This is a genomic window from Streptomyces sp. SDT5-1, from assembly GCF_052245995.1.
In the GTDB taxonomy this organism is placed as follows: Bacteria; Actinomycetota; Actinomycetes; order Streptomycetales; family Streptomycetaceae; genus Streptomyces.
In genome coordinates, this window is sequence record NZ_CM125963.1 from 4720017 (window position 1) to 5615278 (window position 895262).

At 71.3% G+C, this 895262-nt stretch carries 834 protein-coding genes, 8 tRNA genes, 2 pseudogenes and 3 riboswitches (1 of these 847 only partly in view); of the genes and pseudogenes, 520 read left to right on the plus strand and 324 right to left on the minus strand.

What is annotated here, in order from left to right; all coding sequences use genetic code 11:
* From ACTWJ8_RS21815 to ACTWJ8_RS21825, 3 genes are all read right to left on the minus strand, one after another.
* Positions 1-240 carry the 5' portion of a DMT family transporter gene (locus tag ACTWJ8_RS21815; RefSeq protein WP_443260062.1) on the minus strand. Its footprint begins 165 nt before the window's first position, so 240 of the gene's 405 nt are visible here — the first part of the coding sequence; the start codon lies at positions 238-240; the stop codon falls past the left edge of the window.
* 73 nt (positions 241-313) lie between these two features.
* The gene (locus ACTWJ8_RS21820) at positions 314-634 is read right to left on the minus strand and encodes a DMT family transporter (RefSeq protein ID WP_443260063.1); all 321 of its coding nucleotides are present in this window, start codon (positions 632-634) and stop codon (positions 314-316) included.
* A gap of 33 nt (positions 635-667) precedes the next feature.
* Complete coding sequence (locus ACTWJ8_RS21825; protein ID WP_443260064.1) at positions 668-1246, minus strand: DsbA family oxidoreductase; 579 nt, start codon at positions 1244-1246, stop codon at positions 668-670.
* Positions 1247-1373: 127 nt separating this feature from the next.
* Here ACTWJ8_RS21825 and ACTWJ8_RS21830 point away from each other — a divergent pair, with 127 nt between their 5' ends.
* Positions 1374-1733, plus strand: coding sequence for a MerR family transcriptional regulator (locus tag ACTWJ8_RS21830; protein WP_356375522.1), 360 nt, complete (start codon positions 1374-1376; stop codon positions 1731-1733).
* 66 nt (positions 1734-1799) lie between these two features.
* On the opposite strand, the gene ACTWJ8_RS21835 is transcribed toward ACTWJ8_RS21830, so the two are convergent.
* From ACTWJ8_RS21835 to ACTWJ8_RS21845, 3 genes are all read right to left on the minus strand, one after another.
* Positions 1800-3353 (minus strand): PTS transporter subunit EIIC, encoded by a 1554-nt coding sequence (locus ACTWJ8_RS21835; RefSeq protein ID WP_443260065.1) that lies wholly within the window; start codon positions 3351-3353, stop codon positions 1800-1802.
* A 49-nt stretch (positions 3354-3402) separates the two neighbouring features.
* Positions 3403-4356 (minus strand): N-acetylmuramic acid 6-phosphate etherase, encoded by a 954-nt coding sequence (murQ, locus tag ACTWJ8_RS21840; RefSeq protein ID WP_443260066.1) that lies wholly within the window; start codon positions 4354-4356, stop codon positions 3403-3405.
* Positions 4357-4604: 248 nt separating this feature from the next.
* Positions 4605-5534 (minus strand): MurR/RpiR family transcriptional regulator, encoded by a 930-nt coding sequence (locus tag ACTWJ8_RS21845; protein ID WP_356375514.1) that lies wholly within the window; start codon positions 5532-5534, stop codon positions 4605-4607.
* A 92-nt stretch (positions 5535-5626) separates the two neighbouring features.
* On the opposite strand from ACTWJ8_RS21845, the gene ACTWJ8_RS21850 reads away from it, so the two are divergent.
* A complete protein-coding gene (locus ACTWJ8_RS21850) occupies positions 5627-6007 on the plus strand; it encodes a hypothetical protein (RefSeq protein WP_356375511.1) in 381 nt (126 codons plus the stop codon).
* Entirely contained in the window at positions 6004-6270 is a 267-nt protein-coding gene (locus ACTWJ8_RS21855; RefSeq protein WP_356375508.1) for a DUF4031 domain-containing protein, read from the plus strand. The genes ACTWJ8_RS21850 and ACTWJ8_RS21855 overlap by 4 nt, the downstream gene beginning before the upstream one ends.
* Here the strand turns inward: ACTWJ8_RS21855 and ACTWJ8_RS21860 are convergent.
* Together ACTWJ8_RS21860 and ACTWJ8_RS21865 are read right to left on the minus strand one after the other, a co-directional pair.
* Positions 6251-7462, minus strand: a complete 1212-nt coding sequence (locus tag ACTWJ8_RS21860; protein WP_356375991.1) for a Cmx/CmrA family chloramphenicol efflux MFS transporter — start codon at positions 7460-7462, stop codon at positions 6251-6253. The two genes, ACTWJ8_RS21855 and ACTWJ8_RS21860, sit on opposite strands and share 20 nt — an antisense overlap.
* Positions 7463-7629: 167 nt before the next feature.
* Entirely contained in the window at positions 7630-8289 is a 660-nt protein-coding gene (locus tag ACTWJ8_RS21865) for an HD domain-containing protein (RefSeq protein WP_356375505.1), read from the minus strand.
* 322 nt (positions 8290-8611) lie between these two features.
* Here ACTWJ8_RS21865 and ACTWJ8_RS21870 point away from each other — a divergent pair, with 322 nt between their 5' ends.
* Complete coding sequence (locus ACTWJ8_RS21870; protein ID WP_443264961.1) at positions 8612-10576, plus strand: HelD family protein; 1965 nt, start codon at positions 8612-8614, stop codon at positions 10574-10576.
* A gap of 1166 nt (positions 10577-11742) precedes the next feature.
* Here ACTWJ8_RS21870 and ACTWJ8_RS21875 read toward each other — a convergent pair.
* Positions 11743-12438: a copper homeostasis protein CutC gene (locus ACTWJ8_RS21875; RefSeq protein WP_443260067.1), complete on the minus strand. Its 696-nt coding sequence runs from the start codon at positions 12436-12438 to the stop codon at positions 11743-11745.
* Positions 12439-12477: 39 nt separating this feature from the next.
* Positions 12478-13398 (minus strand): hypothetical protein, encoded by a 921-nt coding sequence (locus ACTWJ8_RS21880; RefSeq protein ID WP_443260068.1) that lies wholly within the window; start codon positions 13396-13398, stop codon positions 12478-12480.
* Positions 13399-13613: 215 nt separating this feature from the next.
* On the opposite strand from ACTWJ8_RS21880, the gene ACTWJ8_RS21885 reads away from it, so the two are divergent.
* Positions 13614-15881 (plus strand): heavy metal translocating P-type ATPase, encoded by a 2268-nt coding sequence (locus ACTWJ8_RS21885; protein WP_443260069.1) that lies wholly within the window; start codon positions 13614-13616, stop codon positions 15879-15881.
* 53 nt (positions 15882-15934) lie between these two features.
* Positions 15935-17272, plus strand: a complete 1338-nt coding sequence (locus ACTWJ8_RS21890; protein ID WP_443260070.1) for a glycosyltransferase 87 family protein — start codon at positions 15935-15937, stop codon at positions 17270-17272.
* A 70-nt stretch (positions 17273-17342) separates the two neighbouring features.
* Here ACTWJ8_RS21890 and ACTWJ8_RS21895 read toward each other — a convergent pair whose 3' ends face one another.
* Positions 17343-18986 (minus strand): DNA repair helicase XPB, encoded by a 1644-nt coding sequence (locus ACTWJ8_RS21895; RefSeq protein WP_356375493.1) that lies wholly within the window; start codon positions 18984-18986, stop codon positions 17343-17345.
* Between the two features lie 87 nt (positions 18987-19073).
* Positions 19074-21524 carry a helicase-associated domain-containing protein gene (locus tag ACTWJ8_RS21900; protein WP_443260071.1) on the minus strand — a complete coding sequence of 817 codons (2451 nt, stop codon included), beginning with the start codon at positions 21522-21524 and terminating at the stop codon, positions 19074-19076.
* 177 nt (positions 21525-21701) lie between these two features.
* Here ACTWJ8_RS21900 and ACTWJ8_RS21905 point away from each other — a divergent pair, with 177 nt between their 5' ends.
* Complete coding sequence (locus tag ACTWJ8_RS21905) at positions 21702-22772, plus strand: HAAS signaling domain-containing protein (RefSeq protein ID WP_356375488.1); 1071 nt, start codon at positions 21702-21704, stop codon at positions 22770-22772.
* A gap of 20 nt (positions 22773-22792) precedes the next feature.
* On the opposite strand, the gene ACTWJ8_RS21910 is transcribed toward ACTWJ8_RS21905, so the two are convergent.
* Entirely contained in the window at positions 22793-23752 is a 960-nt protein-coding gene (locus ACTWJ8_RS21910) for an ABC transporter substrate-binding protein (protein ID WP_443260072.1), read from the minus strand.
* Between the two features lie 98 nt (positions 23753-23850).
* Between ACTWJ8_RS21910 and ACTWJ8_RS21915 the strand changes: the two genes are divergently transcribed.
* A complete protein-coding gene (locus ACTWJ8_RS21915) occupies positions 23851-24501 on the plus strand; it encodes an HAD family hydrolase (RefSeq protein WP_356375484.1) in 651 nt (216 codons plus the stop codon).
* On the opposite strand, the gene ACTWJ8_RS21920 is transcribed toward ACTWJ8_RS21915, so the two are convergent.
* Positions 24471-24740: a hypothetical protein gene (locus ACTWJ8_RS21920; protein ID WP_356375482.1), complete on the minus strand. Its 270-nt coding sequence runs from the start codon at positions 24738-24740 to the stop codon at positions 24471-24473. The genes ACTWJ8_RS21915 and ACTWJ8_RS21920 overlap by 31 nt on opposite strands.
* A 194-nt stretch (positions 24741-24934) precedes the next feature.
* Here ACTWJ8_RS21920 and ACTWJ8_RS21925 point away from each other — a divergent pair, with 194 nt between their 5' ends.
* Positions 24935-25318 (plus strand): cold-shock protein, encoded by a 384-nt coding sequence (locus tag ACTWJ8_RS21925; RefSeq protein ID WP_306322900.1) that lies wholly within the window; start codon positions 24935-24937, stop codon positions 25316-25318.
* A gap of 16 nt (positions 25319-25334) precedes the next feature.
* Here the strand turns inward: ACTWJ8_RS21925 and ACTWJ8_RS21930 are convergent, their stop codons facing one another.
* The 4 genes from ACTWJ8_RS21930 to ACTWJ8_RS21945 all read right to left on the minus strand — a co-directional run bounded on the left by ACTWJ8_RS21930 (position 25335) and on the right by ACTWJ8_RS21945 (position 28721).
* Complete coding sequence (locus ACTWJ8_RS21930; RefSeq protein WP_356375480.1) at positions 25335-26201, minus strand: 1,4-dihydroxy-6-naphthoate synthase; 867 nt, start codon at positions 26199-26201, stop codon at positions 25335-25337.
* Complete coding sequence (locus ACTWJ8_RS21935; RefSeq protein WP_356375478.1) at positions 26198-26887, minus strand: futalosine hydrolase; 690 nt, start codon at positions 26885-26887, stop codon at positions 26198-26200. The genes ACTWJ8_RS21930 and ACTWJ8_RS21935 overlap by 4 nt, the downstream gene beginning before the upstream one ends.
* On the minus strand, positions 26857-27333 hold the full coding sequence (locus ACTWJ8_RS21940; protein ID WP_356375475.1) for a DUF2771 domain-containing protein: 477 nt from the start codon (positions 27331-27333) through the stop codon (positions 26857-26859). The genes ACTWJ8_RS21935 and ACTWJ8_RS21940 overlap by 31 nt, the downstream gene beginning before the upstream one ends.
* A gap of 65 nt (positions 27334-27398) precedes the next feature.
* Positions 27399-28721 carry an MFS transporter gene (locus ACTWJ8_RS21945; RefSeq protein ID WP_443264963.1) on the minus strand — a complete coding sequence of 441 codons (1323 nt, stop codon included), beginning with the start codon at positions 28719-28721 and terminating at the stop codon, positions 27399-27401.
* 383 nt (positions 28722-29104) lie between these two features.
* On the opposite strand from ACTWJ8_RS21945, the gene ACTWJ8_RS21950 reads away from it, so the two are divergent.
* Both ACTWJ8_RS21950 and ACTWJ8_RS21955 read left to right on the plus strand, forming a co-directional pair.
* Positions 29105-30031 carry a DUF3027 domain-containing protein gene (locus tag ACTWJ8_RS21950; RefSeq protein ID WP_443260073.1) on the plus strand — a complete coding sequence of 309 codons (927 nt, stop codon included), beginning with the start codon at positions 29105-29107 and terminating at the stop codon, positions 30029-30031.
* An 820-nt stretch (positions 30032-30851) separates the two neighbouring features.
* The gene (locus ACTWJ8_RS21955; RefSeq protein ID WP_443260074.1) at positions 30852-34010 is read left to right on the plus strand and encodes a sacsin N-terminal ATP-binding-like domain-containing protein; all 3159 of its coding nucleotides are present in this window, start codon (positions 30852-30854) and stop codon (positions 34008-34010) included.
* 19 nt (positions 34011-34029) lie between these two features.
* Here the strand turns inward: ACTWJ8_RS21955 and ACTWJ8_RS21960 are convergent, their stop codons facing one another.
* Both ACTWJ8_RS21960 and ACTWJ8_RS21965 read right to left on the minus strand, forming a co-directional pair.
* The gene (locus ACTWJ8_RS21960; RefSeq protein WP_443260075.1) at positions 34030-36456 is read right to left on the minus strand and encodes a cation-translocating P-type ATPase; all 2427 of its coding nucleotides are present in this window, start codon (positions 36454-36456) and stop codon (positions 34030-34032) included.
* Between the two features lie 30 nt (positions 36457-36486).
* The gene (locus ACTWJ8_RS21965) at positions 36487-36771 is read right to left on the minus strand and encodes a DUF2530 domain-containing protein (RefSeq protein WP_356375463.1); all 285 of its coding nucleotides are present in this window, start codon (positions 36769-36771) and stop codon (positions 36487-36489) included.
* A 241-nt stretch (positions 36772-37012) separates the two neighbouring features.
* Here ACTWJ8_RS21965 and ACTWJ8_RS21970 point away from each other — a divergent pair, with 241 nt between their 5' ends.
* A complete protein-coding gene (locus ACTWJ8_RS21970; protein WP_356375460.1) occupies positions 37013-38467 on the plus strand; it encodes an NCS2 family permease in 1455 nt (484 codons plus the stop codon).
* A gap of 16 nt (positions 38468-38483) precedes the next feature.
* Here ACTWJ8_RS21970 and ACTWJ8_RS21975 read toward each other — a convergent pair whose 3' ends face one another.
* Positions 38484-38672, minus strand: coding sequence for a ribbon-helix-helix protein, CopG family (locus ACTWJ8_RS21975; protein ID WP_356375457.1), 189 nt, complete (start codon positions 38670-38672; stop codon positions 38484-38486).
* Between the two features lie 176 nt (positions 38673-38848).
* Between ACTWJ8_RS21975 and ACTWJ8_RS21980 the strand changes: the two genes are divergently transcribed.
* The 3 genes from ACTWJ8_RS21980 (at position 38849) to thpR (ending at position 41301) form a co-directional block, all read left to right on the plus strand.
* Positions 38849-39286 carry a MarR family winged helix-turn-helix transcriptional regulator gene (locus tag ACTWJ8_RS21980; protein WP_356375454.1) on the plus strand — a complete coding sequence of 146 codons (438 nt, stop codon included), beginning with the start codon at positions 38849-38851 and terminating at the stop codon, positions 39284-39286.
* An 82-nt stretch (positions 39287-39368) separates the two neighbouring features.
* Positions 39369-40718 (plus strand): MFS transporter, encoded by a 1350-nt coding sequence (locus ACTWJ8_RS21985; RefSeq protein WP_356375451.1) that lies wholly within the window; start codon positions 39369-39371, stop codon positions 40716-40718.
* A 25-nt stretch (positions 40719-40743) separates the two neighbouring features.
* Entirely contained in the window at positions 40744-41301 is a 558-nt protein-coding gene (gene thpR / locus ACTWJ8_RS21990) for an RNA 2',3'-cyclic phosphodiesterase (RefSeq protein WP_356375980.1), read from the plus strand.
* A gap of 135 nt (positions 41302-41436) precedes the next feature.
* Here thpR and ACTWJ8_RS21995 read toward each other — a convergent pair whose 3' ends face one another.
* Positions 41437-42429, minus strand: a complete 993-nt coding sequence (locus ACTWJ8_RS21995; RefSeq protein WP_443260076.1) for an aldo/keto reductase — start codon at positions 42427-42429, stop codon at positions 41437-41439.
* 30 nt (positions 42430-42459) lie between these two features.
* Positions 42460-43134 carry a GDSL-type esterase/lipase family protein gene (locus ACTWJ8_RS22000; RefSeq protein ID WP_443264965.1) on the minus strand — a complete coding sequence of 225 codons (675 nt, stop codon included), beginning with the start codon at positions 43132-43134 and terminating at the stop codon, positions 42460-42462.
* A 68-nt stretch (positions 43135-43202) separates the two neighbouring features.
* On the opposite strand from ACTWJ8_RS22000, the gene ACTWJ8_RS22005 reads away from it, so the two are divergent.
* Positions 43203-44189 carry a WD40 repeat domain-containing protein gene (locus tag ACTWJ8_RS22005; protein ID WP_443260077.1) on the plus strand — a complete coding sequence of 329 codons (987 nt, stop codon included), beginning with the start codon at positions 43203-43205 and terminating at the stop codon, positions 44187-44189.
* Positions 44190-44226: 37 nt separating this feature from the next.
* On the opposite strand, the gene serC is transcribed toward ACTWJ8_RS22005, so the two are convergent.
* Entirely contained in the window at positions 44227-45345 is a 1119-nt protein-coding gene (gene serC, locus ACTWJ8_RS22010) for a phosphoserine transaminase (protein ID WP_356375442.1), read from the minus strand.
* Positions 45346-45433: 88 nt separating this feature from the next.
* Positions 45434-46294: a LysR substrate-binding domain-containing protein gene (locus ACTWJ8_RS22015; protein WP_443260078.1), complete on the minus strand. Its 861-nt coding sequence runs from the start codon at positions 46292-46294 to the stop codon at positions 45434-45436.
* Positions 46295-46491: 197 nt separating this feature from the next.
* Between ACTWJ8_RS22015 and ACTWJ8_RS22020 the strand changes: the two genes are divergently transcribed.
* Positions 46492-47454, plus strand: a complete 963-nt coding sequence (locus tag ACTWJ8_RS22020) for an EamA family transporter (protein ID WP_443260079.1) — start codon at positions 46492-46494, stop codon at positions 47452-47454.
* A gap of 3 nt (positions 47455-47457) precedes the next feature.
* Here the strand turns inward: ACTWJ8_RS22020 and ACTWJ8_RS22025 are convergent, their stop codons facing one another.
* Positions 47458-48099 (minus strand): DUF4232 domain-containing protein, encoded by a 642-nt coding sequence (locus ACTWJ8_RS22025; protein ID WP_356375436.1) that lies wholly within the window; start codon positions 48097-48099, stop codon positions 47458-47460.
* Positions 48100-48344: 245 nt separating this feature from the next.
* On the opposite strand from ACTWJ8_RS22025, the gene ACTWJ8_RS22030 reads away from it, so the two are divergent.
* Genes ACTWJ8_RS22030 through ACTWJ8_RS22065 form a run of 8 tightly spaced genes read left to right on the plus strand, consistent with a single transcriptional unit; the run spans position 48345 to position 58381 of the window.
* Positions 48345-49139 carry a TIGR03084 family metal-binding protein gene (locus tag ACTWJ8_RS22030; RefSeq protein WP_443260080.1) on the plus strand — a complete coding sequence of 265 codons (795 nt, stop codon included), beginning with the start codon at positions 48345-48347 and terminating at the stop codon, positions 49137-49139.
* A complete protein-coding gene (locus ACTWJ8_RS22035) occupies positions 49136-50839 on the plus strand; it encodes an acyclic terpene utilization AtuA family protein (protein ID WP_443260081.1) in 1704 nt (567 codons plus the stop codon). Before ACTWJ8_RS22030 ends, ACTWJ8_RS22035 begins: the two co-directional genes overlap by 4 nt.
* The gene (locus tag ACTWJ8_RS22040) at positions 50836-52434 is read left to right on the plus strand and encodes an acyl-CoA carboxylase subunit beta (RefSeq protein ID WP_443260082.1); all 1599 of its coding nucleotides are present in this window, start codon (positions 50836-50838) and stop codon (positions 52432-52434) included. The genes ACTWJ8_RS22035 and ACTWJ8_RS22040 overlap by 4 nt, the downstream gene beginning before the upstream one ends.
* A gap of 7 nt (positions 52435-52441) precedes the next feature.
* Complete coding sequence (locus ACTWJ8_RS22045) at positions 52442-54301, plus strand: acetyl/propionyl/methylcrotonyl-CoA carboxylase subunit alpha (RefSeq protein ID WP_443260083.1); 1860 nt, start codon at positions 52442-52444, stop codon at positions 54299-54301.
* Positions 54298-55473: an acyl-CoA dehydrogenase family protein gene (locus ACTWJ8_RS22050; RefSeq protein ID WP_443260084.1), complete on the plus strand. Its 1176-nt coding sequence runs from the start codon at positions 54298-54300 to the stop codon at positions 55471-55473. The genes ACTWJ8_RS22045 and ACTWJ8_RS22050 overlap by 4 nt, the downstream gene beginning before the upstream one ends.
* Positions 55474-55509: 36 nt before the next feature.
* Positions 55510-57072 carry a 4-coumarate--CoA ligase family protein gene (locus ACTWJ8_RS22055; protein WP_443264966.1) on the plus strand — a complete coding sequence of 521 codons (1563 nt, stop codon included), beginning with the start codon at positions 55510-55512 and terminating at the stop codon, positions 57070-57072.
* Entirely contained in the window at positions 57072-57815 is a 744-nt protein-coding gene (locus tag ACTWJ8_RS22060) for an enoyl-CoA hydratase family protein (RefSeq protein WP_443260085.1), read from the plus strand. The genes ACTWJ8_RS22055 and ACTWJ8_RS22060 overlap by 1 nt, the downstream gene beginning before the upstream one ends.
* Entirely contained in the window at positions 57803-58381 is a 579-nt protein-coding gene (locus ACTWJ8_RS22065; protein ID WP_356375417.1) for a TetR/AcrR family transcriptional regulator, read from the plus strand. The genes ACTWJ8_RS22060 and ACTWJ8_RS22065 overlap by 13 nt, the downstream gene beginning before the upstream one ends.
* A 1252-nt stretch (positions 58382-59633) precedes the next feature.
* On the opposite strand, the gene ACTWJ8_RS22070 is transcribed toward ACTWJ8_RS22065, so the two are convergent.
* Positions 59634-60746: a citrate synthase 2 gene (locus ACTWJ8_RS22070; RefSeq protein ID WP_356375415.1), complete on the minus strand. Its 1113-nt coding sequence runs from the start codon at positions 60744-60746 to the stop codon at positions 59634-59636.
* Positions 60747-60972: 226 nt separating this feature from the next.
* On the opposite strand from ACTWJ8_RS22070, the gene pdxH reads away from it, so the two are divergent.
* On the plus strand, positions 60973-61620 hold the full coding sequence (gene pdxH, locus ACTWJ8_RS22075; RefSeq protein ID WP_356375967.1) for a pyridoxamine 5'-phosphate oxidase: 648 nt from the start codon (positions 60973-60975) through the stop codon (positions 61618-61620).
* Between the two features lie 29 nt (positions 61621-61649).
* Here pdxH and ACTWJ8_RS22080 read toward each other — a convergent pair whose 3' ends face one another.
* Entirely contained in the window at positions 61650-62513 is an 864-nt protein-coding gene (locus tag ACTWJ8_RS22080; RefSeq protein ID WP_356375412.1) for an alpha/beta fold hydrolase, read from the minus strand.
* Between the two features lie 505 nt (positions 62514-63018).
* Entirely contained in the window at positions 63019-63711 is a 693-nt protein-coding gene (locus tag ACTWJ8_RS22085; RefSeq protein WP_356375409.1) for a metal-dependent transcriptional regulator, read from the minus strand.
* A 269-nt stretch (positions 63712-63980) separates the two neighbouring features.
* Here ACTWJ8_RS22085 and ACTWJ8_RS22090 point away from each other — a divergent pair, with 269 nt between their 5' ends.
* Positions 63981-64745: an SIS domain-containing protein gene (locus ACTWJ8_RS22090; protein ID WP_356375406.1), complete on the plus strand. Its 765-nt coding sequence runs from the start codon at positions 63981-63983 to the stop codon at positions 64743-64745.
* 16 nt (positions 64746-64761) lie between these two features.
* On the opposite strand, the gene ACTWJ8_RS22095 is transcribed toward ACTWJ8_RS22090, so the two are convergent.
* Entirely contained in the window at positions 64762-66135 is a 1374-nt protein-coding gene (locus tag ACTWJ8_RS22095) for a PAS domain-containing protein (RefSeq protein WP_443260086.1), read from the minus strand.
* Between the two features lie 141 nt (positions 66136-66276).
* Here ACTWJ8_RS22095 and ACTWJ8_RS22100 point away from each other — a divergent pair, with 141 nt between their 5' ends.
* On the plus strand, positions 66277-66807 hold the full coding sequence (locus ACTWJ8_RS22100) for a DinB family protein (protein ID WP_443260087.1): 531 nt from the start codon (positions 66277-66279) through the stop codon (positions 66805-66807).
* 204 nt (positions 66808-67011) lie between these two features.
* A complete protein-coding gene (iscB, locus tag ACTWJ8_RS22105) occupies positions 67012-68646 on the plus strand; it encodes an RNA-guided endonuclease IscB (protein ID WP_443260088.1) in 1635 nt (544 codons plus the stop codon).
* A gap of 260 nt (positions 68647-68906) precedes the next feature.
* Here iscB and ACTWJ8_RS22110 read toward each other — a convergent pair whose 3' ends face one another.
* The 3 genes from ACTWJ8_RS22110 to ACTWJ8_RS22120 form a co-directional block, all read right to left on the minus strand.
* Positions 68907-70526, minus strand: coding sequence for a transporter (locus ACTWJ8_RS22110; protein ID WP_356375396.1), 1620 nt, complete (start codon positions 70524-70526; stop codon positions 68907-68909).
* The gene (locus tag ACTWJ8_RS22115) at positions 70475-71287 is read right to left on the minus strand and encodes an ABC transporter ATP-binding protein (protein WP_356375393.1); all 813 of its coding nucleotides are present in this window, start codon (positions 71285-71287) and stop codon (positions 70475-70477) included. Before ACTWJ8_RS22115 ends, ACTWJ8_RS22110 begins: the two co-directional genes overlap by 52 nt.
* 66 nt (positions 71288-71353) lie before the next feature.
* Complete coding sequence (locus tag ACTWJ8_RS22120) at positions 71354-72040, minus strand: bifunctional DNA primase/polymerase (protein WP_356375390.1); 687 nt, start codon at positions 72038-72040, stop codon at positions 71354-71356.
* A 296-nt stretch (positions 72041-72336) separates the two neighbouring features.
* Here ACTWJ8_RS22120 and ACTWJ8_RS22125 point away from each other — a divergent pair, with 296 nt between their 5' ends.
* Both ACTWJ8_RS22125 and ACTWJ8_RS22130 read left to right on the plus strand, forming a co-directional pair.
* Positions 72337-73725 carry a transcriptional regulator gene (locus ACTWJ8_RS22125; RefSeq protein ID WP_356375387.1) on the plus strand — a complete coding sequence of 463 codons (1389 nt, stop codon included), beginning with the start codon at positions 72337-72339 and terminating at the stop codon, positions 73723-73725.
* A gap of 156 nt (positions 73726-73881) precedes the next feature.
* The gene (locus ACTWJ8_RS22130) at positions 73882-75411 is read left to right on the plus strand and encodes a hypothetical protein (protein ID WP_443260089.1); all 1530 of its coding nucleotides are present in this window, start codon (positions 73882-73884) and stop codon (positions 75409-75411) included.
* A gap of 22 nt (positions 75412-75433) precedes the next feature.
* On the opposite strand, the gene ACTWJ8_RS22135 is transcribed toward ACTWJ8_RS22130, so the two are convergent.
* Positions 75434-76693 carry an ABC transporter substrate-binding protein gene (locus ACTWJ8_RS22135; RefSeq protein WP_356375384.1) on the minus strand — a complete coding sequence of 420 codons (1260 nt, stop codon included), beginning with the start codon at positions 76691-76693 and terminating at the stop codon, positions 75434-75436.
* A 117-nt stretch (positions 76694-76810) separates the two neighbouring features.
* On the opposite strand from ACTWJ8_RS22135, the gene ACTWJ8_RS22140 reads away from it, so the two are divergent.
* Together ACTWJ8_RS22140 and purU are read left to right on the plus strand one after the other, a co-directional pair.
* Positions 76811-77311, plus strand: a complete 501-nt coding sequence (locus ACTWJ8_RS22140; RefSeq protein WP_356375381.1) for an SCO4402 family protein — start codon at positions 76811-76813, stop codon at positions 77309-77311.
* A 30-nt stretch (positions 77312-77341) separates the two neighbouring features.
* On the plus strand, positions 77342-78217 hold the full coding sequence (gene purU / locus ACTWJ8_RS22145; protein WP_356375378.1) for a formyltetrahydrofolate deformylase: 876 nt from the start codon (positions 77342-77344) through the stop codon (positions 78215-78217).
* Positions 78218-78230: 13 nt separating this feature from the next.
* On the opposite strand, the gene ACTWJ8_RS22150 is transcribed toward purU, so the two are convergent.
* On the minus strand, positions 78231-79493 hold the full coding sequence (locus tag ACTWJ8_RS22150) for a zf-HC2 domain-containing protein (protein WP_443260090.1): 1263 nt from the start codon (positions 79491-79493) through the stop codon (positions 78231-78233).
* Positions 79490-80065: a sigma-70 family RNA polymerase sigma factor gene (locus ACTWJ8_RS22155; protein ID WP_356375373.1), complete on the minus strand. Its 576-nt coding sequence runs from the start codon at positions 80063-80065 to the stop codon at positions 79490-79492. The genes ACTWJ8_RS22150 and ACTWJ8_RS22155 overlap by 4 nt, the downstream gene beginning before the upstream one ends.
* A gap of 342 nt (positions 80066-80407) precedes the next feature.
* On the opposite strand from ACTWJ8_RS22155, the gene ACTWJ8_RS22160 reads away from it, so the two are divergent.
* The gene (locus tag ACTWJ8_RS22160; protein ID WP_356375370.1) at positions 80408-80782 is read left to right on the plus strand and encodes an STAS domain-containing protein; all 375 of its coding nucleotides are present in this window, start codon (positions 80408-80410) and stop codon (positions 80780-80782) included.
* Positions 80783-80902: 120 nt separating this feature from the next.
* The gene (locus ACTWJ8_RS22165) at positions 80903-81400 is read left to right on the plus strand and encodes an EF-hand domain-containing protein (protein ID WP_356375962.1); all 498 of its coding nucleotides are present in this window, start codon (positions 80903-80905) and stop codon (positions 81398-81400) included.
* A 16-nt stretch (positions 81401-81416) separates the two neighbouring features.
* Here ACTWJ8_RS22165 and ACTWJ8_RS22170 read toward each other — a convergent pair whose 3' ends face one another.
* Positions 81417-82949: a class I adenylate-forming enzyme family protein gene (locus ACTWJ8_RS22170; protein ID WP_356375367.1), complete on the minus strand. Its 1533-nt coding sequence runs from the start codon at positions 82947-82949 to the stop codon at positions 81417-81419.
* A 145-nt stretch (positions 82950-83094) separates the two neighbouring features.
* Here ACTWJ8_RS22170 and ACTWJ8_RS22175 point away from each other — a divergent pair, with 145 nt between their 5' ends.
* From ACTWJ8_RS22175 to ACTWJ8_RS22190, 4 genes are all read left to right on the plus strand, one after another.
* Positions 83095-84288, plus strand: coding sequence for an amidohydrolase family protein (locus ACTWJ8_RS22175; RefSeq protein WP_356375364.1), 1194 nt, complete (start codon positions 83095-83097; stop codon positions 84286-84288).
* A gap of 5 nt (positions 84289-84293) precedes the next feature.
* Positions 84294-85433: an acyl-CoA dehydrogenase family protein gene (locus tag ACTWJ8_RS22180; RefSeq protein WP_443260091.1), complete on the plus strand. Its 1140-nt coding sequence runs from the start codon at positions 84294-84296 to the stop codon at positions 85431-85433.
* A gap of 2 nt (positions 85434-85435) precedes the next feature.
* Positions 85436-86299, plus strand: a complete 864-nt coding sequence (locus ACTWJ8_RS22185; protein ID WP_443260092.1) for an acyl-CoA dehydrogenase family protein — start codon at positions 85436-85438, stop codon at positions 86297-86299.
* Between the two features lie 486 nt (positions 86300-86785).
* Positions 86786-87241: an ATP-binding protein gene (locus ACTWJ8_RS22190; RefSeq protein ID WP_356375356.1), complete on the plus strand. Its 456-nt coding sequence runs from the start codon at positions 86786-86788 to the stop codon at positions 87239-87241.
* A 37-nt stretch (positions 87242-87278) separates the two neighbouring features.
* Here ACTWJ8_RS22190 and ACTWJ8_RS22195 read toward each other — a convergent pair whose 3' ends face one another.
* On the minus strand, positions 87279-88205 hold the full coding sequence (locus ACTWJ8_RS22195) for a cyclase family protein (protein WP_443260093.1): 927 nt from the start codon (positions 88203-88205) through the stop codon (positions 87279-87281).
* Positions 88206-88320: 115 nt separating this feature from the next.
* On the opposite strand from ACTWJ8_RS22195, the gene ACTWJ8_RS22200 reads away from it, so the two are divergent.
* The 4 genes from ACTWJ8_RS22200 to ACTWJ8_RS22215 all read left to right on the plus strand — a co-directional run bounded on the left by ACTWJ8_RS22200 (position 88321) and on the right by ACTWJ8_RS22215 (position 92179).
* Positions 88321-89235, plus strand: a complete 915-nt coding sequence (locus ACTWJ8_RS22200; protein WP_443260094.1) for an SDR family NAD(P)-dependent oxidoreductase — start codon at positions 88321-88323, stop codon at positions 89233-89235.
* Positions 89236-89250: 15 nt separating this feature from the next.
* The gene (locus ACTWJ8_RS22205) at positions 89251-90438 is read left to right on the plus strand and encodes an acyl-CoA dehydrogenase family protein (RefSeq protein ID WP_443260095.1); all 1188 of its coding nucleotides are present in this window, start codon (positions 89251-89253) and stop codon (positions 90436-90438) included.
* On the plus strand, positions 90435-91484 hold the full coding sequence (locus ACTWJ8_RS22210) for a Zn-dependent alcohol dehydrogenase (RefSeq protein ID WP_356375344.1): 1050 nt from the start codon (positions 90435-90437) through the stop codon (positions 91482-91484). Before ACTWJ8_RS22205 ends, ACTWJ8_RS22210 begins: the two co-directional genes overlap by 4 nt.
* Before the next feature lie 77 nt (positions 91485-91561).
* A complete protein-coding gene (locus ACTWJ8_RS22215) occupies positions 91562-92179 on the plus strand; it encodes a flavin reductase family protein (RefSeq protein WP_356375341.1) in 618 nt (205 codons plus the stop codon).
* Here the strand turns inward: ACTWJ8_RS22215 and ACTWJ8_RS22220 are convergent.
* Positions 92168-93514, minus strand: coding sequence for an MFS transporter (locus tag ACTWJ8_RS22220; protein WP_443260096.1), 1347 nt, complete (start codon positions 93512-93514; stop codon positions 92168-92170). The genes ACTWJ8_RS22215 and ACTWJ8_RS22220 overlap by 12 nt on opposite strands.
* 70 nt (positions 93515-93584) lie before the next feature.
* On the opposite strand from ACTWJ8_RS22220, the gene ACTWJ8_RS22225 reads away from it, so the two are divergent.
* On the plus strand, positions 93585-94583 hold the full coding sequence (locus ACTWJ8_RS22225; protein ID WP_356375335.1) for a GlxA family transcriptional regulator: 999 nt from the start codon (positions 93585-93587) through the stop codon (positions 94581-94583).
* Between the two features lie 467 nt (positions 94584-95050).
* Here the strand turns inward: ACTWJ8_RS22225 and ACTWJ8_RS22230 are convergent, their stop codons facing one another.
* Entirely contained in the window at positions 95051-95320 is a 270-nt protein-coding gene (locus tag ACTWJ8_RS22230; protein WP_443260097.1) for a hypothetical protein, read from the minus strand.
* A complete protein-coding gene (locus ACTWJ8_RS22235) occupies positions 95317-95613 on the minus strand; it encodes a hypothetical protein (RefSeq protein ID WP_356375330.1) in 297 nt (98 codons plus the stop codon). The genes ACTWJ8_RS22230 and ACTWJ8_RS22235 overlap by 4 nt, the downstream gene beginning before the upstream one ends.
* 177 nt (positions 95614-95790) lie before the next feature.
* Between ACTWJ8_RS22235 and ACTWJ8_RS22240 the strand changes: the two genes are divergently transcribed.
* Positions 95791-96075, plus strand: a complete 285-nt coding sequence (locus ACTWJ8_RS22240) for a winged helix-turn-helix domain-containing protein (protein WP_443260098.1) — start codon at positions 95791-95793, stop codon at positions 96073-96075.
* Positions 96076-96132: 57 nt separating this feature from the next.
* On the opposite strand, the gene ACTWJ8_RS22245 is transcribed toward ACTWJ8_RS22240, so the two are convergent.
* The 3 genes from ACTWJ8_RS22245 to ACTWJ8_RS22255 form a co-directional block, all read right to left on the minus strand.
* The gene (locus ACTWJ8_RS22245; RefSeq protein ID WP_443260099.1) at positions 96133-96978 is read right to left on the minus strand and encodes an enoyl-CoA hydratase/isomerase family protein; all 846 of its coding nucleotides are present in this window, start codon (positions 96976-96978) and stop codon (positions 96133-96135) included.
* Between the two features lie 52 nt (positions 96979-97030).
* Positions 97031-99253: an acetate--CoA ligase family protein gene (locus tag ACTWJ8_RS22250; protein ID WP_443260100.1), complete on the minus strand. Its 2223-nt coding sequence runs from the start codon at positions 99251-99253 to the stop codon at positions 97031-97033.
* Between the two features lie 203 nt (positions 99254-99456).
* Positions 99457-100629, minus strand: a complete 1173-nt coding sequence (locus tag ACTWJ8_RS22255; protein ID WP_443260101.1) for a flavin-containing monooxygenase — start codon at positions 100627-100629, stop codon at positions 99457-99459.
* 188 nt (positions 100630-100817) lie between these two features.
* Between ACTWJ8_RS22255 and ACTWJ8_RS22260 the strand changes: the two genes are divergently transcribed.
* The gene (locus tag ACTWJ8_RS22260) at positions 100818-101270 is read left to right on the plus strand and encodes a DoxX family protein (protein WP_443260102.1); all 453 of its coding nucleotides are present in this window, start codon (positions 100818-100820) and stop codon (positions 101268-101270) included.
* Positions 101267-101692: a Zn-ribbon domain-containing OB-fold protein gene (locus tag ACTWJ8_RS22265; protein WP_443260103.1), complete on the plus strand. Its 426-nt coding sequence runs from the start codon at positions 101267-101269 to the stop codon at positions 101690-101692. Before ACTWJ8_RS22260 ends, ACTWJ8_RS22265 begins: the two co-directional genes overlap by 4 nt.
* 27 nt (positions 101693-101719) lie before the next feature.
* Here ACTWJ8_RS22265 and ACTWJ8_RS22270 read toward each other — a convergent pair whose 3' ends face one another.
* Both ACTWJ8_RS22270 and ACTWJ8_RS22275 read right to left on the minus strand, forming a co-directional pair.
* Positions 101720-102385, minus strand: coding sequence for a pyridoxine/pyridoxamine 5'-phosphate oxidase (locus tag ACTWJ8_RS22270; RefSeq protein ID WP_443260104.1), 666 nt, complete (start codon positions 102383-102385; stop codon positions 101720-101722).
* 72 nt (positions 102386-102457) lie between these two features.
* On the minus strand, positions 102458-103627 hold the full coding sequence (locus ACTWJ8_RS22275; protein WP_443260105.1) for a thiolase C-terminal domain-containing protein: 1170 nt from the start codon (positions 103625-103627) through the stop codon (positions 102458-102460).
* A 104-nt stretch (positions 103628-103731) separates the two neighbouring features.
* Here ACTWJ8_RS22275 and ACTWJ8_RS22280 point away from each other — a divergent pair, with 104 nt between their 5' ends.
* Positions 103732-104925: an acyl-CoA dehydrogenase family protein gene (locus ACTWJ8_RS22280; protein ID WP_443260106.1), complete on the plus strand. Its 1194-nt coding sequence runs from the start codon at positions 103732-103734 to the stop codon at positions 104923-104925.
* Positions 104925-105407 carry a nitroreductase family deazaflavin-dependent oxidoreductase gene (locus ACTWJ8_RS22285; protein ID WP_356375300.1) on the plus strand — a complete coding sequence of 161 codons (483 nt, stop codon included), beginning with the start codon at positions 104925-104927 and terminating at the stop codon, positions 105405-105407. Before ACTWJ8_RS22280 ends, ACTWJ8_RS22285 begins: the two co-directional genes overlap by 1 nt.
* Before the next feature lie 73 nt (positions 105408-105480).
* On the opposite strand, the gene ACTWJ8_RS22290 is transcribed toward ACTWJ8_RS22285, so the two are convergent.
* Positions 105481-106128, minus strand: coding sequence for a TetR family transcriptional regulator (locus tag ACTWJ8_RS22290; protein WP_356375297.1), 648 nt, complete (start codon positions 106126-106128; stop codon positions 105481-105483).
* Between the two features lie 163 nt (positions 106129-106291).
* Here ACTWJ8_RS22290 and ACTWJ8_RS22295 point away from each other — a divergent pair, with 163 nt between their 5' ends.
* The 3 genes from ACTWJ8_RS22295 (at position 106292) to ACTWJ8_RS22305 (ending at position 110276) form a co-directional block, all read left to right on the plus strand.
* Positions 106292-107044: a VOC family protein gene (locus ACTWJ8_RS22295; RefSeq protein ID WP_443260107.1), complete on the plus strand. Its 753-nt coding sequence runs from the start codon at positions 106292-106294 to the stop codon at positions 107042-107044.
* A 157-nt stretch (positions 107045-107201) separates the two neighbouring features.
* Positions 107202-109604, plus strand: a complete 2403-nt coding sequence (locus tag ACTWJ8_RS22300; protein WP_356375292.1) for an outer membrane protein assembly factor BamB family protein — start codon at positions 107202-107204, stop codon at positions 109602-109604.
* 168 nt (positions 109605-109772) lie between these two features.
* Entirely contained in the window at positions 109773-110276 is a 504-nt protein-coding gene (locus ACTWJ8_RS22305; protein WP_443260108.1) for a hypothetical protein, read from the plus strand.
* A gap of 6 nt (positions 110277-110282) precedes the next feature.
* Here the strand turns inward: ACTWJ8_RS22305 and ACTWJ8_RS22310 are convergent, their stop codons facing one another.
* From ACTWJ8_RS22310 to ACTWJ8_RS22320, 3 genes are read right to left on the minus strand one after another with little or no spacing between them, the layout of a single operon-like run.
* Positions 110283-111059, minus strand: coding sequence for an enoyl-CoA hydratase/isomerase family protein (locus tag ACTWJ8_RS22310; RefSeq protein ID WP_443260109.1), 777 nt, complete (start codon positions 111057-111059; stop codon positions 110283-110285).
* Positions 111056-111514 (minus strand): Zn-ribbon domain-containing OB-fold protein, encoded by a 459-nt coding sequence (locus ACTWJ8_RS22315; RefSeq protein ID WP_356375284.1) that lies wholly within the window; start codon positions 111512-111514, stop codon positions 111056-111058. Before ACTWJ8_RS22315 ends, ACTWJ8_RS22310 begins: the two co-directional genes overlap by 4 nt.
* 26 nt (positions 111515-111540) lie before the next feature.
* Positions 111541-112689, minus strand: coding sequence for a lipid-transfer protein (locus ACTWJ8_RS22320; protein WP_356375281.1), 1149 nt, complete (start codon positions 112687-112689; stop codon positions 111541-111543).
* A 96-nt stretch (positions 112690-112785) separates the two neighbouring features.
* Between ACTWJ8_RS22320 and ACTWJ8_RS22325 the strand changes: the two genes are divergently transcribed.
* Positions 112786-114366, plus strand: a complete 1581-nt coding sequence (locus ACTWJ8_RS22325) for a FadD3 family acyl-CoA ligase (RefSeq protein WP_356375279.1) — start codon at positions 112786-112788, stop codon at positions 114364-114366.
* 18 nt (positions 114367-114384) lie between these two features.
* Here the strand turns inward: ACTWJ8_RS22325 and ACTWJ8_RS22330 are convergent, their stop codons facing one another.
* A complete protein-coding gene (locus ACTWJ8_RS22330; protein WP_356375276.1) occupies positions 114385-114750 on the minus strand; it encodes a PH domain-containing protein in 366 nt (121 codons plus the stop codon).
* A gap of 134 nt (positions 114751-114884) precedes the next feature.
* Positions 114885-115871 carry a helix-turn-helix transcriptional regulator gene (locus tag ACTWJ8_RS22335; RefSeq protein ID WP_443260110.1) on the minus strand — a complete coding sequence of 329 codons (987 nt, stop codon included), beginning with the start codon at positions 115869-115871 and terminating at the stop codon, positions 114885-114887.
* Between the two features lie 108 nt (positions 115872-115979).
* Between ACTWJ8_RS22335 and ACTWJ8_RS22340 the strand changes: the two genes are divergently transcribed.
* Positions 115980-116765, plus strand: coding sequence for an ABC transporter ATP-binding protein (locus tag ACTWJ8_RS22340; RefSeq protein ID WP_443260111.1), 786 nt, complete (start codon positions 115980-115982; stop codon positions 116763-116765).
* On the plus strand, positions 116765-119284 hold the full coding sequence (locus ACTWJ8_RS22345) for an ABC transporter permease (RefSeq protein WP_443260112.1): 2520 nt from the start codon (positions 116765-116767) through the stop codon (positions 119282-119284). Before ACTWJ8_RS22340 ends, ACTWJ8_RS22345 begins: the two co-directional genes overlap by 1 nt.
* 75 nt (positions 119285-119359) lie before the next feature.
* Here ACTWJ8_RS22345 and argS read toward each other — a convergent pair whose 3' ends face one another.
* Positions 119360-121117, minus strand: coding sequence for an arginine--tRNA ligase (gene argS / locus ACTWJ8_RS22350; protein ID WP_356375956.1), 1758 nt, complete (start codon positions 121115-121117; stop codon positions 119360-119362).
* 139 nt (positions 121118-121256) lie between these two features.
* Here argS and lysS point away from each other — a divergent pair, with 139 nt between their 5' ends.
* A complete protein-coding gene (lysS, locus tag ACTWJ8_RS22355) occupies positions 121257-123035 on the plus strand; it encodes a lysine--tRNA ligase (RefSeq protein WP_356375264.1) in 1779 nt (592 codons plus the stop codon).
* A gap of 54 nt (positions 123036-123089) precedes the next feature.
* Here lysS and ACTWJ8_RS22360 read toward each other — a convergent pair whose 3' ends face one another.
* From ACTWJ8_RS22360 to ACTWJ8_RS22370, 3 genes are all read right to left on the minus strand, one after another.
* On the minus strand, positions 123090-124367 hold the full coding sequence (locus ACTWJ8_RS22360; protein ID WP_356375261.1) for a DUF2637 domain-containing protein: 1278 nt from the start codon (positions 124365-124367) through the stop codon (positions 123090-123092).
* Between the two features lie 137 nt (positions 124368-124504).
* A complete protein-coding gene (locus tag ACTWJ8_RS22365) occupies positions 124505-125302 on the minus strand; it encodes a DUF3558 family protein (RefSeq protein ID WP_356375258.1) in 798 nt (265 codons plus the stop codon).
* Between the two features lie 149 nt (positions 125303-125451).
* Positions 125452-126312, minus strand: coding sequence for a DUF3558 domain-containing protein (locus tag ACTWJ8_RS22370; RefSeq protein ID WP_443260113.1), 861 nt, complete (start codon positions 126310-126312; stop codon positions 125452-125454).
* A gap of 201 nt (positions 126313-126513) precedes the next feature.
* Between ACTWJ8_RS22370 and ACTWJ8_RS22375 the strand changes: the two genes are divergently transcribed.
* From ACTWJ8_RS22375 to ACTWJ8_RS22390, 4 genes are all read left to right on the plus strand, one after another.
* Complete coding sequence (locus ACTWJ8_RS22375; protein ID WP_443260114.1) at positions 126514-127707, plus strand: RtcB family protein; 1194 nt, start codon at positions 126514-126516, stop codon at positions 127705-127707.
* A gap of 65 nt (positions 127708-127772) precedes the next feature.
* Positions 127773-128540, plus strand: coding sequence for an SDR family NAD(P)-dependent oxidoreductase (locus ACTWJ8_RS22380; RefSeq protein WP_443260115.1), 768 nt, complete (start codon positions 127773-127775; stop codon positions 128538-128540).
* Entirely contained in the window at positions 128530-128754 is a 225-nt protein-coding gene (locus tag ACTWJ8_RS22385; RefSeq protein WP_443260116.1) for a hypothetical protein, read from the plus strand. The genes ACTWJ8_RS22380 and ACTWJ8_RS22385 overlap by 11 nt, the downstream gene beginning before the upstream one ends.
* A complete protein-coding gene (locus ACTWJ8_RS22390; protein WP_356375245.1) occupies positions 128747-128923 on the plus strand; it encodes a hypothetical protein in 177 nt (58 codons plus the stop codon). Before ACTWJ8_RS22385 ends, ACTWJ8_RS22390 begins: the two co-directional genes overlap by 8 nt.
* Positions 128924-128936: 13 nt before the next feature.
* On the opposite strand, the gene ACTWJ8_RS22395 is transcribed toward ACTWJ8_RS22390, so the two are convergent.
* Positions 128937-129740: a helix-turn-helix domain-containing protein gene (locus ACTWJ8_RS22395; RefSeq protein ID WP_356375242.1), complete on the minus strand. Its 804-nt coding sequence runs from the start codon at positions 129738-129740 to the stop codon at positions 128937-128939.
* Positions 129741-129841: 101 nt separating this feature from the next.
* Between ACTWJ8_RS22395 and ACTWJ8_RS22400 the strand changes: the two genes are divergently transcribed.
* From ACTWJ8_RS22400 to ACTWJ8_RS22410, 3 genes are all read left to right on the plus strand, one after another.
* A complete protein-coding gene (locus ACTWJ8_RS22400; protein WP_443260117.1) occupies positions 129842-130432 on the plus strand; it encodes a TIGR03086 family metal-binding protein in 591 nt (196 codons plus the stop codon).
* A 99-nt stretch (positions 130433-130531) separates the two neighbouring features.
* On the plus strand, positions 130532-131641 hold the full coding sequence (locus tag ACTWJ8_RS22405; protein WP_356375954.1) for an LLM class flavin-dependent oxidoreductase: 1110 nt from the start codon (positions 130532-130534) through the stop codon (positions 131639-131641).
* The gene (locus ACTWJ8_RS22410) at positions 131638-132288 is read left to right on the plus strand and encodes a CE1759 family FMN reductase (RefSeq protein ID WP_356375236.1); all 651 of its coding nucleotides are present in this window, start codon (positions 131638-131640) and stop codon (positions 132286-132288) included. The genes ACTWJ8_RS22405 and ACTWJ8_RS22410 overlap by 4 nt, the downstream gene beginning before the upstream one ends.
* A gap of 19 nt (positions 132289-132307) precedes the next feature.
* Here ACTWJ8_RS22410 and ACTWJ8_RS22415 read toward each other — a convergent pair whose 3' ends face one another.
* On the minus strand, positions 132308-133525 hold the full coding sequence (locus ACTWJ8_RS22415; protein ID WP_443260118.1) for a glycosyltransferase family 4 protein: 1218 nt from the start codon (positions 133523-133525) through the stop codon (positions 132308-132310).
* A gap of 82 nt (positions 133526-133607) precedes the next feature.
* Complete coding sequence (locus ACTWJ8_RS22420; protein ID WP_356375230.1) at positions 133608-134171, minus strand: hypothetical protein; 564 nt, start codon at positions 134169-134171, stop codon at positions 133608-133610.
* A gap of 204 nt (positions 134172-134375) precedes the next feature.
* On the opposite strand from ACTWJ8_RS22420, the gene hemL reads away from it, so the two are divergent.
* The 7 genes from hemL (at position 134376) to ccsB (ending at position 142003) form a co-directional block, all read left to right on the plus strand.
* Positions 134376-135701 carry a glutamate-1-semialdehyde 2,1-aminomutase gene (hemL, locus tag ACTWJ8_RS22425; protein ID WP_356375228.1) on the plus strand — a complete coding sequence of 442 codons (1326 nt, stop codon included), beginning with the start codon at positions 134376-134378 and terminating at the stop codon, positions 135699-135701.
* On the plus strand, positions 135698-136390 hold the full coding sequence (locus tag ACTWJ8_RS22430; RefSeq protein ID WP_356375225.1) for a histidine phosphatase family protein: 693 nt from the start codon (positions 135698-135700) through the stop codon (positions 136388-136390). Before hemL ends, ACTWJ8_RS22430 begins: the two co-directional genes overlap by 4 nt.
* Positions 136391-136499: 109 nt before the next feature.
* Positions 136500-137738 (plus strand): hypothetical protein, encoded by a 1239-nt coding sequence (locus tag ACTWJ8_RS22435; protein WP_443260119.1) that lies wholly within the window; start codon positions 136500-136502, stop codon positions 137736-137738.
* 66 nt (positions 137739-137804) lie between these two features.
* Positions 137805-138425 carry a TlpA family protein disulfide reductase gene (locus ACTWJ8_RS22440; RefSeq protein WP_356375220.1) on the plus strand — a complete coding sequence of 207 codons (621 nt, stop codon included), beginning with the start codon at positions 137805-137807 and terminating at the stop codon, positions 138423-138425.
* Between the two features lie 6 nt (positions 138426-138431).
* Positions 138432-139196: a cytochrome c biogenesis CcdA family protein gene (locus ACTWJ8_RS22445; RefSeq protein WP_356375217.1), complete on the plus strand. Its 765-nt coding sequence runs from the start codon at positions 138432-138434 to the stop codon at positions 139194-139196.
* A 3-nt stretch (positions 139197-139199) separates the two neighbouring features.
* Complete coding sequence (resB, locus tag ACTWJ8_RS22450) at positions 139200-140921, plus strand: cytochrome c biogenesis protein ResB (RefSeq protein WP_356375214.1); 1722 nt, start codon at positions 139200-139202, stop codon at positions 140919-140921.
* Complete coding sequence (gene ccsB, locus ACTWJ8_RS22455) at positions 140918-142003, plus strand: c-type cytochrome biogenesis protein CcsB (RefSeq protein WP_356375211.1); 1086 nt, start codon at positions 140918-140920, stop codon at positions 142001-142003. The genes resB and ccsB overlap by 4 nt, the downstream gene beginning before the upstream one ends.
* Before the next feature lie 74 nt (positions 142004-142077).
* Here the strand turns inward: ccsB and ACTWJ8_RS22460 are convergent, their stop codons facing one another.
* The 4 genes from ACTWJ8_RS22460 to ACTWJ8_RS22475 form a co-directional block, all read right to left on the minus strand.
* A complete protein-coding gene (locus ACTWJ8_RS22460) occupies positions 142078-142671 on the minus strand; it encodes a TetR/AcrR family transcriptional regulator (RefSeq protein WP_356375208.1) in 594 nt (197 codons plus the stop codon).
* Between the two features lie 155 nt (positions 142672-142826).
* Positions 142827-143276: a nucleoside deaminase gene (locus ACTWJ8_RS22465; RefSeq protein ID WP_356375205.1), complete on the minus strand. Its 450-nt coding sequence runs from the start codon at positions 143274-143276 to the stop codon at positions 142827-142829.
* 33 nt (positions 143277-143309) lie between these two features.
* Positions 143310-144728, minus strand: coding sequence for a purine-cytosine permease family protein (locus tag ACTWJ8_RS22470; RefSeq protein WP_443260120.1), 1419 nt, complete (start codon positions 144726-144728; stop codon positions 143310-143312).
* A 10-nt stretch (positions 144729-144738) separates the two neighbouring features.
* Positions 144739-145029, minus strand: coding sequence for a PLD nuclease N-terminal domain-containing protein (locus tag ACTWJ8_RS22475; protein WP_443260121.1), 291 nt, complete (start codon positions 145027-145029; stop codon positions 144739-144741).
* A gap of 87 nt (positions 145030-145116) precedes the next feature.
* Here ACTWJ8_RS22475 and ACTWJ8_RS22480 point away from each other — a divergent pair, with 87 nt between their 5' ends.
* Entirely contained in the window at positions 145117-146577 is a 1461-nt protein-coding gene (locus tag ACTWJ8_RS22480) for a menaquinone biosynthesis decarboxylase (protein ID WP_356375196.1), read from the plus strand.
* A complete protein-coding gene (mqnP, locus tag ACTWJ8_RS22485; RefSeq protein ID WP_356375194.1) occupies positions 146574-147476 on the plus strand; it encodes a menaquinone biosynthesis prenyltransferase MqnP in 903 nt (300 codons plus the stop codon). Before ACTWJ8_RS22480 ends, mqnP begins: the two co-directional genes overlap by 4 nt.
* On the opposite strand, the gene ACTWJ8_RS22490 is transcribed toward mqnP, so the two are convergent.
* Positions 147466-148083 carry a rhomboid family intramembrane serine protease gene (locus tag ACTWJ8_RS22490; protein ID WP_443260122.1) on the minus strand — a complete coding sequence of 206 codons (618 nt, stop codon included), beginning with the start codon at positions 148081-148083 and terminating at the stop codon, positions 147466-147468. The genes mqnP and ACTWJ8_RS22490 overlap by 11 nt on opposite strands.
* Positions 148084-148186: 103 nt before the next feature.
* Here ACTWJ8_RS22490 and ACTWJ8_RS22495 point away from each other — a divergent pair, with 103 nt between their 5' ends.
* The 3 genes from ACTWJ8_RS22495 to mqnE all read left to right on the plus strand — a co-directional run bounded on the left by ACTWJ8_RS22495 (position 148187) and on the right by mqnE (position 150628).
* Positions 148187-148858: a UbiX family flavin prenyltransferase gene (locus ACTWJ8_RS22495; RefSeq protein ID WP_443260123.1), complete on the plus strand. Its 672-nt coding sequence runs from the start codon at positions 148187-148189 to the stop codon at positions 148856-148858.
* 105 nt (positions 148859-148963) lie between these two features.
* On the plus strand, positions 148964-149419 hold the full coding sequence (locus ACTWJ8_RS22500) for an Lrp/AsnC family transcriptional regulator (RefSeq protein WP_306321140.1): 456 nt from the start codon (positions 148964-148966) through the stop codon (positions 149417-149419).
* Positions 149420-149464: 45 nt separating this feature from the next.
* Complete coding sequence (gene mqnE, locus ACTWJ8_RS22505) at positions 149465-150628, plus strand: aminofutalosine synthase MqnE (RefSeq protein ID WP_443260124.1); 1164 nt, start codon at positions 149465-149467, stop codon at positions 150626-150628.
* 21 nt (positions 150629-150649) lie between these two features.
* Here mqnE and ACTWJ8_RS22510 read toward each other — a convergent pair whose 3' ends face one another.
* Positions 150650-151174: a GNAT family N-acetyltransferase gene (locus ACTWJ8_RS22510; protein WP_356375182.1), complete on the minus strand. Its 525-nt coding sequence runs from the start codon at positions 151172-151174 to the stop codon at positions 150650-150652.
* A 176-nt stretch (positions 151175-151350) separates the two neighbouring features.
* On the opposite strand from ACTWJ8_RS22510, the gene ACTWJ8_RS22515 reads away from it, so the two are divergent.
* The 3 genes from ACTWJ8_RS22515 to ACTWJ8_RS22525 all read left to right on the plus strand — a co-directional run bounded on the left by ACTWJ8_RS22515 (position 151351) and on the right by ACTWJ8_RS22525 (position 154000).
* On the plus strand, positions 151351-151929 hold the full coding sequence (locus ACTWJ8_RS22515; protein WP_356375179.1) for a DoxX family protein: 579 nt from the start codon (positions 151351-151353) through the stop codon (positions 151927-151929).
* A 101-nt stretch (positions 151930-152030) separates the two neighbouring features.
* Positions 152031-152327, plus strand: a complete 297-nt coding sequence (locus ACTWJ8_RS22520) for a DUF4229 domain-containing protein (protein WP_356375176.1) — start codon at positions 152031-152033, stop codon at positions 152325-152327.
* 350 nt (positions 152328-152677) lie between these two features.
* Positions 152678-154000 carry a dicarboxylate/amino acid:cation symporter gene (locus ACTWJ8_RS22525; RefSeq protein WP_356375174.1) on the plus strand — a complete coding sequence of 441 codons (1323 nt, stop codon included), beginning with the start codon at positions 152678-152680 and terminating at the stop codon, positions 153998-154000.
* A gap of 92 nt (positions 154001-154092) precedes the next feature.
* Here ACTWJ8_RS22525 and ACTWJ8_RS22530 read toward each other — a convergent pair whose 3' ends face one another.
* Positions 154093-154518 carry a hypothetical protein gene (locus ACTWJ8_RS22530; protein ID WP_356375171.1) on the minus strand — a complete coding sequence of 142 codons (426 nt, stop codon included), beginning with the start codon at positions 154516-154518 and terminating at the stop codon, positions 154093-154095.
* Between the two features lie 135 nt (positions 154519-154653).
* The gene (locus tag ACTWJ8_RS22535; RefSeq protein WP_443260125.1) at positions 154654-154818 is read right to left on the minus strand and encodes a hypothetical protein; all 165 of its coding nucleotides are present in this window, start codon (positions 154816-154818) and stop codon (positions 154654-154656) included.
* Between ACTWJ8_RS22535 and ACTWJ8_RS22540 the strand changes: the two genes are divergently transcribed.
* Positions 154817-155209 carry a hypothetical protein gene (locus ACTWJ8_RS22540; RefSeq protein ID WP_356375168.1) on the plus strand — a complete coding sequence of 131 codons (393 nt, stop codon included), beginning with the start codon at positions 154817-154819 and terminating at the stop codon, positions 155207-155209. The genes ACTWJ8_RS22535 and ACTWJ8_RS22540 overlap by 2 nt on opposite strands.
* 242 nt (positions 155210-155451) lie before the next feature.
* Positions 155452-156039 (plus strand): TetR/AcrR family transcriptional regulator, encoded by a 588-nt coding sequence (locus ACTWJ8_RS22545; protein ID WP_443260126.1) that lies wholly within the window; start codon positions 155452-155454, stop codon positions 156037-156039.
* 4 nt (positions 156040-156043) lie between these two features.
* On the opposite strand, the gene ACTWJ8_RS22550 is transcribed toward ACTWJ8_RS22545, so the two are convergent.
* Entirely contained in the window at positions 156044-156895 is an 852-nt protein-coding gene (locus tag ACTWJ8_RS22550) for a MaoC family dehydratase (protein ID WP_443260127.1), read from the minus strand.
* Between the two features lie 127 nt (positions 156896-157022).
* Complete coding sequence (locus tag ACTWJ8_RS22555; protein ID WP_443260128.1) at positions 157023-158357, minus strand: 3-oxoacyl-ACP reductase; 1335 nt, start codon at positions 158355-158357, stop codon at positions 157023-157025.
* Between the two features lie 88 nt (positions 158358-158445).
* Here ACTWJ8_RS22555 and ACTWJ8_RS22560 point away from each other — a divergent pair, with 88 nt between their 5' ends.
* Entirely contained in the window at positions 158446-159774 is a 1329-nt protein-coding gene (locus ACTWJ8_RS22560; protein WP_443260129.1) for an acetyl-CoA C-acetyltransferase, read from the plus strand.
* 13 nt (positions 159775-159787) lie between these two features.
* Here the strand turns inward: ACTWJ8_RS22560 and ACTWJ8_RS22565 are convergent, their stop codons facing one another.
* Positions 159788-160630 carry a helix-turn-helix transcriptional regulator gene (locus ACTWJ8_RS22565; protein ID WP_356375154.1) on the minus strand — a complete coding sequence of 281 codons (843 nt, stop codon included), beginning with the start codon at positions 160628-160630 and terminating at the stop codon, positions 159788-159790.
* Positions 160631-160855: 225 nt separating this feature from the next.
* Here ACTWJ8_RS22565 and ACTWJ8_RS22570 point away from each other — a divergent pair, with 225 nt between their 5' ends.
* Complete coding sequence (locus ACTWJ8_RS22570; RefSeq protein WP_443260130.1) at positions 160856-162283, plus strand: MFS transporter; 1428 nt, start codon at positions 160856-160858, stop codon at positions 162281-162283.
* 275 nt (positions 162284-162558) lie between these two features.
* Here ACTWJ8_RS22570 and ACTWJ8_RS22575 read toward each other — a convergent pair whose 3' ends face one another.
* Positions 162559-163395: a helix-turn-helix domain-containing protein gene (locus tag ACTWJ8_RS22575; protein ID WP_356375148.1), complete on the minus strand. Its 837-nt coding sequence runs from the start codon at positions 163393-163395 to the stop codon at positions 162559-162561.
* A 49-nt stretch (positions 163396-163444) separates the two neighbouring features.
* On the opposite strand from ACTWJ8_RS22575, the gene ACTWJ8_RS22580 reads away from it, so the two are divergent.
* Positions 163445-163891, plus strand: a complete 447-nt coding sequence (locus ACTWJ8_RS22580) for a DUF2000 domain-containing protein (RefSeq protein ID WP_356375145.1) — start codon at positions 163445-163447, stop codon at positions 163889-163891.
* A 197-nt stretch (positions 163892-164088) separates the two neighbouring features.
* On the opposite strand, the gene ACTWJ8_RS22585 is transcribed toward ACTWJ8_RS22580, so the two are convergent.
* Positions 164089-164292: a cold-shock protein gene (locus ACTWJ8_RS22585; protein WP_093718378.1), complete on the minus strand. Its 204-nt coding sequence runs from the start codon at positions 164290-164292 to the stop codon at positions 164089-164091.
* Positions 164293-164604: 312 nt separating this feature from the next.
* Here ACTWJ8_RS22585 and ACTWJ8_RS22590 point away from each other — a divergent pair, with 312 nt between their 5' ends.
* The 6 genes from ACTWJ8_RS22590 to ACTWJ8_RS22615 all read left to right on the plus strand — a co-directional run bounded on the left by ACTWJ8_RS22590 (position 164605) and on the right by ACTWJ8_RS22615 (position 170675).
* On the plus strand, positions 164605-165456 hold the full coding sequence (locus ACTWJ8_RS22590; RefSeq protein ID WP_356375951.1) for a menaquinone biosynthetic enzyme MqnA/MqnD family protein: 852 nt from the start codon (positions 164605-164607) through the stop codon (positions 165454-165456).
* 226 nt (positions 165457-165682) lie between these two features.
* On the plus strand, positions 165683-167341 hold the full coding sequence (locus ACTWJ8_RS22595; RefSeq protein ID WP_443260131.1) for a protein kinase domain-containing protein: 1659 nt from the start codon (positions 165683-165685) through the stop codon (positions 167339-167341).
* Positions 167342-167344: 3 nt separating this feature from the next.
* Positions 167345-168031: a prepilin peptidase gene (locus tag ACTWJ8_RS22600; RefSeq protein ID WP_443260132.1), complete on the plus strand. Its 687-nt coding sequence runs from the start codon at positions 167345-167347 to the stop codon at positions 168029-168031.
* Positions 168032-168109: 78 nt separating this feature from the next.
* A complete protein-coding gene (gene mqnC, locus ACTWJ8_RS22605) occupies positions 168110-169309 on the plus strand; it encodes a cyclic dehypoxanthinyl futalosine synthase (protein WP_356375135.1) in 1200 nt (399 codons plus the stop codon).
* Positions 169310-169316: 7 nt separating this feature from the next.
* Positions 169317-169913 (plus strand): imidazolonepropionase-like domain-containing protein, encoded by a 597-nt coding sequence (locus ACTWJ8_RS22610; protein WP_356375132.1) that lies wholly within the window; start codon positions 169317-169319, stop codon positions 169911-169913.
* Positions 169914-169979: 66 nt separating this feature from the next.
* The gene (locus tag ACTWJ8_RS22615; RefSeq protein ID WP_356375129.1) at positions 169980-170675 is read left to right on the plus strand and encodes a demethylmenaquinone methyltransferase; all 696 of its coding nucleotides are present in this window, start codon (positions 169980-169982) and stop codon (positions 170673-170675) included.
* A 12-nt stretch (positions 170676-170687) separates the two neighbouring features.
* Here the strand turns inward: ACTWJ8_RS22615 and ACTWJ8_RS22620 are convergent, their stop codons facing one another.
* Together ACTWJ8_RS22620 and ACTWJ8_RS22625 are read right to left on the minus strand one after the other, a co-directional pair.
* Positions 170688-171035 carry a PASTA domain-containing protein gene (locus ACTWJ8_RS22620; protein WP_356375948.1) on the minus strand — a complete coding sequence of 116 codons (348 nt, stop codon included), beginning with the start codon at positions 171033-171035 and terminating at the stop codon, positions 170688-170690.
* A gap of 119 nt (positions 171036-171154) precedes the next feature.
* Positions 171155-171658 (minus strand): GNAT family N-acetyltransferase, encoded by a 504-nt coding sequence (locus ACTWJ8_RS22625; protein WP_356375126.1) that lies wholly within the window; start codon positions 171656-171658, stop codon positions 171155-171157.
* A 96-nt stretch (positions 171659-171754) separates the two neighbouring features.
* Between ACTWJ8_RS22625 and ACTWJ8_RS22630 the strand changes: the two genes are divergently transcribed.
* Together ACTWJ8_RS22630 and ACTWJ8_RS22635 are read left to right on the plus strand one after the other, a co-directional pair.
* Positions 171755-173047: a geranylgeranyl reductase family protein gene (locus ACTWJ8_RS22630; protein WP_356375124.1), complete on the plus strand. Its 1293-nt coding sequence runs from the start codon at positions 171755-171757 to the stop codon at positions 173045-173047.
* Positions 173048-173121: 74 nt separating this feature from the next.
* Complete coding sequence (locus ACTWJ8_RS22635; protein ID WP_356375121.1) at positions 173122-173442, plus strand: putative quinol monooxygenase; 321 nt, start codon at positions 173122-173124, stop codon at positions 173440-173442.
* A 188-nt stretch (positions 173443-173630) separates the two neighbouring features.
* Here the strand turns inward: ACTWJ8_RS22635 and ACTWJ8_RS22640 are convergent, their stop codons facing one another.
* Entirely contained in the window at positions 173631-174464 is an 834-nt protein-coding gene (locus tag ACTWJ8_RS22640) for a C40 family peptidase (RefSeq protein WP_356375118.1), read from the minus strand.
* A 710-nt stretch (positions 174465-175174) separates the two neighbouring features.
* Between ACTWJ8_RS22640 and ACTWJ8_RS22645 the strand changes: the two genes are divergently transcribed.
* From ACTWJ8_RS22645 to recQ, 15 genes are all read left to right on the plus strand, one after another.
* Positions 175175-175534, plus strand: a complete 360-nt coding sequence (locus ACTWJ8_RS22645) for an NADH-quinone oxidoreductase subunit A (protein WP_007383963.1) — start codon at positions 175175-175177, stop codon at positions 175532-175534.
* A 34-nt stretch (positions 175535-175568) separates the two neighbouring features.
* Entirely contained in the window at positions 175569-176123 is a 555-nt protein-coding gene (locus ACTWJ8_RS22650) for a NuoB/complex I 20 kDa subunit family protein (protein ID WP_356375115.1), read from the plus strand.
* On the plus strand, positions 176120-176872 hold the full coding sequence (locus ACTWJ8_RS22655; protein WP_356375112.1) for an NADH-quinone oxidoreductase subunit C: 753 nt from the start codon (positions 176120-176122) through the stop codon (positions 176870-176872). The genes ACTWJ8_RS22650 and ACTWJ8_RS22655 overlap by 4 nt, the downstream gene beginning before the upstream one ends.
* Positions 176872-178194: an NADH-quinone oxidoreductase subunit D gene (locus tag ACTWJ8_RS22660; RefSeq protein WP_356375109.1), complete on the plus strand. Its 1323-nt coding sequence runs from the start codon at positions 176872-176874 to the stop codon at positions 178192-178194. The genes ACTWJ8_RS22655 and ACTWJ8_RS22660 overlap by 1 nt, the downstream gene beginning before the upstream one ends.
* Positions 178191-179051 (plus strand): NADH-quinone oxidoreductase subunit NuoE, encoded by an 861-nt coding sequence (nuoE, locus tag ACTWJ8_RS22665; protein WP_356375107.1) that lies wholly within the window; start codon positions 178191-178193, stop codon positions 179049-179051. Before ACTWJ8_RS22660 ends, nuoE begins: the two co-directional genes overlap by 4 nt.
* A complete protein-coding gene (nuoF, locus tag ACTWJ8_RS22670; protein WP_356375104.1) occupies positions 179051-180418 on the plus strand; it encodes an NADH-quinone oxidoreductase subunit NuoF in 1368 nt (455 codons plus the stop codon). The genes nuoE and nuoF overlap by 1 nt, the downstream gene beginning before the upstream one ends.
* Positions 180415-182916, plus strand: coding sequence for an NADH-quinone oxidoreductase subunit G (locus ACTWJ8_RS22675; protein ID WP_443260133.1), 2502 nt, complete (start codon positions 180415-180417; stop codon positions 182914-182916). The genes nuoF and ACTWJ8_RS22675 overlap by 4 nt, the downstream gene beginning before the upstream one ends.
* A complete protein-coding gene (gene nuoH / locus ACTWJ8_RS22680) occupies positions 182913-184289 on the plus strand; it encodes an NADH-quinone oxidoreductase subunit NuoH (protein WP_356375099.1) in 1377 nt (458 codons plus the stop codon). The genes ACTWJ8_RS22675 and nuoH overlap by 4 nt, the downstream gene beginning before the upstream one ends.
* Positions 184282-184905, plus strand: coding sequence for an NADH-quinone oxidoreductase subunit NuoI (nuoI, locus tag ACTWJ8_RS22685; RefSeq protein ID WP_356375096.1), 624 nt, complete (start codon positions 184282-184284; stop codon positions 184903-184905). The genes nuoH and nuoI overlap by 8 nt, the downstream gene beginning before the upstream one ends.
* A complete protein-coding gene (locus ACTWJ8_RS22690) occupies positions 184902-185729 on the plus strand; it encodes an NADH-quinone oxidoreductase subunit J (protein ID WP_356375093.1) in 828 nt (275 codons plus the stop codon). The genes nuoI and ACTWJ8_RS22690 overlap by 4 nt, the downstream gene beginning before the upstream one ends.
* Positions 185726-186025: an NADH-quinone oxidoreductase subunit NuoK gene (gene nuoK, locus ACTWJ8_RS22695; protein ID WP_003974374.1), complete on the plus strand. Its 300-nt coding sequence runs from the start codon at positions 185726-185728 to the stop codon at positions 186023-186025. Before ACTWJ8_RS22690 ends, nuoK (ACTWJ8_RS22695) begins: the two co-directional genes overlap by 4 nt.
* Before the next feature lie 13 nt (positions 186026-186038).
* Positions 186039-187985, plus strand: a complete 1947-nt coding sequence (nuoL, locus tag ACTWJ8_RS22700; RefSeq protein WP_356375091.1) for an NADH-quinone oxidoreductase subunit L — start codon at positions 186039-186041, stop codon at positions 187983-187985.
* Positions 187986-187990: 5 nt separating this feature from the next.
* Positions 187991-189565, plus strand: coding sequence for an NADH-quinone oxidoreductase subunit M (locus ACTWJ8_RS22705; protein ID WP_356375088.1), 1575 nt, complete (start codon positions 187991-187993; stop codon positions 189563-189565).
* A complete protein-coding gene (nuoN, locus tag ACTWJ8_RS22710; RefSeq protein ID WP_443260134.1) occupies positions 189562-191211 on the plus strand; it encodes an NADH-quinone oxidoreductase subunit NuoN in 1650 nt (549 codons plus the stop codon). Before ACTWJ8_RS22705 ends, nuoN begins: the two co-directional genes overlap by 4 nt.
* Before the next feature lie 182 nt (positions 191212-191393).
* A complete protein-coding gene (gene recQ, locus ACTWJ8_RS22715) occupies positions 191394-193367 on the plus strand; it encodes a DNA helicase RecQ (protein ID WP_443260135.1) in 1974 nt (657 codons plus the stop codon).
* Positions 193368-193392: 25 nt separating this feature from the next.
* Here recQ and fahA read toward each other — a convergent pair whose 3' ends face one another.
* Positions 193393-194715, minus strand: coding sequence for a fumarylacetoacetase (fahA, locus tag ACTWJ8_RS22720; RefSeq protein WP_443260136.1), 1323 nt, complete (start codon positions 194713-194715; stop codon positions 193393-193395).
* Between the two features lie 250 nt (positions 194716-194965).
* Between fahA and ACTWJ8_RS22725 the strand changes: the two genes are divergently transcribed.
* From ACTWJ8_RS22725 to ACTWJ8_RS22735, 3 genes are all read left to right on the plus strand, one after another.
* Complete coding sequence (locus ACTWJ8_RS22725; RefSeq protein WP_443264968.1) at positions 194966-196210, plus strand: carboxylate--amine ligase; 1245 nt, start codon at positions 194966-194968, stop codon at positions 196208-196210.
* Between the two features lie 45 nt (positions 196211-196255).
* Positions 196256-197458 carry an FAD-dependent oxidoreductase gene (locus tag ACTWJ8_RS22730; RefSeq protein WP_356375077.1) on the plus strand — a complete coding sequence of 401 codons (1203 nt, stop codon included), beginning with the start codon at positions 196256-196258 and terminating at the stop codon, positions 197456-197458.
* 132 nt (positions 197459-197590) lie between these two features.
* Positions 197591-198394, plus strand: coding sequence for an HAD family hydrolase (locus ACTWJ8_RS22735; RefSeq protein WP_443260137.1), 804 nt, complete (start codon positions 197591-197593; stop codon positions 198392-198394).
* A gap of 27 nt (positions 198395-198421) precedes the next feature.
* On the opposite strand, the gene ACTWJ8_RS22740 is transcribed toward ACTWJ8_RS22735, so the two are convergent.
* Together ACTWJ8_RS22740 and ACTWJ8_RS22745 are read right to left on the minus strand one after the other, a co-directional pair.
* Complete coding sequence (locus ACTWJ8_RS22740) at positions 198422-200428, minus strand: CocE/NonD family hydrolase (RefSeq protein WP_443260138.1); 2007 nt, start codon at positions 200426-200428, stop codon at positions 198422-198424.
* Between the two features lie 9 nt (positions 200429-200437).
* Positions 200438-201934: a peptide MFS transporter gene (locus tag ACTWJ8_RS22745; protein WP_356375069.1), complete on the minus strand. Its 1497-nt coding sequence runs from the start codon at positions 201932-201934 to the stop codon at positions 200438-200440.
* Between the two features lie 215 nt (positions 201935-202149).
* Here ACTWJ8_RS22745 and ACTWJ8_RS22750 point away from each other — a divergent pair, with 215 nt between their 5' ends.
* The 4 genes from ACTWJ8_RS22750 to ACTWJ8_RS22765 all read left to right on the plus strand — a co-directional run bounded on the left by ACTWJ8_RS22750 (position 202150) and on the right by ACTWJ8_RS22765 (position 206533).
* Positions 202150-203160, plus strand: coding sequence for a polyprenyl synthetase family protein (locus ACTWJ8_RS22750; RefSeq protein ID WP_356375066.1), 1011 nt, complete (start codon positions 202150-202152; stop codon positions 203158-203160).
* 254 nt (positions 203161-203414) lie between these two features.
* Positions 203415-204620 (plus strand): LolA family protein, encoded by a 1206-nt coding sequence (locus ACTWJ8_RS22755; RefSeq protein WP_443260139.1) that lies wholly within the window; start codon positions 203415-203417, stop codon positions 204618-204620.
* An 82-nt stretch (positions 204621-204702) separates the two neighbouring features.
* Complete coding sequence (locus ACTWJ8_RS22760) at positions 204703-205662, plus strand: ABC transporter ATP-binding protein (RefSeq protein WP_443260140.1); 960 nt, start codon at positions 204703-204705, stop codon at positions 205660-205662.
* Entirely contained in the window at positions 205649-206533 is an 885-nt protein-coding gene (locus tag ACTWJ8_RS22765; RefSeq protein ID WP_443260141.1) for an ABC transporter permease, read from the plus strand. Before ACTWJ8_RS22760 ends, ACTWJ8_RS22765 begins: the two co-directional genes overlap by 14 nt.
* Here the strand turns inward: ACTWJ8_RS22765 and ACTWJ8_RS22770 are convergent.
* The 8 genes from ACTWJ8_RS22770 to ACTWJ8_RS22805 all read right to left on the minus strand — a co-directional run bounded on the left by ACTWJ8_RS22770 (position 206523) and on the right by ACTWJ8_RS22805 (position 218830).
* Positions 206523-208130 carry a hypothetical protein gene (locus tag ACTWJ8_RS22770; protein WP_443260142.1) on the minus strand — a complete coding sequence of 536 codons (1608 nt, stop codon included), beginning with the start codon at positions 208128-208130 and terminating at the stop codon, positions 206523-206525. The two genes, ACTWJ8_RS22765 and ACTWJ8_RS22770, sit on opposite strands and share 11 nt — an antisense overlap.
* A 246-nt stretch (positions 208131-208376) precedes the next feature.
* Positions 208377-208826 (minus strand): VOC family protein, encoded by a 450-nt coding sequence (locus ACTWJ8_RS22775; protein ID WP_443260143.1) that lies wholly within the window; start codon positions 208824-208826, stop codon positions 208377-208379.
* On the minus strand, positions 208823-209836 hold the full coding sequence (gene rarD, locus ACTWJ8_RS22780; RefSeq protein ID WP_443260144.1) for an EamA family transporter RarD: 1014 nt from the start codon (positions 209834-209836) through the stop codon (positions 208823-208825). Before rarD ends, ACTWJ8_RS22775 begins: the two co-directional genes overlap by 4 nt.
* A 126-nt stretch (positions 209837-209962) precedes the next feature.
* Entirely contained in the window at positions 209963-211048 is a 1086-nt protein-coding gene (locus ACTWJ8_RS22785; RefSeq protein ID WP_356375048.1) for a 2-oxoacid:ferredoxin oxidoreductase subunit beta, read from the minus strand.
* The gene (locus ACTWJ8_RS22790) at positions 211041-212987 is read right to left on the minus strand and encodes a 2-oxoacid:acceptor oxidoreductase subunit alpha (RefSeq protein ID WP_356375045.1); all 1947 of its coding nucleotides are present in this window, start codon (positions 212985-212987) and stop codon (positions 211041-211043) included. The genes ACTWJ8_RS22785 and ACTWJ8_RS22790 overlap by 8 nt, the downstream gene beginning before the upstream one ends.
* A gap of 300 nt (positions 212988-213287) precedes the next feature.
* Positions 213288-213947: a response regulator transcription factor gene (locus ACTWJ8_RS22795; protein WP_356375942.1), complete on the minus strand. Its 660-nt coding sequence runs from the start codon at positions 213945-213947 to the stop codon at positions 213288-213290.
* Between the two features lie 2139 nt (positions 213948-216086).
* Positions 216087-217481 carry a sensor histidine kinase gene (locus ACTWJ8_RS22800; protein ID WP_356375043.1) on the minus strand — a complete coding sequence of 465 codons (1395 nt, stop codon included), beginning with the start codon at positions 217479-217481 and terminating at the stop codon, positions 216087-216089.
* A gap of 155 nt (positions 217482-217636) precedes the next feature.
* Positions 217637-218830 carry a sensor histidine kinase gene (locus ACTWJ8_RS22805; RefSeq protein ID WP_356375040.1) on the minus strand — a complete coding sequence of 398 codons (1194 nt, stop codon included), beginning with the start codon at positions 218828-218830 and terminating at the stop codon, positions 217637-217639.
* A gap of 191 nt (positions 218831-219021) precedes the next feature.
* On the opposite strand from ACTWJ8_RS22805, the gene ACTWJ8_RS22810 reads away from it, so the two are divergent.
* The 13 genes from ACTWJ8_RS22810 to ACTWJ8_RS22870 all read left to right on the plus strand — a co-directional run bounded on the left by ACTWJ8_RS22810 (position 219022) and on the right by ACTWJ8_RS22870 (position 230834).
* Positions 219022-219420 carry an NADH-quinone oxidoreductase subunit A gene (locus ACTWJ8_RS22810; protein ID WP_356375037.1) on the plus strand — a complete coding sequence of 133 codons (399 nt, stop codon included), beginning with the start codon at positions 219022-219024 and terminating at the stop codon, positions 219418-219420.
* Positions 219411-220013, plus strand: a complete 603-nt coding sequence (locus ACTWJ8_RS22815; protein WP_356375034.1) for an NADH-quinone oxidoreductase subunit B — start codon at positions 219411-219413, stop codon at positions 220011-220013. Before ACTWJ8_RS22810 ends, ACTWJ8_RS22815 begins: the two co-directional genes overlap by 10 nt.
* The gene (locus ACTWJ8_RS22820) at positions 220010-220984 is read left to right on the plus strand and encodes an NADH-quinone oxidoreductase subunit C (RefSeq protein ID WP_443260145.1); all 975 of its coding nucleotides are present in this window, start codon (positions 220010-220012) and stop codon (positions 220982-220984) included. Before ACTWJ8_RS22815 ends, ACTWJ8_RS22820 begins: the two co-directional genes overlap by 4 nt.
* Positions 220981-221949: a complex I subunit 1/NuoH family protein gene (locus ACTWJ8_RS22825; RefSeq protein ID WP_356375028.1), complete on the plus strand. Its 969-nt coding sequence runs from the start codon at positions 220981-220983 to the stop codon at positions 221947-221949. The genes ACTWJ8_RS22820 and ACTWJ8_RS22825 overlap by 4 nt, the downstream gene beginning before the upstream one ends.
* Positions 221949-222620, plus strand: coding sequence for a NuoI/complex I 23 kDa subunit family protein (locus ACTWJ8_RS22830; protein WP_356375025.1), 672 nt, complete (start codon positions 221949-221951; stop codon positions 222618-222620). Before ACTWJ8_RS22825 ends, ACTWJ8_RS22830 begins: the two co-directional genes overlap by 1 nt.
* Entirely contained in the window at positions 222617-223246 is a 630-nt protein-coding gene (locus ACTWJ8_RS22835) for an NADH-quinone oxidoreductase subunit J family protein (protein ID WP_443260146.1), read from the plus strand. The genes ACTWJ8_RS22830 and ACTWJ8_RS22835 overlap by 4 nt, the downstream gene beginning before the upstream one ends.
* The gene (gene nuoK, locus ACTWJ8_RS22840) at positions 223246-223662 is read left to right on the plus strand and encodes an NADH-quinone oxidoreductase subunit NuoK (protein ID WP_356375019.1); all 417 of its coding nucleotides are present in this window, start codon (positions 223246-223248) and stop codon (positions 223660-223662) included. The genes ACTWJ8_RS22835 and nuoK (ACTWJ8_RS22840) overlap by 1 nt, the downstream gene beginning before the upstream one ends.
* A complete protein-coding gene (locus ACTWJ8_RS22845; protein WP_443260147.1) occupies positions 223659-225686 on the plus strand; it encodes an NADH-quinone oxidoreductase subunit 5 family protein in 2028 nt (675 codons plus the stop codon). Before nuoK (ACTWJ8_RS22840) ends, ACTWJ8_RS22845 begins: the two co-directional genes overlap by 4 nt.
* 6 nt (positions 225687-225692) lie before the next feature.
* Positions 225693-227285, plus strand: a complete 1593-nt coding sequence (locus tag ACTWJ8_RS22850; RefSeq protein WP_443260148.1) for an NADH-quinone oxidoreductase subunit M — start codon at positions 225693-225695, stop codon at positions 227283-227285.
* A 20-nt stretch (positions 227286-227305) separates the two neighbouring features.
* Positions 227306-228856 carry an NADH-quinone oxidoreductase subunit N gene (locus ACTWJ8_RS22855; protein WP_443264970.1) on the plus strand — a complete coding sequence of 517 codons (1551 nt, stop codon included), beginning with the start codon at positions 227306-227308 and terminating at the stop codon, positions 228854-228856.
* A 72-nt stretch (positions 228857-228928) separates the two neighbouring features.
* Positions 228929-229384 carry a large conductance mechanosensitive channel protein MscL gene (gene mscL / locus ACTWJ8_RS22860; protein WP_356375007.1) on the plus strand — a complete coding sequence of 152 codons (456 nt, stop codon included), beginning with the start codon at positions 228929-228931 and terminating at the stop codon, positions 229382-229384.
* A 197-nt stretch (positions 229385-229581) separates the two neighbouring features.
* On the plus strand, positions 229582-230445 hold the full coding sequence (gene htpX / locus ACTWJ8_RS22865) for a zinc metalloprotease HtpX (RefSeq protein WP_356375004.1): 864 nt from the start codon (positions 229582-229584) through the stop codon (positions 230443-230445).
* Complete coding sequence (locus ACTWJ8_RS22870; protein WP_356375001.1) at positions 230442-230834, plus strand: YccF domain-containing protein; 393 nt, start codon at positions 230442-230444, stop codon at positions 230832-230834. The genes htpX and ACTWJ8_RS22870 overlap by 4 nt, the downstream gene beginning before the upstream one ends.
* Here ACTWJ8_RS22870 and ACTWJ8_RS22875 read toward each other — a convergent pair.
* Entirely contained in the window at positions 230831-232078 is a 1248-nt protein-coding gene (locus tag ACTWJ8_RS22875) for an APC family permease (RefSeq protein WP_443260149.1), read from the minus strand. The two genes, ACTWJ8_RS22870 and ACTWJ8_RS22875, sit on opposite strands and share 4 nt — an antisense overlap.
* Before the next feature lie 145 nt (positions 232079-232223).
* On the opposite strand from ACTWJ8_RS22875, the gene ACTWJ8_RS22880 reads away from it, so the two are divergent.
* Positions 232224-232496, plus strand: coding sequence for a GlsB/YeaQ/YmgE family stress response membrane protein (locus ACTWJ8_RS22880; protein ID WP_443260150.1), 273 nt, complete (start codon positions 232224-232226; stop codon positions 232494-232496).
* 61 nt (positions 232497-232557) lie between these two features.
* On the opposite strand, the gene ACTWJ8_RS22885 is transcribed toward ACTWJ8_RS22880, so the two are convergent.
* Complete coding sequence (locus ACTWJ8_RS22885; protein WP_356374992.1) at positions 232558-233046, minus strand: YajQ family cyclic di-GMP-binding protein; 489 nt, start codon at positions 233044-233046, stop codon at positions 232558-232560.
* A gap of 225 nt (positions 233047-233271) precedes the next feature.
* Here ACTWJ8_RS22885 and ACTWJ8_RS22890 point away from each other — a divergent pair.
* The 4 genes from ACTWJ8_RS22890 to ACTWJ8_RS22905 all read left to right on the plus strand — a co-directional run bounded on the left by ACTWJ8_RS22890 (position 233272) and on the right by ACTWJ8_RS22905 (position 236396).
* A tRNA-Tyr gene (locus tag ACTWJ8_RS22890) sits at positions 233272-233353 on the plus strand.
* 216 nt (positions 233354-233569) lie between these two features.
* Entirely contained in the window at positions 233570-235462 is a 1893-nt protein-coding gene (locus tag ACTWJ8_RS22895; RefSeq protein WP_443260151.1) for a RiPP maturation radical SAM C-methyltransferase, read from the plus strand.
* Positions 235459-236061, plus strand: a complete 603-nt coding sequence (locus ACTWJ8_RS22900) for a DUF5825 family protein (RefSeq protein ID WP_356374987.1) — start codon at positions 235459-235461, stop codon at positions 236059-236061. Before ACTWJ8_RS22895 ends, ACTWJ8_RS22900 begins: the two co-directional genes overlap by 4 nt.
* Before the next feature lie 122 nt (positions 236062-236183).
* On the plus strand, positions 236184-236396 hold the full coding sequence (locus ACTWJ8_RS22905; protein ID WP_356375939.1) for a hypothetical protein: 213 nt from the start codon (positions 236184-236186) through the stop codon (positions 236394-236396).
* 52 nt (positions 236397-236448) lie between these two features.
* Here the strand turns inward: ACTWJ8_RS22905 and ACTWJ8_RS22910 are convergent, their stop codons facing one another.
* Both ACTWJ8_RS22910 and ACTWJ8_RS22915 read right to left on the minus strand, forming a co-directional pair.
* On the minus strand, positions 236449-237105 hold the full coding sequence (locus tag ACTWJ8_RS22910) for an SDR family oxidoreductase (protein ID WP_356374984.1): 657 nt from the start codon (positions 237103-237105) through the stop codon (positions 236449-236451).
* 114 nt (positions 237106-237219) lie between these two features.
* Positions 237220-238470 carry an amidohydrolase family protein gene (locus tag ACTWJ8_RS22915; RefSeq protein WP_356374981.1) on the minus strand — a complete coding sequence of 417 codons (1251 nt, stop codon included), beginning with the start codon at positions 238468-238470 and terminating at the stop codon, positions 237220-237222.
* A gap of 263 nt (positions 238471-238733) precedes the next feature.
* On the opposite strand from ACTWJ8_RS22915, the gene ACTWJ8_RS22920 reads away from it, so the two are divergent.
* From ACTWJ8_RS22920 to ACTWJ8_RS22960, 9 genes are all read left to right on the plus strand, one after another.
* A tRNA-Thr gene (locus ACTWJ8_RS22920) sits at positions 238734-238806 on the plus strand.
* A 34-nt stretch (positions 238807-238840) separates the two neighbouring features.
* Positions 238841-238913, plus strand: a tRNA-Met gene (locus ACTWJ8_RS22925).
* Between the two features lie 93 nt (positions 238914-239006).
* Positions 239007-239171, plus strand: coding sequence for a 50S ribosomal protein L33 (rpmG, locus tag ACTWJ8_RS22930; protein ID WP_003948671.1), 165 nt, complete (start codon positions 239007-239009; stop codon positions 239169-239171).
* A gap of 100 nt (positions 239172-239271) precedes the next feature.
* A complete protein-coding gene (locus ACTWJ8_RS22935) occupies positions 239272-239724 on the plus strand; it encodes a MaoC family dehydratase N-terminal domain-containing protein (protein WP_356374978.1) in 453 nt (150 codons plus the stop codon).
* 5 nt (positions 239725-239729) lie between these two features.
* Positions 239730-240158, plus strand: coding sequence for a MaoC family dehydratase (locus ACTWJ8_RS22940; protein ID WP_443260152.1), 429 nt, complete (start codon positions 239730-239732; stop codon positions 240156-240158).
* Between the two features lie 105 nt (positions 240159-240263).
* Entirely contained in the window at positions 240264-240803 is a 540-nt protein-coding gene (locus ACTWJ8_RS22945) for a TetR/AcrR family transcriptional regulator (protein WP_356374972.1), read from the plus strand.
* A 98-nt stretch (positions 240804-240901) separates the two neighbouring features.
* Positions 240902-242338, plus strand: a complete 1437-nt coding sequence (locus ACTWJ8_RS22950; protein WP_443260153.1) for a DHA2 family efflux MFS transporter permease subunit — start codon at positions 240902-240904, stop codon at positions 242336-242338.
* A 50-nt stretch (positions 242339-242388) separates the two neighbouring features.
* On the plus strand, positions 242389-242769 hold the full coding sequence (locus ACTWJ8_RS22955; protein ID WP_443260154.1) for a DUF3291 domain-containing protein: 381 nt from the start codon (positions 242389-242391) through the stop codon (positions 242767-242769).
* Between the two features lie 62 nt (positions 242770-242831).
* Positions 242832-243887, plus strand: a complete 1056-nt coding sequence (locus ACTWJ8_RS22960) for a UDP-N-acetylmuramate dehydrogenase (protein WP_443260155.1) — start codon at positions 242832-242834, stop codon at positions 243885-243887.
* Between the two features lie 23 nt (positions 243888-243910).
* Here ACTWJ8_RS22960 and ACTWJ8_RS22965 read toward each other — a convergent pair whose 3' ends face one another.
* Positions 243911-244543: an NAD(P)-dependent oxidoreductase gene (locus tag ACTWJ8_RS22965; RefSeq protein ID WP_356374960.1), complete on the minus strand. Its 633-nt coding sequence runs from the start codon at positions 244541-244543 to the stop codon at positions 243911-243913.
* Positions 244544-244643: 100 nt separating this feature from the next.
* Here ACTWJ8_RS22965 and ACTWJ8_RS22970 point away from each other — a divergent pair, with 100 nt between their 5' ends.
* Positions 244644-245249, plus strand: coding sequence for a TetR/AcrR family transcriptional regulator (locus ACTWJ8_RS22970; RefSeq protein ID WP_443260156.1), 606 nt, complete (start codon positions 244644-244646; stop codon positions 245247-245249).
* Positions 245250-245274: 25 nt separating this feature from the next.
* Here ACTWJ8_RS22970 and ACTWJ8_RS22975 read toward each other — a convergent pair whose 3' ends face one another.
* Together ACTWJ8_RS22975 and ACTWJ8_RS22980 are read right to left on the minus strand one after the other, a co-directional pair.
* Positions 245275-246297 carry an adenosine deaminase gene (locus ACTWJ8_RS22975; RefSeq protein ID WP_356374954.1) on the minus strand — a complete coding sequence of 341 codons (1023 nt, stop codon included), beginning with the start codon at positions 246295-246297 and terminating at the stop codon, positions 245275-245277.
* A 124-nt stretch (positions 246298-246421) separates the two neighbouring features.
* The gene (locus ACTWJ8_RS22980) at positions 246422-247669 is read right to left on the minus strand and encodes a pyridoxal phosphate-dependent aminotransferase (RefSeq protein WP_356374951.1); all 1248 of its coding nucleotides are present in this window, start codon (positions 247667-247669) and stop codon (positions 246422-246424) included.
* Between the two features lie 201 nt (positions 247670-247870).
* Here ACTWJ8_RS22980 and ACTWJ8_RS22985 point away from each other — a divergent pair.
* The 16 genes from ACTWJ8_RS22985 (at position 247871) to tuf (ending at position 267192) form a co-directional block, all read left to right on the plus strand.
* Positions 247871-247943: transfer RNA gene (locus tag ACTWJ8_RS22985), tRNA-Trp, on the plus strand.
* Between the two features lie 107 nt (positions 247944-248050).
* Positions 248051-248338 carry a preprotein translocase subunit SecE gene (secE, locus tag ACTWJ8_RS22990; RefSeq protein WP_356374948.1) on the plus strand — a complete coding sequence of 96 codons (288 nt, stop codon included), beginning with the start codon at positions 248051-248053 and terminating at the stop codon, positions 248336-248338.
* Positions 248339-248415: 77 nt separating this feature from the next.
* Positions 248416-249273: a transcription termination/antitermination protein NusG gene (nusG, locus tag ACTWJ8_RS22995; RefSeq protein WP_443260157.1), complete on the plus strand. Its 858-nt coding sequence runs from the start codon at positions 248416-248418 to the stop codon at positions 249271-249273.
* Between the two features lie 167 nt (positions 249274-249440).
* The gene (gene rplK / locus ACTWJ8_RS23000) at positions 249441-249875 is read left to right on the plus strand and encodes a 50S ribosomal protein L11 (protein WP_040252631.1); all 435 of its coding nucleotides are present in this window, start codon (positions 249441-249443) and stop codon (positions 249873-249875) included.
* Between the two features lie 76 nt (positions 249876-249951).
* Entirely contained in the window at positions 249952-250683 is a 732-nt protein-coding gene (gene rplA, locus ACTWJ8_RS23005) for a 50S ribosomal protein L1 (protein WP_356374942.1), read from the plus strand.
* A 134-nt stretch (positions 250684-250817) separates the two neighbouring features.
* Positions 250818-251507 carry a hypothetical protein gene (locus tag ACTWJ8_RS23010; protein WP_443260158.1) on the plus strand — a complete coding sequence of 230 codons (690 nt, stop codon included), beginning with the start codon at positions 250818-250820 and terminating at the stop codon, positions 251505-251507.
* A gap of 75 nt (positions 251508-251582) precedes the next feature.
* A complete protein-coding gene (locus tag ACTWJ8_RS23015; protein WP_443260159.1) occupies positions 251583-252545 on the plus strand; it encodes a hypothetical protein in 963 nt (320 codons plus the stop codon).
* Between the two features lie 266 nt (positions 252546-252811).
* On the plus strand, positions 252812-253342 hold the full coding sequence (gene rplJ / locus ACTWJ8_RS23020) for a 50S ribosomal protein L10 (protein ID WP_356374933.1): 531 nt from the start codon (positions 252812-252814) through the stop codon (positions 253340-253342).
* Positions 253343-253462: 120 nt separating this feature from the next.
* Complete coding sequence (gene rplL, locus ACTWJ8_RS23025; RefSeq protein WP_356374930.1) at positions 253463-253852, plus strand: 50S ribosomal protein L7/L12; 390 nt, start codon at positions 253463-253465, stop codon at positions 253850-253852.
* A gap of 586 nt (positions 253853-254438) precedes the next feature.
* Positions 254439-257924, plus strand: coding sequence for a DNA-directed RNA polymerase subunit beta (rpoB, locus tag ACTWJ8_RS23030; RefSeq protein ID WP_356374927.1), 3486 nt, complete (start codon positions 254439-254441; stop codon positions 257922-257924).
* A 109-nt stretch (positions 257925-258033) separates the two neighbouring features.
* The gene (locus tag ACTWJ8_RS23035) at positions 258034-261933 is read left to right on the plus strand and encodes a DNA-directed RNA polymerase subunit beta' (protein ID WP_356374924.1); all 3900 of its coding nucleotides are present in this window, start codon (positions 258034-258036) and stop codon (positions 261931-261933) included.
* A gap of 115 nt (positions 261934-262048) precedes the next feature.
* Positions 262049-262570 carry a DUF1707 and DUF4190 domain-containing protein gene (locus tag ACTWJ8_RS23040; protein ID WP_443260160.1) on the plus strand — a complete coding sequence of 174 codons (522 nt, stop codon included), beginning with the start codon at positions 262049-262051 and terminating at the stop codon, positions 262568-262570.
* 265 nt (positions 262571-262835) lie between these two features.
* Positions 262836-263207: a 30S ribosomal protein S12 gene (gene rpsL / locus ACTWJ8_RS23045; protein WP_003948652.1), complete on the plus strand. Its 372-nt coding sequence runs from the start codon at positions 262836-262838 to the stop codon at positions 263205-263207.
* Between the two features lie 2 nt (positions 263208-263209).
* Positions 263210-263680 (plus strand): 30S ribosomal protein S7, encoded by a 471-nt coding sequence (gene rpsG, locus ACTWJ8_RS23050; RefSeq protein WP_111663838.1) that lies wholly within the window; start codon positions 263210-263212, stop codon positions 263678-263680.
* 39 nt (positions 263681-263719) lie between these two features.
* Positions 263720-265846 (plus strand): elongation factor G, encoded by a 2127-nt coding sequence (gene fusA / locus ACTWJ8_RS23055; RefSeq protein WP_443260161.1) that lies wholly within the window; start codon positions 263720-263722, stop codon positions 265844-265846.
* Positions 265847-265998: 152 nt separating this feature from the next.
* On the plus strand, positions 265999-267192 hold the full coding sequence (tuf, locus tag ACTWJ8_RS23060) for an elongation factor Tu (RefSeq protein ID WP_356374915.1): 1194 nt from the start codon (positions 265999-266001) through the stop codon (positions 267190-267192).
* 121 nt (positions 267193-267313) lie between these two features.
* On the opposite strand, the gene ACTWJ8_RS23065 is transcribed toward tuf, so the two are convergent.
* The 4 genes from ACTWJ8_RS23065 to ACTWJ8_RS23080 all read right to left on the minus strand — a co-directional run bounded on the left by ACTWJ8_RS23065 (position 267314) and on the right by ACTWJ8_RS23080 (position 273383).
* Complete coding sequence (locus ACTWJ8_RS23065) at positions 267314-269302, minus strand: PIG-L family deacetylase (protein WP_443260162.1); 1989 nt, start codon at positions 269300-269302, stop codon at positions 267314-267316.
* A gap of 111 nt (positions 269303-269413) precedes the next feature.
* Entirely contained in the window at positions 269414-270907 is a 1494-nt protein-coding gene (locus ACTWJ8_RS23070; RefSeq protein WP_443260163.1) for an ADP-ribosylglycohydrolase family protein, read from the minus strand.
* 106 nt (positions 270908-271013) lie between these two features.
* A complete protein-coding gene (locus ACTWJ8_RS23075) occupies positions 271014-272360 on the minus strand; it encodes a trypsin-like serine protease (RefSeq protein WP_443260165.1) in 1347 nt (448 codons plus the stop codon).
* 66 nt (positions 272361-272426) lie between these two features.
* A complete protein-coding gene (locus tag ACTWJ8_RS23080; RefSeq protein ID WP_443260166.1) occupies positions 272427-273383 on the minus strand; it encodes a LysR substrate-binding domain-containing protein in 957 nt (318 codons plus the stop codon).
* A gap of 516 nt (positions 273384-273899) precedes the next feature.
* On the opposite strand from ACTWJ8_RS23080, the gene rpsJ reads away from it, so the two are divergent.
* The 31 genes from rpsJ to truA all read left to right on the plus strand — a co-directional run bounded on the left by rpsJ (position 273900) and on the right by truA (position 291516).
* Positions 273900-274208 carry a 30S ribosomal protein S10 gene (gene rpsJ, locus ACTWJ8_RS23085; RefSeq protein ID WP_003948644.1) on the plus strand — a complete coding sequence of 103 codons (309 nt, stop codon included), beginning with the start codon at positions 273900-273902 and terminating at the stop codon, positions 274206-274208.
* Between the two features lie 17 nt (positions 274209-274225).
* On the plus strand, positions 274226-274870 hold the full coding sequence (gene rplC / locus ACTWJ8_RS23090) for a 50S ribosomal protein L3 (RefSeq protein ID WP_356374901.1): 645 nt from the start codon (positions 274226-274228) through the stop codon (positions 274868-274870).
* Between the two features lie 8 nt (positions 274871-274878).
* A complete protein-coding gene (gene rplD / locus ACTWJ8_RS23095; RefSeq protein WP_356374898.1) occupies positions 274879-275532 on the plus strand; it encodes a 50S ribosomal protein L4 in 654 nt (217 codons plus the stop codon).
* Entirely contained in the window at positions 275532-275951 is a 420-nt protein-coding gene (rplW, locus tag ACTWJ8_RS23100) for a 50S ribosomal protein L23 (protein WP_356374895.1), read from the plus strand. The genes rplD and rplW overlap by 1 nt, the downstream gene beginning before the upstream one ends.
* Positions 275952-275989: 38 nt before the next feature.
* Positions 275990-276826 carry a 50S ribosomal protein L2 gene (gene rplB, locus ACTWJ8_RS23105; RefSeq protein WP_356374892.1) on the plus strand — a complete coding sequence of 279 codons (837 nt, stop codon included), beginning with the start codon at positions 275990-275992 and terminating at the stop codon, positions 276824-276826.
* Between the two features lie 12 nt (positions 276827-276838).
* Positions 276839-277120, plus strand: coding sequence for a 30S ribosomal protein S19 (gene rpsS / locus ACTWJ8_RS23110; RefSeq protein ID WP_055718840.1), 282 nt, complete (start codon positions 276839-276841; stop codon positions 277118-277120).
* Between the two features lie 42 nt (positions 277121-277162).
* On the plus strand, positions 277163-277510 hold the full coding sequence (rplV, locus tag ACTWJ8_RS23115) for a 50S ribosomal protein L22 (RefSeq protein ID WP_356374889.1): 348 nt from the start codon (positions 277163-277165) through the stop codon (positions 277508-277510).
* Positions 277510-278346, plus strand: a complete 837-nt coding sequence (rpsC, locus tag ACTWJ8_RS23120; protein ID WP_306320969.1) for a 30S ribosomal protein S3 — start codon at positions 277510-277512, stop codon at positions 278344-278346. Before rplV ends, rpsC begins: the two co-directional genes overlap by 1 nt.
* Before the next feature lie 5 nt (positions 278347-278351).
* On the plus strand, positions 278352-278771 hold the full coding sequence (rplP, locus tag ACTWJ8_RS23125; RefSeq protein WP_059424836.1) for a 50S ribosomal protein L16: 420 nt from the start codon (positions 278352-278354) through the stop codon (positions 278769-278771).
* The gene (gene rpmC / locus ACTWJ8_RS23130) at positions 278771-278995 is read left to right on the plus strand and encodes a 50S ribosomal protein L29 (RefSeq protein WP_030759371.1); all 225 of its coding nucleotides are present in this window, start codon (positions 278771-278773) and stop codon (positions 278993-278995) included. The genes rplP and rpmC overlap by 1 nt, the downstream gene beginning before the upstream one ends.
* Entirely contained in the window at positions 278995-279279 is a 285-nt protein-coding gene (gene rpsQ, locus ACTWJ8_RS23135; RefSeq protein ID WP_018528358.1) for a 30S ribosomal protein S17, read from the plus strand. Before rpmC ends, rpsQ begins: the two co-directional genes overlap by 1 nt.
* A gap of 95 nt (positions 279280-279374) precedes the next feature.
* Complete coding sequence (rplN, locus tag ACTWJ8_RS23140; protein WP_003974257.1) at positions 279375-279743, plus strand: 50S ribosomal protein L14; 369 nt, start codon at positions 279375-279377, stop codon at positions 279741-279743.
* A gap of 2 nt (positions 279744-279745) precedes the next feature.
* On the plus strand, positions 279746-280069 hold the full coding sequence (rplX, locus tag ACTWJ8_RS23145) for a 50S ribosomal protein L24 (protein WP_356374883.1): 324 nt from the start codon (positions 279746-279748) through the stop codon (positions 280067-280069).
* Entirely contained in the window at positions 280069-280626 is a 558-nt protein-coding gene (rplE, locus tag ACTWJ8_RS23150; RefSeq protein ID WP_161304257.1) for a 50S ribosomal protein L5, read from the plus strand. The genes rplX and rplE overlap by 1 nt, the downstream gene beginning before the upstream one ends.
* Before the next feature lie 5 nt (positions 280627-280631).
* Positions 280632-280817, plus strand: a complete 186-nt coding sequence (locus tag ACTWJ8_RS23155) for a type Z 30S ribosomal protein S14 (RefSeq protein WP_003948630.1) — start codon at positions 280632-280634, stop codon at positions 280815-280817.
* 208 nt (positions 280818-281025) lie between these two features.
* Positions 281026-281424, plus strand: a complete 399-nt coding sequence (gene rpsH / locus ACTWJ8_RS23160; RefSeq protein ID WP_019888762.1) for a 30S ribosomal protein S8 — start codon at positions 281026-281028, stop codon at positions 281422-281424.
* A 24-nt stretch (positions 281425-281448) separates the two neighbouring features.
* Entirely contained in the window at positions 281449-281988 is a 540-nt protein-coding gene (gene rplF / locus ACTWJ8_RS23165) for a 50S ribosomal protein L6 (protein ID WP_356374879.1), read from the plus strand.
* Between the two features lie 3 nt (positions 281989-281991).
* Positions 281992-282375 (plus strand): 50S ribosomal protein L18, encoded by a 384-nt coding sequence (rplR, locus tag ACTWJ8_RS23170; RefSeq protein WP_207824965.1) that lies wholly within the window; start codon positions 281992-281994, stop codon positions 282373-282375.
* Between the two features lie 41 nt (positions 282376-282416).
* Positions 282417-283019 carry a 30S ribosomal protein S5 gene (rpsE, locus tag ACTWJ8_RS23175; protein ID WP_306320975.1) on the plus strand — a complete coding sequence of 201 codons (603 nt, stop codon included), beginning with the start codon at positions 282417-282419 and terminating at the stop codon, positions 283017-283019.
* Positions 283019-283201 carry a 50S ribosomal protein L30 gene (gene rpmD, locus ACTWJ8_RS23180; protein WP_005481207.1) on the plus strand — a complete coding sequence of 61 codons (183 nt, stop codon included), beginning with the start codon at positions 283019-283021 and terminating at the stop codon, positions 283199-283201. The genes rpsE and rpmD overlap by 1 nt, the downstream gene beginning before the upstream one ends.
* A 2-nt stretch (positions 283202-283203) precedes the next feature.
* Positions 283204-283659: a 50S ribosomal protein L15 gene (gene rplO, locus ACTWJ8_RS23185; RefSeq protein WP_306320977.1), complete on the plus strand. Its 456-nt coding sequence runs from the start codon at positions 283204-283206 to the stop codon at positions 283657-283659.
* A gap of 243 nt (positions 283660-283902) precedes the next feature.
* Positions 283903-285216, plus strand: a complete 1314-nt coding sequence (gene secY, locus ACTWJ8_RS23190; RefSeq protein WP_356374874.1) for a preprotein translocase subunit SecY — start codon at positions 283903-283905, stop codon at positions 285214-285216.
* The gene (locus ACTWJ8_RS23195; protein WP_356374871.1) at positions 285216-285863 is read left to right on the plus strand and encodes an adenylate kinase; all 648 of its coding nucleotides are present in this window, start codon (positions 285216-285218) and stop codon (positions 285861-285863) included. Before secY ends, ACTWJ8_RS23195 begins: the two co-directional genes overlap by 1 nt.
* Before the next feature lie 133 nt (positions 285864-285996).
* Positions 285997-286833 carry a type I methionyl aminopeptidase gene (gene map / locus ACTWJ8_RS23200; protein ID WP_443260167.1) on the plus strand — a complete coding sequence of 279 codons (837 nt, stop codon included), beginning with the start codon at positions 285997-285999 and terminating at the stop codon, positions 286831-286833.
* Between the two features lie 460 nt (positions 286834-287293).
* Positions 287294-287515 carry a translation initiation factor IF-1 gene (gene infA, locus ACTWJ8_RS23205; RefSeq protein ID WP_003948620.1) on the plus strand — a complete coding sequence of 74 codons (222 nt, stop codon included), beginning with the start codon at positions 287294-287296 and terminating at the stop codon, positions 287513-287515.
* A gap of 57 nt (positions 287516-287572) precedes the next feature.
* Entirely contained in the window at positions 287573-287686 is a 114-nt protein-coding gene (rpmJ, locus tag ACTWJ8_RS23210; RefSeq protein ID WP_003974245.1) for a 50S ribosomal protein L36, read from the plus strand.
* Between the two features lie 212 nt (positions 287687-287898).
* Positions 287899-288279, plus strand: a complete 381-nt coding sequence (gene rpsM / locus ACTWJ8_RS23215; RefSeq protein WP_356374865.1) for a 30S ribosomal protein S13 — start codon at positions 287899-287901, stop codon at positions 288277-288279.
* A gap of 66 nt (positions 288280-288345) precedes the next feature.
* Positions 288346-288750, plus strand: a complete 405-nt coding sequence (rpsK, locus tag ACTWJ8_RS23220) for a 30S ribosomal protein S11 (protein ID WP_007443997.1) — start codon at positions 288346-288348, stop codon at positions 288748-288750.
* A gap of 142 nt (positions 288751-288892) precedes the next feature.
* Positions 288893-289915: a DNA-directed RNA polymerase subunit alpha gene (locus ACTWJ8_RS23225; RefSeq protein ID WP_003966937.1), complete on the plus strand. Its 1023-nt coding sequence runs from the start codon at positions 288893-288895 to the stop codon at positions 289913-289915.
* A 167-nt stretch (positions 289916-290082) separates the two neighbouring features.
* A complete protein-coding gene (gene rplQ / locus ACTWJ8_RS23230; protein WP_356374862.1) occupies positions 290083-290574 on the plus strand; it encodes a 50S ribosomal protein L17 in 492 nt (163 codons plus the stop codon).
* A gap of 87 nt (positions 290575-290661) precedes the next feature.
* Positions 290662-291516, plus strand: a complete 855-nt coding sequence (gene truA, locus ACTWJ8_RS23235; RefSeq protein ID WP_356374859.1) for a tRNA pseudouridine(38-40) synthase TruA — start codon at positions 290662-290664, stop codon at positions 291514-291516.
* 24 nt (positions 291517-291540) lie between these two features.
* On the opposite strand, the gene ACTWJ8_RS23240 is transcribed toward truA, so the two are convergent.
* Positions 291541-292389 carry a hypothetical protein gene (locus tag ACTWJ8_RS23240; RefSeq protein WP_356374856.1) on the minus strand — a complete coding sequence of 283 codons (849 nt, stop codon included), beginning with the start codon at positions 292387-292389 and terminating at the stop codon, positions 291541-291543.
* A gap of 301 nt (positions 292390-292690) precedes the next feature.
* Between ACTWJ8_RS23240 and rplM the strand changes: the two genes are divergently transcribed.
* From rplM to glmM, 3 genes are all read left to right on the plus strand, one after another.
* Positions 292691-293134, plus strand: a complete 444-nt coding sequence (rplM, locus tag ACTWJ8_RS23245; RefSeq protein WP_356374853.1) for a 50S ribosomal protein L13 — start codon at positions 292691-292693, stop codon at positions 293132-293134.
* A 42-nt stretch (positions 293135-293176) separates the two neighbouring features.
* The gene (gene rpsI, locus ACTWJ8_RS23250) at positions 293177-293692 is read left to right on the plus strand and encodes a 30S ribosomal protein S9 (protein WP_356374850.1); all 516 of its coding nucleotides are present in this window, start codon (positions 293177-293179) and stop codon (positions 293690-293692) included.
* 99 nt (positions 293693-293791) lie between these two features.
* Positions 293792-295150: a phosphoglucosamine mutase gene (gene glmM, locus ACTWJ8_RS23255; RefSeq protein ID WP_443260168.1), complete on the plus strand. Its 1359-nt coding sequence runs from the start codon at positions 293792-293794 to the stop codon at positions 295148-295150.
* Between the two features lie 14 nt (positions 295151-295164).
* Here the strand turns inward: glmM and ACTWJ8_RS23260 are convergent, their stop codons facing one another.
* Positions 295165-296121 (minus strand): DUF389 domain-containing protein, encoded by a 957-nt coding sequence (locus ACTWJ8_RS23260; protein WP_443260169.1) that lies wholly within the window; start codon positions 296119-296121, stop codon positions 295165-295167.
* Positions 296122-296137: 16 nt separating this feature from the next.
* Positions 296138-297151: a type I pantothenate kinase gene (coaA, locus tag ACTWJ8_RS23265; RefSeq protein WP_443260170.1), complete on the minus strand. Its 1014-nt coding sequence runs from the start codon at positions 297149-297151 to the stop codon at positions 296138-296140.
* 176 nt (positions 297152-297327) lie between these two features.
* Between coaA and ACTWJ8_RS23270 the strand changes: the two genes are divergently transcribed.
* Positions 297328-297573: a hypothetical protein gene (locus tag ACTWJ8_RS23270; RefSeq protein ID WP_443260171.1), complete on the plus strand. Its 246-nt coding sequence runs from the start codon at positions 297328-297330 to the stop codon at positions 297571-297573.
* 53 nt (positions 297574-297626) lie between these two features.
* Positions 297627-297998, plus strand: a complete 372-nt coding sequence (locus ACTWJ8_RS23275; RefSeq protein WP_443260172.1) for a holo-ACP synthase — start codon at positions 297627-297629, stop codon at positions 297996-297998.
* Positions 297999-298028: 30 nt separating this feature from the next.
* On the opposite strand, the gene infA (ACTWJ8_RS23280) is transcribed toward ACTWJ8_RS23275, so the two are convergent.
* The 3 genes from infA (ACTWJ8_RS23280) to ACTWJ8_RS23290 all read right to left on the minus strand — a co-directional run bounded on the left by infA (ACTWJ8_RS23280) (position 298029) and on the right by ACTWJ8_RS23290 (position 300702).
* Entirely contained in the window at positions 298029-298256 is a 228-nt protein-coding gene (gene infA / locus ACTWJ8_RS23280) for a translation initiation factor IF-1 (RefSeq protein WP_356374838.1), read from the minus strand.
* A complete protein-coding gene (locus tag ACTWJ8_RS23285; protein WP_443260173.1) occupies positions 298253-299086 on the minus strand; it encodes a GNAT family N-acetyltransferase in 834 nt (277 codons plus the stop codon). The genes infA (ACTWJ8_RS23280) and ACTWJ8_RS23285 overlap by 4 nt, the downstream gene beginning before the upstream one ends.
* 170 nt (positions 299087-299256) lie before the next feature.
* Complete coding sequence (locus ACTWJ8_RS23290) at positions 299257-300702, minus strand: NAD(P)H-hydrate dehydratase (RefSeq protein ID WP_443260174.1); 1446 nt, start codon at positions 300700-300702, stop codon at positions 299257-299259.
* A gap of 85 nt (positions 300703-300787) precedes the next feature.
* On the opposite strand from ACTWJ8_RS23290, the gene alr reads away from it, so the two are divergent.
* From alr to tsaE, 3 genes are all read left to right on the plus strand, one after another.
* Positions 300788-301954 (plus strand): alanine racemase, encoded by a 1167-nt coding sequence (gene alr / locus ACTWJ8_RS23295; protein ID WP_356374830.1) that lies wholly within the window; start codon positions 300788-300790, stop codon positions 301952-301954.
* Positions 301955-302088: 134 nt separating this feature from the next.
* Positions 302089-303327 (plus strand): alpha/beta fold hydrolase, encoded by a 1239-nt coding sequence (locus tag ACTWJ8_RS23300; protein ID WP_356374827.1) that lies wholly within the window; start codon positions 302089-302091, stop codon positions 303325-303327.
* Positions 303290-303838, plus strand: a complete 549-nt coding sequence (tsaE, locus tag ACTWJ8_RS23305; RefSeq protein ID WP_356374824.1) for a tRNA (adenosine(37)-N6)-threonylcarbamoyltransferase complex ATPase subunit type 1 TsaE — start codon at positions 303290-303292, stop codon at positions 303836-303838. Before ACTWJ8_RS23300 ends, tsaE begins: the two co-directional genes overlap by 38 nt.
* Before the next feature lie 336 nt (positions 303839-304174).
* Here tsaE and ACTWJ8_RS23310 read toward each other — a convergent pair whose 3' ends face one another.
* On the minus strand, positions 304175-304729 hold the full coding sequence (locus ACTWJ8_RS23310) for a hypothetical protein (protein ID WP_356374821.1): 555 nt from the start codon (positions 304727-304729) through the stop codon (positions 304175-304177).
* Between the two features lie 117 nt (positions 304730-304846).
* Between ACTWJ8_RS23310 and tsaB the strand changes: the two genes are divergently transcribed.
* Genes tsaB through ACTWJ8_RS23330 form a run of 4 tightly spaced genes read left to right on the plus strand, consistent with a single transcriptional unit; the run spans position 304847 to position 307326 of the window.
* The gene (gene tsaB / locus ACTWJ8_RS23315) at positions 304847-305506 is read left to right on the plus strand and encodes a tRNA (adenosine(37)-N6)-threonylcarbamoyltransferase complex dimerization subunit type 1 TsaB (RefSeq protein ID WP_356374818.1); all 660 of its coding nucleotides are present in this window, start codon (positions 304847-304849) and stop codon (positions 305504-305506) included.
* Between the two features lie 26 nt (positions 305507-305532).
* Entirely contained in the window at positions 305533-306003 is a 471-nt protein-coding gene (gene rimI / locus ACTWJ8_RS23320) for a ribosomal protein S18-alanine N-acetyltransferase (RefSeq protein WP_356375930.1), read from the plus strand.
* Positions 305996-307081: a tRNA (adenosine(37)-N6)-threonylcarbamoyltransferase complex transferase subunit TsaD gene (gene tsaD, locus ACTWJ8_RS23325; protein WP_356374815.1), complete on the plus strand. Its 1086-nt coding sequence runs from the start codon at positions 305996-305998 to the stop codon at positions 307079-307081. Before rimI ends, tsaD begins: the two co-directional genes overlap by 8 nt.
* Entirely contained in the window at positions 307078-307326 is a 249-nt protein-coding gene (locus ACTWJ8_RS23330) for a hypothetical protein (protein WP_443260175.1), read from the plus strand. The genes tsaD and ACTWJ8_RS23330 overlap by 4 nt, the downstream gene beginning before the upstream one ends.
* Here the strand turns inward: ACTWJ8_RS23330 and ACTWJ8_RS23335 are convergent.
* On the minus strand, positions 307299-307913 hold the full coding sequence (locus ACTWJ8_RS23335; protein WP_443260176.1) for a class I SAM-dependent methyltransferase: 615 nt from the start codon (positions 307911-307913) through the stop codon (positions 307299-307301). The genes ACTWJ8_RS23330 and ACTWJ8_RS23335 overlap by 28 nt on opposite strands.
* Before the next feature lie 1065 nt (positions 307914-308978).
* Entirely contained in the window at positions 308979-310172 is a 1194-nt protein-coding gene (locus ACTWJ8_RS23340) for a THUMP-like domain-containing protein (RefSeq protein WP_443264972.1), read from the minus strand.
* A gap of 82 nt (positions 310173-310254) precedes the next feature.
* On the opposite strand from ACTWJ8_RS23340, the gene ACTWJ8_RS23345 reads away from it, so the two are divergent.
* The 4 genes from ACTWJ8_RS23345 to groL all read left to right on the plus strand — a co-directional run bounded on the left by ACTWJ8_RS23345 (position 310255) and on the right by groL (position 314116).
* Positions 310255-311214, plus strand: a complete 960-nt coding sequence (locus ACTWJ8_RS23345; protein WP_443260177.1) for a polysaccharide deacetylase family protein — start codon at positions 310255-310257, stop codon at positions 311212-311214.
* Positions 311211-311846, plus strand: coding sequence for a polysaccharide deacetylase family protein (locus ACTWJ8_RS23350; protein ID WP_356374803.1), 636 nt, complete (start codon positions 311211-311213; stop codon positions 311844-311846). Before ACTWJ8_RS23345 ends, ACTWJ8_RS23350 begins: the two co-directional genes overlap by 4 nt.
* A gap of 217 nt (positions 311847-312063) precedes the next feature.
* Positions 312064-312372, plus strand: coding sequence for a co-chaperone GroES (gene groES, locus ACTWJ8_RS23355; protein WP_356374800.1), 309 nt, complete (start codon positions 312064-312066; stop codon positions 312370-312372).
* 118 nt (positions 312373-312490) lie between these two features.
* Positions 312491-314116, plus strand: a complete 1626-nt coding sequence (groL, locus tag ACTWJ8_RS23360; RefSeq protein ID WP_356374797.1) for a chaperonin GroEL — start codon at positions 312491-312493, stop codon at positions 314114-314116.
* 58 nt (positions 314117-314174) lie between these two features.
* Here groL and ACTWJ8_RS23365 read toward each other — a convergent pair whose 3' ends face one another.
* Both ACTWJ8_RS23365 and ACTWJ8_RS23370 read right to left on the minus strand, forming a co-directional pair.
* Positions 314175-314948, minus strand: a complete 774-nt coding sequence (locus ACTWJ8_RS23365) for an SDR family NAD(P)-dependent oxidoreductase (protein ID WP_356374794.1) — start codon at positions 314946-314948, stop codon at positions 314175-314177.
* Between the two features lie 70 nt (positions 314949-315018).
* Positions 315019-315687 carry an MOSC domain-containing protein gene (locus ACTWJ8_RS23370; RefSeq protein ID WP_443260178.1) on the minus strand — a complete coding sequence of 223 codons (669 nt, stop codon included), beginning with the start codon at positions 315685-315687 and terminating at the stop codon, positions 315019-315021.
* Positions 315688-315768: 81 nt separating this feature from the next.
* On the opposite strand from ACTWJ8_RS23370, the gene ACTWJ8_RS23375 reads away from it, so the two are divergent.
* Entirely contained in the window at positions 315769-316665 is an 897-nt protein-coding gene (locus ACTWJ8_RS23375; protein ID WP_356374788.1) for a LysR family transcriptional regulator, read from the plus strand.
* A gap of 58 nt (positions 316666-316723) precedes the next feature.
* On the opposite strand, the gene ACTWJ8_RS23380 is transcribed toward ACTWJ8_RS23375, so the two are convergent.
* Positions 316724-317065 (minus strand): WhiB family transcriptional regulator, encoded by a 342-nt coding sequence (locus tag ACTWJ8_RS23380; RefSeq protein ID WP_356374785.1) that lies wholly within the window; start codon positions 317063-317065, stop codon positions 316724-316726.
* A gap of 392 nt (positions 317066-317457) precedes the next feature.
* Between ACTWJ8_RS23380 and ACTWJ8_RS23385 the strand changes: the two genes are divergently transcribed.
* From ACTWJ8_RS23385 to ACTWJ8_RS23400, 4 genes are all read left to right on the plus strand, one after another.
* On the plus strand, positions 317458-318069 hold the full coding sequence (locus tag ACTWJ8_RS23385; protein ID WP_003948568.1) for a response regulator transcription factor: 612 nt from the start codon (positions 317458-317460) through the stop codon (positions 318067-318069).
* 276 nt (positions 318070-318345) lie between these two features.
* Positions 318346-318933 (plus strand): sigma-70 family RNA polymerase sigma factor, encoded by a 588-nt coding sequence (locus tag ACTWJ8_RS23390; protein ID WP_356374782.1) that lies wholly within the window; start codon positions 318346-318348, stop codon positions 318931-318933.
* Positions 318934-319061: 128 nt separating this feature from the next.
* A complete protein-coding gene (gene guaB, locus ACTWJ8_RS23395) occupies positions 319062-320567 on the plus strand; it encodes an IMP dehydrogenase (protein WP_356374779.1) in 1506 nt (501 codons plus the stop codon).
* Positions 320568-320683: 116 nt separating this feature from the next.
* Entirely contained in the window at positions 320684-321808 is a 1125-nt protein-coding gene (locus ACTWJ8_RS23400; RefSeq protein ID WP_356374776.1) for a GuaB3 family IMP dehydrogenase-related protein, read from the plus strand.
* 67 nt (positions 321809-321875) lie between these two features.
* On the opposite strand, the gene ACTWJ8_RS23405 is transcribed toward ACTWJ8_RS23400, so the two are convergent.
* Together ACTWJ8_RS23405 and ACTWJ8_RS23410 are read right to left on the minus strand one after the other, a co-directional pair.
* On the minus strand, positions 321876-322478 hold the full coding sequence (locus ACTWJ8_RS23405; RefSeq protein WP_443260179.1) for a hypothetical protein: 603 nt from the start codon (positions 322476-322478) through the stop codon (positions 321876-321878).
* Between the two features lie 61 nt (positions 322479-322539).
* On the minus strand, positions 322540-323793 hold the full coding sequence (locus ACTWJ8_RS23410) for a nucleotide sugar dehydrogenase (RefSeq protein ID WP_356374771.1): 1254 nt from the start codon (positions 323791-323793) through the stop codon (positions 322540-322542).
* A 324-nt stretch (positions 323794-324117) separates the two neighbouring features.
* Here ACTWJ8_RS23410 and ACTWJ8_RS23415 point away from each other — a divergent pair, with 324 nt between their 5' ends.
* The gene (locus ACTWJ8_RS23415; protein WP_356374768.1) at positions 324118-325824 is read left to right on the plus strand and encodes a glycerol-3-phosphate dehydrogenase/oxidase; all 1707 of its coding nucleotides are present in this window, start codon (positions 324118-324120) and stop codon (positions 325822-325824) included.
* A gap of 30 nt (positions 325825-325854) precedes the next feature.
* On the opposite strand, the gene ACTWJ8_RS23420 is transcribed toward ACTWJ8_RS23415, so the two are convergent.
* Positions 325855-326892 carry a serine hydrolase domain-containing protein gene (locus ACTWJ8_RS23420; protein WP_443260180.1) on the minus strand — a complete coding sequence of 346 codons (1038 nt, stop codon included), beginning with the start codon at positions 326890-326892 and terminating at the stop codon, positions 325855-325857.
* 108 nt (positions 326893-327000) lie between these two features.
* Here ACTWJ8_RS23420 and ACTWJ8_RS23425 point away from each other — a divergent pair, with 108 nt between their 5' ends.
* The 7 genes from ACTWJ8_RS23425 (at position 327001) to ACTWJ8_RS23455 (ending at position 339877) form a co-directional block, all read left to right on the plus strand.
* A complete protein-coding gene (locus ACTWJ8_RS23425; RefSeq protein ID WP_443260181.1) occupies positions 327001-328980 on the plus strand; it encodes a serine/threonine-protein kinase in 1980 nt (659 codons plus the stop codon).
* Between the two features lie 92 nt (positions 328981-329072).
* Complete coding sequence (locus ACTWJ8_RS23430; RefSeq protein WP_443264973.1) at positions 329073-331175, plus strand: protein kinase; 2103 nt, start codon at positions 329073-329075, stop codon at positions 331173-331175.
* A gap of 113 nt (positions 331176-331288) precedes the next feature.
* Complete coding sequence (locus ACTWJ8_RS23435; protein WP_443264975.1) at positions 331289-332914, plus strand: serine/threonine-protein kinase; 1626 nt, start codon at positions 331289-331291, stop codon at positions 332912-332914.
* A 66-nt stretch (positions 332915-332980) separates the two neighbouring features.
* Entirely contained in the window at positions 332981-334552 is a 1572-nt protein-coding gene (locus ACTWJ8_RS23440) for a serine/threonine-protein kinase (RefSeq protein ID WP_356374759.1), read from the plus strand.
* 81 nt (positions 334553-334633) lie between these two features.
* On the plus strand, positions 334634-336298 hold the full coding sequence (locus ACTWJ8_RS23445) for a serine/threonine-protein kinase (RefSeq protein WP_443260182.1): 1665 nt from the start codon (positions 334634-334636) through the stop codon (positions 336296-336298).
* A 122-nt stretch (positions 336299-336420) separates the two neighbouring features.
* On the plus strand, positions 336421-338046 hold the full coding sequence (locus ACTWJ8_RS23450) for a succinic semialdehyde dehydrogenase (protein ID WP_356374753.1): 1626 nt from the start codon (positions 336421-336423) through the stop codon (positions 338044-338046).
* Positions 338047-338074: 28 nt separating this feature from the next.
* Positions 338075-339877, plus strand: coding sequence for a GMC oxidoreductase (locus tag ACTWJ8_RS23455; RefSeq protein WP_443260183.1), 1803 nt, complete (start codon positions 338075-338077; stop codon positions 339875-339877).
* A 12-nt stretch (positions 339878-339889) separates the two neighbouring features.
* On the opposite strand, the gene ACTWJ8_RS23460 is transcribed toward ACTWJ8_RS23455, so the two are convergent.
* A complete protein-coding gene (locus ACTWJ8_RS23460; protein WP_443260184.1) occupies positions 339890-340639 on the minus strand; it encodes a hypothetical protein in 750 nt (249 codons plus the stop codon).
* On the opposite strand from ACTWJ8_RS23460, the gene ACTWJ8_RS23465 reads away from it, so the two are divergent.
* Complete coding sequence (locus ACTWJ8_RS23465) at positions 340599-340934, plus strand: hypothetical protein (protein WP_443260185.1); 336 nt, start codon at positions 340599-340601, stop codon at positions 340932-340934. The two genes, ACTWJ8_RS23460 and ACTWJ8_RS23465, sit on opposite strands and share 41 nt — an antisense overlap.
* A 290-nt stretch (positions 340935-341224) precedes the next feature.
* Here ACTWJ8_RS23465 and ACTWJ8_RS23470 read toward each other — a convergent pair whose 3' ends face one another.
* Entirely contained in the window at positions 341225-341500 is a 276-nt protein-coding gene (locus ACTWJ8_RS23470) for a chorismate mutase (RefSeq protein ID WP_443260186.1), read from the minus strand.
* A 321-nt stretch (positions 341501-341821) separates the two neighbouring features.
* On the opposite strand from ACTWJ8_RS23470, the gene guaA reads away from it, so the two are divergent.
* Positions 341822-343402 carry a glutamine-hydrolyzing GMP synthase gene (gene guaA, locus ACTWJ8_RS23475; RefSeq protein WP_356374739.1) on the plus strand — a complete coding sequence of 527 codons (1581 nt, stop codon included), beginning with the start codon at positions 341822-341824 and terminating at the stop codon, positions 343400-343402.
* A gap of 62 nt (positions 343403-343464) precedes the next feature.
* On the opposite strand, the gene ACTWJ8_RS23480 is transcribed toward guaA, so the two are convergent.
* On the minus strand, positions 343465-343953 hold the full coding sequence (locus tag ACTWJ8_RS23480) for a pyridoxamine 5'-phosphate oxidase family protein (protein ID WP_356374736.1): 489 nt from the start codon (positions 343951-343953) through the stop codon (positions 343465-343467).
* A gap of 118 nt (positions 343954-344071) precedes the next feature.
* On the opposite strand from ACTWJ8_RS23480, the gene ACTWJ8_RS23485 reads away from it, so the two are divergent.
* Positions 344072-344863: a class II aldolase/adducin family protein gene (locus tag ACTWJ8_RS23485; RefSeq protein WP_356374733.1), complete on the plus strand. Its 792-nt coding sequence runs from the start codon at positions 344072-344074 to the stop codon at positions 344861-344863.
* A 9-nt stretch (positions 344864-344872) separates the two neighbouring features.
* Here ACTWJ8_RS23485 and ACTWJ8_RS23490 read toward each other — a convergent pair whose 3' ends face one another.
* Positions 344873-345733: a DUF4429 domain-containing protein gene (locus ACTWJ8_RS23490; protein ID WP_443260187.1), complete on the minus strand. Its 861-nt coding sequence runs from the start codon at positions 345731-345733 to the stop codon at positions 344873-344875.
* A gap of 152 nt (positions 345734-345885) precedes the next feature.
* Here ACTWJ8_RS23490 and ACTWJ8_RS23495 point away from each other — a divergent pair, with 152 nt between their 5' ends.
* Positions 345886-347157, plus strand: coding sequence for a hypothetical protein (locus tag ACTWJ8_RS23495; protein ID WP_356375919.1), 1272 nt, complete (start codon positions 345886-345888; stop codon positions 347155-347157).
* A 91-nt stretch (positions 347158-347248) separates the two neighbouring features.
* A complete protein-coding gene (locus tag ACTWJ8_RS23500; RefSeq protein WP_443260188.1) occupies positions 347249-347764 on the plus strand; it encodes a DoxX family protein in 516 nt (171 codons plus the stop codon).
* Here ACTWJ8_RS23500 and ACTWJ8_RS23505 read toward each other — a convergent pair.
* A complete protein-coding gene (locus ACTWJ8_RS23505; protein WP_356376008.1) occupies positions 347754-347945 on the minus strand; it encodes a hypothetical protein in 192 nt (63 codons plus the stop codon). The genes ACTWJ8_RS23500 and ACTWJ8_RS23505 overlap by 11 nt on opposite strands.
* Positions 347935-349263 (minus strand): PspC domain-containing protein, encoded by a 1329-nt coding sequence (locus ACTWJ8_RS23510; protein ID WP_356374724.1) that lies wholly within the window; start codon positions 349261-349263, stop codon positions 347935-347937. The genes ACTWJ8_RS23505 and ACTWJ8_RS23510 overlap by 11 nt, the downstream gene beginning before the upstream one ends.
* A 133-nt stretch (positions 349264-349396) precedes the next feature.
* On the opposite strand from ACTWJ8_RS23510, the gene ACTWJ8_RS23515 reads away from it, so the two are divergent.
* Genes ACTWJ8_RS23515 through ACTWJ8_RS23530 form a run of 4 tightly spaced genes read left to right on the plus strand, consistent with a single transcriptional unit; the run spans position 349397 to position 352990 of the window.
* Complete coding sequence (locus ACTWJ8_RS23515) at positions 349397-350731, plus strand: ATP-binding protein (RefSeq protein ID WP_443260189.1); 1335 nt, start codon at positions 349397-349399, stop codon at positions 350729-350731.
* Positions 350728-351411, plus strand: a complete 684-nt coding sequence (locus ACTWJ8_RS23520; protein ID WP_356374718.1) for a response regulator transcription factor — start codon at positions 350728-350730, stop codon at positions 351409-351411. Before ACTWJ8_RS23515 ends, ACTWJ8_RS23520 begins: the two co-directional genes overlap by 4 nt.
* Before the next feature lie 44 nt (positions 351412-351455).
* On the plus strand, positions 351456-352106 hold the full coding sequence (locus ACTWJ8_RS23525; RefSeq protein WP_443260190.1) for a LysE family translocator: 651 nt from the start codon (positions 351456-351458) through the stop codon (positions 352104-352106).
* Complete coding sequence (locus ACTWJ8_RS23530) at positions 352106-352990, plus strand: alpha/beta fold hydrolase (RefSeq protein WP_356374715.1); 885 nt, start codon at positions 352106-352108, stop codon at positions 352988-352990. The genes ACTWJ8_RS23525 and ACTWJ8_RS23530 overlap by 1 nt, the downstream gene beginning before the upstream one ends.
* Positions 352991-353021: 31 nt before the next feature.
* Here ACTWJ8_RS23530 and ACTWJ8_RS23535 read toward each other — a convergent pair whose 3' ends face one another.
* Positions 353022-354059, minus strand: a complete 1038-nt coding sequence (locus ACTWJ8_RS23535; RefSeq protein WP_356374712.1) for a C40 family peptidase — start codon at positions 354057-354059, stop codon at positions 353022-353024.
* A 314-nt stretch (positions 354060-354373) separates the two neighbouring features.
* On the opposite strand from ACTWJ8_RS23535, the gene ACTWJ8_RS23540 reads away from it, so the two are divergent.
* The gene (locus ACTWJ8_RS23540) at positions 354374-354727 is read left to right on the plus strand and encodes a hypothetical protein (protein ID WP_356374710.1); all 354 of its coding nucleotides are present in this window, start codon (positions 354374-354376) and stop codon (positions 354725-354727) included.
* 56 nt (positions 354728-354783) lie between these two features.
* On the opposite strand, the gene ACTWJ8_RS23545 is transcribed toward ACTWJ8_RS23540, so the two are convergent.
* A complete protein-coding gene (locus tag ACTWJ8_RS23545) occupies positions 354784-355971 on the minus strand; it encodes an NlpC/P60 family protein (RefSeq protein ID WP_443260191.1) in 1188 nt (395 codons plus the stop codon).
* 8 nt (positions 355972-355979) lie between these two features.
* A riboswitch (cyclic di-AMP (ydaO/yuaA leader) is annotated at positions 355980-356153 on the minus strand.
* Between the two features lie 186 nt (positions 356154-356339).
* Here ACTWJ8_RS23545 and pcrA point away from each other — a divergent pair.
* Positions 356340-358826, plus strand: coding sequence for a DNA helicase PcrA (gene pcrA / locus ACTWJ8_RS23550; RefSeq protein WP_356374705.1), 2487 nt, complete (start codon positions 356340-356342; stop codon positions 358824-358826).
* Positions 358827-358868: 42 nt separating this feature from the next.
* Here pcrA and ACTWJ8_RS23555 read toward each other — a convergent pair whose 3' ends face one another.
* Together ACTWJ8_RS23555 and ACTWJ8_RS23560 are read right to left on the minus strand one after the other, a co-directional pair.
* Positions 358869-360500, minus strand: coding sequence for a M23 family metallopeptidase (locus tag ACTWJ8_RS23555; RefSeq protein WP_443260192.1), 1632 nt, complete (start codon positions 360498-360500; stop codon positions 358869-358871).
* A gap of 208 nt (positions 360501-360708) precedes the next feature.
* Positions 360709-361629, minus strand: coding sequence for a lipase family alpha/beta hydrolase (locus tag ACTWJ8_RS23560; protein ID WP_443260193.1), 921 nt, complete (start codon positions 361627-361629; stop codon positions 360709-360711).
* 410 nt (positions 361630-362039) lie between these two features.
* On the opposite strand from ACTWJ8_RS23560, the gene ACTWJ8_RS23565 reads away from it, so the two are divergent.
* Positions 362040-362462: a cobalamin B12-binding domain-containing protein gene (locus ACTWJ8_RS23565; RefSeq protein WP_356374696.1), complete on the plus strand. Its 423-nt coding sequence runs from the start codon at positions 362040-362042 to the stop codon at positions 362460-362462.
* 205 nt (positions 362463-362667) lie between these two features.
* Here the strand turns inward: ACTWJ8_RS23565 and ACTWJ8_RS23570 are convergent, their stop codons facing one another.
* Both ACTWJ8_RS23570 and ACTWJ8_RS23575 read right to left on the minus strand, forming a co-directional pair.
* Positions 362668-364236 carry a DUF5691 domain-containing protein gene (locus tag ACTWJ8_RS23570; RefSeq protein ID WP_443260194.1) on the minus strand — a complete coding sequence of 523 codons (1569 nt, stop codon included), beginning with the start codon at positions 364234-364236 and terminating at the stop codon, positions 362668-362670.
* Between the two features lie 44 nt (positions 364237-364280).
* On the minus strand, positions 364281-365684 hold the full coding sequence (locus ACTWJ8_RS23575) for an SWIM zinc finger family protein (RefSeq protein ID WP_443260195.1): 1404 nt from the start codon (positions 365682-365684) through the stop codon (positions 364281-364283).
* A gap of 178 nt (positions 365685-365862) precedes the next feature.
* On the opposite strand from ACTWJ8_RS23575, the gene ACTWJ8_RS23580 reads away from it, so the two are divergent.
* From ACTWJ8_RS23580 to sucD, 7 genes are all read left to right on the plus strand, one after another.
* Positions 365863-366996: an ATP-binding protein gene (locus tag ACTWJ8_RS23580; RefSeq protein ID WP_443260196.1), complete on the plus strand. Its 1134-nt coding sequence runs from the start codon at positions 365863-365865 to the stop codon at positions 366994-366996.
* Positions 366993-369329: a DUF5682 family protein gene (locus tag ACTWJ8_RS23585; RefSeq protein ID WP_443260197.1), complete on the plus strand. Its 2337-nt coding sequence runs from the start codon at positions 366993-366995 to the stop codon at positions 369327-369329. The genes ACTWJ8_RS23580 and ACTWJ8_RS23585 overlap by 4 nt, the downstream gene beginning before the upstream one ends.
* Positions 369326-370540, plus strand: a complete 1215-nt coding sequence (locus tag ACTWJ8_RS23590; RefSeq protein ID WP_443260198.1) for a VWA domain-containing protein — start codon at positions 369326-369328, stop codon at positions 370538-370540. The genes ACTWJ8_RS23585 and ACTWJ8_RS23590 overlap by 4 nt, the downstream gene beginning before the upstream one ends.
* Positions 370541-370614: 74 nt before the next feature.
* Positions 370615-371862, plus strand: coding sequence for a hypothetical protein (locus tag ACTWJ8_RS23595; protein WP_443260199.1), 1248 nt, complete (start codon positions 370615-370617; stop codon positions 371860-371862).
* Between the two features lie 90 nt (positions 371863-371952).
* A complete protein-coding gene (locus ACTWJ8_RS23600; protein WP_443260200.1) occupies positions 371953-373155 on the plus strand; it encodes a hypothetical protein in 1203 nt (400 codons plus the stop codon).
* Between the two features lie 430 nt (positions 373156-373585).
* Positions 373586-374764 carry an ADP-forming succinate--CoA ligase subunit beta gene (sucC, locus tag ACTWJ8_RS23605; protein ID WP_356374674.1) on the plus strand — a complete coding sequence of 393 codons (1179 nt, stop codon included), beginning with the start codon at positions 373586-373588 and terminating at the stop codon, positions 374762-374764.
* A 22-nt stretch (positions 374765-374786) separates the two neighbouring features.
* On the plus strand, positions 374787-375668 hold the full coding sequence (gene sucD / locus ACTWJ8_RS23610; RefSeq protein WP_356374671.1) for a succinate--CoA ligase subunit alpha: 882 nt from the start codon (positions 374787-374789) through the stop codon (positions 375666-375668).
* A gap of 65 nt (positions 375669-375733) precedes the next feature.
* Here the strand turns inward: sucD and ACTWJ8_RS23615 are convergent, their stop codons facing one another.
* Positions 375734-376873, minus strand: coding sequence for a helix-turn-helix domain-containing protein (locus ACTWJ8_RS23615; RefSeq protein WP_443260201.1), 1140 nt, complete (start codon positions 376871-376873; stop codon positions 375734-375736).
* Between the two features lie 113 nt (positions 376874-376986).
* On the opposite strand from ACTWJ8_RS23615, the gene ACTWJ8_RS23620 reads away from it, so the two are divergent.
* Positions 376987-378516 (plus strand): cell division protein PerM, encoded by a 1530-nt coding sequence (locus ACTWJ8_RS23620; protein WP_443260202.1) that lies wholly within the window; start codon positions 376987-376989, stop codon positions 378514-378516.
* A gap of 3 nt (positions 378517-378519) precedes the next feature.
* Here ACTWJ8_RS23620 and ACTWJ8_RS23625 read toward each other — a convergent pair whose 3' ends face one another.
* Positions 378520-379287 (minus strand): hypothetical protein, encoded by a 768-nt coding sequence (locus tag ACTWJ8_RS23625; RefSeq protein ID WP_356374662.1) that lies wholly within the window; start codon positions 379285-379287, stop codon positions 378520-378522.
* Between the two features lie 238 nt (positions 379288-379525).
* On the opposite strand from ACTWJ8_RS23625, the gene purN reads away from it, so the two are divergent.
* On the plus strand, positions 379526-380200 hold the full coding sequence (purN, locus tag ACTWJ8_RS23630; RefSeq protein ID WP_356374660.1) for a phosphoribosylglycinamide formyltransferase: 675 nt from the start codon (positions 379526-379528) through the stop codon (positions 380198-380200).
* On the plus strand, positions 380197-381759 hold the full coding sequence (gene purH / locus ACTWJ8_RS23635) for a bifunctional phosphoribosylaminoimidazolecarboxamide formyltransferase/IMP cyclohydrolase (protein ID WP_443260203.1): 1563 nt from the start codon (positions 380197-380199) through the stop codon (positions 381757-381759). The genes purN and purH overlap by 4 nt, the downstream gene beginning before the upstream one ends.
* A 61-nt stretch (positions 381760-381820) precedes the next feature.
* Here purH and ACTWJ8_RS23640 read toward each other — a convergent pair whose 3' ends face one another.
* Entirely contained in the window at positions 381821-382525 is a 705-nt protein-coding gene (locus ACTWJ8_RS23640) for an RDD family protein (protein WP_443260204.1), read from the minus strand.
* A gap of 215 nt (positions 382526-382740) precedes the next feature.
* On the opposite strand from ACTWJ8_RS23640, the gene ACTWJ8_RS23645 reads away from it, so the two are divergent.
* The 12 genes from ACTWJ8_RS23645 to ACTWJ8_RS23700 all read left to right on the plus strand — a co-directional run bounded on the left by ACTWJ8_RS23645 (position 382741) and on the right by ACTWJ8_RS23700 (position 397231).
* Complete coding sequence (locus tag ACTWJ8_RS23645) at positions 382741-383604, plus strand: bifunctional methylenetetrahydrofolate dehydrogenase/methenyltetrahydrofolate cyclohydrolase (RefSeq protein WP_356374654.1); 864 nt, start codon at positions 382741-382743, stop codon at positions 383602-383604.
* Positions 383594-384022, plus strand: a complete 429-nt coding sequence (locus ACTWJ8_RS23650; protein ID WP_356374652.1) for a DUF3017 domain-containing protein — start codon at positions 383594-383596, stop codon at positions 384020-384022. The genes ACTWJ8_RS23645 and ACTWJ8_RS23650 overlap by 11 nt, the downstream gene beginning before the upstream one ends.
* 294 nt (positions 384023-384316) lie before the next feature.
* On the plus strand, positions 384317-385336 hold the full coding sequence (locus tag ACTWJ8_RS23655; RefSeq protein WP_443260205.1) for a DUF2690 domain-containing protein: 1020 nt from the start codon (positions 384317-384319) through the stop codon (positions 385334-385336).
* A gap of 287 nt (positions 385337-385623) precedes the next feature.
* Positions 385624-386616 (plus strand): malate dehydrogenase, encoded by a 993-nt coding sequence (locus ACTWJ8_RS23660; protein WP_356374647.1) that lies wholly within the window; start codon positions 385624-385626, stop codon positions 386614-386616.
* A 167-nt stretch (positions 386617-386783) separates the two neighbouring features.
* Positions 386784-388541, plus strand: a complete 1758-nt coding sequence (locus tag ACTWJ8_RS23665; protein ID WP_356374644.1) for a hypothetical protein — start codon at positions 386784-386786, stop codon at positions 388539-388541.
* Positions 388538-388933, plus strand: a complete 396-nt coding sequence (locus ACTWJ8_RS23670) for a hypothetical protein (protein WP_443260206.1) — start codon at positions 388538-388540, stop codon at positions 388931-388933. Before ACTWJ8_RS23665 ends, ACTWJ8_RS23670 begins: the two co-directional genes overlap by 4 nt.
* Positions 388930-389808 (plus strand): hypothetical protein, encoded by an 879-nt coding sequence (locus tag ACTWJ8_RS23675; protein WP_356374639.1) that lies wholly within the window; start codon positions 388930-388932, stop codon positions 389806-389808. Before ACTWJ8_RS23670 ends, ACTWJ8_RS23675 begins: the two co-directional genes overlap by 4 nt.
* Positions 389809-389954: 146 nt before the next feature.
* Positions 389955-391457 (plus strand): aldehyde dehydrogenase family protein, encoded by a 1503-nt coding sequence (locus ACTWJ8_RS23680; protein ID WP_443260207.1) that lies wholly within the window; start codon positions 389955-389957, stop codon positions 391455-391457.
* An 87-nt stretch (positions 391458-391544) separates the two neighbouring features.
* A complete protein-coding gene (locus ACTWJ8_RS23685) occupies positions 391545-393086 on the plus strand; it encodes a GMC family oxidoreductase (RefSeq protein ID WP_356374636.1) in 1542 nt (513 codons plus the stop codon).
* Positions 393086-394294, plus strand: a complete 1209-nt coding sequence (locus ACTWJ8_RS23690; RefSeq protein WP_443260208.1) for a quaternary amine ABC transporter ATP-binding protein — start codon at positions 393086-393088, stop codon at positions 394292-394294. Before ACTWJ8_RS23685 ends, ACTWJ8_RS23690 begins: the two co-directional genes overlap by 1 nt.
* Positions 394294-396261, plus strand: coding sequence for an ABC transporter permease (locus tag ACTWJ8_RS23695; protein ID WP_443260209.1), 1968 nt, complete (start codon positions 394294-394296; stop codon positions 396259-396261). The genes ACTWJ8_RS23690 and ACTWJ8_RS23695 overlap by 1 nt, the downstream gene beginning before the upstream one ends.
* 1 nt (position 396262) lies before the next feature.
* Positions 396263-397231, plus strand: a complete 969-nt coding sequence (locus ACTWJ8_RS23700) for an ABC transporter substrate-binding protein (RefSeq protein WP_356374630.1) — start codon at positions 396263-396265, stop codon at positions 397229-397231.
* A 72-nt stretch (positions 397232-397303) separates the two neighbouring features.
* Here ACTWJ8_RS23700 and ACTWJ8_RS23705 read toward each other — a convergent pair whose 3' ends face one another.
* The 5 genes from ACTWJ8_RS23705 to ACTWJ8_RS23725 all read right to left on the minus strand — a co-directional run bounded on the left by ACTWJ8_RS23705 (position 397304) and on the right by ACTWJ8_RS23725 (position 399311).
* On the minus strand, positions 397304-397720 hold the full coding sequence (locus ACTWJ8_RS23705) for a PIN domain nuclease (protein WP_443260210.1): 417 nt from the start codon (positions 397718-397720) through the stop codon (positions 397304-397306).
* On the minus strand, positions 397717-397953 hold the full coding sequence (locus ACTWJ8_RS23710) for a type II toxin-antitoxin system VapB family antitoxin (RefSeq protein ID WP_356374626.1): 237 nt from the start codon (positions 397951-397953) through the stop codon (positions 397717-397719). Before ACTWJ8_RS23710 ends, ACTWJ8_RS23705 begins: the two co-directional genes overlap by 4 nt.
* 76 nt (positions 397954-398029) lie before the next feature.
* Positions 398030-398314 (minus strand): hypothetical protein, encoded by a 285-nt coding sequence (locus ACTWJ8_RS23715; RefSeq protein ID WP_443260211.1) that lies wholly within the window; start codon positions 398312-398314, stop codon positions 398030-398032.
* Positions 398311-398502 carry a DUF397 domain-containing protein gene (locus ACTWJ8_RS23720; protein ID WP_443260212.1) on the minus strand — a complete coding sequence of 64 codons (192 nt, stop codon included), beginning with the start codon at positions 398500-398502 and terminating at the stop codon, positions 398311-398313. Before ACTWJ8_RS23720 ends, ACTWJ8_RS23715 begins: the two co-directional genes overlap by 4 nt.
* Positions 398499-399311 carry a helix-turn-helix domain-containing protein gene (locus ACTWJ8_RS23725; protein ID WP_443260213.1) on the minus strand — a complete coding sequence of 271 codons (813 nt, stop codon included), beginning with the start codon at positions 399309-399311 and terminating at the stop codon, positions 398499-398501. Before ACTWJ8_RS23725 ends, ACTWJ8_RS23720 begins: the two co-directional genes overlap by 4 nt.
* A 99-nt stretch (positions 399312-399410) precedes the next feature.
* Between ACTWJ8_RS23725 and ACTWJ8_RS23730 the strand changes: the two genes are divergently transcribed.
* Positions 399411-399833 carry an ATP-binding protein gene (locus ACTWJ8_RS23730; RefSeq protein WP_443260214.1) on the plus strand — a complete coding sequence of 141 codons (423 nt, stop codon included), beginning with the start codon at positions 399411-399413 and terminating at the stop codon, positions 399831-399833.
* Between the two features lie 29 nt (positions 399834-399862).
* Here ACTWJ8_RS23730 and ACTWJ8_RS23735 read toward each other — a convergent pair whose 3' ends face one another.
* From ACTWJ8_RS23735 to ACTWJ8_RS23760, 6 genes are read right to left on the minus strand one after another with little or no spacing between them, the layout of a single operon-like run.
* Positions 399863-400303, minus strand: coding sequence for an SMI1/KNR4 family protein (locus tag ACTWJ8_RS23735; RefSeq protein WP_443260215.1), 441 nt, complete (start codon positions 400301-400303; stop codon positions 399863-399865).
* An 18-nt stretch (positions 400304-400321) separates the two neighbouring features.
* Positions 400322-400732 carry a contact-dependent growth inhibition system immunity protein gene (locus tag ACTWJ8_RS23740; RefSeq protein WP_443260216.1) on the minus strand — a complete coding sequence of 137 codons (411 nt, stop codon included), beginning with the start codon at positions 400730-400732 and terminating at the stop codon, positions 400322-400324.
* 15 nt (positions 400733-400747) lie between these two features.
* Entirely contained in the window at positions 400748-401068 is a 321-nt protein-coding gene (locus tag ACTWJ8_RS23745) for a hypothetical protein (RefSeq protein WP_443260217.1), read from the minus strand.
* A 14-nt stretch (positions 401069-401082) separates the two neighbouring features.
* Positions 401083-401814 (minus strand): isocitrate lyase/PEP mutase family protein, encoded by a 732-nt coding sequence (locus ACTWJ8_RS23750; protein ID WP_443260218.1) that lies wholly within the window; start codon positions 401812-401814, stop codon positions 401083-401085.
* Positions 401811-402263, minus strand: coding sequence for a carboxymuconolactone decarboxylase family protein (locus ACTWJ8_RS23755; RefSeq protein ID WP_443260219.1), 453 nt, complete (start codon positions 402261-402263; stop codon positions 401811-401813). The genes ACTWJ8_RS23750 and ACTWJ8_RS23755 overlap by 4 nt, the downstream gene beginning before the upstream one ends.
* The gene (locus tag ACTWJ8_RS23760) at positions 402260-402769 is read right to left on the minus strand and encodes a carboxymuconolactone decarboxylase family protein (RefSeq protein ID WP_356374612.1); all 510 of its coding nucleotides are present in this window, start codon (positions 402767-402769) and stop codon (positions 402260-402262) included. The genes ACTWJ8_RS23755 and ACTWJ8_RS23760 overlap by 4 nt, the downstream gene beginning before the upstream one ends.
* Before the next feature lie 46 nt (positions 402770-402815).
* On the opposite strand from ACTWJ8_RS23760, the gene pdxR reads away from it, so the two are divergent.
* From pdxR to ACTWJ8_RS23775, 3 genes are read left to right on the plus strand one after another with little or no spacing between them, the layout of a single operon-like run.
* The gene (pdxR, locus tag ACTWJ8_RS23765; RefSeq protein WP_443260220.1) at positions 402816-404237 is read left to right on the plus strand and encodes a MocR-like pyridoxine biosynthesis transcription factor PdxR; all 1422 of its coding nucleotides are present in this window, start codon (positions 402816-402818) and stop codon (positions 404235-404237) included.
* 47 nt (positions 404238-404284) lie between these two features.
* Positions 404285-404620: a hypothetical protein gene (locus ACTWJ8_RS23770; RefSeq protein ID WP_443260221.1), complete on the plus strand. Its 336-nt coding sequence runs from the start codon at positions 404285-404287 to the stop codon at positions 404618-404620.
* 17 nt (positions 404621-404637) lie between these two features.
* On the plus strand, positions 404638-405828 hold the full coding sequence (locus ACTWJ8_RS23775) for a glutathionylspermidine synthase family protein (protein WP_443260222.1): 1191 nt from the start codon (positions 404638-404640) through the stop codon (positions 405826-405828).
* Positions 405829-405843: 15 nt separating this feature from the next.
* Here ACTWJ8_RS23775 and rocD read toward each other — a convergent pair whose 3' ends face one another.
* Entirely contained in the window at positions 405844-407049 is a 1206-nt protein-coding gene (gene rocD, locus ACTWJ8_RS23780) for an ornithine--oxo-acid transaminase (protein ID WP_356374604.1), read from the minus strand.
* Positions 407050-407177: 128 nt separating this feature from the next.
* Positions 407178-407264: riboswitch (ZMP/ZTP riboswitch) on the plus strand.
* A gap of 28 nt (positions 407265-407292) precedes the next feature.
* On the opposite strand from rocD, the gene ACTWJ8_RS23785 reads away from it, so the two are divergent.
* Positions 407293-408741, plus strand: a complete 1449-nt coding sequence (locus ACTWJ8_RS23785) for a glycine hydroxymethyltransferase (protein WP_443260223.1) — start codon at positions 407293-407295, stop codon at positions 408739-408741.
* Between the two features lie 41 nt (positions 408742-408782).
* Here ACTWJ8_RS23785 and ACTWJ8_RS23790 read toward each other — a convergent pair whose 3' ends face one another.
* Positions 408783-409496 (minus strand): hypothetical protein, encoded by a 714-nt coding sequence (locus ACTWJ8_RS23790; RefSeq protein WP_443260224.1) that lies wholly within the window; start codon positions 409494-409496, stop codon positions 408783-408785.
* A 105-nt stretch (positions 409497-409601) separates the two neighbouring features.
* Here ACTWJ8_RS23790 and trpS point away from each other — a divergent pair, with 105 nt between their 5' ends.
* Both trpS and ACTWJ8_RS23800 read left to right on the plus strand, forming a co-directional pair.
* Entirely contained in the window at positions 409602-410618 is a 1017-nt protein-coding gene (gene trpS / locus ACTWJ8_RS23795; protein ID WP_356374598.1) for a tryptophan--tRNA ligase, read from the plus strand.
* Between the two features lie 69 nt (positions 410619-410687).
* Positions 410688-411272, plus strand: coding sequence for a 2'-5' RNA ligase family protein (locus ACTWJ8_RS23800; RefSeq protein ID WP_356374597.1), 585 nt, complete (start codon positions 410688-410690; stop codon positions 411270-411272).
* Here ACTWJ8_RS23800 and ACTWJ8_RS23805 read toward each other — a convergent pair.
* Both ACTWJ8_RS23805 and ACTWJ8_RS23810 read right to left on the minus strand, forming a co-directional pair.
* Entirely contained in the window at positions 411269-412024 is a 756-nt protein-coding gene (locus tag ACTWJ8_RS23805) for a decaprenylphospho-beta-D-erythro-pentofuranosid-2-ulose 2-reductase (RefSeq protein WP_356374595.1), read from the minus strand. The genes ACTWJ8_RS23800 and ACTWJ8_RS23805 overlap by 4 nt on opposite strands.
* A 28-nt stretch (positions 412025-412052) precedes the next feature.
* Positions 412053-413453, minus strand: coding sequence for an FAD-binding protein (locus ACTWJ8_RS23810; RefSeq protein WP_443260225.1), 1401 nt, complete (start codon positions 413451-413453; stop codon positions 412053-412055).
* A gap of 101 nt (positions 413454-413554) precedes the next feature.
* On the opposite strand from ACTWJ8_RS23810, the gene ACTWJ8_RS23815 reads away from it, so the two are divergent.
* The gene (locus ACTWJ8_RS23815) at positions 413555-414508 is read left to right on the plus strand and encodes a YihY/virulence factor BrkB family protein (protein WP_356374591.1); all 954 of its coding nucleotides are present in this window, start codon (positions 413555-413557) and stop codon (positions 414506-414508) included.
* A 60-nt stretch (positions 414509-414568) separates the two neighbouring features.
* Here ACTWJ8_RS23815 and ACTWJ8_RS23820 read toward each other — a convergent pair whose 3' ends face one another.
* Positions 414569-415813, minus strand: coding sequence for a D-alanyl-D-alanine carboxypeptidase family protein (locus ACTWJ8_RS23820; RefSeq protein WP_443260226.1), 1245 nt, complete (start codon positions 415811-415813; stop codon positions 414569-414571).
* A gap of 109 nt (positions 415814-415922) precedes the next feature.
* Here ACTWJ8_RS23820 and ACTWJ8_RS23825 point away from each other — a divergent pair, with 109 nt between their 5' ends.
* Together ACTWJ8_RS23825 and ACTWJ8_RS23830 are read left to right on the plus strand one after the other, a co-directional pair.
* A complete protein-coding gene (locus ACTWJ8_RS23825; protein ID WP_356374588.1) occupies positions 415923-416165 on the plus strand; it encodes an SCO4848 family membrane protein in 243 nt (80 codons plus the stop codon).
* A gap of 12 nt (positions 416166-416177) precedes the next feature.
* Complete coding sequence (locus ACTWJ8_RS23830) at positions 416178-417428, plus strand: metallophosphoesterase (protein ID WP_443260227.1); 1251 nt, start codon at positions 416178-416180, stop codon at positions 417426-417428.
* A 9-nt stretch (positions 417429-417437) separates the two neighbouring features.
* Here ACTWJ8_RS23830 and ACTWJ8_RS23835 read toward each other — a convergent pair whose 3' ends face one another.
* From ACTWJ8_RS23835 to ACTWJ8_RS23875, 9 genes are all read right to left on the minus strand, one after another.
* A complete protein-coding gene (locus tag ACTWJ8_RS23835; RefSeq protein ID WP_443260228.1) occupies positions 417438-418571 on the minus strand; it encodes a D-alanyl-D-alanine carboxypeptidase family protein in 1134 nt (377 codons plus the stop codon).
* A gap of 45 nt (positions 418572-418616) precedes the next feature.
* A complete protein-coding gene (locus ACTWJ8_RS23840; protein WP_443260229.1) occupies positions 418617-419321 on the minus strand; it encodes a TetR family transcriptional regulator in 705 nt (234 codons plus the stop codon).
* Positions 419322-419332: 11 nt separating this feature from the next.
* Positions 419333-419839, minus strand: coding sequence for a thiol-disulfide oxidoreductase DCC family protein (locus ACTWJ8_RS23845; RefSeq protein WP_356374582.1), 507 nt, complete (start codon positions 419837-419839; stop codon positions 419333-419335).
* Entirely contained in the window at positions 419836-420243 is a 408-nt protein-coding gene (locus ACTWJ8_RS23850) for a hypothetical protein (protein WP_356374580.1), read from the minus strand. The genes ACTWJ8_RS23845 and ACTWJ8_RS23850 overlap by 4 nt, the downstream gene beginning before the upstream one ends.
* Before the next feature lie 168 nt (positions 420244-420411).
* Complete coding sequence (locus tag ACTWJ8_RS23855) at positions 420412-421185, minus strand: succinate dehydrogenase iron-sulfur subunit (protein ID WP_356374578.1); 774 nt, start codon at positions 421183-421185, stop codon at positions 420412-420414.
* Positions 421185-422939 carry a succinate dehydrogenase flavoprotein subunit gene (gene sdhA, locus ACTWJ8_RS23860; protein ID WP_356374576.1) on the minus strand — a complete coding sequence of 585 codons (1755 nt, stop codon included), beginning with the start codon at positions 422937-422939 and terminating at the stop codon, positions 421185-421187. Before sdhA ends, ACTWJ8_RS23855 begins: the two co-directional genes overlap by 1 nt.
* An 18-nt stretch (positions 422940-422957) precedes the next feature.
* Positions 422958-423443, minus strand: a complete 486-nt coding sequence (locus ACTWJ8_RS23865) for a succinate dehydrogenase hydrophobic membrane anchor subunit (RefSeq protein WP_356374574.1) — start codon at positions 423441-423443, stop codon at positions 422958-422960.
* Positions 423444-423451: 8 nt separating this feature from the next.
* Positions 423452-423832 (minus strand): succinate dehydrogenase, cytochrome b556 subunit, encoded by a 381-nt coding sequence (gene sdhC / locus ACTWJ8_RS23870; protein WP_266713332.1) that lies wholly within the window; start codon positions 423830-423832, stop codon positions 423452-423454.
* A gap of 149 nt (positions 423833-423981) precedes the next feature.
* Positions 423982-424608, minus strand: coding sequence for a 2-oxo-4-hydroxy-4-carboxy-5-ureidoimidazoline decarboxylase (locus ACTWJ8_RS23875; protein WP_443260230.1), 627 nt, complete (start codon positions 424606-424608; stop codon positions 423982-423984).
* A gap of 292 nt (positions 424609-424900) precedes the next feature.
* Here ACTWJ8_RS23875 and ACTWJ8_RS23880 point away from each other — a divergent pair, with 292 nt between their 5' ends.
* The 3 genes from ACTWJ8_RS23880 (at position 424901) to ACTWJ8_RS23890 (ending at position 427672) form a co-directional block, all read left to right on the plus strand.
* On the plus strand, positions 424901-426403 hold the full coding sequence (locus ACTWJ8_RS23880) for a beta-N-acetylhexosaminidase (protein ID WP_443264977.1): 1503 nt from the start codon (positions 424901-424903) through the stop codon (positions 426401-426403).
* A 110-nt stretch (positions 426404-426513) separates the two neighbouring features.
* Positions 426514-427017, plus strand: a complete 504-nt coding sequence (locus tag ACTWJ8_RS23885; RefSeq protein WP_356374572.1) for a hypothetical protein — start codon at positions 426514-426516, stop codon at positions 427015-427017.
* 88 nt (positions 427018-427105) lie between these two features.
* Positions 427106-427672: a hypothetical protein gene (locus ACTWJ8_RS23890; protein WP_356374570.1), complete on the plus strand. Its 567-nt coding sequence runs from the start codon at positions 427106-427108 to the stop codon at positions 427670-427672.
* A gap of 58 nt (positions 427673-427730) precedes the next feature.
* Here ACTWJ8_RS23890 and ACTWJ8_RS23895 read toward each other — a convergent pair whose 3' ends face one another.
* A complete protein-coding gene (locus tag ACTWJ8_RS23895) occupies positions 427731-430193 on the minus strand; it encodes an N-acetylmuramoyl-L-alanine amidase (protein WP_443260231.1) in 2463 nt (820 codons plus the stop codon).
* Between the two features lie 309 nt (positions 430194-430502).
* Here ACTWJ8_RS23895 and ACTWJ8_RS23900 point away from each other — a divergent pair, with 309 nt between their 5' ends.
* From ACTWJ8_RS23900 to ACTWJ8_RS23920, 5 genes are all read left to right on the plus strand, one after another.
* Positions 430503-431282, plus strand: coding sequence for a hypothetical protein (locus ACTWJ8_RS23900; protein WP_443260232.1), 780 nt, complete (start codon positions 430503-430505; stop codon positions 431280-431282).
* A gap of 101 nt (positions 431283-431383) precedes the next feature.
* Positions 431384-431974, plus strand: coding sequence for an RNA polymerase sigma factor (locus ACTWJ8_RS23905; RefSeq protein WP_356374564.1), 591 nt, complete (start codon positions 431384-431386; stop codon positions 431972-431974).
* A gap of 31 nt (positions 431975-432005) precedes the next feature.
* Positions 432006-432200, plus strand: coding sequence for a hypothetical protein (locus ACTWJ8_RS23910; RefSeq protein WP_356374562.1), 195 nt, complete (start codon positions 432006-432008; stop codon positions 432198-432200).
* 273 nt (positions 432201-432473) lie between these two features.
* Positions 432474-433151: an RNA polymerase sigma factor gene (locus tag ACTWJ8_RS23915; RefSeq protein ID WP_356374560.1), complete on the plus strand. Its 678-nt coding sequence runs from the start codon at positions 432474-432476 to the stop codon at positions 433149-433151.
* Positions 433151-434227 carry a hypothetical protein gene (locus ACTWJ8_RS23920; protein WP_443260233.1) on the plus strand — a complete coding sequence of 359 codons (1077 nt, stop codon included), beginning with the start codon at positions 433151-433153 and terminating at the stop codon, positions 434225-434227. The genes ACTWJ8_RS23915 and ACTWJ8_RS23920 overlap by 1 nt, the downstream gene beginning before the upstream one ends.
* A gap of 206 nt (positions 434228-434433) precedes the next feature.
* Here ACTWJ8_RS23920 and ACTWJ8_RS23925 read toward each other — a convergent pair whose 3' ends face one another.
* Positions 434434-435273 carry a L,D-transpeptidase family protein gene (locus ACTWJ8_RS23925; protein WP_443260234.1) on the minus strand — a complete coding sequence of 280 codons (840 nt, stop codon included), beginning with the start codon at positions 435271-435273 and terminating at the stop codon, positions 434434-434436.
* A gap of 225 nt (positions 435274-435498) precedes the next feature.
* On the opposite strand from ACTWJ8_RS23925, the gene ACTWJ8_RS23930 reads away from it, so the two are divergent.
* Both ACTWJ8_RS23930 and leuE read left to right on the plus strand, forming a co-directional pair.
* Positions 435499-437079, plus strand: a complete 1581-nt coding sequence (locus ACTWJ8_RS23930) for an acyl-CoA mutase large subunit family protein (protein ID WP_443260235.1) — start codon at positions 435499-435501, stop codon at positions 437077-437079.
* A 158-nt stretch (positions 437080-437237) separates the two neighbouring features.
* A complete protein-coding gene (gene leuE, locus ACTWJ8_RS23935) occupies positions 437238-437894 on the plus strand; it encodes a leucine efflux protein LeuE (RefSeq protein ID WP_356374553.1) in 657 nt (218 codons plus the stop codon).
* Between the two features lie 9 nt (positions 437895-437903).
* Here the strand turns inward: leuE and ACTWJ8_RS23940 are convergent, their stop codons facing one another.
* The 3 genes from ACTWJ8_RS23940 to ACTWJ8_RS23950 are packed head-to-tail and all read right to left on the minus strand — an operon-like array spanning position 437904 to position 441354.
* Positions 437904-439046, minus strand: coding sequence for an acyltransferase family protein (locus tag ACTWJ8_RS23940; RefSeq protein ID WP_443260236.1), 1143 nt, complete (start codon positions 439044-439046; stop codon positions 437904-437906).
* Positions 439043-440380, minus strand: coding sequence for a polysialyltransferase family glycosyltransferase (locus tag ACTWJ8_RS23945; protein ID WP_443260237.1), 1338 nt, complete (start codon positions 440378-440380; stop codon positions 439043-439045). Before ACTWJ8_RS23945 ends, ACTWJ8_RS23940 begins: the two co-directional genes overlap by 4 nt.
* On the minus strand, positions 440377-441354 hold the full coding sequence (locus ACTWJ8_RS23950) for a glycosyltransferase family 2 protein (RefSeq protein ID WP_443260238.1): 978 nt from the start codon (positions 441352-441354) through the stop codon (positions 440377-440379). Before ACTWJ8_RS23950 ends, ACTWJ8_RS23945 begins: the two co-directional genes overlap by 4 nt.
* A gap of 198 nt (positions 441355-441552) precedes the next feature.
* Here ACTWJ8_RS23950 and ACTWJ8_RS23955 point away from each other — a divergent pair, with 198 nt between their 5' ends.
* The 14 genes from ACTWJ8_RS23955 to ACTWJ8_RS24020 all read left to right on the plus strand — a co-directional run bounded on the left by ACTWJ8_RS23955 (position 441553) and on the right by ACTWJ8_RS24020 (position 458178).
* Complete coding sequence (locus ACTWJ8_RS23955; RefSeq protein ID WP_443260239.1) at positions 441553-442854, plus strand: DUF6716 putative glycosyltransferase; 1302 nt, start codon at positions 441553-441555, stop codon at positions 442852-442854.
* 38 nt (positions 442855-442892) lie between these two features.
* A complete protein-coding gene (locus ACTWJ8_RS23960; protein ID WP_356374546.1) occupies positions 442893-444173 on the plus strand; it encodes an N-acylneuraminate cytidylyltransferase in 1281 nt (426 codons plus the stop codon).
* 14 nt (positions 444174-444187) lie between these two features.
* A complete protein-coding gene (locus ACTWJ8_RS23965) occupies positions 444188-445138 on the plus strand; it encodes an N-acetylneuraminate synthase family protein (RefSeq protein WP_356374544.1) in 951 nt (316 codons plus the stop codon).
* A gap of 80 nt (positions 445139-445218) precedes the next feature.
* Positions 445219-446247, plus strand: coding sequence for a hypothetical protein (locus ACTWJ8_RS23970; RefSeq protein WP_443260240.1), 1029 nt, complete (start codon positions 445219-445221; stop codon positions 446245-446247).
* Between the two features lie 235 nt (positions 446248-446482).
* Positions 446483-447655: a Cmx/CmrA family chloramphenicol efflux MFS transporter gene (locus tag ACTWJ8_RS23975; protein WP_443260241.1), complete on the plus strand. Its 1173-nt coding sequence runs from the start codon at positions 446483-446485 to the stop codon at positions 447653-447655.
* Positions 447656-447793: 138 nt separating this feature from the next.
* On the plus strand, positions 447794-449056 hold the full coding sequence (locus ACTWJ8_RS23980; RefSeq protein WP_356374538.1) for an amidohydrolase: 1263 nt from the start codon (positions 447794-447796) through the stop codon (positions 449054-449056).
* A gap of 131 nt (positions 449057-449187) precedes the next feature.
* On the plus strand, positions 449188-450249 hold the full coding sequence (locus ACTWJ8_RS23985; protein WP_443260242.1) for a BMP family lipoprotein: 1062 nt from the start codon (positions 449188-449190) through the stop codon (positions 450247-450249).
* A gap of 195 nt (positions 450250-450444) precedes the next feature.
* Positions 450445-451500, plus strand: a complete 1056-nt coding sequence (locus ACTWJ8_RS23990; RefSeq protein WP_443260243.1) for a BMP family lipoprotein — start codon at positions 450445-450447, stop codon at positions 451498-451500.
* Positions 451501-451653: 153 nt separating this feature from the next.
* Positions 451654-453246, plus strand: a complete 1593-nt coding sequence (locus ACTWJ8_RS23995) for an ABC transporter ATP-binding protein (protein WP_356375901.1) — start codon at positions 451654-451656, stop codon at positions 453244-453246.
* A 5-nt stretch (positions 453247-453251) separates the two neighbouring features.
* Positions 453252-454391, plus strand: a complete 1140-nt coding sequence (locus ACTWJ8_RS24000) for an ABC transporter permease (protein ID WP_356375898.1) — start codon at positions 453252-453254, stop codon at positions 454389-454391.
* Complete coding sequence (locus ACTWJ8_RS24005; RefSeq protein ID WP_356374532.1) at positions 454388-455653, plus strand: ABC transporter permease; 1266 nt, start codon at positions 454388-454390, stop codon at positions 455651-455653. The genes ACTWJ8_RS24000 and ACTWJ8_RS24005 overlap by 4 nt, the downstream gene beginning before the upstream one ends.
* Positions 455650-456042, plus strand: a complete 393-nt coding sequence (locus tag ACTWJ8_RS24010) for a cytidine deaminase (protein WP_356374530.1) — start codon at positions 455650-455652, stop codon at positions 456040-456042. The genes ACTWJ8_RS24005 and ACTWJ8_RS24010 overlap by 4 nt, the downstream gene beginning before the upstream one ends.
* Positions 456043-456220: 178 nt before the next feature.
* Positions 456221-457498, plus strand: coding sequence for a thymidine phosphorylase (locus ACTWJ8_RS24015; RefSeq protein WP_443260244.1), 1278 nt, complete (start codon positions 456221-456223; stop codon positions 457496-457498).
* Between the two features lie 95 nt (positions 457499-457593).
* Complete coding sequence (locus ACTWJ8_RS24020) at positions 457594-458178, plus strand: Uma2 family endonuclease (RefSeq protein ID WP_443260245.1); 585 nt, start codon at positions 457594-457596, stop codon at positions 458176-458178.
* A 1-nt stretch (position 458179) separates the two neighbouring features.
* Here ACTWJ8_RS24020 and ACTWJ8_RS24025 read toward each other — a convergent pair whose 3' ends face one another.
* Positions 458180-459115, minus strand: a complete 936-nt coding sequence (locus ACTWJ8_RS24025) for an AEC family transporter (RefSeq protein WP_443260246.1) — start codon at positions 459113-459115, stop codon at positions 458180-458182.
* A 130-nt stretch (positions 459116-459245) separates the two neighbouring features.
* Between ACTWJ8_RS24025 and ACTWJ8_RS24030 the strand changes: the two genes are divergently transcribed.
* Complete coding sequence (locus tag ACTWJ8_RS24030; RefSeq protein ID WP_356374522.1) at positions 459246-459650, plus strand: STAS domain-containing protein; 405 nt, start codon at positions 459246-459248, stop codon at positions 459648-459650.
* On the opposite strand, the gene ACTWJ8_RS24035 is transcribed toward ACTWJ8_RS24030, so the two are convergent.
* Together ACTWJ8_RS24035 and ACTWJ8_RS24040 are read right to left on the minus strand one after the other, a co-directional pair.
* The gene (locus ACTWJ8_RS24035) at positions 459561-460538 is read right to left on the minus strand and encodes a sigma-70 family RNA polymerase sigma factor (protein WP_356374520.1); all 978 of its coding nucleotides are present in this window, start codon (positions 460536-460538) and stop codon (positions 459561-459563) included. The genes ACTWJ8_RS24030 and ACTWJ8_RS24035 overlap by 90 nt on opposite strands.
* Before the next feature lie 127 nt (positions 460539-460665).
* The gene (locus ACTWJ8_RS24040) at positions 460666-461952 is read right to left on the minus strand and encodes an MFS transporter (protein ID WP_356374518.1); all 1287 of its coding nucleotides are present in this window, start codon (positions 461950-461952) and stop codon (positions 460666-460668) included.
* Between the two features lie 63 nt (positions 461953-462015).
* Between ACTWJ8_RS24040 and ACTWJ8_RS24045 the strand changes: the two genes are divergently transcribed.
* Positions 462016-462990 carry a LysR family transcriptional regulator gene (locus ACTWJ8_RS24045; protein WP_356374517.1) on the plus strand — a complete coding sequence of 325 codons (975 nt, stop codon included), beginning with the start codon at positions 462016-462018 and terminating at the stop codon, positions 462988-462990.
* Between the two features lie 27 nt (positions 462991-463017).
* Here ACTWJ8_RS24045 and ACTWJ8_RS24050 read toward each other — a convergent pair whose 3' ends face one another.
* Positions 463018-463770 carry an alpha/beta hydrolase gene (locus tag ACTWJ8_RS24050; RefSeq protein WP_443260247.1) on the minus strand — a complete coding sequence of 251 codons (753 nt, stop codon included), beginning with the start codon at positions 463768-463770 and terminating at the stop codon, positions 463018-463020.
* A 183-nt stretch (positions 463771-463953) separates the two neighbouring features.
* Here ACTWJ8_RS24050 and ACTWJ8_RS24055 point away from each other — a divergent pair, with 183 nt between their 5' ends.
* A complete protein-coding gene (locus ACTWJ8_RS24055; protein WP_356374513.1) occupies positions 463954-465120 on the plus strand; it encodes an adenosine deaminase in 1167 nt (388 codons plus the stop codon).
* Between the two features lie 137 nt (positions 465121-465257).
* Positions 465258-465587, plus strand: coding sequence for an ATP-binding protein (locus ACTWJ8_RS24060; RefSeq protein ID WP_443260248.1), 330 nt, complete (start codon positions 465258-465260; stop codon positions 465585-465587).
* Positions 465588-465655: 68 nt separating this feature from the next.
* Here the strand turns inward: ACTWJ8_RS24060 and ACTWJ8_RS24065 are convergent, their stop codons facing one another.
* The 5 genes from ACTWJ8_RS24065 to afsQ1 form a co-directional block, all read right to left on the minus strand.
* Positions 465656-465856, minus strand: coding sequence for a PspC domain-containing protein (locus ACTWJ8_RS24065; RefSeq protein ID WP_326016382.1), 201 nt, complete (start codon positions 465854-465856; stop codon positions 465656-465658).
* A gap of 87 nt (positions 465857-465943) precedes the next feature.
* Entirely contained in the window at positions 465944-466486 is a 543-nt protein-coding gene (locus ACTWJ8_RS24070) for a VanZ family protein (RefSeq protein WP_443260249.1), read from the minus strand.
* Between the two features lie 1534 nt (positions 466487-468020).
* Positions 468021-468629 carry a hypothetical protein gene (locus ACTWJ8_RS24075; RefSeq protein ID WP_443260250.1) on the minus strand — a complete coding sequence of 203 codons (609 nt, stop codon included), beginning with the start codon at positions 468627-468629 and terminating at the stop codon, positions 468021-468023.
* A complete protein-coding gene (locus tag ACTWJ8_RS24080) occupies positions 468626-470209 on the minus strand; it encodes a HAMP domain-containing sensor histidine kinase (protein ID WP_356374505.1) in 1584 nt (527 codons plus the stop codon). The genes ACTWJ8_RS24075 and ACTWJ8_RS24080 overlap by 4 nt, the downstream gene beginning before the upstream one ends.
* Complete coding sequence (gene afsQ1 / locus ACTWJ8_RS24085) at positions 470206-470883, minus strand: two-component system response regulator AfsQ1 (RefSeq protein ID WP_013001223.1); 678 nt, start codon at positions 470881-470883, stop codon at positions 470206-470208. The genes ACTWJ8_RS24080 and afsQ1 overlap by 4 nt, the downstream gene beginning before the upstream one ends.
* Positions 470884-471125: 242 nt before the next feature.
* Here afsQ1 and ACTWJ8_RS24090 point away from each other — a divergent pair, with 242 nt between their 5' ends.
* Positions 471126-471890, plus strand: a complete 765-nt coding sequence (locus tag ACTWJ8_RS24090) for a SigE family RNA polymerase sigma factor (RefSeq protein WP_356374503.1) — start codon at positions 471126-471128, stop codon at positions 471888-471890.
* Positions 471891-472037: 147 nt separating this feature from the next.
* Here ACTWJ8_RS24090 and ACTWJ8_RS24095 read toward each other — a convergent pair whose 3' ends face one another.
* On the minus strand, positions 472038-472667 hold the full coding sequence (locus tag ACTWJ8_RS24095) for a uridine kinase family protein (RefSeq protein ID WP_356374501.1): 630 nt from the start codon (positions 472665-472667) through the stop codon (positions 472038-472040).
* 125 nt (positions 472668-472792) lie between these two features.
* Here ACTWJ8_RS24095 and ACTWJ8_RS24100 point away from each other — a divergent pair, with 125 nt between their 5' ends.
* Complete coding sequence (locus ACTWJ8_RS24100; RefSeq protein WP_356374500.1) at positions 472793-473203, plus strand: hypothetical protein; 411 nt, start codon at positions 472793-472795, stop codon at positions 473201-473203.
* An 84-nt stretch (positions 473204-473287) separates the two neighbouring features.
* On the opposite strand, the gene ACTWJ8_RS24105 is transcribed toward ACTWJ8_RS24100, so the two are convergent.
* The 3 genes from ACTWJ8_RS24105 to deoC are packed head-to-tail and all read right to left on the minus strand — an operon-like array spanning position 473288 to position 476575.
* Positions 473288-474187 (minus strand): aldehyde dehydrogenase family protein, encoded by a 900-nt coding sequence (locus ACTWJ8_RS24105; RefSeq protein WP_443260251.1) that lies wholly within the window; start codon positions 474185-474187, stop codon positions 473288-473290.
* A complete protein-coding gene (locus tag ACTWJ8_RS24110) occupies positions 474180-475616 on the minus strand; it encodes an aldehyde dehydrogenase family protein (RefSeq protein ID WP_356374496.1) in 1437 nt (478 codons plus the stop codon). The genes ACTWJ8_RS24105 and ACTWJ8_RS24110 overlap by 8 nt, the downstream gene beginning before the upstream one ends.
* A 5-nt stretch (positions 475617-475621) precedes the next feature.
* Complete coding sequence (gene deoC, locus ACTWJ8_RS24115) at positions 475622-476575, minus strand: deoxyribose-phosphate aldolase (RefSeq protein WP_443260252.1); 954 nt, start codon at positions 476573-476575, stop codon at positions 475622-475624.
* Between the two features lie 206 nt (positions 476576-476781).
* Between deoC and ACTWJ8_RS24120 the strand changes: the two genes are divergently transcribed.
* Positions 476782-477405: a PH domain-containing protein gene (locus ACTWJ8_RS24120; RefSeq protein WP_356374492.1), complete on the plus strand. Its 624-nt coding sequence runs from the start codon at positions 476782-476784 to the stop codon at positions 477403-477405.
* 157 nt (positions 477406-477562) lie between these two features.
* On the opposite strand, the gene ACTWJ8_RS24125 is transcribed toward ACTWJ8_RS24120, so the two are convergent.
* The 3 genes from ACTWJ8_RS24125 to ACTWJ8_RS24135 all read right to left on the minus strand — a co-directional run bounded on the left by ACTWJ8_RS24125 (position 477563) and on the right by ACTWJ8_RS24135 (position 480638).
* Complete coding sequence (locus ACTWJ8_RS24125) at positions 477563-479209, minus strand: phospho-sugar mutase (RefSeq protein ID WP_356813266.1); 1647 nt, start codon at positions 479207-479209, stop codon at positions 477563-477565.
* A 62-nt stretch (positions 479210-479271) separates the two neighbouring features.
* The gene (locus tag ACTWJ8_RS24130; RefSeq protein ID WP_356374488.1) at positions 479272-480096 is read right to left on the minus strand and encodes a purine-nucleoside phosphorylase; all 825 of its coding nucleotides are present in this window, start codon (positions 480094-480096) and stop codon (positions 479272-479274) included.
* A 104-nt stretch (positions 480097-480200) separates the two neighbouring features.
* Positions 480201-480638, minus strand: coding sequence for a gamma-glutamylcyclotransferase (locus ACTWJ8_RS24135; RefSeq protein WP_356374486.1), 438 nt, complete (start codon positions 480636-480638; stop codon positions 480201-480203).
* Between the two features lie 129 nt (positions 480639-480767).
* Between ACTWJ8_RS24135 and ACTWJ8_RS24140 the strand changes: the two genes are divergently transcribed.
* Positions 480768-482216, plus strand: a complete 1449-nt coding sequence (locus ACTWJ8_RS24140; protein WP_356374484.1) for an NAD(P)H-quinone dehydrogenase — start codon at positions 480768-480770, stop codon at positions 482214-482216.
* 174 nt (positions 482217-482390) lie between these two features.
* The gene (locus tag ACTWJ8_RS24145) at positions 482391-483341 is read left to right on the plus strand and encodes a DeoR/GlpR family DNA-binding transcription regulator (protein ID WP_356374482.1); all 951 of its coding nucleotides are present in this window, start codon (positions 482391-482393) and stop codon (positions 483339-483341) included.
* A gap of 13 nt (positions 483342-483354) precedes the next feature.
* Here the strand turns inward: ACTWJ8_RS24145 and ACTWJ8_RS24150 are convergent, their stop codons facing one another.
* Positions 483355-483933 carry a TetR/AcrR family transcriptional regulator gene (locus tag ACTWJ8_RS24150; RefSeq protein ID WP_443260253.1) on the minus strand — a complete coding sequence of 193 codons (579 nt, stop codon included), beginning with the start codon at positions 483931-483933 and terminating at the stop codon, positions 483355-483357.
* Between the two features lie 141 nt (positions 483934-484074).
* Between ACTWJ8_RS24150 and ACTWJ8_RS24155 the strand changes: the two genes are divergently transcribed.
* Positions 484075-485073: a response regulator transcription factor gene (locus ACTWJ8_RS24155; protein WP_443260254.1), complete on the plus strand. Its 999-nt coding sequence runs from the start codon at positions 484075-484077 to the stop codon at positions 485071-485073.
* A gap of 97 nt (positions 485074-485170) precedes the next feature.
* Positions 485171-485890, plus strand: coding sequence for a hypothetical protein (locus ACTWJ8_RS24160; protein WP_356374478.1), 720 nt, complete (start codon positions 485171-485173; stop codon positions 485888-485890).
* Positions 485891-485966: 76 nt separating this feature from the next.
* Here ACTWJ8_RS24160 and ACTWJ8_RS24165 read toward each other — a convergent pair whose 3' ends face one another.
* On the minus strand, positions 485967-487739 hold the full coding sequence (locus tag ACTWJ8_RS24165) for an acetyl/propionyl/methylcrotonyl-CoA carboxylase subunit alpha (RefSeq protein WP_356374476.1): 1773 nt from the start codon (positions 487737-487739) through the stop codon (positions 485967-485969).
* Positions 487740-488192: 453 nt separating this feature from the next.
* Between ACTWJ8_RS24165 and ACTWJ8_RS24170 the strand changes: the two genes are divergently transcribed.
* Positions 488193-488663 (plus strand): hypothetical protein, encoded by a 471-nt coding sequence (locus tag ACTWJ8_RS24170; protein ID WP_356374475.1) that lies wholly within the window; start codon positions 488193-488195, stop codon positions 488661-488663.
* Here ACTWJ8_RS24170 and ACTWJ8_RS24175 read toward each other — a convergent pair.
* The 4 genes from ACTWJ8_RS24175 to ACTWJ8_RS24190 all read right to left on the minus strand — a co-directional run bounded on the left by ACTWJ8_RS24175 (position 488635) and on the right by ACTWJ8_RS24190 (position 491338).
* Positions 488635-489246 carry a nucleoside triphosphate pyrophosphatase gene (locus ACTWJ8_RS24175; RefSeq protein ID WP_356374473.1) on the minus strand — a complete coding sequence of 204 codons (612 nt, stop codon included), beginning with the start codon at positions 489244-489246 and terminating at the stop codon, positions 488635-488637. The genes ACTWJ8_RS24170 and ACTWJ8_RS24175 overlap by 29 nt on opposite strands.
* 26 nt (positions 489247-489272) lie before the next feature.
* Complete coding sequence (mmpB, locus tag ACTWJ8_RS24180; protein WP_356374471.1) at positions 489273-489401, minus strand: morphogenic membrane protein MmpB; 129 nt, start codon at positions 489399-489401, stop codon at positions 489273-489275.
* Positions 489402-489515: 114 nt separating this feature from the next.
* Entirely contained in the window at positions 489516-489722 is a 207-nt protein-coding gene (locus ACTWJ8_RS24185; protein WP_356374469.1) for an acyl-CoA carboxylase subunit epsilon, read from the minus strand.
* Positions 489723-489733: 11 nt separating this feature from the next.
* Positions 489734-491338: an acyl-CoA carboxylase subunit beta gene (locus tag ACTWJ8_RS24190; protein WP_356374467.1), complete on the minus strand. Its 1605-nt coding sequence runs from the start codon at positions 491336-491338 to the stop codon at positions 489734-489736.
* A gap of 137 nt (positions 491339-491475) precedes the next feature.
* Between ACTWJ8_RS24190 and ACTWJ8_RS24195 the strand changes: the two genes are divergently transcribed.
* From ACTWJ8_RS24195 to ACTWJ8_RS24210, 4 genes are all read left to right on the plus strand, one after another.
* Positions 491476-492348 carry a biotin--[acetyl-CoA-carboxylase] ligase gene (locus tag ACTWJ8_RS24195; protein WP_356374465.1) on the plus strand — a complete coding sequence of 291 codons (873 nt, stop codon included), beginning with the start codon at positions 491476-491478 and terminating at the stop codon, positions 492346-492348.
* Positions 492349-492718: 370 nt separating this feature from the next.
* Complete coding sequence (locus ACTWJ8_RS24200; RefSeq protein WP_356374463.1) at positions 492719-493840, plus strand: adenylate/guanylate cyclase domain-containing protein; 1122 nt, start codon at positions 492719-492721, stop codon at positions 493838-493840.
* A gap of 38 nt (positions 493841-493878) precedes the next feature.
* Positions 493879-494688, plus strand: a complete 810-nt coding sequence (locus tag ACTWJ8_RS24205; protein WP_356374461.1) for an enoyl-CoA hydratase/isomerase family protein — start codon at positions 493879-493881, stop codon at positions 494686-494688.
* 85 nt (positions 494689-494773) lie between these two features.
* Complete coding sequence (locus tag ACTWJ8_RS24210) at positions 494774-495922, plus strand: GGDEF domain-containing protein (RefSeq protein ID WP_356374460.1); 1149 nt, start codon at positions 494774-494776, stop codon at positions 495920-495922.
* Positions 495923-495949: 27 nt separating this feature from the next.
* Here ACTWJ8_RS24210 and ACTWJ8_RS24215 read toward each other — a convergent pair whose 3' ends face one another.
* Positions 495950-496234 carry a hypothetical protein gene (locus ACTWJ8_RS24215; protein WP_356374458.1) on the minus strand — a complete coding sequence of 95 codons (285 nt, stop codon included), beginning with the start codon at positions 496232-496234 and terminating at the stop codon, positions 495950-495952.
* Between the two features lie 108 nt (positions 496235-496342).
* On the opposite strand from ACTWJ8_RS24215, the gene ACTWJ8_RS24220 reads away from it, so the two are divergent.
* The 7 genes from ACTWJ8_RS24220 to ACTWJ8_RS24250 all read left to right on the plus strand — a co-directional run bounded on the left by ACTWJ8_RS24220 (position 496343) and on the right by ACTWJ8_RS24250 (position 504887).
* Positions 496343-496675 (plus strand): hypothetical protein, encoded by a 333-nt coding sequence (locus tag ACTWJ8_RS24220; protein ID WP_356374456.1) that lies wholly within the window; start codon positions 496343-496345, stop codon positions 496673-496675.
* A gap of 233 nt (positions 496676-496908) precedes the next feature.
* Positions 496909-498168 carry a L,D-transpeptidase gene (locus ACTWJ8_RS24225; RefSeq protein WP_356374454.1) on the plus strand — a complete coding sequence of 420 codons (1260 nt, stop codon included), beginning with the start codon at positions 496909-496911 and terminating at the stop codon, positions 498166-498168.
* Between the two features lie 164 nt (positions 498169-498332).
* Positions 498333-499820 carry an ABC transporter permease gene (locus ACTWJ8_RS24230; protein WP_443260255.1) on the plus strand — a complete coding sequence of 496 codons (1488 nt, stop codon included), beginning with the start codon at positions 498333-498335 and terminating at the stop codon, positions 499818-499820.
* A 46-nt stretch (positions 499821-499866) separates the two neighbouring features.
* Positions 499867-500553: an ABC transporter ATP-binding protein gene (locus tag ACTWJ8_RS24235; protein WP_356374451.1), complete on the plus strand. Its 687-nt coding sequence runs from the start codon at positions 499867-499869 to the stop codon at positions 500551-500553.
* 254 nt (positions 500554-500807) lie between these two features.
* A complete protein-coding gene (locus tag ACTWJ8_RS24240) occupies positions 500808-502913 on the plus strand; it encodes a glycosyltransferase (protein ID WP_443260256.1) in 2106 nt (701 codons plus the stop codon).
* Positions 502913-504082 carry an LCP family protein gene (locus ACTWJ8_RS24245; RefSeq protein ID WP_443260257.1) on the plus strand — a complete coding sequence of 390 codons (1170 nt, stop codon included), beginning with the start codon at positions 502913-502915 and terminating at the stop codon, positions 504080-504082. Before ACTWJ8_RS24240 ends, ACTWJ8_RS24245 begins: the two co-directional genes overlap by 1 nt.
* Positions 504083-504107: 25 nt before the next feature.
* The gene (locus ACTWJ8_RS24250; RefSeq protein WP_356374445.1) at positions 504108-504887 is read left to right on the plus strand and encodes a group II truncated hemoglobin; all 780 of its coding nucleotides are present in this window, start codon (positions 504108-504110) and stop codon (positions 504885-504887) included.
* 18 nt (positions 504888-504905) lie between these two features.
* On the opposite strand, the gene ACTWJ8_RS24255 is transcribed toward ACTWJ8_RS24250, so the two are convergent.
* A complete protein-coding gene (locus ACTWJ8_RS24255) occupies positions 504906-505838 on the minus strand; it encodes an MmyB family transcriptional regulator (protein ID WP_356374443.1) in 933 nt (310 codons plus the stop codon).
* 128 nt (positions 505839-505966) lie between these two features.
* Between ACTWJ8_RS24255 and ACTWJ8_RS24260 the strand changes: the two genes are divergently transcribed.
* Together ACTWJ8_RS24260 and ACTWJ8_RS24265 are read left to right on the plus strand one after the other, a co-directional pair.
* Positions 505967-507010 (plus strand): NAD(P)-dependent alcohol dehydrogenase, encoded by a 1044-nt coding sequence (locus ACTWJ8_RS24260; protein ID WP_356374441.1) that lies wholly within the window; start codon positions 505967-505969, stop codon positions 507008-507010.
* A 144-nt stretch (positions 507011-507154) separates the two neighbouring features.
* Positions 507155-507502, plus strand: a complete 348-nt coding sequence (locus ACTWJ8_RS24265) for a DUF1330 domain-containing protein (RefSeq protein WP_443260258.1) — start codon at positions 507155-507157, stop codon at positions 507500-507502.
* Here the strand turns inward: ACTWJ8_RS24265 and ACTWJ8_RS24270 are convergent.
* The 3 genes from ACTWJ8_RS24270 to ACTWJ8_RS24280 all read right to left on the minus strand — a co-directional run bounded on the left by ACTWJ8_RS24270 (position 507496) and on the right by ACTWJ8_RS24280 (position 510353).
* The gene (locus ACTWJ8_RS24270) at positions 507496-508323 is read right to left on the minus strand and encodes a helix-turn-helix domain-containing protein (protein WP_443260259.1); all 828 of its coding nucleotides are present in this window, start codon (positions 508321-508323) and stop codon (positions 507496-507498) included. The two genes, ACTWJ8_RS24265 and ACTWJ8_RS24270, sit on opposite strands and share 7 nt — an antisense overlap.
* A 3-nt stretch (positions 508324-508326) precedes the next feature.
* Complete coding sequence (locus tag ACTWJ8_RS24275; protein ID WP_443264979.1) at positions 508327-509190, minus strand: alpha/beta fold hydrolase; 864 nt, start codon at positions 509188-509190, stop codon at positions 508327-508329.
* 65 nt (positions 509191-509255) lie between these two features.
* Positions 509256-510353: a hypothetical protein gene (locus tag ACTWJ8_RS24280; protein WP_443260260.1), complete on the minus strand. Its 1098-nt coding sequence runs from the start codon at positions 510351-510353 to the stop codon at positions 509256-509258.
* Positions 510354-510460: 107 nt separating this feature from the next.
* Here ACTWJ8_RS24280 and ACTWJ8_RS24285 point away from each other — a divergent pair, with 107 nt between their 5' ends.
* Positions 510461-511636, plus strand: a complete 1176-nt coding sequence (locus tag ACTWJ8_RS24285) for a cystathionine gamma-synthase (RefSeq protein WP_356374432.1) — start codon at positions 510461-510463, stop codon at positions 511634-511636.
* Between the two features lie 46 nt (positions 511637-511682).
* Here the strand turns inward: ACTWJ8_RS24285 and ACTWJ8_RS24290 are convergent, their stop codons facing one another.
* The 3 genes from ACTWJ8_RS24290 to ACTWJ8_RS24300 are packed head-to-tail and all read right to left on the minus strand — an operon-like array spanning position 511683 to position 512942.
* On the minus strand, positions 511683-511937 hold the full coding sequence (locus ACTWJ8_RS24290) for a hypothetical protein (RefSeq protein WP_356374430.1): 255 nt from the start codon (positions 511935-511937) through the stop codon (positions 511683-511685).
* Entirely contained in the window at positions 511934-512413 is a 480-nt protein-coding gene (locus tag ACTWJ8_RS24295) for a sigma factor-like helix-turn-helix DNA-binding protein (protein ID WP_356374428.1), read from the minus strand. The genes ACTWJ8_RS24290 and ACTWJ8_RS24295 overlap by 4 nt, the downstream gene beginning before the upstream one ends.
* A 43-nt stretch (positions 512414-512456) precedes the next feature.
* Positions 512457-512942 carry a MarR family winged helix-turn-helix transcriptional regulator gene (locus tag ACTWJ8_RS24300; RefSeq protein WP_356375892.1) on the minus strand — a complete coding sequence of 162 codons (486 nt, stop codon included), beginning with the start codon at positions 512940-512942 and terminating at the stop codon, positions 512457-512459.
* Positions 512943-513118: 176 nt separating this feature from the next.
* On the opposite strand from ACTWJ8_RS24300, the gene ilvA reads away from it, so the two are divergent.
* The 3 genes from ilvA to ACTWJ8_RS24315 all read left to right on the plus strand — a co-directional run bounded on the left by ilvA (position 513119) and on the right by ACTWJ8_RS24315 (position 516313).
* Positions 513119-514360, plus strand: a complete 1242-nt coding sequence (gene ilvA, locus ACTWJ8_RS24305; protein WP_443260261.1) for a threonine ammonia-lyase — start codon at positions 513119-513121, stop codon at positions 514358-514360.
* Between the two features lie 154 nt (positions 514361-514514).
* A complete protein-coding gene (locus tag ACTWJ8_RS24310) occupies positions 514515-515510 on the plus strand; it encodes an ATP-binding cassette domain-containing protein (RefSeq protein ID WP_356374424.1) in 996 nt (331 codons plus the stop codon).
* Entirely contained in the window at positions 515507-516313 is an 807-nt protein-coding gene (locus ACTWJ8_RS24315; protein ID WP_356374422.1) for an ABC transporter permease, read from the plus strand. Before ACTWJ8_RS24310 ends, ACTWJ8_RS24315 begins: the two co-directional genes overlap by 4 nt.
* 60 nt (positions 516314-516373) lie before the next feature.
* Here the strand turns inward: ACTWJ8_RS24315 and greA are convergent, their stop codons facing one another.
* Together greA and ACTWJ8_RS24325 are read right to left on the minus strand one after the other, a co-directional pair.
* Positions 516374-516871 carry a transcription elongation factor GreA gene (greA, locus tag ACTWJ8_RS24320; protein ID WP_356374420.1) on the minus strand — a complete coding sequence of 166 codons (498 nt, stop codon included), beginning with the start codon at positions 516869-516871 and terminating at the stop codon, positions 516374-516376.
* A gap of 115 nt (positions 516872-516986) precedes the next feature.
* Complete coding sequence (locus tag ACTWJ8_RS24325; protein WP_356374418.1) at positions 516987-517391, minus strand: DUF4307 domain-containing protein; 405 nt, start codon at positions 517389-517391, stop codon at positions 516987-516989.
* Positions 517392-517525: 134 nt separating this feature from the next.
* Here ACTWJ8_RS24325 and mca point away from each other — a divergent pair, with 134 nt between their 5' ends.
* Positions 517526-518407, plus strand: a complete 882-nt coding sequence (mca, locus tag ACTWJ8_RS24330; protein ID WP_356374416.1) for a mycothiol conjugate amidase Mca — start codon at positions 517526-517528, stop codon at positions 518405-518407.
* Positions 518400-518642 carry a hypothetical protein gene (locus tag ACTWJ8_RS24335; protein WP_356374414.1) on the plus strand — a complete coding sequence of 81 codons (243 nt, stop codon included), beginning with the start codon at positions 518400-518402 and terminating at the stop codon, positions 518640-518642. The genes mca and ACTWJ8_RS24335 overlap by 8 nt, the downstream gene beginning before the upstream one ends.
* A gap of 94 nt (positions 518643-518736) precedes the next feature.
* On the opposite strand, the gene ACTWJ8_RS24340 is transcribed toward ACTWJ8_RS24335, so the two are convergent.
* Positions 518737-521946 carry a tetratricopeptide repeat protein gene (locus tag ACTWJ8_RS24340; protein ID WP_443260262.1) on the minus strand — a complete coding sequence of 1070 codons (3210 nt, stop codon included), beginning with the start codon at positions 521944-521946 and terminating at the stop codon, positions 518737-518739.
* A 119-nt stretch (positions 521947-522065) separates the two neighbouring features.
* Here ACTWJ8_RS24340 and ACTWJ8_RS24345 point away from each other — a divergent pair, with 119 nt between their 5' ends.
* A complete protein-coding gene (locus ACTWJ8_RS24345) occupies positions 522066-524087 on the plus strand; it encodes a thioredoxin domain-containing protein (protein ID WP_443260263.1) in 2022 nt (673 codons plus the stop codon).
* A gap of 6 nt (positions 524088-524093) precedes the next feature.
* Here the strand turns inward: ACTWJ8_RS24345 and ACTWJ8_RS24350 are convergent, their stop codons facing one another.
* The 3 genes from ACTWJ8_RS24350 to trhA all read right to left on the minus strand — a co-directional run bounded on the left by ACTWJ8_RS24350 (position 524094) and on the right by trhA (position 527050).
* Positions 524094-524705: a TetR/AcrR family transcriptional regulator gene (locus tag ACTWJ8_RS24350; RefSeq protein ID WP_356374409.1), complete on the minus strand. Its 612-nt coding sequence runs from the start codon at positions 524703-524705 to the stop codon at positions 524094-524096.
* Positions 524706-524716: 11 nt separating this feature from the next.
* The gene (locus ACTWJ8_RS24355; protein ID WP_443260264.1) at positions 524717-526252 is read right to left on the minus strand and encodes a DHA2 family efflux MFS transporter permease subunit; all 1536 of its coding nucleotides are present in this window, start codon (positions 526250-526252) and stop codon (positions 524717-524719) included.
* 111 nt (positions 526253-526363) lie between these two features.
* Positions 526364-527050, minus strand: a complete 687-nt coding sequence (gene trhA, locus ACTWJ8_RS24360; RefSeq protein WP_356374405.1) for a PAQR family membrane homeostasis protein TrhA — start codon at positions 527048-527050, stop codon at positions 526364-526366.
* Between the two features lie 229 nt (positions 527051-527279).
* Between trhA and ACTWJ8_RS24365 the strand changes: the two genes are divergently transcribed.
* Positions 527280-529118 (plus strand): phosphoenolpyruvate carboxykinase (GTP), encoded by a 1839-nt coding sequence (locus tag ACTWJ8_RS24365; protein ID WP_443260265.1) that lies wholly within the window; start codon positions 527280-527282, stop codon positions 529116-529118.
* Between the two features lie 79 nt (positions 529119-529197).
* Here ACTWJ8_RS24365 and ACTWJ8_RS24370 read toward each other — a convergent pair whose 3' ends face one another.
* Both ACTWJ8_RS24370 and ACTWJ8_RS24375 read right to left on the minus strand, forming a co-directional pair.
* Positions 529198-529608 (minus strand): SCO4983 family protein, encoded by a 411-nt coding sequence (locus tag ACTWJ8_RS24370; protein ID WP_356374399.1) that lies wholly within the window; start codon positions 529606-529608, stop codon positions 529198-529200.
* A 109-nt stretch (positions 529609-529717) separates the two neighbouring features.
* On the minus strand, positions 529718-530929 hold the full coding sequence (locus ACTWJ8_RS24375; protein WP_356374397.1) for a pyridoxal phosphate-dependent aminotransferase: 1212 nt from the start codon (positions 530927-530929) through the stop codon (positions 529718-529720).
* 229 nt (positions 530930-531158) lie between these two features.
* Between ACTWJ8_RS24375 and ACTWJ8_RS24380 the strand changes: the two genes are divergently transcribed.
* Complete coding sequence (locus ACTWJ8_RS24380) at positions 531159-531776, plus strand: alpha-ketoglutarate-dependent dioxygenase AlkB (protein ID WP_443260266.1); 618 nt, start codon at positions 531159-531161, stop codon at positions 531774-531776.
* Positions 531777-531852: 76 nt separating this feature from the next.
* Complete coding sequence (locus ACTWJ8_RS24385) at positions 531853-532503, plus strand: hypothetical protein (protein ID WP_443260267.1); 651 nt, start codon at positions 531853-531855, stop codon at positions 532501-532503.
* A gap of 10 nt (positions 532504-532513) precedes the next feature.
* Here ACTWJ8_RS24385 and ACTWJ8_RS24390 read toward each other — a convergent pair whose 3' ends face one another.
* Entirely contained in the window at positions 532514-534118 is a 1605-nt protein-coding gene (locus ACTWJ8_RS24390; protein ID WP_443260268.1) for an N-acyl-D-amino-acid deacylase family protein, read from the minus strand.
* Positions 534119-534358: 240 nt separating this feature from the next.
* The gene (locus tag ACTWJ8_RS24395) at positions 534359-535660 is read right to left on the minus strand and encodes an amino acid deaminase (RefSeq protein WP_443264981.1); all 1302 of its coding nucleotides are present in this window, start codon (positions 535658-535660) and stop codon (positions 534359-534361) included.
* A 151-nt stretch (positions 535661-535811) separates the two neighbouring features.
* Between ACTWJ8_RS24395 and ACTWJ8_RS24400 the strand changes: the two genes are divergently transcribed.
* The 6 genes from ACTWJ8_RS24400 to ACTWJ8_RS24425 all read left to right on the plus strand — a co-directional run bounded on the left by ACTWJ8_RS24400 (position 535812) and on the right by ACTWJ8_RS24425 (position 541653).
* Positions 535812-536879 (plus strand): sugar kinase, encoded by a 1068-nt coding sequence (locus ACTWJ8_RS24400; protein WP_443260269.1) that lies wholly within the window; start codon positions 535812-535814, stop codon positions 536877-536879.
* Positions 536876-537667, plus strand: coding sequence for an IclR family transcriptional regulator (locus ACTWJ8_RS24405; protein WP_443260270.1), 792 nt, complete (start codon positions 536876-536878; stop codon positions 537665-537667). The genes ACTWJ8_RS24400 and ACTWJ8_RS24405 overlap by 4 nt, the downstream gene beginning before the upstream one ends.
* Positions 537664-538074, plus strand: a complete 411-nt coding sequence (locus ACTWJ8_RS24410) for a RidA family protein (RefSeq protein WP_356374386.1) — start codon at positions 537664-537666, stop codon at positions 538072-538074. Before ACTWJ8_RS24405 ends, ACTWJ8_RS24410 begins: the two co-directional genes overlap by 4 nt.
* A 123-nt stretch (positions 538075-538197) precedes the next feature.
* Positions 538198-539679, plus strand: coding sequence for a GntP family permease (locus ACTWJ8_RS24415; protein WP_356374384.1), 1482 nt, complete (start codon positions 538198-538200; stop codon positions 539677-539679).
* A gap of 77 nt (positions 539680-539756) precedes the next feature.
* Positions 539757-540269 (plus strand): hypothetical protein, encoded by a 513-nt coding sequence (locus ACTWJ8_RS24420; protein WP_356374382.1) that lies wholly within the window; start codon positions 539757-539759, stop codon positions 540267-540269.
* Positions 540270-540321: 52 nt separating this feature from the next.
* Positions 540322-541653 carry an Nramp family divalent metal transporter gene (locus ACTWJ8_RS24425; RefSeq protein WP_356374380.1) on the plus strand — a complete coding sequence of 444 codons (1332 nt, stop codon included), beginning with the start codon at positions 540322-540324 and terminating at the stop codon, positions 541651-541653.
* A gap of 86 nt (positions 541654-541739) precedes the next feature.
* Here ACTWJ8_RS24425 and ACTWJ8_RS24430 read toward each other — a convergent pair whose 3' ends face one another.
* The gene (locus ACTWJ8_RS24430) at positions 541740-542780 is read right to left on the minus strand and encodes a chitinase (RefSeq protein WP_443260271.1); all 1041 of its coding nucleotides are present in this window, start codon (positions 542778-542780) and stop codon (positions 541740-541742) included.
* 282 nt (positions 542781-543062) lie between these two features.
* Here ACTWJ8_RS24430 and ACTWJ8_RS24435 point away from each other — a divergent pair, with 282 nt between their 5' ends.
* The 11 genes from ACTWJ8_RS24435 (at position 543063) to ACTWJ8_RS24485 (ending at position 553048) form a co-directional block, all read left to right on the plus strand.
* Positions 543063-544010 (plus strand): hypothetical protein, encoded by a 948-nt coding sequence (locus tag ACTWJ8_RS24435; RefSeq protein WP_443260272.1) that lies wholly within the window; start codon positions 543063-543065, stop codon positions 544008-544010.
* A 43-nt stretch (positions 544011-544053) separates the two neighbouring features.
* Positions 544054-544773, plus strand: a complete 720-nt coding sequence (gene cpaB, locus ACTWJ8_RS24440; RefSeq protein ID WP_356374375.1) for a Flp pilus assembly protein CpaB — start codon at positions 544054-544056, stop codon at positions 544771-544773.
* A gap of 790 nt (positions 544774-545563) precedes the next feature.
* Complete coding sequence (locus tag ACTWJ8_RS24445; RefSeq protein WP_443260273.1) at positions 545564-547150, plus strand: AAA family ATPase; 1587 nt, start codon at positions 545564-545566, stop codon at positions 547148-547150.
* A gap of 125 nt (positions 547151-547275) precedes the next feature.
* Entirely contained in the window at positions 547276-547605 is a 330-nt protein-coding gene (locus ACTWJ8_RS24450) for a TadE/TadG family type IV pilus assembly protein (protein WP_443260274.1), read from the plus strand.
* Between the two features lie 7 nt (positions 547606-547612).
* Positions 547613-548995, plus strand: coding sequence for a CpaF family protein (locus ACTWJ8_RS24455; RefSeq protein WP_443260275.1), 1383 nt, complete (start codon positions 547613-547615; stop codon positions 548993-548995).
* Positions 548992-549948 carry a type II secretion system F family protein gene (locus tag ACTWJ8_RS24460; RefSeq protein ID WP_443260276.1) on the plus strand — a complete coding sequence of 319 codons (957 nt, stop codon included), beginning with the start codon at positions 548992-548994 and terminating at the stop codon, positions 549946-549948. The genes ACTWJ8_RS24455 and ACTWJ8_RS24460 overlap by 4 nt, the downstream gene beginning before the upstream one ends.
* A 7-nt stretch (positions 549949-549955) precedes the next feature.
* On the plus strand, positions 549956-550858 hold the full coding sequence (locus ACTWJ8_RS24465; RefSeq protein ID WP_443260277.1) for a DUF5936 domain-containing protein: 903 nt from the start codon (positions 549956-549958) through the stop codon (positions 550856-550858).
* 151 nt (positions 550859-551009) lie between these two features.
* On the plus strand, positions 551010-551216 hold the full coding sequence (locus ACTWJ8_RS24470) for a hypothetical protein (protein WP_443264982.1): 207 nt from the start codon (positions 551010-551012) through the stop codon (positions 551214-551216).
* A gap of 35 nt (positions 551217-551251) precedes the next feature.
* Positions 551252-551818 (plus strand): pilus assembly protein TadG-related protein, encoded by a 567-nt coding sequence (locus tag ACTWJ8_RS24475; protein ID WP_443264984.1) that lies wholly within the window; start codon positions 551252-551254, stop codon positions 551816-551818.
* A gap of 20 nt (positions 551819-551838) precedes the next feature.
* A complete protein-coding gene (locus ACTWJ8_RS24480; RefSeq protein WP_443260278.1) occupies positions 551839-552429 on the plus strand; it encodes a hypothetical protein in 591 nt (196 codons plus the stop codon).
* Position 552430: 1 nt separating this feature from the next.
* Positions 552431-553048 carry an OmpA family protein gene (locus ACTWJ8_RS24485; protein ID WP_356374360.1) on the plus strand — a complete coding sequence of 206 codons (618 nt, stop codon included), beginning with the start codon at positions 552431-552433 and terminating at the stop codon, positions 553046-553048.
* A gap of 2 nt (positions 553049-553050) precedes the next feature.
* On the opposite strand, the gene ACTWJ8_RS24490 is transcribed toward ACTWJ8_RS24485, so the two are convergent.
* Together ACTWJ8_RS24490 and ACTWJ8_RS24495 are read right to left on the minus strand one after the other, a co-directional pair.
* Positions 553051-553245, minus strand: a complete 195-nt coding sequence (locus ACTWJ8_RS24490) for a hypothetical protein (RefSeq protein WP_356374358.1) — start codon at positions 553243-553245, stop codon at positions 553051-553053.
* A gap of 116 nt (positions 553246-553361) precedes the next feature.
* Positions 553362-554663, minus strand: a complete 1302-nt coding sequence (locus ACTWJ8_RS24495; protein ID WP_356374356.1) for a cytochrome P450 — start codon at positions 554661-554663, stop codon at positions 553362-553364.
* 207 nt (positions 554664-554870) lie between these two features.
* On the opposite strand from ACTWJ8_RS24495, the pseudogene ACTWJ8_RS24500 reads away from it, so the two are divergent.
* Positions 554871-555664, plus strand: a pseudogene (locus ACTWJ8_RS24500) (SAM-dependent methyltransferase).
* Between the two features lie 63 nt (positions 555665-555727).
* Positions 555728-556417, plus strand: a complete 690-nt coding sequence (locus ACTWJ8_RS24505) for a DUF6882 domain-containing protein (RefSeq protein WP_356374352.1) — start codon at positions 555728-555730, stop codon at positions 556415-556417.
* Positions 556418-556438: 21 nt separating this feature from the next.
* On the opposite strand, the gene ACTWJ8_RS24510 is transcribed toward ACTWJ8_RS24505, so the two are convergent.
* Complete coding sequence (locus tag ACTWJ8_RS24510; RefSeq protein ID WP_326018650.1) at positions 556439-556789, minus strand: ArsR/SmtB family transcription factor; 351 nt, start codon at positions 556787-556789, stop codon at positions 556439-556441.
* An 80-nt stretch (positions 556790-556869) separates the two neighbouring features.
* Between ACTWJ8_RS24510 and ACTWJ8_RS24515 the strand changes: the two genes are divergently transcribed.
* On the plus strand, positions 556870-558813 hold the full coding sequence (locus ACTWJ8_RS24515) for a heavy metal translocating P-type ATPase (RefSeq protein WP_443260279.1): 1944 nt from the start codon (positions 556870-556872) through the stop codon (positions 558811-558813).
* Positions 558814-559320: 507 nt separating this feature from the next.
* Here the strand turns inward: ACTWJ8_RS24515 and mgrA are convergent.
* A complete protein-coding gene (gene mgrA / locus ACTWJ8_RS24520; protein ID WP_443260280.1) occupies positions 559321-560358 on the minus strand; it encodes an L-glyceraldehyde 3-phosphate reductase in 1038 nt (345 codons plus the stop codon).
* Positions 560359-560468: 110 nt separating this feature from the next.
* Between mgrA and ACTWJ8_RS24525 the strand changes: the two genes are divergently transcribed.
* The 4 genes from ACTWJ8_RS24525 to ACTWJ8_RS24540 all read left to right on the plus strand — a co-directional run bounded on the left by ACTWJ8_RS24525 (position 560469) and on the right by ACTWJ8_RS24540 (position 565426).
* Positions 560469-561242 carry an isoprenyl transferase gene (locus ACTWJ8_RS24525; protein ID WP_356374346.1) on the plus strand — a complete coding sequence of 258 codons (774 nt, stop codon included), beginning with the start codon at positions 560469-560471 and terminating at the stop codon, positions 561240-561242.
* A gap of 303 nt (positions 561243-561545) precedes the next feature.
* Entirely contained in the window at positions 561546-562871 is a 1326-nt protein-coding gene (locus ACTWJ8_RS24530) for a PhoH family protein (RefSeq protein WP_443260281.1), read from the plus strand.
* Positions 562872-563270: 399 nt separating this feature from the next.
* Positions 563271-564011 carry a lytic transglycosylase domain-containing protein gene (locus ACTWJ8_RS24535; RefSeq protein ID WP_443260282.1) on the plus strand — a complete coding sequence of 247 codons (741 nt, stop codon included), beginning with the start codon at positions 563271-563273 and terminating at the stop codon, positions 564009-564011.
* Between the two features lie 107 nt (positions 564012-564118).
* Positions 564119-565426: an AI-2E family transporter gene (locus ACTWJ8_RS24540; protein ID WP_356374340.1), complete on the plus strand. Its 1308-nt coding sequence runs from the start codon at positions 564119-564121 to the stop codon at positions 565424-565426.
* A 51-nt stretch (positions 565427-565477) separates the two neighbouring features.
* On the opposite strand, the gene ACTWJ8_RS24545 is transcribed toward ACTWJ8_RS24540, so the two are convergent.
* Both ACTWJ8_RS24545 and ACTWJ8_RS24550 read right to left on the minus strand, forming a co-directional pair.
* On the minus strand, positions 565478-566011 hold the full coding sequence (locus tag ACTWJ8_RS24545; protein WP_356374338.1) for an alkyl hydroperoxide reductase: 534 nt from the start codon (positions 566009-566011) through the stop codon (positions 565478-565480).
* A 6-nt stretch (positions 566012-566017) separates the two neighbouring features.
* Positions 566018-566572 carry a peroxiredoxin gene (locus ACTWJ8_RS24550; protein WP_030623150.1) on the minus strand — a complete coding sequence of 185 codons (555 nt, stop codon included), beginning with the start codon at positions 566570-566572 and terminating at the stop codon, positions 566018-566020.
* 132 nt (positions 566573-566704) lie between these two features.
* Here ACTWJ8_RS24550 and ACTWJ8_RS24555 point away from each other — a divergent pair, with 132 nt between their 5' ends.
* The gene (locus ACTWJ8_RS24555) at positions 566705-567652 is read left to right on the plus strand and encodes a LysR substrate-binding domain-containing protein (RefSeq protein ID WP_356374336.1); all 948 of its coding nucleotides are present in this window, start codon (positions 566705-566707) and stop codon (positions 567650-567652) included.
* Between the two features lie 36 nt (positions 567653-567688).
* Here ACTWJ8_RS24555 and ACTWJ8_RS24560 read toward each other — a convergent pair whose 3' ends face one another.
* Both ACTWJ8_RS24560 and ACTWJ8_RS24565 read right to left on the minus strand, forming a co-directional pair.
* Entirely contained in the window at positions 567689-567973 is a 285-nt protein-coding gene (locus tag ACTWJ8_RS24560; protein ID WP_443260283.1) for a hypothetical protein, read from the minus strand.
* Positions 567919-568857: an SPFH domain-containing protein gene (locus ACTWJ8_RS24565; protein WP_443260284.1), complete on the minus strand. Its 939-nt coding sequence runs from the start codon at positions 568855-568857 to the stop codon at positions 567919-567921. The genes ACTWJ8_RS24560 and ACTWJ8_RS24565 overlap by 55 nt, the downstream gene beginning before the upstream one ends.
* Before the next feature lie 248 nt (positions 568858-569105).
* Here ACTWJ8_RS24565 and ACTWJ8_RS24570 point away from each other — a divergent pair, with 248 nt between their 5' ends.
* A complete protein-coding gene (locus tag ACTWJ8_RS24570) occupies positions 569106-571340 on the plus strand; it encodes a transglycosylase domain-containing protein (RefSeq protein WP_356374333.1) in 2235 nt (744 codons plus the stop codon).
* 4 nt (positions 571341-571344) lie between these two features.
* On the opposite strand, the gene ACTWJ8_RS24575 is transcribed toward ACTWJ8_RS24570, so the two are convergent.
* Positions 571345-572610 (minus strand): amidohydrolase, encoded by a 1266-nt coding sequence (locus ACTWJ8_RS24575; RefSeq protein ID WP_443260285.1) that lies wholly within the window; start codon positions 572608-572610, stop codon positions 571345-571347.
* The gene (locus ACTWJ8_RS24580) at positions 572607-573893 is read right to left on the minus strand and encodes an MFS transporter (RefSeq protein WP_443260286.1); all 1287 of its coding nucleotides are present in this window, start codon (positions 573891-573893) and stop codon (positions 572607-572609) included. Before ACTWJ8_RS24580 ends, ACTWJ8_RS24575 begins: the two co-directional genes overlap by 4 nt.
* A gap of 88 nt (positions 573894-573981) precedes the next feature.
* Here ACTWJ8_RS24580 and ACTWJ8_RS24585 point away from each other — a divergent pair, with 88 nt between their 5' ends.
* Positions 573982-575019 carry an Lrp/AsnC family transcriptional regulator gene (locus ACTWJ8_RS24585; RefSeq protein ID WP_356374327.1) on the plus strand — a complete coding sequence of 346 codons (1038 nt, stop codon included), beginning with the start codon at positions 573982-573984 and terminating at the stop codon, positions 575017-575019.
* A 1-nt stretch (position 575020) separates the two neighbouring features.
* On the opposite strand, the gene ACTWJ8_RS24590 is transcribed toward ACTWJ8_RS24585, so the two are convergent.
* The 5 genes from ACTWJ8_RS24590 to ACTWJ8_RS24610 all read right to left on the minus strand — a co-directional run bounded on the left by ACTWJ8_RS24590 (position 575021) and on the right by ACTWJ8_RS24610 (position 581822).
* Positions 575021-575485, minus strand: a complete 465-nt coding sequence (locus ACTWJ8_RS24590) for a hemerythrin domain-containing protein (RefSeq protein ID WP_443260287.1) — start codon at positions 575483-575485, stop codon at positions 575021-575023.
* Between the two features lie 9 nt (positions 575486-575494).
* On the minus strand, positions 575495-577486 hold the full coding sequence (locus ACTWJ8_RS24595; RefSeq protein WP_356374323.1) for an ATP-binding SpoIIE family protein phosphatase: 1992 nt from the start codon (positions 577484-577486) through the stop codon (positions 575495-575497).
* 427 nt (positions 577487-577913) lie between these two features.
* Complete coding sequence (gene fomD, locus ACTWJ8_RS24600; RefSeq protein ID WP_356374321.1) at positions 577914-578591, minus strand: cytidylyl-2-hydroxypropylphosphonate hydrolase; 678 nt, start codon at positions 578589-578591, stop codon at positions 577914-577916.
* A gap of 73 nt (positions 578592-578664) precedes the next feature.
* Positions 578665-580062 carry a class II fumarate hydratase gene (locus tag ACTWJ8_RS24605; protein ID WP_356374319.1) on the minus strand — a complete coding sequence of 466 codons (1398 nt, stop codon included), beginning with the start codon at positions 580060-580062 and terminating at the stop codon, positions 578665-578667.
* Positions 580063-580145: 83 nt separating this feature from the next.
* On the minus strand, positions 580146-581822 hold the full coding sequence (locus ACTWJ8_RS24610; RefSeq protein ID WP_443260288.1) for a fumarate hydratase: 1677 nt from the start codon (positions 581820-581822) through the stop codon (positions 580146-580148).
* A gap of 164 nt (positions 581823-581986) precedes the next feature.
* Here ACTWJ8_RS24610 and ACTWJ8_RS24615 point away from each other — a divergent pair, with 164 nt between their 5' ends.
* Both ACTWJ8_RS24615 and ACTWJ8_RS24620 read left to right on the plus strand, forming a co-directional pair.
* Positions 581987-582676 carry a DUF1707 SHOCT-like domain-containing protein gene (locus ACTWJ8_RS24615; RefSeq protein ID WP_356374315.1) on the plus strand — a complete coding sequence of 230 codons (690 nt, stop codon included), beginning with the start codon at positions 581987-581989 and terminating at the stop codon, positions 582674-582676.
* A 111-nt stretch (positions 582677-582787) separates the two neighbouring features.
* Positions 582788-583153 carry a WhiB family transcriptional regulator gene (locus ACTWJ8_RS24620; protein ID WP_356374313.1) on the plus strand — a complete coding sequence of 122 codons (366 nt, stop codon included), beginning with the start codon at positions 582788-582790 and terminating at the stop codon, positions 583151-583153.
* Positions 583154-583227: 74 nt separating this feature from the next.
* Here the strand turns inward: ACTWJ8_RS24620 and glpX are convergent, their stop codons facing one another.
* A complete protein-coding gene (gene glpX, locus ACTWJ8_RS24625) occupies positions 583228-584262 on the minus strand; it encodes a class II fructose-bisphosphatase (RefSeq protein ID WP_356374311.1) in 1035 nt (344 codons plus the stop codon).
* A 213-nt stretch (positions 584263-584475) separates the two neighbouring features.
* On the opposite strand from glpX, the gene ACTWJ8_RS24630 reads away from it, so the two are divergent.
* On the plus strand, positions 584476-585009 hold the full coding sequence (locus ACTWJ8_RS24630; RefSeq protein WP_443260289.1) for a DUF4245 domain-containing protein: 534 nt from the start codon (positions 584476-584478) through the stop codon (positions 585007-585009).
* A gap of 79 nt (positions 585010-585088) precedes the next feature.
* On the opposite strand, the gene ACTWJ8_RS24635 is transcribed toward ACTWJ8_RS24630, so the two are convergent.
* The 4 genes from ACTWJ8_RS24635 to ACTWJ8_RS24650 form a co-directional block, all read right to left on the minus strand.
* A complete protein-coding gene (locus ACTWJ8_RS24635; protein ID WP_356374307.1) occupies positions 585089-585679 on the minus strand; it encodes a malonic semialdehyde reductase in 591 nt (196 codons plus the stop codon).
* Positions 585680-585798: 119 nt separating this feature from the next.
* On the minus strand, positions 585799-586056 hold the full coding sequence (locus tag ACTWJ8_RS24640) for an exodeoxyribonuclease VII small subunit (protein ID WP_356374305.1): 258 nt from the start codon (positions 586054-586056) through the stop codon (positions 585799-585801).
* Between the two features lie 14 nt (positions 586057-586070).
* Positions 586071-587282 (minus strand): exodeoxyribonuclease VII large subunit, encoded by a 1212-nt coding sequence (xseA, locus tag ACTWJ8_RS24645; protein WP_443260290.1) that lies wholly within the window; start codon positions 587280-587282, stop codon positions 586071-586073.
* A 67-nt stretch (positions 587283-587349) separates the two neighbouring features.
* Positions 587350-588729: an APC family permease gene (locus ACTWJ8_RS24650; RefSeq protein ID WP_356374301.1), complete on the minus strand. Its 1380-nt coding sequence runs from the start codon at positions 588727-588729 to the stop codon at positions 587350-587352.
* Between the two features lie 75 nt (positions 588730-588804).
* On the opposite strand from ACTWJ8_RS24650, the gene ACTWJ8_RS24655 reads away from it, so the two are divergent.
* A complete protein-coding gene (locus tag ACTWJ8_RS24655; RefSeq protein WP_356374299.1) occupies positions 588805-589821 on the plus strand; it encodes a 4-hydroxy-3-methylbut-2-enyl diphosphate reductase in 1017 nt (338 codons plus the stop codon).
* Between the two features lie 29 nt (positions 589822-589850).
* Positions 589851-590600: a polyphosphate--glucose phosphotransferase gene (gene ppgK / locus ACTWJ8_RS24660; RefSeq protein WP_356374297.1), complete on the plus strand. Its 750-nt coding sequence runs from the start codon at positions 589851-589853 to the stop codon at positions 590598-590600.
* A 29-nt stretch (positions 590601-590629) separates the two neighbouring features.
* Here the strand turns inward: ppgK and ACTWJ8_RS24665 are convergent, their stop codons facing one another.
* Positions 590630-591268, minus strand: coding sequence for a DUF6542 domain-containing protein (locus ACTWJ8_RS24665; protein WP_443260291.1), 639 nt, complete (start codon positions 591266-591268; stop codon positions 590630-590632).
* Positions 591269-591428: 160 nt separating this feature from the next.
* Between ACTWJ8_RS24665 and ychF the strand changes: the two genes are divergently transcribed.
* The 3 genes from ychF (at position 591429) to ACTWJ8_RS24680 (ending at position 593395) form a co-directional block, all read left to right on the plus strand.
* A complete protein-coding gene (gene ychF, locus ACTWJ8_RS24670; RefSeq protein ID WP_356374293.1) occupies positions 591429-592517 on the plus strand; it encodes a redox-regulated ATPase YchF in 1089 nt (362 codons plus the stop codon).
* A 198-nt stretch (positions 592518-592715) separates the two neighbouring features.
* Entirely contained in the window at positions 592716-593000 is a 285-nt protein-coding gene (locus ACTWJ8_RS24675) for a hypothetical protein (protein WP_443260292.1), read from the plus strand.
* Positions 592982-593395 (plus strand): DNA-binding protein, encoded by a 414-nt coding sequence (locus ACTWJ8_RS24680; protein WP_443260293.1) that lies wholly within the window; start codon positions 592982-592984, stop codon positions 593393-593395. Before ACTWJ8_RS24675 ends, ACTWJ8_RS24680 begins: the two co-directional genes overlap by 19 nt.
* A gap of 321 nt (positions 593396-593716) precedes the next feature.
* Here ACTWJ8_RS24680 and ACTWJ8_RS24685 read toward each other — a convergent pair whose 3' ends face one another.
* The gene (locus tag ACTWJ8_RS24685; RefSeq protein ID WP_443260294.1) at positions 593717-595465 is read right to left on the minus strand and encodes a DUF6119 family protein; all 1749 of its coding nucleotides are present in this window, start codon (positions 595463-595465) and stop codon (positions 593717-593719) included.
* Positions 595466-595819: 354 nt separating this feature from the next.
* On the opposite strand from ACTWJ8_RS24685, the gene ACTWJ8_RS24690 reads away from it, so the two are divergent.
* The 7 genes from ACTWJ8_RS24690 (at position 595820) to ACTWJ8_RS24720 (ending at position 607009) form a co-directional block, all read left to right on the plus strand.
* On the plus strand, positions 595820-597985 hold the full coding sequence (locus tag ACTWJ8_RS24690) for a hypothetical protein (protein WP_443260295.1): 2166 nt from the start codon (positions 595820-595822) through the stop codon (positions 597983-597985).
* A gap of 17 nt (positions 597986-598002) precedes the next feature.
* Positions 598003-599637 (plus strand): class I SAM-dependent DNA methyltransferase, encoded by a 1635-nt coding sequence (locus ACTWJ8_RS24695; RefSeq protein WP_443260296.1) that lies wholly within the window; start codon positions 598003-598005, stop codon positions 599635-599637.
* Positions 599630-600685, plus strand: a complete 1056-nt coding sequence (locus tag ACTWJ8_RS24700; RefSeq protein ID WP_443260297.1) for a restriction endonuclease subunit S — start codon at positions 599630-599632, stop codon at positions 600683-600685. Before ACTWJ8_RS24695 ends, ACTWJ8_RS24700 begins: the two co-directional genes overlap by 8 nt.
* Entirely contained in the window at positions 600682-604020 is a 3339-nt protein-coding gene (locus tag ACTWJ8_RS24705) for a type I restriction endonuclease subunit R (RefSeq protein WP_443260298.1), read from the plus strand. The genes ACTWJ8_RS24700 and ACTWJ8_RS24705 overlap by 4 nt, the downstream gene beginning before the upstream one ends.
* 226 nt (positions 604021-604246) lie before the next feature.
* Positions 604247-604432 (plus strand): hypothetical protein, encoded by a 186-nt coding sequence (locus ACTWJ8_RS24710; RefSeq protein WP_443260299.1) that lies wholly within the window; start codon positions 604247-604249, stop codon positions 604430-604432.
* Positions 604429-605835 (plus strand): N-6 DNA methylase, encoded by a 1407-nt coding sequence (locus ACTWJ8_RS24715; RefSeq protein WP_443260300.1) that lies wholly within the window; start codon positions 604429-604431, stop codon positions 605833-605835. Before ACTWJ8_RS24710 ends, ACTWJ8_RS24715 begins: the two co-directional genes overlap by 4 nt.
* Positions 605816-607009 carry a hypothetical protein gene (locus ACTWJ8_RS24720; protein ID WP_443260301.1) on the plus strand — a complete coding sequence of 398 codons (1194 nt, stop codon included), beginning with the start codon at positions 605816-605818 and terminating at the stop codon, positions 607007-607009. The genes ACTWJ8_RS24715 and ACTWJ8_RS24720 overlap by 20 nt, the downstream gene beginning before the upstream one ends.
* Positions 607010-607132: 123 nt before the next feature.
* Here ACTWJ8_RS24720 and ACTWJ8_RS24725 read toward each other — a convergent pair.
* The 5 genes from ACTWJ8_RS24725 to ACTWJ8_RS24745 form a co-directional block, all read right to left on the minus strand.
* Positions 607133-607206, minus strand: a tRNA-Arg gene (locus ACTWJ8_RS24725).
* A 451-nt stretch (positions 607207-607657) separates the two neighbouring features.
* Positions 607658-608206 (minus strand): DUF7010 family protein, encoded by a 549-nt coding sequence (locus tag ACTWJ8_RS24730; protein WP_443260302.1) that lies wholly within the window; start codon positions 608204-608206, stop codon positions 607658-607660.
* Positions 608207-608236: 30 nt separating this feature from the next.
* Positions 608237-609748 (minus strand): APC family permease, encoded by a 1512-nt coding sequence (locus ACTWJ8_RS24735; protein WP_443260303.1) that lies wholly within the window; start codon positions 609746-609748, stop codon positions 608237-608239.
* 101 nt (positions 609749-609849) lie between these two features.
* A complete protein-coding gene (locus ACTWJ8_RS24740) occupies positions 609850-611202 on the minus strand; it encodes an aminotransferase family protein (RefSeq protein ID WP_443260304.1) in 1353 nt (450 codons plus the stop codon).
* A 17-nt stretch (positions 611203-611219) separates the two neighbouring features.
* On the minus strand, positions 611220-612692 hold the full coding sequence (locus ACTWJ8_RS24745; RefSeq protein WP_443260305.1) for an aldehyde dehydrogenase family protein: 1473 nt from the start codon (positions 612690-612692) through the stop codon (positions 611220-611222).
* 174 nt (positions 612693-612866) lie between these two features.
* Here ACTWJ8_RS24745 and ACTWJ8_RS24750 point away from each other — a divergent pair, with 174 nt between their 5' ends.
* Positions 612867-613478 carry a TetR/AcrR family transcriptional regulator gene (locus ACTWJ8_RS24750; protein WP_356374286.1) on the plus strand — a complete coding sequence of 204 codons (612 nt, stop codon included), beginning with the start codon at positions 612867-612869 and terminating at the stop codon, positions 613476-613478.
* A gap of 3 nt (positions 613479-613481) precedes the next feature.
* On the opposite strand, the gene ACTWJ8_RS24755 is transcribed toward ACTWJ8_RS24750, so the two are convergent.
* Genes ACTWJ8_RS24755 through ACTWJ8_RS24780 form a run of 6 tightly spaced genes read right to left on the minus strand, consistent with a single transcriptional unit; the run spans position 613482 to position 619319 of the window.
* Complete coding sequence (locus ACTWJ8_RS24755) at positions 613482-614399, minus strand: LysR substrate-binding domain-containing protein (RefSeq protein ID WP_356374285.1); 918 nt, start codon at positions 614397-614399, stop codon at positions 613482-613484.
* A gap of 42 nt (positions 614400-614441) precedes the next feature.
* On the minus strand, positions 614442-615788 hold the full coding sequence (locus tag ACTWJ8_RS24760) for an MFS transporter (RefSeq protein ID WP_356374283.1): 1347 nt from the start codon (positions 615786-615788) through the stop codon (positions 614442-614444).
* A 2-nt stretch (positions 615789-615790) separates the two neighbouring features.
* Positions 615791-616930, minus strand: a complete 1140-nt coding sequence (locus ACTWJ8_RS24765; protein WP_443260306.1) for a M20 family metallopeptidase — start codon at positions 616928-616930, stop codon at positions 615791-615793.
* Entirely contained in the window at positions 616927-617604 is a 678-nt protein-coding gene (locus ACTWJ8_RS24770; RefSeq protein ID WP_443260307.1) for a DUF1028 domain-containing protein, read from the minus strand. The genes ACTWJ8_RS24765 and ACTWJ8_RS24770 overlap by 4 nt, the downstream gene beginning before the upstream one ends.
* The gene (locus ACTWJ8_RS24775) at positions 617601-618056 is read right to left on the minus strand and encodes a RidA family protein (protein WP_443260308.1); all 456 of its coding nucleotides are present in this window, start codon (positions 618054-618056) and stop codon (positions 617601-617603) included. Before ACTWJ8_RS24775 ends, ACTWJ8_RS24770 begins: the two co-directional genes overlap by 4 nt.
* 12 nt (positions 618057-618068) lie before the next feature.
* Complete coding sequence (locus ACTWJ8_RS24780) at positions 618069-619319, minus strand: flavin-containing monooxygenase (protein WP_443260309.1); 1251 nt, start codon at positions 619317-619319, stop codon at positions 618069-618071.
* A gap of 157 nt (positions 619320-619476) precedes the next feature.
* On the opposite strand from ACTWJ8_RS24780, the gene ACTWJ8_RS24785 reads away from it, so the two are divergent.
* The 4 genes from ACTWJ8_RS24785 to ACTWJ8_RS24800 all read left to right on the plus strand — a co-directional run bounded on the left by ACTWJ8_RS24785 (position 619477) and on the right by ACTWJ8_RS24800 (position 623751).
* A complete protein-coding gene (locus tag ACTWJ8_RS24785; protein WP_443260310.1) occupies positions 619477-620460 on the plus strand; it encodes an Lrp/AsnC family transcriptional regulator in 984 nt (327 codons plus the stop codon).
* A gap of 147 nt (positions 620461-620607) precedes the next feature.
* Complete coding sequence (locus ACTWJ8_RS24790) at positions 620608-622041, plus strand: amidase (RefSeq protein ID WP_443260311.1); 1434 nt, start codon at positions 620608-620610, stop codon at positions 622039-622041.
* 37 nt (positions 622042-622078) lie between these two features.
* Positions 622079-622300, plus strand: a complete 222-nt coding sequence (locus ACTWJ8_RS24795; protein ID WP_443260312.1) for a hypothetical protein — start codon at positions 622079-622081, stop codon at positions 622298-622300.
* Positions 622297-623751 carry a sodium:solute symporter family protein gene (locus ACTWJ8_RS24800; protein WP_443260313.1) on the plus strand — a complete coding sequence of 485 codons (1455 nt, stop codon included), beginning with the start codon at positions 622297-622299 and terminating at the stop codon, positions 623749-623751. The genes ACTWJ8_RS24795 and ACTWJ8_RS24800 overlap by 4 nt, the downstream gene beginning before the upstream one ends.
* Here ACTWJ8_RS24800 and ACTWJ8_RS24805 read toward each other — a convergent pair.
* The gene (locus tag ACTWJ8_RS24805; RefSeq protein WP_443260314.1) at positions 623688-626309 is read right to left on the minus strand and encodes a discoidin domain-containing protein; all 2622 of its coding nucleotides are present in this window, start codon (positions 626307-626309) and stop codon (positions 623688-623690) included. The genes ACTWJ8_RS24800 and ACTWJ8_RS24805 overlap by 64 nt on opposite strands.
* A gap of 97 nt (positions 626310-626406) precedes the next feature.
* Between ACTWJ8_RS24805 and ACTWJ8_RS24810 the strand changes: the two genes are divergently transcribed.
* The 8 genes from ACTWJ8_RS24810 to argG all read left to right on the plus strand — a co-directional run bounded on the left by ACTWJ8_RS24810 (position 626407) and on the right by argG (position 636186).
* A complete protein-coding gene (locus tag ACTWJ8_RS24810) occupies positions 626407-627516 on the plus strand; it encodes a threonine synthase (RefSeq protein WP_356374265.1) in 1110 nt (369 codons plus the stop codon).
* Positions 627517-627667: 151 nt separating this feature from the next.
* Positions 627668-628420, plus strand: coding sequence for a GntR family transcriptional regulator (locus ACTWJ8_RS24815; protein WP_356374263.1), 753 nt, complete (start codon positions 627668-627670; stop codon positions 628418-628420).
* A gap of 154 nt (positions 628421-628574) precedes the next feature.
* Complete coding sequence (locus ACTWJ8_RS24820; protein ID WP_356374261.1) at positions 628575-630293, plus strand: purine-cytosine permease family protein; 1719 nt, start codon at positions 628575-628577, stop codon at positions 630291-630293.
* Positions 630294-630521: 228 nt separating this feature from the next.
* A complete protein-coding gene (locus tag ACTWJ8_RS24825) occupies positions 630522-630716 on the plus strand; it encodes an SPOR domain-containing protein (RefSeq protein ID WP_356374259.1) in 195 nt (64 codons plus the stop codon).
* A 21-nt stretch (positions 630717-630737) separates the two neighbouring features.
* On the plus strand, positions 630738-631148 hold the full coding sequence (locus ACTWJ8_RS24830; protein WP_443260315.1) for a (deoxy)nucleoside triphosphate pyrophosphohydrolase: 411 nt from the start codon (positions 630738-630740) through the stop codon (positions 631146-631148).
* 145 nt (positions 631149-631293) lie between these two features.
* Complete coding sequence (locus tag ACTWJ8_RS24835) at positions 631294-631707, plus strand: ATP-binding protein (RefSeq protein ID WP_443260316.1); 414 nt, start codon at positions 631294-631296, stop codon at positions 631705-631707.
* Between the two features lie 265 nt (positions 631708-631972).
* Positions 631973-634657, plus strand: a complete 2685-nt coding sequence (locus ACTWJ8_RS24840; protein ID WP_443260317.1) for a SpoIIE family protein phosphatase — start codon at positions 631973-631975, stop codon at positions 634655-634657.
* A 92-nt stretch (positions 634658-634749) separates the two neighbouring features.
* Positions 634750-636186 carry an argininosuccinate synthase gene (argG, locus tag ACTWJ8_RS24845; RefSeq protein WP_443260318.1) on the plus strand — a complete coding sequence of 479 codons (1437 nt, stop codon included), beginning with the start codon at positions 634750-634752 and terminating at the stop codon, positions 636184-636186.
* A gap of 129 nt (positions 636187-636315) precedes the next feature.
* Here the strand turns inward: argG and ACTWJ8_RS24850 are convergent, their stop codons facing one another.
* From ACTWJ8_RS24850 to ACTWJ8_RS24865, 4 genes are read right to left on the minus strand one after another with little or no spacing between them, the layout of a single operon-like run.
* Positions 636316-637083 (minus strand): succinate dehydrogenase/fumarate reductase iron-sulfur subunit, encoded by a 768-nt coding sequence (locus ACTWJ8_RS24850; RefSeq protein ID WP_356374249.1) that lies wholly within the window; start codon positions 637081-637083, stop codon positions 636316-636318.
* A complete protein-coding gene (locus tag ACTWJ8_RS24855) occupies positions 637080-639011 on the minus strand; it encodes a fumarate reductase/succinate dehydrogenase flavoprotein subunit (RefSeq protein ID WP_443260319.1) in 1932 nt (643 codons plus the stop codon). The genes ACTWJ8_RS24850 and ACTWJ8_RS24855 overlap by 4 nt, the downstream gene beginning before the upstream one ends.
* On the minus strand, positions 639011-639853 hold the full coding sequence (locus ACTWJ8_RS24860) for a hypothetical protein (protein ID WP_356374245.1): 843 nt from the start codon (positions 639851-639853) through the stop codon (positions 639011-639013). Before ACTWJ8_RS24860 ends, ACTWJ8_RS24855 begins: the two co-directional genes overlap by 1 nt.
* Before the next feature lie 56 nt (positions 639854-639909).
* On the minus strand, positions 639910-640206 hold the full coding sequence (locus ACTWJ8_RS24865; RefSeq protein ID WP_356374243.1) for a hypothetical protein: 297 nt from the start codon (positions 640204-640206) through the stop codon (positions 639910-639912).
* A gap of 315 nt (positions 640207-640521) precedes the next feature.
* Between ACTWJ8_RS24865 and ACTWJ8_RS24870 the strand changes: the two genes are divergently transcribed.
* The 12 genes from ACTWJ8_RS24870 to ACTWJ8_RS24925 all read left to right on the plus strand — a co-directional run bounded on the left by ACTWJ8_RS24870 (position 640522) and on the right by ACTWJ8_RS24925 (position 657618).
* Positions 640522-642807, plus strand: coding sequence for an ABC transporter family substrate-binding protein (locus ACTWJ8_RS24870; RefSeq protein ID WP_443260320.1), 2286 nt, complete (start codon positions 640522-640524; stop codon positions 642805-642807).
* Between the two features lie 174 nt (positions 642808-642981).
* On the plus strand, positions 642982-644889 hold the full coding sequence (gene typA / locus ACTWJ8_RS24875; protein ID WP_356374240.1) for a translational GTPase TypA: 1908 nt from the start codon (positions 642982-642984) through the stop codon (positions 644887-644889).
* A 689-nt stretch (positions 644890-645578) separates the two neighbouring features.
* Positions 645579-646610: an ABC transporter permease gene (locus tag ACTWJ8_RS24880; RefSeq protein ID WP_356374239.1), complete on the plus strand. Its 1032-nt coding sequence runs from the start codon at positions 645579-645581 to the stop codon at positions 646608-646610.
* A 106-nt stretch (positions 646611-646716) separates the two neighbouring features.
* Positions 646717-648513 carry an ABC transporter substrate-binding protein gene (locus ACTWJ8_RS24885; protein WP_356374237.1) on the plus strand — a complete coding sequence of 599 codons (1797 nt, stop codon included), beginning with the start codon at positions 646717-646719 and terminating at the stop codon, positions 648511-648513.
* Between the two features lie 113 nt (positions 648514-648626).
* The gene (locus ACTWJ8_RS24890; protein WP_356374235.1) at positions 648627-649604 is read left to right on the plus strand and encodes an ABC transporter permease; all 978 of its coding nucleotides are present in this window, start codon (positions 648627-648629) and stop codon (positions 649602-649604) included.
* 10 nt (positions 649605-649614) lie between these two features.
* Entirely contained in the window at positions 649615-650676 is a 1062-nt protein-coding gene (locus ACTWJ8_RS24895; RefSeq protein WP_356374233.1) for an ABC transporter ATP-binding protein, read from the plus strand.
* Between the two features lie 27 nt (positions 650677-650703).
* Positions 650704-651831: an ABC transporter ATP-binding protein gene (locus ACTWJ8_RS24900; RefSeq protein ID WP_356374231.1), complete on the plus strand. Its 1128-nt coding sequence runs from the start codon at positions 650704-650706 to the stop codon at positions 651829-651831.
* Between the two features lie 171 nt (positions 651832-652002).
* Positions 652003-653619, plus strand: a complete 1617-nt coding sequence (locus ACTWJ8_RS24905; protein ID WP_443260321.1) for a peptide ABC transporter substrate-binding protein — start codon at positions 652003-652005, stop codon at positions 653617-653619.
* 36 nt (positions 653620-653655) lie between these two features.
* Positions 653656-654579, plus strand: coding sequence for an ABC transporter permease (locus tag ACTWJ8_RS24910; RefSeq protein WP_356374227.1), 924 nt, complete (start codon positions 653656-653658; stop codon positions 654577-654579).
* Positions 654572-655495 carry an ABC transporter permease gene (locus ACTWJ8_RS24915; protein ID WP_356374226.1) on the plus strand — a complete coding sequence of 308 codons (924 nt, stop codon included), beginning with the start codon at positions 654572-654574 and terminating at the stop codon, positions 655493-655495. The genes ACTWJ8_RS24910 and ACTWJ8_RS24915 overlap by 8 nt, the downstream gene beginning before the upstream one ends.
* A 4-nt stretch (positions 655496-655499) precedes the next feature.
* On the plus strand, positions 655500-656486 hold the full coding sequence (locus ACTWJ8_RS24920) for an ABC transporter ATP-binding protein (protein WP_356374224.1): 987 nt from the start codon (positions 655500-655502) through the stop codon (positions 656484-656486).
* Positions 656470-657618 carry an ABC transporter ATP-binding protein gene (locus ACTWJ8_RS24925; protein ID WP_443260322.1) on the plus strand — a complete coding sequence of 383 codons (1149 nt, stop codon included), beginning with the start codon at positions 656470-656472 and terminating at the stop codon, positions 657616-657618. Before ACTWJ8_RS24920 ends, ACTWJ8_RS24925 begins: the two co-directional genes overlap by 17 nt.
* 13 nt (positions 657619-657631) lie before the next feature.
* Here ACTWJ8_RS24925 and ACTWJ8_RS24930 read toward each other — a convergent pair whose 3' ends face one another.
* On the minus strand, positions 657632-659746 hold the full coding sequence (locus ACTWJ8_RS24930; RefSeq protein WP_356374221.1) for a S9 family peptidase: 2115 nt from the start codon (positions 659744-659746) through the stop codon (positions 657632-657634).
* Positions 659747-659909: 163 nt separating this feature from the next.
* Between ACTWJ8_RS24930 and ACTWJ8_RS24935 the strand changes: the two genes are divergently transcribed.
* The 8 genes from ACTWJ8_RS24935 to ACTWJ8_RS24970 all read left to right on the plus strand — a co-directional run bounded on the left by ACTWJ8_RS24935 (position 659910) and on the right by ACTWJ8_RS24970 (position 667350).
* Positions 659910-660104: a hypothetical protein gene (locus tag ACTWJ8_RS24935; protein WP_356374219.1), complete on the plus strand. Its 195-nt coding sequence runs from the start codon at positions 659910-659912 to the stop codon at positions 660102-660104.
* Positions 660105-660135: 31 nt separating this feature from the next.
* Positions 660136-661044, plus strand: coding sequence for an N-acetyl-1-D-myo-inositol-2-amino-2-deoxy-alpha-D-glucopyranoside deacetylase (gene mshB / locus ACTWJ8_RS24940; RefSeq protein WP_443260323.1), 909 nt, complete (start codon positions 660136-660138; stop codon positions 661042-661044).
* Entirely contained in the window at positions 661044-661517 is a 474-nt protein-coding gene (locus tag ACTWJ8_RS24945) for a DUF6113 family protein (RefSeq protein WP_443260324.1), read from the plus strand. The genes mshB and ACTWJ8_RS24945 overlap by 1 nt, the downstream gene beginning before the upstream one ends.
* Positions 661518-661670: 153 nt before the next feature.
* The gene (locus ACTWJ8_RS24950) at positions 661671-663815 is read left to right on the plus strand and encodes a hypothetical protein (RefSeq protein WP_443260325.1); all 2145 of its coding nucleotides are present in this window, start codon (positions 661671-661673) and stop codon (positions 663813-663815) included.
* A 112-nt stretch (positions 663816-663927) separates the two neighbouring features.
* Complete coding sequence (locus tag ACTWJ8_RS24955) at positions 663928-664836, plus strand: ABC transporter ATP-binding protein (protein ID WP_443260326.1); 909 nt, start codon at positions 663928-663930, stop codon at positions 664834-664836.
* Positions 664833-665576 (plus strand): ABC transporter permease, encoded by a 744-nt coding sequence (locus tag ACTWJ8_RS24960; RefSeq protein WP_443260327.1) that lies wholly within the window; start codon positions 664833-664835, stop codon positions 665574-665576. Before ACTWJ8_RS24955 ends, ACTWJ8_RS24960 begins: the two co-directional genes overlap by 4 nt.
* Positions 665577-665668: 92 nt before the next feature.
* A complete protein-coding gene (locus tag ACTWJ8_RS24965) occupies positions 665669-666739 on the plus strand; it encodes a sensor histidine kinase (RefSeq protein ID WP_443264986.1) in 1071 nt (356 codons plus the stop codon).
* Complete coding sequence (locus ACTWJ8_RS24970) at positions 666736-667350, plus strand: response regulator transcription factor (protein ID WP_356374209.1); 615 nt, start codon at positions 666736-666738, stop codon at positions 667348-667350. The genes ACTWJ8_RS24965 and ACTWJ8_RS24970 overlap by 4 nt, the downstream gene beginning before the upstream one ends.
* A gap of 9 nt (positions 667351-667359) precedes the next feature.
* Here ACTWJ8_RS24970 and ACTWJ8_RS24975 read toward each other — a convergent pair whose 3' ends face one another.
* Together ACTWJ8_RS24975 and ACTWJ8_RS24980 are read right to left on the minus strand one after the other, a co-directional pair.
* The gene (locus ACTWJ8_RS24975) at positions 667360-668202 is read right to left on the minus strand and encodes a transglutaminase-like domain-containing protein (RefSeq protein WP_356374208.1); all 843 of its coding nucleotides are present in this window, start codon (positions 668200-668202) and stop codon (positions 667360-667362) included.
* Between the two features lie 217 nt (positions 668203-668419).
* Positions 668420-669424, minus strand: a complete 1005-nt coding sequence (locus tag ACTWJ8_RS24980) for a GNAT family N-acetyltransferase (RefSeq protein ID WP_443260328.1) — start codon at positions 669422-669424, stop codon at positions 668420-668422.
* 140 nt (positions 669425-669564) lie between these two features.
* Between ACTWJ8_RS24980 and fdxA the strand changes: the two genes are divergently transcribed.
* Positions 669565-669885, plus strand: a complete 321-nt coding sequence (gene fdxA / locus ACTWJ8_RS24985) for a ferredoxin (protein WP_356374204.1) — start codon at positions 669565-669567, stop codon at positions 669883-669885.
* Positions 669886-670020: 135 nt separating this feature from the next.
* A complete protein-coding gene (locus ACTWJ8_RS24990; RefSeq protein WP_356374203.1) occupies positions 670021-671124 on the plus strand; it encodes a bifunctional succinyldiaminopimelate transaminase/glutamate-prephenate aminotransferase in 1104 nt (367 codons plus the stop codon).
* 78 nt (positions 671125-671202) lie between these two features.
* On the opposite strand, the gene ACTWJ8_RS24995 is transcribed toward ACTWJ8_RS24990, so the two are convergent.
* A complete protein-coding gene (locus ACTWJ8_RS24995; RefSeq protein WP_356374201.1) occupies positions 671203-671613 on the minus strand; it encodes an ATP-binding protein in 411 nt (136 codons plus the stop codon).
* Positions 671614-671909: 296 nt separating this feature from the next.
* Positions 671910-672851, minus strand: coding sequence for a heavy metal transporter (locus ACTWJ8_RS25000; RefSeq protein ID WP_356374200.1), 942 nt, complete (start codon positions 672849-672851; stop codon positions 671910-671912).
* 73 nt (positions 672852-672924) lie between these two features.
* Between ACTWJ8_RS25000 and dapE the strand changes: the two genes are divergently transcribed.
* A complete protein-coding gene (dapE, locus tag ACTWJ8_RS25005; RefSeq protein WP_443260329.1) occupies positions 672925-674007 on the plus strand; it encodes a succinyl-diaminopimelate desuccinylase in 1083 nt (360 codons plus the stop codon).
* 87 nt (positions 674008-674094) lie between these two features.
* A complete protein-coding gene (locus ACTWJ8_RS25010; protein WP_356374196.1) occupies positions 674095-674844 on the plus strand; it encodes a TIGR00730 family Rossman fold protein in 750 nt (249 codons plus the stop codon).
* A gap of 10 nt (positions 674845-674854) precedes the next feature.
* Here the strand turns inward: ACTWJ8_RS25010 and folP are convergent, their stop codons facing one another.
* Entirely contained in the window at positions 674855-675715 is an 861-nt protein-coding gene (gene folP, locus ACTWJ8_RS25015; RefSeq protein ID WP_443260330.1) for a dihydropteroate synthase, read from the minus strand.
* A 128-nt stretch (positions 675716-675843) separates the two neighbouring features.
* On the opposite strand from folP, the gene ACTWJ8_RS25020 reads away from it, so the two are divergent.
* Both ACTWJ8_RS25020 and ACTWJ8_RS25025 read left to right on the plus strand, forming a co-directional pair.
* Entirely contained in the window at positions 675844-676245 is a 402-nt protein-coding gene (locus ACTWJ8_RS25020) for a DivIVA domain-containing protein (protein ID WP_443260331.1), read from the plus strand.
* On the plus strand, positions 676242-676835 hold the full coding sequence (locus ACTWJ8_RS25025; protein WP_356374190.1) for a DNA-3-methyladenine glycosylase I: 594 nt from the start codon (positions 676242-676244) through the stop codon (positions 676833-676835). Before ACTWJ8_RS25020 ends, ACTWJ8_RS25025 begins: the two co-directional genes overlap by 4 nt.
* Positions 676836-676847: 12 nt before the next feature.
* Here the strand turns inward: ACTWJ8_RS25025 and ACTWJ8_RS25030 are convergent, their stop codons facing one another.
* Positions 676848-677651: an enoyl-CoA hydratase/isomerase family protein gene (locus ACTWJ8_RS25030; RefSeq protein ID WP_356374189.1), complete on the minus strand. Its 804-nt coding sequence runs from the start codon at positions 677649-677651 to the stop codon at positions 676848-676850.
* Between the two features lie 320 nt (positions 677652-677971).
* On the opposite strand from ACTWJ8_RS25030, the gene ACTWJ8_RS25035 reads away from it, so the two are divergent.
* A complete protein-coding gene (locus tag ACTWJ8_RS25035) occupies positions 677972-678139 on the plus strand; it encodes a DUF3117 domain-containing protein (RefSeq protein WP_266713770.1) in 168 nt (55 codons plus the stop codon).
* Between the two features lie 158 nt (positions 678140-678297).
* Here ACTWJ8_RS25035 and ACTWJ8_RS25040 read toward each other — a convergent pair whose 3' ends face one another.
* A complete protein-coding gene (locus ACTWJ8_RS25040; RefSeq protein WP_356375877.1) occupies positions 678298-678996 on the minus strand; it encodes an O-methyltransferase in 699 nt (232 codons plus the stop codon).
* A 156-nt stretch (positions 678997-679152) separates the two neighbouring features.
* Between ACTWJ8_RS25040 and sigE the strand changes: the two genes are divergently transcribed.
* From sigE to ACTWJ8_RS25065, 5 genes and pseudogenes are all read left to right on the plus strand, one after another.
* The gene (gene sigE / locus ACTWJ8_RS25045) at positions 679153-679938 is read left to right on the plus strand and encodes an RNA polymerase sigma factor SigE (protein ID WP_356374186.1); all 786 of its coding nucleotides are present in this window, start codon (positions 679153-679155) and stop codon (positions 679936-679938) included.
* The gene (locus ACTWJ8_RS25050) at positions 679935-680888 is read left to right on the plus strand and encodes an anti-sigma factor family protein (protein WP_443260332.1); all 954 of its coding nucleotides are present in this window, start codon (positions 679935-679937) and stop codon (positions 680886-680888) included. The genes sigE and ACTWJ8_RS25050 overlap by 4 nt, the downstream gene beginning before the upstream one ends.
* A 233-nt stretch (positions 680889-681121) precedes the next feature.
* Positions 681122-682198 (plus strand): annotated as a pseudogene (locus tag ACTWJ8_RS25055) (S1C family serine protease); the annotation flags it as partial.
* Between the two features lie 154 nt (positions 682199-682352).
* Entirely contained in the window at positions 682353-682823 is a 471-nt protein-coding gene (locus tag ACTWJ8_RS25060; protein ID WP_356374183.1) for a sec-independent translocase, read from the plus strand.
* Between the two features lie 180 nt (positions 682824-683003).
* On the plus strand, positions 683004-683669 hold the full coding sequence (locus ACTWJ8_RS25065) for a hypothetical protein (RefSeq protein WP_356374182.1): 666 nt from the start codon (positions 683004-683006) through the stop codon (positions 683667-683669).
* A 54-nt stretch (positions 683670-683723) separates the two neighbouring features.
* On the opposite strand, the gene ACTWJ8_RS25070 is transcribed toward ACTWJ8_RS25065, so the two are convergent.
* Genes ACTWJ8_RS25070 through ACTWJ8_RS25080 form a run of 3 tightly spaced genes read right to left on the minus strand, consistent with a single transcriptional unit; the run spans position 683724 to position 686744 of the window.
* The gene (locus ACTWJ8_RS25070; protein ID WP_443260333.1) at positions 683724-684857 is read right to left on the minus strand and encodes an Mrp/NBP35 family ATP-binding protein; all 1134 of its coding nucleotides are present in this window, start codon (positions 684855-684857) and stop codon (positions 683724-683726) included.
* Between the two features lie 44 nt (positions 684858-684901).
* The gene (locus ACTWJ8_RS25075) at positions 684902-685471 is read right to left on the minus strand and encodes a DUF1003 domain-containing protein (protein WP_356374178.1); all 570 of its coding nucleotides are present in this window, start codon (positions 685469-685471) and stop codon (positions 684902-684904) included.
* Positions 685461-686744, minus strand: a complete 1284-nt coding sequence (locus ACTWJ8_RS25080; RefSeq protein ID WP_356374176.1) for a magnesium transporter MgtE N-terminal domain-containing protein — start codon at positions 686742-686744, stop codon at positions 685461-685463. Before ACTWJ8_RS25080 ends, ACTWJ8_RS25075 begins: the two co-directional genes overlap by 11 nt.
* A 240-nt stretch (positions 686745-686984) precedes the next feature.
* Between ACTWJ8_RS25080 and ACTWJ8_RS25085 the strand changes: the two genes are divergently transcribed.
* On the plus strand, positions 686985-687680 hold the full coding sequence (locus ACTWJ8_RS25085; protein ID WP_443264988.1) for a hypothetical protein: 696 nt from the start codon (positions 686985-686987) through the stop codon (positions 687678-687680).
* 22 nt (positions 687681-687702) lie between these two features.
* On the opposite strand, the gene ACTWJ8_RS25090 is transcribed toward ACTWJ8_RS25085, so the two are convergent.
* On the minus strand, positions 687703-688212 hold the full coding sequence (locus ACTWJ8_RS25090; RefSeq protein WP_356374174.1) for a hypothetical protein: 510 nt from the start codon (positions 688210-688212) through the stop codon (positions 687703-687705).
* A 31-nt stretch (positions 688213-688243) separates the two neighbouring features.
* Positions 688244-689374, minus strand: a complete 1131-nt coding sequence (locus ACTWJ8_RS25095) for a magnesium and cobalt transport protein CorA (RefSeq protein ID WP_356374172.1) — start codon at positions 689372-689374, stop codon at positions 688244-688246.
* A 501-nt stretch (positions 689375-689875) separates the two neighbouring features.
* On the opposite strand from ACTWJ8_RS25095, the gene ACTWJ8_RS25100 reads away from it, so the two are divergent.
* Positions 689876-690466 (plus strand): suppressor of fused domain protein, encoded by a 591-nt coding sequence (locus ACTWJ8_RS25100; protein ID WP_356374170.1) that lies wholly within the window; start codon positions 689876-689878, stop codon positions 690464-690466.
* 33 nt (positions 690467-690499) lie between these two features.
* Here the strand turns inward: ACTWJ8_RS25100 and ACTWJ8_RS25105 are convergent, their stop codons facing one another.
* On the minus strand, positions 690500-691756 hold the full coding sequence (locus ACTWJ8_RS25105) for an MFS transporter (protein ID WP_443260334.1): 1257 nt from the start codon (positions 691754-691756) through the stop codon (positions 690500-690502).
* A 172-nt stretch (positions 691757-691928) separates the two neighbouring features.
* Here ACTWJ8_RS25105 and ACTWJ8_RS25110 point away from each other — a divergent pair, with 172 nt between their 5' ends.
* The 3 genes from ACTWJ8_RS25110 (at position 691929) to ACTWJ8_RS25120 (ending at position 694244) form a co-directional block, all read left to right on the plus strand.
* A complete protein-coding gene (locus tag ACTWJ8_RS25110) occupies positions 691929-692567 on the plus strand; it encodes a DUF6758 family protein (protein ID WP_356374167.1) in 639 nt (212 codons plus the stop codon).
* 117 nt (positions 692568-692684) lie between these two features.
* A complete protein-coding gene (locus tag ACTWJ8_RS25115; RefSeq protein ID WP_356374165.1) occupies positions 692685-693548 on the plus strand; it encodes a PHP domain-containing protein in 864 nt (287 codons plus the stop codon).
* 90 nt (positions 693549-693638) lie between these two features.
* The gene (locus tag ACTWJ8_RS25120; RefSeq protein ID WP_356374163.1) at positions 693639-694244 is read left to right on the plus strand and encodes a MarC family protein; all 606 of its coding nucleotides are present in this window, start codon (positions 693639-693641) and stop codon (positions 694242-694244) included.
* A 73-nt stretch (positions 694245-694317) separates the two neighbouring features.
* Here ACTWJ8_RS25120 and ACTWJ8_RS25125 read toward each other — a convergent pair whose 3' ends face one another.
* From ACTWJ8_RS25125 to ACTWJ8_RS25135, 3 genes are all read right to left on the minus strand, one after another.
* Positions 694318-694470, minus strand: coding sequence for a hypothetical protein (locus ACTWJ8_RS25125; RefSeq protein WP_356374162.1), 153 nt, complete (start codon positions 694468-694470; stop codon positions 694318-694320).
* A gap of 251 nt (positions 694471-694721) precedes the next feature.
* Positions 694722-695597: an alpha/beta fold hydrolase gene (locus ACTWJ8_RS25130; protein WP_443260335.1), complete on the minus strand. Its 876-nt coding sequence runs from the start codon at positions 695595-695597 to the stop codon at positions 694722-694724.
* Positions 695598-695678: 81 nt separating this feature from the next.
* Complete coding sequence (locus tag ACTWJ8_RS25135; RefSeq protein ID WP_356374159.1) at positions 695679-697910, minus strand: DEAD/DEAH box helicase; 2232 nt, start codon at positions 697908-697910, stop codon at positions 695679-695681.
* Between the two features lie 521 nt (positions 697911-698431).
* On the opposite strand from ACTWJ8_RS25135, the gene ACTWJ8_RS25140 reads away from it, so the two are divergent.
* Positions 698432-699169: a ferritin-like fold-containing protein gene (locus ACTWJ8_RS25140; protein WP_443260336.1), complete on the plus strand. Its 738-nt coding sequence runs from the start codon at positions 698432-698434 to the stop codon at positions 699167-699169.
* Between the two features lie 4 nt (positions 699170-699173).
* Here ACTWJ8_RS25140 and ACTWJ8_RS25145 read toward each other — a convergent pair whose 3' ends face one another.
* The 4 genes from ACTWJ8_RS25145 to ACTWJ8_RS25160 form a co-directional block, all read right to left on the minus strand.
* Positions 699174-699449, minus strand: a complete 276-nt coding sequence (locus ACTWJ8_RS25145; RefSeq protein ID WP_443260337.1) for a hypothetical protein — start codon at positions 699447-699449, stop codon at positions 699174-699176.
* Between the two features lie 185 nt (positions 699450-699634).
* The gene (locus ACTWJ8_RS25150) at positions 699635-699862 is read right to left on the minus strand and encodes a DUF3107 domain-containing protein (RefSeq protein WP_356374153.1); all 228 of its coding nucleotides are present in this window, start codon (positions 699860-699862) and stop codon (positions 699635-699637) included.
* Between the two features lie 131 nt (positions 699863-699993).
* Positions 699994-700635, minus strand: a complete 642-nt coding sequence (locus ACTWJ8_RS25155) for a TetR/AcrR family transcriptional regulator (RefSeq protein ID WP_356374151.1) — start codon at positions 700633-700635, stop codon at positions 699994-699996.
* Between the two features lie 199 nt (positions 700636-700834).
* Positions 700835-701053, minus strand: coding sequence for a hypothetical protein (locus tag ACTWJ8_RS25160; RefSeq protein WP_356374149.1), 219 nt, complete (start codon positions 701051-701053; stop codon positions 700835-700837).
* A 175-nt stretch (positions 701054-701228) separates the two neighbouring features.
* On the opposite strand from ACTWJ8_RS25160, the gene ACTWJ8_RS25165 reads away from it, so the two are divergent.
* The 7 genes from ACTWJ8_RS25165 (at position 701229) to moeZ (ending at position 711137) form a co-directional block, all read left to right on the plus strand.
* Positions 701229-702278, plus strand: a complete 1050-nt coding sequence (locus tag ACTWJ8_RS25165; protein ID WP_443260338.1) for an alpha/beta fold hydrolase — start codon at positions 701229-701231, stop codon at positions 702276-702278.
* Between the two features lie 62 nt (positions 702279-702340).
* On the plus strand, positions 702341-703645 hold the full coding sequence (locus ACTWJ8_RS25170) for a DUF3152 domain-containing protein (protein ID WP_443260339.1): 1305 nt from the start codon (positions 702341-702343) through the stop codon (positions 703643-703645).
* A 200-nt stretch (positions 703646-703845) separates the two neighbouring features.
* Entirely contained in the window at positions 703846-705996 is a 2151-nt protein-coding gene (locus ACTWJ8_RS25175) for a DUF3492 domain-containing protein (protein WP_443260340.1), read from the plus strand.
* The gene (locus ACTWJ8_RS25180) at positions 705993-707828 is read left to right on the plus strand and encodes a hypothetical protein (protein ID WP_443260341.1); all 1836 of its coding nucleotides are present in this window, start codon (positions 705993-705995) and stop codon (positions 707826-707828) included. Before ACTWJ8_RS25175 ends, ACTWJ8_RS25180 begins: the two co-directional genes overlap by 4 nt.
* A gap of 361 nt (positions 707829-708189) precedes the next feature.
* The gene (locus ACTWJ8_RS25185) at positions 708190-709158 is read left to right on the plus strand and encodes an NAD-dependent epimerase/dehydratase family protein (protein ID WP_356374141.1); all 969 of its coding nucleotides are present in this window, start codon (positions 708190-708192) and stop codon (positions 709156-709158) included.
* Positions 709146-709895 (plus strand): spherulation-specific family 4 protein, encoded by a 750-nt coding sequence (locus tag ACTWJ8_RS25190; RefSeq protein WP_356374139.1) that lies wholly within the window; start codon positions 709146-709148, stop codon positions 709893-709895. Before ACTWJ8_RS25185 ends, ACTWJ8_RS25190 begins: the two co-directional genes overlap by 13 nt.
* Before the next feature lie 63 nt (positions 709896-709958).
* Entirely contained in the window at positions 709959-711137 is a 1179-nt protein-coding gene (moeZ, locus tag ACTWJ8_RS25195) for an adenylyltransferase/sulfurtransferase MoeZ (RefSeq protein WP_356374137.1), read from the plus strand.
* 103 nt (positions 711138-711240) lie between these two features.
* On the opposite strand, the gene ACTWJ8_RS25200 is transcribed toward moeZ, so the two are convergent.
* The 3 genes from ACTWJ8_RS25200 to ACTWJ8_RS25210 all read right to left on the minus strand — a co-directional run bounded on the left by ACTWJ8_RS25200 (position 711241) and on the right by ACTWJ8_RS25210 (position 717316).
* Positions 711241-712863 (minus strand): alpha/beta hydrolase, encoded by a 1623-nt coding sequence (locus tag ACTWJ8_RS25200; protein ID WP_356374135.1) that lies wholly within the window; start codon positions 712861-712863, stop codon positions 711241-711243.
* Between the two features lie 96 nt (positions 712864-712959).
* Positions 712960-714504, minus strand: a complete 1545-nt coding sequence (locus tag ACTWJ8_RS25205; RefSeq protein WP_443260342.1) for an alpha/beta hydrolase — start codon at positions 714502-714504, stop codon at positions 712960-712962.
* Between the two features lie 82 nt (positions 714505-714586).
* Entirely contained in the window at positions 714587-717316 is a 2730-nt protein-coding gene (locus ACTWJ8_RS25210) for a lysylphosphatidylglycerol synthase domain-containing protein (RefSeq protein WP_443260343.1), read from the minus strand.
* A gap of 203 nt (positions 717317-717519) precedes the next feature.
* Here ACTWJ8_RS25210 and ACTWJ8_RS25215 point away from each other — a divergent pair, with 203 nt between their 5' ends.
* From ACTWJ8_RS25215 to ACTWJ8_RS25240, 6 genes are all read left to right on the plus strand, one after another.
* Positions 717520-717885 carry an MGMT family protein gene (locus ACTWJ8_RS25215; RefSeq protein WP_443260344.1) on the plus strand — a complete coding sequence of 122 codons (366 nt, stop codon included), beginning with the start codon at positions 717520-717522 and terminating at the stop codon, positions 717883-717885.
* A 278-nt stretch (positions 717886-718163) separates the two neighbouring features.
* Positions 718164-721445 (plus strand): ATP-dependent helicase, encoded by a 3282-nt coding sequence (locus ACTWJ8_RS25220; protein ID WP_443260345.1) that lies wholly within the window; start codon positions 718164-718166, stop codon positions 721443-721445.
* A 63-nt stretch (positions 721446-721508) separates the two neighbouring features.
* Positions 721509-725009, plus strand: a complete 3501-nt coding sequence (locus ACTWJ8_RS25225) for a UvrD-helicase domain-containing protein (protein WP_443260346.1) — start codon at positions 721509-721511, stop codon at positions 725007-725009.
* 10 nt (positions 725010-725019) lie between these two features.
* The gene (locus ACTWJ8_RS25230) at positions 725020-726432 is read left to right on the plus strand and encodes a dipeptidase (protein WP_443260347.1); all 1413 of its coding nucleotides are present in this window, start codon (positions 725020-725022) and stop codon (positions 726430-726432) included.
* Between the two features lie 73 nt (positions 726433-726505).
* The gene (gene nudC, locus ACTWJ8_RS25235; protein WP_356374122.1) at positions 726506-727465 is read left to right on the plus strand and encodes an NAD(+) diphosphatase; all 960 of its coding nucleotides are present in this window, start codon (positions 726506-726508) and stop codon (positions 727463-727465) included.
* A gap of 63 nt (positions 727466-727528) precedes the next feature.
* Positions 727529-727705, plus strand: a complete 177-nt coding sequence (locus tag ACTWJ8_RS25240; protein ID WP_356374121.1) for a hypothetical protein — start codon at positions 727529-727531, stop codon at positions 727703-727705.
* A gap of 90 nt (positions 727706-727795) precedes the next feature.
* On the opposite strand, the gene ACTWJ8_RS25245 is transcribed toward ACTWJ8_RS25240, so the two are convergent.
* On the minus strand, positions 727796-728050 hold the full coding sequence (locus ACTWJ8_RS25245) for a mycoredoxin (RefSeq protein WP_356374119.1): 255 nt from the start codon (positions 728048-728050) through the stop codon (positions 727796-727798).
* A 163-nt stretch (positions 728051-728213) separates the two neighbouring features.
* On the opposite strand from ACTWJ8_RS25245, the gene ACTWJ8_RS25250 reads away from it, so the two are divergent.
* The 5 genes from ACTWJ8_RS25250 to ACTWJ8_RS25270 all read left to right on the plus strand — a co-directional run bounded on the left by ACTWJ8_RS25250 (position 728214) and on the right by ACTWJ8_RS25270 (position 732131).
* Positions 728214-730430, plus strand: coding sequence for an ATP-dependent DNA helicase UvrD2 (locus ACTWJ8_RS25250; protein ID WP_443260348.1), 2217 nt, complete (start codon positions 728214-728216; stop codon positions 730428-730430).
* Between the two features lie 164 nt (positions 730431-730594).
* Entirely contained in the window at positions 730595-730918 is a 324-nt protein-coding gene (locus tag ACTWJ8_RS25255) for a hypothetical protein (protein WP_356374116.1), read from the plus strand.
* Between the two features lie 185 nt (positions 730919-731103).
* Complete coding sequence (locus ACTWJ8_RS25260; RefSeq protein WP_356374114.1) at positions 731104-731472, plus strand: WhiB family transcriptional regulator; 369 nt, start codon at positions 731104-731106, stop codon at positions 731470-731472.
* Positions 731469-731792 carry a hypothetical protein gene (locus ACTWJ8_RS25265; RefSeq protein WP_356374112.1) on the plus strand — a complete coding sequence of 108 codons (324 nt, stop codon included), beginning with the start codon at positions 731469-731471 and terminating at the stop codon, positions 731790-731792. Before ACTWJ8_RS25260 ends, ACTWJ8_RS25265 begins: the two co-directional genes overlap by 4 nt.
* 135 nt (positions 731793-731927) lie before the next feature.
* Positions 731928-732131, plus strand: coding sequence for a hypothetical protein (locus tag ACTWJ8_RS25270; RefSeq protein WP_443260349.1), 204 nt, complete (start codon positions 731928-731930; stop codon positions 732129-732131).
* A gap of 50 nt (positions 732132-732181) precedes the next feature.
* Here the strand turns inward: ACTWJ8_RS25270 and ACTWJ8_RS25275 are convergent, their stop codons facing one another.
* Positions 732182-733546 (minus strand): ABC1 kinase family protein, encoded by a 1365-nt coding sequence (locus tag ACTWJ8_RS25275; RefSeq protein ID WP_443260350.1) that lies wholly within the window; start codon positions 733544-733546, stop codon positions 732182-732184.
* A 67-nt stretch (positions 733547-733613) separates the two neighbouring features.
* The gene (locus ACTWJ8_RS25280) at positions 733614-734780 is read right to left on the minus strand and encodes a TOMM precursor leader peptide-binding protein (RefSeq protein ID WP_443260351.1); all 1167 of its coding nucleotides are present in this window, start codon (positions 734778-734780) and stop codon (positions 733614-733616) included.
* A gap of 220 nt (positions 734781-735000) precedes the next feature.
* Here ACTWJ8_RS25280 and ACTWJ8_RS25285 point away from each other — a divergent pair, with 220 nt between their 5' ends.
* From ACTWJ8_RS25285 to ACTWJ8_RS25300, 4 genes are all read left to right on the plus strand, one after another.
* Entirely contained in the window at positions 735001-735597 is a 597-nt protein-coding gene (locus tag ACTWJ8_RS25285; protein ID WP_356374106.1) for a M48 metallopeptidase family protein, read from the plus strand.
* Between the two features lie 114 nt (positions 735598-735711).
* A complete protein-coding gene (locus ACTWJ8_RS25290) occupies positions 735712-737415 on the plus strand; it encodes a TerD family protein (protein WP_443260352.1) in 1704 nt (567 codons plus the stop codon).
* A gap of 11 nt (positions 737416-737426) precedes the next feature.
* Positions 737427-738107 carry an AIM24 family protein gene (locus ACTWJ8_RS25295; RefSeq protein ID WP_356374102.1) on the plus strand — a complete coding sequence of 227 codons (681 nt, stop codon included), beginning with the start codon at positions 737427-737429 and terminating at the stop codon, positions 738105-738107.
* A gap of 17 nt (positions 738108-738124) precedes the next feature.
* A complete protein-coding gene (locus ACTWJ8_RS25300) occupies positions 738125-738880 on the plus strand; it encodes an AIM24 family protein (RefSeq protein WP_356374100.1) in 756 nt (251 codons plus the stop codon).
* An 83-nt stretch (positions 738881-738963) separates the two neighbouring features.
* Here ACTWJ8_RS25300 and ACTWJ8_RS25305 read toward each other — a convergent pair whose 3' ends face one another.
* Complete coding sequence (locus tag ACTWJ8_RS25305; RefSeq protein ID WP_443260353.1) at positions 738964-739488, minus strand: NUDIX hydrolase; 525 nt, start codon at positions 739486-739488, stop codon at positions 738964-738966.
* Positions 739485-740975, minus strand: coding sequence for a zinc-dependent metalloprotease (locus ACTWJ8_RS25310; protein ID WP_443260354.1), 1491 nt, complete (start codon positions 740973-740975; stop codon positions 739485-739487). The genes ACTWJ8_RS25305 and ACTWJ8_RS25310 overlap by 4 nt, the downstream gene beginning before the upstream one ends.
* Positions 740976-741167: 192 nt before the next feature.
* Here ACTWJ8_RS25310 and ACTWJ8_RS25315 point away from each other — a divergent pair, with 192 nt between their 5' ends.
* The 4 genes from ACTWJ8_RS25315 (at position 741168) to ACTWJ8_RS25330 (ending at position 744342) form a co-directional block, all read left to right on the plus strand.
* The gene (locus tag ACTWJ8_RS25315; RefSeq protein WP_356374094.1) at positions 741168-742280 is read left to right on the plus strand and encodes an SDR family oxidoreductase; all 1113 of its coding nucleotides are present in this window, start codon (positions 741168-741170) and stop codon (positions 742278-742280) included.
* 96 nt (positions 742281-742376) lie between these two features.
* Positions 742377-742841: a molybdenum cofactor biosynthesis protein MoaE gene (locus tag ACTWJ8_RS25320; RefSeq protein ID WP_356374092.1), complete on the plus strand. Its 465-nt coding sequence runs from the start codon at positions 742377-742379 to the stop codon at positions 742839-742841.
* Between the two features lie 149 nt (positions 742842-742990).
* Entirely contained in the window at positions 742991-743185 is a 195-nt protein-coding gene (locus tag ACTWJ8_RS25325; protein WP_443260355.1) for a hypothetical protein, read from the plus strand.
* 68 nt (positions 743186-743253) lie between these two features.
* Positions 743254-744342, plus strand: a complete 1089-nt coding sequence (locus ACTWJ8_RS25330) for a YlbL family protein (protein WP_356374088.1) — start codon at positions 743254-743256, stop codon at positions 744340-744342.
* An 81-nt stretch (positions 744343-744423) separates the two neighbouring features.
* On the opposite strand, the gene ACTWJ8_RS25335 is transcribed toward ACTWJ8_RS25330, so the two are convergent.
* A complete protein-coding gene (locus ACTWJ8_RS25335; RefSeq protein ID WP_356374087.1) occupies positions 744424-744966 on the minus strand; it encodes a PPA1309 family protein in 543 nt (180 codons plus the stop codon).
* Between the two features lie 139 nt (positions 744967-745105).
* Here ACTWJ8_RS25335 and ACTWJ8_RS25340 point away from each other — a divergent pair, with 139 nt between their 5' ends.
* The 4 genes from ACTWJ8_RS25340 to ACTWJ8_RS25355 all read left to right on the plus strand — a co-directional run bounded on the left by ACTWJ8_RS25340 (position 745106) and on the right by ACTWJ8_RS25355 (position 750630).
* Positions 745106-748000 (plus strand): UPF0182 family membrane protein, encoded by a 2895-nt coding sequence (locus ACTWJ8_RS25340; protein WP_356375871.1) that lies wholly within the window; start codon positions 745106-745108, stop codon positions 747998-748000.
* A 47-nt stretch (positions 748001-748047) separates the two neighbouring features.
* Positions 748048-748121, plus strand: a tRNA-Met gene (locus ACTWJ8_RS25345).
* 228 nt (positions 748122-748349) lie between these two features.
* Positions 748350-750146 carry a tetratricopeptide repeat protein gene (locus ACTWJ8_RS25350; RefSeq protein ID WP_356374085.1) on the plus strand — a complete coding sequence of 599 codons (1797 nt, stop codon included), beginning with the start codon at positions 748350-748352 and terminating at the stop codon, positions 750144-750146.
* A gap of 410 nt (positions 750147-750556) precedes the next feature.
* A tRNA-Met gene (locus ACTWJ8_RS25355) sits at positions 750557-750630 on the plus strand.
* A 56-nt stretch (positions 750631-750686) separates the two neighbouring features.
* Here the strand turns inward: ACTWJ8_RS25355 and ACTWJ8_RS25360 are convergent.
* The 4 genes from ACTWJ8_RS25360 to ACTWJ8_RS25375 form a co-directional block, all read right to left on the minus strand.
* Positions 750687-751820 carry an ABC transporter substrate-binding protein gene (locus ACTWJ8_RS25360; RefSeq protein ID WP_443260356.1) on the minus strand — a complete coding sequence of 378 codons (1134 nt, stop codon included), beginning with the start codon at positions 751818-751820 and terminating at the stop codon, positions 750687-750689.
* A 38-nt stretch (positions 751821-751858) separates the two neighbouring features.
* The gene (locus ACTWJ8_RS25365; RefSeq protein ID WP_443260357.1) at positions 751859-752728 is read right to left on the minus strand and encodes an ABC transporter permease; all 870 of its coding nucleotides are present in this window, start codon (positions 752726-752728) and stop codon (positions 751859-751861) included.
* Entirely contained in the window at positions 752725-753483 is a 759-nt protein-coding gene (locus ACTWJ8_RS25370; protein ID WP_356374080.1) for an ABC transporter ATP-binding protein, read from the minus strand. Before ACTWJ8_RS25370 ends, ACTWJ8_RS25365 begins: the two co-directional genes overlap by 4 nt.
* A gap of 165 nt (positions 753484-753648) precedes the next feature.
* Positions 753649-754068, minus strand: a complete 420-nt coding sequence (locus ACTWJ8_RS25375) for a Fur family transcriptional regulator (protein WP_356374078.1) — start codon at positions 754066-754068, stop codon at positions 753649-753651.
* Between the two features lie 137 nt (positions 754069-754205).
* Here ACTWJ8_RS25375 and katG point away from each other — a divergent pair, with 137 nt between their 5' ends.
* The gene (gene katG / locus ACTWJ8_RS25380) at positions 754206-756416 is read left to right on the plus strand and encodes a catalase/peroxidase HPI (protein WP_356374077.1); all 2211 of its coding nucleotides are present in this window, start codon (positions 754206-754208) and stop codon (positions 756414-756416) included.
* 78 nt (positions 756417-756494) lie between these two features.
* On the opposite strand, the gene ACTWJ8_RS25385 is transcribed toward katG, so the two are convergent.
* A complete protein-coding gene (locus ACTWJ8_RS25385) occupies positions 756495-756896 on the minus strand; it encodes a CBS domain-containing protein (RefSeq protein WP_356374075.1) in 402 nt (133 codons plus the stop codon).
* Between the two features lie 197 nt (positions 756897-757093).
* Entirely contained in the window at positions 757094-757888 is a 795-nt protein-coding gene (gene hisN / locus ACTWJ8_RS25390; RefSeq protein ID WP_356374073.1) for a histidinol-phosphatase, read from the minus strand.
* Positions 757889-758041: 153 nt separating this feature from the next.
* Here hisN and ACTWJ8_RS25395 point away from each other — a divergent pair, with 153 nt between their 5' ends.
* Positions 758042-758632 (plus strand): TetR/AcrR family transcriptional regulator, encoded by a 591-nt coding sequence (locus tag ACTWJ8_RS25395; RefSeq protein WP_356374071.1) that lies wholly within the window; start codon positions 758042-758044, stop codon positions 758630-758632.
* Positions 758633-759398: 766 nt separating this feature from the next.
* On the opposite strand, the gene ACTWJ8_RS25400 is transcribed toward ACTWJ8_RS25395, so the two are convergent.
* The 4 genes from ACTWJ8_RS25400 to ACTWJ8_RS25415 form a co-directional block, all read right to left on the minus strand.
* Positions 759399-759722 (minus strand): DMT family transporter, encoded by a 324-nt coding sequence (locus ACTWJ8_RS25400; protein WP_356374070.1) that lies wholly within the window; start codon positions 759720-759722, stop codon positions 759399-759401.
* Between the two features lie 95 nt (positions 759723-759817).
* Positions 759818-760828, minus strand: coding sequence for a ribosome small subunit-dependent GTPase A (rsgA, locus tag ACTWJ8_RS25405; RefSeq protein ID WP_443260358.1), 1011 nt, complete (start codon positions 760826-760828; stop codon positions 759818-759820).
* A 12-nt stretch (positions 760829-760840) separates the two neighbouring features.
* Complete coding sequence (gene aroA / locus ACTWJ8_RS25410; protein ID WP_356374066.1) at positions 760841-762172, minus strand: 3-phosphoshikimate 1-carboxyvinyltransferase; 1332 nt, start codon at positions 762170-762172, stop codon at positions 760841-760843.
* Between the two features lie 36 nt (positions 762173-762208).
* A complete protein-coding gene (locus ACTWJ8_RS25415) occupies positions 762209-762910 on the minus strand; it encodes a M50 family metallopeptidase (protein WP_356374065.1) in 702 nt (233 codons plus the stop codon).
* 60 nt (positions 762911-762970) lie between these two features.
* Between ACTWJ8_RS25415 and ACTWJ8_RS25420 the strand changes: the two genes are divergently transcribed.
* The 10 genes from ACTWJ8_RS25420 (at position 762971) to ACTWJ8_RS25465 (ending at position 772996) form a co-directional block, all read left to right on the plus strand.
* Positions 762971-763786 (plus strand): SOS response-associated peptidase, encoded by an 816-nt coding sequence (locus tag ACTWJ8_RS25420; protein ID WP_356374063.1) that lies wholly within the window; start codon positions 762971-762973, stop codon positions 763784-763786.
* A 42-nt stretch (positions 763787-763828) separates the two neighbouring features.
* The gene (locus tag ACTWJ8_RS25425) at positions 763829-764464 is read left to right on the plus strand and encodes an alpha/beta hydrolase family protein (protein ID WP_443260359.1); all 636 of its coding nucleotides are present in this window, start codon (positions 763829-763831) and stop codon (positions 764462-764464) included.
* 244 nt (positions 764465-764708) lie between these two features.
* The gene (locus ACTWJ8_RS25430) at positions 764709-765374 is read left to right on the plus strand and encodes a sigma-70 family RNA polymerase sigma factor (protein ID WP_356375868.1); all 666 of its coding nucleotides are present in this window, start codon (positions 764709-764711) and stop codon (positions 765372-765374) included.
* Positions 765371-765667 (plus strand): mycothiol system anti-sigma-R factor, encoded by a 297-nt coding sequence (gene rsrA / locus ACTWJ8_RS25435; RefSeq protein WP_356374060.1) that lies wholly within the window; start codon positions 765371-765373, stop codon positions 765665-765667. Before ACTWJ8_RS25430 ends, rsrA begins: the two co-directional genes overlap by 4 nt.
* Before the next feature lie 128 nt (positions 765668-765795).
* On the plus strand, positions 765796-767127 hold the full coding sequence (locus ACTWJ8_RS25440) for an HD-GYP domain-containing protein (RefSeq protein WP_443260360.1): 1332 nt from the start codon (positions 765796-765798) through the stop codon (positions 767125-767127).
* Positions 767124-768371: an HD-GYP domain-containing protein gene (locus ACTWJ8_RS25445; RefSeq protein WP_443260361.1), complete on the plus strand. Its 1248-nt coding sequence runs from the start codon at positions 767124-767126 to the stop codon at positions 768369-768371. Before ACTWJ8_RS25440 ends, ACTWJ8_RS25445 begins: the two co-directional genes overlap by 4 nt.
* 105 nt (positions 768372-768476) lie before the next feature.
* Entirely contained in the window at positions 768477-769457 is a 981-nt protein-coding gene (locus tag ACTWJ8_RS25450) for a tetratricopeptide repeat protein (RefSeq protein ID WP_356374054.1), read from the plus strand.
* A gap of 84 nt (positions 769458-769541) precedes the next feature.
* Positions 769542-770192: a peptide deformylase gene (def, locus tag ACTWJ8_RS25455; RefSeq protein ID WP_356374052.1), complete on the plus strand. Its 651-nt coding sequence runs from the start codon at positions 769542-769544 to the stop codon at positions 770190-770192.
* 342 nt (positions 770193-770534) lie between these two features.
* Entirely contained in the window at positions 770535-771620 is a 1086-nt protein-coding gene (locus ACTWJ8_RS25460; RefSeq protein WP_443260362.1) for a terpene synthase family protein, read from the plus strand.
* Positions 771617-772996, plus strand: a complete 1380-nt coding sequence (locus ACTWJ8_RS25465) for a bifunctional albaflavenone monooxygenase/terpene synthase (protein ID WP_443260363.1) — start codon at positions 771617-771619, stop codon at positions 772994-772996. The genes ACTWJ8_RS25460 and ACTWJ8_RS25465 overlap by 4 nt, the downstream gene beginning before the upstream one ends.
* Before the next feature lie 9 nt (positions 772997-773005).
* Here the strand turns inward: ACTWJ8_RS25465 and ACTWJ8_RS25470 are convergent, their stop codons facing one another.
* Positions 773006-773968 carry a helix-turn-helix domain-containing protein gene (locus ACTWJ8_RS25470; RefSeq protein WP_356374046.1) on the minus strand — a complete coding sequence of 321 codons (963 nt, stop codon included), beginning with the start codon at positions 773966-773968 and terminating at the stop codon, positions 773006-773008.
* Positions 773969-774062: 94 nt separating this feature from the next.
* On the opposite strand from ACTWJ8_RS25470, the gene ACTWJ8_RS25475 reads away from it, so the two are divergent.
* Complete coding sequence (locus tag ACTWJ8_RS25475) at positions 774063-774230, plus strand: hypothetical protein (protein WP_356374044.1); 168 nt, start codon at positions 774063-774065, stop codon at positions 774228-774230.
* Here ACTWJ8_RS25475 and ACTWJ8_RS25480 read toward each other — a convergent pair.
* The 8 genes from ACTWJ8_RS25480 to ACTWJ8_RS25515 all read right to left on the minus strand — a co-directional run bounded on the left by ACTWJ8_RS25480 (position 774227) and on the right by ACTWJ8_RS25515 (position 783729).
* Positions 774227-775252: a ribonucleotide-diphosphate reductase subunit beta gene (locus ACTWJ8_RS25480; protein ID WP_443260364.1), complete on the minus strand. Its 1026-nt coding sequence runs from the start codon at positions 775250-775252 to the stop codon at positions 774227-774229. The genes ACTWJ8_RS25475 and ACTWJ8_RS25480 overlap by 4 nt on opposite strands.
* On the minus strand, positions 775252-777600 hold the full coding sequence (locus tag ACTWJ8_RS25485) for a ribonucleoside-diphosphate reductase subunit alpha (RefSeq protein ID WP_443260365.1): 2349 nt from the start codon (positions 777598-777600) through the stop codon (positions 775252-775254). Before ACTWJ8_RS25485 ends, ACTWJ8_RS25480 begins: the two co-directional genes overlap by 1 nt.
* Positions 777601-777721: 121 nt before the next feature.
* Positions 777722-777852, minus strand: a riboswitch (cobalamin riboswitch).
* Between the two features lie 61 nt (positions 777853-777913).
* Positions 777914-778405, minus strand: a complete 492-nt coding sequence (locus tag ACTWJ8_RS25490; RefSeq protein WP_356374038.1) for a GNAT family N-acetyltransferase — start codon at positions 778403-778405, stop codon at positions 777914-777916.
* A 107-nt stretch (positions 778406-778512) separates the two neighbouring features.
* Complete coding sequence (mctP, locus tag ACTWJ8_RS25495) at positions 778513-780141, minus strand: monocarboxylate uptake permease MctP (protein WP_356374037.1); 1629 nt, start codon at positions 780139-780141, stop codon at positions 778513-778515.
* Positions 780138-780410 carry a DUF3311 domain-containing protein gene (locus ACTWJ8_RS25500; protein WP_443260366.1) on the minus strand — a complete coding sequence of 91 codons (273 nt, stop codon included), beginning with the start codon at positions 780408-780410 and terminating at the stop codon, positions 780138-780140. Before ACTWJ8_RS25500 ends, mctP begins: the two co-directional genes overlap by 4 nt.
* Positions 780411-780536: 126 nt before the next feature.
* Entirely contained in the window at positions 780537-780740 is a 204-nt protein-coding gene (locus tag ACTWJ8_RS25505; protein WP_443260367.1) for a YbdD/YjiX family protein, read from the minus strand.
* Positions 780709-782850, minus strand: coding sequence for a carbon starvation CstA family protein (locus tag ACTWJ8_RS25510; RefSeq protein WP_443260368.1), 2142 nt, complete (start codon positions 782848-782850; stop codon positions 780709-780711). The genes ACTWJ8_RS25505 and ACTWJ8_RS25510 overlap by 32 nt, the downstream gene beginning before the upstream one ends.
* Before the next feature lie 114 nt (positions 782851-782964).
* A complete protein-coding gene (locus tag ACTWJ8_RS25515; RefSeq protein WP_356374031.1) occupies positions 782965-783729 on the minus strand; it encodes a GntR family transcriptional regulator in 765 nt (254 codons plus the stop codon).
* 341 nt (positions 783730-784070) lie between these two features.
* On the opposite strand from ACTWJ8_RS25515, the gene ACTWJ8_RS25520 reads away from it, so the two are divergent.
* The 4 genes from ACTWJ8_RS25520 (at position 784071) to ACTWJ8_RS25535 (ending at position 788860) form a co-directional block, all read left to right on the plus strand.
* A complete protein-coding gene (locus ACTWJ8_RS25520) occupies positions 784071-785375 on the plus strand; it encodes an extracellular solute-binding protein (RefSeq protein WP_443260369.1) in 1305 nt (434 codons plus the stop codon).
* Between the two features lie 99 nt (positions 785376-785474).
* Positions 785475-786482, plus strand: coding sequence for a carbohydrate ABC transporter permease (locus ACTWJ8_RS25525; protein ID WP_356374029.1), 1008 nt, complete (start codon positions 785475-785477; stop codon positions 786480-786482).
* Complete coding sequence (locus tag ACTWJ8_RS25530) at positions 786479-787357, plus strand: carbohydrate ABC transporter permease (protein ID WP_356374028.1); 879 nt, start codon at positions 786479-786481, stop codon at positions 787355-787357. Before ACTWJ8_RS25525 ends, ACTWJ8_RS25530 begins: the two co-directional genes overlap by 4 nt.
* 9 nt (positions 787358-787366) lie before the next feature.
* Positions 787367-788860, plus strand: coding sequence for a glycoside hydrolase family 3 protein (locus ACTWJ8_RS25535; protein WP_443260370.1), 1494 nt, complete (start codon positions 787367-787369; stop codon positions 788858-788860).
* Between the two features lie 87 nt (positions 788861-788947).
* On the opposite strand, the gene nagB is transcribed toward ACTWJ8_RS25535, so the two are convergent.
* Positions 788948-789733: a glucosamine-6-phosphate deaminase gene (nagB, locus tag ACTWJ8_RS25540; protein WP_356374026.1), complete on the minus strand. Its 786-nt coding sequence runs from the start codon at positions 789731-789733 to the stop codon at positions 788948-788950.
* A gap of 523 nt (positions 789734-790256) precedes the next feature.
* On the opposite strand from nagB, the gene ACTWJ8_RS25545 reads away from it, so the two are divergent.
* Positions 790257-791723: a sensor histidine kinase gene (locus ACTWJ8_RS25545; RefSeq protein WP_443264990.1), complete on the plus strand. Its 1467-nt coding sequence runs from the start codon at positions 790257-790259 to the stop codon at positions 791721-791723.
* 201 nt (positions 791724-791924) lie between these two features.
* Here ACTWJ8_RS25545 and ACTWJ8_RS25550 read toward each other — a convergent pair whose 3' ends face one another.
* Both ACTWJ8_RS25550 and ACTWJ8_RS25555 read right to left on the minus strand, forming a co-directional pair.
* Positions 791925-792182, minus strand: a complete 258-nt coding sequence (locus ACTWJ8_RS25550; RefSeq protein ID WP_016639615.1) for a WhiB family transcriptional regulator — start codon at positions 792180-792182, stop codon at positions 791925-791927.
* A gap of 320 nt (positions 792183-792502) precedes the next feature.
* Entirely contained in the window at positions 792503-793471 is a 969-nt protein-coding gene (locus ACTWJ8_RS25555) for a diacylglycerol/lipid kinase family protein (protein ID WP_356374025.1), read from the minus strand.
* 126 nt (positions 793472-793597) lie between these two features.
* Here ACTWJ8_RS25555 and ACTWJ8_RS25560 point away from each other — a divergent pair, with 126 nt between their 5' ends.
* Entirely contained in the window at positions 793598-794041 is a 444-nt protein-coding gene (locus tag ACTWJ8_RS25560; RefSeq protein WP_356374024.1) for a hypothetical protein, read from the plus strand.
* Positions 794042-794112: 71 nt separating this feature from the next.
* On the opposite strand, the gene ACTWJ8_RS25565 is transcribed toward ACTWJ8_RS25560, so the two are convergent.
* The 3 genes from ACTWJ8_RS25565 to ACTWJ8_RS25575 all read right to left on the minus strand — a co-directional run bounded on the left by ACTWJ8_RS25565 (position 794113) and on the right by ACTWJ8_RS25575 (position 796091).
* The gene (locus tag ACTWJ8_RS25565) at positions 794113-795135 is read right to left on the minus strand and encodes an RNA polymerase sigma factor SigF (protein WP_443260371.1); all 1023 of its coding nucleotides are present in this window, start codon (positions 795133-795135) and stop codon (positions 794113-794115) included.
* Between the two features lie 17 nt (positions 795136-795152).
* Positions 795153-795566, minus strand: a complete 414-nt coding sequence (locus ACTWJ8_RS25570; protein ID WP_356374022.1) for an anti-sigma regulatory factor — start codon at positions 795564-795566, stop codon at positions 795153-795155.
* Positions 795567-795830: 264 nt separating this feature from the next.
* On the minus strand, positions 795831-796091 hold the full coding sequence (locus ACTWJ8_RS25575) for a UBP-type zinc finger domain-containing protein (RefSeq protein ID WP_356374021.1): 261 nt from the start codon (positions 796089-796091) through the stop codon (positions 795831-795833).
* A 51-nt stretch (positions 796092-796142) separates the two neighbouring features.
* Between ACTWJ8_RS25575 and ACTWJ8_RS25580 the strand changes: the two genes are divergently transcribed.
* Positions 796143-797741 (plus strand): Na+/H+ antiporter, encoded by a 1599-nt coding sequence (locus ACTWJ8_RS25580; protein WP_443260372.1) that lies wholly within the window; start codon positions 796143-796145, stop codon positions 797739-797741.
* Here the strand turns inward: ACTWJ8_RS25580 and ACTWJ8_RS25585 are convergent.
* The 3 genes from ACTWJ8_RS25585 to ACTWJ8_RS25595 form a co-directional block, all read right to left on the minus strand.
* On the minus strand, positions 797720-798637 hold the full coding sequence (locus tag ACTWJ8_RS25585) for a 1-aminocyclopropane-1-carboxylate deaminase/D-cysteine desulfhydrase (RefSeq protein WP_443260374.1): 918 nt from the start codon (positions 798635-798637) through the stop codon (positions 797720-797722). The two genes, ACTWJ8_RS25580 and ACTWJ8_RS25585, sit on opposite strands and share 22 nt — an antisense overlap.
* Positions 798638-798680: 43 nt before the next feature.
* The gene (locus ACTWJ8_RS25590) at positions 798681-799271 is read right to left on the minus strand and encodes an N-acetylmuramoyl-L-alanine amidase (protein WP_356374018.1); all 591 of its coding nucleotides are present in this window, start codon (positions 799269-799271) and stop codon (positions 798681-798683) included.
* A gap of 136 nt (positions 799272-799407) precedes the next feature.
* Positions 799408-799641: a hypothetical protein gene (locus ACTWJ8_RS25595; protein ID WP_356375863.1), complete on the minus strand. Its 234-nt coding sequence runs from the start codon at positions 799639-799641 to the stop codon at positions 799408-799410.
* Positions 799642-799861: 220 nt separating this feature from the next.
* Here ACTWJ8_RS25595 and ACTWJ8_RS25600 point away from each other — a divergent pair, with 220 nt between their 5' ends.
* From ACTWJ8_RS25600 to ACTWJ8_RS25610, 3 genes are all read left to right on the plus strand, one after another.
* Complete coding sequence (locus tag ACTWJ8_RS25600) at positions 799862-801268, plus strand: family 2B encapsulin nanocompartment shell protein (RefSeq protein ID WP_443260375.1); 1407 nt, start codon at positions 799862-799864, stop codon at positions 801266-801268.
* Positions 801269-801380: 112 nt separating this feature from the next.
* Entirely contained in the window at positions 801381-802484 is a 1104-nt protein-coding gene (locus ACTWJ8_RS25605; protein ID WP_356374016.1) for a family 2 encapsulin nanocompartment cargo protein polyprenyl transferase, read from the plus strand.
* A gap of 135 nt (positions 802485-802619) precedes the next feature.
* Positions 802620-803219, plus strand: a complete 600-nt coding sequence (locus ACTWJ8_RS25610; RefSeq protein ID WP_443260376.1) for a GNAT family N-acetyltransferase — start codon at positions 802620-802622, stop codon at positions 803217-803219.
* 13 nt (positions 803220-803232) lie between these two features.
* Here ACTWJ8_RS25610 and ACTWJ8_RS25615 read toward each other — a convergent pair whose 3' ends face one another.
* The 3 genes from ACTWJ8_RS25615 to sodN all read right to left on the minus strand — a co-directional run bounded on the left by ACTWJ8_RS25615 (position 803233) and on the right by sodN (position 805561).
* Positions 803233-804114 carry an NAD(P)-dependent oxidoreductase gene (locus ACTWJ8_RS25615; protein WP_356374014.1) on the minus strand — a complete coding sequence of 294 codons (882 nt, stop codon included), beginning with the start codon at positions 804112-804114 and terminating at the stop codon, positions 803233-803235.
* Between the two features lie 50 nt (positions 804115-804164).
* The gene (locus ACTWJ8_RS25620) at positions 804165-805001 is read right to left on the minus strand and encodes a hypothetical protein (RefSeq protein ID WP_356375860.1); all 837 of its coding nucleotides are present in this window, start codon (positions 804999-805001) and stop codon (positions 804165-804167) included.
* A gap of 164 nt (positions 805002-805165) precedes the next feature.
* On the minus strand, positions 805166-805561 hold the full coding sequence (gene sodN / locus ACTWJ8_RS25625) for a superoxide dismutase, Ni (protein ID WP_306323441.1): 396 nt from the start codon (positions 805559-805561) through the stop codon (positions 805166-805168).
* 191 nt (positions 805562-805752) lie between these two features.
* On the opposite strand from sodN, the gene sodX reads away from it, so the two are divergent.
* Positions 805753-806205: a nickel-type superoxide dismutase maturation protease gene (gene sodX, locus ACTWJ8_RS25630; RefSeq protein WP_356374013.1), complete on the plus strand. Its 453-nt coding sequence runs from the start codon at positions 805753-805755 to the stop codon at positions 806203-806205.
* Here the strand turns inward: sodX and ACTWJ8_RS25635 are convergent.
* Complete coding sequence (locus ACTWJ8_RS25635) at positions 806100-806738, minus strand: CGNR zinc finger domain-containing protein (RefSeq protein ID WP_356374012.1); 639 nt, start codon at positions 806736-806738, stop codon at positions 806100-806102. The genes sodX and ACTWJ8_RS25635 overlap by 106 nt on opposite strands.
* An 84-nt stretch (positions 806739-806822) precedes the next feature.
* Here ACTWJ8_RS25635 and ACTWJ8_RS25640 point away from each other — a divergent pair, with 84 nt between their 5' ends.
* Entirely contained in the window at positions 806823-807593 is a 771-nt protein-coding gene (locus ACTWJ8_RS25640) for a class I SAM-dependent methyltransferase (protein ID WP_443260377.1), read from the plus strand.
* 91 nt (positions 807594-807684) lie between these two features.
* Here the strand turns inward: ACTWJ8_RS25640 and ACTWJ8_RS25645 are convergent, their stop codons facing one another.
* The 3 genes from ACTWJ8_RS25645 to ACTWJ8_RS25655 all read right to left on the minus strand — a co-directional run bounded on the left by ACTWJ8_RS25645 (position 807685) and on the right by ACTWJ8_RS25655 (position 810424).
* Complete coding sequence (locus ACTWJ8_RS25645; protein WP_356375857.1) at positions 807685-808437, minus strand: amino acid ABC transporter ATP-binding protein; 753 nt, start codon at positions 808435-808437, stop codon at positions 807685-807687.
* 11 nt (positions 808438-808448) lie between these two features.
* Positions 808449-809396, minus strand: coding sequence for an amino acid ABC transporter permease (locus ACTWJ8_RS25650; protein ID WP_443260378.1), 948 nt, complete (start codon positions 809394-809396; stop codon positions 808449-808451).
* Positions 809397-809467: 71 nt separating this feature from the next.
* Positions 809468-810424, minus strand: a complete 957-nt coding sequence (locus ACTWJ8_RS25655) for an ABC transporter substrate-binding protein (RefSeq protein WP_356374009.1) — start codon at positions 810422-810424, stop codon at positions 809468-809470.
* A gap of 575 nt (positions 810425-810999) precedes the next feature.
* On the opposite strand from ACTWJ8_RS25655, the gene ACTWJ8_RS25660 reads away from it, so the two are divergent.
* The 4 genes from ACTWJ8_RS25660 to ACTWJ8_RS25675 all read left to right on the plus strand — a co-directional run bounded on the left by ACTWJ8_RS25660 (position 811000) and on the right by ACTWJ8_RS25675 (position 814195).
* The gene (locus ACTWJ8_RS25660; RefSeq protein ID WP_356374008.1) at positions 811000-812214 is read left to right on the plus strand and encodes an NAD(P)-dependent malic enzyme; all 1215 of its coding nucleotides are present in this window, start codon (positions 811000-811002) and stop codon (positions 812212-812214) included.
* A 129-nt stretch (positions 812215-812343) separates the two neighbouring features.
* Positions 812344-813306, plus strand: a complete 963-nt coding sequence (locus ACTWJ8_RS25665; RefSeq protein WP_356374007.1) for a zinc-binding dehydrogenase — start codon at positions 812344-812346, stop codon at positions 813304-813306.
* Positions 813307-813434: 128 nt separating this feature from the next.
* On the plus strand, positions 813435-813644 hold the full coding sequence (locus ACTWJ8_RS25670; protein ID WP_443260379.1) for a helix-turn-helix domain-containing protein: 210 nt from the start codon (positions 813435-813437) through the stop codon (positions 813642-813644).
* A complete protein-coding gene (locus ACTWJ8_RS25675) occupies positions 813644-814195 on the plus strand; it encodes a Clp protease N-terminal domain-containing protein (RefSeq protein WP_356374005.1) in 552 nt (183 codons plus the stop codon). Before ACTWJ8_RS25670 ends, ACTWJ8_RS25675 begins: the two co-directional genes overlap by 1 nt.
* On the opposite strand, the gene ACTWJ8_RS25680 is transcribed toward ACTWJ8_RS25675, so the two are convergent.
* A complete protein-coding gene (locus ACTWJ8_RS25680; protein ID WP_443260380.1) occupies positions 814192-815148 on the minus strand; it encodes a helix-turn-helix transcriptional regulator in 957 nt (318 codons plus the stop codon). The two genes, ACTWJ8_RS25675 and ACTWJ8_RS25680, sit on opposite strands and share 4 nt — an antisense overlap.
* Position 815149: 1 nt before the next feature.
* Positions 815150-816043: a DUF4097 family beta strand repeat-containing protein gene (locus tag ACTWJ8_RS25685; RefSeq protein ID WP_443260381.1), complete on the minus strand. Its 894-nt coding sequence runs from the start codon at positions 816041-816043 to the stop codon at positions 815150-815152.
* A 189-nt stretch (positions 816044-816232) separates the two neighbouring features.
* On the opposite strand from ACTWJ8_RS25685, the gene ACTWJ8_RS25690 reads away from it, so the two are divergent.
* Positions 816233-817057 (plus strand): hypothetical protein, encoded by an 825-nt coding sequence (locus ACTWJ8_RS25690; RefSeq protein ID WP_443260382.1) that lies wholly within the window; start codon positions 816233-816235, stop codon positions 817055-817057.
* A 12-nt stretch (positions 817058-817069) separates the two neighbouring features.
* Here the strand turns inward: ACTWJ8_RS25690 and ACTWJ8_RS25695 are convergent, their stop codons facing one another.
* Positions 817070-817252, minus strand: coding sequence for a DUF6104 family protein (locus tag ACTWJ8_RS25695; RefSeq protein WP_003961784.1), 183 nt, complete (start codon positions 817250-817252; stop codon positions 817070-817072).
* A 193-nt stretch (positions 817253-817445) separates the two neighbouring features.
* Here ACTWJ8_RS25695 and ACTWJ8_RS25700 point away from each other — a divergent pair, with 193 nt between their 5' ends.
* The 8 genes from ACTWJ8_RS25700 to fxsT all read left to right on the plus strand — a co-directional run bounded on the left by ACTWJ8_RS25700 (position 817446) and on the right by fxsT (position 830702).
* Complete coding sequence (locus tag ACTWJ8_RS25700; RefSeq protein WP_356374001.1) at positions 817446-817916, plus strand: CU044_2847 family protein; 471 nt, start codon at positions 817446-817448, stop codon at positions 817914-817916.
* An 80-nt stretch (positions 817917-817996) separates the two neighbouring features.
* Positions 817997-819997 (plus strand): VMAP-C domain-containing protein, encoded by a 2001-nt coding sequence (locus ACTWJ8_RS25705; RefSeq protein WP_356374000.1) that lies wholly within the window; start codon positions 817997-817999, stop codon positions 819995-819997.
* 142 nt (positions 819998-820139) lie between these two features.
* Complete coding sequence (locus ACTWJ8_RS25710) at positions 820140-821159, plus strand: AAA family ATPase (RefSeq protein WP_356373999.1); 1020 nt, start codon at positions 820140-820142, stop codon at positions 821157-821159.
* Between the two features lie 4 nt (positions 821160-821163).
* Complete coding sequence (locus ACTWJ8_RS25715; protein ID WP_443260383.1) at positions 821164-824544, plus strand: SAV_2336 N-terminal domain-related protein; 3381 nt, start codon at positions 821164-821166, stop codon at positions 824542-824544.
* Positions 824545-824577: 33 nt separating this feature from the next.
* Complete coding sequence (gene fxsA, locus ACTWJ8_RS25720) at positions 824578-824754, plus strand: FxSxx-COOH cyclophane-containing RiPP peptide (protein ID WP_356373997.1); 177 nt, start codon at positions 824578-824580, stop codon at positions 824752-824754.
* Between the two features lie 150 nt (positions 824755-824904).
* Positions 824905-826110, plus strand: a complete 1206-nt coding sequence (locus tag ACTWJ8_RS25725; protein WP_443260384.1) for an FxsB family cyclophane-forming radical SAM/SPASM peptide maturase — start codon at positions 824905-824907, stop codon at positions 826108-826110.
* An 8-nt stretch (positions 826111-826118) separates the two neighbouring features.
* Positions 826119-827549, plus strand: coding sequence for an aKG-HExxH-type peptide beta-hydroxylase (locus ACTWJ8_RS25730; protein WP_443264992.1), 1431 nt, complete (start codon positions 826119-826121; stop codon positions 827547-827549).
* A 141-nt stretch (positions 827550-827690) separates the two neighbouring features.
* Positions 827691-830702: an FxSxx-COOH system tetratricopeptide repeat protein gene (gene fxsT, locus ACTWJ8_RS25735; protein WP_443260385.1), complete on the plus strand. Its 3012-nt coding sequence runs from the start codon at positions 827691-827693 to the stop codon at positions 830700-830702.
* 89 nt (positions 830703-830791) lie between these two features.
* On the opposite strand, the gene ACTWJ8_RS25740 is transcribed toward fxsT, so the two are convergent.
* The 4 genes from ACTWJ8_RS25740 to ACTWJ8_RS25755 form a co-directional block, all read right to left on the minus strand.
* The gene (locus ACTWJ8_RS25740; RefSeq protein WP_356373993.1) at positions 830792-834580 is read right to left on the minus strand and encodes a multifunctional oxoglutarate decarboxylase/oxoglutarate dehydrogenase thiamine pyrophosphate-binding subunit/dihydrolipoyllysine-residue succinyltransferase subunit; all 3789 of its coding nucleotides are present in this window, start codon (positions 834578-834580) and stop codon (positions 830792-830794) included.
* A gap of 240 nt (positions 834581-834820) precedes the next feature.
* Positions 834821-835936 (minus strand): HAMP domain-containing sensor histidine kinase, encoded by a 1116-nt coding sequence (locus ACTWJ8_RS25745; protein ID WP_443260386.1) that lies wholly within the window; start codon positions 835934-835936, stop codon positions 834821-834823.
* Complete coding sequence (locus ACTWJ8_RS25750; RefSeq protein ID WP_356373992.1) at positions 835933-836670, minus strand: response regulator transcription factor; 738 nt, start codon at positions 836668-836670, stop codon at positions 835933-835935. The genes ACTWJ8_RS25745 and ACTWJ8_RS25750 overlap by 4 nt, the downstream gene beginning before the upstream one ends.
* A 93-nt stretch (positions 836671-836763) precedes the next feature.
* Positions 836764-837456 carry a spermidine synthase gene (locus ACTWJ8_RS25755; RefSeq protein WP_443260387.1) on the minus strand — a complete coding sequence of 231 codons (693 nt, stop codon included), beginning with the start codon at positions 837454-837456 and terminating at the stop codon, positions 836764-836766.
* A gap of 187 nt (positions 837457-837643) precedes the next feature.
* On the opposite strand from ACTWJ8_RS25755, the gene lon reads away from it, so the two are divergent.
* Positions 837644-840055, plus strand: a complete 2412-nt coding sequence (gene lon, locus ACTWJ8_RS25760) for an endopeptidase La (protein ID WP_443260388.1) — start codon at positions 837644-837646, stop codon at positions 840053-840055.
* A gap of 57 nt (positions 840056-840112) precedes the next feature.
* Here lon and ACTWJ8_RS25765 read toward each other — a convergent pair whose 3' ends face one another.
* The gene (locus tag ACTWJ8_RS25765; RefSeq protein WP_356373989.1) at positions 840113-840952 is read right to left on the minus strand and encodes a lysozyme; all 840 of its coding nucleotides are present in this window, start codon (positions 840950-840952) and stop codon (positions 840113-840115) included.
* A gap of 211 nt (positions 840953-841163) precedes the next feature.
* Here ACTWJ8_RS25765 and ACTWJ8_RS25770 point away from each other — a divergent pair, with 211 nt between their 5' ends.
* On the plus strand, positions 841164-841664 hold the full coding sequence (locus ACTWJ8_RS25770) for a MarR family winged helix-turn-helix transcriptional regulator (protein ID WP_356373988.1): 501 nt from the start codon (positions 841164-841166) through the stop codon (positions 841662-841664).
* A 25-nt stretch (positions 841665-841689) separates the two neighbouring features.
* Here the strand turns inward: ACTWJ8_RS25770 and ACTWJ8_RS25775 are convergent, their stop codons facing one another.
* Positions 841690-842478, minus strand: coding sequence for a protein phosphatase 2C domain-containing protein (locus ACTWJ8_RS25775; protein WP_443260389.1), 789 nt, complete (start codon positions 842476-842478; stop codon positions 841690-841692).
* A gap of 378 nt (positions 842479-842856) precedes the next feature.
* Here ACTWJ8_RS25775 and ACTWJ8_RS25780 point away from each other — a divergent pair, with 378 nt between their 5' ends.
* The 5 genes from ACTWJ8_RS25780 (at position 842857) to ACTWJ8_RS25800 (ending at position 848560) form a co-directional block, all read left to right on the plus strand.
* Positions 842857-845676, plus strand: coding sequence for a sensor histidine kinase (locus ACTWJ8_RS25780; RefSeq protein WP_443260390.1), 2820 nt, complete (start codon positions 842857-842859; stop codon positions 845674-845676).
* The gene (locus ACTWJ8_RS25785) at positions 845673-846179 is read left to right on the plus strand and encodes a roadblock/LC7 domain-containing protein (RefSeq protein WP_356373985.1); all 507 of its coding nucleotides are present in this window, start codon (positions 845673-845675) and stop codon (positions 846177-846179) included. Before ACTWJ8_RS25780 ends, ACTWJ8_RS25785 begins: the two co-directional genes overlap by 4 nt.
* Positions 846176-846634 (plus strand): DUF742 domain-containing protein, encoded by a 459-nt coding sequence (locus tag ACTWJ8_RS25790; protein WP_356373984.1) that lies wholly within the window; start codon positions 846176-846178, stop codon positions 846632-846634. The genes ACTWJ8_RS25785 and ACTWJ8_RS25790 overlap by 4 nt, the downstream gene beginning before the upstream one ends.
* Entirely contained in the window at positions 846615-847244 is a 630-nt protein-coding gene (locus ACTWJ8_RS25795) for a GTP-binding protein (protein ID WP_356373983.1), read from the plus strand. The genes ACTWJ8_RS25790 and ACTWJ8_RS25795 overlap by 20 nt, the downstream gene beginning before the upstream one ends.
* Positions 847245-847306: 62 nt before the next feature.
* A complete protein-coding gene (locus ACTWJ8_RS25800; RefSeq protein ID WP_356373982.1) occupies positions 847307-848560 on the plus strand; it encodes a styrene monooxygenase/indole monooxygenase family protein in 1254 nt (417 codons plus the stop codon).
* A 437-nt stretch (positions 848561-848997) separates the two neighbouring features.
* Here the strand turns inward: ACTWJ8_RS25800 and ACTWJ8_RS25805 are convergent, their stop codons facing one another.
* The gene (locus ACTWJ8_RS25805) at positions 848998-849579 is read right to left on the minus strand and encodes a TetR/AcrR family transcriptional regulator (RefSeq protein WP_356373981.1); all 582 of its coding nucleotides are present in this window, start codon (positions 849577-849579) and stop codon (positions 848998-849000) included.
* Between the two features lie 141 nt (positions 849580-849720).
* Between ACTWJ8_RS25805 and ACTWJ8_RS25810 the strand changes: the two genes are divergently transcribed.
* A complete protein-coding gene (locus tag ACTWJ8_RS25810) occupies positions 849721-850506 on the plus strand; it encodes an SDR family NAD(P)-dependent oxidoreductase (protein WP_443260391.1) in 786 nt (261 codons plus the stop codon).
* Positions 850507-850515: 9 nt separating this feature from the next.
* Here ACTWJ8_RS25810 and ACTWJ8_RS25815 read toward each other — a convergent pair whose 3' ends face one another.
* The 4 genes from ACTWJ8_RS25815 to ACTWJ8_RS25830 form a co-directional block, all read right to left on the minus strand.
* A complete protein-coding gene (locus tag ACTWJ8_RS25815) occupies positions 850516-851676 on the minus strand; it encodes an NlpC/P60 family protein (protein ID WP_443260392.1) in 1161 nt (386 codons plus the stop codon).
* 168 nt (positions 851677-851844) lie between these two features.
* A complete protein-coding gene (locus tag ACTWJ8_RS25820; protein ID WP_356373978.1) occupies positions 851845-852114 on the minus strand; it encodes a hypothetical protein in 270 nt (89 codons plus the stop codon).
* Positions 852115-852162: 48 nt separating this feature from the next.
* Complete coding sequence (locus ACTWJ8_RS25825) at positions 852163-852888, minus strand: TetR/AcrR family transcriptional regulator (RefSeq protein ID WP_356373977.1); 726 nt, start codon at positions 852886-852888, stop codon at positions 852163-852165.
* A gap of 35 nt (positions 852889-852923) precedes the next feature.
* Positions 852924-853862 carry an AurF N-oxygenase family protein gene (locus ACTWJ8_RS25830; RefSeq protein WP_356373976.1) on the minus strand — a complete coding sequence of 313 codons (939 nt, stop codon included), beginning with the start codon at positions 853860-853862 and terminating at the stop codon, positions 852924-852926.
* A 168-nt stretch (positions 853863-854030) separates the two neighbouring features.
* Between ACTWJ8_RS25830 and ACTWJ8_RS25835 the strand changes: the two genes are divergently transcribed.
* Positions 854031-855137 carry a ferritin-like domain-containing protein gene (locus ACTWJ8_RS25835; RefSeq protein ID WP_356373975.1) on the plus strand — a complete coding sequence of 369 codons (1107 nt, stop codon included), beginning with the start codon at positions 854031-854033 and terminating at the stop codon, positions 855135-855137.
* Here the strand turns inward: ACTWJ8_RS25835 and ACTWJ8_RS25840 are convergent.
* The 5 genes from ACTWJ8_RS25840 to ACTWJ8_RS25860 form a co-directional block, all read right to left on the minus strand.
* A complete protein-coding gene (locus ACTWJ8_RS25840) occupies positions 855129-856595 on the minus strand; it encodes a peptidoglycan D,D-transpeptidase FtsI family protein (RefSeq protein ID WP_443260393.1) in 1467 nt (488 codons plus the stop codon). The genes ACTWJ8_RS25835 and ACTWJ8_RS25840 overlap by 9 nt on opposite strands.
* On the minus strand, positions 856592-857959 hold the full coding sequence (locus ACTWJ8_RS25845) for an FtsW/RodA/SpoVE family cell cycle protein (RefSeq protein WP_443260394.1): 1368 nt from the start codon (positions 857957-857959) through the stop codon (positions 856592-856594). The genes ACTWJ8_RS25840 and ACTWJ8_RS25845 overlap by 4 nt, the downstream gene beginning before the upstream one ends.
* 40 nt (positions 857960-857999) lie before the next feature.
* On the minus strand, positions 858000-858347 hold the full coding sequence (locus ACTWJ8_RS25850) for an SH3 domain-containing protein (RefSeq protein WP_356373972.1): 348 nt from the start codon (positions 858345-858347) through the stop codon (positions 858000-858002).
* Between the two features lie 115 nt (positions 858348-858462).
* Positions 858463-859746, minus strand: a complete 1284-nt coding sequence (locus tag ACTWJ8_RS25855; protein ID WP_443260395.1) for an ATP-binding protein — start codon at positions 859744-859746, stop codon at positions 858463-858465.
* Positions 859743-860417, minus strand: a complete 675-nt coding sequence (locus tag ACTWJ8_RS25860) for a hypothetical protein (RefSeq protein ID WP_443260396.1) — start codon at positions 860415-860417, stop codon at positions 859743-859745. The genes ACTWJ8_RS25855 and ACTWJ8_RS25860 overlap by 4 nt, the downstream gene beginning before the upstream one ends.
* Before the next feature lie 110 nt (positions 860418-860527).
* Between ACTWJ8_RS25860 and ACTWJ8_RS25865 the strand changes: the two genes are divergently transcribed.
* The gene (locus ACTWJ8_RS25865) at positions 860528-861319 is read left to right on the plus strand and encodes a nuclease-related domain-containing protein (protein ID WP_443260397.1); all 792 of its coding nucleotides are present in this window, start codon (positions 860528-860530) and stop codon (positions 861317-861319) included.
* A 401-nt stretch (positions 861320-861720) separates the two neighbouring features.
* Here the strand turns inward: ACTWJ8_RS25865 and ligD are convergent, their stop codons facing one another.
* Positions 861721-862602, minus strand: coding sequence for a non-homologous end-joining DNA ligase (gene ligD, locus ACTWJ8_RS25870; protein ID WP_443260398.1), 882 nt, complete (start codon positions 862600-862602; stop codon positions 861721-861723).
* Positions 862603-862674: 72 nt separating this feature from the next.
* On the opposite strand from ligD, the gene ku reads away from it, so the two are divergent.
* On the plus strand, positions 862675-863730 hold the full coding sequence (gene ku / locus ACTWJ8_RS25875; protein WP_443260399.1) for a non-homologous end joining protein Ku: 1056 nt from the start codon (positions 862675-862677) through the stop codon (positions 863728-863730).
* 20 nt (positions 863731-863750) lie between these two features.
* Here ku and ACTWJ8_RS25880 read toward each other — a convergent pair whose 3' ends face one another.
* Both ACTWJ8_RS25880 and ACTWJ8_RS25885 read right to left on the minus strand, forming a co-directional pair.
* The gene (locus ACTWJ8_RS25880) at positions 863751-864905 is read right to left on the minus strand and encodes an acyltransferase family protein (protein ID WP_356373967.1); all 1155 of its coding nucleotides are present in this window, start codon (positions 864903-864905) and stop codon (positions 863751-863753) included.
* A gap of 239 nt (positions 864906-865144) precedes the next feature.
* Positions 865145-865606: a MarR family winged helix-turn-helix transcriptional regulator gene (locus ACTWJ8_RS25885; RefSeq protein ID WP_356373966.1), complete on the minus strand. Its 462-nt coding sequence runs from the start codon at positions 865604-865606 to the stop codon at positions 865145-865147.
* Between the two features lie 139 nt (positions 865607-865745).
* On the opposite strand from ACTWJ8_RS25885, the gene ACTWJ8_RS25890 reads away from it, so the two are divergent.
* Genes ACTWJ8_RS25890 through ACTWJ8_RS25905 form a run of 4 tightly spaced genes read left to right on the plus strand, consistent with a single transcriptional unit; the run spans position 865746 to position 869511 of the window.
* Complete coding sequence (locus ACTWJ8_RS25890) at positions 865746-866660, plus strand: SDR family NAD(P)-dependent oxidoreductase (RefSeq protein WP_356373965.1); 915 nt, start codon at positions 865746-865748, stop codon at positions 866658-866660.
* 5 nt (positions 866661-866665) lie between these two features.
* Positions 866666-867541 carry an amidohydrolase family protein gene (locus ACTWJ8_RS25895; protein ID WP_443260400.1) on the plus strand — a complete coding sequence of 292 codons (876 nt, stop codon included), beginning with the start codon at positions 866666-866668 and terminating at the stop codon, positions 867539-867541.
* Positions 867542-867550: 9 nt separating this feature from the next.
* The gene (gene menE / locus ACTWJ8_RS25900) at positions 867551-869044 is read left to right on the plus strand and encodes an o-succinylbenzoate--CoA ligase (protein ID WP_443260401.1); all 1494 of its coding nucleotides are present in this window, start codon (positions 867551-867553) and stop codon (positions 869042-869044) included.
* 5 nt (positions 869045-869049) lie between these two features.
* Positions 869050-869511, plus strand: a complete 462-nt coding sequence (locus ACTWJ8_RS25905) for a MaoC family dehydratase (protein WP_356373962.1) — start codon at positions 869050-869052, stop codon at positions 869509-869511.
* Positions 869512-869581: 70 nt separating this feature from the next.
* On the opposite strand, the gene ACTWJ8_RS25910 is transcribed toward ACTWJ8_RS25905, so the two are convergent.
* A tRNA-Arg gene (locus tag ACTWJ8_RS25910) sits at positions 869582-869653 on the minus strand.
* A gap of 93 nt (positions 869654-869746) precedes the next feature.
* Here ACTWJ8_RS25910 and ACTWJ8_RS25915 point away from each other — a divergent pair.
* The 24 genes from ACTWJ8_RS25915 (at position 869747) to ACTWJ8_RS26030 (ending at position 895210) form a co-directional block, all read left to right on the plus strand.
* Positions 869747-870235, plus strand: a complete 489-nt coding sequence (locus ACTWJ8_RS25915) for a response regulator (protein ID WP_443260402.1) — start codon at positions 869747-869749, stop codon at positions 870233-870235.
* An 81-nt stretch (positions 870236-870316) separates the two neighbouring features.
* Positions 870317-871372: an ArgS-related anticodon-binding protein NrtL gene (nrtL, locus tag ACTWJ8_RS25920; RefSeq protein ID WP_443260403.1), complete on the plus strand. Its 1056-nt coding sequence runs from the start codon at positions 870317-870319 to the stop codon at positions 871370-871372.
* Positions 871373-871404: 32 nt separating this feature from the next.
* Positions 871405-872796, plus strand: a complete 1392-nt coding sequence (gene lysA, locus ACTWJ8_RS25925) for a diaminopimelate decarboxylase (RefSeq protein WP_443260404.1) — start codon at positions 871405-871407, stop codon at positions 872794-872796.
* A 105-nt stretch (positions 872797-872901) separates the two neighbouring features.
* Positions 872902-874194, plus strand: coding sequence for a homoserine dehydrogenase (locus ACTWJ8_RS25930; RefSeq protein WP_356373958.1), 1293 nt, complete (start codon positions 872902-872904; stop codon positions 874192-874194).
* Between the two features lie 14 nt (positions 874195-874208).
* A complete protein-coding gene (gene thrC, locus ACTWJ8_RS25935; protein WP_443264993.1) occupies positions 874209-875267 on the plus strand; it encodes a threonine synthase in 1059 nt (352 codons plus the stop codon).
* A gap of 305 nt (positions 875268-875572) precedes the next feature.
* Positions 875573-876490, plus strand: a complete 918-nt coding sequence (thrB, locus tag ACTWJ8_RS25940) for a homoserine kinase (protein ID WP_356373957.1) — start codon at positions 875573-875575, stop codon at positions 876488-876490.
* Positions 876491-876885: 395 nt separating this feature from the next.
* On the plus strand, positions 876886-878949 hold the full coding sequence (gene rho, locus ACTWJ8_RS25945; protein ID WP_443260405.1) for a transcription termination factor Rho: 2064 nt from the start codon (positions 876886-876888) through the stop codon (positions 878947-878949).
* A 331-nt stretch (positions 878950-879280) separates the two neighbouring features.
* Positions 879281-880384: an LCP family protein gene (locus tag ACTWJ8_RS25950; protein ID WP_356373955.1), complete on the plus strand. Its 1104-nt coding sequence runs from the start codon at positions 879281-879283 to the stop codon at positions 880382-880384.
* A 154-nt stretch (positions 880385-880538) separates the two neighbouring features.
* Positions 880539-880763, plus strand: a complete 225-nt coding sequence (gene rpmE, locus ACTWJ8_RS25955; protein ID WP_356373954.1) for a 50S ribosomal protein L31 — start codon at positions 880539-880541, stop codon at positions 880761-880763.
* A gap of 119 nt (positions 880764-880882) precedes the next feature.
* On the plus strand, positions 880883-881959 hold the full coding sequence (gene prfA / locus ACTWJ8_RS25960) for a peptide chain release factor 1 (protein ID WP_356373953.1): 1077 nt from the start codon (positions 880883-880885) through the stop codon (positions 881957-881959).
* A 50-nt stretch (positions 881960-882009) separates the two neighbouring features.
* Complete coding sequence (gene prmC / locus ACTWJ8_RS25965) at positions 882010-882855, plus strand: peptide chain release factor N(5)-glutamine methyltransferase (protein ID WP_356373952.1); 846 nt, start codon at positions 882010-882012, stop codon at positions 882853-882855.
* A gap of 62 nt (positions 882856-882917) precedes the next feature.
* Positions 882918-883565 (plus strand): L-threonylcarbamoyladenylate synthase, encoded by a 648-nt coding sequence (locus ACTWJ8_RS25970; protein WP_443260406.1) that lies wholly within the window; start codon positions 882918-882920, stop codon positions 883563-883565.
* Positions 883562-884224, plus strand: coding sequence for an arsenate reductase/protein-tyrosine-phosphatase family protein (locus tag ACTWJ8_RS25975; RefSeq protein ID WP_356373950.1), 663 nt, complete (start codon positions 883562-883564; stop codon positions 884222-884224). The genes ACTWJ8_RS25970 and ACTWJ8_RS25975 overlap by 4 nt, the downstream gene beginning before the upstream one ends.
* Before the next feature lie 122 nt (positions 884225-884346).
* Positions 884347-885621 (plus strand): serine hydroxymethyltransferase, encoded by a 1275-nt coding sequence (gene glyA, locus ACTWJ8_RS25980; RefSeq protein WP_443260407.1) that lies wholly within the window; start codon positions 884347-884349, stop codon positions 885619-885621.
* Positions 885622-885749: 128 nt separating this feature from the next.
* The gene (locus ACTWJ8_RS25985) at positions 885750-887096 is read left to right on the plus strand and encodes an MraY family glycosyltransferase (protein WP_356373948.1); all 1347 of its coding nucleotides are present in this window, start codon (positions 885750-885752) and stop codon (positions 887094-887096) included.
* Between the two features lie 286 nt (positions 887097-887382).
* Positions 887383-887841 (plus strand): hypothetical protein, encoded by a 459-nt coding sequence (locus ACTWJ8_RS25990; RefSeq protein WP_356373947.1) that lies wholly within the window; start codon positions 887383-887385, stop codon positions 887839-887841.
* Between the two features lie 273 nt (positions 887842-888114).
* Complete coding sequence (gene atpB, locus ACTWJ8_RS25995; RefSeq protein WP_356375849.1) at positions 888115-888885, plus strand: F0F1 ATP synthase subunit A; 771 nt, start codon at positions 888115-888117, stop codon at positions 888883-888885.
* A 77-nt stretch (positions 888886-888962) separates the two neighbouring features.
* Positions 888963-889202: an ATP synthase F0 subunit C gene (gene atpE / locus ACTWJ8_RS26000; RefSeq protein ID WP_356373946.1), complete on the plus strand. Its 240-nt coding sequence runs from the start codon at positions 888963-888965 to the stop codon at positions 889200-889202.
* A gap of 38 nt (positions 889203-889240) precedes the next feature.
* Positions 889241-889789 (plus strand): F0F1 ATP synthase subunit B, encoded by a 549-nt coding sequence (locus tag ACTWJ8_RS26005; RefSeq protein ID WP_356373945.1) that lies wholly within the window; start codon positions 889241-889243, stop codon positions 889787-889789.
* Positions 889786-890607: a F0F1 ATP synthase subunit delta gene (locus ACTWJ8_RS26010; RefSeq protein ID WP_356373944.1), complete on the plus strand. Its 822-nt coding sequence runs from the start codon at positions 889786-889788 to the stop codon at positions 890605-890607. The genes ACTWJ8_RS26005 and ACTWJ8_RS26010 overlap by 4 nt, the downstream gene beginning before the upstream one ends.
* Positions 890608-890727: 120 nt before the next feature.
* On the plus strand, positions 890728-892323 hold the full coding sequence (atpA, locus tag ACTWJ8_RS26015; RefSeq protein WP_356373943.1) for a F0F1 ATP synthase subunit alpha: 1596 nt from the start codon (positions 890728-890730) through the stop codon (positions 892321-892323).
* Positions 892324-892344: 21 nt separating this feature from the next.
* Entirely contained in the window at positions 892345-893271 is a 927-nt protein-coding gene (locus ACTWJ8_RS26020; protein WP_356373942.1) for a F0F1 ATP synthase subunit gamma, read from the plus strand.
* Positions 893271-894719 carry a F0F1 ATP synthase subunit beta gene (atpD, locus tag ACTWJ8_RS26025; protein WP_356373941.1) on the plus strand — a complete coding sequence of 483 codons (1449 nt, stop codon included), beginning with the start codon at positions 893271-893273 and terminating at the stop codon, positions 894717-894719. Before ACTWJ8_RS26020 ends, atpD begins: the two co-directional genes overlap by 1 nt.
* Before the next feature lie 116 nt (positions 894720-894835).
* Positions 894836-895210 carry a F0F1 ATP synthase subunit epsilon gene (locus ACTWJ8_RS26030; RefSeq protein ID WP_356373940.1) on the plus strand — a complete coding sequence of 125 codons (375 nt, stop codon included), beginning with the start codon at positions 894836-894838 and terminating at the stop codon, positions 895208-895210.
* The last annotated feature ends 52 nt before the right edge of the window (positions 895211-895262 follow it).

Below are 895262 nucleotides of genomic sequence, written 5' to 3' on the forward strand. Positions count from 1 at the left end.
GTCGATGGTGCGCAGGGCCAGGCTCAGGGCGAAGAGCGTCAGCAGGAAGAAGGCGACGGCGACGAGCGACCAGGACAGCACCGTGAAGCCCTGGCTGCCGCCCACGGCCAGGGCGTAGGCGATCTCGAAGGCCCCGGCGAGCAGCAGCACCGGCCAGGCGCGGGCGCGGTCCCCGCGCGTGGTGGCCTCGGCGGACGTGTCGGCGGAGGCGGTGGCAGTGGTGGCGGCGGTGGTGGACATGAGGGTTCCTTTCGCGGGGTGTTCTCGTGTTTGCGCGGATCGTGTTTTCGCAGGTCGACGGGTGCGCGGGCGGTCAGGCCGCGCCGCTGAGCTGGAGGCCGACGACTCCGACGATGACGGCGGCGATGCCGAGGAACTTGCGCCAGTCGAGGCGCTGCCCGAACAGGAGCGCGCCGAGGACGACGATTCCGACACCGGCGGACGCGGTCCAGATCGCGTAGCCGACACCGACCTCGAAGGTCAGCAGGGCCTGGCTGAGGAGGTAGGTGGCGATGCCGCCGCTGAGCAGCGTGGCGATGGTCCAGCCGGGGCGGGTGAAGCCCTGGGCGCGGCCGGCGGTGAGGGCGACGGTGATCTCGAAGACGACGGCGAGGGAGAGGTGGAGCCAGTGCATGACGGTGTCCTTGGGTGACGTAAGTGCGGGTGGTTACGCGAGGAGGGAGAGCGCCCGGCGGATCGCGTCCTCGGTGGCGACGCCGTCGATGCGGTGGCTGCCGATGACGATCGTGGGGACGACGGTGAGGTTCATCCGGGCCGACTCGGCCAGCTCACGCCGGTGCTCGGCGGCGTACTCCGGCTCGTCGAGGGCCGCGGCGTAGGCGACCGGGTCGAGTCCTGACTCCTCGGCGAGACGGGCCAGGACCGCCCGGTCCCCGATGTCGAGGTCCTCGCGGAAGTAGGCCGTCAGTACGCGCCGGTGGTAGGCCCGGGACCGCCCGTGCCGGGCCGCGTACCGGGCGCCGCGGAACGCCGAATCGGTGCGGGGCGGCGGCGACACGGTCGGCAGCCGGATCGGCACCCGGTGGTGGCGTGCCATCGGGTACACGGCGTGCTGCCAGATCTCCGGCGGCTGCGGCGGCCCGTGGCTCAACTCGTGGGCGTGGTGGACGACGTCGACGTCGGTGCGGCCGGTGATCGCGCGCTCGACCAGTTCGTCGGCGATCAGGCAGAACGGGCAGACGTAGTCCGACCAGAGGTGGAGCTGAATTCGGCTGCGAGCGGTCACTGCGATCTCCGGTTCCTCGGTGCACTCCGGTGAGTGCGACACGGAGATCGTGTAACTTCACGCCGGTGTCAACTTCAAGGAACGGGCGTCGGCGAGCAGTTCACAACCGCTTCAGGAGGTAGGTCTCATGCGCATCGGTGAGCTGGCGGCTGCCAGCGGCGTCAGTACGCGGTCCCTGCGGTACTACGAGCAGCACGGGCTGATCCGGTCCGAGCGCACGCCCGGTGGCTGGCGCGACTTCGACGCGTCCATGGTCGAGCGGGTCGTCATGATCCAGCACCTGTTCGCGGCGGGTCTCGGCAGCTCCACCATCGACGAGGTGCTGCCGTGCATGGAGGCGCCGATCGAGGAGCGCAACGGCGTCATGGAGCGGCTGTTCGCCGAGCAGGCCGAGCGTCTCGAGGCGAAGCGGCGCGACGTCGAGCGCGAGTTGGACACCTTGCAGGCGCTGCGCGCCGAGACGGCCCTGCCCGGCGCCAAGGTCTGACACGCGACCGGGCCCCACGGAACGCAGTCCGTGGGGCCCGGGTGTTTCGGGGGAGTGCCGGCGGGGTCAGATCTTCGCCGGTTCCCTCGGTTCGGGGTCGGAGCCCGGAGACGCGGGCGCCGGCTGGGCCTCCGCGTGGGCCGCGGGGGACTCGCCCGCGTCGACGTCCTGGTTGAACTCGACGAGCATGTCCTGCGTGAAGCCGAAGTAGTACGTGGCGAGGAACCCGACGACGTAGCCGACGAGCAGGCCGCCGAGGTAGATCGCGCAGGTCAGGCCCAGCCCCTTGTTGCCGTCGAGGAGCGGGAACAGCGCCCAGCCGGACGGGCCGATGGCCGTGGAGCCGACCTGGTAGCCGAGCATCGAGAAGACGCCGATGAACGCGCCGCCCGCCGCTCCGCCGACGCACGCCGTGATGAAGGGGCGGCCCAGCGGCAGCGAGACACCGTAGATGAGGGGCTCGCCGACGCCCAGGAAGCCCGCGGGGAGCGCCGACTTGATGGTCTTGCGGATCGACGTGTTGTGCTTGAGCTTCTTGAAGACGGCGATCGCCGCGCCGACCTGGCCCGCGCCCGCCATCGCGAGGATGGGCAGCAGGACCGTGTAGCCCTGCTGCTCGATGAGCGTGGTGTGGATCGGGATCAGGGCCTGGTGCAGGCCCAGCATGACCAGCGGCAGGAAGAGGCCGCCGAGGACCGCGCCCGCGAAGACGCCGGTGTTCTCCAGGAGCCAGTTGGCGCCCGTGCCGATGGCGGTGGAGACCTCGCCCGCCACGAACATCAGGCCGAAGATCGTGACCAGGCCCGAGATCAGGATCGTGAGCGTGGGCGTGACCAGCACGTCCAGCGACTCGGGCACCCACTTGCGGCACCACTTCTCGACGTAGACCGCGAGCACGGCCGCGCCGAGCGCGCCCAGCACACCGCCCTGGCCGGGGGCCAGCTTGTGCCCGAACGCCGAGATGTCGGCGACGCCCGGGTAGACGATGATCGCCGCGACGGCGCCGCCGATGATCGGCGTACCGCCGAACTCCTTGGCGGTGTTGTAGCCGACGAACACCGCGATCAGCGCCATGAAGCCGGAGGCGATCGCGCCGAGCGCCGGGGTGACCGCGGGCAGCCAGCCCAGGTTGATCATCAGGCCGTTGATGCCGGCGATGATGCCGCAGCCGATCAGGGCCGGGATCAGCGGCACGAAGATGTTGGCGATCCTGCGCAGGAAGAGCTTGAACGGGGTGGCGTTCTTCGCCTTCTGCTGCGCCTTGATCGCGGCGCCCTGGGCGGCGAGGTCGTCGGCGCTGTGCCCGGCGGAACCGCCCGCGGGCGCGGGCTCGGGCGCCGGGGCGGCGGCCCTGCCCTCCTCGACCAGGGTCTCGAACTCGGGCGTGACCCGGGCGACCTTCCCCGGCCCGAGCACGATCTGGTACGTCTCGTCCTCGACGACGCCCATGACGTCGGGAAGCGCCTTGAGCGCCTCGTCCTGGACGAGCGAACGGTCCGCGAGGCCCAGCCGGAGCCGGGTCATGCAGTGGACGACAGAGGTGACGTTCGCTGCGCCGCCGACGAGCGGGAGGATCGCGGCGGCGACGGCGCGGTTCTTGTTCTCGGCGTTATCGGCCATGGTGCGTTGTGCCTTGCTGTGCGGGTGGTGCTCGGGGACGGGCGGGGGACTACCGGGTGGCGGCGGCCGCGAGCGCGGCGCGCAGATGGCCGTCGGACTCCGTGAGGAGGCGTTCGGCCGTGGGGCCGTCGACGTCGCCGAGGACGACGAGGATGGCGTTCTTGACCTCGCCGTCGGTCGCGGCGAGCGCGGCCTCGATGGCGGCGTCGTCGGCGCCGGTGGCGAGGGAGACGATGCGGCGGGAGCGGGCCCGCAGCTTCTCGTTGGAGGCACGCACGTCGACCATGAGGTTCCCGTACGTCTTGCCGAGCCGGATCATGGAGATCGTCGACAGCATGTTGAGCACGAGCTTCTGGGCCGTGCCCGCCTTCAGGCGGGTGGAGCCGGTGAGCAGCTCGGGTCCCACGACGACCTCGATGCCGTGGTCCGCGGCGGCGGCCAGAGCGCTGTCCGCGTTGCAGGACAGGCCGACGGTGAGCGCGCCGTAGCGGGCGCGGGCGTGCTCGACGGCGCCGATCGCGTACGGGGTGCGGCCCGAGGCGGAGATGCCGACGACGATGTCGTTCTCGGTGAGGTCGATGCCGTCCAGGTCGGCGGCGGCCAGCTCCTCGGAGTCCTCGGCGCCCTCGACGGCCTTGACCATGGCGTCGGGGCCGCCCGCGATCAGGCCGACGACCTGGCCGTCCCAGGTGTTGAAGGTGGGCGGGCACTCGGAGGCGTCGAGCACGCCCATCCGGCCCGCGGTGCCCGCGCCCGCGTAGATCAGGCGGCCGCCGCGGGCCATGCGGTCGGCGATGCCGTCGATGGCGGCGGCGATCCGGGGGAGCTGGGCGGCGACGGCGGTCGGCACGGTGGCGTCCTCGCCGTTCATCAGCTTGGCGATCTCCAGCGTGGGCAGCTGGTCGATCTCGGCGAGCTCGGGCCGGAACGCCTCCGTCGTGAGGGTGTCGAGCTGGGCGCGGAGGTCGGCGTAGGTGGAGTCGGCGTCGGGGGTGGCGGTCATCGTCAGGCTGCGGCTCTCTGTGTGTGGCGGGAGGTTCTGTTGCGCCGGGGCGGGGTTGCGGTCACGGGGCGCTGCCCCGGACCCCGCGCCTCAATCGCCGGCGAGGCTTGATTCGTCGAGACTTCCGCGTCCCGGGCGCCTGTGTGCTCCCATCGGCGGCGGGTGCCGTCGGATCAAGCGCCGCTTTCGGACGAGAGCCTGCGGGGTCCGGGGCGGAACCCGTGGCGTCGGGAACGGGGCGGCCGGAGTCATGAGCGGCTCCCCCGCGGAGCGGGCTGGTGGCGGTGGGCCAGGGCCTCGTAGGACGCGGCCAGCGCCGGCGCGGCCGACTCGTACGTGCGTTGCGCGATGCCCACGAACAGGCAGTCCACGACCAGGAGCTGGCTGGTCCGCGAGGACATCGCCGCGGGCCGCAGCTCGCTCTCGCGGGCGATGGACGTCGTGAGTATGTGGTCGGCGTACTGGGACACCGGGCTCCCGGGCCGCCCGGTGATCGCGATCGTCGTGGCGCCCCGCTCGAAGGCGACGCGCAGCGGTTCGATCACGTCGCCGGTCGTGCCGGAGTGCGTGATGGCGACGGCGACGTCCCCGGCGCGCAGCGTCACCGCGTTCGTGACGGCCAGGTGCGGATCGGAGTGCGCGTACGCGTGCCGCCCGATGCGCAGCAGCTTCTGCGCGAGGTCCTGGGCGACGAGCCCGGACGCCGCCATGCCGTAGATCTCGACGCGGCCCGCGCCCGCCATCGCGGTCACGGCGGCGCCGAGCTGCGCGGTGTCGAGCCCCGCGGCGGTGTCGGCGAGGGTCTGCTGCTCGTCGTAGGCGAGCTTGGCGACGACGTCGGTCAGCGGGTCGTCGACGGCGATGTCCGCGGTGACGGCGGGCGCCCGGCCCGACTGCTGCTGGGCGGCGAGCCCGGCGAGCGCGAGGCGCAGGTCCCGGTAGCCGGGGTAGCCGAGGAGGCGGGCGGTGCGGACGACCGTGGCCTCGCTGGTGCCGGTGAGCTCGGCGAGTCCGGTGACGGTCAGGGCGGCGCAGCCGGCCGGGTCCCCGGCGACCGCCTCGGCGACCCGCTGCATGGACCGGGTCATGGACGGCGCGAGGGTGCGCACCTTGGCGGCGAGGGCCGCGGGTGCCGGGGGCGCGTCGCCTGCGAAACTTTCCTTCACGTCATTGCTCACGTATTGAAAGATATTTTCGGGGGCGGGCCCGGTCAAGGGTCGTTCGGCTCACACGTCATGGACGGAGGACCACCGGGCGCACAATTGGGGGTATGGACACCATCAGCCCCTTGGAGCAGGCCCTGCACGCCGCCCGCGCGCTCGTACTCGCGGATCTGAAGGCGGACGACGTGGCGGAGGCGGACATCGTCTCGCTCGTCGAGGAGTCGATCGTCTCGCGGCGCTGGTGGGTGGAGCAGTGGCCGGAAGGCGTGGAGTTCGTGACCGGACTCGTCGCCCAGGACGTCAAGGACGGGATCCTGGAGCGGCACGGCCGCTGGCCGCTCTGCCCGGTGTGCGGCCCCGACTCGGGCGCGCAGGCCCCGCACGCCCTCGACGTGGAGCCCGAGCTGGGCGCCGACCCGCACTGGGTGTGCTCGGAGGCGGGCGTCGTCGTCGCGCCGGTCGGGGGCCTCGGGTCGGTGTCGGGGTGACCGTCTACATCGATCCGCCGAACTGGCCGGGACACGACCGCATGTGGTCGCACCTGGTCAGCGACGTCTCGTACGAGGAGCTGCACGCGTTCGCCGAGCGGCTCGGCGTGCCGCCGCGCGCCTTCGAGCGCGACCACTACGACATCCCGTCGCACCGGTACGGGGACGCGGTGCGCGCGGGCGCCGTCGAGATCGGCTCGAAGGAACTGGTGCGCAGGCTCACGGAGGCGGGCCTGCGCAGGCCTAAAGGTCGACCCTGGTGAGGTCGGGGAGCGCCGCGGCGCCGGAACCCGTGACGACCTTCGAGGCCGTACGCCGGTGCAGCCGCAGCGACACCGCCGTCAGCGCCAGCGCGACGACCGTCATGGCGCCGCCGGCCCAGGCCGTGGCCGGGTAGCCGAGATCCGCGTCGATGACCGTGCCGCCGAGCCAGGGCCCGCCCGTGTTGCCCAGGTTGAACGCGGCGGTCGTGGTGGCGCCCGCCAGCGTGGGCGCCGCGCCCGCGACGTTGAACATCCGGGCGTTCAGGGCGGGCGCCGTGTAGAACGCCGAGAAGCCCAGCAGGAACGACAGCGCCACCGCCGCGACCGCGAAGTGGCCGAGCAGCGCGAGCGCCGCCAGGAAGACGGTCGAGGCCGTGATGCCGGTCAGCAGCACCCCGAAGAGGTGCGCGTCGGCGATCCGCCCGCCCAGCGTCGTGCCGACGAGCGCGCCGATGCCGAAGAGCGCGAGGACGGCGGGCACCCAGCCGTCGGGCAGGCCCGCGACATCCGTCAGGAGCGGCGACAGATAGCTGAACGCGCAGAACACGCCGCCCGCCGCGAGCGCGGTGACCGCGATGGAGAGCCACACCTGACGGTCCGCGTAGATGCTCAACTCCCGCCTCAGGCGCGGCTTCTCGTCCGGCAGCGGGATCCGCGGCACCAGCGTCACGATGCCCGCGAGGGCGATCGCCGACGCGGCGCCGACCGCCCAGAACGCGGAGCGCCAGCCGAGCCCCTCGCCGAGGAACGCGCCCGCGGGCACGCCCAGCACGTTCGCGATCGACAGGCCGCCGATCATCACGGCCATGGCGCGGGCCCGCTGGTTCACCGGCACCATCGCGATGGCGACGGCCGCGCCGACCGCCCAGAACCCGGCGCAGGCGAGCGCCGAGACGACACGGGACGCGAACAGGACCGCGTACGAAGGGGCGAGCGCGCCCGCGATCTGGCCGAGGCCGAACACGGTGATGAGCGAGATCAGGGTGGTGCGGCGCGGCAGCCGCAGCGTCGCCACGGCGAGCAGCGGGGCGCCCACCACCATGCCGATGGCGAAGGCCGAGATCAGCAGCCCGGCCTGCGGGATCGTGACATCCATGTCGTCGGCGACCGCGGGCAGCAGCCCGGAGAGCATGAACTCGCTGGTGCCGAGGGCGAAGACGCTGAGGCCGAGCATGTAGACGGCCAGGGGCATCCTGGCCGTCGTACGGGACTTGGGTGAGCGGAGCTCGGTGTCGGGGGAGTCTGGCGGGGACTGTGGGGACATGTAAGGAGCCAACCGGGGTGTCACGGGTGGCATTCCCGGGCGCGCGGGACGTGGCGCACTGTTCGTACGCCGTTCACACACGCCGCGAGCGGCGGTCAGGGAGCGAGCAGATCCAGCTCGGCGGTCAGGTTCTCGCGGGCCGCCGACTCCCAGTGCGCCCTGCCGTACGGGGTCCTGAACAGGCGCGGCAGATCGAGGAGTTGACGCAGCACCGCAGCCCGCCCCTCCCGGAACGCCTCCACCGGCACGAAGGCGTACTCCTCGCGGACGGCCTTCGTGTACGCCGCGTAGGCGGGCGCGGGGGACGCCAGGATCGCCAGGTCGGCGTCGCACAGCGCCTCGCCGTTGGTGTCGTCGTCCGACGGGTCGTGGCCGACGGTGAGGCGGACCAGACGGGCCACCTCGGCGACGGCGTCCGCCGCCAACCCGGCCTCCGCCAGGGCACGTTCGGCGAGGGCGGCGGAACGCTCCTCGTTCTCCGAACGGTCGGGCCGGTACACCGCGTCGTGGAACCACGCCGCCAGCCGCACCAGCTCCGGCTCCTCCGCGTGCTCCTCCAGTACGTCGATGTGGTCGAGCACCGCCGTCAGATGCGCGACCGTGTGGTACTTGCGCTGCGGCTCGGACCACCGGCCCAGCAGATTGTCGGCGTACGGATACGGGTCCACCCCCGCGTCCGCCGTCACCGCGCGCAGGGTCCTGGCCCAGCGCTCCCGCAGCTCATGGGTGGCCGTCTCGTCGTGGTGGTCCGTCATGGGGTCGACCCTAGGCCCTGTCGTCCCGGGCCCCGCGGCACCCTGCCCCGGAAAAACCGTTCGCTCCGGCAGGACGGTGTCCCGTACACTCGCCCGTCTTGCCCGCCTCCCCGCCCGAAGGACCGTGTCCGTGGTCTCCGGGCGGCCGGAGCGCCGCCGACCGGTCGGAAACCGGCCGGGACCGTCGTATGCGCGTACCCGGATTCGGAGGCAGCACCCCGTGAGCAGCACGTCACCGTCGTCGACCTCGGCACCGGCCGAAGCCTCGCCCCTCGACCGCGAGCGCGAGCACCTGGTCTCGTCCCGCGCCGCCCTGCGCGCCATGCGCGAGGACGCGCAGGCGCTCGACATCCGCGACGTCACCGCGAACTGGGTGAACGCCGAGGTGCTCCAGCGGCAGATCGACGAGCGGATCAAGGCGCTCGCCGACCTCAGCCACACCCCGCTGTTCTTCGGCCGCCTCGACTACCTGCACGCCCCCGGCGCCGAACAGGCCGAGGGCGCCGAGGGCGAGCAGTTCTACATCGGGCGGCGGCACGTGCACGACGCCGACGGCGACCCCATGGTCATCGACTGGCGCGCCCCCGTCTCCCAGCCCTTCTACCGGGCGTCCAAGAAGGACCCGATGGACGTCGCGCTGCGCCGCCGCTTCGGTTACACCGGCGGCGACCTCACCGCGTACGAGGACGAACACCTCACGGACCCCGCCGAGGCCGAGCAGACGAGCAAACTGCTCCAGCAGGAGATCGAACGGCCGCGCGTCGGCCCGATGCGGGACATCGTCGCGACCATCCAGCCCGAGCAGGACGAGATCGTCCGCAGCGGGCTCGCCGGATCGGTGTGCGTGCAGGGCGGCCCCGGCACCGGAAAGACGGCCGTCGGCCTGCACCGCGTCGCGTACCTCCTGTACGCGCACCGGGAGCGCCTCGCCCGCACCGGCACCCTCGTGATCGGGCCGAACGCCTCCTTCCTCCACTACATCGAGCAGGTGCTCCCGGCGCTCGGCGAACTCGAGGTCAAGCAGGCGACCGTCGACGACCTCGTGGCGCACGTGGAGGTGCGGGGCGTCGACGAGCCCGCCGCCGCCCTCGTGAAGGGCGACGCGCGGATGGCGGAGGTGCTGCGGCGGGCGCTGCGCTCGCACATCACGCTGCCGGGCGAGGGCGTCGTCGTGGTGCGCGGCTCCCGCCGCTGGCGCGTCCCTTCCTACGAACTGGAGGAGATCGTCCGCGAGTTGATGGCCCGCGACATGCGGTACGGGGCCGCGCGCGAGGCCCTGCCGCAGCGGATCGCGCACGCCGTGCTCGTCCAGATGGAGCGGGCGGGCGAGGCGCCCGACGACCGCGTGCAGAACGCGGTGGCGCGCAACACCGCCGTGAAGGCCCTGGTCAAGGAGGTGTGGCCGGCCGTCGACCCGGCGAAGCTGGTGCTGCGGCTGCTGTCCGACGCCGACTTCCTCGCCGAGCACGCGCAGGGCGTGCTGAGCGCGGACGAACAGAAGGCCGTGCTGTGGGTGAAGCCGGCGCGGAGCGTGAAGAGCGCCAAGTGGTCCCTTGCGGACGCGGTGCTGATCGACGAGGCGCTCGACCTGATCGAGCGGACGCACTCGCTCGGCCACGTGGTGCTCGACGAGGCGCAGGACCTGTCGCCCATGCAGTACCGGGCCGTCGGGCGGCGCGCGACGACGGGCTCGGTGACGGTCCTCGGAGACCTGGCGCAGGGGACGACGCCGTGGGCGACGCGGAGCTGGGACGAGGCGCTGTCCCACCTCGGGAAGCCGGACGCCGTGGTCGAGGAACTCACGGCGGGCTTCCGTGTCCCGACGGACGTCATCACGTACGCGTCCCGGCTGCTGCCGGACATCGCGCCGGGGCTCGCGCCGGTGGCGTCGGTGCGTGAGAACCCCGGGGCGTTCGAGGTGCGGGAGGTCTCCGGGGACGGGGACGTGGTGGCGGCCTGCGTCGAGTCGCTGCGGAACGAGGGCTCGGTCGGCCTGATCGCGGCGGACGAGCGGTGCGGGGCGCTCGCGGCGGAGCTCACGGAGGCGGGCCTCCCGTTCCTCGCGCCGGGCGAGGAGACGTCGGCGGCCACCCGCCTCACACTGGTCCCGGCGTCCCTGGCCAAGGGCCTCGAATACGACTACGTGGTCCTGGACGACCCCGCGACGATCGTCTCCGCGGAACCGGACCCGCGCACGGGCCTGCGCCGCCTGTACGTCTCGCTGACGCGAGCGGTCTCCGGCCTCCTGGTGACCCACACGTCCCCGCTGCCGCGGCAGTTGACGTAGGGCGGGGTGGGCGTGGGCCGTCCCTGGTGCGTGGCACGGGGCCGTGCCCGGGTGGGCGCTTGCCGTTCTGGTTGCGCGGCGTGGTGCTTTCGGGCTGGGCCGGGGTGGGTGTCGGCCGCGACGCGTGCGCGTCACGGCGGCCTGGCCCGGCTGCCCGCCTATCTCCCACCCTCCCGCCCCTTCCGGGGGCTTGGCCCCCGCGGGTTCGGGGCCCGTGCCAGGGTGGGGCTAGCCGTTGTTGTGACGCGGCACCGCTGATGCCGCCGCCGGGCCTGACACCTCGGTTGCGCGGCACCGTGGTCTGGCTAGGTTGCCCGCTTGTCTCCCGCCCTCCCGCCCCCTCCGGGGGCTCGGCCCCCGTGGGCCCGGGCCGGGGCCGGGGCCGGGGTGGGGCTCGCCGTTGTTGTGACGCGGCACCGCTGATGCCGCCGCTGGGCCTGACACCTCGGTTGCGCGGCACCGTGCTCTGGCTAGGTTGCCCGCCTGTCTCCCACCCGCCCGCCCACTCCGGGGGCTTGGCCCCGTGGGTTCGGGACCTGTGCCGGGGTGGGCTCGTCGTTGCCGTGACGGGGCATCGTTGACGACGTCGGGGCGGGCCGTCTTGTCCGGCCTGCTGCCTTGGGTCTCCCTGGACGGAGTCCGGGGGCACGTTGCCCGACGTGGGTGTCGTCGGCCGCAACGGGTGAGGAAGCCGTGCCGGGGACATGTCACCCACGGCAGCGTACCGGCGGAAGATCGCCCCAGTCGCGTGGGCGGGGGAGCCGAGGGGGACCGCGCCGGTGGTCGTCTGCCGGAGGCCGGGTGTCGGTGTCGGTGTCGGTGTCGGTGTCACGCACGGTCGGCCGCGTTGGTCGCGGTGTCCCGGGCCGGCGCCCCTGGGGGAGATTGGGCGGCGGAGCCGATGGGGCGGTGGAGGTAAGTGATTCGAGCCCCTGCGGCGATTGAGCAGCGTGGGCCGGGGCGGAGCCCCGAGGCGTCGGGGCGGGGGACCGGGACGCTTCGGTGAGGCGCAGCGCGTTACCGGAACCCCGGCGGACCGGGAGCCCCTGGAGGGGGCGGGTGGGCGGTCGCCCCGGCACGGGTGACTCGCCGCGACGACGGTGCCGTCGGACGACCCCCGCGGCACCGACCCCCGCAACGTAGAACCGCCCCGCCGCGCGGAAGCGTCAGGCGTCGACGGTCTCGCGCCACGCGCGGACCGCGTCCGGCGAGACCGGGCCCGACCAGCCCGAGGGGCGGCTCGCCGTGCCGATGTGGAAGGCGGAGATCCCCGCCGCCCGCAGCGCCGGGACGTGGTCGAGGCGGAGGCCGCCGCCCACCAGGATCCGCTGCCCGTACCCGGGATCGCCGGCCGCGGCGCGCCCCGCCTCCGACAGGAGTACGTCGAGGCCCGCGTCGACGCCGTCGGCCGAGCCGGCCGTGAGGTACGTGTCGAGCCCCGGAAGGTCCGCGAGCTGCTTGCGCAGCGCGTCCCGGTCGGCCGCCCGGTCGATGGCCCGGTGGAACGTCCACCGGCACCCGTCGAGCACCTCCACGACCCGCTCGACGGCCGCGAGATCCGGCCCCCCGTGCTCGTCGAGGAACCCGAGCACGAACTCGTCCGCCCCGGCCGCGCGCAGCTCCCGCGCCCGTCCCACCAGCGCGGACACGTCCCCGGCCGCGAACCCGTCCGCGAGCCGCAGCATCACGCGCAGCCGGATGTCCACGGCGGCCCGGACGGCCCGGAACGTGTCCACCGACGGCGTCAGACCGTCCGCGGCCATGTCCGTGACCAGCTCCAGACGGTCCGCACCCCCGGCCTGGGCGGCGATCGCGTCCTCGGCGTCGAGGGCGATCACCTCCAGGACTGCTCGCTTGCTCATGAGGCTCCCAGACAGGTCTAGTCCAATGTCCCGCTCACCTTACGCCGCGTGCACCGTGAACGCAGCCGTCCTGACCTCGCCGTCGTGCTTGAAGTCGAGGAAGAGCCGGTACGTCCCCGCGCTGGGCGCGGTCGCGGTGAAGGCGACCTCGGGTCCCGGCCTGCCCTCGTGCGGGTGAACGTGAAGGTACGCGAGGTCGCCGGAGCGCAGCGCGACCAGATGCCCGTACGCGCCGAGGTAGGGCTCCAGATCGGTGACCGGCTTGCCGTCCTTGCTGACGGAGAGCGTGAGCTCGCTCCCGGCGCCCGCCTTCAGCTCGCCGTCCACCCGCACCTCGTAACCGCCCGCGACGCGCGCCGTCGCGGCGTGCTCCGGCAGCGGCGCCGGCTCGTACGTCCCCGCGACGCCCAGCCCCGCGCCCAGCGTGAGCCCCTTCTCCTCGCCGCGCGGCGTGAAGTCGGCGAAGACGCGATAGTCGCCCGCCTTGGGGAGCGAGACCGGCGTCGACCAGGTCCCGTCGGCGTCCCGCACCGGGTGCAGATGCCGGTACGCGGTGAGATCCCGCGAGGCGACGATGAGGTGCAGCTCCTTGCCGTGCTCCTTCTTGTACGAGGTCACGGGCTCGCCCGCGCCGTGCGCCGCGTCCTTGCCGTGCGGCGCGTCCTTGCGGATGGTGAAGCGCAGTTCGCCCTTGCGGTCGGGGAGGCGGTCCCGCTCCAGGTCGAGCGTGTAGCCGCGCTCGGACACCTGGAGTCCGCCGGGGGTGAGGTCGGCCGCCGTGCTCGCCTCGGCGTGGCCCCCCTCGGCGTGGCCCCCCTCCTGCTCGTCGTGCTGCTCCTCGTGCGCGGCCGGCCGCTTCTCGGCGACGACCGGGTCCGCCGCGCTGCCCACCCCGTACGCGGTGCCGAAGGTGGCGGCTGCGGCCGCGGCGAAGGCGGCGATCTTCAGACCGGTCTGCATGGTGGGCTCCTCGGTGATGCCGGTGTTGCCGGTGGCCGGCGGTCTCGGATGCGGTGCCGTACGGCCGTGGGACGTGCTGTCGGCCGTACACTCATGAAGATACCCCTAGGGGGTATGAAGTCAAGCCGGATCGGCCTTGCGTTTGATACCCCCCAGGGGTATAACTGGATCTATCGAGGGGTACTCGCCCCCGGTGTCGGACTCAAGGAGGCAGCATGTCGGCGCACACCGTCGCCCCGCCCGCGCAGGTGGAACTCGCCATCGGCGGCATGACCTGCGCGTCGTGCGCCGCGCGCATCGAGAAGAAGCTGAACCGGATGGACGGCGTCGAGGCGACCGTCAACTACGCGACGGAGAAGGCGAAGGTCAGCTTCGCGGACGGCGTCGAGGTCGCCGACCTGATCGCCACGGTCGAGGCCACCGGTTACACGGCGCAGCCGCCCGCACCCCCCGCGGCCGCCGAGGAGCAGGACGCGGACGCCGCCGAGGACGACGAGCTCCGCCCGCTGCGGCAGCGCCTGATCACCGCGGTGGTGCTCGCCGTGCCCGTCGTGGCGATGGCGATGGTCCCCGCCCTCCAGTTCGAGTACTGGCAGTGGCTGTCCCTGACGCTGGCCGCTCCCGTCGTCGTCTACGCGGCGTGGCCCTTCCACAAGGCGGCGTTCACGAACGCGCGGCACGGAGCCGCGACCATGGACACGCTGATCTCGCTCGGCACGTCGGCCGCGTTCCTCTGGTCGCTGTGGGCCCTGTTCTTCGGCACCGCGGGCGAACCCGGCATGACGCACCCCTTCGAGCTGACGATCGGGCGCAGCGACGGCGCGGGGAACATCTACCTGGAGGCCGCCGCGGGCGTCACCGCGTTCATCCTCGCGGGCCGCTACTTCGAGGCCCGCTCCAAGCGGAAGGCGGGCGCCGCGCTCCGGGCCCTGATGGAGCTGGGCGCCAAGGAGGTCACCGTCCTCCACGACGGCGGGCACGAAACCACCGTGCCGGTCGGCGAGTTGAAGGTCGGCGACCGCTTCCTCGTACGCCCCGGGGAGAAGATCGCCACGGACGGCACGGTCGTCGACGGCTCCTCCGCCGTGGACGCCTCCATGCTCACCGGCGAGTCGGTGCCGGTCGAGGTCGCGGCGGGCGACGCCGTCACCGGCGCCACACTGAACGTCGGCGGCCGGCTCGTCGTCGAGGCCACCCGCGTCGGCTCCGACACCCAGCTCGCCCGCATGGCCAGGCTCGTCGAGGACGCGCAGAACGGGAAGGCCGCCGCCCAGCGGCTCGCCGACCGCATCTCCGGCGTCTTCGTGCCGGTCGTCATCGCCCTCGCCGTCGCCACCCTCGGCTTCTGGCTCGGCAACGGCGCGGGACTGACCGCCGCCTTCACCGCGGCCGTCGCCGTACTGATCATCGCCTGCCCCTGCGCCCTCGGCCTCGCGACGCCGACCGCCCTCATGGTCGGCACGGGCCGCGGCGCCCAGCTCGGCATCCTGATCAAGGGCCCCGAGGTCCTGGAGACCACCCGCAAGGTCGACACGATCGTCCTCGACAAGACCGGCACCGTCACCACCGGCCGGATGACGCTGCTCGGCGCGCACACCGCCGAAGGCGTCGAGCGCGCGGAGGCGCTGCGCCTCGCGGGCGCCCTCGAGCACGCGTCCGAGCACCCGATCGCGCAGGCCGTGGCGAAGGGCGCCGCCGACGAGGTCGGTACGCTGCCGGCCCCCGAGGACTTCGCGAACGTCGCGGGCCTCGGCGTCCAGGGCGTCGTCGAGGGACACGCGGTCCTCGTCGGCCGCGAGCAGCTCCTGAAGCAGTGGGAGATCCACCTCCCTGAGGCGCTCGCGAAGGCGAAGGCCGAGGCCGAGAAGGCCGGGCGCACGGCGATCGCCGTGGCCTGGGACGGCGAGGCGCGCGCGGTGCTCGAGGTGGCCGACGCGGTGAAGGAGACCAGCGCGGAGGCGATCGAGCGGCTGCGCGGCCTCGGGCTCCGTCCGGTGCTGCTGACCGGGGACAACGAGGCGGTGGCCCGTTCCGTCGCCGCCGAGGTCGGCATCACGGACCCGGCCGACGTCATCGCGGAGGTCCTTCCGCAGGACAAGGTCGACGTCGTCAAGCGCCTCCAGGACGAGGGGCGTTCGGTGGCCATGGTCGGCGACGGCGTCAACGACGCGGCGGCGCTCGCGCAGGCCGACCTCGGGCTCGCGATGGGCACGGGGACCGACGCGGCGATCGAGGCCGGCGACCTCACCCTCGTACGCGGGGACCTGCGGGCGGCGGTCGACGCGATCCGGCTGTCGCGGCGCACGCTGAACACCATCAAGAGCAACCTGTTCTGGGCGTTCGCGTACAACGTCGCGGCGCTGCCGCTCGCCGCGGCGGGGCTGCTCAACCCGATGATCGCGGGGGCGGCGATGGCCTTCTCCTCGGTCTTCGTGGTCGGCAACAGCCTGCGGCTGCGGGGCTTCAAGGCGCAGGTGTCGTAGGTCGGTGTCGTAGATCGGAAGCGTCGGGCAAGGGGCGGTACAGTCGGCTGACTGTGACCGCCCCTTCACGCTGTGCGCACGGCGCGTACGCCCTGCTTGCCCTGTCCGCCGCCGCGCTCGTCGCCCTGTGCGTACTCCAGGGGGCGCCGATGGCGGACGTGGTCGTCTACCGGGCCGAGGGGGCGGCGGTGCTCGCGGGCGGGGGAGACCTGTACGGGTTCACCGTCACGGAGTGGGACCTGCCCGCCACCTATCCGCCGTTCGCGGCGCTGCTGTTCGCGCCGGCGGCGTGGGTGCCGTCGGCCGTTCTCAAGGGGGCCTTCCTCCTCGGCAACATCGCGCTGGTCGTGGCCCTGGTCCGGGTGTCGTGCCGACTCGCGGGGCTGCGGGTGTCGTGGGCGGGGGTGTGCGGGCTCGCGGCGTTCGCGCTGTGGCTCGAACCGGTCTTCCAGACGGTCCTGTTCGGCCAGGTCAACCTCGCGCTCGCGGTCGTCGTCATCTGGGACCTCACGCGCCGCGACGGGGCGTCCGGAAAGGGGGTCGCCCTCGGTGTCGCGACGGGCATCAAGCTCACGCCGGCGATCTTCATCGTGTACTTGTTCCTGACGGGGCGGCGCCGGGAGGCGGCGCGGGCGATGGTGGCGTGCCTCGCCACCGTGGCGGTCGGTGCGCTCGTCCTCCCCACCGCCAGCGTGGACTTCTGGACGCGTCGCCTCTACGAGACGTCCCGTGTCGGGAAGCCGTGGATCGTCGACAACCAGTCCTTGCAGGGGCTGGTGGCGCGGGCGCTGCACGTGGCGGAACCGGGGTGGTGGTGGGCGCTTCCCGTGGCGGCGCTCGGCCTGTACGCGGCGTACCGCCACCCGCGCCACGGCCTGGTGCTGACCGCGTTGACCGGTCTCCTGATCTCACCCATCAGCTGGTCCCACCACTGGGTGTGGTGCGTGCCGCTGGTCGCGGCGACGTGGTCGACGGGCCACCGCCGCGCGGCGTTCGTGTTGGGCCTGCTCTTCACATCCCGCACGATGTGGCTGCTCCCCCACGAGGGCCCCCTGGACCTCCACCTCCCGTGGTACGCCCAACCCCTGGCCTCCCCGTATCCCTTGGCCACCCTCCTCCTGCTCACGTACGCCGTGGCGACGCCCCTTCACCCTCCTCGGCCCGCACCGGGCGCCGCCTTGCCCACCCTGCCGCCCTGGGGGCCCCGGACGGAGTCTGGGGGAGGCAGATTGCCCAAGGCGGTGACGGCTGCCCGTCAGGGCGGCGGAGTCGAGGGGGTAGGCGACGGGGGCCTTGCGGGGGCGGTGCGGGTAGGTCAATTCGAGCCCCTGCGGCGATTGAGCAGCGGGGTTTGGGGCGGAGCCCCAAGGTGTGACGCCGGTTCGGCATGACAGCCCCGCCGCCCCGGGGTGGGGCCCCGGAGCGGCGGGACGAGGACGGGTGGCTGCCCGGAGGGCGGCGTCAGCTCTCCGCCAGGAGGTCGTTCGCGTCGACGATCCGGTACGCGTAACCCTGCTCCGCAAGGAACCGCTGCCGGTGCGCCGCGAAGTCCTGGTCGATCGTGTCGCGCGCGACGACCGAGTAGAAGCGCGCCTCGTGCCCGTCCGCCTTCGGCCGAAGCACACGGCCCAACCGCTGCGCCTCCTCCTGCCGCGACCCGAACGTCCCCGACACCTGGATCGCGACCGTCGCCTCCGGCAGGTCGATCGAGAAGTTCGCCACCTTGGAGACGACCAGGACCGAGATCTCGCCCTCCCGGAACGCGTCGAAGAGCTTCTCCCGCACCGCGTTCGTCGTCTCGCCCTTGATGACCGGCGCGTCCAGGTGCTCGCCCAGCTCGTCGAGCTGGTCGATGTACTGCCCGATGACCAGCGTCTGCTCACCCGCGTGCTTGCGGACCAGCGCCTCCGTCACCTTCTGCTTCGACGCCGTCGTCGCACAGAACCGGTACTTCTCCTCCGTCTCGGCGGTCGCGTACGCGAGCCGCTCCGAGTCCGTGAGGTTGACCCGCACCTCGACGCAGTCGGCGGGCGCGATGTACCCCTGCGCCTCGATCTCCTTCCACGGCGCGTCGAACCGCTTCGGCCCGATCAGCGAGAACACGTCGGACTCCCGCCCGTCCTCACGCACGAGCGTCGCCGTCAGACCGAGCCGCCGACGCGCCTGGAGGTCGGCCGTGAACTTGAAGACCGGCGCGGGCAGCAGATGCACCTCGTCGTACACGACGAGCCCCCAGTCCCGGGAGTCGAACAGCTCCAGGTGCGGATACACGCCCTTCCGCTTGGTCGTGAGCACCTGGTACGTGGCGATGGTGACCGGCCGGATCTCCTTCTTCGTACCGCTGTACTCGCCGATCTCGTCCTCGGTCAGCGATGTCCGCTTCACCAGCTCGTGCTTCCACTGCCGGGCGGACACGGTGTTGGTGACGAGGATCAGCGTGGTCGCCTTGGCCTCGGCCATCGCCCCGGCGCCGACGAGCGTCTTGCCCGCGCCGCAGGGCAGCACGACGACTCCGGAGCCGCCGTGCCAGAAGTTCTCGACGGCCTGCTTCTGGTACGGCCGCAGCGACCACTCGGTCTCGTCGAGCTCGATCGCGTGCGCCTCGCCGTCCACGTACCCGGCGAGGTCCTCGGCGGGCCAGCCCAGCTTCAGGAGCGTCTGCTTGATCTGCCCGCGCTCGGAGGGGTGCACGGCGACGGTGTCGGCGTCGATGCGGGCCCCGACCAGCGGCGCGATCCGCTTGGACCGCAGCACCTCCTCCAGGACCGGACGGTCGGTGCTGGTGAGCACGAGCCCGTGCGCGGGGTGCTTGCTGAGCGTGAGCCGCCCGTAGCGGTCCATCGTCTCGGCGATGTCGACGAGCAGCGCGTGCGGCACCGGGTACCGGGAGAACTGCACGAGCGCGTCCACGACCTGCTCGGCGTCGTGCCCGGCGGCCCGCGCGTTCCACAGCCCGAGCGGCGTCACCCGGTACGTGTGGATGTGCTCGGGGGCGCGCTCGAGCTCGGCGAACGAGGCGATCGCCCGGCGGCAGTCGTCGGCCTGCTCGTGGTCGACCTCCAGCAGGAGAGTCTTGTCGCTCTGGACGATGAGTGGACCGTTCACGTACGCACATCCCTTCGGCACAAGGCACGGACACAAGGCACGGGCCAAACGTCCAGTGTGCCGCATCCCGGCGAACGCGGGCGGCGGTCAGCTGTCGGAGAGCTCCGCGACGCCCGTCACCCGGTGCAGCGGGTACGTGCGGACCTCGTCGGCCGTGTGGTCGTAGGCCGTGACGAAGCCGCCCTCGACGCGGACGGGGGCGATGACGCGCTGGCTGGCGGCGCCCTCCGCGTTGACGTAGCCGATCCACAGGGCCTCGCCGGTGAGGACGGCGGCCTGCATCGTGGCGAGGGTCTCGGCGGACGTGGTGCGGGGCAGCTCGCCGTTGCCGGGGTGGGCGGGGGCCTGCTTGCGGGGGGCCGTGGAGGCGGCGTCGCCCGCGCGGATGGCCCGCAGCGCCGCCTCGACGAGGGTGTCGTCGGGCAGCGGAGGGCCGTCGGGGACCGGCTCGGGGGCCGTGCGGGGCGGGGTGCGGTGGGCGTCGACGCGGGCGATCAGGACGTCGCCCTCCGGGGTCTCGGCGGCCGGGGCGAAGCCCATGGAGCGCAGGCCTTCGAGGAGCGTGCCGGGGTCGGCCTGCGCCGCGAGGACGGTGGGCGCGAGGCGGCGGAGGCGGAGCGGTGCCGCCCGCTTGTCGGCCAGGATCTCGCCGAGCACGGCGTCGTCGTCGCAGCGCACGTAGGCGCTCGCCGCGCCGATCCGCAGGTGGCCGTGGCGGCGGGCGACGTCGTCGATCAGGTACGCGAGGGGCTGCGGGACCGGCGTACGGGAGTGCTCCGCGAGGAAGGTCTGCAGGTCGGAGGCGGTGCGTCCCGCGTCGAGCGCGCGGCGCACGGAGCCGGGCGTGAACCGGTAGACGGTGGCGCCGCCCTTCGACTCGACGTCGGCCAGGACGGAGAGGGCGTCCGCGAGGGGCCGCTCCAGGGGGCCCGGCGCGACCGCGGTGAGGTCGGCCTGGAGGAGGACGTGGTCGAGGGGCTCGGGCAGGAGCGGCGCGAGCAGCTTCGCGGCGGCCCCGGCCGTGCCGGCCGCCCCGGCGGGGGTCGCGGGCGCCGTACTCACCTGCGGCCGGCCGCCCGTAAGCAGCGCTCGGCCGTGGGACGACAGCGCGCCGCGGCCCGTGATGCCGAGGAGTTCGCACTCGGCCAGGGTCCAGTGGGCGAGCCGGGTGCGCAGGTCGAGGGAGGCGGGGGAGGGGCGCTCCCACGTGAGGCGTTCGATCACGGACTCGGGCTCCGGGGAGGCGCCCTCGGGAAGCTCCGTGTGCAGCAGGGCGAGGACCCGGTGGCGTACCTCGGGGGCCGCCGAACGGTCCAGGTGCGGGCCGAGCGCGGACAGCGTCCGGTCCTTGCCGTCGCGGCCGCCGACCAGGCCGGCGGTGCGGGTCGCCGGAAGCCAGGCCGCGGCGAGCCGCTGCCAGCGTTCGGCGGGCGGGAGCAGCACCCACTCGTCGTACGCGGGAGTGGCCGCGTACCGCTCGTCGGCCTCGCCGTCGGACGCCAACAGGCCCGCCGCGTAGGCGAGTTCGACCCAGAACGCGGCGGTCTGCTCCGTGGTGTCGAGGGCGGCGGCGGTGCGCTTGAGGTCGCGGACGCTGAGGCCGCCGGCGCGCAGGACGGCGGGGCCGCCCTCGTCCCAGTCCTTCAGCAGCTCCTCGACCGTCGTCACGGCGGTGTACGCCTCGGCGGCCGCGGTCGCGTCCACAACCTGTGGACGGTGCGCGGCCTTCTCCCGCACGGGCGGCGCGACGGGTTCCAGTTCGCGGTGCGCGCGCCCGCCGCGCAGGTGCAGCGCCACCTCGCGGGGCAGCACCACGGTGCCGGGCGTGGTCGGCACCAGCAGGGCGCGGTCGAGCAACCACCGCAGGTGCGCCGCCGGTTGGGCCGTGACCTGGCCGTACGGAGGTCCCCACACGAGCCGGTTCAGCACCTCGACGGACTCGGTGGGCGCCTCGTCGAGCAGCGCCGACATCCGCTCCGGGTCGGTGAACAGGGCGGTGAGCGCGGCGATCGCCGACACCGGGTCGTGCGTCGACGGCAGCCCGGCCGCCGCCACGATCTCCTGCACGCGGCCGGGCGACATCCCGGACGTGGCCTCCGCGACGGTCGGGCCGAGACCGGTGGGGGAGGGGTGCTGCGGAGTGGGCGCGAGGAGTTCGCGGGCCGTGCGGACGAGCCGCAACTGGTCGTCGCCGCCCCAGGCGAGGGCCTGCTCCCGCAGCGTGCCGACGGCGCCGGGCAGCGCGGCCTCCGCGTCGTCGCCCGGCAGCAGCCCGCGCAGCGTCTCGTACGTCGTCGGGTCGGGCGCCACGGCGAGGGCCTGCGCCACCTGCTGCGTGAACCGGTCGAGGCGGTCGAGGGCGCGGACGACGGAGGCGCGGGTGCCGGCGCGGGTGGCGAGCTGCGTCATGTCGTTCGGCACGGGACCGAGCAGGTCGGGGCGGGTGCGCAGGAGCGCGGCGAGGGACCCGTCGTCGCGGGCGCGGAGCGCTTCCGCGAGCGAGCGGGGTGCTGCTGCGGCCGTCTGCTCGTCACTCATCCCACCCACGTTAGCCGCCCCACCCCACCACCCCGCTGTTCCGCCTTCGGTCTTTCAGGCCCCTGCGGCGCTTGAGCAGCGGGGGCCGGGGCAGAGCCCCGGTGGCGGAGGGACGGACTACCGCGAGCATTCGCGATACCGTCGACAAGTCAACAGCGCCACCCCGGAGGGGACTTCGTGGGGATCGAGAGTGATCAGATCGTCTTCGACTACCTGAGCAAGGTCGGAGACCTCGCCCAGTCGCGGCAACTGCCGTCCTCGACGCGGATGCGCCTCGTGGCCGACCTCCGCTCCGAGATCGACCGCCGCCGCGCGGCGGGCGGCGCCGACAGCCCGGCCGCCGTCCGCAGACTGATCGGCCGCATCGGCACACCCGACGAGATCGTCGCCGTCGCCAAGAACGGCGACGGCACCTACGACTTCGGCGCCGCGGGCGACGAACCCGAGGAGCCCAAGGGCACCCTCGGCCGCATCGTGCCCAAGTCCCGCGGCCCCCGCACCCCGCGTGCGCCCCGCCCGTCGAGGACACCCCGCATCCTCCGCAAGTCACAGCCCGACGAGGCCGCCGCCCCCGTCGACGAAGGCCCCGCCCCCGTCCACCTCGCCGGCACCGACGAACTCGGGACCGTCGAGACCGCCGACTGGTGGCGGACCTCGGGCGGCCCGCCCGGGACCGAGGTCGACGAGGTGCCCGGATTCGTCGGCGGCATCGAGATACCGGACATCCTCAAGCCGCCGGGCCAGGGCCCCGACCTGCGCAAACGCCCGGCCCCCGCCCCGCAGCCCGTCGTCGAGGAGGACGAGGACGACGACGAGGCCGAAGAGGAGGAGGCCGGCGCCGGGGAGTCGAAGGCCCGCCGTCGGCTGCTATTGCGCCGCGCCGCCGTCTCCCGCGCCTCCTTCGGCCGCTCGTTCACGCAGCCGTTCCTGCTGCTGGCCGCCGTCGCGCTCGTCGTCGGCGCCGTGCTCGGCAACATCCTGGTGCTGCTGATCGGCTGGGCCGCCGTCTATCTGTCCCGGCAGCTCTCGGTGGGGCAGAAGAAGTGGGCGGTGTTCGGCCTCCCGGGGCTCGCCGCGCTCAGCGGAATCGTCTGGCTGTGGGGCCGCGGCGACGGGCGCTGGGGCGATCCGATCGCCGACGGCCGCCTGAGCGGGGCCCTCGACGAGACCTGGCCGTGGGTGCTGCGCGCCGCGGCCTTCGCCTCCGCCCTCTACCTGGTCTGGCGGGCCCGCTCACCCCGCACATAGGCACGGGTCACGGGTGGGCCCTAGCGCCCCAGGTCCGACCTGACCTCGCCGAGGATCTGGCCTGCCGCCGTGTACCCCACGGCCCGCGCCCACAGCGCGTCGTCGACGGTGTAGACGCGGTTGTCCCGGACCGCCCGGATGCCGCGCCACTGACCGCTCGTCGTCGCCTCCGCGACCTTCGCGAGGCCCGGGTTCCCGTACGTGGAGGTGAACACGACGTCGGCGTCGGCCTCGCCGATCCGCTCGGGCCCGACCTCGTAACCGGCCGCCGCCCGCTTCGTCGCGGCGGGCCGGGCGAGGCCGACGTCGGCGAGGAGCGTGCCGGTGAAGGTCCGCTCGCCGGAGACCCGGATGTCGGACCCGGCGACGAACCGCAGGACGTTGACCTCGGTGCGGGCCGCCGCGCCCGCGCCGCCGACGGCCTTCGTGGTCTCGGCGACCTGCCTCCTGTACGTGGCCGCGAGGCGCTTCGCCGCCGCCCGCTCGCCGAGCGCGTCGGCGTGCACGCGCACGTTCCGCTTCCAGGCGCTCTCGGGGGAGCCGGTGAGGACCGTCGGGGCGAGCGCGCTGAGCTGCTTGTAGCGGCGGCCGTCGTGGGCCTTGTCGCCGAGGATCAGGTCGGGCTTCAGCGCGGCGATCTTCTTGAGGTCGGGCTCGTCCGCCGCCCCGACATCGGCGACACCACGCGTGCGCTCCGACGGCAGATACGCGGGCACGGCCTCGTCGTCCCCGGCCCGGGTGGCCCCGACCGGCTTCACACCGAGGCTGACCGCCGCGTCGAGAGCGGCGCCGCCGAGGACGACGACCCGCTCGGGCCGGTTCTTGACCTTCACGTTCCCCATGGCCGTACGGACCGTGTGGCTGCCGGAGGCCTTGGCCGCGGGTTTGTCCGCGTTCTTGTCGCCGTCGTCCGAGCTGCATGCGGAGAGCGTGAGCGCGAGGGCGAGCGCGGCACCGAGGGCGTGACGGGTGTGGTTCATGGGCGCCCATGGTGCACCTGAGGCGGCCTCCGGGGAAGCGTTCGCCGTCCACGTATCCGCTTCGGGGCGGCCGGTGGCGTACAGGCAGAATGAACCGCATGGCTCCCCACGCAGACCCCGCCCCCACCGGACCCGTCGTCGGCTTCGACCTCGACATGACGCTGATCGACTCGCGGCCCGGCATCCGCGCCACCTGGGTCGCGCTGGCCGAGCGCACGGGCCTGCGGATCGACCCGGACCTGATCGTCTCGCGGCTCGGCCCGCCGCTCACCGACGAGCTGGCGCACTGGTGCGAGCCCGCGGACATCCCGGCGATGGCCGACCTCTACCGTGAGATGTATCCCACATACGCCATCGAGCCGACGCTGCCCATGCCGGGCGTGCGCGAGACCATCGCGGCCGTGCACGCGGCGGGCGGCCGGGCCATCGTCGTCACCGCGAAGTACGAGCCGAACGCCAAGCTGCACCTGGCGCACCTCGGCATCGAAGCGGACGCCGTCATCGGCGACCTGTGGGCCGAGGGCAAGGGCCAGGCGCTGCGCGAGCACGGCGCGAGCGTCTACGTCGGCGACCATGTCGGCGACGTACGCGGGGCACGCACCGCCGACGCCCTGTCCGTGGCCGTCACGACGGGCCCGTGCGACGCGGCCGAGCTGCGGGGCGCGGGCGCCGACGTGGTGCTCGACGACCTGACCGCGTTCCCCGCGTGGCTCGAGGGCTACGTGGCGGAGGTGGCGGACCGCGCCTGACGGCGCTGCGCCGCGACGCCCCGGAGCACTCCGGCCGCGGCGATCAGGAACCCGACGCCCATCAGCATGCACACCGCGTACGCGACGGGCGGGAACGGGTCGGTGTGGAGGAAGAGCGGCGCCACCGTGACGAGGGTGGCGATCGCCCCCACGATGAAGACGATGCCGCCGGCCTTCACGAGGCCGTCGCCGGGGCCGGTCTCGGCCGCCGTGGAATGGGCTTGGGTTTTGTCGCGCACCCAGCCAGGGTAGTTCCCAGCGCAGAGAGACCAACGAGGGGCCGCACGGACCGGCGCGAACCCCCAGGCAGCATCTTGTCACCGGCCCCCAGACCAATAGTCTTGGTGACGGCGGGTCGGACCACGGCCCGCCGCCCTGCTATCCAGACCCTGTATCCCAGTGTTTTCTTCTAGTACGAGGACGAGGACTTCACGTGCCTACCGGCAAGGTCAAGTGGTTCAACAGCGAGAAGGGCTTCGGCTTCCTCTCCCGCGACGACGGCGGTGACGTCTTCGTGCATTCCTCCGTACTTCCCGCAGGCGTGGACGCCCTCAAGCCCGGCCAGCGCGTCGAGTTCGGGGTGGTCGCAGGGCAGCGCGGCGACCAGGCGCTCTCGGTCACGATCCTGGACCCGACGCCGTCGATCGCGGCGGCGCAGCGCCGCAAGCCGGACGAACTGGCGTCGATCGTCCAGGACCTGACGACACTGCTCGAGAACATCACGCCGATGCTGGAGCGCGGCCGCTACCCGGAGAAGGCCGCCGGCAAGAAGATCGCGGGCCTGCTGCGGGCGGTGGCGGACCAGCTGGACGTCTGAGCCGCCACCGGGGCCGCTACGGGAAGGCGAGCGCGTCCGGGGCGAGCGCCGGGACGAGACCCTCGGCCGCCGCCCTGGTCAGCAGCCCGCGGATCGCCGCGTAGCCGTCCTCGCCGAGGTCGGCCGTGAACTCGTTGACGTACAGGCCGATGTGCTGGTCGGCGACGGCCGGGTCCATCTCCTGCGCGTGCTCCATGACGTACGGGCGGCTGGCCTCGGGGTCGTCCCAGGCCATCCGCACCGACGTGCGCACGGCGTCCGCGTACGCGCGCAGCTTGTCGGCGCCGAGGTCGCGGCGGGCGATGATCGCGCCGAGGGGGATCGGCAGGCCCGTCGTGGCCTCCCAGTGCTCGCCCATGTCGGCGAGCTTGTGCAGGCCGTAGTTCTGGTACGTGAAGCGGGCCTCGTGGATGACGAGCCCGGCGTCGATCTTGCCGTCGCGCACGGCGGGCATGATCTCGTGGAACGGCATGACGACGATCTCGCCGACGCCGCCGCCCTTCACGGTGTCCGCCGCCCACAGCCGGAACAGCAGATACGCGGTGGAGGTCTCGCTCGGTACCGCGACCCGCTTGTCGGACAGGTCGACGTCCGCCTCACGCGTCAGGACCAGGGGGCCGCAGCCCCGGCCGAGCGCGCCGCCGCACGGCAGCAGCGCGTAGTCGTCGAGGACGTAGGGCAGCACCGCGTACGACACCTTGAGCAGCTCGTAGGCGTCCTCGCGGCGCTCGGCGACGCCGTTCGTGATGTCGATGTCGGCGAAGGTCACGTCGAGCGCGGGCGCGCCGGGGACGCGGCCGTGGGCCCAGGCGTCGAAGACGAAGGTGTCGTTCGGGCAGGGCGAGAACGCGATGCGTGCGGTGTCGGTCGTGGTGTCCGTCATGTGTTCTTCCAACTCTCCAGTACGGGCGCGGTCTTCCCGAAGGCGGAGGCCAGCGCGGCGAGCGCGTCACCGATGCGCCAGGCGTCGCGGTCGCGGGGGCCGACGGCGTTGGAGACGGTGCGTATCTCGGCGACCGGCACCCCGTGCGCGGCGGCCGCCTCCGCGACCCCGAAACCCTCCATCGCCTCGGCGACGGCGCCCGGGTGACGCTGCGCCAGCAGGGCCGCGCGGTCGGCGGTCCCGGTCACCGTGGACACGGTGAGGACGGCGCCGACGGTCGCGGACGCGGCGGCGGCCAGCTCCCTGACGAGAGACTCGGGCGGGGTGTGGGTGACGGTGCCGAAGCCCAGCTCGGTGACGGGCACGAAGCCCTCGGCGGTCTCGGCGCCCAGATCGGCGACGGTGATCGCGTCGGCGACCAGGACCGCGCCGGGCGCCGCCGTGAAGCCGCCACCGATGCCGGCCGAGACGACCAGCGTGTACGGGTCACCGGCGAGTTCGGCCCGGGTGAGCGCGGTCGCGGTGCCCGCGGCCGCGGCGGCGGGGCCGACACCCACGGCGACCACGTCGATCGCCGGGTGTCCCTGTACGCCCCGTGCCACCGCGTCCCGTTCGGCCGGGACGGCGGTGGCGATCAGTACGTGCGCGGTATTCGTCAGGAGTCCTTCTCGAGCTTGAACGACCACAGGCCGTACGCCTTGGAGTTGCCGCCCTCGAGGATCGTGACGGTCGTCGAGGAACCGGAGGCGCCGTACTGCTGGTTGAAGAAGACGCTGCCCGGAACGGTGCGGTAGGTCTTCTTGCTGGCGTCCGTGAGCGGCTGGCCGTTCATCAGGAGGGTCCAGCCGTTCTCCGCGATCTCCGGGTCGACACCGAAGCGGACCGTGGCGTCCGGGTCCACCTTGATGGACTTGGCGCTCTTGTCCTTCAGGCAGCCCTGGAGGGCGGTCGGCTTCAGGGCGTCGCCGTCGTTGTAGCAGCTGGCCTCGGAGTTCACCGTGCTGCGGTCCACCGTGACGGTGGCCAGCGGAGTCGGCTTGTCGCAGGCGGAGAGGACGAGCAGTCCGGCGCCGACGACACCGACGGCGGCGATGGCGCGGCGGTGGCGCTGGGCGAAACGCTGGGAGGTCATGGCGGAAGGCTATCTGGCCCCGCCGTTCCCGCTCCGGGTGGGGGAGCTGGTGTCGCGTTTGCGCCCTACGCCACTCGGGGGCGCCCCGCCGGCCCCGAGTGCCGCGCCGACGCGAGCAGCCCCCGCACCGTGGACAGCCAGCCCGCCGCCACGATCGTCGCCGCGACACACATCCCCAGCACCCCGTTCAGCGGCAGCGCGATCCCGATCGCCCCGCCCACCACCCACGCCATCTGCAACAACGTCTCCGAACGCGCGAACGCCGACGTGCGCACCGCCTCCGGGACGTCCCGTTGGATCGTCGCGTCGAGCGACAGCTTCGCCAGCGCCTGCGCGAACCCGGCGACCGCGCCGAGACACGCCGTCATGACCGCCCCGAAGAACACCGCCGACGTGATCGCCACGCCGAGCACCACCGCCACCACGGTGACGATGATGATCTCGGGGGCCCGCGCCTTCAGCCACGCGCCGACGGCCGTGCCCAGCGCGTTCCCCGCCCCCGCCGACACCCCGACCAGGCCGAGGGAGACCGCGGCGCTCTGCCCGGTCAGCGGATGCTCGCGCAGCAGGAACGCCAGATAGAAGATCAGGAAGCCGGACAGGGCGCGCAGCGTCGCGTTCGCGGCCAGCGCGTGCGTCACGGCGGGCCCGACCGTCCGCAGCCCCGGCTTGCGCCGCCGCTTCCCCGGACCGTGCAGATGCGCCTCGTCGGCCGCCAGCAGCGCCTTGGACTCGCCGCGCGCCGAGTCCACCTTGTGCGGCATCGCGTACGACAGGAAGATCCCGCACACGTAGAGCACGAACGCCCCGTACAGCGGCCAGCGCGGGCCGATCGCCTGGAGGCCCGCGCCGACCGGGGCCGCCGCCGCGGTCGCGAGCAGCCCGCCGAGCGTGACCCGCGAATTCGCCTTCACCAGGGAGAAGCGGGGTGGCAGGAGGCGCGGCACGACCGCCGAGCGCACCACGCCGTACGCCTTCGACGCGACGAGGACGCCGAGCGCCGCCGGATACAGCTGGAGCCCGCCGCCGGTCACGGCGCTCGCGAGGACCAGCGCGAGGAGCGCCCGCGCCAGCATCGACGCGGCCATCGCGGCGCGCCTGCCGTGCGGCACCCGGTCGAGCAGCGGCCCGATGACGGGGGCGAGCAGCGTGAAGGGCGCCATCGTGATCGCCAGGTACAGCGCGACGCGCCCGCGCGCCTCGTCCGTCGGCACGGAGAAGAACACCGTCGACGCCAGGGCGACCGTGATCATGACATCGCCCGCGCCGTTCAGGGCGTGCAGTTCGATCAGCCGGCCGAGCCCCGACTCGCCCGCGCCGTGCGCGTGGGTCGCTTTGCGGATACCGCGTGCGGTGCCGGTGAAAGGGAGGTGCAGGGCGCGGCCGATTCTGCGAACGGCCGTCGGCGAGTCCGACGCGCGCGACGACGAACCCGACGACGACTTGAACGACGACCTACCGGCAGCCACGCAGTCATGGTGCCCCTTGTTCGGCCGTACTAGTGCCGATATGGACACGCTGGTCGGGTTTCCGGCCAGCTGCGGCTCGTACGTCGGTGTGGGCGCAGGGCGTCGAAGGAGGTAGCGTGCGTAGCGCGCCCGGGCGGTTGTTCTCGGCCGCGCGCCTCTCGGCCATCCCGCAGAATGGATGGCGTAGGTGCGCCCGGTACGTCGGGCGCGGACGTCGACGCGGCCCCCAGGTCCGCTCCGTCCGCGTTCCCGCCACACAGGACGGCGCACTCGTGAGACGGCGTAGGAGAGAAGCGATACCTGTGAGCGCAGCGACAACGCGAAGCCGCACCCCGGACCGTCTGTGCGCCGAGGCGGTGGACATCGCCCGGGCCGCGGCCGAGGAGGCCGCCGCACCGGGGGTGGTCGGCGAGCACGTCGAGATGGTCGTCGAGGGCGACCGCGTCGTCACGCATCTCTTCGAGTGCAAGGAGTTCGGCTACCGGGGCTGGCGCTGGGCGGCGACCGTGGCCCGCGCGTCCCGCGCCCGCTACGTCACGCTCGACGAGGTCGTCCTCCTCCCCGGCCCCGACGCGCTCCTCGCGCCCGAGTGGGTGCCCTGGAGCGAGCGGCTGCGGCCCGGCGACCTCGGGCCCGGCGACCTGCTTCCCACCGAGTCCGACGACCTGCGCCTGGAGCCCGGCTTCACCGGCGAGGACGCGCCGCCGCCGAACTCGCCGGTCTCCGAGGACATGGCGGAGCTCGTCGAGGCGGAGGACGTGGAGGTCACCGAGGGGCCGGTGACGGCGCTGCCGGTCGCGCCCGCGCGCGGTTCCATCGCGTCCGTCGCCGAGGAACTCGGCATGCGGCGCGCACGGGTCCTCTCCCGCTACGGGCTGCATGTCGCGGCCGACCGCTGGGAGGACTCGTACGGGGCGAAGACGGCCATGGCGCAGGCGGCGCCGGCCACGTGCGCGTCCTGCGGGTTCCTCACGCCGATCGGCGGGTCGCTCGGGCAGGCGTTCGGGGTCTGCGCCAACGAGTTCTCGCCGGCGGACGGGCACGTGGTGTCCCTGTCGTACGGGTGCGGGGGCCACTCCGAGGCGGCCGTCATGCCCAAGGCGCCCAGGCCGGCGCCGCCGGTGATCGACGAGACGGTGGTCGACGCGTTTCCGCTCCGCGTGGCACCGGACACGGGTTCGGTCACCCCGACCACGCCCGACCCCGACTCGGACCTGGGCCACTCCTAGCCCCCGGCGGCGCGGGCCGTCCCCGTTGCCCGCCCATCTCCCACCCCTCCGGGGGCTCGGCCCCCGTGGGTCCGGGGCGTGCGCCGGGCCGACGCTCGCCGTTTCCGCGGGCCGCGGCTCGGCCCCACACCAGAGTTCCCGGCGCCGTCCCTCCCTGCCTGCGCCGGCGCTCGCCGCACGCCGACTCGCCCCCTCCGGCAGCTTGGGGCGCCCGGCCTCTCATCAGGGTTACGCGGAGCCGCGTTTCCCGGCCGCGCCGGGGCAGCGCTTGCGGGTTTCGTAGCGCGGCACCGCTGACGCCGCCCTGGCCTGACGTCACGGTTGCGCGGCGCCGTGCTTCCTGTGCCGGGTCGGCGCTCGCCGTTTCCGTGGGGCGCGGCGTGGAAGACCGCGCTCGGTCCCACACCACGGTTGCGCGGCGTCGTACCTCCCGGGCTCCGTCGGGGCGCCATCCGCCCCTTCCGGCAGCTTGGGCTGTGCGGGGGCGGCCACGGGGTGGAGCGGAGCCCCGCAGCGGTGCGGGCGACCGAAACCACTGCGGTGCCCCGTAGGGCTGACGCCTCTGGAGGGGCTTGGGCGGCGGAGTCGATGGGACGGGCCAGGGGCAGGGCAACGGGTCGGCAGATCGAGCCCCTGCGGCGATTGAGCAGCGGGGGCCGGGGCGGCGCCCCGAGGCGTAGGGGTGAGGTGACCGGTGGGGGCGGAGGGCTGATGCGACCCGTGGCGCCCCCGGAGGGGTGGCGCATGCTGGGGGTTGGAGGGGGAACCCTGCGCGATACGGTTCGGCCGATCACGATCACGCCGCCCAGAGGAGTCACCCGTGAGCGTCAGCAGAATCGCGCGCCCCGCGCCGGAGGGCGTCGACCCGTTCGGCACCGCGCGGCTGCGCCACGCCGTGCTCGACGCGTGGACCGGCAGCGCCGCCCGTTTCCGCGAGGACGCGAACGCCGAGGAGGACCTGGCGCTCGGCGGCTACCGCGACCGCCTCGTCGTCGAACTCGCCCAGAACGCCGCCGACGCCGCCGCCCGCGCCGGCGTCGAGGGCCGCCTCGCCCTCACCCTGAAGGACGGCGTCCTCGCCGCCGCGAACACCGGCGCCCCCCTGGACGCGGCCGGCGTCGAGTCGCTGTCCACGTTGCGCGCCTCCGCGAAGCGGGAGGACACGAACGGCGCGGTGGGCCGTTTCGGTGTCGGTTTCGCCGCCGTGCTGGCCGTCTCCGACGAGCCCGCGGTGGTGGGCCGGAGCGGCGGCGTGCGCTGGTCGTTGACGGACGCGCGGCTCGCGGCGTCGGACGCGGCGTTGCGCAGTCCCGACCTGGGGGACGAGCTGCGGCGCAGGGACGGGCACGTGCCGTTGCTGCGGCTGCCGTTCGCGGCGGAGGGCACCGCCCCCGACCCGTACGACACGGTGGTGATCCTGCCGTTGCGGGACGCCGCGGCGGAGGCGCTGGCCGCCCGTTTGCTGGACGGGGTGGACGACACGCTGCTGCTGGCCCTGCCGGGCCTTGCGGAGGTCGTGATCACGTCGGATGCCGGTACGCGGACGTTGCGCCGTACGGATGAAGCGCCCTACGTCGTCATCACGGACACAGGCGTGACGCCCCAGGGCTCCGCCCCGGAGTCCGCCCGGGAAACCCGTTACCGCTCCCTCACCCGCACCGGCCCCCTCGCCCCCGCCCTCCTCGCCGACCGCCCCGTGGAGGAGCGTTTGCGGCCGCAGTGGGCCGTGACCTGGGCCGTTCCCGTGGACGGGGACGGGGCGCCGGAGCGGCCGCGGAGCGCGGCCGTGCTGTACGCGCCCACGCCGAGCGACGAGGCCCTGGGTGTGCCCGCGCTGCTCATCGCCACGTATCCCCTGGACACCGCCCGGCGGCACGTCGCCCCCGGCCCGCTCAGCGACTTCCTCACCGAGCGCGCCGCCGACGCGTACGCCGAACTGCTCGCCGACTGGCAGCCCGTCGGCACCGGCATCCTCGACCTCGTACCGGGCCCGCTCGGCAAGAGCGAGCTGGACGGCGCCCTGCGCGCCGCCGTCCTGGAGCGGCTGCCGCGCACCGCGTTCCTGCCTCCCGCGCTCGCTCCGGGCGACGAGGACGACGACCGGCCCACCGTGCTCAAGCCCCGCGACGCGGAGGTCGTCGAGGGCGCGGGCGCCGACACCGTACGGGTCCTCGCGGACGTGCTGCCGAGCCTGCTCCCGGCGGGCCTGGAGCGCCGCGTGGAGCTGCGCACCCTCGGCGTCGCCCGCGTCCCGCTGACCGAGGCGATCGACCGCCTCGCCGGACTGGAGAAGGAGCCCGGCTGGTGGCGGCGGCTCTACGAGTCGCTGGCCGGCGTCGACCCGGACCGGCTCAGCGGCCTTCCGGTGCCGCTCGCGGGCGGCCGCACCACCATCGGCCCCCGCCAGGTCCTCCTGCCCACCACCGAGGCCTCCACCGTGCCCGGTGAGGCGCTCGCCCGCCTCGGCCTGAAGGTCGCGCACACCGACGCCGCCCACCCGCTCCTGGAGAAGCTGGGCGCCCTGCCCGCGACCCCGCGCGCCGTCCTGCGCACCCCGCAGGTGCGCGCCGCGGTCGCCGCGTCCCTCGACGACGAGGCCGCCGCCTGGGACGACGAGAACACCCTGGACGCCGACGAACTCGCCGACGTCGTCCTCACGCTGGTGCGCGACGCCCACCTCGACGTCGGCGACGAACCCTGGCTCGGCGCCCTCGCCCTCCCCGACGACGAGGGCGAACTCGCCCCGGCCGCCGAGCTGGTGCTGCCCGACAGCCCGATCGCCGGCGTCCTGCGCGAGGGCGAACTCCCGTACGTCGACGGCGACCTGGCCGAACGCTGGGGCGCCGAACCGCTCGCCGCCTGCGGCGTCCTCGCCACCTTCGCCCTCGTCCGCGCCACCGACGTCGTCCTGGACCCCGACGAACTCGACCCGCGCGACAGCGACTTCCCCGAGCCGGACGACGCGGGGCTCCTCGACGCCGTCGACGTCTGGTGCGAGGACGTCCTCGACCAGCTGCCCGACACGCCCGTACCGCCGGTCGCCACCGAGCTGATCGCCGTACGGGACCTGGATCTCGTCGACGAGGACCGCTGGCCGCAGGCGCTCGCGCTGCTGTCGCGGCCGCCGCTGCGCGACGCGCTGACCCAGCCGGTGCGCGTCCTGCTGCCCGACGGCACGCACGAACTCGTCCGCCCGTACACGGCCTGGTGGCTGCGCGGGAACCCGGTCCTCGAAGGACGCCGTCCCGCGGGTCTGCGGGCCGAGGGCGGCGACCCGCTGCTCGCGGGCCTCTACGAGCCCGCCGACGCGGCCGGTTTCGACGACGAGCAGGTGCTGCGCGCCCTCGGCGTCCGCACGTCCGTCGCCGCGCTCCTCGACGAGCCGGGCGGCGCCGCCGAACTCCTCGACCGCCTCGCCGACCCCGACCGCCCGGTCGGAGCGGCACAACTGCACGCCCTCTACGGCGCGTTGGCCGACCTCGACCCGGAACAGGTCACGCTGCCCGACGAACTGCGGGCCGTGCGGGACGGCGAGGTCGTGGTCGTCGACGCACGGGACGCGCTCGTCGCCGACGCCCCCGACCTGATCCCGCTCACCGAGGGCCGCGCCCTCCTCCCGGTCGCCCCGGCGAAGGCGGCGCACCTCGCGGAGCTGTTCCAGGTGCGGCGGCTGAGCGAGGCCGTGGGCGGCGGCGCCATCGAGGGCGGCGAGGAGCACGAGGTGCCGGAATCCGTGCGCGTCCTGCTCGGCTCCGCGACCCCGGCGTCGTACGTCGAGCACGAGGAGCTGTACGTCTCCGGCGTGGAGGTCGACTGGCGGCGCACCCCCGACGGGGTCGTGCACGCGGCGACGCTGGAGGGCGTCGCGGCGGGTCTCGCCTGGGCGGCGGGCCAGTGGCCGCGCCGGTTCGAGGTCGCGGCGCTGCTGGAGGACCCGTCCCGTACGGGGGAGTTGGCCCGCGACAGGTGGTTCGACTGACCGGGGCCCCGCGGGGGCTTCAGGCGGGGAACCTGCGGCCCACCCACCGCCACAGGAACTCCAGCGCCACCGCGGCGATCGCCGAAACCCCCACCGCGGTCCACGGCATCACCGCCCCCACCAGCCGCAGCGCGAAGAAGTCCTGCAACCACGGCACGACGAGGACCAGGAGGAATCCGACTCCCATCGCCGCCACGAGTCCCACGCGCCACCACGTGTAGGGCCGGGCGATGATCGCCAGTACCCACATCGAGATGAGGAACAGCGTCAGCGTCGCCGTACTGGTCTCCGCGGAGAGCGCGCCCGTTCCCGCGTAGTAGTGCCGCGCGATCAGATACGTCACGAACGTGGCGACACCGGCGACCGCGCCGCCCGGGATCGCGTACCGCATGACCCGCCGGACGAAGTGCGGCCTGGCCCGCTCCTTGTTGGGCGCGAGGGCGAGGAAGAACGCGGGGACGCCGATCGTCAGCGTCGACAGCAGCGTCAGGTGGCGGGGCAGGAACGGGTACTCGACCTGGAAGCAGACCACCAGGAGCGCGAGCAGCACCGAGTAGACGGTCTTCACCAGGAACAGCGTCGCCACCCGAGTGATGTTGCCGATGACCCGGCGGCCCTCGGCGACCACCGACGGAAGCGTCGCGAACGAGTTGTTCAGGAGCACGATCTGGGCGACCGCGCGGGTGGCCTCGGAGCCCGAACCCATCGAGACCCCGATGTCGGCGTCCTTGAGCGCGAGGACGTCGTTGACGCCGTCGCCGGTCATGGCGACGGTGTGGCCGTGCGACTGGAGCGCGCCGACCATGTCCCGTTTCTGCTGCGGCGTGACCCGCCCGAACACGGTGCCGTCGTCGAGCGCGTCGGCCAGCTCCTCGGGGTCCTCGGGCAGCTCGCGGGCGTCGACGGTCCGCCCTTCGAGGCCGAGCTTCGCGGCGACGGCGCCGACCGACACCGCGTTGTCCCCGGAGATGACCTTGGCGCGTACGTCCTGCTCGGCGAAGTAGCGGAGGGTGTCGCCCGCGTCGGGGCGCAGGCGCTGCTCCAGGACGACGAGGGCGGTCGGCTCGGCGCTGTCCACGACGCCGGCGCCCTCGAGCCCTTGAGGCGCGCGGGCGAGCAGCAGGACCCGTAGCCCCTTCAGGTTCAGCTCCTCGGTGTCGGCGAGGGCCGGGTGTCCCGCGGGCAGCAGCACGTCGGGGGCGCCGAGCAGCCAGGCGTTCTCCGTCCCGTTGCCCTCGCTGAACGCGGCGCCGCTGTACTTGCGGGCGGAGGAGAACGGCAGGGCCTCGGTGCAGCGCCAGTCCTCGCTGTCGGGGTAGGCGTCGATGATCGCCTGGAGGGAGGCGTTGGGCCGCGGGTCGGACTCGCCGAGCGCGCCGAGGACCTTGCGCACGTACGCCTCGTCGGCGGAGGCGCCTGCCCCGGTGCCGTCGGCCTCGTCGGTGCCGAGCAGCCGCAGTTCGCTGACGTCCATGCCGCCCTCGGTGAGCGTGCCCGTCTTGTCGAGGCAGACCGTGTCGACGCGGGCCAGGCCCTCGATGGCGGGCAGCTCCTGCACCAGGCACTGCTTGCGGCCCAGCCGGATCACGCCGATCGCGAAGGCGACGGAGGTCAGCAGCACGAGGCCCTCGGGGACCATCGGCACGATGCCGCCGACGGTGCGCGCGATGGAGTCCTTGAGGTCGTTGTCCTTGACGACGAGCTGGCTGATGATCAGGCCGATCGCGGTCGGGATCATCATCCACTGGACGTACTTGAGGATCTGCGAGATGCCGCTGCGCAGCTCCGAGTGGACGAGCGTGAAGCGGCTGGCCTCCTCGGCGAGCTGCGCCGCGTACGCCTCGCGGCCGACCTTCGTCGCGGTGAACGCGCCGCCGCCAGCGACCACGAACGAGCCCGACATGACCGCGTCGCCGGGCTGTTTGACGACCGGGTCGGCCTCGCCGGTGAGCAGCGACTCGTCGATCTCCAGGCCGTCGGCCTCCGCGCAGGTCCCGTCCACGACGATCTTGTCGCCTGGGCCGATCTCGATGAGGTCGCCCAGCACGATCTCGGAGGTGGGGACCGCGACGCCGACGCCGTCGCGGCGGACCGTGGGCCGGGACTCGCCGATCACCGCGAGCGAGTCGAGGGTCTGCTTCGCCCGCCACTCCTGGATGATGCCGATCCCGGTGTTGGCCAGGATCACGAAGCCGAAGAGGCTGTCCTGGATGGGCGCGACGCAGAGCATGATCACCCAGAGCACGCCGATGATCGCGTTGAACCGGGTGAAGACGTTCGCCCTGACGATGTCCGCGACCGAGCGCGAGCTGCGCACCGGTACGTCGTTCACCTCGCCGCGCGCGACCCGCTCGGCGACCTCGGCCCGGGTGAGGCCCGTCGCCCGCGAGGGCACCGGCATCGGGTGGACCGGGTCGAGTTCGGCTCCCGCGTCGATGTCCGTCATGAAAACGACGGTACGGGCGATTTCGGGGGTTTACCCCTCGGGTCGGGAATCCTCACGGTCGGTGACCGCCGCGGCCGCCGCCCGCTTGAGCGCGGCGTCGCGCCCCCGCACGTACCAGATGCCGAGGAGGCCGAGGCCGCCGCCGGCCAGGCAGGTCCACACCCACCAGGTGGAGCCGCGGTCCTCGAACCAGCCGTAGAACGGCAGCTGGACGAGGAAGAGGACGAACCAGAGGATCGTGCCACCCGTGATGGTGGCGACCACGGGCCCCTCAAGGGGTTCGGGTGCCTCGTGCTTCGGGATCCACTTCGCCATGTGCACAGCTTACGAGGGCCCTCCGACAAACCCGCACAAGCCCCCAGCCGCAAGGGTCTACGCGCGGAGATAGCAAATTCGGCCTCATATGTTCATACTGAAACAGCCTGAGACTGGCGACTTATGTTCGTAGGAAACACCAGTGGAACATCCGGGTAACCCACCCGTGACCACACGGACACCAGACTCGATCACGAACCCCCCGCCCGCATTTCACTGCTGAATACCGCTGAGGTCATCCATGTCCACTTCGGCCACCACCCCGGTCGATGTCAACGACTCGCCGCCGCCGGCCCCGAAGAACGGTCTCGACCGCTACTTCAAGATCACCGAACGCGGCTCGACCGTCCCCCGTGAGATCCGTGGCGGCTTCGCCACGTTCTTCGCGATGGCCTACATCATCGTGCTGAACCCGATCATCCTCGGCGGCGCGAAGGACATGTACGGGCACCAGCTCGACAACGCCCAGCTGGTCACCGCGACCGCGCTCACCGCCGCGTTCACCACGCTGCTCATGGGCGTCATCGGCAACGTGCCGATCGCGCTCGCGGCCGGCCTCGGCGTGAACACCGTCGTCGCCCTCCAGCTCGCGCCGCGGATGTCCTGGCCCGACGCGATGGGCATGGTCGTCCTCGCGGGCTTCGTCGTAATGCTGCTCGTCGCCACCGGCCTGCGGGAGCGGGTCATGAACGCCGTGCCGTACGGGCTGCGCAAGGGCATCGCGATCGGCATCGGCCTGTTCATCCTGCTCGTCGGCCTCGTCGACTCCGGCTTCGTGACCCGTATGCCGGACGCCGCCCAGACCACGGTCCCGCTCCAGCTCGGCACCGGCGGTCACCTGCTCGGCTGGCCCGTCCTGGTGTTCGTGCTCGGCGTGCTCCTGACGCTGGCGCTGATCCTGCGCAAGGTCTCCGGCGCGATCCTGCTCTCGATCGTCGTCATGACGGTCGTCGCCCTGATCATCAACGCCGTCGCCGACATCGACCCCGCCTCGTGGGGCCTGACCGTGCCCGAGTGGCCCGGCAACCCGGTCTCCAGCCCGGACTTCTCGCTCATCGGCCAGGTCAGCCTCTTCGGCGGATTCGACAAGGTCGGCGTCCTGACCGGCATCCTCTTCGTCTTCACCGTGCTGCTGTCGTGCTTCTTCGACGCCATGGGCACGATCATGGGCGTCAGCGAGGAGGCGCACCTGACCGACGAGCACGGCCAGATGCCCGGCATGAACAAGGTGCTGTTCATCGACGGTGTCGCCGTCGCCGCCGGCGGTGCCTCGTCCTCCTCGGCGACCACCTGCTTCGTGGAGTCCACGGCCGGCGTCGGCGAGGGCGCCCGTACGGGTCTCGCCAACGTCGTCACCGGTGTGCTGTTCGCGGTCGCGCTGTTCCTCACGCCGGTCGTGACCATGGTCCCGTCGCAGGCGGCCACGCCCGCGCTGGTCGCGGTGGGCTTCATGATCCTGGCCGGCGGCATCCGCGAGATCGACTGGGACGACTGGACGATCGCCATCCCGGCGTTCCTCACGATGCTGATGATGCCGTTCACGTACTCGATCACGAACGGCATCGGCATGGGCTTCATCAGCTTCACGGTGCTGCGCGTCGTCGCGGGCCGCGCCAAGGAGGTGCCGGCCGCGATGTACGCCGTCTCCGCGGTGTTCGTCTTCTACTACCTGATGCCGGCGCTCGGCCTCACGTAGTCGTACCCGAGCGGTGCTACGAGGCCACGTCGCCGTAGAACCGCTCCGTCTCCTCGACGGCGGTCTTGAAGCGTTCGTCGAAGTCGTCCCGAATGAGCGTCCGGACCACGTAGTCCTGGACGCTCATTCCTCTTTTGGCGGCATGAACCTTGAGCCGGTCGAGCAGCTCACCGTCGATCCGCAGACTGAGCACTGTCGATCCCATACGGACAGGGTCGCCGGGCCCGGCGACCCGCTGCGTCACTTTCCGCTTCCGGCTCACTCGTATGGGTGATGAAACTTTTCTGCACTCCTGTCGCAGGTGAAGAGGTGGTGGGGATCACGGGGGCGTCGCGTCTCCCCGGTAGTCGTTAGACACAGTAATGAGTTACGCTAACGAACATGCCAGACCTCTCCCATGGCGACGACGTAGCCGCCGTGAACTCCCTGCGTTCCGCAGTGATGCGCCTGTCGCGTCGACTCAAGCACCAGCGGGTCGACGAATCGCTGAGCCCCACCGAGATGTCGGTGCTCGGCACCCTCGCCGGCTGCGGCTCCGCGACCCCGGGTGAGCTGGCCCGCAAGGAGCATGTGCAGCCGCCGTCGATGACCAGAATCGTCGCGCTCCTCGAGGCCAAGGGACTGGTCAGGCTCGAGCCCCACCCCGAGGACCGCCGGCAGAAGGTCGTCACCTCCACCGAGCAGGCCGAGACCATGCTCAAGGAGAGCCGCCGCAAGCGGAACGCCTGGCTGGCCAACCTCGCCGAGGGACTCGACGAGGACGAATGGGCCAAGCTCCGCGACGCCGCACCCGTCCTCGAAAAACTCGCCCACCTCTGACCACCGGCGGGACCGGGCGAGCACCAGCACGACGACAGAGCCGACGACAGCGCAGGACGACCGCCGAGGAGGCGAACCCACTTTGAGTACGGGACCCGGAGCAGACTCCGCCCCCGCACCAGCCGCCCACAACCCGAACGCCCGCCCCCGTAAGCCCTCGATGTTCGCGAGCCTGAAGGTACGCAACTACCGTCTCTTCGCGACCGGGGCAGTGATCTCCAACACCGGCACCTGGATGGCCCGCATCACCCAGGACTGGCTGGTGCTCTCCCTCACGGGATCCTCCGCCGCCGTCGGCGTCACGACGGCCATGCAGTTCCTCCCCATGCTGCTCTTCGGCCTGTACGGCGGCGTCATCGCCGACCGGTTCGCCAAGCGCAACCTGCTCTTCTGCACCCAGGGCGCCATGAGCCTGTCCGGGCTCTTCCTCGCGACCCTCACGCTCACCGGAAACGTCGAGGTGTGGCACGTCTACCTCGCCGCCTTCTTCACCGGTCTCGTCACGGTCGTCGACAACCCCACCCGGCAGTCCTTCGTCTCCGAGATGGTCGGCCCCGACCAGGTCCGCAACGCGGTCTCCCTCAACTCGGCCAACTTCCAGTCCGCCCGCCTCATCGGCCCCGCCGTCGCCTCCGCGCTCACCGCGGCCGTCGGACCCGGCTGGGCGTTCCTCGCCAACGGCCTGTCCTTCCTCGCCCCGCTCACCGGCCTCATGCTCATGCGCACGCACGAGCTGCACGAGATCAAGCGGGCCCCGCGCGGCAAGGGCCAGCTCCGCGAAGGCCTGCGCTACGTCTCCCAGCACCCCGAGCTGATCTGGCCGATCGTCCTCGTCGGATTCGTCGGCACCTTCGGCTTCAACTTCCCCATCTGGCTCAGCGCGTACGCCGACGACGTGTTCCACGGCGGGGTCGGACAGTACGGCCTGTTCAACACGCTCATGGCGATCGGCTCACTGGCCGGCGCCCTGCTCGCCGCCCGCCGCCGCTCCACCCGGCTGCGGGTCCTCGTCGGCGCCGCCATCGGCTTCGGCGTCCTGGAGGTCGCGGCGGCCTGGGCCCCCGGCGTCTGGGCCTTCGCCCCGCTGATCGTGCTGCTCGGCATCCTCGGACTCACCGTCAACGTCACCGCCAACTCCACGGTCCAGATGGCCACCGACCCCGAGATGCGCGGGCGCGTGATGTCCCTGTTCATGATGGTGTTCACCGGCGGCACCCCGCTCGGCGGACCGCTCTTCGGCTGGCTCGCCGACGAGTTCGGCGTCCGCGTCAGCTTCGCCCTCGCCGGGGTGATCTGCGCGGCGGCCGCGGTCGGCGTCGGCCTGATGCTGGCCCGCGCGGCCAACCTCCGCCTCAAGGTCGACCTCCGCCGCGGCGAACGCCACGTCCAGTTCGTCCCCCGCGAACCGCGTGAACTGGCGGCGGTCGCCTGATCACTCCAAGGCCCCACACCCCATGGTGAGACTCTTCGCGGCCGTCGTGCCGCCCGACGCGGCGCTCGGGGAACTGAGCGCCGCCGTCGGCACGCCGCCGGGCACCGACGGCCTCCGATGGACCGAGCGGAGCGCCTGGCACCTCACGCTCGCGTTCTACGGAGACGTACCCGACGACACCGTCCCCGAGCTGACCCGCCGCCTCGCCCGCGCCGCGGCCCGCACCGCCCCCTTCGCCCTCGCCCTGCGCGGCGGCGGACACTTCGGGGGCCGCACCCTGTGGACCGGCGTCACCGGCGACGTGACCGCGCTGCGCCGCCTCGCCGAGCGGGCCGAGGCGGCCGGCCGCAAGTCCGGCCTCCCGGGCGAGCACCGGCACTACCGGCCCCACCTGACGCTCGCCCGCAGCCGGACACCCCGCGACCTCGGCCCGTACGTCACCGCGCTCGACGCCTTCGCGGGCGGCACCTGGACCGTTCCCGAGCTGACACTCGTCCGCAGCCGGCTGCCCGGATCGGGCGTGCCGGGGGAGCGGCCCCGCTACGACAAGGTCGACGGCTGGCGGCTTTCCGGGCCGGGTTAGTCTCGATGTGTGGACCCGAAGACCCGTAACCGGATCATGGCCGGTGTGCTCGTGCTGATGTTCTTCGTCGTGGCGATCGCGGCGGCCGTCGGCCAGTAGCCGACCGACAACCGCCGCGCACCCCGCGTGCGCGCCCTACCAGGCGAACGCCTCGGGAGACGGCCCGGGACCCGGGAAGATCTCGTCCAGGCCGGACAGCACCTCCTCGCTCAGCTCCAGCTCGACCGCGCGCAGCGCCGAGTCGAGCTGCTCCCGCGTGCGCGGACCCACGATCGGCCCGGTGACCCCGGGCCGGGTCAGCAGCCAGGCCAGCGCCGCCTCGCCGGGCTCGATGCCGTGCTTGTCGAGCAGGTCCTCGTACCGCTGCACCTGCTCGCGCACCGTGGTGCTCTCCAGCGCGGAAGCGGACCGCCCCTGCGTACGCCGCTTGCCCTCGCTCTCCTTCTTGAGCACGCCGCCGAGCAGCCCGCCGTGCAGCGGCGACCAGGGGATGACCCCGAGGCCGTAGTCCTGCGCGGCCGGGATCACCTCCATCTCGGCGCGGCGCTCGGCGAGGTTGTAGAGGCACTGCTCGCTGACGAGGCCCATCCGGCCGTGCCGGGCGGCCTGCTCGTTGGCCTGAGCGATCTTGTAGCCGGGGAAGTTCGACGAACCCGCGTACAGGATCTTGCCCTGCTGGACGAGGACGTCGATCGCCTGCCAGATCTCCTCGAACGGGGTCCGGCGGTCGATGTGGTGGAACTGATAGATGTCGATGTAGTCGGTCTGGAGCCGCTTCAGCGACGCGTCCACGGCCCGCCGGATGTTCACGGCGGAGAGCCGGTCGTGATTGGGCCAGGGAGCCGCGCCGTCACCGGCCATGTTCCCGAACACCTTGGTGGCGAGCACCGTCTTGTCCCGCCGCCCACCGCCCTGGGCGAACCAGGTCCCGATGATCTCCTCGGTCCGCCCCTTGTTGTCGCCCCACCCATAGACATTTGCGGTGTCGAAGTAGTTGATGCCCGCTGCCTGCGCCGCGTCCATGATGGCGTGGCTCGCGGCCTCGTCGGTCTGCGGACCGAAGTTCATGGTGCCGAGGACGAGTCGGCTGACCTTGAGTCCTGTGCGTCCGAGCTGTGTGTACTTCATGACTGCATAGCCAAGGACGTGGAGTGCGCTCTAGGCAAGCGTGCGCGAGGAGTTCGTCTCGTACGGGCCGCCGATGCCCCACGCCTGATGCAGCGCGTTCGCGTACGCGGCGGCGAGGAGGTGTTCGCCGGACGTGTTGGGGTGGGTGCCGTCGTATGTGTCGTGGTGGATGTCGTACGCCTCGGGGATCGAGGCGAGGAGGAGCGGGGAGCGGGGTTCGTCGAGGTCGGCGACGGCCTTGGCGAGGAGGGTGTTGAAGTGGGCCACCTCGGCGGCGAACGGGGCGTCGGTCTCGGCGCGGACGTTCGGGATGACGGGGAGGAGGACCATGCGGATCGCCGGGTTGGCGCGGCGGGCCTCGGCGACGAAGCGGCGCATGTTCGCCGCGGTCTGTTCGGCGTTCGTGTAGAAGCCCAGGTCGATGAGGCCGAGGGAGACGAGGAGGACATCGGCGCGGGCGGTGGTGACCGCCTCGGCTATCGCGGGCGCCATGTGCAGCCAGCCCTCGCCCCAGCCGGCGAGGTGGTGCTGCGGGAAGTCGGGGTCGGCGTAGTCGTGGCTGTCGCCGTGCAGGGCGGTGCGGGGGCCGACCAGGGCGTATGCGGACGTGTCCGCGCCCAGGTGGTGCCAGAAGTGCCGGCGCCAGGTGTGTTCACCGGCGCTCCCAATGGTCATCGAGTCGCCGACCGGCATGAACCTGAGCATCCGCTCATCATCGTCGATCACGCCGGGTGCGTGCGTGTGAGCCCCAACACGCCTGGCAAGCTGGGGGCATGCGTGCGTATCTGGGGGCGGCCGGGGTCGCCGCAGTCCTCCTTCTCGGCGCGGCTTCCGGTCCCGCGGTCGCCGACTCCCGCTCCATCGGCTCCGACGGGTTCACCATCAAGGACCCGCGGATCACCGAGTCCAGCGGTTTGGCGGCGTCGCGCGCCCACCCCGGCGTCTACTGGACGCACAACGACAGCGACGACGGCGCGTATCTGTTCGCGATCGACGGCCGTACGGGGAAGACGCTCGCCACGGTCACGATGTCGGGCGTCGGCTCCCCGCGCGATGTGGAGGCGATCTCGATGGGCCCGGACGGGAACCTCTACGTCGGCGACATCGGGGACAACCTGGGCGGCAAGTGGGACCACGTGTGGATCTACAAGCTGCCGGAGCCGAAGAAGCTCGTCGACCAGACGGTGCGGGCCACGCAGTACGTGGTGAAGTACGCGGACGGCGCGCGCAACGCCGAGTCGCTGATGGTGCATCCGAAGACGGGCCGGGTCTACATCGTGGAGAAGGGCGACGACGGCGGCGGTCTGTACGAGGGCCCGGCCGCGCTGAACGCCTCTGCCACCAACACGTTCCGCCGCGTCGCCGACATCGACCTGTGGGCGACGGACGCCGCGTTCTCCCCCGACGGCCGGCAGCTCGCCGTGCGCGGCTACTTCGGCGGCGTCTCGTACGCGTGGAACGACGGAAAGCCCAAGCGCCAGGGCCAGTTGCACGTCCCGATGCAGCCGCAGGGCGAGTCGGTGACGTACACCCCCGACGGGAGGACGCTCCTCTACGGGAGCGAGGGCGAGGGCAGCCGGGTGGAGCCGGTGGAGGTCGAGGGAGCCGGCTCCGACTCGCCTTCGGACAAGGGTGGCCAGGGTGACGACGGGGGCGGTTCGAGCCCCTTCACCGGCAAGGCGGGCGCGGTCGGCGCCGCCGCGGTCCTCATCGTCCTCTTCGGCATCGGCCGTCTGCTGCGCCGCCCGAAGGACCGCTGACCTGCGGGGCCCGAAGGATCGGGCCCCGCAGGGTGGTTCAGAGCCGGCCGACGACGTGGTCGATGCAGGCCGTCAGGGCCTGGACGTCCGCCGGGTCGATGGCCGGGAACATCGCGACGCGCAGCTGGTTGCGGCCGAGCTTGCGGTACGGCTCGGTGTCGACGATGCCGTTGGCCCGCAGGACCTTGGCCACGGCGGCGGCGTCGATGCTGTCGTCGAAGTCGATGGTGCCGATGACCTGCGAGCGCTTCGCCGGGTCGGTGACGAACGGCGTCGCGACCTTCGACTCCTCGGCCCAGGAGTAGAGGCGGTCGGAGCTGTCCTTCGTGCGGGCCGTGGACCAGGCGAGGCCGCCCTGGCCGTTGATCCAGTCCAGCTGCTCGGCGAGCAGGAAGAGCGTGGCGAGGGCCGGGGTGTTGTACGTCTGGTTCTTGCGGGAGTTGTCGATCGCCGTCGGGAGGGAGAAGAACTCCGGGACGTGGCGGCCCGAGGCGTGGATGCGCTGGGCGCGCTCGATCGCGGCGGGGGAGAAGACGCCGATCCACAGGCCGCCGTCGGAGGCGAAGGACTTCTGCGGGGCGAAGTAGTAGACGTCGGTCTCGGAGACGTCGACCGGGAGGCCGCCGGCGCCGGAGGTGGCGTCGACGAGGACGAGCGCGCCCTCGTCCGCGCCGGCCACGCGCTTGATCGGGGCGGCGACACCGGTGGAGGTCTCGTTGTGGGTCAGGCCGTAGACGTCGACCCCGGCCTCGGCGACCGGCTCCGGGTGGGTGCCCGGGTCGGAGGAGATCACGGTCGGCTCGGCGAGCCACGGGGCGAGCTTGGAGGCCTTGGCGAACTTGGAGGAGAACTCACCGAAGTTCAGGTGCTGCGACTTGTTCTCGATGAGGCCGTGCGTCGCCACGTCCCAGAAGGCGGTGGAGCCGCCGTTGCCGAGGACGACCTCGTAGCCGTCGGGGAGCGAGAAGAGGTCCTTGACCCCTTCGCGCACCCGCCCGACGAGGTTCTTCACGGGCGCCTGGCGATGAGAGGTGCCCATGAGGGAGGTACCGGTGGCGGCCAGGGCGTCCAACGCCTCCGTTCGCACCTTGGAGGGGCCCGCGCCGAATCGTCCGTCGGCGGGCTTGATGTCAGCGGGAATCTGGATCTCAGCCACGAAATGGAGGGTAGCCGGTGGGGTTTCGCCCACCACAAGGTGTTCGGTGGGTGAGATGCCGGGTCTCGCCCGTGTGGCGGCTGTGGGCTTACGGTCCGGCGATCTCGTGGGCGAGGGCGATCAGGTCGGGGGCGGCGGGGTGTCCCGGGCCGCGGCGGCGGGCCAGGAGGACGGGGAGGTCCGGTGCGTCGGTGAGGGGGACGTAGGTGACGCCTGGGTACGGGTGCAGGCCGGCGGTCGCCGTCGATGTCACGCCGACGGCCTGGTCGGAGGCGATGGCGGCGAGCCAGTCGTCGGTGTTGGCGACGGTGGTGCTCCGGGTGGGGCGGGCCTCGGGCGGCCACAGGGTGAGGGAGGTCGTGCCGGAGACCGTGTTGAGGGCGATGACCTGGTCGCTGAGGTCGGCGAGGGCGAGGCGCGGTCGGCGGGCGAGCGGGCTGTCCGAGGGCACCGCGGCGACGCGCGCCTCCAGGTGCAGCAGTTCGGTGACGAGGCCGGGGGTCTCCACGGGGCCGCGCAGCAGCGCGAGGTCGACGGCGCCGCGGGCGAGCCCGGCGGTGCGGTCGTCGACGCGCAGGAGTTCCAGCGGTACCTCGGGGTGGGTCTGGCGCCAGCGGCGCAGCAGCGGGGTGGTGAACACGCCGGCGGCGGACCAGGCGTGGCCGAGGCGCAGCGGCCGGTGCGGGGCGCGGGCGGCGGCGAGCGCGTCCTCGAACGCGGCGACGGCGACGGCGGCCTTCTCATGGAAGGCGCGGCCCTCGGGCGTGAGGTCGAGGTGGTGGGTGGAGCGGTCGACGAGTCGCACGCCGAGCGCGGTCTCCAGGGCGGCGAGGGTGCGCGAGACGGCGGGCTGGGTGAGACGCAGTGCGGAGGCGGCCCTGGTGATGCTGCGTTCCTCGGCGACGGCGAGGAAACAGCGCAGGTGGCGCAGCTCCAGTTCTCTGCTCATGTCCGTGGAGCATAACGGGAGCGCAATATGCATTTCACGGGACAGGTCGGGCGCGCCTAGCGTGGAAGGCGACCGTGAGCGGGCTGTGCAGTGCAGTGCCCTGTAAGGTCTAATACATTGAACTGGCCGGGGTGGCCGGCCATCGCGTTCCCGATGCCCGCCCGCCGCGCGCATCGCATGCATGAGAGGGGTGGACCGTGAGCGGCCCGCAGACCGAACCCGTGGCCGTGGCGCACGACGCCGCCCCGGCCGTGACCGCGGACGCCGGCGCGGAGCCCAAGCGCCGCCGCGGCTCGCTGGGCCCGGTCGGCCTCGTCCTCGCGGGCTGTGTCTCCGTGCAGTTCGGCGCCGCGCTCGCAGTGAGCCTGATGCCGCGCGCCGGGGCGATCGGCGTCGTCACGCTGCGCCTCATGGTCGCGGCCGTGGTCATGCTCGTGGTGTGCCGCCCCCGGCTGCGCGGTCACTCGCGGTCCGACTGGGGCACGGTCGTCGCCTTCGGCATCGCCATGGGCGGCATGAACCTGCTCTTCTACCAGGCGGCGGCCCGCATCCCGCTCGGCATCGCGGTCACCTTCGAGGTGCTCGGCCCGCTGGCCCTCTCCGTCCTCGCCTCCCGCCGCCTCGTCAACGTCGTGTGGGCGGGTCTCGCCCTGTGCGGCGTGTTCCTGCTCGGCGGGGCGGGCGACGGGCTCGGCGGTCTGAACCTGGTCGGTGTGGGATTCGCGCTCGCGGCGGGCGCCTGCTGGGCGACGTACATCGTGTTCAGCGCCCGCACGGGCCGCCGCTTCCCGCAGGCGGACGGGCTCGCGCTCGCGATGGCGGTCGCCGCCGTCCTCTGTCTGCCGCTCGGCGTCGCCACGGCCGGTACGAAGCTGATCGACCCGGTGACCCTCGGGCTCGGCGCGGCGGTCGCGATCATGTCCTCGGTGCTGCCGTACACGCTCGAACTGGTCGCGCTCCGCTCGCTGCCCGCGTCGACGTTCGCGGTGATGATGAGCCTCGAGCCGGCGGTCGCCGCGCTCTCCGGCTTCCTCGTCCTCAGCCAGGACCTGGCCTGGTCGGAGGTCCTGGCGATCGCCCTCGTGATCGCGGCGAGCATGGGTGCGGTCCGCACCCAGGTGGGCCGCAAGAAGGACCCGGCGCTCGCCCTGCACGAGTGAGCCTCACTGCTTGCCGGTGCCGACCGGGTCCACGTACACCTTCTGGTCGGCGCCGTCGGAGACCGGCAGGTTGATGCCGACCTTCAGGGTCGTGGAGTGCGTCTCGTTCGGCGGCGTGATCTCGAGGGACGTGACGTCGACGCCGGAGCCGCCGGTGGTGTTCGGCGGGTAGTGCAGCGTGAAGCGGGTCGTCTCGCCGTTGCCGAGCACGACGGTCGGGGACGCGAGGTCGCTGCGCCGGGCGCTGAGCGGACCCGAGGCCTCTTCCGTCCGCAGGTCGACGCCCGGGAAGCCCTTGAGGGAGCAGGCGTCGCCGGTGTTGCGCATGCTGACTATGAGGGTGCCCTCGCCCATGCCGTGGGCCGAGTCGAAGGCCAGGTTCGCGGTCTCGCACGGGCCGGTGTTGACCTTGCCGCCGCCGCTGCCCTGGGCGGAGCCCGTGGCGGTCGTCTTCTCGCCGGTGTCCGAGGCGTTCTTGCCGGAGGCGCCACCCGCGGAGGAGTTGCTGCCGGACGACGACGAGGAGGAGCCGCCGTCGGAGGACGACGACGAGCCGGTCGCGGAGTCCTCGTTGCCCTGGCAGGCGGTGAGCGAGAGGCCCGCGGCGAGGGCGACGGCGGCGAGGGTGAGCTGACGAGCGCGCATGGTGTGCGTCCTTTGCGTGGTGGGTCCGTCGGTTACTGATCACCAGGACACGGCGCGCCCCCGTGATCGTTCCGCCTGGCCCGGCCCTCATACATGGCTGTTACACACGACCGGCCGCCCGTCACCGCCGGGACAGAGCCGTGACATGACGGCCCAATTTCCATGCAAGCGCGCTTGCTTGTTTCTGTGGCCCCTGCCATGCTCCAAGCACGCCGCACACCGCCGTGCCCCGAGGGGAGCGCACCGTGTCCGAACCGTCCGCCGTGTTCGACGACTTGCGGGACGAGAGCGAGGAACTCGACGAGCTGGTGCGGGAGTTGAGCCCCGAGCAGTGGGCCGCCCCGACCCCGGCGCCCCGCTGGACCGTCGCCCACCAGATCGCCCATCTCGCCTGGACCGACCGCGCCGCGCTGCTCGCCATGAGCGACGCCGACGCCTTCGCGGGCGAGGTGGAGAAGGCGATCGCCGCACCCGACTCCTTCGTCGACGACGGGGCGGACGAGGGTGCGCGCCAGGACCCGGCCGCCCTGCTCGCGGGCTGGCGGGACGGGCGCGCGCAGTTGCAGAAGGTGCTGCGCGCCGCGGCCGCGTCGAAGACCCGCTTCCCCTGGTACGGGCCCCCGATGTCCGCCGCCTCCATGGCGACGGGGCGGCTCATGGAGACGTGGGCGCACGGCCAGGACGTGGCCGACGCGCTCGGTGTCGTACGGGCCCCGACCGACCGGCTCCGGCACGTCGCCCGGATCGGCGTCCGCGCCCGGACGTTCGCCTTCGACGTGCACGGGGTGGCCGCGCCCGAGGAGGAGTTCCGCGTCGAACTCACGGCCCCCGGCGGTGAGATGTGGGCGTACGGGCCCGAGGACGCCGCCCAGCGGGTCACCGGAACGGCCCTCGACTTCTGCCTCCTCGTCACCCAGCGCGCGCACCGCTCCGACGTCGACGTACGCGCCGAGGGCCCCGACGCCGACCGCTGGCTCGACATCGCGCAGGCCTTCGCAGGGCCACCGGGGAAGGGCCGCGCGCCGAAGGATCCCCGATGAGCAGGCCACCGCTGCGTATCGGCAACGCGTCCGGGTTCTACGGCGACCGGTTCGACGCCGTGCGCGAGATGCTGACCGGCGGCGAACTCGACGTCCTCACCGGCGACTACCTCGCCGAGCTGACCATGCTCATCCTCGGCCGCGACCGCCTCAAGGACCCGGACCGCGGCTACGCCCGCACGTTCCTGCGCCAGATGGAGGACTGCCTCGGCCTCGCGATCGAGCGCGGCGTCCGCCTCGTGACCAACGCGGGCGGCCTCAACCCCGCAGGCCTTGCCGCCGAGCTGCGGCAGCTCGCGTCCCGCCTCGGTGTCCGCGCCCGCGTCGCGCACGTCGAGGGCGACGACCTGCTCGGCACCGGCCGCTTTCCCGGCGCCCTCACCGCCAACGCCTACCTCGGCGGCGCCGGCATCACCGCCTGCCTGGACGCGGGCGCCGACATCGTCGTCACGGGCCGCGTCACCGACGCGGCGCTGGTCGCCGGGCCGGCGGCCTGGCACTTCGGGTGGCCGCACGACGCGTACGACCGGCTCGCGGGGGCCGTCGTCGCCGGGCACGTCCTGGAGTGCGGGACCCAGGCGACCGGCGGCAACTACTCGCGCTTCACCCGGCACCCCGGCCGCACGACCCGCCCCGGCTTCCCCCTCGCCGAGCTCCACGAGGACGGCTCCGCCGTCATCACCAAGCACCCCGGCACCGGCGGCGTCGTCGAGACCGGCACCATCACCGAACAGCTCCTGTACGAGACCGGGGGCGCCCGGTACGCGGGACCCGACGTCACCGCCCGCCTCGACACGGTCCGCCTCGCGCAGGAGGGCCCCGACCGGGTGCGCGTCCACGGCGTGCGCGGCGAGGCACCGCCGCCCACCCTCAAGGTCGGCCTCAACCGGCTCGGCGGGTACCGCAACGAGACCGTCTTCGTCCTCACAGGGCTCGACATCGAGGCAAAGGCCGCCCTCGTGCGCGAACAGCTCGACGAGGCGCTGCGCACCGCCAAGTCGCCGCCCAAGCACATCCATTGGGAACTCGTCCGCACCGACCGCCCCGACGCCGACACCGAGGAGACGGCGAGCGCGCTGCTGCGGCTCGTCGTGCGCGACCAGGACCCGGAGGCCGTCGGGCGGGCGCTCAGCGGCGCGGCGGTGGAACTCGCCCTCGCCTCCTACCCCGGCTTCCACGTCACCGCCCCGCCCGGAAAGGGCTCCCCTTACGGGGTGTTCGAGGCGGCGTACGTGGCGCGTGAGGAGGTCCCGCACGTGGCGGCCCTGCCGGACGGGGAGCGCGTCCCGATCCCCGTACCGACGGGCCCGACCCGTCCGCTCGCCCCGGTGGACGACCCGCCTCTCCCGGCGGCCCTCCCGCCGGGCCCGACGCGCCGCGCGCCCCTCGGCCTGATCGCCGGGGCCCGCAGCGGCGACAAGGGGGGCGACGCGAACGTGGGGGTGTGGGTGGAGACGGACGAGGCGTGGCGGTGGCTGGTCCGCACGCTGACGGTCGACCGCCTCCGCGAACTCCTGCCGGAGGCGGCCCCGTTGCCCGTGACCAGGCACCAGCTCCCCGACCTCCGCGCCCTCAACTTCACGGTCGAGGGGATCCTCGGCGACGGCGTGGCCGCGCGACACCGGTTCGACCCCCAGGCCAAGGGCCTCGCCGAATGGCTCAGGTCCCGCCACCTCGACATCCCGGAGGCCCTCCTGTGACCGCCCTGTCCAGCGCCCTGGACCCCCGCTCCGACGAGCACGCGGCCCGCCGCGCCGCGCTCCTGGACAAGCTCGCGGCGCTCGACGCCGAGCACGCGAAGGCGGTCGCGGGCGGCGGCGAGAAGTACGTCGACCGGCACCGCAGGCGCGGCAAGCTGCTCGCCCGGGAGCGCATCGAGCTGCTGCTCGACCCCGACACCCCGTTCCTCGAACTCTCGCCCCTCGCCGCCTGGGGCAGCGACTACGCGGTCGGCGGCTCGCTCGTCACCGGCATCGGCGTCGTCGAGGGCGTCGAGTGCCTGATCACCGCGAACGACCCGACGGTGCGCGGCGGCGCCAGCAACCCGTGGTCGCTGAAGAAGGCGCTGCGGGCGAACGAGATCGCGCACGTCAACCGGCTCCCGGCGATCTCGCTCGTCGAGTCCGGCGGCGCCGACCTGCCGTCGCAGAAGGAGATCTTCATCCCCGGCGGCGGCATCTTCCGCGACCTCACCCGGCTCTCGGCCGCCGGCATCCCCACCGTCGCCGTCGTCTTCGGCAACTCGACCGCCGGAGGCGCGTACATCCCCGGCATGTCCGACCACGTGATCATGGTGAAGGAGAGGGCGAAGGTCTTCCTCGGCGGCCCGCCGCTGGTCAAGATGGCGACCGGCGAGGAGAGCGACGACGAGTCCCTCGGCGGCGCCGAGATGCACGCCCGCACCTCCGGGCTCGCCGACTACTTCGCCCACGACGAGCAGGACGCGATCCGGCAGGCCCGCCGCGTCGTCGCCCGCCTCAACCACCGCAAGGCGCACGCAGATCCGGCGCCCGCGCCCCCGCCCAAGTACGACCCGGAGGAGCTTCTCGGCATCGTGCCGGAGGACCTGAAGGAGCCGTTCGACCCGCGCGAGGTGATCGCCCGGATCGTCGACGCCTCGGACTTCGACGAGTTCAAGCCGCTGTACGGGACCTCGCTCGTCACCGGGTGGGCCGAGCTCCACGGCTATCCCGTCGGCATCCTCGCCAACGCCCAGGGCGTCCTCTTCAGCGAGGAGTCGCAGAAGGCCGCCCAGTTCATCCAGCTCGCCAACCAGCGCGACATCCCGCTCCTCTTCCTGCACAACACCACCGGCTACATGGTCGGCAAGGAGTACGAGCAGGGCGGCATCATCAAGCACGGCGCGATGATGATCAACGCCGTCTCCAACTCCCGGGTACCGCACCTGTCCGTCCTGATGGGCGCCTCGTACGGCGCCGGTCACTACGGCATGTGCGGGCGCGCCTACGACCCCCGCTTCCTGTTCGCCTGGCCCAGCGCCAAGTCCGCCGTGATGGGGCCGCAGCAGCTCGCGGGCGTGCTGTCGATCGTGGCGCGGCAGTCCGCCGCCGCGAAGGGGCAGCCGTACGACGAGGAGGCCGACGCGGGTCTTCGCGCCATGGTCGAGCAGCAGATCGAGGCGGAGTCGCTGCCGATGTTCCTGTCCGGGCGGCTCTACGACGACGGGGTCATCGACCCCCGCGACACCCGGACCGTGCTCGGCATCTGCCTGTCCGCGATCCACACCGCACCGTACGAGGGCGCCCGCGGCGGCTTCGGCGTCTTCCGGATGTGAGGCTCCAGTGATCACCTCTCTTCTTGTGGCCAACCGCGGCGAGATCGCCTGCCGCGTCTTCCGCACCTGCCGTGAGCTGGGAATACGCACGGTCGCCCTGCACTCCGACGCGGACGCCGACGCGCTGCACGTGCGCGAGGCCGACCTCGCCGTGCGCCTTCCGGGGGCCACGCCCGGCGAGACGTATCTGCGCGGGGACCTCGTCGTGAAGGCGGCCCTGGACGCGGGCGCCGACGCCGTGCACCCGGGGTACGGGTTCCTGTCCGAGAACGCGGACTTCGCGCGCGCCGTCGCCGACGCCGGGCTCACCTGGGTGGGGCCGCCGCCCACCGCGATCGAGGCGATGGCGTCGAAGACGCGCGCCAAGGAACTGATGGGCGTCGAGCCGCTGACGGAGGTCACGGCCGACGACCTGCCGGTCCTCGTGAAGGCGTCCGCGGGCGGCGGCGGGCGCGGCATGCGCGTCGTACGGGAACTGGGGGCGCTGAACGGCGAGTTGGAGGCCGCGCGGGCCGAGGCGCTCTCCGCCTTCGGCGACGGCGAGGTGTTCGTCGAGCCGTACGTCGAGGGCGGGCGGCACGTCGAGGCGCAGGTGCTCGCCGACGCCCACGGGACCGTCTGGGTGCTCGGCACGCGGGACTGCTCGCTCCAGCGGCGGCACCAGAAGGTGATCGAGGAGGCACCCGCACCGGATCTGCCGCACCACGTATCAGATGTCATATACGAGATGGCGGAGCACGCCTGCCGCGCCACCGGCTACCTCGGCGCCGGCACGATCGAGTTCCTCGTCGCCGACGGCCGCGCCCACTTCCTGGAGATGAACACCCGCCTCCAGGTGGAACACCCGGTCACCGAAGCCGTGTTCGGCATCGACCTCGTCGCGCTCCAGCTCCGGATCGCCGAGGGCGAACCGCTCGACCCCGAACCCCCGTCCCCGCGCGGCCACGCCGTCGAGGCCCGCCTCTACGCCGAGGACCCCGCCTCCGACTTCGCCCCGCAGACCGGCACCCTGCACCGACTCGCCGTCCCCGGCAACGTCCGCCTCGACACCGGATACACCGACGGCGACACCATCGGCGTGCACTACGACGCCATGCTCGCCAAGGCCGTCGCCCACGCCCCCACCCGCGCCGCCGCCGTCCGCGCCCTCGCCGGCGCCCTGGAACGCGCCGAGGTGCACGGCCCCGTCACCAACCGCGACCTGCTCGTACGCTCCCTGCGGCACCCCGAGTTCACCGACGCCCGCATGGACACCGGGTTCTACGAGCGCCACCTCGACGAACTGACCGCCCCCGCCGACGACCCGCACGCGCCGCTCGCCGCCGCCCTCGCCCACGCCGCGCGCGCCTCCCACCGCTTCGGCGGCTTCCGCAACGTCCCCTCGGGCCCCCAGGTCAGGCGCTACCGCGCCGAACCGCACGGCACCGAGCACGAGGTCCGCTACCGGCACACCCGCACAGGACCCGCACCCGAGGGCGACGCCACGCTCGTCACGGCCGCCCCCGACCGCGTCGTCCTCGAGACCGGCGGCGTCCGCCGCACCTACCGGGTGGCCTCCTACGGCGACCGCGTGTACGTCGACGGCGCCGCGTTCACCGCCCTGCCCCGCTTCACCGACCCCACCGAGCAGCGTGCCCCCGGCTCCCTGCTCGCCCCCATGCCCGGCACCGTCGTCCGCCTCGCCGACGGCCTCACCGAAGGCGCCGCCGTCACCGCCGGACAGCCGCTCATCTGGCTGGAGGCGATGAAGATGGAACACCGCATCCTCGCCCCCGCCTCCGGAACGCTCACCGCCCTGCACGCCGCCGTCGGCCGCCAGGTCGAGGTCGGCGCGCTGCTCGCCGTCGTACAGGAGGAACAGTCGTGAACGCTTCCGCCGCTCCCGTCCTCGAAACCGAGGAGCACCAGGCACTGCGCGCCGCCGTCGCCGCGCTCGGCAAGCAGTACGGCCGCGCCTACATGACCGGCGTCACCGCCGCCGAAGGCCACCCCGACGAACTGTGGGCCGAGGCCGCCAAGCTCGGCTACCTCGGCGTGAACCTGCCCGAGGAGTACGGCGGCGGAGGCGGCGGCATAGCCGAACTCTCCATCGTCCTCGAAGAATTGGGGGCCGCGGGCTCGCCGCTGCTCATGATGGTCGTGTCGCCCGCGATCTGCGGCACCGTCATCGGCCGCTTCGGCACCGAGGCCCAGAAGCGGGCCTGGCTCCCCGGACTCGCCGACGGCAGCCGCACCATGGCCTTCGGCATCACCGAACCCGACGCCGGATCCAACTCGCACCGCATCACCACCACCGCCCGCAAGGACGACGACGGCTCGTGGGTGCTGAACGGGCGCAAGGTGTTCGTCTCCGGCGTCGACATCGCCGACGCCACCCTCGTCGTCGGCCGTACCTCCGACGCCCGCACGGGCCGCCTCAAGCCCTGCCTCTTCATCGTCCCCCGCGACACCCCGGGATTCGAGCGGCGCCGGATCGACATGGAGGTCCAGGCCCCGGAGAAGCAGTTCGAACTCACCCTTGACGACGTACGGCTTCCCGCCGACGCTCTCGTGGGTGACGAGGACGCAGGACTGCTCCAGCTGTTCGCCGGACTCAACCCGGAACGCGTCATGACCGCCGCGTTCGCCATCGGCATGGGCCGGTACGCGCTGAACCGGGCCGTCGAGTACGCCAAGGAACGCACGGTGTGGCAGGCCCCCATCGGCTCCCACCAGGCCATCGCCCACCCGCTCGCGCAGATCCACATCGAGCTGGAGCTGGCCCGCCTCATGATGCAGAAGGCGGCCCGGCTCTACGACGCCGGGGACGACGTCGCCGCCGGCGAGGCCGCCAACATGGCGAAGTACGCCGCCGCCGAGGCCTGCGTGCGCGCCGTCGACCAGGCCGTGCACACCCTCGGAGGCAACGGCCTGACCCGCGAGTTCGGCCTCGCCTCCCTCATCACCGGCTCCCGCGTGGCGCGCATCGCCCCCGTCAGCCGGGAAATGATCCTCAACTACGTGTCCCACCAGAGCTTGGGCCTCCCCAAGTCGTACTGACCCCGACTGGCTTGCCTCAGTGAGGAGTTCGGCATGGTGTACGTGAGTGAGTACGCGGACGTCGCGGCCGTCGACGAGGCCATCCACGATGCCGTGCTCGGGGGCGCGGCCGCCCGCGGCGACGCCCCCGCCCTCGTCGACGGGGTGACCGGCAGCACCCTCTCGTACGCCCAACTCGACACGTTCCACCGGAAGGTGGCCGCCGGGCTCGCCGACGCGGGCGTCCGCAAGGGCGACGTCGTCGCGCTGCACAGCCCGAACACGATCGCGTACCCGGTGGCCTTCTACGGCGCCACGCGCGCGGGCGCCTCCGTCACCACCGTGCACCCGCTGTCGACGCCGCAGGAGTTCGCCCGGCAGCTGCGCGACGCGGGCGCCACCTGGATCGTCACCGTCACCCCGCTCGTCGAGGCCGCCCGCGCCGCCGCCGAACTCGCGGGCGGCGTACGGGAGATCTTCGTCTGCGACCCGGCGGGCGACTCCGGGCACCGCTCGCTCACCGACATGCTCGGCACCACCGCGCCCGAACCGCACGTCGCCGTCGACCCGGCGGACGACGTCGCGGCGCTCCCGTACTCCTCCGGCACCACCGGCACGCCCAAGGGCGTCATGCTCACCCACCGCAACATCGCCACCAACCTCGCCCAGCTCACCACGCTGCTCCCGGCCGGGCCCGGCGACCGCGTCCTCGCCGTCCTGCCGTTCTTCCACATCTACGGCCTCACCGCGCTCATGAACGCGCCGCTACGGCTCGGCGCCACCGTCGTCGTGCTGCCCCGCTTCGACCTCGACACCTTCCTCGCCGCGATCGAGAAGCACCGCATCACCCACCTGTACGTCGCCCCGCCGATCGTCCTCGCCCTCGCCAAGCACCCGGCCGTCGAGGGGCACGACCTGTCGTCGCTGCGGCTCGTCGTCAGCGCCGCCGCACCCCTCGACGGAGAACTCGCCCACGCCTGCGCGCGCCGCCTCGGCCTGCCCACCGTCGGACAGGCCTACGGCATGACGGAGCTGTCGCCCGGCACCCACGTCGTCCCGCACGACGCGCACCACCCGCCGCCCGGCACCGTCGGCAAGCTCATCGCCTCCACCGAGATGCGGATCGTGTCCCTCGACGACCCCGCGAAGGACGTGCCGCCCGGCGAACCCGGCGAGATCCTCATCCGCGGCCCGCAGGTCATGAAGGGCTACCTCGGCCGCCCCGACGCCACCGCCGACATGATCGACGAGGCCGGCTGGGTGCACACCGGGGACGTCGGACGGGTCGACGACGACGGCTGGCTGTTCGTCGTCGACCGCGTCAAGGAACTCATCAAGTACAAGGGCTTCCAGGTCGCGCCCGCCGACCTCGAAGCACTGCTGCTCACCCACGAGGGCATCGCCGACGCCGCCGTCATCGGCGTCCTCGACGACGACGGCAACGAGGTGCCGAAGGCCTTCGTCGTCCGCTCCGACCCGGCGCTCGGCGCCGACGACGTGCTCGCGTACGTCGCCGAGCGCGTCGCCCCGTACAAGAAGATCCGCCGCGTCGCGTTCATCGACGGGGTGCCGCGCGCGGCCTCCGGGAAGATCCTGCGCCGCGAACTCAGGGAGGCCTGATGGCTGACGCCGACCTCGTGACCCGGTCGGACGACCGCGGGGTCACCACCCTCGCCCTCGACTCGCCCGCCAACCGCAACGCGCTCTCCGCCGCCCTCGTCGGCGAACTGGCCGAGCGGCTGCGGGAGGCCGGCAAGGATGACGCCGTACGGGCCCTTGTCCTCACGCACACCGGAGGCACGTTCTGCGCGGGCGCCGACCTCAAGGACCCGCCGGACCCGGACGTCCTGGTCGGTCTGCTGCGGGGGATCGTCGAGCTCGGCAAGCCGGTCGTGGCACGGGTCGACGGGCACGTGCGGGCGGGCGGCCTCGGCCTCCTCGGCGCGTGCGACATGGCGGCGGCCTCGGCGCGGTCGTCCTTCGCCTTCACCGAGGTACGCATCGGGGTCGCGCCCGCCGTGATCTCCATGCCGCTGCTGCCGCGGCTCGACCCGCGGGCGGTGGGCCGCTACTACCTGACGGGGGAGCGGTTCGACGCGGCGGAAGCGGCCCGGATCGGGCTCGTGACCGTGGCGGGAGACGACGTGGACACGGCCATCGAACCGCTCATCGGGGGACTGCGGAAGGCGTCACCGGAGGCCCTGGCCGAGACGAAGAAGCTGCTCACGGTTAAGGTCCTGGAGACCTTCGACCGGGACGCGGAGTCGCTCACGGCGCTCTCCGCGCGGCTGTTCGGCTCCGCGCAGGCCCGCGAGGGCATGACGGCCTTCCTCGAACGACGGGATCCCGCATGGGTGTTGTGACGCTGCCGAAGCAGGACCGCTCGCGTGTGACGCGGCAACGGCTCCTGGAGTCCGCCGTCGCCTGCCTCGCCGAGCGCGGCTGGGCCGGATCCACGGTCTCCGTCGTCGCCGAGCACGCGGGCGTCTCGCGCGGCGCCGCCCAGCACCACTTCCCGACCCGCGAGGACCTCTTCACCGCGGCGGTCGAGTACGTCGCCGAGGAACGCTCCACCGCGCTGCGCGCGCTGCGTCCACAAGGGCGGGCGGAGGCCGTCGCGGCGCTCGTCGACCTCTACACGGGCCCGTTGTTCCGGGCGGCGCTGCACCTGTGGGTGGCGGCGTCCAACGAGCCGCAACTCGGGGAACGGGTCACCGAGCTGGAGTCCCGGGTCGGCCGCGAGACCCACCGGATCGCGGTGGAGCTCCTCGACGCGGACGAGTCGGTCCCCGGGGTGCGGGAGGTCGTCCAGGGCCTCCTCGACATGGCCCGCGGCCTCGGCCTCGCCAACCTCCTCACGGACGACGGGGCGCGCCGCGACCGGGTGGTGACGGAGTGGGCGTCCTTGGTCGACCGCACCTTGCGCTGACCCGTCCCCACGCCTCGGGTCCCTGCTGCTCAATCGCCGCGGGGGCTGGATTGGCTTGCTTGCCTGCACCGCTTTGCGGGGTGCCCTGCAGGCGCCCCGGGGTGCGCCTTCGGCGTCGGGCCCGCTGGCTCCACCTGGCCCCCTGTTCCTACGTCTCGGGGCTCTGCCCCGGCCCCCGCTGCTCAATCGCCGCAGGGGCTGGATTTGTTTGCCTGCGCCGTCTCGCGGGGCGCCCAAGATCCCACCCACCCGCCCCCTCCAGGGGCGTAGGCCCCACGGGGTGCGCGTCTGGCATTCGGCCCGCTGGCTCCACCCGGCCCCCTGTTCCTGCGTCTCGGGGCTCTGCCCCGGCCGCCGCTGCTCAATCGCCGCAGTGGCTCGATTTACCTGCCTGCGCCGCCCAGCCAGGCACGTCGTTGCCTGGCCCACCTCCTCGGCTCCGCCGCCTAATTTCCCACCCACCCGCCCCCTCCAGGGGCGTAGGCCCCACGGGGTACCGCAACGGCTGCGGTCGCCCGCATCGCGCCTCGGGGAAGGGGGGGCGTCGGTATGGCTTCCCCGCACGTTGCGGCCGTCCGTACCCCACTTCCGGCGAGCAGCCGCAGGAACGCCCATGCGTTCTGTTGGATGGGTGCCACCGCCCTGGGCGATCTGCCTCCCCCCCCCGGGGGAAACTTCGCCCGGGGCCCGACAACCGGGTGGGCAAGGCAGCGCACGGTGTAGGCCGCGCTCGTGGCAGGCGCCTACTTCGGCGCGGATACCGGGCCCACGGGGGCCGAGCCCCCGGAGGGGGCGGGTGGGTGGGAGATGGGCGGGCAATAGGGCAGAACGCGTTGGGGCACATGTGCCACGGTTGACGTCTGTCCCGGTGCAGACGGGAGCCGTGGTGCCGCGTAAGTGGACGATGGGCCCCGGTCACGTGTGGGCGAGGCGGCGCATGGTGTAGGCCGGGCCCGCGGCCGGCGCCTGCCCCGGCGCGGATGCCGGGCCCACGGGGGCCGAGCCCCCGGAGGGGGCGGTGGGTGGGAGATGGGCGGGGAACGGGGCGGAACGTGGTGCCGCACAGGCGCCACGGCAGAGCCCGCCCCGGCGCAGCCGGAAAGCACGGTGCCGCGCATCCGGACGACGAGCCCCATCCGGGCGCAGCCGGGAATCGCGGTGCCGCGTATCCGGACGACGGGCCCCACCCGGGCGCAGGCGAGAGGCACGGTGCCGCGCAACCGGGGAGACCACGACCACCCCCGGCCAGGGGCTAGTGGGCGATGTCCGTGTAGCCCTCGATCTGGCGCGGGGAGCGGGTGCCCGGGCCCACGTAGCGGGCCGAGGGGCGGACCAGCCGGCCCGTCCGCTTCTGCTCCAGGACGTGCGCGCTCCAACCTGCCGTACGCGCACACGTGAACATCGACGTGAACATGTGCGCCGGCACCTCCGCGAAGTCGAGCACGATCGCCGCCCAGAACTCCACGTTCGTGGCGAGGACCCGGTCCGGCCGCCGCGCGTGCAGCTCCGCGAGCGCCGCCTTCTCCAGCGCTTCCGCCACCTCGAACCGCGGCGCACCCAACTCGCGCGCCGTCCTGCGCAGCACGCGCGCCCGCGGATCCTCCGCCCGGTACACCCGGTGCCCGAACCCCATCAGCCGTTCGCCCTTGTCGAGCGCCCGACGGACGTACGCCTCCGCGTCCCCCGTCCGCTCGATCTCCTCGATCATGCCGAGCACCCGCGACGGCGCCCCACCGTGCAGCGGCCCGGACATCGCCCCGACCGCCCCCGACAGCGCCGCCGCCACATCCGCCCCGGTGGACGCGATGACCCGGGCCGTGAACGTAGAGGCGTTCATGCCGTGCTCGGCTGCCGACGTCCAGTAGGCGTCGACGGCCGCGACGTGCTTCGGGTCCGGCTCCCCGCGCCACCGACGCATGAACCGCTCGACGACCGTCTCCGCCTTGTCGATCTCCCGCTGCGGCACCATCGGCAGACCCTGCCCGCGCGCGGACTGCGCGACGTACGACAGCGCCATGACGGCGGCCCGCGCGAGGTCGTCGCGAGCCTGCTTCTCGTCGATGTCGAGGAGCGGCTTCAGCCCCCACACGGGCGCCAGCATGGCCAGCGCCGACTGCACGTCGACGCGGATGTCGCCGGAGTGCACGGGGATGGGGAACGGTTCGGCGGGCGGCAGACCGGGGTTGAAGGCGCCGTCGACCAGCAGCCCCCACACGTTCCCGAACGACACATGGCCGACCAGATCCTCGATGTCGACGCCGCGATACCGCAGGGCGCCGCCCTCCTTGTCCGGTTCGGCGATCTCGGTCTCGAACGCGACGACACCTTCGAGGCCTGGAACAAAGCCGGGGGCGAGGTCGGACATCAGGCGGCTCCTCTGGATGCGTGGGCTTCAACGGGGTACCCCCGTGATGCCCCGTACGGCGGGCGGCTCAACCGTTTCGGCTCCTGGAACATAACCCTCCGTGCCACGGTTGGCGAGGGCTCGCGGCACTCAGTGCCATGTTTCACCCTGGGTGCGTCCGGGCCCGTCCGTCCGGCAGGATGACGCCGTGAGCGCCCACGACGACCCCGAACTCGACCTCGCCGACATGCGCGAGCAGTACCGCGCCCTGGACGGCGGCCTGCTGGAGGGTGACCTCGCCATGCAGCCGATGGAACAGTTCACGCGCTGGTTCAAACAGGCGGCGGCCCCCGGCTCCCCGCTGCACGAGCCCAACGCCATGGTCGTCTCCACCGCCGACGCCGAGGGCCGCCCCAGCTCCCGCACCGTGCTGCTCAAGTCGTTCGACGAGGCCGGCTTCGTCTTCTACACCAACTACGGCTCCCGCAAGGCACGCGACCTCTCCGCGAACCCGCACGTCGCGCTGCTCTTCCCGTGGCACCCGCTGGGCCGCCAGGTCCTGGTCACCGGCACCGCGGAGCGCACGTCGCGCGCCGAGACCGAGGCGTACTTCCACACCCGCCCGCACGGCTCCCAGCTCGGCGCCTGGGCCAGCGCCCAGTCCTCCGTGGTCCCCTCGCGGGAGGCCCTGGACGCCCACTACGCGGACCTCGCCGCCCGCTACCCGGAGGGCACCGAGGTCCCGGTCCCGCCGCATTGGGGCGGCTATCGCGTCACCCCGGAGACCGTCGAATTCTGGCAGGGCCGCGAGAACCGCCTCCACGACCGCCTCCGCTACACCCGTGAGACCGCGTCCGCCACCCCGCTCTGGCGAGTGGAACGCCTGAGCCCCTGACCCACCGACGCGTCACCCCCGCCTTCCGGTCACAACTCGGCCAGGACCCCGTCGAGGAACGGCTCGATCGCGGCGCGCCACGCCTCCGGCTGGTCGTAGTGCACCAGGTGCCCCGCATCCGCCACCTCCGCGTACACGCCCCGGGGAAGGACCCGCACCATCTCCTGCGCCTCCGCCCGCCCCAACTCCCCGTCGAGCCCCCGCAGCACCAGCGCCGGGCACTGCACCGCCGCCAGCTCCTCCCAGTGCGCGTCGTACACCCACGTGGACCGCGCCGCGAGCATCTGGCGCCGTGAGAACACCGGCCGCCATCCGTCCGCGGTCTCCGTCATCACCTCGGCGTAGAACTCCCCGCGCGCGGGGTTGGGCCGCTCCACCCAGGGGTCGTCCTCCCCGAACCACTTCCGCACGTCCGCCAGCGTCGCGAACGGCAGCGGCCACGCCTTGAACCAGTCCTCCCACTCCCGCTGGGAGGCCGCCCCGAGCGCCGAAGCCCGCATGTCGCAGATGATCAGGCCGCGTACGAGATCGGGCCTGCGGGCGGCGAGCTGCCAGGCGGTGAGCGCTCCCATGGAGTGTCCGATCAGCACCGCCGGTTCGAGCCCCAGCTGGACGAGCGCCGCCTCCGCGTCCAGGACGTACGCCTCCCGGTCGAAGGGCCCCTCCGGCGGCTTGTCGCTCTGCCCGTGCCCCCGCTGGTCGAGCGCGACCGCCCGATGCCGCTCGGAGAGCCAGCGCGCCGTCCCCGCCCAGTGCGAGGCCCGCCCCATCAGCCCGTGCAGCAGCAGGACTCCGGGGTTGTGGCCGGCCTCGCCCGTCTTGGGCGGGTCGGCGAATTCCCAGGCGGCCAGGTGGATCCCGCCTGCTCCGGTCACGTCGATGCGCCGCGCCATTGGCCCTGGCACCCCCTCGTGGTCGCGCCTGCAGTCGCGTACCCGCGCACGCTATCGAACCTGTTTTCGAAAGCGCGTCGCGCTAGGACAACACCCCTCATTTGAGTGACATGGCTCAAGGAATGACCGGCGCTGTCGAGGGGATCTCTTCAGCGGGAGGCGGACCGCTCGGGGAAAACGGTCCGAGGGGATCGACCCTGGGAGCTCGGGGCTCCGGGTCGGAACAGGGGAGGACAGGCCCCGGCGCCACACGGCGCCGGGGCCCTCTGTCTGCCCGCCCCGAACGTCTCGCGCCCCCCAGGCCCGTCGCACCCCGATCGGCCGGTCCATGCGGCCCCCTCCGGTCATATGCCTCACGCGACAGCCTTGCACGCCGAGCGTCCGGCCGCTGCGGTTCCGCACAGTGAATCTTGTTTTCTGCGCGGAAGTGCAGCATGTGCGGATACAAGTCAACTTTCCCACACGATACGGAAGTTGACGCCCGCCCCGAAGAGGGCCGCCGGGCTCAGCGCTTCGCCACGAAGACGTGCGAGGCGATCTCCGCCTCCAGCTCCGCCGCCTCACCGCTGCTGCCCACGAGCACACCGCCCGGCGACTGCGTCACGCTCACCACCGAACCCGGCTGCACACCCGCCCGCCGCAGCGTGTACATCAACTGCGCGTCCGTCTGGATCGGCTCACCGATCCGGCGCACCACGACCGTCTTGCCCTCGGCGCCCGGGTCGAGATCCGACAGGGACACCATGCCCTCGTCCAGGAACGGGTTCGCCCCGTCCTTCTCGCCCAGCTCCTCCAGACCCGGAATCGGGTTCCCGTACGGCGACTCCGTCGGATGCCGCAGCAGATCCAGAACGCGGCGCTCCACGGCCTCGCTCATCACGTGCTCCCAGCGACAGGCCTCGGCGTGCACCTGCTCCCACTCCAGGCCGATCACGTCCACCAGCAGACACTCCGCGAGCCGGTGCTTGCGCATCACGCGCGTGGCGAGCCGCCGACCCTCGTCGGTCAGCTCCAGGTGCCGGTCGGCCGCCACCGCGACCAGGCCGTCCCGCTCCATCCGCGCCACCGTCTGGCTGACCGTCGGCCCGCTCTGGTCGAGCCGCTCGGCGATCCGGGCGCGCATGGGGACCACACCTTCCTCTTCCAGCTCGAGGATGGTGCGGAGGTACATCTCCGTGGTGTCGATCAGTCCGGACATACGTGCCCCTCGTGTAGCTCTCTAGCTCCGCGACAGCTCCGCTGGCTGACCGCGCAGCGCGTGCGCTGGCCCTGGAACCCAGAACTCAATTCTGACGCATACCGCTGACAACCGTGACGCGCCAGGGAAACGTCCGCCCCCGCGGGGCCGGGAACCGTATTGACACAGCACTGGTCCAGACCGCACCGTGATCCGCGAACGCGCCACGCAGCACCGAGATCCGACCCCACGATCCGACCCCACTCACCAGGACCCGAAGGGGCACGCCGATGAGCGAGAGCAGGCCGGCCGCGCAGTACCTCGACGCCTCCATCGGGCTCCTCACCAGGATCCGCGACGAGGAGGCCGACAACATCGCCGCGGCCGGAACCCTCCTCGCCGACACCGTCGCCGACGGCGGCCGGCTCTTCGCCTTCGGCGCCGGACACTCCGGGCTCGCCGCCCAGGACGTCGTCTACCGCGCCGGCGGCCTCGCCCTCATGAACCTGCTGTCCGTGCCCGGCACCGTCGGCATCGACGTCATGCCCGCCACCCTCGGCTCCGCCCTCGAACGCGTCGACGGACTCGCCGCAGCCGTCCTCGAGGCCAGCCCCGCGCGGGAGGGCGACGCACTCGTGATCATCTCCCTGTCCGGGCGCAACGCGCTCCCCGTGGAAATGGCCCTCAGCGCCCGCGCCGCCGGCATCAAGGTCATCGGCGTCACCTCCCTCGCGTACGCGACGGGACCCGACGCCCCCACCTCACGGCACTCCTCCGGCACCTACCTGCGCGACCACTGCGACGTCGTCCTCGACTCCAAGATCGCCATCGGGGACGCCGAACTCACCCACGAAGGCGTCGACGCGCCCTTCGCCCCCGCCTCCACCATCACCGCGAGCGCCCTCATGCAGGCCACCCTCGCCAGCTGCGCCGCCGCCCTCGCCGACCGCGGCATCCAGCCCCCGCTGCTCCGCTCCGGGAACGTCGACGGCGGCCTGGAGTGGAACGCCCGGGTCTTCGACGAGTACGGCGACCGCATCTACTACCGCCGCTGACCCACTGCCCCGGAGCTCACCGGTCGGCCGCCGCCAGCCACGCCAGATCCACCGAACCCGCGATCCGCGCCGCCACACTCTCCGCGTACGCCGCGTCCCCGCGCTCGAACGCGACCCGGCTCGCACCCCGCAGAAACGTCACCACCCCCAGCGTCCGCCCCCGGCTGCGCAGCACCGCGCACAACGCGTACACCGTGCCCTCCGGCCACTGCCGGTCCAGCGCCCACCGCTCGTTCACCGCGCCGCCCTCCGCCGCGGCCCGCACCGAACCCGCCCGCTCCACACACTGCAACGCCGGATGCCCCGCCGCGTACCGCACCGGCAGCGCACCCCGCGTCACCAGCAGACTCGGACCCGGCGCCCCCGACGGCGTGGCCGCCGCCCGCACCAGACGCAACGGCTCCTCGCTCCCCACCAGGTCGATCACCGCATGGTCCGCGAACCCGGCAAGCGCGAAGTCCAGATGCACCGTCGCCGCCTCCGCCGGATCCTCGCACTCCGCCGCCGCCCGCGCCGCACGATGCAACTGCTGCGACCTGAACCGCAGCTGCGCCGCGTCCTGCTCGGTCTGCTTCGCCTCCGTCACGTCCTGGAACAGCCACCCCACACCCAGCGGCACCGGCTCCTCCGCCAGCGGCGACGCCAACCGCACGAAACCGCACCGCCAGCACCGCCGCTCCTCACGCCCACCGCCCTCACCAGGGCGCCGCAGCGTCACCCACACCTCCATCGGGGACGGCGGCGGCCCCTCCGACAGCACATGCGCCAGCGCGCTCTCCAACTCCTCCACACCCTGACCGACCAGATCACCCAGCGGCCGGCCCAGCATCGCGGTACGCCCCACACCCATGGCCCGCGCCGCATGCCCGTTCACCACCGCCGGACGCAGATCCGCGTCGACCAGCACCACACCCCACGCCGCGTCCTCGAACAACGCCTCGCTCAGCGCGATCGACCGCTCCAGATCGATCTGCGCGTGCACCTCGCTGAACGCGCAGTACACCCCGGCCGGTTTCCCGTCGGGACCGCGCACCGCCGCGGACTGCGTCCGCACCAGCACCCGGCCACCGTCCTTCGTCAGCAGCGCGAACTCGTTCACCTGCCGCCCCGGCGCATGCATCGCGGCCAGCAGCCGCCCCTGCACCTCCTCCGCGTCGGCGGCCCGCACGGCCCACCCCGCGAACCCCTGCCGCCCCACGGCCTCCTCCGCCGACCAGCCGAGCACCCGCTCGGCCTCCCGGTTCCAATGGGTCACGACCCCATCGGCATCAAAGGCGCACAACGCGGCATCCATACCGTCCAACAACGCGGCCAGCAGATCGGCCCCGTCCGGCTCCGGCTCTTCCGGCCCGAGCGCATCAGTGGTCCCACTACGCCGGGAAGCACTCACCTGGCACCCCCTGCAGGCTGTGTCGGCGCGACGAATTCCTCGTACTGCTCCAGATCATTCAACTCGAACGTGACGCATCCCACAGGCGGTTCAGGCAAGTTCGAAGAAACCGAAGAACTCATACGCCCCAGCATGCAACCCATGACCACCCTCCCGGACGGCCGCCCCGTACCCCCACCGACCGCAGACGAACGCACCACCCTCGAAGCCTGGTTGGACTTCCACCGCGAAACCCTCGCCCTCAAGTGCGCCGGCCTGACGGACGCCCAGTCCCGCACCCGCGCGGTCCCCTCCTCCGACCTCACCCTGCTCGGCCTCGTCCAGCACCTCGCCGAGGTCGAACGCAACTGGTTCCAGCGCGTCTTCGCCGGCGCCCACGACACCCCGCCGCTCCACGCGTCCCCGGACGGCAAGGCCTTCACCCTCACCCCCGACCGCACCCTGACGGACGCCCTCGCCCAGTGGCGCGCCGAGATCACCCGCTCCCGCGAGCTCACCGCCGACGCCTCCCTCGACGCCACCGGCACCCTCTCCCCCCAGGAAGCCGCCTTCACCGGCGACCCCACGGTCTCCCTCCGCTGGATCCTCACCCACCTCATCGAGGAATACGCCCGCCACAACGGCCACGCCGACCTCCTCCGCGAGGCCGTCGACGGGACGGCGGGGGCCTGATCGGAGGCCCTACCACCCATCGGCCGCTCGCGGGCCCCGGCCAGGATTCTTCGCACGATCGTGTGTGCGATCTTCGACTCGGCGTGCCCATTGCCTTCGGCGCATAGCGTTCTTGGCACACAAGAAGGGAGGCCGCCTGTTCCCCGGCCCAACAGCCGATGGGCGGCCAGCCCCAGTCATCGTCACGAAGGAGTTGCCCCTTCGATGGCTACGTTTCCGGCAGGTGAGCAGACCCACCCCGGCGTGCTTCCTCAGCGCCGGGCACTGGAACCCGTGGGAGTAGACAACCCTGGGAACAGGGACGAAACGGCCCACGGACCCTCCGTCCCCGCACGGAGCACCGGCCGGGAACATGGGCGAGGGGAGACCGACGGACACGGCGCCCAGGCCCGTCGGCGACACGCCGAACAGGCAGAGACCGGGAGCGGTGACGCCCCCACACCCCAGCACCACAAAACCGGCCACGGAGCCGCCAGAGTCCTCGTCCTCGCCAAGGACGGCCGACCACTCATGCCCTGCCACCCCGCCCGCGCCCGCGAACTCCTCGCCAAAGGACGCGCCGTCGTGGCACGACAGACCCCGTTCGTCATCCGACTGAAAGACCGCACACGCACCGAGTCCACGGTCGACGGAGTACAACTGCGCATCGACCCCGGATCCCAAGGCACCGGATTCGCCCTCACCGACGAAAAACGGGAGACACGAGACAACGGCGAAACCGCCCTCACACGCCGCGGCCTCATGAGCGCGGAACTCGGACACCGCGGAGAACGCATCGCCCGCGCCATGCGACAACGCGCCGGATACCGCCACCGACGCCGCTCGGCCAACCTCCGCCACCGCGCCCGCAGACCCGACAACCGCACCCACCACGCGGACTGGCTCCCACCCTCACTGCGACACCGCGTCGACACCATCACCTCCATCGCCACCCGCTTCTGCCGCTACGCCCCCGTCACCGAGATCCACGTCGAGACGACGGCATTCGACACCCACTCCATGAGCGCGGGCAGACAGCTGTACGGCGACCAGTACCGCCAGGGCACCCTCGCAGGCACCGACGCACGAGGCCACCTCCGCGACCGCTGGTCCCGCGCCTGCGCCTACTGCGGCGCGACCGACGGACCCCTCAACGTCGAACACGTACACCCCCGAAGCCGCGGCGGCTCCACCCGCATCGCCAACCTCGTCCTGGCCTGCGCCCCCTGCAACCAGGCAAAGGGAAACGGCCCCGTATCGGCCTTCCTCGCCCAGGACCCCGAGCGCACGGCCGAGATCCACGCCCAGCTCAAACCGTCACTGCGCCACGCGGCGGCCATGAACTGCGTACAACCCGTGCTCCTTCGCGCCCTGCAACGACTCGCCGTGCCCATCAGGCCCTGGCCGTGCAGAACGACCAGCGACAACCGCTCCGCGTTCGGCCTGGACAAGACCCACACCCTCGACGCTCTCGCCGTCGCACCCCTCGATCCGGAGCGGGGCGACACCATCGCCCGCGTCCCCGACCGAGTCCTCCTGATCGAAGCGACGGGGCGCGGCTCCTACGCACGCACGACACCGGACCGCTTCGGCTTCCCCCGCCTCCGGCGCGAACGGAAGAAGCAGCACTTCGGATACGTCACCGGCGACCTAGTGCGCGCGGAGATCCCGAAGGGGAAGTGGGCGGGCGTCAGGACGGGACGCATCTCGGTGCGGGCCCGTGGCCAGCACAGCCTCGCCACGCCTGGCGGCCGTATCAATGTCTCGCACGTCCACCTGCGTCTGCTGCAAAGGGCGGACGGCTATGCGTACGGCACCCGTCACGAGGCCGGTGTGTCAATGTCTCGGAAAATCGGTTGAGACCCGTCGAACCCCTTCCTAGGCTGTGGAGCACAGTGGAAAGGAGGTGGTTCGGAGCATGTATGCACGCCGGACGTCTGAGGTGACTGCGGGCTAGCGGCCCGACGTCGCGTCTCGAATTCGGCGCCGGACCAGCGCGCGATATGTGCGTGCAGCCGGCCCAATCCCAAGCAGTCGCCCGACCCGCGAGCCGCCGGTACGTCCGGCCGGCTTCCGACCGTCTCGTACGGGAGGAACCAGGCTCGCGGGTCGTCTGCGTTTCAGCCCTTGCTCACCGCCAGGAGGATCTCCGGGAGGCGGGCCGCCGTGCGCGGGGCCGCGAGGCGCAGGCCCAGGAGTGTGGCGGTCGCTCCGTAGGCCGCTCCGATCGGGAGCAGGATCCAGGACCAGGACGTCGCGTCCGTCGCGTGCAGGGTGATCGTCAGGGCCAGGATCGGGGCGCAGAGGAGCGCCGCGGCGACCATGCCGCCGAAGATGGAGATCCAGGCGAGTCCGGCCTGTCCGGGTGCGACGTTCTTGTAGCCCTCCTGCGGGATCGAGTACGGGAAGCGGGCCGAGGTCCACGCGCCGGTGGCGAGCATCGCGCCGAGCAGGGCGTAGGAGAGGCCGAGGACTTCGGGGAGGGTCTCCCAGGCGTCGAGCATGGCCGTGGTGATCAGCGTGACGAGGGTCGCGTACGGGAGGGTGATCAGGAGGAGCGCGTAGGCACGCGCGCGTAGTTCGGCGTAGGCGTCGCGTGGTGAGGCGATGGTCATGGCGACCATCCAGAACGCCGAGGTGTCCTGGCCGAACTGGTTGTACATCTGGATGCCGAGCATGCCGGACGCGAAGCAGGCGAAGTAGACGGTGCCGGTGCCCTGGAGGGCGTTGAAGACGGGGACGATGAGGCCGATGGCGAGGGACGTGACCCAGGCGGCCTTGGTCTTGGGGTCGCGCCACACGTAGCGGAGGCTGCGTTCCATGACGGTGCCGGTGCGGCCCTCGGGGAGCAGGCGGGGGCCTGTGCGGGTGCGGCGGCGGCCGGGTGCGGCGGCTTCGATGGTGGAGCCGTCGGGTGCGGTCATGAGGCGGGTGAGCGCGCGGCGCCACAGGGCCAGGAGCGTGATGAGCGCGGCCGCGCAGAGGGCGAGGCGTGCGAGTGCGGTGCCGTACGAGCCCTTGCTGGTGGCGTCGACCGCGGCGATCGCGGATGCGGGTGGGATCCAGCCGAGGATCTTCGCGACGGGGTCGAGGGCGCCGACGCCGCCGGCCGCGCCGAGCCGTTGCACCCCGAAGTTGACGAGCTGGGCGCCGATGGCGATGACGAGTCCGCTGAGGACGGCGAGGTCGCGGCCCTTGCGGCTGGTGAGCAGCCGGATGTTGGCGGCGGCCACGGTGCGGGCGAGGGCGACGCAGGTGAGGACGGTGAGGGGGACGGCGAGGACCGCGACGGCGGTGGCGGCCGTTCCGTGCGCCACGGCGTAGGCGGCGCCGAAGGCGAGGCAGAGGGTGAAGAGGGGGCCGATGCCGACGAGCGATGCGACGAGGAGGCCGCGGACCAGGGGGTCGGGGCGCAGCGGGAGCATGGCGAGGCGGGTGGGGTCGAGGGTTTCGTCGCCGCTGGGGAAGAAGAGCGGGAGGACGGCCCAGCCGAGGGCGAGGAGGGTGGTGAGGGGGATGCCGATGGTGGCGGCGTGGGTGTTGCCGTGGAGGAGGATCAGGCCGAGGAGTTGGAGTGCGGCGACGAGCGTCGCGGCGAGGAGCGAGGCGATGTAGGCGGCGCGGCGTCCCGCGGATTGGCGCAGGCCGTTGCGGAGGAGGGCGAGTTTGAGGCGGACGAGGGTGGCGGTCACGGGTGCCGTCCGGTGTCCTTGGGCTGTGCCTGGACGTTGCCGAGCCATTCCAGCGTTCCGTCGCCCGCGCGGCCGCTCGCCCCGACCAGGTTCAGGAACGCCTCCTGCAGTGAGGTCGCCTCGCCGCGGACCTCCGGCAGTGGGCCCTGGGCCCGGATGCGGCCCGCGGCCATGACGGCCACCCAGTCGCAGAGGGATTCGACGAGTTCCATGACGTGGGAGGAGAAGACGACGGTCGCGCCGGAGCGGGTGTAGCGCTCGAGGACGCCGCGGATGGTCTGGGCGGAGACGGGGTCGACGCCTTCGAACGGTTCGTCGAGGAAGAGGACTTCGGGGTTGTGGAGGAGGGCGGCGGCGAGGCCGATCTTCTTGCGCATGCCGGTGGAGTAGTCGACGACGAGTTTGTCGCGGGCGCCGGCGAGGTCGAGTACGTCGAGGAGCTGGTCGGCACGTTTGTCGACCTCGGCGCCGGGGAGTCCGCGCAAGCGGCCGGTGTAGGCGAGGAGTTCGTGTCCGGAGAGGCGTTCGAAGAGGCGGAGGCCTTCGGGGAGGACGCCGATGCGGGCCTTGACCTCGGCGGGGTCGGCCCAGACGTCGTGCCCGGCGACGTGGACGGTGCCCCGGTCGGGGCGGAGGAGGCCGGTGACCATGGAGAGCGTGGTGGTCTTGCCCGCTCCGTTGGGTCCGACGAGGCCGATGAACCGGCCCGCGGGGAGGGCGAGTTCGATTCCGGCCACGGCGGTCTGCCGCCCGAACGACTTCCAGAGGTCGTGTACGCGTACGGCTGCGGTTTCCTCGCCCGAGGTCAACTGTGCCCGCCCTTCGTCGTCTTCGTCCGTCCGGGCACGATACGTCGGCGGAGGGCGGGGCAGCGGCTAGGCGCGGCGGCCCTCGCGGCCGCAGGCGTAGGCGAGGGGGGAGATGAGTTCCTCGGCGTCGGGGAGCCAGCGGTTGGCGGCGGTGGGGCGGCAGGCCCACTGGGCGGCGCCGCGGCCGCCGAAGCGGGTCGGGGGAGCGGCGACGTACTGGCCCTCGCCGAGGGCGAGCAGGTCGAGGGAGGCGGGCGGCCAGCCGAGCTTGCGGACGAGGTCGGGGACCTTGGCGGTGGCGCCGGGGAGCACGAAGAACTGCATGCGTCGGTCGGGGGTGCAGGTGACGGGGCCGAGGGTGAGTTCCATGCGCTCCATGCGGGCGAGGGCGAGGAACCCGGCGGTCTCGGGGACGTCGATGGCGTCGAAGGTGCGGCCGGTGGGGAGGAGGATCGAGGCGTTGGGCTGCTTCGCCCAGAGGCGGCGGGCGGCGGTGGCGCTGCCGGTGGCCTGGTTCGCCCAGTCGGGGCGCGTGGGGTGTGCGCCGGGGGCGGGGCACTGGGGGGAGCCGCACGAGCAGCGCTGGATGCCGTCGCCGGTCTCCAGCCAGGTGCCGGGGAACACGTCCCAGTGCCGCTCCTCCGCGTAGCGGACCGCGGTCTCCTGGAGGGAGTCGCCGCGCTGTTGCGGGATCTGTGCGGTGGCGGTGACGGGTGGGGTGACGTCCGGGGTGCCTGCGATGGTCTCTTCCACGACGTTCTCAACTCCCGCCGCCACGGAGGGTTACGGGCGCACGCGCGGGCGGGGTGGGGGCATCGTTCCCGCACGTGGGGCGCATGGGTGCATGGGTGGGGGCGCGTGGGCGAGGCGGCCGCCGGCGGTGGGTAGGGCCGGGAGGTAACCACAACAGCGGCGGGGCGGCGACATCCGGGCAGGCGTTTGACACCCGTTTGTGGTGCATCTTCCGTTTCCGCTCAGGGCAGTGATGATCCAACGACCGGCTGTTGACCGGCAGTCGGACATCGGACGGGCACAGCAGGGGGTACGTCATGGCCGCACGGCCTCTCGTGGCGCGACAGCCCAACGAACGGCTGCAGGCGCTGATTCAGGAAGCGGGCTGTTCGAACGCCGGGCTCGCGCGCCGGGTCAACATGTGCGGCGCGGAGCACGGGCTCGATCTGCGCTACGACAAGACGTCGGTGGCGCGCTGGCTGCGCGGGCAGCAGCCGCGCGGCAGGGCGCCGGGGATCATCGCGGAGGCCTTGGGCCGCAAGCTCGGCAGGACCGTCACGATCGACGAGATCGGGATGGCCAACGGGAAGAACCTGGCGTCCGGTGTGGGGCTGCAGTTCTCGCCGACCGTGCTGGGCGCCATTGAGCAGGTGTGCGAGCTGTGGCGCAGCGACGTGGGGCGCAGGGACTTCCTGTCCGGTTCGTCGGTGGCGTCGTCGGCGCTCGTGGAGCCGAGCCGCGACTGGCTGATCTCGGTGCCGGACTCGCAGGTGGCGCGGACGGCGGGGCCCCGGGTGGGTCCTTCGGACGTGGCGGCGGTGCGGGCGATGACGCAGGCGCTGACGGATCTGGACCACCAGTACGGCAGCGGGCATGTGCGGCCGGTTCTCGTGCACTACTTGAACAGTGTGGTGAGCGGTCTGCTCGCGGGCTCGTACCGGGAGGCGGTGGGGCGTGAACTGTTCGCCGCCGTCGCGCGGTTGACGGAGCTGGCCGGGTACATGGCGATCGACACCGGGCAGCCGGGGCTCGCGCAGCGCTACTACATCCAGGCGCTGCGGCTGGCGCAGGCGGCGGGTGACCGGGGCTACGGCGGGTACGTACTGGCCGCGTCCATGAGTCACTTGGCGGCGCAGCTCGGCAATCCGCGCGAGATCTCCCAGCTCGCCCGCGCGGCTCAGGAGGGGGCGCGCGGGCGCGTGACGCCGCGCGCCGAGGCGATGTTCCACGCCGCCGAGGCGCGCGGCCATGCCCTTCTGGGGGACGCGCGGTCGGCGCAGTCCTCGTCGAGCCGTGCGGTCGCCGCGATGGAGCAGGCCGAGGGCCGCTCGGACTCCGGGGACGACCCGGTGTGGATCGCCCACTTCGACCAGGCGTATCTGGCGGACGAACTGGCGCACTGCCACCGGGATCTGGGGCAGGCGCGGGACGCGGCGCGGTGTGCGCAGGAGTCGTTGGACGGGCATCCGCAGTCGCGGGCCAGGCGGCGGGCGATCGGACTGGTGCTGCTGGCGACAGCGCAGGTGCAGCAGCGCGAGGTGGAACAGGCCTGTCATACGGGACTTCGGGCGGTCGAGCTGCTCGGCACGGTGCGTTCGAACCGGGGCGCGGAGTATCTGGACGATCTTCGGGAGCGGCTCGATCCGTTCCGGGAGGAGGCCGTGGTGCGGGAGTTCGGGGCGCGGGTGGAGCTGCAGGCCGCGTAGCTCCGCGTGAGATGTGTCATAACGGGCAAGCCGGCAGCCGGTTTTGTTAGTCGCGTCACTGGGGAGGTTTCCGGGATTTGAGGTGCGTAGCACGGGCGTACGAGGACCCGGTAGCGTGAGCCGACGATTCCGACCCCCCTACGTAGGAGTCTTACGGTGACGGAGCAGAGCGGGCAGAGCGGGCAGGGCGAACGCCCGCACCTTCCGCAGGCGCGGCAGGCGCACGAGGGTGTCGTGCTGCCCGCCGACGGCGGTGAGCCCCTGTTGCCGGGCACGTACGGCGACCAGGCGGGTCCCGCGGGCGCGAGCCCGTGGGGGCAGCCCTGGGGGCCCGAGTCCCAGCAGGCGCACAACGCGGGTCCGATGCCGACGTACGACGGCTCGATGCCGACGTACGAGTGGGGTCAGCCGCAGGGCTCCGCGCCGATGCCGCCCGCCCCGCCGCAGCAGGACCCGGGGGCGCTGCCGCCCCAGTCGTACGGGGGCGCGCTGCCGCAGCAGCCGACCGCGCAGGCGCTGCCGCAGCAGCACCCGCAGGCCGGGCCGATGCCGGCCGCCGGCCCCGCTCCCGGCGCCTACGACGGGGACGCGACGCAGTACATACCCCCGGCGCAGCAGCAGGCCGCCCAGTACGCGGCCGGTTCCGCGCTGCCTCCGGAGGCCCCCGCCCCGGACGCCACCCAGTTCCTCGGCCGCGCCCAGCCGCTGCCCGACGCGGCGCCGCCCGGCCACACCGCCTCGCCCGACAGCGAGGCCACCCAGTACATTCCGCCGGTCCCCGGGCAGCCGATGCCGGGGCAGCAGCCGATGCCGGGCCAGGACCAGGGGTACGGCGTGCGCCCAGGGGCGCCCGGCGACCGGCAGCCGCCCGCCGAGTTCGACGCCCTGTTCCGCACCGAGCCGGACGGCGCTGCCGGGGCGACCCAGCAGATGCCGCGCTTCGACCCGCAGGCGCACGGGCACGCCGCTCCGCCGCCCGGGGGCCCCGGAATGACGCCGCCCCCGCAGCAGTACGGGTACGAGCCCGAGCCCCCGCGCGGCGGCAAGGCCCGCACCGGCTCCAAGGTGCCGCTGATCGCCGCGGTCGGCGTCGCGCTGCTCGTCGTCGGGGTCGGGGCGGGCGCCCTGATCAGCGGCGGCGGTGACGACGACAAGAAGACCGAGGCGACGAAGAACGTGTCGAACTCGGCGCCGGCCTCCGAGTCGCCCTCGCCGTCGGTCGACCCGGCCAAGGCGCAGGCCGTGGAGCTCGACAAGCTGCTCGCCGACTCCAACAACAGCCGTTCCGCCGTGGTGCGTTCGGTCGCGAACATCGGCTCCTGCAAGGCGCTTCCGCAGGCGTCGAAGGATCTGCGCGGCGCCGCCCAGCAGCGCAACGACCTGGTGACGCGCCTCGGCTCGCTCCAGGTGGACGAGCTGCCCGACAACGCGCGGCTGACCGCCGCGCTCACCAGCGCCTGGAAGGCGTCGGCGTCGGCGGACAACCACTACGCGAAGTGGGGCGACCAGGTCGCCGCGAAGAAGCGCGCCCTGTGCAAGAAGGGGCACGCGAAGCCGACGTCCGAGCGCAGGGCGGGCGACGCGGCGAGCGGCACGGCGTCCAAGGAGAAGCAGCAGGCGTCGAAGCTGTGGAACCAGATCGCGAGCAAGTACGGGCTGACGCAGCGCTCCGCCGTCCAGCTCTGACGCCCCGCGGGGGAGCGGGCGGTCAGCGGAGGCCGGAGAGCGTGTCCGTCACGTCCACCGACGTCTTCCTGGTCGCCCGCAGCCGTCCCGCGGTCACCTTCTGGAAGTAGACCCGCGCGTTGACGAGGCGCGGGAAGTCGCCGGCCGTCGACATGTGGTCGTAGCCCCAGCGCAGCGGCGGGGTGAGGCCGCCCGTCGTGACCCGGAGGTCGTCGTCGAGGGCGGTGCGTACCGTGCGCGCGGTGATCGTCTCGTCGTCGCCCGCCGCCTCGACGACCTGGCGCAGTACCTCGTACGCGATCCAGGTGGTCTGCACGCCCGCGTCCGTCGGGTCGATCCGGTTGTCGCCGAAGGCCTGTTCCTTGATCGCCTGCTTCATGGGGGCCCAGCGGGCGTCGTCCGACGCCGGGTACCAGCTGGTGACGTACGCCCCTTCGTACGGGCTCCGCGGGCCGCCGGTGCGGTCGACGACGGACTGGTCGACGCTGCCGAGGACGGTGGCGGTGCGCACCGAGGGGTAGTCGTCGCGCATCCGCCGGAACGAGTCGAAGAACGTGTTCGTGCGCTCCCCGAGGACGGCGGCGACGCAGCCCTCGCCCTGTGGGGCCCGGCTCGCGGTGTCGAGGGCGCGGCGGGCCTGGTCCGCGTAGTCGGTGGCGTCGTCGGCGGCGAGCACGTCGACGGCCTTGGGGCGCTCGCGCAGCGCGAGCCCGGCGTCGAGGAGCGGTGCGAGCTGGTCGCCGGCTATGGAGTCGGGGCGGATCAGGACGGTGCGGGCGCAGTGCTCGGACAGCTGGCGTCCGTTTCCCGCGAGGAGCGCCGGCTGTCCGCCGTTGACCGGGTACGACAGCGGGCTGGTGAACTCGGCCTCGGTGGCGCCGTAGCCGCCGATGTAGGGGATGCCCGCGGACTCCAGCGGTGGCAGGAACGCGTTCGAGTGCTGGCTGTACGAGCCGACGACCGCGACGGCGTGGTGCTCGGCGGCCGAGCGGGCGCACTTGGCGGCGCCGACGCTGTCGTTGTGGTCGTTGCAGGTGAGGACCTTCAGGGTGCGGCCGCCGATGCCGCCGTGCGCGTTGATCCAGCGGGCGTACGCGCGGGCCATCGCGGGCATGCCGGGCATGTTCGTCGCGCGGGTCTTCTCCGGCGCCCACGTCATCACGGTCACCGACCGGCCGCCGGGATCCTTGGCGTCGCTCGGCACGAGCCCGCACCCGGCGAGCAGGGCGCCGCCCAGAAGGACGGAGACGGTACGGAGGTGGCTTCGCGTGATGCCGGTCATGTACGGGCACGATTCCGGCGGGCCGCCAACGGTCGTGTGACCCGTGGTCAACGGGTGGTGACCATGAGGTGAATTGCGGGGGTCCTGAGGGGTGGAAGGGGCCGGGACGTACGATCGATGACCGTGCAAACCTCGGACAAGTCTTCCCGCCGCGGCCGTCGCTCCACGAAGATGGGCGGCATGCCACTCAACGACATGCCGTGGTGGCGCTGGCGCAGCAACGTGCGTTCCGCGCTGCACATGCTCTCCGACCCGTCGTTCCAGCGGGACGTCTGGCAGGCAGGCGTGGACGGGTACGGGGACGTGACCGACGCCGTGTACCGCCTCGTCGAGGACACCTGGCTGGACAACTGGTCCGCCGAGAAATACGTCGGGACGATCTTCCGGGACTCGCAGGAGGCGGCGCTCGTCGACTCCGCGGTCCTCCGGGTCCTGCGGATCATGCATCAGGTGGGCCCGGACGCCCCCGTCGCCGCGTATCTGAACCACGAGGGCTGGCCCGAGGCGGTGCACGCGGCCCGCGACGCCCATGTGAGGCTCGCCACGAGCGACGGCGACGACCCGGACACGGCGCCGCAGACCCTCGAGGTGCTCAGGATCATGACGCGGGCGGCCTAGCGCGTCGTGCCGGGCGTTTAGGCTTGGCGCATGAACGCGCAGTCCGCCGCCACCGGTCCCGAGCAGTACGTCCTCACTCTCTCCTGCCCCGACAAGCAGGGCATCGTGCACGCCGTGTCGAGCTACCTCTTCATGACCGGCTGCAACATCGAGGACAGCCAGCAGTTCGGCGACCACGACACCGGTCTGTTCTTCATGCGCGTCCACTTCAGCGCGGATGAGCCGGTGACCGTGGAGAAGCTGCGCGCCAGCTTCGCCGCGATCGGCGACTCCTTCCACATGGACTGGCAGATCCACCGGGCCTCGGACCGGATGAAGGTCGTCCTGATGGTCAGCAAGTTCGGGCACTGCCTGAACGACCTGCTGTTCCGGGCGCGGATCGGGGCGCTGCCCGTCGACATCGCGGCGGTCGTCTCGAACCACACGGACTTCGCCGAGCTCGTCGCCTCGTACGACATTCCCTTCCACCACATCCCGGTGACGAAGGAGACGAAGGCGCAGGCCGAGCAGCAGGTGCTCGACCTGGTGCGGGCCGAGGGCGTCGAGCTGGTCGTGCTCGCGCGGTACATGCAGGTGCTGTCGGACGACCTGTGCAAGGAGCTCAGCGGGCGGATCATCAACATCCACCACTCGTTCCTGCCGAGCTTCAAGGGCGCGAAGCCGTACCACCAGGCGCACGCCCGTGGCGTGAAGCTCATCGGGGCGACCGCGCACTACGTCACCGCTGACCTCGACGAGGGGCCGATCATCGAGCAGGAGGTCGAGCGCGTCGGGCACGACGTCACGCCCGACCAGCTGGTGGCGATCGGCCGTGACGTGGAGTGCCAGGCGCTGGCGCGGGCCGTGAAGTGGCACGCGGAGCGCCGCATCCTTCTCAACGGGCGCCGCACGGTCGTCTTCGCGTAACGCGCGAAGGCCGCTACATACGGCTGAGACCGGCCGTCGCGGACAGCACGTCGCGGATGGCCTCGCGGTCGCCGACCTGGCCCGCCGCCGCTTCCTCCGGCAGGACGTGGCCCGCGGCGAGGCGGCAGAACTCGACGCCGTCGAGGGCGACATGGGCCACCTCGCGCTCGTCGGAGCCGACCGCGGCGGGCGAGTCGAGGGCGATGAGCCACTCGCCGCCGCCCGCCCCCTCGACCTCCAGGCGCAGGCTGCGTCCGGGGCGGCCCGCGCCGACGAGTTCCCGGGCGGGGCCAGCGAGCCCGTGCCTGCGGCGGGCGGCCAGGGAGCCGGGGAGCAGCCGGGCGGCGAGGTCGATCATCCGGTTGAGGTGCCGCGGCGCCGGCGGCTCGTACGGGTAGTCGATGGCGTCGGCGATGTCCCCGGCGTGGATCCAGCACTCGAAGGCCCGGTCGACCATGGCGTCGCGCAGCGCGAGTTCGAAGCCGCCGTACGAGACGGGGAGCTGCCCCGAGCCTCCGGAGCCGCCCTTGTCGGAGCCGGCGAACGACACCGTGCGGATCACGGAGTGCGACTGGTCGCGCCACGGGGCCCGCACGGCCCGCGTGGGCGGGAAGTAGGACGCCTTCCAGTACGCCTTGGTGCGCGCGGTCGGATCGAGGTCGGGCGGCGCCGGGTCCTCCAGGCCGACGGCGCGGGCGACCAGGCCGTCGACGCTGGTCAGATGCGAGATGACCCCGGCGACCGTGGTCTTCTTGCCGACCTGCTCGGCCCCTTCGTACCAGCGCAGCCGCACCGGCGCGTGCCATTCGCCGTCGCCGATGTCCTGGAGCAGCGCGTCGAGCCGCGCGGTCTCCGCGTCGTACGGGCCCGCCCAGCCGGGCACGGGGATGCGGGCGGGACGCCGGTTGAGGCAGCCCTCCAGGACGCGGGAGCGCAGCATCGGGTCGAGGTCGAGGCTCTCCTCCGCGTGCAGCAGGCCCACGGCGTCGCGCAGCCGCAGCGCCTCCTCCGCGCACGTGCCGCAGCTGCCGAGGTGGATCTCGACGGCGGCGGCCTCCTCGGGGGAGCAGGCGGCGAGCGCCCATGCGCCGAGCAGGGACTTGAGGACGCGGTGCTCGAGGACGGCCGGTTCGGCGGCCGTCACCTGGGGCAGCGGGCGTCCGGTGTCCTCGACGGAGGCGCGGGGCGTCGGTATCCACGGCCGGTCGGCCGGGCCCGTGCTCTCGGGCTCCTCCTCGTACGGATCGAAGCGGTCCGGTCCGTTCGCCGCGCTCACGCCGGCCTCCCGTAGCCGCGGCCGGGTGGTGCGCCCGCGTCGTGCGCCGTCGACAGGAGCTGGAGGCCGAGGCGGAGCCTGCGGCGGGCCTCGTCCTCGGTGACGCCGAGGTCGGCGGCGGTCTGCCGGTAGTCGCGGCGCTGGAAGTACGCGAGGTTGAGAGCCTCGCGCAGCGGGGCGGGCATCGACGTCACGATGTAGTCGGCGCGGGCCGCGGCGGACGCGCGGCGCACCTTGCGCTCGAGGTCCTCGGTGGTGCCGCGGCCGGAGCGGACGAGGGCGGCGGACTCGGTCTGGCGCAGCCGCTGCACCGCGTGCCGGTGGGCGAGGGTGGCGATGAAGGAGCGCAGCGGGCCCTGCTTGGGGTCGTAGGACTCCGGGTTCTCCCAGATCTGGGTGAAGACGTCGCGGGTGATCTGGTCGGCCGCGTCCTCGTCGTCGAGCACGCGGTGCGCCAGGCCGTGCACGAGCGAGGCGAACCGGTCGTAGAGCTCGCCGAGCGCGGCCGCCTCCCCGTGGGCCAGGCGCTGCTGCATCCTGCGGTCCCAGCGGGACGGGGTGTCCTTGGGCATGGGGCCCCCTCACCGACTGCCCGAACTAACTACTCTGCCTAGTACTCGAATGTAACCGTGGACGCCGACAGCGCACGCCCCTTTGCCGCATTGTGCGCCCCCTGTGAGCAGCAGGTGGTAAAGGCATCCGTCCCGTTCCCGTCCCCTACCCGTCTTCTCCCAACCGTCCCCTCCCGGAACGCGATGAGCGATTTGGTTCACATGTGACCGGCCAGGGCTTAACCAGGCCATATGTGATAGGTCTGCGGGAGTGTTTCATCCCAGTGCGGCCGGGCAGCCGCGCAGAAGAACCGTAGGGACAGATTCCGGATCGACGTTGTTCCCGAACGAGAGGCGTGGCGCGTGACGCTCAAGGTGACCGAGTCAGGGCAGGGCGACTGGGCCGTCGTGTGCGCGTCGGGCGAGATGGACCTCGTGACCTCCCCGGCGCTGCGCCAGCAGGTGCACGAGGCGGTCGCCGACGGTCGCCGCAGCGTCATCCTCGACCTCTCCGACGTGCTGTTCTGCGATTCCAGCGGCGTCGGAGTGCTGATCGCGACGCGCCGCCTGATGCGCTCCTGCCAGGGGCGGCTGCGGCTGATCCTGCCCGCCCAGGGCGCGGTCGACGGCTCGCACGTGAACCGGGTCCTCGGCGCCCTCGGCGTCCGCCGGCTCTTCGACGTCTACCCCGACGTGGCCTCGGCGGCCGACGACGACGCGGCGCCCATGTCGGCGTAACGGTCTGTACCGGATTTTCACCGGCCTTGACACAATCGCCGCAGTTCGGGGCGTGCGCGCACGGGACCGTCGTACGCTCCGTTGCGTACCACCCATCGACCCGAGAGGCGGCCCATGAGCATGGACGAGCGGAGGATCGCGGCCCGGTTCGCCGGCTTCGACCAGGACGGCAACGGATACATCGACCGCGAGGACTTCTACGTCGCCGCGAAGGCGCTGCTCGCCGAGTTCGGTGTCACGGCCCGATCGGAGCGGGGGCAGGCGCTGTTCGCCGGGGCCGAGGCGTTCTGGCAGGGCATGGCGGGGATCGCGGACGTCGACGGGGACCAGCGGGTGACCCGTGAGGAGTTCGTGACCGGGGCCGTGAAGCGGCTGCGGGACAACCCCGACCGGTTCGCCGAGATCGCCCGTCCGTTCCTGCGCAGCACCCTCGCCGTGGCGGGTGCCGACGACGGCGGGGTCGACGTGGACACCGCGCGCCGTGTGCTGGGTGTTCTCGGGGTGGAGGACGAGGTGGCGCGGGCGGCCGCCGCCGCGTTGGACGCGGACGGGGCCGGGCGGATCTCGGAGGACGCGGCGGTGCGGGCCTTCGCGCGGTACTTCACCGTTCCCGAGTAGCCGCGCCGGGGCCTGCTCAGGCCCCGAAGCGCTCCCGCAGCTTGTACTTGAGGACCTTGCGGAGGGTCTCGTTGCGCGGCAGCGCGTCGAGAACCTCCAGCTGCTCCGGCAGTTTGAACGTCGACAGGCCCTGGTCCCGGAGGTACGCGGTCAGTTCGGGGAGGGCCAGCGGCGGGTGGTCCGCGCGGAGTTCGACGACCGCGCAGACGCGTTCGCCGCGCTCCGGGTCCGGGAGGCCGATCACCGCCGCCTCCTGGACCGCGGGATGCGCGTGCAGCAGGTCCTCGATCTCCTTCGCCGAGATGTTCTCGCCCTTGCGGATGATGACGTCCTTGGCGCGGCCGGTGAGCACCAAGTGGCCCTCGGGCAGCAGGTGTCCGAGGTCGCCGGTGATCAGGAACCCGTCGTCGTCGAAGGCCTCCGCGGTCTGCCGGGGGTCGAGGTATCCCTGGCAGACGGCCTCGCCGCGCAGCCGTACGGCGCCGTCGACGCCGGGCGGCACCGGTTTCCCCTCGGCGTCGACGACGCGGATCTCCATGCCCTCCGGCGGCCTGCCCTCCGTCGTCGCCAGGTTCTCCGCCGTGTCGTCCGGCGCCCCCATCGTGATCATCGGCACCTCGGTCATGCCGTATCCGTGGGTGAGCTGGACGTCCATCTCGCGGACCACCGAGTGGTAGACCTCGGGTGGTTTCGGGGCGCCGCCGCCCGCGAGCAGCCGCAGCGTCGGGATCAGCTTCTCGTCCGGCCGCTTGCGCTGCTCGTTCAGGAACATCGAGTAGAACGCCGTCGAGCCGCCCGCGACCGTCACCCCGTGCCTGCGGTACTCGTCCAGCGAGTCCGGCATCGCGAAGTGCTCGAACATCGCCGCAGGGAACCCGTACAGGAGCAGCATCACCGTGTAGTCGGGGCCCGCGATGTGCGCGTAGGGGAAGGCCATGGAGCCGACGTCGGACGCCGACAGGTGCAGGGCGTGGGCCAGGCAGGAGCCGCCCGCGATGAGGGAGCGGTCGGTGTGCAGCACGCCCTTGGGGTCGGACGTGGTGCCGGACGTCCAGTAGATCCAGCGGACTTCGGTGCCGGAGGAGGGCGGCGGGGGCAGCACGGACGGGTCGCCCTCGGGCAGGTTCTCGTACGCCTCGAAGACGCCGCGGGCGCCGAGCCGCCGGGCCATGTCGGTGTGGTCGAAGCCGCGCCAGACGCCGGGTGTCGCGAAGAACTCGGCCTTGGACTCCCGCAGCGCGAAGCCGACCTCGCGGTCCCGGTAGAAGGGGATGATCGGCGTCTGCACGGCGCCGATCCGGGCCAGCGCGAAGGACAGCACGGCCGTCTCGATGCGGGTGGGGAGCTGCCAGGCGACGACGGTGCCGGGGCGGACGCCGAGGCCGTGCAGTCCTGCCGCGACCCGCTCGGCGCGCTCCCGCAGGCCGCCGAAGGTGAGGGCCCGGTCGCCCTGGAGCAGCACGGGGCGTTCGGGGGTGAGTTCGGCGCGGCGCTCGACCAGCTCCCAGAGGGTGCGGGAGGCGCCCAGGGCGTGTGCGGTGTCGGTCATCTGCGTGACTCCTCAACCGTACGGCGTGAGCTGACGGGTTGTCAGATATGGCCGAGAGCGTAAGCCCGCGCTTCTTGTCGGTCCAGAGGTGCGGGGCTAGCCTGGAATCTGACGACCCATCAGATGGAGAGATGTAGGGGTGCTCATGACCGAACTGCCGCGCATCATCAGCGTCGACGACCATGTGATCGAACCGCCGCATCTCTTCGAGACCTGGCTGCCCGCCAAGTACCGGGACAAGGGCCCGAAGCCGCTGACCGAGGGCATCGGCGAGCTCGCGTACGTGGGCGGCAAGTACCAGATCACGATGGACCCGGAGGGCCCGCCCACCGACTGGTGGATCTACGAGGACCTCAAGTTCCCGTACAAGCGCAACATCGCGGCCGTCGGCTTCGACCGCGACGACATGACCCTCGAAGGGATCACGCGGGCCGAGATGCGGCGCGGCTGCTGGGACCCGAAGGCCCGGCTCGCGGACATGGACCTCAACCACGTCGAGGCCTCGCTCTGTTTCCCGACCTTCCCGCGCTTCTGCGGCCAGACCTTCGCCGAGGCACACGACAAGGAGGTCGCGCTCGCCTGCGTGCGCGCCTACAACGACTGGATGGTCGAGGAGTGGTGCGGCGACAGCGGCGGCCGGCTGATCCCGCTGTGCATCATCCCGCTGTGGGACGTCGAGCTCGCCGTCGCCGAGATCCGGCGCAACGCCGCACGCGGCGTGAAGGCCGTGACGTTCTCCGAGATCCCCACCTATCTGGGGCTCCCTTCGATCCACTCCGGGTACTGGGACCCGTTCTTCGCCGCCTGCCAGGAGACCGGGACCGTCGTCAACATGCACATCGGGTCCTCCTCCCAGATGCCCGCCGCGTCCCCCGACGCCCCGCCCGCCGTGCAGGCCTCGCTCAGCTTCAACAACGCGATGGCCTCGATGATGGACTTCCTGTTCAGCGGCGTGCTCGTGAAGTTCCCCACGCTCAAACTCGCGTACAGCGAAGGCCAGATGGGCTGGATCCCGTACGCCCTGGAGCGCGCCGACGACGTGTGGGAGGAGCACCGCGCCTGGGGCGGCGTGCGCGACCTCGTCCCCGAGCCGCCGTCCACGTACTACTACCGGCAGATGTTCTGCTGCTTCTTCCGCGACAAGCACGGCGTGGCGTCCCTGGACGTCGTCGGCCGGGACAACGCGACGTTCGAGACCGACTATCCGCACGTCGACTCGACCTTCCCGAACACCAAGGAGGTCGCTCTCGACCACGTGAAGGGCCTCGACGACGAGACCGTCTACAAGCTGATGCGCGGCAACGCCATCCGCATGCTCGACCTGGACCTGGACCGGTAGCCCCCGTGGACCTCGCGTACACGGCCGAGGAGGAGGAGTTCGGGGCGCGGCTGCGGCAGTGGCTCGGCGGCGTGCTGCCCACGCTGGGGCCGAAGCCCTCGCCCGACGACTGGCCCGGCAGACGCGCGTACGACATGGGGTGGCAGCGCCGCCTGTACGACGCCGGGTACGGGGACGTGCACTGGGACGCCTCGCCGACCAAGCGGCTCATCTTCCTGGAGGAGACCGAGAAGGCGGGCGCCCCCTACGTCGGGGCGAACTTCGTCGGCCTGCTGCACGCCGGGCCGACCATCGCCGCCGAGGGCGACCCCGGCCAGCGGGACCGCTGGCTCGCCCCGATCCTGCGCGGCGACGAGGTGTGGTGCCAGGGCTTCAGCGAACCGGACGCGGGCTCCGACCTGGCGTCCCTGCGCACGAGGGCCAGGCGCGAGGGCGACGAGTACGTGATCAGCGGCTCCAAGATCTGGACCTCGCACGCCGAGGTCGCCGACTGGTGCGAACTGCTCGTGCGGACCGATCCGGACGCGCCCAAGCACCGCGGCATCACCTGGCTGGCCATGCCGATGGACGCGCCCGGCATCACCGTACGGCCGTTGCGCACGCTCGCCGGGTCCACCGAGTTCGCCGAGATGTTCCTCGACGACGTACGGGTCCCGGTCGGCAACCGGGTCGGCGCCGAGAACGACGGCTGGCGCGTCACCATGGTCACCCTCTCCTTCGAGCGCGGCACCGCGTTCGTCGGCGAGGTCGTCGCCTGCCGCCGCACCCTCGGCGAACTCGCCGCGCACGCGAAGAAGACGGGCCGCTGGGACGACGCCGTGCTCCGCCGCGAACTCGCGTTGCTCTCCGCCGAGTTCGGCGCGCTGTGGCGGCTCACCCAGTGGAACGTCAGCGAGGCGCAGGCCACCGGCGGCGTCCCCGGCGTCGGCGGCTCGGTCTTCAAGCTCCGCTACTCGCACGCCCGGCAGCGGCTCTACGACGTCGCCGCCCAGGTGCTCGGCGGGGCGGGCGCCCTCGACACCGACCAGGAGTGGACGCTCGACCGGCTCTCCTCGCTGTCGTACACCATCGCCGCGGGCACCTCGCAGATCCAGCGGAACATCGTCGCCGAGCGGATCCTCGGACTGCCCAAGGAGGGACGGTAGGCGTGCACTTCCAACTGACCGAGGAACAGCGGGCGTTGCGCGACGGCACCCGGGAGCTGCTCACCGGGCGGTTCGGGCGCGAGGCGCTGCGGGCCGCCGTCGACGCGGACGCGCCGCGGCTCGACCGGGAACTGTGGCGCGAGCTCGCGGAGGCCGGGCTCTTCGCGCTGTGCCTGCCGGAGGCCGACGGCGGGGTCGGGCTCGGCCTGCCGGACGCCGTCGTGGTGTTCGAGGAGGTCGGGCGGGCGCTCGTGCCGGGACCGCTGGTGGCGACGTTCCTCGCGGCGGGCGAGGTGCCGGGCGCCGCGACCGGCGAGACCGTGGTCACCTCCCCGTACAACGGGCTGCTGCCCTGGCGGGACGCCGCCGACGTGGTGCGCGGCGCGGCGGACGGCGCCGGGCCGCTCGCCTCCGCCGACCCGCTCACCCCGCTGCACCAGGTGACCGGCGCAGGTCCCGTGCCGTGGCGGGCCGGCCTCCTGTACGCGGCCGAGCAGCTCGGCTCGGCCGGGCGGACCCTCGACATGGCCGTCCAACACGCCCGGGAGCGCGAGCAGTTCGGAAGGCCCATCGGGACGTTCCAGGCCGTCAAGCACCTGTGCGCCGACATGCTCGCGCGCGTCGAGCTGGCCCGCGCCGCCGTGTACGCGGCGGCCGTCACCGGGGACCCCGTCGAGGTCGCGGCGGCCCGGCTGCTCGCCGACGAGGCCGCGGTGCGGGGCGCCCGCGACTGCCTCCAGGTGCACGGCGGCATGGGCTTCACCTGGGAGGCGGACGTGCATCTGCACCTCAAGCGGGCCTGGGTGCGGGCCGAGCTGGGCGGCGGCGCGCGCTCTGCGGAGGAGCTGCTCGCCGGCGCGCTCTGACCGCCGTACGACAGCGGCCGCGCGTCCGGAAAACGGACGCGCGGCCTGCTGAGCGGAGAGCGGGGGCAAGGGTGCACGCACGGTGACCGAGCGTGGTTATCGGGTTGTGTCCTGCGCGGGGCTCGTCACGGCACGGAGTCGGCCGCCCGCTCGGGTACCTTGTGGCAGATGCGAGTGGTGCTGAACCCGAGCGACGGCGCCGGTGTTGTCTCCGAGGCAACTCCGGGGCCCGCGATGTGCGCCGCTGGCAGCGCAGGACGGGGTTTCGCACCCGTCTGTTCGAGCCCCGGCGAGACGCGTCGCACAGTATGCCGTACGCGTACTCCTTCGCGCTGGAATATGCCCGAAGCGCTTGTTGGGGTGACTGTACGTCAACCATGCTGTGTCTCAAGGGGTTCACGTTCCGTGATCCCCCTCGCTGGACAGCACGGTAAGTGGCGCGAGGCAGTACTCCAGCGGTCCCGCCGGATTCGGATGGTGTGAGCGGTGCAGGTGCTTCAGGTGCAACTGGAGATCGGGACCGACCCCGCAGAGGTGGGTCGGGCCCGCAGGTGGGCGCGGTCGCGCCTCGCCGGTTCGGGGCTGGGGGGCGACGACTCCCTGGCCGAGACGCTGATTCTGATCGTCTCCGAACTGGTCACCAACGCCGTGGTGCACACGGGCCGGCCCGCCGTGCTCCGGATGGCGCTGCCCGGCGGGGTCCAGGCGGCGTGCGTCGGGACCGTCCGCGTGGAGGTCGCCGACATCAGCGACCGCCCGCCCGCGCCCCGGCAGGCGGACGGCGAGGAGACGAACGGGCGGGGGCTCGCCCTCGTCGACGGTCTCGCGGACCGCTGGGGCTGGCGCCCCGAGGGTGCGGGCAAGGCGATCTGGTGCGAGATCGACCAGTGCGCGTCGACGTCGGCCGGAGCGTTCCCCGGCGTCACGTTCGAAGCGGTCTGACCGCACCGCCTCCCGCGCCCACGCGGGCCGTGCCTTCTCAGAACACCGCGACCGGGGCGACCGGTGTGCCCGTGCCGCCCTGGAACGGCTCGGGCATCGCCGACAGCAGGAACGAGAAGCGCCCCGTTTCTACACAGGCTGTGGACAAGGATTCCAGATTCCAGTTCTGCCCCTGGAGCATCCCCATCTCGACCAGGTCGAGGGCGTGCACCGGCAGCCACAGGTTCTCGATCTCCGGCGGGAAGATCTCGAAGGTCAGCGTGTCGTTGGCGACGGCCGCCACGTCCCGCGCGTGGAACCACTCCGGCGTCCGCACCGAAAGGCCGGGTGACGGATAGCCGTACCCGTGCTTGTCCCCGGCCAGATACACCTGGAGCTGTCCGGTGCGCACGAGCACGATGTCGCCCGCCCTGACCGTCACCCGGCCGAACTCGGCGGCCTCGTCGAGGTCCTCGGGCGTGACCGCGTGGTCCCCGGGCAGCCGGTCGAGCCCCTTCGCCGCCGCCACGTCGAGCAGCACTCCGCGCGAGACGATGTACGGCGCCTTGTCGATGCCGCTGAACTCGGCGCCGCGGTGCGCCGTGATGGTGTCGGCGGGGCGGCCGTTGTAGAGCCGGCCCGAGTGCGAGACGTGCGTGAGGGCGTCCCAGTGGGTGGCCGCCTGGAGGCCCATCGTCACGGCGTCGTCGCTGGTGGCGACCGTGTCCGGGCCGAAGATCTCCTGGTTGATCTGCACCATCGTGTGGAACGGGTTGATGCGTCCCGGGATCAGGCCGGACTGCACCCCGTCCTCCTTGAGGGGCAGCGCGAGCGGCACGCGGCGGCCCGTGCGGACCTCGGCGGCGGCCTCGCGCACCACGTCGTCGGTGACGAGATTCAGGGTGCCGATCTCGTCGGCCTCCCCCCAACGCCCCCAGTTGTTCACGCGTTTGGCGATGTCGTGGAACTCGGCGGGCAGAGGCATCGGGTCCTCCCGGGTCTTGTGTTCCAGGTCTTGTGTTCCGGCGGACGACTGGTCGTACACTCCGACCGGAGAGAAAATCTAACGGACCGTCAGAAACCGCGGGAAGGGGCCGGGCATGGGGAACTTCTTGGCAGGCAAGGTCGTCGCCGTCACGGGAGCGGGTCGGGGCATCGGTCGGGCGGTGGCACTGGCGTGCGCCGCCGAGGGCGCCAAGGTCGTCGTCAACGACTACGGGGTGTCCATAGAAGGCGGTGAACCCACGTCGGACGTGGCGCAGGGCGTCGTCAAGGAGATCGAGGCGGCGGGCGGGACGGCGGTCGCGGTCGCCGACGACGTGTCCACCATGGCGGGCGGGCAGCGGATCGTGGACACGGCCGTGCACGAGTACGGGCGGATCGACGGGGTGGTGTGCGTCGCCGGGATCCTGCGCGAGCGGATGCTGTTCAACATGTCCGAGGAGGAGTGGGACCCGGTCGTCCAGACCCACCTCAAGGGCACCTTCACCGTCTTCCGCGCCGCGTCTGCCGTGATGCGCAAGCAGAAGTCCGGCACCCTCATCGGCTTCACCAGCGGGAACCATCAGGGCTCCGTCGCCCAGGCCAACTACAGCTCGGCCAAGGGCGGCATCATCTCGCTGGTGCGCAGCGCCGCCCTCGGCCTGCACAAGTACGGCGTGACCGCGAACGCCGTCGCCCCCGTGGCCCGTACCCGGATGTCCGCGAACGTGCCGATGGAGCTGAAGGAGATCGGGGAGCCGGAGGATGTCGCCGCCTTCGTCGTCTATCTGCTCAGCGAACGGGCCCGCGAGGAGAAGATCACCGGGCAGGTCTACACCGTCGCAGGGCCGAAGATCGCCGTGTGGGCGCAGCCGCGCGAGCTGCGCGCCGGGTACGCGGACGGCGGGCCGTGGACGCCGGAGAAGATCGCGGACTTCCTGCCGGGGACGGTCGGCACCGACCCCATGCCGATGCTGACGCAGCTCGAGGAGATGGCCAGGGCGGCGGCCGCCAAGGACCGGCCCAACCAGTGACGGGGGTGGCGGGTCGTGGAGTTCGGCTTCGGCAAGGCGGACGAGTCCTTCCGGGTGGAGGTCAGGGAGTGGCTCGAGAAACATCTGGACGAGCGGTTCACGGCCGCCGTGGGGCGCGGCGGCCCCGGCAGTGAGCACGAGGGCGGCGCCGAGCGCCGCGCCTGGGAGAAGGAGCTGGGCACCGGCGGCTGGATCGGCATCGGCTGGGGCCGCGACGGCTTCGGCAACCGCGTCGCCACGCTGACCCAGCAGGTCGTCTGGGCCGAGGAGTACGCGCGCGTACGGGCGCCGGGCCGCTACGGCCACATCGGCGAGAACCTCCTCGCCCCGACCCTCCTCGCGTACGGCACCGAGGAGCAGCAGCGCCGCTTCCTGCCGCCGATCGCGCGCGGCGACGAGCTGTGGTGCCAGGGCTACAGCGAGCCGGGGGCGGGCTCCGACCTGGCATCCCTGCGGACGTCGGCGGCGCGGGGGAGCGACGGCCGCTGGCGGGTGAGCGGGCAGAAGGTGTGGACGTCGCTCGCGCACGAGGCCGACTGGTGCTTCGTCCTCGCCCGCACGGACCCGGACGCCCGCCGCCACCAGGGCATCTCCTTCCTCCTGGTCCCCATGGACCAGCCGGGCCGCATCGACGTACGGCCGATCCGGCAGCTCACCGGGACGAGCGAGTTCAACGAGGTGTTCTTCGACGGGGCCGTCGCCGAGGAGGTCGTCGGCGGCGAGGGCGAGGGCTGGAAGGTCGCCATGGGCCTGCTCGCCTTCGAGCGCGGCGTGTCCACGCTGGCCCAACAGGTCGGCTTCGTCGAGGAGTTGCGGGCCGTCGTGCGGGCGGCCGTCGTGGGCGGCGCGATCGAGGACCCGCTCGTACGCGCCGGGCTCGTCCGTCTGTGGTCCGAGCTGCGGACCATGCGGTGGAACGCGCTGCGCACGCTCGGCGGGGCCCCCGACGCGGGCGCGCCGAGCGTCGCGAAGCTGCTGTGGGGCGGCTGGCACCAGCGGCTCGGCGAGCTGGCGCTGCGGGTGCGGGGCGCGGCGGCGGCCGTGGGCCCGGCGGACTGGACGCCCGAAGCGCCCTACGTACTCGACGAGCAGCAGCGCCTGTACCTGTTCAGCCGGGCCGACACCATCTACGGCGGCTCGGACGAGATCCAGCGCACCATCATCGCCGAGCGGGTGCTCGGCCTGCCCAGGGAGGCCACGTGAGGGGTGTTGTGTTCGACGGCCGAGAGGCCGTGGTCGTCGACGACTTGGAGATACGGGACCCGGGGCCCGGCGAGGTGCTCGTCGGCGTCGCCGCCGCGGGGCTCTGCCACAGCGACCTGTCGGTGATCGACGGCACGATCCCCTTCCCGCGCCCCGTGGTGCTCGGGCACGAGGGCGCGGGCGTGGTGGAGGCGGTGGGCGCGGGCGTGACCCACGTCGTGCCCGGCGACCATGTGGCGCTGTCCACGCTCGCCAACTGCGGGGCGTGCGCGGAGTGCGACCGGGGCAGGCCGACGATGTGCCGCAAGGCGATCGGGATGCCGCAGAAGCCGTTCTCGCGGGGCGGGAAGGACCTCTACCAGTTCGCCTCGAACTCGGCGTTCGCCGAGCGGACCGTGGTGAAGGCCGTGCAGGCGGTGAAGATCCCCCAGGAGATCCCGCTGACCTCGGCCGCGCTCATCGGCTGCGGGGTGCTCACGGGCGTGGGCGCGGTCCTCAACCGGGCGCGGGTCGACCGCGGCGACACCGTCGTCGTGATCGGCACGGGCGGGGTGGGGCTCAACGTGCTCCAAGGCGCGCGGGTGGCGGGCGCCCTGCGGATCGTCGCGGTGGACTCGAACCCGGCGAAGGAGGAGGTGGCGCGACAGTTCGGCGCGACCGACTTCCTCACCGACGTCGGTGCCGTGCGGGAGGTGCTGCCGGACGGCGCCGACCACGTCTTCGAGTGCGTCGGCCGGGTCGAGCTGATCCGCGCCGCGATCGACCTGCTCGACCGGCACGGGCAGGCGGTGATCCTCGGGATGCCGGCGGCCACGGCGGAGGCCAGCTTCGTGCCCGCCGAACTCTTCCTCGACAAGTCCGTCCTCGGCTGCCGCTACGGCTCCTCGCGCCCGCAGCGCGACATCAGGCTGTACGCCGATCTGTACGCGCGGGGCCGGCTGCTCCTGGACGAGCTGGTGACGCGGACGTACCCGGTGGAGGAGTTCGACGCGGCGGTCGCGGACGCGGAGGCGGGGAAGGTGGCGCGGGGGGTGCTGACCTTCTGAGGCGAGGGTGCGGCCGGGTCTGACGGCGTGCGCCGCACCTCTTCCCATCTGACGACCCGTCAGCTTCAATGGATTTCATGATGGGACACGCAGGGATGGCGGCCACCGTCGTCCGCTACCTCAGGTCGGTCGGTGCTCCCACAGCGGAGCCGCCTCCCCTGGACGTGCTGCCGCGCCCCGACCTGCGGGCGGTCGGCGACGACGAGCGGGCGCCCGTCGACCCGGCCGAATTCCGCCGCGTACTGGGCGAGTTCGCGAGCGGCGTGACCGTGGTGACGGCGGCCGACCCGGAGACGGGGGCCGCAGGGTTCGCCTGCCAGTCCTTCGCGTCCCTCTCCCTCGACCCGCCGCTGGTGGCGTTCATGGTGGCGCGTACGTCGACGACCTGGCCGCGGATCGCGCGCGCGGGGTCGTTCTGCGTGAACGTGCTCGCCGAGGGCCAGGGCGAGCTGTGCCGGGGCTTCGCGGTGAGCGGGGCCGACAAGTTCGCGGGCGTGCGGTACGACGAGGCGCCCGTGTCGGGGGCGCCGCGCATCGACGGGGTGGCCGCGTGGATCGACTGCGCGATCCACGCGGTGCACACGGGCGGCGACCACCTCATCGTGGTCGGCCGGGTGACGGCGCTCGGCGCGGAGGGGAACGGGGCGGGGCCGCTGGTGTTCCACCGGGGCGCGTTCTCCGCACTACGCGACTGAGGGCGCGAGGGCGGGGTCCGCCGCGCGACCGCGCCGGATGATCAGCGACATCAGCGCCGCCGCCGCGCACAGCGCTCCCGAGGCGTACCAGACGACGTCGTACGACCCGAAAACGTCCCGCGCGACACCGCCGAGGAAGGCCACGACCGCGGCCCCCACCTGGTGCGAGGCGAGCACCCAGCCGAACACGATCGCGCTGTCCTCGCCGTAGTGCTCGCGGCACAGGGCGATGGTGGGCGGCACGGTGGCGACCCAGTCGAGGCCGTAGAAGACGATGAAGAACAGCATCGGCGGCCGGACATCAGGTGCAAGGAGCATCGGCAGGAAGAGCAGCGAGATGCCGCGCAGCGCGTAGTACACGGCGAGCAGCCGCCGCGCCTCGATGCGGTCCGTGAACCAGCCCGACGCGACGGTCCCGACGACGTCGAAGACGCCGATGACGGCGAGCAGCGACGCGGCCGTGGTGACCGGCATGTGGTGGTCGTGGGCGGCGGGCACGAAGTGCGTCTTGACCAGGCCGTTCGTCGAGGCGCCGCAGATGGCGAAGGTGCCGGCGAGCAGCCAGAACGGGCCGGTGCGGGCGGCCTTCGCGAGCACGGTGACGGCGCGCTTCCCCGCTCCCCGTACGGGCGGCGGCTTCGGCACGAACTCCTTGGCCCCGTACGGTTCGACGCCCGCGTCGGCCGGATGGTCGCGCAGCAGCAGCCACACCAGCGGCACGACGGCGAGCGCGGAGAGGGCCACGGTCACGGCGGCGGGCCGCCAGCCGTGCCGGTCGACGATCCAGGACAGCAGCGGCAGGAACACCAGCTGCCCCGAGGCGCCGGCGGCGGTCAGCACCCCGGTGACGAGCCCGCGCCGGGCGACGAACCACCTGTTGGTGACGGTGGCGGCGAAGGCGAGCGCCATCGAACCGCTGCCGAGCCCGACCAGCACACCCCAGTACAGGACGAGCTGCCACGCGGCGGTCATCCACACGGTGAGCAGCGACCCCGCGGAGATGACGGTCAGCGCGACCGCGACGACCTTCCGGATGCCGAAGCGGTCCATGAGGGCGGCGGCGAACGGGGCGGTGACGCCGTACAGCGCGAGGTTCACGGAGACGGCGAAGCCGATCGTGCCGCGTGACCAGCCGAACCCGGTGTCCGGATCGTGCAGCGGGTCGATGAGCAGCCCCGGCAGGGAGGCGAAGGCGGCGGCGCCGACGATCGTCACGAACGTGACGGCGGCGACCGCCCAGGCGCGGTGCGGGCGGCGGCGTCTCGGGCGGGTGCCGGGCCGCGCGTCCGGCCGCGGCTTGCCCTGTGTCTGCGTCTCGGTCTGCGTCTCGGTCACATGAGCAGCTTCGGGGATCTCCTCCCGCGGAACGAGTGGCCCGAATGCCATTGTTCGCTAGGATCGGGCCATGGCTTCCCGCATGGAACGGCACGCCCCGCACCGCGTCGCGGTGCTCGCCCTCGACGGCCTCATCCCCTTCGAGTTCGGCATCCCGCAGCGCATCTTCGGCCGTGCGCGCGATGCGGCGGGGGAGCGGCTGTACGAGGTGGTGACCTGCGCGGTCCGCGAGGCCGGGCGGGTGCGGACCGACGCGGACTACGCGATCCACGTCGAGCACGGCCCGGAGGCGCTGGGGACGGCGGACACGGTGATCGTGCCGGCGTCGTACGAGATGGGCCCCGTCTACGAGAAGGGCGTCCTGACGCCCGACCTTGAAGCGGCACTGGCGTGGATCCGGCCCGGTACGCGCATGGTGTCCATCTGCACCGGAAGCTATGTGCTCGCCGCGGCGGGGCTGCTCGACGGGCGGCCCGCGACCACGCACTGGGCGGACGCCGACCACTTCCAGGCGCTCTTCCCGCACATCAAGGTCGACCCGAACGTCCTGTTCATCGACGACGGTGACGTGCTGTCGTCCGCGGGCGTCGCGGCCGGCATCGACCTGTGCCTGCACCTCGTACGGCGCGACCACGGGTCGGCGATCGCCAACGACGTGGCCCGGCGCACCGTCGTACCGCCCCACCGGGACGGCGGCCAGGCCCAGTACATCGAACGCCCGCTCCCGGAGCCGCAGTTGGCGTCCACGGCGCGAGCCCGCGCGTGGGCCCTGGATCACCTGGGCGAGCCGATCCAGCTCCGCGACCTGGCGGCTCGCGAATCCCTCTCGGTCCGTACGTTCACGCGCCGCTTCCGGGAGGAGGTCGGGGCGAGCCCGGGTCAGTGGCTGACGGCCCAACGGGTGGAGCGCGCCCGCCACTTGCTGGAAACGTCCTCGCTCTCCATGGACGAGGTCGCCCACCACTCCGGCTTCGGCACGGCCCAGTCCCTCCGCCAGCACTTCCACGCGTCGGTGGGCGTCACGCCGACGGCGTACCGCCGCACGTTCCGGGCGGGTGCGCCGGGGTAGGCGGTGGGGCTCCGCCCCGGCTCCCGCTGCTCAATCGCCGCAGGGGCTCGATTTGATTTGCCTGCCTGCACCGCCCCACCGGGCCTCCCGTTTCCGAGCTCTTTGACTCCGCCGCCCAATTTCCCACCCACCCGCCCCCTCCAGGGGCTCCCGGTCCGCCGGGGTTTCGGCCACGTGGGTCGCTTTGCGGGACTGTTCCGGCTACCCGTCCTTACGCCTCGGGGCGCTGCCCCGGCCCCCGCTGCTCAATCGCCGCAGGGGCTCGATGTGCCCACCTGCACCGACCCGCCGGGGCCTCCCGTTTGCCGGGCCCGTTGGCTCCGCCGCCCAATTTCCCACCCACCCGCCCCCTCCAGGGGCTCCCGGTCCACCGGGGTTGCGGACGCGCCTCGCCGTGCCGGAGCGCCCCCGACTCGCTTCGGCCCTGGGTGAGGGGCGCCCCCCCAAGGGCCGAGACGAGATCGGGGTTATGGGAGACGCGCGCCTCGGGAGTCGGCGATGCGCAGGGTCTGCGAAAGGGATTCGGTCAACCGGCGTGCGATGAAACGGAGTTCCACCGTCGCCACGTCCGCGTTCACCAGCAGGCCGCGGGACAAAGCCAACACTTCACGCGCGTCCGCCAGTTGCTCGTACTCGATCCGGTCCGCCAACCGCGAGAGGTGACCGTCCGGGTTGTCCGTCACCAGGTACGCGGCGCACCCGTTCTCGCCCGGCCAGGGCAACAGCCGTGCGCTCATCGCGCGCCTCCCGCCACCGGGACGCGAACACCGTGGATGTGCCGGGGCCCGGTGTCGATGCCCAACGTGGCGAGGTAGAGGGCCCGGCGCCGTTCGCGCTGGGCGCGGTGTTCCTCGGGCGTCAGGACGTAGGGCCGTACGAGCGCGTGCGCCGCGGCGTCCAGCGGTTCGGTGTGCCGGGGCGGCGGCGCCGGTACGGCGGGGACGGGCACGGTGAGGCGATGGCGGCCCGGGGGTGGTGGGGTGCACAGACCCAGCACCCAGGTCAGCATTCGAACGATAAGGTCCAGCATGTTGGCGCCTCCTGGAGGGCGTTGACCATGCCCCCGGGCCGGTTGCAGCGGTCGCGGGGGTCAGCCTTCGGCTGATGCGCCAACTCTATGCACACCTGCGCACAGCTGTGGTCAGATCACTGAGGTGATCAGATATCTACAGGTGCATGCGCAGAGGTGAAGGAATACGGTCACTCTGTGGACTACGAGATTGACCGCACCCGTATCGTCTGGCGACAGATCGCCGCCGTATTGGCGCACCGCATCGCCACCGAGGAGTACCCGCTGGGGAAGCGATTCCCGTCGGTCGCGGACGTGGCCGCGGAGTTCGACGTGTCCACCAGCACTGGACAGAAGGCCCTCTACCAACTCCGCGACGCCGGACTCCTGAGGATGGAACACGGCCTGGGCACCTTCGTCGACGACGACGGCCCCGAGCTCGCCAAGAACGAACCCTTCGGCCCGCTCCCACGCGCCAAATGACTGTGACGGGAGATCACGGCCCAGCCGTGATTTCCCGTCACAGTCGTGCGCGCCCCCTCAACGCCCCCTGAACTCCGCCCTCCTGCGCTCCACGAAACTCGCCACCCCCTCCTGCGCGTCCCGCGTCGTCATGTTGAGTTCCTGCGCCGTGGCCTCCGCCGCGAAAGCCGTGGGGCGGTCGGTGTCGAGGGAGGCGTTGATCAGGGACTTGGTCAGGGACAGCGCGCGCGTGGGGCCCGTCGCGAGACGTTCCGACCAGTCGCGGGCCAGTTTCGGGAGCTCGGCGTCGGGGACGACGCGGTTGACGAGGCCGAGGCGTTGCGCGTCGGCCGCGGGGAGCGCGTCGCCGAAGAACATGAGTTCCTTGGCGCGTTGCGGGCCGATCAGGCGGGGGAGGAGGTACGCGCCGCCGCCGTCGGGGACGAGGCCGCGGCGGACGAACACCTCGATGAAGCGCGCGGACTCCGCCGCGAGGACCAGGTCGCAGGCGAACGCGAGGTGCGCGCCGATGCCGGCAGCCGTGCCGTTGACCGCCGCGACGACCGGCTTCTCGCAGTCCTGGACCGCGGCGATGAGCCGCTGCGCGCCGAGCCGGATCATGCGGGAGACGTCGCCCACGACCCGTTCGTCCGAGTCCGGGCTCCCGCCCCGCAGGTCCGCGCCGGCGCAGAAGCCCTTGCCCGTCGCGGTGATCACGACGGCTCGTACGTCGGGGTCGGCGGAGGCCTCCGCGAGGAGCGCGATGACGCGTTCTCGCTGGTCCCAGGTGACGGCGTTCATGGCTTCGGGGCGGTTGAGGGTGATCCACGAGACGCCGTTGTCAGTGGTGTGGAGTACCAATGAGTCCAGGGACTCCTTCGGTTCTTCGGGGTGGTCCGAGGCTGCGGGGGAGGCTTGTGTCATGGGGGAGCTCCGTCTTGGGAGTGGGTCGGCGGCGGCCGGTGCGGCGGCCGGTTCAGTGGCAGACGGCGAGGGCGTCGAGGGCGACCGCGCCCTGGCCGCGCGGCAGCACCATCAGGGGGTTGATGTCGAGTTCGGCGAGGTCGTCGCCGAGTTCGAGCGCCATCCGCTGGACGCGCAGGACGACCTCGACCAGCGCGTCGATGTCGGCAGGGGGCGCCCCCCTGACCCCGTCGAGCAGCGCCCGCCCGCGCAGTCGGTCGAGGACGGCCCGCGCCTGGGTCTCGCCGAAGGGCGGCACGGCGACGGCGGTGTCGCGCAGGACTTCGACGAGTACGCCGCCGAGGCCGACGGTGACGGTGGGGCCGAACAGCTCGTCGTGGGTGACGCCGACGACCATCTCGACGCCCCGCTCGACCATCTGGCAGACGAGGACGCCGTCGAGGTCGATGCCTTCGTAGCGGGCGATGTCGGTGAGCTCGCGGTACGCGTCCCGGACCTGGCTCGCGGACGTCAACCCGACCTTGACGAGGCCCAGTTCGGACTTGTGGGCCAGTTGGGGAGCCGACGCCTTCATGACGACGGGGTAGCCGACGAGGGAGGCCGCCCGCACCGCCGCCGCGGCGCTCGTCACCAGCTGCTCGCGCGGCACCCGGATCCCGTACGCCCGCAGAAGCTGCTTCGCCGCGTGCTCGCTCAGCTGGTGGCCGGGGCGCATCAGGGCCTGCGCCTTGCGGAAGGAGGGCGACGGCGTGCGCGGCGCCTCGTCGAAGGGGGAGACGTACGAGGCCGTGAAGCGATGGTGGTCCAGATAGGCGCGGACCGCCGTGATGCAGTTGGCGAAGGTGCGGAAGGTGGCCACGCGGGAGGAGCCGAGGAGTGTGGTGCGGTAGGCGTCCTCGGTGCCGACGGGCGATCCCCACACCACGCACACCAGCTTGTCAGTCTGTTCCGCCGCGTCCACCAGGTCCTGGGCCAGCTTGTCGCTCATGGGCGGGAAGGGCCCGGTGATCGGGCAGATCAGGACGCCGACGGACGGGTCGGCGAGGATCGCGTCGATGATCTTGCGGCCCCGCCAGTCGCCGACGGGGTGCCCGCCGTTGTCGACGGGGTTCGCCACGCTCAGATAGTCCGGTATCCACTGGTGGAGTTCGTCCTGCTTCTCCTGCGGAAGGGCCGGCAGGTCGAGGCCCGCCTCCGTCGCCAGGTCGGAGAAGTGGGCGCCGGTGCCGCCGGAGATCGAGTAGACGACGACGCCGTCCGCCTGCGGCTTCTTGGCGCGGGCCAGGAGGGCGGCGGTGTCCTGGAGCTCGTCGAGCCCGTCGACGCGGATGACGCCGAACTGCCGCATCGCCGCGTCCACGACGGCGTCGGCGCCGGTGAGCTTGCCGGTGTGCGAGGCCGCGGTGCGGGCCCCGGTCTCGGTGCGGCCGACCTTCACGGCGACGACCGGCACGCCCTCGCGCGCGGCCCGGTCGGCGGCGAGCAGGAACGAGCGGCCGTCCTTGAGCCCTTCCACATAGCAGGCGATGGCGCCGACCTCGGGGCGCTGCGCGAAGTACGAGATGAAGTCGGCGGTCTCGAGGTCGGCCTCGTTTCCGGTCGGCGCCCAGTGGGACAGCCGGATGCCCAGCTCCTGGAGGGAGAAGACGGGGCGGCCCTGGTGGCCGGACTGGGTGATCAGCGCGATGGCCGGACCGTCGAGGTCGTCGCGGAAGCGCTCGAAGGCGTTGAGGTTGGTGTTCGGGCCGAGCAGCCGGAGCCCGGACCGCTGGACGGCGGCGGAGAGCCGCTCCTGCGCGGCGGCGCCCTCGTCACCGGTCTCGGCGAACCCGGAGGCGAAGGCGACGGCGAACTTCACCTTGGCGTCGGCCAGTTGCTCGACGACGGGCAGCGGATCGGCGACCAGCAGCACGGCGAGGTCGACCTGCTCCGGCAGTTCGGCGACGGAAGGGGAGCAGGGGAGGCCGAAGACGGACTCGCGCGTCGGGTGCACGGGATACAGGCGTGCGCCGACCCGCTCCGCCCAGCCCATCAGCTGCCGGGTGATGCCGGTGTTGGGCCGCCCCTCGGCGTCGGACGCGCCGACGACGGCGACGGCCTCGGGCCGGAAGAACCGGTCGAGGTCGGGTACGTCGGCGTGCAGCGGGCGCCCGCTGACGTCCGGCTCGTCGGTGCCGGCCCGCCCGTGCACGGCGGGTCCGGGCTGCTCACCGCAGGCGATCACGCGGGCCCGGCGGGAGTCGGTGGTCAGGGTGCCATACGTCGATCCAAGCATCGGTCCGCCCGCTCCTGTGTGTCAGCGACATCTCTTGCCTGTGCAGTGCCTTGAAGTCCCCCCCGGAATAACTGACGCATAGTCAGATTACTGAACTGACACTGTGTCAGGAACAGGGCTGCAGGCAAAGAGATGGGGCGAATGTCGGCGACGGGCCCCCTACGCGGCCATCGCGCGGTCATCGCGCGGCCACCGCGCGGCCGTCACGCGGCCGTCTGCTTGGCCACCGCCTTGCCGATGCGGCCCGCGTCGAGGGCCAGTTCGCGGAGCATGCCGCTGATGGGGTTCGTGTAGCCGGTGAAGTGCAGTCCGGGGGCGGCCGACCTGCGCAGCGGCTCGGCGAGCGGGCGCCCGGTGGCGGGGTCGAGGACGTCGAGGTGGCCGACGAGGTCCTCCAGGCCCTGCCGGTAGCCGGTGGCCGCGATCACCGTGTCCGGGGTGACGCGGGTGCCGTCGGAGAGGACCACCGTGTCCGTGTCGAAGGAGGTGACGGCGGCGACGGGTTCGACCTTCCCGTTCCGCACGGCGTCGACGAAGCCGACGTCCTGCACCGGGATGGCGCCCTCGCGCGCCCGTGAGTAGAGGCCGGTGTCGGGGCGCGGCAGGCCCTGTTCGGCGAGGTCGGGGACGCTCAGCCTGCCGAGCGGCGCCGCGAGCCGGTCGACCAGGCCGACCGGCAGCCGACGGCAGAGTATGCCGGTGCGCTGGGCGGGCCAGCCGAAGGTGGAGCGGCGCACGATGTGCGGCGTGGTGCGCACGGCGATGCGGACGCGCGCGGCGCCGCCCTCGGCGAGGTCGACGGCGATCTCGGTGCCGGTGTTGCCAGCGCCGACGACGAGGACGTCCCGGCCGGTGAAGGGCGCCGGGTTGCGGTACTCGCCCGCGTGCAGGAGCTTGCCGGTGTACGAGGAGGCGCCGGGCCAGTCGGGCAGGTGCGGGGTGTGGTTGTAGCCGGTGGCGACGACCACGGCGGCCGAGGTCAGCTCGCGCCCGCCGGTGGCCCGCAGCAGCCAGCCTGAGCCCTCCGGGTCCCGGTCGACGCGGGTGACCTCGACGCCGGTGACGACCTCCAGGTCGTGGTGCTCGGCGTACTTCTCCAGGTAGCGCAGCACGTCGTCGCGGGCGACCCAGCGGCCGAAGCGGCGCGGCATCGGCAGTCCCGGCAGACCCGAGAGGCGGCGGGTGGTGTGCAGGTGGAGGCGGTCGTAGTGGCCGCGCCAGGAGGCGCCGACGCGGTCGGACTTCTCCAGGACGACGGCCCGGACGCCGTGCGCCCGCAGCCCGACGGCCGCGGCGAGTCCGCCGGGCCCGCCCCCGATGACGTAGACGGGAGGGCGTTCATGGCTGCGTTCCGGTGCGGAGGGGTGGTCGGCCATGTACGGAGCGTAGGACGGCGCGCGTTTGAAGGGGCGCGGTCAAGACGGAAACCGGTTGCGAATTGATCACGGGGGCGCGGACGGAACGGTCCGGTGCGGGGGCCTTGCGGAGGCGCCGGTGGATGCGCTGAACTGGCAGCCCCGAGTAACTGACGTACCGTCAGAAAATGTAGGAGGGGCCGGACTTCATGGACGCGATAGGGCTCAGCGGCGCCGAATGGCTCGCCGTGCTGCGCATCGGGCTCGGCCTGTGGTGGCTGGAGAGCTGGCGGCACAAGGACAAGAAGGGCTGGTTCGAGCGCGGCACCGGCATCGCGTGGGCGGCGGACGTCGCGGGCAAGCACAAGTGGAACGCGGTGCGCAGCGGATTCGACGTCGTCGTGAAGCCGCGCCCCAAGACGATGGCGTACGTCGTCGTCTATGCCGAGCTGGCGCTGGGCCTCGGCCTGATCCTCGGCCTGCTCACGCCGATCGCGCTGGTCGGCGGGCTGCTGCTCAATCTCCTCTACCTCACGCTGATGATCCACGACTGGGCCGAGCAGGGGCAGAACGCGATGATGGGCCTGATATCGCTCGTCGCGCTGTTCGCCATGTCCTGGCAGACCTGGTCCCTCGACCACGCGATCGGACTGTTCTCATGACGGCGACCGAGGTGCGATTCGACGTCCCCGAGCCCGACGCGTTCACCCGGCCCTACTGGGACGCGGCGGCCGAGGGCAGGCTGCTGCTGCGGCACTGCGCGGCGTGCGGGCGCGATCACCACTATCCGCGCGAGTTCTGCCCGTTCTGCTGGAGCGACTCCCCGGACGAGGTGGGGTGGCGGGAGGCGAGCGGCCGGGCCACGCTCTACACGTGGTCCGTCGTGCACCGCAACGACCTGCCGCCCTTCGGCTCCCGCACCCCCTACGTCGCCGCGGTCGTCGACCTCGCCGAGGGCCCGCGCATGATGACCGAGGTGGTCGGGTGCGAGGAGGCGGACCTGCGGATCGGGATGGAGCTGACGGTCGACTTCCGCGAGGGCGGCGACGGCTTCGCGATCCCCGTGTTCAGGCCCGCCCCGTGATCAGCCCGCTGACCCCCGCGCGCCCGGTCACGGCCACAGCAGTTCCTTGACCCAGCCCTCCGCCGTGCGCCGGTACCGAAGGCGCACGTGCCGGCGGCGGGCGTCGCCCTGGAAGAACTCCACCTCGTCCGGGGCCAGCTCGTACACCGTCCAGGACGGCGCGGGCGCCTCCGGCTCGCGCTGCGCCCGCTCCCACGCGGACTGCGAGGCGCGCTCCAACTCCTCGTACGAGCCGAGGGTTTCGCTCTGGTGGCCGACGAGGGCGGAGGCGAGCGCGCCGGTCGAGCGGGCGTGCAGGTCGGCGTGCGCGATCTCGGGCGGTGCCGTGCGGACGGGCCCGCGGACGCGGACCTGGCGGCCCTGCACCGGCCAGTAGAAGCCGAGCGCCGCGTACGGGCGGGCGGCGAGCTGGCGGCCCTTGGCGCTGCCCGCGTGCGACGCGAAGTGCCAGCCGTGCGCCTCGTCGGCGCCGTGCAGCATCACGGTGCGGACGTCGGCGCGGCCCTCGGCGTCGGTGGTGGCGAGCGACGGGGTGTGCGGCTCGCGCTGCCCCGCCGCGACGGCCTCGGCGAACCACCGTGTGAACAGCGGCAGCGGCGCTTCGGGGGTGTCCTCCGGGTCGAAGGCGGGCAGCTCGGTGTCCCATACGCGCAGGCCGCGCAGGAGGGCGTCCAGATCGTTCTCGGGTTCCATGCCCCGATTCTCGCCCCTGCCCGGCCTGCCCCGCCCGACCGGCACCGCTCCCGCGCCAGGACGCCGCTCACGTCAGTCCCGCCCCAGCACCACGGTCCCCGCCGAGCAGAACCAGCCGCCCGTGCCGGACGCCACCGCGAGGCGCGGCAGGGTGCCGTCCGCGCGGCGCACCTGGTGGCCGCCCGCCTCGCCGCGCAGCTGCCTGGCGGCCTCGACGAGGAGGAACAGGCCGCGCATGCCGGGGTGTTGGGCGGAGAGGCCGCCGCCGTCGGTGTTCGTGGGGAGCTCCCCGTCGTGCCGGAGCCGGCCCTTCTCGACGAAGGCGCCGCCCTCGCCCTTCGCGCAGAAGCCCAGGTCCTCCAGGGTCACGAGGGTCATGTACGTGAAGGCGTCGTAGATCTCCGCGATGTCGATCTCGTCGGGGCGCACCCCGGCCCGTTCGAACGCGAGTCGGCCGCTGACCGCCGCGGGGGAGACGGTGAAGTCGTCCCACTCGGACATCGTGGTGTGCGAGACGTGCTCGCCCGCGCCGAGCACCCACACCGGCGGCTTCGCGCAGTCGCGCACCAGGTCCTCCGCGACGAGCAGCACCGCCGCGCCGCCGTCCGAGCGGATGCAGCAGTGCAGCTTGGTGAACGGGTCGGCGATCATCGGCCCGTCGAGCACGTCGTCGACGGTGATCGGGTCGCGGAACATGGCGTCGGGGTTGCGGGCGGCGTTCGCGCGGGCCTGCACGGCGACCTGGGCGAGCTGCTCCAGGGTCGTGCCGTGCTCGTGCATGTGGCGGCGGGCCGCCATCGCGTACTTGGCGATCAGCGAGTGCCCGTACGGGACCTCGAACTGGAGGGGGCCGCGGGCTCCGAAGGAGAGGTTCGACGTGCGCCGCTTGGCCTTGATGTCGGCGCGGGCCGTGGAGCCGTAGACGAGCAGGACGGCCCGCGCGTGCCCGGCGGCGATCGCGTCCGCCGCGTGCGCCGCCATGACCTCCCAGGTGGAGCCGCCGACCGAGGTGGAGTCGACCCAGCGCGGCTTGAGCCCCAGGTACTCGGCGACCTCGACCGGCGCGAGGGTGCCGAGGCCCGCGCTCGCGAAGCCGTCGACGACGTCGGGCGTGAGCCCCGCGTCGGCGAGCGCCCGGCGGGCGGCCTGGGCGTGCAGGGCGTAGGGGGTGGCTTCGTCGACGCGGCCGCAGTCGGAGAGGGCTATGCCCGTGATGGCGACCTTGCTTCGGGGCTCAGTCATGGATCTGACGGTACATCAGATAAGCTGGCGTGCAGGAGGGTGCGCACCTCTGGGCATCGCGCGGTCGCCGCCTTAACATGACGCCCCGTCAGAAAGGGGCCCACATGGACGCCAGGTTCACCGAGGAACAGCAAGAGATCCGCCGCACCCTGCGCGAACTCGCCACCAAGCGCTGCACCCCGGACGACGTCAAGGCCGCCGCGGCCACCCCCGCGGGCCATGACCTCGCCCTGTGGGGCACCCTCAGCACGGACCTGGGGCTCCCGGGGCTCGCGCTGCCCGACGAGCACGGGGGAGTGGGCGGCACGCTCGTCGAGCTCGCGCTCGCGGCCGAGGAGCTGGGCCGGGTGCTCGCGCCCACCCCGCTGCTCGCCACCAGCGGCCTCGCGGCCCCGCTGATCTCCGCGCTCGGCACCGACGCCCAGCGCTCCGCACTGCTGCCGCGGATCGCCGACGGTGCCCTGACCGCGACCCTCGCCGTGCCGGGCACCGGGCTCGCCACCGCGCTCGGCCTCGTCGCCGACAACGCCGGGGACTGGGCGGGCGGCGGCCGGGCCGGCGGCGTACAGGCCAGGTGCGGGGAGGACGGCTGGCGGCTCTACGGCCAGGCCGAGCAGGTCCTCGACGGCCACAGCGCGGGGCTGCTGCTCGTCGCCGCGCACACCGGCGGCTTCGCCCGCTCCCGCACGCTCCTCTTCCTGGTGCGCGCGGACGCCCCGGGACTGGCCCGCGTACGGCAGACGGCCATGGACGCGACGCGGCCGCAGGCCCGCGTCGAACTGCGCGACGTCGAAGCCGAGTTGCTGGGGGCCGAGGACGCCGATGTGGCCGGTGCGCTCGCCGCCGTCGGCGACACCGCCGCCGTGCTGCTCGCCGCCGAGGCCGTCGGCGCCGCGGACCGGGCCCTGGAGCGGACCGTCGACTACGTGAAGGAGCGGGAGCAGTTCGGCCGCCCCGTCGGCTCCTTCCAGGCCGTCAAGCACCGCCTCGCGGACGTGTACGTGCAGGTGCAGGCCGCGCGCTCGGCGGCGTACTACGCGGCGTGGGCGGCGAGCACCCCCGGCGAGAGGCCGGTCGGCGGGCTCGCGCTCGCGCAGGCGCTCGAAGCCCTGCGCACCGGGGCGGGCGAGGCCGTGCAGCTGCACGGCGGCATCGGCTTCACCTGGGAGCACGACGCGCACCTGTACCTCAAGCGGGCCGCCGGTGACGAGCTGCTGTTCGGGCCCGTGCACCTGCTGCGGGACCGCGCGGCCGAGGCGGCCGACCTGTTCGCGCCCGCCCTGGAGGTGGCGGTCTGATGGCGCCACCAGGGGTCGGGCTGGTGCAGAAGGTGTCGTCGACGCGGACCTTCGCACGCCTCGCGCCGCACGTCATCCCGGTCGTGGACCGTGCCGTGCACCGGCTCACCGGAGGGAAGGTGCTGCTCAGCGCGCAGATGCTGCCGGGGGTGATCCTCACGGTGCGGGGCGCGAGGAGCGGGATCGAGCGGCGTACTCCACTCGCGTGCATGCCCGAGAAGGGGCGGGACACGTGGCTGCTCATCGGGTCGAACTTCGGGCGTCCCGGCCACCCGGCCTGGACCGCGAACCTGCTCGCGCACCCGGACGCCGTGATCAACTGGCGGGGCACCGACATCCCGGTGACGGCCCGGCTCCTGGAGGGTGAGGAGCGGGCGGAGGCCTGGGCGGCGGCGCTGACGTTCTGGCCGCCCTACGCCACGTACCAGCGGCGGGTGGAGCGGGAGATCAGGCTGTTCCGGCTGGAGCGCCGGTCCGCGTAGGAGCGCAACTGCAACAGCGGCGGCTCACGTTGCACCACGCGAACCGCCGCTGCACGACAGGACCAGAGAAGAGTTACTTGGTGGGCTTCTTTCCGGTCACGCCCAGGTGCACCAACAGCGCGAGGTTCGGCTTCAGTTCGGCCTGCTTCACACCCCAGGACTGGAAGCCCTTCTGGTGCGAGGCGACCGCGGCGAGCATGGCGACCAGCGAACCGGCGACCGCGGCCGGGCTCACGTCCTTGTCGACCTTGCCCTTGTCCTGAAGCTCCTTGACCGCGTCCGCGAGGGAGTTGTTCACCGAGTTGAGGATCTTCATGCGGAGCTTGTAGAAACGCTTGTCGCCCTCGGCCGCGCCGAGGTCGACGACGCGCAGGATCGCGTCGTTCTTGCGCCAGAACTCCAGGAAGCCGTCCACGAGTTCCTGCGCGGTGGTCCAGCCGGCCTTGCCGACCCAGGAGCGGTCCGCGACCAGTTCGGTCAACCCGGCTCCCTCGGTGGCCATTTGCTCGGCGATCTCCAGGACGGCGCCCTCGACGTCCGGGAAGTACTGGTAGAAGGTCGCGGGTGACGTGCCCGCCTTGCGCGCGACATCAATGACTTTGACGTCCCGGTAGGGCGAGGAGCTGAGCATCTCGCCGAGGCAGTCGAGCAGCTTCTGACGTGTTGCCTGACCACGCCGTCCGGCCACACGGCCGTCGACGGTCCGTACTTGTCCTGTCATGCCGTCAGCTTACCGAGGGGTGATCGGAGCGCGATCTGGCCGACTGCAAATGGGGTTGGGTGCTGTGGCCGCCGGTCAAATGACGCGCCGTGAGGGACCGGAATTGGCCAAACGTTCGAATTTGAAGAGCAGTGGCCCGGTGGGCCTGGCTAGCGTGACGCGCATGCGCCCCGCCCGCCGCGACCGGCTCGCCTTCCCCGAATTTCCCGAAGGGGCCCCGTGCTGGGCCGACGCCCGGCTTGCGGACGTCGAGGCGGGCAAACGGTTCTACGGCGATCTCTTCGGCTGGACCTTCGACGAGGGCGCGGGCGCCCAGCGCGACTACTACACGGCGGCGTACAGCGAGGACCGCGGCGTCGCCGCGCTCGCCCCGGCGAACCTCGGCGTCCAGTGGCGGCTCCACCTCGCCGTCCGGGACGCGTACGCCACCGCCGAACGGGTCTTCGCGGCCGGCGGGCACATCGTGGCGGGTCCGCTGTCCGGCGGCACCGAGGCCACCGTGGCGCTCGCCCGCGGCCCCGAGGGCGCCGCTTTCGTGCTGCGGCAGCCCGGCAGCCACCGGGGTTTCGAGCGGACCGGAGGCATCGGCGCGTTCTGCGGCGCCGAGCTGCTCACCCCCGACGCCGCGCTGAGCGATTCCTTCTACGGGTCCGTATTCCAGGAGGGGGCCTTCGGGGACGCCGTGCGCCGCAGGGTCGTCCCCGAAGGGCCGGGACGGTTCCTGCTGCACTTCGGGTGCGCGGACGCCGGTGCCACGGCCGCGGCCGCGGCACGGCTCGGCGGACGGGTCCTCGCGGGCCCGCACCCCACCTGGTGCGGGAGGGCGGCCGTGATCGAGGATGATCAAGGGGCGGTGTTCGCGGTGTGCGAGCAGACGGACGAGCAGGCGGCCGATCAGGCGGCCGAGCAGGCGTAAAGGCCCTTAATGCTCCGAGACACCCCGTTTTGACCCGAGGTTCGCAACTGAGGGCCGAGACAGGAAGAATCGGGGTGCGTGCCGCCGTGGCGCTTCGGTGGTGAGACGCTGACGGGGGCCGTGAGTGCGGTGGCCCGCACGGGGAGGTGGCAGGCAAGTGGTGGATCAGCTGACGCAGCACGATCCGAGGCGGATCGGTCCGTTCGAGGTCCTGGGACGGCTCGGCGCGGGCGGCATGGGTCTGGTCTATCTGGCGCGCTCGGCGTCCGGCCGACGCGTGGCGATCAAGACGGTGCGCACGGAGCTCGCCGAGGACCAGCTGTTCCGGGTGCGTTTCACGCGCGAGGTCGAGGCGGCGCGGGCGGTGTCCGGCTTCTACACGGCCGCCGTCGTCGACGCCGACCCGCGCGCGGCCGTGCCCTGGCTCGCGACCGCGTACGTACCGGCGCCCTCCCTCGAGGAAATAGTGAACGAGACCGGGCCGCTGCCGGCCCAGGCCGTGCGCTGGCTCGCCGCGGGCGTCGCCGAGGCCCTCCAGTCGATCCACGGCGCGGGCCTCGTGCACCGCGACCTCAAGCCGTCGAACGTGCTGGTCGTCGAGGACGGCCCGCGCGTCATCGACTTCGGCATCGCGTCCGGCGTCTCGAACACGCGCCTGACCATGACGAACGTCGCCGTGGGCACGCCCGCGTACATGTCGCCCGAGCAGGCGAAGGACTCCCGGAGCGTGACCGGGGCCTCCGACGTCTTCTCGCTCGGCTCGACGCTGGTGTTCGCGGCGACCGGGCACGCCCCGTTCCACGGCGCGAACCCCGTCGAGACCGTGTTCATGCTGCTGCGCGAGGGCCCCGACCTGGAGGGCCTGCCGGAGGAGCTGCGGCCCCTCCTGGAGGCGTGCATGCAGATGGACGCGGCGCAGCGGCCCTCGCCCGCCGACCTCCAGGCGCAGCTCGCCCCGCACCTGTTCGGCGCGGGCAGCGACGACAGCGGCACCGCGTCCGCCTGGCTGCCCGAGCGGTCCGTCGCGCTGATCGAGTCCCGCCGCGGCGGCCGCCCGGCGCCGAAGGCCCCCGCTACCCGGGCGCCGGGCCCCGGCGCGCACGCCGCCCCGAACGGGCACGGCGCCCCGATCCCCGCGATGCCCTCGCAGCCGCCCGCCCCGCCCCGCTCGCCCGTCTCCCCGCCCGTCGGCACGGACGGCTGGCGGCACTCGCCGGTGCCCGCGGGCCAGAGCCTCGTCGCCGACGGGCCCGTGCACCTGGCCGGGGCGCAGGTCCCGATCGGTCCGGGGCCGCGGGTCGCCGACGCGCGGGCCGCCGCCGTGAAGGCGCCGCCCGCCGAGTCCGGGCTCGCGGGATCCTGGTCCCGCTCCAAGCCCGCCGTGAACGGCTCGCACGAGCCGGCCGTGCCCGCGCCCGCCGTCGCCGACGGCGCCGCCTGGCGGCCCTGGCGCTTCCGCATGTCGAACGACGTGTGGGGCACGCCCGCCGTCGCCGGCGACCTCGTCTACGTCACGTCGTTCGAGGTGCACGTCCTGGACGTGGCCACCGGAAGGCGCCGCTTCAAGACCCGCGACGTCGCCTGGTCCATGGCCGTCGCCGACCAGCGCATCCACGCCTCCGACGGACCCACCCTGTGGGCGCTCGACGCCCGCGACGGCGGCGATCTGTGGCGGATCCAGACCGACGCCTGGGTGTACGCGCTCCAGGCCGATGGCGGTATCGTCGTCACCGCGACCCGCGGCGGCGGCGTCCAGGCCCGCGAGGCCGCCACCGGCGAGCTCCGCTGGGAGGTCACCGGCTGCCAGACCGAGTTCGAGGCCGCAGAGGCCGGACCCGTGGTGCACGAGGGCACGGTCTACGTGTGGCAGGACGCGCGGCTCCGCGCCCTCGACGCCCGCACCGGCGACGAGCGCTGGTCGTACCCGGTCGGCGACGCGGCCTCCTGCGGCGGCGTCCCGATGCGCCTGACGCCCGCGTCCGACGGACACGTGTACGTCGCCGCCGGCACCCGCGTGCTCGCCGTCGACGCCGCGTCCGGGCACGTCCGCTGGCACTTCGAGGCGCCCGCCGTGTTCCTCAGCCCGCCCGCCTTCGCCCCCGGGCCCGCGGTCACCGGCGGCGGCGTGTACCTCGTCGACCACCTCGGCACCGTGTATGCGCTGGACGCCACGGACGGCCGCGACCGCTGGCGCATCGCCACAGAGGCCAGGCCGTCGGCGGTCGACCCGGTGCTCGTCGCGCAGGGCCACGTCCACGTCGGCAGCGGCCAGGGCCTCTACACCCTGGACGCCGTGACCGGCACCCCGAAGTGGCGCTTCCAGGCAGGCGGCGAGATCGTCGGCGCGCCCGTGGTCGCGGACGGCCGGATCCACTTCGGTTCCACGGACCACCTGCTCTACACGCTGAAGGCGGACGACGGCAGGCTGCGCTGGAAGCTCGCCACCGGCGGCGAGATCACCGGCACCCCGGTCGTGAAGGACGGCGTCGTCTACGCCTGCAGCAAGGACCGCTGCGTGTACGCGCTCGACGCGGAGAAGGGCACGGGCACCAGCCGCTAGCCCTCTCGAAGACGGCCGTCGTACCAGCCACGGAAGGGGTGAGGGACGGCGGCCGTCGCTCCGGGGGTCCCGTTCCCGACGCTACGCCGACCGAGTGCCCCCTGCCACGCGGAGCCCGCCCCCGATAGGGTGCCCGGCGTGATGAAACGGGGACTGAAACTGACAGCCGTGGCGACCCTGATCGTGCTGGCCCTCACGGGCTTCACCACCGGGCGCGGCGGACACTCCAAGAGCCGCAGCAGCAGTGGCGGCGGGGGAGGGTGCAGCAGCTCCTCCCAGAGCCACGACTCGACGACCTCGCACGTGTCCAAGGGCTCGTCGGGCAGCGGCAGCCGCAGTGGTACCGGCTACACCCGGACCCGGCACCGCTCCACGACCTCGGCGTCGCCCACGAGCAGCGCGCGGGACGCCACGGTGAAGCTCCTGCGGTGCGCCGACGCCCACCAGACGTACGCCCTGGTGTCCGTCACCAACCCCAACAGCAGGCAGGTGCGCTTCGACGTGCACGGCACCTTCGCGGGCGCGGACGGCGGCACCGTCGCCGACCGGCACAAGGTCGTCGAGGTGCCCGCGCGCGGCAAGGCGACCGCGCAGCTGCCGGTCGGCGGGAAGTCGCTCGCCGCCGACGTCGACCACTGCGTCGTCGACCCCTACGCCGTCGCGCTGCGCTGACGCCGCTCAGCGCACCCTGAACTCCCGTGTCCGAGCGCGGGAGTTGAACAGGTCGTCCTGTCGCTCCGGCGGCAGGTTGCCCAGCTGGATCAGATCGGGGGCGCCCGCGAAGGCGCGCTCCCGGTTGGCCGCGGTGGCCGTCCAGACCGCCTTCACGGTGCCCTGGACGGCCTCCGTCGGATACGAGGCGATGGTGGCGGCGCACCGCACGGCCGCCGCCAACACCCCGCCGGGCTCGGTCACTTCGGACACGAGCCCCACCTCGTACGCCCGCCGCGCCGACATCCGCTCCGCGGAGCCCATCAGGGCGAGCCGCGCCACCTCGCCGGGCGGCATCCGCTGGGCGAGGTGGATCGACTCGAAGGCGTTCACCATGCCGTACGTGGTGTGCGGGTCGAAGAACGTGGCGCCCTCGTCGGCGATCACGAACTCCGACTCGCCGATCAGGTAGAACGCCCCGCCGCACGCCATCCCGTTGACCGCGGCGATCACCGGTTTCCACAGGTCGTTGGCCTTCGGTCCGACCGCGGGCAGCGGATCGTCCGCCGAGTACGGGGAGCCGGGCTGCGGCACGTCCCAGCCGCGGTCGATTCCGGTGCAGAACGCCCGCTCGCCCGCCCCGGTCAGCACGACCGCCCGCACCGCGTCGTCGAAGCGGAACTCCCGCCACACCGCCCTGAGTTGCTCGACCGATGTCTGGTCGAGGGAGTTGTGGCGGTGCGGCCTGTCGAGGGTGACGGTGGCGACGCCCGTGCCCTTGTCGACCTCGGCGCGCACCGTCATGACCGCTCCAGCACCCAGCGCGGCACGGTCACCCCGTCGATGTCGGCGAACACCACCTGTACCCGTGCGCCGATCCTGATCCGGTCGGGGTCGACGGAGTTCAGCGGGGCGTCGGCGGAGGCGACGAGATTGCCGACGAGCCGGATCCGCGGCGCCTCCGCCAGTTCGACGACGATCGCGTTGTACGGGGCCTGGGCGGCGTAGGCCGGGAGCAGCGGCGGGTGTGGGATCACGTACGACCAGACCCGTCCGCGCCCGCTCATCCGGCGCCACTCGCTGTCGAAGGACTGGCAGTGCGGGCAGCAGGGCCGCGGCGGAAACCGCAGCTCACCGCAGTCCGGGGCGGCGCAGGCCTGGATGCGGAGTTCGCCGCGGGCGGCGTACTCCCAGAAGGGGGCGCCGTCGTCGTCGGGGGTGGGGGTGAGGAGTTGCGAAGTCGTCGTCGCGTCCGTCATGGGACCGTCCCTTCGGGTAGGCGGAATCAGGAACGCAGCAGCAGCGCGGACGTCGGGACGCCCTCGCCCGCCGTGACCAGGCACGTCTCCGCGTCCGGCACTTGCGCCGTGCTGACGCCCCGCAGCTGCTTCACGCCCTCGTTGATGAGGTTGAAGCCGTGGACGTACGCCTCCGAGAGGCCGCCGCCGCCCGTGTTGATGGGGAGCCGGCCGCCGATCTCGAGCGCGCCGCCCTCCGTGAACGCCGCGCCCTCGCCGCGTCCGCAGAACCCGTACCCCTCCAGGGAGAGCGGGATGAGCGGGGTGAACGCGTCGTAGATCTGGGCGACGTCGACGTCCTCGGGGGTGACGTCCGCGTGCTTCCACAGGTGGCGGGCGGCCGTCCACGCGGGGCCGGTGAGCGGGTCGTCGTTCCAGTAGTTGACCATGCCGTGGTGCTGCGCGGGCAGCCCCTGCGCCGCGGAGTGCACGTAGACCGGCTTCTGGCGGCAGTCGCGGGCGCGCTCGGCGGAGACGACGACGCAGGCGAGCGCGCCGTCCGTCTCCAGGCAGTTGTCGAAGAGGCAGAGCGGCTCGCTGATCCACCGCGAGGTCATGTAGCTGTCGCGCGTCATGGGGCGCTCGTACATCATCGCGGCCGGGTTCTGGTTGGCCCGGTTGCGGCAGGCGAGCGCGACGTTGAAGAGGTGGTCGCGGGTCGCGCCGTACTCGTGCATGTAGCGGCGGGCCAGCATGCCGATCTCGTCGGCCGGGCGGAGCAGCCCGTACGGGCGGGTCCACTGGGCGGGCGTGGGGAGCTGGACGGTGGTGTTCTTCCAGGGGCGGGGGCCCGAGCCGCGTTTCCTGGACCGCCAGGCGATGCCGACGCTCGCCTGCCCCGTGGCGATCGCGGAGGCGAGGTGGGCGACCGTCGCGCACGAACCGCCGCCCCCGTAGCCGACCTTGGAGAAGAAGGTGACGTCGCCCGCGCCGACGGCCTTGGCGACCTCGACCTCGTCCGTCTCCTCCATCGTGTACGAGGCGAAGGCGTCCACCTCGGAGGGGGATATCCCCGCGTCGTCGAGCGCGGCGACGATCGCCCGGCACGCCAACGTCTTCTCGGATTCCGGGAGTTGCTTCGCGAAGGCCGTCTGCCCGATGCCGACGATGGCCGTCGCGTCCTTGAGTCCCGCCATGGGCACCCCCAGTGCATGGATCCCGTCTACTGACAGCGCGTCAGGCTACAGCTAATCTGACGGATAGTCAGCTACGGCGTTGTGGGAGGTCGTTCGATGCGCACGGATGACGAGTGGGGAACGGTCCCGGAGCTCGTACGGGACGCCGCCGAACGGTACGGCGAGCGGGAGGCCGTCGTCGAGGGGCGCAGCCGGATCTCGTACACGGAACTCGGCGAACGCGTCGAGCGGGCCGCCGCCGCGTGCATGGCCGCCGGCGTCGAACCGGGCGACCGGGTCGCCGTCTGGGCGCCGAACACCCTGGACTGGATCGTCTCCGCGCTCGGCGCCGTCACCGCGGGCGCCGTCCTCGTACCGCTCAACACCCGCTTCAAGGGCGCCGAGGCCGCCGACATCCTCGCCCGCTCACGCGCCCGGCTGCTGTTCGTCACCGGCACCTTCCTCGGCACCTCGTACGTCGCCTCGCTGCGCCGCGCCCAGGAGGCGGGCGCCGAACTCCCCGCCCTGGAACAGGTGGTGGTGTTCGGGGACGGCGCCCCCGACGCCCCCGGCTACCGGGGCTGGAAGGAGTTCCTGGCCGCCGGCGACAAGATCACCGGCGCCGAGGTCCGCTCCCGCTCCACGACCGTCGACCCCACCGCGCCCTCGGACATCATCTTCACCTCCGGCACCACGGGACGCCCCAAGGGCGCCGTCATCACCCACGCCCAGACCCTGCGCGGCTACCGGATCTGGGCCGAGCTCGCGGGCCTGCGCGAGGGCGACCGCTATCTGATCGTGAACCCGTTCTTCCACACGTTCGGCTACAAGGCCGGGGTCCTCGCCTGCCTGATGCGCGGCGCCACGATGGTGCCGCAGCCCGTCTTCAACGTCGACACGGCCCTCGCCAACATCGCCTCCGAGCGCATCTCCGTCCTCCCGGGCCCGCCCACCCTCCACCAGTCGCTCCTCGACCACCCCTCGCGAGACGCCCACGACCTGTCGGCGCTCCGGCTCGTCGTGACCGGCGCCGCGGTCGTCCCGCTGCGCCTGGTGGAACGGCTGCGCGGCGAACTCGGCGTGGCCACCGTCCTCACCGCGTACGGGCTCTCCGAGGCCAGCGGCATCGCCACCATGTGCCGCCGCGGCGACCCGGCGGAGGTGATCGCCGAGACGTCGGGGCGCGCGATACCCGGCACGGAGGTGCGGGTCGACTCGGCGGGCCCCGGCGAACCGGGCGAGGTCCTGATCCGCGGATTCAACGTCATGCGCGAGTACTTCGAGGACCCCGACGCCACCGCGCAGACCATCACCGAGGACGGCTGGCTGCGCACCGGGGACGTCGGCGTGCTCGACGCGGCCGGCAATCTGCGGATCACCGACCGCATCAAGGACATGTTCATCGTCGGCGGCTTCAACGCCTACCCCGCCGAGATCGAGCAGCTCATCGGCCTGCACCCGGCGGTCGCCGACGTCGCCGTCGTCGGCGTCCCCGACGGCCGCCTCGGCGAGGTCGGCCGCGCCTACGTCGTCCGCAGGCCAGGCGCCGTCCTCACCGAGGACGACCTCATCGCCTGGTCGCGCCGCGAAATGGCGAACTACAAGGTGCCGCGCTCCGTGGAGTTCGTGACGGAACTCCCGCGCAACGCGAGCGGCAAGGTCGTCAAGGGCGAACTGCGCGCGGCGCGCCGCCCCTGACGACCCGCGCCACCGAGGTCAGCGGGCGACGAACTGCGTCAGGATCGCCTGCACCTCGTAGATGTCGACGCCCTTGGTGAACGTCTTCTCGATCGGCACCGCGTTCCCCGAGATCCAGATCTTCAGCTCGGCGTCCAGATCGAAGTGCCCGGCCGTCTCCACCGCGAAGTGCGAGATGCTGCGGTAAGGCACCGAGTGGTACTCGACCTTCTTGCCCGTCATCCCCTGCTTGTCGATGAGGATCATGCGCCGGTCCGTGAGCAGGATCGCGTCCCTGATCAACTGGTAGGCGCCGAATATCTGCTCACCCTGGCCGAGCAGCCGCGCGTAGTCCTGCGCGGCCTTGGCCGGGTCGATCGGATGAGCGTTGCCGAACAGTGCCATGCGGGTCCCCGTCCCTGTTCCCTGGTCCGTGCCGTGGGCCCCGTGGCCCAGGTCATCCGAAGAACGGACGCATCCGGACGAAGGTTCCCGTGCCCCGCCGGACGGGGAACACCCCCGGCCCGCACGGGGGCCGGTCAGATCCAGCCCCGCTCCTTGGCGAGCAGCCCCGCCTGGAAGCGGTTCGCCGCGCCCAGGCGCAGCATGATGTCGGAGATGTAGCGGCGGAACGTCCGCAGCGAGACGCCCATCTCGCGGGCCGCCGACTCGTCCTTGTCGGCGCGGGTCAACAGGTCCAGGACGCGGCGCTCCAGGTCGGAGAGCGGCGGCCCGGACGCGCTGTCCACGGCCTCGTCGGCGGGGAGTGCGCGCGCCGCCTCCCACACCTGCTCGAACCAGGCCACCGTGTTGGCCACCACCCCGGGCTGGCGGATGATCAGCGTCGCCCGCTGGTAGTCGTCCGGGTCGGCCGGGACCATGGTGACGCCCCGGTCCCAGATCACCATCCGCCGGATCGCCAGCTGCGTGCACCGCACCTCGCCGCCAAGCTCCGTGAGCTCGCGCAGATACGCCATGGTGGTGGCGTCGGCGAGCGCCTCGGGGCCGATCACCGTGCGCCAGCGGATGCCGCGCCGCAGCATCCGCAGATCTGACGGGCGGGCCTGCTGGATGTCCGCGTCGTCCCACGGCCCCGGCACCAGCGCCATCAGCTCCCGGAACGTGAAGAACGCCAGGTCGCCGAGACGGTCACGGACCGAGTCGAGGCCGTCGACCCGCTCGATCTCCCCCGCCGGGGCCTCCTCGACGCCGTGCCGGTGGTCCTCCGCCAGCGAGGAGATCACCGAACGGGCGGCCGTCACCTGATCGCTCTCCGCCTTCAACTCGCCGAGCCGCTGCTCGATCAGCCACTCCACCGCCACCGCGGGGTCCGACACCAGCACGGTCGCCCGATCGGACAGCCGGATCAGCTCCTTGGCCCGCAGGCCGTCGAGCCCCTCGTCGACCCGGTCCCGGTCCCAGCCGAGCGCGGCGCACGCGTCGCCCGCACCCCGCCCGGGCGATCTCAGAAAGTACCGGTACAACCGCAGCTGCTCGTCCGGAACCCCCAGCACCGACAGACTCATCAACGCCCCCCAGCGTGCGATCAGTTGACGGGCCCGATGGCAGCAAGCTGTCACACGGTGCCCTTTCTGACTGTAGAGCAACGGCGCGCGGTTGATCACTCTTGTCCCATGCCTCGACACACAGCGACCGCGGGCCACCGGCCCACCGCCCCCGTCCCTCCGCACGACGACGTCGTCCGACTCGCCGCCGTGAGCAAGATCTACGGTCGCGGGGCCGGGGCCGTCCGGGCGCTGCGCGGAGTCGACATCGGCATCGCGCGCGGCAGCTTCACCGCCGTCATGGGCCCCTCCGGTTCCGGCAAGAGCACCTTCCTGCACTGCGCCGCGGGGCTCGACCGGCCCACCGAGGGCACCGTGACCCTGGGCGGCACCGACCTGACGGCTCTGAACGAGACCGAGCTGACCCGGCTGCGCCGCGACCGGATCGGCTTCGTCTTCCAGGCCTTCAACCTGATGCCGTCCCTGACCGTCCTGCAGAACATCACGCTGCCGCTGCGGCTGGCCGGACGCCGCCCCGACCGTGACCACCTGGCCTCCGTCATCGCCCGCGTCGGCCTCACCGACCGCACCGGACACCGGCCCGGCGAACTCTCCGGCGGCCAGCAGCAGCGCGTCGCCATCGCCCGCGCCCTCGTCACCCGCCCCGACGTCGTCTTCGGCGACGAACCCACCGGCGCACTGGACACCATGACCGCGAAGCAGGTTCTCGGCCTGTTGCGCGAGACCGTCGACGACCTCGGCCAGACCGTCGTCATGGTCACGCACGACCCGGTGGCCGCCAGTTGCGCGGACACCGTCCTGTTCCTGGCCGACGGCGCGATCGTCGACACGATGGCCGCGCCGACCGCCGACCGCGTCGCCGACCGCATGAGCAGACTGGGAGCGTGGGCCTGATGTTCGCACTGGCCATCAGTACGCTGCGCGCCCGCAAGGGCGGCTTCGCGGGCGCGTTCGTCGCCCTGCTGTGCGCGGCCGCCCTGGTCACCGCCTGCGCCGCACTCCTGGAGACCGGACTACGCGGAAAGATCCCCACCGAGCGGTACGCCGGCACGTCGGTCCTCGTCACCGCCGACCAGAACGTGCACTTCACGAAGGTGAAGAAGGGCAAGACGAAGACCAAGTCGAAGCCGCTGACCGAGCGGGCCTGGATCGAAGCGGACCTCGCCGACCGACTGAAGGACGTCGAGGGCGTACGCGCCGTGGTGCCCGAACTGACCTTCCCGGCCCACGTGTTGAAACACGGCGCTGATGGCGGTGGTGCGTCGTGGGGCCATGCCTGGGACTCCGCCCGCCTGACCCCCTTCACCCTGCGCGCCGGACACGAGCCCCGCACAGGCGAGGTCGTCGTCGACGCCACCGCCGGTGCCCGCGTCGGCGACCAGGTCACCGTGCAGTCGACCGGCGCCCCCACCACGTACCGCGTCGCCGGGATCGCCGCCCCACGCGGCCGCGCCGCCCTGGAGCGGCAGTCCACCGTGTTCTTCGCCGCGGACGAGGCCCGCCGCCTGGCCGGACACCCCGGAAAGGTCGCCACCATCGGGCTGCTGACCGCGCCGGGCACCGACACCGCCGCCGTACGGGACCGCGTCACCAAGGCGCTGGCGGGCACCACGGCGCAGGTCAGGACCGGCGACGACCTGGGGCCCGCCGAATTCCTCGACGCCGGCAAGGCCCGCGTCAGCCTGATCAGCCTGGGCGCCGCGATGGGCGGCACGTCGCTCCTGGTCGCCCTGCTGGTCGTCACCGGCACCTTCGCGCTGTCCGTGCAGCAGCGCTCCCGCGAACTGGCGCTGCTGCGCGCCGTCGGCGCCACCCCGCGTCAGCTGCGCCGCATGGTCGGCCGCGAGGCGCTGCTGGTCGGCCTGCTGGCCGGGGTGCCGGGCGCGTTCGCAGGACTCGCCCTGGCCCGCTGGATGTACGGGCGGTTCGTCGCCGTGGGCGCCCTGCCCGACACCCTGCACCTGACGCTGAGCGCCTTCCCGCCGATCGTCGCGGTGCTCACCACGCTGCTGGCCGCCTTCGGCGCCGCCCGCGCCGCGGCCCGCCGCCCGGCCCGCGTCCGGCCGACCGAGGCGCTGGCCGAGTCGGCCGTCCCAGGGCGCCGCTTCAGCGTCGTGCGGCTGGTCGCGGGCGTGCTGGCCGCCGCCGGCTACGTGATCCTGGTGCTGGTCCTGTCGGGGCTGCGCACCGAGGCCGCCGCCACCCCCGTCACGTTCCTGACCGTCATCCTGGCCGCCGCCGCGATCGCCCTGCTCGGCCCGCAGCTGACCTGGTGCGTGGCCGCCGTCGTCGGCGGTGCCGTACGGCGCGTGTCACCGGCCGCCGGCTTCCTCGCCGACCGCAACTCCCGTGCGAACGCCCAACGGCTGGCCGCCGCCGTCACCCCGCTGAGCCTGGCCGTCGCGATGACGTCGACCATCCTGTTCACGCAGACCACCGCGAGCCATGCCGCCCGCGAACAGGTGCTGGCCGGCACCAGCGCCTCGTACGTGCTGTCCGCCGCGGGCCCCGGTGTGCCGAGCGCGGCGGCCGATGCGGTCCGCGAGGTGCCGGGCGTGACGGCGGCGACCGAGGTGATCCGCACCCAACTGCGCGCCGGTCAGGACAAGTTCGCGGCCCAGGGGGTCACTCCCGAGGGGCTGACCGCCACCATGGACCCGGCGGCCGTCTCCGGCTCGGTCTCCCGCCTGACCGCCCCCGGCACCGTCGCCGTGAGCGAACTGGCCGCCTCCACCAAGGGAGTCGACGTCGGCGACCGCCTGCCGCTGACCCTGGGCGACGGCACGAGGACCGCACCGCGCGTCGTCGCCGTGTACGCCCGCGGCCTCGGCTTCGGCGACGTCCTGCTGCCCTACGACACGGTGGCCGCCCACGTCGACGTACCGCTGGCGTCGTCGGTCCTGGTGGCGGGGGAGAAGGTCAGTGGATCCCAACTGCACGCGACCGTCGGCGACTTCAAGGCCGTCCGCGTACTGGACCGCGCGCAGGCCGACGCCGCGCAACGCGCACAGGAGGGCACCCAGGCCCAGGTCAACCTGGTGGCGATGGGCCTGATCATCGCGTTCACCGGCATCGCCGTCGTCAACACCCTGGTGATGGCGACGTCCGCCCGCCGCCGCGAACTGGCCATGCTGCGGCTGATCGGCACCACCGGCCGCCAGGTCAGGGCGATGCTCCGCTGGGAGACGCTGACGGTGGTCCTGCCGGCGGTGGCGCTGGGCACGGGCATCGCGTACGTCACGCTGAGCGCGTACAGCAGCGGCATGACGGGCACCTCCACCCCCTACGGCCCGCCGCCGACCTACCTGGCGATCGTCGCGGCCGCCGCCACCCTGGCCTTCGCCGCGACAGCCCTCCCGGCCCGCCTGGCCCTGCGCGCCGAGGCGGCCGGGGCGATGGGCGGCAGGGAGTAGAACCCCGCCCCGTACACGCGAGGGGCCCCGCACCACCACCGGTGCGGGGCCCCTCGGGCGTCGTGCGGAGCGACGTCAGAGCTTGTCGGGCGTGCGGATGCCGAGCAGGGCCATGCCCCGGTGCAGCGTGCGCGCCGTCAGGTCGCAGAGGAACAGGCGGTTCTCCACCTGCTCCGCCGAATCGGCCTTCAGGACGGGGCACTTGTCGTAGAACGACGTGTACAGCGACGCCAGCTGGTACAGGTACGCGGCCAGCTTGTGCGGCGCGTACTCGGCGGCGGCCTCGAAGACCGTGTCGCCGAACGCGTCCAGGTGCAGGCCGAGCGCCCGCTCCGCCGGAGCCAGCTCCAGCTCGGCGTGCGCGACCGGCTTCGCCTCGCCCGCCTTGCGCAGGATCGACTGGATACGGGCGTACGCGTACTGCAGGTACACCGACGTGTCGCCGTGCAGCGACACCATCTGGTCCAGGTCGAACTTGTAGTCGCGGTTCGGCGACGTCGACAGGTCCGCGTACTTCACGGCGCCGATGCCGACCTGCGCGGCCCGCTCCTGGATCTCGTCCTCGGTGAGGTCCCGCGCCTTCTCCCGCACGACCTCGGCGGCACGCTGCACCGCCTCGTCGAGCAGGTCCTCCAGGCGCACCGTCTCACCGGCACGCGTCTTGAACGGCTTGCCGTCCGCGCCGAGCACCGTGCCGTACGCCATGTTGTGCGCCGTCACGTCGTCCGACAGCCAGCCCGCGCGCCGCGCCGTCTCGAAGACCATCTTGAAGTGCAGCGACTGCCGCACGTCCACGACGTAGAGCAGCGACGTCGCGTCGAGGTCCTGCACACGGTTGCGGATCGCCGTCAGGTCGGACGCCGCGTAGCCGAAGCCGCCGTCCGCCTTCTGCACGATCAGCGGCACCGGCTGGTCGTCCTTGCCCTTGATGTCGTCGAAGAACACGACGAGCGCGCCCTCCGAGCGGACCGCGACGCCCATCTCCTCAAGGAGCCGGGCCGTCTCCGGCATGCCGTCGTTGTACGCCGACTCACCGACGATCTCGTCGTCCCGGATCTCCATGTCGAGCTTCTCGAAGACCGAGTAGAAGTACACCTTCGACTCGTCCACGAACCGCTGCCACAGCTCCAGGGTCTCCTTGTCGCCGGACTGCAGGGCGACGACCCGCTTGCGGGCCCGCTCCTTGAAGTCCTCGTCGGAGTCGAAGACCGCGCGCGACGCCTTGTAGATCCGGTTCAGCGTCGACATCGCCTGCTCGCCGTCGGCGTCCGTGCCGGCGCTCGGCAGCTCGTCCGGGTGCTCGATCACGTACTGGATGAGCATGCCGAACTGGGTGCCCCAGTCGCCGATGTGGTGCCGGCCGATCGTCTTCTCGCCGGTGAAGTCGAGCATGCCGCGCAGCGCGTCACCGATCACGGCGGACCGCAGGTGGCCGACGTGCATCTCCTTCGCCACGTTCGGCTGCGCGTAGTCGATCACCGTGACGCCCGGCGCGTCCTTCGTGGGCACGCCGAGGCGGTCGGTGTCGGCGGCGCGCGCCGCGAGCGTCTCGGTGATCGCCCGGTCGGAGACCGTCACGTTCAGGAAGCCGGGGCCGGAGACCTCGACGTCGGCGATCAGCTCGCCGTTCGTGATCTTCTCGACGACCTGCGTCGCCAGCTCCCGCGGGTTCGCCTTCGCCTTCTTGGCGAGGGCCAGGATCCCGTTGGCCTGGTAGTCGGCCCGGTCGCTTCGTCGCAGCAACGGGTCGCCGACGGTCTCCGGCAGGGCGGAGGCGATGGCGTCGGCGAGGCGTGCGTTGACGTTGGCGGTGATGGACTTGACCGGGGCCATGTAGGGGCTGCCGTTCTGGTCGGGGTGGCTGGGAATCACGGCCAGTATCCCAGAGCCGCGCGGTGAACCCGTAACGCGTTTTCGTTCCGCGAGGGGAAGCTGGGAGAATGGGGTGGGCAGAAGTGAAGCCCCACCCCCGATGCGCAGAGAAGGACAACCGATCGTGGCCCAGAGCACAGGCGCGGAGACCCAGGACTGGGTCTCCCGATACGCGGACGATGTCATCGCCGAGTCCGAGCGCCGTGCCCCCGGCAAACCGGTCGTCGTCGCCTCCGGCCTCTCGCCCTCGGGCCCGATCCACCTCGGCAACCTCCGCGAGGTCATGACCCCGCACCTGGTCGCCGACGAGATCCGCCGCCGCGGATACACCGTGCGGCACCTGATCTCCTGGGACGACTACGACCGCTACCGCAAGGTCCCGGCCGGCGTCCCCGGCACCGACGAGTCCTGGGCCGAGCACATCGGCAAGCCGCTCACCAGCGTCCCGGCCCCGGAGGGCTCCGCGTACCCGAACTGGGCGGAGCACTTCAAGGCCGCCATGACCTCGGCGCTCGCCGACCTCGGCGTCGAGTTCGACGGCATCAGCCAGACCGAGCAGTACACCTCGGGCGTCTACCGCGAGCAGATCCTGCACGCGATGAAGCACCGCGCCGACATCGACGCGATCCTCGAGCAGTACCGCACCAAGAAGGACCCCGGCAAGAAGCAGAAGGTCCAGCAGAAGAACCAGAAGCCGGTCGACGAGGCCGAGCTGGAGGCCGCCGAGGGCTCCGGCGCCGCGTCCGAGGACGACGGCAGCGGCGGCGCGGGCGGGTACTACCCGTACAAGCCGTTCTGCGGCCAGTGCGGCAAGGACCTCACCACCGTCACCTCGTACGACGACGACACGACCGAGCTGTCCTACACCTGCACTCTCGACGGCTTCACGGAGACGGTCCGCCTCTCCGAGTTCAACCGCGGCAAGCTGGTCTGGAAGGTCGACTGGCCGATGCGCTGGGCCTACGAAGGCGTGATCTTCGAGCCGTCCGGCGTCGACCACTCGTCCCCCGGCTCCTCGTTCCAGGTCGGCGGCCAGATCGTCGGCATCTTCGGCGGCAAGCAGCCCATCGGCCCGATGTACGCCTTCGTCGGCATCTCCGGCATGGCCAAGATGTCCTCGTCGAAGGGCGGCGTCCCGACCCCCGGCGACGCCCTCCAGATCATGGAGCCCCAGCTGCTGCGCTGGCTGTACGCCCGCCGCAAGCCCAACCAGTCGTTCAAGATCGCCTTCGACCAGGAGATCCAGCGGCTCTACGACGAGTGGGACAAGCTCAACGCGAAGGTCGCCGACGGCACCGTGCTGCCCGCCGACGCCGCCGCCCACAGCCGCGCCATCGGCGTCGCCGGACGCGAGCTGCCCCGCACCCCGCGCCCGCTGCCGTACCGCACGCTCGCCTCCGTCGCCGACGTCACCGCCGGGGACGAGGAGCAGACCCAGCGGATCCTCTCCGAGCTCGACCCGGAGAACCCCGTCACGGACCTGGACACCGTCCGCCCCCGGCTCGACAAGGCCGAGGCGTGGATCACCAAGTACGTGCCCGCCGAGTCCCGCACCATCGTGCGCACCGAGCCCGACACCGAGGCGCTCGCCGCGCTCGACGAGCGGGACCGCGAGTCCATCCGCCTCCTCCTGGAGGGCCTGGACGAGCACTGGTCCCTCGACGGCCTGACCCACCACGTGTACGGCGTTCCGAAGGTGCAGGCCGGCTACCCGGCCGACGCCACCGCCAAGGAACTCCCCGCCGAGATCAAGACGGCGCAGCGCTCCTTCTTCGCGCTGCTCTACCACCTGCTCGTCGGCCGTGACACCGGGCCGCGGCTGCCCACGCTGCTGCTCGCCGTCGGCGCGGACCGCGTCCGCAAGCTGCTCGGCGCGTAACCGCACACGACGAAGGGGCGGCACCGCACGGTGCCGCCCCTTCGCGCTGTCCGGCTACGCGTAGTCGCCCATCAGGTCCTGGTCGAAGCGGACCGCGAACTGGCCCAGGTACCGCTCCGCGTCCTCCCGCGACAGCCGGTGCCCGTACTGGGCCTCCACGTTCGTCGCGAACGCCTGCGGCGTCGGCAGCTCACCGTCTATCGAACTGCGGAACACCTGGTACAGGTCGTCGTCCGACGGCTCGGCCGGGCCGGCCTCCGGGACGCCGTCACCCAGGGGGCGCGTGCCGCCCGCGCCGTTGGGAACCGGGAAGTCGGGCTCGGGAACCGGCTCCGGCAGCGGCTCAGGCTCGGGCCGGGGCTGCGGCTCTGCCTGGAGCTGCGGCTCGTAGTCCGGCTGCGGGTGCGGCTTCGGGCGGGCCGTCTCCTGCTCGGGACCGCGCGGCGGCGGCACCGGCATCCGCCGCGCCTGCCCCCGCACCTCCGGATCGAAGTTCGGGTCGTAGTCGCCGTGGTACTCCTTCGGCCGCGGCTCAGCGAACCACTGGCTCGGCGCCTCCGCCACCGGCTCGGGAACCGGCGCGACCGACCCCTGCTCCAGCTCCCGCGCCGGCACCCGCGGCGCGGGCGGCAGCAGCGGCGCCTCGATCCCCGCCGCCGCGAGCCCCTCCGGCGCCGTCTGCGCCAGCGGCACCCCGTACCGCGCCAGCCGCAGCGGCATCAGCGACTCCACCGGAGCCTTCCGCCGCCACTGCCGGCCGAACCGCGAACGCAGCCGCGCCTGGTAGACGAGCCGCTCCTGCTCCAGCTTGATCACCTCGTCGTACGACCGCAGCTCCCACAGCTTCATCCGCCGCCACAGCAGAAACGTCGGCACCGGCGACAGCAGCCACCGCGTGATCCGCACGCCCTCCATGTGCTTGTCCGCCGTGATGTCCGCGATCCGCCCGATCGCGTGCCGCGCGGCCTCCACGGCGACCACGAACAGCACCGGGATCACCGCGTGCATCCCGACACCCAGCGGATCGGGCCACGCCGCGGCGCCGTTGAACGCGATCGTCGCCGCCGTCAGCAGCCACGCCGTCTGCCGCAGCAGCGGGAACGGGATCCGGATCCACGTCAGCAGCAGATCCAGGGCGAGCAGCACACAGATACCGGCGTCGATACCGATCGGGAACACATAACTGAAGTTCCCGAAGCCCTTCTTCAGGGCCAACTCCCGCACGGCGGCGTACGAACCCGCGAAACCGATGGCCGCGATGACCACCGCACCCGCGATGACCACGCCCACGAGTATCCGGTGCGTCCGTGTCAGCTTCAGTGGCGCGGCCACTCCAGTTCCCCTCCCAGTTCCGGCTGTTGCCGCAACAGAGTGGCACACCCGTACGGACGGCCGGGTGCCGGTACGCGCGGAAGCCCGGCCCCCACCGAGGGGACCGGGCTTCCGACGGGAACGTCAGCGGGCCGCGCTCACGCGCCCTTCTTCGACTCCTTGGACTCCGACGCGGAGGCCGACGGCTTCGCCGAACCCTTGGCGTCGCCGCCCTTCGAGGACTCGATGACCTTGGCCACCGCCTCCTTCGCCGCCTTCTGCGCGTCCTTCTTCAGGTCGCCCGCGTCCGGCGTCGCCTCGCCCGCGAGACCCGAACCGTTGTAGTCGACCGTCACCACGACGTTGTCCACGCGCGACACGATGGTCTGCTGCCGGGACGTGACGTCGTCCTTCTTGTCCTTGTACTTCCGGTCGTAGCTGATCAGCGTCGCCGCGTCGCCCGTCTTGGAGACCGGCTCCGTCTTGAGCTTCTTCGCGTCCTTGGTCGCCTTGGCGTCCTCGATCTGCTTCGCGTAGTAGTCCGCGGCCAGCTTGTCGCCGCTGCCCCGGTTCACATCCGAGTCGAAACGGACCAACGAGACATTCAGCCAGCGGAACTGCGAGCCCTTCACGCCGTTGTTGTCCAGGCTGGACCACGAGCAGCTCGCACGCGTCGACTCGTCGTCGGACGCCCCGGCCTTGCTCTCGCCCTTCGGGACCAGGTCCTTCAGCGTGCTCTTCGAGAACGCGTCGCAGGCCTGCGGCAGCTCCTTGTACGTCGCGGGCGCGACCTTCTTCGCCTTGGCGCCCGAGGTCGAGGCCGAGGCCTTCGCCTGCGAGTCGTCCTTCGCGCTGTCGGAACCGGAACCGGACGAGCATCCGGCTACGACGAGAACCGCCGGCACGGCGGCCGCGCAGACAAGGGTGCGGGTAAGTCGCTTGGTCGGACGGTGCATGGTTCCTTCACTAGAACGCTGACAGGGCCACGGCCCCGACACGTGAGGGACATTCGACCTTCACGAGTGGGGTCCGATGGGTCACCGTACGCCGAAGCCGACGCGTCCGTCTCGCCTTCACCATGCCCGCCGACCGGGCCCGAATGCCCCTAATCGCCGAACTTGCCGACCAGATTCCCGGCCAGATTCCGCGCTGTGTCCTGCATTTCCTTGCTGTCCGGGACCTTCGCCCCGGCCGCCGACTGCACCTCGTACCGGACGGTCACCAACACGTTCGACGTGCGGAACGCCACAGTCACCAGGCGGTGCCGGGCACTCGTCGGACCCGCCAGCACGTCGTCCACGAACGCCTCGTCGCCCAGGTCGTCGAGCAGCCGCGGCTGAAGATCCACCGGGGTCCCGGACGGCGAACCACTGGGGGAGTCCGACGCGTCGCCCGACGCCTCGTCCGAGGGGGAGTCGGACGGCTTCTTCGACGCCTCGGAGGCCGACGGGGAGTCGGGCGCCGACGCCTCCTCGGAAGCCGAGGCGTCCGCCTCCGAAGCCGCCGGCTCCGGCAGATGCGCCGCGTCCACCTTCGACGCGAACACCGCCGCCGCACGGTCCTCGTCGCTCACCGACGTGTCGTACGACACCACCCGCTCGAAATCCAGGCTCAAACGATGCGTGCCACCACGCGCCGAATCGTCCTTCCAGCGGCACCCGACCCGCCGGTCCGTGTCGAACGTGACCGTGGCCACACCCTCGTACGCCCGCTCCCGCTGCTCCTCGTCCGGGAGCTTCGCGATACCGGGCAGCATCTCGTCCAGCGTGTCCTGGCCCGGCTGGCCGCAGGGCTCGGGCAGCGTCCGGTACTTGCCGGGCTCCGCGGTCGACGCGGTCGCGCTCGGCTCACCGGGCTTCGAGTCGTCGGCGCCGCCGTTGTCGTCCGGGCCACTGGTGCAGCCGGCGAGCAGCGCCGCGAGGAGCGCGGCGACACCCGGCAGATACGCGTACGACTTCCGCTGCACCCTGGGGCTCCTCTCGGCGTCCTGCGCCTGGTTAATCGGTTGCCGCGACGGGGCGGCCAGTGGGCACTATGTGTATCGCACACGCCGCCGTGGACGCCGTTCCGGCATCCGATTTGCCGCCCTGGCGCCGGTATTTGCGCTACATCCACTTCACTTGTTTCCACCCTTACGAACCAACTCATCCGATCCTCGGGGGATTTCATGTCATACGTAGAGGTTCCGAGCGCCAAGGTCCCGATCCGCATGTGGACCGATCCGGCCACGGTCGACCCGGGCGCGATGCAGCAGCTCCACAACGTGTCGACGCTGCCCTGGATCAAGGGCCTCGCCGTCATGCCCGACGTCCACTACGGAAAGGGCGCCACGGTCGGCTCGGTGATCGCGATGCAGGGTGCGGTGTGCCCGGCGGCGGTCGGCGTGGACATCGGCTGCGGCATGAGCGCGGTCAAGACCTCCCTGACGGCGAACGACCTCCCGGGCGACCTGTCGCGGCTGCGGTCGAAGATCGAGCAGGCGATCCCGGTGGGTCGCGGCATGCACGACGAGCCGGTGGACCCGGGTCGGCTGCACGGCTTCGGCACGGCGGGGTGGGACGACTTCTGGGGGCGGTTCGGCGGGGTCGCGGACGCGGTGAAGTTCCGGGAGGAGCGGGCCACGAAGCAGATGGGAACGCTCGGCTCCGGGAATCACTTTGTCGAGCTTTGTGTTGATATGTCCGATTCGGTCTGGCTCATGCTGCACTCCGGTTCCCGGAACATCGGCAAGGAACTGGCGGACCATCACATCGGCGTCGCGCAGGGCCTGTCGCACAACCAGAACCTCGTCGACCGCGACCTCGCCGTGTTCATCGCGGAGACCCCGCAGATGGCGGCGTACCGCAACGACCTGTTCTGGGCGCAGGAGTACGCCAAGTACAACCGCTCGATCATGATGGCGCTCTTCAAGGACGTGATCCGCAAGGAGTTCAAGAAGGCGAAGCCGACGTTCGAGCCGGAGATCAGCGCGCACCACAACTACGTGAGCGAGGAGCGCTACGAGGGCATGGACCTGCTGGTCACCCGCAAGGGGGCCATCCGCGCGGGCTCCGGCGAGTACGGGATCATCCCCGGCTCCATGGGCACGGGCTCGTACATCGTGAAGGGCCTCGGCAACGCGGCGTCCTTCAACTCCGCGTCGCACGGCGCGGGCCGGAAGATGAGCCGGAACGCCGCGAAGAAGCGGTTCTCGACGCGCGACCTGGAGGAGCAGACGCGGGGCGTCGAGTGCCGCAAGGACTCCGGCGTCGTGGACGAGATCCCGGGCGCGTACAAGCCGATCGAGCAGGTCATCGATCAGCAGCGGGACCTGGTGGAGGTCGTGGCCAAGCTCAAGCAGGTCGTCTGCGTGAAGGGCTGACCCGGTCGGGCCGCGCGTACCCTGGGCTTCGGTTCAGTGGTTGTCGCCGAAAGGTAGGGGTGAGCATGGCTCCCGGTTCCGCGTCCCGGATCGCCGTTGTCACGGGTGCGAGCAGCGGTATCGGTGCCGCTACGGCTCGGCGGCTCGCGGCCGAGGGGTATCGCGTGGTGCTCACGGCGCGGCGGCAGGACCGGATCGAGGCGGTCGCGAAGGAGATCACGGCGGCGGGGCACGACGCCGTCGCGTATCCGCTGGACGTGACCGACCGGGCCGCCGTCGACGAGTTCGCTTCGGCGTTCAAGACCATTGGGGTCCTCGTCAACAACGCGGGGGGCGCGCTCGGCGCCGATCCCGTGGCCACCGGTGACCCGGAGCAGTGGCGGCGGATGTACGAGACGAACGTCATCGGCACGCTGAACGTGACGCAGGCGCTGCTGCCGGCGCTCACCGCGAGCGGGGACGGGACCGTCGTGGTGCTGTCGTCGACCGCGGGGCACGGGACCTATGAGGGCGGTGGCGGGTACGTCGCCGCCAAGCACGGGGAGCACGTGCTCGCGGAGACGCTGCGGCTCGAGATCGTCGGGACGCCGGTGCGGGTCATCGAGGTGGCGCCGGGCATGGTGAAGACGGACGAGTTCGCGCTGACCCGGTTCGGCGGGGACGAGGAGAAGGCCGCGAAGGTGTACCAGGGCGTGGCGGAGCCGCTGACGGCGGACGACGTCGCGGACACCATCGGGTGGGCCGTGACGCGGCCGTCGCACGTGAACATCGACCTGCTGGTGGTGCGCCCGCGCGCTCAGGCGTCGAACACGAAGGTGCATCGTGAGCAGTGAAGCGATGAGCGGCCATGAAGAGGCGGTGCGGCGGGCGAACGCCGCGATCCAGGAGTACACGCTGTCCGCGGAGGGCTGGCGGTCCTCGCCGAGCGAGACGCTGCGGCGGGTGCTCGCCGATCTGCTGCACTGGTGCGACGACACGCAGCGCGATTTCGACAAGGCGCTGGCGGGTGCGCGCGAGCGGCACGCGGAGGAGTCCTCAGGTGAGTGAGCCGACGGCCCCGGATCCGCTGGACGCGCTTCAGCGGGAGTACGACGACCGGCGGCTCGCCGAGGAGAAGCGTGGCGAGCGGTACATGTGGTGGTACCTGGGGTACTTCCTGTTCGGGATCCACATCGTCGCGTTCGTGATGATCTACGCGATCAAGCACGCCAACTAGGACGGCCGCGCGCTCAGCCCGGGTACGCCGTCGGCGGCACGCCCACCGTCGCCGTGAAGTCGCGGACGAGGTGGGCCTGGTCCGCGTAGCCGAGGTCGCAGGCGAGGGCCGCCCAGTCGATGTCGCGGCGGGCGGCGGCGGTCTCCACGGCCTCGTGGATGCGGTAGCGCAGGATGCACCACTTGGGGCTGACGCCGACGTACGCGTGGAAGAGGCGCTGGAGCGAGCGCACGGTCATGCCTTCGGCGCGCGCGAAGTCGGCGACGCGGCGCACCCCGCGGTCCGCCCGTATCCGCTCGACGAGCCCGACGGCGAGTTCGGCCTGGGGGTCGGGTTCGGCGGGGGCGAGGGGGAGCAGGTACGCGTCGAGGGCGGCGATCCGGTCGGTGTCGTCCGTGGGGGAGAGGACGGCCGCGGGGTCGGTGGCCGGGAAGAGCTCGTCGTAGGGCAGGACGCGGCCCGTCCACCGCGCGACCGGCGCCTGGGGCGCGAACGGCCGGAAGGCCCCGGGTCTGAACTTGACCCCGCACACCTTTCCCCGTCCGTGGATCTTGCGGACGTAGAGCCCCGGCGCGGCGACCCCCGTCAGCTCCCCGTACGGCGGCTCGTCGGCGTCGTCCTGCTGGAAGGTGAGGTGCACGCAGGGGTGCGGCAGCACGTGCGAGGCGTACGGCTCGGGGAGGTCCCAGTCGATGAACCAGTAGTGCTCGACGTGCGGGCGCAGCGCTTCGGCGGGCTCGTGGTGCCGCAGCCGCACGCGGGTGAGCAGTGCGGTCGGCTCGACGATCCCGCGGGTGTCGGGGCGCTCCGGTGCCATGGGAAGAGCGTAGAGCGGGGCACTGACAGCGGCCCGGCGTCGTGGGCGTCCGTCGTGTTTCTTCAAGGCGGGCGGCGGCCGGTGCTCGTAGCGTCGGGGGTATGGACACGAACGAGAAGCAGACGGACACGAAGCCCCTGGGCGCGCTGCTCGCCGCGGCGGTCTCGCGCGCGGTGCCGGTCGTCGCCGGGATCGAGGACAAGGCGCTCGACGCCCGCACGCCGTGTGCGGACTACGACGTGAAGGCGCTGGTCAACCATCTTGTGCACGTGGTCGTGGAGTTCCAGAAGCTGGCCGTGAAGCAGGACTCCGACTTCTCCTCGACGCCGGACTACGTGGCGGAGGGCGGCTGGCGCGAGCGGTTCGCGCGGGAGGCGGAGGCGCTGGTGGAGGCGTGGTCGGCGCCGGGGGTCGAGGAGGGGACGAGCGGGTCGCTCGGGATGCCGGCGCGGCTGGTGGGGTCGATGGCGCTGCTGGACGTGACGGTGCACGCGTGGGATCTGGCGCGGGCGACGGGCGCGGAGTACGCGGCGGATCCGGCGGTGGTGGGGGAGCTGCTCGCGGCGGTGGAGCGGCTGGCGCCGACGGGCCGGGAGATGGGGGCGTTCGGGGCGGCGGTCCCGGTGGACCCGCACGCGGATCCGTTCGAGCGGATGCTCGCGGGTACGGGGCGTGATCCGTACGGCGCGTAGGCCTGGCGGGGGTCGCGCGGGGGCCCGGGAATAGCTCGCGGCGGCGCACCGTTCCGGAGGTATAGTTGAAGCGTCAACAACCTGCGGAAGGTGAGCAGAATGCAGTTCGGGATCTTCACCGTCGGCGACGTCACCGTCGACCCGACGACCGGACGCGCGCCGAGCGAGCACGAGCGCATCAAGGCGATGCTCGCCATCGCGCAGAAGGCCGAGGAGGTCGGGCTCGACGTCTTCGCCACCGGTGAGCACCACAACCCGCCGTTCGTCCCGTCGTCCCCGACGACGATGCTCGGCCACGTCGCGGCCCGCACCGAGAACCTGATCCTGTCCACGTCGACGACGCTGATCACCACGAACGACCCGGTGAAGATCGCCGAGGACTTCGCGATGCTCCAGCACGTCGCGGACGGCCGGGTCGACCTGATGATGGGCCGCGGCAACACCGGCCCGGTCTACCCGTGGTTCGGCAAGGACATCCGGGACGGCATCGACCTCGCCATCGAGAACTACGCGCTCCTGCGTCGCCTGTGGGACGAGGACGTCGTGACCTGGAAGGGCAAGTTCCGTACGCCGCTCCAGTCGTTCACGTCGACCCCGCGGCCGATGGACGGCGTCGCGCCGTTCGTCTGGCACGGCTCGATCCGCTCGCCGGAGATCGCCGAGCAGGCCGCGTACTACGGCGACGGCTTCTTCCACAACAACATCTTCTGGCCCATGAGCCACACCAAGCAGATGGTGAACCTCTACCGGCAGCGCTACGCCCACTACGGGCACGGCACCCCGGAGCAGGCGATCGTGGGGCTCGGCGGCCAGGTGTTCATGCGGAAGAACTCGCAGGACGCGGTGCGCGAGTTCCGCCCGTACTTCGACAACGCGCCGGTGTACGGCCACGGCCCCTCCATGGAGGAGTTCACCTCGCAGACGCCGCTGACCGTGGGCTCGCCGCAGGAGGTCATCGAGCGGACCCTGTCGTTCCGTGACCACGTGGGCGACTACCAGCGCCAGCTGTTCCTCATGGACCACGCCGGGCTTCCGCTCAAGACGGTCCTGGAGCAGCTCGACCTGCTCGGCGAGGAGGTCGTGCCGGTGCTGCGCAAGGAGTTCGCGAACCTCAAGCCGGCGAACGTGCCGGACGCGCCGACCCACGCGGCGCGCGTCGCCGCCAAGAAGGCGGAGACGGTCAAGAACGAGGAGGTCAAGGACGCATGAAGCTCGTCGTCGTCTCGGCGGGGCTGAGCTCCCCGTCGTCCACCCGGCTGCTGGCCGACCGGCTGGCCGCCGCGACCACGGAGCGCGTGGACGCCGAGGTCGAGGTCCTGGAGCTGCGTGACTACGCCACGGAGATCGCCCAGCACTTCGTCACCGGTTTCCCGCCCGCACGGCTCGCCGCCGCGCTCGACGCGGTGGCGGCGGCGGACGGCCTGATCGCGGTCTCGCCGGTGTTCTCGGCGTCGTACAGCGGCCTGTTCAAGTCGTTCTTCGACCTGATCGACAAGGACGCGCTGACGGGGAAGCCGGTGCTGGTCGGCGCGACCGGCGGCACCGCCCGCCACTCCCTGGTCACCGAGCACGCGCTGCGCCCGCTGTTCACGTACCTGCGGGCGGTGGTCCTGCCGACCGCCGTGTACGCGGCGTCGGAGGACTGGGGCGAGGAGGGGCTCGCGCACCGGATCGCCCGCGCGGGCGGGGAGCTGGCCGGGCTCATGGTCCCGTCCGCCGCCGCGTCCCCGGACGTGGACACGGCGGCGGCGATCGCGCCGCGCTCCCTGCACGGCGCGGTCACGTCGGTCGACCCGGCGGACGGCTTCGAGGTGACGCCGTTCGCGGAGCGCCTGGAGGCGCTGCGGGTCGGCTGACGTCACCACCCGGGTGATGTCACCGCCGGGTGTGGCTGTGGAGCCGCGTGCCCGCACGGGCACGGAGCTTCTGCCACGCCCGGCGGTGCTGCGTGGCGGCCAGGCCCGCGAAGAGGGCCTCGTAGCGGGCCACGATGGGTTCCGGGTCGTAGCGGTGCGCCGAGAGGAGGGCCGCCGCGCCCATCGCCAGGCGGGCGGGCCGGTCCTCGACGAGGTCCATGAGGGTCTCCGCCAGCGCGCTCGCGTTGCCGACGGGGACGAGGCGGCCGTCGACGCCGTCCGTGATGATCTCGGCCGGGCCGAGCGGCGCGTCCGTGCTGACGACGGGGACGCCGCAGCGCATCGCCTCGACCAGCGTCATCCCGAAGGACTCCTGGTCGGAGGCGCTCGCCACGATCGAGGCGCGCGCGAACTCCGGCTCGATCGGTGACACCGTCCCCATCAGACGGGCCCGCCCCCGCAGCCTGTACCGGTCGACGAGCTCCCGCAGCCGCGGCTCCTCCGCCCCGCCGCCGTAGATTCGCAGCTCCCAGTCGGGGTGTTTGGCGGAGACGGCGGCGAAGGCCTCCAGGAGCAGGTCGTAGCGCTTGCCGGGCGCGAGGCGGCCCGCCGCCGCGATGATCTTCGAGGTGCCGTCGGAGGGCGGCACGGAGGCCGGCGGCACGATGTTCGGCACGCACAGGATCCGCACGCCGGGCAGCCGCATCCGCTCCCGGTAGACCTGCGCGTCCTCCTCGGTGACCGTGACGAGCGCGTCGAGCGCCCGGTAGTGCCGGGCGAGGGTCCTGCGCAGGGCGCCGCCGTGCGCATCGTGCCGCAGGTGTTCCTGCGCGATCCGCAGGGCCTGCTTCGGGCCCCACAGCGACAGGTACACGTTGAGTCCGGGCCGGGTGCCGATGACGACGTCGGCGTCGCAGCGCTCCTCCAGGTAGGCGCGGACCCGCTGGTCGTGCAGGAGCGTGTACTGCCCGTACCGCTTCTCGTCGGCGGGGTAGTCCCGCGAGGGCCGCCCGTACGCGGGGTCCTCGGTGTCGGGCGACCCGGAGCGCAGATCCACGAGCGGTACGAGGGTGATCCGCGGGTCGACCGGGAACCGCGGGGCGTCCCGGTGGCGGGAGAGCGACACGACCGTCACGTCGTGACCGCCGTGCTGGGCCAGCGCGGCGGCGAGGTTGAGCGTGGTGCGCACCGTGCCGCCGAGGGCGTACACGTTGTGCAGCAGGAACGCGATCTTCATGTGCGCATGTGTTCCCCGACAGCCGCAGGGTGCGGGCGGGAACGCGCTATGAAGCCCTTCGGCCGACCACCGAACAGCCGAGCTACGGCCAGACCAGGCAGTACGCCTGATGCCCCGCGTCGTGCAGCCGGTGGGAGAAGTCCTGCCACTCGTGGAGGAGCTGGTAGACGTTGAAGGCGTCGCGGGGGCCGCCGCGGTCGGGGACCGTGGACCAGATGAACGCCGCGGCGCCGACGGACTCCTCGCCGACCCCGCGCAGCGGGTCGACGACCGTCATGGGGAGCTTGACCACCGCGTAGTCGGGGTGCAGGACGACCAGTTCGAGCGGCGGGACCTTGTGCAGGGGTATGCCCTCTATGCCGGTGAGGACCATCGCGGCCATCGTCTCCGGCTTGATCTTGGTGAACATGCCGCCCATGCCCAGCTCGTCGCCGCCGAGCTCCTCGGGACGCATGGAGATCGGTACGCGGGCCGCCGTGGCGCCGTCGGGCGCGCCGAAGTATTTGTAGGTCACCCCCACCCGGCCACCATTCCCGATGTCCCCGTCCCTGCCGTCCCTGGCGTCCTCGCGTCGGTGCTTCCCCCGCCGGGCACGCCGGGGGCCCAGATCACCGGTCCCCTCGCCCAGTCCGCCACCGCGATGCATATCTCCACCCGACTGCTGTTCCCCAGGGCGTGAAGCCCTTTTGTAGGCCGCGCGACCGCCGACGCGCAACCCGATCATCGTGTCAGTGACCTCCCCCACGGACTCCCGCCGAAACGTGTCGGCGGGGTGTGGCGCGAGGCAGAGTCTAGAGTCCCGCGGGTCCGCGCGCTGGGGCGCGCGACAGTGGGCCGTACGCTGAGAGGCATGGCAGAGGCGAACAACACTCCCTATCCCTATGAGGCACCCGCGTCGCAGGCGCTTTTCGACCGTGCGGAAGCGGTGACGCCCGGTGGCGTGAACTCGCCCGTGCGCGCTTTCCGCGCTGTGGGCGGAACGCCCCGTTTCATGGTGTCCGGTACCGGTCCGTACCTCACCGATGCCGACGGGCGCGAGTATGTCGACCTCGTGTGCTCGTGGGGGCCGATGATCCTCGGCCATTCCCACCCCGAGGTCACGGCGGCCGTACAGGAAGCCGTCTCGCGCGGCACCTCGTTCGGCACGCCGGGCGCCGGCGAGGTCGAGCTCGCCGAGGAGATCGTGAACCGGATCGAGCCGGTCGAGCAGGTGCGCCTGGTGTCCTCCGGCACCGAGGCGACCATGTCGGCGATCCGCCTCGCGCGCGGCTTCACCGGCCGGGCGAAGGTCATCAAGTTCGCCGGCTGCTACCACGGGCACGTCGACGCGCTGCTCGCCGCCGCCGGTTCGGGTGTCGCGACGCTCGGTCTGCCGGACACCCCGGGGGTGACCGGCGCGCAGGCCGGCGACACGATCGTGCTGCCGTACAACGACATCGAGGCCGTGCGGGCCGCGTTCGCCGCGCACCCCGGCCAGATCGCCTGCGTCATCACCGAGGCCTCGCCCGGAAACATGGGCGTCGTGCCGCCGAAGCCGGGCTTCAACCAGGGCCTCAAGGACGTGTGCGCGCAGAACGGCGCGCTGTTCATCTCCGACGAGGTGATGACCGGCTTCCGCACCTCGAAGGCCGGCTGGTTCGGCGTCGACGGCGTGGTGCCCGACCTGATGACGTTCGGCAAGGTCATGGGCGGCGGCTTCCCGGCCGCCGCGTTCGGTGGCCGCGCCGACGTGATGGCGTACCTCGCCCCCGCGGGCCCGGTCTACCAGGCGGGCACGCTCTCCGGTAACCCGGTCGCGACCGCCGCCGGTGTCGCCCAGCTGCGGCTGCTCGACGACGCCGCGTACGAGAAGGTGAACGCGACCAGCGAGCAGCTGCGCGGCCTCGTCTCGGAGGCGCTCACCAAGGAGGGCGTCGCGCACCGCGTGCAGAACGCCACCAACATGTTCACCGTGTTCTTCACGGAGAACGAGGTGACGAACTACGACGACGCGAAGGGCCAGGACGCCTTCCGCTTCGGCCCGTTCTTCCACTCGATGCTGGAGCAGGGCGTGTACCTGCCGCCGTCGGCGTTCGAGTCCTGGTTCGTGTCGACCGCGCACGACGAGCGGGCGATCGAGCGGATCGCGGCCGCGCTTCCGGCCGCCGCCCGCGCCGCCGCGGAGGCCACGGCATGAGCGCCCCGAAGTCGAACGACGACATCACCGTCGTTCACCTGATGCGGCACGGCGAGGTGCACAACCCGGACGGCATCCTCTACGGGCGCCTGCCGGACTACCACCTGTCGGACCTGGGCCGCCGGATGGCCGACCGGGTCGCCGAGCACCTCTCGACGCGGGACATCACGCACGTCGTGGCGTCGCCGCTGGAGCGGGCGCAGGAGACGGCGACGCCGATCGCGAAGGCGCACGGCCTCGACCTGGACTCCGACGAGCGGCTCATCGAGGCGGGCAACGTCTTCCAGGGCAAGACCTTCGGCGTCGGCGACGGCGCGCTGAAGAAGCCGGAGAACTGGAAGCACCTCGTCAACCCGTTCAAGCCGTCCTGGGGCGAGCCGTACATCGACCAGGTCGTGCGGATGATGGGCGCCCTCGACGCGGCGAAGGACGCGGCGCGCGGGCACGAGGCGGTGTGCGTCAGCCACCAGCTGCCCATCTGGATCGTGCGGTCCTACGTCGAGAAGCGGCGGCTGTGGCACGACCCGCGCAAGCGGCAGTGCACGCTGGCCTCGCTGACCACGTTCACGTACCAGGGCGACAAAATCGTTTCCGTGGGCTACACCGAGCCCGCCCGCGATCTGGTCCCCGCGCATCTCCTCGCCGGCGCCAAGCCGGTGAAGGGGAAGGCGAAGGCCTTCGGAGCCTGAGCCTCCCCGCGGAGCCCGAGCCTCCTCTTCGGAACCCGCGCGTGCCTCGTTCCCTCTTCCCGGGCGCCCCTGTGACCAGGGGGCTGCGTGAGGAATGGGGAACGACGGTATGCGGGATGTGAGTCGAAGGGGGCTGCTCGGGCTCGGCGCGGGCGCGGCGGCGGGGGCGCTGCTCGCCGGATGCGGCACGGGCGGCGGCCGGACGGTGACGACGGAGCGGCACGGCGGCGCGGGACGGCACGGGGCGGCGCCCGTCCGCCCGATCGGGGACGGTTCGACGGCCTACACCGGGAAGCAGCCCCACCAGCCGCCCGCGCCGGAGCGGCTCGAACCGGGGCAGAGGCCGCCGCAGTTCGTGGTGTTCTCCTGGGACGGCGCGGGCGAGGTCGGCAACGGCCTGTTCCCGCGCTTCCTGAAGCTCGCCGAGGACCACGGCGCGCACATGACCTTCTTCCTGTCCGGGCTGTATCTGCTGCCCGAGTCGAAGAAGCGGCTCTACCGTCCGCCGAACAATCCCGTCGGCGCCTCCGACATCGGCTATCTGACGGACGCGCACATCGAGGAGACCCTGAAGTACGTCCGCCGGGCCTGGCTCGAAGGGCACGAGATCGGCACGCACTTCAACGGGCACTTCTGCGCGGGCCCCGGCTCCGTCGCCACCTGGACACCCGCCCAGTGGCGCGACGAGATCGACCAGGCGGTGTCCTTCGTACAGAAGTGGCGCACGCACACGGGCCGGAAGGACCTGCCGCCGCTGCCCTTCGACTACGAGAAGGAGCTGACCGGCGGCCGCACCCCCTGCCTGCTCGGCCAGGAGAACCTGCTGCCCACCGCCCGCGATCTCGGCTGGCGCTACGACGCCTCGTCGCCCGGCGGCGTGCAGCGCTGGCCCGAGAAGCGGATGGGCGTGTGGGACCTGCCGCTGCAGGCCGTCCCGTTCCCCGGCCGCTCCTTCGAGGTGCTGTCGATGGACTACAACATGCTGGCCAACCAGTCGCTGAACTCCACGAACGCCCCGGCGCACAACTACCCCGCCTGGCGCGAGCAGTCCACGAACGCGTACATCCAGGGATTCAAGCGGGCGTACGAGACGAACCGGGCGCCGTTCTTCATCGGCAACCACTTCGAGGAGTGGAACGGCGGGATCTACATGGACGCCGTCGAGGAGGCCCTGAAGCACATCGCCGGCACCGCCGAGAAACACCGCGACGTGCGGCTCGTCTCGTTCCGGCAGTTCGTCGACTGGCTGGACGCGCAGGACCCGAAGGTGCTCGCCGCGCTGCGTACCCTCGACGTGGGACAGAAGCCCGCCGAAGGCTGGCGGAAGTTCCCCGCAAACCCCTCCTGAAGTGGGCTTTCTCCGCCCCGAGGGGGGTGCGGAAGATCCCCTAAACAGACATGCGAAACTTTTCACATGAGTGCCGCCTTCCGCGCCCCCCGCACCCTCGCGACGAAGCGCCGCGCCGCCCGGCTGACCGTTGGAACCGCCGTGGCGGCCCTCGCGCTGACGGCCTGCGGCTCCGGCGGCACGTCCGGCGGCGGCAACAACACGAACTTCGTGACCGGCTCCGGCGGCATCGCCACCGTCAAGAAGGGCGAGCGCCACGACGCGCCGTCGCTCGCCGGCAAGGACCTCGAGGGCAAGCGGATCGACATGTCCGACTACAAGGGCAAGGTCGTCGTCCTCAACGTCTGGGGCTCCTGGTGCCCGCCCTGCCGCGCCGAGGCGCCGAACTTCGTGAAGGTCGCCAAGGACACCGAGAAGCAGGGCGTCCAGTTCCTCGGCATCAACACCCGGGACACCAGCACCAACCCGGCCAAGAAGTTCGAGGAGTCCTACGGGGTCCCGTACCCGAGCTTCTACGACCCGACGGGCCGCCTCCTCCTCAAGTTCGAGAAGGGCACGCTCAACCCGCAGGCCATCCCCTCGACGATCGTCGTCGACCGCGAGGGAAAGATCGCCGCGCGTTCGCTCAAGCCGCTCAGCGAGAAGGCCCTGCGCAAGATGGTCGCGCCGGTCGTCGCGGAGAAGTGAGCGAAGGTGAGCTCCTCCCTCGTCACGCTCGCCGCCGGTGACACCGTCACGGACGGCGCGCTGCTCCTCGCCGTGCCGATCGCGCTGCTCGGCGGACTCGTCTCGTTCTTCTCCCCGTGCGTGCTGCCCCTCGTCCCCGGCTATCTGTCGTACGTGACCGGGATCACCGGCACCGATCTGATGGAGCAGCGGCGGGGCCGGATGGCGGCGGGCGCCAGCCTGTTCGTCCTCGGGTTCACCGCCGTCTTCGTCTCCGGCGGCGCCCTGTTCGGCTTCTTCGGCCAGACGCTCCAGGAGTACCAGCCGGTCCTGACCAAGGTGCTCGGCGCCCTGATGATCCTGATGGGCGTCTTCTTCATGGGCTTCATGCCCTGGATGACGCAGCGGGAGTTCCGCTTCCACCGGAAGCCCGCCGCCGGGCTCGCCGGGGCCCCGGTGCTCGGCGCGCTGTTCGGCATCGGCTGGACCCCGTGCATCGGCCCGACCCTCGCCTCCGTGATCGGCCTGTCCTCCGTGCAGAGCACCGCGGGACGCGGGGCGATACTGACCGTCGCGTACTGCCTCGGCCTCGGCGTGCCGTTCGTGCTCGCCGCGATCGCCTTCCGCAAGGCGCTCGGCGCGTTCGGCTGGGTGAAGCAGCACTACCAGTGGGTGATGCGCATCGGCGGCATCATGATGATCCTGACCGGGGTTCTTCTGCTGACGGGCGCGTGGGACGCCCTCGTCGGGCAGATGCGGACCTGGTCCACCGGCTTCCAGGTGGGAATCTGATCCATGAGCAAGACGACCGACGACGTGCAGGCGAGCGGTGGCGACCCCACTGACGCCGAGGCCGCGTCCCAACTGAGCACGGCCCCCCAGGAAGAGGACCGGGCGCCCAACCTGCCGAAGCTCGGCGTCATCGGCTGGGTCCGCTGGTTCTGGCGGCAGCTCACCTCGATGCGGGTCGCCCTGATCCTGCTGTTCCTGCTCTCCCTCGGCGCCATCCCCGGCTCGCTGATCCCGCAGCAGGGCACCGACCCGACGAAGGTCGAGGACTTCCGCAAGGCGCACGAGACGCTGGCACCGATCTACGACAAGATCGGCTTCTTCCACGTCTACAGCTCGGTGTGGTTCTCCGCGATCTACCTGCTGCTCTTCATCTCCCTCATCGGCTGCATCGTGCCCCGCACCTGGCAGTTCGTCGGCCAGCTGCGCGGCCGCCCGCCGGGCGCCCCCAAGCGGCTCACCCGGCTGCCCGCGTACGCGACGTGGCGCACCGAGGCCGACCCCGAGCAGGTGCGCACCGCCGCCCTCGCGATGATGCGCAGGCGCCGCTACCGGGCGCACGTCACCGGGACCGCCGTCGCGGCCGAGAAGGGCTATCTGCGCGAGGTCGGCAACCTGCTCTTCCACATCGCGCTGATCGTGATGCTGATCGCGTTCGCCTGGGGCCAGCTGTTCAAGTTCGAGGGCGGCAAGCTCGTCGTCGAGGGCGACGGGTTCGCCAACACGCTCACCCAGTACGACGACTTCAAGTCGGGGAACCTCTTCGACAGCGACCGCGACCTGTCGCCGTTCAGCTTCACGCTCGACAAGTTCACGGCGACGTACGAGCGCACCGGGCCCGAGAAGGGCACGCCGCGCACCTTCCGCGCCGATGTCAGCTACAGCGAGGGCTCCGGCGACAAGACGAAGAAGGGCCGCATCGAGTCCAACCACCCGCTGGACATCGACGGCACCAAGATCTTCCTCAACGGGCACGGCTACGCGGTCCCCGTGACGGTCCGCGACGGCAAGGGCCACGTGGTCTCGAAGCAGACCGTGCCGATGCTGCCGATCGACTCCAACATCTCCTCGCAGGGCGCCATCAAGGTGATGGACGGCTACAAGAACGCGCAGGGGAAGAAGGAGCAGCTCGGCTTCGCCGCCTGGTTCGTGCCGACGTTCGCGGGCGCGGGCAAGGGCACGATGCTCTCCCAGTTCCCCGCCCTCGACTTCCCCGTCCTCGCGCTGAACGCCTCGCACGGCGACCTCGGCGTGGACGCGGGACTGCCGCAGAACGTGTACCAGCTCGACACGTCGCACATGAAGAACTTCAAGGACTCCAAGGGCAACGCGCTCAAGCAGCGGCTGCTGCCCGGCGAGACGATGAAGCTGCCGAACGGGGCGGGCTCCATCACGTTCGACAAGGACATCAAGGAGTGGGTGACGTTCCAGATCTCCCACCAGCCCGGCGACAGCTGGGCGCTCGCCGGCGCCATCGCCGCGATCGGCGGCCTGGCCGGCTCCCTCTTCATCCAGCGCCGCCGCGTCTGGGTGCGCGCCGTCGAGGGCCCCGACGGGGTGACCGTCGTCGAGATGGCGGGCCTCGGCCGCAGCGAGTCCGCGAAGCTGCCGGAGGAGCTCGGCTCCCTCGTCGAGCAGCTGCACACCGAGGTGCCGAGCGCCCCGGAACCCGACGAACCCTCCGAACCACCCACTGCTGTTCCTGCCGCCGAAGGGGCTGAGAAGTGAATCTCGCCGCCGCAGTCAACGAGAACCTGGCTCACACCAGCAACGTCCTGATCTACTCGTCGATGGCCGTGTACCTGCTCGCGTTCTTCGCGAACATGGCCGAGTGGATCTTCGGCAGCCGCAGCAAGGTGGGCCGCACCGCCGCCGCGCTGACCGGCAAGGCCGAGGCGAAGGCCGCCGCGGCGCCCGCCGTCACGGTGAAGAAGCAGGGCGGCACGGCCGTCATGGAGCGGCCGAAGGTCGTCACCCGGGCCGCGGCCGGCGCGCGCGACGTGCCGGACGGGCCCGGCGCCGCGGCCGGTGACGAGCAGGGCGACCTGTACGGCCGCATCGCGGTCTCCCTCACCGCGCTCGCCTTCATCATCGAGTTCGGCGGCGTCCTCACGCGCGCGCTCTCGGTGGAGCGGGCCCCGTGGGGCAACATGTACGAGTTCTCCATCACCTTCTCGACCGTCGCGGTCGGCATCTACCTGGTGCTGCTCGCGCTGAAGAAGAACGTGCGCTGGCTCGGACTGCCGCTGGTCATCACGGTCCTGCTCGACCTCGGCCTCGCCACCACCGTCCTCTACACGTCCAGCGACCAGCTGGTTCCGGCGCTGCACTCGTACTGGCTGTACATCCACGTCTCGACGGCGATCTTCTGCGGCGCGGTCTTCTACGTCGGCGCGGTCGGCACGCTCCTGTACCTGTTCAAGGACCAGTACGAGAGCAAGCTCGCGGCCGGCGGTCAGCCCGGCCGGTTCGCGACCTCGGTCATGGAGCGGCTGCCCGCGTCGCAGTCCCTCGACAAGTTCTCGTACCGGGTGAACGCGGCCGTCTTCCCGCTGTGGACTTTCACGATCATCGCGGGCGCCATCTGGGCGGGCGACGCGTGGGGCCGCTACTGGGGCTGGGACCCCAAGGAGACCTGGTCGTTCATCACCTGGGTCGCCTACGCCGCGTATCTGCACGCCCGCGCGACGGCCGGCTGGAAGGGCCGCAAGGCCGCCTACCTGGCGCTGATCGCGTTCGCCTGCTGGATCTTCAACTACTACGGCGTGAACATCTTCGTCACCGGCAAGCACTCGTACGCCGGGGTGTGACCCCGTAGCGAAGGGCCGGTCCCGCGGGACCGGCCCTTTTCGCGTGTTCGGGGCTCGTGTGTCCGGGGCTCGTGTCAGGGGGCGAGCGAGCGCCAGATGCGGTCGGTCAGGACCTGCGCGCTGCGGTCGAGTTCGACGTCGTGCACCCCGGCGAGCCAACTGCGGGCGACGGCGATGACCGGGCCGAGGACCAGCGCCTCGATGAGCGGCGCGGGCAGCGGGGCGACGGTCCCGGACTCGATGTGCTGCCGCATCCACTCGGAGAGCGGCGACAGGCGCGCCTCCTGCGCGTCCCGCAACTGCTTGGCCTGCTCCATCGTGAGCCGGTCCGCGTACGAGGAGTGCAACAGGCGGGCGGCGTCCGGGTGTTCGCGGATGAAGCCGAGATACGTCTCGGCGATGGCACGGATGCCGCCCTTGGGGGTGCGCGACCGCTCGAGGGCCGCGGTGATCTCGCCGAGCAGCCGTCCGAGCCAGCGCAGCAGCAGTTCGCGCATCAGCCCGTCGACGCTGCCGAAGTGGTGGTAGAGGCTGCCGGGGCTGGCCCCGCTCGCGCTCGTGAGCGCGCTGACGGTGATGCCCTGCTCGCCCGATTCGGCGTACACGCGCAGCGCGGCGTCGAGCAGCCGGTCGACGGTTTCGGTGCCGCGCATTTGTTTGGGGCTCATGTCGACCACCAGCGTAAGGCACTCCCAACGCTGTGTTTCTATAGTGAATTTCTAGAAATTCACTCCAGTTCAGTAGGGTGCTGAGCCACACTGAACTCCGCTCAGGGGTCGTCGAGCGGCACAGGGGACCGCTCGACGACCCCGGGCGGTTCTCCTCACTCGCCGATGTCCTCGTTCCACAGCTGCGGCTTCGCGGCGATGAACTCCTCCATCAGGCCCACGCACTCGGGATCGTCGAGCACCACGACCTCGACGCCGTGCTCGGCGAGCCAGTCGTGGCCGCCGTGGAAGGTGCGGGCCTCGCCGACGACGACGCGCGAGATCCCGAACTGCCGCACCAGGCCCGAGCAGTACCAGCAGGGGCTGAGCGTGGTCACCATCGTGGTGCCCTTGTACGAGCGCTGCCGTCCGGCCCTGCGGAAGGCGTCGGTCTCGCCGTGCACGGACGGGTCGTCGTCCTGCACGCGCCGGTTGTGGCCGCGGCCGAGCAGCACGCCGTCGGCGGAGTAGAGGGCGGCGCCGATCGGGATGCCGCCCTCGGCGAGACCTGCCTTGGCCTCCTCCACTGCGGTGGCGAGCCAGGTGCGGGCGAGGTCGAGATCCATGGTGGTACGGGCCTTTCGTGCGCGGGATGTTTCTTACGCGGAGGTGGTGCGGGAGTCGCGCCGCCCGAGCAGCGCGTACAGGAGGGCGCCGAGGGCGAAGCCGACCGGGCAGGTCAGGTCGCCGACACCGGGCCAGTGCGTGGGCACCCAACCCACGTACACCGTCTGGTTGGAGAACAGCGGCACCGACACCGCGACGCCGACGAGCAGGGCGATCAGGCCCGCCGGGTTGGTGAAGGCGCGGTCCTGGAGGCGGTCGGCGAGCGCCTCGTCGGGCAGCGCGCGCAGCCAGTGCTCCATGAGGACGACGCCGAGCCAGGGCGCGATCCAGTACGCGATCACGAGCAGGAAGTTCTCGAACGCCTTGCCGGCGTCGGCGAGCGAGGCCCAGCCGGCGGCCGTGCCGATGGCGCCGACGATCGCGACGAGGGCGGCGCGGCCCAGCCAGTTCGGCAGCGGCAGCGCGAGCGAGGAGATGGAGACGGCCGCCGAGTACACGTTCAGGGTGGACGCCGCCATCGCGCCGAGGATGATCGCGACGAGCGTCAGATGGGCGAGCCAGCCGGGCAGATGACCGGTGAACGCGTCGGTGGGGCTGGCCCCTTCGGGCGCGGCGAGGGTGCCGGAGGCCGCGCCGATCACGGAGACGACCGCGATGGAGGCGAACAGGCCGAGCCCCGAGTAGAGGGCGGTGGCCCGCGCCGGGGTGCGGGCCGGAAGGTAGCGCGCGTAGTCGGAGGCGCACGGGTTCCAGCCCGCCGTGAACCCGAAGCAGGCGGAGAACGCGAGCATGAAGCCGCCGAACCCGCCGCCCGCGCCGGAGCCCGCGAGGTCGGCGTCCTTGAACATCCACACCCCGGCGATCAGGAAGATCACGCAGAGCACGGGGAACGCGTACCGCTCGAAGCGGTGCACCAGGTCGTGCCCGACGTAGCCGATGACGACTTCCAGGACGACGAGGATCAGCAGGCTCGGCAGCGGCGGAAGGCCGGTGAGCGAGTTGAGGGCGAAGGCGCCGCCGACGCTGTTGACGGCGAACCAGCCGATGCCGGAGACCAGCGCGTTGACCGCGGACGGCACCGCGTTGCCGCGGTGGCCGAAGGAGAGCCTGCCGATCACCATCTGCGGTACGCCGAACCGCGGCCCGTCCGTCGACAGGACGCCGTGCGCGAGCGAACCGAGGCCCGCGCCGAGCACGAGCGCGGCGACCGCCTGCCAGAAGCTCAGGCCGAACGCGGTGACCGACAGCACACCGATGAACAGGGTGGCGAACCCGACCTGGGGCGAGGCCCACGTCCACAGGAGCTGGCGGGGGCTGCCGTGCCGCTTGTCGAGCGGGACGGGTTCCGCGCCGTGCGCCTCGACGGCGATGAGCTTCTCGGGCCCGGTGACGACGTCGGGCGTTTCGTGCGCGGGGTGGTGCGGGGGACCGGTCGGTCTGGAGCTGGACATGGGGTGGGGCTCAGTCGTCCTTCTTGTTCTCGTCCCTGTTGTCGTCCTTGAGGGAACGCAGGAACTCGGGGTTGTCGTCGGGCGCGACGAACCGGGTGCCGCCGCCCGTGGGGGCGCGGCGCGGCCTGCCCGCCACCAGCCAGGCGATCGGGCCGAGCAGCACCTCGCCGAACAGCAGGATGATGATGACCCACACGACCTTGGGCAGCCCGCGCACCTCCTTCTCAGGGGTGTTCAGGCAGTCGATGAACGCATAGATCCAGAGCGCCAGGACCAGCAGGAACGGCAAGTAGCGCAGCATCGTGTCGCGATCCCCCAAGGAGCGGAACGGGGCCGACCGGGCCCCCGGTGACCCGGCAAGCGTAGCCCGTGCCGGATACTGGAACGCATGGCTTACGACGATCTTCGCTCCCTGCTCAGGGCTCTGGAGCGGGAAGGCGACCTGAAGCGCATCAAGGCCGAGGTCGACCCGTACTTGGAGGTCGGTGAGATCGTCGACCGGGTGAACAAGGCCGGCGGCCCCGCCCTTCTCTTCGAGAACGTGAAGGGCTCGTCGATGCCCCTCGCGATGAACGTGTACGGCACCGACCGCCGCCTCCTGAAGGCGCTCGGCCTGAAGTCGTACGACGACATCAGCGCGAAGATCGGCGGCCTCCTGAAGCCGGAGCTGCCGCACGGGTTCGTCGGCATCCGCGAGGCGTTCGGCAAGCTCGGCGCGATGGCCCACGTGCCGCCGAAGAAGGTCAAGTCGGACGACGCGCCGGTGCAGGAAGTGGTGCTGCGCGGCGACGACGTCGACCTCGACAAGCTGCCCGCGCTGTTCACGTGGCCCGAGGACGGCGGCTCCTTCTTCAACCTGGGGCTCACCCACACCAAGGACCCCGACACGGGCGTCCGCAACCTCGGCCTCTACCGGCTGCAGCGCCACGACAAGCGCACCATCGGCATGCACTGGCAGATCCACAAGGACAGCCGGAACCACTACCAGGTGGCCGCCAAGCGGGGCGAGAAGCTGCCGGTCGCGATCGCGTTCGGCTGCCCGCCCGCCGTCACGTACGCGTCGACGGCGCCGCTGCCCGGCGACATGGACGAGTACATGCTCGCGGGCTTCCTGCAGGGCAAGCGCGTCGAGATGGTCGACTGCAAGACGGTGCCGCTCCAGGTCCCGGCCAACGCCGAGGTCGTCATCGAGGGCTGGCTGGAGCCGGGCGAGATGCTGCCTGAGGGGCCGTTCGGCGACCACACCGGCTTCTACACGCCGCAGGAGCCGTTCCCCGCGCTGAAGATCGACTGCGTGACGATGCGGAAGCGTCCGCTGCTCCAGTCGATCGTCGTCGGCCGCCCGCCGACGGAGGACGGCCCGCTCGGCCGCGCCACCGAGCGCTTCTTCCTGCCGCTGCTCAAGGTGATCGTCCCGGACATCGTCGACTACCACCTGCCGGAGTCCGGCGGCTTCCACAACTGCGCGATCGTCTCGATCGACAAGAAGTACCCGAAGCACGCCCAGAAGGTCATGTCCGCGATCTGGGGCGCCCACATGATGTCGCTGACCAAGCTCATCGTGGTGGTCGACTCCGATTGCGACGTCCACGACCTTCATGAAGTCTCGTGGCGGGCCCTCGGCAACACCGACTACGCCCGCGACCTGATGATCACCGAGGGCCCGGTCGACCACCTCGACCACGCCTCGTACCAGCAGTTCTGGGGCGGCAAGGCGGGCATCGACGCGACGAAGAAATGGCCCGAGGAGGGCTACACGCGGGACGGAGGCTGGCCCGAGATGGTCGTCTCCGATCCCCGTACGGCGGCCCTGGTGGACCGTCGCTGGAAGGAGTACGGACTCTCGTGAGCAGCGCCTCAGCAGCAATCCCGCAGCCGGGAAGGACCAAGGCGTTCCTGCGCCTTGTCATGATCGAGCACTCGGTCTTCGCGCTGCCCTTCGCCTACATCGCGGCCCTGACCGCGATGTTCCAGTGGGACGAGAACATCCACTGGGGCCGGCTCCTCCTGGTCACCATCTGCATGGTCGGCCTGCGGACGTTCGCGATGGCGGCGAACCGGATCATCGACCGGGAGATCGACGCCCGCAATCCGCGCACCGCGCACCGCGAACTGGTGACCGGCGCGGTGTCCGTGAAGTCGGCGTGGACGGGCGCGCTGATCGCCCTCGTGATCTTCCTGGCCTCGGCGGCGCTCCTGAACCCGCTGTGCCTGGCGCTCGCGCCCATCGCGGTGATCCCGATGGTCGTCTACCCGTACGGCAAGCGGTTCACGAACTTCCCGCAGGCGATCCTCGGGCTCGCCCAGGCGATGGGCCCGATCGGCGCGTGGATCGCGATCACCGGCGAGTGGTCCTGGACCGCGGTGATCCTCGGCCTCGCCGTCGGCATCTGGATCGGCGGCTTCGACCTGATCTACGCCTGCCAGGACGTGGAGACGGACCGCGAGGTCGGCGTGAAGTCGGTGCCCGCCCGCTTCGGCATCCCCGGAGCGATCTGGGGCGCCCGCGTCTGCCACACCGTCACCACCGCCCTGTTCGTCTGGTACGCCCTCGCCACCGACGCCGGCACCTTCTTCTGGGTCGGCCTCGTCATCGTCGCGGGCGCCTTCCTCTACGAGCACACGATCGTGAAGCCCCACGACCTGTCCCGCCTCAACCGGGCGTTCTTCCAGGTCAACGGCTTCATCGGGATCGCGCTCTTCGTGTGCGCCCTGCTCGACCTGCTGGTGCGGGGCCTCACCGTATAGCCGGGGCGGGGCGTGGACGGCGGAACACGAAGGCCGCCGCCACGCCCGCCGCGAGCCCGATCAGATGGCCCTGCCAGCTCACCCCTTCGTTCGTGGGGGAGAGGCCGGCCAGGAACGACGTGCCCCAGTACGCGGCGATGAGCACGCCGACGACGATGCCCAGGGGCCTGCGCTCCACGAACCCGGACAGCACCACGAAGCCGAACAGGCCGAATATCAGGCCCGATGCGCCCGCCGTGTTCGTGTGCGCCGGGGCCACGAGCCACACCCCGAGCCCGTCCACGACGACGATCAGGGCGCAGGCGAGGAAGAAGCGGCGCAGCCCGCCGAGCGCCGCGACGAAGCCGAGGACCAGCAGCGGCAGCGAGTTCGCCGCGACATGGCCGAAGCCGAAGTGGACGAAGGCCGCCGGGGCGACGTCCACGAGCTCGGACGCCTCGCGCGGCCGGATGCCGAAGGAGTCGAGGGCGTGCCCCGACGCCACGTCGACCACTTCGAGCAGCCACAGCAGCGCCACCCAGCCGAGCGCCACCTGCGCCGCTGCCAGTGCCCTGCCGCGCCCGGGCCGACGCCGCGCCGCCGCCCCGCCCGTTCCTTCGTACGTCATACCGGCCCCCCGCCGTCGTGCGTCATGGAAGGAACGCCGACCGCCCCTGCTCAAGTTCCCCCGGCGGGGCGCCGGATAGGCTCGGGGTGTGGAGCGTGTCGAAGTGAGCAGCCGCAGTCCCTGGATCGTGGGGGTGTCCGGAGCGTCCGGGACCCCCTACGCCGCTTCCGTGCTGCGGGCGCTGCTCGCGGCGGGGGAGTCCGTGGACCTGGTCGTCTCGCGGGCCTCGCGGCTCACGCTGCTGGACGAGACGGGCATCCCGTTCCGCGACGCGCACTGGCGCGAGGACCTCGCCCAGTGGCTGGCGCGCGGCGCCGACGGCAAGCCCGGCACGTTCGACGGGATCGACCTCGAGGACGTGCGGTACTGGCCCGCGGGCGATCTCGCCGCAGGGCCCTCCTCCGGCTCGTACCCGGCCAAGGGCATGATCGTGGTGCCCGCCTCGACGGCCTGCGTGGCCGGGGTCGCGCTCGGCCTCTCCAAGGACCTGCTCCAGCGCGCGGCGAGCGTGACGCTCAAGGAGCGGCGCCCGCTGGTCGTCACCGTCCGGGAGACGCCGCTGAACGGGCAGACCCTCAAGCACCTGGTGACACTGGACGAGGCGGGCGCCGTGGTGCTGCCCGCCGCGCCCGCGTTCTACGCGGGGGCGACGCACATCCAGGACCTCGTGGACTTCGTCGCGGGGCGGACGCTGGACGCGGCGGGCGTGCCGCACACGCTGTACCGCCGTTGGGAGGGAGAGATCGGGGGAGGCTCTCCGAAGGATCCTCACTGACCCAGAGGACAAACTTTAGATTTCGCGGGGCTGGACCCTAGCGCGCCTTCGATCGTACGCATAAGCTCGCGTCAACGCTGAACAATGAAAGGCATTGGACCTCTTATGGACGCCGTGGACAGGCAGCTCATCCAGGCTCTGCGCGAGAACGGCCGCGCCTCGTACGCGGAGTTGGGCCGGCTCGTCGGCCTGTCGGGACCCAGCGTCACGGACCGCATCAACCGCCTCGAGGCGGCCGGCGTCATCACCGGCTACCGCGCGACCGTCGACTCCGCCTCGCTCGGCCTCGGTGTCACCGCCCTCATCGGCATCTCCCTGTCCGACGCGGCCGACCACGAGGACGTGGCGCAGCGGCTGCGCGACCTGCACGAGATCGAGGACTGCTGGTTCATCGCGGGCGACGACTCGTACATGCTCAAGGTCCGCGCGGGCGACGTCGACAGCCTGGAGCGCACCATCCGGCGCCTGAGCGGAACGAAGGGCGTGTCCCGGACGCGTACGACGATCATCCTCTCCACGAAGTGGGAGAACAGGGTGGGGGAACTTCCCGAGGAAGTGTGACGGCGTACGGTTGGGACCGGTCTTTGAGTGAGGAGAGGTACGGGCATGGACGCAGGGCTCAAGCGCGAGCTGGAGCAGAAGGTCAGGGACGGTGAGCGGCTGTCCCGCGAGGACGGCATCGCGCTCTACGAGTCGGACGACCTGGCCTGGCTCGGCGGCCTCGCCCATGAGGTGCGCACGCGGAAGAACGGCGACGTCGTCCACTTCAACGTGAACCGTCACCTGAACATGACGAACGTGTGCACCGCCTCCTGCGCGTACTGCTCCTTCCAGCGCAAGCCCGGCGAGAAGGACGCCTACACGATGCGCATCGAGGAGGCCGTCAAGCTCGCCAAGGCGATGGAGTCGGAGAACCTGACGGAGCTCCACATCGTCAACGGCCTGCACCCGAACCTGCCGTGGCGCTACTACCCGCGCTCGCTCAAGGCCCTCAAGGAGGCCCTGCCGGACGTCGGGCTCAAGGCGTTCACGGCCACCGAGATCCACCACTTCGAGAAGATCTCCGGCCTCACCGCCTCCGAGATCCTCGACGAGCTCATCGAGGCGGGCCTGGAGTCGCTGACCGGCGGCGGCGCCGAGATCTTCGATTGGGAGATCCGGCAGCACATCGTCGACCACGACACCCACTGGGAGGACTGGTCGCGGATCCACCGGCTCGCGCACGAGAAGGGCCTCAAGACCCCGTCCACGATGCTGTACGGGCACATCGAGGAGCCCCGGCACCGCGTCGACCACGTGCTGCGGCTGCGTGAACTGCAGGACGAGACCGGCGGTTTCCAGGTCTTCATCCCGCTGCGCTACCAGCACGACTTCGTCGACATGAAGGACGGCAAGGTCCGCAACAAGCTCCAGGCGCGGACCACGATGGCCACCGGCGCCGAGGCGCTGAAGACCTTCGCCGTGTCCCGGCTGCTCTTCGACAACGTGCCGCACGTGAAGTGCTTCTGGGTGATGCACGGCCTGCAGACCACGCAGCTCGCGCTCCAGCACGGCGCGGACGACATGGACGGCTCGGTCGTCGAGTACAAGATCACGCACGACGCGGACAACTACGGGACGCCGAACAAGCTGACCCGTGAGGACCTGCTCGACCTCATCCGCGACGCCGGCTTCCGCCCGGTGGAGCGGAACACGCGGTACGAGATCATCCGCGAGTACGAGGGCGCCGACCCGGCCCGCCGCGACGAGCCGCAGCCGATGCGGGTCTGAGACACCTGCCGCCGCGGGGCTTCAGCCCAGCGGCAGCATCATGTGGACGTCGTCCCTGTCGTCTCCCGGCGCCACCCGGATGGCGCCGGGGACGCGGCCGACCTCCTTGTAGTCGCACGCCGCGTAGAAGGCGTCCGCGCCCGTGCCGCCGCGGCAGGTGAGGCGGATGGCCTCGATGCCGTCGAAGGTGCGGGCCGCGTCCGCCGCGGCCGCCATCAGCGCACGGCCGTAGCCCTTGCCCTGGTGCCGCGGGTGGACCATCACCGTGTAGAGCCACAGGTGGTGCTTCATCAGGCGGTGCTGGTTGTACGTGAGGAACGCCGACGCCGCGATCTCCCCGTCCTCGTCGTGACCCACGAGGAGCCGGGTCCGGCCCTCCGCGAGATCGGCGAGGCGCTTGACCAGTTCGGGGCGTATGTCGTCGGGCGTGACCGGCGGCACGAAGCCGACCGCGCCGCCCGCGTTCGTGACGTCGGACCACAGCGCGAGGAGCCCGTCGCGCAGGGCGGGGTCGATCGTGGGGTCGAGGGTGAAGCGGAGGGACATGTGGGCGAGCGTAACCACGGGATTCCGCGTGAGGTCGGGACGTTCGTATGCCGGGATCGGGACCTTCGGCCGTAGGGGAGCGGTAAGCGCCGGGCGTAGCTTGTGAATGTATTCACGAGCGGTCGCGCCGCAAGGTGTGCAAGGCCGCGCGGTGCACAAGGAAGAAGGCAACGGTCATGGCCCTCCACGCTTCGGACAGTCCCGCCCGGCACGGCGCGACGGGCGCGCCCCGCCGCGACGCCGGCAGCCAGGACGACGTCGTCGTCCGCGCACCCGCAGCGCGCGGTGTGCTCGCCGCGGCCCGCGTCCTCGTCGGCTTCTACTTCCTGTGGGCCTTCCTGGACAAGGCCTTCGGCCTCGGTGTGTCGACGCCGTCGGCCGGGAGTTGGCTCAACGGCGGCAGCCCCACCGAGGGCTTCCTGCTGCACGGCACCAGCGGCCCCTTCGCCCACATGTTTGACTCCGTGGCCGGGGCCGGATGGCTCGACGCGGTCTTCATGCTGGGTCTGCTCGGCGTCGGCCTCGCCATGATCCTCGGCGTCGGCATGCGGATCGCCGCCACCGCGGGCACGCTCATGATGGCCTTCATGTGGCTCGTCACGCTGTGGCCCGAGAGCAACCCGTTCATGGACGACCACTGGATGATCGCCCTCGTCCTGATCGTCACCGCGGTGACCGGCGCGGGCCGCTACTACGGCCTCGGCGGAATGTGGGCCCAGCTGCCCGCGGTCCGCAGGAACCGGTGGCTGATCTGACGCGACGCGCCCCCGCTGGAATCGAGCGCCCCTCCCCGTGCTTCACTGGAGGGGCGCTCGTCCTGTAAGGGCACCATTTCGGAACGGAAGAGTGGATTGACATGCTCCGCTACACGCTGATGCGGCTCGGGATCTTCGTCGGCTGCTTCCTCGTCGTCTGGGGCCTCGTCGCCACCGGCATCGTGCCCGCCGGCATCGGCGGCTCCTACTGGCTGTGGATCGCGCTGCTCGGCCTGGTGATCTCCGCGCCGATCAGCTACGTCGTGCTGCGCGGTGAGCGGGACCGGGCCTCGAAGAAGGTCGTCGCCCGCGTCGACCGCGCCAAGGCCAACATGGCGGCCAACCGCTCCATGGAGGACGAGGCGGACGACGCCGCCCGCGCCCGCTCGGCCTCGTAAGCTTCCTCACACCTCGTACGACCCCGGCACCGCATCAGGTGCCGGGGTCGCCTGCGTTTTCAAGGTAAATCCCGCTTTGGGGGCGTACGGGTGCCTCGTCTTCCCCAAAGAGGCCCTTTGATGTACTCAAAGGTGCGGTGTTAACGTTCCTGTCATGAAGACATCAGCAGCGCACCAGAAGGCCATGAGCGTCCCGCTCGTGGAGCGCCTGCATGTCGATCTCTGCCGCTGCATGTCCGCGGCGTGTCGCGCCTGATCGCGAAATTCCGAAGTACTGCAGCGGCGCCGTCCAGCGGTCGCCGCTCCTGCACGTTGCCCCGAACCCCGCGCGTCATCACTGGAGTGCCTCCGTGTCCGCGAACACCCCCGCAGCCGAACAGAAGTCCGGCTTCCGCATACCGAAGATCCCGTTCTGGGCGCAGATCCTGGGCGGTCTCGTCCTCGGTGTGCTGCTCGGCTGGCTGGCCCGGAGTCAGGACGTGTCCTGGCTGGTCACCACCCTGCAGAAGGTCGGCGACACCTTCATCCAGCTCCTGAAGCTGGCCGTCGCCCCGCTCGTCTTCTTCGCGATCCTGGTGTCGATCACCAACCTCCGCAAGGTCAACAACGCCGCACGGCTCGCCTCGCGCACGCTGATCTGGTTCATGATCACGTCGCTGATCGCGGTCGTCATCGGCCTCGCCATCGGGCTGCTCACCAACCCGGGCGCCGGCACGGGCCTGACCCCGAAGGACGGCGCGAAGCCCGAGGAGGCCGGCTCCTGGATCGACTTCCTCACCGGCATCATCCCGACCGACATCATCACGCCGTTCACCGAGCTGAACGTGCTGCAGATCGTCTTCATGGCCGCCGTCGCCGGCATCGCCATCCTCAAGGTCGGCGAGAAGGCCCAGCCGATCCTCACCCTCTCCGAGTCCGTTCTGGAGCTCCTCCAGAAGGCCCTGTGGTGGGTCATCAAGCTGGCGCCCATCGGCACCATCGGCCTCATCGGCAACGCCATCGCCACGTACGGCTGGAACCTGATCAGCAAGTACGCGACGTTCACCGTCGACATCTACGTCGGCTGCGCCCTGGTCCTCTTCGGCGTCTACCCGCTGCTGCTCGCCACGGTCGGCAAGCTCAGCCCGCTCCAGTTCTTCAAGGGCGCCTGGCCCGCGATCCAGCTGGCCTTCGTCTCCCGCTCCTCCGTCGGCACCATGCCGCTGACCCAGCGGGTCACCGAGCGCCTCGGCGTCCCGAAGGAGTACGCGTCCTTCTCCGTGCCGTTCGGCTCGACGACCAAGATGGACGGCTGCGCCTCGATCTACCCGGCGATCGCCGCGATCTTCGTCGCGCAGATCTTCAACATCGACCTGAACGTCGGTGACTACCTGCTCATCGCGTTCGTGTCGGTGATCGGTTCCGCCGCCACCGCGGGCCTCACCGGCGCCACGGTCATGCTGACGCTGACCCTGTCGACGCTCGGCCTGCCCATGGAGGGCGTCGGCCTGCTCCTCGCGATCGACCCGATCCTCGACATGATGCGGACCGCGACGAACGTCGCCGGTCAGGCCCTCGTCCCGGTGATCGTCTCCGCGCGGGAGAAGATCCTCGACCGGGACGCGTACGACCACGCGTCCTCCTCCCCGGTGGACGAGCCGCAGGAGGCGACCGCCGTCACGGCCGCCGCCTGACGTCCCCCAGGCCCGTCCCCACGCGAAGGCCCGCTCCCGGAACTCCCGGGGCGGGCCTTCGCGTATGTGGCACCGGACGCGCGCGGGGAGCGTCAGATGATGCGCTCCTCCGCGTCGAACTGGTCGACCGGCGCGTCCTCGCACGCCGCGACCGGGCCGCCGAGCACATTGCCGCCGACGCCCTGCGGGGCCGGGACCGCGCAGCGCAGGTCCGCGTTGACGAGCGGGGAGCCGTACGAGTTGAGGATGCCGCCCGGGTCGCCGCCGATCGCGGTGTCGCCGTTCGCGGTACCGAACTGCGAGACGCCCGTCCCGCCGGTGGTCTCGCCCGACGGGGCGGTGGAGCCCGTCCCGGTCTCGTCGTAGCCGTCGTAACCGTCGTAGCCACCGGACACCGTGTCCGGGGCGTCGCCGTATCCGTCTCCGTAGCCGGTGGCGGACGCGACGCCCGACGCGCCGACGGTCGCGGCGACAGCGGCCGAGGCGAGCGCGGCGCCGGCCAGAACCTTGCGGATCATGAATTCTCCAAGCGTGGGGGGATGGACAGCAGGAGCATGCACGCCGTCTCCCCGGCGCCGCGTAAACCACAAGCGGAACATCACATCAAACCAACCGAATAGATCAATGTTCGGTTCTCGGGGTGTTCTCGCAGGTCACAGCGGTGCTGGAGGGATTTGGAATTCCTCTTTTATTACTTTTCCGGAATCATTGATCTGTTTGGTTGGATTGATGGGATCTACCGCCTGTAAGCCGTGTTCGAAGCCGTCGGAACGTGCAAGCTCCTGCTGTCCACCCCCCCACATGCTTGGAGCGATCATGATCCGCAAGGTTCTGTCCGGTGCCGCGCTCGCGTCGGCCGCCGTCGCCGCCACCGTCGGTGCGACGGGTGTCGCGTCCGCGGCGTCCGGCCCGCAGGCCGAGACGATGACCAACGCCCACGACGCGAACGAGGCCGGCCGCGCCGCCGCCTTCGGTGACACGACCAGCGGGACGGGCGTCTCGCAGTTCGGTACGTCCAACGGCGACGTCGCCATCGGCGGCGACCCGGGCGGCGTCCTGAACACCTACGGCGCCCCGCTCGTCAACGCCGACCTGCGCTGCGCGGTCCCCGCCGCCCAGGGCGTCGGCGGCAACGTGCTCGGTGGCCCGGTCGCCGCCTGCAACGACGCGCCGGTCGACCAGTTCGACGCCCCCGAGCGGATCCTCTGAGCCCAGCGCCTCCGGCCCTACCCCTTTCGACCGGAGCGCGGGGCACGGCCAGGCCCCCGTGATGATGCGTGTTCCTCCTTGCGCGGATCGTCACGGGGGCCTCGCCATGCCGTGACAAGAGGCGCGCTGCGTACGCTGAACCGGGTAGAACGTGCGAGGGAAAGGCGGCTGGGGTGGGCGGTGGCGCGCAGTCCGGGGCGGTGCGGCAGAAGAGGATGCCGAGGGCCGAGCGGGAACGGCAGATGCTGGACGCCGCTGTGCGGGTGTTCGGGAAGCGGGGCTACCGCGCCGCGTCGATGGACGAGATCGCGGAGCTCGCGGGCGTCTCCAAGCCCCTGGTGTATCTGTATCTGAACTCCAAGGAAGACCTGTTCAGCGCCTGCATCCGGCGCGAGGCGAAGGCGCTCGTCGACGCCGTCCGCGCGGGCGTGCGCACCGGTGTCGCCGCCGACCGGCAGCTCTGGGAGGGCCTGACCGCCTTCTTCACGCACACCGCGGAGCGCCCCGACGGCTGGGCGGTGCTGCACAGCCAGGCACGCTCGGGCGGTGACCCGTTCGTCTCCGAGGTCGTCGCGATGCGCGAGGAGATCGTGGCGTTCGTGACGCACCTGATCGTGGAGGCCGCCCGCGAGGCGCACGACAACCCGGAGCTGGCCGATCGCGAGGTCGCGGGCCTCGCCCAGGCCCTCGTCGGCGCCGCGGAGGCGCTGGCCGGCTGGGCGAACGCCGACGCGTCCGTGTCGGCGAAGGAGGCCGCCGCGACGATGATGAACTTCGCCTGGTCGGGACTCGGCAACCTGATGGCAGGAGAACGCTGGTCGGCCCGCTAGCCGCTCACTCCGCCAGCCCGTGCACCTCGCCGGTGAGGTGGGTGCGGGCGCCGTCCGCCGAACGCAGTTCGAAGGCCGGGCCCTCGGCCGCGTAGACCACCTCGCCCGGCAGCAGCACCGGCGCCTTGAACGCGGCCTGTACGTGGACGGGCCCGTGCGCCCTGTACTCCGCCAGGCCGCGCGCCACCGTCCACATGCCGTGCGCGATGGCGCGCGGAAAGCCGAAGAGGCGGGCCGTGAGCGGGTGCAGATGGATCGGGTTGCGGTCGCCCGACGCGGCGGCGTAGCGGCGTCCGAGATCCTCGCCGAGCCGCCAGCGGGCCACCTCGGGAAGCGGCCGCGCGGGCTCCTCCTCCGGCCGGGGCGGCGCGGGCGTCGTCCGGTGCCGGGCGAGATACGTGCTGGTGGACTGCCAGACCGGCGCGTCGTCGGCGCGCAGCTCGGTGACCACGACGGCCTCCGTGCCCCGCCTGTGCGGCTGCAACTCCTTCACGTGTACGCCCAGTTCGTACGCCTCCGTGGGCGCCAGGTCGCGCTGCTGGGTGATCGCGATCGACGTGTGCACGAGGCCCAGCAGCGGCAGCGGGAACGCCCGCTCCGACATCAGCCGCATCGCCAGCGGGAACCCGAGCACGTGCGGATACGTGACGGGCAGCTCCGGCCGCCCGGTCGCGAACCCGCAGGCCCGCTCGTAGGCGGCGAGATGCCCCTGCGCGACACGGAGCCCGGCCACGACGAGCCGCTCGTCGGAGACCGGCGCGTCCCGCCGGGCCCGCTTGAAGGGCGACAGCACGGCACCCCGCAGCATCAGCGGCAACAGCGAGGGGACCTCGTCGAGTTCAACGGTACGAGTCATGGTGACGTCCTCATGAGGTGTGTGAGTTCTTGAGCCCCGCCGGCGATTGAGGCGCGGGGTCCGGGGCGGAGCCCCGCGACCGTCGGAACGGACCACCGGTCACATGGGCCCGGCAGCCCCCGGAGGGTCACGCCCCCAGGAGGGACTGCCCGCACACCCGCACCACCTGCCCGTTCACCGCCCCCGACCCCGGCGACGCGAACCACGCCGTCGTCTCCGCCACGTCCACCGGAAGGCCGCCCTGCGCAAGGGAGTTCATGCGCCGCCCGGCCTCCCGGATGAACAGCGGCACGGCCGCCGTCATCTTCGTCTCGATGAACCCCGGCGCCACCGCGTTGACGGTCACCCCGTGCTCCGCCGCGGCCCGCGGCGCAAGCGACCGCACGAGCCCGACGATCCCCGCCTTGCTCGCCGCGTAGTTGGTCTGCCCGGCGTTCCCCGCGATCCCGGCGATGGACGCGGTCGCCACGATCGAACCGCCGCGCCGCACGGCCCCCGCCGCGAGCAGCGCGTCGGTCGTCCGCAGCACGCTCGCGAGGTTGACGTCGAGCACCGAACTCCACCGCTCGGCGGGCATGTTGGCGAGCCGCCGGTCGCGGGTGATGCCGGCATTGTGGACGAGCACGTCGAGCCCGTCGGGCACGAACGCGGCGATCCGCTCACCCGCGTCGTCCGCCGTGATGTCCAGCGGCAGCGCCCGCCCGCCGAGCCGCTCCGCGACCTTCGTCAGATCGGCCTCCGCGGCCGGCACGTCGAGGAGGACGACATCGGCGCCGTCCCGTACGAGGGTCTCGGCGACGGCCTCGCCGATGCCGCGGGCGGCGCCGGTGATCAGCGCCGTGCGCCCGGCGAGCGGCCGCTCCCAGTCGTCGGGCGCGGCGGCCACCCCTTCGCCCGCGCCGCCGACCTGGACCACCTGCCCGCTCACGTACGCCGACTTGGGGGAGAGCAGGAACCGCAGGGTCGACTCCGCGTCGGCGACGGGCCCGGCGACGCGCACGAGGTTGACCGTGCGGCCGCGCCCGATCTCCTTGCCGAGGGAGCGCACAAACCCTTCGAGGCCCTGCTGGACGGCCGCCTGGTGGTGGTCGTCGGCCGAGGGCGGCGCGCCGAGCACCACGACGCGCCCGCCCGCGGCGAGGGAGCGGACGACCGGGTGCAGGGCGGCGTGCACCTCGGCGAGCGAGTCGAGGCCGGTGACGCCGGTGGCGTCGACGACGGCCGCGACGGGCCGCGCGTCGGCGGACGCGGAGCTCACGACGTCGAGCCCGGTCCCGGCGAGCACCTTGCCCAACGCGTCGGCGTGCGCGGACTCGCCCGCCGTGAGGTGCAGCAACTGCCCCTCGAACCGGGGGTGTTCGGCGCCCCAGCGGCGCAGGGGCGCGGGCTGCGGCAGGCCGAGCCGGCGGGTCAGGAAGCGGCCCGGGGCCGTGCCGGTGAAGTTCAGATAGCGGTCGGCCATTGTCCAGCTCCCAGCTCGGTCGTAAATTTACTAGAGAGTAAGGTTACTCAATGGTCAGAACTTGTCGATAGCTCAGGAGCTGCCGGACATGGCGCGAACCCCGAAGGGCCCTGCCGCCCCCGCCGCAGGAGCCCCCCTCGTAGGAAAGGCCCCGCGCCGCGTCGCGGTCGTGGCGGGCAGCCGCATCCCCTTCGCGCGCTCCGACGGCCCGTACGCGACCGCCTCCAACCAGGAGATGCTGACCGCCGCGCTCGACGGACTCGTGGGCCGCGCGAAGCTCCACGAGCCGGGCGCCGTCGGCGAGTTCGTGGCGGGCGCCGTGCTCAAGCACAGCCGGGACTTCAACCTCGCGCGCGAGACCGTGCTCGGTTCGATGCTGGACGCGCGCACCCCCGCGTACGACATCCAGCAGGCCTGCGGCACCGGCCTCCAGGCCGTGATCGCCGCCGCCAACAAGATCGCCCTCGGCCAGACCGAGAGCGCGATCGCGGGCGGCTCCGACACCGCGAGCGACGCGCCGCTCGGCGTCAACGACCGCCTCCGCAAGATCCTCCTCGAGGCCCGCCGGGCGAAGTCCACGGGCGCCCGGATCAAGGCACTCTCCAAGGTCAGGCCCGGCCATCTGGTCCCCGACATCCCGCGCAACGCCGAGCCGCGCACCCATCTGTCGATGGGCGAGCACGCCGCGATCACCGCCCGCGCGTGGGGCGTCACGCGCGAGGCCCAGGACGAACTGGCCGCGACCAGCCACCAGCGCCTCGCGGCGGCGTACGAGCGCGGCCTCCTCGACGACCTCGTCGTGCCCTACCGGGGGCTCGAGCGCGACCAGAACCTGCGCCCCGGGTCGACCGTCGAGAAACTCGCCACGCTCAAGCCGGTGTTCGGCACCAAGGACCCCGACGCGACGATGACGGCGGGCAACTCGACGCCGCTCACCGACGGCGCGGCGGTGGTGCTGCTCGCGAGCGAGGAGTGGGCGACCGAGCGCGGCCTCGAACCGCTGGCGTACCTGACCGCGTACGAGACGGCGGCGGTCGACTTCGTGGACGGCGACGTCAAGGGCGGCGAGGGCGACGGGCTGCTGATGGCTCCCGCGTACGCGGTGCCGCGGATGCTGGAGCGGGCCGGTCTCGGCATCGAGGACTTCGACCTGGTCGAGGTGCACGAGGCGTTCGCCTCCCAGGTCCTCGCCACGCTCGGCGCGTGGGAGAAGGCGGGCCTCGCGCCGGTCGACAGGGACCGCCTCAACGTGGCCGGTTCCTCGCTCGCGACCGGCCACCCGTTCGCGGCGACGGGCGCGCGCATCGTGGCGACGCTGGCGAAGCTGCTGGCCGAGCGGGGCGGTCCCGGCCGCGGCCTGATCTCGATCTGCGCGGCGGGCGGCCAGGGCGTCACTGCGATCCTCGAACGGCCCTAGCCGTCGGGCGGGCTCAGGGCGAGGAGGCCGGGTCCAGCTTCAGCAGCGCCTCCTCGTCCGGTGACCCCGCGGGGGCCTGGTAGACGACCATGCGCTGGCCACCCGTACGCGCCAGCTGCATCACCTCGAAGGTGAGCGTCATCGCGCCCACCTTCGGATGGTCGAACGACTTCGTGCCACCGCTGCGCTCGCACACGTCGTACCGGTTCCAGATCCGGGCGAAGTCCGGTGACTTCAGCAGGAGTTCACCGACGAGCGCGGCCATTCGGGGATCGTCCGCGTCGGTGCCGCCGATCGCCCGCAGGTGCGCCACCGACGCGGTCACCGTCTCCTCCCACGGCACGTACAGCTCCCGGCCCACCGGGTGCAGGAAGAGATAGCGGGTGATGTTGCGCTGCTCGGCGGGCAGGTCCCACAGGCCGGGCAGCAGGCGCCGGCCCGCCGGGTTCGCGGCCAGCACATAGTTGAAGCGGCTGACCACGTACGCGGGCAGCGGGCGCAGCGCCTCCAGCATCCTGAGCACCGAATCGCGCACGGTGTCGTCGGTGGTGGGGCGGGGCTCGGTCTGCCGGCCGGAGGCCATCTCGGCGAGGTCGTGCAGCCGCTCGTGGGCGTCGCCGCGCAGCCGCAGCGCGTGCGCGAGCGCGTCGATCACGGCGGGAGACGGGTTGGTCTCGCGGCCCCGCTCCAGGCGCGTGTAGTAGTCGACGCTCACCCCGGCGAGCGTCGCCAGTTCCTCGCGGCGCAGGCCCGGCGTGCGCCGCAGCCCCGTGCCCGCGGGCAGGCCCGCTTCGGCCGGCGTCACCTGCTCCCTGCGGGCCCGCAGATAGCGGCCCAGTTCCGTGGTCTCTGCCATACGTGCATTGTCCACGGTCGTCGAGCCCGTTGGGGGGCCGTGTCAGGACCAGGAACGCGGCACCCCGGTGGAGCGCGGCCTGCCACCTTTCGCGCGGCGGCCGCAGAGTTGACCTCGCTGCGGGTGGCCGGCAGGCCGCAAGGGCCCAGGGAGTGCGTGTCACAGGTCCGCGGCCCGCCGTCTGCCGCCCACCCGCACAGCGGACACCACGCTCAGGAGGACACCGTGACCACCGCCGCCCCAGGCCCCCGCACCCGTACGCGACCCGTACGCGAGGACTCCGCCGCCGCACCCGGCCGCACCACCACCGGTACCACCACCCGCGGCACCGCCGCGCTGCTGGCCGCGCTGCTCGGCTTCGCCGTGATCACCATCGACGTGTCGGCCGTGAACATCGCGCTGCCCGGCATCCGCGCCGACCTGCACAGCGGCATGACCGGACTGCAATGGGTGGCGGACGCGTACACGCTGATGTTCGCAGGGCTGATGCTGTCGGCCGGGGCGCTCTCCGACCGCACCGGCGCCCGCCGCGCCTACGTCCTCGGCACGGCCCTCTTCACCCTGGCCTCCCTCGCCTGCGCCCTCGCGCCCGGGCTCGGCGCGCTGATCGTGGCGCGCGTCGTCCAGGGCGGGGCGGCGGCGGTCCTGATGCCGGCGTCGCTCGCGCTGATCCGCGAGGCGTACGACGACGCGCGGCGGCGGGCGCGGGCGATCGCGCTGTGGACGGTCGGCGGTTCGGTGGCGATGGCGGCGGGGCCGGTGCTCGGCGGCGTCCTCACCGAACACGTCGGCTGGCGCGCGGTGTTCTTCCTCAACCTGCCCGTCGGCGCGGCGATCCTGGCCCTCCTGACGAAGGTCGCCCCGTCCCCGCGCCGCCCCGCGCCCCTCGACGTCCCCGGCCAGATCACGGCGGTCCTCACCCTCGCGGGCCTCACCTTCGCGGTGATCGAGGGCGGCGGCGCGGGCCTCGCGGCGCTCGCCGTGGCGGTCGTCTCCGCGCTCACCTTCTACGTCACGGAGAAGCGCCACCGTGCCCCGATGGTCCCGCTGACCATGCTCCGCGACCGCACGGTCTCGGTCTCCCTCGCGGTCGGCTTCGCCATCAACGTCGGCTTCTACGGGGTGGTGTTCCTGCTCGGCCTGTACCTCCAGCAACTGCGGGGCATGACGGCGACGACGGCGGGCCTCGTCTTCGTACCGCTGGCCGTCCTGATCACCGGCACGAACCTCGTCTCGCCCCGTGTCGCCGAACGCTTCGGCCGCCGCCCGGTCGTCGTCATCGGCCAACTGGTCCTGTCCCTGGCGATGTTCGCCCTGCTCCCGCTGACCGCCGACACCCCGATGTGGCTGCTCGTGCTGCTCTTGGTGCCCACCGGGCTCGGCGGCGCGTTCGCCATCCCGGCGGTGACGGCGATGCTGATGGACGCGGTCCCCGGCCCCCGCGTCGGCACGGCCTCCGGCCTCCTCAACGCCCTCCGCCAAACGGGCGGCGCACTGGCGGTGGCCCTCTTCGGCACGCTCCTGTCGGACCACGGCGGCGGCACGTTCTCCCTGCCGGGAATGCGGGTGAGCCTGACGGTGGCAGGGGCCCTGCTCCTGGCCACAGCCCTCTTGAGCGCGACCTTCCTGCCGAACAAGCGAAACCCGAGCTGACACCGGGCCCGGGCCGGGGCCCTGTGCGGTGGCCGGCGGCGAGGGCCCGGTTATTGAAGCCCCGCCGGCGATTGAGGCGCGGGGGCCGGGGCGGAGCCCCGTGGCGTCGGCGTCGGTGCGGCGGATTCGATTCGTTGGGGCGGTCGGGCGGTGTGGGCCGTTCATGGGAGCCCCTGCGGCGATTGAGCAGCGGGGCCCGGGGCAGGGCCCCGTGGCGTCATCCCCGGTGCGGCGAAACCAGACCCGTCGGCGATGAGGCGCGGAGCCCCGCGGCGTCACCCCCGGTGGGCCGCACCGATACGCCGACCGCCGCGCGCATAGCGGCCCGGGGGCACCCCGACCACCCGCTTGAAGCACCGCGTCAGATGCGCCTGGTCGTAGAAGCCGCACGCCTCCGCCACCTCCACCGGCGCCACCCCGCCCAGCAACAGCCCCCGCGCCCGATCGACGCGTAACGACATCAGGTACTGGTGCGGAGCGATCCCGTACGCCGCACCGAACGACCGCACCAGATGCGCGGGATGCGCGTGCACGAGCCCCGCCGCCTCCTTCAGCCCGACCCCCTCCGCGACCCGCGCGTCGAGCAGCTCCCGCAGCGACGCGGCGAGCCGCCGGTCGGGCGCCGGCTTCCGGGCGTCGGCGAGCGCGGGCCGCAACCGCTCCCGCAGCCGTTCCCCGACGAGGGCCAGCCGCGCCGCGGCCTCCAGCTCGTCGCCCGGCTGCCCGAGTGCGGCGTGCAGCTGCCCGATCCGCCGCCGCAGCAGCGGATCGACGAGGTCGGGCCGGTCCACGGCCGCCCCGATGAACGAGGCGTCGAGCGGCCCCTCGCCCGCCGCGTCCAGGTACAGGACCCGCTTGCGGAACCCCTCCGGCGTGGCGGCCTGCCCGTTGTGCGGAACCTGCGGCGGCAGCAGCGAGACGGTGCCGAGCGGCGTGCCGTGCTCGTGCCGCTCCAGGTCGTACCGGACGGCGCCCTCGTCGACGATCAGCAGCGTCCACGTGTCGTGCACGTGCATCGGATAGGCGTGCCGCGTGAAGTGGGCGTGGAAGACCTCCGTGACGCCCGGTACGCGGGGCCGCCACGCGGTGATCTGTTCGCCTCCGGTGGGCATGCAAAAAACGTACAAGACCAGCCGTAAGGGCGGACGGCAGTCTCAAGGCATGAGCACCGAGACCACCACCGCCACCCCGCCACCCGTCCGCTTCGACACCAAGATCGCCGTACTGCTCCGGGACGACCTGGAGACCTGGCAGCGCCTGAACGTGACGGCGTTCCTCGTCAGTGGTCTCGGCACCCAGCAGCCCGAGGTGATCGGCGAACCGTACGAGGACGCGGACGCCACCCCGTACCTGCCGATGTTCCGCCAGCCCGTCCTGGTGTTCGAGGGCGACAAGGCCCTCCTGAAGACCGCCCACGAGCGGGCGCTGCGCCGGGCCGTACCGCGCGCGATCTTCACGTCGGACCTGTTCGCGACGGGCAACGACACCGACAACAGGGCCGCCGTCCGCGCCGTCGCCACCGCGGAACTCGACCTGGTCGGCCTCGCGGTGCACGGCCCCCGCAACGCCGTCGACAAGATCCTCAAGGGCGCCCGTATGCACCCGTAGTGCACGGGCCCCACAGAAAGCGTGGCCGATACACAAAATGGCCAATGCATGAAATTGCCGCCACGTGCGGAAAACGTGTGCCGAATACACGTGGCGGAGAAAGGCAGGAGCCCCGCCGCCGAAAGGCGCGGGGCTCCTTGGGTACTGCGCTAGGTTCCGGATCGGGTCACGGCATCCACCGTGCGATCGCGAAGGACTTAGAGAGCGGTGACATTCTCCGCCTGCGGGCCCTTCGGGCCCTGCGTGACGTCGAAGGACACGGCCTGGTTCTCCTCGAGGGAGCGGAAGCCGTTCGCGTTGATCGCGGAGTAGTGGACGAAGACGTCGGGGCCGCCGCCTTCCTGGGCGATGAAGCCAAAGCCCTTTTCAGCGTTGAACCACTTAACGGTTCCGGTAGCCATAAGCCCTCCCATGGGCCAAAGGGTTGCCCTGCTCCAGAACCTGCAAATGCGCTTTCGAACAACTGCATAAGTCTGAAAATGACGAGAGCCCGCGGTCACATGCTCCGCAGGCTCTGTACTGCAAGGGAAACCAAACTGCAACTTGCGGCGAGCCTAGCACGCGGGCAGCCGAAAGCGATAGAGGTCAAGATCACGTCACCCACAGGTTTGACGAGAGCTCGTGGAGGGTTGACCGGCGCCGTGCCGGACCCGGGATCCTGCACCGTACCCCATGGGGTTTAGTCTCGCGATGTGGACAATTCTCCCGAGACCCTGAAGGCCGCGCGGCGCACTCGTCCGCGAGTGGGCCACATCCAGTTCCTGAACTGCATGCCTCTGTACTGGGGACTTGCCAGGACGGGCTCGCTCCTGGACTTCGAGCTGACGAAGGACACGCCGGAGAAGTTGAGCGAGCAACTGGTGAACGGTGACCTCGACATCGGTCCGATCACCCTCGTCGAATTCCTCAAGGCGGCCGACGACCTCGTCGCCTTTCCCGACCTCGCCGTGGGCTGCGACGGCCCCGTGATGTCCTGCGTGATCGTCTCGCAGGTCCCCCTCGACCGGCTCGACGGCCGCCGGGTGGCCCTCGGGTCCACCTCCCGTACGTCGGTCAGGCTGGCGCAGCTGCTGCTGGCCGAGCGCTTCGGCGTACAGCCGGACTACTACACGTGCCCGCCGGACCTCGGCCTGATGATGCAGGACGCCGAGGCGGCCGTGCTCATCGGCGACGCGGCGCTGCGGGCCAATCTGCACGATGCCCCGCGGCTCGGCCTCCAGGTCCACGACCTGGGCGCGCTGTGGAAGGAGTGGACGGGCCTCCCGTTCGTCTTCGCGGTGTGGGCGGCGCGCAAGGACTACGTGGAGCGCGAGCCGGAGATCACCCGGAAGGTCCACGAGGCGTTCCTGGCCTCGCGCGACCTGTCCCTGGAGGAGGTCGCCAAGGTCTCCGAGCAGGCGGCCCGCTGGGAGGTCTTCGACGAGAGGATCCTCGAGGAGTACTTCACGACGCTCGACTTCCGCTTCGGCCCCGATCAGCTGGAGGGCGTCACGGAGTTCGCGCGCCGGGTCGGTCCCACGACGGGATTTCCCGCGGATGTCCGGGTCGAGCTGCTGACCCCCTGAATTCACCCCGGTTGCCCGGCGTCACGGGATTCCCGCCGCTTTCGTACGGGAATTCCGCGACGCCCGGGTGAATTCCGCATGAAAACGCGGTGATTCGACGCGATCCGCGGCCCCGGCCCGCAGGGTGTTCGGGGCCCGGCCCGCGGGGCGTTCCGGGCCGTGTGCGCGGGCGATGTGCGGGGCTACGCTGCTGGGGCGTGCGTGCACATTGGGGGAGGTCCGCATCATGCAGCCGCTTCAGACCGGCGAACCCACCGCGGTGGGGCCCTACCGGTTGCTCGGCCGGATCGGCTCGGGCGGCATGGGCCGCGTCTACCTGGGCCGCAGCGCGGGCGGCCGCACGGTCGCCGTGAAGGTCGTCCACCCGCACTTCGCGCTCGACGACGAGTTCAGGGCCCGCTTCCGGCGCGAGGTGCAGGCCGCCCGCCGCGTCGGCGGCACCTGGACCGCCCCCGTGCTCGACGCCGACCCGGACGCCGACGTGCCGTGGGTGGCCACCGGATACGTCGCGGGCCCCTCCCTCACCCAGGCCGCCGCCACGAGCGGGGGCCTGCCCGAGCACTCGGTACGGGTCCTGGGCGCGGGGCTCGCCGAGGCGCTCACGGCGGTGCACGGCCTCGGCCTCGTCCACCGCGACGTCAAACCCTCGAACGTGCTGCTCACGCTCGACGGGCCGCGGCTCATCGACTTCGGGATCGCGCGCGCCACCGACGGCACGGCCTCCCTCACCTCCACCGGCGTCTCCATCGGCTCGCCCGGCTACATGTCGCCCGAGCAGATCCTCGGCAAGGGCGTCACGGGCGCCGCCGACGTCTTCTCCCTTGGCGCGGTCCTGGTGTTCGCGGCGGTGGGGGAGTCGCCCTTCCCCGGCGACTCGTCGGCCGCGCTGCTCTACAAGGTCGTCCACGAGGAGCCCGACCTCGGCTCGCTCACCGGCGAGCTGCGCGCGGTCGCCGCGGCCTGCCTCGCGAAGGACCCGGCCGCCCGGCCCGCCCCCGAGGAGGTCGCGCGGCGGCTCGCGCCGGAGGGCGCGGCAGCGCTCGTGCGGGCGGGTTGGCTGCCGGGGCCGCTGGTCGAGGAGGTCTCGCGCGGCGCGGTGCGGCTGCTCGACCTGGAGGGAGCTCCCGAGCAGGAGCCGGCGGGCGCCGCCGGTGTCCCGCACTCCGGGCCGATGGACTTCAGCAGCCCCGCCGTCACCGGGAGTTCGGCCCCCGCCGGCGTCTTCGGCCCGCCCGATCCGTCGTACGGGGAGGTGCCCACGCCTCGTACGGAAGGGGCGCCCACTGCGGCGCCGACTGACGCACCCAAGGAGGACGCCGCGCCGGGCCGGCTCTCCGTGTCCGTGTCGGCGACCTCGACCCGCGACGCCCCGAGCGGCCGGGGCCGCCGCGTCAGCTGCACGGTCGCGCTCGCCGTGGCGGGCTCGTTCGCCGCGGTCACCGTCGGCGGAGTCGTCATGTTCACCCTCATGTCGGGCGGCGAAGAGGGCGGCGGCGCCCAGAGCGACAGCGCCCGCCCGCCGGCCGCCGCGCGGACCGTGCCCGACTTCTACGTCGGCCACTGGAAGGGCCCCGTGAAACAGGCGGGCCTGGACGGCGGCACCTTCCGCGTCGACCTGAAGCAGGCCGACGTCGGCAAGCAGGTCGGCACGGTGCACTCCACGGACCCGCTGGGCCTCCTGAGGTGCGTCGACGTCCTGACCCTGAAGTCCGCGAACGGCAAGGTGCTGGTCGCCGACGGCAAGGCGTCCCCCGACAACCCCGGCGCCTGCGCGAAGGGCGCCCACACCGTGCGGCTCACCAAGGACGGCAAGGGCCTCACCTATACGTCCGTCTACCCGGACGCGGGCGACCCGGTGGCCCACCTCAAGCGCATGGAGAACTAGGACGTGGGCGTCTCATCCCTGCTCATCGTCCTGGTCGCCGCCCTGTGGGGCGCACTCGCCGGGGCGCTGCTGCCCCGGCCCGCGTACCGGCTCTCCGTCGAACCGGGGGAGGAGTGGCGGTCCGCGCGCGGCTGGCTGGGCGCGTCGCCCGGGCCGCGGGCGGCCGGGCCCGCCGCCGTCACCGCGGGGACCTGCGCGCTGCTCGCCGCGGCCACCGGCTCCCGTCCCGAACTCGCCGTCTGGCTGCTGCTCGCGCCGCTCGGCGTGCTCCTCGCCACCGTCGACTTCGCGGTGCACCGGCTCCCCGACGTGCTCACGCTGCCGCTCGCGCTGCTCGCCGTGCTCGGCCTCGGCGGGGCGGCGCTGCTGCCCGAGGCCGGCGGATCCTGGCCCGGAAGCCTGTGGGGCGCCCTGGGGATGGGCGGCTTCTACCTGCTCCTGCTCCTCGCCTATCCGAAGGGCATGGGCTTCGGCGACGTGAAGCTCGCGGTGGGGCTCGGCGCGGCGCTCGGCTGGTACGGCTGGGGCGTGCTGTTCCTGGGCGTGTTCGCCGGGGTGCTCCTCAACGGCCTGTACGCCCTGGTGCTCGTGGTCGCGCGGCGGGCGGGCCGCAAGAGCGAGATCCCGTTCGGCCCCTTCATGATTCTGGGCGCCCTCGCGGGGGTTCTGCTGGGTGGCCTGGGGGCCTGACGTACGCTGAGATTTCAGCTCAGACTCGTCGAGATTCCAGCTCGGACTCGTCAGAATCCTCCGAAAGGGGCTCGCCCGGTGACCGAGAAGGCCGCGCTTCAGTCCGTCCTCGACCGCGCCGCCGCCGGTGGGCGGGTCACCCCGGAGGAGGCCGTCGCCCTGTACCGCGACGCCCCGCTGCACGCGCTCGGCGCCGCCGCCGACGCGATCCGCCGCCGCAAGTACGCGGGCATCGAGCACATCGCGACGTACATCATCGAGCGGAACATCAACTACACGAACGTGTGCGTCACGGCGTGCAAGTTCTGTGCCTTCTACGCGGCCCCCAAGGACACCAAGAAGGGCTGGTCCCGCGACCTCGACGACATCCTGCGGCGCTGCCAGGAGACCGTCGAGCTGGGCGGCACGCAGATCATGTTCCAGGGCGGGCACCACCCCGACTACGGCGTCGAGTACTACGAGAAGCACTTCGGGGCCATCAAGAAGGAGTTCCCGCAGCTCGTCATCCACAGCCTCGGCGCCTCCGAGGTCGAGCACATGGCCCGCATCTCCAAGGTGTCGGTCGAGGAGGCGATCCAGCGCATCCACGCCGCGGGCCTCGACTCCTTCGCGGGAGCCGGCGCGGAGCTGCTGCCCGAGCGCCCCCGCAAGGCCATCGCGCCCCTCAAGGAGTCCGGCGAGCGCTGGCTGGAGATCATGGAGACGGCCCACAACCTGGGCGTCGAGTCCACGTCGACCATGCTGATGGGCACCGGCGAGACCAACGCCGAGCGCATCGAGCACCTGCGCATGATCCGCGACGTACAGGACCGCACGGGCGGCTTCCGCGCGTTCATCCCGTACACGTACCAGCCGGAGAACAACCACCTGAAGGGCCGCACGCAGGCGACGCTCTTCGAGTACCTGCGGATGATCGCGATCGCCCGGATCTTCCTGGACAACGTCCAGCACATCCAGGGCTCCTGGCTGACCACCGGCAAGGAGGTCGGCCAGCTCTCCCTGCACTACGGCGCCGACGACCTCGGCTCGATCATGCTGGAGGAGAACGTGGTCTCCTCGGCCGGTGCCAAGCACCGCTCCAACCGCATGGAGATCATCGAGCTGATCCGCAAGGCGGGCCGCGTCCCCGCGCAGCGCGCCACGACGTACGAGCACCTCGTCGTGCACGACGACCCGGCGAACGACCCCGTCGACGACCGCGTCACCTCGCACATCTCGTCGACCGCGATCGACGGCGGGACGGCTCACCCCGAGCTGAAGCTCGTCTCCACCAACTGAGCCCGTCTTGGCGACCCTTCACGTCACCGAGGCCGACGGTTCGGCCGTCCTCGTCGAGGGCGAGACGATCACGGCGCTCGGCCCGTACGAGGAGCTGACCGACGCGCACCCGCAGGCGCGGGTGCGCCGCTGGCCCGGCATCCTCACCCCGGGCCTCCTCAACCCGTACGGTCCCGAGATCCTCGAGCACACGTACCACCCGGACCCCCGGGAGGCGGACACGTACGGCACCGCTCCGATCGGCGGCGAGCGCGCGCGGGAGATCTTCCGCGCGGACCCGTCGCGGCTCGGCGCGAGCGCGCGGCGCGGGGTGCAGCGGCTGTTCGCGCACGGGACGGTGGCGCTCGCGGGCGAGCTCCGCGCCAAGGCGGTCCTCGACGTGGCGCAGCGGTCGGGGCTGGTCTTCGCCGCCCGGCCCGAGGGGCTGCCGGGGCCGGTGTCGCTCTCCCCGAAGCCCCTGGTCCTGCTCCCCGCTCTCACGGTGTCCGGACCGGCCCGCTTCGCGGTGTTCGACGTGGCGGACCGCGCCGAACTGGTGGCCAAGGGCGCGTCGACGTGCGTGGCGACGGTGGTCGGTGGGCGGCTGGTGTACCGGGGGCGTTGACCCGCGGCGCGGCGAATCGTGCCCCTGCGGCGATGGAGCTGCGGGGCCGGGTGCCAGAATGACCACGTGACCCGTGCATCCCTGGACAAGCAGCCCCACGAAGTCGCCTCGATGTTCGACGACGTGGCGGAGAAGTACGACCTCACCAACGACGTGCTGTCCCTGGGACAGGCCCGGCTGTGGCGCAAGGAGGTCGCCAAGGCCGTCGACGCCCGCCCCGCGCAGAAGATCCTCGACCTCGCGGCCGGCACCGCCACGTCCTCGCAGCCCTTCGTCCAGGCCGGCGCCTACGTCGTGCCCTGCGACTTCTCCCTCGGCATGCTCCGTGTGGGCAAGCAGCGCCACCCCTGGATGCCGTTCACCGCGGGCGACGGCACGAAACTGCCGTTCAAGGACGACACGTTCGACGCCGTCACCATCTCCTTCGGCCTGCGCAACATCCAGGACACCGCGCAGGCGCTGCGCGAGCTGCACCGCGTCACGAAGCCCGGCGGCCGCGTCGTCATCTGCGAGTTCAGCCACCCGACGTGGGCCCCGTTCCGCACCGTCTACACCGAGTACCTGATGCGCGCCCTGCCGCCGGTCGCCCGCGCGGTGTCCTCCAACCCGGACGCGTACGTCTATCTCGCCGAGTCGATCCGCGCCTGGCCGACGCAGTCCGAGCTGGCCGCGAAGCTCCAGGACGCCGGCTGGCAGCGCGTGGCGTGGCGGAACCTCACCGGCGGCATCGTCACGCTGCACCGCGGCTACAAGAAGGCGTGACCTCCGGGCGCCTCAACCCCGCCTGAGCGCGAGCGAGTCCGGCCACCCGGGCTCGTCCAGCTCCCGCCGCATGCCACCGCCCCGCGGCCCCGGCGTCCGCGGCACCCGCACGCCCGCGCCGCCGCCACCCTCGCCCGCGCCGAAGTCGAACCACACGGTGACGACGGCGTCCTTGGGCACCAGGACGCCGGGCAGCGGGTACTGGCGCACCACGTACTCCACCGCCACCCGGTCGAAGTCGTCCCGGTCGGCCGCCGCGATCAGCACCCCGTGCTCGTGCGCCGACTGCCGCGCGTCGACCGCCATCAGGCCGACGAGCTTCGGCACGGGCACGTCGGGCGGTTCGCCGTCCGGCGTCATGGGCGTCTTGGGTGTCTTCACCACAGATGTCACCCCCAGGAGGTACCGGAAGGGTAGCCCCCGGGATGTGGTGTCCGGAAGGTCCGGGTCGGCGCTCCGCGGCGGGCCCCGCGCCCCGGTCAGAACTCCAGACGGAAGCAGTGCCCCTGCCGCCCCGTGGGCGTCACGAACGTCTCGGCCAGCTCCATGCCGAGGCGCCGCGTCACCGCGATCGACCGCTCGTTGCGCGAGTCGACCATCGCGACGACGGAGGGGACTCCGGCGGCCCTGACCCGCTCGATCGTCACCTGCCCGGCCACCGTCGCGTACCCCTTGCCCCAGTACGCGCGCCCGAGCCGCCAGCCGATCTCTATCTCGCCGACCGGGCCCCAGGGCCGCGGCCAGGGCTGCGCGCCCGTGAACCCGATGACGTCCCCCGCCCCGTCGGTCATCGTCCACAGGCAGAACCCGAGCTCCGCCTCGTGCCTGCGCTGCCGCGCGGTCAGCTCGTCGTACACGGAGAGCTCCGCCGACGCGCCTCCGTGGAACTCCATGACGTCCGGGTCGTCGAACACCCGGTGCCAGGCCAGCGCGTCCTCATGGGTGGGGACGCGGAGATCCACTGCGGGCAGAACTCGACTCATGGGCTGGCCCTTCGGCTGAGTGATCGGTACCGCTGAATAGACTGCCCATGTCCGTGCCGGACGGCACACCGTTTTCGAGCCTGGGGAGAACCCGCCGTGACCGAGCAGCCCAAGCCCCTCTCCGAGCACAGCGCGGACGTGATCGTCGTCGGGGCCGGACCAGCCGGTTCGACGACCGCCTACTACCTCGCCAAGGCCGGCCTCGACGTCCTCCTTCTGGAGAAGACGGCGTTCCCGCGCGAGAAGGTCTGCGGCGACGGTCTCACCCCGCGCGCCACCAAGCAGCTCGTCTCCATGGGCATCGACATCTCCGAGGAGGCCGGCTGGCTGCGCAACAAGGGGCTGCGCATCATCGGCGGCGGCGTCCGCCTCCAGCTCGACTGGCCCGAGCTCGCCTCGTACCCGGACTACGGGCTCGTTCGCAAGCGCGACGACTTCGACGAGCAGCTCGCCCGGCAGGCGCAGAAGGCGGGCGCCCGCCTGTACGAGCGCTGCAATGTCGGCGCCCCGATCATCGACGAGCGCACCGGCCGCATCACCGGCGTGCACGCGAAGCTCGGCGAGGAGAAGACCCCGGTCACCTTCCACGCCCCGCTCGTGGTCGCCGCCGACGGCAACTCCACCCGCCTCTCCCTCGCGATGGGCCTGCACCGCCGCGAGGACCGCCCGATGGGCGTCGCCGTCCGCACGTACTTCACATCGCCCCGGCACGACGACGACTACCTGGAGTCGTGGCTGGAGCTGTGGGACAGGCGCGGCGCCGAGGACCGCCTGCTGCCCGGCTACGGCTGGGTGTTCGGCATGGGCGACGGCACGTCCAACGTCGGCCTCGGCATCCTCAACTCGTCGAAGGCCTTCCGCGAGTTGGACTGGCGCGAGGTGCTGAAGGCCTGGTGCGCCTCGATGCCCGAGGACTGGGGCTTCACGCCGGACAACATGACGATGCCGATCCGCGGCGCCGCCCTCCCGATGGCCTTCAACCGCCAGCCGCACTACACCAAGGGCCTGCTCCTGGTCGGTGACGCGGGCGGCCTGGTCAATCCGTTCAACGGCGAGGGCATCGCGTACGCCATGGAGTCCGGCCAGATCGCGGCCGACGTCATCGTGCAGGCCCACGCGCGCGCGGGCGACGCCCAGCGCGAACTGGCCCTGCAGCGCTACCCGAAGGTCCTCAAGGACACCTACGGCGGCTACTACACGATGGGCCGCGCCTTCGTGAAGCTCATCGGCAACCCGAAGGTCATGAAGATCGCGACGCAGCGCGGTCTGACCCACCCGATGCTGATGAAGTTCACGCTGAAGATGCTCGCGAACCTGACGGACCCGACCGGCGGCGACGCGATGGACCGTGTCATCAACGGGCTGAGCAAGGTCGCCCCGAAGGCCTGACCCGGACCCGCTTCCCGGTGCTTCCGCCCGGCCCCGACTTTGCCGGGCCGGGCGGCTCGGGGGAGGGTGGATCCATGATTTTCATCGCCGTGAAGTTCACCGTCCGCCCCGAGTACGCAGACTCGTGGCTGGAGAAGACCGCCGCGTTCACCGCGGCCACCCGCGCCGAGGAGGGCAACCTCTTCTTCGACTGGTCCCGCAGCGTCGAGGACCCCAACCAGTTCGTGCTCCTCGAGGGCTTCCGGGACGGCGACGCGGGCGCCGTCCACGTCGGCTCGGACCACTTCAAGGCCGGCCTCGAGACCATGAAGCCGCTCATCGCCTCCACCCCGGAGATCATCAACGCCGACATCCCGAACACGGGCTGGGGCGAAATGGGCGAACTGGCCCAGTAGTCCGGATTCCGTACACGCCGAAGGCCGCCGCACCCCGTGGAGGGGAGCGGCGGCCTTCGGCGTATGCCACTGTTTGTCGCCTTCGTCCCTCAGGGGGCGTCAGGCGGCCGTGTGCGGCCCTCAGTCGGCCGCGGAGCCCCGGAGGGCCCTGAGGTTCACAGAAACCTCGCAGAACGCTCGGGGAGCGCTCAGAGCACGCGCACCGCGCCGGTCGGCTGGTCGTAGGAGAGCGGCTTCTCGACGACACCGGTCGAGGAGTTCTGCGCGCCCACGAAGTTGCCACCGCCCACGTAGATCGCCACGTGGTAGGCGCTGCCCGCGCTGCCCCAGTAGAGGATGTCGCCGGGCTGCAGGTTGTCGAGGCCGACCTGGGTGCCCTGCGTCGACTGGTCCTGCGAGACGCGCGGCAGGTCGACACCGGCCTGCTTGTACGCGGCCTGGACCAGGCCCGAGCAGTCCCAGGAGCTGGGGCCCGTGCCACCGGACACGTAGGCGTCACCGATGTGCGACTTCACGAACGACACGATGGCGGCGGCGGAACCGCTGGCCGGCGCGGGGGCCTCGGAGGAGGAGGTCGACGCGGCGGTGGACGCCAGGGTGGTGCGCTCGCTGGAGCGGGAGGCGGCGGCCTTCTCGGCGGCCTCACGCTTCGCCTTGGCCTCAGCCTTGGCCTTGGCTTCGGCCTTCGCCTTCGCCTCGGCCTTCTTCTCGGCGGCGACCTGGTCCTTCTTCGCCTGGTCCGCGGCCTTGTCGAACGCGGCGTCGCGCTCGGCCTGGATCTGGTAGTTCGCCGCGGCCTGCTGGGTGGCGTCCGCGGACTGGGCGACCTGGGAGGAGAGGTCGGCGGTGAGCGTGGGCATCTCGATGGTCTGCGTCACCGGCTCGGCGGCGTTGGCCGAACCAGCCGCACCAGCGACTGCCAGGGTGCTGAGGACGCCACCGGTAACTCCGGCGCGCAGGGCCATCTTCGAGGCGCTGCGACGGGGCTTCCGGTGGCTGGGTATGTGAGCGGTGTGGGACATGAGACCAACCGGTATCAGGGCCTCCCCGATCCCTTCAAGAAACGTGTGGTGCGCCACAGTTGTGGAGCGGGCGGCCGAAACCGGGGCCGCACAGGCTTTATTGACGCCGTAACGGGCAATTTGGACAGCCCTCGACGAGGCCCTGAGCATGGGTTTTCAGCAATACGCCCGAATTGCCCGGCGCCTACCACCCGTTGAGGCCGTTGGCCAAGCCCGGTTTCTGACGGTGTGACTGATGCGTGACGCAGGTCACAAGTGGACCCCTAGGGGGTGCGGTGCACACCCGGCGAACACATCTCGCGTCCACTCCCGTTCACATATCTCCCTCCAAGGTGTGAACGGCGTCCACTATCAGCCAGGCGTGTCCAGCGCCAATTTGCTTGCAGTGTCCACGCCTTGATAGTGCGTGCACCCCTCCGACCAGCGGTAACCGGCCGAGTTGTCACCTCTGGTGATCACTCAGGTGCTTCGCGTGTGAAGATCACCGCTCATCCGACTTCATGATCCTTCGTCAGGTGGTGGAGATCACAAAGTAGTTGGCGCACCCCGTGTCGCAGATCACAGAGTTGCAGGCATAGGATGCGGGGCAAGTTGGGCTTGTGACCCGCTTCACATGTAAGCGATCTTCGACCGTTCGCGGATGTGGGGGGAGGGGCCGCGAGCTCGTGCAACCGCCAGCAGTCAGCGCCGACTGAGAGGAGCGAGGAGCGGTGAACGCCTATGCGCCCATCCTCGTACTGGGAGCCCTCGGGGCAGGCTTTGCGATCTTCTCCGTGGTCATGGCCACGCTTATCGGTCCAAAGCGGTACAACCGGGCCAAGCTCGAAGCGTACGAGTGCGGCATCGAGCCCACCCCCACGCCGGCCGGCGGCGGGCGCTTCCCCATCAAGTACTACCTGACGGCGATGCTCTTCATCGTCTTCGACATCGAGATCGTCTTCCTCTACCCCTGGGCCGTCACCTTCGACGCCCTGGGGGTGTTCGGGCTCGTAGAGATGCTGCTCTTCGTGCTCACCGTCTTCGTCGCGTACGCGTACGTATGGCGGCGCGGCGGCCTGGAATGGGACTGAACCCCGTATAGGGGAGACCAGGAGCCACAGACCAATGGGACTCGAAGAAAAGCTGCCGAGCGGATTCCTGCTGACCACCGTCGAACAGGCCGCGGGCTGGGTGCGCAAGTCGTCCATGTTCCCCGCCACGTTCGGACTCGCCTGCTGCGCCATCGAGATGATGACGACGGGCGCGGGGCGCTACGACCTGGCGCGGTTCGGCATGGAGGTCTTCCGCGGCTCGCCCCGCCAGGCGGACCTGATGATCGTGGCCGGCCGGGTGAGCCAGAAGATGGCCCCCGTCCTGCGCCAGGTCTACGACCAGATGCCCAACCCCAAGTGGGTCATCTCCATGGGCGTCTGCGCCTCCTCCGGCGGGATGTTCAACAACTACGCGATCGTGCAGGGCGTCGACCACGTCGTCCCGGTCGACATCTACCTGCCCGGCTGCCCGCCCCGCCCCGAGATGCTGATGGACGCGATCCTCAAGCTCCACCAGAAGGTCCAGGGCGGCAAGCTCGGCGTGAACGCCGAGGAGGCGGCCCGCGAGGCCGAGGAAGCGGCGCGCAACGCCCTGCCGACGATCGAGATGAAGGGGCTGCTGCGGTGAGCGACGCGCACGGCGACAAGGGATCGAACGGGGTCAACCCCGAGAAGGACCTCAGCGCTTCCAACCTCCCGGGGCAGCGCGGGGACCAGGGCGAGGAGATCCGCGTCCAGCGCGGCATGTTCGGCGCCAACAACGGCGGCGACACCTCCGGCTACGGCGGACTGGTCCGCTCCATCCGGCTCCCCGGAGAATCCTCCCGCCCGTACGGCGGCTGGTTCGACGAGGTGGCCGACGAGCTGGAGGGCGCCCTGGAGGAACAGGGCCTCGTCCCCGAGAACGCCATCGACAAGACCGTCGTCGACCGCGGCGAGATCACCTTCCACATCGAGCGCGAGCACCTGCTCCGCGTCGCCCGCACCCTGCGCGACGACCCGGCCCTGCGCTTCGAACTGTGCACGGGGGTCTCCGGAGTGCACTACCCCGGCGACAAGGGCCGCGAGCTGCACGCCGTCTACCACCTGCGGTCGATCACCCACAACCGGCTGATCCGGCTCGAGGTCTCCATGCCCGACGCGGACCCGCACGTCCCGACCCTGGTCCCGGTGTATCCGACGAACGACTGGCACGAGCGCGAGGCGTACGACTTCTTCGGCATCGTCTTCGACGGTCACCCCGCGCTGACGCGGATCATGATGCCGGACGACTGGCAGGGCTTCCCGCAGCGCAAGGACTACCCCCTCGGCGGCATCCCCGTCGAGTACAAGGGCGCCCAGATCCCGGCTCCGGACCAGCGGAGGTCGTACTCCTGATGACCACTCCTTCTGCCTCCCCGCGCGAGACCACCGAAGGCACCGTCTACACGGTCACCGGAGGTGACTGGGACGAGGTCGCCGAGACGGCGGCGAAATCGGACGACGAGCGCATCATCGTCAACATGGGGCCCCAGCACCCCTCCACCCACGGGGTGCTGCGCCTGATCCTGGAGATCGACGGCGAGACCGTGACCGAGGCCCGCTGCGGCATCGGCTACCTCCACACCGGCATCGAGAAGAACCTCGAGTACCGGACGTGGACCCAGGGCACCACGTTCGTGACGCGCATGGACTACCTGACGCCCTTCTACAACGAGACGGCGTACTGCCTCGCCGTCGAGAAGCTCCTCGGCATCGAGGACGAGATCCCGGACCGGGCGAACGTCATCCGCGTGCTCCTCATGGAGCTGAACCGGTTGTCCTCGCACCTCGTCGCCATCGCCACCGGCGGCATGGAGCTCGGCGCCACCACGATCATGATCTACGGATTCCGTGATCGTGAACTCGTTCTCGACATCTACGAGTTGATCACCGGCCTGCGGATGAACCACGCGTACATCCGCCCCGGCGGGCTCGCCCAGGACCTGCCGCCCGGCGCGGTGGACCAGCTCCGCGAGTTCGTGAAGAAGATGAAGAAGAACCTTCCCGAGTACGACAAGCTCGCCACCGGGAACCCCATCTTCAAGGCCCGCATGCAGGACGTCGGCTACCTCGACCTCGCGGGCTGCATGGCCCTCGGCGCCACCGGACCGATCCTGCGCTCGGCCGGCCTGCCGCACGACCTGCGCAAGGCGCAGCCCTACTGCGGCTACGAGAACTACGACTTCGAGATCCCGACCGCCGACACCTGCGACTCGTACGGGCGCTTCCTGATCCGCCTGGAGGAGATGCGCCAGTCGCTGCGCATCGTCGAGCAGTGCCTCGACCGCCTGGAGCCGGGCCCGGTCATGGTCGGCGACAAGAAGATCGCCTGGCCCGCCCAGCTGGCCCTCGGCCCGGACGGCCTCGGCAACTCGCTCGACCACATCAAGAACATCATGGGCACCTCCATGGAGGCCCTCATCCACCACTTCAAGCTGGTGACCGAAGGCTTCCGCGTCCCACCGGGACAGGCGTACGCCGCCGTGGAGTCGCCCAAGGGCGAGCTCGGTGTGCACGCCGTGTCCGACGGCGGCACCCGCCCCTTCAGGGTCCACTTCCGCGACCCGTCCTTCACCAACCTTCAGGCCATGGCGGCGATGTGCGAGGGCGGCCAGGTCGCCGACGTCATCGTCGCCGTCGCGTCCATCGACCCCGTGATGGGAGGCGTCGACCGGTGACCACCAGTTCTTCGGAGCAGGGCGTGAGTCTGGGCATGCCACAGCTGCCCGCGCCCGCGTACCCGGACGACGTCCGAACCCGCCTGGAGGCGGACGCGAAGGAGATCATCTCCCGCTATCCCGGCTCCCGCTCGGCGCTGCTCCCGCTGCTGCACCTCGTGCAGTCGGAGGAGGGCCACGTGACCCGCACCGGCATGCAGTTCTGCGCGGACATGCTCGGCCTGACCACCGCCGAGGTCACCGCCGTCGCGACCTTCTACACGATGTACCGCCGCAAGCCGAGCGGCGACTACCAAGTGGGCGTCTGCACCAACACGTTGTGCGCCGTCATGGGTGGCGACGCCATCTTCGAGTCGCTCCAGGAGCACCTCGGCGTCGGCAACAACGGGACGACGGACGACGGCAAGATCACGCTGGAGCACATCGAGTGCAACGCCGCTTGTGATTTCGCTCCCGTGGTGATGGTCAACTGGGAGTTCTTCGACAACCAGACGCCCGAGACCGCCCGGCAGCTCGTCGACGACCTCCGCGCGGGCACCCAGGTGTCACCCACACGCGGCGCCCCCCTGTGCACCTTCAAGGAGACCGCTCGCATCCTGGCCGGCTTTCCGGACGAGCGCGCGGGGGCCGTCGAAGCGAGCGGCAGCGCGGGCCCCGCCTCGCTGATCGGGCTCCGCCTGGCCAAGGGGGAGACCGAGCCCGCGCGCGTGGTGCACCCGCGCGGCGGGGGCATCGAGGGCGAGCCGCCCCACGACCCGTCGCCCACCGAGCACCTGAGCTCGCACGACGCGCCGCAGGACACATCGGCCTCCGACCCGCAGCACCCAGCGGGACCGACCGCCGAGGAGGGGGAGTGATGACCTTGGCAGCCGAGATCGAGAACAACGACACCAGCCCGGAGAAGCTGCTCTCTCCGGTCCTGTCGGCCTTCTGGGACCAGGACAAGTCCTGGTCCTTGGATGTGTATCGTCGGCACGAGGGCTACGAGGGGCTGCGCAAGGCCCTCGCGATGCAGCCGGACGACCTGATCGCGTACGTGAAGGACGCGGGGCTCCGCGGGCGTGGTGGCGCCGGGTTCCCAACCGGGATGAAGTGGCAGTTCATCCCCCAGGGAGACGGCAAGCCGCACTATCTGGTTGTCAACGCCGACGAATCGGAGCCGGGGACCTGCAAGGACATCCCGCTCCTCTTCGCGAACCCGCACAGCCTCATCGAGGGCATCGTGATCGCCTGTTACGCGATCCGTTCCGAGCACGCGTTCATCTACTTGCGCGGCGAAGTGGTCCCCGTACTGCGGCGCCTGCACGAGGCCGTGCGCGAGGCCTACGCCGCGGGGTATCTCGGGCAGAACATCCTCGGGTCCGGTCTCAACCTCGAACTCACCGTGCACGCCGGCGCGGGCGCGTACATCTGTGGTGAGGAGACCGCACTCCTGGACTCGCTCGAAGGCCGGCGTGGTCAGCCGCGACTCCGTCCCCCCTTCCCTGCCGTCGCGGGCCTCTACGCGTGCCCCACTGTGGTGAACAACGTCGAGTCCATCGCGTCGGTTCCCGCGATCCTGAATCGCGGGAAAGACTGGTTCAAGTCGATGGGCAGCGAGAAGTCCCCGGGCTTCACGCTGTACTCGCTCAGCGGCCACGTCGCGAGCCCCGGCCAGTACGAGGCCCCGCTCGGCATCACGCTGCGCCAGCTCCTCGACATGAGCGGCGGCATGCGCCCGGGCCACCGGCTCAAGTTCTGGACCCCGGGCGGCAGTTCGACGCCGATGTTCACCGAGGAGCACCTCGACGTACCCCTCGACTACGAGGGCGTCGGCGCCGCCGGATCGATGCTCGGCACCAAGGCGCTCCAGTGCTTCGACGAGACGACCTGCGTCGTGCGCGCGGTCACGCGGTGGACCGAGTTCTACGCCCACGAGTCCTGCGGCAAGTGCACGCCGTGCCGTGAAGGAACGTACTGGCTCGTCCAGTTGCTCCGGGACATCGAGGCGGGCAAGGGCACCCTGTCCGACCTCGACAAGCTGGGCGACATCGCCGACAACATCAACGGCAAGTCGTTCTGCGCCCTCGGCGACGGCGCCGCCTCGCCGATCTTCTCCTCGCTCAAGTACTTCCGCGACGAGTACGAGCAGCACATCACGGGCAAGGGCTGCCCCTTCGACCCGGCCAAGTCCACGCTCTGGGCGGACCGGGGCGACAAGCACCGCACGGAGGTGAACGCATGACTGTGACCGCTAGCGCTCCCTCCGGGGGCGGCGAGGCGGCGGTTCCGCCCGAGGACCTCGTGTCCTTGACGATCGACGGCATCGAGATCAGCGTCCCCAAGGGGACCCTGGTCATCCGGGCCGCCGAGATGCTCGGCATTGAGATCCCGCGCTTCTGCGACCACCCGCTGCTCGACCCGGCGGGCGCCTGCCGCCAGTGCATCGTCGAGGTGGAGGGCCAGCGCAAGCCGATGGCCTCCTGCACCATCACCTGCACCGACGGCATGGTCGTCAAGAGCCAGCTCTCCTCCCCGGTCGCCGAGAAGGCGCAGAAGGGGGTCATGGAGCTGCTGCTCATCAACCACCCCCTCGACTGCCCCGTCTGCGACAAGGGCGGCGAGTGCCCGCTCCAGAACCAGGCGATGTCGCACGGTCAGGCCGACTCCCGCTTCGAGGGCAAAAAGCGCACCTACGAGAAGCCGGTCCCGATCTCGAAGCAGGTGCTGCTCGACCGCGAGCGGTGCGTGCTGTGCGCGCGCTGCACCCGGTTCTCCAACCAGATCGCGGGCGACCCGATGATCGAGCTGATCGAGCGCGGCGCGCTCCAGCAGGTCGGCACGGGCGAGGGCGACCCCTTCGAGTCGTACTTCTCCGGGAACACCATCCAGATCTGCCCGGTCGGCGCGCTGACCTCGGCGGCGTACCGGTTCCGCTCCCGGCCCTTCGACCTCGTGTCGTCGCCGAGCGTGTGCGAGCACTGCGCGGGCGGCTGCGCGACCCGCACAGACCACCGGCGCGGCAAGGTCATGCGCCGCCTCGCGGCGAACGACCCCGAGGTCAACGAGGAGTGGATCTGCGACAAGGGCCGCTTCGGCTTCCGGTACGCGCAGAAGCCCGACCGGCTCACCCACCCCCTCGTACGGGACGCGGAGAGCGGTGAACTGCGGCCCGCCTCCTGGCCGGAGGCGCTGGAGACCGCCGCGCGCGGCCTCGCCGCCGCCCGCGGCAGGGCCGGGGTGCTCACCGGCGGTCGGCTCACCGTCGAGGACGCCTACGCGTACAGCAAGTTCGCGCGCGTCGCCCTCGACACGAACGACATCGACTTCCGCGCGCGTGTGCACAGCAGCGAGGAGGCCGACTTCCTGGCGGCCCGCGTCGCGGGTCGCGGTCGCGACCTGGACGGCAGCGGGGTCACCTACAAGGCGCTCGAAAAGGCGTCCGCGGTGCTCCTCGTCGGGTTCGAGTCCGAGGAGGAGGCGCCCGGCGTCTTCCTGAAGCTCCGCAAGGCGTGGCGCAAGAGCGGCCAGAAGGTCTATTCGCTCGCCACGCACGCGACGCGCGGCCTGGAGAAGGCGGGCGGCACGCTGCTGCCGGCCGCTCCCGGCACCGAGCCCGAGTGGCTGGACGCGCTCGCCTCCGGTGTCGGCCTCGAAGGCGGCGGGGAGGCCGCGGCGCAGGCACTGCGCGGCGAAGCCACCGTCATCGTCGTCGGCGAGCGGCTCGCGGCGGTCCCCGGCGGCCTCACCGCCGCCGTACGGGCCGCGTCCGCGACCGGCGCCGACCTGGTGTGGATCCCGCGCCGGGCCGGTGAGCGCGGCGCCGTCGAGGCCGGCGCGCTGCCCTCGCTGCTGCCGGGCGGCCGGCCCGCGACCGACCCGCGCGCGCGGGAGCAGGTCGCCGCCGCCTGGGGTGTGGCCGAACTGCCGCACCGCTTCGGGCGGGACACCGGGCAGATCGTGGAGGCCGCGGCCACCGGAGAGCTCGGCGCCCTCGTGGTGGCCGGGGTAGAGGTCGCCGACCTGCCCTCCCCGGCACGCGCGCGTGAAGCCCTTCACGAGGTGGGCTTCCTGGTCTCCCTGGAGCAGCGGCCCAGCGAGGTCACCGACCACGCCGACGTCGTCCTGCCGGTGGCCGCGGTCGCCGAGAAGGCGGGCACGTTCCTCAACTGGGAGGGCCGGGCGCGGATGTTCGAGGCCGCGCTCAAGCCCGACCAGATGACGCGGCGCGTGGCGCCCACGGACGCGCGCGTGCTCCAGATGGTCGCCGACGCCATGGACGTCCACCTGGGCCTGCCCGATCTGCGCTCCCTGCGCGGCGAGTTGGACCGGCTCGGCAACTGGGACGGACCACACGCCACGGAGCCCCTGGAGACGACCGCGCAGCTGCCGCGGCCCGCCTCCGGAGAGGCCGTCCTCGCGGGACACCGGCTGCTGCTCGACCTGGGCCGCCTCCAGGAGGGCGACGACGCGCTCGCCGGGACGCGGCACGCCGCCCACGCGCGCGTGTCCGCCGCGACCGCCGCGGAGGCGGGCGTGAAGGACGGCGACGTCCTGACGGTCACCGGGGCGCTCGGCAGCGTCGCGTTCCCGCTCCAGGTCACCGAGATGCCCGACCGCGTCGTGTGGCTGCCGCTCAACTCCGTGGGCGGCGGCGTCGCTTCGGACACGGGGGCCGTGCCCGGCGACCTGGTGAAGATCGGCCCGGCCGTCGCCGCCGGAGCCCCGGAGGTGCAGTCATGAGTCCACTGGCACTTGAAGACCTCTCGATGTTCGGCCGCGACCCCTGGTGGCTCGTCGTCATCAAGGCGGTCTTCTGCTTCGCCTTCGTGATGCTGACCGTGCTGTTCTCCATCGTGTGGGAGCGCAAGGTCGTCGCCTGGATGCAGCTGCGCATCGGCCCGAACCGGCACGGCCCCTGGGGCATGCTCCAGTCGCTCGCCGACGGCATCAAGCTGATGCTCAAGGAAGACGTCGTCGTCAAGCGCGCCGACAAGGTCGTCTACATCCTGGCGCCGATCGTCGCGGCGATCCCCGCCTTCATGGCGATCGCCGTGATCCCGTTCGGCCCCGCGGGCAACGAGATCTCGATCTTCGGCCACCGCACCACGATGCAGCTCACCGACCTGCCGATCGCGATGCTCTACATCCTCGCGGTCGCCTCCGTCGGCATCTACGGCATCGTCCTCGCCGGCTGGTCGTCCGGATCGACGTACCCGCTCCTCGGCGGACTGCGGTCCTGCGCGCAGATGATCTCGTACGAGATCGCGATGGGCGCCGCGTTCGCCTCGGTGTTCCTCTACTCGGGCTCGATGTCGACCTCGGAGATCGTCGCCCAGCAGCACGACCGCTGGTACATCGTCCTGCTGCCGGTCTCGTTCCTGCTCTACATCGTCACGATGGTCGGCGAGACGAACCGCGCCCCGTTCGACATGCCGGAGTCCGAGGGCGACCTCGTCGGCGGCTTCAACACCGAGTACTCCTCCATCAAGTTCGCGATGTTCATGCTCGCCGAGTACGTGAACATGGTGACGGTCTCGGCCGTGTCCGTGACGCTCTTCCTGGGCGGCTGGCGGGCCCCGTGGCCGATCTCCACGTTCTGGGAGGGCGCGAACCACGGCTGGTGGCCGATGCTCTGGTTCGTCGTCAAGGTCCAGCTGTTGCTGTTCTTCTTCATCTGGCTGCGCGGCACGCTGCCCCGCGTCCGCTACGACCAGCTGATGAAGCTCGGCTGGAAGGTCCTCATCCCGATCTCCGTGGTGTGGCTGATGCTGGTCGCGACCGTGCGGACGCTGCGCAACGAGAACGTCGACTTCGCCTCGATCGCCCTGTACGTCGGCGGCGCGATCCTCGTGGTCCTGCTCCTGTCGTTCGTCGTGGACATCTTCCGCGACCGAGGGGCCAAGCAGCGGGAGGCCGCCGAGGAACCGGCCGCGGCCTTCGACCCGATGGCGGGCGGATTCCCCGTGCCGCCGCTGCCGGGGCAGACCCTGCCGCCCGTGCCGCGCAGGCGGCCCCGCCGGGAGCGGGAGCTGATTGTCAGTGGCGGCCCCGATACTCAGAGTGACGAGTCGATCGGCGGAACTCGCGAAGGAAAGGAGGCGTCCGATGGCTGACGAGACCAACTCCGGTCAGCAGAAGGACACCGAGCCGGGGTTCATGAACCCCGTCGCCGGCTTCGGCGTGACCTTCAAGGCCATGTTCAAGAAGCGGCTGACCGAGCAGTACCCGGAGCAGCAGAAGACCACCGCTCCCCGGTTCCACGGCAGGCACCAGCTCAACCGCCATCCGGACGGCCTGGAGAAGTGCGTCGGCTGCGAGCTGTGCGCCTGGGCCTGCCCGGCCGACGCGATCTACGTCGAGGGCGCGGACAACACCGAGGAGGAGCGCTACTCCCCGGGCGAGCGGTACGGGCGGGTCTACCAGATCAACTACGCCCGCTGCATTCTGTGCGGCCTGTGCATCGAGGCGTGCCCCACGCGCGCGCTGACGATGACGAACGAGTTCGAGCTGGCCGACAGCAGCCGCGCCAACCTGATCTACACCAAGGAGCAGCTGCTCGCCGGGCTCGACGAGGGCATGGTCGACAGCCCGCACGCGATCTACCCCGGCATGGACGAGCAGGACTACTACCGGGGTCTCGTCACCGAGGCGGCGCCCGGGACGGAGCGCCAAGTGGCCGTCTCCAAGGGCGAGAAGCCGACCGAGGACACCGAGGAGGTGGACGCATGAGCGCGCAGCTCGCCGCCTCCGCCACCTCCACGGGCGAGGCCTTCCAGTTCTGGATCCTCGGCACGGTCGCCGTCATCGGCGCGCTGTGCACGATCCTCATGAAGAAGGCCGTGCACAGCGCCCTCTGCCTGGCCGGCACCATGATCATCCTCGCGGTCTTCTACCTGGCCAACGGGGCGTACTTCCTGGGCATCGTGCAGATCGTCGTCTACACCGGCGCGATCATGATGCTGTTCCTCTTCGTGGTGATGCTCGTCGGCGTCACCGCGGCCGACTCCCTGAAGGAGACCATCAAGGGGCAGCGCTGGCTCGCCGCCCTCTGCGGGGTCGGCTTCGGGGTGCTGCTCGTCGCGGGGATCGGCAACGCCTCGCTGACGCAGTTCAACGGCCTGGCGAAGGCGAACGCCGGGGGGAACGTGGAGGGCCTCGCGGCCCTCATCTTCAGCAAGTACGTCTTCGCCTTCGAGATCACCGGCGCCCTGCTGATCACCGCCACCGTCGGCGCGATGGTGCTGACGCACCGCGAGCGCACCGAGCGGGCGAAGACCCAGCGCGAGCTGTCCGAGCAGCGGGTGCGCGAGGGCAAGCACCTCCCGCCGCTTCCCGCCCCGGGCGTCTACGCCCGGCACAACGCGGTGGACATCGCGGGCCTGCTGCCCGACGGCTCGCCCTCGGAGCTCACGGTCATGAAGACGCTCCGCGACCGCGGCCAGATCCGGGACGTCTCCGGTGAGGCGATGAGCGATCTGAAGGCCCTGGAGCAGCGGGCGTCCGACCGACTCGAGCGTTCGGATCTCGACCGGGCCGAGGAGGCGTCGAAGTGAATCCGGTCAACTACCTGTATCTCGCCGCCCTGTTGTTCACGATCGGCGCCACCGGCGTGCTCATCAGGCGGAACGCGATCGTCGTGTTCATGTGCATCGAGCTGATGCTGAACGCGTGCAACCTCGCGTTCGTCGCGTTCTCCCGCATGCACGGCAATCTCGACGGCCAGATCATCGCGTTCTTCACGATGGTCGTCGCCGCCGCCGAGGTCGTCGTGGGGCTCGCGATCATCGTGTCGCTGTTCCGTTCCCGCCACTCGGCCTCGGTCGACGACGCCAGCCTGATGAAGCTGTAAGGGGTCGTAACCAGTGGAGAATCTCATTGCGCTGCTGGTAGCGGCGCCCCTGCTCGGAGCGGCCGTACTGCTGTGCGGCGGGAGGGCGTTGGACCGGGTGGGCCATCTGCTCGGCACGCTGCTCGCGGCCGTCTCCTTCGTCGTCGCCCTGCTGCTCTTCTCCGACCTGCTCGGCAAGGGCCCGGACGACCGCACGCTCAGCCAGCACCTGTTCAGCTGGATCCCCGTCGAGGGCTTCCAGGCGGACATCGCGTTCCACCTCGACCAGCTGTCCATGACGTTCGTGCTGCTGATCTCCGGTGTGGGCACGCTGATCCACGTCTACTCGATCGGGTACATGGAGCACGACGAGCGGCGCCGCCGCTTCTTCGGCTACCTGAACCTGTTCCTCGCGGCGATGCTCCTCCTGGTGCTCGCCGACAACTACCTGCTGCTGTACGTCGGCTGGGAGGGCGTGGGCCTCGCCTCGTACCTGCTGATCGGGTTCTGGCAGCACAAGCCGAGCGCCGCCACCGCCGCGAAGAAGGCCTTCCTGGTCAACCGCGTCGGTGACATGGGCCTCTCGATCGCGATCATGCTGATGTTCACGACGTTCGGGACCTTCGCCTTCGGCGACGTCCTGAGCAGCACCGGGGACACCAGCGAGGGCAAGCTCACCGCCATCGGCCTGATGCTGCTGCTCGCCGCGTGCGGCAAGTCGGCGCAGGTACCGCTCCAGTCCTGGCTCGGCGACGCGATGGAGGGCCCGACCCCGGTCTCGGCCCTCATCCACGCCGCGACCATGGTGACCGCCGGTGTCTACCTGATCGTCCGCTCCGGCGCGATCTTCAACGGGGCGCCGGACGCACAGCTCGTCGTCACCATCGTCGGCGCGGTCACGCTGCTGTTCGGTGCGATCGTCGGTTGCGCGAAGGACGACATCAAGAAGGCCCTCGCGGGCTCGACGATGTCGCAGATCGGCTACATGATCCTCGCCGCGGGCCTCGGCCCGATCGGCTACGTCTTCGCGATCATGCACCTGGTGACGCACGGCTTCTTCAAGGCGGGCCTCTTCCTCGGCGCCGGTTCGGTCATGCACGGCATGAACGACGAGGTCGACATGCGGAAGTTCGGCGGCCTGCGGAAGTACATGCCGGTCACCTTCGTGACGTTCGGGCTCGGGTATCTCGCCATCATCGGCTTCCCCGGCCTCTCCGGCTTCTTCTCCAAGGACAAGATCATCGAGGCGGCGTTCGCCAAGGGCGGCACCGAGGGCTGGATCCTCGGCTCCGTGGCCCTGCTCGGCGCGGCCATCACGGCGTTCTACATGACCCGCGTGATGATCATGACGTTCTTCGGCGAGGAGCGCTGGAAGAACCGGGCGACGAAGTCGCCGGAGCAGCCGAGCGCCGAGCCGGCGGCCGAGACGCAGGGCGCGCACGCCGAGCCGCACCCGCACGAGTCGCCGTCCTCCATGACGATCCCGATGATCGTGCTCGCGGTCGGCTCGGTGTTCGCCGGCGGCTTCTTCTCCATCGGCGACCGCTTCCTGCACTGGCTGGAGCCGGTCACCGGGCACGACCACGGACACGCGCCCATCAGCGCGGCCGCGGTCACCGGGGCCACCATGGTGTGCCTCGTGATCGGTGTGGCGCTCGCCTGGGTCCAGTACGGGCGCCGTGAGGTTCCCGTCGTCGCCCCGCGCGGCTCGCTGCTCACCCGCGCCGCCCGGCGCGACCTGCTCCAGGACGACTTCAACCACGTGGTCCTGGTGCGCGGCGGCGAGCACCTCACGCGCTCCCTCGTGTACGTCGACCACACCCTGGTCGACGGGGTGGTCAACGGGACGGCGGCCTCGGTCGGCGGCCTCTCCGGCCGACTGCGCAAACTCCAGAACGGCTACGTGCGCTCGTACGCCGTCTCGATGTTCGGCGGCGCGGCGGTCATCGCCGCGGTGACCCTGCTGATGAGGGCGGTCTGATACCGATGTCCTTTCCTCTGCTGACAGCGACGGCGGTACTGCCGGCCGTGGGCGCGATCGCCACGGCCGCCGTGCCGGCGAAGCAGCGCACCGCGGCCAAGTGGCTCGCGCTGCTGTTCTCGCTCGCCACCCTGGTGCTCGCGGCGGTGGTCGCGGTCCGCTTCGACCCGGGCGGCGGCCGCTTCCAACTCACCGAGTCCCACGCGTGGATCGCCGACTTCGGGGTCCGTTACGAGCTGGGCGTGGACGGCATCGGGGTGGCGCTCATCGCGCTGACCGCGCTGCTGATCCCGTTCGTGATCCTCGCGGGCTGGCACGACGCGGACCCGCAGGAAACAGGAAACACGCGGTGGCGGCCGACCCAGGGCTTCTTCGCCCTGATCCTCCTCGTCGAGGCGATGGTGATCATCTCCTTCGAGGCCACCGACGTCTTCCTCTTCTACATCTTCTTCGAAGCCATGCTCATCCCGATGTACTTCCTCATCGGCGGCTTCGGGGACCGTGCGGGCCCGCACGGCGAGAAGGAGGCCGCGACCCAACGCTCGTACGCGGCGGTCAAGTTCCTCCTCTACAACCTCGTCGGCGGCCTCATCATGCTGGCGGCCGTCATCGGTCTCTACGTGGTGGCGGGGAACTTCTCGCTCCAGGAGATCGCCGCGGCGCGGGCCGACGGCTCGCTCGACATGGCGACCAACACCGAGCGCCTGCTCTTCCTCGGGTTCTTCTTCGCCTTCGCGGTGAAGGCCCCGCTGTGGCCGCTGCACACCTGGCTGCCGAACGCGATGGGGGAGGCCACCGCCCCGGTCTCCGTACTGATCACGGCGGTGGTCGACAAGGTCGGCACGTTCGCCATGCTCCGCTTCTGCCTCCAGCTCTTCCCGGAGGCCAGCAAGTGGGCGACGCCGGTGATCCTCGTCCTGGCGCTCATCAGCATCGTCTACGGGGCGCTGCTCGCGGTCGGCCAGCGCGACATCAAGCGCCTGATCGCCTACGCGTCGATCTCGCACTTCGGCTTCATCATCATGGGCATCTTCGCGATGACCAGCCAGGGCCAGTCCGGCGCGACGCTCTACATGGTCAACCACGGGATCTCGACGGCCGCGCTGATGCTGGTCGCCGGCTTCCTGATCTCGCGCCGCGGCTCGCGCCTCATCGCGGACTACGGGGGCGTGCAGAAGGTCGCCCCGGTGCTCGCGGGGACCTTCCTCATCGGCGGTCTCGCCACGCTGTCGCTGCCCGGACTCGCCCCGTTCGTCAGTGAGTTCCTCGTCCTGGTCGGCACGTTCACGCGCTACCCGGTGATCGGCATCATCGCCACCATCGGCATCGTGCTCGCCGCGCTCTACACGCTGGTGCTCTACCAGCGCACCATGACGGGCCCGGTGAAGCCGTCGAACGAGGGCATCGCGGACCTGCGGGTGCGTGAGCTCGCCGTGGTGGTCCCGCTGATCGGCGTACTGATCTTCCTGGGCGTCTTCCCGAAGCCGCTCACCGAGCTGGTGAACCCGGCGGTCAAGCACACCCTGTCCGACGTCCACAAGAAGGACCCGAAGCCGGAAGTGGAGGCGGCTCACAAGTGACCACGTCAGCCGTCCACAGTCTGTGGACAACCGCCGCCGAACCGATCTCCAAGATCGACGCACCCAAGATCGAGTACGCGCAATTGTCGCCGACCTTGATCGTCATCGGTGCCGCCGTCCTGGGGATCCTCGTCGAGGCCCTGGTGCCTCGCCGGTCCCGCTACTACGTGCAGGCGTTCCTCGCGGTCGTCGCGCTCGCCGCCGCCTTCGCGGCGGTCGTGGGCCTCGCGGCCGGCGGGTACGGGACGACGAAGGCGCACATCGCGGCCATGGGCGCGATCGCCGTCGACGGCCCCGCGCTGTTCCTCCAGGGCACCATCCTGCTGTCCGGACTCGTCGCGATCTTCACCTTCGCCGAGCGTCGGCTCGACCCGGAGGCGCACGGCAACCGCGTCGACTCGTTCGCCGCGCAGGCCGCCTCCGTGCCCGGCAGCGACAGCGAGAAGGCCGCCATAAAGGCCGGGTTCACCACCACCGAGGTGTTCCCGCTGGCGCTCTTCGCGATCGGCGGCATGCTGGTCTTCCCGTCGGCGAACGACCTGCTGACGCTGTTCATCGCCCTCGAGGTCTTCTCGCTGCCGCTGTACCTGCTGTGCGCCGTGGCCCGCCGCAAGCGGCTCATGTCGCAGGAGGCCGCGGTCAAGTACTTCCTGCTCGGCGCCTTCGCGTCCGCCTTCACCCTGTTCGGCATCGCGCTCCTGTACGGCTACGCGGGCTCCGTCTCGTACGCCACGATCGCGAGCGTCGTCGACGGCTCGGTGCAGAACGTGGACCCGGCGCTCGCCGACACGATGGGCAACGACGCGCTGCTGCTCATCGGCATGGCGCTCGTCGTCATGGGGCTGCTGTTCAAGGTCGGCGCCGTGCCGTTCCACATGTGGACGCCGGACGTCTACCAGGGCGCCCCGACGCCGGTCACCGGGTTCATGGCGGCGGCCACGAAGGTCGCGGCCTTCGGCGCGCTGCTGCGCCTGCTGTACGTGGTGCTGCCCGGGATGCGCTGGGACTGGCGGCCGGTCATGTGGGCGGTCGCCATCGTCACGATGCTGGCCGGCGCGATCGTCGCGATCACGCAGACCGACATCAAGCGGCTCCTCGCCTACTCGTCGATCGCGCACGCCGGTTTCATCCTGGCCGGTGTCATCGCGACGACGCCCGACGGCGTCTCGTCCGTCCTCTTCTACCTGGCCGCGTACTCCTTCGTGACCATCGGCGCCTTCGCCGTGGTGACGCTGGTGCGCGACGCGGGCGGCGAGGCGACGCACCTGTCGAAGTGGGCGGGGCTCGGACGCAGGTCGCCCCTGGTGGCGGCGGTCTTCGCGGTGTTCCTGCTGGCCTTCGCGGGCATCCCGCTGACCTCCGGGTTCGCGGGGAAGTTCGCCGTGTTCAAGGCGGCGGCCGATGGCGGCGCGGGCGCGCTCGTCGTGGTCGGTGTCGTGTCATCGGCGATCGCCGCGTTCTTCTACATCCGCGTGATCGTCCTCATGTTCTTCAGCGAGCCGAAGACGGACGGGCCGACCGTGGCCGTGCCGTCGCCGCTGACCATGACGACGATCGGCGTGGGCGTCGCCGTCACGATCGTGCTCGGTCTCGCGCCGCAGTACTTCCTGGACCTGGCGAGCCAGGCCGGGGTGTTCGTGCGGTAGCGGCGCAGCCGCCGATCCCGGTGGAGGCCCGGTCCCCGCAAGGGGGCCGGGCCTCCCTGCGCGCGGCGCGACCCCCAGCCTGTGGATAACTTTTCGGACTGTCGGTCCCGACCCCTATCGTTACGGGAAAAGACGAGACGAGCAGGACGCACGGGGGCAGGGCGATGGACGGGACACAGGGTATGAGCGAGGTGACCGGGAGCGAGGCACTCGCCACGCTCCACCGGGTCTTCGGGTACGACGCCTTCCGCGGCGAGCAGGAAGCGATCATCGATCACGTGGTGGACGGTGGCGACGCCGTCGTACTGATGCCGACCGGCGGCGGCAAATCGCTCTGCTACCAGATCCCGGCGCTGGTCAGAGCCGGTACGGGGATTGTGGTCTCGCCCCTCATCGCCCTGATGCAGGACCAGGTGGACGCGCTGCGGGCGCTCGGCGTGCGCGCCGGGTTCATGAACTCGACGCAGGACTTCGAGGAGCGCCGCCTCGTCGAGGCCGAGTTCCTCGCGGGCGAGCTCGACCTGCTCTACCTGGCGCCCGAGCGGCTGCGGCTCGACTCCACCCTGGAGCTGCTCTCGCGCGGCAAGGTCTCGCTCTTCGCGATCGACGAGGCGCACTGCGTGGCCCAGTGGGGGCACGACTTCCGGCCCGACTACCTGGCCCTCTCCGTGCTCGGGCAGCGTTGGCCCGACGTGCCGCGCATCGCGCTGACCGCGACGGCGACGCGGGCGACGCACCAGGAGATCACCCAGCGCCTCGGCATGCCGGACGCCAAGCACTTCGTGGCGAGCTTCGACCGGCCCAACATCCAGTACCGCATCGTCGGGAAGAACGACCCGAAGAAGCAGCTCCTCTCCTTCCTCAAGCAGGAGCACGAGGGCGACGCGGGCATCGTCTACTGCCTGTCGCGGAAGTCGGTGGAGGCGACCGCCGAGTTCCTGAGTCGGAACGGGATCGAGGCGGTGCCGTACCACGCGGGCCTGGACGCGGCCGTGCGCGCGGAGCACCAGTCGCGGTTCCTGCGCGAGGAGGGCCTCGTCGTCTGCGCGACCATCGCGTTCGGCATGGGCATCGACAAGCCGGACGTCCGGTTCGTCGCCCACCTCGACCTGCCGAAGTCCGTCGAGGGCTACTATCAGGAGACCGGCCGCGCCGGGCGTGACGGCCTCCCGTCGACGGCGTGGATGGCGTACGGGCTGCAGGACGTGGTGCAGCAGCGGAAGTTGATCAACATGGGGGAGGGCGACGAGGCGTTCCGGCGCCGGGCCTCCGCCCACCTCGACTCGATGCTGGCGCTGTGCGAGACGGCGCAGTGCCGCAGGGCCCAGCTCCTCACGTACTTCGGGCAGGAGGGCGCGGAGGCCTGCGGGAACTGCGACACGTGCCTGTCGCCGCCCGAGACGTGGGACGGCACGATCGCCGCGCAGAAGATCCTGTCGACGGTGGTGCGGCTGGAGCGGGAGCGGCGGCAGAAGTTCGGCGCGGGCCAGATCATCGACATCCTGCTGGGCAAGCGCAGCGCCAAGGTCATCCAGTTCGACCACGACCAGCTCTCCGTGTTCGGCATCGGAGAGGAGCTGGCCGAGGCCGAATGGCGGGGCGTGGTGCGGCAGTTGCTGGCGCAGGGGCTCATCGCGGTCGAGGGCGAGTACGGGACGCTCGTGCTGACCGAGGAGAGCGGGGCGGTGCTCGGGCGGCAGCGCGAGGTGCGGCTGCGCAAGGAGCCGAAGCCGGCACCGCGGGCCGCGGCGGCCCGGGAGCGCAGGGCCAAGTCGCCCGCGGTCGAGCTGGCGCCGGACGTGGCCCCGGTCTTCGAGGCGCTGCGCAGCTGGCGCGGAGCGCAGGCGAAGGAGAACGGCGTGCCGGCGTACGTCATCTTCCAGAACACGACGCTCGCGGAGATCGCCAAGGAACAGCCCACGTCGCTGGCCCAGTTGGGTGCGATCAGCGGGGTCGGCGAGAAGAAGCTCGCGACGTGGGGCGAGGGCGTGCTCGGTGTCCTCGCGGGCCTGAGAGGCGAGTCCTCCGGCCCGGCCGGGTCCTCCGGTGCGGCCACATCCGCCGGACCGGGCCGGGACGACGAGCCCTGGCCCGACTACGTGGGCCAGGAGCCGCCGCCGGAGGACGAGCCGGTCCCGGAGGACATCGACTGGTAGGAGGGCCTACTGCACGCAGGAAGCCCTACTGGGCGGGGGACGGCACGATCCGGCCCGTGACCTCGCCCAGTTGGACCCTCGCGCCGTCCGGGCCCGGGGCCCAGGCGGAGAGGGTGACGACGTCGCCGTCCTCCAGGAAGCCGCGCTTGCCCGTGGGGAGGTCCAGCGGCTCCTGGCCGTTCCAGGTGATCTCGATCAGGGAGCCGCGCTCGTTGTCCTCGGTGCCGCTGATCGTCCCGGAGCCGTAGAGGTCGCCGGTGCGCAGCGAGGCGCCGTTGACCGTCATATGGGCGAGCATCTGCGCGCCCGTCCAGTACATGCCGGAGAAGGGGGGCTCGGAGATGACCTGGCCGTTGAGAGTGACCGTGATGCGCAGGTCGTAGCCGGCCGGGTCGGCGGTGGCCTCGGGGCCGCTGTCGTCCAGGTACGGAAGGAGCGGCACCGTCCGCTCCGGCGGGGCCACCCGCGCCGTGTCCAGCGCCTCGAGCGGCGTGATCCACGCCGAGATCGACGTGGCGAACGACTTGCCGAGGTGGGGGCCGAGCGGCACCGTCTCCCAGTTCTGGATGTCGCGCGCCGACCAGTCGTTGAGGAGGCAGAGGCCGAAGACGTGGTCCCGGTAGGAGGAGAGCGGGACCGGGGTGCCCTGCGTGGACGGGACGCCCACGACGTAGCCGACCTCCGTCTCGATGTCGAGGCGGACGGACGGGCCGAAGACCGGGGCGGGGTCGGCCGGGGCCTTGCGCTGGCCCGAGGGGCGCACCACGTCCGTGCCGGAGACGACGACGGTGCCGGAGCGGCCGTGGTAACCGACCGGCAGGTGCTTCCAGTTGGGCTTCAGGGGCTCCTCGTCGGGGCGGAAGAGCCGGCCGAGGTTCGAGGCGTGGTTCTCGGACGCGTAGAAGTCGACGTAGTCCGCGACGTCGAACGGCAGGTGCAGGGTGACCGAGGAGAGGGGGTGCAGAAAGGGGCGGACGACCTCGCGGTGGGACGGCACCGTGACCCACGCGGTGAGTGCGCGGCGCACGTCCGACCAGGTCGTACGGCCCGCCGCAAGCAGCGAGTTGAGGTTCGGGCGGGCCAGGACCGAGACGTAGGGGGAGCCGAGGGCCGCGGCGGCGCCGCCCGCGTCCAGGACGTGATCCCCTATCCGGACGCCGACCCGGCGCTCGGCGCCCTCCGTGCCCTCCGCGCCCTCCGCGCCCTCCGAGGCTTCGGCGGCGAGGGAGAAGACTCCGTACGGAAGGTTGTGCGGGCCGAAGGGGTGGCCTTCGGGAAGGTCGAGTGGGTCGAGACCGCCGAGCGGGGTGTGCTCGGACGCGGACTCGGACGTGGCTGCGGGTGCCATGCCAGCGGGCCTCACTTTCCATTCGGGTGGGCCACACGTTACGTGGGAGGTGCGGGTCCGCGGCAGTGTCTAAAGAGTTCGCAATGTCCGAATGACCCGTTGATGGAGTAGTGGGTTCCGGCTTAGCGTCATTGTCCGGTGGGCACGGACGGGGCCGGGGGCTGCCCCGTATTCAAGGTCCGGGTCCAAGGGGGGACACGTGGGGGGACCCGTGGCCAGGAGCGCCGGGAGTGCCAGCAGCGCCGGAGGCGTGCCGTTCACCGTGGACCGGAGCGTCCCGGGCCTGATCGTGAAGTTCGGCGACTACCCGCTGCACCACGGCGGGGTCGGCGCGATCCGCAGCCTGGGGCGCCTCGGCGTACCGATGTACGCGATCACCGAGGACCCGTACACGCCCGCCGCGGCCTCGCGCTATCTGCGCCGCGCGTTCCCGTGGCGCACGACGGGGACGGAGCGGCCCGAGCGGCTCGTCGACGGGCTGCTGCGCGTGGCCCGCCGGATCGGGCGGCCGACGGTGATGATTCCGACGGACGAGGAGGCCGCCGTCCTCATCGCCGAGCACCAGGAACCCCTGGCGGCCGCCGGATACCTCTTCCCGCGCGTGGAGGGGGAGTTGCCGCGGCGGCTCGCCAGCAAGCAGGGGCTGCACGAGCTGTGCGCGGAGCACGGCATCCCGTCGCCGACGGCCGCGTTCCCGCGGTCGTCCGCGGACATCGAGGAGTTCGCCGCGAAGGCGCGGTTTCCGGTGGTGGCGAAGAACCGGGAGGCGTTCACGCGGCGCGCGCGGCCCGCCGTCAACGGGACGACGCGCATCGCCACGCCCGAGGGGCTGCGTCAACTCGCCCTTGACTGGGGCGAACAGCCGGGCGTGATCCTCCAGGAGTACCTGCCGCGCGAGGCCGCAGAGGACTGGATCGTGCACGCGTACTTCGACCAGGACTCCGTGCCGCTTGCCCTGTTCACCGGCGTCAAGGTGCGTTCCTGGCCGCCGCACGCGGGTATGACGGCGAACGCGTACGTCGTCGACAATCCGGAACTCGCGGACCTCGCCGCGCGTTTCATCAAACAGATCGGCTTCACCGGCGTCATCGACCTCGACCTGCGCTTCGACCGGCGCGACGGGCAGTACAAGCTGCTCGACTTCAATCCGCGGATGGGCGCCCAGTTCCGCCTCTTCGAGAACGAGGCGGGGGTCGACGTCGTCCGCGCCATGCATCTGCACCTGACGGGCCGCGGCGTCCCGGAGGGGGAACAGCGGGCGGGGCAGCGCTACGTCGTGGAGAACATCGACCTGCCGGCCCTGATCGCGTACCGGCGCAGCGGCTACACGACCCCGCACGCGCCGTCCCGGGCCAGGGGGACGGAGCTGGCGTGGTGGGCGGCCGACGACCCGCGGCCGTTCTTCACGATGCTCGCCCGGTTCGTGCGGCCCGGGGCGAAGCACCTGTACCAGCTGTGGCGCACCAGCCGCGGCGCACAACGAATACGCACGTGAAGCAGGCGAAGTAGGTGACGTGACGTCGTCCTGGGGAGGGGCTTCGTGAACGATCCGGTAGCAGTCATAGGGGCGGGGCCCTACGGCCTGTCCACCGCCGCCCACTTGAGGGCGCGCGGCATACCCGTCAGGGTCTTCGGGGAACCCATGGTGAGCTGGCGCTCGCACATGCCCGAAGGCATGATCCTCAAGTCCGTGCCGTCCGCGTCGAACATCGACGCGCCGCAGCGCGGACATCGGCTGGTCGACTACTGCGACGCGGCCGGCATCGACCGGCTCGTCACGGACGAGGACCTGATATCCGCCGAGACGTTCGTGGCGTACGGGGACTGGTTCCAGAAGGAGCTGGTGCCCGACCTGGAGCGGGTGCGGGTGGTGTCCGTGGACCGGCGCGGCCGGGAGGGCTTCGAGCTGAAGCTGGACTCGGGCGAGCAGTTCACGGCGCGGGCGGTGGTCGTCGCCACCGGCCTGTCCGGACTGGAGTATCTGCCACGGGAGTTCGCCGCGGCGGTGCCGGACGGGCCCGCCCCCACGGGTCCGGTCTCGCACAGCGCGCAGCACCACGACCTGTCGCGGTTCGCGGGCAAGGAGCTGATTGTCGTCGGCGCGGGGCAGTCCGCGCTCGAGACGGCGGTGCTCGCGGCGGAGGCGGGGGCGAGCGTGCGGGTGGTGGCGCGCGGCAGGGGCCGGGTGCGGTTCGGGGCGCCGCCGTGGGACCAGCCGCGGCTGCGGCCCCGGACGCCGTTCGGCAACGCGTGGTCGTTGTACGCGCTCACGTACTACCCGCACCCGTACCGTCATCTGCCGCCGCAGGCACGGCACTTCCTGGTCAAGCGGGTCCTCGGGCCGCTCGGGGCGTGGTGGCTCGAGGAGCGCTTCGAGGGGAAGGTGGCGGTGCGGGACGTCGCCGCGATCGAGCGGGTGACGGTGTCGGGGGGCGCGCCCGTGCTCGGGGTGCGGACGCACGGCGGCCGGGGCGAGGAGCTGGCGGCGGACCATGTCGTCGCGGCGACGGGGTACCGGGTGGACCTGGCGGCGATGCCGTTCCTGGGGGAGGGGCTGCGGACGCGGCTCGCCACCAGCCGGGGGACGCCGCGGCTCGGCGCCGGGTATGTGTCGTCCGTGCCCGGCCTGTACTTCACGGGGATGCTGGGCGGGTCGTCGTACGGGCCGGTGATGCGGTTCGTGTGCGGCACGGAGTTCGCGTCGCCGCGGTTGGCGAGGCATCTGGCGGCGGCGCACGGCTGACGCCGACCGGGCGCCGGGGGACAACCCTGTAACCCGAACAGATGACTTCGCGTCCTCGTGACCGGCCGTACCGCGCCAGGGCGGCCGGTACTGGGCGGTTCCCCGGCGCGGGCGGTCCGTATTCTTCGGATCATGCCCGCACCCGCATATGCACTCATCGCCACGGACCTGGACGGAACGCTGCTGCGCGGCGACGACACGGTCTCCGACCGGACGCGCGCCGCGCTCGCGACGGCCGGCGCCGCGGGCGCCCGGCACATCGTGGTGACCGGGCGGCCCGCGCCGCGCGTGAAACCGCTCCTCGACGGGCTCGGGGGGAGCGGGCTCGCGGTGTGCGCGCAGGGGGCGCAGTTGTACGACGGGGTGGGTGACCGGCTGCTGTGGTCGTTGACGCTCGACCGGGACCTCGCCGAGCAGGCCCTCGGGAAGATCGAGGCGGAGATCGGTCAGGTGTACGCGGCCGTGGACCAGGACGGTGTGGAGGGGCTCACGCTCATCGAACCCGGGTACCTCATGCCGCATCCGACGCTGCCCGCGGTACGGGTGCGGGGGCGGGCCGAGCTGTGGGAGCGGCCGATCAGCAAGGTGCTGCTGCGGCATCCGGAGCTCACGGACGACGAGTTGGCGGCGGTGGCGCGGGCGGCGGTGGGGCCGCTCGCGAGCGTCACGATGTCGGGGCCCGGGACGGTCGAGCTGCAGCCGCGCGGGGTGACCAAGGCGACGGGCCTCGGGCTCGCGGCGGAGCGGTTGGGGGTGGCGTCCGCCGACACGATCGCCTTCGGCGACATGCCGAACGATGTGCCGATGTTCGGGTGGGCGGGGTGGGGGGTCGCGGTGGCCAACGCGCATCCTGAGCTCAAGGCCGTCGCCGACGAGGTGACATCGTCGAACGAGGAGGACGGCGTCGCGACCGTCCTCTCCCGTCTCTTCGCCTGACCCGAACCCGCGCCGGGCCGCCCGCCCCTACCCCGCCGTCCGCGGAATGCGGCGCTCCCACGTGTGGTGGAAGACGACCTCGTCGCCCTCCCGGCAGATCACCTCGTTCGACGTGAGGAACTCGTCCGGTGTGCAGGTGATGTCGGAGTGGGTTTCGACGCGGGCGTCCCAGGCACGGTCGGGGCGGTGGAGGCGGATCGACCAGTCGGAGTGGGTGCGGGCCGAGAGGGGGTCGGCCTCGTTGATGACGTAGGTCTCCAGCGCGTCCTCGGTGAACTCGAGGCCGTCGGGGTACAGGCGCGTGCCGCCGTAGCGCGGGTCGACCTCGAGGCGCCATTCGCCCTTGGCCACGTCCCGTACGACGAGGCGCTCGGGGCGCGGCTCGTCCAGCGTCTCCGGGTAGACGACGCCCAGCGGCTCCGACTGTTCCGGAGCGGCGAAAGAGATCGAGTCGTCCGCGGCCGGCCCCCGTACGGGGAGCTCGAGCGCGCTGCCGACCGGGTCGAGCGTGAAACCGGCCTCCGAACCGGGCTGCGGCCAGATCCACGGCCAGTACGCGGAGGAGACCGCGAGCCGGATGCGGTGGCCCGCGGGGAAGGCGTGGCCGATGCCGTTCAGGTCGAACACCACGTCCTCCGTGGTGCCCGGCTCCCACGGCACGTTCTGATCCCGGCCGCGCCGCGACGACAGGTTCAGGACGCCCCGCGTCACCAGCGTCGACGAGCCGTCCGGCGCCACGTCGCACAGCCGCGCCACGACCTGCCCGCGCTCCACCGGGCACGTCACCCGCAGCGTCACACGGGGCCTGCCCAGGACTCGTACCTCGTCCGGCACCTCGAACTCGAAGCACGCCGACTTGGCGTCCTCCTCCCGCTGGTCCGGCGGCAGGTCCGCGTCGTTCCCGAACGGGAAGAACCGGCCCGCGTCGAGCCCGGTGTGCTGCGGCGACCGCACGATCTGGGGCGCGCCCTGGAGCGCGTACGAGACGGACGTGACGTTCGGCGAGGGCCACGACGGGTCGCCGACCCAGCGGCCCGGCAGCTCCGGGTAGACCGTCGCGGGCGGGTGCGAGTCGCTGATCCAGGAGCGCAGCTTCGGCTCCGCCATCACGCCCGTGTCGGTGCCCTTGAGCCAGTGGTCCCACCAGCGCAGGGTTTCCTGGAGGAAGCCGATCGCCGGGCCCGGCGGCAGGCCGCGGTCCGGGTACTGGTGCGACCAGGGTCCGATCAGACCCCGGACCTGCTCGTCGGGCAGGTTCTCGACGAGCCGCAGCACCGTGTCCCGGTACGGGTCGTGCCAGCCGCCGACCGCGAGCACGCCCGCCTTGATCGCGGAGTAGTCCTCGCAGACGCTGCCGTGCCGCCAGTAGTCGTCACGGGTCTGGTGGTCCAGCCACGTGTGGATGAACGGGTCGACGGCTTCGAGGCGCGTCGTCCACAGGTCCTTCCACGCGTCGCCCACGAACTCCGGGTCCGGCGGCCGGGACACGAACGCCAGCATCGTCGACGCCCACGCGTGCATGTCGACGGCGAGCACGGAGCCGCCCATGTAGTGCACGTCGTTGTCGTAGCGGTCGTCCGCCGAGCAGACCGTCACGATGGCCTTCAGCGGCTCGGGCGCGAGCGCGGCGATCTGGAGCGAGTTGAAGCCGCCCCAGGAGATGCCGAACATGCCGACCTTGCCGGAGGACCACGGCTGGGCCGCGAGCCAGTTCACCACCTCGACGCCGTCGGCGAGCTCCTGCTCGGAGTACTCGTCGGTGGGCAGGCCCTCGCTGTTGCCGTGCCCGCGCACGTCCACGCGCACGGAGGCGTAGCCATGGCCCGCGTACCAGGGGTGCCGCTGCCAGTCGCGCGGCGCCGTCCAGTCGGAGAGCCGGTAGGGGAGGTACTCCAGGAGCACCGGCACGGGCTCGTCCGTCACCGGGCGCCACACCCGGGCGAACAGCGTGGTCCCGTCCGACAGGGGTACGCGGATGTCCTCGCGGACCGTCCCGAACGGGAACTCGGTCTGAATCTTGGGAGTCGTGCTCATGGGAAAACCTCAGTGAACCGGGTGCATGGTGCGGCGCAGCCACGGCGCCAGGGCGATCACGGCGATGCCGACCGCGACCGCGATGGCGCCGTTGACGCCGAAGTACGCGGGGTTGGAGACCTGGCCGTAGAGCTTCACGACCTGGGCCTGGATGCCGTTCGCGAGTGCGAGCGAGAGGAACCACAGGGCCATGGTCTGGCTGGCGAAGGCCTGCGGGGCGAGCTTGGTCGTCGCGGACATGCCGGACGTCTCCACGAGGATGTCGCCGAGCCCGAGCAGCAGGTACGAGCCGACGATCCACCAGACCGCCATCTTGTACGTGCTGTCGCTGTGGCCCGACGTCGGCAGCACCATCAGCAGGAACGACAGGCCGCCCAGGACCACGCCGATCGCGATCTTGTTGGAGGCGTGCGGCTGGCGCGGGCCCATCCGGGCCCAGACGGCGGCCACGACGGGCGCGAGCGCCACCTCGAAGGCGCCGAGCGCGGAGGCGTACCAGCCGGCCGGGAAGTCGAAGCCGAGGATCGTCGTCTCGGCGTTCGTCGAGGCCAGCAGGATCATCGTCGAGTACGCCTGGAACAGGATGAAGTTGAAGGCGACCGAGGCGAGGAAGAGCACCAGGTAGGGCTTGAGCCGCCCGCGCTCCTCAGCCGTGACCCGCGGGCTCTTGAACATCACCACGAAGTACACGATCGGCGCGGCCACCGAGATGTACGTCAGGAGGTCGACGAAGCGGCCCATGGTGAGCCAGCCGACGGCGGCCAGGACCACCGCGACGACGGCCACCACGACCGCGCCGACGATCATCAGCCGGACCGCCCTGCGCATCCCCTCGGGCGGCAGCGCGTACTCGGCGGCGTCCGTGCGCCCGGCCAGGTGGCGGCGCCCGGCGACGTACTGGATCAGGCCGAGCGTCATGCCGATCGCGGCGGCCGAGAAGCCCCAGTGCCAGCCCTTGTGGTCGCCGAGCCAGCCGGTGATCAGCGGTCCGGCGAAGGCGCCGATGTTGATGCCCATGTAGTACAGGGCGAAGCCGGCGTCGCGGCGCTCGTCGTCGGTCCGGTACAGCTTGCCGACCATCGAGGCGACGTTCGGCTTGAGCAGCCCGGTTCCCGCGCTGATCAGGCCGAGTCCGACCCAGGTCATCGTGGGTGTGGGCACCGCCATCGAGTAATGTCCGCAGGCGATGAGGATGCCGCCCCACAGGACGGCGCGGTACGAGCCGAGGATCCGGTCGGCGAGCCAGCCGCCCCCGACCGAGACGAGGTACACCAGCGTGCCGTACGCCGCCGAGACCGAGGCCGCGTTGCCGGGGTCCATGCCCATGCCGCCGTGCGCGACGGTGTCGGCGAAGTACAGGACGAGGATGGCCTGCATGCCGAGGAACGAGAAACGTTCCCATACCTCGAGGCCGGAGAGGGTGAGCAGGCCCCTCGGTTGGCCGAAGAAGGCCGTGTCGTCGCCGGGGGGCGGCGCGCTGCCCGTGTCGTTCGCGGTGCGGGACAAAGTGCGTACTCCAGGTCGTCTGTGCTGATCAAGAACATACCGGGGGTGTCGCGAACCCGCCTGGTCCAGGGTGTTCGGGCGGGCGCCACCTGTGATCGAAACGCGACCGGATACGCTGACTTGAGTGATGGCAGCGACACATCGACAAACCGTGTCATCGACCGAATGATCGACCGAGTTCGCCATGTGATCGTCAGCAGACAGGAGACCCACTCGTGACCGTCGTCGGGACTTTCGGTCTTAGCGTGCGGGACCAGGCTCTCGAAGCCGATGTCCAGGCCGGATTGACGGCCGTCGAGGAGGGACTGCTCGAAGCCACCAAGAGCGAGGTCCCCTTCATCACGGAGGCCGCCCAGCACCTGGTGCGGGCCGGGGGCAAGCGGTTCAGGCCGCTGCTCGTGACCCTCGCCGCCCAGTTCGGCGACCCGTACGCGCCCGGCATCGTGCCCTCGGCCGTCGTCGTCGAGCTCACCCACCTCGCGACGCTCTACCACGACGACGTGATGGACGAGGCGGACGTGCGGCGCGGGGTGCCGAGCGCCAACCAGCGCTGGGGCAACTCGGTGGCCGTGCTCACCGGCGACTTCCTCTTCGCCCGCGCCTCGCACATCCTCGCCGACCTCGGCCCGGACGCCGTGCGGATCCAGGCGGAGGCGTTCGAGCGCCTGGTCACCGGACAGATCCTGGAGACGGCGGGACCGGCCGACGGCCGCGACCCCGTCGACCACTACCTCGACGTGCTCAGCGGCAAGACCGGCTCGCTGATCGCCGTGGCCTGCCGCTTCGGCGCGATGATGTCCGGCGCCGACGAGACCGTCGTCGACGTCCTCACCCAGTACGGGGAGCGGCTCGGCGTCGCCTTCCAGCTCGCCGACGACGTCCTCGACATCGCCTCCGACTCGCACGAGTCCGGCAAGACGCCCGGCACCGACCTCCGCGAGGGCATCGCCACGCTGCCGGTGCTCCGGCTGCGCGAGCGCGCCGAGCGGCTCGGCCTGCCCGAGGACAAGGAGCTCGTCGAGCTCCTCGACTCGGACCTCGGCGACGACGACCGGCTCGCCGACGCGGTCGCCCGCCTGCGCGCCCACCCGGCCCTCGAGCAGGCCCGCCGCGACACCGTCCGGTACGCGGAGGACGCCAGGGCGGCCCTCGCCCCGCTCCCGGAGTGCGAGGCGAAGCGGGCGATGATCGAGCTCTGCGACGCGGTGGTGCACCGGGCCGGCTGAGGCCCCGTGACGGCATTCGTGTGACGAGGCGGCACCGTCCCCTACGGGTGGGGGAGGGTGCCGCCTCGTCGTGTCATCCCGTAGGCGTACGCGGAGTTGAGCCCGCGGTCTGACGCTTCCTCATGGCCGGTTTGGTCAGATTGGGTACACCACTCCAGACCAATCCGGGTGAGAATGGCGGCTTGGGGTGGACGCACACTGGACGAGGGCACAACACGGTAAGCCGCCGCCGATCACGGAGGTAGGGCAAGAACATGGCACCGTACGCATCCGAAGACAGCGAGAGCGGCACGCGCCGCAAGGCCGTGCGCTACGCGGTCCCCGTCGCCGTGGTGGGGGTGGCCGCGGCGACCATCGGGCTCGTCCCGGCGCTCGCCGACTCCGGCGACCCGGACCTTCCCGACATCACCGCCCGCCAGCTCATCGAGAAGATCGCGAAGTCGGACACCGAGCAGCTCTCCGGCACCGTGAAGATCAGTACGGACCTGGGCCTGCCCTCGCTCGGCGGCGCCGCGGGCGGCGCCCTGGGCGGCGGCGAGAAGGAGGGCGCGTCCTCCGCCGACCCGCAGTCGAAGCTGACCGAGCTGGCCTCCGGCTCGCACACGCTGCGCGTCGCGGCGGACGGCCCCGACCGCCAGAAGCTGTCGGTCCTCGACGACGCGTCCGAGTACAGCGTGATCCACAACGGCGACGACGTGTGGGCGTACGACAGCAAGTCGAACGAGGCGTACCACGCGAAGCAGAAGGCGGGCGCGGACCACGGCGACCACGCGAAGAAGGCCCCGAAGGGCGCCCCGGCCACGCCGAAGGAGCTCACGGACGCGATCCTCGAGGCGGGCGGCGACACCACGTCGTTCTCCGTCGACGGCACGTCGCAGGTCGCGGGCCGGGACGCGTACCGGCTCCAGATCAAGCCGAAGCAGTCCGGTTCGACGGTCGGCGCGGTCACCGTCGCCGTGGACGCCAAGACCGGTACGCCGCTGAAGTTCACGCTGACCCCGGCGGGCGGCGGCGCGGCCGTCGTCGACGCCGGCTTCACCAAGGTCGACTTCGCGAAGCCGGCCGCCTCCACCTTCGACTTCAAGCCCGCCAAGGGCATGAAGGTCACCGAGGCGGACGAGCGGGCGAAGGCGCCGCGGCACGAGGGCACGGCCAAGCCGGAGGAGCTGAAGGCCGGCAGGCTCGACGACCTGAACGTCATCGGCAAGGGCTGGACCTCGATCGCCGAGCTGAAGCTCCCGAAGGAGGCCGCGGGGCTCGCCGCGGGCAAGGGCTCGGCCGAGATGCCGGCCGACGCGCAGAAGTTCCTCGACTCCCTGGGCGACAAGGTGAAGGGGAAGTTCGGCTCCGGCACGGTCTACTCGACCCGCCTGGTGAACGTCCTGGTCACCGAGGACGGCAAGGCGTACGCGGGCGCGGTCACCAAGAGCGAGCTGGTGAAGGCGGCCGACGCGGGCTGATCGGGGGAAGTCCGAGGTGAGGGGGCGGTGCGGACCGCCCCCTCACCCGTATGCTCGGCGGCACCTGCGCGGAGGAGGGGCATTGGAGGAGGCACCCGTCAACGAGCCACTCGTCATCGAGACGCGGGAACTCAGCAAGCGGTACCGGGGCGGCCAGCTCGCCGTCGACGGGCTCAGCCTGAGCGTCCCGCCCGGCACCGTCTTCGGCTTCCTCGGGCCGAACGGCTCGGGCAAGACCACCACCATCCGCATGCTCATGGGCCTCATCGAGCCGACCTCGGGGTCCGCCCGGGTCCTCGGCCACCCCGTGCCGCGCGCCACGAGGACGGTGCTGCCGCACGTCGGCGCGCTCATCGAGGGGCCCGCCCTGTACGGATTCCTCAGCGGCCGCGACAACCTGCTGCGCTACGACGCGGCCGACCCGACCGCCGACCCCCGCACCCGCAAGCGCCGGGTCGGCGAGGCGCTCGACCGGGTGGGCCTGACGTCCGCCGCGGGCAAGAAGGCCCGCGCGTACTCCCTCGGCATGAAGCAGCGGCTCGGTCTCGCCTCCGCGCTGCTCACCCCGCGCCGCCTCCTCGTCCTCGACGAGCCGACGAACGGCCTCGACCCGCAGGGCATGCGGGAGATCAGGACGCTGGTCCGTGAGCTGGCGTCCGACGGCACGACCGTCTTCCTCTCCTCGCACCTCCTCGACGAGATCGAGCAGGTCTGCACGCACGCCGCCGTGATGGCGAAGGGGCGCCTCCTCACGCAGGGGCCCGTCGCCGAACTGGCCGCCGGGGTACGCGGGAAGCTCACCGTCACCACGCCCGACCCGGCCGAGGCCGCCCGCGTCCTCAAGGAGCACGGCCTCACCGTCATCGAGACGACGGACGAGCTGGTCACGGCCGAACCACCGCCGCCCGAGACCGATCTGGCGGACCTGAACACGGCTCTGGTCACCGCGCGCGTGCGGGTGCGCGGCTTCGGCCTCGAGCGGGCCTCGCTCGAGGACGCGTTCGTCGCGCTGACGGGGGAGGGCTTCGATGTCGCCGGTTGAGACCCTGGAGGCGCCGGCCGCCCAGGAGCGGCCGAAGGCCCTGTGGACGTTCGGCCTGCTGCGCAGCGAGCTGACCGTGACCCTGCGCCGCTGGCGCACCCTCGCCCTGCTCGCGGTCCTCGCGGGCGTGCCGGTCCTGATCGGTGTCGCCGTGCGGATCGAGACGAGCGGGGACGAGGCGGGCGGCGCGGGCGGCGGCGGCCCCGCGTTCATCGCGCAGATCACCAACAACGGCCTGTTCCTGGTGTTCACGGCGCTCGCCGCGACCCTCCCGTTCTTCCTGCCCATGGCGATCGGCGTCGTCGCGGGCGACGCCGTCGCCGGCGAGGCGAGCTCGGGGACGCTGCGCTATCTGCTGGTCGCGCCCGCGGGCCGGACCCGGCTGCTGCTCACCAAGTACGCGACCGTGCTCGCGTTCTGCCTGGTGGCGACGCTCGTGGTGGCGGTGTCCGCGCTGATCACCGGGGCGCTGCTCTTCCCGCTCGGCGACGTGACCACCATCTCCGGCACCCGGATCGGCTTCGGCGAGGGCCTGTGGCGGGCGCTCCTGATAGCGCTGGTGGTCGCGGCGTCCCTGATCGGCGTGGCCGCGCTCGGCCTGTTCGTGTCGACGCTCACCGGCAGCGGCATCGCGGCGATGGCGACGACGGTGGGGCTGCTGATCACGGTGCAGATCCTCGACCAGATCCCGCAGTTGCACGCCGTCCAGCCGTACCTGTTCTCGCACCAGTGGCTGTCCTTCGCCGACCTGATGCGCGCACCGGTGTACTGGGACGACGTGCTCTCCAACCTGCGGCTCCAGCTCCTCTACGCGGCGGTGTTCGGCTCCGCCGCGTGGGCCAGGTTCACGACGAAGGACATCACCGCGTGAACCCTCCGGCCGGGGCCCCCGCCCTGTCCTGACGCGCGGCGCCCCGCGGCAGCCGGTCGCCGCGCCGCGGCCGGGCGAGCAGGAAGCCGACGGGGGCGCCGATCAGGACCGAGGAGTGGAACGGCCAGTAGTTCCAGTCCAGGTCGGGGAAGACCGCGTACGCGTTCCCCGAGACCGACGGCGAGAAGAACGTGACGAGTAGGATCGCCGCCGTGCTCCCGTAGACGCAGCGCTTCATGGCCGAGGCGGACATCGGGCGGTCCTCGCGCAGCGAGTGGACGACGAGCGGCAGGACCGACGACGTCGTCACCGTGTAGGACAGGATCAGCCAGAACTGCGGGCTGACGTCCGGGGTGAGCGCGGCGAGCAGGATGCTCAGCCCGCCGACGGCGCTCATGGTGAGGCGGGCGCGGCCCGCGCTGACGCTCATCGTGCCGTCCGCCTTGAGCCCCTGCGGCTTGGCCACGGGGCCGCCCGTGCCGAGGTCGCGGACCACGGAGGCGGCGGCGGAGAGCAGCAGGACGGAGGCGGCGGCGAGGATCGTCAGGAAGGTCGTGCAGAGCCCGAACAGCAGCCACTTGCCGAGCCCGTCCTCGCCGCCGTCGAGGGCGATGGCGAGCCGGGCGACGATGTTCCCGCCGAACTGCCCCTGCGCCACCAGGTCCTTCTGCGGCACCAGGGCCGCCGCGCCGATGCCGATCAGGGCGGCGAGGGCGCACAGCGGGGCGATCACGACGAAGCCCACGGCCGCGACGCGGCGCCCGGCGGCCGGGTGCGGAGCGTCCGTGAAGCGGGCGATGAGGTACGGCATGAAGGCCGCGCCCGTCAGGACGCAGGAGCAGAACGCGGCGAGGTCGACGAAGCCGATGGGGCCGTCGCCGAAGAGCTGGCCCATCTCGAGGAAGCCGGTCGATCCGGTGTGGAGCCGGTCGGCGGCGTCGAACAGCGAGCCGAGGTCGCCGTCGAACCTGACGAGGACGAGCAGGCCGAGGACCGGGGCGATGAGCAGCAGACCGCCGATCTTCACGAGCTGCAGCACGGTCGCGCCGCGGGTGGCTCCGATCGCCGCGCAGGACACGATCAGGGCGCCCATCAGGACGATGAGCACCTGCCGGGTCGTCAGGTCGTCGATGCCGACCATGCGGGCGGTGTCGCCGATGGGCTGGAACTGGGCGGTGAGCAGTGGCACCGTCGCCGCGAGCAGCGCGAACCCGGCGGCGCGACGGCCGGGCCCCGGTGGCAGATGACGGGCGACGGTCTCGCCGAAGGAGCGCCCGCCCCGGCCCGCGAGCCGTTTCGCCAGCCACTGCCGCATGAGCAGCGGCGAGAGCGCGGCGCTCACGGCGACCGCGACCCCGTCGCCGCCGGCCACGGCCACGACCCCGACGAGGTACATGACGGCGGCGGCGTTGGCGATGTCGCCGGCGTAGGCGAATCCGATCAGGCGTGCTCCGAGCCGGTTCCCCTCACCGACGCGGAAGAACTCGTCCCCGACACGCAGATCGGGGCTCGCCCACATCGACAGGAACAGACAGGCGCCGATGAACAGCAGGAACAGCAGCAGGGAGACCACGAGTCCGTCGGTCAGGGCTCCCATCAGGCACCGCCCCCGTGGTCGGTGCGCGTTCCGGTGCGGGCGCCCAGGAGGCATCCGTAGGTCAAGGCTCCTCCAGGAGCGGTACGTGTGGCGTCAGGCGCGGGCGGGACGCGACAACGGCATCGACCACCCGGCGGGTCGAGCACAGGTTACCGACGGTTAGAGAGGAGCGCTCAGAGGTGAACGGAGGTGATTCCGCGAAGAGTTGGTGACCGCGGGCGTGCCGGGCCGCCCCGGTGCAGCCGGTCACTGGAGGCAGAACTCGTTGCCCTCCGGGTCGCCCATCAGCAGCCACTCGCCGCCCTGGGACTTCACCTCGTCCAGGACGCGCGCGCCGAGGCCGGTCAGCCGCTCGGCCTCCGCCGCCCGCCGCCCCGGCTCGCTGTGCACGTCGATGTGCAGCCGGTTCTTGCCGCTCTTGGCCTCGGGCACCCGCTGGAACAGGATGCGGCGGCCGAGCCCGGTGCCGGTGTCGTCGGCCACCGGGTCGTCCGGGTGGCGCACGGCGACCAGGTCGCGGAAGGCCCGCCGCCCCCACCGCGTCACCGTGTCCGCCTCGGCGACGGCGCCGAACCCCAGGAGCCGCTCGATCAGGGCGGCGTTGTCCTCGATCTCGTAGCCGAGCGTGGCGGCCCAGAACTCGGCCTGCGCGTGCGGGTCGGCGGCGTCGACGACGAGCTTCCAGTGCAGTGTCATGCCCCAGTTATAGGGCGAACGTCGTCCGTGTGCGCGGTGTTCGGGACATGCGCCGCGGCCTCCGCCTCGGCGCGCGCGAGGCGGGCCCGGTTGATCCGCGCGGTGCGCAGCGCGTCCCAGGTCAGCAGGATCAGCGCCAGCCAGACGAGCGCGAACCCGGCCCACCGCTCGGCCGGCATCGCCTCGTGGAAGTACCAGATGCCGAGCAGGAACTGGAACACCGGAGCGAGGTACTGGAGCAGCCCGAGCGTCGACAGCGGCACCCGGATCGCCGCGGCGCCGAAGCACACCAGGGGCAGCGCCGTGATCAGGCCCGCCGACGCGAGCAGCACCCCGTGCCCCGCGCCCTCCGACCCGAACGTGGAGCGGCCCTGCGATCCCAGCCACAGCAGATAGCCGAGCGCGGGCAGGAACTGCACGGCGGTCTCGGCGGCGAGCGACTCCAGGCCGCTCAGGTTCACCTTCTTCTTCACGAGCCCGTACGTGCCGAAGGAGAACGCGAGGACGAGCGAGATCCACGGCGGCTGCCCGTACCCGACGGCGAGCACGAGGACGGCGGCGAAGCCGGTGCCGACGGCCGCCCACTGCGCGGGCCGCAGCCGCTCCTTCAGGAGCAGCACGCCGAGGGCGATGGAGACGAGCGGGTTGATGAAGTAGCCGAGGGAGGCCTCGACGACATGGCCGGAGTTCACCGACCAGATGTAGACGCCCCAGTTGACGGTGATGACCGCGGCGGCGACGGCGACGAGCCCGAGCCGCTTCGGCTGCCGCAGCAGCTCCTTGGCCCAGCCCCACTGCCGTACGAAGAGCAGCGCGACGCCCACGAAGGCCAGCGACCACACCATCCGGTGGGCGAGGATCTCCACCGACCCGGCGGGCTTGAGCAGCGGCCAGAACAGGGGGACCAGGCCCCACATCCCGTAGGCCGCGAAACCGTTGAGAAGGCCGATCCGTCCGTCGTTGCCGCCCCGTCCCTCACGGCCCGGCTCGGCGCCCGCCCCGTCCTGCATGAACCCCTCCTCCTGACACACGGCAGCCCGGCGGCGGCCACCACGAAGGTAGCGCCGCCGGGCCCGGTCCGTCATGCCCGTATCGCCATACGGTCCTGACGGCTGTGCCGGCGTCCGGCGAAGCGGTCAGCCCACCACGGTCCAGGTGTCGCCGCCCGCGAGGAGCGCGCCGAGGTCGCCCTTGCCGTTCTGCTCGATCGCCTCGTCGAGCTGGGTGCTCATCTGCACGTCGTACACCGGCCGCTCGACGTCGCGCAGGACGCCGATGGGTGTGTGGTGGAGGGTGTCCGGGTCGGCGAGCCTGGAGAGCGCGAAGGCCGTGGTCGGGGACGTCGCGTGGGCGTCGTGGACCAGGATGTCCGCCTTGTTGTCCTCGGTGACCGGCACGACCTTGAGGTCGCCCGTCGCCGGATCGCGCACGACGCCCTTGGAGCCCTCGGCGCCGAAGGTGATCGGCTGCCCGTGCTCGAGGCGGATGACCGCCTCCTCGGCCTGCTGCTTGTCCTTCAGGACCTCGAAGGCGCCGTCGTTGAAGATGTTGCAGTTCTGGTAGATCTCGACGAGCGCCGTGCCCTGGTGGTCGGCGGCCTGGCGCAGCACCGACGTGAGGTGCTTGCGATCCGAGTCGACCGTGCGCGCCACGAAGGAGGCCTCCGCGCCGATCGCGAGGGACACCGGGTTGAAGGGCGCGTCGAGCGAGCCCATCGGCGTCGACTTGGTGATCTTGCCGACCTCGGAGGTCGGCGAGTACTGGCCCTTGGTGAGCCCGTAGATCCGGTTGTTGAACAGCAGGATCTTCAGGTTCACATTGCGGCGCAGCGCATGGATCAGATGGTTGCCGCCGATGGACAGCGCGTCGCCGTCACCGGTCACGACCCACACGCTCAGGTCGCGCCGCGACGAGGCGAGCCCGGTGGCGATGGCCGGGGCGCGGCCGTGGATGGAGTGCATCCCGTACGTGTTCATGTAGTACGGGAAGCGGGACGAGCAGCCGATGCCGGAGACGAAGACGATGTTCTCCTTCGCCAGACCCAGCTCGGGCATGAAGCCCTGCACGGCGGCGAGGATCGCGTAGTCGCCGCAGCCGGGGCACCAGCGCACTTCCTGGTCGGACTTGAAGTCCTTCATGGACTGCTTCGCCTCGGCCTTGGGCACCAGGGACAGCAGCGTCTGCGCCGTCCCGGCCTCCTCCGAAGTGGTCGTCTCAGCCATCGATGGCCTCCTTGAGAGCGGTGGCGAGCTGCTCAGCCTTGAACGGCATGCCGTTGACCTGGTTGTAGCTGTGGGCGTCCACCAGGTACTTCGCCCGTACGAGCGTGGCGAGCTGACCGAGGTTCATCTCGGGGATCACCACCTTGTCGTAACGCTTCAGGACCGTGCCCAGATTCCGCGGGAACGGATTGAGATGGCGCAGATGGGCCTGCGCGATCTGCTCGCCCGCGGTGCGCAGGCGGCGGACGGCGGCGGTGATCGGGCCGTACGTCGAGCCCCAGCCGAGGACCAGCGTCCGGGCCTCGCCGGTCGGGTCGTCGACCTCGATGTCGGGCACCTCGATGCCGTCGATCTTCGCCTGCCGGGTGCGGACCATGAAGTCGTGATTGGCCGGGTCGTACGAGATGTTGCCCGTGCCGTCCTGCTTCTCGATGCCGCCGATGCGGTGTTCGAGACCCGGCGTGCCGGGGATCGCCCAGGGGCGTGCGAGGGTCTGCGGGTCGCGCTTGTACGGCCAGAAGACCTCGGTGCCGTCCTCGGCGGTGTGGTTCGGCCCGGAGGCGAACTGGACGCGCAGGTCCGGGAGTTCGTCGACCTCAGGGATGCGCCACGGCTCGCTGCCGTTGGCCAGGTAGCCGTCCGAGAGGAGCATGACCGGGGTGCGGTAGGTGACCGCGATCCGGGCGGCCTCGAGCGCCGCGTCGAAGCAGTCGGCGGGCGTCATCGGGGCGACGACGGGCACCGGCGCCTCGCCGTTGCGCCCGAACATCGCCTGGAGCAGGTCCGCCTGCTCGGTCTTGGTCGGTAGCCCGGTCGAGGGCCCGCCGCGCTGGATGTCGATGACGAGCAGCGGCAGTTCGAGGCTGACGGCGAGGCCGATGGTCTCGGACTTGAGGGCGACGCCGGGCCCGGAGGTCGTGGTGACGCCCAGGCTGCCGCCGAAGGCCGCGCCGAGCGCGGCGCCGATCCCGGCGATCTCGTCCTCGGCCTGGAAGGTGCGCACGCCGAAGTTCTTGTGCTTGCTCAGCTCATGGAGGATGTCGCTCGCCGGGGTGATCGGGTACGAGCCCAGGTACAGCGGCAGGTCCGCCTGCCGCGAGGCGGCGATCAGCCCGTACGAAAGCGCCAGGTTCCCCGAGATGTTGCGGTACGTGCCGGTGGGGAACGCGGTGGCGGCGGGCGCGACCTCGTAGGAGACCGCGAAGTCCTCCGTCGTCTCGCCGAAGTTCCAGCCCGCGTGGAACGCCGCGAGGTTCGCCGCCATGATCTCCGGCTTCTTGGCGAACTTCTGCTTCAGGAACTTCTCGGTGCCCTCGGTCGGCCGGTGGTACATCCAGCTGAGCAGGCCGAGCGCGAACATGTTCTTCGACCGGCCCGCGTCCTTGCGCGAGAGGTCGAACTCCTTGAGCGCCTCGACGGTCAGGGTCGTCAGCGGCACGGGATGCACGTGGTACCCGTCGAGCGAGCCGTCCTCCAGCGGGCTCGTCTCGTAGCCCACCTTCTGCATCGCCCGCTTGGTGAACTCGTCGGTGTTCACGATGACTTCGGCGCCGCGCGGCACGTCCCCGATGTTCGCCTTCAACGCGGCCGGGTTCATCGCCACCAGCACGTTCGGCGCGTCGCCGGGCGTGAGGATGTCGTGGTCGGCGAAGTGCAGCTGGAAGCTCGAGACGCCCGGCAGGGTGCCGGCGGGGGCGCGGATCTCCGCCGGGAAGTTCGGCAGAGTGGACAGATCGTTGCCGAACGACGCGGTCTCCGACGTGAAGCGGTCCCCTGTGAGCTGCATGCCGTCACCGGAGTCACCCGCGAACCGGATGATCACCCGGTCCACGCGCCGTACGTCCTTGCTCGATTGTCCCGGTGACGTGCGCTGCCCGCCGACGACAGCGCTGTCGGTCCCGTCGGCCTGCTCGGTGGTGCTACTGACCTGGCTGGTCACTGAACTGGACCTCCCTCGAGGCGGCTGTGCGGGCACGGCCGTCCCACCGGCCCTCCCAGGGCCCACCCTACGTCTGTAAGGGTCGCCTTCCTGAGGCGATTCGCATGGTGGACCGCCAAATGAGACGGCGGGTCGCCCCGATTTGTACGGTGATTCCCCCCTGAGGAGGACGCGCCCGGTCGGTCGATGGTTCTGCGGTGGGGTCTTTGGCGAGGCGCTCGGTGAGGTGCTCGGTGAGGTGCTCGGTGAGGTGCCGAAACGGCTGGTTCCCGTCCCTATATCTGACAGGGTGTCAGATATTCAGGAGTTCAGGTAGGTCAGCACGGCCAGTACGCGGCGGTGATCCCCGTCACTCTGGGACAGGCCCAGCTTCAGGAAGATGTTGCTGACGTGCTTCTCGACCGCGCCGTCGCTCACCACGAGCTGCCGGGCGATCGCCGAGTTCGTACGACCCTCCGCCATCAGGCCCAGCACCTCCCGCTCACGGGGCGTGAGATTCGCCAGCACGTCCTGCTTGCGGCTGCGGCCGAGCAGCTGCGCCACCACCTCGGGGTCGAGCGCGGTACCGCCCTCGGCGACCCGGACCACCGCGTCCACGAACTCCCTGACCTCGGCGACCCGGTCCTTGAGCAGATAGCCGACCCCGCGGCTGGAACCGGCCAGCAGCTCCGTGGCGTACTGCTCCTCCACGTACTGCGAGAGGACCAGTACGCCCAGGTCGGGGAAGCGGGCCCGCAGGCGCACCGCCGCGCGCACGCCCTCGTCCGTGTGGGTCGGCGGCATCCGGACGTCGGCGACGACCACGTCCGGCAGCTGCTGCTGTTCCCCCAGCTCGGTGATGGTCTTGACCAGCGCCTCCCCGTCGCCCACGCCCGCGACGACCTCGTGCCCGCGGTCCGTGAGCAGGCGGGTCAGGCCCTCCCTGAGCAGCACTGAATCCTCGGCGATGACGACCCGCACCTTGTCCTCCACGTTCCTCGTCCCCCCAGCCACGACGATCCCGCGACGATTCGCTCCGCGCGGGCCCCGATCGATCCTTGCCGATCCCGGTCGATCCTTATGGGCACAGCATTCCAGGGTTGGGGGGTGGGTGGCGGGAGATGACGGGGTCCCCCACCCATCTCCCGCCACCCGGCCCCTCCGGGGGCTCGACCCCACGGGGCGCGCACTCGGCGTCGGCCCCACGGTTCGCCTCCGGCACGTGCCCCTACGTCTTGGGCTCCGCCCACTGGCTCCATCCGGCTTCCCGGTCCTCCGCCTCGGGCTCGGCTCGCCCGTTCCATCCGGTTTCCCGGTCCTTCGCCTCGGGCTCGGCTCGCCCGTTCCATCCGGTTTCCCGGTCCTTCGCCTCGGGGCTCGGCTCGCCCGTTCCATCCGGTTTCCCGGTCCTCCGCCTCGGGGCTCCGCCCCGGCCCCCGCTGCTCAAGCGCCGCAGGGGCTTGAATCGCCTGGCTGCACTGCCCCGCCCGCCTGCCGGGTCCGGGGCCCCGGTGCCCGCCTATCTCCCACCCACCCGCCCCCTCCAGGGGCGTAGGCCCCGCGGGGTGCGCCTCCGGCGTCCGGCCCCCCGCGCCTTAATCGCCGATGGGGCTTGATCTTGCGGAACCGGTGTTACGCCCACGGGGATACAGCGGGGATGCACCTGCCCGCTCCGGTCCCGCCAGGCCCCCGTTGCCCGGCCCGTTGACTCCGCCGCCCGAGGTTCCCCGCCCCCTGTGGGGCGTCGCCACCACGGAGTCGGCTCCGCAACGAGTCCGGGAAGATCCGCCGCCAGGACGTCCGCTGCGGTGGACCGCACGCGCTTCGGCAAGCGACAGCCGGTACGGCTTCCCGCCCATTGCGGTCACCCGCACGCCGCGTAGGGCACTAGCCGTCGGTGCCGCGCTCCATCCGTGGCGGTCAGCCGTACGCGCCAGGCAAGCCGCTGAAGGGGCGCCGTACCGCACCGGGTCCGGAGGTGCCTCTGCGGCCGAGGCCGGGGCCGGGCCCACCCACTCCGCCGCCCGATTTCCCACCCACCCGCCCCCTCCGGGGGCGTGGGCTCCACGGGGCGCGGTAACCGCTGCGGTCGGCCGCACCCCGCCTCGGGCGCTCTTCCGCCGTAACGGCTCCCCACCCGTTACGGGGAGCCGTTACAGCCTTGGGCAGTCTGCCGCCTTGGGCGGCAGGGTGGGCAAGGCGGCGCCCGGTGCCGCGTGTCGAGGGGAGGGGGTCGGCCACGGTGCAGAGGTTGGGGTGCGCCGCCGGTGCGGCGCGAGGGGAATGGGGTGCCCCGTGGGGCTGCAGCCCCCCGGAGAGGGCGGGCGGGTGGGAGATAGGCGGGGGTCGGAGGCCCGAGGGTGGACGGCGTCGATGGGACGGTGGGCGTCGGGCCCGGTGCGAACCCCGTCGCGGTGAGCCCCGAACCACAGGCCAAGGCCAACGTGCCCCGGCTCCGCGCTCAGGAACCACGAGCCCAAGCGAACGCGCCCCACGGTGCGGCACAACACGGGCCACGGGCCCAGGTAAACGCCCCACGGCGCCGCGGGCCCGTGAATGCCCCACGGCGCGGCGCAACGGGGGGCTGCCCCAGACGCACGTCCCCGGTGCCGCGCAGCGGAAGCCGGAGCCTCGGCCCCGGGCGACGTCACCCGTTCCCGCTGGTGGCGTGTGTCGAGGGGGTGGCGTCGGCCACGGTGCAGCGGTGGGTGTGCCGGTGCGGCGTGAGGCGAATGGGGTGCCCCGTGGGGCCGCAGCCCCCGGAGGGGGCGGGTGGGTGGGAGATAGGCGGGGGACGGAGCCCCGGGCGCGGGCCGCGTCAACGGGACAGGGGAGCGTCGCCTGGCGTCAACCCCGTCGCGGCGAACCCTGAACCACAGACCCAGGCCAACGCCCCCCACCCCGTACAAGCGAAAGGTCACCGGCCCCCCCGGCCCCGGTGACCCACCCGCCCGCCGGCACGGCCCACCTCACCCGGACCGACCAGCCGCCCGCCGGCACGGCCCACCTCACCCGGACCGACCAGCCGCCCGCCGGCACGGCCCACCTCACCCGAACCGACCCCCCACCCGCCGGTACGGCACACCCCTACCCGAACCGACCCGCCCCCGCCGGGACGGCCTACGCCGACCGCCAAGGAAGCTCCGCCGTCGCCCGCGTCGGGCCACCCGGAGGCGACTCCAGGACCAGAATCCCGTCGACCGCATCAAGGCGCCCCGCCAGCGCCGCCACCCCGGACCCGCCGGAGGCAACCGCCCCGCCGCCCCCGTTGTCGTACACCTGCACCATCAACCGGTCCCGGGCCCGCCACACATCGACCTCCGCCCGCGTGGCCCCGCTGTGCTCGGAGACGTTCCGCAGCAGCTCGGACACGGCGAAGTACGCGATGCCCTCGATGGCCGGCGCGGGCCGCTCCGCCAGGTCGACCTCCACCTTCACCGGCACCGTGCACCGCGACGCCACCGCGGACAGCGCCGCGTCGAGCCCCCGGTCGGTGAGCACGGCGGGGTGGATGCCCCGCGCGAGGTCCCGCAACTCCTGGAGCGCCGTCTTCACCTCACCGTGCGCCTCGTCGACCATCCGCGCCGCCGTCGCCGGATCCTCGCCGAGCTTCTCCTTGGCCGCGCCGAGGTCCATCGCCAGGTTGACGAGCCGCGCCTGCGCCCCGTCGTGCAGATCGCGTTCGATGCGCCGCAGGTCGGCGGCGGCCGTGTCGGCGACGACGCCCCGGTCGGACTCCAGCTCCGTCACGCGCGACGCGAGCCGCGAGGGCCCGAGCAGCCCGATCACCATCAGCCGGTCCACCGTCGTCAGCGCCCGGATCACCCACGGCGTGGCGAGCGTGACGAGCAGCCCGACCACCGCGGTCACCGTGATCTCGAACGGGTTGTCGAGGTACACGGCGTGCCCCGCGTCCCCGTACAGCTGAATGCCGTCCTGCCCCACGTACGCCGGGAACACCCACCGCCACAGCGGATACGTGAGCATCGTCCACCCCGTCGCCCAGAAGCTGAGCCCCACGGCGAACCCGAACACCGCCCACGGCAGGTGCAGCACCCCGTACAGCAGATGCCGCCACGAGACGCCGCTCTTGAGCGTCGCCCCCATCCACCCCATCGGCCCGCCCGAACGCGGCCGCAGCGGCTCCGGCGTCCCCACGTCGACGCCGAGCAGCCCGCGCGCCCGCACCCGCTCCAACGCGCCGAGCCCGCGCGCCCCCGCGAGCGCCGCCGCGAGCACCGGCACGCCGATGAACGTGATCAGCAGCCCGACCCCGAGCGACGTCATCGTCACGGCCCACACGAACCCGATGATGCCGAGCGGCAGGTTGAGCAGCAGATATCCGAACTCCCGCCACGTCCGCCCCTCGATCGGCGCCCGCAGCCCCGCCGGCAGCCGGTCCAGCCCGCTCGGCCGCCGCGGACCGCCGCCGCGGCCGTCCTCTTCGTAGGAGGAGGAGTACGCGTACGCGTACGTGTCGCGTTCCTCGCCGTATCCGTACGGGTGCGTGGCCATCGGTGCCGTCCGTTCTGCTCGGTCTGCCGGGGGAGCGGTCGTGTCGATCCGCCGCTTCAAGATCGATCCGCGGCGTCCATCCGTTGCTTCAAGCCTCCTCGCGGACCGGTTCCGCGACCATGCGGCGGGTCGGCGTCTTCGACCGGGGGTTTTCCCTACCTCCGGGGCGCCGCCTCGGTCCGGTCGCGCCACGGCAGCTCCGCCGTGACCGTGGTCGGGCCGCCCTCCGGCGAGTCGACGACGAACAGCCCGTCGACCGCGTCGAGCCGCTCCGCGAGCCCCGCCATGCCGGTGCCCTTGCCGAGGCTCGCGCCGCCCCGCCCGTCGTCCCACACCTGGATGAGCAGCCGGTCCTGGGAACGCCACACGTCGACCGACGCCGACTTCGCGCCGCTGTGCTTGCTGACGTTCTGGAGCAGCTCGGAGACCGTGAAGTACGCGATGCCCTCGATCGCCTCGGCGGGCCTGGCCGGCAGTTCGGCCGTCACCTTCACCGGCACGGTGCAGCGTGAGGCCACCGCGGACAGCGCCGCGTCGAGCCCCCGGTCGGTGAGGACGGCGGGGTGGATGCCGCGCGCGAGGTCCCGGAGTTCCTGGAGCGCGAGCTTCACCTCGCCGTGCGCCTCGTCGACCATCGCCGCGACCGCGTCGTCGGCCTGGCCCTCCAGGAGCTTCTCCTTCGCGAGGCCGAGGCCCATCGCCAGGTTCACCAGACGGGCCTGCGCCCCGTCGTGCAGATCGCGTTCGATGCGCCGCAGGTCGGCGGCCGCGGTGTCGACGACGACGCCGCGGTCCGACTCCAGTTCGGCGATCCGCCGTTCCAGCTCGTCGGACGGCGAGAGCAGCGCGCGCACCATCGCCCGGTCCGCGTTGCCGAGCCCGCGCGCGATGAACGGCAGTACGGGCCACAGCGCGAACAGACCGACCAGCGTGACCGCGAACGTCAGTACGGCCCACGGCAGCCTGATCACCTCGTACAGCACCGTGCGCCAGCCCACCGGGTCCTTGAGCCCGGTCCACAGCCAGCCGAAGAAGCCGTCCGCGCGCCGCACCGGCAGCGGGCTCGGCTCGTCGATGCGAATGCCGAGCAGCGCCCGCGCCCGACCGCGCTCCGCCTTGCCGAGCAGCCGCGCGCCGCGCAGCCCGCCGGCGATCAGCGGCAGCCCGATCACGGTGACGGTGAGGCCCGCGCCGAGGGACAGCATCGTGACGGCGTACACGAATCCGAAGACGGACAGCGGGAAGCTGCTGAGGAGATAGGCGATCTCCTTCCACGTCGTGCTGTCGTAGCCGAGGCGCGGCGGCGGCAGCACCGGGTGGTCTTCGGAGGTGTCGAGAGGCTCGGTCATAGCCGAAAGAGTGCCCTGGCCCGGGGCGTGGCGCCATGAGGACGGCCGCCAAGTCGAGCGGGGGATAACCCCACCTCGCGTCCCCCGGTCGAGAGTGCACGGCCCCGGGCTGCTTACCGTCCCTTTAACAGGGCCTAGACTCCCGTGCGTACAGATCGTCGAACACAACGAACTCGCGAGGGGCGCAGGTAGTGACGGGATCGGACGTGACCGTCATCGCGGCGGACTACTTCCAGTCGTACTCGGTGGTCGGACTGCTCGCCGTCGTCGGCGTGCTCTTCGTGGCCGTGGCCTTCGGCTCGGGCAGGCTGCTGCGTCCGGTGGTCCCCACCAGGGAGAAGTTCCTGACGTACGAATGCGGCGTCGACCCCGTCGGCGACGGCTGGGCCCACACCCAGGTCCGCTACTACGTGTACGCCTTCCTCTACGTGATCTTCGCCGTCGACTCGATCTTCCTCTTCCCCTGGGCCACGGTCTTCGCCGCGCCGGGTTACGGCGCGACGACCCTCGTCGAGATGTTCGTCTTCCTCGGCTTCCTCACCGTGGGCCTGCTGTACGCATACAAGAAGGGCGTCCTTACGTGGACGTGACTCCGGAGCCTGTCCTGTTGCCCGAGCCGAAGAAGTTGGGCGTGCTCTCGCGGCTCGCCCCCGAGCCGATGAAGGTGGTCCTCAACTGGGGCCGCCGGTACAGCCTGTGGGTCTTCAACTTCGGCCTCGCCTGCTGCGCCATCGAGTTCATCGCCGCGTCCATGGCGCGCCACGACTTCATCCGGCTCGGCGTGATCCCGTTCGCGCCCGGCCCGCGCCAGGCGGACCTGATGGTCGTCTCGGGCACGGTCACGGACAAGATGGCCCCCGCCGTGAAGCGTCTGTACGAGCAGATGCCCGAGCCGAAGTACGTCATCTCGTTCGGCGCCTGCTCCAACTGCGGCGGCCCGTACTGGGATTCGTACTCGGTCACCAAGGGCGTCGACCAGATCATCCCCGTCGACGTGTACGTGCCCGGGTGCCCGCCCCGTCCCGAGGCGCTGCTCCAGGGCATCCTCAAACTCCAGGAGAAGATCGCCCGCGAGTCGCTCGGCGAGCGGTACGCGTCCGCCGACGCGGCGGCGGGCCGGCCCTCGGCGGCGGCGCTGAGCAGCGGCCTTGTGCAGCCCCCGAAGCCGGGCGGTGCGGCATGAGCGCGGGCTGGCTTCCCCACCCCGTCGAGGAACTGTTCGGCGCCGAGGCCACGGTCGAGGAGGCGTACGACCTGCTGACGGTCGACGTCCCCGCGGCGGAGTGGATCGCGGCGCTGACGACGGCCCGTACGACGCTGGGGTGCACGTACTTCGACTGGCTGAGCGCGGTCGACGAGCCGGAGACCGGGTTCCGCGTGTGCGCGCACGTCGCCGCCGTGGCCCCCGGTTCCGTACGACGCCTGCTGCTGCGCACGACGGTTCCGCACGCGGCGCCGGTCCTCGCGTCGGCGGTCGAGGTGTACGCGGGCGCGGCGTGGCACGAGCGCGAGACGCACGAGATGTTCGGCGTGGACTTCACCGACCACCCGGGTCTCGACCCGCTCCTGCTGCCCGACGGCTTCGAGGGGCACCCGCTGCGCAAGGACTTCGTGCTCGCGGCGCGGGTCGCGAAGGCGTGGCCGGGCGCGAAGGAGCCGGGGGAGTCGGAGCATGGCGGCCCCAAGCGGCGCCAGATGCTGCCACCCGGCGTCCCCGACCCGAACGAATGGGGCCCGCTGAAGGGGCAGCTGCCGCCTGCCCCTGCGCGGCCCGCCCGGGGTGCGCGTGCGGCGGGCGCCGCGGGCGCGGCCGCCGGGGAGCGACCGGCGCGGCGTACGCGCTCCGCGAGCCAGGGCTCGGCGAGCCAGGCGGCGGGCGAGACCCCGGCGGAGACTCCGGAGGCTCCGGCGCGTCCGGTACGGCGCTCCCGCAGCGCCTCCCAGGGGTCCGCCTCGCAACGCACGACGCCCACGGAGCCCACGGAGCCGAAGGCGCCGGCACCGAAACCCCGGTCGACGGACGCGCCCTGGCACCACGCCAAGCCCGCCTTCGACGAGGACGCGAAGAAGCCGGAAGCCACTCCGGACGAGAACCCGACGGACAACGACGCGACGGACAACACCTCGACGGACAACAACGGAGGCAACGAGTGAACGACGCCCTCGACGTCGCGCTGCGCCTCGTCGTCGTCTTCGTCGCCTTCCTGGTGCTCCCCCTGCTCGTCGGCCAGACCGAACACAAGGTCATGGCCCACATGCAGGGCCGCCTCGGCCCCATGTACGCGGGCGGTTTCCACGGCTGGGCCCAACTGGTCGCCGACGGCGTCAAGTTCGCGCAGAAGGAGGACGTGGTCCCGGCCGACGCCGACCGCCGCGTCTTCCAGCTCGCCCCGGCGGTCGCCCTGCTCCCGTACCTCCTCGTGCTTCTGGCCGTCCCGGTCGGACCCGGCGACGGCGCGGTCGGCGCGGTCGTCGACGCGGGCATCTTCTTCGTGCTCGCGGTGATGGGCGTCGGCGTGCTCGGCTCGCTGATGGCGGGCTGGGCGAGCGCCAACAAGTTCTCCCTCCTGGGCGGCCTGCGCACCGCTGCCCAACTCCTGGCGTACGAACTCCCGATGCTGCTCGCGGCGGCCTCCGTGGCGATGGCCGCCGGCACGGTCTCCCTGCCCGGCATCCTCGACGCCTTCGAGTGGTGGTGGCTGCCCTGGCAGATCGTCGGCGCCCTCGTCTTCTTCGTGGCGGGCCTCGCCGAACTCCAGCGTCCTCCCTTCGACATGCCGGTCGCCGACTCCGAGATCATCTTCGGCGCGTACACCGAGTACACGGGCCTGCGCTTCGCCCTGTTCCTGCTCGCCGAGTACGCGGGCATCGTCGTCCTCTGCGGACTGACCACGGTCCTCTTCCTGGGCGGCTGGCACGGGCCCTGGGGCGCCGACGGGCTCGGCTGGGTCTGGACCCTCCTCAAGACCGCGGTCCTCGCCTTCGTCGTGATCTGGCTCCGCGTCTCGTACCCGCGCCTGCGCGAGGACCAGTTGCAGAAGCTCGCCTGGACCACCCTCGTCCCCCTCGCCCTCGCGCAGATCGCGCTCACCGGAATCGTGAAGGTGGCGATCAACTGATGCCCGCGAACTTCCCCGGGTCCGGCCTGGCCAAGGGCCTCGCCGTCACCCTGCGCACGATGACGCGCAAGACCGTCACCGAGCAGTACCCCGACGCCCAGCCCGAACTGCCGCCCCGCACCCGCGGCGTGATCGGTCTGTTCGAGGAGAACTGCACGGTCTGCATGCTGTGCGCCCGCGAGTGCCCCGACTGGTGCATCTACATCGACTCCCACAAGGAGACGGTGCCGCCCGCCGCGCCCGGCGGCCGCGAGCGCTCCCGCAACGTCCTCGACCGGTTCGCCATCGACTTCTCCCTCTGCATGTACTGCGGTATCTGCATCGAGGTGTGCCCCTTCGACGCGCTGTTCTGGTCCCCGGAGTTCGAGTACGCGGAGACCGACATCCGCGAGCTCACCCACGAACGCGACAAGCTCCGCGAGTGGATGTGGACCGTCCCGTCCCCACCCGCCCTCGACCCCGCCTCCGAGGACCCGAAGGAACTGGCAGCCGCCCGCAAGACCGCGGACAAACTGGCAGCGGCCCAGGAAGCGGCAGCCCAGGAGGCAGCCGCCCAGGGAGCCGCGGCCCAAGAGCCGGCCACCCCGGAGGCCCCGCCCGCCGACCCGAAGGCATCGGGCGCCGCACCGGAGGCCACCCCCAACGACACCGGAGAGGAGCCCACCGCATGACCCTCGCCGCACCGGCCGCCGTCGCCACGGCCGCCGAGAGCCCCGGGTTCCTCTCCCCGTCGGGCGTCGAGATCGCCTTCGTGCTCGTCGGCCTGGTCACCTTCGCCGCGGCGATCGTCACCGTCACGACGAAGCAACTGGTGCACGCCGCCCTGTGGCTGGTCGTCGCCCTCGGCGGCCTGGCCGTCGAGTACCTCCTGCTCACCGCCGAGTTCATCGCCTGGGTGCAGGTCCTCATCTACGTCGGTTCCGTCGTGGTCCTCCTCCTGTTCGGCCTGATGCTGACCCGCGCGCCCATCGGCCGCTCCCCGGACGCGGACAGCCCGAACCGCTGGGCCGCCCTGACCGTCGCGGTGGCCTCAGCCGCCGCCCTGGTCTGGGTCGTCGTCGACGCCTTCCGCACGACCTGGATCGACCTCGACGTGGTCCAGGGCAGCACGGGCGTCACCGGCTCGATTCTCTTCAAGCACTGGGTCCTGCCGTTCGAGGCGCTGTCGGTGCTCCTGCTCGCCGCCCTGGTCGGCGCCATCGTCCTGTCGCGCAAGAAGAACGCCGACGCCGCCCCGGCGACCGCGGCCCCGGCGGCCGGAGCCCCCGGCACCCCCGAAGGTGAGGGAACCCGCTGATGCACCTCGCCTACCCCGCCGTCCTCTCCTCCCTCCTCTTCTGCACGGGCCTGTACGGCGTACTGGCCCGCCGCAACGCGATCCTGGTCCTGATGTCCGTCGAGCTGATGCTCAACGCCGTCAACCTGAACCTCGTCGCCTTCGACGTCTGGCTGCGCGACACCCTCCACGCGGGCCAGGCCCTGACCCTGTTCACCATCGCCATCGCCGCCGCCGAGATCGGCATCGGCCTGGCGATCGTCCTGGCCGTCCACCGCAGCCGCGGCACGTCGGACATCGACAAGCTCCGCGACTCCGCCGAGCCCCTCGACCCGGCCGACGATCCGGACGCCGACCCGCACCACCCGTCCGACGCCGGCGCGGCAGCCGACGCCCCGGCGCCGACGGCGGACAAGAAGGCCGAGGCCACCGCGTGACCACCACGAACCTCGCCGTGCTCGTCCCTCTCCTGCCGTTCCTCGGCGCCGTCGCGGGCCTGCTCCTCGGCCGCGCGGCCCCCGCCTTCGTCCGCCCGCTGGCCGTCCTGCCGACGCTGGCCGCGCTGGCCCTCGCCGCCACGGTCGCCCTCGACCAGGGCGGCGGCTCGGGCAACGGCACGGCGGCCCTCGACGCGCACACCCAGCTCGCCCCGACCGGCTCCGTGCCGATCGAACTCGCCCTGCACATCGACGGTTTCGCCGCCCTCGTCGCCGTCCTGGTCGGCCTGGTCGCGACCTGCGTGCAGATCTACTCGACGGGCTATCTCCGCGACGACCCGCGCTACCCCTCGTACGCGGCGCTCGTCTCGCTCTTCACCTCCGCGATGCTCCTGGTCGTCTACAGCGGCGACCTGATGGTCCTGCTGGTCGGCTGGGAAGTCATGGGCATCTGCTCGTATTTCCTCGTCGGCCACTACTGGGAGACCCCCGAGGCGCGGGCCGCCTCCCTCAAGGCGTTCCTGGTCACCAAGCTCGGCGACGTCCCCTTCCTGATCGGCCTGTTCGCGCTCGCCACGGAGGCGGGCTCGTTCCGCATCACGACGATCCTGGGCAAGGTCACCAGCGAGGGCGGCCTCGACCACCCGACCCTGATCGCCCTGCTGCTCCTCGCCGGTGTCGCGGGCAAGTCCGCGCAGTTCCCGCTGCACACCTGGCTGCCCGACGCGATGGCGGGCCCCACGCCCGTCTCCGCGCTGATCCACGCCGCGACGATGGTCGCCGCCGGCGTCTACTTCGTCGCCCGCCTCCTCCCGGTCTTCGCCGCCTCGCAGGCGGCGCTGATCGTGCTCGCCGTCATGGCCGCGGTGACCATGGCGGGCTCCGCCCTCGCCGCGCTCGCGCAGGACGACATCAAGCGGGTCCTCGCGTACTCGACCGTCGGCCAGCTCGGCTACATGACCGGCGCCCTCGCCGTCGGCAACCGCGACGCCGCCGTCTTCCACCTCCTCTCGCACGGCGCCTTCAAGGCGCTGCTGTTCCTCGCGGCGGGCGTGGTCATCCACGCCGCCGGCACCAACTCGCTGGCCGCGATGTCCCGCATGCGGAACCTGCGCGACCGCGTGCCCGACGCCTTCTGGACGATGACCGTGGCGCTGCTGGCGCTCGCCGCGATCCCGCCCTTCAGCGGCTTCTTCTCCAAGGAGGCCGTCCTCGGCGCCGCCGAGCACACCGCCGTCGGCGAGGGCAGCGGCCCGCTGGCCGCCCCCGCCGCGTCCGGCTGGATCGTCCTCGTCGCAGGCCTGCTCACCGCCGTACTCACCGCCGCCTACGCGACCCGCCTCTGGCTCCTCGCCTTCAACGGCCGGGACGGCGAGGCCCCCGACCACGGCAGGCAGCCGGTCGCGATGAACGTCGTCCTGTGGGTCCTGGCGATCCCCTCCCTCGGCTTCGGACTCCTCGCGGGCGTGCTGCCCGACTGGTTCGACGGCACGTCCCTCACCCCGACGCTGACCACCTCCGTGCTCGGCACCGGCTTCGCGCTCGTCGGCGGCCTCGTCACCTACGCGGCCTGGCGCCACACCACCGCGATGGCGGCCCGCCGCACCCCGATCGGCGCCGTCGCCGTCGACACCGAGTCGGGCGACGCGGGCCTGGTCGAGGCCGAGGCCATCGCGACGCACGCCCCCGCGTACGGCGACGTCGCGAGCGCCCCCGATCCGTCGGACCCCGGCCGCCTGCTGCTCGGCCCGCTGCACCGTCACGCGGCCGTCGGCTTCCACCTCGACGCCGGCTACGCGGCGCTCTTCGTCCGCCCGGTGCAGGCCGGCGCCACCCTGGTCCGCTTCCTCGACCGGGCCGTCGTCGACACCTACGTACGCGGAGCGGCCGAGGCACCGAAGGCGCTGGGCTGGGCCGTGCGCAGGGCCCAGACCGGAAACGTGCAGACCTACCTCAGCGCACTGCTCGCAGGCACCGTCGTCCTGGTGGTCGCCGTCGTCCTCGTCGCCACCGCCGGAGCGTGAGCAGCCGTGATCGATATCAGCGAATCCGTGATGCAGTTCCTTCTCGCATTGATCGTCGTCGGCCCGCTCATCGGCGCCGTCGCCGCTCTTCTCCCCGCCCCGCCCGGGCTGAAGGGGAAGTCGCCCGACCAGGCCGTGCTCCGCCACGGTGTGACCGTGACCGGCGTGATCCTCATCGCCGCGATCGTCCTCGCGCTCGGCTTCGACCACGACCAGCCGTCGAAGATGCAGGCCACGACCGACATCAGCTGGATCCCGGCGCTCGACGTGCGGATCCACCTCGGCATCGACGGCATCTCCCTCCCCCTCCTGGTGCTCACGGCGCTGCTGACGTTCCTGTGCGCGCTGTACTCCTACTTCAAGATGCCTTCGGGCCCGTCCCCCAAGGCCTTCGTCGCCCTGATCCTCGTCCTGGAATCGGGCACCCTCGCGACCTTCGCCGTCCTGGACCTCCTCCTCTTCTTCCTCGCGTTCGAGATGGTCCTCATCCCGATGTACTTCCTCATCGCCCGCTGGGGCGGAGAGGGACGAGCGCAGGCGGCGTGGAAGTTCATCCTGTTCACGCTGCTCGGCTCGGTCGTGATGCTGCTCGGCCTCCTCCTTATCGGTGTTAAGTCGGGCACGTTCGACATGATGGCACTGGCCACTGACAACGGCCGGGGCCTGACCACGTCCGTGCAGGTCATCGCCGTTCTGGCGATCGGGATCGGGCTCGCGGTGAAGACGCCCATGTGGCCGCTGCACAGCTGGCTGCCGGACGCCCACACCGCCGCCCCGACCGTCGGCTCGGTGCTCCTGGCCGGCGTGCTGCTGAAGATGGGTACGTACGGATTCGTCCGGATCCTGCTCCCCGTCGCGCCCGACGGAATGCGGACCTTCGCCCCGTACCTCGCCGCGCTCGCCGTCGTCGGGATCATCTACGGGTCCCTGGCCTGCCTGAACCTCGCGAAGCAGGGCGCGAAGGGCGATCTCAAGCGCCTCATCGCCTACTCCTCCGTCGGCCACATGGGCTTCGTGCTGCTCGGCATCGCGTCGATGAGCCCGACCGGCGTGAACGGCGCGCTGTTCGCGAACATCGCCCACGGCCTCATCACCGGCCTCCTCTTCTTCCTCGTCGGCGCGCTCAAGGACCGGGCCGGCACCAGCGACCTCGACGCCCTCGCCGAGCAGGGCGGCATGGCCTTGTACGGGAAGGCTCCGCGCCTCGGCGGCCTGCTCGCGTTCGCCGCCGTCGCCTCGCTCGGCCTGCCGGGCCTCGCCGGGTTCTGGGGCGAGATGCTCGCCCTGTTCGGCGCGTTCAGGCCCGCCGACGGCCTCAGCCGCCCGGCGTTCCTCGTGTTCATGGCGATCGCCGCCTTCGGCACGCTGCTCACCGCCGCGTACCTGCTCATCGTGGTCCGCCGCGTCTGCATGGGCCCGCGCCCGAAGGAAGCGCCGGCGGCCCCCGAGGCGCCGGTCCTCGCGGATGTGCGCGGCTACGAGTTCGCCGCCTGGACCCCGCTCGTCGCCCTCACCGTCCTCGCGGGCCTGTGGCCCGCAGCCCTGCTCGGCCTCACGAACCCGGCCGTGCAGAAGCTCCTCGCAGGAGGCCTCCAGTGATCGCCGTCGCCGCGCCCTCCGTGGCGTCCCTCGTCCAGTCCGTCGACTGGGTCGCCATCGCGCCGCCCACGATCGCGGCGGTCGTGGGCCTCGTCGTCCTGGTCGCCGACCTGTTCGTGGGGGAGGCCCGCAAGCCGGTCCTGGGCTGGATCTCCGTCGCGGGCCTGGCCGCCGCGGCGCTCGCGCTCCTGCCGCTCATCGGGGACGAGCGCTCCACGTTCTGCCTCCGTGGCGCCCCCTACGAGGCCTGCAGCTACACGGCGGACCGCTTCACCCTGGTCGTCCAGTTCCTGGTCCTGGCCGGGGCCCTGCTCACCGCGCTGCTCTCGATCAGCTCCCTCAAGGACGCGAAGAAGGCGAACCGGCCGCTTCCGGAGGGCGAGTTCTGGTTCCTCCTCCTGTCGTCCGCCGCGGGCGCGGCCCTGCTGCCCGCCTCCCGCGACCTCGCCACCCTCGTGGTCGCCCTGGAGGTCGCCTCGCTGCCCGCCTTCGCCCTCGTGGGCCTCAAGCAGGGCGACAGGCGCTCCTCCGACGCGGCCCTGAAGTTCTTCCTGTCCTCGGTCACCGCGACCGCCGTCACCCTGCTCGGTGTGAGCTTCGTGTACGCGGCCACCGGCTCCCTGCACCTCACCAGGGTGGCCACGGAACTCACGCACGTGGACGGCCAGTTCCACACGCTCGCCCAGGCCGGCGTCGCGCTCACCCTCGTGGGCTTCGCCTTCAAGACGGCCGCCGTGCCGTTCCACTTCTGGGTGCCCGACACCTACGTGGGCGCGCCGTTGCCGATCGCCGCCTACTTGTCGGTCATCGGCAAGGCCGTCGGCTTCTCGGGCCTCATCCTCGTCACGGTCGTCGCCTTCCCCTCGTACGCCGACGTGTGGGGCCCCGCCCTGGCCGCGCTCGCCGCGCTCACCATGACCGTCGGCAACGTCGCCGCCCTGCGGCAGCAGGCCACGCGCGCGTACAGCGCCGTCCGCCTGCTCGCCTGGTCGTCCGTCGGCCAGGCCGGCTACCTCCTGGTGCCGATCGCCGCGGCCGCCTACTCCGACGACCCCCAGAAGTCGATCGGATCCACCCTCGCGTACGCCCTCATGTACGCCGCGGTGAACCTCGGCGCTTTCGCGGTGGCCGCCCTGGTCGCCCGTACGAAGCCGCTGAACCGCGTCAGCGACTACCGGGGCCTGTACGCCGCCCGCCCGCTCGCCGCGCTCGTCCTGGGCTTCTTCCTGCTGTGCCTCGCGGGGCTGCCGCCCGGCATCATCGGCCTGTTTGCGAAGGTCACGGTCTTCTCCGCGGCCGTCGACGCGGGCCTCGGCTGGCTCGCCGTCGTGATGGCCGTGAACGTCGTGATCGCCCTCGTCTACTACCTCCAGTGGACCGCGACGCTCTTCCGCGCCCCTGAAGGAGCCACCGAAGGCGCCGCTGCAGGAGCCGCCGCGGGCGCCCCGGCCGTCGCGCGCCGCGCTTCCGTGCCGCTCACCGCCGCGATCGCCGTCACGGCCGTCATCGGAGTCGCGCTCTCCGGCGCCCCGCAATTGGTGCTGCGTTTTGCCTCGACGGGCCTCTTCTAGGCACCCTCGTACGACATCACATGCGGGCCGCCCCACAGGCCCCACCAGCCCCACACCAAGGAGACAGGCGCCGTGCTGAGCGGGTTCAAGGAATTCATCCTTCGCGGAAACATCATCACGATGGCCATCGGCCTCGCGGTCGGAACCGCGTTCACGGCCGTGGTCACCGCGCTCAGCACGGCGTTCATCGCCCCGCTCGTCGGTCTCGCCACCCGGTCCACGGGCGACTTCAGTGAGGCGCACTTCACGGTCGAGGGCACCGACTTCCCGTACGGCAAGTTCGTCAGCGCGATCATCGCCTTCCTGATCACCGCCGCGGTGCTCTACTTCCTGATCGTCGTCCCGATGATGAAGCTCCAGGCACGCATGGACCGCAACAAGCCGGTCGACATCAAGGCCGCCCTGCGCGACTGCCCGCGCTGCTACACCCAGATCCCCGGCATCGCCACCCGCTGCGCGCACTGCACGAGCGAGATCGAGGCCGACCCGGAGGCCCTGGAGCTCGCCGGTCTGCCGCAGCAGCGCTGACCCGGTCGGCCTACACGCCCGCACGGGCGGCCCGGCGCGCACAAGGGAACTCGGCCCCCTCGTCTGGCGTTGACCAGTGAGGGAGGGTCCACTGGACGTGGAACACGGCGTGGCGACACGCACCGGCTCCAGACCCAGTGGAAGCAGCAGATCAGCAAGCAGTGGGTTCCCCTGCCGCACCATCAGGAGGGCGTACCGTGCACCGCCGGCACAACGGGTTGAAGACCGCCGTACTCCTCGGCGGTCTGTCCGCCCTGATCCTCGTCATCGGCAGCTTCTTCGGCCGGACGGGACTCATCATCGGGCTCGTCATCGCCCTGGGGACGAACGCGTACGCGTACTGGAACAGCGACAAGCTGGCCCTGCGCGCGATGCGGGCACGCCCGGTGAGCGAGTTCGAGGCGCCCGCGCTCTACCGGATGGTGCGCGAGCTCTCCACGCAGGCGCGCCAGCCCATGCCGCGCCTCTACATCTCGCCCACGGAGGCGCCGAACGCGTTCGCGACGGGCCGCAATCCGCGCAACGCGGCGGTGTGCTGCACCGAGGGCATCCTGCGCATCCTGGACGAGCGCGAGCTGCGCGGCGTCATCGGGCACGAGCTCAGCCATGTCTACAACCGGGACATCCTGATCTCCTCGGTCGCCGGCGCCCTCGCCTCCGTGATCATGTTCCTGGTCAACTTCGCGTGGCTCATCCCGGTCGGCCGTTCGAACGACGACGACGGGCCCGGCCTCTTCGGGATGCTCCTGATCATGATCCTGGGGCCACTCGCCGCGTCCCTCATCCAGCTCGCCATCAGCCGCTCCCGCGAGTACGAGGCCGACGCCTCCGGGGCCCAGCTGACCGGCGATCCACTGGCCCTGGCGAGCGCCCTGCGCAAGCTCGACGCGGGCACGAAGCAGCTGCCGCTGCCGCCGGAGCCGCGCATCGAGACGGCGAGCCACATGATGATCGCCAACCCCTTCCGCCCCGGTCAGGGGATGTCGAAGATGTTCTCCACGCACCCGCCGATGGCGGACCGTATCTCCCGGCTCGAGCAGATGGCAGGTCGCCAGCAGTGAAGACAATCCTGAACGTCATATGGCTGATCCTGAGCGGCTTCTGGCTGTTCCTCGGCTACGTGCTGGCCGGTCTCCTGCTCTGCGTCACGATCATCGGCATCCCGTTCGGCATCGCCGCCTTCAGGATCGGCGTCTACGCCCTGTGGCCGTTCGGGCAGACGACGGTCGAGCGCAGGGACGCGGGAGCGCCCTCCTGCGTGGGAAACGTGCTGTGGCTGCTCCTCGCGGGCTGGTGGCTGGCCCTGGCGCACATCGTCACGGGCCTCGCCCTGTGCGTGACGATCATCGGGATCCCGTTCGGCATCGCCAACTTCAAGATGATCCCGATCTCGCTGCTCCCGCTGGGCCGCGAGATCGTTCCCACGGACCAGCCGTTCGCCGCGCGTTAGGCCGCACCACGCGCGCGTAGCCGCACCGCGTAGGCGAGCGCCCCGACGGCGATGACGGCCGCCCCGGCCGCCACCGACGACAGCGGCAGCGAGCACGCGAGGGCCAGACAGCCGACGACCCCGAGGGCCGGCAGCGCCCGCGCGCGCACCGCGGAACTCAGCGTCCACGCCGAGGCGTTCGCGACGGCGTAGTACAGCAGCACCCCGAACGACGAGAAGCCGATCGCCCCGCGTACGTCCCCGAGGGCGGCCACGACCGCCACGACCGCGCCCACCGCCAGCTCGGCCCGACGCGGCACCTGGAAGCGCGGATGGACGGCCGCCAGGGCGCCCGGCAGATGCCGGTCGCGCGCCATCGCGAGCGTCGTCCGCGACACGCCCAGAAGCAGCGCGAGCAGCGAGCCGAGCGCCGCCACGGCCGCCCCCACCCGCACCACCGGCACGAGCCCGTCGACCCCCGCGGCCCGTACGGCGTCGGCCAACGGGGCAGAGGCCCGCGCGAGCCCGTCCACGCCGAGCACGGCGACGGCGGCGGCGCCCACGGCCGCGTAGACGACCAACGTGATCCCGAGCGCCACCGGGATCGCGCGCGGAATCGTGCGCGCCGGATCCCGCACCTCCTCGCCCAGCGTCGCCACGCGCGCGTACCCGGCGAACGCGAAGAACAGCAGCCCCGCGCCGCTCAGCACGCCGCTGACGCCCTCCGAGAGCCCCGGAGCGAGCCGAGCCCCCTCGGCGCTCCCCGAGCCCGCACAGGCCACCACGACGGCCGCCAGGACGGCGAGCACGACGGCGACGACGACCCGCGTCAGCCACGCCGACTTCTCAACCCCGAAGCAGTTCACGGCAGTCAGCGCCACGACCGCCGCGACCGCCACCGCGTGCGCCTGCCCCGGCCACACGTACGTCCCCACCGTCAGCGCCATCGCCGCGCACGAGGCCGACTTGCCGACGACGAACGCCCAGCCCGCCAGATACCCCCAGAACGGCCCCAGCCGCTCCCGCCCGTACACGTACGTGCCCCCGGACACCGGGTACTCGGCCGCGAGCCGCGCCGACGACATGGCGTTGCAGTACGCCACCACGGCCGCGACCGCGAGCGCGTACAGCACGCCCGAACCGGCCGCCCGCGCCGCGGGCCCGAGCGCCGCGAAGACGCCCGCCCCGATCATCGATCCGAGCCCGACGACCACGGCGTCGCGCACACCGAGCGCCCGGCGGAGAGAAGCCTGCGACTGTGTCATGCGCCGCACCCTAAACGGCCCGTGCAACCACGGCATGCCTACCTGTCGTCCTATTGGGCAGCAGGTCAGGGCAACGCACCACGAGCAACACGGCGCCGCGGCACGGCACATGGCGCCGCGGCACTACAGAAGGGCAGAACGCGGAATGGGCATCATCGGCTGGATCATCCTTGGACTGCTGGCTGGTGCCATCGCCAAGTTCCTGCTGCCGGGCCGCGACCCGGGCGGCCTGATCGGCACCACCCTCATAGGCGTCGCGGGATCCTTCATCGGCGGCTGGATATCGTCCCGTTGGCTGGACCGCCCCATCACCACCGACTTCTACGACGGCGCCACCTGGGTCGCCGCGATCGGCGGCGCGCTCGTCCTCCTGATCGTCTACCGCATCTTCTTCGGCGACTCGCGCAGTCGCCGCTGAGCTGCAGCCGGCAGCAAGAAGGGGCGGCACCCGGCCGGGTGCCGCCCCTTTCTCGTGTCCGCTACCGGTAGTTCACGAACTGCAGCGCGAAGTCGAAGTCCTGCCCCTTGAGGAGCGCGATCACGGACTGCAGGTCGTCCCGGCTCTTGGAGCTGACCCGCAGCTCCTCGCCCTGCACCTGCGCCTTGACGCCCTTGGGGCCCTCGTCGCGGATGAGCTTGGCGACCTTCTTGGCGTTCTCCTGGGAGATGCCCTCCTCGATGGAGGCGAAGATCTTGTACTCCTTGCCGGACACCTGCGGCTCACCGGCGTCGAGCGACTTCAGGGAGATGCCGCGCTTCACCAGCTTGGACTGGAAGACGTCGAGGATGGCCTTGACCCGCTCCTCGGAGCTGGCCTCCATCAGGATCTTCTCGCCGGACCAGGAGATGGAGGCGCCGACGTTCTTGAAGTCGTAGCGCTGCGAGATTTCCTTGGCGGCCTGGTTGAGGGCGTTGTCGACCTCCTGCCGCTCGACCTTCGAGACGATGTCGAAACTGGAGTCGGCCATGTCCTGTGGCTCCTTGTATCGGGGGTGGATCGGGTACCGGCCGGGATCCGACCGGGTCCTGCTCGGGCTGCGCGCCGGGGGCTCCGCACCGAGTGCAAAGCCTAGCCACCGCTCCGCGCCCGGCCGCCGATCAATCGGGTGGCGAAGCACCCCTGTGCATCAGGTATTGTTTACGTCGTTGCCAGCGAGCACCGCCCACAGCGGGGCCCGAGGCAGCGAACCCAAGGCGGTGTGCCCGAGCGGCCAAAGGGAGCAGACTGTAAATCTGCCGGCTCAGCCTTCCCAGGTTCGAATCCTGGCGCCGCCACACTTGGGGGAAGCCCCTTCCGGACTGCGGAAACGCAGAACGGGAGGGGCTTCGTCGTGTTCGGGTGGGGTCTTCGAGCGTGATCGAAATATGGTGACCTGCGTCACATTGTCCGGGCGTGTGTCGTCCCCCGGGGCCCGTTCGCAGACCCTTGTGCGCCGCATAGGACCCCCATAGGGTGAGCCGCCTTGTGGTGGCAAGAAGAGGCGGGGCGGCATGCGCGTGGAGCTGGTGACCATGCCCTGGCACCCGGTCGATCTGCCCTCCCTCCAGGTGGGCCTGCTGCACCGACTGCTCCGGGACGTCCGCCCGGACGACGAAGTGCACGAGTTTCACGGCTCGCTGCGCTGGGCGGAGCTGCTGCTCGAGCGGTCCGGCGGCCGGCTGAGCCCGGTCGACTACGAGGCGATCGGCAGCGACTCGATCTTTCACGGGATCGGCGACTGGGTGTTCTCGGGCGTCCTCTACGACGACGAGGACTGGGGCGCCGCACGCCTGCGCTCCTACGCGCGCGAGCGCGGCGTGGACGCCGAGACGGTCGATACCGCGTTCGAGATGCGCCGGTACGCCGCCGCGTACGTCGACCGCTGCGCGAGCGAGGTCCTCGCCCACGACCCGGACGTCGTCGGATTCACCAGCACGTTCATGCAGAACGTGCCGTCCCTCGCCCTCGCCCGCGAGCTCAAGCACCGCAACCCGCACCTGACCGTCGTCTTCGGCGGCAGCAACTGCGAGGGCCCCATGGGGCACGCCCTGCACCGCAACCACCCCTACGTGGACCACGTCGTGCGCGGCGAGGGCGAGTACGCCTTCCCGGCCCTCCTCGCCCACGTGGACGCCGGCACCGCCCCGGACGACGTTCCCGGGCTCTGCTGGTGGGACGACGGCCTCTCCCGGGCCAACACCGAAGGCCATCGGACCGTGGCGCCGGCCCACATACCCTCGCCCGACTACGACCAGTGGCAGACGGAGATCGATGCCTCGCCCGTCCTGGAGTACGTGTACCCGAAGCTGGTGGTCGAGGGCGCCCGCGGCTGCTGGTGGGGCGAGAAGCACCACTGCACCTTCTGCGGCCTCAACGGCAGCACCATGGCCTTCCGCGCCAAGCCCGGCGAGCGGCTGTGGGGCGAGATCGAACACCTCGTCCGCCGCCACCGCATCCTCGACATCGTCACCGTCGACAACATCCTCGACATGGCGTACTTCAAGGACTTCCTGCCGCTCGCCGCCGACAGCGGCTGGGACCTGCGCATCCACTACGAGGTGAAGTCCAACCTCAACCGCGAGCAGATCGCCCAGCTGGCCGCCGCGGGCGTCGTCCTCATCCAGCCCGGCATCGAGAGCCTCAACGACCGCGTCCTCGACCTGATGGACAAGGGCGTCACCGGCGCCCGCAACATCCGCACCCTGCGCGAGTTCGACAACCACGAGATCACCTGCACCTGGAACTACCTCTACGGGTTCCCCGGCGAGACCGTGCGCGACTACGCGCGCGTGCTCGAGCAGATGCCGGCCCTCGTGCACCTCCAGCCACCGAGCGGCGCCTTCCGCATCCAACTCGAGCGCTTCAGCCCGCACTTCACCGACCCCGCCCTCGGCTTCGGCAAGCGGCGGCCCGCCGACATGTACCAGCACGTGTACGAGCTGCCCGAGTCCGAACTCGCCGACCTGGTCTACCTGTTCGACACCGAGGACGCGGGCATCGGCGGCGACGTCGAGGACCGGCTCCAGAGCGCCGTGGCCCAATGGCGCGCCCAGCACGCCGAGTCGACCCTCGTCATGGAGGAGGCGGGCGAGGAGGGCACCACGCTCCTCGTACGGGACCGCCGCGCCGGCTGGCCGCGCCGCACCTACTGGTTCAACGGCTGGGAGGCCGCCGCGCTGCGCATCCTGGAGGACGGCGGAAGCGAACCCGCCCTGCGCCGCAAACTCGCCGCCGCGGGCCACGACGTACCGCCCGAGGAGCTGGGGGAGTGGGTCGCGCAGGCCCTCATGTTCGGCCTCCTCTTCCGCGACGGCGGCACCTACGTGTCGCTGCCCACCCGCACCGCCCCGATCCGCGTCGCCGACGCGCACGCGGAGCCCGACGCCCCGGCGGCCGCCGGATGACCACCGTCCTGCCCGCCCTCGTCCCGCACCGCGTCATCGGCACCCGTGTCCGCGTGACCGACCCGCTGCCCCTGTACGGCGACGGACGCTCCGTCACCCGAGCGGTCCAGTTCCTGCGCGAGTGCCAGGCCGCGGGCCTTCGCACCCACTGGGAACCGGCTCCCGCGCCACGTCATACGTATGACGCCCCGGACGCCCCTGAGGAGGCCCCTGAGGCTCCGGAAGGTTTTACGTATGACCCCCGCACCCTGCACCACCTCCCGCCCCCGGCCCAACAGGACGGCGAACCGGCCGAGTTGACCGCCTGGCGTGAAGCGCACGCCTACGGAATGCTCTACCACCGCCGCGGCCCCGGCTTCGTCACCGTCATGGACCGCAGGGAACGCCCCGCCTCCGCCCGGTTCACGCTCGACCACCCCGATCTGCTCGCCGCCTTCGACGTGCTGGGCGACGCCGCCCCGCTCGAGGAACTCGCCCCGGCCCACCAGGAAGCCGCCCGCCACCTGGCGGACGAAGGACTCACCCTGATCGTGGGCGGGTGGGCCGTCACGCTGCCCCCTCGGATGCGCCGCTGGCCCGTTCCGTGCATGGCGATCTGAGCGGCCCGGCACCGGCCCGCTCCGCCCCCAGCGCCGGAGCGCAAGAAACCCCCTCAGGAACCTTCCTGAGGGGGTTTCACCGTGTGCCCGCGGCGATCTCGACGCAGACTGAACCCATGCCGATCACATCCCGCCGCCGAAACTGCCCCGAATGCCGCCGTGAGATCGCGGTCGTGGCGGGCCGCTTCGCCCGCCACGATCCACCCGGCACCCGCGCCGCGGGAGAGCTCGTCTCCTGCCCGGGATCGCGCCGCCCCGCCCAGCTCGGCGCCGTCCAGGACGCGCTCGACGGCTACGTGGTCCCGCACGTCCCGGGCCAGTTGCCGCTGTTCTGAACCGGCCCGCCCGAAGACACGTGGGACGGCGACGTACGCGCGCGTACCCGGCTCAGTTCCCCGCGACCGACTTCACCGCGACCGTGACCGGCGTCGACCCGGAGATCAGCTCGAGCGTCAGCCCTGCCGTGGCGGGCGTGTCCACCAGCTCCGCGAGGACGGCCGCCACGTCGTCGCGCGGCACGGGCCCGCGCCCGGTCGAGGCCTCCAGGCGGACGAGCCCGGTCCCCGCGTCGTTCGTCAACTGACCGGGCCGCAGAATCGTCCAGTCGAGCGCGGTGCGGCGTCGTACGTCGTCGTCGGCCGCGCCCTTGGCCCGCAGATACACGTCGAAGACCTCGTCGCCCTCGTGCGCGGCGTCGGCCGCCATCGACGACACCACGATGTAGCGACGCACCTTCGCCCGCTCCGCCGCGTCCGCGAACAGCACGGCGGCGTCCCGGTCCACGGTGTCCTTGCGGCCCGCGCCGCTGCCCGGACCCGCGCCCGCCGCGAAGACCGCCGCGTCCGCACCCTGAAGATGCGCCGCGACCTCCTCCACGGACGCCGACTCCAGGTCGCACAGGACCGGTTCCGCACCGGCGCTCCGCAGGTCGTCACCCTGCTCCGACCTGCGGATGATGCCCGCGACCTCGTCCCCGCGCGCGGAGAGCAACCGCTCGAGCCGCAGCGCGATCTGACCATGACCCCCAGCGATGACAATGCGCATGTCTCCGACGGTACGCCCGAGGCGGACGGTTCACCGCGCAACCACCGCGCACCCGCCCCGCCGGACCCCTCACGTCGGCCCGCAGGACCGCTCACGCCGCCCCGCAGGACCCGCTCAAGCCGGGCCCCCGCCCCCGTACTTGGCCGCCCGCCCCTGACGCGGCAGGTCCAGCGCGACCGCCGCGGCGGAGTCGCAGTACTCGCGTACCGCGCTGGTCCGCGCCACAATGCGCCCCCGGTGCACGACGATCCGGCTGTACGCGAGGGAGAGCGCCCCCGCCAGCCGGTCGCCCCGCACCGCCAGCAACTCCGCGGGAAACCCCGCCTCCACGCGCACCTCCGGCAGCCCGAGCGCCGCCCTGGCCGTCGACCCCACCGCCTCGTACGCGTCCTCGGGGCGCAGCCCGTACCGGGAGGCCAGCAAGTAGGCGGCCTCCAGCGGATCGCCTCGCCCCACGGGGTTCGTCACGTCGCGCAGGGCCCCGCTGCCCGCGGCCACCCGCACCCCGGCCTCCCGCAGCATCCGCACCGGCGCGACCGCCCGCTCGTCGACGCCCGCGCACCCGCCCTGCGGCAGACACGTCACGGTCACCCCGGCCGCCGCGAGCCGGTCCACTGCGGGCCGCACCGCCTCCTCCGGGAGCCGCGAGAGCCCGCCCAGCGGCCCCACGGTGACGCCCGCGCGCAGCCCGCCGACCGCCGCCGCGAGCCGCCCGAGCCGCGCCGGATCGGCCCCGTCCGTGTGCAGGTCGACCGGGCAGCCGTGCTCGGCGGCGACCTCGAGCACCGCCTCCACGTAGCCCGTCGGATCCGGGTCGAGGTCCGGGCAGCCGCCCACCGCGGATGCGCCCATCTTCACGGCGTCCCGCAGCATGGCGAGCCCGTCGGCGCCCGCGAGCCCGGTCAGCAGCCGGGGCATCGCCACGGTGCGCAGATCCGCGAGCCCCACCAGCGAACGCCTCGCCTGAAGGACGGCGGCCAGCGAATCGAGCCCCTCCATGTCGCCGATCCGCACATGGGAGCGCAGGGCGGTCGCCCCGTGGCCGAGCTGGAGCAGGGCGCTCTCGGTGGCCCGGCGCTGCACGTCCTCGGGGTCGTACGGGAGCGGTCCTTCGAGGTCGGCCGACAGGGCGGTGTCGCCGTGCGCGTGCGGTTCGGCGGGGGCGGGGAGCAGCAGCCAACCGGTGAGGTCGACGCGCGAGCCGGGCGTGGTGAGGCTGCCGGCCGTGCCGACGGCCTCGATGCGGCCGCCGCCGATGCGCACGTCGACGGTCCTGCCGTCGGTGAGCCGGGCGCCGCTGAGCAGCAGCCCAGAGCTCTCGGGCACGCCGGGGGACGGCGGTCGCTGCGACGGGCTCTGGGGCATCGCGCTCCTGAGTGCTCGGGGACGGCTCGGGGACCCGCTCGGGGGTGGCCACGGTGAGGGCGGCGCCCGCGTACAAGATCACGCAGGGCGGGTCGAGCCTAGGACCGGGAACGGGGCGCTTCGAGGACCGCCGCAAAAGTCGTACTGATGGGGTCCGAGGGGCGTGTGGGCCGGTCGGGAGAAGGGCGCATCGTTCCCGGCGGGCGGGGGCGCGAAACGGATTTGGGCGATCGGCGCGCGACCGTGTAATGTCTTCATCGCTCGCCCCAATAGCTCAGTCGGTAGAGCGTCTCCATGGTAAGGAGAAGGTCTGCGGTTCGATTCCGCATTGGGGCTCTGGTGCAGACGTCGTTCGCGTCGCTTGCATCACAGCGGTGTAGCTCAGTCGGTAGAGCAAGCGGCTCATAATCGCTGTGTCACCGGTTCAAGTCCGGTCACCGCTACTGACAGTAGCCGATTGTGGGGTCGGTCCTTCGATCGGCTACTCTTCTATGTGTTAAACCTTTTGTCCCATCCGTTCGTCAAGGAGCACTCACGTGGCTGCCACCGACGTCCGCCCGAAGATCACGCTGGCCTGCGTGGAGTGCAAGGAGCGGAACTACATCACCAAGAAGAACCGGCGTAACAACCCGGACCGTCTTGAGATGAAGAAGCACTGCCCGCGTTGCAACGCGCACACCGCGCACCGCGAAACGCGATAAATCAGGCTCGTACACGAGGCCGTCCCCGTAAAAGGGGGCGGCCTCGTGTCGTTTCGTAGATCAGGCAGATCGAGAACTCATCACAGGAGGTGCCGAGCCCATGGCGCTCGACCAGTCCTTCGTGGGGCGGACCTATCCGCCCACCGCCCCGTACGAGGTCGGCCGGGAGAAGATCCGCGAGTTCGCGGAGGCCGTGGGGGACACCAACCCCGCGTACGTCGACCGCGCCGCCGCCGAAGCGCTCGGACACCCCGATGTGATCGCGCCGCCGACCTTTGTGTTCGCGATCACCTTCAAGGCGGCGGGCGAGGTCATCCACGACCCGGAGCTGGGGCTCGACTACAGCCGCGTCGTGCACGGTGACCAGAAGTTCGCGTACACGCGCCCGGTACGGGCCGGTGACCGGCTGACGGTGACCTCGACCATCGAGGGCATCAAGTCGCTCGCGGGCAACGACATCGTGGACGTGCGCGGCGAGGTGCACGACGAGGCCGGTGAGCACGTCGTGACCGCCTGGACCAAGCTCGTCTCGCGCGCCGCTGAGGAGGCCTGATCGCCATGGCGACGACCATCAAGTACGCCGACGTAGAGGTCGGCACCGAGCTGCCCGCGCAGACCTTCCCTGTGAGCCGTGCCACGCTCGTGCAGTACGCGGGCGCCTCCGGCGACTTCAATCCGATCCACTGGAACGAGAAGTTCGCGGTCGAGGTCGGTCTGCCGGACGTCATCGCGCACGGCATGTTCACGATGGCCGAGGCGATCCGCGTCGTCACCGACTGGGCCGGCGACCCCGCGGCCGTCGTCGAGTACGGCGTCCGCTTCACCAAGCCGGTCGTGGTGCCGAACGACGACAAGGGCGCCGAGATCGAGGTCAGCGCCAAGGTCGCGGCCAAGCTCGACGACAACCGGGTCCGCGTCGACCTGACCGCGATGAGCGCGGGGCAGAAGGTGCTCGGCATGTCGCGAGCGGTCGTCCAGCTGGTCTGATCGCCGCCCGCGCGGCGGGCAGCCGCGCTGAGTAAGGGGCGTCCCCAATTGCGGGGCGCCCCTTACCTCTTGACGTAGGTAGTGATTGGCCACTAACTTACTCGCATGGTCAGGATGAGTGCGGAGGAGCGGCGCGAGAGCGTCATCCGCGCGGCGATCTCCGAGTTCGCCCGCGGGGGCTACAACGGCACGTCGACCGAGGCGATCGCCAAGCGTGTCGGTGTCTCGCAGCCGTATCTCTTCCGGCTCTTCCCGAGCAAGCAGGCCATCTTCCTCGCGGCCGCGCAGCGGTGCTGCCAGGACATCGTCAAGGTGTTCCAGCGGGCGTCCGAAGGCGTCGAGGGGGAGCAGGCGCTCCAGTGCATGGGCGACGCGTACCAGTCGCTCATCGCCGAGGACCCCGAGAAGCTGCTCATGCAGATGCAGATCTACGTCGCCGTGGCCGCGGCCGAGGCGGCGGGCGACCGGGAGTTCGGCGAGTCGCTGCGGGCGGGCTGGATGGAGATGTACGACGTGGCGAACCTGGCGATGGGTGCGGATGTCGGGGAGACGACGCAGTTCCTCGCCTACGGAATGCTGATCAACGTTCTGGTGTCGATGGGGTTCAAGCCCGACCACCGGGTCTGGGCCGGATTCGACAAGTGAGCCCTCGCGGCTCCATGGGGCGCATCTTTGGTGACGTTTTTTTGCGCCCACAAAAGTTAGTCATCAATAACTAACCAAACGATCACTGGGGGAAAGCGATGTCACCGACAGAGGCACCCGCACAGCGCCGAGGAGCCCTCTGGGCCCTCCTCATCACCAGCGTCGCCGGATTCATGGCGGCCCTCGACAACCTCGTCGTCACCACGGCCCTGCCGTCCATCCGGCAGGACCTCGGCGGCGCCCTCGACGACCTGGAGTGGACGGTCAGCGCGTACACGCTCACGTTCGCCGTCCTCCTGATGTTCGGCGCGGCGCTCGGCGACCGGTTCGGGCGGCGCAGGCTCTTCCTCGTCGGACTCGCGATCTTCACCGGGTCCTCCGCCGCCGCGGCCATGGCCACCGGCATCGACGCGCTCATCGCCGCCCGCGCGGTCCAGGGCGTCGGCGCCGCCATCATGATGCCGCTCACCCTGACCCTGCTCACCGCGGCCGTCCCGGCGGCCAAGAGGGGCCTCGCGTACGGCATTTGGGGCGCGGTCAACGGTCTCGCGGTCGCCTCGGGGCCGCTCATCGGCGGCAGCCTCACCGAGCACGTCTCCTGGCACTGGATCTTCTGGCTGAACGTTCCGCTGGGCCTCGCCCTGCTGCCGCTCGCCCGGCTCCGCCTCCAGGAGTCCCGCGGCTCCGGCGCCCGCCTCGACGTCGTCGGCACCCTGCTCGCCAGCGGCGGCCTCTTCGGGATCGTCTACGGACTGGTGCGCGCGCCCGTCGTCGGCTGGACCGACACGCTCGTCCTGACCGGCCTGTTCGCCGGCGCCGCGCTGCTCGTCGGCTTCGTCCGGCACGGGATCCGCAACGAGAACTCCATGCTGCCCATGCGGCTCTTCCGCTCCCGCGCCTTCGCCGGGATCAACGCCGCGAGCCTGCTGATGTTCCTCGGCATGTTCGGCTCGATCTTCCTGCTCAGCCAGTTCCTCCAGGGCGTGCTCGGCTACTCGCCGACCGAGGCGGGCCTCAGGATGCTGCCCTGGACCGGCATGCCGATGCTCGTGGCGCCGATCGCGGGCATCCTCTCCGACCGCATCGGCGGCCGGCCCGTCGTCGCGGCGGGGCTGTTCCTCCAGGCCCTCGGGCTCGGCTGGTTCGCCGCCGTGGTTGCCGTCGACGTCTCGTACGCCGCCCAGCTCCCGGCCCTGATCGTCAGCGGCGTCGGCATGGCCCTCTACTTCGCCCCGGCCGCCAACCTGGTCATGTCCAGCGTCAGGCCTGCCGAGCAGGGCATCGCCTCCGGCGCCAACAACGCGCTGCGCGAGGTCGGCGGCGCGCTCGGCATCGCGGTCATGTCGTCGGTCTTCTCCGCCCGGGGCGGCTACGGCTCGGCCCAGCAGTTCGTGGACGGCATCGAGCCCGCGCTGTGGGCGGGCGCCGCGTTCGTCGTCGTCGCGGGCATCGCCGCCCTGTTCATCCCGCGGGCCGGGCGCGCCACGCCCGAGGTACGGGATGCTGGGCCCGCTCCGGTACTGGAAAACGCCTGAACACGTTCTGGACCGCACCTGATCACTGGAGACCACCCGGGAGGAACGCCGTGCCGACCCTGCCCTGGACCACCCCGAACACCCCACCCGCGCGCGTGGAGGCGCATGTCTTCGCCTCCAGGTTCGAGACCCGCACCCTGTGGGGCGCCCTCAAGTTCTTCGCCCGCACCCCCGCCATCTGGCGACAGGTGGGGCGGGCACCGGGCGCCTACGGAGCGACCCTGAAGGCGGCGCTGCTGCGGCGCACCTTCTGGACCCTGTCCGTCTGGGAGTCGCCCAAGGCCCTGCGGGACTTCGCGGCCACCGCGCCGCACGCGGGGATCTCCGCGGGCCTGCGGGGCCAGATGAAGGACTCGACCTTCCTCACGTGGAAGGCGTCGACCGACGAGCTGCCGCTCCACTGGAAGGACGTCCTGACGCGCTTCGAGTGAGCCCGACCACGGCAGCAGCGGCCCCGTCCGAGCGGCGGGGCCGTTCTCGTACCCTTGAGCGCGTGCAGGAACTCCACGACGCCCCTCTCGCCCCCCTGACCACCTTCCGGCTCGGCGGGCCCGCCACCCGGCTGCTCACCGCGACCACCGACGCCGAGGTGATCGAAGCGGTGCGCGAGGCCGACGCCACCGGCACGCCGCTGCTGATCATCGGCGGCGGCAGCAATCTCGTCATCGGCGACAAGGGCTTCGCGGGCACCGCCCTGCGCATCGCCACCAAGGGCTTCGAACTCGACGGCACGACGCTGGAGTTGGCGGCGGGGGAGACCTGGACGGACGCCGTCCAGCGCACCGTCGAGGCCGGCCTCGCGGGCATCGAGTGCCTCGCCGGGATCCCCGGCTCCGCGGGCGCGACGCCGATCCAGAACGTCGGGGCGTACGGCCAGGAGGTCTCCTCGACGATCACCGAGGTCATCGCCTACGACCGGAAGTCCGGCGAGACCGTGACGATCCCGAACGCCGAGTGCGCCTTCTCGTACCGGCACAGCCGCTTCAAGGCCGAACCGGACCGCTACGTAGTGCTGCGCGTCCGCTTCGAGCTGGAGGACGCCGACGGGCTCAGCGCCCCCCTGAAGTACCCCGAGACGGCGCGCGCGCTCGGTGTCGAGGCGGGCGACCGGGTGCCGGCCGCCCTCGCGCGCGAGACCGTCCTGAAGCTGCGCGGCGGCAAGGGCATGGTGCTCGACCCGGAGGACCACGACACCTGGTCGGCCGGATCGTTCTTCACCAACCCGATCCTCGACGACGAGCAGTTCGCGGCCTTCCACGCGCGCGTGGTCGAGCGCCTGGGCCCGGACGCGAAGGCGCCCGCGTTCCCCGCGGGGGAGGGGCGCACGAAGACCTCGGCGGCCTGGCTCATCGACAAGGCGGGCTTCACCAAGGGCTACGGCACGGGCCCCGCCCGTATCTCCACCAAGCACACCCTCGCCCTCACCAACCGCGGCGACGCCACCACCGAGGACCTCCTCGCGCTCGCCCGCGAGGTCGTCGCCGGGGTCAGGGAAGCCTTCGGGGTGACGCTGGTCAACGAGCCGGTGACGGTCGGCGTCACCCTCTGAACCTCAGTACGCGCCTCTGAACCTCAGTACGCGACCCCGACGCCCTGCTTCACGGTCGCGGGGTCGTCGAGGACCGCAAGCATCGCGTGCGCCACGTCCGCGCGGCCCGCGAAGCGCCCCGCGCGCGGGAAGCCGCCCACGACCTTCCGGTACGAGCCGGTGACCGGCTTGTCCTGGAGGCGGGGCGGCCGCACCGACGTCCAGTCCGTCGCGCTGCGCGCCAGCTCGTCCTCCATGGCGGTCAGATCCACGTAGACGTCCTTGAGGACCGCGCCGACGACCTTGAGCATCAGGCGGTCGGCGAGCGGCTGGTCGGCTGGCTGTGGGCCCACCGGCGCCGCGCTCACCACCACCAGGCGGCGCACGCCCTCCGCCTCCATCGCCTTCAGGACCGAACGCGTCAGCTCCGCCGCGATGCCCGCGTCCGCCCTCCTGCGGGCGCCGAGCCCCGACAGCACGGCGTCCCGGCCCGCGACGGCGGGGCGCAGCGACTCCGGGTCCTTCAGGTCGGCGCGGACCACCTCGAGGCGCCCGCCGGTCACCGTGAGCCTCGCCGGGTCGCGGACCACCGCCGTGACCTCGTGCCCGGCCTCCAGGGCCTGCTTGACGATCTCCTGGCCGACCCCGCCCGTGGCACCGAAAACCGTGAGCTTCATGGCGTACCTCCAGGTGCGCATCGTGGTGGGTGAGTATTCACCCACCTGGGTTTAGAGTGAGTGAGCACTCACCCCCGCGTCAAGCATGGTTGGAGCCCACATGGACCAGAAGCCGGCCCGTGTCCGCATCGTCGACGCGGCCCACGAACTGATGCTGAGCATCGGACTCGCCCGCACCACCACCAAGGAGATCGCCAAGGCGGCGGGCTGCTCCGAAGCGGCGCTCTACAAGTACTTCGCCAACAAGGAGGAGCTCTTCGTGACGGTGCTCGGCGAGCGCCTCCCGAAACTCGGCTCCCTGCTCGGCAGGCTCGTCGCCGAGGGCGCGGGGGACCCCGACCGCACGGTCGAGCAGAACCTCACCGACATCGCCCGCGAAGCGGCCCTCTTCTATGAGCAGACGTTCCCGATGGCTGCCTCCTTGTACGCCGAACCCAAGCTCAAGCGCCGCCATGAAGAGGTCATGCGCGAACTGGGCAGCGGACCGCACAAGCCGATCCAGGGCCTCGACGCCTACCTGCGCGCCGAACAGAAGGCCGGGCGCATCAGCCCCGAGGCCGACACCTACGCGGCCGCCTCACTCCTCCTGGGCGCCTGCTCCCAGCGCGCCTTCGCCTACGACATGTCCCCCGACGGCCGACCGCCCCAGCCGGTCGACGCGTTCGCGGCCCGGATCGCGCGCACCCTCCTCGCCGGCATCGCTTGAGCCGCGGCAGCGGCAGTGCCACGGCTCAGGCGGCCAGCCACTCGTCCACGCCGCCGAGAAGCTTCTCCTTGACGTCCTCCGGGGCCGCGGAGCCGCGCACCGACTGGCGGGCCAGTTCGGCCAGTTCGGCGTCGGAGAAGCCGTGGTGGCGCCGCGCGATGTCGTACTGGGCGGCGAGCCGCGAGCCGAACAGGAGCGGGTCGTCCGCCCCGAGCGCCATCGGCACCCCGGCGTCGTACAGCGTCCGCAGCGGCACGTCCTCCGGCTTCTCGTAGACGCCGAGCGCGACGTTCGACGCCGGGCACACCTCGCAGGTCACGCCGCCGTCCGCGAGCCGCTTCAGGAGCCGCGGGTCCTCGGCCGCCCGCACCCCGTGGCCGATCCGCGTCGCGTCCAGGTCGTCGAGGCAGTCGCGCACCGAGGAGGGGCCGGTCAGCTCGCCCCCGTGCGGCGCCGACAGCAGGCCGCCCTCGCGCGCGATGTGGAACGCCCGGTCGAAGTCCCGCGCCATGCCGCGCCGCTCGTCGTTCGAGAGCCCGAACCCGACGATGCCCCGGTCCGCGTACCGCACCGCGAGCCGCGCCAGCGTGCGGGCGTCCAAGGGGTGCTTCATACGGTTCGCCGCCACCAGGACACGCATCCCGAGACCGGTCTCCCGCGAGGCGCTGTCGACGGCGTCCAGGATGATCTCCAGGGCCGGGATCAGACCGCCGAGCCGGGGCGCGTACGACGTCGGGTCGACCTGGATCTCCAGCCACCCCGACCCGTCCGCGATGTCCTCCTCCGCGGCCTCCCGCACCAGACGCTGAATGTCCTCGGGAGCCCGCAGGCAGGAGCGCGCCGCATCGTAGAGCCGCTGGAAGCGGAACCAGCCGCGCTCGTCCGTCGCCCGCAGCTTCGGAGGCTCGGCACTGGTCAGCGCCTCGGGGAGCCGCACCCCGTACTTGTCGGCGAGTTCCAGCAGGGTCGTGGGCCGCATCGACCCGGTGAAGTGCAGATGCAGGTGGGCCTTCGGCAACTGACGTACATCACGTCCTACACGCTCCATCCCAAGATCCTGCCGTACGCACCTGGGGTCCCGGTAGCGCCTTTCCACCATCGGGGACTCGCCCGAACGAACAAGCGGGCCGCCTCCTTGAGGAGGCGGCCCGCTCGCGACACATTCAGGAAGCTCAGTCGCGCGCCTCGGCGAGCAGCTTCTGGATGCGGGAGACGCCCTCGACGAGGTCCTCGTCACCGAGCGCGTACGACAGCCGCAGGTAGCCCGGCGTGCCGAAGGCCTCGCCAGGAACCACCGCGACCTCGGCCTCCTCCAGGATGAGCGCGGCCAGGTCGACGCTGTTCTCCGGGCGCTTGCCGCGGATCTCCTTGCCGAGCAGACCCTTCACCGACGGGTACGCGTAGAACGCGCCCTCGGGCTCGGGGCAGACGACGCCGTCGATCTCGTTGAGCATCCGCACGATCGTCTTGCGGCGCCGGTCGAAGGCCTCGCGCATCTTCTCCACGGCCGTCAGGTCCCCGGACACGGCGGCGAGCGCGGCCGCCTGCGCCACGTTGGAGACGTTCGACGTCGCGTGCGACTGGAGGTTCGTCGCGGCCTTCACGACGTCCTTCGGGCCGATGATCCACCCGACGCGCCAGCCGGTCATCGCGTACGTCTTCGCCACGCCGTTGACGACGATGCACTTGTCGCGCAGCTCAGGAAGGAGCGCGGGCAGCGACGTGAACTTCGCGTCGCCGTAGACGAGGTGCTCGTAGATCTCGTCCGTCATGACCCACAGGCCGTGCTCCACGGCCCAGCGGCCGATGGCCTCGGCGTCGGCCTCGCTGTAGACGGCGCCCGTCGGGTTCGAGGGCGACACGAACAACACGACCTTCGTGCGCTCGGTGCGCGCGGCCTCCAGCTGCTCCACGGACACGCGGTAGCCGGTCGTCTCGTCGGCCACGACCTCCACCGGCACGCCGCCCGCGAGGCGGATCGACTCCGGGTAGGTGGTCCAGTACGGGGCCGGGACGATGACCTCGTCGCCCGGGTCGAGGATCGCGGCGAACGCCTCGTAGATGGCCTGCTTGCCGCCGTTCGTCACCAGGATCTGCGAGGCGTCGACCTCGTAGCCGGAGTCGCGGAGCGTCTTCGCGGCGATCGCCGTCTTCAGCTCGGGAAGGCCGCCGGCCGGCGTGTAGCGGTGGAACTTCGGGTTCTTGCAGGCCTCGACGGCCGCCTCGACCACGTAGTCCGGCGTCGGGAAGTCGGGCTCACCGGCACCGAAGCCGATCACCGGGCGCCCGGCGGCCTTGAGGGCCTTGGCCTTGGCGTCGACGGCGAGGGTCGCGGACTCGGAGATCGAACCGACCCGGGCCGACACCCGGCGCTCGGTGGGAGAGGAACCTGCGGACGGAGAAGGAGTTGCAGCGCTCATGGCCCCATCGTTCCAGACCGGAAAGGCGCCCGGCACACGGGTTTCGAAGAGCGAGAAACCGCCGTTGATCCACATCCGGATGTTGCTCGTTCGACCTGGGGCCCCGGAACACGTACACTCACTGCTCGTTGGCCTTCAGCGGCCGCGCCTTCCGACTGCACCCCGTGCGTCCGGTTGGATGCGGTACGTTGGGGGAGACAAAGGGTCGTAGCTCAATTGGTAGAGCACTGGTCTCCAAAACCAGCGGTTGGGGGTTCAAGTCCCTCCGGCCCTGCTACACACACCTTCGCCAGGATGTGTGCGCATGTACGTACTGCAATGCACCGCCGTGCGGCTCAACCGGGCGCGGCACGGCCACGACCCGGAATCAGGTGAGGACGAGTGACGGACGCCGTGGGCTCCATCGACAAGCCTGATGCCCAGGACGAGGCGGCGGAGTCCAAGAAGAAGGCCCGCAAGGGCGGCAAGCGCGGAAAGAAGGGCCCCTTCGGGCGCCTCGCGCTCTTCTACCGCCAGATCATCGCGGAACTCCGCAAGGTCGTCTGGCCGACGCGCAGTCAGCTCTCGACGTACACCACCGTGGTGATTGTGTTCGTCGTCATCATGATCGGTCTTGTCACCGTGATTGACTATGGCTTCAACCACCTTGTCAAGTACGTCTTCGGCTGAGCCGAAAGCGGAGGGCGCCGTGTCCGGCGCCCCTTTCGCATGTTCCACCCCTATGTATCCAGGAAGAAGCAGCCACAGTGTCTGACCCGAACCTGAACGAGGCGATCGAGCCGGTCGAGTCCGCTGAGGACGAGCTCGACATCGTCGAGGCGGCGGACGCCGAGGAGCCGGACCAGGCCGAGGCTGCCGACATCGCCGCCGGTGAGCCCGCCGAGGAGGCCGCGGTCGAGACCGTGGCGGACGCCGACGCCGAGGCCGCCGAGGAAGCCACCGACGTCGAGCCCCAGGACGCCGCCGAGGCCGTCGAGGAGGAGCCGGTCGACCCGATCGCCGCGCTCCGCGAGGAGCTGCGGTTCCTGCCCGGCGACTGGTACGTGATCCACACCTACGCGGGCTACGAGAAGCGCGTGAAGGCGAACCTGGAGCAGCGCGCCGTCTCGCTGAACGTCGAGGAGTTCATCTACCAGGCCGAGGTGCCCGAGGAAGAGATCGTCCAGATCAAGAACGGCGAGCGCAAGAACGTCCGGCAGAACAAGCTGCCCGGTTACGTTCTCGTCCGCATGGATCTGACGAACGAGTCCTGGGGCGTCGTCCGCAACACGCCCGGCGTCACCGGCTTCGTGGGCAACGCCTACGACCCGTACCCGCTGACCCTGGACGAGATCGTCAAGATGCTCGCCCCGGAGGCCGAGGAGAAGGCCGCCCGCGAGGCCGCCGAGTCCGAGGGCAAGCCGGCGCCGCAGCGCAAGGTCGAGGTCCAGGTCCTGGACTTCGAGGTGGGCGACTCGGTCACCGTCACCGACGGCCCGTTCGCGACGCTGCAGGCGACGATCAACGAGATCAACGCCGACTCGAAGAAGGTCAAGGGCCTCGTCGAGATCTTCGGTCGCGAGACCCCGGTCGAGCTCAGCTTCGACCAGATCCAGAAGAACTGAGCTTCTTCCGGGAAAAGCTTCCGAGCAGGTCAGGAGGGCTGTTACTGCCCTCCTGACCTGCTCGGTTTTCAGCCGCGCATCTATACCCGTTATCGTTGTGCGGTATGCCTGCGACCGGTTGGTCCCGGCTCGTGGGCATGGACCCGAAGGAAAGGACCCGGAGAGCAATGCCTCCCAAGAAGAAGAAGGTCACGGGGCTGATCAAGCTCCAGATCCAGGCCGGTGCCGCCAACCCGGCCCCGCCCGTCGGCCCCGCGCTGGGTCAGCACGGCGTGAACATCATGGAGTTCTGCAAGGCCTACAACGCCGCGACCGAGTCGCAGCGCGGTTGGGTCATCCCGGTGGAGATCACGGTCTACGAGGACCGTTCCTTCACCTTCATCACCAAGACCCCGCCGGCCGCGAAGATGATCCTCAAGGCCGCTGGTGTCGAGAAGGGCTCCGGCGAGCCGCACAAGACCAAGGTCGCCAAGATCACCGAGGCGCAGGTCCGCGAGATCGCCACCACGAAGATGCCCGACCTCAACGCCAATGACCTGGACGCCGCGTCCAAGATCATCGCCGGCACCGCCCGTTCCATGGGCGTCACGGTCGAGGGCTGACCTCCACCTCGCAGATCCACCGTGGCAGGGCCTGCTCGGCCCGCACCACGACTCCTCTAGAACTCAGGAGAAGCAAGTGAGCAAGCGCAGCAAGTCTCTCCGCGCTGCGGACGCCAAGGTCGACGGGGGCAAGCTCTACGCCCCGCTCGAGGCCGTCCGTCTCGCCAAGGAGACCTCCACGTCGAAGTTCGACGGCACCGTCGAGGTCGCCTTCCGCCTGGGCGTTGACCCGCGCAAGGCCGACCAGATGGTCCGTGGCACCGTGAACCTCCCGCACGGCACCGGCAAGACCGCCCGGGTCCTGGTCTTCGCGACCGGTGACCGTGCTGCGGCCGCGGAGGCCGCCGGCGCCGACATCGTCGGCTCCGACGAGCTCATCGACGAGATCTCGAAGGGCAACCGCCTGAACGAGTTCGACGCCGTTGTCGCCACCCCGGACCTCATGGGCAAGGTCGGCCGCCTCGGCCGCGTGCTCGGTCCGCGTGGCCTCATGCCGAACCCGAAGACCGGCACCGTGACCCCGGACGTGGCCAAGGCCGTGAACGAGATCAAGGGCGGCAAGATCGAGTTCCGTGTCGACAAGCACGCGAACCTGCACTTCATCATCGGCAAGGTGTCCTTCGACGACACCAAGCTGGTGGAGAACTACGGCGCGGCCCTGGAGGAGATCCTCCGCCTGAAGCCGTCCGCCGCCAAGGGTCGCTACGTCAAGAAGGCCGCCATCTCCACCACGATGGGCCCCGGCATCCAGCTCGACCCGAACCGCACCCGCAACCTCCTCGTCGAGGAGGACCCGGCCGCGGTCTGAGCCCCACAGGCTCGCTGAAGCTGGCGACGGGCCCCGCACCTTCCGAGGTGCGGGGCCCGTTCCTCTTTTCCGGCCCGCACGGCGGGGTGGCTGCGCTAGCTTCGCGGTGACCGAGGCAGCGACCGGGGGAGCGGATGCGGCAGTACGCGCGCGTGGTGACACCGATCGTCCTGGGCGTCCTGCTGGCCGGCTGCGGCGGGCCGGCGGAGGACGGCGCCCGGGAGGCGCGCGAGGCGCTGCGCACGGCCCGGCAGAAGGTCGTCGCGGCGGGCTCGGCGCGCGTCGAGGCGACGATGGCCACCGGCACCCGGCTGACCGCGCGCAGCACGGGCGCGCTCGACTGGTCGGACGGGGTGAGGGGCACCCTGACCGTTCGCGTCACCGGGGGTGAACTGGCCGCCTCCACGCGTGAGTTGGGCGGCGATCCGTCGCAGACCCGGTACCTCCCGGACGCCTACTACACGCGGATGAGCGAGCGGTTCGCCGATCTGCAGGGCGGCAGGCGCTGGATCCGGCGCCCGTACGACACCGGCAGCGACCTGGCCCCCGCCGACACGCTCCGCGACCTCGCCGGCGCCGCGGACGTCCACCGGGTGGGGCGGGAGACCGTGCGGGGCACGGGGACGACCCGCTACCGGGGGACGGTCGGACGCCGGCACATCGACGTATGGCTCGACGCGCGGCACCTTCTGGTGCGGCGCACCCAGCACGTGGGTGATGTCACCGGGACCGTCGTGTACCGGGAGTACGGCGCCCGTGCGGAGGTCGAACGCCCGGCCGAGCGCGACACGGTGGACTTCGCGGACGTCGCCGGGGCCGGCTGAAGCTGTGAGCCCGCTGTCCGAGGCGTCCGATATCGTGCGGGCAGATCAAGGACGCTCCAAGGGGTGGGATTCGACATGACTGTTTCCGTACGACGTGTGGTCGGCGCCGCCGCCGCGACCGCGCTGCTGTGTTCGGCCGTCGCCGCGTGCGGTGGAGGGGACGACAAGGGCGAGAAGAAGGCTTCGGGCGGCACGGGTTCGCAGTCGGTCGCGCAGGCCGTCTCGGCCGCGTTCAAGAAGACCTCCGAGGCGAAGTCCGCCAAGGTCGACATGACCATGAAGATGCCGACCGCGGCCGCGCAGGGCGGCGGGGACATGAAGATGTCCGGCACGATGGGCTGGGACCCGACCGTCATGGACATGACGATGTCGGGCGCCGCGCTCTCCGCCGGCGGCCCGGACGCCCCCAAGAACATCCGTATGGTCATGCAGGACAACGTGATGTACATGGACATGGGCGCCGCCGCGGCCAAGGGCATGGACGGCAAGCGCTGGATGAAGATGGACTTCGCGGCCATCGCCAAGGAGTCCGGCGACGCGAAGACGGCCCGCCAGATGACCGGCAGCCTGGACAGCATGAACCAGGACCCGGCCCAGCAGATCGCGGTCCTGCTCGACTCGCCGAACCTGAAGCACCTCGGTTCGGCCACGGTGGACGGCACCGAGACCGAGCACTACAAGGGCAAGCTGACGGTCGACGAGATGCTCGAGAAGAACGACTCGCTGAAGGTTCTCAGCAAGTCCGAGCGCGACCAGCTGCTCCAGAACGTCAAGAAGGCCGGTATCAAGACCTACGACACCGAGCTGTGGATCAACAAGGACGACCTGCCCGTCCGACTCGACGTCACGATGGACAGCAAGCAGGGCCCGGTCGAGATCTCCGAGAAGTTCTCCGACTACGGCGCCCCGGTGAAGGCCGCGGTGCCGCCGGCGAGCGAGACGTTCGACATGATGCAGATGCTCAAGGAGCTCGGCGGGGCGTCCGGGGCCGGCGGTGCCACCGGTTCCTCCGCGTCGGGCCTTGACAGCGGCCTCTGAGCGGATTTGCTCGACGGGCCCTGCTTCACGTAACCTTCCACAGAAGCCAAAGACCGCTGGTCGTTGCCGTGCGCTCGCAAGAGAGTTCGGTGGCCGAAGGATCCGCTGAAACTGCGGACGACCCGCGCAGGTGACTGTGGAAGTGCTCCCTCGCGGATCCGTCCGTGGAGGTCGAGCTCACGCCCCGTGCGCCTGCGCCGGGGCGTTTCGTTTTCCCCAGCCTCCTTGCGAGCGGTCCTCATCACCCGGAAGGAGGCTGACGCTCTATGCCGACGCCCGACAAGGCTGCCGCGGTAGCCGAGCTCACGGACAAGTTCCGCAGCTCGAGCGCCGCCGTGCTGACCGAGTACCGGGGTCTCACCGTGGCCCAGCTCAAGCAGCTGCGCCGTTCGCTCGGTGAGAACTCCGAGTACGCCGTGGTGAAGAACACGCTGACCAAGATCGCGGCCCACGAGGCCGGGATCAACACGCTGGACGACCTGTTCAACGGTCCGACGGCGGTTGCCTTCGTCACCGGTGACCCGGTGGAGTCGGCCAAGGGTCTTCGTGACTTCGCCAAGGAGAACCCGAATCTCGTCATCAAGGGCGGTGTCCTTGACGGCAAGGCGCTGTCCGCCGACGAGATCAAGAAGCTTGCGGACCTCGAGTCCCGCGAGGTTCTGCTGTCCAAGCTGGCCGGTGCCTTCAAGGCCAAGCAGTCTCAGGCTGCCTCCGCCTTCAACGCGCTGCCGACGAAGCTCGTCCGCACCCTGGACGCGCTCCGCGCCAAGCAGGACGAGCAGGGCGGTGCCGAGTAATTCGGCTCGCTTTCTGATCCTCGCCGCCTGACCTGGCGGCAGGGATCGCAGCGGGCCCGAAAGTACGCCCGCCTCACCCAAACATCCGGCACCTGCCGATTTAGTGGAAGGACCGCCATCATGGCGAAGCTCACCCAGGACGAGCTGCTTGCCCAGTTCGAGGAGATGACCCTCATCGAGCTCTCCGAGTTCGTGAAGGCCTTCGAGGAGAAGTTCGACGTCGAGGCCGCGGCTGCCGCCCCGGTCGTCGTCGCCGGTGGTGCCGCTGGTGGCGCCGCCGCCGAGGCCGCCGAGGAGAAGGACGAGTTCGACGTCATCCTCACCGGCGCCGGCGACAAGAAGATCCAGGTCATCAAGGTCGTGCGCGAGCTCACCTCCCTGGGCCTCAAGGAGGCCAAGGACCTGGTCGACGGCACCCCGAAGCCGGTCCTCGAGAAGGTCGCCAAGGACGCTGCCGACAAGGCCAAGGAGCAGCTCGAGGGCGCCGGCGCCACCGTCGAGGTCAAGTAATCACCTCGTCGAGTCTGCCGACTCTTCTCCGGCGAAAACTGCTCCCCCGGGAGCTGTAACGCCGAGGTACCGAAGGGCGATCACCCAGTTGGGTGGTCGCCCTTCGGCGTTGTCCGGATCGCGGGCCGAGGGTGCCTTGCGCTGTCGGTCGCGCAGAGTATGGTGATCTTCGTTGTGCCTGGCGCCACCCCTGTTCGACCAAGAGGGGGCCTTGACGAACAGCACGCAGCGCGCAATTCTCAGGACGCGTCGTCACAACGATCCGGATCCGAGGCATGGATCGACGGCGAAGAGGGCAGTAAGGATGTGCGCTCAGCGCACAGGGAACGCCGCAGACGGTGAACGGTTGAGAACAACGAGGGTCTCAAAAAACCCGCACTGGACATCAGTGGGCCTTCTGGCTACACTGTCCCTTTGCGCTGCCTGTTAGCTGCTCCCTGCCCGTCACCAGGGGCATGCCCTCGCCTCAGCACTGTGGATTGAACCGGCTCTGACCTGGCCATATGCCAGATCAGGGGCTCTGTCCCGTGTATGGCTTGGGACCGGTACGCGCGTAGTGAGTCCGAGCCCTCGGAAGGACCCCCTCTTGGCCGCCTCGCGCAACGCCTCGACCGCGAATACGAACAACGGCGCCAGCACCGCCCCGCTGCGCATCTCCTTTGCAAAGATCAAGGAGCCTCTCGAGGTTCCGAACCTGCTCGCGCTGCAGACCGAGAGCTTTGACTGGCTGCTCGGCAACACCGCTTGGCAGAGTCGGGTCGAGGAGGCTCTGGAGTCGGGTCACGACGTCCCCACGAAGTCCGGTCTGGAGGAGATCTTCGAGGAGATCTCCCCGATCGAGGACTTCTCCGGGTCGATGTCCCTGACCTTCCGCGACCACCGCTTCGAGCCCCCGAAGAACTCGATCGACGAGTGCAAGGAGCGCGACTTCACGTACGCGGCCCCGCTCTTCGTCACCGCCGAGTTCACCAACAACGAGACCGGCGAGATCAAGTCCCAGACGGTCTTCATGGGCGACTTCCCGCTCATGACGAACAAGGGCACCTTCGTCATCAACGGCACCGAGCGTGTCGTCGTGTCGCAGCTCGTCCGTTCGCCCGGTGTCTACTTCGACTCCTCCATCGACAAGACGTCCGACAAGGACATCTTCTCCGCCAAGATCATCCCGTCCCGGGGTGCCTGGCTGGAGATGGAGATCGACAAGCGCGACATGGTCGGTGTCCGCATCGACCGCAAGCGCAAGCAGTCCGTCACCGTTCTCCTGAAGGCTCTCGGTTGGACGACCGAGCAGATCCTCGAGGAGTTCGGCGAGTACGAGTCCATGCGCGCCACCCTGGAGAAGGACCACACCCAGGGCCAGGACGACGCGCTGCTCGACATCTACCGCAAGCTGCGTCCGGGCGAGCCGCCCACGCGCGAGGCCGCGCAGACGCTGCTCGAGAACCTCTACTTCAACCCGAAGCGCTACGACCTCGCGAAGGTCGGCCGCTACAAGGTGAACAAGAAGCTCGGTGCCGACGAGCCGCTGGACGCCGGCGTGCTCACGACCGACGACATCATCGCCTCGATCAAGTACCTCGTGAAGCTGCACGCGGGCGAGACCGAGACGGTCGGCGAGTCGGGCCGCGAGATCGTCGTCGAGACCGACGACATCGACCACTTCGGCAACCGTCGTATCCGTAACGTCGGCGAGCTCATCCAGAACCAGGTCCGTACGGGTCTCGCCCGTATGGAGCGCGTCGTGCGCGAGCGCATGACGACCCAGGACGTCGAGGCGATCACGCCGCAGACCCTGATCAACATCCGCCCCGTGGTGGCGTCGATCAAGGAGTTCTTCGGAACGTCGCAGCTGTCCCAGTTCATGGACCAGAACAACCCGCTGTCGGGGCTGACGCACAAGCGTCGTCTGAACGCCCTCGGCCCGGGTGGTCTGTCCCGTGAGCGGGCGGGCTTCGAGGTCCGAGACGTGCACCCGTCGCACTACGGCCGCATGTGCCCGATCGAGACCCCCGAAGGCCCGAACATCGGTCTGATCGGCTCGCTCGCCTCGTACGGCCGCATCAACCCGTTCGGTTTCATCGAGACGCCGTACCGCAAGGTCGTCGAGGGTGTCGTCACCGACGACGTCGACTACCTGACGGCCGACGAGGAGGACCGCTTCGTCATCGCGCAGGCCAACGCGCCGCTGACGGACGAGCTCCACTTCGCCGAGGCCCGCGTCCTGGTCCGCCGCCGTGGCGGCGAGGTCGACTACGTCCCCGGTGACGACGTCGACTACATGGACGTCTCGCCGCGCCAGATGGTGTCGGTCGCGACCGCGATGATCCCGTTCCTCGAGCACGACGACGCCAACCGTGCCCTCATGGGCGCGAACATGATGCGTCAGGCCGTGCCGCTCATCAAGGCCGAGGCGCCGCTCGTCGGCACCGGCATGGAGTACCGCTGCGCCACCGACGCCGGTGACGTGCTCAAGGCCGACAAGGACGGTGTGGTCCAGGAGGTCTCCGCGGACTACATCACCACCGCGAACGACGACGGCACGTACACCACGTACCGCCTGTCGAAGTTCTCCCGCTCCAACCAGGGCACCTCTGTCAACCAGAAGGTCGTCGTGGACGAGGGCGCGCGGATCGTCACCGGCCAGGTGCTGGCCGACGGTCCCGCGACCGAAGAGGGCGAGATGGCCCTCGGCAAGAACCTGCTCGTGGCGTTCATGCCGTGGGAGGGTCACAACTACGAGGACGCGATCATCCTGTCGCAGCGCCTCGTGCAGGACGACGTCCTCTCCTCGATCCACATCGAGGAGCACGAGGTCGACGCCCGTGACACCAAGCTCGGCCCGGAGGAGATCACCCGGGACATCCCGAACGTCTCGGAGGAGGTCCTCGCCGACCTCGACGAGCGCGGCATCATCCGTATCGGTGCCGAGGTCATCGCCGGCGACATCCTCGTCGGCAAGGTGACCCCGAAGGGTGAGACCGAGCTGACGCCGGAGGAGCGCCTGCTGCGCGCCATCTTCGGTGAGAAGGCCCGCGAGGTCCGTGACACCTCCCTGAAGGTGCCGCACGGCGAGACCGGCAAGGTCATCGGTGTCCGCGTCTTCGACCGCGAGGAGGGCGACGAGCTTCCTCCGGGCGTGAACCAGCTGGTTCGTGTCTACGTGGCCCAGAAGCGCAAGATCACCGACGGTGACAAGCTCGCCGGCCGTCACGGCAACAAGGGCGTCATCTCGAAGATCAACCCGATCGAGGACATGCCGTTCCTCGAGGACGGTACGCCGGTCGACATCATCCTCAACCCGCTGGGTGTGCCGTCCCGAATGAACCCGGGACAGGTCCTGGAGATCCACCTCGGCTGGCTCGCCAGCCAGGGCTGGGACGTCTCCGGCCTCGGCGACGAGTGGGCCAAGCGCCTCCAGGCGATCGGCGCCGACCAGGTCGAGCCGCGTACCAACGTCGCGACCCCGGTCTTCGACGGTGCGCGCGAGGACGAGCTCGCCGGTCTGCTCGAGCACACCACCCCGAACCGCGACGGCGACCGCATGGTCCTCCCGTCCGGCAAGGCGCGGCTGTTCGACGGCCGCTCCGGTGAGCCGTTCCCGGACCCGATCTCGGTCGGGTACATGTACATCCTCAAGCTGCACCACCTGGTCGACGACAAGCTGCACGCCCGGTCGACCGGTCCGTACTCGATGATCACCCAGCAGCCGCTGGGTGGTAAGGCTCAGTTCGGTGGCCAGCGCTTCGGTGAGATGGAGGTGTGGGCGCTGGAGGCTTACGGCGCCGCGTACGCCCTCCAGGAGCTGCTGACCATCAAGTCCGACGACGTCACCGGCCGCGTGAAGGTCTACGAGGCCATCGTCAAGGGCGAGAACATCCCCGAGCCCGGCATTCCCGAGTCCTTCAAGGTGCTCATCAAGGAAATGCAGTCCCTGTGCCTCAACGTGGAGGTGCTGTCCTCGGACGGCATGTCCATCGAGATGCGCGACACCGACGAGGACGTCTTCCGCGCTGCGGAGGAGCTCGGCATCGACCTGTCCCGGCGCGAGCCGAGCAGCGTCGAAGAGGTCTGACGGGAGTCGTCGGCCAGGGGTCCTCTCCTCACCGAGAGGCCCCCGGCCGGCACCCCTCGACCCCCGTTTCAGACCACAGACTTACGACCCTGAGAGGGATTGACGCATAGTGCTCGACGTCAACTTCTTCGACGAGCTCCGGATCGGCCTGGCCACCGCTGACGACATCCGTCAGTGGAGCCACGGCGAGGTCAAGAAGCCCGAGACCATCAACTACCGCACCCTCAAGCCCGAGAAGGACGGACTCTTCTGCGAGAAGATCTTCGGTCCGACCCGGGACTGGGAGTGCTACTGCGGCAAGTACAAGCGCGTCCGCTTCAAGGGCATCATCTGCGAGCGCTGTGGCGTCGAGGTCACGCGCGCCAAGGTGCGTCGTGAGCGGATGGGCCACATCGAGCTGGCCGCCCCCGTCACGCACATCTGGTACTTCAAGGGCGTTCCGTCGCGTCTGGGCTACCTGCTCGACCTCGCCCCCAAGGACCTCGAGAAGGTCATCTACTTCGCGGCGTACATGATCACGTACGTCGACGAGGAGCGCCGCACCCGCGACCTGCCCTCCCTCGAGGCGCACGTCCAGGTCGAGCGTCAGCAGATCGAGAACCGCCGCGACTCCGACCTGGAGGCCCGCGCCAAGAAGCTCGAGACCGACCTGGCCGAGCTCGAGGCCGAGGGCGCCAAGGCCGACGTGCGCCGCAAGGTGCGCGAGGGGGCCGAGCGTGAGATGAAGCAGCTGCGCGACCGTGCGCAGCGCGAGATCGACCGTCTCGACGAGGTGTGGTCGCGCTTCAAGAACCTCAAGGTCCAGGACCTCGAGGGCGACGAGCTGCTCTACCGCGAGCTGCGTGACCGCTTCGGCACGTACTTCGACGGCTCGATGGGTGCCGCGGCGCTGCAGAAGCGCCTGGAGACCTTCGACCTCGACGAGGAGGCCGAGCGCCTCCGCGAGATCATCCGTACCGGCAAGGGCCAGAAGAAGACCCGTGCGCTCAAGCGCCTCAAGGTCGTCTCCGCGTTCCTGCAGACCAGCAACAGCCCCAAGGGCATGGTTCTGGACTGCGTCCCGGTCATCCCGCCGGACCTGCGTCCGATGGTGCAGCTGGACGGTGGCCGCTTCGCGACCTCCGACCTGAACGACCTGTACCGCCGCGTCATCAACCGCAACAACCGCCTGAAGCGCCTTCTCGACCTCGGTGCGCCCGAGATCATCGTGAACAACGAGAAGCGCATGCTCCAGGAGGCCGTCGACGCGCTCTTCGACAACGGCCGTCGTGGTCGCCCGGTCACGGGCCCCGGCAACCGTCCGCTGAAGTCGCTGTCCGACATGCTCAAGGGCAAGCAGGGTCGCTTCCGTCAGAACCTGCTCGGTAAGCGAGTCGACTACTCGGCGCGTTCCGTCATCGTCGTCGGCCCGCAGCTGAAGCTGCACCAGTGCGGTCTGCCGAAGGCCATGGCGCTTGAGCTCTTCAAGCCGTTCGTGATGAAGCGCCTGGTCGACCTGAACCACGCGCAGAACATCAAGAGCGCCAAGCGCATGGTGGAGCGCGGCCGCACGGTCGTGTACGACGTCCTCGAAGAGGTCATCGCCGAGCACCCGGTTCTGCTGAACCGTGCTCCCACCCTGCACCGCCTCGGCATCCAGGCCTTCGAGCCGCAGCTGGTCGAGGGCAAGGCCATTCAGATCCACCCGCTCGTCTGCACCGCGTTCAACGCGGACTTCGACGGTGACCAGATGGCCGTGCACCTGCCGCTGTCCGCGGAGGCCCAGGCCGAGGCCCGCATCCTGATGCTGTCCTCGAACAACATCCTCAAGCCGGCCGACGGCCGCCCGGTGACGATGCCGACGCAGGACATGGTCCTGGGTCTGTTCTTCCTCACCACCGACGGCGACCTCCGTGACACCAAGGGCGAGGGCCGCGCGTTCGGTTCCGTCGCCGAGGCGATCATGGCGTTCGACGCCGGCGAGCTGGCGCTGCAGTCGCGCGTGGACATCCGCTTCCCGGTGGGCACCATGCCGCCGCGCGGCTGGACCCCGCCGGCCGCGGAGGAGGGCGAGCCGGAGTACCAGCCCGGCGACAGCTTCCGTCTGCAGACCACGCTGGGCCGCGCGCTCTTCAACGAGCTGCTGCCCGAGGACTACCCGTTCGTCGACTACTCGGTGGGCAAGAAGCAGCTCTCCGAGATCGTCAACGACCTGGCCGAGCGCTACCCCAAGGTCATCGTGGCGGCGACGCTCGACAACCTGAAGGCGGCCGGCTTCTTCTGGGCGACCCGTTCCGGTGTCACCGTGGCCATCTCCGACGTCGTCGTTCCCGAGGCGAAGAAGGAGATCGTCGCGGGCTACGAGGCGCAGGACGAGAAGGTCCAGAAGCAGTACGAGCGCGGTCTCATCACGAAGGAAGAGCGCACTCAGGAGCTCATCGCGATCTGGACCAAGGCGACCAACGAGGTTGCCGAGGCGATGAACGCGAACTTCCCGAAGACGAACCCCATCTTCATGATGGTTGACTCGGGTGCCCGAGGAAACATGATGCAGATGCGTCAGATCGCCGGTATGCGTGGTCTGGTGTCGAACGCCAAGAACGAGACGATCCCGCGTCCGATTAAGGCCTCCTTCCGTGAGGGCCTGTCGGTGCTGGAGTACTTCATCTCGACTCACGGTGCTCGTAAGGGTCTGGCGGACACCGCCCTCCGTACCGCCGACTCGGGTTACCTCACCCGTCGTCTGGTCGACGTCTCGCAGGACGTCATCATTCGCGAGGAGGACTGCGGCACCGACCGCGGCCTCAAGCTCCAGATCGCGGAGCGCGGCGCCGACGGTGTGCTGCGCAAGACCGAGGACGTCGAGACCAGCGTCTACGCCCGCATGCTGGCCGAGGACGTCGTCGTCGACGGCAAGGTCATCGCGCCGGCCAACGTGGACCTGGGCGACGTGCTCATCGACCAGCTGGTCGCGCACGGCATCGAGGTTGTCAAGACCCGCTCCGTGCTGACCTGTGAGTCGGCCGTCGGCACCTGTGCCTTCTGCTACGGCCGCTCGCTGGCCACCGGCAAGCTCGTCGACATCGGTGAGGCGGTCGGCATCATCGCCGCCCAGTCCATCGGTGAGCCCGGTACCCAGCTGACGATGCGTACCTTCCACACCGGTGGTGTGGCCGGTGACGACATCACCCAGGGTCTGCCCCGTGTCGTCGAGCTCTTCGAGGCTCGTACGCCGAAGGGTGTCGCCCCGATCTCCGAGGCCGCGGGCCGTGTCCGCATCGAGGAGACCGAGAAGACCAAGAAGATCGTCGTCACCCCGGACGACGGCAGCGACGAGACGGCGTACCCGATCTCGAAGCGTGCCCGTCTGCTCGTGGGCGAGGGCGACCACGTCGAGGTCGGCCAGAAGCTGACCGTCGGTGCCACCAACCCGCACGACGTGCTGCGCATTCTCGGCCAGCGCGCGGTGCAGGTGCACCTGGTCGGCGAGGTCCAGAAGGTCTACAACTCGCAGGGTGTGTCGATCCACGACAAGCACATCGAGATCATCATCCGGCAGATGCTGCGCCGCGTGACGATCATCGAGTCCGGCGACGCCGAGCTGCTGCCCGGCGAGCTGGTCGAGCGTGCGAAGTTCGAGGGCGAGAACCGTCGTGTGGTCACCGAGGGCGGTCACCCCGCCTCCGGCCGTCCGCAGCTGATGGGTATCACCAAGGCCTCGCTGGCGACGGAGTCCTGGCTGTCGGCCGCCTCCTTCCAGGAGACGACCCGAGTCCTGACGGACGCGGCGATCAACGCCAAGTCCGACAGCCTCATCGGCCTCAAGGAGAACGTCATCATCGGTAAGCTCATCCCGGCCGGTACGGGTCTGTCCCGCTACCGCAACATCCGGGTGGAGCCCACCGAGGAGGCCAAGGCCGCGATGTACTCGGCCGTCGGCTACGACGACATCGACTACTCGCCCTTCGGCACCGGCTCCGGCCAGGCCGTCCCGCTGGAGGACTACGACTACGGTCCGTACAACCAGTAGGCGAGAAGCCGCTTGAAACCGCAGGGCGGCCACTCCGGGTAACCGGAGTGGCCGCCCTGCGGCGTATTGGCGCATGATGGACGCCACAACATGTCGGGTCCGGGGGAGTGGTCTCGTGTCGAATTCTTCGTGGCAGCCGGTCCCGTGGCAGGGGCAGCCGGGGCAGCAGCCTTCGATGCTGGCCGCGCACGCCGACCGGGAGCGGGCCGTGGACGTGCTGCGGGCGGGGTTCGCCGAGGGGCGGCTGCCGCAGGGGGAGTACGAGCGGCGGATCGAGCGGGCGTACCAGGCGCGCACCGTGGGCGAGCTGAGCATGCTCGTCGCGGACCTGCCGCAGGGGCCGATGCCGCAGCAGCAGATGATGGCGGGCGTGCCGCGGACGTTTCTGCCGCCGCCCGCGCCGGCCACCAACGGGAAGGCGATCGGGGCCCTGGTGTGCGGTGTGGGCACGGTTTTCAGCGGCGGGGCCTCCGCTATCCCCGCGGTGATTCTGGGCCACATGGCGCGCAAGGAGATCCGTGAGCGGGGCGAGGGCGGGGACGGCATGGCGGTCGCCGGTCTCGTGCTCGGATGGCTGGCGGTGGCCTTCTGGAGCCTGATCATCGTGCTGGCCGTGGTGTCGTCGGTCGGTCGCTAGGAGTCGTCGCGCCCGGCGTGTCCTGGCTCCGGGGTATTTGTTTTGACCACAGCGTATGAGATAGGTACGCTCAGACCTTGTGCCTGGGGTGTGCCTGGGCTCGTGTGCGTGTCATCTGCCGCACGGCGAGTCCGATCACGGCCACCGCAATCTGCCGCCTTCCCGCCCTTCGGTGGGGGTCTGCAGTATTCGACACACCCGACCGCGTGGGTCGGGAAAGTTCCAGGTTAGCTTTACTACTCGGCACACAGAAACCGGAGAAGTAGTGCCTACGATCCAGCAGCTGGTCCGGAAGGGCCGGCAGGACAAGGTCGAGAAGAACAAGACGCCCGCACTCGAGGGTTCGCCCCAGCGCCGTGGCGTCTGCACGCGTGTGTTCACGACCACCCCGAAGAAGCCGAACTCGGCCCTGCGGAAGGTCGCGCGTGTGCGTCTGACCTCCGGGATCGAGGTCACGGCCTACATTCCGGGTGAGGGACACAACCTGCAGGAGCACTCCATCGTGCTCGTGCGCGGTGGCCGTGTGAAGGACCTGCCCGGTGTTCGTTACAAGATCATCCGCGGTTCGCTCGACACCCAGGGTGTCAAGAACCGCAAGCAGGCCCGCAGCCGCTACGGCGCCAAGAAGGAGAAGTAAGAATGCCTCGTAAGGGCCCCGCCCCGAAGCGCCCGGTCATCATCGACCCGGTCTACGGTTCTCCTCTGGTGACCTCCCTCATCAACAAGGTGCTGCTGAACGGCAAGCGCTCCACCGCCGAGCGCATCGTGTACGGCGCCATGGAGGGTCTGCGTGAGAAGTCGGGCAACGACCCGGTCATCACGCTCAAGCGCGCGCTCGAGAACATCAAGCCGACCCTCGAGGTCAAGTCCCGCCGTGTCGGTGGCGCGACCTACCAGGTTCCGGTTGAGGTCAAGCCCGGCCGCGCCAACACCCTCGCGCTCCGCTGGCTCGTCGGCTACTCGCGCGCTCGCCGCGAGAAGACGATGACCGAGCGTCTGATGAACGAGCTGCTCGACGCCTCCAACGGCCTCGGTGCTGCCGTGAAGAAGCGCGAGGACACGCACAAGATGGCCGAGTCCAACAAGGCCTTCGCGCACTACCGCTGGTAGTCGCAACCCACATCGAGACCGAGAGAAGACTGAAGCCTTATGGCTACCACTTCGCTTGACCTGGCCAAGGTGCGCAACATCGGCATCATGGCCCACATCGACGCGGGCAAGACGACCACCACCGAGCGGATCCTGTTCTACACCGGCGTTTCGTACAAGATCGGTGAGGTCCACGACGGCGCCGCCACGATGGACTGGATGGAGCAGGAGCAGGAGCGTGGCATCACGATCACGTCTGCTGCGACGACCTGCCACTGGCCGCTCGAGGACAACGACTACACGATCAACATCATCGACACCCCGGGGCACGTCGACTTCACCGTTGAGGTGGAGCGCTCCCTGCGTGTGCTCGATGGTGCCGTGACGGTGTTCGACGGTGTCGCCGGTGTCGAGCCGCAGTCCGAGACGGTGTGGCGTCAGGCCGACCGTTACGGCGTGCCGCGCATCTGCTTCGTGAACAAGCTGGACCGCACCGGCGCCGAGTTCCACCGCTGCGTGGACATGATCTCGGACCGCCTGGGCGCCCAGCCGCTCGTCATGCAGCTCCCGATCGGTGCCGAGGCCGACTTCCAGGGCGTCGTCGACCTCGTCAAGATGAAGGCGCTCGTCTGGTCGGCCGAGGCCGCCAAGGGCGAGGCCTACGACACGATCGAGATCCCCGACACCCACAAGGAGGCCGCGGACGAGTACCGCGGCAAGCTCCTCGAGGCCGTCGCGGAGAACGACGAAGAGATCATGGAGCTGTACCTGGAGGGCCAGGAGCCGTCCGAGGAGCAGCTGTACGCCGCGATCCGTCGTATCACCATCGCCTCCGGCAAGTCCTCGGACACCACGGTCACCCCGGTGTTCTGCGGCACCGCGTTCAAGAACAAGGGCGTCCAGCCCCTGCTCGACGCGGTCGTGCGTTACCTCCCGACCCCGCTCGACGTGGACTCCATCGAGGGTCACGACGTGAAGGACCCGGAGAAGGTCGTCGCGCGCAAGCCCTCCGAGGACGAGCCCCTCGCGGCCCTCGCGTTCAAGATCGCGAGCGACCCGCACCTGGGCAAGCTCACCTTCATCCGGGTCTACTCGGGTCGCCTGAACGCCGGCACCGCGGTGCTGAACAGCGTGAAGGGCAAGAAGGAGCGCATCGGCAAGATCTACCGCATGCACGCCAACAAGCGTGAGGAGATCGAGTCGGTGGGCGCCGGTGACATCGTCGCCGTCATGGGCCTGAAGCAGACCACCACCGGTGAGACGCTGTCCGACGACAAGAACCCGGTCATCCTGGAGTCCATGGACTTCCCGGCGCCGGTCATTCAGGTCGCCATCGAGCCCAAGTCCAAGGGTGACCAGGAGAAGCTGGGTGTCGCCATCCAGCGTCTCGCGGAGGAGGACCCCTCCTTCCAGGTGCACTCGGACGAGGAGACCGGCCAGACCATCATCGGTGGTATGGGCGAGCTCCACCTCGACGTCCTTGTCGACCGCATGAAGCGCGAGTTCAAGGTCGAGGCCAACGTCGGCAAGCCGCAGGTCGCGTACCGCGAGACCATCCGCAAGACGGTCGAGAAGGTCGACTTCACGCACAAGAAGCAGACTGGTGGTACCGGCCAGTTCGCCAAGGTGCAGATCTCGATCGAGCCGATCGAGGGTGGCGACGCGAGCTACGAGTTCGTGAACAAGGTCACCGGTGGTCGTATCCCGAAGGAGTACATCCCTTCGGTCGACGCCGGCTGCCAGGAGGCCATGCAGTTCGGCATCCTCGCCGGTTACGAGATGACCGGTGTTCGCGTGACGCTGCTCGACGGTGCCTTCCACGAGGTCGACTCCTCCGAGCTCGCCTTCAAGATCGCCGGTTCGCAGGCGTTCAAGGAGGCCGCTCGCAAGGCCGGCCCCGTGCTCCTCGAGCCGATGATGGCCGTCGAGGTCACCACGCCCGAGGACTACATGGGCGAGGTCATCGGTGACATCAACTCCCGTCGTGGCCAGGTTCAGGCCATGGAGGAGCGGATGGGCGCCCGCCTCGTCAAGGGCCTGGTCCCGCTCTCGGAGATGTTCGGCTATGTCGGAGACCTCCGCAGCAAGACGTCGGGTCGCGCGAGCTACTCGATGCAGTTCGACTCCTACGCCGAGGTTCCGCGGAACGTCGCCGAGGAGATCATCGCGAAGGCCAAGGGCGAGTAACTCACCCGAGTTCACGCTTTAGGCTTGACTCCGGAGTTCTTGGGGCATTTCACGGCAACCTCCGTGAAATGCCCCGGGACCCGGCTTTCCAGCAAAGATCACCTGGCGCCGATGAAGTAAGGCGTACAGAACCACTCCACAGGAGGACCCCAGTGGCGAAGGCGAAGTTCGAGCGGACTAAGCCGCACGTCAACATCGGCACCATCGGTCACATTGACCACGGTAAGACGACCCTCACGGCCGCCATTACCAAGGTGCTGCACGACGCGTACCCCGACCTGAACGAGGCCTCGGCCTTCGACCAGATCGACAAGGCTCCTGAGGAGCGCCAGCGCGGTATCACGATCTCCATCGCGCACGTCGAGTACCAGACCGAGGCGCGTCACTACGCCCACGTCGACTGCCCCGGTCACGCCGACTACATCAAGAACATGATCACGGGTGCCGCCCAGATGGACGGCGCCATCCTCGTGGTCGCCGCCACCGACGGCCCGATGCCGCAGACCAAGGAGCACGTGCTCCTGGCCCGCCAGGTCGGCGTTCCGTACATCGTCGTCGCCCTGAACAAGGCCGACATGGTGGACGACGAGGAGATCCTGGAGCTCGTCGAGCTCGAGGTCCGTGAGCTGCTCTCCGAGTACGAGTTCCCGGGCGACGACGTTCCGGTCGTCAAGGTCTCGGCGCTCAAGGCGCTCGAGGGCGACAAGGAGTGGGGCGAGTCCGTCCTCAAGCTCATGCACGCCGTCGACGAGGCCATCCCGGCCCCGGAGCGCGACGTCGACAAGCCGTTCCTGATGCCGATCGAGGACGTCTTCACGATCACCGGTCGTGGCACCGTCGTCACCGGTCGTATCGAGCGCGGTGTTCTCAAGGTCAACGAGAACGTCGACATCATCGGTATCAAGGAGGAGAAGACCTCCACCACGGTTACCGGCATCGAGATGTTCCGCAAGCTGCTCGACGAGGGCCAGGCCGGTGAGAACGTCGGTCTGCTGCTCCGTGGCATCAAGCGCGAGGACGTCGAGCGCGGCCAGGTCATCATCAAGCCCGGTTCGGTCACGCCGCACACCGAGTTCGAGGCCCAGGCCTACATCCTCTCCAAGGACGAGGGTGGCCGCCACACGCCGTTCTTCAACAACTACCGTCCGCAGTTCTACTTCCGTACGACGGACGTGACGGGCGTTGTGACCCTCCCCGAGGGCACCGAGATGGTCATGCCGGGCGACAACACCGAGATGTCCGTCCAGCTCATCCAGCCGGTCGCCATGGAAGAGGGCCTGAAGTTCGCCATCCGTGAGGGTGGCCGGACCGTGGGCGCCGGCCAGGTCACCAAGATCAACAAGTAAGTCTCGCTTACCTGTTGGGCTTTGATGCCTGGTAGCTCCTAGAGCACCTGAGAGGGCCCGTACGACTTCGGTCGTACGGGCCCTTTCTGCTGTCCGGATACGAGGTGCCCGGATACGGGTGTCAGGCCCTGGCCTGCGTCGGCCGCCACAGCCACGGACGGGCGTCGGGGGAGAGGCCCGCGGCGACCGGGCCGCGGGCCGTGGCCGCGAGCGCCGGGCCGTCCAGGGTGACCGGCGCCGTGCCCGGCCGGGTCGTGCGGCCCCCGCGGTGCAGCTGGACGCGGCCGTCGGCGTCCCGGCCGAGGAGGTACGGTCCCGCGGCCACCACGGGACCGTAGCCGGGCAGGTCCACGCGGGGACCGCCCACGCACAGCAGCTCGGCGGAGGCGGGTGCCCGGTAGTAGAGCCGGCCCCCGGACGCGGCGACGGCGTCCCCCGGCACCGGAAGCCCCGACAGCGGCGCCGGCCCCTCGGGCGTCCAGTGGTGCACGGTGTCCCGGCCGGGCGCGTAGACGTGCACCCGCCCCTCGTGCACCACCGCCGTCAGACCGTCCTGCACGGGACCGCCGCCCAGGTCGCGCCACGGGGACCAGCCCCCGTCCCGGTCCCGCACCCGCGTGCTGAGGCCCTGGTCCGCGTTCCGTACGAAGAGGTGGACGCGGCCGTCCGGGGCGGCGACCGCGACGGGGACGCCGATGCGGCGGCCGCGGTCGGGGTCGGTCTCCGGGTTGCCGAGGCCCTTCCACACCCGCTGCTCGAGGGCCACGATCTCCCGCACGTCGTCCCCGTCGCGCACCGACGCGAGGCGCAGGCCGAGCACGAGGTGGTGGCCGCCGGGGAGCGGCACGGCGGACAGGGCAGGGGCGAGCGGGCCGCCGCCGAGGTCGACCGGGTCGGCGAATCCGCCGTCCTTCTCGTCGTAGCGGACGGCGCGCAGGCCGAGGACGCCGTACGCGGTGAGTCGTCCCTCTTCGTTCGGGAGCAGGGCGAGCCGGGGGCCGGGGTAGCGGTAGTGGGTGGCGCGGACCCAGCCTTTGCGGTTGGTGAGGGGGCGGTCGCCGCCGACGTTGTAGTCGCCGCAGCCGGACGGGTTCCCGCAGTCCCAGTCGGGCGCGGCGCCGTACGGGACGAGCTGGGCGGCCTTGGCCTTCAGGACCTTCGGCGGCAGGTTCTTCGGCCAGTGGTTGTTGTAGTAGCCCCGGAACGCGGCGACGGCGAAGGCGGGCGGGCCGTCCTTGGCGCGCTCGGCCCAGCGGATCAGCGCGGCCCAGGCGAAGGAGGCGACGGCCGTGTGGTCGGCGTGGTCGGAGTAGCCGGGCTGCTCGCTGTCGCGGATCCGCGTGATCCGGTCGCTGTGCTGGATGTCCGGGTCGGGGTCGAGGGTGTGCACGAGCGTGGGCCGGTACCGCTCGAAGAGCTCGACGAGGACGCCGATCAGCGATTCCCGCTCGTACGTCTGCACCGCGCGCAGCGGCGAACCCACCGGGACGAGGGTGCGCAGGCGCAGCGCCGGGTCGCGCCAGAGGGCGGGGACGCCCATGTGGCCCTCGGGGGTGTGCATGCCGAGGTTCAGGTGCACCAGCTCGGCGCTGCGGCCCTGGTGCTGGAGCGAGTCGACCTCGACCCGGAAGCCGCTGGGGAGCCGGGCGGCGCTGGTGGTCCAGCGGGTGAAGACGGGCAGGCCGAGCTGGGCGGCGTACGACTGGCGCAGGCCCTGGTGGCGGGCCGAGGAGTAGGCGGCCTTGTCGGGTGCCGGGTCGCGGTCGGCGGGTGTCTTGTTGCGTCCGTCCGCCTCGCCCGCGGTGACGTACACGCAGACGACCGGGGTGCCGGCGTCGAGGGCCTGCCGCGTGTCCGGGTTCATGAAGTACAGGTCGTCGTCGGGGTGGGCGAGGACCTGGAGCAGCAGGGCGCGCTCGGCCTGGGCGGCGGCCCGACCGGTGGCGGGGGAGGGGAGGCTCGCGCCCGCACCGTCGGCGGGCGCGGCGGGGGAGCAGGCGGAGAGGGTGCCGGCGGCGGTCAGGGCGGCGGCGCCGAGCAGGGCGGTGCGGCGGGAGGGGCCCGGCCCGATGGCTCGGGCGGGCTGGGTCGGGGCAGGTCTTTCCCGCACGGTGGCGCTCTCCGTTCGCGGCCGAGGCAGCGTACGAAAAGGGGGCGCTCGCCTCTGTTCAGGTGGGTCACCTCGACAGAGGGCGAACGGGACGGGCGGGTTCCGGTGACGTCAGTCTCTGTCCCAGGCCTTTGCCAAGGCGTCGACGCGCTCGCGGTACTCGATCGCCTCCTGCCACTCCCGCGGCCAGGGCGAAGGGCCGCGGTGCGCGCCCGCGAGGGCTCCTGCCAGGGCGGCGGTCGCGGCGGACGCGCCGGAGGTGTGCGCGGCGCGGCGCAGGGTCCAGCGCGGACCGTCGGTGACCAGGAACGCGTACAGGGCACCGGCGAGCACCTCGTCGGCGGTCCACGCGGCGCCGACGGCGGTGCCCGGCTCCCGGTTCGGGTCCTTGGTGGCGAGCGCGGCGGCCACGGTGTCCAGGGCGGTGAGGCACTCGTCCCAGCCCTGCGCGACGTACGCGGAGGGGCTCTCGGCGCCCGCCCGCGCGGCCAGGTCGCCGAGCCAGTCGGCGCGGTACGTCCAGCGGGACGCGGCGGCGTGGGCGCGCAGCGCTTCGATGAGCGCGGCCGGTTCGTGGCCGTGGGCGAGGAGGTGGACGGCGTGGGCGGCGAGGTCGCTCGCGGCGAGCGCGGTCGGGTGCCCGTGGGTGAGCGCGGACTGGAGCTGGGCGATGCCCGACCGCTGCTCGCCGCTCAGGTACGGGGTGAGGCCGACGGCGGCGGCCCGCACCACGGTCGCGCAGCCCTTCGACGCGAGCGCGGTGGCGGACTGCCAGGGCACCTGCCGCTCCAGGGCGGTGCAGGCGTCGACCGTGGTGCGGCCCGGTGAGCGGTCGTTGTCGGGGGAGCGCAGCCAGCGGACGAGGTGGGTGCGCAGCGCGGTGGTGGCGGCGTCCGGGGTGAGCCACGGCGGGGCGGGCAGCGCGCCGCGCGTGGTCAGGCTGTGCCGGGCCTCGGCCTCGGTCAGCGGCGCGCGGACGGCGACGTCGGCGAGCGCTTCGGCGGTGGCGAGGGCGAGCTGCGTCTGGTCGGAGACGCGGACGGACGCGCCGTCGTACAGCGGGAGTTCCATCCGCCGCCAGTCGCCGTACGTCGCCGTGATCCGGTCCATCGTCAGGTTGGACAGCGGGCGGCCCATGGCGTCGCCGACGGCCAGGCCGAGGAGGGCGCCGCGGGCGGCGGACCAGCGGCGTCCGGGGGCGTGCCGGTCGGCGAGTTCGTCGAGGAGGCGCAAGTGCGGGGCGGTGGCGACGGGGCCCGCGACGAGGTGGCCGGGGCCCGCGTCGGCGACGAGTTCCTGGAGGACGGCGGTGGGGGCGAGGCCCCGGGCCTTGGCGTCGGTGAGGCGGGGCCGCAGGTTGACTGCCTGGTGGCCGGCGTCGCGGCGGTCGATCTGGCCCGCGGCGCCGTCCTCGTCGTTGGCCCACACGTAGCCGGTGACGGTGCCCTTGGCGTCGGCCACGGCGACGTAGCGGACGGGCAGTTCGGTGGTGGACGCGTACCGGTCGGGTCCGCTCACGAGGTGGAACGAGAGGTCCTCCTCGAAGCGCGGGTTGATGTGTGCGCGCGGGACGAAGTGCGGGCCCGGACCGGCCGGCTGACTCACGTGGCGTTCCCTCCGACGGTTCCCGATCGGGTGCTGCTCGGGATCCGTCACAGACAAGCACACGCTTCCCCGTCGTCACCAGCCGGTCCGGGCCCTCAGCGGCGCCCTACACCCGCTGCCACAGGGCCGGCACGTTCGGCGGCTCCCAGCCGGACTGCGCCTGGTGGGCCTGGAGGCAGCGGTACGTGGCCCCGCCGTACGTCACCGTGGCGCCCGCCTGGTAGACGGTGCCGGCCGCCCAGGTGCCGCCGGGATCGCCAGGGTCGCCGGGGTCTCCCGGGTCGGAGCCGCCCGTCGTCCGCAGCGTCAGTCCGTAGTTCTGGAGGATCGGGTTGAGCGGCTGGAAGAACGTGGTGCCGCCGCTGGTGCAGTTGCCGGAGCCGCCCGAGGTGACGCCCTGCGCCTGGCTGCCGGAGATGAACGAGCCGCCGGAGTCGCCCGGTTCGGCGCACACCGAGGTGCGGGTGACGCCGGAGATGGTGCCCTCGGGGTAGGTGACGCTGGAGTTCAGCTGCTGCACGGTGCCGCAGTGCCAGCCGGTGGTGGAGCCGGAGCGGCACACGGAGGAGCCGACCGGCGCCTGCGTGGAACCGGCGACCTGGACGCTCGACCCGTTGACGTAAGGCGTCGCCGTCCAGGACGAGTTGGTGGCCACCCACGCCATGTCGTTGCCCGGGAAGACCGACGCCTGGAAGGTGCCCTGGGCGACCCGGTTCGAGCCGGTGGTGCTGCTGCCCGCCCGCCCGCAGTGTCCGGCCGTCGCGAAGCCCTGCTGGGTGCCGCGGGTGACGGGGAAGCCGATGGAGCAGCGGCTGGAGTTGTCGATGTAGTACGCGTCGCCGCCCCGCAGGTCGTACAGCGGGCGCGGCCGCTCGGCCGAGTCCACGACCCGTACGAGAGCGGCGTCGACCTTCGCGGCCTTCACGAGCGCGCGCACCGCGGACCGCCGACTCGCCTCCACCACAAGGGAGTTGGAGGGTACGTCGACGTACCAGACCGGGGTCGCCGCGGTGTCGTGGTGCTTCGCCGCCCGGTCGATGCGGGCCTTCGCCGCGTCGAGCACGGCCGACGTGTGCGGTACGACGGTGGCGCGGGCGCCCGCCGCCTCGATCCGGTCGACGTCGGCGGGGTCGGTCGTCGCGACGGTCAGCCGGTCGGACGCGGCGCCGCGCACCCAGGCGCCCGCGAAGTCCCGGCCGAGCGCGAGCCGGAGGCGGCCCGCGGTGGCGCCCGCCTCCGCCTCGTTGGCCAGGCGCTCGCGGGCCTGCGCGCGGTCCAGGCCGAGGTCCCGCTGCATCGCCGCGAGCAGGGCGGGCGGCGCGTCGGCCGTGCGCAGGGTCTCGGCGGCCGAGAGCGCGGGGGCGGCGCTCGCGGACCCGCCGAGCCCCGCGACGATCAGCGCGGCCGACGTGGTCAGGGCCGCGCACACGGCCCTGGTCCGTCTGTGGAGCATGGCGTCTCCTAGGTGTCGGGGGAGGTGCCGAAACCGTAGGAACGCGGGCTCGGGCCGCGTAAGACGTCAGTCGACCCCGGGGGCCGGCGTTATGGAAGCCCGCAGCGGGGGCCGGGCCGTCGTGCGGAGCGTGTCCGCGTGCGCGCCGCGCGCCTGCGTGAGGACGAGCGCGGCGGTGTCCGGGTGCTGCGCCCCGGGGTGCAGCCCGAGCAGGTGCCGCCACAGCAGCGGGGACCCGGCGAGGGGGCGCACGGTGATGCCGGGCGTCGGCGGGAACGTGGCCCGGCACAGGCCCACCGCCCGGCCGACCCGCACGAGGTGCGCGCAGGACGCGGTGTCCGTCTCGTACATGCGGCGCGGGGTGAAGCCGGCGCGGGCGCAGGCGGCGGTGAAGCAGTCGGCGAAGCAGCCGTCGCCGGGCACACAGGCCCACGCCTCGTCGGCGAGCGCGGCCAGGTCGACCTCGCTCAGGGCGGCCGCCGGGTGACCGTCCGGCAGCATCGCGCAGACCGGGTCGAGGGCGATCTCCCGCCACTCCAGGTGGGCGGGGCCCGGCGGGGGAGCGGAGCCGCAGGTGCCGAGCAGGGCGAAGTCGAGCAGGCCCTGGTCGACGTGGTCCGCGAGCTCCCGCTCGGACCAGGAGGCGCGGGTGGTCACGGCGGTGTCGGGCAGCTCCCGCGCGAGCCGGTCGACGAGGGCGCCGAGCAGCGGGCCGTGGGTGCCGCCGAGCCGCAGCCGCTCGCCGGCCCGCCGGGCGCGGGCGAACCGGGTGGCCTCCTGCTGGAGCCCGGAGACGGCGGGGAGCACGATCCCGGCCCGCTCCAGGACCAGCTCGCCGAGGGCGGTGGCGCGGACCCCGTGCCGACCGCGCTCGAACAGTTCTCCGCCGAGTACCCGTTCGATCCTGCGGAGCTGGGCGCTCAGCGCCGGCTGCGCCAGACCGAGTACGGTCGCCGCGCGGGTGAGGCTGCCCGCATCGGCGATCGCCCTGACCGTCCTGAGATGCCGCAACTCCAGCTCCATGAAGGGAGCTTGAGGCGTGCGGGCGGCGGGAGCAAGGGGTTGGTACAGGCCATTGCGGGGGCGTACGGTGAGGGGGTCCGGCGGCGCGCCCCGCACACCCCTGGTTTGACCTTCGTCACTGAGGGGGTACTCTCTTCGGCTCGATTGGCCCCGGACATGCCCTGTATGGCAGACTGTCGGGGTTGCTCGGTTGAGTGCCGATGCTGCGCGCCTCCCGCCGGGAGGACCGGAAGCGAGTCCCACAGTACTCGTCGCCCTATCTGTCGCCTGCGGCAGCACTGGGGCGGACGTACGGGAATCTTCCGGGAAGCTCAGTGCGGTTTCTCGACCAGGCGCTCGGTGGGTTTCTTCCCCCGATCACATGCGGCCCCGGGCCGCAGACCCCTTAGCAGGGAAATCCATGCGGATATTTCTGTCAGCGGGACTGCGACACGCCCGACCGCGTGGGGCGGAGGAAGTGTGAAACAGGGCCCCCGGGTTCCAGAGCGTTACGAGAGACAGGACTACTAAGTAGCCATGGCGGGACAGAAGATCCGCATCCGGCTCAAGGCCTACGACCACGAGGTCATCGACTCCTCGGCGAAGAAGATCGTCGAGACGGTGACCCGCACTGGTGCGTCGGTCGCGGGCCCGGTGCCGCTGCCTACCGAGAAGAACGTGTACTGCGTCATCAAGTCGCCGCACAAGTACAAGGACTCGCGCGAGCACTTCGAGATGCGCACGCACAAGCGCCTGATCGACATTCTCGACCCGACGCCGAAGACCGTTGACTCCCTGATGCGACTCGACCTCCCGGCCGGTGTCGACATCGAGATCAAGCTCTGAGGGCCGGTGATCTGAGAATGACGAAGCAGATCAAGGGCATCCTGGGCGAGAAGCTCGGCATGACGCAGGTGTGGGACGAGAACAACCGTGTTGTTCCGGTCACCGTCGTCAAGGCCGGCCCGAACGTCATCACCCAGGTTCGTACCAACGACGTCGACGGTTACGACTCCGTCCAGCTCGCCTTCGGCGAGATCGACCCGCGCAAGGTGAACAAGCCCCTCAAGGGCCACTTCGCCAAGGCCGACGTCACCCCCCGTCGCCACCTCGTCGAGATCCGTACCTCGGACGCGTCCGAGTACACCCTCGGCCAGGAAGTCACCGCCGAGGTGTTCGAGGGCGGCGTCAAGGTCGACGTGACCGGCCAGAGCAAGGGCAAGGGCTTCGCCGGTGGCATGAAGCGGCACAACTTCAAGGGTGGCAAGGCCTCCCACGGTGCCCACCGCATCCACCGCAAGCCGGGCTCCATCGGCGGTTGCGCCACCCCCGGCCGTGTGTTCAAGGGCACCCGCATGGCGGGCCGCATGGGCAACGAGCGGGTCACCACCCAGAACCTGACCGTCCACGCCGTTGACGCGGAGAAGGGTCTGCTGCTCATCAAGGGCGCGGTTCCTGGTCCGAACGGCGGCCTCGTCCTGGTCCGTACCGCGACCAAGGGGGCCTGAGGTAACCGATGAGCACTGTTGACATCCTTTCGCCTGCTGGCGACAAGGCCGGGTCCGTCGAGCTCCCCGCGGAGATCTTCGACGTCGAGAAGGTCAGCGTTCCGCTGATCCACCAGGTCGTCGTCGCGCAGCTGGCCGCTGCCCGTCAGGGCACGCACAAGACCAAGACCCGTGGCGAAGTCCGCGGCGGTGGCAAGAAGCCGTACCGCCAGAAGGGCACCGGCCGCGCCCGTCAGGGTTCGACCCGTGCGCCGCAGTTCGCCGGCGGTGGCGTCGTCCACGGCCCCGTGCCGCGTGACTACTCGCAGCGGACCCCGAAGAAGATGAAGGCTGCCGCGCTGCGTCACGCCCTCACCGACCGGGCCCGCAACGCTCGCATCCACGTCGTCTCCGGCGTGGTCGAGGGCGAGGTCTCCACGAAGGCCGCCAAGTCGCTGTTCGGCAAGATCTCGGAGCGCAAGAACCTGCTCCTGGTCGCCGAGCGCACCGACGAGGCCGCGTGGCTCTCCGCCCGCAACCTGCCCCAGGTCCACATCCTGGAGCCGGGCCAGCTCAACACGTACGACGTTCTCGTCTCGGACGACGTGGTCTTCACCAAGGCCGCTTTCGAGTCCTTCGTGTCTGGCCCCAAGGCCGCTGACACCGAAGGGAGCGAGGCCTGATGGCTACGCGTCACCCGAGCATTGCCTCCAAGGCTGCGAAGGCCGCCAAGGCCGCGCGCGTCGCCAAGGCGAAGCGCATTGCCACCGAGGGCAAGGTCGCCGTTGAGCCGACCCCGCTGAGCAAGTCCTTCTCGGACCCGCGCGACGTTCTCGTCAAGCCGGTCGTCTCCGAGAAGTCGTACGCGCTCCTCGACGAGAACAAGTACACGTTCATCGTCGCGCCTGGCGCCAACAAGACCCAGATCAAGCAGGCCGTCGAGACGGTCTTCTCGGTCAAGGTCACCGGCGTCAACACGATCAACCGTCAGGGCAAGCGGAAGCGCACGCGCACCGGGTTCGGCAAGCGTGCCGACACCAAGCGCGCCATCGTGACCCTTGCTGAGGGCGACCGTATCGACATCTTCGGCCAGGCCTCCTAACGGAGACCCTGGTCCGAATATCGGACGAGGACTGAGAAATGGGAATCCGCAAGTACAAGCCGACGACGCCGGGCCGCCGTGGCTCCTCCGTCGCCGACTTCGTCGAGGTCACGCGGTCCACGCCGGAGAAGTCGCTGGTCCGCCCCCTGCACAGCAAGGGCGGTCGTAACAACTCCGGTCGCGTGACCGTCCGCCACCAGGGCGGCGGCCACAAGCGCGCCTTCCGCGTGATCGACTTCCGTCGTCACGACAAGGACGGCGTGCCGGCCAAGGTCGCTCACATCGAGTACGACCCGAACCGCACCGCGCGCATCGCGCTCCTGCACTACGCGGACGGCGAGAAGCGCTACATCCTGGCCCCCCGTGGGCTCGCCCAGGGTGCCGTGGTCGAGAACGGCCCGGCGGCCGACATCAAGCCCGGCAACAACCTGGCGCTGCGCAACATCCCGGTCGGTACGACGATCCACTCCGTGGAGCTTCGTCCGGGCGGCGGCGCCAAGTTCGCCCGCTCCGCGGGTGCCTCCGTGCAGCTGCTCGCGAAGGAGGGCTCGATGGCCCACCTTCGTATGCCCTCCGGCGAGATCCGCCTGGTCGACGTGCGCTGCCGCGCCACCGTCGGCGAGGTCGGCAACGCCGAGCAGTCGAACATCAACTGGGGCAAGGCCGGCCGCATGCGCTGGAAGGGCGTCCGCCCGACCGTGCGTGGTGTCGTCATGAACCCGGTTGACCACCCGCACGGTGGTGGTGAAGGCAAGACCTCCGGTGGTCGCCACCCGGTCTCGCCGTGGGGCAAGAAGGAGGGTCGTACTCGTGATCGCAACAAGGCGAGCAACAAGTACATCGTCCGCCGCCGCAAGTCGAACAAGAAGCGCTAGGAGCGGGTTTAGATGCCGCGCAGTCTCAAGAAGGGACCCTTCGTCGACGGCCACCTCGTGAAGAAGGTGGACGCTCAGAACGAAGCCGGTACCAAGAACGTCATCAAGACCTGGTCCCGCCGCTCGATGATCGTTCCCAGCATGCTGGGTCACACGATCGCGGTGCACAACGGCAAGACCCACATCCCGGTGTTCGTCACCGAGTCGATGGTCGGCCACAAGCTCGGCGAGTTCTCGCCGACGCGCACCTTCCGGGGTCACGTCAAGGACGACCGGAAGTCGAAGCGCCGCTAAGGCGGGGTGGAATCGACTATGACTAACACCGAAGGGACAACCATGGAAGCCAGGGCCCAGGCGCGGTACATCCGCGTCACGCCCATGAAGGCCCGCCGCGTGGTGGACCTCATCCGTGGCATGGACGCCACGGAGGCTCAGGCGGTCCTGCGTTTCGCCCCGCAGGCCGCGAGCCAGCCGGTCGGCAAGGTGCTGGACAGCGCCATTGCCAACGCCGCGCACAACTACGACCACACCGACGCCTCCACGCTGTTCATCAGCGAGGCGTACGTGGACGAGGGCCCGACCCTGAAGCGGTTCCGGCCGCGCGCCCAGGGTCGCGCCTACCGGATCCGTAAGCGGACCAGCCACATCACCGTGGTCGTCAGCAGCAAGGAAGGAACCCGGTAATGGGCCAGAAGGTAAACCCGCACGGGTTCCGGCTCGGTGTCACGACCGACTTCAAGTCGCGTTGGTACGCCGACAAGCTGTACAAGGACTACGTCAAGGAAGACGTCGCCATCCGTCGGATGATGACGTCCGGCATGGAGCGCGCCGGCATCTCCAAGGTGGAGATCGAGCGCACCCGTGACCGCGTGCGTGTGGACATCCACACCGCTCGTCCCGGCATCGTCATCGGCCGCCGTGGCGCCGAGGCCGACCGCATCCGCGGTGACCTCGAGAAGCTCACGGGCAAGCAGGTCCAGCTGAACATCCTCGAGGTCAAGAGCCCCGAGACCGACGCTCAGCTGGTTGCTCAGGCCGTTGCCGAGCAGCTGTCCTCCCGCGTCTCCTTCCGTCGTGCCATGCGCAAGAGCATGCAGGGCACGATGAAGGCCGGCGCCAAGGGCATCAAGATCCAGTGTGGCGGTCGTCTCGGCGGTGCCGAGATGTCCCGTTCGGAGTTCTACCGCGAGGGCCGTGTGCCCCTGCACACGCTCCGCGCCAACGTGGACTACGGCTTCTTCGAGGCCAAGACGACCTTCGGCCGCATCGGCGTGAAGGTCTGGATCTACAAGGGCGACGTCAAGAACATCGCCGAGGTTCGCGCCGAGAACGCCGCTGCCCGCGCCGGCAACCGCCCGGCCCGTGGTGGCAACGACCGCCCGGCCCGTGGTGGCCGCGGTGGCGAGCGTGGCGGTCGCGGTCGTAAGCCGCAGCAGCAGCAGGCTCCGGCCGCCGAGGCCCCCAAGGCCGACGCGCCCGCCGCTGCCGCTCCGGCTGAGAGCACCGGAACGGAGGCCTGACCGAAATGCTGATCCCCCGTAGGGTCAAGCACCGCAAGCAGCACCACCCGAAGCGCAGCGGTATGTCCAAGGGTGGCACGCAGGTTGCGTTCGGCGAGTACGGCATCCAGGCGCTCACCCCGGCGTACGTGACGAACCGTCAGATCGAGGCCGCTCGTATCGCCATGACGCGTCACATCAAGCGTGGCGGCAAGGTCTGGATCAACATCTACCCGGACCGCCCCCTCACCAAGAAGCCCGCCGAGACCCGCATGGGTTCCGGTAAGGGTTCCCCGGAGTGGTGGGTCGCCAACGTCAAGCCCGGACGCGTGATGTTCGAGCTGTCGTACCCCAACGAGAAGATCGCGCGTGAGGCGCTGACTCGTGCGGCGCACAAGCTGCCGATGAAGTGCAAGATCGTTAAGCGCGAGGCAGGTGAAGCGTGATGTCGGCCGGAACCAAGGCGTCCGAGCTGCGCGAGCTGGGCAACGAGGAGCTTGTCGCCAAGCTCCGCGAGGCCAAGGAAGAGCTGTTCAACCTCCGCTTCCAGGCGGCGACGGGCCAGCTCGAGAACCACGGCCGGCTCAAGGCCGTCCGCAAGGACATCGCCCGGATCTACACCCTCATGCGTGAGCGTGAGCTCGGCATCGAGACGGTGGAGAACGCCTGATGAGCGAGAAGACTGTGACTGAAGAGACTGCCGCCCGCGGCTTCCGCAAGACCCGTGAGGGTCTCGTCGTCAGCGACAAGATGGACAAGACCGTCGTCGTCGCCGTCGAGGACCGCGTCAAGCACGCCCTGTACGGCAAGGTCATCCGCCGTACGAACAAGCTCAAGGCGCACGACGAGCAGAACGCTGCCGGCGTCGGCGACCGCGTCCTCCTGATGGAGACGCGTCCGCTGTCCGCCACCAAGCGCTGGCGCATCGTCGAGATCCTCGAGAAGGCCAAGTAATTCTCTGGGGGGTTTCCCCCGGAGTTCGTTCCGCCAGGCTCGGCAGGGGTTCCTAGAACCCCTGCCGGGAACCGGCAGACAATCAGGAGATAGACGTGATCCAGCAGGAGTCGCGACTTCGCGTCGCCGACAACACGGGTGCGAAGGAAATCCTCACCATCCGTGTTCTCGGTGGCTCGGGTCGCCGCTACGCGGGCATCGGTGACGTCATCGTCGCCACCGTCAAGGACGCGATCCCCGGTGGCAACGTGAAGAAGGGTGACGTCGTCAAGGCGGTCATCGTTCGCACCGTCAAGGAGCGCCGCCGTCCGGACGGCTCGTACATCCGCTTCGACGAGAACGCCGCTGTCATTCTCAAGAACGACGGCGACCCTCGCGGCACCCGTATCTTCGGCCCCGTCGGCCGTGAGCTGCGCGAGAAGAAGTTCATGAAGATCATCTCGCTCGCGCCGGAGGTGCTGTAAGCATGAAGATCAAGAAGGGCGACCTGGTCCAGGTCATCACCGGTAAGGACAAGGGCAAGCAGGGCAAGGTCATTGCCGCTTACCCGCGCCAGGAGCGTGTCCTCGTCGAGGGTGTCAACCGGGTCAAGAAGCACACCAAGGCCGGCCCCACGGCCACGGGCTCGCAGGCCGGTGGCATCGTCACGACCGAGGCGCCGATCCACGTCTCCAACGTCCAGCTGGTCGTTGAGAAGGACGGCAACAAGGTCGTCACGCGCGTCGGCTACCGCTTCGACGACGAAGGCAACAAGATCCGCGTTGCCAAGCGGACGGGTGAGGACATCTGATGACGACCACCACCAACCCGCGCCTGAAGCAGAAGTACCGCGACGAGATCAAGGGCAAGCTGCAGGAGGAGTTCTCGTACGAGAACGTCATGCAGATCCCCGGTCTGGTCAAGATCGTGGTCAACATGGGTGTCGGTGACGCCGCGCGTGACTCGAAGCTCATGGACGGTGCTGTCCGCGACCTGACCACCATCACGGGTCAGAAGCCGGCCATCACCAAGGCCCGCAAGTCCATCGCGCAGTTCAAGCTGCGCGAGGGCCAGCCGATCGGTGCCCACGTCACGCTTCGTGGCGACCGCATGTGGGAGTTCCTGGACCGCACCCTGTCGCTCGCGCTGCCGCGCATCCGCGACTTCCGTGGTCTGTCCCCCAAGCAGTTCGACGGCCGTGGCAACTACACCTTCGGTCTGACCGAGCAGGTCATGTTCCACGAGATCGACCAGGACAAGATCGACCGCGTCCGGGGTATGGACATCACCGTGGTCACCACGGCGACCAACGACGCTGAGGGCCGTGCCCTTCTCCGTCACCTCGGCTTCCCGTTCAAGGAGGCGTAAGCGAGATGGCGAAGAAGGCTCTGATTGCCAAGGCTGCTCGTAAGCCCAAGTTCGGTGTTCGTGGCTACACCCGCTGCCAGCGCTGCGGCCGCCCGCACTCCGTGTACCGCAAGTTCGGCCTCTGCCGCGTGTGCCTTCGTGAGATGGCTCACCGTGGCGAGCTGCCGGGCGTGACCAAGAGCTCCTGGTAATCCCCCAGTTGGGATTGCCGGAGTCTCTCGGTAAGTAAAGGGTCGGCAGAGCACCTGCCTCACATGGCTTAGGCTTGTGGGGTTGGGCTCTGTCGCCCTGACCGACTTACTACGCCGTAGGTCCCCGCGCCGCACCCGTCCCGCCCCTGTGTGGGGAGAGGGATGGCGCATACAGGAAACCCCGGCGAGAGAGGCCGAAGGCCAATTCATGACCATGACTGATCCGATCGCAGACATGCTTACGCGTCTGCGGAACGCGAACTCGGCATACCACGACTCCGTGTCGATGCCGCACAGCAAGATCAAGTCGCACATCGCCGAGATCCTCCAGCAGGAGGGTTTCATCACCGGCTGGAAGGTCGAGGACGCCGAGGTCGGCAAGAACCTCGTCCTGGAGCTGAAGTTCGGCCCGAACCGTGAGCGTTCGATCGCCGGCATCAAGCGCATCTCCAAGCCGGGTCTGCGCGTTTACGCGAAGTCCACCAACCTGCCGAAGGTCCTCGGCGGCCTCGGCGTGGCGATCATCTCCACGTCGCACGGTCTCCTGACCGGCCAGCAGGCGCAGAAGAAGGGCGTGGGTGGGGAAGTCCTCGCCTACGTCTGGTAGCGGAAGGGAACGGAGGAAACAGCTATGTCGCGTATTGGCAAGCTCCCCATCACGGTTCCCGCCGGCGTGGACGTCACCATCGACGGCCAGACGGTCACGGTCAAGGGCTCCAAGGGAACCCTGTCCCACACCGTTGCGGCACCGATCGAGATCGCCAAGGGTGAGGACGGCGTCCTGAACGTCACCCGCCCCAACGAGGAGCGTCAGAACAGGGCCCTGCACGGCCTGTCCCGCACGCTGGTGGCGAACATGATCACCGGCGTGACCACGGGTTACGTGAAGAAGCTCGAGATCAGCGGTGTCGGTTACCGCGTCGTCGCGAAGGGCTCCAACCTGGAGTTCTCGCTCGGCTACAGCCACCCGATCCTGGTCGAGGCGCCCGAGGGCATCTCGTTCAAGGTCGAGTCGCCGACCAAGTTCTCGGTCGAGGGCATCGACAAGCAGAAGGTCGGCGAGGTTGCGGCCAACATCCGCAAGCTGCGCAAGCCCGACCCGTACAAGGCCAAGGGCGTCAAGTACGAGGGCGAAGTCATCCGCCGCAAGGTCGGAAAGGCGGGTAAGTAAGCCATGGCATACGGGCAGAAGATTGCTAAGGGCGACGCTTACAAGCGTGCTGCCATCAAGCGTCGTCACATCCGGATCCGTAAGCACATCTCGGGTACGGCTGAGCGTCCGCGTCTCGTCGTGACGCGCTCGAACCGCAACATCGTGGCCCAGGTCATCGACGACGTGAAGGGTCACACCCTCGCGTCCGCGTCGACCCTGGACAGCTCGATCCGCGGTGGCGAGGGCGACAAGTCCGCGCAGGCCAAGTCGGTCGGCGCCCTGGTCGCCGAGCGCGCCAAGGCCGCCGGTGTCGAGGCTGTCGTGTTCGACCGTGGTGGTAACCAGTACGCCGGGCGCATCGCCGCCCTGGCGGACGCCGCCCGCGAAGCCGGGCTCAAGTTCTGAGCCGGTTCCGTAGCTAGCGGAAAAAGAGAGAGGTAATTCCAATGGCTGGACCCCAGCGCCGCGGTGGCGGTGCCGGTGGCGGCGAGCGGCGGGACCGGAAGGGTCGCGACGGTGGCAACGCCGCCGAGAAGACCGCGTACGTTGAGCGCGTTGTCGCGATCAACCGCGTCGCCAAGGTTGTGAAGGGTGGTCGTCGCTTCAGCTTCACCGCGCTGGTCGTGGTGGGCGACGGTGACGGCACCGTGGGTGTCGGTTACGGCAAGGCCAAGGAGGTGCCGGCCGCCATCGCCAAGGGTGTTGAGGAGGCCAAGAAGCACTTCTTCAAGGTCCCCCGTATCCAGGGCACCATCCCGCACCCGATCCAGGGTGAGAAGGCCGCGGGCGTCGTCCTGCTCAAGCCGGCTTCCCCCGGTACCGGTGTTATCGCCGGTGGCCCGGTGCGTGCCGTGCTCGAGTGCGCCGGCGTTCACGACATCCTGTCGAAGTCGCTCGGCTCCGACAACGCGATCAACATCGTGCACGCCACGGTGGAGGCCCTGCGTGGTCTGCAGCGTCCCGAGGAGATCGCGGCTCGCCGTGGTCTGCCCCTCGAGGACGTCGCCCCCGCGGCCCTGCTGCGTGCGCGTGCCGGGGCTGGTGCGTAATGGCTCAGCTCAAGATCACGCAGACGAAGTCGTACATCGGCAGCAAGCAGAACCACCGTGACACCCTGCGCTCCCTTGGTCTCAAGGGCATCAACACGCAGGTCGTCAAGGAGGACCGCCCCGAGTTCCGCGGCATGGTGCACACCGTCCGCCACCTCGTGACGGTCGAGGAGGTCGACTGATCATGGGTGAGCAGAACCCGCTCAAGATCCACAACCTCCGTCCGGCCCCCGGCGCCAAGACCGCCAAGACCCGTGTCGGTCGTGGTGAGGCGTCGAAGGGTAAGACGGCAGGTCGCGGTACCAAGGGTACGAAGGCCCGTTACCAGGTTCCGGAGCGCTTCGAGGGTGGCCAGATGCCCCTCCACATGCGTCTTCCGAAGCTGAAGGGCTTCAAGAACCCGTTCAAGACCGAGTTCCAGGTCGTGAACCTGGACAAGCTGGCTTCGCTCTACCCCGAGGGTGGCGAGGTCACGGTCGAGGGCCTGGTGGCCAAGGGTGCCGTGCGCAAGAACAGCCTCGTCAAGGTCCTCGGCCAGGGCGAGATCTCCGTGGCGCTGCAGGTGACGGTCGACGCCGTCTCCGGCTCCGCCAAGGAGAAGATCACCGCCGCCGGCGGTACGGTCACCGAGCTCGTCTGATTCCAGACAGTGGCTCGATGACATGAGCGATCCCGAGCGGGGATGCCCCACATAAGGGGCATCCCCGCTCGGTCGTTCCAAGGGGGGCAGTTACGCCGGTAAGGTGGCGTCCGCTGTTAAGTTCCGGGATCAGTGTGCCCCCGGCACCTATCCAGGCTCTTGGCCGTTAGACCGTTTACGTATTTGTCGAATCCTCAAGACCGTCACCTCTGACGCATGCGCGCGGGGGTCGCAGGAGGCACCGTGCTCACCGCGTTCGCCCGGGCGTTCAAGACGCCCGACCTGCGCAAGAAGCTGCTCTTCACGCTGGGGATCATCGTGATCTACCGGCTCGGGGCCCACATCCCGATCCCCGGCGTCGATTACCAGAACGTCCAGACGTGCATGGACGTGGCCAACTCGAGCTCCGGCCTGTTCGGCCTGGTCAACATGTTCAGCGGTGGCGCGCTGTTGCAGATCACGGTCTTCGCGCTCGGGATCATGCCGTACATCACCGCGAGCATCATTCTGCAGCTGCTCACCGTGGTGATCCCGCGCCTGGAAGCCCTCAAGAAGGAGGGCCAGGCCGGCACGGCGAAGATCACGCAGTACACGCGCTATCTGACCGTGGCGCTCGCCATCCTTCAGGGCACCGGCCTCGTCGCCACCGCCCGCACCGGCGCGCTCTTCCAGGGCTGCCCCGTCGCCAGCGAGATCGTCCCCGACCAGTCGATCTTCGTGACCGTCACGATGGTCATCACGATGACCGCCGGCACCTGCGTGATGATGTGGCTCGGTGAGCTGATCACCGACCGCGGCATCGGCAACGGCATGTCGATCCTGATGTTCATCTCGATCGCCGCCACCTTCCCGTCCGCCCTGTGGGCCATCAAGAAGCAGGGCTCGCTGGCCGACGGCTGGATCGAGTTCGGCACCGTCATCCTCGTCGGCCTGGTCATGGTCGCCCTGGTCGTCTTCGTCGAGCAGGCCCAGCGCCGTATTCCGGTGCAGTACGCGAAGCGGATGATCGGCCGCCGTTCCTACGGCGGTACGTCCACGTACATCCCGCTCAAGGTGAATCAGGCCGGTGTGATCCCGGTCATCTTCGCGTCGTCGCTGCTCTACATCCCGGCGCTCGTCGCGCAGTTCGCCGGGGGCGATTCCGGGTGGAAGGTCTGGATCGACGACCACCTGACCAAGGGAAATCACCCGATTTACATCGTCACGTACTTCCTCTTGATCGTGTTCTTCGCCTTCTTCTACGTGGCGATCTCGTTCAACCCCGAGGAAGTCGCCGACAACATGAAGAAGTATGGTGGCTTCATCCCGGGCATCCGGGCTGGCCGACCGACCGCTGAGTACCTTTCGTACGTGCTCAACCGGATCACCTGGCCGGGTTCGCTGTATTTGGGCCTGATCGCTCTCGTGCCGACGATGGCGTTGGTTGGTTTCGGGGCAAACCAGAACTTCCCGTTCGGGGGCACGAGCATCCTGATCATCGTGGGTGTCGGCCTGGAGACGGTGAAGCAGATCGAGAGCCAGCTCCAACAGCGCAATTACGAAGGGTTCCTCCGCTGATGCGTATCGTCCTCGTCGGGCCGCCCGGTGCTGGCAAGGGAACGCAGGCCGCGTTCCTGGCCAAGAACCTGTCGATTCCGCACATCTCCACGGGCGACCTCTTCCGTGCCAACATCAGCCAGGGCACGGAGCTGGGCAAGAAGGCCAAGTCCTACATGGACGCCGGCCAGCTTGTCCCGGACGAGGTCACCATCGGGATGGCGAAGGACCGCATGGAGCAGCCGGACGCCGTGAACGGCTTCCTGCTCGACGGCTTCCCGCGCAACGTCTCGCAGGCGGAGGCCCTCGACGTGGCGCTCAAGGCCGACGAGGTGACGCTGGACGCGGTCCTGGACCTGGAGGTCCCCGAGGACGAGGTGGTCAAGCGCATCGCCGGCCGCCGCATCTGCCGCAACGACTCGTCGCACGTCTTCCACGTCGAGTACTCGCAGCCCAAGACCGAGGGCGTCTGTGACGTCTGCGGCGGTGAGCTGTACCAGCGCGACGACGACAAGGAAGAGACCGTGCGCAAGCGGCTCGAGGTCTACCACACGCAGACCGAGCCGATCATCGACTACTACCGGGAGCAGGGGCTCGTCGTGACGATCTCCGCCCTGGGCAAGGTCGAGGACGTCACGGCGCGGGCCATGGAGGCCCTGAAGCGCTGAGCGCTCCGCCCAGCAGTACGTGCCTGAGGCCGCGGTTCCCCGTCGAGGGGGCCGCGGCCTTAGTGTTGGTGGGTACTACTGGACGTACGTAACCCTCGTACCTCGTACCGGATGACGGAGAGCGCAGGCCCCCATGGTGCAGATCAAGACCCCCGACCAGATTCGCAAGATGCGGGAGGCGGGGCTTGTCGTCGCGGCGATCCACGCGGCGACCCGTGAGGCGGCCGTTCCCGGCGCGACCACCAAGGACCTGGACGAGGTCGCGCGCAAGGTGCTCGCCGAGCACGGGGCGAAGTCGAACTTCCTCGGGTACGGCGGCTTCCCCGCGACCATCTGCACGTCGAAGAACGAGGTCGTGGTCCACGGCATCCCGAGCGACGACGTCGTCCTGGAGGACGGCGACATCATCTCGATCGACGCGGGCGCCATCGTGGACGGCTGGCACGGCGACGCCGCGTACACGGCCTTTGTGGGCTCCGGTCACGCTCCGGAGCTGATCGAGCTCTCCCGGGTGACGGAGGAGTCGATGTGGGCCGGTCTCGCGGCGATGAAGCAGGGCAACCGGCTGGTCGACATCTCCCGGACCATCGAGTCGTACATCCGCCGACAGCCGAAGCCCGGCGGCGGCAAGTACGGAATCGTCGAGGACTACGGCGGCCACGGCATCGGCACCGAGATGCACATGGACCCGCACCTCCTGAACTACGTGGAGCGGCGGCGCGGCAAGGGCCCGAAGCTGGTGCCCGGCTTCTGCCTCGCCATCGAGCCGATGGTCTCGCTCGGCACGCCGAAGACCGAGACCCTCTCCGACGACTGGACGGTCATCACCACGGACGGCACCTGGTCCTCCCACTGGGAACACTCGGTGGCCCTGACGGAGGACGGCCCCCTGGTCCTCACCGCCCCCGACGGCGGCAAGGCGAAGCTCGCGGAACTGGGCGTGACGGCGGCGCCGGATCCGCTGGGTTAGTGGTGCGCGGCGTCCGGGGTCGGCGGACGGAGTCCGGCGCAGCAGGCCGAAGCTTGTGAGGCGCCCCGGCGCCGAGCCCGCGAGGGCTGCGTCAGGAGGAGTCGCCGGCGGCAAGGCGAAGCTCGCGGAACTGGGCGTGACGGCGGCGCCGGATCCGCTGGGTTAGTGGTGCTGGGCGGCACGGTGATGCCGGGGCCGGTGGGCTGATGGTGGGGCGCCGGGGTTCGGGTGGTCGTGCGCTCGCCCCGCTCCGGGGTGCCGCCTTGCCCACCCTGCCGCCCCTGGCGGCAGATTGCCCAAGGCGGCGCGGGCCGGGCTTAGTGATCTCCTCGGTGGGGCAGGATTCTGGGATTCGTCTTTCCGGGGGTACTGACGTAGACTGACTCGTCGGCTCTCGTGTATGCGCATGTCTCCATGCGGTGCGGGAGCTGATCAAGGTAGTCGATTCGAAGGGCGAAGCGTGGCCAAGAAGCAAGGTGCCATCGAGATCGAGGGCACTGTCGTCGAGTCTCTGCCGAACGCCATGTTCAAGGTCGAGCTCCAGAACGGCCACCAGGTCCTGGCACACATCAGCGGCAAGATGCGCATGCACTACATCCGCATCCTCCCTGACGACCGGGTCGTGGTGGAGCTTTCTCCGTACGACCTGACCCGTGGCCGGATCGTCTACCGGTACAAGTAGATCTTGCCCAGTCCCGCCTCGGCGGGCCGCCGGCAACTGACCCGGAGAACCTCACCCATGAAGGTCAAGCCGAGCGTCAAGAAGATCTGCGACAAGTGCAGGGTGATCCGCCGTCACGGCCGGGTCATGGTGATTTGCGACAACCCGCGCCACAAGCAGCGCCAGGGCTGACGCAGACCCGTTCAACTGCAGTTCGTTCGCAGAGTTCGCGCGACGCAGCACATTGAGTACATATTGCAGAGCCCGCCGGCGACGGATCCCGTCGTGGCGACACCTTCGGTCGGAGGCCGGGGACCCAGTCCGTACCAACTCCTTGGAACAAGGGGAACGGCGGCTGGGAGTGGTTCTGCTGCAGACCTCCGAAGAATCAACAGGAGCCATGAATGGCACGCGTTGAAGGTGTTGACCTCCCGCGCGAGAAGCGCATCGAGGTTGCCCTCACCTACGTGTTCGGCATCGGCCGGACGCGCGCCCAGCAGACGCTGGACGCCGTCGGTGTCGACCGCAACATCCGCGTTCGCGACATCACCGAGGAAGACCTCGTGAAGATCCGCGAGTACGTGGACCAGAACTTCCAGACCGAGGGTGACCTCCGTCGCGAGATCCAGGCCGACATCCGCCGCAAGGTCGAGATCGGTTGCTACCAGGGTCTGCGTCACCGTCGTGGCCTGCCGGTCCACGGCCAGCGCACGAGCACGAACGCCCGTACCCGCAAGGGCCCGCGTCGCGCCATCGCCGGTAAGAAGAAGCCGGGCAAGAAGTAGTCCGCAGCGGACTCGCCGTCCAGCGGTCTTCGCTGTAGGACCGACCACCTCCCGTAGGAGAACGACATGCCCCCCAAGGGTCGTCAGGGCGCAACCAAGAAGGTGCGCCGCAAGGAAAAGAAGAACGTCGCTCACGGCCACGCGCACATCAAGAGCACGTTCAACAACACGATCGTGTCCATCACGGACCCGACCGGCAACGTGATCTCGTGGGCCTCCGCCGGCCACGTCGGCTTCAAGGGCTCCCGCAAGTCCACGCCGTTCGCCGCGCAGATGGCCGCCGAGTCCGCCGCGCGTCGTGCCCAGGAGCACGGCATGCGCAAGGTCGACGTCTTCGTCAAGGGCCCGGGTTCCGGTCGTGAGACCGCCATCCGCTCCCTGCAGGCCACCGGCCTCGAGGTCGGCTCGATCCAGGACGTCACGCCGACCCCGCACAACGGCTGCCGTCCCCCCAAGCGTCGTCGCGTCTGACTCTCGGGTCGTCGCGGACCGCTTGGTCCGAGGTTTCCGGGCGGTACGGCCTTCGTCTTTGTCGCGAGGCCGTGCCGCCCGTACCCTTGCAGTACTAGTCGGGCATCAAATAGTGGGTGCCCACGACTGAAGGATTCACTTCATGCTGATCGCTCAGCGTCCCTCGTTGACCGAAGAGGTCGTCGACGAGTTCCGCTCCCGGTTCGTCATCGAGCCGCTGGAGCCGGGCTTCGGCTACACCCTCGGCAACTCCCTCCGCCGCACCCTCCTCTCGTCGATCCCCGGCGCTGCTGTCACCAGCATCCGCATCGACGGTGTCCTGCACGAGTTCACCACCGTGCCGGGCGTCAAGGAGGACGTCACCGACCTCATCCTCAACATCAAGCAGCTGGTCGTCTCCTCGGAGCACGACGAGCCGGTCGTGATGTACCTGCGCAAGCAGGGCCCGGGTCTGGTCACCGCCGCCGACATCGCGCCCCCGGCCGGTGTCGAGGTGCACAACCCCGACCTCGTCCTCGCCACGCTCAACGGCAAGGGCAAGCTCGAGATGGAGCTGACCGTCGAGCGCGGTCGCGGCTACGTCTCCGCCGTGCAGAACAAGCAGGTCGGCCAGGAGATCGGCCGTATCCCGGTCGACTCGATCTACTCGCCGGTCCTCAAGGTCACGTACAAGGTCGAGGCCACGCGTGTCGAGCAGCGCACCGACTTCGACAAGCTGATCGTCGACGTCGAGACCAAGCAGGCCATGCGCCCGCGCGACGCCATGGCGTCCGCCGGCAAGACCCTGGTCGAGCTGTTCGGTCTCGCCCGCGAGCTGAACATCGACGCCGAGGGCATCGACATGGGTCCGTCCCCGACGGACGCCGCGCTCGCCGCCGACCTGGCGCTGCCGATCGAGGAGCTCGAGCTCACGGTCCGCTCGTACAACTGCCTCAAGCGCGAGGGCATCCACTCCGTGGGTGAGCTCGTCGCCCGCTCCGAGGCCGACCTGCTCGACATCCGCAACTTCGGTGCGAAGTCGATCGACGAGGTCAAGGCCAAGCTCGCCGGCATGGGTCTCGCGCTCAAGGACTCGCCTCCCGGGTTCGACCCGACCGCCGCCGCGGACGCCTTCGGCGCCGACGACGACGCGGACGCGGGCTTCGTGGAGACCGAGCAGTACTGAGTCGCTCCGCTTCGGCGGGACGGATCGCTTGCTGCGGGACCGTGCTCGCGGTCGCGCAGTTCCCCGCGCCCCTGATCGGGGCGCGGGTCTCCGACGGGCAAACCCGCTCGCTCGGATACTGACTCCGGTACCTGATACGGCCGGGGCAGACACCAAGGAGAAACACCATGCCGAAGCCCGCCAAGGGTGCCCGTCTGGGCGGCAGCGCCGCGCACGAGAAGCTGCTCCTCGCGAACCTCGCGAAGAACCTCTTCGAGCACGGCAAGATCACGACGACCGAGGCCAAGGCCCGTCGTCTGCGTCCGTACGCGGAGCGTCTGGTCACCAAGGCGAAGAAGGGCGACCTTCACAACCGCCGTCAGGTGCTCCAGGTCATCACGGACAAGGGCGTCGTCCACACGCTCTTCACCGAGATCGCCCCGCGCTACGAGAACCGTCCGGGTGGCTACACCCGCATCACCAAGATCGGTAACCGCCGTGGCGACAACGCGCCCATGGCTGTCATCGAGCTGGTCGAGGCCCTGACGGTCGCGCAGCAGGCCACCGGTGAGGCCGAGGCCGCCACCAAGCGTGCCGCCAAGGACGCCGAGGCCAAGACCGAGGCTCCGGCCGAGGCCGAGGCCACCGAGGCTCCGGCCGAGGAGTCCAAGGACGCCTGAGGCTGACGCCTTGAGTGTGAGCGGGTCCGCCCTTTCGGGGCGGGCCCGCTTTCCGTTTCTCCGTATTTCGCAGTGAGGACTGTGCTTGTGAGTGATGAGGTGGCCGACGGCTTCGTGCGGCTGCGGCTCGACGTGTCGTACGACGGCCGGGACTTCTCCGGGTGGGCCAAGCAGGCCTCCGGGCGGCGGACCGTGCAGGGCGAGATCGAGGACGCGCTGCGCACGGTGACGCGCTCCACGACGACGTACGAGCTGACGGTCGCCGGGCGCACCGACGCGGGCGTGCACGCGCGGGGCCAGGTCGCGCACGTGGACCTGCCGGTGGACGTGTGGGGCGAACACCGCGAGAAGCTGCTGAAGCGGCTCGCCGGGCGGCTCCCGAAGGACGTCCGGGTGTGGTCGGTGGCCGAGGCGCCGAGCGGGTTCAACGCCCGGTTCTCGGCGATCTGGCGGCGGTACGCGTACCGGGTCACGGACCACCCGGGCGGCGTCGACCCGCTGCTGCGCGGGCACGTGCTGTGGCACGACTGGCCGCTGGACGTCGACGCCATGAACGAGGCGGCCGAGCGGCTGCTCGGCGAGCACGACTTCGCCGCCTACTGCAAGAAGCGCGAGGGCGCGACGACCATCCGTACGCTCCAGGAGCTGAGCCTGGTGCGCGGCGACGACGGGATCATCACGGCGACCGTGCGGGCCGACGCCTTCTGCCACAACATGGTGCGCTCGCTGATCGGGGCGCTGCTGTTCGTGGGCGACGGGCACCGCGGCCCCGACTGGCCGGGCAAGGTCCTGGCCGCCGGCGTACGGGACTCCGCCGTGCACGTGGTGCGGCCGCACGGGCTGACGCTCGAGGAGGTCGGCTACCCGGCCGACGAGCTGCTCGCCGCGCGCAACAAGGAGGCGCGCAACAAGCGGACGCTGCCGGGCGCCGGCTGCTGCTGAGTCCGGCGCCCGGGGGAGCGGCGGTCAGCCCGACGTGGCCGCCGCGGACGCCTGGATCTCGCCGCGTCGCTTGATCTGCTGGAAGGTGAACTCCTGGAGGTCGTCGCCGAGCGAGAACACCGTGGTGTCCTGCTTGGTGGCGTCCTTACCGTTGGTGAGCCCGCCGTTGGTGAAGTACGCGTAGCGGCCCACGGAGTTGGCGGTCTGGCGGCACACCGTGGTGCGGCAGAACGAGGGCACCCCGGCGCCCGGCAGCGAGACGACCGTGCCGTCGAAGTCGTACTGCTCCTTGGCCTTCGTGGCCTGCGCCTTCGTCTTGAAGACGGCGACGCCGATGGTGACCGCGGAGTCGCCCTTGTAGTACGTGGCGCGGACCATCTGCTCGCAGCCGTTGCTCTTCAGGACCCCGGAGAGGCCCTTCTGGGCGGCGGAGGCGCAGTTCGTGGTGCGGGCCGTGGCGCCCTTGGTGTAGACGCGGTCACCGAAGGTGAGCTTCTTGCCGGGGAACAGGTTGTCCGCGGTGATCGGGGCCTTGTCCTTGGCGGCGCTGTTGATGAAGTCGTTCGGGTCGAGCGGGGGCGGCGGGGTCGTCGCGTCGAAGGACGGGCCGCCCGACTTGCCCTCGCTCGGGATCTCCGCCGTGCTCGGCAGCTCCTCGGCCGGCTTGTTGGCGGCGTCGTTCTTGTTGTTCGTCGAGACGATGCCCCACGCGACCGCCGAACCGACCGCGAGGGTCGCGACCACGGCACCGCCGATGATCATCCAGCGCTTCTTGCGCGCGCGTGCCTCTGATGCCTCCGCGAGCGACGCCCAGTCCGGGGTCGACCCGCCGTCATTGGGCCCCCACGGGGATCCCCCTTGCCCGAAACTCATGGGGCGCATCTTAGAGGTACGGTCCGAAGGGGCAGGGTCCTCGTCCGTGGTGGAGCTGTGAGAGCTTGCGCCGCCCACGCGTTTTGACCGGTACGGGGCCGCGCGGGTATTGTCGACAGCTGTTATGCGTATTGGCTGGGCGGTTCTCACGCGCACGGCCTTTGCGTAGGTTCCCTGGAGCAGTTACCAGTGGCTCGCATACGGGTTAGCGTCCCCGGCTTCTGTGAGCCCCAGCTGCATGATCGCTTCAGCGGTGCCGTGTGTCAGCACCCCATTCACTGAGAAGCGAAGGCATACGACCGTGCGTACGTACAGCCCCAAGCCCGGCGACATCACTCGCCAGTGGCACGTCATTGACGCTCAGGACGTCGTCCTGGGCCGTCTGGCGACCACCGCCGCCAGCCTCCTGCGCGGCAAGCACAAGCCGATCTACGCCCCGCACGTCGACGCGGGCGACTTCGTCGTGATCATCAACGCCGACAAGGTGCACCTGTCCGGCAACAAGCGGACCCAGAAGATGGCCTACCGCCACTCCGGGTACCCGGGCGGTCTCCGCTCCGTGCGTTACGACGAGCTTCTGGACAAGAACCCCGAGAAGGCCATCGAGAAGGCCGTCAAGGGCATGCTCCCGAAGAACACGCTCGGCCGTCAGATGCTCTCGAAGCTGAAGGTCTACTCGGGCGACCAGCACCCGCACGCTGCCCAGCAGCCGGTGCCGTTCGAGATCACCCAGGTCGCGCAGTAAGTCCGGCCACCCCCTAAGACTGAAGAAAAGCTGAGGAGAATCGTGGCCGAGACCACTGCCGAGACGCCGGTCGAAGAGATCGTCGACGTCGAGAGCTACACCACCGAGTCCGACGCCCCCGTCGAGGGCGAGTACACCTCGGAGTCCAACCCGGCCCGCTTCGGCGACCCGCAGCCGGCCGCCGGCCTGGGCCGTCGCAAGAACGCCATTGCGCGCGTCCGCATCATCCCGGGCACGGGCAAGTGGAAGGTCAACGGGCGCACGCTCGAGGACTACTTCCCGAACAAGGTGCACCAGCAGGAAGTCAACGAGCCCTTCAAGGTGCTCGAGCTCGACGGCCGCTACGACGTCATCGCCCGCATCGCGGGTGGCGGCGTGTCCGGCCAGGCCGGTGCCCTGCGCCTGGGCGTGGCCCGCGCGCTGAACGAGGCCGACGTGGACAACAACCGCGGCGCCCTCAAGAAGGCCGGTTACCTCCGCCGCGACGACCGTGCGGTCGAGCGCAAGAAGGCCGGTCTCAAGAAGGCCCGCAAGGCCCCGCAGTACAGCAAGCGCTAAATTCCGCTGCCTGCTTGTTCTTCCGTTCGCCCCGGCGGCACTTATCGTGCCGTCGGGGCGTTCGGCTTATGACGATGTGAAGGTTCGGAGGACATCAAGGTGGGACGACTGTTCGGCACGGACGGCGTGCGCGGCGTCGCCAACGCGGATCTGACGGCGGAGCTGGCGCTCGGTCTGTCGGTCGCGGCGGCACATGTTCTGGGCGAGGCCGGAAGTTTTGAGGGCCATCGTCCGGTGGCCGTGGTCGGCCGTGATCCGCGGGCCTCGGGAGAGTTCCTGGAGGCCGCGGTCGTCGCGGGTCTGGCCAGCGCCGGAGTGGACGTGCTGCGCGTCGGCGTGCTGCCCACGCCCGCGGTGGCGTACCTCACGGGCGCGCTCGGGGCCGACCTCGGCGTGATGCTCTCCGCGAGCCACAACGCCATGCCGGACAACGGCATCAAGTTCCTCGCCCGCGGCGGCCACAAGCTGGACGACGCGCTCGAGGACCGCATCGAGGCGATCTACGAGGAGCACCGTACCGGCGCCCCGTGGAACCGCCCGACGGGCGCCGGCGTCGGCCGCGTGAAGTCGTACGACGCGGGGCTCGACCAGTACATCGCGCACCTCGTGGGCGTGCTGCCGAACCGGCTCGAGGGCCTGAAGATCGTCCTCGACGAGGCGCACGGCGCGGCCTCCCGGGTCTCCCCGGAGGCGTTCACGCGGGTCGGCGCGGAGGTCGTCACGATCGGCGCGGAGCCCGACGGGCTCAACATCAACGACGGGTGCGGCTCGACCCACCTGGACCTGCTGAAGGCCGCCGTCGTCGAGCACAAGGCCGACTTCGGCATCGCGCACGACGGCGACGCCGACCGCTGCCTGGCCGTGGACCACACCGGTTCCGAGGTCGACGGCGACCAGATCATGGCCGTGCTCGCGCTCGCCATGAAGGAGCGCGGAGTGCTCCGGGACAACGCGCTCGTCGCGACCGTCATGTCGAACCTGGGCCTGAAGCTGGCGATGGAGCGCGAAGGCATCAGCCTCGTGCAGACCGCCGTCGGCGACCGGTACGTCCTGGAGAACATGAAGGAGAACGGGTACGCGCTGGGCGGCGAGCAGTCCGGCCACGTCATCGTTCTCGACCACGCCACGACCGGTGACGGCACGCTGACCGGTCTGCTGCTCGCGGCGCGCGTCGCGCAGACCGGGCGCACGCTGAAGGATCTGGCGAGCGTCATGGAGCGGCTGCCGCAGGTGCTCATCAACGTGCCGGACGTGGACAAGTCCCGCGTCGCCACGTCCGGTGAGCTGCAGGCCGCGGTCGCCGACGCGGAGCGCGAGCTCGGCGCGACGGGCCGTGTGCTGCTGCGCTCCTCCGGCACCGAGCCGCTGGTGCGCGTGATGGTGGAGGCCGCGGACATCGCGCAGGCCCGGTCCGTCGCGGAGCGCCTCGCCGACGTCGTGAAGTCGGCGCTGGGCTAGGGCCCCAGGGCCCTTCAGCTCGCCTTCGCGGCGAGCTTCCTGGCCGTGCGTTCGCGCTGCCTCGCCCAGAGGTACTTCTGGGTGAGGAGCGTGAGCGTGCCGGCCAGGACGATGCCCAGCAGGTTCAGGAGCAGCTGCTGGGTCGAGCCCCACATCTGCTTCGCGTCGCCGTAGCTCAGCGCCACCGCCGCGTTCGCCGCCGCGGGGACCGTCGTCACCGAGATGGCGACGCCCACCAGCGCCCCGGACTTCGCCGAGGTCAGCGAGAGCGTCCCGGCCGCGCCCGCGAGGACGGCGACCACGAACGAGAACCAGTCGGGCGCGTACACGAACCCGGTGTTGGGCCGGTCGCCCTCCAACTGCCCCTCGCTGAACAGGTGCACGGCGTCCATGAAGTAGCTGAAGCCCACCGTCACCGCCATCGCCACGGCGAAGCCGACGAGCAGGGCGACGAGCGAGCGCCAGGCGAGCCGCGGCGCCCGCCGCACGACGGCCGTGCAGATCCCGGCGAGCGGGCCGAACTCGGGGCCGACCGCCATGGCGCCCACGATCAGGATCGCGTTGTCGAGCACGACGCCGCAGGCCGCGATCATCGTCGCGATCACCAGGAACGCCACGTACGTGACGGTGAGCGTGGACTCCTCGTGCGTGGCGTCGGAGAGCTGCTCCCACAGCACCGCGTCCGCGCCCTCGCCCGGGGCGTCCTCCTCGGCGGCGTCGGCGCGGCTCGACAGCGACAGGTCGATGTTCTCGACGGAGATCGACCCCGACCGGTCGAGGCCCAACTCCCGTAGGGCGCCGATGAGTTCGTCGCCGGCCTCGCGGGCCACGTCGCACATGACGACGTCGCCCGACGGGTTGCGGGCGCAGTTCGGCAGCACCACGAGGTGCGTGGTGCCGGTGGTCCCCTCGATGAGGCGCACCACGTCGTCCGTGGTGTCGGACGGCGTGATCAGGCGCAGATGCAGCATGGCGCCTTTCTAGCAGCTACAGCTTGCGCAGCCGCAGCCGCTGCACCTTGTGGTCGGGGCCCTTGCGGATGACGAGGCCCGCGCGGCCGCGCGTCGGGGCCACGTTCTCAAGGAGGTTCACCTTGTTGATGGTGCGCCAGGTGGTGCGCGCGTAGTCGAGGGCCTCCTCCTCGGAGACCTGCGTGTACTTCCTGAAGTACGAGGACGGGTCCTGGAAGGCCGTCGCGCGCAGCTTGCGGAAGCGGTTCAGATACCAGGCCTCGATGTCCTCGGCGCGCGCGTCGACGTACACGCTGAAGTCGAAGAAGTCGGCGAGGCCGACCCGGGTGCGGCCGTCCTTGCCGGGCAGGGCGGGCTGCAGCACGTTCAGGCCCTCGACGATGAGGATGTCGGGGCGGCGCACGACGAGCTTCTCGCCGGGCACGATGTCGTAGATCAGGTGTGAGTAGACGGGCGCGGTGACCTCGTCCTTGCCGGCCTTGATGTCGGCGACGAAGCGGGTCAGGGCCCTGCGGTCGTACGACTCGGGGAAGCCCTTGCGGGACATCAGGCCGCGGGCCTCCAGCTCCTTGGTGGGGAGCAGGAAACCGTCGGTCGTGACCCGCTCGACGCGCGGGTGCTCGGGCCAGCGGGAGAGCAGCGCCTGGAGGAGGCGGGCGACGGTCGACTTGCCGACCGCGACGGAGCCCGCGACCCCTATGACGAAGGGCGTGCCGGACTGGGATGCCTTCTTGTTGGTCTCGCCGAGGAATGTGTTGAGCGCTCCCCGCAGGCCGTCTGTGGCGCCCACGTACAGGTTCAGGAGGCGGGAGAGCGGCAGGTAGATGTCGCGGACCTCGTCCAGGTCGATCACGTCACCCAGGCCGCGCAGCCGCTCCAGCTCCTCGGCGGTCAGCGGCAGTGGCGTCTTGTCGCGCAGTGCGCTCCATTCGGTGCGGGTGAGGTCGACGTAGGGAGTCACCTCCGGCTTCTGCCGGTGGGTGCTCCGGGAGGTCGCTTGTTCCTTGGACTCGGAGACCGGAGAGATCACAGTCCATTGTTACGGCTGTGTGGCCTGCCGCGTCAGGTGGGGTGTGTCACGCCCGGCGGATCGGGAACCCTGTTCGTCACAGGTTCGCCACAGGTATGGACCTTGCGTGGGGGTGGCGATACATTCCGTGCACCCGTGGGGCGAGCCGCTGCCCGCGGGGCTGGAGGGGGGCCGTCATGGCCGTACTTCGTCTGCCGAGAATCGTCCGCCGCAGGCCCGTGGACGACGACGTCATGGACGACTGGGAGAGCCACGTCCGCAGCGAGCTGGCGCTCGAGCTGCCCGACGAGGACATAAACGAGGATCTCGACGACTGCCTCGACTTCTACCGGCCCGGCAGCAAGCCGCGCTGCGAGGAGGCCGAGTACCTGGAGCTGGTGCGGGACGCGCGCGACCGGATCGCCCGGGGGCGCACCGCCTGACGAGGGACGCCGGGCCCGGCGGGCGCTCGATCGCAGGCTCTAAGGTCTGCTGCATGAGCATCATCGGGGTCGGTATCGACGTGGCCGAGATCGAACGGTTCGCGGCGTCGCTGGAGCGCACGCCGAGCATGGCCGCGCGCCTCTTCGTGGACGGCGAGCTGCTGCTGCCCAGCGGGGAGCGGCGCGGTGTCGCCTCGCTCGCCGCGCGGTTCGCCGCGAAGGAGGCCGTCGCGAAGGCGCTCGGCGCGCCGGCCGGGCTGCGCTGGACCGACGCGGAGGTGTGGGTCGAGGAGAGCGGGCAGCCGCGGCTGCGGGTGACGGGCACGGTGGCCACGCGGGCGGCGGAGCTGGGTGTGCGCGGGTTCCATGTGTCGCTCAGCCATGACGCGGGGGTCGCGTCGGCGGTCGTGGTGGCCGAGGGGTAGGGCGCGCGCCCAGCCCCCCGGCCCGGTCCGCTACGAGCGGTGGCGGAACACGATCCGGCCGCGCGTCAGGTCGTACGGCGTGAGCTCCACCTGGACCCGGTCCTCCAGCAGGATCTTGATGTAGTTCTTCCGGATCTTGCCGCTGACGTGCGCGAGGACCCGGTGCCCGTTGTCGAGCTCCACGGTGAACATCGCGCTGCGCAGGCACTCCACGACGGTGCCCTCGACGTACACGCCCCCTCCGCTGTTCCTCGTCATCGGACCAGCTCCAGGGCGCGGTTCACGCGGCGCGCGCCGATGCCGTCGAAGAGGGCCGCTGCCGCCGCGTTGTCCTCGTCGACCTCGGCCGACGCGGTCCGTACGCCGGAGCGGTGCAGGCCGTTCAGTACGTCGGCCAGGAGGGCCCGCGCGATGCCCCGGCGCCGCGCGTCGGTGCGGACGGCGAGCAGGCCGACGCGGGGGCGCCGGGTGGCCGTCGCCAGGCGCAGCAGCCCCAGGTACGCGCCGTCGGGAGCCTCGGCCACCGTGTACGTCGTCGGGTCGACGACCGTGACGCCCGGCGGCAGCGGGCGGACCTCGGCGGGCATGGTGCGCCAGCCGACGGCGGCCTCGACCTCGGCGCGGATCGTGCGGTCGAGGGCGCGCAGCCGCGCCTCGTCCGCCGCGCCCGCCGGGACGACGGTGATGCCCGCGGGTGGCCGCGCGGCGCCGAGCCCCGTCACGGCGGGATCGGTCGGCACCTCGTACTCCCATTCGCCACGGCCGGGCACGAAGCCGAACGCCCGCCATTGCGTGGCGAGTTCGGTGTCGGTCTCGTCGACCACGGTGTGCAGCGGGCCCGGCAGGTCGGCGAGCACGGTCTCGGCCAGGGCCGCGAACGCGGTGTCGTGCCAGGCGTCGACGCTGACGAAGAGGCGGCCGTCGGGCCGGTGCGCGGCGTGGGCGCGCCCGACGACCTCGTCGTCCTCCAGGGCGTGCCACTGGTGGTCGGCGACGCGGGTGACGGCGAGCGGGTGCGTCGGGCGGATCGGGTGGGTCAGGGGCGGGCGGGTGTCTCGCGGGTGCGAGCCGGTGCTCGGTGTGTTCATCGGTGTCCCCTTTCGGGAGGCCCTCGGTCTACGGGGCGCTCCCGGCGACACCTGCTGTCAGCCGCCGGACCGTGACGAGCTGAGGGAGCACCCATGGGTGACTGCGTACACGGGTCTCACCTCCCAGCTGTGGCTTCACGGCCGACGCCGACGGTAGCAAGGGGCGGGCGTCAGGCGAAGCGGTTTTCCGTGACGTCCCGCCAGGCGCCGCGCAGGGCGCCCGCCACGTCCTGCGCGGAGATCGGCGCGCCGTCCGCCGCGTGCCGCGCCGCGAGCCCGTGCAGATGGGCGCCGACCGAGGCGGCGTCCAGCGGATCGAGGCCCGCGGCGAGCAGGGATCCGGTGAGGCCGGAGAGGACGTCGCCGCTGCCGGCCGTGGCGAGCCAGGCGGTGCCGGTCGGGTTCACGCGGGCCGGGTGGGTGTCGTCGGGCGGCGCCACGAGGGTCGTCGAGCCCTTCAGGAGGACGGTCGCGGCGTAGCGGGACGCCAACTCCCGTACGGAGGTGAGCCGTTCGGCCTCCACCTCCTCGCGCGTCACACCGAGCAGCGCGGCGGCCTCTCCGGCGTGCGGGGTCAGGACCGTGGGCGCGGTGCGGGCGCGGACCGTCGCCGGGTCGGCGAGGCGCAGGCCGTCCGCGTCGATGAGCACCGGGACGTCCGACGCCAGCACGTCGTGCAGGCCCGAGGCGTCGTCGCCGAGCCCGGGGCCGATCGCCCACGCCTGGACGCGACCCGCCTTGGCCGGCGGCCCCGCCGAGACGAGCGTCTCCGGGAAGCGGGCGAGCACCGAGTCCGCGGCGGGGCCCACGTACCGCACCGCTCCGGCCCCGCCGTGCAGCGCCCCCGCCACCGCGAGGACCGCGGCGCCCGGGTAGCGGGCCGAGCCGGCGACGACGCCGACGACGCCGCGGCGGTACTTGTCGCTCTCGCCGGACGGCTCGGGGAGCAGGGCGGCGACGTCCGCGTACTGGAGCGCCTCCAACTGGGCGTCCGTCTCGTTGAGTTCGAGGCCGATGTCGACGAGGCGCAGCGCCCCCGCGTACGCGCGGGCGGGGTCGACGAGCAGCCCCGGCTTGTACGTCCCGAAGGTGACGGTCGCGTCCGCGCGGACCGCCTCGCCACGGACCTCGCCGGTGTCGGCGTCCACGCCGCTCGGCAGGTCGACGGCGACGACGAGTCCCCGTGCGGCGTCGGCGAGTTCGGCCGCGCGGGGCCGCAGGCCGCCCTTGCCGCCGATGCCCACGATGCCGTCGACGACGAGATCGGCGCGGCCCACCAGCTCCGTGGCGTTCTCGACCTGCGCGTCGAGGACGGTGCCGCCCGCCGCGCGCAGCGCCGCGAGACCGCCGGGGTGGGCGCGGTCGGGGGAGAGCAGCAGCGCGGTGACGCCGGCGCCGCGGCGGGCGAGGCGGGCCCCGGCGTAGAGGGCGTCCCCGCCGTTGTCGCCCGAGCCGACGAGGAGGGTGACGCGGGCCCCGTACGTCTTGCCGAGCAGGTCGGCGCAGGCCGCGGCGAGCCCCGCGGCGGCCCGCTGCATGAGCGCCCCCTCGGGCAGCCGGGCCATGAGCTGCCGCTCGGCGAACCGGACCGTCTCTACGTCGTGAGCGAATCGCATGTCTTCGAGTGTCTCGCAGGGTGCGGGGGTGGGGCAGGTCGGCGCTGCCGGAGTACCGGGCTCGCTCTGAGAGACTGTTGGCACCATGGACGAGAACGTGACTGCCCCGCTCCGCGCCCGCGCCGAGATCGATCTGGCCGTGCTCAAGGCCAACGTGAGGGCGCTGCGCGCGCACGCGCCGACCGCCGCGTTCATGGCCGTGGTGAAGGCGGACGCGTACGGGCACGGCATGATCCCGGTCGCGCGCGCCGCCAAGGAGGCCGGAGCCGAGTGGCTGGGCGCCGCCACCCCCGAGGAGGCCCTCGAGCTGCGGGCGGCGGGGCTCACCGGGCGGATCCTGTGCTGGCTGTGGGTGCCGGGCGGCCCCTGGCGGCAGGCGATCGAGGCCGACATCGACGTGTCGGTCAGCGGCATGTGGGCGCTGCGGGAGGTGGTCGACGCCGCGAAGGCCGAGGGCCGCGTCGCGCGCGTGCAGCTCAAGGCCGACACGGGCCTCGGGCGCAACGGCTGCCTGCCCGCCGACTGGCCCGAGCTGGTCCGCGAGGCGCTCGCCGCCCAGTCCGCAGGACACCTGGACGTCACCGGACTCTGGTCGCACTTCGCGTGCGCCGACGAGCCCGGCCACCCCTCCATCGCCGCCCAACTGAGCACGTTCCGGGACATGGTCGCGTACGCCGAGGGGGCGGGCGTCACCCCCGAGGTGCGGCACATCGCCAACTCGCCGGGGACGCTCACGCTCCCCGAGACCCACTTCGACCTCGTGCGCCCCGGCATCGCGATGTACGGGATCTCGCCGAGCCCCGAGGTCGGCACGCCCGCCGACTTCGGGCTGCGTCCCGTGATGACGCTCAAGGCGGGCCTGGCGCTCGTGAAGCACGCGCCGGGTGGACTCGGCATCAGTTACGGGCATCACTACGTCACACCGGGCGAGACCACCCTCGGCCTCGTCCCGCTCGGCTACGCGGACGGCATCCCGCGGCACGCGTCCGGCACCGGACCCGTCCTGATCGGCGGCAAGCGGCGGACGGTCGCGGGCCGCGTGGCCATGGACCAGTTCGTCGTCGACCTGGGCGGCGACGAGCCGGCGGCGGGCGACGAGGCGGTGCTGTTCGGCCCCGGCGACGGCGGCGAGCCGACCGCGGAGGACTGGGCGGTCGCGTCGGGCACCATCGCGTACGAGATCGTGACGCGGATCGGTTCCCGCGTGCCGCGCGTCTACGTGGGTGAGGACGGCGGCGGCACGCCCGCGTGACCGGCGTCACGGCCTGAAGGTCCACCGGCAGAGCCGTCCGAACCGCCACCATGTGAAGCGTGAACGGATCGGGTCACTCGAGAACCGGACGGTAGGTACGGCGCGGAGCACGGCGCGCGACAAGGGAGCGGCACGTGAGCGAGAGCAGCGCACCGGCCACGGAGGCCGTCGTCGAGGCGGCGCGTGAGGCCGCGTCGGGGAACTGGCGGCGGGCCGGGATCGCGGGCGCCGCGATAGGCGTGGTCGCGGCGGGGGCCGCCGCGGGCGTCGCCATCGAGCGGCTGACCGTGGGGCGCGGCATGCGCAAGAAGGCGCGCCTCGCGCTCGACGCGTCCGGACCGTACGGGGCGCTGCGCGGCGTGCCAGGCAAGGCGTACGCCGAGGACGGCACCGAGCTGTACTACGAGGTCGACGAGGCGGACCCGGAGCCCGCGGGCTCCCGGCGCCGCCGCCTCTTCGGCAGGAAGACGCCGGCCCCGGTCACCGTCGTCTTCAGCCACGGCTACTGCCTCAGCCAGGACTCCTGGCACTTCCAGCGCGCGGCCCTGCGCGGCGTGGTGCGCTGCGTGTACTGGGACCAGCGCAGCCACGGCCGTTCCGGGCGCGGCGCCGAGCAGGTGGAGGACGGCGTGCCCGTCACCATCGACCGGCTCGGCGGCGACCTGAAGGCCGTTATCGACGCCGCCGCGCCCGAGGGGCCGCTGGTGCTCGTGGGGCACTCCATGGGCGGCATGACGGTGATGGCGCTCGCCGACCAGTACCCCGACCTCGTGCGCGAGCGGGTCGTGGGCGTCGCCCTCGTCGGTACGTCGTCGGGGAAGCTCGGCGAGGTCAACTACGGGCTGCCGATGGCCGGGGTGAACGCGGTGCGGCGGGTGCTGCCCGGCGTACTGAAGGTGCTCGGGCAGCGGGCCGAGCTTGTGGAGAAGGGGCGGCGCGCGACGGCCGACCTGTTCGCCGGGATCATCAAGCGGTACTCGTTCGCCTCGCGGGACGTCGATCCGGCGGTCGCGCGGTTCGCCGAGCGGATGATCGAGGGCACGCCGATCGACGTGGTCGCCGAGTTCTACCCGGCGTTCGAGGACCACGACAAGACGGCGGCGCTGGCCCGCTTCGCCGCGCTGCCGGTGCTCGTCCTCGCGGGGGAGCACGACCTCGTCACGCCGAGCGACCACAGCGAGGCCATCGCGGCGCTGCTCCCCGACGCCGAGTACGTGCTCGTGCCGGACGCGGGACACCTCGTGATGCTGGAGCACCCGGAGGTCGTCACGGACCGCCTCGCGGACCTGCTGGTGCGCGCGGGAGCCGTCCCGACAGCCGCTACGGTGGGGATCCATGGAGACACCGGCAACACCGCACAGCCCGGCGGCTGACTCCGAGCAGCCCGCCACCACCCTCGTCAGCACGGTCACCGCCACCGTCAACTCCCCGGACGAGATGCGGGAGTTGGGGCTCGCCCTGGCCAAGCGGCTGCGCCCCGGCGACCTCGTGATGCTCACCGGCGAGCTGGGCGCGGGCAAGACGACGCTGACCCGCGGGCTCGGCGAGGGCATGGGCGTGCGGGGCGCGGTGACCTCGCCGACGTTCGTGATCGCCCGCGTGCACCCCTCGCTCGGCGACGGGCCCGCGCTGGTGCACGTCGACGCGTACCGGCTCGGCGGCGGGCTCGACGAGATGGAGGACCTCGACCTCGACGTGTCGCTGCCCGACTCCGTGGTCGTCGTCGAATGGGGCGACGGAAAGGTCGAGGAGCTGTCCGACGACCGCCTTCACGTGATCATCGACCGGGCCACCGGCGACACCACGGACGAGGTGCGGATCGTGACGCTCAACGGCATCGGCGAGCGGTGGGCCGAGGCGGACCTGGGCTCGCTCGCGGGCTGACCCCGGCTTCCGGCCCGCTCCCGGACACATCCCGACAATGCGTCGGCAAATTCTTGCGCGGCGCGGCTCCGGCGTGTTCACATGGAGTCCGGTGTTGGTTAGGTCTACCTAACCACGTCTTCTCGACCGCCGCCGGGAGGCATCCATGTCGACTTCGGAACGTGAAGGTGCACGCGCAGTGTCGATGCGGGATCTGCTGGCGTCGTGCGCGGCGGCGCGGGCCGTGTCGGTCCCGCCGGCCCCGCGGGGACGCCCGGCGGAGCCGAGCGAGGAGCAGCGGCGCGGCGAATGGCGCCCTTCGGCCCACCCGTAGCGGGCTCGGGCGGCGCTGTTCGGCTACTTGACGACGACGACCTTCGCGCCGATCGTCGCGAACTGCCACATGTCGTTGCCGTCCGCGCGGGACTCGCGGATGCCGCCGGTCTGCTTCCCGGGGTCGGGTGCGGCCGTCGAACCGTTCACGGCGGCGCTGAAGCCGATCGCCACCCCGTTCGTGTTCGCGAAGCGGACGACGTGCTCGATCGGCACGCCGTCGGTGCCGGTCACCGAACCGGAGCGCGAGGTCACCGAGTACGAGCCGGGGGCCGGGTCGACCGTGCCGGGCGTGACGCGGAACGTCGACGTCGGCTTGTTGCCCGCGCCGACCAGCCACACGCGGTCGCCGCTCAGCGAGTACACGACCCGCTCGCCCTTGCCGGACCCCGCGGGCAGCGCCTTCGGGTCCGTCTTCTTCTTGGGCGTCTTCGACGCCGAGGCGGAGGGCGAGGAGCCGCCCTTCTTCTCGGCGAGGTCGGAGGGCGCGCTCGCCGACGCCTGATAGGCGAGGAAGCCGACCACGGCGAGCGACCCCGCCGTGAGCGCGGTCACGAATCCGGTGCTGCTCCGTGCCACCAGGTGCCTGCCTCTCAAGTACGAACCTCAGGGTGACGGTAGCAGTCGAGGCCCCGCGGCCCGGCCTTGCCGGGAAGTACGGACGTGTCCGCCTTCCGGTGGTCGTAGGCTGTTCGCGTGCTGTTGCTCGCTCTGGATACCGCCACCCCCGCCGTCACCGTCGCACTGCACGACGGCTCGTCCGTCGTCGCCGAGTCGACCCAGGTGGACGCCCGCAGACACGGGGAGCTGCTGCTGCCCGCCGTCGACCGGGTGCTCGCCGAGGCCGGCGTCCGCCTCGACGCCGTCACCGGGATCGCCGTCGGCGTGGGCCCCGGGCCGTACACGGGGCTGCGGGTCGGCCTGATGACCGCCGACACGTTCGGGCTCGCGCTCGGCGTGCCCGTGCACGGGGTGTGCACGCTCGACGCGCTCGCGTACGAGGCGCGGGACGAGGTGGCGGGCCCCTTCGTCGTCGCCACCGACGCGCGGCGCAAGGAGGTGTACTGGGCGCGCTACGAGAACGGGCGCACGCGGACCACCGAGGCCGCCGTCGACCGGCCCGCGGACATCGCGGAGGCCGTCGCCGGGATGCCCGCCGTCGGCGCGGGAGCGCGTCTCTACCCGGACACGTTCCCCGACGCGCGCGGCCCCGAGCACGTCTCGGCCGCCTCCCTCGCCGCCTTCGCCGCCGAGCGGCTCGCCGCGGGCGAGGAACTCCTCGAACCGCGCCCCCTGTACCTGCGCCGCCCCGACGCGCAGGTCCCCAAGAACTACAAGGTGGTCACCCCCAAGTGACGGCCGCGGACACAGCGCTGCGCGAGATGCGCTGGTGGGACATCGACGCCGTGCTCGCGCTCGAGAAGGAGCTGTTCCCCGACGACGCCTGGTCGCGCGGGATGTTCTGGTCCGAGCTGGCGCACGCGCGCGGGATCGGCTCGACGCGGCGGTACGTCGTCGCGTACGACGCGGAGGGCCGGCTCGTCGGATACGGCGGCGTCGCCGCGTCCGGGGACCTCGCCGACATCCAGACCATCGCCGTCGCCGGCGACCACCAGGGCAGCGGGCTCGGCAGCCGGCTGCTCACCGAGCTGCTGCGGCACGCCACCGCCTTCGAGGTCGCCGAGGTGATGCTCGAGGTCCGCGTCGACAACATCAGGGCGCAGAAGCTCTACGAGCGCTTCGGCTTCGAGCCGATCGGCTTCCGGCGCGGCTACTACCAGCCGGGCAACGTGGACGCGCTCGTGATGCGCCTCACTACCGAGAAAGCGACCGAAGAGAAGAACCATGGCTGACGAACCGCTCGTCCTCGGCATCGAGACCTCCTGCGACGAGACCGGCGTCGGCATCGTCCGCGGCACCACGCTGCTCGCCGACGCCGTCGCCTCCAGCGTCGACGAACACGCCCGCTTCGGCGGCGTCGTCCCCGAGGTCGCCTCGCGCGCCCACCTGGAGGCGATGGTCCCGACGATCCAGCGCGCGCTCAAGGACGCGGGGGTCACGGCGAAGGACCTCGACGGCATCTCCGTCACGGCGGGCCCCGGCCTCGCGGGCGCGCTGCTCGTCGGCGTATCGGCGGCCAAGGCCTACGCGTACGCCCTCGACAAGCCGCTCTACGGCGTCAACCACCTGGCCTCGCACATCTGCGTCGACCAGCTGGAGCACGGCACGCTCCCGGAGCCGACGATGGCGCTCCTGGTGTCGGGCGGCCACTCCTCGCTGCTGCTCTCCACCGACATCACCTCGGACGTACGTCCCCTGGGCGCGACCATCGACGACGCGGCGGGCGAGGCGTTCGACAAGATCGCGCGGGTCCTGAACCTCGGCTTCCCGGGCGGCCCGGTCATCGACCGGTACGCCAAGGAGGGCGACCCGAACGCGATCGCGTTCCCGCGCGGGCTCACCGGGCCGCGCGACCCGGCCTACGACTTCTCCTTCTCCGGCCTCAAGACGGCCGTGGCGCGCTGGATCGAGGCGAAGCGGGCGGCGGGCGAGGACGTGCCGGTGCGCGACGTGTCGGCGTCCTTCCAGGAGGCCGTGGTCGACGTGCTGACCCGCAAGGCCGTGAAGGCGTGCAAGGACGAGGGCGTCGACCACCTGATGATCGGCGGCGGCGTCGCGGCGAACTCCCGGCTGCGGGCGCTCGCCGAGGAGCGCTGCGAGAAGGCGGGCATCCGGCTCCGCGTGCCGCGCCCCAAGCTGTGCACGGACAACGGGGCGATGGTCGCCGCGCTCGGCGCGGAAATGGTGGCCCGCAACCGGCAGCCGTCCTCCTGGGACCTCCCGGCGGACTCCTCGCTCCCGGTGACGGAACCCCACGTGCCGGGCCACGACCATGTCCACGAGGTCAGCAAGGAGAACCTCTACTCATGACGGTCGCGCTGATGTGGGAGGCCCGCGCCACGGAAGGCAACGGCGATGCCCTCCTGACCTGGGCCAAGTCCCAGCCCCTCGACGCTGAACCGGAACGCCGCGAATCCTTCCGCGCCCCCCAGGACCGCGTCCTGATCATCACCTGGTGGAACGCGCCCTACGACGCCGACCTCCCGGAACTCCCGTCCCCTCCGGCGGATCTGGTCACCCGCCCGCCTCACCGCTGGCGCTTCGAGTCGGCGTAGCCGCGGGTGTACGTCAACAGGTAGCGCCAGAACAGCAGTTGCCGCACCTCGCTGCCGGGCAGCAGCCGCGCCGCCTCCCGCCGGATCTCCTGCAGCCCCATCTCCGGCTGCCGGACCGGCGGCTTCGGCGGGGGAGTACGAGCGCCGAGCGCCCGCTCACCGGCGTACACGGCGAGCCGGGCGACCGCATTGGCCGGGACGGCGGCGAGGTCCCACGGGGTCGCGCCGGCGTGGCACCCGAGCACGATCAGCCGCCCGCCGGGAGCCAGGGCCTCCCGGAAACGGGTCAGTGTCTCGAACGGCATGTGGTGCAGGCTCGCCAGGCAACTGATCACGTCGTAGTGGTCGGGCGGCAGTTCCGTCTGCGCGGCGTCCACGACCCGATAGCGCGGCCCGCCACCGGTCGCCTCCGCCGCGGCCAGCGTCGCCGCGTCCGGGTCGATCGCGTCGACCCGGTACCCGTGCGCGACGAGCCGCCGCGCGAACCGTCCGGTCCCGCACCCCACGTCTAGGGCGTTCCGCCCGGCGCCGCTGGGAAGGTGCCGGCTCAGCACCCGGTGATAGTGATCGTTGTGGTCGAACCCCACGCAACACCTCCGCCGACACGCCTCGCTTCGGCCCAACATCTTCCTCGCCTCCGACTGCCGGGCATGACGGCGCCCGGCCGGTCACCGCGGTTGCGCGGCACGGTAGGCCGTGCCCGGCCGCGACGCGGTACGGATGACGGCGCCCGGCTGCTCACCGCGGTTGCGCGGCACCGTGTTGCCTGGCGTCGCTGGGGTGGGCTCTGCCGTGGCGTGTGTGCGGTGCCGCAGCCGGCTCGCGGACGTTGCCCGCTCATCCCCCACCCACCCGCCCCCTCCGGGGCTCGGCCCCCGTGGGCCCTGGGCCTGCACCGGGGCGGGGCCCGTCGTTTCCGTGGCGCGGCACCGTGTATCCCGGCTGCGTCGGGGCGGATGCCTGCCATGGCGTGTGCGGGGCACCGCGGCCTGCCCGGGGTGCCTGCTCATCTCCCGCCCTCCCGCCCCCTCCGGGGGCTCGGCCCCCGTGGGCCCGGGTTCTGCGCCGGGGTGGTGCTGGTCGTTTTCGTGGTGCGGGGCTGGTGCCATTGCCCGCCGTGGCGCGGCACCGCTGACGGAGCCGGGCCGCTCATCGCGGTTGCAGTGCCGGGGTGGGCGGCGCCTGTCGTGGGGAGTTTGCGGCCCCGCAGCCTTCCCAGCGGGCGCCCACCCTGGCGCCGGCCACGAGGCCCGGTACAGCGGACAGGGCGCAATCCGTCGAGTTCGGGTCGGGGGCCTGGTGCGGGTGCGGCCTGTACCGGGGCCGCCCTGGGGCGCGGACGGGGCCCGTCTCGGAGGCAGGTTGCCCAAGGCTGGTGACAGTTGCCCCGTCATGGGCGGGAGCCGTTCCTGCGGCGCTCGCTCAATGAGCGATTGCGGCTCCCCGTGGGGCCTACGCCCCCGGAGGGGGCGGGTGGGTGGGATCTTGGGCGGCGGAGTGAAGGGGTGGCCAGGTCACGGGAGCCTGATGGGTGCGGTGCGGGGAGGTAAGCCGAGCCGCTGCGGCGATTGAGCAGCGGGGGCCGGGGCGGAGCCCCGAGGCGTAGGGGCGCGTGGGCGCCCCGGTCCGGGGCCGTCAGGACACGGGAGCCGTCAGGACACCGGTGTGCCGAGGAGCATCGTGGGGGCGCCCGAGACCCGCGTGAGGAAGACCGTCGTCGAACGTTTGCCGTACGGCTTCGGCATCGCCTTGCGGCGGAGTTCCTCCGGTTCGACCGCGGAGCCGCGCTTCTTCACCGTCAGGATCCCGATCTCGCGCTCCCGTAGCAGCGCCTTCAATTTCTTTACGTTGAAGGGGAGTTGGTCGGTGATCTCGTAGGCGGACGCGTAGGGCGTCGGGTGCAGCGCGTCCGATGTCACGTACGCGATCGTCTCGTCGAGCAGGCCCCCGTCGACCTCCGCCGCCACCTCGGCGACCAGATGCGCCCGGATGACCGCGCCGTCGGGCTCGTACAAGTACCGTCCGACGGGCCGCACTTCGGGGTCGGGGAGTCCGGTGCCGGTCAGGGAACGCGGCCCCGGGAGCAGCGTCGCCCGCATCCGCCCCGGCGCCGCCGTGCCGAACCACAGCACGGCCTCCTTCACGTCACCCCCGTCCGAGATCCACTCCGCCTCGGCCTCCGCCGGAATCGCCTCGTGCGGGATCCCGGGCGCGATCTTCAGCGCGGCCCGTTCCGCCCCGAGCGCCGCGGACACCGCCCAGGACAGCGGAGGCGAGTACGCCTCGGGGTCGAAGATCCGGCCCCGTTTCGTGGAGCGCCGCGCCGGGTCGACGAACACCGCGTCGTACCCGGACGTGTCCACCTCGGTCACATCCGCCTCGCGCACCTCGATGAGCCCGTCGAGCCCGAGCGCCTCCGCGTTCGCCCGCGCCACCGCGCAGGTCAGCGGGTCCCGGTCGACGGCAAGCACCCGTACGCCCGCGCGGGCCAGCGCGATCGCGTCGCCGCCGATGCCGCAGCAGAGGTCGGCCACGGACCGCACCCCGAGGTCTCTGAACGCCTCGGCCCGGTACGCCGCCACGCTCGTACGCGTCGCCTGCTCCACGCCGTTCGGCGTGAAGAACATCCGCGCCGCGTCCTCGGCCCCGAACTTCGCCACCGCCCGCTGCCGCAACCGCGCCTGCGCGAGCGCCGCGGACACCAGCTCGACCGGATGGTCGCGGCGCAGCCTGGTGGCGAGGGCGAGTTCCTGGGCCGGGTCGTGCTCACGGAGTTCGTCGAGCAGGGCGCGGCCCTCGGGGGTCAGCAGGGCGGAGAAGGCGGCGGGGTCGTTCACCCGGCCCATTGTGGGCCAGGCGGGCGACGCCTCGCGCCAGGCGGCGGTGTCGCCCCGGCAACCGGCCCCCGAGCTGCCAGGATCCGGCGCCATGCGACTCGTACGACAAAACGAAGAAATCGCCCGAAGGGGTGCCAGGAAGAGACGCGGCGTGCGCGTCGTCGGCGGCCTGCTCGCCGCGTCCGCCCTCGCCGCGGGCTGCGCGGGCGGCGCCGAGTCGGAGCGGGACCCCCGCGTGCGACCGGCCCCCGGCCAGCAGGCCAAGGGTGCCCTCAAGGCCGCACCGGCCCGCGCCCTCGACGCGTACGCGACGAAGCTGCGCGCCGAGCGGGCCGCCCTCGTCGCGGCGTCGAAGCGCTGGGGCCTGAAGGGCGTCCCGCTGACCGCCCCGCCCCCTCCGGCGAAGAAGCCGCGCATCGAGGCCCGCCCCGGCTTCGAGGTCGAGGGCCAGAAGCGGCTCGGCCTGCCGCCCGTGTTCACCACGGTCCCGACCAAACACAAGATCGTCTTCCTCACCATCGACGACGGCGCCGAGAAGGACCCCCGGTTCCTGAAGATGATGAGCGAGCTGCGGATCCCGTACACGGCGTTCCTGACCGACGCCGAAGTGAAGCCGCGGTACGGCTACTTCAAGCAGATGCAGGCCCGCGGCGTCACCCTCAACAACCACACGCTGCACCACCCGTTCCTGCCGGGACTGTCGTACGCGCGGCAGAAGCAGGAGATCTGCGGGATGCAGGACGTCATCGAGAAGAAGTACGGCAAGCGCCCCACGCTCTTCCGTCCGCCCTTCGGCGACTACAACCGGGACACCCTGCGCGCCGCCAAGGCCTGCGGCATCGAGTACGCCCCGATCTGGAACGCCGAGGCCTTCGTGGACCGCATGGACTACCGCGAGTGGGACCGCGACATCCATCCCGGCGACATCCTGCTCACGCACTTCAGGGGCCGGAAGGACTGGAAGGGCACGATGCCCGACATGATCCGCAACCTCATGGACCACCTGCACGCCAAGGGGTACGCGGTGGCGCGCCTGGAGGACTACCTGTGACAGCGCGCGGGGCGCGGGCGCGGTTCGCCGTCGGGGTCATGGCGATCGCCGCCGTGCTCGCGGGCTGCGCCCAGCGCCCCGCCCCGGACGCGCGTACGGCCGCGGGGGCGCCGCCGCACAGGACCGTCCCGCCGGTCGTCTCCCGGGTCCCGACCCACGACAGGGTGGTCTTCCTCGCGTACGAGGACGGGGCGGGCGCGCGCCTCGTCGACCTGGTCCGCGAGCGCCGGCTGCCGCTCTCGCTGTTCGCCGCGGGCCGGGGCGAGGGCCGCCTGCGCGAACTGCGCGCCCTCGGCGTCCAGGTGCAGAACCGCACGCTCACCCGCCCGTTCCTGCCGGGTCTCGGCTACGTCGAGCAGCACGCCGAGATCTGCGGCCAGCGCGACCGCATCGAGGGCCGGTTCGGCACGGCGCCCCGGCTGTTCCACCCGCCGTCGGGCGCGTACGACGGGAACACCCTGCGGGCCGCCGCCGCGTGCGGCGTCGACGCGGTCGTCCTGTGGCGCGAGCCGGACGGAGCGCCGCTGCACCCCGGCGACATCATCGGCGCCCACCCGGCCACGACACGCCAACTCCTCCACCGCATCGAGTCCGAGGGCTACACGGTGGCGCCCCTGGAGAACTACCTGTGAAACCCCTCGGGAAACGGCCCCCGAATCGAGGTCGCGACGGAGTCGATTAGCAGTCCGCTTGACCGAGTGCTAATCGCGGTCATAGTCTCGGCTCTGGCACTCCCCGCAGGAGAGTGCCAACAGCGACGGGCAGGTCCGGCACCCGCGACGACGGATCCACCTGGTCGCCACCTCAGACAGTTAACCCCGTGAGATCTCCGAAGGGGGAGGTCGGATCGTGACGACCACCAGCTCCAAGGTTGCCATCAAGCCGCTCGAGGACCGCATTGTGGTCCAGCCGCTCGACGCCGAGCAGACCACGGCTTCGGGCCTGGTCATTCCGGACACCGCGAAGGAGAAGCCCCAGGAGGGCGCCGTCCTCGCCGTGGGTCCCGGCCGCTTCGAGAACGGCGAGCGTCTGCCGCTCGACGTCCAGGTCGGCGATGTCGTGCTCTACAGCAAGTACGGCGGCACCGAGGTGAAGTACAACGGCGACGAGTACCTCGTCCTCTCGGCCCGCGACGTGCTCGCGATCGTCGAGAAGTAATTCACCGAGGCTTTCCAAGCTTCACCGAAGCAGAATGCTTTGAGCTGCGCCCCTGGCCCCCGCTGAGAATGCCGGGTGCGAGGGGCGCGGTTCGTTTCGAGAGGACTGATTCAGCCCCATGGCGAAGATCCTGAAGTTCGACGAGGACGCCCGTCGCGCCCTCGAGCGCGGCGTCAACAAGCTGGCCGACACGGTCAAGGTGACGATCGGCCCCAAGGGCCGCAACGTCGTCATCGACAAGAAGTTCGGCGCCCCCACCATCACCAACGACGGTGTCACCATCGCCCGCGAGGTCGAGGTCGAGGACCCGTACGAGAACCTCGGCGCCCAGCTGGTCAAGGAAGTCGCCACCAAGACCAACGACATCGCCGGTGACGGTACGACCACCGCCACCGTTCTCGCCCAGGCCCTGGTCAAGGAGGGCCTGCGCAACGTCGCCGCCGGTGCCTCCCCGGCCGCCCTGAAGAAGGGCATCGACGCCGCGGTCAAGGCCGTGTCCGAGGACCTCCTCGCGACCGCCCGCCCGATCGACGAGAAGTCCGACATCGCCGCCGTCGCCGGTCTGTCCGCCCAGGACAACCAGGTCGGCGAGCTCATCGCCGAGGCGATGGACAAGGTCGGCAAGGACGGCGTCATCACCGTCGAGGAGTCCAACACCTTCGGCCTGGAGCTCGACTTCACCGAGGGCATGGCCTTCGACAAGGGCTACCTGTCCCCGTACTTCGTCACCGACCAGGAGCGTATGGAGGCCGTCCTCGACGACCCGTACATCCTGATCCACCAGGGCAAGATCGGTTCGATCCAGGACCTCCTGCCGCTCCTCGAGAAGGTCATCCAGGCCGGTGGCTCCAAGCCGCTCCTGATCATCGCCGAGGACGTCGAGGGCGAGGCCCTGTCGACCCTGGTCGTGAACAAGATCCGCGGCACGTTCAACGCCGTCGCCGTGAAGGCCCCCGGCTTCGGTGACCGCCGCAAGGCGATGCTCCAGGACATGGCCACCCTCACCGGTGCCACCGTCATCGCCGAGGAGGTCGGCCTCAAGCTCGACCAGGCCGGTCTCGACGTGCTGGGCTCCGCCCGCCGCGTGACCATCACCAAGGACGACACCACCATCGTCGACGGTGGCGGCAAGGCCGAGGACGTCCAGGGCCGCGTCGCGCAGATCAAGGCCGAGATCGAGAACACGGACTCCGACTGGGACCGCGAGAAGCTCCAGGAGCGCCTCGCGAAGCTCGCCGGCGGCGTGTGCGTCATCCGCGTGGGTGCCGCCACCGAGGTCGAACTCAAGGAGAAGAAGCACCGTCTGGAGGACGCCATCTCCGCGACCCGCGCCGCGGTCGAGGAGGGCATCGTCTCCGGTGGTGGCTCCGCCCTGGTGCACGCCTCCAAGGTCCTCGACGGCTCCCTCGGCAAGGAGGGCGACGAGGCCACCGGTGTCGCCGTCGTCCGCCGCGCCGTCGTCGAGCCGCTCCGCTGGATCGGCGAGAACGCCGGCCAGGAGGGCTACGTGATCGTCTCCAAGGTCAAGGACCTGGAGAAGGGCAACGGCTACAACGCCGCGACCGGCGAGTACGTCGACCTGGTCAAGGCCGGCGTCATCGACCCGGTCAAGGTGACGCGCTCCGCCCTGGAGAACGCCGCCTCCATCGCCTCCCTGCTCCTCACGACCGAGACCCTGGTCGTCGAGAAGCCGGCGGAGGAGGAGCCGGAGGCCGCGGGCCACGGCCACGGTCACGCGCACTGACCCGAGCACGACTGAGGCCCGGCTCCCCGTCGCGGGGAGCCGGGCCTCGGCGTTCGCCCTACTGCGGGCCGTACTTGCGGCCCGTGCGCGACGTGATGCCGCCCAGCAGCGAGCGCGGCGTCACCTTCACCACACCCATCAGGGCCTTGTAACGGGGGTCCGGGATCGAGAGCGTGCGGCCGCGCGACAGGTCCGCGAGCGCCGCCGACACCAGCTTGTCCGCGTCGAGCCACATCCACTTCGGGATGTTGCCCGTGCCCATGCCGGCCCGCGAGTGGAACTCCGTGCGGACGAAGCCGGGGCACAGCGCCATCAGCCGCACCCCGCTGCCCGCCAGGTCCTTCGCCGCGCCCTGCGTGAACTGCACGACCCACGCCTTCGACGCGCCGTAGGTGCCGCGCGGCACGAACGCCGCGACCGACGCCACGTTCACGACACCGCCGCGCCCGCGCTCCCGCATCGCGCCCGCCGCGGCCGACGTCAGCCGCAGCACCGCCTCGCAGTGCACCTTCAGCATCGTCAGCTCGTCGGCCATGGGGACTTCCAGGTAGTGCCCCTTGTTGCCGAACCCGGCATTGTTGACGAGTAGATCGACCGCCGCCTTACGGTCCGTCAAACGCGCCTCGACCGCCGCGATCCCGTCGTCCGTGGACAGGTCGGCGGTGAGCACCTCGGCCTCGATGCCGTGCCGGTCGTGCAGCTCCGTCGCCTGCTCGTGCAGCCGTTTGGTGTCCCGCGCGACGAGCACCAGATTGTGCCCGTCGGCGGCGAGTCGCCGTGCGAACGCGGCGCCGATGCCCGCGGTGGATCCGGTGATCAGAGCGGTAGTCATGCACCAAGGTTATGAGCACGGAGCGCCGCTCGTGATCACGCCCCGGCGCCCGGCGCCGGTGGTGCGAGCCCTACGAGCCGTACTTCTCGACGTACTCACGCGCGGAGCGCCGCGCCTCGGGGTGCAGCGCGTCCCCGGCCGCCAGGAGCCGGGGGAGCAGCTCCCGCGACGTCGTCACCGCCCGGAACTGGAACGCCACCGTCACCTCGTGGTCGGGCCGGTGCACCACCTCGACCGCGTCGCCCGCCCGGATCTCGCCCGGCTCGAGCACCCGCAGGTACGCCCCCGGCGCCCCCTCCTGCGTGAACCGCTTGACCCAGCCCCGCTCGCCCAGATGGCCCTGGAAGGTCCGGCACGGGATGCGCCCGGAGGTGACCTCGAGGAGCAGATCGGGTCCGACACGCCAGCGCTCGCCGATCTTCGCGCCGGAGACGTCGACCCCCTCCGTCGTGAGGTTCTCGCCGAACGCCCCGCTCGGCAGCGGCCGCTCGAGCCGCGCCGCCCACGCGTCCAGGTCCTCGCGCGCGTACGCGTACACGGCCTGATGGTCGCCGCCGTGGTGCCGCAGATCGCACACCGCGTCCCCGGCGAGCCCGCTCCCGCCGGTCCCCTTCACGCCGGGCGCGGACACCGCGACGGGGCCGCTCACCGGCCGCTTGTCGATGCCCGTGACGCCCTCGGGCTGGTCCGTGTAGTCGACAGGGGTGGCACGGCCGAGGTTCAGCGACAGAAGCTTCATGCGCGGAACGCTACGGGACCGACACCCAAAGCCGCCAGGCATTATCCGGCGCGATCCCCAAGTGTCCCTTATGCTTGAAGGGTGATCGAGGCCCGTCATCTCCGTGTCCTGCGCGCCGTGGCCGCCACCGGCTCCTTCTCCGCGGCGGCCCGCGAGCTGGGCTGCACGCAGCCCGCCGTCAGCCAGCAGATGAAGGCACTGGAGTCCTCGGCGGGCACGCCGCTGCTCATCCGCACCGGGCGCGAGATGCGGCTGACCCAGGCCGGCGAGGCCCTCGTCCGGCACGCCTCCGGCATCCTCGCCGGGCTGACCGCCGCCGAGGAGGAGGTCGCCGCGATCGCCGGGCTGCGCGCCGGGCGGGTCAGGCTCGTGTCGTTCCCGAGCGGCAGCTCGACCCTCGTGCCCACCGCCCTCGCCGCCCTGCGCGCCGAACACCCCGGCACGCGCGTGTCGCTGGTGGAGGCCGAGCCCCCGCGCTCCGTGGAGATGCTGCGCGAGGGCGACTGCGACGTCGCGCTCGCCTTCCGGTACGAAGGGGCGCACGCGGCGGAGGAGTGGGACGACCTCGTCGTACGGACGCTGTTCGCCGACCGGCTCGTCGGGCTCGTGCCCGAGGGGCACCCGCTGGCCGGGGCCGGGTCCGTCACCATCGACGCGTTCGCGGACGAGCCGTGGATCGCGGGCTGCCCGCGCTGCCGCCGTCAGCTGGTCGAGGTGTGCAGGGGTGCCGGGTTCGCCCCGCGCATCGACTTCGCGACGGACGACTACCCGGCGGTCGTGGGTCTTGTCGGCGCCGGTCTCGGCGTTGCCGTCCTCCCCGAACTGGCCATCGAGTCCGTTCGGCCCAAGGGCGCACGCACGGTGACCGTCGAGCCCGCCGTGCGCCGCGAGATCGTCGCGCTCACGCTGCCCGACCTGGCCCAGGTGCCCGCCGTCCGCGCGACGCTCGACCATCTCGCGAAGGCCGCGACGCGCTGAACACGGGTGTGGGCGCGCCGAGACGCGCCCACGACACCGACCGTGCGGAAACGTTCCTTCAGTGATGTGCGCCGCTTGCGGCGGCGTGACCTCCACTGGGTGCCGACGCGGTGACGAGCCGGTTCCTGGCCCGTCCCATGAGCTCTTCGCGCTCGTCCTCGGTGAGGCCGCCCCACACGCCGTACGGCTCGCGCACCTGTAGCGCGTGAGCAGCGCACTCCGCGCGCACCGGGCACCTCATGCAGACCTCCTTGGCCGAGTTCTCACGGGCGCTGCGTGCCGCCCCACGCTCGCCCTCCGGGTGGAAGAAGAGCGAGCTGTCCACCCCGCGGCAGGCCGCGAGGAGCTGCCAGTCCCACAGATCGGCGTTCGGTCCGGGAAGGCGGGAGAAATCTGCCATTGCTGTGTCCCCTTGTAGCCGTTCAGACGCGGATACGGTGCACATGACCGTACATCTACTGTCTAAGGAGATGAAAATATGACTCATTGCGAATCTAGCCACAGACACCAGCAAAAGGAAGGAAAACCTTCCAAATGGGGCATGGCTTGTGATGAAACATTGTGGGTCCGCCGCGCTGTCCGCACCGTGTTCGCGCCCTCACGTAGAGTGCCGAAGGAGGCCGTCCGACCCGTAACTCTTTCGAGTGACCATCGTTGAGAGTGCGTAGGCGGTTGAATGAACAAGCGCTCGGGCATGTGTCCGATTGCCTTGTTGAGTGTCGACCGCACAGGTGACGATTCGTACACAGCCTGGAGGCTCAAGGTGACGCGCATCAGCTGCGGAGGACGGTCATGACATCCGTCCTCGTCTGCGACGACTCCCCGCTTGCCCGAGAGGCGCTGCGCCGCGCGGTCGCGACCGTGCCCGGCGTCGAGCGCGTGACGACCGCGGCCAACGGCGAGGAAGTCCTCCGCCGCTGGGGCGCCGACCGCTCGGACCTGATTCTGATGGACGTACGCATGCCCGGTCTGGGCGGCGTCGAGACAGTGCGGCGGCTGCTCTCCGCCGATCCCGGTGCGCGCATCATCATGCTCACCGTGGCCGAGGACCTGGACGGCGTGGCCCTCGCGGTCGCCGCGGGTGCCCGTGGCTATCTGCACAAGGACGCCTCGCGCGCCGAGCTGCGGGCCACCGTGACGCAGGCCCTCGCCGACCCGACCTGGCGGCTCGCCCCGCGCCGGCTGCGCTCGGCCGAGATGGGCGCCGCGCCCACGCTCACCGCGCGCGAGATCCAGGTGCTCGAGGGCATGAGCCACGGACGGTCCAACGCCGAGATCGGGCGTGAGCTGTTCCTCTCGGAGGACACGGTCAAGACGCACGCGCGTCGCCTGTTCAAGAAGCTCGGCGCCTCGGACCGCGCGCACGCCGTGGCGCTCGGTTTCCGCTGGGGTCTGGTTCGCTGACGAGCCGCTGATCGGCACACCCCCGCGCCCTCCGGGGCGCGGTGGACCGCCCGTGAGGGACGCCGCTTCGGCCCGTCGCGCCGCGACTTTTCGACGCTTCGCGCGCGATGCCGCATCCTTGGGGGTGTGGAGTTCCTCGGGGACGAGTCGGGCGAGCAGGGTCAGCGAGAGGGGAGGGCGCAGGAGATGAGTTCCGGCGCACCTGCTCATAACGCTTCGGTGCACAACTACGGGCACGGTGTCACGGACCAGAAGACGTCGGGGCACCATGGACCGATGCGTGACGACGAGGCAGCGGCTCCCCAGGGGGTCATCGGTACGCTCGTCGGCCGCGCCGTCGACGGCGACGAGCAGGCCACGCACGATCTGCTCGCGCACGTCCACCCGCTCGCCATCCGCTACTGCCGCACGCGTCTGTCCCGGCTGCCGGGCGACGCGCGGCACTTCGTGGAGGACCTCGCCCAGGAGGTCTGCGTCGCGGTGCTGCTGGCGCTGCCGAGGTACAAGGACACCGGGCGCCCCTTCGAGGCGTTCGTCTTCGCCATCGCCGCGCACAAGGTCGCGGACCTGCAGCGGGCCGCCATGCGCGGTCCCGGCTCCACGGCCGTGCCGTCCGACGAGATGCCGGAGCGGCCCGACGACTCGCTCGGCCCGGAGGAGCGCGCGCTGCTCAACAGCGATGCCGCCTGGGCCAAGAAGCTGCTCGCGAACCTCCCGCAGAACCAGCGGGAGCTGCTCCTGCTGCGCATCGCCGTCGGCCTCACCGCCGAGGAGACCGGCCAGATGTTGGGCATGTCACCCGGCGCCGTCCGCGTGGCCCAGCACCGGGCCCTGAGTCGGCTGCGGGCGCTCGCCGAGCAGTAGCACGACACCCCCGGCGCGTACGTGTGAACGTACAAAGAACGCCGATGATCTTGATCGTGGAATGAGACGCCTCCGCTGGCCGTTAGCATGGACATCCGCACCGATCAAGGCCATTTGGGGAAGGTGTCATGACTGCAAACGTCGACGGAGTGCCCGACAAATTCGCGACACTCGGGCTGACCTACGACGACGTGCTGCTGCTGCCGGGCGCGTCGGACATGGCGCCCGACCAGATCGACACCGCCTCGTACGTCTCGAAGAACGTGCGGGTGAACATCCCGCTGCTCTCCGCCGCGATGGACAAGGTCACCGAGTCCCGCATGGCCATCGCCATGGCGCGGCAGGGCGGCGTCGGCGTGCTGCACCGCAACCTGTCGATCGCCGACCAGGCGAACCAGGTCGACCTCGTGAAGCGCTCCGAGTCCGGCATGGTCACCGACCCGATCACGGTGCACCCCGACGCGACGCTCGCCGAGGCCGACGCGATCTGCGCCAAGTTCCGCATCTCCGGTGTCCCGGTGACCGACGGCGGCGGCAAGCTGCTCGGCATCGTCACCAACCGCGACATGGCCTTCGAGACCGACCGCAGCCGTCAGGTGCGCGAGGTCATGACGCCGATGCCGCTCGTCACCGGCAAGGTCGGCATCTCCGGCGTCGACGCCATGGAGCTGCTGCGCCGCCACAAGATCGAGAAGCTTCCGCTGGTCGACGACGCGGGTGTGCTCAAGGGCCTCATCACCGTCAAGGACTTCGTGAAGGCGGAGAAGTACCCGAACGCGGCGAAGGACTCCGAGGGCCGGCTGCTCGTCGGTGCTGCGGTGGGTGTCGCCGGCGACGCCTTCGAGCGCGCCCAGGCGCTCATCGAGGCGGGCGCCGACTTCATCGTCGTCGACACGGCGCACGGGCACTCGCGGCTCGTCGGCGACATGGTCGCCAAGATCAAGTCGAACGCGGGCCACGTCGACGTCATCGGCGGCAACATCGCCACGCGCGAGGGCGCGAAGGCGCTCATCGACTCGGGTGTCGACGGCATCAAGGTCGGTGTCGGACCGGGTTCGATCTGTACGACGCGTGTCGTCGCCGGTATCGGTGTTCCGCAGGTCACCGCGATCTACGAGGCCTCGCTGGCCGCCAAGGAGGCCGGGGTCCCGGTCATCGGCGACGGCGGCCTCCAGTACTCCGGTGACATCGCCAAGGCGCTCGTCGCCGGCGCCGACACCGTGATGCTCGGCTCGCTGCTCGCGGGCTGCGAGGAGTCCCCGGGCGAACTGCTCTTCATCAACGGCAAGCAGTTCAAGTCGTACCGCGGCATGGGCTCCCTCGGCGCCATGCAGACGCGCGGCGACCAGCGCTCCTTCTCCAAGGACCGGTACTTCCAGGAGGGCGTCGCCTCCGACGAGAAGCTCGTGCCCGAGGGCATCGAGGGCCAGGTGCCCTACCGCGGCCCGCTGTCCGCGGTCGTGCACCAGCTCACCGGCGGCCTGCGCCAGTCGATGTTCTACGTCGGCGGCCGCACGGTTCCGGAGCTCCAGGCCAACGGCAAGTTCGTCCGGATCACCTCGGCGGGCCTCAAGGAGAGCCACCCGCACGACATCCAGATGACGGTCGAGGCGCCGAACTACAGCCGCAAGTAGTCCTCGCTTCGGCGAAGGGGCGGCCCGGCATCACCGGGACCGCCCCTTCGCCGTGTGTCAGGGATACTGGACACGCAAGGCCCAAGTGGGACCCAGATGGAAAGGCGCCCCCCAACGTGACTGAGATCGAGATCGGGCGCGGCAAGCGCGGCCGCCGCGCGTACGCCTTCGACGACATCGCCGTCGTACCGAGTCGGCGCACCCGCGACCCGAAGGAGGTCTCGATCGCCTGGCAGATCGATGCCTACCGCTTCGAGCTGCCGTTCCTGGCCGCGCCCATGGACTCCGTCGTCTCGCCGCAGACCGCGATCCGCATCGGCGAGCTGGGCGGCCTCGGCGTGCTCAACCTCGAGGGCCTGTGGACCCGTTACGAGGACCCGCAGCCGCTGCTCGACGAGATCGCCGAGCTGACGCCCGAGGCCGCGACCCGCCGCCTCCAGGAGATCTACTCCGCGCCCATCCAGGCCGACCTGATCGGGCAGCGCATCAAGGAGGTGCGCGACTCCGGCGTCGTCACCGCCGCCGCGCTCTCCCCGCAGCGCACCGCCGAGTTCTCCAAGGCGGTCGTGGACGCGGGCGTCGACATCTTCGTGATCCGCGGCACCACGGTCTCCGCCGAGCACGTCTCCGGCGCCGCCGAGCCGCTGAACCTGAAGCAGTTCATCTACGAGCTGGACGTCCCGGTCATCGTCGGCGGCTGCGCCACGTACACGGCCGCGCTGCACCTCATGCGGACCGGCGCCGCGGGCGTGCTCGTCGGCTTCGGCGGCGGCGCCGCGCACACCACGCGCAACGTGCTGGGCATCCAGGTCCCGATGGCCACCGCCGTCGCCGACGTGGCCGCCGCGCGCCGCGACTACCTGGACGAGTCCGGTGGCCGCTACGTGCACGTCATCGCCGACGGCGGCGTGGGCTGGTCCGGCGACCTGCCCAAGGCCGTGGCCTGCGGCGCCGACGCCGTGATGATGGGCTCGCCGCTGGCCCGCGCCACGGACGCGCCGGGCCGCGGTCACCACTGGGGCATGGAGGCCGTCCACGAGGACGTGCCGCGCGGCAAGAAGGTCGACCTCGGCACGGTCGGCACGACCGAGGAGGTCCTGACCGGCCCCTCGCACACGCCCGACGGTTCGATGAACTTCTTCGGCGCGCTGAAGCGGGCCATGGCCACGACCGGCTACAGCGAGCTCAAGGAGTTCCAGCGGGTCGAGGTCACGGTGGCCGACGCCACGCACAAGCGGTGACGCTGTCGCTGTGACGTAGCCGAAAACGGGTTGGGCCCCACCGGAAAGGTGGGGCCCAACCCGTTTCTTACGCGGATGCCCTCTTCGCCGCGCCGAAGGACGCGATCGCCGCCAGGGCGAAGAAGAGGAAGGTCATGGCGTCGGAGTCCTGCTGCCACACCTCGTTGAGCAGGCTGAAGTGGTCGAAGAACAGCTCCGGCACCGACAGCGGGGTCTCCTTGGAGCCGATGATCGCCTCGCCGAGCAGCTGGCCGAAGTAGACGCCGATCAGCGACAGGATCGGGCTCGCGACCAGGACGCCCGGGTTGCCGCCGCCGACCTTGCCCGCCGCGAAGCCGATGACGACGCCGACGGCCACCGCCGCGTAGCCGATCTCGTGCCGCGTCGCCCCGATGACGGCGCCGTAGGCGCTCGCCACGACCAGCATCGCCACGAAGCCCGCGAGGATGCCGAGGCCGACGTTGCCGCGCGCCGGAGCGGGCGGCGGCACCGGCACGAAGCCGCCGGGACCGCCGGGCCCGCCCTGCTGCTGCGGGAACGGGGCGTACGGCTGCTGGGGCTGCGGGGGAGCGCCGGCCGGGGGCTGCTGGGGCGGGTAGCCGTACTGCGGCGGCTGCTGCGGAGCCTTGGCGTACGGGTTGCCCTCGGGTATCGGCGGCGGCTGGGTCATGCGGTCCCCCTGGAGTGTGAAGCCCGGCACTGGTGTGCACAGAGTGGCCGCACAGTAGCAGTCAGAGGCGGTGCGCGGCCCCCGCGGGAGTGGCGCCCCTGGTGTCCAGGAGGAGCTGGGCCTTCACCGCGAGGCCCTGGAGGTCGTACGTGCGGTGCTGCTGCAGAAGGATCGTCAGGTCGGCGTCGGCCGCGGCCTCGTAGAGGGAGTCGGCGCGCGGGACCGGGCGGTCGAGGACGTTCCAGGACGGGACGTACGGGTCGTGGTAGCTGACGGCGGCGCCGAGTTGCATGAGGCGGGTGGCGATCTCCTCGGCGGGGGCGGCCTGTTGGTCGGCGAGGTCGGGCTTGTACGTGATGCCGAGGAGGAGGACGCGGGCGCCGCGGGCGGACTTGCCGTGCTCGTTGAGGAGGGTGGCCGCGCGCTGGACGACGTACGACGGCATGTGGTTGTTGACCTGGCGGGCCAGTTCCACCATGCGCAGCGGGCGGGTGGGGAGGTGGGGGCCCGTCAGGTCCTGGGGGAGGGCGTGGCCGCCGACGCCGGGTCCCGGGCGGAAGGCCTGGAACCCGAAGGGCTTGGTCTCGGCGCAGCGGATGACGTCCCACAGGTCGACGCCGAGGTCGTGGCAGAGCACGGCCATCTCGTTGACCAGGGCGATGTTGACGTGCCGGTAGTTGGTCTCCAGGAGGTGGACCGTCTCCGCCTCGCGCGGGCCGCGGGCGCGGACGACCTTGTCGGTGAGGCGGCCGTAGAAGGTGGCGGCCGACTCGGTGCACGCCGGGGTGTGGCCGCCGATCACCTTGGGGGTCGACGTGTAGGGGTGCAGGCGGTTGCCGGGGTCGACGCGGCCGGGGGCGTGCGCGAGGTGGAAGTCGCGGCCCGCGCGCAGGCCGGAGCCCTCTTCGAGGACGGGGAGCAGCAGCGTCTGCGTGGTGCCGGGCGGCACCGGCGACTCGATGATCACCGTGGTGTGCGGGCGGAGCCGGGCGGCGAGGGTGCGGGTCGCCTCGACGACCGGGGTGAGCATCGGCGCGCCGTCGGGGCCCTGCGGGGTGGGGGCGCAGATCACGGCGGTGCGGACGCGGGAGAGCTCGGCGGGGTTGGCCGTGGGGCGGAAGCCGGCGGAGAGCATGCGGCGGAGGTCGGCGGCGGTCAGGGCCGCCGCGTCGCCGCCGCCGGGGAGCCGGCCCGCCGCGAGGTCCCTCGCACGGTCCGGATCGTGGCCGACGGTCGCGATACCGGCTGCCACGGCGGCCTGCGCGAGGGGCAGGCCGAGGTGGCCGAGGCCGATGACGGCGAGGTCTGCGGGCATGGCGGTTGCCGTCCTTTCCCGAGGAGCGGACCCGGGCATTAGCCGGAGCGGGACGAGCGCGCAAGCCCTGTGGACAGGACGAGCGAGCGCACTGTCAGACTAGGAGTAAATATGACCGATATGCGGCATTGTCCGATCTTGGATTTGCGAGTGTTGCGCCGCGAGTCTCCGCATGTCGTCCACAGGTGCACGCCCGCTGGTGGCCCGAACCGGGCAGGGGGTGAAGAATCGGGGCATGTAGGAACGGCGAGCCGTGTGCTTCGAGGTGCATGAGGCCGGGAACACCACACGCGTGAGCCACGCCGACGACAGCGGGAGGCAGCAGTGAAGGCAGCGACACTGGGACCCGAGCAGCGTGCACAGGCCCTGGCGGCCATGGCCGAGCGCGAGCTGGACATTCTCGTGGTGGGCGCCGGAGTGGTGGGCGCGGGCACGGCGCTCGACGCGGTGACGCGCGGCCTGTCCACCGGGATCGTGGAGGCGCGGGACTGGGCGTCGGGCACGTCGAGCCGTTCCAGCAAGCTGATCCACGGCGGGCTCAGGTATCTGGAGATGCTGGACTTCGCGCTGGTCCGGGAGGCGCTGAAGGAGCGCGGGCTGCTGCTCGAGCGGCTCGCGCCGCACCTCGTGAAGCCGGTGCCGTTCCTCTATCCGTTGCAGCACAAGGCGTGGGAGCGGGTGTACGCCGGGTCGGGCGTCGCGCTCTACGACGCGATGTCGATGGCGCGCGGGCACGGGCGCGGCCTGCCGATGCACCGGCACCTGTCCCGCAAGCACGCGCTGCGGGTCGCCCCCTGCCTCAAGAAGGACGCGCTGGTCGGCGCTCTCCAGTACTACGACGCGCAGATGGACGACGCGCGGTACGTGGCGACCCTCGTGCGCACGGCCGCGATGTACGGGGCGAAGGCCGCGAACCGCGCGCGGGTCACCGGTTTCCTGCGGGAGGGCGAGCGGGTCGTCGGGGCGCGGGTGGAGGACGTCGAGGGCGGCGGCGAGTACGAGATCCGGGCCAAGCAGGTCGTGAACGCGACGGGCGTGTGGACCGACGACACGCAGGCCATGGTCGGCGAGCGCGGGCAGTTCCACGTACGGGCGTCCAAGGGCATCCATCTGGTCGTGCCCAAGGACCGGATCAACTCGACGACCGGTCTGATCCTGCGGACCGAGAAGAGCGTGCTGTTCGTCATTCCGTGGGGGCGGCACTGGATCATCGGGACGACCGACACCGACTGGGACCTCGACAAGGCGCACCCGGCGGCGTCCAGCGCGGACATCGACTACCTGCTCGAACACGTCAACTCCGTGCTCGGCGTCCCGCTCTCGCGCGATGACGTGCAGGGGGTCTACGCGGGCCTGCGGCCCCTGCTGGCCGGCGAGTCCGACGCCACCAGCAAGCTGTCGCGCGAGCACACGGTGGCGCATCCCGCGCCGGGGCTCGTGGTCGTGGCGGGCGGCAAGTACACGACGTACCGGGTGATGGCGAAGGACGCCGTCGACGAGGCGGTGCACGGGCTCGACCAGCGGGTCGCCGAGTGCGTCACCGAGGAGGTGCCGCTGGTGGGCGCCGAGGGGTACCGGGCGCTGTGGAACGCGCGGGCGCGGATCGCCGCGCGCACCGGGCTGCACGTGGTGCGGGTCGAGCACCTGCTCAACCGGTACGGGGCGCTCGCCGAGGAGGTCCTCGAACTCGTCGCCGACGACCCCGGGTTGGGGGCACCGCTCGGTGGCGCCGACGACTATCTGCGGGCCGAGGTCGTGTACGCGGCCTCGCACGAAGGGGCGCGACACCTCGACGACGTGCTGACGCGGCGGACCCGGATCTCCATCGAGACGTTCGACCGGGGGACGCGGTGCGCCCGGGAGGCGGCGGAACTCATGGCGCCCGTCCTCGGCTGGGACAAGGACCAGGTGGAGCGGGAGGTCGAGCACTACGAGAAGCGGGTGGAGGCGGAACGCGAGTCCCAGCGCCAGCCGGACGACCTCACGGCCGACGCGGCCCGCCTCGGGGCCCCGGACATCATCCCGCTCTGACCGCCCCTCGGGCCGGGCCGTGGTCGAGGGTCACGTGGAAGTGCAGAACTCCGACTCCAGGACGCGGCGTTCTATCGAGGTGCTGTGGGACAGAGTGGCCTTTGTCGTGCGGTAGGTGACGACCTGTGAGCCCGTGCGCGTCGCGGCGGTGCGGACGTAGGTGTGGGCTATGCGGCCGTTGTGGCCCCAGACCGTGGTGCCGCAGGGGAGTTTCTCCGGGTAGAGGCCCATGCCGTAATGGCCGTTCGCGGGGCGGGTGTTGAGCATGGTGCGGAGGGCCGCGGGTGGCAGGAGGCGGCCCTCCAGGAGTGCGGCGTAGAAGCGGTTCAGGTCCGGGAGGGTCGAGATCAGTTCGCCGGACGCGCCCGCCGTGCGCGGGTCGAGGCGGACCGCGTCGGGGCCGTGGGGCCGGGGGACCGTCGTGCGGGTGCCGGGGAACGACGTGCCGGTGAGGTGGAGCGGGTCGATGACGCGGCGGCGCACCTCGGAGGCGTAGGAGCGGCCCGTGACCTGATGGATGATCATGCCGAGGAGCACGTAGTTGGTGTTGGAGTACGACCATGTGCCGGGGCGCGTCGTCCGGGGTTCGGACACGGCGAGCTCCGCGACGGTCTGCGGGGCCAGCGGTATGCGGCCGTGCGTGGCCGCCGTGAAGTCGTACAGGCCGCTCGTCTGGGTGAGCAGCGAGCGGACCGTGAGGTCGCCGACGCCCCGCAGGGTGGGGAGATATGTCGTGACGTGTGCGGAGAGCTTCAGGCGGTGCTCGACGGCGAGTTGGAGGATGACCGTCGCGATGAAAGTCTTGGTGATGCTGCCCGCGCGCAGATGGTCGGAGCGGGTGAGGCGGGGACTGGTGGTGGCGAAGTGACCTGCGGTGCCCGCCGTGGCGAGCAGCGCCGCGGACGGGGCCTTGCCTCGTGTCACGAGCAGCGGAAGAGTGTCGTCCGCGGGTGCCGTGGGACCCGCCCCGTTGGTCTGGGCCAGCCAGATGACGGCCACGGTCAGCGGTATGGCCAGGAGTGTCCGGAGCGCGGCCACGGAGGTCCCTTCGGCGGTGCGGGCCACCATTGTGGGACGTTCCTGTGCGTGTCGGGTGGGGGTGACCCGGCGCGCGGAGTGGTGGTCCAGTGATGGGACAATGAAGGCTCTGTCAGGGCGGGTTGCTAGAGGGGACGCATGTCGGAGGCGGAGCGGGCGGGCGAGGCCCGTGAAGACAAGGGCACTCGTCAGGATTCATCCGGTCGGGACGCTCATGGGGCTTCCGAGAAGGCCCCGGAGGGCCGGCTGCTCGCCGGTCGTTACCGGCTCGGCGACGTGCTCGGCCGCGGCGGTATGGGCACCGTGTGGCGGGCCAAGGACGAGACGCTCGGGCGCACGGTCGCGGTCAAGGAACTGCGCTTCCCGAACGCCATCGACGAGGACGAGAAGCGCCGCCTGATCACGCGCACGCTGCGCGAGGCCAAGGCGATCGCGCGGATCCGCAACAACGGCGCGGTGACCGTCTTCGACGTCGTCGACGAGGACGACCGCCCCTGGATCGTGATGGAGCTGGTCGAGGGCATGTCCCTCGCCGAGGCGATCAGGGAGAACGGGCTGCTCGAACCCCGGCGCGCCGCCGAGGTCGGCCTGGCCGTGCTCGACGTGCTGCGCTCCGCGCACCGCGAGGGCATCCTGCACCGCGACGTGAAGCCGTCGAACGTGCTGATCTCCGAGGACGGCCGCGTCGTCCTCACCGACTTCGGCATCGCGCAGGTCGAGGGCGACCCGTCCATCACCTCGACCGGCATGCTCGTCGGCGCCCCCTCGTACATCTCGCCGGAGCGCGCCCGCGGCCACAAGCCGGGCCCCGCGGCCGACCTGTGGTCGCTCGGCGGTCTGCTGTACGCGGCAGTGGAGGGCGTCCCCCCGTACGACAAGGGCTCGGCGATCGCCACCCTGACCGCCGTGATGACCGAGCCGGTGGACCCGCCGAAGAACGCGGGGCCGCTGGAGCCGGTGATCTACGGGCTGCTCGCCAAGGACCCCGACCAGCGGCTCGACGACGCCGCCGCGCGGGCGATGCTCAACGACGTCATCCACGCGCCCGAGCCGAAGCCCGCCCCCGAGCCCGAGCCGGTCGAGGCCACGAAGGTGGTGCCGATCCCGCCCGCCCCCGCGCCCAGGAAGCGCAGGGAGAAGGGCGCTTCGGCCGCGAAGGCGGGTGCCGTGGCGGCCGCTGCCGCCGCGGGGGTCGCCGCCCGCCGCGACGAGGCCGCGGAGAAGATGCGCGGCGCCCTGAAGAGCGTGCGGAAGGCGGCCGCCGCCGCGACCGCGCCGAAGGGGCGGACGGAGCCCGCGGCGACCGCGCCCGCAGGACCCGCCGCGGGGGCCGGACGCCCCGGCGGCGCCGCGGTCCTCGCGGACGCGCTGCGGCAGCGCGCCCTCATGATCGGTGCGCTCGTCGTCGCGCTCGTCGTGCTCGCCGGCATCCTCGCCCTCACCCTGAACGGCGGGGACGGCGAGGACGCGAAGGGCGGCGACAAGGGCGCGTCGGCCGGGCCCACCGCCGGTACGGAGGGCAAGAACGGCGAGGACGGCCAGGGCTCGGGCAAGGACGACGGCAAGGCGGCCGGCGGCGGCGAGAAGTCCGACGCGGCCTCGCCCTCCGGGAGCGCGGACGGCTCGTCCGCCCCCGGCAAGGACGCCTCGCCGAGCGGCGACGACGCGAGCAAGAAGCCCGGCACCGCCGTCGAGCAGACGTACAAGCACTCGCAGGGCTTCTCGATCGGCCTGCCCAAGGGATGGAAGTACGTCAAGACGGAGGCGGCCGGCGCCCGCTTCACCGGGCCCGACGGCCAGCGGCTACTGGTCGGCTGGACCACCAGCCCCAAGTCCGACCCGGTCGCGGACTGGCGCAACCAGGAGCGGTACATGCGCCGCTCCCAGTACCACCGCGTGCGCATAGCGTCCGTCGACTACCGGGACTGGAAGACCGCGGACTGGGAGTTCACGTACTCCGACGGCGGCACGAAGTGGCACTCGATAGACCGCGGCACCGTCGTGAACGGCTCGCTCGGTTACGGGCTGATGTACACCGCCAAGGACGCCGACTGGGGCGGCAAGCAGCGTAAGACGACCTGGAAGACATTCACACAGACGTTCAAGCCCAAGTCCTGAACCCAGGGGCCGCACGGCACGTATCGTGAGTGCCTGTGGACCGTGCGCGGTCGCTCGGCAAGGCGGAGCCGGTGGGAACAGGGGGATGCGTCGTGGACGAGTACGCGGGACGGGTGCTCGCCGACCGGTACCGGCTGCCCGCCCACGCCTTCGACGCGTACGAGTCCGGGGCCGGGAGCCGGGCCTTCGACACCTACAGCGGGCAGGAAGTCCTCGTCAGGCAGGTGCTGTTGCCCGAGGTCGTCGAGGCCGAGGTGCTGGACGCCGACGGACTGCCCGAGGGCTTCAGGGCGGACGGCGGCACCGGACGCGGCGGCGCCGAACCGTCCGTGGCGCGCGCCGTCGAGGCCGCGCAGGCCGCCGCGCGGATCCCCGACCACCCCCGGCTCGACCAGGTCTTCGACGTGTTCGCCGAGGGCGGTTCGCTGTGGATCGTGAGCGAACTCGTCGCGGCGCGGCCGCTGTCGGCGCTGCTCGAGCGCGGGCCGCTCACCCCGTACCGCGCGGCCGAGGTCGCCGCCGACGTGCTGACCGCGCTGCGGGCGTTGCACGCGCACGGGTGGGTGCACAGGAACGTCACGGCACGCACGGTGCTGGTGTGCGACGACGGGCGCGTGATGCTCACGGGGCTCGCCGTCGGTGCGGCGGAGGAGGCGCTGTGCGGGTACGACGTGGTGCCGGCTCCTCCGGAGGAGGACGAGGACGTCGTCGAGGAACCCGTCCGGGACGACTACCGGGCGGCCAGGGCGGGGGCCGTCGCGGCGTACCGGGCGGGCGCGGTCGCCGCTCGGGCGGAGTCCGCCCCCGCGCTGCCCGTGCAGCCGTCCCGCTGGCGGGAGTTGATACCCGAGGCCGAAGGCGCTCACGACTCGGGGCTCCGGCCCGGACCTCGCGCCTCGAACGCCGGCGGGGCCGTACATGCCGAGCGGGCCCGGCAGGTGCGGATGACCGTGGTCGGGCCCGTCACCGAGCGGTGGGCGCCCGAGCAGGCGCATCCGGTGCAGGAGAACTGGCAGTTGGCGGCGCCCGTCGGGCCCGCCACCGATCTGTGGGCGCTCGGCGCCCTGCTGTTCCGCGCCGTGCAGGGGCACGCCCCGTACCCGGAGGAGTCCACGCCTGAGCTGGTGCAGATGGTGTGCGCTGAGCCGCCCGCGTTCGCCGAGGAGTGCGGCCCCGTGCGACCGGTCGTGGAGTCGCTGCTGCGCCAGGACCCCACCGAGCGGCTCGACATCGAGGAACTGCGCGGCTGGCTGCGCTCGTTGGTGCGCTCCGCGCCGGAGCCGGAGGCGGGGGCGAACGTCATCCCGGCGCCCGCCTTCGACGCGGCCCGGCTGCCCGTCGTACGCCGCAGGGGAGAGCTGGTCCGCAGGCGCAGGGCGCGCGTTCCGGCCACGTCCGCGCAGCACGGCAGGCACAAGCGGGGCCGGGCCGTGGAGCGGGCGCCGAGGCCGCAGCGCGCGCCCCGTGAGCGGCGCCCGAGATCGCTGGGGCGCTGGCTCCTCGTGCTCATCCTGCTCGGGCTCGTGGGCGCGGTGGCGTACGCGATGGCGTTCATGCCGAAGGCGGGCGAGGGCACGGGCACCGGGGCCGCGGGCGCCCGGCAGGAGAACGCGGCGGGCGTCGCGCCCTCCCCCTCGTCCAAGGAGCCGAAGGAGCCGGAGGGGCGGACCGAGCCCTCGCCCTCGTCCCCGCAGGGGAAGCGCAGTTCGACGCCCTCGTCCACCGAGCCGCAGTCCGACGTGGCCGCCGGCTTCGTGCTGCGCAAGGACGACGCCGGGTTCGAGGTCGCCGTCGCCAAGGGCTGGCAGCGCACCGGCAAGAACGGGCGGGGGCAGGTCGTGTACGGGCACGGCGCGTTCCGGCTCATCGTCGTCCCGGGCCGCGACTCCACCGCCTCGTACGGCAAGGACCCCATGACGTACCAGCGCGAGGACGAGCGGGAGCTGCAGCCGTTCAGGGACTCGACCTGGGCCACGTCGAGCGGCATGAAGAGCATCGACGTCGGCGGGCGCCGGATGGCCGAGGGGCAGTTCACCTGGCAGGGCTCCGACGGGCGCGAGATGTACGTCCGCAACCTCGCGATGGTGATCGACGGCAAGTACCACGTGGTGCAGGTGCGCGGCCCCGAGGCCGAGCGGGACGAGGTGTCGCGGCTGTACCAGCAGGCGTACTCGACGTACCGCTACGGCGGTTGAGCCCGCCGCGAAGCGTCACAGTGCGGTCTCCGTCGTACCCCTGCTGTTCCTTGCAGGACGCGTGATCCCTAGTGTGAACCGCGTCGACACATTAGCGGGGAAACGTGAATCAGATGCAGGGCGAGCTCCTCGCCGGGCGCTATCGGCTCGGTGAATCCATAGGCCGCGGCGGCATGGGCCGGGTGTGGCGCGCGCACGACGAGGTGCTGCACCGTACCGTCGCCGTGAAGGAGCTGACGGCCGCCCAGTGGGTGGCCGAGGCGGACCGGGCCGTCCTGCTCGCCCGTACGCAGACGGAGGCGCGGGCCGCCGCGCGCATCAACCACCCCGCCGTCGTCACCGTGCACGACGTCCTGGAGCACGACGACCGGCCGTGGATCGTCATGGAGCTGGTGGAGGGCCGCTCGCTGGCCGACGCGGTCAAGGAGGACGGGCGCGTCGACCCCGCCGAGGCCGCCCGGATAGGGCTGTGGACGCTGCGGGCCCTGCGCGCCGCCCACACCGCGGGCGTGCTGCACCGGGACGTGAAGCCGGGCAACGTGCTGCTCGCGGCCAACGGCCAGGTCAAGCTGACGGACTTCGGCATCGCGCAGGTCGAGGGCGACACCACGATCACGCGGACCGGCGAGATAGTCGGCTCCGTGGACTACCTCGCGCCGGAACGGGTGCGCGGCGCCGAGCCGGGGCCCGCGTCCGACCTGTGGGCGCTCGGCGCGACGCTCTACACCGCCGTGGAGGGCCTCTCCCCGTTCCGCCGCACGTCGCCGATCGCCACCATGCAGGCCGTCGTCGAGGACGAGCCGGAGCCGCTGGAGAGCGCGGGCGCGATCGGCCCCGTCATCAACGCGCTGCTCAGCAAGGACCCGCAGGCGCGCCCCGACGCCGACGCCGCGGAGGCGATGCTCGCCGAGGCCGCGGAGAACCGGCGGCCGAACGCGGCGCAGGCGTACGTGCCGACGCAGGTCCACGTCCCCGCGCAGCCCACCGGTTTCACACCGCCCCCGCCGACCCCGATGAGCACGGCGGCCACCACCACGGTCCCCGCGCCCGGCGGCCCCGCGCCGGCCGCGGCCGAGCGGCGGCGCTGGCCGAAGGTGCTCGCCGTGGTCGTCGCCGCCGCGCTCGTCGGCGGCGGAGGCGCGTTCGCCGCCCTGTACTACTCCGAGCACCACAGCACCGGCACGGAGGCCACGTACGACCAGGGCGGCACGAAGGACGACGGAGCGGGCAAGGACGGCTCCGACGGCACGAAGTCCGGCGAGAAGCCCAACCTCGGGGCGATACCCGACAACTGGAAGACCGTGACGGACGACGTCCACGGCTTCAGCCTCCGGCTGCCGCCCGGTTGGCAGCGGCAGCCCGGATCGCAGATCGACTACTCGCCCGACGGCGGCAAGCGGTTCCTGCGCATCGGCGTCGACAAGTCCTCCGACTGGCAGGACTCGTACCGGCACCAGCTCGACCTCGAGAAGCAGCTGCGCACCAAGCTGCCCGACTACCGGCGGGTGGCCCTGCACGCGAACACCTACCGCGACAAGCCCGGCGCCTTCTGGGACTTCACGTGGACCGCGGGCGCGAACGACTCGACGCCGGGACCGCGCCGCGCCATAGAGGAGACGTACGTCGCCGACGACGGCACGGAGTACGCGATCTATCTCTCCGCGCCCGCCTCCGCCTGGCCGGGGGCCCGCCACCAGTTCGACACGATCCTGAAGGGCTGGGAGCCCCCGGCGTCCTGACGATGTGACATCCCCTGGCCGGAAGCGTGCAGTCCCTGTGAACAAGCGTGCGGCATGATGGGGCGCATGGGGACCGAGGGGGAGAACGCCCGTGTGATCGCCGGGCGTTACCGGCTGGAGGAGAGAATCGGGCGCGGCGGCATGGGCGTCGTCTGGCGGGCCTCCGACACGCTGCTCGGCCGCCAGGTCGCCGTCAAGGAACTCGGCGTCGACGAAACCCTCTCGGACGACGAGGCCGAGCAGCAGCGGGAGCGGATGCTGCGCGAGGCGCGGGCCGTGGCCCAGCTCCAGCACCCGAACGTGATCGTCGTGCACGACGTGGTCCTGCACGAGGGGCACCCGTACATAGTGATGGACCTGGTCAACGGCAGCTCGCTCGCCGACCGCATCGCGCGGGACGGCCCCGTCGACGCCCTGCAGGCCGCCCGCATCGGGCTCGCCCTGCTGCGCGCGCTGCGCGTCGCCCACGCCGGAGGCGTGCTGCACCGGGACCTCAAGCCCGCGAACGTCCTCCTGGAGACGGCCACCGGCCGGGTCGTCCTCACCGACTTCGGGATCGCGCAGGTCGAGGGCGCCACCACGCTCACCGAGAGCGGCGGGTTCGTCGGCTCCCCCGAGTACACGGCGCCCGAGCGGATGCGGGGCGAGCGGTCCGGCGTCGGGGCCGACCTGTGGTCGCTCGGGGCGCTGCTGTGCGCGGCGCTGAGCGGCGAGTCCCCGTTCCGCCGCGACTCGTTGGGCGGCATTCTGCACGCCGTCGTCTACGAGGAGATAACCCCGCCCGAGGAGGCGGAGCCGCTGCTGCCCGTGATCCGCGGCTTACTGGAGCGGGACCCCGCCCGCCGGATGACCCTGGACGAGGCCGAGCGGCTGCTGCGCGCCTACATCGCCACCGGTGCGACGCCGCAGCCCGCCCTCCCCATCCCGCTCGTGCCCCGCGTGCTCTACACGCCCGCGCAGGTCACCGTGCCCGCGCCCCGGCGCAGACGGGTCCTGTCGACACGGGCGCTGCTGCTGGCGGCGGCCCTGGTCGCGGCCGTCGTCGGGGCCGGGATCGCCACCGCGGTGCTGCTAGCGGGGCAGGACGGCGGCTCGCCCACCCCGCCGCCGAGCACCGCCACCGTCACCACGGGCTCGCCCACCCCGACCGTCACCGTGACCCGGCAGCAGACCCCGACGCCCGGCGCCGAGGCCCCGCAGGGGTACCGCACCGTCGCGGACCCGGCCGGATTCCGGTTCGCCGTCCCCGCCGGGTTCACGCGCTCCGTGGACGGCCCGCGGATCTACTACATGTCGCCCGGCGGCACCTACCGCATCGGTGTCAGGACGGGCAGCGCCCCGGACGGCGGCCCCGGGGCGGCGCAGCGGCGCTCGGCCGCCGACGGCGAGCGGAACAACCCCGGGTACCGGGACGCCAAGGTCACCGACACCTCCCACAACGGGCACGCGGCCGCGCTCTGGGAGTTCACGTGGGACGGCTTCGACGCGGCGGAGGGCGCCCGGCGCACCGTCGACCTGTGCTGGGAGGAGGCCGGCCGGATGTACGACGTGTGGGTCTCGGCGCCCGTCGGCCGGGCGGCCAGGGCGCGCGCCCACTTCGACGCGGCGGTCGACACCTTCGAGGAGACCGGCCGGTAGCGGCGGCGGGCTCGCATCAGCGCGGTCACAACTCCGTGACCCCTGTGGAACCAGGCGTATCCGCACGGTACTGATGGACCCATGAGTGACAACGGGGGAGCCGCACACGGCCCGAACGAACCCACCAGCTTCAGTCTCCAGCCGCCGCAGCCGCACGTGCCGCACCCCGGCAATCCGTACGCCCAGCCGCCGGCCCAGCCGCAGCCTCAGCCCACGCAGGTCGCGACCGAGCGGTCCGCGCCGCGGGACCCGGGCGCGGGGCGGCTCGTGGCCGGGCGCTACCGGCTCCTGAGCAAGCTCGGCCACGGCGGCATGGGCACGGTGTGGCGGGCGAAGGACGAGACGGTGGACCGCGAGGTCGCGGTCAAGGAACCGCGCCTGCCGGACCACCTGCCGGAGCGGGAGCGGGCCAACGCGTTCGAGCGGATGCGCCGCGAGGCCCGCGCCGCCGCCCGGCTCGACCACCCGGCGGTCGTGAACGTGCACGACGTCGCCGTCGAGGACGGTCAGCCGTGGATCGTCATGGAGTTCGTGCAGGGCCGCTCCCTCGGCGACGCCCTCAAGGAGGGCACGCTCGGCGTCCGCGAGGCCGCCCGCATCGGCCTCGAGGTGCTCGGCGCCCTGGAGGCCGCGCACGACGCCCGGATCCTGCACCGCGACGTGAAGCCGGACAACGTGCTGCTCGGCCGCCACGACCGCGTGATCCTCACGGACTTCGGCATCGCCCAGATCGAGGGAGAGACGAACCTGACCGACACCGGCGGCTTCGTCGGCTCGCCCGAATTCATCGCGCCGGAACGGGTGTTGGGGCAGCGGCCGGGACCCGCGTCCGACCTCTGGTCGCTGGGTGTCGTGCTGTACGCGGCGACCGAGGGCGTCTCGCCGTTCCGCCGCAACAACACCCCGGCGACGCTCCAGTCCGTGCTCAACGCGACGCCGGCCCCGCCCGCCGCCGCGCGGGGCCCGCTGGCCGACGCCATCAACGGCCTGCTCCAGAAGGACCCGGCGCACCGGCCGAACGCGGCGCGGGTGCGCGTCCTCCTGGAGCAGGCCGCGGAGCCCCCGGCGCAGGCCCCCACCCAGGTCGTCAGGGTCGGCCCGGCGCAGGGCGGCGTCCGCCTCGGCCGCAAGGCGCTGCTCGGCATCGGCGCGGGCGTCGTGGCGGCGGCGGTCGCGGCGTACCTGGTCATCGCGGAGCCGTTCGCAGGGCCGCTGCCGGACGGCTGGAAGACGTTCGAGGCGGGGGCTCCGCTGAACGCGACGGTGGGGCTGCCGGCCGGCTACGTCGCGATCCCGGACGACGACGACAAGTCCGTGATGACGTACGCCGATCCGAGCGGCGCGATCACGGTGTACCTGACGCGCTGGGACCACAGGACGGAGGCGGACGACATCTCGGGCACGGCCGACGCCGAGGCCTTCAAGGACTCGGACGACATCAAGGACGGCACGTTCAGCGGCCCGGTGACGATGTCGAGCAAGACCAGGACCGACAGCACGACGGACGCCACCGTGACGTACCAGGAGCGCGACGCGGCGGAGATCACTGTCACGTACGGCGTGAGCGGCATCGGCACGGACTTCGACGACGACATGCCGCGCGAGGCCAAGGCGCTCTACTACAAGACGAAGGCGGGCGACATGTACCGCCTGTGGGTGGACTACCCGGGCAAGGGCGACTTCACCGAGCACGGCCGTCAGGTGGCCAAGGACGCCTTCGCCAACTGGGACATCAAAAAACTTTAGAGGAGCGGTAATTCGCTGATCAGGGGCTTTGCTGCCAGCGATCACTGGCGCGGTGTGTGCAGTCGGTGAAACCTGTTACCGACGGGTACCGAAAGCGGACGCCCCGACATACTCTCGCCGGTATGACGCAGTCCCAGGCCAGCCCCGCGCACGCAGAGCAGACCCGCACGAACCCCGTCGCGGCCGCCCCCGAGGGCGCCCGCACGGCCGCCGACGTGGTGACGCCCGACCTCATCGCCCGCCTCACGCGGGACGTGGTCGGTTCGGGGCGGACCGCGAACCACACGCCGTTCACCGGCGAGAAGCTCGCCGATCTGCCGGAGTCCACTCCGGAGGACGTCGCGACCGCGTTCGAGCGGGCCCGCGCCGCGCAGGAGGTCTGGGCGAAGACCCCGGTCCGCAAGCGCGCCGCCGTGCTGCTGCGCTTCCACGACCTGGTGCTCGCCCGCCAGGCCGAGGTGCTCGACCTGATCCAGCTGGAGACCGGCAAGGCCCGCCTGCACGCCCACGAGGAGGTGCAGGCCGTCGCGGTCGCCTCCCGGCACTACGGCCGCAAGGCCCCCGCGTACCTGAAGCCCAAGGGCCACACGGGCGCGGTCCCGACGCTGACCAAGGTCACGGAGCTGCGCCAGCCGCGCGGTGTCGTCGGCCAGATCGCGCCGTGGAACTACCCGCTCGAGCTCTCCGTCGGCGACGCCCTCCCGGCCTTCGTCGCGGGCAACGCGGTCGTCATGAAGCCCGACACGGAGACCTGCCTGACCGCCCTGTGGGCGCGCGATCTGCTGATCGAGGCGGGCCTGCCGTCCGAGGTCTTCCAGGTCGTCATCGGCGACGGCCCGGTCGTCGGCCCCGAGCTGGTCAAGCACGCCGACTACGTGTCGTTCACCGGCTCCACCCGCACCGGACGGGAGGTCGCGCAGGGCGCCGCCGCCCGGCTCGTCGGCGTATCCCTCGAACTCGGCGGCAAGAACGCCATGCTGGTCCTCGAGGACGCCGACGTGGAGAAGGCCGCGGCGGGCGCCGTGCGGGCCTGCTTCTCGTCCGCCGGCCAGCTGTGCATCTCCATCGAGCGGCTCTACGTCCACGAGTCGATCGCCGACGAGTTCGTGGCCCGGTTCGCCGCCCGCACCAAGGCGATGCGGCTCGGCCGCTCCCTCGCGTACGGCGCGGAGATGGGCTCGCTCGTAGGGGAGCGGCAGCTGGAGACGGTGACGCGGCACGTCGACGAGGCCGTCGCGAAGGGCGCCACGCTCGTCGCGGGCGGCGTCGCGCGCCCCGACATCGGCCCGTACTTCTTCGAGCCGACGATCCTGGACGGCGTCGAGGCCCCCATGGCGGTCTGCACCGAGGAGACCTTCGGCCCCGTCGTCTCCATCTACCGCTTCGGCGACGAGGACGAGGCCGTCTCGCTCGCCAATTCCACGCCGTACGGCCTGAACTCCTCGGTCTGGACGAAGAACGCCAAGCGCGGCCACGAGGTGGCGGCCCGCCTGCGCACCGGCACCGTCAACATCAACGAGGGGTACGCGCCCGCGTACGGCAGCGTGCAGTCGCCCATGGGCGGCATGAAGGAGTCCGGCCTCGGCCGCCGCCACGGCTCCGAGGGCATCCTCAAGTACACCGAGGCCCAGACCATCGCCCACCAGCGCGTCATGCCGATGGCCCCGTCCTTCGGCATGGACGACGAGGCGTACGCGAAGTTCATGAGCGTCAGCCTTTCCGTAATGAAGAAGTTCCGCCTGAAGTAGCAAGGGCCGTTCAAAGGAGAACGCACACGTGACGCAGGACGGCTACGACTACGACGTGGTGGTCATCGGCTCCGGCTTCGGCGGATCCGTTTCCGCCCTCCGGCTCGCCGAGAAGGGGTACAAGGTCGGGGTCCTGGAGGCCGGACGCCGGTTCACCCCGGAGACCCTCCCCAAGAACTCCTGGGACCTGAAGAACTACCTCTGGGCCCCGAAGCTCGGCATGTACGGCATCCAGCGCATCCACCTGCTCGGGAATGTCATGGTCCTGGCAGGCGCGGGCGTCGGCGGCGGTTCGCTGAACTACGCCAACACCCTCTACGTGCCGCCGAAGCAGTTCTTCGACGACCCGCAGTGGGCGCACATCACCGACTGGCAGGACGAGCTCAAGCCGTACTACGACCAGGCACAGCGCATGCTCGGCGTGCGGCTCAACCCGACGATGACCCCCGCCGACGTGCACCTGAAGGCGGCGGCCCAGTCGATGGGCATCGGCGACACCTTCCACCTCGCCCCGGTCGGCGTCTTCTTCGGCGACGGCAAGGACGCCGAGGGCGAGTCGAAGGCGGCTCCCGGCCAGCGGGTCGAGGACCCGTACTTCGGCGGCGCGGGCCCCGCCCGCAAGGCCTGCACCGAGTGCGGCGAGTGCATGACGGGCTGCCGGCACGGCGCGAAGAACACCCTCAACGAGAACTACCTGTACCTCGCCGAGAAGGCGGGCGCGGTCGTCCACCCGATGACCTCGGTCGTCTCCGTCACCGACGACTCGCGCGGCGGCTACGCGGTGGCGACGCTGCCCACCGACGACAAGAAGGCGGCGGGCCGCACCTTCACCGCACCGAAGGTGATCGTCGCGGCGGGCACGTACGGCACCCAGACCCTGCTGCACCGCATGAAGGCCAACGGCCAGCTGCCGCACCTGTCGAACCGCCTGGGCGAGCTGACCCGCACCAACTCCGAGGCCCTGGTCGGCGCGCAGACCACGGACCGGCGCTACAAGAAGAAGCACGGCGTCGCGAAGGCCGACTTCACCAAGGGCGTCGCGATCACGTCGTCCATCCACCCGGACGAGAACACGCACATCGAGCCGGTCCGCTACGGCAAGGGCTCGAACTCGATGGGCGGCCTGTCGATCCTCCAGGTCCCCTACGCGGAGGGCTCCTCGCGGGTGGCCGGCTGGCTGGCGAACGCGGTCAAGCACCCGACGCAGCTGGCCCGTTCGCTCTCGAACCGCCGCTGGTCGGAGAAGACCATCATCGGCCTCGTCATGCAGTCCCTCGACAACTCGCTGACGACGTACCTGAAGCCGGACGGCGTCGGCAAGGGCCTGCTCACCGCGCGCCAGGGCCACGGCGCCCCCAACCCCAAGCAGATCAAGGCGGCGAGCGAGGGCGCGTCCGCGATCGCAGCCGAGATCAACGGCTTCGCGGGCTCGAACGTCGGCGAGCTGATGGGCACCCCGCTCACCGCCCACTTCCTCGGCGGCTGCCCGATCGGCGACAGCGCGGAGACCGGCGTCATCGACCCCTACCACCGGGTCTACGGCCACCCCGGCATCTCGGTCGTCGACGGCGCCGCCGTCACCGCCAACCTCGGCGTGAACCCGTCCCTGACGATCACGGCGCAGGCCGAGCGGGCCCTGTCGTACTGGCCGAACAAGGGCGAGGAGGACACCCGCCCGGAGATCGGCTCGGCGTACCGGCGGCTCGCGCCTGTCGAGCCGAAGAGCCCGGCGGTCCCGGCGGACGCGTTCGGCGCCCTCCGGCTCCCGCTGCTCGCGGTGCCGGAGGTGCCGCCGAAGAAGGACGAGCAGGAACCGCTCCAGGCCGGCTGACCCGCCGGGGCGCTACGCCTCGTCGCCGACCCTGCGGCGCCGCACGGCGTACACGACCCCGGCGCCCGCCACGACGGCGACACCGGCCGCCGCGCCGAACGTCGGCACCAGGGAGCCCGCCCCGGTCGAGGCCAGCGAGCCGTCGACCGGGGTGCTGCTCGCCTGCGGCGACGGTGCGCTGGACGCGGAGGCCGACGCCGACGCACCGGCCGTGGCGGTCGGCTTCGGCTTCCCGGTGTGGCCCGAGGCGGGCGGCACGTGGCCGGACGAGGAACCGGCGGCCAGGATGTCGAAGTCCCAGTACGCGTCCTCCGGCACGCTGTACCCGCAGACGCCCTCCGGGTCCACGCTCACCGCGAGGGCGAGCCCGGCGCCCGCGCCCGCCGGGGCCTTGGCGTCGACCGCGATGCGCATCCGCACGTCGGAGTGGGCGCCGCGGGCGAGCGGCCCGGAGGCCGGGAACGACGCGTCGTGCTCGACGTCGTTGTCGAGATCCCGCCACGCGGACCCGTCGAACCACTGGAGGCTCAGGTACCGGCTGGTGTCCGACTCGTCCTCGTAAGCGAAGGAGAACGCGTAGACCTGGGCGCGCGCCGAGGCGAAGTCCTGGTCGGTCATGTTCGTGACGCGGAACGTGAAGGCGTGCCAGCCGGATCCGGCCACGATCTTCGACGGGAGGCCGCGCAGCTCGGCGAGGGTGCCGGGGCTGTCCTCTGCCGCCGTGCACGCGTCGTCGGGCTCGGGCTCCTCCGCCTTCTTCACCGCCTTCCCCTCCTCGGCGGCCGTCGGCTTCGCCGGGGAGGACGGGGCGGAGGTGGCCGGGGCGGGCGAGTCGGTGGCCGGAGCCGACGGGCTCGACGACGCACTGGGCGACGCGGAAGGCGACGCGCTCACCGAGGGGTTCGGCGAGTCGGCGGCCGGAGGCTCCCCGTCCGCGAACGCGGCGGGAGCGGACAACAAAGCGATCGGAGCGAGCGCGGCGGCAGCGGCCGCCGACGCCAGTGCGCGACGAATTCTCATCGGGTCCTCAGAGGTCTGGGAGATACCGCTGAAGTGACCCGTGATGGCCAAAAAAGGTTGTACGGAGGCCGATCGGCCTCGGGCGTCCCCGAGGCCGACCGTTCTCTGGTGTGACCGGGCTGCTGTCCCCTGCCGTCCGGTCACGAGTCTGGAGCGAGGTCCCACGACGTACGGCATGACCGTTACGTCTCAACGCTCCAGCGGAGCCACGCGTGGTTCGGTTGGCCCGCCCCTGGCTGGCACGGACACCGGGACCAACGAAGCCTGTGCCAACGGGTCACGCGCCGTACGGGTGAGGACACAACCGAACTGAGGTGCCCCCGTGGCTCAGACGCGGCCCCGGCACAGCTCGAGCAGCGTCATGGCGAGGGAGGTGCCGGGCTTGCCGAGGGCGTCACGGTAGCGGCCGAGCACCTCGTTCTCGCGCGCCAGGTGCACGCGGCGGCCGCCGGAGGCGATCCGGGCCTCCTGGACGACGGCGGACACGGCCATCCGTTCCTGGACGAGCCCCATGATCCGGTCGTCGAGCGCGTCGATGCGCTCGCGGGCGCCGGAGATGACGTCCTCGGTGGTGTGCGCGGTGTTCTCGGTCGTGGCGGTCATGAGGGCTCCTCGGTGTGGTGGAGGCGGCCCAGGACCGGCAAGCCCCGGATACGCCAGACGCCCCGGGCCTTGTCGGCCCGGGGCGCCTGGTGAAGTGCTTGTCAGTGGCTCAAGCAGCACGACCATGGCATCCGGCGGGCCGGCTGCCATAGGTAAAGCGGAAGGTCGTGTACGTGAGCATGCGGGCGAGTATAGCCACATCAAGCCCCCGCGGCGATGGAGCAGCGGGGTCCGGGGCGGAGCCCCGCGACGCCGACCACGGGTGACGTACCCGGTAGAATCGGCCACACGACCCCCTGCTAAGCCGCCGGAAGGCAACCCGTGTCATCAGCGACCCCCGCTGCCGCCGCCCCCGACACCGTCCTGGTCGTCGACTTCGGTGCGCAGTACGCCCAGCTCATCGCCCGCCGCGTCCGTGAGGCCCGGGTCTACAGCGAGATCGTTCCCTCGACCATGCCGGTCGAGGAGATGCTCGCCAAGAACCCGGCGGCGATCATCCTCTCCGGCGGCCCCTCGTCGGTCTACGCGGAGGGCGCCCCGCGCCTGGACCGCGCGCTCTTCGAGGCCGGTGTCCCGGTCTTCGGCATGTGCTACGGCTTCCAGCTGATGGCGGAGGTCCTCGGCGGCACCGTCGACGACAACGGCGCCCGTGAGTACGGCCGCACCCCGCTGTCCGTCTCGAAGGCCGACTCGACGCTCTTCGAAGGCACGCCCACCGAGCAGCCCGTGTGGATGTCGCACGGCGACGCCTGCTCCGCGGCGCCCGAGGGCTTCACCGTCACCGCGTCCACGGACGTCGTACCGGTCGCCGCCTTCGAGAACGACGAGAAGAAGCTGTACGGGGTCCAGTACCACCCCGAGGTCATGCACTCGACGCACGGCCAGCAGGTCCTGGAGCACTTCCTGTACCGCGGGGCCGGTATCGAGCCGAGCTGGACGACCGGCAGCGTCATCGACGAGCAGGTCGCCGCGATCCGCGCCCAGGTCGGCGACAAGCGCGCGATCTGCGGTCTGTCCGGCGGCGTCGACTCCGCGGTGGCCGCCGCCCTGGTCCAGAAGGCCATCGGCTCCCAGCTGACCTGCGTGTACGTCGACCACGGCCTGATGCGCAAGGGCGAGACCGAGCAGGTCGAGAAGGACTTCGTCGCCGCGACCGGCGCGAAGCTGAAGGTCGTCGACGCGAGCGAGCGGTTCCTGAAGGCGCTGGCCGGGGTCTCCGACCCCGAGGAGAAGCGCAAGATCATCGGCCGGGAGTTCATCCGCGTCTTCGAGCAGGCGCAGCTGGAGATCCTCCAGGAGGACGGGCCCGAGGTCGCGTTCCTCGTGCAGGGCACGCTGTACCCGGACGTCGTGGAGTCCGGCGGCGGCACCGGCACCGCGAACATCAAGTCGCACCACAACGTGGGCGGGCTCCCCGACGACATCGAGTTCGAGCTCGTCGAGCCGCTGCGCAAGCTGTTCAAGGACGAGGTCCGCAGCGTCGGCGCCGAGCTGGGCCTGCCGGACGAGATCGTCCAGCGCCAGCCGTTCCCCGGCCCGGGCCTCGGCATCCGCATCGTCGGCGAGGTCACCAAGGAGCGCCTGGACCTGCTCCGCGAGGCCGACGCCATCGCCCGCGAGGAGCTGACCTCGGCCGGCCTCGACCGCGAGATCTGGCAGTGCCCGGTCGTGCTGCTCGCCGACGTCCGCTCGGTCGGCGTCCAGGGCGACGGCCGCACCTACGGCCACCCGATCGTGCTGCGCCCGGTCTCCTCCGAGGACGCCATGACGGCGGACTGGACCCGGATGCCGTACGACGTGCTCGCGAAGATCTCGACGCGGATCACGAACGAGGTCAAGGACGTCAACCGGGTCGTGCTCGACGTGACGTCGAAGCCGCCGGGCACCATCGAGTGGGAGTAGTCCCCTGAAAGTGCCGTCCACCTCCGGGTGGGCGGCACTTTCGCTTGTGCGGGCCGCGGGCGCTAGGTGCGCTTCATGACCCGCACGCCCTCGCCCGGCGTCCACACCTGCACCACCAGGTACCTGTCGTCCTCGACGTACGTCCTGGTGACCTCGGTGATCTCGGTGCGGAACAGGTGGAAGGAGTCCGGGTCGGGCACCTCGACCTGGTCCGTGTAGCGGGCGACGGTCGCCGGGTCCTCGACCAGGAGCGCCCGGCCGCTGATCCGGGCGTCACCGCCGCCCATCGTCTGGCCCTCGCCCGGATTGGCCTGCATCGCGAACCGGGGGTCGCGCAGCAGGTCGCGGGCCTTGAGCGAGCCGGGCATCATGCCGAGCCAGAACTCCCCGTTCAGGAACCTGACCTCGAGGCCGCTGGTGCGCGGCGAGCCGTCCCTGCGGAGCGTGGCGAGGACGTGGTGGGTGTGCTGCCCGAAGCGGTCCTCGACGGTCTTGGCGAGGGCCGGTTCGGCTTCGGTGAAGGTGGCCCAGGTGGCCGCGTTCGACGTCATGGTGCGAGTCTGACCCGGAATCCGGACGTCCTCCGTCGGGTATCCCGGCGCGTTTCGCCGCATTCTTTTCACAGTCCGGACCTGTCGCCTTGCGGGTCACGGAGGTACCTTCCGCACCATGTCGACGCAGAACCCCGCCCCGATACCCCACGACCAGCTCCAGTTCGCGATGCCGCCGGTGCACGAGACGTACGCCGACGAGCGCAGGTACCGCAAGGAGCGCCTCGCGGCCGCGCTGCGGATCTTCGGTCGGTTCGGGTACGAGGAGGGGGTCTCCGGGCACATCACCGCCCGCGACCCGGAGTACGACGACTGCTACTGGGTCAATCCGTTCGGCGTGCCCTTCCGGCACATCACGGTGAGCGACCTCGTCCTCGCCAACGGGGACGGGCAGGTCGTCGACGGCCGCTTCCACGTCAACCAGGCCGCGTTCACCACCCACGTCGCCGTGCACCGGGCCCGCCCCGAGCTGGTCTCGGTCGCGCACTGCCACTCGAAGTACGGGCGCGCGGTGGCCGCGCTCGGAGAGCTGGTGGAGCCGATCACGCAGGAGGCCTGCGCGTTCTACGAGGACCACGCGCTGCTCGACGAGTACACGGGCGTCGGCGTGGACCCGGAGGAGAGCAAGCGGATCGCCGTCGCCCTCGGCTCGTACAAGGCGCTCGTGCTGCGCAACCACGGGCTGCTCACGGTGGGCGACTCGGTGGACGCGGCGGCCTGGTGGTTCATCGCTCTGGAGCGGGCCTGCGAGGTGCAGATCACGACGCGCTCGGCGGGGCGGCCGGTGCTGATCGACCGGCGGCAGGCGATGGCGACCCGCGAGCAGACCGGCACCGACCTGGTGGGCTGGATCAACTACCAGAGCCTGTGGCAGGACATCACGCGCAGCGAGCCGGATCTGCTGTCCTGACGGGGGAGTTCAGCGGAAGTCGCGCAGCACCACGCGTTTCGTCTGCTCGAACTCCTCGTCCGTGAGCACCTTCTCGCGGTGCAGCTCGCCCAGCTCCCGCAGCCGCCGCAGCAGCACGTCGTGGTCGGCCCTGCGGGGCGGCAGCGGGGGAGTGCCGCGCGGCGCGGACGGATGCGGGAGTCGGGCCGTGACCGCCGCGGCGACGAGCGCGGTCAGCAGGTCCTTGCGGGAGTTCCCCCACAGGTCGAGGGCGTACGGGTCCTTCTCCGGCGGCGGTTTGGAGTACGGGGAGCCCTTGGGGACGAAGCGCAGCACCCCGTCCTCGTAGCCGGAGTTGGGGACCCACTCGACCTCGTCGAGGTCGTCGAGGGCGATGATGCGCGGCCCCGTGGAGCGCTTCACGCGGTCCGAGGTCTCGCTCCAGTCGATGCGGACCCGGCTGCCGTCGAAGGAGACCAGGCCGTCGCTGGAGCGCACCGAGACCGGCACGGCGGGCCCGGGGACGAGGTACGAATCGGCGGGGCCCGGCGGGAGCTGTTCGAGCAGCAGCGCTTGGCGGATCTCCTCGGCGACGTACTCGGCGACCCCGGAGCGGTCCGCGTCGACGGTCAGCCGGTACGGGTCGGCGGACTCCGGGAGCCGGCCGCCGGTGGCCTGGAGGAGCGGGTCGGCGGCGTCGCGGAGGGTGAGGCGGAGCCGACCGCGTCTGCGCTCGGGCTCGTAGGCGACGCCGGAGACGGCGGTGAGCGGCACGTCGATCTCGCCGTAGGTCTGGCGCAGCAGGGCGACCGAACGGTGCAGACCTGGGGTGATGCGGACCGTGGCCCCGTCGAAGGCCCAGGTTCCGTCACGCTGGATGATCTCGGCCATACGGAAATTCTCGCAGCGACGTCAACATGCCGGTCAATGTGGGCGAAAGTCATTCACTCGTGCGGGGCGGGCCCGTGCGACATCGCGCCCCCGGCGTACGGCACAATTCCCCCTCAAGACACGGAAGTTGACTGGGCGTGGGGGCGACGGCAGTGGCGGTGCAGGAAGCGCGGAACGAGCGTACGGCGCACGAGGGCGGCTGCACCTGCGGGGACTGTCCGCGCGGGGCGCGCGAGGGGCACCGCAGGGCGGTCGCCCGATTCGCCGCCAAGCGGGACGAGTTGGCGGCGGGGCAGGGTCTGCCCGCCGCGGTAGCGCACTCCGCGGGGGCCTCACGGCAGTGGATCTCCGACGAACTCACCCAGTCCGCGCGGGCGATGGCCGACCGCCGCCGCGAGGAGGGCGCCGCCTGGCTCGCCGGACTCTGGCCGCGCACGCTGTACGTGGTGTGGGGCGGCGTCGCCGTCCTCCTGATCGGCCAGGCGCTCACCGCGATCCCCGACGGCTGGACGGCCGCCCGCACGGCGGGGCTCGTGGCCGCGGTCCTCGTCGGTGGGCTGCTCACCGCGGCCGGATGGCTGCACCGGGCGCGCGGCGGCGTGCTCGCGCCCCTGATCGGCGAGGACAATCGCCTGTCGACCTCGCGCGCGGTGGCCTGCGGCGTGCTCCTGCCGACCCTCTACGCCGTCCTCGTCCTCGCCCTCGAACTCGCCTTCGCGGGCGCCCCCGCACGCCGCGACGCGCTCATCGACGGGCTCGAACTCGGCCGTGCCGCAGGCCTGTTGACGGTCTGCGCCGTGGTCTGCGCGGTCGCCGTCCTCGTCCGCAGGGTGGTCGGCGTCCGCGTCGGCGGCCAGCGCCTCCAGAAGGTGCGGGCGCCCCGGCCGCGCGCCGCCGACCTGCTCACCGACGACGCGGGCCGCGGCAGCTTCACGGACGTGCAGTACGCCGCCGTGGGCGCGGCCGCCGTCGTCTGGGCCGCCGTCCGCCTCGCCCGCCGCCCCGAGGAACTGCCCGACCTGCCGTGGGGCCTCGCCGTCCTGGTGGCCGTGTCCGCGGCGACGTACCTCACCGGCAAGCACGCGGAGGGCGGCCGGCCGGTGATCCACTCCGTGGTGCGGGCGCGGGAGGCGGGCGACCTGGACGCGCCGATCCGCACCGGCGACGACATCGAGATCCGCGGCGCCGGGTTCGTGCCGCCCGGCGCGGGCACCGTCGACCAGCTCGCCCGGGTCGCCGTGCGGATCGGCCCGGTCCATGTGCACGTGCCGCTCGTCCCGGTCCCCGGCGGCTTCACCAACCCGACGGACGGGCTGCTCACGGTGCCCGTCCCGGTCGACGTCGAACCGGGACGGGTCGAGGTGCAGGTGGTCACCGCGGCGGGCGTGGAGACGAACCGCTGCGGCATCGACGTCGCCGACTGAGAGGGCCGAACGGCGCCAACCGTGAGCCGCGCGGCCCTCTCGTACGTATGGTCTGGTAAAGACACCAGGCGCGAGAGGCGGCGGAGCGGCTATGGCGCACGGCATGCGATCCGACCTGACGACGAACTACGGCCCGCCCCGGAGCGACTGGCGGGCCACGGCCCAGCGGTACGCGCTCCTTCCGCTGCGCGTCTTCCTCGGCGTCACCTTCATCTACGCCTCCCTCGACAAGCTCACCGACAGCGCGTTCTTCAAGGCGAGCGGCGCCGGTTCGATCGGGGACCAGATGCGGGGCGTGCGGGACACCTCCGCGTTCCCGGAACTCGTCGACCTCGCGCTGAAGTCGCCGCCGGGGTTCGGCTACGCGATCGCGTTCGGCGAGCTGGCGGTCGGCATCGGCACCCTGCTCGGGGTCCTGGCGCGGCTCGCGGCGGTCGGCGGCGCGCTGATCTCGCTGAGCCTGTGGCTGACGGTGAGCTGGGCGACGACCCCGTACTACCTGGGCAACGACCTGGCGTATCTGATGGCGTGGCTGCCGCTGGTCCTCGCGGGGGCGGCGGTGTGGTCGGTGGACTCCTGGTGGCGCAGGCGGCGGCTCACCGCCTGATCAGGGTCAGTCGCCGCACCATCCCGACGACCGCCGCCAGGCAGAGGCCCCCGCACACCAGCGGCACCCCGACGAACCACGGGACGTGCCACTCGCCGAGCGCGTCCCCGAAGTAGACGACGGCCGTCGTCATCAGGACCAGGCCCGCGACCAGCCGACCCGGATGGAATTCACGCCGCACGGTCCACCTCCAGCTGTCCGAGCCCGACCTCGACGTGCAGCTCGATCGACACCTTGTCGTCCTTCGCCCCCGGAGGCGCCAGCGTCACCGTCTGCTGCTGGTCGGGGCGTACGTCCACGTCCCGCGACGGATCGTCCGGCAGCCGGATGTCCCCGACGCCCACCTCGGCCCGCAGCCGCACCGTGTCGTCGTCGGGCAGCACGATCCGCACCTTGCCCGCGCCCACCTCCACATGCGTGGCGAGGGTCTTCCCCTTCGCCACCGACACCTTGGACAGGTCGAGCGTGCCGACGCCGGAGCCCAGCTCGTAGTGCGGCCGCACGTCCGCGGCGCGGGCCGGGGTCCAGTCCGTGCGCGCCCAACTGGTGCTGATGTTCGCGGGCAGCGCGGCGGACGCCGTGAGCAGGCCCGCCGTGATCACCGCGAGGAGGATCGAGCCGACCCCGGTGCGGCCCCGGAAGGCGCTCACCGCGATGCCCAGGCCGAACACGGCGAGGGCGCAGGCCAGACCGGTCTGCAGGCTGTCGTTGAGGCTGCGCTCGTCCCACGTCACGCCGGTGCCGATGCCGCCCGCGAGCAGCGCCCCGAGGAACGTGAGGCCGCCGATGCCGCGCGGCCCCCGCGGCTGCGGCGACGCGGCGGCGCCCGCCGGGACGGGCCCGCGCCACGCGCCCTGCCGGGACGCCGTCGGGCGGGCGTCGGCGCCTGGCGGGCCCCAGAGGTAGCCGGTGCCGCCCACGTGCGTGCCGTCCTTCACGATCGGGTCGCGCCACCACGAAGGAGCGCGCGCGACGGGCGGCGCCTGCGCCTCGGGCGGCGCGTCCGCGACGGCCTGCGCGGCCACCGGGTCGGGGGCGGCGGCGCTGCGCGCCTGCGACCAGTAGCCGGCCCCGGCGAGCAGCAGCGCGAGGACGACGGCGAAGGTCAGCACGCCGCCGTTGTTCAGCATGGAGAGGAACACGCCGCAGCCGACCAGCGCGGTCACGATCGCCGCGAGCCCCGCTCCGTCGACCCGCCCCGTGAGGAGCTTGCGGAACTCGTTCTCGTCCTCGTCGTCGTACGGGGCGAACAGCCACGCGAAGCCGTAGAAGATCAGGCCGACGCCCCCGGTCACCGAGAGCACCGACAGGCCGATGCGGAAGATCACCGGGTCCATGTCGCAGTGCCGGCCGAGCCCGGCGCACACACCGCCCAGCGTCTTGTACCGCCGGTCCCTGCGGAAGCCGCGCAGCGGCCGCGACGCGGGCGCGCCCGCGGGGGGCGCCTCCGCGCTCGGCGCGTCCGCCGGGGGTGCGTCGTGAGGGGGCTGCTCCGTCATACGTACATCGTGACGGCCCGTGCCACTGCGCGGCAGTCGGGACAACCCTGGCCGAACCCTGAGATCGTCCCTGAGCCGGCCGCCGGCGCGGCGCCGGGCCGGAAGATCAGGGAAGTATCCGGGGCCGACCCTGATGCCACGCCCCGTACCGCGTGTGACGATCGGTGGCATGCCGGAAGCCGCGCCCGCCGCCCCCCTCGCCGAGGACCGTGACGACCCGCGGCCGCCGCGCAAGCTCTACCGCAGTGGCGACGGACGCTGGCTGGGCGGAGTGGCGCGGGGCCTCGCGGGGCATCTCGGGCTGCCGGTGATCTGGGTGCGGCTCGTCTTCGTGGGCCTGTTCATGGCGGACGGGCTCGGGGCGCTGCTGTACGCCGCGTTCTGGTTCTTCGTGCCGCTCGGCATCGGGGGCGTCGGCGCGGACCGGCCGCCGGTCCTCAGCACGGAGACCTCGCCGGACGGCCGCCGCAGGCTCGTGACGCGCAGACCGGACAAGGGCCAGATCCTCGCGCTGCTCCTGATGGTCGTCGTGGCGATGATCTTCGTGCAGAACGTGAACCTGACCGGCAACACCAAGGCGTACGTGATCCCCACCGTCCTGGTCGCCGCCGGTGTCGCCCTCGTGTGGCGGCAGGCCGACAACGCGCGCAGGGCGCGCTGGATGGAGGTCGGCCGCCGCAAGCGCACGCTCAGCCTGGCGCGCGCGGCGTCCGGGGTGCTGCTCGTCGGCGTCGGTGTCACCGGCATCTTCGTCACGCAGGGCTCCACCGAGCACATCGGCCCGATCCTCCAGGCGGCCCTCGCCGTCCTCGTCGGCATCGCGCTGCTCGCCGGCCCCTACCTGATCCGGATGACGCAGGACCTCTCCGAGGAGCGCCTGATGCGCATCCGCGCGCAGGAGCGGGCCGAGGTCGCCGCGCATGTGCACGACTCGGTGCTGCACACGCTCACCCTGATCCAGCGCAACGCGGAAAGCCCGGCCGAGGTGCGCCGCCTCGCCCGCGCCCAGGAACGCGACCTGCGCGCCTGGCTCTACAAGCCGGCCGCGGCGGAGAACCCGCAGGAGCCCGAGACGGTGGCCGAGGCGGTCAAGCGGAACGCGGCGGAGGTCGAGGACAAGCACGGCGTCCCGCTTGAGGTCGTCGTGGTCGGCGACTGCCCGCTCGACGAGAAGCTGGGCGCGCAGATGCAGGCCGCGAGGGAAGCGATGGTGAACGCCGCCAAGTACGGTGGCGGGGGCGGCGCCGTCCAGGTGTTCGCGGAGGTGGAGGGCGACGAAGTCTTCGTCTCCGTACGGGACCGGGGCCCCGGCTTCGACCTCGACTCCATCCCGCCCGACCGCATGGGCGTAAGAGAATCGATCATCGGCCGGATGGAGCGCAACGGCGGGACGGCCCGGCTGCGGGCGGTGCCGGACGGCGGCACCGAGGTCGAACTGACCATGAAGAGGGCGGAAGGGACGTCATGACCGACGAGGCAGCTCAGACGCGACGGGTACGAGTGGTCCTGGTCGACGACCACCGGATGTTCCGCACCGGCGTCCAGGCGGAGATCGGCCGCACCGAGGAGACCGGCGTCGAGGTGGTCGGCGAGGCCGCCGACGTCGACCAGGCGATCACGGTGATCACAGCGACCCGCCCCGAGGTCGTCCTCCTGGACGTCCACCTCCCCGGCGGCGGAGGCGTGGAAGTGCTGCGCCGCAGCGCCGCGTTGATGGCCGACACCGAGAACCCGGTCCGCTTCCTCGCCCTGTCCGTCTCGGACGCGGCCGAGGACGTCATCGGCGTGATCAGGGGCGGCGCCCGCGGCTACGTCACGAAGACGATCACCGGCACCGACCTCGTCGACTCGATCTTCCGTGTCCAGGAGGGCGACGCGGTGTTCTCGCCGCGCCTCGCGGGCTTCGTCCTCGACGCGTTCGCCTCGACGGACGCGCCGCCGGTCGACGAGGACCTGGACCGCCTCACGCAGCGCGAGCGCGAGGTCCTGCGCCTCATCGCGCGCGGCTACGCGTACAAGGAGATCGCCAAGCAGCTCTTCATCTCCGTGAAGACGGTCGAGTCGCACGTCTCCGCGGTCCTGCGCAAGCTCCAGCTCTCCAACCGCCACGAGCTGACCCGGTGGGCGACGGCGCGGCGCCTGGTCTGAAAACCGCTTGGGCGGTCGGCGCCCGCTGTGCCTCAATGGACCTCATGATGTCCGCCGACCGTCTCCTCGCCTTCGCGGCGATGTCGCTGCTGCTCATCGTCATCCCGGGACCGAGCGTCCTCTTCGTCGTCGGCCGCGCCCTCGCCCAGGGCCGCCGCGCCGCGCTGACGACCGTCCTCGGCAACACGCTCGGGGCGTACGTCCTGGTGATCGCCGTCGCCCTCGGCATCGGCTCGCTCGTCGAGCGCTCGGTGGCGATCTTCATGACCCTGAAGCTGGTGGGCGCGGCGTATCTGGTCTACCTCGGCATCAAGGCGTTCCGTCAGCGCCGCTCCCTGCGCGCGGTGTTCGAGGACGAGCGGGGTGAGGCGGGCAGCGGCACCAGCACGTGGCGCACCCTCTGGGAGGGCTTCGCGGTGGGCGTGGCCAACCCCAAGACGATCGTGTTCTTCGCCGCGGTGCTGCCCCAGTTCGTCGACCGGGAGGCCGGGCACACGATGCTCCAAATGCTCCTGCTCGGCCTGGTGTTCAACATCATCGCGATCGCGTCCGACAGCCTCTGGGGCCTCGCCGCCTCCACGGCCCGCACCTGGTTCGCCCGCTCCCCGCGCCGCCTCGCGGCGGTCGGCGGCACGGGCGGCCTGGCGATGGTGGGCCTCGGCGTGACGGTGGCGGTGACGGGGCGGGCGGACTGATGCCGCTCGTGAACGTGTCGCCCGAGGTCTCGCTCGCGTACGACACCTTCGGGGATCCGGCCGACCCGGCGGTGCTGCTCGTGATGGGCTTCGGCGCGCAGCTGATCGCCTGGGACGAGGACTTCTGCGCGGCCCTCGCGGCGCGCGGCCGCCATGTGATCCGCTTCGACAACCGGGACTCGGGCCTGTCGACGAAGTTCGACGCCCACCCGGTGGACATGCCCCGGTTCATCGCCGCCGTGACGGCGGGCGACATCCCGTCCGCCGTGGCGATGGTCCCGTACCGCTTGCAGGACATGGCCGACGACGCCTTCGGCCTGCTCACCGCACTCGGCATCGAGCGGGCGCACGTCGTCGGGGCCTCCATGGGCGGCATGATCGCGCAGACGATGGCGATCTCCCGCCCGGACCGCGTCCGCACGCTGACCTCGATGATGTCGACGACGGGCGAGCCCGAGTACGGGCGGTCGTCGCCCGAGGCGCAGGCCGCGCTCTTCGCCCCGAAGCCCTCGGACCGCGAGGGCTACGTCGCGGCGGCCGACCGCTCCCTGCTGTGGGCGTCCAAGCGCTACGGGGACGCCGCCGAGCTCCGCGACCTGGCGGGGCGCAGCTACGACCGCGCGTACCACCCGGAGGGCGTCGGGCGGCAGCTCGGCGCGATGGTCCTCAGCGGCTCACGCGCCGACGCCCTGCGCGAACTCAAGGTGCCGACGCTCGTGATCCACGGTCTGGACGACACCCTGATCGACCCCAGCGGAGGCCGCCGCACCGCGGAGCTGATCCCGGACGCGGAGCTCCTGCTGCTGCCCGACATGGGGCACGACCGCCCCCGCGCCCTGTGGCCCCGACTGCTCGACGCGCTGGAGACCCACACCGACCGGTGAGACGACGGATCGCGGTGAAGGACCGGCGGGCTCACGCCACCCGCGTGGCGCCCGCGAAGGGCATTTCGTCGATCGGGGCGACGCGGACCGGGGCGCTCGGGTTCGGGGCGTGGATCATCTTGCCGCCGCCGATGTAGAGGCCCACGTGGCTGATCGAGGAGTAGAAGAAGACCAGGTCGCCGGGTTGCAGCTGGGACCTGGGGACGCGGCGGCCCGCGTCGATCTGGCTGTACGTGGTCCGGGGGATGGAGACGCCGGCCGCCTTGTACGCGGCCTGCGTGAGGCCCGAGCAGTCGAAGGCGGAGGGCCCCGTGGCGCCCCAGACGTAGGGCTTGCCGAGCGCGCCGTACGCGAAGGAGATCGCGGCCTGGGCGCGGGAGTTGGGGGCTTGAGCGAGGTCGGAGCGTTCGGCCGAGCGTGAGGCGTGCTCGCTCTGCGGTGCCGTGTCGCGTTCCGACGGGGTGAGGCGGGCGAGGAGGCGGCGGGCCTCCTCGAGTTTTCGCTTCACCTTCTTCTTGGCGTCCTCCAGCTCCGCCTTCTTCGCGCGCATCCCGTCGAGCGTGTCCTCGGCGTCGGCGCGCAGCTGGTCGATCTCGCGCAGTTCGTCCCGGACCCGGCCGACGGCGGCGGCCTGCCGCGCGCCGAGCCGCTCGGTGGCGGACGCCCTGTCGAGGTAAGTGTCGGGGGAGGAGGAGAGGAGGAGCTGGAGGGACGGGTCGAGGCCGCCGGTGCGGTACTCGGACGCGGCCACCGAGCCCAGCTTCGCGCGCTGCGCGTTGAGCGCCTCCGTGCGCCGCGACGCCTCGTCCTGGAGGGCGTCCACCTTCTTCCGCGCCCCGTCCGCCTGCTCCTTCGCGCCGTTGTACTTCTGGGTGGCGACCTCGGCCTCCTGGTAGAGCCGGTCGACCTTCGCACGCACCTGCTCGGGGCTGAGCCGTGGCTCCGCGTGCGCCGCGCCGCCGTCGAACGCGGTGGCGGTGGCCGCGGAGGCGAGGGCGAGGGTGGCCGCGGTGCGGGCCGTGCCGCCGCTGAGCGGGCGCGGACGGGGCTTGCGGTGTGCTGCCGGCACGAGGTCCTCCTTGGGCGGCCGGCCGAGTCGTACGGCCGCCTGTCGCGCGTCCGGCGGCGGCCCGCACAGGGGGAGCGGGTCGCCGCCGGACCTTTCTCGGCGGTGGTGTCCGACTGCCGCCCCTGGCCCGGGCGGCGGTGGGGAGCCGGTCACCTGAGGAAGGACGCTAAACCTCGGCGTAACGGGTTGGTGACGGATTGTTCGCAACTGGTCCGATTGTTGCGGATGATGATGGAGAGTGACCACAAGAGGGACGAGTCGGTGCCAAAGGGGTGCCCGTCGGAGGCCGCGGCTGCCCCGTTAGGCTCCGGGCCATGGACGTACTCATCCACCTCTTCGTCGGCCTGCACATCATCGGCATCGCCTCGCTGCTCGGCGGCTTCCTCACGCAGATGTCGGCGATGAAGGAGGGCGCGGCCCGCTTCAACAAGGCGATGCTGCACGGCGCCCTGACCATGCTGGTGACCGGCGTCGCCCTGGTCGGTCTCAACCAGGCGGACGGCAGCACCGTCAACAACATCAAGATCGGCGTGAAGCTCGCGATCCTGATCGTGATCCTCGGCATCGTCTATGTGAAGCGGGATGAGGAGAAGGCGGAGAAGGGCCTGTTCATCACGGTCGGCGCGCTCACCGTCGCCAACATCTTCATCGCGGTGCTCTGGACCTGAGCCACCGCGCACGTACGAAGGGCCCGGCAATCGCCGGGCCCTTTCGCGTACGGACGTCAGGCCGGCCGGACCACGCTGTGGATCGACGACGTGCCGTCGTAGTAGATCGACTCCTCGCGCACGACCGCGCCCGGCTTCGGCGCGTGGATCATCATGCCGTCGCCGAGGTAGAGGCCCACGTGGCTGATGTCGTCGTAGAAGAACACCAGGTCACCGGGTTGGATGTCGGAGAGCGGTACCGTCGTGCCGATCTCGACCTGGTCCCAGGTCGTCCGCGGCAGCGAGATCCCCGCCGACTTCCACGCGGCCTGCGTGAGCCCCGAGCAGTCGTACGAGTCCGGGCCCGTGGCACCCCACACGTACGGCTTGCCCTCCTGCGCCTTGGCGAACGCCAGCGCCTGCGCGGCCTTCGTGGCGTACGAGCCGTCGGACGAGGACCCGGAACCCGAGGACGAGCCGGAGGAGGAGCCCGAGGACTGCTCCTGCTCGCGCGCCTCCTCGGCCGCCTTCCGCTTCGCCTCCTCCGCGGCCTTCTGCTCGGCGGCCAGCTCGGCGGCCTTCTTGCGGGCCGCCTCCTCCTTCGCCTTCTCGATCGCGGCGAGCCGCGCCTTCTCCTCCGCGGTCAGTTTGGACAGCAGCTGCCGCGCGTCGGAGAGCTTCGTCTGCACGGTCTCCTTCGTGGACCGCAGCTCGGCCTGCGAATCGGTGAGGTCCTCGAGGCTCGACTGCGCCTCGGTGCGCTTCTTCGCCGTCTCGCGCGTCTGCTTCTGATAGTCGTCGATCGACTTCTTCTGCTCGTCGGTCAGCCGGTTCATCAGCTGGCGCTGCGAGAAGTAGTCCTCGGGGTCGTCCGCGAGGAACATCGTCGCCGTGTCGCTGACCCCGCCCGAGCGGTACTGCTCGGCGGCGTACCTGCCGAGCTTCTGGCGGGCCTCGTTCATCTGGTCGGTGCGCCGCGCGACGTCGTCGAGGAGCCGGTCGACCTGCTGCTTCTTGGCGGCGGTCCGCTCCTTGGCGCCGTTGTACTTCTGCGTGGCGACCTCGGCCTGCCGGTACAGGGTGTCGACCTGCTTCTTGACCTCTTCGAGGCGCGGCTTCGACGACGGCTGCTCGGGCGCGGCCTGCGCCGTCTGGGAGAGCAGCGCCACGGAGGTGAGCGCGGCGGTCGTGATGCCGACCGCCGGGGTCGTTCTGAGGCCGCCGGTCATCCGGGACCGGCTGCGGGGCTTGCGGTGCGACGCCACGGCAGGCGACTCCTTCCGTCGTCCGCCTACCGGGTTAGCTGTCGGGTTCGGGCGTGGTGCGTGGAAGGTTGCCCTACGGTCGACCACCCCGTGCTGCCGGGCGGTGCGACCGATTCACCCCAAGGTCGGTTGGGTCCCCGGTTCCCTGCCTCTCGGCGTACGGGACTCGGCGGGGGCTGCCCGTTCGCCGCGACGTCCGCGGGCGGGGGGACGGGCTGCCCGGCTGCACCGTAGCCAACTCGTGTGGCTGCTGTGAAGGTTGATGTTCGATATGCCCGATACATTTTCGTGATCTGCGCCGCTCGGTTTCGGTGAGGTTCCGAAGGGAGCCGCGGGTTGTCAGTGGGGCGGCCTAGACTCGTAGAGCGATGAGCAGCCTCTTTGACGACAGCTTCCTGACCGGCCTCCAGAAGGGCGCGCCCGGCTCCCCGAGCGGTGAGCAGGAGCCTCCGCCGCCGCCCCCGGACCCCGAGTACGACGACGGGGCCCCGGAGCCGATGCCGGACGGGCTGTTCGGCGCGCCTTCCGAGCGGGACGCGTACTACCGGGACGGTGCCCCGCGCCCGGTCCTCGACTCGGCGACCCTCCTGGAGGGGCTGAACGAGAACCAGCAGGCGGCCGTGGTGCACGGCGGCACCCCGCTGCTCATCGTCGCGGGCGCCGGATCCGGCAAGACCCGCGTCCTCACGCACCGCATCGCGTACCTGCTCGCCGAGCGCGGCGTGCACCCCGGCCAGATCCTCGCGATCACGTTCACGAACAAGGCCGCGGGCGAGATGAAGGAGCGCGTCGAGGACCTGGTGGGCCCGCGGGCGAACGCGATGTGGGTCTCCACCTTCCACAGCGCCTGCGTCCGCATCCTGCGCCGCGAGTCGAAGAAGCTCGGCTTCACGTCCTCCTTCTCGATCTACGACGCCGCCGACAGCAAGCGGCTCATGGCGCTCGTCTGCCGCGACCTGGACCTCGACCCGAAGAAGTTCCCGCCGAAGTCCTTCAGCGCCAAGATCAGCAACCTCAAGAACGAGCTGATCGACGAGGAGGACTTCGCCGCGACGGCCGCCGACGGCTTCGAGAAGACCCTCGCCCAGGCCTACGCGATGTACCAGGCCCGCCTGCGCGAGGCGAACGCGCTGGACTTCGACGACCTGATCATGACGACGGTGAACCTGCTGCGCGCGTTCCCCGACGTCGCCGAGCACTACCGCCGCCGCTTCCGCCACGTCCTCGTCGACGAGTACCAGGACACGAACCACGCGCAGTACGCCCTGGTGCGCGAGCTCGTCGGCCCCACCGAGGGAGAGGACGCCGACCCGGCCGAGCTGTGCGTCGTCGGTGACGCGGACCAGTCGATCTACGCGTTCCGCGGCGCCACGATCCGCAACATCCTCGACTTCGAGGACGACTACCCGAACGCGAAGACGATCCTCCTGGAGCAGAACTACCGCTCCACGCAGACGATCCTCAGCGCGGCGAACGCGGTGATCGAGCGCAACGAGTCGCGCCGCCCCAAGAACCTGTGGACGAACGAGGGGCCCGGAGCCCAGATCACGGGCTACGTCGCGGACACCGAGCACGACGAGGCGCAGTTCATCGCCGACGAGATCGACCGCCTCACCGACGCGGGCGACGCGCAGGCCGGCGACGTCGCGGTCTTCTACCGGACGAACGCGCAGTCCCGTGTCTTCGAAGAGATCTTCATCCGCACCGGACTGCCCTACAAGGTCGTCGGCGGCGTCCGCTTCTACGAGCGCAAGGAGGTCAGGGACGTCCTGGCCTACCTGCGCGTCCTCTCCAACCCCGAGGACTCCGTCCCGCTGCGCCGCATCCTGAACGTGCCGAAGCGTGGCATCGGCGACCGCGCCGAAGCGATGATCGACGCCCTCTCCCAGCGCGAGAAGATCTCCTTCCCGCAGGCGCTGCGCCGCGTCGACGAGGCGTACGGCATGGCGGCCCGCTCGGCGAACGCCGTGAAGCGGTTCAACACGCTGATGGAGGACCTCCGCACGATCGTCGAGTCCGGCGCGGGCCCCGCGACGATCCTGGAGGCCGTCCTGGAGCGCACCGGCTATCTCGCCGAACTCCAGGCCTCCACCGACCCGCAGGACGAGACCCGTATCGAGAACCTTCAGGAACTCGCCGCCGTGGCCCTGGAGTTCGAGCAGGAGGCGGGCGAGGAGGGCGAGTCAGAGACGGGCGGCGGCGGACTCTCGGACTTCCTGGAGCGCGTCGCCCTCGTCGCCGACTCCGACCAGATCCCGGACGAGGAGGAGGACGGCGGCGGCGTCATCACGCTGATGACCCTGCACACCGCCAAGGGCCTCGAGTTCCCCGTCGTCTTCCTGACCGGCCTGGAGGACGGCGTGTTCCCGCACATGCGCTCCCTCGGCCAGACCAAGGAGCTGGAGGAGGAGCGCCGCCTCGCGTACGTGGGCATCACGCGCGCCCGGCAGCGCCTCTACCTGACGCGCGCCTCCATGCGCAGCGCCTGGGGCCAGCCCTCGTACAACCCGCCGTCCCGGTTCCTCGAGGAGATCCCGGCCGCGCACCTGGACTGGAAGCGCACCGGCCCCTCGACGCCCGCGGCGTCCACCAAGAGCATCGGCGGCGGCATCGCGGCCTCGCTGTCGTCCTCGCGCTCCCGCACGGGTTCGACGCCGGCGTTCGCGACCAGCCGGGCGAACTCCAAGCCGGTGGTCTCCCTCGGCGTCGGCGACCGCGTCACACACGACCAGTTCGGACTCGGCACGGTCGTCGGCGTGTCGGGCACGGGGGACAAGGCGGAGGCGACCATCGACTTCGGCGACCCGAAGCCGAAGCGGCTGCTGCTGCGGTACGCGCCGGTCGAGAAGCTGTAGCCGGCCGCGTCCCGCGGGGGACGGGGGAGCGGGGCGGCTCGCTCAGTTCGGGTTGAGGCCGTGGCTGCGCAGCCACGGCAGCGGGTCGATCGCCGCGCCGCCGCCCGGCCGCACCTCGAAGTGCAGGTGCGGTCCCGTCGAGTTGCCGGAGTTCCCTGACCGGGCGATCACGTCACCGGCCTTCACCGGGCCGCTCATCACGGTGTGCGACGACAGGTGGCAGTACCAGGTCTCGGTGCCGTCCTTGGCGGTGACGATGGCCATGTTCCCGTACGCGCTGTTCCACTGCGTCTTCACGGTGCCGTCCGTCGCGGCCATCACCGGGGTCCCGTACGAGACGGGGAAGTCGATGCCGGAGTGCTGGGACATCCAGTTGACGCCGGCCTGACCGAAGAAGGCGCTCAGGCCGTGCTGCTTCACCGGCAGCACGAACTTGGGCCGCATCGCCTCCTTGCGCGCGGCCTCCTCGGCGGCCTGCTTCCGCGCCGCCTCCTGCTTCGCCTTCAGGTCGATGCGCTCCTGCGTGCGGCTCGCCCGGTCGGCGAAGTCGCCCGCGTCGGCGGACAGGTCCTTGAGCTGCGTGTCCAGCTTGTTGTTGGCGACGGACGGCTTGATGGGCTGCGCGTCCGCGGCGGCCGCGGCCTGCGTCTCCTTGTCGTCGTCCCCGCCGCCGACGCTCGCCGCGGCGATCCCGGCGACGCCGACCACACAGACCGACGGCACGACGACGGTGACCAGCGCGGACCGCTTCGCGGCGGGGCGCCGACGGGCGGCGCGGCCACGCGAACCGCCGCCGCCCCGCGCGGCGCGGCGGGTGCCGGGCTGCGGGGTGAGGGCGGCGGGGGCCGGGTCCGGGTCGGGGGCGACGGGCGGCTCGTCGGCCGGTTCCTCGACGACCGGCTCCGCCTCCGCGGCCGGTTCGGCGGCGTTCCACTGCGTGGCGTCGTACGCGCCCGTGTCGTACGGGGTCGTACCGAAGACCGGGGCCTCGAACGTGTGGGTGAAGCCCTGGGGGTCGTGCTCGCCGGGCGTGTCGGCGGCGCTGAACGCGTGGGCGTCGAGGCCGTGCGTCTCGAACTGCTGGGTCTCGAGGTGCTGGGTGTCGAACTGCTGCGTGTCGAGGCCGGGGAACTCGAAGCTCTGGGTCTCGAAGGCCTGCGCGTCGTAGGACGGCGCCGGCGCGGGGAAGGACTGTGTGTCGCCCGGGAAGGACTGTGTGTCGGCCGGGAACGACTGCGTCTCGAAGGACTGCGTGTCGAAGGCGTGGGCCTCGAAAGTCTGCGTTTCGAAGGTCTGGGCCTCGAAGGTCTGCGTCGCGTACGCCGAGGTGTCCCACTGGCCCGTGCTGTGCTGCTCGGCCATCGGCGAGGGCTGCTGCGCGGGGATGTCGGCCGCGTGCTCGTACGCTCCGGTCGCCCAGGCGCCGGTCGTGTCGTAGGAACCGGTGTCGTAGGAACCGGTGTCGTAGGAACCGCCGTCGTAGTACGGGGCGGCGTAGGCGGCCGCGTACTGCTGCTGGTGGGGGTCCGTGGGCCACTGGCCGGTCGCGTGCGAGCCGGGTTCGTAGGGGTCGTCGCCCAGGTCTCCGAAGAGCGGGTCGGCTGCGAAGCTGGTCGCGGAGTAACCGTCGTACGACGCATAGGGCGCGTTCCCCGACGGGTTGCGGTCGTTCACCAACTTCTCTTTCGCCTCGACAACAGGGGCTGCCAGAGCAGTGCGGTGACTGTACCCGTCGGTACGAGGGCACGACAATCTTCGTCAGGTTTCCCGGCCCGGGGAAACGGGCAATCAGCCGCCTTTGGGTGGACTGTGGACGGTTCCTTGGCCCTGAGTTCGAGATCCGTTCGACGTCAGGGCCGGTCCGGAGGCCGTCCGGAGGGTGTCAGGCCACGGTCAGGCCGCCGTTGGACTTGTCGGTGGGGCGTGTCCCGTTCGCCGCGTCGTCGGAGTCGAGCGCCTGCCGGATGCCCGTCGCGACCGCCGGGTGGACCGGGAGCGCGAGATGGCCGATGCCCGTGACCCGCACGTTCTGCACCAGCAGGTCCTCGTGGTCCACGCAGGCCGTCTCCAGCGGCAGCATCAACTGGTCGAGATCGCTCCAGAAGCTCACGAAGCGGGTACGACACCCGGACGCGGGCCGCTTCAGCTCCTCGACGACCGAGGAACCGGGCCGCATCTGACGGACGATCGGGTGCGCGTCCGCGAGCGGCGCCACGCTGGTGCCGCCGTGCGGGGTGCCGAGCGTGACGAGCGTGCGCACCCGGCGGTCGCCGCCGAGCCGCTGCACGTAATAACGGGCGATCAGGCCGCCCAGGCTGTGCCCCACGATGTCGATCGTGTCCCGGCCCGTCCGCTCGCACAGCTCCTCCACGTGCCGGGCGAGCAGTGCGGCGGCCGCCCGGATGTCGCAGGTGAGGGGGGAGTAGTTGAGCGACTCGACGTGCTGCCTGCCGTGCTGGGCGAGGGAGCGGCGGAGCAGGACGAAGACGGAGCGGTTGTCGATGAAGCCGTGCAGCAGGAGGACCGGGGGTTTCGCGGGGGCGGGCAGGAGCGGTGCGTCCGCTGCCACGTCCACGTGGGCGGTGGCCTCGGCCGCCGGGCGCGGCTGGGAGGAGGGATGGCGGGGCAGCGCCAACGGCTGCCTGCGCTCCGGGAGGATGCCCGAGGGATAGAGGAGCAGGTGACCCGCGAGGATCGCCAGCTCCAGGGCGGTCGCCTTCAGCAGGGCGACGGAGAATCCGGCCAGTCTCGTGGGCAACAGGTGGCAGAGGGGGCGAAAGGGCAGGGTCTTCGTGACCTTCATCGGTCAACCTCCCGTCGGCACACGGGGAGGACGTCCCTGTCCCCCGTGTGCGCTCATGGGAGCCGGACGAGGCGGTCCCGCGGCCCACCGGCAGGCCGTACGCCCCGTCGGGCCGAACGGCAGCCGGAAGCACCGTGCCACCGTGCCGTGCGGCTGTCGGCGCGGTGGCGCGACCTCGAAGCGGCTCCCTCGCGCCTGTCCCGGATGTGGCGGTCTCGCCCGCCTGTGGCAGTCGCGGCGCGCAGCGAATGTGTCCCACCGTGTGATTTCCCCCTCGGTACGCACCGCGAAACGGCTGCTTGCGGGATGCTGTCGATAACGTTCGTTCACTTCGTTCGTTCACTTCGGGCATCAGTCTTTTGAACAGTCGCTTCAACTTTTGCTTGAGCAGTCGTTTCAGGGAGGCAGTGATGGGTGTGGCAGCCGGTCCGATCCGCGTGGTCGTCGCGAAGCCGGGACTCGACGGCCACGATCGCGGGGCCAAGGTGATCGCGCGGGCGTTGCGCGACGCGGGGATGGAGGTCATCTACACGGGGCTGCATCAGACGCCCGAGCAGATCGTGGACACCGCCATCCAGGAGGACGCCGACGCGATCGGTCTCTCCATCCTGTCCGGCGCGCACAACACGCTCTTCGCGCGCGTCATCGAGCTGCTCGTGGAGCGCGATGCGGCGGACATCAAGGTCTTCGGCGGGGGGATCATCCCCGAGGGGGACATTCCGCCGCTGAAGGAGAAGGGTGTGGCGGAGATCTTCACTCCCGGGGCGACGACGGCGTCCATCGTGGAGTGGGTCCGGGCGAACGTCCGCCAACCGGCTGCCTCCGGCGGCTGACCGGAAGCGTTCCGGCGGCTGACCGGAAGCGTTCCGGCGGGCCGGACGTTCGGCCCGCGCCGGGGCGCCGCAACGTCTGCGGGTAGCCGTCACAGCCTTGGGCAATCTGCCTCCCCCAGACTCCGTCCGGGGGGACCCGCAGGGCGGCAGGGTGGGCAAGGCGGCGCCCGGTGCCGCGCAATCAGGCGTGGGGCCCCGGCCGCGGTCAGACGGGGTTGAGCTCGGCCCGCATGGTCCGCCGGAGGCGGAGCGTGGAGGTGAGGCGTTGGAACGCCTCGGTCCAGTAGGCGCCCGCCCCGGGCGCCGAACCCTCCGGGTCCTCCACCGCCGCCGCGAGCCCGTCGAGCCGCTCCACCTCCTCCGGATCAAGACACCGCTCCGCGAGCCCCATCACCCCACTGAAACTCCACGGGTAACTCCCCGCGTCCCGCGCGATGTTCAACGCGTCGACCACCGACCGCCCGAGCGACCGCGCCCACGGCGCCCCGCACACCCCCAGCAACTGGAACGCCTCGGACAACCCGTGCGCGGCGATGAACTCCGCCACCCACTCCGCCCGTTCCGCCCCCGGCAGCGCCGCGAGCAGCTTCGCCCGCTCGGCGAGCGACACCGCCCCGGGACCCGCCGCCTCCGGCGCGGTCGGCGCCCCGAGCAGCGCCCGCGACCAGCCGATGTCCCGCTGCCGCACCGCCGCCCTGCACCACGCCGCGTGCAGCTCGCCGCGCCAGTCGTCGGCCACCGGCAGCGCCACTATCTCCTCCGGACTGCGCCCGCCGAACCGGTCCGGCCACCGCCCCAGCGGCGCTGCCTCCACCAACTGGCCGAGCCACCAAGCCCGTTCGCCCCGGCCCGTCGGCGACTTCGCCACGACCCCGTCGCGCTCCATCCCCGCGTCGCACTCGTGCGGCGCCTCCACGACGATCACCCCGTCGGCACGGTCGAGCGCCACACAGCTCAGCGCCCGGTCCGCCATCCGCGCGGCGAGCGCCGAACGGGGCAGCGCCGAGAGCAGCTCGGCCGCCGTCGCCCGCACGTTCTTGCTGCGGTCGGTCAGCGCCTGCTCGAGGAACGGCTCGTCCGCGTCGCCGAGCCCCGTCCGCAGAGAGTCGAGGAACATCAGCCGGTCCTCCGCCCGCTCCGTCCCCCACGTCCCGGCCAGCAACTCCCGCGCCGCCACCGGATCGTGCGCCCGCAGCGCGGCGAGCAGCGCCACCCGCTCCGCGAACAGGCCCTCCTCCCACCGCTGCCGTATCCGCTCGTCCTCCTTGGGCACCGGCAGCGCCGCCCCGGCCCCCGGCGCGGCGCGCAGCGCGAACTTCCAGTCCGGGTTGAGCCGGGCCAGCCACCGGGCTCGCGGCCCCGCGAACGTGAGCGCCTGCGGCCGCAGATCGGTACGGCCGCGCGCCGCGTCGAGCAGCGCCGGCAGCAGCTCGGGCGGCGCCGCGTACCCGTGCGCGTTGGCCGTCGCCAGCCACTGCGGAAGGAGTTCGAGCAGGTCGGGGGCGGTGCCGCGGCGCGAACCCCCGCCGCCGGAACGGTCCGCGAGCAGCATGGAGAGCCGCTGCCGCGCCGCTGTCGGCAGCGGTGGACGCGGGTCGTCGTCGGCGCGCTCGGGCGGAGCGGCCGCCGCGCCGGGGCGCAGCCCGGCCCTGCGCCTGACGGTCTGCACGGCGGCCTCGTCGAGCAGGGCGAGCGGGGCGCGGTCCGAGCGGCGCTCGGTGCCGAGCAGGGCGGCGCTGACCAGGTCGTCCCAGGTCGCGGTCGGTGTCGTCATGGGTCCTCTCCGTGGTGCGCGGGGTGTCGGCTCGGTGGGTGGTGTCAGCACAGGGATATGACCTCTCCCGGTTCGTCCGCCCACGTGGTGAGCGGGCGGAAGCCGGTCGGGCCGCATTCGCCGAAGACCGTGACGGGCGAGCCCCCGGAGACGGCGACCAGGCGCCACAGTCCGGGCGACTTCGCCGCGTGGTCGGTGAGCGGGAGCGCCGACTTGCCCTCGGCGTCCGCCAGTTGCCAGCCGCCGCTGTCCGGATCGCGCGTCGGTATGACGTCGGCGAGCGTCACCGGCCAGGACTCCAGCCACGGGTCGGCCGCGAGCGCCGTGCCGTAGGCGGCGAGACCGGTGGTGACGTCGACCCCCTGGGGGCGCGTGCCGCTGAGGGCGGCGAGCGGTTCCGCCGCGAACTGTTCGCCCAGCTCCGCCCGGAGCGTCCCCGCCCCCGGGTACGCCGCCACCTCGGCGTCGAGCGCCCGGCCGGTCGGCAGGGCCAGCGACGGGGCCCGGCCCGCCGCCCCGTAGGAGAGGAGCAGCACGGTGCGCTCGCTCTGGGCGCCGTACAGCCAGGCCCGGCGTGTGGTCAGGTGGCCGTCAGCCGTGTCGTACTGGGAGAGGACCAGCCAGCGGTCGCGTATCGGCGGCTCGCGGTCCTGCGCGGTCAGGCCCACGCGGGAACGCACGGTCGCCGCGAGGTCGTCGGGCAGCGCGTCGCGGTGCAGCCAGCCCTGGTCCAGGAGGTGGAGCAGCGCGCACGCCTCAAGGAGTCGTACCGGCCAGCCCGGCCCCGACGCCGGGATCGCCCCCAACTCTCGTGCCCGCGCGGCGAGTCCGGGGGCCTGCGCGTCGACCATCCGCGCGGCCGTCTCCTCCCACAGCCGGTATCCCGACTGCTCCGCCTGCGCGAGACCGCCGCGCAGCAGGTCGGCGAGGCGCTGCTCCAACTCCGAGGCCCCCGCGGTGATCCGCTGGGCGCGCCGCTCGGCCCTGCGCCGCGCCGCCTCCGGATCCGCCGGGGTCGCGCCGACCTCTCCCGGCGCCGCGGCCGTCTGTCGGGTCTCCGCCTTCTTCCGCCGGCCCGCGAGCCACGGCTCCGCCCACTCCGGCGGCGACTGGCCGTCCGGGACCTGCTCCTCGCCGCCCGCCCACAGCAGCAGCAGTCCGAGCGCGTGCTTGCACGGGAACTTGCGGCTCGGACAACTGCATTTGTACGCGGGCCCCGCGCCCGCCGCGCCCCCGCCCGTGTCCACGATCGTCTGGTACGGCTTGCTGCCGCTGCCCTTGCACAGCCCCCACACCGCCCCCTCGTCCGAATCTCCCGCACCCGCGGAGCTCCCGGTCCCCGACCACGGGCCCGGCGCCCCCAGCTTGCTTCCCGCCTTGCGTGACGAAGCGTCAGGCGCCAGCGCGAGCACCTGATCCGCCGTCCAGCGAACCCCCTGCTGATTCATGTCGTCGACGGTAGGTCCCGCCACTGACAATCCCGCCGGATGCGGCCCTGACCTGCGGCGATGGCGTCGCCGATGTCGATTGTCAGTGGCGTGGTGCACGGTGGAACCCATCACGCGACGAGAGCGGTCGAGGGCTCGTCGTGATGGTTCGTGTTGGGCGAGTTGGAGGGGGACAGCCATGACCATTTCCGTCGAGAGCCAGACCGGGCAGGGGGTCGGGAGCCCGGCCGCGGACGAGGCGCTGCGGCCGCATGCCGAGGACGCGTTCGCGGAGGAACTCGCGGCGCTCGCCGCGCAGGACGACCGGCCGCGCCCGGCCCGCTGGCGGATGTCGCCGTGGGCGGTCGCGACCTATCTGCTCGGCGGCACGCTGCCCGACGGCACGGTGATCTCGCCGAAGTACGTGGGCCCGCGGCGCATCGTAGAGGTCGCGGTGACGACGCTCGCGACCGACCGGGCGCTGCTGCTGCTCGGCGTGCCCGGCACCGCCAAGACCTGGGTGTCCGAGCACCTCGCGGCGGCCGTGAGCGGGGACTCGACGCTGCTCGTGCAGGGCACGGCGGGGACGCCCGAGGAGGCCATCCGCTACGGCTGGAACTACGCGCAGCTGCTGGCCAACGGGCCGAGCAGGGACGCGCTCGTGCCGAGCCCCGTCATGCGGGCGATGTCGGAGGGGATGACCGCGCGCATGGAAGAGCTGACGCGCATCCCGGCCGACGTGCAGGACACGCTGATCACGATCCTGTCCGAGAAGACGCTGCCGATACCGGAGTTGGGGCAGGAGGTGCAGGCCGTGCGCGGCTTCAACCTCATCGCCACGGCCAACGACAGGGACCGCGGGGTCAACGATCTGTCGAGCGCGCTGCGCCGCCGCTTCAACACGGTCGTGCTGCCGCTGCCGGCGAGCGTGGAGGCGGAGGTCGACATCGTCTCGCGCCGCGTCGAACAGGTCGGCCGCTCCCTGGAGTTGCCGAGCGCGCCCGACGGCATGGACGAGATCCGCCGCGTCGTCACCGTCTTCCGCGAGCTGCGCGACGGCGTGACGGCCGACGGGCGGACGAAGGTGAAGTCGCCCAGCGGCACCCTGTCGACCGCCGAGGCGATCTCCGTCGTCACCAACGGGCTGGCGCTCTCCGCCCACTTCGGGGACGGCGTGCTGCGCCCGTCCGACGTGGCCGCCGGAATCCTCGGCGCCGTCGTGCGGGACCCGGCGGCGGACCGTGTCGTCTGGCAGGAGTACCTGGAGGCCGTGGTGCGCGAGCGCGACGGCTGGAAGGACTTCTACCGGGCCTGCCGAGAGGTGAGCGCATGACGACATCGGCCACCGGGCCCGCGCTGCTCGGCGTGCGGCATCACGGCCCCGGCTCCGCGCGCGCCGTGCGCACCGCGCTCGACGCCGCCGAGCCCCGCGTCGTCCTGATCGAGGGCCCGCCCGAGGCCGACGCCCTGGTGCCGCTCGCCGCGGAGGAGGGCATGCGGCCGCCGGTCGCGCTGCTCGCGCACGTCGTGGACGAGCCGGGGAGGTCGGCGTTCTGGCCGTTCGCCGAGTTCTCGCCCGAATGGGTCGCGATCCAGTGGGCGTTGGCGCGCGGCGTGCCGGTCCGCTTCATCGATCTGCCGGCCGCGCACAGCCTGGCGCTGCGGGCCGAGGAGGACGGCGGCGACCGGGAGGAGGAGCCGGGGGAGGGGGACGCCGTGCGCGTCGACCCGCTGCGGGTCCTCGCCGAGACCGCCGGGTACGACGACGCGGAGCGCTGGTGGGAGGACGTCGTCGAGCACCGCGACGGCGACGCCTTCGCCGCGCTCGGCGAGGCGATGGGCGCGCTGCGGGAGACGTGCGGGGACGGCGGCCACCAGCGCGACGTGCCGCGCGAGGCGTACATGCGGCTGCAAGTACGGGCGGCGCAGCGCGAGTTCGGGGACGACGTGGCCGTGGTGTGCGGGGCGTGGCACGTGCCCGCGCTCCGGCAGAAGACGACGGTCACGGCCGACCGCGCGCTGCTCAAGGGGCTGCCGAAGGCGAAGGTCGACATGACGTGGGTGCCGTGGACGCACCGGCGCCTGGCCCGCGCCAGCGGCTACGGGGCGGGGATCGACTCGCCCGGCTGGTACGGGCACCTGTTCAGCGTGCCCGACCGGCCGGTGGAGCGCTGGCTGACGAAGGTCGCCGGGCTGCTCCGCGAGGAGGACCGCATCGTGTCCTCCGCCCATGTCATCGAGGCCGTACGGCTCGCGGAGACGCTGGCCGTGATGCGCGGCAGGCCGCTCGCCGGGCTCACCGAGACCACCGACGCGGTGCGGGCGGTGCTGTGCGAGGGCTCGGACGTTCCGCTGGCGCTCATCCACGACAAGCTGGTCGTGGGCGACGTGCTGGGGGAGGTGCCCGAGGCGGCGCCCGCGGTGCCGTTGCAGCGGGACCTCACGCGGCAGCAGCGTTCGCTGCGGCTCAAGCCGGCCGCGGCGGAGAAGGAGCTGGACCTCGACCTGCGGGGCGACACCGACGCCGCGCGCAGCAGACTGCTGCACCGGCTGCGGCTCCTGGGCGTGGCCTGGGGCGAGCCGGCGAGGGCGGCGCGCGGCTCCACCGGCACGTTCCGCGAGTCGTGGCGGCTGCGCTGGGAGCCGGAGCTGTCCGTGCGGGTCGCCGAGGCCGGGGTGTGGGGCACGACCGTGCACGCCGCCGCGACCGCGAAGGCGGAGGCCGACGCGATCTCCGCGCCCGCGCTCGCCGACGTCACGGCGCTCGCCGAACTCTGCCTGCGCGCGGGGCTCTCGGACGCGCTGCCGACGGTGATGCGGGTGCTCGCCGACCGGGCCGCGCTCGACGCGGACGTCGGACACCTCGCGGGGGCGCTGCCCGCGCTGGTCCGCGCGCTGCGCTACGGCGACGTGCGCGGCACCGACACCGGGGCGCTCGCCGAGGTCGCGGCGGGCCTCGCCGAGCGGGTCTTCGTCGGGCTTCCCCCGGCGTGCGTGGGGCTCGACGCGGACGCGGCCGAGGAGATGCGCGGGCATGTCGACGCGGTGCACTCGGCCGTCGCGCTCCTGGAGGACGCCGGGGTGCGCGAGCGGTGGCGCGGCGTGCTGCGGGTGCTCGCCGAACGGGACGGCGTGGCGGGCGTCGTCCGGGGCCGGTGCGCGCGGGTCCTCCTCGACGAGGGCGTGCTCGACGAGGACGACGCGGCCCGCCTGATGAGCCTCGCCCTCTCGCCCGGCACCGCGCCGGCCGACGCGGCGGCGTGGATCGAGGGATTCGTGGGAGGCGGCTCCGGCGGCGGGCTCCTCCTCGTGCACGACGAGCGGCTCCTGGGGTTGGTCGACGCGTGGCTGACGGGGGTGTCGGGGGACGCGTTCACCGATGTGCTGCCGCTGCTGCGGCGCACGTTCTCGGCGTACGAGCCGGGGGTGCGGCGGACGTTGGGCGAGCTCGTCGGGCGCGGCCCGTCGGCGACCGGCAGGTCCCCGCTCGGCGGCGCCGCCCCGCGCGGCTTCGCCGAGGACCTGGACACGGACCGGGCGGACGCGGTCCTCCCGGTGCTGAACCTCCTGCTCGGCACCACCGGCCCTGACCGCATCACCGGCACGGGCGACACCACCGGCACCGGCGACACACACGGCAAAGACCTTGAGGGGGCGGTGGCATGAACGGCACCACGCGCGGCGGGGACACCACGAGCGCCGCGGACGAGCGCTTGCGGCGATGGCGGCTGGTGCTCGGCGGGGAGGACGCCGACGGCACCGGGTGCGGCCTCACCGGCCAGGACGCGGCGATGGACGGCGCGCTCGCCGCGCTCTACGGCTCCGGCGGCGGCAGACAACAGCCCGGCGGCAGCCGCAGCGCGGGGCTCGGCGCGTCCGCCCCCAGCGTGGCCCGCTGGCTCGGCGACATCCGGACCTACTTCCCGTCCTCCGTCGTCCAGGTCATGCAGCGCGACGCCATCGACCGGCTCGGCCTGTCCACGATGCTGCTCGAGCCGGAGATGCTGGAGGCCGTCGACGCGGACGTGCACCTCGTCGGCACCCTGCTCTCGCTCAACAAGGCGATGCCCGAGACGACGAAGGAGACGGCGCGCGCCGTCGTGCGCAAGGTCGTCGAGGACCTGGAGAAGAAGCTCGCCACGCGCACCCGGGCCACCCTCACCGGCGCCCTCGACCGCAGCGCCCGCATCCAGCGGCCCCGCCACCGCGACATCGACTGGCACCGCACGATCGCGGCCAACCTCAAGCACTACCTGCCCGAGTACCGCACGGTCGTGCCCGAGCGGCTGATCGGCTACGGCAGGGCGGCGCAGTCGGTGAAGAAGGAAGTGATCCTCTGCATCGACCAGTCGGGCTCGATGGCGGCGTCGGTCGTCTACGCCTCCGTGTTCGGCGCGGTGCTCGCCTCGATGCGTTCGATCCAGACCAGACTCGTCGTCTTCGACACGGCCGTCGTGGATCTGACGGACCAGCTGGACGACCCGGTGGACGTCCTGTTCGGCACGCAGCTCGGCGGCGGCACGGACATCAACAGGGCGCTCGCGTACTGCCAGTCGCAGATCACCCGGCCCGCCGAGACCGTCGTCGTGCTCATCTCCGACCTCTACGAAGGAGGCATTCGCAACGAGATGCTGAAGCGGGTGGCCGCGATGAAGGCGTCGGGCGTGCAGTTCGTGACGCTGCTCGCGCTGTCCGACGAGGGGGCGCCCGCCTACGACCGGGAACACGCGGCGGCGCTCGCCGGACTGGGCGCGCCGGCGTTCGCCTGCACCCCGGATCTGTTCCCCGACGTCATGGCCGCGGCCATCGAGAAGAGGCCCTTGCCGATACCGGACGCGGCATCGGAAAAGGGTGCAGCCGCCGCGAACCGGATATGAGTACCCATCGGTAACAGGGGGCTTGCGCCGCCTCCCTCGCCCCGTGCGAGGATTCGGCCACCGTGACTTCCCCGATGGCAATTCCCGCCCCCGCCGCGCGCCTGATGCGTGCGACGGCCGGACGGCGTGCGCTGCAACTGGTGCTGCTGTTCGGCGGGTTGATCGCCCTCGGAATCCTGTGCGGTGGCCGGGCGCAGGCGGACGGCCTCTCGGACGCGGGTGCGTCCGGCGCCGATTCGCTCCGGGCCGGGCATGCGGCCGTGCGGGAACACGTGGCCGACTCGGCGCGCAAGCTGCGCGAGGCCGGCACCCGCAAGGCCCCGGCCCCGGCTCCCGCCGAGCCGACCACTGAGCCGAGCACCGAGCCGAGTACCGAGCCGTCGGCCGGGCGACCCGCCGACCCGGCCGCCCACTCCGCCCAACCGGCCGCTGGGCCCGAGCACATGCACGCGCAGGCCCCCGCGGCGCCCGCACCCGACACGGCGCCCGCGTCCCCGCGGGACCGCATCGCGACGCCGGAGCGACAGGCCGCGCCTGCCGCCACCCCGGTGCCGCACCCCGCCGACGCACGGGAGGCCGACCTCCGCCCGTCCGACCCCCGGTCCGCCGAGGCGCGCCGCGCCGCGCACGCCATGCGGCACAAGGCGTCGGTGTCCGCCTCGGCGGCCGCCGCCTCCCTGCGGGAGCGCCTCGAGTCCGTCCGGGGCGAGTCCCTCGGTGGCGGGCGGGAGAGCCTGGGGGCCGCGGTCGAGGCCGTGCGGTACCTGACCGCTCCGGTCGGTGCCACGGTGCACCGGCTGACCGGCCCGGTCGAGGAGTTGGCGACGCGGGCCGTCGCCGATCTCGTCGACGTGGTGCCGGGGCAGTTGACGGACGTCGGCCTCGGCGGGCTCGTCGACCTCGTGGACCCGGCCGAGCTCCGTCCGGAGCCGCCCGCCGCCACCGAGCCGCCCGAGGCGAAGGCCCCGGTGGAGCGGGAGCACGGCGAGCGGCCCGCCGCCGCGCAGGCCACGGAGCGTTCCCACGGCACGGCGAGCGGCCCGCAGGCGTACGACGTCGAGCGGTTCGGCGACGTACCGCAGGCGGACGCGGGAGCGCGGGCCGAGGCGCGGCCCGCGTCGCCGGGCGTGCCGCAGCGTCCCGACGGTGTTCCGTCGGCCGCCGCGAGCGCGGGCGACGGCGGCTCCTCGCGCCACGGTGATCTGCACGCGGCGGCCTTCGGCGGCCGTGCGCCCGTCCTGCTCGCGGTCGGCGGCACCGCCTCCGCGGGCACCTCGCCGGTGGTCGACCGGCTGCGCGACATTCCCGAATTCCCCGGCTAGGGCAGCCCTTCCCCGCTCGCGACCTGCCGCGCGGGGGCGGAACAGGTCTGCCCAACCCGTTGAAGTGAATTCGAAGGAACTGACGTACCCATGAACAAGAACATCCGCCGCTCCATCGTCATAGCCGCCGGTGTCTCGGGCGCCTGGGCGCTGGGCTCCGCCGTGGCGAGCGCCGACGAGCTGCCCGTGCACTCGGTGTCCGTCCCGGACCTCGCAGGTGACACGGTCTCCGACGTGCAGAACACCACGTCCGACGTGCAGGACACGGCGTCGAAGGTGACCGACAAGGTCGCCGACAACCAGGTCACCGACAAGGTCGCCGGCACCCAGGTCGCCGGCAAGGCCCAGGGCGCCGCCCAGCACGCCAAGGCGCAGGTGCAGTCGACGGCCCACAAGGCCGCCGCCAAGGCCAAGGCCCCGCAGGCCCCGCAGGTGCAGACCCCGGACGTGCAGACCCCCGACGTGCAGGCCCCGAACGTCGCCGACGTCCAGGAGCGCGCCCAGGAGGGCGTCGACTACCTGTTCGGCCCGCTCGACGCCTTCGCCCCGCAGCTCCAGCAGGAGCTGACGCAGGCCGCCGCCCAGGCCCCCGCCTACGTACAGGACACGCAGGGCACCGCCCAGGGCGCCGTCGACAACGTCCGCACGAACGCCGCCCCGGCCGTCGGCGAGACCGCCGACGCCGTGCTGCCGCCCGTCGCCAACACCGCCGTGCAGGGCGTGCTCCCGGTCGCGGGCCAGGCCGTCGGCGACGTGACGACCCTCGCGGGCGGTGCGGTCGGCGACGTGACGCCGTTCGCGCAGACCGTGGTCGGCGACAACGTCGCGCCGTTCGCCGCCGGTGTCACCGGCCAGGTCCAGCCGCTGGCGCAGGGCGTCGTCGGTGACAACGTGGCGCCCTTCGCGCAGAGCGTCGTCGGCGACGACGTCACCCCGTTCGCGGGCGGCGTCGTGAACGCCGTGCAGCCGCTCGTGCAGACCGTCGTGGACCAGGTCCAGCCGGTCGTGCAGGGCGTCGGCACCAGCGCGCAGGGCCTGGCGCAGGGCGTGTCTGGCGACGTGACGCCGCTCGCGCAGGGCGTCGTGGGCGACAACGTGGCCCCGTTCGCGCAGTCCCTGGTCGGCGACGACGTGGCGCCGCTGGCCGGTGGCGTGACGCAGGAGGTCGGCCCGTTCGCCCAGGACCTGACCGGCACCGTGCGCGCCGACGCCCAGCCGCTCGCGGGCAACGCCGTCACCGGTGTGCAGGGTGTGGCCGGCTCGGTGGCGCCCAGCTACCTGCCCGGCGTCTGACCTTCGCGGTTGTGCCCGTACGGCCGAAAGCCATCGGCCGGAACGGGCCGCTTTCCGCGATGGAGAGCGGGTGGTCGGCATGGGGATGCCCACCACCCGTTGACCTGCGGCCTCACCGAGCGCACCCCCGCTCGGTGAGGCCGCTCCCGTTTCCCGGGCGGACACCAGCGCGCCAAATAGCGGCACAAACAGGACACTCTGTGATGGGTATCACCGCCCATGTGTGATCTGCGATTTAGAAGCCGTCCCTGAGCGGCGATAACCTGCGAGACGGACATGCCGCGTACTCGGTCACCGTGTACGCCTCCCTAGTGACAGCGAAGTGGCGTCAGCGACAGCCTCGTCACGTGTGACAGCGGAGTCACGTTGCCCCTCGCGGCACGCCCACGCAGATAACGAACCGCGAGATCACTGATAGGGACGGACGCGCGTGGACCTGTTCGAGTACCAGGCGAGGGACCTCTTCGCCAAGCACGGTGTACCGGTGCTGGCCGGTGAAGTCATCGACACGCCTGAGGCGGCCCGCGAGGCGACCGAACGTCTTGGCGGCAAGTCCGTCGTCAAGGCGCAGGTGAAGGTCGGCGGCCGCGGCAAGGCCGGTGGCGTCAAGCTGGCCGCCACCCCCGACGAGGCCGTGCAGCACGCGACCAACATCCTCGGCATGGACATCAAGGGCCACACGGTCCACAAGGTGATGATGGCCGAGACGGCTCCGGAGATCGTGGAGGAGTACTACGTCTCCTTCCTCCTGGACCGCACCAACCGCACCTTCCTCTCCATCGCCTCCGTCGAGGGCGGCATGGAGATCGAGGAGGTGGCGGCCACCCGTCCGGAGGCCGTCGCCAAGACGCCGATCGACGCCAACGAGGGCGTGACCCCCGAGGTCGCCCGCAAGATCGTCACGGACGCCAAGTTCCCGGCCGAGGTCGCCGACCAGGTCGCCGAGATCCTCCAGACGCTGTGGAAGACCTTCGTCGAGGAGGACGCCCTCCTGGTCGAGGTCAACCCGCTCGCCAAGGTGAAGTCCGGCAAGGTCATCGCCCTCGACGGCAAGGTGTCGCTCGACGACAACGCCGACTTCCGGCACCCCGACCACGAGGCCCTTCAGGACAAGGCCGCGGCCGACCCGCTCGAGGCCGCCGCCAAGGAGAAGGACCTCAACTACGTCAAGCTCGACGGCGAGGTCGGCATCATCGGAAACGGTGCCGGTCTGGTCATGTCGACGCTGGACGTCGTCGCGTACGCCGGTGAGAAGCACGGCGGCGTGAAGCCGGCCAACTTCCTCGACATCGGTGGCGGCGCCTCCGCCCAGGTGATGGCGAACGGCCTGGAGATCATCCTCGGCGACGCCGACGTCAAGTCGGTCTTCGTCAACGTCTTCGGCGGCATCACCGCCTGCGACGAGGTCGCCAACGGCATCGTCCAGGCGCTTGCCCTCCTCGAGGAGAAGGGCGAGAAGGTCGAGAAGCCGCTCGTCGTCCGCCTCGACGGCAACAACGCCGAGCTGGGTCGCAAGATCCTCTCCGACGCCAACCACCCGCTGGTGCAGCGCGTGGACACCATGGACGGCGCGGCCGACAAGGCCGCCGAGCTCGCGGCCGCGAAGTAAGGGACGAGGGAAAACCACAGCCATGGCTATCTTCCTCAACAAGGACAGCAAGGTCATCGTCCAGGGCATGACCGGTGCCACGGGCATGAAGCACACCAAGCTCATGCTCGCCGACGGCACGAACATCGTCGGCGGTGTCAACCCGCGCAAGGCCGGCACCAACGTCGACATCGACGGCAACGAGATCCCCGTCTTCGGCACGGTCGCCGAGGCCATGGAGAAGACCGGCGCCAACGTCTCGGTCCTCTTCGTCCCGCCGGCCTTCTCGAAGGCCGCCGTGGTCGAGGCGATCGACGCCGAGATCCCGCTCGCCGTCGTCATCACCGAGGGCATCGCCGTCCACGACTCCGCCGCGTTCTACGCGTACGCGAAGTCCAAGGGCGACAAGACCCGCATCATCGGCCCGAACTGCCCCGGTCTCATCACCCCGGGCCAGTCGAACGCCGGCATCATCCCGGGCGACATCACGAAGCCGGGCCGCATCGGCCTGGTTTCGAAGTCCGGCACGCTGACGTACCAGATGATGTACGAGCTCCGTGACATCGGCTTCTCGTCCGCCGTCGGCATCGGTGGCGACCCGGTCATCGGCACCACGCACATCGACGCGCTCGCCGCGTTCGAGGCCGACCCCGAGACCGACCTCATCGTCATGATCGGCGAGATCGGCGGCGACGCCGAGGAGCGCGCGGCCGACTACATCAAGGCCAACGTGACGAAGCCGGTCGTCGGCTACGTCGCCGGCTTCACGGCGCCCGAGGGCAAGACCATGGGCCACGCCGGCGCCATCGTCTCCGGCTCCTCCGGCACCGCGCAGGCGAAGAAGGAGGCCCTCGAGGCCGCCGGCGTCAAGGTCGGCAAGACGCCGACCGAGACGGCGAAGCTGGCCCGCGAGATCCTCTCGTAACCAGCCGCACTCCGCACAGCAGTGGGCCCGCACCGGCGACGGTGCGGGCCCACTGTCGTTCCGCGCTACTGCGCCTGCGGGGCGAGCCGTTCGGGGCCGCCGCTCAGCCGCTCCCGCAGCTCCTTGCGCAGCTCGAGGTCCGCGGGCGTCAGCGGCTCGGGCCCGGTCAGCGGCGGCACGCCGGCGATCGGGGAGCCCGGCGCGGGGACCGGCTCGTAGTGCGTCGGCGCCACCCGCACGGTCAGCGCCGTCGCACCGATGATGAAGACCGTGAAGGCGACCGCGGCCCGGGTCCAGAACCGGGTGCGCCGCTCGCCGCCGCTGCGCACCACCGTCGACCCGGTCGCGTCCAGCTGCTCCGCGCTCGCCAGCTCCGTGAGCCGCCGGTGCAGCTGCTCGGGCACCGCGAGGTCGGGCAGCTTGCGGGCGATCTCCTCACGGGCGTGCAGGATGCGGTTGGCGGCGGCCGGGGTGCTGGCCTCCGTCTCCGCCGCGGTCTCCGGCAGATCGAGGCCCACCCCGTCGTACAGGAGCAGCGTGCGCCGGTACACGGGCGGCAGGTCGAGGAGTACGCCGAGGAGTTCGCGGTCCGCCGGGTCGGCGGGCGGCGCCTCGGGCTGCCGCTTGCCGGGCCGCAGGCCGTGCCACGGCGACATCGCGTACTCGTACGCCGCCGCCCGCACCCAGCCCGCCGGGTCCGGGTCGACCGCGACCGTCGGCCACTGCTGCCAGGCCTGCTGGAAGGCGCGCTCGACGGACTCACGGGCGAGGATCCGGCGCCCGGTGAGCAGATAGGTCTGCCGGACGAGGAACGGCGCGGTGTGCGTGTACAGCGCGTCGAAGGCCTCGGCGGGGGTGCGGACCGCGCCGACGGGCACCGGCTCCGGCTTCAGGACGTGGTCGACCGTGGCCACGGCCGTGGCGGGGCCCGCGGGCTTCGCGGTCACCCCCGAGGCCGCGGTCACGGTCACCGGAACGGGTGCCGCCGCTTGTGGTTCCTCCGCGGGGACCAGCTCCGCGAGGAGCCGTGCGTAGGCCTCCCGCTTCTGGCCCTTCGGGGTGGTGCGACCGGCTTCCCAGCGGCGTACGGTCTCCCGCGTCACGCCGACCCGGGCGGCGACGTCGTCGCGGGACAGCGAGCCGGCCTCGCGGAGCCTGCGGCGCTCCTTGGGCGGCGGCAGTGGGGTGGCAGCGCCCTGCGTCATCGTGAACTCCACACACCCTTTCGTGCGAAAAGGAACATAAAAGTATCTTGTGCGACACATCCGGGCTTCGCCTGTTGCGCGAGGTAAGGGCGTGTCGTTGGGAGCATGGCCCCGTGACCGATACGACCGGCCGTGCACCGTCCCTGCCCCTGCTCGTCACCCGCCTGCGGGAACGCGCCCCCGGGCCCGTCGGAGGCGCCCTGCGCGGTGCCGTCGCGGCGGGGCTCGGGCTCGGGGCCTGCGCCGTGCTCGTGATGGTGCTGTGGATCAGCTCCCCGTACCCGGACAGCGGACCCGACGGCGCGCTGCACACCGCCGCCGCGCTGTGGCTGCTCGCGCACGGCGCCGAGGTGATCAGGACGGACACCCTCTCCGGGGTGCCCGCGCCGCTGGGCGTCAGCCCCCTGCTGCTGCTCGCGCTGCCGGTGTGGCTGGTGTACCGGGCGGCGCGGGACGCCGCGGAGGAGACCGAGTCCGTCGCCGGCGTCTGGGCCGGGGTGGCGGTCGGCTATCTCGCGGTCGGCGCCGCGGCCGCCGTCTACTGCGCGGGCGGCGAACTGCGCCCCTCCTGGCTGAGCTGCGTCGCCCATCTGGTCCTGCTCACCGCGGGCGCGGCGGGCTTCGGCGTCTGGGCCGCGCGGGGACGTCCGTACGGATCACTGCCGGAGGGCTTCCTGCGCGAGGTGGGTCCGGTCGCCGTGCGGGCGGCGGCGGCCGGGGTACTGGTCCTCGTCGCGGGCGGCGCGCTGCTCGTGGCCGGGGCGCTGATCTGGCACGGGGCTGCGGTCCGCGCGTCGTTCGCGCAGGTCACGGGGGCCTGGTCGGGACGGTTCGCGGTGCTGCTGCTCTGCGCGGGCCTGGTGCCGAACGCGGCGATCTGGGGCTCCGCGTACGCGCTCGGGCCCGGGGTCGTGCTCGGCGCGGGGCACGCCGTGGGGCCGCTCGGGAGCTCGGGCGCGGCGATGCTGCCCGCGTTCCCGCTGCTGGTGGCGGTGCCGAAGGCGGGTCCCGGTTCGGCGCTCACCTGGGCGGTGGCGGCGATTCCGGTCCTCGCGGGCGTGGCGGTGGCGACGTTCGTCGGGATCGGCGGCGACGGCTGGTCGTGGCGCCGGGTGATGGGCGCGGTCGCGGTGGCCGCGGGCCTGTGCGGCGCGGCGATGGGGTGCCTGGCGGGGGCCGCCGGTGGGGCCCTCGGGCGGTCGGCGCTCGCGGAGTTCGGGCCGGTGGGATGGCTGACCGGGGCGGTGGCCGCGGGGTGGGTGTGCGCGGTGGGGGTGCCGGTGGGGTCGGCGGTGTGGTGGTGGCGCAGGCCGCGGGTCGAGCCGGACGAGGAGCCGGAGGTGGCGGAGGCCGTGGAGCAGGCGGCGCCCACCGAGCCCGCCGAGCCCGTGGAGCCGAAGGCCGGCTGGTGGGCCAAGGTGCGTGCGCTGGCGGTGGGTTCGGAGAGCCCGGACCCGTACGACAGCGACCCGTACGGCGGCGACGAGGGCACCGAGGGCCCGAAGAAGCCGGCCGCGTCGAAGAAGGGCGACTCCTTCGACGCGTTCGACCCCTTCGAGCTGTACGACTTCCTGGACGACGAGCCGCCCGTCCCGAACCCCGGAGCGGCCCACCGCACGGAGTCCGGGAACCCCGGGAACTGAGGGTCAGCGCTCGCCGAGCAGCGGGCGCAGCTCCTTCGGCAGCAGGTCCTCGCAGGACTTCTTCGCCGCGTTCGTCAGCGCGTCGGCCCGGCACTCGTAGTAGTCGCTGTAGACCATCTTCGCCGTGAACAGCGACGCCACCATCGCCAGCGCGAGCGCCCCCGTGACCAGGCCGCTGACCGCCGCCGTCGTCTGCGGGCGCGCCGTCTCCGGGCCCGCGGGACGCGGCGTCGCGGGCGCCGGGGCGTCCGGGTTCGCCGGGCGGGGCTTCATGCGGAGCGCGCTGACGCCCCAGTACAGGGCGAGCACGCCGAGCAGCAGCGCCACGTACGGCCAGCTGAACAGGGCGAAGAAGAAGCCCCACATGCCGGAGAGCAGCGCGTAGCGCGCGCGGCGCTGCGCCGGGTCCGTCGGGTCCCAGCGCATGCCGCCGGGACCGGGGCCCTGGCCCTGGCCGCCGCCCTGGTTCTCGGGCCCGCCGCCCGGACGGTCGCCGAACCGGCCGCCCTGGGCGGGGCCCGGCTGCCGGTCGCTCCACTGGCTGCCCCACGGCGAGCCGCCGCCCCGGCCCGAACCGGAGTCGGAGTCCGAGCCCTCGGGGTGGCGCGGCTGCCACGGGCGGTCGGGCGCGTCCTCGGGCGGCGGGGCGAACGGATTGTCGTCCTTCGGGCCGTCCGATTCCTTGGCGGGCGGCGACGGCGGCGTGGGTCGGCCTTCGCGCGGCAGGACGGCGCCGGTGGGCAGCGTGAGGCGAAGGCTTCGGTCCGGCATCAGATGTGCGTCTTCCCCTAGGTCGTCGGTCGCGGGTCCGCTGGCGCGGGGTACGGCGTGGCGTTCTTCACGTCAACGTCCGATGGCCGCTCAGCGTTCCGTTCCGCCGACGCTACCTGTCGGTCCGGCCCCCGTCCCGTGGGGGCCGTCGGCGGTGCCGGTATCGTTGCTGCCGGTCGGCCGCTTCGTAGGGTTCCCCGTATCGGGGACGGCGAAGCGTTCATGCGAACGCACAAAGATGCGGCCCTGCGGACCGACCGCGCAACGTAGCTCCCCTAGAAAGGGCCCCGTCGTGGCCAAGGCCAAGCGCCTCGTCGTGCTGGTCTCCGGATCAGGAACGAATCTGCAGGCTCTCCTCGATGCGATCGCGGCGCAGGGAGCCGACGCGTACGGCGCCGAGATCGTCGCCGTCGGAGCCGACCGCGACGGCATCGTCGGCCTGGAGCGCGCCGAGCGCGCGGGCCTGCCCACGTTCGTGTGCCGCGTGAAGGACCACGCCACCCGCGAGGAGTGGGACCGCGCCCTCGCCGAGGCCACCGCCGCGTACGAGCCGGACCTGGTGGTGTCCGCGGGGTTCATGAAGATCGTGGGCAAGGAGTTCCTGGCCCGTTTCGGCGGCCGGTTCGTGAACACGCACCCCGCCCTGCTGCCCAGTTTTCCCGGTGCGCACGGTGTGCGGGACGCGCTCGCGTACGGCGCCAGGGTCACCGGATGCACCGTCCACTTTGTCGACGACGGCGTCGACACCGGCCCGATCATCGCCCAGGGCGTGGTCGAGGTCCGGGACGAGGACGACGAAAGCGCTCTGCACGAGCGCATCAAGGAAGTCGAGCGCACGCTGCTCGTCGATGTCGTGGGGCGGCTCGCCCGTAACGGCTTCAGCATTGAGGGACGAAAGGTAGTTATCCCGTGAGCGCCGAGAACAAGCGGCCCATCCGCCGTGCACTGGTGAGCGTCTACGACAAGACGGGTCTGGAGGAGCTGGCGCGCGGGCTCCACGAGGCGGGCGTCGAGCTCGTGTCGACGGGCTCCACCGCCGGGAAGATCGCCTCCGCGGGCGTGCCGGTCACCAAGGTCGAGGAGCTGACCGGGTTCCCCGAGTGCCTCGACGGCCGGGTGAAGACGCTGCACCCGAAGGTGCACGCCGGCATCCTCGCCGACCTGCGCCTCGAGGACCACCAGAAGCAGCTCGCCGACCTCGGCGTGAAGCCCTTCGACCTCGTGGTCGTGAACCTGTACCCGTTCAAGGAGACCGTCGCCTCCGGCGCGACCCCCGACGAGTGCGTCGAGCAGATCGACATCGGCGGCCCCTCCATGGTCCGCGCCGCCGCCAAGAACCACCCGTCGGTCGCGGTCGTCGTGAACCCGGCCGCGTACGGCGACGTGCTGAGCGCCGTCGCGGACGGCGGCTTCGACCTGACCGCCCGCAAGCGGCTCGCCGCCGAGGCCTTCCGGCACACCGCCGAGTACGACATCGCGGTCGCGAGCTGGTTCGCGAGCGCCTACGCGCCCGCCGACGACTCGCAGTTCCCCGAGTTCGTCGCCGCCGCCCTGGAGCGCAAGAACACCCTGCGCTACGGCGAGAACCCGCACCAGCCCGCGGCGCTCTACGTCGACGGCACCGGCACCGGTCTCGCCGAGGCGGAGCAGCTGCACGGCAAGGAGATGTCGTACAACAACTACACGGACACGGACGCCGCGCGCCGTGCCGCGTACGACCACGAGGACCCCTGCGTCGCGATCATCAAGCACGCGAACCCCTGCGGCATCGCCGTCGCCTCGAACGTCGCGGAGGCGCACCGCAAGGCGCACGCCTGCGACCCGCTGTCCGCGTTCGGCGGCGTCATCGCCGTGAACCGTCCGGTCACCAAGGAGATGGCGGAGCAGGTCGCCGAGATCTTCACCGAGGTCATCGTCGCGCCCGACTACGAGGACGGCGCCCTCGAGGCCCTCACCAAGAAGAAGAACATCCGCGTCCTGAAGGCCCCTGCCGCGCCCGCGCACCCGGCCGAGGTCAAGCCCATCGACGGCGGCGCGCTGCTCCAGGTCACCGACCGGCTCCAGGCCGACGGCGACAACCCGGCCTCCTGGACCCTCGCGACCGGCGACGCGCTCTCGCAGGGCGAGCTGGACGAGCTGGCGTTCGCCTGGCGGGCCTGCCGCGCGGTGAAGTCCAACGCGATCCTGCTCGCCAAGGACGGCGCCTCCGTCGGCGTCGGCATGGGCCAGGTCAACCGCGTCGACTCCGCGAAGCTCGCCGTCGAGCGGGCCGGCGAGGAGCGGGCGCGCGGCTCGTACGCCGCGTCCGACGCGTTCTTCCCGTTCCCCGACGGCCTGGAGATCCTGACCGCCGCTGGCGTCAAGGCCGTGGTGCAGCCGGGCGGTTCGGTCCGTGACGAGCTGGTCGTCGAGGCCGCGAAGAAGGCGGGCGTGACGATGTACTTCACGGGCACGCGCCACTTCTTCCACTGAGCCGCGTCCGCACACGACGAAGGGCCCGCCGGTCTCGACCGGCGGGCCCTTCGTCGTGGTGTCAGGAGTTGGTGACGACCGCGGTCTTCGCGGCCTTGTCGTGCCAGCCCTGGAGGCGGCCCGACTTGTCCCAGAACGGGGAGAGGTAGACCAGGATCGCGCCGACGTAGCAGACGAACGCGCCGACCATCGGGATCAGGTAGCGCACGAGCGCCGCGCCGAAGCCCGGCTTGGCGCCGGTCTCGGAGTTGACGACGCGGATGCCGACCGCCAGCTTGCCGAGGGTCGCGCCGACGGTGGCGATCATCACCACTTCGTAGACGAGCACGAGCGCCATCAGGACGCCCATGATGGCGAGGACGGCGCCGAACACGCTGGACGAGGCGTCGTTGACGCAGGACTCGTAGTCCGAGGCGTACGGGTCGCAGTCCTGGAACGACGCGACCGACCCCAGCACCCCGGCGAAGGAGATGATGGAGTAGACGACGCCCAGCAGCACACCGTCGATGGCGCGGGCACCGAAGCGGCGCCCCATCGAGGCCGGGGCGCCCGCGCCGGCCTGCGGGAAGTACCCGCCGGGACCGGGCTGCTGCGGGTACGCGCCGTACGGCTGCTGCTGTTGCGGGTAGCCGTACGCCTGCTGCGGCGGGACGCCCTGCGGGGCCTGCTGCGGGTAGGGGCCCGGCTGCGGCGGCTGCTGGCCGTACGGGTTGCCGGGCTGCTGCGGCTGCTGGCCGTAGGGGTTGTTCGGGTCGCCGAAACTCATGGCGGGAATCCTCCGGTGAGCGGATGGGGACGGAGCGGATCGGCGGAGGATCACACGCCTAGCGGTCGCCCGGAGCGGCAGTCCCCCCTGCCGCTGATCCGCGGCACTGCGCGGATCATGCTCGTAAACCGGACACCCATCTGTCCAGTGGGCTCCGCAGGCTGTTGTTCAAGTGCAACTTGGGTGAATCCCCGCCGCCCTGAAAGAATGGGCGCATGACCGCCCAGATTCTCGATGGCAAGGCCACCGCAGCCGCGATCAAGTCCGATCTGACCGCCCGCGTGGCGGCGCTGAAGGAGAAGGGGGTCACGCCGGGGCTCGGCACGATCCTCGTGGGGGAGGACCCCGGAAGCCAGAAGTACGTCGCGGGCAAGCACCGCGACTGCGCGCAGGTCGGCATCGCGTCGATCCAGCGCGAGCTGCCCGCGACGGCCACCCAGGAGGAGATCGAGGCCGTCGTCCGCGAGCTCAACGAGGACCCGGCCTGCACCGGCTACATCGTGCAGCTGCCGCTCCCCAAGGGCATCGACGAGAACCGCGTCCTCGAGCTGATGGACCCGGACAAGGACGCCGACGGCCTGCACCCGATGAACCTCGGCCGCCTCGTCCTCAACGAGCCGGCGCCGCTGCCCTGCACCCCGTACGGCATCATCACGCTGCTGCGCCGGCACGGCGTGGAGATCAAGGGCGCCGAGGTCGTCGTCGTCGGCCGCGGCGTCACCATCGGCCGCCCGATGCCGCTGCTGCTCACCCGCAAGTCCGAGAACGCGACGGTGACGCAGTGCCACACCGGCACCCGTGACCTGGCCGCGCACCTCAAGCGCGCCGACATCGTCGTGGCCGCCGCGGGCGTGCCGCACCTGATCAAGCCGGAGGACGTGAAGCCGGGCGCCGCCGTGCTCGACGTCGGCGTCTCGCGCGACGAGAACGGCAAGATCGTCGGCGATGTGCACCCCGGTGTCGCCGAGGTCGCGGGCTGGATCTCCCCGAACCCGGGCGGCGTGGGCCCGATGACCCGCGCCCAGCTCCTCGTGAACGTGGTCGAGGCCGCCGAACGGGACGCGAACGGTGTCGGCTGACGCGGCGGGCGCCGCCGACGACGCGAAGAAGACCGGCAGCCGGCGCTTCCCGCGGATCACGCGCGACACCGCGCGCCCCGAGGGCGGCGGCCGCGCCGCTCCCGGCGACGCTCCGGCGCCCGCCCGCCAGTGGCCGCTCATCGCGGTCCTGTCGGTGACCGCGCTCGGGCTGCTGCTCACCGCCTTCGGCCTGTTCCGCGTCGGCACGATCCTGGTCGGCGTCGCGCTGCTCGGCGCGGCCGTGCTGCGCCGGGTGCTGCCGGACGTCGGGATGCTGGCCGTGCGCTCCCGGTTCACCGACATGATCACGTGCTCCGGGCTCGGCCTCGTGATCGTGCTGCTCGCGCTGATGGCGCAGCCCGACCCGTGGCTGAAACTGCCGTTCCTCCAGGACACGTTGCACTTCACCGTGCGCTGAGCGCGCACCGGTCGACGGGCGGGGCCTCCTCAGTGGGGGCCCCGCCTTCTTTGCGTGGAGGGCAGGCGTCCTCCGCCTGGAGGCCATGCCTCCTTTTGTGGTGATCTCCGGCACGTTCTTGGGGTTTTCGGTACACGAAACGCGGTGCACGCTGTCGAATGACCCCGTGCGCCCCCGCTCCGGGAACTGACATCCTGGCTTCCCGCATCCCAATGGGTAGCCAGTGGGGGCCGCAGCGCGACGCGCGCGGCGCGGGGGAACAGGCACGCGGGGGGAATAAGGGGGAAGGGCGATATGCCTCGTTGGAAGGCGCTACCGGAGGAACTCGACCCACAGGTCAAGGAGTTCGCCGGACAGCTGCGCCGACTCGTGGACCGCAGCGGCCTGGGGATCGCCGCGCTCGCGGACCGCACCGGGTACAGCAAGACGTCGTGGGAGCGGTACCTGAACGGCCGGCTGCTGGCACCCAAGGGAGCCATCGTCGCGCTCGCCGAGGTGACGGGCACCAATCCCGTCCATCTGACGACGATGTGGGAGCTCGCGGAGCGCGCGTGGAGCCGCTCCGAGATGCGCCACGACATGACCATGGAAGCCATTCGGATATCCCAGGCGCGGGCCGCGCTGGGCGAGTTCGGGAGCGCTGCGCAGACCACGCAGACGAAACCGGCCAGGTCCAGGCCCGCCAAGCCCGCCAAGGCGCCCCAGCAGGCCGCCGAGCCGGTCCGCCCGAGCGTCCCGCGGCAGCCGTCGGCGGCGAGCGTGGACCAGTTCGGGCCGCCGCCCGTGCTCCCGCAGCAGGGCACCCCGCGCGGCGCCGTGCCCGGCGGCGGCAGGCGGCGGCTGCTCATGTTCGGGGCCGGGGCGCTGGGCGCCGCCCTGCTCGTCGCCATCGCCTTCTTCGTCCTGAACGGGAAGGGCGACGGCGGCCCCGAGGCGAAGAAGTCGCCCTCGCCGACCGCGAGCGCGCCCCAACTGCCCGACGGCGTGAAGTGCGTGGGCGCGAGCTGCGGCGGCAAGGACCCCGAGGCCATGAACTGCGGCGGGGCCCTGGCCACGAACTCCACGGACGCCGTGGTCGGCACCGTCACCGTCCAGGTCCGCTACAGCAAGACCTGCAAGGCCGCCTGGGCCCGCATCCAGGGCGCGGCGCCCGGCGACGAGGTGCGCCTCCAGAAGGGCGCCACGGCCTCGAAGAAGGGCACGGTCGGCACCGCCGACACGGACGCGTACACGCCGATGATGGCCGTGGACACGGCCTCCGACGTGAAGGCGTGCGTGACGCTCGCGAACGGGCAGAAGGGCTGCACGCGGTAGTTCCGGTACGGACGGGGCATGGTCGCGCCGCTTCGGGGAAGGCGCGGTAGTACCCCCACGGGAGTCACGCAGGAGCACCCCCACGGCGGCCGTCCGAGCCTCACTCTCCCGGGCTCGGCGGCCGTCCTCGTGTTCGGGCGGTTGGCACGCAGGGGTGACGGGCGGGCGCTGTGGGGCGAGCCACATGTACCTGTGGTTCCCCTTCCGGCCGGGCGCGATAGCCTGACGAACGGATCTCTTGATACCAAGAGATCGATCAAATGACCTGCTGTCCTACGGAGAACGCCATGACCCGCACTCCCGTGAACGTCACCGTCACCGGCGCCGCCGGCCAGATCGGCTACGCACTGCTCTTCCGCATCGCCTCCGGCCAGCTGCTCGGCGCGGACGTGCCGGTCAAGCTGCGTCTCCTGGAGATCACCCCGGCGCTCAAGGCCGCCGAGGGCACCGCCATGGAGCTCGACGACTGCGCCTTCCCGCTGCTCCAGGGCATCGAGATCACCGACGACCCGAACGTCGCCTTCGACGGTGCCAACGTCGGCCTCCTCGTCGGCGCCCGCCCGCGCACGAAGGGCATGGAGCGCGGTGACCTCCTCGAGGCCAACGGCGGCATCTTCAAGCCCCAGGGCAAGGCCATCAACGACCACGCCGCGGACGACATCAAGGTCCTCGTCGTCGGCAACCCGGCCAACACGAACGCGCTGATCGCCCAGGCCGCCGCCCCGGACGTACCGGCCGAGCGCTTCACCGCCATGACCCGCCTCGACCACAACCGCGCGCTGACCCAGCTCGCGAAGAAGTCGGGCGCCACGGTCGCCGACATCCAGCGCCTGACCATCTGGGGCAACCACTCGGCGACCCAGTACCCGGACATCTTCCAGGCCACCGTCGCCGGCAAGCCCGCCATCGAGGCCATCGGCAACGACGAGAAGTGGCTGGCCGAGGACTTCATCCCGACCGTCGCCAAGCGCGGCGCCGCGATCATCGAGGCCCGTGGCGCGTCCTCCGCCGCCTCCGCCGCCAACGCCGCCATCGACCACGTCCACACGTGGGTGAACGGCACGGCCGAGGGCGACTGGACCTCCATGGGTATCCCGTCGGACGGCTCCTACGGCGTGCCGGAGGGCATCATCTCCTCCTTCCCGGTCACCACGAAGGACGGCAAGTACGAGATCGTCCAGGGCCTGGAGATCAACGAGTTCTCGCGCACGCGCATCGACGCGTCCGTGCAGGAGCTCGTGGACGAGCGCGAGGCCGTGCGCGGCCTGGGCCTCATCTGATCCACGCCCCGCAGGGCTCAGACCGCCCGCGGTGGGTCGCTCCGACCCGCCGCGGGCGGTTTCGTCTGTCATGACGGCCCGCCGTCACGTTCCGTCACGCGGGTTTCTCGAAACGCAGTCGCATCCGCTATCTTTCCAACCTTCAATGGCAACAGGGAAGTTGGGCGATGCAGGAGCCTTTGCGTGCGGAGCGGCACACGTCCAGCGAGGCCACCCGGCTGCTGAGCGCGGGCGCCTACCTCGACCGCGGATTCCGGCGCGCGGTGGTCGGCGAGCTGATCGGCAACGCGAACAGGCCGGTCGCCCCCTCGCTCGGCGTCGACGTGCTCACGGTCCTGGCGCACGCGGTGCGGGCCCGCAGCCAGGAGGTGCTCGCCGCCCTCGGGCTGCTCGTGGTCTGGGTGGGGTTCTTCCTCGTCGAGGCCGAGATGACGGACTCCGGGAGCGCGTACTTCAGCGCCGACGCGGTCACCTCGTCCCTCGACCGGTTCACCTCGGACCCCACGTCGCTCGCGGGCCTCGCGCCGTACTGGTACGCGACCGTGTGCGCGGCCCTGCTGCTGGCCCGCTGGTTCGCCGGCCGGCGCCCCGTCCCGTATGCGCCGGTCGAGCGGGACCAGCAGGAGTCGACGCTGGACGTCGCGCGCTTCTTCGGGCGCTGGCGGCGCCGCCTCGGCCGGTTCGCGATCCTGTGGGCGTGGATCAACATGGCGGCCTACTGGGTCGCGGCGTTCCGCTCGATCAAGGACGACCCGTTCCCGGTGATCTTCCCGGTCGCCATGGCGCTGGTGATCTGGATCCACCGCACCCAGGTCGAGGGCGTGCTCCGCGACGAGCTGGGCCGCGACGCCTTCCTGGACAACCCGCCCGCCATCGGGCTTCCCGAGACCCCGCGCTGCCGCCGCGTCGCCGAGGCCATCGCCCGTGAGCAGCACGCCCACGGCGCCCTGTACGACGCGCACCTGCCGTTCGTCGGGGCCGGCGTCCCGTACCAGCCGTGGTCCTTCGCGCTCGAACTGAAGCCGGACGAGCGGGCCGACGGCAAGGCGTCGGTGCCCGCGCAGGCCGGCGAGGAGAAGCACCACGAGCTCACCGCGAGCCGGGTCGTGGCACTCGTCGCCGAACCGCTGCAACGGCTGCGCGACGCGGCTGCCGAGCACAGCGTCGACCGGCTGCGGGACCTGGACATCGAGGAGTTCGTCTACCTGCCCGCCGGTGTGGACCGGGCCGCCGGGTTCTTCCCCGCGCACCCCGGAGACGACGGCATCGACCAGCACATCCGGTCCGCCGTCGACGAGGGCGGCGAGGGTCGCAGGCACTTCCTGCGGCTGCGGGTCGGAGCCTGGGACGAGCAGGTCGTCGTCACCGTCTTCGTACGGATCCACACACAGGGCCGGATGCTCGTCCTCGAAGTGGCGCCGCACGTCCTCGGCCCCGTGCGCGAGGAGTTCCGCGACGTCGACGCCGTCGTCGGACCGCTCGGCCCGTTCGACGTGGTGCGGGGCGCGCTCAAGGCCCTGTTCCTCGCGCCGACCGCGATGTTCGCGCTCGGCTGGTCGGCGGGCCGTACGGTCACCGAGGCGGCCCGCACCGTCTGGGAGGCGCCCGAGCGCCGCGCGCCCGGCGCCCCGGTCAAGTCCGTGCGGGAGATGGGCGGTTCGGGAGAGCTCTCGCTCTTCCAGGAGATGGACGTCAGCCGGTACGTGAAGACGATCCAGGACCGGATCGCGAGCGGCGTCCGCGACGCGCTGGAGCGCAGCGGCTACAAGACGGACCGCTTCGAGCAGCAGATCGTCAACGTGAACGAGGGCGGCCTGTTCATCAAGGACATGAGCGGCGGATACGCGGTCGGCACGGTCTCGGGCCGCGCCGTCGCGGTGGGCGACAACAGTCGGGCCACGGGTACGGCAGGGGAGCAGGGATGAGCGGGGAGCAGCAGGACACGGGCGCGGCCACGTTCCGGATCGGGCAGGTCAGCGGCAAGGCGGTGGCCATCGGCGACCACAGCAGCGCCACCAACTACGAGGCGCCGGGCGGCCGGGGCCCCGCGGACGAGGACACCGCCGCGCTCCTCGAGGCACTGCGCGCGCTGCGCGGCGAACTCGAGGCCGCGCCGCTCGCGCCGACCGACGCCACCCGCGAGGCCGACCGCGAACTCGCCGCCGCCGAGGACGAGATCGCGAGTACGGGCGAGGCCACACCCGGCCTGCTCCAGCGCCTCCAGGCCCTCGTCGTGCCCGGCGAGGCGGTCCTCGGCCTGCTGGCGTCCGCGGCGAGCGTGGCCGAGGCCGTGCAGAAGCTCGTGGGAGCGGCATGACCGTCCCCGAGAAGGCCGACCCGCGGGCCGAGCGGGCCCCGGTCCCCGCACAGGTCTACGACCCCCGGTACCAGCGGTGGGTGCAGGACGACCGGGAGCTCGTACGCCGCCGCTCCCGGCTCGTGCGCGTGCAGCGCGTGGCGATGCTCTCGCTCGCCGGGGTGCTGCTCGTGTCGTCGGCGGGCTTCACGGTCTGGCGGGCCGTCGAGCGGCACAACGACAAGGTCGAGGCGCAGCGGGCCGCGGCGTCCGCGAGCGCGCGGGCGCGGGCCGAGGAGTCCCGCGCCGCGAAGGCCAGCGCCTCGGCGTCCGCGCTCGCCCGCGACCAGGCGCTCGCCGACCCCTCGGACTCCGACATCTCCGCGAAGCCCCCGGCGGGCTACGAGCGGTACGAGGACGACGAGGGCTGGACCGCCGACGTGCCCGAGGGCTGGAAGCGGACCGCGCAGCAGCGCGAGGGCCACCCCTCCGTGGTCACGTACGAGAGCAAGGACGGCTCGCGGCGGCTGATGATCTTCGGTGTCGAGGAGTCGGACCCGCTGTCGTCCGTGCAGCTCGCCGACCGGTACCTGGCGGGCAAGGAGGACGGCAAGGGCGCCGAGGGCTACCACCGGCTCGGAATGGGCAAGCTGCCCGGCACCGGCTCCGACGACGGCTACGGGACGCCCGCCGCCTACCTGGAGTACACGTACACCGACAAGGAGTCGGGCGACGAGCGCCGCACCCTCGACGAGCGGTTCAGCGCGGCCGACGGCTATCTGTACGCGGTGACCGCCACCGGCGCGGCATCGGGCAAGGGAAAGGCGGAGGCCAAGCTGGTGAAGACGGTCCTCGCCTCGTTCTGCCCACGTGGCACGACGTGCACTCCGGCGTGACCGACGTGAGGTAGCGCACTTTCTGTCGGGCTTCGCGCATGCTTTCGGCGGGCCCGGGCAGGGGCTTGCGACGTCACCGTAGGAACGCCGGGAGAGCGTTCTGCGGTGCTCGGGGGACATTCCCGGAACGGAAGGCGAAGCAGGTCGTGTCAGTGCAAAACACCATTCATGTCGACGGAGAGTGGCGCGGGGCCGCAGCAGGGGCCACGCGCGAGATCCTCGACCCTGCGGATGCCGAACCGTTCGCCGTGATCGCCGAGGGCTCCACCGAGGACGCCGACGCCGCGATCGCCGCCGCGCGCCGCGCCTTCGACGAGGGCCCCTGGCCGCACACCCCGGTCGCCGAGCGCGCCGCGCTGCTGCGCCGCGTCGCCGACCTCCTCGTACGGGACCGGGAGAAGATCGGTCTCCTGGAGAGCCGGGACGCGGGCAAGACCGTCGAGGAGGGCCGCGTCGACGTCGACTGCGTCGCCGACGCCTTCCGCTACTTCGCCGACCTCGTCGTCGGCGAGGGCGCGGGCCGGGTCGTCGACGCCGGCTCCGACGACATCCACAGCGTCGTCGTGCACGAGCCCGTCGGCGTCTGCACGATGATCACGCCCTGGAACTACCCGCTGCTCCAGGCCAGCTGGAAGATCGCCCCGGCGCTCGCCGCAGGCAACACCTTCGTCATCAAGCCGAGCGAGATCACGCCGATGACCACGGTCGTGCTCATCGAGCTGCTGATCGAGGCCGGTCTGCCGCAGGGCGTCGCCAACATCGTGACCGGCCCCGGCGCCACCGTCGGCGCCCGGCTCTCCGACCACCCCGACGTCGACCTCGTCTCCTTCACCGGTGGCCTGGTCAGCGGCACCAAGGTCGCGCAGGCCGCCGCCGCCGACGTCAAGAAGGTCGCCCTCGAACTCGGCGGCAAGAACCCGAACGTGGTCTTCGCCGACGCCTGCGAGACCGACGAGGACTTCGACACCGCCGTCGACCAGGCGCTCAACGCCGCCTTCATCCACAGCGGCCAGGTCTGCTCCGCCGGGTCCCGCCTCATCATCGAGGAGTCCGTCCGCGAGCGCTTCGTCGCCGAGCTCACCCGCCGCGCCGAGAAGATCCGCCTCGGCCGCGGCACCGAGGAAGGCGTCGAGTGCGGCCCGCTCGTCAGCGAGCAGCAGCGCGACAAGACCGAGGGCTACGTCGCGTCCGCGCTCGCCGAGGGCGCCGTGCTGCGCTGCGGCGGCAAGCGCCCCGAGGCCTCCGACACCCGGCCCGCCACCGGCTACTTCTACGAGCCGACCGTCCTCGACCAGTGCCACCGCGAGATGCGCGTGGTCCGCGAGGAGACCTTCGGCCCGATCCTCACCGTCGAGACCTTCCGCACCGAGGACGAGGCCGTCGCGCTCGCCAACGACACCGAGTACGGCCTCGCCGGTGGCGTCTGGACGACCGACGCGGGCCGCGCCCGCCGCATGGCCCGCCGCCTGCGCCACGGCACCGTCTGGATCAACGACTTCCACCCCTACCTGCCGCAGGCCGAGTGGGGCGGCTTCGGGAAGAGCGGCGTGGGCCGCGAGCTGGGCCCCGCCGGGCTCGCCGAGTACCGCGAGAGCAAGCACGTGTACCAGAACCTGGCGCCCAAGCCGGTCCGCTGGTTCGCCGGCTGACACCACCGCTCCCCGCGACACCCCCGTCCCCACCCACGTACGTCCCCTCATTACGCGAAGCACCTTGCTACGCCCAGGAGTTGAACCATGTCCGAGAACACCTACGACTACGTCATCGTCGGTGGCGGCACCGCGGGATCGGTGATCGCCTCACGGCTCACCGAGAACCCGGACGTCACCGTCGCCGTCATCGAGGGCGGTCCCAGTGACATCGACCGCGACGACGTGCTGACGCTGCGCCGCTGGCTCGGCCTGCTCGGCGGCGACCTCGACTACGGCTACACCACCACGGAGCAGCCGCGCGGCAACTCGCACATCCTGCACAGCCGCGCCAAGGTGCTCGGCGGCTGCTCGTCGCACAACACGCTCATCTCGTTCAAGCCGCTGCCCGGCGACTGGGACGAGTGGGCCGCCGCGGGCGCCGAGGGCTGGGACCACAAGGCGATGGACCCGTACTTCGGCAAGCTGCGCAACAACATCGTGCCGGTCGACCCGAAGGACCGGAACGCGATCGCGAGCGACTTCGTGGAGGCCGCGCAGGCCGCGACGGGCGTGCCGCGCGTCGAGGGCTTCAACAAGGGCCCGTTCAAGGACGGCGTCGGCTTCTTCGACCTGGCGTACCACCCGGAGAACAACAAGCGCTCTTCGGCGTCGGTGGCGTACCTGCACCCGCACATGGAGGCGGGCGACCGCCCCAACCTGACGCTCCTGCTGGAGACCTGGGCGTACAAGCTCGAATTCGACTCCACCGAGCAGGGCCTGACCGCGCGCGGCGTGCGCGTGCGCGGCAAGGACGGCGTGGAGAAGCTCATATCCGCGCGCAACGAGGTCCTCGTGTGCGCCGGCGCCGTCGACACCCCGCGCCTCCTGATGCACTCCGGCATCGGCCCCAAGGCCGACCTGGAGGCCCTCGGCATCCCGGTCCTGCACGATCTGCCGGGCGTCGGCGAGAACCTGCTCGACCACCCGGAGTCGGTCATCGTCTGGGAGACGAACGGCCCGATCCCCGAGAACAGCGCGATGGACTCCGACGCGGGCCTGTTCATCCAGCGGGACCCCGAGGCCGCCGGCCCGGACCTGATGTTCCACTTCTACCAAATCCCGTTCACGGACAACCCGGAGCGGCTCGGCTACGAGAAGCCCGAGCACGGGGTGTCCATGACGCCGAACATCCCCAAGCCGAAGAGCCGCGGCCGCGTCTACCTGACCAGCGCGGACCCCGAGGTCAAGCCCGCCCTCGACTTCCGGTACTTCACGGACGAGGACGACTACGACGGCAGGACGCTCGTCGACGGCATCAAGATCGCGCGTGAGATCGCCAAGACCGAGCCGCTGGCCGGCTGGCTCAAGCGCGAGGTCTGCCCCGGCCCCGACGTCACCGACGACGAGGCCCTCAGCGAGTACGCGCGCAAGGTCGCGCACACCGTCTACCACCCCGCCGGTACTTGCCGCATGGGTGCTGCGGACGACGAACTCGCCGTGGTAGACCCGCAGTTGAAGGTCCGCGGGCTGCAGTCCATCCGTATCGCCGATGCGTCCGTCTTCCCGACGATGCCCGCGGTGAACCCGATGATCGGGGTCCTCATGGTCGGGGAGAAGTGCGCCGAGTTGCTGGGTGGTGATGCGTGATGAGCGCGACCTTGACTCCCTCGAACGCCGGTGAGCGGGCCGATGCCGGCTCCGAGTCCGTGTTCGCCGTACGCAATCTGTGGAAGGTCTTCGGACCGAAGGCCGACCGGATCCCCGGCCGGGCCGACCTCGCCGATCTGAGCGCCGCCGAGCTGCGCGCCGAGACCGGCTGCACGGCCGCCGTGCGCGACGTCTCGTTCGACGTGAAGCGCGGGGAGGTCTTCGTTGTCATGGGCCTGTCGGGCTCCGGCAAGTCGACCCTCGTACGCTGCCTGACCAGGCTCATCGAGCCGACGTCCGGCACGCTGGAGATCGACGGCGAGGACGTCCTCGGCATGGACAGGTCCCGACTGCGCGCCCTGCGCCGCCACCGCGCGGCCATGGTCTTCCAGCACTTCGGGCTGCTCCCGCACCGCACGGTCCTCGACAACGTCGCGTACGGCCTGGAGATCCAGGGCGTGGGCCGCGCCGAGCGCCGCGCGAAGGCCATGGAGGTCGTCGCGAAGGTGGGCCTCGAGGGCCTGGAGTCGCGCCGCCCCGGCCAGCTGTCCGGCGGCCAGCAGCAGCGCGTCGGCCTGGCGCGCGCGCTCGCCGTCGACCCCGAAGTCCTCCTGTTCGACGAGCCGTTCAGCGCGCTCGACCCGCTCATCCGGCGGGACATGCAGGAGGAGGTCGTGCGCCTGCACCGCGAGGAGGGCCGCACGATGGTCTTCATCACCCACGACCTCCAGGAGGCGCTGCGGCTCGGTGACCGGATCGCGCTCATGCGCGACGGCAAGGTCGTCCAGCTCGGCACGCCCGAGGAGATCGTGGGCGCGCCCGCGGACGACTACGTCCGGGAGTTCGTGCGTGACGTGCCGCGCGAGCAGGTCATGACGGTGCGCAGGGCCATGCGGCCCGCCGACCCGGACGAGCTGGACCGCGGTCCTTCCATCGAGCCGACGGCGACGGTGTCGGAGGCGATCGAGGCGGTTGCCTCCAGCGGGTTCGCGGTGCGGGTGGTGGACCAGGGCGAATGTGTCGGCGTGGTCGACCACGAGCGGCTGCTCGGTGTGGTCGCGGGTGTGTCGTCCGAGCCCGGCACCGCGCCTACGCCTCGGGGCTCCGCCCCGGACCCCGCGCCTCAATCGCCGGCGGGGCTCGATGAGCGTGAGCCGGCCGATGAGGAGGCCCCCGCACCGGGTGACCCCGACGAGGGGACCGTCTGATGGCTGTCGCTGCAACGGCCGCTCCGGCCAAGAGCACGGGTGACCGCCCCCGTGCCCTGTGGCGGAACCGCGCCCTGGGCAAGATCGTGCTGCTCGCCGTCGCCGCGGCGATCCTGATCCCGCTGGCGCACGCCAAGTGGCACAGCGGGACCTGGCCCGGCGCGCTCACCGTCGACCTGACCGAACCGCTCGGCAAGGCCACGGACTGGGTGATCGACAACCGGGACAGCCACCCGCTGTTCCTGTACTTCTTCGGCTACATCAGCAACGCCGTCGTCCTCTCCGTGCGCGCCGTCTACCTCGTGCTGCTCGCCGCCGGCTGGGCCGGCGTGACGGCCGCGGCCGGACTGATCGCCTGGCGCGTCGCCGGCTGGCGCCTCGCCGCGTCCTCCGTCGTCGCGCTCCTCGTCTGCGGCGTCCTCGGCATGTGGGTCCCCACCATGCAGACGCTCGCGCTCATGGTGATCGCTGTGCTCGTCTCCGTGATCCTCGGCGCGGTCCTCGGCCTCGCCGCCGGACTGAGCGACACCATGCACCGGGCGCTGCGCCCGGTCCTCGACACCATGCAGGTGCTCCCGGCGTACGCGTACCTGCTGCCGGTCGTCCTCGTCTTCGGCATGGGCGTCCCCGCGGCCGTACTCGCCACCGTCATCTACGCCGCCCCGCCCATGGCCCGCCTCACGGCGCTCGGCCTGCGCTCGGCGGACGGCGGCGTGATGGAGGCCGTCACGTCCCTCGGTGCCACGGCCCGCCAACGCCTGCTGAGCGCCCGCCTTCCGCTGGCCCGCAAGGAACTCCTGCTCGGCCTCAACCAGACGATCATGATGGCGCTCTCCATGGCCGTCATCGCCTCCGTCATCGGCGCCGGCGGCCTCGGCGACCGCGTCTACCAGGCGCTCGCCTCCGTCGACGTCGGCGCCGCCCTCGCGGCCGGCATCCCGATCGTGCTGCTCGCCGTGATCCTCGACCGGGTCACCGCGGCGGCGGGCGAGCGGATGGGCTCGCACGAGACATCCCCCGCCCCGTGGAAGTGGGGCGTGGTCGCGCTCGGCACCGTGGTCGTCGCCCTCGCGGCCCGTTTCCTCGACCGCCTCGACTGGCCGGACGCCTGGACCGTCAACATCGCGACGCCCGTCAACGACGCGGTCGACTGGATGACGGACCACCTGTACTCCGGCGTCCCGTACATCGGCGGCACCGCCGACTGGGCCGCGCACTTCACCACCGGCGTCCTCAACCCGGTGCGCGACGGACTCACCTGGCTGCCCTGGTGGTCGGTGCTGCTGATCGTCGCCGCGCTGTCCTGGCTGATCGGCACCTGGCGCACCGCGCTGACCGCCGTCCTCGCGATGGCCGCCATCGGCGTACTGGGGGTGTGGAAGCCGTCCCTCGACACGCTGTCGCAGGTCATCGCGGCCGTCCTGGTCACGCTGGTCCTCGGCATCGCGATCGGCATCGCGGCCGCCCGCAGCGAACGCCTCGAGCGTCTGCTCCGCCCGGTCCTCGACGTGTTCCAGACGATGCCGCAGTTCGTGTACCTGATCCCGGTCGTCGCCCTCTTCGGCGTCGGCCGCGCCCCGGCGGTGGCGGCGGCCGTCGTCTACGCCCTCCCCGCCGTCGTACGCATCACGACGCAGGGCCTGCGGCAGGTGGACCCGGCCGCGATGGAGTCGTCCCGCTCGATGGGCGCCACCACCTGGCAGCAGCTGCGCCAGGTCCAGCTCCCGCTGGCCCGCCCGGCGTTGCTCCTCGCCGTCAACCAGGGCGTCGTCCTGGTCCTCGCCGTCGTCATCATCGGCGGCCTGGTCGGCGGTGGCGCGCTCGGCTACGACGTCGTCTTCGGCCTCGCGCAGGGCGACCTCGCCACGGGCCTCGTCGCGGGCGCCGCGATCGTCTGCCTCGGCCTGATGCTGGACCGGGTGACGCAGCCGACGCAACGCCGCGAGAACGCCGGAAAGGGGGCGTGACATGCGCCGAACTCGTAAGACGATGACGGCGGTCACGGGTGCGCTGCTCCTCCTGACGGCCACCGGCTGCGGCGCCGCCGACATGACCAAGCAGTCCTCCCCGTACGCCAACGCGCAGGGCGCCAAGACGGTGACCCTCTCGGTCCAGTCGTGGGTCGGCGCGCAGGCGAACGTGGCGGTCGCCCAGTACCTCCTGGAACACGAACTCGGCTACCGCGTCGACACGGTCCAGGTGGACGAGGTGCCCGCCTGGGACGCCCTCAGCCAGGGCCGCGTCGACGCGATCCTGGAGGACTGGGGCCACCCCGACCAGGTGAAGCGCTACGTCGACGAGAAGAAGCTGATCGAGCCCGGCGGCGACCTCGGCGTCACGGGCCACATCGGCTGGTTCGTCCCGACGTACTTCGCGAAGAAGCACCCCGACGTCACGAACTGGAAGAACCTCAACAAGTACGCCGACCAGTTCAAGACGGCGGAGAGCGGCGGCAAGGGCCAGCTCATGGACGGCTCACCGTCCTACGTCACGAACGACAAGGCGCTGGTCAAGAACCTGAAGCTGAACTACCAGGTCGTCTTCGCCGGTTCAGAGGCCGCCCAGATCACGCAGATGAAGCAGTTCGCCAAGGCGAAGAAGCCCTTCCTCTCGTACTGGTACACGCCGCAGTGGCTGACGAAGCAGGTGCCGATGACGGAGGTGAAGCTGCCCAAGTACAAGGAGGGCTGCGACGCCGACCCGAAGAAGATCACCTGCGCGTACCCGACGACGCCGCTCCAGAAGTACCTCAACTCCAACTTCGCCAAGAACGGCGGCGAAGCGGCCCAGCTCCTCAAGAACTTCAAGTGGACGACGGACGACCAGAACGAGGTCTCCCTCCTGATCGCCGACAAGAAGCTCTCACCGGAGGCAGCCGCGAAGAAGTGGGTCGACACCCACAAGTCGACGTGGAAGCAGTGGCTCCCGAAGAAGTAGCCACGCCCGCCTGGCCCGAGTGCGACCCCGCCTGCGTATCACGTGGACGGGGTCGCACTCTTTCTTCTCTGCTCAACCGACCGGTCGGCGGACGTCGCACTCCTTCACGTCCTTGAGGAGGCGGGCCACCGTCGCGAAGTCGTGGTCGCGGTGGAGGACCGTCAGACCGTGGTGCGCCGCCGTGCCGCAGAGGACGAGGTCGACGACGCCCGCCGCCCTGTGCTGCCCCTTCTGCGTCAGCTTGTACTGCGCCGCGTCCACCCAACGCCAGATGTCCTTGGGGACGGCGACGGGCTGGAACAGGGTCGACAGGTCCTCGTCGATCTCGTCCCGGTCGTCGGGGCCGAGAGCGCTGTAGAGGATCTCCGCCCGCGTGGTCTCGCAGAGGCCGACCGCACCCGTCTCGATCTCCGGATCCCATCGCCTGTGCGCTTCGGGATCGGTGCCGAGGTGGACGTACGCGCTGGTGTCGATCAGGTACGTGATCACTCGGCCGTGCCGCTCCGCAGCGCCGCCTTGCGCGCTTCCCGGTCACTGCTCAGGCGATCGAGCCCGCCACGCGCACCACGCTCGGCGAGCCGGTCGTAGGCAGCCCGCCGACGGTGGCGCCGTATCACTTCCTCCAGCGCCGTGTTGATCGTGTCCTTCTTGGTGGTGGTGCCGAGAAGGCGCGCGGCCTCCGCCAGGACCTCGTCATTCACGTCGACGTTGGTGACGCTCATCCTGGACCTCCATGCATGCCATGTGGGTGACTCTCCCACTTTACCCACATGGCCCTGATCCGGCTCGCGGACCGCGTCAGGCACCCGCGAGCACGGCCAGCCACAACGTCAAGGGAAGGGCGCCGACGGCCAGCGCCACCCCGGCGGCCGTCAGCCCCGGGCGTACGTCGCGGTGGCCCCGGAGCCCCAGAAGCGCACCGGCCGGAGGCAGGAGGAAGCCGACCAGGAAGGCCAGGTGCCAGCCCTCCTCCTTGACGAGGAAGACCAGCAGCACCCAGATCACGGGCACCGCCCCCACGCTCAGCACACGCCCCCGCGAGAGCCACAGGTCGAGCGCCTCGCCGTCGCCGAAGAAGCTCATGCGCAGGTGCTGCGCACGCGGTTCAGGAAGTGGTTCCAGGCGTCCGGCGCGGCGCTGAAGGCCGGGCCTTGGGGGCCGAGCTTCGAGTCGCGGATGTGGATACGGTCCGGGGTGCGCGCGGCTTCGAGGCAGTTGCCGCCCTGGCTGTCGCTGTAACTGGACTTGAACCACGTCAGGTTGGCGTTCATGGTTCCTGCGCCACCTTTCTGATGAAGTCGACCGATTCCCCGGGGCCGAGGGCATGCATGCGGATCATGTCATGGGCACGCGTGAGCGCACTGACCTTGTCGGCGTCCGCGTACAGGGTGCTGGTCTCGGGCCCCTCCACGTACGCGTAGCGCTCATGGTCGCCCGTCTCCAGGAGGGCGACCGCGCCATTGAGGGCGACGCCGTACGCCTGCCCGAACGGCAGCACCTGGACGAGCACGTTCCGCAACTCGCCGATGTCCAACAAATGTTGGAGCTGCCGGGCCATGACCTCCCGCCCGCCCACGGCCGTCCGGAGCGCGGCCTCGTACAGCACGAAGCTGAACATGACGCCCGTCCGCGCGGTCAGCGCTTCCTGCCGCTTGAGGCGCCCGGCGACACGTTCGTCGACGGTCTCGTCGTCGAGCGGCGGCGAACTGGCGCCGATGAGCGCCTTCGCGTACTCGGGCGCCTGGAGCAGGCCCGGTACGAGCAGCGGCTCGTACGAACTGATGGCGATGGCGTCCTTCTCCAGCGCCATGAATTCCTGGGAGCGCTGCGGATGCGGCTCCGGCTTCAGGTACTCCTGGGCGGCGAGGATCTTCCCGCCCGCACCACACAGTTGATCGGCGATCTGGAGCAGCCGCAGGGTCGGCTTGCGGCGGCCGTTCTCCATGGATTTCACGTACTCGCAGCCGTAGCCGGCCTCCTTGGCCAGTATTTCCCGGTCGACCCCCGCTTCCGTGCGCCACATCTTGATCTGGCTCCCGCAGTACCGCCACGCGAGATTGGTCTCCGTCGACGTCGACATGCGCACGCACTCCTCAACCGGGGTCACGGGAGGGACAACTACCCGCTGTACCCGGCGGGTTACTCCCGAGGGTATGCGCGGAGGGCGAGCGTGGGAGCCATGCACGCAACCCCGCGCCCCACGGCGATCCCCCAGGACATCGAATGGCGCTTCCCGCGCCACGCGCGCAGCGTCGGAAGAGCCCGCCGGCTCTTCCGCGAACAGGCCACGTCGTGGGGCCTGCCGCCCGGGACGACGGACACGGCGGAACTGCTCCTCAGTGAACTGATGACGAACGCGTACCGCCACGCGAAGGTCCCACCGGGCCGCGAGATCCGGGCCCGCGCGTTCCTCGACGGCGCCCTCCGCGTGGAGGTGACGGACGCGAGCCCGACACTCCCGGTCCTGCGGACGCCGTCCACGGAGGAGGAGTCGGGCCGGGGCCTGACCTTGGTGGCACTGCTCGCGGACGCGTGGGGCGCGGAGCCGCGAGAGGGCGGCGTGGGGAAGGTGGTGTGGTTCGAACTCGGGCTCACGCCTTGAGGTCCGGGGCCGCGACCGCGGTCGCGCTGTCACTCGTTCCCCCGGTACCAATCCTCCCCGTCCGCCTCAAGGGACCGACGCAGATACTCCTCCAAGGAGTCCGCGACCCGTGTGCGTTCGTCCGTCTCGTGGTCCCAGACCCACACACCGTCCTGCGGCGCCTCTGCAAGAAAAGCGAACCGGTCGCCGCCGCCGTTGTCGCCAAAGAACACGAAGGGGTCGAACGGCTCGTACAGCTCGGAGAAGGTTCCATCGCTTCGGGCGGCGAGGTTCTCCTCCGAGAGCTGTGAAGCGCTCCAGACGACGTCTGTTCCGTACTGGTCCCGCAGGCCGTCGGACTCGAGCAGCAAGTCGCGGAGGCCGGGAGGGACGGGCAGTCGGAGCGCTTCGATGCGCTCGATGTCGCTCGGTGACGCCGGACCGCTGAAGGCCGCGACGGTTCCCCAGGCGCCGATCAACTCACGCCACACCGTGTCTCCTGGCTCTCGTCATGGGCGAGGGAATGCTTGTTGAAACTTGGCGACCAGCGGGGGCAGGTACGGCCCTTCGTCATCCAAGGAATCGATGAACGAAAGTAGCCGGAGGGCCAAGTGCGGATCGTTGTCGCGGAAATGGTCGCCGCAGCTCAGCAGAGCCGTGAGCAGGTCGTCGTCCAGGAAGGTGCGGCCTTGGTCCTGCTCGGTGGTGAGGCGGTCCACGGCGAGCGGCACCAGGAAATCGAGCCCCACCTGCTGGCCGATCAGCCTCGCCAGCTCCCACCCCGTGAGTTCGTTCACGGGCCGCTTTCTGAGCCCGTGAACGCTCTGCTCCAGGGAGGTCGCCCCTGGCGCGGGCGGATCCCAGCGCACGCCCTCCAGTTCTTCCAAAGAAAGGCGTGCGTTGATGGGAAACCTGTCCATTCCCGCGAAGACTCCTCACTGCTCGCCGCGATTCCCCTGGCCGAGAGTCCAGTATCGGGAACCGCCGGGTGGGGCGGGCTTTGGGGTCCAGGTCGTCCGGTTGGCGGTCGCGTCCCAGTAGGGGACGTCGCCGTAGTAGATCCGGTGGGCCCAGTGCTCGGGGAGCTCGTGCGCGATCAGGTCGGGCCACTCGTGGAAAGAGACGTGGTGCCACTCGAAGTTGATGCTGGCCACCGCCTCGGAAACCGGGATGTCGAAGGTGTCGGTCATCTCTTCGGCGATTTCGCGGAGGTAGGTCCGCGCTTCGGGGACTGTGTCCATCACGAACTCGTTCATGGGGGAGCGTCGTCTCAGCCTCGCCGCAACCCCTCCGCCATCTCCCTGACCGCCCCCATCGCCCTCCGCTGCAACCCCGGCCCGAACGTGACGCGGGTCGCGCCCAACTCGCCCCATTCGCGCGGCGACGGGCCACCGGGAGGGGCGCCCACGTTGATCGGGCCCTCGATGGACGCGCGCAGAGCCGGGACGGCCTCGGGCGGGGCGCCGATGGGGTAGACGCAGTCCGCGCCCGCCGCCACGTACAGGCGGGCCCGTTCCGCCGCCTCGGTGATCGGGTCCGCCGCGCCGCGGATGAAGACGTCGATGCGGGCGTTGAGGACGAGGGGCGTGCCGGCCGCCGAGCGGACTTCGGCGAGCCAGTCCGCGTGTTCCTGGGGGGACTTGAGGGAGCCGGAGGGGGTCGAGTCCTCCAGGTTGCAGCCGACCGCCCCCGTGTCCAGGAGGCGGGCGACCAGTTCCTTCGGCGGGAGGCCGTAACCGCCCTCGATGTCCGCCGACACCGGCACCGACACCGCCCGCACGATCCTGCGCACCGTCGCGAACATCTCGTCTGCCGGCGTCTGCCCGTCCTCGTGGCCGAGCGATGCCGCGACCCCGGCGGACGGGGTCGCGAGCGCCGGGAAGCCCGCCTCCTCGAAGACGCGGGCGCTCGCCGCGTCCCAGGGCCCCGGCAGGACCAGCGGGTCCCCGGGGGAGCGGTCGTGGTGCAGGGCGAGGAGCTTCTCGGCGGGACTCGGACTCACCACGCGGGGCCTCCGGGCTCGATGCGTCGGCTCACCATCAGCCGGTTCCAGGTGTTGATGACGGTGATCACCGCGATGAGGTGGGCCAGTTCGGGTTCGGTGAAGTGCTTCGCCGCCGCCTCGTACGCCTCGTCGGGGACACCGTCCTGCGGCAGGAGCGTAATGGCCTCCGTGAGGGCGAGGGCAGCCCTTTCCCGGTCGTTGAACGTGTCGTCGCCGGCTTCCCGCCACGCGTTGAGCAGCGCGATGCGCTTCGGGCTCTCGCCGTGCTTGCCGACCGCGATGTCCACGTGCATGTCCAGGCAGAACGCGCACTCGTTGATCTGCGAGGCGCGGATCGACGCCAGTTCCGCCACGATCGGGTCGGCGAGCCCCTTCTTCGCCGCCGCGCTCAGTGACTGCATGGCCACTCTGACGTCCGTGTCCAACTCGCGCGTACGAGCCGTCACTTGACGTCCCCCGGCGTGTAGTGGCCCGGCGACTGGCGGGTCGAGACGCCGAAGCGGTTCCACGCGTTGATGACCGTGATCGCGGCGATCAGCTGGGCCAGTTCCTTCTCCTCGAAGACCTTCGCCGCCCGCTCGTACACCTCGTCCGGCACGAAACCGTCGGTGAGGACCGTGATCGCCTCGGTCAGTTCGAGGGCCGCGACCTCCTTCTCCGTGTAGAAGTGCTTCGACTCCTCCCACGCGCTGAGCTGGATGATCCGCTCGGCGCTCTCGCCCGCCGCGAGCGCGTCCTTCGAGTGCATGTCGAGGCAGAGCGCGCAGCGGTTGAGCTGCGAGGCGCGGATCTTGACCAGCTCGGCGATCTTCGGGTCGACGCCCGCGCGGGCGGCCGCGTCGAGCCTGATCATCGCCTTGAAGACCTCCGGCGCGTGCTGGTGCCAGTCGAGGCGGGGGGTGTGCTCGTGCATGTACGGGGCGTTCTCGGTGCCGTTCTCGTTGTTCGTCATGCTTCGACCCTACGGAGGAAGTAGCCCAGGAGTATGGTCCATTTACGTGGAAGAATCTTGGGCCAATTCGGCGTCCGGGCGAGCGCTCGGCATCGATCTGCACCTGGACGCCAACCCCTCCGGAGGGCTGCGGCGCGGGCTCACCGACGCGCTGCGCGAGGCCGTGCGCGGCGGGCGGCTCGCCCCCGGCACCCGGCTGCCCGCGTCCCGGACCCTCGCCGCCGACCTCGGGCTCGCCCGCAACACCGTCGCCGACGCCTACGCCGACCTCGTCGCCGAGGGCTGGCTCACCGCCCGGCAGGGCTCGGGCACCCGGGTCGCCGAGCGGCCGGGGCGGGAGCCGACCCCGGTCCCCGTCACCAACCGCGTGCCCTTCGGCGGGTACCGGTACGATCTCCAGCCCGGCCGCCCCGACCTCGCCTCCTTCCCGCGCGCCGAATGGCTGAAGGCCGCACGCCGCGCCCTGACCGCCGCCCCGAACGAGGCACTCGGTTACGGCGACCCACGCGGCCGCCCCGAACTGCGCCGGGCTCTCGCCGACTATCTGGCCCGCGCCCGCGGCGTCCAGGCCTCGCCGGAGCGGATCGTCGTCTGCGCCGGGTTCGTCCAGGGCATGCTGCTGCTCGGCGAGGTGCTGCACGGGCGCGGGGTGCGCGACGTCGCCGTCGAGTCGTACGGGCTCGACCTCCACCTCGACTATCTGACCCGGCCGGGGATGCGCACCCGACCGCTCCCGTACGACGAGCAGGGCGCGGCCACCGGGGAGTTGACGGAGCGGGAAGGGGCGGTGCTGCTCACCCCGGCGCATCAGTTCCCGCTCGGCGTCGCCCTGCATCCGAGCCGCCGCGCCGCCGCCGTCGACTGGGCGCGCCGCACCGGCGGACTGATCCTGGAGGACGACTACGACGGCGAGTTCCGCTACGACCGGCAGCCCGTCGGCGCCCTCCAGGGCCTCGACCCGGACCGCGTCGTGTACCTCGGCACCGCGAGCAAGTCCCTCGCCCCCGGACTGCGCCTCGGCTGGATGGTGCTGCCCGCCCCGCTCGTCGACGAGGTCGTCGCGCGCAAGGGGTACACCGACTGGTCCTGCGGGGTCCTCGACCAGCTCACCCTCGCCGAGTTCCTGGAGTCGGGCGCGTACGACCGGCATGTCAGGGCCGCCCGGCTGCGCTACCGGCGCCGCCGCGACCAGCTCGTCGCCGCGCTCGCCGAGCGGGCCCCCGCCGTGCGCGCCACCGGCATCGCCGCGGGCCTGCACGCCGTCCTCCGCCTGCCGCCCGGCACCGAGCGGTCCGTCGTGCAGGCCGCAGCCTGGCAGCGGCTCGGCGTCCACGGCCTCGCCGGTTTCCGGCACGCGGACGCACCGGAACCCTCGGATCCGATGGACGCCCTGGTCGTCGGCTACGGCACCCCACCGGACCACGCGTGGCCCGGCGCGTTGGATACCCTGTGCCGCGTCCTGCCCTAGGGCGGGGCCGTACGCACGGACACGCATCTTTACGGGGGAGTACACGCATGACGGACAACACCACCCAGCGGCGGCTGCGTTCCGGCACCGTCGCGCTCGGCGGCGTCGGGCTGCTCGCCGCGGCGCTCACCGCCTGCTCGTCGGACGTCGACAAGCGCTGCATCGACCGCAACAGCTACAACGCGTCCAAGGGCTACAAGGTCGTCTCCGACAAGTACTGCAAGTCGTCCTCGACCAAGTCCTCGGTCAACGGCAGCTGGTACTACGGCGGTTCGAAGAAGGGCAGCCGCGTCTCCAGCGGCTCCTTCACCAAGTCGTCGGGCGGCGGCGTCACGCGCGGCGGCTTCGGCAGCGGCGGCAAGGGCGGAAGCTCCGGCGGCTGAACCGGCCGGAGACACCGATGAAGCGACACACCATCACCCCGCGCCCCGGCTGGCAGCAGACCGTCGAGGAGCAGGGGCTCATCTACCCGCTCACCCGCTACCCCGACGACTCGCTGCGCCCGTACTGGGACGAGAGCGCCTACTACGAGTTCTCCCTGCCCGAGGTCGAGGCGCTCGAGGAGGTCGTCGAGGAACTGCACCGCATGTGCCTCGCCGCCGCCGAGCACATCGTCAGCGAGAACCGCTTCGCCGACCTCGGCATCACCGACCCGCGGGTCGCCGCCGCGGTCGCCGAGTCCTGGCGGCGCCGGGCCGAACTGCCGTCCGTCTACGGCCGGTTCGACCTCCGCTACGACGGCACGGGCCCGGCGAAGCTGCTGGAGTACAACGCCGACACGCCGACCTCGCTCGTCGAGGCCGCGTCGCCGCAGTGGTTCTGGATGGAGGAGCGCTTCCCCGGCGCCGACCAGTGGAACTCGCTCCACGAACGTCTGGTCGACGCCTGGAAGAAGCAGGCCTCGCTGCTCCCGCCGGGCAGCCCGCTCTACTTCGCGCACTCCTCCGCCGACGAACTCGGCGAGGACCTGATGACCGTCGGGTATCTCAAGGAGACCGCCGAACAGGCCGGTCTGGAGACCGGGTGGATCTCCATGGAGGAGATCGGCTGGGACAGCCTCTCCGAGCGGTTCGTCGACAACCAGCTCGGGTTCATCCGCAGCATCTTCAAGCTGTACCCGTGGGAGTGGCTCACCACCGACGAATTCGCGCCGCACGTCCTGGCCGGCCTCGACAACGGCGGCGGCACGGGTACGACGATGTGGATCGAGCCCGCCTGGAAGATGCTGCTCAGCAACAAGGCGCTGCTCGCCGTCCTCTGGGAGCTGTACCCGGACCACCCGAACCTGCTGCCCGCCTACCTCGACGGCCCGCGCGAACTCGCCGCCGCCGACGGTCCCGGCTATGTGGCGAAGCCGCTGCTCGGGCGGGAGGGGGCGGGCGTCACGATCCACGAGCCGGGAAGCGCGCCGCCCGACCTCGAAGAGGCCCGCTGCTACCAGCAGTTGAGCGCGCTGCCCGACTTCGACGGCAACCGCGTCGTCCTCGGCGCGTGGGTCGTCGAGGACGACGCGGCGGGCCTCGGCATCCGGGAGTCGGCGGGACTCGTCACGGACGAGTACGCCCGCTTCCTGCCCCACGTCATCCTGTGACGCCGGGGCGACCGGTCAGGCGCCGAGCACGGCCCTGAGCTGATCGAGGCCCCAGTCCAGGTCGTCCTTGCTGATGACCAGCGGCGGGGCGATCCGGATGGTGGAACCGTGGGTGTCCTTCACCAGGACCCCGCGGTCCATCAGCTTCTCCGAGATCTCCCGGCCCGTGCCGTACGACGGGTCGATGTCGACGCCCGCCCACAGTCCGCGCCCGCGCACCTCGGTGACCTTGCCCGTGCCCGTGAGCAGGCCCAGCTCGGCGTGCAGATGCTCGCCCAGCTCCGCCGCCCGCTCCTGGTGCTCGCCGGTGCGCAGCATCGCGATCACCTCAAGGGCGACCGCGCACGCGAGGGGGTTCCCGCCGAACGTCGAACCGTGCTCGCCCGGCCGGAACACCCCGAGCACGGCCTTGCTCGACACGACCGCCGACACCGGCACGACGCCGCCGCCCAGCGCCTTGCCCAGCACGTACATGTCCGGCACGACGCCCTCGTGCTCGCACGCGAACGTACGGCCCGTGCGGCCGAGCCCCGACTGGATCTCGTCGGCGACGAACAGCACGTTCCGCTCGCGCGTCAGCTCCCTGACGCCCGCCAGATAGCCGGGCGGCGGGACGAGCACGCCCGCCTCGCCCTGGATCGGCTCGAGCAGCACCGCCACCGTCTCGTCCGTGACCGCCGCCCGCAGCGCCTCCAGATCGCCGTACGGGACGATGTCGAAGCCCGGCGTGTACGGGCCGAAGTCGGCGCGGGCCTCGGGGTCCGTGGAGAAGCTGACGATCGTCGTCGTACGGCCGTGGAAGTTGTCCGACGCCACCACGATCCGCGCGCGGCCGTCCGGGACGCCCTTCACCCGGTAGCCCCACTTGCGGGCCGTCTTCACGGCGGTCTCGACGGCCTCGGCGCCCGTGTTCATCGGCAGCACCATCTCCATGCCGCACAGCTCGGCCAGCTGCGTGCAGAACTCCGCGAACCGGTCGTGGTGGAACGCCCGCGAGGTCAGCGTCACCCGCTCCAGCTGGGCCTTCGCGGCGTCGATCAGGCGGCGGTTGCCGTGTCCGAAGTTCAGCGCCGAGTAGCCGGCGAGCATGTCGAGGTAGCGGCGCCCCTCGACGTCCGTCATCCAGGCGCCCTCGGCGGTGGCGACGACCACGGGGAGCGGATGGTAGTTGTGCGCGCCGTGGTCTTCGGCGAGGGCGATTGCTGCGTCGGTGGCACTCACGGGATCTCCGATCGTCGCGGCTCTGCGGTGAGCGGGCCGGGGTGGTGAGCGGGGCTTGTGGCCCCTTCCTATCGTCGCTCGGGATGTGGACGCGGAAACCTCGCCGCGCGCCGCGCCCGGTACTGTGAGGGCAGGGCCGTGACTGGCGCGCTGGGATGGGATCGACCATCGGGGAGCGGCCCGAGCAGTGTGTGCCGTGCGCCTGGGCCGACCCGTGAACCGACCGCGTCCGGAGGCTGCCCCATGACCGAGACCCCGCTCACCCCCGAATCCGTCGCGTACCGCGCCGCCCTCGACGTCGTGCGCGCCGTCGAGCCGCGCGTCGCCGACGCCATCGGGCAGGAGCTCACCGACCAGCGCGAGATGCTCAAGCTGATCGCATCCGAAAACTACGCGTCCCCCGCGACGCTGCTCACCATGGGCAACTGGTTCTCCGACAAGTACGCCGAGGGGACCGTCGGCCGCCGCTTCTACGCCGGCTGCCGCAACGTCGACACCGTCGAGTCCGTCGCCGCCGAGCACGCCCGCGAGCTGTTCGGCGCCCGGCACGCCTACGTCCAGCCGCACTCCGGCATCGACGCCAACCTCGTCGCCTTCTGGGCCGTGCTCGCCGACCGGGTCGAGGCGCCGTTCCTGGAGAAGACCGGCGTCCGCCAGATCAACGACCTCACCGAGGCGGACTGGGCCGAGCTGCGGCAGGCCTTCGGCAACCAGCGGATGCTCGGCATGTCCCTCGACGCGGGCGGCCACCTCACGCACGGCTTCCGGCCCAACATCTCCGGCAAGATGTTCGACCAGCGCTCGTACGGGACGGACCCCGCGACCGGGCTCATCGACTACGAGGCGCTGCGCGCGCAGGCCCGCGAGTTCAAGCCGCTGATCATCGTCGCCGGGTACTCCGCGTACCCGCGGCTCGTGAACTTCCGGATCATGCGGGAGATCGCCGACGAGGTCGGGGCGACGCTCATGGTCGACATGGCGCACTTCGCCGGTCTCGTCGCGGGCAAGGTGCTCACCGGCGACTTCGACCCGGTGCCGCACGCCCAGATCGTCACCACGACCACGCACAAGTCGCTGCGGGGCCCGCGCGGCGGCATGGTCCTGTGCGACGACTCGCTCAAGGACCAGGTCGACCGGGGCTGCCCGATGGTGCTCGGCGGGCCGCTGCCGCACGTCATGGCGGCGAAGGCGGTCGCGCTCGCGGAGGCGCGGCAGCCCGCGTTCCAGGACTACGCGCGGCGGATCGTCGACAACGCGCGGGCGCTGGCCGAGGGCCTCAGGCGGCGCGGCGCCACGCTCGTCACCGGGGGCACGGACAACCACCTCAACCTCATCGACGTCGCCTCCTCCTACGGCCTCACGGGGCGGCAGGCCGAGGCGGCGCTGCTCGACTCCGGCATCGTCACGAACCGCAACGCGATTCCGGCGGACCCGAACGGGGCCTGGTACACGTCCGGCATCCGCATCGGTACGCCCGCGCTGACCACGCGAGGGCTCGGCACCGCCGAGATGGACGAGATCGCGGCGCTGATGGACCGCGTGCTGACGGCCTCCGAGCCGGGGACCACGAAGTCCGGGGCGGTGTCGAAGGCGAGCCACGTCCTCGACCCGAAGATCGCGGACGAGGTCTCCCACCGCGCCACGGACCTCCTCTCCGGCTTCCCCCTGTATGGCCGCATCGACCTGGGCTGAGGCCCTCCGGGCGTGGGGACATGTCCACCGGCGCCCGGCCCCTATAGGTCGACCAGCTCCTGCCGGGGTTCCCGGGGCTCTCGCGGGCCCCGGGAGCGTATGTGCCACAGGGCGCCGGCCGCCGCGAGGCCCGTGGCCAGGCCCGCCAGGGCCCACCACCACGGGGTCGTGGAGTCATGGACGGTTGACGGAGGAGTGGGAAGTACGCCCGCCTGCGTCAGCCGGTCGACCAGCTTCGGGGACGCCCGGTGCCAGCGGAGGTCGTCGTCGGTCACGTCGACCGCAGGGTCCGTGCGGATCCACGGCGTGCCGTCGTCCGCGACGATCAGCTGGTCCTGGCGCTCGATCACGGTGTCCGTGCCCGGCGCCCGATGCGTTTGAGGCCAGCCGCCGACGCCCGTCAGGCCCCACACGACCGTCGCCACGACGGGCGGGAAGCGGCCCTCCTGCCAGGACTCGGGGACCCGCTCGGTCACCGTGTCGAAACCGGTCGTCAGGCGCTCCAGCGCGGCGAACTCCGGGTCGTCGTCGTGCACGGCCACGGAGGGCCCCGCCGCGGCGCCCGGCGCGATCACCACGGCCAGGTCGGGGATGTCCATGCCCCCGGGATTCGTCGGCCTGGCGCGCGCCCCGGGCGCCGCCGCCAGCAGCAGCGCCACCACCAGGACCACGGTCGCGGCCCACCGGAGCCCACCCCCTCGTACGTACTGCATCGCCACCCCCGCCGACGCGCCCCCGCGTGACTCCTGCCACATCGACAAGCTACCGGCGCCCACTGACAACGACCAGGTGGGCCATGGACGGCGACAGGACCTTCGGCCGCTGCGGAACCGGGTGCCGCACCTGAGACAATGAGCCACATGGCCTCTGATGTTCGCCCTCGTGTGCTCTCCGGGATCCAGCCCACCGCCGGCTCGTTCCACCTCGGCAACTACCTCGGCGCGGTCCGCCAGTGGGTGGCGCTGCAGGAGTCCCACGACGCCTTCTACATGGTCGTCGACCTGCATGCGATCACCGTTCCGCAGGACCCGAAGGAGCTGCGGGCCAACACCCGGCTCGCCGCCGCGCAGCTGCTGGCCGCGGGGCTCGACCCGGAGCGCTGCACGCTGTTCGTGCAGAGCCACGTCCCGGAGCACGCGCAGCTGGCCTGGGTCATGAACTGCCTCACCGGTTTCGGCGAGGCGAGCCGCATGACGCAGTTCAAGGACAAGTCCGCGAAGCAGGGCGCCGACCGGGCGAGCGTGGGCCTCTTCACGTACCCGATCCTCCAGGTCGCGGACATCCTGCTGTACCAGGCCGACCAGGTGCCGGTCGGCGAGGACCAGCGGCAGCACATCGAGCTGACCCGCGACCTCGCGCTGCGCTTCAACGGCCGCTTCGGTGACGCGTTCACCCTCCCGGCGCCGTACATTCTCAAGGAGACGGCGAAGATCTACGACCTTCAGGACCCGTCGATCAAGATGAGCAAGTCGGCGTCGACGCCGAAGGGCCTCATCAACCTGCTCGACGAGCCGAAGACGACGGCCAAGAAGGTCAAGAGCGCGGTCACCGACACCGACACCGTGATCCGGTACGACGCCGAGAACAAGCCGGGCGTCAGCAACCTGCTCACCATCTACTCCACCCTCACCGGCACCGGTATCCCGGAACTGGAGAAGAAGTACGAGGGCAAGATGTACGGTGCGCTGAAGACGGACCTGGCCGAGGTGATGGTGGACTTCGTGACGCCGTTCCGGACCCGCACGCAGGAGTACCTGGACGACCCGGAGACGCTCGACTCGATCCTGGCCAAGGGCGCGGAGAAGGCGCGGGCCGTCGCCGCCGAGACCCTTGCCCAGGCCTACGACAAGGTCGGCTTCCTGCCCGCCAAGCACTGAAGCGTTCCACAGCGTTCCGTACGACGTGACGCCACCCGCCCGCCCGCCACAAGACGACAGGAGTACGACGTGGGGACCGTAACGATCGGTGTCTCGATCGCGGTCCCGGAGCCTCACGGCAGCCTGCTCCAGGAGCGGCGTGCGGGCTTCGGCGACGCCGCGGCGTACGGTATCCCCACGCACATCACGCTGCTCCCGCCGACCGAGGTGGAGGCCGGGGACCTCACGGCGATCGAGGCGCACCTGGAGGAGGTGGCGTCCGGCGGCCGCCCGTTCGCGATGCGGCTGTCGGGCACGGGCACCTTCAGGCCGCTGTCACCGGTCGTCTTCGTGCAGGTCGTGGAGGGTGCCGAGGCCTGCACCTGGCTCCAGAAGCAGGTGCGGGACGCGTCGGGGCCCGTCGCCCGCGAGCTCCAGTTCCCGTACCACCCGCACGTGACGGTGGCGCACGGCATCGACGAGGAGTCGATGGACCGCGCGTACGCGGAGCTCGCCGAGTACGAGGCGGCCTGGGCCTGCACCGGCTTCGCGCTCTACGAGCAGGGCTCCGACGGCGTGTGGCGCAAGCTGCGCGACTTCGCCTTCGGCACGTCCGCCCTGCCCGCCCAGACCTCGGGACGCACGACCCGCGGCCCCCGGCTGCCGGCCCGCTAGAGCGGCAGCCGCCGGAAGACCGGGCGCGGCACATGCCGCAGCGCCGACATCACGACGCGCAGTGTGCCCGGCACCCACACCACCTCCGACCTGCGGCGCAGCCCGGTCTCGATGGCCTGTGCCACCGCCTCGGGCGTCGTGGCCATCGGCGTCTCTGCGCGGTCGTCCTTCGCCCTCGACCGTACGAGCCCGGGGCGGACGATCATGACGTGCACGCCGGTGCCGTGCAGCGCGTCCCCGAGCCCCTGGGTGAACGCGTCGAGGCCCGCCTTGCTGGAGCCGTAGATGAAGTCGGCGCGGCGGGCCCGCTCGCCCGCCACCGACGACAGGACGACGAGCGAGCCGTGGCCCTGGGCCTGGAGCGCCCGCGCGCAGACGAGGCCCGCGGAGACGGCGCCCGTGTAGTTGGTCTGCGCGACGCGCACCGCGGACATCGGGTCGTCCTCGTCGCGCGCCTGGTCGCCGGGGATGCCGAACGCGAGCAGCACCATGTCGATGTCGCCCTCGGCGAACAGCTTGCCGAGGGTCTCCTCGTGCGCGGCGGAGTCCAGGGCGTCGAACACGACGGTGCGGGTGTCGGCGCCGAGGGCGCGCAGCTGGGCGGCGGCCGCCTCGAGCGCGGGCGACGGCCGCCCCGCGAGCCACACGGTGCGGGTGCGGCGGGCGACGAGTCGGCGCGCGGTCGCGAGCGCGATCCCGGAGGTGCCGCCGAGGACGAGCAGGGACTGGGGGGTGCCGAAGGCGTCTTTCAACGAGGGCTCCAGGGGCGGGATTCGCGGGTCACAGGCCGAGGCGCCGCGACAGGTCCGAGCGGAACACCCCGTGGGGGTCCCAGCGCGCCCGCAGCGCCCGGAAGTCGTCGAGCCGCGGATACATCGCGGCGAGCGTCCCGGGCCGCAGCCGGGAGTCCTTGGCGAGGTGGACGCGTCCGCCGGCGGCCGCCACCTCCTCGTCCAACTCGTCGAGGAACGCGCTCAGTCCGGGCAGGCTCGCCGGAATGTCGAGCGCCAGCGTCCAGCCCGGCATCGGGAACGAGAGCCAGCCGGGATCGCCCGCGCCGAAGCGCTTGAGGGTGGCGAGGAAGGCCGGGCAGCGGCGCTCGGAGGCGCGGTGCACGATGCGGCGCAGCGCCTCCTCCCGGCCGCGTCCGACGACGAACTGGTACTGCACCGAGCCCCCGGGGCCGTAGACCCGGTTCCAGTGCGGCACCCCGTCGAGCGGGTGGAAGTACGTGGTGAGCCTGCGCAGTTCGCCGGTGCGGGCGCGGGGCGCGGACCGGTACCTGACCTCGTTGAACAGGCCGACGCTGTGCCTGCTCAGCAGGCCCTCGGGCAGGAAGGAGGGCGCGGCGGGCAGCCGGCCGGGCCGGAACTCCAGCGGGGCCCTGCGGGCGCGCGGGGGCAGCGCGTCGAGCGGCGCGTGCGCGGCGCGCGTGAGCACACCGCGGCCGGTGGCGGCGCCCCGCGCGAGCAGGTCGATCCAGGCGGCCGCGTACGGGTGTCGGTCGTCGGTCGCGGTGAACCGGTCGAGCAAGTCGTCGAGGTCGTCGGCCCGTTCGGTGTCGACCAGCATCGACGAGGTCTCGACGCGCAGCAGTTGGAGCGTCGCCGTGAGGACGACGCCGGTCAGGCCCATGCCGCCCGCCGTCGCGTCGAAGAGTTCGCTGCCGCGCTCCACGAGGCTCACCCGCCCGTCGGCGGTGAGGAGTTCGAGGGCGGGCACATGGCGGGCGAAGGAGCCGGCGGCGCGGTGGTTGGCGCCGTGGACGTCGGCGCAGATCGCCCCGCCGACCGTGACCTGGCGGGTGCCCGGGGTCACCGGCAGGAACCAGCCGAGGGGCAGCAGCACCTCCATGAGGCGGTGCAGCGAGACGCCCGCGTCGCACAGCACCGTGCCGTTGGCGGCGTCGATGGCGTGGATCCGGTCGAGTCCTGTCATGTCGAGGACGGCCCCGCCCGCGTTCTGCGCGGCGTCCCCGTGCGCCCGGCCGAGCCCTCGCGCGATGCCGCCGCGCCGTCCCGTGGCGCCGCAGTCGAGGACGGCCGCGACCGCGTCCTCGTAGGAGCGGGGGCGGATCAGGCGGGCCGATGTGGGGGCGGTGCGGCCCCAGCCGCTGACCGGTACGGAGTGCGCGGGGGCGGGGAGAGTGGGTAGGGGATCGGTGGCGGGGTCGGCAACCATGACCGTGACCGTATCGCCCGAAGGTGCGAAGTTTGTCATAAACCTAGCGGCCCCTCACCGGAACGGGTGATCGAAGAGGGAATGGCGGGCAGGCTGGGATCATGGATTGGCTGAAGAATCTCCCCGTCGTCGGGCCGCTGTTCGCCCGCCTGATGCGGACCCACGCCTGGCACGCCTACGAACGCCTCGACGAGGTTCGCTGGTCGCAGCTCGCCGCGGCGATGACGTTCATCAGCTTCCTCGCGCTCTTCCCGCTGCTCACCGTGGCCGCGGCGGTCGCCGCCGGGACCATGGGCGCCGACCAGCAGAAGAAGCTGGAGCAGACGCTCAGCGATCAGGTGCCCGGCATCTCCGACCAGTTGGACCTCGGCGCGCTGGTCGACAACGCGGGCACGGTCGGGATCGTCGCGGGCGCGCTGCTGCTGTTCACCGGCGTCGGCTGGGTCGGCTCGATGCGGCAGTGCCTGCGCGACGTGTGGGAGCTGCCCGACCCCGGCGAGAACCCGATCATGCGCAAGGTCAAGGACGCCGGGGTGCTCGTCGGCCTCGGCCTCGCGGGCATCGTGTCGATCGGCGCGTCCGCCCTCGCGTCCACGGCCGTCGACTGGACGGCCGACCAGATCGGCATCGACAAGGCGGGCTGGGGCGGACTGCTGCTCAAGATCGCCGCCTTCGCGATCGCGGTGCTCGCCGACTTCCTGATCCTGCTCTACGTCCTCGCCCTGCTGCCCGGAGTGCAGCCCGGGAAGCACGACCTGGTGGTCGCGGCGTTGATCGGCGCGGCCGGGTTCGAGCTCCTGAAGGTGCTGCTCAGCGGCTATATGAAGGACGTGGCGGCGAAGAGCATGTACGGGGCGTTCGGCACGCCGGTCGCCCTGCTCCTGTGGATCAACTTCACGGCGAAGCTGCTGCTGTTCTGCGCCGCCTGGACGGCGACCGGGCGGGAGGGCCTGCGCAAGACGGCGCAGGAGACCGAGATCGCGGAGGTCGCGGAGTTCGAGAAGGCGGAGAAGAAGGAGGCCGAGGAGTCGGCGGACGGCCGCGGCTCCTTGTGACCCTCGGCCCCTGTGATCCGCGCCCCTCGGCTCTCCGCGTCCCTCAGCTCTCCGTGTTCATCAGCTCTTCGTCGTCTTCAGCGGCCACTTCCTGCGCACCACGAACACCGCGCCCGCGAGCACCACGAGCACGCCGCCCGTGATCGCGAGCGCGATGCCGACGCCGCTGGAGCCGCCGCCCGTCACCGCCGCGTGCGCGGCCGGCTTGGCGGGTCCGGCGCCGGGGCTCGGCGACGACGCGCCCGCGGGCGTCTCGCTCTTGGGCCCGACGAGGTGGCCGACGGGGGCGACCTTGCCGTCCGCCTGGAAACCCCAGTCGAAGAGCCGCGCGGTCTCCTTGTAGACGGCCTGGCTCTCCTTCGACTTCGGGTTCATGACCGTCACCAGGAGCACCCGGTTCCCGCGCTCGGCGACGCCGGTGAACGTGGCGCCCGCGTTCGTCGTGTTGCCGTTCTTCACGCCCGCTATGCCCTTGTACGCGGGCAGCCCGTACGAGCCCGTGAGCAGGCGGTTGGTGTTCTGGATCCCGAAGCGCTCGGTGGTCTTGCCCTTCTTCTGCTTCAGCGGGAACTCGGCGGTGGGCGTGGCCGCGTACTCCCGGAAGTCCTTCTTGTGCAGCCCCGACCGGGCGAACAGCGTCAGGTCGTACGCGGAGGAGTGCTGCCCCGGCATGTCGTAGCCGTCGGGGCTGACCACGTGGGTGTCGCCGGCCTGGAGCTCGTCGGCGTGCGCCTGCATGTCCTTCACGGTCTGCGCGACGCCCTGGTTCATGGCGGACAGCACGTGCACCGCGTCGTTGCCGGAGCGCAGGAACACGCCGAGCCACAGGTCGTGCACCGTGTACGTGAAGCCCTCCTTGACGCCCACGAGGCTCGACCCGGCGCCCATCCCGGCCAGGTCGGACGGCACGACCTTGTGCGTCGTCGTCTTCGGGAACTTCGGCAGCACGGTGTCCGCGAACAGCATCTTCAGCGTCGAGGCGGGCGGCAGCTCCCAGTGCGCGTTGTGCGCGGCGAGCACCTCGCCCGACTCGGCGTCCGCGACCAGCCACGACTTCGCCGTCAGGTCCTTCGGCAGGACGGGCGCGCCGCCCCGCAGGTTCACCTGCGTGCCGGGCTTGCCGAGCTGGGCGCCGCCCACCTGGGACATCGACGCGGGCGGCTTCTCGTCCCGCTTGTCCTTGTCGTCGTCCTTGTCCGCCGCGGCGGCCGGCAGCGCGGCGGACAACGTCAGGGCGGAGGCGGCGAACAGCACCGCGGCCTTCTTCAAGTGCGACGTCGGTCGCGCGGCGTGGGAGTCGGGCACGCTGGTGAACGTACCTGTACCTGCCCCGTAAGTCTCCACCGCCTTCTCCTGTGTCCGGTTCGACCCACCCCGGCGGCGGTGCGAGAAGCCGCGCGGCGATACTGAGGACATGAAGCTCAGCCGCCCCGTGTCCTGGTTCCTGCTCGCCTTCGGGGTGTGGAGCTGGGTCATCTGGATCACTTTCGTCAAAAACCTCGTCAAGGACGGCAGCGGCCTCGCCTTCGACGACGCCGGGGATCCGACCGCGTACTTCTGGGTGCACCTGACGCTCGCCGTCGTCTCCTTCGTATTGGGGACGGCTGTAGGGGTCATTGGGTTGCGTTCCGTGCGCGCACTGCGTCGGACCTCATAGGCGCCGGCGCAGATGGTCGTCGTCTTCGTACTGATCGCCGCCTTCGTCCTCGCGGCGTTCGCAGGGCTGCACTACTACGCGTGGCGTCGGCTCGTGCGCGACACGACCGCCAAGGGCGGGTGGGCCAGGCGGCTCGGCACCGCGGTGTTCGTGGCCGGGCCCGTGCTGACGTTCGCCGCGCTCGGCGCCGAGCGCGGCGGGGCGCCCTTCCCGCTCCAGCAGGTGCTGGCCTGGCCGGGGTTCCTGTGGCTCGCGTTCGCGCTGTACCTGCTGCTCGCGCTGCTGGTGGGGGAGGTCCTGCGGCCGCTGCTCCGGCGCCTGTTCGACCGGGAGAAGGCGGCCGTGCCCGCCGCGGCGGAGGAGGCCCCGGTGCGGGTGCCCGTGCCGGAGCTGAAGGGGCTCGAACCGGTTCCGGGGCTCGCGCCCGCGGCGCCCGCGCCCACCCGCCGCCTCGTCCTCGCCCGGACCGTCGGCGCCGCCGCGACGGTGGCCGCGGCGGGCGTCGTGGCCGGTGGCGCGTACGGCGTGCTGCGCGGCCCGAAGGTCAAACGGGTCACCGTGCCGCTGGCCAAACTGCCGCGCGCCGCCCACGGGTTCAGGATCGCCGTCGTCAGCGACATCCACCTCGGGCCGGTGCTCGGCCGGGGCTTCGCCGAGAAGGTCGTCGACACGATCAACGCGACGCAGCCCGACCTGATCGCCGTCGTCGGCGACCTCGTCGACGGCAGCGTCGAGGACCTCGCGCCCGCCGTCGCCCCGCTCGCCCGGCTCAGCGCCCGGCACGGCACGTACTTCGTCACCGGCAACCACGAGTACTTCTCGGGCGCCGACCCGTGGGTGGAGCACGTGCGCGAACTCGGCCTGCGTCCGCTGGAGAACGCGCGCGCCGACATCGGCGCCTTCGACCTCGCGGGCGTCAACGACATCGCGGGCGAGAACTACGGCGAGGGCCCCGACTACGCGAAGGCGCTCGGCGACCGCGACACCTCCCGCGCGTCCGTGCTCATGGCCCACCAGCCCGTGATGATCCACGAGGCGGTGAAGCACGGCGTCGACCTCCAGCTGTCCGGGCACACCCACGGCGGCCAGCTCTGGCCGGGCAACTTCGTGGCCGCCGCCAGCAATCCGACCCTCGCGGGCCTCGACCGGTACGGCGACACCCAGCTGTACGTCAGCCGGGGCGCGGGCGCGTGGGGGCCGCCGGTGCGGGTGGGCGCGCCCTCCGACATCACCGTGGTCCAGCTCGCCTCCAAGCAGGCCTGAGCCGCTCTGTCAGGCCTTCCTGCGCCGTCCCGTCGGCTTCGCGCGGCGGCGCAGGGCGAGCAGGCCGCCGCCCGCGAGCGCGGCGAGGGCCGCGGAGCCGCCGAGCGCCCAGTCGTCGCCGTGCGAGCCGCCGGACGGGCTCGCGGCGGCAGGGCCCGCGCCCGCCACGTCCGGCTCGCGGGTCGGCCGGGGCTGCTCGCTCAGCGGGCCCACCAGCACGCCGACGGGGCGCACCTTGTCGGCCGCCGCGAAGCCCCAGTCGAGCAGCGCGGCCGTCTCCTCGTACACCGCCTCGTAGCCGGACTTCGGGTGCATGACGGTGACCAGGAGGGTGCGGCCGCCGCGGGTGGCGGCGCCGGTGAAGGTGTTGCCCGCGTGCGACGTGTAGCCGTTCTTGACGCCGATCAGGCCCTCGTACGGGGTGACGCCCTGCCCGGTCAGGAGGCGGTCGGTGTTCTGGATCTGGAAGGTCTTGGAGCCGCCCGCGGGGAAGTCGGCGACCTTGGTGGCGCAGTACCGGCGGAAGTCGTCGTTCTTCAGCCCGGCGCGCGCGAACAGCGTCAGGTCGTACGCGGACGACACCTGCCCGGGGTGGTCGAAGCCGTCCGGGCTGACGACGTGCGTGTCGTTCGCCTGGAGGTCCTTCGCGCGGGCCTGCATCTGCGCGACGGTCTTCGCGACGCCGCCGTTCATGTTCGCCAGCACGTGCACCGCGTCGTTCCCGGAGCGCAGGAACACGCCCTGCCACAACTGGTGCACGCTGTACGTCGTCCCGGCCTGGACGCCGACGAGGCTGGAGCCGAGCGGGATGTCCGCGAGGTCCTCCGCCGTCACCTTGTGCTTCAGCGTGCTGTCGAACTTCGGCAGCACAGTGTCCGCGAACAGCATCTTCAGCGTCGACGCGGGCGGCAGCCTGCGGTGCGCCTCGTAGGAGGCGAGCACCTCGCCGCTGTCGTTGTCGGCGACGAGCCACGCCTTCGCGGCGAGCTTCGGCAGCTTCGGCGCCCCCGCCCGCGGCTGCACCTGTACATCCGACGCGGCGGACGCGGACGGTGCGGGCAGGGCGAGCGCGGCGCAGGCCCCCGCCCCGATCCCGAGGGCGGCGCGGCGGCTGACGTGCGAGGGGGGAGTGGAGCCGGGCATCCCGTGAAGGTACAGGTCAAAGGCCTGGTAAAGACCGGCGGGGCCCTATCGGCTCAGGGGCCGCGTCATCCCCGGCAGGAAGTCGATGAACAGCTCGTGCACCTCCAGGACGAGCGGCCGGAGCACCCGGAACCGGGCGAGCGCCACGCCCCGCGTCGTGAGCCGGGCGCCGCGCTCGGCGAGCCGCCGACTGCGCTCGCGCCCCTCGGAGCTGTCGAACACCCAGTAGAGGACGAGCCCCATCTGGGACAGCCACATCAGCTCCGGGAGGATCTCCGCGAGCTCGGCCGGCACCTTGGCCTTCGACCCGGCGAGCACCTCACGGTGCAGCTCGATGGCGGCCTCCCGGGCGTGCTCCGACTCGGCGGAGAACGGGCTGAGCGGGGAGTCGGGGTCGGCCGCGTTCTTGAAGAACTGGGCCGCGAACTCGTGGTACGGCTCGGCGATCTCCAGCCAGGCCCGCAGCACGCCCGCGAGCCGTGCCTGGAGGTCGGTCTCCGTGTCGAGCACGGACCGGACCGCCGCCTGGTGCTCGGCGGTGATCCGGTCGTAGAACCCCTGGATCAGGTGTTCCTTGCCCGCGAAGTAGTAGTACGCGTTGCCGACCGAGACCCCCGCCTCCTGGGCGATCGCCCGCATGGTGGTCTTGTCGTAGCCCCGCTCCCGGAACAGCCGCATCGCGGTCTCCAGGATGAGCGCCCGCGTCTGCTCGCTCTTCGCGCCTTTGCCCTCGGCCTTCTCTGCTGCCACGGTCCCCGAGCCTAATCGGCGGCGCGGCAGCCGCTGTCGCAGGTGGGTGCCTGGTGGTACCAGCCCCGCCGCGGGTCGTACCGCCAGCCGTCCGTCCGCTGCCCGGGCCGCCGCTCGCGGTACGACTCCCGGTACTTGGCGGCGCCGAGCACGGCCTGCTTGGCGAATCGCAGGCCCATCGGTGTCGCCATCCGGTGCGAGGTGGCCCGGTGCTCGCGCAGCGCCCACATGCACACGACCCAGGCGGCGGCGCCCCGGTAGATCTGCCCGCCGTCCGCGAGCACGGTGATGTCCGAGAGCGTCGCCGCGTGGTCGAGGCCGGGGAAGCGCCGCAGCGCCTCCTCGGAGCCCGCGGGGACGAACTCCAGCGGCACCAACTGCGCCTGCCTGGACAGCCAGTTGCGGGCGAACGTGCACAGCGGGCACTCGGCGTCGTACAGGACCGTGAGCCGGCGGACCGGGGCCACCCCCGTGGCACCCCGGGCCGCCGCCCGCCCGGCGGTTCCCACCGCTGTCACGCCCCGCCCACCGGCGCGGCCCAGCCCTGCGGCGGGACCGGCGGCTGCTGCTCGCGCTCCATGACGCCGCGCCGCCGGATCTTGTTGAGCACGTACACGTTCCCCAGGTGCATCACGCCGAGCACGAGCAGGACGACGCCGAGCTTGGTGGAGAGCGCCTCGAACACCTCCCGGGTGCTGCCGATGCTCTCGTCGCCGCTCAGGTAGAGCGCCACGAACCCGAGGTTGACCAGATAGAACCCCACCACCAGAAGGTGGTTGACGGCGTCGGCCAGCTTCTCGTTGCCGTGCAGCACATCGGCGAGGAACACCCGCCCATTGCGGCTCAACGTCCGTGCCACCCACACGGTGAGCCCGATGCTGACCACGAGATACACGACGTATGCGACCACTGTGAGGTCCATGCCCCACCCTCCTTGAACGCGTTCAAAAACGCTGACGCCCATGAATGTAGCCCTGTTTTTGAACATGTTCAAGCGGAAGTGGTCGCAGTGACGCGCGCCAACGACGAAGGCCCCGCTCCCTGTTGGGGAGCGGGGCCTTCGGGCCGTGCGGCGAGAACGCCGGGAAGGTCAGTAGCGGCGCGTGATCAGGGCGCGCTTGACTTCCTGGATGGCCTTGGTGACCTCGATGCCGCGCGGGCAGGCGTCCGTGCAGTTGAAGGTCGTGCGGCAGCGCCACACGCCGTCGCGGTCGTTGAGGATCTCCAGGCGCTGCTCTCCGGCCTCGTCGCGCGAGTCGAAGATGAAGCGGTGGGCGTTCACGATCGCGGCCGGACCGAAGTACTGGCCGTCGTTCCAGAACACCGGGCAGGACGACGTGCACGCGGCGCACAGGATGCACTTGGTGGTGTCGTCGAAGCGGGCCCGGTCCTCGTCGGACTGGTGGCGCTCACGCGTCGGCTCGTTGCCCGTCGTGACGAGGAACGGCATGACGTCGCGGTACGCCTGGAAGAACGGCTCCATGTCCACCACGAGGTCCTTGAGGACCGTGAGGCCCTTGATGGCCTCGACCGTGATGGGCTTCTCCGGGTTGATGTCCTTGAGCAGCGTCTTGCAGGCGAGACGGTTCTTGCCGTTGATCCGCATCGCGTCGGACCCGCAGATGCCGTGCGCGCAGGAGCGGCGGAACGTCAGGGTTCCGTCGTGCTCCCACTTGATCTTGTGCAGGGCGTCGAGGACACGCTCCTTGGGGTCCATCTCCAGCTGGAAGTCCTGCCAGTGGGCCTCGTCCGAGACCTCGGAGTTGAACCGCCGCACGCGCAGCGTGATCGTGATGTTGGGGCTGTCGGCGAAGCCGGGCTCGGGGGCTCCCGCGTCCGCCTTTTCCATGGTCGGGGTAGCCATCAGTACTTACGCTCCATCGGCTGGTAGCGGGTCTGGACGACCGGCTTGTAGTCGAGACGGATGGACTCGGAGCCGTCGTCGCCGACCTCGCGGTACGCCATGGTGTGGCGCATGAAGTTGACGTCGTCGCGGTTCGGGAAGTCCTCGCGGTAGTGACCGCCGCGGGACTCCTTGCGGGCCAGGGCGGAGGTCGCCATGACCTCGGCGAGGTCGAGCAGGTTGCCCAGCTCGATGGCCTCGAGCAGGTCGGTGTTGAACCGCTTGCCCTTGTCCTGGACCGACACGTTCTTGTACCGCTCGCGCAGCTCGGCGATCTTCTCGACGGCCGTCTTGATCGTCTGCTCGGTGCGGAACACCATCACGTTGGCGTCCATGCACTCCTGGAGCTCGGTGCGGATCTTCGAGACGCTCTCGGTGCCCTGCGAGTCGCGCAGGCGCTCCACGAGCTCCTCGACCATCGCGGCCGGGTTCTCCGGAAGCTCGACGAACTCGGTCTTGTGCGCGTACTCCGCGGCGGCGATGCCGGCGCGGCGCCCGAAGACGTTGATGTCGAGCAGCGAGTTGGTGCCGAGACGGTTGGCGCCGTGCACGGAGACACAGGCGACCTCACCGGCGGCGTACAGGCCCGGGACGACGGTGGTGTTGTCCGCGAGGACCTCGCCCTCGACGTTCGTCGGGATGCCGCCCATGGCGTAGTGCGCGGTCGGCTGGATCGGGATCGGGTCCGTGTAGGGCTCGATGCCGAGGTACGTGCGCGCGAACTCGGTGATGTCCGGGAGCTTGGCGTCCAGCTGCTCCGGCGGCAGGTGGGTGAGGTCCAGGTACACGTGGTCGCCGGCGGGACCGCAGCCGCGGCCCTCACGGATCTCCGTGTAGATGGAGCGGGAGACGACGTCACGGGACGCGAGGTCCTTCATGACCGGCGCGTACTTCTCCATGAAGCGCTCGCCGTCCTTGTTGCGGAGGATGCCGCCCTCACCGCGGGCGCCCTCCGTGAGAAGGATGCCCATGCGCCAGATGCCGGTCGGGTGGAACTGGAAGAACTCCATGTCCTCCAGCGGGATCCCGCGCCGGTAGCAGGCGGCCTGGCCGTCACCGGTCAGGGTGTGCGCGTTGGACGTCACCTTGAAGAACTTGCCGGTGCCGCCGGACGCGTAGATGACCGACTTCGCCTGGAAGACGTGGATCTCGCCGGTGGCCAGCTCGTAGGCGACCACACCGGCGGACTTCTTGACGCCGTCCTCCTCGACGATGAGCTGGTCGAGGACGTAGAACTCGTTGAAGAACTCCACGCCCTCCTTGACGCAGTTCTGGTACAGCGTCTGGAGGATCATGTGGCCCGTGCGGTCCGCGGCGTAGCAGGACCGGCGGACCGGGGCCTCACCGTGGTTGCGGGAGTGACCGCCGAAGCGGCGCTGGTCGATGGTGCCGTTCGGGGTGCGGTTGAACGGCAGGCCCATCTTCTCCAGGTCGAGGACCGAGTCGATGGCCTCCTTCGCCAGGATCTCGGCGGCGTCCTGGTCGACCAGGTAGTCGCCGCCCTTGATCGTGTCGAAGGTGTGCCACTCCCAGTTGTCCTCCTCCACGTTGGCCAGCGCGGCGGCCATGCCGCCCTGCGCGGCGCCCGTGTGGGAGCGGGTGGGGTAGAGCTTGGTCAGCACGGCGGTGCGGCTGCGCTTGGTCGACTCGATGGCCGCGCGCATGCCGGCGCCGCCCGCGCCGACGATGACGGTGTCGTACTTGTGAATCTTCACGGGTTCGCTCGCCTCGGCTTAACGGATGTTGGGGTCGAAGGTGAAGATCACCAGCGTGCCCAGGAGGACGGTGAAGACCGTCGCGGCGTACAGCAGGCCCTTCAGCCACATGCGGGTGTTGGGGCGCTCGGCGTAGTCGTTGATGACGGTACGCAGGCCGTTGGCGCCGTGCAGCATCGCGAGCCACAGCATCAGCAGGTCCCAGCCCTGCCAGAACGGGGACGCCCAGCGGCCGGCCACGAAGGCGAAGCCGATCTTGGAGACGCCGCCGTCGAGGACGAGCTGGATCAGCAGGTGGCCGAGGACCAGGACGACGAGGACGACACCCGACAGGCGCATGAACAGCCATGCGGCCATCTCGAAGTTGCCGCGCGTCGAACGCGGGGTCTTCGAGGTGCGCTTGCGCGGGGGCTCGATGTAGGGGGCCGGGTTGTCGACGTCGTAGAGGGAGACGCCCTCGACGGGGCCGACGCCGGACTGTGCGGGGGTGGTGTCAGCGGACATGTCTGGCCTCAGCTCCCGAAGAGTGCGCGGACGGCGTGGCCGAGGACGGGGTACAGGGCCCCGACCATGAGGACGATCCAGATGCCCATGACGGTCCAGAGCATCTGCTTCTGGTAGCGCGGGCCCTTCGACCAGAAGTCGACGGCGATCACACGCAGGCCGTTGAGCGCGTGGAAGAGAATCGCGGCGACGAGGCCGTATTCCAGAAGCGCGACGATCGGCGTCTTATAGGTACCAACGACATCGTCGTACGCCTCGGGCGAGACGCGGACGAGAGCGGTGTCCAGGACGTGCACGAACAGGAAGAAGAAAATGAGGACACCGGTGACTCGATGAGCCACCCACGACCACATGCCTTCCCGGCCGCGGTACAGCGTTCCAGCCGGCACGGAAGAACCCTCCGGGAGCGGGGACTAGGGCCGCGCCGGCTTCTATGTCGGGCGAGCCCGGCCGGGTACGGTCCACCGGCCGCTCGTCATCGTATCGACGAGTTGTCGGGACACCCGCACGGGGGCCTTATGTGTGATCAAACAGGCAATCAAACAGGCACGTACGGGCTATTGCGGCCGGTTTCCCGGCGGGCGAGTCGCGCCAGCCGGCCCCGGGCGAGCCGGCGCAGCTCCTCGGCGGCCAGCTCCCGCTCGTGCACCGGGTCGTTGCCGAGCCGGGTGCGCAGGCCCGCGAGCAGGTGGTCGAGGGCCTCGCTCGGCGCGATGTCGTCCAGGCAGATCACGAACGGGTGCCCGAAGCGGGTCTGGTAGGCGCTGTGGGCGGCGACGAGCGCGGTGTTCGCCGCCGCGTACGCCGAGAAGCCCGAGTGCCCCGAGTACGCGGCCGGGTCCGGGGGCAGCACGAGGTCCTCGCCGGTCAGGGCCTCGGTGATGTCGCCGGGCGAGAGGTCGTACGACGCCTCGTCCGCCGCCGCGAGCAGCGCGTCCAGGTCCGGGTAGGGGCGGTGCGCGGCGACCCGGTGCGCCCAGGCGCGGCTGCGGCAGCATGTGCGCAGCTGCTGCTCGGCGGTCTCCCTCGGCAGCGCGTTGAACCGCGCCAGGCCTCCGGCGGTGCCGGGTGCCGTGGCCGGGGCCGGGACGGGCAGACGGCCGGGAGTCTGGAGGGGGCTCAGCGGGGGCCTCCGGCGGCGGGCTGGTGGGGTGGGTGTGGCCAAACGTTAGCCAGAGCTTGTCGTGACTGTCCGGTGGATGTGTGAAATTCACTCGGACGGGCCGGTTTGCGGGGGTTGGGTGGACGGTACCGCGCGAGTCGCGGTGTTTGTCTCTTTCACTGTGCGGCTTCCGACTCGTCGTAGTTGCGTTTGCGCAGTTCCCCGCGCCCCTGGGGACACACCGTTACCGTCGGCAACGTACGTGTCCGGTCGACGTGGTTCAGCGAGGTACTTCGTGGAGAAGGAGCGGCAAGCTCTGAAGGTCGGCGCCGTCGGGATCGCGCTGGTCGCGGTCATGGGGTGCTCGAACAGCGGTGGGTCGCCCTCCGGCGGGAAGTCGGCGACGTCCGCGACGCCCTCGCCCACCCGTTCGTATCCGCTGTCGAAGCCGGCGCACACGATTCCGGAGGTGCGGGACTTCACGGCCGCGCACGGGCCCGGGTGGAAGCCGGACCGCGGCAAGGTCGTCGTGAAGGACGGGTCGCTGGCGCAGGAGGGGCGGCTCATCGCCGGTGAGCTGGACCTGACGTACGCGGGGTCGGGCGACGCGGGGCCCGGCGACGTGGAACTGGGGCTCGACGAGAAGCGGGGCGCGAACCCGGAGTCGTACCGGATGGCCGTCGAGGGCGGCACCGTGCGGATCACGGCGCCGAGCGACACCGGCGTGTTCTACGGGACCCGCACCCTCAAGCAGGAGGTGCACGGCGGCGCCACCGCGCCCGAGGGCGTCACGAAGGACGAGCCGGCCAAGGCGCAGCGCGGGTTCAACCTGGACATCGCCCGCAAGCACTTCACGGCCGACTGGATCAAGGACCGGATCAGGGAGATCGGGGACCTCAAGTACAACCAGCTCGGCCTGCACTTCTCCGACGACCAGTCCTTCCGGATCGCCTCCGACTCGCACCCGGAGGTCGTGTCGAAGGAGCACCTGAGCAAGGCGCAGGTGAAGGACATCCTGAAGCTGGCCGCCGAGCGGCACGTCACCGTCGTGCCGGAGATCGACTCGCCGGGCCACCTGGGCGCGGTGATCGCCGCGCACCCCGACCTCCAGCTCCGCGACGCGAGCGGGGTCGCCGCGCGCGGCGCCGTCGACATCTCCAAGCCGGGCGCCGCGAAGATCGTGGACGATCTCCTGAAGGAGTACGCGAAGCTGTTCAAGGGCGCGTACTGGCACCTGGGCGCCGACGAGTACCGGGCCCTGATGAGCGAGAACCCGGAGGCGTCCTACCCGCAGCTCGCCGCCGCTGCCCGCAAGAAGTACGGGGCGAACGCGAAGGTGCAGGACCTCGCCCAGGGCTGGCTCAACGACCGGGCGAAGACCATGGCCCCCTACGACCGGCACCTGAAGGCGTGGAACGACGGCTTCTACAAGGGCGGCGTCGTCGACGCGGACAAGGGCATCGAGGTCGCGTACTGGACCGGCAAGGAGATCGGGGCGCGCGAGCCGCTGGAGTACCTCGGCGAGGGCCGCAAGCTCACGAACTACAACGACGAGTACCTGTACTACGTCCTCGGGCAGCCCAACACCTTCGTCTATCCGACCGGCGAGCGGATCTACAAGAGCTGGACTCCGCTCGTGGTGCGCGGCACGAAGCCGGTGCCGTCGAAGTACGACGACCAGATCCTCGGCGGCTCGTTCGCCGTGTGGTGCGACATCTCGGGGGCGCAGACCCCGGCGCAGGTCGCGAAGGGCATCCGGATGCCGCTGCGGGCCACCGTGCAGAAACTGTGGGACCCGGGGAAGCCGGAGCTGAGCTGGCCGAAGTTCGTCGATCTGGCCGACACGCTGGACAGCTGACCGGCCCGACGCGCGCAGTTTGCCGTTCCGCTGGCCAACTCCCTTTCCGTTGTGGTGTATTCGGCCACAGGTACGACGAATGCGGCGTACACCGGGACGGGGGGAACGGCATGGGCTACTGGGGCTACTACGTGGTCGCGAGAAGCGACCGGCCGCTGAACGCGTGCGAGGCGCTCGGCGGGGTCCGCGACGAACTGACGCTCCTCGAGGAGCGGGACGCCGGCTGGCAGATCTGGGAGTGCCCCGGCGGCGGCGAGAGCCCGCGCGACGTGGGCAGCATGAACGCGCTGGCGGCGGAGACCGGGGCGCCCGCCCTGTTCGGCTACGTCATGGACTCCGTCTGCGCCGTCGTCGAGGCGGCCGGTCCGGAGAGCGGCGCGTGGACGGCGTGCCTGGGGCGCGCCGCGATGGCCGGGTACATCGGCGGCGACGAGCGCGCCCTGGAGGACTACTTCCTGCCGCCCGAGGACGCGGCGGAGCGGGCCGTCGGCTGGGCCGCCGAATGCGGCCGCGAAGTGCGGCCGGAGCCGCTCGACGAGGTGCTGCGGGCGCCCGCCGAACCCTCCGCCGAGGAGCAGTTCTTCCGCCTCCTCGACCGGCTCGGGGTGAAGTGACCGTGACGTTCCGTGCCGTCCCGGCGCAGTACGTGCCGTAGGAGTCAAGGGGAATCGCTGGGTCCACGTCCTGAGGAGCGTTGCGTCGATGAGCCTGGTGGAACTGATCGCGGAGGCCGACGAGCGCGGCCTCGCCACGAGCGGGCTCGGCTGCCTCGACCGCTGTGTGCCGCTGCTCGGCGTCGGCGAGCCCGGCGCCCCCGACGAGGACGTGCTGCGCCCGCTGTGGGCGAGCCTCGCGGAGGACGGCGCCGACTGGGGCGCGCGGCTCGGCGCGGCCCGCGAGGAGCTGGACGGCGCGGCGGGCGAGGGCGAGGCCGCCGAGCTGGTGCGCCGGATGCTCGGGGCGGCGCCGGAGCGGGCCGTCGCCGACGCGTGGCGCGAGTGGGCCGACGCCTGCTCGGTGGCCGCGCTCCAGGTGCACCGGATGCTCGACCCGGGCAAGGACTCGGCGTCGGGCGTGGGTGTCCGCCGCGAGGGCCGCACCGAGGGCATGTCCCCGCTGGTCGCCGCCGAACTGCGCCGCCAGACGCAGATCCTGGAGCTGCTCGCGGACGGCGGCGCGGCCGGGCTCCGGCAGGCGCTCGTCGTGTCGACGGAGGGCCGCAGGGTGCTGCGCGCGGTCGTGTCGCGGCGGGCCCGCGGCCGGGGATGACGTGAGGGCCGCGGGGAGCTGACGCCCCGCGGCCCTCATGCGTCGGTCGACCCGCCTGCTACGGCGCCAGGTTCGTGCCCAGGCGCGCGGTGGCCGGGGTGCCGAGCGTGGCCATGGTGAGGTTCCTGGTCGAGCTCAGGCCGAGCCCGGAGGAGTTGCTGGGGATGTACGTCAGCATGCCCTCGCCGGAGTTCTCGCCCGCCGAGCCGACGACCAGGTCGGCCCGCCCGTAGCCGGACAGGTCGGTCAGGGCGACCGCAGAGCCGAGGTTGTCGTTCGACTCGGAGGAGCCGGGGACGCCCTCGGTGTCCTGCGTGACCGAGAGCGCGCCGGTGCCGGTGATGCCGGTCGACGTGCCCTTGAGCAGGATCGAGTTGCCCGCGTTGGAGCGGTTCGAGGTGCGGGTGATGTCCTCGTTCGGCGCGCCCGCGTACACGTCCGCGTAGCCGTCGAGGTTGTAGTCGCCCACGGCGATCGAGGCGCCCATGGCGTCGCCCGCCTCGGCCGCGCCCGGCACGCCCGAGGTGTCCTGGTGCACGGTCTTGGCGCCGGTGGCGGTGAGGCCGGTGCCGGCCACGCCCTTGACGAAGGTGACCTGGCCGCCGGCCGCTGCGCCCGACTCGGCGGTGTACGGCTGGCCGATGGCGATGTCGTCGACACCGTCGCCGTTGATGTCGCCGGCGCCGATGGAGCGGCCGCCCTTGACGGTCAGCGTGGCCGCCTTGCGCAGGCCGCCGGAGCCGCCCTTGTACCAGACGACGCGGCCGATGCCGGTGCCGTCGCGGTAGTTGAGCGCGACGTCCGCGTAGCCGTCCTGGTTGAAGTCGCCGGACGCGGCGTCCTCGTACGACAGGTCGGACTCGGTGGTGGTGATCGCCGAGTCGGTGTCCCAGTCGTCGCCGTAGCGGGCGCTCCAGGTGCCGCCGGTGCCGGTGGAGGCGGCGAACACGTCGGCCTTGCCGTCCGCGTTGAAGTCGCCGACGGCCACGGCCGAGCCGAACTTGGCGTTGGTGAGCGCGTAGCTGCCGTCGATGTTGACGCCGGTGCCGGTGGTGAACTCGGGGCCGTACAGGATCGTGTACGCGCCCCGGTCCGCGTGGCCGACCGTGTCGTCCTCGCCGGGCTGGCCGACGACGATGTCGGTGGCGCCGTCGCCGTTGATGTCACCGGTCGCGGTGGACGCGCCGAACTGGTCGCCGCTCTCGCCCGCGCCGGGCACGTCGCCGGTGGACTGCGAGATCAGCTTGCGGCCGGTGGCCGTCGGGCCGTCGACGGTGCCCGGCACGATCTCGATCTGGCCGCCGCTCGAACCCTTGGGCAGGCCCGCGACGATGTCGGACGTGGCGTCGCCGGTCACGTTCTGGCTCGCGAGGGCGTGCGAGACGCCGGGGGTGGCGGCGAGCGTCGCGATGCGGCCCAGCTTCGGGTACAGGTTCGCGCCGGGGCAGGCCGTGGCGTTGGTGTCGCGGTGGCCGAAGACGCGGGGGAGCGTGATCGTGGAGCCGTTGGCGACCTTGTTGCCGTCGGTGCCGAGGTCGCCGTTGGACGTCAGCGTCACCTTGTCGGTCGCCGTGAGTCCGTACTGGCCGAACTTCCAGGCGACGACGCGGGCGATGGAGTCGAGGGCGGCCTTCGTGGGCTTCGCCGACTCGAAGTTGCCGATGTACGAGATGCCGACGGTGTCGGTGTTGAAGCCGTAGTCGTGGGCGCCGTGCACCGGCAGGTCCATGCCGCCGGTACGACCCTCGAAGATCTGGCCGCAGCGGTCGACGACGAAGTTGTAGCCGATGTCGTAGTAGCCCTTGGCGACGTGGTCCTGCTGGATCTCGCGCAGCCGCTCGGCGCTCTTCGCGCACGGCACCTGGTTGTCCGAGTCCACGCCGGTGTGGTGCACGACGGCGGCCTTGATCTCCGTGTCGTACACGGGAGTTCCGTCGTGCGGCAGGCCGGGGCCCCACACGGACTGCGGGATGATGTGCGGCTTCACGACCGTCGACGGGCGGGGCTCGGGCGGCGTCTCGTCGGAGGAGAACGCGGCGGGCTCGGTGCCGCTGCCCGCCTTGCCGGTGCCCGGGTCGATCAGCTTGACGTCCATGCCCGCGGGCAGGTCGGCGGCCTTGCCGTCGGCGTCGACGACGCGGACCTCCACGCCGTCCGCCATGGTGTCCGTCGACACGGAGGCGGTGCCGCCGCGGATGTCGGCGGCCTCGCGCTCGGCGCCGTCCGCGTCGTTCGTGTCCTTCGGCAGGGTGGTCCAGGTGCCCCACGCGCCGGACGCGGCGTCCCTGGCCCGGAACTGGGCGGTGCCGTCGATCCGGTCCTTCGGGTTCTTCCACGTCACCGACACCGCGCCGAACGGCTCCGTCGCCTTCCGCGGGACGACCTTGCGGTCCGTCCTCGTCTCCAGGCTCAGCGTGTGCACGGCCGCGGGCCGGTGCGCCGCGACGCCCGCGGCGTCGGTGCCCGGATCGGCCATGGCGTACGACACGACTCCGGCGCCGCCGACCACGACCGCCCCCATCGTGATCCACGCTCTCCGCTTGAGACTCAGCGGCTTGTACGCGTGCGATCTGCGCGCGTCGGCCGCCTTTTCTCGCGAATGTCGCGGGCTCAATTGCCCCACCCCTCGATGAAGTTCACATGGACCCCGCGTGACCCGCGGGTAGATGCCCTGTCCAGCGAACGACAGCCGAGAAGTGTCACTGGTTGTGCGGGTGTGGCGTATGCCACAAGCGGGTGACGGTTGGGGTGCGCGGTCCGCTGGAGGGGTGTGAATTCAAGACGTGTGGTGATCGGGGCCGTTGTGGCGGGAGTGCTCGCGGCGGGAGTCGTGACACGAGCCGTTCCGGAGGTGGCGGTGGCCGCGCGGGACGAGCCGGGGACGGAGTGGCTGGCATCGGGCATGGAGCGGATCGAGCCGCCCGCCGTGCTGCACATGACGCACGCGGAGCGTCTGCTGGCCTCCGCGAGCGACCTGCTGCACCGGGCCGGATCCGTGCGCATGGCCACCGACATGCGCAAGGGGACGCAGCGGGTGCGCACGGACATGCGGATCGACCGCGAGGGCAACTGCGTCGGCGGCTTCGACGGCGGACCCGGCAACCGCGGCACGCTCGTCGTCCTCGCGGGCCCGGAGCCCGAGGCCTATATGCGGTTCAGCGAGACCGCGCTCGCCGAGTTGCAGACCATGGCGGACGGCCGCGGCGCCACCGTCTCCGCGCGGGTGCGGGACCGGATAGGGCAGATGCGCGGCAAGTACGTGAAGGCGCGCTCCGGGCCGAAGGGAGCGGAGGCGCTCGCCAAGGGGTGCGCCGTGCCCCGGCTCATCGGCGCGGGCGAGGACGAGTGGAAGGGCGCGCGGGAGCTGGCCCCGGTGCGCAGGGACGGGCGGCGGGTGATCCCGCTGGTGCCGGGGCCCGACGAGGGCACCGAGGGCGTCGCGTACGTGGACGCGGGCGGGAAGCCGTATCTGCGCTCGCTGCGGGCGAAGGAGGCCGGGATGACGGCCGACCTGAGGTTCTCCGCGTACGGGGCGCCCGTGACGGTGCGCAGGCCCGCGGCCTCGGACGTCGTCGAATTCGCCGACGAGGGCTCGATGTTCGCGCTCTGAGTGGCGGGCCTCCTGTGACGTTTCTGTGGAGGCGGGCGCAGTTCGGTGTGAGCGCGGCCACGTGGGTCCGCGTCGTCACCGGCGTACGAAGAGGAAAGCGCTTGAGTCAGGGAGGGGCGCACGACGAGGAGTTGGGCGCGGCCGTCGCACGCGCCCAGGAGGGCGACGAGGCCGCCTTCGCCGTCGCCTACCGGATCGTGCAGCCCGGACTGCTCGGATATCTGCGCGGGCTCGTGGGCGACGACGCCGAGGACGTGGCGTCCGACGCGTGGCTGGAGATCGCCCGCGACCTCGGCAGGTTCCGCGGCGACGGGGCGGGCTTCCGCGGCTGGACCGCGACCATCGCCCGGCACCGCGCCCTCGACCTGCTGCGGCGGCGCGGCACCCGGCCGCGGGCCACCGCGCTCGAACAGGACCTGCGCGACATGCCCGCCGCACAGGACACCGCGGAGCAGGCCCTGGAGACGCTCTCCACGGAACGGGCGCTCGCCCTGCTCGCCCGGCTGCCCCGCGACCAGCGGGAGGCGGTGCTGCTGCGCGTCGTCGTCGGCCTCGACGGGCCGAGCGCCGCGCGCGTCCTCGGGAAGCGGCCCGGCGCCGTGCGCACCGCCACGTACCGGGGTCTGCGCAGGCTCGCCCGTGACGTCGGTGTGACGGATGACGGCCCGCCCACGCTGGGGGAGTCGAGGTGAACGAGCAGACTCCCGACTTCGCGAGGACTCCGTGAGCGACTCCGTGGACGTGGACGGCCCCCTGGGCGCGGCGCTGGCCGCCGCCGTCCGCCCCGCGGCGCCCGACGCCGAGGGCGAGAAACGCGCGTGCGCCGCGTTCCGCGCGGCCCGCGCCGAGGGCCCGCTCGACACGACACCGCGCCCCGACGACGACTGGCGGCAGCGGATCCCCTCCGCACGGCCGTAGCGAAGAGGCCCGGAAAAGCGGGACGGCCGAGGTCGCCACCCCCCACAGGAGAGACCCCGGCCGCCGCGCGTCACGGGTCGCGAGCGGCCCGTACTTGTTTCAGCGCCGCGGGTGCGTTTTCTGTCACACCCGTCCGGGCCCCCGGTGGTTGTCTGTTGTACGAACATGGACGCGAGGACGTATCAGGCCGTAGCGTTCTGGTCCGCGCCGAGCGCGCGTACCCGTTCAAACGGCGCACACGGCTTACGGGCCGGAGCATGGCAGGGGCAGGGAGTGCTGGGGGACGACGCGGAGCTGACCGCCGCGGTGCGTGCGGCGCAGGACGGGAGCGAGGCCGCGTTCCGGACTGTGTACCGCACCGTGCACCCACGGCTGCTCGGATACGTGCGCACACTCGTCGGCGACCCGGACGCCGAGGACGTCGCGTCCGAGGCCTGGCTCCAGATCGCCCGGGACCTCGACCGCTTCGAGGGCGACGCCGACCGGTTCCGCGGCTGGGCAGCCCGGATCGCCCGCAACCGCGCGCTCGACCACATACGCATGCGGGGACGCCGGCCCGCCATCGGCGGCGACGAGACCGAACTCACCGGTCGACCCGCCCTCTCCGACACCGCCGACGAGGCCATGGAGGCCCTCGCCACCGGCGACACCATGGCGCTCATCTCGAAACTCCCGCAGGACCAGGCCGAGGCCGTCGTGCTCCGCGTCGTCGTCGGGCTCGACGCGAAGAGCGCCGCGCAGACCCTCGGCAAACGGCCCGGAGCGGTCCGCACCGCCGCCCACCGGGGCCTGAAACGGCTCGCCGAACTGCTCGGCGCCGCGGAGTCCACGGCGGCCGGTGAGGCCGCCGACTCCCTCGAAGCGGTACCGACTCCACGGCAGGGCCACACCCGCACGACGACGTCCGCAGGTGTGACGCATTCGCGTTCGCGGACGCAGAAGGACATGTGATGGCCGACGAGCACGACAAGTGGCTGAACCGCGACGCGGCGGACCGCCTGCTGCGCGGAGAGCCCCCGGCCGTCCCCGGCGACGCCGCCCGGCAGGCCGACCGGATGGCCGCGGCGCTGCACGCGCTGGCCGACGTACCGGCGGGTCCCGACGGTGAACTTCCGGGCGAGGAAGCGGCGTTGAAGGCGTTCCGCGAGGCACGCACCGTCACGGCCGCGAACACGGCGGTGAACGGGGCGGCGGCGGGTACGACGCATGCCCTGCGACCGGTGAGGCCGAAGCGGAGGACGGCGGGCAGCGGACAGCGCTGGGGCCGTCCCGCGCGGTTCGGCGTCGTCGCCGCGTTCGCCGCGTGCATGGTCGGCGGGGTCGCCGTCGCCGCCGGGACCGGGGTGCTGCCCTCGCCGTTCCGCGGCTCCGACGATCCGGCGCCCGCCGCGTCGGTGTCCGCCGCCGCGAGCCCCGACAGGCCGCTCGCCTCGGCCTCGGCCGGTGTCGAGGAGGACGGCCACGCGGTGCCGAGTCCGACGCGTTCGCCGAGCGCCACCGGCTCCCCGTCCCACAGCCAGGACACCCCGCGCGAGGGCCGTACGTCCAAGGACGAGGGGCCGAAGGCGACGGTGCCCGGCGGCGCCGACGCGCGGGCCGAGGCGCGCAGGCTCGTCGACACCTGCCGCAAGTACCGGGGCGGCGAGCTCGGCAGCGAGGACGTCCAGCGCCTGGAGTCGTCCGCGAAGTCCCTGGGCCAGAGCCCGCGCAGCCTCGGCCGCTTCTGCGACCGGGTGCTGGCGCGTGAGAGTGCCCCGACCACGTCGGCCGACAAGACCGCCTCGCACCACGAGGGCGACAGCGGCTCCTCCGGCGACGGCGGCGGTTCGTACGGGCAGAGCGGCGGCGGCAAGGGCAAGGGCGCCGACGACGACGAGGAGAGCGACGCGGTCGGCAGCGCGAGCGCCGACGGCAGCCTCCCCAGCGCCAGTGTCAGCATCAGCCCGAGCCCGACGCCCGACGTCGGCGCGAGCCCCGACGCGGACCCGAGCGTGAGCACCAGCACGAGCCCGACGCCAACGCCCTGACCTGCAAGAACGCGAACTCCTCAAAAGGTTGCGCGGCGGGTGTGACGTTTCTGGGCGGTGCGACGCAGTAATGAGTGAGCCGACTGGTCATCGGCCGCGCACGAGCTCAGGTTCCCCCCGTACCTGAGGCTCGGTGCCAAATGGCGCGGGTGGGACACGTTCCCCCGGTCCCACCCGCGCCCCTCCTTCTCACCGATCCACGGCTCTCACCAGTACACGACGACCTTGTCGCCGGTACGGACCTGCGCGAACAGCTCCGCGACCTTCCGCTCGTCCTTGACGTTCACACAGCCGTGCGAGGCCCCCGCGTAGCCGCGCGCCGCGAAGTCCGACGAGTAGTGCACCGCCTGCCCGCCGCTGAAGAACATCGCGTACGGCATGGGGGTGTCGTACAGCGTCGACACGTGGTGGCGCGACTTGAAGGTGACGTGGAAGACGCCCTCGCGGGTCGGCGTGTACTGCGAGCCGAAGCGGACCTCCGTCGTCAGCAGGCGCCTGCCGTCCACCATCCAGACGAGCGTGCGGCTGGTCTTGCTCACGCACAGCACGCGGCCCTTCATGCAGCGCGGGTCCGGCTTCGCGGCGGGCTGCCCGCCGAACGCGTACAGCTCCCACGTGGTCGGCTCGTGCGTCATCCGCAGCAGCCGCCGCCACGTCACGGCGTCGGTCTCGCCGGTCCGCGGGAGCCCGCGCTTGCCCTGGAAGCCCTCGACGGCCTCGACGGTCGCCGCGTCGTACGTGCCCGTGGGCCCCTGGAAGAGCCACGCCACCTGGCGCAGCCGCGCCTGGAGCTCCCGGACGCCCCGGGAGCGGTCGCCGGGCGCGTACAGGACCTCGGGCGGGGCGGCGGGCTTGGCGTCGTCGGTCGCGGAGACGGACGCGGACGGAGAGGCGGGCGCGGACGTGGACGGGCTCGGGGACGAGGACACGGAGGGGCTCACGGGCGTCGGACGGCCGCCGCCCTCCACCGCCTGGGCCGTGCACCCGCCGACCAGGGCGAGCACCCCGGTGGCCGCGACCGCCGAACGTAGGACAGCTGTGCGCATGACGTTCCCCCGCCTGCCGCGCCGATCTCTCCTGCCACGACAGATGCTGCCCACGGCTCGACGGTGACGAACCGCACATGATGCGCGCCGCCCAAACGCGGGAAAGTCTGTGAGCAAGGTCCCAGCGTGCGCCTCTCCACTGGCCGCACGCCCCCCGCTACAGTCCGTCGCGAGGGTCGCAACTACTGGCAAGTAAGCACACGGCAGATCGCTGGAGGCACAACCATGGCGCGCGAATCCGAGTCCGGACTGCCCATCGAGCCGGTCTACGGCCCGTCGGCTCTGGAGGGCTGGGACCCGGATCGGAAGCTGGGCGAACCGGGCGCGTATCCCTTCACGCGCGGCGTGTACCCGACCATGTACACGGGGCGTCCCTGGACGATGCGCCAGTACGCCGGGTTCGGCACGGCCACCGAGTCCAACGCCCGCTACAAGCAGCTCATCGCGAACGGCACGATGGGCCTGTCCGTCGCCTTCGACCTGCCGACCCAGATGGGCCACGACTCCGACGCCCCGATCGCCTCCGGCGAGGTCGGCAAGGTCGGCGTCGCGATCGACTCCATCGACGACATGCGCGTCCTGTTCGGCGGCATCCCGCTGGAGAAGGTCTCCACGTCGATGACGATCAACGCGCCCGCCGCCCTCCTGCTGCTCCTGTACCAACTCGTCGCCGAGGAGCAGGGCGTGAGCGCCGACAAGCTCACCGGCACGATCCAGAACGACGTGCTGAAGGAGTACATCGCCCGCGGCACGTACATCTTCCCGCCGAAGCCCTCGCTGCGGCTGATCGCGGACATCTTCAAGTACTGCAAGGCCGAGATCCCGAAGTGGAACACCATCTCGATCTCCGGCTACCACATGGCCGAGGCGGGGGCCTCGCCCGCGCAGGAGATCGCGTTCACGCTCGCCGACGGCATCGAGTACGTGCGCACCGCCGTCGCCGCCGGCATGGACGTCGACGACTTCGCGCCGCGCCTGTCGTTCTTCTTCGTCGCCCGTACGACGATCCTGGAGGAGGTCGCCAAGTTCCGCGCGGCCCGGCGGATCTGGGCCCGCGTCATGAAGGAGGAGTTCGGCGCGAAGAACCCCAAGTCGCTGATGCTCCGCTTCCACACCCAGACCGCGGGCGTCCAGCTGACGGCCCAGCAGCCCGAGGTGAACCTCGTGCGCGTCGCCGTGCAGGGCCTCGGCGCGGTCCTCGGCGGAACGCAGTCGCTGCACACGAACTCCTTCGACGAGGCGATCGCGCTTCCCACCGACAAGTCGGCCCGCCTGGCGCTGCGCACGCAGCAGGTCCTCGCGTACGAGACGGACGTGACGGCCACGGTCGACCCGTTCGCCGGTTCGTACGTCGTCGAGAAGATGACCGACGACGTGGAGGCCGCCGCCCTCGAACTGATGGAGAAGGTCGAGGAGTTGGGCGGCGCGGTCAACGCGATCGAGCGCGGCTTCCAGAAGAGCGAGATCGAGCGCTCCGCCTACCGCATCGCGCAGGAGACCGACTCGGGCGAGCGCGTCGTGGTCGGCGTCAACCGCTACCAGCTCGACGAGGAGGAGCCGTACGAGCCGCTCCGCGTCGACCCGGCGATCGAGGCGCAGCAGGCCGAGCGGCTCGCGAAGCTGCGGGCCGAGCGGGACCAGGGGGCGGTCGACGCGGCGCTCGACGCGCTGAAGAAGGCGGCCGAGGGCGAGGACAACGTCCTGTACCCGATGAAGGACGCGCTGCGGGCGCGGGCGACGGTCGGCGAGGTGTGCGACGCGCTCCGCGGCATCTGGGGGGCGTACGTCCCGTCGGACACGTTCTGACGTTTCGCTGTGACGGGGCCGAGCTCTCGGGGCTCTGCCCCGGACCCCGCGCCTCAATCGCCGGCGGGGCTTGTTCTGTCTCGACTTGGGTGCCCCCGGGGTGTCCGGTATGCGGGCCCTCCGGACGGGTCGCCGGAGGGCCGTGCGACACTCCCGGCATGCTGGGTGTCATCGATCTTCCGACCTATCTCGCGGGCCTGGCCCTGATCATCCTTCTGCCGGGGCCGAACTCGCTGTACGTGCTCTCCGTCGGCGCCCGCCGCGGCATACGCACCGGCTACAAGGCGGCCGCCGGCGTGTGGTGCGGCGACACCGTCCTGATGACCCTGTCCGCCGCGGGCGTCGCCTCGCTGCTCCAGGCCAACGCCGTGATCTTCGGCATCGTGAAGTACGCGGGCGCCGGCTATCTGACCTGGCTCGCCGTCGGCATGCTGCGCGCAGCGTGGAGCATGTGGCGCTCCCGCCGCGAGCGGATCGCCGCGGAGAACGGGGTCGCCGACGAGCAGCCCGCGCAGGAGCGGCCGTTCCGCCGGGCGTTCGTGATCAGCCTGCTCAACCCGAAGGCGATCCTGTTCTTCATCGCCTTCTTCGTGCAGTTCGTCGACCCCTCGTACGCCTACCCGGCGCTCTCCTTCGTGGTCCTCGGCGCGTTCGCGCAGGCGGCCAGCGTGCTCTACCTGTCGGCGCTGATCTTCAGCGGCATGAAGCTGTCCGCCGCGTTCCGCCGCCGCAGGCGCCTGTCGGCGGGTGCGACGTCGGCCGCCGGTGTGCTGTTCCTCGGCTTCGCCGTGAAGCTGTCCCTGGCCAGCGCGTAGCGCGGGCCCCTACGTCGCGCGGGGGCGCTGGTTCAGCGCCCTGCGCAGCATGGGTGTCGCCCACTTCTCGACGTAACGGTTCAGCAGCCAGGCGAGCGTCAGCATCAGGGCGACCGTCGCCGCGAACGTGGCCCACGACGGCAGCCCCACGCGCCGGTGCAGGGCCGCGATCGTCACCCAGCCCAGGTGCTCGTGCACCAGGTAGAACGGGTACGTGAGGGCGCCCGCGACGGTCAGCCAGCGCCACTTCGCCCAGCTCGTCCAGCCCACCGCGATCGCCGCCACGGCCGCGAAGCCGAGCGTCACCACCGCGACGATCCCGAACGACGAGCGGTACGAGAAGAACTCCGGGTTCGGCGCGTGCCACGTCCGGTCGACCGCGAAGTGCTGCCCGATCAGCCAGCTCACCGCGACGATGCCCCACGCCGTGACGTCACGGCGGTTGCGGTGCACCAGGTACAGGCCGATGCCGCCGATGAAGAACGGCGCGTACTCCGGCATCAGGACGAGCGTCACGAGCGGCTCGCCGGAGCCCTCCGCGAGCACCGCGGCCAGCGTCCACACCGCGCAGAACAGCACCACCCGGTGCCGGGTCGCGCCCGGCAGCACGACGCACAGCGCGAACAGGGCGTAGAAGCGCAGCTCCGCCCAGAGCGTCCAGCACACGCCGAGCACCCGGTCCACGCCCAGCGGCTGCTGGAGCATCGTCAGGTTCACCAGCGCGTCGCTGGGGGACACCGCCTCGTACACCACCACCGGCAGCGCGAAGACGGCCGTCACCAGGACGATCGCCACCCAGTACGACGGCAGCAGGCGGGCCGCGCGGGAGGCGAAGAAGGAGCGCAGGGGCCGCCCCCAGCCGCTCATGCAGATCACGAAGCCGCTGATCACGAAGAAGACCTGCACCCCGAGGCAGCCGTACGCGAACCAGCCGTGCAGCGAAGGGAACTGCTCCTGCGGCGAGGACCCCCACGCCTGGGAGACCTCGCCGTCCCTGCCGCCGTAGTGGTACGCCGCCACCATCAGCGCCGCGATCAGCCGCAGACCGTCGAGCGCGTACAGGCGCGAAGGGGGCTGCGGGAGCATCGCCTTCGCCTCCCCGCCCGCCTGCGGGGCGGGGAGCGGCGGCAGCGTCGTGCCGGGCGCCGTCATCCGAGGGCCGCCCGCTTCAGGGAGCGGGCCCGCTTCGCGACCCTGCGCACGGTCGGGTTGCGCGGGATGAACGCGAACTGCGCGGGGAGCGCGCCCGGCAGGCCGAGCGAGGTCAGCCTGCGCCGCTTGAAGTAGCGCCAGGTGCGGTCGTCGAGCCGGGTGGCGAGATAGCGCTCGGCGGGGCGGCGAAGGTCCGGGTAGATCTTGGCCTGCATCGCGTAGCCGACCGCCCGCAGCAGCTCGTCGAGGTCGCCGACGGGCAGCGGCTGCTCCTGCGCCTCCACCGCCGTGCGGTCGGCGAGGTCGGGCAGCAGCGCGTCGACGATGGTGACCGGCACCCGGTTGCTGTTCTGGTACGGCGTCAGGCGCTCCAGGAGCGTCGCCGTGCCGATGCGGGCCACCGGGATGCCGTACAGGGCGCTCGCGGTGAGCAGCGCGGTCGAGAAGCAGCCGACGACGAGTACCGGGCGCATCCGCTGGTACAGGACCTCGGCGAGGACCGGCGTCTCCAGGACCGTCAGCTCGACGCCCAGCCGCTCCGCCTCCTTCTCCAGGATCCGCGACCAGCGGGCGGGCGCGGTGGGGTGCGGCTTGAACACGACGTGCCGGTGCCCGAGTTGGGCGGCGCCGCGCATCATCCGGACGTGCAGCTCCTCCTCCTCTTCGGCCGTGAGGATGCCGAGGGCGGAGAGGTACTGGCCGAGCAGCAGCGCCGGTTCGCCGGGCAGGGTCGGCAGTTCGTCGGCGGTGTCGGCGAGTTCGGCGAGCACCTTGAGGAAGACCTCGGTGGGGACGACCTCGGGCTCGACGCCGAACTCCGTGAGCAGCAGCGGCTTCAGGCCCGGCACCAGGTCCAGGTGGAGCAGGCGCCGCACCCGGGTGCCGATCAGCGGGTCGATCTTGTTGCGGGTCGGCCCGTAGCTCATCAGGCCGTCCGCGTACACGTCGACGGGGGCGCCCGCGAAGATCTGCGCGACGGCCATGGCCGGGTTGACCTGGATGGACTCCACGGCCAGCTCGACGTCGTCGTCGCCGAGGCCCCACTCCAGGCGCAAGTACCGTTCCCACAGCGGGATGTCGTCGCCGCGCGGGCCCCAGCCGCCGGGATGGAACGGGAAGATCGCCGCGTTCCACGACAGGACGCCGTCGAACCGGTCGCGCAGCCGCTCGAAGCCCGGCATCTCGTCGACGGACGGGGTGGTCTCGGGCGTGGCCGCGTTGTTGGCGACCAGCAGCAGCGTGCGGTCCGCCGGGGCGAACCGCTCCGCGTCGAGCGCGGCGGCGAGCGTCGCGGCGCCGTACAGGGTCGAGGCCAGCAGGATGCGGGTCGTCATGCCGTGACCTCCGCGCCGACCGGACGGCGGCGGAGCCGGCGAAGGCGCGTCGCCCGCTGGGTGTCCATCGAGTCGAGCGCTTCGTCGAGCACCCGCTGCGGCATGCGCTTGAGCGCGGCCGCGCTGAGCGACTTCAAAGTGCGGGCCACGGCAGGTTCGAACCTTTCGATGGATCCGAGATGGTGGGAAATGATGGCGCAGTACGTGCGCACGGCCTTCGGGAGAAGCAGCTCCGCGTCCCTGTCCTGGGCGGTTTCCCGGACGACCTGGTCAAATGCGCGAATGAAATCGAGCTGCCGTACGTCACCGATCTGAGTGAGCGAGGACGAAACGCCGCGGCGATAGAAAACGCCCAGCGGGGAGACCGCCGCGAAGGATTTCGCCTCGCGGTGCAGCCGCCAGATCCACGGCCGGTCCTCCGCCGTGCGCAGGCCGTCGGTGAAGTGCAGCAGGCCCTGGTCGGCGAGGCGCCGGTGGTACATGCCGGCCCACGCGTACGCGTAGTCGACGGCCGTCGAGCGGTCGGCGGGCAGGATCGCCGCGCGCGGGTCCATCACGGTGTCGCGCAGCCCGTGCGGGAAGCGGTGCACCGAGCGGGCCCGCGCCGTGCACTGGACGTGGTCCGTGCGCACGAAGTCGCAGCCCAACCCCTCCATCGCGGAGAGCAGTTCGCTGTAGTAGCCCGGCGCGAGCCAGTCGTCGCCGTCCAGGAAGGTGAGGTATTCGCCGCGGGCCCTGTCGAGGCCGGTGTTGCGGGCGGTCGCGAGTCCTCCGTTTCGTTCGTGTCTGACCAGGACCGCTCCGGGTAGTTCTCGTTCGGCACGCGCGAGAATGTCCGGAGTCTCGTCCTTCGAGCAGTCGTCGACGAGAATGAATTCGAAGTCGTCGCGTGCGTTCGCTCGCAGACTTCTCAGGGTGTCGGGCGCGTATTGCTGCACGTTGTAGAACGGCACGATGACGGAGAGCTTGACCACGTCGGTGACGTTAGGGCGCGGCCCGGCATTCGTCTTGACCGATGGATTGATGTCAGGTGAACGAAGCATGGCGGGGCCGTGAACCGGCCTTGCCGCAGGCGGTTTCCCGGGCCGATTCGCCATTCGTCGATGTGCTGTTAACCGTTTGTTGCTTTCCGGTTGGGCCGCGGCTCGGAATTGCTTCCTAACTTCTTCGATGTGCCAGTAAGGAACGAAAAGCAGCTCAGGGTCGCCGTGCTCGCGGACTCCGACACCCGGTGGAAATGGGGGTCGCTCACCGCCTCCCGCATCGCCCCCGAAGGGGTCGCCCTCGACGGCTATCTGCTGCGCGGCCGAGCCACCCCGACCCCGCGCCAGCTCCGCGAGATCGGCGTCCGCGCCGACAGCCTGCGCGAGGTCACGGCCGTCGAGTTCCTCCGCGAGATGAAGTCCGCAGCCTACGACGTGGTGCTCCTCGCCCTCGTCGGCGGGGGCGTCCAGGCCGTCCTGCACGGACTCGCCCACGCCTGGCGAGGCGCGGAGCGCAGGCCCGTCGTCGTCACCGGCTACGTCGGCGTCGTCTACGAGAAGCTGGCCGACGGACTGCTCCTGCGGCACGGCGCCGACGTCGTCCTCGCCAACTCGGCCTACGACGCGGACCGCTTCCGCGCCGTGTACGAGGGCGTGGGCGCGGACGCATCCGCCGTGACCGAGTGCGCGCTGCCGTTCCTCGGCGGCGAGCCCTACACCGGCGTACGCGAGCCGTACACGGTCACCTTCGCGGCCCAGCCGTCCGTGCCCGACACCCCGGCCGACCGCGCCTACCTCCTCGACCGCCTCGTCCGGCACGCCGAGCGGCACCCCGACCGCGAGGTCCTGCTCAAGCTCCGCAGCAAGCCGGGCGAGCACACCACGCACATCGAGGAGACGCCCTACCAGAAACTCGCGCAGCGCCGCGAACTCCCGCCCAACCTGCGCCTCGTCTACGGGAACATGGGCGAGGTCCTCGACCGCACCGACCTCCTCGTCACGGTCAGCTCCACCGCCGCCCTCGAGTCGCTGCACCGGCGCATCCCCACCGCGCTCCTCACCGACCTCGGCGTCCGCGAGGCGCTCGGCAACCACCACTTCACCGGCTCCGGCTGCCTCGTCTCCTGGGACCGGCTGGACGAGGGCGCGCTGCCCGAGCCCGACCCCGCGTGGCTGGCCCGGCAGGGCGTCGCCGCCGACGGCACGTACGAGAAGGCCTTCGACGCGGCCCGCGACAGGGTCCACGAGCTGCTCGCCGCCGACCTGCCGCCCCTCGCCCCGTACTACGACCGCACCACCGCCCCCGGCTATCTGCCGCGCATCCTCGCCCGCCACCACCTCGCGCCCGACGGCGGCCCGCTGCCCGGCGCGCCCGCGGCGGACCGCGCGCCGGGGCCGGTGCGGCAGGTCGTGCGCCGGGCGGCCCGGGGCGCCTACCGGCACGGCGTGCAGCGCGTCGCGCCCGTGATCCGGCGGATGGGGGAGCTGTGAGCCCCCGCAACCCCGAACTCCCTGAAGGAGAAGCGCACATGACCGAGCCCGAGCCCGTCCGCCGCGTCCTCGCCGTGATCCCCGCCCGCGGCGGATCCAAGGGCGTACCGGCGAAGAACCTGGCCCCGGTCGGCGGCGTGCCCCTCGTGGCCCGCGCCGTGCGCGAGTGCCTCGCCACCCGGCAGGTCACCGACGTCGTCGTCTCCACCGACGACGCCGCGATCGCCGCCGCCGCGCGGGACGCGGGCGCCGAGGTCGTCATGCGGCCCGCCGCCATCGCCGGCGACAAGTCCAGCTCCGAGACGGCCGTCCTGCACGCCATGGATGCCCACGAGGCGCTGCACGGCTCGGCCGTCGACGTGGTGCTGCTCGTCCAGTGCACCAGCCCCTTCCTCGTACGGGAGGACGTCGACGCCGTCGTCTCCGCGATCCTCGACAAGGGCGCCGACAGCGCGCTGACCGTGGCGCCGTTCCACGGGTTCATCTGGCGACACGAGGACGACGAGCCGCGGCCCGCCGCCGTGCAGCACGCCGCCGCGGAGGCGGGCGGCGTCGCCGTCCTCGCCGACCGGCAGACCGCCACCGGCGGCTACGGCGTCAACCACGACAAGTCGCAGCGACAGATGCGCCAGGACCGCCCCCAGGACCTCCTGGAGACCGGCGCCGTCTACGGCATGGAGACCAGCGGGTTCCGCCGCCACGAGCACCGCTTCTTCGGCCGCACCGAACTCGTGCGCACCGACCCCGCGCGGGTCCTGGAGATCGACGACCCGCACGACCTGGCCCGCGCCCGCGCGCTGGCCCCCCTCTTCGACCAGCAGTCGGCGCTTCCCGCCAAGGAAGACATCGACGCGGTCGTCCTCGACTTCGACGGCACCCAGACCGACGACAGGGTGCTGATCGACTCCGAAGGACGGGAGTTCGTCACCGTGCACCGCGGCGACGGCCTCGGCATCGCGGCCCTCCGCAGGAGCGGCCTCGACCTGCTGATCCTGTCCACGGAGGTGAACCCGGTCGTCGCCGCACGGGCCAGGAAGCTCAAGATCCCGGTCCTGCACGGCATCGACCGCAAGGACCTCGCACTCAAGCAGTGGTGCGAGGAGCAGGGCATCGCGCCCGAGCGCGTGCTCTACGTCGGCAACGACGTCAACGACCTCCCGTGCTTCGCCCTCGCCGGCTGGCCCGTGGCGGTCGCGAACGCCCACGACGTCGTGCGCGGCGCCGCACGCGCCGTCACCACCACACCCGGAGGCGAAGGCGCGATCCGAGAGATCGCCAGCTGGATCCTCGGCCCTTCTCTCGACTCCCTCGACAAGTAAGGAACGCACGAATCATGACTGCTCAGAATGGCTCCAACTCCCGTATCCGCACCTTCGGTTCGCGCGAGGCGGGCCCCGGCCGCCCCGTCTACATCACCGGCGAGATCGGCATCAACCACAACGGTGACCTGGAGAACGCGTTCCGCCTGATCGACGTCGCCGCCGACGCCGGCTGCGACGCCGTCAAGTTCCAGAAGCGCACCCCGGAGATCTGCACGCCCCGCGACCAGTGGGACATCGAGCGTGACACCCCCTGGGGCCGCATGACGTACATCGACTACCGGCACCGCGTCGAGTTCGGCGAGGACGAGTACCGGGCCATCGACGAGTACTGCAAGAAGCGCGGCATCGACTGGTTCGCCTCCCCGTGGGACACCGAGGCCGTCGCCTTCCTGGAGAAGTTCGACGTCCCCGCCCACAAGGTGGCCTCCGCCTCCCTCACCGACGACGAGCTGCTCCGCGCCCTGCGCGCCACCGGCCGCACCGTCATCCTCTCCACCGGCATGTCGACGCCGAAGCAGATCCGGCACGCCGTCGAGGTCCTCGGCTCCGACAACATCCTGATGTGCCACGCCACGTCGACGTACCCGGCGCAGGCCGAGGAGCTGAACCTGCGGGTCATCAACACCCTCCAGCAGGAGTACCCGAACGTCCCGATCGGCTACTCCGGTCACGAGACGGGCCTGCAGACCACGCTCGCCGCCGTCGCCCTCGGCGCCACCTTCGTCGAGCGCCACATCACCCTCGACCGCGCCATGTGGGGCTCCGACCAGGCCGCCTCCGTGGAGCCGCAGGGCCTCCAGCGCCTGGTGCGCGACATCCGCACCATCGAGGAGTCCCTCGGTGACGGCGTCAAGAAGGTCTACGAGTCCGAGCTCGGCCCGATGAAGAAGCTGCGCCGCGTGCCGGGCGTCGTCGCGGAGGCGGAGATCGCCGTCGCCGCCGGTGAGCCGGTGGGCGTCTGACGGTCAACGGATCGAACCGAGGGCGGCCGGGCGCGGTGGAGACCGCGCCCGGCCGCCCCGGCGCCCCTGGGAGGGCCGCAATGTCCGGCAGCAGCACGCTGTGCTTCGTCGAGAGCCCGGTACAGCTCCTCAACGTCCTGGAATGGGCGCACGTGCGACAGGTCACCGCGACCGTCGTGGTGCTCTCGCCCACCGATCCGATGACCCGCGGCCAGCTGCGCCGGATGGCCGAACTCGCCCGCACCGAAGGGCACACGGTGCGCTGGGAGGAGGCCCGCGGCGGCGTCGGCGCGCCCTTCCAGACCATCGGCGGGCTCGCCCCCTCGCTGCGCAGGGCCGACCGGATCGTCCTCGGCGACCCGTTCTCCCGGTACGTGCAACTGCTGCTCACGATCACGCGCGCCGACGAACTCGTCGTCGTCGACGACGGCACCGCCACCATGGAGTTCGTCGCCCAACTCGTGCGCGGCGAACGGCTCGTGCGCTGGCACAGACGCGGCGGCAGACCGGGCCCGCGCGACCTCGTCCTCGGCCCCGTCGCCGCCGCCGCGCGGCGCAGGCTCACCGCGCACGCCCGCCGCGACTCGGTGTCCGTGTTCACGTCGATGCCGGTCGACGAGGCGCCCGAAGGCGTCACCGTCACCTCGAACGACTACTCCTGGACCCGCGCCCGCTTCGGACCGCCCCGCATCACGCGCGGCGCTGACATGGTCGGCACGTCCCTCGTCGAGACCGGGGTCGTCGACCTCGACCGCTATGTGGAGGCCGTCCGCGCGCTCGCCCGCGCGCACGGCGCCACCCGCTACTTCGCGCACCGCCGCGAGAGCGCCGACAAGCTGCACCGGCTCGCCGCCGAGACCGGCCTGGAGATCGTCCGCCCCGACCTCCCCCTGGAACTGATCGCCCGCCGCGGCCCCATAGGCCGTACGATCCTCAGCTTCCCGTCGACCGTCGTCCACACCCTCCCCATCGCCCTCGAGGGCACCGGCGTCAGGATCGCCGTCTGCGAGATCGACCCCGCATGGCTCACCCAGGGCGTCTCCGACCACGCCCAGGGTTTCCTGGCGGACATCTCCGGCACGGCGAGGGGCGCGGTCCGGACGGTGTGAACCCGGGCGCCGGAAACTCGCTGGCCCAGGACCCCGCGCAGGCCGTACGCTCGCGTCCGTGAGCAGCCCCGAGTCCGACAGAGTGGGGCCGCCGGCGGTCGTCCGGTGGCCATTCCCCGCATGGTGTTGAGGCCCGTCTGCAGCGGACCCGGCCTCCGCCGCCGCATGCCGTAGCCACCGCACGCTCCGCCGGAACCGTGACCACATCTCCCTCTCCACGGTCCCGGAGTCCGTCGTGCCATTCGCTCTCCACCTGCTCGCCCTCGCCGTCTTCGCGCAGGGCACCTCCGAGTTCATGCTGTCGGGGCTCGGCCCCGCCATCGCCCACGACCTGGGCGTCACCATCCCCGCCGCCGGCCGGCTGACCTCGGCGTTCGCCATCGGCATGGTCGTCGGGGCGCCGCTCGTCGCCGTCCTCGCCGTGCGGTGGCCGCGCCGCCCCGCCCTCTTCGGCTTCCTCGCCGTCTTCGCGCTCGTCCACGTCGTCGGCGCGCTGACCGACAGCTTCCCGGTGCTGCTCGCCACCCGGGTCGTCGCCGCGCTCGCCAACGCCGGGTTCCTCGCCGTCGCCCTCGCCACGGCCGCGGCCATGGTCGCGCCCGACGCCAAGGGCCGCGCCACGTCGATCCTGCTCGGCGGCACCACCCTGGCCTGCGTCGCGGGCGTGCCCGGCGGGGCGCTGCTGGGCGCGCTGCTCGGCTGGCGTTCCGCGTTCTGGGCCGTCGCCCTGATCTGCGTACCGGCGCTGATCGCGGTGCTCAGGTCGGTGCCGGCCGAACCCGCGGCGGGCGTCCGCCGCGACCTGCGGGCCGAGCTGCGGGCCCTGCGCGGACCGCGGCTGCGCACGGTGCTGCTGCTCGGCGCGCTGGTCAACGCCGCCACGTTCTGCACGTTCACGTATCTCGCGCCCGTCGCCACCGAGGTCACCGGCATCGGCACGGCGTGGGTGCCGGCGCTGCTCGCTCTGTTCGGCCTCGGCTCGTTCGCCGGGGTCACCGCGGCGGGCCGGTTCTCGGACGCGCGTCCGGCGCGGGTACTGGTGGCCGGGGGCGGCGCTCTGCTGCTCGGCTGGGTCCTGCTCGTCCTCCTCGCGGGCAGCGTCCCCGCGACCCTCGCCCTCGCCTTCGTCCAGGGCGCCCTGTCCTTCGCGGTCGGCTCCACGCTGATCGCCCGCGCCCTCTACGCGGCGTTCGGCGCGCCCACCCTCGCGGGCGGCCTCGCCACGGCCGCCCTCAATGTCGGCGCGGCCCTCGGCCCCTGGCTCGGCGGCCTCGCGCTCTCCTCCGGGCTCGGCTACCGGGCCGTACCGGCGGTCAGCGCGTTGCTCGTGGCGCTCGCGGTCGTTGTGACGTGTGTCGCACGACCGGTACGGGGGCGGGGTACCGAAGAGGCCGCCGTGGCGGGCTGAGGCGCAGGTCGAAAAGAGTCTTCATACCCTCCCTGCGCGATCCACATGCGCACGGCGGCCATATTTCTTACCCCAATACGACTGAACTTTTGTTGATCGGAGGTTAGTTGGCCCCTGCATCGCCCTACCCTTCAGAGGGTGAACGAGTTGAAGTCCCGAGAGTCAGAGGCCGACAAGCCCGGGGAAGCCGTGCCGGGCACCGCACTGCCCGGTGCGCTGCCCGAGGCGCTCCGCGCCGAGCTCGTCGCGTTCCGGCGCGACATGCACATGCACCCGGAGCTGGGCAACCAGGAGTTCCGTACCACCGCGGCGCTCAAGACCCGCCTCGAGCAGGCGGGGCTCGCGCCGCGCGTGCTCGGCATGGGGACCGGCCTCGTCTGTGACATCGGCACCGAGGACGGCGCGTGGCGCGGCGGGCGCGGCATGCTCGCGCTGCGCGCCGACATCGACGCGCTGCCGATCCCGGACACGAAGGCGGACTGCGCGTACCGGTCGACCGTTCCGGACCGGGCGCACGCGTGCGGGCACGACGTGCACACGACGGTCGTCCTCGGCGCCGGCCTCGTCCTCGCCGCCCTGCACCGCGAGGGGCGCCTTCCGCATCCCGTACGGCTGCTCTTCCAGCCGGCGGAGGAGGTGCTGCCCGGCGGCGCGCCCGACGCGATCGAGTGCGGGGTCCTCGACGGCGTACGCAGGGTCATCGGCGTGCACTGCGACCCGAAGGTCGACGCGGGCCGCATCGGCATCCGCCCCGGCCCCATCACCTCGGCGTGCGACCGCCTGGAGGTCACGCTCGACGGCCCCGGCGGTCACACCGCGCGCCCGCACCTGACGACCGACCTGGTCACGGCCGCGGCGAAGGTCGCCACGGAGGTCCCGGCGCTCGTCGCCCGCCGCGTCGACGCCCGTTCGGGGCTCGCCGTCACCTGGGGCCGGCTCGAGACGGGGCACGCGTGCAACGTGATCCCGCAGCACGCGGAACTGTCCGGCACGGTCCGCTGCCTCGACCTGGACGCGTGGCGGCAGGCGCCCGACCTGGTGCACGGCGCCATCCAGGAGATCGCCGAGCTGTACCGCGCGAAGCCGGTGGTCGACTACATCCGCGGCGTCCCCCCGGTCGTCAACGACCCGGCGGTCACGGACCTCCTGCGGGACGCCATGACCGCCCGCAGGGGCGCGGACTCCGTCGAGGACACCCAGCAGAGCCTCGGCGGCGAGGACTTCTCCTGGTACCTGGAGCACGTCCCCGGCGCGATGGCCCGCCTGGGCGTGAAGCCGCCGGGCGAGCGGGGCGCCCGCGACCTCCACCAGGGCGACTTCGACGTCGACGAGTCCGCGATCACGGTCGGCGTCGAACTCTTCACGGCCGCCGCCCTCCTGGACGCCGCGGCCGACGGTTAACCGCGACGTAACGGGCCAGCGGCACAAATCGATAACGGCGCCGTCCAACCCCCTGACCCGCCACGCTACGCGCGTTACGCTCCGCCGAACTCAGCGCCCCACACGGCGTGTTGACGAAGGAGCACCTCACCATGGGTCCATCTCGTACGTCCCGGCTCACGCAGATGTCCGTCGCCGTCGCCGGCCTCGCCCTCGCCGCCACCGCCTGTGGCGGCACCAGCGCCGACAAGGCGAGCGACGACGCCAAGGACAAGAACCTCGGCCTCGCCATCTCCTACGACGTCGGTGGCCGCGGCGACCAGTCCTTCAACGACGCCGCGTACGAGGGCATGGTCAAGGCCGACAAGGAGTTCGGCTACAAGAGCGACGACCAGGAGCCCAGCGACGGCGAGAGCGACGCCGACAAGATCGCCCGGCTGAGCTCGCTCGCCAAGAAGGGATACAACCCGGTGATCGGCGTCGGCTTCGCGTACGCCCCCGCCGTGAAGGCCGCCGCCGCGAAGTACCCGAAGACGACCTTCGGCATCATCGACGACTCCACGATCCAGGCGAAGAACGTCGCGGACCTCGTCTTCAGCGAGGAGCAGGGCTCGTACCTCGCCGGTGTCGCCGCCGCGAAGGCCACGAAGAGCAAGACGGTCGGCTACGTCGGCGGCGTCGACGTACCGCTCATCCACAAGTTCGAGGCCGGCTTCGTGCAGGGCGTGAAGGACACCGACCCGAAGGTGAAGGTGCTGACCCAGTACCTGACGGAGACCGCCCAGGAAGGTGGCTTCTCCAGCCCCGACAAGGGCAAGACGGCCGCCGCCGCCCAGTTGGAGAAGGGCGCCGACGTGATCTACCACGCGGCAGGACTGTCCGGGCAGGGCGTGATCGAGGCCGCCGCCGCGAAGAAGAAGTTCGCGATCGGCGTCGACTCGGACCAGTACCAGCAGAAGCCCCTGGCGAAGTACAAGGACTACATCCTGACGTCGGCGACGAAGGACGTCGGCCGCGCCGTCTACGAACTCGCCAAGTCCGTGCACGACAAGAAGCCGCTGTCCGGTGTGACCCGGTTCGACCTGAAGGCGGGCGGCGTCGGCATCACCGACACCAACCCCAAGTACAAGGAGATCCCCGGCCTGGCCGAGGCGGTCGACAAGGCCAAGCAGGACATCATCGACGGCAAGGTCGAGGTGGCGACCAAGCCGTAAGGCACCCGCGCCCCGCACACCCGAAGCGCCCCGGCCTCCACGAGGAGGCCGGGGCGCTTTGCAGTACGGACCGATAACGGTCTTCTTGAGGGGGTTCAACGCGCGTTCTACGCGCGTTAATCTGCGGCGAAGCCAGCGCCGTCCGGTCCGTCGTCGGTGCTCGTACGTACCTCTGTACCTCTAGGAGCTCATTCCATGCGTCGGGTTTCCCGCATCGCGCTCGCAGGCACTGCGACCGTCGCCATCGCCGCCTCCCTCACCGCCTGCGGCGGCACCTCGAGCGAGGCCGCCAAGGACAAGAACGGTGGCAAGTCCACGGGCATCGCCATCTCCTACGACGTCGGTGGCCGCGGCGACCAGTCGTTCAACGACGCCGCCTACGCGGGCATGGTCAAGGCCAAGAAGGAGTTCGGCTACAAGGGCGAGGACCAGGAGCCGACCGACGGCGAGACCGACGCGGACAAGACCGCGCGCCTGGTCTCCCTCGCCAAGGCCGGCTACAACCCGGTGATCGGCATCGGCTACGCGTACGCGCCCGCCGTGAAGGCCGCCGCCAAGAAGTACCCGAACACCACCTTCGGCATCGTCGACGACGCCACGGTCCAGGCGAAGAACGTCGCGGACCTCGTCTTCAGCGAGCAGGAGGCCTCCTACCTCGCCGGCGTCGCCGCCGCGAAGGCCACCAAGACCGACACCGTCGGCTTCATCGGCGGCGTCGACGTACCGCTGATCCACAAGTTCGAGGCCGGCTTCACGCAGGGCGTCAAGGACACCGACCCCAAGGTCAAGGTCGTCAAGCAGTACCTGACCGAGACCGCCGACGAGGGCGGCTTCTCCAGCCCCGACAAGGGCAAGACCGCCGCGTCCGCACAGATCGAGAAGGGCGCCGACGTCGTCTACCACGCCGCCGGTCTCTCCGGTCAGGGCGTGATCCAGGCCGCCGCCGCGAAGAAGGTCTGGGCGATCGGTGTCGACTCCGACCAGTACCAGCAGAAGGCCCTCGCCAAGTACAAGGACAGCATCCTGACGTCGGCCACGAAGAACGTGTCGGAGGCCGTGTACAACCTCGCCAAGTCGGTCCAGGATGGCAAGCCCGAGACGGGCATCGTCACCGGCGACCTGAAGTCGGGGGAGGTCGGCCTCGCGGACTCGAACCCGAAGTTCTCCGGCGACGAGGAGATCCAGAAGGCGCTGAAGACCGCGAAGTCGGGCATCACCAGCGGCAAGATCAAGGTTCAGAGCAAGCCGTAACCACGCGGACATGAGTGCGCAGCGGGGTGCGGGGAGCCTGGTGCTCGCGGGGGAGTTCCGTGGGCACCGGGGCTTCCACCGCGCCCCGTTCGCAGCCGTAGGGGCTCCAGCGCAGTGAACGGCGCCCGGCCCCCTTCTCCAGGAGAGTGCGCCATCAACGCGTCCCAGAGCCCACCGGCCGTAGAACTGGCCGGCATCACCAAACGCTTCCCCGGCGTCGTCGCCAACCACGACATCCACCTCACCGTCCACAAGGGCACCGTGCACGCCCTCGTCGGTGAGAACGGTGCGGGCAAGTCGACGCTGATGAAGATCCTCTACGGCATGCAGAAGCCGGACGAGGGCACGATCGCCATCGACGGGGCCACCGTCTCGTACTCCTCGCCCGCCGACGCCATCGCGCGCGGCATCGGCATGGTGCACCAGCACTTCATGCTCGCCGACAACCTCACGGTCCTCGAGAACGTGGTGCTCGGCAGCGAGAAGCTGTACGGGATCGGGGCGCGGGCCCGCCGCAAGATCGTCGAGATATCCGAGCGGTACCACCTGAACGTCAGGCCCGACGTGCGCGTCGAGGACCTGGGCGTCGCCGACCGACAGCGCGTGGAGATCCTCAAGGTCCTCTACCGGGGCGCCACCACGCTGATCCTCGACGAGCCGACCGCCGTGCTCGTGCCGCAGGAGGTCGACGCGCTCTTCGACAACCTGCGCGAGCTCAAGGCCGAGGGCCTGTCCGTCATCTTCATCTCGCACAAGCTCGGCGAAGTCCTGTCCGTCGCCGACGAGATCACCGTCATCCGGCGCGGCACCACGGTCGGCACCGCCGTCCCCGCCGAGACCACGCCGAAGCAGCTCGCCGAGCTGATGGTCGGCTCCGAACTGCCGACCCCCGAGACCGCCGAGTCGACGGTCACGGACCGCGCCGTGCTCACCGTCGAGGGCCTGCGGCTCGACGCCGAGGGCGGCCGCCCGCTGCTCGACGACATCTCGTTCACCATCCACGCCGGTGAGGTCCTCGGCCTCGCGGGCGTCGAGGGCAACGGGCAGACCGAGCTGATCGACGCCCTGATCGGCCTCAAGCACGCCGACTCGGGCCACATCTCGCTGGCCGGCGATTCGGGGCCGGAGGAGATCACCTCCTGGGCCACCCGCAAGCGCCGCGAGCGGGGCATCGGTTACATCCCCGAGGACCGTCACCGGCACGGCCTGCTGCTCGAATCGCCGCTGTGGGAGAACCGGATCCTCGGCCACGTCACCGAGAAGCCGAACGCGCGCGGCGTGCTGATCGACATCAAGGCCGCGCAGGCCGACACCCGCCGCATCGTCGAGGAGTACGACGTCCGCACCCCCGGCATCGACGTCACCGCGGCGTCGCTGTCCGGCGGCAACCAGCAGAAGCTCATCGTGGGCCGCGAGATGAGCCACAAGCCGCGCTTCCTCATCGCCGCGCACCCCACGCGCGGTGTGGACGTCGGCGCGCAGGCCCAGATCTGGGACCAGATCCGCGAGGCGCGCCGAGAGGGCCTCGCGGTCCTGCTGATCTCGGCCGACCTGGACGAGCTGATCGGCCTCTCCGACACCCTGCGCGTGATGTACCGGGGGCGGCTCGTCGCCGACGCCGACCCGGCGACCATCACGCCGGAGGAGCTGGGTTCGGCCATGACGGGCGCGGCCTCCGGCCACCTCGAACACGTAGAAGAAGGCGCCGAGATCCCGGCCGCCCGGCAGCCGGAGGACGAGTCCTGATGGCCATGACCTCGACGAAGAAGTTCGACAAGGAGCGGCTGCTCCTGGGCGTGGCGGGACCCGTCATCGCCCTCGTCACCGCCGTCGTGCTCACCTCGGTGGTGCTGCTCGCCTCGGGCAAGTCGCCGATCGAGCCGTACAGCATCATGTTCGAGCAGGCGACGTTCTCGGACGTGCAGGTCCTGATCATCAATCAGGCCGGCATGTACTACCTCGCCGCGCTCGCGGTCGCCATCGGCTTCCGCATGAACCTCTTCAACATCGGTGTGGACGGCCAGTACCGGCTCGCCGCCGTGGTCGCCGCGATCGTCGGCGCGAAGGTGGCGCTGCCCGGCTTCGTCCAGGTGCCGATGCTGATCCTCGTCGCGATGCTCACCGGCGCCATGTGGGCGGGCATCGCGGGCCTGTTGAAGGTGACGCGCGGCGTCAGCGAGGTCGTCGCGACGATCATGCTGAACTCGATCGCGTCCAGCGTCATCGGCTACCTCTACCTGCCGAGCGTCTTCGGCGTGCAGGTCGGCAACAACAAGACGACCGGCGTGATGCACGAGTCCGGCTGGTTCCCCGGCATCAACATGGGGGCGGCGGGCGAGATCTACGGCTTCGTGGTGATCGCCGCGCTGCTCGGCGTCGCCTACTGGTTCGTCCTCAACCGCACCCGCTTCGGCTTCGACCTGCGCGCCACGGGCGCCTCCGAGTCGGCCGCCGCGGCCTCCGGCGTCGACGCCAAGCGCATGGTGCTGACCGCGATGCTGGTGTCGGGCGCGCTCGCGGGCCTCGCGGGTCTGCCGCTGCTGCTCGGCGACACCCACACGTACTCGCTGACCTTCCCGACGACGATCGGCTTCCAGGGCATCACGATCGCCCTGCTCGGCCGGAACTCGCCCGTCGGCATCGCCTTCGCCGCGCTCCTCATCTCCTGGCTGGAGAAGGCCTCGCAGGAGCTCGACCTGCAGGGCTACGACAAGGAGATCGCGGTCATCATGCAGGGCATCATCACGATCGCCGTGGTGGTCTCCTACGAGGCCGTGCGCGTCTGGGGCCAGCGCCGCCAGCAGCGCAGGGTCGGCATCGAACTCGCGGTCGCCGCGGCCTCGGGCAACGACAACAGCAACGACACGGAGAAGGAGGTGGCTGCCCGATGAGCACGGTCCTCGTCGACAAGAAGGCCGCGTCGCAGCCCGCACCCGGCGGCCGCCGCAAGCTCTCACTGCCGGTCCTGATGCTCGCCATCGCGGGCGTCCTCATCCTGACCTCCGTGGTCCGCCTGATCACGGACGCCGACGGCATCACGAACGTCAGCCAGATGGCGACCGCCCTCCAACTCGCCGTGCCCATCGGCCTCGCGGGCCTCGGCGGCCTGTGGTCCGAGCGGGCGGGCGTCGTCAACATCGGCCTCGAGGGCATGCTGATCCTCGGCACCTGGTTCGGTGCCTGGGCCGGCTACCAGTGGGGTCCGTGGGTCGGCGTGTGCGCCGGCATCGTCGGCGGTGCGCTCGGCGGACTGCTGCACGCGGTCGTCACCGTCACCTTCAACGTGAACCACATCGTGTCCGGCGTGGCCATCAACATCCTCGCGCTCGGCGCCACCCGCTACCTCTCCAACTTCACGTTCGAGGGCGTCGAGGGCGGCACCACCAAGCAGTCCCCGCCGGTCGAATCGCTCGGCACGTTCACCGTCCCCGGCCTCTCCGACTGGCTGACGACGCTGAACGAGAAGCACTGGTTCCTGGTCTCCGACATCGCGGGCCTGCTCGGCGGCCTGGTCACCGACCTGTCGCCGCTCACCGTCGTCGCGGTCGCGCTGATCCCGGTCACCTGGTGGGTGCTGTGGCGCACCCCGTTCGGCCTGCGCCTGCGGTCCTGCGGCGAGAACCCCGTCGCGGCCGAGTCCCTCGGCGTCAACGTCCTCAAGTACAAGTACCTGGCGGTCGTCATCTCCGGCGGCCTCGCGGGCCTCGGCGGCGCGTTCCTCTCCATCGTCGCGAACCCCTTCTACCTGGAGGGGCAGACGGCCGGGAAGGGCTACATCGGCCTCGCCGCGATGATCTTCGGCAACTGGATGCCGGGCGGACTCGCCCTCGGCGCGGGCCTGTTCGGCTACACCGACAGCCTCCGCCTGCGCGGCGGCACGGAGAACGTGCACGCGCTGCTCCTCCTGGTGGCGATGCTCCTGGTCATCGCCGCGATCTGGACGCTGGTCAAGAAGAAGTACGTCGCCGGTGTCGTCTGCGCCGTGGCCGCAGCCGGTGCGGCAATCTGGTACGCGACCACCGACGATGTGCCGCAGCAGCTCGTGACCGCTGTCCCGTACATCGCCACGCTGCTGGTCCTCTCCTTCTCGGCGCAGCGCCTGCGGATGCCGAGGGCGAACGGCCAGCCGTACCGGAAGGGCCAGGGTTCGTGACGACGACGGTCGACTGGGAGGCCCTGCGGCGGGCCGCGCGCGACGCGATGGAGCGCGCCTACGCCCCGTACTCCGGCTTCCCGGTCGGCGCCGCCGCCCTCGTCGACGACGGCCGCACGATCACCGGCTGCAACGTCGAGAACGCCTCGTACGGGCTCGGCCTGTGCGCCGAGTGCGGGCTCGTGTCGACGCTGGTGGCCACGGGCGGCGGCCGGCTCACCCACTTCACGTGCGTGGACGGCAAGGGCGACCTGCTGATGCCGTGCGGCCGCTGCCGCCAGCTGCTCTACGAGTTCGGGGGCAGGGAGCTGCTCCTGGAGACGGGAGCGGGGGTGCGGACGCTGGGGGAGATGCTGCCGGAGGCGTTCGGACCCGAGCACCTGAGCTGAACCACAGGGGCCCGCGCGTGTGGAGGTCACACGCGCGGGCCCTTCGGTGTCTTCACGACGGGGTGCCTCGACAGCCACGACGGGCTTCACGCGAGACGTCTATGCGCGTAGAGTCGCGGCCGTGCCGTGGAGCGTGACGGGGCACGTCACGCTGTGCTGAACCGTTGGAGGATTTGCCATGGACGTCATCTCCGTCATCCGTACCAAGCGCGACCGCGGGCGGCTCTCCGACGCGCAGATCGACTGGGTCGTCGACGCGTACACCCGCGGTGACGTCGCCGACGAGCAGATGTCCGCGCTGGCCATGGCGATCTTCCTGAACGGGATGGACCGCGCGGAGATCGCCCGCTGGACCGCCGCGATGATCGCCTCCGGCGAGCGCATGGACTTCTCCGCCCTGTCCCGGCCGACCGCCGACAAGCACTCCACCGGCGGCGTCGGCGACAAGATCACGCTGCCGCTGGCCCCGCTCGTCGCGGCCTGCGGCGCGGCCGTCCCGCAGCTGTCGGGGCGCGGCCTCGGCCACACCGGCGGCACGCTCGACAAGCTGGAGGCGATCCCCGGCTGGCGCGCGAACCTCGGCAACGACGAGATGATGCGCACCCTCGAGGACGTCGGCGCGGTCGTCTGCGCCCCGGGCAGCGGCCTCGCCCCCGCCGACAAGAAGCTCTACGCGCTGCGCGACGTCACGGCCACGGTCGAGTGCATCCCGCTGATCGCGTCCTCGATCATGTCGAAGAAGATCGCGGAGGGTACGGGCTCGCTCGTCCTGGACGTCAAGGTCGGTTCCGGGGCCTTCATGAAAGACCTGGACGCGGCCCGCGAACTCGCCCGCACGATGGTCGGGTTGGGCACGGACCACGCCCTGCCGACGGTCGCCCTGCTGACGGACATGAACACCCCGCTCGGCCTCACGGCGGGCAACGCGCTCGAAGTCCGGGAGTCCGTCGAGGTGTTGGCGGGCGGCGGCCCCGACGACGTCGTGGAGCTGACCCTCGCGCTCGCCCGCGAGATGCTCGACGCGGCGGGCCTCAGGGACGCCGACCCGGCGAAGGCGCTCGCCGACGGCTCGGCGATGGACGCCTGGCGGCGGATGATCGCGGCGCAGGGCGGCGACCCGGACGCGGCGCTGCCCACGGCCCGCGAGACGCACGTGGTGACGGCGCCCGAGTCCGGCGTCCTCACCCGGCTCGACGCGATGGACGTGGGCCTCGCCGCATGGCGCCTCGGCGCGGGCCGCTCCCGCAAGGAGGACCCGGTGCAGGCGGCGGCCGGCGTCGAACTCCACGCCAAGCCCGGCGACTCGGTCTTCGCGGGCCAGACCCTGATGACCCTCCACACGGACACCCCCGACCGCCTCCCGTACGCCCTCGAATCCCTCACCGACGCATACGACATCGCCCCCGCGGGAACGGACTTCACGCCGCGCCCGATTCTGCTGGAACGTATCGCCTGACCTGCGGTTTTCTCCTTCGGGTGAACGGGATCGGTGGACCTCCACCGGTCCCGTTCGGCATGCTGTACTCGGTGACGCACTGATAGGAGACCGCCATGAGCGCACTCACCGTCCGCCATGACCCCGAGCAGAGCTGGGACCGACTGGTCCGGTTCTGGGAGGAGATGGATAGGCCTGAGGGCAGCAAGGTGGAGATCATCGACGGGACCATCACCGTGTCACCTTCACCTGCCTACCAGCACAACGTGATCGCCGCGCGTATTCAGCGACGCCTGAACTCCGTGATCCCCCAGGAGTGGGAGGTTTTCCAAACACTGGCCATCGCCGTGCCGTCCCGCATGGGGATGCTCATCCCGGACATCCTCGTCGCGCCGGGCGATGCGGATGTGGAATCGGATTCGCACATCCCCGCCGCCCTCGCCGAGCTCGTCGTCGAGATCACCTCGAAGTCCAACGCGTCGAACGACCGCATCAGCAAATGCGCCGCATACGCCGCCGCGGACATCCCGTTCTACCTGCTCGTCGATCGCTGGGCCCCCGAAGGTCCCACGTCGACGCTCTTCGGCGAGCCCAAGGGGGACGTGTACCGGGCGCTGAGCGTCGTCAAGTTCGGAGACCCGCTCACCCTCCCGGCGCCCTTCGATCTGACCATCGACACCGGCGAGTTCCCCACCCCCTAGATCACCCCAGCAGCGCCGCCACGACCACAAGGGCCGGGACCGAGGCCATGGTTGACAGGAGGATGGACTCGCGGGCCAGGCGTTCGCCGACGCGGTAGTGGCTCGCGTAGGTGAAGATGTTCTGGGCCGCGGGGAGGGCCGAGGTCACCACCACATCCAGCAGGCGGGCGCCGTGCAGGCCGAAGGCGAAGGAGGCCAGGGCCCAGGCCGCCAGCGGCTGGCCGGCCGCCTTCAGGACCGTCGAGAGCAGCACCGGCGCCCGGTCCGCGCCCCGGCCGCCCGGCCACGAACTCCCGCACAGCGAGATGCCGAAGGCGAGAAGGATCGCCGGCACCGACATGTTGCCGATCAGCTCCAGCGGGTCGAAGACCGGCGACGGCACCCGCCACCCCGTCGCCGACACCAGGACCCCGCACAGCGAGCCGATCGCGATCGGGTTCCGGAACGGCGTGAGCAGCCGCTGCCCCCACGAGGACCGCTCCGCGCCGGACGCCGCCGCCCCCGACAGATCGAGCACCGTCAGCGCGATCGGCGTCACCACGAGCTGCTGGAACAGCAGCACCGGCGCGACCAGCGAGGCGTCCCCGAGCACATACACCGCGATCGGAATGCCCAGATTCCCCGAGTTCACGTACGAGGAGCAGAGCGCGCCGATCGTGGTCCGCCCCGCACCCCAGCCCCTGACGATCCCCGCCGCGATGAACAGACCGGCCATCGCCGCCGTGGACAGCGCCGTGACCAGCAGGCTCGGCGACAGGATCACCGCGAGGTCCGCCTTGGCCAGCATGGTGAACAGCAGCGCGGGCGTCGCGACGTGGAAGGTGAGCTTGGTGAGCACCTCGCGGCCCTCGGCCCCCAGATGACCGCGCCGCCCGATGACGTAGCCGACCGCGATGACGATCGCGATGACCGCGAAACCGTTGAGTACCCCCTGCACCCGTCAAGACTCCGTCGTGGACGGATCGCCGGTCAACGTTGATCCACTATCCGAATCAACGTGACCCGGGCCACGTCCCCGGGACGCGGCCGTACCGATGAATTCCGCATCGTCGCCCGGTCATTCGTACGTGGCCGCTTCCCCGCACTCTCCCGAGTCCCCGCCCGTCGTGGTGCTCGCCGGGCCGATCCGCCCCGGCGACGCACCCCGTCTGCGCGAGCGCGTCCGCGCCGTCCTGCCCGGCGCGCCGACCGTGGTCTGCGACGTCTCCGCCGTGACCACCGCCGACCTCACGACGCTCGACGCGCTCGCCCGCATCCAGCTCGCCGCCCGCCGCGCCGGATCCCGGATGGTGCTCCGCGACCCGCCACCCGGGCTCGCCGTGCTCCTCGAACTCGCCGGGATGACCGACGTGCTGGGAGCCCGGCCGCCGGACGAAGGGACCTCAGCCGTCGAGGTGGTCGGGGACGCCGAACAGCGGGAACCAGCGCTGCGTGTCGAGGAAGCAGTGGTACCCCGCGATCCGCCCGCCTGAGAACTCGATGACCTGGATCGCCCAGGGCGTGAAGCCTCCCTTGTCCGGGTCCGGCTTGTAGTGGGCGAACGCCGGCGTCCCGTTCGACACCACCGGCAGCAGCCGGGAACCCGCGCAGGACGCGCCGATCGTCGTCATGAATCCCGTGATGTCCTCCGGGCCGCGCAGCCACAGGTCGAACGGCGGCATCGTCATGATGGCGTCCTCGGCCAGCAGCTCGGTGAGGGCCTTCATGTCGTAGCCCTCGAACGCCGCGATGTAGCGCTCCAGGAGCTTCTGCTGCTCCTCGTCCAGCGGGTCGGCCGTCGCCGAGTCCGCGGGCGGCGCCTCCGCCAGCGTGGCGCGGGCCCGCTGGAGCGCGCTGTTCACCGACGCCACCGACGTGTCCAGCAGGTCCGCGACCTCCTGCGCCTTCCACGCCAGGACCTCGCGCAGGATGAGCACCGCCCGCTGCTTCGGCGGCAGCTGCTGGAGCGCCGCCACGAACGCGAGCCGCACCGACTCGCGCGCCACGGCCGCCTCCGCCGGATCGTGCACCGCGGGCAGCACGCGGGCGTCCGGCACGGGCTCCAGCCATACGTTGTCCGGCCGCGGGTTCAGGGCCGCCTGCGCCAGTGGCGCCGCCGCCGTCAGGTCCATCGGGCGGGCCCGCCTGTTCCCCGCGTTCAGCGAGTCCAGGCACACGTTCGTCGCGATGCGGTACAGCCAGGAGCGCAGCGACGAGCGGCCCTCGAACTTGTCGAAGCTGCGCCAGGCCCGGACCATCGTGTCCTGCACGGCGTCCTCGGCCTCGAACGCCGAGCCCAGCATCCGGTAGCAGTACCCCGTCAGCTCGACCCGGTGCTTCTCCAGGTCGTCCAGACCCGCCGTCGTCGCGGTGTCACTCATTTCAACGCCCCCATCGCCGCTGTGAGTTCCAGCACGACGAAAGCTACCGCAGCCCACTGACAACGGCCTCCCGACCGGGGAAATCCGCAGGTCGGAAGGCCGCTGATGGAACGGGTGGGGCGCTCGTTCAGTGCGCCGCGACCGGACCGCCCGTCCGGTGCCGCGCGGTCCGGGCCGCGTACGAGCCCCAGACCGTGATCGCCACGACGCCGAGCACCGCGAGGAAGCCGAGGCCGACCGTCCCCGCCCAGCCCCCGGCGTGGAAGGCGACGGCGCCGACGGCCGAGCCGACGGAGGACCCGACGTAGTACATGCTCTGGTACAGCGCCGACGCCTGCGCGCGGCCGTGCGTGGCGGTGTGGCTGACGGACGACGAGGCCGTCGCGTGGCCCGCGAAGAAGCCCGCCGTGATCAGCACCAGACCGAGCAGGACGAGGACGATGTTCGGGACGAGGGCGAGCAGCAGTCCCGCCATCGTGGTGCCCGCCGCCAGGTAGAGCGTGCCGCGCCGGCCGAGCCGCGTGACGAGGCGGCCGGCGGCGGCCGAGGAGACCGTCCCGACCAGGTAGACGATGAAGATCGAGCCGACGACGCCCTGCGGGAGCGAGAACGGGGCGGCGGACAGCCGGTAGCCGATCACCGTGTAGACCCCGCCGAACACCATCATGAACAGCGCGCCGATCAGGTACAGGCGGCGCAGCAGCGGGTTCGCGAGGTGGCTGCCGACCGTGGCGGCGAGGGCGCGCGGGCGCAGCGACCCCGGCGTGAAGTTGCGCGGCGTCGGCAGCAGCATCCGGAACGCGACGGCGCACGCCACCGCGATCACCCCGATGACGCCGACGGCCACTCGCCAGCCCCACGCCTGCGCGAGCCAGCCGCCGATGATCCGGCCGCTCATGCCGCCGATGGAGTTGCCCGCCACGAACAGGCCGATGGCCGCGACCAGCGCCTTCGGCCGCACCTCCTCCGCGAGGTACGCCATCGCGGAAGCGGGCAGACCGGCCAGCGCCGCGCCCTGGAGGGCGCGCAGCGTGATCAGCACGCCGAGGTTCGGGGCGAAGGGGACCAGCAGCCCGACGAGGACCGCCACCGTCAGCGAGGCCGTCATCACCGTGCGCCGACCGAACCGCTCGGACAGGGCGCTCAGCGGCAGCACGCACACCGCCAGCGCGAACGTCGAGGCGGAGACCGTCCAGGCGGCGGCGCTCGCGCTCGCCGCGTAGTCGTCGGAGATGAGGGGGAGCAGGGCCTGCGTCGAGTAGAGGAGCGCGAAGGTGGCGACTCCTGCGAGGAACAGCGCGAGGCTCATGCGGCGGTAGCCGGGGCCTCCGGGTGTCATCCGGGTGTCGGCGGGGGACTTGGGGTCGGCGACCGCGTCGGTGGAGACGGCCGCCCGGCTACTGGCGGGAGACATGCCACGAAACTAGGCTCACCTGCACTCATGCGTCCAATGCATGAAGACGCCATAATCGTTCCCATGCAGCATGAACAGAGGTCGGAGCCGCGCCTGTCACCGTTCAGTGACACGGAAGACATCGTCGCGCTGCTCGCGCCGCGCCTCGCGCACTTCGCGGGGGTCGCCCGCACCGAGCACGTCACGCGCGCCGCGCAGGAGATGAACGTGCCGCAGTCCACGCTCTCCCGCGCCCTGGTCCGCCTCGAACGCGACCTCGGTGTCGAGCTCTTCGCCCGGCACGGCCGCACGGTGTCGCTGACCCCCGCGGGCCGTACGTTCCTCGGCTCGGTCGAGCGGGCGCTCGGCGAGATCGAGCGGGCCGCCGAGTCGGTGCGCGCCGACGCCGACCCCGAGTCCGGCAAGGTCGCCTTCGGCTTCCTGCACACCATGGGTACGGAGACCGTGCCCGGCCTGATCCGCGCCTTCCGCGCCGACCACCCCCGCATCCGCTTCAGCCTCGTGCAGAACTACGGGGAGGCGATGCTGGAGCGGCTGCGCGCCGGCGAGCTCGACCTCTGCCTCACCTCGCCCGTCCCCGACGCGCCGGGACTGGTCGCGCGCCGCCTCGACGAGCAGCGCCTGCGCCTCGTCGTCCCCGAGGGCCACCGGCTCGCGGGCCGCAAGCGCATCCGCCTCGCGGAGGCCGCCGACGAAACCTTCGTGACGCTCGAACCCGGCTACGGGCTGCGCCGCATCTGCGACGACCTGTGCGCGGAGGCCGGGTTCAAGCCCCGGATCGCGTTCGAGGGCGAGGAGGCGGAGACGCTGCGCGGCTTCGTCGCGGCGGGCCTCGGCGTCGCCCTGCTGCCACCGCCGACCGTGCCGCGGCCGGGAGTCGTGGAGCTGACGGTGACGGGGCAGCGGGCGGTCCGCGAGATCGGCGTCGCCTGGCTCGACGGCCACCCGGACACACCGCCCGTAGCGGCGTTCAAGAAGTTCCTGCTGTCGCGCAGGGGGAAGCTGCTGCCCGAGCACAGTGGCGGCCCCGCCGCCTGAGACGCGCGGGCCGGTGCGGCACGACGCTCAGAGCGTGCGCCCGAACCCCGCGGCCAGCGGCATCCGCAACCCCAGCGGTGGCGGCGCCGCGAGCGCGTCCTGAAGAGGGCGCGAGAACGGCCGGCCGAACAGCGCGCCCAACGTGAAATCCACGGCAAGAGAAGCGACTTCGAAGCGGTGCTGGGCCAGCCCGTGCCCGTCCGAGTGCACCTCGAAGCGGCACACGTCCCGGTTGGCCTTCTTGGCGCGGCCCGCGAACCGGAACGACAACTCCGGGTCGGTGCGCCGGTCGTCGGTGCCGTGCACGATGAGGACGCGGCGGCCCGCGAGCTGCCTCACCGGTTCGAGCGGCGCCGCCACGTCGTCCTCCGGCAGCCAAGGGGCCAGTGCGAGCACGGAGTTGACCGCCTCGTGGTCGGCCGCCCGGAGCGCGGCGCGGGCGCCCATGTCGACGCCGGCGAGGCAGATCGGTACGTCGCCGTAGCGGCGCACGACCTCGTCGGCCGCCCACCGGGCGTCCCGCACCAGCTCGGCCTGCGCCCCGTTCCAGCCCCGGCCGCGATACCGCACGACGTGGGCGACCAGGCCCGCTTCGCCGCCCGCGCGCGTGAGGCGGCGGGCGAGCGGACGCAGGGCGTACCCGTCGAACGGCTTCGGTCTGCGGGTCGACGTCTCCTCGCCCGCGGGGAGCAGCAGCACCACGCCGCCCACCGCCCCCGGCACCGGCCCGGCCGCCCTGGCAAGCCGCGCCTCGCGGCCCTGCGTCGCTCGCTGCTGCATGACAGCACAGTGTCAGAAGCCCGGTGGGCGCCGCCGGTGGTCGGGTCACTGTTGGGTATCGACGGATCATGACCGGAACACCCGTACGTCACCTCCACGTCCGCTCCTCCCCCCTCCTCACTCCTCGCAACGAACAGGCAACGAACCGCAGCGATCTACGCGCGTAGGCGTTAGAGTGCGGAAATGACGAGCCAGATCACCGTGAACCCCGACAGCCCCCGGGTGCCGACCGCCGAACAGATCCGCCGCGCACCCAAGGTGCTCCTGCACGACCACCTCGACGGCGGCCTCAGGCCCGGCACGATCGTCGACCTGGCGCGCGAGCAGGGATACGAGAACCTGCCGGAGACCGACCCCGACAAGCTCGGCGTCTGGTTCCGCGAGGCCGCCGACTCCGGCTCCCTCGAGCGGTACTTGGAGACGTTCAGCCACACCTGCGCCGTCATGCAGACCCGCGAGGCGCTCTTCCGCGTCGCCGCCGAGTGCGCCGAGGACCTCGCGGAGGACGGCGTCGTCTACGCCGAGATCCGCTACGCGCCCGAGCAGCACCTGGAGGGCGGCCTCACCCTCGAAGAGGTCGTCGAAGCGGTCAACGACGGCTTCAGGGAGGGCGAGCGGCGCGCCAAGGAGAACGGGCACCGCATCCGCGTCGGCGCCCTGCTCACCGCGATGCGGCACGCGGCCCGCGCCCTGGAGATCGCCGAACTCGCCAACTCCTACCGGGACCTGGGCGTCGTCGGCTTCGACATCGCGGGCGCCGAGGCCGGCTTCCCGCCCACCCGGCACCTCGACGCGTTCGAGTACCTCAAGCGGGAGAACAACCACTTCACGATCCACGCGGGCGAGGCCTTCGGCCTGCCGTCGATCTGGCAGGCGCTCCAGTGGTGCGGCGCGGACCGTCTCGGGCACGGCGTGCGGATCATCGACGACATCAAGGTGTCCGAGGACGGCACGGTCCAACTGGGCCGCCTCGCCTCGTACGTGCGCGACAAGCGGATCCCGCTGGAGATGTGCCCCTCGTCGAACCTGCAGACCGGCGCCGCGAGTTCCTACGGCGAGCACCCCATCGGGCTGCTGCGGAAGCTGCACTTCAGGGCCACGGTCAACACCGACAACCGCCTCATGTCCGGTACGTCGATGAGCCGCGAGTTCGAGCACCTGGTCGACGCGTTCGGTTACACGCTCGACGACATGCAGTGGTTTTCTGTCAATGCGATGAAGTCAGCATTCATTCCTTTCGATGAACGACTGGCGATGATCAATGACGTCATCAAGCCCGGATATGCCGAGTTGAAATCCGAATGGCTGTTCCGGCAGACCGCTTCCACCAGCGGTTCTGTCGCCGAGTAGGGGATTTTCTCGGCGTGTTGACGCGGTCTGGAACGATTGTTCCAGACCGCGTTTCGCTGTTTGCGGGTGCAGCGAAGGAATGTTTACGGTCGTGGACCGCTCATTCCCCCGTCATCGTCAAGAGGACGCATTTCACAATGAAGCAGTCTGCCAAGACCCTCGGTGTCGCCGCCCTCGGAGTCGCCTTCGCCGCCGCCGGTGCCGGCGCCGCGAACGCCGCCCCGGCCGCCCCCGCCGCGACCGACGCCCTCGGCACCGTGACCTCCGCCGTGCCGCTGGAGAACGTGACCTCGTCGCTGCCCGCAGGCACCGAGTCCCTGGCCGGTGCCCAGACCGCCGTCAGCAACGGCCTGAACACCGCGACCCCGGTCGTCGACCAGGCCGCCAAGGGCGCCCTGTCGGGCGACGGCGGCGACGCCGTCTCCGGGCTGCTCGGCGGCCTGCCGGTCGGCGGCCTCGGCGGCTGACCCACCGCACACGCCGAAGGGGCGCCCCGCGATCACGCGGCGGCGCCCCTTCGGCGTACGGCCCGATGTCACCAGGCCTGGCGGACCTTGTTCTCACTCGGGAACAGGATCCACAGCGCGATGTAGAGCAGGAACTGCGGTCCCGGCAGCAGGCACGAGACCAGGAAGATCACGCGCATCGTGGTCGCGGAGGTGCCGAAGCGCCGTGCCAGCGCTGCGCACACTCCGCCGATCATCCGTCCGTTGGTGGGGCGGGCAAGGGCGGTCATGGTGGGCTCCTTCGCGAACCGTGGGTCTTCGGTGTTGTCGTGCTTACGTCTTCGAATGTACGGCGACGGGCCCGGCAAAACGTCAGCTCACGGGGCGATGCCGACCCTGGTAATCGTCGGGGTCGGACCCTGAGCCGGCTCCTGCGCCGGGAGGGGCGCGCGGTCGGCCCTGCGGCGGATCCTGGCGCGCAGGGCGGGCACCACGAGGACGTGGGCGAGGGCGACGCCGGTCGTGGCGAGGAGCGGTGAGTCGATGTCCACGACCTGGCCCGGGACGCCCGTCTGCAACAGCTCGATGCCGAGCGAGATCATCGCGGCGGCGGACACCGTGCGCAGTAGCGAACCCCACGGCGATACGTCGATGCGGCCGCCGGCGACGGGCAGCAGCACGCCGAGCGGGGCGAGCAGCGCGAGACCCTCGCCGATCCGCAGGGCCGCCTCGCGCCAGCCGAGGGCGAGGTCGGAGCGGATGCCGGCGAGCGGATGCAGGTTCGCGGCGCTGACCCAGGGAACGTCAAGGGGGCGCAGCGTGAACCACGCGACGAAGAGGAGATGCGCGGCGAGAAGAACGATCCCCGCCGCACGGAAACGGACGGCGGCCCTGTGGCCGCCCGAGCGATGGCGCTGCACGCCCCCCAAGACGCCCCCCACCCGCGAAACGGTTCCGGCGGGGGTACGGGGGGCGTGTGGGGTGGGTCGCATCGGGGGCGGGGCGTACGTGTGGGGTGGGTCCGTTCCGGGGTGGGGGTACGTGGGGCCCCGTCGGGGGGGGCTGGGTGTCACCGGTGGCGGGGGGGGCAGGGCAGCGGTGGGCGAAACCCCGCCGGGGGCGAGGTCGGTAGGGGGCGGGGAGCGGTGGGCACAACCCCGCCGGGGGTGCGGGGACGCCGGGGGCGAGGCCTCACGTGTGTCCCACCACGACGAACCCGCGGCCGCCCGCGCCTCACCCATCTCCCACCTCCTGCCCCCTCCGGGGGGGGGCGGGGCAACCGGGGAGCAGGCTCCACGCGGACCCCACCCGCGACGAACTCGCACCCGCCCGTGCCTGGCCTAGCTCCCACCCGCCCGCCCCCTCCGGGGGCTTCGCCCCGTGGTGGTTGCGGAGATCGACCGCGCCGTGTCGGCCGTCCGCGTTCGGCCAGGCATGGCACCGGCCCTCCGGTCCGCGCAGCCCCTGTGCGTCGGCCCGCGTCACCGACCACCCGATCCTGGCCTGTCACGCGCCCGCCCCCTCCAGGGGCTTCGCCCCGAGGTGGTTGCGGTGGTCGGCCGCACGGTGCCGGCCGCCCGCGCTTGGCCACGCATGGCCTCGCCCCTCCGCCCCTCGGCAGCCCCCCCATGCGCCCGCGTTACCGGCGAACGCGCCCCGCTCACCTCCCACCACCCGCCCCCTCCGGGGGCCCGCCCGGGGCAGGGGTGGCCCGGCGGCCCGAAGCGGGCGTCTGCTGGGCCTCACTCGGTGCGCCGGATGGCTCGGCCCCGGAACCAGGCAAGGGCCCGCAGTCGCCGCACGCGGCAGCGGAAGCGTCTGGTCTGCGTTGCCGCGAGGCGTGAACGTTGAGGAACGGCGCGGCACGGCTCTGGCGCGGCAAGGCGTGTTCCACTTCGGGCCGACGCCCCCGGAGGGGGCGGGTGGGTGGGAGATAGGCGGAGCAAGTCGGTTGATGGCCGGGCGCCTTGGGGCGGTCAACGCGACGGCTCCGCCCTCGGACGGTGCTGGCCTCCCGCCTGCCCCCGGCTGGTCAGGCCGTCGCCCCCCGGCGGGGGGGCGGGAGATGGGCGGAGCACGTCGGGTGATGGCCCGGGCGCCTTGGGGCGGTCAGGACGTCGTCCCCGCCCCCTGGACGGCGCAGGCCCCCCGCCGCGGACCGGTCAGGCCGACGCCCCCGGAGGGGGCGGGTGGTGGGAGGTGGGCGGAGCACGTCATGTGGTGACCTGTCTGCACCTGGGGCTGTGGGGTCGACGACCCCGCTCACCCGGGTCGGTCAGGCCAGCCCGCGACCCCGCCCGCCCGGGACGGTCAGGCCCACGATCCCGCCCACCCGGGTCGGCCAGGCCAGCCCACGACCCCGCCCACCCGGGACGGCCAGGCCCACGACCCCGCTCACCCGGGTCGGTCAGGCCCACGACCCCGCCCACCCGGAGGGAACGCCCCGCCGTGCGGTCAGTTCACCGTCTTCGTCGGTGCCGGGATCAGGCCCGGGCGGGCCTTGAGGGATTCCGTGCAGGTGTAGTCGCGGGGCGGGGACGTGTCGGGGCCGCCGAGGATGACGTGGTCGTCGTCCTCGGCCGTGACCTCGCTGTTGGCGAAGGTGCAGATGATCTGCGCCAGGGCGTAGGGCGACAGGTCGTCCGGCGGCGCGCTCAGGCGGAGCGCGTCGGCCGGGTCGCTATCGCGCGGGCCCGAGACCTTGAGGCCGGAGCGGACGTCCGTCGTGTACCCCGCCGTCTTCTCCGCGGCCGAGGGCGTCGACCCGAGCTGGGCCAGGAGCTCGCGCGCCACGACGACCCGGTCCGACGACTGGCCGCGCTCCAGCGTGATCGTCCGGTCGACCGTCACCAGCTGCGACGTACAGACGAGATAGACCTGCACCGGGAACTCGCCGCCGGCCTGCGCCTCCACCTTGTCCGTACCGGACAGCGAACAGCCGACGCGCGTGGGCGCGGCGCCGAAGTCGGTCGGCACCTCCGTGGACCGGATGCCGCACCCGGCGAGCAGGGTGGAGGCGAGGACGACGAGGGCGGATGCCAGGTGTACGCGCCGCTTCCTCACTTCTTCGTACCGCCTTCCCGTGTGTCCTTGCCGCCGTCCTCCGCACCGTCCTCCGGCTCCGCCGCCGCCAGCGGCCCCGCGTCGCGCGGCAGCCGCAGCGTGAACACGGCGCCGCCCTCGGGGGAGTTCGCCGCGCCGATCCGGCCGCCGTGGATCCGCGCGTTCTCCATGGCGATGGAGAGGCCGAGGCCGCTGCCCTCGGACCGCGGCCGGGACGCGCTCGCCTTGTAGAACCGGTCGAAGACGTGCGGCAGGACGTCCTCGGGGATGCCGGGCCCGTGGTCGCGCACGGAGATGACGACCTCGGAGCCCTCCACCCGTACGGACACCCGCACCGGAGAGCCGCCGTGCTTCAGCGCGTTGCCGATCAGGTTCGCGAGGATGACGTCGAGGCGGCGCGGGTCGAGGCGGGCCGTGATGCCGCGCTCGGCGTCGAGTTCGACGGCGTCGAGCCAGGCGCGCGCGTCGATGCAGGCGGTGATCTGGTCGGCGAGGTCGACGTCGTCGAGGACGAGTTTCGCGCTGCCCGCGTCGAAGCGGGTGACCTCCATGAGGTTCTCGACGAGGTCGTTGAGGCGCCGGGTCTCGCTGACCACGAGTCGTACGGCCGGCTCGATCATGGGGTCGACCGAACCCGTCTCGGCGTCCAGCTCCTCCTCGAGGACCTCCGTCACGGCGGTGATCGCGGTGAGCGGCGTGCGCAGCTCGTGCGACATGTCGGCGACGAAGCGGCGCGAGGACTCGTCGCGGGCGCGCATGTCAGCGACCTGCTTCTCCAGGTTCTCCGCGGTCTTGTTGAACGTACGGGACAGCTCGGCGAGTTCGTCCGTGCCCGACACCCGCAGCCGGGTGTTCAGCTTGCCCTCGCCGAGCCTGCGCGCCGCGACGCCGAGCCGGTGCACCGGCTTGAGCACCGTCGTGGCCGCCGCCTGCGCGAGCAGCGCCGAACCGACGAGCGCGAGCGCGGTCGCGATGCCGAGCGACCAGGCGAGCGAGCTGAGATCCTTGGCCTCGGGTTCAAGCGACTTGAGCATGTACCCGGTGGGGCCGCCCGCGACCGTGGCGCCGCCGATCAGGTACGGGGTGTCGTCCTGCGTGATCCGCTGCCAGTACAGGTGGTACGCGTGCTTGTTGCCGCCGTCGACCGGCTGCTTCTTGGTGACCGCGTCGCGCAGCGACTGCGGCACGTCGCCGATGGTGAACGCGTCCAGGTCCGAATTGCCCACGACCCGGCGGCCGTTCTCGTCCTTCGCCATGAGCAGCACGCTGAAGTGCTGTGCGCTGCCCGCCATCAGGTTCGCCGCGTGCTGCAACTCGCCCTGCGTGGGCCGCTCGGGCAGCGCCGCCGCCCGGTTCTGCATCTCCTGCTTGAAGTCGCTGAGCGCCGCGTCCTGCGTGCGCGTGAGCACGGCCTCGCGATTGAGCCAGTACGCGATGCCCGACGCGGAGACCGCCGCCGTCAGGGCGACGAGCGCGAACACGACGACCAGGCGCAGCCGGAGGCTGGTGAAGCGCAGGCCGGCGAGCAGGGTCTTCTTCGCCGCGGCGGCGCCCCGGAGCTTGTCGTGCGGTTTCGTCACTGAGGCGTGTCCAGCCGGTAGCCCACACCACGCACCGTACGGATCAGGGTCGGCGACGACGGTACGTCCTCGACCTTCGCGCGCAGCCGCTGTACACACGCGTCGACGAGCCGCGAGTCACCGAGGTAGTCGTGCTCCCACACCAGGCGCAGCAGCTGCTGGCGGGACAGGGCCTGTCCGGGCCGCCGGCTCAGCTCGAGCAGCAGCCGCAGCTCGGTGGGCGTCAGCTGGAGGTCCTCGCCGTTCTTCGTCACCGTCATCGCGGCCCGGTCGATCACCAACGAGCCGAACGTCGCCGCGTCGTTGGCCTCCCGCTCGCCGCGCCGCAGCACCGCGCGGATCCGCGCGTCCAGTACGCGCCCCTGCACCGGCTTCACGACATAGTCGTCGGCACCGGACTCCAGGCCCACCACGACGTCGATGTCGTCGCTGCGCGCGGTCAGCAGGATGATCGGCAACTGGTCCGTGCGCCGGATGCGGCGGCAGACCTCGAAACCGTCGATGCCGGGCAGCATGACGTCGAGAACGATCAGATCGGGCCGCTGCTCGCGCAGCAGCTTCAGACCGTCCTCTCCGGTGGCAGCGGTGGCGACCCGGTGGCCCTGGCGCGTAAGAGACAGCTCCAGGGCCGTACGGATGGCGTCGTCGTCCTCGATCAGCAACAGGGAAGGCACAAGCGCCATTCTGGCCCATCAGAGGCCTTCAGTTCGACCGAGTGTGCGCGTCAGGTGCGGGGAGACGGCCCGGTGTGGCCGCTTCCTCCACGCCTGCTCCCCATTGCACCCGCCGCTGTGACAGGCCTGTGACAGTCGACGGACACCGCCATGAACTCGGCCCGGCAAGCTTTTGGTCATCGCGAAGAAGGACCGCGACGACGACGCAGAAGAATTCGGTACTCCACGACGGGGGGCGCGAGATGAACACGCTGCACAGCACCACCTCAAGCGCGGTTGTCACGCGTCTGCACGACATGGGCCGAGTGGTTGCCGAGCGTCACGAGAAGTCCGGTGCCGTGAGCGGGCGGGGGTGCGCTCGCGGCACCGGGCGTCAGCACACCGGTTTCATGACGGTGGTTGACGCACGGGGGACGGTCACCGAGGGGGGACACGGGGGAGCCGCGTACAGGGAGGACTCGGGGGAGCAGCGCCGGACGTCCTTGTCGGAGGCCGAGTTCACGGCTTACGTCCAGGAGCGCCGCGCCTCCCTGTACGCCACCGCCTACCACCTCACCGGGGACCGGTTCGAGGCCGAGGACCTGCTGCAGAGCGCGCTGTTCTCGACGTACCGGGCCTGGGACCGGATCAGCGACAAGGCGGCCGTGGGCGGCTACCTGCGTCGCACGATGACGAACCTGCACATCAGCGCGTGGCGCCGCCGCAAGCTGAACGAGTACCCGACCGAGGAGCTGCCGGAGACGGCCGGCGACACGGACGCGATGCGCGGCACCGAGCTGCGCGCGGTCCTGTGGCAGGCGCTGGCCCGGCTGCCCGAACTCCAGCGCACCATGCTGGTCCTTCGTTACTACGAGGGCCGCACGGACCCGGAGATCGCGGAGATCCTCGACATCAGTGTCGGCACGGTGAAGTCCAGCATCTGGCGATCGTTGCGGCGACTGCGCGAGGACGAGGTGCTCAGCTTCGGCCGTGACCAGGAGGAGTCCTTCGGCGAGCTCGTCGCCTGAAGGCAGGGGGAACGGGGGCCCTGTTCGGGGGAGCGGGGTTCTGTACGGGGGGCGTACGGGGGAACGCACGGGGGAGCAAGAGGGGGGAACGAGCGGGACCGGAGGGCCGGGGGGTCTGTCCGGTCCCGTTCCTTGTGCGTGCGTGACTCAGGCGCGCGCCTTCACACAGCGGCCCGCCGCGGCCGCCGCCACCCGGCCCAGCGCCTCCTCCTTGCCGCACGCGTGGGCGCCGAGCGCCACCTGGCGGTCCACGATGGACCGCTCCGTACGCATCAGACGCCAGCCGCGTCGCAGCAGGAACGGCACCGACTTGCGGCCCTCCTTGAGGTCCCGCAGCAGCCGCCGGCGGAACGTCGTGAACGGCCGCCCGCGCAGGCACAGCGCGTCGGCGAGCACCCCCGACTCCCGGCAGCGCTCCACGATGTCCGCCGCGAAGATGCCCTCCGCGACGAACAGCGGCGTGCGCTCGATGTCCAGCGTCTCCTCGCCCACCCGCGAGCTGGAGGAGATGTCGTAGACGGGAACGCTCGTCCGCCCCTTCGCGCACAGCGCGACGATCGCGTCGACCGCCGCGTCCGCGTCCCAGGACAGCGGCGAGTCCCAGTCGATGTCCGACGTGCCCGCCACCAGCGGCAGCGTGGGGTCGCCGGCCTCCTTGTAGAAGTCGTCGAGGCAGAGCACGGGCAGCCCGGAGCGGGCGGCGAACGACGACTTGCCGGACCCCGAGGGGCCGCAGAGCAGGACGACCCGGGTCGGTATCGGAGGATGCGAACTCACGAGACACCAGTGTGAGGCATGCCGGGCACCCCGCCGCCCCGCGTGGTGCTGGTGTGGCACGCGCCACGCCAACTACCCTGTGTGTCTGCATGATTACACAAGTGAAAGGTTTCGGGCGGAACACCATGGCACGACACGCAGACTCCACCCCCTCGACCTCCGTGCGGCGCGCCCTGATGCGCGCAGGGATCACCGCGACCGTGGCCGGAGCGGCCATCGTCGCGGGCGGTGCGGCGGCGAGCGCGGCGCCCATCCCGCTGGCGCACTCCGCGGGGGACAGCAACCTCGAAGCGGCGGCCGGAGGTGTCTCGACGGCGCTCAACTCGGCGACGTCGAACGGCCTCGGCACCGTCAAGCACCTTCAGCTGGACCCGCTGGCCGGGACGGGCGTCGACCCGCTCGACAACGCGGTCGGCACGCAGGTCGCGGACTTCGTGCCGGTGAGCACGGCCGCGGTGACCGGGCCGCTGGCCTCCGGCGCCTCCCTGGAGGAGCTGCCCGTGGTGGGCCAGGCCGTCGGCGTGCTGCCGGGCTGAGACGGCAAGAGCCCCGGCCTCCTCCTGGACGGCGGAGGAGGCCGGGGCTCCGGTCTGTCTGCCCGGTACGTGGGACGTACCGGCTCAGTAGGCGGACCCCGAGGCGCCCAGCGAACCCGTCGGGTGCCAGACCGTCTTGGTCTCCAGGAAGTACGTCAGACGGTCCGTGCCCGGGGCGGACGCGAAGTCCTCCACAGGCTGTGGACGGCGCACGCGCTTCAGGTTGTCCGCGGCGGCGATCTCCAGCTCCTTGGCCAGATCCGTGTCGGCGCCCGTGAGGTCGATGCCGTTCACGTCCTGGTGCGCGGCGAGCGACGGGGCGATCTCCGACGCCTTGCCGGACAGAATGTTCACGACGCCGCCCGGCACGTCCGACGTCGCGAGGACCTCGCCGAGGGAGAGCGCGGGCAGCGGGGACCTCTCGCTGGCGATCACGACGGCCGTGTTGCCGGACGCGATCACCGGGGCGATCACCGAGACCAGGCCGAGGAACGACGACAGCTGCGGCGCCACGATCGCGACGACGCCGGTCGGTTCGGGCGTCGACAGGTTGAAGAACGGACCCGCGACCGGGTTCGCCCCGCCGACGACCTGGCCGATCTTGTCGGTCCAGCCCGCGTACCAGACCCAGCGGTCGATCGCGGCGTCCACGACGGCCGCCGCCTTCGACTTGCTCAGGCCCTCCGCCTCGGCGACCTCGCGCACGAACTGCTCGCGGCGGCCCTCCAGCATCTCGGCGACGCGGTACAGGACCTGACCGCGGTTGTACGCCGTCGCGCCCTGCCAGCCGCCGAACGCCTTGCGGGCGGCGACCACGGCGTCACGGGCGTCCTTGCGGGACGACAGCGGGGCGTTGGCCAGCCAGTCGCCGGTCTTGCGATCGGTCACTTCGTACACCCGGCCGCTCTCGGAACGCGGGAACTTCCCGCCGACGTACAGCTTGTAGGTCTTGAAGACGGACAGGCGCGTCTGAGCGTCAGACATCGAGGTAGGCCTCCAGACCGTGGCGGCCGCCCTCGCGGCCGAAGCCCGACTCCTTGTAGCCGCCGAACGGCGAGGTCGGGTCGAACTTGTTGAACGTGTTGGCCCAGACGACCCCGGCCCGCAGCTTGTTCGCGACCGCGAGGATGCGCGAGCCCTTCTCCGTCCAGATGCCCGCCGACAGGCCGTACTGCGAGTTGTTGGCCTTGGCGACCGCCTCGTCCGGCGTGCGGAAGGTGAGGACGGACAGGACCGGGCCGAAGATCTCGTCGCGGGCGATGGTGTGCGCCTGCGTGACGTTCGTGAAGAGCGTCGGCGCGAACCAGTAGCCGGAGGACGGCAGTTCGCAGGGCGCGCTCCAGCGCTCGGCGCCCTCGGCCTCACCCTGCTCGGTGAGCGCGGTGATGCGCGCGAGCTGCTCGGCCGAGTTGATGGCGCCGATGTCGGTGTTCTTGTCGAGCGGGTCGCCGAGGCGCAGCGTCGACAGGCGGCGCTTCAGGCTGTCGAGCAGCTCGTCCTGGATCGACTCCTGGACCAGGAGGCGGGAGCCCGCGCAGCAGACCTGGCCCTGGTTGAAGAAGATGCCGGTGACGATGCCCTCGACGGCCTGGTCGATCGGGGCGTCGTCGAAGACGATGTTCGCGCCCTTGCCGCCGAGTTCGAGCGTCAGCTTCTTGTCGGTGCCGGCGACGGTGCGGGCGATCTCCTTGCCGACGGCCGTGGAACCGGTGAAGGCGACCTTGTTCACGTCGGGGTGGGCGACGAGCGCCGCGCCGGCGTCCCCGTAGCCGGGAAGGATGTTGACGACGCCCTTCGGCAGGCCCGCCTGGCGGCAGATGTCCGCGAAGAACAGGGCGGACAGCGGGGTCGTCTCGGCGGGCTTCAGGACCACCGTGTTGCCGGTCGCGAGCGCCGGGGCGATCTTCCACGCCAGCATCAGGAGCGGGAAGTTCCACGGGATGACCTGGCCCGCGACGCCGAGCGGCTTCGGCTCGGGGCCGAATCCGGCGTGGTCGAGCTTGTCGGCCCAGCCCGCGTAGTAGAAGAAGTGCGCGGCGACGAGCGGAAGGTCCGCGTCGCGGGTCTCCTTGATCGGCTTGCCGTTGTCCAGCGTCTCCAGGACGGCGAGCTCGCGGCTGCGCTCCTGGATGATGCGGGCGATGCGGAAGAGGTACTTGCCTCGCTCGGCGCCCGGCAGCGCGGACCACTTCTCGAACGCCTTGCGGGCGGCCTTCACGGCGCGCTCGACATCGGCCTCGCCGGCCTGCGCGACCTCGGAGAGGACCTCCTCGGTTGCGGGGGAGACGGTCTTGAAGACCTTGCCGTCGGCGGCGTCGGTGAACTCGCCGTCGATGAAGAGCCCGTAGGAGGGTGCGATGTCGACGACGGACCGCGACTCGGGCGCGGGCGCGTACTCGAATACAGATGCCATGGTGATCAGTCCACCGTCACGTAGTCGGGACCGGAGTAGCGCCCGGTGGCCAGCTTCTGACGCTGCATCAGCAGGTCGTTCAGGAGGCTGGAGGCGCCGAAGCGGAACCAGTGGTTGTCGAGCCAGTCCTCGCCCGCGGTCTCGTTCACGATGACCAGGAACTTGACGGCGTCCTTGGAGGTGCGGATGCCGCCCGCGGGCTTCACGCCGACCTGTACCCCGGTCGCGGCGCGGAAGTCGCGGACGGCTTCGAGCATGAGGAGGGTGTTCGCCGGAGTGGCGTTGACGCCGACCTTGCCCGTGGACGTCTTGATGAAGTCGGCCCCGGCCAGCATGCCGATCCAGCTCGCGCGCCGGATGTTGTCGTACGTCGAGAGCTCGCCGGTCTCGAAGATGACCTTGAGGCGGGCGGCGCCCGAGGCCTCCTTGACCGCGCGGATCTCCTCGTAGACCTTCATGTAGTCGCCCGCGAGGAAGGCGCCGCGATCGATGACCATGTCGATCTCGTCGGCCCCCGCGGCCACGGCCTCCCGTACGTCCCCGAGCTTGACCTCGAGGGCGGTGCGGCCGGCCGGGAAGGCGGTCGCGACGGAGGCGACCTTCACGTCCGTGCCCGCGACGGCGGCCTTCGCCGTGGCCACCATGTCGGGGTACACGCAGACCGCCGCCGTGCGCGGCGTGCCGCGGTCCGTCGGATCCGGGTTGATCGCCTTCGCGCCGAGGGCCCGGACCTTGCCCGGGGTGTCGGCGCCCTCCAGGGTCGTCAGGTCGATCATCGAGATGGCCAGGTCGATGGCGTACGCCTTCGCCGTGGTCTTGATGGAACGGGTCCCGAGCGAAGCGGCGCGCGCCTCCAGGCCGACCGCGTCGACGCCGGGCAACCCGTGCAGGAAGCGGCGCAGCGTGCTGTCGGACGCGGTGACGTCGCTGAGAGCGGGTGCGGGTGCAGAACTGGGCATGGTCACGAGGGGAGCATATCTACGCGCGTAGCGGCTTGTACAGGGCGGGTTTACGGTCGCGGGCGAGGTGCTTGCGGCCGCGGGCGAGGTGGTGGCGGCCACGGGCCTCCGCCCCGGACCCCGCTGCTCGATCGCCGCAGGGGCTGGAAATGCCCACGCGCGGCTGGACCGACACGGGTCTTGACGGGTCGGGCACAATCAATGGCATGACGAGCAGCCAGACCGCGCCCCCGCAGGCCACCGACCGGATCTACCGGTCATCCGCCGGTATCGCGGGCGGTGTGCTGTTGCTGCTGATCGGGGCCTGGCTCGGCGTCGACGCGGTGATCAACGGCGTGGGGAGGATGCCGTGGAAGGCGCTCGCGGGACTCCTTTTCGTGGCGCCGCTCGTCGTGGCGTTCACGATCCGCCCCGCCGTCTTCGGCAACGAGGACCGGCTGCGCGTGCGCAACCCGTTCCGGGACATCACGCTGCCGTGGGCCGAGGTCGCGGCCTTCAGGTCCGGGTACTCGAACGAGGTGACCGACCAGGCCGGCACCAAGTACCAGCTCTGGGCGATCCCGGTCTCCCTGCGCGGCCGGCGCAAGGCGCAGCGGCAGCAGTTCCGGGCGGAGAAGGGCGGCCGCACGCCCACCGGCACCAGCGGCCTCCCGGTCGCCACGCCCCGCTCCACGGGCGACCAGGCCATGGACGAACTCCGCGAACTCCACGAGACCCGCGCCGCCGCCGACACCTCCCGCGGCACCCCCAAGGTCCGCTGGGCGTACGAGATCATCGCCCCGACGGTGGTGGGTGCCGTCCTCCTCGCTCTCACGGTCGCGCTGGGCTGACCAACCGGTCCTGCGCCCCTGGCCGGCCGATCGAGCCTCCGTTCCCGGCCGATCGACGAAGTCCTCGTGCCTGGCCGAGCGTTCGAGCCCTCGCGTCCGGCCGGCCAGCCGTGCGCTCGCTTCCGGTGGGGCAGATCGAGCCCCTGGGGCCTCAGAGCTAGATGCCCGCCGCGATGGAGAGGTCGCGCTTCAGGGACGTCAGGCGTTCCGACGCGGTGGCCCGTGCCGTGGGCAGCGAGGAGCGGTCGGGGACCGGGACCACGACCTCCAGGTAGCACTTCAGTTTCGGTTCCGTGCCTGAGGGGCGGACCACGATCCGGGCGCCGTCGAGGGTGTAGCGGAGGCCGTCCGTGGGGGGCAGGCCGGCGGAGCCATCAGAGAGGTCGTCCGTGCGGGTCACCGTGAGGCCGGCCAGCTCCACCGGCGGCACCTCGCGGAGCCTGCGCATCGCGTCCGCGATCACCGAAAGGTCCTCGACCCGCACGCTCAGCTGGTCCGTGGCGTGCAGCCCGTGCGCGAGCGCGAGGTCGTCGAGCGCGTCGAGGAGCGTACGGCCCTGGGCCTTCAGCTCGCTCGCCAGCTCGGTCACGAGGAGCGCGGCCGTGATGCCGTCCTTGTCGCGCACGCCCTCGGGGTCGACGCAGTAGCCGAGCGCCTCCTCGTAGCCGTAGCGCAGGCCCTCGACGCGGGCGATCCACTTGAAGCCGGTCAGCGTCTCCTCGTACGGGAGCCCCGCCGCCTCGGCGATCCGACCGAGCAGCGACGACGACACGATCGACTCGGCGAGCACGCCGGTCGCGCCCCGCTTCACGAGGTGCGCGGCGAGGAGCGCGCCAACCTCGTCGCCGCGCAGCATCCGCCAGTCGCCGCCGTCGGGGACGGCCACGGCGCAGCGGTCGGCGTCCGGATCGTTGGCGATGATCAGGTCCGGCGCCTCGGACAGCGAGCGGGCCGTCGCGAACGACAGGTCCATCGCCCCCGGCTCCTCCGGATTGGGGAACGCGACCGTGGGGAAGTCCGGGTCGGGCTCGGCCTGCTCGGGCACGAGCACCGGCTCGGGGAAGCCCGCGCGGGCGAACGCGGCGAGGAGGGTGTCCTTGCCGACGCCGTGCATCGCCGTGTAGACGGTGCGGGCGCCACGGGCCGAGCCCGGCGCGAGGACCGCGTCCGTGCGCGCCAGATACGCCTCCAGGACGTCCTCGCCGAGCGTCTCCCAGCCGGACTCCGCGCGCGGCACGTCGTTCAGCGAGGCCACCGCGTCGATCTCGGCGGCGATCTCCGCGTCGGCGGGCGGCACGATCTGCGAGCCGTCGCCGAGGTACACCTTGTAGCCGTTGTCGCGCGGCGGGTTGTGCGAGGCCGTGACCTCGACGCCCGCGACCGCGCCCAGGTGCCGTATGGCGAAGGCGAGGACGGGCGTGGGCAGCGGGCGGGGCAGCACCGCGGCGCGCAGCCCGGCCCCGACCATCACGGCGGCGGTGTCGCGCGCGAAGTCGGCCGACTTGTGGCGCGCGTCGTAGCCGATGACGACCGGGCCGTCCGTCCGCCCCTTGGCCTTCAGATACGCGGCGAGGCCCGCGGCGGCGCGGATGACCACCGCGCGGTTCATCCGCATCGGGCCCGCGCCCAGCTCGCCGCGGAGCCCCGCGGTGCCGAACTGGAGCGTCCCCGCGAAGCGCTCGCCGATCGCGTCCAGGTCGCCGGCCTCGATGAGCTTGGCCAGCTCCTCGCGGGTCTCCGGGTCCGGGTCCTCCGCGAGCCAGGTCTTCGCCCGGTCGAGCGCTGCGCTGCCAGATACGGTCACGGTTCGCATTCCTTCAGACGTACGGGTACGAGGGTGATCCACGCGGAGCCGGCGGCCCGGGATCAGATCTTCGCGAGGACCTTCGTCAGCAGGTCGCCCATGGCGGTCGCCGAGTCGCGGCCCGCCTGGAGGACCTCTTCGTGGTTGAGCGGCTCGCCGGACAGGCCCGCCGCCAGGTTCGTCACCAGGGAGATGCCGAGCACCTCGGCGCCCGCCTCACGGGCGGCGATGGCTTCCAGGGTGGTGGACATGCCGACGAGGTCGGCGCCGAGGATGCCGGCCATCCGGACCTCGGCGGGCGTCTCGTAGTGCGGGCCGGTGAACTGGGCGTACACGCCCTCTTCCAGGCTCGGGTCGATCTCCTTGCAGAGGGCGCGGAGCCGGGGGGAGTACAGGTCGGTGAGGTCGACGAAGTTGGCGCCGACGATCGGCGAGGCCGCCGTCAGGTTGATGTGGTCGGAGATGAGCACCGGCTGGCCGGGGCGCATGCCCTGGCGGAGGCCGCCGCAGCCGTTCGTGAGTACGACGGTCTTGCAGCCCGCGGCGGCGGCGGTGCGCACGCCGTGCGCGACGGCGGCGACGCCGCGGCCCTCATAGAAGTGGGTGCGGCCCAGGTAGACCAGGGCGCGCTTCTCGCCGACCTGGTACGAGCGCACCGTCCCGCCGTGGCCCGCCACCGCCGCGCCGGTGAAGCCGGGCAGCTCGGTGAAGGGGAACTCGGCCGCGGGCTCGCCCAGCGCCTCGGCGGCGGGCGCCCAGCCCGAGCCCATCACGAGGGCGACGTCGTGGGTCTCGGCGCCCGTCAGCTCGCGCAGCCGCGCGGCGGCGGCGTCGGCGGCGGCGTACGGGTCGGCCAGGACGTGGTCCGGAGTAAGAGAAGCGTTCACGTCGACGAGGGTAGCCTGTCGTTGCCTACGCGCGTAGATGTCGGAGGTCACGTCCTTGTGATCGTTGCCTTGTCGTTTCCGACGAAAGCGCCGCCGTACGGTCCTCAGCAGGGCCGTTTGCGCAGCTCCATGGCGTAGTCGTGGGGCGCGCCCGCTGATTCGGCCGCGTCGGCGATCTCCCCGAGGTAGCGCGCGGAGGGGAGTCCGCCCTCGTAACCGTTCAGTACGTACACCCAGGCGGGTTCCGCGCCCTCCAGGGTGTCCACGCGGACCCGCATCCGCCGGTAGATGTCGAGGCCGACACCCTCCCAGCGGTCCATGGAGTCCTCGTCCATCGGGGCGATGTCGTACAGCGCGACGAAGACCTGGGAGCGCGGCGCCTCGACGATCGTGGCCAGCGCGCCCTCCCAGCCCATGTGCTCGCCCCCGAACGTGAGCCGCCAGCCGTTCAGCCAGCCGGTCGCGCGCAGCGGCGAGTGCGGGGCGCGGCGCGTCATGAGCCGCGCGTCGAGATTGCCGGCGTACGCGGCGTAGAGCGACATGGGACCGAGCGTACGTCAGTGGACCCACGTGTCCCGTGAGTAACGGAAGCACCCCTCTTACGAGGAGATACGCGCGCCCGTGCCCGGACGGGGGCCCCGGATCGGTGCGGGGTTGAAGCGTGCGGGACAATGGAGCATGTGACTCGGATCGTGATCATCGGTGGCGGACCTGGCGGATACGAGGCGGCGTTGGTGGCCGCGTCCCTCGGGGCGGAGGTGACCGTCGTCGACTGCGACGGCCTCGGCGGGGCGTCGGTGCTCACCGACTGCGTGCCGTCGAAGACCCTGATCGCCACGGCCGAGGTGATGACCACCTTCGACTCCTCGTACGAAGAGCTCGGCATCATCGTCGAGGACGACACCCCCGACCCGGACAGCCCGGCCCGCGTCGTCGGCGTGGACCTCGGCAAGGTCAACCGCCGTGTGAAGCGCCTCGCGCTCGCCCAGTCCCACGACATCACCGCGTCCGTCACCCGCGCGGGCGCGCGCGTGCTGCGCGGCAAGGGCCGTCTCGACGGCCAGCAGGCGCTCGACGGCTCCCGCAAGGTGATCGTCACGGCGGCCGACGGCAGCGAGGAGACCCTCGTCGCCGACGCCGTGCTGATCTGCACCGGCGGCCACCCGCGCGAGCTGCCCGACGCGCAGCCCGACGGCGAGCGGATTCTGAACTGGACGCAGGTGTACGACCTGGACGAGCTCCCCGAGGAGCTCATCGTGGTCGGTTCCGGTGTCACCGGCGCCGAGTTCGCCGGCGCGTACAAGGCGCTCGGCTCGAAGGTCACCCTCGTCTCGTCCCGCGACCGCGTGCTGCCGGGTGAGGACCCGGACGCCGCCGCCGTCCTTGAGGACGTGTTCCGGCGCCGCGGCATGAACGTCATGGCCCGCTCCCGCGCCGCGTCCGCCAAGCGCGTCGGCGACCGCGTCGAGGTCACGCTCTCCGACGGCCGGGTCATCTCCGGCACGCACTGCCTGATGGCGGTCGGCGCCGTGCCCAACAGTGAGGGCCTCGGCCTGGAGGAGGCGGGCGTCAAGCTGAAGGAGTCGGGCCACATCTGGACCGACAAGGTCAGCCGCACGACCGCTCCCGGCGTGTACGCGGCCGGTGACGTGACCGGCGTGTTCGCCCTCGCGTCCGTCGCGGCCATGCAGGGCCGCATCGCGATGTACCACTTCCTGGGCGACGCGGTGACGCCGCTGAACCTCAAGACGGTCTCGTCGAATGTCTTCACCGACCCGGAGATCGCGACCGTCGGCTACACGCAGGCCGACGTCGACTCCGGCAAGATCGACGCCCGCGTCGTCAAGCTGCCGCTGCTGCGCAATCCCCGCGCGAAGATGCAGGGCATCAGGGACGGCTTCGTCAAGATCTTCTGCCGCCCCGGCACCGGCATCGTGGTCGGCGGAGTGGTCGTCGCGCCGCGCGCTTCGGAACTGATCCACCCCATCTCGATCGCGGTCGACAACAATCTGACGGTCGAGCAGATCGCGAACACGTTCACCGTGTACCCCTCGCTGTCGGGCTCGATCGCCGAAGTCGCGCGCCAGCTGCACACGCGGAAGACCGCCGAAGAGGGCTGAGTACGGGCAACGGGCCGCAGGTCACGGTGAGTTGCGGCCCATGCGTCCGGCATAGGCGGACCGGGTAGGCGAAGGTTGGCGCCTATACCACTTCCACGGTTCTCGTGCGAACAGAATCTGTAAATCGGCGCAAACTGCTGAAACCAGACGGTCGTTGGGGTTACTGTCAGTTTCGTGTTCGCTGCAGAACGTCGTCAATTGATCCTCGAAATGGTGCGAGCCAACGGAGCCGTTTCGCTCCGTGAGCTCGCCCGCGTCGTCCAGACCTCTGAAGTGACCGTACGGCGGGACGTGCGCGCACTGGAGGCAGAAGGACTCCTCGACCGCCGGCACGGCGGTGCGGTATTGCCGGGCGGATTCACGCGGGAGTCCGGCTTTCCGCAGAAGTCACATCTCGCGACCGCAGAGAAAACGGCCATCGCCGATCTCGCCGCGGGTCTCGTCGAAGAGGGCGAGGCCATCGTGGTGGGCGCGGGGACGACCACCCAGGAGCTGGCCCGCCGGCTCGCGCGGGTGCCGGGCCTGACCGTCGTCACCAACTCGCTGCTGGTGGCGCAGGCCCTCGCGCACGCCAACCGCGTCGAGGTCGTCATGACCGGTGGCACGCTGCGGGGTTCCAACTACGCGCTGGTGGGCAGCGGGGCGGAGCAGTCCCTCCAGGGGCTGAGAGTGTCGCGCGCCTTCCTCTCGGGAAGCGGTCTCACGGCCGAGCGCGGGCTCTCCACGTCCAACATGCTGTCGGCGTCCGTCGACCGGGCGCTGGTCCAGGCCGCGTCCGAGGTCGTGGTGCTCGCAGATCACTCCAAGCTCGGTACGGACACCATGTTCCAGACGGTGCCGACCGACGTGATCACGCGGCTCGTGACCGACGAGCCGCCCGCGCACGACGACCGGGCCGCCACGGAGCTTCAGGCGCTGGCCGATCAGGGGGTGCAGGTCGCCGTCGCGGGGGCCGGGGCGGAGGACCCTTCCGGGGGCGGTGAACCGGTCCCGGCGCGCCAGCCGCGCCGGGATGTCCCCCTCCCGGGCCAGCGCCGCAACACCCCGCACGGCCTCCGCTCCGCGGCGACCCTGGACCCGGCCCCCGAGCGGACGGCCCGGGTGGCGGATCTGCGCCGCCGCTAGGTACCGCCGCCCGTCAGCAGGTGATGCCGCGCAGGGTCAACCGCAGCAGGCGGTCGGCCAGGGCCGGGTCCGACGGGGTCTCCTCCGCGGCGAGCGCGATCGCGTTCGTGAGCTGCAGCAGGTCCCCGATGGACACATCACCCCGCACCGCACCCGCACCCTGCGCCCGCGCCAGCAGTGCCTGCCCCGCCTCCCGCATCGGATCACTGCACCGCGCCAGCGCCGAACTCGTGTCCTGCGAGGCCGACATGAGAGCACGCGACAGTCCCCGGTACTCGCCGGCGTGCGTGATGATCTCGCGCAGCCACGTCACCAGCGCCGTACAGGGCTGGGGCGCGTCGAGGAGGGCGCGGGAGCGGTCGAGCAGCTCGCTCACCGCCTCCTCGAAGACGGCGCTCATCAGCGCGTGCCGGTTGGGGAAGTGCCGGTACAGCGTGCCGATGCCGACGCCCGCAGCGCGGGCCACGTCCTCCAGGGACGCCCCCGTGCCGTGCTCGGCGAACGCGATCCGCGCCTGCGCGAGCAGCCGATCGTAGTTGCGGCGCGCGTCGGCGCGCATGCGGCGCGAACGATCGTGCTCGGCGGTCGTCATCGGGCCTCCCCTGGGCGTGCGCGGGCCTGGTGCGCAGGCCTTCAAGGATGCCCGATCGCGGAGCGCGGGCGGTGCGGAGGGAGCGCCACCGCAGTAGCGTCGACGCGGAGGGCGCAGACGTAGGACGCCCTGGAGCGCGGCATGGACATCAGTGACGCGGGCCGGCGGGACGTACGGCGACTCGTCGGGGAACTCGAAGAGGCCGTGGACGTGGACGAGGTGCGCTCCGGCGCGGTCAGCGGCCTGGCCCGGCTGATCCCGGCCGACGGCGCCCAGTGGTACCACTTCGCCGCGCGCGACGGCGCCGTCGCGGCGCTCGCGATGCCCGCCGAGTCCTTCCACGCCGACCCCGCCGTCATCTACGAGCACCCCGTGGACCACCCGCTGACCGAGCCCATGGTGCGCTCCGGCACCGGCGGCGCCTGGCGGGTCAGCGACGTCGCCGCGGACCGGGACTGGCGCCGCACCCACTGCTACAACCTCGACTTCCGCCCCTTCGGCATGCACCGCCACCTCGTCGCCAGCAGCCGCGACGCGTCGGGCGTCGGCGGCTACGCGCTGCTGCGCGGCGGCACCGACTTCACCGAGGAGGAGCGGGACCTGCTCGGCTACGCGCAGCCGCGGCTCGCGGCGGTCGAGCGCCTGCTGATCGAGCGGCAGCGGATGTACGCGCTCGTCGCCGCCGCGCTCGGGGCGGCGGGGCGGCCCGGCCGTGGCGTCGCCGCGGTCGCGGAGGACGGGTCCGTGCGGGCGCTCGACGCCGTCGCCGCGGAACTCCTGGCGCGGTTGCGCGGGGATCCGCGGCTCGCCCGCGCCGACGCCGGCCGCCGCTCCTTCAGGGCGCACGGCGTCGACGTGCGGGCCGTGGAGTGCGCCGTGCCGGACGTGCCGCGGCTCCTGCTGCTCCGCGACCTCGCGCCCGGCCGGGCCGCCGCCCGCGTGCTCGGCCTCACCGAGCGCGAGCACCGCACCCTGGAGCACATCGACGCGGGCCGCACCCCGGCCGAGGCGGCGCGCGCGATGGGGATCTCGCTGACGACCGTACGGGGCTACGTGGCGTCCCTGCACCGGAAGTTGAACGCCGGGCACACGGCGGCGCTGCTGCGCAGGGGGCGCGAGGCGGGCCTGCTGGGGGAGTAGCGGCGGGCGCCCCTCAGAATTGACGGATGGCCCGCCGGGTGGCCGCCCGCTTCACTGGTGGAATCCAGTGGCATCCACGGGCATCAGGGGGAACGCCATGACCGCCACACCGTCGTCCGCGCACGTGCCGGCAGCGTCGTCAGGGGCCGCCGTCGACAGGGTCCGCCCGCTGCGGGCCGCGATGGCCGCCGTGCTGGTGCTCGGACCGCTGCTGTTCATCGTGGCCTCGCTGCTCTCGCCGTACGACATGACGGAGGACAGGACGCGGAACATCGTCGCCGACATCGCCGCGCACCAGGGGCAGGAGAAGGCCGCCGCGTGGGTGTGGATGGCGATGGCGCTGCTGCTCACGACGGCCGTGCTGCTGGCCTGCGTGTACGTGGCCGCGCGCTCGGTCGGGCTGGGCGTCGCGGGGCTCGTGCTGTTCGGCGGCGGGGTGCTGCTGATCAACGCCGCGCCCTCGCAGGACTTCGTCGTGCTGGCCGGGCTCGACAAGGGCGTCGGGCAGGGCGCGCTCGTGAAGGTGATCGACGGCGCGGACGGTCTGCCGGTGCTCGCGGTCGCGGGCGTGTGGTTCATCGTCGGCCTGGTCGTCGGCTCGGTGCTGCTCGGCATCGGGCTGCTGCGCTCCCGCGCGGTGCCCGCCTGGGCGGCGTACGTGCTGATGGCCGCGATGCCGGTGAACGTCGTCGGCTGGTTCTCCGGAGTCGACGCCCTCGCCTACGCGGGCTTCGCCCTGCTCACGGTCGCCTTCGCGGTCCTGGCCCTCGACGTCGCCCACAACGGCCTCGGCTGGGTCCGGGCCGACACCACCTGACCACTGTGCGACCGGGGGAACGGAGAGGGCCCACCGACCGGGAGGTCGGTGGGCCCTCGGCGTACGCCGTGCGGCGTCAGTCCTTGATCTCGCAGATCGCCGCACCGGAGGTGAGCGAGGCGCCGATCTCGGCGGACAGGCCCTTGATGGTGCCCGACTTGTGGGCGTTCAGGGGCTGTTCCATCTTCATGGCCTCAAGGACGACGACGAGGTCGCCCTCCTTGACCTCCTGGCCCTCCTCGACGGCGATCTTGACGATCGTGCCCTGCATCGGGGAGGCGAGGGTGTCGCCGGAGACGGCCGAGCCGGACTTCTTGGCGGCGCGGCGCTTCGGCTTGGCGCCCGCGTTCAGGCCGGTGCGGGCCAGGGACATGCCCATGCCCGCGGGGAGGGAGACCTCGAGGCGCTTGCCGCCGACCTCGACCACGATGTTCTCGCGGCCGGCCTCGTCCTCCTCGTCGCCGGGCGCCGGGGTGGCGAACGGCTCGATGTCGTTGACGAACTCGGTCTCGATCCAGCGGGTGTAGACCGTGAACGGGTCCTCGCTGCCGGTCAGTTCGGGGGCGAACGCCGGGTCGGTGACGACCTTGCGGTGGAAGGGGATGGCGGTGGCCATGCCCTCGACCTCGAACTCGGCGAGCGCGCGGGAGGCCCGCTCCAGGGCCTCCTTGCGGGTGCGGCCGGTGACGATCAGCTTGGCGAGCAGGGAGTCCCAGGCCGGGCCGATCACGCTGCCGGACTCGACGCCCGCGTCCAGGCGGACACCGGGGCCTGCCGGCGGGTCGAACTTGGTGACGGTGCCGGGCGCCGGGAGGAAGTTGCGGCCCGGGTCCTCGCCGTTGATGCGGAACTCGAAGGAGTGGCCGCGCAGTTCGGGGTCGTCGTAGCCGAGCTCCTCGCCGTCGGCGATGCGGAACATCTCGCGCACCAGGTCGATGCCGGCGACCTCCTCGGTCACCGGGTGCTCGACCTGGAGGCGGGTGTTGACCTCGAGGAAGGAGATCGTGCCGTCGGCGCCGACGAGGAACTCGACGGTGCCCGCGCCGACGTAGCCGGCCTCCTTGAGGATCGCCTTCGACGACGAGTACAGCTGCTCCAGCTGAGCCTCGCTCAGGAACGGCGCCGGGGCCTCCTCGACGAGCTTCTGGTGGCGGCGCTGCAGCGAGCAGTCACGGGTCGAGACGACGACCACGTTGCCGTGCTGGTCGGCCAGGCACTGCGTCTCGACGTGGCGCGGCTTGTCCAGGTAGCGCTCGACGAAGCACTCGCCGCGGCCGAACGCGGCGACGGCCTCGCGCACCGCGGAGTCGTACAGCTCCGGGACCTCTTCGAGGGTGCGGGCGACCTTCAGGCCGCGGCCGCCGCCACCGAAGGCGGCCTTGATCGCGATCGGCAGGCCGTGCTCCTCGGCGAACGCCACGACCTCGTCCGAGCCCGAGACCGGGTCCGGGGTGCCGGCGACCAGCGGGGCACCGGCGCGCTGCGCGATGTGCCGGGCGGCGACCTTGTCACCGAGGTCGCGGATGGCGTGCGGCGGCGGGCCGATCCAGATCAGCCCGGCGTCGAGGACGGCCTGGGCGAACTCGGCGTTCTCCGACAGGAATCCGTAGCCGGGGTGGATCGCGTCCGCGCCGGAGTCCTTGGCCGCCTGGAGCACCTTGGCGATGTCCAGGTAGCTGGTCGCCGGAGTGTCACCGCCAAGGGCGAAGGCCTCGTCGGCCGCGCGGACGTGCAGAGCGTCCCGGTCCGGATCGGCGTAGACGGCAACGCTCGCGATCCCGGCGTCCCGGCACGCCCGGGCCACGCGGACAGCGATTTCGCCACGGTTGGCGATGAGCACCTTGCGCACGATGGCTCCCTCCTTGCTGTGTCTTCCCGGGGGCGACCCCCGGACCCCCGGCCGTGCTCGCCCGAGCCGGGGCGGTCGGCGGGTCACCGTGAAGCTTGACTCACTGAAACAAGCTGAGTTTAGGGACTGCCGACACGGACTCACGAGCCGTCCCCGGGCGTGAGCTTGCCCACACGGAGTGTCACCCGGGGTCCTGCCGGACCGTGAAATCCCTTGTCGCGCCTGCGTACACGCGATCCCTCAGAGCCACCCTAGCCCCCGTCTGTGGCCAAGGTCTCTGTGAGACCGTGCTGCGGCCCGTCGGCTTTCTTTGTGGAGTCCCTACGAATGGCCCAACGATTCTTTGCCTTCTGCAGAACCCTTGTACCGAGGTTTACCCGTTAGTAGCGTTCGGGATGTACCGAGCGTACTTGCGGTAACAGTCCGGGGAGTCCAGGAAGTGGGTGGGGACCGGTGGCACGCAGGCCGGTGGCGTGGGTGGCCGCGATCGTGTTGTTCGCGGAGGCGTTCGGGATCGCCCTCCTGAACTGGTTCCTCGGCCTGGTGGTCGACCGGCAGGACATGTCCCTGGCCGGCCTCGACCCGCGGGCCATGTCGGTGGGCGCGTGGATCGCGGGCGGCCTGTTCGGGCTCTACCTGGCGGTCTGCGGGATCGTGCTCGTGCGCACCGCGGTCGCCGACCGGGCGCCCGCCGGGTTCGGGCGGATCCTGCTGATCAGCGCGGCCGTGGTGCACGGCCTGCTCGGCGCCTTCTCGATCGGCCTGGTGGGCTGGCTCAGCTTCGTCTTCATGATGGTCGTGCTCGCCCTGCTCGTACTGACACTGGTCGCGTACGACCGGCACGAGCAGGAGGAGCGGGAGCCCACGAACGAGGGCCCCGCCCCGAACGGACCGGCTACTCCGCCGGCGCCCACAACTCCGTGATGCCCACGCCCAGTTCGGCGAGGAGGCGGCGGAGCAGCGGCAGCGAGAGCCCGATCACGTTGCCGTGGTCGCCGTCGATGCCGTCGATGAACGGCGCCGAGCGGCCGTCCAGGGTGAACGCGCCCGCCACGTGGAGCGGTTCGCCGGTGGCCACGTACGCGGCGATCTCCGCGTCGCTCGGCTCGCCGAAGCGGACGACGGTCGACGCGGTGCCGGACGCGTACCGGCCGCTCGCCGTGTCGTAGACGCAGTGACCCGTCTGAAGGGTCCCCGCGCGGCCGCGCATCGACTTCCAGCGGGCCGTGGCCTCCTCGGCGTCGGCCGGCTTGCCGAGCGCCTCGCCGTCGAGGTCGAGCACGGAGTCGCAGCCGATGACGACGGCGCCGCCCGCCTCGGGGCGGGCCGCGACCACGGACGCCTTGGCCTCGGCGAGGGCCAGGGCGAGTTCGGCGGGCGTCGGGGCCGTCACGGCGTCCTCGTCGACCCCGCTGACGATCACCTCGGGGGCGAACCCGGCCTGGCGCAGCAGGCCGAGGCGGGCGGGGGACTGGGAGGCCAGGATCAGTCGGCGTGGAGCAGTCATGCGGCTCAGGTTAACCACGCGCCGCGCTACGCGGTCCCCAGCATCAGGAACAGCACGACCATGGCCAGAGCCAGCAGCAGGCCCGCGCGCCGCAGCATCGCCTGCGTTTCGCGGAGCTCCTCTGGGGGCTCGTCATCGGGATCTGACCACAGCACATACAGCATGGTGCGGCGCGCGTGCGCGGGGCGCCTGAGTACGCGTACTCAGGCGCCCCACTACGAAAGGACTAATTCCGCTCCGGACCCGCACCGGACCCGCTACGGGCGTGCTCAGCCGGGCCAGTACGTGCGCGACCAGCTCGACGCCCCCGGCGCGGGCAGCCGGTGCCGCGCGATGCGGGACGGGTCCGACCACGCGTCCCGGTCCACCGCCGCGGCCGGGGCGTCCGGGACCGCCGCGGCGCGCGCCTGGACCACCGCCAGTGCGGCGGCCAGCTCCTCCGGGGTCGGATTGCCCCGCACGACCTTGATCATCACAGCGGTGCTCCTTAGAGGGGGATGTTGCCGTGCTTCTTCGGGGGCAGTGATTCCCGCTTCGTGCGCAGCTGACGCAGCCCGCGCACGACGTGCGAGCGGGTGTCGGACGGCAGGATCACCGCGTCGATGTAGCCGCGCTCGGCCGCCGTGTACGGGTTGAGGAGCGTGTCCTCGTAGTCCTGGATGAGCTGCGCGCGGGTCTCCTCGACGTTCCCCGCGGCCTCGGCGGCGGCGATCGTCTTGCGGTGCAGGATGTTGACCGCGCCCTGCGCTCCCATGACGGCGATCTGCGACGTGGGCCAGGCCAGGTTGAGGTCGGCGCCCAGGTGCTTGGAGCCCATGACGTCGTACGCGCCGCCGAAGGCCTTGCGCGTGATGATCGTGATGAGCGGCACGGTGGCCTCGGCGTATGCGTAGATGAGCTTGGCGCCGCGCCGGATGATGCCCTCGTGCTCCTGCTCGACGCCCGGCAGGAAGCCGGGGACGTCGACGAACGTCAGCACCGGCACGTTGAAGGCGTCACACGTACGGACGAACCGGGCGGCCTTCTCCGAGGCGTGGATGTCGAGGCAGCCGGCGAACTGCATCGGCTGGTTGGCGACGATGCCGACCGGGTGGCCCTCGACGCGGCCGAAGCCGGTGATGATGTTCGGCGCGAACAGCGACTGGGTCTCGAAGAAGTCGGCGTCGTCCAGGACGTGCTCGACGACCGTGCGCATGTCGTACGGCTGGTTCGCGCTGTCCGGGATGAGCGTGTCGAGCTCGCGGTCCTCGTCGGTGAGCTCCAGATCCGCCTCCTCGGGGAAGGCGGGCGGCTCGCTCAGGTTGTTCGACGGCAGGTACGACAGCAGCGACTTGATGTACTCGATGGCGTCCTTCTCGTCGCCCGCCATGTGGTGCGCGACGCCGGAGCGCGTGTTGTGCGCGCGGGCGCCGCCCAGCTCCTCGAAGCCGACGTCCTCACCGGTGACTGTCTTGATGACGTCGGGGCCGGTGATGAACATGTGCGAGGTCTGGTCGACCATCACCGTGAAGTCGGTGATGGCGGGGGAGTACACGGCGCCGCCGGCGCACGGGCCCACGACCAGGCTGATCTGCGGGATCACACCGGACGCGTGGGTGTTGCGGCGGAAGATCTCGCCGTACATGCCGAGGGCCATGACGCCCTCCTGGATGCGGGCGCCGCCGGAGTCGTTGATGCCGATGACCGGGCAGCCGGTCTTCAGGGCGAAGTCCATCACCTTCATGATCTTCTGGCCGAAGACCTCGCCGAGGGCGCCGCCGAAGACCGTGAAGTCCTGCGAGAAGACGGCCACGGGGCGGCCGTCGACCGTGCCGTACCCGGTCACGACGCCGTCGCCGTACGGCTTGTTGGCGTCGAGGCCGAAGTCCGTCGACCGGTGCCGGGCGAACTCGTCCAGCTCCACGAAGGAGTCCTCGTCGAGCAGCAGCTCGATCCGCTCACGTGCGGTCAACTTGCCTTTGGCGTGCTGCTTTTCGACCGCGCGGGCGGACCCGGCGTGGGTCGCCTCGTCGATCCGGCGCCGCAGATCCTCGATCTTGCCTGCGGTGGTGTGGATGTCGATCTGCGCTGTCGGCTGTTCCAACTCGGACATCGGGATGCGGCTCCCTGCCTGCTTCGACGCTGCTCACGGGGACGGTTTGGTAAAGGGGAGTGGGGCTACTGATTCGTAGCGTAGTGGCCTGAATACCGTTCAGCAGTGCGGTCTTTGCCACACCTAGGCTGGGTTGCATGACGCCGCGAGATGGTTCAGACGTGCCCGCCAACCCCTGGTCCGACCTGGACCGACCGCCGCTGGGGGCGATGGGGCTCCGGAGGTCCCTGGTACGGGAAGGGGGCCTGTGGTCGTCCGTGGAGGTGGTGCCCCGCACCGGGTCCACCAACACGGATCTGGTGGGGCGGGCCGCGGCCGGGCCCGTGCCCGAAGGGACCGTGCTCGTCGCCGAGGAGCAGGACGCGGGGCGCGGGCGGCTCGACCGGCGCTGGTCGGCTCCGCCGCGGTCCGGGCTCTTCTTCTCGGTGCTGCTCAGGCCCGGGGAGCACGAGGTGCCGGTGGCGCGGTGGGGGTGGCTGCCGCTGCTCACCGGGGTCGCGGTCGCCACGGCGCTGTCCTCCACGGCCGGGGTCGACACGGCCCTGAAGTGGCCGAACGACGTGCTGCTCACGGTCGACGGCGAGGAGCGGAAGGCCGGGGGGATCCTCCTGGAGCGGGCGGGGGCCGACGCGGTGGTGCTCGGGGTCGGGCTCAATGTGTCGCTGCGCGCCGACGAACTGCCCGTGCCGACGGCGGGGTCGCTGACGCTCGCCGGGGCGAAGGTCTCCGACCGGGAGCCGGTGCTGCGGGCGGTGCTGCGGTCCTTGGAGCGGTGGTACGTGGAGTGGTGTGCGGCGGAGGGTGATCCCGCGTTGTCCCGGTTGCAGGAGGCGTATGCGGCGGGGTGCGCGACGCTCGGGCGTGAGGTGCGGGCGATTCTGCCGGGTGAGCGTGAGGTGGTCGGGGAGGCGGTCGCCGTGGACGGCGACGGCCGCCTCATCATTTCTACGGGGGCCGGGGCCCGGGAGGCCGTCGGGGCGGGGGACATCGTGCATCTACGACCGGCCTGAGCTCCCGGGGCCGCGCACCCCGCCGGGTTCCCGGCCGTGCGTGGTTGCGCGCGCAGTTCCCCGCGCCCCTGGGGACCCGGGGTTCGCCCTCCCGTCCGGTTGCGGCACTCCGTGGTTGCGCGCGCAGTTCCCCGCGCCCCTGGGGAGCCGGGGGTGCCCTCCCCGTTTGGTTGCGGTCGGTCGTGGCTGGGCGCGCAGTTCCCCGCGCCCCTGATGCATGCGGCTTCGCCGCTGCTTCAGGGGCGCATGCGCGGGGGCCGGGACACGGTCGGCCGCACCCGGAGCCCACGGAGTGACGTGGGGCACAGGGGCTGCCGTAGAGTTGAGCGCGGTCGATATCTGACCGCGGCAGATCGGAAGGGCAGCAGGCGTGACCGTCGACGACTCGGGCTCCGGCACGGGCTCCCCCATCGACCCCGAGAAGCCGGAGGGAGCCGAGGAGGAGAGCGAGGATCCTCTCGCTCTGCGGCTCGAAGGGCTCATCCTCGGGGCCGAGCGCAGATACACCCCGTTCCAGGCGGCGCGCAGCGCGGGCGTCTCCATGGAGCTGGCCTCGCGGTTCTGGCGGGCCATGGGGTTCGCGGACATCGGGCAGGCCAAGGCGCTGACCGAGGCGGATGTGCTGGCGTTGCGGCGCCTCGCCGGTCTCGTCGAGGCGGGGCTGCTCAGCGAGGCGATGGCCGTGCAGGTCGCCCGGTCCACCGGACAGACCACCGCCCGCCTCGCCGAATGGCAGATCGACTCGTTCCTGGAGGGCCTCACCGAGCCCCCGGAACCCGGCATGACCCGCACCGAGGTCACGTACCCGCTGATGGAGCTGCTCCTGCCGGAGCTGGAGGAGTTCCTCGTCTACGTGTGGCGCAGGCAGCTCGCCGCCGCCACGGGCCGGGTCGTACAGGCCGGTGACGACGAGGAGATGGTCGACCGGCGGCTCGCCGTCGGCTTCGCCGACCTCGTCGGATTCACGCGGCTGACGCGACGCATGGAGGAGGAGGAGCTCGGCGAACTCGTCGAGGCCTTCGAGACGACCGCCGCGGACCTCGTCGCCGCGCACGGCGGCCGGCTCATCAAGACCCTCGGCGACGAGGTGCTGTACGCCGCCGACGACGCGGGCATCGCGAGCGAGATCGCGCTGCGCCTGATCGAGACGATGAGCAACGACGAGACGATGCCGGAGCTGCGCGTCGGCCTCGCGTTCGGCACCGTCACCACCCGCATGGGCGATGTCTTCGGCTCGACCGTGAACCTCGCGAGCCGCCTCACGTCGATAGCGCCCCGGGACAACGTGCTGGTGGACGGCGCCTTCGCCGAGGAGCTGATCCGCATCGGCGAGACGCCCACATCGGAGGCGGAGGCCGCGGCGGAGGCGCAGAAGGCGAAGGAGGACGGCGAGGAACCGCCGACGTACCGCTTCGCCCTCCAGCCCATGTGGCAGCGGCCCGTGCGCGGCCTCGGCGTCGTGGAGCCCTGGACGTTGACCCGCCGCACCTGAGACTCTTCCGTTAACCATCGTTAACGGAAGGGCGGGTCATGGGTGACGAGCTGCGGTTCGGGGAGTTCGTGGCGGTGCGCAGGCGGGAGGAGGGCACCGTCGCCGAGCTGGTGCTCGACCGGCCGAAGGCCATGAACGCGGTGTCGAGCGACATGGCCCGCTCGATCACCGCCGCGTGCGACTGGCTCGCGGGCGCCGAGGGCCGGGACGTCCGGGTCGTCGTGCTCACCTCCAGCGCCGAGCGCGCCTTCTGCGTCGGCGCGGACCTCAAGGAGCGCAACTCCTTCTCCGACGCCGATCTGCTGCGCCAGCGGCCGGTGACCCGCGCCGCGTACACGGGCGTCCTGGAGCTGCCGATGCCGACGATCGCGGCCGTGCACGGGTTCGCGCTCGGCGGCGGCTTCGAGCTGGCGCTCGCCTGCGATCTGATCGTGGCCGACGGGACGGCCGTGGTGGGCCTGCCCGAGGTGTCGGTCGGCGTGATCCCCGGCGGCGGTGGTACGCAGCTGCTGCCGCGCCGCGTCGGGGCCGCGCGCGCCGCCGAGCTGATCTTCACGGCGCGCCGGGTGCGGGCGGCCGAGGCCGGTGAGCTGGGGCTCGTCGACCAGGTCGTGGAGGCGGGCAAGGACCGCGAGGAGGCGCTGGCGCTCGCCGCGGCGATCGCGGCGAACTCGCCGGTCGGGCTGCGCGCGTCCAAGAAGGCGCTGCGGCTCGGGCACGGCCTCGATCTGCGGGCCGGCCTGGAGGTGGAGGACGGGGCCTGGCGGTCCGTGGCGTTCTCCGGGGACCGGGCCGAGGGCGTCGCGGCGTTCAACGAGAAGCGCAGGCCGCAGTGGCCCGGTGAGTGACGGAGCGTGACGGGTTCCTGCTCGGGAGGCCCGGAACGGCGCACTGGATTCACCGAAATGCCGGAAATCTCCTTACTCTGGAGTGATGGGTGAGGACGTTCGGCTACGCGCCGTGGTGGCACTCGCGCAGGGCATGGCCGCCGCGCGGACCCCGCGCGGCTCCTGGCGCGCGGCCGCGCTCGGCGCCTGCCGCGCGCTGTCGGGGAACTTCGCGGCGCTCTCCGTGTGGGAGCGCGAGCGGGGCCGGCTGCGCGTGCTCGTCAACGTGGGGGACCTCGCCGCGGGCGAGGAGGAGTTCCCCGAGCACGAGGCCTACCCGGTGCACCGCTTCCCGGAGATCACCGAGTTCCTGCACGAGCGGTGGGCCTCGGGCGGGGAGCCGGACGCCTGGGTCGAGACCGCCGAGGGCCCCGTGGACCGCGCGGGCTACTGCCACCAGCGGGTCGCCGCGCTGCGCCGCAGGGGCCGCGGCTGCTGCGTCGTCGCGCCGATCGTGCTGCACGGGCGGGCGTGGGGCGAGCTGTACGTGGCGCGGCCGACCGGGGACCCGGTGTTCGGGCGCGACGACGCCGACTTCGCCACGGTTCTCGCGGCGGTCGTCGCGGCCGGCATCGCGCAGACCGAACGCCTGGAGGAGGCCCGCCGGCTCGCCTTCACCGACGCGCTCACCGGGCTCGCCAACCGGCGGGCGGTCGACATACGCCTCGACGAGGCCGTGGAGCGGCACCGCGCCGACGGCTCCGTGGTCAGCCTCGTCGTCTGCGACCTCAACGGACTGAAGCGGGTCAACGACACGTACGGGCACGCCGCGGGGGACCGGCTGCTGGAACGGTTCGGCTCGGTGCTCTCGCTGTGCGGGGCGATGCTGCCGGGGGCGCTCGCGGCGCGGCTCGGCGGCGACGAGTTCTCCATCGTCGCCGTGGGGCCGCCGTCCGACGAGGTGGTGCGGGTCGGCGATGAGATCTGCTCCCGCGCCGCCGAGTTGGACCACGGGGACGGGGTGGCCTGCGGGATCGCGTCGACCGGGGATCCGATCGGCGAGGTCACCAGCGCGCGCAGGCTGTTCCGGCTCGCGGACGCCGCCCAGTACCGGGCGAAGGCGCTGCGCGCCGCGAAACCCGTGGTGGCGGGCCGCGACGGTGGCCTCGACGACCCGGTCGTCCGGCTCGCGGACTCCCCGCCGGCCCCGGAGGACGGCGAGCGCCGCCGCATCCGCCGACTGCCGCCGAACTGAGCGGCCGACCCCGGAAGTTCGCCGCGCCTACGCCTCGAAGGCCCGGCCCCTGCGCACCGAGTACGTCACGAAGCCGACGCCGAGCCCGAGGAAGACCGAGCCGCCGATCACGTACGGGGTGGTGTCCACCGAACCCGTGTCGGCCAGGCGGAGTTGACGATCGGACTGCGCCGCCACCGCGTCCGCGGTCTGCCGCTGGTCGGCGTGCGAGAAGTGCTCGGGGGTCGCCGTCGCTGTGGGGACGAACCACAGGGCGCCCAGCAGTGCCGCGGCGGCGGTGGCGGTGAACAGTGATCGACGTGCGGCAGACACGGAAGCGATCCCCCTTGTGGCGCTGGCGAATTGGCCGTGTGCACTGATGTTAGTGAAAGACGTGGGTCACAGGAAAGTCACGAGTGGAATGGGTCGTACGCTCCGCTCATGAGTACTGATGACACGTCACGCTTTGTGCGGCTGAAGGTGGAATTGGTCCTGGAGGTCGCCGACGCGGAGGCGTTGACCGGGGCCGCGTTGCAGCGCGTCGCGGAGGACGAGGACACCGGACCCGAGGAGCGCGCGCACGCGGTGAGCGCCGTCGAGGAGGACGAGGCGGAGGCGATCGCGTACCTCGTGGACCCGTTCGATCTGGTCGCCGACGTCCCGGGCGCGGAACTGGTGCAGGCCTCCTGGTCGAGCGAGCAGGTCGACTACGACCCCGATTCGCCCGACTGGGACCTCGACGAGGATGATGAGGACGAGGAAGGCGGCGTGTAGCGGCTCGGGAATCGGGAACCCTGGGCGGCAACCGCCGCCCGGGGTTCTGTCGTCCCAGGTGGGGAAGTCCCGACGTGGTCTTGCCCACACCGGCGGTTCTTCGGGAACGGGACGAACCGGTCATGACGTTGAGTGGGTGCGAGGGGATTGTTGTGTCCTCTCGGGCCGGCTGTGGACCGGGCTCGGGGCGGTCGACGGCCGGGAAATCGGCGAAGTCGGGAAATTCGGCGACTATGGAGAAGCGTGTGATAACGGACGGTAAGCGGCGCAAAGGCCTGATGGCCGCGTCCGCCCTGCTCGGCGGTGTGCTCGTGCTGACGGCCTGTGGCGGCGGCGACGAGGGCGGCGGCTCGGGCAAGAAGGAGTCGCAGGCGCAGGCCGACGAGGCCGCGGCGAAGAAGACGTCCGAGGCCGACATCAAGATCGCGCCGAAGGACGGCTCCGACAACGCGAGCATCAACAACGCCGCGAAGGTCACCGTGAGCAAGGGCACGCTCACCGACGTCACCATGACCACGACCGACGGCACCAAGGTCGAGGGCCGGCTGTCCGCGGACAAGAAGAGCTGGAAGCCCACGAACCAGCTGGAGCGCGCGACGACGTACAAGATCGCCGCGGCGGCGAAGGACTCCGACGGCCGCGCGGCCCACGAGAACTCGCAGTTCACGACGGTCTCCCCGGCGAACAGCTTCATCGGCAACTTCACGCCGGAGGACGGTTCGACCGTCGGCGTCGGCATGCCCGTGTCGATCAACTTCGACAAGGCGATCAGCAACAAGGCGGACGTGCAGAAGCACATCACCGTGTCCTCCAGCAGCGGCCAGGAGGTCGTCGGCCACTGGTTCAACGACACGCGCCTCGACTTCCGCCCCCAGGACTACTGGAAGGGCGGCTCCACGGTGACGATGAAGCTCGACCTGGACGGGGTCGAGGGGGCGAACGGCGTGACGGGCGTCCAGCAGAAGACGGTCTCGTTCAAGATCGGTCGCAACCAGGTCTCCACGGTCGACGCCAAGACCAAGATGATGACGGTCACCCGCGACGGGAAGACGATCAAGACGATCCCGATCTCGGCCGGTTCCCCGGACAACAAGACGTACGAGGGCCAGATGGTGATCTCCGAGAAGTTCAAGGAGACCCGGATGAACGGCGCGACGGTCGGCTTCACGGACGACGACGGCAAGGGCGAGTACGACATCAAGGACGTGCCGCACGCGATGCGCCTGTCGAACTCCGGCACGTTCATCCACGGCAACTACTGGGGCGCCAAGTCGATCTTCGGCGGGGCCAACACCAGCCACGGCTGCGTCGGCCTCCAGGACGCCAAGGGCGCCAACGACCCGAGCACGCCGGGCGCCTGGTTCTACAACAACTCGATGGTCGGTGACGTCGTCGTCGTGAAGAACACCGGCGACAAGACGGTCCAGCCCGACAACGGCCTGAACGGCTGGAACCTCAGCTGGTCGCAGTGGAAGGCGGGTTCCGCCGCGTAACGACCGCGGGGGTCTCATTCCGTTCTCATCGAGGCCTCACGCAACCCTTACAACGCCGCCATACCGTTTCGCCGCAGCGGGAGCCGGAGCGTCACCGACGCCCCGGCTCCCGCTGATTCCTGTCCGCGCCCCCTTTCCCGTGGGCCGTCATCGGCGAGGCTTCGATGTTCTTCACCTATCTCCGGCGCGAGCTGCGCCGACGCAGAAAGGCGGCGCTCGTCGTCGCCTCCGGGCTCGCGCTCGGTATCGCGCTCGTCATCGTGGTCGGCTCGGTGTCGGCCGGCATGACGCAGGCGCAGGACAAGGTCCTCCAGTCGCTGTACGGCCTCGGCACGGACATGACCGTCACGAAGGCGGCGAGCGCGCCCAAGGCGGGCGACGACTCCGCGCGCCCCCGCTTCAAGTTCGACGCCAAGGACAGCGACTCGGACGACGAGGACCAGTCCAGCGACCGGGTGATGGTGCAGGGCTTCCAGACCCTCGCCGACTCCACCGTCACGAAGGTCGCCGACCAGAAGGGCGTCGCCGAGACCGTCGGCGGGCTCAGCCTCCAAGTGATGAAGGTCAGCGGACAGTTCACGCGCGGCCAGTTCAAGCAGGACCAGGGCGGCGGCGCCGCGCAGGGCGGCCCCGGCGGCGGCGAGGGCGGACAGCCGCAGGGCCGCGTCCAGGGCGGCGGCGCGAACTTCGACGTCAACTCCTTCTCCGTGTACGGCACCGACGTCACGCGGCTGAACCTCGGGCCCCTCACCTCCTCGAAGATCACCAAGGGCCGCACCTTCAAGGCGTCCGAGACCGACGCGAAGGTCGCCGTCGTCGACTCCGCGTACGCCAAGGAGAAGAAGCTCGCCGTCGGCGACAAGGTCACGGTGAAGGGCACCAAGTACCAGGTCGTCGGCGTCGCGACCGCCGACAGCGGGGACGCGGCCGCGAACCTCTACGTGCCCCTGAAGCAGGCCCAGACGCTCGCGGACAGCAAGAACAAGGTGACGACGGTCTACGTCAAGGCCACCGACTCGCAGCAGATCGACGCCGTGAAGTCGACGATCCAGAAGAACATCTCCGGCACGACCGTCACCACGTCCGCCGACCTCGCCGACACCGTCTCGGGCTCCCTGTCGACCGCGTCCAACCTGGCCTCCAACGTCGGCAAGTGGCTGTCGATCGCCGTGCTCGTCGCGGCGTTCCTGGTCGCGGGGCTGCTCACGTCGTCGGCCGTGTCCCGGCGGGTCAGGGAGTTCGGCACCCTCAAGGCGCTCGGCTGGACCTCGGGCCGGGTGACCCGGCAGGTCGTCGGCGAGGCGGTCGTCAACGGGCTGCTCGGCGGCGTCCTCGGCATCGCCGTCGGACTCGCGGGCGCGTACGTGGTGACCGCCGTGAGCCCCACGCTGTCGGCGCAGCTCGGCGGGGGCGCCGGCGGCGCCGGCGGCTCGGGCGGGCCCGGCGGCTTCGGCGGGGGCGGCGGCATGATGCGCCAGGCCGCGGGCGGCGCGGGCAAGACCCTCGACATCGCGCTCAGCGCCCCGGTCTCCGCCACCACCATCGCCCTCGCCGTCGCCCTCGCCGTGGCGGGCGGTCTGATCGCCGGCGCCTTCGGCGGCTGGCGCGCCTCGCGGCTGCGTCCCGCGGACGCGCTGCGCCGCGTCGCGTAGCCCCCGCGGTCCCGCCCCTCACCACACGTAGTACGGGAGTTGCACCATGTATCAGCTCAACGGCGTCACCAAGCAGTACCGGCGCGGCAAGGACACCGTCCACGCGCTCGCGGGGATCGACCTGACCATCGGAGACGGCGACCGGCTCGTCATCCAGGGCCCCACCGGCGGCGGCAAGTCGACGCTGCTCCAGATGCTCGGCGGGCTCGACCGGCCCACGCGGGGCAGCGTCGAGCTCGACGGGGTCGACCTGGCGAAGCTGCCCGAGGCCCGGCTCACCAAGGTCCGCGCCGAGTCCATCGGCTTCGTCTTCCAGTCCTTCAACCTGGTCCCCACGCTCAGCGCGGTGGAGAACGTCGAGACGGCGCTCGTGCCCCTGGGGCTGCGCGGCGCCGAGCGGCGCGAGCGGGCCGCCGAGGCGCTGAAGTCCGTCGGGCTCGGGGAGCGGCTGCGGCATCTGCCGGCCGAGCTGTCCGGCGGCCAGCAGCAGCGCGTCGCCATCGCCCGCGCGCTCGTGAAGAACCCGAAGGTGCTGCTCGCCGACGAGCCCACGGGCAACCTCGACGAGTCCATGCGCGACGAGATCATGGACGTACTGGAGGACCGCTGGAAGGAGCACGGGCTGACCTTCGTCATGGTCACCCACGACTCCTCGATCGCCCGGCGCGCGCCGCGCCTCGCGACCATCAGCCAGGGGCGGATCACGGTCACGGAGAACGCGTCGGCCGCCTGAGACGGCCCTGGACGGCCCGGAAAGTGTCGTCCAGGTGAATACGGCACGGGCAAAAGGTTGTGCTCACCGAGGCAGGTGTGCCGTTTGTCACGTGCCACACCCGTCCCTGATGTTGTCCAATGCCCCAATTACCAGACCGCCACATCAATACACTCGCCTCCCATGTGTGAGTGGAACGTGGAGAACCGGCGTCGAATACGGGTGCCTCGTCAGGGCCGCGGCCGGCCGGGCGGTCACGCCGGTGCCGCCGCCTGATGGGCGCTCGACACAAACAAGCGAGGGACCCGCGGGCGCACTGGCTGCTGCTCGCGCTGACCCTTCCGGTGCTCTTCGGTGCCCTCCTCTTCCAGGGCTGGACCCAGAACGAGGTGGACGGCGCGAAGACGAAGCCTGCCTGCACGCGGCCCGTGCCCGAGTCCGCATCGGGCGCGGGCCCCGTCCTGTCCATCGACGGCGACCGGGTGCACAGCGCCTCGATGTCGCCCGGCACGGTCGCGCTCACCTATGACGGAGGACCCGACCCCAAGGCGACGCCCAAGCTGCTCGCGCTGCTCAAGAAGCACCACGCGCGGGCCACGTTCTTCCTGAACGGCGCCAAGGCCGCCCAGTACCCGAAGCTCGTCGAGCGGATCAGGGCCGAGGGCCACGACATCGGCTCCAACACGTACACGGGCGCCGACATGGGCAGCTCGTCGGCGGTGCGCGGCAAGCTCGAACTCGGGCTCACCCAGAGCGCGTTCGCGGGCAGCGGCGGATTCCGCACCACACTCCTGCGGATGCCGATGACCACCACCGTCGCCACGATGTGCGGCGGCGAGTGGCCCGCGGCGCAGGCCGCGTCCGCCGCCGGCTACACGCTCGTCGCCGCCGACGACTCCGGGCAGCGGGTCGAGGACGGACTGGTGCGCCAGCTCAGCCAGACCTCGCTCGGCTACCGCGAGACCGAGAAACTGCTCGCGAACCCGCACGCCAAGCGGTTCACCACGATCACCGAGGGCGCGCACACCGGCCAGCGGGCGACGGCCGACGTGGCGGCGCCCGTCCAGTGGCTCGGCCAGGGCCTCATCTGGTTCCAGAGCCTCGGCCGCAGCTTCGTCTCGGCCATCTCCTGGGTGCTGCTCGCGGCCGCGGCGCTCGGCGTGCTGCGCCTGTTCGTGCTCGTCCTGTTCGCCCGCGCGCACGTCAGACGCCTGGAGCGGTTCCGGCCCGGATCGCCCTGGCTGCGCGAGATCCGCGATCCGGTGACCGTGCTCGTCCCCGCGTACAACGAGGAGGCGGGCATCGGCGCGACGCTGCGCTCGCTGCTGGCCTCCACGCACCAGCCGATGCAGATCATCGTCATCGACGACGGATCGAGCGACCGCACGGTGGAGATCGCACGCGACTACGCGGCCAGGGACGCCCGCGTGCAGGTGCTGTGCCAGCCCAACTCGGGCAAGGCCGCGGCCCTCAACCACGGCCTGAAGTACACCCGTTGCCCGTACGTCGTGATGATCGACTCGGACACCGTCTTCGAGGCCGACGCCATCCAGCGCCTGATCCAGCCGCTGGCCCACCCGGCGGTCGGCGCGGTCAGCGGCAACACCAAGGTCGGCAACCGCAAACGGCTGCTCGGCCGCTGGCAGCACCTGGAGTACGTCTTCGGGTTCAACCTCGACCGCAGGATGTTCGAGGTCCTGGAGTGCATGACGACCGTGCCCGGCGCGATCGGCGCCTTCCGGCTCGACGCGCTGATGGGCGTCGGCGGACTCAGCGAGGACACCCTCGCCGAGGACACCGACCTCACGATGGCGCTGTGGCGGGCCGGCTGGCGGGTCGTGTACGAGGAGACGGCCGTCGCCTGGACCGAGGTCCCCACGTCGCTCAAGCAGCTGTGGCGGCAGCGCTACCGCTGGTGCTACGGCACGCTCCAGGCGATGTGGAAGCACCGGGGCGCGGTCCTCGAGGTCGGGCCCGCGGGCCGCTTCGGGCGGCGCGGCCTGTCCTACCTGTTCCTCTTCCAGGTCGTGCTGCCGCTGCTCGCCCCGATGATCGACGTCTTCATGTTCTACAGCGCCGTGTTCGCCGGCGACACCACCACGTCCGTGGTGGCCTGGGTGGGCTTCCTCGCCCTCCAGACGGCCGTCGCGGCGTACGCCCTCAAGCTCGACGGGGAGCGCAGGCGCACGCTCTGGTCGCTGCCCCTCCAGCTGTTCGTCTACCGGCAGTTGATGTATCTCGTGGTCATCCAGTCCGTGGTGGCCTTCGTGACAGGCAGCCGGCTGAAGTGGCAGCGCATGCACCGTTCCGGAACGGCCGCGGCGGCGGCCCAGCACATCGTCAGGCCGGCCGAGCGTCCGGACCTGCCGGTCGCGAGGTGATGACCCTGAATCCCGGCGCCCACACCCCGACACCCCTGCCCGACCCGTACGCGCCCGCGCCGCGCTCGTACGAGGTCGACCACCACCCCTTCGACCCGGTCCCGGACAACGCGCCGGGCGGGCGGCTCGGCGGCGGGTACAAGCGCAGCGAGCGCCAGCCGAGGCGCAAGCGGCGGCGCGGAAAGTTCGGCCTGCTGGTGCGCGGCCTGTGCCTGCTCGTGCTGCTCGCGGTCCTCGCGGGCGCCGGCACGTACGTCTGGGCGGGGACCCGGCTCGACGGGGAGGTCGACCTGGCCTCGCTGCCGACGCGGGCCGCGCCGGGCAAGGGCACCAACTACCTGATCGTGGGCTCCGACAGCCGCGAGGGCCTCAGCCAACAGCAGGCCAAGAACCTGCACACCGGTTCCGAGCTGGGCTCCGAGGGCCGCAGGACCGACTCGATGATGGTGCTGCACACCGGCGCCCACGGCACCACGCTCACCAGCCTGCCGCGCGACTCCTGGGTCACCGTCCCGCCGTACGTCGACCCGAAGACGGGCATCCACCACAAGCCGGCGAAGAACAAGCTCAACGCCGCGTTCTCGCTCGGCGGCCCGGAACTCCTGGTCCGCGCGATCGAGGCGAACACCGGGCTGCGGATCGACCACTACACGGAGATCGGCTTCGCCGGGTTCGTCGGCATCGTCGACGCGGTCGGCGGCGTGCCCATGTGCGTCGACCGACACATCGTCGACGACAAGTCCGGCCTCGACCTGACGAAGGGCTGCCACAACCTGACCGGGCGCGAGGCGCTCGGCTTCGTGCGCCAGCGCCACCAGGAGAAGGAGGGCGACCTCGGCCGCTCCCGCAACCAGCAGAAGTTCCTGGCCGCGCTCGCCAAGAAGGCCGCGTCGCCCGGCGTCCTGATGAACCCGTCGACCGTGTACGGCACGGCGGGCGCCGGCCTCGACACGCTCATCGTCGACAAGTCGACCGGGGTCCCGCAGCTCACCCGCCTGTTCAAGGCGATGCAGGGGGTGTCGTCGGGGCAGGGCAAGCAGCTCGGTGTGCCCGTCGGGACGCTCGGCCTCAAGACGTCCAAGGGCAGCGCCGTCCTCTGGGACAAGAGGAAGGCGAACCTGCTCTTCAAGGAGTTGCGCGAGGACCGTCCGGTCACGCTCGACGGCTGACCGGGCCGGTGCTTCCCTGGGAGGCATGACGACTCGATCCCCGCGCACCGTCGAGTACATCCGCTACCGTATCCCGCAGGAGCGCTCCGCCGAGTTCCTGTCGGCCTACACCCGGGCGGCCCGGCAGCTGGAGGCCTCCGAGCACTGCGTCGCGTACGAACTGGCGCGCTGCGAGGAGGACTTCGAGCACTTCGTCCTGCGCATCGAGTGGACCTCGACCGAGGACCACCTCAAGGGCTTCCGCGCCTCCGAGCTCTTCCCCGAGTTCCTGGCGCAGATCCGCCCGTACGTAGGGAACATCGACGAGATGCGCCACTACGCGCCGACCACGGTGCGCGGCAGGGGCGCGGCGGAGCCCACGCTCTACCAATGGGCGGGCGGCGCCGAGGCGTTCGCCCGTCTGACGACCGCGTTCTACGCGCAGGTGGTCAAGGACGACCTGCTCGGCCCGCTCTTCGCCGATCTGCCCGCCGAGCACGCGGAGCACGTCGCGCTCTGGCTCGGCGAGGTCTTCGGAGGCCCGTCCACCTACTCCGAACAGCACGGCGGGCACACCCACATGGTCGCGATGCACATCGGCAAGGCCATCACGGAGCAGCAGCGCCGCCGCTGGGTCAACCTGATCCAGGACGCGGCCGACGAGGCGCACCTCCCCACGGACCCGGAGTTCCGCTCGGCGTTCCTGGCGTACGTCGAATGGGGCACGCGTCTGGCGGTCCACTTCTCGGCCCCGGGCGCCGAACGCCCCGACGAACAACCGGTCCCACGCTGGACGTGGGGCGCGGCGCCGCCCTACGTCCCGTAGCCCTTGGGGGAGCGACGTCTACAACTCGGCCCGCAGCGAGGCGTCCGCGCCCCAACTCGCCAACAGGCGGAGCGCCTCCGCCGACGCGGAACCCGGCTCCGCGTGGTACACGGACAGGAACTGCCCGTCGTCGTCCGGCAGGTGCAGCGTCTCGTATGCCAGCGTCAGCTCACCCACCAGCGAATGCCGCATCCGCTTCACCCCGTGCCCCTTCTCCTTCACGTCGTGCGTGGCCCACAGCCGCCTGAACTCCTCGCTCTTGACGGACAGTTCACCGACGAGCGCCGAGAGCTCCGGGTCCTCCGGGTTCCGCCCCGCGTAGAGCCGCAGGTAGCTCACCATGTCGGTGGCCTTGGTGTCCCAGTCGACGAACAGCTCCCGATAGTCCGGGTTGAGGAAGGTGAGCCGCGCCCAGTTCCGCTCGACGCGCGGCATCCGCCCCCAGTCGCCGAAGAGCGCCGCCGCCATCCGGTTCCACGCGAGGATGTCGGAGCGCGCTCCGCCGATGTACGCGGGCACGCCGTCGAACGAGTCGAGCAGCGACCGCAGCGCGGGCCGCACCTGCTGCTGCCGCTTCGGCGCGGGTGCCTTCCGGCGCTGCCGCGTGGGCCGGGCGAGGTGGACGAGGTGCGCGTGCTCGGTGTCGCTGAGCCGCAGGGCGCGCGCGATCGCGTCGAGCACCTCCGCCGACACATTGCGCCCGTTGCCCTGCTCCAGGCGGGTGTAGTACGCCACGGAGACCCCGGCGAGCTGCGCCAGCTCCTCGCGCCGCAGGCCCGGCACCCGCCGGTGCCGGCCCATCGACGAGAGCCCCACGTCCTCCGGCTTGAGCCGGGCTCGCCGGGTCCGCAGGAACTCGCTCAGCTCGGCCCGCCGGTCCAGATGGTCGGGGCGCTCCTGGTGGTCCCGGTGGTCCGCCCCGGTGGCGTCGGCCGCATCGTTCTCGTCCATGCTTCCAGTATTCCCGGTCGTACGACACGGAGCCTGACCCTCCCAGTAGTAGGACCACTGGACGTACGCAAAGCGGTGACCTGCGCATTCTTTGGAGATCGGGGCGGGCCGGTAGCAGTCTTGAGGCCATGACCACGACTGTTGCCGCATACGCCGCGCCCAGCGCCAAGGCCCCGCTGGAGCGCACCACCATCGAGCGCCGTGCCGTCGGCGAGCACGACGTGCTGATCGACATCAAGTTCGCCGGAATCTGTCACTCCGACATCCACCAGGCCCGCGAGGGCTGGGGCGAGGCCATCTTCCCGATGGTTCCCGGCCACGAGATCGCCGGTGTCGTGGAGGCCGTCGGCGCGGGCGTCACCAAGTTCAAGGTCGGCGACCGGGTCGGCGTCGGCTGCATGGTCGACTCCTGCGGGAAGTGCGAGCCCTGCCTCGCCGGCCAGGAGCAGCACTGCGTCGAGGGCAACGTCCAGACGTACAACGGCGTCGGCAAGGACGGCGAGCCCACCTACGGCGGCTACTCGCAGAAGGTCGTCGTCACCGAGGGCTTCGTCGTCGGCATCCCCGACGGTCTCGCGCTCGACGTGGCCGCGCCGCTGCTGTGCGCCGGCATCACCACGTACTCCCCGCTGAAGCACTGGGGCGCGGGTCCCGGCAAGAAGGTCGCGATCGTCGGTCTCGGCGGCCTCGGCCACATGGGCGTCAAGATCGCGCACGCGCTCGGCGCCGAGGTCACGGTGCTCTCGCAGTCGCTGCGCAAGAAGGACGACGGCCTGAAGCTGGGCGCCGACCACTACTACGCGACGAGCGACCCGAAGACCTTCGAGGAGCTGGCCGGCAGCTTCGACGTGATCCTCTCCACGGTCTCCGCGCCGCTGGACTTCAGCGCGTACCTCGGCCTGCTCAAGACGGGCGGCGCGCTCGTCAACGTGGGCGCCCCCGAGGAGCCCGTCTCGATCAACCTGTTCTCGCTGCTCGGCGGCAGCAAGGTGCTCGCGGGCTCCATGATCGGCGGCATCGCCGAGACCCAGGAGATGCTCGACTTCTGCGCCGAGCACGGCCTCGGCGCCGAGATCGAGCTCATCGAGGCGAGCCAGGTCAACGAGGCGTACGAGCGGGTCCTCGGCTCCGACGTGCGCTACCGCTTCGTGATCGACGCCGCGACGATCTGATCGCCCGCCGCGCCACCTTCATGAGCCGAGTCTCATGAGCCGAGTTTCATGACCTGAGAGGTCATGGCCGCCCTCCCTCGGGCCCGGCAGGATCGTCCCCGTACCGACGACCTGATCCCGCCGGACCCGAGGGAGGGCTCTCTCATGACCGCCTACGTGATCGCCGTTCTGGACACCACGCCGACGCCGCACCCGGATGTCCTCACGTACATCGAGCGCGTGCAGTCCACCTTCGCCCCGTACGGCGGGCGCTTCCTGGTGCACGGCACGCCGGGGGAGTGGGCGGAGGGCGAGCCGCTCGGCAGCGTCGTGATGGCGGAGTTCCCCGACCTGGACGCGGCCCACGCCTGGTACGCATCGCCCGCCTACCAGGAGATCCTGCCGCTGCGCACGGACCACGTGCCGGGCAGCCTCGTCTTCCTCGACGGGGTGCCCGAGGGGTACGACGCGGCGCGCACCGCGGCCGCCATACGGGGCGCCGCCGCTCAGTGACGGCGGTCGGCCCACGCCACGTCGTCCACCGCGAGGAACGGCGTCCCCGCCACCGCGGACGGCGTCGCGCCGGTGAACGCGCGGACGTCCCGGTGCAGATGGGACTGGTCCGCGTAGCCGCTCTCCGCCGCGACACGGGACGGCGGGGCGCCCGCGGCGAGCCGGTGGACGGCACGGTCGAAGCGGACGAGGCGCGCGGCGTGCTGCGGGGTGAGGCCGATCTGCTCGCGGAACCGGGACCACAGCCGCTTGCGGCTCCAGCCGGTCTCGCGGGCCAGGCGTTCGACCCGGACGAGACCGTGGTCGGCCGTCAACCTCCGCCAGGCGTGGGCGACTTCGGGATCGGGCGCGCGCCCCTCCTCGGCCCTCAGGGCGAGCTCCCGCTCGGCGATCGCGAACCGCTCGGGCCAGGACCCGGCCGCGCGCAGCAAGTCCTGGAACCGCTCGGCCGCGGCCCGCCCCCACAGCGCGTCGAGGTCGACCGGCTCCCCGTACGGACCGCCCGGCGCGCCGAGCACCGCGTGCGCGAGAGCGGGCGACAGCCGCAGCTGAAGGCAGGCGAAACCCCGGTCGCCCCCGGCCCGTACGGCGTCGGGGGCGAGGCCGACGACCATCCGCTCGCAGGTCCGGCTGCCCGCCCCGTCGTGCAGGGACAGCGCGGTGCCGCCGAGATTGAGGGCCACGGTGACCGAGGGGTGCGGGATCAGTTGCAGGTTCCGCAGCTCCGTCGCCCGGTCGCTGAACCCGGCCATGCGCAGCCCCGCGAGCCGACCGGGCCCGGCCGGTACGGCGATGTTCCACGAGGGTCGAGGCACGCGCATCCCCTAGTTGGTGCCGGCCGTGGCCGCCGCGATGAACTCCCGCAGCAGCGCCCCGGTCTCCTCCGGTGCCTCCAGCATGACCAGGTGCCCGACGCCCGGCAACAGTTCGATCCGGGCGCCCGGCACTGCGCGGTAGGTCTGGGCCGACGAGGGGCGCCAGCGGGGGTCCTCGGCGCCGAAGAGGACCAGCAGCGGAAGACCCAGCGGGGCGTGGCGCTCCGGGAGCGGGCGCTGCCCCAGGTACTCCTGGTTGCCGCGCATCGTCCCGACGAAGGCGCGGTGCGTCATGGCCAGCGTGGCCTCGACGTAGGAATCGGGGATCTCCACGGGCCGGGCGGCCGACGCGGCCGCGGCCCCGCGGAGCGCGTCCGGCGTCCGCAGCCGCCACAGCAGCGGACCGACGAACGGAAGCAACAGCAGGCGGACGAGCGGGAGTTCGGCCGTCTGCGCGTTCAGGTCCGGGCCCATGGCGATGAGGACCACGGCCGTCACCGTCCCGGTCCGCCGCTCGGCCAGGGCCGTCGCCACCATGCACCCCGAGGAGTGCCCGACGACGGTCACCCGCTCCACCCCGAGCCGGTCGAGGACGGCCTCGACCCGGGCCGCCTGCTCCGGCACCGCGAACCCGCCGTTCTTCGGCGCGGGGGACCGCCCGCACCCCGGCAGGTCCACCCGGATCACCCGGAACGCCTCCGCGAGCGCCGGAACCACCGGGTCCCAGTGCTCCAGGGACCCGGCACTCCCGTGGATCAGCAGCACGGCGGGCGCCTGCTCCGGCCCGCTCACCACCGTGTGCACGCCTGCCTCGTGGAACTCCGCCATGACGCCGCCCGCCTCCCGTTGCCGTACCGACCGTGGGTCGAGCATCACGGAGGAAGGCTCCGGCCGTATTGGACGGATGTTCCCGGCGTCCTGGTGTCCCCAGGCGCGGGTCAGTGTCGCAATGTCGCCGGGCTTCCGCCGTTCGCCTCGTAGCCCGCGACCGCGAGCGCGCGGTACACCGCGTACGCCGCCGCAGGGTCCTGCTCGGCGGTCCACGGGATCGCGCCCACGTGCCCGTCCACGTGCACCAACTGCTGCATCGCCTCGGCCCAGCGCTCGCTGCGCACCAGGAAGAACACCAGCAGATGCCGTACGTGCGCGAGCATCGGGTCGTCGGGACGCGCCGCGTTCACCGCGAACAGCGCGCCGTGCAGCGCCTTGGTGACGACCTCGCTCTCGTAGAACCCGCGCACCAGGTTCACGTCCGGCACGTGCTCGTACAGCGCGAACAGCGGCAGCGCCGCCAGCAGCGAACCGCGCGGCGCCCGCGCGGCGGCGGCCTCCGCGAACGAGAAGGCCTGCTCGCGCGAGCCGTGCCACTTCTCCGTCCAGTACCGAAGGCCCGCCAGATGCGCCCCGAAGTGACCGGGCGCCGTGTCGAGGATCTTCAGCCACAGCTGCTCGAACTCGTGCTGCGAGTAGCCGAGTCCGCGCGCGACGGCGAGGTGCGTGATGTGCGGGACGGGGTCGCCGGGCGCGAGGAGCGCCGCCTGCTCGCACGCGTCCCGCGCCTCTTCGAGGACGATCCGCTGCTCCTCGGGGGTGCCGCCGCCGCGCCACGCCTGCTGCACCAGGAACTCGGCGAAGACCTGCGCCCCGCCCGCGTCCTTCGGCTGCTGCGCACGCCACGCGTGCAGCCACCCGGCGCCGAGCCGCGGCGTCTGCTGCGCCTCCAGGGCCGCCGCACCGGCGACCGCCTGCACCCGCTCCCAGCGGGTCTCGGTCTCCTTGCCGGTGCCCGCGAGCAGCTGGGACGCCGCCGTGAAGTCCTGATTGCGCTGCACGACCGCCATCACGTCGAGCAGGTCCTGGTCGGGCCCCGGCAGCCGCACGTCCAGGTCCTCCTGAAGCATGAACCCGTAGTCCGCGGGGTCCGCCGCGTCCGGCGACCCCGGCGCGACCTGCCGAATCCCGCCGCCGCGCCGCATCAGCTGCGACACCACGAGCCCGATCATGACCGCGGCCATCAGCCCCCAGAGAATTCCCATATCAACAACGCTAACGTGCCGCTCCGACACCGGGTTCCCGAGCGCGGTGGCGACAAAAGCGCGCTGCGCGCCCCCTCCGACCGCCGGAACGCCTACGCTCGGCGCTCATGAGCGACACGCACAGCCACAGCGGCAGCACCCCGCGCGGCTTCGAGACCACCGCCATCCACGCCGGCAACACGGCGGACCCCGTGACCGGCGCCGTCGTCCCGCCGATCTACCAGGTCTCCACGTACAAACAGGACGGCGTGGGCGGACTGCGCGGCGGCTACGAGTACAGCCGCAGCGCCAACCCGACCCGTACCGCGCTCGAAGAGAACCTCGCCGCACTCGAAGGCGGCCGCCGCGGGCTCGCCTTCGCCTCCGGCCTCGCCGCGGAGGACTGCCTGCTGCGCACGCTGCTCGGCCCGGGGGACCACGTGGTCATCCCGAACGACGCGTACGGCGGCACGTTCCGGCTGTTCGCGAAGGTCGTGACGCGCTGGGGCGTCGAGTTCTCGGTGGCCGACACCAGCGACGTCGATGCGGTGCGCGCCGCGATCACGCCGCTGACCAAGGCCGTGTGGGTGGAGACGCCCTCGAACCCGCTCCTCGGCATCACCGACATCGAGGCCGTCGCCCAGGTCGCCCGCGAGGCCGGTGTGAAGCTCGTCGTCGACAACACGTTCGCGAGCCCGTACCTCCAGCAGCCGCTCGCGCTCGGCGCCGACGTCGTCGTGCACTCGATGACGAAGTACATGGGCGGCCACTCCGACGTCGTCGGCGGCGCCCTGATCGTCAACGACGACGCCCTCGGCGACGACCTCGCGTTCCACCAGAACGCGATGGGCGCGGTGGCCGGCCCCTTCGACTCCTGGCTGGTGCTGCGCGGCATCAAGACGCTGCCCGTGCGCATGGACCGGCACAGCGAGAACGCCACCCGCGTCGCCGACATGCTCACCCGGCACCCGCGCGTCACGAAGGTGCTCTACCCGGGCCTGCCCGAGCACCCCGGGCACGAGATCGCCGCGAAGCAGATGAAGGCGTTCGGCGGCATGGTGTCGTTCCAGGTCGAGGGCGGCGAGGAGGCGGCCGTCGAGGTCTGCAACCGGGCGAAGCTGTTCACGCTCGGCGAGTCCCTGGGCGGCGTCGAGTCCCTGGTCGAGCACCCGGGCCGGATGACGCACGCCTCCGTCGCGGGCTCCGCCCTGGAGGTCCCCGCCGACCTCGTGCGGCTCTCCGTGGGCATCGAGTCGGCCGACGATCTGCTCGCCGACCTTCAGCAGGCGCTCGACAAGAAGTAGCCCACCAAGAAGTAGCCCACCAAGAAGTGGGTCACCAAGAAGTGGCTCACCAGCCCGTGAGTTGTGGAGTCGTCGTCGACGGCGGCTCCACCCACGGGCGCTCGACCGTCGCCCACACGACGAACGCCACGACGGCGACGACGAGCACGCACCACAGCAGCCGCACGGCCACCAGGCGCCGCCGCCGGGCCCTGGCGCCCCTGCGCATCGCGTCCGCGCACAGCTCGGCGGGGACCACCGGCACCGGTTCGGCGTCGAGGACCGCCCGCACCGCCGCCTCGTTGCGCTCCTCCTGGCTCATGCCGGGGCCGCCCCTCGCAGCTCGGCGGGCGCGGGGCCCCGCGGCGGATGCAGCACGAGGGCCGTCGCCCGCGCGTGCACGGACCGTACGCGCTCCGCGGGCAGCCCGAGCAGCGACGCGGTCTGTTCCTCGCCGACCCCCTCGAAGAGCCGCAGCACGAGGACGAGGCGCTCCTGCGGGTTCAGATGCCCGAGCGCGCCGCCCCGCGAGCGGTGTTGGCGCCACGCGCCGCGGGCGAATCTGACGGCCAGTTCGGTGCGCGCGCAGTCGTAGGGATCCTCGCCCCGAAGACGGTCCCAGGAGGCGTACGTCCGGCCGAGTGCGGCCGTGAGCAGCTTCCTCGCGCGCGGGTTGTCCGCCGACGGCTCCCCCGTCAGGAGCGTCGCGGCACGCAGCAGCCGCCCGGCCGCGCCCGCGACGAACGCCTCGAACTCACGGGCCCGGCGGGCGTCCCGCGACGCCTGCCGTTCTCGCACCCTTCATATGAGGCCGAGCGCGGCTCCCTGGTCAAGAGGGCGGTCAGGAGTCGGCGGGCGGCGTCGGCTGGCCGTGCCGGGCGGAGAGCGCGGAATTGAAGCGCGCGAGGAGCGCGCAGAACTGCTCGCGCTCCTGCGGCTCCCACTCCTGCGTCAACTGCGCCATCAGTTCTCGCCTGGACGTGCGTACCTCGTCGAGTCGTGCGGCGCCGCGCGGGGACAGCTGCAACACCACCGCGCGCCCGTCCTCCGGGTGCGAGGTGCGCTTCACGAGACCCGTGTCGACGAGCGGGGCGACCTGCCGGGTCACCGTCGAGGAGTCGATCCCCATGCTCGACGCGAGCGCCTTGACGCCCATCGGGCCTTCCTTGTCGAGGCGGTTGAGCAGCAGGTATGCCGCTCGGTCCATCGAATTGCGCACCTGCCCGACCCCGCCGAGCCGGGTCTGTTCGGCGCGACGGGCGAAGACCGCCACCTCGTGCTGGAGAGTTTCGAGGAGGCCGGTGTCGCCGGCGGTCGTCATGTCCATCGTTTCCTGTGGTGTGGGCATGGCCGGGGGCTCACTTCATGCGTGGGTGGTGGATTGCACTGGATTGGGGCACAGGGTACGCGGCGAAAGCGCCGACCGTACCGGCCGTGCGCAATCCCGGTCTCGCAGCGTGAGCATCCCGAGAGCCGTGCGCCGTGAGCTGCAAGACTTTCGTCATGAGCAACAGCGTGCCCGACCACCTGCCGACCACGACGCCCGCGGTGACGCTCGACGACGTCCGCGGCGCCCAGAAGATGCTCTCCGGCGTGGCGCGGGTGACCTCGATGGCGCACAGTCACCACCTCTCCCAGCTGGCCGGCACGCCGGTCCACCTCAAGTGCGAGAACCTCCAGCGCACCGGCTCCTTCAAGCTGCGCGGCGCCTACGTGCGCATCGCGGGGCTGTTGCCGGAGGAGCGGGCCGCCGGGGTGGTGGCCGCGAGCGCGGGCAACCACGCGCAGGGCGTGGCCCTCGCCTCCTCGCTCCTCGGCGTGCGCTCCACGGTGTTCATGCCGGTCGGTGCGCCCCTGCCCAAGGTCGCCGCGACCCGCGAGTACGGCGCGGAGGTCCGGCTGCACGGCCAGGTGGTCGACGAGACGCTCGCCGCGGCGCAGGAGTACGCGGAGCAGACCGGGGCCGTGTTCATCCACCCCTTCGACCACCCGGACATCGTCGCGGGCCAGGGCACGCTCGGCCTGGAGATCCTGGAGCAGTGCCCGGAGGTGCGCACGATCCTGGTCGGCGTGGGTGGCGGCGGGCTCGCGGCCGGCATCGCCGTCGCGGTCAAGGCGCTGCGGCCCGACGTCAAGGTGATCGGCGTGCAGGCGGAGGGCGCGGCCGCGTACCCGCCCTCGCTGGCCGCCGGGCACCCGGTCGCGATCGAGGCCCCTTCGACGATGGCCGACGGCATCAAGGTCGGGCGGCCCGGCGACGTCCCGTTCGGCCTCGTCTCCGGGCTCGTCGACGGCGTCCGTACGGTCTCGGAGGACGCGCTCTCCAGCGCCCTGCTGCTCTGCCTCGAGCGCGCCAAGCAGGTCGTCGAGCCGGCGGGCGCGAGCCCCGTGGCGGCGCTCCTGAGCGAGCCGGGCGCCTTCGAGGGCCCGGTCGTGGCGCTGCTGTCCGGCGGCAACATCGACCCGCTCCTGATGCAGCGCGTGCTCACCCACGGCCTCGCCGCCGCGGGCCGTTACCTGTCGCTGCGACTGCGCCTGACGGACCGGCCCGGCGCCCTGGCCACGCTCCTCCAGGTGTTGTCAGTGGCCGACGCTAACGTCACGGATGTGAGCCACGTACGCACCGATCCGCGGCTCGGGCTCACGGAGGCGGAGGTGGAGCTGCACCTGGAGACCAAGGGTCCCGCGCACTGCACGGAGGTCGAGGCGGCGCTGCGGGAGGCGGGCTACACCGTCATCGATTAATCCATGGCGGTACGCGATACATCGCGATAGTGTGTGGCGCGCTTCACTGCACTTGCTCTGCTTGCCGGGCGCGGGGAAACCGGCAAATTTACACTTTCATCACATAATTGGTCAGAGGTAGTCAGAGGTAGTACCCACACACTGGGGGAACCGCATGCCAGGCGCTATCTACGCCGAAGGTCTGGTGAAGACCTTCGGAGACGTACGGGCTCTGGACGGCGTCGATCTGGACGTACCGGAGGGCACGGTCCTCGGCCTGCTCGGGCCGAACGGGGCGGGGAAGACCACGGCCGTGCGCTGCCTGACGACACTGCTCACGCCGGACAGCGGCAGGGCGCTCGTCGCGGGCATCGACGTACTGAGGCATCCGAACGAAGTGCGGCGTTCCATCGGCCTGTCCGGCCAGTTCGCCGCGGTCGACGAATACCTGACGGGGCGCGAGAACCTGCAGATGGTCGGGCAGCTCTACCAGCTGTCCAAGAAGGACGCGAAGAAGCGGGCGGGGGAGCTGCTGGAGCGGTTCAACCTCGCGGACGCCGCCGACCGACCCTCCAAGACGTACTCCGGCGGCATGCGCCGACGGCTCGACCTCGCGGCCGCGCTCGTCGTGTCGCCGCCGGTGATGTTCATGGACGAGCCGACGACGGGACTCGACCCGCACAACAGGCAGCAGCTGTGGGACGTCATCCAGGAGCTGGTCGCGGGCGGCACGACACTGCTGCTCACCACGCAGTACCTGGAGGAGGCCGACCACCTGGCGCACGACATCTGCGTCGTGGACCACGGCCGCGTCATCGCCCGCGGCACCGCGGACCAGCTCAAGGCGCAGACCGGCGGCGAGCGCGTCGAGGTCGTCGTGCACGAGCGGGAGCACATCGCGGCCGCCCGCGAGATCCTGGCCGGCTACGGCAAGGGCGAGACGACCGTCGCCGAGCACACCCGCAAGCTGACCGTCCCGGTCACCGGCGGTGCCAAGCTCCTCGCCGAGGTCATCCGCGACCTGGACGCGCGCGGCATCGAGATCGACGACATCGGCCTGCGCCGCCCGACCCTGGACGACGTGTTCATCTCGCTGACCGGCCATGTCGCGGAGGAACCGGCGGCCGACGCGGACGAGCGGGCCGAGGCCGCGAAGGGGGCGAGGGCATGAGCGCCTGGAGCGACTCCCTGGTCGTCGGCAAGCGGAACCTGATCCGGATGACCCGGATCCCCGAGATGATCCTGTTCGGGATCATCCAGCCGGTGATGTTCGTGGTCCTGTTCACGTACGTCTTCGGCGGCTCGATCGCCATCCCGGGCGCGGGGGTGAGCGCCGGTGCCTACAAGGAATTCCTGATGGCCGGCATCTTCGCCCAGACCGTCACCTTCGCCACGGCCGGCGCGGGCGCGGGCATCGCGGACGACATGCACAAGGGCCTCATCGACCGGTTCCGCTCGCTGCCCATGGCGCGCGGCGCCGTGCTCACCGGCCGCACCCTCGCCGACCTGGTGCAGACGGCGGTGACGCTGGCCGTGCTCGCGGTGGTGGCTCTGCTCGTCGGCTGGCGCACCCACGAGAACCTCGGCAAGGTCCTGGCGGGCTTCGGCCTGCTCCTGCTGCTCGGCTACGCGTTCACGTGGATCGGCGCGCTGATCGGCCTGTCGGTGCGCACCCCGGAGGCGGCGACCTCGGGCGGCCTGATCTGGCTGTTCCCGCTGACGTTCATCTCGAACGCGTTCGTGCCGGTCAACGGCATGCCGACGTTCCTCCAGTACGTCGCCGAGTGGAACCCCTTCAGCGCCACGGTGGCGGCGGCCCGCGAGCTGTTCGGCAACACGATCGACGGCGTGCCGAAGTCGGTGACCGGCGCTTGGCCGATGGAGCACCCGGTGTGGGCGTCCCTGATCTGGTCCGTCGTGATCATCCTGGTCTTCCGCACCCTCGCGGTGCGCAAGTACCGCAAGGCCGCCTGACGCGGACGGGCCGGGCCCCGCGGTGCGCACACCGCGGGGCCCGGCCCATGATCAGGAGCGTCAGCCGTTGAAGGGCTCCGCCTTGAGGATCCGCACCGACGCCGTCTTGCCGTTCGGCAGCTCGTACTCGACGTCCTCGCCGACCTTGTGGCCGTTGACCCCCGTGCCGAGCGGGGACTGCGGCGAGTAGGTCTCGAAGTCGCTGCTCGCGTACTCGCGCGAGGCGAGCAGGAACTCCAGGGTGTCGTCCTCGTCGCCGTCGAAAGCGATCGTGACGACCATGCCGGGCGCGACCACGCCGGTCGCCGCCGGGGCCTCGCCGACCTTGGCCTTCTCCAGGAGCTGGGTCAGCTGGCGGATGCGGAGCTCTTGCTTGCCCTGCTCCTCCTTGGCCGCGTGGTACCCGCCGTTCTCCCGCAGGTCGCCCTCCTCGCGCGCCGCAGCGATCTTCTGCGTCACTTCCTCGCGCGCGGGACCAGACAGGTACGCCAGCTCGTCCTTGAGCTTGGTGTACGCCTCCTGCGTCAGCCAGGTGACGTCTTCGCTGGTCTGGGTCACAGGTCGCTCCTCGTAGGTACTGGGTATACAAAGCATCGCCCTACCCAGAAGGATGTTCCCTACTGAGTGGGCGAAACCACGAGCCTAACAATTCAGACGTAAAAGGGGGAGGACGTCACTCGGCGTGACAGCCCAGAAGTTCCGCCGTCGTGCCGTTTCCGGTGGTCTTCAGCGTGACGATCTTGTCGATCCGCTCGGTCTTCTGGTCGAAACGGAAGTCGGCGCGGCCCACCTCGGCGCCCGCGGCGTCCTGGGAGCGGATGGTGCAGTACCCGGCCGTGTCGGCGTCCTTGCGGACTTCCAGGTGCACCTTGACGTTGTTCTTGTTCGTGTCGAAGGCGATGACCTCGCCGCTGAACTTGCTGCCGCCGACGACGTAGTACCAGCCGAACCAGACCATCAGCGCGCCGAACAGGACGGCGAGCACGATTCCGGTGATCTTCAGCTTGCGGTCGGCGCGGGCGTCCGCGGAGCGCGAGGATCCGTATCGGCCCTCGGGCAGCTGCTGCACGGCGCTCATCGGCCAGTTCCTCTCGCGTCGCCCGGCATGTTCCAGGGCACCGGAATTTTCCACCCCCCGGTTCCGTCACTATAGAAGCCGCCCATTGCACCGATGGAACCCGGGCGCCCATATAACTCACCGAGGAACTTGTCTTGACTGAGCAGCTGCGACTGATGGCCGTTCACGCCCACCCCGACGACGAGTCGTCGAAGGGCGCGGCCACCATGGCCAAGTACGTGTCCGAGGGGGTGGACGTGCACGTCGTGACCTGCACGGGCGGCGAGCGCGGCTCCATCCTCAACCCGAAGCTCCAGGGCGACAAGTACGTCGAGGAGAACATCCGGGAGGTGCGCCGCAAGGAGATGGACGAGGCGCGCGAGATCCTCGGCGTCAAGCAGGACTGGCTGGGATTCGTCGATTCGGGTCTCCCCGAGGGCGACCCGCTGCCGCCGCTGCCGGAGGGCTGCTTCGCGCTCGAGGACGTCGACTACGCGGCGGGCCGGCTGGTCAAGCAGATCCGCTCCTTCCGCCCGCAGGTCATCACGACCTACGACGAGAACGGCGGCTACCCGCACCCCGACCACATCATGACCCACAAGATCACGATGGTGGCCTTCGACGGCGCGGCCGACGCGGAGAAGTACCCCGAGGACGAGTTCGGGCCCGTCTACCAGCCGCGCAAGCTCTACTACAACCAGGGCTTCAACCGCCCGCGCACCGAGGCGCTGCACAACGCGCTGCTCGACCGCGGCATGGAGTCGCCGTACGGGGACTGGCTCAAGCGCTGGGACGACATGGCGCGCGTCGAGCGCACGCTGACCACGCACATCCCGTGCTCCGACTTCTTCGAGATCCGCGACAAGGCGCTGATCGCGCACGCCACGCAGATCGACCCCGACGGCGGCTGGTTCCGCGTCCCGATGGAGATCCAGCAGGAGGTCTGGCCGACCGAGGAGTACGAGCTCGCGCGGTCCCTCGTCGAGACTTCCATCCCCGAGGACGACCTCTTCGCGGGCATCCGACACAATGCCTGATGTGAACGCGAATCTGGCATTGACCCATCTCGTCCCCCTTGCCGCCAAGGAGGTCGACGAGAACAAGGTGACTCCGGGCGTGCTCGGCTTCATCGTCTTCGCCGTGATGGCCGTCGCGGTCTGGGGCCTGATGAAGTCGATGAACAAGCACATGGGCAAGGTCGACTTCAAGGAGAAGTCCGACGAGCCCGCCGGTGCGGCGAGCGGCAAGGACGCCGGCACGACGTCCGCCTGACCACGCCTTCGGCCCCGCGCCCGAGCGGACGCGGGGCCCCGGTGCGAACGGTGCCGCGCCCCCGTCTGGCATGTCCACGGCGGGCGCGGCGTCGCTACGAGCGCTGCGCGCCCTCGACGACCCCCATCACGTCCCGCGCGTGCCGGTTCGGCACCATGCCGAGCCGCCAGGCCTGCCATCCCGCGTCCAGGTCCACGCCCCGCTCGAGCAGCAGCTGGTACGCCTCCACATAGTCGTCGAGCTTGCCGTCACGGGCCGGATGCGTGGCCGCGGCGAGCTGGGACAGCTCCTCCTGGGCGACCGCCGTGCCGACCTCCGAGCCGCCCGGCGACGCGTACGGCAGCAGCGTGCAGCGCAGGAAGGTCGCCCAGTCCTCGCCGCGCCGGTCCCCGTACCCGGCGAACACCCGCGCCGCCTCCTCGCACAGCTCCATCGCCTGCGCCAGCCGCGCGTTGCCCGCGTCCACCACCGCGAGCTCCAGACACGTCCACGCCTCGCCGTGCGGCACCCCGATCCGCTGGAAGTCCGCGCGGGCGTCCACCAGGAGCTGGCGCGCGAACCCGGAATTGCGCAGCGAACCCGTCTGCGCCGCCCGCTCGTCACGGGTCACCCGCGCCGAGTGGTGCCGCGCACAGGCGAGCCCGTACACGTCGCGCATCCGCGAGAACATCGTGCGCGAGCGCTCCAGCTCCCGCACCGCCTTGTCGAGGTCGCCCGTCTCCTCCAGGGCCTGCCCCAGGTAGTAGTACGTCCACGCCTCACCGCGCGCGTCCTCGTTCTCGCGGTGCCGGGACGCCGCCTGCCGCAGCCCGTCGACCGCCGCCGACGCCTCGCCGTCGATCAGCCGGGCGCGCGCCAGCTCGGTCATCGCCCAGGCCTGACCGCGACCGTCCCGCGTCTGCCCGTACAGATCGAGCGCCTCCCGCAGCTCCTCCTCCGCGCGCGGCACATTGCCCATCCGCAGGCACAGCTGGCCGAGCTGGAAGTGCGCCCACGCCTCGCCGTGCAGCGACTCGTTCTCACGGTGCAGGGCGAACGCGTCGGTCAGCAGCGCGAGCGACTCCCGTACGTTCGCCCGGTCCCGCTCGACCGCCGCCAGCGCGTGCAGGGTCCAGCCGCGGTCGCCCTTCGTCTCCGGCGTCGTCTGCAGGTCGAGCGCCTCCCGCAGCCGGTTCGCCGCCTCCGTGAGCTGGCCCTGGTGGTGCAGCGTGATACCGAGCGAACACAGGGCGCGGCCCTCGCCCGCCCGGTGGTGCGCCTCGCGGTACAGGTCGACCACCGACGTCAGCGTCGTACGGGCCTTGTCGAGCTCGCCGAGCTGCCGGGCCGCGATGCCCGTGCGCCACTGGACCGAGCGCATCAGCAGCCCCTGGTCGATGGACTGCGTCAGCTCCTGGATCTCGCCGAGCCGGTACAGGTCGCCGCGCAGCAGGCAGTAGTCGCACAGCGCGCCGAGCAGGCCGAGCACCGCGTCCTGGTTGACGCCCTCCGCGTGCCGCAGCGCCGCCGTGATGAAGCTCGACTCGTCGTCCAGCCAGCGCAGCGCCGCGTCGAGGGACGTGAAACCGTGCGGACCCGTCTGGCCCGCGCGCGTCGACATGTTGCCGTCGACCAGGCGGATCACCGAGTCGGCCAGATCCGCGTAGTTCTGGATGAGGCGTTCCTGCGCGGCCGTGCGCTCCGCCGGCTCCTCCTCGTCGGCGAGGCGGGCCTGCGCGAACGCGCGGACGAGATCGTGCAGCCGGTACCTGTTGCCCCGCACATGGTCGACGAGCCCGGCCCCGGCCAGCGCCGTCAGCTGCTGCTTCGCGTCCGACGTGCCGGTGGCCAGCAGCGCCGCGGCCGCCGCCGCGCCGAGCGAGGCCCGCCCCGCGAGCGCGAGCCGCCGCAGCAGCCGCCTGCCCTGCTCCGAGAGGTCCGTGTAGCGCAGCCACAGCACCCGCTCCACCGGGTCCACCGGCCCGTACGCCCCCAGATCGGCGGCGAGCTGCCGCGTCGTGCGCGGGCCGATCGCCGACCCCGCGATCCGCAGCGCCAGCGGCAGACCCCCGCACAACTCCCGTACGGCATCCGTCGATTCGGCGTCGTACGGGCCGCTCGCGTCCTCCGCGGCGTCCCGCAGCAGCTCCTCCGCGCCCGCCGCGTCCAGCGCCCGCACCGGCAGATGGTGCACCCACGCCGGCGTGTCGTCGCCGAGCTCCAGCGGCTCACGCGACGTGACGATCACCAGGCTGTCCGAGCGCTCGGGCACCAGCGTGCGCACCTGCTCGGCGCTCGCCGCGTCGTCGAGCACGATCGTCACCGGAAGCCCGGTCAGATGCTGGTGGTACAGCTCGCTCAACCGCTTGACCTGCTGATCCTGCGAGGACCGCTCACGGAAGAGCAACTGCTCGCGCGGCGCGCCGAGCCGGTTCAGCAGATGCAGCAGCGCGTCCCGCGTGGGCAGCGGCGGCGTGTCGGGGCGGTCGCCCCGCAGATCCACCACGCACGCCCCGCGGAACTGGTCGCGCAGCTCGTGCGCCGCGCGCACCGCGAGCGTCGTGCGCCCCGCGCCCGGGTCCCCGTGCAGCACCACCACGGTCGGCCGGGTCTCGGTGCTGGCCCGCGCCGCGTGCACCCACTGCGCGATCTGCGACATGGCGGCCCGTCGCCCGGCGAACGGGCCCTCCGGCTCGGGCAGTTGCCCGAACGACTGCTCAAGCACACTGCGCCGCCGCGCCGCCGCGCTCTTGTCCGTACGCCGCAGCTGCGGCCCCACCGACTTCTTCGACGTGCCCGTGCTCGCCGCCAGCACCCGCTGCTGGTCGAGGAACGGACGGATGCCCCGCACCTCGAGCGCCGTCAGCCACTGCAACCGCAGCTGCTCGGGCCCGCCCGGCTGGTTCCTCGCCCCGGCGCTGCGGCTCGCGGCGGGCAGGTGCGAAGCGGTCACCTTCGCCACCGTCGCCGCCGAACCGAGCACGGCGACCGCGACACCCGCGCCCACCGCCGTCCCGGTCCCCGCGCCCAGCACCAGATCCGCCACACAGGCGGTCACGGCGCCAACGCCCGCCACCATCAGCGGCGTTGACCCGCCCTCCCGCGCGAACCGCTGCCCGAACGTCATCCGCCCCGCGTCGGCCTCGTCGAGCGCGCGGGTGAACGCGTCGTACTCGTCGGCCGCGCTGCGCCCCATCGCGTCGAGCGCTCCCTTGGCCCGCGACAGGAGCACCGCCCCGTCCGCGCGCCCACCCGAACGCCTGACCTCTTCCTCCACGGCCCGAGCCAACAGCCTCTCGGCTTCCGCCCGATGGCTGTCCCGCATCTTCGGTCCCCCTCCGGTGGCGACAGTACGGGTCAAGTGTGCTGCGTATGGGGTGTCGGCGCGAGGGTCCCGGCGATCAGAGCCACGAGCCGGAACCCCGATGAGCGAGGATGGGAGGCATGCCGAACCGACTGGCCCAAGAGACGTCCCCCTACCTCCTCCAGCACGCCGACAACCCGGTGGACTGGTGGCCCTGGTCGGCCGAGGCCTTCGCGGAGGCGCGGCGGCGCGGGGTGCCGGTGCTGCTCAGCGTCGGGTATTCGAGCTGTCACTGGTGTCATGTGATGGCCCACGAGTCGTTCGAGGACGCGGGCACCGCCGCCGTCATGAACGAGAACTTCGTCAACATCAAGGTCGACCGCGAGGAGCGGCCCGACGTCGACGCCGTCTACATGGAGGCGGTGCAGGCGGCCACCGGGCAGGGCGGCTGGCCGATGACGGTGTTCCTGACGCCGGACGCCGAGCCGTTCTACTTCGGCACCTACTTCCCGCCCGAGCCGCGCCACGGCATGCCGTCGTTCCCGCAGGTGCTCGGTGGTGTGCGGGACGCCTGGAACGAGCGGCACGGCGAGGTCACCGAGGTCGCCGGGAAGATCACCGCCGACCTGGCCGCGCGGGAACTGCCGTACGGGAACACGGAGTTGCCCGGCGAGAACGAGCTGGCGCAGGCGCTGCTCGGGCTCACCCGCGAGTACGACGCGACGTACGGCGGCTTCGGCGGCGCGCCCAAGTTCCCGCCGTCCATGGTGATCGAGTTCCTGCTGCGCCACCACGCGCGCACCGGCGCCGAGGGCGCGCTCCAGATGGCCGCCGACACGTGCGAGCGGATGGCGCGCGGCGGGATCTACGACCAGCTCGGCGGCGGGTTCGCGCGGTACTCGGTGGACCGCGAGTTCACCGTGCCGCACTTCGAGAAGATGCTGTACGACAACGCGCTGCTGTGCCGGGCGTACGCGCATCTGTGGCGCTCGACGGGCAGCGAGCTCGCCAAGCGGGTCGCGCTGGAGACCGCCGACTTCATGGTGCGCGAGCTGCGGACGAACGAGGGCGGGTTCGCCTCCGCGCTCGACGCGGACAGCGAGGACCCGGCGAGCGGCAGGCACGTCGAGGGCGCGTACTACGTGTGGACGCCCGAGCAGCTCGCCGAGGTGCTCGGCGACGCCGACGCGGAGGTGGCCGCCCGGTACTTCGGCGTCACGGACGAGGGCACCTTCGAGGAGGGCGCATCGGTCCTGCAACTCCCGCAGGCCGACGAGGTGTTCGACGGCGGGCGCGTCGAGTCGATCCGGCGGCGGCTGACGGCGGCCCGCGCCGAGCGACCCGCGCCGGGCCGGGACGACAAGGTCGTCGCCGCGTGGAACGGGCTGGCGATCGCGGCGCTCGCCGAGACCGGCGCGTACTTCGGCCGACAGGACCTCGTGGACGCCGCGGTGTGCGCGGGCGACCTCCTCGTACGGCTGCACATGGATCCGCTGGCGCGGCTCGCGCGGACCAGCAAGGACGGGCACGTCGGCGCCAACGCGGGCGTCCTCGAGGACTACGCGGACGTCGCGGAGGGCTTCCTCGCGCTGGCGTCGGTGACCGGCGAGGGCGTGTGGCTGGAGTTCGCCGGGTTCCTGCTCGACCACGTCATCGACCGGTTCACCGACCCGGAGAGCGGCGCGCTGTACGACACGGCCGCCGACGCGGAGAAGCTGATCCGGCGGCCCCAGGACCCGACGGACAACGCCACGCCGTCCGGCTGGACCGCCGCGGCGGGCGCCCTCCTGTCGTACGCCGCGCACACCGGTTCCGACCCGCACCGCACGGCCGCCGAGCGCGCCCTCGGCGTCGTCAAGGCGCTCGGACCGCGGGCGCCGCGCTTCATCGGCAACGGGCTCGCGGTCGCGGAGGCGCTGCTCGACGGTCCGCGCGAGGTCGCGGTCGTGGGCGAGGTCGGCGGCCGGATGCACCACGCGGCGCTCACCGACACCGCCCCGGGCGCCGTCGTCGCGGCGGGGGAGGAGGGCAGCGGCGAACTCCCGCTGCTGACCGACCGCCCCCGCGTCGAGGGCCGTGAGGCCGCCTACGTGTGCCGGCGCTTCGTGTGCGAGGCGCCGGTGACCGGGGTGGAGGACCTGGAGGAGGCGCTGCGCGTCTAGGAGGCGCTAGAGCCCGTGCTGCACCGTGTCGAGGGCGCGCAGCACGAGTTCGCGCAGGTCGTCCTGGTGGTCGTGCTCGGCCCAGTACATCGTGGCCTGCATCAGGGCGCCGACCAACGCCATGGCGTAGACCCGGACTTCGAGGTCGGCGGCGTCCCTGCCGGTGCGCTCGGCGATGACCCGGCACATCAACTGGCCGGTGACGGACATCGACTCCATCATCCGGGAGCGCACCGCGGGCGTCTCGACCTGGAGGCGCAGCCGCAGCCGGGTGATCTCGGGGTCCTCGTCCGCGAAGGCGAGTTCGAGACTGTGGTCGACGACGTGCCGCACGGAGTCGACGATCGGCTCGTCGTGCGGCCGCTTGAGGAGTTCCCGCTCGAGGATCGGGTCGAACTCGTCCGTGAGGACGATGTCCTCCTTGGTCGGGAAGTAGCGGAAGACCGTGGACGGGGAGACCTCGGCGGCCTCGGCGATCTGCTCGACCGTCGTCGCCTCGTACCCCTGCTGTGCGATCAGCCGGTACGTGGCGTCCCGGATCGCGGTCCTGGTCTTGAGCTTCTTGCGCTCGCGGAGCCCGATCCTGGGCTCCGCGGGCTTCTGTGCAGACGCGGCCATGGCACACATTGTCAGGCATCCGCGCCGACCTGGGCCACCTCCGGACCGGGTACGGGCTCGTTCTTCGCCGCGCCGGGCAGCAGCAGCGCCGTCAGGAGCGCGGCGGCGAGCGCGACGATGCCGATGACGGCCAGGGCGAGGTCCATGCCGTGCACGAACGCGCTGTCGGCGGAGGCGGCGAGCGCCGGATCGGCGAGCCTTCCCGCGGCGACGTGCGCGCCGATCACGGAGTCGCGGGCCGCGTCCGCCGCCGCGTCCGGCAGCCCGGCCGTGACGATCCTGGACGTGTACGTACCGGAGACGAGGGCGCCGAGCAGGGCGACGCCGAGCGCGCTGCCGGTCTGCCGCACCGTGGACAGCAGCCCCGAGCCGCGGCCCGCCTGGTCCTTGGCGAGCGCGCCCATGGCGCCGCCCATCGCGGGGATCATCGCGAAGGCGATGCCGAGGCCGGCGATCGACAGCCACAGCGCGGTGAAGCCGTAGCCGGAGTGGACGGTGGTGCGCGCTCCGAGGAACGCGGCGAACGCGAGGACGACCAGGGACACGCCGACCACGGACCGCGCCCCGAACCTGGCGACGAGTGGCTGTGCGAGCTTCGCCGCGACGAGCATCCCGCCCATCATCGGCACCATCCGCACCCCGGTGCCGAACGAGTCGGTGCCGAGCACCGCCTGCAGGTACTGCGGCAGCAGGAACAGGACGCCCGCGAGGGTGAACATGCCGAGCGTCGCCACGAGGGTGTTGGTGAGGAAGCCGCGGTGCGCGAGGAGCGAGAGGTCGAGCATGGGCCGCTCGCTGTGCCGTTCGCGCGCGACGAGCGCCCCGAGCAGGACGACGGAGGCCACGAATCCGCCGATGACGACGGGCGCGGTCCACCCCTTCTCGGGCCCCTCGATGATCGCGTAGATGAGGGCGCCGAGTCCGAGGGCGGTGAGCGCCGTGGAGACGGTGTCGACGCGGGGCGCGGCGGGGTCCCGGCTCTCCGGCAGCAGGATCAGGCAGGCGGCGATGCCGATGGCGACCATCGGCACGTTCAGGACGAAGACCGAGCCCCACCAGAAGTGGTCGAGCAGCCAGCCGCCGATGATCGGTCCGAGCGGCATGCCGAGCGCGGAGGCCGCCGAGATCGCGCCGATGGCCTTCGTCTGCTCCTCGCGGGCGAAGAGCGAGGGGATCACGGACAGGGCGAGCGGCATGACGAGGGCGGCGCCGACACCCATCAGGGCACGGGCGACGATCACCCAGGTCACGTCGTCGGCGAGAGCGCCGACCACGGACGCGGCGAGGAAGACGCCGAGCCCTCCGACGAGCATCCGGCGCCGCCCGAACCGGTCGCCGAGCAGTCCCGCCGGGAGCATCAGGGCGGCGAAGACCACGATGTACGCGTCCGCCATCCACTGCTGCTGGCCCGTGGTGGCGCCGAGCGATCCGGCGATCGTCGGCAGCGCCACGTTGAGGATCGTCATGTCGAAACCGAGCACCAGCATGCTCGCGACCAGGGCCCCGAGGGCCCACCAGCGCCGAGGATCTTTGCTGACAGTAACCATGAAATGAGAGTAACTCTCATTTCATGGTTACTGTCAAGATGTGCCGGTCGCGGGCGCGCGAAAAAGGGCCGCGACGGGAGGTCGCGGCCCTTGGAAGGGGTGGGGGAGGCGTCAGGCGTGCTGGTACGCCACCAGGGAGATCCCGACGTAGTGGACGACGAACGCCGCCAGCGTGAACGAGTGGAAGACCTCGTGGAAGCCGAACCAGCGCGGCGAGGGGTTCGGTCGCTTGATGCCGTAGATGACGCCGCCCGCGCTGTAGAGCAGCCCGCCGACGATCACCAGGACGAGCACCGCGATGCCGCCCTTCTGCATGAAGTCCGGCAGGAAGAAGACGGCCGCCCAGCCCATCGCGATGTAGCAGGGCGTGTAGAGCCAGCGCGGGGCGCCGACCCAGAAGACGCGGAAGACGATCCCGGCCGCTGCCGCCGCCCAGATGCCCCACAGCAGCCACTGCCCCTTGGCGCCCGGGAGCAGCAGCATCGTCAGCGGCGTGTACGTGCCGGCGATGATCAGGAAGATGTTGGCGTGGTCGAGCCGGCGCAGGACGCCGCCCGCGCGCGGCCCCCAGTTGCCCCGGTGGTAGAGCGCGCTCACGCCGAAGAGCAGGCAGGCCGTCAGCACGTAGATGCCGCAGGCGACCCGGCCGCGCGTGGAGTCGGCGAGCGCGGTGAGGAAGAGCCCGGAGATCAGCACGGCCGGGAACATTCCCGCGTGCAGCCAGCCGCGCAGTCTCGGCTTCAGCGCCGACGGCTGTACGGAGACGGGGACTTCGGGCTGCTCGGTGGCGACGCTCATCCGGGCATGGTACCTACGCGACCGTAGGTAACGGACCCGGTGAGTGGTGATGCTCACTTCGCTCACCTGTGAGGCCCCCTGGACATATGGGCGTTTCGGTCGGATGATCAAATGAGTGCGGTCGGCACCGGATGAGCGCCCACTGAGCTCCAGTGGATTGGGAGGCGCAGCGTCCGGGTCGCAGCCCCCACGGGGCATCAACCTCAGAACCCCTCATTTAGGAGCGATCGTGGCGCGCGACATCGCGGCTCCCTCCCTGGACACCCTGCCGACCAACCACCAGGAACTGATCTCGTGGGTCAACGAGATCGCCGAACTGACGCAGCCGGACCGGGTGGTCTGGTGCGACGGCTCCGATGCCGAGTACGAGCGCCTCGCCGAAGAGCTCGTCGAGAAGGGCACGTTCAAGAAGCTCGACCCGATCAAGCGCCCCAACTCGTACTACGCCGCCTCCGACCCGACCGATGTCGCGCGGGTCGAGGACCGTACGTTCATCTGCTCCGAGAAGGAGGAGGACGCGGGCCCCACGAACCACTGGAAGGCCCCCGCCGAGATGCGGGAGATCTTCCAGGGCAACGAGGGGAACGGGGGGATCTTCCGCGGCTCCATGCGCGGCCGCACGATGTACGTCGTCCCGTTCTGCATGGGTCCGCTCGGCTCGCCGCTGTCCGCGATCGGCGTCGAGATCACCGATTCGGCCTACGTGGCCGTGTCGATGCGCACGATGACCCGGATGGGTCAGCCCGTCCTCGACGAGCTGGGCTCCGACGGCTTCTTCGTGAAGGCCGTTCACACGCTCGGCGCACCGCTCGGCCCCGACGAGGCCGACGTGCCGTGGCCGTGCAACTCCACGAAGTACATCTCGCACTTCCCCGAGACCCGCGAGATCTGGTCGTACGGGTCCGGCTACGGCGGCAACGCCCTGCTCGGCAAGAAGTGCTACGCCCTGCGCATCGCGTCCGTCATGGCGCGCGACGAGGGCTGGCTCGCCGAGCACATGCTGATCCTCAAGCTGACGCCCCCGCAGGGTGAGTCGAAGTACGTCGCCGCGGCCTTCCCGTCCGCCTGCGGCAAGACCAATCTCGCGATGCTGGAGCCCACGATCTCCGGCTGGACCGTCGAGACGATCGGCGACGACATCGCCTGGATGCGGTTCGGCGAGGACGGCCGCCTCTACGCGATCAACCCCGAGGCCGGCTTCTTCGGCGTCGCGCCCGGCACCGGCGAGCACACGAACGCCAACGCCATGAAGACCCTCTGGGGCAACTCCGTCTTCACGAACGTCGCGCTCACCGACGACGGCGACGTGTGGTGGGAGGGCATGACCGAGGAGACGCCCGCGCACCTCACGGACTGGAAGGGCAACTCCTGGACCCCGGACTCCGGCGTCCCGGCCGCGCACCCGAACGCCCGCTTCACCACGCCCGCCTCGCAGTGCCCGATCATCGCGCCGGAGTGGGAGGACCCGAAGGGCGTGCCGATCTCGGCGATCCTCTTCGGCGGCCGCCGCGCCTCCGCCGTGCCGCTGGTCACCGAGTCCTTCGACTGGAACCACGGCGTGTTCCTCGGTGCCAACGTGGCCTCCGAGAAGACCGCAGCGGCCGAGGGCAAGGTCGGCGAGCTGCGCCGCGACCCGTTCGCCATGCTGCCGTTCTGCGGCTACAACATGGGCGACTACATGGCCCACTGGGTCAAGGTCGGCGCGGATAAGGACCAGGCCAAGCTCCCGAAGATCTACTACGTCAACTGGTTCCGGAAGAACGCGGACGGCAAGTTCGTCTGGCCCGGCTTCGGTGAGAACTCCCGCGTCCTCAAGTGGATCGTGGACCGCCTCGACGGCCGCGCCGAGGGCGTCGAGACGCCGATCGGCATCCTGCCGACCAAGGAGTCCCTGGACACGAACGGCCTCGAACTGGCCGACGCCGACCTGGACTTCCTGCTGACGGTGGACAAGGAGGCCTGGCGCGACGAGGCCTCGCTCGTCCCGGCCCACTTCAACACCTTCGGCGACCACACGCCGACGGAGCTGTGGGACGAGTACCGCAAGCTCGTGGAGCGGCTCGGCTAGGACCGGACGACATGAAGAAGGGGCGCGGCCGTGGGCCGCGCCCCTTCTTCGTCTCTTCGTCCTCTTCGGTGTCCGTCGGTCACACAGCGACGAGGTCCCCCGCCGCGGCGTGCGCCTCCATGCGCTGCGCCGCGAGGATCGCGGCCGCCGTGTCCGCGCGGGACGCCGCGACCACCAGGGCGCGGCCCGCGAGGGCGTGCGCCCGCTGGTGCAGCGCGGCGGCGTGCGGCTCGTGGACCGCGGCGGCGACGGCCGAGCGGATCGGCGCGTGGCCGCCGCGCAGCCGGGCGACCTGCGCGGCCAGCGCGTCGGCCGCCTCGTCCAGGTCGGCCGCGGGGCCCAGCGCGCGCAGCTCGTCGGTGAGGGCGAGCAGCGCGCTCAGGTGCCCGGCGAGCTGGATGTCCAGCTCCTCCTCGCGGGAGCGGTGCGGGAATTCGCCGCTGTCGGCCGCCGTCGAGTGGACCGACTTGGTGCGGATCGGCTCGTACATGGGGGGCCTCCAGGCATGCGTGTCAGCTTGGCCTCCATCGTACCTTAGATCGTGTCTAAATTAGAACCGGTCCAAACTGGGGCGCGTCCCGGCCGGGCGCGCGGCCTCGTCACGGCTGGCTGTAGCCGTCCAGGAAGTTCCCGATCCGGGTGACCGCCTCTGTCAGCTGCCGGGTGTCGGGCAGTGTGACGACGCGGAAGTGATCGGGCTCCGGCCAGTTGAAGCCGGTGCCGTGCACCACCATGATCTTCTCGGCCCGCAGCAGGTCGAGCACCATCTGCCGGTCGTCCTTGACCTTGAACACCTTCGGGTCGAGCCGCGGGAAGAGGTACAGCGCCCCCTTGGGCTTCACGCACGTCACGCCGGGGATCTGCGTCAGCAGCTCGTACGCGACGTCCCGCTGCTCCTTCAGACGGCCGCCCGGCAGCACCAGGTCGCCGATCGTCTGCCGTCCGCTGAGCGCGGCGACGACGCCGTGCTGGCCCGGCATGTTCGCGCACAGGCGCATGTTGGCGAGGATCGTCAGGCCCTCGATGTACGACTCCGCGTGCGCGCGCGGGCCGGAGATGGCCATCCAGCCCACCCGGTAACCGGCCACCCGGTACGCCTTCGACATGCCGTTGAAGGTGAGCGTCATCAGGTCGGGCGCGATGGCGGCGGTCGGGGTGTGCGTGGCGTCGTCGTAGAGGATCTTGTCGTAGATCTCGTCGGAGCAGACCAGCAGGTTGTGGCGGCGGGCGATGTCGGTGAGGCCGCGCAGCATCTCGTCGCTGTAGACCGCGCCCGTCGGGTTGTTCGGGTTGATGATGACGATCGCCTTGGTGCGGTCGGTGACCTTCCGCTCCACGTCCGCGAGGTCCGGCATCCAGTCCGCCTGCTCGTCGCAGCGGTAGTGCACGGCGGTGCCGCCGGAGAGCGAGACGGCGGCCGTCCACAGCGGGTAGTCGGGGGCGGGGACGAGGACCTCGTCGCCGTCGTCGAGCAGCCCCTGCATCGCCATCACGATCAGCTCGGACACGCCGTTGCCGATGAAGACGTGCTCGACGTCGGTCTCCACGCCGAGGGTCTGGTAGTGCATCATCACCGCGCGCCGGGCGGCGAGCAGGCCCTTGGCGTCGCCGTAGCCGTGCGCGTCCCCGAGGTTGCGGAGCATGTCCTCGAGGATCTCGGGCGGGCACTCGAAGCCGAACGCCGCCGGGTTGCCGGTGTTGAGCTTCAGGATGCGGTGCCCTGCTGCCTCCAGCCGCATCGCTTCCTCGAGCACCGGGCCACGGATCTCGTAGCAGACGTTGGAGAGCTTGGTCGACTGGATGAGCTGCATCCCCAAACTTTACGGCCGCGTTTCGGGATGTCGCGCACCCTTTGTCGCCCGGTGGGGCGCCCTCGGCCGCCCCGGTTTCGGAAGCGGTGGCACGGGGTGCCCGATGCCTCCGGAACGGCGGGTTCCGGGGTGGGTGCGGCTTGGATGGGGCGGGTCCGCGGGGCGGGTGAGATGGGCCACGCCGCGCGCCGATCGAGCATATGTTCGAAAGATTGGTTACGGTGGAGGCATGCTTCAGGGTTCGCTGTTCGACCAGGCCGAGGAGATGACCCTCGGCCCGCTCGCCGGGGTGCGCCGCACCGTGCTCGGCGACGGCGCCTGGATCGACGTCCTGCCGGGCTGGCTGAGCGGCGCCGACGCGCTGTACGAACAGCTCGCCGCCGCCGTGCCGTGGAAGGCCGAGCGGCGGCAGATGTACGAGCGGATGGTCGACGTGCCGCGCCTGCTCAAGTTCTACGGGGCGGGGGAGCCGCTGCCGCACCCCGTGCTCGACACGGCGCGGGACGCGCTGTCCGCGCACTACGCGCGGGAGTTGGGCGAGCCGTTCAGCACGGCGGGCCTCTGCTACTACCGGGACGGCCGGGACAGCGTCGCCTGGCACGGCGACCGGATCGGGCGCGGCGCCCGCGAGGACACCATGGTCGCCATCCTCTCCGTGGGGACGCCGCGGGACCTGGCGCTGCGTCCCGTCGGCGGCGGCCCGGTGGTGCGCCGCGCGCTCGGGCACGGCGACCTGATCGTCATGGGCGGCTCCTGTCAGCGCACGTGGGAGCACGCGATCCCCAAGTCGGCGCGCGCCGCCGGGGGCCGGATCAGTGTCCAGTTCCGTCCGCACGGGGTGCGTTGAGGTCATTTCGCGCGGTCTGTGGACGTATCGCCGACGGCTGTCCCGCGGACCGTCACAGTCCCTACACTTCGCCCTCATGTCCTGGAAGCAACCCGACCGAGGCGCCGAACCCGTGGTGCCCGAGGTCGTGTACGACCCGCAACAGGCGGCCCACGCGTACGACGGGTACGTCGATCCGGCCGCGGCGCACGGCTGGCAGGAGCCGGCCGACGCCTCGGGCGACACGGCGCCGCTCCCGCCCGTACCGGCCAAGGGGCCCGCGCACGCGCGCGGCAGGGCCGTGTTCGCCGACGGCTCCGGACGGCGGCGCCGCCTCATGCGCGTCGGTGGCATCGCGCTCGGCGGGGTCTGCGTCGTCTTCCTCGGCGCCGTCGTGACCGGCCTGTTCGGGGCCGGGCCTGCGGGCGGTCCGCTGCCCTGGAGCGGCGACGACGACGGCAAGAAGCCGCGGGCCGAGCATTCGGCGCCCGCGTCGACCGCTCCGGCTCCCGACCCGACCGGCGCCGCGTCGAGCCCCGGCCCGTCGGCCGCGGCGACCGGCACGGCGAGCGCGTCGCCGAAGGGGAAGGAGGAGCGGAAGGCCGCGGCTCCGACCGGCTCGCCGTCGAGGACCACGACCGCGGCGCCGACGGCCACGGCATCCACCACCGCTCCGGCCCGCGGGAACTCCGAGAACAAGCCGGGCCGGGGGAACGCCTCACCGGGGGCCGGCAAGGGCCCCAAGTGACGGCGGCCGCTCAGCCCTTGACGGTCCTGCGCACCGAACGGCCGGCGAGGACGTCGGTCCGCCTGCCGTCCTCGATCACGAACTTGCCGTCGACGAGGACGTGCGGGATGCCGACGGGCAGCGTGCGCGGCGCCTCGAACGTGGAGCCCGCCGCGACCGTCTCCGGGTCGAACAGGACCAGGTCGGCGCGGTAGCCCTCGCGGACCAGGCCGCGGTCGGGGAGCCGGAGCCGGGCGGCAGGACGCGAGGTCAGGTGCGCGACCGTCTCCTCGAGCGACATGACACCGAGGTCGCGCGCGTAGTGACCGAGGTAGTGCGGGAACGTGCCGTACGCCCGCGGGTGCGGCTTGTAGCCCTGGAGGATGCCGTCGCTGCCGCCGGTGTGCACCGGGTGCTGCATGATCGCGCGGACGTTGTCCTCGTGGCCGACGTGCTGAAGGATCGTCGAGCCCAGCTTGTCGGCGATCAGCAGGCGGCGGGCGGTGACCCACGGCGCCTCGCCGCGCTCGTCCGCGGCCTGCGCGACGGTCTTGCCGACGCACGAGGCGAGCCCCGGGTCGGAGACGCCCGAGATCTCGATCCTGTCCCACTCGATCGGCACGCCGTGACAGCCGTCCGCGCCGATCTCCTCGACGTGGTGGCGGATCCGCTCGGCGGTCGCGTCGTCCTTCAGGCGCGCGAGCGTGGCGTCGGGGCCGCCCTCGTTCGCCCAGCTCGGCAGCATCGCCACGAGCGTCGTCGCGCCCGGCGTGTACGGGTACGTGTCGAGGCTGATGTCGGCGCCGCCCGCGATCGCCTCGTCGAGGAGGGCGAGCAGGTCGACGCCCTTGCCCTTGTTCACGCCGAAGTTCATGGTGGCGTGCGCGAGGTGCAGGGCGCATTCGGCGTTGCGCGTCAGCTCCACCATCTCGCGGTACGCGTCGAGGGCGCCGGCGCCGTAACTGCGGTGGTGCGGGCAGTAGTAGCCGTCGTACTCGGCCACCACGCGGCACAGCTCGGTGAGTTCGGCGTCCTTCGCGTACATGCCCGGGGTGTAGGTGAGCCCGGAGGACATGCCCACGGCGCCCTGCTCCATGCCCTCGGCCACGAGCCGCTTCATGTGGTCCAGCTCGGCGGGCGTCGCGTCGCGATCGTCCCAGCCGACGGCGTACATCCGGACGGTGCCCTGGGGGATGAGGTACGCGGCGTTCACCGCGATGCCCTGCCGGTCGATCCGGTCCAGGTACTCGCCGACCGTGCGCCAGTCGAAGTCGATGTCCGAGCCGTCGCCGTTCCAGCCGGTGATCGCCTGGCGGACCTGGGCGAGCGTGCGGTCGTCGACCGGGGCGTACGACAGGCCGTCCTGGCCCAGGACTTCGAGGGTGACGCCCTGGGCGGCCTTCGCGCTGTGGTCCGGGTCGCGGAGCACAGCGAGGTCGCTGTGCGCGTGCATGTCGATGAAACCGGGCGAGAGCGCGAGTCCTTCGGCCTCGACGGTCCGCGTCGCGGTGGGGCGTGGGCCGGTCCCCTCCGGGGTGATCCCGGCGATGCGGCCGTCGTCGACGGTGACGTCGGCTCGGTAGGACGCGCCGCCGCTGCCGTCGATGACGCGCGCGTCGCGGATGACCAGGTCCATGAGGGGTGCCTCTCTTGTTTCAAGCCCCTGCGGCACATTGCCCCAGGCGGTGGGTGGGCAAAATCAAGCCCCTGCGGCGATTGAGCAGCGGGGTCCGGGGCGGAGCCCCGTGGCGGTGCCGTGGTGGGGCCGTCGTGTCGGTGCGCGGCACCGGGGGCCGCCTTGCCCACCCGCCGCCCAAGGCGGCGATTGCCCAAGTCGGGTGCGGCCGACGTCCGTGAGGCGGCGGCCGCGGACTGCCTAGAAGAACGTGCGGATGTAGTCCACGACCGTGCCGTCCGACTCCACCAGGGGAATGAGCTGCCACTTGTCGAAGGACGTGCACGGGTGCGAGAGGCCCATGCCGAGCCAGTCGCCCACCTCGACGTCCGCGCCCGGCTCCGTGCGAACCCACCCGTGCTGGTCGGAGAGCCCCGTCACCGCCACACCCGTGGCCTCCCGGACCTCGCCCGTCCGCGCGTCCCGCACGACCTGCGCCTCCGGCAGGTCGATGTCGTACGCGGCGTCCCGCTTGCCCGCGTTGGTGAACGCCTGCCCGTCGTTGGGCCGCGACACGAACTGTGCCCACAGGCGGAACGCCGGCTCGAGCGCGCCCTCTTCCGGGACCCGGTTGAACGGCGTGAGGTGCCGGTAGTGGCCGTCGTCGTGCGAGACGTACGCGCCGGAGCGCAGCAACTTCAGGACGGGCGCGCCCAGTTCGGGGATCTCGGCGAAGACGTCCGCCACCGCGTCGAACCACGCGGAGCCGCCCGCGCTCACCACGATCTCGTCGAGCCCGGAGAAGCGGCCCGCCTTGTCGAAGTCCGCCGCGAGCGCGACCAGCCGGCGCAGCCAGGCGCGCACCCGCTCGCCGTCGGCCTCCGGCACCTCGCCCTCGTAACCGGCGACGCCCACGAGCCGCAGCTTGTCCGAGGAGGCGACCGCGTCGGCGACCGCCGCGCAGTCCGCCTCGGAGCGGGCCCCGGTGCGCGCGCCGTCACCCGCGCCCAGCTCCACGACCACGTCGACGGGACGGCCGGCGCCCGCCTCGGCCAGCGCGGCCTGCATCAGTTCCACGCCGCGCACGGAGTCGACGTAGCAGACGAAGCGGAAGGACGGGTCGGCGTCCAGCTCCTTGGCGAGCCACTTCAGTGCCGCCGCGTCGACCAGCTCGTTCGCCAGGAAGATCCGCTCGATGCCGAACTCCCGCGCCACGCGCACCTGGTGCGGCACCGCGAGGGTGATGCCCCACGCGCCGTGCTCGATCTGCCGGTGGAAGAGCTGTGGGGCCATCGACGTCTTGCCGTGCGGGGCGAAGGCGAGGCCGTGCCGGGCCGAATAGGCCTCCATGAGCGCGAGGTTGTGCTCCAGACGCTCGGCGGAGAGGGCGAGGACGGGCGTGGTGAAGCCGTCCGTGAAGAGGTTCAGGCGGCGGGCGGCCAGCTCGCCGACCGTCGCGCCGTCCGCCTCCGGAGGCAGCCCCTTGAAGCGGAAGTCCACCCGCTCCGTCGCCAGCTCTTCAAGGCGAGCGGTACGGCGCTCGGCAGCGTCCTTGGCGTGCACGGCGTTCTGGGCGGTCACGGCGCCTCCTCCAGGCAGTCCGTTGCACCGTTTGCAACGGTCATTGCGTATGTCGCTTCATGCTGTCTAACATCCGAGCCAACGTCGGGTCAACGGAGCCCGAAGTCCCCCGCCGCGAGGAGTGCGACCCACCGTGACCGCCACCGGACCCGCAGTACCGACCAGCGCCGTCGATGTCGTGGACGACGTCGATGTCGTCGCGCTCGGCGAGTCCATGGTCACGTTCCGGCCCGCCGTCCCCGGGCGGCTCGCCGACGTGCCCTCGTTCGATCGCGGGATCGGCGGCGCCGAGTCCAACGTGGCGTGCGTGCTCGCCGCCGCCGGGCACCGCTCCGCCTGGGTCAGCCGGGTCGGTGCCGACGGCTTCGGCGACCACCTCGTGGAGGCCATCGGCGCGTACGGCGTCGACACCTCCGCCGTACGCCGCGATCTGCACCGCCCCACCGGCATCTACTTCCGCACGGCCGGTGACCGGTCCACCGCCGCCCACGAGGTCGCGTACTACCGCGCCGGATCCGCCGCCTCCGCCATGTCCACCGCCAACCTGGACCTGGACGCGCTGCGCTCCGGCCGGATCCTGCACCTGTCCGGGATCACCGCCGCGCTCTCCGGCAGCTGCCTCGACCTGCTGCGCGAGCTGACCGCACCGCGTGCGGGCCGCCCCCTGGTCTCCTTCGACGTCAACTACCGCCCCGGCCTGTGGTCAGGATCCGCCGAGGGCCCCGCCGTACTCCTGGACCTCGCGCGCGGCGCCGACATCGTCTTCGTCGGCGACGACGAGGCCGAGGACGCCTGGGGCATCACCGGCGGCCCCGACGCCATCCGCGAGGCGCTGCCCGAACCGGCGCTGCTCGTCGTCAAGCGCGGCGCCGACGGCGCGGTCGCCTACGACGCCGACGGACGCCACGAGGAGCCCTCGCCGCGCGTCGACGTCGTCGCCGCCGTCGGCGCGGGCGACGCCTTCGCCGCCGGCTTCCTCTCCGCCACCCTGCGCGGACTGCCCGTCGCCGAACGCCTCCGGCACGGCCACCTCTGGGCCGCCGTCGCCCTCACCGAGCCCGGCGACCTCGCCGCGCCGCCGAGCCGCGCCCGGGCCGACCGCCTGGTCGCCCTCGACGCCGTCTCGTGGGGGACACTGCACGTCGGCCCCGGTTGGGCAGCAGCCGACGACGGGGTGGACGAGGAGGTACGTACACCATGAGCCAGACCGTCGACCGCGCGCTCAGCATCCTGCCGCTGCTCGCCGAGGGACCCGCCGACCTGGGGCAGGTCGCCGACCGCCTCGGCGTGCACAAGTCCACGGCGCTGCGCCTGTTGCGCACCCTGCACGAGCACGGCCTCGTGCACCGCCAGTCCGACCAGCGCTACCGGCTCGGCGCCCGGCTCTTCGCGCTCGCCCAGGAGGCCGTCGAGAACCTCGACGTGCGCGAGATCGCCCACACCCACCTCGTCGAACTCAACGAGAAGGTCGGGCACACCGTCCACCTCGCGGTGTACGAGGAGAACGAGGTCCTCTACATCGACAAGGTCGAGAGCCGCTACCCGGTGCGCATGTACTCGCGCGTCGGCAAGCCGGTCGCCATCACCGTGGCCGCCGTCGCCAAGCTGCTCCTCGCCGACCTGCCCGAGGCCGAGCGCCGCGCCGTCGCGGAGAAGCTCGACTACCCCATGTACACGTCCCGTTCGACGCCCAACGCCGCAGCGTTCCTGCGCGAGTTGGAGAAGGTGCGCGAACAGGGCTGGGCCACCGACCTCGGTGGCCACGAGGAGTCCATCAACTGCGTCGGCGCCCCCATCCGCGGCGCGGACGGCAGGGTCGTCGCCGCCATGTCGGTCTCCGCGCCGAACGTCGTCGTCACCGCCGAGGAACTCCTCACACTGCTCCCGCTGGTGCGCCGCACGGCGGAAGCCATCAGCCGGGACTACTCAGGTACCGGCAGCCCCTCCGGAAACACCGGTAACACCCCTCCCAAGGAAGCACGCTCATGACCGAGAAGACCGCGCTCACGCCCGCCACCCACACCACCCCGCCGGCGAAGTTCTCCCACGGCGTCAAGAAGGGCAACATCCTTCAGGTCGCGGGCCAGGTCGGCTTCCTGCCGGCCGAGGAGGGCAAGGCCCCGACCCCCGCGGGCCCGACCCTCAAGGAGCAGACCCTCCAGACCTTCGCCAACGTCAAGGCGATCCTCGAAGAGGGCGGCGCCACCTGGGACGACGTCATGATGATGCGCGTCTACCTGACGGACGTCGACCACTTCGCCGAGATGAACGAGATCTACAACGCCTACTTCGAGGAGCAGGGCCTCAAGGAGGCCCCCGCCGCCCGCACGACCGTCTACGTCGGTCTGCCCAAGGGCCTGCTCATCGAGATCGACGCGCTCGCCGTCCTGAGCTGAGCCAACCCCCTCCGCGCCACGGTGCGGCGCCCCGCGCGGGCGCCGCACCGCGATCCCTCCTGCCCTCCTGCCTGAGAACGCTGGAAACGCCCCGCACCCCCCCATGTACTTACGAGGTCAACGATGTCCCCGTACGCCCCCCTCGCGTCCGCCGCCGCCGACGCGCCCGAGCACACCGGTGGTCTGCTCCTCCTCATACCCGGCACCGCAGGACTGCTGACGGTCGCCGTCCTCGGCATCGCGCTGCTGCTCTTCCTGATCATCAAGGTCAGGCTCCAGCCCTTCGTGGCCCTTCTGACGGTCTCCATCGCCGTGGGCCTCGCCGCCGGACTCTCCGTCACCGAACTCTTCGGCACCGTCCAGAAGTCCACCGCCACCTCGGTCATCGAGGACGGAATGGGCGGCACGCTCGGCCATATCGCGATCATCATCGGCCTGGGCACCATGCTCGGCGCGATGCTCGAAGTGTCGGGCGGCGCCGAGGTCCTGGCCTCCCGCCTCATCCACCTCTTCGGTGAGAAGCGCGCCCCCGTCGCGATGGGCCTCACCGGCCTCATCTTCGGCATCCCCGTCTTCTTCGACGTCGGCATCTTCGTGCTCGCGCCGATCGTCTACGCGGCCGCCAAGCGCGGCGGCAAGTCGATCCTGCTCTACTGCCTGCCGCTGCTCGCCGGCCTGTCGATGACCCACGCGTTCCTGCCGCCGCACCCGGGCCCCGTCGCCGCCGCGGGACTGCTCCACGTGGACCTGGGCTGGGTCATCCTCATGGGCATCGTCTGCGGCATCCCCGCCGTGCTCGCCGCGTGGGCCTGGTCCGCCTGGATCGGCAAGAAGATCTTCGTGCCCGTGCCGCACGACATGGTCGAGGCCGCAGACGAGGCGAAGGCCGCGCTCGCCGAGGAGCAGCGCAAGGACGGCATCACGCCCCGCGAGGACCCGGTCCCGCTCGGCATCGTCTTCACGATCATCGCCATCCCGCTGGTGCTGATCCTCGCCGCGACGTTCTCCTCGATCGCCCTCGACCCGTCGACGCTCCGCTCCGTCATCGAGTTCTTCGGCAACCCGTTCGTGGCGCTCACCATCGCGCTGTTCGCCGCGTACTACCTGCTCGGCCTGCGCCGCGGCTGGTCCCGCAAGTCCCTGGAGACGGTGTCCACGGCGTCCCTGAAGCCGGTCGCCAACATCCTGCTCGTCGTCGGCGCCGGCGGTGTCTTCGGCGCCGTCCTCCAGGCCAGCGGCATCGCGCAGGCGCTGTCCGACACGTTCAACAGCATCGGCCTGCCGATCATGGTCCTGGCGTACCTGATCTCGCTCGTGCTGCGCGTCGCGCAGGGCTCGGCCACGGTCGCCATCGTCACCACCGCGGGCATCGTCGGACCGCTGCTCGCGCAGGGCGACTACTCGCAGGCGTACACGGCCCTCGTCATCATGGCGATCTCGGCGGGCTCCATCTTCGCCTCGCACGTCAACGACGGCGGATTCTGGATGGTCGCCAAGTACTTCGGCATCTCCGAGCGCGACACCCTGCGCTCCTGGACGGTCCTGGAATCGGTCCTCTCGGTCGCCGGCTTCGCCGTCGCCCTGGTCCTGAGCGTCTTCGTCTAGCGCCGCACCCGCCGGGCCCGTGCCGCACCCACCCCTGGGGGAGGTGCGGCACAGGCTTGTCCGCCATACTGCCGCCCGTGGAGCAGCGTATGGAGAACGAGAAGGTCACGCCCGTCACCGGTGCCGGCTTCGACCCGGCGCACATCCCCGGTCTGACGGCTCCCGCGCGGGGGCCGGAGGCCGAGGAGGCCGCGGACACGGCGGAGGAGGTGACGCCGGAGCCGGAGGAGCCCGCCGAGGACGCCACGGTGGAGGAGCCCGACGCCGAGGAGCCCGCCGACGAGTCCGCCGAGGAGTCCGACGGCGAGTCCGAGGGCGACGGGCCCGTGTTCGAGGCCAAGGACCGGCGTGGCTCGATCACCGTCGACGCGAGCGGCGTCCGGTTCACGCTCGACGACCAGGAGGCCGACTTCACCTGGGACGAGATCAGCGCGGTCGAGTTCGGCACCGCGCGCAAGCGGCTCACGGTGACGGTCCACATGCCCAACAGCCGCTGGTTCCCGAACGACGTCGAGGCCCCCGACAAGGCCCGCCTCAAGGAGTGGACGGACCAGCTGGACAAGGCGCTGGACACGTACTTCGAGGAATGAGTTCCTGACGGGCCCCTTGCCAGCGGCGCGGCTTTACGCACCCTTGATGTTCATGGCGGACACCACGGGCACCCCAGGAACCGGCAACACCACCTCCACCGACCCAGGCCCCCGCAGATCCAGTTGGAAGTACATCGGCCCCGGCATCGTCGTCGCCGCGACGGGTGTCGGGGCGGGCGACCTCGTCGCCACCCTCATCGCGGGCAGCAACTTCGGCTACACCCTGCTCTGGGCCGCCGTCCTCGGCTGCCTCGTCAAGATCAGCCTCGCGGAGGCGGCGGGCCGCTGGCATCTGGCCACGGGCCGCACCCTGTTCGACGGCTGGGCGAGCCTCGGCAAGTGGACCACGTACTTCTTCGTGATCTACGCGGTGATCTGGGGCTTCGTGTACGGCGCCGCGGCGATGTCGTCGAGCGGACTGCCCCTCCAGGCGCTGTTCCCCGACGTGTTCCCGGCCGACTGGTCGATCAAGCCGTGGGCGATCCTCAGCGGCGTCGTCGGCCTGGTCTTCGTCTGGATGAACAAGTACGCCGTCTTCGAGAAGGTCATGACGGTGCTGGTCGGCGTCATGTTCGTCGTGACGGTCTACCTGGCGATCCGCGTCACCCCGAACCTCGGCGACGCCTTCGCGGGACTGCTCCCCGTACTGCCCGACGAGAAGGACTCGATCCTCAACACGCTCGGCCTGATCGGCGGCGTCGGCGGCACCATCACCCTCGCCGCGTACGGCTATTGGGTCAACGCGAAGGGCTGGACCAACACGTCGTGGATGAAGGTGATGCGGCTCGACAACCGGGTCGCGTACATCACCACCGGCATCTTCGTCGTGGCCATGCTGTTCGTCGGCGCCGAGTTGCTGCACGCCTCGCACACGGCGATCGCCGAGGGCGACAAGGGCCTGGTCGACCTCTCCAAGATCCTGGAGGCCGAGTACGGCACGGCGACGGCGAAGCTGTTCCTGGTCGGCTTCTTCGCGACGTCGTTCACCTCGCTGATCGGCGTGTGGCACGGCGTGAGCCTGATGTTCGCGGACTTCGTCGAGCGCTACCGGCTCTCGCGCGTCGTCACCGGCGAGGAGGTGGCGCGCGGCGACCGCGAGAAGGGCTGGCCGTTCCGGGCCTTCCTGCTGTGGATGACGTTCCCGCCGATCGTCCTGCTCTTCCAGGGCCAGCCGTTCCGCCTGGTCATCATCTACGGAGTGCTCGGCGCGGCCTTCATGCCGTTCCTCGCGCTCACCCTGGTCTGGCTCCTGAACTCCTCGCGCACGCCCGCGAACTGGCGCAACGGCTGGCTGAGCAACGGCATGCTGAGCATTGCCGGCCTGCTGTTCGTCGTGCTGTGCGTGAAGCAGATCTGGGACCAGCCCTGGTCGGACTTCTTCTGACCTTGCGATCCGTACGGGTGCGATCCGTACGGGCCCGGGTGCGGGCAGCGCCGCCGGGGGAGCGGCGGCGCTGCCCGCGCGGGGGCCTAAAGGCCGTCGACGTGCGGTCCGACGGCCGAGGACCACGCGTTGCCGGAGCTCGCGTCCCAGTTGGTCGACCAGGTCATCGCGCCGCGCAGGCCCGGGTAGGTCTTCGACGGCTTGAACGAGCCGCAGTTCGTGCCCTTGGTGAGGCAGTCGAGGGCGTCGTTCACGACCGAGGGCGCCACGTATCCGCTGCCCGCCGCGCTCGACGAGGCGGGCGTGCCGATGCCGACCTGCGAGGGGTCGAGCCCGCCCTCCAGCTGGATGCAGGCGAGCGCGGTCAGGAAGTCGACCGTGCCCTGGCTGTAGACCTTGCCGTCGCAGCCCAGCATCGAACCGCTGTTGTAGTACTGCATGTTGACGACGGTGAGAATGTCCTTCACGGCCAGGGCGGTCTTGAAGTACTCGGCCGAGGTCGACTGCATGTCGATGGTCTGCGGCGCCATGGTGAGCACGAAGCCGCTGCCCGCCTTCGCGGCGAGCGACTTCAACGCCTGCGACATGTACGTCGAGTCGAGCCCGTTCTCCAGGTCGATGTCGACGCCGTCGAACCCGTACTCCTGCATGAGCGCGTACACCGAGTCGGCGAAGTTGCCCGCGGAGGCCGCGTCGTTCACCTGGATGGTGCCCTTCTCGCCACCGATCGAGATGATCACGGACTTGCCCGCCGCCTGCTTGGCCTTGATGTCGGCCTTGAAGGCGTCCTCCGTGTAGCCGCCGAGACCGGCCGAGTCGAGCGTGAAGTCGACCGCGCCGGGCGTCGAGGTCGCGTCGGCGAACGCGACGGCAACGATGTCATAGGCGTCGGGGACATCGGCGAGTTTCTGCACGGTCGCGCCGTTGTCGAAGTTCTGCCAGTAGCCCGTGACGGCGTGCGCGGGGACGGCGGCCGTAGAGCTTCCGGCCGCGCTCGCGGTACTCGCCGTACTGGTGGTGGCACTTGCCGTACCGGTCGTGGCGAGTCCGCCGACGGCGAGCGCCGCCGCCGTGAACGCGCCGAGAAGCACGCCGAGCCGTGACCTTCTCCGACAGGAATGCGCCATTTCTTCCTCCAAGTGGGGGGGGAGTGCTCCCGGCACCGAAGTGGGGGAGCTGTGGGGGGAGTTGGGGAAGCAGCTGCTGGCCGTACAAGCTGGTCCAGACCATTGGACTTGTCAAGAGTTGGCACCGACGCTTCTTCGCCAACCCGGGGTGGACCGGTGCCCATCGCGCCGTGAACAGTGCGAAGTGGGGTGTTGCGGGGCGGCCGCGTGGATATGGTGCTGAGGCAGTGGCACCGCGAGGTGCCGTGGAGGAGAGCAGAGCGACGACCGGGGGGTTCACGCGTGCCGACCGCCATAGCCGTGACCGACCCCGACCTGGTCCTCGCCTCGCCGGACCGGCACACACCGACCGCCACGGTGCTGCCGCTCGGCGAGCCGCCGGAGAAGTATCCGCTCGACCGCGCCCTCACCGACGTCCACACCCTGATCGAACAGCACGGCTACGTGATCGTGCTCTGCCCGGACTCGGCGCCTGACGTGACCGTGCACCGGCTGCATTCGATCCGTTCGGTGCTGGAAACCGACCGCATGGCGATCCTCCGCCCCGCCCTGCCGCCGCTCGGGCTCGCGGTCCTCGCGCTGCAATTGCGCCAGTTGTCGATCTGCGACTTCAGCCCCGGCGTCCTCGCGTCGGCGGCCCGGCTGCTCGCGCACTACGTCTACGCGGGCGCGGTCGTCGGATCGGTCGCCAAGCTGGACCGGGTCCCGGTCTCCCTCAAGGCCCACGCGAAGTCCTGGTCGCCGAACGCCCAGTTCGCGGTCGTGGCCTCACCGCAGCCGCAACTCCTGCGTCTCACCGGCTCGGAGACCCCGACCGGCCCCGCCTTCCGCACCCGCATGGTCTACGCGGTCGGCCAGCACACGCCCGACTGGCTCACCGGCGTGCTTGCACCCGCCTGGCGCGTCCAGGGCGTGTCGCGGACCCGGCTGCCCGCGGACTCGCCGCGCTGGTGGGCGACGGGCAGACCCGGCAGCCCGGGGCGCCTGGTCGAGTTCGCCTCGGCCATCCCCGACATCTCGGTCCTCTACCAGCTGGTGTCCTCGGTCCGCCGCGAGCAGTGCCACTGGTGCGGGCTGGAACTCATCGGCGACCGCTGCGGGTTCTGCGCGGCGCCGCTGGCCGGCGAGACACCACCCGAGGCCGTCGGCACCCCGTCGGCCCGCGAGGCGCTCGCCCCGGCCGCAGGCCCGTCCCGAACGGCGCTCCCACGCGCCACCCACCACCACTGAGCCCACCGACCCCCTGGCCCCTAGCAACGAGGTTGTCCGGTCCATGAACTCACGTCAGCGCCGCGGCGTCATACTCCTGGTCGTCTCGGCCCTGTGCGCCATCGGAGCGTTCGCCGGTGTGCTCGCCGTGATCCGTGACGTGGACTCCAAGGTGGGGTCGGAGACCGACGCGTACGAGCTGAAACAGGACGTGTCCCCGTACAAACAGCTCACGGCCGACCAGTTCGAGAAGGTCCGGATGCCGAAGCGCTGGCTCTCGGAGACGGCCGTCACCGACCTCGACGACATCCGCGGCAAGATCGCCGTCACCCGGCTCAAGAAGGGCTCCCTGCTCCAGTCCGACATGATCGTCGACCGCCCGAAGCTCGAGGCGGGGCAGCAGGAGATCGCCATCATGATCGACGCGGAGACCGGCGTCGCGGGCAAGATCAACCCCGGCGCGAAGGTCAACATCTACGCCACGTTCAAGGCGGAGAGCGACAAGGAGCGCGACCAGTCCAAGGTCATCGTGGAGAACGCCGAGGTCATCGACGTCGGCAAGCTCACCCCGATCGACCAGCAGGGCGCGGCCGACACCGAGAACTCCGTCCGCCGCCAGGGCGAGGCCGTCCCGATCACCTTCGCCCTCGCCGCCGCGGACGCCCAACGCGTCGCCTACGCCGAATCCTTCGCCACCCACGTCCGCCTGGCCCTGGTGGCCCCCGGCGCGACCGACAAGATCGCCCCGGACGACAGGTCGTACACCTTGGAGGGCGACAAGTGACCCCACCACTTCCCGCATGGCTGACCCGACCCATGCACGCACCTGCACCGGCTCCCGCGGCGCCGGCATCGACAACTCACGTGCCTGCGGCGACTTCCGTAGCGCCGACGCCCGTAATTCACGCGCCTGCGACGGCTTTCGTGGCACCGGCGCCGGCCGCCTGCGCGCCCGCTGTGGCTGCCATGGCGCCGACGCCGACGATTCAAGCCTCTGCGTCGGCTTCTGTGGCGCCGGTGCCGGACATCTGTGCGTCTGCTATGGCTTCCGTGGCGCCGATCCAGGCGCATCAAGCCCCAGTGCCGACTCTCGTGGGCCCTGTTCGCCACGCCCACGCCATGGCGACGGCGCCAGTGACGGAGGTGCTGGCAATCCACGCGCGGGTGACGACTTCCGCAGCGTCGGTGCCGGTGATTCACGCGCCTGCAATGGCTTCCGTAGCGCCGGTTCGGCAAGTTCATGTGCCTGCTGCGGCCGACGGCGAGGGCCCGGGCAATCAAGCCCCTGCGGCGATTGAGCAGCGGGGTCCGGGGCGGAGCCCCGAGGCGGCGGCGCCGGTGAGGCATCACCATCCAGCCCCGTCGGCGCTTGAGGCGCGGGGTCTGGGGCGGAGCCCCGAATGCGTAACGCCGGGTAGGCAGGATCAAGCCCCGCCGGCGTTTGAGGCGCGGGGGCCGGGGCGGAGCCCCGTGGCGTGGGGCGCGGTGCGGCATCACCGTCCCGCCCGGCCGGCGACGGAGCCGCGGAGCCCCGGGGCGTCGGGTGCGGTGCCGGTGGGCGGAGGGGGCCGGTCATGACCATCCGCATACTCCCGGCCGTCGCCGACCCGGAGACCGCCAGAGGCCTCGTCACGCTCCTCTCCCAGCTCCCCGACACCGAACCCGCCCCACCCGTCCCCGACGCCACCGCCCTCCTCGACACCCTGGCCGGCCTCGCCGCCGAATCCCTGGACGAGCTCCCCGAGGTCGTCCTGGTCCACGAACGCATCGGCCCCGTCCCCGCCCTCGACCTGATCCGCGACCTCGTCCTCCGCTTCCCCGCGGTCGGCGTCGTCCTGCTGACCGCCGACACCAGCCCCGCCCTCCTCACCGCCGCGATGGACAGCGGAGCGCGCGGCATCGTCGCGTTCCCGCTCGGCTACGACGCCCTGGCGGAACGCGTCCAGGCGGCCGCCGCCTGGTCCACCGGAATGCGCCGCCACCTGGCGGGCGGCACCGGCACCGAACTCGTCCCCGCGGGCGGCGGCGGCCGCGTCGTCGCGGTGGCCGGCGCGAAGGGCGGCGTAGGGACGACCGTCACGGCCGTCCAACTCGCCCTCGCGGCGAAGGCGTCCGGCCGTACGACCGTCCTCCTGGACCTGGACCTCCAGTCCGGCGACGTGGCGTCCTACCTCGACGTACAGTTCCGCCGCTCCGTCGCGGACCTCGCCGCGATCCAGGACATCACGCCCCGCGTTCTCCAGGACGCGGCCTTCGCCCACGAGTCGGGCGTCGACCTCCTCCTGGCCCCCGCCGACGGCGAACGCGGCGAGGACGTCACGGACCGCGTGGCCCGCCAGGTGATCCACGCCCTGCGCGCCCGCTACGACGTCGTGGTCGTCGACTGCGGTACGCAGATGAGCGCGGCCAACTCCACGGCCGTCGAACTCGCCGACCAGACCGCTCTCCTGGTCACCCCTGACGTCGTCGCGGTCCGCGCGGCGAAGCGCATGATCCGCCTGTGGGACCGCCTCCAGATCCGCAAGGCGGAGGAGACCCTGACGGTCGTCAACCGGCACGCCCGCTCGGCGGAGATCCAGCCGTCGCTGGTGGAACGGGTGACAGGCACGAAGACGGCCCGCACCTCCATCCCGGCGGCGTACAAGGAACTCCAGGCGGCCGTCGACGCGGGCCGCATGCAGGACCTCGACAACCGCTCGTCGGTGAAGCAGGCGATGTGGGCGCTCGCGGCGGAACTCGACCTCGTGGCCACCCCCACGCCTCCGGCATCCGGCCGCAGGGCCCGCCGCCGCGGCTCCGACAAGGGCGCGGTCACCCTCGAGTTCGCGGCGATGTTCCCCCTGGTCCTCGCGGTCCTCGCCCTGATGTGGCAGTGCGTCCTGTACGGCTACACGTACTCGCTGGCCGGCAACGCGGCGGACGAGGCGGCCCGCGCGGCCACGTCCGCCGCAGCGGGCACCGGGAACATGGCGGGCGCCTGCGACGCGGGAGGCCGCAAGAACCTCCCGGGCGCATGGCAGGACGCCCAGATCACGTGCACCGACGACGGCACGGTCACCCGCGCCACGGTGAACGTCGACGTCCCCCTGTTCTTCCCCGGCGTGAACCCCGGCTGGTCGGTCACAGGCGAGGCAGGCGCGGCAACGGAGGCGAACCGGTGACGGGGAGCGCAGGGCCGATGCGGCCAATTCAAGCCCCTGCGGCGATTGAGCAGCGGGGTCCGGGGCGGAGCCCCGAGGCGTCGACCACGGTCGACCGCAAGCGCACCGGCGACCACGGAGTGTCCATGCTGGAGTTCGCCGGCTTCCTCCCCTTCCTCCTGGTGATCGGAATGGCCGCGATCCAACTCGGCCTCGTCGGCTACGCCGCCAACCAGGCAGGATCCGCCGCCCGCGCGGCGGCCCGCGCCGAATCCCTCACCCCCGGCACGGCCCAGACGGCGGCCGCCGCCGCGACCAGCTCCTGGCTCCACCCCCAGGCGGAGCCGAACGGCACCGACGACACCGTGACGTACACCGTCACCGTGCACGTCCCCCCGGTAATCCCCCTCTTCGACGGCTGGAACGTCCACCGCACCGCCACCATGCCGAACGACCGCGACAACGAGGGGAGCTGACCACCGCATGAGCCTGCGCTCCCGCGTGATCGCCACCCGCGACCCGGCGTCCGGCGGCCCCGGACCCGCCACTCCTGCCGACCGCGACGAGGGCCTCGTCGCCGTCTACCGCACCAAGCTCCTCGAGGAGATCGACCTCGCCGAGATGTCGACCCTCCAGGCCGCCGAACGCCGCGTCCGCCTGGAACGCGTACTGGGCCACATCATCAGCCGCGAGGGCCCGGTCCTCTCCTCCACGGAACGCACCCAGCTGATCCGCCGCGTCGTCGACGAGGCCCTCGGCCTGGGCATCCTCGAACCCCTCCTCGCTGACGCCTCGATCACCGAGATCATGGTGAACGGCCCGGACTCGATCTTCGTCGAGCGCGCCGGAAGGGTCGAGCAACTGCCCCTCCGCTTCACGTCGTCCGAGCAGCTCATGCAGACGATCGAGCGCATCGTCTCGACGGTGAACCGCCGCGTCGACGAGTCGAACCCCATGGTCGACGCCCGCCTCCCCACCGGCGAACGCGTCAACGTGATCATCCCGCCGCTCTCGCTCACCGGCGCCACCCTCACCATCCGCCGCTTCCCGCGCGCGTACAGCCTCACCGAACTCCTCGACCTGGGCTCGCTGGACGAGCACATGCTGATGTTCCTAGCGGCGTGCGTGCGCGCCCGCTTCAACATCATCGTGAGCGGCGGCACCGGATCGGGGAAGACCACCCTCCTCAACGCCCTCTCGGCCCTCATCCCGCCCCACGAACGCATCATCACCATCGAGGACTCCGCGGAGCTCCAGCTCCAGCAGGACCATGTGATCCGCCTCGAATCCCGTCCCGCGAACGTCGAGGGCAAGGGCCAGATCACCATCCGCGACCTCGTCCGCAACAGCCTGCGCATGCGCCCCGACCGCATCATCGTCGGTGAGGTCCGCGGCGGCGAGACGCTCGACATGCTCCAGGCCATGTCGACGGGCCACGACGGCTCGCTCGCCACCGTCCACGCGAACACCGCGGAGGACGCCCTCACCCGCCTCCAGACCCTCGGCTCCATGTCGGAGGTCGACGTCCCCTTCGAGGCCCTGCGCGACCAGATCAACTCCGCGGTCGACGTCCTGATCCAGCTCACCCGCGCCGCCGACGGCTCCCGCCGCATCACGGAGATCGCGCTGCTCATCTCGCACGGCCGCGAACAGTTCCGGATCGCGACCGCGACCCGTTTCGTCGCGCAGCCCTACGTCTCCGGGGCCACGGACGAGGAGATCCGCCGGGTCCGCGGCTACTACGAGCACCTCCCGCTGCCCCGCGTCCTCGCCGACCGGCTGTACGTGGCGGGGGAGGCGGTGCCACCGGCGTTCGGCGTCGTGGAGTCCGTCGACATACGCAACACGAGGGAGGCGACGGGATGACGAACGCGGTCCTGCTCACCCTGGCGGCCACCGCCCTGACCTGCGTCCTCGCCATCGCGGGCGCCCACGCCCTGGCCGCGGGCCGGGCCCGCCGCCAGGAACTGGTCGACCGCCTGGACGCCTACCCGGCCGGCGGCGAACCCGTCGGGGCCGGCGCGGGCGGCCGGGCCCGCCGCTTCACCGCCGTCGACCGCCGCCTGCGCCGCACCCGGCTCGGCCGCTGGGTGCACCTGCGCCTGTCGGCGACGGGCCTCGACGTCACGGCGGGCGAGTTCTCGGTGTACGTCGCCGTGGTCGCGGTCGCCCTGTGGCTGCTCGCGGCGTCGACGCTCGCCCCGTTCTTCGGCCCGATCGCCGCCCTGGTGGCCGTCTACGGCGCGATCGTGTTCCTCAACTGGCAGCGCCAGAAGCGCATCGAGGCCTTCATCAACCAGCTCCCCGACGTGGCCCGCCTCCTGGCGAACGCGACGGCGGCGGGCCTCGCCCTGCGCACGTCGCTCGCGATGGCGGCCGAGGAGCTGGAGGCCCCCGCGGGCGAGGAACTCTCCCGGGTCTCCGACCAGTTGGCCCTCGGCCGCTCCGTCGACGACGCCCTGGACGAACTGGCCGCCCGCCTGCCCTCCCGCGAACTCGTCGTCCTCGTCACCACACTGGTCCTCTCCAACAAGGCGGGCGGCACCGTCGTCTCCTCCCTCCGCAACCTCACGAAGACCCTGGAGGACCGCAAGGAGACCCACCGCGAGATCCGCACGATGCTCTCCGAGGTCAACGCCACCGCCTTCACGGTCCCGCTGCTCGGCCTCGGCTCCCTGCTCCTGATCAACTCCTCGAACGACGGCGCGCTCGCACGCGTCACCGAGTCCGGAGTGGGCCGCGCGCTGATCCTGATCTCCCTCGGCCTCTACGGCATCGGCTTCTTCGTGATCCGCCGACTCGGCCGAATCGAGGTGTGAGCGGACGATGTCGACCACGATCATCGGCGTACTCCTCGCGGCCCTCGCCGCGCTCTCCGTCCTGGGCGTCCTCACGGGCATCCGCATGTACCGCGCGGACGCCAAGGTCCCCAGCGACCTCGCGCTCGCCCTGGAGGTCGGCGCGAGCCGCGTCTCCACGACCGGCTCCGCCGTCGACCGCATCGGCATGCGGTTCGCGCCGCTGGTGCTGCGGCTCATGGGGCCGCGCCGGGTGGACGCCAAACGTCGGAAGATCGACATGGCGGGCAACCCCGGCGGCCTGACCATCGACCGCTACGCGGCGCGGCGCGCGGTCTACGGAGCCTTCGGCCTGATCATGGGCCTGGTCTTCCTCTCCGCCGACAGCCCCCTCCTCGGCCTCCTGACGCTCGCGTTCGGGGCGCTCGCGGCGGACGCGCTCATCTGGCAGGCGGTGCGCGAGCGCAAGGAGGTCATCGACCGCACGCTCCCCGACTTCCTCGACGTCCTCGCGGTGGTGGTCTCGGCGGGCCTCGGCTTCCGCCAGGCGCTCGACCGGGTCTCGGAGAAGTACGAGGGGCCCTGGGCCGACGAACTCCGCATCACGCTGCGCCAGATGGACATGGGCGTCCCGCGCCGCCAGGCCTTCGACGAACTCCGCCGTCGCAACGCCTCCGAGCAGGTGGCCCAGTTCGTCTCCGCGCTCCAACAGGGCGAGGAACTCGGCTCCCCGATCGCCGACACCCTCATCCAACTGGCCACGGACATGCGCCGCACCGACGCCCAGAACTCCCGCCGCCGCGCGGCGAAGACGATCCCCAAGGCGACGATGGTGACGCTGGTCTTCATGCTGCCGGCGACGATGATCCTCATCGGAACGGGGATGTTCCTGGGCTCCGGCACCAACTTCGGTTCGATCCTGGGGCGCTGATGCACCATGACGGGTCCGACGGCAAGGCGACAACTTCCGGTCAAGAACGACCTCTTAATTCGCGAAAGCGGGTGCGGAGGGTCGCAGTTCACGTACGTTGCGTGTGTTGATTTGGTTGCTTCCACGGAAGCGACGGAAGGGGGTTCCCGTGATCAGGGACAAACTGCTCGGGGTGTGGGTGAAGTGGACCAACGCGCTGGGAGACCGCACGCGCCGGGACTCCGGCGCCGGGTTCGTGGAGTACGCGGGCCTGATGATTCTGATCGCGGGCATTTTCGTGGCGATCGACAGCTTGGGGCTCGACGGAATGATCTCCGGCGCGATCATGGACGCCATCAGCAATGTGATCGGTGGCTGACCAGGGGACGTCCGGATCGCGGTTCCACGCTTCCGATCTACATTTGGTTGACCGGAATTCTGATGTTCGCCGCCCTCGCATTCTTCGCCTTCGCTCAAGCAGCGTCGGCGCGCAACGGTGCCCAGTCCGCCGCCGATGCGGCCGCGTTGGCAGCGGCCCAATCCGCCCGTGAAGAGCTGATGCTGGGGCTCGGCGAAGCGCTGGAAGGCGGCGACAACTGGTTGGACTGGTTGGACGGCATGGACCCCAAGGACGACGGCGCGCCACAGGAGGCGGCGGCTCGTCTGGCCGCGGCCAACGACGCCGATGTCACGGAGGGCCCGGCGTTCACCAAGGTCAACGGCTATCCGGGGTATCGCGTCGGGGTGGAGAACCGCCGGGCGGTGGGCGACACGATCATCCCCGGTACGGAGAACCAGCGGGCCACGGCGCGGGCCACAGCGGTGGTGCAGCCTCGCTGCGACATCCCTGTGGACGCTGACTTCAAGAAGCCACTGGAACTCACCTGCGACGACAAGACCTGGGACATCGATCCCGAGGACTTCGATCCGGACGACCTGCCGGACGCGTCCGAACTGTTCGCCGTCCACCTTGCCGACTGACGAGAGAGGGAAGCCGCAGCATGAACCTTCGGCGTACGACGACCACCCGCCGGGCACTGGCTGCGGCAACGATCGCGGCCGGGCTCGCCCTGTCCGTGACGGCCTGCGGAGGCGACGGTGAGAAGAGCGACGGCGAGGCCACTAAGTCCTCGGCTCCGGCGCAACGCGGCTCGGACAGCAAGGAGCAGTCCTCCGAACCGGCGACGAACGAGCCGCTGGCCGAGGTGAAGGGCGAAGGGGGCATCACGCTCACCGTCACATCGGCACAGCGCGACGCAGGGGGCTTCGTCACCGTCAAGGGAACGGTGGCCAACGGCACCGGAAAGGCGTGGGTCCCGGTCGACTGGCGAGGTGACGAGCGCGAGCTGATGAGCAACGGCGGGTCGATCGCCGGCGCCAGCCTCGTCGACCAGAAGGACAAGAAGAAGTACCTGATCCTCCGGGACACCGAGGGACGCTGCCTGTGCACCCGCTTCACCGGCGGAGTCCGCAACGGGCAGACCGCCGACTGGTACGCCCAGTTCCCCGCCCCGCCCGAAGGTACGAGCGAGGTCGCGTTCCAGGTCGGCTCCATGCCCCCCGCCCAACTCGACATCACCGAGGGCAACTGAAATGCCCCGCCGTCATCTGACCGCAGCCGCGATCACCGCCCTCCTGCTCACCACGGGCACGGTCACGGCCCACGCCGACGACGACCCCACCGGCGCCCCGCCCGGCACCGGATCCACCGCCGCACCCCCCAAGGTGGACGCCAACAGTCCGGGGCTGAAGCTTGCCGACGGGGCGACGCTCGCGCCCGCCAAGGTGCTGGACATCAAGTCGGTCGTCGAGGACCTGTCCGGGGACGAGCGGCGGACGGACACGAACGAGAACGTGACGTTCGCGCTCCAGGCGGAGGTGCTCTTCCCGAAGGACAGCGCGAAACTGAACCCGGACGGCAAGTCCCGCATCCAGGCGATCGCCGACGAGATCGAGAACCAGAAGGCGAGCTCCGTGCGCGTCTTCGGGTTCACCGACAACCTCGGCTCGTACGCCCACGGCCTCAAGCTGTCGAAGAGCCGCGCGGAGGCGGTCCACGACGCCCTGACCGCGGCGCTCGGCGCCCGGGGCGGGAACATCACGTTCCAGGTGCGGGGCTACAGCGAGGACTACCCGATCGCGGACAACGACACGGAGCAGGGCCGCAAGAAGAACCGCCGCGTGGAGGTCTCCCTCCCGAAGTCCAAGTGACGTCAGCGGACCAGTCTCGTCAGGAGCGCCGCGACGTCCGCGAGGATCTGGAGCCAGGGCCGCAGCCGTTCGGCCCGCCGCCCGACGCGCCTGGCCAGGCCGCGCGCCCGCCGCTGCTCGCGGCGTCGCTCGGCCCGCTCGTGCATGCGCCGCAGGGAGTGGATCCGCGTCGTGCCATGACGTTTCCGTGGCCTCATGACACGACGCTAGCGGCCCCGAACACCCGTACTCAGTGCGGTAGTTCGCCAAAACGGCGGGTGGGTTATTGGAGGTAACCCGACAACGGCGCCGCGGCGCGGCGCGCGCCGCGCCGTCAGCCCACCCGCACCGGCAGCCGGTCCACCCCGTACACGATCGACAGCTTGCGGAACTCCAGCTCCGACGGTTCCACCGCGAGCTGCAACTCAGGGAAACGCCGCACGAGTTGGGGGAACGCCGCGCGCAGCTCCATCTTGCCCAGCTCCGCGCCGATGCAGCGGTGGATGCCGTAGCCGAACGCGAGGTGCGAGGACGTGGGCGGGCGGCCGGGCAGGAACGCGTCCATGTCGTCGCCGAGGCGCGGATCGCGGTCGGCGGCGCTCAGGGACACGATGACTATGTCCCCGGCGGAGAGCCGGACTCCGCCCACCTCGGTGTCCTCGCGCGCGAAGCGCGGGAAGGCGGTCTGGACGACGGTGAGGTGGCGGAGGAGTTCGTCGACGAACGGAGCCGCGACCGTCGCCGGGTCCTCCGCGTCGCGCAGCGCCGTGAAGTGCTCCCGGTCCTTCAGCATGATCATGGTGCCGAGGGCGATCATGCTCGCCGTCGTCTCCAGGCCGCCGGTGAGCACGCCGTCCGCGAGGCCGGTCAGCTCCTCGTCGGTGATGTTGTCGCCGTGCTCGCGCACCAGCATGCCGAGCAGCCCCTCGCCGGGGTCGCGGCGCTGTTCGGCGACGACGCCGCGCAGGTAGTCGAGCGACTGGGAGACGGCGCCGAAGGAGGCACCGGCCCCGCCCAGCACGTCGAAGCGGGCGACGGAGAACTGCTGGAACGCGTCCCGCTCCTCGTACGGGACGCCCAGGAGCTCGCAGATGACGAGCGCGGGGACCGGCATCGCGAAGTGCTCGACGAAGTCGGCCGTGCCGTCGGGCGACTCCTGCGCGGCCTTCTCCAGCTGGGCCAGCTGCTCCTCGACGATGGCGTGGATGCGCGGCGTGAGGCGGGAGAGGCGGCGCATGGTGAACTCGGGCGTCAGGAGTCGGCGCAGCCGGGTGTGGTCCGGCGGATCGCAGAAGCCGAGGCCGCCGGGGTGCTGCTCGGCCTCGGCGCCGCCCACCCCCACGAGGTTGCGGAAGTCGTTGCTGAACGCCTTGGCGTCGCCGAGGACCTCCTTCGCCTCGTCGTATCCCGAAACGAGCCATACCGTCATGCCGGGGATCGGCAGCTTGCTCACGGGCTCCCGGTCGCGCAGCTCGCCGATCTCGGGGACCGGGTCCACGCCCGTGCGGCGCAGCGGCAGCAGCGCGGCGTCGGGGAGCTTCGACAGGACGGACAGGTCGAGGCTTCCCCCCTTCTTGCGCAGCCGGGAGAAGTAGAGGCGGGTCAGCCAGGTCGCTATCGCGGAACGTACGGACATGTGCTCGCATTTCTGCGGTGAGGCGGTAGGACGGACGGGCCTGATGAAGGTATGGGGGTTGGGGAATGCCAGTGGGGAACGCCAAGGGTACGTGCGATACCCCTGTCGCCGGGAAGAGGGGCAACCCCCGGCCGCACCCTGGGGCTGTCCCCAGGGCGGACGAAATCCAGCTGAAACGGACGGCCCGGTGCTGAGATCATGCGCACCATGAGCAACGCCGACGCCCCGCACCAGGACCACCCGGCGACGAGTCGCCCGTACGAGGAGCTCGTCGCCGAGGCCGTCGCGGCGCCCACCGAGGGCTGGGACTTCTCCTGGTTCGAGGGCCGGGCCACGGAGGAGCGGCCCTCGTGGGGGTACGCGCGGCTGATGGGGGAGCGGTTGGCCGGCGTGGACTCCGCCCTCGATCTGCACACGGGCGGCGGCGAGGTGCTGAACCTCGCGCCGAAGCTGCCGCCGCTGATGGCCGCGACCGAGGGCTGGCCCCCGAACGTCGAGAAGGCCACCCGCCTGCTCGGTCCGCGCGGCGTGGTCGTCGTCGCCGCGCCGGACGACGCCCCGCTGCCGTTCGCCGACGCGGCGAGCTGGTCACCGCGCGCCACCCGGTGAAGGCGCACTTCGCCGAGATCGCCCGCGTGCTGCGCCCCGGCGGCACGTACTTCGCCCAACACGTGGGCCGCAGCAGCGTGTTCGAGCTCGTCGAGTACTTCCTGGGCCCGCAGCCCGCCGAGGTGCGCGCCGGCCGCGACCCGGAGAGCGAGCGCCGGGAGGCGGAGGCGGCGGGGCTCGAAGTCGTCGATCTGCGCGCGGAGCGGCTGCGCATGGAGTTCTACGACATCGGGGCAGTCGTCCACTTTTTGCGCAAGGTCGTATGGATGGTGCCGGGATTCACGGCCGAGGCGTACGAACCCCAACTCCGCGCGCTGCACGAGCGGATCGTCGAGCAGGGTCCCTTCGTGGCACACAGCACCCGGCACTTGATCGAGGCCCGCAAGCCGTAGCCGGAACCCCCGTCACCTCCGCAACTCGGGTCTCGTCAGTGGTCTCGCGTAAGGTCCCGCCCCATGAGCCACACGCAATTCAGCCAAGCCTTTCTGTACGAGACCGAGCGACACGCGGCGTGGGGTGGCGCTCAGCTCGAAGCTCTCATGGGGTTCCTGCCCGACGGATCGTGGACGGCCGACCTGCCGACGTGCCGCTACCGACAGGGCGACGTGGACCTGCGCGTCGGCGTCCTCGGCACCTACGACTCGTCGCAGCGGTCGTGGATGTGGGCCTGGGCCAACCCCGAACTGCGCGGCACGCCCGTCGCGGCGCTCTCCGAGCAGGTGGGGCGTTTCGGCCAGAGCCAGGGGATAGCCGAGTTCACCACCCAGGTGCTCGACCTGTCCGGCTTCCCGGACCCCCGGCGCGCGGCCGAGACGCTCGCCTTCGCCGGGATGGGCGTTGCCGGCGCCCCGGGCTACATCAGCGTGCCCGCGAACGCCGAGACGCAGGTCTACTTCCTGCCCGAGGATCCGCAGGTGCCGCGCGCCGCCCTCGACCCGGTCACGCTGCCGCGCACCCTCGTGCAGGCGGAGGGGCTGCTCGGCGTCGACGCCCGGCGTCTGGTCACGGGCTTCTTCGAGCACCACGGGGTGGCGTACCGGGACGAGGGCGGGCAGATCGCCGCCGAGCTGCCCGGGTCGGTTCCGGCCGAGATCGGCTTCGACGAGGCGGGCCGCATCGCCGGCATCCGCCTCGCACTGCACTGAGGGCCGCGCGACGGCGGAACGTCACGCCTCGTCGCGCAGCCCGAGGCGCAGGTGCTCCACGTGGAAGAGCGCCTGGTCGAGAAGTTGCGCGACGTGGTCGTCGTACAGCGCGTACACGATCGAGCGCCCCTTGCGCTCACCGCTGACCAGGCCCAGATTGCGCAGCAGCCGCAGCTGGTGCGAGCACGCGGACTGTTCGAGACCGGCCGCCTCCGCGAGGTCGCCGACCGCGCACGGCCCCTCCTGAAGACGAGCCAGGATGCGCAGCCGCGACGGGGTCGCGAGGGCCTGGAGCGTCGCCGCGACATCGGCCGCGCCCACGGCGTCGAGCCGCTCGCGGGTGCTGCTCTTGTGATCGATTCCATGGCCCATGGGCTCATCGTATCCAGGTCGGCGCCGCCTTCTCTGGCATACATGAAGAGGTCTTCATCTGTTCCTGTATCGTGGGCCCCATGCCTGCCCCCGTGCCCGCATCCGCCCCGGCCGACGCCGCCGCGGTCGCGCCCGTCGCGCCGTCCGCCCCCGGCGTCCGCCGCACCCGTACCCCGCTGCTCGCCCTCCCCGAGGCCCGCTGGGCGGCGCTCGCCACCGTCGCCTTCCTCCTCGCGCTGCCGCTCCAACTCCTCGATGCCACCGCCTGGTCGTGGGGCCCGCTGTACGCCGTCGCCTACGCGGCCGGCGGCTGGGAGCCCGGACTCGAAGGGCTCAGGGCGCTGCGCGAGAAGACGCTCGACGTCGACCTGCTGATGGTCGTGGCCGCCCTCGGCGCCGCCGCGATCGGACAGGTCATGGACGGCGCCCTGCTCGTCGTCATCTTCGCGACGTCCGGTGCCCTGGAGGCCCTCGCCACCGCCCGCACCGAGGACAGCGTCCGCGGACTGCTCGATCTGGCGCCCGCGACCGCCACCCGGCTCACCGCCGACGGGGCGGAGGAGACCGTCCCCACCGCCGAACTCGCCGTCGGCGACGTCCTGTTGATCCGCCCCGGCGAGCGGATCGGCGCCGACGCGCTGGTCGTCGACGGCGCCAGCGACGTCGACCAGGCCACCATCACCGGCGAACCGCTGCCCGTGCCCAAGGCCGTCGGCGACGAGGTGTTCGCCGGCACCCTCAACGGCACCGGCGCGCTGCGCGTCCGCGTCGCCCGCGACCCCTCCGACACGGTCATCGCCCGCATCGTCGCGCTGGTCGAGGAGGCCACCCGCACCAAGGCGCCGACCCAGCTGTTCATCGAGCGCGTCGAACAGCGCTACGCGCTCGGCATGGTCGCCGCGACCCTCGCCGTCTTCCTGGTCCCGCTCGCCCTCGGCGACGCGCTCACCGACGCCCTGCTGCGGGCCATGACGTTCATGATCGTGGCCTCTCCGTGCGCCGTGGTGCTCGCCACGATGCCGCCGTTGCTGTCGGCGATCGCGAACGCCGGACGGCACGGCGTGCTCATCAAGTCGGCGGTCGTCATGGAGCGCATCGGCCGCACCGACACGGTGGCCTTCGACAAGACGGGAACGCTCACCGAAGGCGTCCCGCAGGTCACCGACGTACGGCCCGAACCCCCTTACGGCGAGGACGAGGTGCTGACCCTCGCGGCCTCGGTGGAGCAGGGGAGCGAGCACCCGGTGGGCCGGGCGATCGTCGCCGCGGCCCACGACAGGGGCCTGAGCCTCCGGCCGGTCGAGGCGTTCGACTCGGTGCCGGGCAAGGGCGTATCGGGCACCGTCTCCTCGGACCTCCACGTCGAGGCGGGCTCCCCGGCCCACCTGGGCCAGGAGGCCACGACGACGCCGGGCACCGAGGTCGCCGTCCTGGTGAACGGCGCATTGGCGGGTCGGCTCACCCTCACCGACACCGTCCGCGCCTGCGCGCCCGACGCGGTCCGCGCCCTCACGTCCCGCACGGACCACGCCCCGCTCCTGCTCACCGGCGACCAAGAGCACGCCGCCGCGGCCGTCGCCGAGCGGGTCGGCATCGCCCCCGGCGACGTACGCGCGGGCCTGCTGCCGCACGAAAAGGCGGCCGCTGTGCGGGAGTTGGCGGACGCCGGGCGCTCCGTCCTCCTGGTCGGCGACGGGGTCAACGACGCCCCGGCCCTGGCCGCGGCCCACACCGGCGTGGCCATGGGGCGCGGCGGCTCCGACCTCGCCCTCGAGACCGCCGACGCCGTCCTCGTGCGGGACGAGCTGGGCGCCCTGGAGCGCACCGTGGCGCTGTCCCGGCGCGCGCGCCGCCTCGTCGTGCAGAACCTCGTCATCGCGGGCGTGTTCATCGCGGGCCTGGTGATCTGGGACCTCGCGGGACATCTGCCGCTGCCGCTCGGCGTCGCGGGGCACGAGGGCTCGACCGTCCTCGTCGGCCTCAACGGCCTGCGCCTGCTGCGCGAGCGCGCCTGGTCCCGCTGATCCGCGGGCGTCCGTGCTCCACGGGCGTCCGGCTGAGCAATCGATCCGGATCGTTATCGATACGCGATCGAATGGAGGGTAAGAATCACGTAAGTTCAGACCAACGGCAATTCGCGTGAGCAAAGCTGCGCGTCGGTACCGCGCAGTGGAGGGGGCTGCGCGGTGCCCCGGCCGCAATCAGGCCATTCGTCCGCGCCGCCACTCCGGGGGCCGCGCGCGTCAACCACGTGCGTGACACGGGAGAGGGACGTCGCGCGGCGGCCGCGAACCCCGTGATTCCGGGCCTCGAACCCCCTTGAACCTGCTGCGGAGCGGCCGGAAAGCCACCTCCACGCGTCGCCGGACGACTCCGGAGCGTAGTTGTGGCACGCCGATGCGCGCGCCGACACTTACGAAGGGTTATGGTGGAAACCCCCCCTCGGGCCGGTCCGTCTCCCCCCCCACGGACCGGCCCGTTTTCTTTCCCCGACCGGGACTCGGGCCAACCCCCGCTCCCGGCAAGGGGGTTCAGCGGCGGCCGTTCCAGATGTTCGTGCCCTCGGTCGAGACGGCGAACGAGTCGATTTCGGTCAGCTCGTCCTCGGTCAGCTTCGGCCCTTCGAGCGCCGCCAGATTCTCCTCCAGCTGCTTCACGCTGGACGCCCCGATCAGCGCCGACGTCATCCGCTCGTCCCGCAGCACCCAGCTGAGCGCCATCTGCGCGAGGGACTGGCCGCGGCGCTGCGCGATGTCGTTCAGCCCGTTCAGCCGGCGCACGACGTCCTCGCTCAGCAGGTTCGGGTCGAGGGACTTGCCCTGCGTCGCGCGCGAACCCTCCGGGATCTCCTTCAGGTACTTGCCGGTCAGCAGTCCCTGCGCGAGCGGCGCGAAGGAGATGCAGCCCATCCCGGCCGCCTCCAGCGTGTCGAGCAGCCCGTCGCCCTCGGTCCAGCGGTTCAGCATCGAGTACGACGGCTGGTGGATGAGGGCCGGCACCCCCATCTCCTTCAGCAGCCGCGCCGCCTCGGCCGTCTGCTCGCTGTTGTACGAGGACACTCCCACGTACAGCGCCTTGCCCTGCTGGACGGCGGAGGCGAGCGCGCCCATCGTCTCCTCCAGCGGGGTGTCCGGGTCGAAGCGGTGCGAGTAGAAGATGTCGACGTAGTCGAGGCCCATCCGCTTCAGGGACGCGTCGAGCGACGACATCAGGTACTTGCGGCTGCCCCACTCCCCGTACGGGCCCGGGTGCATGCGATAGCCGGCCTTGGTCGAGATGATCAGTTCGTCCCGGTACGGCGTGAAGTCCTGGGCAAAGATCTTGCCGAAGTTCAGCTCCGCGCTGCCCGGAGGCGGCCCGTAGTTGTTCGCGAGATCGAAGTGTGTGACGCCCAGGTCGAAGGCGCGGCGCAGGATCGAGCGCTGGCTGGTCAGTGTGCGGTCGTCCCCGAAGTTGTGCCACAGTCCGAGGGAGACGGCGGGGAGCTTCAGACCGCTGCGGCCCGTGCGCCGGTACTCCATGGAACCGTACCGGTCCGCCGAGGCGACGTAAGGAGAGGTGTCGTTCATGGCTACGAAGCTACGTCAGGCCACCGACACCCCACAGCGAGGCACCCGCACCGCACCCGAGTAGGCTTCCGCCTTCGGGGACTTCCATCTGCACGGAGGGCAAAAAGACCGTGAACCTGCGCGACAGGCTGCGCGGCCTGCTGGTCAGGCTGTACGCACGCCGGGTGGAAGGCCACCTGGACCACGCCCAGGTGCCCAAGCACATCGGCGTCATCATGGATGGCAACCGCCGCTGGGCCAAGGCCGCCGGATCCACCACCGCCCAGGGCCACCAGGCGGGCGCGCACAAGATCGAGGAGTTCCTCGGCTGGTGCAGCGAGACGGACGTCGAGGTCGTCACCCTCTGGCTGCTCTCGACGGACAACTTCGACCGCCCCCAGGAGGAGCTCGTCCCGCTCCTCGGCATCATCGAGGGCGTCGTCCGCACGCTCGCCGAGGACGGCCGCTGGCGCGTGCAGCACGTCGGCGCCACCGACATCCTCCCGGAGGGCCTGCGCCACACGCTCAAGGAGGCCGAGGAGGCCACCGCGGAGCGCGCCGGGATAGTGGTGAACGTCGCGATCGGCTACGGCGGCCGCCAGGAGATCGCCGACGCCGTCCGCTCCATGCTGCTCGACGCGTCCGACAAGGGGCAGACCCTCGAGGAGGTCGCCGACACCGTCACCGTCGACGCCATCGGCAAGCACCTCTACACCAAGGAGCAGCCCGACCCGGACCTGGTCATCAGGACCAGCGGCGAGCAGCGTCTGTCCGGCTTCATGCTCTGGCAGACGGCCCACTCCGAGTACTACTTCTGTGAAGTCTTCTGGCCGGCCTTCCGCAAGGTCGACTTCCTGCGCGCGATGCGCGACTACGCGCTGCGCCACCGGCGTTTCGGGGGCTGACCACCGGTCACCCGGAGACGTACGTCACCAGGAGTTAACGAACGCGCCGTCATGTGCCTTTGCATGGCGGCGCTTGTTCGAGGGAATAAGCCCTCCAGGTCGGTGCCCGCACCAAGGACACCGCATCTCAGCGGACGGCACGGGTCCGTCCGCCCGGGAGGCCCTTTGCACCAGGACGACCGTACGCAGATGGGTACGGATGACGACTTGGAGGGCCGGTTCTCGGCCCGCGCATCGCGGCCCATGAACCGGTCCCGAAATCTCCGTCGCTCCCCGACCTCATCCGAGGGGGTACGTCCTTCCGTGGTGACCAGCAACAAGCGCCTTCCCAAGCCCGACCGGCGCACCTATGTTCTCGACACCAGCGTCCTGCTGGCCGATCCGAACTCGATGACCCGATTCGACGAACACGAAGTGGTCCTTCCTGTCGTCGTCGTCACCGAGCTCGAGGCCAAGCGGAATCATCCGGAGCTGGGTTACTTCGCCCGGCAGGCGCTGCGCCTGCTCGACGACTACCGGATCCGCCACGGACGCCTGGACGCGCCGATCCCCACCGGCGAACTGGGCGGCACCCTGCGCGTCGAGCTCAACCACTCCGACCCCAGCGTGCTCCCCTCGGGGTACCGCCTGGGCGACAATGACAGCCGCATCCTCGCGGTCGCCCGCAATCTGCAGGCCGAGGGATACGACGTCACGGTCGTGTCGAAGGATCTCCCGCTGCGGATCAAGGCGTCGTCCGTGGGCCTCCTCGCCGAGGAGTACCGCGCGGAACTCGCCATCACGGACTCCGGCTGGACCGGCATGTCCGAGGTGACCCTGCCCGCCGAGCAGGTCGACCTCCTGTTCGAAGAGGACACCCTCTACGTTCCGGAGGCCGCGGACCTGCCCGTGCACACGGGCCTGACGATCCAGTCCGAGCGCGGCAAGGCGCTCGGCAGGGTGACGCCCGAGGGCAACGTCCGGCTGGTGCGCGGCGACCGGGAGGCCTTCGGCCTCAAGGGGCGCAGCGCCGAGCAGCGGATCGCCCTCGATCTGCTGCTCGACCCGGACGTCGGCATCATCTCGATGGGCGGCCGGGCCGGCACCGGCAAGTCCGCGCTCGCGCTCTGCGCGGGCCTGGAGGCCGTCCTGGAGCGCCGCCAGCACCAGAAGGTGATGGTCTTCCGGCCGCTGTACGCGGTCGGCGGGCAGGAGCTCGGCTATCTGCCGGGCACCGAGGCCGAGAAGATGGGCCCGTGGGCGCAGGCGGTCTTCGACACGCTGTCCGCCGTCACCTCCCGCGAGGTGATCGAGGAGGTCACCGCGCGCGGCATGCTGGAGGTCCTGCCGCTCACCCACATCCGCGGCCGCTCGCTGCACGACGCGTTCGTGATCGTGGACGAGGCGCAGTCCCTGGAGCGGAACGTCCTTTTGACGGTCCTTTCACGCATTGGGGCTAATTCGCGTGTCGTGCTGACCCACGACGTCGCGCAGCGCGACAACCTCCGCGTCGGCCGGTACGACGGGGTGGTCGCCGTCGTCGAGAAGCTGAAGGGGCACCCGCTCTTCGCCCATGTGACGCTCACTCGATCGGAAAGGTCGCAGATCGCGGCCCTGGTGACCGAAATGCTGGAGGACGGTCAGATCTAGCCCGTACAGGGCAGATTCGTCCGTATTGGCGCCGTTCGGCAAAGCGGGAGAGCTTAGCCGGGCGGCGTCGCGGCGTGTGCTCGTTTCCGTAAAACCCCTGGGGCAAACGACGTGTGACCTTTCCCACGCGGTGGGGAATTGCCTTGCCATGCCCCGATGCGGCAGAGTCACGGTCCTGTCAGGCCCCGCATACGACACTTGCGTGCCCCCAGCGGTACGAAACCACAGCAGCACCCGCTGCACCTGAACTACATAGAGGCCGTCGTATGCCGCCCGAGCACCACGCGGCGCTCCCGTCACGGGAGTTGTCCACCGGGCCCGTGTCTCCCGTGACCCCGCAGTTGGGAGACCAGTGCCAGGGGCACGATTGCGTCCGCGACGGTCACACTCAAGCGGGCGATGCTGGAAGGAAACCGTGTGAGCCGGATTTCGGTCCGGGGATTCGCAGTGGCCTCGGCCACCGCGGTCACCACAGTCGGCGCTGTTGTGGGTGTTGCCTCGGGCAGCACCGGTCAGCCCTCTCACGAGGCTGAGGCAACGGCGAGCGACGCGACCCTCCTCGCCGACATTCCTGCTGGACAGCAGGCGCAGGTGCAGACCTCGTCGCTGAAGCAGCAGGCGCAGACCCAGGCCATCGCGGCCGACACGGCTGCGCAGAAGTCCGCCGAGGAGTCCGCCCGGAAGCAGGCAGCCGAGGATGCGGTCGCCAAGCAGCAGGCCGCACAGGACGCCAAGGAGGCGAAGGAGAGGGCCGAGAAGGAGGCCAAGGAGCGCGAGGAGGCCAAGAAGGCCGCCGCGAGCCGCTCGGCCACCCGCGACGCCTCGGACTTCGCCACCCAGGCCTCGTACAGCGTTGCCCAGGTCCAGTCGATGGCGCGCCAGATGGTGCCGTCCGGACAGTTCCAGTGCTTCAGCAACATCGTGGACCACGAGTCCAGCTGGAACTACAAGGCCGTCAACGCGTCCTCCGGCGCGTACGGCCTCTTCCAGGCCCTGCCCGGAACCAAGATGGCGTCCGCCGGTGCCGACTGGCAGACGAACCCGGCCACGCAGATAAAGTGGGGCCTCGGCTACATGAACGACCGCTACGGCAGCCCCTGCGAGGCCTGGTCGTTCTGGCAGGCCAACAACTGGTACTGAGCTGCCGGTAGTTCGCAACCTCACGAAGCCCCTCACCGTCTCACGGTGAGGGGCTTCGGCGTTCATGCACGGTACGGTCGGGGCCACAGGCTCACAGAGGACGGATGATGTCGCGAGTTCCAGGGTGGCTCGGCCGGGTCGGCGCCGGAATTAGCAAGGTCGGCGAGCGCCTGGACGAGCGCCGCGCCGAGGCCGAGCGCGCCGAGGAGCACGAGCTGGGCGGACCGCCGCCGGGCGGACAGGACCCGGGCGGCTCCCCGCCCGGGCACGACGCGGACCACGTGCCCGCGCCGCCCACGTACGCGCCCGCCGTGTCGGCGCGGCCCGAGCCGGCGGTCGCCGTGCCGTGGGGCCTGCGGGTCGCGGCGGAGGCGGGCTGGCGGCTGCTGGTCCTCGCCGGAGCGCTCTGGGTGCTCATGAAGGTCATCAGCTCGGTGCAGCTGGTGGTGTTCGCGTTCATCGCGGCGCTGCTCATCACGGCGCTGCTCCAGCCGACCGTGGCCCGGCTGCGGCGCAGGGGGGTGCCGCGCGGCCTCGCGACGGCCCTGACGGCCATCCTCGGCTTCGTCATCATGGGGCTCGTCGGCTGGTTCGTGGTCTGGCAGGTCCAGGAGAACATCGACCAGCTCTCCGAGCAGGTCCAGGACGGCATCGACGACCTGCGCCTGTGGCTCCTGAACAGCCCGTTCCACGTGACCGACGGTCAGATCAACGACATCGCGAAGTCGTTGCGGGACGCGGTCGGCGCGAACACCGACGAGATCACGTCGGCGGGCCTCGAGGGCGTCACCGTCATCGTCGAGGCGCTGACGGGCGTGCTCCTCACGATCTTCTCGACGCTGTTCCTGCTCTACGACGGCCGGCGCATCTGGGACTGGACCCTCAAGCTCGTCCCCGCGCAGGCCCGACCGGGCATCGCGGGCGCGGGTCCGCGCGCCTGGCGCACGCTGACGGCGTACGTCCGCGGGACGGTCATAGTGGCGCTGATCGACGCCATCTTCATCGGCCTCGGCATCTTCTTCCTCGGCGTGCCGATGGCGGTGCCGCTGGCCGTCTTCATCTTCCTGTTCGCGTTCGTCCCGCTGGTGGGCGCGGTGGTCTCCGGCGCCCTCGCGGTGGTCGTCGCGCTGGTGACGCAGGGCGTGTTCACCGCGGTGATGACGCTGGCCGTGGTGCTCGCGGTGCAGCAGATCGAGGGCCACATCCTGCAGCCGTTCATCCTGGGGCGCGCGGTGCGGGTGCACCCGCTTGCCGTGGTCCTCGCGGTGGCCGCGGGCGGCATGGTCGCCGGGATCGGCGGAGCGGTGGTGGCGGTGCCCCTGGTGGCCGTCACGAACACGGTGGTGGGCTATCTGCGGGCGTGGTCCCACGGCAGCCATCTGACGGCGGTGAATTCGAGCGCCTCCGGCGACTGAGACGCGAAGAACGGGGGCCGGAATCATCCGGCCCCCGTTCTCGTGGAGGTGTTACGCGGCCAGCGCGTCCTCCGCGTCGAGCGTGACGCCGACCGCCTGGATCACCGAGGCGATCTTGAAGGCCTCCTGGACGACCTCACGGTCGACACCGGCCTTGCGCAGCACCTGCTCGTGCGAGTCGAGGCACATGCCGCAGCCGTTGATCGCCGAGACGGCGAACGACCACAGCTCGAAGTCGACCTTGTCGACACCCGGGTTGCCGATGACGTTCATCCGCAGGCCGGCGCGCATCGTCCCGTACTCGTCGTCCGAGAGCAGGTGACGCGTGCGGTAGAAGACGTTGTTCATCGACATGATGGCGGCGGCCGACTTGGCGGCGTTGTACGCCTCCGCCGACAGGTTCGCCTTCGCCTCGGGCTCCAGCTCGCGCAGCACCCGCGGGGAACGGGAGGCGATGGCGGTCGCCAGGACCGTGCCCCACAGCTGCTGGGCCGGGAGGTCCGAGTTGCCGATGACCGAGCCCAGGTTGAGCTTCAGGTCCTTGGCGTAGTCCGGTACGGCGGACTTCAGTTCGTCGAGGGCCATGTCAGATCACTCGCCCGACAGCAGCGCGACCGGGTCCAGGGTCTCGTCGCCCTTGCTCCAGTTGCACGGGCAGAGCTCGTCCGTCTGGAGGGCGTCGAGGACCCGCAGGACCTCCTTGGGGTTACGGCCGACGGAGCCGGCGGTCACCATCGTGAACTGGATCTCGTTGTTCTGGTCGACGATGAAGACGGCGCGCTGCGCGAAGCCGTCCTCGCCCTCGATGCCGAGGTCACGCATGAGCTCGTGCTTCGAGTCGGCCATCATCGGGAAGGGCAGGTCCGTCAGGTCCGGGTGGTCCTTGCGCCAGGCGTGGTGCACGAACTCGGAGTCGCCGGAGAAGCCGAGGATCTGGGCGTCACGGTCGGCGAACTCCTCGTTCAGCTTGCCGAACGCGGCGATCTCGGTCGGGCACACGAAGGTGAAGTCCTTGGGCCACGCGAAGACGATCTTCCACTTGCCCTCGTAGGTCTTGTGGTTGATCTGCTCGAACTCCTTGCCCTTCTCCAGCGAGACACAGGCAGTCAGGTCGAACTCGGGGAACTTGTCACCGACAGTGAGCACGCGCTCTCCTTGCAGCTAGAAACGCCCCTTTTGGGGACTTTTCCGTGGGTTGGACTGCTCATGATCGTGGCACAGGGTGCATTGATTGCGGAAATAGCTAGACTCGGTCGTGTTGATCGGAGGTGGCTATCAGTGGCCGTGCAGAACGGAAAGCGCAGGCAGCCCAGCCTGGCGCAGCTCAGGGCGTTCGCCGCGGTCGCGGAGCATCTGCACTTCCGGGACGCGGCGGCGGCGATCGGGATGAGTCAGCCCGCGCTGTCCGGGGCGGTGTCCGCCCTCGAGGAGACGCTGGGGGTGACCCTTCTCGAGCGTACGACGAGGAAGGTGCTGCTCTCGCCGGCCGGGGAGCGGATCGCGGTGCGGGCCAGGGCGGTGCTCGAGGAGGTCGGTGCGCTCGTCGAGGAGGCGGACGCGGTGCGGGCGCCGTTCACGGGGGCGCTGCGGCTCGGGGTGATCCCGACGGTGGCGCCGTATCTGCTGCCGACGGTGCTGCGGCTCGTCCATGAGAAGTACCCCGACCTCGACCTCCAGGTGCACGAGGAGCAGACGGCGTCGCTCGTGGAGGGGCTGGGGGAGGGGCGGCTCGACCTGCTGCTGCTCGCCGTGCCGCTCGGGGTGCCAGGGGTGACCGAACTGCCGCTGTTCGACGAGGACTTCGTGCTGGTCACGCCGCTCGACCACTGGCTCGGCGGGCGGGAGGGAATTCCGCGCGATGCGCTGCGGGAGCTGAATCTGCTGCTGCTCGACGAGGGGCACTGCCTGCGGGACCAGGCGCTCGACATCTGCCGGGAGGCCGGGCGGGACGACGCGCCCGTCGCGACGACCGCGGCGGGGCTCTCCACGCTGGTGCAACTCGTCGCCGGAGGGCTCGGGGTGACGCTCCTTCCGCGAACGGCGGTGGGGGTCGAGGCGACCCGCTCCGCGCAGCTGCTGACCGGGTATTTCGCCGAGCCCGCGCCCACGCGGAGGGTGGCGCTCGCGATGCGCACGGGGACGGCGCGCTCCGCGGAGTACGAGGAGCTGGCGCAGGCCCTCCGGGGGGCGCTGCGGCGCCTCCCGGTCCAGGTCCTCGACGCGTGACCGGGCGCCGCGCCCGAGATCACGGGGCTCCGCGGCTCAATCGCCCGCGGGGCTCGACGTGCCCGTCTCGTTCGACGGCGGGCGGCCCCTGCGAGGGATCGGGCCCGCCGTGCCCGGGAGGCGGCCCGCCTCCTTGAGGGCGCGGCGGAGGAGGAACTCGATCTGGGCGTTGGTCGAGCGCAGCTCGTCCGACGCCCACCGGGCCAGCGCGTCGTGCACGGCAGGATCGAGCCGCAGCAGTACCTGTTTGCGCGGCGCTCGCGGGCTCACTGGTAGAGCGATCCCGTGTTCAGGACGGGCTGCGCCGCGCGGTCCCCGCACAGGACGACGAGCAGGTTGGAGACCATCGTCGCCTTGCGCTCCTCGTCGAGCTCCACGAAGTCCTGCTCGGCGATCCGGGCGAGCGCGGCCTCGACCATGCCCACCGCCCCGTCGACGATCTGCCGCCTGGCCGCGACGACCGCCCCGGCCTGCTGGCGCTGGAGCATCGCCGACGCGATCTCGGGAGCGTAGGCGAGGTGCGTGAAGCGGGACTCGATGATCTGGACGCCGGCCGCCTCCACGCGGGCGTGCAGTTCGAGCGCGAGCTTCTCCGTGATCTCCTCGGCATTGCCGCGCAGCGAGAGCCCCGACTCGTCGTGCGCGTCGTACGGGTACTCGATGGCGATGTGCCGGACCGCCGCCTCGGTCTGCGTCGAGACGAACTCCAGGAAGTCGTCGACCTCGAAGGTCGCCTGCGCCGTGTCCTCGACCTTCCAGACGACGACCGCGGCGAGCTCGATCGGGTTGCCGTACGCGTCGTTGACCTTGAGGACGGCCGTCTCGTGATTGCGCACACGCGTCGAGATCTTGGTGCGCGAGGTGAGCGGGTTCACCCACCGCAGGCCGTCCGTGCGGATCGTCCCCCGGTAGCGGCCGAAGAGCTGGACGACGCGGGCCTCGCCCGGCGCCACCATGTTCAGCCCCGCCATGGCCATCACCGAGCCGACAACGACGATCAGGCCGACGATGATGAGCGCCGTCTTGGCGCCGACCGAGTCGAGCCCGGCGGCGAGCGCGATGACTCCCGCGCCGACGACGAGGCCCACGAGGCCGAGGAGCAGGGCGAGTCCGCCCCCGATGCTGTGCGCCGCGACCTCGCGTACGCGCGCCTTCGGCATCTCCGGTACGTCGGGAGTGCGCGGTGTGGCGTCCGTCTCGGGCATGTCCGTCCCCGTTTCTCTGAGCTGGTCGTTCGTGGCGTGAAAGCCACGAACGTGGTCTAGCAAAGTGATATCACTTTAACGCGCCCGGCAACCATCCGCACCTCCCGATCGTCGGTTCCCATGGGGCAGGTGCTGATTGTCACGTCCGATATGGCCGAATCAACGGAGATTCGTCATAAGTGACGGGTTAGGTTCTTGAGCCGATTCAGCACGATCGTGAGAACTGGAAGAAGCGGAGCGACAAGGTCATGGGCCGAGCGGAAGCGAGGAAGGCGCGCAAGCGCGCGGCGCGGCCGTCGGGCATACGCCGCTTCTTCACCTGGAAGAAGCTCCTGGGCACGTTCTTCGGACTCGTGCTCCTGGGCATGGGCGCGTTCATCGTCCTGTACCTGGTGATCGACGTGCCCGAGGGCAACCCGGACGCCCAGGTCCAGAGCAACGTCTACAAGTACAGCGACGGCACGACGATGGCCCGCACCGGCAAGGTGAACCGGGAGATCGTCGACCTCGCCGAGGTGCCCAAGCCCGTCCAGCACACGTTCGTCGCCGCCGAGAACAAGACGTTCTACACGGACAAGGGCGTCGACCTGAAGGGCACCGCCCGCGGCGTGCTCAACACCGTGACCGGCAAGGGCAAGCAGGGTGGTTCGACGATCACCCAGCAGTACGTGAAGAACTTCTACCTGTCGCAGGAACAGACCGTCTCCCGCAAGCTCAAGGAGCTGGTCATCTCCCTGAAGGTGGACCAGAAGTACTCCAAGGACGACATCCTCGCCGGGTACATCAACACCAGCTACTACGGCCGCGGCGCCTGGGGCATCCAGGCCGCCGCCCAGGCGTACTACGGCGAGGACGCGAGCGAGCTGAGCGTGTCGCAGGGCGCGTACCTGGCCGCGCTGCTGCAGGCCCCGAACCAGTACGACTGGGCGATCGCCTCCGACACCGGCAAGAAGCTGGCGCAGGCGCGCTGGAACTACGTGCTCGACAACATGGTCGACATGCACTGGCTGAGCGCGAGCGAGCGCGAGGGCCTGACCTTCGACAAGCCGAACCCGCCGAAGGCCGCCTCCGGGCTCCAGGGCCAGGAGGGCTACCTCTACGAGGCGGCCAAGGACGAGGTGATGAAGGAACTGAACCTCACCGATGCCCAGTTCAACGCCGGCGGTTACACGATCACCCTCAACATCGACCGCAAGAAGCAGAAGCAGCTGGAGAAGTCGGTACAGCAGCAGCTGAACGACAACCTCGACCGCAAGGACAAGAAGGCCGATGCGCGCGTCCAGGCGGGCGCCGTCTCCGTCGACCCGAAGACCGGCAAGGTCCTCGCGATGTACGGCGGCGAGGGGCTCAGTGAGCACTACGTCAACAACGCGACGCGCACCGACTACCAGCCCGCCTCCACGTTCAAGCCGCTGATCCTCGCGGCCGCCCTGGAGAACGAGGCCACCACCCAGTCCGGCCAGAGCATCACCGCGGACACGATCTACGACGGCACCAGCAGGCGCCCGGTCGTCGACAACGGCGAGAAGGTCGGCTTCGCCCCGCCGAACGAGGACAAGAAGAGCTACGGCCCGGTCACCGTCCAGACCGCCATGAACAAGTCCATCAACTCCGTGTTCGCGCAGATGGGTGTGGACGTCGGCATGGACCAGGTGATGGCGACCGCCAAGAAGCTCGGCATGGACTCCGGCGACCTCAAGCCGTTCCCGGCGCAGACCCTCGGCACGATGGGCGCGAGCCCGCTCGAGATGGCCGGGGTGTACGCGACGCTCGACAACCACGGCAAGAAGGTCACGCCGAAGATGGTGAAGTCGGTGTCCAAGCAGGGCGAGAAGGTCGAGCTGCCGGAGCCCTCCGAGGAGCAGGTGATCAGCCGCGGCGCCGCCGACTCCGTGACGTCGGTCCTCACCGGCGTGGTCGACGACGGTACGGCGAAGGCCTCGGTGCGCGACAACCCGGCCCGCGAAGGCCAGCAGGTCGCGGGCAAGACCGGTACGTCCGACGACAACAAGTCGGCCTGGTTCACCGGCTACACGCCGGACCTGGTGACCTCCGTCGGCCTGTTCGGCGAGGGCGCCCTGAAGTCGTCCGAGGCGGGCGCGCACGTGTCCATGGAGGGCGCGGGCGGCCTGCCCCGCGTCGACGGCGGCAGCTTCCCGGCGCGGATCTGGGCGCAGTACACGTTCAACTCGTCCAGCGCGAACAGCAAGTTCGACCTCGACACCGACATGGGCAAGGCCGTGAAGCCCACCACGACGGCCCCCGCCACGCCGACCGAGGAGCCCTCGACCGACCCGACGCCGACCGAGACGGAGCCGGAGACCCCGAGCGAGGAGCCGACGACGCCGAGCGAGACGCCGACCAGCGAGCCGCCCTCCGAGGAACCGACGCAGCCGACGCAGACCCCGACCGAGACGATCACCCCGAGCTGGCCGGCGGACCCGGTCGACCCGGAGAACGCCGCCGGCCGGGGGCAGAACTAGCGCTCTAGCGGCCCGGGGAGTCGAGCCAGGTGCGGGCCGCGCCGAGCAGGGCCCGCACCCCCAGCTCGATCGTCGGGTCCTGGAGCGGCGCGTACTGCGGCGAGTGGTTCACCGGGATCTCGGCGGGCAGGCCGCGCGAGGCCAGGGTTCCGGCGTCGAGGCCCGCGAAGGCCGCCGGGTCGGCGCCCCCGAAGTGCCAGAACACCGAGGGCGCGCCCAGCTCGTCGCCGAACAGGCCGAAGTCCTCGCTGCCGTTGATCGGCTGCGGCAGCACCAGGACGGCCTGCTCGCCGAGGACCCGGCGCAGCCCCTCGACGGTGGTCGCGGTCGCGTCGTCGCTGTTCACCGTGACAGGGAACGAGCCGAGCGAGGTGAACTCCGGCTCCTTCGGCGACCCCGAGGCCTCCGCCTCCGCCCGTACGATCCTGCGCACCGCGGCGATCACCCGCTCACGCACCACCGGGTCGACCGAGCGGATGTTGAGCCGCAGTTCGGCCTCGTCCGCGATGATGTTCTCCTTCGTGCCGACGTGCATCGAGCCCACCGTCACGACCGCCGTCTGCGAGGCGCCGACCTCCCGCGACACGACGGTCTGGAGGCGCATCACGACGGCCGCCGCGAGCACCACGGGGTCGATCGTCGACTCGGGCGTCGAGCCGTGCCCGCCGCGCCCGAAGAGGCGTACGCGATAGCTGTCGGAGGCCGCCATCACGGCCCCCGGCCTGGTCACCGCGACACCCGTGGGGAAAGGACCGACGTGCTGCCCGAGGCACACGTCCGGCTTCGGGAAGCGGTCCGCGAACCCGTCGGCCAGCATGTCCCGCGCCCCACGCCCGATCTCCTCCGCGGGCTGGAACACCGCGACGACCGTGCCGCTCCACGTGTCCCGCTCCGCCGCGAGCAGCGCCGTCGTGCCGAGCAGACACGTGACGTGCATGTCGTGGCCGCAGGCGTGCATGACCGGCACGTCATTGCCGTCGCGGTCGGTGCCGCGGGCCTCGGAGGCGTAGGGCAGCCCCGTCGCCTCCTGGACGGGGAGGCCGTCCATGTCGGCGCGCAGCAGCACGGTCGGGCCCGCGCCGTTGCGCAGCACCCCGACGACGCCGGTGCCGCCGACGCCCTCCGTCACCTCCCAGCCGCCCTGCTCGCGCAGCCGCGCCGCGGCGATCCCGGCGGTGCGGGTCTCCTGGAGGGAGAGCTCGGGGTGCGCGTGCAGATCGCGGTAGAGCTCCCGCAGGGACGGCAGCAGGCTGTCGAGCGTCGTGGTCATCGGGTCTCCCCTTCGGTGGATACGGATACGGGTGCGGGCCCCGGCGTGCCGTCGGCGTCGGGCAGCCGCAGCGCCCTGCGGAAGGCGGGCGTGGTCTGCGGGGTGACGCAGGCGAGGGCGGCGGCGAGCAGCGCGCCCACGACGAGGAAGCCGAAGGCGGCGCCGAATCCCGCGGTGTCGGCGAGGAAGCCCATCGCGGTCGGCGCGACGACCCCGCCGGCCTGCCCGCCGAACGTGATCAACCCGGCGGCGGCGCCGGTCAGTTCGGGCGGAAGGCTGCGCAGCGGCACCGCGAAGACCGGCATGTAGCTGAGCGAGGCGGACGCGATCGCCACGGTCATCCAGGCGACGAACGCGGCCGTGCTCGACGCCGTCGCCATCAGGACGAGCGCGATCGATGAGACGAGCATCGCGGGCACGACGACCTTGCGTTGATTGCCCTCGAAGCGGTCCGCGAGCCGGCCGCCGACGATCACCGCGACGGCCGCGGCGCCCGCGGGCAGGATCGCGAGCGCGCCCGCGGAGGTGAGCGCGAGCCCGCGCTCCTGGTTGAGGTACGAGGGCACCCAGGTGTTGAGGCCCCACACGATGATGTCGTAGCCGAAGAACATCCCGGCGAACGCCCACATGGTCCCCGAGCGCACCACGGTCCGGGTGCCGCCGCCGGTCCGCGCCCCGGCCTCCGCGCGCTCCCGCTCCGGCAGCCACAGGCGCACGGCCGCGTACACGAAGACGCCGACGGCGGCGACGGTGAAGAAGGCGGAGCGCCAGCCGAAGTGGGCGATGAGCGGCGCGGCGACGAGCGGGGCGACGACGGCGGCCACGGCGTTCGACGACTGCACGACGCCGTTCGCGCTCATCCGCTGCCCCGGCGTGGTCCGTTCGGCGACGGCCTTCATCGAGGCGCCGGGGAAGATCCCCTCGGCGACGCCGAACAGGAAGCGCACCACGAGCAGGATCGCGAAGGATCCCGCGAGCCCGGTGAGCGCCGTGAACGCGGACCAGATGAGCAGCGCCCAGCAGGTGACGCGCTTGGCGCCGAACCGGTCGGCGAGCATCCCGCCCGGAATCTGGCAGACCGCGTACGCCACGAAGAACACGGAGACCGCGAGGCCCTGCTGGGCGCGGCTGAGGTCGAACTCGTGGCCGATCGAGGGGAGCGCCAGATTGATGACGAGGCGGTCGATGTAGTCGATGAGCCAGGCGGCGAAGAGCAGCGTGACGGTGATCTTGGCGCCCCTGTCGAGGCGTTCACGCGCGGGGCCTTGCGAGGGTGGGACCACAGGCACTCCTTCTAGAGTGGGCGTGCTGGTGTGGGGGCGGCTCGGAAGTGGGGACAGAATCCGGCCGCCGCGCGAGAAGGGGCCTCAATTGCCGGAAAACGGCTTCGTGCACGAGCTGGTGCCGGAATCCGCCGCGTTCGAGGAGGCCGACCTCGCCCTGATCGACGCCCTCCAGACCGACCCCCGCGCCCCGTGGAGCAGGGTCGGCCCGGCCGTCGGCATCGACGCCACGACCGCGGCCCGCCGCTGGGCCCGCCTGGAACGCGCGGGCCTCGCCTGGGTGACGGCGTACGCGGGTCCGACCACGGCCACCGTCGCGTACGTCGAAGTGACCTGCACGCCCGGCGACCTGGAGGAGCTGACCGCGCGCCTGGTCCGGCTGCCGTGGGTGTTCAGCGCCGAGCACGTCGTCGGCGACTACGACCTGCTGCTGTCCATCGCCGCGCCCGACCTGCCCGCGCTCGGCCGCCGGGTCAGCGACGACCTGGGCAGGCAGCCCGGCGTGCGCGGCACCAGGACCCGGCTGAGCATGCGGCTCTACCAGGAGGGCAGCGGCTGGAAGGTGCGCGCTCTCGACCCGGCGGGCCGCGCGCGCCTCGCCCCCGCGGGTCCTGGGCCCGGCGCGCCGTCCCGGGCGTTCCGCCCCCGCGACGAGGTCGATCTGGCGCTCCTGCGCGAGCTGGGGACGAACGGGCGTGCCGGGTACGCGGAGTTGGCGGCGGCCGTCGGCGTCGGCGAGTCGACCGTGCGGCGGCGGCTCGCCCGCGAGCTGCGCGACCGGGAGATCCTGCTCCGCTGCGACCTGGCCCAGCAGCTCGCGGGCTGGCCGGCCCTCGCGACGTACCGGGCGACCGTCCCGCACGGCGAGCTCGACCGGACGGGCGCGGCCCTCGGCAGGCTGCCGCAGATGCGCCTGTGCACGTCGGTCACCGGCTCCTGCAATCTGCTGTTCTCGGTGTGGCTCCGCGACCTAGACGGCATGACCGCCCTGGAGACCCACCTCGACGAGCGGTTCCCCGCCCTGCGCGTCGAGGACCGCACGGTGACGCTGCGCACGGCGAAGCGGATGGGGCGGGTCCTCGACGACCGGGGGCGGGCCACGGGGCACGTGCCCGTGGGGTTCTGACTCAGGCGTCCGTCGACCGGGGGTGCGCCGCGCGCCACGCCGCCATCGACGCGTCCCAGTCGTCCCCGGACAGGGCCGTCAGTGAGGCCGGGAAGAGGCCGTCCTCCTCCTTCGCGATGTGCCGGTGCAGTTCGTCCGTCTCGTCCTTGAGGCGCTGTACGTCGCCGGGGTCCGTGAGGTCGAGCGTGGGGAGCAGCGCGCCGAGGTCGCGGTGCTCGGCGACCAGCGCGTCGATGTACTCCGCGTACTCGGGGTCCTCCCGCATCACCGCGAACAGGCCGTCCTCCTCGCCCTTCCAGTGCGAGGCGAGCTCCTTCGCCATGGCGTCGACGAGCGTCCGCGCGGCCGCCACGTCGCCCCGGTCGAGGGCCCGCAGCGCGTCACCCGCGGCGTCGGTGACGCGCTCGTGCTCGGCGATGAACTCCTTGATCAGCGGGATCTCACGGCAACCGCAGTAGTGGCACATGGCCCCTGTCTACGGCACCGGCAGCTCGAACCAGACGACCTTGCCCGTGGACAGGCGCGTCGCGCCCCACCGCCGGGCCAGCCGGTTCACCAGATAGAGCCCGCGGCCGCCCTCGTCCGTCGCCCGCGCCTGCCGCAGGCGCGGCAACTGCGGTACGTCGTCGCCCACTTCGCAGCGCAGCACGTCGGTCCGCAGCAGACGCAGGGTCACCGGACGCGTCGCGTACCGCACCGCGTTCGTCACGACCTCGCTGACCAGCAGCTCCACCGAGTCCGTGAGCTCCTCCAGGCCCCAGCGGTCCAGGGCGCTGCGGGCGAGGCGGCGGGCCCGGCCGGGCGCCGCGTCCTCCGGCTCCAGGGTCCAGTACGCGACGTCGCTCGGCGCGATCCCGTCGAAGCGGGCGGCGAGCAGCGCGATGTCGTCGTCCCGGTCGCCCGGGCCGAGCATGTCGAGCACCTCGTCGCACAGCGCCTCGAGGGGCGGCGGATGGTCCGGGCCCGTCAACTGGGCGGTCGCCGCGAGCCGTTCCCGCAGCTGCTCTATGCCCGTCCAGACGTCGCGCAGGCGCGATTCGACGAGGCCGTCCGTGTAGAGGAGCAGCGTCGCACCGGCCGGGGCGTCCAGCTCGACCGCCTCGAAGTCGACCCCGCCGACGCCGATCGGGGCGCCCGGCGGCACCCGCAGCACCTCGGAGCGCCCGCCGAGGTGCAGCAGCACGGGCGGCGGATGCCCGGCGTTGGCGATGGTGATGCGGTGCGCGACCGGGTCGTACACCGCGTACATGCAGGTCGCCATGCGGTCGGTGCCGAGCCGCTGGGCCTGCTCGTCGAGGTGGTGCAGGACCTCCTGCGGGGGCAGGTCGAGTCCGGCGAGGGTCTGCGCGGTGGTGCGCAGCTGGCCCATGATCGCGGCGGAGGTCATCGAGTGGCCCATGACGTCGCCGACGACCAGCGCGACGCGGCTGCCCGGCAGCGGGATCGCGTCGTACCAGTCGCCGCCGACTCGGGCGGTCTCGGCCGCCGGAAGGTAGCGGGAGGCGAGCCGCACGCCGGTCGGGCGTGGCAGCGTCTCCGGGAGCATCGTGCGCTGGAGCTCGTCCGCGATGTACGCCTCGCGCCCGTAGAGCACCGCCTTGTCGATGCCGAGCGCGCTGTGCGTCGCCAACTGGCCCGCCACCAGCAGGTCGTCGGCGTCGAACGCGGGTCGGTCGGGGCGGCGCAGGAACACCGCGGCGCCGATCACCCGGCGCCGGCCGCGCAGCGGGGCGAGGATCGCGCGCTGTCCGCCGGGCAGCGGCCGGTCCGTGCCGAGCAGCTCGGGCAGCGCGGCGAGCGCCGCGGGCGTGTCCGCGAACACCGGGCGCACCCCGCGCAGCACCTCGGCGAGCGCGCCACCGGAGCGCACCTCGCACAACTCGGCGCTGTCCGCGGTCAGTTCGGTCTGCGGGACGACCGGGACGAGCGGGCCCCCGCCGTCGGTCTCCGTGTCGTCCACCGCGTCGGGGATCCGGTCGGTGCGGCGCAGGCGCAGCACCATGGGCCCGGTCGGCCGCTCGTCGCCCACCGGCAGCGGCTCGCGCAGATACACGAGGATCGCGTCGGAGAACGTGGGCACGGTCGCCCGGCACAGGCCCATCACGATCTCGTCGAGGTCGAGTCCGCGGGCGATCCGCCGGGTCGCGGCGCCGACGAAGCGCAGCCGGTCGCCGTCGCGCCGCATCGCCGCGGGCTGCCCGGCGGGGCGCGGCTGTCCGGTGCGGCGATCGGGGCCTTCCGGAGGCCCCGGGCGCACCGGCTCGGGGGAGGGCGCCGCGGGCTGCGCGTGCTCGGCGTCCGCGGCGGCTCCCGCGGCGCGTCGTGGCTGCTCGGGTAAGCCGCCCGACGTGGGGGCCGAGGCCTCGGCCGAGGCGTCCGAGCCGTGCCGAAGCGCCCCGCGGGGGTCGGCGGGGCGGGCCGCCGTGCCGTGGTGGCGGCCTTCGTGGGAGGTGGGGTACTCCGTCACGCGTGTCGTATCCGTCCGTCCGGGGCTGGGCGCCGTGTCACTGGCCGGTGCGTCGGCCGTGGGGGAACGGCCGGTGCCGTGGCCTGTCGGGGGCGGCGCCGCTGCCGGTGACCTGCGGCGTGTCCCGCAGGGGACCGGATACCCGGAACGCGCGCTCCGGGAACGGAATCCGGGCCCGCGACCCCGCAGGGGATGTGCGGACAGCGGTGCTCACGGTCATGTCGGCCGGTCCGGTCCGGCCCGTCCACTGCGTCTCGCCCACGTTCACGGTCCTGCCGCCCCTCGATGACCTCGTTGACATCGTGTCAGACCAGTTGTGCGTGCCAAGAGTTGTCCGTAGAACCCGCACATTCGGACCGGTGCTCTCTGCGCCGCTGTCTTGCGGAGGACGATCCTACGGTTCCCCCATGGGGGCGCATCAAGGGTCTCATGAGGACACGTGCGCGGGCGTACGGTCCCAGTCCGCCGGGAGTGCGGGCACGGGCCACGCCGGGTCCGGGCGCCAGTGCTGCCAGCCGTCGGGGTAGGGCGAACGCCAGTTCTCGATGTCCGCGACCGCCCGGCGGCCCGCGGCGCGCACCTCGGCGGCCTGCCCGGGACTCATCAGGCCGACCGCCTGGGCCTGCGCGAACTCGTCCTCGTCGTGCCAGCGCCAGCTGCCGTCCGGGTGCACGGAGAGGTCCAGGAAGTGGTCCTCGGAGTCCACGCCGCCCGACCAGCGGACGCGCGGCTCCTCCAGGTTCACGTACCAATTGCGGAACCTCCAGCCCGGTTCCCAGAAGAGCCACACCGACCAGGGCTCGCCGGGGCGCGCCAGCTTCAGGACGCCGGTGCCGAACCAGCGGTCGCGCTGGAGGGCCCGCGGCTTGGTGTAGCGGGTGGCGAGCGGCTCGCGGTGCACCGGGGTGCCGTCGGCGAGCACCGGCTTCACGCACTCGGTGCCGGGCGCCATCCACACGGCGAGCAGCTCGTCGGTGTCCTGGACGACGGTGACCGGACGGCAGATGTGGAAGCCGTCGCCCCCGTTGGCGCGGTAGCGCCACAGGATCGGCTCACCGGGCGCCCAGCGCCCTCCGCTCTCGGTCGTCCGGTCGTCGTCTGTCATGCGCAGATATTAGGTGCCATCGGCATACGACGCTGCGGTGCGTGTCACGAATACGCCATCCGGCCACGAGCCGTTACGGGTGCGTCATGCGCAGGACATCCAGCGCCTCGTCGAGCTGCTCCTCGGTGAGGTCGCCGCGCTCCACGTAGCCGCCCTCGATGACGACCTCCCTGATCGTCTTCCGCTCGGCGAGGGACTTCTTGGCGACCTTGGCCGCCTCCTCGTAGCCGATGTACTTGTTGAGCGGCGTGACGACCGAGGGGGACGACTCGGCGTACTCGCGGGCCCGTTCGCGGTTGGCGGTGATGCCGTCGACGGTGCGGTCGGCGAGCAGCCGCGACACGTTGGCGAGCAGCCGGATCGACTCCAGGACGTTCTTCGCGATGACCGGGAGCATCACGTTCAGCTCGAAGTTGCCCGCGGCGCCGGCCGCGGCGACCGTCGCGTCGTTGCCCGTGACCTGTGCGGCGACCATGAGCGTGGCCTCGGGGATCACCGGGTTCACCTTGCCCGGCATGATCGACGAACCGGGCTGCAGGTCCGGGAGGTTGATCTCCGCGAGCCCCGTGCGCGGACCCGAAGCGGCCCACCGCAGATCGTTGGCGATCTTCGTCAGGCCGACGGCGATGGTGCGCAGCTGGCCGCTCGTCTCCACGATCCCGTCGCGCGCGCCCTGCGCCTCGAAGTGGTCGCGGGCCTCGGTCAGCGGCAGCCCCGTCGCGCGCGCGACCTCGGCGATCACGGCTCCGGAGAAGCCGGGCGGGGTGTTGATGCCGGTGCCGACCGCGGTGCCGCCCAGCGGGAGTTCGGCGAGGCGGGGGAGCGAGGCGTTGAGCCGCTCGACCCCGTAGCGCACCTGCGCCGCGTAGCCGCCGAACTCCTGGCCGAGGGTGACCGGCGTCGCGTCCATGAGGTGCGTACGCCCCGACTTCACGACGTCGGAGAACTCGGCGGCCTTGCGCTCCAGGGACTCCGCCAGGTGCTCGAGCGCGGGGATCAGATCGTGCGTGACGGCCGCGGTGGCGGCGATGTGGATGGAGGAGGGGAACACGTCGTTCGACGACTGCGAGGCGTTCACGTGGTCGTTCGGGTGCACGTCGCGGCCCAGGCGCTCGGTGGCGAGCGTGGCCAGCACCTCGTTCGTGTTCATGTTCGACGACGTGCCGGAACCCGTCTGGAACACGTCGATCGGGAACTCGTCGTCCCAGCGGCCCTCGGCGACCTCGGCGGCCGCCGCGGCGATCGCTTCGGCGATGTCCTTGTCGATCACCCCCAACTCCGCGTTCACCGTCGCCGCCGCGCCCTTGATGCGGGCCAGCGCCTCGATGTGGGCGCGCTCGATGCGCTGCCCGGAGATGGGGAAGTTCTCCACGGCGCGCTGGGTCTGGGCCCGCCACTTCGCGGCGGCGGGGACGCGGACCTCGCCCATGGAGTCGTGCTCGATGCGGAATTCGCCGGCGTTGTCGCTCATGCCAGGTACAGCGCATACGAAGGTGGGGTTGTTCCGGACCGCCGGAACAACCCCACCTTCGTGTGACGCCTACGGGCTACGGGTCACGCGAGACCGGGGCCGCGCACCGGGATGTGCGTGAAGGTCGGCTCGGGCGCCGGGTTCTGGAAGAAGTCGTTGCCCTTGTCGTCCACGACGATGAACGCCGGGAAGTCCTCGACCTCGATCTTCCAGACGGCCTCCATGCCGAGCTCCTCGTACTCGACGACCTCGACCTTCTTGATGCAGTCCTGCGCGAGACGTGCGGCGGGGCCGCCGATGGAGCCCAGGTAGAAGCCGCCGTGCGTGTCACAGGCGTCCGTGACCTGCTTGGAGCGGTTGCCCTTCGCGAGCATGACCTTGGAGCCGCCCGCGGCCTGGAACTGCTCCACGTACGAGTCCATGCGGCCGGCCGTCGTCGGGCCGAAGGAGCCGGAAGCGTAGCCCTCGGGGGTCTTGGCCGGACCGGCGTAGTAGACCGGGTGGTCCTTCAGGTACTGCGGCATCTCCTCGCCGGCGTCCAGGCGCTCCTTGATCTTGGCGTGCGCGATGTCCCGGGCGACGACGAGCGGCCCCGTCAGGGAGAGGCGGGTCTTCACCGGGTGCTTGGTCAGCTCGGCGAGGATCGCGTCCATCGGCTGGTTCAGGTCGACCTTGACGACGTCGCTGGACTCGTCCTCGGCGAGGTGCTCGTCCGTGGTCTCCGGCAGGAAGCGCGCCGGGTCCGTCTCCAGCTGCTCCAGGAAGACGCCCTCCGCGGTGATCTTCGCGACGGCCTGGCGGTCGGCCGAGCAGGACACGGCGATGGCGACCGGGCAGGACGCGCCGTGCCGCGGCAGGCGCACCACGCGCACGTCGTGGCAGAAGTACTTGCCGCCGAACTGCGCGCCGATGCCGATCTTCTGCGTCAGCTCGAAGACCTTCTGCTCCAGCTCCTCGTCACGGAAGCCGTGCCCGAGCTCGGAGCCCTCGGACGGCACGTTGTCCAGGTAGTGCGCGGAGGCGTACTTGGCGGTCTTCAGGGCGTACTCGGCGGAGGTGCCGCCCACCACGATGGCGAGGTGGTACGGCGGGCACGCGGCGGTGCCGAGCGAGCGGATCTTCTCCTCCAGGAACTTCATCATGGAGGACTCGTTCAGGACGGCCTTCGTCTCCTGGTACAGGAACGACTTGTTGGCCGAGCCGCCGCCCTTCGCCATGAAGAGGAACTTGTAGGCGTCGCCGTCCGTCGCGTAGAGCTCGATCTGCGCCGGGAGGTTGGAGCCGGTGTTCTTCTCCTCCCACATGTTCAGCGGGGCCATCTGCGAGTACCGCAGGTTCAGGTTCTGGTAGGCGTCGTAGATGCCCTTGGAGAGGGCCTTCTCGTCCTCACCTTCGGTGAGGACGTTCTGCCCGCGCTTGCCCATGACGATGGCGGTGCCGGTGTCCTGGCACATGGGGAGCACGCCCGCCGCCGCGATGTTCGCGTTCTTCAGCAGGTCGAGCGCCACGAACTTGTCGTTGCTGGAGGCCTCGGGGTCGTCGACGATGCGGCGCAGCTGCGCGAGGTGGTCGGGGCGCAGGTAGTGCTGGATGTCGTGGATGGCCTCGGCGGCCAGCTTGCGCAGCGCCTCCGGCTCGACCTTCAGGAACGTACGGCCGTCCGGCCCCTCAGCGGTGGACACGCCCTCGGAGGTCACCAACCGGTAGTTGGTGGTGTCCTCACCCTGGGGAAGCAGATCGGTGTACGCGAACTCCGGCATCTCGCCTTTTCCTCACTCGACAGACAGCAGCTGGCATCCGTTGGCAGCGCCAACCAGCGTAGAACCTGGTGGCGCGGCCGAGCCTGTGAGGTAAGGCTCAGTTGCCCGCGGGGAGCCCCGAGCGGGGGGTGTCGCGATCTATCGCGTTTCGGTACTCTGCTGTCGTGGACCTTCAAAAGCGCCCCTCGCAGCCCGCGCCCAGCGCTCCCGCAGCGGAGCCCACCGACCTGCGCGCGTCCGACGCCGACCGCGACCGGATCGCGGACATCCTGCGCGAGGCGCTCGCGGAGGGCCGGCTCGACGCGGAGGAGCACGCGGAGCGGGTCGACGGGGTGTACCGCGCGAAGACGGTCGGCGAGCTGGAGCCGCTGGTCCGCGACCTCCCCGGCCCGCACGCCGCGCCCCGGCGCCCCGCGCCCGACCCGGGGCCCGCCCCGAGCCGCCCCGCACCCGGCACGGTCCCGGCGGTGGCCGACGAGAACCTGGTGGCGGTCCTCAGCTCCACCACGCGCAAGGGCCGCTGGCGGGTGGGCCGCCGCACGCACGCGTACGCGATCTTCGGCAATGTGGAGATCGACCTGAGCGAGGCCCTCTTCGAGTATCCGCAGGTCTACATCAAGGCGGTCTCCGTGTTCGGGAACGTGGAGATCCGCGTCCCCGAGAACATCTCGCTGCGCGGCAGCGGCGCGGGCGTCCTCGGCAACTTCGAGGTGGACACCCTGGACGCGCGCGAGCCAGAGGCGCCCGTCGTCTACGTGGACGGGGTGGCGGTCCTCGGGAACATCGAGGCGAAGCCGAAGCGCGGCAAGCTCATCCAGAACCTGGAGAAGCACCTGCGCAAGCACTTCGGCTGACGGCTTCCGGGGCTTCGGAACTCAGTGCATAGGCGCCGACACAGCGGGTAGAGCTTGCTGCATCGTCGCTCGCTCGCGAAAGCCGTCGTAAGCCGTCGTCAGGAGTAGACCGTGCTGCACCCGCCGCATCAGTCCCTGCAGGTCACCGCCGTACCGCAGCAGCGCGAGCCAGTCAGGGGCAGGGACCAGGACGCTCCATGGCACACGGAGGCGGTGTGCAGGCGCGACGAGGCGGGACTCTTCTTCGCCCCTTCCAAGGAGCCGACCGCGGCGCGCCTCGCGCGCGAGGAGGCGGCCAAGCGGGTCTGCGCCCGCTGCCCCGTGATGGTCGAATGCCGCGAACACGCCCTGCTCCAGCCGGAACCGTACGGCGTCTGGGGCGGCCTCACGGCGGCGGAACGCCGCGTCGTGCTGGCGCGCAGGCGCCGCCGCGAGGTGGAGTTGAAGAAGACGCCGCGAACGGCTCTGGCCGGTTAGATCAAGCCCCGCCGGCGATCGAGGCGCGGGGTCCGGGGCGGCGCCCCGAGGCGTCAACCACGGACCCCCGCAACCTACTTGGCCCGGTCGAAGTCGATCGCGCTGTAGGCCCGCAGCTTGCTCAGCCGGTGCGTCGAGTCGATCTGCCGGATCGTCCCGGACTTCGACCGCATCACGAGCGACGACGTGTGCGCCCGCTCGGAGTCGTACCGCACGCCCCGCAGCAGCTCGCCGTCGGTGATCCCGGTCGCGACGAAGAAGATGTTCTCGCCGGACACCAGGTCGTCCGTGGACAGCACCCGGTCGAGGTCGTGCCCCGCGTCGATGGCGCGCTGCCGCTCCTCGTCGTCCTTGGGCCACAGCTTGCCCTGGATGACACCGCCCAGGCACTTGATCGCGCAGGCCGAGATGATCCCCTCGGGCGTACCGCCGATGCCGAGCAGCAGGTCGACGCCCGAGCCCTCGCGCACGGCGAGGATCGAACCGGCGACGTCACCGTCCGAGATCAGCTTGATCCGGGCGCCGGTCTCCCGGACCTCCTTGATGATCCCCTCGTGGCGCGGCCGGTCGAGGATGACCACCGTGATGTCCTCGGGGGCGCGCTTCTTCGCCTTCGCGACACGGCGGATGTTCACCGACACCGGGGCGTTGATGTCGACGAAGTCGGCGGCCTCGGGGCCGGTGACCAGCTTGTCCATGTAGAACACGGCGGACGGGTCGAACATCGTGCCGCGGTCGGCGGCGGCGAGCACGGCGATCGCGTTCGGCATGCCCTTGGCGCAGAGCGTCGTGCCGTCGATCGGGTCGACGGCGATGTCGACCTCGGCGCCGGTGCCGTCACCGATGCGCTCCCCGTTGAAGAGCATCGGGGCCTCGTCCTTCTCGCCCTCGCCGATGACGACCACGCCGTTCATCGAGACGGTGGAGACGAGCGTGCGCATGGCGCGCACGGCCGCGCCGTCGGCGCCGTTCTTGTCGCCGCGGCCCACCCAGCGCCCTGCGGCCATGGCCGCGGCTTCGGTGACCCGGACGAGCTCCAGGGCGAGGTTGCGGTCCGGGGCCTCGGAGGGGACCTCGAGTTCGGACGGAAGCTGGTGATGCTCGGTCATCGAGACGCACCTTTCTGTTCCGGGATTCACCGGGTTGTTCGGCTTCACCGGGATACGACGACGGCCGGAGGAGAGGTTGGTATGGGAGGACTCTATCGTCAGTCCGACAATCTGAGCAGACCGCCCCACGGATGAGCGGGCGTGTGCATGTCGGACCGCGCAATTCCGGCCCTCCCGGCAGTGATCATCGGGCGACCTGCGACGATGGGGCGCGTGGCAGGAAGAAACGGTAAGAAGACGGTCGGCAGCCTGGTCCTCTCGCTCGGCGTCTGTGTCGTCGCGGCCGGCGTGATCTACCTCTTCGTCCCGCACGACGACTCCGGGGAACCGCCGGTCAAGCGCGTGGACTACAAGGTCGAGCTGTCGACGGCCCGGCGCGCGGCCTCGTACCCGGTGGCGGCGCCCACGGGTCTCTCCGACGCCTGGAAGGCGACTTCGGTGCGCTACCAGGGCGCCTCGAACGACACGTGGCATCTCGGCTTCCTCGACCCCGAGGGCCAGTACGTCGCCGTGGAGCAGGCGGCCGGGCACTCGAAGGGGTTCATCAACGAGGCGAGCCAGGGCGCGAACGCGACGGGCCGCACGCAGCGGATCGGCGGCGAGACCTGGGAGCGCTACAAGGGTGAGAAGTACGACGCCCTGGTCCTCAAGCAGGAGAAATCGACGACCCTGGTCACCGGCACCGCCGACTTCGGGCAGCTGACGAAGATGGCCGAGGCGCTGGAGATGAAGCGCGAGAAGGCGTAGTCACCGCGTAGAGCACAGCAGAAGGGCCCCGACCGGAGTCGGGGCCCTTCTGCTGTGCTCTGTTGTGTGCCGGACGGGATCAGATCGTCGTGATGACCTGGTCCTGCTCCAGGCGCGGGGAGCGCGGGAACCAGGCGTCCTCGCCCGGCTTGCCGATGTTGATGATCATCAGCGGGCTGTGGTCGTCGTCCAGGAACTCCTTCTGGACGCCGGCGAAGTCGAAGCCGGTCATCGGGCCCGCGGCCAGGCCGGCGGCGCGGACGCCGATGATGAAGTACGCGGCCTGGAGCGTCGCGTTCAGCGTGCCCGCCTGCTCGCGGACCGGGCGCTCCGAGAAGAACATGTCCTTGATCGCCGGAGCGTGCGGGAAGAGCTGCGGCAGCTCCTCGTGGAACTCGTGGTCCGTGGAGAGGATCGCGACGAGCGGGGCGGTGGCGGTCTTCGGCTGGTTGCCCTCGGCCATGTGCTTCACGAGGCGCTCGCGGGCCTCGGGGGAGCGGACCAGGGTGATGCGCAGCGGCGACTGGTTGAAGGCGGTCGGGCCGTACTTGACCAGGTCGTAGATGGCCGCGATCTGCTCGTCGGTCACCGGCTCCGACGAGAACGTGTTCGCGGTGCGGGCCTCGCGGAACAGCAGGTCCTGGGCGGCGGGGTCAAGAACGAGAGACATGGATCAACCTTCTCGGTACGACGGTCACGGCGAGGCGATCCGTTCGTTCCGGATCAGCCAACACGAATGACCGTACGCCGATGAGGTTCAATGTTCAACCAAACTCTTCGTGATCCTGTTCACTCCTCCTCGTCGTCGGCCTCGTCCCCGGCCTCCTCCGGCTCCTCCTCGCCCTCCTCCGCGAGCGCCGCGTCGAGGCGCGCCCGCGCCCCGTCCAGCCAGCGCCTGCACACCTTCGCCAGCTCCTCGCCGCGCTCCCACAGGGCGAGGGACTCCTCCAGCGACGTGCCGCCGGCCTCGAGCCGCCGCACGACGTCGATCAGCTCGTCCCGCGCCTGCTCGTAGCCCAGCGCCTCGTCGGCCGCCTTGGTCGTCATCCTGTTGTCCGTCCTCACGCTTCGGTTACTCGTACGGTGAATTCGCCCTCGGCGACGCGGGCCCGCAGCTCCTCGTCCGCCGCCACCTCGTCCGGCGCGCGCACCACGTGCCCGTCCGGCTTCTGGAGCACCGCGTAGCCCCGCTTCAGGGTGGCCGCGGGGGAGAGCGCGACCACGCGCGCGTGCGTGTGCGTCAGCTCCGACTCCGCCCGGTCGAGGAGATGGCCGAGGGTGCGCCGGGACCGCTCGGTGAGCGCCGCGACCTGCTCCTCGCGCTCCTCGATCATGCGGTGCGGGTCCTCTATGCACGGCCGGGCGAGCGCCGCCGCGAGCCCCCGCTCCTCCCGCTCCAGGAGCGCCTCCACGCTGCGCCGCGCCCGGTCCCGCAGCCAGCGCACCCGCTCGTACTCCTCCCCGACGTCCGGCACGACCTTCTTCGCCGCGTCCGTCGGCGTCGAGGCCCGCAGGTCCGCCACGTAGTCGAGCAGCGGGGTGTCCGGCTCGTGCCCGATCGCCGAGACGACCGGTGTGCGGCAGGAGGAGACCGCCCGCACCAACTGCTCGTCGGAGAACGGGAGGAGGTCCTCCACGCTGCCGCCGCCGCGCGCCACGATGATCACGTCGACGTCGTCGATCGCGTCCAGCTCCTTGACGGCCTGCACGACCTGCGGCACCGCGTGCACGCCCTGCACCGGTACGTTCCGCACCTCGAAGCGGACCGCGGGCCAGCGGTGCCGCGCGTTCTCGAGGACGTCGCGCTCGGCCGCCGACGCCCGGCCGCAGACCAGGCCGATGAGCTGCGGCAGGAACGGCAGCGGCCGCTTGCGGTCCGCCGCGAACAGGCCCTCCGCGGCGAGCGCCTTCTTCAACTGCTCCAGGCGCGCGAGCAGTTCACCGACGCCGACCGGCCGGATCTCGGCGGCCCGCAGCGAGAGCTGGCCGCGCGGCGCGTACCACTCCGGCTTCGCGTGGACGACGACGCGCGAGCCCTCGCGGACGACGTCCGCCACGGCGTCGAACACCTGCCGGTAGCAGGTCACCGACACCGAGATCTCGTGCGACGGATCGCGCAGCGTCAGGAACACCACGCCGGCGCCCGGTCTCCGGGACAGCTGCGTGATCTGCCCCTCGACCCACACCGCGCCGAGCCGGTCGATCCATCCCCCGATGAGCCGCGACACCTGGCCGACGGGCAGCGGGGCGTCCGCGGACGTGTTGACAGCCATGCCGCGAGCGTAGCCGCAGGCACCGACAACACCGGCAGTCGTGGGCGGCGCCGCCGTAAGGAACGGTTCAGCCGGCCGTGTCGCCGCGCGGTGACGGCACGGTCGGCTCCCCGCCCCGCTGGGCCGCCAGCACCACCAGGCCCACCACCAGCCAGATCGCGCCCACCACCTGCGCCGTGGGCGACGCCTCCACGATCACCGCGATCGTGATCGCCGCACCGACGACCGGCACCAGGATGTGCCGCCACCAGCTCACCGTGTCCCCACGGCGGCGTACCGCGAAATACCCCACCACGCTCGCGTGCAGCAGCGTGAAGGCCGTCAGGGCGCCGATGTCGACGACCGACACCAGGTGGTCCATGCCGTCGTCCCTGCTCGCCGCCCACACCGCCGCGACCAGCGTGATCACCGCGGCGAGCAGCAGCGCGACGCGCGGCACCCCGGAGTACGTCCGCGACAGGGCCTTCGGGAGCCGCCGGTCGCGGGCCATCGCGAACAGCAGCCGCCCGGCCGCCGCCTGCCCGGCCAGCGCCGCGAACGCCGCGCCGATCGCCTTGCTCACCGCCACCAGGTCGTGCAGCCAGGTGCCGACGGACGCGTCCACGGCGTCGTAGAAGGCGCTGCCCTGCTTGCCGGGCTCGGCGACCAGCTGCGCCGACGAGGTGGGTTCGAGCAGCGCCACCAGGTACGTCTGCGCGACGAACAGCACACCCGTGAGGGCGAGGCAGAACAGCACCGCGCGCGCGACCTTCGCCGAGCCCCCGGTGACCTCCTCCGCGAACGAGGCGATCGCGTCGAAGCCCAGGTACGACAGGACCGCCACGGACACCGCGCCGATCACCGCCGACAGCGCGAACGCGCCCTGCGTGCCGTCACCGGTCAGCGGCGACAGCCAGTCGCGCTGCGGCCCGTCCGTGGCGAGGACGACGATCGCCGCGACCACGAAGACCAGCAGCACCACGATCTCGAGCGCCAGGACCGCGAAGCCGACCTGCGCCGCCGCCCGCACGCCCCACAGGTTGAGCAGCGTCGTGACGACCACGGCGATCGCCGTCCACACCCACTGGGACACGGAAGGGACGAGGGAGTTCATCGCGATGCCGGCGAAGAGATACGCGACCGCGGGGATCAGCACGTAGTCGAGCATCGCCATCCAGCCCGCGATGAACCCGGGCCCTTTTCCGAGACCCGCGCGCGCGTAGGCGAACACCGAGCCCGCCTGGGGGGCCACCTGGACCATCTGGGCGTAGCTGAACGCGGTGAACGCCATCGCGATCGTCGCGACGATGTAGACGAGCGCCACGGCGCCGTGCGATTTGGCGTCCAGGGTGCCGAAGACGCCGACGGGCGCCATCGGGGCGATGAAGAGCAGCCCGTAGACCACGAGGTCCCGGAATCCGAGACTGCGCCGCAGCCCGGCCTCTTCATGAGTGGTCTCGACGGACATGGTGCCTCCGTAGATCGCGCAGACCCCCAGTCTCCCCACCGCCGCGATCTTTAGCCCCTCGGGTACGCCCTTACGATGGGGAGCATGACTGCAACGCCTGGCTCCCGCCGCGTCCTGCTCGCCGCCCCCCGGGGTTACTGCGCCGGTGTGGACCGTGCCGTGATCGCCGTCGAGAAGGCCCTCGAGCAGTACGGGGCCCCCATCTACGTCCGCCACGAGATCGTGCACAACAAGTACGTCGTGGAGACCCTGGAGCGGAAGGGCGCCATCTTCGTCGAGCAGACGGAGGAGGTCCCCGAGGGCTCCATCGTGATGTTCTCGGCGCACGGTGTCGCCCCGACCGTCCACGAGGAGGCCGAGCGCGGCAAGCTCGCCACCATCGACGCCACCTGCCCCCTGGTGACCAAGGTCCACAAGGAGGCGATCCGCTACGCCAAGGACGACTTCGACATCCTCCTGATCGGGCACGAGGGCCACGAGGAGGTCATCGGCACGTCCGGCGAGGCCCCCGAGCACATCACGCTCGTCGACGGCCCCGAGGACGTCGCCAAGGTCGAGGTCCGCGACCCGGAGAAGGTCGTCTGGCTCTCCCAGACCACGCTGTCCGTCGACGAGACGATGGAGACCGTCGACGCCCTGAAGACGAAGTTCCCCGGCCTCGTCTCGCCGCCCAGCGACGACATCTGCTACGCGACCCAGAACCGTCAGCTCGCCGTGAAGCAGATGGGCGCCGAGTCCGACCTCGTCATCGTCGTCGGCTCCCGCAACTCCTCGAACTCCAAGCGGCTCGTCGAGGTCGCGAAGATCGCGGGCGCGCGCGAGGCCTACCTCGTGGACTACGCGTCCGAGATCGACGAGGCCTGGCTCGAGGGCGTCACGACCGTCGGCGTCACCTCCGGCGCCTCCGTCCCCGACGTCCTCGTCGAGGAGGTCCTGGAGTACCTGAAGCAGCGCGACTACGCCGACGTGGAGATCGTGAAGGCGGCCGAGGAGTCGATCACGTTCTCGCTGCCCAAGGAGCTCCGCCGCGACCTGCGCGCCGAGGCCGCCTCCCTGGTGGGCGGTACGCAGGAGTCCGCTTCCGGGGAGTGACTGTCGGTCTCCCGTCGTAACGTGGAGTCATGCAGATCTTCGGTGTGGACATCGGCGGATCCGGGATCAAGGGCGCTCCGGTCGACCTGGAGCGCGGCGATCTCGCCCAGGAGCGGCACAAGGTGCTGACCCCGCACCCGGCCACGCCCGAGGCGGTGGCCGACGGGGTCAAGGAGGTCGTCGAGCACTTCGGTGACGCCCGCCCGGACCGGGTGGGCATCACGTTCCCCGGCGTCGTCACCGGCGGCTCCACGATCCGTACGGCGGCGAACGTCGACAAGAGCTGGATCGACGTCGACGCGCAGGACCTGCTGAGCAAGAAGCTCGGCGGCCTCCCGGTGACGGTCATGAACGACGCGGACGCCGCGGGCGTCGCCGAGATGCACTTCGGCGCGGGCCGCGGCCGCAGGGGCACCGTCCTGGTGCTCACCTTCGGTACGGGCATCGGGAGCGCCCTGTTCAGCGAGGGCGTCCTCGTGCCGAACACGGAGCTGGGCCACCTGGAGCTGAACGGGCACGACGCGGAGAAGCACGCGTCCACGAAGGCGCGCGAGGACCACGACCTCAGCTGGGAGCACTGGGCGCGCCGCGTCCAGAAGTACCTGGCGCACGTGGAGATGCTCTGCTCGCCCGAGCTGTTCATCATCGGCGGCGGCGTCAGCCGCAAGGCGCACAAGTTCCTGCCGCTGATCAAGGGCATCAAGGCCGAGATCGTCCCGGCCGAGCTGCAGAACAACGCGGGGATCGTGGGCGCGGCGATGGCCGCATCGCGCGCGTAGTCGCGCAGTCGCGCAGTGCGGGGCGGCGGCTAGGCGGTGCGGCGGCGCTGCCCCGGCGCCTGCGACGCGGCCTTCTCGCCGGACGGCTGCCTGCCGCCACCGGCACCGGCCCGGCGCACGGCGGCCCGCCTGGCCATCAGGCGCAGCTTCCGTACGGTCACGATCGCGCCGGTGACGAACGTCCCGCCGTACAGCCACACCGCGTTCATGGCCAGCGTCGTCGCGAAGCCCATGACCTGCGGGCCGAAGCCGCCGGTGCCCTCGGAGATCGGCACGATGCCGACGGCGAACGCGATGGGCACCGCGACCGGCGCCGTCACCAGGTCGGCGCCCCGCACCCACAGCGCGGTGAGCGCGCCGACGAGCAGGAACACCACCCCGTAGAACGCACCGGAGCTGCTGAACAGCAGGCTGTCGATCAGCCCGACCAGGAGCATCGCGAGCACGCAGAACAGTCCGCTGCCGCGCCCCGTGAGCCGGGGGTTCGGGAAGCGGAGGGTCCTGCGCCCGCCGCCCGGGGCGGGCCGGGGCGCGCGGGCGGCCCGGTACACGGTGGCGGACCCGCCGGACGGCGCGGCGGCACCGTCCTGATCGCCCTGCGCCTGCGGCGGCAGCGGGGGCGTGCGGCGGGGGCGGGCCTGCGGGGGACGCGTCCTGGGTTGCTCCACAAGGCCAACATAGATGCGCTTATGTGCCCAATGGCCCAAGGGACACGCACTTTGGCAGACCTTGACGCACCTTGGCCGAAGTGGGCCCGGTCGGGTGAGGCCGTAGACTGGTGGATCGCCCAGCCCCACACCCACCACATCACGTACGGGAAGTCGCAACGTGTCGCTCACGATCGGAATCGTCGGTCTGCCGAATGTCGGCAAGTCGACCCTGTTCAACGCCCTGACCAAGAACGACGTGCTCGCGGCCAACTACCCGTTCGCCACGATCGAGCCGAACGTCGGCGTGGTCGGCGTCCCGGACGCCCGCCTCACCAAGCTGGCCGAGATCTTCTCCTCCCAGAAGGTCCTCCCGGCCACCGTCGACTTCGTCGACATCGCGGGCATCGTGCGCGGCGCCTCCGAGGGCGAGGGCCTGGGCAACAAGTTCCTGGCGAACATTCGCGAGTCCGACGCGATCTGCCAGGTCATCCGCGCGTTCCAGGACGAGAACGTCGTGCACGTCGACGGCAAGGTCGCGCCCAAGAACGACATCGAGACGATCAACACCGAGCTGATCCTCGCCGACCTCCAGACCATCGAGAAGGTCCTGCCGCGCCTCCAGAAGGAGTCGCGCATCAAGAAGGACATCGCCCCGAAGGTCAAGGCCGTCGAGGCGGCCAAGGAGATCCTGGAGCGCGGCGAGACCCTCTCCTCGCAGGGCATCGTGCAGGGCTCCGGCAACGAGGAGCTCCTCCACGACCTGCACCTCCTCACGACGAAGCCCTTCCTCTACGTCTTCAACGTCGACGAGGACGAGCTCACGGACGAGGCCTTCAAGGAGGAGCAGCGCGCGCTCGTCGCCCCGGCGGAGGCGATCTTCCTCAACGCCAAGCTGGAGGCGGACCTCGCCGAGCTCGACGAGGAGGAGGCCCTCGAGCTCCTCCAGTCCGTCGGCCAGGACGAGCCGGGCCTCGCCACCCTCGCCCGCGTCGGCTTCGACACCCTCGGCCTCCAGACCTACCTCACGGCAGGCCCCAAGGAGTCCCGCGCCTGGACCATCAAGAAGGGCGCCACGGCCCCCGAGGCGGCCGGCGTCATCCACACGGACTTCCAGAAGGGCTTCATCAAGGCCGAGGTCATCTCCTTCGACGACCTCGTCGAAACGGGCTCCGTCGCCGAGGCCCGCGCGGCCGGCAAGGCCCGCATGGAGGGCAAGGACTACGTGATGCAGGACGGGGACGTGGTGGAGTTCCGGTTCAACGTGTAGCGGCTGACGTAGCGCCACGTCGCTGACCTGGCAAACGCGCAGGTCAGAGGGGGTCCGACTCTTCGGAGTCGGGCCCTTGGTTTTTTCCCGCGCTGGGATGGTGCTGGGATAGCTGTCCACACGTCATCTTCACGACTCTGGGGCCCGTGCAGATCCAGACCGTGGCACTTTTCCTACTCGTTTGACACAATCGGGGGTATGGCTGAGACGACGTACAGCATCGGGGAGGGCCCGGCGACGCGGGTGAGCCTGTCGCTGCCCGAAGGGACCGCGGAGGCGATCCGGGCGCGGGTTGGCAAGCGGGAGTTCTCCGCGTTCATCGCCGAGGCGGTCGAGCGTGAGCTGCGCGGGCAGGTTCTGGACGAGTACCTGGCGGACTATGAGAGCCGCAAGGGGCCGGTTTCCGGGCCGGCTCGTCAGCGGGCGCGGCAGGTCTTCGACGAGGTGTTCGCCGAGGAGGGCGAGTGGCCCGCCGCAGGTTGAGTCACGAGGGGACGCTGGTCCTCGACAGCGAGGGGCTCTCGAAGCTGCTCGCCGACGACGAGCAGGTGGTGGCTCTGATCGCTGAGGCGCGTTCGCGCGGCATGGAGGTCGTGATCAGTGCGCTCACCATCATCGAAGCCGTGCACGCCCGTACGAACAAGTCCCGACTGGACTGGGTGCTTTCCGGGCTGCGGGTCGTCCCGGTGGGCGACGAGGAGGCGAGGGCGGCCTCGAAGCTGCTGATGAATGCCGGGTTGCACGGACACAAGTACGCGATCGACGCGGCCGTCGCCGAGGCCGCGCTGCGACAGCACCGCCCCGTGGTCATGCTGACCTCCGATATCGACGACATGACCAAGCTGTGCGGCGATCGGGTCCGGCTCGTGGCGGTGTGATTTCCCTTGGTCCGGCTCAGTAGGAGCGGGGTCCGTAGGGGCTCCAGTGACCGAGGAAGGGCTTGAGGTCGTCGCCGCCGGGTTTCGGCGGCGTGGGCAGTTTCGGCGCTGAGGCCGCTGCGGACCGCCCTCAACCTCGGCTTTCGTCTCCGGGGCGTCCATGTCCCAGTGAGCCAGCTCATTCCGGTGCTCCTTGACGGCGGTGATGCGGCGCATGAGTGGGAGCGTCGGCCGCTCGCAGGTAGAGGTGCGCTCAAAAGGAAGCGGATTCGGTCAGGCTCCGGGCCGGGAACGGTGCACGTGGTGAGGCGGGCCAGGTGGCTATACAGCCTCGTCGAGCATTGCGGACTGGACCGACTCGCTTTCGACGCCGATGACTTCGACGGTCACGCCGCGAGCGGCGAGGGCCTTCGCGGTCTGGGCCAGGGTGATGGCGGAGAACGGGAAGAGGGAGTCCGGCGTGAGCTTGGCTCCGTCCTTCAGAAGGATCGCGAAGACGACGCGGCGCGGGGTGAAGTCCTCGGGGATGCTGCGGGCCGGATCGCTGTTGACGTGTACGGACCGGGCGAACTCCGCGCGTACGGCCGCGCTCTCGAAGAGGAGCTCAACGGAGACGCGCGCCTGGCTGAACAGGTGACTCAGCGGGCTTGAGGAGTGCGCGGGCTTCACGAGGACAAGAGTGTCGTCCTCGGTGAACAGGTCGCAGATCTCGACGGAGTTGCTTGCCCGAAAGGGGTTGTGGACGTTCTTCTTGTCCAGGCAGACCCAGCCGCGACGGGCCTGGGCGGCCAGCTTGTTGTAGTCGCCTTCGTCTACGGGACGCATCACGCGCATACCCTTCTTGTTGAGCTTCTCGACGAGCGGCCAGCGGGGGAGATCGACGGAGGGCGTGTTGGGGAACAAGGGGGCCACGGTCTCGTTGACGTTGCGCAGGTAGCCCGCCCCGAGCTCGTACCACTCACCGTCGAGCAGACAGAACGTGCGGGAGCCGAGGGAGAAAGTGGCCTCGATCCACTTCATGGCGGTTTCCTTGGACAGGGCTTCCAGGGAGGCGGTGCGCGGGGCGAGCGCGGTCCGTGCGGAGAGCGTGTCACGAAACAGTTCGACGGTGCCCTGCCGGAGCGCCGTGACGCGGGCGCCTGCCTTGATCACACGGGCCCGCTCCATGACGTAGTCGAGACTGAACTCGTCCCGGAGGTGGGGCGGACAGGACCCGATCTTGATGGTGCAGGCGGTGGATCGGGGCAGGTCGGTGCTCTGGGAGAAGGGGACGGCGGTCATGATCCGGCCGTCTGCGGGACGGCCGAGCGTGGCGTCCAGTTCCGCGTCGAGCGCGTCGATGAGGGAAGGGTCCTTGACCGCGGTGATGTGCTCGACGAAGGCCAGGTCGGGGTGGGGAACGACGTGCTCGCAGATCGCGGCGATGGCGCGGATGTCCTTGATCAGTGTGGCGGGGGTGGTGCCGAGTTTGATACGGAGACCGATGCCGCCCTCCGCGGTCATGGCCCCGTTCCTGGTGCCGCTCCCTGCGGTGAGGTCGACTTCGTCGAGGTAGCCGCCGAGGTGGCGGATGATCCGCCCGTGGTCCCGGAGTCCGAGTGCCGGTACGGAGGCGCCGGCAGGGATCAGGGAACTGTCGATGCGCGCCTGGCCGAGGACGCTGGCAGTGAAGTCCCGCACCTGACGCGGGTTGATGGCGCGGATACCGAAGGACAGACCGAAGTGCGCGTCCTTGAGCTGGGCGGGGAGAAGCCGGTAGCCCTGGTCGAAGCCGATCGCGTACACCACGTCGTCGACGGCGAGCACGAGCAGTGCGCCGGTGCGCTGCTCGCTCTGCAGCAGGTCCGACTCGTCGGTGAGCCGGAGGACATCCTTGCCCCAGGCGGCTTCCTCCTTCGCTACGGCGAAGGACACCGCGAGGGCGGGAACTCCCATGTGATCGCTGACGTCGCGCACGACCGCGTCCAGGGTGTCGAGGGCGTCGACGTCGAGGGCTTCGAGCATCGACTCAGGGGTCGCCTCGACGTGGGTCAGGCGGTACAGGGTGCGCTTCGACGCGGTGCTGGACACAGAGGTCTCCTGGGGCGAGGTTGCGGTGCGGTTCGGTAACACGAGCGGCCTTACGGGACGGGGGGTGTCGAGGCGGACAGGGGTGAGTGCCCGGCAAGGGAGCAGGAGGTGCGGCGATGAGGACGCCGGTGCGGTCGGACTCGTATGGGGCTGGCGTCCCGGCGGGTGGGTGCCGGGGTGATGGTGACGAAGGTGCCAGAAGATTGGAGGTGGAATTGTTCGAGAACCTGATAACCCTGGTTATCAATCGCTGGCAAAGCTGAGAGCTCGACCGCCTGTAGCGTGTGAGGTGCCCTGGGAGAAACGTTCTCGACCGAGAGCACGAGGCAGTCGTCACGAAGGGAGCGGAACCACATGGCCGGCACACGTGAAGCAACCGCTCCCATCCTGCCCGAGGAGATCTCCTGGCGGATCAGTTACGCCGAAATCGGGACCTTGGCCCAGGTCCAACGTCCCGTCGTCACCACCTGGGCCCGCCGGCACGCGGATTTCCCCGAGCCTGTCGCGTACGAGGGGGCCAGCCCGCTCTTCGACGGCCGTGAAGTCGCCGCATGGCTTCTGTCCACCGGCCGCGGCAATGCCAACGCTGGCCAGATCCGGGCGGAGCTGGTGCTGCACACCCTGTCCGCCTGGCGGCGCTTGATCCCCGCCCGCACCCTGGTCGACACGGTGACGGCGCTGCTCTGCCTGCGCCAGCTCCTCGACGAACCCCTTGCCGACCTGCCCTGGCAGGCGATCCTGGAGCGTGCCGCCGAGACCGACTTCGACGACACCTTCCTCCAAAGAGAGCTGCGGGACTTGCCGGACGCCGACCGTCAGGGCCCCCTGCTTGCCGTGCTCGCCGACCAGCTCACCGAGGCCGCCTACACCCCGGCCGAAGCGCTCGAACGGGTCATGGACGCGCGCCGCCGCCTGGGCTGCGACGACCTCGTCGCCGATGAACCGATTCCGCTGGTGAGCCGGACGATGGCCCGCCTGACCGGCCTCGCGCGGCTGAACGAGCGCGAGGAAGGAGCGACGGCCGCCGTCCTGCATCCCCGCAGCGGCGACCTGCTGGTCGCCCTGCACGAATCCGTGTCCGACGCCGAGGACTCACCTTTCTTCCTCTCCGCGGACCCGATGCCAGACATGGCCCGGCTCGCCCGCCGCCGCCTCATGGCACAGGGCGTCCAGGAATTCGAGATGGACCTTGCGGACGGCGAGGAACTGGCCACGGAAGACTGGGGAAACCCGCACGTCATCGCCTGCTGCCTGCCTTATGAGGCGGCCGAGACCCGCAGCCCGCTCGCCGTCCTGCAGAGCCTGCAGGACCTCACCGACCTCCTCGCCGAGGACCGCACGGCCGTCGTCCTGGGACCCGCCGACGCGCTCGTCCGGCCTCTGCCCGCCCGCGGGGAAGCGGACCGTCTGCGCCGGGATTTCCTGGAACGGCATCTCCTCAAGGCCGCGATCAGCCTCCCCGAAGGCGTACTTCCTTTCCGCCCGGCCCACCGCACCGCGATCTGGATCCTGCACCGCACCCCTGAAGACAAGCGCACCGGCCAGGTCCTCCTCGCCGACCTCTCCTCACGCAGCCTCACCCCGCAGACCCTGGACGCGCTGGCCGAGGACATCGACATCTTCCGCGACGCCGGCTGGCGGGCAGACAGCCGCCACGAACCGCGCAACGCCGCCGTCGTCCGGGCCACCGCGCTGACCGGCGCACCCGGCGCCGCGTTCACCCCACAGCACCGCCCGCACGCCGACCGCTACACCCGCACCGTCGTCGAACGCCCAGCCCGCATCTCCGAGACCGAACTCCGGCTCCAGCAGCTGATCGACGCCACCCGCAGCGCCCTCGACCAAGCGCCCACGATCCGCGCCAACGCCGTCCTGCGCCCCGACGACCAGCCGGCCCGCCGCACCACCGTGGCCCGCCTACTCAAGGACCGCCGCCTGCGCCGACTGCCCGGCCACCGCATCGCCGCCGAACACCTCCTCACCGGCGGCGCGGGCCACTACACGGTCCTCACCCCGGCCGAGGTCACCGGCAGCGCGCCGGTCGACAGCCACCGCATCGACCGCGCCGTACTCCACACCACCTACGAGCACGCCTACTTCACCGAACCCGGCGACATCGTCGTCACCGCCACCCCGAGCTTCGGCGCGTACGTCGACGACGAGGGCCTGTCGGTGGTGGCCTTCCCCGCCCGCGTCCTGCGAGCACGGCCCGATGCCGAGCACCCTGTACGGCCTCGCGTCCTGGCGGCGCTCCTGCGCTCGGCGGCCACCGAACACCGGCGGGTGAGCGGCGCGGTCCGCTCCGCCCGCCGCATAGAAGACCTCCTCATCCCCGACCTCCCCAGCGACGAGGCCGAGCGCTACGACGCGCTCCTGGCCGACATCGCCCGCCGAACAGCCCTGCTGCGCCAGCACGCGGCGGCCCTCGACGACCTGACCACACTGACCGCCGCCGGCCTCGTCGACGGCACGCTGACCCTCACCGAACCCCCTCTCGTCCGACCCTCGTCCGACTCGTGAAGGAGACCCGAGCGCCCATGCCTCCCCGGAAGAAGAAGCCCGCCGACCAGGCGGAGCTGTTCACCGCCTCCACGCCCAAGGAGATCCAGGCCATCCTCTGGAAGGCCGCCGACAAGCTGCGCGGCTCTATGGACGCCAACCAGTACAAGGAGTTCGTCCTCGGCCTGATCTTTCTCAAGTACGTCTCCGACGCCTTCGAAGAGCGCCGCGAACAGCTCGCCAAGGAACTGGCAGAGGAAGGCATCGCCGAAGACCGCCTGGAGGAGTTCCTGGAGGACCAGGACGAGTACACCGGGCACCACGTCTTCTGGGTCCCCGAGAGCGCCCGCTGGTCCTCGATCTCCGCCAACGCCAAGAGCGGCACCGTCGGCGAGGTCCTCGACCAGGCCATGGACGCCATCATGAAGGCCAACCCGTCGCTGACCGGCGTCCTCCCCAAGATCTTCAACAAGGACAATGTCGACAAGAAGCGCCTGGCCGAACTCGTCGACCTCATCACCGACGCCCGCTTCGGCGGCAGCGACGACAAGCCCGCCCAGGACGTCCTCGGCGAGGTCTACGAGTACTTCCTCGGCAACTTCGCCCGTGCCGAAGGAAAGCGGGGCGGCGAGTTCTACACCCCGAGCAGCGTCGTCCGCCTCCTGGTGGAGGTCCTGGAACCGTACGAGGGCCGCGTGTACGACCCGGCCTGCGGCTCCGGCGGCATGTTCGTCCAGGCTGCCAAGTTCATCGAGGCCCACCGGGGCCGCGGCCACAAGGCCGACATCTCCGTCTACGGCCAGGAACTCAACGAACGCACCTGGCGCCTGGCCAAGATGAATCTCGCCATCCACGGCATCGACGGCAACCTCGCCGCCCGTTGGGGCGACACCTTCGCCGACGACAAGCACCCGGACCTCAGGGCCGACTACGTCATGGCCAACCCGCCCTTCAACATCAAGGACTGGGCACGCAACGAGTCGGACCCGCGATGGAAGTACGGCGTCCCGCCGAGGGGTAACGCCAACTACGCCTGGCTCCAGCACATGATCAGCAAGCTGGGGGAGCGGGGAACCGCCGGTGTCGTCCTCGCTAACGGCTCGATGAGCAGCCAGCAGAGCGGGGAAGGGGAGATCCGGCAGGCGCTGGTGGATGGGGACATGGTGGCGTGCATGGTCGCGCTGCCGGCACAGCTGTTCCGGACGACGGCGATTCCGGCTTGTTTGTGGTTCCTGGCGAAGGACAAGTCGCCGGGGGGTGTGAAGGGGCAGAAGGCTGCGGCTACGGATCGCCGGGGCGAGATCCTGTTCATCGATGCCCGGGACATGGGCGAGATGGTCGACCGCACCGAGCGCGTCCTGACGGACGCCGACCTCGCGAAGATCGCGGGGACCTACCACGCATGGCGCGGGACGACGAGCGCGAAGGACGCGGGGGGGAAGTACGCGGACGTGCCGGGCTTCTGCGCGAGCGCGGACCTCAAGACGGTCCAGGAACACGGGTACGTCCTGACGCCCGGGCGGTACGTCGGAGCGGCCGAGGCGGAGGAAGAGGACGCCGAGGCGGTCGGGGAGAAGATCGCGCGGCTGACGGGGGAGCTGTACGAGCTGTTCGACAAGTCGGACGAGCTGGCCAAGATGGTGCGCGAGCAGCTGGGGAGGGTCGATGTCTGAATGGACTCGCACCACGCTTGACCAGCTTGTGAAGCTGCGTCGTGGACACGACCTTCCGACGGCGAGCCGGAACCCGGGAAATGTTCCGGTGGTCGGAGCGGCTGGGCCAAGTGGATTTCATGACACGGCGATCGCGAAGGCCCCCGGCGTCGTTGTTGGGCGCGCTGGGGCTTCCATGGGGCACGCTACATACTGCGCCGAAGATTTTTGGCCGCTCAATACTTCGCTTTACGTGACTGACTTCATGGGGAATGACCCTAGGTTTGTCTATCACCTGCTGGGAGAGATCGACTTTTCTGGATACAATTCCGGCGCTGCCCAGCCAATGCTTAACAGGAATTACATCACGCAGATTCCCATTAGTCTTCCGGAGCCTGATGAACAGCGCGCCATTGCGGCTGTACTTGGGGCGCTGGACGACAAGATCGCCGTCAATGAGCGCATCGTGGCTGCGGCGATGGAGCTGGGTGCGGCGAAGGCGGCGCAGGTTTCGGCGTCGGCGATGGAGTCGGGGGTGCTGGGTGACATCCTTGAGTTGAAGTACGGGAAATCCCTGCCCGCTGCCCGGAGGGTCGCCGGAGAAATTCCCGTGTTCGGGAGCGGTGGAATCAGTGGAACGCACATTGAGGCCCTGCTTGAGGGGCCCGGGATTATTATCGGCCGCAAGGGGACGGTTGGGTCGGTTTATTGGTCGGAGGGTGGATTCTTCCCAATTGACACGACATTCTATGTGCTGTGTCGCGGTAATGGGGTATCCATGGAATACGCGTACTTTCTCCTCAAGGGATTGGGGCTGGAGGAGATGAACTCGGATTCAGCTGTTCCTGGACTGAACCGGGATAGGGCTCTGTCGGTCCGGATCAAGGTTCCGGACGCGCACTCCATCCAGCGGTTCACAGTGGAAGCACGGGAGCTTTTCGCGATGTCGCGGGTGCGCGAGCAGGAGAACCAAACCCTCGCCACCCTCCGCGACACCCTCCTCCCCCAACTCATGTCCGGCCGCCTCCGCGTCAAGGACGCCGAGAAGATTGTCGAGGACCACGTATGACCACGCACGGGAACGACAACGGCAGCAGCGACACCCCCGACGGCCCCACCCCCGGCACCCCTACCCCCGACAACTTCCGCCCCCTCGAAATCGACTGGGAGTTCCTCGCCCTCGAAGAGCTCGTGGAGCTCGACTGGCCGAAGGCCGAGGGCAATGAGCTCGCGCCCAATTCCGGTCACCGCCGGTCCTGGGACGACCTGATCCTGTACTCCGATCTCCGCGAGGCCATCGAGCGGCTCAACCCCGACCTCCCCCCGGAGGCCGTCCGTGAGGCTCTCGCGACCGCCGCGACGCCGACCTCGCAGGACACGTACGAGGAGAACCGGACCGCGCACGGCTACCTGACCGGCGGCATCCACTCCGTCACGTACACCGACGCGCTCGGCGCCGAGCACACGCCGACCGTCCGGATCGTCGACCTGGAGAACGCGGACGCGAACACGTACCGCGCCGTCCATCAGGTGACTGTGATCAACGGTGAGCGCAACCGCCGCTTCGACCTCGTCCTGTACGTCAACGGTCTGCCGCTCGCCGTCATCGAGCTCAAGCGGGCCGGCGACCCGAACGCCACCCTCGCTGCCGCGCACACCCAGATCCGGCACTACGTCGAGGAGTTCCCGACCGCCTTCCGCTACAACGCGGTCGTACTGCTCTCCGACGGGATCACCGCGAAGTACGGCACCCCCTTCACCCCGTACGAGCACTTCGCCCCGTGGAACACCGACGAGTTCGGCGCCCGCGTGGACACCGTGGACGCTGCCGCCGTCCACGCCGACGCCGATGCCGACGTCCCGACCGGCCAGGACCTCGCCCTGCACGGCCTGTTCACCCAGCCCCGCTTCCTCGCCCTCGTCCGGTCCTTCATCAACTTCGTGCCCAGCAAGCGCATGAAGCGGATCGCGAAGCCGCACCAGTACTTCGCGGTCACCCGTGCCGCGGACGCCGTACGCCGCGCCGCCGCGACCGACGGCAAGGCCGGCGTGGTCTGGCACACGCAGGGCTCGGGCAAGTCCGAGGAGATGGTGCTGACCACCAACCTCGTCATGCGCGACCCCGCCCTGCACAACCCCACCGTGGTGGTCGTCACTGACCGTACCGACCTCGACGACCAGCTCTTCGACACGTTCAAGGAGAGCGAGGTCCTCCCGGAACAGCCCCACCAGTTCCTCAACCGCGCCGCACTCCGCGAAGAGCTCGCCGCCAAGCGCACCGGCGGCATCCTCTTCACCACCCTGCAGAAGTTCGGCCGCACCAAACAGGAGAAGGAGTCCGGGACCGACCACCCGCTCCTCTCCGAGCGACGCAACATCGTCGTCGTGGTCGACGAGGCCCACCGCAGTCACTACGACCACCTCGACGGCTACGCCCGCCACCTGCGCGACGCGCTCCCGCACGCCACGCTCCTCGCCTTCACCGGCACCCCGATCTCCGAGGCCGACCGCAACACCCGTGAGGTCTTCGGCGACTACATCGACACCTACGACCTCAAGCGGGCCGCCGACGACGGCGCGACCGTGAAGGTCTACCACGAGAGCCGCGTTGTCCAGCTTGTCCTCGACCGCGACGTCGACCCCGCCGCCATCGACACCGAGGCCGACCGCATCACCGACGGCCTGGACGACACCGAGCGCACCCGTGTCGAGCAGGCCGTCGCCACCATGAACGCCATGTACGGCACCCCCGCCCGGATACGCGACCTGACCCAGGACCTGGTCGAACACTGGGAAGCACGCCGTGCGGCGATGCTGCCCTTCGTCGCGGACGTCGACGACGCACCCGGCGGAGCCCCCGGCAAGGCGATGCTCGTCTGCGCCACCCGCGAGATCTGCGTCCGCGTCTACGACGCCCTGAAGGAACTGCGTCCCGACTGGCACACGGACGACCCCACCACCGGTGCCATGAAGATCGTCTACTCCTCGGACTCCCGCAAGGACTCCAAGGAGTTGCGCGCCCACGCCCTGCGCGACTCCCAGCGCAAGGCCGTCATCAACCGCGCCAAGGACCCCGAGGACGAACTCCAGCTCCTCATCGTCAACAACATGCTCCTGACCGGCTTCGACGCGCCGTCCATCCACACCATGTACCTGGACCGGCCGCTGCGCGGCGCCGGCCTGATGCAGGCCCTCGCCCGCGTCAACCGCCGCTTCCGCAAGAAGGAGGAGGGCCTCCTGGTCGGCTACGCCCCCCTCACCGAGAACCTCCAGAAGGCCATCGCCGAGTACTCCGCCGACGACCAGGCCGACCGGACCCTCGGTCAGGACATCGACCGCGCCCTGGACGAACTCCGCAACGAGTACGACATCCTCGACCAGATGCTCCTCGGCTGGAACTGGCGCGAACGCCTCTCCCGCCCCGACGCAAAGGCCTTCGTCAAGGCGGCCTACACCACCGCCGAGTACCTTCGCAGCCCCGCCACCCCGGGCAACAACCCCGACCAGCTCGACGACCCGAACCAGACCCTCAGCCGCCGCTTCCGCGAACACGGCTACCGCCTGGAACGCTTCTTCGCCCTGGCCGGCTCCTCCGCCGACATCTCCTCCCGGTTCACCGACCAGCCCTACTGGAAGCGCGACATCCAGTTCCTCGTCGAGGTCCGTACGTACATGGCGAAGCTCGACGCCATGGACCGCGAAGCCCGTGGCCTGCCCGTGGCCCGCGACGTCGCCCTCTACCTCTCCCAGCTCACCTCCGCCGTCGTCGAGACCGGCGGCGTCACCGACCTCTTCTCCGAGGCCGGACTGGACAAAGCCGACCTCACCCACCTCAACGACGCCCTCGTCGGCCGCCTGCAGAACAGTGAAACCCCGCACCTGGCCGCCGAAGCCCTGCGTCGCCTCGTCGAGCAGAAGATGCGCGAGCAGACCCGGCACAACATCGTCCGCCAGACCGCGTTCTCGGAGCGCCTCCAGGACCTGATGACGCGCTACATGCGCCAGCAGCTCACCAGCGCCGAGATCATCGCCCAGCTGGTGGAACTGGCCAAGACGGTTGCGGAGGACGCGCGACGAGGTGAGAAGTTCACCCCGCCGCTGGGCGACGACGAACTCGCCTTCTACGACGCGGTCGCCGACCTCGGCAGCGCCCGCGACCTCATGGGCGACGAGATCCTCTCCGGCATCGCCAGGGACCTCGTGGTCCAGGTCCGCAAGAACCTCAAGAAGGACTGGATAGCCCGCGAACCGGTCCGGGCCAGGCTCCGCGCCACCATCAGGCGCCTCCTGGCCCGCCACGGCTACCCGCCGGAGCAGTCCAAGGAAGCGATCGACCTGGTGATCCGCCAGATGGAACACTTCGCCGACAAGTGGTCCCAGGACGGCTCGGCCGCCGACGCATAGCCCTCGCTCATCTTGCTTCTGGCCCCGGCAAGCGTCTGTTTGCCGGGGCGGTCGTCTACCCGACCGGATGTCCTTCCTGGGGTCGGGCAGGGGCTGCGCCCGACCGCCTTATGGAAAAAGCAAATTCCCGTGCTGCGAGACGTGAGGTGCGTCAGGCCACTACTTTCAAGTCCGCGGAACGAACCGCAGAACTGCTAACTGCTGGTGGAACCGAGGGAGTCGTGGCATGTCGCAGCGAACGCTGCTGTTGGTGGTGGTCGTCCTGGCGTCCGTGGTGGTGGGGCTCGTGGCCGGCATCCTCGATTTCGTGGGCGCGGGAGAGGTCGTCACGGCCATCCAGAACGGTGGTGCCGCCTGCGGAGCCACTGTTCTCATCGGGTTGGCGGTCGTCTCCTGGCTGAGGTCGTCGTGACCCAGGAGGAATGGGCGAACGAAGAGGGGCGGCTGAAGTACCGGCGAGTGCTGCGGGCCGTCGAGAAGCTACGCAGCGTCGCCGATGCCACGACGACGTACCGGCTTGCCTTTCAAGTGGTCTACCTTCACTGCTGGTCCCGCCATGGATCACTGGCGGAGGTGGACCGGTTGTGGGGGCCGGGTTCGGAGTCAGCGGGGGCCAGGCTCGGCGCGGTGTGGCCGCGTACGCCCGTTGCTCGCGCCCACAGTCTTCCTGCGTATCGCGACGAAGGTGTGAGCCGCCCCTTCGAGCTCATCGACCCGGCCCTCCGTGAGCTGATCGCGGAGGTGCGGCAGCTGGATCCGGACCCGAGGCTCCTTGACGTGCTCCTCGACACGTACTCGACACGCTATGCGCGTGGCGATGACTACTTCACGTCAAACGACCTGGCGTACCTCTTCGCGGGGCTGGCCGCTCCCCGAGGAGGCGAGATTGTTCGGGACCCGGTGTGCGGCAGCGGGCGACTGCTGCGCGCCGCCGCACACCGGGCTCGGGCACAGGGGGGTGAAGTGCGCTTGTCCGGTGCGGATATCAACAGGACGGCGCGTTATGCCGCAGCCGTCAACCTCGCCCTGCACGGATTCCTTGCCGACCTCGGCAAGGAAGGAGCTGACACCCTCAGGGCCGGCACTTCACCGATACCGGCCGACGTGATCGTCGCCAACCCTCCTGTGAACCAGCGGGACTGGGGGCACGGTGAACTGAAGGACGACTGGCGGTGGACCCTGGGCGTGCCACGTCCGGGTAACGCGAACTTCGCCTGGGTCCAGCACATCCTTGCCGATCTCACGCCACAAGGACGGGCCGTCGTTCTGCTGTCTTCCGGTGCGGCGCACAGCAGCAACAGCACCGACGGACTGATCCGCCGTGGGCTGCTGGAGAACGGTCTGGTCGTGGGCGTCGTGGCCTTGCCGACGTGGCTCTTCCCGCACGCCAGCGCGAGCACGGCGCTGTGGCTGCTGGCCAAAGGGGAGCGGCCGCACTCCGATCAGGTCTTGTTCGCGGATGCAGGGAAACTGCCAGCGGCGAAGGAGGGGCAGCGGCGCTACTTCGCAAAGGACTCGGCCGAACGCCTGCTGCAGATCTTCGGTGAATGGCAGGGACTTCGACGCCGTGAGGGCGAGGGGGACCCTGAATCCGTCCCATGGTGCCGTGCGGCGAGGTACGAGGAAATCGCTGAGGCGGGCTTCGATCTGACTCCCGCACGCTACGTACGGAACGGGGGCACCGCGCAGTTGCATTCAAGTGACGGAGACCGGAACCGGAAGACCGAGCTGTATGAGTGCATGGATCGTAGCGCCGCAGCCAGGAACCGAGTCCGTGATGCCCTGGAGAGCAGGCATGACTACAGAATCGGATGATGTCCCCACTCCGTGGCCCCTCGTTGAGTTGCGTGAGTTCCCTGGGGTCGAGTACGCCGCCTACGGAATTGCGCGACAGCAGAAGGCATCCGGCGGAATCCCTATGATCCGCGCCACAGAGATTGTCGAGGGAGGTGTGCACGTCCAGGAGTTCACATTTGTGCCTCCCGAGGTGGCCAAACGCCACCCACGCAGCACGCTGAGGTCTGGGGACCTCCTTGTCGTGCTCGTGGGGCGCGTGGGGGAGGCGGCAGTTGCAGGGGAGGAGCACGCAGGATGGAATGTCGCCAGGTCGCTCGCGGTCGTCCGCTGGACACCAGAGGGCCGCGCCCAACAATGGGATCTGTGGCTTCGATGGTGGCTGAAGACCTCGCAGAGCCAGAGCTATCTCACGCTGTCCTCGTCGAACGCCGAGCACATGACCTTGCCTCTGCAGGCACTCAACCGACTTCCCGTGCCAGTGCCTCCAGCGCCGGTGCGGGAGAGGCTGCTTTCGCTGATCTCGCTTGCTGAGCGCAAGAATGCGTTGAACACCCGGATTGTGTCTTGCGCGACGGAACTAGCGGATGCGCATTTCATGGAGGCGCTGCAGACGTGCGGGCAAGGTCCCGCTACCGAGCGTGCAGTGGGCGACGTGTGTCAGGTTACGGCTGGTGCGGCACAGTCTCTGCCGGACAGCGAGCAGTCGGCTATGCCGTGGGTGTCTCCCCGCGAAGTACTGAACTGCAAGACAGTACATCTGGGTGCAGTGACTTCACGCACCGTGGCGCAAGCGGAGGTTGTATGCCCGTCCGGCAGCCTCTTGATCGCGCCCCGTCCCGGGGAGGTGCGGACCGTGCTCACTACTACCCCGGTAGTGCCAGGTCGGCGGACGCTCGCGATTTACACGGAGTCCGAGGTCGATCGGATGTGGTTGTTGCACTCGCTGCGTTACCGGAGGCGGGAGTTGACGGCCGTTACGCAGGGTGAACAGGCCCGCGCGATGAGGCGCAAGGACTTTTCCCGTTACAAGATCCCCTGGCCGACCGATGCGGTGAGGCGGGACTTCGCCAGGCGTGCTGCTGCCCTGCACGACCTCGCCTACGCCTCCGCCAGGGAGCGACACGTGATGGAGGAGCTGGTGGTGCACGAGCTGGAGAAGGGGGGCCTGGCGCGTCTCACCTCGGCCAGCTGAATGCCGAGCTGATCTACGTTGCCCCTTTCTGGAGCACGGAATCCAACGCTCTGAACGAACGGCGCAGTACCGCGCGCACCGTTTCTCCGCTGGCGGTCCCAAGGAGCCCTGACCAGCCATGTTTGGGTGCCACCGGCAGAACTCGAACCTGCCGCCAAGCGCTTAGAAGGCGCCTGCTCCACCCGCTGAGCTATGCAGGCTGACCTGCGGCAGCGCGGAAGCGTCGGACTATGCCCCGCCAAACCGGGGGTATACGGGACCTGTGGACGCTCGCGCCCGCCTCGAGGTCTGGACGTGCATTCTGGGCGGCGGCCAGGCGTCGGAGCTGGCCGCTGACGTCCGGGGAGACCGCGAGTGAGCGCGAGCGCTGTGCTGCTCTGCGAGGTTCGGTACGGTGGCACGAGCCTGATGTGGCGCTCGTAGAAGTTCCGCAGACTTCAGGCGTGTGCGGGCGCTTCCGGGTAGCGTTGGCGATCTTCGGTGTTCTTGTACTTTGTCGCGCATCCCGTGCTGGGATGGTGCTGGGATGCGCCTGCATTTCCGCAGTTCACGGCCTCGTGGTGGAGTTCCGGTTCAACGTGTAGCGGCAGGCGTATAGGCAGAGGCCCGGCTCCAATGGTGGAGCCGGGCCTCTGCTTTTGGCGTGTCTCAGCCACGTACGGCCAGGTGGTACGCCGAGCCCCACAGGATCGCAGCGGAGGCGAGGCCCACCGTGGCGCGGACCGTGGTGTCCGGGGTGCCGGTTGTGTAGAGGGCCAGGCCTGTGACGGCGATCGCTGTGAGGAGGGTGGCGGTCCAGCGGTACTGGTGCTGGTCGTACAGGCGGGACAGGGGGAAGAAGTGCAGGCCCACCACGAGGGCGATGGCGGCGGGGATCAGTCCCGGGTGGCCGGAGGCGTTGGCCGCGGCGATCACCGCGAAGATGGCCACCAGTTCGGCGACGTTGACGATGCCGACGCCGCGGGCCCAGTTCCGCGGCAGGTCGACCGTGCGTGGTGAAGGCGCCGCGTTCCTCCGGTAGCCGAGGTACACGGCCGCCGCGGTGAGGGCGACGGCCGCCGCCTCGAGGGCCAGTGCCGCCGAGCCCGTTCCGGAGGCGCCGGCGAAGGCCCACACGAGCGCGAACACGGAGAGCACGAGCGTGCCTCTGCGGCGCAGTGAGCGTGTCAGCGTGACGCACTCGGCGTTCGTCGTCATGCGCGGAGAGTACAGCGCAGGCCAATGGCGTCAGGCGGTTTCGTCAATCTCCGCGGCCCGTTGGCCGGATCGCTTCGCCGCCGCGAGACCCGCCGCCCCCACCAGGAGCAGCACCACGATCGTTCCCAGCGTGAACGTCTCGAACGTGGTGCGGGAGACGCCCCACACGTCCATGAAGTCGTAGTCGATGCCGAAGAGGGACTCCAGGACGCCCGGGAAGAGGGCCGACCAGGAGCCGACCAGGATCCAGGCGTAGACGAGGGTCGCGCAGGCGACGAAGCCGCGGGTGCCGAACGGGACTTGGTAGGGGCGGGGGACCTCGGGGCGGCGGAGGCGGAGGATCACCAGGGCGGGGACGACCAGGAGGTACGAGAGCAGGAGCGTCGTCACCGCCACCGTCAGGACCACGCTGAAGATCGCGCCCGTGTCGCCGCGCACCAGTTGCATCGCCGCCAGCATGAACACCGTGGCGACCGCGCCCGAGAGCAGGTTCGTGCGGACAGGCGTGCCGAGCTTCGGGTGGAAGGCGCCCAGCGCACGGCTGAAGAAGCCGCCGTCCGCCGCCGCCATCGCCTGCATGCGGTCGCTGACGATCATCCACGCGCTGCCCTGCGTGAGGAGCGCGAAGACGAACATCACCGCGGTGAGGGTCAACAGGGGCCCCGCCGCCGGGCCGTAGACGCCGAAGACCAGGCGGACGCCCTCCATGAAGCCGCCGATGCCGGTGACCTTGGAGGCGGGGACGACCGCGAGGAGGGCCAGGACCGGGAGCAGGTAGCACGCCGCCGCGATCGTCGCCGAGCGGCCGAGCGCCGCGGGGACGTCGCGCTGCGGGTTGTGCATCTCCTCGCCGGCCGCGTTCGGCGCCTCGAACCCGACGTAGGCGAACAAAAGGATGGGTACGAGGGCCAGGAAGCCGGCCGTCGACGGGGCGAAGTGGGCCTGTGACAGGCCCTGGAAGCCGTGCTCCGCCCCGTACAGGATCGCGGTGATCGTGAAGAGGGCCAGCGAGAAGACCTTCACCACCGCGCCGGCCGTCGTGATCCACTTGCCGCGGCTGAGCGAGACGATCGCCGTCAGGATCGCGATCCACACGAAGAGCAGCTTGAACGTGTAGTCCGCGAACGTCCCCGAGCCCAGGTGGAAGACGAAGCCGTCCCACGTCTCCGCGGCCAGGAAGACCAGCGAACCGCCCAGCCAGATCGGGTTGGTGACCCAGTAGAAGAGGGTCGTGAGGGCCGCCGCCGAGCGGCCGAGGGCCAGTTTCACCCAGACGTACGGGCCGCCCTCCTGCGGGAACGCGGCGCCGGTCTCGGCGAACAGCAGCGCGTACGGGAGCAGGAAGAACAGGGCGATCGCGGCCGTCCACGTGGCCGCCTCGCCGCCGCCCGTCGCGATCTGGCCGATGGTGTCGAAGGAGATCACCGCGGCGACGGCCATCGCCGTGATGTCGAAGCGTTTCAGGCTGCGCCGCAGGTTCGAGTCCGACGCGGAGGCGTCGGGCGGCGTCTGTGGTTCTGCGGAGGGGAGGTTCGTCGACACGGGCAGTTCCTAGGGAGGGAGTCGGGGACTGCGAGCGGTGTGCGGGTCGGACATGTGGGGGCCCGGCGGCGGGGGCGACCGCCGCCGCCGAACCAGGGGTGTTACGCCTTGCGGATCTCTCCGGTCGGCTCCGTGCGCTCCAGGACGCCGCGCAGCGCGGACGCGACCTCCTTGGTCTCGGTCTCCGTCATGATCAGCGGCGGGGACAGGACCAGGCTGTGCGCGGAGTCGCGGACGATGACGCCGGTCTCGCGGCGGATCACGTCGTGCGGCATGCGGTCGGGGTGGAGGGGGAGCGGGGCCCGCGTCGTGCGGTCCGCGACCAGTTCCACCGCGAGCATCATGCCCACCGAGCGGATCTCGCCGACGATCGGCAGGTCGCCGAGCTGGGACTCGAGTTCGGCGTGCAGCGTGGCTCCGATGGTCTTCGCCCGGCCGAGCAGACCCTCCTTCTCGATGACGTCGAGGTTCGCGAGGGCGACGGCCGTCGCGACCGGGTGCCCGTTGTACGTGTAGCCCATCGGGAAGCCGTGGTCCCGCAGGAGCACCTCGGCCACCACGTCCGAGACCATCAGCGCGCCCAGCGGCACGTAACCGGACGTGATGCCCTTCGCCGTGACGATGATGTCCGGCGTGACACCGAAGTGCTGGGCCGCGAACCACTCGCCCACGCGCCCGTACGCCGTGACGACCTCGTCGAAGATGAGCAGGATGCCGTGCCGGTCGAGGACCTCGCGCACGCGCGGCCAGTAGTCGTCCGGCGGGACCAGCATGCCGCCGACGCCCATGATGGGCTCGCCGATCATCGCCGCGATGTTCTCGGCGCCGATCTCCGCGATGCGGCCTTCGAGTTCGCGGATCAGGAAGTCCGTCGGGTCCTCGCCGCCGTACAGGTCGGTGCGGTACGGCCACGGCGGCGTGAGGTGCGAGACGTGCGGCATCATCGGGGCGAAGCCGTCGTGGTACAGCGGGAAGCCGGTGGCCGAGCCGCCGCCGTAGCCGATGCCGTGGTACGCCTTGTCGCGGGCGAGGATCCACGTGCGGTTCGTGTCGCCGCGGCGGTGGTGGTAGTAGCGGGCCATCTTGATCGCGGCCTCGTTGCCCTCGGAGCCGCCGGACGTGAAGTACACGTGGTTCAGCGGGTCCGGCGCCAACTCGGCGAGGCGCGCGGCGAGTTCGATGGCGCGGTCGTTCGAGAACTCCCAGAAGCTGGTGAAGTACTCCAGCTTCTTCATCTGCTCGTGCGCGACGTCCGCCAGGTCGGTGCGGCCGTGCCCGATCTGGGCCAGCCACAGGCCGCCGGTCGCGTCGAGGTAGCTGCGGCCCTCGGAGTCGGTCAGGCGACAGCCGGACCCCTCGGTCATCACGACGCGCTCGGTGGCGCTGCCGGGGAGGTAGGGGTGGATGATGTGCGCCCGGTCGAGGGCGGCGAGCTGGTCTGCGGTGCGGCTCATGGTGTGGTCAAGCCCTTTCACTTGTACGCGATCCACGTGGTCTTCAGGCCCGTGTACTTGTCGAAGGAGTGCAGGGAGAGGTCGCGGCCGTGGCCCGACTGCTTGAAGCCGCCGAACGGGGTGAGCGGGCTGAGCGCGTCCACGGTGTTGACCGAGACGGTGCCCGCGGTCAGGGCGTCGGCGACGCGGTGCGCGCGACCGACGTCCCGCGTCCACACGGAGGCGGCGAGGCCGTACGCGGAGTCGTTGGCGAGGCGGATCGCCTCCGCCTCGTCGCGGAACGGCAGGACGGCGAGGACCGGACCGAACAACTCCTCGCGTACGAGGGGCGATTCGGGGGCCAGGCCGGTGACGACCGTCGGGTCGAGGTACGCGCCCTCGCGGTCGGGGCGGGTGCCTCCGCAGGCGAGCGCCCCGCCCGAGGCGCGCACCGCGGCGAGGACGCGCTCCACCTGTGCCTCGTCGACCAGCGGGCCGATCCGGGTGGCGGGGTCGAGCGGGTCGCCGGGAATCCAGGCGCGGGCGTGCTCGGCGACGCGGGCGGTGAACTCCTCGGCGATCGAGGCCTCCACCAGGAGCCGGGTGTTGGAGGAGCAGACCTGTCCGGCGTTGTACGCGAAGCCCCATGCGGCGCGTTCGGCGGCGGCGTCGAGGTCGGCGTCGGCGAACACCACGTTCGGGCTCTTGCCGCCGGCCTCGGGCCACACCTGCTTCATGTTCGACTCGGCGGAGTAGCCGAGGAACTTTCTGGCCACGGCGGTGGACCCGGTGAAGACGAGGGTGTCGACGTCGGGGTGGAGGCCGAGCGCGCGGCCCGTCACCTCGCCGGGGCCCGGCACCACGTTCAGGACACCGTCGGGGAGTCCGGCCTCGGTGGCGAGTTCGGCGAGCAGGAGCGCCGAAAGCGGCGACTGTTCGGCGGGCTTGAGGACGACGCTGTTGCCCGCGGCGAGTGCGGGCGCGAGCTTCCAACTCGCGATGTCCAGAGGGAAGTTCCACGGAACCACCGCGCCGACGACGCCCAGCGGGGCGCGCCGCACCAGGGCGAGGTTGCCGGGCGGGGCCGGTGCCACCTCGTCGTACAGCTTGTCGATGGCCTCGGCGTACCAGGCGAAGACGCCGGCGGCGCCGGGCACGTCGGTGCCGTAGGACTCGGCGATCGGCTTGCCCATGTCGAGGGTGTCGCAGAGGGCGAGCTCCTCGCCGCGCTCCTCGATGAGGCGGGACAGCTTCAGGAGGACGCGCTTGCGCTCGGCCGGGTCGGTGCGCGACCAGCGGCCGTCATCGAAGGCGGCGCGGGCGGCGGCCACGGCGCGGTCGACATCGGCGGCCGAGGCGATCGCCACGTCGGCGATGGTCTTGCCGGTCGCTGGGTTGACGGTGGGGAGCCACTCCCCGCCGGAGGGGTCGGCCCACGTCCCGTCGATGTAGAGGCGGGTGCGGGGTGCGAACTCGGCGGCGCGCTGCCGCCAGTGCGAGTGCGTCGTCATGCGGTGACCTTCGATTGCGTACGGCGCGGGGCGTACGGGAGCGGTCTGTGCGAGAACTGCGGGATCCGCGACGGGATCTTTGAAGTTGGATTCAAACAATGCGCCAGGGGCCCGTCAATGCCTCGGAACGGATCCGCTTGATTTTCTTGAACCGCGTAACAGAGAATTAACCGCATGGGTAAACCGGGGAGACCGAAGAACCAGACGGCGCGGCGCGAGGCGCTCGTGGACGCGGCGGGGCGGGCCATCACGGAGCGCGGCCTCGAAGGGCTGCGCATCAAGGACATCGCGGCGGAGGCCGGCATGTCCGCGGGCTCGGTCCTGTACTACTACCCGGAGCTGGACGAGCTGGTCCTGGAGGTGCACCGGGGCGCCGTCGAGCGCTTCCTCGCCGCGCGGCACGAGGTCACGGACGAGGTCGCCGACCCGGTGGACCGGCTGCGCGCGCTGATCGCGTCCGGTCTGCCCTCCGCCCCCGACGACGCGACGCACGGACTCCTGTACGAGCTGCACCGCAGGGCCGACCGCAGCCCCGGCCACGCCGAGCTGATGGCCTCGCTGTTCGCGGGCGAGGTGGGCCTGTACGTGACCGTGCTTGAAGTGGGCGCCGCGACCGGGGTGTTCACGCTCGCCGGACCCGTCGGCGACATGGCGAGGAACCTCGTCGCCCTGGAGGACGGCTACGGCCTGCACATCGTCAGCCGCAACGCGTCGCTGACCCGGGCCGAGGCGCAGCGCCTGATCCGCAGCCACGCGCGCGCGGTCACGGGCTGCGCCGACCTGTAGCGGCTACCGTTCCTCGGAGCTCTCCCGCAGCACGTCCATCACCGCGCGCGCCCGCGCCGTCTGCGTCATGCCGCCGAGCGAGGCGATCCTGACCTCCAACGGGCGTCCGGCGTCCCGGAGTTCCAGCTCGGCGATCTCGCCGCCGCCGTAGGTGAGTGCGGTGGCGGGACGCTGGTTGAGGACGGAGTAGCCGAGTCCGCGGGCGACCATCGAGCGGACGGTCTCGTAGCTGCGGGTGCGGTAGCGGACGTCGGGGGCGGTGCCGGTGGCGGCGACGAGGGAGCGGAAGTAGTCGCGGCTGTGCGGCAGGTCGAGCAGGACGAGGGGTTCGGCGGACAGGTCGGCGAGGGAGACGCTGCCGCGGTCCGCGAGCGGGTGGTCGGCGGCCACGATGACGTACGCGGGGGCACGGGCGATGGTCTCGCTGCGCAGCTCCGGCTCGGTGGACAGGCCGAGGTCGTAGGTGAGGGCGAAGTCGATGCGGCCCGTGGTCAGCGCCTCGACGAGCTCGTCGGCCTCCGCCTCGACCACGTCGATCTCGATGCCGGGGTGGCGGCGCGTGCACTCGCTGAACAGGCGCGGCAGGTAGTACGGGGCGAGGGTCACGAAGCAGCCGACCGTCACGGGCCCCGACAGCTCGGCGCCGTCGCCGCGCGCCTCCCGCTCGACCTCGCGCGCGCGGGCGAGCAGATCACGGGCCTGCGCCCGCAGCCGCTCGCCCGCCGGGGTCAGGGTCAGGCCCCGGCCCCTGCGGCGGATGAACAGCTGCACCTGGAGGTCGCGTTCCAGGTTGTGGATGGCAGCGGACACGGCGGACTGCGCGATGTGCAGCTGAGCCGACGCGTCCGTCATCGAACCGCGCTCGGCGGCGACCAGGAAGTAGCGCAGCTGGACGAGCGTGAAACCGAGCGGTGACGTCATGCGAGGAGCCTTCGTGCCGGGCGACCTGGTGTGCGCCCGACTCTAAGCGGCCTCACTCTCCCGTACGTCCTCCCGCACGTCCTCGGCGTGCAGCAGCGTCGAACCGGCGGTCTCCTTCAGGGACAGCGCGGCCACGAGCCCGCCGACGGCGAACACCATCAGGTACGGACCCGGCACCAGCGTGCTGCCGGTCGCCGAGATGAGCAGCGTCATCAGGTACGGCACGGTGCCCGCGAAGAGCGCCGCCGTCACGTTGTACGAGATGGAGAGCCCGCTCTGCCGGGTGCGGGTGGGGAAGACCTCCGCCGACCACACGGCGTACGTGCCGAGGATCGCCGCCAGGATCGCGCCGAGCACGAGGCCCGCGATCCACGTTCCCGCCATGCCGGTGCGCATCAGCCAGAACGCCGGGGTGGCGAGGACGAGCAGCGCGCCGGTCGCCCCGATGAACACCGGCTTGCGGCCCACCCGGTCGGACAGCCTGCCGAACAGCGGCACGAGCACCAGGCCGAGCAGCGAGATCACCGTGGAGAGCAGGGCCGCGCTGTCGGCGGAGTGCCCGAGGTGGTCGGTCTCGTACGTGACGAGGTAGGTGAGGACCGCGTAGAACGGCACGTGCATGGCCGTCATCAGGCCCGCGGCCTGGAGCAGTTGACGCTTGTGGGAGCGCAGCAGTTCGCGGGCGGGGCTGCGCGGGACGGTGTCGTTGGCTTCGAGGGCCCGGTACTCCGGGGTGTCCTCGATCTTGTTGCGGATGACGACGCCGATGACGCCGAGCGGAGCCGCGATCAGGAACGGGATCCGCCAGCCCCACGAGGTGAGCTGCGCGTCGTCAAGGCCCGAGGACAGCAGCAGGAAGACGAACGAGCCGGCCAGGAAGCCGAGCAGCGAGCCGACCTCCAGCCAGCTCACGCCGAAGCCCCGCTTGCGGCGCGGCGCGCTCTCGGCGAGGAAGCTGGCGGCGCTGCCGAACTCGCCGCCCGCCGCGAACCCCTGGACGAGCCGGAGCACGACCAGGAGCACCGGCGCGGCGATGCCGATCGAGTCGTAGCCGGGGAGCAGGCCGATCGCCAGTGTGGCGCCCGACATCATGAAGATGACCAGGGACAGCGTGCGCTTGCGGCCGATCCGGTCGCCGAGCGGCCCGAAGACGAGCGCGCCGATCGGGCGGACGCCGAAGGAGACGGCGAACACGCCGAACACGGCGAGCAGCCCGGTCGTACTGTCGTCGGCGGGGAAGAACACGGTCGCGACGGTCCCGGCGAGATACGCGTACGCCGCCCAGTCGAACCAGTGGACGAAGACGCCGACGGCCCCGGCCGCGACGCTCCTGCGCAGGGTGGCGGCGTCGGCGGTCACCCCGGTCTCGGGCTGCTCGGTCACGGTCATGGCTACGCCTCCTCGGAAGGTCCGGCCCGGTCCACGCCCGTCCACGCCAGCGCGACCGCCGCGTCGAGCAGTGCCCGCTCGGCGGTGGAGCCCACGCAGTACGCCGCGAACTCGTGCTGGTGGTTGGTGGCGGGCAGGGAGCCGATGCCGATGTAGGGGTGGATGGCGGGCACCACCTGCGACACGTTGCCCATGTCGGTGGAGGCGCGGTTCATGCGTGCGGCCTGGCCGGGCGGGGCGAACTCCCGCCCGAGAGCCAGGGCGTTGGCCCGGTAGTGGGCGAGCGCGGTCTCGTCGGCGCGGAACTCGGCGTACGGCTTGCTCTCCGGTTCGATCTCCAGGTCGCAGCCGGTCGCGAGGGCGCCCGCCTCGAAGGCCCGCATGACGCGCGGCTCCAACTCGGCGAGCTCCGCGAGGGTTTCGGCCCGTACGTACCAGCGGCCCGAGGCGCGCTCCGGGATGGCGTTCGGGGCGTCGCCCGCGTGCGTCACGACGCCGTGCACGCGCGCGGAGGACGGGAGTTGCTGGCGGAGCAGGCCGATGGCGACCTGGGCGACGGTGAACGCGTCGGCCGCGTTGACCCCGGACTCCGGGTAGGCGGCGGCGTGCGCCGACTTGCCGGTGTACGAGACCTTGGAGTGGCTGACCGCGAACGGGCGGGCCTCGGCGACGTCGACGGGCGCCGGGTGCGCCATCATCGCGAGGTCGACCCCGGCGAACGCGCCCCGGTCGAGCAGCGCGATCTTGCCGCCGCCGCCCTCCTCGGCCGGGGTGCCGTAGACCTCGATGGTCAGCCCCAGGTCGTCGGCGATCGCGGCGAGGCCCAGCGCGGCCCCGATGGACGAGGCCGCGATGAGGTTGTGCCCGCAGGCGTGGCCGAGGCCCGGCAGCGCGTCGTACTCGGCGCACAGCGCGATCCGGCGCGGGCCGCTGCCGAAGGCGGCGTGGAAGGCGGTGTCCAGGCCCAGGTACTTCGACGTGACGTCGAACCCGGCGCGGTCGAGCAGCTCCGGCACCGCAGCCGCCGCCCGGTGCTCCTCCCACGCGGTCTCCGGGTCGGCGTGCAACTGCTCGGAGAGCGCGATCAGTTGCGCGGCGTGCCGGTCGACCTCCTGGCGGGCGGCGTCCTTGAGCGCACTCATCGCTCGTCCCCGGGGACGCCGTACGAGGGCGAGCTCGCCGGGTCGAGTCCGCGCGTCACGTAGTCGTCGCGCTGCGGCAGCCATACGTCGAGGAGTTCGCCGAGCCGGTCGATGGGGTCGTCGGCCCAGTCGATCCGCAGGTCGGTGACCCGCCAGCCGACGTCGGCGACGACCGAGAGGCCCGCCGAGTGCACCGGGCCCTCCTCGCCGCCCGCCGCGACGGCGGCCTTCATGGCGGCGACCAGGCGCTCCTCCAGCTCACCGGTGGCCTCCTCGTACGCCTGGAGGAGCACGCCGGGGATGTGGGTCCCGGAGAGCATGTTCCCGGCCGCCACCGCGCCCTCGGTGGTGGCGGTGGCGTACGTGCCGAGGGTGTGCGGCCCGCTGTACGCGAAGCCGGGGCCCGTGCGGCCGAGGACGGTCAACTGCCGGTAGGCGATGGTCTTCTCGTGCCGCGGGTCGCCCGTGACCCCGGCCAGGGCCCGCTCGGCGTCGCCGTGCTCGGCCAGGCCGTCGAGCAGGGCGACCCCGAGCATCGGGTCCGTGATGTTCTGCGAGGACGCGGCGCCGACGCCCGGCCGCAGATGGGCGATCCGCGCGGCGACCGCGGGGCTCGACGAGCTGCCCGCGATGCCGAACCGGTCACCGTCCCGTACCACCAGGGAGAACGTCATGCCCGCGCCTCCTTCGCGTCCTGCGGGATCACCGCGACCGCGTCGATCTCGCACAGCCACTCCGGGCGGGCGAGCGCGGAGACCACCAGGCCCGTCGAGATGGGGTGGACGCCCTTGGTCCAGCGGCCGACCGTGCGGTACACGGCCTCCCGGTAGCGCGGGTCGATGAGGTAGATCGTGAGCTTGACCAGGTGTTCCATCCGGCTGCCGGACTCCTCCAGCAGCATCTTGATGTTCGCCATGGCCCGCTCGGCCTGCGCCTCCGCGTCGCCGACGCCGACGTTCTCGCTGGTGTCGAGGTCCTGGCCGATCTGGCCGCGGACGTACACCGTGTCGCCGGCGACGACGGCCTGGCAGAGGTCGTTGTCGAGGTTCTGCTCGGGGTAGGTGTCGCGGGTGTTGAACGGCCGGATCCGGGTGTGCCCGCCGGCCACGATCGGGGCGTTGGCCATGATTCGTGCTCCTCAGTTGCTGCCGTACGCGAGGTATCCGCGCCGGGTCGTGATGTGGTCGGCGACGTACTTGGCGTCGTGCCAGACGCCCCAGATGAAGCTCGACCCGCGCCGGGACAGCCACGGCAGGCCGAGGAAGTACACGCCGGGCTCGGTGGAGACGCCGCGGCGCTGGTCGGGGCGGCCGTTCTCGTCGTACGCGTCGACGTCGAGCCAGCCGTAGTCGGCGGCGAAGCCGGTGGCCCAGACGATCGAGGTGACACCGGCGTCGGCGAGGTCCAGCGCGAGCCGGGGGTTCGTGACGCACTCCGGGTCGGGGCCGAGGACGTGCGCCTCGGGCTCCTCGGGCAGGTCGAGCCCATTGCGCTCGACGTAGGCGTCGGCGGCCCGCAGCAGGTCCAGGTACTTCTCGTCGCCGAGCGCGATGTTCTGGGCGAGGTCGGGCGCGAAGCTCAGCAGCCCGTCCTCGTACGCGGAGGTCATGCCGAGGAGTTCGATGCCGGTGCCGGCCAGCTCGCGGAAGTCCACGGAGTGGCCGCCGCGCGCCCCGCTGACCGCGATGGTCACGTGGGCCGCGCCCTGCGGCGGCGTCGTCAGGTCCCACAGGCCGAGCACCCCGAGCCACCAGCAGAAGTCGCGGCCGCGATACTGCCGGGGCGGCCGGTCGTGCGGGCCCACGGACAGGAACACGCGGCGCCCTGAGCGGCGCAGCTCGTCCGCGATCTGCACACCGGAGGAACCCGCGCCGACGACGAGCACGGCGCCCTCGGGCAGCTGCTCGGGGTTGCGGTACTCGCTGGAGTGCAGCTGGGTGCGGACCGCGCCCTCCGGCACGATGGGCGGGATCACGGGCCGCTGGAAGGGTCCGGTCGCGGCCACCACGAAGCCCGCGTCGATGGTGCCCTCGGACGTCTCGACCCGGAATCCGGGGCGGCCCTCGTGCTTGCGCACCTTGGTGACCTCGACGCCGCACCGCACGGGGGCGTCGATCTTCTCGGCGTAGAGCTCGAAGTACTCCGCGACCTGTTCCTTCGTCGCGAAGGCGTCCGGGGCGACGGCCGGGAACTCCAGGTTCGGGAACCGGTCGTGCCACGCGGGCCCGTTCGCGACGAGCGAGTCCCAGCGCTGCGTGCGCCACCGCTCGGCGATCCGGTCCCGCTCCAGGACGATGTGCCGAATGCCCAGGTTCCCCAGGTGCTCGCTCATGGCGATCCCGGCCTGACCCGCGCCGACGACGACAACGTCCGTTTCCTCATTGGGCATTGAAGCCTCCACTCAAGCGGTAGTTGGTCCATCGCTGGTCCCGCGGCACCGCATGAGACATCTTTGGACGCGCCCTCAACCCTGTCCAACAGATGTTTCCGGGGTGAGTGATCTGTTTTTCCGATGTGGGTCGGCGGGGCTGGACTAGGGTCGTCCCGTGACCACCGAGCCGAAGCCGACCGCACCCCGCGCCCCCCTCGACGAGCTCGACCGTCGTATCGTCGCCGCCCTGCAGATCGACGGGCGGGCCTCCTGGCGGCGGATCGCCGATGTGCTGGGGGAGCCGGAGCGGAAGGTGGCGCGGCGCGGGCACCGGCTCGTGGAGAGCGGGGACGTCGCCGTGCGCGGGCTCGTCGTGCGCGGCGAGACGGTGATCCTGCGGATGAACTGCCGGCCGGGATCCGTGCGGGAGGCCGCGCTCGCCACCGCCCGGCGGCCCGACGTCGTCTTCTCGTACGTGCTCGCGGGCGTCGCCGACTGCGTGGCCGAACTGCAGTGTCCGCAGGGCCGCCTGGGCCGGCTGATGCTGGACGACGTGCCCGCCCTTCCGGGCCTCGTGCAGCAGCAGGTCTCGCCCGTCCTGCGCTACTTCAGGACCGTGCACGAGTGGTCGCCGGGCATCCTCGACGACGCCGAGGTGGCGGCGCTCGGCGGCGGGGAGCGGCAGGACGACCGGGTGGGCCTCGCCGACGTCGAGCTCGCGCCCGACGAGGAGGCCATCCTGGGCGCTCTCGCCGCGGACGGGCGGTGCACGAACGACGAGCTCGCCGCCGTCGCCGGGGTCTCGGTCGCCACCGCGCGGCGCCGCGTCGAGTCGCTGAGCCGCGCGGGTCTCGTCAGCATCCGCGCGATCGTGGAGCCCGCGCTGCTCGGCCTGCCCGTGCAGGCGCTGCTGTGGATCAGGACCCGGCCCGGCGAGGTCGAGGAGGTCGGCCGGCTCCTCGTCGAGTCGCCGCTGGTCCGGTACGCGGCCGTGGTCATGGGCGAGCACCAGCTGCTCGTCGACGTGACCCAGCCGTCGAAGGAGGCGCTGCACGCCTTCCTGACGGAAGCGGCGTGGGTGGGCAGGGCCGAGTCCGTGCAGTCGCATCTGGTCGTCGAGGCGTGGAAGCGCAGCGGGGTGCTCACGGGCCGAGCGTGACAGACCGAAGTTCCGTGTCGGTGACCGTAAATGTCATCCATGTAAATCCGACGTCCGAAAAATTCATCCAGTACGAGCCATTGACTTAAATCGTCAGGCCGCCGCAGTGTGAGGGCGCACACAGTCGCCTCCTGTCCGAGGACGGTCATGCCCGTACCCCCCTCCGCTTCCGACGCCCTGTGCGGTCTCGACGCCGTCGAGCTCGCCGACCGGATCCGCCGCCGCGAACTCTCGGCGCGCGAGGTCGTCTCCGCCCACCTCGACCGCATCGAGCGCGTCAACCCGGCGCTCAACGCCATCGTCACGCTCGACGCGGAGGGCGCGCTCGCAGCGGCGGGACGGGCGGACGAACGGGCGGCGTCAGGAGCCGAGTTGGGGCCCCTGCACGGACTGCCCATCGCCTTCAAGGACACCCACCTCACGCGCGGCCTGCGCACCACGCACGGCTCGCCGCTCTTCGCCGACCACGTCCCCGACGAGGACGAACTCCTCGTCGAGCGCGTCCAGTCGGCCGGCGCGATCCGGATCGGCAAGACCAACGTCCCGGAGTTCGCGTCCGGTTCGCACACCTTCAACCCGGTCTTCGGCGCGACCCGGAACCCGTACGACACGACCCGCTCCGCCGGCGGCTCCAGCGGTGGCGCCGCGGCCGCGCTCGCCGCCCGGCTCACCCCGATCGCCGACGGCAGCGACATGGGCGGCTCGCTGCGCAACCCCGCCTCGTTCTGCAACGTCGTCGGCCTGCGCCCCACCCCGGGCCGGGTTCCCTCGCTGCCCTCCGGCGACCTGTGGGAGACGCTCGGCGTCGCGGGACCCATGGGCCGCACCGTCGCCGACGTGGCGCTGCTCCTGTCGGCGATGGCGGGCCCCGACCCGCGCTGCCCGCAGTCCTTGGAGACGCCGGGCGCCGTGTTCCGCGGCCCGCTGGAGCGCGACCTCAAGGGCCTGCGCGTCGCCTACGCCCCCGACCTCGGGGGACGCGTCCCCGTCGACCCCGAGGTCCGCGAGGTCGTCGCCCGGCAGGCCAAGGTGTTCGAGGCGGCGGGCGCGCACGTCGTCGAGGACTGCCCCGACCTGGACGGCGCGGAGGACGTCTTCCGCGTCCTGCGCGCGCAGGCCTTCCGTACAGGGCTGGGCCCGCTCCTGGAGTCCTCCCGCGAGCACCTCAAGCCCAGCCTGGTCTGGAACATCGAGGAGGGCCTGGGGCTCACCTCCGCCGACCTGGCCCGCGCCCGCACCGAGCACACCCGCATCCACCTGGCCGCCGCCGGCTTCTTCGAGCGCCACGACGTGCTCATCGCCCCCGTCAGCCAGGTCCTGCCGTTCGACGTCGACATCGAGTACCCCACCGTCGTCGACGGACAGCCGCAGCACACCTATCTCGACTGGATGCGCTCCGCGTATCTGCTCACGGTCCTGGGCGCACCCGCCCTCTCCGTCCCCGCCGGCTTCACCGACGCCGGACTCCCCGTCGGCCTGCAGATCGTCGGCCCGCCCCGCGCCGAGCGCTCCGTCCTCGAGATCGGCGCCGCCTACGAGGCCGCCACGGGACACGGACGCCGCGCGCCCAGGCTTCCCTAGGCCCCCAGGGCCCTCACACCCCCTTGCTGGAGCCCCGATGAGATCTCCGCACATGCTGTGGGCCGCCGTGCCCGTCCTTGCCTTCCTCGGCACCCCGTTGCTGCCGTTCGTCAACGGGCCCCACCTGTGGTTCGGCATCCCCTCGGTCCTGGCCTGGTGCCTGCTCTGGACGGTGGGCACCACGGTCGCCCTCGCCGTCGTCGACCGGCTGGTGTTCGCCGGCCGGTCCGACGAGGAGGACGAGGTGGCGGCCGCATGAACAGCACCATGGTCATCACGGTCCTCGGCATCGTCGCCATCGCGGCGGTCGGCGTCTCGGGCCGCCGCGCGCCCAGCAAGGAACTGGGGGAGTGGACGGTCGCCAAGCGCGGCTTCTCCACGTTCACCACCTGGTTCCTCCAGGCCGGCGAGGCCTTCACGACCTTCAGCTTCCTCGGTCTCGCGGGCATCGCCTTCGGCGGCGGCGTCGCCGCGTCCTTCGCGGTCTGCTACCTCGCGATCAACTTCATCCTCCAGTACTTCACCGCGCCCCGGATGCGCCAACTCGGCCAGCGCGGCGGCTACCTGACGCAGGCCGACTTCTTCGTCGACCGCTACCGCAGCCCGCTGCTCGGCAAGGTCGTCGCCGTCGTCGGCGCGGTCTTCCTCCTCCCGTACCTGCAACTGCAGATCACCGGGCTCGGCATGATCGTGCAGCTCGCCACCGGCAGCACCACGGGCGGCAACCTCAGCATGGTCCTCGCCACCGTGCTCACCGTCCTGTTCGTCCTGTGGTCGGGCATCCGCGGCATCGCCCGCGTCGCGTACCTCAAGGACGCGCTGATGATCGTCGGGCTCGTGGTGCTGATCGCGGGCGTCGCGCTGTCCGTCAACGGCGGCATCGGCGGCCTCTTCGAGACGATCAGGGACAGCCACCCACAGCTCCTGACACTGGATCAGGAGGGCTACGACAGCACGTTCTTCGTCACCGCCGTCATCATCTCCGGCATCGGCGGCGGACTCGGCACCATGGCCCACCTGTGGCCGCCGGTGCTCGCCGCCCGCAGCGGACGCGTGCTGCGCTCCAACGCGATCTGGCTGCCCCTCTACCAGGTGGCCCTCGGCATCCCGATCGTCATCGGCTTCGCGGGCGTCCTGCTGGCGAAGAAGGGCACCGCGCCCAACGGCGTGGCCCTGACCCTCGCGGGGCAGACCCTGCCGGGCTGGCTCGTCGGCCTGGTCGCGGTCGCCGCGGCCTCCGCCGCGATGGTGCCGTCGGCGGCCATCGTCGTCGGCATCTCCAGCCTGCTCTCCCGCAACCTGCTGAGCGTCCGCAACGAACGCGCCCAGCTGCGCACCAACCACGTGTGCGTGATCGTCGCCGCGGGCCTCGCCCTCGTCCTCGGCCTCGCCCGCCCCGGCCTCCTCTCCGACCTGCTGCTCCTCACGTACGGCGGACTGACCCAGCTCGCGCCCGCGATCGTGATGGGACTGGCGAGGAACGTCAGGCTGCGGGCGGTCCCCGCGCTCGTCGGCATCCTGACCGGCGTCGCGGTGCTCACCTGGCTGACCTTCGGCTCCGTCGACGTGGGGACCGTGGACACCGGCCTGATCGCCCTCGCCGTCAACGTCGTGGTGACGGCCGGTGCCCAGCTCCTGTCGCGGTCTCAGGAGACGGTCAACTCGCCCACGGACTCCGCCGATTCGCCGGTCTCCGTGAGCCGCACGTAACGCGCGTCGGCCCCGACCTCGAGCGGCGCCCAGCTCCCGCCGTCCACCGAGGTCTCGATCCGGTACTCCTTCGCCCCTGTCACCCGCACCCGCTGCACCGGGCGCGCGCCGCCGAGATCCACGGTGAGCGAGGCGCCCGGTGCGGCCGGGTGCCAGGTCGTCGCCGGGTTCCCGTCGACGGCGGCGCCCGCGTACTGGCCCGGATCCTCCGACGTGGCCCTCGCGTCCTTGCAGCGGGCCAGGTCGGTGGTCGGCGTCAGGTCGGGGCGCCGGGTCGGCAGGGTGAGCCCGGCCCCGGTCACCGTCCTGCGCCCGTCCGGGGTGTCGACGGCGAACGGCGCGCCGCCGGTCAGCCGGACACGCGTGGTCCTCGGCCCGATCTCGACGTCGTACGTCCGCCCCCGCCACTGAAGTCCCTTGACGTTCACGCCGGTTGAGAGCTGCGGCGGCAGCATCGGGTCGAGCCGCACGGCGTCGCCGTCCTGGAGCCGCATCCCGGTGAGCCCGTGCGTGAACACCTGGAGGAAGCCGCCCTTGCCGGTGAGGAAGTCCTGCGCGGGTGTCCCCGCGAGCGCGTCCCCCGCCCCGGCCTTCTCGCCGCGCGACTCCGAGAACGTGCCGAAGGGCCCCCGGAAGAACGGCCGTGAGGCCCGCTCCAGGAAGGTGTACGTCGAGCAGCCCGGCTCACCGATCCGCGCCGCGGCGACCGCGTGCACGGAGTCGGTCATCGCCGGTCCGTCGCGGTCGGTGTGCGCCGCGTAGTAGTCGAGCGTGGCCGCCGCCGCGCCCTTCGGCATCGGCTTCCAGTCCAGCGGATACAGCAGCAGCACGGCGTCCGCCTGCTTGATGTCGGCGCCCTTGTCGATGTCGTACCCGGCGTACTGGAGGAACACCTTGCGGTCGCGGTCGTACGGAATGCGGAGCCGGTCGGCGATCTCGTTCCACGCGGCCGGGGCCCGCTCGCCGACCAGGGCTGCGGCCTTCGTCGCGTCGCGCAGCGAGGTCGCCGCGACGGCGTTCGTGTAGACGCCGTCGTCGACGCCGTTGCTGTACTCGTCGGGCCCGGCGACGTCCTTGATGGAGTACGAGCCGTCGTCCTTGTTCGGGGTGACGCGCCCGCTCCAGTACGTGGCGAGGCCCTTGAGCAGCGGCCAGCCCCGCTCGCGCAGCCACTCCCGGTCCCCGGTCGCCTGGTAGTACTGCCAGGCGGCGAGCGCGATGTCGCCCATGAGGTGGTTCTGGGTGACGCAGTGCGGCGGGTTCCAGCTCTGGCACTCCTTCCACAGGTCGCCCGAACCGGCGCTGGTCCAGGGGTACATGAGCCCCTTCTGCGAGGTCTTGAACGCGTTGCGGGCGGCGGCGCCGCGCGTCCGGTACCGGTACTCGAGCACCGGCTCCGCCAGCTCGGGGCGGGTGGCGAGCAGCGACGGATACATCCACGTCTCGGCGTCCCAGAACACCATGCCCGCGTAGTTGTCGCTGCTCAGGCCCGTCGGCGCGATGCTGTCGCGGGCGCCGGGCCGCAGCGACGACAGCAGCCCGTACTGCGCGGCCCGCACCCGCTCCTGGAGCTCGGGCCGCCCCGGTGTCTCGATGTCGGCGTCCCACAGCGTCCGCCAGGCGGTGTTGTGCCGCAGCACGAGCGCGTCCCAGCCGCCCGCCGCGGCCCGCTTCGACGCCCGCAGGGCATCGCCGCGCGGGTCCTTCGACGTGAGCCCGGTGTCCACCCCCACGAACTTCGTGACGTCGTACGCGTCTCCGTCCGTCACCCGGAAGTCGGCGGACTGCGCGGTGCCGAGCGCGTCCTCGGCGGGCCGTGCGGTGTGGGTGCGGCCGGGGGAGCGGAGGGTGGTGGCGACGGCCCCCGCGGTCCCGGTGCCGTCCGCCCGGAACCCCACGACGGCCGTCCGCTTCCCTGCGGGCCCGCTCCCGGCCCCGCTGATCCGCCGTGCCCCACGCCGGTCGACACGATCGGTCACCCCGATCTCCCCGGACCAGTGGGGTCTGACGCGCAGCCGTACGGCGCCGACGTGAGGGTCGGCCCGGTCGGCCAGCACCTCGAACGTGAGGTCGGTGCGCTCGCCGTCCCGGTGCACCCACGTGACCCCGGTCCGCACCACACCGCACCGCATGTCGAGCGTCTGCCGGTACCCCGTGGTCCTGCTGTCGGGACCGTACGTCTCCCCGCGCGCGTGCACGTCGAGCGCGGTCCAGTTCGGCAGCGCGGCGACGGCCTGCCGGTGCGCGGTGTTCTTCGGCCCCCGCCCGTAGAGCCCGCCCACGAACGCCCCGTCGTACGGCGGCGTATACAACGGCCATCCGGTCTTCGCCCCCGCCCCACCGGTCCGCGCGTACCCCACCCCCACGGGCGGCACCCGCACCCCGAGATACCCGTTCCCGACATACGCGTGGTACGGACTCTCCGCGTCCCCCTTCCGTGTACTCAACGCCCACCCGTCGCCGCCGCATCCGGGGGCCGCGGGCGCGGCGTGTGCGGGCGGCACGAGGGTGGCGCCGAGGGTGAGGGTGGCGAGGGCGAGGAGACGCGCAGGCTTCATAGGAGGACAGTGCGGCGCACGGGCCCGCCAGTGGTGGATGCGCGCCGGAACGGTTCGGCAATATCAGCCCCGTCGGCTCCCGCTTAACCTCGACCCCATGAGCCCGCCCACCTACTGCCCCGCCGACGGCACCCGCGTCCCCGCCGACTCCCTCGCCTGGTGCTGCCCCACCTGCCGCGGCCCGCTCGACCTCGACTACTCGCCCACCCCCGGGCCCCTCAAGTCCCTCACCGGCCGCACCAACTCGATGTGGCGCTACGCCGAATGCCTCCCGCTCCCGAAACCGGACTGCACCCTCGGCGAAGGGCGGACGCCCCTCGTCCCGCTCACCCCCGACGTGGACGCCAAGCTGGACTTCCTGACGCCCACCCTCTCCTTCAAGGACCGCGGGGCGGTGATGCTGGCCGCTCTGGCGACCCGCCTCGGCCCCGACCGCGTCATCGCCGACAGCAGCGGAAACGCCGGCACGGCCATCGCCGCCTACTGCGCCCGCGCCCGCCTGGCCTGCACCGTCTACGTCCCCGAGGCCACGTCCGCGAAGAAGCTGGAGCAGATCCGCGCCCACGGCGCCCACCTCGAAGTGGTCCCGGGCGACCGCGAGGCGACGGCCCGCGCGGCCCGCGCCGCGGCCGACGAGGACGGCGTGTTCTACGCAAGCCACGTCCACAACCCGTACTTCCTCCACGGCACGAAGACGTACGTCCACGAGATCTGGGAGGACATGGGAGGCCGCCTCCCGGACATCCTGGTCCTGCCGGTCGGCAACGGCACGCTCCTGCTCGGCGCCGCCCTCGCCGTCGCCGAACTGCACCACGCGGGCCTCATCGACCGCCGCCCCGCCCTGCACGCCGTGCAGTCCGCCGCCGTCGCCCCGCTGGCCCGCGCCTGGCAGGCCGGTGCCGACGACATCGTGGTCGACCCGGCCCCCGAGCCGACCGTCGCCGAGGGCATCGCCATCCCGAACCCGCCGCGCGCCCGCCAGATCCTGCGCGCCGTACGGGAATCCGGCGGCGCCTTCCACACGGTGACGGAGGACCAGATCAGGCACGCCCAGCTCGATCTCGCGTCGCGCGGCCTGTACGTCGAGTCGACCGCGGCGGTGTGCTGGGCCGCCACCCGCGAGGGCGGCGCGCTCGCGGGACGGAGCGCGGTGGTCCCGCTGTGCGGGGCCGGCCTCAAAACGGGACTCGCACCGATGTATGAATGATGCACTACCTGGGGAAAGTCGCTGCGTAAAGAGCTCTGACCTCGGAAGTCATCACATCGAGTGATTCTCTGGCCTTTGCTTGCACCGCTCAACCCACGGTTGCCACGCTGTTGCTGTCTGTCAATCTGATGGGGATCTGAGGGGACAACCAGTGACATTCGGTGAGCAGCCGGCGTATCTCCGCGTTGCGGGTGATCTCCGCAAGAAGATCGTCAGTGGATCGCTGCCGCCGCACACCCGCCTCCCCTCACAGGCCAAGATCCGCGAGGAGTACGGGGTTTCGGACACGGTGGCCCTGGAGGCCCGCAAGGTCCTCATGGCGGAGGGCCTCGTCGAGGGCCGGTCCGGCTCGGGGACGTATGTGCGCGAGCTGCCCGTGCCGCGCCGGGTGGCCCGCTCCGGATACCGGCCGAGCAGTGGTTCCACGCCGTTCCGGCAGGAGCAGGCCGACCCGGACGCGCGCGGCACCTGGGAGTCGCGCAGCGAGCAGATAGAGGCGGTCGCCCCTGTCGCGGAGCGGCTCGCGATCCGCGCGGGCGACCGCGTGATGCGCACCAAGTACGTGTACCGGGACGCGGGCGAGGCGATGATGCTCGCGACCTCCTGGGAGCCGCTGGCCGTGACGGGGCGCACCCCCGTGATGCTCCCGGAGGAGGGTCCGCTCGGCGGCTGCGGCGTGGTCGAGCGGATGGCGGCGATCGACGTGATCGTGGACAACGTGACGGAGGAAGTGGCCGCCCGCCCCGGCCTCGCCGAGGAGCTGAGCGCGCTCGGCGGGGTGCCGGGCCATGTCGTGATCGTCATCCACCGGACGTTCTTCGCCTCCGGCAGGCCGGTCGAGACGGCCGACGTGGTGGTCCCGGCGGACCGCTACCGGATCGCGTACCACCTGCCGGTGAAGTAGCCCGCCCGCACCGGCCCGTGTGATCCCGAGTTAACCGGGCCCCAACTCCCGTAACAGGCAGGCAATCGAGCCCTGCCGCCGCTTGTCATGTACGGCTCCTAACTTCCGTCTCCGTGCGCAGTCGGCGCACAGCCGACGGAGGACGGGAGCCGCCATGACCGACACCGCCGTACCCCACGCAGGCCCGGCGTCAGGGGCGCCGCCCGAGCCGCCCGAGGGGCAGCAGTCCAAGCGCAGCTACGCCAAGCTGGCGGCCGACGAGTCCCGCGAGGACTACTCGCTGCGCTACGCCCCGCACTCCTACCGCCGCTGGTCGCCGACCATGGTCGCGTCCACCGCCCTCGGCGGCATCGCCTACCTCGCCGACTTCGCGATCGGCGCGTCCATCGTCTTCACGTACGGGTTCACCAGCGGCCTCGCCTCGATCCTGTGCGCGGCGACGATCATCTTCACCACCGGCATCCCGATCGCCCGCGCCTGCGCCAAGTACGGCCTGGACATGGACCTCATCACGCGCGGCGCCGGGTTCGGCTACTTCGGCTCGACGCTCACGTCCCTGATCTACGCCTCGTTCACCTTCATCTTCTTCGCGCTCGAAGGCTCGATCATGGCGCAGGCGATGCACGAGGTCGCCGGACTCCCGCTGCCCATCGGGTACTTGCTGACGACGCTGATCGTGATCCCCATCGTGTTCCGCGGGATGGGCGCGCTCGCGAAGGTGCAGGCGTGGACGCAGCCGGTCTGGCTGATCGGTCTGGTCCTGCCGTTCGTGATCCTGCTGTTCCACTCGCCCGGCTCGTTCGGGGCGTTCACGCACTTCGGCGGCACCGAGGGCGCCGGCAGCGGCTTCTCCTGGATCGGCTTCGGGCTCGGCACCGGCGTCGCGCTCTCGCTCATCGCGCAGATCGGCGAGCAGGCCGACTACTTGCGCTTCATGCCCGCCAAGACGGAGTCGAACAGCAAGCGGTGGAATCTGGCCGTTCTCGCGGCCGGGCCCGGCTGGGTGATCATCGGCGCCGCCAAGCAGCTCGGCGGCGCGCTCCTGGCCTTCGTGGCCCTGGAGGCGGTCGGCAAGACGCACGCGCTCGAACCCATCGCGCCGCAGGTCGAGGCGCTCAAGCCGTGGCTCGGCTCGGTGGCGCTGCCCGTCGCCGCGCTCTTCGTGGTGGTCTCGCAGATCAAGATCAACGTCACCAACGCGTACAGCGGCTCGCTGTCCTGGTCGAACTTCTTCTCCCGCGTGACCCACCGTCACCCGGGCCGCGTCTGGTACATCTTCCTCAACCTCGCCATCGCGCTGACGCTGATGGAACTGAACATGTTCGCCGCCCTGAACAAGCTGCTCGGCTTCTACTCGAACGTGGGCATCGCCTGGATCGCGGCCGTCGCCGCCGACCTCGTCATCAACAAGCGGGTGGGCTGGAGCCCGCCGTACATCGAGTTCAAGCGGGCGTATCTGTACGCGGTGAACCCGGCCGGGTTCGGCGCGATGGTGATCGCGTCGGTCGTCTCCATCCTGGCGTTCTTCGGGCTCTTCGGTGACTACGCCGAGGCCTTCTCCACCTTCATCGCCGCAGGTCTCGCCCTGATCCTGTGTCCGCTCATCGCCTGGGCCACGAAGGGCAGGTACTACCTGGCGCGGCCCAACCCGGTGAACGGTCCCGGCGTCGAGGTCCCGGACGTCACCGCCACCCACACCTGCGGCGTCTGCGAGACGGCGTACGAACTCCCGGACATCGCCGACTGCCCGGCCCACTCCGGGCCGATCTGCTCGCTCTGCTGCTCCCTCGACGCCCACTGCGGCGACGCCTGCACCAAGAAGCCCACGGGCGAACCGGTGTTGATGCCGATGCCCACCGTGCGCGCCGACTGAGTCCGCGGCACGGTTCCGAGGGGGCGCATCCGCCGGATGCGCCCCCTCGGTCTGTCGTCCGCGTGTTCGGACATTGGCTTGTTGCGTATCTCTTTGTGCCAATCCGTATCCGGTGAGTAAAGGTCAGGCGTAGGCTCGGGCATATGCGGGTTGCGGTTTCCTCGGGACTGGGAGGCAGGGGGCGCGATGCGAGTCGGGGCCGGGACGGTCAGGGAGGGGCGGGGCGCGATGAATGACAGCACGACCACACTTCCGTGGCTGGTCATCCGCGAGGACGACAACGGAAACCGCTACCGGGTGGGCCGTTACGCCACGAAGGCGGAGGCCCAGCGCATGGCCGACAGCCTCGACGACCGCCGCGGCCACCAGCCGACGTACTGGGTGGAGCGCCTGGGGCAGGGGCGGAACAACACGGTGCGCTGACGGAGTCATAGGCTCCGGCGCATGCCCCTTGAGTCACCGTCACCGACCACCGTGGTGGTCGCCGCCGCCCTGTACGACACCGAAGGGCGGCTGTTCGCGGCCAGGCGCAGCGCGCCGCCCGAGCTCGCCGGCCGCTGGGAGCTGCCCGGCGGAAAGGTCGAGCCGGGGGAGGGGCCGGAGCACGCGCTGGTGCGCGAGTTGCGCGAGGAGCTCGGCGTCGAGGCCGAACCGCTCGCGCGGGTGCCCGGCGAATGGCCGCTGAAGCCCGGATACGTGCTGCGGGTCTGGCACTGCCGGCTGCGCTCCGGTGATCCGCGCCCCCTCCAGGACCACGACGAGCTGCGCTGGCTGACGGCCGACGAGATCTGGTCCGTGGACTGGCTCGACCAGGACGTGCCCGCGGTGAAGGAAGCCCTGCGCGAGCGCGCCTGACGGGGCTCGCGCCCGCTTCCCACGCGCCTCGCCTACGCCGTCCGTGCCACGGCGCACCCCACTTCGCGATAGCACACCACTCCGTCCGGGTATATCCCGATTAACCCTATGAAACCGGACACGGCTCTCTCTGTGGGCCAGGGAAGTGATCCGCGTGCTCGACACCGAAGGCGACTGCGCCGAGTGGGCCTTTCCCGCCGATCCGTCGGCGGTCCGCAGGGCGCGCGCCCAGGTGCGTACGCAGCTCGTGGAATGGGGACTCGAGGAGCTGGCGGACATCGCCGCGCTGCTGGTCAGCGAGCTGGTGACCAATTCCCTGCGGTATGCGTCCGGACCCATCGGCGTACGCCTCGCGCGCCCGCCACGCTCGCCGGGTGTGCTGCTCGTGGAGGTCTCCGACCCGTTGCCCGACCCGCCCTGTGCCCGCACGGCCGCCCCCGACGAGGAGGGCGGCCGCGGACTGCATCTGGTGTCCGAGGTCTCCCGCCGCTGGGGCACCCGGCCCGGCGCGGACCACTCCGGAGGCAAGACGGTCTGGTTCGAGCTGTCGCTGCCTTGAAGGGGCGCGTCCGGATCGGTGCCCGTTCCCCGGTTAGGAGCGTCCTGAGTGGGACAGACGCGGGGGTGAGAGGCGGGTGTGAGACGACGTGTGTGGGCGCACCCGCACTCTGGGTACGGAAACAGTCGATCCCGACGGGCCAAAAAGCGTCGGGAGCATGGTGTGATCGTGAACACCGTGTTGCGCGGCTCCGTAGTGCTGGATACTGCGTGCAGCCGCCCCGGTGACCGGTGCCGGACGCGGTGAGCTGGAGGGGACGGTTCGCGTGAGCGAGATACCAGCGAAGGGCAGGGTGTCCGAGGGCTCCGACGCCGCGGGCACGGAGCTGCCGGAACCGATCCCGGAACCGGCGGCGGTCGCCCCGCGCGCGCCGGGCGACGAGTCCCTCGGCAGGGCCGACCTCTGGCAGCCGAGCCCGCCCGGTTCGATCTACGACTACATCAAGGTGGCCTCCTTCTCGATCGGCCCCGACGGCGCGATCGACCAGTGGAGCAGCCGCGCGGCCCAGCTCTTCGGGGTCCTGCCCGAGGACGCCGTGGGCAAGGACCCCATCGAGGCGTTCGTCGCGGCGGACCTGCGCGAGCGCGGCCACCGCAAGATGGCGGAGATCCTGGACGGCCAGGAGTGGACGGGCGTCGTGCCCTTCCGGATCCCGGAGTCCGAGGATCCGGAGGCGGGAGCGGAGCGGTCCGCGCGGCCCTCGGGGGCAGGACCGACCGGGCTCGCCGAGGTGTACGTCATGCCGACGACCACCGAGTCCGGCGAGCGGGCCGCCGTGTGCATCGTCGTCGACGTGCGTACCCTGCGTCACATCGAGACCGACCTCGCCGCGTCGCAGGCGATTTTCGGCCAATCCCCCTTCGGTTTCCTGCTGTTCGGCACCGACCTCAAGGTCCAGCGCACCAACCGCACCTTCACCTCCGTCTTCGGCGGCCACGTCGACGACCACCGCGGCCGCACCGTCCACGACTACCTGCCGCGCCACGAGGCGGACCGCGTGCAGGGCGCGCTGCGCCGGGTCCTGGAGACCGGCGACGCGGTCACCGACATGCAACTCGTCGGCCCCGCGCCCGAATCCACCGAGCGGCGCCACTGGTCCATCAACCTCTACCGCGTGCACAGCGGCTCGGGCCGGCCCATCGGCGTCGCGGGGCTCGCCACCGACGTCACCCGCAGGCACGCCGCCGCCCGTGAGGCCGCGCACGCCCGCCGCAACCTCGCGCTCCTGAACGAGGCCGGCTCCCGCATCGGCAACTCGCTGGACCTGGAGACCACCGCCCGCGAACTCCTCGACGTCGTCGTCCCCGGCTTCTGCGACCTCGCGTCCGTCGACCTGTACCAGGGGCTGCTCGCGGGCGACGAGACGGCGCAGTTCCGGCACAGCCTCGCCGACGGCAGCGCCGAGCTGCGCAGGGTCGCCGCCGCGAGCGCCGTCGCCGACGTACCGTTCCTCGACCTGGGGGGCGACGCTCCCGTCAACGTGGGGGCGGTGCACCGGTACTCGTTCAACTCGGCCTGCGCGCACGCCCTGCGCACCGCGCGGCCGCAGACCCTGCCCGTCGAGCAGCGCGGCCTCGTGCAGTCCACGCTCGCCGTGCCGATGGTCGCGCACGACACGGTCGTCGGCCTCGTGCAGTTCTCCCGTACGAAGGGCAGTGAGCCGTTCACCGAGCGGGACAGGGCGCTCGCCATGGAGCTGGCCGCGCGCGCCGCGGTCTGCATCGACAACGCGCGCCTGTACCGCCGCGAGCACGAGCGCGCGCTCATACTCCAGCGCTCCCTCCTGCCGCCGGACGACCCGGAGGCCGCGGGCCTCGACATCGCCTGCCGCTACCGGCCGGGCAACGCGGCGACGGAGGTCGGCGGCGACTGGTTCGACGTCATCGAACTCCCGGGCCACCGCACCGCGCTCGTCGTCGGCGACGTCATGGGCCGCGGGCTGCGCGCCGCCGTCGCCATGGGCGAACTGCGCACCGCCGTACGCACGTTGTCCCTGCTCGACCTCGAACCCGCCGAGGTGCTCAGCGCGCTCGACGAGATCGCCCGCGGCCTCGGCACCCCCGGCGGCGCCCAGCAGGGCACACGCCAGGCCCGCACCGCCCGCTCCTTCGGCGGCGAGGACCTCTCCGAGGTGTACCTCGCGACCTGCGTCTACGCCGTGTACGACTCGGTCACCCGGCGCTGCACGTTCGCCAACGCGGGCCACCTCCCGCCGGTCCTCGTCGAACCCGGCGAGGGCGCGCTCATGCTCGACGTGCCGCCCGGCATGCCGCTCGGCGTCGGCGGCGAACCGTTCGAGGAGGTCGAGGTGGAGCTGCCGGAGGGCGCGCTGCTCGCCCTCTACACGGACGGCCTCGTCGAATCCCGCGACCACCCGCTCGACGAGGGCCTCACCGCCTTCCGGGCCGCGCTCGACGACCCCTCCCCGGCCCTCGAGGACGTCTGCGACCACGTCCTCAACACCCTCGACACCCACCACGGCGAGGACGACATCGCGCTCCTCATGGCCCGGGTCCAGGGGCTGCCCAAGGGGAACGTCGGCGACTGGACGCTGCCGCGCGAGCCGAAGTCCGTCGGCAGGGCCCGCGAGTACGCGCGGGCGCAGCTGGTCGACTGGGACCTCGAAGCCCTCGTCGACACGACGGAGCTGCTGGTCAGCGAGCTGGTCACGAACGCGCTGCGGTACGGCGAGGGCGACATCAGGCTGCGCCTCCTCCTCGACCGCACGCTGGTGTGCGAGGTGTGGGACGCGGGCCTCGTGCAGCCGCGGCGGCGCCGGGCCAGGGACACCGACGAGGGCGGGCGCGGGCTCCAGCTCGTCGGGCTGCTGAGCGCGGCGTGGGGCTCGCGGCGGACGCCGCGCGGCAAGACGGTCTGGTTCGAGCTGCCGCTGCCGGACGGGGACTCGGGGCTCGCGGACCCGACGGAGGCGCTGCTCAGCCTGTTCTGACGGCCGTCGGACGGGGGCTCGCGCGTGGTGACGCCGAGCACATCGCCGCGACCCCCGTTGCATGGTCATGCATTCTCATGCATACTCTTCCTATGTCCAAGGTCCTCACCTCCCTCCCGGCCGGCGAGCGCGTCGGCATCGCCTTCTCGGGCGGCCTCGACACGTCGGTCGCCGTCGCGTGGATGCGCGACAAGGGCGCCGTCCCGTGCACGTACACCGCCGACATCGGCCAGTACGACGAGCCCGACATCGACGGTGTGCCCAGCCGCGCCAAGCAGTACGGCGCGGAGATCGCGCGCGCCGTCGACTGCAAGGCCGCGCTGGTCGAGGAAGGTCTGGCCGCGCTGACCTGCGGCGCGTTCCACATCCGCTCCGGCGGTCGCGCGTACTTCAACACGACGCCGCTGGGCCGCGCCGTCACCGGCACGATGCTGGTCAAGGCGATGCTCGAGGACAACGTCCAGATCTGGGGCGACGGCTCGACGTACAAGGGCAACGACATCGAGCGGTTCTACCGCTACGGCCTGCTCGCCAACCCGAACCTGCGGATCTACAAGCCGTGGCTCGACGCGGACTTCGTGTCCGAGCTCGGCGGCCGGCAGGAGATGTCGGAGTGGCTGGTCGAGCACGGCCTTCCGTACCGGGACTCGGCGGAGAAGGCGTACTCCACGGACGCCAACATCTGGGGCGCCACGCACGAGGCGAAGACCCTCGAGCACCTGAACGTCTCGCTCGAGACGGTCGAGCCGATCATGGGCGTCAAGTTCTGGGACCCGTCGGTGGAGATCCCCACCGAGGACGTCACCATCGGTTTCGAGCAGGGCCGCCCGGTCACGATCAACGGCAAGGAGTTCGCCTCCGCCGTCGACCTGGTGATGGAGGCCAACGCGATCGGCGGTCGCCACGGCCTGGGCATGTCCGACCAGATCGAGAACCGGATCATCGAGGCCAAGAGCCGCGGCATCTACGAGGCCCCGGGCATGGCCCTCCTCTTCGCCGCGTACGAGCGCCTGGTGAACGCGATCCACAACGAGGACACCGTCGCCCAGTACCACGCCGAGGGTCGGCGCCTCGGCCGCCTCATGTACGAGGGCCGGTGGCTCGACCCGCAGGCCCTCATGATCCGCGAGTCGCTCCAGCGCTGGGTCGGCGCCGCGATCACCGGCGAGGTCACGCTGCGGCTGCGGCGCGGCGAGGACTACACGATCCTCGACACGCAGGGCCCCGCCTTCTCCTACCACCCGGACAAGCTGTCCATGGAGGTCGTCGAGGACTCCGCGTTCGGCCCGGTCGACCGGATCGGCCAGCTGACCATGCGCAACCTCGACATCGCCGACTCCCGCGGCAAGCTCGAGCAGTACGCGGGCCTCGGTCTCCTCGGCTCCGTCACCGGCGCCGCCCAGACCGCGGTCACCGGCCTGATCGGCACGATGCCCGAGGGCGGCGCCCAGGCGATCGCCTCCCGCGGCGAGATCTCCGCGGAGGACGAGGCGCTGGACCGCGCGGCCATGGAATCCGGCACGGACTGACTCCGTCGGTCGACCGGTGACGGGAAGGGCACCCCGAATTCGGGGTGCCCTTCCCGCATGCGGCGGCGCCGTTCGTACACGACGCGGGGCTCTGCCCCGGACCCCGCTGCTCAATCGCCGCAGGGGCTATCAAGCCCGGCGGCGGATCTTGTTGCCGAGCCAGACGATCGGGTCGTACTTGCGGTCCGCCGCGCGCTCCTTCAGCGGGATCAGCGCGTTGTCCGTGATGCGGATGCCCTCGGGGCAGACCTCGGTGCAGCACTTGGTGATGTTGCAGTAGCCGAGGCCGTGGGTGTCCTGGGCGGTGCGCTTGCGGTCGAGGCCCTCGTCGGACGCCGCGTCCAGCGGGTGCATGTCGAGTTCCGCGACACGCATCAGGAAGCGGGGGCCCGCGAAGGCCGGCTTGTTGTCCTCGTGGTCGCGGACGACATGGCAGGTGTCCTGGCACAGGAAGCACTCGATGCACTTGCGGAACTCCTGCGAGCGGTCCACGTCCTCCTGCATCATCCGGTACTCGCCCGGCCCGACCCCGGCGGGCGGCACGAACGCCGGGACCTCGCGGGCCTTCGTGTAGTTGAAGCCGACGTCCGTGACGAGGTCGCGTACGACGGGGAAGGCCCGCAGCGGCGTCACCGTGATCACATCATCACGGCCGAACACCGACATCCGCGTCATGCACATCAGGCGCGGCCTGCCGTTGATCTCCGCCGAGCACGAACCGCACTTGCCCGCCTTGCAGTTCCAGCGCACCGCGAGGTCGGGGGCCTGCGTCGCCTGGATCCTGTGGATGATGTCGAGGACCACCTCGCCGTCGTTCACCTCGACCGTGAAGTCCTCCAGGCCGCCCCCGTCGACGTCGCCCCGCCACACCCGGAAGGCCGCCTCGTAGCTGCTCACTCGAAAAGCTCCTCTTCGGCCAGGTACTTCACCAGCTCCTCCTTCTCGAACAGGGCGAGCAGGTCGGGGCGGATCGGTTCGGTCGTCTCGCGGCTGAGGGTGATCTGGCCGCGCACCGGGTCCGTGGCCGCGAGTCCGCCGCTGGGATCGCGGAGCCGGCAGAGCAGATTGGCCCGCCGCCACTCCCGGTCCATCCCGGGGCAGTCCTCGCGCGTGTGCCCGCCGCGCGACTCCGTGCGCTCCAGGGCGGCCCGCGCCACGCACTCGCTGACCAGCAGCATGTTCCGCAGGTCGAGCGCCAGGTGCCAGCCCGGGTTGAACTGCCGGTGCCCCTCGACCCCGGCCCGCCGCGCCCGCACCCGCAGCTCCGCGAGCCTGCGCAGCGCCTGCTCCATCTCGGGCTCGCGCCGGATGATGCCGACGAGGTCGTTCATCGTCTGCTGGAGTTCCTGGTGCAGGGTGTACGGGTTCTCGGGCGTGACGCCCTCCTCCTGTCCCTCCGCCGAGAACGGCCGCAGCGCCTCGGCCGCCGCGATGTCGATCTGCTCGTCGGCGACGACAGGACGGACCTCGTGCGAGGCCGCGTACGTCGCCGCGTGCAGTCCGGCCCTGCGGCCGAACACCAGCAGGTCGGAGAGCGAGTTCCCGCCGAGCCGGTTGGAGCCGTGCATGCCGCCGGCCACCTCACCGGCGGCGTAGAGCCCCGGCACGCCGCGCGCCGCCGCCGTGTCCGAGTCGACGGCCACGCCGCCCATCACGTAGTGGCAGGTCGGCCCGACCTCCATCGCCTCCGCGGTGATGTCGACGTCCGCCAGCTCCTTGAACTGGTGGTACATGGACGGGAGTCGGCGCCGGATCGTCTCGGCGGGCATGCGCGTCGAGACGTCGAGGAACACTCCGCCGTGCGGCGATCCGCGCCCCGCCTTGACCTCCGCGTTGATGGCCCGCGCCACCTCGTCGCGCGGCAGCAGCTCGGGCGGGCGCCGATTGTGGTCCGGGTCCTCGTACCAGCGGTCGCCCTCCTCCTCCGACTGCGCGTACTTCTCCTTGAACACATCGGGGACGTAGTCGAACATGAACCGCTTGCCCTCGGAGTTGCGCAGCACCCCGCCGTCGCCGCGCACCGACTCCGTGACGAGGATGCCCTTCACGGACGGCGGCCAGACCATGCCCGTCGGGTGGAACTGCACGAACTCCATGTTCAGGAGCGGCGCGCCCGCAAGGAGCGCGAGCGCGTGCCCGTCGCCCGTGTACTCCCACGAGTTCGACGTCACCTTGAAGGACTTGCCGATGCCGCCGGTGGCGAGGACCACGCTCGGCGCCTCGATGACGAAGAACCGACCGCTCTCCCGCTCGTAGCAGAACGTGCCGGAGACCCGGCCCTCCTCGTCCTTGAGGACGCGGGTGACCGTGCACTCCTGGAAGACCTTGAGCCCGGACTCGTAGTCCCCGGTCTCCTTGAAGTCCTGCTGCTGCAACTGCACGATCTTCTGCTGGAGCGTGCGGATCAGCTCCAGGCCCGTACGGTCGCCGACGTGTGCGAGCCGCGGGTACTCGTGCCCGCCGAAGTTCCGCTGCGAGATCCGCCCGTCGCCCGTCCTGTCGAACAGGGCGCCCCACGTCTCCAACTCCCATACGCGGTCGGGTGCTTCCCGCGCGTGCAGCTCCGCCATCCGCCACTGGTTGAGGAATTTGCCGCCGCGCATGGTGTCGCGGAAGTGCACCTGCCAGCTGTCCCCGGAGTTCACATTGCCCATGGAGGCGGCGATGCCGCCCTCCGCCATCACCGTGTGGGCCTTGCCGAACAGCGACTTGCAGATCACCGCCGTACGAGCACCCCGCTCGCGCGCCTCGATCGCGGCCCGAAGGCCCGCGCCACCGGCACCCACCACGACAACATCCCACTGCTGCCGCTCAACCGAACTCATCAGAAAAACCTCGGATCGTCGAAGACGCCGGACGCGACGAGATACACGTAGAAGTCGGCGAGCGCGACGCTCACCAACGAGGCCCAGGCGAGCAGCATGTGACGGGCGTTCAGCTTGCCGACCCAGCCCCAGAGCCGGTAGCGCACCGGGTGCTTCGAGAAGTGCCTGAGCCGTCCGCCGACGATGTGCCGGCACGAGTGGCACGAGATGGTGTACGCCCAGATCAGCACGATGTTGGCGAGGAAGACCAGCGAGCCGAGGCCCATGTGGCCCCACTCGTAGTGCTCGTCGCGGAACGACAGCACGGTGTCGTAGGTGAGGATGCAGGCGACGAGCACGGCCGCGTAGAAGAAGTACCGGTGGATGTTCTGGAGAATCAGCGGGAACCGTGTCTCGCCGCTGTACTTCTTGTGCGGCTCGGCCACCGCGCAGGCGGGCGGCGAGGCCCAGAAGCCCCGGTAGTAGGCCTTGCGGTAGTAGTAGCAGGTCAGCCGGAAACCGAGCGGGAAGATCAGGATGAGCAGCGCGGGGGAGAGGCCCCACCAGCCGCCGAAGATCTCCCAGTTGGGCCCGTGCCGCATCGGCTCGCAGTTGTCCGCGAGGCACGGCGAGTAGAACGGCGAGACGTAGGGGGCCGCGTAGTAGTCGGCGTTCGCGAAGGCCCGCCACGTCGAGTAGACGACGAAGGCGAGCAGTCCGCCCGCGGTCGCGGCCGGGGCCAGCCACCAGCGGTCCGTGCGCAGATGGGGCGCGGCGATCGCGGCACGCGTCCGGCCTCGGACGCCCGTGCCGCCTCGGGTATGGGGTTCTTCGGTACTGGTGGGTTCCGTGCCGGTGGCCAACGAAGCCTCCGCTCGCAGGGACGGGGGATGGGGAGGGCGGTGGACGGGGGGAGCGGTCAGGGGGCGTGCCGGTCCCGCGCGCCGAGCCCCTCGTCGTCCGAGTCGGTCCACAGCGTGGCGTCGTACGGGGCGTCGGGGATCGTCACGAGTTCGGGGCGGTGCGCGGTGCCCGAGCCGGCGGCCGTGGCGCGCAGCAGGGCGACGCTCTCGCGCAGATGCTCGGTGTCGGCGCGCACCCGGCGCAGATCGGGACCGCCCGCCGCGCCCTCGAGCTGGGGCTGGAGCCGCCCCACGGCGCGCGCGAGCTCGTCGACACAGCGCTGAACCGCCGTCAAGTCGTCGTGCAGGGACATGACTTGGCCTCACTTCCGCTGGTGCGGCGGAGTTGCTCATGCGCCTGCGAGTGTCGCGCGTCACATTGCCGTTTGTGAAGGGATCCGTAAGGGATCGGTGCGGATTGCCGGTGCACGCCGGGGGCGCGACCGCGGTTTCGCGCCGCTCCCGCGGGGCGGGGTGACGGTTCGTTGGGCCGCACGAGTGGCTTCCGGGCGGTTCCCGGGCGTGTCGGGCGGCGGCCCCTCCCGCATCCACTTCAGTTGGCCGATAGATGTGATCAGCTCCATATACCGCCAAACGAGACAAACCGGCCAGCCCCGGAGGTACCCGTGATGCCCCACGTCCCCAGGCGCCCAGGAGCCGCCGCACGCTCGGCCGCGTTCCTCGTGAGCGGCGCGCTCGCCGTCACCGCCCTAGCGGGGTGCGGCTCCGACGACAAGGCCGGGCGGCCCGCGGCGGCGCCCGACGTCGCCTCGGCCGCCCGCACCCAGATCAAGGACGGCGGCACGCTGCGGTGGGCCGTCGACGACGTGCCGCAGACCCTGAACGCCTTCCAGGCCGACGCCGACGCCGCCACGAGCCGGGTCACCGGCGCCGTGCTGCCGTCGATGTTCCGGCTCGACGCACAGGGCAGGCCGCAGGCCGACCCCGACTACCTGGAGAAGGCCGAGGTCATCAAGACCGAGCCCAAGCAGGTCGTGCTCTACAAGCTCAACCAGCAGGCGGTGTGGAGCGACGGCCGGGAGATCGGCGCCGCCGACTTCGCCGCCCAGTGGCGCGCGCTCTCCGGAAAGAACAGCGCGTACTGGACGGCCCACAACGCCGGCTACGACCGGATCGAGAAGGTCGAGCGCGGCGCGAACGACCTGGAGGTCCGGGTCACCTTCGCCAAGCCGTACGCCGACTGGCGCTCGCTGTTCTCGCCGCTGTACCCCAAGGACGTCATGGGGACCCCGGACACCTTCAACGAGGGCGCGCGCAAGAGCCTCAAGGTGACCGCGGGCCCGTTCGGCATCGGCACCGTCGACAAGGACGCCGAGCAGGTCACCCTGGAGCGCAATCCGCGCTGGTGGGGCCGCCCCGCCAAGCTGGAGAAGGTGGTGCTCAGCGCGGTGCCGCGCGACGAGCGGCCCGCCGCGCTCGCCGCCGGGAAGCTGGACCTCGCCGACGTCGACCGGGCGGGCGCCGAGCGCATCGCGTACGCCGCCCGGGACAAGGGCTCGTCGGGACCGCTCGCGCACGGACCCGGCGCGGACGTCACATCGGGCGACGCGCTGCGCTCCTGGGCGCGCGCCCACAGCGAGGACTGGGAGGTCGCCGAGGCCGAGATCGAGGCCCGCGCGAAGACCCGCAAGGCCGCCCGGAAGTACGCGAAGGAGCAGTCGAAGCTCGACGGCTTCGTGGTCCGCAAGTCGCTGGAACCCGCCTACACCCAGCTCGCCCTGAACGGTTCGAGCGGACCGCTCGCCGACGAGCGGGTGCGCCAGGCCGTGGCCCGCGCCCTCGACCGCTCCCAGCTCGCCGAGGACGTCCTCAAGCCGCTCGGACTGCCCGCCTCCACGGTCGGCAGCCACCTCGCGCTCGCGGGACAGCCCGACTACGCCGACAACAGCAGCGCCCTCGGCAAGCAGGACGCCGACAAGGCGGAGGCCCTGCTGGCGGAGGCCGGCTGGGTGCGCGGCGGCCCCGTCGAGGGCGAGTCGGCGAAGCCGAAGACGGCCGGCGGCAAGGCGGACCGCGCCGCGGCCGAGTCCAAGGGCGCAGGCGACGGCACGTACATCATGGGCGAGGACGACCAGAAGCCCGGCGACTCCGTGCCGCCGCTGCTCGGCCCCGGACCGCTCGCAGCCGCCCAGCACTCCGCGCTGCTGCACCAGGCCGACGCCGTGAAGGTGCGCTCCGCCGAGCGCGAGGGCAAGCACGCGGGCGACGCCAAGCACGGCACGGCCGCGGGGGCGTACGCGCCGAAGGGGACGCCCGCCCCGCAGCAGGCCGCCGCGAAGGACAGCGACAAGGCCGGTGCCAAGGCGGGCGCCGCCTGGCAGCTCGCCAAGGACGGCAAGCCGCTGACCCTGAACTTCGTGCTGCCGAAGGGCCAGGACACCGAGCAGCTCCAGTCGGTCGCCGACCGGATCTCCCAGATGCTCCAGAAGATCGGCGTACGGACGGACATCACGAAGGTCGACGGCGCGGACTACTTCAAGGACCACATCGCGGCGGGCGAGTACGACCTGGCGCTGTACTCGTGGCCCGGCTCCGCCTACCCGGCGACCGACGCACGGCCGATCTACGCCAAGCCGGTCCCGGCCGCCGACGGCGGGCTCACGGTCGAGCAGAACTACACCCGGGTCGGCACCGACCACATCGACCAGCTCTTCGACCAGGCCGTCGGCGAGCTCGACGAGGAGAAGGAGCGCGAGCTCGTCCGGAAGGCGGACGAGCGCATCTGGGCCGCCGCAGGATCGATTCCGCTCTACCAGCGCCCGGAACTGGTGGCGGCGAGGTCGAACCTGGTGAATGCGGGCGCCTTCGGCTTCCAGGAGCCCTCCTACGAGGACATCGGCTTCCTGAAGCCGGGCGGCAAGCTCGGTGGCTCGCCCGCGCAGGACGGCAACTGACCTGCGGTTTCTCCGGGCGGGTCGGCGCTACGGCGGCGGCCCGCCCGGCCCGGCTGAGCCGGTGTCCCGCGAGACACGTAGCATGGGGTGAGGCCGTGGCATGTCCAGCCCGGCAGGGCGCGCGTAAAGCAATGTACGCGCAGCCGACCACTCACTCCGGGAGTACGCCTCACTATGGCCACGCGCCACGACATCCGTAACGTCGCCATCGTCGCTCACGTCGACCACGGCAAGACCACCATCGTCGACGGCATGCTGAAGCAGGCCGGTGCCTTCGCCGCCCACCAGCTGGAGTCGGTCGACGACCGCGTGATGGACTCGAACGACCTGGAGCGTGAGAAGGGCATCACGATCCTCGCCAAGAACACCGCGGTGAAGTACCACCCCGCGGACGGCGCGGACCCGATCACGATCAACATCATCGACACCCCCGGCCACGCCGACTTCGGTGGTGAGGTCGAGCGCGGTCTGTCGATGGTCGACGGTGTCGTCCTCCTCGTCGACGCCTCCGAGGGCCCCCTGCCGCAGACCCGCTTCGTGCTGCGCAAGGCCCTCCAGCAGCGGCTCCCCGTCATCCTGTGCATCAACAAGACGGACCGCCCCGACGCCCGCATCGACGAGGTCGTCAACGAGACGTACGACCTCTTCCTCGACCTGGACGCGGACGAGGAGCAGATCGAGTTCCCGATCGTCTACGCCTGCGGCCGTGACGGCGTCGCCTCGCTGACCAAGCCGGAGGACGGCACGGTCCCGGCGGACTCGAAGAACCTCCAGCCGTTCTTCACCACGATCCTCGAGCACATCCCGGCCCCCTCGTACGAGGAGGACGCCCCGCTCCAGGCGCACGTCACCAACCTGGACGCCGACAACTTCCTCGGCCGCATCGCGCTCCTCCGCGTCGAGCAGGGCGAGCTGCGCAAGGGCCAGACCGTGGCCTGGATGAAGCGCGACGGCGAGATCCAGAACGTCCGCATCAGCGAGCTCCTGATGACCGAGGCGCTCACCCGCAAGCCCGCCGAGGTCGCGCGCCCCGGTGACATCTGCGCCGTCGCCGGCATCCCGGACATCATGATCGGCGAGACCCTGGCCGACCCGGAGAACCCGGTCGCCCTGCCGCTGATCACGGTCGACCAGCCCGCGATCTCCATGACCATCGGTACGAACACCTCGCCGCTGGTCGGCCGCGGCGGTGGCGGCAAGGGCGCCGACGCCAAGTCGAGCGTCAAGGACCGCAAGGTCACCGCCCGCCAGGTCAAGGACCGCCTGGACCGCGAGCTGATCGGCAACGTCTCGCTCCGCGTCCTCGACACCGAGCGCCCCGACACCTGGGAGGTGCAGGGCCGCGGTGAGCTGGCGCTGGCCATCCTGGTCGAGCAGATGCGCCGCGAGGGCTTCGAGCTGACCATCGGCAAGCCGCAGGTCGTCACCAAGGAGATCGACGGCAAGGTCCACGAGCCGGTCGAGCGCCTCACGGTGGACGTCCCCGAGGAGCACATGGGCGCCGTCACGCAGCTCATGGGCGTCCGCAAGGGCCGCATGGACAACATGTCGAACCACGGCTCCGGCTGGGTCCGCATGGAGTTCGTCGTGCCGTCCCGCGGCCTCATCGGCTTCCGCACGGAGTTCCTGACGAACACCCGCGGCACGGGCATCGCGCACTCCATCCACGAGGGCCACGAGCCGTGGTTCGGCACGCTGACGACCCGCAACAACGGTTCGCTCGTCGCCGACCGCGCAGGGTCGGTCACCCCGTTCGCGATGATCAACCTCCAGGAGCGCGGTGTGCTGTTCACCGAGCCCGGCACCGAGGTGTACGAGGGCATGATCGTCGGTGAGAACTCGCGCGCCGACGACATGGACGTGAACATCACCAAGGAGAAGAAGCTCACCAACATGCGCGCCGCGTCCGCGGACTCCACGGAGAACGTGGTCCCGGCCCGCAAGCTCTCCCTGGAGCAGTCCCTGGAGTTCTGCCGCGACGACGAGTGCGTCGAGGTGACCCCGGAGGCCGTCCGCATCCGCAAGGTCGTCCTCGACCAGAAGGAGCGCGGCCGCACCGCCTCCCGCGCGAAGCACAACTGACGCGACGACAGCTTCGGGCCCGGTATCCCCTCGGGGGGTGCCGGGCCCTTTGCGTTGCCGCTAGTCTGCACGCGGTCTACGCGCAGTGACCCCCGCGGTGACGCCGTCTCCCAACAACGGGTCAAAAACGTCTCGCGCGCAAGTGATTAAGTCCACGACGAAGTCCGGTATCCGGACGCCGATGGTCGATAGGTATGTAACACGTCCGTTTCGTGGCCCTCTATCTAGGATCCGTTTGTCCGGATTTTGGGAGAAGTACGCATCAGGTGTGATCGAACCGAGACCAAAAGAGTGTGGTCGCGACAGGCGCTGTGGCTAATAGTGGTCCGCGTAGAGCTCGGGTCAGAGGGTCACGCGCTAATGGGGAGCGAGGGCCCGCGAGCACACTGAGGCAGCGTCAACTCCGCCGTCAGGGGTGTCGGCTGGGTGGCGATCTTCTGCCTCCACTTGCAGTGAACGAAGTGACTCATGAGGAGGAACCCATGCGAGGTGCCGTCTATGCCCTGTGGGTCGCGTCGTCCAGTACGGCAGGTGTCGTCGATCCGGCGCTGCGACAGTTTTTGACAGTTCCTCAGGGGCTTCGCCCCCGTCGTTAGCCCTCTCGCGCGCTTCGAGTGACGTACGCCGTGCGACGGCCGCCGGACCGTTCCACTTCCGACGGTCTCCAATACCTGTGAAATGGACGAATCATGACAAGTCCAATCGAGATTGAGGGCGCCGAGACCTCTTCCGCCTTGGACAAGGAGAGCGCGCCGCAGGGCGACGCGAAGGAGCCCAAGAAGCTCGAGGGGCGCAGCCCCGGCCAGCTGATGTGGCGGCGCTTCAAGCGGGACAGGACGGGCGTCGTCTCCGCCTGGATCGTCCTGTTCTTCTTCGTGATAGCCGCGCTCGCCCCGGTCATCTGCAAGCTGTACGGCAAGGACCCGTACACCTTCTACGGCCAGGACGACCCGACGCTCCTCAACGAGTTCAACCTGCCGGCGGGCCCCAACGGTGGCATGTCGCCGGAGCACTGGTTCGGCATCGACCCGAACTACGGGCGTGACGTCCTCGCGTACCTGCTGTACGGCATGCGCACCTCGCTCTACACGGCGCTGGTCGCGACGATCGGCATGGTGATCCTCGGCGTGGTGATCGGCCTGGTGGCCGGCTACTTCGGCGGCAAGATCGACTACTGGCTCGGCCGGTTCACCGACTTCATGATGGCGCTGCCCAACCAGCTGTTCATGGTCGCGGCCATGCCCGTCATCGTCACGGTCTTCGTGGCCCCGGACGAGGAGACGCCGGTCTACGTCCGGTTCCTCGCCATCACCGGCATCATGTGGATGCTGACCTGGATGAGCCTGTCCCGCCTGGTGCGCGCGGTGACCATGTCGCTGCGCGAGCGGGAGTTCGTGGAGGCGGCGAAGGTCGCGGGCGCCTCGCCCTGGCGGATCATCCGCAAGGAGCTGCTGCCCAACCTGGTGACGCCGATCATCGTGCAGGGCACGTACCTGCTCCCCAGCACCATCCTCTCGGTCGCCTTCCTCTCCTTCGTCGGGGTCGGGTACCAGGACCCCACGCCCGACTGGGGCCTGATGTTCGCCACCGCGGCGAACATCTACGAGGTCGACCCGACCTACTTGTACTTCCCGGGTGTCGCCATGGTCGTCTTCTTCGTGGCGTTCAACCTCTTCGGTGACTCGGTCCGGGACGCCTTCGATCCCAAGACCGGACGCTGACCAGGCCTCACCGAGGGTCGCTGCCACCCGGGCGCCGGACCGACACAGCCGGATGCGTCAGGCAGCACACAAGGATCACTACTCACAGGCAGGTGGACTCAACTCCATGAGCATCCTTCGTTCGCGCACGGCGCAGGCGACGATCGTCGCCGCCGCTGTCGGCGCCCTCACGCTGACCGGCTGCAGCAGCGGCAGCAGCAACAACGACAAGACCGTGGGCAAGTCCAAGGAGGACGCGGCGGCTCAGGCCAAGCCGGTCATCATGGGCACCGCCGACCAGTCGAAGGGCCCGGCCGAGCCGGTCCCGGGCGCCAAGAAGGGCGGCACGATCCAGGTCTACCAGGAGAGCGACTTCTCGCACCTGGACCCGGGCCAGATATACGTCTCCGACGCCGGCCTCCTCTCCAAGCTGATCTACCGCGGCCTGACCACGTACACCGAGGGCGCCGACGGTCAGCAGACCGTCGTCGGTGACCTCGCCAAGGACGCGGGCAAGTCCTCGGACGGCGGCAAGACCTGGACCTTCGAGCTGAAGGACGGCATCAAGGACCAGAACGGTCACACCATCACGTCGGCCGACATCCGCCACTCCATCGAGCGCATGTACGACCCGTTCATCACGGACGGTCCGGCGTACATCCAGCAGTGGCTGTCCGGCTCGGGTACCTCCTACCGCAAGGCGTACCAGGGTCCGTACAAGGGCAAGCACCTGCCGAAGTCGGTCCTGGACACCCCGGACGACAAGACGATCGTCTTCCACTTCAAGGAAGCCCACACCGACGCCCCGCAGGCCCTGGCCATGGCGGCGTACTCGGTCGTGCCCGAGAAGACGGACACCAAGCAGAAGTACGACCAGAAGCCCGTCGCCACCGGCCCGTACAAGATCTCCTCGTACAAGCCGGGCAAGAGCATCCAGCTCGTCCGCAACGACAAGTGGGACGAGAAGACGGACCCGATGCGCCACGCCTACGTGGACGGGTTCAACATCGACTTCAACGTCTCCAAGGCCGACCAGACCAAGACGATCCTGGCCGACCGCGGTGAGGCCAAGAACGCCATCATGTTCACCGGCCAGAACGACGCCACCCAGCTGCAGAAGATCACGACCGACAAGAAGGTCATGAAGCGCACGGTGCAGGGCTACGCCCCGTACGTGTGGCAGCTGAACATGAACATGGACCGGATCAAGGACAAGAAGCTCCGTGACGCCATCTCCCTGGCGATCCCGGCCACCGCGGCCGGTCAGGCCGACGGCGGCAAGTACGGTGGCGACGCCGCCAACTCGCTGACGTCGCCCGCGCTTCCGGGCTACAGCGCGAAGGATGACATCTTCAACCGCAAGGGCAAGCCGAACGGCGACATCGCCAAGGCGAAGAAGATGGTCGAGGAGGCCGGCGCCAAGGGCAAGAAGCTCGTCTACGCCTACGCCAACACCCCGGTCCGCGTCACCCAGGCGAACCTGATCATCAACAACCTGGAGAAGATCGGTCTCGACATTCAGAAGAAGGAGATCGACAACGCCACCTGGTACGAGCAGATGGGCAAGGTCAAGAACGGCCTCGACCTCTACATGACCGGCTGGGGCCAGGACTGGGCCGACGGCAACACCGTCTTCCCGCCGACCTACGACGGCACGAACATCCAGGACGGTGGGTCGAACTACTCCCACCTGAACGACAAGCACGTGAACGCCGAGAGCGCCCGCATCCAGAAGATCGCGGACGCGGCCGAGCGCGCCAAGGAGTACCGCAAGCTCTCCAACTACATCTCCAAGGAGATCAACCCGGCCGCCCCGATCTACTACACCAAGGTGTTCCAGATCGCCGGCTCCAACGTCGGCGGCCTGCGCTACTCGACGGTCACCAGCTACACCGACCCGACGCGCGTCTTCCTCAAGAAGTAGTTCGCACAAGGCAGTTCCCGGGAGTGAGAGCGCGGCGGAGCTCTCACTCCCGGGCCGCCGCACAATCCCCTCCTGGTCTCCCACCGCCGCCGTCCTGAGAGCAGCTTTCTGCCATGCTTCGATTTCTCATACGCCGGACGTCTGGCGCAGCACTCATCCTCCTGCTGATCAGCGCCTTCACGTTCTTCATGTACTTCGCCATCCCACAGGACCCGGCGACGCTCGCGTGCGGCAAGAACTGCACCCCGGACGCGCTGGCGATCATTCACAAGAACCTGGGCCTCGATCAGCCGGTACCGGTGCAGTACTGGGAGTTCCTCAAGGGGATCTTCGTCGGCCGTGACTTCGCGGTGGGCCACTGCGACGCCCCGTGCTTCGGCGTCTCGTTCCGGAACAACCAGATGGTCTGGGACACGATCATGGACCGGCTTCCGCTGACGGTCTCGCTCATGCTCGGCGGCCTGGTCGTCTTCCTCGTCGTGGGCCTGGGCGCCGGTCTGCTGGCCGCCCGCTTCCGCGGCACCTGGATCGACAAGCTCTTCTCCGGCGCCTCCCTGGTGACCAGCTCGTTCCAGATCTACCTGCTCGGCCCGATCGTGCTGGGCATCTTCGTCTACAGCACCGGCTGGCTGAAGGCGCCCAAGTGGGTGCCGTTCACGGAGAACCCCGGGTCCTGGTTCATGGGCCTGCTGATCCCGTGGATCGTGATGGCGACGATCTTCACCGCCAACTACACCCGTATGTCCCGCTCCTCGATGATCGAGCAGCTCCAGGAGGAGCACGTCAGGGCCGCCAAGGCGAAGGGCATGAGCAGCCGCTTCGTGTTCTTCCGGTACGCGTGGCGCGGCTCGCTCATCCCGATCATCACGATCCTGGGCATGGACATCGCCTCGCTGCTCAGCGGCGGCATGGTCACCGAGCTGACCTTCAACCTCGCGGGAGTGGGCCGCCTGGCGAGGGACTCGGTCATCGGCAAGGACCTGCCGGTCCTCATGGGCGTAATGATCATCAGCGCCGCCTTCATCATCCTCTGCAATGTCGTCGTGGACGCCCTGTACGCCGTGATCGACCCGCGCGTGCGACTGTCCTAGGAGAACCCCCGTGACCACTCTCACCAAGCCCGAGGACGCCCCGGCCCCGACCGGATCCGACGCGTTCTTGTCGGTTCGCGATCTGCGGGTGCAGTTCTCCACCGAGGACGGCGCCGTCAAGGCGGTCGACGGCCTCTCCTTCGACCTGGAGCGCGGCAAGACGCTCGGCATCGTCGGCGAGTCCGGCTCCGGCAAGTCGGTCACCAACCTGACCGTGCTCGGCCTGCACAACAAGAAGAACACCAGCATCGACGGCGAGATCCTCCTCGACGGCAAGGAACTGCTCACCGCCACCGAGCCCGAGCTGGAGAAGCTCCGCGGCAACAAGATGGCGATGATCTTCCAGGACTCGCTGACCGCGCTCTCGCCGTACTACACGGTGGGTCGGCAGATCGCCGAGCCGTTCCGCAAGCACACCGGCGCCTCCAAGAAGGAGGGCCGGGACCGGGCCATCGAGATGCTGGAGAAGGTCGGCATCCCGCAGCCCAAGCAGCGCGTCGACGACTACCCGCACCAGTTCTCCGGCGGTATGCGCCAGCGCGCCATGATCGCCATGTCGCTGGCCTGCAACCCCGAGCTGCTGATTGCGGACGAGCCGACCACGGCCCTCGACGTGACGGTCCAGGCGCAGATCCTCGACCTGCTCAAGGACCTCCAGCAGGAGTTCGGCTCCGCGATCATCATGATCACGCACGACCTGGGCGTCGTCGCGAACATGGCCGACGACCTGCTCGTGATGTACGCGGGCCGGGCCGTCGAGCGGGGCAGCGTGCGCGAGGTCCTCAAGCAGCCCCAGCACCCGTACACCTGGGGCCTGCTGGGCTCGATGCCGCGACTGACCTCGGACATCGACGAGCCGCTGATGCCGATCCCCGGTTCGCCGCCCTCGTTGCTCAACCCGCCCTCGGGCTGCCCGTTCCACCCGCGCTGCGCCTTCACCGACAAGGTGTCGGGCGACCGCTGCTCGGGCGAGCGTCCGGTGCTTCCCGCGGGGCGCGGTTCCGCCTGCCACCTGACGGCGGACCAGAAGCAGCAGGTGTTCATCGAGACGATTCAGCCCCGGCTGGGCTGAGCAGAGACCGGCGACTGGGGCATGACCATGAGCGACAACAAGAGCAACACCACCACGGCGGTCGCCGACGCGATCCCCGGGCAGCGCGACCGCGTGGGCGAGCCGCTGATGCAGGTCCGTGGCCTGCAGAAGCACTTCCCGATCAAGGGCGGCTTCCCGATCCGGCGCACCGTCGGCGCGGTCAAGGCCGTCGACGGCGTGGACTTCGAGGTCTACGCGGGCGAGGCGCTCGGCCTGGTCGGCGAGTCCGGCTGCGGAAAGTCGACCACGGGCCGGCTCCTGACCCGCCTGTACGAGCCCACGCAGGGCACCATCACGTACAACGGCCAGGACATCAGCCACGCCAACCGCAAGCAGCTGGCGCCGATCAGGTCCGAGATCCAGATGATCTTCCAGGACCCGTACGCCTCGCTGAACCCGCGGCAGACGGTCGGCTCGATCATCGCGGGCCCGATGGAGATCAACGGGATCAACCCGCCCGGCGGCCGGGAGAAGCGGGTGCGCGAGCTCCTGGAGATCGTCGGCCTGAACCCGGAGCACTACAACCGGTTCCCGCACGAGTTCTCCGGCGGTCAGCGCCAGCGCATCGGCGTCGCCCGAGCGGTGGCCCTCGAGCCGAAGCTGATCGTGGCCGACGAGCCGGTCTCCGCGCTCGACGTGTCGATCCAGGCGCAGGTCGTGAACCTCCTCCAGGAGGTGCAGCGGGAGATGGGCATCGCGTTCGTCTTCATCGCGCACGACCTGGCCGTCGTGCGGCACTTCTCGCAGCGCGTCGCCGTGATGTACCTCGGCAAGATCATGGAGATCGCGGACCGGGACTCGCTCTACAACCGGCCGCGCCACCCGTACACGCACGCGCTGATGTCGGCCGTGCCGGACGCGGACCTCGACGCCGAGAAGCGGGAGCGGATCCGGCTCCAGGGCGACGTGCCCTCGCCGATCATGCCGCCGTCCGGCTGCCGGTTCCGCACCCGGTGCTGGAAGGCGCAGGACAAGTGCGCCACGGAGGAGCCCCCGCTGGTCCAGATCTCGGGCAACGCGGCGGGCCACCTCACGGCCTGCCACTTCCCCGAGGAGCCGACCATCGAGGGACGCGCGGAGGACATCGTCCTCGACCCGGCCCTCGCGGCCCTGGAGGACGACGACAAGTCCTGACCCGCTCCTCCCGACGCCCGGCCCGGTGACCCCACCGGCGCCGGGCTTCGGCATGTCGGGGGCACGGCGGGCCCCGGATGGGTGACCCAGCGGGCGTATCGGGCGCGGCGCGGTTCCAATGGCCCCAAGGCTCGTCCCCTTTGTCGTCGGATCGCCCTCTGGAGGACTTTGATGCGCCTCGGCCTGCGTACCGGCGCCCTGGCCGCCGCCCTGGTGCTGACCGTGCCGTGGCTCGCTTCCTGCGGCGCCACGGCCACCGAGTCGGGGATCGTGCGGGCCAAGTGGGGCGACCCGCAGAACCCGCTGGAACCCGCGAACACGAACGAGGTCAACGGCGGCAAGGTCCTCGACATGATCTTCCGGGGCCTCAAGATCTACGACCCCGAGACGGCCGAGCCCAAGTACGCCGTCGCCAAGTCCATCACCAGCGACGACGCGCAGAACTTCAAGGTCACCCTGAAGGACGGCTGGAAGTTCGCCGACGGCACCAAGGTCACCGCGCACTCCTTCGTGGACGCCTGGAACTACGCCGCGTACCTGCCGAACGCGCAGATCGGCGCCGACTTCTTCGGCTACATCGACGGCTACGACAAGGTCCACCCCGACAGCGGGAAGCCGAGCGCCAAGAAGCTCTCCGGGCTGAAGATCGTCGACGATCTGCACTTCACGGTGAAGCTCAATCAGAAGTTCTCGCTCTTCCCCGACATGCTCGGCTACGCCGCCTTCTCGCCGCTGCCGAAGAAGTTCTTCACCGACCACGACGCATGGCTGGAGAAGCCCTTCGGCAACGGCCCGTACGAGGTCACGAACTACGAGCGCGGTGGCCGCATGCAGCTGCGCCTCAACGACCAGTACAACGGCACCAAGCCCCGCAACAAGGGTGTCGACCTCCTCGTCTACACCGACGACAACACCGCGTACACGGATGTCGTCGCCGGCCAGCTCGACGTGACCGACGCCGTCCCCGCCGAGCAGCTCAGCAATCTCCACAAGGACATCGACAACCGGTACATCAACACCCCGGCCGGCATCATCCAGACGCTGATGTTCCCGATGTACGACAAGGAGTGGGCCACCGCCGACGCCCTCAAGGTCCGCCGGGGCATCTCGCTCGCCATCAACCGCGAGCAGATCACCGACAAGATCTTCCAGAAGACCCGGATCCCGGCGAAGGACTGGACGTCCCCGGTCCTCCGCGAAGAGGGCGGCTACAACCCGGAGATCTGCGGCGACCGCTGCGAGTACGACCCGAAGAAGGCGAAACAGCTGATCGAGGAGGGCGGCGGCTTCCCGCACGGCAAGCTCGTCCTCAGCTACAACGCCGACACCGGCAACCACAAGCAGTGGATCGACGCCATCTGCAACAGCATCAACCGCGTCATGGGCAACTCGAAGTCCTGCGTCGGCAACCCGGTCGGCACCTTCGCCGACTTCCGTACGCAGATCCAGAGCGGCAAGTTCACGGGCCCGTTCCGCAGCGGCTGGCAGATGGACTACCCGCTGATCCAGAACTTCCTGCAGCCCGTCTACACCACGGGCGCCCCCAGCAACGACGGCAAGTGGAGCGACAAGCGGTTCGACGCGCTGATCAACAAGGCCAACGCGGACCCGGACCCGAAGAGCGCCATCAAGGACTTCCAGGACTCGGAGCGGATCCTCGCCGAGCAGCTCCCCGCCATCCCGCTCTGGTACCAGAACGGCACCGCCGTCTACGGCACCCGCGTGCACGACGTGAAGCTCAACCCCTTCAGCGTGCCGGTCTTCGAGGAGATGACCGTCGATGACTGAGAACCACGACCGCTCGGGTGACGTGAGGGAGGTGCCGTGGGGCGCTATGTGATCCGACGGCTGCTGCAGATGATCCCGGTGTTCATCGGCACCACGCTGCTGATCTTCCTCATGGTCAACGTCATGGGCGACCCGACCGCCGCCCTGTGCGGCGACAAGGCCTGCGACCCGGCCACCCAGGCGGCGCTGCGCGAGCAGTTCCACCTCGACAAGCCGCTGGTGCAGCAGTACCTGATCTACCTGGGCAACATTTTCCAGGGCGACTTCGGCACCGCCTTCAACGGCGACTCCGTGGCCGACCTGCTGCTGCGCGCCTACCCCGTCACCATCAAGCTGACGTTCGTGGCGATCGTCTTCGAGATCGTCATCGGCATCGGCCTCGGCGTCATCACGGGACTGCGCCGCGGCAGGCCGATCGACACCGGCGTCCTCGTGCTGACCCTGGTCGTGATCTCCGTACCGACGTTCGTGACCGGCCTGGTCGCCCAGCTCCTGTTCGGCATGGAGTGGGGCATCGTCAAGCCTTCGGTGGCGTACGAGGCACCGCTCGTCGAGCTGATCCTTCCGGGCCTCGTCCTCGCGTCCGTCTCCCTCGCGTACGTGACCCGCCTGACCCGCACGTCCGTCGCCGAGAACGCCCGCTCCGACTACGTCCGCACCGCCGTCGCCAAGGGCCTGCCGCGGCGCCGCATCATCTGGCGGCACCTGCTGCGCAACTCGCTGATCCCCGTCGTCACGTTCATCGGCACCGACATCGGCGCCCTGATGGGCGGGGCCATCGTGACCGAGCGGATCTTCAACATCCGCGGCGTCGGCTACCAGCTCTACCAGGGCATCCTGCACCAGTCCTCGCCGACCGTCGTCGGCTTCGTGACCGTCCTGGTGATCGTCTTCCTGCTCGCCAATCTCGTCGTCGACCTGCTCTACGCCGTCCTTGACCCGAGGATCCGCTATGCCTGAGCCCGTCACCCCGGTCACCGTCGAGGCCCAGCTGACGCCGGGCACGCCCGAGGGCGGCGGCGCCGAGGGCCCCGCGCGCTCGCTGTGGTCGGACGCCTGGCGCTCGCTGCGCCGCAACCCGGTCTTCATCGTCTCGGCGCTGATCATCCTGTTCCTGGTGATCGTCGCGATCTGGCCGCAGCTCCTCGCGAGCGGCGACCCCAACGACTGCGACCTCGCGCACGGCCAGGAGACCTCCACCTCAGGCCACCCCTTCGGCTACGACGCGCAGGGCTGCGACGTCTACACGCGCACGGTGTACGGGGCCCGCGCCTCGATCACCGTCGGCGTGTGCGCCACGGCCGGGGTGGCGCTCCTCGGCGGCGTACTCGGCGCGCTCGCCGGCTTCTTCGGGCGCTGGGCCGACGCCCTGCTGTCCCGGGTCGCCGACATCTTCTTCGGCATCCCCGTCGTCCTCGGAGGCCTGGTCCTGCTGTCCGTGGTGACGTCGACTACGGTGTGGCCGGTGGTCGGGTTCATCGTGCTGCTCGGCTGGCCGCAGATCTCCCGCATCGCCCGCGGCTCCGTCATCACGGTCAAGGAGAACGACTACGTGCACGCGGCGCGCACCCTCGGCGCCTCCAACTCGCGCATCCTGTTGCGGCACATCCTGCCGAACGCCATCGCCCCGGTGATCGTCGTCGCGACCATCGCGCTCGGCACGTACATCGCCCTGGAGGCCACGCTCTCGTTCCTCGGCGTCGGCCTCAAGCCACCCGCGGTCTCCTGGGGCATCGACATCTCCAACGCCGCCCCGTACATCCGCAACGCCCCGCACATGCTGCTGTATCCGGCGGGCGCCCTGGCCCTCACGGTCCTCGCGTTCATCATGCTCGGCGACGCGGTGCGCGACGCCCTCGACCCCAAGCTGAGGTAGCCGCATGGCCCTGTTGGAAGTACGTGACCTGCACGTCGAGTTCCGGACCCGCGACGGCGTCGCCAAGGCGGTGAACGGCGTCGACTACACCGTCGACGAGGGCGAGACGCTCGCCGTGCTCGGCGAGTCCGGCTCCGGCAAGTCCGTCACCGCGCAGGCCGTGATGGGCATCCTCGACATGCCGCCCGGCCGGATCTCCGCGGGCGAGATCCTCTTCAAGGGACAGGACCTGCTGAAGCTCAAGGAGGAGGAGCGGCGGAGGATCCGCGGCGCCGAGATGGCGATGATCTTCCAGGACGCGCTCTCCTCGCTGAACCCCGTGCTCACGGTGGGGGAGCAGCTCGGCGAGATGTTCGTCGTCCACAAGGGGATGTCCAAGAAGGACGCGCGGGCCAAGGCCGTCGAGCTGATGGACCGGGTGCGCATCCCGGCGGCGAAGGAGCGGGTCGGCCAGTACCCGCACCAATTCTCCGGCGGTATGCGCCAGCGCATCATGATCGCGATGGCGCTCGCCCTCGAACCCTCGCTGATCATCGCGGACGAGCCGACGACCGCGCTCGACGTGACGGTGCAGGCCCAGGTCATGGACCTGCTCGCCGAGCTTCAGCGCGAGCTCAACATGGGGCTCATCCTCATCACCCACGACCTCGGGGTGGTCGCCGACGTCGCCGACCGGATCGCCGTGATGTACGCGGGCCGGATCGTCGAGCAGGCGCCGGTGCACGAGATCTACAAGGCGCCCGCCCACCCGTACACCAAGGGCCTCCTCGAATCGATCCCGCGCCTCGACCAGAAGGGGCAGGAGCTGTTCGCCATCAAGGGGCTCCCGCCGAACCTCATGAACATCCCGCCCGGCTGCGCCTTCAACCCGCGCTGCCCGATGGCCCAGGACGTGTGCCGCACCGACGTCCCGCCGCTCGCCCGCGTCTCCGAGGACCGTCGCAGCGCCTGCCACTTCTGGAAGGAGACGCTCGATGCCGCAACACGGTAAGCACGTGAGCAAGGACGACCTGAAGCGCGAGGGCAGGATCGCCACGCACCTCCTCCACAAAGCGCGGGCGGAGAACGAGTACGCGGAGAACGGCTCGCCCTCGGGCCACGAACCGCTCCTCCAGGTGCGCGGCCTCACCAAGCACTACCCGCTCACCCAGGGCATCCTCTTCAAGAAGCAGGTCGGCTCCGTCAAGGCCGTCGACGGCGTGGACTTCGACCTCGGCCAGGGCGAGACGCTCGGCATCGTGGGCGAGTCCGGCTGCGGCAAGTCGACCGTCGCGAAGATGCTGGTGAACCTGGAGCGGCCGACCGCGGGCGTCATCAAGTACAAGGGCGAGGACATCACCAAGCTGTCCGGACGCGCCCTCAAGGCCGTCCGCCGCAACATCCAGATGGTGTTCCAGGACCCGTACACCTCGCTCAACCCGCGCATGACGGTCGGCGACATCATCGGGGAGCCGTACGAGATCCACCCCGAGGCCGCGCCGAAGGGCGACCGCAGGCGGAAGGTGCAGGAGCTCCTCGACGTCGTCGGGCTCAACCCGGAGTACATCAACCGCTATCCGCACCAGTTCTCCGGCGGCCAGCGCCAGCGCATCGGCATCGCCCGCGGCCTCGCGCTGCGCCCCGAGATCATCGTCGCCGACGAGCCGGTCTCCGCGCTCGACGTGTCGGTGCAGGCCCAGGTGGTCAACCTCCTGGACCGGCTCCAGAAGGAGTTCGACCTCTCGTACGTCTTCATCGCCCACGACCTGTCGATCGTGCGGCACATCTCCGACCGGGTCGGCGTGATGTACCTCGGCAGGATCGTCGAGATCGGCTCGGACGCCGAGATCTACGACCACCCGACCCACCCCTACACGCAGGCGCTGCTCTCCGCGGTGCCGGTGCCCGACCCGGAGGCGCGCGAGGGCCGGGAGCGGATCATCCTCTCCGGCGACGTGCCCTCGCCCGCCGATCCGCCCTCCGGCTGCCGCTTCCGCACCCGTTGCTGGAAGGCCCGGCAGAAGTGCGCGGACGAGGTGCCGCTGCTCGCCGTGCCGGAGGTCTTCAAGGGCGGCGACACCCCCGCCAGCCACCCGTCGGCCTGCCACTTCGCGGAGGAGAAGCACGTCGTGCCGACGGAGTAGCGGCGGGTGCGGGCTACAGACCCAGCGAGCGCTTCAGGAAGTCGACCTGAAGCAGCAGCAGATTCTCGGCGACCTGCTCCTGCGGCGTCATGTGGGTCACGCCGGACAGCGGAAGCACCTCGTGCGGCCGGCCGTCAGCGAGCAGCGCCGACGACAGCCGCAGGGCGTGCGCCACCACCACGTTGTCGTCCGCGAGGCCGTGCACGATCAGCATCGGCCTGCGCTGCTCGGCGGCCCCCGCCAGACCGTCGTCGGTCACCAGGGAGCTCTTCGCGTACGTCTCCGGGGTCACGGCCGGATCGCCCAGGTACCGCTCCGTGTAGTGCGTGTCGTACAGCCGCCAGTCGGTGACGGGGGCGCCCGCGATGCCCGCGTGGAAGACGTCGGGGCGGCGCAGCACGGCGAGCGCCGAGAGGTAGCCGCCGTAGCTCCAGCCGCGCATCGCGACCTTGGACAGATCGAGCGGGAACCGGTCCGCGAGCGCGTGCAGCGCTGTGACCTGGTCGTCGAGGGTGAGCGTGAAGTCGCCGCGGATCGACTTCTCGCGCCCTGGCGAGACGCCGGGCGTGCCGCGGCCGTCCGCGACGATCACCGCGAAGCCCTGGTCGGCGAACCACTGCGAGGTCAGATGCGGGTTGTGGGACGCCACGACGCGCTGCCCGTGCGGGCCGCCGTACGGGTCCATGAGCACCGGCAGCGGCCCGTCCCCCTCCTCGTACGAGGAGGGCAGCAGGACGGCGCACGGGATGCCGGCGGCCTCCGTGAGCGTCAGGCGGGGCGAGAACGACGGGCTTTCCGCGTGCGAGGCGATCTGCACGGCCTTCTCGGGGGCGTTCCCCTCGCGCTCCACGCGCACCCGTGCGCCGGGGTGGCCGGGTGTCGCGGAGACCAGCACGGTGACGTCCCCGGAGCGGACCGCGGAGTGCACGCCGGGCTCCGTGGAGACACGCCGCACCCCGAGCTCGTTGACCCGGTACACGTGCACCTCGCCGGTCTCCGGGGCCTCCGCGTCGGCCCCCGCGGACGCGGACACGAGGACGTCGCCGGCCCCCACGTCCAGGACCGCCCGCACGTGCAACTGGGGTCCGGTCAGCGGGCGTTCGCCCACCGCGAGGACCCGGGCGCCGCCCTCGTCGGCGATCCGCACCAGCTGCCCGCTCGGCGACCAGCACGGCACGCCCGGCAGCAGCTCGAGCCACTCGTCGTCCTCGTCGGCGTGCACCATCCGCGTCGAGCCGTCGGCCGTGTCGACCGCCAGGTAGAGCGCGCTGCGCTGGTCGCGGGCCTGCACGAGCAGCAGCGGCGCGCCGTCCGCCGACCAGTGCACACGCGCCAGGTACGGGTACGCCTTCCGGTCCCAGGTGATCTCGGTGCGGGAGCCGTCGAGGCCGTACGCGAAGAGCCGCACCTCGGCGTTGGGCGTGCCCGCGCGGGGGTAGGCGACGCGGGCGGGCTCCTTGTCGGGCCGCGCGGGATCGGCGATCCACCAGCGCTTCACGTCCGCGTCGTCGGCGCGGGCCACGAGCAGCCGGTCCGAATCCGGCGACCACCAGTGGCCGCGGTACCGGGACATCTCCTCCGCCGCGACGAACTCCGCGAGCCCGTACGTCACCGTCTCCGACTCCGGCTCCGCGAGCGCCCTGTCGTCGTCCCCCTCCGCGCCGACGACCCGCAGCGCGCCCCGGGAGACGTACGCGATGTGCCGGCCGTCGGGCGACGGGCGCGGGTCCAACACCGGGCCCGGCACCGGAAGTTCCCGCGCCGTGCCCGCGCGCAGCTCGGCTGCGAAGAGCCGCCCCGACAGGGCGAAGGCGGCCAGCTCGGCGGCGGCGTCCGTCGCGTAGCCCACGATGCCCGCGCCGCCCTCACGGCTGCGCTCGCGGCGGGCCCGCTCCTCGGCCGAGAGGTTCTCCGCCGCCCCGCCGAGCAGCGCCACCGGGTCGGCGGCCACCCGTTCCTGACCGCTCGCCACGTCAAGCACCCACAGCGCGTTCGCTCGATCGGTGCCCGAGGAGGACCGCAGGAAGACGACGCGCTCGCCGTCCGGCGCCACCGTGAAGGCGCGGGGCGCCCCCAGCGTGAAGCGCTGCGTCCGTGCGTGCTGGCGGGGGAAGGTCTCGATGGTCATCCACGCAGCCTAGGAGAGAAGACGGCCACGCGCCCCCGTGCGCTCCCGGTCGCACCGGGTGCTCCCCGGTGGCGACTTGTGCGCGGGCACGGATAGTTATGATCGTTAGCGCTGTGTGGGTACGAGTCCGTCGGCGACCGGATCACTTTGGAGGAGGACCGCTGTGGCACTCTCGATCTCGGCCGTGGTGCTGTTCGCGATCATCGTCTTCATCCTGATCAAGAAGTCGGGACTGAAAGCCGGACATGCGATCGTGTGCGTGCTTCTCGGCTTCTATCTGGCGAGTTCTTCGGTCGCCCCGACCATCAAGGAGCTGACGACGAACGTGGCGGACATGGTCGGCGGCATCAAGTTCTAGCCCTGTCGGTGCGGGGTTCTAGGCTGTGGGCATGACGGAAATGCCAGGTCGGCGTCTGCTCCTCGTGCACGCGCACCCCGACGACGAGTCGATCAACAACGGCGCCACCATGGCCAAGTACGCCGCGGAGGGTGCCCTGGTCACGCTGGTGACCTGCACGCTCGGCGAGGAGGGCGAGGTCATTCCGGACGAACTGGCGCATCTCGCGCCGGACCGGGAGGACCTGCTCGGCCCGCACCGGATCGGCGAGTTGGCCGCCGCCATGAAGGAACTGGGCGTCACCGACCACCGCTTCCTCGGCGGCCCCGGACGCTTCCGCGACTCGGGCATGATGGGCGCCCCGCAGAACGAGCGGGAGGGCGCCTTCTGGTCCGCCGACCTCGACGAGGCCGCGGCGCACCTCGTCGCCGTGATCCGCGAGACCCGGCCCCAGGTCCTCGTCACGTACGACCCGGACGGCGGATACGGGCACCCGGACCACATCCAGGCCCACCGCGTCGCCATGCGCGCCGCCGACCTCGCCGCGGAGCCCGCCTTCCGGCGCGACCTCGGCGAGCCGCACACGATCGCCAAGGTGTACTGGAACAGGGTGCCGAGGTCCGTCGTCGAGGAGCGCTTCGAGCGGCTCGCGAGCGTGCTCGACAGCACCCCGTTCGACGTCGCCGCCGTGGTGGACGACGTGCCGGGCGTCGTCGACGACGAGCGGATCACCGCCGAGATCGACGGCAGGCCGTACGCGGAGCGGAAGGCGGCCGCGATGCGCGCGCACGCCACGCAGGTCGCGGTCCCGGACGACAGCGGAATCTTCGCGCTCTCGAACAAGCTGGCGCAGCCGCTGTTCGACATCGAGTACTACGAGTTGGTGCGGGGCGAGCCCGGATCGCCGTACGAGAAGGACCTGTTCGAGGGTCTCGGCAGCACTGAGGGAGTGGGCGCGTGATGAGCGGCGGCGAGAACGGACGGGCCGCGGCCTCCTCCGGCAGGACGGCCGGCGGGGGAGCGGCGGCGACGCGGGACGTCGACCTCCCGTTCGCCTTCGGCGGATTCACGGCCGGGCGCACCCTCGCCCTGCTCGGCCTGTTCGTGCTGGGCGCGGTCGTCGCCGTCGCGGGGGCGCTCGTCCAAGGCGGCTGGTTCCCGGGCGGATTGCTGCTCGCGCTCGTCGGGGCGGCCGGTCTCTTCCACGGCGGGGCGCGCGTCGCGGGCGGACGCGCGGGGGCGGTCGCGCCCGCGGCCGGCTGGGTCCTCGCGGTGATCCTGCTCACCGCGAGCCGCCCCGAGGGCGACTTTCTGTTCGGCGCGGGAGCGGGCTCCTACCTCTTCCTCCTCGGAGGGATGGCTGTCGCTGTGATGTGTGCCACCTTCTGGCTGCCGGGGCAACCACCCGTGTCCGGCGCCCGACTTGGGAAGTGACGGAGCACCTTGGGGCGCCGTGCGGCGCGTGCCGTTCCGGATTCGTCATTCGTCACACCATGACTTCCGGCGGCGGACAGTATGGTGGTGCGCGCCGCCGAGCAGCCCGCGCGAGGTCGAGACGGGCGGCGGAGCCAACCGGGAGAACCTGCCTTGAGTCGTGAAACTGACAGTTCGTCCTCCGGGCCCCAGGGGCGCGGCGCTGCCGCGTACCCGTCGGGGACGCCTCCGTACGGATCGCCCGCGCAGGGCGACGCCGGACCGACGCCGCCGGGCGAGCAGAGCGCCCCGGAGGGGCCCAAGACCGAGACGACGCTGACGACCCGGATCCGGATCAACATCCCCGGCTCCCGGCCGATCCCGCCCGTCGTCATGCGGACGCCCATGAGCGATGTCGACGGCAAGGCGGAGGCCGCCGCCGACCAGGGCGCCGACGCGACGCCCGCGGCCCCGGCGCCCGGACCGGACGCGACGCGGGGCGGCGCTCGCCCCTCGGCGCCCTCCGGCTTCGGCTCCGGGGGCGGTACGGGCTCCGGGCCCGCGGCCCCCGAGGCGTCCGCGCCCGCGGCTCCCGCTCCGGCCGCGCCGCAGCGCGAGGAGAAGACGAGCGACTGGTTCGCTCCGCGCAAGCCGCGGGGCGGCGGCGCGGGCGGCCCGGCGACCGGCGCGGTGCCGACGGCCGGGTCCGGCGGGCCCGGTGGCGCGAGCGGTCCCGGTGGCCCCGGCGGTCCCGCCGCCGGTGGGCCCACGCCGCCGTCCGGCCCCAACGCGGGCGCCCCGTCCGGCACTTCGGGCGGCCCGCTGGGCGGCCCTTCGGCCGGTGGCCCGGCCGGCCCGACCGGCGGGCCCACGGGCGGCTCCTCCGGCGGATTCGACGTGTCAGGCGCCATCGCCGCGGGCCCCCTCGGCAGCGGCGGCGGCCCCCGCGACGACCTGCCGTTCTTCGCCGCCAACCAGGACTCCGGCGCGCCCCGCCCCGGCGAAGGGCCCAACGGCCCGGTCGGCCCCACCGCGGGCCCGGCCGCGGGCGACGGCCCGATGACCCCGCCGTCCGCCCCGAACCCGCAGGTCCCCGGCGCGGGCCGGTCGGGACCCGGCGGCACGCCCCCGCGGATGAGCGACGACACCGCGATCCTCACCCCGCAGAAGCCCGCCCCCGAGCCCCCCGGCAACCGGGACAACGTCTCGGGCGACACGCTCACCAGCGGCATGCCGGTCGTCGGCGGCTCCGGCGGCGGCCCCAAGCGGCCGGGCCCCAGCGGCGACCCGTTCCAGCAGGGCCCCGACTCCCCGGCGGCCGTGCACACCCCGCCGAAGCTGCCCGACCCGGTGCCCGCCGAGCCGGCCCCCGCCAAGAAGAAGGGCCGCAACAAGCTGGTCCTCGTCGGCGCGGGCGTCGTCGTCCTGGCCGGAGTCGCGTACGGCGCGGGCCTGTTGATGAACCACTCCGACGTCCCGAAGGGCACCACCGTCGCGGGCGTCGACATCGGCGGCGGCACCCGCGACGAGGCCACCAGCAAGCTGGAGAACGCCCTCGGCAAGCGCACAGAGCAGCCGCTGAAGCTCGAGGTCAACGGCAAGACGGTGCGGCTCGCGCCGGAGCAGGCCGGCCTCTCCTTCGACACCGCCTCCACGGTGGCCGCCGCAGCGGGCAGCGACTACAACCCGGTGTCGGTGATCGGCTCGCTGTTCGGCAACGAGCGGGTCGTGGCCCCCGTCATGCCCGTCGACGAGGAGAAGCTCGCCGCCGCCCTGGAGCGGGCCGCGGGCGGCGCCGCCGCGTCCGGCGACGGCACGATCAAGTTCGAGCCGGGCAAGGCCGTCCCCGTCTACGGCAAGACCGGCAAGGGCCTCGACGTCGCGCAGTCCGCCGCCGCGGTCAAGGACGCCTACCACGCGCAGATCGAGACCGGCGCGTCCGGCACGGTCCCGCTGGCCACGTCCACGCACAAGCCGACGATCTCGGACGCCGAGGTCGACCGGAAGATGCAGCAGTTCGCCGAGCCCGCGATGTCCGGCCTCGTCACGGTCAAGGCGGGCAACGCGTCGATCCAGTTCGGCCCCGACAAGTCGCTGCCGAAGATCCTCGGCGTGAAGGCGGTCAACGGGAAGCTGGTCGAGACGTACAACCTCCCGGTCCTCAAGAAGCTGTACGGCACGACCTTCGACGGCGTCACCGTCACCCGCGGCACCGGCAAGAAGACGCCGGTCCAGCCGACGGACGTGGCCGCCGCCATCGGCAAGGCGCTGCTCGGCAAGACCCCGGCGGAGCGCACCGCGGAGATCCAGACCTCGTAGGCCAGGACCTCCCAGGACACCCGCGTCACGAGTCCCGCATGACATCCGTCATGCGGGACTCACGCCTGTCGGCACTGCCCCGCACCCCCGCCGCCCGGCGACGCTGTACGGCATGACGACACACGCAGCGGTCACCTTCGGCGAGGTGACGAAGACGTACGGCACGGTCCGCGCGGTCGACGGCCTGAGCCTGGAACTGCACGCGGGCGAGACGGTCGCCCTGCTCGGGCCGAACGGCGCGGGCAAGTCCACCACCCTCGACCTGCTCCTCGGCCTGCGCCCCGCGGACGGCGGCGAGATCCGCGTCTTCGGCACGAGCCCCCGCGAGGCGATCACGGCGGGCCGGGTCGGCGCCATGCTCCAGAGCGGCGGCCTGATGGACGAGGTCACCGTCGGCGAGCTCGTGCGGCTCGGCTGCGCCCTGCACCCGAAGCCGTACCCGGCCGACGAGGTGCTGGCCCGCGCGGGCCTCACACAGATCGCCGACCGCAGGGTGAACAAGCTCTCGGGCGGCCAGGAGCAGCGCGTCCGCTTCGCGCTCGCCACGGCGGGCGACAGCGACCTCATCGTCCTCGACGAGCCGACGACCGGCATGGACGTGAGCACCCGTCAGGCGTTCTGGGCGACCATGCGCGAGCAGGCGGACCAGGGCCGCACGGTGCTGTTCGCCACGCACTACCTGGAGGAGGCCGACGCGATCGCCGACCGCGTCCTCGTGCTGCACCGCGGCCGCCTCCTCGCCGACGGCACCGCCGCCGAGATCAAGGCCAGGGCCGGCGCCCGCCGCGTCGCCTTCGACCTGGACGGCGCGATCGACGAACGGGCGCTCAAGGACCTGCCGTTCCTCACGGGCCTGACCGTCAGCGGACAGACCGTGCGCATCCAGTCCACCGACGCCGACGCGACCGTGCACGCGCTCTACGGGCTCGGCGTCTACCCCCGCAACCTCGAAGTCGCCGGACTCGGCCTGGAGCAGGCCTTCGTGGCGATCACCGAAGCCGAGGAGGCCAAGGCCCGATGAACAGCCTGATCAAGCTCGAACTCACCCGCGCCCTGCGCAACAAGAAGTTCCTGTTCTTCTCCGTGATCTACCCGTCGGTCCTGTTCCTGCTGATCGCCGGGCAGTCCGCGACCACGGACCTCGTCAGCGGCGCGGGCGGCCTGAACCTCGCCGCGTTCATGATGGTCTCCATGGCCTCCTTCGGCGCGCTCACCGCCGTGCTCATGGGCAACAGCGAGCGCATCGCGAAGGAGCGGGAGAACGGCTGGGTGCGCCAGCTGCGCCTGACGACGCTGCCGGGGCGCGGCTACGTCCTCGCGAAGACCGCGAGCGCCGCCGTCGTCTCGCTGCCTTCCATCGTGATCGTCTTCGTCGTGGCCGCGGCCTTCAAGGACGTACGGTTCGACGCCTGGCAGTGGCTCGCGCTCACCGGCGCGATCTGGGCGGGCAGCCTCTGCTTCGCCGCGCTCGGCGTCGCCATCGGCTACCTCGCGTCCGGCGACGCCGTCCGGCCGATCACGATGATCACGTACTTCGGGCTCTCGATCCTGGGCGGCCTGTGGATGCCGACGACCAGCTTCCCGCGGTGGCTCCAGGACATCGCCGAATGGCTGCCCACCCACGCGTACGCTGCCCTCGGCCAGGCCATCGAGCTGGGCGGCGCCCCCGACGCGAGGGACGTCGGGCTGCTCGTCGCGTACTTCCTGCTCTTCGCGGGCGGCGCGGCCTGGCTGTACCGGAAGGACACGTTGAAGGCGTGAACGAGCGCGTGAACGAGCCAGGGGAGTGGGCGGCGCCCGGCCGCGCGCCGGAGAACCGCCGCGAGTTGTTCGTGAAGCTGCTGTGGATCGGCATGTGGCTGGTCTTCCTCGGCGACCCGGTCGGCGACCTGCTCGCGGGCCACCACGACACGGCGGGCACCGTGTTCGGCTGGGCGGGCCTCGCGGCGTTCACCCTCACGTACCTCGTGCTGGTGTTCCGGCACACGAGCCGCCCGCTCGCCCGCGCCGTCGTGCTCATGGTGCTCGGCGTCCTGCCCGTGATCGCCTGCGTGCTCTGCCTGGCGCTCGGCGAACCCTGGCTGGTGCTCTTCGTGTACGTCGCCGTGGGCTGCGGGGCCGTACTGCCCATGCGGCAGGCGCAGATCGCGATCCTCGTCGTGACCGGGGCGATGGTGGCGCTCGCCGCGCACCTCGGTGCCGGACCCGACATAGGCCTCGTCGTCCCCGCGCTGCTCGGCGGCTTCTCCATGACCGGCGTGCGCCGCCTGGTGCGCACGACGCGGGAGCTGCGCAGGGCCCGCGCCCAGGTCGCCCAGCTCGCCGCCAACGAGGAGCGGCTGCGGCTCGCCCGCGACCTGCACGACCTCCTCGGCCACTCGCTGTCCCTCATCACGCTCAAGAGCGAACTCGCGGGCCGGATGCTGCCCGACCACCCCGACAAGGCGGCCGACCAGGTCGCCGACATCGAGAAGGTCAGCCGCCAGGCCCTCGTCGACGTCCGCGAGGCCGTCACCGGCTACCGCCGCCCCCGCCTCGCCGCCGAACTCGCGGGCGCCCGCGTCGCCCTGGAGGCCGCCGACATCGCGGCGCAGGTCCCCGAAGAGGTTCCCGCGCTGCCCGAGGCCCAGGAGTCCGCGCTCGCCTGGACGCTGCGCGAGGCCGTCACGAACGTCGTACGGCACAGCGGGGCGCGGCGCTGCGTCGTCGGTGTCGTCCGTCGCGACACCCTCGACGGGCCCGTCGTCGAACTCACCGTGGAGGACGACGGGGGCGGGCCGTCGGGCGCCGCGCCGGGCAACGGCCTCACCGGACTCGCCGAACGGCTCGCCGCGGCCGGCGGCACCCTCGACACGGGCGCGGCGCGGGGCGGCGGCTTCCGCCTGGTGGCCCGGGTCCCGGCCTCCGTAGGATCCGCCGCATGACCACCCAGATCAAGGTGCTCCTCGCGGAGGACCAGTCCATGGTGCGCGAGGCGCTCGCCGCGCTGCTCGGCCTCGAACCGGACATCGAGGTCGTCGCGCAGGTCGCGCGCGGCGACGAGGTCCTGGCCGCGGCCCGCGCGCACGCGGTGGACGTGGCGCTCCTCGACATCGAGATGCCCGGCTGCACGGGCATCGAGGCCGCCGCACAACTGCGCGAGGCGCTTCCCGAGGTGAAGGTGGTCGTGCTCACGACCTTCGGCAGGCCCGGCTACCTGCGCAGCGCGATGGAGGCGGGCGCCGCCGCGTTCCTGGTCAAGGACGCGCCCGCCGCGCAGCTCGCCGAGGCCGTGCGCCGGGTCCTCGCGGGGGAGCGGGTCATCGATCCGACGCTCGCGGCGGCGGCCCTCGCGGAGGGCGCGAACCCGCTCACCGACCGCGAGCGCGAGGTGCTGCGCGCGGCGGCGGACGGCCGTACGAACGCGGAGCTCGCGGCGGCGCTGCACCTGTCGCAGGGCACCGTCCGCAACTATCTGTCGGTGGCGATCCAGAAGCTGGCGGTGCGCAACCGCGCGGAGGCGGTGGCCGCCGCGCGCGACAAGGGCTGGCTGTAGGCCGGCGGGTCAGTTGAGCATCGCGCGGGCCGCACGGGCCTGCTCGCGCACCGACTCCGCCGCCGACTCGTCCACGGCCCCGACCACGTCCGCGTACGCCTCCAGCTCCGCCGCGCCGGTCACGAACTCCCCGCGCCGTACGAGGAGCTGGGCGCGCTCGAAGCGCAGGCGCGCCGGGTGGGCGGGCAGCAGCAGCGACAGCTCCACGGCCCACAGCGACACGTCGGAGCGCTCGGGGCGGGCCGCGGCCCACGCCCGGATGTTGTTGAGGATGCGCAGGACGACGTCCAGCGGATCGGCGGGCACCAGCATCGACGGATCGAGCCGGCCGCCGGTCGCCCCGGCCACCAGCATGTCGGCGTCGGCCCCCGACAGGACCCGGCCGCGGTCGAACGGATCGGCGAGCACCTGCTCGTCGAGGCCGCCGAACCCGACCACGAAGTGCCCCGGCAGCGCCACGCCGCTGACCGGTGCCCCGGCCCGCCGCGCCACCTCCAGCCAGACCACCGACAGCAGGATCGGCAGCCCTCTGCGGCGCCGTACGACCTCGTGCAGGAGCGAGGACTCCAGGCGCTGGTAGTCGTGCGGCGTGCCGTGGAAACCGGCGCGCTCGCCGAGCAGCTCCGCGCACGCCGTGGCCCAGGCGCGCGGCGAACCCGGCCGGTACGGCAGCCGCCCGGCCAGCTCGTCCAGCTCGATCTGCACGGCGTCCATGCCGGCCTCGTCGAGCGCCGGATCGCCCTGCGCGGCGAGCAGCAGGCACAGCTGCGCCAGATCGGGCCGCTCGGCCCGCGCCTCCTCGGCGAACCGCCGCCGCAGCTCCGTGGAGCGGGGGGAAAGGTGGGGGGACATACGAGCCTCGTGCCCTCTCAGACCGATCGATACGGCATGCGCCGCCCGAATGTCAGCCGTCGTGCCGTTCCGGAGCACGGTAGTGGTGCCGTGTCTCCCGGGGGCAACCCCCGGACCCCCGGCCGGAGGTCCGTGGGGTGGCCGCGCGGATCGGGAGCACGGTAGCGGGCCGCGCGCTGCTGTGGTGGTGCCTCGCCGACCGTGCGGACCGGACGTGTCAGCCGTCGTGCCGTTCCGGAGCACGGTAGTGGTGGTAGGCGTGGTGGGTCGTGAAGCCGAGGCGGTTGTAGAGGGCGCGGGCGGGCTCGTTGTCGGCCTCGACCTGGAGCCAGGCCGCGGAGGCGCCCTCGTCGAGCGCCCGCCGGGCCAGCGCCGCCATCACGTCCGTGGCGAGGCCGCGGCGCCGCTGAGCGGGGTCGACCTCGACCGCGGCGAAGCCGGCCCACCGCCCGTCGACCACGCAGCGGCCGATCGCCGCGGGCACCTCGCCGTCGCCCGGCACCGTCGCGAACCACACCGACGGGCCGGCGCACAGCACCTTCAGCGCGACCTCGCTCGCGCCCTTGCGCTGGTACCGCGCGAGCCACGCCCGGTCCGGCTCCCGGCTCAGGACCACGTGCGGCGCCTCCGGCGCGTCGCCGATCGGCGCGAGCGCAGCGATCCGCAGCTCGGCGCTCACCTCGCGCGTCCACCCGCGCCGCTCGAGCTCGGCGCAGAGCACCTCCTGCGCCCCCTCGGCCCCGGTCGCCGTCTGCGCGTACGCGGGCAGCCCCCGCTCCTCGTACCATTCCCGTACGCGGCCCAGCGCCTCGTCGAGCGGCACGCCGGGGTCACCCAGAGGGAGCACCGAGTTGGCGCGCCGCGTGAATCCCTCGGCCGCCCGCAGTTCCCACTCGCCGAGCCGCTCGCTCTCGACCGGCCGCCAGGCCCGCGACGCGACGCGCGCGAGCTCCGGATACGTGGCCGATGGACCGCGCCGACGGGCCGGCGCGGCGGGCACGACCTTCCCCGCGACCAGCGCGGACTCCTCGATCCGCACACCTTCACCGTTTCTCCGTGTGATCAGGAGCACACCGTCGTCCCACGATGTGAGAACCCCGACGGTGTCGGTGAAAATTCGACCCGCGGAATCATCCCCGCTCACCCGTCGCACAGAGACGCGTTTCCCCACGTCAGCGCCTGAAATACGGACTTCCAGGCGTCCGCCCGCAGTGAATTCCACAGCTCGGCCCACCCCTCCTGTTCGGATCATGCCCAGGAACGGAGATACTAGGTGCGGGCATCGACGACGCCGCGCTCCCGCGCGCCAGGCGGCGGAGCCTGCGGAGGCCCGCCAGCGCCCTATCGAGGAGGAACGACAGCGTGACCTACGTCATCGCGCAGCCTTGTGTCGACGTCAAGGACAAGGCGTGCATCGAGGAGTGCCCGGTCGACTGCATCTACGAGGGCTCCCGGTCCTTGTACATCCACCCGGACGAATGCGTCGACTGTGGTGCCTGTGAACCGGTCTGCCCGGTCGAGGCGATCTTCTACGAGGACGACACTCCCGAGGAGTGGAAGGACTACTACAAGGCGAACGTCGAGTTCTTCGACGACCTCGGTTCGCCCGGTGGTGCCTCGAAGATGGGCCTGATCGAGAAGGACCACCCCTTCATCGCCGCGCTGCCGCCGCAGAACCAGTAACTGCACCAGCAGCTGCTGAGTTCAGCGGTACGCACAGGCGCTGCCCCGGTCCCGTACGGCCTCGACTGCCGTACGGGACCGAGGCATTTGTCCATCCCGAACGAAAGTCCCTTGCGACAGAAGTGAGCTGACCAGGTGTCCGCAGTCCCGGCCCCGATCGACCGCATCCCCACGTTCCCCTGGGACAAGCTGGAGCCGTACAAGAAGACGGCCGCGGCGCACCCGGACGGCATCGTCGACCTCTCCGTCGGCACGCCCGTCGACCCGGTGCCCGAGCTGATCCAGAAGGCGCTCGTCGACGCCGCGAACTCGCCGGGCTATCCGACCGTGTGGGGCACCCCCGAGCTGCGCGACGCGCTGGTCTCCTGGTGCGAGCGCCGGCTCGGCGCGCGGGACTTCGACCACACGAACGTGCTGCCGGTCGTCGGCTCCAAGGAACTCGTGGCCTGGCTCCCGACGCAGCTGGGCCTGGGCCCCGGCGACAAGGTCGCCTACCCGCGCCTCGCCTACCCGACGTACGAGGTGGGCGCGCGCCTCGCCCGCGCGGACCACGTGGTCTACGACGACCCGACCGAGCTCGACCCGGAGGGGCTGAAGCTCCTGTGGCTCAACTCGCCGTCGAACCCGACCGGCAAGGTGCTCGGCAAGGACGAGCTGAAGCGCATCGTCGAGTGGGCGCGGGCGCACGACATCCTGGTCTTCTCCGACGAGTGCTACCTGGAGCTCGGCTGGGAGGCCGACCCGGTCTCGGTCCTGCACCCGGACGTCAACGGCGGCTCGTACGACGGCCTGGTCGCGGTCCACTCGCTGTCGAAGCGCTCGAACCTGGCGGGCTACCGCGCGGCGTTCATCGCCGGTGACGCCGCCGTCCTCGGCCCGCTGCTCCAGATCCGCAAGCACGGCGGCATGATGACGTCCGCGCCGACGCAGGCGGCGGTCGTCGCGGCGCTCGGCGACGACGAGCACGTGCGGGTGCAGCGGGAGCGGTACGCGGCCCGCCGCGAGGCGCTGCGTGCGGCGCTGCTCGCCCACGGCTTCCGCATCGAGCACAGCGAGGCCAGCCTCTACCTGTGGGCGACCCGCGACGAGTCCTGCTGGGACACCGTCGCCCACCTGGCCGAGCTGGGCATCCTGGTGGCGCCCGGCGACTTCTACGGCGAGGCGGGTGACCGGTTCGTCCGCGTGGCCCTGACGGCCTCGGACGACAGGGTCGCGGCGGCGGTGGCCCGCCTCTCCTGACGCGTTCAGGCACACGGAAGAACGGGGTGCCGGGAGCTTTTCGCTCCTGGCACCCCGTTTCCGTGGGGGGGGGCTAGGTCAGCCGCCGATCGGCAGGCCGCCGAGGGTGCTCGTGGGGAGGCCGCCGCCGGTCGCGGAGCCGGCCGCGTCGCCGACCACGTCACCCGCGCCGCCGGCCAGGCCGCCCGCGGCCTTCTGCGCGGCGGGCGTCGCGGTCTTCGCGCCCTTGCCGACGGCCTTGCCCGCCGCGGGCACGACCTTCTTGACGGCCTTGCCACCCGTGTCGCCGGCGAGCCCCGTGGCGTTCTGCGCCGCACCGTCGACGGTGTTGCCCACGTGGGCGCCGTCAAGCGCGGTCAGACCGCCCAGGTTCGACGTGGCCGGAAGCTCGACGGCGCTCGCGGAGCCGGCCGCACCGACCACGGGCGCCGCTCCCGCCGCTACGAGCAGCGCGGCACGGGCGATCCGGCGGGTCAGGGGGAGGGACATGATGCTCCTTAGACGGGAGAGGACGTTGGGTGTCCGGCTGCCGTGCGGCGGTCGGACGCCGTGACAACAGCCCCAGGGCCCGGGAAGGTTGCGGGTCGGAAACGTAAAGGGTTCGCAATGCATCGCATTATCAGTTGTGGACAGAAACGGGCAAAGGGAGCGCCCCGTCGACCACTGCAGAACCCTTACAGCTCCCTGCTCACAAGGGTCTTGGGGCGGATCCGCAACTCCCTGTGAAGGACCCCGCCGGGCGTCCACCTCGCATGATCCGCCCTACCCGTACGAGTGAGTCCGCGCTACGTCCCGGTGACGATGCGGACCTCGCCGACGGACGTCGAGGCCGCGGGACCCGACCGCCCGCCGCGCCGCTGTGAGGGCACCTTGTGCCACGCGCCGTCCGACTCGCCCGCGGTCCACTCCCGGCCCGCGTACGACACCCGCTCGATTCGCAGCGCCGACGCGTTGGCCACCGCCCACTGCGCCAGCTCCCAGCCACGCTGCCGCTCGACGCCCTCCGCCGAGTCGACCGTGGCGGGCACCGGGACGCGGACCGCGCCCTTGCCCGGACCGTCCTGCGGCGTCACGTCCCGCCCGAAGTCCCGGGCGAGCGCGGCCCGTACGCGCGCGGGGTCGCCCGGCTTCCCGGCCTCGGCGCCGCCCGGCCGCCCGTCGCAGGTGAGCGACGCCGCGGCGCGCCCCGTCAGGGAGGCGGCGAGCAGCGTCGCGTCCGGCTCGTGCTTCGCGTACGCCTGCGGGAACCCGCTGCGCTGCACGCGCTGCGCCGCCGCGGTCAGCGGCAGCCGCGAGTACCCGGGGACCTGCTCCAGGTGCGCGTAGAACCGCTCCGACGCGTACGCCGGGTCCATGATCTGCTCCGCGGTGCCCCAGCCCTTCGTGGGCCGCTGCTGGAACAGCCCGAGCGAGTCCCGGTCGCCGTGCTCGATGTTGCGCAGGCCCGACTCCTGGAGGGCCGTCGCGAGGGCGATCGTGACCGCCCGCTCGGGCATGCCGCGCGAGGTGCCGACGGCGGCGATCGTCGCCGCGTTCACCGCCTGCTCGGAGGTGAACGAGTACGACGCCCCGTCCCCGTTCGCCGAGACCACCGTGCATCTCGGTTTGCCGCGGCCCCCGGTGGCGTACTGCACGGCCACGTACGTGGCCACCGCGAGCAGCACGACGACGGCCGCGCCGATACGAAGGAGGCGGCCGCGCCGGAAGAGAGTGGGGGGCTCAGGCACGCGTCCAAGGTACTGGAGTCCACTGACACTCCAGCTGCCGCACGGTGAACGCGGGGGTATTAGGCTCGGCGCCATGGACCGCACCGCCCTTGACCTCACGCAGGACGCCGCCCGCCTCACGGCGCAGCTCGTCGACTTCCCCTCGCCCAGTGGCAGCGAGAAGGAGCTCGCCGACGCGATCGAGGAGACCCTGCGCGGGCTGCCGCACCTCACGGTCGACCGGTACGGCAACAACATCGTGGCCCGCACGAACCTGGGCCGCGACGAGCGGATCATCCTCGCGGGCCACATCGACACGGTCCCGATCGCCGACAACGTCCCCTCGCGGCTCGACGAGAACGGCACGTTGTGGGGCTGCGGCACCAGCGACATGAAGTCCGGCGTCGCGGTCCAGCTGCGCATCGCCCAGACCGTCCGCGAGCCCAACCGCGACCTCACCTTCGTCTTCTACGACAACGAAGAGGTCGCCGCACACCTCAACGGTCTGGGGCATGTGGCCGACGCCCACCCCGACTGGTTGAAGGGCGACTTCGCGATCCTCCTGGAGGGCACGAACGGGGACGTCGAGGGCGGCTGCCAGGGCACCCTGCGCGTCATCCTGAAGACCAAGGGCGAGCGGGCCCACTCCGCGCGCGCGTGGATGGGCAGCAACGCGATCCACGCCGCGTCCCCGATCCTGGAGCGCCTTGCCGCCTACGAGCCGCGCAAGCCGGTCGTCGACGGCCTGGAGTTCCACGAGGGCCTCAACGCGGTGCGCATCGAGGGCGGCGTCGCCACGAACGTCATCCCGGACGAGTGCGCCGTCACCGTCAACTTCCGCTATGCGCCGGACCGGTCGATGGAGGACGCCGAGCAGTTCGTGCGGGACTTCTTCGCCGGCTGCCCCATCGAGGAGTTCGTCGTCGACGACCACACCGGCGGCGCCCGCCCCGGCCTCAACCACCCCGCTGCCGCCGCCTTCGTGGCCGCCGTGGGCGGCGAGGTGCGCCCCAAGTTCGGCTGGACCGACGTCTCCCGCTTCAGCGCGCTCGGCGTCCCCGCCGTGAACTACGGGCCCGGCAACCCGATCTTCGCCCACAAGATCGACGAGCGGGTCGAGACCTCGCTCATCCTGGAGGGCGAGAAGCGCCTCGCCGCCTGGCTCACCACTGCGTGAAACCCCGAGGTCCCGCGCGGGTAACCCGCGTAGACCTACTCTTGCTCCACGTAACGGCGTGATTTTTTGCGCGGAAGGGAGCAGACGATGAGCACACCCGAGGGCAAGCGGCATCCCAAGGAGCAGCGCCTCGGCCCGGTGGTCCGCCGCCGCGACCAGGTGCAGCCGGGGACGACCGACCAGCGTCTGCTCGACACCGAGGGCCCCTCCGAGTGGGTGCACACGGATCCCTGGCGAGTCCTGCGCATCCAGTCGGAGTTCATCGAGGGCTTCGGCACGCTCGCCGAACTGCCGCCCGCGATCAGCGTGTTCGGCTCGGCCCGTACCCCGGAGAACTCCCCGGAGTACGAGGCGGGCGTCGCCATCGGCAGGGCGCTGGTGGAGGCCGGCTTCGCGGTGATCACCGGCGGCGGCCCCGGCGCCATGCAGGCGGCGAACCAGGGCGCCGTGGAGGCCAAGGGCACCTCCGTGGGCCTCGGCATCGAGCTGCCCTTCGAGCAGGGCCTCAATCCGTACGTCGACCTCGGCCTGAACTTCCGCTACTTCTTCGTACGGAAGACGATGTTCGTGAAGTACGCGCAGGGGTTCGTGGTGCTGCCCGGCGGCCTCGGCACCCTCGACGAACTCTTCGAGGCGCTCACCCTTGTGCAGACCAGGAAGGTGACGCGCTTCCCGATCGTCCTCTTCGGCACGCAGTACTGGAGCGGACTGGTCGACTGGCTCAAGAACACGGTGATCGCCCAGGGCAAGGCGGGCGAGGCCGACCTGCTGCTCTTCCACGTCACGGACGACGTGGAAGAGGCGATCACGCTGGTGACGAAGGAGACCGGCAAGTAGAGCCGGGCTGTTACGCGAGTCCCCGGCGGGCGACCGCCGGGGGCCTGTGGCCCGCGATGGACGACACCATGTCGAGCACCTGGCGCGTCTCGGCGACCTCGTGCACCCGGTAGACCTGCGCGCCGAGCCACGCGGAGACCGCGGTCGTCGCGAGGGTTCCGATGACCCGCTCCTTGACCGGCTTGTCGAGCGTCTCGCCGACGAAGTCCTTGTTGGACAGGGAGACCAGCACCGGCCACCCCGTCTCGACCATCTCGGGAAGCCGCCGCGTCGCCTCCAGGGAGTGCCGCGTGTTCTTCCCGAAGTCGTGACCGGGGTCGATCAGCACCGACTCGCGCGGCACCCCGAGGGCGACGGCCCGCTCCGCGTACGTCACCGTGACGTCCAGGATGTCCGCCATCACGTCGTCGTACGTCACCCGGTGCGGGCGCGTGCGGGGCTCGGCGCCGCCCGCGTGCGTGCAGACGATGCCCACCTTGTGGCGCGCCGCGACCTCCGCGAGCTTCGGGTCGACGCCGCCCCACGCGTCGTTGAGCAGATCCGCGCCCGCCTCGCAGACGGCGTCGCCGACCTCGTGCCGCCACGTGTCGACGCTGATGATCACGTCGGGGAAGCGCCGCCGCACCTCGGCGACGAAGCCGACCGTGCGTCGCGCCTCCTCCTCGGCGCTGACCTCCTCGCCGGGCCCGGCCTTCACGCCGCCGATGTCGACGATCATGGCGCCCTCGGACACCGCCTGCTCGACGCGGGCGAGCGCGGGCTCGTCGCGGAAGGTGGCGCCCTGGTCGTAGAAGGAGTCCGGGGTCCGGTTCACGATCGCCATGATCACCGGCTCGTGCGCACCGAATTCGTGCTGGCCCAGCCTGAGCATCCCCTGTGACTCTCCTTCTCGTACCGGCGTGAACGTCGTCTGCGACCTTAACTGTCGGTGCGGCATGGCACGATCGAAGCCTGACGTTGAGGGCCGCACGGCCCGCACGAGCTCAGGGGACGGCAGACATGGTCATGTTCTTGTTTCTGGTCGCCGCGCTGGTCGTGGTGATCGCCGCGGTGACCTTCGCGGTCATCGGCGGCGGCGACAGCGGCACGCTGCGCGACGAGCCGTCCCAGTTCTACGCGGACCCGCTGCCGCCCGACCGCCCGCTGGCCCCCACCGACCTGGAGGCGCTCCGGCTGCCCCTCGCGGTGCGCGGGTACCGGATGGCGGAGGTGGACGACGCGCTGAACCGCCTGGGGGCCGAGCTCGCCGAGCGGGACGCCCGCATCACGGAGCTGGAGGCCGCCCTCGCCTCGGCGCACGCCCGGCCGGGCCCGCAGCGGCCCGACCTCGGCCAGGACACGGGCTACGCGCCGCCCGGGGACTTCGGGTTCGGGTACGGCACGGGGGAGGACCACCGATGACCGAGGAAAAGACAGGGGGCGCCCTCCCGGGCCCCGACGGACAGCCGCGCTGCCCCTGGGGCCTGTCGAGCGAGGACTACGTCGCGTACCACGACGGGGAGTGGGGCCGCCCCGTCCACGGGGACGACGCGCTGTTCGAGCGGCTGAGCCTGGAGGCGTTCCAGTCCGGGCTCTCCTGGATCACGATCCTGCGGCGCCGCGAGGGCTTCCGCGCCGCGTTCTCCGGCTTCAGGATCGCGGACGTCGCGGCCTTCACCGACGCCGACCGCGAGCGCCTGCTGGCCGACCCCGGCATCATCCGCAACCGCGCCAAGGTCGACGCCACGCTCGCGAACGCGCGCGTGCTCGTCGACTGGGCGCCCGGCGAGCTCGACAAGCTGATCTGGTCGTTCGCGCCGGACGCCGCGACCCGCCCGGCCCCGAAGGTGATCGGCGACGTCGCGGCGATCACCGACGAGTCGACGGCGCTGTCCAAGGAACTGAAGAAGCGCGGCCTGCGCTTCGTGGGCCCGACGACGGCCTACGCGCTGATGCAGGCGTGCGGCCTCGTGAACGACCACTTGGCGGACTGCGTCGCCCGCACCCGCTGAGGGTGCGGCGCCTCAGCGGCCCAGGTACTTCGGCTTCTCCTTGGCGATGAAGGCCTGCACCGCGATCGTGTGGTCCTCGGAAGCGCCGGCCCGGGTCTGGAGCTCGTCCTCCTTGTCGAGCGCCTCGTCCAGGGAGTGGTCCCCGGCGAACGCAAGGGACTCCTTCAGCGCGGCGTACGCGACGGTCGGCCCCTCGGCCAGGGTGCGGGCCAGCTTCAGTGCCTCGTCGGCGAGTTCGGCCGACGGCACGACCCGGTTCGCGATCCCCAGCTCGTACGCCTCCTGCGCCTTCAGGGAGCGCGGGAAGAGCAGCAGGTCGGCGGCGCGGCCGGGGCCGATCAGACGCGGCAGCGTCCACGAGACGCCGGAGTCCGCGGTGAGCGCCACGCCCGCGAACGAGGTGTTGAAGGACGCGGAGTCCGCCACGATCCGGTAGTCGGCGCAGAGCGCGAAGCCGAATCCGGCGCCCGCCGCCACGCCGTTCACCGCCGCCACCACGGGCTTCGGCATCTGGGTCAGGGCCCGCACGATCGGGTTGTAGTGCTCGCGCACGGTGCTCATGGTGCGGCCCTCGCCGGACTCCTTGTCCGCCAGGAGCGAGCCGACGTGCTCCTTGAGGTCCTGGCCCACGCAGAACGCCCGGTCGCCTGCCGCCGTGAGCAGCACCGCCCGTACCGCCTCGTCGGCGGCGGCCGCCTGCACCGCGTCGCGGAGAGCGACCTTGGCCTCGGTGTTCATCGCGTTCATCGCCTCGGGGCGGTTCAGCGTGATCGTCGCGAGCCCGTCGCTCACCTCGTAGAGCACGGTGTCGGCCATGGGACTCCTCCTATGCGGTCGCTCAGTCGTCCGTGCTCAGCATGACGGAGATCACGAGCCATGGAACGCCCTCGGCATGTGACCTGCGTCTAACGAATTCGCGTCGGCCTGGGTCCGAAGATGGCGCAGTATCGCAGTCGGATCCCCGAATTGAGTGGTTTTGGTCGAGCGCGTTGCGCAAGCGATGCAGACCGATGTTGGTCATCGGGTCCCGCGATGCGGGATAATGGCCTGGAAGCAATGTGTTCGATGCCGGTGACGTGTGCCCACCCAGAGGGCCGTCGGCTGACGATGAGCTGGTTTCAGGAAGGGGAACGAGCATGGCGGCCATGAAGCCGCGGACGGGTGACGGCCCGCTCGAGGTGACCAAGGAGGGGCGGGGCATCGTCATGCGCGTTCCGCTCGAAGGCGGCGGTCGGCTCGTTGTCGAGCTGACGCCGGACGAGGCAAGTGCCCTCGGTGACGAACTGAAGAAGGTCGTCGGCTGACGCGGAAGCGACCCTACCTTTTCGACCGCCCTGGCACACATCCGGTGCCGGGGCGGTCGTGCATGGGGGCCGGACCGGGCATTCCCCCAGGTCGTACGGGCCTCAGCAGGTCGTACGGGCCTCAGCAGGTCGTACGGGCCTCAGCAGGTCGTACGACCTCAGCGCTTGACGGCCGACAGCAGCCCGTCGCCGACCGGCAGCACCGACGCCACCAGCTCGGGGCTCTCCCGCACGGCCCGCAGCAGCTCGCGCAGCCGTACGACCTCCACCGGCTGCGGACCCGCGTCGACGGTCCGGCCCTCGGCGAGGACCCCCTGGAAGACGACCAGTCCGCCGGGCCGCAGCAGGCGCAACGATTCAGCGAGGTAGTCGAGGCACTCCATCCGGTCGCCGTCGCAGAACACCAGGTCGTACCCGCTGTCCGCGAGCCGCGGCAGCACCTCGAGGGCGCGCCCGGGGATGAACCTGGCCCGGTTGCTGGCGAAGCCGGCCGCGCGGAAGGCCTGCCGCGCGAACTGCTGCCGCTCCGGCTCCGGATCGACCGTGGTCAGCACGCCGTCGGGCCGCATTCCGTGCAGCAGATGGATTCCGGACACGCCCGTGCCCGTACCGATCTCGGCGACGGCCTTCGCCCCCACCGTGGCAGCGAGCATCCCGAGCGTCGCGCCCGCGCCGGGGGACACGGGGTACAGCCCTGCCTCGCGAGCCCGGTCACGAGCCCAGCGAGTCGCGTCGTCCTCGGCGACAAAGGCGTCGGCGAACGCCCAACTCGTCTGCCGGTTGCCGGTAATGGCCCTCTCCCGTCCCCGTGGATGCCTGCGCGTGACTTTATCCGTTGGTGGCGGGAACTCGCAGATGGGACCGCGCGTTTGAAGGGGCAGGGGGACGGAGCAGGCTGGATTCGGGGGAATGCGGGGGTGAGCGGGATGGCGACAGCCGTGCGGGAGACGGCCTCGGGGCCACCGGCAAATCTGAGTAAAAACGCTTATCCGGAGCTAACGGACGGAGTGGTTATGGTAGGTGCTCCACTGGACACCACCAGAGCCGATAGGGGAGGTGCGGCTGCGCCTGTGGATCGGAGAGGGGCGCTGCGGCGTCTTCTCAGGTCGGCGGGTGAGCCGAAATCCGTGACCGACACCGCTGACCGAATCCGCACCACTGACTCCGCGCAGACCGCGACCTTTGCCGCCGATGCGGAATCACAGGCGTGGACTCCCCCTTCCTGGGAGGAGATCGTCAGCACGCACAGTGGCCGCGTCTACCGGCTCGCCTACCGCCTGACGGGAAACCAGCACGACGCCGAGGACCTCACGCAGGAGGTCTTCGTCCGTGTCTTCCGTTCGCTGTCGACGTACACGCCGGGCACCTTCGAGGGCTGGCTGCACCGCATCACCACGAACCTGTTCCTCGACATGGTCCGCCGCAAGCAGCGCATCCGCTTCGACGCGCTCGGCGACGACGCGGCCGAGCGGCTGCCCAGCAGAGAGCCGTCGCCGCAGCAGGTCTTCAACGACGCGCACTTCGACGCCGACGTGCAGCAGGCCCTGGACACCCTCGCGCCCGAGTTCCGCGCCGCCGTCGTCCTGTGCGACATCGAGGGGCTCTCCTACGAGGAGATCGCCGCCACCCTCGGCGTGAAGCTCGGCACGGTCCGCAGCCGGATCCACCGCGGCCGCTCGCAGCTGCGCAAGGCGCTGCAGCACCGCTCGCCCGAGGCCCGCAAGGAGCGCCGCACGCTCGCCGAGGCCTGTGGGACGGGCGCCTTCCCCGTCCTTGGAGGAGGGGGCGCGACCGCGTGAGTGGATCACGTCTCAATCCTGCCGAGCGCCACACGACCGCGGCCGACGAACATCTGGGGGACAGGCTGGCCGCCCTGGTCGACGGCGAGCTGGACCACGACGCCCGTGAGCGCGTCCTCGCGCACCTGGCGACCTGCGCCAAGTGCAAGGCCGAGGCCGACGCCCAGCGGCGTCTCAAGAGCGTCTTCGCCCAGGCGGCGCCCCCGCCGCCGTCCGAGAGCTTTCTCGCCCGCCTCCAGGGGCTGCCCGCGGGAGGTGACTCCGACGGTGGCACGCCACCGTTCGGGGGAGGCGGATTCGGCAGCGGTCGGCCCCTCGGCGGAGTCCGGGGCTTCGGCCAGGGAGTCTTCGACGTAGACGCGGAGCCGTTCGGCTACGCGCCGTCCGGCGCGCACGCCGCCGTCATGCCCAGCGACCAGCGCGGGTTCCGCATCCATGAGGTGGGGCGCTCCGACGGCGACCGGGGTTCGCGCTCCCGGCGCTTCGCGTTCGCCGCCGCCGGGGCGGTGTCGCTCGCCGCGATCGCGCTCGGCGGGGTCACGACCGTGACGCCGGTCGACGGGGCCGACGCGCGCGGTGGCGGTTCCGGAAGCAACATCACTCCGCTGCGGAGCCAGCCGGCCGGGGCCTCGGCCGTGGCGGACGCGCAGCGGCGCAGGTCGTCGGGTGCCTCGGCGCTCGGCCAGCGCGGGGGCGCCCTCGCGGCGCCGGTGTCGCCCACGCGGGCGGGTGCGCCGCTGCTGCCGGGCGGCGGGCACGCGGAGAGCGTCGACTATCCGTTCGCCACGCCGTTGCTGGCCGGGGCGGCCAGGATGTCGCCGCTGATACGTCCCGCGGCGGCGGTCTCCGTCGCGCCGTGGGTCTCGTCGTCCGACGGAGACGGGGGCGGGCTGTCCGCCACCGCCGCGGCGTCGCCGACCGCGTCCTCCCGGCCCTCGTCGGTGCGCTGACGAACCTGGTTGAATCCAGGTGAGGCGCTGCGTCGGGGGCTGATCCGGGTCGCGGCGCCCTCGGAGCCCGCGGTGCGGTGCCGTGGGCCGGGCGTGGGGAGCGGCGGTACATGGACGAGTTGGCCTCCGGCGGTGCGGCGGGTGACGGCGTGGCGGCGTCCGCTCCGACGCCGCCCTCGACGCCCGACGGCCCCCGCCCCACCCGCCGCAAGCTGATCGTCGCCGGGGTCGTCGTCGCGCTCGTGGCCGGAGGCATCGGTGGGGTCACCGGGGCCCTCATGGAGCGGAGCGGGGTGGGCGCCCGGATCGAGCTGTCGCAGGCGGGGATCGAGTCGAAGCACCGGGCACCCGGCACCGTGGCGGGGATCGCCGTGCGCACCGTGCCCGGCGTCGTCACCATCCACACCGCGGGCGCCGCGGACGACGACGGCACGGGCACCGGCTTCGTACTCGACGACCAGGGCCACATCCTGACGAACAACCACGTGGTCTCCCCGTCCGGTTCCCGCGGTGAGATATCGGTCACGTTCTCCACGGGGGAGAGCGCGACCGCCGATCTCGTGGGGCGCGACAGCGGGTACGACCTCGCCGTGATCAAGGTGACCGGCGTCCACGGGCTCAGGCCGCTGCCCCTCGGCAACTCCGAGAACGTCCAGGTCGGCGACCCCGTCGTGGCCGTCGGCGCCCCCTTCGACCTGGCCAACACGGTCACCTCCGGCATCATCAGCGCCAAGGGCCGCCCCATCACGGCGGGCGGCGAGAAGGGCGACGGAAGCGACGTCAGCTACGTCGACGCGCTCCAGACCGACGCCCCCATCAACCCCGGCAACTCCGGCGGCCCGCTCGTCGACACCAAGGCCCGCGTCATCGGCATCAACAGCGCGATCCGCTCGGCCGACAGCGGCAGCACGGAGCTGACCGAGGGCCAGTCGGGCTCGATCGGCCTCGGCTTCGCGATCCCGGTCAACCAGGCGAAGCGCGTCGCGGAGGAACTGATCAACACCGGCAGGGCCACCCACCCGGTGATCGGCGTCACCCTCGACATGGACTTCTCGGGCGACGGCGCCCGCGTCGGCACGAAGGGCAACGACGGCGGGCCCGCCGTCACCCCCGGCGGCCCCGGCGCCGAGGCGGGCATCGGATCGGGCGACGTGATCACCGAGGTCGACGGTGTCCGCGTGCACTCGGGCAAGGAGCTGATCGTCAAGATCCGCACCCACCGCCCCCAGGACAAACTGGTCCTCACGGTCGAACGGGACGGAAAGGAACGGAAGATGTCACTCGTCCTCGGTTCCGCCGACGGAAGCTGACCGTTTCCGTGTCGAGGTCCGACCGCGCTCGTCTCCCGGTGGCTACCGGATGGACAGGTGGGGCGGGTACCGTGGACCCGGTCCGCTGCCGGACCCTGCCGAAGACCTGCTGCTGATCACCGACCGCGGGCCGAGGACGCGCTAGGAGTGCAAGGTGTTCAACGACATTGGCCCACTGGAGGTCGTGACGCTGGTCGTGCTGGCCGTGCTCGTGTTCGGCCCCGACAAGCTCCCCAAGGTCATTCAGGACGTCTCGCGCACCATCCGGAAGATCCGTCAGTTCTCGGACAGCGCCAAGCAGGACATTCGTGACGAACTGGGTCCCGAGTTCAAGGACTTCGAGTTCGAGGACCTGAACCCCAAGACGTTCATCCGCAAGCAGCTGGACAGCGACGAGCTGGGGCTCAAGGAGATCCGCAACGGCTTCGACCTGAAGAAGGAGATGGCCGAGGTCTCCGACGCCGTGCACACCGTGGGCGAGCTGGAGGACTCGGGCTCGTCCGGCTCCGCGGGCGGCAGCGCGGGCGGCCGTGTCGACATGGAGAAGCGCCCCGAGGTCGACATGCGCAAGCGCCCCGAGAAGCCGGCCGTCGAGCCGCCTCCGTACGACGCCGACGCGACCTGAACCCGTCGGGTCGATGACCCGATTCGTCGCACTTGCGACCCGCTCCACACCCGACGAAACCGGGCCTCCGGGACCCGGTGTGGCATCCTGCCTTGTTGTTGCTGCGCGGACCGGACGTGAGGACGCCCGAGGGGGGCGGGCCGCTCCGGTCCGTAACTGAGCGAGGAGGCGGCCGGGTACATGGAGACGACGAGTCGGGTGGGCGCGCAGGCGCCGGACACCGAGGGGGCCGATCAGGCCGCCACGGCCCGGCGCACGGTCGACGGCTACCTGCTGGCGCCCTTCCCGTGGTACGGCCTCGACGAGGCCTTCACGGGGCCGCGCTGGCTGATGCAGGTCGGCACCACGGCGGACGGTTCCGTCGAGCACGGTTCGCTCGGGCACGGTGACGAGCCCTCGGTCCGCACGGAGCTCACGGAGGACAGCGAGCGGTTCGCGGTCGTGGTGACCGTCGCGGCCAACCCGGTGCGGCGCACCGCGGACGGCACCGGCGTCCTGGAGGCCACGTCCGTGTCGTCGGCGGCCTGGCTCGCCGGCGTCGGACTGCTCTCGTACACGTGGCCCGTACAGATGGACCACACGCTGCGCGACGACTGGCTGGAGCAGCAGACCGAGACGGCATGGGTGCTCGCCGACGACCTCGGCTCCGACGACTGGGCGACGCTGACGCTGCCGGTGGACGGGGTGCCCACCCCGTTCCACTACCGGGAGTCCGAGTACGGCTGGGTGCTCGCGGGCTCCACGGAGGCGGGCGTGCACCTGGGCGCGTACGGGCGCGGCATGAGTGCGTACGGGCTCGGGTTCTCCGTCGTGAAGGACATCACGGCGCTCGAACCGGAGGAGTGACGACGAACGGCGGGCCGCCCACACCGGGCGGCCCGCCGTTCTCGTGTCAGCGGCTCAGAACTTGTTGCGCGGCGTGATCCCGAGCGACATGCCGGACAGGCCGCGCTCGCGCCCGCCGAGCTTGCTCGCGATGCCGCGCAGCGCCGAGCCCGCGGGGGAGTCCGGGTCGGTCAGGACGACCGGCTTGCCCTCGTCGCCGCCCTCGCGCAGGCGTACGTCGATGGGGATGGAGCCGAGCACCGGCACGGTCGCGCCCGTGGTCTTGGTGAGGCCCTCGGCGACCAGCTTGCCGCCGCCCGTGCCGAAGACGTCGACCATCTCGCCGCAGTGCGGGCAGGGCAGCCCGGACATGTTCTCGACGACGCCGACGATCTTCTGGTGCGTCTGCACGGCGATCGAACCGGCCCGCTCGGCCACCTCGGCCGCGGCCTGCTGCGGCGTCGTCACGACCAGGATCTCCGCGTTCGGGACCAGCTGGGCGATGGAGATGGCGATGTCGCCGGTGCCGGGCGGCAGGTCGAGCAGGAGCACGTCCAGGTCGCCCCAGAACACGTCCGCGAGGAACTGCTGGAGCGCGCGGTGCAGCATCGGGCCGCGCCACACGACCGGCGCGTTGCCCGGCGTGAACATGCCGATCGAGATGACCTTCACGCCGTTCGCCGACGGCGGCATGATCATGTCCTCGACCTGGGTGGGCTTTCCGTCGGCGCCCAGCATGCGCGGGACGCTGTGCCCGTAGATGTCGGCGTCGACGACGCCGACCTTCAGTCCATCGGCCGCCATCGCCGCCGCCAGGTTCACGGTCACCGAGGACTTGCCGACGCCGCCCTTGCCGGAGGCCACCGCGTACACGCGGGTCAGCGAGCCCGGCTTGGCGAACGGGACCTCGCGCTCGGCGGTGCCGCCGCGCAGCGCGCTCGCCAGCTCCTTGCGCTGCTCGTCGCTCATCACGTCGAGCGTGACCTGCACATCGGTCACGCCCTCGACGCGGGCGACGGCCTCCCGCACGTTGTTCTCGATGGTCGAGCGCATCGGGCAGCCGGAGACGGTCAGATACACGGTGACCGCGACGACTCCGTCCGCACCGATGTCCACCGATTTGACCATCCCCAATTCGGTGATGGGACGGTGGATCTCGGGGTCGTTCACTGTCGCGAGTGCCTCGCGCACCGCGTCTTCCGTAGCCATGCACCCGAGTCTACGGCGGGGTAACCCACACCCGGAAAGCCCCGTCAGCGGTCGTCTACGTCACGTCCCCGCTCGCGCTCGGCGGGGAATACGCCGGAGCGCGGCTCCGACTGCCGCTGCTCCTCCAGTTCCTTGAGGAGGTCCTGCAGCTCGGAGCGGATCCAGTCGCGCGTCGCGACCTCGCCGAGCCCGATCCGCAGGGCCGCCACCTCGCGGCTCAGATACTCGGTGTCGGCGATGGAGCGCTCGTTCTGCTTGCGGTCCTGTTCGAGGTTGACCCGGTCGCGGTCGTCCTGCCGGTTCTGCGCGAGCAGGATCAGCGGGGCGGCGTACGAGGCCTGGAGGGACAGCATCAGGGTCAGGAAGATGAACGGGTACTCGTCGAAGCGCAGATCGGGCGGGGCGACGATGTTCCACGTCACCCACACGATGATGATCACCGTCATCCAGACGATGAACCGGCCCGTGCCCAGGAAGCGTGCGATCCGCTCGGAGAGCCTGCCGAAGGCCTCGGGGTCGTAGTCGGGCAGCAGCTTGCGACGCGGCGCGCGCGGCTGGTCGAGCCGGATGCGCGGCCGCCGCGCGGCCTCCCGTTCCCGTTCCTCAGTCGGCATGGTTCACCTCCCCCGCCAGGTGGAATTCCTGCTCGCGCCAGTCCTCGGGGAGCATGTGGTCGAGGACGTCGTCCACGGTCACGGCGCCGAGCAGCGAGCCGCTGTCGTCGACGACGGGCGCGGCCACCATGTCGTACGTCGCGAAGAACCCGGCGATCTCCGGCAGTTGCGCCTCCGGGGTGAGGGCCTGGAGGTCCTCGTCGAGGATCGAGCTGACCATCGTGTACGGCGGGTCGCGGAGCAGCCGCTGGAAGTGGATCGTGCCGAGGTACTTGCCGGTCGGCGTCTCGTCCGGCGGCCGGCAGACGTACACCTGCGCGGCGAGGGCGGGGGACAGGTCGGGGTTGCGGATCCGGGCGAGGGCGTCGGCGACGGTCGAGTCGGGGCGCAGCACGATCGGCTCGGTCGTCATCAGACCGCCCGCGGTCCTGTCCTCGTACGCCATCAGGCGCCGCACGTCGGCCGCCTCGCTGGGCTTCATCAGGTCGAGGAGGCGTTCCTTGTCCTCCTCGGGGAGCTCGCCGAGGAGGTCGGCGGCGTCGTCCGGGTCCATCTCCTCCAGGACGTCGGCGGCCCGCTCCTCCTTCAGCTTGCCGAGCACCTCGATCTGGTCGTCCTCGGGCAGCTCCTCCAGGACGTCGGCGAGCCGCTCGTTCGTGAGCGCGGCGGCGACCTCCGCGCGGCGCTTGGGGGAGAGGTGGTGCAGCACGTTCGCGAGGTCGGCGGGGCGCAGCTGCTCGAACGTCGCGAGCAGGCTCTCGGCGCCCTGCCCGTGCTCCTCCAGGGAGAATCCGTCGACGCCCGACCAGTCGACCGTGATCGCCTCTCCCTTGGCGCGCCGGAACGCGCCCCGCTTGGCGGAGCTCTTCCGTACGAACACCCGGTCGATCTCCCAGTCGCGGCGCGCCGGCAGCTGCTGGATGGAGACGTCGAGGACGGTGACCTCCTCGCCGGTCTCCACGAGCCGCACGCGTCGGTCGAGCATCTCGCCGAGGACGAGCCGTTCGGTGGGCCGCTGCTCGAAGCGCCGCACGTTCAGGACGCCCGTGGTGATCACCTGGCCGGACTCGATGCCGGTCACACGGGTCATCGGCAGGAAGATCCGGCGCCGCGTCGACAGCTCGACGACGAGCCCGAGCAGCCGCGGCGGTCTGCGGCTCGTGCGCAACATCGCCACAAGATCGCGGACCCGCCCCACCTGATCGCCGTTCGGATCGAAGACGGCGATGCCGGAGAGGTGCGAGACGAAGATCCGGGGAGCGCCTCCAGCCATACCGTCTCGTGCCTCCTTCGTTCGCCTTCGTCCGGAAATGCGGGCAATTCGTGGTTCAGGCTAGCCCCTCGCCGTTCCGCGCGCCTTTGCGCGGCGGCCACCGGACCTGGACGGGTAACCGCAGATCGCAGGGGTACGCTGCCGTACCTGCCCGCACCCCGCTGCCGTACGAGAGGTAGTCCGCCCGTGACCCCGCGCCCCCTCACCAGCCGTAGCCGCAGGACCCTCCTGGTGGGTGTGATGTGCGCGGGACTGGCGGGGGGACTCGCGGCGTGCGGCGAGGAGGATCCGGACGCGGGGACGAACGGGGTCGGCAAACTGACGCCGGCCAAGATCCAGTCCCGTACGGTCACGGCCGCGCGCGGCGCCGACGCGGTGCACCTCGACGGCACGGTGGTCGTCAACAAGAAGACGTACAAGCTGGACATGCGCCTGAAGGCCGACGGCGGGTCCGGATCGGTGAGCACCGACGGCGACACGTTCCGGCTGCTGCGGGTCGGCGACCATCTCTACCTCAAGGCCGATGCCGGGTTCTGGACGCACTCCGAGGACGGCAAGGGCGGGCACGGGGCGGGCGACGCCGCGCAGAAGCTCGACGGCAAGTACGTGAAGGTGCCCAAGGGCGACCCGGCCTACCAGCGGCTGAGCACGTTCACCGACAAGGGCGTGCTGCTCGACGGCCTGCTCTCGCTGCACGGCACCCTCGCGAAGGGCGAGCGCGGCACGGCGGGCGGCGTCCGCACGATCGCGCTGACGGGCTCCAAGGGCGCGGGCGGCACGCTCGACGTCTCCCTGGAGGGCAGCGCGTACCCGATGCGTCTGGAGCGGGCCGGCGGCGCGGGCACGATCCGCCTCACCGACTGGGGCAAGGACTTCCCCCTCACCGAACCCAAGTCGACCGAAACCGTCGACTACGGCCAGTCCCTGCCGAACTGATCCGGGGCGGCGCCCCGAGGCGTCAGCGCCGACGGCGCAGCAGCTTGGGCAGCCCGGCCGGAACCGCGTTGCGCGTCGTGGCCGGCGACCCCATCGGGACCGCGGCCAGCGAGCCGTCCGACGCCGGCTCCACGGCCTCGGCCGAGGGCTCGAGCCGCACCACCCGGCACTCCCGGGCCCAGCGCTCGAGCATCGTGTCCGCGTCCGGCGCGTTGAGCCGCTTGCCCTTCAGCTCCCCGACCGCCGCCTCGTACGCCTCGCTGCCCGGCGCGAGCTCGACGACCCTCGCATGCCATCCGACGAGCCGACCGCCCTTGTCCTTGCTGCGGACGGTGACGAGCGCCGCGCTCCCGTCGACGAGGTCCGGCAGCGGCTGCTCGCCGGGGCCGTCGCCGACGAGGCAGGCCGCCCCCTCGTGCCACACGTGCCACAGCGCCCGCTCCACGCCGCGCTCGCCGCGCACCCAGATCAGCCCGGACTTCTTCGTGGCCTCCTCGACGAGGGCGGCATCGAGCAGTTCAGCAGTCGTCATGCGGAAAGCGTAGCCACCGCCACCGACAGCGCTACAGCCATCCGTTCCGCTTCAGCGTCCGGTGGATCGCGAAACAGGCGGCGACGGTGACGCCGAGCACCAGCGGATAGCCGAACCGCCAGTGCAGTTCCGGCATGTACTTGAAGTTCATGCCGTACACGCCACAGACCATCGTCGGCACGGCGATGATCGCGGCCCACGAGGTGATCTTGCGCATGTCCTCGTTCTGCGCGACGGAGGCCTGCGCGAGATTGGCCTGGAGGATCGAGTTGAGCAGCTCGTCGAAGCCGATGACCTGCTCCTGCACGCGCTCCAGGTGGTCGGCGACGTCCCGGAAGTACTTCTGGATGTCCGGGTCGATCAGCCGCATGGGCCGCTCGCTGAGCAGTTGCAGCGGGCGCCGCAGCGGGGCGACGGCCCGCTTGAACTCCAGGACCTCGCGCTTGAGTTGGTAGATCCGCCCGGCGTCGGAGCCGCGCGGGGAGCCCTTGCCGGGCTGCGAGAAGACCTCGGTCTCGACCTCGTCGATGTCGTCCTGCATCGCGTCGGCCACCGCCAGATAGCCGTCGACGACGTGGTCCGCGATGGCGTGCAGCACGGCGCTCGGGCCCTTGGCGAGCAGCTCGGGGTCGTCCTGGAGCCGGTGCCGCAGGGCGCGCAGCGAGCCCTGGCCGCCGTGCCGGACCGTGATGAAGAAGTCCCGGCCGGTGAAGCACATGACCTCGCCGGTCTCCACGATCTCGCTGGTCGCGGTGAGTTCGGCGTGCTCGACGTAGTGGATGGTCTTGAAGACGGTGAACAGCGTGTCGTCGTAGCGCTCCAGCTTGGGGCGCTGGTGGGCGTGGACGGCGTCCTCGACGGCGAGCGGGTGCAGCCCGAACTCGGCCGCGATCCCGGCGAATTCCTCCTCGGTCGGCTCGTGCAGGCCGATCCAGGCGAAGCCGCCGTCGCGCCGCACCTGGCGCTTGGCGCCGCCCGGCGTGAGGCACTCGGAGGACGGGACACGGACGCCGTCGCGGTACACGGCGCAGTCGACGACGGCCGAGCAGGCGGCTTCGTCGCGGGTGAAGTCGTACGAGGTGCGGGCCTCGTCGGCGTACGGGGCGACGCTCTTGCGCAGCGAGGGACGGACGGCGGCTCGCAGGTCGCGCATCATCGACATGGGCAGGCTCCTTCGCGGGCGGGAGTCGCCGCGCGTCGGGTGGAACCACCCGGAATGAGGACGTCCTGGTCAACCGGAAACCGGGACATGCTGCACGTCCACAAAGCGGGAAGCACCGCACCGGCGCTGGGCGGCTTCGCTGACTGATTCAGATCGCGACGACCGCGGGGTCGTCGATGAGATCAGGGGAAACGAAGTGCTCTTCCGGCAGGCGCGGTCGGCTGCGGCGTGCGGCTGACTGCGGACGAGATGAGGCCCTTGGCCCTACAGGCCGGAAGAACGGGTAGTACTGCACGGTCGACTTCGATCCATGACAGCCCCACCTCCTCCGGCCGGTCCCCCGTGGGGGACGTGAAACGGGTCGGCTCCTCCGGCGGCCCCGCGCGGGGCCCTCGGTGCACACGCCGTGCGTGTTGTCCCGACCAGCGGCCAAGACTATCAGCCGACTGACGAAAGCGGGCCCCGTCCTTACCCGTTGGGCGCGAGTTCTATGCTCGCGGGATGGCAGAAGTTCTTGCGCTCGTGGAGGCGCGACTCCGGACATCCCTGGGCGAACCGGACGCGCGAGCGGCGGTCACCTTCCTCGGCACCGACCGTATCGAGGTGTTGCGCTTCACAGACGCCTCTCAGAACGTGGTGCGCTACGCGACGCTCGGCATGTCGGCGTCCCCGATGACCGACCCCACGGCGGCCCTCGCCGACCCCGTCAAGGGCCCGCGCGCGGAACTCGTGCTCACGGTCCGCGCGGGCCTCGCCGACACCGACAAGGTGCTGCGCCCGCTCGCGGTCCTCGCGGCCTCCCCGCAGGTGGAGGGAATCGTCGTCGCCCCGGGCGCGTCGCTCGACGTGGGCGAACCGCTGTGGCCCGCCGCCCCGTTCACCTCGGCCCTCGTCGCGGAGCCCGGCGGCCTGGTCGAGGACCTGGACCTGGACGAGCCGATGGACCCCGTACGGTTCCTGCCGCTGCTGCCCATGACGCCGAACGAGGCGGCGTGGAAGCGGGTGCACGGCGCCGCCGCGCTCCAGGAGAAGTGGCTGAACGGCGGAACGGACCTGCGCGATCCGCTGCGCAAGTCCGTTCCGCTCGACTGAGGGTCCCGCTGGGCCGAAGGGGCTGAGGGACGGTCAGGCGGCGTACACCGAGACGCTGTCCTCGGTCGCGTGCCGCGTCTCCAGCTCCTCGGCCTCATGGTTGAGCGCGCTCCTGCGCACCCAGACGACGACCGCGCCGAGCACCGCCGTCACCGCGGCGACCACGAACGGGATGTGGATGTTGCTCCACTCCTCGATCTTCGGCGCGAAGAACGGGGCGGCCGCGGCGGCGAACCACCGGACGAAGTTGTAGCCGGCGCTCGCCACGGGTCGCGGCGCGTCCGAGACGCCGAGCGCCAGCTCCGTGTAGACGGTGTTGTTCACGCCGATGAAGGCGCCGGACAGGATCGTGCAGACGATGGCCGCCGTGTGGTTGCCGTACCCGAGGACGAGCACGTCCACGGCGAGCAGCACCAGCGAGCCGCCGAGCACCTTCAGCGAGCCGAACCGTGCCTGCATGCGCGGCGCCACGATCACCGAGAACAGCGCGAGCAGCACACCCCAGGCGAAGAACGCCGCACCCGACTTGTACGGGGTCATGTTCAGCACGAACGGCGTGAAGGCCAGCACCGTGAAGAACGTGTAGTTGTAGAAGAAGGCCGAGATCGCGGCGGACGCGAGACCGCCGTGGCCGAGCGCCTTGATCGGGTCGAGGATCGACGTCTTCTTCGCGGGCCTCGGCTGCTCCTTGAGGAACGCGGTGATGCAGATGAAGCCGACCGCCATCAGCGCGGCGGTGCCGAAGAACGGGTAGCGCCAGCTGGCGTTGCCGAGCAGCGCGCCGACCAGCGGCCCGCACGCCATGCCGAGCCCGAGCGCGGACTCGTACAGCAGGATCGCGGCGGCCGATCCGCCGGCCGCCGCGCCGACGATGACCGCGAGCGCGGTCGACACGAACAGCGCGTTGCCGAGTCCCCAGCCGGCGCGGAAGCCGACGAGCTCGCTGACGGATCCGGACGTGCCCGCGAGCGCCGCGAAGACCACCACGAGGGCGAGCCCGGCGAGCAGGGTCTTCTTGCCGCCGATGCGGCTGGAGACGAAGCCCGTCACCAGCATCGCGACGGCGGTGATCAGGAAGTACGAGGTGAAGAGCAGGGAGACCTGGCTCGGTGTCGCTTCGAGGCCCTTGGCGATCGACGGCAGGATCGGGTCGACGAGGCCGATGCCCATGAAGGCGACGACGGATGCCCCGGCGGTCGCCCAGACCGCCTTCGGTTGACGCAGGATGCTGCCCGCACCTGCGTCGAACGTGTCCCCTTCGGCGGGACCTCCTGTACTGCTGTGGCTCATGCCTGCTGCTCCTTCGAGTCCGCTTGGATCGTTGGCGTATGCACATAATAAGTTAGAGCAGCTAATTAATGCAAGCTACATCTATCTTTCCTGGTCGAGGCGCCACGGAGTCGGCCCCCGGACGGGTGATCGTCCTTGACGCGGCGCGGGACGGGGAGGACCGTGGGGCCCTATGAGGGGCGAACCCAGTTGCCCGAAGTGTGGTGGCCGGGTCAGGGCTCCCGGACTCTTTGCCGACTCCTGGCAGTGCGATGTGCACGGCACCGTGCATCCGATGCAGCCCGTGATCCCGCCCAGCGTCGAGGCGCTCAGCGTCGTGGTGCGCCGTGCGCGGGTGCCGGTCTGGATGCCGTGGCCGCTGCCGGTGGGCTGGCTGTTCACGGGCGTGGCCAACGCGGGGGACGATCGGCACGGCGGCCGCGCCACCGCCGTCGCCTGCTCGGGCCCGGGGCCGCTCGGCGGCCCGGGCGAGCTGGTCCTTGTCGCCGAGGAGCTGGGCGTCGGACTCGGCGCGCGCTACGCGGGGGTGGAGGGGCCCGACCCCGGCCCGTACCTCGACGTCGACAAGCCGCCGCAGGCCAAGGTGCTCGCGGCGGGCAGGCCCACCCCGCTCTGGCAGGTCTCCGGGACGCCCGACGACCGGGCGGTCTTCGCCGGCGAGGCGCTCGGCCTGTGGCTGTGGGCGGTCGTGTGGCCGGAGCAGACCAGCATGCTGATGTACGACGAGCTGGTGCTCACGGACCTGCGGGACGCGGGGGCCGAGGTGGACCTGCTGCCGTGCGGGGCGCTGTCGCCGCGCATCCTGAAGTAGCGGCGGGTGCGGTAAGGGGCCTGCGCCGGGTTCGGTGGTGACGAGGGAAGCGGAATCCCCGTTATCCTTGACCGGTCCCCGTCGTCCGTCCGTTCACAGAGCCTGGAGTACGCAGCCGTGCGCATCGACCTGCACACCCACTCCACCGCTTCCGACGGCACGGACAGCCCCGCCGAGCTGGTGCGGAACGCAGCGGCGTCCGGTCTGGACGTCGTCGCGCTCACCGACCACGACACGACGCGCGGGCACGCGGCGGCGCTCGCCGCGCTCCCCGAGGGGCTCACCCTCGTCACCGGCGCCGAGCTCTCCTGCCGCCTCGACGGCGTGAGCATGCACATGCTGGCGTACCTCTTCGATCCCGAGGAGCCGGCCCTGCTCGCCGAGCGCGAGCTGGTCCGCGACGACCGGGTGCCGCGCGCCAAGGGCATGATCGCCAAGCTGAACGAGCTGGGCGTGCCGGTCACCTGGGAGCAGGTCGCGCGGATCGCGGGCGACGGCTCGGTCGGCCGCCCGCACGTCGCCACCGCGCTCGTCGAGCTCGGGGTCGTACCGACCGTGTCGGACGCCTTTACGCAGGACTGGCTGGCCGACGGCGGCCGGGCCTACGTCGAGAAGCACGAGACCGACCCCTTCGAGGCGATCCGCCTGGTCAAGGCCGCCGGCGGGGTCACCGTCTTCGCGCACCCCGCCGCCGCCAAGCGCGGCCGCACCGTGCCGGAGTCCGCGATCGTCAAGCTGGCCGAGGCCGGGCTCGACGGCATCGAGGTCGACCACATGGACCACGACGCCGCGACCCGCGACCGGCTGCGCGGCCTCGCCGCCGACGTCGGCCTGCTGACCACCGGGTCCTCGGACTACCACGGCAGCCGTAAGACGTGCGTGCTCGGCGAGTACACCACCGACCCCGAGGTCTACGGGGAGATCACGCGGCGCGCCACGGGCGCCTTCCCGGTGCCGGGCGCCGGCGGGCGCCGCGCCTGACACGCGCCCCGCGCGCGCCTCTTCCCGCTCCATCCCGCCGCTTCCCGGCTTTCCTCACCCTTCCGCACCACTCTCGCAAGGCACCCCACCGTGTTCGACGCTGCCGTCTTCGGATCCCTTTTTCTCACGCTTTTTGTGATTATGGATCCCCCCGGAATCACCCCGATCTTCCTCGCCCTCACCGCGGGACGCCCCGCCAAGGTCCAGCGCCGCATGGCCTTCCAGGCGGTCTGCGTGGCCTTCGGCGTCATCGCCGTCTTCGGCGTCCTGGGCAACCAGATCCTGGCCTATCTGCACGTCTCCGTACCGGCCCTGATGATCGCCGGCGGTCTGCTGCTGCTCCTGATCGCGCTCGACCTGCTGACCGGCAAGACGGACGAGCCGAAGCAGACCAAGGACGTGAACGTCGCCCTCGTACCGCTCGGCATGCCGCTGCTCGCCGGGCCCGGCGCGATCGTCTCCGTGATCCTCGCCGTGCAGCACGCGGACACGATGGGCGACCAGATCTCCGTCTGGTCCGCGATCGTCGCGATCCACGTCGTGCTGTGGCTGGTGATGCGCTACTCGCTCGTGATCATCCGCGTCATCAAGGACGGGGGCGTGGTCCTCGTGACCCGGCTCGCGGGCATGATGCTCTCCGCGATCGCCGTGCAGCAGATCATCAACGGCGTGACGCAGGTGATCCAGGGCTCCTGACGGCTTCCTGAAAACGCGAAGCCCCCGTACGCGGCATGCGTACGGGGGCTTCGGCGTGTGTGCGCCGACGCCGTTACGAGGCGGTCGACTCGGCCGGGCGGATGTAGAGGCGCTGCCCGATGGCGGCGGCCTGCTGAACGATCCGGTTGACGGAGGCGGCGTCCACGACGGTGCTGTCCACGGCGTTGCCGTCGACATCGTCGAGTCGCATGATCTCGAAGCGCAAGGGCTTCTCCCTTCGTCTGGTGATCCTCCTGAAGGAGAACTACTGGTGCGGGCCTCGCTTCCCAGCGTGGTCCCGCCGTACGGCCGGGCGGTTGCCCGGCCGTTAAGAGTGAATTGCGCGGCTGCGGTGCCGCGCGTTCCAAGGGGTACAACGAGTTGCCCGCTGCAAACATTCCCTACGCTAAGGAAATTTTTCGATCGGCTAATTACTCGCGCGTCAGCGACGCCGCGAGAAGCCTGTGACCTGCGTCTTTACGCTGTGGGATGCCGATCCCAGAAGGCGGCGAGCGCGGCGGCGGTCTCCTCCGGCCGGTCCGTGTTGGGGGAGTGCTCGGCGCCCGCGATCACCGTGCGCACCGCGCCGAGGCGCCTCGCCATGTCGTCGAGGAGCGGCACGGGCCACGTGTCGTCCCGCTCGCCCGACAGCACGTGCACCGGGAGGCCGAGCGCGGCGACCTCGGCCACCCGGTCCGGCTCCGTGCGCAGCTGCTCCGCCGTCGCGACGAGCTGCGCCGGGCTGTTGCTCATCCAGCGGCGGCGCAGATCCTCGCCGTCGCCGCGCAGGTCGGCCGCGTCCTCCGGGGCGTCGAGGCCCTGGATCGCCTCCCACACCTGCGCCATGTCCAGGGCGGCGAGCGCGTCCTGGAGCAGCTTGGCGCGCTCCTGCTGGGGCTGCGCCACGGCGGCGGGCCCCGAGGACATCAGCGTCAGCGTCGCGAACGGCGTCGGGTCCTCGATGGCCGCCGCGCGCGCGACGAGGCCGCCGAGCGAGTGGCCGAGCAGATGGATGCGGCCGGTGCCGCCTCCGGCCCGGAGCGCCGCCGCCTGCGCGAGCACGTCGAGCGCCAACTCGCGCTGTCGGTACGGCCGTTCGTCGTCCTTCGGGCCCTCCGACTCGTACTGCCCGCGCCCGTCCACGGCGACCGTGCGATAGCCGGCCGCGCTCAGCGGGGCGTGCAGCTCGATGAAGTCCTCCTTGCTGCCGGTGAATCCGGGCAGCAGCAGGGCGGTGCCCTTCACCGGCCCCCGCTCGGGCTCGCCGGTGAGCGCGGCGAACGCGCCGCGGTCGGTGCGGAGGCGGTGCGCACGGGTGCCGGGCGGCGGGGTGAAGGTCGCGGGCCTGCTCATGCGCCGAGATTACGCGCCGCCACCGACAACGAAGGCCCGGACCCCCGCTGCTGCGGGATCCGGGCCTTCGCCGTGGACCGATCAGGCCTCGGAGGCCTCGGCCTTCTTGCGCGTACGACGCGGCTTCGCCTCGGTGGCCTCGGCGGCGGGCTCGGCCTTCTTGCGGGTCCGGGTCCGCGTGGCGGGCTTGGCCTCGGCGGCCTCGGCCGTGTCGACCGCGGCGACGGCCTTCTTGCGGGTGCGGGTGGCGGGCTTGGCCTCGGTCGCCTCGGTGGTGGACGCGGCGGCCTTCTTGCGGGTCCGCGTGGCGGGCTTCGCCTCGGCGCCCTCGGCGGTGTCGACCGCGGCGACGGCCTTCTTGCGGGTCCGGGTGGCGGGCTTGGCCTCGGTCGCTTCCGTGGTGGACGCGGCGGCCTTCTTGCGGGTCCGCGTGGCCGGCTTGGCCTCGACCGCCTCGGCGGTGTCGACGGCGGCCTCGGCCTTCTTCCGCGTACGGGTCCGGGTGGCGGGCTTGGCCTCGGCGGCCTCCGCGGTGTCGACCGCGGCCTCGGCCTTCTTCCGCGTCCGGGTCGCCGGCTTGGCCTCGGTGGCCTCGGCGGCGGGCTCGGCCTTCTTGCGGGTCCGGGTCCGCGTGGCCGGCTTGGCCTCGGCGGCCTCCGCGGTGTCGACCGCCGCGGCGGCCTTCTTGCGGGTGCGCGCGGGCTTCGCCTCGGCCTGCTCGGGCTCCGGCTCGGCGACCGGCCGCACGGCCTCCACCGTCTCGACGACGGCCTCGGCCTTCTTGCGCGTACGGCGGCGGGGCTTGGCGGGGGCTTCGGCCTCGACCGTCTCGACGACGGCCTCGGCGGCGGGCGCCACCGGCGCGACCGTCGGGGCAGCGGCCGAGCCACTGCGCGTACGGCGGCGACGGCGCGGCGTGCGCGGCTCGGCCGACTCCTCCACGGGAGTCGCGGCGGGGGCGGCAGCGGCCTCCCCGGCACCGACCGGCTCGCCACCGCGCGTACGGCGACGGCGGCGCGGCGTACGCGCCGGACGCTCGCGGTCCTGGTCACGGTCGCGCTCGCGGTTCGGACGGCCACCGCGGTCACCGCGGCCGCCACGCGCGGACGCGCCGCGCCCACCGGTCTCGCCCAGGTCCTCGATCTCCTCGGCGTCGAGCCCGGCGCGCGTGCGCTCCGAGCGCGGCAGCACACCCTTGGTGCCCGCCGGGATGTTCAGCTCCTCGAAGAGGTGCGGGGAGGACGAGTACGTCTCGACCGGGTCGTTGAAGTCCAGCTCAAGGGCCTTGTTGATCAGCTGCCAGCGCGGGATGTCGTCCCAGTCGACCAGCGTGATCGCGATGCCCTTCTTGCCCGCGCGGCCGGTGCGGCCGATGCGGTGCAGGTAGGTCTTCTCGTCCTCGGGGGACTGGTAGTTGATGACGTGCGTCACATCGTCGACGTCGATGCCGCGCGCGGCGACGTCGGTGCAGACGAGCACGTCCACCTTGCCGTTGCGGAACGCGCGCAGCGCCTGCTCGCGGGCGCCCTGGCCCAGGTCGCCGTGGACCGCGCCGGAGGCGAAGCCGCGCCGCTTGAGCTGGTCCGCGATGTCGGCCGCCGTGCGCTTCGTACGGCAGAAGATCATCGAGAGTCCGCGGCCCTCGGCCTGGAGGATGCGCGCGACCATCTCGGGCTTGTCCATGTTGTGCGCGCGGTACACGTGCTGCGCGATGTTGCGCACCGTCGCGCCCTCGTCGTCCGGCGACGTGGCGCGGATGTGCGTCGGCTGCGACATGTAGCGGCGGGCCAGGCCGATGACGGCGCCCGGCATGGTCGCCGAGAACAGCATCGTCTGACGGCGCACCGGAAGCATGTTCACGATCTTCTCGACGTCGGGCAGGAAGCCCAGGTCGAGCATCTCGTCGGCCTCGTCGAGGACCAGGCACTTCACGTGCGAGAGGTTCAGCTTCTTCTGGCCCGCCAGGTCGAGCAGTCGGCCGGGCGTGCCGACGACGACGTCGACGCCCTTGTTCAGGGCCTCGACCTGGGGCTCGTACGCACGGCCGCCGTAGATGGCGAGGACGCGCACGTTGCGCACCTTGCCGGCCGTGAGGAGGTCGTTGGTCACCTGCTGGCACAGCTCGCGCGTCGGGACGACGACGAGGGCCTGCGGGGCGTCGGTCAGCTGCTCGGGCGTGGCCCGGCCCGCCTCGACGTCCGCGGGGACGGTGACGCGCTCCAGGAGCGGCAGGCCGAAACCGAGGGTCTTGCCCGTACCGGTCTTGGCCTGGCCGATGACGTCCGTGCCGGAGAGGGCGACGGGGAGGGTCATCTCCTGGATGGGGAAGGGGTTGACGATGCCGACGGCCTCGAGGGCCTCTGCCGTCTCGGGAAGAATGCCGAGCTGACGGAATGTCGAAGTCTGCGTAGTCAGGGTGTTGCCTCTTCTGTGAGGTGCGGCGTGAGGCGAACGCGGGGGTCTTGACCGTGCCGGCCTGGTACACCGGACTCGAGCCGCGGTCTGCGGGGATCGGGTGGACCGGATGGCGCGGGACCACTGCCGACGCTCGAGCGCTCGTGCCGCTGAGGGCCCCTCCTCGATCCGTACGCCTTGTGACGTACGACCCGGAGGGCTGTCGGGTCGGAGCCGATCGGGCCTCCGACCGGGCATCCTCATTCATGCGGCCCGATCGAGGTGCGTACAGGCGCCAAGAGGCACCGTGCACTCGGCGGGCTCATTACCACCATACCCCGGAATCGCGCATGTGCGATGGCCGAATGGGTCACGTAGTCGTCGTCACACTCCATGACCAGGGACTTCCACGGCCCGGCGAGCGGGCTATTGTGCGCTTCATGGAGACGCCTGACAACGCCACGCCCGCCACCGAAGCGCCGACCGGAATCGCCGCCCAGGACTGGGCCACCGCGTCCGCGGACGAGAACTACCGCGCCGCCGTCGTCGATCTGCTGGGCGCGCTCGCGTACGGGGAGCTGGCCGCGTTCGAGCGCCTCGCGGAGGACGCGAAGCTGGCGCCGACCCTTGCCGACAAGGCGGAGCTGGCGAAGATGGCCTCCGCCGAGTTCCACCACTTCGAGCAGCTCCGCGACCGGCTTTCGACGATCGGCGTCGAGCCGACCGACGCGATGGACCCGTTCGTCGAGGCGCTCGACGGCTTCCACCGCCAGACCGCGCCTTCCGACTGGCTCGAGGGCCTGGTCAAGGCCTACGTCGGCGACTCGATCGCGTCCGACTTCTACCGGGAGGTCGCGGCCCGCCTCGACTCCGACACCCGTTCGCTCGTCCTCGCCGTGCTCGACGACACCGGCCACGCGTCCTTCGCCGTGGAGAAGGTGCGCGCCGCGATCGAGGCCGACCCGCGCGTCGGCGGCCGGCTCGCGCTGTGGGCGCGGCGCCTGATGGGCGAGGCCCTCTCGCAGTCCCAGCGCGTGGTCGCGGACCGGGACGCCCTGTCGACGATGCTGGTCGGCGGCGTCGCCGACGGCTTCGACCTCGCCGAGGTCGGCAAGATGTTCTCGCGGATCACCGAGGCGCACACCAAGCGGATGGCCGCCCTCGGGCTCGCGGCGTGAACCGCTACGCGTAGGGCGTCAGCTGCTGCCGCGCTCTGCCCCGGGTGGGGCGCAGCAGCAGCGACAGCAGGGCCACCGCCATCGCGACGGCGCCCAAGAGCGTCAGGATCGCGTGCCCGGGACCCAACGCGCTGTGCGTGACGAACGCTCCGAACAGAGCCCCGGCGACGCCGGTCGGCAGCACGAGCGTGCGCGACGGCAGCCGGTGCGGCAGGCGATGGCCCGCCGCGAGGGCGAGTGCCATGCCGAGCAGTGCGGAGCCGAGTGCTTCGAGAAGCATGGTGCGGATACCTCCCGCGCGGCCTTGGGTGCGCTTCGGTCGTAACCCGGTCTACCCCTGGCCCCGGAGCCGCAACCCTCGCCGCGGAGATCCTCTGTGCGCTCGCTGTGAACATGCGAAAGGCCTGATGGCAGCCGTGCCATCAGGCCTTTCGCATGCTGTTTCGCGCCTGTTCGCGCGAGGCTCTACAGCGGGCCGAAGCCCACCTTCCGCGCCGCCGGCTCACCGAGCTCGACGTAGGCGAGGCGCTCGGCAGGGACGAGGACCTTGCGGCCCTTCTCGTCCTTCAGGGAGAGCAGCTGGGACTTGCCGGACAGCGCCGCGGACACCGCGCTCTCGACCTCCTCGGCGGACTGGTCGCTCTCCAGAACGATCTCGCGAGGCGTGTGCAGCACGCCGATCTTGACCTCCACGGCCTTGTCCCTCCGACGATCCGTGATGTGCGCGGAAGACCGCGCCGTACCCAGCAAAGATTAGCCCGGCCAGGCGAGACTCCCGGCGCCCACGCTGAACGCCAAGAGCGAACAGCCGGAGGCGGGTGGGGTCAGTGGTGCTCGGCGCCGTGCAGCGGGAAGCCCGCGATGCCGCGCCACGCGAGCGACGTCAACAGCTCGACCGCCTTGTCGCGCTCGACGGGGCTCGAACTGGACAGCCAGTAGCGCGCCACGACCTGCGAGACGCCGCCGAGGCCCGTCGCGAGCAGCATCGACTCGTCCTTCGACAGGCCGGTGTCCTCGGCGATCACGTCGGAGATCGCCTCGGCGCACTGCAGGCTGACCCGGTCGACACGCTCGCGCACCGCCGGCTCGTTCGTCAGGTCCGACTCGAAGACGAGGCGGAACGCGCCGCCCTCGTCCTCCACGTACGCGAAGTAGGCGTCCATGGTCGCCGCGACACGCTGCTTGTTGTCGGTCGTGGAGGCGAGCGCCGTGCGCACCGACTGGAGCAGCGACTCGCAGTGCTGGTCGAGCAGGGCCAGGTAGAGCTCGAGCTTGCCGGGAAAGTGCTGGTAGAGCACCGGCTTGCTGACGCCGGCCCGCTCGGCGATGTCGTCCATCGCGGCCGCGTGGTACCCCTGCGCGACGAAAACCTCCTGGGCGGCTCCCAGAAGTTGATTGCGTCGGGCACGGCGCGGCAGGCGTGTGCCCTTGGGGCGCGCTGCCTCCGTCTGCTCGATGGCTGTCACGCCGCCTCCCAAAATTGTCCGTGTGCGGTGTGCGCCGCGACGTCATCGTACTTTTGGGTAACCCTGATGTGCGCGGTGCGAGCGCAGAATTTCACGGTTCGGACAGCTGTGAAAACCGCATGTAGTGAGCCCGATGTCACATCTGTGGTGACAAAACGGGTGGATGTCGGCGCGACACTCACCGATATCGGCGCGGCACTCACCGATAGTCGTCCTCGTCGATCGAGACGACGCGGGCCTGTTCCGCCCGGTCCGCCTCGTTCGCGGTGTCCGGGTCGGCCGCCGTGTCCGGCTCGTCGTCCTCGTCGGGGACGAGGTCCGCACGCTGCTCCGCGGTGTCGGCCTCGGGCGTCTCCACGCCTGCCTCGGCGGGGCGGCGCTCCGTGAAGGTCTCGGGGTCGCTCGGGTCGACCGTCATCGATGGCTCCCTTCGTCACCTGTCCGTGCGATGGACGGGTGCCCTGATATCGAGCGTAGGAGACACCCGATCCGGGCGCTATGCGACTTTTTCCGCGCTCCCTCGGGCGATCCCTGCCCTTGTTGTGACGGCGAACACGCGATCCACAGTGTGATCGTCTCGTAACATATGCGGCATGCCTTCGACCGATCCGCCGCGTGTGCCTGCCGCCATCGCCGCCGCGACGCCCAAGCCGGGCGCCGTCAGGGTCGCGGAGGGGGAGCACCTGCGATCGGTCACCCTGCCCGGGCTGACACTGTCCGTCAGGGCCCGCCCCGGAGCGCGCGAGGGACTGCCGCCCGCCCTGTACGTGCACGGGCTCGGCGGCTCCTCGCAGAACTGGTCGGCGCTGATGCCGCTGCTCGAGGACGTTGTCGACGGGGAGGCGGTCGACCTGCCGGGGTTCGGCGACTCGCCGCCGCCGGACGACGGCGACTACTCGGTGACCGGGCACGCCCGCGCGATCATCCGCCATCTCGACGCGCAGGGCCGCGGCCCCATTCACCTCTTCGGGAACTCGCTGGGCGGAGCCGTCGCCACGCGCGTGGCGGCCGTCCGCCCCGATCTCGTACGCACCCTGACGCTGGTGTCGCCCGCCCTGCCGGAGCTCCGGGTGCAGCGCACCGCGCTGCCGACCGGACTGCTCGCGGTGCCCGGTGTGGCCCCGCTCTTCACGCGCCTGACGAAGGAGTGGACTCCGGAGCAGCGGGTGCGCGGCGTGATGGCCCTTTGTTACGGAGACCCGAACCGGGTGACGCCCGAGGGCTTCAGGGCCGCCGTCGAGGAGATGGAGCGGCGGCTGCGGCTGCCGTACTTCTGGGACGCGATGGCCCGCTCCGCGCGCGGGGTCGTGAACGCGTACACGCTCGGCGGGCAGCACGGACTGTGGCGGCAGGCCGAGCGCGTGCTCGCGCCGACACAGCTCATCTACGGCGGGCGCGACCTGCTCGTCTCGTACCGGATGGCGGCCCGCGCGGCGCGCGCCTTCCGCGACTCCAGGCTCCTGACGCTTCCCGACGCGGGGCACGTCGCGATGATGGAGTATCCGCTGACGGTCGCGACGGCGTTCAGGGAACTCCTCGCCGACACCGAAGCGTTGGACAAGAGGCGCGAAGGCGCCGCGAGTGCCGAGGGCGCCGCGAGTGACGCGCCCGGCACCGACGACCGCACGACATTGGGGAGCTGAGGCGGCCTGTGGGACGGCATAGCCGCCGAGCATCGGCAGACGGCCCGCAGGAGACCGTCGACATGCAGGAGACCGGGGCGCGGGCCCAGGTGCGCCCCGAAGCAGGCACCGGACGCAGGCGGAGGGTGCCGTCCGAGGCGCCGCCCGCGCCGGCCCCACCCGCGTCCGCGCCGCCGTCGGCGGCAGGCCGCCCGCCCGCCGCGGGGCACACGTCCACGCGCCCGGGGGCCGGGCAGGTGCGCGGCGGCCACCCCGAGGCGCGGGAGCCGGGCGGCGGCTGGGGCACGCCGGTGCCGCGGATCGCGGGGCCTGTCGCCTCGGCGGCCGGGCCCGGTACGGCGGCTCCGGGTGACTCCGTCGTGCCCGGGCCGAGACCCCGGCAGGAGCGCCCCGGCCAGGAGCGCCCGCGCCAGGAGTACATCGACGCGTTCGACGCGCCCGCGGACCCGTACGCGCGCGTGACGGAGTGGGAGGCCGAGCCGCCCGCTCCTCCGGACGACCCGACGGCGGCACCTTCGGACGCACCGGACGGCGGGGGCGAGAAGCGCGGCAAGGGCATGACCTTCGCGGGCATCGCCGCGGCGGCCGTCGTCACCGTGCTCGCCGTCGTCGTCGCGGGGCAGGTCTCCGACCGGGGCGGCTCCTCGCGCGGCTCGCAGGCGAAGGGCGCCGAGGGCACCAGGCCCCAGGGCGGCACCTCGCGCACGGACGAGCGGGCGGCCCCGAAGGAGCCGAAGCCGACGCCGACCCCGGCGACGTACGGGCAGAAGATGGCCAAGAAGTACCCGCTCGCGGCGGATCTGAAGGCCTCCGGCGCGTTCACGACGGTCCCCGGGGACGACAAGGCGCCCGGCAGCGGGCAGAAGTTCCGCTACCGCGTGGACGTCGAGAAGGGCCTCGGGCTCGACGGCTCGCTGTTCGCGCAGGCGGTGCAGAAGACCCTGAACGACAAGCGGAGCTGGGCCCACGACAACGCCCGCACGTTCGAGCGGATCTCCTCCGGCAAGCCGGACTTCGTGATCTCCCTCGCCAGTCCGGGCACGACGGCGGACTGGTGCGCCAAGTCGGGGCTCGACACGACGGAGGACAACGTGTCGTGCGACTCCGCCGCCACGGACCGCGTGATGATCAACGCGTACCGGTGGGCGCAGGGCTCGAAGACGTACGACGACGTGCTCGGCGACGACGCCATCCACCCGTACCGGCAGATGCTCATCAACCACGAGGTCGGGCACCGGCTCGGCTTCAACCACGTGAACTGCACGCAGGACGGCTCGCTCGCGCCGGTCATGCAGCAGCAGACCAAGTTCCTGACCTCGGGCGGGATCACGTGCAAGCCCAACCCCTGGGCTTTTCCCAAGGGTTGACAGTCCGTAGCTGACTGTAGTCGCTTGATCTCATAGCGCGACCAAACGTCGCGCGTGCGGGAAAGTTACGCCCGTTCACCCCTTTTGGTGGCGTGATGGACAACCGTCCATCACGCCACCGGCATGTCCGCATACGTTCGTCCCGCTGCGAGCCGCCAACCCAACGGCGGCTCCCTGTACGGGAGATCGGGGGTGTACGCGTGCGCATCGGACTGCTTACCGAGGGTGGCTATCCGTATGTGAGCGGTGAGGCCAGACTCTGGTGCGACCGGCTTGTGCGCGGGCTCGATCAGCACGAGTTCGACATCTACGCGCTCGCGACCAGCCAGGAGCAGGAGGACGCGGGGTGGCTCGAACTGCCCCCGCAGGTCATGCGCGTGCGCACCGCTCCGATGTGGGCGGCCGGGGCCGGCAGTGAGACCGGCGCGCGCGACGGCGCGTTCGGGCGGCGGGCGCGGCGGCGCTTCGCCGCGCTGTACCGGGAGCTGGTGGAGGCCGTCGTGTCGGCCGACGCGGCGTCGACCCATGCGGCGCCGGGTGACCCCGGGGCCGAAACGGTGGAAGAAAGTGCCAGGTTGAGCGAGGCGGACCGTTTCGCCAACGCGCTGTACGGGCTCGCCGAACTCGCCCGCGACGAGGGCCCCCTCGGCGTCTCCCTGCGCTCCGAGGCCGCCGTGCGCATCCTGGAGCGCGCCTGCCGCGCGCCGGGCGCACTGCGCGCCGTGCGCGCCGCCCGCGTGCCCGATCTCCTCTCCTTCGCCGCGCATGTCGAGCGCGAGCTGAGGCCGCTGTCGCTGGACTGGTACGAGGACGGGTCGGGGTTCGATCATGCGGTGGCCCGGGCCGGGGCGGCGGGCGAGTCCGGGGCGTCGGCGTTTGCGTCGGGGGCGGGTGCTGCGGCGGTTGACGGCGCGGGGGCGGACGCGTCTGTGTCTGCGTCGTCTGATGCTTCGTCCGGGTCCGCTGCGTCGGCCGGTGTGTCTGGCGGGGCGGCGGAGGCCGCCGGTACCGGGCGGTCCATGGTGCTGTCCGGCGGGGGCGGGCTCGCGTCCGTCGACCTCTGCCATGCGACCTCCGGCGGCGCGGCCGCCCTGCCCGGCCTGATCGCCAAGCGCTTCTACGGCGTCCCGCTGCTCGTCACCGAGTACGGGGTGCAGCTCAGGGCCCGCTACCTCGCCGCGGGCGACGCCGAGTTGAGCGCGCCGGTGCGCGCGCTCCTCGCCGCCTTCCACGGCCGGCTCGCCGCCGAGGTCTACCGGCAGGCCGCCGTGATCACCCCGGGGAACGCGCACGCGCGGCGCTGGCAGGAGCGGTGCGGCGCCGACCGCGCCAAGCTGCGCACGGTCCACCCCGGCATGGAGGCCAAACAGTTCGCCGAGGTGGGTGAGCGCGAGGGGCCGGGCGAGCCGGACACTCTCGTCTGGGTCGGGCGCGTCGACCCCTCGAAGGACCTGATCTCGCTGCTGCACGCGTTCTCCGAGATCCGCAAGGAGGAGCCGAAGGCCCGCCTGCGGATCGTGAGCGTGCCCGACGGGGCGCAGGCCCCCGATGCCGTGGCGGGTCTGGCGGACGGCGGCGGCTGGCCGCCCGACGGCCTTGTCTCCGGACGCGCCTCCGTCGCGCCGGGCGCGGGCGAGGCGGCGGACGACGCCGCGGACCGCGAGGCCGCGCCGTACCTCGGGCACTGCAAGGCGCTCGCCGCGCAGCTCTTCCCCGACGAGGCCGAGGGGATCCACGCCGTCGGCGAGAACCCCGTCTCCTTCGAGGAGTTGGGCTCGCCCGACGCCCCCGACCTCGCGGACGTCTACGGCTCCTGCGGTGTCGTCGTCCTGTCCAGCGTCGTCGAGGGCTTCCCGGTCAGCCTGGTCGAGGCCATGTTCTGCGGGCGCGCCACGGTGTCCACGGACGCGGGCGCCGTCGTCGAGGTGATCGGCGGCACGGGGCTCGTGGTGCCGCCGCGCAATCCGCGGGCGCTCGCCGAGGCGTGCGTGGCGCTGCTGCGCGACCCGGCGCGGCGCGAACGGCTCGGCGCCGCGGCCCGCGCGCGGGCCCTCGAGCTGTTCACCGTCGAACAGAACATCGCGGCATTTCACGGCATTTACCTCGAGATCGTCTCGCGCTGCCCTGTACGCCGGGAGATCGTCGACGACTCCGGAGACCCGCTGCCGTTCGCGTACCCGCCCGAGGCGCACGTGCCGGGGCGCTGGACGACGTCGAGCGCGGGTGACCGGGGCGGCGCCTGGCTGGTCGGCCGCTCCGGCGGTGCGGCCGGGACCAGTTGGGGCGCCGATGCGGGCGCGCGGGAGCAGTTGGCCGGAATGACGCAGGGGAGCGGGGAGGCGGACCGATGACCGGGCAGATCAGCGAACGCACGAGTGAGCGCACCGCCCTCGGCGCCACCGACACGGGGGGCGACGCCGATGCGCCCCGAGTGCCGGTGAGCGCCGGGGCCTGGGGCGCCGACTCGGCGCAGGCGCTGGGCGTGCGCGGAACGGACGGCCTGACCGAGGGCTCGGAGGGATCGGGCGGCTCGGGCGGCTCGGGGCGCCTGGATCGTTTGGCCGGGACTCCGGAGGGCGTGGTTCAGCGGCCGGAGGACCTGGCCGAGCGCCCCGGCGGGGTTCCGGGCGAAGGCCCGGACGAGGACTCCGACGTGGGCCACGACGAGGGCCTGCTGGTCGACCCGGCGGCGTGGCGTTCGCCCGCGTCGACCGCCCCGACCGCGGCGACGGGCGTCCGGGGCGGGGCCGGCGTCGCCGACGGCGCCGACGTCGTTGGTGGCTCCGGGAGCGGCCGTGACGCCGGGGCGGACGACACCGCGCGCCGCGACGCCTCCCCTGCCGACGTCTCCCGCGACGACGTCTCCCGTACGGAGGCGCAGCACCGCGCGGACGTCGCCCGGATCGTCGGGGCGCGGGAGGGCGCCGAGTCACGCGGCGCCGAGTCGCGCGGCGCCGGGGCAGGCGGTACCGAGTCGCGTGGCGCCGAGTCGCGCGGCGCCGGGGCAGGCGGTACCGAGTCGCGTGGCGCCGGGGCAGGCGGCAGCGAACACCGCGGCGGCGACGCCGACGGCCGCGCCGCCAACCATCGCCCGGCCCACCGCCGTTCCGGCGCCGACCCGGTCAAGGGCCTGATGCACCGGCATCGCGAATTGTGCGAGCGCGCCGTCGACGCCCTGGAGATCGCCGCCGGGCTCGAGGCCCACGGCGTCACCGACAGGACCGCCGCCCGCTTCCGCCACAAGGACGTCTTCTCGCTCGCCGAGGAGATGTACGCGCGGATGCCGCGGGACGGTGAACCGGACGAGCCCCTCGCCGGGCCCGCGGGACCCACCACCGGCGTACGCGGCCTGTGGGCCGCGCTCGCCCTGCTGCCGGGCGTCGCCGGCGCCCTCACCCTGTTCGGCCTGCACGCCACGACCGGACCCGTACGCCTCGCCGTCGGCATCGCCGGGCTGCTCGTCACCCTCGTCGCCCTGCGCGCGACGCTCCGCCACGGCCCGCTGCGCGCGGTCGACGGCCCGTCCGCGCCCTCGGCCCGACTCTGGTCCTGCTGGCTCCTCGCCTACGCCCTCCTCGGTGACGGCCTCCTCTCCGCAGCGCTCGCCGGTGGCCCCGACGAGACCTGGGCCCCCGCTACCGCGCCCCTGATCGCGCTGGCCGTCGCCGTGGCCCCGGCCACCTGGTGCGCCCAGCTGTTCGCGGGCGGCGCCCGCCGCCGCCTCGCCACCAGCCGTGGACTCGCCGAGTTCGCCTCCGCCGTACGCCCCCTTCTCCTCGGCTCCATCGCCCTGTTCGCCCTCGCCCTCGTCGCGCTCCTGGTGCTCGCCGGAGTCGTGCTCCACGAGCAGGTGGACTACGCCGGAGCGGGCGCCCTCGGCGTCCTGCTGCTGCTCTCCCGCCTCCTCGCCGCGCACCGCCGCACGCACGCCCCCGCCGTCGCGCTCGGCGCCGCCGTCGCCTTCGAGGTGCTGGCCGTCGCCACGGTCTTCGCCGCCCGGCTGCCCGGCTGCGACGTCCTCGGCGTGCCCGTCGAGACCGCCGTCGACGCCCTCGGCACCGGCATCGTGCCCACCGTCGCCTGCGCCGGCGCCGCCCTCGTCCTCCTCGTGCACGCCACCCGCACCCTGACCCGAGCCTCGGCCCACGCGCACCCCGAGGACTCGTTCGGCGGCGCGTCATGACCGCCGCCCCCGAGGGCGCCGCCGGGCCGACCGGGCCCGCGCGCTCCGCCCACGTCTCCACCGAGCCCGCCGCCCCGCCGCGGCCCACCCTCGGCACGTGACCAGCACCACCCCCTTTCCGCGGGGCCGACACCGCGGACCCATCCGAAGACCCACGGCAACCCTCATAAGGAGAACGCCAGATGACCACCCCTCCTCCCGGAGGCGCCGGATACGCCGGATACTCCGGACCTCACGGGCAGCGCGGAATCCACGACCTGTGCGCCCCGCGCGCAGCGCGCGGAGAGCGTGGCGCCCTCGGAGCGCTCCGAGCCACCGCGGCGACCGTGGCGCGAGCCCCGCGCACCCCGGGAGGCACTCGATGAGGGTCCTGCTGATCGGAGCCAACGGGTATCTGGGCCGATTCGTCGCCGACCGTCTCCTGGCCGACCCCGCCGTGCAGCTCACCACGCTCGGCCGGGGCGACGACGCCGACGTCCGCTTCGACCTCGCCACCGGAAGCCCCGGCGCACTCACCCGCTTCCTGGACGCCGTCCACCCCGGAGTGGTCATCAACTGCGCCGGTGCCACCCGCGGCGGCGCCCGCGAACTCACCCGCCACAACACCGTCGCCGTCGCCACCGTCTGCGAGGCCCTGCGCCGCAGCGGCTGCGGCGCCCGGCTCGTGCAGATCGGCTGCGGCGCCGAGTACGGGCCCTCGCAGCCCGGCTCGTCCACCGCCGAGGACGCGGTACCGAGGCCCGGCGGCCCGTACGGCGTCAGCAAGCTCGCCGCCACCGAACTCGTCCTCGGCTCCGGCCTCGACGCCGTCGTCCTGCGCGTCTTCTCGCCCGCGGGCCCCGGCACCCCGGCGGGATCCCCGCTCGGCCGGCTCGCCGAGGCGATGCGCCGCGCGATGCAGGCGGGCGACGGCGAACTCAAGCTGGGCGGTCTCGGCGCGCAGCGCGACTTCATCGACGTACGGGACGTGGCGCGCGCCGTGCACGCCGCGTCGCTCTCCGCCGCGCAGGGCGTCATCAACATCGGCTCCGGCCGCGCCGTGCGACTCCGCGACGCCGCGTCCGTGCTCGCCCGCGTCGCCGGTTTCGGCGGCGCCCTCCACGAACTGGACGGGCCCGTCGGCGGGATGCGCCCGTCCATCGCCCACCCTCGCGCCGATTCGGACCACGGGCTCCCGCCCGCCCCGACCGCGTACCCGTACCCCGACGGCTGCGGCAGCTGGCAGCAGGCCGATGTGCGCACGGCCCGCGACCGGCTCGGCTGGCGGCCCCGGATCAACCTCGAAGAGTCACTCGCCGACATCTGGATGGAGGCGGCATGCCGTATCTGACCCCGACCGCGACCGGCCTGTCGAGCACCGACGTACGACTCGGCTTCGGCATCCCGGGTTTCGCGCACCCCCTCGTCGCACCCGCGGAGTGGGCCGAACTCACCCGCCCCGCAACGCCCTTGCACTGGGTCGTCCTGAACATCGCCAACGGCCCGGGCGCCCGCCCCGACCAGCACTGCCTGGAGGCCGTCGGCCGGCTCCGGCAGGCCGGCGTACGTGTCCTTGGTCACTTGGACCTCACCTACGGCGCCCGTACCTTCGGTGAGCTCGTCTCCGACGCCCACCGCTTCCTCGACTGGTACCGCGTCGACGGCTTCTACTTCGACCGCTGCCCCACCGAGCGGGCCGCGCTCCCCGAGGTCAGGCGGGCCGCCACGACCCTGCGCGCCCTCGTCGACGACGCGCACATCGTGTTCAACCACGGCACCCACCCGTACCCCGGATACGCCGAGAACGCCGACCAGTTGGTGACCTTCTCCGGCCCCTGGAGCGACTACCGCTGGTCCCAGGTCGCCGAGTGGACCGCCGACTATCCGCACGAGCGGTTCTGCCACCTCGTCCACGGCATGCCCCGCGGTCATCTCGAGGAGGCGCTGCGCATCGCGCGCTGGCAGGGAGCGGGCACGATCTACTTCACCGACCACACCGATCGGGGCGGCTCCGTGGACCCCTGGGAGACGATGCCCGGTTACTGGGACGAAATCGTCTCGCGTATCGGACCAGGTGTCTCGGAATGAAGGAGGGCGTGGCAGTGTTGCAGACGGAACAACCGTACGTAGATACCGACCAACGGAGTCCCCGTGTCGCTGCCACCCCTGGTCGAGCCAGCTGCTGAGCTCACCGTAGACGAGGTCCGCAGGTACTCCCGCCACCTGATCATCCCGGATGTCGGGATGGACGGGCAGAAGCGGCTGAAGAACGCCAAGGTGCTCTGTGTGGGTGCCGGTGGCCTTGGCTCGCCGGCCCTGATGTACCTGGCCGCCGCCGGCGTGGGCACGCTCGGCATCGTGGAGTTCGACGAGGTCGACGAGTCGAACCTGCAGCGCCAGATCATCCACAGCCAGGCCGACATCGGCCGGTCCAAGGCGGAGTCCGCGAAGGACTCGGTCCTCGGCATCAACCCGTACGTGAACGTGATCCTTCACGAGGAGCGGCTCGAGGCCGACAACGTGATGGACATGTTCAGCCAGTACGACCTGATCGTCGACGGCACGGACAACTTCGCGACGCGCTACCTCGTCAACGACGCGTGCGTGCTGCTCAACAAGCCCTACGTGTGGGGTTCCATCTACCGCTTCGACGGCCAGGCCTCGGTCTTCTGGTCCGAGCACGGGCCGTGCTACCGCTGCCTCTACCCGGAGCCCCCGCCCCCCGGCATGGTTCCGTCCTGCGCCGAGGGCGGCGTCCTGGGCGTGCTGTGCGCGTCCATCGGCTCCATCCAGGTCACCGAGGCGATCAAGGTCCTGGCCGGCGTGGGTGACCCGCTGGTCGGCCGCCTGATGATCTACGACGCCCTCGAGATGCAGTACCGCCAGGTCAAGGTCCGCAAGGACCCCGACTGCGCGGTCTGCGGGCCGAACGCGACCGTCACCGAGCTCATCGACTACGAGGCCTTCTGCGGCGTCGTGTCCGACGAGGCCCAGGAGGCGGCCGCCGGCTCCACGATCACTCCCAAGCAGCTCAAGGAGTGGATCGACGACGGCGAGAGCATCGAGATCATCGACGTCCGCGAGCCGAACGAGTACGAGATCGTCTCCATCCCGGGCGCCAAGCTGATCCCGAAGGGCGAGTTCCTGATGGGCACGGCCCTCCAGGACATGCCGCAGGACAAGAAGATCGTCTTGCATTGCAAGACGGGTGTCCGCAGTGCGGAAGTCCTCGCCGTGCTGAAGTCCGCGGGCTTCGCGGACGCCGTGCACGTCGGCGGCGGCGTCATCGGCTGGGTCAACCAGATCGAGCCGGAGAAGCCGGTCTACTGAGCCCGGGCTCCGCGACTGTGAGCTGATCGGACGGGCCTCGCGCATCCCGCGCGAGGCCCGTCCGCCGTTCCGGGACGGACCGTTCCGGAACGGACGCACGCGGTCAGGAGCACACCGTGCCGTCGCGCGGTATTCGACCCTCCAGGAGGTACGCGTCGACCGTGGAGTCCACGCAGGCGCTGCCGGAGCCGTACGCCCCGTGCCCCTCGCCCTTCCACGTCAGCTCGACGCCGACGCCCTTGCCCAGCTCGTCCGCCATGCGTCGCGCTCCTTCGTAGGGCGTCGCCGGGTCCCCGGTGTTGCCCACCACGAGGACCGGCGCCGCGCCCGGCGCGCTCACGTCCGGGTCGCTCCACTGCCCGGGGACCGGCCAGTCGTGACACCAGCCCGCCGTGTCCCAGCCCATGAACGAGCCGAACACGGGCGAGATCTCACGGAACTTCGCCAGCCGCTCCTTCGTCTCCCGCGCCGTGGGCCGCACCTTGTCGTCGAGGCAGGAGATCGCCCTCTGAGAGTGGCTCGCCGTGCCGTAACGCCCGGCCGCGTCACGGTCGTTGTACGAGTCGGCGAGCCCGAGCAGTGCCGTGCCGTCTCCCCGCTCCGCGTCCCGCAGGCCCCGCGTCAGGGCAGGCCAGCTGTCCTCGCTGTAGAGCGTGACCGCGATGCCGGTGGTCGCGAGCGCTTCGTTCAACTCCCGTCCCCCTGGCGCGGGAAGCGGCTTCTCGTCGAGCTTCTTGAGGAGCGCCACGATCTCCCGTGAACCCGCCTCGGGGTCCTTGCCGCGCGACCGGAAGTAGTTGTCGAGGGCCCGCTGAAAACCGCGCGCCTGGTTCTCGGCCTGGCCGACGCGCCCCGCGGTCGGGTCCACCACGGCGTCCAGGGCGAGCCGGCCGACCTTGTCGGGGAACAAGTGGGCGTAGACCCCGCCGAGTTCGGTGCCGTACGAGACGCCCATGTAGTGCAGCTTCTTGTCGCCGAGCACCTGGCGCATCAGGTCCATGTCGCGCGCCGCCTCGGCCGTCGACACATGGCCGAGCAGCGGTCCCGCCTGCTTCTCGCAGCCCTTGCCGAACGCGACGGCGTCCTTCAAATACGCCTCTTCCTCCGCCTCGGTGTCCGGCGTGAGGTCGAGGGACTCGGCCTGCTGCGTCTGTTGGTCGCCGCGGCAGCGGAGGCCGCGGCTCTGCGAGACCCCGCGCGGGTCGAAGCTCACCAGGTCGTAGCGCTCCCGCAGCTTCGAGTACTGCGGTGCGAAGGCCGGCAGCAGGTCGACTCCCGAGCCGCCGGGGCCGCCGAAGTTGAACAGGAGCGAGCCGATGCGCTCGCCCCGGTCGCCCCGGGCCGTGGACCGGATGAGCGCGAGGTCGATCGTGGGTCCGGCCGGCTTCGCGTAGTCGAGCGGCGCCTTGAGTGTCGCGCACTGCCAGTCGGAGCCGGGCGCGGGCGAGCCCGCCCGCGCCCGGCAGCGTCCCCAGTCGAGGCGCTGGCCGGTGAGGGAGGAGGGGAGAGCGGACGTGTCACCGTCCCCCGCCCCCGTATCGGAAGCGTCCCCGGCGGATGCCGAAGGCCGCTCGGACGCACCGGTGCCCTCGCGCTCGCCCGAACCGCTGCAGCCCGCCGCCAGTCCGGCCGTCAGTGCCACGGCCGCCGCCAGCGTCAGCGAGCGGACTCCCCATCCCCTGCGTGTGCGTGCACCCGCGGGTGCGTGCGAATCCTGTGCCGCCATGGCACCTCCCCCCTCAACTGCCCCCGTTCGAAAGACAGTCAAGCCATCGTAGGAGGGCCCGCCGACATCCGAATCGGCCTGTGGACAACTCCGTGATCACTTGCAGACGGTTCCCTCGTTCGGGGGCTTCCCGTCGAGGAGGTAGGTGTTCACGGCGCTGTGCACGCACTTGTTTCCGCTGTCGTAGGCGCCGTGCCCCTCGCCGTCGTACGTCAACTCGACGCCGACGTCCTTGCCGAGCGCGCCCGCCATCTTCTTCGCGCCCTCGTACGGGGTGGCCGGATCGCCGGTGTTGCCGACGACGAGGATCGGCGCGGAGCCCGGCGCGCTGACGTCCGGGTGGTCGGCGGCCCCCTCGACGGCCCAGCCGGAGCAGTTGAGCATGCCCCAGGCCAGGTAGTCGCCGAACATCGGCGACGCCTTCCGGAACGACGGCAGCTTCGCCTCGACGTCCTTCGTCGTGGCGCGGGACTTGTCGTCGGCGCAGTTGATGGCGACGTTCGCGGCCTGCATGTTGCTGTACTTGCCGTCCTCGTTCCGCCCGTTCATCGAGTCGGACAGCGCCATGAGCATCTTGCCGTCGCCGTCGTAGGCCTGCTCGAGGCCCTCGGTCAGGTACTCCCAGAAGTCCTTGGAGTAAAGGGACTGCGCGATCCCGTTGGTCGCCGCGGTCTGTGTGAGATCGCGGGGGAAGATGCCCGGGATCGGGTTCTCCTCGAGTTCGCCGAGGAGCTTGGAGATCTTGGTCTTGACGTCCTGCGGGGTGTCCCCGACGGGGCAGCCCTCGTCCTGCGAGGTGCAGTCCTTCGCGTAGTTGTCGAGGGCGAGCTGGAACCCCTTCGCCTGGCCGAGTGCGCCCTCCTCGGAGGTCTGGGTGGGGTCGACGACGCCGTCGAACACGGCGCGGCCCACCTTCTTGGGGAACAGGTGGGCGTAGACCCCGCCGAGTTCGGTGCCGTACGAGATGCCGAAGTAGTGCAGCTTCTTGTCGCCGAGCACCTGGCGCATCAGGTCCATGTCGCGGGCCGCGTCCGTGGTGCGTACGTGGGGGAGGACCTTGTCGGAGTTCTTCTCGCAGGCGTCGTTGAACGTCTTGATGTTGTCGACGAGCTTCTTCCGCTCCGCCGTGTCGTCCGGTGTCGAGTCCTGCTGGAAGTACTCGTCGAGCTGCTTGTCGTCCTCGCACGTGACCCCGGCGCTGCGGCCCACGCCGCGCGGGTCGAAGCTGACGAGGTCGTAGCGGGTGCGCAGCTTCGCGTAGTCGGATCCGAAGGCGGGCAGGCTGGTGACTCCGGAGCCGCCGGGGCCACCGAAGTTGAAGATCAGCGAGCCGGTGCGCCGGTCCTCGGGGCCGCTCGCCCTGGCACGGATCAGGGCCAGGTCGATGGTGTCGCCCTTGGGGTCGTTCCAGTCGAGCGGGGCCTTCATGGTGGCGCACTGCCAGGTCGCGCCGCCGGGGAGCGGGGACGGCGCGTCGCCGCCGCCCTGGGACTCCGCGGGCGCGGGGCAGTCCTTCCAGCTCAGCTTCTGGGACGGCAGATCCACGTCGTCGTCCGAGTCGCTGCTGCACGCCGCGAGCGACACGGACAGCAGGGTGGCGGTGGTGAGGGCAGCGGTGCGGGACCAGGACGGATTGGGCATGCGTCCATCCTGCGGCGGGGGAGTGCGGGCCGCTCGGGCTGCGGTCTGTGCGAGTGAGGTCCTCCGGGGAGGACCCGGCCGCCTAGAGGGAGCCCTTCCTTGTCAGGTGGTTGAAGAACAGCCAGCCGGGGAGGACGGGCAGCCACAGGGTGAGGAGGCGGTACAGGAGGACCGCGGGCGCGGCCACCTCCTTGGGCAGGCCGACGGCGATGAGACCCACCGTCAGGGTCGCCTCGACGGCGCCCACGCCGCCGGGCGTCGGGGCCGCGGAACCGAGCGCGTTGCCCGCGAGGAAGACCACCGCGACGCTGGCCAGGCTGATCGTGGTGTGGGTCTCGTCACCGAAGGCACGGATCGAGGCGTCGAGGCACATCACGAAGCAGGCGGTCAGGAGCAGCATGCCGCCGATGCCGGTGAGCAGCTTCCGGGGCCGCTGGAGCACGTCGAGCATGCGCGGCACGACGCCGGCGAAAAGCGAGCGCACGCGCGTGACGACGAATTTCCGCAGGAACGGGATCGACGTCACTACGAGGACGAGCACAGCGACCGTCAGCAGGCCCGCGATGACCGTCCGGGACGGCGACAGGGAAGGCGTCTTCTCCGTTCCCGTCAGGTAACCGAAGGTCAGCAGAAGCAGGATGTGGCTGCCCATGCCGAACAGCTGCGAGGCGCCGACACTGGCGACCGCGAGCCCGGGACGCACGCCCGCGCGCTGCAGGAAGCGGGTGTTCAGGGCGACGCCGCCGACCGCTGCCGGGGCCACGATCTTCACGAAGGATCCGGCGACCTGGGCCGCGACGGTCCGCATGAAGGGGACCCGCTCCGGGACGAAGCCGAGGAGGCTCATCGCGGCGGCCACGTAGCTGAGCGCGGAGAACAGCACCGCGAGGCCGACCCAGCCCCACTCGGCCTCGCCCACGATCGAGCCGAAGTCGATGTGGGTGAGCTGGGACAGCAGGAAGTACGCGCCGATCGCGCCGGCGATGAAGCTGATCAGCGTGCGCGGCCTGATGCGCTCCAGGCGGGCCGGTTCGACGGGTGCCTGGGGCCGGATGCGCAGCACCTGGTGGCGGATCTGGGTCAGCAGATCTTCCTCGCGGGCCTCTTCCAGGGCGTCGTCGAGGGCCCGCTTCTCGGCCTGCCGCTCGGCTTTCTCGGACTTCTTCTCGGCGCGTACGGAGACCTTCCCGGCGTCGGTGGCCGCGGCCTCCTCGATACGGGCCTGCTTGGCCTTGCTGGACGCCTCCAGGACGGCCTCGCGCTCGCGCTGGGCCCGCTCCCGCCCGAGCTTGCGCAGCGTCGCCCTGGTGGAGCGGGTGAGCGCGATCGGCTGGAGCAGCGGCAGACAGTCGGCGATGGTGTCGGGGCCGAGCACCTCCACGGCGGAGGCGACCGCGCGTTCGGCGCCCGCCCGGAGGCCGAGCGTCGTCACCAGTTGGGCGATGTCCATGCGCAGCACGAGGTCGCCCGCGGCGATCTCGCCGCCGCGCAGATCCGTGAGAACCACGGTGCCGGAACGATCCACCAGAATCGCGTCACCGGCCAGCCTGCGGTGCGCGATCCGCCGCGACTGGAGGGCCTTCACCTGGTTCCAGGTGTCCCGCATCAGCTCGTCGGTGATCTCCTCGTCCGGCATCGCGTCGAGGGACCGGCCGCCCACGTGCTCGTAGACGAGCATCACGGCGTCGGGGCCGAGCTCGGACGTCGCGATCAGCTTCGGCGCGTTCGCCCCGGCGGCGATCGCCGCATAGGCGAGCAGCGCCTCCTGCTCCAGGGCCTGGCGCAGCGACTGGAGGCTGCGGCGCTGCGTGATGCCGCGCAGCGTCAGGCGCCGCCATACGCGGTAGAAGAAGCCCTGCGCCTGCTGCTCCCGGTCCACCACGGTGACGTCGAGCGGCGGGCCGTCCTCCAGGGTGACGAAGTAGCGGCGCCCCCGGTCGCCGTTCTCCGTAGTGCCCTCCTGGGCCTCTTCACGGGAGGCGCTGACCGGGTGGAAGCCGACGTGCCGCAGGCCCGCCAGAAGCGTCTGCCCCGTGGGGCGCACGTTCGGGGAGCCGACGGCGTACAGCGTTCCGTAGGCGACGGTCCAGCCGATGAGGATCGTGAGGATGATCGAGAACGGTGTCGTATAGCCGGTGACCAGCATCGCGAACGCGTCGAGCAGCAGCACCACCCAGAGCACGACGCGCCATCTGGGGCGCCGCGACATGCCGACCGCCGTCATGTAGGCGATGACGGGCGCGAGATAGCCGTGCACCGGGTCGGTCAGCGCGTGGATGTCGCCGGGCGACACCGTGGTGAGCGCGTCCTGGATGGACTGCGGCGCCGCCCTGGCGACCCAGAGGTCGGTCGCCAGCGTCACGCCGTGCGCGAGGACCGCGGCGAGCACGCCGTCCGCGATCCGCAGCCCGTCGCGCTTGATGAGCCGCTCGATGGCGAACGCGACCGGCACGAGGAGGATGGCGATGCTCGACGCGAGACCCGCGAACTTGGTCAGCAGGTCGGGCGCCTGTCCGGTGCCCTTGTCGATGTCCTGGGCGAAGCCCGACGTCGTGCCGTGCGCGAACGCCGCGATGGCCAGGATGACGACGACGGCCAGCAGGCCGACGAGGAGGCGCATGAGGTCGGAAGGACGGTGCACGCGCGCGGGGAGCAGCGGTTCGTCACCGTCGACCTGCTCCGCGTGCGCGTCGTCCTCGGCGCAGTCGGGGTCGTGCAGCGGCTGCTCGTGCTTCGCTTCGTCGGCCTGTTCGGCCGCGTCCTCAGGGCGCGCCGGTGCCACAGAGGTGCCCTCCGCCTTGTCGGGGTGCACGCTCTGCTGCTCCGTCGTCTCTTCTTGATCTCGTATCACCAGTCACCGCCCGCACGATGGTGGCATGCCGCACCGTCATAGGGGGGCATCAGGGTGCATTCGCGGAGGACGGAGTCCTCGGCAAGCGTCTTCTTGTGCGTCCGTCCAAGATGCCTCTTGTACGTCCCTCCATGCTGTCGGTGCCGTGCGGCAGGATGGGCCGGATGAGCAAGGAGAGCGAACCGGCGGGAGAGCTTCCCGAGTACGCGGAGCGGGTCCTCGACGTCGCGGAGGGCATCCCGCGCGGGCGGGTCATGACGTACGGCGACGTGGCCGAGTGGCTGGAGGAGGGTGGCCCGCGCCAGGTCGGCCGGGTGATGGCCCTCTACGGAGGCGCGGTTCCGTGGTGGCGCGTGGTGCGCGCGGACGGGCAGCTGCTGCCCGGGAGCGAACTGCGCGCGCTCGACCACTACAGGGAGGAGGGCACGCCCCTGCGCGAGGCCTCCCGCGCCGCCGACGGCCACCTGCCGCGCCTCGACATGAAGCGCGCGCGGTGGGACGGGCAGGCGGGTACGGAAGCTCACAAGTGACAGCTTCGGCCATCCCGCGCGCGGGCGGGGTGCCGATGGCCCGTATGGGGGAAACGGGGCATGCGGGGCACTTCGCCGCCCCCGTGGCCGTTGGTGAGACCGGGCACATCCGCGCCCGGAGGAACGCGGGAGAGGCACCGGAAGCCCGGCTTCCGCCACACTCGACGGCGTAGCGTCGACGGCACCGTCGATGGCAGACACCTCCTTCACCCCGGGGCCACCGCTTCGCGCGGCCGGCCCTTCGACCACCAGCACACCCACCAGGACCAGCGATCCACGTGAGCTCCTCCTCGTCCACCCGGCACCTGTCGCAGCACCAGGTTCGACAGGGGCTCCCCGGTGCGTACCGACTGGTGCGTACCCCGCCGGTCGCGGTGGACCCCCCTCGTCTGGACGCACATCAGCGTGGGGTGGTTGACCACGGCCACGGGCCCCTCCTCGTCCTGGCGGGGCCGGGGACGGGCAAGTCCACGACACTCGTGGAGGCCGTCGCCGCGCGCGTGGCCAGGGGGACGGCTCCCGAGCGCATCCTGGTGCTCACCTTCAGCCGGAAGGCCGCGGTCGAGCTGCGCGACCGCATGGCGCGGCGCATCGGGGCCGCGCACGCGCCACAGGCGACGACGTTCCACTCGTTCTGCTACGCCCTGGTCCGCGCCCACCAGGACGCGGAGCTCTTCGTGGAGCCCCTGCGGCTGCTGTCGGGACCCGAGCAGGACGTCGCCGTGCGCGAGCTGCTCGCCGGGCAGATCGACCTGGAGGCGGCCGGGCTCGCGCACGTGCGCTGGCCCGACGAACTGCGCGCGTGCCTCACCACGAGGGGCTTCGCCGACGAGGTGCGCGCAGTCCTCGCCCGGAGCCGTGAGCTGGGCCTCGGGCCCGCCGCCCTGGACGCCTTCGCGCGCCGCATCGGCCGCCCGGACTGGCGGGCCGCCGCCACCTTCCTGGCGGAGTACCTGGACGTGCTCGACGCCCAGGGCGTGCTCGACTACGCGGAGCTGGTGCACCGCGCCGTGCTCCTCGCACGCCGCACCGAGGTCGCCGAGCGGCTCGCCGCGCAGTACGACGCCGTCTTCGTGGACGAGTACCAGGACACCGACCCCGCCCAGGTGCGGCTGCTGCACGCGCTCGCGGGCGGCGGGCGCACCCTGGTCGCCTTCGGGGACCCCGACCAGGCGATCTACGCGTTCCGTGGCGCGGACGTGAACGGCATCCTGGAGTTCCCCGGTGACTTCCCGCAGGCGGACGGCGCCCCCGCCCCGGTCGAGGTGCTCACGACGTCCCGGCGTTCCGGAACCCACCTCCTGGAGGCGACGCGCCGCATCACCCAACGGATGCCGCTGACCCGGCTGCCCGCGCAGAAGGTGCGGGCGCACCGCGAGCTGACGGCCGTGCGCGACGGCGGCAGGACCGAGGTCTACACGTACCCGACGCCCGGCACGGAGCTGGACAACATCGCGGACATCCTGCGCCGTGCCCACCTGGAGGACGGCGTCCCGTGGAGCGAGATGGCCGTCCTGGTGCGCGCCGGAGCGCACGGCATCCCGGGCGTGCGACGTGCCCTCACGGCGGCCGGCGTCCCCCTCGACATCGACGGCGACGATCTGGCGCTGCGCCACGAACCGGCGGTCACACCACTGCTGACGGCCCTGAAGGCGGTGGCCGGGGGCAACGCCCCTGAGGGCGAGTGCTGGCTCGACACCGAGACGGCCCTCGAACTCCTGGCCTCCCCGCTCGCCGGCATGGACACCGCCGACCTGCGCCGACTGGGGCGCGCCCTGCGCGAGGAGGAGCGCGCGGCCGGGAACGCGCTGCCGCCGCCCTCCGACGAGCTGCTCGCGCGCGCCCTCGCCGAACCGGAACGACTGGCCCTGCACGACCCGGCGTACGCCCGCGGCGCGCAACGGCTCGGCGCGCTCCTCGCCGCGGCCCGCCAGAAACTCGCCGCCGGAGGGACCGCCGAGGAAGCCCTCTGGGAGCTGTGGAACGGCACCCCCTGGCCGAACCGCCTGGAGCGCGCCGCCCGCCGAGGCGGCGCGGCCGGGCGCAACGCGGACCGCGACCTCGACGCCGTGTGCGCCCTGTTCGCCGTCGCCTCGCGCGCGGAGGAGCGCACCGGCGGCCGTGGCGCCCGCAACTTCCTGGAGGAGCTGGAGGCCCAGGACATCGCGGCCGACACCCTCGCCGGACGCGCCGTCCGCCCCGACGCCGTCCGTCTGATGACCGCGCACCGCTCCAAGGGCCTGGAGTGGCGGCTCGTCGTCGTCGCGGGCGTCCAGGAAGGGCTCTGGCCCGACCTGCGGCGCCGCGGCTCCCTCCTGGAGGCCGACCGGATCGGACACGACGGCCTCGCCGACCCGCTCACCCCAGGGGCCCTGCTCGCCGAAGAACGTCGCCTCTTCTACGTCGCCGCCACGCGCGCGAAGGAGCGGCTCGTCGTCACCGCGGTGAAGGCGCCCGCGGACGACGGGGACCAGCCGTCCCGGTTCCTGACCGAGCTGGGCGTCGAGCCCAAGGACGTCACCGGACGCCCGCGCCGCCCCCTCGCGGTCGCCGCGCTCGTCGCCGAACTGCGCGCCACGACGGTCGACCCGCGCGTCTCCGAAGGGCTGCGGGAGGCCGCCGCACGCCGCCTCGCACGCCTCGCGGCGCTCAGCGACGACGACGGCAGGCCCCTCGTACCCGCCGCGCACCCGTACCGCTGGTGGGGCATGTACGAGCCGACCGAGAGCAAGGTGCCGCTGCGCGACCGCGACAAGCCGGTCGTCCTCTCCGGAAGCGCCCTCGACCAACTCGCCAACACCTGCGCCCTCCAGTGGTTCCTCGGCCGCGAGGTCAAGGCCGACGCCCCCGCCACCGCGGCCCAGGGCTTCGGAAACGTCGTGCACGTCCTCGCCGACGAGGTGGCCTCCGGTCGCACCCCCGCCGACCTCGACGTCCTCATGGAGCGCCTGGACTCCGTGTGGGACTCCCTCGCCTTCGACGCGCCCTGGAAGTCCGCCCAGGAGAAGGACAACGCCCGCGCCGCGCTCGAACGCTTCCTCCAGTGGCACGTCATGGACCGCGCGGGCCGCACCGCCGTCGCCAGCGAGCACGACTTCGACGTGACCCTCGAAGCGGGCTCCTACGAAGTACGCATTCGCGGCTCCATGGACCGCGTGGAGCGCGACACCGACGGGCGCGCCTACGTCGTCGACTTCAAGACAGGCAAGCAGGCGCCGAGCGCCGCCGACGTCGCCCGCCACCCCCAGCTCGCCGTCTACCAGCTCGCCGTGCACGAGGGCGCGGTCGACGATGCCTTCGACGGCGTACGCCCCCACCCCGGCGGAGCCGAACTGGTGCAGCTGCGGCAGGGCGCCGCCAAGAAGGACGGCGGCGAGACCCTGCCGAAGGTGCAGGCACAGGAGCCGCTCGAAGGGGAGTGGATCGGCGATCTGCTCGCCACCGCGGCCGGCAAGGTCCTCGACGAACGCTTCGTGCCGACCGCGGGACAGCACTGCACGCACTGCGCGTTCCGTGCCTCGTGCAGCGCGCGCCCGGAGGGCAAACACGTCATCGAGTGACGTGTGCCTCGACGGGGGCGGAACGGGACGGCGCTGTCAGTGGTGCCCGTTAGCCTCGATGAGGTGACCACGCGCCTCACCGACCCCGAGCAGCTCAAGGAGCTGCTCGGCATCCCGTTCACCCCGGAGCAGACGGCCTGCATCACCGCGCCGCCCGCCCCGCAGGTGATCGTGGCCGGAGCGGGTTCCGGGAAGACCACGGTGATGGCCGCGCGCGTCGTCTGGCTCGTCGGCACCGGGCAGGTCGCGCCCGAGCAGGTCCTGGGCCTCACGTTCACCAACAAGGCGGCCGGCGAGCTGGCCGAGCGCGTCCGCAAGGCGCTGATCAAGGCGGGCGTCACCGACCCCGACACCATCGACCCGGACAACCCGCCGGGCGAGCCCGTGATCTCCACGTACCACGCCTTCGCGGGCCGACTGCTGACCGACCACGGCCTGCGCATCGGGCTCGAGCCCACGACCAGGCTGCTCGCCGACGCCACCCGCTTCCAGCTCGCCGCGCGCGTGCTGCGCGAGGCGCCGGGGCCGTACCCCGCCCTCACCCGCTCCTTCGCCGACCTCGTCAGCGACCTGCTCACCCTCGACGGCGAGCTGGCGGAGCACCTCGTACAGCCGGGCAGGCTGCGCGCGTACGACCAGGAGCTGCTGCGCACCCTCGAAGGCGTCAAGCTCAGCAACGCGGACCTGCGCAAGGTGCCCGAGGCCGCCGCCGCGCGCCTGGAGCTGGCCGAGCTGGTGAGCCACTACCGGCAGGCCAAGCGGACCCGTGACCTCCTCGACTTCGGCGACCAGATCGCCCTCTCGGCGACGCTGGCCGACACCCGCCCCGAGGTCGGCGAGATCCTGCGCGACGAGTTCCGCGTGGTGCTGCTCGACGAGTACCAGGACACCTCCGTGGCCCAGCGGATCCTCCTCGCGGGCCTCTTCGGAGGGGGAACGGGCCATGCCGTGACCGCGGTCGGCGACCCCTGCCAGGCGATCTACGGCTGGCGCGGCGCCTCCGTGGCCAACCTCGACGACTTCCCGCGCCACTTCGCTTACGAGGACGGGCGCCCCGCCACCCGCTTCGCGCTCAGCGAGAACCGGCGCAGCGGCGGCCGCCTGCTCGACCTCGCCAACGGCCTCGCCGAGCCGCTGAGGGCGATGCACGCGGGCGTGGAGGCCCTGCGCCCCGCCCCGGGGGCCGAGGCGGACGGCAGCGTCCGCTGTGCCCTCCTGCGGACGCACAGTGAGGAGATCGACTGGCTCGCCGACTCCATCGGCCACCTCGTCGCCACGGGCACGCCCCCCGGCGAGATCGCCGTGCTGTGCCGCACCGCGACCGACTTCGCCGAGATCCAGGGCGCCCTGGTCGCGCGCGACATCCCCGTCGAGGTCGTCGGCCTCTCCGGTCTGCTGCACCTTCCGGAGGTCGCCGACCTGGTCGCCATGTGCGAGGTGCTCCAGGACCCGGGGGCCAACGCCGCGCTCGTACGCCTGCTGACCGGGCCGCGCTGGCGCATCGGCCCGCGCGACCTCGCCCTCCTCGGCCGCAGGGCGCGCTTCTTGGTCTCCCACGCGCGCGGGGGAGAGGACGACGACCCGGACCGGCGTCTCGCCGAGGCCGTCGAGGGGGTCGACCCCTCCGAAGTGATATCGCTCGCGGACGCGCTCGACACGTTCCTGGAGACCTCCACCGAGGCCGAAGGGGACGACGACGGGCTGCCGTTCTCGCCGGACGCGCGCGTGCGCTTCGCCCGGCTCGCCACCGAACTGCGCGAGCTGCGCCGCTCGTTGTCCGACCCGCTCATGGACGTGCTGCACCGCGTCCTCGCGGTCACCGGCCTGGAGGTCGAACTCGCCGCGTCCCCGCACGCGCTGGCCGCCCGCCGGCGCGAGACCCTGTCCAACTTCCTCGACATCGCGGCCTCCTTCGCGGCCAACGACGGCTCAGCGACGCTGCTCGCCTTCCTCGGCTTCCTGCGCACCGCAGCCCAGTACGAGAAGGGCCTCGACAACGCGCTGCCAGGCGGCGAGAACACCGTCAAGGTGCTCACCGCCCACAAGTCCAAGGGCCTCGAATGGGACGTCGTCGCCGTGCCCGGCCTCGTGAAGGGCACGTTCCCGAGCACCCAGGGCCGCGAGAAGTGGACGGCGCAGGCCAAGGTCCTGCCGCACGAACTGCGCGGCGACGGCGCCACGCTGCCCGACATCGAGACGTGGGACTCCAAGGGCATGAAGGCCTTCCACGCCGACATGAAGGACCACCAGCACACCGAGGAACTCCGCCTCGGCTACGTCACGTTCACCCGCCCGCGCTCCCTGTTGCTCGGCTCCGGCCACTGGTGGGGCCCGTCCCAGAAGCGTCCGCGCGGCCCCTCCGACTTCCTCCAGGCGCTGTACGAGCACTGCGCCGCCGGACACGGAGAGATCGAGGCCTGGGCGGACGAGCCCGCGGAGGACGAGGAGAACCCGGCCCTCCAGGAGGAGGCCGTCGAGCACGCCTGGCCGCTGCCGCTCGACGAGGAGGCACGCGCCCGCCGCCGCGCCGCCGCCCACACGGTCCTCGCCCACCTCGAGCGCGTCGCGGGCCCCGAGGCCGCGTACGGCCACACGGAGACGCACCCCGCGGCCCTCGACGAGCCGCCCTTCGAGGACCCCGACTGGCCGCCGCCCCCGGAGGACGACGAGCCGCCCTACGACCCGTACGAGGACGACTACGTCCCCGACGAGGACCCCTACGGGGACGACGCGATCCAGGCCGCCCCCGCGCGCGTGGTCGAGCCCGAGCCGCCGGTCCCCGCCGTGCCGCACCCGTCGCCCGCGCCCGAGGCCGAGCTCACCCCGGAGGAGGCGCGCACCATCGACTCCTGGGACCGCGACCTCGAGGCCCTCTCCGGAGAGCTGCTGCGCGCCCGCGCGGCCGTGCGCGACGTCCCCGTTCCGCACACCCTGACCGCGTCCCAGCTGCTACGGATGGCCGCCGACCCCGACGGCTTCGCCCAGGAACTGGCCCGCCCCATGCCGCAGCCGCCCCAGCCCGCTGCCCGCAGGGGCACCCGGTTCCACGCGTGGGTCCAGACCCGCTTCGAAGAGCTGCGGCTGCCCATGCTCGACCCCGATGAGCTGCCGGGAAGCGACGCCGAGATCGCCGACGAGCGGGACCTGGAAGAGCTCAAGGAGGCCTTCGAGCGCTCCCCGTACGCCCACCGCACGCCCTACAAGGTCGAGACCTCGTTCCAGCTCGCCATCGCGGGCCGCGTCATCCGCGGCCGCATCGACGCCGTCTACAAGGAGGGCGAGGGCGACGACGCGACGTACGAGATCGTGGACTGGAAGACCGCCCACCGGAAGTCCGCCGACCCTCTCCAGCTGGCCGTCTACCGGCTGGCCTGGGCCGAGCAGCAGGGCGTGCCCCTGGAGTCGGTGCGCGCCGCCTTCCTCTACGTGCGCACCGCGGAGACCGTCCGGCCGCGTCGGCTGCCCGGCAGGGAGGAGCTGGAGAGGCTCCTCCTGGGCGATCCGCAGGAGGCTGCGGAGTCCATGGAGGAACCGCCGGACGAGCACGTACGGGCGGGCGGATAGGCTCGTGACCATGAGCAAGCCCGTTGACAACGCCGTCAGCACCGTCCGTGCGTACGTCGAGAACCACCGCGAGGCGTTCCTCGAGGACCTCGCCGCGTGGCTGCGGATCCCGTCCGTGTCCGCCCAGCCCGCCCACGCACCGGACGTGCGCCGCAGCGCCGACTGGCTGGCCGCGAAACTCGCCGAGACCGGCTTCCCGACCACGGAGGTCTGGGAGACGCCCGGCGCCCCCGCCGTGTTCGCCGAATGGCCCTCGGGCGACCCCGAGGCCCCCACGGTCCTCGTCTACGGGCACCACGACGTGCAGCCCGCCGCCCGCGAGGACGGCTGGGACACCGACCCCTTCGAGCCGGTCGTCGTCGGAAAGCGCCTCCACGCGCGCGGGGCGGCGGACGACAAGGGGCAGGTGTTCTTCCACACACTCGGCGTGCGCGCCCACCTGGCCGCGACCGGCCGTACCGCTCCCGCCGTCAACCTCAAGTTCCTCATCGAGGGTGAGGAGGAGTCGGGCTCCCCCCACTTCCGCGCCCTCGTGGAGGAGCGCAAGGAGCGGCTCTCCGCCGACGCCGTGATCGTCTCCGACACCGGCATGTGGTCCGAGGACACCCCCACGGTGTGCACCGGCATGCGCGGCCTCGCCGACTGCGAGATCGAGCTGTACGGGCCCGACCAGGACATCCACTCCGGCTCCTTCGGCGGCGCCGTACCCAACCCGGCGACCGCCGCCGCCCGCCTCGTGGCCGCGCTGCACGACGAGCACGCGCGCGTGGCCGTCCCCGGCTTCTACGACGGCATCGTGGAGCTCACCGACCGGGAGCGCGAACTCTTCGCGGAGCTGCCGTTCGACGAGGAGCAGTGGCTGCGCACCGCGAAGTCCCGCGCCACCTACGGCGAGGCCGGGCACACCACCCTGGAGCGCATCTGGGCCCGCCCCACCGCCGAGGTCAACGGCATCGGCGGCGGCTACCAGGGCCCCGGCGGCAAGACGATCGTGCCGTCCTCCGCGATGCTCAAGCTCTCCTTCCGCCTGGTCGCGGGGCAGGACCCGGACCACATCGAGAAGACCGTGACCGCCTGGGTCGCCGAGCAGCTCCCGGAAGGGATCCGGCACACGATCACCTTCGGGGCCGCCACCCGCCCCTGCCTCACGCCGCTCGACCACCCGGCCCTGAAGTCCGTCGCCCGCGCCATGGGGCAGGCCTTCGAACAGAAGATCCGCTTCACGCGCGAAGGCGGTTCGGGGCCCGCGGCCGACCTCCAGGACGTGCTCGGCGCCCCGGTGCTCTTCCTGGGCATCTCCGTGCCGTCCGACGGCTGGCACGCCCCCAACGAGAAGGTCGAACTCGACCTTCTTATGAAGGGTGTGGAAACAACCGCCTACCTGTGGGGCGATCTCGCGGAGAGCTGGGCAGATGCACACTGATTGAGGAACGCGCACCCACCTCGCCGAACCGCCTGCCGAACCACCCATTCCACCGGGGGAGTTGGAAGCACCCGTGACCACCTGGACCGACCGAACCGCCGACCTCGCCGCCGGGCGACCGCTCTCGCTGGCCGCGCCGAGCGGAATCGACCGCGCCGCGCACCACCGCCTCGACGAGGCCTGGCTCGCCGCCGCGTGGAGCCACCCCACGACCCGCGTCTTCGTCGTCTCCGGTGGTCAGGCTCTGATCGACGAGACGCCGGACGGCCGGACGGAACTGGTCATGACCCCGGCCTTCGAGGCGCCCCTCACCGAGGCCCACCGCTACTTCCTGGGCACCGACGAGGACGGCGTCAGCTACTTCGCGCTCCAGAAGGACACGCTGCCCGGCCGCATGGACCAGTCCGCGCGCCCGGCCGGGCTTCGCGAGGCGGGGATGCTCCTCTCGGAGCGGGACGCCGGCCTCATGGTGCACGCCGTCGCCCTGGAGAACTGGCAGCGCCTGCACCGTTTCTGCTCCCGCTGCGGCGAACGCACCGTCATCGCCGCCGCGGGCCACATCCGCCGCTGCCCGGCCTGCGGGGCCGAGCACTACCCGCGCACCGACCCGGCCGTCATCATGGCGGTCACGGACGAGCAGGACCGCATCCTGCTCGGCCGCCAGGTGCACTGGCCCGAGGGCCGCTTCTCGACGCTCGCCGGTTTCGTCGAGCCCGGTGAGTCGATCGAGCAGTCGGTGCGGCGCGAGGTCTTCGAGGAGGCGGGCGTCGTCGTCGGCGACGTCGAGTACGTCGCCAGCCAGCCCTGGCCGTTCCCGTCCAGCCTGATGCTCGGCTTCATGGCGCACGCCACGTCCTTCGAGATCAACGTCGACGGTGACGAGATCCACGAGGCCCGCTGGTTCTCCCGCGAGGACCTGCACAGCGCCTTCGAGTCCGGCGAGGTCATGCCGCCCTACGGGATCTCGATCGCGGCCCGCCTGATCGAGCTCTGGTACGGCAAGCCCCTGCCGAAGCCCAGCGACGCCCTCTGAGCGATCTGCCGGCCGGCCGACCGCGTGGAAGGCCGGCCCAGCAGCCCTGAAAGGGGTGAGGTCATGACCGGCTCCGCGGAACGCCGCAGGCGGGAAGAGGAAGCGGCCGCCCGGCGGCGGCAGTGGGCGCTCAGGCGCCGGGGCCATCAGGACATCACCGGCAACCGCGCGGCGAACCTGCTGGCGCTGATCGTCATGCTGGTCGTCCTCGCCGTGCTGGTCGTGCTGCTGATCTTCTGACCGGCGGTCGCGGCAGCTCCGGCGGCCGCGGGCAGCGGAAAGCCCCCGTACCCGTGACAGGTCGGGGGCGTTCGCTCGAGACGCGGTGGGTCAGGCCGCCATGGCCTGCTTGACCTGGGCCAGCGACGGGTTCGTCATGACCGACTCGGCGCCGCTGTCGGACACCACGAGAAGGGTCGGAACCGTCTGGTTCCCGCCGTTCGCCTTCTCGACGAAGGCCGCGGACTCCGGGTCGTGCTCGATGTTGATCTCGGTGTAACCGATGCCCTCACGGTCCATCTGCTTCTTCAGCCGCTGGCAGTAGCCGCACCACGTGGTGCTGTACATCGTCACAGTGCCCGGCATGTCCTCGCGCTCCTTCGGGTGGCTGGGGGTGCGTGTTCGCAAGTAGTCGAACGTACGCGACCCGGCGGCCATTCCCGCACGTCGAACGCGTTAGTACGACTAACGGGCGGCACCTGTGGACAACGCGACGCATCCGTCCCCGCGGACCTGGCAGCATGGCGGGGTGACAGCAGCAACGCACTCCACCCTGTTCCCGCAGGTTCCGGAATCCGCCGACGCGGTGCTCGAGGGACTCGACCCCGAGCAGCGCGCCGTGGCGACGGCCCTGCACGGTCCGGTGTGTGTGCTCGCGGGCGCCGGCACGGGCAAGACGCGAGCGATCACGCATCGCATCGCCTACGGCGTCCGTGCCGGGATCCTCCAGCCGAACACGGTCCTCGCCGTCACCTTCACCAACCGCGCAGCCGGAGAGATGCGCGGCCGCCTCAGGCAGCTCGGCGCCGTGGGCGTACAGGCCCGCACCTTCCACTCCGCCGCCCTGCGCCAGCTCCAGTTCTTCTGGCCCAAGGCCGTCGGCGGCGAACTGCCGCGGCTGGTCGACCGCAAGATCCAGCTCGTCGCCGACGCCGCGGCCGCCTCCCGGTTGCGGCTGGACCGCGGCGAGCTGCGCGACGTGACCGCCGAGATCGAGTGGTCCAAGGTCACCCAGACCGTCCCCGGCGACTACGCGGCGGCCGTGCACAAGGCGGGCAGGGAAGCCCCCAGGCACCCCGCGGAGATCGCTCAGATCTACTCCGCGTACGAGACCCTGAAGCGGGACCGCTCGGTCATCGACTTCGAGGACGTGCTGCTGCTCACCGTCGGCATCCTCCAGGACCGGCAGGACATCGCCGAGCAGGTCCGCGCCCAGTACCAGCACTTCGTGGTCGACGAGTACCAGGACGTCAGCCCCCTCCAGCAGCGCCTGCTCGACCTGTGGCTCGGCGAGCGCGACAGCCTCTGCGTCGTCGGCGACGCCAGCCAGACGATCTACTCCTTCACCGGGGCCACCCCCGACCACCTGCTCAACTTCCGCACCCGCCACCCAGGCGCCACCGTCGTCAAACTGGTCCGCGACTACCGCTCCTCGCCCCAGGTCGTGCACCTGGCCAACGGCGTCCTGACGCGCGCGAGCGGCCGCGCGGCCGAGCACCGCCTGGAGCTGATCTCGCAGCGCGAGGCTGGCCCCGAGCCGACCTACATCGAGTACGCCGACGAGCCCGCTGAGGCCGAGGGCGCCGCCCGCCGCATCCGGGAGCTGATCGACTCCGGGGTGTCGGCCGGTGAGATCGCGGTCCTGTTCCGGACGAACGGACAGTCGGAGATCTACGAGCAGGCCCTCGCCGACGCGGGCGTGCCGTACCAGCTGCGCGGCGCCGAGCGCTTCTTCGAGAGGGCCGAGGTCCGCAAGGCCCACCACGAGCTGCGCGCGGCGGCCCGCTTCGGGGACAACGACGCGGGGCTCGACGAGGCCATCGACCTGCCCTCCCAGGTCAGAGCGGTCCTGTCCGGCGCCGGCTGGACCACGGAGCCGCCCGCCGGATCCGGCGTAGTGCGGGACCGCTGGGAGTCGCTCGCCGCCATCGCCCGGCTCGCCGAGGACTTCGCCAGGGCCGAGCCCACCGCGACCCTGAGCGCGTTCGTGGCGGAACTCGACGCGCGGGCGAGCGCGCAGCACGCCCCGACCGTCGAGGGCGTCACCCTCGCGTCGCTGCACGCGGCGAAGGGCCTGGAATGGGACGCCGTGTTCCTGGTCGGGCTCGCCGAGGGCATGATGCCGATCACGTACGCCAAGACCGACGAGCAGATCGAGGAGGAGCGGCGGCTGCTCTACGTCGGGGTGACCCGCGCGCGGCGCCACCTCGCGCTCTCCTGGGCGCTGTCCCGTTCGCCCGGCGGCCGGCCGAACCGCAGACCGAGCCGCTTCCTCGACGGGCTGCGGCCGGGCTCGACCGGATCCGCGGGGCGCGGGGCGAGCGCGGGACGCGGCGGCATCGAGTTCGGCACCCGTGCGGCGACCCGGGAGGCGGGCGGCGCCACCCGCCCGAGAGGTGAGCGGAAGGTGGCGCGCTGCCGGGTGTGCGGGCGAACGCTCGATGCCGCCGAGATGAAGCTGATGCGCTGCGAGGACTGTCCGTCGGACATGGACGAGGGGCTGTACGAGCGGCTGATCGAGTGGCGCGGGCGCACCGCGGCGGGCCTCGGCCAGCCGGCGTTCTGTGTCTTCACCGACAAGACCTTGATCGCCATCGCCGAGGCGGCGCCCGAGGACGCGGCCGAGCTGTCCCGCATCCCCGGGGTCGGGCGCCGGAAGTTTCGGACGTACGGATCCGATGTTCTGGCTATTTGCGCAGGTCAGACGATTGACGACCCGGACGGCGACGAGCCCGGGGACGACTGAACCAAACTCGTCGAAAAAATAGTTTGCGCAGGCCCCAACAATCCCCATAGGTTCTAAAGCACGAAAGCAGCGGCCTTCTCGGAGGCCCTGGTTCCGTGTTGTACTTGAATGCCGTCGGACCGGTTCGCACCGGTCCCCCGAGACGCCGAGAGGAGGCGATTCCAGTGATCAGCATCAACGCCAGCTCCATCAGCACCGTCAAAATGACCGATCGCTCGGTCGTCGCTTCCTGCCTGCTCGGTTTCTCGAACCTGGGCACCGGTCTGTCTGGCGTCTCCGCCATGCGTCCGGAGTCCGGCCTGTCTCTCGCGGGTCTTCCCATTCGCGAGCGCAATGAGCGACCGACCAAGGCACCGGAAGCAGTAGCGACGGCACAGGCTCAGGCCTATGCCTTTGCGGCGGCCGGTGCCGGATTCCGGAAGCAGACGACGCACCACCACACGATGTGGGCCTTCCGTGGGCTCAAACCCTGGAGTGATCCAGCCTGACGACGATCAGGCCGGCGCCTTCAGGGCCGCGGAACCCCATCCGGGATCCGCGGCCCTTCTGTTTTCCCGAAAGATCCAGCGATCTTCCCGGGAGCCAGGACGAAGGGGCCTCGGGACAAGAAAAGAACCCGGTACCGCCACCAACCGGCCCACCGGCCGGACGACCAGACGAGGAAGAAGACACCGTGCAACTCGAAGCGCACGCCCCGTCCGTACCGCCTTCAGACTCTCTTTCCCCGCCCGTGTCCACGGAGGACTCCACCTTGAACCCGCTCACCGCGCTCACCGCGCTCGACGACGCCATCGAGAACCTCGACGTGCCCGTCCCCTGCCGTGCCTACGACCCGGAGGTCTTCTTCGCGGAGTCGCCGGCGGATGTCGAGTACGCCAAGTCCCTCTGCCGCACCTGCCCGCTGATGGAGGCCTGCCTCGCCGGCGCCAAGGAGCGGCGTGAGCCCTGGGGCGTCTGGGGTGGCGAACTGTTCGTCCAGGGCGTTGTCGTCGCCCGGAAGCGGCCGCGTGGCCGCCCGCGCAAGAACCCGGTCGTGGCATGAACACCCCCGGAACGATCGACCGCCCCCTGACGCACGACCCCAAGAAGCAGGCCCCGATGAAGCCGTCCACGTACGAGCCCGCAGGCTCCGCGACCACAGACTTCGATTCCGCCGGTGCGAACGACTCGCGCCAGAACAGGACCCGTCAGATGCAACTCATCCCAGAAGCCCTGGCTCGTGCGCATATGCACGAGCAGTTGCGGGCGTCCGAGAGCGAGCGCCGGGCCGTGCGCCTGGCCACCGCCCGCCGGATGCAGCGCCGCGCCGAGCGCGCGTCGCTGCGTGCCCGGCGCGCCATCGCCATGGCCGTCATGCAGTAACCGAACCGTCGACCCGACGCGTCGACATGCGCCGCGCCATCGCGGCAGTTCCCCTCGGGGGCCGGTCCGAAGCGGACCGGCCCCCGAGGCGTGTGGCGCACGGCGCTCATCCGCTCATCGCGTTATCGTCGCCGGGTGACGTCTCTTCCTGGCGGGGACTCCGCGCAGCAGCCCGACCACCAGGCCCTCGCGTGCGCGCGATGCGGCACGACGGCCCGGGAGCTACCGCTGACCTGGACGTGTTCCGTCGAGGGCGGCGTCCGGCGGTACTTCTGCGAGACCTGCGCCCGGGAGAACATCAGAGCCATCGAGGGACGACTCGACTCCGACTGGTGGTGACCCGACGGGCGTGACCCGACGGAGGACGACCCGAACCGCCGGGTGTGGGATCACGCCTCCGCGGCCGGCCACTCCTCCACCTCGTCCGCCTCCCCGGCGACGAAGCCCGGGAGCCACTCCTCCAGTTCGTCCCGGAGTCGCACCGTGGCCCCCAGCTGACACAGCACCCCGATCGTGCTCAGCGTCACCCGATGGATCAGCAGATACGAGGGCGGCAGATTGAGCTGCTTGCCCAGCTGGTGGGCGGGGGAGCGGGGGTCGGCTATCCGGGCCGCCTGAGTCCGCATCCACGAGCGGGTGAACGTGAAGGCCTCGACGCGGGCCGGCTCGATGATCGGCAGCAAGTAGTCGAGCACCGCGTCCGGTTCGAGCTCGATCGACTCCTTGACGAAGCCCTCCTCGCACATCAGCTCGTAGACCGCGGCCGCCTCGCCGTCCAGTGTTCTGCGCAGGGACGTGCCGATCGGTTCGGGCAGCCCGCCTGGCAGCCGGTCGACCGTGCCGAAGTCGAGGACGCCGAGACGCCACCCGCCCTTCCCGTCCGGCAGCAGCCGGAAGTTGCCCGGATGAGGGTCGGCGTGCAGCAGGCCGGTGCGCGCGGGACCGGAGAACAGGAAGCGGGCCAGCAGCTGCCCCGCCCGATCGCGCTCCTCCTCGCTGCCGCTGTCGATGATCTCGGCGAGCGGAGTGCCGTCCATCCACTCCGTCACCAGGACCTGATCGGCCTGGTGCACCACCTGCGGCACCACGACATCGGGATCGTCCGCGAACTCCTCCGCGTGCGCCCGCTGGGCCTGCGCCTCCAGCGCGTAGTCCAACTCCTCGGAGACCCGGTCGCGCAGCTCCGCGATGAGCGGCTTGATGTCCATGCCCGGGATCATCGGGCCCAACAGGCGAGCGAAACGGCTCAGTTGACCGAGATCCGAGAGCAACGCCTCGCCCGCGCCCGGGTACTGGACCTTCACGGCGACCTCCCGGCCGTCGTGCCAGACCGCGCGGTGCACCTGACCGATCGAGGCGGCGGCCGACGGCTTGTCCTCGAACTCCCGGAACAGCTCGCGCCATTCCTCCCCGAGCCGCTCGTCGAGCACTGCGTGCACGGTGCGCGTCGGCATCGGAGGTGCGGCTTCCTGAAGCTTCGTCAGCGCGGCGCGGTAGGGACCCGCGACGTCCTCCGGAAGCGCGGACTCGAAGACGGACAGCGCCTGCCCGAACTTCATGGCCCCGCCCTTGAGTTCACCCAGGACGCGGAACAGCTGATCCGCTGTGCGCTGCTGAAGCTCCCGCCCGACGAGCTCGGCGGACTTGCCGCCGATGCGTCTGCCGATGCCCCAGGTCGCGCGGCCCGCGAACCCGATGGGCAGCGCTGCCAGCTTGGCGGTACGGGTAACCGCCTTCCGGGGAAGATCAGACATACACCCCTCCAAGTGCCGAACAGCCATGCCGCGCATGCCCGGGTGTCGTGGTGCCGACAGCCATTGCCTACCCCGCCATTGTGTCGTGCGGCCCCGCTTCCACAGAGACCTCCTGCCCGTTAGCTCTCTCACCCGCACCGCACGGGCATTCCGGATGCGGCCACACCGGGCGCGCATGCCAGTCGAGGCCCGGAGCGGCCGCCTCCCAGCGCGCGCCCGTGCTCGACGGCAACTCCCCGTCGAGGAAGGCCAGCGCGTGCGCCGCGGCGAGCCCCGCGACGGCGCTGGCGAGCCCCAGGTCGCAGGCCTGCACCTGACGCCCGGCCTGCCCCGAGCTCCACTGCGCGAGCAGCCGCGGCCAGTGCGGATCGCGGTCCGTGCGTCCGAGGAGCAGACACTGCGCGCACCCCGTGCCGCCAGGCAGCACCAACGGCCCCACCACTCCGGTCGCTTCGACGACTCCCGCGTACAGATGGGGAACGCCGGCCGCCACCAGGTCCTCGGCCGCCTCCGGAGTGGGGGAGTGGACCGCGAGCCCGTCCCGCGGGGCGATGAGCACGAGTGAGAGCGGCGGCTCTTCGGGGTGCGGCTCCGCGAGCCGCGGCGGGCCCACCTTGCGCCGATCGGGACGCGGCGGCCTGGTCGGCGCCATCGCCCGCACCACGCGTCGCGCGGACACGTCCCTGCGCTCGCCCGTCGCTTCCACCGGATGCCCGCCGGGCGCCACGTCCCACGGCTCGACGCACCCGCCGTCCCGCACGTCCACGTGACCGACACCGGCCGCCGCGAGGATCGCGGCGATCATCGCGCCCACCCGTCCCGCGCCCCTCACCTGGACGCGCATCACGCGCCGGGCGGTCAGCTTCACGATCGCCTCGGCCGGCTCGGACGTCGTGACCGTCAGGGCGGCGTGGTCCGGGCGGAGCCGATCCACCACTCGCGTCTGTTTGCGCAGGTCGGCGGCGGGCCTGCCGCCACCCGTCGCGTCGTCCAGGAGCCCCGCCCCGCTCAGCCGCTCGAGCAGCGCGTCGACATGCCCGTCCGGAAGCCCCATTCTCTGGGCCTCTTCCCGCAGGAGCGGCACCCCGCGGGTGCCGTCGAGCAGGGTCAGGAAGCTGCCGGTGGCCGTGTCGACCGGGCCGAGCACCACGGCGTGCGCGGGCGTCAGCCCGAACTGCACCGTGTTCAGGTCGTGCCAGCCGCGCCGCAGGGCGGGCTTGAGGATCGGATGCATGACTGTCCCCCGTACTGTCCCCCGTGCCGTGCCGACGGTGTCGTCCCCGTCGATCGACCGCCAGCATGCCCGGACCGCGCCGCGTCGTGCGGAAAGTTGTCCACAGGCTGTGGGTGATAGTCGTACTAACTCCGAGCGTGGCTGTCCGGCGGCTCGCGGGGCCGCACCGAAGAGTTCCGGAGGCGGGACTTCCGCCCGGTCCAGCGGGTAACGTCGGGGCGTGTCCGCCGACCCACTGCACCGTGCCACGAACACACAGCGCAGCACGACCAGACCGCCCTCGGGTGGCCTGGGGCCTGGCGCGGTCGAGGTCCGCAGAAGCTCCCGGCGCCGAAGGACGGTCTCGGCGTACCGCGAGGGCGACCGCACCGTGGTGCTCATCCCGGCCCGCATGTCCGAGGCCGAGGAGAAGCGCTGGGTGGGCGTCATGCTCGACAAGCTCGCCGCGCAGGAGAGCAAGCGGGTGCTGGGCGACACCGAGCTGGCGGAGCGCGCCGAGCGCCTGTCCGGCCAGTACCTCGACGGCAAGGCGCGGCCCGCCTCGGTGCGGTGGGTGACGAACCAGAACACCCGGTGGGGCTCCTGCACCCCGGCCGAGGGCAGCATCCGGCTCTCCCACCGGCTCCAGGGCATGCCCGAGTACGTCGTCGACTACGTGCTCGTCCACGAGCTCGCGCACCTGCTGGTCCCCGGCCACGGCCCCCGGTTCTGGCGGCTCCTGGAGGCGTATCCCCGCACCGAGCGGGCGCGCGGCTACCTCGAAGGAGTGGTCGCCGCCGACCGGCTTCCGCACCTGCCCGCCGCACGCGGCGACTGAGCGCCCCACGAGGCCGCTTCTGTACCAGGCGTGTACCGACTTCACCCACTGTCAGCGTTTCCGGTTAGCCTGGCGCGACGCAATCACCATCGGGATGGGGGACGGTCGTTACGCATGGCCAGGGAATTCCAACGCGGCCACAAGGCCAAGATCAGTGACCTCACCGCAGGCACGGATCTGTACGTAGGCGTGCAGATCACCGGCCCCGGACTGACCTTCGACATCAGTTGCTTCGGCCTCGACGCCGAGGAAAGGCTGTCGGACGACCGGTATTTCGTCTTCTTCAACCAGCCGAAAACGCCCGAGGAATCCGTCCAGCTGCTCGGTGCGCAGGCCGGCGACACGGAATCCTTCCGCGTCACGCTCGACAGGATTCCCGCGAACATCCACAAGCTGTCGTTCACCGCGACCATCGACGGCGCGGGGCAGATGTCGCAGGTCGCCCCGGGGTACATCCGCATCGTCGCCGGTGGTGAGGAAGTCGCGCGGTACTCGTTCCACGGTGGTGAGTTCTCCACCGAGCGTGCGGTGATGCTGGGCGACTTCTACCTGAAGGACGTGTGGCGGTTCGCCGCCGTCGGCCAGGGTTTCGACGGCGGCCTGGAGGCGCTGCTCAAGAACTTCGGTGGCGAGGTCGCCGAGGAGGAGCCCGCCGCCGCGCCCCCGCAGCAGTCCGCGGCTCCCGGTTTCGCGCCGCCCGCCCAGGCCGCCGAGCCGCCGGCCTTCGCGGCCCCGGCCGCGCCCGCCCCCGCCCCTGTCGCACCGGCCCCCGCGCCCGCCCCGGCTCCGGCCCCGGCGCCCCCGCAGAGCCCCGCCCCCGCGCAGGACCCCACGCCGCCCCCGGCCCCCGCCGCACCCTCGGTGCACGCGGCGCCCACCATCGCGGCCCCGCTCGCCACGCCGCCCGGCACGGTCCCGCCCCCGCCGCCCCCGGCGCCCAGCGCCCCGGCCCAGTACGACCTGCAGCCGCCCCAGCAGCCGCAGTTCGGCCAGGTCCCCGGCCAGGGCGGCGCCACCCTGCCGCCCGGCTACGGCCAGCAGGCACCGACGCCGCCCGCCCCGCAGGGCTTCGGCCAGCAGCCGCCGACGCCTCCCGGCCAGCCGGTCTTCGGTCAGACCCCCGCCCCGCAGGGCGTCCCGCAGCAGGCCGCGGCGCCGGGCGTGGCCGCCGCCCTGGAGAAGTACCGCGAGGCCCCCACGGGGCAGCGGTGGACGCTCCAGAACAAGAAGCTGATCCGTGTCGACCTCGGGGCAAGCGGCGACCAGCCCGTCCTCGCCCGGCAGGGCAGCATGGTGCTCTACCAGGGCAAGGTCGAATTCAGCTACAAGGGCGCCGGGTTCGCGGGCCGCATCGTGGGCAACGCCACCGGCCAGGAGATGCAGCTGATGCGCTGCTCCGGCCGCGGCCAGGTCTTCTTCGCGGAACAGGCCACTCATGTGCACCCGATCGAGCTCCAGGGCGACGCGATCTGCGTCTCCGCGGAGAACGTCCTCGCGTTCGACGAGAGCCTCCAGCACGAGGTGCGCAGGATCGAGGGCCACGGCATCCCCGGAGGCGCCCTGTTCGTGCTCCAGTTCCAGGGCACCGGCACGGTCGTCGTGAAGACCCACGGCACGCCCGTCGTGCTGCCGGTCACGCCGACCACGTTCGCCGACTCCAACGCCGTCGTGGCCTGGTCCGCGGCCGCGCAGGCGATCGTCTCCAACCAGGTCCGCATGCGCCGCAACGCCTACCCGGGCGACAGCGGCGAAGGCGTCAACCTGCAGTTCCGGGGCGCACCCGGCAACTTCATCGTCGTCCAGCCGTACGAGGTCTGAGGGAGCCCGTCATGAACCAGCCACTCACGGGCTTCGCCCCGACCCCGGTCGCCGCCCGCATGGAGAACCACGGCAGCAACATGCTGAAGGTCGCCATGCAGACCGGAAACGACCTCTTCGCGCGCGTGGGCTCGATGGTCGCCTACGAGGGCTTCGTCCAGTACGAGCCCAACCCGCCCGCCGTACGCCAGATCGCCCGCGACTGGATCACCGGCGAGGGCGCGCCGCTCATGAAGTGCTCGGGCGACGGCCTGCTGTACCTCGCCGACTACGGCGCCGACGTCGTCGTCATCAACCTCGGCGGCGAGTCGATCTCCGTCAACGGCACGAACCTGCTCGCCTTCGACGCGCACCTCCAGTGGGGCGTCGAGCGCGTGAAGGGCCTCGCCAAGTTCACCGGGCAGGGGCTGTGGAACATCACGGTCGGTGGCCAGGGGCACGTCGCCCTGACCTCCCGGGGCACCCCCATCGTGGTCGACTGCGGCCGCGGCGAGGACGAGACGTACGTGGACCCCGACGCGCTCATCGCCTGGTCGCCGAGCCTCAAGGTGAAGGGCAAGCGCAGCTTCCGGGCCGGCTCGCTCATCGGGCGCGGCAGCGGCGAGGCCTACCAGATGGGCTTCTCCGGGGAAGGCATCGTCGTCGTACAGCCCAGCGAGGACAGCACCGACCGCCTCCGAGTCCGGGGCTGAGGGGGAGCGAACACACCATGCAGAGCCCGCTTTTCGCGCACACCGAGCAGCAGACCCAGGAGCGCTACACGGTGCAGAACCCGCAGATGCTGCGGGTCGCCCTGGAAGGCCACGACGACATCCTCGCCCGCAAGGGCGCGATGGTCGCCTACCAGGGGCTTGTGGAGTTCGACGGCGAGTACCAGTCGTCCGGACAGCGGCGCGCCCGCGCCCACACCGGCGAGGGCCTCAGCCTGATGCGCTGCCACGGCCAGGGCACCGTCTACCTCGCGAACCTCGCCCAGTACATCCACGTAGTGGATGTCGAGCAGGACGGTCTGACGGTCGACAGCAGCTACGTGCTGGCGATGGACTCCTCGCTGCACCACGAAGTGATCGCGGTGGACAGCCAGTTCGGCATCTCCGGCTCGGGCAAGTACCAGCTCAACATCACCGGGCACGGCAAGGTCGCCCTGATGACGTCGGGGCAGCCGCTGATGCTCCAGGTGACGCCCGACCGCTACGTCAACGCGGACGCGGACGCCATCGTCGCCTGGTCCACCGGTCTCCGGGTGCAGATGCAGGCGCAGACGCATTCCTCGGGCGTCTGGCGGCGCCGGGGCAACACCGGTGAGGGCTGGGAGCTCTCCTTCATGGGCAGCGGTTACGCGCTCGTCCAGCCCAGCGAGCTGCTGCCGCCGCAGAACGCCGCGATCGGCGGCGGCCTCGCCGCGCAGTACGGCATGGGCCAGCAGGGCGCCCGTGGGCAGAACCAGGGGAACGTCTGGAGCTGACGCCTCCGTGAGAGCACGTGTAAGGGGCGGTCGTCATTGGCGACCGCCCCTTACACGTAGGACCCTCAGACCACGTACAACCGTCAGAGCCGCGCCCGCGTGGCCTCCACGAGACGGACGACGGACGCGTCGGCGACGTCCGCCACCTCGTCGTAGCCGAACCAGCGCAGGTCCAGGGACTCGTCGCTGATCGCCTCCGTGGCGTCCGCGGGGGCGAGCGCCGCGTACTGCACATCCAGGTGCTGGGTGCACGGACCCGGGATCGGGTGCCGGTCCAGGCGGACCGGGCCACCGGCGAGGAGCGTGAGCCCGGGGATGCCGGACTCCTCGGTCGCCTCGCGCAGGGCCGCCGCGGCGAGCGTCGTGTCGTCCCGCTCGCAGTGGCCGCCCATCTGGAGCCACATCTGGAGCTTCTTGTGGAGCGTCAGCAGGACGTGCCCGCGCTCGGGGTCGACGACCAGGGCGCTCGCCGTGATGTGCCCCGCCGTGCAGGGCTTCCACAGACCCTCGTCACCGTGCTCCGACAGATGGTCCAGGTAGGCCTGGCGCAGGTCGGGCTGGTCCTCGTAGCCCTTGAGCACGAGAACCGTGTCGTCGTACAGGCTCACTTGTCGGCGTCGCCCTCGTCCTCGTCGTCCTTCGTCAGGTTCGGCTTCTCACCCGTGGAGTCCGTGGAGTCCGTGGAGCCCGCGGACCCCTTGGAGCCGCCGCTCGCCGCCTCACCGAGCATCTTGTCGATCTCGGAGAAGTCCAGCTGCTCGTCGCGGTGCACGAAGCCGTCCGGGTCGTCCAGGTCGGACGCCGTCGGCAGCATGTCAGGGTGCGCCCACAGGCCGTCCCGGCCGTCCACCCCGCGCGCGTCCGTGAGCGAGGCCCACAGCCGCGAGGCGTCCCGCAGCCGGCGCGGACGCAGCTCGAGGCCGATCAGCGTGGCGAAGGTCTGCTCCGCCGGACCGCCGGTCGCACGGCGGCGGCGCAGCGTCTCGCGCAGCGCGTCGGCGGACGACAGACGCGGCTTCGCGGCCGCGTGGACCACCGCGTCGACCCAGCCCTCGACGAGCGCCAGAGCGGTCTCCAGGCGGGCCAGGGCGGCCTTCTGCTCCGGAGTGTCCTCGGGCTGGAACATGCCCTGCTGGAGCGCTTCCTGGATCTGCTCCGGGTTCTGCGGGTCGAACTGGCCGACCACGTCCTCCAGCTTCGTGGTGTCGACCTTGATCCCGCGCGCGTACCCCTCGACCGCGCCGAACAGGTGCGAGCGCAGCCACGGCACGTGCGCGAACAGCCGCTGGTGGGCGGCCTCGCGCAGCGCCAGGTAGAGGCGGACCTCCTCCTGCGGGACGCCGAGGTCCTTGCCGAACGCCTCCACGTTCAGCGGCAGCAGCGCCGCCTTGCCGGCCGGGGCCAGCGGCAGGCCGATGTCCGTCGAGCCGACGACCTCGCCCGCGAGCACGCCGATGGCCTGGCCGATCTGCTGGCCGAACATGGCGCCGCCCATGGAGCGCATCATGCCGATCAGCGGGCCCGCCATGGCCTGCATCTCCTCGGGCAGCACGTCGCCCATGGCCATGCCCACGCGCTCGGCGACCGGGTCGACGAGCTCCTTCCACACCGGGAGGGTCGCCTCGACCCACTCGGCGCGGCTCCAGGCCACGGCCGAGTGCGCGCCCGAGGGCAGCGACGTCGCGTCGTCGAGCCACAGGTCCGCCAGGCGCACGGCCTCCTCGACGGAGCTGCGCTCGGCGGGACCCACGCTGGCGTCCTTCACGCCGTCCTGGGTGCCCTGCGAGACCGTCTGGCGGGCGATGTCCTTCGCCATGTCCCAGTTCACCGGGCCGCCCTCGTAGGAGAGCATCTGGCCGAGCTGCTGGAAGGCGGCCCCCAGATCGTTCGGATTCATCGATCCGAACATGGCTGCGAACGGGTTGTCACCGCCCTCGCCGCCCGGGCCGCCCGCGCCGGGCAGGCCCGGGAACCCGAATCCGAACGGGCCGGCCGGTCCCTGACCGCCACCGCCCTGCTGGTCCTTCTTCTTGCCCTCGTCGCCGTCTTCCGGCTCCTCCGGCGGAAGGCCGAAACCGAATGGGGTGTCACTCACGGGATTCCTCGGCTGGTTGGGCCGCCGGTTTCTTGGCCCGGCGGCGACTGCCCGACTACACACCCAGCGTAGACACCATGACCGGATCGGGCCTCAGTGCTTCGCCGACGAATGGCCTGCGGCAGGATGGATGCCTCCTGGTACGTACGCGTCATACACGTACGTATTGAAGACAACCGCTGGAGACGCCCGGTGAGTTCCCCAGATCCGCAGGTTCGCGCAGCGCGAAACCCCTCAGCCAGTCCCGCCGTCCGCGGGCCCGTCGTCGCGGTCACCGGTGCCGCGTCCGGCATCGGCGCCCTGCTCACGGAGCGGCTCGCCGCCTCGGACGAGATCAAGCAGGTGCTGGCCATCGACGAGCGGCGCGGCGAGTGCGCGTCCGCCACCTGGCACGTCCTGGACGTGCGGGACCCGGCCATCGCCGAGAAGCTGCGCGGCGCGGACGTCGTCGTGCACCTCGCCCTCGACCTCGACCTGGAGTCCGACCCCGCCGCCCGTACGGCCTACAACGTGCGCGGCACCCAGACGGTCCTGACGGCCGCGGCGGCGGCGGGCGTGCACCGGGTCGTCCTGTGCACCTCGACCATGGTCTACGGAGCCCTGGAGGACAACGAGCTGCCACTGGCCGAGGACGCCGAACTGCGCGCCACCGCGGAGGCCACCGGAGTGGGCGACCTCCTCGAGGTCGAGCGACTCGCCCGCCGCGCGCCCCGCGCGCACCCCGGCCTGAACGTCACCGTCGTGCGCCCCGCCGTCCTCGTCGGTGGCACCGACACCGCGCTGACCAGGTACTTCGAGTCGCCGCGCCTCCTCGTGGTGGCCGGTTCCCGGCCCGCCTGGCAGTTCTGCCACGTCGACGACCTGTGCAGCGCCCTGGAGCACGCGGCCCTGGAGCGGGTCGACGGGGAGTTCGCGGTCGGCTGCGACGGCTGGCTCGAGCAGGAGGAGGTCGAGGAGCTCAGCGGCATCCGGCGCATGGAGCTGCCCTCCGCCGTCGCGCTCGGCGCGGCGGCCCGGCTGCACCGGATCGGCCTGACGCCCTCCCCGGCGGGCGACCTGGCGTACACGATGTACCCGTGGGTGGTGAGCGGCAGCAGGTTGCACGACTCCGGCTGGCGCCCCCAGTGGACCAACGAGGAGGTTCTTTCCGAACTCCTCGGAGAGGTCGCGGGACGGCGCACCGTGGCGGGCAGGCGCCTCGGCCGCAAGGACGCCACCGCGGCGGGCGCGGCGGGCGCGACCGTGGCCCTGCTCGGTACGGCGGCCGTGGTGCGGCGCGTGCGCAAGGCGCGCCGGCGCATCTGAGCCCGGCGCACCTGTAGGAGGCTCCAAGCCACCACGCGCGCGTGGTGGTCGAAAACGCTATTCACGGTTGTCGGCGGCGTGCGGCACGATGAGGGCATGGCACCCACTGAGCACGAGCACCCCGGCGAGCTGAGGGCACAGGACCCGATCAAGCTGCTCGCCATCCGAGAGACGCCGCTCTCCGTCGACGAGGTCTTCCGGGCCGTCGGCGACGACGCGGCGGGCGGCACCGCGCTCTTCGTGGGGACCGTGCGCAATCACGACGGCGGGGCCGATGTCGACAAGCTCGGCTACTCCTGCCATCCGACCGCGGAGGCGGAGATGCGCCGCGTCGCGGAGAAGGTGACCGCCGAGTACCCCGTGCGCGCCCTCGCGGCCGTGCACCGGATCGGCGACCTGACGGTGGGCGACCTCGCGGTCGTCGTCGCCGTGTCCTGCCCGCACCGGGGAGAGGCCTTCGAGGCCTGCCGCAAGCTCATCGACGACCTGAAGCACGAAGTGCCGATCTGGAAGCACCAGACGTTCTCCGACGGCACCGAGGAGTGGGTGGGCGCCTGCTAGCCCCGGGCGTCACCGGGACCGGCCCGACTCCGTTTGTGCGAGGGCGCGTTCCGGTTGCGTAACCGCCCCCCTGCGGCGAGCGTTGTGACTGCGGATGGTTAATCTGCTGATACGTCGGTAGCAGTCGCTCATGGGGTCGGGAGGTCGGCATGGCAGCTCTCCTATGGCTGCTCATTCCGGTTGTCGCTGCGGTGGCCGCCGGGCTCTGGGGCATCTGGGCCGGTCGGCAGCGGCACAAGACGGGTGACGTCACCGAGCTGAGCGGATACACGCGCTTCCGCGAGGCGATGGAGAAGACGCACCACATGGAGCCCGAGATGGAGAAGACGCATCAGGGCACCTGAGCACCGGGGCACCTGAAGGGCCCTGCCCCATCAGGTGCACTGACAGACTCGTCCCGTACTGTCGTTCCATGCCACGCCGCACTGCGACGATGCTCGCCTCGACCCTGATGCTGATCGCGCTCTTGTGCGCGGGGGTGCTCATCAAAGTGCCCTACGCCGAGATGTCGCCGGGACCGACGGTGAACACCCTCGCGGACCACGGCGGCGAACCCGTCATCCAGATCAACGGCCACAAGACGTACGACACGTCCGGCCACCTGAACATGACGACGGTCCGCGTCACCAGCGCCGACTACAACATGAACCTGGTGTCGGCCGTCTACGGCTGGCTCGCCCACGACAGCATCGTCGTGCCGCACGAGACGCTCTACCCGGACGGCCAGACCGAGCAGCAGTCCTCGCAGCAGAACGCCGAGGAGTTCAGCCAGTCCCAGGAGAGCGCCAAGGTGGCGGCGCTGAAGGAGCTGGGCATCCCCGTGAAGTCGTGGGTGATCGCCTCCAGCGTCGTCAAGGACAGCCCCGCCCAGGGCAAGCTGCACGCCGGGGACGTCATCAAGGCCGTCGACGGCACCAAGGTCACCAAGCCCGCCGACGTCGCCGAACTCGTCACCAAGCACAAGCCGGGCGAGAAGGTCGTCTTCACGGTCGTGCCCGTCAAGGAGGCGGCCGCCGCGGAGAAGGCGGGCAAGGAGGCGACCCGCACGCAGGACGTGACGATCACGACGGACAAGGCCGAGGACGGCCGCGCGATCGTCGGCATCCAGGCGGGGACCGACCACACGTTCCCGTTCGAGATCGACATCAAGCTCGCCGACGTGGGCGGACCGAGCGCGGGGCTGATGTTCTCCCTCGGCATCGTCGACAAGCTCACCTCCGAGGACCTGACCGGCGGCAAGTTCGTGGCCGGCACCGGCACCATCGACGACGACGGCAAGGTCGGCCCCATCGGCGGCATCGGCATGAAGACCGTCGCCGCGCGCGACAAGGGCGCCCAGTACTTCCTGACCCCGAAGGACAACTGCGCGACCGCGGCCAAGGACACCCCGGACGGCCTCACGCTCGTCAAGGTGAACACCCTGGACGACGCCATGGACGCCCTGAAGGACATCCGCGGCGGCAGGACGTCGGACCTGCCCACCTGCTCGGCCAAGAGCTGAGCGTTCGCGAACACCGCACTACGTAGAGGGGCGCCACCGGAGATTCCCGGTGGCGCCCCTCTACGTAGACGAGAAAAAGGGTCAGTCGGCGAACGTCGTCGACAGGGCCTCCGCGAGACCCGGCACGAGGTTCTCACCCGTGAGGACCTCGGTCGTCGCGTCCTTCTCGCGCAGCCGCAGCGCCGAGTCGCGGGTGCCGTCGCGCAGCACGCCGACCGTCATCCGGACCTCCTGGCGGTCCGGGTGCTCGGCCACCCACTTCGTGAGCTTCGCGTCGCTGAGGCCCTCGGGGACGGACGCCTCGGCGGACGGCGGCAGCATGAGGCGCTCGACGGTCAGCGCGCAGCCCACGACGGCGTCGGGCCACGCGATGGTGCCGAGGAACTCGTCCAGCGGCTTGTCGGCAGGGATCTCGTCCTGCTCGATCGGGGTGAGGCCGGGGGCCTCCTGCTCGCCCTCCAGGCCGAGCTGGGCGGCGAGAGCGGGTTCCTGGGCGCGCAGCGCGGCCGTGTCGACGAGGGCGAAGAGGCGAGCGGGCTGGTCCCAGCCAAGCCCGGAGGCGTACTCGTCGATCTCGAGTACGGCGCGGGTGAGGGGGCTCGCTGCCATGGGAGTGTTGGACATGGTCACAATCCTGCCTCGTTCCTGCCCCGAACCGGGAACTGAGTAAAGCGTGAGTAAGTTGCATAGGTGATGGGTCCGCGATCTCGGGGGCCCGACCGACCGAATATCGAACTTCGAGGTGCACACCTTGGCTTTCCAGATGCCGGACCGCGGCGGGGGCCCGACGGGACCGCGGATCAGAGTCGGCCGCCCCTCCCGGCGTGCCCGGACGCTGTTGTTGACGCTGGGCGTCCTGGCCGTGCTCGGCATGGCCTTCGTCATGTTCGCCGGGTTCTGGACCGACTGGCTCTGGTACCGATCGGTCAAGTTCTCGTCCGTCTTCACGACCCAGCTGTGGACGAAGATCGGACTCTTCTTCGTCTTCGGCATCCTGATGGCGCTCGCCGTCGGGGTGAACGTGTGGCTGGCGCACCGCCTGCGCCCGCCGCTGAGCGCCATGTCGATGGAGCAGCAGAGCCTCGACCGCTACCGGATGGGCATCGCGCCCTTCAAGCGCTGGCTGCTCGTCGGCGTCACCGCCCTGGTCGGTCTGATCGCGGGCGCCTCGGCCGCGAGCCAGTGGCGCACCTGGCTGATGTTCGTGAACGGTGTGCCGTTCGGCCAGAAGGACCCGCAGTTCGACATGGACGTGTCGTTCTACGCGTTCGATCTGCCCTGGTACCGCTTCCTGCTCGGCTTCGGGTTCGCGGCCGCCGTGATCGGCCTGGTCGCCGCGGCGCTCACGCACTACCTGTACGGCGGCCTGCGGATCACCAGCCCGGGCGCACGTGCCACGGCGGCGGCCACCGGGCATCTGTCCGTGCTGCTCGGCGTGTTCGTCGCCCTCAAGGCGGTCGCGTACTGGCTCGACCGGTACGGGCTCGCGGTGAAGCAGAGCGACTTCAAGGCGACGGACAACTGGACCGGCCTGAGGTACGTCGACGCGAACGCGTATCTGCCGGCGAAGACGATCCTGTTCTGCATCGCCGTCATCTGCGCGATCCTCTTCTTCGCGACCCTGTGGCGGCGCACCTGGCAGCTGCCGGTCATCGGCTTCGGCCTGATGGTGCTCTCGGCGATCCTGATCGGCGGCCTGTACCCGGCCATCGTCCAGAAGTTCCAGGTGCAGCCGAACGAGCAGTCCAAGGAAGCCCCGTACATCAAGAAGAACATCGAGGCGACCCGCAAGGCGTACGGGATCGACGGCGCCAAGCCCGTCGACTACAAGGGCAAGGGTTCCGACGACGCCAAGAAGCAGCGCACGGAGTCCGACTCCGCGGCCAGCTACCGGCTCAACGACCCGAACATCGTGTCGCCCACCTTCCAGCAGCTCGAGCAGCAGCGGAAGTACTACCAGTTCCCGACGACCCTGGACGTGGACCGCTACAACGGCCAGGACACCGTGGTCGGCCTGCGCGAGCTGAACCTGAGCAAGCTCGACAAGCGGAACTGGATCAACGACCACTTCGTCTACACGCACGGCTACGGGGCCGTGACGGCGAAGGGCACCGGCACCTCGGGAGGCGCCCCGCAGTTCACCGAGTCGGGCCTGCCGACCACCGGTGACCTGGGCGACTACAACCAGCGCATCTACTACGGCGAGAAGACGACGCAGTACTCGATCGTCGGCGGCCCGCAGAAGGAGCTGGACTACGAGCAGGACGACGGCACCCAGAAGACGACCAGCTACAAGGGCAAGGGCGGCGTCAACCTCGCCAACCCGATCAACCGCGCCGCGTACGCCGTCGCCTTCAGTGAGCCGCAGATCCTCTACTCCGGGGCCATCGGCGACGGTTCGCGGATCCTCTACAACCGCACTCCGAAGGAGCGCGTCGAGGCCGTCGCGCCGTGGCTGACGATCGACGGCGACCCGTACCCGACGGTCGTCAACGGCAAGATCAAGTGGGTGATCGACGCCTACACGACGTCGAACGGCTATCCCTACGCGTCCCGTACGACGCTGGGCGACAGCACCGCCGACTCGCTCAACGAGGCCGACAGCCAGCGCGCCGTGGTGGCCCAGCAGAACCAGGTCAACTACATCCGCAACTCGGTGAAGGCGACCGTCGACGCGGGCACGGGCGAGGTCAAGCTCTACACCTGGGACGAGAAGGACCCGGTCCTGAAGACCTGGAAGAAGGCCTTCCCGGGCACCGTCGAGCCCAAGAGCGCGATCCCGGCCTCCCTGAAGGAGCACCTGCGCTACCCGCAGGACATGTTCAAGGTCCAGCGCGAGCTGCTGAGCCTCTACCACGTGACGAACTCGAACCAGTTCTACAACGCGTCCGACGCGTGGCAGGTGCCGAACGACCCGACCAAGAAGGACAACAGCGCGGTCCCGCCGTACTACCTGTCCATGAAGATGCCGGGTCAGACCAGCCAGCAGTTCTCGCTGACGACGACGTTCACGCCGAGCGGCAGGCCCAACCTGAGAGCCTTCATGGCGGTCGACGCCGACGCGACGAGCAAGGACTACGGCGCCATAAGGCTGCTCAGAGTCACCGAGGACAAGGTCGCGGGACCCGAGCAGGTGCAGAACACGCTCAACTCGTCGAACACCGTGGCCAACTGGGTGCGCGACATGAAGGGCGCCGACTCGACGGTCCTGTACGGCAATCTGCTGACGGTGCCGCTCGACAACGGCTTCCTCTATGTGGAGCCGATCTACGCACAGGGCCGCAATGCGGAGTACCCCCTCATGCGCAAGGTGGCCGTCTCGTACGGCAACAAGATCGGCTTCGCGGACTCGCTGTCGGAGGCGCTCAACCAGGCGTTCGACGTGAACGGGTCCACGCCCGCCGAACCGGAGAAGCCCGGCAGCTCCCAGCCGCCGGCGAACTCGACGGTGAAGGAGGCGCTGTCCGACGCCGACAAGGCGTTCAAGGACGGGCAGAAGGCCCTGAAGGACAACGACTGGACCGCCTACGGCGAGGCCCAGGACCGGCTTCAGGACGCCCTTCAGCGCGCCGAGGACGCGCAGAACAAGGCCGACAAGGCGGCCGAGGACAACAAGAACGACAAGAGCGGGGACGACAAGGAGGCGTCAGGCGGCTGACCGGTCAGGTGACCCCTCCGCGCCGTGGTACGGTTTCAACACAACGGCGCGGGGTGGAGCAGCTCGGTAGCTCGCTGGGCTCATAACCCAGAGGTCGCAGGTTCAAATCCTGTCCCCGCTACTAAAGATCGAAGGCTCGGAGGCTACGGCTTCCGGGCCTTCGGTGCGTCGGGGCCCCTGCCGTCATGGGCCGCTGGCATGTGCGAAGCATGTGCGAACGCTGCTCCCCTCGGGGGGAGTTGAGAAAACTGTGTTTCACTTGTCTCCCTGTGGGCATGTCGACAAAACGCTGAAGTGACCTCACTGGCTGCGGTATACCAGGTGTACCCAGGTTGCAGGTGGTGCGACGATGGACGTTATGGGGGACAAGGCAACTCTGTTGGAGACAGGGCGGTTTGTGCAGCCGACTGATCGGGACGAACCCGGCGAGGCTGCGGAAGAAGCACGCCAGCGGCTGGCCGCGGAGGCCGGCGACGTCGAGGCGATGAGCGTCCTCGGCGCCATGCTGCTGCGCCGCGGAGATCTCGACGGAGCCGAGCCCCTCCTGCGTGCTGCCACCGGAGCCGGTGACCGGGCCGCGGCCAACAACCTCGGAGTCCTGCTCCACCAGCGCGGATACGCGGAAGAGGCCGCAGGGTGGTGGCGGATCGCCGCCGTCGCGGGTTCCGCGCCCGCCGCGCACGCCCTCGGACGGCACTTCCGCGAGCGCGGCGACGAGCCGGCCGCCGAGTACTGGTTGCGCCAGGCCGCCGAGCACGGCCACACCCTGGGCGCGTACGCGCTCGCCGACCTCCTCGAACACCGCAGCGACGTCGGCGCCGAGCGCTGGATGCGAGTCGCGGCCGAGCGCGGGCACCGCGAGGCCGCGTACCGGCTCGCGCGCGCCCTCGACCGCAAGGGCGGCACCGACGTGCTCGTCTCCGGTGGCGAGAAGAACCCGGCGGAGGAGGCCGAGCAGTGGTACCGGCAGGCCGCCGCGCGCGGGCACCGGCGGGCCGCGCTGCACCTCGGTTCGATCCTGGAGAAGCGCGGCGAGCTGAAAGAGGCCGGGCGCTGGTACCTGACGTCCGCCAAGGACGGCGAGGCGCGCGCCGCGTGCGCCCTCGCGTTCCTGCTGCGGGACGCCGGTGACGAGGAGAGCGCCGCCGTGTGGTGGCTGCGGGCCGCCCAGGACGGCGACGGCAACGCGGCGAACGCGCTGGGCGCGCTGCACGCCGAGCGCGGCGAGACGCAGACCGCCGAGCGGTGGTACCGCGCCGCGATGGACGCGGGCGACAACAACGGCGCGTACAACCTCGGGCTGCTCTGCGCCGAGCAGGGGCGCACCGCGCAGGCCGAGGGCTGGTACCGGCGCGCCGCCTACGCGGGTCACCGTGAGGCGGCGAACGCGCTCGCGGTGCTGCTCCTCCAGAACGGGGACGCGGTCGGGGCCGAGCCCTGGTTCTCCAAGGCGGCGGAGGCCGGGAGCGTCGACGCGGCGTTCAATCTCGGGATCCTCTACGCGAGTCGGGACGACGAGGCGGCGGCGCTCCAGTGGTACGAGCGGGCCGCGGCCGGTGGGCACACCGAGGCGGCGTTGCAGGCCGGGATCGCGCGGCAGCGCGAGGGGGACGAGCAGGCCGCCGAGCGGCACCTGCGGTGCGCCGCGGGCGGCGGGAGCGGGGAGGCGGCGTACCGGCTCGCCTCGCTGCTCGACGTGCGGCGGCCGCCGGCGGTGCGGCACGAGCTGGGGGAGCCGGTCACCGAGAAGAGCGAGTGCGAGGAGTGGTACGAGCGGGCCGCCGAGCACGGGCATCGGCGGGCGCAGGTACGGGTCGGGATGCTGGCCGCCGCGCGGGGTGATGTGGTGGAGGCGGCGCGGTGGTACCGGGAGGCCGCGGAGGCCGGGTCGCGGAACGGGGCGTTCAACCTGGGGCTTCTCCTTGCCAGGGAGGGGAGTGAGCCGGAGGCGGCGTTGTGGTGGACGCGGGCGGCCGATGCGGGGCATGGGCGGGCGGCGCTGCGGCTCGCGCTGCTGTGTGCGCGGCGGGGGGATCTCGCCGAGGGGCAGAAGTGGGCGTCGCGGGCGGTCGAGCTTGGTCCTGCGGAGGTCGCGGAGCGGGCGGGGCGTCTGCGCGATGCGCTCCGGCAGGAGTTGTCGGCGTAGTCCGGCGTTTCGGGCCGCGCCGGGGGCGGGCCTGACGGGGGTGCGGGCGGCGTCGGTGTTTTTCGGCTGCGCCGGGGCGGGGCTTGTGGTGTGTCGCGGCCTGCGTCGGTGTTACCGGCTGCGCCGGGGCTGAAGCCGGACGTGTGTGGCCTGCGCCGGTCGCCGCCTTGCCCACCCTGCCGCCCTGGGGGGGGGGGGGGCTACCCGTAGCCGTTGCGGTTGCCCGTCGGGCCGACGCCCCCGGAGGGGGCGGGTGGGTGGGAAGTGGCGTGTCGGTGGGCGTGTGCCCGGAGGCGCGGCGCACGGGGCCTCGGCCCAGCCGTGCGGCCCGTGCGCCGCGCCGCACCCCCAGGTCCCCCGCGGAGCGGTTTGCGCTGGTCGGGGGTGTCCCGTAAGGTTGTGTTCACCGACGCGGGGTGGAGCAGCTCGGTAGCTCGCTGGGCTCATAACCCAGAGGTCGCAGGTTCAAATCCTGTCCCCGCTACTGAAGGCCTGAGGCCCGGAGCCAGTACTGGTTCCGGGCCTCAGGTGTGTTCGGGGCTACTTGTGGCCCACCGCCTCCTCGTACAGCTTCCGGTTCACCGTCCTGGACTCCGGCAGCGGGTCGCCCTCCGCGACGCCCGCCGCCTTGTACGCCGCCTGGAGGCGGTCCGTCGTGCCGGAGCGGATCTCCCAGTCCATCCGCAGGGACGGCGTCTCCTCCAGGACCTTCTTGTCCGTCTTCAGCATGCGCGCCAGCTCGGACACGAACGCCGGGTCCTTCTTGTAGTCGTCCCGGAAGTACGTGTTGACCGTACGGATGTACGCCCGGAGGAGTGCGACGCCCGCGTCCGGGTCCTTGGTGAGGAGGCTGGGGCCGAACAGCATGCCGCCCAGCGGTTCGCCCAGGGGCTGCCCGCCGAGGAACGCGTAGCGCTTGTCGCCGTCGACCTTGCGCCAGATCGGGTCGAGGAGCCAGGCCGAGTCGACGCCCCCGTTCTGGAGGCCGGTCAGCACGTCCGCCGAGCCGAGCTGCTGGAACTGGATCTTGTCGAGTCCGCCGCCGTGCTTCTTCAGGGCGATGTTCATCGGGTACGAGGCCACCGACCCCTTGCCGATCAGCGTGCCCATCTTCTTGCCCGCCATCCGCACCTGCGACGCGCTCTGCCCGTCCTTGAGTCGCACCCACAGGCCGCTCTTGGACTTGGGGTCGGGGGAGAAGTTGCCGGACACCCACTTGATGTCGAAGCCGCCGAGGATGCCGTTCATGACGGCCGCCTCCGGAGCCGCCCACTGCGCGTCGATCTCGCCCTTGGCGAGCAGCGGCAGCGCGTCGGGCGTGGGGAGGACCTTGAGCTTCACGTCGAGGCCCTCCTTCTTGAACTCGCCCTTCTCGACCGCCATTTCGAGCGGCGCCACGTACTCCGCGCTCAGCGTGCCCGTGGCGATCGTCAGCCTGCGGGGCTTGCTCAGCTTCTGCGGCGCGGGCGCGCCCTTGTCGCAGCGGGCCGGTTTCCGCTCGGGGGAGCGGTCCTTCGGATCGGTCCAGGAGTCCGCGCCGCAGCCCGCGACCGCCTTGATGGCCCGGGGCTTGGCCGCCGCGTCGGACGGGGTGTCGGTCTTGGCGCAGGACGTCGTGCCGAGCAGTACGGCGCAGGCCGCGATCAGGGTCGTACCTACGTGTCTGGTGCGCATGGAGCCTCCGTACACGGAACCGAGGGGAGTCGGGGGAGTCAGGACTGGCCGCGGCCGCGGTCGCGCGGGGCCCACGGGGTGAGGAACCGGCCCGCGAGGCGCACCAGTTCGGAGAAGAGCACGCCGAGGACGGCGACGCAGACGATGCCGACGAACATCACGTCGTTCTGGAAGAGCGCGCGGGCGTCGAAGATCAGGTGACCGAGCCCGTCGTTCGCCGCGATCTGCTCCGAGGCGACGATGACCAGGACCGCGACGCCCGCCGCGATGCGCGCCCCGACCAGGACGGCGGGCAGCGACGCGGGGAGCAGGACGTGACGGAACATCTGCCAGGGAGAGGCACCGAAGACCTGGCCGGCGTCCCGGTGCCCGGTCGGCACGGAGATGACCGCCGCCATCGTCGAGATCCATACGAAGAAGAAGACCGTCGCCGCGACGAGCGCGATCTGCGGGCCCTCGCCGAGCCCGAACATGTTCAGGAAGATCGGCAGCAGGGCCAGCTTCGGGACGACGTAGAGGGCGTCGAGGAGGGGTTCGAGGGCCGCGCGGACCAGGGAGATCGAGCCCATGAGGAGGCCGAGGAGGTAGCCGGACACCGTGCCGATGACGTAGCCGGCGAGGACCCGCTTCAGGGTCGCCCAGACGTCCGGCCACAGCTCGCCGTCGGCCGCACGCTGCCAGCCGTCGGCGAGGATCGTGGACGGGGCCGGGTAGACGCGCTCGTCGATCCAGGACTGGGAAGCCGCGAGCTGCCAGAGCAGGATCAGGACGACGGGGACCGCGATCGCGAGGGAGAGTTCGAGGGCGCGGCGCCTGCGGCGGGCGCGCGTGGGGTGCAGCTCCTCCGGGCCCGGGGCGCGGACCAGCAGGTCCTGCCCCGCCTTGGTGGTGGCGGTCGGCGCGCTCATGCCGGCACCGCCTCCTGGCGCACCTCGCCGCGCAGCAGGTCCCACAGCTCGCCCTTCAGGGCCGTGAACTCCGGGGTGTCGCGGATGTCGCCGGTGCGCGGGCGCTCGAACGGCGGCCTGCGCTCGGCGATCACCCGCCCTGGCCTGGCCGACATCACGAGGACGCGGTCGCCGAGGACGATCGCCTCCTCCAGGCTGTGCGTGATGAAGAGCGTGGTGGTCTGCGTGGTCTGGGTGAGCTCCAGGAGTTCGTCCTGGAGGATCGTGCGGAGCTGGGCGTCGAGGGCCGCGAAGGGCTCGTCCATCAGCAGGATCTCGGGCTCCACGGCCAGCGCCCGCGCGATCGCGACGCGCTGCCGCATGCCGCCGGAGAGGGCGGCGGGGTAGGCGTCGGCGAAGTCCGCGAGGCCCATCCGGGCGAGCCAGTCGCGGGCGCGGGCGTTCGCCTCCTTGCGGGGGACCTTCTGGATGTCGAGGCCGAAGCGGACGTTGGCCAGGACCGTCTTCCAGTCGTAGATCCCGTAGTCCTGGAAGATCATCGCGGCCGGGCGCGGGCTCGTCGTACGGATCTCCAGGGTGCCGGTGGAGGGGCGGGTCAGGCCCGCGGCGATCCGGAGCAGGGTGGACTTCCCGCAGCCCGAGGGGCCGACCACGCAGACGAACTCGCCGGGGGCGACCGTCAGATCGAGCGGACCGAGCGCGTGCGTGGAGCCGAAAGTCCGGGTGAGTGCGCGGGCTTGGAGCTTGGGATGCATGGGCCCTCCGGGGTGCGGCGGATTCTCGTGGGCGCTTGATGGTGGGCGACCGCGAGAATATGACGACCCGTCAGATTGCGGAAGGGGGTGCGTGGCCGGCTCATGCAACGCGAAGGGCCCGCACCGTACGGTGCGGGCCCTTCGGAAGAGAGGGGGTGGGCGGTGCTACAGCTTCGCCGCGCAGTTCGGGCACAGGCCCCGGTACGTGACCTCGACGTCCGAGATCGTGAAGCCGAAGCGCTCCTCGGACGGCAGGGCCGTCAGCGGGTTCCCCGTCGGGTGGACGTCGCGGATCTGGCCGCACACGTCGCAGACCAGGTGCTGGTGCGGCCGGTGCGCGTTCGGGTCGTACCGCTTCGCGCGCTTGTCGGTCGCGACCTCGATCACCTCACCGAGCGAGACCATCTCGCCCAGCGTGTTGTAGACGGTGGCCCGTGAGATCTCCGGGAGCTTCGCCGTGGCGCGCGCGTGCACCTCGTCGGCGGTCAGGTGCACGTGGTCCCCGTCGAGGACCTCGGCCACGACGCGCCGCTGCGCGGTCATGCGCCAGCCGCGCCCGCGCAGCCGTTCCAACAGGTCACTCATGAGGACCAGCCTAACAGTCAGGGGACCTGGGCCCCGATCGGGTGTGACTTTGGAGCTTTCCTTGACTTAGACATTGTCAATTGTAGGATCGAGCTCGGCTATAGCCAAGCGACAGGACGACTCGGGAAGGGCACCCAATGTCCGAGAATCAAGAATTTGTGACGGACCCCAACGCGGAGGCGGGCGGTTGTCCGGTCGCGCACGGTCGTGCCGCGCACCCCACGCAGGGTGGTGGCAACCGTCAGTGGTGGCCCGAGAGCCTCAACCTCAAGATCCTCGCGAAGAACCCGGCGGTGGCGAACCCGCTCGGTGAGGACTTCGACTACGCCGAGGCGTTCAAGTCCCTGGACCTCCCGGCCGTGAAGCGGGACATCGCCGAGGTCCTGACCACCTCCAAGGACTGGTGGCCGGCCGACTTCGGGCACTACGGCCCGCTGATGATCCGCATGGCCTGGCACTCCGCCGGCACGTACCGGATCAGCGACGGCCGCGGTGGCGCGGGCGCGGGTCAGCAGCGCTTCGCCCCGCTCAACAGCTGGCCGGACAACGGGAACCTGGACAAGGCCCGCCGCCTGCTGTGGCCCGTGAAGAAGAAGTACGGCCAGAGCATCTCCTGGGCCGACCTCCTGATCCTCACCGGAAACGTCGCGCTGGAGACGATGGGCTTCAAGACCTTCGGCTTCGCCGGTGGTCGCGAGGACGTGTGGGAGCCGGACGAGGACGTCTACTGGGGCCCCGAGCAGATCTGGCTCGACGACAAGCGCTACACGGGCGACCGTGAGCTCGAGGACCCGCTCGGCGCCGTCCAGATGGGCCTCATCTACGTCAACCCGGAGGGCCCGAACGGGAACCCGGACCCGATCGCCGCGGCCCGCGACATCCGTGAGACGTTCCGCCGCATGGCGATGAACGACGAGGAGACCGTCGCCCTCATCGCCGGTGGTCACACGTTCGGCAAGACGCACGGCGCGGGCGACGCCGGCCTGGTCGGCGCCGAGCCCGAGGGCGCGCCGATGGAGCAGATGGGCCTCGGCTGGAAGTCCGGCCACGGCAAGGGCAAGGGCCGCGACGCCATCACGTCCGGCCTCGAGGTCACCTGGACCGAGACGCCCACGCAGTGGAGCAACTACTTCTTCAAGAACCTCTTCGAGTACGAGTACGAGCTCACGCAGTCGCCGGCCGGCGCCAACCAGTGGGTGGCGAAGAACGCCGAGGCGATCATCCCGGACCCCGAGGACCCCTCGGTCAAGCGGCTTCCGACGATGCTCACCACGGACCTCTCGCTGAAGTTCGACCCGATCTACGAGCCGATCTCGCGGCGCTTCTACGAGAACCCCGAGGAGTTCGCGGACGCCTTCGCCCGCGCCTGGTTCAAGCTCACGCACCGTGACCTCGGCCCGGTCGTCCGCTACCTCGGCCCGGAGGTCCCCTCCGAGGAGCTGCTCTGGCAGGACCCGCTGCCGGCGCGCGAGGGCGAGGTCATCGACGCCTCCGACATCGCGACGCTCAAGCAGCAGGTGCTGGCCTCCGAGCTCACGATCCCGCAGCTGGTGTCCGCGGCCTGGGCCTCGGCCTCGTCCTTCCGCGGCGGCGACAAGCGCGGCGGTGCCAACGGCGCTCGCATCCGCCTGGAGCCGCAGCGCAACTGGGAGGTCAACGACCCGGAGAACCTCGCGCAGGTGCTCCGCGTGCTCGAGGGCATCCAGGAGTCCTTCAACGCCGCGGGCGGCCGCAAGGTCTCCCTGGCCGACCTGATCGTGCTCGCGGGCTCCGCGGCCGTCGAGCAGGCCGCCAAGGACGGCGGCGTCGAGATCGAGGTCCCGTTCACGCCGGGCCGTGTCGACGCCACGCAGGAGCAGACGGACGTCGAGTCCTTCGCGGCCCTCGAGCCGAAGGCCGACGGCTTCCGCAACTACGTGGGCAAGGGCCAGCGCCTCCCGGCGGAGTTCCTGCTCACCGACAAGGCGAACCTGCTGACCCTCAGCGCGCCCGAGATGACCGTCCTCGTCGGTGGTCTGCGTGTCATCGGGATCAACGCGGGCGGGTCGAAGCACGGTGTCCTGACCGAGCGTCCGGGCGTCCTGACCAACGACTTCTTCGTCAACATCACCGACATCGACACCCAGTGGAAGTCGACGACGAAGGCGCAGGACGAGTTCGAGGGCCGCGACGCCTCGGGTCAGGTCAAGTGGACCGGCACCCGCGCCGACCTGGTCTTCGGTGCCAACTCCGAGCTGCGTGCCCTCGCCGAGGTGTACGCGAGCGACGACGCCAAGGAGAAGTTCGCGAAGGACTTCGCCGCCGCGTGGAGCAAGGTCATGGACCTCGACCGGTTCGACGTGCGCTGAGCGCGTCACCGCGTGAAGTGAAGTGAGTGAGAGGGCCGGTTCCCCTTCGGGGGAGCCGGCCCTCTCGCCGTACCGCTGCTATGCGGGGAGCGGCGCGGTCCGCTGTCGCTCCGGGGCCCAGTGGCGGATGATGTCGCGGACCGAGACGATGCCGACGGGCTCCTGGCCGTCGAGCACGATCAGGTGCCGGAAGCCGCCGTGCGCCATCGCGGCGGCGGCCTCCTCCACGGTCCACGACGGGGCGGCGAAGACGACGTCCGTCGTGGTGTGCGTGCCGGCCGTCTCGAAGTCCGGATTCTGGTTCCCGCCCAGGGCGTTGAGGATGTCGCGCTCGGTCAGTATCCCGATGCCGATGCCGTCCGGGTCGAGGACGACGGCGGCGCCGACGCGGCGTGCGGACATCAGCCGGGCCGCCTGGCGCAGGGTGTGGTTGGGGCCGATGGTGAGGACCATCGTGCTCATGGCGTCACGGACGAGCATGGATGGAGCCACCTTCCTGTGTGGGCACCTGTGACCGGGCTCGTGCGGTACGAGAAACGGTTCACAAGTTCACAAGTGGGGGGACTCTCAGAGTCGCAGGCAAAGGGAGAGTCAACAAGGGGGCGCGAGAAGCGAGTTCGGGCGCACGGGTCGGCCCGATGCGCGTGCGCCCTGCCCGGCTTCGGACGTGGGTGACGTCAGACGTGCAGGTAGCTGAGCAGCTGGTCGTGCAACAGGCCGTTCGAGGCCGCCGCGTTGCCGCTGTGCGGACCGGGGCGCCCGTCGAGGCCGGTGTAGCTGCCGCCCGCCTCGGACACCACGATCGACGGCGCCGCCATGTCCCACAGGGAGAGCTCCGGCTCGGCACACAGGTCGACCGAGCCCTCGGCGACCATCATGTACGGCCAGAAGTCGCCATAACCGCGCGTGCGCCACACGGCGCGCGTCAGGTCGAGGAAGCCGCCGAGCCGCCCCTGCTCCTCCCAGCCCGACAGCGAGGAGTACGCGAACGAGGCGTCCTCCAGGCGGCTCACCTTGGAGGCGTGGATCCGGGACGCGGAGGTCAGGCTGCGGCCCGTGTACGCGCCCGCGCCCTTCGCCGCCCACCAACGGCGGTTGAGGGCCGGGGCGGAGACGACGCCGACGACCGGCTGGTAGCCGCCCTCGCCCGCCTCCATGAGGGAGATCAGCGTCGCCCACACCGGAACGCCGCGCACGTAGTTCTTGGTCCCGTCGATCGGGTCGATGACCCAGCGGCGGGGGCCCGAGCCCTGAATCCCGTACTCCTCACCCAAGATCGCGTCGCGCGGCCTGGCCCGCTGGAGGTTGCCGCGGATCAACTCCTCGGCGGCCTTGTCGGCCTCGCTCACCGGAGTCATGTCCGGCTTGGTCTCCACCTTCAGGTCGAGGGCCTTGAACCGGTCCATCGTCGCGGCGTCGGCGACGTCCGCGAGGACGTGGGCGAGACGCAGATCATCTTGGTAGTCGGGCATGAGTGAACAGTATCGATCGAGGTACGCCGACTGCTACAGGGACCGGTCCGGCGGCGGGACGGGGGCGGGTGGTGCGGGCCCTTGACAGTGCGTACGAGCGCGTCAACTGTGGCTGTACAGGCCTGACGGACCCGGCGGACCGGGGAGGCGACGATGCCTGCAGCGCGGGAATCCCTACTGGACGCGGCCTACACGGCGCTCGCGCGGAGGCCGTGGGGCGGGGTGCGGATGGTCGACGTCGCGGCCGTCGCCGGGGTGTCGCGGCAGACGCTCTACAACGAGTTCGGCAGCAAGGAAGGGCTTGCGCGGGCGCTCGTGCGGCGGGAGGCGGACGCGTATCTCGCGGGGGTGGACCGGGCGTTGAAGGAGGGCGGGCTCGATGCCGTCGCGGAGTGGACGGTGGCGAGTGCGCGGCGCAATCCGTTGGTACGGGCGGCGCTCACGGGGTGCTGGAGCGAGCGGTTGCCGTCTCCTACGTTGTCGGCGGTGCCGTCGTCGTCGTCCGTGCCGGCGCAGCGGAGGGCGGACGGGCCGTTGCCGGGGCCGGGGGATTTCGTGGCGGCTGTACGGGATCGGAGCGTGGCGGCGCTCGGTGTTCCCGGTGGTCCGAAGCCCGATGCGGAGTCGCTCACGCGGGACTGTGAGGTGGCGGTGCGGTTGGCGTTGTCCTGCGTGATGGCTCCGCCGGGGGAGGGTGGGGTGGGGCGGCTGGTCCGTGACGCGCTGGGCCCTCGGCCTCGCTGACGACTTTGCCGTGGCCGACGGCCGGTTTCCGCGGCGCCGGGGGCCGGAACCTTGCCGTGGCCGGCGCCCGACGCCCGGTTTCCGCTGCACCGGGGTGCCTGTGCTTTGCCGTGGCCGGCGCCTTCCGTGGATTCGGCCTGCACCGGGCGCCGCCTTGCCCACCCTGCCGCCCAAGGCGGCATGTTGCCCAAGTCGGGTGCGGCCGACCGTGGGCGGGTGGGAGGCCGTTCCCGCGGCCGATTGCCCAAGGCGGGGTGCGGCCGACCTCGGCGGGTGGGGAGCCGTTCCGGCGGCGCTTGCCCGAGGCGGGGTGCGGCTACCGGTAGCTGTTGCAGTTGCCCGTGGCGGGGGCGGCTCACCGTAGCCGTTGCGGTTGCCCGTGGCGGGGGTGGCTGCCCGGCGGGGTGACGCCCCTGGAGGGGGCGGGTGGGTGGGATCTTGGGCGGCGGAGTCGAGAGGGTAGGCGACGGGGGCCTGGCCGGGGCGGCGCAGGTGGGTAAATCGAGCCCCTGCGGCGTTTGAGCAGCGGGGTCCGGGGCGGAGCCCCGTGACGTGGGCGATCGGGGGCCTGCGGGTTCGGGTAGGTAAATCAAGCCCCTGCGGCGATTGAGCAGCGGGGTTCGGGGCGGAGCCCCGAGGCGTAGGGCCGTGAGGCCGGGGCTGCCGGGGCAAGCCCCGTTGCGCGGAGCCCCAAGGCGTAACGCCGGTGCGGCATGACAGGCGCGGGGTTCGGGGCGGAGCCCCGAGGCGTAGGAGCGGGGGGCCGTCAGTGGGCGGAGCCGCTTAGTTGGAGGCCGATGACGCCCGCGATGACGAGGCTGATGGAGACGATCTTGAGGACCGAGACCACGTCGCCGAGGAAGATCATGCCGTAGATCGCCGTGCCGGCCGCGCCGATCCCCGTCCACACCGCGTACGCAGGCCCCACGTCCAGCTTCTTGAGCGACAGGGTCAGCAGCCCGAAGCTGCCCAGCGCGAACGCAGCGAACGCGACCGTCGGCCACAGCCGCGTGAAGCCGTGCGAGAGCTTGAGGCACACGGCGAAACCCGTCTCCAGGATCCCCGCGACGATGACCAGCAGCCACGCCATGTCCTTGTGCCTCCCGCGTTCCACTGATCATCGTGCGTCCGGCTTGGTGCGATTATGCCCTTACCGGAGCGCACCGGCAGTAAACAGGACTGAGGTCAGTCCCCCTCGCGCCGCTCCCGCGTGGCGAGCAGCCGGCGCAGCGAGTAGAGCCGGGCCGGATCGGCGTGCCCCTCCGCCACGTACGCGTCGAGCGCGCAGTCCGGCTCGTCGTGGCTGCACGCGCGCGGGCAGTTCTCGGTGCCGGGCTCCAGATCGGGGAAGGCGTGGATGACCCGCGACGGGTCCACATGGTGCAGGCCGAAGGAGCGCACGCCGGGCGTGTCGATCACCCACCCCGCGTCCCCGGACAGCGGCAGCGCGAGGGCCGATGTGGTCGTGTGGCGGCCGCGGCCCGTGACCGCGTTGACGTGGCCCGTCGTACGCCGCTGGTCGTCCGGCACCAGCGCGTTGACCAGCGTCGTCTTGCCCACGCCCGAGTGCCCGACGAACGCCGTGACCTTCCCGTCGAGCTGCTCGCGCACCCGCGCCACCGCCGTACCGTCCTCCAGCTCCTCGCGGCTGGTGACGACGTAGGGGATGTCCAGATCCCCGTACAGGTCGAGGAGCTTGGACGCCGGTGCCAGGTCGGACTTGGTCAGGACGAGGAGCGGGTCGAGGCCGCCGTCGAACGCCGCCACGAGGCAGCGGTCGATCATGCGCGGGCGCGGCTCCGGGTCGGCGAGCGCGGTGACGATGGCGAGCTGGTCGGCGTTGGCCACGACCACCCGCTCGTACGGGTCGTCGTCGTCCGCCGTGCGCCGCAGGACGGAGCTGCGGCTCTCGATGCGGACGATGCGCGCGAGCGTGTCCTTCTTGCCGGACAGATCGCCGACGACCGAGACCCGGTCGCCGACGACCGCGGCCTTGCGGCCCAGCTCACGCGCCTTCATCGCGGTCACGGGGACGTCGTCGATGAGGACGGTGAGCCGCCCCCGGTCGACCGTGAGGACCATGCCCTCGGCGGCGTCCTCGTGCTTGGGCCTGATGTTGGTCCGCGGCCGGTTGCCCTTGCGGTTCGGGCGCTGCCGGATGTCGTCCTCGTCGGTGTGCTTGCCGTAGCGGCGCATCGCGATACGTCCCTACGCCCCGACGCTGTCCGTCCGGAGCATGGCGGCCCACATGTCGGGGAAGTCCGGCAGCGTCTTCGCGGTCGTCGCCACGTTCTCGATCTGGACGTCCTTCACCGCGAGCCCGATGATCGCGCCCGCCGTGGCCATCCGGTGGTCGTCGTACGTGTGGAAGATCCCGCCGTGCAGCTTGCGGGGGCGGATGTGCAGGCCGTCGGCGGTCTCCGTGACGTCACCGCCCAGCTCGTTGATCTCCTTGGTGAGCGCGGCGAGCCGGTCGGTCTCGTGCAGCCGCAGGTGCGCGACGCCGCGCAGCGTGGACGGCGAGTCGGCGAGGGCGGCGACGGCGGCGATGCCGGGGGTCAGCTCCCCGACCTCGCTCAGGTCGACGTCGATGCCGTGCACCGCGCCGGACCCGGTGAACTCCAGGCCCCTGGCGGTCAGCTCGCAGCTGCCGCCCATCCGCGTGAAGATCTCGCGCAGCGCGTCGCCGGGCTGCGTGGTGTGCTCGGGCCAGTCGGGGATCGTGACCCTGCCGCCGGTGACCAGGGCCGCGGCCAGGAACGGCTGGGCGTTCGAGAGGTCGGGCTCGATGGTGATGTCCCGGCCGAGCAGGGCGCCGGGCGTGACCCGCCACACGTTCGCCTCGCCGCCGGACTCCGGGGTGTCGACCTGGGCGCCGACCGCGCGCAGCATGTCGACCGTCATCCGGATGTGCGGCATGGACGGCAGCGCCGAGCCGACGTGCCGTACCTCCACGCCCTGGTTGAAGCGCGGACCCGACAGCAGCAGGGCGCTCACGAACTGCGAGGACGACGAGGCGTCGATCTCGACCGGGCCGCCCTCCAGGGCGCCCGCTCCGTGCACGGTCAGCGGGAGCGCGCCGCGCCCCTCGTCGTCGATCCGGGCGCCGAGCACGCGCAGCGCGTCGATCACACCGTGCAGCGGACGCTCGTACGAACGGGGGTCGCCGTCGAAGCGGATCTCGCCGTCGGCGAGCGCGGCGACCGGCGGCAGGAAGCGCATCACGGTGCCCGCGTTGCCCACGTCGACCGTGGCGGGACCCCGAAGCCCGGACGGGATGACGCGCCAGGCCTCCCCCGAACCGTCGGGGCCCACGCCCTCCTCGATGCCCACGCCCATCGCGCGCAGCGCGCCCGCCATCAGCAGCGTGTCCCGGGAGCGCAGCGGGCGGCGCAGCCAGCCCGGCTCCGCGGCGAGTGCGGCGAGCACCAGCGCCCGGTTGGTGACGGATTTGGACCCCGGCACCTGGACCGTCGCGTCGACGGCCCCGCTCGCGAGGGGGGCGGGCCAGAGGGCGGTGTGGGCGGGGTTCGTGGTCATGCCCCAACTCTAGTCGGCCCCCGCGAAGCCACCTGCTCACAGCCCCAGCAGCCAGCGACCTCCGCCGAGCAGTGAGCACAGTGAGACGGCGTGGAAGAAGAACAGCCACATGCCGGCCGGGACGTGCGTGAGGCGCGAGAGCTGGTCGGCGTCCGAGTCGCCCGCGCCGCCCCGCCTGCGCTTGCTCTGCAGCTCGAACGCGGGACGTACGCCGCCAAGGAGCAGGAACCACACGACGGTGTACGCGAAGGCGGCCTGCACCTGCGGCCCCGTCAGCCAGGAGACCAGGACGAAGGCGGCGCCCGTGACCACCACGGTCAGCGCCCCGTACGCGTTCCTGATCATCACCAGCATCGCCACGAGCAGCGCCGTCGCGAGCCACAGGAGGAGGGTGATGTGGCCCTCGGAGAGCAGCGCGGCGCCGCCGAGTCCGAGCAGCGGCGGGGCCGTGTACCCGGCGGCGGCCGTCAGGACCATGCCGAGACCGGTCGGCTTGCCGCGGCTGACGGTGAGGCCGCTGGTGTCGGAGTGCAGCCGGATGCCGTCGAGCCTGCGGCCCATGACGAGCGCGATCAGTCCGTGGCCGCCCTCGTGGGCGATCGTGATCGCGTTGCGGGTCAGCCGCCAGAGGGAGTGCGGCACGATCGCGGCGAGCGCGAGCACGCCGGTGGCGATCGTCACCCACTGGTCGGGGTCGGACTGGGTTCCGAAGATCCGGTCCCAGAGGCTGGAGTCCATGGGTGGAGGCTGCTCCCGTTCGGGTTCGGTGGCGGGTCGGCATCTGGCACTGTGGCACGTATGTGCGGACGTTATGCATCGAGTCGCAGGCCCGAGGATCTCGCAGGAATCTTTGAGATCGAGAAGTGGGAGCCGGAGGAGGCCTATGAGGCCGACTACAACGTGGCTCCCACCAAGGAGGTCTACGCGGTTCTCGACCGCCCCGTGAAAGACGCCGAAGACCGGCGTCCGGTTCGCCAGCTCCGCAAGCTGAAGTGGGGTCTGGTGCCCTCGTGGTCCAAGACGCCGGAGGGCGGCGCCCGCATGATCAACGCGCGGGCCGAGACGGTGCACGAGAAGCCCTCGTACCGGCGGGCCTTCAGCAGCCGGCGCTGCATCCTGCCGGCCGACGGTTATTACGAGTGGGTGACCGCGGCGGCCGAGCGCGACCTGGAGGTCGAGGGCAAGAAGAAGCGGCCCCGCAAGCAGCCGTACTTCGTGACGCCCGCGGACGGCTCGGTGTTCGCGATGGCGGGGCTCTACGAGTTCTGGCGCGACCGGACGCTTCCGGACGAGCATCCGCTGGCGTGGTGGGTGACGTGCTCCGTGATCACCACCGAGGCGGAGACGGCGCCGCTCGGCGTCGCGCCCGAGGAGGGCCCGCGCTCGCTCTCCGACATCCACCCCCGGATGCCGCTGATGCTGACGCCGGACCGGTGGGACGACTGGCTCGACCCGGCCCGCACGGACGTCGACGACCTCCGCACCCTCCTGGCCCCGCCCCCGGAGGGCCTGATGCGGGCGTACCCCGTGTCCACGGCGGTGAGCAACGTCCGCAACAACGGCCCCGAGCTGTTGAAGGAGCTGGAGGGCCCCGAGGAGGGGACGCTCTTCTGAGGCGTGGGCGGTACCGGCACCGATCATGTGCACCATGAGCAGGTGACACGTAGCGAAATCATTGCCACCGAAACCGGCGACGCCCGCATCACCTGGCACGCCGCCAAGAAGCCGAGGCTCACGCTCGCCGTCAGTCACGGTGCCGGGGGCGGCATCGAGGCGCGCGACCTCCAGGCCCTCGCCGCCGTCCTGCCCGCCCACGGAGTGACCGTCGCGCTGGTCGAGCAGCCATGGCGGGTCGCGGGGAAGAAGCTCGCGCCCGCGCCGAAGACGCTCGACAAGGGGTGGCACGGGGTCTGGCCCGCGCTCGCGGCGCCCGGCCTCCCGGTGATCGCCGGAGGCCGCAGCGCCGGCGCCCGCGTCGCCTGCCGCACCGCGGGCGACCTCGGCGCCGCCGCCGTCCTCGCGCTCAGTTTCCCGCTGCACCCGCCGGGCAAGCCGGAGAAGTCGCGGGCGGAGGAACTGCTCGGCGCGGGCGTGCCGACGCTCGTCGTACAGGGTGGCAACGACCCGTTCGGCAGGCCCGCCGAGTTCCCGGAGGGCGCCGCGTACGAACTCGTCGAAGTCCCGCACGGGGACCACGGCTTCGCCGTGCCGAAGCGCGCCGACCTCACCCAGGACGAGGCCCTCGACGTCATCACCGACGCCGTCGTGAAGTGGACCGGATCACTCGCCTAGCGATCGGGAATGTTGAGGACGGGACGACTGTTGTGCGGACTGTCGGTGCACACAGTTCGTACGAGAGGAAGTCCGCCGCATGGGTTCAGTCGCTTGCCCCAGCCGTGCCACCGCTCCTGACCTGGAGTGGAGCGTGCTGAGCGCGGCCAAGACCGCTCCCGTTCGGGCGGCGGGCGGACCGGATCGTCGTCTATCCTCCGATTCGAGCGGGGTCTCCTTCGGCTCCGCCACGTCGTTCGAGGAGGTGGGTCCGGTCACAGGGACCGACGCAGGGACCGAGCACGGCCAGGCGGACGAGCGCCCGGAGAGCACGGAAGAGCGCAACGCGCGCTTCGAGCGGGACGCGCTGGAGTTCCTCGACCAGATGTACTCGGCCGCGCTGCGCATGACGCGCAATCCGGCCGACGCCGAGGACCTGGTGCAGGAGACGTACGCGAAGGCGTACGCCTCGTTCCACCAGTTCCGCGAGGGCACGAACCTCAAGGCATGGCTGTACCGGATTCTGACGAACACCTTCATCAACTCGTACCGCAAGAAGCAGCGCGAGCCCCAGCGCAGCGCGGCCGAGGAGATCGAGGACTGGCAGCTGGCCAGGGCCGAGTCGCACATGTCGACCGGTCTGCGCTCCGCGGAGTCGCAGGCGCTCGACCACCTGCCCGACTCGGACGTGAAGCGGGCCCTGCAGGCGATCCCCGAGGAATTCCGCATCGCGGTCTATCTCGCGGACGTAGAGGGCTTTGCGTACAAGGAGATCGCGGACATCATGGGAACACCCATCGGTACGGTGATGTCCCGGCTGCACCGTGGCCGACGCCAGCTGCGCGGCATGCTCGAGGACTACGCCCGTGACCGCGGGCTCGTCCCGGCCGGTGCCGGTCAGGCGAACGAAGCGAAAGGCTCGGGCTCATGAGCTGCGGAGAGCCGCACGAGACGGACTGCAGTGAAGTCCTGGACCATCTCTACGAGTTCCTCGACCACGAGATGCCGGACAGTGACTGCACCAAGTTCGAGGTGCACTTCGAGGAGTGCTCCCCGTGCCTGGAGAAGTACGGCCTCGAGCAGGCCGTGAAGAAGCTGGTCAAGCGGTGCTGCGGCCATGACGACGTGCCCACCGATCTGCGGGCCAAGGTCATGGGGCGCATCGACCTGATCCGCTCGGGTCAGACCACGCCCGAAGAGGGCATGGGCAACCCGCTCGCCTGAGCACCGCAGTTCACCCGATCGTGCGAATCCGGGGCCCGCGGCCCCGGTAATCCCCGCGATGCGGCGCGAGCGCCTTCCCACGCGTCCTATTCTCCCTGAACTGGACGCCTTGGGGAGGGAGTTGGGGCATGCGGTCGGTTCCGCCTGTGGCCCGCGCGTATGTGCTCCTCACCGCCGGTGTCGCCGCGGTCTGCGCCGCCCCCGCCCTCTCCGCCGCCACTCCGTGGCCCGGCGTCGTCCTGCTCGCCTGCCTCTACGCGGGGTGCGAGCAGGTCGGCCGCTGTCGGCTGCTCGGGCGGCGCGCGCCCCGGGGCATGGGGACGTTCTTCCCCGTGCTGCTCGCCGGGGCCTTTCTGCTGCCGCCCGCCGCCGCCGCGCTCGTCGCGCTGCCCGGCGCCCTCCTCACCCGTGTCGAGCGGCGGCCCGCGTGGCTGCGCAAGGTGTGGCGCGCGGGCCAACTCGCCCTCGCCTGCTGGGTGGCGGCGCGGGTCTTCGCCGCGCTGGGCGGGCCCGCGGCGGTCGCCGAGCCCCGGTTCCCCGACGCGCTGGTGCCAGGCGGTGCCGCCGTGCTCGCGTTCTGCGCCGCGCTCACCGTCCTCGACGGGGGCGTGCTCGCCACCGCCGAGCGGGTGCCGCTGCGCGCCGCGTGGCGCGGTCTGTTCCTGCGGATGCTCGCGCCGGTGGCCGCGCACGGGCTCGCGGGCCTCGTCATGGCGATGATGTGGACCAGCTCGTACGGCCCCGTCGCCGCGCTGCTCGTGCTGCTGCCGATGTACATCTCCTGCTGGGTGTTCGCCCAGTACCAGCGGGAGCGGGCGGCCCACCAGGCCACCATCCGGGCGCTGGTGCAGGCCGTCGACATCAAGGACGGCTACACACGCGGGCACAGCGAGCGGGTCGGCCAGGCCTCGATGATGATCGCGCGCGAACTCGGGATGGCGGGGGAGCGGGTCGAGGCGCTGCGGTTCGCCGGGATCCTGCACGACGTGGGAAAACTCGGCGTCCCGACCCGGCTGTTGCGCAAGGACGGCCCCCTGACCCCCGAGGAGCGCGAGGTCATCCAGCTGCACCCCGAGTACGGGCACGAGATGGTGCGCGGCATCGCCTTCCTCGGAGAGGCGCGGGCGGCGATCCTGCACCACCACGAGCGGCTCGACGGCAGCGGCTATCCGTACGGGCTCGCGGGCGCGCAGATCCCGGAGTTCGCCCGGGTGGTGGCGGTGGCCGACGCGTTCGACGCGATGACGTCCACGCGCACGTACTCGCGGGCGCGGCCCGTCGCGGTGGCGCTCGCCGAGCTGGAGCGGTGCGCGGGCTCGCAGTTCGACCCGGAGATGGTGGCCGCGTTTGTCCGGGTGCTGGCGCGCGAGGGCTGGAACCCCGTGGTCACGGCGGACGAGCCGGCAGTCCCCTCGCCGCGCGCGGAGGGCCTCGCCGCCCCACCGGCGGCCTCCCGGTGAGGGGTGGGCGCGGGCTGCTGGCGGGGGTGTTCGGGGTCGCCGTCGTCGTGGCCGCCCTCGCGCTCGGGGACACCGTCTGGCACGGCGTCGTCGAGCGGGGGTACGGGCTCGCGTTCGGGGTGCTGATCGCCGTCGGGGAGCTCACGCGGTGGGGCGGCGCCGAGGACCGGGAGGCCGCGCCGCTGGGCGCCGCGGGGGCGCTCGCGTACGCGCTGCTCGGCGAGGTCGCGGGGCGGCCCACGCACCACGGCGCCGCGCAGGTCGTCGCGGTCGTCGTCGCGGGCACGCTCGTCGGCTGTGTGCCGTACGTGGCGCGCGGCAGGGGCGCCTCGCTCGACCACGTGGCGCGGCGCGTGCTCACCGTCGGGTTCGCCGCCGTCTGCTTCCAGCCGCTCTACAACCGGGGCGTGCTCGAGGAGTGGGTCGGCCACGGCTCGTACTACGCGCTGCTGATCGTCGGCCTGCTGGTGCTCACGACGCTGTGCGACGCCCTGCTGGCCGCCGTCATGGCGCACGCCAGGACCCGCTGGCCCTTCGGGCCGCTGCTCCGCGACGAGCTGCGGGCGACGCTCGGGATCGGCTCGGCGGTGTGCGCGACGGGCGCGGTGATGGCGCTCGCCGTCGCGGTGGCCGGGCTGTGGGCGCTGCCCCTGATCAGCCTGCCGCTGCTGCTCACCCAGTTGGCGTTCCGCAGATACTCCGTGGTCAAGACCACGTATCGGCAGACCATCACCTCATTGGCCCGCGCTACCGAGATCGCCGGCTACACGCCGCACGGCCACGCCCGCAGGGTCGCCGCGCTCAGCCGCGCCGTGGGCCGCGACCTGGGGCTCTCGGGGCCGGATCTGACCGTGTTGGAGTACGCCGCGCTGATGCACGACATCGGCCAGCTCTCGCTCCTCGACCCGGTGGCGGAGGGCGCCACCGCCGCGCTGCCGCCCGCCCAGCAGCGCCGGATCGCGCTGCTGGGCGGCGCCGTCGTCCGGCAGACCGGCGTCGACACCCAGGTGGCGGTGGTGGTCGAGCGGCAGGCCGACCCCTACCGCGAGCAGCCGCTCACGGCCCGGATTGTGCGCACAGCGAACGCGTACGACGAGATGGCGAGGGAACAGGGACCTCAGGGGCCGCTCAGGGCCCTGGAGAGCCTGCGCCTGGCCACCGGGCGCGACTATCAGCCGGAGGTGGTGGAGGCCCTGGCCAGAGTGGTTTCCCAGCCTGGTCTGAGCCTAGGGTCGGTGGGGTAACCCATGGGTAATGAGCGGTCGTCCGGCCGTACGTGGTTGGATGCGAACCAGGTAGAGAACTCGGCGTCCGGGGGCACAGGCCTCGAGTATCGGCAGGCGGGAATCGTGAGGATCTTCGGCAAGGGACGGCACCGGCCCTCCGCCTCCTGGCGGCAGGCCACGGATCGCGCGTTCACGCTGATCGGCGACGGCCGGTACGAGGACGCGGGGGCGCTGCTCACCCGCGCGGCCGACCTGGAGCCCTGGCTGTCGGAGTCGTGGTTCAACCTCGCGCTGCTGCACAAGTTCCGGCACGACTGGGAGCAGGCGCGCACCACGGGCCTGCGGGCCGTCGCCCTCCTGGAGAAGGAGAGCGGGGCACCGGACTGGTGGAACGTGGGCATCGCCGCCACCGCGCTCCAGGACTGGCCGCTCGCGCGCAGGGCCTGGCAAGCGTACGGGCTGAAGGTGCCGGGCGGGGTCACCGCGGCGGGCGAGCCGACCGGCATGGACCTGGGGAGCGCCGCCGTGCGGCTCTCCCCGGAGGGCGAGGCCGAGGTGGTGTGGGGGCGCAGGCTCGACCCCGCGCGCATCGAGGTGCTCTCCATCCCGCTGCCGTCGTCCGGCCGCCGCTGGGGCGAGGTCGTGCTGCACGACGGCGTCCCGCACGGCGAGCGGACCACCGCGACCGGGCACTCGTACCCGGTCTTCGACGAGATCGAGCTGTGGGCGCCCTCGCCGGTGCCCACCTGGGTGGTGCTGCTCGAGGCCGCCACCGAGGCGGACCGGGACGCGCTGGAGCGGCTGGCCGCCGACGCGGGCTTCGCGGCGGAGGACTGGTCGTCGTCCGTGCGGCTCCTGTGCCGTACGTGCTCGGAGTCCCGGATGCCGTCCGACGAGGGCGACGGCACGCACCTCGACCCGCACGACCACAGCGAGCCGGGGCACCCCGGGCCGCTCGGGCACAGGACCGACGGGCAGCTGTGGGTGCCGGAGCGGGAGTGCGGGGTGGCCGCGCCGGCGTCCCTGGTGCGGGGGCTGCTCGACGGGTGGGTGGCGGATTCGCCCGACTCCCGTGACTGGCGTGACCTCGAAGAGGTCTGTTAGCCGAGGGCCGGGGTGCGCGGGGCGCGGCCCCCGTACCCTGTAAAGGTTCGACCCCCGTTTTTCCCAGGAAGGCTTTCGTCCCCCATGGCTCAGCAGGACACCGATCAGCAGCACGCGGCCGTGCTCCCCGTGGACGACGAGGGCTTCGTCATCGACACCGAGGACTGCGAGGCGCGGGAGGCGGCGTACCGGGAGCGCGGCACGTCGCGGCCGATCACCGTCGTCGGGAACCCGGTGCTGCACAAGGAGTGCAAGGACGTCACCGAGTTCGACGACGAGCTGGCCAAGCTCGTCGACGACATGTTCGCGAGCCAGCGCACCGCCGAGGGCGTGGGCCTCGCCGCGAACCAGATCGGCGTCGACCTGAAGGTCTTCGTGTACGACTGCCCGGACGACGACGGCGTGCGGCACACCGGTGTCGTCTGCAACCCGGTGCTGCGCGAGCTGCCCGCCGAGCAGCGCCGCCTCGACGACTCGAACGAGGGCTGCCTCTCCGTGCCGACGGCCTACGCCGAACTGGCTCGCCCCGACTACGCGGTGGTCGACGGCCGGGACGAGAAGGGCAACGCGATCACCGTGCGCGGCACCGGCTACTTCGCGCGCTGCCTCCAGCACGAGACGGACCACCTGTACGGGTACCTCTACATCGACCGCCTGTCGAAGCGGGAGCGCAAGGCCGCGCTGAAGCAGATGGACGAGGGCACGCCGCGCTACCCCGTGGTCGCCAACGCCTGAGAAACCTTCACATCTCGTCCGCATATCGACGGTTCGAGGTCCTTCGCAGTACGCGAACGGGATGCCGAGCGGCGTCCGGCTCCGGGTGACTCCCCGGCCGGGCGCCGCTTTTCCGTGCCCGCGCACACGCTGCCGTACGCCCGCGTGTGCGAACAGGATCAGCCGCACGTGATCCATATTCAGTCATCTAAGGGGACGAATCGCGTAGCGAGGGGTAGTGAGGGGAGCAAATCCGTTCCCAGATCGGTCAGTTGTAGTGCTGAATAGAAAGCGCGGGGATACGCAACGGCGCGCGCCCGGCAGTGCGGGAGGGGCGTACGCCCACACGCGGCAGAGAGGGGTTTGTACGTGCGTTATCCACAGACAGCGGTCCCAGCGGCACTGGCACTACCGGTGATCGAGGACGCGTTTCCTCGCAATCTGCATCCGTATTGGCCCAAGCTGCAGGAGACAACGCGCTCCTGGCTGCTCGAAAAACGGCTGATGTCACCGGACAGGGTCGAGAAGTACGCCGACGGCCTGTGCTACACGGACCTGATGGCCGGCTACTACCTGGAGGCTCCCGACGACGTGCTGGCCGCGATATGCGACTACAGCGCGTGGTTCTTCGCCTGGGACGACCGGCACGACCGCGATGTGATCCACGGAAGGACGGCGAGCTGGCGGCGGCTCGCCGTCCAGCTGCATGCGGCGACCGAGGCGCCCGAGCTCCACCTGGACCACCCGGACCCGCTGGTCGCGGGCTTCGCGGACAGCGTGCAGCGGCTCTACGGCTCGCTCAGCAGGACCTGGAACGCGCGCTTCGCCCGCCACTTCCACGTGGTGATCGACGCGTACGACCAGGAGTTCAGGAACCGGATCGCGGGCACGGTCCCGACGGTCGACGAGTACATCGAGCTCCGCAGGAACACGTTCGCGCACTGGATCTGGCTCGATCTCCTGGAGCCGAGCGCCGGGTACGAACTCCCCACATGGGTGCGGAAGAACGAGGCATTCACGCGCGCGGCACTCGCCTGCCAGGATTTCTCCGCCTGGTACAACGACCTGTGCTCGCTGCCCAAGGAACTCGCGGGAAACGAATTGCACAACCTCGGGATAAGCCTCATCCGGCACGAGAACTATTCGCTTGCGGAAGCGACCGAAGAAGTGCGCCGAAGGGTTCAGGGAACCATCGACGATTTCCTCGAGGCGGAGCGGGAGGTGGAACACCTCGCGGCCGTTACGGAGAACGTGGGAACGCACGGAAAGGAACTCGCGGCGGCCATTCGGCTGTGCGTCGCGAACATGCGGAACTGGTTCAGTTCCGTGTACTGGTTCCACCACGAATCCGGTCGCTATCAGGTCGACAGTTGGGACGACAGGGCAACTCCGCCCTACATCACCGACGTCGCGATGGAAAACACGGATCAAGTAGGTGAGCGCACGTGACCGTCGACTCCACGCTGCCGGCCCCCGCGCCGAGCACCGAGCCCGAGCAGCCGCCGCTCGCCCCCGGCGGCGCGCCGCTCATGGGCCACGCCTGGAACCTGCTGCGCGACCCGCTGGCCTTCCTGGCCGGGCTGCGCGACGGCGGGGACGTGGTCCGGCTGCGGCTCGGCCCGAAGACGGCGTACGCGGTGAACGATCCGGAACTGGTGGCCACGCTCCTCAAGAGCCCCGACTTCCTGGTCGGCGGCCCGCTGTGGGAAACCATGGGCGTGCTGCTCGGCAAGGGCGTGGCGACCAGCAACGGGCCGCTGCACAGGCGGCAGCGGCGGGCCGTCCAGCCCGCGTTCAGGATGGACAAGATCCATGAGTACGCGGCCGTGATGGAGCAGGAGGCGCACGCCATGGCCGCCCGGTGGGAGGACGGGCAGACCGTCGACATCGGCGCCGAGGTGTTCCGCACGGCGACCCGGATCGTGGCGCGGTCCGTGCTCAGGGTCGACTCGATCGACGAGCGGGCCGACCGGCTCAGCGCCGCGCTGCACACGGTCTTCGAGGGCCTGTACCGGCGGATGATCCTCTCCTTCGGGCCGTTGTACCGGCTGCCGCTTCCGGCCAATCGGCGATTCGAGAACGCGCTGGCCGATTTGCATCGCCTGGTCGACGAGATCATCGCCGAACGGCGGGCGCAGACGGCCTCCGGTTGCAATCCGGACGACCTGCTGGCGGCATTGCTCGACGACCGGGACGAGAATGGCGCGCCGGTCGGCGAGCAAGAGGTGCACGACCAAGTCGTGTCGCTCGTCGTGGCGGGCGCCGAGAATGTGGCGAAGACGCTGACTTGGGTCTTCCAGCTCCTGGCCGAACACCCGGACCACGAAAAGAGGTTGAGCGACGAACTGGAATCCGCCACGCGTGGTCGTCCGGTCGCTTTCGGTGACCTGAAGGAACTCGCATATATGCGGAACCTCGTCACCGAATCCATGCGAATACGGCCCGCCGTATGGATATTGACGCGGCTCGCCGCCGTCGACACCACGCTCGGTGGGTATCGCATTCCGGCCGGGGCGGACATCGTCTACAGCCCGCTCGCGATGCAGCGCGATCCGCGTGCGTTCCGTGACCACCTGACGTTCGACCCCGACCGCTGGCTGCCTGAGCGGGCCGCGGACGTGACGCCCGCGGCGCACGCGCCGTTCAGCGTGGGCAACCGCAAGTGTCCGGGGGATCACTTCAGCATGGCCGAACTGTCGCTGGTCCTGGGCGCGGTGGTGCAGAAGTGGCGGCTGTTCCCGACCCCGGGGACGAACGGCGCCGCCAGGATCGGGATCACGCTGCAGCCCAAGGACGCGCGGCTGATGGTGCAGGCGCGCGGCTGAACTCCCGGGCTAGCTCGCGAGCTTCACCCGGAAGGTCCTTCTGAAGGCGTTGGGCGTCGTGCCCAGCGCCTTCATGAACTGATGGCGCATCGCGGCGGCGTTCCCGAACCCGGCGCGCACCGCGATCGCGTCCACGGTCTCGTCGGTCCGCTCCAGCAACTCCTGCGCGAACAGCACCCGTTGACGCAGCAGCCAGCGGTACGGGGTCGTGCCGGTCTCCTGCTGGAAGCGGCGGGCGAAGGTGCGCGGCGACATGTGCGCACGCGCCGCGAGCTCCTCCACGGTGACGGGCTCGTCCAGGTGCCGCTCCATCCAGCCCAGGACGTCGCCGACCGTGTCGCAGCGCGTCGGGGGCAGCGGCCGCTCCACGTACTGGGCCTGCCCGCCGTCCCGGTGGGGTGGTACGACCATGCGGCGTGCGATGGCGTTCGCGACCTCGGCGCCGTGCTCGGTCCGCACGATGTGCAGGCAGGCGTCGATGCCCGCGGCCGTGCCCGCGGAGGTGATGACCTGCCCCTCGTCGACGTACAGCACGTCGGGGTCGACGCGGGTGCGCGGGAACTGGATCGCCAGCTCGCGCTCGTACCGCCAGTGCACCGCGCACCGCCGCCCGTCGAGCAGCCCCGCGGCGCCGAGCACGAACACGCCCGAGCACACGCTGAGGACGCGCGCGCCCCGGTCGACGGCCCGCCGCAGGGCGTCGAGCAGCTCGGGCGGATAGCCCTCCCGCGGCCGGTCGGCGGCGGGTACGGCGATGAGGTCCGCCTCCTCCAGGCGTTCGAGCCCGTACGGGGTGGAGACGGTCATGCCCGGCACATGGGTGCCGAGCGTCGGACCCGCGGCGGAGGCCACCGCGAAGTCGTACACGGGAAGCCCGGCCTCGCTGCGGTCGAGGCCGAACACCTCGCACACGACGCCGAGTTCGAAGGGGTGCACGCCGTCGAGCAGCACCGCGGCCACGTTGTTCAGCATGCCTGCCAGTGTGCCGCACAACTGGCAGTAATTCGAGGGTTGATGACAGTCCTGCCACTGCCGCCCGCCCCCGAACCGGCGGACAGTGGAGGACATGACCACAGCGATGAACTACCTCGCCGTCCTCTTCGTCTTCCTCCTCCTGGCCTCCCCGTCCCTGTACGGGATGGCCCACGACCGCCGCATCGACCGCCAGCTCCGCGCGGCGGGCCGGGACGCCGAACGCCCGTCCCGTCGCGCGGAGTTCACCGAAGCCGCCTAGAAGTCCTCGTCGAAGCCGACCGAGCCCTCGACCGCCACCTGGTAGGCGGACGGGCGGCGTTCGAAGAAGTTGGTGAGCTCCTGGACGCCCTGGAGCTCCATGAAGGAGAACGGGTTCTCCGAGCCGTAGAGCGGGGCGAAGCCGAGGCGCTGGAGGCGCTGGTCCGCGACGCACTCCAGGTACTGGCGCATCGAGTCGGTGTTCATGCCGGGCAGGCCCTCGCCGCACAGGTCGCGGGCGAACTGGAGCTCGGCCTCGACCGCCTCGCTCAGCATGTCCGTGACCTGCGTGCGCAGCGCGTCGTCGAAGAGCTCCGGCTCCTCCTTGCGGACCGTGTCCACCACGTCGAAGGCGAACGACATGTGCATCGTCTCGTCGCGGAACACCCAGTTGGTGCCGGTGGCCAGGCCGTGCAGGAGGCCGCGGCTGCGGAACCAGTAGACGTAGGCGAACGCGCCGTAGAAGAACAGGCCCTCGATGCACGCCGCGAAGCAGATCAGGTTGAGGAGGAAGCGGCGGCGGTCCGCCTGGCTCTCCAGGCGGTCGATCTCCTCGACCGAGTCCATCCACTTGAAGCAGAACTCGGCCTTCTCGCGGATGGACGGGATGTTCTCGACGGCGGCGAAGGCCGCCGCGCGGTCCTCGTGGTCGGGGAGATAGGTGTCCAGGAGCGTCAGATAGAACTGGACGTGCACGGCCTCCTCGAACAGCTGGCGCGAGAGGTACAGGCGCGCCTCGGGGGAGTTGATGTGCTTGTAGAGGGTGAGGACCAGGTTGTTCGCCACGATCGAGTCGCCCGTCGCGAAGAACGCGACCAGGCGGCCGATCATGTGCTGCTCGCCCGGCGACAGCTTCGCGAGGTCGGCGACGTCCGAGTGGAGGTCGACCTCCTCGACCGTCCACGTGTTCTTGATCGCGTCGCGGTAGCGCTCGTAGAAGTCCGGGTAGCGCATGGGGCGCAGGGTCAGTTCGAAGCCCGGGTCGAGCAGGTTCTTCTCAGTGGTCTCGGGAGAGGTGGTCATTACTGGCAGGCCTCGCAGGACTCGGGGTTTTCCAGGGAGCAGGCGACGGCGTCGGGCTCCGCCGGCTGGACGCGGGCGGCGGCCCGCGCGATGCGCGTCGCGGGGCGCGAGCGCAGGTAGTACGTCGTCTTCAGGCCCGACTTCCAGGCGTACGCGTACATCGAGGAGAGCTTGCCGATGGTCGGCGTCTCCATGAAGAGGTTCAGGGACTGGGCCTGGTCGAGGAACGGGGTGCGCGCCGCCGCCATGTCGATGAGGCCGCGCTGCGGGATCTCCCACGCCGTGCGGTACAGCGCCCGGACCTCGTCGGGGATCCAGGTGAAGCCCTGCACCGAGCCGTTGGACTCGCGCAGCGCCTCGCGGGTCTGCGCGTCCCACACGCCGAGCGCCTTGAGCTCGTCGATCAGGTACCCGTTGATCTGGAGGAACTCGCCGGACAGCGTCTCCCGCTTGAACAGGTTGGAGACCTGCGGCTCGATGCACTCGTAGACGCCGGCGATCGAGGCGATCGTGGCGGTCGGCGCGATGGCGAGGAGCAGCGAGTTGCGCATGCCGACGTCGGCGATACGTTCCCGCAGCGCCGCCCAGCGCTCCGGCCACGTCAGCTGTACGTCGTAGTGGTCGGGGTGCAGCACACCGCGCGCCGTACGGGTCTTCTCCCAGGCGGGCAGCGGGCCATTGCGCTCGGCGAGGTCGGCCGACGCCTCGTACGCGGCGAGCATGATGCGCTCCTGGATCCGCGTGGACAGGGCCTTCGCCTCGGCCGAGTCGAACGGCAGCCGCAGCTTGAAGAAGACGTCCTGGAGGCCCATGGCGCCCAGGCCCACCGGCCGCCAGCGCGCGTTGGAGCGGCCCGCCTGGTCGGTCGGGTAGAAGTTGATGTCGACGACGCGGTCGAGGAACGTGACGGCCGTGCGGACCGTCTCGTCGAGCCGCTCCCAGTCGATGCCGCCGTCGGCGACGAAGGCGCCGAGGTTCACGGACCCGAGGTTGCAGACGGCCGTCTCGCCGTCGTCCGTCACCTCCAGGATCTCCGTGCAGAGGTTCGACGAGTGGACCGTGTGACCGGGCTCGGCCGTCTGGTTGGCGGTGCGGTTGGCGGCGTCCTTGAAGGTCAGCCAGCCGTTGCCGGTCTGCGCGAGGGTGCGCATCATCCGGCCGTACAGATCGCGGGCGGGCACCGTCCGCTGCGCCTTCCCCTCGGCCTCGGCCCTGCGGTACGCGGCGTCGAACTCCGCGCCCCACAGGTCGACGAGCTCGGGCACGTCGGCGGGGGAGAACAGCGACCACGGCTCGTCCGCGTTCACGCGGCGCATGAACTCGTCCGGGATCCAGTGGGCCAGGTTGAGGTTGTGGGTGCGGCGCGCGTCCTCGCCGGTGTTGTCGCGCAGCTCCAGGAACTCCTCGATGTCGGAGTGCCAGGTCTCCAGGTAGACCGCCGCCGCGCCCTTGCGGCGGCCGCCCTGGTTCACCGCCGCCACCGACGCGTCGAGCGTCTTCAGGAACGGCACGATGCCGTTGGAGTGCCCGTTCGTGCCGCGGATCAGCGAACCGCGGCTGCGGACGCGGGAGTACGAGAGGCCGATGCCGCCCGCGTGCTTCGAGAGCCGGGCGACCTGGTGGTACCGGTCGTAGATCGAGTCGAGCTCGTCCAGCGGCGAGTCGAGCAGGTAGCAGCTCGACATCTGGGGGTGCCGGGTGCCGGAGTTGAAGAGGGTGGGGGAGGAGGGCAGATAGTCCAGGCGGCTCATCAGGCCGTACAGCGACCCCACCTCCTCCAGGGCGCGCACGGAGTCGTCCTCGGCGAGCCCCGCGGCCACGCGCAGCATGAAGTGCTGCGGGGTCTCGATGACGTGCCGGGTGATCGGGTGGCGCAGCAGATAGCGGCTGTGCAGGGTGCGCAGGCCGAAGTAGCCGAAGCGGTCGTCGCCCGCGGTGTCGATCAGCGCGTCGAGGCGCGCCGCGTGCACCCGGACGAACTCGGCGGTGCGGTCCGCGATCAGGCCCTCGCGGTGGCCGACCGCGACCGACTCGGTGAAGGACGTGACGCCCTGCGAGGCGGCCTCGGCGGCGATGGAACGGGTGAGCAGGCGGGCGGCGAGCCGGGAGTAGTCCGGGTCCTCGGAGATCAGACCGGCCGCGGCCTCCGTGGCGAGATCGCGCAGCTCCGCGGTGACTGCCCCGGCGGAGCCCCGCGCCGAACGGCCGCGCAGCGCGGCGGCGGCGACTCTGCCGGGGTCGGCGTCGGGGAGGTCGGCGGTCAGCTCGGTCAGGGTGCGCAGCAGGGCTGCACCCGGGCCGTCCTCGGGGGTGGCTGAGACCGGTTCGGCGGGCGGCGCGATGGTCACGTGGAGGCTCTCCCTCGCTCGGCTCGGGGCCTGCGGGGAGGAGGTGGCAGCGCGGGCGCACGGGCCCTCGTCCACCGGCCCTTTCCGCGAGGCCCGGACGTCGTCGACGCCCGGGCCGGGCGGCTCGGGCGTACCGTCGGCAGGTCATCGGACTCGCGCGGGCGTTTTTGTACGCCTACGCACACCGTTGCGGGACAGTTCCGGATTCGCACCGGATTCCCCTGCGGCGACAGCGAGAGCGAGCATACATGTTGTGTCGGGCTTTCGCGTCAGCCCCATATGTTGTGTCGGCGCGGCCCGGAGGCCGGACCGGCTAGAGCCTCAACTCGTACGCCCGCAGCGTCACTTCCGGGATCGGGTCCCAGTCGCGGTCCGGGATCCGGGTGAAGCCGAGGCGTTCGTAGAGCCGGTGCGAGGCCGTCGCCACGGGCTGCGTGCACAGCACCACGGCCTTCTTCCCGGCCGCCCGCGCCCGCTCGACCACGGCCCGCACGAGCGCCTCGCCGACGCCCTTGCCGCGCGCCTCGACCGCCACCGCGAGCATCCGGAACTCGGCCTCGCCGGGCCGTGACACCTCCGCGTACGGGTGGTCGTGCGTGGGGACGTACGTGACGCCGCCGAGGATGCGGCCCTCAGGGCCCTCGGCGACGAGCACCTCGGCCTGCTGCGCGCGCTTCTCGACGTCGCGCAGCTGGGCGGCGTACCAGTCGTTCTCGCCGTCCGCGAGGAGCCCGCTGCCGAGGTAGGCGCGGGCGATCAACTCACCGAGGTCGGCGTACTCTTCGGGGCGCACAGTTCTGATCACGTCGTCATGGTTACGTGACGTGCGGCGGTGCCCGCAATGCTTTCCCGGAAACGCGTCGGGCCCCTCCGCGACGGAGGGGCCCGACACCTGTACCGGTAACCGCGTGACTAGTGTCCTGAGCCCGCGCCGACGGTCGGCAGGTCGACCTGGACGCCCTTGTCGCCCGCGTCCGCCGTGTAGTCCGCGGGGGACGTCTCGTCGACGCCGTCCGGGGCCTTCACGGCCTTCAGGACGAAGGTCAGGACGACCGTGACGAGGACGTTGAGGACGAACGCCGTCATGCCGATGTAGCCGATCTGGCCGATCCCGGGGATCTCCGCCGAGGAGCCGCCGAAGTGGGCCTGCGTCGGCGAGGCCACCCCGTACGCGGCGAGAGTGCCGTAGACCATGCCGACCGCCCAGCCGGCGAGCAGCGCCCAGCGGTGGAACCAGCGCGTGAACAGGCCGCCGACCAGGGCCGGGAAGGTCTGCAGGATCCAGATGCCGCCGAGGAGCTGGAAGTTGATCGCGACCGTCTTGTCCATCGTGAGGACGAAGGCGAGCGCGCCCACCTTCACCAGCAGCGAGACCAGCTTGGAGACCTTGGTCTCCTGCTCGGGCGTCGCGTCCGGCTTGAGGAAGTCCTTGTAGATGTTGCGCGTGAACAGGTTCGCCGCGGCGATGGACATGATGGCCGCGGGGACGAGCGCGCCGATGCCGATGGCCGCGAACGCCACGCCGGTGAACCAGTCGGGGAACATGTCCTCGAACAGCTGCGGGATCGCCAACTGGCCGTTCTGCACCTTGATCCCGGCGGCGATCGCCATGAACCCGAGCAGCGCCAGCAGGCCCAGCATCAGCGAGTACAGCGGCAGGATCGTGGTGTTGCGGCGGATCACCTCGCGGCTCTTCGAGGAGAGCGTCGCGGTGATCGAGTGCGGGTACATGAACAGCGCCAGGGCGGAGCCGAGCGCGAGCGTCGCGTACGTCCACGTGCCCGAGGAGCCCGGCGCGAGTCCGGCGACCGGCTTGCCCGCCGCCTCGTTCGCGGCGTCGAACTTGTCGCTCGCCGCGGCGAAGATGTGCTCGAAGCCGCCCAGCTTGATCGGGATGTAGATGATGGCCACCGCGATCACGATGTAGATCAGGGTGTCCTTGACGAACGCGATCAGCGCGGGGGCGCGGAGTCCGGACGAGTACGTGTACGCGGCCAGCACGCCGAAGGCGATCAGCAGCGGCAGGTCCTTGATGAACCAGTTGGTGTTCTCGCCGCCGCCGACGCCCATCACGTCGAGCACGGCCTGGATGCCGACCAGCTGGAGCGCGATGTACGGCATCGTGGCGAGGATGCCGGTGACCGCGACCGCGAGCGAGAGGCCCTTCGAGCCGAAGCGCCCGCGCACGAAGTCCGAGGTCGTCACGTACCCGTGCTTGTGCGAGACCGACCACAGGCGCGGCAGGAACGTGAAGATCAGCGGATACACCAGGATCGTGTACGGCACCGCGAAGAAGCCGGAGGCGCCGGCCGCGTAGATCGCCGCGGGGACGGCGACGAAGGTGTACGCGGTGTAGAGGTCGCCGCCGAGCAGGAACCAGGTGATCCAGGTGCCGAACGAGCGGCCGCCCAGGCCCCATTCGTCGAGCGAGGCCTCGTTCTCGGCCCGACGCCAGCGCGCGGCGAGGAAGCCCATGACCGTGACGGCCACGAAGAAGAAGATGAAGACGGTGAGCGCGACACCGTTGACGCCGTCGTTCACGCGCCCGCCCCTTCCGAAGTGGCCGAAGTGGCCTTACGGGCACGCTGATCGCGCTGCCACAGCTTGTACGCGAGCATCGTGAGCGCGGTCGAGATGAGCACCCAGAGCATCTGGTACCAGTAGAAGAACGGAATGCCGATCAGGGTCGGGTCGACCTTGGCGTACGAACCGACCCAGAGCATCGCGACGAACGGTGCGACCAGACAGAGAGCAATGATCACGCGGACCGGCGTGACCACCGGTTGTTTCACTTCAGGCGCATCGGACATTTCGCGGTTCCGTCCCCTCGCTGAGCAGAGATCCCACTTATCTCGTGTTTAACGCCCGGGAAATCTAAGCGAGAGTCTTGATCTATGGAACCCCCGTCCGGATAACGGACGAGCCACGAACCCCGCTCAGCAGCAGCGGAAGCCCTGTCGCGGATCCGATTCCTGGCGGTCCATCCGTATGCGCTCGAACTCGCGGCGGGAGGGCACGGGCGCCTCCGGGTGGGTCTGCCCGAGGTGCGCCACGTACCGCTCGTACGCGCTCTCGTCCGTCAGTTCGCGCACGAACCAGCGCACGTACCTAGCCACCCGTAGCACTGCTGACGCCGGCATCGCGCGCCTCCGCCTTCTCCTGTCGACTGGGGATGAGCCCGGCCGGTGCGACCAGCGTGGACTCCACGTACGGCGCCTCGCTCAGCTTCGACGCCGCGGGGTTCCTTACGTGCTTCACGCATACCCGCAGCGCGTCCAGGACCACCACGACGATGAGGAGCGCGAGGGCGGCCGAGAGGACGCCGTCCACCGTGGAGTTGGTGACCACGGTGTGCATGTCGTCCATGGTCTTGGCGGGCGGCAGGATCTTCCCGGCGTCGATCGCGTCCTGGTAGTTCGAGCGCTGCTGGAAGAAGCCGACGCGCGGGTCGGAGGAGAACACCTTCTGCCAGCTCGCGGTCAGTGTCACGACGGTGTCCCAGATCAGCGGGACGCCGGTGATCCAGGCCCACTTGAGCCGCCCCGACTTCACGAGCAGCGTCGTGCAGACGGCGAGGGCGACCGCGGCGAGCAGCTGGTTGGAGATGCCGAAGATCGGGAAGAGCTGGTTGATCCCGCCGAGCGGCTCGTGCACGCCGACCCACAGGAAGTAGCCCCACAGTCCGACGACGACGGCGCTGGTGAGGATCAGGCCCGGCTTCCAGCTGATGTTCCGGAACGGCTTGTAGACGTTGCCGAGCATGTCCTGGAGCATGAAGCGGCCCACGCGGGTGCCGGCGTCGAGCGCGGTCAGGATGAACAGCGCCTCGAACATGATCGCGAAGTGGTACCAGAAGGCCCGCAGGCCGCCGCCCGTCACCTGGGAGAAGATCTCGGACACGCCGACGGCGAGCGTCGGCGCGCCGCCCGTACGGGACAGCAGGCTGGACTCCTCGACGTTCTTCGCGGCCTGCGCGAGGTCCGCGGGTGAGATCGAGTAGCCGAAGTTCGCGACGGCCTGGGACGCGGACTGCACGCTGTCGCCGATGACCCCGGCGGGCGCGTTCATCGCGAAGTACAGGCCCGGATCGATGATCGAGGCGGCGACCAGCGCCATCACGGCGACGGACGACTCCATGAGCATGGAGCCGTAGCCGATCATCCGGACCTGCGTCTCCTTCTGGATCATCTTCGGCGTGGTGCCGGAGGAGATCAGGGCGTGGAAGCCGGAGAGCGCGCCGCACGCGATGGTGATGAACACGAACGGGAACAGCGAGCCCGCGAAGACCGGGCCGTCGCCGCGCGAGGCGAAGTCGGTGACCGCGTCCATCTTCATGGTCGGCAGCGCGACGACGACGCCGATGGCGAGCAGCGCGATGGTGCCGAGCTTCATGAACGTCGACAGGTAGTCGCGCGGCGCGAGCAGCATCCACACCGGCAGGACCGAGGCCACGAACCCGTAGATCACCATCCAGATCACGAGCGTCGACGGCGCGAGCGTGAACGTGTCGGCCCAGGAGGACTCGGCGACCCAGCGGCCCGCGATCAGTGCGATCAGCAGCAGCGCGACGCCGATGAGCGAGACCTCCGAGACCCGCCCCGGCCGCAGTACGCGCAGGTAGAAACCCATCAGCAGGGCGATCGGGATGGTCATCGCGATGGAGAAGGTGCCCCACGGCGACTCGGCCAGCGCGTTCACCACGACCAGGGCGAGCACGCCGAGCAGGATGATCATGATGGCGAAGGCGGCCACCAGCGCGGCGGCCCCGCCGAACGGGCCGATCTCCTCGCGCGCCATCTGCCCGAGCGAACGCCCGTCGCGCCGCGTCGAGAAGAACAGCACGACCATGTCCTGCACGGCGCCCGCGAAGATCACGCCGACGATGATCCAGATGGTGCCGGGCAGGTATCCCATCTGCGCCGCGAGCACGGGCCCGACCAGCGGCCCTGCCCCGGCGATCGCCGCGAAGTGGTGGCCGAGCAGCACGCGCCGGTCGGTGGGGTGGAAGTCGATGCCGTTGTTGAGCCGCTCGGCGGGCGTGGCCCGCTTCGCATCGACCTTCAGCACCTTGTACGCGATGAACTTCGCGTAGAAGCGGTAGGCGATGGCGTACGACCCGAGGGCCGCGGCCACCATCCACGCGGCGGAGACGTCCTCGCCGCGGGAGAGCGCCAGTACGGACCAGCCTGCCGCGCCCACGAGGGCGACGGCGGTCCACAGGATGATGGTTCCAGGAGAAGCGGTACGCACCGGTGGGTCCTCCCCGTCCATGCGACGACGGGAGGACCGTAAGCCAGAGGGTGTGAGCTGCGCTACACCGCGTGCGGGAAAGCGTCTACTCCGTTACCGGGCAGGGCGGTTGAGCTAGTCGGCCGGCCGCTTCAGGCGTGCGACGAACTTGTAGCGGTCCCCGCGGTACACCGAGCGCACCCACTCCACCGGGTTGCCCGAGCCGTCGATCGAGTGGCGGGAGAGCATCAGCATCGGCAGGCCCACGTCGGTGCCGAGCAGGCCGGCCTCGCGCGGCGTCGCGAGCGAGGTCTCGATGGTCTCCTCGGCCTCGGCGAGGTGCACGTCGTAGACCTCGGCGAGCGCCGTGTAGAGGGAGGTGTACTTGGCGAGGCTGCGGCGCAGCGCGGGGAAGCGCTTCGCCGACAGGTGCGTGGTCTCGATCGCCATCGGCTCGCCGCTCGCCAGGCGGAGCCGCTCGATGCGCAGGACCCGGCCGCCGGGGGAGATGTCGAGGAGCTGCGCGAGGGTGTCGTCGGCCGTCACGTACCCGATGTCGAGCAGCTGCGAGGTCGGCTCCAGGCCCTGTGCCCGCATGTCCTCGGTGTACGAGGTGAGTTGGAGCGCCTGCGAGACCTTGGGCTTGGCGACGAAGGTGCCCTTGCCCTGGATGCGCTCGAGCCGGCCCTCGACGACGAGCTCCTGGAGGGCCTGGCGGACGGTGGTGCGGGAGGTGTCGAACTCGGAGGCGAGCGTGCGCTCGGGCGGCACGGGGGTGCCGGGCGGCAGCGTCTCCGTCATGTCGAGCAGATGCTTCTTCAGGCGGTAGTACTTGGGCACGCGTGCGGTGCGGACGGGCGCCCCGCTCTCGTTCTCCGCACTGCTGACGTCGGTGCTCATGCTCCGCCTTCCCGGCTCCGGTGCCCACGCGACTCCGTGACCCCTCCTTATACCGCCCGGTGGGCGTCTGGTCTAGTCCACCCGCCGGAGCGCGGCGGGAGGCCTCAACACCCTTGCGCTGTCCGGTGGATGCGGGGCGGGTGTCGTTCCGATAACGGACGCGGAGACCTTTCTCGGCCACCCTTGACAGCCCTATTGGTCTGGGCCAAGCTCCCCGTACTGGTCTACACCATTAATGATCAGGTCCCAGTCCCATCAGCCGGATCCGCGTACGCAGACGCGTGCTCGCCGTATGTCATCGCTGTGGGTGGGGGGTTGCAGGCATCCCTGAGGAGGGTGACATGAAGCGCAAGCTCATAGCGGCTGTCGGTGTCGCGGCCATGATGTCCGCGGTCGCGGCGTGCGGGGGCGACGGCGGCAGCGACGCCGGCAAGGACCCGAAGGACCGCACCGGCGCCGTCACGGTCTGGCTGATGGTCGACGCGCAGAGCACCTGGCCCGAGCTGGTCAAGGACGTCAACGCCCAGTTCAAGAAGAAGTACCCGAAGGTCAAGGTCAACGTCTCGTACCAGCAGTGGGCGGACAAGGCCAAGAAGCTCGACACCGCCCTGGGCGGCGACAAGTTCCCTGACGTCGTCGAGCTCGGCAACACCGAGACCATGCAGTACATCCTCAACGGGGCGCTCGCCGAGATCGACCCGAAGAAGTACGACAACAGCGACACCTGGATCAAGGGCCTCAAGGACACCTGCTCCTTCGAGGGCAAGATGTACTGCGTCCCCTACTACTCCAGCGCGCGCGTCGCCATCTACAACAAGGACCTGCTGAAGTCGGCCACCGGCTCCGCCGAGCTGCCCACCGACGAGACGGCCTTCCTCAAGGCGATGAACAAGGAGACCGCGAAGCAGGGCGCCAAGGACAAGCGCTTCTCCTCGCTCTACCTGCCGGGCCGCTACTGGTACGCCGCCATGTCCTACGTCCAGGCGTACGGCGGTCAGATCGCCACGTACGACGACGGCACCAAGAAGTGGCAGGGCTCCCTCTCCGACCCCAAGTCGCAGAAGGGCATCCAGCACTTCATCGACCTGGTGAAGAAGTACAACAAGGGCGACATCACCAAGGACGAGCAGGACCACGCCAACGTCATGGCCAACGAGAAGGCCGGCGTCCTGTACGGCAACGGCTGGGAGGCCGGCTCCGTCGTCGACGGCAAGGCCAACGGCAACCCGAAGCTCAAGGACAAGATCGCCGTCGCCTCCATGCCCGGCCCGAACGGCAAGACCCTGCCGTCCTTCGTCGGCGGCTCCGACCTCGCCGTCACGCAGAAGTCGAAGAACGCGGACCTCGCCGAGGACTGGATCTCCATGTTCACGAGCGAGAAGTCCCAGTCCGTCCTCACCTCCAAGAACGTGCTGCCGAGCAACACCAAGCAGCTGCAGCCGCTGAAGGAGAAGAAGGAGACCGAGGCGGCGGCGAACGCGGTGGAGAGCGCCTGGTTCACGCCGATCGCCCCGGGCTGGACCGCGATCGAGAAGGAGGAGGTCCTGAAGAACATGCTGCTCGACATCCTCAAGGGCAAGTCCGTCGCCGCGGCCACCAAGGCGGCCGACGCGAAGATCGACGAGCTGATCAACAAGGAGTCCTGAGCCTTCGGGGCTCCGGAGCGAGGGGCGGGGCCGGCGATCGACCGGCCCCGCCGTTCCACCCTCTTCTCCGTTTCGCAGAGAACGAGAAAGGTCAGCCACGTGACTGCCGCCGACACCAAGGCCGCCGGGCCACCGCCCCTCGCGGCGGGCACCCCGGAAGGGGATGTGCTCACCAAGGGCATCAAGGGCCCCCGTGGCCCCGGCCGCCCCCCGCGGAAGAAGGGGGCGTCGCTCCCTTACCTCCTGATCCTGCCGGCGATCGTCGCGCTGGCCGCTGTCTATGCGTACCCCCTGGTCAAGACCGTGATCATGTCCTTCCAGGACATGGGGCGCCGCGAACTGTGGACGGGGGACAGCCCGCCATGGGTCGGCTTCGACCAGTTCACCAACATCCTCGGCGACGCCGAGTTCTGGCGGGTCACCGTCCGCACGGTGGTCTTCATGGTGGTCTGCGTCGCGCTCACCATGGCGATCGGGCTGCTGATCTCCCTGCTGATGACGCGCCTGTCGACCTGGGTGCGCCTCACGCTCACCACCGCCCTGATCGCCGCCTGGTCGATGCCGCTGCTCGTCGCGTCCTCGATCTTCCGCTGGCTCGCCGACTCCGACTACGGCCTGATCAACACGCTCATCGCCAAGGTCGCCGGCGACGACTGGCTCGGCCACAACTGGTTCCTCGACCCGCTGCAGGGCTTCTCGGTCATCGCCGCACTCGTCATCTGGGGCGCCGTCCCCTTCGTCGTGATCACCCTCTACGCGGCCCTCACCCAGGTCCCCGCGGAACTGGAGGAGGCCGCCCAGCTCGACGGCGCCACCGCCTCCGGCGTCTTCCGCTTCGTCACCTGGCCGGTCATCAAGCCCGTCTTCATCATGGTCACCACGCTCTCGGTGATCTGGGACTTCAACGTCTTCGGGCAGATCTGGCTGCTGCGCGGCAACAAGCCCGAACCCGACTACGAGACCCTCGGTCTCTACTCCTTCTCCAAGGCGTTCACCTCGACGTCCTTCAGCCAGGGCACCGCGATCGCCCTGATCACCGTGCTGCTGCTCTCCGGGGTGGCCGTGTACTACCTGCGCCAGCTCATGAAGACAGGAGAGGTCGAATGAGTGCCTCCACCGCACCGGTCGAGGAGGGGCTGCGCCCCGACCTGCGCCCCGACCGCAAGAAGACAAGGCTGGGCTACAACGTCCTCGGGCTCGTCATCGCCGTCGTGATGGCCTTCCCGGTCTACTGGCTCATCATCTCGGCACTGCGCCCCAACCACGAGATCCGGTCCTACGACCAGACGCTGTGGCCCTCGTCGATCACCTTCGACAACTTCGCCCGCGCCGTGAAGCAGCCGAACTTCGGCACCGCGATCCAGTCCAGCCTCATCATCTCGATCACGGCCGTCGTCGGCGGCATGATCATCGCGACCCTCGCGGCGCTCGCCATCGGCCGCTTCCGCTTCACCGGCCGGCGCGCGCTGCTCATGGCGCTGATCCTGGTCCAGATGCTGCCGCCGACCGCGATGCTCATCCCCATCTACACCCAGCTCAACGCGATGGGCGGACTCAACGAGTACTGGGGCGTCATCGTCGTCTATCTCGTCTCCACGCTGCCCTTCGCCACGGTGATGATCCGCGGCTTCGTGGTCAACATCCCCGTGGAGCTGGAGGAGTCGGCGATGGTCGACGGCTGTACGCGCATGGCCGCGTTCCGCCGCGTCGTCTTCCCGCTGCTCGCCCCCGGCCTCGCCGCCTCCTCGATCTTCGCCCTCGTCAACGCGTGGAACGAGTACCTGTTCGCGTACATCCTGATGAACGAGGACTCGAAGTACACGCTCAACGTGTGGCTGATGACGTTCACGACCGAACGAGGCACCGACTACGGCGCGTTGATGGCCGCGTCCACGATGATCGCTCTGCCGGTGGTGGTCTTCTTCATGTTCATCCAGAAGAAGATGGCCACGGGACTCACATCCGGCGCCGTGAAGGGATAACGCACCCCGATGACAAACCGGTCGACATTGACACGCGGTACCGACACGCTGACGCGCGACGCCCTCACCGTCCTCCAGCCGGGGTTCACCGGCACATCGGCGCCGGACTGGCTGCTCAGGCGGCTGGGGGAGGGGCTCGCCTCGGTCGGCCTCTTCGGCCGCAACATCGCGACGCCCGAGCAACTGGCAGCCCTCACCGCCCAGTTGCGCGCCGAGCGCGACGACGTCCTGGTCGCCATCGACGAGGAGGGCGGCGACGTCACCCGCCTGGAGGTCCGCACCGGCTCCTCCTTCCCCGGCAACCACGCGCTCGGCGCGGTCGACGACGCGGAGCTGACGCGGGGCGTGGCCCGGGAGCTGGGCCGCCGGCTCGCCGAGTGCGGCGTCAACCTCAACTGGGCGCCGTCCGCCGACGTCAACGCCAACCCCGACAACCCGGTGATCGGCGTCCGGTCGTTCGGCGCCGACACCGCCCTCGTCGCCCGGCACACCGCCGCGTACGTCGAGGGCCTCCAGTCCGCGGGCGTCGCCGCCTGTACGAAGCACTTCCCCGGCCACGGGGACACGGCGGTCGACTCGCACCACGACGTGCCGCGCATCGACGTGGACCTGGAGACCCTGCGGGGCCGGGACCTCGCGCCGTTCCGGGCGGCCATCGCGGCGGGCTCGCGGGCCGTGATGAGCGCGCACATCCTCGTCCCGGCGCTCGACCCGGAGTTCCCGGCAACGTTGTCGCGTCGCATCCTCACCGGACTGCTCCGCGAGGAGTTCGGCTACCAGGGCCTGATCGTCACGGACGGCATGGAGATGAAGGCCATCTCCGCCACGTACGGCATCGAGCGCGGCAGCGTCCTCGCCATCGCCGCGGGTGCCGACGCGATCTGTGTGGGCGGCGGGCTCGCCGACGACGACACGGTGCTGCGGCTGCGCGACGCCCTCGTGGCGGCGGTCCGCTCGGGCGACCTGCCGGAGGAACGCCTCGCGGACGCGGCGGCGCGGGTGCGCGCGCTGTCGAAGTGGGCGACGGTTTCGGCCCGTCCCGGCACGCAGGGGAGCGACCCCGAGGTCGGCCTCGACGCGGCGCGCCGCGCGATCACGGTGACCCGGGGGGAGCAGGCGGCACCGGTCTCGGGCCCCGTGCACGTCGCGGCCTTCACGCCGGTCGCCAACATCGCGGTCGGCGACGAGACCCCCTGGGGCGTCGCAGCCGAACTCGCCCGCCTGCTGCCCGGCACCACCACCGGCTCGTACACGGGCGCCGACGCGGGCCGCGAGGCCCTGGCAGCCGCGGGGGAGCGCCGGGTGGTCGCGGTCGTCCGCGACGAGCACCGCCACCCGTGGATGGCCCGCGCCCTGGACGACCTCCTGGCCGCCCGCCCGGACACGGTGGTCGTGGAGATGGGCGTTCCGCAGGCCCCGCCGAGGGGCGCCCCGCACATCGCGACGCACGGCGCGGCACGGGTCTGCGGCGTTGCCGCGGCGGAGGCGATCGTCGGGGCCTGAATGGTCCGGGGCCCTGCCTTGGGCAATCAACGGTGCCGGTCACCCCGCTCGGGGCGACCGGCACCGTCACGTAGAGGGCGCGGAGGCCTACAGCCCCTGCCACTCCGGCTTGTTGGCGTACGTGTGCCGGAAGTAGTCCGCGAGCTTCAGCTTCGACGCGGCGGCCTCGTCCACGACCACGGTCGCGTGCGGGTGCAGCTGCAGCGCCGACGCCGGCACCACGGAGGCCACGGGACCCTCGACCGTCGCCGCCACGGCGTCCGCCTTGCCCTCGCCCGTGGCCAGCAGCACCAGGTGCCGCGCCTCCAGGATCGTGCCGATGCCCTGCGTGATCACATGCCGCGGCACCTGGCTGAGGTCCCCGTCGAAGAACCGCGCGTTGTCCTTGATCGTCTGCTCGGTCAGCGTCTTGATCCGGGTCCGCGAGGCGAGCGAGGAGCACGGCTCGTTGAACCCGATGTGCCCGTCCGTCCCGATGCCGAGCAGCTGGAGGTCCACGCCCCCGGCCTCGGCGAGCGCCCGGTCGTACGCCTCGCACGCGGCCTGCACGTCGTCGGCGCTGCCGTCGGGGCCCATGAACGACGCCTCGCCGAGCCCGAGCGGCTCGACGACCTCCCGCAGCACCGTCGCCCGGTACGACTCGGGGTGTCCGGTCGGCAGCCCCACGTACTCGTCGAGCTGGGCGATCCGGGCCTTCGACGCGTCGACCGCACCGGCGCGCACCCGCGCAGCCAGCGCCTCGTAGATGGGCAGTGGAGTCGAGCCGGTGGCCACGCCGAGCAGCGCGTCGGGCTTGCGCCGCAGCAGCTGGGCCATGGCCTCGGCGATGAGCTCGCCACCTGCCGTGGCGTCCGGAACGATCACAACTTCCACGCTGGGCCTGCCGTTCTGGTCAGAGGAGACGGGGATGACATGTGGTATAGACCAATCTAACAGAGCGCGACCGCCCCGGGCAGGGCCTTCACCACACCTCTTCGTCCATGCTCGGCGCTGCGTGCACCCTCGGCACCTCGAGACCGTGACTGAACCGATGCCGTACGGCACTCGTGCAGGGGTAGGGACGTTGAAGTGGACGTGGGGCAGCGGCGCGGCCGTCGGAGAAACCGACGAGAACAAACCTCTGCCGATGCATGGACAGGGGAGAATGGTCTAGTCCACAATGCGTAACGAAGACTTCCGCCCTCCCCGCACAGGAGGACGGACAGAGGACCCGACACTCTCTGCCCTGACCGTGTCGGATCCTCGATCGGCAGCCGGGACCGCACACCTGGAGGCCGGTGCACCTGAAGGGCTGCGGTGCCAGGGAAAGGGTTGAGGGTCCCGACCCCCGGCGCCGCGGCCCGTCGGTCTTTTCGGGGCCCCGCGCGCCGCCGGTTAAGCTCGGCTCGTGCCCTCCATGAACGATCTCGTACGCCAGCACACCGCCCTCGGTGACTCCGATCTCGAGTGGCTGCACCTGCTGGTCTCGGAGTGGCAGCTGCTCTCCGACCTCTCCTTCGCCGACCTCGTCCTGTGGGTCCCCACCCACGACGGCACGCGATACGTCTCCGTGGCCCAGATGCGGCCCAACACCGGACCCACGTCCTACCAGGACGACATGGTCGGCCACCTCGTCCCGCGCGGCCGCCGTCCCATGCTCGACGTGGCGCTCGACGAGGGCCGCATCGTGCGCGAGGGCGACCCGGAGTGGCGCGAGGAGGTGCCGGTGCGGGTGGAGTCCATCCCCGTGCGCAGGGAGGGCCGGGTCCTCGGCGTCATCGCGCGCAACACCAACCTGCTCACCGTACGCACGCCCTCGCGCCTGGAGCTGACCTATCTGCAGTCGGCGTCCGACCTGGCGCAGATGATCGCGGCGGGCACCTTCCCGTTCCCCGACCAGCAGGTCGACATGGACGCCTCGCCGCGCGCCGGCGACGGTCTGATCCGGCTCGACGCGGACGGCGTCGTGCAGTACGCCTCGCCCAACGCCCTGTCCGCGTACCACCGGTTGGGCTTCCAGGCCGACCTCGTCGGCCACCACCTCGGCACGACGACCGCCGAACTCGCCCCGTCGCGCGGCCCGGTGGACGAGGCGCTCGCCAAGGTGGCCAGCGGCTGGGCGCCGCGCGAGTTCGAGATCGAGGGCGAGGAGGGCTCGATCCAGCTGCGCGCGATCCCGCTCAAGCCCAAGGGCACCCGCATCGGTTCGCTCGTTCTGCTGCGCGACGTCACGGAACTGCGTCGCCGGGAACGCGAGTTGATCACCAAGGACGCGACCATCCGGGAGATCCACCACCGGGTGAAGAACAATCTCCAGACGGTCGCCGCGCTGCTCCGCCTCCAGGCCCGCCGCATCGGCTCGGACCGGGGCCGCGAGGCGCTGGAGGAGGCGGTCCGCCGGGTCGGCTCCATCGCGATCGTGCACGAGACGCTCTCCCAGAACCTGGACGAGCGCGTGGAGTTCGACGAGATCGCCGACCGGGTGCTCGCCATGGTGGCGGAGATCTCACCGGGTCAGGTGGCCGGCCGGCGCACCGGGCACTTCGGCATCCTGGACGCCGAGGTGGCCACCCCGCTCTCCATGGTCCTCACCGAGGTGCTCCAGAACGCGCTGGAGCACGGCTTCCGGCAGGGCGACACCGGCACGGTCGAGGTCTCGGCCGTGCGCGGCGGCACCAGCAAGGAGGCCCGCCTCCTGATCACCGTGCAGGACGACGGCGTGGGCCTGCCCGAGAACTTCGACCCCAAGCGCGCGGGGAACCTGGGCCTTCAGATCGTCCGCACCCTGGTGGAGGGGGAGCTGGGCGGCACGTTCGACATGGTGCCCGCACCGGAGCGCGGCACCCAGGTGATCCTCGACATCCCCGTACGCAGCAGCAAATAGCCGACCGGCCCCGAGCGGGGCCGAACAGCAGTGAGCCCCGGACCGTCGAACGGTTCCGGGGCTCACTGCTCGCGTTGCTCGGGTCAGATCCCGGGCTGAGCCTGGGAGAGCATCGGGGGGTACTGCGCGCTGCGGCTCGGGGGCGGGAGATGCGTACTCGATGTACGCGCCGCCGTGCTCAGGCTCGTACGGGGTGCGGGATCAGGCGGAGGCCTGACGGGCCCGGTTGCGAGCGGCGCGGCGCTTCATCGCGCGGCGCTCGTCCTCGCTGAGGCCACCCCAGACGCCGGAGTCCTGGCCGGACTCGAGCGCCCACTGCAGGCACTGCTCCATGACGGGGCAGCGGCGGCAGACGGCCTTGGCTTCCTCGATCTGCAGCAGCGCGGGACCGGTGTTGCCGATGGGGAAGAAGAGCTCGGGGTCTTCCTCGCGGCAAACGGCGTTGTGACGCCAGTCCATGGCTGCTACCTCTCCTTGGTATTACGTGCAGGTTGCTTGTGAATGTGAACGCTTTCACGAAACCCTCAACAAATGAACCGGACGAACGTCACATCTGCGACGGATGTCCGCTGCTTTGGGGAGGGGGTTCGGGCTCTCTGTGGGGCCGATGTTTCGGGCCGTCTCGAGCGCCATGTAGAGATTCGCAAACCTCGGCGGCGGATACAACCCCTTCTGGAAAGTTTTTTTTGATTCCTCGGTGTCGGCTAGGTCACAGCCGTACTTCCATGGGGTGGATGCCAGCCCAAACGTTCGAGATGAAGGACTTTAGTCCCTTCCACTCACACAATCACACGCAGTGCACGGCGTACGCCTGTGAACGTCACGCTGGTACGCAGCCCCAGGTGGTCACCGTCCATCTGAAGGGGCAGGGGCGCCTTCGAATGCAAGGTGAAGTCGGTCAGGTCGTGGAGCGTGACCGCGTTCTTGCCGTGCGGTCCGCGTTCGGGTGTCGAAGCCAGCAGCTGGGTGCCGTAACGGGCCACCGCGGGAGTCGAGAGTTTCTTGAGTCCCAGCACGTCAAGGCCGGTGTCGAAGGACGCCTGCGGCGTCGGATACAGCGGCCGGTTGCCGAGGAACGACCACGGCGAGGTGTTGCTGACTATCGAGACGACGAGATCCGTGACCGGGTCCTCGCCCGGCCGTTCGAGCGTGATCGTGCCGTGCCTGCGGTCCGCCTCGCCGAGAAACTGCCGCACCACCTGTCGCACGTACAGGGCATGCGTCGAACGCTTGCCGCGCTCCCGCTGCTGCTCGACGCGGCCGACCACGCCGGCGTCGAAGCCGAGGCCCGAGGCGAACGTGAACCAGCGCGACGGCACGCCCTCGTCCTCGGTCCCCGGAGTGCCCGAGGCGAGGCCGAGGCCCACCGTGCGCCGCCGGCCCTCGCGCAGGGCGTCCAGGAGCTGTCCTGTGGCCTCCACGGGGTGGTTCGGCAGGCCGAGGGCGCGCGCGAAGACGTTCGTGGAGCCGCCGGGGACGACGGCGAGGCCGGGCAGCCGGTCCAGGTCCGGGCCGTTGTGCAGCAGGCCGTTTACGACCTCATTGACCGTGCCGTCGCCGCCGAGGGCGACGACCAGCTCGATGTCCTTGCTCTCCGCGGCCTGCCGGCCGAGGTCGCGCGCGTGGCCCCGGTACTCCGTGGTGACGGCCTCGAGCTTCATCTCGCTCGCCAAGGCGTGGATCAGGACATCACGCGTGCGCTCGCTGGTGGTGGTTGCCGCCGGATTGACCACGAGAAGTGCACGCATGCAAGGCAGCGTACCCAGCGCCCTTGATCGCGCCCAGACCGAGGTAGGGATGAGGTAAGAGACCTCACGCGTCCCGCGCGGGGTCCGGCCTTCGGGGCGCGGGCCCACGGCGGCTACTCTGCAAAGGTGACCTCAGAGCAGAACCCCGCCCCCGAGACCTCCGAAGAAGCCGGCCCGCGCCCCGGCCGGCTGACCGCCGCTGCGGCCCTCGCCGGGCTCGAAGGGGTCGCGCTCGTCGTGGGCGGCGTCTACATGCTCGTCGCGGGCCTCGCAGGGCACCCGGACAACCCGGAGCAGGCCGCCACCGGAGGCGTCACGCTGATCGTGCTGGCGCTGCTGCCGCTGTTCGCCGCGCGCGGGCTGCTCGCCCGCAAGAGCTGGAGCCGCGGCCCCGCGATCATCACGCAGATCATGGCGCTGCCCGTCGCGTACACGCTGCTCCAGGCCGACAGCATGGCCATCGGGGGCGGCATCGCGCTCGCCGCCGTGGCGATCGCCTCCCTGGTGCTGCTCGTCAACCAGGAGACGACGCGCGCGCTGGGCATCCGCACACCCGGCTCCTCCCAGTAGCGCGCTGCGGCTCGCAAAGAAGGCGCCCGAAGCGAATCCGCTTCGGGCGCCTTCTCGCGTGCGTACGCGGCTCACTCCTCGACGAGGAGCCGGTCCCGGAGCTGGGCCAGCGTGCGGGCCAGCAGGCGGGAGACGTGCATCTGGGAGATGCCGACCTCCTGGGCGATCTGCGACTGCGTCATGTTCCCGAAGAACCGGAGCAGCAGGATGCGCTTCTCGCGCGGCGGCAGGTCCTCCAGGAGCGGCTTCAGGGACTCGCGGTACTCGACGCCCTCCAGCGCCTCGTCCTCGGCGCCCAGGGTGTCCGCGACCGCCGGGGACTCGTCGTCGGTGTCCGGGACGTCCAGGGACAGCGTGGAGTACGCGTTGGCCGACTCCAGGCCCTCCAGGACCTCCTCCTCGGAGATGGCCAGCTTCTCGGCCAGCTCGTGGACCGTGGGGGAGCGGCCGTGCAGCTGGGACAGCTCCGCCGTCGCCGTCGTCAGGGACAGGCGCAGCTCCTGGAGGCGGCGCGGCACGCGCACAGCCCAGCCCTTGTCGCGGAAGTGCCGCTTGATCTCGCCGACGACCGTCGGCGTCGCGTACGTGGAGAACTCCACGCCGCGCTCCGGGTCGAAGCGGTCGACCGACTTGATCAGGCCGATCGTCGCGACCTGCGTCAGGTCGTCGAGGGGCTCGCCGCGGTTGCGGAAGCGGCGCGCCAGGTGCTCGACCAGCGGCAGGTGCATGCGGACGAGCTGATTGCGCAGCTCCGCGTACTCCGGGCTGCCGTCCTTCAGTGTGCGCAGCTCGATGAACATCGCCCGCGCGCCGCTGCGGTCCGCCGGATCGTGCCGGCCGTGCTGCTCACCGTGTCGCTCGTGGTCGCTCATCAATCCCGCCCGTCGCGCGTCCGATCCCCCTGAGCCCCCGCGAAGTACGGCCCCCGGTGTCGGCGCTGCCTGCTCTGCCGCGTCGGCCGCCGGGGCCACCGTGTCCGCGGCGTCCTCCGGGTGTGGCCGGGCCTGCTGCTCGGGGATGCCGGTGGTCGGCCGCTGCATCCCGCCCGTGCCGTCGGCCGGGAGCTCCCGTGTGCCGCGCTTGTCGTCCCGCACCGGACCGTCCCCGTTCCTCACGTCGGGCCGGGGCCCGCGCCGCGCTTCTTGTAGAGGCTGATGGAGACGGTCTTGTCCTCGGCCACCGTGGAGTCGACCTGGCCCGCGAGGGCCGAGAGGACCGTCCATGCGAAGGTGTCCCGCTCCGGCGCCCGACCATCGGTCGTCGGCGCGGAGACCGTCACCTCCAAGGAGTCGTCGATCAGCCGGAACACGCAGCTGAGGACGGAGCCCGCCACCGCCTGCTGGAGCAGGATGGCGCAGGCCTCGTCGACAGCGATGCGCAGGTCCTCGATCTCGTCGAGGGTGAAGTCCAAACGCGCCGCGAGGCCGGCCGTGGCCGTCCGCAGCACCGACAGGTAGGCACCCGCAGCCGGGAGTCGGACTTCCACGAAGTCCTGATTTCCGGGGTCGCCTGCGATCTGGGACACCCTCACCTCCAAGGTGGTACAAGCACTTTCGGGCTCCGGAGGCGTCGTCCCCCGGGTGATGCGCCACTTATATCTGCGGTGACGCTACCGCGCGCCCGACTTTCCTGTCCCGGGGACCCCCGGCCCACTGCTGTCACTCATAGTAAGCCTACGGGTACGGACAGTGGCTAGAGGGTGTGCGGGCCCAATTGGAAAGAGCGGGCGCCGGTTTGACGTACCCAGGCGTCAGTGGATCGAACCCCGGAGGGGCGGGGATCCCTCGCGTCAGACGAGAATCGCGTCGACGAAGCACCAGCGCCAGCTCTCACCAGGCTCGAAGGTGCGCATCACCGGATGGCCGGTCTCCTCGTAGTGAGCCGTCGCATGCTTGTACGGGGACGAGTCGCAGCAGCCGACGTGACCGCAGACCAGACACAGCCGTAGTTGCACAGGGTGACTGCCGACGGCCAGGCACTCCAAGCAGGTCTCGCTCAGAGGTGCGGGCTCGGGGTGCGGCAGCGCGGCGACGTGCGAGCACTCGTTCATGATGGCCAGGTTACGTCGGGTGGCGTGGAGCAGGGCGGTGGAAGGCAGGTCATGGACGTATTGCCTCTGGTGGGACTGGTGGCCGCGAGCGCGGCCGTGGCGGGCGCGGCGCGCAGGACGCCCGTGCCCGCACCGCTCCTCCTTGTCGCGATCGGGCTCGTGGCGTCCTACGCGCCGTGGGTGCCGGAGTACGTGCTCGACCCGCACATCGTGCTGCCGCTGATCCTGCCGCCGCTGCTGCACACGGCCGCCCTGGAGAGCTCGTACCTCGACCTGCGGGCGAACATCAGACCGGTCGCGCTGCTCTCGGTGGGCTACGTCCTGTTCGCCACGCTCGCCGTCGGCTGGTTGGCGTACGAGCTGATCCCCGACCTGCCGCTGACGGCCGCGCTCGTCCTGGGGGCGGTGATCGCGCCCCCGGACGCGGTGGCGGCCACGGCGATCGCCCGGCGGGTGGGGCTGCCGTCCCGGATCACCACGATCCTCCAGGGCGAGTCCCTGGTGAACGACGCGACCGCGATCACCGCCTACAAGGTGGCGCTCGCCGCGGCCGTGGGCGAGGGCGCGAGCTGGGCGGGCGGCATCAGGGAGTTCCTGGTCGCCGCGGTCGGCGGCGTGGGGGTCGGGCTGCTCCTCATGGTGCCGCTGCACTGGCTGCGCACCCACCTCAAGGAGGCGCTGCTCCAGAACACGCTCTCGCTGCTGATCCCGTTCGTCGCGTACGCCGTCGCGGAGCAGGTCGGCGCCTCCGGGGTGCTCGCCGTCGTGACCGTGGCGCTCTACCTGGGGCACCGCTCCTGGCAGGTCGACTTCGAGACACGGCTCCAGGAGACGGCGGTGTGGAAGGTCGTCGCGTTCATCCTGGAGTCGTCGGTCTTCGCGCTCATCGGTCTCCAGCTGCGCTTCGTCCTGGAAGGGCTCGGCGAGTACAGCGTGGCGCAGGCCTTCTGGTACGCCGTCGGAGTGTTCGTCTTCGTGGTCGTGATCCGCTTCGTGTGGTCGTATCCGGCCACCTATCTGCCGTGGTGCCTGTCGTCGCGCATCCGCGAGCGGGAGAGCGACACCGACTGGAAGCGGCCGCTGATCGTGAGCTGGGCCGGGATGCGGGGCGTGGTGTCGCTCGCCATCGCGTTCTCCATCCCGCTGGTCACCGAGGACGGCGAACCGTTCCCCGGGCGCAACCTGGTGCTCTTCCTGACCTTCACGACGGTCATCGGGACCCTCGTCGTCCAGGGCCTCACGCTGCCGCCGCTCATCAAGTGGCTGAAGCTGCCCGGCCGTGACGTGCAGGCCGAGACGCTCGTCGAGGCGCAGGCCCAGAACGCCGCCTCCGTGGCCGCGGAGGAGCGCGTGGAGGAGCTGATGCGGGACCGGCGCAACTGCCTCCCCTCGCCCCTCCAGGACCGGCTGCGCACCGTTCTGGAGCGGCGCCGCAACTCGGTGTGGGAGCGGCTCGGGCAGGCCAACCCGGTGACCGGGGAGTCCGCCGACGACACGTACCGCCGGCTCGCGCGGGAGGCCATCGCGGCCGAGCGCGAGGTCTTCGTACGGATGCGGGACGAGCGGCGGATCGACGACGAGATGCTGCGGACGCTGCTGCGCAAGCTCGACCTGGAGGAGGCCGCCGCCTACCGGGAGGTCGACGGCTGAGCGTCCCCGAAGGGGGCGCCGGTGACCACCGCGGCGAGCGTCGTGCCGCGCGGGAAGGCGCCTTCCTCGGTGAGGGCGACAAGGGCGTACAGCGCTTTGGCGACATACAGGCGCTCGACGGGCACGCCGTGCCGCGCCTCGAAGTCGTCGGCGAACGCGGCGAGTTCGGCGGGCACGCGCGCGTAGCCGCCGAAATGGAAGCCGTCCGCCACGCTCCAGGAGCCCCGCGGTCCGCCGAACGCCGCCTCCTGGAGGGCGCGGACGTCGTCGGGCAGAAAGCCGCCCTTGAGGACGGCGACGCCGAGGGCGCGCTGGTCGGGGGCGAGCCCCGCAGCGAGCCCCGCGAGCGTGCCGCCCGTGCCGCAGGCCACCGCGACGACGTCCGCGCGGCCCCGCAGCTCCCGGCCGAGATCGGTGCAGCCCCGCACGGCGAGCGCGTTGCTGCCGCCTTCGGGCACCACGTACGCCCCCTCGGCGCCGACGGCTTCGAGGACGGCGGCCAGCACCTCCGGATCGCCCTTGCGTCGGTACGTCGACCTGTCGACGAAGTGCAGCCGCATCCCGTCGGCCGCGCAGCGCGCGAGGGACGGGTTGAGCGGGCGGTCGGCGAGCTCCTGGCCGCGGACGACGCCGACGGTGGGGGTGCCCAGGAGGCGGCCCGCCGCCGCGGTCGCCCGCAGATGGTTGGAGTACGCGCCTCCGAAGGTGACGATCGCCCGGCCGCGCGCCGCCTCCAGGTTCGGGACGAGCTTGCGCCACTTGTTGCCGATCAGCTCCGGATGGATCAGGTCGTCCCGCTTCAGCAGCAGCCGCACGCCGTGGCGCGCGAAGCGCTCGTCGTCGGCCTCCACGAGGGGAGACGGAAGGCGCGGGCCGGGCTGAACGGGGCGGGACACCCGGCCATTGTCGGACACCCGGCCGAGCCCCCGCCCGTCCGGCCTACTTGAGCCGGTCTCCGATGCGCTTGCGCATCGACGCCATCGTGAACCCCTTGGGGTCGATCTTCCCCGGCTGCCACTCCAGGTGGCCGATGACCGAGCGCTCCGTCCAGCCGTGGTGGCGGCAGATCGCCGCGGCCGCCTTCTCGATGGCCTCCAGCTGGGCGGCGGGCCACGGGTCGTCGCCGTCGCCGAGGTTCTCGCACTCGAAGCCGTAGAAACGGCTGTTGCCGTCCGTGTTCGCCTCGTTGTCGTGCGGCAGGGCCTTCTCCGCGATCACCGCGCGCAGCACGTCGTCGTCGCCCAGGCCCGCGTGGTTCGCCCGGCCGTAGCCGACCAGGTGGACCCGGCCGTCCTTCGTGATCACGCCGTGGCACAGCGGCCCCGGCAGGTTCGCGTGTCCGTCGCGGCAGATCCGCACCGTGCCGGCGCTGCCGGAGGTGGCGGTGTGATGGATCATCACCCCGTTCACCGGGCCCCAGGCGCCCATGTGGTTGCGGTTGTGATGCCGCCAGTCACCGACCTCGACCACCGTCAGACCCTCGTCCTTGAGGGCGTCGATGAAACTGCTCGCGGACATGGGTGGGGCCACGGCCGCCTCCTTCGCGGGAGCGACGGCCGCCGGCTGCGCACCGTCTCGTACGGTTCGCTTTTACCCGGAACCGCCGTTCAGCGACCGGTTGTTCGCATAACGTGCACAAGGTTCGCCGTGCCGGCGGCCGGGATGCTCAACTGCGCAGGAACCCGTCCCCGTTCACCGCGATGTGCGACTCGAGGGCCTGGAGCGCCCGCTGCGTCGCCTCGGGGCTGCCGCTGCCCCTGCGCTCCGCGTAGTACGCCGCGCCCAGCTGCTTCAGCAGGTCGCCGCCCGCGCGCTGCGCCTGCACCTCGTCCAGCTTCTGCTTGCCCTGCGTCAGACCGCGCTGTGCCTGCTCCTTGGCCCGGTCGAGGAAGCCCGCCATGGTGATCACCCTTCTGTTCTTTACCGTTTCCTGACCAACGCGCGCCGGGATCTTCGAGTTCCGGGGCGACAGCCGAACGGGTCGGGGCGGTCCGGAAAAGTGATCGCCTCTGCCCCGGCCGCAGGCCATCCATTCCCGCTCATTTGTGTAATGGTGCGATCGCTCTCCGTGCTGAAGGCTTGTCCTCGCAGGTCAGTTCATGATCGGGAGGGCATTGCACATGTCGGTAGGCGAAGAGGTCCGCGAGCAGACCCCCGGACCACAGAAGAGTCTGGGCACGTCCGCGGCGCGGAACCTGGCCACGACGACCAAATCCGCACCGCAGATGCAGGAGATCAGCTCCCGCTGGCTGCTGCGGACCCTGCCCTGGGTGGATGTGAAGGGCGGCACGTACCGGGTCAACCGGCGGCTGAGCTACTCGGTGGGCGACGGACGCGTCACCTTCGTGAAGACGGGCGACGACGTGCGGGTCATCCCCGCCGAGCTGGGGGAGCTGCCCGCGCTGCGCGGATTCGAGGACGAGGCCGTCCTGGGCGAGCTCGCCCAGCGGTGCACCCAGCGGGAGTTCGAGGCCGGCGAGCTGCTCGCCTCCTTCGGCAGCCGGGCCGACGAGGTCTTCCTCCTCGCGCACGGCCGCGTCGAGAAGATCGGCACGGGGCCCTACGGGGACGACGCGGTGCTCGGAGTCCTCGCCGACGGCTCGTACTTCGGCGAGCAGGCGCTGCTCGACGCGGAGAGCATCTGGGAGTACACGGCACGCGCCGCCACCCCGTGCACCGTGCTCACGCTGCCGCGCGGCGACTTCGAGCAGATCGCCGAGCGCGCCGACTCGCTGCGCGAGCACCTCCAGCGGCTGCGCGCGATCCCCGAGCAGCGGTCGAACACGTACGGAGAGAAAGCGATCGACCTCTCGGCGGGCCACGTCGGGGAGGCCGTGCTGCCCGGGACGTTCGTCGACTACGAGGCCGCGCCCCGCGAATACGAGCTGAGCGTCGCCCAGACCGTGCTGCGCATCCACACGCGCGTGGCCGACCTCTACAACCAGCCCATGAACCAGACGGAGCAGCAGCTCCGGCTCACCGTCGAGGCGTTGAAGGAGCGCCAGGAGCACGAGCTCATCAACAACCGGGAGTTCGGCCTGCTCAACAACTGCGAGTACGAGCAGCGCCTCCAGCCGCACGACGGCGTGCCGAGCCCCGACGACATGGACGAACTGCTCAGCAGGCGGCGCGGATCCAAGCTGTTCCTCGCGCACCCGAAGGCGATCGCCGCGTTCGGCCGCGAGCTCAACAAGCGGGGGCTCGTCCCCGAGAGCATCGACGTCGGCGGGACCCGCATCCCGACCTGGCGCGGTGTGCCCATCTACCCGTGCAACAAGATCCCGGTCTCGGACGCGCGGACCACGTCCATCATCTGCATGCGTACGGGGGAGGAGGACCAGGGCGTCATCGGGCTGCGGCAGTCCGGCATCCCGGACGAGATCGAGCCGAGCCTGTCGGTGCGCTTCATGGGCATCAGCGAGCAGGCGATCATCTCGTACCTCGTGTCGACGTACTACTCGGCGGCCGTCCTGGTGCCCGACGCGCTCGGAGTGCTGGAGAACGTCGAGGTGGGGCGGTGGCGGTGACGGGCCGCGCCCCGTCCGCCGTGTCCCCGTACGGCCGCGCGGGTACACCGAGGGGGTACGCGCCCACCCGCAGCGGAACCGCCACCGTCCGCACCCTTCCGGGGGTGATCCCATGACGCAGCCGGCCTATAGAGAGCAGACGCGAGTGGCAGCAGAGCCGGGCGGGCCGGTCGCGACGGAGGGGTTCGAGGCACAGGAGGCCTCGGCGATCCTCGCGCAGGCCAGGGCCGCGGTCGACCCGGAACTGCGGGGGGCCGTGGAGGCCCTGCCGGGGTCCCTGCGCCGCGTCGCGCTCTACCACTTCGGCTGGGAGCACGCCGACGGCACACCGGCCGCCGGGAACGCGGGGAAGGCCGTGCGGCCCGCCCTCGTGCTCGCGGCCGTGCGGGCCCTGGGCGGGCGGCCCGAGCGGGCGGTGCGGGCGGCGGCGGCCGTGGAGCTGACGCACAACTTCACGCTGCTGCACGACGACGTGATGGACCGGGACGCCACCCGCAGGCACCGGCCCACCGCATGGACCGTGTTCGGGGACGCCGCGGCGATCCTCACGGGCGACGCGATACAGGCGCAGGCCCAGCGGATGCTCGCCGCGGACGGCCACCGGGCGGCGTCCGAGGCGGCGTCCCGGCTCGCGGCCTGCGTGGTCGAGCTGTGCGAGGGGCAGGCCGTGGACGTGGCCCTCGAGGGGCGGGATCCGTCCGAGGTGACCCTTCCGGAGACGCTGTCCATGGCGGAGGCCAAGACCGGGGCGCTGCTCGGCTGTGCCTGCGCGGTGGGCGGTCTGTACGCGGGGGCGGGCGAGGAGGAGGTCGAGGCGCTCGACGCGTTCGGGCGGTGCGCCGGCCTCGCGTTCCAGCTGATCGACGACGTGATCGGGATCTGGGGCGACCCGGCCCGCACCGGCAAGCCGGCCTGCGCGGACCTGGCCGTGCGCAAGAAGTCCCTGCCCGTCGTCGCCGCGCTCGCGTCCGGCGGGGCGGCGGCGGAGGAACTGGCGGCGCTGTACGGGCCGCCGGGGCCGGGAAAGGAAGGAGTGGAGGAACTGGAGCGGATCGCGTCGGCCGTGGAGCGGGCCGGTGGCCGGGACTGGGCGCAGGCCCAGGCGGCGGACCACATGTCGCGGGCGGTGGACCGGCTCTCCGAGGCGGTGCCCGCACCGGAGGCGGCGGGCGGCCTGCTGTCCCTGGCGGAGTTCGTCACCCGCCGCGGCTACTGAGGCCTCGGCCCACTGCGGGCCCCGGGGAGCCGTGATGGTCCACGGCTCCCCGGGGCCCGCCCCGCGCTCCCGCACGTGATCGCCTAGGCTGCCAACGGCCGTGCAGGGACAGCTTGTTGGGTGAGGGGAGCGGGGATGGGTGTGGCGATCAGGCGCGCCGTCGACGGCGATCGGGATCTTGTCGTGCGGGTGCTGGACGAGGCGTTCGTGGCGGATCCCGTGAGCTGCTGGGTGTTTCCGGGGGAGCGGCAGCGGCGGGAGCGGCACTCCGGGCTCATGGGAGTGTTCACCGACGCGACGCTGGCCGAGGGGTTCGTGGACCTCGCCGAGGACGGTTCGGCGGTCGCGCTGTGGATGGACGTGCCGGCCGAGCCGGAGGACGAGGGCGAGGAGGACGTGCCGGCGCAGGTGCGGGCGGCCGTCGACCCCGAGAACGTACGGGTGGAGCAGATCGCGCGGTGGACGTCGCAGGCGCACCCCACGGGCCGGGCGCACGCCTACCTGTGGATGATCGGCGTGACGCCCGGGCGGCAGGGCCAGGGCCTGGGGACCGAGCTGATGGCGCCGGTGCTCGAGCGCTGCGACCGCGAGGGGCTGCCGGCCTACCTGGAGGCCAGCAACCGGCGCAGCCGCGAGCTGTACGAGCGGCTCGGTTTCGTATTCACCGGCACGGCGATCGACCTGCCGGGCGGGCCGTCGATGTGGCCCATGTGGCGGGAGCCGCAGTCCGGTTGAGCGGGCCCGGAGGTCAGGCGTCGGGGAAGCTCGCGAAGTAGGCCGCCGCCATGTCCTCCGCGCCGTGCCCCTGCTCGGAGGCGCGGCGCAAGCGGTCGCGGCCCGCCGCCACCGCGTCGACGCGGACGCCCGCGCGCTCGGCGGCCTCGAGCACGAGGCGCGCGTCCTTCGCCGCGTTGTCCACGGAGAAGCTGGGCGTGAGGTCGCCGCCGATGAGGGCGGCGGACTTGTTCTGGAAGTACCCGCTGTCCAGCGGACCGCCGGTGATGGCGTCGACGAGGTCGGCCGCCTCCACGCCGAGCCCGCGCGCCAGGGCGAGCGCCTCGCCGACGCCCGTCGTCAGGGTGATGACCCAGGAGTTGAGGGCGAGCTTGAGGCGGCTTGCCGCGCCCGGCATGCCGTCGCCGACCCACTTCGTGCGGGAGCCGATGGCGTCGAAGAGCGGCTGGACGGTCTCCCGCGTGTTCTCCGCGCCGGCCGCGAGCACGATCAGCTTGCCCTGCTCGGCGGGCTCCCGGGTGCCGAGGACAGGCGCGTCGACCATGAGGAGCCCGGCCCTGGCCGCGTACTCGGCGAGCTCGTCGATGTCCTCGCCCACGGTCCCGGCCTGCACCCACACCGTGCCCGGCTTCGGCATCGCGTCCCGTACGACGTCGAGGGTGCGCGGCCCGTCGGTCAGGACGGTCACGACGACATCGGCGTCCCTGACCGCGTCGGACGCGCTGTCCGCGACCGCGACCCCGTCGGCGGCCAGCGGCTCGGCCTTCGCGCGGGTCCGGTTCCAGGCCCGGACGGTGAACCCGGCGCGGGCCAGATTGCGGGTGATCGGCGCGCCGATCGTCCCGGTGCCGAGCACGGCGACGACGGGGCGGGCGGACGGGTCGGTGGTGCTCATGAGCGAACTCCCTGCGTGGGCGGTGTCCTCCTGCGGTGTCCCCTCAGACGCTAGCCCGGGATGCCGGCGCGTACCGAGGCGGCCATCGCGGTCACGAATGCCTCCCGCGTCGCCTCGTCCACCAGGTCGAGCGAGAGATACGGATTGAGGTCCTCCAGCTCCACGAGGAGCAGCTCGCCCTCCGGGGTGCGGCAGGCGTCGACCCGCTGGATGCCGTGCGGCAGCGTGTTCCACTCGACGAAGGAGCGGGCGAACGCGCGGTCGGCGGGCGTCGGTTCGTACGGCCGCAGCTCCCAGCGGCGCGCGGGATCGGGCGCGTACAGGGCGTACATCAGCTGGTCGTCGACGAAGTAGAACGAGACCTCGTACTGGAAGTCGATGCGCGGCTGCACCAGGAGGCCGCCGTCGCCGAACGGGAGTCCGGGCAGCTCGGCGGCCGGGACGAAGCGCAGGCCCACCGAGTCGGCGCCCAGCTTCGGCTTCGCCACGTACGTGTCGGCCCCCGGCAGCCGGTCGAGGTCGGCGGCCCGGTCGACCGTCGGGATCACCGGGTATCCGGCCTCGGTCAGATCGAGCAGGTACTGCTTGCCCGCCATGTCGGCGCGCCCGGTCAGCGGGTTGTAGACGTTCGTGCCGCGCTCCAGGGCCCGCGCGCGGAACGCCTCGTACGCCTCCTGGTAGCCGAGCACCGGGCCGCTGTTGCGGACCACGACGGCGTCGAAGCCGTCCATGAGCGCGGCGGCGTCCAGCGGATGGCACAGGGCGAGGTCGAAGGAGGATCGCAGCCGGGACGTGAGGTGGATGTCCTCGTCGCAGTACCGGCGCCCCTTGGCGGGGTACGCGAGATCGGTGACGTAGAGGACGCGGGGACGCGGTGACAAGGAAATGACTCCTGATGGTGCCAAAGGGTGACGCGGGGGAGCGGAGGAGGTGCGGGGGATGCCGAAGGGGCCCGGCCGAGCGGCAGTGCCGTTCGGCCGGGCCCCTTCAGAGGTTCACGGACCCGCGGGGGTGCACCGCCCGCCGGTCGTCGGTGTGAACAGGGCCTGGGTCAGGCCTTCTTGGTCTCCCAGAAGATCTTGTCGATCTGGGCGATGTAGTCCAGCGCCTTCTGGCCCGTGGCCGGGTCGGACGAGCCCTTGGCGGCCGAGAGGGCCTTCAGGGTGTCGTTGACCAGCTGGTGCAGCTCCGGGTACTTCTCGAAGTGCGGGGGCTTGAAGTAGTCGCTCCAGAGCACCGAGACGTGGTGCTTGGCGAGCTCGGCGCGCTGCTCCTTGATGCCGATGGCACGCGTCTGGAACTGCGGGTCGTCGTTGCCGGCCATCTTCTCCTGGACGGCCTTGACCGACTCGGCCTCGATGCGGGCCTGGGCCGGGTCGTACACGCCGCAGGGGAGGTCGCAGTGAGCGCTGGCCTTCACCTTGGGGGCGAACAGGCGGGAAAGCATGGAGCTGTTCCTTCCTCGTGATCGTCTTCTCGGGTGCGACATTACTCCGTGAGGAACGGCTTTTCTCGGGTGCCCCCGGCGGCTTAGGACAAAAGTCCGGGGCAAGACTGGGACTGGTGGAGGATGGAACCGTCAAGGCACCGGGCCGACGGGTCGGCGGGAGCAGCGGTGGGAACCGGGGAGGTTGTCTGATGCCCGAGGCGATCGAGGAGATGCGCGAGGCGAAGGTGCCGTTTCAGATCATTGAGGTGGAGGGCCCTTCGATGGTCCCCACGCTGTATCCCGGTGACTGGATGCTGGTGCAGCACGGCGCGCGGGTGCGGGCGGGCGACGTGATCGTGTTGCGCCATCCCTTCCAGCAGGATCTGCTGGTGGTGAAGCGGATCGCCGAGCGCCGCGAGGGCGGCTGGTGGGTGCTCGGCGACAACCCGGGCGCCGGCGGCGACAGCACGGTGTACGGGGTGGTGCCCGACGAGCTGGTGCTCGCGAAGGTGCGCGGCCGGCTGCGGCGCCGCAAGCCGTGGGTCGAGGGCGAGTGTCAGCGCTCGGTGACGGCCGTGCTGTCCTGGGTGTTCTCCGCGGTGCGTCCCGTGCTCTCGGACCGCTCGGGCCGGTCCGCCTCCAGGCGCTTGCGGGCGCGGTAGGCCGCGACGTTGGCGCGGGTCGCGCAGCGGTCGGAGCAGTAGCGCCGGGAGCGGTTGGTGGAGGTGTCCAGGTACGCGTTGCGGCAGGGCAGCGCCTCGCAGACGCCGAGGCGGTCGACGCCGTACTCGGTGAGATGGAAGGCGAGACCCATCGCGGCGATCGCGGCGTAGCCCGCCGTCGCGTTCGACGGGTGGTCGGACAGGTGCAGGTGCCACAGCGGGCGGCCGTCGTCGTCGCGGTGGTTGTGCCCGGAGATCTGCGGGCTCACCGGGAACTCCAGGAGCAGCGAGTTCAGCAGGTTCACCGCCAGCTCCTCGTCGCCGGAGTCCGCGGCCTCGAACACGGCGCGCAGCCGCCCCCGTACGCCCCTGAAGCGCGTCACGTCGGCGTCGGTGGCGCGGCGGGCCGCGTCCTTGCTGGCGCCGAAGAGGTCCCGCACCGCCTCCACCGACGTCAGGGTGTCCTTGCCGCGCGCCGGCTCCTCGGTGTTGACGAGGCGCACGGCGTAGTCCGAGTAATAGGCCAGTTCCACTTGTAGTCCTTACCGGGGCGCTCTATCGTCGTGTCGGGCGAGGGTAATACTCGCTCGTGCCTTAAGGGTATTACGGGAGGGTTCATGTCCGAGACCGCCGCCACCACTCGTACCACCGACTGGCGGGCCTGGCAGGAGAGCTGGGACCGGCAGCAGGAGTACTTCATGCCGGACCGCGAGGAGCGGTTCCGGGTCATGCTCGACATGGTCGAGGCGTTCGTCGGGTCCGCGCCCCGCGTGCTCGACCTCGCCTGCGGCACCGGGAGCATCACCGACCGGCTGCTGCGGCGCTTTCCGGGCGCCACGAGCGTCGGCGTCGACCTCGATCCGGCGCTGCTCGCCATCGCGCGCGGCACGTTCGAGGGGGACGAGCGGGCGACGTTCGTGACCGCCGACCTCAAGGACCCGCACTGGACGAAGGCGCTGCCGCACGACTCGTACGACGCCGTGCTCACCGCCACCGCGCTGCACTGGCTGCACTCCGAACCCCTCGCGACGCTCTACGGTCAGGTCGCCGGGCTCGTGCGCGACGGCGGCGTCTTCATGAACGCGGACCACATGATCGACCGGACGACGCCGCGGATCAACGCCGCGGAGCGGGAGCTGCGGCACGCACGGATGGCCGAGGCGAAGGCCTCCGGCGCGGTGGACTGGGCGCAGTGGTGGCAGCTGGCCGCCGCGGATCCGGCGCTGGCCGGGCCGACCGCCGAGCGGTTCGAGATCTACGGGGAGCACGCGGACGGGGACACGCCGTCGGCGGCCTGGCACGCGGAGGCGCTCCGCGCGGGTGGCTTCGGGGAGGCACGGGTCGTGTGGGCCTCGCCGTCCGATGCGACGGTCCTGGGCGTGAAGTAAGCCCCCGCGGCGACGGCGGCGTGGTCGCGGGGCGCTGCCCCGGACCCCGCCGCTCGATCGCCGCAGGGGCTCTCCGTACTGCGCGACGTGCTTACAGGACCTTCGACAGGAACGACTGGGTGCGTTCCTGCTGCGGGTTGGTCAGGACCTCGCGCGGGTCGCCGGCCTCGACCACCACCCCGTCGTCCATGAAGACCAGGCTGTCGCCGACCTCGCGGGCGAAGCCCATCTCGTGCGTGACGACGATCATCGTCATGCCGGTCTCCGCCAGGTCCCGCATGACGTCGAGGACCTCGCCGACCAGCTCGGGGTCGAGCGCCGACGTCGGCTCGTCGAACAGCATCAGCTTCGGCTCCATCGCCAGCGCGCGGGCGATGGCGACGCGCTGCTGCTGGCCGCCGGAGAGCTGCGAGGGGTAGTTGCCCGACTTGTCGGCGAGGCCGACGCGGTCGAGCAGCTCCTGGGCCCGCTTGCGGGCCTCGGCCTTCGACTGCTTCTTGACCTGGACCGGCGCCTCCATGACGTTCTCGAGTGCCGTCATGTGCGGGAACAGGTTGAAGCGCTGGAAGACCATGCCGATGTCGCGGCGCTGGAGCGCGACCTCCCGGTCCCGCAGCTCGTACAGCTTGTCGCCCTGCTGCCGGTAGCCGACCAGGCTGCCGTCGACGTAGAGCCGACCGGCGTTGATCTTCTCCAGGTGGTTGATGCAGCGCAGGAACGTCGACTTTCCGGAGCCGGAGGGGCCGATGAGGCAGAACACCTCGCCCTGCTTGACCTCCAGGTCGATGCCCTTGAGGACCTCTACGTGGCCGAAGGACTTGTGGACCTGTTCGGCCTTGACCATGACGGTGCCGGTCATGCCATGCCTCCGTTCGGGCGGCCCAGGGAGAACAGGCTTCCGCGGACCTTCTGCCAGGGCGTGGGCGCCAGTTGGCGGCTCGTGCCGCGGGCGTAGTGCCGCTCGATGTAGTACTGGCCGACGCTGAGGATCGAAGTCATGATCAGGTACCAGGCGGCGGCGAGGAAGTAGAGCTCCACCGGCGAGCCGGACTGCTGGCCGATGTCCTGAGCGGCCCGGAACAGCTCCACGAACTGCACCATCGACACCAGCGACGTCGTCTTCAGCATGTTGATGACTTCGTTGCCCGTCGGCGGCACGATGACGCGCATCGCCTGCGGGATGATCACGCGGCGCAACGTCTTGCCGTGGCTCATGCCGAGCGCGTGCGAGGCCTCGGTCTGACCCTCGTCGACCGACTGGAGACCGGCGCGGCAGATCTCCGCCATGTACGCGGCCTCGTTGAGACCGAAGCCGAGCAGCGCCGTCAGGAACGGCGTCATGAAGGACGACCAGTAGTCCTTGTAGATCGGCCCGAGGTTGATGTACTCGAAGACCAGGCCCAGGTTGAACCAGATGAACAGCTGCACCAGGACCGGGGTGCCGCGGAAGAACCAGATGTAGAACCAGGCGATGGAGCTGGTCACCGGGTTCTTCGACAGCCGCATGACGGCGAGCAGGATGCCGCCGACGATGCCGATCACCATCGCGAGGACGGTGAGCAGCAGGGTCTTCAACGCGCCGGTGATGATCCGGTCGTCGAAGAAGAAGTCCGGGACGGTGCCCCAGTTGATCTTGCCCTGGCCGAAGGCGTACACGATGAGGGCCAGAACGGCGACGGCGATGAACGCCGAGAGATACCGCCCGTAGTGCCGCACCGGGATGGCCTTGATGGCTTCCGGGCGGGCCGCGGGCGGCGGCGTGTCCTGGGGGCCGCCGCCCGTCTTGTCTATGTCAACAGACACGGATGTTGCCTTTCACGACGTCGCGGACGTCCATGACGTGTGCCGCGCGGTCAATGACGTGGAACGCGCGGTCACTTGCCGCCGTTGAGGGTCGCCGACTTCACGGCACCCGCCTCGACGCCCCACTTGGCGATGACCTTGTCGTACTCGCCGTTCTTGATGATCGCGTCGAGCGCGGCCTTGATCGCGTCCCGCAGCTGCTTCTGGTCCTTGGAGACCGCGATGCCGTACGGGGCGGCCTCGACCTGGTCGCCGACGAGCTGGAAGTCCTTGCCGCCGCCCGAGGTCTTCACCGCGTACGCGGCGACCGGGAAGTCGGAGGAGCCGGCGTCCGCGCCGCCGGAGCGCAGGCGGGTCTGGGCCTGCTGGTCGTCGTCGAAGGACTGGATGCCGAGCTTCTTGCCGGAGGGGCACTTCTTGGCCTGCGACTTCGCGAGGTCGTGGGAGACCGTGCCGCGCTGCACGACGATCTTCTTGCCGCAGAGGTCGTCCCAGGTCTTGATGCCCTGGGTCTTGCCCTTCGGGGTGTAGATCGAGACGCCGGCGTTGAAGTAGTCGACGAAGTCGACGCCGTCGCCGACCTTCTTGCCGGTGTCGGAGTCGATGCCGTTCTGCCGGTCCTTGGTGTCGGTCATGGCCGACATGGCGATGTCGTAGCGGTTCGACTTCAGGCCGGTGACCAGGGTGTCGAACGTGGCGTTCTGGAACTGGAAGTCCACGCCGAGCTGCTTGCCCATCGCCTTCGCGAGGTCGGGGTCGATACCGATCGCCTTGCCGGACTTGTCCTTGAACTCGACGGGCGCGTACGCGATGTCCGAACCGACCCGGACGACACCCTTGTCGCGGATCTCCTTGGGGAGCTTGTCCGCGAGCGGGGCGGACTTGGAGGTCTTGGAGCCGCCGTCGGACTTCGTCTGGTCACCGCAGCCGGTCAGCAGCAGCGTGCCGGCGACCGCGATGGCGCCGACCGCTGCTATCCGGGACTTCGCGGACTTCGCGGTGGGGCGCTGGGTGGTGCTTGCGGTCATGGTTGGTTCCTCCGGCCGGGTGTGGGAGTTGCCGTGCTGGTCGCCTTGGCACACACCTTCGGGTGTCGCGACCTCGTGTGATGAGGCATCTTGCCATTCGGACTGGCCGGATCAGGAGGTCAGCCATGTCAAAATCGGATAACGGGTGACCCAAGAACGCCAACAGCCCGGTACATCACGGTGCATGGGGCCACACCTTCTGCGGGGATTCCGTCCCGCGGCCGAAGAATCTCCGGCCGACCGTCCGCTGTCTCACCATTCGGGCGGACTTCCCTCGTTCTGAGCGGTCGACTTGTGGACTTGTCCACATATTCGGCTATGAGTCATGTCACCGGGGCGTGATCGGGGCGTGATCGATCACGGGTGGGCTCGTCGCCGACACCGCCCGTCAGGTAAGAAGGATCCTTACACCCCTCATCCGGGGCTCAGGGCGCGCGTGCGGCGCGCCCGTCGCGCAGGTGCCTCCAGGCCGGTCCGCAACGGGACCGTCCGGTGTCTGCGCGGTGCCCGCCCGTTCCTCAATCAGGGACGGACCCACCCTCAACCTGTGCAAAATGACTTAAGGGGTCAGAAAAGTGGCAGCGGAGATCGTCAACCCTCGCAGCGACGCGAGTACCGGCAACGAGGGCTCCGACGAGCCCTTCGATCCGGCCTTCGCGCTGCATCGTGGCGGCAAGATGGCCGTGCAGGCCACCGTGCCGGTCCGCGACAAGGACGACCTGTCCCTGGCGTACACGCCCGGCGTCGCGAAGGTGTGCAGCGCGATCGCCGAGCAGCCGGAGCTCGTCCACGACTACACGTGGAAGTCGAGCGTCGTGGCTGTCGTGACGGACGGCTCGGCCGTCCTCGGACTCGGTGACATCGGTCCCGAGGCCTCCCTCCCCGTGATGGAGGGCAAGGCCATTCTCTTCAAGCAGTTCGGCGGCGTGGACGCGGTGCCGCTCGCGCTCTCGACGAACGACGTCGACGAGATCGTCGACACCGTCGTGCGGCTCGCCCCGTCCTTCGGCGGCGTGAACCTCGAGGACATCTCGGCCCCGCGCTGCTTCGAGATCGAGCGCAAGCTCCAGGAGCGCCTCGACATCCCGGTCTTCCACGACGACCAGCACGGCACCGCCGTCGTGACGCTGGCCGCCCTGAAGAACGCGGCGCGGCTCAGCGGGCGCGCCCTCGGCGACCTGCGCGCCGTGATCTCCGGCGCCGGTGCGGCGGGCGTCGCGATCGCGAAGTTCCTCCTCGAGGCGGGTCTCGGCGACGTCGCGGTCACCGACCGCAAGGGCATCGTCAGCCGGGACCGCGAGGACCTCACGCCGGTCAAGCGCGAGCTGGCCGAGCTGACCAACAAGGCGGGCCTGTCCGGCTCCCTCGAGGACGCGCTGGCCGGCGCCGACGTCTACATCGGCGTCTCCGGCGGTACGGTCCCCGAGCCCGCGGTCGCCTCCATGGCGCCGGGTGCCTTCGTGTTCGCGATGGCCAACCCGAACCCCGAGGTGCACCCCGACATCGCGCACAAGTACGCGGCCGTCGTGGCGACCGGGCGTTCGGACTTCCCGAACCAGATCAACAACGTGCTCGCGTTCCCCGGCATCTTCGCCGGCGCGCTCCAGGTCCGGGCCTCCCGGATCACGGAGACGATGAAGATCGCGGCCGCCGAGGCGCTGGCCGCGGTGGTCGGCGACGAGCTGTCCGCCGAGTACGTGATCCCGTCGCCGTTCGACGAGCGGGTGGCCCCGGCCGTCACCGCGGCGGTCGCCGCCGCGGCCCGTGCGGAGGGTGTGGCGCGCCGCTGACGCGTCCGTCGTGCGTTCGGAGGAGGCCCCGCCGTTTCGGCGGGGCCTTTTCCGTGCCCGTGGCTACGGGACGTGTGTCACAGGTGACGGTGGTTCCACGGGCAGGGAGCGACGCCTATCGTCAAGGTCATGTTCGCCGCCTACGCAGCCCGCATCGACCGTGATCAGCCGCTGAACGGCCTGGAGTTGGGGGAGCGGCCCGCCCCCGAGAACCGGCCCGGCTGGACCACCGTGAACGTCAAGGCCGCATCCCTCAACCACCACGACCTGTGGTCGCTGCGCGGGGTCGGCCTCGGGGAGGAGTCCCTGCCGATGATCCTCGGCTGCGACGCCGCCGGGATCGACAGCGAGGGCAACGAGGTCGTCCTGCACTCCGTCATCGGCCAGACCGGCTACGGGGTGGGGCCGCGCGAGAAGCGCTCGATCCTCACCGAGAAGTACCAGGGCACCTTCGCCGAGCAGGTGACCGTCCCGGAGTGGAACGTGCTGCGCAAGCCGAAGGAGCTGTCCTTCGCCGAGGCCGCCTGCCTGCCGACCGCATGGCTCACCGCGTACCGGATGCTCTTCACGAACGCCGGTGTACGTCCGGGTGACTCGGTCCTCGTGCAGGGTGCGGGCGGCGGCGTCGCGACGGCCGCGATCGTGCTCGGCAAGGCCGCGGGTCTGCGGGTCTACGCGACCAGCCGCGACGAGGCGAAGCGCAAGCGGGCCGTCGAACTGGGGGCGGTCGAGGCCGTCGAGACCGGGGCGCGGCTGCCGGAGCGCGTCGACGCGGTGATCGAGACGGTGGGCGCCGCGACGTGGTCGCACTCCGTGAAGTCGCTGAAGCCGGGCGGCACCCTGGTGATCTCGGGCGCGACGAGCGGCCCGAACCCGCCGGCCGCCGAGCTGAACCGGATCTTCTTCCTGGAGCTCAAGGTCGTCGGCTCGACCATGGGGTCCAAGGACGAACTGGAGGACCTGCTGTCCTTCTGCGCCGCGACGGGTGTGCGCCCGGTGATCGACGAGACGCTGCCGCTGGATCGCGCCCGCGAGGGCTTCGAGAAGATGGCGGGCGGCGATCTGTTCGGGAAGGTCGTGCTGACGGTCTGACCCGGTCGGAGGGAACGACTGGAGAAGTGCAAAGGGGCGCCCTGTGGGGCGCCCCTTTTCGCGTGCCGCACCGCCCACTGTCGTCAACTTTGGTTGACGCCCTCGTCTTGTCAACCTACATTGACACCATGAGCGATGCGACGGATCTCGCCGAGCAGGCGGGGGCCCGCGATCCGCGGGTTGGGCTGCGGGCGGTCGCCGCGCTGCGGCGGCTCCTCGAGCAACTGGAAGCGGTACAGGTGCGCAGCGCGCGCAATCAGGACTGGTCGTGGCAGGAGATCGCGGCCGAACTGGGAATCAGCCGGCAGGCCGTGCACAAGAAGTACGGGAGGCGATGATGTTCGAGCGGTTCAGCAAGGGCGCCCGGGACGTGGTGAAGGGGGCCGTCGTCCACGCCGAGCGGGAGCGGGCGGAACGGGTCGACGAGGGCCACATGTTGCTCGCGCTGCTCGACGGAAGGGGCACGCGCGGCGCGTTCGCGCTCGGCGCGCTCGGAGCGGACTCCGAGGAGCGGTGTACGTCGATGGGGTCGGCGCTGGCGGGTGCGCGGCGCAGGGCGGGGCTCTCCCGGGCCGATGCGGAGGCCCTCGCGGGCATCGGTATCGACGTGGAGGAGGTCGTGTCCCGGGTCGAAGAGGCGCACGGCGTCGGGGCGTTGACCGGTGGGCGGCGGGTCGGTGGGCATCGGCCGTTCACGCGGGAGGCGAAGGGGGTGCTGGAGTCGTCGCTGCGGATCGCGCTCGCGCACGGCGACCGGTCCATCGGCGATCAGCACCTCCTCCTCGCCCTGGCCTCCCGCCCGGGCACGGTCTCCGAGGTCCTGGCGGAACACGGGGTGACGGCCGCGGGCGTGGAACGCGTGCTGTACGGGGAGGCGGCGGGGGCCTAACGCAGGCTCGACGCGATGTCCGCCGCCGCGCGCGCCAGGTGGCGGCGGATCTCCGAGACCTGGGTCGACGTCACCCCCTCGTCCCGTGCCGCGTCGCGGATGTCGTCGCGGAAGCGGTCCAGGAGACGGTCGAGGTCCCGCGCCGGGTCACCCGTGGTGTCCTCCGACGCCCACGACGGCACGTACTCCGCCGCGACGTCCTCGCTCGGCTGCCGGTACTGCGGCTCCGGCTTGCCCCAGGACTTGCCGAACTCGCCGAACTCCTTCGCCAGTTCGGTGAGGCCTTCCCGCACCCCCGTCGGCCAGTCCCCCCGCGTGAAGTGGTCCTGCACCTGCTCCTGCACGCGCCGGGCCATCCGCTGGAAGTCCTCCGCCGCCTGCGCCCGCACCTGCTCCTGCGACTCCTTGGCCTGGCGGCGCGCCCGCTGCGCCTCCTCGCGGGCCCGGCGGCTCTCGTCCTTCGCCCGCCGTGCCTGCTCCTTCCACTCCTGCTTGGCCCGCCGCACCTCCTCCTTGGTGGCGCGCCACGCCTCCTTGTCGGTGAAGTCGCCCGTGCCGCCGCCCGCGCGGGTCTGCGACGCGGCCGCCCGCACCTCGCGCCGCAACTCGCCCGCGGCGCCCCGCACGTCGTCCCTGATCTCCGCCGCCAGCTCGGCCACGGACTCCCGGATCTCCAGCTCGAGGTCGGCCAGCTCCCCGCTGCGGTCGGCCAGCTCGGCGCGGCCCGCGTCGGTGATCGCGTAGACCTTCCTGCCGCCCTCCGTGGTGTGCGTGACCAGGCCCTCGGACTCCAGCTTGGCGAGGCGCGGGTAGACCGTGCCGGCCGACGGGGCGTACAGGCCCTGGAAGCGCTCCTCCAGGAGACGGATCACCTCGTACCCGTGGCGCGGCGCCTCGTCGAGCAGCTTCAGCAGGTACAGGCGCAGACGGCCGTGGGCGAAGACGGGGGGCATGTCAGAGCACCTTCTTGTCGGACGTGTCGGAGGGGCCTGCGTCCTGCGGCTCCGGGGCGGCGTCGGGGTCCTGTGGCTGCGGCGCCTCCTCCGAAGGGGGCCTGCGCAGCAGGGCGATCGATCCGGAGACCGTCGTCGCCTTGAGCTTTCCGGTGCCGGCGCCGAGCCTACCGGTGATCTTGTGGGCGCCCCAGGCGCCGGAGACCCGCAGGTCCTCGAACGCGTTGGACACCGCTCCGCTCGCCGTGTTCGCCTCCACCTCCGTGTCCGCCGGGTGCGGGATGCGGATGGCGATCTCGCCGGAGACGCTCGTCAGGCTCACGTCCGTGGGCCCCGCCGGGTCGAGGTCGACGATCATCGACCCGCTCACCGTGTCCGCCTTCACGAAGGAGCCGGAGCCCTCGACGACGGTCAGGTCGCCCGACACCGAGTTGAACCGGAGGTCGCCGGTCACGGCCTGCGCCTCGACGCCGCCCGACACCGTGCTCGTGCGCACCGGCCCCGTGACGCCCACGAGTGTCGTGTCGCCGGTGACGCCCTTCACCTCCGTCGGCCCCTCGGTGCCCGAGACCACCGCGCCCGCGCCGACCACGCCGACCTCGACCCGGGTGGCCGCGGGGACCGCGAGCGAGACGACCGCGCTGCGGTGCCAGCCCTTGCGGTCGAGCCACTTCAGGAAGCCCTTCCAGGGCAGGTCGTCGTACGCGACGGTGAGGGTGCCGCCCTCCTGCGTCACGCGCAGCGGCGGACCCTCGATCTCCGAGACCTCCAGGCGGGCCTGTCCCTCGGCCGTGCCCACCACGTTCACCGCACCGCTCACGATGCGTACCTGCAGGGCCGACACCGGCTCGTCGAAGACGAGTTTCTGCGGCTCCGCGACGGACCACTCGGGCATGGTGCGACCTCCTCGACGGCCGGGAGCGAACGCGCCATATCGCGTCCTCTGTCAAACACGATATATCGCGGTTCCGGAAAGTCAAGACTGTCGCGGGACTCCGCGTCCGGCGCTGTCCGGACGCGCCCCGCCGCCCGCCCGGTCGTCCATTTGCTGCGCAAACGCCCCGATTCGCCCTAGCGTGGGGCCATGTCGTCCCTCGAACCCGCCGGTGCGCTGCTGCTCTGCCGCGCCGAACCGTCCGTCGTCGGACCCGCCGCCCAGCTGCTGCACGAGCGCATGCTGCTCACCCGGTCGGGCCCCGAGTGGAGCGTCCTCGTACCCGAGACGAAGCCGTGGCTGTCCCTGGAGGACGGCGGCGGCGAACCCGTGGACCGGGTGCTCGGCGGCTGGGCGGGCGCGCTCGCCGTCGGCGCGAACTGGCCCGTGCTCGCCCTGTGGTGGGACGCCGATCGCAGCGGATTCACGCTGGCCTCCGGCTTCCGCCGCCCCGTCGGCTACGAGTGGCTGGCGAACGGCACACCCGTCGGCGAGGGCGAGGCCCTGCGCACCTTCGCCGCCCGCCTCGGCCTGGACCCCGTACTCGACCTTCAGGCGCTCGAAGCGCTCGCGAAGCCGGACAGCGAGGCCGACGCGCGCTCCCGCATGCTCGGCCTCCTCGCGGTGCTCGCCCGCGCGGGACTCGTCCTGCCGACGGGCCTCACCCCCGGCGAACCGGCCGACCGGCTCCGCGAGGTCGCCCGGATCCAGCCGGACGCCGAGCAGATCACATGGTCGGGCTGGCGCGACGCCGTGCACGCCGAGCTCGACGTCGTCGAGGCCACGAGCGTCGGCGCGTGGCTGCGCGGCCCGCGGGCCCGCTGGCTCGCCGCCGCCCAGCTCGCGGCGGGCGTGCCGCTCACCGTGCACGGCCTGCGGCGGCGCAGCGGCGGCTGGACCACGGCGGGCGCGCTGCTCCTGCTGCACGGCGCGCTCGGCTTCGCGTACGAGAAGCTGCGCGCGGCCCGCGACTGACCCGAGGGGCGGCTACTCGTCCTCGTCCTCGTCGTCCAGGCGCGCCAGCCACGTGGCGAGCCGCTCCACCGGCACCTCGAAGTCCGGGTTCAGGTCGACGAACGTCCGCAGCTGCTCGGCGAGCCACTCGAAGGTGACCTCCTCCTCGCCGCGCCGCTTCTCCAGCTCTTCGATGCCGCGGTCCGTGAAGTACATGGGGCTGTTTCTCCTGCGTGCGGGGCCCGCGCGGGCGCGCGTGCCTGGTGTGTGCCCATCGAGCGTGTGTGCCCGTCAAGCCTATGGGGACCGCCCGCCTCGTGATCCGACCGAGGGGTAGCCCGCGGCGAACCGGGGAAGGACCCTTGTCCCGTCATGGAGGTCACGGGGGAACGGGGAACGGGGGAGCGGCATGGGGCAGGAAGAGACAAGGGTCGCGCGGATAGCGCTGCCGGACGGCACACCGGTGTGGGCCAGGATCTCGGGCTCGGCGGAGGAACTCGGCGTACGGGACGGCGAGTTGTCGTTCTCGGACACCGGCTTCACGGACCGCGTGGAGGCGAGCGTCGAGAGCCTGCACGCGCTCGTCACGGGCGTCGCGCGCTCCCTCGCGCGGCCCCTGCGCGCCGTGCGCCCCGACGAGGTGAGCGTCGAGTTCGGCGTCGAGCTGACCGCCAAGGCGGGCAAGGTCGTGGGGCTGCTCGCGGACGGCGAGGCCAAGGCGGGCATCAAGGTCACGCTGACCTGGAACGAAGGGCCGCCCGACCTGGAGAACCCGCAGCCGCCCGCCGCCGCGGCGACCGCGCCGCCCGCACCCCGCGCATCACCCGGCGCCCCGGCGCACGGCGGCGCCGATCCGACGGTCGCCGGGGCCGGGGCATGACACCCGGGCACGACGGGGGCGCATCGGGCCGACGCGATGCGGCCCTCCTTGCTCTGCGTGAACTCGTCATGGCGGCCACCGTGCGCATTCATCGCACGGGGCCCGGGTATGCAGCCGACGAACCGGGAAGCTTCGTCGGGAGCGGCTTCTTCATCGCCCCGAACTGGGTGCTGACCTGCGCACACGTGGCGCGCGGCGGGGAAGGGGGCGAGCTGGTGGTGGCCTACGAGAGCGGTCCAGGCCGCGGCGTTTCCCTGGTCCCCGCGGAGGTCGTCGCCACCCTCCCCGAGCAGGTCGACCGGGTCGTCCCCGGCAAATGGCCCGCCCCCGACCTCGCCCTCGTCCGGCTCCGCGAACCGGTGGACCACGAGTGCGTCTACGTAGCCGAGCGGCCCGCCGCGTACTACAGCGAGGGGGAGGTCTTCTACGGCGGCTGGACCGTCGTGGACGGACAGGTGTGCCGTCTCGACGGGCCGATCGCCGTCAAGGGCACCATCGGCGACTGGTCGTCCGGCGTGCAGCTGCGCCTCGGCGACAACGACCTGCCGTACGGCATCTCGGGCGGCCCCGTCGTCGACCCGGTGCGCGGCGAGGTCATCGGCGTCCTGAAGTCGCGCGCGGACCACGGGCGGGGCGGCACCTCCATCGGGATCGAGCAGCTGCGCACGCTGCCGGTGCCCGGGCAGGCGGTGCGCGCCGAGCACGACGACCTCTACCAGGCGGTGTGCCACGCGCACGACCGCTACCACCGGGACCGCCAGCGGCAGTCCCACCCGGACCGCAACACCTGGGCCGACGTGCAGAGCCGGCTCGGCGCGCGGCCGGGGCGCACGCTGACGGCGGGGGAGCGCGTCCAGCTGCTCGGCCGCCTCGCCGACCTGCCGCCCCCGGTCAGCACGCGCGGCCTGCTCGACCTCATGGAGTCGCTCCCGGAGTTCGAGGGCGGCGCCCCGCTGCCGTCGCCGCGCGGCTGGCGGGACGGGCTCGGCGCCCTGTACGAGGGCGCGCACGACGAGGGCGTGCGCGGGCTCGTGCTCGACTACGCGATGCGGGTCCTGTCCGCCGACCGCCCCTTCGTCACACCGGGCACCGCGCACGCGGAGGAGTCCCTGTGGGCGTGGGTGCGGCAGGCCGGAGAGGGGCGGCTCGACGGGGGCCGCAGGCGCCGCATCGAGAAGCAGCGCGTGGAGCGCCTCAGGCGGCGCAGGCCGCCCGGCATGCCCCCGGAGCCCGCACCGGACCGCTCGGCACGCCCCGCCGCGCTCCTCGAACTCGTCGAGCGCGGCTGGGAGCGCGACCACTGGGACTGGCAGGTGTACGTGACGCGTCCCGGCGGCGCCCGCGACTGCGTGCGGCAGGACGAGCGCACCCCGACAGACGAGCTGCCCGAGCGGATCGCCGCGCCCCTCGCGGAGGCCTTCCGGCAGTGCGACGAGCCGGGCCGGCCCGCGCTCCTCCAGGTGGTGCTCCCGCACACCCGCCTCGACCTGCCGGTGGACGGCTGGCGGCTGCGCCCCGACGAGCCGCCGCTCGGCGTGCGCGGCCCCCTGGTGCTGCGCTGCGGCGACCGTGACCGGCTGCCCGCCGAGCCGGGCTTCGAGGACTGGGCCTCGCCCGAGTCGGACGCGGACCGCGCCGACCGCTGGCGCTGGCTGCACGCGCACGGCGCCCGCGCCGAGATCCTCGACTGCGACGACGGGGTGCCGCAACCGGTGCCGGAGAGCGGCGAGTTGCGCAATCTGTCGCCCGGATCCGTACCAGTGATGTGCCGCTACGGAGAGCACCGCTACGAGGACGACACCGAGGCGCTGGCCCGGATACTGCTGGGCGGCTTCGGGGTCGCCCTGTGGCGCCGCGGGCCGGCCCGGTCGGCGGCGGTCTGCGGGGAGTTCCACCGCGGCGCGGCCGTCACGGTCGCCGACGCGCGCGGGGCGCGCCATCTGCCCGAGCGCGTCCACGAGTTGCGCAGAAAGCTCCTGGCGAGCCGCACGGAGGCGTACTGGGCCGACGGCATCGCGCTGTTCTACGACGACCCGAACCAGCCCCTGCCGGGCTCCGGGGAACTCCTGGAGGCGCCATGACGCCACCGACCGCCTCCGGGCGCGCCGCGAAGACCTTCGGGCCGGCTCGCCACGGAGCCCTTACCAGCACCACGAACCATCGATACCGTGAGGCACGTCCCTTCGGCTGCCCTGCTGGACGAGTGACGACGAGGACCGGATCATGACCGAATCCAGTGAGTGGCTCATCTACCGCGGCGCAGGCGAACCCCACGAGGGCCTCGACCGCCTGCCACCGCCGCCTCCCTGGCGCGACTTCTCGGGGCGCGACTCGGCCGCGGGGGACGGCTCCGAGGACCGCAGGCTCGGCGCGCACCGGCACCTGGCCGAGCTGCACAGGCCCGGCGCCGAAGAGCTCGAGATGATCAACGCGGCGCTGTATCTGCGCCGCCCCCTGCTGGTCACGGGCAGCCCCGGCGCGGGCAAGAGCACCCTCGCGCACTCGGTGGCGTACGAGCTGGGGCTCGGCAACGTACTGCGGTGGTCCATCGTCAGCCGGTCCACGCTCCAGGACGGGCTCTACCACTACGACGCGATCGCCCGCCTCCAGGACGTGCAGATCGCCGCGCAGGGCGGGTTCGGCGCGGCGGCGGGGACGCCGGGGGCCGTCGAGGGCATCGGGAGCTACATCAGGCTCGGCCCGCTCGGCACCGCGCTGCTGCCCTCCACGACGCCGCGCGTGCTGCTCATCGACGAGCTCGACAAGAGCGACATCGACCTCCCGAACGACCTGTTGAACGTCCTGGAGGAGGGCGAGTTCGCGATACCCGAGCTGGAGCGGGTCGCCGACCGGCTGCCCGACGGAGAGGCCGAGGTGCTCACCGCGGACGGCGTGAAGGTCCGTGTCCGCGACGGCAGGGTGCGCTGCAACGCGTTCCCGTTCGTCGTCCTCACCAGCAACGGCGAGCGCGACTTCCCCGCCCCCCTGATGCGCCGCTGCATCCACCTCGAACTCGGCAGGCCCGACCACAACCGGCTCGCCACCTTCGTCCGCGCCCACCTCGGCGACGAGGCGGCCCGCGCGGGCGACGACCTGATCAACCGCTTCCTGGAGCGCTCCCGCAGCGAACTCCTCGCCACCGACCAGCTGTTGAACGCCATCTACCTCACCGACGCGGCCGCCCCCACCAGCCGCGAGTCCTTCGCCGACCTGCTGATCCAGCGACTCGACCGCCCGAGGTGAAGCGGTGACTCCGGACGCGACCGCGCGTCAGGGTCCCGGTTCGCCCTCGGAGCCCGGACGCCACGACGGGGACCCCGTCGCCGAACTCATCGCCAGGCTGCGGCAGATCGGCCTGGACCCCGACGCCGAAGGCCTCTGCGACGCGCTGTGGCTGGCCCGCCACGCCCGCCCCGCGCGCGTGGCGGCCCCCACCGAGCCCGACCCCGGCCCCCGGCCCTCCTACGACGGACCGCGCCCCGTCAGGACGCCGGCCACCCCGCGCCCCCTGCCCCAGGAGACCGAGCCCGAGCGGCCGACCCCGCAGGTGTACGACGGCGGGGGCGACCGGCGCGTCTCCCTGTACCCCGTGCCGCGCACCGGCGGCTCCGCGCGCGGAGGCGGCCGCACCGCCCCGCTCCCGGTCGGCGTGCCCGCCGCCCCCGCGTTCCCCGCCCCGCTCGAACTCCAGCGCGCGCTGCGGCCGTTGCAGGGATATCGCAGCGCCGCCCCGCCGCTGCGCTCGGTGCTCGACGAGACGGCGACGGCGGAGCGCACCGCGCGCGCGGGCGGTCTCGTGCTGCCCGTGTTCCGCGCGGTGACCCGCGCCGACGCGCGGCTGCACCTCGTGATGGACGCCTCCTCGTCGATGCGCGTGTGGGACCGCATGTTCGTCGAACTCGAGCAGGTCTTCGGCCGGTTGGGCGCCTTCTCCGACATCCAGGTCAGCCATCTGCACGAGGGCCCCGACGCGCAGGCCGCCGTCAGCCGCAGCCCCGAGCTGTACGCCGCGCCCCTGCACTCCACCGACCGGCTCAGCGACCCGTCGGGCCGCCAGATCACCGTCCTCGTCAGCGACTGCGCGGGACCGCTGTGGCGCAGCGGCCGGGCCCACCGCCTCCTGCACCACTTGGCGCGGCAGGCCCCCGTCGCCGTCCTCCAGCCCCTGCCGCAGCGCATGTGGAACCGCACCAGGCTCCCCGTCTCGTACGGCGAGCTGAGCCGCGGCGAGGCCCTCGGCGGGGCCGCGGCCCTGCGCGTACGGACGGCGGCGGGGCCCGCGCCGCAGGCCCGCTCGGGCGCCCTCCCGGTGCCGGTCCTGCCGCCGGAGCCGGTCGCGCTCGGCGCCTGGGCGCGGCTCCTGTCGGGGTCGGGCGCGGGCCCGGTCTCCGGGGCCGTCGGCTGGGTGCGCGCTGACCAGCGGGGTGTGTCGCCGGGCCGCGAGGCGCGCCGCCCGTCCGTCCTCGAACTCGTCAGCCGGTTCCGCTCCACCGCGTCGCCGGACGCGAGCCGGCTCGCCGGATTCCTCGCGGCGGCCCCGCTCTGCCTGCCCGTGATGCAGCTCGTGCAGCGCACCATGCTGCCCGGCTCCGGCCCCTCCGAACTCGCCGAGGTGCTCCTCAGCGGACTGCTCACCCGCGCCAAGGAGGACCACGGCGGCGACGGCGTCCAGTGGTACGAGTTCGCGCCCGGCGTGCAGGAGTCGCTGCTGGGGCCGCTCGGCAGGGACGAGGCCGTGCTCGTGCTCAAGCACTGCTCCGAGTACATCGAGGCCCGCTTCGGCAAGGGCGGCCCGAACTTCCCGGCCCTCGCGCTCGCCCAGCTCGGCGACGGAACCGACGGCTCCGACGGATCCGACGGCGCCGGACGCCCCGCGGGGACCGGCTACCGGCCGCCGCACACCGTCGGCGGCGACAACGGCGAGCGCGGCGCGGAGGACCTCGTCCCGCAACCCTTCGCCGAGGTCGCCGCGCGCGTCCTGGAGCGCTTCATGCCGCTGCCCGAACAGTTCGCGCTGTACGGGCGACCGGGGCACGACGAGCCGCAGGAGGCGCCGCCCACCCACCCCGCCGTCACCCGCGCCCGCACGCTCGCCGCCCGCTTCGACGGCGAGCGCATGGTGCAGGACCTCATCGACGCCGTGCAGCTGCTGCGCGGCGCCACCGAGCACGAGCCGCCCGCGGAGCCGGACTTCGAGCTGTGGGCCGAGTACGCGCACTGCGTGCTGCGCCTGTGGGAGGTGCAGGGCGGAGCCGAGCTGCTGCGCGAGGCCGAACAGGCCGCCGAGCGCGCCGCCGCCCACCCGCACGCGCTGCGCGAACGTGCCGTCCTCGCGCGCGTGCTCTCCACCGCCGCCACCGACCGCAGGCGGCGCGGCGACCGCAACGGCGCGCTCGAACTGCTGCGCAGGGCCGACCGCGAGTACGCGGTGGCCTGCTCGGCACCCGACCTGCCCGAGCAGGAGGCGCTGCGGCTCACCCTGGAGCGCGTCGGCGCCCTGGAGGCGCAGTGGCGGCTCGGCGGCGACAGCGCGCTCCTCCAGGGCGCCGTCGGGATGCTGGAGGCGTTCGTCGACACCTGGCAGGACCGCAGCCACCCACCCGAACTCCCGCTCGCGCACGGCCGGATCCTGCTCCGCCTCGCCGGGGCCTCGGCCGACGGCGAGCAGGCCGTCAAGTACGCCGAGCAGGCCGCCGCCTCGCTGCGCACCGCCCTGGGCGGCGAGGCACGGGACCCGGGCGGCGTGCCGCGCGTACGGGTGCTGCTCGATCTCGTGGACGCCCTCCTCGTCTCCGCCGACGCCCTCGACGAGGCGGCCGCCCGCGTCGACGAGGCCCTCGCCGCCGCCCGTGACCAGCGGCTGCGCGCCGCCGTCCTGGTGCGCGCCGCCCGCGTCGCCCGCGCCCGGCACGCCGAGACCGGCGACCCGCGCGAACTCCTCGACGCCGCCCGCCACTTCGAGCAGGCCGCGCACTGGATGCCGCGCGACTCCGCGGCCCACGCCGACGTGCTCGCCGAGTGGGGCGAGGTGCTGCTGGCCAGGGCGGGCGCCGCGCCGGCCACGCCCGCCGAGCAGGACGCCCTGTCCCGGGCCGTCCGCGTGCTGCGGGACTGCCGCGCCCAGACCCCGGCGGGCAGCGCGCGGCTCGCCCACCGGCTGCTGCTGCTCGGCCGCGCCCTCATGCTGCGCTACCGCGCGCGGGGGGACCGCGTCGACCTGCGCGAGGCCGAACACCTCCTGGGCCTCGCGGCGGCGGAGGCGGACGCCTTCCTGCTGGCCGCGCGCGCCTGGCTGGAGCTCGGCCAGGTGCAGTACGAGGTGTTCCGCAGCCTCGGCCGCCCGGCCCGCCTCGACGACGCCGTCGACGCGTTCCGCTACGCCGCCGAGTCCGCCCGCGGCGCCGAGCGGGAGGCCGACACGGAGCGCGCGGGACAGGAAGCCGTCGTCCTCGGTGCGCAAGCACACCACTTGCGGGGTATGTCCTACGAAGCGGCGGCGCGCCCGCGCGCCGCGCGCGAGGCCTATCGGGCGGCGCGGCGCGAGTGGTCGCGGCTGCCCGACGACAACGTGACCAGGAGCGGACCGACGGCCCGGCAGACCGAACTGCGCATCGCCGAGCTCGCCTGACACCGGACCTTCGGCCGGGGGAGAGGGGACGTCATGCACGCACAGGAGCCACAGCGGGAGCCGGCCGAGCCGTGCCCGGACCTCACCGCACTGAGCCTCGCCGAACTGCGCGAGGCCCGGCACCCCGTCCTGGACGAGGTGCTCGCGGACCTGCGGGAGCGCGAGGAGCGGCCCGGCGAGATGCTCTGGGGGTTCAACAGCGCCCTCTGAAGGGGTCCGTGACGCGAAGCCCCGCGCGCGGAGCCGGTTTCGGTCGCCGCGCGCGAGCGAACCGGACAACGTTGAACCGACCACGTTTGTGCCGCGCGCCCCGCCGGGAAGGCGCCCCGTACGCGCGAGCCCGTGCCGCGGGCGCCCGGCATGGGGGGTACCGGAGTGGCTGGAGTCTCCGAAGGTGCCGTCAGGCCACCGCACCAACGGCCCGTTCCCTTCCGGCAGTTCGTCGTGAAGGTGCACGGCCGCTGCAACCTCGCCTGCCGTTACTGCTACCTGTACGAGGGCCCCGACCACACCTGGGCCGAGCGCCCCGCCGCCGCGCCGCCCGAGGTCCTCGACCGCACCGCGACCCGGATCGCCGAGCACGCGCGCGTGCACGCGCTCCCGCACCTCTCGCTCGTCCTGCACGGCGGCGAACCGCTCCTCGCGGGCGCCGCCACGCTCGGCCGCTTCACCGACCTCGTGCGCGAGCGGGTCCCCGAGGGCTGCGCGGTGCACGCCGTCGTGCAGACCAACGCCACCCTCCTCACCGCCCCGCGCCTGGCGACCCTCGCCGCGCACCGCGTCCGCGTCGGCATCAGCCTCGACGGCGGCCTGGCGGCCCACAACGCCCGCCGCGTCGACCGCGCGGGACGCCCCTCCTGGCCCGCCGCCGCCCGCGGGGCCCGACTGACCGCCGAGCGCTTCCCCGAGACGTACGCCGGGATCCTCGCCGTGATCGACCCCACGCAGGACCCCGTCGAGACCTACGAGTCGCTGCTCGCGCTCCGCCCTCCGGCCCTCGACCTGCTCCTTCCGCACGGCAACTGGACGGCGCCGCCGCCCCGTTGGGAGCCGAGCGGCAGCACGTACGGCGACTGGCTGTGCGCCGTCTTCGACCGCTGGTGGGGCGCGGGACGCCGGGAGACCCGGGTGCGGCTGTTCGAGGAGTGCCTCGCGCTGCTCCTCGGCCTGCCCTCGTCCGTGGAGGCCCTCGGCCTCGCCCCGTTCGACGCCGTCGTCGTCGAGACCGACGGCACGATCGAGCAGGTCGACTCCCTCAAGTCCGCCTACGACGGCGCCGCGTGGACCGGACTCGACGTCTTCCGGCACGACTTCGACGCTGCGCTCGCCCACCCCGCCGTCGCGGCCCGGCAGGCGGGCGCCGCCGCGCTCGCCGCCGACTGCCGGGCCTGCCCCCTGCTCGACGTCTGCGGCGGCGGCCAGTACGCCCACCGCTACCGCGCGGGACACGGATTCGCCAACCCGTCCGTGTACTGCGCCGACCTGCAGCGCTTCATCCGTCACGTGGCGGCGGTGCTCACCGCGGACACGGTGCCCGCCGCCCACCGCGAAGGGGACTCCCCTTGACCTCCGTCATGCTTCCGGAACTCCCGGACCACGCCCTGACCGAACTCGGCCGCACCGAAGGCGGCCCGCAGGCCCTCGCGCTGCTCGTCCGCGCCCAGGACACCCGCAGACTCCTCGCGCTGCGCGCCGTGCTCGACGCCACCGCCGACGCCGACCCCCGGCTGTGCCCGCCCGCCGCCCGCAGGCGCATCGCGGAGGACTGGGCGCTCCTGGAGGCCGCCGACGCCACGGCGCAGTCGCCCGCCGCGTCGCCCGCCCGCACCCGCCTCCTGCACCCCCTCGTCGGCCCGTGGGCCCAGCGCTGCCTCACGCTGCTGCGCACCGACCCCACCCGCCCGGGAGCGCCCGAGCGGAGCCGCCGGCTCGCCGGGGAGCTCGCCCACCTCGGCACCGTCGCCGCAGCCGCCGCCGCCCGCGCGAACCTCCCCTTCACCGTCCGCCTGACACCCCGCGACGGCGCCCTCGTCCTGCCTTCGATCGGCGCGCTGCGTACATCCGCGCCCGACGACACGGCGTACGAAGTCACGTACAGGTACGGCCAGTTGAAGATCCGCGAACCGTGCGGCACCCCCGTCGTCGTCCGCCTGGAGCGCGGCATCGGCGCCTGGTCCGACGACCCGGCCTGGACGCCCGCCCACGCCCTTCCCGGCCTCACCGCCGACGCCGCGCCCACTCCGCTCGACGACCTCGACCCGTACCGCGGCGCCGAGGACGGCGCGCACTACCGGGGCGCCGGCGGACCGGCGACCCTCGACGACGCCGAACGCAAACGGTGGCTCCAGGCCTGGTCGGGCACCGCCGCCGAACTCCGCCTCGGCGGCGAACAACGGCTCACCGAAGCCGTCACCCTGCTGCGCTGCCTCGTCCCGCTCGCCCCGCCGCCCGGCTCCGACCCGCACGACGCCACCGCGAGCACGTGCAGCGGCACCCGGCGCGAGGCCTTCGGCGCCGTCCTCAGCAGCACACCGCCCACCGCGCCCGTCTTCGCCGCGACGCTCGTCCACGAACTCCAGCACACCAAGCTCGTCACCGTCGCCCAGCTCGTCCCGCTGCACCGTGCGGGCGGCGCCGCCCGCTACTTCGCGCCCTGGCGGCCCGACCCGCGCCCCTTCGACGGGCTGCTCCAGGGCGCCTACTCGCACCTGGCGCTCGCCGACTTCTTCCAGCGGCGCGCCCTCCACCTCACCAGGACCGCCGAACGCGAGTCGGCGTGGGCCGTCCACGCCCGCTGCAAGGAGCAGGTGGGCGCCGCGCTGCCCGCCGTCGTCGGCTCCACCGACCTCACCCCGCAGGGCCGCCGCCTCGTCGACCGGATGGTCGCCACGTACGAACGGCTCGACGAGCACCGGCCGCCCCGCGGCCACACCGCACGCGCGCGTGCCTACGTGGACGCGGCCCGCACCCTGTTCTCGGGGCGCCGGATGCGGTCAACTGGGTGATTTTTGGCGCCGGTTGGAGAGAAGATCGGCACATGAGGGGGAAGGGATGGAACCGCGGCGAGCGGAGCCGAGACAGGGCCGTTCCGTCCCTGTCGCGGTGTCGTGCCGAGGTTCTACCATTACGTGCCGGGAGGCCGCTGCATGTCTGGAATCCGTAGGCCGGTCGGAGCCGCCGGCAAGGGGGCCGCGAAATCCACGGTCACCATCAGCTTCGCCGGGTTCAACCGCGCCTGGGCGGCCTGGATCGGCGACCGGCTCGAGCGGCGCGGACTGCGCGTCGTGTACGCCCGCTGGGACTCCCGCGCCGACGTACCGCTCGCCGACCTCCTCGGCGACCTGAAGCTCGCCGAGGGCCGCGTCCTCGTCGTCGTCAGCGAGTGGTACTTCCAGCTCGGGCCGCGCACCCACGAGGAGTGGAACACGGCGCTGCGCCAGGTCGTCGCCCCCGACGCCGACCGGTTCGCCGCCGTATCCGTGACCACGGCGCCGCTGCCCACCGCGGCCACCGTGCTCGCCGCGACGCAGCTCACGAACATGGGCGCCGACGAGGCCGAGCGCCGCCTCCTCGACCGCCTCGACCTTCCCACGGACCTGCTGCCCGAGCCCGCGGCCGGCGAGCGCCGCGGGCCCCGCTTCCCCGCCGCGATGCCCGAGGTGTGGGGCGGCGTGCCCCGCCGCAACACCCGCTTCACCGGCCGCGAGCCGCTGCTGAACGACGCGTACCACCTGCTCCAGGGCTCCGAGCCAGGCGCCGGCGTGCTGACCATGCACGGCATGTCCGGCGTCGGCAAGACCCAGCTCGCCGCCGAGTACGTGTACCGCTTCGGCTCCGAGTACGACGTCGTGTGGTGGGTCAACGCCGAGGGCCGGGTCACGTACCGCCGCCTCATGGCCGAACTCGCGCCGAAGCTCGGCCTGTCCACCGGACCCGAGTACGGCGAGCGGCTGCGCGCCGTCCGCGACGCGCTGCGCCGCGGCGACCCCTACGGGCGCTGGCTCCTCGTCCTGGACGGCGCCGACGAACCCGACCAGATCTGGGACCTCGTGCCCACCGGCCCGGGACACGTCCTGATCACCTCCAGGAACCCCGAGTGGAGCGAGCACAACAGCAAGCTCCTGGAGGTGCCGGTCTACTCCCGCGACGAGTCCGTCGCCTTCGTGCGCCGCCGCGCGCCCCGGCTCACCGAACCCGACGCCGACCAGCTCGCCGAGGCCCTCGAGGACCTGCCGCTGCTGCTCGACCAGACGGCCGGCTGGCTCAACGACTCGGACATGAGTGTCGAGGAGTACATCGGGCTCCTCGAAGGCGGCATCGACCAGGACGTCGTCAAGGTCTCCGCCGACTTCCCCGTCGCCTTCCAGACCGCCTGGTCGATACTGCTCAACAAGCTGCGCGAGACCGTCCCCGAGTCCATCGACCTGCTGCGCCTGTGCACGTTCTTCGCGCCAGGATTCATCCCTGTACGCCTGCTGCGCGAGATGCCGCACGACGAACTGCCCGAACAGGTCGCCGGGCTGCTCAACGACCCGCTGCTGTGGAACAAGGCGATCAACCAGCTGCGCCAGTACTCCGTCGTCCGCCTGGAGTCCCACGAGACGGTCGGCGACGAGTCGGCGGCCTCCGGCGAATCCCTGTACCTGCACCGCATGGTCCACCAGATCGTGCACAAGGACATGCCCGAGGAGGACCGCCGAGAGTTCATCGACGTGGTCCGCAGGGCGCTCGCCGCCGCCGACCCCGGCCGCGCCACCGACACGCGCCTCTGGGACGAGTACGCGGCGATCGTGCCGCACCTGAAGTACGCCGACGTGCTGCAGAGCAAGGACCGCAAGGTCCAGAACATGGTCCTCAACTGCCTGCGCTACATGTACTTCACCGGCGAGTACGTCTCCGGCATCAAGCTCGGCGAGCGCGCCCTCGCCACCTGGAAGCGCACCCTCGGCGACACCCACCAGCGCATCTGGGACCTCTCGTACCACCTCGCGAACCTGCTGCGCGCCGCCGGCGAGTACCAGCGCGCCGAGGAGATCGGCCGCATCGCGACCGCCCACCTGCTCACCGAGCGCGGCCCCGACGACCTCGACTACCTGCGCGCCAACATCGGCCTCGGCGCCGACCTGTGGGGCCTCGGCCGCTACGAGGAGGCGCGCGAGCTGTACGAGTGGCTGTACCCGGCCTACCGCGAACTCCTCGGCGAACAGGACTCCCGCACCCTCAACGCCCTGAACAACCTGGGATTCGCGCTGCGCCTGCTGGGCCGCTACAAGGAGAGCCTCGACATCGACCGGCGCACCCTTGAGGCCCGCAGGCTGCTCCTCAAGAACCGGCACCCCTGGGCGCTGTTCTCCGAGATCCACTATGCGACGAACCTGCGGCTGCTCGGCCGCTACACCGAGGCCGAGTCCATGCAGTCCAAGAACGTCCGCGAGTACCGCATCGTCATGGGCGGCGACAACCCGCAGACCCTGCTCGCCGAGCACAACCTCGCCCAGTGCCTGTACCGGCTCGGCGACCACGGCAGGGCGGGCCCGCTGTTCACCCGCGTCCGCGAGCGCTACGAGCGGCAGCTCGGGGACAACGACCCGCAGACCCTCGCCGCGGCCGTCAGCCACAGCTGCTTCGCCCGCGAGCACGGCGACATCGACCAGGCCCGCGAGACCAGCGAGTACATCCTCGCGCGCTACGAGGAAAAGCTCGCCGAAGGGCACCCGTTCATCGCGGGGGCCCGCGCCAACCACGCGCTGATCCTGCGCAGCGTGGGGGAGCGCGATCTGGCGCACGACCTGATCGAGCGGGCCATGGCCGACATGGCGGCGGCGGTCGGCGAGAGCCACCCGTGGACCGTGGGCTGCGCCGTCAACGCGTCGGCGCTGCGCAACCTCGTCGGCGACCCCGCGTCCGCCGCCGAACTGAGCGCCTCCGCCGCGGCCCGCGCCGCCGAGACGCTCGGCCGCACGCACCCGCTCACCCTCACGGCCCGCGTCGCGCACGCGGCCGACCTGCGGGGCCTCGGGAACCGGCAGGAGGCGGAGAAGACCGAGCAGGAGGCGCTGTCCGACCTCACGTCGACGCTCGGCAAGCAGCACGTCCACACCCTGTCGGCGCGGGCCCGCAACCGGCCGTACTGGGACTTCGAACCGCAGGTGACCTGAGCCGCCCGGCGCGGCACGGAACAGGCCGAAGGCCCGGGCCCCTCGAATGGGGACCGGGCCTTCGGTCTTGTTCGCCGGGCTTCGGGGCCTTACGCCTCGAAGACCTCGCGCACCAGCTGCTCCTGCTCGGCCTGGTGGCGCTTGGCCGAGCCGACCGCCGGGGACGAGCTGTGCGGCCGCGAGATGCGGCGCAGACGCTCACCGTGCGGCACGTCGGCGCCCACGGCCAGGTCCAGGTGGTCGATCAGGTTGAGCGCGATGAACGGCCAGGCACCCTGGTTCGCCGGCTCCTCCTGCGCCCAGAGGTACTTCTCGGCGTTCGGGAACTTGGCGATCTCGGCCTGGAGCTCGGCACCCGGCAGCGGGTACAGACGCTCGACGCGGATGATCGCGGTGTCGGTGACGCCGCGCTTCTTCCGCTCGGCCTCCAGGTCGTAGTACAGCTTGCCGGCCACGAACACGACCTTCTTGACCGCGTTCGGGTCCACCGACTCGTCGCCGATGACCGGGCGGAAGCCGCCCGTCGTGAACTCCTCCACCTTCGACGCGGCGGCCTTGAGGCGCAGCATCGACTTCGGCGTGAAGACCACCAGCGGCTTGTGGTGCGGGTTGTGCACCTGCCACCGCAGGAGGTGGAAGTAGTTCGACGGCAGGGTCGGCATGGCGACCGTCATGTTGTTCTGCGCGCACAGCTGCAGGAAGCGCTCGACGCGGGCCGAGGAGTGGTCCGGGCCCTGGCCCTCGTAGCCGTGCGGCAGCAGCAGCGTGACGCCGGAGGTCTGGCCCCACTTCTGCTCGGCGGCCGAGATGTACTCGTCGACGACGCTCTGCGCGCCGTTGACGAAGTCGCCGAACTGCGCCTCCCACATCACGAGGGACTCGGGACGCGCGAGCGAGTAGCCGTACTCGAAGCCCATGACCGCGTACTCGGAGAGCAGCGAGTCGTAGACGTTGTAGCGGGCCTGGTCGGGCGACAGGTAGAGGAGCGGGGTGAAGTCCTCGCCCGTCTTGTTGTCGATGAGGACCGCGTGGCGCTGGCCGAAGGTGCCGCGGCGCGAGTCCTGGCCGGACAGGCGGACCGGGGTGCCCTCGAGGAGCAGCGAACCGATGGCGAGGGTCTCGCCCATGCCCCAGTCGATCGTGCCGTCCTCGATCATCGTGGCGCGGCGCTGCAGCTGCGGCAGCAGACGCGGGTGCACGGTGACGTGGTCCGGGATGTTGACCTGGGACTCGGCGATGCGCTTGACGACCTCCTGGGAGATCGCCGTCTGCACCGACACAGGGAAGTCGGCCTGCGGGTCGGGGACCTCGGCGGCCGCCGGGTGCGCGACGGCCTCGCGGACCTCGGTGAAGACCTTCTCCAGCTGGCCCTGGAAGTCCTGGAGCGCCTGCTCGGCCTCTTCCAGGGTGATGTCGCCGCGACCGATGAGGGACTCGGTGTAGAGCTTGCGCACCGAGCGCTTCTTGTCGATCAGGTCGTACATCAGCGGCTGCGTGAACGCCGGGTTGTCCGACTCGTTGTGACCGCGGCGGCGGTAGCAGATGAGGTCGATGACGACGTCCTTGTTGAACGCCTGGCGGAACTCGAAGGCCAGTCGGGCAACGCGGACGACGGCCTCGGGGTCGTCGCCGTTCACGTGGAAGATCGGCGCCTCGATCATGCGGGCCACGTCCGTGGCGTACATGGAGGAGCGCGAGGACTCCGGGGCGGCGGTGAAGCCGACCTGGTTGTTGATGACGATGTGGACCGTGCCGCCCGTGCGGTAGCCGCGCAGCTGCGACATGTTGAGCGTCTCGGCGACCACACCCTGGCCCGCGAAGGCCGCGTCACCGTGCAGGGCGACGGGCAGGACCGTGAAGTCCGTGCCGCCCTTGTTGATGATGTCCTGCTTGGCGCGGGTGATGCCCTCGATGACCGGGTCGACCGTCTCCAGGTGGGACGGGTTGGCGGCCAGCGAGACGTTGATCTGCTCGCCGTCCAGGCCGGTGAAGGTGCCCTGGGCGCCCAGGTGGTACTTCACGTCGCCGGAGCCGTGCATCGACTTCGGGTCGAGGTTGCCCTCGAACTCCCGGAAGATCTGCGCGTACGACTTGCCGACGATGTTCGCCAGCACGTTCAGGCGGCCGCGGTGGGCCATGCCGATGACGACCTCGTCGAGGCGGGCCTCGGCGGCGGCGTCGATGACCGAGTCGAGCAGCGGGATGACGGACTCGCCGCCCTCCAGGGAGAACCGCTTCTGACCGACGTACTTGGTCTGCAGGAAGGTCTCGAAGGCCTCCGCCGAGTTCAGGCGGCGCAGGATGCGCAGCTGCTCCTCGCGCTCCGGCTTGGCGTGCGGCCGCTCGATGCGGTCCTGGATCCACTTGCGCTGCTTCGGGTCCTGGATGTGCATGAACTCGATGCCGGTGGTGCGGCAGTACGAGTCGCGCAGCACACCGAGGATGTCGCGCAGCTTCATCATCGACTTGCCGGCGAAGCCGCCGACGGCGAACTCGCGCTCCAGGTCCCAGAGCGTCAGCCCGTGCTCGGTGATGTCGAGGTCGGGGTGCTTGCGCTGCTGGTACTCGAGCGGGTCGGTGTCGGCCATGACGTGGCCGCGGACCCGGTAGGAGTGGATCAGCTCGAAGACGCGGGCGGCCTTGGTGACGTCGTCGTCGTGGGAGGCGTCGATGTCCTTGAGCCAGCGGACCGGCTCGTAGGGGATCCGCAGGGCCTTGAAGATCTCGTCGTAGAACTCGTTCTCACCGAGGAGGAGGTTCGCGACGATGCGCAGGAACTCGCCGGAGGCGGCGCCCTGGATGACCCGGTGGTCGTAGGTCGACGTGAGCGTCATGACCTTCGAGATGCCGAGCTTGTTCAGGGTGTCCTGGGAGGTGCCCTGGAACTCCGCCGGGTAGTCCATGGAGCCGACGCCCATGATGACCGACTGGCCGGGCATCAGACGCGGCACGGAGTGCACGGTGCCGAGGCCGCCGGGGTTGGTCAGGGAGACCGTCACGCCGGAGAAGTCGTCCATCGTCAGCTTGCCGTCGCGGGCGCGGCGGACGATGTCCTCGTAGGCCTGCCAGAACTCGAAGAAGTTCAGCGTCTCGGCCTTCTTGATGCCGGCGACGACGAGCTGGCGGTCGCCGTTCGGCTTCACCAGGTCGATGGCCAGACCGAAGTTCACGTGGTCCGGCTTGACCAGGGTCGGCTTGCCGTCCTTCTCCGCGTAGGAGTAGTTCATCGACGGCATGGCCTTGATGGCCTGCACCATCGCGTACCCGATGAGGTGCGTGAAGGAGATCTTCCCGCCGCGGGCCCGCTTCAGGTGGTTGTTGATGACGATGCGGTTGTCGAACAGCAGCTTCACCGGGACCGCGCGCACGGACGTCGCCGTGGGGACCTCGATGGACTTGTTCATGTTCTTCGCGACGGCGGCGGCGGGACCGCGCAGCGTCACGAGCTCGGGGCCGGCAGGGGCCTCGGTCGTCACTTCTTCAGCCTTCTTCGGTGCAGGGGTGGCGGGCTTCGCGGCCTGGGCGGGCGCGGCGTCGGCCGGCTTCGCCGTGGCGGGAGCAGCGGCAGCCTGTGCGGGAGCTGCGGCTGCGGGCTTCGCGGGCGCCGCGGGGGACTGCGCCGCGGGCGCGGCCGGGGCCGCGGGCTTCTCGGCCGGCTTCGGGGTCGTCGCGGCCCCCGCGGCCGCGGCACCTGGCTTGTAGTCGGCGAAGAAGTCCCACCAGGCTCGGTCAACCGAATTCGGGTCCTGGAGGTACTGCTGATAGATCTCGTCGACGAGCCACTCGTTGGGGCCGAACGCTGCGGCAGGGTTCTTGCCCTGCCCGGCTTGGTCGGTCTCGGGGGAGATGCTCGAGTTACTGGGGGACTGTGGCGACACGGCGGTAACCGCCCTCTTCCGCTTCTCACAAGGTGATGGACAGCGGGAATAAAGGCTACGCCTCCATTGACGAGACGTGCAGACCGGGCCGGTCATCCGTCACGTAAGTCACATCGGAAGTCGTGTTTCGGGCCGGGAAATGGCGGGAAACAACCGGGGTTTCGGTACGTTCGGATGCGCGCCCGGCGTGTTCGTGTGTGCCCGGCGCGCTCTTGACCCTTGCCTGACCGAAACCCTACGTCAACTTTGCGTTCCGGGCTCTCCCGGAAGGGTGACCTTGATCCGGCAGCCCCGAGCGGATTCGGCCACCCGGATCTGCCCGCCGTGCAGTTCCACGGCCCAGCGAGCGATGGCGAGGCCGAGGCCCGTGCCGCCGTCGCCCTTGTCGCCGGTGGCGGCGCCCTGGTTGAAGCGCTCGAAGACCTTGTGCCACTCGGACTGCGGGATGCCGGGGCCCTCGTCGAGCACCTCGAGGTCGAGGGACTCGGGGTAGGGGCCGCGCCGGGCGAGCACGGTGACACGGCCGTGCTGCGGCGAGTGCTTCACCGCGTTGTCGATGAGGTTCGCGACGACCTGGTGGATGCGCTCCGGGTCGGCGTGCGCCGTCAGCTCGGGCGGCGACACGTCGAGGTGCAGATGCACGTCCGTACGCGTATGGGTGCCGGAGCCCGAGGCGAGTCCGGCGCGCTGGGAGACCGCCATGTTGGCCTCCTTCAGGACGCCCGACAGGTACGGCCAGACCTCGAAGCGGCGGGCCTTCAGCGGGACGACGCCGTTGTCCAGGCGGGACAGGTCGAGCAGGGTGTCGACGAGGCGGCCGAGCCGCTCCGTCTGTTTCAGCGCCGTGCGCATCGTCTCGGGGTCGGCGGCCATCACGCCGTCGACGACGTTCTCCAGGACCGCGCGCAGGCCCGCGATGGGCGTGCGCAGCTCGTGCGAGACGTTCGCCACCAGCTCCTTGCGCTGCTGGTCCTGGGCGGCCAGCTCGTCGGCCATGCGGTTGATGGTGACCGCGAGGTCGCCGATCTCGTCGCGCCGGCCCGCGCCGCGCACCCGGCGCGAGTAGTCGCCGTTGGAGATGAACCGGGCCACCGTGTTCATCTCGTCGAGCGGCGCCGTCAGCGAGTGCGCCACGAACTGCGTGATCAGCAGCGTGGCGATGATCGAGAACACCGTGATGAAGCGCAGCTCCGTCGCCGTGTACATCGCCACCATGAGCAGGCCCGTGGTGATGAAGACCGAGACGACGACGAGCGTGCCCAGCTTCGCCTTCACGGAGAAGGGGCGCAGACCGCCGGACGCCCACTGGGGGTTGAACGGCGGCCGGTGCGGGTTCCGGTGGTCCCCGTCGCTCACGGGTTCGGCGTCTCCAGCGCGTAGCCCACGCCGTGCACGGTGCGGATGCGCTCCGCGCCGATCTTCCGGCGCAGCGCCTTGATGTGGCTGTCGACGGTGCGGGTGCCCGAGGCGTCCGCCCAGTCCCACACCTCGGCGAGCAGCTGCTCGCGGGAGAGGACGGCGCGCGGCGTGTTCGCCAGGCACACGAGGAGGTCGAACTCGGTGGGGGTGAGGTGCACGTCCTCGCTGCGCACCCGCACGCGGCGCTGCGCGTGGTCGATCTCCAGCTCGCCGAGTCGCAGTATCCCGCTGCGCGGCGTCGTGGCGGCGAGGGCCGCCCGCTCCACGCGGCGCAGCAGCACGTGCACGCGCGCCGCGAGCTCCCGCATGGAGAACGGCTTGGTCATGTAGTCGTCGGCGCCGACACCGAGGCCGACGAGCATGTCCGTCTCGTCGTCGCGGGCCGTGAGCATCATCACCGGCACCGGGCGCTGGGCCTGCACGCGGCGGCAGACCTCCAGGCCGTCGAAGCCGGGCAGCATGATGTCGAGGATCAGCAGGTCGGGCTGCCAGGCCTCGGCCGTGTCCACCGCCGCCGGGCCGTCCTGCGCGGTTTGCACGAGGAATCCCTCGGCGCGCAGCCGGGCGGCGATGGCGTCGACGATGGTCGGATCGTCCTCGACGACCAGGACCCGTCGCTGGGCACCCTGGCTCGTCGTGGTGGTGTTGTGGGAGGTGTGTGTCTGCTCCATCGCCCCGCCCCTGAGTGCGCGCCGTCGTGACGCGCTTGACGCTTGAATGATCGGGTTTCGGACGTCAGCGTACGGGGAGTTACCGCCGGTCGGCTACGTGGGCCTCAGTGCGAGGTGCACCACGTCAGGGACGCCCCGGACAACCGGGATCTCTTCGGTGCGCACCGCCTGGAATCCGGCATTCCGCAAGGTTTCTTCGAAATTTGCTGACGGCTGTGCGGACCATACGGCGAGAACACCGCCCGGGTCGAGTCGGTCCCGGCAGGTGGCGAGCCCGGAGGGCCCGTAGAGGCTGTCGTTGTCCTCGGTGACGGTCCAGTCGGGGCCGTTGTCGATGTCGAGGCAGAGCGCGTCGTACGTGTCCGTGGTCGTCGCCAGGTGCCGTACGAGGTCGGCCTCGACGATCTCGGTGCGGGGGTCGGCGAGGGCGTCGGCGGAGAGGGTGCGGAGCGGCCCCGTGCGGTGCCAGTCGACGATGGACGGCTCGCGCTCGACGACGGTGACGCGGCCCCAGCGGGGGTTCGCGGCGGCGTGCGCGAGGGAGAAGCCGACACCGAGGCCGCCGATGAGGACGCGCGGCCGCTCGCGGTCGTCCAGGGCGTCGAGCGCCGCGTCGACGAGCCGCCGCTCGGAGCGGCCGTCGGAGGTGTCCATCAGGAACGTGCCGTTGGCGATGATCTGGAGCAGGTCGCCGTGGCGGCGCAGGACCACCTCGCCGAAGGGCCCTTCGCGGCGGTCGAGGACGACGGGTGGATCCGGGTACTGCAAGGTCGTCATGGTCGCCATTCTGGCGGACCGTCCCGCCGCCCCGCCGGGCTTTTCTGTGTCCCACGTCTCACATGGCGCGCGTCACAGACCGTGATCGCCCCGGGCTCTGCCGGTGATCGCTGACAGCGAACAGTCCGGCAGGAACATCTGGGGGCTCCCGAGCATTGAGTCGACATAGCTCAACTTGACTGCCGAAGGGGAGATCATGGCTTCGACGTCCAACCCGCTCACCCTGCCCGTGCTGCCCCTCGACGACGAGGTCGTACTGCCGGGAATGGTGGTGCCCCTGGACCTGAACGACACCGACGTACGCGCCGCGGTGGAGGCCGCCCAGGCCGCCGCCCGTACCGGACCCAGCAAGCCGAAGGTGCTGCTTGTTCCGCGGATCGACGGCACGTACGCGAACACCGGCGTGCTCGGCACCGTCGAGCAGGTCGGCCGCCTCGCCGACGGCGACCCCGGCGCGCTGATCCGCGGCGTCGGCCGCGTCCGCATCGGCGCGGGCACGACCGGTCCCGGCGCCGCCCTGTGGGTGGAGGGCCTGACCGTCGAGGAGGAGGTGCCGGACCCGCTGCCCGGCGCCGTGACCGAGCTGGTCAAGGAGTACAAGGCGCTCGCCACGAACTGGCTGAAGAAGCGCGGCGCCTGGCAGGTCGTGGACCGCGTCCAGGCCATCGACGACGTGTCCGCGCTCGCCGACAACTCCGGCTACTCGCCGTTCCTCACCACCGCCCAGAAGGTCGAGCTGCTGGAGGCCGCCGACCCGGTGGAGCGGCTCAAGCTCGCGACCCAGCACCTGCGCGACCACCTCGCCGAGCAGGACGTCGCCGAGACCATCGCCAAGGACGTCCAGGAGGGCGTCGACAAGCAGCAGCGCGAGTTCCTGCTGCGCCGCCAGCTCGACGCGGTCCGCAAGGAGCTGCGCGAGCTGAACGGCGAGAAGGACGAGGGCGAGGAGTCCGACGACTACCGCGCCCGCGTCGAGGCCGCCGACCTGCCCGAGAAGGTCCGCGAGGCCGCCCTCAAGGAGGTCGACAAGCTGGAGCGGTCCAGCGACCAGTCCCCCGAGGGCTCCTGGATCCGCACCTGGCTCGACACCGTCCTCGAACTGCCGTGGAACGAGCGGACCGAGGACGCGTACGACATCCAGGGCGCCCGCGCCGTCCTCGACGCGGAGCACGCGGGCCTGGACGACGTGAAGGAGCGCATCACCGAGTACCTGGCCGTGCGCAAGCGCCGCGCCGACCGCGGCCTCGGCGTCGTCGGCGGGCGGCGCGGGGGCGCCGTGCTCGCGCTGGTCGGCCCGCCCGGCGTCGGCAAGACCTCGCTCGGCGAGTCCGTCGCGCACGCGATGGGCCGCAAGTTCGTCCGCGTCGCGCTCGGCGGCGTCCGCGACGAGGCGGAGATCCGCGGCCACCGGCGTACGTACGTCGGTGCCCTGCCGGGCCGCGTCGTGCGCGCCATCAAGGAGGCCGGGTCGATGAACCCGGTGGTCCTGCTCGACGAGGTCGACAAGGTGGGCTCGGACTTCCGGGGCGACCCGGCGGCGGCCCTCCTCGAAGTCCTCGACCCGGCGCAGAACCACACGTTCCGCGACCACTACCTGGAGGTCGAGCTCGACCTGTCCGACGTGGTGTTCCTGGCGACGGCGAACGTCCTGGAGGCCATCCCCGAGGCCCTGCTCGACCGCATGGAGCTGGTCCGCCTCGACGGCTACACCGAGGACGAGAAGGTCGTCATCGCCCGCGACCACCTGGTCCCGCGCCAGCTGGACCGCGCGGGACTCGCGGCCGACGAGGTCACCATCGGCGACGACGCGCTGCGCAAGCTGGCCGGCGAGTACACGCGCGAGGCCGGCGTCCGCAACCTGGAGCGGTCCGTGACGCGGGTGCTCCGCAAGGTCGCGGCGCAGCACGAACTCGGCGAGCGTGAGCTGCCGTTCACCGTCGGCGAGGGCGATCTGCGCGGGCTCATCGGGCGCCCGCACCACGTGCCCGAGTCGGCGCAGGACCCGGCCGAGCGGCGCACGTCCGTGCCGGGCGTGGCGACCGGGCTCGCGGTCACCGGGGCCGGTGGCGACGTGCTCTTCGTGGAGGCGTCGCTCGCCGACCCGGAGACGGGAGCCGCGGGCCTGACCCTCACCGGGCAGCTGGGCGACGTGATGAAGGAGTCGGCGCAGATCGCGCTCTCCTTCCTCCGCTCGCACGGCGCCGAACTGGAGCTGCCCGTCGCCGACCTGAAGGAGCGCGGCGTGCACATCCACTTCCCCGCGGGCGCCGTCCCGAAGGACGGGCCGAGCGCGGGCGTCACCATGACGACCGCCCTCGCGTCCCTGCTGAGCGGGCGCCTGGTCCGTACGGACGTGGCGATGACCGGTGAGGTGTCGCTGACCGGGCGCGTGCTGCCCATCGGCGGCGTGAAGCAGAAGCTGCTCGCCGCGCACCGGGCCGGGATCACCACGGTGATCATCCCGAAGCGGAACGAGGCGGACCTGGACGACGTCCCGGCCGAGGTCCTCGAGAAGCTGGACGTGCACCCGGTGAACGACGTCCGCCAGGTCCTGGAACTGGCCCTGGCGCCGGCCTCCGCCGACCTGGAGGTGCCGGTCGCGGCCTGACGGCCGTACCAGGTGAGGGCCCGGGCGACGCCGACGCGTCGCCCGGGCCCTTCCGCGTCAGCCGTTGGCGAGCGCCACGACGCGGTCGAGGGCGCCGTTGAACTTGTTGTGGTCGCCGACCGTCGGGCCCGACGACGTGTACTGCCACATGGTGTAGTAGCTCCAGCCGGCCGGGAGCGTGCCGACCGTGGAGGCGTAGCGGGCGATCCACAGCGGGTTGTTCGCCGCGAAGCCGCCGTAGTTGCCGGTGCACTGGGTCCACCAGCTGGTCGCCGTGTAGATGACGGCGTCACGGCCCGTGCGGGCCTTGTACTGGTTCAGGAAGTCCCGGATCCAGGTGACCATGCCGCTCTGCGTCTTGCCGTAGCAGGCCGCGCCGTACGGGTTCCACTCGATGTCGAGCGCGCCGGGGAGCGTCTTGCCGTCCCTCGACCAGCCGCCGCCGTGGTCCACGAAGTAGTTGGCCTGGGTGGCCCCGCTCGCGGTGTCGGGCGTCGCGAAGTGGTACGCGCCGCGGACCATGCCCACGTTGTACGAGCCGTTGTACTGCTGCGCGAAGTACGGGTTCGTGTAGTACGTGCCCTCGGTGGCCTTGGTGTAGGCCCAGCGCACGCCGCTGTTCCAGAGCGTCGACCAGGCCACGTTGCCCTGGTGGCTGGAGACGTCGACGCCCTCGGTCTGGGTGGCGGCGATGGAGCTGGTGGGCGGCCGGGAGCCGACGCCGTCGTGGGCGGCGACCCCGATGCCCATGTAGGCCTCGCCCCGGGCGGGCCTGTCGGCGGCCTGCGCCGCGCCTGGCAGAGTGAGGAGGAGCGAGAGCGCGGCGAGCAGGGTGCCGGCGACGCCGAGGCGGGCCCCGCGTCTGCGACGGTTGATGACAGGTCTGTGCACGGGCATGAGCGGCCTCCGGAAACGGTGTGGGGTGACGTGCGGTGGCGCCCGAGCGCTTGATGGTGTGTGCATGCCACGACCGGCAGCGGTAAAAACGCTACGCACGTAGACCCCCGGTGGGAAGAGGGGCCGGTGTGTGCCGTTGGTCTACTCCTGCGAAATACTGGTGGAACTGCGGTGATGACCGTGATGGGCGAAAACTTTCAGAGGTGCTGACGTGCGCGAAGACGGAAACGGCGGGCGGCGGAGCGCGGAATCCGAACCGCGAGCCGCCGGCGCGCCGACGGCTGTGGACGGTGAGTTCCTCGCCCTGGAGCGCGAGTTGACCGTCTTCCTGCGCCGGGCCAGGGCCAATTCGGGCGAGATGGCCCGCGAGGTCCACCCCGACCTCGAACCGGCGGCGTACGGGCTGCTCGTCCGCCTGGAGGAGTGCGGGGCGCAGCGGGCCACCGAACTCGCCGCGTACATCGGCGTCGGCAAGGCCACGATGAGCCGCCAGCTGCGCGCCCTGGAGGAGCTCGGCTTCGTCGGCCGCGAGCCCGACCCCGCGGACGGCCGCGCCTGGCTGATCTCCCTCACCGAGTACGGGCGCGAGCACTTCCGGCGGGTCAGGGACGCGCGCCGGATGCGCTACGTACGGCAGCTCGACGGCTGGGACCGCAAGGAAGTCGCGGAACTCGCGCGGCTGCTGCACCAGTTGAACGCCGGCGCCGAATAGCCGCCCGTCGCCCGCGGCGAGCGGCTCACAGCTCCACGTACGCCACCGTCGCGTCGTCGTGCGTCTTGGAGCGGCGCAGATACGTGCGGCTCTCGGCGTCCGCGTCCTCCAGCGCCCTGACCCGGGCCACGGCCGCCTGCGCGCCCTCCTTGCGGACGAGGGTGAACAGGTCCGCCCAGTCGCCCTCGTGGAACTTCTCCACCCAGCGCGTCACACCGTCCGTCAGCCCGGCGAGCGCCCGTACGTCGGTGCGGGGCAGCGTCCCCGTCACCGCACGCCGCGCCACCGACGGGTCGGCGGCGGCCGTGAAGAAGCCGCCCTCCTTGTTGCGCACCGTGGCGTCGGCCACCTCGTTCGAGACGAGGTTGGCGCGTGGCACCCGGTCCAGTCGGTCGTCCAGGAGCGCCGTGACCCCGCCGTCCGGGGCCTCGACGAGCAACGCCGAGTCGGACAGCACCAGATGTTCGACCTGCTCCGCGTCCCAGCGGGCCAGCACGACGGTCGCCTGAGGCGTACGCGGGTGAGAAAGGTCACATGTGTCGCGGTGGGCCTCCGCGGTGCGGGCGATCGCCGCCCCGAGCGCGTCCGCGAGGCTCAGATCCCGGCGTGAAACGGACAGTTCGACCAGCGCCCCGCCGAGGCGCGCGGTGAACCACGGCACCGAGTGCCGGCAGCCGTCGTCGGTGGGCGGGGGAGTGACCCCGTCGAGCACGACCAGCGAACCGCCAAGCCCCGCGGCCGGTGCAACCACCGATACGTAGTCCTCGTTCGGTCGGTCGGGGTCGCCCGGCTCGGTGGTCAGTTCGATGCGCATGCGGTCAGTCTGCATGAGGCGCCCTCACGGGGCGGTGCGACACCGCGAGTTGGGCCGGCCCCGCCCGCTCCGATCCGGTACGGGGACGCATGGGAGCGCCGGACGCCGGGTATGCGCGGAATGATCACTTCCGTCGGGGGTGTGGCGGGGCATCCTGCCAAAGGCCGTGGAAGACGTCCAACCCGCGCGCGGTTGACAGAGGGTGATCGCCGCCCCGGAACTTGCTCCCCAACTCCCGCTCGATGTTCACTCCTTCGGGTGGCGGGCGAGGTGATGGGCGCCCCCTCCTCAACGGCACTGGAAGGGTCAGGGGCCAGGCCAGAGGGTCACAGGTGTTGACGCAGCGTCACCCGGACCCATGGGTAGGACGAGTCAGGAATGCGAGCATCAGTGGGGAACACCTCCGGCGGTAATGGGGCCAGTGGGCTGGGCGTGTCGGGTGATGCCGCGCCGGTCGGGGCGCCCGAGGTGAGCCGCACGGGTCCGGGCCGCGGCAAGCGCGCGCGGGTCCGCAACCGGTTGATCGTGGCGGTGGCCGTGGTCGCCGCCGCCGTCGTCGGCGCCGGCGCACCCGTGATCATCGGCGCGTCCGACCGCGTGGGCGAGTCCCAGTCCCTCGTCGACGACGCGCAGCAGACCCAGGCCGCGCTGTCCCTCTCGCACGCGCTCGCGGACGAGCGCGACGAGGTCACCCGCTTCATCGCCGCGGGCCGCCCCGAAGGGCAGGGCCTCAGCGAGGAGCGCGGCGCCCGCGTCGACCGGCAGGTCGACGAACTGCGTGTCGACGCCCCCGCGGCGCTGCGCAAGGACCTCGACGAGGTCGCGGCCGTCCGCCGCTCCGCCCTCACCGGCAAGGGCTCGGCCCTTGAGGCGCACACCGCGTACTCCCGCTCCATCGGCGAACTCCTCGCGCTCGCCGAGGACCTGGCCGAGCGCATACCGGCCCGCGCGGGCTCCGGCGCCTACGCGCTCGCCGACCTCGACCGCGCCGTCGAGCAGGCATCCGCCGCGCGCGGACTGCTGCTCTCCGCGCTCGCCGTGCCGCGCACCACCACGACCCGTGTCGACCCGGCGACGGGGCTGCCCAGGACGGTCGTCGGCCAGTCCGCGGCCGCCGGTGGGCAGCGCGACGCGCTCAGCGCCGAGGGCCAGCGCGCCCGGGTGCGCGAACAGGCCGCGCTCGACGACTTCCACGACTCCGGCACCGACGCCGCCGTCAGCGCCTACGACTCCACCGTCACGGGCCCCGACGTCACGCGCGCCGAGACGTACCTCAAGCACCTCGCCGACGCGCCGACGCTCAGCGACGCCGAACTCGGGTACAACGCCAAGAGCGTCGAGGCCGCCCTCACCTCCCGGATCGACCTCATGCGGGGCGCCGAGGCGGCCCTCGGCGACCAGCGCATCAAGCGCCTCGAGCAGCTGCGCGACGACGACGTCACCGCGCTGGAGATCCGCATCGCGCTCGTCGGCGTCTGCCTGCTCGTCGCCGTCGGCGTGGCCATGGCGACCGCCCGCTCGCTGACCCACCCGCTCGCCGCGCTGCGCATCGGCTCCGCCCGCGTCGCCGGCGACCCGGCGGCCGAGGGCCCGGTCAAGTACAAGGGCCGCAACGACGAGTTCGCCCAGGTCGTCGACTCCATCAACGCGCTGCACGCGCACGCCGTCGCGCTGCACGGCCGGATCGGCACCCTGGAGTCCGACCGCAAGCACCTCATCGGCGAGCGCCAGCGGATGGCGGACGAGCGGGACCAGCTGCGCGGCGAACTCGCCGAGACCGCCCGCAAGCTGGACCGCGTCAAGCACTCCATCCACGGCACGTTCGTCAACCTGGCGCTGCGCACCCTCGGACTCGTCGAGCGGCAGCTCGGCATCATCGAGAACCTGGAGGAGCGCGAGCAGGACCCCGACCGGCTCGCCACGCTCTACAAGCTCGACCACTCCGCCACCGTCATGCGGCGGCACAGCGAGAACCTGCTCGTCCTCGCGGGCACCGAGCGCGGGGCCCAGCACGGCGGCTCCGTGGCGCTCGTCGACATGGTGCGCGCCGCCGTCTCCGAGATCGAGCGGTACGAGCGGGTGCGGATCGCCGCGCTGCCGCCGCACGCGCACATCGCCGGGTTCGCCGCCGACGACCTCAGCCACCTCGTCGCCGAACTCCTGGAGAACGCCACGTCGTTCTCGCCGCCCGACGCCTCCGTCGAGGTCTCCGGCTGGCTCCTGGAGAGCGGCGCGGTGATGCTCTCCGTGCAGGACGAGGGCATAGGGATGACCGACGACCGGATGCGCGAGCTGAACACGCGCCTCTCGTCGTTCACCGCCGAGGAGGCGCACGACCCTGAGGACGTCGACGGATTCGGGCTCGGCCTGTACGTCGTCGCGCGCCTCGCCGTCCGGCACGGCGTGCGGGTCAGGCTCCGCGAGCAGAAGCAGGGCGGGGTCGCGGCGGTCGCCGTGCTGCCCGCGTCCCTGTTCGCGCAGGCGCCCGCGGCGTCGGTGCCGCCCGCCGTCCTCGTCCCGGGCGCGGCCCCCGCGGTCCGCCAGGCGGGCTCCGAGGCGGAGGCCAACTCGAACGAGCTGCACGGCCGTACGGTGCCGGACCCGGCGCTGCCGACCGGCGACCCGCTGATCGAGGCGGCGGAGCAGGCGGTCCGGGAGTCCTCGGAGCCGGTGGAGGAGACGCTCGCCGAGTTCGCGTCGCCGGAACCGGAACCGGAACCGACCCCTGAGCCGACGCCGGCCCCCGAGCCGGAACCCTTCCAGGCGGTCGAGGCCCCCGCCGAGACACCGGCCGAGACGACCATGGGCCTGGGCGCGCCGGTGCCGCCCGCACCGGAGCCCGTACCCGCACCCGAGCCCGTCGCGGAACCGCAGCCCGCACCCGTGGCGGATGTTCCGCACCCGCGCACCCCGCACGACCAACCCGCGGAGCACCCCGCCGAGCACCCCGCGCAGCCCGAACCGGAAGAGCGCGTCACCGCCAAGGGCCTGCCCAAGCGCACCCCGAAGGTGGCCGCCCCCGCCGCCGCCCCGAAGCCGCGCACCGGCTCCGTGGACGCGGAGGCGCTGCGCCGCAAGCTCGGCGGATTCCACCGCGGCGCCACCGCGGGGCGCCGCGACGTGACCGCGGAGCTCGCAGACGACCCTGGACGTAGAAGTGAAGCCGAGGGGGACACAGCCGAGGAGGCAAGCAGTTGACTGCGCCCACCCCTGCACTCAACGGACTCAAGGGACTGAACGGTCTCAGCAGCGAGGCACGCAATCTGCACTGGCTGCTGACCGACCTGGTGGAGGAGGTGCCAGGGCTGCACTCCGTCGCCGTCGTCTCGTCCGACGGACTGCTCCTGCTCTCCTCCGACCCCGGTCGGCACGACAAGGCCCCCACCACCGAAGCCAGCACGGGCCCCAAAGGGTCGAGCGCCGACCTGGCGGCCATCGTCGCGGGACTCGGCTCGCTGACCATCGGCGCCGCCAAGCTGATGGACGGCGGAGGCATCAAGCAGACGATGGTCGCCATGGACGAGGGAAGCCTCTTCGTCATGTCGATCAGTGACGGATCCCTGCTCGGCGTGCATGCCGCCGCCGACTGCGACATGGGCGTCGTCGCGTACCACATGGCGCTCTTCGTCGGCCGCGCCGGGCACGTCCTGACGCCCGAACTCCGCAGCGAACTGCGCCAGTCCATGGAGGCCACCCGATGACCCCCAGCCCGTCGAGCAGCGCACCCGGGCCCAACGGCACCACCAGAACGTACGGTTCGAGCAGGCTCCCCACCCGCGGTGCCGACCGCAGGCCGGCCCGCGTCCGCCCGTACTCGCTGACCGGCGGCCGCACCCGCTTCGGCCACGTCCTGCTCGTCGAGACGTTCATCGCCAGCACCGCGGCGATCGAGGGCCCCGAGGAACGCCCCGAGCTGGGCAAGGGCGGACTCGCCGGGATCATGCCGGAGATGCGCGCCATCGTCGCGCTGTGCCGCCGCATGCGTACGGTCGCGGAGATCGCGGCGCTCCTCAAGATGCCGCTCGGCGTGGTCCGCGTACTGCTCAGCGACCTCGCCGACCAGGGAAAGATCCGTGTGTACGGAACAGGACACGGCCCCGGACAGCCGGACCGGGCGCTCCTCGAAAGGGTGCTGAGTGGACTCCGCCGCCTCTGAACTCCTCGCCGGACTGCCCGAGGAGGAAGAGCAGTTGCAGGCCTGGCAGACCGACAGGACCCGGGCCCCCGTCGCCACGAAGATCATCGTGGCGGGCGGCTTCGGCGTGGGCAAGACGACGCTCGTCGGCGCCGTGTCCGAGATCCAGCCCCTCGAGACCGAGGCGCTGATGACGGAGGCGAGCGAGGCCACCGACGATCTGACCGCGACGCCGGGCAAGTCCACGACCACGGTCGCCATGGACTTCGGCCGCATCACGCTCGACGACGACCTCGTCCTGTATCTGTTCGGCACGCCGGGCCAGCAGCGCTTCTGGTTCATGTGGGACGACCTGGTGCGCGGGGCGATCGGGGCGGTCGTGCTCGCCGACACCCGCCGCCTCAAGGACTGCTTCCCCGCGCTCGACTACTTCGAGAGCTGCGGGCTGCCGTACGTCGTGGCCGTCAACCACTTCGAAGGGACGCCGGAGTTCGCGCCCGACGACGTGCGCGAGGCGCTCACCGTGCCGCCGCACGTACCGGTGCTGATCATGGACGCGCGGCGCCGCATCGCGGCGATCGAGACGCTTCTCGCACTGGTCGGGCACGCGCTGGACGTCACACCCGAGTGAACCCGCATAGTGGTCAAGCCCGCCCCCCACATTAGTTACGGCAGTTAAGAAGGCAGTCTCATATGTCGCGGAAGATACTCGTCGTGGGAGCCGGCCAGTCCGGCCTCCAGCTCGCCCTCGGCCTCCAGACCCAGGGGTACGAAGTCACCCTGATGTCCAACCGCACCGCCGACGAGATCCGTTCCGGGCGGGTCATGTCGACGCAGTGCATGTTCCACACCGCGCTCCAGCACGAGCGCGACCTCCAGCTCAACTTCTGGGAGTCGCAGGCCCCGAAGATCGAGGGCCTCGGCGTCTCCGTCGCCGCGCCCGGATCGCACGACCCGGGCCCCACCCAGCGCGCCATCGACTGGGTCGGCAGGCTCGACGGCTACGCGCAGTCCGTCGACCAGCGCGTGAAGATGGCCGGCTGGATGGAGACGTTCGCGCAGCGCGGCGGGCAGCTCGTCATCCACGGCGCGGCCGTCTCCGACCTCGACTACTTCTCGCGTACGTACGACCTGGTGCTGGTGTCGGCCGGCAAGGGCGAGCTGGTCTCGATGTTCGGCCGGGACGCCGAGCGGTCCCCGTACAGCGAGCCGCAGCGGGCGCTCGCCGTCGCGTACGTGCACGGGATGGGCGTGCGGCCCGAGCACCCGGAGTTCGACGCGGTGCGCTGCAACCTCGTGCCGGGTGTCGGCGAACTCTTCGTGATGCCCACGCTGACGACCTCCGGTCGCGCGGACATCCTCTTCTGGGAGGGCATCCCCGGCGGTCCGCTGGACGCCTTCAAGGGCATCAAGGACCCCTCCGAGCACCTGGCGCTCACGCTGGAGCTCATGGAGAAGTTCACGCCGTGGGAGTACGCGCGCGCCACGAAGGTGGAACTGACGGACGCGAACGGTACGTTGGCCGGTCGTTACGCCCCGACCGTCCGCAACCCCATCGGGCGGCTGCCCTCGGGCGGGGCCGTGCTCGGCGTCGCCGACGTGGTCGTCGCGAACGACCCGATCACGGGGCAGGGCTCCAACTCGGCGTCCAAGTGCGCGGCGTCGTACCTCGACTCGATCGTCGCGCACGGGGACAAGCCGTTCGACGAGGAGTGGATGCAGGCGACGTTCGACCGGTACTGGGAGACGGCGCAGCACGTCACGAAGTGGACGAACACGATGCTGCAGGCTCCGCCGGAACACGTCCTCAACCTCATCGGGGCGGGCGGCCAGCTCCAGCCGGTGGCCGACCGCTTCGCCAACGGCTTCAACGACCCGTCCGACTTCGAGAACTTCTTCTACGACCCGTCCAAGACCCAGGCGTACCTGGACTCTCTGACGTCGTAGCCCTCACGCGGCGCCCCCACCACACGGCGGGGGCGCCACCGCGACGTGGTCCTCGGCTTCGGCCGACGCCCTGTTCGCGGCCGGCCGCCCCGCGGCCCGTCCCCCGCCCATCTCCCACCCACCCGCCCGCGCCGCAACGGCCCGCCCCGCCAACTCCCGCCCGGGCTCTACCCGTTCCCAGCCACACGGCCCGCCTCGGTCACCCGCACCGAGCCCGTGGCGCCGCCCACCTCCCACCACCCGCCCCCTCCAGGGGCGTCGCCCCGGCGTGGTGCGGTGCTTGGGCACATGGTCCGTTGCGGCCTGCCGGGCCGCCGCCACGGCACTCCGCCGCTTCTCCGAGAGCGCCGGCCCGATCAGCGAAGCACCCCGGCCCCGCGCCCACGCCAACCCCGCGGCACCCCGCTCCGCGACCAATCCGTCCCTCCGCAGCGGCGTCAGGCCCGTGAGCCGAGGCCGTGGAGGAGGGTGTCGACCACGCGTGTGGCCAGGGCGTCGAGGGCCGCGTCCGTGTCCGGGGCCTGGGTCGCCGCCTCGTGGATGAGGGCGTAGTAGACGCGCCGGGCCCAGTCCAGGTCCGTATCCGCGCGGAGCACACCCGCCTCGCGCAGGCGCACGAACAGCCGCGCGCACTGGTCCAGCACATCGGCGTGGACCCGGGCGACCTCGGGCGCGTCCGTGGGCAGGGCCCCCATGGCGAACCCCCAACCGATCTTCACGCGCAACACGTTCGCGGTGACCTGGTAGAGCGCGACCGCCGGCGGCGAGGTCTGCGGCCGCGCCGCCTCCACCGCCTCGTGGAACCGCTGCGTCGCCCACGCGGCCAATGCCGCGATCAACGCCTCCCGTGACGCGAACCGCCGGTGCACGGTGGTGCGTGCGACCCCGGCCGCCTCGGCGATCTGCTCCATCGTCGCCGCCGGATTGGCGGACAGCACCCGCTCGGCGGCTTCGAGGATGGCGCGCACCGTCCGCTCGGTGTCCGCGCGCAGTGGTTTCGAGGAGGCGGGCAGCGCCATGGCCGGTTCCTTACGACGGGTCGGTCGACGATCTCGTCAGCGTACGCCAGTGAGGCAACTCCACCACTACTTGCGACATGAGTGTTGCATGTTCTACGTTCGTTGCGTCAGTAGGGATGCGTATTGGCGTGGAGGGGAACCATGGATCTGCAGTTGAACGGCAAGACCGCCCTGGTCACAGGGGCCAGCCGAGGGATCGGGCTCGCGGTCGTCCGGGCATTGGCCGCGGAAGGCGTGCGTGTCGTCGCCGCCGCCCGTAACCCCACCCCGGAGCCGGCGGCGGCCGGAGTGAAGGCCGTGGCCGTCGACCTGTCGGAGCCGGCCTCGGCGGAGCGCCTGGTCACGGAGGCGCTCGCCGAACTGGGCGGCGGCCTCGACATCCTGGTCAACAACGTCGGCGGCGGCGACGGCGGCCTCGACGGCGAGTTCCTGGACGTGACCGACGCCCAGTGGGCGCAGGTGCTCGATCTGAACTTCCTCGCCACCGTCCGCGTCACCCGCGCCGCGCTGCCCGCACTGACGACGGCCCGGGGTTCGGTGGTCAACGTGTCCTCGATGGGCGCGCGCGTCCCGCACGGCGGACCTGTTCCGTACACCACGGCGAAGGCGGCCCTGACGGCTCTGGGCAAGGCCCTGGCCGAGGAGTTCGGCCCACAGGGGGTTCGCGTGAACACGGTCTCGCCGGGGCCGGTCCGCACCGACATGTGGGAGAGCCCGACCGGCTACGGTGCCGGACTCGCCGCCGCCATGGGCGTGCCCCACGCGGACCTTCTCGCCGGTCTGCCGCAGGCGACCGGCATGCTCATCGACCGGCTCGTCGAGCCCGACGAAGTCGCGGCGCTCGTCGCCTACCTCGCCTCACCGCGCGCCGCCGCGACCACCGGTACCGATCACCTGGTCGACGGCGGCGCGGTCAAGACGGCCTAGGCAAGCGCCCTACCTCCCCACCGGCGCCCCCGCCACCCCGTACCCCGCATCGCCCCCGTCCATCGCCCCCGCCGGCAGCTCCGGTGGGACGTAGCCGCGCATCGCGGGGGCGGACATGTCGGGGCGGACCGCGCCCAGGAGGGGGTTCGCGGCGATGGGGGAGACCTTGACCTTCGTGCCGGGGCGGGGGGCCTGGACCACCATGCCGTCGCCGAGGTACATCGCCACGTGCGTGGCCTTGGGGAAGTAGACGACCAGGTCGCCGGGGCGGAGCTCCGAGAGAGGGATGTGGGGGAGGCGCGCCCACTGTTCCTGGGACGTGCGGGGGATCGTCCGGCCCGCATGGGACCACGCCTGCGACGTGAGGCCCGAGCAGTCGAAGGAGTCCGGCCCCTCCGCCCCCCAGACGTACGGCTTCCCGATCTGGCGGACCGCGTACGACAACGCCTCGTCACCGGCCTCCGACGGCGCCCGCCCCGCCGACCCGAGCGCCCCGGACGCCATGAACGTCCGCTGCGCCCGCGACACCCCCGCCTCCTCGAGCCGCGCCACATCCGCCAGTTGGTCCGCGGTGAGCGACGCGAGCAGCTGCTCGACCTCCTTCAACCGGTTCCGTACCGCGTCCCGTTCCTTCTTCTGCCGCTCCGCCAACCGCAACTGCTCGTCGAGCGCGTCCCGCGCTTTCGTCGCCAGCGCGTCCGTCTTCTTCTCGCGGCCCGCGAGCCGGTCCACGGTCGCCTGCCGTTCCCGCGCGGCCCGCCGCATCACATGCCCCTCGTCGAGCGCCTGCTGCGGATTGCGCGCGAGGAGCAGCCGCAGGTACGGGGAGAAGTCGCTGCGCCCCTGGTACTGCTCGCGTGCGAGGCGTCCCGCGTCGGTCCTGCTGCTGTGCAGGGAGGAACGCGCGGCGGCCAGCTTCTCGGCGAGGTCGTCCGCGGTCCTGCGGCGTTCCTTCAGCTCCTCCGCCGTCGCGTTGTACGCCTCCGTGGCCACCTCCGCGTCCTGGTAGAGGCGCTGGAGGTCCGTGAGGAGTTCCGCGACGGAACGCGTCCCATCGGGGCCCGGCGCCGCGCTCGCGGGCAGCGGCGCGAGCAGCGCCCCCGTGACGGCTCCCGTGATGGCTCCCGTGACAGCCACCGTGCACACCCACCGCACGAGCCTGCCTGACACCTGATCACCTCCGGTACGGGACAGCCTCCGTGCCCCGCACCGTGAACATCAGCAGAACGGCGGCCCCCGCACCCGCCGGGCTGCTCGCTTCGGCCCAACCCGGCCACCCGTCCGACGTCCGCCCGGCGCGTCCCCTTTACGGCTCCATGTTTTTACGGCTCCACGACGTCACGCCTTGCCGCCCCAGGGCCACCTCACGGCGCGCCCGGGCCTGCCGTCGGGCGCGTACACGTAGCGCCACTTCGCGACGAGCCGCACCCGTTTCCCCGCGTCGGGCACGGCCTCCCGCACGTACACCAGCACCGTGTCCGCGCCCCCGTCGGCGTCCGGCACCGGCACCTTGTACGTCTTGGGCGGGTTGCCGGTGGCGGTGACGTACACCGGCAGCACCCGGCCGTCGAGGGGCCCGCCGACAAAGGGGATGTCTTCGCTCTTCACGCCACCAGTGTCACGCACACCCGCCCGCCACGACCGCGTGCACGCGGATCACAGCAGGTGTCCCGCCTCCGCCACCACCGGCAGCACCCGCCGCGCCAGCTCTCCCACCGGACCCTCCGGCGACTCCAGCGCGAGCGCGTACCGCACCACGTCCGCCGTCTGCGGGTCCCGGCCCGCCGTCGCCGCGAGCACCGCCATGAACTGCTCGACGAGGCCGTCCCGCAGCTCGTCCAGTGGCGGCTGCTTGTCCTCGTCGAGCCAGATCAGCGACGCCGCCTCGACGGCCGTGATCCACATCCGTACGGTCATCCGCAGCCGCGGCCCGGGGGAGTCCTGGCCGAGGTGGCTGAGGATGTGCTCGGCGGCGGCCCGCCGCACCCCGTCGACGATCGCCGTCGTACGGGAGGTCTCCACCACGCTGCCGCCCTGGAGCAGCGCGGCGAACCCGGTGTCGTGGCCGTCGACGAAGGCGAGGTAGCGGTCGAGCGCACGCGTGAGGCGCGCCGTGAGCGGGCCCTCGGGGGGCTCGGCGAAGCACTGCTCCAGTTCGTCCGCCGCGGACCGCAGCGCGGCCTCGTACAGCTGCTGCTTGCCGCCGGGGAAGTAGCGGTAGACGAGCGGCCGTGACACCCCGGCGACCTCGGCGACGTCGTCCAGCGAGACGTCCTCCGGCGCCCGGTGCGCGAAAAGCGACAGCGCCGACTCCAGCAACTGCGCGCGCCGCTCCTCGACGCCGAGCCGTCGGTAGGCGGGCGTGCCGGTGGCCGAGGTCATGCTTCGAAGCGTAACCGGCACCGGGCGTGCCGCGTCTAGGCCAGAAGTCCCGACGAGCGCCACATCTGGCGGCCGATGCCGCGCAGCACACCGATGTCGTCGAGGAAGTCGGTCAGCCGCTTGGCGCCGGTCTGCATGACCTCGCGGCGGTGGCCGCTGGCCTTGACCTGGGCCATGGCCTCCTTCTTGTCCAGGCCCACGTTCTCGTAGACCTGCGGGTTGATGAACGCCACGGAGAAGACGCGGGCGAACTCGCCGGACGTGAGCCGGGTGAACTCCTGCGACCAGCGCGGCGCCGTCACCATCTGGCGCCGCAACTCCTCCCGCGCGTACCGGACATGGCGGGCCTCCTCGACGACGTGGATGCGGGTCACGCCGCGGATCAGCGGCTGCACGCGCTCGTCGGGGAACGTCAGGCGCTGCATCCAGTCGAGGACCTCCTCGCCGAGCAGCGTCGCCGTGAACGAACCGGGTGTGGTGGAGATGGTCTTGAAGAGGCGGCCGAGGTTGTGGTGGACGGGCGCCACCGGGTACCAGGGCGTCTCGCCGCGCTGGATGAGCCGCGCGAACATCTTCGAGTGCCGGCACTCGTCCTCGATCTCGGTGAGGGCGTACCGGACGTGCGCGCTCGTCGCCGCCTTGTCGTAGACGTGCCGCACGAGGAGCTGCATCAGGATCAGCTCGAACCAGATGCCGAGCGAGGCGAGCGCCGCCGCCTCGTGCTGCGACAGCCTGATCCGCTGCTCCTCGCCCATCCGCTTCCACAGCGGGGTGTCGTAGAGGGACACGAGCTCGGGCGGCCAGAACCACTTGCCCTCCTCGAAGGGGGCGTCCCAGTCCAGCTCCTTGTCCGGGTCGAAGGAGTGCTTGGCGGAGGAGTCGAGCAGCCGCTCGGCCACCTGCTCCCGGTCCTTGAGCCGACCGAGCGCGTCGCGCAGTCCCGTCAGCGCGTCGGCTTCCGTCATGGTCGTCATGGCTGTCCCCACCTCGTCGTACGGGTGTGCATCGGGCGGTGGCCGGTTACCGGCGGTCACGCCGCCTCCGTTCTTATGAGACTGCGCGTCAGCAAGGCCGTCAATCCCTCGCGCACGACTCCGCCCGACTTGTTGACCCCGCGTCTACCACCGTGTGAGCCTGCCAACATGGCGACGCATGAGCTGTACACCAAGGCCCCCGAGGGGCCCAACTGGCAAGTACCGTCCGCCAGTTCGGCTCGCCTCAGCTGGGAATACGACGATGGGCGCGACCGCCTCCTCTCCCTCTACCAAAAGGGCAAGGACAAGCAGTGGGACGGCGCCAAGCGCATCGACTGGGACCTGGAGGTCGACCCGTACGACCCCCTCGGCACCCCCGACGACGCGCTGGCCCTCTACAACACGCCCTACTGGGCGAAGATGACCGACAAGGACAAGGCCGAGCTGCGCAAGCACTCCGCCTCCTGGCAGTTCAGCCAGTTCCTGCACGGCGAGCAGGGCGCGATGGTGTGCGCCGCGCGGATCGTGGAGTCGGTCCCCGACCTCGACGCCAAGTTCTACTCGGCGACACAGACCATGGACGAGGCCCGGCACGCCGAGATCTACGGCCGCTTCCTGCACGAGAAGCTCGGCATGCTCTACCCGATCAACGACAACCTCCAGTCGCTGCTCGGCGACACCCTGCGCGACTCCCGCTGGGACATGCCGTACCTGGGCATGCAGGTCCTGATCGAGGGCCTGGCGCTCGCCGCGTTCGGCCTGCTCCGCGACACCACCGACAAGCCACTGCCCAAGCAGATCCTGGCGTACGTGATGCAGGACGAGGCCCGGCACGTGGCGTTCGGGCGGATGGCGCTGCGCGACTACTACAAGCAGCTCACCGACGCCGAGCTCCGCGAGCGCGAGGAGTTCGTCATCGAGGGCTGCTACCTGATGCGCGACCGGCTGCGCGGCATCGAGGTCCTGGAGAACTTCGGGATCCCCAAGGCCGACGCGGAGAAGTACACGGAACAGTCGGAGTTCCTGGCGATGTTCCGGCAGCTGCTGTTCTCGCGGATCGTCCCGTGCGTCAAGGACATCGGCCTGTGGGGCAAGCGCCTCCAGCAGGCCTATGTCGACATGGGCGTCTTCGACATGGGCAACTCCAACCTCGACCTGCTCATGGCCCAGGACGAGGAGATCGCCGAGAAGCTCGACGCGGAACGCTTCGCGGCGGAGGAGCAGGCACGGGTGGCGGAGGTGGAGGAGGCCATCGAGGCCGGCACCTCACCCTGAGCCGAGCACGGCCTCCATCACCGACTTGGCGACGGGGGCCGCGCTGCCCCCGCCGCTGATGTCGTCGCGGTTCGCGGACGCGTCCTCCACGACCACCGCGACCGCGACCTTCGGCGTGGACGCGTTCTTCTCCTTGGCGTAGGAGATGAACCAGGCGTACGGCGTCCCCGCGTTGTTCTCGCCGTGCTGCGCCGTGCCCGTCTTGCCGCCGACCGTGGCGCCGGAGATCCGCGCCCCGGTGCCGGTGCCCTCGGAGACGACGTCCTCCATCATCGTCTGGAGCTGCGTCGCCGTGTACGGGGACATGACCTGCTTGTACGTCTCGTCGCCGGTCTCCGCGACGGTGTCGCCGTCGCTCGTCGTGGTCCTGTCGACCAGGTGCGGCTTCATGAGCGCCCCGCCGTTGGCGACGGCCGCGGACACCATCGCCATCTGCAGCGGCGTCGCGGCGGTGTCGTACTGGCCGATGGAGGAGAGCGCCAGCTGCGCGTCGTTCATGTCGGTGTCGAAGTTCGACGTGGCGGCCGTCATCGGGACCTTGATCCCGCTGTCGTTGAAGCCGAAGTTCTCGGACATCCGCACCATGTCCGCGAGCCCGGTCCGCACCCCGAGGTTGGCGAACACGGTGTTGCAGGAGACCCGCAGCGCGTACTCAAGCGTCGCGTTCTTGCAGGCCGCGGACGAGGACTCGTTCGTCAGCCGGGTCGTGGTGCCCGGCAGGGTGTAAGGGGACGGGGTGTCGGTCTTCTCGTCGATGCCGTCGACCACGCTGTTCTCCAGGGCCGCGGCCGCCGTGACCACCTTGAACGTGGAGCCGGGCGGATAGGTCTGGCGCAGCGCCCGGTTGAGCATCGGCTGGTCCGACGACTTGTTCAACGCGGTCCACGCGTCGACCGTGGCGGAGTCGGTGCCGGCGATCCTGCCGGGGTCGTACGAGGGCGTGGAGACCAGCGCGAGGATCTTGCCGTTGGACGGGTCGATCGCCGCGACCGCGCCCTTCTTGCCGCCGAGCCCGGAGTACGCGGCCTGCTGCGCGCGGGCGTTGATGGTGGTCCTCACGTCGCCGCCGGGGTTCTGGGAGCGGGAGATCTCGTTCCAGAACGGGACCGTGGAGAGCATCGGGTCGGTGCCGGACAGGATGTCGTCCTCGGCGCTCTCCACGAACGTCGTGCCGTACGTCTGCGAGGCGTAGCCGGTCACGGGGGCGTACAGCGGCCCGTTCTTGTACGTCCGTTCGTAGCGCAGCGACTCGCCGGTGTCCTTGGATCCGGTGACCGTGTCGCCCTCGACCAGGATGTTGCCGCGCGGCTGCCCGTAGCGCTCGATGACGGGGCGGCGGTTGGCCGAGTTGTCGTCCAGCGAGTCGGCCTGGAAGAACTGCACGCGGGCCGCGTTGAGCAGCAGCGCGACCAGCAGGATCAGACAGAAGACCGAGGCCCTGCGGATGTACTTGGTCACTTGGCGCCCTCCACGGGGTCCGGGGCGTCCCCGGCGGACTCGGTCAGCAGCTGGCTCCTGGCCCGGTCGCTGACCCGGATGATGATCGCGACGATGATCCAGTTGGTGACGAGCGACGAACCGCCCTGCGCGAGGAACGGCATCGCCATGCCGGTGAGCGGGATCAGCCCCATCACGCCGCCCGCGATGACGAACACCTGGAGCGCGACGATCGAGGCGAGCCCGATGGCGAGCAGCCGGCCGAACGGATCGCGCAGCGCGAGCCCCGCCCGGTAGCCGCGCTCCACGAGCAGCGCGTACAGCAGGAAGATCGCGGTGAGCCCGGCGAGGCCCAGCTCCTCGCCCGCCGTGGCCAGGATGAAGTCCGATTTGGCGGCGAAGCCGATGAGGATCGAGTGCCCGAGCCCGAGGCCCGTGCCGAGCATGCCGCCCGCGGCGAACGCGAACAGCGACTGCGCGAGCTGGCTCGCGCCCTCACCCGCGTCGATGGAGGCGAAGGGGTGCAGCCAGTCCTGGACGCGGCTGTGCACGTGCGGCTCGAACGAGGCCACGAGGAACGCGCCCGCGGCGGCGAGCACGAGCCCGATGGCGATCCAGCCCGCGCGCCCCGTCGCCACGTACAGCATGATCACGAACAGGCCGAAGAACAGCAGCGAGGTGCCGAGGTCGGTCTCCAGGACGAGGACGCCGACGGTCATCAGCCAGATCACGAGGATCGGCGCGAACACCCGCATCGTCGGGAACTGGAACTTCCACACCCGCTTGCCGGTGTACGCGAGGGCGTTCCGGTTGGCCGCGAGATACCCGGCGAAGAAGATCGCGAGCAGGATCTTGGCGAACTCGCCGGGCTGGATGGAGAAGCTGCCGATGCGGATCCAGATCCTGGCGCCGTTCACGGCGGGGAAGAAGATCGGCAGGATCATGAGCACGAGAGCCGTCACGACGCAGATGTACGCGTATCTCTGCAGCACCCGGTGGTCGCGCAGGAAGAGCACGGTGACGATGAAGAGGGCCACGCCGAGCGTCGACCAGATCAGCTGGGTGGGCGCGGCCTGGTCGCTCGGCGTCTCCAGATCGAGCCGCCAGATCAGCACCAGGCCGAGGCCGTTGAGCAGGACGGCGATCGGCAGCACCAGCGGGTCGGCGTACGGGGCGCGGAGGCGGACCACGAGGTGCGCGACGAGGGCGAGCGCCCCGAGGCCCGCTCCGTAGGCGGCCGCCCCTCCCGGGACCCTGTCGTCCTTGGCGAGCCCGACGTCGATGTATCCGTAGACGCTGAGCAGTACGGCCACGACGAGCAGGGCCAGTTCGGTGCCGCGGCGCCCGGGGACGCGCACGGCGGGCACCGACGAGGATCCGGTCATACCGGGAACGTAGCAAGCGAATCCGGGATATCCGGTTATGTCAGCACCAGCGGGGCGCGGCACCGATGTTCTCGATGTACCGCGCCGAACCCCACGCCCAGGTGCCGTCGGTCAGCAGGTACCAGTGCGTGTTCCCGCCGACGCTGTCGCCCTTGGTCTTGCAGAAGATCGGGACGATCGCGCGGTACGGCTCGGAGCGGACGACCTTGGCGCCGCGCGTCGGGGAGTCCCGCAGCAGCAGCCCGGACTTCGCGACGACGCGGCCCTTGTAGACCGGCGCCTGGTCGGCGCCCGCGGAGCCGGTGCTCGCGATCGCGGGGACGGCGGCGGTGCCGACGAGAGTGACGACCGCGGCGACGCCTGTGCCGAGACGTGTCATGAGAGACATGCGAATCCTCCTGAAGCGGGGGAGAGGAATACGGGGACGGGAATGCCGGGGCGTCTCGAAGTGCCCGGTTTCACGCTAAATCCGGCACGGGGGGCACGCAAAAGGTCACCCTCGGCTACGAGGCGTCCGGCGCGCTCTCCTCGTACGGCAGCGTCAGCGTCGCCACCGCGCCGCCGCCCGGCGCGTTCCCGAACTCCAGGCGCCCGCCCAGGACTTCGGCCTGCCCGAGCGCGATCGTCAGGCCGAGCCCGTGCCCCCGCGTGCCGCCGTCGGTGCGGAACCGCTGCGGGCCGTGCTCCACGAGATAGCCGGGGAAGCCCGCGCCGTGGTCGCGCACCGTGATCACGGGCCCGTCCACGGTCAGGGTGACCGGCTCGGCGCCGTGCCGGTGCGCGTTGCCCACCAGATTCCCGAGGACCCGCTCCAGGCGCCGCCGGTCCGTCACCACGCACACGTCCCGTACGAGGACGACATCGGTGGCCGTGCCGGACGCCCGCACCACCCGCTCGGCGACCGGCCCGAGCCGGGTCTCGTCCAGGTCGAGGCGCTCGCTGCGCGCGTCGAGCCGGGAGATCTCCAGCAGGTCCTCCGTCAGCGTGCGCAGCGCCGCCACCCGGTCCCGCACCAGCTCCGTGGGCCGCCCCGGCGGCAGCAGCTCGGCGGCCGCGTGCAGCCCGGTCAGCGGCGTCCGCAGCTCGTGCGCCACGTCCGCCGTGAACCGCTGCTCGGCGAGGATCCTGGCCTGGAGCGAACCGGCCATGCTGTCGAGCGCGCCCGCCACGTCCGCCACCTCGTCCTGGCGCCGCCCCGGATCCTTCGTCCTGCGGTCGTTGACCCGCGCGTCCATGTCGCCCGCGCTGATCCGCCGCGCCACCCGCGCCGTCGTGTGCAGCCGCCGCGTCACCCGGGTCACCGCGAACGCACCGACCAGCAGCGTCGCCCCGATCGCCAGCGCCGACGAGGTGAGGATCGCCCCGTCGAGCCCGTCGATGGTCCGCCGGCCCTGCGCAAAGTCGACCCGCACGGCGAGCGCTGCGCCACCGCCCGGCCTGGCCTCCGCGGGGCCCGCCGCCCACATCGTCGGCCGGCCCCGGTACTCGTCGAGCATCGTGCCGCGCTGCCCGCGCGCGGCGAGGTCCCGCAGCTCGGCCGGGAGCCCCGGCGGATCGAGCCCGGCGCCCGGCGCGAGCCTGCCCCCTGCCTCGTACCGCTTCGTCGTCGTGCTCAGCAGATCGAGCGCGCTGTCACGGGCCTGCCCCGTCGTCTGGTCGGTGACCGACACGTGCACGAGGACGCCGAGCAGCGCGGCGAGCGCGCAGCACATCACGGTGATGAACACGGCCGCCTTCCACGTCAGGGACGCGGTCCAGGCGGGCAGCCGGGGCGTGCGAGGGCTCATGAGCGGCTCGGTGACGGTACGTCAGTGGTGTCCGACGAGCCGGTGCGCAGGATCTCGTCGCGGGTCGGCAGCATCGCCTTCTGATGGCCGTCGTACGACCACGAGGTGCGGTACTCGTACCCGGACAGGTCGGCCGCCGCCCGCACCACGATGCTGCGCCCCGCCAGATGCACGTTGATCACGGCGTCCTTGTCGTCCATGATCTGCGTCAGCTTCCCGCCGCCGTACGTGTACGCCTGGAGGTACGCCTGCCGGTGCGGGGCGCGGACCGCGACCAGCAGATCGTCCCGCCCGTCGCCGGTGAGATCCCGGTAGTACCCCCCGAGCACAGGACACTTCTTGGCGTGCCCGCTCTCGGGACAGTCGGCGACATCGTCCGCGATGTCCTTGTAGTCGTCCGGCGCGGCGGCGACCCGGGCCCGCACGATCGTCACCGGATCCACCGCGCGCAGCTTCCCGCCCGGCACCTCGACGCCCTTCACGACGGCCGTCTCCCCGGCGCCGTAGTCGTCGGCGGCGCGGGTCGCGGACGGCAGCGTCGGCCACAGCCGCTCGGGGCCGACGGCCGTCGGGGTGGGGCCCGCGCTCTCCAGGCCGCCCTGGTCCCCGCAGCCGGCGCACGCGCACAGCAGCGCGGCGGCGGCCCATGCGCCGGGGTGCCTTGGCCTCACTGCGCTCCTGCCTGCCGGGACGAACGGTTCGCGAAGGTCATCATGCCGGGCCTGCGGACTTCTTGCCCTGCGACGGGCTTGCTGCTCCCATGGGCATGGGGTGATGGGGCATGAGCGGACTGCGCGTCATACCGACCTGGCGGCACGGCCGGGAGTGGCTCTACGTGTGCGGGGAGGACGGCGGGACCGTCGCCTGGTACGACCGGGAGGCGGACCGGGTGAGCCTGCTCGACGAGGCGCGCGGCGGGGACGCCCTCGAAGCCCTCCGCCCGTTCCTGGTCGGCAGCGTCGCCGTCGGACCGCCCCCGGTGCCGACCCCCGCCGAGCTCGCGGGCCTCGCCCTCCACCCCGACGACGACCTCGCGCCGAACCGGCCCGGCGAGCACCTCGCCGTCGCCCTGGACCGCGACCCCGGCCCGCCCCGCAGGCTGCGCGCCGACCCGCGCCGCAGGGCGCTCGCCGCGCAGCAACGGGTGGGCGAGGTGCTCGACGGCCTGGAGGCGGCGGGCTGGCGGGTGCTGCACGCGGTGCCGCTCCCCGGCGGTACGTACGTCCACCACCTGGTCATCGGCCCCGGCGGCCTCTACGCCCTCCACACGGTGCCCGCGCGGGGCCGCCGGGTCCGGGTGGCCGACCCCTTCGTGACCATCGGCCGCGCGGAACCCCAGCCCCTCCTCCGCCGCGCCCGCGCCGACGCGTCCCGCTGCTCCTACGCCCTCACGGCAGAGGTCCACCCGGCCCTGGTCCTGGTAACCCCCTCATCCGCCGTCCCACCCGCCCCCCACCTCTTCACCGACACCACCCTCCCTACCCTCGCCCGCACGGGCGGCCACCTGAAGCCGGCGGACGTGGAGGCCCTCCACATGCTGGCGAGGGACAGGGGGACGTGGACGCGAGCGTGAGCCCACTCCTCGCCGCCCCACCCCCTACAGCACTGCCAGCGAAGCCAGCCCGGCCAATCAAGCCTCTCTGTGGTGTCCGGCGTGGAGGTCCGGCCGGTCGAGCCTCTCTGTGGTGTCCGGCGTGGAGATCTGGTCAATCAAGCCTCCCTGCGGCCCCCGGCAGGGGAGGCCCGGACAATTGAGCCCCTGCGGCGATTGAGCAGCGGGGCCCGGGGCAGAGCCCCGCGACCGCAGCGCCGGTTCGGCGAAATCAGCCCCGCCGGCGTTTGAGGCGCGGGGTCCGGGGCGGAGCCCCGAGTGCGTAACGCCGGTTCGGCATCTTCAGCCCCGCCGGCGTTTGAGGCGCGGGGCCCGGGGCGGAGCCCCGCGACCGCAAGCCCATCCGCCCACAGCCAGCGGCATCACGGCAACACCCCCGCCCGGTCGACCTCAAAGAGCCCCGCCAACAAATCCCCGTCCCGCCCAAGCCGCGCAGCAACATCCGCCGCGACAAAAACAAGATCCCCCGCCACCCCGCACCCCTCCACCTCCGCCCAGGAAACCGGCGCCGAAACCGTCGGAGACACCCGCGCACGGACCGTGTAGGCCGCCGCCGTCGTCTTCGCCGCGGCGTTCTGGCTGTGGTCCACGAACACCTTCCCCGCCCGCAGCTTCCGCGCCATCCGATGCACCACGAGCCCCGGCAGCCCCGCCTCCGCCTCCCGCGCGAGCTCCTTCGCGTACGCGCTGACCCGCTCGGACGCCGTCGGCACCAGCGGCACCAGCAGATGCAGACCCTTCGACCCCGACGTCTTCGCGTACGCCTCGAGCCCGTCCCGCGCGAGCCGCTCCCGCAGCCACACCGCCACCTCGCAGCACTGCACGATGTCGGCCGGCGCCCCGGGGTCCAGGTCGAAGACGAGCCGGTCGGCCTGCGCGGGCGCGTCGGCCCGCCACTGCGGCGTATGGAATTCGGTGACGAGGTTCGCCGCCCACATCAGCGTCGGCAGATCGTCGACGAGGACCTGCCGCGAGACCCCGTCCGAGCGCGTCACCTCCGCCGTGTTCACCCAGGAGGGTGTGCCGGGCGGCACGTTCTTGGCGAAGAACCGCTGCCCGTCGGGGCCGTCGGGAAAGCGCAGGAAGGACACCGGTCGTCCCCGCAACTGCGGAAGCAGCGCGTCCGCCACCGTCGCGTAGTAGTGCAGCAGCTCACCCTTGGTGAACCCGGACTCCGGATAGATGACCTTGTCCAGATTGCTGAGGGCGATCCGCCGCCCCTCCACTTCTGTCATGGGCGCCATACGGTAATACTCTGGCAATCCAGCCCGTTTTGTCCGCTATGTCGTGCATCGGCGCGAACCGGGAGGCCCACCGTGCGCTCCATATGGAACGGCGCCATCTCCTTCGGCCTGGTCAGCATCCCGATCAAGCTGGTCAACGCCACCGAGAACCACTCGATCTCCTTCCGCCAGATCCACCTGGAGGACGGCGGCCGCATCCGCTACCACAAGGTGTGCGAGCTGGAGGACAAGGAGATCCCGAACGACGAGATCGGCAAGGGGTACGAGGAGGCCGACGGCTCGATCATCCCGATCACCGAGGACGATCTGGCCCAGCTCCCCATCCCCACGGCCAAGACGATCGAGATCGTCGCCTTCGTGCCGTCCGACCGGATCGACCCGCTCCAGATGGGCACGGCCTACTACCTCCAGACGAACGGCGCCCAGGCCGCCAAGCCGTACACACTGCTGCGCGAGGCGCTCAAGCGGAGCAACAAGGTGGCCATCGCCAAGTTCGCGCTGCGCGGCCGCGAGCGGCTCGGCATGCTGCGGGTCGTCGAGGACGTCATCGCGATGCACGGACTGCTCTGGCCCGACGAGATCAGGGCCCCCGAGAACGCCGCCCCCGACGCCGAGGTCACGGTCCGCGACGCCGAACTCGATCTCGCGGACGCCCTGATGGACACCCTCGGCGAGGTCGACATGGACTCGCTCCACGACGACTACCGGGAGGCCGTCGAGGAGATGATCGAGGCGAAGACCTCCGGCACGGAACCCGTGGCGCCCCGGAAGAAGTCCGAAGGCGGCGGCAAGGTCATCGACCTCATGTCGGCCTTGGAGAGCAGCGTCCGCGCCGCCAAGAAGGCGCGCGACGAGGGCGAGGAGGGCGAGGACGTCGCCGAGGTGACGGAGCTGTCCTCCCGTTCCCGTACGAGCGGGAAGGCCGCCACGAAGAAGTCGCCGGCGAAGAAGGCCGCGCCCGCCAAGAAGTCGGCCCCGGCGAAGAAGACCACGGCGGCGAAGAAGACGACCGCCAAGAAGACGACAGCGGCCAAGAAGAGCACGACGGCCAAGAAGACCAGCACCGCCAGGAAGTCGACGGCCTCGGCAAAGAAGAAGCCGACGCCTCGCAAGAAGGCGTCGGCTTAGGGAGCGGTCCCGCGCGGGGCCTATCGGCTCCGTGCCAGCTTGGCGGCGTCCCGCTTGAACGCCCACTCCATCTTCGGCTCCATCACGAACCGGAACATCCGCTGCACCGGTGGCGTGCAGAGCACGGTGATGAGGGCGGCGGCGAACAGCGTCACCACGACCTCACCCCACGGGGTGTGCACCCAGTCCACCTCGTACCAGTCCCAGAAGCGGGAGCCCTTGGCGACGAAGCCGTGCAGCAGGTAGCCGTACAGCGTGCCCGCGCCGAGCGCCGTGAACCAGAGCTTGCGGCCCGGCACCCACGCGAAGAAGCAGGCCGTGAGGATCACCGAGCAGCCGAACATGGCCAGCGTCATGACGATGCCGGTCCAGCCCGGGGCGCCCAACTCCTGCGCGCTGTCCCGGTGGTACGTCCACGCGGCGGTCATCCGCGGCGCCGCCCAGTACGCGAACAGCAGGGCACCGGCGAACACCGGAACCGCGATGATCCGCGCCTCCTTGCGGCGCACCAGCTGGAAGTGCTCCGGCTTCAGGCACAGGCCGAGCACGAAGAACGGCAGGAACTGGAGCAGGCGCTGCATGTCCAGGTCGTCGCCGATGCTGGGGGAGACCGAGGCGAGCGCGGCGATGCCGAGCGCCACCGGCAGCGGCCAGCGGATCGTCTTCCAGATCGGCGTGCTCAGGCGCCACACGAACAGCGAGACGAGGAACCAGGTGAGGTACCAGGGGTCCAGGAGGCTGAAGTCGTAACCGGGGTCGTCACCCGCGTACCGCTTGAAGAGCGTGTAGACGACCTCGAACACCACGTACGGCACCGCCACACCCGTGATCAGCCGCTTCAGCCGCGCCGGGCTCGCGTCGAACGACCGCGAGAAGTAGCCGGAGATGACGATGAACGCCGGCATGTGGAAGGTGTAGACCGTGATGTAGAGCGCGGACGCCGCCCGGCTCCCGTCGCGCAGCGGCTCCCAGGAGTGGCCCATCGCGACCAGGACGATCGCCAGGTACTTGGCGTTGTCGTAGAACGCGTCCCTCGCCTTGCCGGACTTCTTCGCCGCGGCGGCGTTCGGGGTGGCCGCATGTCTCCGGGACGGAGGGCTCGCGGGCTGTGCGACGGCGTCCTGCTGATCGGGCAGCGGGGCCCGATGAGCCGCGAGCTGTACCGGTTCGCTCACGATCCCTCCCGTTGGGAACCCCGGCTACCGGATACGCATCTTCCTGGATTTGTGAGGTTCAAGTGGCTGCGAGACATCGACCGAACCGTAGTCATGCGGTGGGGCACGAGTAAACCTGGATCGGGCCCGCGTGGCGGCTCTCACAGTCCTGAGCAGGAATGACAATCACTCAAACGTGTTGGCTGACGGTCGCCGTAGCGAGAAGTCGACAACGGCCGAAAATACGCCTTACGGAAACCTCACCCCAGGCCGGCCTCCGCGACCCGCAACAGCAGCCCGTGCAGGGTCTCGCACTCCTCCGCGTCCAGCGGCGCGAGCAGTTCGCGTGTCACGCGCAGTCCCGCCTCGTCCGAACCGCGTAGAAAGTCCCGCCCCTGGTCGGTCAGTACGACGATCCGGGTGCGGCGGTCGCCGGGAGCGGGCCGCCGCTCGACGAACGACGCCTTCTCCAAGTCGTCGACCAGGCCCACGATCGCGCTCGGGTCGTAGCCCAGTCGCGCGCTCAACTCCCGCTGCGGCGCGCCCTCTCCCGTGGCCAGAAATCGCAGTACGGCGTAGTGCCGCAGGCGCAGCCCCGACTCCTGCAACGAGGCGTTGAAAAGTTGTCCTGATCTCAGCCCGAGCCGGTACAGCAGATAGCCCGTGTCGGCGTGCAGCCCGCGCATCCATGGCTCGTGCGCGTCGATCGGGGCGGGGGTCATGCGGTCTCCCTGGGGTGGGCCTGCGGTGTGCCGCGCCAGTCTCTCGCACCCTGGGGTCGACGACAACTATTGACGTCACCAATTATTGCTCTTAGCTTCCTTCTTGCCCCCGATTCGTCCGGCAGGAAGGGACCCGCACGTGTCCATCGATCTCACCGGAAAGGCGGCCGTCGTCACCGGCGCCGGCCGCGGCCTCGGCCTCTCCTACGCCCACGCCCTCGCCGCCCACGGCGCCTCCGTCGTCGTCAACGACGTCGACGAGGCGGTGGCAGAGGCGGCCGTGAAGTCCATCCGGGAGGCGGGCGGCACGGCCGTCGCCGAGGTCGTCCCGGTCGGCACGGCCGAGGCCGCGGACCGTCTGGTGGCGCGGGCCGTGAGCGAGTTCGGCCGCCTCGACGTCCTCGTCACCAACGCCGGCATCCTGCGCGACAAGGTGCTGTGGAAGATGACCGACGAGGACTTCGACGCCGTCGTCACCACCCACCTCAAGGGCACCTTCACCTGCGCCCGCGCCGCCGCCGTCCGGATGCGCGAGCAGGGCGAGGGCGGCACCCTCGTCCTCGTCGGCTCGCCCGCGGGACAGCGGGGCAATTTCGGCCAGACGAACTACGCCGCCGCCAAGGCCGGCATCGTCGCCATGGCCCGCACCTGGTCGATGGAGCTGGCCCGCGCGGACATCACGGTCAACGCGATCGTCCCCGTCGCCGCGACCGCCATGACCGAGACCATCCCGGCCTTCGCCCCCTACGTCGAGGCCCTCCGCGGCGGCGAACCGCTCCCGTCCTTCCTCCGCAAGGGCGAGGGCTTCGGCACCCCCGAGGACTGCGCGGCCCTCGTCCCCTTCCTCGCGTCGGACGCGGCCCGCGCCGTCACGGGCCAGGCCATCGGCATCGGCGGCGACCGCCTCACCCTCTGGTCCCACCCGCAGGAGATCAGGGCGGCCTACGCGGACGGGGGCTGGACCCCCGACACGCTCGCCGAGGCGTGGCCGACGTCGGTCGGCGCCGAACTCCAGACGGTCGGCATCCCGGCTCCGAAGCTCCCGGGGGAGTGACCGCCATGAACATCGACGAACTGACGGCGATCGACGTCCACACCCACGCGGAGGTCTCGTCCAAGGGACACGCCTCCCTCGACGAGGACCTGCACGCGGCCTCGTCCGCGTACTTCAAGACCGAGGGCAACCGGAAGCCCACGCTCGAGGAGATGGCCGCGTACTACCGCGAGCGCCGGATGGCCGCGGTCGTCTTCACGGTCGACGCCGAGTCCGCGACGGGCACGCCGCCGGTCCCCAACGAGGAGGTGGCCGAGGCGGCCGCCGCCAACCCCGACGTCTTCATCCCCTTCGCCTCGATCGACCCGTTCCGCGGCAGGGCGGGAGTGAAGCAGGCCCGCCGTCTGGTCGAGGAGTACGGAGTCAAGGGCTTCAAGTTCCACCCCTCCATCCAGGGCTTCTTCCCCAACGACCGCGCGGTGGCCTACGACCTCTACGAGCTGATCGAGGAAACCGGCACCATCGCCCTCTTCCACACCGGCCAGACCGGCATCGGCGCGGGCGTCCCCGGAGGCGGCGGAATCCGCCTGAAGTACTCCAACCCCCTGCACGTGGACGATGTCGCGGCCGACTTCCCGCACCTCAAGATCATCCTGGCCCACCCGTCCTTCCCCTGGCAGGACGAGGCCCTCGCCGTCGCGACCCACAAGCCCGGCGTGCACATCGACCTCTCCGGCTGGTCCCCGAAGTACTTCCCGCCGCAGCTCATCCAGTACGCGAACACGCTCCTCAAGGACAAGGTCCTGTTCGGCTCCGACTACCCGGTCCTCACCCCCGACCGCTGGCTCGCCGACTTCGCGAAGCTCCAGATCAAGGACGAGGTCCGCCCCAAGATCCTCAAGGAGAACGCGGCCCGGCTGCTCGGGCTCACGAAGCCGTAGGAGGCTCGGATGCGCAACGAGGGACTGGGGTCGTGGCCCGCACGCCGGGCCCGCAAGACCCCGCACCGCACCGCCCTGATCCACAACGGCACGACGTACACGTACGCGGACCTGCACGCCCGCACCACCCGCCTCGCCCATGCCCTGCGCGCCCGGGGCGTCCGCCGCGGCGACCGCGTCGCGCATCTCGGCCCGAACCACCCCTCGTACCTGGAGACGCTGTTCGCGGCGGGCACCCTCGGCGCGGTCTTCGTCCCGCTCAACACGCGCCTGTCGACACCCGAACTCGCCTACCAGATAAGGGACTCAGGAGCGACAACCCTCCTCCACACGGGCCACACGGAGGCGGCGACGGCCTTGTCCGTCCCTCTGACGATCGAGGCCGAGGGCCCGTCCTACGACGAGTTGCTCGCATCGGCCCCTTCCGACCCGATCGACGAGGCGGTCGCCGCCGACGACGTCTGCCTCATCATGTACACCTCGGGCACGACGGGCCGCCCCAAGGGTGCGATGCTCACGCACGCCAACCTGACCTGGAACGCGGTCAACGTCCTGGTCGACCACGACCTGATCGCCGACGAGGTGGCCCTGGTCTCGGCGCCGCTCTTCCACACGGCGGGCCTGAACATGCTGACGCTGCCGGTATTCCTGAAGGGCGGCACGTGCGTCCTGGTCGAGTCCTTCGACCCGGCGGCAACGTTCGATCTGTTGCAGCGCCATCGAGTCACCTTCATGTTCGGCGTGCCGACGATGTTCGACCTGCTGGCCCGCCAGCCCGCGTGGGAGACGGCGGACCTCTCCTCCCTGCGCATCTTGACCTGCGGCGGAGCCCCCGTCCCACCGCCCCTCATCTCGACGTACCAGGAACGCGGCCTCACCTTCCTCCAGGGCTACGGCATGACGGAGGCGGCCCCCGGCACCCTCTTCCTCGACGCGGAGCACGCGGTGAGCAAGGCGGGCTCGGCGGGCGTGCCGCACTTCTTCAGCGACGTGCAGGTGGTGGGGCCCGACCTGGCGCCGGTGGGCGTCGGCGAGACGGGCGAGGTGGTGGTCCGCGGCCCGCACGTGATGCCGGGCTACTGGGGCCTGCCGGCGGAGACCGAGGCGGCCTTCACCGACGGCTGGTTCCGGACGGGCGACGCGGCGCGCGTGGACCCGGACGGCTACGTCACGATCGTCGACCGCTTCAAGGACATGATCATCTCCGGCGGCGAGAACATCTACCCCGCCGAGATCGAGGCCGCCCTCCTGGCCCACCCCGACGTGGCCGAGTGCGCGGTGATCGGCGTCCCCGACGCCAAATGGGGCGAGGTCCCCAGAGCAGTGGTGGTCCCGGCCCCCGGATCAACCCCGGACGCGTCGGCCCTCCTGTCCTCCCTCACCGGCCAGTTGGCGAAGTACAAGATCCCCAAATCCCTGACCTTCACGGACGAACTCCCGCGCACGGCCTCGGGAAAGCTCATCAAATCCCGCCTGCGGGACACCTACGCACAGAACGGCTGACGAGCATGCCCCTCACGGTGAACGGCCTGACCGAACTCAAGAAGCTGCCGGCCGGCACGGACCTCGGCACCAGCGACTGGCTGGAGATCACCCAGGACCGCATCAACACCTTCGCCGACGCCACGGGCGACCACCAGTGGATCCACGTCGACCCCGACCGCGCCGCCGCCGGCCCCTTCGGCGCCCCCATCGCCCACGGCTACCTCACCCTCTCCCTCTTCATCCCCCTCTTCACGTCCCTCCTGGACGTCGACAACGTCACCACCAAAATCAACTACGGCCTCAACAAGGTCCGCTTCCCGTCCCCCGTGAAGGCCGGCTCCCGCATCCGCCTGTCGGCATCCATCGCCTCGGTGGAAGAGGTCCCCGGCAACGGCGCCCAGATCACGATCGACGCGACAATAGAAATCGCCGATTCCCCGAAACCGGCGGCGGTCCTCCAGTCGGTGTCGCGCTTCTACGAGTGACGCACACGCAAAAAGACCCCGAACTCAGCGGCGAGGCTGGATTCGGGGTCTTCGGGCACCTACTACGAGGTGCCCCCGGCAGGATTCGAACCTGCGCACACGGCTCCGGAGGCCGTTGCTCTATCCCCTGAGCTACGGGGGCGTGTGCCGCGCTGTGCGTGGCGACGGAGAGAACACTACCAGCTCGGTCGGGGTTCTCAGGAACGGGTTACTGGGTCGCCGGTACGGGGCGGAAGTGGGGAAAACCCGGACGCGGTGGCCGGTGTCGACCTACTCTCGAGTTGTGCCAGGCGCGTCCGGCCGAGTCCTTGTCGTGGACGACAACAAGGTCATTCGGCAGCTGATCAGGGTCAATCTCGAGCTGGAGGGCTTCGAGGTCGTGACCGCGGCCGATGGTGCCGAGTGTTTGGACGTGATCGACCAGGTGGGGCCCGATGTCGTCACGCTGGACGTCGTCATGCCCCGGCTCGACGGGCTGCGCACCGCCGCCCGGCTCCGCAGTGATCCCCGTACGCGCGACCTGCCCATCGTCGTCGTCAGCGCCTGCACCCAGTACGAGGTGGAGAGCGGGCTCGAGGTCGGCGTGGACGCCTTCCTCGCCAAGCCCTTCGAGCCCGGTGAACTGGTGCGGGTCGTACGGCAGTTGAGTGAGCGGGGGCGTGGCGGGGGTGGTTCCGCTCACGCGGACGGCCCGGAGCAGGCCAGGCGGACCGCCGGAGCCTGAGCCCGGCGCCGGCGTCCGTATCGCGGACCTTCCGGGAAACCGAGTCGCCTACCCACCCCCCTCCTCCCATACGCTTGTCCCGTGACCCCCGCCGAGCTCTCCCGCACCGTCCTGCGCGCCGTCCGCCGCGCGGTCGACGACGGTGAGCTGGATGCTGCCGTGTGCACGGCCGGGCAGCGGGTCGTCGTCGAGCGGCCGAGGGCCGGGGGCACAGGGGACTACGCCACCAATGTCGCGCTCCAGCTCGCCCGCCCCGCGGGCCGGCCCCCGCGCCAGGTCGCCGAGATCCTCTCCCGTCGGCTGGGGGACAGCCCGGGGATCGAGGACGTCGTCGTCACCGGGCCCGGGTTCCTCAATTTCAGGATGGCGGAGCCCGGGGCCGCGTCCGGCGCGCTCGTCGCGGAGATTCTGGGCGGCGGGCATCGGTACGGGTTCGCCGAAGAAGCCACCGGCCAGGCCGTCCGGCTTCACGCCCCCCGCGACGTGCGCGCCCTCGTCGTCATGGATGCCGTCGGCAGGCTGTTGCGGTCGCAGGGGGTTTCCGTAAGGACCGTGTGCGCCGGGGCCCCCGGCCCCGAGTGGGCCGACCTGCTCGGCGTGCGTGTCGACGACGTCGGCGGGGCCGAACCCGGCGACATCGACATCCGCCCCGTGCCGGCCCCCGCCGACCCCACCCCCCTCGGCCGCGACGCCGCCCGCTGGGCGCTGCTGCACCCCGCAGGACACGATCACCCCCGCATCGGCGCCGAGCACCTCGACCGGCGCGAGGCCAATCCGCTCTTCCGCGTCCAGTACGCCCACGCCCGCAGCCGCGCCCTCACGCGCAACGCCGCCGACCTCGGATTCACGGCCGCCCCCGGCGACGTACCCGGGCAGCAGGACCTCCTCGCCGCCCTCGCCGACCGCCCCCGCATCCTCCGCGCCGCCGCCGAGCGGCACGCCCCCGACCGGCTTGCCCGGCACCTCGTCTCCGTCGCCGACACGTTCCTCGCGGAGCTCCACCCGTCCGTACTGCCCCAAGGCGAGGAGAAACCCTCGGCCGCCCACCGTGCCCGGCTCGCGCTCGCCGAAGCCGTCGGGACGGTGCTCGCAGGCGGCCTGACCCTGCTCGGCATCGACGCCCCCGCACATCTGTGACACAGAAGTAGACGAAGAGAGCCACCGCAGCCATGAGCCGTTCCGCACACCCCGCAGGCCCCCGCCACGCCGACGTGCTCCCCGAGGGGCACTGGAGCGCCCCGCCCGCCGACCTCAACGCCCTCGACCCGAAGGTGTGGGCGCAGACCGTGGCCCGCGCCGAGGACGGCTCGGTGTCCGTCGGCGGCGTCGAGGTCGCCCGGCTCGCCGAGGAGTTCGGCACCCCCGCGTACTTCCTCGACGAGGCCGACTTCAGGGCCAGGTGCGCCGCCTGGCGCGACGCCTTCGGGCCCGACGCCGACGTCTTCTACGCCGGCAAGGCCTTCCTCTCCCGCGCCGTCGTGCGGTGGCTGCACGAGGAGGGGCTGAACCTCGACGTGTGCTCCGGCGGCGAGCTGGCCACCGCGCTCTCCGCCGGGATGCCCCCCGAGCGCATCGCCTTCCACGGCAACAACAAGACCGAGGAGGAGATCGCCCGCGCGGTCCAGGCGGGCGTCGGGCGCATCGTCCTCGACTCCTTCCAGGAGATCGTGCGCGTCTCCCACATCGCCGACGGCCTCGGCAAGCGGCAGCGCGTGCAGATCCGCGTCACGGTCGGCGTCGAGGCGCACACCCACGAGTTCATCGCGACCGCGCACGAGGACCAGAAGTTCGGCATCGCGCTCGCCGACGGACAGGCCGCGGAAGCCGTGCGGCGCGCGCTCAAGCTCGACGGCATTGAGCTCATCGGCATTCACTCGCACATCGGGTCGCAGATCTTCGACATGGCGGGTTTTGAAGTCGCCGCACGCCGCGTCGTCGGACTGCTCGCCGAGATCCGCGACGAGCACGGCGTCGAGCTGCCCGAGATCGACCTCGGCGGCGGCCTCGGCATCGCGTACACGAGCGATGACGACCCGCGCGAGCCGCACGAGATCGCCAAGGCGCTCAACGAGATCGTGAGCCGTGAGTGCGAGGCCGCGTCCCTGCGGACTCCTCGCATCTCCGTCGAGCCGGGGCGCGCCATCGTCGGCCCGACCGCCTTCACGCTCTACACCGTCGGCACCGTCAAGCCGCTCGAAGGACTGCGGACCTACGTCTCCGTCGACGGCGGCATGTCCGACAACATCCGTACGGCCCTGTACGACGCCGAGTACACCGTCGCCCTCGTCTCCCGCCGCTCCGACGCCGAGCCGATGCTCGTCCGCGTCGTCGGCAAGCACTGTGAGAGTGGCGACATTGTCGTGAAGGACGCGTTCCTGCCCGCCGACGTCGCCGCCGGTGACCTGATCGCCGTGCCGGCCACCGGCGCGTACTGCCGCTCCATGGCCAGCAACTACAACCACGCGCTTCGCCCGCCCGTCGTCGCCGTCCGCGACGGCGAGGCCCGGGTGATCGTCCGCCGCGAGACGGAGGAAGATCTCCTGCGTCTCGACGTCGGATAAATGAAATCTACGTCTCACGATCCGGACCGGGGGCTGAAACCCCGGTCCGGTGGGTGAGACTGGACCCACCGCAGAAATACGAAGCAGTAGAGGAAACGAGGTCGGATGATGCGTACGCGTCCGCTGAAGGTGGCGCTGCTGGGCTGTGGGGTTGTCGGCTCAGAGGTGGCGCGCATCATGACGACGCACGCCGACGACCTCGCCAACCGGATCGGCGCCCCCGTCGAGCTCGCGGGAGTGGCCGTGCGGCGGCCCGACCGTGTGCGTGAGGGAATCGATCCCGCACTGGTCACCACCGACGCCACCGCGCTCGTGAAACGCGGCGACATCGACGTCGTGGTCGAGGTGATCGGTGGCATCGAGCCCGCCCGCTCCCTCATCACGACCGCGTTCGAGCACGGCGCCTCCGTCGTCTCCGCCAACAAGGCGCTCGTCGCCCAGGACGGCGAGGCCCTGCACGCCGCCGCCGTCGAGCACGGTGAGGACCTCTATTACGAGGCCGCGGTCGCCGGGGCGATTCCGCTGGTCAGGCCGCTGCGGGAGTCGCTCGCGGGCGACAAGGTCAACCGTGTCCTCGGCATCGTCAACGGGACGACCAACTTCATCCTCGACGCCATGGACACCACCGGCGCCGGCTACCAGGAAGCGCTCGACGAGGCGACCGCCCTCGGGTACGCCGAGGCCGACCCGACCGCCGACGTCGAGGGCTTCGACGCCGCCGCCAAGGCCGCCATCCTCGCCGGGATCGCCTTCCACACCCGCGTACGTCTCGACGACGTGTACCGCGAGGGCATGACCGAGGTGACCGCCGCCGACTTCGCGTCCGCGAAGCAGATGGGCTGCACCATCAAGCTGCTCGCGATCTGCGAGCGGGCCGCCGACGGGCGGTCCGTCACCGCCCGCGTGCACCCCGCGATGATTCCGCTCAGCCACCCGCTCGCCTCCGTGCGCGGCGCCTACAACGCCGTGTTCGTCGAGGCCGAGGCCGCGGGCCAGCTGATGTTCTACGGGCCCGGGGCCGGCGGCTCGCCGACCGCGTCCGCCGTACTCGGCGACCTCGTCGCCGTATGCCGCAACCGCCTCAATGGTGCGACGGGACCCGGCGACTCCGCGTACACGCAGCTGCCCGTCTCGCCGATGGGCGATGTCGTGACGCGGTACCACATCAGCCTCGACGTGGCCGACAAGCCCGGCGTTCTCGCGCAGGTGGCGACGGTCTTCGCCGAGCACGGTGTCTCCATCGACACCGTGCGTCAGTCGGGGAAGGACGGCGAGGCATCGCTCGTCGTCGTCACCCATCGCGCGGCGGACGCGGCCCTCACCGGGACCGTGGACGCGCTGCGTCAGCTCGACACCGTGCGCGGTGTCGCCAGCATCATGCGTGTTGAAGGGGAGTAGCAGGGATGACCGGAATGACCCACCAGTGGCGCGGCATCATCGAGGAGTACCGGGACCGGCTCCCGGTGACCGACACCACGCCGGTCGTGACACTGCGCGAGGGCGGCACGCCGCTCGTACCGGCGCAGATGCTCTCCGAGCGCACCGGCTGTGAGGTGCACCTGAAGGTCGAGGGTGCCAACCCGACCGGCTCCTTCAAGGACCGCGGGATGACCATGGCCATCACGAAGGCCAAGGAGGAGGGCGCGCAGGCCGTCATCTGCGCCTCCACCGGCAACACCTCGGCCTCCGCCGCCGCGTACGCCGTGCGCGCCGGCATGGTCTGCGCCGTCCTCGTGCCGCAGGGCAAGATCGCGCTCGGCAAGATGGGCCAGGCGCTGGTCTACGGCTCGAAGATCCTCCAGGTCGACGGCAACTTCGACGACTGCCTCAACCTCGCCCGCGGCCTCTCCGAGAACTACCCGGTGGCGCTGGTGAACTCGGTCAACCCGTTCCGCATCGAGGGCCAGAAGACCGCCTCGTTCGAGATCGTGGACGCCCTCGGCGACGCGCCCGACATCCACGTGCTGCCCGTCGGCAACGCCGGCAACATCACGGCCTACTGGAAGGGCTACAAGGAGTACGCCGCCGACGGCGTCGCCTCCCGTACGCCCCGGATGTGGGGCTTCCAGGCCTCCGGTTCCGCGCCGATCGTGCGCGGCGAGGTCGTCAAGGACCCGTCGACGATCGCCACCGCGATTCGCATCGGCAACCCCGCGTCGTGGCAGCACGCGCTCGCCGCGCGCGACGAGTCGGGCGGCTTCATCGACGAGGTGACGGACCGTGAGATCCTGCGCGCCTACAAGCTGTTGGCGTCCCAGGAGGGTGTCTTCGTCGAGCCTGCGTCCGCCTCGTCGGTCGCCGGTCTGCTGAAGGCGGCCGAGCAGGGCAAGGTCGACCCGGGCCAGAAGATCGTCTGCACCGTCACGGGCAACGGCCTGAAGGACCCGGACTGGGCCGTCGCCGGCGCCCCGCAGCCCGTCACCGTGCCGGTCGACGCCGCCGCGGCAGCCGAGCGCCTCGGCCTCGCCTGATCCCCGAAGCGTTCTCCAGCGATCTCCTTAGGCGACGTTGACACCTCGTCAACTGGGCTTTTCCGTACAGGGGGTGCACAGGGGGCTTACGACACGTATCGTGCGCCTCCTGTGCGCCCTATGTCGCCACTGAACCTTCCTTCGATAGGCTGTATCCAACCCGCCCACCGCGCATATGCCGCGGTGCTGCCGCCGTTCTGTCGATCGCGGCCCGGGTGTCGACGCACGCTCCACCACACATCGACGCATCACAAGACATCGGAAGTTCTCGAAACATCCCGCAGCTCAAGGAGAGTCATCCAGCGATGGCCGGTCCTGCTTTCCGCGCCGCCGCCGTAAGGGTGCGCGTTCCCGCCACCAGCGCCAATCTCGGCCCGGGTTTCGACTCGCTGGGCCTGTCGCTGGGGCTCTACGACGACGTGGTCGTCAGGGTCGCCGACTCCGGGCTGCACATCGACATCGCGGGTGAGGGTTCCGACACCCTGCCCCGCGACGAGTCGCACCTTCTCGTACGCGCCCTGCGCACGGCCTTCGACGCCCTCGGCGGACAGCCGCGCGGCCTCGAGATCGTCTGCGCCAACCGCATCCCGCACGGCCGCGGCCTCGGCTCCTCCTCCGCCGCGATCGTCGCGGCCGTGGTCGCCGCCCGCGCCGTGACCATAGGCGGGAACGCGCTGCTCGACGACGCGGCGCTGCTCGAACTCGCCACCGAGATCGAGGGCCACCCCGACAACGTGGCCCCCTGCCTGCTCGGCGGCTTCACCATCGCGTGGACCGAGACCGGCGCGGGCCGCGCGATCCGGCTCGACGCGGACCCCTCCGTCGTCCCGGTGGTCTTCGTCCCCGGGAAGCCCGTCCTCACCGAAATGGCGCGAGGACTCCTGCCGCGCTCCGTCCCGCACGTGGACGCCGCGGCCAACGCGGGCCGGGCGGCCCTGCTCGTCGAGGCCCTGACCAGGCGCCCCGAGCTGCTGCTCCCGGCCACCGAGGACCGTCTGCACCAGGAGTACCGGGCGCCCGCGATGCCGGAGAGCGCCGCCCTGGTGGAGCGGCTGCGGGCCGACGGGGTGCCCGCGATGATCTCCGGGGCGGGGCCGACGGTCCTCGCCCTGGTGGAGGAAGAAACGGCCGACAAGGTCGCCCGGCTGGCCGGGGAGGGCTGGGCCGCGAACCGGCTCGCCCTCGACGTCGACGGAGCGAGCGTGCTGCCGCTTGGCTCCTGACACCCGGTTGCCGGAATACGAGAGGGGGAATGTTTGTTGGATCCGGTAGTGTTAACCTCAAGTCTGCACCCGGCCCTACCATGGCGAGGTGCTGTGTGTCCCCGTCAGGGACAATTCTTCCGGGAGCCTCCCCAGCAATTCCGCGCATCTTTCTCGTCCGTCGGGACGTGGCGCTGAAGAGCGGCGAGCACGCTCCGGAACCGGCTTGACCGAGCCGCGTGACACAGAAATCCAGTGCATTCGCGGAATCGGGCAACGTCGTCACCACCGAATTCTTCCGCCTCAGTGGCGGACAACCGCCCCGGCACGGTCCGTACAGGCAGGACCCCCCGCCGGACAGCACAACCGGTCGCCGAGCCAGACAGGCCGACGTCCGCTCCAGGGAAGGACCCTTCGTGAGCGACACCACCGATCTGATGGGCGTGACTGCCGACAGCTCCGCTGCCGCGCCCGCCGCGTCCTCTGCGGACGCCTCCGCCGCGCCCGCCGCCGGTGCTTCGGGCTCCCGGCGGCGCCGCGGCACCGGCCTTGACGGCATGGTGCTGGCCGAGCTGCAGCAGGTCGCATCGGGCCTCGGAATCAAGGGCACCGCGCGGATGCGCAAGAGCCAGCTGATCGAGGTCATCAAGGAGGCGCAGTCCGGGGGAGGCAACGCGCAGGCCCCCGCGAAGAGCGCCGACGCCGCCGAGACGAAGCCGAAGCGGCGGGCCACCTCGAAGGCCCGCACCGGCGAGGAGTCCCCGGCCGAGGCCGCGCCCGCGAAGTCGGGCGGCAAGGCCGACAAGGCGCAGCAGGCCGAGGCGGGCGACGCCAAGGCGAAGAAGTCCTCCGCCCAGCAGCAGATCGAGATCCCCGGTCAGGGCGCGGGCGACGAGCAGCCGGCCGGTGAGCGCCGTCGCCGCCGGGCCACCGCCGACGCGGGCAGCCCCGAGACGGTCTCCTCGGAGGCGAAGTCCGAGGGCCGCCAGGACAAGCAGGACCGCCAGCAGGACAAGCAGGACGGCGGCGACGGATCCAAGGGCGACGGCCAGGACGGCGGCAACCACGAGGGTCGCCGCGACCGTCGCGACCGTGACCGCCAGGGCGGCCGTGGCGGCCGTGACCGTGACCGCCGCGGCGGCAAGGGCGACGACCAGGGCAACAACCAGGGCGGCGGCCGACAGCAGCAGCAGGGCGGCGGCCGGAACAACAACCAGCAGGACGACGGCTACGACGACGACGGCGGCGGTCGCCGCGGTCGCCGGGGCCGCTACCGCGACCGCCGTGGCCGTCGCGGCCGCGAGGACTTCGGCAACGAGCCGCAGATCTCCGAGGACGACGTCCTGATCCCCGTCGCGGGCATCCTCGACATCCTCGACAACTACGCCTTCATCCGTACGTCGGGCTACCTGCCGGGTCCCAATGACGTCTACGTCTCGCTGGCCCAGGTCCGCAAGAACGGCCTGCGCAAGGGCGACCACGTCACCGGCGCCGTGCGGCAGCCGAAGGAGGGCGAGCGCCGCGAGAAGTTCAACGCGCTGGTCCGCCTCGACTCCGTCAACGGCATGGCGCCCGAATCCGGGCGCGGGCGGCCGGAGTTCAACAAGCTGACGCCGCTGTACCCGCAGGACCGCCTCCGCCTGGAGACGGACCCGGGCGTGCTGACGACCCGCATCATCGACCTCGTCTCGCCCATCGGCAAGGGCCAGCGCGGTCTGATCGTGGCCCCGCCGAAGACCGGCAAGACCATGATCATGCAGGCGATCGCCAACGCGATCACGCACAACAACCCCGAGTGCCACCTGATGGTCGTCCTGGTCGACGAGCGTCCGGAAGAGGTCACCGACATGCAGCGGTCGGTGAAGGGCGAGGTCATCTCCTCGACCTTCGACCGTCCCGCCGAGGACCACACCACGGTCGCCGAGCTCGCCATCGAGCGCGCCAAGCGCCTCGTGGAGCTGGGCCACGACGTCGTCGTGCTGCTCGACTCGATCACCCGCCTGGGCCGCGCGTACAACCTCGCCGCCCCGGCCTCCGGACGCATCCTGTCCGGTGGTGTCGACTCGACCGCCCTGTACCCGCCGAAGCGCTTCTTCGGTGCGGCCCGCAACATCGAGGACGGCGGTTCGCTGACCATCCTCGCCACCGCCCTGGTGGACACCGGGTCCCGCATGGACGAGGTCATCTTCGAGGAGTTCAAGGGCACCGGCAACGCCGAGCTCAAGCTCGACCGCAAGCTCGCCGACAAGCGCATCTTCCCGGCGGTGGACGTGGACGCGTCCGGTACCCGCAAGGAAGAGATCCTGCTCGGCAGCGACGAGCTGGCGATCACCTGGAAGCTGCGTCGCGTGCTGCACGCGCTCGACCAGCAGCAGGCGATCGAGCTGCTGCTCGACAAGATGAAGCAGACGAAGTCCAACGCGGAGTTCCTGCTGCAGATCCAGAAGACGACGCCGACGCCGGGCAACGGCAACGACTGACGCTTCACCGCGCTCCACAGGGCTGGGCCCCGCCGCACCACGCGGCGGGGCCCAGCCCTTTTCCGCCTGGTCGGCGCGGATCGGGGCACTCGTGGCGCGGAGACCTTCACCACACGTATAAGGCTCTGTGCCTTCTGTGAAGCATGCGGCACATGGGCGTGAAAGTGCAGGTGAGAGGGTTGCGGTGGGTTACTGCCGCTACGTACGGTCGCACCTTCGCCCCGGAGTGCGCACATCTGTCTGTGCAACCCTTCTTGGCGGTCCGTCGTCACACCGAGTGAACAGAAGTGCGGACCGAACGATCAGAAGCAGACGAAACCTGCGAGGAGCTATGCCGGACCGTGACAGCAAGCCCGGGCGCCACCGCGGCGCCAAGGGCCGCCGCCGCAAGACGCGCAGCGGGCGCAGCAAGGCGCTGCGCATCGCGGCGTGGAGTGCCGCGGGCGTCGTCGTCCTCGGGGGCACAGGGCTCGGCTACGTCTACTTCCAGCTCAACGGAAACATCAAGAGCGTCGACATCAACGCGCAGCTGGGCACCGACCGGCCGCAGAACGTGGACAACGGCTCGGAGGACATCCTCGTCCTCGGCTCCGACACCCGCGCGGGGAACAACGCGAAGGTCGGCGGCGGCGCCGACGAGGGCTCCGCCCGCTCCGACACCGCGATGGTCGTGCACGTCTACAAGGGCCACAAGAAGGCGAGCATCGTCTCCATACCGAGGGACACGCTCATCGACCGGCCCTCGTGCACCGACAAGAACGGCACCGACCACCCGGCGCAGAACCAGGTCATGTTCAACTCCGCCTACTCCACGGGCGGCGCGGCCTGCGCGGTCAAGACCGTCGAGTCGCTGAGCGGCATCCGCATGGACCACTACGTCGAGGTCGACTTCGCCGGCTTCCAGCGCCTCATCGACGACCTCGGCGGCGTCAAGGTCACCACCACCGAGGCGATCAACGACCCCGACAGCCACCTGAACCTGAACGCCGGCACGCACACCCTCACCGGTGAGCAGTCCCTCGGCCTCGTCCGCACCCGGCACGGCGTCGGCGACGGCAGCGACCTCGGCCGCATCCAGCTCCAGCAGGCCTTCATGAAGGCGCTGATGGACCAGATCAAGAGCGTCGGCGTCTTCACCAGCCCCAGCAAGCTGTACGCGCTCGCGAACACCGCAACCAAGACGGTGACCACCGACTCGCAGCTGGCCTCGGTGAAGGACCTGACGTCCTTCGCGAGCGGCCTCAAGGGCATCGGCTCCGGCGACATGAACATGGTCACGCTGCCCGTTCAGTACGACCCGAACGACGCCAACCGCGTCCTGCTCGACGAGACCAACGCGGACAAGGTCTGGAAGGCCCTCAAGCACGACAAGCCGGTTCCGAAGTCGGCCACCAAGGACTCCGCCAAGGGCTCCGCCGACAGCGTCGTGAAGTAGCGGGAGGCCGCCGGGGGAGCGGCCGGGAATACTTCCGGGCCCTCCCCGGTTTTGGGGGATACGGCCAGTCCTGGCAGACTGGTACGTCGGTCCCGGTTCACGCTCCCGCATCCCGCGTCAGCGACCCGGCACCCTCCCGAACCTAGGAGACACCTTGAAGCGCGACATCCACCCCGAGTACGTCGAGACGCAGGTCTCTTGCACCTGCGGCGCGTCGTTCACGACCCGCAGCACCATCGGCTCCGGCACCATCCGTGCCGAGGTCTGCTCCGAGTGCCACCCGTTCTACACGGGCAAGCAGAAGATCCTCGACACCGGTGGCCGTGTGGCCCGCTTCGAGGCCCGCTTCGGCAAGGCCGCCGGCTCCGCCAAGAAGTAGCGAAGCTCAAGCGCCGGTCCACGGTGCCCCTGTTCCGCGGGGGCACCGGGACCGGCGCTTTGCGGTGCAGCCCCCTTCATTCGGAAAAACACAGCACCCCGTGAACGCAGGAGCCGGAGATGTTCGAGGCCGTCGAGGAACTGATCGGTGAGCACGCCGATCTGGAGCAGAAGCTCGCGGACCCCTCGGTCCACGCCGACCAGGCCAACGCGCGCAAGCTCAACAAGCGCTACGCCGAGCTGACCCCGATCGTCGCCACGTACCGCTCCTGGAAGCAGACCGGGGACGACATCGAGGCGGCGAAGGAACTCGCCGCCGACGACCCGGACTTCGCGGCCGAGGTCAAGGACCTCGAGGAGCAGCGCGAGGAGATCACCGAGAAGCTCCGCCTTCTCCTGGTCCCGCGCGACCCGTCCGACGACAAGGACGTCATCCTCGAGATCAAGGCCGGCGCCGGCGGCGACGAGTCCGCGCTGTTCGCGGGCGACCTGCTGCGCATGTACCTGCGCTACGCGGAGCGCGTCGGCTGGAAGACCGAGATCATCGACTCCACCGAGTCCGAGCTCGGCGGTTACAAGGACGTCCAGGTCGCCGTGAAGACCAAGGGCGGCAACGGCGCGACCGAGCCCGGCCAGGGCGTCTGGGCCCGCCTCAAGTACGAGGGCGGCGTGCACCGCGTGCAGCGCGTGCCGTCGACCGAGTCGCAGGGCCGCATCCACACCTCCGCCGCGGGCGTGCTCGTCACGCCGGAGGCCGAGGAGGTCGACGTCGAGATCCACGCGAACGACCTGCGCATCGACGTGTACCGCTCGTCGGGCCCCGGCGGCCAGTCCGTCAACACGACCGACTCCGCCGTCCGCATCACGCACATCCCCACCGGTGTCGTGGCCTCCTGCCAGAACGAGAAGTCCCAGCTGCAGAACAAGGAGCAGGCGATGCGTATCCTGCGCTCCAGGCTCCTCGCAGCGGCTCAGGAGGAAGCGGAGAAGGAGGCCGCCGACGCCCGCCGCAGCCAGGTCCGCACCGTCGACCGCTCCGAGAAGATCCGCACCTACAACTTCCCGGAGAACCGCATCTCGGACCACCGTGTGGGCTTCAAGGCCTACAACCTGGACCAGGTGCTCGACGGCGAGCTCGACGCCGTGATCCAGGCGTGCGTCGACGCGGACTCGGCCGCCAAGCTCGCCGCCGCGTAAGCTCCCGCACCCCCTCGTACGACAGAACGGCTCAGCCCCGGAGGACCAGCGTGAACCTGCTGCTAGCAGAGGTGGCCCAGGCCACGCAGCGCCTTGCCGACGCCGGGGTGCCCTCGCCGCGCAACGACGCGGAGGAGCTCGCCGCCTTCGTGCACGGCGTCAAGCGGGGCGAGCTGCACTCCGTCAAGGACGCGGACTTCGACGCCCGGTACTGGGAGGTGACCGCGCGCCGCGAGGCCCGCGAGCCGCTCCAGCACATCACCGGGCGCGCCTACTTCCGCTACCTGGAGCTCCAGGTCGGCCCCGGTGTCTTCGTGCCGCGCCCGGAGACCGAGTCGGTCGTCGGGTGGGCCATAGACGCCGTGCGCGCGATGGACGTCGTCGAGCCGCTCATCGTCGACCTGTGCTCGGGGTCCGGCGCCATCGCGCTCGCGCTCGCCCAGGAGGTCCCGCGCTCCCGCGTGCACGCCGTGGAGCTGTCCGAGGACGCCCTCAAGTGGACGCGCAAGAACGTCGAGGGGTCCAGGGTCGACCTGCGCCAGGGCGACGCCCTGACGGCCTTCCCGGACCTCGACGGCCAGGTCGACCTCGTCATCTCCAACCCGCCGTACATCCCGCTCACCGAGTGGGAGTACGTGGCGCCCGAGGCCCGCGACTACGACCCGGACCTCGCGCTCTTCTCCGGTGAGGACGGCCTCGACCTCATCCGCGGCATCGAGCGCACCGCCCACCGCCTGCTGCGCCCCGGCGGCATCGTCGTCATCGAGCACGCGGACACCCAGGGCGGCCAGGTGCCGTGGATCTTCACGGAGGAGCGGGGCTGGGCGGACGCCGCCGACCACCCGGACCTGAACAACCGGCCGCGGTTCGCGACGGCCCGCAAGGCGCTGCCGTGAGGACGCCATCGAAGTCCCCGACCCACGAATTCGAGCTGTACGCAGAGCAGGAGGCCCGCTAGATGGCACGGCGTTACGACACCAACGACGCGACCGACCGCGTTACCGGTCTGCGTGAAGCCGCCTCCGCGGTCCGCCGTGGCGAGCTGGTCGTGCTGCCCACCGACACCGTGTACGGCATCGGGGCCGACGCGTTCACGCCCGAGGCGGTCGGTGACCTCCTGGAGGCGAAGGGGCGCGGCCGTTCCATGCCGACGCCCGTCGTCATCCCGTCGCCGAACACGCTGCACGGGCTCGTCACGGACTTCTCCGAGATGGCCTGGGAACTGGTCGACGCGTTCTGGCCGGGCGGCCTCACGATCGTCGCCAAGCAGCAGCCCTCGCTCCAGTGGGACATCGGCGAGACCCGCGGCACCGTCGCCATCCGGATGCCGCTGCACCCCGTCGCCATCGAACTGCTCACCGAGGTCGGCCCGATGGCCCTGTCCTCGGCGAACCTGTCGGGGCACCCGGCGCCCGAGGACTGCGACGCCGCCCAGCAGATGCTCGGCGACTCCGTCTCCGTCTACCTCGACGGCGGGCCGACGCCCGGCAACATCCCGTCATCCATCGTCGACGTCACCGGCAAGGTCCCGGTCCTGCTGCGCGAGGGCGCGCTGACCGCGGACGAGCTGCGCAAGGTCGTACCCGACCTCGAGGTGGCGAATTGACAGCCCCTGAGACGGGGCGTGGCATAGGCAACGGGTACGTACGCACGCCGGCCCTCCCCGGCGACACCTTCCGCATCCTCCACGTCAGCACAGGCAACGTGTGCCGCTCGCCGATCACCGAGCGGCTGACCAGGCATGCCCTCGCGGACCGGCTCGGCGCGCCGCTCGCGGGCGGGCTCATCGTGGAGAGCGCGGGCACCTGGGGCCACGAGGGCGCGCCCATGGAGGCCAACGCCGAGACCGTCCTCGCCGACTTCGGCGCGGACCCCTCCGGCTTCGTCGGCCGTGAGCTCCTCGACGACCACGTCATAAGGGCCGACCTGGTCCTGACGGCGACCCGCGACCACCGCGCCCAGGTCATCTCCATGGGGCACAGCGCGGGCCTGCGCACGTTCACGCTGAAGGAGTTCACGCGGCTCGTGCAGGCCATAGACCCGGCCACGCTGCCGGATCCCCTGGAGTCGGGCGTGGTCGAGCGCGCACGCTCCCTGGTCCGCGCGGCGGCCGCTCTACGCGGGTGGCTCCTGGCCCCCTCCGTCGAGGCGGACGAGGTCCACGACCCGTACGGCGCGCCCCTCCCGTTCTTCCAGTCGGTCGGCACGGAGATCAACGAGGCGCTCGCCCCCGTGGTGACAGCCCTGACGGGCGTCACCAAGTAGCTGCCGCGGCCCCGTGGCAGAGCCCCGTGGCAGAGCCCCGAGGCGTGAGCGCGGGCGGGCGCGACGGTACGGATCTACATTGGAAGGCACCCACCTCCCCGACGCGAGGCCCGGAGCCGACCATGCCGGTGATGACAGAACCCGCAGCCACGGCGGAGCTACAGCGGCAGGACCCCGAACTGGCCGAAATCCTCCTGGGGGAGGCCGCCCGCCAGGCGGACTCCCTCCAGCTCATCGCCGCCGAGAACTTCACCTCGCCCGCCGTCCTCGCCGCCCTCGGCTCCCCGCTGGCCAACAAGTACGCGGAGGGCTATCCCGGTGCCCGCCACCACGGCGGCTGCGAGCTCGTCGACGTCGCGGAGCGCCTCGCGATCGACCGCGCCAAGGCCCTCTTCGGCGCCGAACACGTCAACGTACAGGCGCACAGCGGCTCTTCGGCGGTGCTCGCCGCGTACGCCGTCCTGCTGAAGCCGGGCGACACCGTGCTCGCCATGGGCCTCCCGTCCGGCGGCCATCTCACGCACGGCTCGCCGGCCAACTTCTCCGGCCGCTGGTTCGACTTCGTGCCCTACGGCGTCAACCCGGAGACCGGCCTCATCGACTACGACCTGGTGCTCGAGGCGGCCCGCGCCCACCGCCCGAAGGCCCTCGTGTGTGGCTCGATCTCGTACCCCCGGCACATCGACTACGCCGCCTTCCGTGAGATCGCCGACGACGTGGGCGCCCACCTGATCGCCGACGCCGCGCACCCCATGGGCCTGGTCGCCGGGGGAGCGGCCCCGAACCCCGTCCCGTACGCCGACATCGTCTGCGCCACCACGCACAAGGTGCTGCGCGGCCCCCGCGGCGGCATGCTGCTGTGCTCCGCCGAGCTCGCGGACCGCGTCGACCGCGCCGTCTTCCCCTTCACCCAGGGCGGCGCCCAGATGCACACGATCGCCGCGAAGGCCGTCGCGTTCGGCGAGGCCGCGCGCCCCGCCTTCACCGCGTACGCCCATCAGGTCGTCGCGAACGCCCGGCTCCTCGCGGGCGCGCTCGCGGCGGAGGGCTTCGGCGTCACGACCGGCGGCACCGACACCCACCTGCTGACCGTCGACCCCGGACCGCTCGGCGTATCGGGCGCGGTCGCCCGCGGCCGGCTCGCGTCGGCGGGAATGATCCTCGACACGTGCGCCCTGCCGTACGAGAACGGCCGTGGCCTGCGCCTCGGCACCGCCGCCGTCACCACGCAGGGGATGGGTGAGATCGAGATGGCCCGCGTCGCGGTGCTCCTGTCGGGTGTCGTACGGGGCGACCTCGACCCGGCAACGGTCCGCGAGGAGGTCCGCGAGCTGGCCGGAAGATTTCCCCCGTACCCCGCCCGGAACGGGGTAGGAGAGCGGGCGGACACCCCCTGAGGCGCACCAGGTACGCCCGGGGAACCGTCACCCGTGCAACCATCGTCGCTACCCGGAAGTCTTCAACCCTAAGCACGCGAAGCTAGGGTGTGGGGCTGAGATGGCCAGCGATACCTGTGGGGAAGCCCGTGCGTGAATACCTGCTGACGCTCTGCATCACGGCCGCGGTGACCTATCTGCTCACAGGCCCGGTGCGGAAGTTCGCGATCGTGGCCGGTGCCATGCCCGAGATCAGGGCGCGTGACGTGCACCGGGAACCCACGCCGCGGCTCGGCGGTATCGCCATGTTCTTCGGTCTGTGCGCGGGGCTGCTCGTCGCGGACCACCTGACGAACCTGGACAAGGTCTTCGAGTCGTCGAACGAACCGCGGGCGCTGCTCTCCGGCGCCGCGCTGATCTGGCTGATCGGCGTCCTGGACGACAAGTTCGAGATCGACGCCCTGATCAAGCTCGGCGGCCAGATGATCGCCGCGGGCGTGATGGTCATGCAGGGCCTGACGATCCTGTGGCTGCCGATCCCGGGCGTCGGCACGGTCTCGCTGACCCAGTGGCAGGGCACGCTGCTCACCGTCGCGCTCGTCGTGATCACCATCAACGCCGTGAACTTCGTCGACGGCCTCGACGGCCTCGCGGCGGGCATGGTCTGCATCGCCGCCGCGGCGTTCTTCCTGTACGCGTACCGGATCTGGTACGGCTACGGCATCGAGTCCGCGGCCCCCGCGACGCTGTTCGCGGCGATCCTGATGGGCATGTGCCTGGGCTTCCTGCCGCACAACATCCACCCGGCCAGGATCTTCATGGGCGACTCGGGCTCGATGCTGATCGGCCTGGTCCTCGCGGCCGGCGCGATCTCCATCACGGGCCAGGTCGACCCGGACGCGCTCAAGCTCAACCTCGGCGGGTCCACGCGGGACACCACACACGCGATGCTCCCGGTCTTCATTCCGCTGCTGATGCCGCTGACGATCATCGCGATCCCGTTCGCCGACCTCGTCCTCGCGATCGTGCGCCGCACCTGGAACGGTCAGTCGCCGTTCGCCGCGGACCGCGGTCATCTGCACCACCGGCTCCTGGAGATCGGCCACTCGCACTCCCGCGCGGTGCTGATCATGTACTTCTGGTCGGGCCTCATCGCCTTCGGCGCGGTCGCCTACTCGGTGCACTCCGCGTCCGGGATGTGGGTGATGCTCACCATCGTGGCGCTGAGCTTCGTCGGCCTCGTCATGCTGCTGCTGCCGCGGTTCACGCCGCACGCGCCGCGCTGGGCCCAGCACTTGGTGCCGCCGCGCTACCGGCGTCCGACGGCCACCGCCGCGAGCGCGGAGGGGGAAGAGGCGGCCGGGCCGTCCGAAGCGGCTGAGGGCGCCGACGGCGCCGCGGACCGCGGGCGGATCCCGGCGGGAGTCAACGGGGCGACCGCGATCGGCGCCCGTTCGCGCTTCACGGATCGGCGTAAGGCGGGAACGTCTCGTTGACCGCGACGACGATCGGGACGATCACGGGGCCCGAAATGACCCCAATACCAGACATGTTGGTCGCGCGGGTGCACAGACGCGCAGGATCCCCCTCACGTGTGACGGTTGGCACACCTTCTAGGTAAAGACCGCATCAAATAGTTTGTGATACCGTTCACGAAGCCGGGGGAAGGACCGAAGGGCCGTAGTGCGACGGCCATTTGGCCCGGATCCGACCATCGAACACCCCGGACTACGCTCGTCCATGACGACACCCTGCCCCACCCCAGTAAGCGGAGTTGCCGCCATGCCGTCCAGTGACGCACGGACCCTTCTTCAAGCCGTCGTACCCACCGCCGCCGCAGGCGTGATTGCCGCGGTGATCAGTGGTGTGGTTGCGGGCGGCAAGGGGGCCATCGGTGCGCTGGTGGGTGCTCTTGTGGTGATCGTGTTCATGGGCCTCGGGCAGGTCGTGCTGCTGCGCACGGCAAAATCGCTTCCGCAGCTGTTCCAGGCGATGGGGCTGATGCTCTACGTCGCCCAGCTGCTGCTGCTCATGATCTTCGTGGCTCTTTTCAAGGACACGACTCTTTTCAATCCCAAGGCCTTTGCCATCGCTCTGGTCGTCTCGACCGTGGTGTGGATGGCGGCCCAGGCCCGCGCGCACATGAAGGCCAAGATTTTCTATATCGACCCCGAGGCGGCTCCCGGCTCCAAGGGGACCGGGGCCAGTGAGAAGGCCGAGAAGACCGGGTCGTCGTCGTGAGAGGTAGGGCCGGGATAAACGCCCGTTCGTCGGGCTGCTATCGTCCGGTGCCAACTGCGGCATCGCCGGCGCGGGCACGAGAGCTGACGCCTGCACGATCGCGAGGCTCACTGCCTGCCCGCCGCCCCCACACCCGAAACACCAGACCGGTGCCGATCCGCGGCTGCACGCCGCACCGACACAACGAGGTTGCCGTACTTATGCGTCACGCCGAAGGAGCCCGCGGTGAGTGCTGACACGACCCAGCTCGCCTTTGACTGGAGTTGTCGGATCATGGCCGACAACGGGTGTGGCTTCCCCTCGCCGGGTCTTCACTCCTTCTTGTTCGAACCGATCGCCGACTTCGGCTGGTTCTACTTCAACAAGGTGATGCTGCTCGCCCTGCTCACCACGCTCGTCATCTGCGTCTTTTTCTTCTTCGCGTTCGGCCGCTCGAAGGTCGTCCCCGGGAAGCTCCAGATGATCGGTGAGGCCGGCTACGACTTCGTACGCCGCAGCATCGTCTACGAGACGCTGGGCAAGAAGGAGGGCGAGAAGTACGTCCCCGTCATGGTCTCGCTGTTCTTCTTCATCTGGATCATGAACGTCTGGTCGGTCGTCCCGCTGGCCCAGTTCCCGGTCTCGTCGGTCATCGCGTACCCGGCGGTCCTCGCCGCGCTGGTCTACCTGATCTGGGTGCCGCTGACCTTCAAGCGCCACGGTTTCGTGGGTGGTTGGAAGAACATCACCGGCTACGACCCGTCGCTCGGCCCGATCAAGTGGCTGGTCTCGTTCATCGAGTTCTTCTCGAACCTGCTGGTCCGCCCGTTCACGCACGCGGTGCGACTCTTCGCCAACATGTTCGCCGGTCACCTGATGCTGGTGATGTTCACGGTCGCCTCCTGGTACCTGCTGAACAGCTGGCTGATCCCGGCCGCGGGCGTCTCGTTCATCATGACGATGGCGATGATCCTCTTCGAGCTTTTCGTCCAGGCCGTCCAGGCGTACGTCTTCGTCCTCCTGGCCTGCACGTACATTCAGGGCGCTCTCGCCGAGCACCACTGAGCCCCACCCCGCCCAACCACCCCACAGTCGTCCGGTGGACAACCGCCACCGGTTCGTAAAGAAAAGGAAGTAACGGCATGTCCGCGTCCATCGAACTCGCCGCTGGCGTCTCCGGCTCCCTCGGTTCCATCGGTTACGGTCTCGCCGCGATCGGCCCCGGCATCGGCGTCGGCATCGTCTTCGGCAACGGCACCCAGGCCCTGGCCCGCCAGCCCGAGGCCGCCGGTCTGATCCGCGCCAACCAGATCCTCGGCTTCGCCTTCTGTGAGGCGCTCGCCCTCATCGGCATCGTTATGCCGTTCGTGTTCGGTAAGTAATCACCTCTTACTGACACGTTTCGACGAAAGGCACTGATGTGATCGCCAACCTGGTTGCACTCGCGGCCGAGGAGGAGCAGAGCCCGCTCGTCCCGCCCGGTCCCGAGCTGCTCATCGGCACCATCGCCTTCGCCATCGTCTTCTTCGTCTTCGCCAAGAAGCTCCTCCCGCGCATCAACAAGACGCTGGACGAGCGCCGCGAGCTCATTGAAGGCGGTATCGAGAAGGCCGAGGCCGCCCAGACCGAGGCCCAGAGCGTGCTCGAGCAGTACAAGGCTCAGCTCGCCGAGGCCCGGCACGAGGCCGCGCGGCTGCGCCAGGAGGCGCAGGAGCAGGGTGCCGCGCTCATCGCCGAGATGCGTGCGGAAGGTCAGCGGCAGCGTGAGGAGATCATCGCCGCCGGCCACTCCCAGATCGAGGCCGACCGCAAGGCCGCCGCTCAGGCGCTGCGTCAGGACGTGGGCCAGCTGGCCACCGACCTGGCCGGCAAGCTGGTCGGCGAGTCCCTCGAGGACTCCGCCCGGCAGTCGCGCACGATCGACCGCTTCCTCGACGAACTCGAAGAGAAGGCAGAGGCTGCTCGATGACCGCCCACGGAGCGAGCCGCGAGGCGCTGGCCGCCGCGCGTGAGCGCCTGGACTCGCTGACCGACAACACGTCGGTCGACGCCAAGGCGCTCGCCGGCGACCTGGCCTCGGTGACCGCGCTGCTCGACCGCGAGGTCAGCCTGCGGCGGGTCCTGACCGACCCGGCGCAGGCCGGCGAGGCCAAGGCCGAGCTCGCGAGCCGCCTGCTCGGCGGCCAGGTCGGCGGCGAGGCCGTCGACCTGGTGTCCGGCCTGGTCCGCTCCCGGTGGTCGGCCTCCCGCGACCTGGTCGACTCCCTCGAGGAGCTGGCCAACACCGCGGACCTGACCGCGGCGCAGAAGAGCGGGGACCTCGACGACGTCGAGGACGAGCTGTTCCGGTTCGACCGGATCGTCGGCTCGAACCCCGAGCTGCGCGCCGCACTGACCGACAAGTCCGCCACGGCCTCGGCCAAGGGCGAGCTCGTGAAGCAGCTGCTCGGCGGCCGGGCCAAGCCCACCACCGAGCGGATCGTCGAGCGTCTTGTGACCGCGCCGCGTGGACGTAGCCTGGAAGCGGGACTCGAGTCCCTCTCCAAGCTCGCCGCCGAGCGTCGCGAGCGCATGGTGGCGGTCGTCACCACGGCGGTGCCGCTGAGCGACTCGCAGAAGCAGCGCCTGGGTGCGTCCCTGGCGAAGCTCTACGGCCGCCAGATGCACCTGAACCTGGACGTGGACCCCGAGGTCCTCGGCGGGATCAAGGTGCAGGTGGGCGACGAGGTCATCAACGGCTCCATCGCGGACCGCATCGAGGAGGCCAGCCGCCGTATGGCCGGCTGACCGCAACAACCTCAACACGTACGACAACGGCCCTAGTTGGGCCGTGCAGAGGATTCCTGGGGGCTGACCCCAGACCCCCCAAGAAAACTTCGGGCCCAACAAGGAGAGCAGGGAACCCAGATGGCGGAGCTCACGATCCGGCCGGAGGAGATCCGGGACGCGCTGGAGAACTTTGTCCAGGCGTACAAGCCGGACGCGGCCTCGCGCGAGGAGGTCGGTACGGTCACCCTTGCCGGCGACGGCATCGCGAAGGTCGAGGGCCTTCCCTCGGCCATGGCCAACGAACTGCTGAAGTTCGAGGACGGCACCCTCGGACTCGCGCTCAACCTGGAAGAGCGCGAGATCGGCGCCATCGTCCTCGGTGAGTTCAGCGGCATCGAGGAGGGCCAGCCGGTCCAGCGCACCGGCGAGGTCCTGTCCGTCGGCGTCGGCGAGGGCTACCTCGGCCGCGTCGTCGACCCGCTCGGCAACCCGGTCGACGGTCTCGGCGAGATCGAGACCAGCGGCCGTCGCGCCCTCGAGCTGCAGGCCCCCACGGTCATGCAGCGCAAGTCGGTGCACGAGCCGATGGAGACCGGCTACAAGGCCGTCGACGCGATGACCCCCGTCGGCCGTGGTCAGCGTCAGCTGATCATTGGTGACCGCCAGACCGGCAAGACCGCCCTGGCCGTCGACACGATCATCAACCAGCGCGACAACTGGCGCACCGGCGACCCGAAGAAGCAGGTCCGCTGCATCTACGTCGCCATCGGCCAGAAGGGCTCGACCATCGCCTCCGTGCGTGGCGCCCTCGAAGAGGCCGGCGCGCTGGAGTACACGACCATCGTCGCCGCCCCGGCGTCCGACCCGGCCGGCTTCAAGTACCTGGCGCCGTACACCGGTTCGGCCATCGGCCAGCAGTGGATGTACGAGGGCAAGCACGTCCTCATCATCTTCGACGACCTCTCGAAGCAGGCCGACGCCTACCGCGCCGTGTCCCTGCTGCTCCGCCGCCCGCCGGGCCGCGAGGCCTACCCGGGTGACGTCTTCTACCTGCACTCCCGCCTGCTCGAGCGCTGCGCGAAGCTCTCGGACGAGATGGGCGCCGGTTCGATGACGGGTCTGCCGATCGTCGAGACGAAGGCCAACGACGTCTCCGCGTTCATTCCGACCAACGTCATCTCCATCACCGACGGCCAGTGCTTCCTGGAGTCGGACCTCTTCAACGCCGGTCAGCGCCCCGCGCTGAACGTCGGTATCTCCGTCTCGCGAGTCGGTGGTTCCGCGCAGCACAAGGCGATGAAGCAGGTCTCCGGCCGCCTCCGCGTGGACCTCGCCCAGTTCCGTGAGCTCGAGGCGTTCGCCGCCTTCGGTTCCGACCTGGACGCCGCGTCGAAGCAGCAGCTGGAGCGCGGTCAGCGCATGGTCGAGCTGCTCAAGCAGGCTCAGTACCAGCCGATGGCCACCGAGGACCAGGTCGTCTCCGTCTGGGCCGGCACCACCGGCAAGATGGACGACGTGCCGGTCGCCGACATCCGCCGCTTCGAGAAGGAGCTCCTGGAGTACCTGCACCGCAAGGAGCAGGGCCTCATGACCTCCATCAAGGAGGGCGGCAAGATGTCGGACGACACGCTCACGGCCGTTGCCGACGCCGTTGCCGACTTCAAGAAGCAGTTCGAGACCTCGGACGGCAAGCTTCTGGGCGAGGACGCTCCGGCCGTCAACGTCTCCAAGTGACGTAAGGAAGGGACCTGACTCATGGGAGCCCAGCTCCGGGTCTACAAGCGTCGCATCCGATCCGTCACCGCGACCAAGAAGATCACCAAGGCGATGGAGATGATCGCCGCCTCGCGCGTCGTCAAGGCGCAGCGCAAGGTGGCGGCCTCCACGCCCTACGCGACCGAGCTCACGCGCGCGGTCACGGCGGTGGGGACGGGGTCGAACACCAAGCACCCGCTGACGACCGAGGCCGAGACGGCGACCCGCTCCGCGGTTCTCCTGCTCACCAGTGACCGCGGTCTGGCCGGCGCCTTCAACTCGAACGCGATCAAGGCCGCCGAGCAGCTCACCGAGCGGCTCCAGGCCGAGGGCAAGGAGGTCGACACGTACATCGTCGGCCGCCGTGGTCTGGCCCACTACAACTTCCGCGAGCGCAAGGTCGTGGAGTCGTGGGCGGGCTTCACCGACGAGCCCACGTACGCGGACGCCAAGAAGGTCGCGGCCCCGCTGATCGAGGCGATCGAGAAGGAGACGGCGGAGGGCGGCGTGGACGAACTCCACATCGTCTACACCGAGTTCGTCTCGATGATGACGCAGACGGCCGTCGACGGTCGGCTGCTGCCGCTCAGCCTCGAAGAGGTGGCGGAGGAGTCGAAGGCGTCCGGCAAGGGCGACGAGATCCTTCCGCTGTACGACTTCGAGCCGTCGGCGGAGGACGTCCTCGACGCCCTGCTGCCGCGCTACGTCGAGAGCCGTATCTACAACGCGATGCTCCAGTCGGCTGCCTCCAAGCACGCCGCCACGCGCCGCGCGATGAAGTCGGCCACCGACAACGCGGGAGAGCTGATCAACAACCTCTCCCGTCTTGCCAACGCGGCCCGCCAGGCCGAAATCACCCAGGAAATCAGCGAGATCGTCGGTGGCGCGAGCGCCCTGGCCGACGCGACCGCGGGGAGTGACAAGTAATGACCACCACTGTTGAGCCGACCGCTCCTGCTGGCGTGGCCACTGGCCGCGTCGCGCGGGTCATCGGCCCGGTCGTCGACGTGGAGTTCCCCGTCGACGCGATGCCGGACATCTACAACGCCCTGAACGTCGAGGTCGCGGACCCGGCGCAGGACGGCGCGAAGAAGACCCTGACGCTCGAGGTCGCGCAGCACCTCGGTGACGGCCTGGTCCGCGCGATCTCCATGCAGCCCACCGACGGTCTGGTCCGCCAGGCTCCCGTCGTGGACACGCAGAACTCGATCACCGTTCCCGTCGGTGACTTCACCAAGGGCAAGGTGTTCAACACCCTCGGCGAGGTCCTGAACGTCGACGAGAAGTACACGGGCGAGCGCTGGGGCATCCACCGCAAGGCCCCGAACTTCGACGAGCTCGAGTCGAAGACCGAGATGTTCGAGACCGGCATCAAGGTCGTCGACCTTCTCACCCCGTACGTCAAGGGTGGAAAGATCGGCCTCTTCGGCGGTGCCGGCGTCGGCAAGACGGTGCTCATCCAGGAGATGATCTACCGCGTCGCCAACAACCACGACGGTGTCTCCGTGTTCGCCGGTGTCGGTGAGCGCACCCGTGAGGGCAACGACCTCATCGAGGAGATGTCGGACTCCGGCGTCATCGACAAGACCGCGCTGGTCTTCGGTCAGATGGACGAGCCGCCGGGCACCCGTCTGCGCGTGGCCCTCGCGGGTCTGACGATGGCGGAGTACTTCCGCGACGTCCAGAAGCAGGACGTGCTGTTCTTCATCGACAACATCTTCCGCTTCACGCAGGCCGGTTCCGAGGTGTCGACCCTTCTCGGTCGTATGCCGTCCGCCGTGGGTTACCAGCCGAACCTCGCCGACGAGATGGGCCTCCTCCAGGAGCGCATCACCTCGACGCGTGGTCACTCGATCACGTCCATGCAGGCCATTTACGTGCCCGCTGACGACCTGACCGACCCGGCCCCGGCCACCACGTTCGCCCACCTCGACGCGACGACGGTGCTCTCCCGTCCGATCTCGGAGAAGGGCATCTACCCGGCCGTGGACCCGCTGGACTCCACGTCCCGCATCCTGGACCCGCGCTACATCGCGCAGGACCACTACAACGCCGCCATGCGCGTCAAGACGGTTCTGCAGAAGTACAAGGACCTCCAGGACATCATCGCGATCCTCGGTATCGACGAGCTCGGCGAGGAGGACAAGCTCACCGTCCACCGCGCCCGTCGTGTGGAGCGCTTCCTGTCGCAGAACACCCACGTCGCCAAGCAGTTCACCGGCGTCGACGGGTCGGACGTCCCGCTGGACGAGTCGATCGCGGCCTTCAACGCGATCATCGACGGTGAGTACGACCACTTCCCGGAGCAGGCGTTCTTCATGTGCGGTGGCATTGAGGACCTCAAGGCCAACGCCAAGGAGCTCGGCGTCTCCTGAGCCCCGTGCTCGTAGGGAGGGTCGGGGGTATGTCCCGGCCCTCCCGCCACGCCCACTAGACTTTGAACCGACACCCGGCAGCGAGTGCCGCCGGGTGGTGACCCGAGGAGCCCACCTTGGCTGCTGAGCTGCACGTCGAGCTCGTCGCCGCGGACCGCAGTGTCTGGTCCGGCGAGGCCACCCTGGTCGTCGCGCGTACCACGTCCGGCGACATCGGCGTCATGCCCGGTCACCAGCCGCTGCTCGGTGTGCTGGAGTCGGGGCCCGTGACGATCCGTACGACGGACGGGGGGACGATCGTGGCGGCTGTCCACGGCGGTTTCATCTCGTTCGCCGACAACAAGCTGTCCCTGCTGGCCGAGATCGCCGAGCTTTCGGACGAGATCGACGTCCAGCGGGCGGAGCGGGCGCTGGAGCGCGCGAAGTCGGACGCGGACGCGTCCGCGGAGCGTCGTGCCGACGTCCGACTGCGTGCGGTGGCGGCGCGCTGAATCCAGCGAGCCACATGATGTACCTCAGCCGCGGCCCAGGCCGGAGATGATC

What these genes read in the sequence shown, in the direction of transcription:
- ACTWJ8_RS21820 (WP_443260063.1), bottom strand. Translation starts at nt 634, where the DNA reads ATGCACTGGCTCCACCTCTCCCTCGCCGTCGTCTTCGAGATCACCGTC.
- ACTWJ8_RS21830 (WP_356375522.1), top strand. Translation starts at nt 1,374, where the DNA reads ATGCGCATCGGTGAGCTGGCGGCTGCCAGCGGCGTCAGTACGCGGTCC.
- ACTWJ8_RS21835 (WP_443260065.1), bottom strand. Translation starts at nt 3,353, where the DNA reads ATGGCCGATAACGCCGAGAACAAGAACCGCGCCGTCGCCGCCGCGATC.
- murQ (WP_443260066.1), bottom strand. Translation starts at nt 4,356, where the DNA reads ATGACCGCCACCCCCGACGCCGACTCCACCTACGCCGACCTCCGCGCC.
- ACTWJ8_RS21850 (WP_356375511.1), top strand. Translation starts at nt 5,627, where the DNA reads ATGGACACCATCAGCCCCTTGGAGCAGGCCCTGCACGCCGCCCGCGCG.
- ACTWJ8_RS21860 (WP_356375991.1), bottom strand. Translation starts at nt 7,462, where the DNA reads ATGCCCCTGGCCGTCTACATGCTCGGCCTCAGCGTCTTCGCCCTCGGC.
- ACTWJ8_RS21865 (WP_356375505.1), bottom strand. Translation starts at nt 8,289, where the DNA reads ATGACGGACCACCACGACGAGACGGCCACCCATGAGCTGCGGGAGCGC.
- ACTWJ8_RS21870 (WP_443264961.1), top strand. Translation starts at nt 8,612, where the DNA reads ATGCGCGAGGACGCGCAGGCGCTCGACATCCGCGACGTCACCGCGAAC.
- ACTWJ8_RS21875 (WP_443260067.1), bottom strand. Translation starts at nt 12,438, where the DNA reads ATGAGCAAGCGAGCAGTCCTGGAGGTGATCGCCCTCGACGCCGAGGAC.
- ACTWJ8_RS21880 (WP_443260068.1), bottom strand. Translation starts at nt 13,398, where the DNA reads ATGCAGACCGGTCTGAAGATCGCCGCCTTCGCCGCGGCCGCAGCCGCC.
- ACTWJ8_RS21885 (WP_443260069.1), top strand. Translation starts at nt 13,614, where the DNA reads ATGTCGGCGCACACCGTCGCCCCGCCCGCGCAGGTGGAACTCGCCATC.
- ACTWJ8_RS21900 (WP_443260071.1), bottom strand. Translation starts at nt 21,524, where the DNA reads ATGAGTGACGAGCAGACGGCCGCAGCAGCACCCCGCTCGCTCGCGGAA.
- ACTWJ8_RS21910 (WP_443260072.1), bottom strand. Translation starts at nt 23,752, where the DNA reads ATGAACCACACCCGTCACGCCCTCGGTGCCGCGCTCGCCCTCGCGCTC.
- ACTWJ8_RS21915 (WP_356375484.1), top strand. Translation starts at nt 23,851, where the DNA reads ATGGCTCCCCACGCAGACCCCGCCCCCACCGGACCCGTCGTCGGCTTC.
- ACTWJ8_RS21930 (WP_356375480.1), bottom strand. Translation starts at nt 26,201, where the DNA reads ATGACGGACACCACGACCGACACCGCACGCATCGCGTTCTCGCCCTGC.
- ACTWJ8_RS21940 (WP_356375475.1), bottom strand. Translation starts at nt 27,333, where the DNA reads ATGACCTCCCAGCGTTTCGCCCAGCGCCACCGCCGCGCCATCGCCGCC.
- ACTWJ8_RS21960 (WP_443260075.1), bottom strand. Translation starts at nt 36,456, where the DNA reads ATGACGGACATCGACGCGGGAGCCGAACTCGACCCGGTCCACCCGATG.
- ACTWJ8_RS21965 (WP_356375463.1), bottom strand. Translation starts at nt 36,771, where the DNA reads ATGGCGAAGTGGATCCCGAAGCACGAGGCACCCGAACCCCTTGAGGGG.
- ACTWJ8_RS21970 (WP_356375460.1), top strand. Translation starts at nt 37,013, where the DNA reads ATGTCCACTTCGGCCACCACCCCGGTCGATGTCAACGACTCGCCGCCG.
- ACTWJ8_RS21975 (WP_356375457.1), bottom strand. Translation starts at nt 38,672, where the DNA reads ATGGGATCGACAGTGCTCAGTCTGCGGATCGACGGTGAGCTGCTCGAC.
- ACTWJ8_RS21980 (WP_356375454.1), top strand. Translation starts at nt 38,849, where the DNA reads ATGCCAGACCTCTCCCATGGCGACGACGTAGCCGCCGTGAACTCCCTG.
- ACTWJ8_RS21995 (WP_443260076.1), bottom strand. Translation starts at nt 42,429, where the DNA reads ATGAAGTACACACAGCTCGGACGCACAGGACTCAAGGTCAGCCGACTC.
- ACTWJ8_RS22000 (WP_443264965.1), bottom strand. Translation starts at nt 43,134, where the DNA reads ATGCTCAGGTTCATGCCGGTCGGCGACTCGATGACCATTGGGAGCGCC.
- ACTWJ8_RS22005 (WP_443260077.1), top strand. Translation starts at nt 43,203, where the DNA reads ATGCGTGCGTATCTGGGGGCGGCCGGGGTCGCCGCAGTCCTCCTTCTC.
- ACTWJ8_RS22015 (WP_443260078.1), bottom strand. Translation starts at nt 46,294, where the DNA reads ATGAGCAGAGAACTGGAGCTGCGCCACCTGCGCTGTTTCCTCGCCGTC.
- ACTWJ8_RS22025 (WP_356375436.1), bottom strand. Translation starts at nt 48,099, where the DNA reads ATGCGCGCTCGTCAGCTCACCCTCGCCGCCGTCGCCCTCGCCGCGGGC.
- ACTWJ8_RS22035 (WP_443260081.1), top strand. Translation starts at nt 49,136, where the DNA reads ATGAGCAGGCCACCGCTGCGTATCGGCAACGCGTCCGGGTTCTACGGC.
- ACTWJ8_RS22060 (WP_443260085.1), top strand. Translation starts at nt 57,072, where the DNA reads ATGGCTGACGCCGACCTCGTGACCCGGTCGGACGACCGCGGGGTCACC.
- ACTWJ8_RS22065 (WP_356375417.1), top strand. Translation starts at nt 57,803, where the DNA reads ATGGGTGTTGTGACGCTGCCGAAGCAGGACCGCTCGCGTGTGACGCGG.
- ACTWJ8_RS22070 (WP_356375415.1), bottom strand. Translation starts at nt 60,746, where the DNA reads ATGTCCGACCTCGCCCCCGGCTTTGTTCCAGGCCTCGAAGGTGTCGTC.
- pdxH (WP_356375967.1), top strand. Translation starts at nt 60,973, where the DNA reads ATGCGCGAGCAGTACCGCGCCCTGGACGGCGGCCTGCTGGAGGGTGAC.
- ACTWJ8_RS22080 (WP_356375412.1), bottom strand. Translation starts at nt 62,513, where the DNA reads ATGGCGCGGCGCATCGACGTGACCGGAGCAGGCGGGATCCACCTGGCC.
- ACTWJ8_RS22085 (WP_356375409.1), bottom strand. Translation starts at nt 63,711, where the DNA reads ATGTCCGGACTGATCGACACCACGGAGATGTACCTCCGCACCATCCTC.
- ACTWJ8_RS22090 (WP_356375406.1), top strand. Translation starts at nt 63,981, where the DNA reads ATGAGCGAGAGCAGGCCGGCCGCGCAGTACCTCGACGCCTCCATCGGG.
- ACTWJ8_RS22100 (WP_443260087.1), top strand. Translation starts at nt 66,277, where the DNA reads ATGACCACCCTCCCGGACGGCCGCCCCGTACCCCCACCGACCGCAGAC.
- iscB (WP_443260088.1), top strand. Translation starts at nt 67,012, where the DNA reads ATGGCTACGTTTCCGGCAGGTGAGCAGACCCACCCCGGCGTGCTTCCT.
- ACTWJ8_RS22110 (WP_356375396.1), bottom strand. Translation starts at nt 70,526, where the DNA reads ATGGCTCGGCAACGTCCAGGCACAGCCCAAGGACACCGGACGGCACCC.
- ACTWJ8_RS22125 (WP_356375387.1), top strand. Translation starts at nt 72,337, where the DNA reads ATGGCCGCACGGCCTCTCGTGGCGCGACAGCCCAACGAACGGCTGCAG.
- ACTWJ8_RS22135 (WP_356375384.1), bottom strand. Translation starts at nt 76,693, where the DNA reads ATGACCGGCATCACGCGAAGCCACCTCCGTACCGTCTCCGTCCTTCTG.
- ACTWJ8_RS22140 (WP_356375381.1), top strand. Translation starts at nt 76,811, where the DNA reads ATGACCGTGCAAACCTCGGACAAGTCTTCCCGCCGCGGCCGTCGCTCC.
- purU (WP_356375378.1), top strand. Translation starts at nt 77,342, where the DNA reads ATGAACGCGCAGTCCGCCGCCACCGGTCCCGAGCAGTACGTCCTCACT.
- ACTWJ8_RS22155 (WP_356375373.1), bottom strand. Translation starts at nt 80,065, where the DNA reads ATGCCCAAGGACACCCCGTCCCGCTGGGACCGCAGGATGCAGCAGCGC.
- ACTWJ8_RS22165 (WP_356375962.1), top strand. Translation starts at nt 80,903, where the DNA reads ATGGACGAGCGGAGGATCGCGGCCCGGTTCGCCGGCTTCGACCAGGAC.
- ACTWJ8_RS22170 (WP_356375367.1), bottom strand. Translation starts at nt 82,949, where the DNA reads ATGACCGACACCGCACACGCCCTGGGCGCCTCCCGCACCCTCTGGGAG.
- ACTWJ8_RS22175 (WP_356375364.1), top strand. Translation starts at nt 83,095, where the DNA reads ATGACCGAACTGCCGCGCATCATCAGCGTCGACGACCATGTGATCGAA.
- ACTWJ8_RS22195 (WP_443260093.1), bottom strand. Translation starts at nt 88,205, where the DNA reads ATGCCTCTGCCCGCCGAGTTCCACGACATCGCCAAACGCGTGAACAAC.
- ACTWJ8_RS22200 (WP_443260094.1), top strand. Translation starts at nt 88,321, where the DNA reads ATGGGGAACTTCTTGGCAGGCAAGGTCGTCGCCGTCACGGGAGCGGGT.
- ACTWJ8_RS22215 (WP_356375341.1), top strand. Translation starts at nt 91,562, where the DNA reads ATGATGGGACACGCAGGGATGGCGGCCACCGTCGTCCGCTACCTCAGG.
- ACTWJ8_RS22225 (WP_356375335.1), top strand. Translation starts at nt 93,585, where the DNA reads ATGGCTTCCCGCATGGAACGGCACGCCCCGCACCGCGTCGCGGTGCTC.
- ACTWJ8_RS22230 (WP_443260097.1), bottom strand. Translation starts at nt 95,320, where the DNA reads ATGAGCGCACGGCTGTTGCCCTGGCCGGGCGAGAACGGGTGCGCCGCG.
- ACTWJ8_RS22235 (WP_356375330.1), bottom strand. Translation starts at nt 95,613, where the DNA reads ATGCTGGACCTTATCGTTCGAATGCTGACCTGGGTGCTGGGTCTGTGC.
- ACTWJ8_RS22245 (WP_443260099.1), bottom strand. Translation starts at nt 96,978, where the DNA reads ATGACACAAGCCTCCCCCGCAGCCTCGGACCACCCCGAAGAACCGAAG.
- ACTWJ8_RS22250 (WP_443260100.1), bottom strand. Translation starts at nt 99,253, where the DNA reads ATGCTTGGATCGACGTATGGCACCCTGACCACCGACTCCCGCCGGGCC.
- ACTWJ8_RS22255 (WP_443260101.1), bottom strand. Translation starts at nt 100,629, where the DNA reads ATGGCCGACCACCCCTCCGCACCGGAACGCAGCCATGAACGCCCTCCC.
- ACTWJ8_RS22260 (WP_443260102.1), top strand. Translation starts at nt 100,818, where the DNA reads ATGGACGCGATAGGGCTCAGCGGCGCCGAATGGCTCGCCGTGCTGCGC.
- ACTWJ8_RS22265 (WP_443260103.1), top strand. Translation starts at nt 101,267, where the DNA reads ATGACGGCGACCGAGGTGCGATTCGACGTCCCCGAGCCCGACGCGTTC.
- ACTWJ8_RS22270 (WP_443260104.1), bottom strand. Translation starts at nt 102,385, where the DNA reads ATGGAACCCGAGAACGATCTGGACGCCCTCCTGCGCGGCCTGCGCGTA.
- ACTWJ8_RS22275 (WP_443260105.1), bottom strand. Translation starts at nt 103,627, where the DNA reads ATGACTGAGCCCCGAAGCAAGGTCGCCATCACGGGCATAGCCCTCTCC.
- ACTWJ8_RS22280 (WP_443260106.1), top strand. Translation starts at nt 103,732, where the DNA reads ATGGACGCCAGGTTCACCGAGGAACAGCAAGAGATCCGCCGCACCCTG.
- ACTWJ8_RS22285 (WP_356375300.1), top strand. Translation starts at nt 104,925, where the DNA reads ATGGCGCCACCAGGGGTCGGGCTGGTGCAGAAGGTGTCGTCGACGCGG.
- ACTWJ8_RS22290 (WP_356375297.1), bottom strand. Translation starts at nt 106,128, where the DNA reads ATGACAGGACAAGTACGGACCGTCGACGGCCGTGTGGCCGGACGGCGT.
- ACTWJ8_RS22295 (WP_443260107.1), top strand. Translation starts at nt 106,292, where the DNA reads ATGCGCCCCGCCCGCCGCGACCGGCTCGCCTTCCCCGAATTTCCCGAA.
- ACTWJ8_RS22310 (WP_443260109.1), bottom strand. Translation starts at nt 111,059, where the DNA reads ATGACGGTGCGCGCCGAGGTCGACAAGGGCACGGGCGTCGCCACCGTC.
- ACTWJ8_RS22315 (WP_356375284.1), bottom strand. Translation starts at nt 111,514, where the DNA reads ATGACGGACGCGACGACGACTTCGCAACTCCTCACCCCCACCCCCGAC.
- ACTWJ8_RS22320 (WP_356375281.1), bottom strand. Translation starts at nt 112,689, where the DNA reads ATGGCGGGACTCAAGGACGCGACGGCCATCGTCGGCATCGGGCAGACG.
- ACTWJ8_RS22325 (WP_356375279.1), top strand. Translation starts at nt 112,786, where the DNA reads ATGCGCACGGATGACGAGTGGGGAACGGTCCCGGAGCTCGTACGGGAC.
- ACTWJ8_RS22330 (WP_356375276.1), bottom strand. Translation starts at nt 114,750, where the DNA reads ATGGCACTGTTCGGCAACGCTCATCCGATCGACCCGGCCAAGGCCGCG.
- ACTWJ8_RS22335 (WP_443260110.1), bottom strand. Translation starts at nt 115,871, where the DNA reads ATGAGTCTGTCGGTGCTGGGGGTTCCGGACGAGCAGCTGCGGTTGTAC.
- ACTWJ8_RS22340 (WP_443260111.1), top strand. Translation starts at nt 115,980, where the DNA reads ATGCCTCGACACACAGCGACCGCGGGCCACCGGCCCACCGCCCCCGTC.
- ACTWJ8_RS22345 (WP_443260112.1), top strand. Translation starts at nt 116,765, where the DNA reads ATGTTCGCACTGGCCATCAGTACGCTGCGCGCCCGCAAGGGCGGCTTC.
- argS (WP_356375956.1), bottom strand. Translation starts at nt 121,117, where the DNA reads ATGGCCCCGGTCAAGTCCATCACCGCCAACGTCAACGCACGCCTCGCC.
- lysS (WP_356375264.1), top strand. Translation starts at nt 121,257, where the DNA reads ATGCGCAGAGAAGGACAACCGATCGTGGCCCAGAGCACAGGCGCGGAG.
- ACTWJ8_RS22365 (WP_356375258.1), bottom strand. Translation starts at nt 125,302, where the DNA reads ATGCACCGTCCGACCAAGCGACTTACCCGCACCCTTGTCTGCGCGGCC.
- ACTWJ8_RS22375 (WP_443260114.1), top strand. Translation starts at nt 126,514, where the DNA reads ATGTCATACGTAGAGGTTCCGAGCGCCAAGGTCCCGATCCGCATGTGG.
- ACTWJ8_RS22380 (WP_443260115.1), top strand. Translation starts at nt 127,773, where the DNA reads ATGGCTCCCGGTTCCGCGTCCCGGATCGCCGTTGTCACGGGTGCGAGC.
- ACTWJ8_RS22395 (WP_356375242.1), bottom strand. Translation starts at nt 129,740, where the DNA reads ATGGCACCGGAGCGCCCCGACACCCGCGGGATCGTCGAGCCGACCGCA.
- ACTWJ8_RS22400 (WP_443260117.1), top strand. Translation starts at nt 129,842, where the DNA reads ATGGACACGAACGAGAAGCAGACGGACACGAAGCCCCTGGGCGCGCTG.
- ACTWJ8_RS22405 (WP_356375954.1), top strand. Translation starts at nt 130,532, where the DNA reads ATGCAGTTCGGGATCTTCACCGTCGGCGACGTCACCGTCGACCCGACG.
- ACTWJ8_RS22410 (WP_356375236.1), top strand. Translation starts at nt 131,638, where the DNA reads ATGAAGCTCGTCGTCGTCTCGGCGGGGCTGAGCTCCCCGTCGTCCACC.
- ACTWJ8_RS22415 (WP_443260118.1), bottom strand. Translation starts at nt 133,525, where the DNA reads ATGAAGATCGCGTTCCTGCTGCACAACGTGTACGCCCTCGGCGGCACG.
- ACTWJ8_RS22420 (WP_356375230.1), bottom strand. Translation starts at nt 134,171, where the DNA reads ATGCATCGCGGTGGCGGACTGGGCGAGGGGACCGGTGATCTGGGCCCC.
- hemL (WP_356375228.1), top strand. Translation starts at nt 134,376, where the DNA reads ATGGCAGAGGCGAACAACACTCCCTATCCCTATGAGGCACCCGCGTCG.
- ACTWJ8_RS22430 (WP_356375225.1), top strand. Translation starts at nt 135,698, where the DNA reads ATGAGCGCCCCGAAGTCGAACGACGACATCACCGTCGTTCACCTGATG.
- ACTWJ8_RS22435 (WP_443260119.1), top strand. Translation starts at nt 136,500, where the DNA reads ATGCGGGATGTGAGTCGAAGGGGGCTGCTCGGGCTCGGCGCGGGCGCG.
- ACTWJ8_RS22440 (WP_356375220.1), top strand. Translation starts at nt 137,805, where the DNA reads ATGAGTGCCGCCTTCCGCGCCCCCCGCACCCTCGCGACGAAGCGCCGC.
- resB (WP_356375214.1), top strand. Translation starts at nt 139,200, where the DNA reads ATGAGCAAGACGACCGACGACGTGCAGGCGAGCGGTGGCGACCCCACT.
- ACTWJ8_RS22460 (WP_356375208.1), bottom strand. Translation starts at nt 142,671, where the DNA reads ATGAGCCCCAAACAAATGCGCGGCACCGAAACCGTCGACCGGCTGCTC.
- ACTWJ8_RS22465 (WP_356375205.1), bottom strand. Translation starts at nt 143,276, where the DNA reads ATGGATCTCGACCTCGCCCGCACCTGGCTCGCCACCGCAGTGGAGGAG.
- ACTWJ8_RS22470 (WP_443260120.1), bottom strand. Translation starts at nt 144,728, where the DNA reads ATGTCCAGCTCCAGACCGACCGGTCCCCCGCACCACCCCGCGCACGAA.
- ACTWJ8_RS22475 (WP_443260121.1), bottom strand. Translation starts at nt 145,029, where the DNA reads ATGCTGCGCTACTTGCCGTTCCTGCTGGTCCTGGCGCTCTGGATCTAT.
- ACTWJ8_RS22480 (WP_356375196.1), top strand. Translation starts at nt 145,117, where the DNA reads ATGGCTTACGACGATCTTCGCTCCCTGCTCAGGGCTCTGGAGCGGGAA.
- ACTWJ8_RS22490 (WP_443260122.1), bottom strand. Translation starts at nt 148,083, where the DNA reads ATGACGTACGAAGGAACGGGCGGGGCGGCGGCGCGGCGTCGGCCCGGG.
- ACTWJ8_RS22500 (WP_306321140.1), top strand. Translation starts at nt 148,964, where the DNA reads ATGGACGCCGTGGACAGGCAGCTCATCCAGGCTCTGCGCGAGAACGGC.
- mqnE (WP_443260124.1), top strand. Translation starts at nt 149,465, where the DNA reads ATGGACGCAGGGCTCAAGCGCGAGCTGGAGCAGAAGGTCAGGGACGGT.
- ACTWJ8_RS22510 (WP_356375182.1), bottom strand. Translation starts at nt 151,174, where the DNA reads ATGTCCCTCCGCTTCACCCTCGACCCCACGATCGACCCCGCCCTGCGC.
- ACTWJ8_RS22515 (WP_356375179.1), top strand. Translation starts at nt 151,351, where the DNA reads ATGGCCCTCCACGCTTCGGACAGTCCCGCCCGGCACGGCGCGACGGGC.
- ACTWJ8_RS22520 (WP_356375176.1), top strand. Translation starts at nt 152,031, where the DNA reads ATGCTCCGCTACACGCTGATGCGGCTCGGGATCTTCGTCGGCTGCTTC.
- ACTWJ8_RS22530 (WP_356375171.1), bottom strand. Translation starts at nt 154,518, where the DNA reads ATGATCCGCAAGGTTCTGGCCGGCGCCGCGCTCGCCTCGGCCGCTGTC.
- ACTWJ8_RS22540 (WP_356375168.1), top strand. Translation starts at nt 154,817, where the DNA reads ATGATCCGCAAGGTTCTGTCCGGTGCCGCGCTCGCGTCGGCCGCCGTC.
- ACTWJ8_RS22535 (WP_443260125.1), bottom strand. Translation starts at nt 154,818, where the DNA reads ATGATCGCTCCAAGCATGTGGGGGGGTGGACAGCAGGAGCTTGCACGT.
- ACTWJ8_RS22545 (WP_443260126.1), top strand. Translation starts at nt 155,452, where the DNA reads ATGCTGGACGCCGCTGTGCGGGTGTTCGGGAAGCGGGGCTACCGCGCC.
- ACTWJ8_RS22550 (WP_443260127.1), bottom strand. Translation starts at nt 156,895, where the DNA reads ATGACTCGTACCGTTGAACTCGACGAGGTCCCCTCGCTGTTGCCGCTG.
- ACTWJ8_RS22555 (WP_443260128.1), bottom strand. Translation starts at nt 158,357, where the DNA reads ATGGCCGACCGCTATCTGAACTTCACCGGCACGGCCCCGGGCCGCTTC.
- ACTWJ8_RS22560 (WP_443260129.1), top strand. Translation starts at nt 158,446, where the DNA reads ATGGCGCGAACCCCGAAGGGCCCTGCCGCCCCCGCCGCAGGAGCCCCC.
- ACTWJ8_RS22565 (WP_356375154.1), bottom strand. Translation starts at nt 160,630, where the DNA reads ATGGCAGAGACCACGGAACTGGGCCGCTATCTGCGGGCCCGCAGGGAG.
- ACTWJ8_RS22575 (WP_356375148.1), bottom strand. Translation starts at nt 163,395, where the DNA reads ATGCCCACCGGAGGCGAACAGATCACCGCGTGGCGGCCCCGCGTACCG.
- ACTWJ8_RS22580 (WP_356375145.1), top strand. Translation starts at nt 163,445, where the DNA reads ATGAGCACCGAGACCACCACCGCCACCCCGCCACCCGTCCGCTTCGAC.
- ACTWJ8_RS22585 (WP_093718378.1), bottom strand. Translation starts at nt 164,292, where the DNA reads ATGGCTACCGGAACCGTTAAGTGGTTCAACGCTGAAAAGGGCTTTGGC.
- ACTWJ8_RS22595 (WP_443260131.1), top strand. Translation starts at nt 165,683, where the DNA reads ATGCAGCCGCTTCAGACCGGCGAACCCACCGCGGTGGGGCCCTACCGG.
- ACTWJ8_RS22620 (WP_356375948.1), bottom strand. Translation starts at nt 171,035, where the DNA reads ATGACGCCGGACGGCGAACCGCCCGACGTGCCCGTGCCGAAGCTCGTC.
- ACTWJ8_RS22625 (WP_356375126.1), bottom strand. Translation starts at nt 171,658, where the DNA reads ATGAGTCGAGTTCTGCCCGCAGTGGATCTCCGCGTCCCCACCCATGAG.
- ACTWJ8_RS22635 (WP_356375121.1), top strand. Translation starts at nt 173,122, where the DNA reads ATGATTTTCATCGCCGTGAAGTTCACCGTCCGCCCCGAGTACGCAGAC.
- ACTWJ8_RS22640 (WP_356375118.1), bottom strand. Translation starts at nt 174,464, where the DNA reads ATGTCCCACACCGCTCACATACCCAGCCACCGGAAGCCCCGTCGCAGC.
- ACTWJ8_RS22650 (WP_356375115.1), top strand. Translation starts at nt 175,569, where the DNA reads ATGGGACTCGAAGAAAAGCTGCCGAGCGGATTCCTGCTGACCACCGTC.
- ACTWJ8_RS22660 (WP_356375109.1), top strand. Translation starts at nt 176,872, where the DNA reads ATGACCACTCCTTCTGCCTCCCCGCGCGAGACCACCGAAGGCACCGTC.
- nuoF (WP_356375104.1), top strand. Translation starts at nt 179,051, where the DNA reads ATGACCTTGGCAGCCGAGATCGAGAACAACGACACCAGCCCGGAGAAG.
- ACTWJ8_RS22675 (WP_443260133.1), top strand. Translation starts at nt 180,415, where the DNA reads ATGACTGTGACCGCTAGCGCTCCCTCCGGGGGCGGCGAGGCGGCGGTT.
- nuoH (WP_356375099.1), top strand. Translation starts at nt 182,913, where the DNA reads ATGAGTCCACTGGCACTTGAAGACCTCTCGATGTTCGGCCGCGACCCC.
- nuoI (WP_356375096.1), top strand. Translation starts at nt 184,282, where the DNA reads ATGGCTGACGAGACCAACTCCGGTCAGCAGAAGGACACCGAGCCGGGG.
- ACTWJ8_RS22690 (WP_356375093.1), top strand. Translation starts at nt 184,902, where the DNA reads ATGAGCGCGCAGCTCGCCGCCTCCGCCACCTCCACGGGCGAGGCCTTC.
- ACTWJ8_RS22705 (WP_356375088.1), top strand. Translation starts at nt 187,991, where the DNA reads ATGTCCTTTCCTCTGCTGACAGCGACGGCGGTACTGCCGGCCGTGGGC.
- recQ (WP_443260135.1), top strand. Translation starts at nt 191,394, where the DNA reads ATGAGCGAGGTGACCGGGAGCGAGGCACTCGCCACGCTCCACCGGGTC.
- fahA (WP_443260136.1), bottom strand. Translation starts at nt 194,715, where the DNA reads ATGGCACCCGCAGCCACGTCCGAGTCCGCGTCCGAGCACACCCCGCTC.
- ACTWJ8_RS22735 (WP_443260137.1), top strand. Translation starts at nt 197,591, where the DNA reads ATGCCCGCACCCGCATATGCACTCATCGCCACGGACCTGGACGGAACG.
- ACTWJ8_RS22740 (WP_443260138.1), bottom strand. Translation starts at nt 200,428, where the DNA reads ATGAGCACGACTCCCAAGATTCAGACCGAGTTCCCGTTCGGGACGGTC.
- ACTWJ8_RS22755 (WP_443260139.1), top strand. Translation starts at nt 203,415, where the DNA reads ATGGCACCGTACGCATCCGAAGACAGCGAGAGCGGCACGCGCCGCAAG.
- ACTWJ8_RS22765 (WP_443260141.1), top strand. Translation starts at nt 205,649, where the DNA reads ATGTCGCCGGTTGAGACCCTGGAGGCGCCGGCCGCCCAGGAGCGGCCG.
- ACTWJ8_RS22770 (WP_443260142.1), bottom strand. Translation starts at nt 208,130, where the DNA reads ATGGGAGCCCTGACCGACGGACTCGTGGTCTCCCTGCTGCTGTTCCTG.
- ACTWJ8_RS22775 (WP_443260143.1), bottom strand. Translation starts at nt 208,826, where the DNA reads ATGACACTGCACTGGAAGCTCGTCGTCGACGCCGCCGACCCGCACGCG.
- rarD (WP_443260144.1), bottom strand. Translation starts at nt 209,836, where the DNA reads ATGCAGGACGGGGCGGGCGCCGAGCCGGGCCGTGAGGGACGGGGCGGC.
- ACTWJ8_RS22785 (WP_356375048.1), bottom strand. Translation starts at nt 211,048, where the DNA reads ATGGCTGAGACGACCACTTCGGAGGAGGCCGGGACGGCGCAGACGCTG.
- ACTWJ8_RS22800 (WP_356375043.1), bottom strand. Translation starts at nt 217,481, where the DNA reads ATGGCCACGCACCCGTACGGATACGGCGAGGAACGCGACACGTACGCG.
- ACTWJ8_RS22805 (WP_356375040.1), bottom strand. Translation starts at nt 218,830, where the DNA reads ATGACCGAGCCTCTCGACACCTCCGAAGACCACCCGGTGCTGCCGCCG.
- ACTWJ8_RS22820 (WP_443260145.1), top strand. Translation starts at nt 220,010, where the DNA reads ATGAGCGCGGGCTGGCTTCCCCACCCCGTCGAGGAACTGTTCGGCGCC.
- ACTWJ8_RS22830 (WP_356375025.1), top strand. Translation starts at nt 221,949, where the DNA reads ATGCCCGCGAACTTCCCCGGGTCCGGCCTGGCCAAGGGCCTCGCCGTC.
- ACTWJ8_RS22835 (WP_443260146.1), top strand. Translation starts at nt 222,617, where the DNA reads ATGACCCTCGCCGCACCGGCCGCCGTCGCCACGGCCGCCGAGAGCCCC.
- nuoK (WP_356375019.1), top strand. Translation starts at nt 223,246, where the DNA reads ATGCACCTCGCCTACCCCGCCGTCCTCTCCTCCCTCCTCTTCTGCACG.
- ACTWJ8_RS22875 (WP_443260149.1), bottom strand. Translation starts at nt 232,078, where the DNA reads ATGACACAGTCGCAGGCTTCTCTCCGCCGGGCGCTCGGTGTGCGCGAC.
- ACTWJ8_RS22880 (WP_443260150.1), top strand. Translation starts at nt 232,224, where the DNA reads ATGGGCATCATCGGCTGGATCATCCTTGGACTGCTGGCTGGTGCCATC.
- ACTWJ8_RS22885 (WP_356374992.1), bottom strand. Translation starts at nt 233,046, where the DNA reads ATGGCCGACTCCAGTTTCGACATCGTCTCGAAGGTCGAGCGGCAGGAG.
- ACTWJ8_RS22895 (WP_443260151.1), top strand. Translation starts at nt 233,570, where the DNA reads ATGCGCGTGGAGCTGGTGACCATGCCCTGGCACCCGGTCGATCTGCCC.
- ACTWJ8_RS22900 (WP_356374987.1), top strand. Translation starts at nt 235,459, where the DNA reads ATGACCACCGTCCTGCCCGCCCTCGTCCCGCACCGCGTCATCGGCACC.
- ACTWJ8_RS22910 (WP_356374984.1), bottom strand. Translation starts at nt 237,105, where the DNA reads ATGCGCATTGTCATCGCTGGGGGTCATGGTCAGATCGCGCTGCGGCTC.
- ACTWJ8_RS22915 (WP_356374981.1), bottom strand. Translation starts at nt 238,470, where the DNA reads ATGCCCCAGAGCCCGTCGCAGCGACCGCCGTCCCCCGGCGTGCCCGAG.
- ACTWJ8_RS22935 (WP_356374978.1), top strand. Translation starts at nt 239,272, where the DNA reads ATGGCGCTCGACCAGTCCTTCGTGGGGCGGACCTATCCGCCCACCGCC.
- ACTWJ8_RS22940 (WP_443260152.1), top strand. Translation starts at nt 239,730, where the DNA reads ATGGCGACGACCATCAAGTACGCCGACGTAGAGGTCGGCACCGAGCTG.
- ACTWJ8_RS22945 (WP_356374972.1), top strand. Translation starts at nt 240,264, where the DNA reads ATGGTCAGGATGAGTGCGGAGGAGCGGCGCGAGAGCGTCATCCGCGCG.
- ACTWJ8_RS22950 (WP_443260153.1), top strand. Translation starts at nt 240,902, where the DNA reads ATGTCACCGACAGAGGCACCCGCACAGCGCCGAGGAGCCCTCTGGGCC.
- ACTWJ8_RS22965 (WP_356374960.1), bottom strand. Translation starts at nt 244,543, where the DNA reads ATGAAGCTCACGGTTTTCGGTGCCACGGGCGGGGTCGGCCAGGAGATC.
- ACTWJ8_RS22970 (WP_443260156.1), top strand. Translation starts at nt 244,644, where the DNA reads ATGGACCAGAAGCCGGCCCGTGTCCGCATCGTCGACGCGGCCCACGAA.
- ACTWJ8_RS22975 (WP_356374954.1), bottom strand. Translation starts at nt 246,297, where the DNA reads ATGGAGCGTGTAGGACGTGATGTACGTCAGTTGCCGAAGGCCCACCTG.
- ACTWJ8_RS22980 (WP_356374951.1), bottom strand. Translation starts at nt 247,669, where the DNA reads ATGAGCGCTGCAACTCCTTCTCCGTCCGCAGGTTCCTCTCCCACCGAG.
- rplK (WP_040252631.1), top strand. Translation starts at nt 249,441, where the DNA reads ATGCCTCCCAAGAAGAAGAAGGTCACGGGGCTGATCAAGCTCCAGATC.
- ACTWJ8_RS23010 (WP_443260158.1), top strand. Translation starts at nt 250,818, where the DNA reads ATGCGGCAGTACGCGCGCGTGGTGACACCGATCGTCCTGGGCGTCCTG.
- ACTWJ8_RS23015 (WP_443260159.1), top strand. Translation starts at nt 251,583, where the DNA reads ATGACTGTTTCCGTACGACGTGTGGTCGGCGCCGCCGCCGCGACCGCG.
- rplJ (WP_356374933.1), top strand. Translation starts at nt 252,812, where the DNA reads ATGCCGACGCCCGACAAGGCTGCCGCGGTAGCCGAGCTCACGGACAAG.
- rplL (WP_356374930.1), top strand. Translation starts at nt 253,463, where the DNA reads ATGGCGAAGCTCACCCAGGACGAGCTGCTTGCCCAGTTCGAGGAGATG.
- rpsG (WP_111663838.1), top strand. Translation starts at nt 263,210, where the DNA reads ATGCCTCGTAAGGGCCCCGCCCCGAAGCGCCCGGTCATCATCGACCCG.
- fusA (WP_443260161.1), top strand. Translation starts at nt 263,720, where the DNA reads ATGGCTACCACTTCGCTTGACCTGGCCAAGGTGCGCAACATCGGCATC.
- ACTWJ8_RS23075 (WP_443260165.1), bottom strand. Translation starts at nt 272,360, where the DNA reads ATGCTCCACAGACGGACCAGGGCCGTGTGCGCGGCCCTGACCACGTCG.
- ACTWJ8_RS23080 (WP_443260166.1), bottom strand. Translation starts at nt 273,383, where the DNA reads ATGGAGCTGGAGTTGCGGCATCTCAGGACGGTCAGGGCGATCGCCGAT.
- rpsJ (WP_003948644.1), top strand. Translation starts at nt 273,900, where the DNA reads ATGGCGGGACAGAAGATCCGCATCCGGCTCAAGGCCTACGACCACGAG.
- rplC (WP_356374901.1), top strand. Translation starts at nt 274,226, where the DNA reads ATGACGAAGCAGATCAAGGGCATCCTGGGCGAGAAGCTCGGCATGACG.
- rplD (WP_356374898.1), top strand. Translation starts at nt 274,879, where the DNA reads ATGAGCACTGTTGACATCCTTTCGCCTGCTGGCGACAAGGCCGGGTCC.
- rplW (WP_356374895.1), top strand. Translation starts at nt 275,532, where the DNA reads ATGGCTACGCGTCACCCGAGCATTGCCTCCAAGGCTGCGAAGGCCGCC.
- rplB (WP_356374892.1), top strand. Translation starts at nt 275,990, where the DNA reads ATGGGAATCCGCAAGTACAAGCCGACGACGCCGGGCCGCCGTGGCTCC.
- rpsS (WP_055718840.1), top strand. Translation starts at nt 276,839, where the DNA reads ATGCCGCGCAGTCTCAAGAAGGGACCCTTCGTCGACGGCCACCTCGTG.
- rplV (WP_356374889.1), top strand. Translation starts at nt 277,163, where the DNA reads ATGGAAGCCAGGGCCCAGGCGCGGTACATCCGCGTCACGCCCATGAAG.
- rpsC (WP_306320969.1), top strand. Translation starts at nt 277,510, where the DNA reads ATGGGCCAGAAGGTAAACCCGCACGGGTTCCGGCTCGGTGTCACGACC.
- rplP (WP_059424836.1), top strand. Translation starts at nt 278,352, where the DNA reads ATGCTGATCCCCCGTAGGGTCAAGCACCGCAAGCAGCACCACCCGAAG.
- rpmC (WP_030759371.1), top strand. Translation starts at nt 278,771, where the DNA reads ATGTCGGCCGGAACCAAGGCGTCCGAGCTGCGCGAGCTGGGCAACGAG.
- rpsQ (WP_018528358.1), top strand. Translation starts at nt 278,995, where the DNA reads ATGAGCGAGAAGACTGTGACTGAAGAGACTGCCGCCCGCGGCTTCCGC.
- rplX (WP_356374883.1), top strand. Translation starts at nt 279,746, where the DNA reads ATGAAGATCAAGAAGGGCGACCTGGTCCAGGTCATCACCGGTAAGGAC.
- rplE (WP_161304257.1), top strand. Translation starts at nt 280,069, where the DNA reads ATGACGACCACCACCAACCCGCGCCTGAAGCAGAAGTACCGCGACGAG.
- ACTWJ8_RS23155 (WP_003948630.1), top strand. Translation starts at nt 280,632, where the DNA reads ATGGCGAAGAAGGCTCTGATTGCCAAGGCTGCTCGTAAGCCCAAGTTC.
- rpsH (WP_019888762.1), top strand. Translation starts at nt 281,026, where the DNA reads ATGACCATGACTGATCCGATCGCAGACATGCTTACGCGTCTGCGGAAC.
- rplF (WP_356374879.1), top strand. Translation starts at nt 281,449, where the DNA reads ATGTCGCGTATTGGCAAGCTCCCCATCACGGTTCCCGCCGGCGTGGAC.
- rplR (WP_207824965.1), top strand. Translation starts at nt 281,992, where the DNA reads ATGGCATACGGGCAGAAGATTGCTAAGGGCGACGCTTACAAGCGTGCT.
- rpsE (WP_306320975.1), top strand. Translation starts at nt 282,417, where the DNA reads ATGGCTGGACCCCAGCGCCGCGGTGGCGGTGCCGGTGGCGGCGAGCGG.
- rpmD (WP_005481207.1), top strand. Translation starts at nt 283,019, where the DNA reads ATGGCTCAGCTCAAGATCACGCAGACGAAGTCGTACATCGGCAGCAAG.
- rplO (WP_306320977.1), top strand. Translation starts at nt 283,204, where the DNA reads ATGGGTGAGCAGAACCCGCTCAAGATCCACAACCTCCGTCCGGCCCCC.
- ACTWJ8_RS23195 (WP_356374871.1), top strand. Translation starts at nt 285,216, where the DNA reads ATGCGTATCGTCCTCGTCGGGCCGCCCGGTGCTGGCAAGGGAACGCAG.
- map (WP_443260167.1), top strand. Translation starts at nt 285,997, where the DNA reads ATGGTGCAGATCAAGACCCCCGACCAGATTCGCAAGATGCGGGAGGCG.
- rpmJ (WP_003974245.1), top strand. Translation starts at nt 287,573, where the DNA reads ATGAAGGTCAAGCCGAGCGTCAAGAAGATCTGCGACAAGTGCAGGGTG.
- rpsM (WP_356374865.1), top strand. Translation starts at nt 287,899, where the DNA reads ATGGCACGCGTTGAAGGTGTTGACCTCCCGCGCGAGAAGCGCATCGAG.
- rpsK (WP_007443997.1), top strand. Translation starts at nt 288,346, where the DNA reads ATGCCCCCCAAGGGTCGTCAGGGCGCAACCAAGAAGGTGCGCCGCAAG.
- ACTWJ8_RS23225 (WP_003966937.1), top strand. Translation starts at nt 288,893, where the DNA reads ATGCTGATCGCTCAGCGTCCCTCGTTGACCGAAGAGGTCGTCGACGAG.
- rplQ (WP_356374862.1), top strand. Translation starts at nt 290,083, where the DNA reads ATGCCGAAGCCCGCCAAGGGTGCCCGTCTGGGCGGCAGCGCCGCGCAC.
- ACTWJ8_RS23240 (WP_356374856.1), bottom strand. Translation starts at nt 292,389, where the DNA reads ATGAGTTTCGGGCAAGGGGGATCCCCGTGGGGGCCCAATGACGGCGGG.
- ACTWJ8_RS23260 (WP_443260169.1), bottom strand. Translation starts at nt 296,121, where the DNA reads ATGCTGCATCTGCGCCTGATCACGCCGTCCGACACCACGGACGACGTG.
- ACTWJ8_RS23270 (WP_443260171.1), top strand. Translation starts at nt 297,328, where the DNA reads ATGGCCGTACTTCGTCTGCCGAGAATCGTCCGCCGCAGGCCCGTGGAC.
- ACTWJ8_RS23275 (WP_443260172.1), top strand. Translation starts at nt 297,627, where the DNA reads ATGAGCATCATCGGGGTCGGTATCGACGTGGCCGAGATCGAACGGTTC.
- infA (WP_356374838.1), bottom strand. Translation starts at nt 298,256, where the DNA reads ATGACGAGGAACAGCGGAGGGGGCGTGTACGTCGAGGGCACCGTCGTG.
- ACTWJ8_RS23285 (WP_443260173.1), bottom strand. Translation starts at nt 299,086, where the DNA reads ATGAACACACCGAGCACCGGCTCGCACCCGCGAGACACCCGCCCGCCC.
- ACTWJ8_RS23290 (WP_443260174.1), bottom strand. Translation starts at nt 300,702, where the DNA reads ATGCGATTCGCTCACGACGTAGAGACGGTCCGGTTCGCCGAGCGGCAG.
- alr (WP_356374830.1), top strand. Translation starts at nt 300,788, where the DNA reads ATGGACGAGAACGTGACTGCCCCGCTCCGCGCCCGCGCCGAGATCGAT.
- tsaE (WP_356374824.1), top strand. Translation starts at nt 303,290, where the DNA reads ATGGAGACACCGGCAACACCGCACAGCCCGGCGGCTGACTCCGAGCAG.
- rimI (WP_356375930.1), top strand. Translation starts at nt 305,533, where the DNA reads ATGCGCTGGTGGGACATCGACGCCGTGCTCGCGCTCGAGAAGGAGCTG.
- tsaD (WP_356374815.1), top strand. Translation starts at nt 305,996, where the DNA reads ATGGCTGACGAACCGCTCGTCCTCGGCATCGAGACCTCCTGCGACGAG.
- ACTWJ8_RS23330 (WP_443260175.1), top strand. Translation starts at nt 307,078, where the DNA reads ATGACGGTCGCGCTGATGTGGGAGGCCCGCGCCACGGAAGGCAACGGC.
- ACTWJ8_RS23340 (WP_443264972.1), bottom strand. Translation starts at nt 310,172, where the DNA reads ATGGGCCGGGTGAACGACCCCGCCGCCTTCTCCGCCCTGCTGACCCCC.
- ACTWJ8_RS23345 (WP_443260177.1), top strand. Translation starts at nt 310,255, where the DNA reads ATGCGACTCGTACGACAAAACGAAGAAATCGCCCGAAGGGGTGCCAGG.
- groL (WP_356374797.1), top strand. Translation starts at nt 312,491, where the DNA reads ATGGCGAAGATCCTGAAGTTCGACGAGGACGCCCGTCGCGCCCTCGAG.
- ACTWJ8_RS23365 (WP_356374794.1), bottom strand. Translation starts at nt 314,948, where the DNA reads ATGACTACCGCTCTGATCACCGGATCCACCGCGGGCATCGGCGCCGCG.
- ACTWJ8_RS23370 (WP_443260178.1), bottom strand. Translation starts at nt 315,687, where the DNA reads ATGAAGCTTCTGTCGCTGAACCTCGGCCGTGCCACCCCTGTCGACTAC.
- ACTWJ8_RS23380 (WP_356374785.1), bottom strand. Translation starts at nt 317,065, where the DNA reads ATGGCAGATTTCTCCCGCCTTCCCGGACCGAACGCCGATCTGTGGGAC.
- ACTWJ8_RS23385 (WP_003948568.1), top strand. Translation starts at nt 317,458, where the DNA reads ATGACATCCGTCCTCGTCTGCGACGACTCCCCGCTTGCCCGAGAGGCG.
- ACTWJ8_RS23390 (WP_356374782.1), top strand. Translation starts at nt 318,346, where the DNA reads ATGCGTGACGACGAGGCAGCGGCTCCCCAGGGGGTCATCGGTACGCTC.
- guaB (WP_356374779.1), top strand. Translation starts at nt 319,062, where the DNA reads ATGACTGCAAACGTCGACGGAGTGCCCGACAAATTCGCGACACTCGGG.
- ACTWJ8_RS23405 (WP_443260179.1), bottom strand. Translation starts at nt 322,478, where the DNA reads ATGACCCAGCCGCCGCCGATACCCGAGGGCAACCCGTACGCCAAGGCT.
- ACTWJ8_RS23410 (WP_356374771.1), bottom strand. Translation starts at nt 323,793, where the DNA reads ATGCCCGCAGACCTCGCCGTCATCGGCCTCGGCCACCTCGGCCTGCCC.
- ACTWJ8_RS23420 (WP_443260180.1), bottom strand. Translation starts at nt 326,892, where the DNA reads ATGGTGGCCCGCACCGCCGAAGGGACCTCCGTGGCCGCGCTCCGGACA.
- ACTWJ8_RS23425 (WP_443260181.1), top strand. Translation starts at nt 327,001, where the DNA reads ATGTCGGAGGCGGAGCGGGCGGGCGAGGCCCGTGAAGACAAGGGCACT.
- ACTWJ8_RS23435 (WP_443264975.1), top strand. Translation starts at nt 331,289, where the DNA reads ATGCAGGGCGAGCTCCTCGCCGGGCGCTATCGGCTCGGTGAATCCATA.
- ACTWJ8_RS23440 (WP_356374759.1), top strand. Translation starts at nt 332,981, where the DNA reads ATGGGGACCGAGGGGGAGAACGCCCGTGTGATCGCCGGGCGTTACCGG.
- ACTWJ8_RS23445 (WP_443260182.1), top strand. Translation starts at nt 334,634, where the DNA reads ATGAGTGACAACGGGGGAGCCGCACACGGCCCGAACGAACCCACCAGC.
- ACTWJ8_RS23450 (WP_356374753.1), top strand. Translation starts at nt 336,421, where the DNA reads ATGACGCAGTCCCAGGCCAGCCCCGCGCACGCAGAGCAGACCCGCACG.
- ACTWJ8_RS23470 (WP_443260186.1), bottom strand. Translation starts at nt 341,500, where the DNA reads ATGACCGCCACGACCGAGAACACCGCGCACACCACCGAGGACGTCATC.
- ACTWJ8_RS23480 (WP_356374736.1), bottom strand. Translation starts at nt 343,953, where the DNA reads ATGACGTCGAACGCGGCCACCTGGGCCACCTTCACCGAAGCCGAACCG.
- ACTWJ8_RS23485 (WP_356374733.1), top strand. Translation starts at nt 344,072, where the DNA reads ATGTCGACGCAGAACCCCGCCCCGATACCCCACGACCAGCTCCAGTTC.
- ACTWJ8_RS23490 (WP_443260187.1), bottom strand. Translation starts at nt 345,733, where the DNA reads ATGGCCGAGATCATCCAGCGTGACGGAACCTGGGCCTTCGACGGGGCC.
- ACTWJ8_RS23500 (WP_443260188.1), top strand. Translation starts at nt 347,249, where the DNA reads ATGGCGCACGGCATGCGATCCGACCTGACGACGAACTACGGCCCGCCC.
- ACTWJ8_RS23510 (WP_356374724.1), bottom strand. Translation starts at nt 349,263, where the DNA reads ATGACGGAGCAGCCCCCTCACGACGCACCCCCGGCGGACGCGCCGAGC.
- ACTWJ8_RS23515 (WP_443260189.1), top strand. Translation starts at nt 349,397, where the DNA reads ATGCCACGCCCCGTACCGCGTGTGACGATCGGTGGCATGCCGGAAGCC.
- ACTWJ8_RS23520 (WP_356374718.1), top strand. Translation starts at nt 350,728, where the DNA reads ATGACCGACGAGGCAGCTCAGACGCGACGGGTACGAGTGGTCCTGGTC.
- ACTWJ8_RS23525 (WP_443260190.1), top strand. Translation starts at nt 351,456, where the DNA reads ATGATGTCCGCCGACCGTCTCCTCGCCTTCGCGGCGATGTCGCTGCTG.
- ACTWJ8_RS23530 (WP_356374715.1), top strand. Translation starts at nt 352,106, where the DNA reads ATGCCGCTCGTGAACGTGTCGCCCGAGGTCTCGCTCGCGTACGACACC.
- ACTWJ8_RS23540 (WP_356374710.1), top strand. Translation starts at nt 354,374, where the DNA reads ATGGACGTACTCATCCACCTCTTCGTCGGCCTGCACATCATCGGCATC.
- pcrA (WP_356374705.1), top strand. Translation starts at nt 356,340, where the DNA reads ATGAGCAGCCTCTTTGACGACAGCTTCCTGACCGGCCTCCAGAAGGGC.
- ACTWJ8_RS23560 (WP_443260193.1), bottom strand. Translation starts at nt 361,629, where the DNA reads ATGAAGGTCACGAAGACCCTGCCCTTTCGCCCCCTCTGCCACCTGTTG.
- ACTWJ8_RS23565 (WP_356374696.1), top strand. Translation starts at nt 362,040, where the DNA reads ATGGGTGTGGCAGCCGGTCCGATCCGCGTGGTCGTCGCGAAGCCGGGA.
- ACTWJ8_RS23570 (WP_443260194.1), bottom strand. Translation starts at nt 364,236, where the DNA reads ATGACGACACCGACCGCGACCTGGGACGACCTGGTCAGCGCCGCCCTG.
- ACTWJ8_RS23575 (WP_443260195.1), bottom strand. Translation starts at nt 365,684, where the DNA reads ATGAATCAGCAGGGGGTTCGCTGGACGGCGGATCAGGTGCTCGCGCTG.
- ACTWJ8_RS23580 (WP_443260196.1), top strand. Translation starts at nt 365,863, where the DNA reads ATGACCATTTCCGTCGAGAGCCAGACCGGGCAGGGGGTCGGGAGCCCG.
- ACTWJ8_RS23585 (WP_443260197.1), top strand. Translation starts at nt 366,993, where the DNA reads ATGACGACATCGGCCACCGGGCCCGCGCTGCTCGGCGTGCGGCATCAC.
- ACTWJ8_RS23590 (WP_443260198.1), top strand. Translation starts at nt 369,326, where the DNA reads ATGAACGGCACCACGCGCGGCGGGGACACCACGAGCGCCGCGGACGAG.
- ACTWJ8_RS23595 (WP_443260199.1), top strand. Translation starts at nt 370,615, where the DNA reads ATGGCAATTCCCGCCCCCGCCGCGCGCCTGATGCGTGCGACGGCCGGA.
- ACTWJ8_RS23600 (WP_443260200.1), top strand. Translation starts at nt 371,953, where the DNA reads ATGAACAAGAACATCCGCCGCTCCATCGTCATAGCCGCCGGTGTCTCG.
- sucD (WP_356374671.1), top strand. Translation starts at nt 374,787, where the DNA reads ATGGCTATCTTCCTCAACAAGGACAGCAAGGTCATCGTCCAGGGCATG.
- ACTWJ8_RS23615 (WP_443260201.1), bottom strand. Translation starts at nt 376,873, where the DNA reads ATGACGCAGGGCGCTGCCACCCCACTGCCGCCGCCCAAGGAGCGCCGC.
- ACTWJ8_RS23625 (WP_356374662.1), bottom strand. Translation starts at nt 379,287, where the DNA reads ATGCCGGACCGAAGCCTTCGCCTCACGCTGCCCACCGGCGCCGTCCTG.
- purN (WP_356374660.1), top strand. Translation starts at nt 379,526, where the DNA reads ATGCGGCCCTGCGGACCGACCGCGCAACGTAGCTCCCCTAGAAAGGGC.
- ACTWJ8_RS23640 (WP_443260204.1), bottom strand. Translation starts at nt 382,525, where the DNA reads ATGAGTTTCGGCGACCCGAACAACCCCTACGGCCAGCAGCCGCAGCAG.
- ACTWJ8_RS23645 (WP_356374654.1), top strand. Translation starts at nt 382,741, where the DNA reads ATGACCGCCCAGATTCTCGATGGCAAGGCCACCGCAGCCGCGATCAAG.
- ACTWJ8_RS23655 (WP_443260205.1), top strand. Translation starts at nt 384,317, where the DNA reads ATGCCTCGTTGGAAGGCGCTACCGGAGGAACTCGACCCACAGGTCAAG.
- ACTWJ8_RS23660 (WP_356374647.1), top strand. Translation starts at nt 385,624, where the DNA reads ATGACCCGCACTCCCGTGAACGTCACCGTCACCGGCGCCGCCGGCCAG.
- ACTWJ8_RS23665 (WP_356374644.1), top strand. Translation starts at nt 386,784, where the DNA reads ATGCAGGAGCCTTTGCGTGCGGAGCGGCACACGTCCAGCGAGGCCACC.
- ACTWJ8_RS23670 (WP_443260206.1), top strand. Translation starts at nt 388,538, where the DNA reads ATGAGCGGGGAGCAGCAGGACACGGGCGCGGCCACGTTCCGGATCGGG.
- ACTWJ8_RS23675 (WP_356374639.1), top strand. Translation starts at nt 388,930, where the DNA reads ATGACCGTCCCCGAGAAGGCCGACCCGCGGGCCGAGCGGGCCCCGGTC.
- ACTWJ8_RS23685 (WP_356374636.1), top strand. Translation starts at nt 391,545, where the DNA reads ATGTCCGAGAACACCTACGACTACGTCATCGTCGGTGGCGGCACCGCG.
- ACTWJ8_RS23690 (WP_443260208.1), top strand. Translation starts at nt 393,086, where the DNA reads ATGAGCGCGACCTTGACTCCCTCGAACGCCGGTGAGCGGGCCGATGCC.
- ACTWJ8_RS23695 (WP_443260209.1), top strand. Translation starts at nt 394,294, where the DNA reads ATGGCTGTCGCTGCAACGGCCGCTCCGGCCAAGAGCACGGGTGACCGC.
- ACTWJ8_RS23700 (WP_356374630.1), top strand. Translation starts at nt 396,263, where the DNA reads ATGCGCCGAACTCGTAAGACGATGACGGCGGTCACGGGTGCGCTGCTC.
- ACTWJ8_RS23710 (WP_356374626.1), bottom strand. Translation starts at nt 397,953, where the DNA reads ATGAGCGTCACCAACGTCGACGTGAATGACGAGGTCCTGGCGGAGGCC.
- ACTWJ8_RS23715 (WP_443260211.1), bottom strand. Translation starts at nt 398,314, where the DNA reads ATGAGCTTCTTCGGCGACGGCGAGGCGCTCGACCTGTGGCTCTCGCGG.
- ACTWJ8_RS23720 (WP_443260212.1), bottom strand. Translation starts at nt 398,502, where the DNA reads ATGAACGCCAACCTGACGTGGTTCAAGTCCAGTTACAGCGACAGCCAG.
- ACTWJ8_RS23725 (WP_443260213.1), bottom strand. Translation starts at nt 399,311, where the DNA reads ATGTCGACGTCGACGGAGACCAATCTCGCGTGGCGGTACTGCGGGAGC.
- ACTWJ8_RS23730 (WP_443260214.1), top strand. Translation starts at nt 399,411, where the DNA reads ATGCACGCAACCCCGCGCCCCACGGCGATCCCCCAGGACATCGAATGG.
- ACTWJ8_RS23740 (WP_443260216.1), bottom strand. Translation starts at nt 400,732, where the DNA reads ATGGACAGGTTTCCCATCAACGCACGCCTTTCTTTGGAAGAACTGGAG.
- ACTWJ8_RS23745 (WP_443260217.1), bottom strand. Translation starts at nt 401,068, where the DNA reads ATGAACGAGTTCGTGATGGACACAGTCCCCGAAGCGCGGACCTACCTC.
- ACTWJ8_RS23760 (WP_356374612.1), bottom strand. Translation starts at nt 402,769, where the DNA reads ATGACGAACAACGAGAACGGCACCGAGAACGCCCCGTACATGCACGAG.
- ACTWJ8_RS23770 (WP_443260221.1), top strand. Translation starts at nt 404,285, where the DNA reads ATGACGGACAACACCACCCAGCGGCGGCTGCGTTCCGGCACCGTCGCG.
- ACTWJ8_RS23775 (WP_443260222.1), top strand. Translation starts at nt 404,638, where the DNA reads ATGAAGCGACACACCATCACCCCGCGCCCCGGCTGGCAGCAGACCGTC.
- ACTWJ8_RS23785 (WP_443260223.1), top strand. Translation starts at nt 407,293, where the DNA reads ATGACCGAGACCCCGCTCACCCCCGAATCCGTCGCGTACCGCGCCGCC.
- ACTWJ8_RS23790 (WP_443260224.1), bottom strand. Translation starts at nt 409,496, where the DNA reads ATGTGGCAGGAGTCACGCGGGGGCGCGTCGGCGGGGGTGGCGATGCAG.
- trpS (WP_356374598.1), top strand. Translation starts at nt 409,602, where the DNA reads ATGGCCTCTGATGTTCGCCCTCGTGTGCTCTCCGGGATCCAGCCCACC.
- ACTWJ8_RS23810 (WP_443260225.1), bottom strand. Translation starts at nt 413,453, where the DNA reads ATGGTTGCCGACCCCGCCACCGATCCCCTACCCACTCTCCCCGCCCCC.
- ACTWJ8_RS23815 (WP_356374591.1), top strand. Translation starts at nt 413,555, where the DNA reads ATGGATTGGCTGAAGAATCTCCCCGTCGTCGGGCCGCTGTTCGCCCGC.
- ACTWJ8_RS23825 (WP_356374588.1), top strand. Translation starts at nt 415,923, where the DNA reads ATGAAGCTCAGCCGCCCCGTGTCCTGGTTCCTGCTCGCCTTCGGGGTG.
- ACTWJ8_RS23830 (WP_443260227.1), top strand. Translation starts at nt 416,178, where the DNA reads ATGGTCGTCGTCTTCGTACTGATCGCCGCCTTCGTCCTCGCGGCGTTC.
- ACTWJ8_RS23835 (WP_443260228.1), bottom strand. Translation starts at nt 418,571, where the DNA reads ATGCCCGGCTCCACTCCCCCCTCGCACGTCAGCCGCCGCGCCGCCCTC.
- ACTWJ8_RS23850 (WP_356374580.1), bottom strand. Translation starts at nt 420,243, where the DNA reads ATGGACCTCACAGTGGTCGCATACGTCGTGTATCTCGTGGTCAGCATC.
- ACTWJ8_RS23855 (WP_356374578.1), bottom strand. Translation starts at nt 421,185, where the DNA reads ATGGCTACCCCGACCATGGAAAAGGCGGACGCGGGAGCCCCCGAGCCC.
- ACTWJ8_RS23865 (WP_356374574.1), bottom strand. Translation starts at nt 423,443, where the DNA reads ATGTCCGCTGACACCACCCCCGCACAGTCCGGCGTCGGCCCCGTCGAG.
- ACTWJ8_RS23880 (WP_443264977.1), top strand. Translation starts at nt 424,901, where the DNA reads ATGGGGTGCTCGAACAGCGGTGGGTCGCCCTCCGGCGGGAAGTCGGCG.
- ACTWJ8_RS23885 (WP_356374572.1), top strand. Translation starts at nt 426,514, where the DNA reads ATGGGCTACTGGGGCTACTACGTGGTCGCGAGAAGCGACCGGCCGCTG.
- ACTWJ8_RS23890 (WP_356374570.1), top strand. Translation starts at nt 427,106, where the DNA reads ATGAGCCTGGTGGAACTGATCGCGGAGGCCGACGAGCGCGGCCTCGCC.
- ACTWJ8_RS23895 (WP_443260231.1), bottom strand. Translation starts at nt 430,193, where the DNA reads ATGGGGGCGGTCGTGGTCGGCGGCGCCGGAGTCGTGTCGTACGCCATG.
- ACTWJ8_RS23920 (WP_443260233.1), top strand. Translation starts at nt 433,151, where the DNA reads ATGGCCGACGAGCACGACAAGTGGCTGAACCGCGACGCGGCGGACCGC.
- ACTWJ8_RS23925 (WP_443260234.1), bottom strand. Translation starts at nt 435,273, where the DNA reads ATGCGCACAGCTGTCCTACGTTCGGCGGTCGCGGCCACCGGGGTGCTC.
- ACTWJ8_RS23930 (WP_443260235.1), top strand. Translation starts at nt 435,499, where the DNA reads ATGGCGCGCGAATCCGAGTCCGGACTGCCCATCGAGCCGGTCTACGGC.
- leuE (WP_356374553.1), top strand. Translation starts at nt 437,238, where the DNA reads ATGCTGGGTGTCATCGATCTTCCGACCTATCTCGCGGGCCTGGCCCTG.
- ACTWJ8_RS23940 (WP_443260236.1), bottom strand. Translation starts at nt 439,046, where the DNA reads ATGACGGCGCCCGGCACGACGCTGCCGCCGCTCCCCGCCCCGCAGGCG.
- ACTWJ8_RS23945 (WP_443260237.1), bottom strand. Translation starts at nt 440,380, where the DNA reads ATGACGACCCGCATCCTGCTGGCCTCGACCCTGTACGGCGCCGCGACG.
- ACTWJ8_RS23960 (WP_356374546.1), top strand. Translation starts at nt 442,893, where the DNA reads ATGACCGAGCCCGAGCCCGTCCGCCGCGTCCTCGCCGTGATCCCCGCC.
- ACTWJ8_RS23965 (WP_356374544.1), top strand. Translation starts at nt 444,188, where the DNA reads ATGACTGCTCAGAATGGCTCCAACTCCCGTATCCGCACCTTCGGTTCG.
- ACTWJ8_RS23970 (WP_443260240.1), top strand. Translation starts at nt 445,219, where the DNA reads ATGTCCGGCAGCAGCACGCTGTGCTTCGTCGAGAGCCCGGTACAGCTC.
- ACTWJ8_RS23985 (WP_443260242.1), top strand. Translation starts at nt 449,188, where the DNA reads ATGGGTCCATCTCGTACGTCCCGGCTCACGCAGATGTCCGTCGCCGTC.
- ACTWJ8_RS23990 (WP_443260243.1), top strand. Translation starts at nt 450,445, where the DNA reads ATGCGTCGGGTTTCCCGCATCGCGCTCGCAGGCACTGCGACCGTCGCC.
- ACTWJ8_RS24000 (WP_356375898.1), top strand. Translation starts at nt 453,252, where the DNA reads ATGACCTCGACGAAGAAGTTCGACAAGGAGCGGCTGCTCCTGGGCGTG.
- ACTWJ8_RS24005 (WP_356374532.1), top strand. Translation starts at nt 454,388, where the DNA reads ATGAGCACGGTCCTCGTCGACAAGAAGGCCGCGTCGCAGCCCGCACCC.
- ACTWJ8_RS24015 (WP_443260244.1), top strand. Translation starts at nt 456,221, where the DNA reads ATGGACGTCATCTCCGTCATCCGTACCAAGCGCGACCGCGGGCGGCTC.
- ACTWJ8_RS24020 (WP_443260245.1), top strand. Translation starts at nt 457,594, where the DNA reads ATGAGCGCACTCACCGTCCGCCATGACCCCGAGCAGAGCTGGGACCGA.
- ACTWJ8_RS24035 (WP_356374520.1), bottom strand. Translation starts at nt 460,538, where the DNA reads ATGAGTGACACCGCGACGACGGCGGGTCTGGACGACCTGGAGAAGCAC.
- ACTWJ8_RS24040 (WP_356374518.1), bottom strand. Translation starts at nt 461,952, where the DNA reads ATGTCTCCCGCCAGTAGCCGGGCGGCCGTCTCCACCGACGCGGTCGCC.
- ACTWJ8_RS24045 (WP_356374517.1), top strand. Translation starts at nt 462,016, where the DNA reads ATGCAGCATGAACAGAGGTCGGAGCCGCGCCTGTCACCGTTCAGTGAC.
- ACTWJ8_RS24050 (WP_443260247.1), bottom strand. Translation starts at nt 463,770, where the DNA reads ATGCAGCAGCGAGCGACGCAGGGCCGCGAGGCGCGGCTTGCCAGGGCG.
- ACTWJ8_RS24055 (WP_356374513.1), top strand. Translation starts at nt 463,954, where the DNA reads ATGACGAGCCAGATCACCGTGAACCCCGACAGCCCCCGGGTGCCGACC.
- ACTWJ8_RS24060 (WP_443260248.1), top strand. Translation starts at nt 465,258, where the DNA reads ATGAAGCAGTCTGCCAAGACCCTCGGTGTCGCCGCCCTCGGAGTCGCC.
- ACTWJ8_RS24065 (WP_326016382.1), bottom strand. Translation starts at nt 465,856, where the DNA reads ATGACCGCCCTTGCCCGCCCCACCAACGGACGGATGATCGGCGGAGTG.
- ACTWJ8_RS24090 (WP_356374503.1), top strand. Translation starts at nt 471,126, where the DNA reads ATGAACACGCTGCACAGCACCACCTCAAGCGCGGTTGTCACGCGTCTG.
- ACTWJ8_RS24100 (WP_356374500.1), top strand. Translation starts at nt 472,793, where the DNA reads ATGGCACGACACGCAGACTCCACCCCCTCGACCTCCGTGCGGCGCGCC.
- ACTWJ8_RS24105 (WP_443260251.1), bottom strand. Translation starts at nt 474,187, where the DNA reads ATGTCTGACGCTCAGACGCGCCTGTCCGTCTTCAAGACCTACAAGCTG.
- ACTWJ8_RS24110 (WP_356374496.1), bottom strand. Translation starts at nt 475,616, where the DNA reads ATGGCATCTGTATTCGAGTACGCGCCCGCGCCCGAGTCGCGGTCCGTC.
- deoC (WP_443260252.1), bottom strand. Translation starts at nt 476,575, where the DNA reads ATGCCCAGTTCTGCACCCGCACCCGCTCTCAGCGACGTCACCGCGTCC.
- ACTWJ8_RS24120 (WP_356374492.1), top strand. Translation starts at nt 476,782, where the DNA reads ATGACGAGCAGCCAGACCGCGCCCCCGCAGGCCACCGACCGGATCTAC.
- ACTWJ8_RS24135 (WP_356374486.1), bottom strand. Translation starts at nt 480,638, where the DNA reads ATGTCGCTCTACGCCGCGTACGCCGGCAATCTCGACGCGCGGCTCATG.
- ACTWJ8_RS24140 (WP_356374484.1), top strand. Translation starts at nt 480,768, where the DNA reads ATGGAGCATGTGACTCGGATCGTGATCATCGGTGGCGGACCTGGCGGA.
- ACTWJ8_RS24150 (WP_443260253.1), bottom strand. Translation starts at nt 483,933, where the DNA reads ATGACGACCGCCGAGCACGATCGTTCGCGCCGCATGCGCGCCGACGCG.
- ACTWJ8_RS24155 (WP_443260254.1), top strand. Translation starts at nt 484,075, where the DNA reads ATGGACATCAGTGACGCGGGCCGGCGGGACGTACGGCGACTCGTCGGG.
- ACTWJ8_RS24160 (WP_356374478.1), top strand. Translation starts at nt 485,171, where the DNA reads ATGACCGCCACACCGTCGTCCGCGCACGTGCCGGCAGCGTCGTCAGGG.
- ACTWJ8_RS24175 (WP_356374473.1), bottom strand. Translation starts at nt 489,246, where the DNA reads ATGACTGCTCCACGCCGACTGATCCTGGCCTCCCAGTCCCCCGCCCGC.
- ACTWJ8_RS24190 (WP_356374467.1), bottom strand. Translation starts at nt 491,338, where the DNA reads ATGTCCGAGTTGGAACAGCCGACAGCGCAGATCGACATCCACACCACC.
- ACTWJ8_RS24195 (WP_356374465.1), top strand. Translation starts at nt 491,476, where the DNA reads ATGACGCCGCGAGATGGTTCAGACGTGCCCGCCAACCCCTGGTCCGAC.
- ACTWJ8_RS24205 (WP_356374461.1), top strand. Translation starts at nt 493,879, where the DNA reads ATGGGTGACGAGCTGCGGTTCGGGGAGTTCGTGGCGGTGCGCAGGCGG.
- ACTWJ8_RS24210 (WP_356374460.1), top strand. Translation starts at nt 494,774, where the DNA reads ATGGGTGAGGACGTTCGGCTACGCGCCGTGGTGGCACTCGCGCAGGGC.
- ACTWJ8_RS24220 (WP_356374456.1), top strand. Translation starts at nt 496,343, where the DNA reads ATGAGTACTGATGACACGTCACGCTTTGTGCGGCTGAAGGTGGAATTG.
- ACTWJ8_RS24225 (WP_356374454.1), top strand. Translation starts at nt 496,909, where the DNA reads ATGGAGAAGCGTGTGATAACGGACGGTAAGCGGCGCAAAGGCCTGATG.
- ACTWJ8_RS24230 (WP_443260255.1), top strand. Translation starts at nt 498,333, where the DNA reads ATGTTCTTCACCTATCTCCGGCGCGAGCTGCGCCGACGCAGAAAGGCG.
- ACTWJ8_RS24235 (WP_356374451.1), top strand. Translation starts at nt 499,867, where the DNA reads ATGTATCAGCTCAACGGCGTCACCAAGCAGTACCGGCGCGGCAAGGAC.
- ACTWJ8_RS24240 (WP_443260256.1), top strand. Translation starts at nt 500,808, where the DNA reads ATGGGCGCTCGACACAAACAAGCGAGGGACCCGCGGGCGCACTGGCTG.
- ACTWJ8_RS24245 (WP_443260257.1), top strand. Translation starts at nt 502,913, where the DNA reads ATGACCCTGAATCCCGGCGCCCACACCCCGACACCCCTGCCCGACCCG.
- ACTWJ8_RS24250 (WP_356374445.1), top strand. Translation starts at nt 504,108, where the DNA reads ATGACGACTCGATCCCCGCGCACCGTCGAGTACATCCGCTACCGTATC.
- ACTWJ8_RS24255 (WP_356374443.1), bottom strand. Translation starts at nt 505,838, where the DNA reads ATGGACGAGAACGATGCGGCCGACGCCACCGGGGCGGACCACCGGGAC.
- ACTWJ8_RS24260 (WP_356374441.1), top strand. Translation starts at nt 505,967, where the DNA reads ATGACCACGACTGTTGCCGCATACGCCGCGCCCAGCGCCAAGGCCCCG.
- ACTWJ8_RS24265 (WP_443260258.1), top strand. Translation starts at nt 507,155, where the DNA reads ATGACCGCCTACGTGATCGCCGTTCTGGACACCACGCCGACGCCGCAC.
- ACTWJ8_RS24270 (WP_443260259.1), bottom strand. Translation starts at nt 508,323, where the DNA reads ATGCGCGTGCCTCGACCCTCGTGGAACATCGCCGTACCGGCCGGGCCC.
- ACTWJ8_RS24275 (WP_443264979.1), bottom strand. Translation starts at nt 509,190, where the DNA reads ATGCTCGACCCACGGTCGGTACGGCAACGGGAGGCGGGCGGCGTCATG.
- ACTWJ8_RS24280 (WP_443260260.1), bottom strand. Translation starts at nt 510,353, where the DNA reads ATGGGAATTCTCTGGGGGCTGATGGCCGCGGTCATGATCGGGCTCGTG.
- ACTWJ8_RS24285 (WP_356374432.1), top strand. Translation starts at nt 510,461, where the DNA reads ATGAGCGACACGCACAGCCACAGCGGCAGCACCCCGCGCGGCTTCGAG.
- ACTWJ8_RS24290 (WP_356374430.1), bottom strand. Translation starts at nt 511,937, where the DNA reads ATGAGCCAGGAGGAGCGCAACGAGGCGGCGGTGCGGGCGGTCCTCGAC.
- ACTWJ8_RS24300 (WP_356375892.1), bottom strand. Translation starts at nt 512,942, where the DNA reads ATGGACATGACGACCGCCGGCGACACCGGCCTCCTCGAAACTCTCCAG.
- ilvA (WP_443260261.1), top strand. Translation starts at nt 513,119, where the DNA reads ATGAGCAACAGCGTGCCCGACCACCTGCCGACCACGACGCCCGCGGTG.
- ACTWJ8_RS24310 (WP_356374424.1), top strand. Translation starts at nt 514,515, where the DNA reads ATGCCAGGCGCTATCTACGCCGAAGGTCTGGTGAAGACCTTCGGAGAC.
- ACTWJ8_RS24315 (WP_356374422.1), top strand. Translation starts at nt 515,507, where the DNA reads ATGAGCGCCTGGAGCGACTCCCTGGTCGTCGGCAAGCGGAACCTGATC.
- ACTWJ8_RS24325 (WP_356374418.1), bottom strand. Translation starts at nt 517,391, where the DNA reads ATGAGCGCCGTGCAGCAGCTGCCCGAGGGCCGATACGGATCCTCGCGC.
- ACTWJ8_RS24335 (WP_356374414.1), top strand. Translation starts at nt 518,400, where the DNA reads ATGCCTGATGTGAACGCGAATCTGGCATTGACCCATCTCGTCCCCCTT.
- ACTWJ8_RS24340 (WP_443260262.1), bottom strand. Translation starts at nt 521,946, where the DNA reads ATGCGGGACAGCCATCGGGCGGAAGCCGAGAGGCTGTTGGCTCGGGCC.
- ACTWJ8_RS24345 (WP_443260263.1), top strand. Translation starts at nt 522,066, where the DNA reads ATGCCGAACCGACTGGCCCAAGAGACGTCCCCCTACCTCCTCCAGCAC.
- ACTWJ8_RS24350 (WP_356374409.1), bottom strand. Translation starts at nt 524,705, where the DNA reads ATGGCCGCGTCTGCACAGAAGCCCGCGGAGCCCAGGATCGGGCTCCGC.
- ACTWJ8_RS24355 (WP_443260264.1), bottom strand. Translation starts at nt 526,252, where the DNA reads ATGGTTACTGTCAGCAAAGATCCTCGGCGCTGGTGGGCCCTCGGGGCC.
- trhA (WP_356374405.1), bottom strand. Translation starts at nt 527,050, where the DNA reads ATGAGCGTCGCCACCGAGCAGCCCGAAGTCCCCGTCTCCGTACAGCCG.
- ACTWJ8_RS24370 (WP_356374399.1), bottom strand. Translation starts at nt 529,608, where the DNA reads ATGTACGAGCCGATCCGCACCAAGTCGGTCCACTCGACGGCGGCCGAC.
- ACTWJ8_RS24375 (WP_356374397.1), bottom strand. Translation starts at nt 530,929, where the DNA reads ATGCAGCTCATCCAGTCGACCAAGCTCTCCAACGTCTGCTACGAGATC.
- ACTWJ8_RS24380 (WP_443260266.1), top strand. Translation starts at nt 531,159, where the DNA reads ATGCTTCAGGGTTCGCTGTTCGACCAGGCCGAGGAGATGACCCTCGGC.
- ACTWJ8_RS24385 (WP_443260267.1), top strand. Translation starts at nt 531,853, where the DNA reads ATGTCCTGGAAGCAACCCGACCGAGGCGCCGAACCCGTGGTGCCCGAG.
- ACTWJ8_RS24390 (WP_443260268.1), bottom strand. Translation starts at nt 534,118, where the DNA reads ATGGACCTGGTCATCCGCGACGCGCGCGTCATCGACGGCAGCGGCGGC.
- ACTWJ8_RS24405 (WP_443260270.1), top strand. Translation starts at nt 536,876, where the DNA reads ATGAGCCAGACCGTCGACCGCGCGCTCAGCATCCTGCCGCTGCTCGCC.
- ACTWJ8_RS24410 (WP_356374386.1), top strand. Translation starts at nt 537,664, where the DNA reads ATGACCGAGAAGACCGCGCTCACGCCCGCCACCCACACCACCCCGCCG.
- ACTWJ8_RS24415 (WP_356374384.1), top strand. Translation starts at nt 538,198, where the DNA reads ATGTCCCCGTACGCCCCCCTCGCGTCCGCCGCCGCCGACGCGCCCGAG.
- ACTWJ8_RS24425 (WP_356374380.1), top strand. Translation starts at nt 540,322, where the DNA reads ATGGCGGACACCACGGGCACCCCAGGAACCGGCAACACCACCTCCACC.
- ACTWJ8_RS24430 (WP_443260271.1), bottom strand. Translation starts at nt 542,780, where the DNA reads ATGGCGCATTCCTGTCGGAGAAGGTCACGGCTCGGCGTGCTTCTCGGC.
- cpaB (WP_356374375.1), top strand. Translation starts at nt 544,054, where the DNA reads ATGAACTCACGTCAGCGCCGCGGCGTCATACTCCTGGTCGTCTCGGCC.
- ACTWJ8_RS24445 (WP_443260273.1), top strand. Translation starts at nt 545,564, where the DNA reads ATGACCATCCGCATACTCCCGGCCGTCGCCGACCCGGAGACCGCCAGA.
- ACTWJ8_RS24450 (WP_443260274.1), top strand. Translation starts at nt 547,276, where the DNA reads ATGCTGGAGTTCGCCGGCTTCCTCCCCTTCCTCCTGGTGATCGGAATG.
- ACTWJ8_RS24455 (WP_443260275.1), top strand. Translation starts at nt 547,613, where the DNA reads ATGAGCCTGCGCTCCCGCGTGATCGCCACCCGCGACCCGGCGTCCGGC.
- ACTWJ8_RS24460 (WP_443260276.1), top strand. Translation starts at nt 548,992, where the DNA reads ATGACGAACGCGGTCCTGCTCACCCTGGCGGCCACCGCCCTGACCTGC.
- ACTWJ8_RS24465 (WP_443260277.1), top strand. Translation starts at nt 549,956, where the DNA reads ATGTCGACCACGATCATCGGCGTACTCCTCGCGGCCCTCGCCGCGCTC.
- ACTWJ8_RS24480 (WP_443260278.1), top strand. Translation starts at nt 551,839, where the DNA reads ATGAACCTTCGGCGTACGACGACCACCCGCCGGGCACTGGCTGCGGCA.
- ACTWJ8_RS24485 (WP_356374360.1), top strand. Translation starts at nt 552,431, where the DNA reads ATGCCCCGCCGTCATCTGACCGCAGCCGCGATCACCGCCCTCCTGCTC.
- ACTWJ8_RS24490 (WP_356374358.1), bottom strand. Translation starts at nt 553,245, where the DNA reads ATGAGGCCACGGAAACGTCATGGCACGACGCGGATCCACTCCCTGCGG.
- ACTWJ8_RS24495 (WP_356374356.1), bottom strand. Translation starts at nt 554,663, where the DNA reads ATGTCCGTACGTTCCGCGATAGCGACCTGGCTGACCCGCCTCTACTTC.
- ACTWJ8_RS24505 (WP_356374352.1), top strand. Translation starts at nt 555,728, where the DNA reads ATGAGCCACACGCAATTCAGCCAAGCCTTTCTGTACGAGACCGAGCGA.
- ACTWJ8_RS24510 (WP_326018650.1), bottom strand. Translation starts at nt 556,789, where the DNA reads ATGGGCCATGGAATCGATCACAAGAGCAGCACCCGCGAGCGGCTCGAC.
- ACTWJ8_RS24515 (WP_443260279.1), top strand. Translation starts at nt 556,870, where the DNA reads ATGCCTGCCCCCGTGCCCGCATCCGCCCCGGCCGACGCCGCCGCGGTC.
- mgrA (WP_443260280.1), bottom strand. Translation starts at nt 560,358, where the DNA reads ATGAACGACACCTCTCCTTACGTCGCCTCGGCGGACCGGTACGGTTCC.
- ACTWJ8_RS24535 (WP_443260282.1), top strand. Translation starts at nt 563,271, where the DNA reads ATGCTGGAAGGAAACCGTGTGAGCCGGATTTCGGTCCGGGGATTCGCA.
- ACTWJ8_RS24540 (WP_356374340.1), top strand. Translation starts at nt 564,119, where the DNA reads ATGTCGCGAGTTCCAGGGTGGCTCGGCCGGGTCGGCGCCGGAATTAGC.
- ACTWJ8_RS24545 (WP_356374338.1), bottom strand. Translation starts at nt 566,011, where the DNA reads ATGGCCCTCGACGAACTGAAGTCCGCCGTACCGGACTACGCCAAGGAC.
- ACTWJ8_RS24565 (WP_443260284.1), bottom strand. Translation starts at nt 568,857, where the DNA reads ATGCCCGAGACGGACGCCACACCGCGCACTCCCGACGTACCGGAGATG.
- ACTWJ8_RS24570 (WP_356374333.1), top strand. Translation starts at nt 569,106, where the DNA reads ATGGGCCGAGCGGAAGCGAGGAAGGCGCGCAAGCGCGCGGCGCGGCCG.
- ACTWJ8_RS24575 (WP_443260285.1), bottom strand. Translation starts at nt 572,610, where the DNA reads ATGACCACGACGCTCGACAGCCTGCTGCCGTCCCTGCGGGAGCTCTAC.
- ACTWJ8_RS24590 (WP_443260287.1), bottom strand. Translation starts at nt 575,485, where the DNA reads ATGTGCCACTACTGCGGTTGCCGTGAGATCCCGCTGATCAAGGAGTTC.
- fomD (WP_356374321.1), bottom strand. Translation starts at nt 578,591, where the DNA reads ATGACAGACGACGACCGGACGACCGAGAGCGGAGGGCGCTGGGCGCCC.
- ACTWJ8_RS24605 (WP_356374319.1), bottom strand. Translation starts at nt 580,062, where the DNA reads ATGAGCGACAACGCCGGCGAATTCCGCATCGAGCACGACTCCATGGGC.
- ACTWJ8_RS24610 (WP_443260288.1), bottom strand. Translation starts at nt 581,822, where the DNA reads ATGCCGGAGTTCGCGTACACCGATCTGCTTCCCCAGGGTGAGGACACC.
- glpX (WP_356374311.1), bottom strand. Translation starts at nt 584,262, where the DNA reads ATGACCGAGCATCACCAGCTTCCGTCCGAACTCGAGGTCCCCTCCGAG.
- ACTWJ8_RS24635 (WP_356374307.1), bottom strand. Translation starts at nt 585,679, where the DNA reads ATGTCTCTCGTTCTTGACCCCGCCGCCCAGGACCTGCTGTTCCGCGAG.
- ACTWJ8_RS24640 (WP_356374305.1), bottom strand. Translation starts at nt 586,056, where the DNA reads ATGACGACCAAGGCGGCCGACGAGGCGCTGGGCTACGAGCAGGCGCGG.
- xseA (WP_443260290.1), bottom strand. Translation starts at nt 587,282, where the DNA reads ATGGCTGTCAACACGTCCGCGGACGCCCCGCTGCCCGTCGGCCAGGTG.
- ACTWJ8_RS24650 (WP_356374301.1), bottom strand. Translation starts at nt 588,729, where the DNA reads ATGTCCGTCGAGACCACTCATGAAGAGGCCGGGCTGCGGCGCAGTCTC.
- ACTWJ8_RS24655 (WP_356374299.1), top strand. Translation starts at nt 588,805, where the DNA reads ATGGGGAGCATGACTGCAACGCCTGGCTCCCGCCGCGTCCTGCTCGCC.
- ppgK (WP_356374297.1), top strand. Translation starts at nt 589,851, where the DNA reads ATGCAGATCTTCGGTGTGGACATCGGCGGATCCGGGATCAAGGGCGCT.
- ACTWJ8_RS24675 (WP_443260292.1), top strand. Translation starts at nt 592,716, where the DNA reads ATGGCTGAGACGACGTACAGCATCGGGGAGGGCCCGGCGACGCGGGTG.
- ACTWJ8_RS24690 (WP_443260295.1), top strand. Translation starts at nt 595,820, where the DNA reads ATGGCCGGCACACGTGAAGCAACCGCTCCCATCCTGCCCGAGGAGATC.
- ACTWJ8_RS24695 (WP_443260296.1), top strand. Translation starts at nt 598,003, where the DNA reads ATGCCTCCCCGGAAGAAGAAGCCCGCCGACCAGGCGGAGCTGTTCACC.
- ACTWJ8_RS24700 (WP_443260297.1), top strand. Translation starts at nt 599,630, where the DNA reads ATGTCTGAATGGACTCGCACCACGCTTGACCAGCTTGTGAAGCTGCGT.
- ACTWJ8_RS24705 (WP_443260298.1), top strand. Translation starts at nt 600,682, where the DNA reads ATGACCACGCACGGGAACGACAACGGCAGCAGCGACACCCCCGACGGC.
- ACTWJ8_RS24710 (WP_443260299.1), top strand. Translation starts at nt 604,247, where the DNA reads ATGTCGCAGCGAACGCTGCTGTTGGTGGTGGTCGTCCTGGCGTCCGTG.
- ACTWJ8_RS24720 (WP_443260301.1), top strand. Translation starts at nt 605,816, where the DNA reads ATGACTACAGAATCGGATGATGTCCCCACTCCGTGGCCCCTCGTTGAG.
- ACTWJ8_RS24730 (WP_443260302.1), bottom strand. Translation starts at nt 608,206, where the DNA reads ATGACGACGAACGCCGAGTGCGTCACGCTGACACGCTCACTGCGCCGC.
- ACTWJ8_RS24740 (WP_443260304.1), bottom strand. Translation starts at nt 611,202, where the DNA reads ATGAGCCGCACCGCAGACCAGCTCGCCGCCCTCGACCGGGCGCACATC.
- ACTWJ8_RS24745 (WP_443260305.1), bottom strand. Translation starts at nt 612,692, where the DNA reads ATGACGACGCACTCGCACTGGCGGCAGCGCGCCGCCGAGTTCGCACCC.
- ACTWJ8_RS24750 (WP_356374286.1), top strand. Translation starts at nt 612,867, where the DNA reads ATGGGTAAACCGGGGAGACCGAAGAACCAGACGGCGCGGCGCGAGGCG.
- ACTWJ8_RS24755 (WP_356374285.1), bottom strand. Translation starts at nt 614,399, where the DNA reads ATGACGTCACCGCTCGGTTTCACGCTCGTCCAGCTGCGCTACTTCCTG.
- ACTWJ8_RS24760 (WP_356374283.1), bottom strand. Translation starts at nt 615,788, where the DNA reads ATGACCGTGACCGAGCAGCCCGAGACCGGGGTGACCGCCGACGCCGCC.
- ACTWJ8_RS24765 (WP_443260306.1), bottom strand. Translation starts at nt 616,930, where the DNA reads ATGAGTGCGCTCAAGGACGCCGCCCGCCAGGAGGTCGACCGGCACGCC.
- ACTWJ8_RS24770 (WP_443260307.1), bottom strand. Translation starts at nt 617,604, where the DNA reads ATGACGTTCTCCCTGGTGGTACGGGACGGTGACCGGTTCGGCATCGCG.
- ACTWJ8_RS24775 (WP_443260308.1), bottom strand. Translation starts at nt 618,056, where the DNA reads ATGGCCAACGCCCCGATCGTGGCCGGCGGGCACACCCGGATCCGGCCG.
- ACTWJ8_RS24780 (WP_443260309.1), bottom strand. Translation starts at nt 619,319, where the DNA reads ATGCCCAATGAGGAAACGGACGTTGTCGTCGTCGGCGCGGGTCAGGCC.
- ACTWJ8_RS24790 (WP_443260311.1), top strand. Translation starts at nt 620,608, where the DNA reads ATGCCCGTACCCCCCTCCGCTTCCGACGCCCTGTGCGGTCTCGACGCC.
- ACTWJ8_RS24795 (WP_443260312.1), top strand. Translation starts at nt 622,079, where the DNA reads ATGAGATCTCCGCACATGCTGTGGGCCGCCGTGCCCGTCCTTGCCTTC.
- ACTWJ8_RS24800 (WP_443260313.1), top strand. Translation starts at nt 622,297, where the DNA reads ATGAACAGCACCATGGTCATCACGGTCCTCGGCATCGTCGCCATCGCG.
- ACTWJ8_RS24805 (WP_443260314.1), bottom strand. Translation starts at nt 626,309, where the DNA reads ATGAAGCCTGCGCGTCTCCTCGCCCTCGCCACCCTCACCCTCGGCGCC.
- ACTWJ8_RS24810 (WP_356374265.1), top strand. Translation starts at nt 626,407, where the DNA reads ATGAGCCCGCCCACCTACTGCCCCGCCGACGGCACCCGCGTCCCCGCC.
- ACTWJ8_RS24820 (WP_356374261.1), top strand. Translation starts at nt 628,575, where the DNA reads ATGACCGACACCGCCGTACCCCACGCAGGCCCGGCGTCAGGGGCGCCG.
- ACTWJ8_RS24825 (WP_356374259.1), top strand. Translation starts at nt 630,522, where the DNA reads ATGAATGACAGCACGACCACACTTCCGTGGCTGGTCATCCGCGAGGAC.
- ACTWJ8_RS24830 (WP_443260315.1), top strand. Translation starts at nt 630,738, where the DNA reads ATGCCCCTTGAGTCACCGTCACCGACCACCGTGGTGGTCGCCGCCGCC.
- argG (WP_443260318.1), top strand. Translation starts at nt 634,750, where the DNA reads ATGTCCAAGGTCCTCACCTCCCTCCCGGCCGGCGAGCGCGTCGGCATC.
- ACTWJ8_RS24855 (WP_443260319.1), bottom strand. Translation starts at nt 639,011, where the DNA reads ATGAGTTCGGTTGAGCGGCAGCAGTGGGATGTTGTCGTGGTGGGTGCC.
- ACTWJ8_RS24865 (WP_356374243.1), bottom strand. Translation starts at nt 640,206, where the DNA reads ATGTCCCTGCACGACGACTTGACGGCGGTTCAGCGCTGTGTCGACGAG.
- ACTWJ8_RS24870 (WP_443260320.1), top strand. Translation starts at nt 640,522, where the DNA reads ATGCCCCACGTCCCCAGGCGCCCAGGAGCCGCCGCACGCTCGGCCGCG.
- typA (WP_356374240.1), top strand. Translation starts at nt 642,982, where the DNA reads ATGGCCACGCGCCACGACATCCGTAACGTCGCCATCGTCGCTCACGTC.
- ACTWJ8_RS24880 (WP_356374239.1), top strand. Translation starts at nt 645,579, where the DNA reads ATGACAAGTCCAATCGAGATTGAGGGCGCCGAGACCTCTTCCGCCTTG.
- ACTWJ8_RS24885 (WP_356374237.1), top strand. Translation starts at nt 646,717, where the DNA reads ATGAGCATCCTTCGTTCGCGCACGGCGCAGGCGACGATCGTCGCCGCC.
- ACTWJ8_RS24890 (WP_356374235.1), top strand. Translation starts at nt 648,627, where the DNA reads ATGCTTCGATTTCTCATACGCCGGACGTCTGGCGCAGCACTCATCCTC.
- ACTWJ8_RS24900 (WP_356374231.1), top strand. Translation starts at nt 650,704, where the DNA reads ATGAGCGACAACAAGAGCAACACCACCACGGCGGTCGCCGACGCGATC.
- ACTWJ8_RS24905 (WP_443260321.1), top strand. Translation starts at nt 652,003, where the DNA reads ATGCGCCTCGGCCTGCGTACCGGCGCCCTGGCCGCCGCCCTGGTGCTG.
- ACTWJ8_RS24915 (WP_356374226.1), top strand. Translation starts at nt 654,572, where the DNA reads ATGCCTGAGCCCGTCACCCCGGTCACCGTCGAGGCCCAGCTGACGCCG.
- ACTWJ8_RS24920 (WP_356374224.1), top strand. Translation starts at nt 655,500, where the DNA reads ATGGCCCTGTTGGAAGTACGTGACCTGCACGTCGAGTTCCGGACCCGC.
- ACTWJ8_RS24925 (WP_443260322.1), top strand. Translation starts at nt 656,470, where the DNA reads ATGCCGCAACACGGTAAGCACGTGAGCAAGGACGACCTGAAGCGCGAG.
- ACTWJ8_RS24930 (WP_356374221.1), bottom strand. Translation starts at nt 659,746, where the DNA reads ATGACCATCGAGACCTTCCCCCGCCAGCACGCACGGACGCAGCGCTTC.
- mshB (WP_443260323.1), top strand. Translation starts at nt 660,136, where the DNA reads ATGACGGAAATGCCAGGTCGGCGTCTGCTCCTCGTGCACGCGCACCCC.
- ACTWJ8_RS24945 (WP_443260324.1), top strand. Translation starts at nt 661,044, where the DNA reads ATGAGCGGCGGCGAGAACGGACGGGCCGCGGCCTCCTCCGGCAGGACG.
- ACTWJ8_RS24955 (WP_443260326.1), top strand. Translation starts at nt 663,928, where the DNA reads ATGACGACACACGCAGCGGTCACCTTCGGCGAGGTGACGAAGACGTAC.
- ACTWJ8_RS24960 (WP_443260327.1), top strand. Translation starts at nt 664,833, where the DNA reads ATGAACAGCCTGATCAAGCTCGAACTCACCCGCGCCCTGCGCAACAAG.
- ACTWJ8_RS24965 (WP_443264986.1), top strand. Translation starts at nt 665,669, where the DNA reads ATGTGGCTGGTCTTCCTCGGCGACCCGGTCGGCGACCTGCTCGCGGGC.
- ACTWJ8_RS24970 (WP_356374209.1), top strand. Translation starts at nt 666,736, where the DNA reads ATGACCACCCAGATCAAGGTGCTCCTCGCGGAGGACCAGTCCATGGTG.
- ACTWJ8_RS24975 (WP_356374208.1), bottom strand. Translation starts at nt 668,202, where the DNA reads ATGTCCCCCCACCTTTCCCCCCGCTCCACGGAGCTGCGGCGGCGGTTC.
- ACTWJ8_RS24995 (WP_356374201.1), bottom strand. Translation starts at nt 671,613, where the DNA reads ATGTCCCTCCCCCTGACCCGCCGGATCGCCCGTGCCGCGCTGCTCGTA.
- dapE (WP_443260329.1), top strand. Translation starts at nt 672,925, where the DNA reads ATGGACCGCACCGCCCTTGACCTCACGCAGGACGCCGCCCGCCTCACG.
- ACTWJ8_RS25010 (WP_356374196.1), top strand. Translation starts at nt 674,095, where the DNA reads ATGAGCACACCCGAGGGCAAGCGGCATCCCAAGGAGCAGCGCCTCGGC.
- folP (WP_443260330.1), bottom strand. Translation starts at nt 675,715, where the DNA reads ATGCTCAGGCTGGGCCAGCACGAATTCGGTGCGCACGAGCCGGTGATC.
- ACTWJ8_RS25020 (WP_443260331.1), top strand. Translation starts at nt 675,844, where the DNA reads ATGGTCATGTTCTTGTTTCTGGTCGCCGCGCTGGTCGTGGTGATCGCC.
- ACTWJ8_RS25025 (WP_356374190.1), top strand. Translation starts at nt 676,242, where the DNA reads ATGACCGAGGAAAAGACAGGGGGCGCCCTCCCGGGCCCCGACGGACAG.
- ACTWJ8_RS25030 (WP_356374189.1), bottom strand. Translation starts at nt 677,651, where the DNA reads ATGGCCGACACCGTGCTCTACGAGGTGAGCGACGGGCTCGCGACGATC.
- ACTWJ8_RS25035 (WP_266713770.1), top strand. Translation starts at nt 677,972, where the DNA reads ATGGCGGCCATGAAGCCGCGGACGGGTGACGGCCCGCTCGAGGTGACC.
- sigE (WP_356374186.1), top strand. Translation starts at nt 679,153, where the DNA reads ATGGTAGGTGCTCCACTGGACACCACCAGAGCCGATAGGGGAGGTGCG.
- ACTWJ8_RS25065 (WP_356374182.1), top strand. Translation starts at nt 683,004, where the DNA reads ATGGAGACGACGAGTCGGGTGGGCGCGCAGGCGCCGGACACCGAGGGG.
- ACTWJ8_RS25070 (WP_443260333.1), bottom strand. Translation starts at nt 684,857, where the DNA reads ATGGCTACGGAAGACGCGGTGCGCGAGGCACTCGCGACAGTGAACGAC.
- ACTWJ8_RS25075 (WP_356374178.1), bottom strand. Translation starts at nt 685,471, where the DNA reads ATGCCGACTGAGGAACGGGAACGGGAGGCCGCGCGGCGGCCGCGCATC.
- ACTWJ8_RS25080 (WP_356374176.1), bottom strand. Translation starts at nt 686,744, where the DNA reads ATGGCTGGAGGCGCTCCCCGGATCTTCGTCTCGCACCTCTCCGGCATC.
- ACTWJ8_RS25085 (WP_443264988.1), top strand. Translation starts at nt 686,985, where the DNA reads ATGTGCGCGGGACTGGCGGGGGGACTCGCGGCGTGCGGCGAGGAGGAT.
- ACTWJ8_RS25090 (WP_356374174.1), bottom strand. Translation starts at nt 688,212, where the DNA reads ATGACGACTGCTGAACTGCTCGATGCCGCCCTCGTCGAGGAGGCCACG.
- ACTWJ8_RS25095 (WP_356374172.1), bottom strand. Translation starts at nt 689,374, where the DNA reads ATGTCGATGATGCGCGACCTGCGAGCCGCCGTCCGTCCCTCGCTGCGC.
- ACTWJ8_RS25100 (WP_356374170.1), top strand. Translation starts at nt 689,876, where the DNA reads ATGGCAGAAGTTCTTGCGCTCGTGGAGGCGCGACTCCGGACATCCCTG.
- ACTWJ8_RS25105 (WP_443260334.1), bottom strand. Translation starts at nt 691,756, where the DNA reads ATGAGCCACAGCAGTACAGGAGGTCCCGCCGAAGGGGACACGTTCGAC.
- ACTWJ8_RS25110 (WP_356374167.1), top strand. Translation starts at nt 691,929, where the DNA reads ATGAGGGGCGAACCCAGTTGCCCGAAGTGTGGTGGCCGGGTCAGGGCT.
- ACTWJ8_RS25130 (WP_443260335.1), bottom strand. Translation starts at nt 695,597, where the DNA reads ATGAGCAGGCCCGCGACCTTCACCCCGCCGCCCGGCACCCGTGCGCAC.
- ACTWJ8_RS25135 (WP_356374159.1), bottom strand. Translation starts at nt 697,910, where the DNA reads ATGACCCTCCCCGTCGCCCTCTCCGGCACGGACGTCATCGGCCAGGCC.
- ACTWJ8_RS25140 (WP_443260336.1), top strand. Translation starts at nt 698,432, where the DNA reads ATGGAGACGCCTGACAACGCCACGCCCGCCACCGAAGCGCCGACCGGA.
- ACTWJ8_RS25145 (WP_443260337.1), bottom strand. Translation starts at nt 699,449, where the DNA reads ATGCTTCTCGAAGCACTCGGCTCCGCACTGCTCGGCATGGCACTCGCC.
- ACTWJ8_RS25160 (WP_356374149.1), bottom strand. Translation starts at nt 701,053, where the DNA reads ATGACGGTCGACCCGAGCGACCCCGAGACCTTCACGGAGCGCCGCCCC.
- ACTWJ8_RS25165 (WP_443260338.1), top strand. Translation starts at nt 701,229, where the DNA reads ATGCCTTCGACCGATCCGCCGCGTGTGCCTGCCGCCATCGCCGCCGCG.
- ACTWJ8_RS25170 (WP_443260339.1), top strand. Translation starts at nt 702,341, where the DNA reads ATGCAGGAGACCGGGGCGCGGGCCCAGGTGCGCCCCGAAGCAGGCACC.
- ACTWJ8_RS25180 (WP_443260341.1), top strand. Translation starts at nt 705,993, where the DNA reads ATGACCGGGCAGATCAGCGAACGCACGAGTGAGCGCACCGCCCTCGGC.
- ACTWJ8_RS25185 (WP_356374141.1), top strand. Translation starts at nt 708,190, where the DNA reads ATGAGGGTCCTGCTGATCGGAGCCAACGGGTATCTGGGCCGATTCGTC.
- ACTWJ8_RS25190 (WP_356374139.1), top strand. Translation starts at nt 709,146, where the DNA reads ATGCCGTATCTGACCCCGACCGCGACCGGCCTGTCGAGCACCGACGTA.
- ACTWJ8_RS25200 (WP_356374135.1), bottom strand. Translation starts at nt 712,863, where the DNA reads ATGGCGGCACAGGATTCGCACGCACCCGCGGGTGCACGCACACGCAGG.
- ACTWJ8_RS25205 (WP_443260342.1), bottom strand. Translation starts at nt 714,504, where the DNA reads ATGCCCAATCCGTCCTGGTCCCGCACCGCTGCCCTCACCACCGCCACC.
- ACTWJ8_RS25215 (WP_443260344.1), top strand. Translation starts at nt 717,520, where the DNA reads ATGAGCAAGGAGAGCGAACCGGCGGGAGAGCTTCCCGAGTACGCGGAG.
- ACTWJ8_RS25230 (WP_443260347.1), top strand. Translation starts at nt 725,020, where the DNA reads ATGAGCAAGCCCGTTGACAACGCCGTCAGCACCGTCCGTGCGTACGTC.
- ACTWJ8_RS25240 (WP_356374121.1), top strand. Translation starts at nt 727,529, where the DNA reads ATGACCGGCTCCGCGGAACGCCGCAGGCGGGAAGAGGAAGCGGCCGCC.
- ACTWJ8_RS25245 (WP_356374119.1), bottom strand. Translation starts at nt 728,050, where the DNA reads ATGCCGGGCACTGTGACGATGTACAGCACCACGTGGTGCGGCTACTGC.
- ACTWJ8_RS25265 (WP_356374112.1), top strand. Translation starts at nt 731,469, where the DNA reads ATGAACACCCCCGGAACGATCGACCGCCCCCTGACGCACGACCCCAAG.
- ACTWJ8_RS25275 (WP_443260350.1), bottom strand. Translation starts at nt 733,546, where the DNA reads ATGTCTGATCTTCCCCGGAAGGCGGTTACCCGTACCGCCAAGCTGGCA.
- ACTWJ8_RS25280 (WP_443260351.1), bottom strand. Translation starts at nt 734,780, where the DNA reads ATGCATCCGATCCTCAAGCCCGCCCTGCGGCGCGGCTGGCACGACCTG.
- ACTWJ8_RS25290 (WP_443260352.1), top strand. Translation starts at nt 735,712, where the DNA reads ATGGCCAGGGAATTCCAACGCGGCCACAAGGCCAAGATCAGTGACCTC.
- ACTWJ8_RS25295 (WP_356374102.1), top strand. Translation starts at nt 737,427, where the DNA reads ATGAACCAGCCACTCACGGGCTTCGCCCCGACCCCGGTCGCCGCCCGC.
- ACTWJ8_RS25300 (WP_356374100.1), top strand. Translation starts at nt 738,125, where the DNA reads ATGCAGAGCCCGCTTTTCGCGCACACCGAGCAGCAGACCCAGGAGCGC.
- ACTWJ8_RS25320 (WP_356374092.1), top strand. Translation starts at nt 742,377, where the DNA reads ATGGCACCCACTGAGCACGAGCACCCCGGCGAGCTGAGGGCACAGGAC.
- ACTWJ8_RS25325 (WP_443260355.1), top strand. Translation starts at nt 742,991, where the DNA reads ATGGCAGCTCTCCTATGGCTGCTCATTCCGGTTGTCGCTGCGGTGGCC.
- ACTWJ8_RS25330 (WP_356374088.1), top strand. Translation starts at nt 743,254, where the DNA reads ATGCCACGCCGCACTGCGACGATGCTCGCCTCGACCCTGATGCTGATC.
- ACTWJ8_RS25335 (WP_356374087.1), bottom strand. Translation starts at nt 744,966, where the DNA reads ATGTCCAACACTCCCATGGCAGCGAGCCCCCTCACCCGCGCCGTACTC.
- ACTWJ8_RS25340 (WP_356375871.1), top strand. Translation starts at nt 745,106, where the DNA reads ATGCCGGACCGCGGCGGGGGCCCGACGGGACCGCGGATCAGAGTCGGC.
- ACTWJ8_RS25350 (WP_356374085.1), top strand. Translation starts at nt 748,350, where the DNA reads ATGGACGTTATGGGGGACAAGGCAACTCTGTTGGAGACAGGGCGGTTT.
- ACTWJ8_RS25360 (WP_443260356.1), bottom strand. Translation starts at nt 751,820, where the DNA reads ATGCGCACCAGACACGTAGGTACGACCCTGATCGCGGCCTGCGCCGTA.
- ACTWJ8_RS25365 (WP_443260357.1), bottom strand. Translation starts at nt 752,728, where the DNA reads ATGAGCGCGCCGACCGCCACCACCAAGGCGGGGCAGGACCTGCTGGTC.
- ACTWJ8_RS25370 (WP_356374080.1), bottom strand. Translation starts at nt 753,483, where the DNA reads ATGCATCCCAAGCTCCAAGCCCGCGCACTCACCCGGACTTTCGGCTCC.
- ACTWJ8_RS25375 (WP_356374078.1), bottom strand. Translation starts at nt 754,068, where the DNA reads ATGAGTGACCTGTTGGAACGGCTGCGCGGGCGCGGCTGGCGCATGACC.
- katG (WP_356374077.1), top strand. Translation starts at nt 754,206, where the DNA reads ATGTCCGAGAATCAAGAATTTGTGACGGACCCCAACGCGGAGGCGGGC.
- ACTWJ8_RS25385 (WP_356374075.1), bottom strand. Translation starts at nt 756,896, where the DNA reads ATGCTCGTCCGTGACGCCATGAGCACGATGGTCCTCACCATCGGCCCC.
- hisN (WP_356374073.1), bottom strand. Translation starts at nt 757,888, where the DNA reads ATGCCCGACTACCAAGATGATCTGCGTCTCGCCCACGTCCTCGCGGAC.
- ACTWJ8_RS25395 (WP_356374071.1), top strand. Translation starts at nt 758,042, where the DNA reads ATGCCTGCAGCGCGGGAATCCCTACTGGACGCGGCCTACACGGCGCTC.
- ACTWJ8_RS25400 (WP_356374070.1), bottom strand. Translation starts at nt 759,722, where the DNA reads ATGGCGTGGCTGCTGGTCATCGTCGCGGGGATCCTGGAGACGGGTTTC.
- rsgA (WP_443260358.1), bottom strand. Translation starts at nt 760,828, where the DNA reads ATGCGCCGCTACGGCAAGCACACCGACGAGGACGACATCCGGCAGCGC.
- aroA (WP_356374066.1), bottom strand. Translation starts at nt 762,172, where the DNA reads ATGACCACGAACCCCGCCCACACCGCCCTCTGGCCCGCCCCCCTCGCG.
- ACTWJ8_RS25415 (WP_356374065.1), bottom strand. Translation starts at nt 762,910, where the DNA reads ATGGACTCCAGCCTCTGGGACCGGATCTTCGGAACCCAGTCCGACCCC.
- ACTWJ8_RS25420 (WP_356374063.1), top strand. Translation starts at nt 762,971, where the DNA reads ATGTGCGGACGTTATGCATCGAGTCGCAGGCCCGAGGATCTCGCAGGA.
- rsrA (WP_356374060.1), top strand. Translation starts at nt 765,371, where the DNA reads ATGAGCTGCGGAGAGCCGCACGAGACGGACTGCAGTGAAGTCCTGGAC.
- ACTWJ8_RS25440 (WP_443260360.1), top strand. Translation starts at nt 765,796, where the DNA reads ATGCGGTCGGTTCCGCCTGTGGCCCGCGCGTATGTGCTCCTCACCGCC.
- def (WP_356374052.1), top strand. Translation starts at nt 769,542, where the DNA reads ATGGCTCAGCAGGACACCGATCAGCAGCACGCGGCCGTGCTCCCCGTG.
- ACTWJ8_RS25470 (WP_356374046.1), bottom strand. Translation starts at nt 773,968, where the DNA reads ATGCTGAACAACGTGGCCGCGGTGCTGCTCGACGGCGTGCACCCCTTC.
- ACTWJ8_RS25475 (WP_356374044.1), top strand. Translation starts at nt 774,063, where the DNA reads ATGACCACAGCGATGAACTACCTCGCCGTCCTCTTCGTCTTCCTCCTC.
- ACTWJ8_RS25480 (WP_443260364.1), bottom strand. Translation starts at nt 775,252, where the DNA reads ATGACCACCTCTCCCGAGACCACTGAGAAGAACCTGCTCGACCCGGGC.
- ACTWJ8_RS25500 (WP_443260366.1), bottom strand. Translation starts at nt 780,410, where the DNA reads ATGTCCGATGCGCCTGAAGTGAAACAACCGGTGGTCACGCCGGTCCGC.
- ACTWJ8_RS25505 (WP_443260367.1), bottom strand. Translation starts at nt 780,740, where the DNA reads ATGCCGGCGTCAGCAGTGCTACGGGTGGCTAGGTACGTGCGCTGGTTC.
- ACTWJ8_RS25515 (WP_356374031.1), bottom strand. Translation starts at nt 783,729, where the DNA reads ATGAGCACCGACGTCAGCAGTGCGGAGAACGAGAGCGGGGCGCCCGTC.
- ACTWJ8_RS25520 (WP_443260369.1), top strand. Translation starts at nt 784,071, where the DNA reads ATGAAGCGCAAGCTCATAGCGGCTGTCGGTGTCGCGGCCATGATGTCC.
- ACTWJ8_RS25530 (WP_356374028.1), top strand. Translation starts at nt 786,479, where the DNA reads ATGAGTGCCTCCACCGCACCGGTCGAGGAGGGGCTGCGCCCCGACCTG.
- ACTWJ8_RS25535 (WP_443260370.1), top strand. Translation starts at nt 787,367, where the DNA reads ATGACAAACCGGTCGACATTGACACGCGGTACCGACACGCTGACGCGC.
- ACTWJ8_RS25545 (WP_443264990.1), top strand. Translation starts at nt 790,257, where the DNA reads ATGAACGATCTCGTACGCCAGCACACCGCCCTCGGTGACTCCGATCTC.
- ACTWJ8_RS25550 (WP_016639615.1), bottom strand. Translation starts at nt 792,182, where the DNA reads ATGGACTGGCGTCACAACGCCGTTTGCCGCGAGGAAGACCCCGAGCTC.
- ACTWJ8_RS25555 (WP_356374025.1), bottom strand. Translation starts at nt 793,471, where the DNA reads ATGCGTGCACTTCTCGTGGTCAATCCGGCGGCAACCACCACCAGCGAG.
- ACTWJ8_RS25575 (WP_356374021.1), bottom strand. Translation starts at nt 796,091, where the DNA reads ATGAACGAGTGCTCGCACGTCGCCGCGCTGCCGCACCCCGAGCCCGCA.
- ACTWJ8_RS25580 (WP_443260372.1), top strand. Translation starts at nt 796,143, where the DNA reads ATGGACGTATTGCCTCTGGTGGGACTGGTGGCCGCGAGCGCGGCCGTG.
- ACTWJ8_RS25595 (WP_356375863.1), bottom strand. Translation starts at nt 799,641, where the DNA reads ATGGCGGGCTTCCTCGACCGGGCCAAGGAGCAGGCACAGCGCGGTCTG.
- ACTWJ8_RS25600 (WP_443260375.1), top strand. Translation starts at nt 799,862, where the DNA reads ATGTCGGTAGGCGAAGAGGTCCGCGAGCAGACCCCCGGACCACAGAAG.
- ACTWJ8_RS25605 (WP_356374016.1), top strand. Translation starts at nt 801,381, where the DNA reads ATGACGCAGCCGGCCTATAGAGAGCAGACGCGAGTGGCAGCAGAGCCG.
- ACTWJ8_RS25610 (WP_443260376.1), top strand. Translation starts at nt 802,620, where the DNA reads ATGGGTGTGGCGATCAGGCGCGCCGTCGACGGCGATCGGGATCTTGTC.
- ACTWJ8_RS25615 (WP_356374014.1), bottom strand. Translation starts at nt 804,114, where the DNA reads ATGAGCACCACCGACCCGTCCGCCCGCCCCGTCGTCGCCGTGCTCGGC.
- sodN (WP_306323441.1), bottom strand. Translation starts at nt 805,561, where the DNA reads ATGCTTTCCCGCCTGTTCGCCCCCAAGGTGAAGGCCAGCGCTCACTGC.
- sodX (WP_356374013.1), top strand. Translation starts at nt 805,753, where the DNA reads ATGCCCGAGGCGATCGAGGAGATGCGCGAGGCGAAGGTGCCGTTTCAG.
- ACTWJ8_RS25640 (WP_443260377.1), top strand. Translation starts at nt 806,823, where the DNA reads ATGTCCGAGACCGCCGCCACCACTCGTACCACCGACTGGCGGGCCTGG.
- ACTWJ8_RS25645 (WP_356375857.1), bottom strand. Translation starts at nt 808,437, where the DNA reads ATGGTCAAGGCCGAACAGGTCCACAAGTCCTTCGGCCACGTAGAGGTC.
- ACTWJ8_RS25655 (WP_356374009.1), bottom strand. Translation starts at nt 810,424, where the DNA reads ATGACCGCAAGCACCACCCAGCGCCCCACCGCGAAGTCCGCGAAGTCC.
- ACTWJ8_RS25665 (WP_356374007.1), top strand. Translation starts at nt 812,344, where the DNA reads ATGTTCGCCGCCTACGCAGCCCGCATCGACCGTGATCAGCCGCTGAAC.
- ACTWJ8_RS25670 (WP_443260379.1), top strand. Translation starts at nt 813,435, where the DNA reads ATGAGCGATGCGACGGATCTCGCCGAGCAGGCGGGGGCCCGCGATCCG.
- ACTWJ8_RS25675 (WP_356374005.1), top strand. Translation starts at nt 813,644, where the DNA reads ATGTTCGAGCGGTTCAGCAAGGGCGCCCGGGACGTGGTGAAGGGGGCC.
- ACTWJ8_RS25680 (WP_443260380.1), bottom strand. Translation starts at nt 815,148, where the DNA reads ATGCCCCCCGTCTTCGCCCACGGCCGTCTGCGCCTGTACCTGCTGAAG.
- ACTWJ8_RS25685 (WP_443260381.1), bottom strand. Translation starts at nt 816,043, where the DNA reads ATGCCCGAGTGGTCCGTCGCGGAGCCGCAGAAACTCGTCTTCGACGAG.
- ACTWJ8_RS25690 (WP_443260382.1), top strand. Translation starts at nt 816,233, where the DNA reads ATGTCGTCCCTCGAACCCGCCGGTGCGCTGCTGCTCTGCCGCGCCGAA.
- ACTWJ8_RS25695 (WP_003961784.1), bottom strand. Translation starts at nt 817,252, where the DNA reads ATGTACTTCACGGACCGCGGCATCGAAGAGCTGGAGAAGCGGCGCGGC.
- ACTWJ8_RS25700 (WP_356374001.1), top strand. Translation starts at nt 817,446, where the DNA reads ATGGGGCAGGAAGAGACAAGGGTCGCGCGGATAGCGCTGCCGGACGGC.
- ACTWJ8_RS25710 (WP_356373999.1), top strand. Translation starts at nt 820,140, where the DNA reads ATGACCGAATCCAGTGAGTGGCTCATCTACCGCGGCGCAGGCGAACCC.
- fxsA (WP_356373997.1), top strand. Translation starts at nt 824,578, where the DNA reads ATGCACGCACAGGAGCCACAGCGGGAGCCGGCCGAGCCGTGCCCGGAC.
- ACTWJ8_RS25725 (WP_443260384.1), top strand. Translation starts at nt 824,905, where the DNA reads ATGGGGGGTACCGGAGTGGCTGGAGTCTCCGAAGGTGCCGTCAGGCCA.
- ACTWJ8_RS25730 (WP_443264992.1), top strand. Translation starts at nt 826,119, where the DNA reads ATGCTTCCGGAACTCCCGGACCACGCCCTGACCGAACTCGGCCGCACC.
- fxsT (WP_443260385.1), top strand. Translation starts at nt 827,691, where the DNA reads ATGTCTGGAATCCGTAGGCCGGTCGGAGCCGCCGGCAAGGGGGCCGCG.
- ACTWJ8_RS25750 (WP_356373992.1), bottom strand. Translation starts at nt 836,670, where the DNA reads ATGGAGCAGACACACACCTCCCACAACACCACCACGACGAGCCAGGGT.
- ACTWJ8_RS25755 (WP_443260387.1), bottom strand. Translation starts at nt 837,456, where the DNA reads ATGGCGACCATGACGACCTTGCAGTACCCGGATCCACCCGTCGTCCTC.
- lon (WP_443260388.1), top strand. Translation starts at nt 837,644, where the DNA reads ATGGCTTCGACGTCCAACCCGCTCACCCTGCCCGTGCTGCCCCTCGAC.
- ACTWJ8_RS25765 (WP_356373989.1), bottom strand. Translation starts at nt 840,952, where the DNA reads ATGCCCGTGCACAGACCTGTCATCAACCGTCGCAGACGCGGGGCCCGC.
- ACTWJ8_RS25775 (WP_443260389.1), bottom strand. Translation starts at nt 842,478, where the DNA reads ATGCGCATCGAACTGACCACCGAGCCGGGCGACCCCGACCGACCGAAC.
- ACTWJ8_RS25780 (WP_443260390.1), top strand. Translation starts at nt 842,857, where the DNA reads ATGCGAGCATCAGTGGGGAACACCTCCGGCGGTAATGGGGCCAGTGGG.
- ACTWJ8_RS25790 (WP_356373984.1), top strand. Translation starts at nt 846,176, where the DNA reads ATGACCCCCAGCCCGTCGAGCAGCGCACCCGGGCCCAACGGCACCACC.
- ACTWJ8_RS25800 (WP_356373982.1), top strand. Translation starts at nt 847,307, where the DNA reads ATGTCGCGGAAGATACTCGTCGTGGGAGCCGGCCAGTCCGGCCTCCAG.
- ACTWJ8_RS25805 (WP_356373981.1), bottom strand. Translation starts at nt 849,579, where the DNA reads ATGGCGCTGCCCGCCTCCTCGAAACCACTGCGCGCGGACACCGAGCGG.
- ACTWJ8_RS25810 (WP_443260391.1), top strand. Translation starts at nt 849,721, where the DNA reads ATGGATCTGCAGTTGAACGGCAAGACCGCCCTGGTCACAGGGGCCAGC.
- ACTWJ8_RS25825 (WP_356373977.1), bottom strand. Translation starts at nt 852,888, where the DNA reads ATGACCTCGGCCACCGGCACGCCCGCCTACCGACGGCTCGGCGTCGAG.
- ACTWJ8_RS25830 (WP_356373976.1), bottom strand. Translation starts at nt 853,862, where the DNA reads ATGACGACCATGACGGAAGCCGACGCGCTGACGGGACTGCGCGACGCG.
- ACTWJ8_RS25835 (WP_356373975.1), top strand. Translation starts at nt 854,031, where the DNA reads ATGGCGACGCATGAGCTGTACACCAAGGCCCCCGAGGGGCCCAACTGG.
- ACTWJ8_RS25845 (WP_443260394.1), bottom strand. Translation starts at nt 857,959, where the DNA reads ATGACCGGATCCTCGTCGGTGCCCGCCGTGCGCGTCCCCGGGCGCCGC.
- ACTWJ8_RS25850 (WP_356373972.1), bottom strand. Translation starts at nt 858,347, where the DNA reads ATGTCTCTCATGACACGTCTCGGCACAGGCGTCGCCGCGGTCGTCACT.
- ACTWJ8_RS25855 (WP_443260395.1), bottom strand. Translation starts at nt 859,746, where the DNA reads ATGAGCCCTCGCACGCCCCGGCTGCCCGCCTGGACCGCGTCCCTGACG.
- ACTWJ8_RS25865 (WP_443260397.1), top strand. Translation starts at nt 860,528, where the DNA reads ATGAGCGGACTGCGCGTCATACCGACCTGGCGGCACGGCCGGGAGTGG.
- ligD (WP_443260398.1), bottom strand. Translation starts at nt 862,602, where the DNA reads ATGGCGCCCATGACAGAAGTGGAGGGGCGGCGGATCGCCCTCAGCAAT.
- ACTWJ8_RS25885 (WP_356373966.1), bottom strand. Translation starts at nt 865,606, where the DNA reads ATGACCCCCGCCCCGATCGACGCGCACGAGCCATGGATGCGCGGGCTG.
- ACTWJ8_RS25895 (WP_443260400.1), top strand. Translation starts at nt 866,666, where the DNA reads ATGAACATCGACGAACTGACGGCGATCGACGTCCACACCCACGCGGAG.
- menE (WP_443260401.1), top strand. Translation starts at nt 867,551, where the DNA reads ATGCGCAACGAGGGACTGGGGTCGTGGCCCGCACGCCGGGCCCGCAAG.
- ACTWJ8_RS25905 (WP_356373962.1), top strand. Translation starts at nt 869,050, where the DNA reads ATGCCCCTCACGGTGAACGGCCTGACCGAACTCAAGAAGCTGCCGGCC.
- lysA (WP_443260404.1), top strand. Translation starts at nt 871,405, where the DNA reads ATGAGCCGTTCCGCACACCCCGCAGGCCCCCGCCACGCCGACGTGCTC.
- ACTWJ8_RS25930 (WP_356373958.1), top strand. Translation starts at nt 872,902, where the DNA reads ATGATGCGTACGCGTCCGCTGAAGGTGGCGCTGCTGGGCTGTGGGGTT.
- thrC (WP_443264993.1), top strand. Translation starts at nt 874,209, where the DNA reads ATGACCCACCAGTGGCGCGGCATCATCGAGGAGTACCGGGACCGGCTC.
- thrB (WP_356373957.1), top strand. Translation starts at nt 875,573, where the DNA reads ATGGCCGGTCCTGCTTTCCGCGCCGCCGCCGTAAGGGTGCGCGTTCCC.
- ACTWJ8_RS25950 (WP_356373955.1), top strand. Translation starts at nt 879,281, where the DNA reads ATGCCGGACCGTGACAGCAAGCCCGGGCGCCACCGCGGCGCCAAGGGC.
- prfA (WP_356373953.1), top strand. Translation starts at nt 880,883, where the DNA reads ATGTTCGAGGCCGTCGAGGAACTGATCGGTGAGCACGCCGATCTGGAG.
- ACTWJ8_RS25970 (WP_443260406.1), top strand. Translation starts at nt 882,918, where the DNA reads ATGGCACGGCGTTACGACACCAACGACGCGACCGACCGCGTTACCGGT.
- glyA (WP_443260407.1), top strand. Translation starts at nt 884,347, where the DNA reads ATGCCGGTGATGACAGAACCCGCAGCCACGGCGGAGCTACAGCGGCAG.
- ACTWJ8_RS25990 (WP_356373947.1), top strand. Translation starts at nt 887,383, where the DNA reads ATGCCGTCCAGTGACGCACGGACCCTTCTTCAAGCCGTCGTACCCACC.
- atpB (WP_356375849.1), top strand. Translation starts at nt 888,115, where the DNA reads ATGGCCGACAACGGGTGTGGCTTCCCCTCGCCGGGTCTTCACTCCTTC.
- atpE (WP_356373946.1), top strand. Translation starts at nt 888,963, where the DNA reads ATGTCCGCGTCCATCGAACTCGCCGCTGGCGTCTCCGGCTCCCTCGGT.
- ACTWJ8_RS26010 (WP_356373944.1), top strand. Translation starts at nt 889,786, where the DNA reads ATGACCGCCCACGGAGCGAGCCGCGAGGCGCTGGCCGCCGCGCGTGAG.
- atpA (WP_356373943.1), top strand. Translation starts at nt 890,728, where the DNA reads ATGGCGGAGCTCACGATCCGGCCGGAGGAGATCCGGGACGCGCTGGAG.
- ACTWJ8_RS26020 (WP_356373942.1), top strand. Translation starts at nt 892,345, where the DNA reads ATGGGAGCCCAGCTCCGGGTCTACAAGCGTCGCATCCGATCCGTCACC.
- atpD (WP_356373941.1), top strand. Translation starts at nt 893,271, where the DNA reads ATGACCACCACTGTTGAGCCGACCGCTCCTGCTGGCGTGGCCACTGGC.